818 protein-coding genes, 7 tRNA genes, 1 other RNA gene and 21 pseudogenes (2 of these 847 cut by a window edge) are annotated in these 912568 nt (G+C 63.1%); 414 read left to right on the plus strand and 433 right to left on the minus strand.

Going from position 1 to position 912568, the window contains the following annotated elements; all coding sequences use genetic code 11:
* The 6 genes from B5525_RS05965 to B5525_RS05990 form a co-directional block, all read right to left on the minus strand.
* A protein-coding gene (locus B5525_RS05965) for an Asp-tRNA(Asn)/Glu-tRNA(Gln) amidotransferase GatCAB subunit A (RefSeq protein WP_079565177.1) crosses the window boundary here: on the minus strand, positions 1-250 show its 5' portion. It extends 1163 nt beyond the left edge of the window; 250 of the gene's 1413 nt are visible here — the first part of the coding sequence; its start codon is at positions 248-250; the stop codon falls past the left edge of the window.
* The gene (locus B5525_RS05970; RefSeq protein ID WP_079565178.1) at positions 247-444 is read right to left on the minus strand and encodes a hypothetical protein; all 198 of its coding nucleotides are present in this window, start codon (positions 442-444) and stop codon (positions 247-249) included. Before B5525_RS05970 ends, B5525_RS05965 begins: the two co-directional genes overlap by 4 nt.
* Positions 441-1508, minus strand: coding sequence for an ABC transporter ATP-binding protein (locus B5525_RS05975; protein ID WP_079565179.1), 1068 nt, complete (start codon positions 1506-1508; stop codon positions 441-443). Before B5525_RS05975 ends, B5525_RS05970 begins: the two co-directional genes overlap by 4 nt.
* Positions 1509-1512: 4 nt before the next feature.
* Positions 1513-2415, minus strand: coding sequence for an ABC transporter permease (locus B5525_RS05980; protein ID WP_079565180.1), 903 nt, complete (start codon positions 2413-2415; stop codon positions 1513-1515).
* A 4-nt stretch (positions 2416-2419) separates the two neighbouring features.
* On the minus strand, positions 2420-3373 hold the full coding sequence (locus B5525_RS05985; RefSeq protein WP_079565181.1) for an ABC transporter permease: 954 nt from the start codon (positions 3371-3373) through the stop codon (positions 2420-2422).
* Between the two features lie 148 nt (positions 3374-3521).
* On the minus strand, positions 3522-5183 hold the full coding sequence (locus B5525_RS05990; protein ID WP_079565182.1) for an ABC transporter substrate-binding protein: 1662 nt from the start codon (positions 5181-5183) through the stop codon (positions 3522-3524).
* Between the two features lie 208 nt (positions 5184-5391).
* Here B5525_RS05990 and B5525_RS05995 point away from each other — a divergent pair, with 208 nt between their 5' ends.
* Positions 5392-6996 carry an ABC transporter substrate-binding protein gene (locus B5525_RS05995; RefSeq protein ID WP_079565183.1) on the plus strand — a complete coding sequence of 535 codons (1605 nt, stop codon included), beginning with the start codon at positions 5392-5394 and terminating at the stop codon, positions 6994-6996.
* A 161-nt stretch (positions 6997-7157) separates the two neighbouring features.
* Here the strand turns inward: B5525_RS05995 and B5525_RS06000 are convergent, their stop codons facing one another.
* Positions 7158-9389 carry a CHASE2 domain-containing protein gene (locus B5525_RS06000; RefSeq protein WP_079565184.1) on the minus strand — a complete coding sequence of 744 codons (2232 nt, stop codon included), beginning with the start codon at positions 9387-9389 and terminating at the stop codon, positions 7158-7160.
* 153 nt (positions 9390-9542) lie between these two features.
* Complete coding sequence (locus B5525_RS06005; RefSeq protein ID WP_079565185.1) at positions 9543-16232, minus strand: VCBS domain-containing protein; 6690 nt, start codon at positions 16230-16232, stop codon at positions 9543-9545.
* Between the two features lie 625 nt (positions 16233-16857).
* Here B5525_RS06005 and B5525_RS06010 point away from each other — a divergent pair.
* On the plus strand, positions 16858-17655 hold the full coding sequence (locus tag B5525_RS06010; RefSeq protein ID WP_079565186.1) for a transglutaminase-like cysteine peptidase: 798 nt from the start codon (positions 16858-16860) through the stop codon (positions 17653-17655).
* Between the two features lie 77 nt (positions 17656-17732).
* Positions 17733-18917, plus strand: a complete 1185-nt coding sequence (locus tag B5525_RS06015) for a lysozyme inhibitor LprI family protein (protein WP_244567838.1) — start codon at positions 17733-17735, stop codon at positions 18915-18917.
* A 93-nt stretch (positions 18918-19010) separates the two neighbouring features.
* Here the strand turns inward: B5525_RS06015 and B5525_RS06020 are convergent, their stop codons facing one another.
* Both B5525_RS06020 and B5525_RS45265 read right to left on the minus strand, forming a co-directional pair.
* The gene (locus tag B5525_RS06020; protein ID WP_079565187.1) at positions 19011-19733 is read right to left on the minus strand and encodes a formyltransferase family protein; all 723 of its coding nucleotides are present in this window, start codon (positions 19731-19733) and stop codon (positions 19011-19013) included.
* Between the two features lie 59 nt (positions 19734-19792).
* Positions 19793-20380 carry a hypothetical protein gene (locus B5525_RS45265; RefSeq protein WP_079565188.1) on the minus strand — a complete coding sequence of 196 codons (588 nt, stop codon included), beginning with the start codon at positions 20378-20380 and terminating at the stop codon, positions 19793-19795.
* Positions 20381-20581: 201 nt separating this feature from the next.
* On the opposite strand from B5525_RS45265, the gene B5525_RS06030 reads away from it, so the two are divergent.
* Positions 20582-21316 (plus strand): response regulator, encoded by a 735-nt coding sequence (locus tag B5525_RS06030; protein WP_079565189.1) that lies wholly within the window; start codon positions 20582-20584, stop codon positions 21314-21316.
* Positions 21317-21318: 2 nt separating this feature from the next.
* Positions 21319-22653 (plus strand): ATP-binding protein, encoded by a 1335-nt coding sequence (locus B5525_RS06035; RefSeq protein WP_079565190.1) that lies wholly within the window; start codon positions 21319-21321, stop codon positions 22651-22653.
* A 97-nt stretch (positions 22654-22750) separates the two neighbouring features.
* Here B5525_RS06035 and B5525_RS06040 read toward each other — a convergent pair whose 3' ends face one another.
* Complete coding sequence (locus tag B5525_RS06040; RefSeq protein WP_154073084.1) at positions 22751-24412, minus strand: tetratricopeptide repeat protein; 1662 nt, start codon at positions 24410-24412, stop codon at positions 22751-22753.
* A 217-nt stretch (positions 24413-24629) separates the two neighbouring features.
* Here B5525_RS06040 and B5525_RS06045 point away from each other — a divergent pair, with 217 nt between their 5' ends.
* The 6 genes from B5525_RS06045 (at position 24630) to B5525_RS06070 (ending at position 31845) form a co-directional block, all read left to right on the plus strand.
* On the plus strand, positions 24630-26168 hold the full coding sequence (locus B5525_RS06045; RefSeq protein WP_079565192.1) for a tetratricopeptide repeat protein: 1539 nt from the start codon (positions 24630-24632) through the stop codon (positions 26166-26168).
* A gap of 238 nt (positions 26169-26406) precedes the next feature.
* The gene (locus B5525_RS06050) at positions 26407-28083 is read left to right on the plus strand and encodes a methanol/ethanol family PQQ-dependent dehydrogenase (protein WP_079565193.1); all 1677 of its coding nucleotides are present in this window, start codon (positions 26407-26409) and stop codon (positions 28081-28083) included.
* Between the two features lie 10 nt (positions 28084-28093).
* The gene (locus B5525_RS06055; protein ID WP_079565194.1) at positions 28094-28447 is read left to right on the plus strand and encodes a c-type cytochrome; all 354 of its coding nucleotides are present in this window, start codon (positions 28094-28096) and stop codon (positions 28445-28447) included.
* The gene (locus B5525_RS06060) at positions 28444-29391 is read left to right on the plus strand and encodes a substrate-binding periplasmic protein (RefSeq protein WP_079565195.1); all 948 of its coding nucleotides are present in this window, start codon (positions 28444-28446) and stop codon (positions 29389-29391) included. Before B5525_RS06055 ends, B5525_RS06060 begins: the two co-directional genes overlap by 4 nt.
* A gap of 181 nt (positions 29392-29572) precedes the next feature.
* Complete coding sequence (locus B5525_RS06065; protein ID WP_079565196.1) at positions 29573-30325, plus strand: ABC transporter ATP-binding protein; 753 nt, start codon at positions 29573-29575, stop codon at positions 30323-30325.
* Entirely contained in the window at positions 30322-31845 is a 1524-nt protein-coding gene (locus B5525_RS06070) for a permease (protein ID WP_079565197.1), read from the plus strand. Before B5525_RS06065 ends, B5525_RS06070 begins: the two co-directional genes overlap by 4 nt.
* A 13-nt stretch (positions 31846-31858) precedes the next feature.
* Here the strand turns inward: B5525_RS06070 and B5525_RS06075 are convergent, their stop codons facing one another.
* On the minus strand, positions 31859-32800 hold the full coding sequence (locus B5525_RS06075; protein ID WP_154073085.1) for an alpha/beta fold hydrolase: 942 nt from the start codon (positions 32798-32800) through the stop codon (positions 31859-31861).
* Positions 32801-32936: 136 nt separating this feature from the next.
* On the opposite strand from B5525_RS06075, the gene B5525_RS06080 reads away from it, so the two are divergent.
* The 4 genes from B5525_RS06080 to B5525_RS06095 are packed head-to-tail and all read left to right on the plus strand — an operon-like array spanning position 32937 to position 36430.
* The gene (locus tag B5525_RS06080) at positions 32937-33755 is read left to right on the plus strand and encodes an MBL fold metallo-hydrolase (RefSeq protein WP_079565198.1); all 819 of its coding nucleotides are present in this window, start codon (positions 32937-32939) and stop codon (positions 33753-33755) included.
* 46 nt (positions 33756-33801) lie between these two features.
* Positions 33802-34800, plus strand: a complete 999-nt coding sequence (locus B5525_RS06085; RefSeq protein WP_079565199.1) for an alpha/beta fold hydrolase — start codon at positions 33802-33804, stop codon at positions 34798-34800.
* A gap of 51 nt (positions 34801-34851) precedes the next feature.
* The gene (locus B5525_RS06090) at positions 34852-35892 is read left to right on the plus strand and encodes an amidohydrolase family protein (RefSeq protein ID WP_079565200.1); all 1041 of its coding nucleotides are present in this window, start codon (positions 34852-34854) and stop codon (positions 35890-35892) included.
* A gap of 28 nt (positions 35893-35920) precedes the next feature.
* The gene (locus B5525_RS06095) at positions 35921-36430 is read left to right on the plus strand and encodes a GDSL-type esterase/lipase family protein (protein ID WP_079565201.1); all 510 of its coding nucleotides are present in this window, start codon (positions 35921-35923) and stop codon (positions 36428-36430) included.
* Positions 36431-36455: 25 nt separating this feature from the next.
* On the opposite strand, the gene B5525_RS06100 is transcribed toward B5525_RS06095, so the two are convergent.
* The gene (locus B5525_RS06100; protein ID WP_079565202.1) at positions 36456-36911 is read right to left on the minus strand and encodes a cupin domain-containing protein; all 456 of its coding nucleotides are present in this window, start codon (positions 36909-36911) and stop codon (positions 36456-36458) included.
* A gap of 298 nt (positions 36912-37209) precedes the next feature.
* Between B5525_RS06100 and B5525_RS06105 the strand changes: the two genes are divergently transcribed.
* Complete coding sequence (locus tag B5525_RS06105; RefSeq protein ID WP_079565203.1) at positions 37210-38190, plus strand: zinc-dependent alcohol dehydrogenase family protein; 981 nt, start codon at positions 37210-37212, stop codon at positions 38188-38190.
* Positions 38191-38197: 7 nt separating this feature from the next.
* Here B5525_RS06105 and htpG read toward each other — a convergent pair whose 3' ends face one another.
* Together htpG and B5525_RS06115 are read right to left on the minus strand one after the other, a co-directional pair.
* Positions 38198-40072 (minus strand): molecular chaperone HtpG, encoded by a 1875-nt coding sequence (gene htpG, locus B5525_RS06110; RefSeq protein WP_079572994.1) that lies wholly within the window; start codon positions 40070-40072, stop codon positions 38198-38200.
* A 63-nt stretch (positions 40073-40135) separates the two neighbouring features.
* A complete protein-coding gene (locus tag B5525_RS06115) occupies positions 40136-40780 on the minus strand; it encodes a TetR/AcrR family transcriptional regulator (RefSeq protein ID WP_079565204.1) in 645 nt (214 codons plus the stop codon).
* Positions 40781-40950: 170 nt separating this feature from the next.
* Here B5525_RS06115 and B5525_RS06120 point away from each other — a divergent pair, with 170 nt between their 5' ends.
* The gene (locus tag B5525_RS06120) at positions 40951-41784 is read left to right on the plus strand and encodes an NmrA family NAD(P)-binding protein (RefSeq protein WP_079565205.1); all 834 of its coding nucleotides are present in this window, start codon (positions 40951-40953) and stop codon (positions 41782-41784) included.
* 117 nt (positions 41785-41901) lie between these two features.
* The gene (locus B5525_RS06125; RefSeq protein WP_079565206.1) at positions 41902-43287 is read left to right on the plus strand and encodes an MFS transporter; all 1386 of its coding nucleotides are present in this window, start codon (positions 41902-41904) and stop codon (positions 43285-43287) included.
* Positions 43288-43331: 44 nt separating this feature from the next.
* Here B5525_RS06125 and B5525_RS06130 read toward each other — a convergent pair whose 3' ends face one another.
* A complete protein-coding gene (locus B5525_RS06130) occupies positions 43332-44345 on the minus strand; it encodes a 1-aminocyclopropane-1-carboxylate deaminase (protein ID WP_079565207.1) in 1014 nt (337 codons plus the stop codon).
* A gap of 160 nt (positions 44346-44505) precedes the next feature.
* Here B5525_RS06130 and B5525_RS06135 point away from each other — a divergent pair, with 160 nt between their 5' ends.
* Positions 44506-44970: an Lrp/AsnC family transcriptional regulator gene (locus tag B5525_RS06135; protein WP_079565208.1), complete on the plus strand. Its 465-nt coding sequence runs from the start codon at positions 44506-44508 to the stop codon at positions 44968-44970.
* A gap of 27 nt (positions 44971-44997) precedes the next feature.
* Here B5525_RS06135 and B5525_RS06140 read toward each other — a convergent pair whose 3' ends face one another.
* The 3 genes from B5525_RS06140 to B5525_RS06150 form a co-directional block, all read right to left on the minus strand.
* Positions 44998-46989 (minus strand): DEAD/DEAH box helicase, encoded by a 1992-nt coding sequence (locus B5525_RS06140; RefSeq protein ID WP_425305255.1) that lies wholly within the window; start codon positions 46987-46989, stop codon positions 44998-45000.
* Between the two features lie 251 nt (positions 46990-47240).
* A complete protein-coding gene (locus tag B5525_RS06145; RefSeq protein WP_079565209.1) occupies positions 47241-48497 on the minus strand; it encodes an aminopeptidase in 1257 nt (418 codons plus the stop codon).
* 559 nt (positions 48498-49056) lie between these two features.
* Positions 49057-50418 (minus strand): class-II fumarase/aspartase family protein, encoded by a 1362-nt coding sequence (locus B5525_RS06150; RefSeq protein ID WP_079565210.1) that lies wholly within the window; start codon positions 50416-50418, stop codon positions 49057-49059.
* Between the two features lie 1284 nt (positions 50419-51702).
* Between B5525_RS06150 and B5525_RS06160 the strand changes: the two genes are divergently transcribed.
* The 6 genes from B5525_RS06160 (at position 51703) to B5525_RS06180 (ending at position 58892) form a co-directional block, all read left to right on the plus strand.
* A complete protein-coding gene (locus B5525_RS06160; RefSeq protein WP_154073086.1) occupies positions 51703-52554 on the plus strand; it encodes a hypothetical protein in 852 nt (283 codons plus the stop codon).
* An 86-nt stretch (positions 52555-52640) separates the two neighbouring features.
* Positions 52641-54155, plus strand: coding sequence for a Dyp-type peroxidase (locus B5525_RS06165; protein ID WP_079565213.1), 1515 nt, complete (start codon positions 52641-52643; stop codon positions 54153-54155).
* A gap of 33 nt (positions 54156-54188) precedes the next feature.
* Complete coding sequence (locus B5525_RS46060) at positions 54189-55298, plus strand: hypothetical protein (RefSeq protein WP_079565214.1); 1110 nt, start codon at positions 54189-54191, stop codon at positions 55296-55298.
* Positions 55231-55434, plus strand: a complete 204-nt coding sequence (locus B5525_RS43645) for an ABC transporter substrate binding protein (protein ID WP_244567839.1) — start codon at positions 55231-55233, stop codon at positions 55432-55434. Before B5525_RS46060 ends, B5525_RS43645 begins: the two co-directional genes overlap by 68 nt.
* A 210-nt stretch (positions 55435-55644) precedes the next feature.
* A complete protein-coding gene (locus B5525_RS06175) occupies positions 55645-57498 on the plus strand; it encodes a class I SAM-dependent methyltransferase (RefSeq protein ID WP_079565215.1) in 1854 nt (617 codons plus the stop codon).
* Positions 57499-57758: 260 nt separating this feature from the next.
* Positions 57759-58892 carry a hypothetical protein gene (locus tag B5525_RS06180; protein ID WP_154073088.1) on the plus strand — a complete coding sequence of 378 codons (1134 nt, stop codon included), beginning with the start codon at positions 57759-57761 and terminating at the stop codon, positions 58890-58892.
* Between the two features lie 226 nt (positions 58893-59118).
* Here the strand turns inward: B5525_RS06180 and B5525_RS06185 are convergent.
* A protein-coding gene (locus B5525_RS06185; RefSeq protein WP_154073089.1) for an IS630 family transposase occupies positions 59119-60188 on the minus strand; the annotation gives its coding sequence in 2 pieces (ribosomal slippage) (positions 59119-59702 and positions 59702-60188; 1071 coding nt in all).
* A gap of 170 nt (positions 60189-60358) precedes the next feature.
* Positions 60359-62695 (minus strand): Tex family protein, encoded by a 2337-nt coding sequence (locus B5525_RS06190; protein ID WP_079572998.1) that lies wholly within the window; start codon positions 62693-62695, stop codon positions 60359-60361.
* 238 nt (positions 62696-62933) lie between these two features.
* Between B5525_RS06190 and B5525_RS06195 the strand changes: the two genes are divergently transcribed.
* Positions 62934-64190 carry an Hsp70 family protein gene (locus B5525_RS06195; RefSeq protein ID WP_079565217.1) on the plus strand — a complete coding sequence of 419 codons (1257 nt, stop codon included), beginning with the start codon at positions 62934-62936 and terminating at the stop codon, positions 64188-64190.
* Positions 64191-64243: 53 nt separating this feature from the next.
* On the opposite strand, the gene B5525_RS06200 is transcribed toward B5525_RS06195, so the two are convergent.
* Complete coding sequence (locus B5525_RS06200; protein WP_079573000.1) at positions 64244-64651, minus strand: carboxymuconolactone decarboxylase family protein; 408 nt, start codon at positions 64649-64651, stop codon at positions 64244-64246.
* Between the two features lie 42 nt (positions 64652-64693).
* Positions 64694-66316, minus strand: coding sequence for a multicopper oxidase family protein (locus B5525_RS06205; protein ID WP_079565218.1), 1623 nt, complete (start codon positions 66314-66316; stop codon positions 64694-64696).
* A 111-nt stretch (positions 66317-66427) separates the two neighbouring features.
* Here B5525_RS06205 and B5525_RS06210 point away from each other — a divergent pair, with 111 nt between their 5' ends.
* Positions 66428-67411, plus strand: coding sequence for a cupin domain-containing protein (locus tag B5525_RS06210; RefSeq protein WP_172899822.1), 984 nt, complete (start codon positions 66428-66430; stop codon positions 67409-67411).
* On the opposite strand, the gene B5525_RS46065 is transcribed toward B5525_RS06210, so the two are convergent.
* Entirely contained in the window at positions 67408-67977 is a 570-nt protein-coding gene (locus tag B5525_RS46065; protein WP_079565220.1) for a response regulator transcription factor, read from the minus strand. The two genes, B5525_RS06210 and B5525_RS46065, sit on opposite strands and share 4 nt — an antisense overlap.
* Positions 67974-68876, minus strand: coding sequence for a S1C family serine protease (locus B5525_RS06220; RefSeq protein ID WP_079565221.1), 903 nt, complete (start codon positions 68874-68876; stop codon positions 67974-67976). The genes B5525_RS46065 and B5525_RS06220 overlap by 4 nt, the downstream gene beginning before the upstream one ends.
* Positions 68877-69255: 379 nt before the next feature.
* Between B5525_RS06220 and B5525_RS06225 the strand changes: the two genes are divergently transcribed.
* A complete protein-coding gene (locus B5525_RS06225; protein ID WP_079565222.1) occupies positions 69256-69681 on the plus strand; it encodes a hypothetical protein in 426 nt (141 codons plus the stop codon).
* 138 nt (positions 69682-69819) lie between these two features.
* On the opposite strand, the gene B5525_RS06230 is transcribed toward B5525_RS06225, so the two are convergent.
* The 8 genes from B5525_RS06230 to B5525_RS06265 form a co-directional block, all read right to left on the minus strand.
* The gene (locus B5525_RS06230; RefSeq protein WP_079573002.1) at positions 69820-70419 is read right to left on the minus strand and encodes a VOC family protein; all 600 of its coding nucleotides are present in this window, start codon (positions 70417-70419) and stop codon (positions 69820-69822) included.
* 65 nt (positions 70420-70484) lie between these two features.
* Positions 70485-71204 (minus strand): SDR family oxidoreductase, encoded by a 720-nt coding sequence (locus B5525_RS06235; protein WP_079565223.1) that lies wholly within the window; start codon positions 71202-71204, stop codon positions 70485-70487.
* Complete coding sequence (locus B5525_RS06240) at positions 71201-72058, minus strand: ATP-binding cassette domain-containing protein (RefSeq protein WP_079565224.1); 858 nt, start codon at positions 72056-72058, stop codon at positions 71201-71203. Before B5525_RS06240 ends, B5525_RS06235 begins: the two co-directional genes overlap by 4 nt.
* The gene (locus tag B5525_RS06245; RefSeq protein WP_079565225.1) at positions 72055-72942 is read right to left on the minus strand and encodes an ABC transporter ATP-binding protein; all 888 of its coding nucleotides are present in this window, start codon (positions 72940-72942) and stop codon (positions 72055-72057) included. The genes B5525_RS06240 and B5525_RS06245 overlap by 4 nt, the downstream gene beginning before the upstream one ends.
* A complete protein-coding gene (locus B5525_RS06250) occupies positions 72939-73826 on the minus strand; it encodes an ABC transporter permease (protein ID WP_079565226.1) in 888 nt (295 codons plus the stop codon). The genes B5525_RS06245 and B5525_RS06250 overlap by 4 nt, the downstream gene beginning before the upstream one ends.
* Positions 73819-74826, minus strand: coding sequence for an ABC transporter permease (locus B5525_RS06255; RefSeq protein WP_079565227.1), 1008 nt, complete (start codon positions 74824-74826; stop codon positions 73819-73821). Before B5525_RS06255 ends, B5525_RS06250 begins: the two co-directional genes overlap by 8 nt.
* Before the next feature lie 129 nt (positions 74827-74955).
* Positions 74956-76500 (minus strand): ABC transporter substrate-binding protein, encoded by a 1545-nt coding sequence (locus B5525_RS06260; RefSeq protein WP_079565228.1) that lies wholly within the window; start codon positions 76498-76500, stop codon positions 74956-74958.
* Positions 76501-76564: 64 nt separating this feature from the next.
* On the minus strand, positions 76565-77806 hold the full coding sequence (locus tag B5525_RS06265) for a dienelactone hydrolase family protein (protein WP_079565229.1): 1242 nt from the start codon (positions 77804-77806) through the stop codon (positions 76565-76567).
* Between the two features lie 170 nt (positions 77807-77976).
* On the opposite strand from B5525_RS06265, the gene B5525_RS06270 reads away from it, so the two are divergent.
* Entirely contained in the window at positions 77977-78600 is a 624-nt protein-coding gene (locus tag B5525_RS06270; protein ID WP_079565230.1) for a helix-turn-helix domain-containing protein, read from the plus strand.
* Positions 78601-78770: 170 nt separating this feature from the next.
* Here B5525_RS06270 and B5525_RS06275 read toward each other — a convergent pair whose 3' ends face one another.
* Positions 78771-79613, minus strand: a complete 843-nt coding sequence (locus tag B5525_RS06275; protein ID WP_079565231.1) for an alpha/beta fold hydrolase — start codon at positions 79611-79613, stop codon at positions 78771-78773.
* Positions 79614-79664: 51 nt separating this feature from the next.
* A complete protein-coding gene (locus B5525_RS06280) occupies positions 79665-80897 on the minus strand; it encodes a rhodanese-like domain-containing protein (RefSeq protein ID WP_079565232.1) in 1233 nt (410 codons plus the stop codon).
* 985 nt (positions 80898-81882) lie between these two features.
* Here B5525_RS06280 and B5525_RS06285 point away from each other — a divergent pair.
* Positions 81883-82827, plus strand: a complete 945-nt coding sequence (locus B5525_RS06285) for a hypothetical protein (RefSeq protein ID WP_079565233.1) — start codon at positions 81883-81885, stop codon at positions 82825-82827.
* A gap of 501 nt (positions 82828-83328) precedes the next feature.
* Here the strand turns inward: B5525_RS06285 and B5525_RS47720 are convergent.
* Positions 83329-83637, minus strand: a pseudogene (locus B5525_RS47720) (winged helix-turn-helix transcriptional regulator); the annotation flags it as partial.
* Between the two features lie 96 nt (positions 83638-83733).
* On the opposite strand from B5525_RS47720, the gene B5525_RS06295 reads away from it, so the two are divergent.
* Complete coding sequence (locus B5525_RS06295) at positions 83734-84435, plus strand: alpha/beta fold hydrolase (protein WP_079565235.1); 702 nt, start codon at positions 83734-83736, stop codon at positions 84433-84435.
* Between the two features lie 229 nt (positions 84436-84664).
* Here the strand turns inward: B5525_RS06295 and B5525_RS06300 are convergent, their stop codons facing one another.
* From B5525_RS06300 to B5525_RS06335, 7 genes are all read right to left on the minus strand, one after another.
* A complete protein-coding gene (locus B5525_RS06300; protein ID WP_079565236.1) occupies positions 84665-86362 on the minus strand; it encodes a methyl-accepting chemotaxis protein in 1698 nt (565 codons plus the stop codon).
* Positions 86363-87036: 674 nt separating this feature from the next.
* Entirely contained in the window at positions 87037-87294 is a 258-nt protein-coding gene (locus B5525_RS06310) for a hypothetical protein (RefSeq protein ID WP_079565237.1), read from the minus strand.
* The gene (locus B5525_RS06315) at positions 87291-88307 is read right to left on the minus strand and encodes a DUF2778 domain-containing protein (RefSeq protein WP_154073092.1); all 1017 of its coding nucleotides are present in this window, start codon (positions 88305-88307) and stop codon (positions 87291-87293) included. Before B5525_RS06315 ends, B5525_RS06310 begins: the two co-directional genes overlap by 4 nt.
* Before the next feature lie 303 nt (positions 88308-88610).
* A complete protein-coding gene (locus B5525_RS06320; RefSeq protein ID WP_079565238.1) occupies positions 88611-89840 on the minus strand; it encodes an ABC transporter substrate-binding protein in 1230 nt (409 codons plus the stop codon).
* A 35-nt stretch (positions 89841-89875) separates the two neighbouring features.
* Positions 89876-90856, minus strand: coding sequence for a Bug family tripartite tricarboxylate transporter substrate binding protein (locus B5525_RS06325; RefSeq protein ID WP_079565239.1), 981 nt, complete (start codon positions 90854-90856; stop codon positions 89876-89878).
* 54 nt (positions 90857-90910) lie between these two features.
* Positions 90911-91798, minus strand: coding sequence for an IclR family transcriptional regulator (locus B5525_RS06330; RefSeq protein WP_079565240.1), 888 nt, complete (start codon positions 91796-91798; stop codon positions 90911-90913).
* Between the two features lie 201 nt (positions 91799-91999).
* On the minus strand, positions 92000-92248 hold the full coding sequence (locus B5525_RS06335; RefSeq protein ID WP_154073093.1) for a hypothetical protein: 249 nt from the start codon (positions 92246-92248) through the stop codon (positions 92000-92002).
* 335 nt (positions 92249-92583) lie between these two features.
* Between B5525_RS06335 and B5525_RS06340 the strand changes: the two genes are divergently transcribed.
* Both B5525_RS06340 and B5525_RS06345 read left to right on the plus strand, forming a co-directional pair.
* Positions 92584-94164 (plus strand): hypothetical protein, encoded by a 1581-nt coding sequence (locus B5525_RS06340; protein ID WP_154073094.1) that lies wholly within the window; start codon positions 92584-92586, stop codon positions 94162-94164.
* Between the two features lie 41 nt (positions 94165-94205).
* A complete protein-coding gene (locus B5525_RS06345; RefSeq protein ID WP_079565243.1) occupies positions 94206-94619 on the plus strand; it encodes a hypothetical protein in 414 nt (137 codons plus the stop codon).
* 9 nt (positions 94620-94628) lie between these two features.
* On the opposite strand, the gene B5525_RS06350 is transcribed toward B5525_RS06345, so the two are convergent.
* Together B5525_RS06350 and B5525_RS06355 are read right to left on the minus strand one after the other, a co-directional pair.
* Positions 94629-96743 (minus strand): BTAD domain-containing putative transcriptional regulator, encoded by a 2115-nt coding sequence (locus B5525_RS06350; RefSeq protein WP_079565244.1) that lies wholly within the window; start codon positions 96741-96743, stop codon positions 94629-94631.
* Positions 96744-96779: 36 nt separating this feature from the next.
* On the minus strand, positions 96780-98078 hold the full coding sequence (locus B5525_RS06355) for a YcaO-like family protein (RefSeq protein WP_172899824.1): 1299 nt from the start codon (positions 98076-98078) through the stop codon (positions 96780-96782).
* A 123-nt stretch (positions 98079-98201) separates the two neighbouring features.
* Here B5525_RS06355 and B5525_RS06360 point away from each other — a divergent pair, with 123 nt between their 5' ends.
* Positions 98202-98756: a hypothetical protein gene (locus tag B5525_RS06360; RefSeq protein ID WP_079565246.1), complete on the plus strand. Its 555-nt coding sequence runs from the start codon at positions 98202-98204 to the stop codon at positions 98754-98756.
* 212 nt (positions 98757-98968) lie between these two features.
* On the opposite strand, the gene B5525_RS06365 is transcribed toward B5525_RS06360, so the two are convergent.
* Positions 98969-99283 carry a hypothetical protein gene (locus B5525_RS06365; protein ID WP_154073096.1) on the minus strand — a complete coding sequence of 105 codons (315 nt, stop codon included), beginning with the start codon at positions 99281-99283 and terminating at the stop codon, positions 98969-98971.
* Between the two features lie 416 nt (positions 99284-99699).
* Between B5525_RS06365 and B5525_RS06370 the strand changes: the two genes are divergently transcribed.
* Together B5525_RS06370 and B5525_RS06375 are read left to right on the plus strand one after the other, a co-directional pair.
* Positions 99700-100767 carry a catalase family peroxidase gene (locus B5525_RS06370; RefSeq protein WP_079565248.1) on the plus strand — a complete coding sequence of 356 codons (1068 nt, stop codon included), beginning with the start codon at positions 99700-99702 and terminating at the stop codon, positions 100765-100767.
* A complete protein-coding gene (locus B5525_RS06375) occupies positions 100764-101366 on the plus strand; it encodes a cytochrome b (protein ID WP_079565249.1) in 603 nt (200 codons plus the stop codon). The genes B5525_RS06370 and B5525_RS06375 overlap by 4 nt, the downstream gene beginning before the upstream one ends.
* A 93-nt stretch (positions 101367-101459) precedes the next feature.
* On the opposite strand, the gene B5525_RS06380 is transcribed toward B5525_RS06375, so the two are convergent.
* From B5525_RS06380 to B5525_RS06405, 6 genes are all read right to left on the minus strand, one after another.
* Positions 101460-102401, minus strand: a complete 942-nt coding sequence (locus B5525_RS06380; protein WP_079573009.1) for an aldo/keto reductase — start codon at positions 102399-102401, stop codon at positions 101460-101462.
* 162 nt (positions 102402-102563) lie between these two features.
* Positions 102564-103745: an epoxide hydrolase family protein gene (locus tag B5525_RS06385; RefSeq protein WP_079565250.1), complete on the minus strand. Its 1182-nt coding sequence runs from the start codon at positions 103743-103745 to the stop codon at positions 102564-102566.
* 759 nt (positions 103746-104504) lie between these two features.
* Positions 104505-105074: an S-(hydroxymethyl)glutathione synthase gene (gene gfa, locus B5525_RS06390; RefSeq protein WP_079565251.1), complete on the minus strand. Its 570-nt coding sequence runs from the start codon at positions 105072-105074 to the stop codon at positions 104505-104507.
* 49 nt (positions 105075-105123) lie between these two features.
* Positions 105124-106233 (minus strand): S-(hydroxymethyl)glutathione dehydrogenase/class III alcohol dehydrogenase, encoded by a 1110-nt coding sequence (locus B5525_RS06395; RefSeq protein ID WP_079565252.1) that lies wholly within the window; start codon positions 106231-106233, stop codon positions 105124-105126.
* Between the two features lie 80 nt (positions 106234-106313).
* Positions 106314-106832: a c-type cytochrome, methanol metabolism-related gene (locus B5525_RS06400; protein ID WP_425305290.1), complete on the minus strand. Its 519-nt coding sequence runs from the start codon at positions 106830-106832 to the stop codon at positions 106314-106316.
* A gap of 111 nt (positions 106833-106943) precedes the next feature.
* Positions 106944-108824: a methanol/ethanol family PQQ-dependent dehydrogenase gene (locus B5525_RS06405; RefSeq protein ID WP_079565254.1), complete on the minus strand. Its 1881-nt coding sequence runs from the start codon at positions 108822-108824 to the stop codon at positions 106944-106946.
* A gap of 420 nt (positions 108825-109244) precedes the next feature.
* On the opposite strand from B5525_RS06405, the gene B5525_RS06410 reads away from it, so the two are divergent.
* Positions 109245-110219: a helix-turn-helix domain-containing protein gene (locus tag B5525_RS06410; protein ID WP_079565255.1), complete on the plus strand. Its 975-nt coding sequence runs from the start codon at positions 109245-109247 to the stop codon at positions 110217-110219.
* Between the two features lie 192 nt (positions 110220-110411).
* Here the strand turns inward: B5525_RS06410 and pqqA are convergent, their stop codons facing one another.
* From pqqA to B5525_RS06450, 8 genes are all read right to left on the minus strand, one after another.
* Positions 110412-110492 carry a pyrroloquinoline quinone precursor peptide PqqA gene (gene pqqA / locus B5525_RS06415; protein WP_035721241.1) on the minus strand — a complete coding sequence of 27 codons (81 nt, stop codon included), beginning with the start codon at positions 110490-110492 and terminating at the stop codon, positions 110412-110414.
* A 330-nt stretch (positions 110493-110822) separates the two neighbouring features.
* Positions 110823-111731 carry a CbbX protein gene (gene cbbX / locus B5525_RS06420; RefSeq protein WP_079565256.1) on the minus strand — a complete coding sequence of 303 codons (909 nt, stop codon included), beginning with the start codon at positions 111729-111731 and terminating at the stop codon, positions 110823-110825.
* A 31-nt stretch (positions 111732-111762) separates the two neighbouring features.
* Complete coding sequence (locus B5525_RS06425; protein ID WP_079565257.1) at positions 111763-112182, minus strand: ribulose bisphosphate carboxylase small subunit; 420 nt, start codon at positions 112180-112182, stop codon at positions 111763-111765.
* 11 nt (positions 112183-112193) lie between these two features.
* Positions 112194-113654, minus strand: coding sequence for a form I ribulose bisphosphate carboxylase large subunit (locus tag B5525_RS06430; RefSeq protein ID WP_079573012.1), 1461 nt, complete (start codon positions 113652-113654; stop codon positions 112194-112196).
* A gap of 52 nt (positions 113655-113706) precedes the next feature.
* Positions 113707-114792 carry a class II fructose-bisphosphate aldolase gene (gene fba, locus B5525_RS06435; protein WP_079565258.1) on the minus strand — a complete coding sequence of 362 codons (1086 nt, stop codon included), beginning with the start codon at positions 114790-114792 and terminating at the stop codon, positions 113707-113709.
* Between the two features lie 34 nt (positions 114793-114826).
* On the minus strand, positions 114827-116866 hold the full coding sequence (gene tkt, locus B5525_RS06440) for a transketolase (RefSeq protein ID WP_079565259.1): 2040 nt from the start codon (positions 116864-116866) through the stop codon (positions 114827-114829).
* Positions 116863-117738, minus strand: coding sequence for a phosphoribulokinase (locus B5525_RS06445; RefSeq protein ID WP_079565260.1), 876 nt, complete (start codon positions 117736-117738; stop codon positions 116863-116865). The genes tkt and B5525_RS06445 overlap by 4 nt, the downstream gene beginning before the upstream one ends.
* Before the next feature lie 14 nt (positions 117739-117752).
* Entirely contained in the window at positions 117753-118790 is a 1038-nt protein-coding gene (locus tag B5525_RS06450) for a class 1 fructose-bisphosphatase (protein ID WP_079565261.1), read from the minus strand.
* A 148-nt stretch (positions 118791-118938) separates the two neighbouring features.
* Between B5525_RS06450 and B5525_RS06455 the strand changes: the two genes are divergently transcribed.
* Positions 118939-119910 carry a LysR family transcriptional regulator gene (locus B5525_RS06455; RefSeq protein ID WP_079565262.1) on the plus strand — a complete coding sequence of 324 codons (972 nt, stop codon included), beginning with the start codon at positions 118939-118941 and terminating at the stop codon, positions 119908-119910.
* 119 nt (positions 119911-120029) lie between these two features.
* The gene (locus B5525_RS06460; protein ID WP_079565263.1) at positions 120030-121376 is read left to right on the plus strand and encodes an MmgE/PrpD family protein; all 1347 of its coding nucleotides are present in this window, start codon (positions 120030-120032) and stop codon (positions 121374-121376) included.
* 18 nt (positions 121377-121394) lie between these two features.
* Here the strand turns inward: B5525_RS06460 and B5525_RS06465 are convergent, their stop codons facing one another.
* The 11 genes from B5525_RS06465 to B5525_RS06515 all read right to left on the minus strand — a co-directional run bounded on the left by B5525_RS06465 (position 121395) and on the right by B5525_RS06515 (position 133075).
* Positions 121395-122186: an SDR family oxidoreductase gene (locus B5525_RS06465; RefSeq protein ID WP_244567840.1), complete on the minus strand. Its 792-nt coding sequence runs from the start codon at positions 122184-122186 to the stop codon at positions 121395-121397.
* Positions 122183-123010, minus strand: a complete 828-nt coding sequence (locus B5525_RS06470) for an N-acyl homoserine lactonase family protein (protein WP_079565265.1) — start codon at positions 123008-123010, stop codon at positions 122183-122185. Before B5525_RS06470 ends, B5525_RS06465 begins: the two co-directional genes overlap by 4 nt.
* Positions 123011-123088: 78 nt before the next feature.
* Positions 123089-123481 (minus strand): carboxymuconolactone decarboxylase family protein, encoded by a 393-nt coding sequence (locus tag B5525_RS06475; protein WP_079565266.1) that lies wholly within the window; start codon positions 123479-123481, stop codon positions 123089-123091.
* 53 nt (positions 123482-123534) lie between these two features.
* Positions 123535-124770, minus strand: a complete 1236-nt coding sequence (locus B5525_RS06480) for an ABC transporter substrate-binding protein (protein ID WP_079565267.1) — start codon at positions 124768-124770, stop codon at positions 123535-123537.
* 49 nt (positions 124771-124819) lie between these two features.
* Complete coding sequence (locus B5525_RS06485) at positions 124820-126055, minus strand: ABC transporter substrate-binding protein (protein ID WP_079565268.1); 1236 nt, start codon at positions 126053-126055, stop codon at positions 124820-124822.
* A 43-nt stretch (positions 126056-126098) separates the two neighbouring features.
* Entirely contained in the window at positions 126099-126806 is a 708-nt protein-coding gene (locus tag B5525_RS06490; RefSeq protein WP_079565269.1) for an ABC transporter ATP-binding protein, read from the minus strand.
* Positions 126793-128556: an ABC transporter permease subunit gene (locus tag B5525_RS06495; RefSeq protein WP_079565270.1), complete on the minus strand. Its 1764-nt coding sequence runs from the start codon at positions 128554-128556 to the stop codon at positions 126793-126795. The genes B5525_RS06490 and B5525_RS06495 overlap by 14 nt, the downstream gene beginning before the upstream one ends.
* Positions 128556-129512, minus strand: coding sequence for a branched-chain amino acid ABC transporter permease (locus B5525_RS06500; RefSeq protein ID WP_079573014.1), 957 nt, complete (start codon positions 129510-129512; stop codon positions 128556-128558). Before B5525_RS06500 ends, B5525_RS06495 begins: the two co-directional genes overlap by 1 nt.
* 120 nt (positions 129513-129632) lie before the next feature.
* A complete protein-coding gene (locus B5525_RS06505; RefSeq protein ID WP_079565271.1) occupies positions 129633-131054 on the minus strand; it encodes an MmgE/PrpD family protein in 1422 nt (473 codons plus the stop codon).
* 34 nt (positions 131055-131088) lie between these two features.
* Entirely contained in the window at positions 131089-131985 is an 897-nt protein-coding gene (locus tag B5525_RS06510; RefSeq protein ID WP_079565272.1) for an NAD(P)-dependent oxidoreductase, read from the minus strand.
* A gap of 94 nt (positions 131986-132079) precedes the next feature.
* The gene (locus B5525_RS06515; protein ID WP_079565273.1) at positions 132080-133075 is read right to left on the minus strand and encodes a LysR substrate-binding domain-containing protein; all 996 of its coding nucleotides are present in this window, start codon (positions 133073-133075) and stop codon (positions 132080-132082) included.
* Between the two features lie 340 nt (positions 133076-133415).
* Between B5525_RS06515 and B5525_RS46075 the strand changes: the two are divergent.
* Positions 133416-133574: pseudogene (locus tag B5525_RS46075) on the plus strand (ABC transporter substrate-binding protein); the annotation flags it as partial.
* 37 nt (positions 133575-133611) lie between these two features.
* Here the strand turns inward: B5525_RS46075 and B5525_RS06520 are convergent.
* A complete protein-coding gene (locus B5525_RS06520) occupies positions 133612-135033 on the minus strand; it encodes a mercuric reductase (protein ID WP_079565274.1) in 1422 nt (473 codons plus the stop codon).
* Positions 135034-136075: 1042 nt separating this feature from the next.
* On the opposite strand from B5525_RS06520, the gene B5525_RS06525 reads away from it, so the two are divergent.
* Positions 136076-137092: an LLM class flavin-dependent oxidoreductase gene (locus B5525_RS06525; RefSeq protein WP_079565275.1), complete on the plus strand. Its 1017-nt coding sequence runs from the start codon at positions 136076-136078 to the stop codon at positions 137090-137092.
* A gap of 122 nt (positions 137093-137214) precedes the next feature.
* On the opposite strand, the gene B5525_RS06530 is transcribed toward B5525_RS06525, so the two are convergent.
* Entirely contained in the window at positions 137215-140421 is a 3207-nt protein-coding gene (locus tag B5525_RS06530; RefSeq protein ID WP_079573016.1) for an efflux RND transporter permease subunit, read from the minus strand.
* Positions 140422-140446: 25 nt separating this feature from the next.
* A complete protein-coding gene (locus B5525_RS06535) occupies positions 140447-141688 on the minus strand; it encodes an efflux RND transporter periplasmic adaptor subunit (protein WP_079565276.1) in 1242 nt (413 codons plus the stop codon).
* 103 nt (positions 141689-141791) lie between these two features.
* Here B5525_RS06535 and B5525_RS06540 point away from each other — a divergent pair, with 103 nt between their 5' ends.
* Positions 141792-142421, plus strand: a complete 630-nt coding sequence (locus B5525_RS06540) for a TetR/AcrR family transcriptional regulator (RefSeq protein ID WP_079565277.1) — start codon at positions 141792-141794, stop codon at positions 142419-142421.
* On the opposite strand, the gene B5525_RS06545 is transcribed toward B5525_RS06540, so the two are convergent.
* A protein-coding gene (locus B5525_RS06545) for an IS630 family transposase (RefSeq protein WP_197687878.1) occupies positions 142411-143477 on the minus strand; the annotation gives its coding sequence in 2 pieces (ribosomal slippage) (positions 142411-142988 and positions 142988-143477; 1068 coding nt in all). The genes B5525_RS06540 and B5525_RS06545 overlap by 11 nt on opposite strands.
* A 179-nt stretch (positions 143478-143656) precedes the next feature.
* Here B5525_RS06545 and B5525_RS45275 point away from each other — a divergent pair.
* Entirely contained in the window at positions 143657-144028 is a 372-nt protein-coding gene (locus tag B5525_RS45275; RefSeq protein ID WP_172899825.1) for a hypothetical protein, read from the plus strand.
* Positions 143977-148812 carry an NAD-glutamate dehydrogenase gene (locus tag B5525_RS06555; protein WP_079565279.1) on the plus strand — a complete coding sequence of 1612 codons (4836 nt, stop codon included), beginning with the start codon at positions 143977-143979 and terminating at the stop codon, positions 148810-148812. Before B5525_RS45275 ends, B5525_RS06555 begins: the two co-directional genes overlap by 52 nt.
* A 406-nt stretch (positions 148813-149218) precedes the next feature.
* Here B5525_RS06555 and B5525_RS06560 read toward each other — a convergent pair whose 3' ends face one another.
* A complete protein-coding gene (locus B5525_RS06560; RefSeq protein ID WP_079565280.1) occupies positions 149219-150181 on the minus strand; it encodes an alpha/beta fold hydrolase in 963 nt (320 codons plus the stop codon).
* 1147 nt (positions 150182-151328) lie between these two features.
* Between B5525_RS06560 and B5525_RS06570 the strand changes: the two genes are divergently transcribed.
* Positions 151329-152954, plus strand: coding sequence for a recombinase family protein (locus B5525_RS06570; protein WP_079573018.1), 1626 nt, complete (start codon positions 151329-151331; stop codon positions 152952-152954).
* Here the strand turns inward: B5525_RS06570 and B5525_RS06575 are convergent.
* A tRNA-Arg gene (locus tag B5525_RS06575) sits at positions 152925-153001 on the minus strand. The two genes, B5525_RS06570 and B5525_RS06575, sit on opposite strands and share 30 nt — an antisense overlap.
* A 253-nt stretch (positions 153002-153254) precedes the next feature.
* Positions 153255-154733, minus strand: coding sequence for an ATP-binding protein (locus B5525_RS06580; RefSeq protein WP_154073100.1), 1479 nt, complete (start codon positions 154731-154733; stop codon positions 153255-153257).
* A gap of 382 nt (positions 154734-155115) precedes the next feature.
* Between B5525_RS06580 and rpmH the strand changes: the two genes are divergently transcribed.
* From rpmH to B5525_RS06645, 13 genes are all read left to right on the plus strand, one after another.
* Positions 155116-155250 (plus strand): 50S ribosomal protein L34, encoded by a 135-nt coding sequence (rpmH, locus tag B5525_RS06585; protein WP_006609582.1) that lies wholly within the window; start codon positions 155116-155118, stop codon positions 155248-155250.
* 24 nt (positions 155251-155274) lie between these two features.
* Entirely contained in the window at positions 155275-155700 is a 426-nt protein-coding gene (rnpA, locus tag B5525_RS06590; RefSeq protein ID WP_079565282.1) for a ribonuclease P protein component, read from the plus strand.
* 41 nt (positions 155701-155741) lie between these two features.
* Positions 155742-157610 carry a membrane protein insertase YidC gene (gene yidC, locus B5525_RS06595; protein WP_079573022.1) on the plus strand — a complete coding sequence of 623 codons (1869 nt, stop codon included), beginning with the start codon at positions 155742-155744 and terminating at the stop codon, positions 157608-157610.
* Positions 157611-157774: 164 nt separating this feature from the next.
* Positions 157775-158425 carry a ribosome biogenesis GTP-binding protein YihA/YsxC gene (gene yihA, locus B5525_RS06600; protein WP_079573024.1) on the plus strand — a complete coding sequence of 217 codons (651 nt, stop codon included), beginning with the start codon at positions 157775-157777 and terminating at the stop codon, positions 158423-158425.
* Positions 158425-158805: a DUF423 domain-containing protein gene (locus tag B5525_RS06605; protein ID WP_079565283.1), complete on the plus strand. Its 381-nt coding sequence runs from the start codon at positions 158425-158427 to the stop codon at positions 158803-158805. The genes yihA and B5525_RS06605 overlap by 1 nt, the downstream gene beginning before the upstream one ends.
* A gap of 78 nt (positions 158806-158883) precedes the next feature.
* A complete protein-coding gene (gene argB / locus B5525_RS06610) occupies positions 158884-159780 on the plus strand; it encodes an acetylglutamate kinase (protein WP_079565284.1) in 897 nt (298 codons plus the stop codon).
* Positions 159781-159944: 164 nt separating this feature from the next.
* Positions 159945-160934: a DUF1036 domain-containing protein gene (locus tag B5525_RS06615; protein ID WP_079573026.1), complete on the plus strand. Its 990-nt coding sequence runs from the start codon at positions 159945-159947 to the stop codon at positions 160932-160934.
* Between the two features lie 204 nt (positions 160935-161138).
* Entirely contained in the window at positions 161139-161834 is a 696-nt protein-coding gene (locus B5525_RS06620) for a pyrimidine 5'-nucleotidase (protein ID WP_079565285.1), read from the plus strand.
* A gap of 239 nt (positions 161835-162073) precedes the next feature.
* Positions 162074-162919, plus strand: coding sequence for a 2,3,4,5-tetrahydropyridine-2,6-dicarboxylate N-succinyltransferase (gene dapD / locus B5525_RS06625; protein ID WP_079565286.1), 846 nt, complete (start codon positions 162074-162076; stop codon positions 162917-162919).
* Between the two features lie 70 nt (positions 162920-162989).
* Positions 162990-163658, plus strand: coding sequence for a DUF805 domain-containing protein (locus B5525_RS06630; RefSeq protein ID WP_079565287.1), 669 nt, complete (start codon positions 162990-162992; stop codon positions 163656-163658).
* Positions 163651-164817: a succinyl-diaminopimelate desuccinylase gene (dapE, locus tag B5525_RS06635; RefSeq protein ID WP_079565288.1), complete on the plus strand. Its 1167-nt coding sequence runs from the start codon at positions 163651-163653 to the stop codon at positions 164815-164817. The genes B5525_RS06630 and dapE overlap by 8 nt, the downstream gene beginning before the upstream one ends.
* Before the next feature lie 210 nt (positions 164818-165027).
* Positions 165028-165546, plus strand: a complete 519-nt coding sequence (locus tag B5525_RS06640) for a TIGR02281 family clan AA aspartic protease (RefSeq protein ID WP_079565289.1) — start codon at positions 165028-165030, stop codon at positions 165544-165546.
* 266 nt (positions 165547-165812) lie between these two features.
* Positions 165813-167312 (plus strand): phosphomannomutase/phosphoglucomutase, encoded by a 1500-nt coding sequence (locus B5525_RS06645; RefSeq protein ID WP_079565290.1) that lies wholly within the window; start codon positions 165813-165815, stop codon positions 167310-167312.
* A 193-nt stretch (positions 167313-167505) separates the two neighbouring features.
* On the opposite strand, the gene B5525_RS06650 is transcribed toward B5525_RS06645, so the two are convergent.
* From B5525_RS06650 to B5525_RS06665, 4 genes are all read right to left on the minus strand, one after another.
* Positions 167506-168009, minus strand: a complete 504-nt coding sequence (locus B5525_RS06650; protein ID WP_079565291.1) for an Lrp/AsnC family transcriptional regulator — start codon at positions 168007-168009, stop codon at positions 167506-167508.
* A gap of 92 nt (positions 168010-168101) precedes the next feature.
* Positions 168102-169046: a sugar kinase gene (locus tag B5525_RS06655; RefSeq protein WP_079573028.1), complete on the minus strand. Its 945-nt coding sequence runs from the start codon at positions 169044-169046 to the stop codon at positions 168102-168104.
* 82 nt (positions 169047-169128) lie between these two features.
* Positions 169129-170079, minus strand: a complete 951-nt coding sequence (nudC, locus tag B5525_RS06660) for an NAD(+) diphosphatase (RefSeq protein WP_079565292.1) — start codon at positions 170077-170079, stop codon at positions 169129-169131.
* Positions 170080-170082: 3 nt separating this feature from the next.
* Entirely contained in the window at positions 170083-170508 is a 426-nt protein-coding gene (locus B5525_RS06665) for an HIT domain-containing protein (RefSeq protein ID WP_079565293.1), read from the minus strand.
* Between the two features lie 273 nt (positions 170509-170781).
* Here B5525_RS06665 and ffs point away from each other — a divergent pair.
* The 6 genes from ffs (at position 170782) to B5525_RS06695 (ending at position 175408) form a co-directional block, all read left to right on the plus strand.
* Positions 170782-170878, plus strand: an RNA gene (ffs, locus tag B5525_RS06670) — signal recognition particle sRNA small type.
* A gap of 166 nt (positions 170879-171044) precedes the next feature.
* Positions 171045-172886, plus strand: a complete 1842-nt coding sequence (locus B5525_RS06675; protein WP_079565294.1) for a DNA polymerase III subunit gamma/tau — start codon at positions 171045-171047, stop codon at positions 172884-172886.
* Positions 172887-172906: 20 nt separating this feature from the next.
* Positions 172907-173227 carry a YbaB/EbfC family nucleoid-associated protein gene (locus B5525_RS06680; RefSeq protein ID WP_079565295.1) on the plus strand — a complete coding sequence of 107 codons (321 nt, stop codon included), beginning with the start codon at positions 172907-172909 and terminating at the stop codon, positions 173225-173227.
* Position 173228: 1 nt separating this feature from the next.
* Complete coding sequence (recR, locus tag B5525_RS06685) at positions 173229-173834, plus strand: recombination mediator RecR (RefSeq protein WP_079565296.1); 606 nt, start codon at positions 173229-173231, stop codon at positions 173832-173834.
* A gap of 24 nt (positions 173835-173858) precedes the next feature.
* Positions 173859-174305: a hypothetical protein gene (locus B5525_RS06690; protein WP_079573030.1), complete on the plus strand. Its 447-nt coding sequence runs from the start codon at positions 173859-173861 to the stop codon at positions 174303-174305.
* A gap of 29 nt (positions 174306-174334) precedes the next feature.
* Entirely contained in the window at positions 174335-175408 is a 1074-nt protein-coding gene (locus B5525_RS06695) for a malate/lactate/ureidoglycolate dehydrogenase (protein WP_079565297.1), read from the plus strand.
* Between the two features lie 5 nt (positions 175409-175413).
* Here B5525_RS06695 and B5525_RS06700 read toward each other — a convergent pair whose 3' ends face one another.
* A complete protein-coding gene (locus B5525_RS06700; RefSeq protein ID WP_079565298.1) occupies positions 175414-176784 on the minus strand; it encodes an AmpG family muropeptide MFS transporter in 1371 nt (456 codons plus the stop codon).
* A gap of 338 nt (positions 176785-177122) precedes the next feature.
* Positions 177123-178331 (minus strand): DNA recombination protein RmuC, encoded by a 1209-nt coding sequence (locus B5525_RS06705; protein WP_079565299.1) that lies wholly within the window; start codon positions 178329-178331, stop codon positions 177123-177125.
* Positions 178332-178521: 190 nt separating this feature from the next.
* Here B5525_RS06705 and def point away from each other — a divergent pair, with 190 nt between their 5' ends.
* From def to truA, 3 genes are all read left to right on the plus strand, one after another.
* Positions 178522-179049: a peptide deformylase gene (gene def, locus B5525_RS06710; protein ID WP_079565300.1), complete on the plus strand. Its 528-nt coding sequence runs from the start codon at positions 178522-178524 to the stop codon at positions 179047-179049.
* Positions 179050-179237: 188 nt separating this feature from the next.
* The gene (gene fmt / locus B5525_RS06715; protein WP_079565301.1) at positions 179238-180170 is read left to right on the plus strand and encodes a methionyl-tRNA formyltransferase; all 933 of its coding nucleotides are present in this window, start codon (positions 179238-179240) and stop codon (positions 180168-180170) included.
* A gap of 158 nt (positions 180171-180328) precedes the next feature.
* Positions 180329-181066, plus strand: coding sequence for a tRNA pseudouridine(38-40) synthase TruA (truA, locus tag B5525_RS06720; protein ID WP_079565302.1), 738 nt, complete (start codon positions 180329-180331; stop codon positions 181064-181066).
* Between the two features lie 172 nt (positions 181067-181238).
* Here truA and hrpB read toward each other — a convergent pair whose 3' ends face one another.
* Both hrpB and B5525_RS06730 read right to left on the minus strand, forming a co-directional pair.
* Entirely contained in the window at positions 181239-183725 is a 2487-nt protein-coding gene (hrpB, locus tag B5525_RS06725) for an ATP-dependent helicase HrpB (protein ID WP_079565303.1), read from the minus strand.
* A gap of 129 nt (positions 183726-183854) precedes the next feature.
* Positions 183855-185174, minus strand: a complete 1320-nt coding sequence (locus B5525_RS06730) for a UDP-glucose dehydrogenase family protein (RefSeq protein ID WP_079565304.1) — start codon at positions 185172-185174, stop codon at positions 183855-183857.
* 177 nt (positions 185175-185351) lie between these two features.
* Between B5525_RS06730 and B5525_RS06735 the strand changes: the two genes are divergently transcribed.
* Positions 185352-186419 (plus strand): acyltransferase family protein, encoded by a 1068-nt coding sequence (locus B5525_RS06735; protein WP_079565305.1) that lies wholly within the window; start codon positions 185352-185354, stop codon positions 186417-186419.
* 134 nt (positions 186420-186553) lie between these two features.
* On the opposite strand, the gene B5525_RS06740 is transcribed toward B5525_RS06735, so the two are convergent.
* Positions 186554-187147, minus strand: coding sequence for a hypothetical protein (locus B5525_RS06740; RefSeq protein ID WP_079565306.1), 594 nt, complete (start codon positions 187145-187147; stop codon positions 186554-186556).
* A gap of 151 nt (positions 187148-187298) precedes the next feature.
* Here B5525_RS06740 and polA point away from each other — a divergent pair, with 151 nt between their 5' ends.
* Positions 187299-190334: a DNA polymerase I gene (gene polA, locus B5525_RS06745; protein WP_079565307.1), complete on the plus strand. Its 3036-nt coding sequence runs from the start codon at positions 187299-187301 to the stop codon at positions 190332-190334.
* A gap of 261 nt (positions 190335-190595) precedes the next feature.
* On the plus strand, positions 190596-191231 hold the full coding sequence (locus B5525_RS06750) for a LysE family translocator (RefSeq protein WP_079565308.1): 636 nt from the start codon (positions 190596-190598) through the stop codon (positions 191229-191231).
* A gap of 121 nt (positions 191232-191352) precedes the next feature.
* Here B5525_RS06750 and B5525_RS06755 read toward each other — a convergent pair whose 3' ends face one another.
* A complete protein-coding gene (locus B5525_RS06755; RefSeq protein WP_079565309.1) occupies positions 191353-191979 on the minus strand; it encodes a glutathione S-transferase family protein in 627 nt (208 codons plus the stop codon).
* Positions 191980-192155: 176 nt separating this feature from the next.
* Between B5525_RS06755 and pyrE the strand changes: the two genes are divergently transcribed.
* Together pyrE and B5525_RS06765 are read left to right on the plus strand one after the other, a co-directional pair.
* On the plus strand, positions 192156-192719 hold the full coding sequence (gene pyrE, locus B5525_RS06760) for an orotate phosphoribosyltransferase (protein ID WP_079565310.1): 564 nt from the start codon (positions 192156-192158) through the stop codon (positions 192717-192719).
* A gap of 384 nt (positions 192720-193103) precedes the next feature.
* Positions 193104-193865, plus strand: coding sequence for a DUF2865 domain-containing protein (locus tag B5525_RS06765; RefSeq protein ID WP_425305291.1), 762 nt, complete (start codon positions 193104-193106; stop codon positions 193863-193865).
* A 137-nt stretch (positions 193866-194002) separates the two neighbouring features.
* Here the strand turns inward: B5525_RS06765 and B5525_RS06770 are convergent, their stop codons facing one another.
* Positions 194003-194434 (minus strand): hypothetical protein, encoded by a 432-nt coding sequence (locus B5525_RS06770; RefSeq protein WP_079565312.1) that lies wholly within the window; start codon positions 194432-194434, stop codon positions 194003-194005.
* 188 nt (positions 194435-194622) lie between these two features.
* Positions 194623-195519, minus strand: coding sequence for a class A beta-lactamase (gene bla, locus B5525_RS06775; protein ID WP_079565313.1), 897 nt, complete (start codon positions 195517-195519; stop codon positions 194623-194625).
* A gap of 131 nt (positions 195520-195650) precedes the next feature.
* On the opposite strand from bla, the gene B5525_RS06780 reads away from it, so the two are divergent.
* On the plus strand, positions 195651-196529 hold the full coding sequence (locus B5525_RS06780; RefSeq protein WP_079565314.1) for a LysR family transcriptional regulator: 879 nt from the start codon (positions 195651-195653) through the stop codon (positions 196527-196529).
* A gap of 55 nt (positions 196530-196584) precedes the next feature.
* Here the strand turns inward: B5525_RS06780 and B5525_RS06785 are convergent, their stop codons facing one another.
* Positions 196585-196815, minus strand: a complete 231-nt coding sequence (locus tag B5525_RS06785) for a hypothetical protein (RefSeq protein ID WP_079565315.1) — start codon at positions 196813-196815, stop codon at positions 196585-196587.
* A gap of 196 nt (positions 196816-197011) precedes the next feature.
* On the opposite strand from B5525_RS06785, the gene B5525_RS06790 reads away from it, so the two are divergent.
* The gene (locus tag B5525_RS06790; RefSeq protein WP_154073103.1) at positions 197012-199543 is read left to right on the plus strand and encodes a glycogen/starch/alpha-glucan phosphorylase; all 2532 of its coding nucleotides are present in this window, start codon (positions 197012-197014) and stop codon (positions 199541-199543) included.
* A gap of 168 nt (positions 199544-199711) precedes the next feature.
* A complete protein-coding gene (locus tag B5525_RS06795; protein ID WP_079573034.1) occupies positions 199712-200533 on the plus strand; it encodes an acyl-CoA thioesterase in 822 nt (273 codons plus the stop codon).
* Positions 200534-200685: 152 nt separating this feature from the next.
* On the opposite strand, the gene B5525_RS06800 is transcribed toward B5525_RS06795, so the two are convergent.
* The gene (locus tag B5525_RS06800) at positions 200686-201048 is read right to left on the minus strand and encodes a hypothetical protein (RefSeq protein WP_079565316.1); all 363 of its coding nucleotides are present in this window, start codon (positions 201046-201048) and stop codon (positions 200686-200688) included.
* Between the two features lie 219 nt (positions 201049-201267).
* Between B5525_RS06800 and B5525_RS06805 the strand changes: the two genes are divergently transcribed.
* Positions 201268-202503 (plus strand): tyrosine-type recombinase/integrase, encoded by a 1236-nt coding sequence (locus B5525_RS06805; protein WP_079565317.1) that lies wholly within the window; start codon positions 201268-201270, stop codon positions 202501-202503.
* An 87-nt stretch (positions 202504-202590) separates the two neighbouring features.
* Here B5525_RS06805 and B5525_RS06810 read toward each other — a convergent pair whose 3' ends face one another.
* Positions 202591-202983: a hypothetical protein gene (locus B5525_RS06810; RefSeq protein WP_079565318.1), complete on the minus strand. Its 393-nt coding sequence runs from the start codon at positions 202981-202983 to the stop codon at positions 202591-202593.
* A gap of 403 nt (positions 202984-203386) precedes the next feature.
* Between B5525_RS06810 and B5525_RS06815 the strand changes: the two genes are divergently transcribed.
* From B5525_RS06815 to B5525_RS06850, 8 genes are all read left to right on the plus strand, one after another.
* Positions 203387-203686, plus strand: a complete 300-nt coding sequence (locus B5525_RS06815) for a helix-turn-helix transcriptional regulator (RefSeq protein WP_079565319.1) — start codon at positions 203387-203389, stop codon at positions 203684-203686.
* Entirely contained in the window at positions 203683-204045 is a 363-nt protein-coding gene (locus B5525_RS06820) for a hypothetical protein (RefSeq protein ID WP_079565320.1), read from the plus strand. Before B5525_RS06815 ends, B5525_RS06820 begins: the two co-directional genes overlap by 4 nt.
* Positions 204046-204106: 61 nt before the next feature.
* Positions 204107-204610 carry a hypothetical protein gene (locus B5525_RS06825; RefSeq protein WP_154073104.1) on the plus strand — a complete coding sequence of 168 codons (504 nt, stop codon included), beginning with the start codon at positions 204107-204109 and terminating at the stop codon, positions 204608-204610.
* A 287-nt stretch (positions 204611-204897) separates the two neighbouring features.
* A complete protein-coding gene (locus B5525_RS06830; protein WP_079565322.1) occupies positions 204898-205884 on the plus strand; it encodes a bifunctional DNA primase/polymerase in 987 nt (328 codons plus the stop codon).
* On the plus strand, positions 205881-207587 hold the full coding sequence (locus tag B5525_RS06835) for a DNA primase family protein (protein WP_079565323.1): 1707 nt from the start codon (positions 205881-205883) through the stop codon (positions 207585-207587). Before B5525_RS06830 ends, B5525_RS06835 begins: the two co-directional genes overlap by 4 nt.
* Positions 207588-208260: 673 nt before the next feature.
* Positions 208261-208524, plus strand: a complete 264-nt coding sequence (locus B5525_RS06840) for a hypothetical protein (protein WP_079565324.1) — start codon at positions 208261-208263, stop codon at positions 208522-208524.
* Between the two features lie 10 nt (positions 208525-208534).
* Positions 208535-209116, plus strand: coding sequence for a hypothetical protein (locus tag B5525_RS43655; protein ID WP_154073105.1), 582 nt, complete (start codon positions 208535-208537; stop codon positions 209114-209116).
* 785 nt (positions 209117-209901) lie between these two features.
* Entirely contained in the window at positions 209902-210189 is a 288-nt protein-coding gene (locus tag B5525_RS06850) for a hypothetical protein (protein ID WP_154073106.1), read from the plus strand.
* Between the two features lie 94 nt (positions 210190-210283).
* On the opposite strand, the pseudogene B5525_RS47725 reads toward B5525_RS06850, so the two are convergent.
* From B5525_RS47725 to B5525_RS06860, 3 genes and pseudogenes are all read right to left on the minus strand, one after another.
* Positions 210284-210858 (minus strand): annotated as a pseudogene (locus B5525_RS47725) (reverse transcriptase domain-containing protein).
* Entirely contained in the window at positions 210743-211045 is a 303-nt protein-coding gene (locus B5525_RS46085; protein ID WP_244568141.1) for a hypothetical protein, read from the minus strand. The pseudogene B5525_RS47725 and the gene B5525_RS46085 overlap by 116 nt, the downstream one beginning before the upstream one ends.
* A 326-nt stretch (positions 211046-211371) precedes the next feature.
* Positions 211372-214101 carry a PAS domain S-box protein gene (locus tag B5525_RS06860; protein WP_079565327.1) on the minus strand — a complete coding sequence of 910 codons (2730 nt, stop codon included), beginning with the start codon at positions 214099-214101 and terminating at the stop codon, positions 211372-211374.
* Between the two features lie 353 nt (positions 214102-214454).
* On the opposite strand from B5525_RS06860, the gene B5525_RS43660 reads away from it, so the two are divergent.
* From B5525_RS43660 to B5525_RS06895, 7 genes are all read left to right on the plus strand, one after another.
* Positions 214455-215174 (plus strand): hypothetical protein, encoded by a 720-nt coding sequence (locus tag B5525_RS43660; RefSeq protein ID WP_154073107.1) that lies wholly within the window; start codon positions 214455-214457, stop codon positions 215172-215174.
* Positions 215175-215178: 4 nt separating this feature from the next.
* The gene (locus tag B5525_RS06875) at positions 215179-215397 is read left to right on the plus strand and encodes a hypothetical protein (RefSeq protein WP_079565330.1); all 219 of its coding nucleotides are present in this window, start codon (positions 215179-215181) and stop codon (positions 215395-215397) included.
* A gap of 711 nt (positions 215398-216108) precedes the next feature.
* Positions 216109-216561 (plus strand): hypothetical protein, encoded by a 453-nt coding sequence (locus tag B5525_RS06885; RefSeq protein ID WP_079565332.1) that lies wholly within the window; start codon positions 216109-216111, stop codon positions 216559-216561.
* A 769-nt stretch (positions 216562-217330) separates the two neighbouring features.
* The gene (locus tag B5525_RS47130; RefSeq protein WP_276328841.1) at positions 217331-217456 is read left to right on the plus strand and encodes a hypothetical protein; all 126 of its coding nucleotides are present in this window, start codon (positions 217331-217333) and stop codon (positions 217454-217456) included.
* 540 nt (positions 217457-217996) lie between these two features.
* A complete protein-coding gene (locus B5525_RS43665) occupies positions 217997-218146 on the plus strand; it encodes a hypothetical protein (RefSeq protein WP_154073108.1) in 150 nt (49 codons plus the stop codon).
* An 821-nt stretch (positions 218147-218967) separates the two neighbouring features.
* Positions 218968-219141: a hypothetical protein gene (locus tag B5525_RS43670; RefSeq protein ID WP_154073109.1), complete on the plus strand. Its 174-nt coding sequence runs from the start codon at positions 218968-218970 to the stop codon at positions 219139-219141.
* A gap of 1222 nt (positions 219142-220363) precedes the next feature.
* Positions 220364-220594 (plus strand): hypothetical protein, encoded by a 231-nt coding sequence (locus tag B5525_RS06895; RefSeq protein ID WP_079565333.1) that lies wholly within the window; start codon positions 220364-220366, stop codon positions 220592-220594.
* 376 nt (positions 220595-220970) lie between these two features.
* Here B5525_RS06895 and B5525_RS06900 read toward each other — a convergent pair whose 3' ends face one another.
* Positions 220971-221165 carry a hypothetical protein gene (locus B5525_RS06900; RefSeq protein ID WP_154073110.1) on the minus strand — a complete coding sequence of 65 codons (195 nt, stop codon included), beginning with the start codon at positions 221163-221165 and terminating at the stop codon, positions 220971-220973.
* A gap of 474 nt (positions 221166-221639) precedes the next feature.
* On the opposite strand from B5525_RS06900, the gene B5525_RS43675 reads away from it, so the two are divergent.
* Both B5525_RS43675 and B5525_RS47730 read left to right on the plus strand, forming a co-directional pair.
* A complete protein-coding gene (locus B5525_RS43675; protein WP_154073111.1) occupies positions 221640-221927 on the plus strand; it encodes a hypothetical protein in 288 nt (95 codons plus the stop codon).
* A gap of 83 nt (positions 221928-222010) precedes the next feature.
* Positions 222011-222838 carry a helix-turn-helix domain-containing protein gene (locus B5525_RS47730; RefSeq protein WP_172899827.1) on the plus strand — a complete coding sequence of 276 codons (828 nt, stop codon included), beginning with the start codon at positions 222011-222013 and terminating at the stop codon, positions 222836-222838.
* Here B5525_RS47730 and B5525_RS43680 read toward each other — a convergent pair.
* Entirely contained in the window at positions 222762-223238 is a 477-nt protein-coding gene (locus B5525_RS43680; RefSeq protein ID WP_154073112.1) for a hypothetical protein, read from the minus strand. The two genes, B5525_RS47730 and B5525_RS43680, sit on opposite strands and share 77 nt — an antisense overlap.
* A gap of 511 nt (positions 223239-223749) precedes the next feature.
* Here B5525_RS43680 and B5525_RS46095 point away from each other — a divergent pair.
* A complete protein-coding gene (locus tag B5525_RS46095) occupies positions 223750-224253 on the plus strand; it encodes a hypothetical protein (RefSeq protein ID WP_154073113.1) in 504 nt (167 codons plus the stop codon).
* 467 nt (positions 224254-224720) lie between these two features.
* Here B5525_RS46095 and B5525_RS06925 read toward each other — a convergent pair whose 3' ends face one another.
* Positions 224721-225359: a hypothetical protein gene (locus B5525_RS06925; protein WP_244567842.1), complete on the minus strand. Its 639-nt coding sequence runs from the start codon at positions 225357-225359 to the stop codon at positions 224721-224723.
* Positions 225360-225840: 481 nt separating this feature from the next.
* On the opposite strand from B5525_RS06925, the gene B5525_RS06930 reads away from it, so the two are divergent.
* The 9 genes from B5525_RS06930 to B5525_RS06975 all read left to right on the plus strand — a co-directional run bounded on the left by B5525_RS06930 (position 225841) and on the right by B5525_RS06975 (position 236206).
* A complete protein-coding gene (locus B5525_RS06930) occupies positions 225841-226104 on the plus strand; it encodes a DNA -binding domain-containing protein (protein ID WP_079565338.1) in 264 nt (87 codons plus the stop codon).
* Positions 226105-227417: 1313 nt separating this feature from the next.
* Positions 227418-227870, plus strand: a complete 453-nt coding sequence (locus tag B5525_RS06940) for a (2Fe-2S)-binding protein (protein ID WP_079565340.1) — start codon at positions 227418-227420, stop codon at positions 227868-227870.
* A gap of 2 nt (positions 227871-227872) precedes the next feature.
* Positions 227873-230197 carry a xanthine dehydrogenase family protein molybdopterin-binding subunit gene (locus B5525_RS06945; RefSeq protein WP_079565341.1) on the plus strand — a complete coding sequence of 775 codons (2325 nt, stop codon included), beginning with the start codon at positions 227873-227875 and terminating at the stop codon, positions 230195-230197.
* A 94-nt stretch (positions 230198-230291) separates the two neighbouring features.
* Entirely contained in the window at positions 230292-232022 is a 1731-nt protein-coding gene (locus B5525_RS06950; RefSeq protein ID WP_079565342.1) for a PQQ-dependent dehydrogenase, methanol/ethanol family, read from the plus strand.
* Between the two features lie 102 nt (positions 232023-232124).
* Positions 232125-232580 (plus strand): hypothetical protein, encoded by a 456-nt coding sequence (locus B5525_RS06955; RefSeq protein ID WP_154073114.1) that lies wholly within the window; start codon positions 232125-232127, stop codon positions 232578-232580.
* 17 nt (positions 232581-232597) lie between these two features.
* Positions 232598-233173, plus strand: coding sequence for a ubiquinol-cytochrome c reductase iron-sulfur subunit (locus B5525_RS06960; protein ID WP_172899828.1), 576 nt, complete (start codon positions 232598-232600; stop codon positions 233171-233173).
* Between the two features lie 63 nt (positions 233174-233236).
* The gene (locus B5525_RS06965; protein WP_244567843.1) at positions 233237-233431 is read left to right on the plus strand and encodes a RidA family protein; all 195 of its coding nucleotides are present in this window, start codon (positions 233237-233239) and stop codon (positions 233429-233431) included.
* 792 nt (positions 233432-234223) lie between these two features.
* Entirely contained in the window at positions 234224-235558 is a 1335-nt protein-coding gene (locus B5525_RS06970) for a tetratricopeptide repeat protein (protein ID WP_197687903.1), read from the plus strand.
* A gap of 72 nt (positions 235559-235630) precedes the next feature.
* A complete protein-coding gene (locus tag B5525_RS06975; RefSeq protein WP_079565347.1) occupies positions 235631-236206 on the plus strand; it encodes a tetratricopeptide repeat protein in 576 nt (191 codons plus the stop codon).
* A gap of 792 nt (positions 236207-236998) precedes the next feature.
* On the opposite strand, the gene B5525_RS06980 is transcribed toward B5525_RS06975, so the two are convergent.
* The gene (locus B5525_RS06980; RefSeq protein ID WP_154073115.1) at positions 236999-237634 is read right to left on the minus strand and encodes a tyrosine-type recombinase/integrase; all 636 of its coding nucleotides are present in this window, start codon (positions 237632-237634) and stop codon (positions 236999-237001) included.
* 160 nt (positions 237635-237794) lie between these two features.
* Between B5525_RS06980 and B5525_RS06985 the strand changes: the two genes are divergently transcribed.
* The 5 genes and pseudogenes from B5525_RS06985 to B5525_RS07000 all read left to right on the plus strand — a co-directional run bounded on the left by B5525_RS06985 (position 237795) and on the right by B5525_RS07000 (position 243053).
* Complete coding sequence (locus B5525_RS06985) at positions 237795-238355, plus strand: hypothetical protein (protein ID WP_079573038.1); 561 nt, start codon at positions 237795-237797, stop codon at positions 238353-238355.
* A 369-nt stretch (positions 238356-238724) separates the two neighbouring features.
* The gene (locus tag B5525_RS06990; protein ID WP_079565349.1) at positions 238725-239978 is read left to right on the plus strand and encodes an MFS transporter; all 1254 of its coding nucleotides are present in this window, start codon (positions 238725-238727) and stop codon (positions 239976-239978) included.
* 309 nt (positions 239979-240287) lie between these two features.
* Positions 240288-242066 carry an adenylate/guanylate cyclase domain-containing protein gene (locus B5525_RS06995; protein WP_079565350.1) on the plus strand — a complete coding sequence of 593 codons (1779 nt, stop codon included), beginning with the start codon at positions 240288-240290 and terminating at the stop codon, positions 242064-242066.
* Between the two features lie 296 nt (positions 242067-242362).
* Positions 242363-242511: pseudogene (locus B5525_RS46100) on the plus strand (MFS transporter); the annotation flags it as partial.
* Positions 242512-242669: 158 nt separating this feature from the next.
* Positions 242670-243053 carry a YciI family protein gene (locus tag B5525_RS07000; RefSeq protein WP_079565351.1) on the plus strand — a complete coding sequence of 128 codons (384 nt, stop codon included), beginning with the start codon at positions 242670-242672 and terminating at the stop codon, positions 243051-243053.
* Between the two features lie 501 nt (positions 243054-243554).
* Here B5525_RS07000 and B5525_RS07005 read toward each other — a convergent pair.
* Positions 243555-245009, minus strand: a complete 1455-nt coding sequence (locus tag B5525_RS07005; protein ID WP_079573040.1) for an IS1182 family transposase — start codon at positions 245007-245009, stop codon at positions 243555-243557.
* A gap of 273 nt (positions 245010-245282) precedes the next feature.
* Between B5525_RS07005 and B5525_RS07010 the strand changes: the two genes are divergently transcribed.
* On the plus strand, positions 245283-246500 hold the full coding sequence (locus B5525_RS07010) for an adenylate/guanylate cyclase domain-containing protein (protein WP_079565352.1): 1218 nt from the start codon (positions 245283-245285) through the stop codon (positions 246498-246500).
* A gap of 292 nt (positions 246501-246792) precedes the next feature.
* Positions 246793-249996: an ABC transporter substrate-binding protein gene (locus tag B5525_RS07015; RefSeq protein WP_079565353.1), complete on the plus strand. Its 3204-nt coding sequence runs from the start codon at positions 246793-246795 to the stop codon at positions 249994-249996.
* Positions 249997-250733: 737 nt separating this feature from the next.
* Here B5525_RS07015 and B5525_RS47735 read toward each other — a convergent pair.
* Both B5525_RS47735 and B5525_RS46110 read right to left on the minus strand, forming a co-directional pair.
* The gene (locus B5525_RS47735; protein WP_425305292.1) at positions 250734-251300 is read right to left on the minus strand and encodes a septal ring lytic transglycosylase RlpA family protein; all 567 of its coding nucleotides are present in this window, start codon (positions 251298-251300) and stop codon (positions 250734-250736) included.
* A 361-nt stretch (positions 251301-251661) separates the two neighbouring features.
* Positions 251662-252050, minus strand: a pseudogene (locus B5525_RS46110) (hypothetical protein).
* 639 nt (positions 252051-252689) lie between these two features.
* Between B5525_RS46110 and B5525_RS07035 the strand changes: the two are divergent.
* On the plus strand, positions 252690-252851 hold the full coding sequence (locus B5525_RS07035; protein ID WP_154073116.1) for a hypothetical protein: 162 nt from the start codon (positions 252690-252692) through the stop codon (positions 252849-252851).
* Positions 252852-252859: 8 nt separating this feature from the next.
* Here the strand turns inward: B5525_RS07035 and B5525_RS07040 are convergent, their stop codons facing one another.
* Positions 252860-253096, minus strand: a complete 237-nt coding sequence (locus B5525_RS07040) for a zinc-finger domain-containing protein (protein WP_079565357.1) — start codon at positions 253094-253096, stop codon at positions 252860-252862.
* 179 nt (positions 253097-253275) lie between these two features.
* Positions 253276-254175, minus strand: coding sequence for an RNA polymerase sigma factor RpoH (gene rpoH / locus B5525_RS07045; protein ID WP_079573042.1), 900 nt, complete (start codon positions 254173-254175; stop codon positions 253276-253278).
* Positions 254176-254271: 96 nt separating this feature from the next.
* Here rpoH and B5525_RS07050 point away from each other — a divergent pair, with 96 nt between their 5' ends.
* From B5525_RS07050 to B5525_RS07070, 5 genes and pseudogenes are all read left to right on the plus strand, one after another.
* On the plus strand, positions 254272-254874 hold the full coding sequence (locus tag B5525_RS07050; RefSeq protein ID WP_079565358.1) for a MarR family winged helix-turn-helix transcriptional regulator: 603 nt from the start codon (positions 254272-254274) through the stop codon (positions 254872-254874).
* 38 nt (positions 254875-254912) lie between these two features.
* On the plus strand, positions 254913-255248 hold the full coding sequence (gene fdxA, locus B5525_RS07055) for a ferredoxin FdxA (protein WP_079565359.1): 336 nt from the start codon (positions 254913-254915) through the stop codon (positions 255246-255248).
* Between the two features lie 90 nt (positions 255249-255338).
* Complete coding sequence (tenA, locus tag B5525_RS07060; RefSeq protein ID WP_079565360.1) at positions 255339-256013, plus strand: thiaminase II; 675 nt, start codon at positions 255339-255341, stop codon at positions 256011-256013.
* A gap of 180 nt (positions 256014-256193) precedes the next feature.
* Positions 256194-258137, plus strand: coding sequence for a PrkA family serine protein kinase (locus tag B5525_RS07065; RefSeq protein WP_079565361.1), 1944 nt, complete (start codon positions 256194-256196; stop codon positions 258135-258137).
* A gap of 27 nt (positions 258138-258164) precedes the next feature.
* Positions 258165-258317, plus strand: a pseudogene (locus tag B5525_RS07070) (DUF444 family protein); the annotation flags it as partial.
* Here the strand turns inward: B5525_RS07070 and B5525_RS07075 are convergent.
* From B5525_RS07075 to B5525_RS07095, 4 genes and pseudogenes are all read right to left on the minus strand, one after another.
* Entirely contained in the window at positions 258245-258445 is a 201-nt protein-coding gene (locus B5525_RS07075; protein ID WP_079565362.1) for a hypothetical protein, read from the minus strand. The pseudogene B5525_RS07070 and the gene B5525_RS07075 sit on opposite strands and share 73 nt — an antisense overlap.
* A complete protein-coding gene (locus B5525_RS47740; protein WP_154073117.1) occupies positions 258442-258768 on the minus strand; it encodes a transposase in 327 nt (108 codons plus the stop codon). The genes B5525_RS07075 and B5525_RS47740 overlap by 4 nt, the downstream gene beginning before the upstream one ends.
* A 109-nt stretch (positions 258769-258877) precedes the next feature.
* Positions 258878-259791: pseudogene (locus tag B5525_RS07090) on the minus strand (IS630 family transposase).
* Between the two features lie 252 nt (positions 259792-260043).
* Positions 260044-260871 (minus strand): SHOCT domain-containing protein, encoded by an 828-nt coding sequence (locus B5525_RS07095; protein ID WP_079565365.1) that lies wholly within the window; start codon positions 260869-260871, stop codon positions 260044-260046.
* A gap of 204 nt (positions 260872-261075) precedes the next feature.
* Between B5525_RS07095 and B5525_RS07100 the strand changes: the two genes are divergently transcribed.
* Positions 261076-261594, plus strand: a complete 519-nt coding sequence (locus tag B5525_RS07100; protein ID WP_079565366.1) for a pyridoxamine 5'-phosphate oxidase family protein — start codon at positions 261076-261078, stop codon at positions 261592-261594.
* Between the two features lie 1334 nt (positions 261595-262928).
* On the opposite strand, the gene B5525_RS07105 is transcribed toward B5525_RS07100, so the two are convergent.
* The 10 genes and pseudogenes from B5525_RS07105 to B5525_RS07155 form a co-directional block, all read right to left on the minus strand.
* Positions 262929-263147, minus strand: coding sequence for a hypothetical protein (locus B5525_RS07105; protein WP_079565367.1), 219 nt, complete (start codon positions 263145-263147; stop codon positions 262929-262931).
* 549 nt (positions 263148-263696) lie between these two features.
* Positions 263697-263801: pseudogene (locus tag B5525_RS47745) on the minus strand (GlsB/YeaQ/YmgE family stress response membrane protein); the annotation flags it as partial.
* Between the two features lie 31 nt (positions 263802-263832).
* Positions 263833-264531 (minus strand): SLATT domain-containing protein, encoded by a 699-nt coding sequence (locus B5525_RS07115; RefSeq protein WP_079565369.1) that lies wholly within the window; start codon positions 264529-264531, stop codon positions 263833-263835.
* The gene (locus tag B5525_RS07120; protein WP_079565370.1) at positions 264524-265402 is read right to left on the minus strand and encodes a CBASS oligonucleotide cyclase; all 879 of its coding nucleotides are present in this window, start codon (positions 265400-265402) and stop codon (positions 264524-264526) included. Before B5525_RS07120 ends, B5525_RS07115 begins: the two co-directional genes overlap by 8 nt.
* 749 nt (positions 265403-266151) lie before the next feature.
* On the minus strand, positions 266152-267522 hold the full coding sequence (locus B5525_RS07130) for an aspartate aminotransferase family protein (RefSeq protein ID WP_154073796.1): 1371 nt from the start codon (positions 267520-267522) through the stop codon (positions 266152-266154).
* 46 nt (positions 267523-267568) lie between these two features.
* Positions 267569-268750: a GNAT family N-acetyltransferase gene (locus B5525_RS07135; RefSeq protein ID WP_079565372.1), complete on the minus strand. Its 1182-nt coding sequence runs from the start codon at positions 268748-268750 to the stop codon at positions 267569-267571.
* Between the two features lie 751 nt (positions 268751-269501).
* Entirely contained in the window at positions 269502-270560 is a 1059-nt protein-coding gene (locus tag B5525_RS07140) for a hypothetical protein (protein WP_079565373.1), read from the minus strand.
* Positions 270561-270890: 330 nt separating this feature from the next.
* Positions 270891-271625, minus strand: a complete 735-nt coding sequence (locus B5525_RS07145; protein ID WP_154073118.1) for a hypothetical protein — start codon at positions 271623-271625, stop codon at positions 270891-270893.
* 52 nt (positions 271626-271677) lie between these two features.
* Positions 271678-272376: a hypothetical protein gene (locus tag B5525_RS07150; protein WP_079565375.1), complete on the minus strand. Its 699-nt coding sequence runs from the start codon at positions 272374-272376 to the stop codon at positions 271678-271680.
* A gap of 427 nt (positions 272377-272803) precedes the next feature.
* A tRNA-Ser gene (locus B5525_RS07155) sits at positions 272804-272895 on the minus strand.
* 125 nt (positions 272896-273020) lie between these two features.
* Here B5525_RS07155 and B5525_RS47470 point away from each other — a divergent pair.
* The 3 genes from B5525_RS47470 (at position 273021) to B5525_RS07170 (ending at position 274882) form a co-directional block, all read left to right on the plus strand.
* On the plus strand, positions 273021-273170 hold the full coding sequence (locus B5525_RS47470; RefSeq protein ID WP_338075266.1) for a hypothetical protein: 150 nt from the start codon (positions 273021-273023) through the stop codon (positions 273168-273170).
* Between the two features lie 103 nt (positions 273171-273273).
* Complete coding sequence (locus tag B5525_RS07165; protein WP_154073119.1) at positions 273274-273438, plus strand: hypothetical protein; 165 nt, start codon at positions 273274-273276, stop codon at positions 273436-273438.
* A 532-nt stretch (positions 273439-273970) separates the two neighbouring features.
* The gene (locus tag B5525_RS07170) at positions 273971-274882 is read left to right on the plus strand and encodes a hypothetical protein (RefSeq protein WP_079565377.1); all 912 of its coding nucleotides are present in this window, start codon (positions 273971-273973) and stop codon (positions 274880-274882) included.
* 1093 nt (positions 274883-275975) lie between these two features.
* Here B5525_RS07170 and B5525_RS07175 read toward each other — a convergent pair.
* The 3 genes from B5525_RS07175 to B5525_RS07185 all read right to left on the minus strand — a co-directional run bounded on the left by B5525_RS07175 (position 275976) and on the right by B5525_RS07185 (position 281294).
* Positions 275976-277589: a phosphoenolpyruvate carboxykinase gene (locus B5525_RS07175; RefSeq protein ID WP_079565378.1), complete on the minus strand. Its 1614-nt coding sequence runs from the start codon at positions 277587-277589 to the stop codon at positions 275976-275978.
* Between the two features lie 316 nt (positions 277590-277905).
* Complete coding sequence (locus B5525_RS07180) at positions 277906-280515, minus strand: CHAT domain-containing tetratricopeptide repeat protein (RefSeq protein WP_079565379.1); 2610 nt, start codon at positions 280513-280515, stop codon at positions 277906-277908.
* A 44-nt stretch (positions 280516-280559) separates the two neighbouring features.
* A complete protein-coding gene (locus B5525_RS07185; protein ID WP_079565380.1) occupies positions 280560-281294 on the minus strand; it encodes a HugZ family protein in 735 nt (244 codons plus the stop codon).
* Positions 281295-281515: 221 nt separating this feature from the next.
* Here B5525_RS07185 and B5525_RS07190 point away from each other — a divergent pair, with 221 nt between their 5' ends.
* The 6 genes from B5525_RS07190 to B5525_RS07215 all read left to right on the plus strand — a co-directional run bounded on the left by B5525_RS07190 (position 281516) and on the right by B5525_RS07215 (position 286751).
* Positions 281516-282217, plus strand: coding sequence for a response regulator transcription factor (locus tag B5525_RS07190; protein WP_079565381.1), 702 nt, complete (start codon positions 281516-281518; stop codon positions 282215-282217).
* A 112-nt stretch (positions 282218-282329) separates the two neighbouring features.
* Positions 282330-284150 carry a sensor histidine kinase gene (locus B5525_RS07195; protein WP_079565382.1) on the plus strand — a complete coding sequence of 607 codons (1821 nt, stop codon included), beginning with the start codon at positions 282330-282332 and terminating at the stop codon, positions 284148-284150.
* Positions 284147-284674 (plus strand): HPr kinase/phosphorylase, encoded by a 528-nt coding sequence (locus B5525_RS07200; RefSeq protein WP_079565383.1) that lies wholly within the window; start codon positions 284147-284149, stop codon positions 284672-284674. Before B5525_RS07195 ends, B5525_RS07200 begins: the two co-directional genes overlap by 4 nt.
* A gap of 131 nt (positions 284675-284805) precedes the next feature.
* Positions 284806-285207, plus strand: a complete 402-nt coding sequence (locus tag B5525_RS07205) for a PTS sugar transporter subunit IIA (protein ID WP_079573044.1) — start codon at positions 284806-284808, stop codon at positions 285205-285207.
* Positions 285204-285536, plus strand: a complete 333-nt coding sequence (locus B5525_RS07210; RefSeq protein ID WP_079565384.1) for an HPr family phosphocarrier protein — start codon at positions 285204-285206, stop codon at positions 285534-285536. The genes B5525_RS07205 and B5525_RS07210 overlap by 4 nt, the downstream gene beginning before the upstream one ends.
* 130 nt (positions 285537-285666) lie before the next feature.
* A protein-coding gene (locus B5525_RS07215; RefSeq protein WP_425305293.1) for an IS630 family transposase occupies positions 285667-286751 on the plus strand; the annotation gives its coding sequence in 2 pieces (ribosomal slippage) (positions 285667-286168 and positions 286168-286751; 1086 coding nt in all).
* Between the two features lie 80 nt (positions 286752-286831).
* On the opposite strand, the gene B5525_RS07220 is transcribed toward B5525_RS07215, so the two are convergent.
* Positions 286832-288445, minus strand: coding sequence for a glycosyltransferase family 39 protein (locus B5525_RS07220; RefSeq protein WP_079565385.1), 1614 nt, complete (start codon positions 288443-288445; stop codon positions 286832-286834).
* Positions 288446-288558: 113 nt separating this feature from the next.
* Here B5525_RS07220 and lepA point away from each other — a divergent pair, with 113 nt between their 5' ends.
* The 6 genes from lepA to B5525_RS07250 all read left to right on the plus strand — a co-directional run bounded on the left by lepA (position 288559) and on the right by B5525_RS07250 (position 295107).
* The gene (gene lepA / locus B5525_RS07225) at positions 288559-290364 is read left to right on the plus strand and encodes a translation elongation factor 4 (protein WP_079565386.1); all 1806 of its coding nucleotides are present in this window, start codon (positions 288559-288561) and stop codon (positions 290362-290364) included.
* A gap of 166 nt (positions 290365-290530) precedes the next feature.
* Complete coding sequence (locus tag B5525_RS07230; protein WP_244567844.1) at positions 290531-290719, plus strand: antitoxin MazE family protein; 189 nt, start codon at positions 290531-290533, stop codon at positions 290717-290719.
* 59 nt (positions 290720-290778) lie between these two features.
* Positions 290779-291042: a type II toxin-antitoxin system PemK/MazF family toxin gene (locus B5525_RS07235; protein ID WP_244568007.1), complete on the plus strand. Its 264-nt coding sequence runs from the start codon at positions 290779-290781 to the stop codon at positions 291040-291042.
* A 115-nt stretch (positions 291043-291157) separates the two neighbouring features.
* Entirely contained in the window at positions 291158-292330 is a 1173-nt protein-coding gene (locus B5525_RS07240) for an acyl-CoA dehydrogenase family protein (RefSeq protein ID WP_079565389.1), read from the plus strand.
* A gap of 98 nt (positions 292331-292428) precedes the next feature.
* Positions 292429-294396, plus strand: a complete 1968-nt coding sequence (locus B5525_RS07245; protein ID WP_079565390.1) for a methyl-accepting chemotaxis protein — start codon at positions 292429-292431, stop codon at positions 294394-294396.
* 240 nt (positions 294397-294636) lie between these two features.
* On the plus strand, positions 294637-295107 hold the full coding sequence (locus B5525_RS07250) for a DUF1801 domain-containing protein (RefSeq protein ID WP_079565391.1): 471 nt from the start codon (positions 294637-294639) through the stop codon (positions 295105-295107).
* A gap of 15 nt (positions 295108-295122) precedes the next feature.
* On the opposite strand, the gene B5525_RS07255 is transcribed toward B5525_RS07250, so the two are convergent.
* Entirely contained in the window at positions 295123-297360 is a 2238-nt protein-coding gene (locus tag B5525_RS07255) for a sensor domain-containing protein (protein ID WP_079565392.1), read from the minus strand.
* 613 nt (positions 297361-297973) lie between these two features.
* On the opposite strand from B5525_RS07255, the gene mepA reads away from it, so the two are divergent.
* The 8 genes from mepA to B5525_RS07300 all read left to right on the plus strand — a co-directional run bounded on the left by mepA (position 297974) and on the right by B5525_RS07300 (position 303835).
* Positions 297974-298921 (plus strand): penicillin-insensitive murein endopeptidase, encoded by a 948-nt coding sequence (mepA, locus tag B5525_RS07265; protein ID WP_079565394.1) that lies wholly within the window; start codon positions 297974-297976, stop codon positions 298919-298921.
* Between the two features lie 172 nt (positions 298922-299093).
* Positions 299094-299303 (plus strand): TOBE domain-containing protein, encoded by a 210-nt coding sequence (locus B5525_RS07270; protein ID WP_079565395.1) that lies wholly within the window; start codon positions 299094-299096, stop codon positions 299301-299303.
* 2 nt (positions 299304-299305) lie between these two features.
* On the plus strand, positions 299306-299812 hold the full coding sequence (locus B5525_RS07275; RefSeq protein ID WP_079565396.1) for a hypothetical protein: 507 nt from the start codon (positions 299306-299308) through the stop codon (positions 299810-299812).
* Positions 299813-299987: 175 nt separating this feature from the next.
* The gene (gene modA, locus B5525_RS07280) at positions 299988-300773 is read left to right on the plus strand and encodes a molybdate ABC transporter substrate-binding protein (protein WP_079565397.1); all 786 of its coding nucleotides are present in this window, start codon (positions 299988-299990) and stop codon (positions 300771-300773) included.
* A 5-nt stretch (positions 300774-300778) separates the two neighbouring features.
* On the plus strand, positions 300779-301474 hold the full coding sequence (gene modB / locus B5525_RS07285) for a molybdate ABC transporter permease subunit (RefSeq protein WP_079573046.1): 696 nt from the start codon (positions 300779-300781) through the stop codon (positions 301472-301474).
* A 2-nt stretch (positions 301475-301476) separates the two neighbouring features.
* Positions 301477-302151: a molybdenum ABC transporter ATP-binding protein gene (modC, locus tag B5525_RS07290; protein ID WP_079565398.1), complete on the plus strand. Its 675-nt coding sequence runs from the start codon at positions 301477-301479 to the stop codon at positions 302149-302151.
* A 360-nt stretch (positions 302152-302511) separates the two neighbouring features.
* Positions 302512-302871 (plus strand): hypothetical protein, encoded by a 360-nt coding sequence (locus tag B5525_RS07295; protein ID WP_079565399.1) that lies wholly within the window; start codon positions 302512-302514, stop codon positions 302869-302871.
* Positions 302872-302947: 76 nt separating this feature from the next.
* Complete coding sequence (locus B5525_RS07300) at positions 302948-303835, plus strand: DUF1259 domain-containing protein (RefSeq protein ID WP_079565400.1); 888 nt, start codon at positions 302948-302950, stop codon at positions 303833-303835.
* A 34-nt stretch (positions 303836-303869) separates the two neighbouring features.
* On the opposite strand, the gene B5525_RS07305 is transcribed toward B5525_RS07300, so the two are convergent.
* Complete coding sequence (locus B5525_RS07305) at positions 303870-305084, minus strand: MFS transporter (RefSeq protein WP_079565401.1); 1215 nt, start codon at positions 305082-305084, stop codon at positions 303870-303872.
* Positions 305081-305347 carry a DUF1127 domain-containing protein gene (locus B5525_RS47475; protein ID WP_079565402.1) on the minus strand — a complete coding sequence of 89 codons (267 nt, stop codon included), beginning with the start codon at positions 305345-305347 and terminating at the stop codon, positions 305081-305083. Before B5525_RS47475 ends, B5525_RS07305 begins: the two co-directional genes overlap by 4 nt.
* A gap of 226 nt (positions 305348-305573) precedes the next feature.
* On the opposite strand from B5525_RS47475, the gene B5525_RS07315 reads away from it, so the two are divergent.
* The 4 genes from B5525_RS07315 (at position 305574) to B5525_RS07330 (ending at position 309392) form a co-directional block, all read left to right on the plus strand.
* Complete coding sequence (locus B5525_RS07315) at positions 305574-306305, plus strand: sulfite exporter TauE/SafE family protein (RefSeq protein ID WP_079565403.1); 732 nt, start codon at positions 305574-305576, stop codon at positions 306303-306305.
* Between the two features lie 184 nt (positions 306306-306489).
* Complete coding sequence (locus tag B5525_RS07320) at positions 306490-307515, plus strand: TRAP transporter substrate-binding protein (RefSeq protein ID WP_079565404.1); 1026 nt, start codon at positions 306490-306492, stop codon at positions 307513-307515.
* A gap of 83 nt (positions 307516-307598) precedes the next feature.
* Complete coding sequence (locus B5525_RS07325; RefSeq protein WP_079565405.1) at positions 307599-308096, plus strand: TRAP transporter small permease; 498 nt, start codon at positions 307599-307601, stop codon at positions 308094-308096.
* Between the two features lie 12 nt (positions 308097-308108).
* Positions 308109-309392 carry a TRAP transporter large permease gene (locus B5525_RS07330; protein ID WP_079565406.1) on the plus strand — a complete coding sequence of 428 codons (1284 nt, stop codon included), beginning with the start codon at positions 308109-308111 and terminating at the stop codon, positions 309390-309392.
* Positions 309393-309458: 66 nt separating this feature from the next.
* On the opposite strand, the gene B5525_RS07335 is transcribed toward B5525_RS07330, so the two are convergent.
* The 3 genes from B5525_RS07335 to B5525_RS07345 form a co-directional block, all read right to left on the minus strand.
* Positions 309459-311150: a tannase/feruloyl esterase family alpha/beta hydrolase gene (locus tag B5525_RS07335; RefSeq protein ID WP_172899829.1), complete on the minus strand. Its 1692-nt coding sequence runs from the start codon at positions 311148-311150 to the stop codon at positions 309459-309461.
* A 332-nt stretch (positions 311151-311482) separates the two neighbouring features.
* Positions 311483-311737, minus strand: a complete 255-nt coding sequence (locus B5525_RS07340) for a PepSY domain-containing protein (protein WP_079565408.1) — start codon at positions 311735-311737, stop codon at positions 311483-311485.
* A gap of 171 nt (positions 311738-311908) precedes the next feature.
* Positions 311909-313702: a potassium/proton antiporter gene (locus B5525_RS07345; protein WP_079565409.1), complete on the minus strand. Its 1794-nt coding sequence runs from the start codon at positions 313700-313702 to the stop codon at positions 311909-311911.
* Between the two features lie 248 nt (positions 313703-313950).
* On the opposite strand from B5525_RS07345, the gene B5525_RS07350 reads away from it, so the two are divergent.
* Together B5525_RS07350 and map are read left to right on the plus strand one after the other, a co-directional pair.
* The gene (locus B5525_RS07350) at positions 313951-315267 is read left to right on the plus strand and encodes a mechanosensitive ion channel family protein (RefSeq protein ID WP_244567845.1); all 1317 of its coding nucleotides are present in this window, start codon (positions 313951-313953) and stop codon (positions 315265-315267) included.
* Positions 315268-315410: 143 nt separating this feature from the next.
* Positions 315411-316235 carry a type I methionyl aminopeptidase gene (map, locus tag B5525_RS07355; RefSeq protein WP_079565411.1) on the plus strand — a complete coding sequence of 275 codons (825 nt, stop codon included), beginning with the start codon at positions 315411-315413 and terminating at the stop codon, positions 316233-316235.
* A gap of 227 nt (positions 316236-316462) precedes the next feature.
* Here the strand turns inward: map and B5525_RS07360 are convergent, their stop codons facing one another.
* Entirely contained in the window at positions 316463-317182 is a 720-nt protein-coding gene (locus tag B5525_RS07360; RefSeq protein WP_079565412.1) for a DNA-3-methyladenine glycosylase I, read from the minus strand.
* Positions 317183-317366: 184 nt separating this feature from the next.
* Between B5525_RS07360 and radC the strand changes: the two genes are divergently transcribed.
* The 5 genes and pseudogenes from radC to B5525_RS47750 form a co-directional block, all read left to right on the plus strand.
* Positions 317367-318080: a RadC family protein gene (gene radC / locus B5525_RS07365; RefSeq protein WP_079565413.1), complete on the plus strand. Its 714-nt coding sequence runs from the start codon at positions 317367-317369 to the stop codon at positions 318078-318080.
* An 808-nt stretch (positions 318081-318888) separates the two neighbouring features.
* Positions 318889-320238 (plus strand): efflux RND transporter periplasmic adaptor subunit, encoded by a 1350-nt coding sequence (locus B5525_RS07370; protein WP_079565414.1) that lies wholly within the window; start codon positions 318889-318891, stop codon positions 320236-320238.
* Positions 320239-320259: 21 nt separating this feature from the next.
* Positions 320260-320991, plus strand: a complete 732-nt coding sequence (locus B5525_RS07375; RefSeq protein ID WP_079565415.1) for an ABC transporter ATP-binding protein — start codon at positions 320260-320262, stop codon at positions 320989-320991.
* 41 nt (positions 320992-321032) lie between these two features.
* Positions 321033-322223: an ABC transporter permease gene (locus B5525_RS07380; protein ID WP_244567846.1), complete on the plus strand. Its 1191-nt coding sequence runs from the start codon at positions 321033-321035 to the stop codon at positions 322221-322223.
* 179 nt (positions 322224-322402) lie between these two features.
* A pseudogene (locus B5525_RS47750) lies at positions 322403-322579 on the plus strand (JAB domain-containing protein); the annotation flags it as partial.
* Between the two features lie 422 nt (positions 322580-323001).
* Here the strand turns inward: B5525_RS47750 and B5525_RS43700 are convergent.
* The 4 genes from B5525_RS43700 to B5525_RS07400 all read right to left on the minus strand — a co-directional run bounded on the left by B5525_RS43700 (position 323002) and on the right by B5525_RS07400 (position 325599).
* Complete coding sequence (locus B5525_RS43700; protein ID WP_154073121.1) at positions 323002-323169, minus strand: hypothetical protein; 168 nt, start codon at positions 323167-323169, stop codon at positions 323002-323004.
* Between the two features lie 29 nt (positions 323170-323198).
* On the minus strand, positions 323199-323849 hold the full coding sequence (locus tag B5525_RS07390; protein ID WP_079565417.1) for a glutathione S-transferase family protein: 651 nt from the start codon (positions 323847-323849) through the stop codon (positions 323199-323201).
* Between the two features lie 119 nt (positions 323850-323968).
* Positions 323969-325249: an RNA polymerase sigma factor gene (locus B5525_RS07395; protein ID WP_244567847.1), complete on the minus strand. Its 1281-nt coding sequence runs from the start codon at positions 325247-325249 to the stop codon at positions 323969-323971.
* Complete coding sequence (locus B5525_RS07400; RefSeq protein WP_079565418.1) at positions 325246-325599, minus strand: YciI family protein; 354 nt, start codon at positions 325597-325599, stop codon at positions 325246-325248. The genes B5525_RS07395 and B5525_RS07400 overlap by 4 nt, the downstream gene beginning before the upstream one ends.
* Positions 325600-325835: 236 nt before the next feature.
* Between B5525_RS07400 and B5525_RS07405 the strand changes: the two genes are divergently transcribed.
* Complete coding sequence (locus B5525_RS07405) at positions 325836-326633, plus strand: SDR family NAD(P)-dependent oxidoreductase (protein WP_079565419.1); 798 nt, start codon at positions 325836-325838, stop codon at positions 326631-326633.
* Between the two features lie 122 nt (positions 326634-326755).
* Here B5525_RS07405 and B5525_RS07410 read toward each other — a convergent pair whose 3' ends face one another.
* From B5525_RS07410 to B5525_RS07435, 6 genes are all read right to left on the minus strand, one after another.
* Positions 326756-326959, minus strand: a complete 204-nt coding sequence (locus B5525_RS07410) for a hypothetical protein (RefSeq protein ID WP_079565420.1) — start codon at positions 326957-326959, stop codon at positions 326756-326758.
* 102 nt (positions 326960-327061) lie between these two features.
* On the minus strand, positions 327062-327754 hold the full coding sequence (locus tag B5525_RS07415; RefSeq protein ID WP_079573050.1) for an AprI/Inh family metalloprotease inhibitor: 693 nt from the start codon (positions 327752-327754) through the stop codon (positions 327062-327064).
* A 2-nt stretch (positions 327755-327756) separates the two neighbouring features.
* Entirely contained in the window at positions 327757-328746 is a 990-nt protein-coding gene (locus tag B5525_RS07420; protein ID WP_079565421.1) for a 2-hydroxyacid dehydrogenase, read from the minus strand.
* Positions 328746-329582: an ABC transporter permease gene (locus tag B5525_RS07425; protein WP_079565422.1), complete on the minus strand. Its 837-nt coding sequence runs from the start codon at positions 329580-329582 to the stop codon at positions 328746-328748. Before B5525_RS07425 ends, B5525_RS07420 begins: the two co-directional genes overlap by 1 nt.
* Entirely contained in the window at positions 329582-330388 is an 807-nt protein-coding gene (locus B5525_RS07430) for an ABC transporter ATP-binding protein (protein WP_079565423.1), read from the minus strand. Before B5525_RS07430 ends, B5525_RS07425 begins: the two co-directional genes overlap by 1 nt.
* Before the next feature lie 7 nt (positions 330389-330395).
* On the minus strand, positions 330396-331442 hold the full coding sequence (locus B5525_RS07435; protein WP_079565424.1) for an ABC transporter substrate-binding protein: 1047 nt from the start codon (positions 331440-331442) through the stop codon (positions 330396-330398).
* Positions 331443-331546: 104 nt separating this feature from the next.
* On the opposite strand from B5525_RS07435, the gene B5525_RS07440 reads away from it, so the two are divergent.
* Complete coding sequence (locus B5525_RS07440; protein ID WP_079565425.1) at positions 331547-332371, plus strand: creatininase family protein; 825 nt, start codon at positions 331547-331549, stop codon at positions 332369-332371.
* Between the two features lie 127 nt (positions 332372-332498).
* Positions 332499-332768, plus strand: a complete 270-nt coding sequence (locus B5525_RS07445; protein ID WP_079573052.1) for a hypothetical protein — start codon at positions 332499-332501, stop codon at positions 332766-332768.
* A gap of 130 nt (positions 332769-332898) precedes the next feature.
* Here the strand turns inward: B5525_RS07445 and B5525_RS07450 are convergent, their stop codons facing one another.
* A complete protein-coding gene (locus tag B5525_RS07450) occupies positions 332899-333450 on the minus strand; it encodes a cation transporting ATPase C-terminal domain-containing protein (protein ID WP_338075267.1) in 552 nt (183 codons plus the stop codon).
* Here B5525_RS07450 and B5525_RS47480 point away from each other — a divergent pair.
* From B5525_RS47480 to B5525_RS07485, 8 genes are all read left to right on the plus strand, one after another.
* Positions 333434-333811, plus strand: a complete 378-nt coding sequence (locus tag B5525_RS47480; protein WP_338075268.1) for a hypothetical protein — start codon at positions 333434-333436, stop codon at positions 333809-333811. The genes B5525_RS07450 and B5525_RS47480 overlap by 17 nt on opposite strands.
* A gap of 186 nt (positions 333812-333997) precedes the next feature.
* Positions 333998-334276, plus strand: a complete 279-nt coding sequence (locus B5525_RS07455) for a metal/formaldehyde-sensitive transcriptional repressor (RefSeq protein WP_079565426.1) — start codon at positions 333998-334000, stop codon at positions 334274-334276.
* Between the two features lie 8 nt (positions 334277-334284).
* On the plus strand, positions 334285-335562 hold the full coding sequence (gene dmeF / locus B5525_RS07460) for a CDF family Co(II)/Ni(II) efflux transporter DmeF (protein ID WP_079565427.1): 1278 nt from the start codon (positions 334285-334287) through the stop codon (positions 335560-335562).
* 284 nt (positions 335563-335846) lie between these two features.
* Positions 335847-337841, plus strand: coding sequence for a carbohydrate porin (locus tag B5525_RS07465; protein WP_079565428.1), 1995 nt, complete (start codon positions 335847-335849; stop codon positions 337839-337841).
* A gap of 127 nt (positions 337842-337968) precedes the next feature.
* Complete coding sequence (locus B5525_RS07470) at positions 337969-339702, plus strand: ABC transporter permease (RefSeq protein ID WP_079573054.1); 1734 nt, start codon at positions 337969-337971, stop codon at positions 339700-339702.
* A gap of 17 nt (positions 339703-339719) precedes the next feature.
* Entirely contained in the window at positions 339720-341030 is a 1311-nt protein-coding gene (locus B5525_RS07475; protein ID WP_079565429.1) for an AAA-associated domain-containing protein, read from the plus strand.
* A 735-nt stretch (positions 341031-341765) separates the two neighbouring features.
* The gene (locus B5525_RS07480) at positions 341766-341960 is read left to right on the plus strand and encodes a hypothetical protein (protein WP_079565430.1); all 195 of its coding nucleotides are present in this window, start codon (positions 341766-341768) and stop codon (positions 341958-341960) included.
* Positions 341953-342291: a type II toxin-antitoxin system PemK/MazF family toxin gene (locus B5525_RS07485; protein ID WP_079565431.1), complete on the plus strand. Its 339-nt coding sequence runs from the start codon at positions 341953-341955 to the stop codon at positions 342289-342291. Before B5525_RS07480 ends, B5525_RS07485 begins: the two co-directional genes overlap by 8 nt.
* A gap of 147 nt (positions 342292-342438) precedes the next feature.
* On the opposite strand, the gene B5525_RS07490 is transcribed toward B5525_RS07485, so the two are convergent.
* The 3 genes from B5525_RS07490 to B5525_RS07500 all read right to left on the minus strand — a co-directional run bounded on the left by B5525_RS07490 (position 342439) and on the right by B5525_RS07500 (position 346148).
* Positions 342439-344064, minus strand: a complete 1626-nt coding sequence (locus B5525_RS07490) for an FMN-binding glutamate synthase family protein (RefSeq protein ID WP_079565432.1) — start codon at positions 344062-344064, stop codon at positions 342439-342441.
* 203 nt (positions 344065-344267) lie between these two features.
* Entirely contained in the window at positions 344268-345140 is an 873-nt protein-coding gene (locus B5525_RS07495; RefSeq protein WP_244567848.1) for a patatin-like phospholipase family protein, read from the minus strand.
* 234 nt (positions 345141-345374) lie between these two features.
* Positions 345375-346148, minus strand: a complete 774-nt coding sequence (locus B5525_RS07500; RefSeq protein ID WP_079565434.1) for a ferredoxin--NADP reductase — start codon at positions 346146-346148, stop codon at positions 345375-345377.
* A 324-nt stretch (positions 346149-346472) separates the two neighbouring features.
* Between B5525_RS07500 and B5525_RS07505 the strand changes: the two genes are divergently transcribed.
* Positions 346473-347435, plus strand: a complete 963-nt coding sequence (locus B5525_RS07505) for an ATP-grasp domain-containing protein (protein ID WP_079565435.1) — start codon at positions 346473-346475, stop codon at positions 347433-347435.
* Between the two features lie 136 nt (positions 347436-347571).
* Here B5525_RS07505 and B5525_RS07510 read toward each other — a convergent pair whose 3' ends face one another.
* On the minus strand, positions 347572-348501 hold the full coding sequence (locus tag B5525_RS07510; RefSeq protein ID WP_425305256.1) for an amino acid ABC transporter substrate-binding protein: 930 nt from the start codon (positions 348499-348501) through the stop codon (positions 347572-347574).
* Positions 348502-348507: 6 nt separating this feature from the next.
* Positions 348508-349809: a dicarboxylate/amino acid:cation symporter gene (locus B5525_RS07515; RefSeq protein WP_079565437.1), complete on the minus strand. Its 1302-nt coding sequence runs from the start codon at positions 349807-349809 to the stop codon at positions 348508-348510.
* A 206-nt stretch (positions 349810-350015) separates the two neighbouring features.
* Between B5525_RS07515 and B5525_RS07520 the strand changes: the two genes are divergently transcribed.
* Complete coding sequence (locus tag B5525_RS07520; RefSeq protein ID WP_079565438.1) at positions 350016-351017, plus strand: NADP-dependent oxidoreductase; 1002 nt, start codon at positions 350016-350018, stop codon at positions 351015-351017.
* Between the two features lie 80 nt (positions 351018-351097).
* Here the strand turns inward: B5525_RS07520 and B5525_RS07525 are convergent, their stop codons facing one another.
* From B5525_RS07525 to B5525_RS07535, 3 genes are all read right to left on the minus strand, one after another.
* Positions 351098-351358, minus strand: a complete 261-nt coding sequence (locus B5525_RS07525) for a DUF3551 domain-containing protein (RefSeq protein WP_079565439.1) — start codon at positions 351356-351358, stop codon at positions 351098-351100.
* A gap of 197 nt (positions 351359-351555) precedes the next feature.
* Positions 351556-354717, minus strand: coding sequence for an efflux RND transporter permease subunit (locus B5525_RS07530; RefSeq protein WP_079565440.1), 3162 nt, complete (start codon positions 354715-354717; stop codon positions 351556-351558).
* 8 nt (positions 354718-354725) lie between these two features.
* Positions 354726-355853: an efflux RND transporter periplasmic adaptor subunit gene (locus tag B5525_RS07535; RefSeq protein WP_425305257.1), complete on the minus strand. Its 1128-nt coding sequence runs from the start codon at positions 355851-355853 to the stop codon at positions 354726-354728.
* A gap of 282 nt (positions 355854-356135) precedes the next feature.
* Between B5525_RS07535 and B5525_RS07540 the strand changes: the two genes are divergently transcribed.
* The gene (locus B5525_RS07540) at positions 356136-356975 is read left to right on the plus strand and encodes a cysteine rich repeat-containing protein (protein WP_079573056.1); all 840 of its coding nucleotides are present in this window, start codon (positions 356136-356138) and stop codon (positions 356973-356975) included.
* A 51-nt stretch (positions 356976-357026) separates the two neighbouring features.
* On the opposite strand, the gene B5525_RS07545 is transcribed toward B5525_RS07540, so the two are convergent.
* A complete protein-coding gene (locus B5525_RS07545; RefSeq protein WP_079565442.1) occupies positions 357027-357383 on the minus strand; it encodes a hypothetical protein in 357 nt (118 codons plus the stop codon).
* Between the two features lie 245 nt (positions 357384-357628).
* Between B5525_RS07545 and B5525_RS07550 the strand changes: the two genes are divergently transcribed.
* From B5525_RS07550 to B5525_RS07560, 3 genes are all read left to right on the plus strand, one after another.
* A complete protein-coding gene (locus B5525_RS07550) occupies positions 357629-357844 on the plus strand; it encodes a hypothetical protein (protein WP_079565443.1) in 216 nt (71 codons plus the stop codon).
* 205 nt (positions 357845-358049) lie between these two features.
* Positions 358050-359198 (plus strand): FAD-dependent monooxygenase, encoded by a 1149-nt coding sequence (locus tag B5525_RS07555; protein WP_079565444.1) that lies wholly within the window; start codon positions 358050-358052, stop codon positions 359196-359198.
* Positions 359195-360829 carry a benzoate-CoA ligase family protein gene (locus B5525_RS07560; protein ID WP_079565445.1) on the plus strand — a complete coding sequence of 545 codons (1635 nt, stop codon included), beginning with the start codon at positions 359195-359197 and terminating at the stop codon, positions 360827-360829. Before B5525_RS07555 ends, B5525_RS07560 begins: the two co-directional genes overlap by 4 nt.
* A gap of 161 nt (positions 360830-360990) precedes the next feature.
* On the opposite strand, the gene B5525_RS46130 is transcribed toward B5525_RS07560, so the two are convergent.
* From B5525_RS46130 to maiA, 4 genes and pseudogenes are all read right to left on the minus strand, one after another.
* Entirely contained in the window at positions 360991-361281 is a 291-nt protein-coding gene (locus B5525_RS46130) for a hypothetical protein (RefSeq protein ID WP_244568010.1), read from the minus strand.
* A 388-nt stretch (positions 361282-361669) separates the two neighbouring features.
* Positions 361670-362131 (minus strand): annotated as a pseudogene (locus B5525_RS46135) (FAD-dependent monooxygenase); the annotation flags it as partial.
* Complete coding sequence (locus tag B5525_RS07570; protein ID WP_079565446.1) at positions 362131-362640, minus strand: MarR family winged helix-turn-helix transcriptional regulator; 510 nt, start codon at positions 362638-362640, stop codon at positions 362131-362133. The gene B5525_RS07570 and the pseudogene B5525_RS46135, both read right to left, overlap by 1 nt.
* A complete protein-coding gene (gene maiA / locus B5525_RS07575; RefSeq protein WP_079565447.1) occupies positions 362630-363259 on the minus strand; it encodes a maleylacetoacetate isomerase in 630 nt (209 codons plus the stop codon). Before maiA ends, B5525_RS07570 begins: the two co-directional genes overlap by 11 nt.
* A 99-nt stretch (positions 363260-363358) precedes the next feature.
* On the opposite strand from maiA, the gene gtdA reads away from it, so the two are divergent.
* The gene (gtdA, locus tag B5525_RS07580) at positions 363359-364399 is read left to right on the plus strand and encodes a gentisate 1,2-dioxygenase (RefSeq protein ID WP_079565448.1); all 1041 of its coding nucleotides are present in this window, start codon (positions 363359-363361) and stop codon (positions 364397-364399) included.
* Positions 364400-364565: 166 nt separating this feature from the next.
* Here gtdA and B5525_RS07585 read toward each other — a convergent pair whose 3' ends face one another.
* The 4 genes and pseudogenes from B5525_RS07585 to B5525_RS07600 form a co-directional block, all read right to left on the minus strand.
* Positions 364566-365396 (minus strand): ABC transporter permease, encoded by an 831-nt coding sequence (locus tag B5525_RS07585; protein WP_079565449.1) that lies wholly within the window; start codon positions 365394-365396, stop codon positions 364566-364568.
* Positions 365389-366162 carry an ABC transporter ATP-binding protein gene (locus tag B5525_RS07590; protein WP_079565450.1) on the minus strand — a complete coding sequence of 258 codons (774 nt, stop codon included), beginning with the start codon at positions 366160-366162 and terminating at the stop codon, positions 365389-365391. The genes B5525_RS07585 and B5525_RS07590 overlap by 8 nt, the downstream gene beginning before the upstream one ends.
* 120 nt (positions 366163-366282) lie before the next feature.
* Positions 366283-367287, minus strand: coding sequence for an ABC transporter substrate-binding protein (locus B5525_RS07595; protein WP_079565451.1), 1005 nt, complete (start codon positions 367285-367287; stop codon positions 366283-366285).
* Between the two features lie 225 nt (positions 367288-367512).
* Positions 367513-368809, minus strand: a pseudogene (locus tag B5525_RS07600) (FAD-dependent oxidoreductase).
* Positions 368810-369113: 304 nt separating this feature from the next.
* Between B5525_RS07600 and B5525_RS07605 the strand changes: the two are divergent.
* From B5525_RS07605 to B5525_RS07620, 4 genes are all read left to right on the plus strand, one after another.
* Positions 369114-370277 (plus strand): YncE family protein, encoded by a 1164-nt coding sequence (locus B5525_RS07605; protein ID WP_079565452.1) that lies wholly within the window; start codon positions 369114-369116, stop codon positions 370275-370277.
* Positions 370278-370319: 42 nt separating this feature from the next.
* Positions 370320-371294, plus strand: coding sequence for a 2-dehydropantoate 2-reductase (locus tag B5525_RS07610; protein WP_079565453.1), 975 nt, complete (start codon positions 370320-370322; stop codon positions 371292-371294).
* Between the two features lie 192 nt (positions 371295-371486).
* Complete coding sequence (locus B5525_RS07615; protein WP_079565454.1) at positions 371487-372269, plus strand: SDR family oxidoreductase; 783 nt, start codon at positions 371487-371489, stop codon at positions 372267-372269.
* A 30-nt stretch (positions 372270-372299) separates the two neighbouring features.
* Positions 372300-372554 (plus strand): hypothetical protein, encoded by a 255-nt coding sequence (locus B5525_RS07620; protein ID WP_244567851.1) that lies wholly within the window; start codon positions 372300-372302, stop codon positions 372552-372554.
* 209 nt (positions 372555-372763) lie between these two features.
* On the opposite strand, the gene B5525_RS07625 is transcribed toward B5525_RS07620, so the two are convergent.
* The 6 genes from B5525_RS07625 to B5525_RS07655 form a co-directional block, all read right to left on the minus strand.
* A complete protein-coding gene (locus B5525_RS07625) occupies positions 372764-373564 on the minus strand; it encodes an enoyl-CoA hydratase-related protein (protein WP_079565455.1) in 801 nt (266 codons plus the stop codon).
* A gap of 127 nt (positions 373565-373691) precedes the next feature.
* Positions 373692-374120 (minus strand): response regulator transcription factor, encoded by a 429-nt coding sequence (locus B5525_RS07630; RefSeq protein WP_079565456.1) that lies wholly within the window; start codon positions 374118-374120, stop codon positions 373692-373694.
* 70 nt (positions 374121-374190) lie between these two features.
* Positions 374191-374850, minus strand: a complete 660-nt coding sequence (locus tag B5525_RS07635) for a response regulator transcription factor (RefSeq protein WP_154073123.1) — start codon at positions 374848-374850, stop codon at positions 374191-374193.
* A complete protein-coding gene (locus tag B5525_RS07640) occupies positions 374847-376442 on the minus strand; it encodes a PAS domain-containing sensor histidine kinase (protein ID WP_172899830.1) in 1596 nt (531 codons plus the stop codon). Before B5525_RS07640 ends, B5525_RS07635 begins: the two co-directional genes overlap by 4 nt.
* A gap of 1311 nt (positions 376443-377753) precedes the next feature.
* Positions 377754-378074: a monooxygenase gene (locus B5525_RS07650; protein WP_079565459.1), complete on the minus strand. Its 321-nt coding sequence runs from the start codon at positions 378072-378074 to the stop codon at positions 377754-377756.
* Positions 378075-378196: 122 nt separating this feature from the next.
* Positions 378197-378273: transfer RNA gene (locus B5525_RS07655), tRNA-Arg, on the minus strand.
* A 229-nt stretch (positions 378274-378502) separates the two neighbouring features.
* On the opposite strand from B5525_RS07655, the gene B5525_RS07660 reads away from it, so the two are divergent.
* Positions 378503-379624 (plus strand): polyprenyl synthetase family protein, encoded by a 1122-nt coding sequence (locus B5525_RS07660; RefSeq protein ID WP_079565460.1) that lies wholly within the window; start codon positions 378503-378505, stop codon positions 379622-379624.
* A gap of 9 nt (positions 379625-379633) precedes the next feature.
* Here the strand turns inward: B5525_RS07660 and B5525_RS07665 are convergent, their stop codons facing one another.
* The gene (locus B5525_RS07665) at positions 379634-380065 is read right to left on the minus strand and encodes a hypothetical protein (RefSeq protein WP_079565461.1); all 432 of its coding nucleotides are present in this window, start codon (positions 380063-380065) and stop codon (positions 379634-379636) included.
* A 7-nt stretch (positions 380066-380072) separates the two neighbouring features.
* Positions 380073-380663 carry a sterol desaturase family protein gene (locus tag B5525_RS07670; RefSeq protein WP_154073124.1) on the minus strand — a complete coding sequence of 197 codons (591 nt, stop codon included), beginning with the start codon at positions 380661-380663 and terminating at the stop codon, positions 380073-380075.
* Between the two features lie 409 nt (positions 380664-381072).
* Here B5525_RS07670 and B5525_RS07675 point away from each other — a divergent pair, with 409 nt between their 5' ends.
* Positions 381073-381585: a hypothetical protein gene (locus B5525_RS07675; protein ID WP_244568011.1), complete on the plus strand. Its 513-nt coding sequence runs from the start codon at positions 381073-381075 to the stop codon at positions 381583-381585.
* A 112-nt stretch (positions 381586-381697) separates the two neighbouring features.
* Here the strand turns inward: B5525_RS07675 and B5525_RS07680 are convergent, their stop codons facing one another.
* The 3 genes from B5525_RS07680 to B5525_RS07690 form a co-directional block, all read right to left on the minus strand.
* Positions 381698-381940, minus strand: coding sequence for a hypothetical protein (locus B5525_RS07680; protein WP_079565464.1), 243 nt, complete (start codon positions 381938-381940; stop codon positions 381698-381700).
* A gap of 135 nt (positions 381941-382075) precedes the next feature.
* Positions 382076-382792, minus strand: a complete 717-nt coding sequence (locus tag B5525_RS07685) for an MgtC/SapB family protein (protein ID WP_079565465.1) — start codon at positions 382790-382792, stop codon at positions 382076-382078.
* A 27-nt stretch (positions 382793-382819) separates the two neighbouring features.
* Entirely contained in the window at positions 382820-383851 is a 1032-nt protein-coding gene (locus B5525_RS07690; protein WP_079565466.1) for a 2-dehydropantoate 2-reductase, read from the minus strand.
* A 147-nt stretch (positions 383852-383998) separates the two neighbouring features.
* Between B5525_RS07690 and B5525_RS07695 the strand changes: the two genes are divergently transcribed.
* From B5525_RS07695 to B5525_RS46145, 3 genes and pseudogenes are all read left to right on the plus strand, one after another.
* Positions 383999-384559: a YidB family protein gene (locus B5525_RS07695; RefSeq protein ID WP_079565467.1), complete on the plus strand. Its 561-nt coding sequence runs from the start codon at positions 383999-384001 to the stop codon at positions 384557-384559.
* Between the two features lie 51 nt (positions 384560-384610).
* Entirely contained in the window at positions 384611-384889 is a 279-nt protein-coding gene (locus B5525_RS07700) for a GlsB/YeaQ/YmgE family stress response membrane protein (RefSeq protein WP_079565468.1), read from the plus strand.
* A gap of 646 nt (positions 384890-385535) precedes the next feature.
* Positions 385536-385655, plus strand: a pseudogene (locus B5525_RS46145) (GlsB/YeaQ/YmgE family stress response membrane protein); the annotation flags it as partial.
* Between the two features lie 176 nt (positions 385656-385831).
* On the opposite strand, the gene B5525_RS07710 reads toward B5525_RS46145, so the two are convergent.
* Complete coding sequence (locus B5525_RS07710) at positions 385832-386614, minus strand: SDR family NAD(P)-dependent oxidoreductase (protein ID WP_079573062.1); 783 nt, start codon at positions 386612-386614, stop codon at positions 385832-385834.
* 273 nt (positions 386615-386887) lie between these two features.
* Between B5525_RS07710 and B5525_RS07715 the strand changes: the two genes are divergently transcribed.
* The 3 genes from B5525_RS07715 to B5525_RS07725 all read left to right on the plus strand — a co-directional run bounded on the left by B5525_RS07715 (position 386888) and on the right by B5525_RS07725 (position 390108).
* Positions 386888-387952, plus strand: a complete 1065-nt coding sequence (locus B5525_RS07715; RefSeq protein ID WP_079573064.1) for an acyl-CoA dehydrogenase family protein — start codon at positions 386888-386890, stop codon at positions 387950-387952.
* 136 nt (positions 387953-388088) lie between these two features.
* Positions 388089-389249 (plus strand): acyl-CoA dehydrogenase family protein, encoded by a 1161-nt coding sequence (locus tag B5525_RS07720; RefSeq protein WP_079565470.1) that lies wholly within the window; start codon positions 388089-388091, stop codon positions 389247-389249.
* Positions 389250-389301: 52 nt separating this feature from the next.
* Positions 389302-390108 carry an enoyl-CoA hydratase/isomerase family protein gene (locus B5525_RS07725; protein WP_079565471.1) on the plus strand — a complete coding sequence of 269 codons (807 nt, stop codon included), beginning with the start codon at positions 389302-389304 and terminating at the stop codon, positions 390106-390108.
* A gap of 161 nt (positions 390109-390269) precedes the next feature.
* Here B5525_RS07725 and B5525_RS07730 read toward each other — a convergent pair whose 3' ends face one another.
* The 4 genes from B5525_RS07730 to B5525_RS07745 all read right to left on the minus strand — a co-directional run bounded on the left by B5525_RS07730 (position 390270) and on the right by B5525_RS07745 (position 393820).
* Positions 390270-391034, minus strand: coding sequence for a hypothetical protein (locus B5525_RS07730; RefSeq protein WP_079573066.1), 765 nt, complete (start codon positions 391032-391034; stop codon positions 390270-390272).
* Positions 391035-391054: 20 nt separating this feature from the next.
* Positions 391055-391846, minus strand: a complete 792-nt coding sequence (locus B5525_RS07735) for an enoyl-CoA hydratase (RefSeq protein ID WP_079565472.1) — start codon at positions 391844-391846, stop codon at positions 391055-391057.
* 164 nt (positions 391847-392010) lie between these two features.
* A complete protein-coding gene (locus B5525_RS07740; protein WP_079565473.1) occupies positions 392011-393216 on the minus strand; it encodes an ABC transporter substrate-binding protein in 1206 nt (401 codons plus the stop codon).
* Between the two features lie 190 nt (positions 393217-393406).
* Positions 393407-393820, minus strand: a complete 414-nt coding sequence (locus B5525_RS07745; protein WP_079565474.1) for a VOC family protein — start codon at positions 393818-393820, stop codon at positions 393407-393409.
* A 387-nt stretch (positions 393821-394207) separates the two neighbouring features.
* Between B5525_RS07745 and B5525_RS07750 the strand changes: the two genes are divergently transcribed.
* Both B5525_RS07750 and B5525_RS07755 read left to right on the plus strand, forming a co-directional pair.
* Positions 394208-394891, plus strand: a complete 684-nt coding sequence (locus tag B5525_RS07750) for a hypothetical protein (protein WP_079565475.1) — start codon at positions 394208-394210, stop codon at positions 394889-394891.
* 341 nt (positions 394892-395232) lie between these two features.
* Complete coding sequence (locus B5525_RS07755) at positions 395233-396249, plus strand: LysM peptidoglycan-binding domain-containing protein (protein WP_079565476.1); 1017 nt, start codon at positions 395233-395235, stop codon at positions 396247-396249.
* A gap of 131 nt (positions 396250-396380) precedes the next feature.
* Here the strand turns inward: B5525_RS07755 and B5525_RS07760 are convergent, their stop codons facing one another.
* From B5525_RS07760 to B5525_RS07770, 3 genes are read right to left on the minus strand one after another with little or no spacing between them, the layout of a single operon-like run.
* The gene (locus B5525_RS07760) at positions 396381-396986 is read right to left on the minus strand and encodes a methyltransferase family protein (RefSeq protein ID WP_244567852.1); all 606 of its coding nucleotides are present in this window, start codon (positions 396984-396986) and stop codon (positions 396381-396383) included.
* A gap of 47 nt (positions 396987-397033) precedes the next feature.
* The gene (locus B5525_RS07765) at positions 397034-398086 is read right to left on the minus strand and encodes an NAD-dependent epimerase/dehydratase family protein (protein ID WP_079565478.1); all 1053 of its coding nucleotides are present in this window, start codon (positions 398084-398086) and stop codon (positions 397034-397036) included.
* On the minus strand, positions 398083-398646 hold the full coding sequence (locus B5525_RS07770; protein ID WP_079565479.1) for a DUF962 domain-containing protein: 564 nt from the start codon (positions 398644-398646) through the stop codon (positions 398083-398085). Before B5525_RS07770 ends, B5525_RS07765 begins: the two co-directional genes overlap by 4 nt.
* A 197-nt stretch (positions 398647-398843) precedes the next feature.
* On the opposite strand from B5525_RS07770, the gene B5525_RS07775 reads away from it, so the two are divergent.
* Both B5525_RS07775 and B5525_RS07780 read left to right on the plus strand, forming a co-directional pair.
* The gene (locus B5525_RS07775; protein WP_079565480.1) at positions 398844-399620 is read left to right on the plus strand and encodes a thermonuclease family protein; all 777 of its coding nucleotides are present in this window, start codon (positions 398844-398846) and stop codon (positions 399618-399620) included.
* 60 nt (positions 399621-399680) lie between these two features.
* Entirely contained in the window at positions 399681-401135 is a 1455-nt protein-coding gene (locus B5525_RS07780; RefSeq protein WP_079565481.1) for a M48 family metalloprotease, read from the plus strand.
* 189 nt (positions 401136-401324) lie between these two features.
* On the opposite strand, the gene B5525_RS47135 is transcribed toward B5525_RS07780, so the two are convergent.
* From B5525_RS47135 to B5525_RS07810, 5 genes are all read right to left on the minus strand, one after another.
* On the minus strand, positions 401325-402422 hold the full coding sequence (locus tag B5525_RS47135; RefSeq protein ID WP_276328842.1) for a CarD family transcriptional regulator: 1098 nt from the start codon (positions 402420-402422) through the stop codon (positions 401325-401327).
* 141 nt (positions 402423-402563) lie between these two features.
* The gene (gene fdxA / locus B5525_RS07790) at positions 402564-402902 is read right to left on the minus strand and encodes a ferredoxin FdxA (RefSeq protein WP_079565483.1); all 339 of its coding nucleotides are present in this window, start codon (positions 402900-402902) and stop codon (positions 402564-402566) included.
* Positions 402903-403035: 133 nt separating this feature from the next.
* Complete coding sequence (locus B5525_RS07795; protein WP_079565484.1) at positions 403036-403305, minus strand: RNA-binding S4 domain-containing protein; 270 nt, start codon at positions 403303-403305, stop codon at positions 403036-403038.
* 21 nt (positions 403306-403326) lie between these two features.
* Positions 403327-406821, minus strand: a complete 3495-nt coding sequence (locus tag B5525_RS07800; RefSeq protein ID WP_079565485.1) for a helicase-related protein — start codon at positions 406819-406821, stop codon at positions 403327-403329.
* Positions 406822-407308: 487 nt separating this feature from the next.
* Positions 407309-408085, minus strand: a complete 777-nt coding sequence (locus B5525_RS07810) for a DUF3108 domain-containing protein (protein ID WP_244568013.1) — start codon at positions 408083-408085, stop codon at positions 407309-407311.
* Between the two features lie 439 nt (positions 408086-408524).
* Here B5525_RS07810 and rpmB point away from each other — a divergent pair, with 439 nt between their 5' ends.
* Positions 408525-408830 carry a 50S ribosomal protein L28 gene (gene rpmB / locus B5525_RS07815; protein ID WP_079573069.1) on the plus strand — a complete coding sequence of 102 codons (306 nt, stop codon included), beginning with the start codon at positions 408525-408527 and terminating at the stop codon, positions 408828-408830.
* A 410-nt stretch (positions 408831-409240) separates the two neighbouring features.
* Positions 409241-409468 carry a hypothetical protein gene (locus tag B5525_RS07820; protein WP_079565487.1) on the plus strand — a complete coding sequence of 76 codons (228 nt, stop codon included), beginning with the start codon at positions 409241-409243 and terminating at the stop codon, positions 409466-409468.
* A gap of 239 nt (positions 409469-409707) precedes the next feature.
* Here the strand turns inward: B5525_RS07820 and B5525_RS07825 are convergent, their stop codons facing one another.
* The 3 genes from B5525_RS07825 to B5525_RS07835 all read right to left on the minus strand — a co-directional run bounded on the left by B5525_RS07825 (position 409708) and on the right by B5525_RS07835 (position 413910).
* The gene (locus B5525_RS07825; protein WP_338075271.1) at positions 409708-410610 is read right to left on the minus strand and encodes a DNA-processing protein DprA; all 903 of its coding nucleotides are present in this window, start codon (positions 410608-410610) and stop codon (positions 409708-409710) included.
* A 76-nt stretch (positions 410611-410686) separates the two neighbouring features.
* Positions 410687-411753 (minus strand): IS630 family transposase gene (locus B5525_RS07830; protein WP_197687878.1). Its coding sequence is split into 2 segments (ribosomal slippage): positions 410687-411264 and positions 411264-411753, totalling 1068 coding nucleotides; the frame shifts between segments, so codons are not numbered across the junction.
* 1233 nt (positions 411754-412986) lie between these two features.
* Positions 412987-413910 (minus strand): glycerophosphodiester phosphodiesterase, encoded by a 924-nt coding sequence (locus B5525_RS07835; protein WP_079573073.1) that lies wholly within the window; start codon positions 413908-413910, stop codon positions 412987-412989.
* Positions 413911-414082: 172 nt separating this feature from the next.
* On the opposite strand from B5525_RS07835, the gene aroQ reads away from it, so the two are divergent.
* Complete coding sequence (gene aroQ / locus B5525_RS07840; protein ID WP_079573075.1) at positions 414083-414520, plus strand: type II 3-dehydroquinate dehydratase; 438 nt, start codon at positions 414083-414085, stop codon at positions 414518-414520.
* Between the two features lie 194 nt (positions 414521-414714).
* On the opposite strand, the gene B5525_RS07845 is transcribed toward aroQ, so the two are convergent.
* The 5 genes from B5525_RS07845 to cobS all read right to left on the minus strand — a co-directional run bounded on the left by B5525_RS07845 (position 414715) and on the right by cobS (position 421409).
* Positions 414715-415815, minus strand: a complete 1101-nt coding sequence (locus B5525_RS07845) for an LLM class flavin-dependent oxidoreductase (protein ID WP_079565488.1) — start codon at positions 415813-415815, stop codon at positions 414715-414717.
* Between the two features lie 246 nt (positions 415816-416061).
* Positions 416062-417174 carry an NADH:flavin oxidoreductase/NADH oxidase gene (locus B5525_RS07850; RefSeq protein WP_079565489.1) on the minus strand — a complete coding sequence of 371 codons (1113 nt, stop codon included), beginning with the start codon at positions 417172-417174 and terminating at the stop codon, positions 416062-416064.
* A gap of 95 nt (positions 417175-417269) precedes the next feature.
* Positions 417270-418340 carry an esterase-like activity of phytase family protein gene (locus B5525_RS07855; RefSeq protein WP_079565490.1) on the minus strand — a complete coding sequence of 357 codons (1071 nt, stop codon included), beginning with the start codon at positions 418338-418340 and terminating at the stop codon, positions 417270-417272.
* Between the two features lie 3 nt (positions 418341-418343).
* Positions 418344-420245 (minus strand): cobaltochelatase subunit CobT, encoded by a 1902-nt coding sequence (gene cobT, locus B5525_RS07860; protein ID WP_079565491.1) that lies wholly within the window; start codon positions 420243-420245, stop codon positions 418344-418346.
* Positions 420246-420395: 150 nt separating this feature from the next.
* Positions 420396-421409 (minus strand): cobaltochelatase subunit CobS, encoded by a 1014-nt coding sequence (gene cobS, locus B5525_RS07865; protein WP_079565492.1) that lies wholly within the window; start codon positions 421407-421409, stop codon positions 420396-420398.
* Between the two features lie 308 nt (positions 421410-421717).
* Between cobS and B5525_RS07870 the strand changes: the two genes are divergently transcribed.
* Positions 421718-422389 (plus strand): DedA family protein, encoded by a 672-nt coding sequence (locus B5525_RS07870; protein WP_079565493.1) that lies wholly within the window; start codon positions 421718-421720, stop codon positions 422387-422389.
* Between the two features lie 42 nt (positions 422390-422431).
* Here the strand turns inward: B5525_RS07870 and B5525_RS07875 are convergent, their stop codons facing one another.
* Positions 422432-423088: a J domain-containing protein gene (locus tag B5525_RS07875; RefSeq protein ID WP_079565494.1), complete on the minus strand. Its 657-nt coding sequence runs from the start codon at positions 423086-423088 to the stop codon at positions 422432-422434.
* A gap of 109 nt (positions 423089-423197) precedes the next feature.
* On the opposite strand from B5525_RS07875, the gene B5525_RS07880 reads away from it, so the two are divergent.
* Together B5525_RS07880 and B5525_RS07885 are read left to right on the plus strand one after the other, a co-directional pair.
* Positions 423198-423470 carry a BolA family protein gene (locus tag B5525_RS07880; RefSeq protein ID WP_079573077.1) on the plus strand — a complete coding sequence of 91 codons (273 nt, stop codon included), beginning with the start codon at positions 423198-423200 and terminating at the stop codon, positions 423468-423470.
* 24 nt (positions 423471-423494) lie between these two features.
* The gene (locus B5525_RS07885) at positions 423495-424010 is read left to right on the plus strand and encodes an AAA family ATPase (protein ID WP_079565495.1); all 516 of its coding nucleotides are present in this window, start codon (positions 423495-423497) and stop codon (positions 424008-424010) included.
* A gap of 338 nt (positions 424011-424348) precedes the next feature.
* Here the strand turns inward: B5525_RS07885 and B5525_RS07890 are convergent, their stop codons facing one another.
* The 3 genes from B5525_RS07890 to B5525_RS07900 all read right to left on the minus strand — a co-directional run bounded on the left by B5525_RS07890 (position 424349) and on the right by B5525_RS07900 (position 427519).
* Positions 424349-425656 (minus strand): HlyC/CorC family transporter, encoded by a 1308-nt coding sequence (locus B5525_RS07890; protein ID WP_079565496.1) that lies wholly within the window; start codon positions 425654-425656, stop codon positions 424349-424351.
* An 88-nt stretch (positions 425657-425744) separates the two neighbouring features.
* Complete coding sequence (gene aroB / locus B5525_RS07895; protein ID WP_079565497.1) at positions 425745-426893, minus strand: 3-dehydroquinate synthase; 1149 nt, start codon at positions 426891-426893, stop codon at positions 425745-425747.
* On the minus strand, positions 426890-427519 hold the full coding sequence (locus B5525_RS07900; RefSeq protein ID WP_079565498.1) for a shikimate kinase: 630 nt from the start codon (positions 427517-427519) through the stop codon (positions 426890-426892). The genes aroB and B5525_RS07900 overlap by 4 nt, the downstream gene beginning before the upstream one ends.
* A gap of 152 nt (positions 427520-427671) precedes the next feature.
* On the opposite strand from B5525_RS07900, the gene B5525_RS07905 reads away from it, so the two are divergent.
* The 4 genes from B5525_RS07905 to B5525_RS07920 all read left to right on the plus strand — a co-directional run bounded on the left by B5525_RS07905 (position 427672) and on the right by B5525_RS07920 (position 431782).
* Positions 427672-427818: a histidine kinase gene (locus B5525_RS07905; protein ID WP_079565499.1), complete on the plus strand. Its 147-nt coding sequence runs from the start codon at positions 427672-427674 to the stop codon at positions 427816-427818.
* Positions 427819-427834: 16 nt separating this feature from the next.
* Positions 427835-428791, plus strand: a complete 957-nt coding sequence (gene xerD, locus B5525_RS07910; RefSeq protein ID WP_079565500.1) for a site-specific tyrosine recombinase XerD — start codon at positions 427835-427837, stop codon at positions 428789-428791.
* A 198-nt stretch (positions 428792-428989) separates the two neighbouring features.
* Complete coding sequence (locus B5525_RS07915; RefSeq protein WP_079565501.1) at positions 428990-429952, plus strand: acetyl-CoA carboxylase carboxyltransferase subunit alpha; 963 nt, start codon at positions 428990-428992, stop codon at positions 429950-429952.
* 309 nt (positions 429953-430261) lie between these two features.
* Positions 430262-431782 (plus strand): L,D-transpeptidase family protein, encoded by a 1521-nt coding sequence (locus B5525_RS07920; protein ID WP_079565502.1) that lies wholly within the window; start codon positions 430262-430264, stop codon positions 431780-431782.
* Between the two features lie 80 nt (positions 431783-431862).
* Here B5525_RS07920 and B5525_RS07925 read toward each other — a convergent pair whose 3' ends face one another.
* From B5525_RS07925 to B5525_RS07955, 7 genes are all read right to left on the minus strand, one after another.
* On the minus strand, positions 431863-432564 hold the full coding sequence (locus tag B5525_RS07925) for an ABC transporter ATP-binding protein (RefSeq protein ID WP_079565503.1): 702 nt from the start codon (positions 432562-432564) through the stop codon (positions 431863-431865).
* A complete protein-coding gene (locus tag B5525_RS07930) occupies positions 432557-433291 on the minus strand; it encodes an ABC transporter ATP-binding protein (protein ID WP_079565504.1) in 735 nt (244 codons plus the stop codon). Before B5525_RS07930 ends, B5525_RS07925 begins: the two co-directional genes overlap by 8 nt.
* Positions 433278-434318 carry a branched-chain amino acid ABC transporter permease gene (locus tag B5525_RS07935; protein WP_079565505.1) on the minus strand — a complete coding sequence of 347 codons (1041 nt, stop codon included), beginning with the start codon at positions 434316-434318 and terminating at the stop codon, positions 433278-433280. The genes B5525_RS07930 and B5525_RS07935 overlap by 14 nt, the downstream gene beginning before the upstream one ends.
* Before the next feature lie 65 nt (positions 434319-434383).
* Complete coding sequence (locus tag B5525_RS07940; RefSeq protein ID WP_079565506.1) at positions 434384-435604, minus strand: substrate-binding protein; 1221 nt, start codon at positions 435602-435604, stop codon at positions 434384-434386.
* A 4-nt stretch (positions 435605-435608) separates the two neighbouring features.
* The gene (locus tag B5525_RS07945; RefSeq protein ID WP_079565507.1) at positions 435609-436466 is read right to left on the minus strand and encodes a branched-chain amino acid ABC transporter permease; all 858 of its coding nucleotides are present in this window, start codon (positions 436464-436466) and stop codon (positions 435609-435611) included.
* A 36-nt stretch (positions 436467-436502) separates the two neighbouring features.
* Positions 436503-438017, minus strand: coding sequence for an amidase (locus B5525_RS07950; RefSeq protein ID WP_079573079.1), 1515 nt, complete (start codon positions 438015-438017; stop codon positions 436503-436505).
* A 144-nt stretch (positions 438018-438161) separates the two neighbouring features.
* Positions 438162-439343 carry a substrate-binding domain-containing protein gene (locus tag B5525_RS07955; RefSeq protein WP_425305258.1) on the minus strand — a complete coding sequence of 394 codons (1182 nt, stop codon included), beginning with the start codon at positions 439341-439343 and terminating at the stop codon, positions 438162-438164.
* Positions 439344-439522: 179 nt separating this feature from the next.
* Between B5525_RS07955 and B5525_RS07960 the strand changes: the two genes are divergently transcribed.
* Positions 439523-439966 carry a MarR family winged helix-turn-helix transcriptional regulator gene (locus B5525_RS07960; protein WP_079565509.1) on the plus strand — a complete coding sequence of 148 codons (444 nt, stop codon included), beginning with the start codon at positions 439523-439525 and terminating at the stop codon, positions 439964-439966.
* A gap of 87 nt (positions 439967-440053) precedes the next feature.
* On the opposite strand, the gene secA is transcribed toward B5525_RS07960, so the two are convergent.
* Positions 440054-442888, minus strand: a complete 2835-nt coding sequence (secA, locus tag B5525_RS07965; RefSeq protein ID WP_079565510.1) for a preprotein translocase subunit SecA — start codon at positions 442886-442888, stop codon at positions 440054-440056.
* A gap of 339 nt (positions 442889-443227) precedes the next feature.
* Here secA and B5525_RS07970 point away from each other — a divergent pair, with 339 nt between their 5' ends.
* The 3 genes from B5525_RS07970 to mutT all read left to right on the plus strand — a co-directional run bounded on the left by B5525_RS07970 (position 443228) and on the right by mutT (position 446021).
* A complete protein-coding gene (locus B5525_RS07970) occupies positions 443228-444154 on the plus strand; it encodes a peptidylprolyl isomerase (protein WP_079565511.1) in 927 nt (308 codons plus the stop codon).
* Positions 444155-444350: 196 nt separating this feature from the next.
* Complete coding sequence (gene argJ / locus B5525_RS07975) at positions 444351-445592, plus strand: bifunctional glutamate N-acetyltransferase/amino-acid acetyltransferase ArgJ (protein ID WP_079565512.1); 1242 nt, start codon at positions 444351-444353, stop codon at positions 445590-445592.
* 18 nt (positions 445593-445610) lie between these two features.
* Positions 445611-446021 (plus strand): 8-oxo-dGTP diphosphatase MutT, encoded by a 411-nt coding sequence (gene mutT / locus B5525_RS07980; RefSeq protein WP_079565513.1) that lies wholly within the window; start codon positions 445611-445613, stop codon positions 446019-446021.
* 48 nt (positions 446022-446069) lie between these two features.
* On the opposite strand, the gene B5525_RS07985 is transcribed toward mutT, so the two are convergent.
* Entirely contained in the window at positions 446070-446921 is an 852-nt protein-coding gene (locus tag B5525_RS07985; RefSeq protein ID WP_079565514.1) for a class I SAM-dependent methyltransferase, read from the minus strand.
* Positions 446922-447030: 109 nt separating this feature from the next.
* Between B5525_RS07985 and B5525_RS07990 the strand changes: the two genes are divergently transcribed.
* The 7 genes from B5525_RS07990 (at position 447031) to B5525_RS08020 (ending at position 450802) form a co-directional block, all read left to right on the plus strand.
* Positions 447031-447243 (plus strand): hypothetical protein, encoded by a 213-nt coding sequence (locus B5525_RS07990; protein WP_079565515.1) that lies wholly within the window; start codon positions 447031-447033, stop codon positions 447241-447243.
* Positions 447244-447323: 80 nt separating this feature from the next.
* Entirely contained in the window at positions 447324-447803 is a 480-nt protein-coding gene (locus B5525_RS07995) for a GcrA family cell cycle regulator (RefSeq protein ID WP_079565516.1), read from the plus strand.
* A 72-nt stretch (positions 447804-447875) separates the two neighbouring features.
* Positions 447876-448685, plus strand: coding sequence for a ComF family protein (locus tag B5525_RS08000; RefSeq protein ID WP_079565517.1), 810 nt, complete (start codon positions 447876-447878; stop codon positions 448683-448685).
* Between the two features lie 33 nt (positions 448686-448718).
* Positions 448719-448994, plus strand: coding sequence for a glutaredoxin 3 (grxC, locus tag B5525_RS08005; RefSeq protein WP_079565518.1), 276 nt, complete (start codon positions 448719-448721; stop codon positions 448992-448994).
* Positions 448991-449869 carry a carbon-nitrogen hydrolase family protein gene (locus tag B5525_RS08010; protein ID WP_079565519.1) on the plus strand — a complete coding sequence of 293 codons (879 nt, stop codon included), beginning with the start codon at positions 448991-448993 and terminating at the stop codon, positions 449867-449869. Before grxC ends, B5525_RS08010 begins: the two co-directional genes overlap by 4 nt.
* The gene (locus B5525_RS08015) at positions 449866-450348 is read left to right on the plus strand and encodes a DUF1178 family protein (RefSeq protein WP_079565520.1); all 483 of its coding nucleotides are present in this window, start codon (positions 449866-449868) and stop codon (positions 450346-450348) included. Before B5525_RS08010 ends, B5525_RS08015 begins: the two co-directional genes overlap by 4 nt.
* 13 nt (positions 450349-450361) lie before the next feature.
* Entirely contained in the window at positions 450362-450802 is a 441-nt protein-coding gene (locus B5525_RS08020; protein ID WP_079565521.1) for an EamA family transporter, read from the plus strand.
* On the opposite strand, the gene B5525_RS08025 is transcribed toward B5525_RS08020, so the two are convergent.
* The 3 genes from B5525_RS08025 to B5525_RS08035 all read right to left on the minus strand — a co-directional run bounded on the left by B5525_RS08025 (position 450799) and on the right by B5525_RS08035 (position 453073).
* A complete protein-coding gene (locus B5525_RS08025) occupies positions 450799-451698 on the minus strand; it encodes an EamA family transporter (RefSeq protein WP_079573081.1) in 900 nt (299 codons plus the stop codon). The two genes, B5525_RS08020 and B5525_RS08025, sit on opposite strands and share 4 nt — an antisense overlap.
* 132 nt (positions 451699-451830) lie before the next feature.
* Positions 451831-452589 carry a bifunctional 2-polyprenyl-6-hydroxyphenol methylase/3-demethylubiquinol 3-O-methyltransferase UbiG gene (gene ubiG / locus B5525_RS08030; protein ID WP_079565522.1) on the minus strand — a complete coding sequence of 253 codons (759 nt, stop codon included), beginning with the start codon at positions 452587-452589 and terminating at the stop codon, positions 451831-451833.
* Positions 452590-452605: 16 nt separating this feature from the next.
* The gene (locus B5525_RS08035; RefSeq protein ID WP_079565523.1) at positions 452606-453073 is read right to left on the minus strand and encodes a PH domain-containing protein; all 468 of its coding nucleotides are present in this window, start codon (positions 453071-453073) and stop codon (positions 452606-452608) included.
* Positions 453074-453263: 190 nt separating this feature from the next.
* On the opposite strand from B5525_RS08035, the gene B5525_RS08040 reads away from it, so the two are divergent.
* The 5 genes from B5525_RS08040 to B5525_RS08060 all read left to right on the plus strand — a co-directional run bounded on the left by B5525_RS08040 (position 453264) and on the right by B5525_RS08060 (position 460639).
* On the plus strand, positions 453264-454520 hold the full coding sequence (locus tag B5525_RS08040; protein WP_079565524.1) for an aspartate kinase: 1257 nt from the start codon (positions 453264-453266) through the stop codon (positions 454518-454520).
* Positions 454521-454836: 316 nt separating this feature from the next.
* Positions 454837-457104, plus strand: a complete 2268-nt coding sequence (ptsP, locus tag B5525_RS08045; protein ID WP_079565525.1) for a phosphoenolpyruvate--protein phosphotransferase — start codon at positions 454837-454839, stop codon at positions 457102-457104.
* Positions 457105-457216: 112 nt separating this feature from the next.
* A complete protein-coding gene (gene prfA, locus B5525_RS08050) occupies positions 457217-458302 on the plus strand; it encodes a peptide chain release factor 1 (protein ID WP_079565526.1) in 1086 nt (361 codons plus the stop codon).
* A gap of 166 nt (positions 458303-458468) precedes the next feature.
* Positions 458469-459341 carry a peptide chain release factor N(5)-glutamine methyltransferase gene (gene prmC, locus B5525_RS08055; protein WP_079565527.1) on the plus strand — a complete coding sequence of 291 codons (873 nt, stop codon included), beginning with the start codon at positions 458469-458471 and terminating at the stop codon, positions 459339-459341.
* Positions 459342-459895: 554 nt separating this feature from the next.
* Positions 459896-460639, plus strand: a complete 744-nt coding sequence (locus B5525_RS08060; protein ID WP_079565528.1) for a DUF4167 domain-containing protein — start codon at positions 459896-459898, stop codon at positions 460637-460639.
* A gap of 152 nt (positions 460640-460791) precedes the next feature.
* Here the strand turns inward: B5525_RS08060 and B5525_RS08065 are convergent, their stop codons facing one another.
* A complete protein-coding gene (locus B5525_RS08065) occupies positions 460792-461535 on the minus strand; it encodes a class I SAM-dependent methyltransferase (protein ID WP_079573083.1) in 744 nt (247 codons plus the stop codon).
* Between the two features lie 139 nt (positions 461536-461674).
* Between B5525_RS08065 and gloB the strand changes: the two genes are divergently transcribed.
* The gene (gene gloB / locus B5525_RS08070; RefSeq protein WP_079565529.1) at positions 461675-462442 is read left to right on the plus strand and encodes a hydroxyacylglutathione hydrolase; all 768 of its coding nucleotides are present in this window, start codon (positions 461675-461677) and stop codon (positions 462440-462442) included.
* 22 nt (positions 462443-462464) lie between these two features.
* Positions 462465-462893: a cupin domain-containing protein gene (locus B5525_RS08075; RefSeq protein WP_079573085.1), complete on the plus strand. Its 429-nt coding sequence runs from the start codon at positions 462465-462467 to the stop codon at positions 462891-462893.
* Between the two features lie 109 nt (positions 462894-463002).
* Here B5525_RS08075 and B5525_RS08080 read toward each other — a convergent pair whose 3' ends face one another.
* The 3 genes from B5525_RS08080 to B5525_RS08090 all read right to left on the minus strand — a co-directional run bounded on the left by B5525_RS08080 (position 463003) and on the right by B5525_RS08090 (position 466251).
* Entirely contained in the window at positions 463003-463893 is an 891-nt protein-coding gene (locus tag B5525_RS08080; RefSeq protein WP_079565530.1) for a DMT family transporter, read from the minus strand.
* Between the two features lie 174 nt (positions 463894-464067).
* Entirely contained in the window at positions 464068-464793 is a 726-nt protein-coding gene (gene phbB, locus B5525_RS08085) for an acetoacetyl-CoA reductase (protein WP_079565531.1), read from the minus strand.
* Between the two features lie 279 nt (positions 464794-465072).
* Positions 465073-466251 (minus strand): acetyl-CoA C-acetyltransferase, encoded by a 1179-nt coding sequence (locus tag B5525_RS08090; protein WP_079565532.1) that lies wholly within the window; start codon positions 466249-466251, stop codon positions 465073-465075.
* A gap of 305 nt (positions 466252-466556) precedes the next feature.
* On the opposite strand from B5525_RS08090, the gene phaR reads away from it, so the two are divergent.
* Complete coding sequence (gene phaR, locus B5525_RS08095) at positions 466557-467156, plus strand: polyhydroxyalkanoate synthesis repressor PhaR (RefSeq protein ID WP_079565533.1); 600 nt, start codon at positions 466557-466559, stop codon at positions 467154-467156.
* Between the two features lie 149 nt (positions 467157-467305).
* On the opposite strand, the gene B5525_RS08100 is transcribed toward phaR, so the two are convergent.
* Entirely contained in the window at positions 467306-469006 is a 1701-nt protein-coding gene (locus B5525_RS08100) for a bifunctional diguanylate cyclase/phosphodiesterase (protein ID WP_079565534.1), read from the minus strand.
* Between the two features lie 330 nt (positions 469007-469336).
* Here B5525_RS08100 and B5525_RS08105 point away from each other — a divergent pair, with 330 nt between their 5' ends.
* Positions 469337-469624, plus strand: coding sequence for a hypothetical protein (locus B5525_RS08105; protein ID WP_079565535.1), 288 nt, complete (start codon positions 469337-469339; stop codon positions 469622-469624).
* A 109-nt stretch (positions 469625-469733) separates the two neighbouring features.
* On the opposite strand, the gene B5525_RS08110 is transcribed toward B5525_RS08105, so the two are convergent.
* From B5525_RS08110 to mtgA, 3 genes are all read right to left on the minus strand, one after another.
* A complete protein-coding gene (locus B5525_RS08110; RefSeq protein ID WP_079573087.1) occupies positions 469734-470357 on the minus strand; it encodes a hypothetical protein in 624 nt (207 codons plus the stop codon).
* A 168-nt stretch (positions 470358-470525) separates the two neighbouring features.
* Positions 470526-470711, minus strand: a complete 186-nt coding sequence (rpmF, locus tag B5525_RS08115; RefSeq protein ID WP_027540899.1) for a 50S ribosomal protein L32 — start codon at positions 470709-470711, stop codon at positions 470526-470528.
* A gap of 158 nt (positions 470712-470869) precedes the next feature.
* Positions 470870-471526 carry a monofunctional biosynthetic peptidoglycan transglycosylase gene (gene mtgA, locus B5525_RS08120; RefSeq protein WP_425305294.1) on the minus strand — a complete coding sequence of 219 codons (657 nt, stop codon included), beginning with the start codon at positions 471524-471526 and terminating at the stop codon, positions 470870-470872.
* A 201-nt stretch (positions 471527-471727) separates the two neighbouring features.
* Here mtgA and B5525_RS08125 point away from each other — a divergent pair, with 201 nt between their 5' ends.
* Positions 471728-472654, plus strand: coding sequence for a polyprenyl synthetase family protein (locus B5525_RS08125; protein ID WP_079565537.1), 927 nt, complete (start codon positions 471728-471730; stop codon positions 472652-472654).
* A gap of 8 nt (positions 472655-472662) precedes the next feature.
* Positions 472663-473352, plus strand: a complete 690-nt coding sequence (locus B5525_RS08130; RefSeq protein ID WP_079565538.1) for a DUF1345 domain-containing protein — start codon at positions 472663-472665, stop codon at positions 473350-473352.
* Between the two features lie 20 nt (positions 473353-473372).
* Here B5525_RS08130 and B5525_RS08135 read toward each other — a convergent pair whose 3' ends face one another.
* Positions 473373-475169 (minus strand): caspase family protein, encoded by a 1797-nt coding sequence (locus B5525_RS08135; RefSeq protein ID WP_079565539.1) that lies wholly within the window; start codon positions 475167-475169, stop codon positions 473373-473375.
* A gap of 252 nt (positions 475170-475421) precedes the next feature.
* On the minus strand, positions 475422-475850 hold the full coding sequence (locus B5525_RS08140) for a GFA family protein (RefSeq protein ID WP_079565540.1): 429 nt from the start codon (positions 475848-475850) through the stop codon (positions 475422-475424).
* A 98-nt stretch (positions 475851-475948) separates the two neighbouring features.
* On the opposite strand from B5525_RS08140, the gene B5525_RS08145 reads away from it, so the two are divergent.
* Entirely contained in the window at positions 475949-476323 is a 375-nt protein-coding gene (locus B5525_RS08145) for a nuclear transport factor 2 family protein (RefSeq protein WP_079565541.1), read from the plus strand.
* Between the two features lie 70 nt (positions 476324-476393).
* Positions 476394-477995: a Na+/H+ antiporter gene (locus tag B5525_RS08150; RefSeq protein WP_079565542.1), complete on the plus strand. Its 1602-nt coding sequence runs from the start codon at positions 476394-476396 to the stop codon at positions 477993-477995.
* 146 nt (positions 477996-478141) lie between these two features.
* Here B5525_RS08150 and B5525_RS08155 read toward each other — a convergent pair whose 3' ends face one another.
* The 5 genes from B5525_RS08155 to B5525_RS08175 all read right to left on the minus strand — a co-directional run bounded on the left by B5525_RS08155 (position 478142) and on the right by B5525_RS08175 (position 484100).
* A complete protein-coding gene (locus tag B5525_RS08155) occupies positions 478142-479479 on the minus strand; it encodes a Rieske 2Fe-2S domain-containing protein (RefSeq protein ID WP_079565543.1) in 1338 nt (445 codons plus the stop codon).
* A gap of 127 nt (positions 479480-479606) precedes the next feature.
* Positions 479607-480503 carry a TauD/TfdA dioxygenase family protein gene (locus tag B5525_RS08160; protein WP_079565544.1) on the minus strand — a complete coding sequence of 299 codons (897 nt, stop codon included), beginning with the start codon at positions 480501-480503 and terminating at the stop codon, positions 479607-479609.
* Between the two features lie 816 nt (positions 480504-481319).
* A complete protein-coding gene (gene ispG, locus B5525_RS08165; RefSeq protein WP_079565545.1) occupies positions 481320-482612 on the minus strand; it encodes a flavodoxin-dependent (E)-4-hydroxy-3-methylbut-2-enyl-diphosphate synthase in 1293 nt (430 codons plus the stop codon).
* Between the two features lie 13 nt (positions 482613-482625).
* Positions 482626-483579 carry a DMT family transporter gene (locus B5525_RS08170; RefSeq protein WP_079565546.1) on the minus strand — a complete coding sequence of 318 codons (954 nt, stop codon included), beginning with the start codon at positions 483577-483579 and terminating at the stop codon, positions 482626-482628.
* A gap of 32 nt (positions 483580-483611) precedes the next feature.
* Positions 483612-484100, minus strand: a complete 489-nt coding sequence (locus B5525_RS08175) for a Fur family transcriptional regulator (RefSeq protein WP_079565547.1) — start codon at positions 484098-484100, stop codon at positions 483612-483614.
* A 227-nt stretch (positions 484101-484327) separates the two neighbouring features.
* Here B5525_RS08175 and B5525_RS08180 point away from each other — a divergent pair, with 227 nt between their 5' ends.
* The 3 genes from B5525_RS08180 to B5525_RS08190 are packed head-to-tail and all read left to right on the plus strand — an operon-like array spanning position 484328 to position 487532.
* Positions 484328-484810 carry a MarR family winged helix-turn-helix transcriptional regulator gene (locus B5525_RS08180; RefSeq protein ID WP_079565548.1) on the plus strand — a complete coding sequence of 161 codons (483 nt, stop codon included), beginning with the start codon at positions 484328-484330 and terminating at the stop codon, positions 484808-484810.
* Positions 484803-485966 (plus strand): HlyD family secretion protein, encoded by a 1164-nt coding sequence (locus tag B5525_RS08185; RefSeq protein ID WP_079565549.1) that lies wholly within the window; start codon positions 484803-484805, stop codon positions 485964-485966. The genes B5525_RS08180 and B5525_RS08185 overlap by 8 nt, the downstream gene beginning before the upstream one ends.
* A gap of 6 nt (positions 485967-485972) precedes the next feature.
* On the plus strand, positions 485973-487532 hold the full coding sequence (locus tag B5525_RS08190; protein ID WP_079565550.1) for an MDR family MFS transporter: 1560 nt from the start codon (positions 485973-485975) through the stop codon (positions 487530-487532).
* A gap of 167 nt (positions 487533-487699) precedes the next feature.
* On the opposite strand, the gene pcaF is transcribed toward B5525_RS08190, so the two are convergent.
* A complete protein-coding gene (gene pcaF, locus B5525_RS08195) occupies positions 487700-488908 on the minus strand; it encodes a 3-oxoadipyl-CoA thiolase (RefSeq protein WP_079565551.1) in 1209 nt (402 codons plus the stop codon).
* Between the two features lie 241 nt (positions 488909-489149).
* Here pcaF and mutS point away from each other — a divergent pair, with 241 nt between their 5' ends.
* Positions 489150-491894 (plus strand): DNA mismatch repair protein MutS, encoded by a 2745-nt coding sequence (gene mutS, locus B5525_RS08200; RefSeq protein WP_079565552.1) that lies wholly within the window; start codon positions 489150-489152, stop codon positions 491892-491894.
* A gap of 95 nt (positions 491895-491989) precedes the next feature.
* Here the strand turns inward: mutS and B5525_RS08205 are convergent, their stop codons facing one another.
* The 5 genes from B5525_RS08205 to B5525_RS08225 all read right to left on the minus strand — a co-directional run bounded on the left by B5525_RS08205 (position 491990) and on the right by B5525_RS08225 (position 496315).
* Positions 491990-492784 carry a hypothetical protein gene (locus tag B5525_RS08205; RefSeq protein ID WP_079565553.1) on the minus strand — a complete coding sequence of 265 codons (795 nt, stop codon included), beginning with the start codon at positions 492782-492784 and terminating at the stop codon, positions 491990-491992.
* A 142-nt stretch (positions 492785-492926) separates the two neighbouring features.
* A complete protein-coding gene (locus B5525_RS08210; RefSeq protein ID WP_079565554.1) occupies positions 492927-493436 on the minus strand; it encodes an OsmC family protein in 510 nt (169 codons plus the stop codon).
* Positions 493437-493494: 58 nt separating this feature from the next.
* A complete protein-coding gene (locus B5525_RS08215) occupies positions 493495-494280 on the minus strand; it encodes an ABC transporter ATP-binding protein (protein ID WP_079565555.1) in 786 nt (261 codons plus the stop codon).
* A complete protein-coding gene (locus B5525_RS08220) occupies positions 494281-495129 on the minus strand; it encodes an ABC transporter permease (protein ID WP_079565556.1) in 849 nt (282 codons plus the stop codon).
* Between the two features lie 199 nt (positions 495130-495328).
* Entirely contained in the window at positions 495329-496315 is a 987-nt protein-coding gene (locus B5525_RS08225) for an aliphatic sulfonate ABC transporter substrate-binding protein (RefSeq protein ID WP_079565557.1), read from the minus strand.
* A 265-nt stretch (positions 496316-496580) separates the two neighbouring features.
* On the opposite strand from B5525_RS08225, the gene B5525_RS08230 reads away from it, so the two are divergent.
* The gene (locus B5525_RS08230; protein WP_079565558.1) at positions 496581-499367 is read left to right on the plus strand and encodes a [protein-PII] uridylyltransferase; all 2787 of its coding nucleotides are present in this window, start codon (positions 496581-496583) and stop codon (positions 499365-499367) included.
* A 28-nt stretch (positions 499368-499395) separates the two neighbouring features.
* Here B5525_RS08230 and B5525_RS08235 read toward each other — a convergent pair whose 3' ends face one another.
* The 4 genes from B5525_RS08235 to B5525_RS08250 all read right to left on the minus strand — a co-directional run bounded on the left by B5525_RS08235 (position 499396) and on the right by B5525_RS08250 (position 502657).
* Positions 499396-499800 carry a nuclear transport factor 2 family protein gene (locus B5525_RS08235; RefSeq protein WP_079565559.1) on the minus strand — a complete coding sequence of 135 codons (405 nt, stop codon included), beginning with the start codon at positions 499798-499800 and terminating at the stop codon, positions 499396-499398.
* A 287-nt stretch (positions 499801-500087) separates the two neighbouring features.
* Entirely contained in the window at positions 500088-500630 is a 543-nt protein-coding gene (locus tag B5525_RS08240; RefSeq protein ID WP_079565560.1) for a methylated-DNA--[protein]-cysteine S-methyltransferase, read from the minus strand.
* Positions 500611-502128 (minus strand): AlkA N-terminal domain-containing protein, encoded by a 1518-nt coding sequence (locus B5525_RS08245; RefSeq protein ID WP_244567853.1) that lies wholly within the window; start codon positions 502126-502128, stop codon positions 500611-500613. The genes B5525_RS08240 and B5525_RS08245 overlap by 20 nt, the downstream gene beginning before the upstream one ends.
* A gap of 34 nt (positions 502129-502162) precedes the next feature.
* Positions 502163-502657 carry a PaaI family thioesterase gene (locus B5525_RS08250; RefSeq protein ID WP_079565561.1) on the minus strand — a complete coding sequence of 165 codons (495 nt, stop codon included), beginning with the start codon at positions 502655-502657 and terminating at the stop codon, positions 502163-502165.
* A gap of 161 nt (positions 502658-502818) precedes the next feature.
* Here B5525_RS08250 and B5525_RS08255 point away from each other — a divergent pair, with 161 nt between their 5' ends.
* From B5525_RS08255 to B5525_RS08265, 3 genes are all read left to right on the plus strand, one after another.
* A complete protein-coding gene (locus B5525_RS08255; protein ID WP_079565562.1) occupies positions 502819-503181 on the plus strand; it encodes a DUF1304 domain-containing protein in 363 nt (120 codons plus the stop codon).
* Between the two features lie 145 nt (positions 503182-503326).
* Positions 503327-504553 (plus strand): ABC transporter substrate-binding protein, encoded by a 1227-nt coding sequence (locus B5525_RS08260; protein WP_079565563.1) that lies wholly within the window; start codon positions 503327-503329, stop codon positions 504551-504553.
* A 263-nt stretch (positions 504554-504816) separates the two neighbouring features.
* Entirely contained in the window at positions 504817-506043 is a 1227-nt protein-coding gene (locus B5525_RS08265; protein WP_079573091.1) for an ABC transporter substrate-binding protein, read from the plus strand.
* Between the two features lie 60 nt (positions 506044-506103).
* Here B5525_RS08265 and B5525_RS08270 read toward each other — a convergent pair whose 3' ends face one another.
* The gene (locus B5525_RS08270; protein ID WP_079573093.1) at positions 506104-506544 is read right to left on the minus strand and encodes a DUF1330 domain-containing protein; all 441 of its coding nucleotides are present in this window, start codon (positions 506542-506544) and stop codon (positions 506104-506106) included.
* Between the two features lie 126 nt (positions 506545-506670).
* Between B5525_RS08270 and B5525_RS08275 the strand changes: the two genes are divergently transcribed.
* A complete protein-coding gene (locus tag B5525_RS08275) occupies positions 506671-508896 on the plus strand; it encodes a transglycosylase domain-containing protein (protein ID WP_079565564.1) in 2226 nt (741 codons plus the stop codon).
* 17 nt (positions 508897-508913) lie between these two features.
* Here B5525_RS08275 and B5525_RS08280 read toward each other — a convergent pair whose 3' ends face one another.
* From B5525_RS08280 to B5525_RS08295, 4 genes are all read right to left on the minus strand, one after another.
* A complete protein-coding gene (locus tag B5525_RS08280) occupies positions 508914-509753 on the minus strand; it encodes a M48 family metallopeptidase (protein ID WP_079565565.1) in 840 nt (279 codons plus the stop codon).
* A gap of 239 nt (positions 509754-509992) precedes the next feature.
* Positions 509993-511342, minus strand: coding sequence for a polyhydroxyalkanoate depolymerase (locus B5525_RS08285; RefSeq protein ID WP_079565566.1), 1350 nt, complete (start codon positions 511340-511342; stop codon positions 509993-509995).
* A gap of 122 nt (positions 511343-511464) precedes the next feature.
* Positions 511465-512232: an ABC transporter permease gene (locus B5525_RS08290; RefSeq protein ID WP_079573095.1), complete on the minus strand. Its 768-nt coding sequence runs from the start codon at positions 512230-512232 to the stop codon at positions 511465-511467.
* 47 nt (positions 512233-512279) lie between these two features.
* Positions 512280-513074 carry an ABC transporter ATP-binding protein gene (locus B5525_RS08295; RefSeq protein ID WP_079565567.1) on the minus strand — a complete coding sequence of 265 codons (795 nt, stop codon included), beginning with the start codon at positions 513072-513074 and terminating at the stop codon, positions 512280-512282.
* Between the two features lie 119 nt (positions 513075-513193).
* Between B5525_RS08295 and B5525_RS08300 the strand changes: the two genes are divergently transcribed.
* The 4 genes from B5525_RS08300 to B5525_RS08315 all read left to right on the plus strand — a co-directional run bounded on the left by B5525_RS08300 (position 513194) and on the right by B5525_RS08315 (position 516959).
* A complete protein-coding gene (locus B5525_RS08300) occupies positions 513194-514519 on the plus strand; it encodes an ActS/PrrB/RegB family redox-sensitive histidine kinase (protein ID WP_079565568.1) in 1326 nt (441 codons plus the stop codon).
* Between the two features lie 181 nt (positions 514520-514700).
* Positions 514701-515255: an ActR/PrrA/RegA family redox response regulator transcription factor gene (locus B5525_RS08305; RefSeq protein WP_079565569.1), complete on the plus strand. Its 555-nt coding sequence runs from the start codon at positions 514701-514703 to the stop codon at positions 515253-515255.
* A gap of 243 nt (positions 515256-515498) precedes the next feature.
* A complete protein-coding gene (locus tag B5525_RS08310) occupies positions 515499-516548 on the plus strand; it encodes a methyl-accepting chemotaxis protein (RefSeq protein WP_276328860.1) in 1050 nt (349 codons plus the stop codon).
* Between the two features lie 141 nt (positions 516549-516689).
* Entirely contained in the window at positions 516690-516959 is a 270-nt protein-coding gene (locus B5525_RS08315) for a hypothetical protein (RefSeq protein WP_079565571.1), read from the plus strand.
* A gap of 119 nt (positions 516960-517078) precedes the next feature.
* On the opposite strand, the gene B5525_RS08320 is transcribed toward B5525_RS08315, so the two are convergent.
* The 5 genes from B5525_RS08320 to B5525_RS08340 all read right to left on the minus strand — a co-directional run bounded on the left by B5525_RS08320 (position 517079) and on the right by B5525_RS08340 (position 520897).
* Positions 517079-517312, minus strand: coding sequence for a DUF2934 domain-containing protein (locus tag B5525_RS08320; protein WP_079565572.1), 234 nt, complete (start codon positions 517310-517312; stop codon positions 517079-517081).
* A 179-nt stretch (positions 517313-517491) separates the two neighbouring features.
* Positions 517492-517977, minus strand: a complete 486-nt coding sequence (locus B5525_RS08325) for an MmcB family DNA repair protein (protein ID WP_079565573.1) — start codon at positions 517975-517977, stop codon at positions 517492-517494.
* Positions 517978-518024: 47 nt separating this feature from the next.
* Positions 518025-518705 carry an IS630 family transposase gene (locus B5525_RS45285; protein ID WP_244567999.1) on the minus strand — a complete coding sequence of 227 codons (681 nt, stop codon included), beginning with the start codon at positions 518703-518705 and terminating at the stop codon, positions 518025-518027.
* Entirely contained in the window at positions 518642-519082 is a 441-nt protein-coding gene (locus tag B5525_RS08335; RefSeq protein WP_079565021.1) for a helix-turn-helix domain-containing protein, read from the minus strand. The genes B5525_RS45285 and B5525_RS08335 overlap by 64 nt, the downstream gene beginning before the upstream one ends.
* Positions 519083-519301: 219 nt before the next feature.
* Positions 519302-520897: an alpha-amylase family glycosyl hydrolase gene (locus B5525_RS08340; RefSeq protein WP_079573097.1), complete on the minus strand. Its 1596-nt coding sequence runs from the start codon at positions 520895-520897 to the stop codon at positions 519302-519304.
* A gap of 252 nt (positions 520898-521149) precedes the next feature.
* On the opposite strand from B5525_RS08340, the gene B5525_RS08345 reads away from it, so the two are divergent.
* Entirely contained in the window at positions 521150-521818 is a 669-nt protein-coding gene (locus B5525_RS08345) for an MBL fold metallo-hydrolase (RefSeq protein WP_079565574.1), read from the plus strand.
* 26 nt (positions 521819-521844) lie between these two features.
* Here B5525_RS08345 and B5525_RS08350 read toward each other — a convergent pair whose 3' ends face one another.
* Entirely contained in the window at positions 521845-522222 is a 378-nt protein-coding gene (locus B5525_RS08350) for a winged helix-turn-helix transcriptional regulator (RefSeq protein ID WP_079565575.1), read from the minus strand.
* 136 nt (positions 522223-522358) lie between these two features.
* Here B5525_RS08350 and B5525_RS08355 point away from each other — a divergent pair, with 136 nt between their 5' ends.
* Together B5525_RS08355 and B5525_RS08360 are read left to right on the plus strand one after the other, a co-directional pair.
* Positions 522359-523240, plus strand: coding sequence for an SDR family oxidoreductase (locus B5525_RS08355; RefSeq protein WP_079565576.1), 882 nt, complete (start codon positions 522359-522361; stop codon positions 523238-523240).
* 28 nt (positions 523241-523268) lie between these two features.
* Positions 523269-523574: a hypothetical protein gene (locus tag B5525_RS08360; RefSeq protein WP_079565577.1), complete on the plus strand. Its 306-nt coding sequence runs from the start codon at positions 523269-523271 to the stop codon at positions 523572-523574.
* Between the two features lie 13 nt (positions 523575-523587).
* Here the strand turns inward: B5525_RS08360 and B5525_RS08365 are convergent, their stop codons facing one another.
* The 3 genes from B5525_RS08365 to B5525_RS08375 form a co-directional block, all read right to left on the minus strand.
* A complete protein-coding gene (locus B5525_RS08365) occupies positions 523588-526077 on the minus strand; it encodes a PAS domain-containing hybrid sensor histidine kinase/response regulator (RefSeq protein WP_079565578.1) in 2490 nt (829 codons plus the stop codon).
* 205 nt (positions 526078-526282) lie between these two features.
* The gene (locus B5525_RS08370) at positions 526283-527578 is read right to left on the minus strand and encodes an extracellular catalytic domain type 1 short-chain-length polyhydroxyalkanoate depolymerase (RefSeq protein WP_079565579.1); all 1296 of its coding nucleotides are present in this window, start codon (positions 527576-527578) and stop codon (positions 526283-526285) included.
* A 116-nt stretch (positions 527579-527694) separates the two neighbouring features.
* Positions 527695-529101 (minus strand): MFS transporter, encoded by a 1407-nt coding sequence (locus tag B5525_RS08375; RefSeq protein ID WP_079565580.1) that lies wholly within the window; start codon positions 529099-529101, stop codon positions 527695-527697.
* Positions 529102-529271: 170 nt separating this feature from the next.
* On the opposite strand from B5525_RS08375, the gene sthA reads away from it, so the two are divergent.
* Complete coding sequence (sthA, locus tag B5525_RS08380) at positions 529272-530663, plus strand: Si-specific NAD(P)(+) transhydrogenase (RefSeq protein ID WP_079573099.1); 1392 nt, start codon at positions 529272-529274, stop codon at positions 530661-530663.
* Between the two features lie 69 nt (positions 530664-530732).
* Here sthA and B5525_RS08385 read toward each other — a convergent pair whose 3' ends face one another.
* Positions 530733-532202, minus strand: a complete 1470-nt coding sequence (locus B5525_RS08385; RefSeq protein WP_079565581.1) for a glycosyltransferase — start codon at positions 532200-532202, stop codon at positions 530733-530735.
* Between the two features lie 190 nt (positions 532203-532392).
* On the opposite strand from B5525_RS08385, the gene B5525_RS08390 reads away from it, so the two are divergent.
* A complete protein-coding gene (locus B5525_RS08390) occupies positions 532393-533361 on the plus strand; it encodes a formylglycine-generating enzyme family protein (RefSeq protein WP_079565582.1) in 969 nt (322 codons plus the stop codon).
* A gap of 84 nt (positions 533362-533445) precedes the next feature.
* Here B5525_RS08390 and B5525_RS08395 read toward each other — a convergent pair whose 3' ends face one another.
* Complete coding sequence (locus B5525_RS08395; RefSeq protein ID WP_079565583.1) at positions 533446-534381, minus strand: NAD(P)H-dependent flavin oxidoreductase; 936 nt, start codon at positions 534379-534381, stop codon at positions 533446-533448.
* Positions 534382-534532: 151 nt separating this feature from the next.
* Between B5525_RS08395 and B5525_RS08400 the strand changes: the two genes are divergently transcribed.
* The 3 genes from B5525_RS08400 to B5525_RS08410 all read left to right on the plus strand — a co-directional run bounded on the left by B5525_RS08400 (position 534533) and on the right by B5525_RS08410 (position 538658).
* Complete coding sequence (locus tag B5525_RS08400) at positions 534533-535777, plus strand: ATP-grasp domain-containing protein (protein WP_079565584.1); 1245 nt, start codon at positions 534533-534535, stop codon at positions 535775-535777.
* Positions 535778-535868: 91 nt separating this feature from the next.
* Entirely contained in the window at positions 535869-537116 is a 1248-nt protein-coding gene (locus B5525_RS08405) for an LLM class flavin-dependent oxidoreductase (RefSeq protein ID WP_079565585.1), read from the plus strand.
* A 162-nt stretch (positions 537117-537278) separates the two neighbouring features.
* Positions 537279-538658: a cytochrome P450 gene (locus B5525_RS08410; protein WP_079573101.1), complete on the plus strand. Its 1380-nt coding sequence runs from the start codon at positions 537279-537281 to the stop codon at positions 538656-538658.
* A 5-nt stretch (positions 538659-538663) separates the two neighbouring features.
* Here B5525_RS08410 and B5525_RS08415 read toward each other — a convergent pair whose 3' ends face one another.
* The 3 genes from B5525_RS08415 to B5525_RS08425 all read right to left on the minus strand — a co-directional run bounded on the left by B5525_RS08415 (position 538664) and on the right by B5525_RS08425 (position 541199).
* A complete protein-coding gene (locus tag B5525_RS08415) occupies positions 538664-539692 on the minus strand; it encodes an adenylate/guanylate cyclase domain-containing protein (protein ID WP_079565586.1) in 1029 nt (342 codons plus the stop codon).
* An 81-nt stretch (positions 539693-539773) separates the two neighbouring features.
* The gene (locus B5525_RS08420; protein ID WP_079565587.1) at positions 539774-540277 is read right to left on the minus strand and encodes a cupin domain-containing protein; all 504 of its coding nucleotides are present in this window, start codon (positions 540275-540277) and stop codon (positions 539774-539776) included.
* A 79-nt stretch (positions 540278-540356) separates the two neighbouring features.
* Positions 540357-541199 carry an SDR family NAD(P)-dependent oxidoreductase gene (locus tag B5525_RS08425; protein ID WP_079565588.1) on the minus strand — a complete coding sequence of 281 codons (843 nt, stop codon included), beginning with the start codon at positions 541197-541199 and terminating at the stop codon, positions 540357-540359.
* 182 nt (positions 541200-541381) lie between these two features.
* Here B5525_RS08425 and B5525_RS08430 point away from each other — a divergent pair, with 182 nt between their 5' ends.
* Positions 541382-542344 carry a sensor histidine kinase gene (locus B5525_RS08430; protein ID WP_079573103.1) on the plus strand — a complete coding sequence of 321 codons (963 nt, stop codon included), beginning with the start codon at positions 541382-541384 and terminating at the stop codon, positions 542342-542344.
* 194 nt (positions 542345-542538) lie between these two features.
* On the opposite strand, the gene B5525_RS08435 is transcribed toward B5525_RS08430, so the two are convergent.
* Positions 542539-543177 (minus strand): carboxymuconolactone decarboxylase family protein, encoded by a 639-nt coding sequence (locus tag B5525_RS08435; protein WP_079565589.1) that lies wholly within the window; start codon positions 543175-543177, stop codon positions 542539-542541.
* A gap of 232 nt (positions 543178-543409) precedes the next feature.
* On the opposite strand from B5525_RS08435, the gene B5525_RS08440 reads away from it, so the two are divergent.
* The 7 genes and pseudogenes from B5525_RS08440 to B5525_RS08470 all read left to right on the plus strand — a co-directional run.
* Positions 543410-544603 carry a substrate-binding domain-containing protein gene (locus B5525_RS08440; protein WP_079565590.1) on the plus strand — a complete coding sequence of 398 codons (1194 nt, stop codon included), beginning with the start codon at positions 543410-543412 and terminating at the stop codon, positions 544601-544603.
* A 212-nt stretch (positions 544604-544815) separates the two neighbouring features.
* Entirely contained in the window at positions 544816-545583 is a 768-nt protein-coding gene (locus B5525_RS08445; RefSeq protein ID WP_079565591.1) for an ABC transporter ATP-binding protein, read from the plus strand.
* Complete coding sequence (locus B5525_RS08450; protein ID WP_079565592.1) at positions 545580-546302, plus strand: ABC transporter ATP-binding protein; 723 nt, start codon at positions 545580-545582, stop codon at positions 546300-546302. The genes B5525_RS08445 and B5525_RS08450 overlap by 4 nt, the downstream gene beginning before the upstream one ends.
* Positions 546299-547309 carry a branched-chain amino acid ABC transporter permease gene (locus B5525_RS08455; protein ID WP_079565593.1) on the plus strand — a complete coding sequence of 337 codons (1011 nt, stop codon included), beginning with the start codon at positions 546299-546301 and terminating at the stop codon, positions 547307-547309. The genes B5525_RS08450 and B5525_RS08455 overlap by 4 nt, the downstream gene beginning before the upstream one ends.
* Before the next feature lie 10 nt (positions 547310-547319).
* Positions 547320-548390 carry a branched-chain amino acid ABC transporter permease gene (locus tag B5525_RS08460; protein ID WP_079565594.1) on the plus strand — a complete coding sequence of 357 codons (1071 nt, stop codon included), beginning with the start codon at positions 547320-547322 and terminating at the stop codon, positions 548388-548390.
* A 10-nt stretch (positions 548391-548400) separates the two neighbouring features.
* Positions 548401-548886 carry a RidA family protein gene (locus B5525_RS08465; RefSeq protein WP_079565595.1) on the plus strand — a complete coding sequence of 162 codons (486 nt, stop codon included), beginning with the start codon at positions 548401-548403 and terminating at the stop codon, positions 548884-548886.
* Positions 548887-548908: 22 nt separating this feature from the next.
* Positions 548909-549070: pseudogene (locus B5525_RS08470) on the plus strand (YccF domain-containing protein); the annotation flags it as partial.
* Here B5525_RS08470 and B5525_RS08475 read toward each other — a convergent pair.
* A protein-coding gene (locus tag B5525_RS08475) for an IS630 family transposase (protein ID WP_197687848.1) occupies positions 549069-550135 on the minus strand; the annotation gives its coding sequence in 2 pieces (ribosomal slippage) (positions 549069-549646 and positions 549646-550135; 1068 coding nt in all). The pseudogene B5525_RS08470 and the gene B5525_RS08475 sit on opposite strands and share 2 nt — an antisense overlap.
* A gap of 89 nt (positions 550136-550224) precedes the next feature.
* Between B5525_RS08475 and B5525_RS08480 the strand changes: the two are divergent.
* Positions 550225-550482, plus strand: a pseudogene (locus B5525_RS08480) (YccF domain-containing protein); the annotation flags it as partial.
* A 9-nt stretch (positions 550483-550491) separates the two neighbouring features.
* Here B5525_RS08480 and B5525_RS08485 read toward each other — a convergent pair.
* From B5525_RS08485 to B5525_RS08495, 3 genes are all read right to left on the minus strand, one after another.
* Positions 550492-550770: a hypothetical protein gene (locus B5525_RS08485; RefSeq protein ID WP_079565598.1), complete on the minus strand. Its 279-nt coding sequence runs from the start codon at positions 550768-550770 to the stop codon at positions 550492-550494.
* A gap of 56 nt (positions 550771-550826) precedes the next feature.
* Complete coding sequence (locus B5525_RS08490) at positions 550827-551834, minus strand: alpha/beta fold hydrolase (protein WP_079565599.1); 1008 nt, start codon at positions 551832-551834, stop codon at positions 550827-550829.
* A gap of 82 nt (positions 551835-551916) precedes the next feature.
* Positions 551917-553638, minus strand: coding sequence for a SulP family inorganic anion transporter (locus B5525_RS08495; RefSeq protein WP_079573105.1), 1722 nt, complete (start codon positions 553636-553638; stop codon positions 551917-551919).
* A 233-nt stretch (positions 553639-553871) separates the two neighbouring features.
* Between B5525_RS08495 and B5525_RS08500 the strand changes: the two genes are divergently transcribed.
* The gene (locus B5525_RS08500; protein ID WP_079565600.1) at positions 553872-556985 is read left to right on the plus strand and encodes a bifunctional diguanylate cyclase/phosphodiesterase; all 3114 of its coding nucleotides are present in this window, start codon (positions 553872-553874) and stop codon (positions 556983-556985) included.
* 3 nt (positions 556986-556988) lie between these two features.
* Here the strand turns inward: B5525_RS08500 and B5525_RS08505 are convergent, their stop codons facing one another.
* Positions 556989-558068, minus strand: a complete 1080-nt coding sequence (locus tag B5525_RS08505) for an LLM class flavin-dependent oxidoreductase (protein WP_079565601.1) — start codon at positions 558066-558068, stop codon at positions 556989-556991.
* A 73-nt stretch (positions 558069-558141) separates the two neighbouring features.
* A complete protein-coding gene (locus B5525_RS08510) occupies positions 558142-558462 on the minus strand; it encodes a hypothetical protein (RefSeq protein WP_197687905.1) in 321 nt (106 codons plus the stop codon).
* 106 nt (positions 558463-558568) lie between these two features.
* On the opposite strand from B5525_RS08510, the gene B5525_RS08515 reads away from it, so the two are divergent.
* A tRNA-Arg gene (locus B5525_RS08515) sits at positions 558569-558645 on the plus strand.
* Between the two features lie 220 nt (positions 558646-558865).
* On the opposite strand, the gene B5525_RS08520 is transcribed toward B5525_RS08515, so the two are convergent.
* The 8 genes from B5525_RS08520 to B5525_RS08555 all read right to left on the minus strand — a co-directional run bounded on the left by B5525_RS08520 (position 558866) and on the right by B5525_RS08555 (position 567719).
* A complete protein-coding gene (locus B5525_RS08520) occupies positions 558866-560215 on the minus strand; it encodes a c-type cytochrome (protein WP_079565602.1) in 1350 nt (449 codons plus the stop codon).
* The gene (locus B5525_RS08525) at positions 560212-562404 is read right to left on the minus strand and encodes a xanthine dehydrogenase family protein molybdopterin-binding subunit (protein ID WP_338075273.1); all 2193 of its coding nucleotides are present in this window, start codon (positions 562402-562404) and stop codon (positions 560212-560214) included. Before B5525_RS08525 ends, B5525_RS08520 begins: the two co-directional genes overlap by 4 nt.
* Before the next feature lie 2 nt (positions 562405-562406).
* Positions 562407-562925, minus strand: coding sequence for a (2Fe-2S)-binding protein (locus B5525_RS08530; protein WP_276328843.1), 519 nt, complete (start codon positions 562923-562925; stop codon positions 562407-562409).
* Between the two features lie 72 nt (positions 562926-562997).
* Complete coding sequence (locus B5525_RS08535) at positions 562998-563495, minus strand: enolase C-terminal domain-like protein (protein WP_172899832.1); 498 nt, start codon at positions 563493-563495, stop codon at positions 562998-563000.
* A 68-nt stretch (positions 563496-563563) separates the two neighbouring features.
* Positions 563564-564085 (minus strand): Dps family protein, encoded by a 522-nt coding sequence (locus B5525_RS08540; protein WP_079565606.1) that lies wholly within the window; start codon positions 564083-564085, stop codon positions 563564-563566.
* Between the two features lie 113 nt (positions 564086-564198).
* Positions 564199-565041: an alpha/beta fold hydrolase gene (locus tag B5525_RS08545; RefSeq protein ID WP_079565607.1), complete on the minus strand. Its 843-nt coding sequence runs from the start codon at positions 565039-565041 to the stop codon at positions 564199-564201.
* A 242-nt stretch (positions 565042-565283) separates the two neighbouring features.
* On the minus strand, positions 565284-566426 hold the full coding sequence (locus B5525_RS08550; RefSeq protein ID WP_079565608.1) for an alkene reductase: 1143 nt from the start codon (positions 566424-566426) through the stop codon (positions 565284-565286).
* Between the two features lie 396 nt (positions 566427-566822).
* Positions 566823-567719, minus strand: a complete 897-nt coding sequence (locus B5525_RS08555; protein WP_079565609.1) for a LysR family transcriptional regulator — start codon at positions 567717-567719, stop codon at positions 566823-566825.
* A 150-nt stretch (positions 567720-567869) separates the two neighbouring features.
* Here B5525_RS08555 and fumC point away from each other — a divergent pair, with 150 nt between their 5' ends.
* The 10 genes from fumC (at position 567870) to B5525_RS08605 (ending at position 579695) form a co-directional block, all read left to right on the plus strand.
* The gene (fumC, locus tag B5525_RS08560; RefSeq protein ID WP_079565610.1) at positions 567870-569294 is read left to right on the plus strand and encodes a class II fumarate hydratase; all 1425 of its coding nucleotides are present in this window, start codon (positions 567870-567872) and stop codon (positions 569292-569294) included.
* 96 nt (positions 569295-569390) lie between these two features.
* Entirely contained in the window at positions 569391-570656 is a 1266-nt protein-coding gene (locus B5525_RS08565) for a threonine/serine ThrE exporter family protein (RefSeq protein ID WP_079565611.1), read from the plus strand.
* Complete coding sequence (locus B5525_RS08570; RefSeq protein ID WP_079565612.1) at positions 570650-571378, plus strand: YoaK family protein; 729 nt, start codon at positions 570650-570652, stop codon at positions 571376-571378. The genes B5525_RS08565 and B5525_RS08570 overlap by 7 nt, the downstream gene beginning before the upstream one ends.
* A 20-nt stretch (positions 571379-571398) precedes the next feature.
* Positions 571399-572298, plus strand: coding sequence for an NAD-dependent epimerase/dehydratase family protein (locus B5525_RS08575; protein ID WP_079565613.1), 900 nt, complete (start codon positions 571399-571401; stop codon positions 572296-572298).
* Between the two features lie 180 nt (positions 572299-572478).
* Positions 572479-573768, plus strand: coding sequence for an SMP-30/gluconolactonase/LRE family protein (locus B5525_RS08580; protein ID WP_172899833.1), 1290 nt, complete (start codon positions 572479-572481; stop codon positions 573766-573768).
* 98 nt (positions 573769-573866) lie between these two features.
* A complete protein-coding gene (locus tag B5525_RS08585; protein WP_172899834.1) occupies positions 573867-575837 on the plus strand; it encodes an FUSC family protein in 1971 nt (656 codons plus the stop codon).
* A complete protein-coding gene (locus tag B5525_RS08590) occupies positions 575834-576037 on the plus strand; it encodes a DUF1656 domain-containing protein (RefSeq protein WP_079565616.1) in 204 nt (67 codons plus the stop codon). Before B5525_RS08585 ends, B5525_RS08590 begins: the two co-directional genes overlap by 4 nt.
* Positions 576038-576046: 9 nt before the next feature.
* Positions 576047-577054: an efflux RND transporter periplasmic adaptor subunit gene (locus B5525_RS08595; protein WP_079565617.1), complete on the plus strand. Its 1008-nt coding sequence runs from the start codon at positions 576047-576049 to the stop codon at positions 577052-577054.
* A 1007-nt stretch (positions 577055-578061) separates the two neighbouring features.
* On the plus strand, positions 578062-578565 hold the full coding sequence (locus tag B5525_RS08600) for a TetR/AcrR family transcriptional regulator (RefSeq protein ID WP_244568016.1): 504 nt from the start codon (positions 578062-578064) through the stop codon (positions 578563-578565).
* A 62-nt stretch (positions 578566-578627) separates the two neighbouring features.
* The gene (locus B5525_RS08605; protein ID WP_079565619.1) at positions 578628-579695 is read left to right on the plus strand and encodes an aldo/keto reductase; all 1068 of its coding nucleotides are present in this window, start codon (positions 578628-578630) and stop codon (positions 579693-579695) included.
* 234 nt (positions 579696-579929) lie between these two features.
* Here B5525_RS08605 and B5525_RS08610 read toward each other — a convergent pair whose 3' ends face one another.
* The 3 genes from B5525_RS08610 to B5525_RS43715 form a co-directional block, all read right to left on the minus strand.
* Positions 579930-581288: a tyrosine-type recombinase/integrase gene (locus B5525_RS08610; protein ID WP_079565620.1), complete on the minus strand. Its 1359-nt coding sequence runs from the start codon at positions 581286-581288 to the stop codon at positions 579930-579932.
* Positions 581289-581582: 294 nt separating this feature from the next.
* On the minus strand, positions 581583-582071 hold the full coding sequence (locus B5525_RS08615; protein WP_154073128.1) for a hypothetical protein: 489 nt from the start codon (positions 582069-582071) through the stop codon (positions 581583-581585).
* Positions 582072-582447: 376 nt separating this feature from the next.
* Positions 582448-582633 carry a hypothetical protein gene (locus B5525_RS43715; protein WP_154073129.1) on the minus strand — a complete coding sequence of 62 codons (186 nt, stop codon included), beginning with the start codon at positions 582631-582633 and terminating at the stop codon, positions 582448-582450.
* A gap of 364 nt (positions 582634-582997) precedes the next feature.
* Between B5525_RS43715 and B5525_RS08620 the strand changes: the two genes are divergently transcribed.
* The gene (locus B5525_RS08620; RefSeq protein ID WP_079565621.1) at positions 582998-583867 is read left to right on the plus strand and encodes a transglycosylase SLT domain-containing protein; all 870 of its coding nucleotides are present in this window, start codon (positions 582998-583000) and stop codon (positions 583865-583867) included.
* 70 nt (positions 583868-583937) lie between these two features.
* Here B5525_RS08620 and B5525_RS08625 read toward each other — a convergent pair whose 3' ends face one another.
* The 6 genes from B5525_RS08625 to B5525_RS08650 all read right to left on the minus strand — a co-directional run bounded on the left by B5525_RS08625 (position 583938) and on the right by B5525_RS08650 (position 588021).
* Positions 583938-585158, minus strand: coding sequence for an MFS transporter (locus tag B5525_RS08625; RefSeq protein ID WP_079565622.1), 1221 nt, complete (start codon positions 585156-585158; stop codon positions 583938-583940).
* Positions 585155-585484: a hypothetical protein gene (locus B5525_RS08630; RefSeq protein WP_079565623.1), complete on the minus strand. Its 330-nt coding sequence runs from the start codon at positions 585482-585484 to the stop codon at positions 585155-585157. The genes B5525_RS08625 and B5525_RS08630 overlap by 4 nt, the downstream gene beginning before the upstream one ends.
* A 1-nt stretch (position 585485) precedes the next feature.
* Positions 585486-586049, minus strand: coding sequence for an isochorismatase family protein (locus tag B5525_RS08635; RefSeq protein WP_079565624.1), 564 nt, complete (start codon positions 586047-586049; stop codon positions 585486-585488).
* Between the two features lie 64 nt (positions 586050-586113).
* On the minus strand, positions 586114-586569 hold the full coding sequence (locus tag B5525_RS08640; RefSeq protein ID WP_079565625.1) for a MarR family winged helix-turn-helix transcriptional regulator: 456 nt from the start codon (positions 586567-586569) through the stop codon (positions 586114-586116).
* Between the two features lie 68 nt (positions 586570-586637).
* The gene (locus tag B5525_RS47755; protein ID WP_425305260.1) at positions 586638-586856 is read right to left on the minus strand and encodes a hypothetical protein; all 219 of its coding nucleotides are present in this window, start codon (positions 586854-586856) and stop codon (positions 586638-586640) included.
* A 181-nt stretch (positions 586857-587037) separates the two neighbouring features.
* Positions 587038-588021: a LysR family transcriptional regulator gene (locus tag B5525_RS08650; RefSeq protein WP_244567855.1), complete on the minus strand. Its 984-nt coding sequence runs from the start codon at positions 588019-588021 to the stop codon at positions 587038-587040.
* A 229-nt stretch (positions 588022-588250) separates the two neighbouring features.
* Between B5525_RS08650 and B5525_RS08655 the strand changes: the two genes are divergently transcribed.
* From B5525_RS08655 to B5525_RS08670, 4 genes are all read left to right on the plus strand, one after another.
* Positions 588251-588592 carry a hypothetical protein gene (locus B5525_RS08655; protein ID WP_154073130.1) on the plus strand — a complete coding sequence of 114 codons (342 nt, stop codon included), beginning with the start codon at positions 588251-588253 and terminating at the stop codon, positions 588590-588592.
* Positions 588593-588597: 5 nt separating this feature from the next.
* Positions 588598-589791, plus strand: a complete 1194-nt coding sequence (locus B5525_RS08660; protein ID WP_244568018.1) for an efflux RND transporter periplasmic adaptor subunit — start codon at positions 588598-588600, stop codon at positions 589789-589791.
* Positions 589788-592922 carry an efflux RND transporter permease subunit gene (locus B5525_RS08665; RefSeq protein ID WP_079565628.1) on the plus strand — a complete coding sequence of 1045 codons (3135 nt, stop codon included), beginning with the start codon at positions 589788-589790 and terminating at the stop codon, positions 592920-592922. Before B5525_RS08660 ends, B5525_RS08665 begins: the two co-directional genes overlap by 4 nt.
* Before the next feature lie 83 nt (positions 592923-593005).
* Positions 593006-593647 carry a hypothetical protein gene (locus B5525_RS08670; RefSeq protein ID WP_154073131.1) on the plus strand — a complete coding sequence of 214 codons (642 nt, stop codon included), beginning with the start codon at positions 593006-593008 and terminating at the stop codon, positions 593645-593647.
* Here the strand turns inward: B5525_RS08670 and B5525_RS08675 are convergent.
* Positions 593637-593948, minus strand: a complete 312-nt coding sequence (locus tag B5525_RS08675; protein WP_079565630.1) for a putative quinol monooxygenase — start codon at positions 593946-593948, stop codon at positions 593637-593639. The genes B5525_RS08670 and B5525_RS08675 overlap by 11 nt on opposite strands.
* 149 nt (positions 593949-594097) lie before the next feature.
* On the opposite strand from B5525_RS08675, the gene B5525_RS08680 reads away from it, so the two are divergent.
* A complete protein-coding gene (locus B5525_RS08680; protein ID WP_079565631.1) occupies positions 594098-594289 on the plus strand; it encodes a hypothetical protein in 192 nt (63 codons plus the stop codon).
* A gap of 6 nt (positions 594290-594295) precedes the next feature.
* On the opposite strand, the gene B5525_RS08685 is transcribed toward B5525_RS08680, so the two are convergent.
* The 5 genes from B5525_RS08685 to B5525_RS08705 form a co-directional block, all read right to left on the minus strand.
* Positions 594296-595033 carry a DUF899 domain-containing protein gene (locus B5525_RS08685; RefSeq protein ID WP_079565632.1) on the minus strand — a complete coding sequence of 246 codons (738 nt, stop codon included), beginning with the start codon at positions 595031-595033 and terminating at the stop codon, positions 594296-594298.
* A 26-nt stretch (positions 595034-595059) separates the two neighbouring features.
* Positions 595060-595491: an SRPBCC family protein gene (locus B5525_RS08690; protein ID WP_079573111.1), complete on the minus strand. Its 432-nt coding sequence runs from the start codon at positions 595489-595491 to the stop codon at positions 595060-595062.
* The gene (locus B5525_RS08695) at positions 595404-595862 is read right to left on the minus strand and encodes an ArsR/SmtB family transcription factor (protein WP_079565633.1); all 459 of its coding nucleotides are present in this window, start codon (positions 595860-595862) and stop codon (positions 595404-595406) included. The genes B5525_RS08690 and B5525_RS08695 overlap by 88 nt, the downstream gene beginning before the upstream one ends.
* A gap of 62 nt (positions 595863-595924) precedes the next feature.
* Positions 595925-596176: a DUF3551 domain-containing protein gene (locus B5525_RS08700; RefSeq protein WP_079565634.1), complete on the minus strand. Its 252-nt coding sequence runs from the start codon at positions 596174-596176 to the stop codon at positions 595925-595927.
* 68 nt (positions 596177-596244) lie between these two features.
* Positions 596245-597222 (minus strand): Bug family tripartite tricarboxylate transporter substrate binding protein, encoded by a 978-nt coding sequence (locus tag B5525_RS08705; protein ID WP_079565635.1) that lies wholly within the window; start codon positions 597220-597222, stop codon positions 596245-596247.
* Between the two features lie 136 nt (positions 597223-597358).
* On the opposite strand from B5525_RS08705, the gene B5525_RS08710 reads away from it, so the two are divergent.
* Both B5525_RS08710 and B5525_RS08715 read left to right on the plus strand, forming a co-directional pair.
* A complete protein-coding gene (locus B5525_RS08710) occupies positions 597359-597778 on the plus strand; it encodes a VOC family protein (RefSeq protein WP_079565636.1) in 420 nt (139 codons plus the stop codon).
* Between the two features lie 149 nt (positions 597779-597927).
* Positions 597928-599511 (plus strand): AMP-binding protein, encoded by a 1584-nt coding sequence (locus B5525_RS08715; RefSeq protein ID WP_079565637.1) that lies wholly within the window; start codon positions 597928-597930, stop codon positions 599509-599511.
* Between the two features lie 117 nt (positions 599512-599628).
* On the opposite strand, the gene B5525_RS08720 is transcribed toward B5525_RS08715, so the two are convergent.
* On the minus strand, positions 599629-600894 hold the full coding sequence (locus tag B5525_RS08720) for a cytochrome P450 (RefSeq protein WP_079565638.1): 1266 nt from the start codon (positions 600892-600894) through the stop codon (positions 599629-599631).
* Positions 600895-601154: 260 nt separating this feature from the next.
* On the opposite strand from B5525_RS08720, the gene B5525_RS08725 reads away from it, so the two are divergent.
* Positions 601155-602885, plus strand: a complete 1731-nt coding sequence (locus B5525_RS08725; RefSeq protein ID WP_079565639.1) for an amidohydrolase — start codon at positions 601155-601157, stop codon at positions 602883-602885.
* Positions 602886-603012: 127 nt separating this feature from the next.
* On the opposite strand, the gene B5525_RS08730 is transcribed toward B5525_RS08725, so the two are convergent.
* The 5 genes from B5525_RS08730 to B5525_RS08750 form a co-directional block, all read right to left on the minus strand.
* Positions 603013-604079, minus strand: a protein-coding gene (locus tag B5525_RS08730; protein ID WP_197687849.1) for an IS630 family transposase whose coding sequence is annotated in 2 segments (ribosomal slippage) — positions 603013-603590 and positions 603590-604079 — 1068 coding nt in all. Because the reading frame shifts where the segments join, the coding sequence is not laid out codon by codon here.
* 66 nt (positions 604080-604145) lie between these two features.
* Positions 604146-605261 (minus strand): HD domain-containing protein, encoded by a 1116-nt coding sequence (locus tag B5525_RS08735; protein ID WP_079565640.1) that lies wholly within the window; start codon positions 605259-605261, stop codon positions 604146-604148.
* A gap of 198 nt (positions 605262-605459) precedes the next feature.
* Positions 605460-607751, minus strand: a complete 2292-nt coding sequence (locus B5525_RS08740) for a xanthine dehydrogenase family protein molybdopterin-binding subunit (protein WP_079565641.1) — start codon at positions 607749-607751, stop codon at positions 605460-605462.
* On the minus strand, positions 607748-608239 hold the full coding sequence (locus B5525_RS08745) for a (2Fe-2S)-binding protein (RefSeq protein ID WP_079565642.1): 492 nt from the start codon (positions 608237-608239) through the stop codon (positions 607748-607750). The genes B5525_RS08740 and B5525_RS08745 overlap by 4 nt, the downstream gene beginning before the upstream one ends.
* A 44-nt stretch (positions 608240-608283) precedes the next feature.
* Positions 608284-608463 carry a hypothetical protein gene (locus B5525_RS08750; RefSeq protein ID WP_079565643.1) on the minus strand — a complete coding sequence of 60 codons (180 nt, stop codon included), beginning with the start codon at positions 608461-608463 and terminating at the stop codon, positions 608284-608286.
* Positions 608464-608578: 115 nt separating this feature from the next.
* Between B5525_RS08750 and B5525_RS08755 the strand changes: the two genes are divergently transcribed.
* From B5525_RS08755 to B5525_RS08765, 3 genes are all read left to right on the plus strand, one after another.
* Positions 608579-609373, plus strand: a complete 795-nt coding sequence (locus tag B5525_RS08755; protein WP_079565644.1) for an alpha/beta fold hydrolase — start codon at positions 608579-608581, stop codon at positions 609371-609373.
* Entirely contained in the window at positions 609370-609741 is a 372-nt protein-coding gene (locus B5525_RS08760; RefSeq protein WP_079565645.1) for a hypothetical protein, read from the plus strand. Before B5525_RS08755 ends, B5525_RS08760 begins: the two co-directional genes overlap by 4 nt.
* 66 nt (positions 609742-609807) lie before the next feature.
* Positions 609808-610482 carry a dienelactone hydrolase family protein gene (locus B5525_RS08765; RefSeq protein ID WP_079565646.1) on the plus strand — a complete coding sequence of 225 codons (675 nt, stop codon included), beginning with the start codon at positions 609808-609810 and terminating at the stop codon, positions 610480-610482.
* 50 nt (positions 610483-610532) lie between these two features.
* Here B5525_RS08765 and B5525_RS08770 read toward each other — a convergent pair whose 3' ends face one another.
* The 3 genes from B5525_RS08770 to B5525_RS08780 form a co-directional block, all read right to left on the minus strand.
* Positions 610533-611276 (minus strand): polysaccharide biosynthesis/export family protein, encoded by a 744-nt coding sequence (locus B5525_RS08770; RefSeq protein ID WP_079573113.1) that lies wholly within the window; start codon positions 611274-611276, stop codon positions 610533-610535.
* A gap of 150 nt (positions 611277-611426) precedes the next feature.
* Entirely contained in the window at positions 611427-612083 is a 657-nt protein-coding gene (gene msrA, locus B5525_RS08775) for a peptide-methionine (S)-S-oxide reductase MsrA (protein WP_079565647.1), read from the minus strand.
* 133 nt (positions 612084-612216) lie between these two features.
* A complete protein-coding gene (locus B5525_RS08780) occupies positions 612217-612534 on the minus strand; it encodes a hypothetical protein (protein WP_079565648.1) in 318 nt (105 codons plus the stop codon).
* Between the two features lie 357 nt (positions 612535-612891).
* Here B5525_RS08780 and rpsT point away from each other — a divergent pair, with 357 nt between their 5' ends.
* From rpsT to recF, 4 genes are all read left to right on the plus strand, one after another.
* Positions 612892-613158 (plus strand): 30S ribosomal protein S20, encoded by a 267-nt coding sequence (rpsT, locus tag B5525_RS08785; RefSeq protein ID WP_079573115.1) that lies wholly within the window; start codon positions 612892-612894, stop codon positions 613156-613158.
* 1241 nt (positions 613159-614399) lie between these two features.
* The gene (dnaA, locus tag B5525_RS08790; protein WP_079565649.1) at positions 614400-615830 is read left to right on the plus strand and encodes a chromosomal replication initiator protein DnaA; all 1431 of its coding nucleotides are present in this window, start codon (positions 614400-614402) and stop codon (positions 615828-615830) included.
* Between the two features lie 215 nt (positions 615831-616045).
* A complete protein-coding gene (gene dnaN / locus B5525_RS08795; protein WP_079565650.1) occupies positions 616046-617164 on the plus strand; it encodes a DNA polymerase III subunit beta in 1119 nt (372 codons plus the stop codon).
* A 140-nt stretch (positions 617165-617304) separates the two neighbouring features.
* Entirely contained in the window at positions 617305-618444 is a 1140-nt protein-coding gene (gene recF / locus B5525_RS08800) for a DNA replication/repair protein RecF (RefSeq protein ID WP_079565651.1), read from the plus strand.
* A 26-nt stretch (positions 618445-618470) separates the two neighbouring features.
* On the opposite strand, the gene B5525_RS47485 is transcribed toward recF, so the two are convergent.
* Both B5525_RS47485 and B5525_RS47490 read right to left on the minus strand, forming a co-directional pair.
* Positions 618471-619325 carry an SGNH hydrolase domain-containing protein gene (locus B5525_RS47485; protein WP_338075304.1) on the minus strand — a complete coding sequence of 285 codons (855 nt, stop codon included), beginning with the start codon at positions 619323-619325 and terminating at the stop codon, positions 618471-618473.
* A 105-nt stretch (positions 619326-619430) separates the two neighbouring features.
* Positions 619431-620399, minus strand: a pseudogene (locus B5525_RS47490) (acyltransferase family protein); the annotation flags it as partial.
* Positions 620400-620662: 263 nt separating this feature from the next.
* On the opposite strand from B5525_RS47490, the gene gyrB reads away from it, so the two are divergent.
* The gene (gene gyrB / locus B5525_RS08815) at positions 620663-623104 is read left to right on the plus strand and encodes a DNA topoisomerase (ATP-hydrolyzing) subunit B (RefSeq protein ID WP_079565654.1); all 2442 of its coding nucleotides are present in this window, start codon (positions 620663-620665) and stop codon (positions 623102-623104) included.
* 878 nt (positions 623105-623982) lie between these two features.
* On the opposite strand, the gene B5525_RS08825 is transcribed toward gyrB, so the two are convergent.
* Both B5525_RS08825 and B5525_RS08830 read right to left on the minus strand, forming a co-directional pair.
* Positions 623983-624597 carry an outer membrane beta-barrel protein gene (locus B5525_RS08825; protein WP_079565656.1) on the minus strand — a complete coding sequence of 205 codons (615 nt, stop codon included), beginning with the start codon at positions 624595-624597 and terminating at the stop codon, positions 623983-623985.
* Positions 624598-624817: 220 nt separating this feature from the next.
* Positions 624818-625972: a PIN domain-containing protein gene (locus tag B5525_RS08830; RefSeq protein WP_154073132.1), complete on the minus strand. Its 1155-nt coding sequence runs from the start codon at positions 625970-625972 to the stop codon at positions 624818-624820.
* Between the two features lie 782 nt (positions 625973-626754).
* Between B5525_RS08830 and murA the strand changes: the two genes are divergently transcribed.
* The 4 genes from murA (at position 626755) to B5525_RS08850 (ending at position 631650) form a co-directional block, all read left to right on the plus strand.
* Positions 626755-628068, plus strand: a complete 1314-nt coding sequence (gene murA / locus B5525_RS08835) for a UDP-N-acetylglucosamine 1-carboxyvinyltransferase (protein ID WP_079565658.1) — start codon at positions 626755-626757, stop codon at positions 628066-628068.
* 191 nt (positions 628069-628259) lie between these two features.
* Complete coding sequence (locus B5525_RS08840) at positions 628260-629675, plus strand: MATE family efflux transporter (RefSeq protein ID WP_079565659.1); 1416 nt, start codon at positions 628260-628262, stop codon at positions 629673-629675.
* On the plus strand, positions 629672-630142 hold the full coding sequence (locus tag B5525_RS08845) for a DUF2867 domain-containing protein (protein WP_079565660.1): 471 nt from the start codon (positions 629672-629674) through the stop codon (positions 630140-630142). Before B5525_RS08840 ends, B5525_RS08845 begins: the two co-directional genes overlap by 4 nt.
* A 137-nt stretch (positions 630143-630279) precedes the next feature.
* On the plus strand, positions 630280-631650 hold the full coding sequence (locus tag B5525_RS08850; protein WP_079565661.1) for an MmgE/PrpD family protein: 1371 nt from the start codon (positions 630280-630282) through the stop codon (positions 631648-631650).
* 6 nt (positions 631651-631656) lie between these two features.
* On the opposite strand, the gene B5525_RS08855 is transcribed toward B5525_RS08850, so the two are convergent.
* The 4 genes from B5525_RS08855 to B5525_RS08870 form a co-directional block, all read right to left on the minus strand.
* Complete coding sequence (locus B5525_RS08855) at positions 631657-633087, minus strand: serine hydrolase domain-containing protein (RefSeq protein ID WP_079573117.1); 1431 nt, start codon at positions 633085-633087, stop codon at positions 631657-631659.
* 153 nt (positions 633088-633240) lie between these two features.
* Positions 633241-634299, minus strand: a complete 1059-nt coding sequence (locus B5525_RS08860; RefSeq protein WP_079565662.1) for a helix-turn-helix domain-containing protein — start codon at positions 634297-634299, stop codon at positions 633241-633243.
* Positions 634300-634356: 57 nt separating this feature from the next.
* Complete coding sequence (locus tag B5525_RS08865) at positions 634357-634938, minus strand: GNAT family N-acetyltransferase (protein WP_244567856.1); 582 nt, start codon at positions 634936-634938, stop codon at positions 634357-634359.
* Between the two features lie 49 nt (positions 634939-634987).
* Positions 634988-635410, minus strand: coding sequence for a hypothetical protein (locus B5525_RS08870; RefSeq protein WP_079565663.1), 423 nt, complete (start codon positions 635408-635410; stop codon positions 634988-634990).
* An 84-nt stretch (positions 635411-635494) separates the two neighbouring features.
* On the opposite strand from B5525_RS08870, the gene B5525_RS08875 reads away from it, so the two are divergent.
* The 6 genes from B5525_RS08875 (at position 635495) to B5525_RS08900 (ending at position 642409) form a co-directional block, all read left to right on the plus strand.
* Positions 635495-635944, plus strand: a complete 450-nt coding sequence (locus B5525_RS08875; RefSeq protein WP_197687907.1) for a winged helix-turn-helix transcriptional regulator — start codon at positions 635495-635497, stop codon at positions 635942-635944.
* Between the two features lie 83 nt (positions 635945-636027).
* Entirely contained in the window at positions 636028-636945 is a 918-nt protein-coding gene (locus B5525_RS08880) for a pirin family protein (RefSeq protein WP_079565664.1), read from the plus strand.
* A gap of 75 nt (positions 636946-637020) precedes the next feature.
* Positions 637021-637935, plus strand: a complete 915-nt coding sequence (locus B5525_RS08885; protein ID WP_079565665.1) for a phosphoribosylaminoimidazolesuccinocarboxamide synthase — start codon at positions 637021-637023, stop codon at positions 637933-637935.
* Positions 637936-638150: 215 nt separating this feature from the next.
* A complete protein-coding gene (locus tag B5525_RS08890) occupies positions 638151-638948 on the plus strand; it encodes a crotonase/enoyl-CoA hydratase family protein (protein ID WP_079565666.1) in 798 nt (265 codons plus the stop codon).
* 143 nt (positions 638949-639091) lie between these two features.
* A complete protein-coding gene (locus B5525_RS08895; RefSeq protein WP_079565667.1) occupies positions 639092-641290 on the plus strand; it encodes an SLC26A/SulP transporter family protein in 2199 nt (732 codons plus the stop codon).
* Positions 641291-641380: 90 nt separating this feature from the next.
* Positions 641381-642409, plus strand: coding sequence for an alpha/beta fold hydrolase (locus B5525_RS08900; protein WP_172899836.1), 1029 nt, complete (start codon positions 641381-641383; stop codon positions 642407-642409).
* Positions 642410-642446: 37 nt separating this feature from the next.
* On the opposite strand, the gene B5525_RS08905 is transcribed toward B5525_RS08900, so the two are convergent.
* Positions 642447-643943, minus strand: a complete 1497-nt coding sequence (locus B5525_RS08905; RefSeq protein WP_079565669.1) for an NAD-dependent succinate-semialdehyde dehydrogenase — start codon at positions 643941-643943, stop codon at positions 642447-642449.
* Between the two features lie 136 nt (positions 643944-644079).
* Positions 644080-644400, minus strand: coding sequence for a hypothetical protein (locus tag B5525_RS08910; protein ID WP_079565670.1), 321 nt, complete (start codon positions 644398-644400; stop codon positions 644080-644082).
* A 323-nt stretch (positions 644401-644723) separates the two neighbouring features.
* Between B5525_RS08910 and B5525_RS08915 the strand changes: the two genes are divergently transcribed.
* Positions 644724-645914: a serine hydrolase domain-containing protein gene (locus B5525_RS08915; protein ID WP_079565671.1), complete on the plus strand. Its 1191-nt coding sequence runs from the start codon at positions 644724-644726 to the stop codon at positions 645912-645914.
* Positions 645915-646157: 243 nt separating this feature from the next.
* Positions 646158-647852: an AMP-binding protein gene (locus tag B5525_RS08920; RefSeq protein ID WP_079565672.1), complete on the plus strand. Its 1695-nt coding sequence runs from the start codon at positions 646158-646160 to the stop codon at positions 647850-647852.
* 1110 nt (positions 647853-648962) lie between these two features.
* Here B5525_RS08920 and B5525_RS08925 read toward each other — a convergent pair.
* The gene (locus B5525_RS08925) at positions 648963-649199 is read right to left on the minus strand and encodes an antitoxin (RefSeq protein ID WP_079565673.1); all 237 of its coding nucleotides are present in this window, start codon (positions 649197-649199) and stop codon (positions 648963-648965) included.
* Between the two features lie 372 nt (positions 649200-649571).
* Here B5525_RS08925 and B5525_RS08930 point away from each other — a divergent pair, with 372 nt between their 5' ends.
* Positions 649572-650534, plus strand: coding sequence for an STM4504/CBY_0614 family protein (locus B5525_RS08930; protein ID WP_079565674.1), 963 nt, complete (start codon positions 649572-649574; stop codon positions 650532-650534).
* Positions 650535-650764: 230 nt separating this feature from the next.
* Here the strand turns inward: B5525_RS08930 and B5525_RS43725 are convergent.
* From B5525_RS43725 to B5525_RS08945, 3 genes and pseudogenes are all read right to left on the minus strand, one after another.
* A pseudogene (locus tag B5525_RS43725) lies at positions 650765-651007 on the minus strand (PfkB family carbohydrate kinase); the annotation flags it as partial.
* Positions 651008-651096: 89 nt separating this feature from the next.
* Positions 651097-652698: a DHA2 family efflux MFS transporter permease subunit gene (locus B5525_RS08940; protein ID WP_079565675.1), complete on the minus strand. Its 1602-nt coding sequence runs from the start codon at positions 652696-652698 to the stop codon at positions 651097-651099.
* On the minus strand, positions 652695-653942 hold the full coding sequence (locus B5525_RS08945) for an HlyD family secretion protein (protein WP_425305295.1): 1248 nt from the start codon (positions 653940-653942) through the stop codon (positions 652695-652697). The genes B5525_RS08940 and B5525_RS08945 overlap by 4 nt, the downstream gene beginning before the upstream one ends.
* Before the next feature lie 227 nt (positions 653943-654169).
* On the opposite strand from B5525_RS08945, the gene B5525_RS08950 reads away from it, so the two are divergent.
* The gene (locus B5525_RS08950; protein ID WP_172899837.1) at positions 654170-654859 is read left to right on the plus strand and encodes a TetR/AcrR family transcriptional regulator; all 690 of its coding nucleotides are present in this window, start codon (positions 654170-654172) and stop codon (positions 654857-654859) included.
* Between the two features lie 243 nt (positions 654860-655102).
* Here B5525_RS08950 and B5525_RS08955 read toward each other — a convergent pair whose 3' ends face one another.
* Positions 655103-656104, minus strand: coding sequence for an adenosine kinase (locus tag B5525_RS08955; protein WP_079565678.1), 1002 nt, complete (start codon positions 656102-656104; stop codon positions 655103-655105).
* Positions 656105-656313: 209 nt separating this feature from the next.
* Here B5525_RS08955 and murJ point away from each other — a divergent pair, with 209 nt between their 5' ends.
* The 16 genes from murJ to trmB all read left to right on the plus strand — a co-directional run bounded on the left by murJ (position 656314) and on the right by trmB (position 671576).
* Positions 656314-657873: a murein biosynthesis integral membrane protein MurJ gene (murJ, locus tag B5525_RS08960; protein WP_079565679.1), complete on the plus strand. Its 1560-nt coding sequence runs from the start codon at positions 656314-656316 to the stop codon at positions 657871-657873.
* A 53-nt stretch (positions 657874-657926) separates the two neighbouring features.
* Positions 657927-658979, plus strand: a complete 1053-nt coding sequence (gene trpS / locus B5525_RS08965) for a tryptophan--tRNA ligase (protein ID WP_079565680.1) — start codon at positions 657927-657929, stop codon at positions 658977-658979.
* A 130-nt stretch (positions 658980-659109) separates the two neighbouring features.
* On the plus strand, positions 659110-659604 hold the full coding sequence (locus B5525_RS08970) for a universal stress protein (protein ID WP_079565681.1): 495 nt from the start codon (positions 659110-659112) through the stop codon (positions 659602-659604).
* A gap of 234 nt (positions 659605-659838) precedes the next feature.
* Complete coding sequence (locus tag B5525_RS08975) at positions 659839-660408, plus strand: NifU family protein (protein WP_079565682.1); 570 nt, start codon at positions 659839-659841, stop codon at positions 660406-660408.
* 91 nt (positions 660409-660499) lie between these two features.
* Entirely contained in the window at positions 660500-661198 is a 699-nt protein-coding gene (gene tsaB, locus B5525_RS08980) for a tRNA (adenosine(37)-N6)-threonylcarbamoyltransferase complex dimerization subunit type 1 TsaB (RefSeq protein ID WP_079565683.1), read from the plus strand.
* Positions 661195-661680 carry a ribosomal protein S18-alanine N-acetyltransferase gene (gene rimI, locus B5525_RS08985; RefSeq protein ID WP_079565684.1) on the plus strand — a complete coding sequence of 162 codons (486 nt, stop codon included), beginning with the start codon at positions 661195-661197 and terminating at the stop codon, positions 661678-661680. Before tsaB ends, rimI begins: the two co-directional genes overlap by 4 nt.
* 191 nt (positions 661681-661871) lie before the next feature.
* Positions 661872-662321: a Fur family transcriptional regulator gene (locus B5525_RS08990; RefSeq protein ID WP_079565685.1), complete on the plus strand. Its 450-nt coding sequence runs from the start codon at positions 661872-661874 to the stop codon at positions 662319-662321.
* A 4-nt stretch (positions 662322-662325) separates the two neighbouring features.
* Positions 662326-663030 carry an HAD family hydrolase gene (locus B5525_RS08995; protein ID WP_244567858.1) on the plus strand — a complete coding sequence of 235 codons (705 nt, stop codon included), beginning with the start codon at positions 662326-662328 and terminating at the stop codon, positions 663028-663030.
* Between the two features lie 65 nt (positions 663031-663095).
* Positions 663096-664517 carry a tRNA (N6-isopentenyl adenosine(37)-C2)-methylthiotransferase MiaB gene (gene miaB, locus B5525_RS09000; RefSeq protein WP_079565686.1) on the plus strand — a complete coding sequence of 474 codons (1422 nt, stop codon included), beginning with the start codon at positions 663096-663098 and terminating at the stop codon, positions 664515-664517.
* Between the two features lie 4 nt (positions 664518-664521).
* Entirely contained in the window at positions 664522-665577 is a 1056-nt protein-coding gene (locus B5525_RS09005; RefSeq protein ID WP_079565687.1) for a PhoH family protein, read from the plus strand.
* 86 nt (positions 665578-665663) lie between these two features.
* On the plus strand, positions 665664-666152 hold the full coding sequence (gene ybeY / locus B5525_RS09010; protein WP_425305296.1) for an rRNA maturation RNase YbeY: 489 nt from the start codon (positions 665664-665666) through the stop codon (positions 666150-666152).
* A gap of 1 nt (position 666153) precedes the next feature.
* On the plus strand, positions 666154-667278 hold the full coding sequence (locus B5525_RS09015; RefSeq protein ID WP_079565688.1) for a hemolysin family protein: 1125 nt from the start codon (positions 666154-666156) through the stop codon (positions 667276-667278).
* On the plus strand, positions 667275-668891 hold the full coding sequence (gene lnt, locus B5525_RS09020) for an apolipoprotein N-acyltransferase (RefSeq protein ID WP_079565689.1): 1617 nt from the start codon (positions 667275-667277) through the stop codon (positions 668889-668891). The genes B5525_RS09015 and lnt overlap by 4 nt, the downstream gene beginning before the upstream one ends.
* A 244-nt stretch (positions 668892-669135) precedes the next feature.
* The gene (locus tag B5525_RS09025; protein WP_079565690.1) at positions 669136-669552 is read left to right on the plus strand and encodes a helix-turn-helix domain-containing protein; all 417 of its coding nucleotides are present in this window, start codon (positions 669136-669138) and stop codon (positions 669550-669552) included.
* 138 nt (positions 669553-669690) lie between these two features.
* The gene (locus B5525_RS09030) at positions 669691-670836 is read left to right on the plus strand and encodes a M20 family metallopeptidase (RefSeq protein WP_079565691.1); all 1146 of its coding nucleotides are present in this window, start codon (positions 669691-669693) and stop codon (positions 670834-670836) included.
* Positions 670833-671576, plus strand: coding sequence for a tRNA (guanosine(46)-N7)-methyltransferase TrmB (trmB, locus tag B5525_RS09035; protein ID WP_079565692.1), 744 nt, complete (start codon positions 670833-670835; stop codon positions 671574-671576). The genes B5525_RS09030 and trmB overlap by 4 nt, the downstream gene beginning before the upstream one ends.
* A gap of 165 nt (positions 671577-671741) precedes the next feature.
* Here trmB and B5525_RS09040 read toward each other — a convergent pair whose 3' ends face one another.
* Together B5525_RS09040 and B5525_RS09045 are read right to left on the minus strand one after the other, a co-directional pair.
* Positions 671742-672590, minus strand: coding sequence for a phytanoyl-CoA dioxygenase family protein (locus tag B5525_RS09040; protein ID WP_079565693.1), 849 nt, complete (start codon positions 672588-672590; stop codon positions 671742-671744).
* Positions 672591-672700: 110 nt separating this feature from the next.
* Positions 672701-673783, minus strand: a complete 1083-nt coding sequence (locus tag B5525_RS09045; RefSeq protein ID WP_079565694.1) for a DUF2336 domain-containing protein — start codon at positions 673781-673783, stop codon at positions 672701-672703.
* A 363-nt stretch (positions 673784-674146) separates the two neighbouring features.
* Between B5525_RS09045 and rimP the strand changes: the two genes are divergently transcribed.
* The 8 genes from rimP (at position 674147) to pnp (ending at position 684519) form a co-directional block, all read left to right on the plus strand.
* Entirely contained in the window at positions 674147-674914 is a 768-nt protein-coding gene (rimP, locus tag B5525_RS09050) for a ribosome maturation factor RimP (protein WP_079565695.1), read from the plus strand.
* Between the two features lie 4 nt (positions 674915-674918).
* Positions 674919-676538: a transcription termination factor NusA gene (gene nusA, locus B5525_RS09055; protein WP_079565696.1), complete on the plus strand. Its 1620-nt coding sequence runs from the start codon at positions 674919-674921 to the stop codon at positions 676536-676538.
* Between the two features lie 102 nt (positions 676539-676640).
* Positions 676641-677366 carry an RNA-binding protein gene (locus tag B5525_RS09060; RefSeq protein WP_079565697.1) on the plus strand — a complete coding sequence of 242 codons (726 nt, stop codon included), beginning with the start codon at positions 676641-676643 and terminating at the stop codon, positions 677364-677366.
* 19 nt (positions 677367-677385) lie between these two features.
* Complete coding sequence (infB, locus tag B5525_RS09065) at positions 677386-680013, plus strand: translation initiation factor IF-2 (RefSeq protein ID WP_079565698.1); 2628 nt, start codon at positions 677386-677388, stop codon at positions 680011-680013.
* 180 nt (positions 680014-680193) lie between these two features.
* A complete protein-coding gene (gene rbfA / locus B5525_RS09070; protein WP_079565699.1) occupies positions 680194-680607 on the plus strand; it encodes a 30S ribosome-binding factor RbfA in 414 nt (137 codons plus the stop codon).
* Positions 680607-681716, plus strand: a complete 1110-nt coding sequence (gene truB, locus B5525_RS09075; RefSeq protein WP_079565700.1) for a tRNA pseudouridine(55) synthase TruB — start codon at positions 680607-680609, stop codon at positions 681714-681716. Before rbfA ends, truB begins: the two co-directional genes overlap by 1 nt.
* A gap of 2 nt (positions 681717-681718) precedes the next feature.
* A complete protein-coding gene (rpsO, locus tag B5525_RS09080; protein ID WP_079540211.1) occupies positions 681719-681988 on the plus strand; it encodes a 30S ribosomal protein S15 in 270 nt (89 codons plus the stop codon).
* A 377-nt stretch (positions 681989-682365) separates the two neighbouring features.
* Positions 682366-684519, plus strand: coding sequence for a polyribonucleotide nucleotidyltransferase (gene pnp / locus B5525_RS09085; protein WP_079565701.1), 2154 nt, complete (start codon positions 682366-682368; stop codon positions 684517-684519).
* Positions 684520-684744: 225 nt separating this feature from the next.
* On the opposite strand, the gene B5525_RS09090 is transcribed toward pnp, so the two are convergent.
* Positions 684745-685683: a LysR substrate-binding domain-containing protein gene (locus B5525_RS09090; protein WP_079565702.1), complete on the minus strand. Its 939-nt coding sequence runs from the start codon at positions 685681-685683 to the stop codon at positions 684745-684747.
* Positions 685684-685841: 158 nt separating this feature from the next.
* Here B5525_RS09090 and B5525_RS09095 point away from each other — a divergent pair, with 158 nt between their 5' ends.
* The 4 genes from B5525_RS09095 to B5525_RS09110 all read left to right on the plus strand — a co-directional run bounded on the left by B5525_RS09095 (position 685842) and on the right by B5525_RS09110 (position 690325).
* Positions 685842-686594: an MIP/aquaporin family protein gene (locus B5525_RS09095; protein WP_079565703.1), complete on the plus strand. Its 753-nt coding sequence runs from the start codon at positions 685842-685844 to the stop codon at positions 686592-686594.
* A 345-nt stretch (positions 686595-686939) separates the two neighbouring features.
* Complete coding sequence (gene katG / locus B5525_RS09100) at positions 686940-689105, plus strand: catalase/peroxidase HPI (RefSeq protein ID WP_079565704.1); 2166 nt, start codon at positions 686940-686942, stop codon at positions 689103-689105.
* A 153-nt stretch (positions 689106-689258) separates the two neighbouring features.
* On the plus strand, positions 689259-689723 hold the full coding sequence (locus B5525_RS09105; RefSeq protein ID WP_079573128.1) for a GNAT family N-acetyltransferase: 465 nt from the start codon (positions 689259-689261) through the stop codon (positions 689721-689723).
* Positions 689720-690325: a glutathione S-transferase family protein gene (locus B5525_RS09110; protein WP_079565705.1), complete on the plus strand. Its 606-nt coding sequence runs from the start codon at positions 689720-689722 to the stop codon at positions 690323-690325. Before B5525_RS09105 ends, B5525_RS09110 begins: the two co-directional genes overlap by 4 nt.
* A gap of 156 nt (positions 690326-690481) precedes the next feature.
* On the opposite strand, the gene fabI is transcribed toward B5525_RS09110, so the two are convergent.
* The 3 genes from fabI to fabA form a co-directional block, all read right to left on the minus strand.
* Positions 690482-691288 (minus strand): enoyl-ACP reductase FabI, encoded by an 807-nt coding sequence (fabI, locus tag B5525_RS09115; RefSeq protein WP_079565706.1) that lies wholly within the window; start codon positions 691286-691288, stop codon positions 690482-690484.
* A 139-nt stretch (positions 691289-691427) separates the two neighbouring features.
* A complete protein-coding gene (gene fabB, locus B5525_RS09120) occupies positions 691428-692651 on the minus strand; it encodes a beta-ketoacyl-ACP synthase I (RefSeq protein ID WP_079565707.1) in 1224 nt (407 codons plus the stop codon).
* An 84-nt stretch (positions 692652-692735) separates the two neighbouring features.
* The gene (gene fabA / locus B5525_RS09125; protein WP_079565708.1) at positions 692736-693266 is read right to left on the minus strand and encodes a 3-hydroxyacyl-[acyl-carrier-protein] dehydratase FabA; all 531 of its coding nucleotides are present in this window, start codon (positions 693264-693266) and stop codon (positions 692736-692738) included.
* Positions 693267-693618: 352 nt separating this feature from the next.
* Here fabA and irrA point away from each other — a divergent pair, with 352 nt between their 5' ends.
* Positions 693619-694110: an iron response transcriptional regulator IrrA gene (gene irrA, locus B5525_RS09130; protein ID WP_154073803.1), complete on the plus strand. Its 492-nt coding sequence runs from the start codon at positions 693619-693621 to the stop codon at positions 694108-694110.
* Positions 694111-694289: 179 nt separating this feature from the next.
* On the opposite strand, the gene B5525_RS09135 is transcribed toward irrA, so the two are convergent.
* Positions 694290-694817, minus strand: a complete 528-nt coding sequence (locus tag B5525_RS09135; RefSeq protein WP_079565709.1) for an SH3 domain-containing protein — start codon at positions 694815-694817, stop codon at positions 694290-694292.
* A 320-nt stretch (positions 694818-695137) separates the two neighbouring features.
* On the opposite strand from B5525_RS09135, the gene B5525_RS09140 reads away from it, so the two are divergent.
* On the plus strand, positions 695138-696139 hold the full coding sequence (locus tag B5525_RS09140; RefSeq protein ID WP_079565710.1) for a 2-hydroxyacid dehydrogenase: 1002 nt from the start codon (positions 695138-695140) through the stop codon (positions 696137-696139).
* 93 nt (positions 696140-696232) lie between these two features.
* Positions 696233-696781, plus strand: a complete 549-nt coding sequence (locus tag B5525_RS09145; RefSeq protein ID WP_079565711.1) for a hypothetical protein — start codon at positions 696233-696235, stop codon at positions 696779-696781.
* A gap of 21 nt (positions 696782-696802) precedes the next feature.
* On the opposite strand, the gene B5525_RS09150 is transcribed toward B5525_RS09145, so the two are convergent.
* Positions 696803-697603, minus strand: a complete 801-nt coding sequence (locus B5525_RS09150; protein ID WP_079565712.1) for a HesA/MoeB/ThiF family protein — start codon at positions 697601-697603, stop codon at positions 696803-696805.
* Between the two features lie 135 nt (positions 697604-697738).
* On the opposite strand from B5525_RS09150, the gene B5525_RS09155 reads away from it, so the two are divergent.
* Positions 697739-699094, plus strand: a complete 1356-nt coding sequence (locus tag B5525_RS09155; RefSeq protein WP_079565713.1) for a serine protease — start codon at positions 697739-697741, stop codon at positions 699092-699094.
* A 66-nt stretch (positions 699095-699160) separates the two neighbouring features.
* On the opposite strand, the gene B5525_RS09160 is transcribed toward B5525_RS09155, so the two are convergent.
* Complete coding sequence (locus tag B5525_RS09160) at positions 699161-701263, minus strand: HAMP domain-containing methyl-accepting chemotaxis protein (RefSeq protein ID WP_079565714.1); 2103 nt, start codon at positions 701261-701263, stop codon at positions 699161-699163.
* Between the two features lie 176 nt (positions 701264-701439).
* Between B5525_RS09160 and B5525_RS09165 the strand changes: the two are divergent.
* Positions 701440-701916, plus strand: a pseudogene (locus B5525_RS09165) (ParA family protein); the annotation flags it as partial.
* Positions 701917-701999: 83 nt separating this feature from the next.
* On the opposite strand, the gene B5525_RS09170 reads toward B5525_RS09165, so the two are convergent.
* Together B5525_RS09170 and B5525_RS09175 are read right to left on the minus strand one after the other, a co-directional pair.
* A complete protein-coding gene (locus B5525_RS09170; RefSeq protein WP_079565715.1) occupies positions 702000-702434 on the minus strand; it encodes a GFA family protein in 435 nt (144 codons plus the stop codon).
* 110 nt (positions 702435-702544) lie between these two features.
* Positions 702545-703243 carry a winged helix-turn-helix transcriptional regulator gene (locus B5525_RS09175; RefSeq protein WP_079565716.1) on the minus strand — a complete coding sequence of 233 codons (699 nt, stop codon included), beginning with the start codon at positions 703241-703243 and terminating at the stop codon, positions 702545-702547.
* 207 nt (positions 703244-703450) lie between these two features.
* Here B5525_RS09175 and B5525_RS09180 point away from each other — a divergent pair, with 207 nt between their 5' ends.
* Complete coding sequence (locus tag B5525_RS09180) at positions 703451-703735, plus strand: hypothetical protein (protein WP_079565717.1); 285 nt, start codon at positions 703451-703453, stop codon at positions 703733-703735.
* On the plus strand, positions 703716-703865 hold the full coding sequence (locus B5525_RS43730) for a hypothetical protein (RefSeq protein ID WP_154073133.1): 150 nt from the start codon (positions 703716-703718) through the stop codon (positions 703863-703865). Before B5525_RS09180 ends, B5525_RS43730 begins: the two co-directional genes overlap by 20 nt.
* Positions 703866-703917: 52 nt before the next feature.
* Here B5525_RS43730 and mutM read toward each other — a convergent pair whose 3' ends face one another.
* Positions 703918-704823 (minus strand): bifunctional DNA-formamidopyrimidine glycosylase/DNA-(apurinic or apyrimidinic site) lyase, encoded by a 906-nt coding sequence (gene mutM / locus B5525_RS09185; protein WP_079565718.1) that lies wholly within the window; start codon positions 704821-704823, stop codon positions 703918-703920.
* Positions 704824-704915: 92 nt separating this feature from the next.
* Between mutM and ubiE the strand changes: the two genes are divergently transcribed.
* The 11 genes from ubiE to trxA (B5525_RS09240) all read left to right on the plus strand — a co-directional run bounded on the left by ubiE (position 704916) and on the right by trxA (B5525_RS09240) (position 721885).
* Positions 704916-705677 carry a bifunctional demethylmenaquinone methyltransferase/2-methoxy-6-polyprenyl-1,4-benzoquinol methylase UbiE gene (gene ubiE / locus B5525_RS09190; RefSeq protein ID WP_079565719.1) on the plus strand — a complete coding sequence of 254 codons (762 nt, stop codon included), beginning with the start codon at positions 704916-704918 and terminating at the stop codon, positions 705675-705677.
* Positions 705674-707248: a 2-polyprenylphenol 6-hydroxylase gene (gene ubiB / locus B5525_RS09195; RefSeq protein ID WP_079565720.1), complete on the plus strand. Its 1575-nt coding sequence runs from the start codon at positions 705674-705676 to the stop codon at positions 707246-707248. The genes ubiE and ubiB overlap by 4 nt, the downstream gene beginning before the upstream one ends.
* 55 nt (positions 707249-707303) lie before the next feature.
* Positions 707304-708746, plus strand: coding sequence for a bifunctional phosphopantothenoylcysteine decarboxylase/phosphopantothenate--cysteine ligase CoaBC (gene coaBC, locus B5525_RS09200; protein WP_079565721.1), 1443 nt, complete (start codon positions 707304-707306; stop codon positions 708744-708746).
* Complete coding sequence (dut, locus tag B5525_RS09205) at positions 708743-709201, plus strand: dUTP diphosphatase (RefSeq protein ID WP_079565722.1); 459 nt, start codon at positions 708743-708745, stop codon at positions 709199-709201. Before coaBC ends, dut begins: the two co-directional genes overlap by 4 nt.
* A 186-nt stretch (positions 709202-709387) precedes the next feature.
* A complete protein-coding gene (locus B5525_RS09210) occupies positions 709388-711907 on the plus strand; it encodes a sensor histidine kinase (RefSeq protein WP_079565723.1) in 2520 nt (839 codons plus the stop codon).
* Positions 711904-713427 carry a tRNA (adenosine(37)-N6)-threonylcarbamoyltransferase complex ATPase subunit type 1 TsaE gene (tsaE, locus tag B5525_RS09215; protein ID WP_079565724.1) on the plus strand — a complete coding sequence of 508 codons (1524 nt, stop codon included), beginning with the start codon at positions 711904-711906 and terminating at the stop codon, positions 713425-713427. The genes B5525_RS09210 and tsaE overlap by 4 nt, the downstream gene beginning before the upstream one ends.
* A 93-nt stretch (positions 713428-713520) precedes the next feature.
* Complete coding sequence (locus B5525_RS09220) at positions 713521-713844, plus strand: PilZ domain-containing protein (protein ID WP_079565725.1); 324 nt, start codon at positions 713521-713523, stop codon at positions 713842-713844.
* Between the two features lie 120 nt (positions 713845-713964).
* The gene (locus tag B5525_RS09225; protein WP_079565726.1) at positions 713965-714687 is read left to right on the plus strand and encodes a nucleotidyltransferase family protein; all 723 of its coding nucleotides are present in this window, start codon (positions 713965-713967) and stop codon (positions 714685-714687) included.
* A 165-nt stretch (positions 714688-714852) separates the two neighbouring features.
* A complete protein-coding gene (gene addB, locus B5525_RS09230) occupies positions 714853-717999 on the plus strand; it encodes a double-strand break repair protein AddB (RefSeq protein WP_079565727.1) in 3147 nt (1048 codons plus the stop codon).
* Positions 717993-721475, plus strand: coding sequence for a double-strand break repair helicase AddA (gene addA, locus B5525_RS09235; RefSeq protein WP_079565728.1), 3483 nt, complete (start codon positions 717993-717995; stop codon positions 721473-721475). The genes addB and addA overlap by 7 nt, the downstream gene beginning before the upstream one ends.
* 89 nt (positions 721476-721564) lie before the next feature.
* The gene (gene trxA / locus B5525_RS09240; RefSeq protein ID WP_079565729.1) at positions 721565-721885 is read left to right on the plus strand and encodes a thioredoxin; all 321 of its coding nucleotides are present in this window, start codon (positions 721565-721567) and stop codon (positions 721883-721885) included.
* A 62-nt stretch (positions 721886-721947) separates the two neighbouring features.
* Here the strand turns inward: trxA (B5525_RS09240) and B5525_RS09245 are convergent, their stop codons facing one another.
* The 12 genes and pseudogenes from B5525_RS09245 to aroA all read right to left on the minus strand — a co-directional run bounded on the left by B5525_RS09245 (position 721948) and on the right by aroA (position 734248).
* Positions 721948-722688, minus strand: a complete 741-nt coding sequence (locus tag B5525_RS09245) for a metallophosphoesterase family protein (RefSeq protein ID WP_079565730.1) — start codon at positions 722686-722688, stop codon at positions 721948-721950.
* Positions 722689-722695: 7 nt separating this feature from the next.
* Positions 722696-724039 carry a bifunctional folylpolyglutamate synthase/dihydrofolate synthase gene (locus tag B5525_RS09250; protein ID WP_079565731.1) on the minus strand — a complete coding sequence of 448 codons (1344 nt, stop codon included), beginning with the start codon at positions 724037-724039 and terminating at the stop codon, positions 722696-722698.
* Positions 724036-724977, minus strand: coding sequence for an acetyl-CoA carboxylase, carboxyltransferase subunit beta (gene accD / locus B5525_RS09255; RefSeq protein ID WP_079565732.1), 942 nt, complete (start codon positions 724975-724977; stop codon positions 724036-724038). Before accD ends, B5525_RS09250 begins: the two co-directional genes overlap by 4 nt.
* Before the next feature lie 113 nt (positions 724978-725090).
* Positions 725091-725927: a tryptophan synthase subunit alpha gene (trpA, locus tag B5525_RS09260; RefSeq protein WP_079565733.1), complete on the minus strand. Its 837-nt coding sequence runs from the start codon at positions 725925-725927 to the stop codon at positions 725091-725093.
* The gene (gene trpB, locus B5525_RS09265) at positions 725924-727141 is read right to left on the minus strand and encodes a tryptophan synthase subunit beta (protein WP_079565734.1); all 1218 of its coding nucleotides are present in this window, start codon (positions 727139-727141) and stop codon (positions 725924-725926) included. The genes trpA and trpB overlap by 4 nt, the downstream gene beginning before the upstream one ends.
* 220 nt (positions 727142-727361) lie before the next feature.
* Positions 727362-728000: pseudogene (locus B5525_RS09270) on the minus strand (phosphoribosylanthranilate isomerase); the annotation flags it as partial.
* A gap of 66 nt (positions 728001-728066) precedes the next feature.
* Entirely contained in the window at positions 728067-728462 is a 396-nt protein-coding gene (locus B5525_RS09275; RefSeq protein WP_079573132.1) for a DUF1049 domain-containing protein, read from the minus strand.
* A 105-nt stretch (positions 728463-728567) separates the two neighbouring features.
* Positions 728568-728873: an integration host factor subunit beta gene (locus B5525_RS09280; protein WP_079565736.1), complete on the minus strand. Its 306-nt coding sequence runs from the start codon at positions 728871-728873 to the stop codon at positions 728568-728570.
* A 170-nt stretch (positions 728874-729043) separates the two neighbouring features.
* Entirely contained in the window at positions 729044-730024 is a 981-nt protein-coding gene (gene sppA, locus B5525_RS09285) for a signal peptide peptidase SppA (protein ID WP_079565737.1), read from the minus strand.
* A gap of 308 nt (positions 730025-730332) precedes the next feature.
* Positions 730333-732036 (minus strand): 30S ribosomal protein S1, encoded by a 1704-nt coding sequence (rpsA, locus tag B5525_RS09290; RefSeq protein ID WP_079565738.1) that lies wholly within the window; start codon positions 732034-732036, stop codon positions 730333-730335.
* A 239-nt stretch (positions 732037-732275) separates the two neighbouring features.
* Positions 732276-732914, minus strand: a complete 639-nt coding sequence (gene cmk, locus B5525_RS09295) for a (d)CMP kinase (RefSeq protein WP_079565739.1) — start codon at positions 732912-732914, stop codon at positions 732276-732278.
* On the minus strand, positions 732911-734248 hold the full coding sequence (aroA, locus tag B5525_RS09300; RefSeq protein WP_079565740.1) for a 3-phosphoshikimate 1-carboxyvinyltransferase: 1338 nt from the start codon (positions 734246-734248) through the stop codon (positions 732911-732913). The genes cmk and aroA overlap by 4 nt, the downstream gene beginning before the upstream one ends.
* 145 nt (positions 734249-734393) lie before the next feature.
* Between aroA and B5525_RS09305 the strand changes: the two genes are divergently transcribed.
* The 3 genes from B5525_RS09305 to B5525_RS09315 all read left to right on the plus strand — a co-directional run bounded on the left by B5525_RS09305 (position 734394) and on the right by B5525_RS09315 (position 735347).
* Positions 734394-734819 carry a TIGR02300 family protein gene (locus B5525_RS09305; protein WP_079565741.1) on the plus strand — a complete coding sequence of 142 codons (426 nt, stop codon included), beginning with the start codon at positions 734394-734396 and terminating at the stop codon, positions 734817-734819.
* 65 nt (positions 734820-734884) lie between these two features.
* Positions 734885-734960 (plus strand) — tRNA-Ala (locus B5525_RS09310).
* A gap of 150 nt (positions 734961-735110) precedes the next feature.
* Positions 735111-735347: a GIY-YIG nuclease family protein gene (locus B5525_RS09315; RefSeq protein ID WP_079565742.1), complete on the plus strand. Its 237-nt coding sequence runs from the start codon at positions 735111-735113 to the stop codon at positions 735345-735347.
* 12 nt (positions 735348-735359) lie between these two features.
* Here B5525_RS09315 and B5525_RS09320 read toward each other — a convergent pair whose 3' ends face one another.
* On the minus strand, positions 735360-735818 hold the full coding sequence (locus B5525_RS09320; RefSeq protein WP_079573134.1) for a MarR family winged helix-turn-helix transcriptional regulator: 459 nt from the start codon (positions 735816-735818) through the stop codon (positions 735360-735362).
* A gap of 166 nt (positions 735819-735984) precedes the next feature.
* Here B5525_RS09320 and B5525_RS09325 point away from each other — a divergent pair, with 166 nt between their 5' ends.
* The 9 genes from B5525_RS09325 (at position 735985) to B5525_RS09365 (ending at position 743540) form a co-directional block, all read left to right on the plus strand.
* Entirely contained in the window at positions 735985-736410 is a 426-nt protein-coding gene (locus B5525_RS09325) for an organic hydroperoxide resistance protein (protein WP_079565743.1), read from the plus strand.
* A 138-nt stretch (positions 736411-736548) separates the two neighbouring features.
* The gene (locus B5525_RS09330) at positions 736549-737754 is read left to right on the plus strand and encodes a CaiB/BaiF CoA transferase family protein (RefSeq protein WP_079573136.1); all 1206 of its coding nucleotides are present in this window, start codon (positions 736549-736551) and stop codon (positions 737752-737754) included.
* Positions 737755-737936: 182 nt separating this feature from the next.
* On the plus strand, positions 737937-739244 hold the full coding sequence (gene ugpB / locus B5525_RS09335; RefSeq protein ID WP_079565744.1) for a sn-glycerol-3-phosphate ABC transporter substrate-binding protein UgpB: 1308 nt from the start codon (positions 737937-737939) through the stop codon (positions 739242-739244).
* Positions 739245-739313: 69 nt separating this feature from the next.
* Positions 739314-740195 (plus strand): sn-glycerol-3-phosphate ABC transporter permease UgpA, encoded by an 882-nt coding sequence (ugpA, locus tag B5525_RS09340; protein WP_079565745.1) that lies wholly within the window; start codon positions 739314-739316, stop codon positions 740193-740195.
* Between the two features lie 5 nt (positions 740196-740200).
* On the plus strand, positions 740201-741049 hold the full coding sequence (gene ugpE / locus B5525_RS09345; protein ID WP_079565746.1) for a sn-glycerol-3-phosphate ABC transporter permease UgpE: 849 nt from the start codon (positions 740201-740203) through the stop codon (positions 741047-741049).
* A gap of 1 nt (position 741050) precedes the next feature.
* Positions 741051-742136 (plus strand): sn-glycerol-3-phosphate import ATP-binding protein UgpC, encoded by a 1086-nt coding sequence (locus B5525_RS09350; RefSeq protein WP_079565747.1) that lies wholly within the window; start codon positions 741051-741053, stop codon positions 742134-742136.
* A gap of 263 nt (positions 742137-742399) precedes the next feature.
* Positions 742400-742825: an Hsp20 family protein gene (locus tag B5525_RS09355; protein WP_079565748.1), complete on the plus strand. Its 426-nt coding sequence runs from the start codon at positions 742400-742402 to the stop codon at positions 742823-742825.
* A gap of 51 nt (positions 742826-742876) precedes the next feature.
* Positions 742877-743143, plus strand: coding sequence for a DUF1150 family protein (locus tag B5525_RS09360; protein WP_079565749.1), 267 nt, complete (start codon positions 742877-742879; stop codon positions 743141-743143).
* 49 nt (positions 743144-743192) lie between these two features.
* Positions 743193-743540, plus strand: a complete 348-nt coding sequence (locus B5525_RS09365; RefSeq protein WP_154073135.1) for a hypothetical protein — start codon at positions 743193-743195, stop codon at positions 743538-743540.
* Here B5525_RS09365 and ptsN read toward each other — a convergent pair.
* The 8 genes from ptsN to B5525_RS09405 all read right to left on the minus strand — a co-directional run bounded on the left by ptsN (position 743501) and on the right by B5525_RS09405 (position 750368).
* Positions 743501-743962 carry a PTS IIA-like nitrogen regulatory protein PtsN gene (ptsN, locus tag B5525_RS09370; protein ID WP_079565751.1) on the minus strand — a complete coding sequence of 154 codons (462 nt, stop codon included), beginning with the start codon at positions 743960-743962 and terminating at the stop codon, positions 743501-743503. The two genes, B5525_RS09365 and ptsN, sit on opposite strands and share 40 nt — an antisense overlap.
* A 235-nt stretch (positions 743963-744197) precedes the next feature.
* A complete protein-coding gene (gene hpf, locus B5525_RS09375) occupies positions 744198-744806 on the minus strand; it encodes a ribosome hibernation-promoting factor, HPF/YfiA family (RefSeq protein WP_079565752.1) in 609 nt (202 codons plus the stop codon).
* A gap of 57 nt (positions 744807-744863) precedes the next feature.
* Positions 744864-746528: an RNA polymerase factor sigma-54 gene (gene rpoN, locus B5525_RS09380; protein WP_079565753.1), complete on the minus strand. Its 1665-nt coding sequence runs from the start codon at positions 746526-746528 to the stop codon at positions 744864-744866.
* A 132-nt stretch (positions 746529-746660) separates the two neighbouring features.
* Positions 746661-747650 carry an LPS export ABC transporter ATP-binding protein gene (lptB, locus tag B5525_RS09385; RefSeq protein WP_079565754.1) on the minus strand — a complete coding sequence of 330 codons (990 nt, stop codon included), beginning with the start codon at positions 747648-747650 and terminating at the stop codon, positions 746661-746663.
* A 208-nt stretch (positions 747651-747858) separates the two neighbouring features.
* Positions 747859-748572 carry an LptA/OstA family protein gene (locus B5525_RS09390; RefSeq protein WP_425305261.1) on the minus strand — a complete coding sequence of 238 codons (714 nt, stop codon included), beginning with the start codon at positions 748570-748572 and terminating at the stop codon, positions 747859-747861.
* An 8-nt stretch (positions 748573-748580) separates the two neighbouring features.
* On the minus strand, positions 748581-749330 hold the full coding sequence (gene lptC / locus B5525_RS09395; RefSeq protein ID WP_079565756.1) for an LPS export ABC transporter periplasmic protein LptC: 750 nt from the start codon (positions 749328-749330) through the stop codon (positions 748581-748583).
* Positions 749331-749463: 133 nt separating this feature from the next.
* Positions 749464-750090 (minus strand): ribonuclease D, encoded by a 627-nt coding sequence (locus B5525_RS09400; protein ID WP_079565757.1) that lies wholly within the window; start codon positions 750088-750090, stop codon positions 749464-749466.
* A gap of 191 nt (positions 750091-750281) precedes the next feature.
* Positions 750282-750368, minus strand: a tRNA-Leu gene (locus B5525_RS09405).
* Between the two features lie 149 nt (positions 750369-750517).
* Between B5525_RS09405 and B5525_RS09410 the strand changes: the two genes are divergently transcribed.
* Positions 750518-751486: a complex I NDUFA9 subunit family protein gene (locus B5525_RS09410; RefSeq protein WP_079565758.1), complete on the plus strand. Its 969-nt coding sequence runs from the start codon at positions 750518-750520 to the stop codon at positions 751484-751486.
* Between the two features lie 34 nt (positions 751487-751520).
* On the opposite strand, the gene B5525_RS09415 is transcribed toward B5525_RS09410, so the two are convergent.
* Complete coding sequence (locus tag B5525_RS09415) at positions 751521-752327, minus strand: undecaprenyl-diphosphate phosphatase (RefSeq protein WP_079565759.1); 807 nt, start codon at positions 752325-752327, stop codon at positions 751521-751523.
* 211 nt (positions 752328-752538) lie between these two features.
* Between B5525_RS09415 and B5525_RS09420 the strand changes: the two genes are divergently transcribed.
* Together B5525_RS09420 and queG are read left to right on the plus strand one after the other, a co-directional pair.
* On the plus strand, positions 752539-753231 hold the full coding sequence (locus B5525_RS09420; RefSeq protein WP_079565760.1) for a glutathione S-transferase family protein: 693 nt from the start codon (positions 752539-752541) through the stop codon (positions 753229-753231).
* Positions 753180-754364 carry a tRNA epoxyqueuosine(34) reductase QueG gene (queG, locus tag B5525_RS09425; protein WP_079565761.1) on the plus strand — a complete coding sequence of 395 codons (1185 nt, stop codon included), beginning with the start codon at positions 753180-753182 and terminating at the stop codon, positions 754362-754364. The genes B5525_RS09420 and queG overlap by 52 nt, the downstream gene beginning before the upstream one ends.
* Here the strand turns inward: queG and B5525_RS47140 are convergent.
* Complete coding sequence (locus B5525_RS47140) at positions 754361-754495, minus strand: hypothetical protein (RefSeq protein WP_276328844.1); 135 nt, start codon at positions 754493-754495, stop codon at positions 754361-754363. The two genes, queG and B5525_RS47140, sit on opposite strands and share 4 nt — an antisense overlap.
* Positions 754496-754506: 11 nt before the next feature.
* Between B5525_RS47140 and B5525_RS09430 the strand changes: the two genes are divergently transcribed.
* Positions 754507-755322 (plus strand): thioesterase family protein, encoded by an 816-nt coding sequence (locus B5525_RS09430; protein ID WP_079565762.1) that lies wholly within the window; start codon positions 754507-754509, stop codon positions 755320-755322.
* Positions 755323-755412: 90 nt separating this feature from the next.
* On the opposite strand, the gene B5525_RS09435 is transcribed toward B5525_RS09430, so the two are convergent.
* Entirely contained in the window at positions 755413-755880 is a 468-nt protein-coding gene (locus B5525_RS09435; protein WP_079565763.1) for a nuclear transport factor 2 family protein, read from the minus strand.
* A 180-nt stretch (positions 755881-756060) separates the two neighbouring features.
* Positions 756061-756849, minus strand: a complete 789-nt coding sequence (locus B5525_RS09440; protein ID WP_079565764.1) for an alpha/beta hydrolase — start codon at positions 756847-756849, stop codon at positions 756061-756063.
* Positions 756850-757124: 275 nt separating this feature from the next.
* On the opposite strand from B5525_RS09440, the gene infC reads away from it, so the two are divergent.
* On the plus strand, positions 757125-757664 hold the full coding sequence (infC, locus tag B5525_RS09445; RefSeq protein ID WP_079573138.1) for a translation initiation factor IF-3: 540 nt from the start codon (positions 757125-757127) through the stop codon (positions 757662-757664).
* Between the two features lie 129 nt (positions 757665-757793).
* On the opposite strand, the gene B5525_RS09450 is transcribed toward infC, so the two are convergent.
* The gene (locus tag B5525_RS09450; protein WP_244567859.1) at positions 757794-758219 is read right to left on the minus strand and encodes a hypothetical protein; all 426 of its coding nucleotides are present in this window, start codon (positions 758217-758219) and stop codon (positions 757794-757796) included.
* 264 nt (positions 758220-758483) lie between these two features.
* On the opposite strand from B5525_RS09450, the gene rpmI reads away from it, so the two are divergent.
* The 6 genes from rpmI (at position 758484) to B5525_RS09480 (ending at position 763962) form a co-directional block, all read left to right on the plus strand.
* Entirely contained in the window at positions 758484-758684 is a 201-nt protein-coding gene (rpmI, locus tag B5525_RS09455; RefSeq protein WP_029585522.1) for a 50S ribosomal protein L35, read from the plus strand.
* Between the two features lie 78 nt (positions 758685-758762).
* Complete coding sequence (gene rplT, locus B5525_RS09460; RefSeq protein WP_079565766.1) at positions 758763-759122, plus strand: 50S ribosomal protein L20; 360 nt, start codon at positions 758763-758765, stop codon at positions 759120-759122.
* Between the two features lie 175 nt (positions 759123-759297).
* Positions 759298-760380: a phenylalanine--tRNA ligase subunit alpha gene (pheS, locus tag B5525_RS09465; protein WP_079573140.1), complete on the plus strand. Its 1083-nt coding sequence runs from the start codon at positions 759298-759300 to the stop codon at positions 760378-760380.
* On the plus strand, positions 760377-760787 hold the full coding sequence (locus tag B5525_RS09470) for an ASCH domain-containing protein (protein WP_079565767.1): 411 nt from the start codon (positions 760377-760379) through the stop codon (positions 760785-760787). Before pheS ends, B5525_RS09470 begins: the two co-directional genes overlap by 4 nt.
* A complete protein-coding gene (pheT, locus tag B5525_RS09475; RefSeq protein ID WP_079565768.1) occupies positions 760784-763192 on the plus strand; it encodes a phenylalanine--tRNA ligase subunit beta in 2409 nt (802 codons plus the stop codon). The genes B5525_RS09470 and pheT overlap by 4 nt, the downstream gene beginning before the upstream one ends.
* Entirely contained in the window at positions 763189-763962 is a 774-nt protein-coding gene (locus B5525_RS09480; protein WP_079565769.1) for a sulfite exporter TauE/SafE family protein, read from the plus strand. The genes pheT and B5525_RS09480 overlap by 4 nt, the downstream gene beginning before the upstream one ends.
* A 130-nt stretch (positions 763963-764092) precedes the next feature.
* Here the strand turns inward: B5525_RS09480 and B5525_RS09485 are convergent, their stop codons facing one another.
* Positions 764093-764797 (minus strand): adenine nucleotide alpha hydrolase, encoded by a 705-nt coding sequence (locus B5525_RS09485; RefSeq protein ID WP_197687908.1) that lies wholly within the window; start codon positions 764795-764797, stop codon positions 764093-764095.
* The gene (locus tag B5525_RS09490) at positions 764794-766215 is read right to left on the minus strand and encodes a flavin monoamine oxidase family protein (protein ID WP_079565770.1); all 1422 of its coding nucleotides are present in this window, start codon (positions 766213-766215) and stop codon (positions 764794-764796) included. Before B5525_RS09490 ends, B5525_RS09485 begins: the two co-directional genes overlap by 4 nt.
* A 192-nt stretch (positions 766216-766407) precedes the next feature.
* Here B5525_RS09490 and B5525_RS09495 point away from each other — a divergent pair, with 192 nt between their 5' ends.
* Entirely contained in the window at positions 766408-767382 is a 975-nt protein-coding gene (locus tag B5525_RS09495; protein ID WP_079565771.1) for a YiiX/YebB-like N1pC/P60 family cysteine hydrolase, read from the plus strand.
* Positions 767383-767392: 10 nt separating this feature from the next.
* On the opposite strand, the gene B5525_RS09500 is transcribed toward B5525_RS09495, so the two are convergent.
* Positions 767393-768007: a class I SAM-dependent methyltransferase gene (locus B5525_RS09500; protein WP_079565772.1), complete on the minus strand. Its 615-nt coding sequence runs from the start codon at positions 768005-768007 to the stop codon at positions 767393-767395.
* Positions 768008-768092: 85 nt separating this feature from the next.
* Complete coding sequence (locus B5525_RS47145; protein WP_276328845.1) at positions 768093-768221, minus strand: hypothetical protein; 129 nt, start codon at positions 768219-768221, stop codon at positions 768093-768095.
* 505 nt (positions 768222-768726) lie between these two features.
* On the opposite strand from B5525_RS47145, the gene B5525_RS09505 reads away from it, so the two are divergent.
* Entirely contained in the window at positions 768727-769134 is a 408-nt protein-coding gene (locus B5525_RS09505) for a hypothetical protein (RefSeq protein WP_079565773.1), read from the plus strand.
* 307 nt (positions 769135-769441) lie between these two features.
* Here B5525_RS09505 and B5525_RS09510 read toward each other — a convergent pair whose 3' ends face one another.
* From B5525_RS09510 to B5525_RS09570, 12 genes are all read right to left on the minus strand, one after another.
* The gene (locus B5525_RS09510) at positions 769442-770215 is read right to left on the minus strand and encodes a DUF2182 domain-containing protein (RefSeq protein WP_079565774.1); all 774 of its coding nucleotides are present in this window, start codon (positions 770213-770215) and stop codon (positions 769442-769444) included.
* 56 nt (positions 770216-770271) lie between these two features.
* Positions 770272-770904: a DUF1326 domain-containing protein gene (locus B5525_RS09515; protein WP_079565775.1), complete on the minus strand. Its 633-nt coding sequence runs from the start codon at positions 770902-770904 to the stop codon at positions 770272-770274.
* 297 nt (positions 770905-771201) lie between these two features.
* Positions 771202-773187, minus strand: coding sequence for a copper-translocating P-type ATPase (locus tag B5525_RS09520; RefSeq protein ID WP_244567860.1), 1986 nt, complete (start codon positions 773185-773187; stop codon positions 771202-771204).
* A gap of 153 nt (positions 773188-773340) precedes the next feature.
* Positions 773341-773910 carry a c-type cytochrome gene (locus tag B5525_RS09525; RefSeq protein ID WP_244567861.1) on the minus strand — a complete coding sequence of 190 codons (570 nt, stop codon included), beginning with the start codon at positions 773908-773910 and terminating at the stop codon, positions 773341-773343.
* Positions 773911-774562: 652 nt separating this feature from the next.
* Complete coding sequence (locus B5525_RS09535; RefSeq protein ID WP_079565779.1) at positions 774563-775186, minus strand: DUF1109 domain-containing protein; 624 nt, start codon at positions 775184-775186, stop codon at positions 774563-774565.
* Positions 775186-775677: a sigma-70 family RNA polymerase sigma factor gene (locus B5525_RS09540; protein WP_079565780.1), complete on the minus strand. Its 492-nt coding sequence runs from the start codon at positions 775675-775677 to the stop codon at positions 775186-775188. The genes B5525_RS09535 and B5525_RS09540 overlap by 1 nt, the downstream gene beginning before the upstream one ends.
* 58 nt (positions 775678-775735) lie before the next feature.
* Positions 775736-778921 carry an efflux RND transporter permease subunit gene (locus B5525_RS09545; protein WP_079565781.1) on the minus strand — a complete coding sequence of 1062 codons (3186 nt, stop codon included), beginning with the start codon at positions 778919-778921 and terminating at the stop codon, positions 775736-775738.
* Positions 778918-780333, minus strand: coding sequence for an efflux RND transporter periplasmic adaptor subunit (locus B5525_RS09550; protein WP_079565782.1), 1416 nt, complete (start codon positions 780331-780333; stop codon positions 778918-778920). Before B5525_RS09550 ends, B5525_RS09545 begins: the two co-directional genes overlap by 4 nt.
* Positions 780330-780737 (minus strand): FixH family protein, encoded by a 408-nt coding sequence (locus tag B5525_RS09555; RefSeq protein WP_079565783.1) that lies wholly within the window; start codon positions 780735-780737, stop codon positions 780330-780332. Before B5525_RS09555 ends, B5525_RS09550 begins: the two co-directional genes overlap by 4 nt.
* Positions 780738-780837: 100 nt before the next feature.
* Entirely contained in the window at positions 780838-781251 is a 414-nt protein-coding gene (locus B5525_RS09560; protein WP_079565784.1) for a hypothetical protein, read from the minus strand.
* Positions 781252-781360: 109 nt separating this feature from the next.
* A complete protein-coding gene (locus B5525_RS09565; RefSeq protein WP_079565785.1) occupies positions 781361-782320 on the minus strand; it encodes a hydroxymethylglutaryl-CoA lyase in 960 nt (319 codons plus the stop codon).
* A complete protein-coding gene (locus tag B5525_RS09570) occupies positions 782317-783510 on the minus strand; it encodes a CaiB/BaiF CoA transferase family protein (protein WP_079565786.1) in 1194 nt (397 codons plus the stop codon). The genes B5525_RS09565 and B5525_RS09570 overlap by 4 nt, the downstream gene beginning before the upstream one ends.
* Positions 783511-783666: 156 nt before the next feature.
* Here B5525_RS09570 and B5525_RS09575 point away from each other — a divergent pair, with 156 nt between their 5' ends.
* A complete protein-coding gene (locus B5525_RS09575) occupies positions 783667-785076 on the plus strand; it encodes an MFS transporter (RefSeq protein ID WP_079565787.1) in 1410 nt (469 codons plus the stop codon).
* A gap of 77 nt (positions 785077-785153) precedes the next feature.
* Positions 785154-785906 (plus strand): sulfate transporter family protein, encoded by a 753-nt coding sequence (locus B5525_RS09580; protein WP_079565788.1) that lies wholly within the window; start codon positions 785154-785156, stop codon positions 785904-785906.
* A gap of 135 nt (positions 785907-786041) precedes the next feature.
* Here the strand turns inward: B5525_RS09580 and B5525_RS09585 are convergent, their stop codons facing one another.
* The 3 genes from B5525_RS09585 to nth all read right to left on the minus strand — a co-directional run bounded on the left by B5525_RS09585 (position 786042) and on the right by nth (position 789715).
* The gene (locus tag B5525_RS09585) at positions 786042-787670 is read right to left on the minus strand and encodes an MFS transporter (protein ID WP_079565789.1); all 1629 of its coding nucleotides are present in this window, start codon (positions 787668-787670) and stop codon (positions 786042-786044) included.
* On the minus strand, positions 787657-788832 hold the full coding sequence (locus B5525_RS09590) for an HlyD family secretion protein (protein WP_079573144.1): 1176 nt from the start codon (positions 788830-788832) through the stop codon (positions 787657-787659). Before B5525_RS09590 ends, B5525_RS09585 begins: the two co-directional genes overlap by 14 nt.
* An 82-nt stretch (positions 788833-788914) precedes the next feature.
* Positions 788915-789715 (minus strand): endonuclease III, encoded by an 801-nt coding sequence (gene nth, locus B5525_RS09595; protein WP_079573146.1) that lies wholly within the window; start codon positions 789713-789715, stop codon positions 788915-788917.
* A 22-nt stretch (positions 789716-789737) separates the two neighbouring features.
* On the opposite strand from nth, the gene B5525_RS09600 reads away from it, so the two are divergent.
* On the plus strand, positions 789738-790256 hold the full coding sequence (locus B5525_RS09600; protein ID WP_079565790.1) for a DUF2244 domain-containing protein: 519 nt from the start codon (positions 789738-789740) through the stop codon (positions 790254-790256).
* A gap of 56 nt (positions 790257-790312) precedes the next feature.
* On the plus strand, positions 790313-791209 hold the full coding sequence (locus B5525_RS09605) for a methylated-DNA--[protein]-cysteine S-methyltransferase (RefSeq protein WP_079565791.1): 897 nt from the start codon (positions 790313-790315) through the stop codon (positions 791207-791209).
* A gap of 100 nt (positions 791210-791309) precedes the next feature.
* Here B5525_RS09605 and B5525_RS09610 read toward each other — a convergent pair whose 3' ends face one another.
* The 9 genes from B5525_RS09610 to dnaK all read right to left on the minus strand — a co-directional run bounded on the left by B5525_RS09610 (position 791310) and on the right by dnaK (position 798970).
* Positions 791310-791843: a GNAT family N-acetyltransferase gene (locus B5525_RS09610; RefSeq protein ID WP_244567862.1), complete on the minus strand. Its 534-nt coding sequence runs from the start codon at positions 791841-791843 to the stop codon at positions 791310-791312.
* A gap of 7 nt (positions 791844-791850) precedes the next feature.
* A complete protein-coding gene (locus B5525_RS09615; protein WP_079565793.1) occupies positions 791851-792474 on the minus strand; it encodes a 2,3-bisphosphoglycerate-dependent phosphoglycerate mutase in 624 nt (207 codons plus the stop codon).
* 40 nt (positions 792475-792514) lie between these two features.
* Entirely contained in the window at positions 792515-793330 is an 816-nt protein-coding gene (dapB, locus tag B5525_RS09620; protein ID WP_079565794.1) for a 4-hydroxy-tetrahydrodipicolinate reductase, read from the minus strand.
* A 66-nt stretch (positions 793331-793396) separates the two neighbouring features.
* The gene (locus tag B5525_RS09625; protein ID WP_079565795.1) at positions 793397-793702 is read right to left on the minus strand and encodes a DUF1330 domain-containing protein; all 306 of its coding nucleotides are present in this window, start codon (positions 793700-793702) and stop codon (positions 793397-793399) included.
* Positions 793703-793722: 20 nt separating this feature from the next.
* Positions 793723-794433: an orotidine-5'-phosphate decarboxylase gene (pyrF, locus tag B5525_RS09630; protein ID WP_079565796.1), complete on the minus strand. Its 711-nt coding sequence runs from the start codon at positions 794431-794433 to the stop codon at positions 793723-793725.
* Positions 794434-794439: 6 nt separating this feature from the next.
* Positions 794440-795018 (minus strand): NADPH-dependent FMN reductase, encoded by a 579-nt coding sequence (locus B5525_RS09635; protein WP_079565797.1) that lies wholly within the window; start codon positions 795016-795018, stop codon positions 794440-794442.
* A 73-nt stretch (positions 795019-795091) separates the two neighbouring features.
* Positions 795092-795694: a class I SAM-dependent methyltransferase gene (locus tag B5525_RS09640; protein ID WP_079565798.1), complete on the minus strand. Its 603-nt coding sequence runs from the start codon at positions 795692-795694 to the stop codon at positions 795092-795094.
* 93 nt (positions 795695-795787) lie between these two features.
* On the minus strand, positions 795788-796924 hold the full coding sequence (dnaJ, locus tag B5525_RS09645; protein ID WP_079565799.1) for a molecular chaperone DnaJ: 1137 nt from the start codon (positions 796922-796924) through the stop codon (positions 795788-795790).
* Positions 796925-797068: 144 nt separating this feature from the next.
* Positions 797069-798970, minus strand: coding sequence for a molecular chaperone DnaK (dnaK, locus tag B5525_RS09650; protein ID WP_079565800.1), 1902 nt, complete (start codon positions 798968-798970; stop codon positions 797069-797071).
* 394 nt (positions 798971-799364) lie between these two features.
* Here dnaK and B5525_RS09655 point away from each other — a divergent pair, with 394 nt between their 5' ends.
* Positions 799365-800315 carry a hypothetical protein gene (locus tag B5525_RS09655; RefSeq protein WP_079565801.1) on the plus strand — a complete coding sequence of 317 codons (951 nt, stop codon included), beginning with the start codon at positions 799365-799367 and terminating at the stop codon, positions 800313-800315.
* Between the two features lie 130 nt (positions 800316-800445).
* On the opposite strand, the gene grpE is transcribed toward B5525_RS09655, so the two are convergent.
* Both grpE and hrcA read right to left on the minus strand, forming a co-directional pair.
* Positions 800446-801066 carry a nucleotide exchange factor GrpE gene (gene grpE, locus B5525_RS09660; protein WP_079565802.1) on the minus strand — a complete coding sequence of 207 codons (621 nt, stop codon included), beginning with the start codon at positions 801064-801066 and terminating at the stop codon, positions 800446-800448.
* A gap of 106 nt (positions 801067-801172) precedes the next feature.
* Positions 801173-802261, minus strand: coding sequence for a heat-inducible transcriptional repressor HrcA (gene hrcA / locus B5525_RS09665; RefSeq protein WP_079565803.1), 1089 nt, complete (start codon positions 802259-802261; stop codon positions 801173-801175).
* 165 nt (positions 802262-802426) lie between these two features.
* On the opposite strand from hrcA, the gene rph reads away from it, so the two are divergent.
* From rph to hemW, 3 genes are read left to right on the plus strand one after another with little or no spacing between them, the layout of a single operon-like run.
* Positions 802427-803140, plus strand: coding sequence for a ribonuclease PH (gene rph, locus B5525_RS09670; protein WP_079565804.1), 714 nt, complete (start codon positions 802427-802429; stop codon positions 803138-803140).
* 12 nt (positions 803141-803152) lie between these two features.
* Positions 803153-803782, plus strand: coding sequence for an RdgB/HAM1 family non-canonical purine NTP pyrophosphatase (gene rdgB / locus B5525_RS09675; protein WP_079565805.1), 630 nt, complete (start codon positions 803153-803155; stop codon positions 803780-803782).
* Positions 803775-804947, plus strand: coding sequence for a radical SAM family heme chaperone HemW (gene hemW / locus B5525_RS09680; RefSeq protein WP_079565806.1), 1173 nt, complete (start codon positions 803775-803777; stop codon positions 804945-804947). Before rdgB ends, hemW begins: the two co-directional genes overlap by 8 nt.
* A gap of 168 nt (positions 804948-805115) precedes the next feature.
* On the opposite strand, the gene B5525_RS09685 is transcribed toward hemW, so the two are convergent.
* Positions 805116-806336: a penicillin-binding protein activator gene (locus B5525_RS09685; RefSeq protein ID WP_244568020.1), complete on the minus strand. Its 1221-nt coding sequence runs from the start codon at positions 806334-806336 to the stop codon at positions 805116-805118.
* A 224-nt stretch (positions 806337-806560) separates the two neighbouring features.
* On the opposite strand from B5525_RS09685, the gene rsmI reads away from it, so the two are divergent.
* The 5 genes from rsmI (at position 806561) to B5525_RS09710 (ending at position 810701) form a co-directional block, all read left to right on the plus strand.
* On the plus strand, positions 806561-807532 hold the full coding sequence (gene rsmI, locus B5525_RS09690) for a 16S rRNA (cytidine(1402)-2'-O)-methyltransferase (protein ID WP_079565808.1): 972 nt from the start codon (positions 806561-806563) through the stop codon (positions 807530-807532).
* On the plus strand, positions 807519-807932 hold the full coding sequence (locus tag B5525_RS09695; RefSeq protein ID WP_079565809.1) for a YraN family protein: 414 nt from the start codon (positions 807519-807521) through the stop codon (positions 807930-807932). Before rsmI ends, B5525_RS09695 begins: the two co-directional genes overlap by 14 nt.
* A 29-nt stretch (positions 807933-807961) precedes the next feature.
* Entirely contained in the window at positions 807962-808903 is a 942-nt protein-coding gene (gene gshB, locus B5525_RS09700) for a glutathione synthase (RefSeq protein ID WP_079565810.1), read from the plus strand.
* A 165-nt stretch (positions 808904-809068) separates the two neighbouring features.
* Positions 809069-809392, plus strand: coding sequence for a hypothetical protein (locus B5525_RS09705; RefSeq protein ID WP_244567863.1), 324 nt, complete (start codon positions 809069-809071; stop codon positions 809390-809392).
* 337 nt (positions 809393-809729) lie between these two features.
* Positions 809730-810701, plus strand: coding sequence for an MBL fold metallo-hydrolase (locus tag B5525_RS09710; RefSeq protein WP_079565811.1), 972 nt, complete (start codon positions 809730-809732; stop codon positions 810699-810701).
* A 50-nt stretch (positions 810702-810751) separates the two neighbouring features.
* Here B5525_RS09710 and B5525_RS09715 read toward each other — a convergent pair whose 3' ends face one another.
* The 6 genes from B5525_RS09715 to B5525_RS43740 all read right to left on the minus strand — a co-directional run bounded on the left by B5525_RS09715 (position 810752) and on the right by B5525_RS43740 (position 816547).
* Positions 810752-811123 (minus strand): GFA family protein, encoded by a 372-nt coding sequence (locus B5525_RS09715; protein WP_079565812.1) that lies wholly within the window; start codon positions 811121-811123, stop codon positions 810752-810754.
* Positions 811124-811257: 134 nt separating this feature from the next.
* Positions 811258-811932: a hypothetical protein gene (locus B5525_RS09720; RefSeq protein WP_154073137.1), complete on the minus strand. Its 675-nt coding sequence runs from the start codon at positions 811930-811932 to the stop codon at positions 811258-811260.
* Positions 811920-812777 carry a hypothetical protein gene (locus B5525_RS43735; RefSeq protein ID WP_154073138.1) on the minus strand — a complete coding sequence of 286 codons (858 nt, stop codon included), beginning with the start codon at positions 812775-812777 and terminating at the stop codon, positions 811920-811922. Before B5525_RS43735 ends, B5525_RS09720 begins: the two co-directional genes overlap by 13 nt.
* 43 nt (positions 812778-812820) lie before the next feature.
* Positions 812821-813489 carry a hypothetical protein gene (locus B5525_RS09730; protein ID WP_154073139.1) on the minus strand — a complete coding sequence of 223 codons (669 nt, stop codon included), beginning with the start codon at positions 813487-813489 and terminating at the stop codon, positions 812821-812823.
* An 82-nt stretch (positions 813490-813571) separates the two neighbouring features.
* Positions 813572-815560: a patatin-like phospholipase family protein gene (locus B5525_RS09735; RefSeq protein ID WP_172899839.1), complete on the minus strand. Its 1989-nt coding sequence runs from the start codon at positions 815558-815560 to the stop codon at positions 813572-813574.
* 648 nt (positions 815561-816208) lie between these two features.
* Complete coding sequence (locus tag B5525_RS43740; protein WP_154073140.1) at positions 816209-816547, minus strand: hypothetical protein; 339 nt, start codon at positions 816545-816547, stop codon at positions 816209-816211.
* A 109-nt stretch (positions 816548-816656) separates the two neighbouring features.
* Here B5525_RS43740 and B5525_RS09740 point away from each other — a divergent pair.
* The 4 genes and pseudogenes from B5525_RS09740 to B5525_RS09755 all read left to right on the plus strand — a co-directional run bounded on the left by B5525_RS09740 (position 816657) and on the right by B5525_RS09755 (position 822953).
* Positions 816657-818194, plus strand: a pseudogene (locus B5525_RS09740) (YifB family Mg chelatase-like AAA ATPase).
* An 810-nt stretch (positions 818195-819004) separates the two neighbouring features.
* Positions 819005-819472, plus strand: coding sequence for a hypothetical protein (locus B5525_RS09745; protein ID WP_079565817.1), 468 nt, complete (start codon positions 819005-819007; stop codon positions 819470-819472).
* 151 nt (positions 819473-819623) lie between these two features.
* A complete protein-coding gene (locus B5525_RS09750; RefSeq protein WP_079565818.1) occupies positions 819624-821867 on the plus strand; it encodes a PAS domain-containing hybrid sensor histidine kinase/response regulator in 2244 nt (747 codons plus the stop codon).
* A gap of 126 nt (positions 821868-821993) precedes the next feature.
* Entirely contained in the window at positions 821994-822953 is a 960-nt protein-coding gene (locus tag B5525_RS09755; RefSeq protein WP_079565819.1) for a GNAT family N-acetyltransferase, read from the plus strand.
* Between the two features lie 3 nt (positions 822954-822956).
* On the opposite strand, the gene coaA is transcribed toward B5525_RS09755, so the two are convergent.
* From coaA to hisB, 7 genes are all read right to left on the minus strand, one after another.
* Positions 822957-823913 (minus strand): type I pantothenate kinase, encoded by a 957-nt coding sequence (gene coaA / locus B5525_RS09760; RefSeq protein ID WP_079565820.1) that lies wholly within the window; start codon positions 823911-823913, stop codon positions 822957-822959.
* Positions 823914-824029: 116 nt separating this feature from the next.
* Positions 824030-824353, minus strand: a complete 324-nt coding sequence (locus tag B5525_RS09765; RefSeq protein WP_079565821.1) for a phosphoribosyl-ATP diphosphatase — start codon at positions 824351-824353, stop codon at positions 824030-824032.
* A 65-nt stretch (positions 824354-824418) separates the two neighbouring features.
* Positions 824419-825195 (minus strand): imidazole glycerol phosphate synthase subunit HisF, encoded by a 777-nt coding sequence (gene hisF, locus B5525_RS09770; RefSeq protein ID WP_079565822.1) that lies wholly within the window; start codon positions 825193-825195, stop codon positions 824419-824421.
* 9 nt (positions 825196-825204) lie between these two features.
* Complete coding sequence (gene hisA, locus B5525_RS09775) at positions 825205-825954, minus strand: 1-(5-phosphoribosyl)-5-[(5-phosphoribosylamino)methylideneamino]imidazole-4-carboxamide isomerase (RefSeq protein WP_172899840.1); 750 nt, start codon at positions 825952-825954, stop codon at positions 825205-825207.
* Positions 825942-826592, minus strand: coding sequence for an imidazole glycerol phosphate synthase subunit HisH (gene hisH, locus B5525_RS09780; RefSeq protein ID WP_079565823.1), 651 nt, complete (start codon positions 826590-826592; stop codon positions 825942-825944). The genes hisA and hisH overlap by 13 nt, the downstream gene beginning before the upstream one ends.
* A complete protein-coding gene (locus B5525_RS09785; RefSeq protein ID WP_079565824.1) occupies positions 826589-827119 on the minus strand; it encodes a DUF2628 domain-containing protein in 531 nt (176 codons plus the stop codon). Before B5525_RS09785 ends, hisH begins: the two co-directional genes overlap by 4 nt.
* A 25-nt stretch (positions 827120-827144) precedes the next feature.
* Positions 827145-827738: an imidazoleglycerol-phosphate dehydratase HisB gene (gene hisB / locus B5525_RS09790; protein WP_079565825.1), complete on the minus strand. Its 594-nt coding sequence runs from the start codon at positions 827736-827738 to the stop codon at positions 827145-827147.
* Between the two features lie 202 nt (positions 827739-827940).
* On the opposite strand from hisB, the gene hslV reads away from it, so the two are divergent.
* From hslV to B5525_RS09815, 5 genes and pseudogenes are all read left to right on the plus strand, one after another.
* Entirely contained in the window at positions 827941-828501 is a 561-nt protein-coding gene (hslV, locus tag B5525_RS09795) for an ATP-dependent protease subunit HslV (protein ID WP_079565826.1), read from the plus strand.
* Positions 828502-828504: 3 nt separating this feature from the next.
* Positions 828505-828990: a GNAT family N-acetyltransferase gene (locus B5525_RS09800; protein ID WP_079565827.1), complete on the plus strand. Its 486-nt coding sequence runs from the start codon at positions 828505-828507 to the stop codon at positions 828988-828990.
* A pseudogene (locus tag B5525_RS09805) lies at positions 828987-829615 on the plus strand (DUF2585 domain-containing protein). Before B5525_RS09800 ends, B5525_RS09805 begins: the two are co-directional and overlap by 4 nt.
* Positions 829616-829636: 21 nt before the next feature.
* Positions 829637-830941 carry an ATP-dependent protease ATPase subunit HslU gene (gene hslU, locus B5525_RS09810; protein ID WP_079565828.1) on the plus strand — a complete coding sequence of 435 codons (1305 nt, stop codon included), beginning with the start codon at positions 829637-829639 and terminating at the stop codon, positions 830939-830941.
* Positions 830942-831128: 187 nt separating this feature from the next.
* Positions 831129-832253, plus strand: coding sequence for a hypothetical protein (locus tag B5525_RS09815; protein ID WP_079565829.1), 1125 nt, complete (start codon positions 831129-831131; stop codon positions 832251-832253).
* An 8-nt stretch (positions 832254-832261) separates the two neighbouring features.
* Here the strand turns inward: B5525_RS09815 and B5525_RS09820 are convergent, their stop codons facing one another.
* Genes B5525_RS09820 through B5525_RS09830 form a run of 3 tightly spaced genes read right to left on the minus strand, consistent with a single transcriptional unit; the run spans position 832262 to position 835141 of the window.
* Positions 832262-832852 carry a Smr/MutS family protein gene (locus tag B5525_RS09820; protein WP_079565830.1) on the minus strand — a complete coding sequence of 197 codons (591 nt, stop codon included), beginning with the start codon at positions 832850-832852 and terminating at the stop codon, positions 832262-832264.
* Positions 832849-834510, minus strand: a complete 1662-nt coding sequence (gene mltA / locus B5525_RS09825; protein WP_079565831.1) for a murein transglycosylase A — start codon at positions 834508-834510, stop codon at positions 832849-832851. The genes B5525_RS09820 and mltA overlap by 4 nt, the downstream gene beginning before the upstream one ends.
* Positions 834434-835141, minus strand: a complete 708-nt coding sequence (locus tag B5525_RS09830) for a Tim44/TimA family putative adaptor protein (RefSeq protein WP_079565832.1) — start codon at positions 835139-835141, stop codon at positions 834434-834436. Before B5525_RS09830 ends, mltA begins: the two co-directional genes overlap by 77 nt.
* 487 nt (positions 835142-835628) lie before the next feature.
* On the opposite strand from B5525_RS09830, the gene secB reads away from it, so the two are divergent.
* Positions 835629-836114, plus strand: coding sequence for a protein-export chaperone SecB (gene secB, locus B5525_RS09835; RefSeq protein WP_079565833.1), 486 nt, complete (start codon positions 835629-835631; stop codon positions 836112-836114).
* A 4-nt stretch (positions 836115-836118) separates the two neighbouring features.
* On the opposite strand, the gene dnaQ is transcribed toward secB, so the two are convergent.
* From dnaQ to B5525_RS09855, 4 genes are read right to left on the minus strand one after another with little or no spacing between them, the layout of a single operon-like run.
* Positions 836119-836814 (minus strand): DNA polymerase III subunit epsilon, encoded by a 696-nt coding sequence (gene dnaQ / locus B5525_RS09840; RefSeq protein WP_079565834.1) that lies wholly within the window; start codon positions 836812-836814, stop codon positions 836119-836121.
* Positions 836815-836839: 25 nt separating this feature from the next.
* Entirely contained in the window at positions 836840-837439 is a 600-nt protein-coding gene (gene coaE, locus B5525_RS09845; RefSeq protein WP_079565835.1) for a dephospho-CoA kinase, read from the minus strand.
* A gap of 37 nt (positions 837440-837476) precedes the next feature.
* Positions 837477-838085 (minus strand): Maf family protein, encoded by a 609-nt coding sequence (locus tag B5525_RS09850; RefSeq protein WP_079565836.1) that lies wholly within the window; start codon positions 838083-838085, stop codon positions 837477-837479.
* Positions 838082-838921: a pyruvate, water dikinase regulatory protein gene (locus tag B5525_RS09855; protein ID WP_079573152.1), complete on the minus strand. Its 840-nt coding sequence runs from the start codon at positions 838919-838921 to the stop codon at positions 838082-838084. Before B5525_RS09855 ends, B5525_RS09850 begins: the two co-directional genes overlap by 4 nt.
* Before the next feature lie 461 nt (positions 838922-839382).
* Here B5525_RS09855 and hemJ point away from each other — a divergent pair, with 461 nt between their 5' ends.
* From hemJ to B5525_RS09890, 7 genes and pseudogenes are all read left to right on the plus strand, one after another.
* The gene (gene hemJ / locus B5525_RS09860) at positions 839383-839805 is read left to right on the plus strand and encodes a protoporphyrinogen oxidase HemJ (protein ID WP_079565837.1); all 423 of its coding nucleotides are present in this window, start codon (positions 839383-839385) and stop codon (positions 839803-839805) included.
* A gap of 259 nt (positions 839806-840064) precedes the next feature.
* Positions 840065-841330, plus strand: coding sequence for a transcription termination factor Rho (gene rho, locus B5525_RS09865; RefSeq protein ID WP_029584660.1), 1266 nt, complete (start codon positions 840065-840067; stop codon positions 841328-841330).
* A gap of 273 nt (positions 841331-841603) precedes the next feature.
* Positions 841604-842965: pseudogene (gene mnmE, locus B5525_RS09870) on the plus strand (tRNA uridine-5-carboxymethylaminomethyl(34) synthesis GTPase MnmE); the annotation flags it as partial.
* A 149-nt stretch (positions 842966-843114) separates the two neighbouring features.
* Positions 843115-844995 carry a tRNA uridine-5-carboxymethylaminomethyl(34) synthesis enzyme MnmG gene (gene mnmG, locus B5525_RS09875; protein ID WP_079565839.1) on the plus strand — a complete coding sequence of 627 codons (1881 nt, stop codon included), beginning with the start codon at positions 843115-843117 and terminating at the stop codon, positions 844993-844995.
* A 309-nt stretch (positions 844996-845304) separates the two neighbouring features.
* The gene (gene rsmG / locus B5525_RS09880; RefSeq protein ID WP_172899841.1) at positions 845305-846000 is read left to right on the plus strand and encodes a 16S rRNA (guanine(527)-N(7))-methyltransferase RsmG; all 696 of its coding nucleotides are present in this window, start codon (positions 845305-845307) and stop codon (positions 845998-846000) included.
* A complete protein-coding gene (locus tag B5525_RS09885) occupies positions 845997-846848 on the plus strand; it encodes a ParA family protein (RefSeq protein WP_079565841.1) in 852 nt (283 codons plus the stop codon). The genes rsmG and B5525_RS09885 overlap by 4 nt, the downstream gene beginning before the upstream one ends.
* Before the next feature lie 172 nt (positions 846849-847020).
* A complete protein-coding gene (locus tag B5525_RS09890; protein WP_079565842.1) occupies positions 847021-847899 on the plus strand; it encodes a ParB/RepB/Spo0J family partition protein in 879 nt (292 codons plus the stop codon).
* Positions 847900-847954: 55 nt separating this feature from the next.
* Here the strand turns inward: B5525_RS09890 and B5525_RS09895 are convergent, their stop codons facing one another.
* The 4 genes from B5525_RS09895 to leuS all read right to left on the minus strand — a co-directional run bounded on the left by B5525_RS09895 (position 847955) and on the right by leuS (position 852602).
* Positions 847955-848320 (minus strand): ADP-ribosylation/crystallin J1, encoded by a 366-nt coding sequence (locus B5525_RS09895; RefSeq protein WP_079565843.1) that lies wholly within the window; start codon positions 848318-848320, stop codon positions 847955-847957.
* A gap of 1 nt (position 848321) precedes the next feature.
* Positions 848322-849350 carry a DNA polymerase III subunit delta gene (holA, locus tag B5525_RS09900; protein ID WP_079565844.1) on the minus strand — a complete coding sequence of 343 codons (1029 nt, stop codon included), beginning with the start codon at positions 849348-849350 and terminating at the stop codon, positions 848322-848324.
* An 89-nt stretch (positions 849351-849439) separates the two neighbouring features.
* The gene (gene lptE, locus B5525_RS09905; protein ID WP_079565845.1) at positions 849440-849991 is read right to left on the minus strand and encodes an LPS assembly lipoprotein LptE; all 552 of its coding nucleotides are present in this window, start codon (positions 849989-849991) and stop codon (positions 849440-849442) included.
* Complete coding sequence (gene leuS, locus B5525_RS09910) at positions 849978-852602, minus strand: leucine--tRNA ligase (protein WP_079565846.1); 2625 nt, start codon at positions 852600-852602, stop codon at positions 849978-849980. Before leuS ends, lptE begins: the two co-directional genes overlap by 14 nt.
* A 350-nt stretch (positions 852603-852952) precedes the next feature.
* On the opposite strand from leuS, the gene B5525_RS09915 reads away from it, so the two are divergent.
* Positions 852953-853939, plus strand: a complete 987-nt coding sequence (locus B5525_RS09915; RefSeq protein ID WP_079573154.1) for a GGDEF domain-containing protein — start codon at positions 852953-852955, stop codon at positions 853937-853939.
* 53 nt (positions 853940-853992) lie between these two features.
* On the opposite strand, the gene B5525_RS09920 is transcribed toward B5525_RS09915, so the two are convergent.
* Positions 853993-855684 (minus strand): diguanylate cyclase domain-containing protein, encoded by a 1692-nt coding sequence (locus tag B5525_RS09920; protein ID WP_079565847.1) that lies wholly within the window; start codon positions 855682-855684, stop codon positions 853993-853995.
* Positions 855685-855792: 108 nt separating this feature from the next.
* On the opposite strand from B5525_RS09920, the gene B5525_RS09925 reads away from it, so the two are divergent.
* Positions 855793-856482, plus strand: coding sequence for a YggS family pyridoxal phosphate-dependent enzyme (locus B5525_RS09925; RefSeq protein ID WP_079565848.1), 690 nt, complete (start codon positions 855793-855795; stop codon positions 856480-856482).
* Positions 856483-856626: 144 nt separating this feature from the next.
* Here B5525_RS09925 and B5525_RS09930 read toward each other — a convergent pair whose 3' ends face one another.
* Positions 856627-857412 carry a 2-keto-4-pentenoate hydratase gene (locus B5525_RS09930; RefSeq protein ID WP_079565849.1) on the minus strand — a complete coding sequence of 262 codons (786 nt, stop codon included), beginning with the start codon at positions 857410-857412 and terminating at the stop codon, positions 856627-856629.
* Positions 857413-857479: 67 nt separating this feature from the next.
* The gene (locus B5525_RS09935) at positions 857480-858064 is read right to left on the minus strand and encodes a L,D-transpeptidase family protein (RefSeq protein WP_079565850.1); all 585 of its coding nucleotides are present in this window, start codon (positions 858062-858064) and stop codon (positions 857480-857482) included.
* A 221-nt stretch (positions 858065-858285) separates the two neighbouring features.
* Between B5525_RS09935 and B5525_RS09940 the strand changes: the two genes are divergently transcribed.
* The gene (locus B5525_RS09940) at positions 858286-858972 is read left to right on the plus strand and encodes a response regulator transcription factor (RefSeq protein WP_024514994.1); all 687 of its coding nucleotides are present in this window, start codon (positions 858286-858288) and stop codon (positions 858970-858972) included.
* 79 nt (positions 858973-859051) lie between these two features.
* On the plus strand, positions 859052-859495 hold the full coding sequence (locus B5525_RS09945; protein ID WP_079565851.1) for a cyclic nucleotide-binding domain-containing protein: 444 nt from the start codon (positions 859052-859054) through the stop codon (positions 859493-859495).
* Between the two features lie 42 nt (positions 859496-859537).
* Here B5525_RS09945 and B5525_RS09950 read toward each other — a convergent pair whose 3' ends face one another.
* From B5525_RS09950 to B5525_RS09965, 4 genes are all read right to left on the minus strand, one after another.
* On the minus strand, positions 859538-860353 hold the full coding sequence (locus B5525_RS09950; RefSeq protein WP_079565852.1) for an exodeoxyribonuclease III: 816 nt from the start codon (positions 860351-860353) through the stop codon (positions 859538-859540).
* 69 nt (positions 860354-860422) lie between these two features.
* Complete coding sequence (locus B5525_RS09955) at positions 860423-861214, minus strand: outer membrane lipoprotein carrier protein LolA (protein WP_079565853.1); 792 nt, start codon at positions 861212-861214, stop codon at positions 860423-860425.
* A 185-nt stretch (positions 861215-861399) separates the two neighbouring features.
* Positions 861400-863844 carry a DNA translocase FtsK gene (locus tag B5525_RS09960; protein ID WP_079565854.1) on the minus strand — a complete coding sequence of 815 codons (2445 nt, stop codon included), beginning with the start codon at positions 863842-863844 and terminating at the stop codon, positions 861400-861402.
* Positions 863845-863856: 12 nt separating this feature from the next.
* Positions 863857-865071: an aminotransferase class I/II-fold pyridoxal phosphate-dependent enzyme gene (locus tag B5525_RS09965; RefSeq protein WP_079565855.1), complete on the minus strand. Its 1215-nt coding sequence runs from the start codon at positions 865069-865071 to the stop codon at positions 863857-863859.
* Positions 865072-865242: 171 nt separating this feature from the next.
* Here B5525_RS09965 and B5525_RS09970 point away from each other — a divergent pair, with 171 nt between their 5' ends.
* On the plus strand, positions 865243-865479 hold the full coding sequence (locus tag B5525_RS09970; RefSeq protein ID WP_079565856.1) for an AbrB/MazE/SpoVT family DNA-binding domain-containing protein: 237 nt from the start codon (positions 865243-865245) through the stop codon (positions 865477-865479).
* Positions 865476-865883, plus strand: coding sequence for a type II toxin-antitoxin system VapC family toxin (locus B5525_RS09975; RefSeq protein WP_079565857.1), 408 nt, complete (start codon positions 865476-865478; stop codon positions 865881-865883). Before B5525_RS09970 ends, B5525_RS09975 begins: the two co-directional genes overlap by 4 nt.
* A 208-nt stretch (positions 865884-866091) precedes the next feature.
* On the opposite strand, the gene B5525_RS09980 is transcribed toward B5525_RS09975, so the two are convergent.
* The 4 genes from B5525_RS09980 to B5525_RS09995 form a co-directional block, all read right to left on the minus strand.
* Positions 866092-867624, minus strand: coding sequence for an ammonium transporter (locus B5525_RS09980; RefSeq protein ID WP_079565858.1), 1533 nt, complete (start codon positions 867622-867624; stop codon positions 866092-866094).
* 39 nt (positions 867625-867663) lie between these two features.
* Positions 867664-868002, minus strand: coding sequence for a P-II family nitrogen regulator (locus B5525_RS09985; protein ID WP_008142813.1), 339 nt, complete (start codon positions 868000-868002; stop codon positions 867664-867666).
* A gap of 308 nt (positions 868003-868310) precedes the next feature.
* Positions 868311-869618 (minus strand): ammonium transporter, encoded by a 1308-nt coding sequence (locus B5525_RS09990; protein ID WP_079565859.1) that lies wholly within the window; start codon positions 869616-869618, stop codon positions 868311-868313.
* A gap of 75 nt (positions 869619-869693) precedes the next feature.
* Positions 869694-870032, minus strand: a complete 339-nt coding sequence (locus B5525_RS09995; RefSeq protein ID WP_079565860.1) for a P-II family nitrogen regulator — start codon at positions 870030-870032, stop codon at positions 869694-869696.
* A gap of 241 nt (positions 870033-870273) precedes the next feature.
* On the opposite strand from B5525_RS09995, the gene B5525_RS10000 reads away from it, so the two are divergent.
* Positions 870274-871152, plus strand: coding sequence for a DUF4339 domain-containing protein (locus B5525_RS10000; RefSeq protein ID WP_079565861.1), 879 nt, complete (start codon positions 870274-870276; stop codon positions 871150-871152).
* Positions 871153-871159: 7 nt separating this feature from the next.
* Here B5525_RS10000 and tesB read toward each other — a convergent pair whose 3' ends face one another.
* Positions 871160-872020: an acyl-CoA thioesterase II gene (gene tesB / locus B5525_RS10005; RefSeq protein ID WP_079565862.1), complete on the minus strand. Its 861-nt coding sequence runs from the start codon at positions 872018-872020 to the stop codon at positions 871160-871162.
* Between the two features lie 199 nt (positions 872021-872219).
* On the opposite strand from tesB, the gene B5525_RS10010 reads away from it, so the two are divergent.
* Positions 872220-873440 carry a ubiquinone biosynthesis hydroxylase gene (locus B5525_RS10010; RefSeq protein ID WP_079565863.1) on the plus strand — a complete coding sequence of 407 codons (1221 nt, stop codon included), beginning with the start codon at positions 872220-872222 and terminating at the stop codon, positions 873438-873440.
* A gap of 77 nt (positions 873441-873517) precedes the next feature.
* Here the strand turns inward: B5525_RS10010 and B5525_RS10015 are convergent, their stop codons facing one another.
* Both B5525_RS10015 and B5525_RS10020 read right to left on the minus strand, forming a co-directional pair.
* Positions 873518-873715: a Trm112 family protein gene (locus tag B5525_RS10015; RefSeq protein ID WP_079565864.1), complete on the minus strand. Its 198-nt coding sequence runs from the start codon at positions 873713-873715 to the stop codon at positions 873518-873520.
* Positions 873716-873784: 69 nt separating this feature from the next.
* Positions 873785-874321, minus strand: a complete 537-nt coding sequence (locus tag B5525_RS10020) for a TetR/AcrR family transcriptional regulator (protein WP_079565865.1) — start codon at positions 874319-874321, stop codon at positions 873785-873787.
* Between the two features lie 93 nt (positions 874322-874414).
* On the opposite strand from B5525_RS10020, the gene B5525_RS10025 reads away from it, so the two are divergent.
* The 4 genes from B5525_RS10025 to B5525_RS10040 all read left to right on the plus strand — a co-directional run bounded on the left by B5525_RS10025 (position 874415) and on the right by B5525_RS10040 (position 877025).
* A complete protein-coding gene (locus B5525_RS10025) occupies positions 874415-874765 on the plus strand; it encodes a hypothetical protein (RefSeq protein WP_079565866.1) in 351 nt (116 codons plus the stop codon).
* Between the two features lie 155 nt (positions 874766-874920).
* On the plus strand, positions 874921-875802 hold the full coding sequence (locus tag B5525_RS10030; RefSeq protein ID WP_244567864.1) for a hypothetical protein: 882 nt from the start codon (positions 874921-874923) through the stop codon (positions 875800-875802).
* Between the two features lie 42 nt (positions 875803-875844).
* Complete coding sequence (locus tag B5525_RS10035; protein ID WP_172899842.1) at positions 875845-876183, plus strand: cupredoxin domain-containing protein; 339 nt, start codon at positions 875845-875847, stop codon at positions 876181-876183.
* 11 nt (positions 876184-876194) lie between these two features.
* On the plus strand, positions 876195-877025 hold the full coding sequence (locus B5525_RS10040) for an FTR1 family iron permease (protein WP_079565868.1): 831 nt from the start codon (positions 876195-876197) through the stop codon (positions 877023-877025).
* Between the two features lie 79 nt (positions 877026-877104).
* Here B5525_RS10040 and B5525_RS10045 read toward each other — a convergent pair whose 3' ends face one another.
* The 6 genes from B5525_RS10045 to trxA (B5525_RS10070) all read right to left on the minus strand — a co-directional run bounded on the left by B5525_RS10045 (position 877105) and on the right by trxA (B5525_RS10070) (position 883742).
* On the minus strand, positions 877105-878886 hold the full coding sequence (locus B5525_RS10045) for a S8 family serine peptidase (protein ID WP_079565869.1): 1782 nt from the start codon (positions 878884-878886) through the stop codon (positions 877105-877107).
* 16 nt (positions 878887-878902) lie between these two features.
* A complete protein-coding gene (locus tag B5525_RS10050; protein WP_154073141.1) occupies positions 878903-879361 on the minus strand; it encodes a hypothetical protein in 459 nt (152 codons plus the stop codon).
* A gap of 104 nt (positions 879362-879465) precedes the next feature.
* The gene (locus tag B5525_RS10055; RefSeq protein WP_079565871.1) at positions 879466-880233 is read right to left on the minus strand and encodes a hypothetical protein; all 768 of its coding nucleotides are present in this window, start codon (positions 880231-880233) and stop codon (positions 879466-879468) included.
* A gap of 576 nt (positions 880234-880809) precedes the next feature.
* Complete coding sequence (locus B5525_RS10060; RefSeq protein ID WP_172899843.1) at positions 880810-881754, minus strand: M48 family metalloprotease; 945 nt, start codon at positions 881752-881754, stop codon at positions 880810-880812.
* Between the two features lie 381 nt (positions 881755-882135).
* Complete coding sequence (locus B5525_RS10065) at positions 882136-882810, minus strand: LON peptidase substrate-binding domain-containing protein (protein WP_079565873.1); 675 nt, start codon at positions 882808-882810, stop codon at positions 882136-882138.
* A 26-nt stretch (positions 882811-882836) separates the two neighbouring features.
* Complete coding sequence (gene trxA / locus B5525_RS10070; protein WP_079565874.1) at positions 882837-883742, minus strand: thioredoxin; 906 nt, start codon at positions 883740-883742, stop codon at positions 882837-882839.
* Between the two features lie 466 nt (positions 883743-884208).
* Between trxA (B5525_RS10070) and B5525_RS10080 the strand changes: the two genes are divergently transcribed.
* From B5525_RS10080 to B5525_RS10095, 4 genes are all read left to right on the plus strand, one after another.
* Positions 884209-884283: transfer RNA gene (locus tag B5525_RS10080), tRNA-Gly, on the plus strand.
* Positions 884284-884543: 260 nt separating this feature from the next.
* The gene (locus B5525_RS10085) at positions 884544-885002 is read left to right on the plus strand and encodes a YybH family protein (RefSeq protein ID WP_244567865.1); all 459 of its coding nucleotides are present in this window, start codon (positions 884544-884546) and stop codon (positions 885000-885002) included.
* A 447-nt stretch (positions 885003-885449) separates the two neighbouring features.
* Positions 885450-886712, plus strand: coding sequence for a PQQ-dependent sugar dehydrogenase (locus B5525_RS10090; protein WP_079565876.1), 1263 nt, complete (start codon positions 885450-885452; stop codon positions 886710-886712).
* A gap of 257 nt (positions 886713-886969) precedes the next feature.
* A complete protein-coding gene (locus B5525_RS10095) occupies positions 886970-887554 on the plus strand; it encodes a c-type cytochrome (RefSeq protein ID WP_079565877.1) in 585 nt (194 codons plus the stop codon).
* Positions 887555-887883: 329 nt separating this feature from the next.
* Here the strand turns inward: B5525_RS10095 and panE are convergent, their stop codons facing one another.
* From panE to B5525_RS10115, 4 genes are all read right to left on the minus strand, one after another.
* On the minus strand, positions 887884-888804 hold the full coding sequence (gene panE / locus B5525_RS10100) for a 2-dehydropantoate 2-reductase (RefSeq protein WP_079565878.1): 921 nt from the start codon (positions 888802-888804) through the stop codon (positions 887884-887886).
* A gap of 119 nt (positions 888805-888923) precedes the next feature.
* A complete protein-coding gene (locus B5525_RS10105) occupies positions 888924-889661 on the minus strand; it encodes an SDR family oxidoreductase (RefSeq protein WP_079565879.1) in 738 nt (245 codons plus the stop codon).
* Between the two features lie 133 nt (positions 889662-889794).
* Positions 889795-890403: a 2-hydroxychromene-2-carboxylate isomerase gene (locus B5525_RS10110; RefSeq protein WP_079565880.1), complete on the minus strand. Its 609-nt coding sequence runs from the start codon at positions 890401-890403 to the stop codon at positions 889795-889797.
* A gap of 76 nt (positions 890404-890479) precedes the next feature.
* Positions 890480-891100, minus strand: coding sequence for a DUF2239 family protein (locus B5525_RS10115; protein ID WP_079565881.1), 621 nt, complete (start codon positions 891098-891100; stop codon positions 890480-890482).
* Positions 891101-891258: 158 nt separating this feature from the next.
* Between B5525_RS10115 and B5525_RS10120 the strand changes: the two genes are divergently transcribed.
* Together B5525_RS10120 and B5525_RS10125 are read left to right on the plus strand one after the other, a co-directional pair.
* Complete coding sequence (locus tag B5525_RS10120) at positions 891259-891924, plus strand: glutathione S-transferase family protein (protein ID WP_079565882.1); 666 nt, start codon at positions 891259-891261, stop codon at positions 891922-891924.
* 98 nt (positions 891925-892022) lie between these two features.
* The gene (locus B5525_RS10125; RefSeq protein ID WP_079565883.1) at positions 892023-892358 is read left to right on the plus strand and encodes a GIY-YIG nuclease family protein; all 336 of its coding nucleotides are present in this window, start codon (positions 892023-892025) and stop codon (positions 892356-892358) included.
* A gap of 10 nt (positions 892359-892368) precedes the next feature.
* Here the strand turns inward: B5525_RS10125 and B5525_RS10130 are convergent, their stop codons facing one another.
* From B5525_RS10130 to ggt, 4 genes are all read right to left on the minus strand, one after another.
* On the minus strand, positions 892369-893754 hold the full coding sequence (locus B5525_RS10130; protein ID WP_154073142.1) for a serine hydrolase domain-containing protein: 1386 nt from the start codon (positions 893752-893754) through the stop codon (positions 892369-892371).
* 31 nt (positions 893755-893785) lie between these two features.
* Entirely contained in the window at positions 893786-894682 is an 897-nt protein-coding gene (locus B5525_RS10135; RefSeq protein ID WP_079565884.1) for an SDR family oxidoreductase, read from the minus strand.
* Positions 894683-894748: 66 nt separating this feature from the next.
* Positions 894749-895969 (minus strand): MFS transporter, encoded by a 1221-nt coding sequence (locus tag B5525_RS10140; protein WP_425305297.1) that lies wholly within the window; start codon positions 895967-895969, stop codon positions 894749-894751.
* Positions 895970-896180: 211 nt separating this feature from the next.
* Complete coding sequence (ggt, locus tag B5525_RS10145) at positions 896181-897926, minus strand: gamma-glutamyltransferase (protein ID WP_425305298.1); 1746 nt, start codon at positions 897924-897926, stop codon at positions 896181-896183.
* Positions 897927-898061: 135 nt separating this feature from the next.
* On the opposite strand from ggt, the gene B5525_RS10150 reads away from it, so the two are divergent.
* On the plus strand, positions 898062-899447 hold the full coding sequence (locus B5525_RS10150; protein WP_079565886.1) for an MFS transporter: 1386 nt from the start codon (positions 898062-898064) through the stop codon (positions 899445-899447).
* 31 nt (positions 899448-899478) lie between these two features.
* On the opposite strand, the gene B5525_RS10155 is transcribed toward B5525_RS10150, so the two are convergent.
* The 6 genes from B5525_RS10155 to B5525_RS10180 form a co-directional block, all read right to left on the minus strand.
* Complete coding sequence (locus B5525_RS10155; RefSeq protein WP_079565887.1) at positions 899479-900459, minus strand: PDR/VanB family oxidoreductase; 981 nt, start codon at positions 900457-900459, stop codon at positions 899479-899481.
* Positions 900460-900466: 7 nt separating this feature from the next.
* On the minus strand, positions 900467-901222 hold the full coding sequence (locus B5525_RS10160) for a GntR family transcriptional regulator (protein WP_079565888.1): 756 nt from the start codon (positions 901220-901222) through the stop codon (positions 900467-900469).
* 4 nt (positions 901223-901226) lie between these two features.
* Positions 901227-902276 (minus strand): aromatic ring-hydroxylating dioxygenase subunit alpha, encoded by a 1050-nt coding sequence (locus tag B5525_RS10165; protein WP_079565889.1) that lies wholly within the window; start codon positions 902274-902276, stop codon positions 901227-901229.
* Positions 902277-902533: 257 nt separating this feature from the next.
* Positions 902534-904126: a bifunctional phosphoribosylaminoimidazolecarboxamide formyltransferase/IMP cyclohydrolase gene (gene purH / locus B5525_RS10170; RefSeq protein ID WP_079565890.1), complete on the minus strand. Its 1593-nt coding sequence runs from the start codon at positions 904124-904126 to the stop codon at positions 902534-902536.
* A gap of 289 nt (positions 904127-904415) precedes the next feature.
* On the minus strand, positions 904416-906128 hold the full coding sequence (locus tag B5525_RS10175) for a heparinase II/III family protein (protein WP_079573164.1): 1713 nt from the start codon (positions 906126-906128) through the stop codon (positions 904416-904418).
* A 153-nt stretch (positions 906129-906281) separates the two neighbouring features.
* Complete coding sequence (locus B5525_RS10180) at positions 906282-907634, minus strand: RsmB/NOP family class I SAM-dependent RNA methyltransferase (protein ID WP_079565891.1); 1353 nt, start codon at positions 907632-907634, stop codon at positions 906282-906284.
* Positions 907635-907818: 184 nt separating this feature from the next.
* Between B5525_RS10180 and B5525_RS10185 the strand changes: the two genes are divergently transcribed.
* Positions 907819-908037, plus strand: a complete 219-nt coding sequence (locus B5525_RS10185) for a DUF1674 domain-containing protein (protein WP_079573166.1) — start codon at positions 907819-907821, stop codon at positions 908035-908037.
* Between the two features lie 195 nt (positions 908038-908232).
* Here the strand turns inward: B5525_RS10185 and B5525_RS10190 are convergent, their stop codons facing one another.
* Together B5525_RS10190 and acs are read right to left on the minus strand one after the other, a co-directional pair.
* Complete coding sequence (locus tag B5525_RS10190; protein WP_079565892.1) at positions 908233-908745, minus strand: L,D-transpeptidase; 513 nt, start codon at positions 908743-908745, stop codon at positions 908233-908235.
* Positions 908746-909289: 544 nt separating this feature from the next.
* Entirely contained in the window at positions 909290-911242 is a 1953-nt protein-coding gene (gene acs / locus B5525_RS10195) for an acetate--CoA ligase (RefSeq protein ID WP_079565893.1), read from the minus strand.
* A gap of 407 nt (positions 911243-911649) precedes the next feature.
* Here acs and B5525_RS10200 point away from each other — a divergent pair, with 407 nt between their 5' ends.
* Positions 911650-912568, plus strand: the 5' portion of a protein-coding gene (locus B5525_RS10200) for a DNA topoisomerase IB (protein ID WP_079565894.1). 233 nt of this gene lie beyond the right edge of the window; the window shows 919 of its 1152 coding nt (coding positions 1-919); it begins with the start codon at positions 911650-911652; its stop codon lies beyond the right edge, outside the window.

Genomic DNA, 912568 nt, shown 5'->3' on the forward strand with positions numbered 1-912568 from the left:
ACATGTCCTTGTGCGCCAGTGGCACGCCGTGCAGCGGCCCGCTGATTTTTCCTTTCGCAAGCGCCGCGTCGGCGGCGTCGGCTGCGACCAGCGCAGCCTCGGCCTCGATCGCCATGAAGGCATTGAGACGGGGTTGCCACGCCGCAATGCGATCGAGGCAGGATTGCGTCACCTCGCGGGAGGAAAGACGCTTTTGCGCGATGGCTTGGGCGACCGCGGTCAGCGAGAGCAGGGCCGGCTCGGTGCTCATTTTGCCACCTCGGCAGCTTGGACCAGAAGAAACGTCGCAGGTTCCAGATCGAACGGCAGCGTGCCGGCGATCGCGGCGAAGCCTTCGAACGCGGGTCCGATTGAATTGGCCATACGCGTGGCAACCTCGGCGTCGACGGGCACGCCCGCGACATCCGCCATCGCCTTGATCTCCTTGGGGGTAGGTCTTGTCATGCGGTGTCCGCTCCCTTTGCCGGCGCGCGGCTGTGGCCCGAGCCTGGAATGGCCATATAGCACGCCGCCTCATGGCCCATTGTATCGAGCGCGGTCAATTTTGGTGTGGCGTTTGCGCAGAGCGGCTCTGCGAACGGGCAACGCGTGTGAAACCGGCAGCCGGACGGCGGATCGATCGGATTGGGCGGATCGCCCGAAATCGGCGGCGTCTCGGTGCGGTGATCGGGATCGGAGGATGGCATCGCCGCCAGCAGCGCGCGGGTATAGGGATGCGCCGGCGCGTCCCAGACCCGATCCACCGGCCCCAACTCGACCACCTCGCCGAGATACATCACCAGCACGCGGTCGGAAATGTAGCGCACCACATTGAGGTCGTGGCTGATGAAGAGATAGGTCAGTCCGAATTCGCGCTTGAGATCGACCAAAAGATTGAGCACCTGCGCCTCGACCGATTTGTCCAGCGCCGATACCGCCTCGTCCAGAATCACCAGCCGCGGCGACAGGGCCAGTGCGCGGGCGATGTTGACGCGCTGGCGCTGACCGCCGGAGATCTCGTGCGGATAGCGATTGGCGAAGTTTTCCGGCCGCAGGCCGACCTTGCCGAGCAGTTCGCGCGCCAGCGCGCGCGCAGCACTCTCCGCCATGCCATGGACTTTCGGGCCGAAGGCGATGGATTCCTCGATGGTGAGGCGCGGATTGAGCGAGGCGTAGCTGTCCTGGAACACCATCTGCATGCCGCGGCGCAGTTCGCGCAGCGACAGCGCGCGGCCGACCTGCATGCCGTCATAGATGATGTCGCCGGCATCGCGCGGCATCAGGTGCATCAACAGCCGCGCGGTGGTCGACTTGCCGCAGCCGGATTCGCCAACGATGCCGACGGTCTCGCCCTTGGCGATGGCGAAGGAGACGTCATCGACGGCGCGGACCGTCTTGCGCTTGCTGAAGAGATCGCCGCGGACCGGGAAATGCTTGGTCAGGCCGTTGACCTGCAACAGCGGCTGCGCCGCGCCGCCGCGATCCTCGATCGGCTCGAGCATGTCGATGGCTGCGTCGGTCTCGTTCATGGCGTCAGTTCCGGATGTCCATGGCGCTGCGCATGCCGTCGCTGAGCAGGTTGAAGCCGATCGAGACTGCAAAAATCATCGCGCCGGGCAACGCCGCCACCCAGGGATTGACGTAGATCGCGGTGCGCAGCGTGTTGAGCATCAACCCCCATTCCGGCTCCGGCGGTTTTGTGCCGAGGCCGAGGAACGACAGGCCGGCGGCGAGGATCATCGACACCGAGATCAGCCCGGTGGCATAGACGAAGATCGGCCCCAGCACATTGCCGAGCATGTGCACGCGCATGATGGTGAAGGGGCCGGCGCCGGAAGCGCGCGCGGCCTCGACGAAATCCATGTTGCGCACGCCGGTGGTAACGCTCTCGGCGACGCGGGTGATCTGCGGCACGAACACGATGGTCAGCGAGACGATGGAGTTGACGATGCCCGCCCCCAGCGCGCCTGAAATCGCGATCGCCAACAAAACCGAGGGAAAGGCATAGAACACGTCGATGGTGCGCATGATCGCGGTATTGAGCTTGCCGCCGACATAGCCGGCGACGAGGCCGAGCGAGGTGCCGATGCCGAAGGCCAGGATCACCGGCAGGATGCCGACAATCAAGGACAGTCGCCCGCCATAGATCAGCCGTGCAAGCATGTCGCGGCCGAGTTCGTCGGTGCCGAGCGGATAGCCCGGCGTGCCGATATGGCGGAGCCGGCGGATCATCGAGCCCTGGTAGGGATCGGCCAGCCCGAGCCAGGGTGCTGCCAGCGCGGAGAGGAAGATCAGCGCCAGAATGAAGGCGCAGGCCATGCTGACCTTGTCGCGCGTGATGCGCCGTCCGACGGTTGCCCAATAGCCGCGGGCCTTTGTCGCTGGTGCCGACTGCAGGGCCTCGTCCGATAGCACGCCGGTGGGGCTGACGCTCATGGGCTCAGCTCCGCTTGATGCGCGGGTCGATCGCGGCCTGCGCGATATCGACCAGGAGATTGAGGAACACGAAGAACAGCGCCAGCACCAGGATGGTGCCCTGCAGCAGCGGCAGATCGCGCTGGAAGATCGCCGAATTCAATAGCAGCCCCGAGCCCGGCCAGGAGAACACGGTTTCGATCAGGATCGAGCCGCCGAGCATGTAGCCGAGTTGCAGCCCCATCACCGCAAGAGCGGTCGGCGCGGCGTTCTTGATGACGTGACGGAACACATGCGTCTCGCGCAAGCCCTTGGCGCGCAGCGCCTCGACGAAATCCTGGCTCAGGATGTCGCCGGTCAGCGCGCGCACGGTGCGGGTGATGATTCCCATCGGGATCACGGAGGTCGTAACCGCGGGCAGGATCAGATAGCGGATGTGCTCCCAGTCCCATCCCCAGGCGCCGGAGCCGCCGGGCCCGGCGCCGACCGCGGGCAGCCAGTTGAGCTGCACCGAGAAGATGATGACCAGCACCATGCCGAGCCAGTAATGCGGCACCGAGACGCCGGCGATCGCGATCGAGGTCGCCACCTTGTCGATCCAGCTGTCGCGGAAATAACCGGCGATCAGGCCGAAGAACAGGCCGAGCGTAAACCCGATCATGGCGGCTGCGATCGCCAGCGTCACGGTGTTGCCGACCGCGCGCATCACTTCCGACAGCACCGGGCGGCCGGTGGCAATGGAATGGCCGAGATCGCCGTTGACCGCCTTCCACAGCCACAGCCCGAACTGCACCGGCAGCGGCCGGTCGAAGCCATAGGCGATGCGCATCTGGTTGGCGAGTTCCTGCGACGCGTCGGCCGGCAGCACCGCGACCAAGGGATCGCCGGGCGTGATGTGCACCAGCATGAAGCACACCAATGCCACGCTGATGACGATCGGGATCACATAGACGATGCGGCGGAGGATATAGGCGAGCACGGAATTGCCTTGCGTTAGTCAGTCAGGAATTTCTCACCCGTCATGGCCGGGCTTGACCCGGCCATCCACGTCTTGGCCCACAAGAAGAGAAGCGTGGATGCCCGGGTCAAGCCCGGGCATGACGAAGAGAGAGAGAGCAAGCCGCCGATCAAGGCACCATCGAGATCGGCGAGAAGTCCACGAACCAGCTCTTCGGCTGCACGAAGCCCTTGATCTTCGGGCTCAGCGCGCGCGGGGCGACGTCGTGGGCGACATAGAGGAACGCCGCGTCGTCGACCGAGGCCGCGTGCAATTCGGCCAGCGCCTTGTCGCGCTCGGCCGGATCGAAGGTCTGGCGCGCCTTTGTCACCAGCTCATCGAACTTGGGATTGTTGATATAGCCCCAATTATTCGATACCGGCGGCGCCATCGAGGATTGCAGGAAGCGCACCAAAGCGAAGAACGGATCCATCGCCGCGTAGGTCACGTTGGTGGCGTTGGCGCCGTTGGCGGACGGATCCTTGGTGCCGCGCCGCCAGTTGGTGAACAGCGTATTCCATTCGATGACGTCGAGCTGGACGTCGAAATAGCATTCGGCCAGCGCCTGCTGCAGGTATTCGTTCATCGGCAGCGGCAGCATCTGGCCGGAGCCCGACGCCGAGGTCTGCACCTTGACCGTGAGTTTCTTGTTCGGGCCGTAGCCGGCTTCCTGCATCAGCTTCTGCGCGGCGGGCTTGTCATATTTGATCTGGAAGGTCGGATTGCCGCGCCAGGGATGACCGGGCTCGAAGGTGCCGGTCGCCGGCACCATCAGGCCGGCGAGCAGGCCGTCCTTGAGGCCCTCGCGGTCGACGCAGAGATTGGCGGCCTTGCGGACCCGGATGTCGTTCCAGGGCGAGCCCTCGACGCGCGAGAACTGCCAGGGCCAGACATGCGGCTCCTCGTTGGTGGAGATGACAAAGCCGCGCTGCTTGATTTCGGCGACCGCATCGGGCGCCGGCGCCTCGACCCAGTCGACCTGGCCGGACAGCAAGGCCGCGGTGCGGGCGTTCGCTTCCGGCATCGGCAGCAGCAGCATCTTGTCGACCTTGGGAACGCGCGCCTTGTCCCAGTAATTGCCGTTCTTGACGAGTTCGAGCCGCTCGCGCGGCGTGAAGCTCGACATCTTCCACGGACCGGTGCCGGAAGCGTCCTTGGCGAAGGCCGCCCAGGCGGCCTGTGATTTCGCCTTGGCGTCCGCGCCTTGTGCCGCGTCGTAAAACTTCTGCCACTTGGCCGGGCTTGCCATGAAGAGATTGGTGAGATTGATCGGCAGGAAGCTGTCCGGCTCCTTGGTGGTCAATTCCACCGTCATGTCGTCGATCTTGCGCGCCGAGACCAAAGTCGGCATGCGCGATGCGGTCACGCCGACCTGGCTCGGATCGAACTGCGGCGCATCCTGCTTGAGCACCTTGTCGACGTTCCAGACCACGGCGTCGGCATCGAACGGCGAGCCGTCATGAAAGGTGACGCCGGGGCGCAGCTTGAACGTCCACTTCTTCTTGTCGGAATCGTCGACCTTCCATTCGGTCGCAAGCCCGGGAATCACGACGCTCGCCTTGTCCGCGGAGGACAGATCCCACATCGTCAGCGCGTCGTACATGGTCAGCCCGGTGAAGCGGTTACCCTCAAAGCCCTGGTCGGGCTGCCCCAGCGTGCGCGGAATATCGGCAGCGGTCATACCGATGCGCAAGGTCGTTTCGGCAGCCGCGATCCGCGGCAGCGCCACCGCCGCGACCGCCAGCATCGCCGCCGCAACAGCGCGGCTTCGTCCCGATTTATCGATACGCATCTGAGCTTATCCTTCTCGACTTCGATGATTAATTCTTATGCAATCTTATGCAACGGCTGTGCCAAGGAAGCGAATTGCCCGCTCAATTGCCTTTGACGCGACAACTGCTTGTGAGCCCCCGCCGGAAAACACGCAAGGATGCCTAATCTGGCATCAACCTTGCACCTGCAAGTGCGTACTTCGGTACCCTTCCAATGGAGCCTAGTTCATGCGCACCCGAAACTCGATCCTTGCCGCCATTGCACTCGCCGTGGCTGGCTCCCTGTCGGCGCTTTCCGCGCAGGCCGAAACGGTGGTGCGATACGGCATTTCGATGGCCGATATTCCCTTGACGACGGGCCAGCCGGATCGCGGTGCCGGCGCTTATCAATTTACCGCCTATACGATCTACGATCCGCTGGTGGCCTGGGAAATGGATGTGTCGGACCGGCCCGGCAAACTGGTGCCGGGGCTCGCCACCGAATGGAAGGTCGACGATACCGACAAGACCAAATGGCGCTTCACCCTGCGCAAGGGCGTCAAGTTTCACGACGGCAGCGACTTCAACGCCGACGCGGTGATCTGGAATCTCGACAAGGTGCTCAACGACAAGGCACCGCAGTTTGACAAGCGCCAGAGCGCGCAGGTCAAGACCCGCCTGCCCTCGGTCAAGAGCTACGCCAAGATCGACGACTCCACGGTCGAGATCACGACCAAGACGGTCGACTCGCTCTTCCCCTACCAGATGCTCTGGTTCCTGGTCTCCAGCCCCGCGCAATATGCCAAGCTCGGCAACGACTGGGACAAATTCGCCAGCCAGCCTTCGGGCACCGGACCATTCAAACTGACAAAACTGGTGCCGCGTGAACTCGCCGAACTGTCGAAGAATCCGGATTACTGGGACAAGAAGCGGATTCCGAAGGTTGACAAGATCGTGCTGATCCCGATGCCGGAGGCGCTGACGCGGACCAACGCGCTGCTCGCCGGGCAGGTCGACCTGATCGAAACGCCGGCTCCCGACGCGGTGCCGCAGCTCAAATCGGCGGGCATGCGGATCGTCGACAATATCACCCCGCATGTCTGGAACTATCACCTCAGCGTGCTGCCGGGCTCGCCCTGGACCGACATCCGCCTGCGCAAGGCGCTCAATCTGGCGATCGACCGCGACGCGGTGGTCGGGCTGATGAACGGACTGGCAAAGCCCGCCAAGGGTCAGGTCGATCCGTCGAGCCCCTGGTTCGGCAAGCCGACCTTCGACATCAAATACGACCTGGCGGCGGCGAAGAAGCTGGTGGAGGAAGCCGGCTACTCCAAGGAAAAGCCGCTGAAGACCACCTTCATCATCGCGCAGGGCGGCACCGGGCAGATGCTGTCGCTGCCGATGAACGAATTCCTGCAGCAGAGTTTCAAGGAGGTCGGCATCGATATCGACTTCAAGGTGGTCGAGCTCGAAACGCTCTACACCCATTGGCGCAAGGGCGCGGCGGACGAAATGAACGCCGGCATCACCGCCAACAACATCGCCTATGTGACCTCCGACCCGCTCTACGCCATCGTCCGCTTCTTTGCCTCCGACCAGGTCGCGCCGGTCGGCGTCAACTGGGGCGGCTACAAGAATGAAAAGGTCGACGCGCTGATCAACCAGGCCAAGCAGACCTTCGATACCGCCAAGCAGGACGAACTAATCGCGCAGGCGCACTCGCTTGTAGTCGACGACGCGGTTTTGGTGTGGGTGGTGCACGACACCAACCCGCACGCGCTGTCGCCCAAGATCAAGCACTTCGTGCAGGCCCAGCACTGGTTCCAGGACTTGACGCAGATCGGGCTGGAGTGAGGATCCGGGTCTGGCGCCAGCCTGGCCGCGAACAACGGCCGTCATACTCCACGAAAGCGGAGTACCAGTACGCCGCGGCCTTTCGGCTCAATCACGGAAGCCTCTGGAATACTGGATCACCCGCCTTCGCGGGTGACGACAATCGCAAATGAAACGCGCCTCTACTTCGTCAGCAGCGCAAACGCGCCGTTCCAGTCTTCCGGGGGCGGGTTGTTCTGGTAATTGCGGATGCGCGCTTCGTATAGATTGTACAAAAGCTCCAGCGCGCCGGCGTCATCGGTGCGGCGGCCGCGCTCGATCGCGGCGAGTGCGCCCTCCCAGTCGCGGCTTCGATAGCACGCCAGCATCTCGATGGTCAGGTTGCGCAGCCGCTGGAAGCGGCCGGAATGCGCGGTGTCCTCGCGGCCGGCGATGGCGTAGATGACCTCGGGCTCCTTCTTGCCCTTGACCATGATGAAATCGAGTTCGAGGATGGCGAACTTTTCCTTGGCCGCGAGCGCGGTTTTGGAGCCGACGATGATCGGAAAGCCATATTCCTTGGATTGTCCTTCCAGCCGCGAGGCCAGATTGACGCTGTCGCCCAGCACGGAATAGTCGAAGCGCAGGTCGGACCCCATGTTGCCGACCACGCAAGTGCCGGTGTTCAGACCGACGCCGACATTGATCGGAATGTAGACGTGACCGCCCTGCTGCGCCTCCTGCTCGCGCACCTTGTTGAGCTCGTCGATCCGCTCCAGCATGTCGACGGCGGCTTCGCAGGCGTTGAGCTGGTGCTCCTTGTCGTCGAGCGGCGCGTTCCAGAACGCCATGATGGCGTCGCCCATGTATTTGTCGATGGTGCCCTTGCGCGCCAAGATTGCATTGGTCAACGGCGTCAGGAAGCGGTTCATCAGGGTGGTGAGGCCCTGCGGATCGCTTTTGTAGGATTCCGAGATCGTCGTGAAGCCGCGGACGTCGGAGAACATGATGGTCATCTCGCGCTCCTCGCCGCCGAGTACCAGTTTTTCCGGCGACTGCGCCAGCTGTTCAATCAGCGCCGGCGACAGATACTGGCCGAACGCCGAACGGATCTGCCGCCGCTGCGCCTGCTCCCTGACGAAGCTGGTAAAGATCAGGGTCAGATAGATCGCGGTGGTCGACAGCAACGGATAGGTGAAATCGATCAGCAGCCGGTAGTGCGCATAGAAATACCAGGACGTTCCGATCAGCAGCGTCGCGAACAGCGCACCGATGGCGGCAAGGGTGACCGGGCCGAACGTCGGTGCGAAGATGAGCACCAGAATTCCAAGGGCCAGCGCGGCGAAGAATTCCAGCGCGATGCCGTAACTCGGCTGCGAAAGGACCGCCTGGGTCAGCGCGCTTTCGAGCACCTGGGCGTGGATTTCGACACCCGGCATGGCCGGGGACACCGGCGTGGTCTTGATGTCGTTAAGCCCTACCGCCGAGGTCCCGATCAGCACCAGCTTGCCCTTGATCTTCTCGGACGGGACGTCGCTGGCGAGCAGGTCCTTCGCCGAAACATAGATCGTGGGATCGCGGTGCCCGAAATGAACCCAGAGCTGGCCGTTGGCGTCGGTCGGAATCTGGAAACCCTTGACGCCGACGCTCTTGATTCCTGCCTGATCGGATTTGATGAAGATGGTGTCGGTGCCGGTGATCACCCGCAACAGCTCGAAACTCAGCGACGGCATGGTGACGCCCTGGGCCAGCATGATCATCGGCACCCGCCGCACGATGCCGTCGCGTTCCGGCCTGATGGTGAGCAGCGCGCGCCCGGCGGCGGCCTTTTCCAGCACCGGCGTGTTGCGCAACAGCCCTGGGAACTGGATCATGAACCGCTGCGGATCCTCGCCCAGCATCGCGAGCCCCGTCACCGGAAGCGACGTGTCGAGATCGGCTCTCGGTTCGGAGAGGCCGGATTCACCCAGCACCACGCGCGAGTGCCGCATGGCGTCGGCAAAAACCTGGTCGTTGCTCGGCAGCGCGCGCAGCTTGGCCCTGGTTTCCTCGTCGAGGTTGCGGAAGCTATCGGCGGCGACGTCCGGATTGAGCCGGTCGGGCTCCGCGAAAATGACGTCGAAGGCGATCGCGACAGCCCCGAGTTTGGTGAGGTCGGAGACCATGTCGGCGAGCAGCGTCCGCGACCACGGCCACTGGCCGATCTTCGCAAGACTGGCTTCGTCGATGTCGACAATGGTGACCGGCGACTTGGCGAGCTTGGCGCGGGGGTCCAAACGCTGGAAAGTATCGAAGGTCCTGACCCGGATTTCCTCGACCGGCGCCGGATCGGCGACGCGCAGCGCCGCAAAGCCGATCAGAAGTGCGAGGCACACCAGCCGCGCATACCCGATCCGCCGTGTGAACCAGCGTCGCCATATCCTCAGTCGCTTCATGCTATCGAGATATCATGCTGAGGCGGATTGATCACGTCCGGCGAGAGTATTTTGAATTCTTTACGGGAAATCCGGGGGACATCGGCTACCCCGGGCCTCATTCGGCGGCAACATTCCCTGCATCCGCAACACCCCTTTGAGCGGGCAACCGGATCAGACCAGGTGAAAATCGCTGGGATGCTGTTGCAGTTGCGCGACTGTCACGCCGAGCAGCGTGATCGTATCATGATGGCTATCGGTAATGACCGTGTCGTGACCCGAATTGGCCGACTGCGCGCTGGCAAGTATGGCCTGAACGCTCGTGAACAGCGTGTGACTGATGTTGATGGTGTCATTGTTGACGTTGAAGTCCGCGATCGTCGGATTGCCGAAATTGGATTTGAACACAAACGTATCCTGGCCGCCGGCCCCGAAGATCGTCACATTGCCGTGCACGTCACCGAACGTGTCGTTTTGCGACGTTCCGTTGACGAACTTGAATTGCGAAAGATCCGCCGACGTATTGGTGCCGGCAATGGTTATGGTCAGCGGTTGATCGACGGAGGTGTGGAGACCGTTGTTGACCTGGGCCGTGAAGGTAAGGGTAAGCGTATCGCCGGACTTCAGGAAATCGAGGTCCGGATTGTTGGCGTTGTAGGTCCAGTGCAGGACATCCGTTCCGCCGTCACTGGTCGCAGTGTCGAACGTCACGTCGCCGGCATTGATCAGCCCGGCAAGGTTGACGTTCCCCGGCAGCGTGGTTGAGCCGTTGTAGGTAGCGACGGCGTCTCCAAGCACCGACGCCGTCAGCGTATCGCCGACGGCGGCATCGCTCACGGAAAGCGTTCCGGCAATCGGCGCCGCGAGTTCGGCGTGCGGCCCCGGAATCGACCCCGCGGAAATGTTGTCGATTTCGAAGGCGTTTGAAGTCGAGCCCAACACGACCTTGTCGAATGACGGAAGGCCATAGAACTCGACGTAACCGTTCGAGGCGAACGAGCCCTGCCCGCCGTTCGCCAACAGCGGCGCGATGTCCGCGCCTGTATAGGAAGCGACGAGCGTCCCGCCATGATAAAGAGCGATCGTGTTGTAGGAATCGACCGATCCCCAATAAAGACCAAAGGCGTTTTCTTCAGCCCCGAAGGTGATGGTTTCCGAGGCGCCGCCGCCGATGCTCAAATAATTCGTCGTATCCGTCCCCCCCGGCAGGGGTCCGATGAACGGAGCCGAAGTGACGCTCGAGGAATCATCGACCACACCGGCATGTCCCGATGCGGAAAATGTCGCGTTGAGGGCTGTACTGTAGAAATTGCCATGCCCGGCGCCATTGTTCGAATGCGAGCCCTCCGACTGGCCGTTGAACGTTTCCGTGTTGAGGCCGAGCGTATTGTTGATGCTGCCCGGAGCAAGGACGATTGGCATACCCGGAGTTACGACGATCACCGCCTGCTCCGCCGGATCGGTCTCGCTCACGATCATTGGCACGTCGGGCGTGACCGTCACCGCCTCGGTGCCGTTCGCCGTCGCGCTGAGATTGCCTTCGGCGTCATGCTCGGTCGCGGCCACGTGCAGCGTGAAGCTGGTGGCATCGGCGGGCTTGATGGCCAGGCTCGACAGGGTCCAGTCGTGGACGTCGACCGAGGTCGAGCCCGCGACCGCCGTGAAGCTATGGCCATGCCCGTCGCTCAGCGTTGCCCCCGCCGGGATCGTGCTGACCACCAGCGACGCCAGGCTGTTGGTGTCGCCGGGCAGGCCGTTGACCGTGGTGCCGAGGTCGAGCGCGATCGCCGTGCCCTCGAGGCCGCTCTCCGCCACCGGCGCCACTGTCGGTGCCGTCGGGCTGACGACCACGATTTCGGTTTCCGGCAAGCTGTAGTCGTAACCGTCGACCGCGGTCACCAGCGCCTTCAGCGTAAAGTTGGCGGCATCGGCCGGCGTGATCGTCAGGTTCGACAGGTTCCAGGAGGCGACATCGACGGAGCCGTCGGCGCTGCCGGAAGTATAGGTGTGACCCGGCGTTCCATCCGTGATCACCGCGCCACATGGAATTTCGCCGATCACGAAGCTGGCCAGGTTCGCGCCGGTGACGGTATCGGAGAAGGCAAGATGAATCGCCGCGCCCTCGACGCCGGCAACCGGAGCGGGCGCCCCCACGCTGAGCACCTGCGGCAAGACCTTGAGGATAGTTCCGCCAGAGCCATCGCTCTTGAAGGCCACCGCGTCGCCCGCCGGCACCGAAATATCAAACGTGACCGGCTTGCCGTTCACCAGCAGCGTCGAGCCGTCGAAATAAGCGCTGGTGACGATCGTACCCGCAAGATCGATGCTCGCAAGACCGCTGACGGTGCCGGTGAAGTTCGAGGAGGCTTCGAGCTTCAACGTGCCGGGACCGTCGAACGTGATGGCCTGCGCGTCCTCTCCGGCGAGATCCAGCGTCCCGCCGTTGCCGATGATGGCCGTTCCGGTGCCGCTGACGTCGCCGTCGATGACGAGCGTGCCGCCCTCGGCCTTCAGCGCGCCGTCGTTGACGATGGCCCCGTGGATTGTCAGCGTACCGCCGGTCGCTTCGATCGTTCCATGATTATGGACGGTGGTTCCGGCCCCGATCGTGTTGCTGCCGCTGATCGCATCGATGATGCCGTTGTCGGTGATGACGCCGCCATTGATGGTGGCACCCTTCAGCGTCAGCAGGTCATTACCATCAATGGTCAGCTGGCTGTCGGTTATGGTAGTGCCATTCTCAAGGATCAGATCGCCGGGCGCGGACCTGACCGGGCTGTCCACCTCGATGCTGGTGCCGGTCACCGCCACATTGTCCAGCGTCAGCGAGATGCCTTGCTCGATCTTGACGTCACCGTAGTTCAGGCTGGCGCCGCTGATCGTGCTGTCGCCCGTGACATCGATGAGGCCGGCGACGACGCTGCCCGATACCGTGTTGTAATCGTCGATCGTGCCACCGTCGATGGTCGCATGGTTCAGCACCAGCCTCGCGGTACCGTCGACCGTGATCGTACCGCCGGCATTGGCGACCGTAGTGCCCTGGTCAAGGAGCAACAGGCCGGCGGCCAGGATCTCAAGCGTGTGATTGGCGGTGACGGTCACCTTGTCCAGCGCGTTGCCGGTGCCGCTGAGGTCGATCCGGCCGGAATTGCCGAGCGACCCGCCATTGATGGTGACGCCCGTCAGATCGAGCGTCGATCCGTTGCCGACCGTCACGATGCCGCCGGTATTGGTCACCGCCAGGGAGGCCAACTTCAGCGTCGAGTTGCCGATCGCCTGCAGCGTCCCGGTATTGATCACCGGCTCGCCGGTGATGTCGAGTTCGCCGCCATTCGCTTCCAGCGTGCCGAAATTGGTCAGGGTGACGAGCGCGGCGGGATCGATCGTCAATATCCCGCCGGTCGCCTCGATCAGGCCGTGGTTGGTGATGCCTACATCGGTGAGGGTGCCGTTACCCGTCGCATCCAACGTGCCGCTAATGCTGAGCGTTCCACTGCCGATCGTTGCGGTATCAAGTGTCAGTGTGGCGTTGGCATCAACCGTAATCGTGCCGCCGGCATTGGTGACCGCAGTACCCTGGTCAAGCAGCAGCGCGCCGCCGGAGAGAACCTCCAACGCGGCCCCGTTGGTTACGGTCTCATCGTGAAGCGCATTGCCGGCACCTGAGACGTTGAGTTGGCCGAAATTAAAAAGCGAACCGTTCTTGACCACGGCACTTCCGGTGAGATCGATGATGCCACCCGGGTCGTTGAAGACGACTCCGGAGTTGATGGTCGCATCGTCCAGCGTCAGCGTCCCGTCAACAACCTCCCAGGAAAAGGGATCGAAAACCGTGGAGCCCTGATCAACGATCAGCGCGCCACCGGAAACAATTTGCAGGGCACCGCCAACCGCGACCGTCTCGTCGTGCAACGCGTTGCCGAGGCCAGAGACGAGGGTAAAGTTGAAATTGGACAGCGAACCATTTTTCAGCACGCCCAAGCCGGTGAGATTGATCGCACCCGAATTCAGGACCGAGCCGCCGTCGATGGTCGCATCGTCTATCGTCAGTTCGCCGATACCAGCGGCGCCATCGTCGATGCGGATCATCCCGGTGTTGGTGACCGTCGAGTCCTGGTCGATGGTGAGCGCGCCGCCGGAGAGAATCTCGAGGCCGTTGTTGGCGGTGACATGCTCGTTGTGCAGCGCGTTTCCAAGGCCGCTGACGTCGATCGTGCCCGAATTGCCGAGCCAGCCGTTTTCCAGCACCGCCGCGCCGGTGAGATCAATCTCGCCGCTGTTGGTGACGGTGCCGCCCTCGATGCCCGCGCCGTTCAACGTCAGCCTGGCTTCGTCGTCGACCGTGAGATTGCCGCCGAAATTGTCGACGACATCCAGGATATTGAGCGTGCCGCCGCTGACTTCGATCGTCCCGGAATTCGCGATCGCGACGGACGTCTTGAAATCGCCGCCGTCGGCGAGCGTGATGAAACCGGAGTTTTGCAGGACGCTTTGATTTAGAATCTCCGCCAGCCCGCCGACACTGATGCTTCCAAAATTCTTGACAATTGAGTCGGCGCTGAGATTGAGCGCGCCGCCGATCGTCAGCGTGCTTTGATTGATCAACTGCGGAGGCAAGGTCCCGAAGTCGTTCATGGTCAGCGATTTCGCGACGGCCGGCGCATCGATGGTGACGGGAAAAGACGGCGACAGGCCGTGCAGCTGATCGGTGATGACGATGGCGTCATCGTTCGCCGTCGGAACGGTACCGGTTTCCCAGTTGGTCGGGTCGCTCCACAGCGCGCCGGACTCGGGCACCGGCTTGGTGTCGATCCAGACCACGGCAGCCTCGTCGGTACCGGTGATCGTGACGATCACGTTCTTGGTGGTGGTGGCGCCCTGCGAATCCGTCAGCGTCACCGTATAGGTGAGCGTCAGGATTTCACCCTTGGAGAGGAAATCGGCGACGTAAACCGGGAGATCGGCGAGTTTCCAGTGGATCGTGCCGCTGCCGGTCCCGGTGCTGTCGTTTGCAATCGACGCGCTGAGCGCCGCTTCAAGCAGACCAAGCGGGCCTGGCGGGAGCTTATCGACGCCGTTGAGCAACGTGACCCCGTTGAGCACCCCGACCGCGCCTGTCAGCGCGGTTGAAACCGTATGGGTGTCGGTCAGATCGACATCGTCAAAGGCCAGCGTGCCCGACGTCGGGACTTTTGTGGTCAGAGGGCCACCCGGCACGCTGGTGCCGCCCGAAAACGCGATCGTCGGCGCACTGCTAGTGATGACGGGAACGTCATTGGTGCCGGTAATCGTGATCGTAAACGGAAGCAGAGTAACCTCGTCGTTCGCGGCGAAGTTGTTGTGGACCTCAACCGTATAGGTGAGCGTTACCGTCTCGCCGGCTGCGAGAAAGTCGAAAGCGTTGTCCGGCAAGCTGTACGTAATGGTCGCCGAACCGTGATTTTTATTGCCGGGATCGGGGACCGGAACGAGATTGATTTCGGTCGCCACGATGTCCGCAAGTTGCTGGGCGTTCAATGTCGAAGTGACGTCGCCGTGCGCCGCGTTCTGGTAGGTGAAACCACCGAACTTCACCAAGGCCGAAGGAACATCGCCGGCGTTGTTATCGACCCAGTTGACCTTGAGGAAGACGGAGTCGGGGTCAGTGGTATCATGGGTCTTGCCGGCGAGTTCAGCCGCAAGAAAGACAGTCGTGGGGTGACCGGCTGAGTCGACGATCCCCGCGATCGGCGGTCCGGGAATGTGCGGATTGGAGTTGCCCGGCGCGTTCGGATTCTGCTGCGTCGTATTGTTGGCAAAGTTGATGTTGACGATGACCGGCGTCGCGCTGAGGCCGTTCGGCAGGGAAACCGGCTGCAGCGACTGCGGAATGCCGACATCGGTGAAATGATCGAAGGTTTTCGGATTGGAGTTGTCGGTGAACTTCAGCGAAAACACGTCGGTGATGAGCTTTTGTATTTCGGGCGGCAGCGGCGAGTTGGTAATGGAGACCTGGCCCTGGCTGATGTTGATCTGCTGCCCGGCCTGGTTGACGGTCGCGATCGGCGTCAGCGTGTTCTTGTCGAACAGGATGTAGGAGCCGGTGGTGCCGTCCGGCTCGACCAGAACCTGGAATTTCGCGTCCGGCGCGCCGCCCTGGCCGGGAACGTTGAAATCGATCTCGACCAGAACCGCGGTGCCGCGGATGCCCATGGTCGCGACCGGGGTGTCGACCTTCATGTCGCCGTGCTTCGCCGTTTCGCCGGCGACGAAGGAGATGGTCCCCGCCACCAGGCTGATCAGCGATGAATTGTTCGACCCGTTGGGGTCGTAGACCATTTCGTTGAGCACCATTCGCGCATTCGACGAGAGGCCGAACACGGTGCCGTCGATGAAGGTGATGCCGAGCGTCGAATCGGAGCCGGACTGGACCACATCGCCTTTTTCGACGTTGTCGCCATTGTTCAGGATGATCGAAACGCCGTTGCGGACCACGGTCGCGGTGCCTGCGAGCTTGGTGACGTGGCCGATCACCTGAGCCGCAGCCGCGCCGCCGCCGGCCTGCGCGTATTCGGTGTGGCCGGTCAGCGCGTCGACGAGATCGCCGGTGAGGTGCGCGCCATCGGGCGACGACAGTGCCGCGTGCTTCTCGCCCTTGAAGTAATCGTGCAGGACCAGTTCGCGGTGGTCGTGGGAAAGGACGAGATCGACGCCGGAACGCTTGAAATCGCCGTTGAAGAGCAGCTGCGAGTCGGGAACGATGATCGCACCTGCCGGCGCATGCGTCGCATGCGCGGTCATCGTCTCGACGTGGCCATGTCCCTGCTGATGCAGACCCGAGCCGTCAGCAGCAAAGTTGGCGTCGAATTTACCGGCGTAATTCAATAGGACCACCGCGGATGGTTAATAACTATATAAATTTCAATCGTCTAAACTTGCATATCACCGGGGTAAGCATTGCGAAACCATCTCCTGCTTGTGCAAGTCCGTACAACCGGGTCTCGCAGAACCGATCCGCGCCATCTTTTCTGTCGAATCATCAGATAGCTAAGTATTCATAGCGGACTCCCCATGTATAGACTCAAGTATCTAAAGCATAGACCAGGCATTATAGTCTAATCGAAAGTATAGAATTAGATACGGATACTTATCTAATCTACCTCTTGCATTCCGTTGCAGGACACTGCGCCATTTTCTCAGCTAAAACTGTGATCTGGATAACAAATGGCGTGAGGGGTGGCCAATTAGCCATATCTCCGGGAAATCCGACTCGACACAACCATTGCATGTGCTTTCCGCTCTTTGCGAGTGTCCCGTTTAATTCGCAGCCGGCGATGCATAAAATTGTCAGCGAACCGGTGAGGCGGGTTTCAGCCTGTTTCCCGCTTTCCGGCCGCTGACGGCCGGCTTTAAATAAACGAAAAGCCCCCCCGCCCATCATCGCCTGCGAAACGATCCGGTCACGAGCTGGCTAGTCAGCCTCGCCGATGCCCGGACAATGGGGCGTCAGATGGGATTTCCTGGTCATTCGCACGCATGGCGTGCCGTCATACTTGCCTTCAGCCTGGTCTGGTTCGGACCCGCGGCGGATCTTTCGGCGGGAACGCTGATGACGCCGGGGGTGTCGGAGCTGATTCGCAAATCCGCCGAGCCGTTCGGGCTGTTCGCTTCGCCGCTCTACGAGGGCGGCGTGCTGGATAAATGGCAGCGGGTCGAGCGCAAACTCGACGACGAGAGGGTGCAACTGGCGCTCTGCGACGGCGACCGCGAACGCTGTGCATCACCGGCAGCGCTTCGATTCCTCGCCATCGTCGACGATGCGCGGGCCCGCGAGGGACGCGCCCGCCTCGGCGAGATCAATCGCGCGATCAATCTTGCGATCCGGCCGATGAGCGATGAGGCTCAATATGGCGAAATCGACGTCTGGAGCACGCCGCTCGTCACCTTCGCCCATGGCGCCGGGGATTGCGAAGATTATGCGATTGCAAAATTCGTCGCGCTGCGCATGGCCGGCATCTCGCCCGACGATTTGCGGCTCGTGATCATGCGCGACACCGTTCACGGCGAGGACCATGCGGTTGCGGCCGTGCGCCTCGACGGCCATTGGCTGACGCTGGACAATCGCCGCATGGCGATGGTCGAGGATGCCAATATCAGGAATTACCGGCCGCTGTTTGTCATCAATCAGTCCGGCGCCATGCGCTATGCAGATGCACCGCTGCTGGCGAACCTGCTGGGCCGCGAGGCTGTGCCGCCGGGCGCGCTGAACGTGGCCGCGCAGCCCGGACTGCTATCGCCCGCCAACTGAACGAACAACCCCGAACGAACCGCTCCGGCCATGGCGTCCCGCCGGCCCGAGAAGGCCGGCCGTGCAAAGACATTGACATGTCTCCGCGCAACTCGATGATATCAACCGAAGCAGGCGAAAACCTTCGGGGAGTGGAGATCGCGATGCGGGGAATGGTGCTGGCTGTCGTGGCCATTTTGATCGGCCTGGCGCATCCGGCCGCTGCGGACGATCCGCCTGCTTCGGGCCGATCGATCAGAGAAGCGCTTCCGCTGTTTGGCGCGAATCATTGCGAGGTGCTGCGGAATCTGACCGAACAATTGTTTTGCGGCGATAGCGATCTCAACGCCGTCGCCGTAAAGCTCACCGCCGCGATCCAGGACCGCCTCAACCGGCTCGCCAATCGCCGCCTTGCGATCGCCGAAAACGCCGAGTGGGTCAGGGAGCGCAATTCCAGCTGCGGCACTTTCGGCCGGCAGAGCCTTGCCTACCAGGATGTCGGCCCCGTCAAGGCCTGCTTGTTGAAGGAGACGGAAGAACGAATCGAAATACTGAGCGATCCGAATTTCGATTGTCTGGCGGCGAATACCACCGCCGGGACGCTGATATGCGATGACCCCTCGCTGGCGCTCGCCAGGACCGAACTCAACAATCTTGCGGTGGGGCTGATCGCCAAAATGAAGGAAGACGACGCCAGGGAGGCTTTCGCCGAGTACGAGCGCTGGAGCAGGGAACGCGACCGCCAATGCAATTTGGTGGGCAAGGATAACGTTCCGCTGGAAGAATTGTCTTCGTCCGCGAACTGTCTGGCCGACTATATCAGCCGGAAGACCGCCGAGATCGAGGCGGCCAGGGGCGATCCCAAGAAGGTTTTCGGTCGCCCTCTCGCCTCGCGCCTGCCCGATGCCGATGCCGTCGATTTGTGCATCGCGCAGATCCATGCGGCGAACGCCTGCGAGAATTTCCTCACCGTCAGCCGGGTCTTGGAGATCGATAGCGAGGTGGCGGAGCAGAGCGCGCTGGTGACGGCCGAGATCGAAATGGTGGTGCTGTCGCCGTTTTCGGTCTGCAGTTCGGTCGCCTCCGGCTGCACCGGCACCTGCTGGGACCCGAAATCGGGTCGACCGAAAGAGCCGCCCGGAAGCCGCGACAGTTGGTCGGTGTCATCCCGGATGCGGATCGAGAAAGCGTTCACGTTCCAGAAAACCGACAGCGGCAGCTGGCGCTGCGATACCAGGTCGCTGCAGCCGGTCGCCTCCGGCGTCGCGGTGGGCGGGCCCTAGCCTCCGCTGTCAAATCTTTGTCTGACGCGTTCACTTGACGCGAACCGGGGCCCACCCCGCATCCGGTGGGGGCAGGCTTTCGCCCGAAACGCGTCAGGAGCCCGGCAGCACCGCGCGAAACTCGATGCCGTGCAGATTGATGGTTGGGCTGATGCCAAAATGATTGCCGCCGAACACCTTCAGGCGGCGGTCGAGTTCATCCTTGAGAATATCGAGCGGAATGTCGCACATCGCCCGATAGGCGCGGCGGGAATATTTCCGGCTGCCCCATTCGATCGCAAGCACGGGCGGCAGCTTCGGATCCGTCGCAAGCGATTTCGCCATGCGCCAGAATTGCTGCGCGAGATGGGCATAGGCCAGACCCTCCAGTCCCAGCACGGAAATGTCGCGCGGAACGGGAAAGCGCGCGACGTCGATGATCGGGCCGGCGTCGACCTGCTCGACCATGATGTGGACGGTGACGCCGAACTCCGTTGCCCGCTCGTAAAGCGCAAAATGAGACGGCGCCCAGCCGGGGTAATCGGGCGGACCCGGATGGAAATTGATGGCGCCGTAACCCAGCTTCGCAAGAATGCGCTTGGAGACGATTTCCGGCGTTACGAACGCGATCAATCGGGCGCGCTCGAGCAAATCGGAATCCAGCGCGGCCAGATCGGCCGAATATGCGACCGAAATGACCGCAAGGTCCGGATTGTGTCCGCGCAACACCGGCGGCATCACGACCTGTTCGGCTTGACCCGCAAGCAGAATGACCGTGTCGAACATCGCCTTCCACGCTTGCTGGTTGCCCCCGGACAGTGATTTGACCGGTATCATCGGCGATCATCCTTCTGCGGAGAAGGATGATTGCGAGGCGCGTTGTGCCCGGACCGAGTTCAGGTCTGGTAGTCGATCAGAATCGCTGAGAGTGATCCGCTGCTGTTGCTGCCAACGGCGGAAGTCCCAGTCGCGCTGTAGGACGAGGCGGATGAGGCCGACAACGAGTCCTGCAGAGATTTGAGGAACTGCTTCAGGATATCCGCCGCGCTGGTGGAGCTGCTCGAGCTGTCGCTAGACGACGAGCTGTCGGTGTTGCCGCCCGGGGGCGGGCCGCCAGCACCGCCGGGGCCACCCGGACCACCAGGGCCGCCTGAACCGCCGGGTCCGCCGCTGGCGAACGCCTGCTTGAAGACGTCCTGCAGCTCGGTGGCCTGATCGCTGGTCAGCTTGCCGCTGGACACTTCGTTCGCGATCAGGCTGTCGATCTTCGACTTCAGGTCGCCGGGTGACGCGTTGGCGCTGCCGGACGAAGCGCTGGCCTGGCCGCTCTGCAACGAGGAATCGATGTCGTTCAACGCGGAGGACAGCGCACTCTGATCGGAAGAGCTGATCGCACCGGAATTCACTTCCGACTGCAGCTCGGCCTGCAGCTTCTGCAGGGGCGATTGGTAACTGGTGCCGGAGGTCGCGGAGATCGAGGTCATGATGGCTCCAAGGAATATGGGAGGGATCTTGAAGGGGTCTTGCGGGACACCCCGAAGCTAAGGTTAATGCCGTTAACGAGACCTTTTTGCTGCCTTGCTGGCGTGTTGCGGTGTGTTGCCCCGTGTTGCAGCCGGGGCGCCAGAAACATTCCGAAACAAAAATCCCTCGGCTATTTTTCCGAATCACTGACTAAGGTCCGCATGCCCATGGCAACGCCGAACATCCTTGTCGTTGAAGACGACCGCGAGACGCGGACGCTGATCGCGAAATATCTGCGTACCAATTCCTGCAATGTGACGACCGCGAATGACGGCCGCGAAATGGCCCGGCTCATGACCGACCATCGCGTCGATCTTCTGATCCTTGACGTCATGCTTCCCGGTGAAGACGGCCTCAGCCTGTGCCGCAAGGTCCGCGCCGAATCGCAAACGCCGATCATCATGCTGACCGCGCGCGGCGAAGACGTCGACCGGATCCTCGGACTGGAAATGGGCGCGGACGACTATCTCGCCAAGCCGTTCAACCCGCGCGAGTTGCTCGCGCGGATCAACGCGGTGCTGCGGCGCCAGGCAGCAGCGCAGACGGTCAGCGCCACCAACGGCGCGGTCGCGCTCGGCTTTCTCGGATGGCGAATCGATCTCAGGCTGCGGGAACTGCGCAATCCCGAGGGCGCGCGGGTCGCGATGACCAGCGCCGAATTCGATTTGTTGCGGACCTTCTGCGAGCGGCCCGGCCGCGTGCTGTCGCGCGACAGCCTGCTCGATCTCACGCAGGGCCGCAACGCCGGCTCGTTCGAACGCAGCATCGACGTGCTGGTCAGCCGCATCCGGCGCAAGATCGAACCGGATCCGCAGGAGCCCGTCATGATCAAGACGGTGCGCTCCGGCGGCTATATGTTCACGCCCGGCGTGCAAGCGCTCGCGACGGACAGCTGATCATGAAGCTGTCGGGTTTTCTCAATCTCAAGGGGATCAGCGGCCAGATCGCGGCCCTTGTAGTCGCCTCGATCGTCGCGATTCATCTGATCATCACCGCAAGCTTTCTGATTCACCCGCCCGATCAGTTCGATCCGTCACCCGGCCGCGGACACAGCCAGCTCGCGGCCGCGGCCCAGCTTTTGGGCGCGTCGCCCCAGGCCGAACGGGCACGGCTTTTAGACGATATCGCACGGACGTTTCCCCAACTGGACATCGCGATCCTTCCACCCGGCTTCGTTCCCGCCGCGAACAACGCGGATAGTCCCGAGCTGCACGGCCTGCGCCGCCACCTCGGCAACAGCTATCGGATTTTTCCGCTGGCGTACGGGCCCGACGGCTACAGGGTTGCGATTGCGCTGCCGGATGGCGCGACGATTTCCGCAAAAATCCCGCCGGAGCAATGGCAGCGTCCGTTCTGGCGCGGGCCGTGGATGACGACGCTGCTGTTTGCCGTTATCTGCGTCAGCCTGCTCGGCCTGTGGGCGGCGCGGGCCCTGACGGCGCCGCTGTCGTCGTTCGCGAGGGCCGCCGAAAGCTTCAGCCTGAACGGCGCCGCGGCCCCGCTGCCCGAACGCGGCCCGGAAGAAATCCGCTCGGTCGCGAAGGCGCTCAACCGCATGCGGGAGCGGATCACGACCCTGATCAACGACCGCACCAAGATGCTGGCCGCCATCAGCCACGATCTGCGGACCCCGATCACCCGGATGCGGCTGCGCTCGGAATTCATCGAGGACGATTCGCAGCGCAGCCGGATGCTGCACGACCTCGACCAGATGCGGTCCATGCTGGAGTCCGTGCTTTCGTTCCTGCGCAACGACCGCAAGCTCGAACAGATGACGCTGGTCGATGTCGCCAGCACGCTGCAGCTCGTCACCGATCAGTTCGCCGATATGGGCCACAAGGTGGTCTACGAAGGCCCGGAGCACGCCATGGCCATGGTGCGGCCGGACGACCTGCACCGCAGCGTCACCAATCTGGCGGAGAACGCCGTCAGGTTCGGCGCGGAGGCCACGATCCGCCTGAGCCTGACGTCCGATACCATGACGATCGACGTCGAGGACGACGGTCCCGGCATCTCGGACGAGCGCAAGGATGTCATGCTGGAGCCGTTCGTCCGCGGCGACGACGCCCGCAACATGGATGACGTCACCGGCTTCGGCCTCGGGCTCTCCATCGCACGCGCCATCGTGCTGGCGCATGGCGGCGGGCTGTCGCTGCACGACGGCAAGCCCCACGGATTGATCGTGCGCATCGAATTGCCGCTTCGCCAGCCCGGCCTGCAGTCGGCCGCCTGAGCGGACAATCGGAGAGGCCCTGGAGCCCGTTTCGACACAATCGAAACGGAACTCCAGATTCTTGATTTGAGCGGCTCCCATGTCGCTTGAAAACGCTCTAACCGTTTCCAGTCGCAAGCCTCTGCAACATCGCGTCGAAGGCCGCCTTGATGCGCTGGACGAACGGCGTCTTGTAAGGGAATCGCTGGTTCTGGTCGTGCACCAGCATCGAGGCGTTGACCTCGAACACCACAAGATTTTGCGAACGATCGAGCCCGCAATCGATGCCGAAATAGTCGAGGCCGACGCGCTCCCTGATTTCCCGCAGCACCTGATAATGCGAGGCGCCGAACACACTGGCGGGATCGTTCAGGAACGCCTCCTCTTCCCGCTGCATCCATGCATGATCGGCCATGTCGGTGTTGTCGTGATGCACCTTCCAGCGGTCCGCGATCGCGAGGTGATAGGGCAGGATCTGGCCGTCCACGAAGATAAAACGGTATTTGCGAAAATAGCCGTCGGCCGAACGATAGTCGATATATTCGATGAAATAGCGGTCGCTATCCGTTTGTCGCGCGAGCGTCGCGGCGAGTTCAGCGGCGTCTTCGATCTTTTCGAAATCGTCCCCGCCATGGGTCCCGGCCGGCCGGACCAGCACGGTGGATGACGACGAGAGCGCCGCCTGCAAATCGGCGACGGCAAGGTCGGCGCCTGCCTTCTGCCGCAGCACCTTCGGGACAATGCAGCCCGGTATTCCTTCCAGCCGGTCCGCGACGGCATCTCGCGTCGTGCGCGCGATGTTGCGCGGGTGGTTCACGATCGGTTTGCCGAGCTGGGCTGCCAGATCGGCGGCCAGCGGCAACACGGCGGCGGCCTGGTCCGCATCCGAGATCAGATTGACGACGACCTGCACGTCCCGCTTCAGCAATTCAACGTCGAATTGGCTGGAGCCGAACAGCGCGAGCGTATCGGTATCGTAAAGGGGATCCTTGAACAGATATCCGTGCGGTGTGTTGCCCGCAAAGGGAGCAAACAGCGCCAGCACGCGAAAATCCGCCGGGAATTTTGCACCCTGACGGCGGACAAGCGGCTGGATGCGGGCGGCTTGCGCATAGGCGGCTTCCGCGGCTTCGATATCGCCGAGCGTCTGTTTGATGCTGCCGATCCAGTAGATCGGGTCGGCATCACCGGAATCGAGGACGCCGGCGCGCCGAAAACATTCGAGCGCGGGCTCCAGTTCGTTCAGCTCGACATAAAGCTTGCCGAGCTCCTGGTGGAGTTTGGCATCCTGCGGCCGCTCCTCGATCAGCTCCGTCAGAAGCAGCTTGGCCATGAGATATTGCTGCGTGGCCATCAGGGCCTGAACCAGATTGGTGCGCGACGGCCAATGGTCCGGGCTCAGCGCCAGCGCCTGCAGGTAGAGCGCGATGGCGTCGTCAGGATTTCCCGTCCTGAGACGTATATTGCCGAGGTTGCACCAGCACGACGTCAGATGCGGCGCCAGCCGCAGCGCGGCCTTGTAGCTTCCGGCGGCAAGTTCGAGATCGCAACGACGCATGCAGGCATTGCCGAGATTCGAATGCAATTCCGCAACCGTGTCGGTGGAAACGAATCCGGACGGTCCGTTTTCGGCGACGGCGAGGCCGCGTCGAAACGCGGCGACCGCTTCATCGATCCTGCCGGCGGTGTAATGCTCGCGCCCGACGTGCAGATAGCGCGCGGCGTGGGCGCCGGAGATTTCGGCAGCCGGGATACGCGCTGCTGACGCTGATGTCGACATGAACCGGATCCTGTTGCGATGGATACCGTCCGACGATGTCGGCGTTTGATAAACAAAATCCTGCCGCCGCCGGCAATTAAACACCGCCAAAACGGCAAATTTGCTTCCGAAAATTTCGGAGGCCGGAGCAAGAAATATTCAGCAATAATGACCGGCGTCGCGAACGGTCGAAACTTCGGCTACAGCCTGCGGAACGAATCAGCGGATAGTGCTAGGCTTGGAGATCACCGAGATCGATTCCCGCATCGTGACAGGCCTGAAGCAGAACATCGCGCTATCGCCTGGAATTCACGGCGCCGATCGCGGCTGGGCGCCCCGGCTGTCGCAGGAAGCCCGGTTGAGGCAGCTTGAGGACGAACTGGCGCGGCACGCCATCGAGGGCTGCGCCGTCGAGACCGAGATCGAGCGCGCGGTCCTGCTCGGCGCGCTCAACCGGGAACCGGACGCCCGGCAAGCCTTCGTCGACATCCTGCGGCGGGCGCCGACGAATTTTTCCGCGCTCAACGAATTCGGGACGCTGTTGACGAACATGGGCGCGATCGATGCGGCCTGCCGCGTCTATTCGGAGGCGATCGCCCATCATCCCGACAATCCGATCGGGCACGTGAACCTGGCCAACCTGCTGCTTCGCGCCAACCGGCACGGGGACGCGCGGGCGCATTACGAAGCGGTGTTGCGGATCGATCCCGAACATGCGCCGGCGCACCAGGGCCTCGGCGCCGTGCTCTCGGATCTCGGCGAGCGCGCCGCCGCGCGCCATCATTTCGAAAAGGGCTTTCGCGGCCATGCCGTTTCGAGCCTGCCATATCGCGGCACCACGCCGCCGGTCGCCCTGCTGCAACTGGTGTCCTCGGGCGGCGGCAACATCCCGACCGCGCCGTTTCTGGACGACCGCGTGTTTCTGACGTCCGTCATCGTCACGGATTATCTCGACCCCGCAAGTCCGCTGCCGCCGCATCGGCTGATCTTCAACGCCATCGGAGATGCGGATCTGTGTCAGCCGGCGCTGAAGGCCGCGACGCGGATGGTCGCGCGGACGAGCGCACCGGTCATCAATGATCCCCGCGCGGTGATGGAAACCGGCCGGATTGGCAATTCAAGGCGGTTACGTGCCCTGCAGGGTGTGGTGACACCGCGCACCCTGGCGATGGCCCGCCGCATTCTGGCTGGCCCCGAGGGCGCCGGTTCGATCGCCAACCACGGGCTCACCTTTCCGCTGCTGCTGCGTTCTCCCGGCTATCACACCGGCCGCAATTTTGTCCTGGTCGAAGCGGCTGCGGGGCTGTCTGCCGCGGCCGCCAGCCTTCCCGGCGACGATCTCCTGGTGATCGAATATCTCGACGCCCGCGGCGAAGACGGCAACGCGCGCAAGTACCGCGTCATGATGATCGATGGCCGGATATATCCGTCGCATCTGGCGATATCCGCGAACTGGAAGGTGCACTACTTCACCTCGGATATGGCCGACCACCCGGAATATCGGCGCGAGGAGGCGGATTTCCTTCGCGACATGCCCGCGGTCCTCGGCAGCAAGGCCATGACGGCGCTCGAATGCATACGGGACCGCCTCGGCCTCGACTATGCGGGCGTGGATTTCGGGCTTGGTCCGGATGGCGATCTCTTGTTGTTCGAGGCCAACGCGACCATGGTGATCGCGCCGCCCGGCGCCGACGAGCGCTGGGCCTATCGGCGCGACGCGATCGGCAAAATTCGCGACGCCGTCGTCACCATGATCCTGCAGAAATCAAATTGCTGAGCGGACCTGTCGTTCAGGCGGAGCCGGCGGCCTTCCGCGGACAAAGTTGCATACTCCGCGGGCAATTTGATTCGGATTCCAATGCTGCAGTGCGTCTGATACGCCGCCGCATTTCGTTTGGCGAAATAATGGCGATACAAATTTTCTCTTTTGTCGTTTGCGCCGTCCTTTGATTGACGATGTCGTGATCTCAGGTAGCATCTCGCCACGATCCGCTAGAGATCGAACTGGAGGGTACATGAAACGCAGCATTGGGCTGGCCGCTGGCCTTGTCATTCTCACTTCGTTGGGAGCGAGCGCTCAAACGACCGATCAACTGGTCAAGGGAGCGACCGACACATCGAACGTCCTCAATTACGGCATGGGTTATAATCTGCAGCGGTTCAGCCCGCTGACGCAGATCAACAAGGACAACGCCAAAAACCTTGTGCCGGTCTGGAATTACAGCTTTGCCGACGATCGCAGCGAGGAGTCGCAGCCGCTCGTCTATCAGGGCGTCCTCTACGTCACCACCCATGCGGCGACGATGGCGGTCGACGCCAAAACCGGCAAGCAGATCTGGAAGACCAAGGTCGAATATCCGCCGGAAACCCCGCGGATCGTGTGCTGCGGCATCATCAATCGGGGTGCGGCGATCTACGAAGGCAAGATTTTCCGCACCACGCTCGACGCCAACGTCGTCGCGCTCGACGCCAAAACCGGCAAGGAAGTCTGGCGCCAGAAAGCCGCCGACATCAAGGAGGGCTATTCGATGACGGTGGCGCCGCTGGTCGCGGACGGCGTCGTCCTGACCGGCATCTCCGGCGCGGAATTCGGCACCCGCGGCTTCATCGACGGCTGGGATCCCGAGACGGGCAAGCATCTGTGGCGCACCCACACCGTGCCCACTCCCGATGAGCCCGGCGGCGATACCTGGAAGGGCGACACCTGGAAACTCGGTGGCGGATCGACCTGGATCACCGGCTCTTACGATCCGGAACTGAACACGGTCTATTGGGGCATCGGCAACCCCGGTCCGTTCAACGCCGCGGTGCGCCCCGGCGACAATCTCTATACCTGCGCGGTGCTGGCGCTGGAGCCGAGGACCGGCAAGATCAAATGGCATTACCAGTTCTCGCCGAACAACCCGTTCGACTATGATTCGGTCGCCGAGATGGTGCTGGCCGACCTCAACGTCGAAGGCAAACAGACCAAGGTGCTGATGGACGCCAATCGAAACGGTTTCTTCTATGTGCTCGACCGCACCAACGGAAAGCTGCTGGCGGCCAATCCCTATGTGAAGGTCAACTGGGCATCCGGCATCGACATGAAGACCGGGAGGCCGATCGAGACCGATATCATCAGGGATGCCCGCGACGGCAAGAAGGTCGTCGTGTACCCGTCGATTCTCGGCGGCAAGAACTGGGAGCCGATGTCGTTCAATCCGCAAACCGGCCTCGCCTATGCCAACACGCTCTCTATCGGCGGCCATTACAAGACCGAGCCGGCGACCTACAAGGCGGGTGAATGGTATCTCGGCATGGACCTGACGGATCTGTGGGAGTGGCCGGAAGGCGACGCGCCGCGCGGCCACCTCAAGGCGATCGATCCCTTGTCCGGCAAGACCAAGTGGGAAGCGCCGAGCGCGATCCCGCGTTTCTCCGGCGTGCTGTCGACCGCCGGTGGCGTCGTGTTCTCCGGCCAGTTGACCGGCGAGTTCGAGGCGTTCGACGCCGATAGCGGCAAGAAGCTGTGGCAGTTCCAGACCGGCTCGGGCATCGAGGGTCAGCCGGTGACGTGGCAGCAGGATGGTGTGCAATATGTCGCCGTCAACAGCGGCTATGGCGGCGTTTATTCGCTGTTTGCCGGCGACGAACGGCTGGCCAACGTGCCGGCCGGCGGATCACTGTGGGTGTTCGCGGTAAAAGCCCAGTAGTGGTTCTGGAATGATCAAGCCAGCTTTGATTGCGGCGGCGACGTATTTCGCCGCCGCAATGACGGTAAGTGCGCAGACGACGACGCCTGCCGCGACGCCGAGCCAGAATGCCGGCGCGGATCAGGCGCAGATCGACCAGGGCAAGGGCGTCTATGCCCACAACTGCTCGCACTGCCACGGCCCCAATATGGTCAACGGCGGCACGGTCGCGCCGGACCTGCGCGCCTTTCCGAACGACAGAGACCGCTTCGTCACCACGGTGAAGCGAGGCAAGAACGGCAGGATGCCGCCCTGGGGCGACGTCTTGAATGACGATCAGATCGCCACGCTATGGGACTATCTCGCGAGCCGGAGAACGCCATGAGGATCTGGCTTAAATCATCCGGAGCCGCGGCGGCGCTGATCGCAGCCTTCACCCTGCCCGCTTCCGCCGCCGGCGAGGTGCTCAAGGTCTGCCTCGACGAGGATCTGCCGCCGCTTTCGGCGCATCATCGCGGCAAGCCCGACAGCGGTTTCGACGTCGCGTTGGCCGGCGCGATCGCGGAGAAACTCGACCGGCCGCTGAAGATCCAATGGTTCGAAAGCAAGCTCGACGAAGATTCGAGCCCGGCGCTGGAAGCCAATGCGCTGCTGTCGGACGGCCGCTGTTCCCTCGTCGGCAGCTATGCCCTGACGAGGGACTCGCTGGTCGTGCCGGGCGTCAAGACGGCCAAGCTGCCCGATTTCGACGGCGCCACCATTGCCGATCGCAGGGGGCGCCGCGTGCCGCTCGGCATATTGACGCCCAGCCAGCCTTATCTTTATTCGCCGCTGACCATCGCGCTTGGCGCCAAGGCGAGCGAGAAGGCGCGCGATCGCCACATGGCCGGCATCGGTGACCTCGCGGGGCTTCGCATCGGGATCGAAAGCGGGACGCTCGCCGACGCCGTTCTGATGACCTTCGACAACGGGCGGCTGATCGACAACATCACCCATCTGGTGCCGGGGCGGGACGATCTGCTCGGCGCGCTCGACCGCGGCGACCTCGACGCGACCCTGCTCGATCTGCGCCGGCTCGACGCCTATCGCGCCGCCCATCCCGACAGCAAGATCACGGGCTCCGGCTATTATTATCCAATCGGCGTCAATCGCGGCTATGTCGGCCTCGCCTCCGACCCGGCTCTGCTTGCTGGGGTCAACAAGGCGCTCACCGATTTGCAGGGCTCGGGAACCATCGCCGCGCTCGCCCGGACCGCCGGGCTCACCTATCTGCCGCCGCGCGAGCCGGCGATCCTCGGCGACGTCTGGCTGAAGGTGCTCGGGAAATAAAGCGCTTGGCAAATAATGACCAAGCCGGCGCGGAGCAAAAGCCCGTGCGCCGGGCTTACGAAATGATGCCGCAGGCAGGATCGGCCTGCGCGCATTGGCATGATTTTCCGCGCCGGATTCACCGGGCCGAAAGTTCTTGGGTCCATGGTGCACAACTGGACGCAACCCGAAGATCGACATCATGAAGCCGCAAGAGTCCGCGCTGCAAGTGCGAGGGTTAACAAAGCGTTTTGACCGCCTCGCGGTCGATGCGCTCGATCTCACGGTGCGATCCGGCGAGTTTTACGCACTAGTCGGCCCCAACGGCGCCGGCAAGACCACGACATTGCGCATGGTGGCCGGGCTGTTGCGGCCCGACGCCGGGTCGGTCGCGGTGTTCGGCATCGACGCGCTGTCCGATTCCGTCGCCGCCAAGCAGATGATGGCGTGGGTTTCCGACGAGCCGATGATCTACGACAAGCTGACGCCGCTGGAATACCTCGAATTCGTCGCCGGCCTGTGGGGCATCGATCCCGCGACGTCGGAACCGGCCGCGCACCATTTGCTGGTCTCGCTTGGGCTGGAGCCGCATCTGCACGAGCGCTGCGAGGGATTTTCCAAGGGCATGCGCCAGAAGGTCGCGCTGGCGGGAGCATTGGTGCATGACCCCCGCCTGATCATCCTGGACGAGCCGCTGACCGGCCTCGACGCGGTGTCCGCGCGCCACGTCAAGGGCTTGCTCGGCGATCGCGTCCGCTCCGGCTGCACCGTGATCATGACTACGCATATTCTCGAAGTCGCCGAGCGCATGGCCGACCGCATCGGCGTCATCGCCGCGGGCCGGCTGGTCGCCGAGGGCACGCTCGCCGAACTGCGCCAGCAGAACGGACACACCGACACCAGCCTCGAAGACCTGTTCATCGCGCTGGTCGATGTCGAGGCCGCCGCGGCATGAGTTCGGCCACTGCGCTCACCTGGTTTGCCCGCCACGAAATCCGGCTGGCATGGCGCGAATGGCTCGCGATGATGACGGGCGGCCGGCGCAAGCGAACCCGCGCCGTCATCGGCCTCGTGATCTTCGCCGCCATCATGCATCTGCCCGCCTATGCCGTCATCGGCCGGTTCGCGGACCTGCGCGCGCCGCTCGACAAATCCTCGCTGATCGTGATGACGGCGACCATCTTCCTGGCCTGGGCCTTGATGCTGTCGCAGGCGATCGAATCGGTGACGCGGGTGTTCTACGCCCGTGCCGATCTCGACCTGATCATGTCCTCGCCGGCCCGGCTGGAAAACGTTTTTTCGATCCGCATCGCGGCGATCGCACTGACGGTGATCGCGATGGCGCTGTTGTTCTCGACGCCTTTCGTCGACGTTCTCATGATCGGCGGCGGCATCAGATGGCTCGCGGCGTACGGCGTCGTGGTCGCGATCGGGCTCTCCGCCGCGGCGATGGCGATCGCGGTCACGATCGGGCTGTTCCGGCTGATCGGTCCGAGCCGCACGCGTCTGGCGGCGCAGATTCTCGCCGCCGTCATCGGGGCCGGCTTTGTCATCGCGCTGCAGATCGCCGCCATCCTGTCCTACGGCACGCTGTCGCGCTTCGCGGTGCTGACCTCGGACGCCGCCGCCCGCTTTGCGCCCGACGCCGACAGCGTCGTGTGGTGGCCGGCGCGCGCGGTGCTCGGCGACGGCGAGGCGCTGCTGCTGCTATTGGCCGGTGGACTCTTGTTGCTCGGCGCCGTGATGGCGATTTTCGCTAGCCGATTCGCCGACACCGCGGTGCGCGCCTCGGCCAGTGCCCGGCCGAACCATCAGGGGTCCCGCGGCAAGGCATTCCGTGGCGGCTCGCGGCAGCAGGCGCTGCGGCGCAAGGAATTCGTGCTTTTGCGGCGCGATCCCTGGCTGGTGTCGCAGACCCTGATGCAGCTCCTGTACCTGGTGCCGCCGGCGGTAATGCTGTGGCGCAGTTTCAATGACAGCTCCCTGGCCATCGTGCTGATCACCCCGGTCATCGTTATGGCGGCCGGCCAGCTCGCCGGTGGTCTCGCCTGGCTGACGATTTCGGGCGAAGACGCCGCCGACCTGGTGGCGACCGCGCCACTGAAACCCTCGCGCGTGATCCGCGCCAAGATCGAGGTGGTGCTGATCGCGATCGCCGTCATCTTCGCGCCGCTGGTCGCAGCATTGCTGTTTGCCTCGCCGCTGCAGGCGGTGGTCACCGCGGCCGGCGTCATTGTCGGGGCGGCTTCAGCCACCGCGATCCAGCTATGGTTCCGAGTGCAGGCCAGGCGCAGCCAGTTTCGCCGCCGCCAGACCTCGTCGCGGCTGGCGACGTTTGCCGAAGCCTTTTCCTCGATCGGATGGGCCGCGACCGCAGCGCTCGCTTTGGTGATCCCGATCGCCGCGCTCGTCAGCGGCCTGATGACGGCAGCCATTGTCGCGGCAACCTGGAAGCTCAGCCCGCGGCGGGGGTGAACGCACTTGCACGCTATGCCCCAATCAACTCCATCACCGCGGCGGCGAACGCTTCCGGCTCTTCCTGCGGCAGATTGTGGCCCGCGCGCGGGATCACGCGATGGATGCGGCGGCCTGAAAACCTCGTCGCCTGCGCCGCGCCGTCGGTCGCGGCAGCGACGCCATCACCGTCGCCGTCCAGCGTCACGGCTGGGACCGCGATCGCCGGCAGCGCTGCCAGCCGGCGCTGGATGCCGGCATAGTGCGGATCGCCTTCCGCGAGGCCGAAGCGATGACGATAGCTGTGGATCACGACGTCGACATAGTCGGGATTGTCGTACGCCACTGCGGTCCGCTCGAAACACGCATCGTCGAAATGCCAGTTCGGCGACCATTGCTGCCACAGGATACGGGCGATGCCGCGCCGGTCGGCGGCAAGACCGGCCCTGCCGCGCTCCAGTTGAAAATAGTATTGATACCACAGCGGGACCTCGCGCTCCGGCTTCACGGGCACCATTGCCTTTGCAATATCCTGGATCAGATAGCCGTTCACCGAGACGAGGCCGATGCAGCGGTCCGGCCACAACGCCGCGCCCACACAGGCGGCGTGTCCGCCCCAGTCATAGCCGGCGAACACGGCGCGCTTGATAGCAAGCGCATCCATCAGCGCGATCAGGTCGGCTCCGATCGATGCCTGCTCTCCCGAGCGCGGCGTCGCCACATCGCGAAACCGGGTCGGACCGTGGCCGCGCAAATAGGGAACGATGGCGCGACAGCCCTGCGCGGCGAGCAGCGGCGCGACATCGACATAGGAGTGGATATCGTAGGGGAAGCCATGCAGGAGCATCACGACCGGCCCGTCCGCGGGCCCCGCTTCGTAATAGGCGACGTCGAGGACGCCGGCATCGACATGGCGAAGCGGTTCCAGCCGGTGCTGCGACGGCGCACGTGGCGAACTGCTGGATTGTTGCGTCACTGTGAACTCCTCGCTGCAACTCGCGGCATTTCCCTGGAGCTTATCGCCTGGACGGCATGCCGCGAATGAAAAAATGCCGCGATGACGGCGGCGGGATTGCGCGATACAGTGCAGTCGTCACCTGACGAGCCCCGCAATGCAGCGATGCTTCCCCGCCGTTTTTGCCCTGCTGAGTTCCCTGATCGTCTCGGCGGCCGCGGCGCAGGACGCTCCGCGCAGCGAATGCCTGGCGATGGCCAATGCACCGCCGCGCGTCACGCCGGCCGGCCTCCGCGCCGCCGATACGAAGACCGACGAAGTCGCGATCACCTATGCCGGCCATTCGACCTACTACATCGACACGCCGGGCGGCATTCGGATCGCGACCGACTATAGCGGCGCCTACACCACCGGCCGGCTGCCCGATGTCGTCACCATGAACCGGGCCCACGGCACGCACTACACTTTATTTCCGGATCCGCGCATTCGCCATGTGCTGCACGGCTGGGGTGACGACGGGCAGCCGGCCAGGATCGAGACGCGCATCGGCGATGTCTTCATCCGCAACGTCACCACCGACATCCGCCGCTATTACGGCGACGATTCCGGCGGCGAGATGATCAAGGACGGCAACTCGATCTTCATCTTCGAGGTCGCCGGCCTCTGCATCGGCCATCTCGGCCATTTGCATCACAAGCTTGACGACAGCCATTTCGCGGCGATCGGCCGGCTCGACATCCTGATGGTGCCGATCGACGGCACCTATACGATGTCGCTCGACGGCATCTCGGACATCACGCGGCGCCTGCGGGCCTCCGTGGTGCTGCCGATGCACCGCTTCATGACCCCGCTCGATGAATTCATGCGAAAGATCGGCCAGCAATTCGCTATCGATACCCGGACCGAGCGGACGCTGACGATTTCGCGGGAGACGTTGCCGTCAACGCCGACGGTCATCATTCTCAGCGGCGTTTGAGGCGTCGGAAAGCTTCACCACCATCAGCTCTCACGCGGGAGGAAACATGACCGAACCAACGCAGCGAACGATCGAGAGTAACGGCATCCGCCTCAACATCGCCGAGCAAGGCAAGGGGCCCCTCGTGCTGATGTGCCACGGCTTTCCTGAATCCTGGTATTCTTGGCGGCACCAAATCGACGCGCTCGCCACCGCTGGATTCCACGCCGTGGCGCCGGACATGCGCGGCTACGGCAAGAGCGACGCACCCGAGGCGGTCGATCAATATACGATCTTCCATCTGGTCGGCGACATGGTGGGTGTGCTCGACGCGCTTGAATCTCCGACCGCTGTCATCATCGGCCATGACTGGGGCGCAAACGTCGCATGGCAAGCAGCGCGCCTTCGCCCCGACCGCTTCCCCGCCGTAGTCGGTCTCAGCGTGCCGTTTCGGCCGCGGAGCCCGGTGCGCCCGACCAGCATCATGCCGCAAACTGCGGATACGCAATTCTACATGCTGTATTTCCAGGAGCCCGGCGTCGCCGAGACTGAGCTTGAGCGCGACCCGCGGGCGACCGTGCGCAATATGCTCTACGGCGCTTCGGGCGAAGGCGCTGCCGCAATCCGTGCTGCCGCGGCAAGCGGTAGCGCTGCTCTCGACGTCGGCATGGTACCGAGAAAGGGCGGACTGTTGCGGGGTCCCGGCGCTCCGGCAACCCTGCCCGCATGGCTCAGCGAAGCGGACATCGATTTCTATGCCGGCGAATTCAAGCGCTCGGGCTTTCGCGGCCCGCTCAATTATTATCGCAACATCGATCGCAACTGGGAGCTGATGGGGGCGTTCGCGGATACAAGGGTCACCGTCCCGGCGCTGTATATCGCGGGCGACCATGACATGGTGCTTGCCGCGCCCGGCACCGCCGAGTATCTCGCCGGCCTCAAACAGTTCGTCCCCGCGCTGCGCAACATCCAGATGCTCCCCGGCTGCGGTCACTGGACCCAGCAGGAACGTCGCAGCGAGGTCAACACAGCCATCATCGATTTCGTTCGCAGCCTGCCAGGCTGAAGGCCGGGTGCGGGACGGTTTCGACAAGGAAAAGACAGGAAAGGAAGATCCATGGCCAGCAGCCTGCCCGCGTCCAAAAGCGGGCTCTACGCTGATCCGCGCGAGGACTGGCTTGGTCAGCGCAAGGAAGAAATCCTCGATCCCGCGCGCCCGATCGTCGATCCCCATCATCATCTCTGGGACCGCGGCGGCCAGCGCTATCTGATCGAGGAACTGGCCGCCGACATCGCTTCCGGCCACAACATTGTCGCAACCGTCTATGTCGAGGCCCGCTCGATGTATCGCGCCGGCGGCCCGGAGGAGATGCGTCCCGTCGGCGAAGTCGAGTTCGCGGGTGGCGCGGCGGCGATGAGCGCGAGCGGCGGTTACGGCAAAGCCGCGATCTGCGCCGGCATTGTCGGCCACGCCAATCTCCTGCTGGGCGATGCCGCGCGTGCGGTTCTGGAAGCGGAAATCGCCGCCGGCAACGGGCGCTTCCGCGGCATCCGGCATTCCTCGCCATGGGATGCGGATCCCGACGTTGCCGGCATGTATGCGCTGCGTCCGAAAGGGCTGCTGCTCGATCCGACCTTTCGCAAGGGCTTTGCCTGCCTCGCGCCACTGGGTTTAAGTTTCGATTCCTGGCTGTTTCATCCGCAGATTGGCGAACTCGCCGATCTCGCACGCGCCTTTCCCGACACCAAAATCGTGCTCGACCATTGCGGCGGCCCGATCGGTGTCGGCAGTTACGCCAGCCGGCGCGAGGAGATCTTCAAGGGCTGGAAAGCCTCGATCCAGGACATCGCGAAATGTCCCAATGTGGTGGTGAAGCTCGGCGGGCTCGCAATGCGGCTATTGGGTTACGATTTCCACGAACGCCCGCTGCCGCCCTCTTCAGAGGATCTGGCCGCGGCGTGGCGTCCCTATGTCGAGACCTGCATCGAGGCGTTCGGCCCCGACCGGGCCATGTTCGAGAGCAATTTTCCCCCGGACAAGGGCCAGTGCAGCTATCAGGTGATCTTCAACGCCTTCAAGCGCATTGCCGCGCCCTACAGCGAGGCCGAGAAGACTGCCTTGTTTTCGAAGACGGCGACAGACGTTTATAAATTGTGAGGCTTGGGTATCGGTTTGGAGGGAAGCAATGAAATCGCGGGCTTTTTCACTGAAGATTCTGGCATGTGCTGCCCTCCTGGTGGCATGGAATTTCGCAGCTCAATCGGCGGATGCAGCAACCGTGGTCGCGCTCGGCGCCAGCAACACCTATGGCAAGGGCGTGGCGCGCGACGAAGCCTTTCCCGCGCAGCTCGAAGCGATCCTGCGGGCGAAGGGGCTCAACGTCAACGTGGTCAATGCCGGCATCAACGGCGACACTACGGAAGGGATGCTGCAGCGTCTGGACAGCGTCGTGCCGAACGGCACCAACGCCGTAATCCTGCAGCCGGGCGGCAATGACGCGCGCAAGGGCAGCCCTGATCGTACCGCAGAGATTCAGAGCCGGCTGAGGGCTCGGGGCATACGCGTAATCATGGTGCCCAACAACGCGTTCAGGGGATTGCCGCATCAGCCCGATGGGCAACATCTGACCCCGGAGGGCTATCACATGCTCGCGCAGTCGCTCGCCTCCAGGGTCGCCGGCGCGGTTCGTCGCTAGCGACCGTTCGAAATCGGCCGCCCCCTCAGCCGGCGCCAAGCAAGCTCGCGGGCCGGCGCTTGCCGGCCGGCGCCAGCGTTCGCTTGATCCTGGAGAACACCCGCAGCGCGAAGCCGAGCATGGCTGGATTGGTCTTGCGACAGAACGCCAGTTTCTTGACCCGGCCCTCGACATGCCATTTGGCGTGGGCGCCATCCTTGAAGAAGATCACGTCGCCGGGGCCGTAGCGGGTCGGACCCATGGTATCGTTTTCAAGAACGATCGAGCCTTCGAGAACGAGGATCGTCTCGTCGAAATCGTAATACCAGTTGAATTTGCCCTCGCTGCATTCCCAGACGATGGTCGATGCGACCCCGTCCGCGCTGTGCGAAAGCGCGCAGGATTGCGCCACCGGATTGCCTTCGATGATCCAGGACGGCTCGATCGGACTGGGCTTCAGATTGACGACGAGATTGCCGGTTTCGATCAGTGTGCGAGACATCGTGGCCCCCAACGGAAAGTTCAAAAATGCTAGAAGATGCAAAGGGATGCAGGCTGGCGAATTTCGACGCCAAGCTAATAATAATCGCTTAAGCCTTTCTTACGGACACCGCTGCAATCGGAGCAAACCGGCTGCGACAAAACGCAGCAAATCGCGACTCGTCTGCGGCCGAACGATCCGGCGCAACACTCCGTGACAAGAAATCCGGAACGCCGCACAGCCCTTGCGATTTTGCCAACACGCCAAATATGACCAAGCCGGTCCTTAGACGGGGGATACAATGATATCCGAGAAAACCATGGAGGCTGCGGTCCTCGACGGCCAGGGCGCCGCATTCCGGATTGCACCCGTCCCCCGGCCGGCTCTCCAACCCGAGCAAGTCCTGGTCCGGATCGCAGCGAGCGCGGTCAACCCGCTCGACCTCAAGATACGCGCCGGCCAGGCCGCACATGCACGCCAGCCCTTGCCCGCGATCCTCGGCATCGATCTCGCCGGGACGGTCGAAGCGGTCGGCGACGGCGTGACCGAATTCCAGCCCGGCGACGACGTCTACGGCATGACCGGCGGAGTCGGCGGGCTGCAAGGCTCGCTGGCGCAATACGCGGCGGTCGACGCCGATCTGCTGGCACCAAAACCTGCCAACCTCACGATGCGCCAAGCAGCAGCCCTGCCGCTGATCTTCATCACCGCGTGGGAAGGCCTGGTCGATCGCGCCGCCGTGCATGCGGGACAGAAAGTGCTGGTCCATGGCGGCGCCGGCGGCGTCGGCCACATCGCCGTCCAAATCGCGCGCGCCTTCGGGGCGGAAGTGTTCGCAACCGGCTCGGCAGCCAGCCAGGTTTACATCAAGCGGCTTGGCGCCGTTCCGATCGACTATCGGGCGATGTCGGTTGAAAACTACGTCGCCAAATACAGCGATGGGCGCGGCTTCGACATCGTCTACGACACCGTGGGCGGCACGACGCTCGATGCCTCCTTCAATGCCGTCGCCCGGTTCGGCCATGTCGTCAGCGTGCTTGGCTGGGGCACGCATGCGCTGGCGCCGCTGTCGTTTCGCGCCGCGAGCTACTCGGGCGTGTTCACGCTGCTGCCGATGCTGACCGGAGAAGGCCGCGCGCATCACGGCGAGATCATGCGCGAAGCCACGAGGCTCGTTGAAGCAGGCAAGGTCATTCCCCGCGTCGACCCCCGAAATTTCACGCTGTCGAGCGCCGACGACGCCTATCGCGCGATCGAGGCCAATGACGCCGCCGGCAAGATCGTGGTCGACGTCGGATAACGTTAAATTAGACAGCCTTCCCCAAGCCGCGCAGCACCAGTTCGTTGAGCCGGCTGGCGAACGCCGCCGGGTCTTCCGGCAGCTCCCCGTCCAGAATCTGCGCCTGTTCCAGCAGCAGCAACGACAGATCGCGGGCGGCATCCTGCTGGCCGGCAATGGCTGCGACCAGCGGATGGCGCATGTTGATTTCGAGGATCGGTTTTGTCACCGCGCCCCTGTTCTGCTGCGCCAGCAACCGCTCGAGCGCGCGGTCCTGCCCCGTCCCTCCCGCCACCAGGCACGAGGCGCTGGTGGTGAGCCGCTGTGAGGCGCGCACGTCGGAGATGCGGTCGCCCAGCACATCCTTGATGACGGCGATGGTCGCGGCCTCATCGGCGGCGGCCGGCTTCTCCTTGTCCGCGGCACCGTCGTCGAGCAGCGGGATCAGCCCGAAATCGACGTCACCCTGGCTCAGCGACTTCAGCGGCTTGCCACCGAAATCCAGTGGCGCCGAGGTCCAGAAGGCGTCGACGGGATCGGTCAGCAGCAGCACCTCGATGCCGCGCGCGGTCGCCGACTCCAGCTTGGGATTCGACTTCAGCCGCTCGATGCTGTCGCCGACGAGGTAATAGATCTCGGTCTGGTTCGGCTTGAGGGCCTCGGCATACTGCTTCAGCGCGCGTTTCTCGCCCGATGTCGTGGTGAAGCGCGACAGCGCCAGCAGTTTCTCGCGCCGCTCGAAATCCTCCCAGATGCCTTCCTTGATCACGGAGCCGAAGGCGTCCCAGATCTTGGTAAAAGTTTCCGGCTCTTTCTCGGCGAGGCTTTCCAGTTCGCCGATCACCCGGCCGGTCACGGCTTTGCGGATCTGCGCCAGCTGCGGATTGTTCTGCAGCATCTCGCGGGAGATGTTGAGCGGCAGGTCCTCGCTGTCGATCACGCCGCGGATGAAGCGGAGATAGCCCGGCAACAGGTCGGCATCGTCGGCGATGAAGACGCGGCGGACATAGAGCTTGACGTGTCCCTTGCGGGTCGGCTCGAACAGGTCGAAAGGTTTTGTCGACGGCGCGAACAGCAGCACGGCGTAGGACTGCCGGCCCTCGGCGCGATAATGCAGCACCATCGCCGGCTCGTCATAGGCGCCGGCGATAGAGCGGTAGGCCTGCGTATAGTCTTCCGGCTTCAGCTCCGATTTCGAGCGCTGCCACAGCGCGCTGGCCGAATTGACCTGGCGCGGCTCGCCTTCCTCGGGCTTGAGTTCGATCGGAAACTGGATGTTGTCGGAATAGGCGCCGACGATCCGCTCGATCTCATAGGTCTCGAGATATTTTTTCGCGTCGTCCTTCAGATGCAGAACGATTTCGGTGCCGCGTGCGACGCGCTTGGCGTCGTCGTCACTCGCCGGGGCAATGTCAAAACCGTTGCCGCCGGACGAGATCCAGGTCCAGGCCTCATTGGTGCCGGCGCGGCGGCTGGTGACGGTGATGCGGTCGGCGACCATGAAGGCGGCATAGAAGCCGACGCCGAACTGGCCGATCAGGCCGGCGCCGTCCTTGGCTTCGGTCAGCCGGGCAAGAAAGGATTTGGTGCCGGAACGCGCGATGGTGCCGAGATTGTCGATCAGCTCCTGCCGGTCCATGCCGATGCCGTTGTCGACCACCGCGAGCGTCCCGGCCTTCTTGTCGGGGACGATGCGGATCCTCGGCGGCTCGCCGTCGGCCGTCAGATCCGGCGCCGCGATCGCCTCGTAACGCAGCTTGTCGAGCGCGTCTGAACCGTTCGAAATCAGCTCGCGCAGGAAGATATCGGTCTCCGAATAGACGGAGTGCACCATCAGGTGAAGAAGCTCGGCAACCTCGGCCTGAAATGGTTGGTGCTCGGCAACAGTGTCCGTCGTCATGATCGGTCTCGCTAAGATCGCTGGGGGGAAGGCCAGATATAATGAAGTTGTTCGGGCTGGCAAGATTTAGAGGGCGGGCTTCGTATAAAGTTGCAGCAGGCCCGCGGCGGCTTCGCCAGCGCGGCGCGCGATCTCGCGTGGGGTGGGCCGCTCGGCGGTTCGCAGCAAGAGGCCGGTCATCAGAGTGCCCCAGAGCAATCCGATAAAATGCTCGGCCATCTCCGCTGGATCGCCGTTGAGCTGCCCGGCCGACCGGGCCCGGCTCATCATCTCCCGCAAGGCCGCCCGGCTCGGCTCGGCGCCCAGGGAGTTCAAGGCCCGGGCGACCTCGGGCGCGCGGACGGCTTCGGCGATCGCCAGCCGAAACACGGCAATGACGGTCGGATCGGAGATCTCGCGCAAAAGCTGGGTTCCCAGGGTTTCCAGCGCGCGCACCAGCGTTTCCCGATCCTTGGGTTCCGGCAGGCCTGCGGGCATCCGCAGCCGTTGGGCACGCTCGCCGATGCAGGCCGCCAGCATTTCCTGTTTGCTGCCGACCAGCGCGTAGAGCTCGCGTTTCGAAACCCGCGCCCGGGTCGCGATTTCCAGCGTCGAAGTCTCGGCAAAGCCGCGCTCCATGAACGCCGAGAAGGCCGCATCGAGGATGCGCTGGCGCGCCGGGGTTTCATCGGCCTCCTCGCGCCCCGGTTTTGCCGTCGTCTTCGCCGTCATGGAATCTCCCTTGACTTGGTACCAACCGGTACCATACATTCAAAGCGGTGGTACCACATAGTACCTATCCCGGGCAAAATGCACAAGGAGGCTTCGCCATAACAAAACCAGTCCTCGTCACGTCAGCGGCCGGCGGCAGGCAAGGCAAGACCGGACGCCACGTATCGGAAATGCTGCTCGCCCGCGGGATTCCCGTCCGCGCCTTCGTCCATAGCATCGACGAACGCTCCGAGCATCTGCGTGCGCGCGGCGCCGAAATCGTCGAAGGCGACTTTCTCGACGCCCGCGCGGTCCAGCGCGCGGCGCAAGGCACCTCGGCCATTTACTTTGCCTACCCGGTGCAGGACGGCCTGCTCGACGCCAGCGCCGCGATGGCACTGGCTGCCCGCGAAGCCGGCATCACGCGCCTCGTCAATCTCGTGATGCTGCAATCCTCGATCGATGCCCCCACCCCGCGCATGCGGCAAAACTATCTGTCCGAGCAGGTGTTCGAATGGGCAGGAATCGGCGCGGTGCATGTCCGGGCGACCGTGTTCTACGAGAATCTGGGCTCGCAGGTCCGCCAGAGCCTGCCGGCGCAGGGCGCCGTGCGGCTGCCCTGGGGCAAGGAGACCACCGTCCTTCCGCTGGTCGCGGCCGAGGATGTGGCGCGGGTCGCGGTCGGCTTGTTGACCAGCCCCTCATTGCCCGCGAACGCCGCCTATCCGGTGGTCGGCAGCGTCATTTCGCTGAAGGACATCATCGCGACGTTCGGCAGCGTCCTCGCACGGAACGTGCGTTACGAGGAGACCACCGACGAGGAGTGGCGCAGCGACGCCATCGCCCGCGGCTATAATGCCCATGCGGTCGCCCATCTGTCCGCGCTCTGGAAGGCGCTACGCGCCGCCAGCCTGAATGCGGAAGCCGCCCGCTTCGCGGTGACCGACACGATCGAGAAGATCGGCGGCGCCAGGCCGAAGACGTTCGAACAGTTCGTGCGCGAGGGGCTGGCGAAATCGGCCTGATTTGAGCGATGCTCCGGCGGCCGGCCGCGGCCAGCCGGAGCATACGCGGCATGCAACGAGCCGCCTGCTGTTCCCCGCGAATTCACTCTACATCTCGACTTTCGGAGTTGCTTTCGAATGTCGACGGAAACAATCTCGGCGAACAAGCCGGCTGCGATGGATGGTCTGCCGGCGGACCGCCGGGGTTGGGCCGCCGCGGCGATCTTCACCGCGCTGGCGATGGCCTCGCTCGATACGGCGATCGCCAACATCGCACTTCCGGCGATCGCGGCCGATCTGCATGTCGGCCCGGCCGACGTGATCTGGGTCGTGAACGTCTATCAGATCGCGCTGGTGGCAACCCTGCTGCCGCTCGCAGCCCTCGGCGAGATCGTCGGACATCACCGGATCTATCTCGCCGGGCTTCTGCTGTTCACGCTGGCATCGCTGGCCTGCGCCTGCGCCTGGTCGTTGCCGAGCCTGCTGGTAGCGCGGGTGCTGCAGGGCCTCGGCGCCAGCGGCATCATGAGCGTGAACACCGCGCTGGTTCGTTACGTCTATCCGGGACGGCTGCAGGGCCGCGGTTTCGGCCACAACGCGATGGTGGTCGCGACCGCTTTCACGCTCGGCCCGACCATCGCCTCCGGCATCCTGGCGCTGGGCCAGTGGCCGTGGCTGTTCGCCATCAACATTCCGTTCGGCCTGGTGGCGATCCTGATCGGCCTGAAGACCTTGCCGCGCACCCCGCGGGCGACGCATGGATTCGATTTTCCCGGCGCGCTGTTGGCGGCGGGCTGTCTCGGCCTGTTCATGCTGGGGGTGGGCAGTGCCGCGCATCACGCCCAGCCGGCGTTGGTAGCAATCGAACTTGCCGCCGCCGTGCTGTTCGGCTGGGTGCTGATCCGCCGGCAGGCCGATCATCCCGCGCCGATGCTGCCGATCGATCTGTTTCGAAGACCGCTGTTCGCGCTGTCCACGGCCACCGCGATCTGCTCGTTCTCAGTCCAGGGCCTCGCCTTCGTGTCGCTGCCGTTCTACTTCGAGGACATACTGGGCCGCACCCAGGTCGAGACCGGCTTCTTCATGACGCCGTGGCCGCTCGTGGTCGCCGTGATGGCGCCGATCGCGGGACGCCTGTCCGATCGCTACGCCGCAGGAATTCTCGGCAGCGTCGGCCTCGCGCTGCTCGGCCTCGGGATGGCGCTCCTGGCGATGCTGCCGGTGAACCCGCATGTCGCCGACATCGTCTGGCGCATGGCGCTGTGCGGCTGTGGCTTCGGTTTCTTCCAGGCGCCGAACATGAAGGCGATCATGTCCAGCGCGCCCCCCGATCGCAGCGGCGGCGCCAGCGGCATCGTGGCGACGGCGCGGCTGATCGGGCAAACCTCGGGCGCGGCGCTGGCGGCTTTATGTTTTGGTCTCGTCGGCCGCGAGGGTGCCACCATCGCGCTGGTGCTGGGCGCGGCCTTCGCCGCGCTCGGATGCGTGATGAGCCTGCTGCGGCTGACTGTAAAGGCGAAGTAGCCGGCGGCCGGAGCCTGACCGGGCGCCGTCGCGACCAACGAACTTCAACCGTTGCGGAACGCATAGGCGTAGCCGTTGATGGCCGGTGCGCCGCCAAGATGAGCGTAGAGGACCTTTGATCCTTCCGGGAAATAGCCCTTCTTCACGAGATCGATCATGCCTTGCATGGATTTACCCTCATAAACCGGATCGGTGATCATGCCTTCGAGACGCGCGCACAGCCGGATGGCCTGCTTCGTCTCCTGCGACGGAACCCCATAGGCCGGGTAGGCATAATCCTCGAGCAGGACGATGTCGTCCTCGACAATTTCCCTGCCGAGTTCGACGAGGTTGGCGGTGTTGCGCGCAATCGCGAGCACCTGGGCCCTGGTCTGCATCGGTGTGAAGGATGCATCGATGCCGATGACCTTGCGCGCGCGCCCGTCCTTCGCGAAGCCGACCAGCATGCCGGCATGGGTCGAGCCGGTGACGGTGCAGACAACGATGTAGTCGAATGCGAACCCCAGTTCCTTCTCCTGGGCGCGAACTTCCTCGGCGAAGCCGACATAGCCAAGGCCGCCGAATTTGTGCACCGACGCGCCGGCCGGGATCGCGTAAGGCTTGCCGCCCTTGGCCTTCACGTCCGCAATCGCCGCCTCCCAGCTTTCCCGGATGCCGATGTCGAATCCCTCGTCGACCATCTGGACATCGGCGCCCATGATCCGGCTCAGCAGGATATTGCCGACGCGGTCATAGACGGCGTCCTCATGCGGCACCCAGCTTTCCTGTACCAGCCGGCATTTCATTCCGATTTTCGCCGCGACCGCGGCAACCATGCGGGTATGGTTCGACTGCACGCCGCCGATCGAGACCAGCGTATCGGCGTTGGAGGCGATCGCATCGGGAACGATGTATTCGAGCTTGCGCAGCTTGTTGCCGCCGAAAGCAAGCCCCGAATTGCAGTCCTCGCGTTTGGCGTAAAGCTCGACCTTGCCGCCGAGATGCCCGCCGAGCCGGTCCAGTTTCTCGATATGCGTGGGGCCGAAAGTGAGGGGGTAACGTTCGAATTTCTCCAGCATGCAGGTCCTCTCCGGTCAGCGGCTAAATCGACTCCAACGTAACATCGACGCCGAAAAAGGTGCTCTCGAATCTGGCAATGAAATTGCCAGTCCTTATTGATATCTGTACAGTTGGTTCCGTTATCTTTCGAATAATATCGAGATATCGAAAGGATCTTCCATGCCTGGCGAAATCGACCGCATCGGCCTCAAGATGCTGCGCCTGCTTCAGGGCAACGGACGGCTCAGCAATGCCGAACTGGCGCAACTGGCCGGCACCAGTCCCGCGACATGTCACCGCCGTACCCAGGCGCTGTTCGACGGCGGCTATATTAGCCGCGTTCGCGCAATGATCGTGCCGCAGAAGGTGGACCGGGGCGCGCTGGTGATGGTCGGCGTGGTTCTCGATCGCTCGACACCCGAGAGCTTCGCGGCGTTCGAGAAGGCCGTCGCGAAATTGAAATTCATTCTCGACTGCCACCTGGTCGCGGGCGACTTCGATTATTTCCTGAAGATCAGGGTCAAGGACATGGCGGATTTCAACCGCATTCACGGCGAACAGCTGATCGCGCTGCCCGGCGTGCGCCAGACGCGAACTTTCTTCGTTATGAAGGAAGTCGTCGATAACGCTCCGCTTGATTTCTGACCCAGGCGCATGCCCGGCGCGCCGGCGTCAGCCGCGCCGCTTTTCCTTTGCCTTCTTGCCGAAGGCGGGTTTCGCACTGGCTGCGCCGGCGGACTGCTTGTGTCCACCGTAGGCAGGTCGGTCCGGGTGCCGCTTTTTCTTCTTGGACCCGGGCTCTCCGCCAAATCTCGAAGCGCCGCCGCCGTGCGGCTGGCCGTGCTGTTTTGGACCCTTCTCGTCGCGGATTTCGTGGACCCGAGGACGCGCGTGATCGGTCTTGCCAGCTTCGCGACGGGGCGCGTGCGATTGCTTTTCGGGACGCGCCTCCGCTTGCGGGGCATCCGCCATGGCCTCGATGCGAATGTTGTCTTCCTTGTCCGGGCGGCGGACGCTGGCGGCGAAGGATTCGGCGACCCGGTTGGAGATTTCAAACTCGGTGGTGGTGTCCATGATGCGGATCGCGCCGATGTCATTCTTCTCGATGCCGCCACGCCGGCAGATCATCGGCAACAGCCAGCGGGCTTCCGCGTTCTTCCGGCGGCCGATGGCGGCGCGAAACCAGACGCTGCCCTCCGCCATGCCGTGGCGTGATTTGCCCGGCTTCGATCGCTGCGCCGCGGCGCGATCCTCAGCCCGCGGCGATCGATCGTCCTTGCCCCGGCCGCGATCGTCGCGGAAGCGGCCCGCGCCCTGGCCGGGATCGAGAATATCCTCGGGCGAAGGCAGCCGCGTGCGATAGAGCCGCGCCAGCGCCGCGGCGATATCCTCGGGCGACCGCTCGGCGAGCAACGCCCGCGCCAGGATCAGATCGTCGGGGGTGGTCTCCTCGGTGAACAGGGCGTCGTGCAGCATGCGATCCTGATCGAGCTTCTTGATTTCATCCGCCGTGGGCGCGGTGCCCCAGATGACATCGATGCCCGCCAGATTCAGCAGCAACTCCGCGCGCCGCTTCCGCGCCGGCGGCACCAGCAGGACGCTGACGCCCTTGCGGCCCGCACGCCCCGTGCGACCGGAGCGATGCTGCATCACCTCCGCGTCATTCGGCAGGTCGGCGTGAATGACGAGGTCGAGGTTCGGCAGGTCGATGCCGCGCGCCGCCACGTCGGTGGCTACGCAGACGCGGGCCCGTCCATCCCGCAACGATTGCAGCGCCTGGGTTCGCTCGTTCTGGGTCAATTCGCCTGATAGCGCGACCACGGAAAACCCGCGTTCCAGCAGCGTCGCCTGCAGATGACGGACCGCATCCCGCGTGTTGCAGAACACCAGCGTGCTCGGCGATTCGAAAAAGCGCAGCACGTTGACGACCGCATGCTCGACATCGCCGGCGGCGATCCTTATGCCGCGATATTCGATATCGGCATGACCGCCTTCGTCGCCCGCGACCTCGACGCGAAACGCTTCGCGCTGATACTGCCTGGCCAGCGCGACGATGCCGCGCGGCAAGGTCGCCGAGAACAACAGGGTGCGGCGGGTGGCGGGCGTGGTCTTGAGGATGAATTCCATGTCCTCGCGAAAGCCGAGATCGAGCATCTCATCGGCTTCGTCGAGCACGACGGCCTTCAATTGCGTTACATCGAGACGATTGCGGCGCAAATGATCGCACAACCGGCCGGGCGTGCCGACCACGATGTGGGCGCCCGCGGCCAGTTCGCGCTGTTCGCGGCGCGGATCCATGCCGCCGACGCAGGAGACGACGCGCGCGTCCGCGTATTGATAGAGCCATGCGAGTTCGCGCTGGACCTGCAAGGCGAGCTCGCGCGTCGGCGCAACGATCAGGGCCAGCGGTGCCGCGGCCCGCTCGAACCGCTCGGCGTGGCCGAGGAGATCCTCGGCGATGGCGAGCCCATAGGCGACGGTCTTGCCCGAGCCGGTTTGCGCCGAAACAAGCAGGTCGCGGCCTTTGGCCTTGTCCGCAAGCACGGCGGTCTGGACGGCGGTCAGCTGATCGTAATTGCGCTCGGCCAGGGCTTTGGCGAGCGATGGACTAGTGGTCGAAAATGTCACGGGATTGAAAGCCTTGGTTGGTCTACGCCAGGACATCGAACGGAGCCTCGAACCCAATGGATCGAAGCTTCCGTGCCTGGCAGAAGCACGGCCGCGAAGCTGCGGATTTGATTGAATTGGGGTTCCTTTAGGCCAAAAGCGGCCGAAGCGCCATGGCCATGGTTGCATGCAAGACCGGCGGCATTGGCGCAACCGCCAATATTAACGGCGAATTACGGCGGGTTTCGGCACCGGGCGGCGCCAGAAGCTGTTATCGGGCGCGCACGTTGCGCCACCCGCTAACGATGTCAGGCCCACTCGCCCTTGCGGAACACCGGCACCCGGCGGTCGTCGGCATGGATGCCGTCGATGTCGAGTCTGTCCGAGCCGATCATCCAGTCGATATGGATCAGGCTCTTGTTGCCGCCCTGGGCTGCGATCTGCTCGGGTGTCAGTCTGCCGCCATCGACAAAGCATTTCGAATAGCACTGGCCGAGCGCGATGTGGCAGGCGGCGTTCTCGTCGAACAAGGTGTTGAAGAACAACAGCCCGCTTTTCGAGATCGGCGAGGAATGCGGCACCAGCGCCACTTCACCGAGCCGGCGCGCGCCCTCGTCGGTATCCAGCACCTTGTTCAGCACTTCCTCGCCGCGCGAGGCTTTTGCCTCCACGATGCGGCCTTCCTCGAACTTGACCGCGATGTTGTCGATCAGCGAGCCCTGATAGGACAGCGGCTTGGAACTGACGACGTGGCCGTCGACCCGCCGGCAATGCGGCGTCGTGAACACTTCCTCGGTCGGGATATTGGCGTTGCAGATAATGCCGTTTTTGGCGGTCGAAGCGCCGCCTTCCCATTCATGGCCGTCGGCAAGCCCGATCGTGAGATCGGTGCCCGGTCCGGTATAATGCAGCGCGCTGAAGCGCTGGCCGTTCAGCCATTCGGTCCGCTCGCGCAGCACGGCGTTGTGCTTGGTCCAGGCCGCGACGGCATTGTCAATGTCGACGCGCGAGGCCGCGAAAATCGCGTCCGCAAGCTTTGCCACCGCGACATCCTCTTCGTCATCAGGGAAAACCTGCTTCGCCCAGGACGCGCTGGGATAGGCGATGATGTTCCAGTTGACGTCGAAATTGACGATCTTCTCCAGCGCCGGCTGATAGGCGACCGAATTGGCCTTGCTGGCGCGCGCCACCTTGCCGGGATCCTCGCCAGACAACAGCATCGGATTGTCGCCGACGATGGCGAGCCGCGCGGTGTTGGCGGCAAACGCCTTCGACATGCCCTCATAGAGCCAGCCGGCGGCACGATCGAAACTGTTGTCGTGGCCGAACCGGTAGCGCGACAGCGTCACGTCCTCGTCGGAGAAGAAGGGCGTCACCAGACCAGCGCCGGCCTTGTAGGCATGCTCGGCGATCCGGCGCACCAGCGGCAGCGCCACCGCGGGCGCGGTCAAAAGCAGATCCTGCCCTGGTTGCAGATTCAGCCCGACCTTGATCGCCACCTCGGCCAGACGGTCGAGTTTTACCGGATCGATCGATGCGGAGATGTTGCGGTCATGAACGGTCATGGGGCAGCCTGTTGTTCGTGGACAGACGACTAATAAATGCTTGTGATTGGACAGTTCAAGGCCGCCATTCATTTGTCGCGGGAACAATCGCGCGATAGCGCCATTCCTTCTCAACGTCCTCCAGCCTTGGCCCGCGGCTCTGTCACATCATAGAATAGTCAAACCGATGCGCGTTTCTGCTCCCCTCCCCCCCCCCGCGAAAGCGGTGGGGAGGGGTCGGGGGTGGGGGGTGTTTCAGCGGACTCAGTGCCGGCACGAGAGCGAGAATTCGAGGCGCCACCCCCCACCCCCGACCTCAAGAGCGAGCTTCGCTCGCCTCGGACCCCACCACGCGCGATGCGCGTGGTGGGAGGGGAGTTAACTGAGCCGGGCCCCAACTCACGGGTTCGGCGACGAGCGATCGGCCTTCTCCCATTCACTGACAAAGGTATCGATCTCCGCGGCGATGAATTTCTGCAGGGCGCTGCGCGGTTTGTCGCGGTTAGCGGTGAAGAGCATTTTTTCATTTCCTCGTCGTTCCGGAAGCGCGCGTCTTTCGGTACATCGGCTGGCCGAAACCTCAACGAGGACAGGACGCCAGCACCCGATCCACCATTTCCGGCGCCAGACCGAGATAGTTCCCGGGCGAGGTGAGCCGCTCGATGGTGGCGCGGTCGATTCGCGAGGTGACCCGCGGGTCCGCCGACAGCGCGCCCGCCAGCGTTATGTTCTTCTCGTTGGCGAGCCGGCAGGCATCGTAGACCAAATCGTGCGCTTCCTGCCGGCCGATCTGCGGCGCCAGCCCCATCATGACGGCCTCGGCGACGATCAGGCCGCGGCTGATGCCGAGATTTTTCGCCATCTGCCTGTCATCCACGACAAGACCTTCAAGCGCGAATTTCGCCTGATGCAGCGCGCCGGCGGTGAGCACGAAACTTTCGGGGATCGCCATCCACTCGGCATGCCAGGGGCCGGTGGCGCGCTCGAAATCCTGCACCATCGCGTCCAGCATCAGGCCGGCATGCTGGCGCACCGCCTTCGAGGCCGCCAGCATCAATTCGGAGGAAATCGGATTGCGCTTCTGCGGCATGGTCGAGGACGCGCCGCGTCCTTTTACAAAGGGCTCGTAGAGTTCGGCGAATTCGGTCGAGGCCATGATCATGATATCGAGCGCGATCTTGCCGAGCGATGCCGTCACCAGCGCGAGGAAATTCACGGCCTCCGCAAGCCCGTCGCGGGCGACGTGCCAGGTGGAGACGGGAATGCCGAGGCCGAGTTCATCGCACAGCGCCTTCTGGACCTCAAACCCCTTGTCGCCCAGCGACGCCAGCGTGCCGGCGGCGCCGGCGAACTGGCCGACCAGCACGCGCGGCTTGAGCTGCTCGAGGCGCTCGGCGTGGCGATCGAACATCGCAAGGTAAATCGCGGTCTTATAGCCGAAGGTCACCGGCAGCGCCTGCTGCAGATGGGTGCGGCCCGCCATCGGCGTATCGCGGTAGCGCCGCGAGAGGTCCGCAAGGATCCGCCGCAAATCGGCGATATCGGTTTCGATGATCTTCAGCCCCGCGCGCAGCTGCAGGACCACCGCGGTATCCATGATGTCCTGGGTGGTCGCGCCCCAATGCACATAGCGGCCGGCTTCGCCGCACTGTTTTGTCATTTGATGGACCAGCGGCAGGATCGGGTAGCCGACGATATCGGTCTCGTGGCGGAGCAGATCGAAATCGAGCGCCGAAACGTCGGTACGCTCGGCGATTTCCGCCGCGGCTTCCGCCGGGATCACGCCGCAGCGCGCCTCGGCCCTCGCCAGCGCGATCTCGACCTCGGCATAGCCTGAGATCAGGCTGAAGTCCGAAAACACCTCGCGCATGGCAGGTGTGCCGAAGGCGTCGCGGAACAGGATGGAATCGAGCACGGTGGTGGAAGTGGGGAAAGCGGGCACGGAGTTTCCTCGAAAGCATAATTTCTTTTATCTCGGCTAGGCTCGCACGTTGCGCCCACCCATTCAACTCAAGGCGAATACGCGCGTTTGAATCCAGTTCCATTCGAGACAAATGAAACATGCGTTCGCATTCTCGCGACGCCATGCGCCCGGGTTATGCAAGAGCCTTGTCCCTCCGAGAACAGAGGGCGCAGGGAATGCCGGGCGCCCGATGCGCCCGATAGCCGCGTGTGCAACGGTAGTGGTAGAATGCACACGCGTTAGTCAGGTCGCACCGGAAGCGTCCGGCATTCCCCGCGCAATGGTTTTACGGCTTATAACGCGCTCTCCCCGGTGACCGGGCTTTCTTGCCACCGTCGCCCGCGAAAATTGCTTCCCGCGAACTTGACGCCAGCGTCGGGGCGTCAGGACCACACGCCTTCGCCGTCCGCCAGCCGCATCGCCCGTCAAGCGCGCACCCAGCGTCCACCGCATCCCGCTCCGCGTTTCGTGACGTTGCGCAACGCCCCTCTGAGGAGCGGGACGGCTTTCGGATATAAGGTGATTTGCTTCTTCGGAAAATCCGAATATTTTTCAAAAGGGGCTAGACAGAGGGGTCGTAAAATTGCCCAGGTGATTTGCCCGTCGGGTCGTTTTCCGCAGGCGTTGGTGAGGCAGGGAAGGTGCCTTGCCGCTTGGCGTTGCATTTGCAGTTCTCGCGATCTGCGCTTCCTGCACAGACCGGATCAACCGCACCGGTCTGATGATGTCTGTTGATGGGGGGTAAACCGGAACTGGCTGGCAGGGATTTAAAACGGCGCCTTTGACCCACAGCGGGCATGGGTGCCCGCGGATATTTTACTCGTCCGCCGAAAATGCATAGCCGCGAAATGAAGGTGCTTTACGGTATCCTTATAACGCGTGCAGTGCACCGTCAAAAACGGCCGTTATAGGAGGACGTCGTGATTAAAATTGCGAGTTTCCTATCATCAACAAGCATTCTAAATGTCCACCGGCTATCCGGGCTATGATTCCGTCATCGGCCCCGAGAGTGCGACGATCGGAACTATTCTCCGCGATAACGGAAATGACGAACAAAAGCTCATTCGACACGCACTCGAAAGAGCGCGAGACTAGGCAGGGCGATCGCGGACTACATTTACGGGCGTCGGGCGGCGCCCGCAAAACCAACAGGCTTTTGTTTCCTGATCAACCGTGGCTAACCAGCGAGTTGCCAGCGCTCTGTAGCGCTGCGCTTGACGCCTTCTCTGGGCGTTCCGCCGCTGAGGCGAAGGAGAAGATGCAATGAGCCAGAACCACTTTACCGTCAGCTTTCCCGTAAAATCACCCGCAGATGCAAAGATAATAGCGGAGAAGCTACCGCCTTTGATGCCGGAGCTGTTCCGGGCCAACGATGCGATCGGCACCATCCACTACTCACGCTTCGCTGTGCTGAGCGAAAAGACGCTGCTGTTTCTTGGCGACTTCGACGGAGAATTCGCTCTCCTCATGACCGATCTCGCCAAGCTTGCAGGACCGATCTTCGATGCGATCTTCCAGTATGTGGACAATGCGCCGCCGATTCCGGTCGCCAACAATGTGGATGAGTTTGTTGAATGGATGGCCTCGCGGCTTGTCGATGCTGTGAATCTCTACACCGCTTACCCCGGCGTAACCGCCAGGGAGATCAGGGCGCTGGCGTCCGCCGCGGATGTCGTCGGAGGCAGCGAGCTAAACCCGTTCCTGGTAGTTTTGCCCATCAAATCCAAGATCGCCTTCATCGAGGTGAAAATGATCCTGCGCATCCGCGGAAGCGGGACCACAAAGGACCTCGATAAAGTCGGCACGCCTCACTTCGCACAATTCGTTCCACTCGAGGACAATCAGCTTGGTTTCTTTACGGTCTATGATGGCTCGTTCGACAAGTACATGGCCGACTTCACAAGGAATATCGGACCAATCTTCGATCTGATATTCAAGTTCACAAAGGACCCGCCGCCTTCGCCATGCCGAAAACATCTGCAGGAATTCATTGACTTCGCAGCCGGCGCAAACCGCGCCCCGATCGGGTTCTACCAGGCCTATCCGGGACTATCTGTTCAGGATATCCATGCCCTGATCGCCGACAGCAAGTCGCCATCTGCCGTAGCTAGGTAAATTGGCCTGTCGACCTGGCGACTCCAGTGGATGCAATGAACCTTTAGAAGCCGTGATTAGCGCCGAACGCAAAGGAGACGAACGGCATGCTGAGAGGTTTATTTGGGCGAGGCGCGGAGTTGGATGCGCATTCGAGCACGGGCACGCAGGCCGCGCTAAACCTCGCCGATATACAGGGCTTCATTCTCCGCGGGTACAGGATGCCGATGGTTCGGCATTTTTTGTTGACGGTCGATGTCCCCGAGGAGGCGCGCAAATTGCTGGGGCGGTTCGTCAGTGGCGACGAGGCTGATGCGCCGCAGATCACTACTGCCGAGGACTGGCATGTTGGCTTTGAGCCGGGACCCGCGGATGATCCTGCCCAAGTGCCGCGCCGTAAACCCGACTATTGCCTCAACGTTGGCATCACCTGGCCCGGGCTGGTTGCGCTAGAGGTCAAAGATCGCGTCCCAACCCTATCGTTCAAGTCTTTTGCCGCCTTCCTTGCCGGCGCCGCCAAGCGAGCAAAATTAGTGGGCGATACCGGCGTCAGCGACCCGCAACACTGGATCGGCGGATTCGGAGCCGGAAGCGACCATGTCCTGGTCACGCTGCATGCCTTAAGCCCAGAGGTGATGAATGCCCGTAGCGACCGGCTAACTGCACTTTTTGCCGAGGGTTGTGCCTTTCGGGAAACATGGCGCGCCGACGGGATGGCGTTGATGGAGATGCAAGACGGCAAACCGGTCCCAACCTTTACGGTTCATTTCGGCTACACGGACGGCATCAGTATGACCACTATTCGGGGTGGTCCTGAGCGATATCCTCCGGATCATCAGCAGCCTTGCGAACCATGGCTATTCGTGTTGCTGGACGAGGCCGAGAATTATTTGGTGCCGACACCTCGAGAGATAGGATTGAACGGCAGCTTCGCCGTCTTCAAGATGATCCGGACCGACGTCGTTGCGTTCGAAAATTTCCTGCAATCGAACAAGGACAAGATCGACCCTGAGTTGCTCGCCGCCAAGTTGTGTGGTCGTTGGCGCAACGGTGTCCCGCTCGCGTTGTCTCCAGATAGCGATAGCCCCACGGGAGGGCTCCTACCCGAACAGTTGAATAATTTCGAATACGTAAACGCGGATGGGTCGGGCGATCCCAGGGGTTTGCGATGCCCGGTTGGTGCGCACATGCGCCGCATAAATCCACGAGGCCAACCCGTCACCGGTCAAGGTCAACCCGGTGCCAGCAACAATACTCACAGACTGATCCGTCGTGGCATGCCCTACGGGCCCGTTTATGATCCCACGCAACCTTATGACGGCATAGAACGCGGGCTACTGGGCTATTTCATTAATTCAAGTATCGAAAACCAATATGAGTTTGTGCTCGGACATTGGGTCAACGACAGCGAGTTCGCCGGGTCGGTTAGGCTGCATCCGAAGTCAAAGGATCCAATGATCGGGACGCAAGATCCATCCGAAAGTATTTTCATAATTCCACAAGCCAATGGCGCGCCTCCGATAAAGATCACCGGGTTTTCTAGCTTTATTGCCACGCGAGCCGCCGCGTACTGCTTTCTGCCAAGCGTCACTGCGATCAGGTTCATCTCCAATTTGAGATAGGCCCATGAGGCGATTTCTCGGAGGGACCTTTCCATGCTGTTGTTGACCAGGTGGTTTGGAGTAACCGAAAGCGACGCCGACAGGAGCGTCAGCACCGAACAGGCAGACATTAAAGCGATCGCCGAGAAATCTCTCCTGATGCAGACAAATGCTGCGATCAAGCAGCGCCGATCGCTTTGTCGCGGAACCCATGCAAGCGGAGTTTGTGCCCGTGCCCAATTCGAGGTGCTTGACGTTAGCGTTAATCGGGCCGCTGGGCTTGCATCGCGGCTTGCAAGGGGGATTTTTGCGAGGCCCGACGCATACCCTGCAGTAGTGCGGTTCGCGAACGCGGATCCGAATATAAATTCTGATTTCAAGCCCGATGTACGATCTTTGTCGTTCTCGGTTGACCTCGGTCGGAGCGGCGCCGCCGGAGAGGGGCCTTTGCGCCAGGATTTTTCGCTGCAGAACGCGCCCACCCTGCCAATCAATGATTCGCCGGCATTTTTGGCGACCGTGAAGCTGTTGACGGCATCGAACCCAGTCGCTGGCCTATGGTCGCTGTCGTTCAAAGACAAGTTGAAAGTGATGAGAACTCTCGCTTTGGCAGAATTGCAGGCCCGTCAGGCGATTAAGCCTTACCAGCAATTGCGCTATTGGAGCACCGTCCCATTTCGTCACGGGCCGGCCGATGTCGTGAAATTTTCTGCCACGCCATCTCGGACTAATTCGGCACGTCCCCTGCAAAAAAATAACCCGAAGGGTCTGCAGGACGAACTGGTCCGTCACCTCAAGGAAGATAGCCAGATGAGCTGGTTTGACTTTGGAGTCCAGTTCCTTGACAGCAGCAAAATGACATATTGGGGTAAGAAGCGCGACGCCGACTTCTGGATCGAAAACGCGAGCGTGGACTGGAGCGAAGCCGAAGCGCCCTTCCACACGGTCGCAAAGCTTACGCTCCTGCCAAATTCGCAGCTTGTGGCGGAAGCCAGCGAAGCTGTGTATTTCGATGTTACGGGCAACTCAGCACCTGACAGTAAGCCTGTTGGAAGCATCAATCGCGCGCGCTGGGCCGCAGAAGTCGCGAGCAGAAATGCCCGCATACAAAAGCGCGGACGGCAATTCTCGTCGCAGGACGAATCTGGTCGACCGGATTCTTAAAGGCGCTAGGCCAGCCAAACTATCAATAGAGCTGCTCAATAACTTTGAGCTATTGATCAATCTCAAAACCGCAAAAGCTCTCGGCATCAAACTTCCTGCCACGCTGCTCGCTCGTGCCGACGAGGTGATCGAGTAGGCAGGCTATGACGGATCGGCGTTGGCAAGGGCATTGGCCGTGACATACGAGGCGTCCGCCGTCCATCAACAATGTGGTAGATTATCCTTGGCTGAAAGCGCGATTGGCCCTATGTCTGCCGGGCGTGGTTGGTCGATGCGCAGCCCCAACCGCTGCCTTCTCCGGTGTGCTGTTTGGCCGCGTTTTACGGATTGGACCAGTTGACGGGACATGAACCGAAAAGAACGACGTGCGGCCAACAAGCGACGCGACGAGTCCGCAAGCAGGCCAAACGCGCTGGCCTTCGGCTCGGCGAGCCCGAGCATCGCCGACCTCGCCGCTGAGGCAAGCCGTTCGCGCGGGATGGGCCGTATCAACCAAGCGCAGGAGATCTGCCGTCAAATTCTCGCGCGCGAGCCTGCACATGTGCAGAGCCTGAATCTTCTCGGGCTGATGGCGCAGGAATCCGGCGACCACCGGGTCGCCGTGAAGATGTTCGCAAAAGCGATTGCTTCGGACGAGGTGAACGCCGCTTGCCATTACAATGTCGGCAATTCGTACCAGGCGTTGGGTAATCGCACCAAAGCGATCGCGCACTTCAGCAAGGCGCTTTCGCTCGGTATGGACGAGAAGGCCCCCACCTTCATCCTGCAGAGTCCTATCATCGCCACCTATGTTGCGCGGATTACCGGCAAGTGGCCGCTGCCGGTAACGAACGTCGAATTGTTCGGCACCGAAGGCGTCGTCCCGCTTGCAAAGGACGTCTTCCTCCGCTGTGCGATGGAAGCGATGACGCTGCCAGGCGTGCAACTTGAATCGTTGTTGGGACATGCACGCGCCGAACTGCTGCGGCTTTCGGATGAGCACGGCGAAGATAACGGCGAGATCGACGAGGATATAGTCGCCTTTGCTTGCGCACTCGCCCGGCAGTGCTTCATCAACGAATATATCTATGTACAGGCCGAAGCCGAAAGCGGACTTGCGAGCGAACTGCGCGATCGATTGCTGCAGGACCTGGCATCAGGGGCCGCCATCACTCCACTCACGCTGGCGGTGGTTGCGGCCTATTTCCCGCTTCACGCCATGCCAATGGCGGAAGCGCTTCTGCGCCGGGATTGGCCTGCGACCGTGGCCGGCCTGTTACAGGTGCAACTCCGCGAGCCGCTTGAGGAAGTGGGCGAGCGCACCGCCATCGCGACACTGGCCCCTATCGAGAACAGCGTATCATTGCAAGTGATGCGCCAATACGAGGAAAACCCTTATCCGCGCTGGACCACAAACCCGCTGAATGCATTCGCTGCCGATCAGGCGCGGGGAAGGAGCATCCCGACGGCGGAACGGCAAGCCGAACTGGATATTCTGATTGCGGGCTGCGGCACCGGCTCGCACGCGGTTCAGATCGCGCAAGTCTATCCGAACGCCCGTTTGCTCGCGGTCGACGTCAGCCTGACCAGCCTCGCCTATGCGCGCCGAAAGACGCGCGAACTGGGCTTGCGCAATATCGAGTATGCGCAAGCGGATATTCTGGAACTAGGCAGGATCGATCGCACGTTCGATAGCATCGAGTCGGTCGGTGTGCTCCATCATCTTGCAGAGCCGACGGCCGGGTGGCGCGTGCTGGTCTCGCTGCTGCGACCGGGTGGCAGGATGCGCATCGGGTTATACAGCAATTTGGCGCGCCGCGTTATCGCGGAGGCCCGCGCCCGCATCGCCGCGCGCGGTTATCGCGCCACAGCCGCCGACATGAGGAGGTGTCGCCAGGACATCATGCGGGAGGCGGAACACTGGAAAATGCTGATTGGCGCGAAAGATTTCTACAGCATGAGCGGCTGCCGCGACCTGCTGTTTAACGTCATGGAACATCGCTTCACTATCCCCGAGATCGCTGCATTTCTGAACGATCATGATCTGTCTTTCCTGGCCTTCGAACCCTTTGACGATCCGACGGTGATTGCAAAATTTCACAAACAGTTTCCGGACGCGGCCGATGAGGCTAACTTGGATCAGTGGCACCGCTTCGAGGCCAATCATCCGGAGACGTTTTGGGGCATGTATGTCTTCACGGTGGGCAAGAACGCGCACTGAAGCTTTGGGACGCTGTCGTGGATTTCTAACCGGAATATCACGTGGGCACTTGCTCGCCGAGTCCTGTCCATGGACGAAGCGATTAAGCGGGACAAATGTTAGCTGTCGACAGAGCGGGGAGCAACTCGCGGCCCGATCCACCACGCACCTCCAAAGTGGAAGAACACACGCTGCCGGGATCGAGCTTTCGCCATGGCAAAACAAGCTAGACAATTCGACACGATCCTGTTTGACTACAACCATTAATAGAATATTTCTTTTTGTTTCAGGTAACCATGCGTAGCCAGCGGATGTTTATCGGAGCTAGCCTTCCGCTGTTCGTGGCGCAAAATGCTTCGAGCTCGCCACGTTCGGCGAAAACTTACAAAGGCTGGAGGGGGGCTATGACCATCAAACACTTTCGCATTGCGGCCATCATCGCGGTTCTGTTGCAATTTGGCGCCGCAGCATTGGCGAGCGCCGCCGAGATCGGCACGAAATTTCCCGACGACTTCCCGGTGATCCGCAACTTCTATCTCGGCCAGCCGGTGATTGGCTTTGGCTCCCGTATCGGCCGCATCGAGCACGTCCCGGTGATCTTCCTCCACGGCAACAACGACACCCCGTTCGCGACCGCCTGCAACCCCTTTGGCCGCATCCAGGCCTTCGCACAATTCTTCCTCGATCACGGCTACCGCCCGAGCGAGCTCTGGGGGCTGGGTTATCAAGGCGATCAGTGCGATCTGGCACAGGACAATACCCATCGCTCCGGCATCTCGCACACCACTGCCGCGGCCGTGCCGCTCCTGCGCGAATTCGTGCAGGCGGTCCTCGACTTCACTGGCGCCAGGCGCGTCGACATCGTCGCCCACAGTCTCGGCGTCACCGTGGCCCGGGAATGGATGCTGCAGGACAATGCCTATCGCAGGGTGCGGGCGCTCGTCGCCATCGACGGACCCAATCATGGCATCATTGACTGCTCACCCAACCCGCTCAACTTCTACCAGCTGCCGAGCGGCGGCGGCTTCACGCCGAGCAGCGCTGTATGCGACGAGTACGGTTCCGACCACACCCAGTTGCTCGCGGTCCTGAACGCCGCGGGCGAGACGCCGGGCCCCACGCGTTACCTGGTCATCCGCAACAAGCCGGGAACACCCGACTTCGTCTACAACAGCCTGCAGGACGGCGCCCTCCCCGGCGTTCCCGCCGAGGATCGCGACGGCAAACCGCATGATTTCACCGCCAGCACCGGTCTTGCCGGCGCCACGACGATCGACCTTGTCGGCCAGGGTCTATACGACACGGTCCTCTTCACCGCCCATCTCGGGATCCTGAACTCGCCAGACACGCGCAACGCCGCACTGCAGTTCCTGACCTCGTTACCAGGACGGACCGATCGGGAGGCCGGAAATTAGCGCGAGGCCTGGAGCAAACATCCGGCAGCGGTCTTTGTAGTGCCCGCGCCTCATCCCGCGGCGCGCGCATCCGGACGTCACGCTCCTCATCGCCCGTGTCGGGGATGACACAAACTGCCTTTCGAAATCGCCGTGATTTTGTATAGACCGGATCAACCGCACCGGTCTGACGATGTCTGTCGATGGGGTAACCCGGAAGTGGCTAGCAGAGATTTAATACCAGCCTTCAGAAGGGCTGACCGATGATGGCCCAGTCGCGGGCCGCGATCGAGGTGATGCGCCCGGTTTCGGCGAGAAGTTTTCGCCAGGCGTCTTGGCAGGCGTCGAGGATATCGGTGTAGGACGCGAACACACGGTTGGCGAGATAGGTCTGTCGCAGATACTGCCAGATGTTCTCGGCTGCGTTGAGCTCCGGACAGGCGGGTGGCAGCGGCACGAGGGTGACATTGGCAGGTGGCTTTAGTTTGCGCGTCGTGTGCCATCCGGCCTTGTCGAGGATCAGCAGCGCATGCGCGCCGGGCGCGACGGCCTTGCCGATGGCGTCGAGATGCGCCTGCATGGCCTCGGTGTCGGCTTGCGGCATGATGAGGGCGACGCCGGTGTCGCGGCTCGCACAGACGGCGCCGAACACATAGGCGTTCTCGTAGCGCTGATCCTTGGGCTGCCGCGGCCGTGATCCCTTCTTGGCCCATTGGTAGACGAGGCTGTTCTTCTGGCCGACCCGCATCTCGTCCTGGAACCAGACCTCAATCGGCGTTTCCGGGGCGAGTTTGGTCACGATCGCCGCGACCTGCGTAGGAAAGTTTTTTTAAATGCCGCGATCGTCTCCGGATCCTGCACGGGATGGCGCGGCCGGGCGCTGATGTGCGAGAAGCCGAGCTTCTTGAGCGCGCGCCCCAGGCTCACCTCCGACAGATCGACACCGAAACGCTGTCCGAGAACACGCTTCAGGTCGACGCAGCGCCAGCGTACGACCCCATCCTTCTCCGGGTCGGGGCCGGTCTCGACGAGCTGCTTCAATGCATCTTTCTGCTCGTCGGAGAGCTTCGACGGCCGCCCGGTCGGCTTGATGTCGATCAGACCGTCAGGCCCGTACTGGTTGAAGCGGTGCGCCCAGTCCCGCAGCGTCTGCCGGTCCATGCCGCCGATCCGGGCCGCCTCGGTGCGGTTCATCCCGTCGCGAATCGCCGCCAGCGCCAGCAGCCGTCGCGCCTGCGCGGCATCCTTCACCTTCGCCGCGAGCCGACGCAGCTCATCCGCCTCGAAATCCTCCCGTAGACCGACCGCCGCGCCCATCGCCGACCTCCCGAATCAATCCAGTCGGTCATAAATGAATCACGCCGGCGCCAGCTTTTCAAAAAAGAGTCAGACCTTCCGAAGGCTGGTATAAAACGGCGCTTTTGACGGGACCAAAGCGCACGTCCGCGGTTGTGCGAACCGCGCTTACCGCCACCCGGAGCGCCGCCTTATGTCTTCGGCCTGCCGCCCTTCTCGGCGGCGCGGCGCAACGCCTCGGCCAGCGCTCCGCCGCCGGACGCCTGCTCGGGCTTGCGCGGCGCCTGCGACGTCATCGCGGCGCGCGGAATATCGCGCGGCTTGCCCTGCGCCGGACGATCGCTTTTTCCGCCGGTCTCGTCGTCGAGGCGCAAGGTCAATGCGATGCGCTTGCGGGCGACCTCGACCTCCAGCACCTTTACCTTGACGATATCGCCCGACTTCACCACCTCGCGCGGATCCTTGATGAAGTTCTTCGACATCGCGGATATGTGCACCAGCCCGTCCTGATGCACGCCGATATCGACAAAGGCGCCGAACGCCGCGACATTGGTCACCGTGCCCTCGAGGATCATGCCGAGCTTGAGGTCCTTCAGCGTCTCGACACCCTCCTTGAACACCGCGGCCTTGAACGCCGGGCGCGGATCGCGGCCGGGCTTTTCCAGTTCGCGCAGGATGTCGGTCACCGTCGGCAGCCCAAACGTGCCGTCGACGAAATTCTGCGGCCGGACCTGGCGCAGGATCTCGGCATTGCCGATCAGCGCCTTGATGTCGCTTTTGGTTGCCGTGAGAATCCGCCGCACCACCGGATAGGATTCCGGATGAACGCCGGACGCGTCGAGCGGATCCTCGCCATCCGTGATGCGCAGGAATCCGGCGCATTGTTCGAACGCCTTCGGCCCCAGCCGCGGCACTTCCTTCAGCGCCTTGCGCGATTTGAACGGACCGTTGGCGTCGCGGTGCTGGACGATGCTTTGCGCGAGCCCGGAACCGATGCCCGACACCCGCGCCAGCAGCGGCGCCGAAGCGGTGTTGGCGTCGACCCCGACCGCGTTGACGCAGTCCTCGACCACGGCATCCAGCGAACGCGCCAGTTTGCCTTCGCTAAGATCATGCTGATACTGCCCGACGCCGATCGCCTTCGGATCGATCTTGACCAGTTCGGCCAGCGGATCCTGCAGCCGCCGCGCGATCGACGCCGCGCCGCGCAGCGTGACGTCGAGATCCGGCAGTTCCTCGGAAGCAAAGGCCGACGCGGAATAGACCGAAGCGCCGGCTTCCGACACCACGATCTTCGACATCTTCAGGTCCGGCAGCAGTTTTACCAGTTCGGTCGCGAGCTTGTCGGTCTCGCGCGACGCCGTCCCGTTGCCGATCGCGATCAGGTCGACGCGATGCAGCTGGGCGAGCTTGCCCAGCATCGCGAGCGCTTCGTCCCAGCGCCGCGCCGGCTCGTGCGGATAAATGGTGTGAGTGGCGACCACCTTGCCGGTGGCATCAACGACCGCGACCTTGACGCCGGAGCGATAGCCGGGATCGAGCCCCATGGTGACGCGGGCGCCGGCGGGCGCGGCGAGCAGGAGGTCGCGCAGGTTGGAGGCGAATACGCGGATGGCTTCCTGCTCGGCCGCGGTCCACAGCCGCATCCGCAAGTCGACATTGAGATGCACCTGGATCTTGGTGCGCCACGCCCATCGCACGGTTTCCGTCATCCATTTATCGCCGGGGCGCCCCCGATCGGAAATGGCGAACCGCTGCATGATCTTCAGTTCATAGGAGCTTGTGGCCGCCGGCGTCGCGCCAGGTGGCTCCGGCGACATCTGCAAATCGAGGATTTCTTCCTTCTCGCCGCGGAACATCGCCAGAATCCGGTGCGACGGCAATTTGGTCAGCGGCTCGCTGAAATCGAAATAGTCCTTGAACTTCTCGCCCTCGGTCTTCTTGCCCTTGCGCACCGTCGAGGTCAGCAGGCCGTTTGACCACATCTGTTCGCGCAAGCTACCGATCAGGTCGGCATCCTCGGCGAAGCGCTCGACCAGGATGGCGCGGGCGCCCTCGAGCGCTGCGGCGACATCGGCCACCTGCTTGCCGGCATCGACGAACGGCACGGCGAGCGCTTGCGGATCGTTCTCGGGCTGGGCGAGCAACAACTCGGCCAGCGGTTCCAGCCCCGCCTCCCTGGCGATCTCGGCCTTGGTGCGGCGCTTCGGCTTGAACGGCAGATAGATGTCTTCCAGGCGGCCCTTGCTGTCGGCGGCCATGATCGCCGCCTCCAGCGCCGCGTCGAGCTTGCCCTGCTCGCGGACGGATTCCAGGATCGCCTTGCGCCGCTCCTCCAGCTCCCGCAAATAATTCAGGCGCTCTTCGAGGGTGCGCAATTGCGCATCGTCGAGCGCGCCGGTGACTTCCTTGCGGTATCGCGCCACGAACGGCACGGTGGCGCCGCCGTCGAGCAGCGCCACGGTCGCTTCGACCTGCTGTTCGCGAATTCCGAGTTCTTCCGCAATCTGCCGATTGATGTTTGCCACGCGCAATCTTTCTGAATCGATCGCGGCCGGTGAATCGCCAGGCCGCGGAAGAACGCTTATGGACCATCGCCGATGGATTCCTCAACCCGCCGCCGCAAACAAATTGTTCTGTGGATCGACATCATTCGCTTGACCGCGTGATTTGGTTCGTCCGAAAGCGGCCTGCCTTGCTTGCGCAAAGATAACGGTGGATCGATGGCATTTTATTGTGTAGACGGGCGCTCCTTCTGGAGTGCCCATGTCGATCTGCGGACTTGATTTCGGAACGTCGAACACGACGCTCGGCACCATTGAAGCTCATGCGTCGGTGCTGGCGGCGCTGGAAACCGGCCACACCACGATTCCGAGCGCGATCTTCTATCCGGCGGACGGCGCCGTGCGGATCGGCCGCAAGGCCGTCGAAGCCTATGTCGACGGCGTGCCCGGCCGCCTGATGCGCAGCCTGAAATCGGTGCTCGGCACCGCGCTGATCGACGAGACCACCCTGATGGGCCGCGAACGCACCCGGTTTCGCGACGTGATCGGCTATTACCTGGGCGCGGTGAAACGCCGCGCTGAACAGGCGACGGGGCGCGAACTGCGCGACGTGGTGCATGGCCGGCCGGTTCACTTCGTCGACAACGACCTAGAGGCCGACGCCAAGGCGGAGCAAACCTTGCGCGAGATCGCGCGAGGGATCGGCTTCGACGAGGTCACATTCCAGTTCGAGCCGATCGCCGCGGCGCTGGACTATGAGCGGCAGATATCGATCGAGGAGATCGCCCTGATCGCCGATATCGGCGGCGGCACCTCGGACTTTTCGATCGTACGTCTGTCGCCCCGGCGTCACGGGAGCGCCGATCGCGCTTCCGATATTCTCGCCAATGACGGCGTGCGCATCGGCGGCACCGACTTCGATCGCCAGCTCAGCCTCGGCGTCGTGATGCCGCTGTTCGGCTTCGGCAGTGCCATGAAGCGCGCCGGGCTGGAGGTGCCCTCGCGCTATTTCCATGACCTCGCCACCTGGTCGAACATCAACCGCATGTATGAAGCGCGTGTGAGCACCGAACTCCGTCAGGTGCGGCGCGAGGCCAGCGAGCCGGCATTGCTGGATCGGCTGGTGCGCGTGATCGACGAACAGCGCGGCCATACGCTGGCGATGGAGGTCGAGGAAGCCAAGATCGCGCTCGCCGACACGCAAAAGGCCAGCATCCCGCTGGAATGGGTCGCGCCCGGACTCAACGCCGCCATCGGCCGTCCCGATCTCGTCAGCCATACGCGGCAACTTTCCGAGCGCATCGCGGCCCGCATCCAGAACTGCCTCGCCCAGGCGCGGCTGTCCGCCGACGACATCGACGCCGTGTTCCTGACCGGCGGCTCGGTCCGGCTCGCCCATGTCCGCAAGGCGATCACCAAGGCGGTGCCATCGGCCCGCATCGTCGAAGGCGACACGTTTGGCGCCGTCGGCAAGGGCCTCACGATCGAGGCGTTGCGACGCTACGGGCCGAGGGCGTGAAGGTTTTCCCGTTGCGGAATTTCGCCCTGTTTCAGATCGCTTCAGCGATCGCCTTACCCCGCGGCGTAGCTCGGGTTCTTTGCGGCGGAGGACGTTTCGTCGGGCCGGGTCGCGACGCCGACCTCGTGCGGATATTCCTTGACCGCATCCATCACGCGCGTCGAGTAGACCAGCGCTGCGCCCGCGTTGACGGCTACCGCGACGCCAAGCGCTTCCGCGATCTCGTCCTTCGAGGCGCCGCGGCGGATAGCGGCTTCGCTATGGACCGCGATGCAGCCGTCGCACCGGGCGGTGACGGCGACCGCCAGCGCGATCAGCTCGCGCGTCTTGGCTCCCAGCTGGTCCTTGTTCTGGCCGGCCGTGCTCAGTCCGACATACCCCTTGACGGTGTCCGGGCTGAGCTGGCCGAGCTCCTTGACGCCTGCCGCCAGTTGCCCGCGATATTCATTCCAGTTGAGCATCATTTTGAGTTCTCCTTTGTCGCGTTTGCGTAAACGGAATCGTCAGGCGGCGATCCCCTGATATCTGAACTCGGTCATCATCCCCGTTTCCGTATGGTAGAGGTTGTGACAGTGGAACGCCCACCGGCCCGGATTGTCGGCGTCGAAGGCGATGCGAACCCGGCCGCCCGCCGACACCAGCACGGTGTCGCGGACAGCGCCCTGCAACGCCTGGCCATTGATCGCCGTCACCTGAAACACGTGGCCGTGAAGATGGATCGGATGCGCCATCATCGAGGCGTTGACCAACTCGATCTCGACGCGCTGACCCTGGTTCAGCATCAGCGGCGTGATGCGCGGCCAGACCTCGCCGTTCATCGACCAGACATAGGGCTTCATGGCCCCGCCGAGGGTAATGGTGTGGACGATATCAGCAGGCCGCAATGCCAACGGTTGCGCGGCGGCCAGCCGGGCTTCCAGCGAATTGTCGACCGGCGGCGCCATTCCGGTGCCGTCCGCGATCCGGAAAATGCGCGCGCCTGCCGTGGCGAGGATGATTCCGGTCTGTCGTGCCGAGCCCTCCAGGCGTGCCAGAATGGGGAAGGTCCCTTCGGCCGGCAGATCGATCAGGATATCGAGCCGCTGCGCGATCGCGATCGGGAAGCGTTTTCCTGAGGCCGGCTGCACCGCATGGCCGTCGGTTGCCACGACGTAGCCGGTCAGGTCGCCGAGATCGATCCAGAACTGGCTCGATGACGCGCCGTTGATGATGCGCAAGCGGACCCGGCCGCCGCGGTCGACGCGAACGATCTCGGGATCGGCGAGGGTTCGGTCGTTGGCGAGGAAAGCATCGTACTGAACGTCGTTCAGATCCATTCCGGTCATTCCGCTGCCCTTCTTGTCCATGCCCGAGCCCATGTTCACGGCTTTCATTGCGCCAGCCGGCACCTTCGACATCTTCATCCCCGCCATCGCCATGCCGATGGTGCCCTGGCCGGCCGGCATGGCCATCGCCGGCATATTTCCGCCGCCCTCCGTTCTCTGGGCCTGGGCGCGCGCATCGGCGACGCTGGTGCCGGTCAGGCCGGCGAGCACCTCTGCGGGCGTGCGAAAGGTGAAGTCGTGCAGCATGAGAACAATGTCCTGCCGATCCTCGCGCTGCGTTGTCTCATCCTCGACGATGAGCGGCGCGGTCAAAAGACTTTGTTCCTGCATGGCGTGATGCGAATGCATCCAGTAGGTGCCGGGAATCGGCGCGTAGTCGTAGCTCTCCATGGTGCCGTTCGCGATCGGCGGCGTCTGCGGCCAGGGGAACCCATCCTGCTTCCAGGGCGGCAACTGACCGTGCCAATGAACGAGGGTGCGTGCGCCCGTCTCGTTGGCAAGCTCGACCCGGAAGCGCTCGCCAGGGCTGAGGCGCAGGCCGGGCCGCCCCTCAGGTCCGGTAAGCCCAAAGACCCGCGCCGCCCGCCCGTTCACCTCCAGCACCCGGGTTCCGGCTGTCAGCCGCTTGGCCGCGGGAGCGGCGGCGCGCGCTTTGGCGGATAACATGGCGGTAGCGAGCAAGCCGCCGACACCGCCAAGAAGGTCGCGGCGGGAGATGGCAAACGGTGGAACCAGCGCGGGCTTGGCGCCATTGCGCGGGCGAATTCCGTGATCAATTAGAGTTGTCTGACCGAATCTCATGGCGATGTTCTCCTCGATGTCTCTGCGTTGGAGATGGGCTCGCCATGGAAGGCGTCCCATGTCCCGGCGGCTCGTTCGAATGGCTGCGCGGATCAATTTGGAGCGACCGGCGTGAACCCTGCGCGCCCCATCGACACCTTGAGCGGGCTGGCGCCGTTGCTGCGCGTGCGGCCGCGATTGCAGCAGCTATGCCGCTTCGGCTCACAATGGGCCGCGGACCACCCGCCGGAACCCGACCGGTGGGCGCCGTTTCACTTTCTCGTCAAAGGCAGTTGCGTCATCGAGCTGCGCGACCGAGGGCGGATGGTCAAGCTCTCGGCAGGCGACATCGCGGTGTTGCCGCATGGCAGTCCGCATGCGGTGCGCGGGCCGACGACGCCCGCCGGGGCGCGCGGGCCGTTCGGCATTCGCAAGCGCCCGCTTGGCGCCATCGAACTGGAAACCAATGTCGAGGGCGATGGCGAGACCGAGTTGATATGCGGCCGGCTGTGCTTTGAGGCGGCGGGCGAAAATCTGGTGCTCGCGGCGCTCCCCGAGATCATCGTGATGTCGACGGGCGACGGCGATACCGGCGGCGCGCGCCTGCGCATGCTGATGTCGGCGATCCACGAGGAACTGCAGGGCGTCCACGCCGGCGCCGAGGCGATTGCCACCGACCTTGCGAGCGCGCTGTTCGTCATGGTGGTGCGGATCCAGCTTGGCCGCGACGGCCGCAGCGGCTGCCTGTCGGGAACGCTGGCGCACCCGCAGATCGGCCGCACGGTGGCCGCCATGCTCGACGACCCGGCCCGGGACTGGACGCTGGACGAACTCGCCGCGTGCGCGCATGCCTCGCGCGCCAGCTTCGTGCGGATGTTCCGCAAAAGCGCGCAACAGTCGCCACTGGCGTTCCTCGCCGGTCTCAGGCTCGAGCTTGCCCAGCGCAAATTGTCCGCCACGTCCTTGCCGGTCGCCAAAATCGCTGATGAGGTCGGCTACAAGTCCGAGAGCGCCTTCAGCCGTGCGTTTCACCGCCACTTCGGCATGCGGCCCGGCGAAGTCCGCGAGGCGGTTTCACGAACGGCTCCCGCCATGATCCGCGAGGCGGCGGATTAGAGCGTGATCGTCTCATGGCGGCGGCGCTCGGAAGCTTTCGCCACGGCTTCGGTGCGGGTCCGCGCGCCCAATTTCCGGAACAGCGATTCGACGTGGAATTTCACGGTGTGCAGCGAGATGTCGAGCCGGCGCGCAATCGCCTTGTTGGTCATGCCTTCGGCGAGCGCCGCCAGCACCTCGATCTCGCGCGGCGTCAGCAGGGCGTGACCGAGGCTCTCGCGCATCGCGCCGAAGCCGCCTTCCCGTTCCCGTGCGCCCGGCAGGCGGACGATCAGGCCGGCTGCAACCGCGCGGATCGCCGCATCGATCTGGCCTGCGTCGGCATCGGCCGACAGCACGCCGGGCATGTCATCATCGGCACCGCCGAGCGTGACGACAGGCCGGGTTTCGCCGGGCGGACTGTCGCCGTCGACCAGCACCACGTCGGCGGCGTCATCCACGCCGACGACGACATGTCCGGCCTCGACGACCACTTTGCCCAGGCTGGCACGGCGCGGCGCATCCTTTGCGTGGATGGCGACGCGGAGCCGCTCCACGAATACCGGGCTGCTTGCCAGATTGCTCATGCGGCGTGCCTTTCAGCGATGGTGGTCTGAACCGCGATCACCGCGCCGCCCCTGATCAGGCGAAGCTCGACCTTGCGCCCGATGCTGTCGGCGCCGAAATGCCGGGCGATTCTTCGCAGGCGATGCGCCGAGGTCCCGTCGACGCTGAGGATGATGTCGCCCGCCAGAATTCCCGCCTGCGCCGCCGGGCCGCCCTCGACCACCGACATCACCATCAGGCCGCTTGACTGGTCGGCGGTCTCGCGCAACGCATCCGGCACCGCGACGGGCTGTAACGCGACACCGAGCCAGCCACGCGCGATGTGGCCGTCCTTCAGTAGCTGCGGCACGACGCGTTCGATGGTTGCGGTCGGAATGGCGATGACCTGGCCGCGCGGCCCGAAGGTCGACATGCCGAGAGTGCCGCCGGTGGCGTCGAAAACCGGCCCGCCCTCCTCGCGCCGAGCCAACCTCGCATCGAGCACGATGCGCCGGTCGATGAGACCGCCGCGGCTTGAGTGCCATTCGGAACCGGCGAGGTTGACGAGCCCCAGCCGCGCGCTGGCGCCACCCGTTCCGTCGGCGCCGATCACGAGCACAACTGCGCCGGTACGCGCCTCGCCCGCAACAATCGAAGGTGCTGCGATCGTGGCCGCCGGCCGCAGGATCGCAATATTGGTGGAGGGATCGCGGCCGGCGATCTTCGCCGAAACCACCGCGCCACCGGGCGCGACCAGTTCGAATTCTTCCTTGCGCGGCAGCGACTGCTCGGAGGCGACGACAACCCCGGAATGCCACAACAAGCCCGTGAGATGCCGCTCATGCGCCAGGCGGATCGCGACGACGGCGTTCTTGCCGGCTTCCGCGCGCGTGGCGAGCGCGTTCGAGAACTGGGCCAGCAAGTCTGGTTGATCGGGCATCGGCAACTCCTATCGGTCTAAGATAGGAACGAAACTGGACTTTCCATCACCTCCATACTATCGGCCGGACGGCCGGGTTCACCCCGGTCGTTTGACCGGGGCCGTATCTTCCCGGGCGACCGGATGGCGTTTAATCTCAAGGGGAACAGCAATCGGTTGATCGCAACCACAACAGGGGTATCGTGTGGATCAAATGGATCGGCATGCACAAGGACTACGACAGGATCGATGTGAAAGAGGTGCAGCATGGCGGGTAAGGTAAGGCCGATCCGGATCCGGCGTCTGCACGAGCGCCTTGGAATTTCGGCAGAAGTGCTGATCCGGCCAAGTCGAAAAAAAGCGGCGTGACCGGCGCCATCACATTCTTTCGTGCAGACCAATGCCGATCAGCTTTCAGGACCTACTCCTCTCGTTCGAATTCGTCGGAAACAGCGTCGGCCAGCATCAGGCCATCCTGTGCCGGCGGACGAGCAAGATCTATTGGCATTCGGATTTCTCCGACCTGGACGAGTTCAACGATGAACTGCCCGATGACATCGAGGACGAAGCGAACTACGTCGCGATCCCCGACAAACGAGAGCTCGGTCTCGGCAAGCCGCTGGTGTTGGATTTTGCGCGCGAGTGCCTGCCAGACGATTTCGACGACATCAGATGGATGTTCAGCAAAAGAGGTGCCTACAAAAAATTTCGAGCCTTGCTGATACGCAGAAACGTCCTTGATCGCTGGTACGATTTCGAGTCGAAGGCGACAGAACGAGCACTGCGCGAGTGGTGCGAGTTGAATTCGATAAGCGTCACCGACTGACAACTCACAGTCCGCGCAAGGTATAGGCGACGGCCATCGGGTCGCGCGAATGCGCGCCCGATGATTATTACGTCCTACGGCGCTTTCGACTAAACCGGTCCGTGATTGTCCCGACGCAAGCCGCGCAGGAGACCGGCCCTACTTCATCGGCTCCGTCGTCATCCAGAGCAGCGTCTTCGCATCCTTCTCGTAAGCCATGCCCCTGGGATAGCTGATCAGCTCCATCTGCTGCCCCCAGGGGGTAAAGAAATAGAGGATAGACTGGCCGGCCGCAGGGCCTTCCTTGATCGGGATCGGCCCTTGCAACGTCTTGACGTCCTTTTCCTTCAGGTAAGCCGCTGCCTTGTCGATGTCGTCGACATACAGCGCGATATGGTGGCCGCCGATATCGCTGTTCTTCGGCAAGGTCTTGGCCTGGTCGGGCGCCTCGTACTGAAACAGCTCGATGTTGGAGCCGTAGCCGCAGCGGACCATGCTGATCTCGTCGATGACGGCCCGCGGATTGACGTTGACGACGTCCTGCATGAACGTTCCCTTGTCATCCGAGAACGGCCCGAACGACATCGCATGCGAACAGCCGATCACGTCGGTGAAGAAGGCGGTGGCCGCCTTCACATCCGGCACGGTGATGCCGGTATGATCGTGGCCGCGCAGGCCCGGAATCGAATCCGCCGAGGCCGGCTGGGACGATATCGCCAGCGCGGCGATAGCGCCGAGCAGGAAACTGGATCTTGTCATCTTGGTCATGGTTACTCCTCTGGTACGATGGCGCAGCTTTAAAAAAAGTTCCTGAAGTCGCGGGCTCAGCCCGGCGACGCTAGTTGACGTTCGACCGCCTTCGCATCATGGGCGAGACCTTGCGCGATGCCGCGGGCCATGTCGCCGACATAGATTTCTTCCTCGCCCGCCTCGAAACCGTCGAGGATTTCCGCCGCGGCATCGGCCGTCGTCATTTTCGGAATCGTCAGCATCTCGGTCATCCGCGTGTCGACCGCGCCGGGCAGCGCCGCGGCGACCCGGACGCCCTGCGGCGCGAGTTCGCCGCGCAGCCCTTGCGTCAGGCTGAGTGCGGCCGCCTTCGACGCGCAATAGGACCCCATGAACGGCAGGTTCACCCGCGCCAGGATTGTCAGCATGTTGAGGACGGCGCCGTGATTGGCGGTCAGCGCCGGCGCGAAGGCCCGCGTCACGCGCAGCGGCGCAAGATAATTGGCTTCGATTTCCTCATAGGCCATCGCGAGGCCAGGCGCTGTCAGGAAGCTGGTGTTGTGGTTGACGCCGGCATTGTTGATCAGGAGCGTGACGTCGGTCGCCGCCGCCGCGGCTTTGGCGACGTCCTCGTCGCTGGTGACGTCCATCTTGATCGGCACCAGATGCGGGGATGCAGCAAGCGCGGAAATATCCCGCGCGGCGGCGTAGATCTTGGCGGCGCCGCGGGCCGTCAGCGCCGAGATGAGCGCCTGGGCGATCGCGCCGGTAGCCCCGGTGATGAAGACGACAGAACCCTTGATAGTCTCGGTCATGCGGCTGATCCTTGGCTGTAGGGGGTGACAATCGGGCTGGCATCGTCCAGCCAGCCCGGCTCGACGTCAGGCAACGGAATCGCGGACAGAAGCTGCCGCGTGTAGGGATGCTGCGGGGAGTTGAAGATCCGGGCGACCGGGCCGTATTCGACGACTTCGCCGGCTTGCAGGATCGCGACGTCGTCGCAGAGCACGCGCACGACCGACAGATCGTGGCTGATGAACACCATGGTGAGACCGAGCCTGGCGCGCAGCTCGCGCAGCAGCAGCAGGATATGCGCTTGCGTCGAGACGTCGAGCCCGGACACGATCTCGTCGGCGACGATGAAGTCCGGCTGCAGCGCCAGTGCGCGTGCGATCCCCGCCCGCTGGCGCTGGCCTCCCGAAAGCTCGTGCGGATAGCGGTCGGCAAAGCCGGCCGGGAGGCCGACGAGATCGAGCAGCGCGGCGGCGCGCTCGCGCCGGTCCCGCCGTCCCTTCAAGCGTCCGTACACGCTAAGCGGACGCGTCAGCGTCACACCCAGCCGCAGCCGCGGATTCAACGACGACTGCGGGTCCTGGAAAATCATCTGGATGCGGGCGCGCAGCGGCCGCATCTCGGTCTCGTTGAGACGGCTGATTTCGACGCCGTCGAACTGGATGCCGCCGGAGGTGGGCTGCAACAGCCGCACCAGCAGCCGGCCGAGCGTGGTCTTGCCGGAACCGGACTCGCCCACGAGGCCGAGCACGGAGCCGCGCGGCACCGCGAGGTCGACCCGCTTGACCACCTCGCGCAGCACCGGCCGGCGGAACAGCCCGACGCGCTCCGGATACGCAAAGCTCAAGTTGCCGGTCCGGAGCAGAATCTCGGTCATGACGGCGCCGTCGCGGTCAGCCGGTCGAGGCGATGAGCTTCGGCCCACAGGCTATCGATCAGGGCGGGCGGCACCGGACGCAGCGCCTCGGCCGGCCGGTCGGCGCGCGGCGTCGCCGCCAGCAGCGCGCGCGTATAGGGATGGCGCGGCCGCGTCAGCACATCGGCGGTCTCTCCCTCCTCGAGCACACGCCCCGCATGCAGCACGGTCATGGTGCGGCAGATCTTGGCGACCACGCCGAGGTCGTGGGTGACGAACAAGACCGCCGCACCATGGCGCTGCCGCAGGCGTTCCACCAGCTGCAGCACCTGGCGCTGCACCGTGACATCGAGCGCGGTGGTCGGCTCGTCCGCGATCACGAGGCTCGGATCGCAGGCGAACGCCATTGCGATGAGCACGCGCTGGCGCATCCCGCCGGAGAGCTCATGCGGATAGAGTTCCAGCACCCGCCGCGGCTCGCGGATCGCGACCTCGGCGAGCAGATCAACCGCGCGCGCCAGCGCGTCGCGCTTGGACAGCGCAAGGTGGTGCCGCAGCAGGATCGCGATCTGCCCGCCGACGCGCTTGACCGGATTGAGCGAGGTCATCGGGTCCTGCGGAATCAGCGCGATGCGGCGGCCGAGCAGGCTGCGCCGCTCCGGCTCGGGCATCGCGACGAGGTCGCGTCCTTCGAAGGAGATCTTCCCGGCCGCGATGATGGCGTTGGCGGGCAACAGCCCGAGCACAGCACGTCCCAGCATCGACTTGCCGGCGCCGGATTCGCCGACCAGTCCGCGGACTTCGCCGGGCTCGAGCTCGAGGCTGACGCCACGCAGCACATTGGCCGAACCTGATCCCTCGCCGATCGCGACGTGCAGGCCCTGGACGGAAAGCACTGCTGTCATCGGCGCTGCACCGGATCGAGCGTCTTGCGCAGGCCGTCGCCGAGCAGGTTGAACCCGATCAGGCTGAGGATGATGCAGCCGATCGGCAGCGCCATGATCCAGGGCGCCTGATAGACGATCTGGCGTCCCTCGGCGATCATGCCGCCCCAGGTCGGGGTGTCACCGGCCACCGATATGCCGACAAACGACAGGATCACTTCGACCAGGATCGCGATACCCATCTCGACCGCCAGCAGCGTGACCAGCAGCGGAACCAGGTTGGGCAGAATCTCCAGCCGCAGGATCCGGCCGCGGCTCAGCCCAATGGCGCGCGCGGCGGCGGCATAGTCGCGCTGCAACTGCACCATGGTTTCGGCGCGGACCACGCGTGCAAAACGGGTCCAGTCGACGACGACGATGGCGGCGATCACCGAGGTCAGTCCCGCGCCGATCACCGCCGCCAGCACGATCGACAGCAACACCGGCGGAAACGCCATCCAGACATCGATCAGGCGCGAGGTTGCCTGATCGACCCAGCCGCCGAAACTGCCGGCGATCAGGCCGAAGGCGATGCCGATCGCCGCCGCCAGCGACGCCGCGATCAGCGCCACGGCGACGGCAGTCCGCGCCGAGTAGATCAATCGCGACAGCACGCAGCGGCCGAGGCTGTCGGTGCCGAGCCAATAGGCGGGATCGCCGCCTGAAAACCATGCCGGCGGCAATTGCGCCGACATCAGATCCTGTTCGATCGGGTCGTGCGGTGCGAGCAGCGGCGCCAGCAGCGCGACCAGCACGAGCAAACCCACCAGCGCCGCGCCGAGCCAGAGCCGCGCACCGCCCCGCCTGATTCCTTCGATCCATCGCGACGAACGGGTGGGGTGAACATCGAGGGCAAGGTCAGCCATGGCGCAACCTCGGATCTAGCAGCGTGACCACAAGGTCAACGGCGAGATTGAGCGCGATGAACAAGGCCGCGAAGGTCAGGATCAGGCCCTGGATCAGCGGGAAATCGCGATTGATCACCGCGTCGATCGCCATGTTGCCGATGCCTTCATAGGAGAAAATGCGTTCGACCAGCACGGTGCCGCCGAGCAGCAGCGTGACCTGGACGCCGCCGAGCGCGACGGCGGGTATCAGGGCGTTGGGAAGCACCTCACGCAGCAGGATTTCGGGCCGCGAAAAGCCGCGGGCGCGGGCGATCTGCGCGTAATCCTGATCCTCAGCCTCGGCCAGCGAAGTTTTCAGGATCCGCGCCACCAGCGCCGCGAACGGCAGGGCCAGCGCCAGCGCCGGCAGGATCATGTGATGCAACAGCGCGGCCGCGACGTCGAAGCGCCCGCCAACGAGGCTCTCGATCAGGTAGAAATTGCTGTGAAAGCTGACGTCGATCTCGGGATCAATGCGCCCGGAGATCGGCAATAAAGGGATCAGCACCCCGAACAGCAGCAGCAGGATGAGGGCCCAGAGAAAATCCGGTATGGCCAAGAGGACGCCGATGCCGCCATCGACCGCCCATTCCGCCCGCCTTCCGCGAAGCTGGATGCCGATCAGCGCGGCGGTCAGCCCCAACGCGACCGCGATCAGCGTCGCCAGCAGCGCCAGTTCGAGGGTCGCCGGCAATCGCGCCAGCACCAGTCCGAAGACGCGCTGGTGCAGGCTGATCGAACGGCCGAAATCGCCGCTCAGCGCCTGGCCGAGCCAGGTGACGAACTGCTGCAGGAGAGGCTGGTCGAGCCCGTAGAACGCCCGCAGCCGGTCGATGTCGGCAGGCGTCGCACCCGGCGGAATCATCATGGCGATGGGATCGCCGGGCACGATGCGCAGCAGCACGAAGACGATCACCGCCACGCCGAAAAGTGTCGGCGGTATGAGGACGAGTCGCCTGATGATCTCGCCCCAGCGCATCGTCGTGCTGCCCTGCCTTTACGTCCCTGGAGCATGATCGGTTCTGATTGAATCAGAACCGAAGCTCTAGATTCTTGTTTTGACGCATTTTCTTCACGCGAACCGGTGTCCACTTCGCTCGAAAACGCTCTACGCCTGCGTAATCAGTTGCGGAAGAATCATTCCATTGGCCTGCGGCACGATCTTCAATCCCTTCTTGTGGATGATCGGCTGCACATACTGGAACAACGGAATCACCTCACCTTCCTCGGCGATGTATTTGTCGACGGCCTTGTAGCCGGCGATCCGCTTGGCTTCGTCCTTTTCGCCCCATAGCGGGCCGATGCGCTCGACGAGGTCCTTGCCCTTCCAGGCGCAATGCGGCGACGGGCCGAACATCGCAAAGCCGGTGGAGGTAGAGGGATCGCCGATCGCGTTGCCCCAGTTGTAGAACGCGGCCGGTGCCAGCGCGTGGCGCGCGCGCAGCTCGAAATGCTGCGCGATTTCGTAGACCTCGATGTTGGCCTCGATGCCGACCTTGCGCCACATCCCGACGATCGCCTGGATCATCTCGTAATCCTTCGGCTTGAAGCCGCGCGTGGTCTGGATGGTGAACTTGACCGGCTTCTCCGGCGAGAAGCCGCTCTTGGCGAGCAGGCTCTTGGCCAGTCCGGGATCGTAGGCGACCTTGATCGAGGGATCGAAGGCGGCGTAGCCCGGCGCTTCCAGGGTCGAGATCGGAACGCCGTAGCCCTTCAAAAGCCGCTCGACGATCGCCTTCTTGTCGATGGCGTGATTGGCGGCGAGGCGGACATTGCTGTCGAGCATCGGATCGATGTCGGTGATGAAGATCATCGCGATGTCGGACACCGGTTTTGTCACGCCGACCAGGCCAGGCTTTGCCTTCAGGCGATCGAACTCCTCGTAAGGAATCTCGAACGTGACGTCCGATCCGCCCGATTCGAGCTCGGCGACGCGGCTGGTGGGATCGGTGACGAATTTGAACACCACGGTGTCGAAGGCGGGCTTGGGCCCCCAATAGCCGGGATGGGCCTTGAGCCTAAGGAACGCGTTGCGCTCGAAGGCATCGACCTTGTACGGGCCGGATCCGATCGGCGCCTTCTCGAAACCTTCGGCGCCGACCTTTTCGAAATAAGCCTTCGGCAGGATATAGCCGGTGAGGAAGGCCATCCATTTGAACAAGGTCGGCTCGAATTCGATCACGTCCCCGGTGATGGTGTTGCCGTCGATCTTGTAGTTGCCGACCTTGGACCAGACGAACTGGATCGGGTTGCCGCCTTTCGGATCGGCCGCGCGCTGCAGCGACCAGACCACGTCCTCGGGCGTCACGGGCGAACCGTCATGCCAGGTCGCGCCCTTGCGCAGATCGAGCGTGATCTTGGTGCGGTCGGCGTTCCAGCCCCATTTCGTCAGCAGCCCGGGCTTGAAGGATAGATCGGGCGCCTGGCCGATATAGGGATCGAAGATGGTCTGATAGATCGACTGGATGGTCGGATTGACCGCTGACAATCCGACGGTCGGATCGAATGACGGCAGGTTGACGTTATAGGCGATGGTCAGCGTCCCCGCCGGCGCGGCTTGCGCCGGGCCGCCGAGCATGCCGGTGGAGAGCGGCAGGGCCGCCGCGCCCGCCAGTTGGAGGACGCTACGACGAGAAAGCCCGGAGGACACCATGACCAATACTCCATCTGCATAGACGCGAACGGCGCCCGGGGCGGGCGCCGTTGATTGATTGCGATTATTTCGCGGCCTTCGGCGCGCTCTCGGCCCAGCGCGCCATCAAATTGTTCGACGGCAGCGTCTCGTCGACGAGCTTCTTCGCCGTCGCGACGCCGGCCACGGGGAGGGTCGCCGGATCGAGCAGCCCGATCTGCACCAGCACCGAGGCCTGATCCCAATAGATGTGCTCGTTGTAGAGCTTGTCGCCGCGGAAGCGGACGATCGCGACCAGCGGAATTTCCACATATTTTCCGGTCGGCGCCACGCCGGGCAGCATCCAGTCGATCTCGATGTCGTGGGTGAAGCAGAACAGCATCTCGTCGACGACCCGGTCGGCGCCGATGGTGCGCGAGATCGGGATCAGCTTGGTGTCCTGCGGCGTCTTCGGGATGAAATGGTTGGCGTAGAAGCGCAGCAGGTCGCGATAGCCGACGCCGCCGGTCATGGTCGGGATGTGGTTGACGTAGGGCTCCGCCACCATCGTCGCCATGGTCTGCTCGGCCGAGCGCGTGCCGAATTCCAGCTCGGTATGCCGGTCCCACAGCGTGGACAGATCGTAATGCGGGCCCAGAACTTTTCGGAACAGCGCGATCGAGCGCGAATGCGCCATCAAGGTCGCCGGCTTGTTGAAGCTGGCGCGCTCGGGCGCGGCGAAAGCATGGTCGCAGCCGGGATAGAGATAAAGTTCGACGTCGGGACGCTTGGCGAAGGCCGCCTTGACCTGCTCGCGCGCTTCAGCGGGCGCGAACTTGTCGAGTTCGGCGAAATGGAACACCATCGGCCCCTTGATCTTCGCGGCTTCGCCGAGATCGGCCTCGATGCCGACGCCATAATAGCTGGCGGCGCAATCAACGTCGGTACGCGCCGCCGTGAGATAAGCGAGCTTGCCGCCGAGGCAGAAGCCGAGCGCGCCGACCTTGCCGACGCATTCGGGCCGCGCCCGCAATACCTTCAGCGCGTCGGCCGCATCCTTGATCGACTGGTTGACGTCGAAGCGCTGGTAATAGCCGAAGGCCTTGTTGAAATCGGCCTCGCTGTAACCGAGCTCGATGCCGGGCTCCATCCGCCAGAACAGATCCGGCGCCAGCACCACGTAGCCTTCCTCGGCATAATAATCGGCGACCTCGCGCATCGAGGAATTGACGCCGAATATCTCCTGCAGCAGCAGGATGCCGGGCCCCGATCCCGACGCCGGAACGGTCAAATATCCCTTGAAGGTGCCGCCATCGGCGGCCGCGATATCGATCCACTGTCCTGTCACGCTACTGACCCCCGTTCGATACGCCCCGCGCCGCGGTTTGCCGCTGCCACTTCATCGTGCTTTCTTAATTGAATTTTTAATGTAAGAATCGCAATTGTAAATAGCATAGATTGAGCAAGGCTTGCCTACGGCTTGAGCGCACGCGACATCGGGAGACCGTTTTGAAGAGGATGCAGAAGACCGCGGTCAGGAAGACCGGCGACACGACGCCCAAGAATCAACCTAACAAGAATCAACCTAACAAGAGCCAACCTAACAAGAGCCCGCCTGCCGCCGCCGAGCGGCCGGGGTCTTGGCATCTGGCGCGCACCGAGACGGAGCGGCTTCTGTCGGATTTCGAGTTCGGGCTGGAGCGGCTGGCGCAGGCCTATTATCGCTGGAAGGCCGCGTGTCTCGCCGCCGTCTGCGACGTGCCGCTCACCGGCGACGACGTGGCGGTGCTCAATGTGGTGCGGATGGGCGATGAACCGAAGCGGCTGTCCGAGATCGGGCAATTGCTCAACCGCGTCGATGTGCCCAATCTTCAATACGCGACCCGCAAACTGGTTCGCGTCGGCCTGATCGAGACCGAGGGTCGCTCGTCGCGCAAGGAAACGCGCTACCGGGCGACCGCGACCGGGCGCTCCGTCACCGAGGCCTACGCGGGCCTGCGCGCCGCGACGTTGCCGCCCATGCTCGACGCGCTGGACGGCTGGGCGGTGAAGTCCGAGACGACGCGTATCCAGCTCGATCTGCTGTCGAGTCTCTATGCGCAGGCGGCGCAGGTCGCGATCACCAAGCGCCATCAGCCCTGAAGGCACGTCTGCGGATGAAGCATCGAAAGCTATTCGGCGGCTCCTGTCTTTGCTGCAGAGCGAAGTGACTTTTCTTCGAATCGTCATCCCGCTCTGTGTTTTTGTTTGAGCATGATCTTTTCGAAAAAACCGGTTCCCACTTTTCCGGATCATGCTCTGAAGATCGCCGCTCATATACCCGAAGCGAATTCATCCAGCAGTTTTGCAAACGCTTCGGGCTGCTCCCATTGCGGGGTGTGGCCGGACTTGTCGATCACCTGAACCGCCTGACGCCACAGTGTGGGGGCGGACAGGCGGCGCAAATAATCGAGATCCACGATCTGCTCCTCGGCGCCGTGCACCATCGCGAGCGGAATTTTGAGCTTGGTGCCCACGAGCGCAACTTCGTCCTGGAACAGGCCCTGCTGCGCGCTTGCGCCGAGGTATCCCCGCGCCGCCCCGTCGGTCTTGCGGAAGTCCGCCTTGAAGAATGGCGGGATCGGGTTGAACTTCGGTGCAAACGCATGCTCGAGCCAGCCATCGACCTCCGCCTCGCCGGGATCCGGCGTGAAAGCGACGTTCGACAGCCCCTTGAAACCGGCAAAGCCGTCCGGCCCCTTGCCGATCGGCGGGGTGCCAAAAATCATCAAGCCTGCAGCCATCGGCAGCGCCGAAGCCGCCTCGAGCACGGCGTGGCCGCCGAGGCTCCAGCCGACGAAGACCGCGTTCTTCAGGTCAAGCTGCCGCGCGATCGCCGCGATGCAGGCCGAATATCCGGCCGCCGAATAGTCCTTTTCCGGATCAGGCGCAGGAGCGGAATCGCCGTGCCCCGGCAGATCGATCGCGATCAGGCGATATTTGCGCCCGAGAGATCCTTCCAGCTGCTTGCTCCAGACTCTCGACGACGACGAATTGCCATGGATGAGAACGATCGGGCGGCCGGTGCCCTCGCTCTCATAGGCGGCGATGGTCTGCTGGCCGACCTGAAGCCGCAACGGATGTACGCCCGGGCCCGGGAAGGTGTTTTCGCTCATGTCTTTCCCCTATCAACCTTGTTTCATTCTTCGACGGCGAGATCGTCTGCATCAAATCACAGAGAATCCATGGGTGCCGTCGCGCCGGAGCTGGTCGACCAGGCCGTATTCCCAATCGAGATAGGCCTGCATCGCGCGGGCATCGACATCGGTGCCTTCGTAGGGACGCCGGTAGCGCTGCAACAGATCGGGTTTTGGCAAGATCACCGGCGGCCCGACCTCCAGCGCGCCATCGTAGCCGCCTTCGAGCACGCAGGTTTCAAATCCCATTTGCGCGAGCCACGACGCGGTCATGTCGGCGCGCACACTTCTGTCGTCGGTCAGGAGAATACGTGCCCCGCGCACCGGCGCCGCCATGTCGATCTCCTGCACCAGCTGCCCGCCCGGGTAGTGGCGAAAACCTGCGACATGGCCGGCCGCGTAATCCAAGGCATCCCGAACGTCGAACCGATAGAGCGTGCGGTTGGTCTGCGCCGCGAGTGCGCCCGCTTCCGTCACGCTCAAATGCCGAACGCCGGCGCGATAAGCCACCTCGCGGGCATTGGTCTGCGCACCCTCGAACAGGCCGATCCCGCCGCGCCGGTCGGCGCCATGCTCGAGCCGCTGGTTTGCGAGAGTCCAGCCGATGGTGCCGTTGCGCAGCGCCATTACCTTGTTGGCGACGCCGGCATTGATCAGCGACTGGGTGCCGATGATCGACCGGGTGCGGCCGGCGCAATTCACGATGATGGTCGTCTCCGGATCCGGCGCGATGCGGCCGGCGCGCAGCACCAGTTCCGCGCCGGGTACACTCACGGAGCCGGGAATGTTCATGGTGACGTATTCGTCGAAGCGGCGGACATCGAGCACCGCGATATTGGCCTTGTCCGCAATCAGGTTAGCGACTTCGTCCGCGGGCAAGGACGGCGTGTGCCGTCGCTGCTCCACCAGCTCGCCAAACGCCTTGGCGTAGGAATTCACGTCCTGGAACAGTTCATAGCCCGCGGCCTGCCAGGCTTGCAGTCCGCCGTCGAGCTGGCGAACATTGGTGTATCCCAATGCCGCAAGCCGATCCGCAGCCTGCGGGACCAGCCCTTCGCCCGCGTCATAGAGGACGATCGGCACGTCTGTGCGGGGCAGCCGCATTTCGGCTTCGAGCGCGATCCGCTCCGCCTGCATGTTGGCGGCAAACAGCGGATGGCCGGTCGCGAAAGCAGCCTCGTGCCGCACATCGAGCAGCGCGATTTCGTCTTGCAGCAGCAGCGCGCAGCGGACTTGCAAGGGCGTGACGGAGGGTACGGTCATGGGATGGGCGGGCTCGATGAGGATGGCGGCTAACCTTGCACGGTTGCGGCTGCCGATTCAACTCGAGAGCGAGATGCACGTCTGGTCCAATTTTTATTGGGGGGGTTTCTCTCGTCATTGCGAGCGCAGCGAAGCAATCTAGCTTTCTTACTTGCCGGGCTATGGATTGCTTCGCTTCGCTCGCAATGACGGCGAGACAAAGATTCGCGATCTCGCCACGCCTTGCGCGCGAGGTTTGGCCGGTTCGTTCCGCCCTCTGCAAACAGAGGGCGCAGGGAATGCCGGGCGTCCGATGCGCCCGATAGCCGCGTGTGCAACGGTAGTGGTAGAACGCACACGCGTTAGTCAGGTCACACCGGGAAACACCCGGCATTCCCCGCGCAATGGTTTTACGGCTTATGTCGTACTCTCCCCGGCGATCGGGCTTTCTTGTCACCGTCATCCCTGAGAAGCTTGCTTCTCACGAACTTGACGCCGGCGTCGAGGCGTCAGGACCACACGATTTTGCCGTCCGCAAGATCAGCGCTCTCGTCTTTAGCGCTCCTTGCGTCCATCGCATCCCGCTCCAACGTCCGTGACGATCGCGAAACGCCCCTCTCGGTGGGACGGGATGGCGCGCGTTATAAGCTGATTTGCTTCTTCGGAAAATCAGAATATTTTTGCAAAAGGGGCTGGACAGGCAAATCAGTGATTTGCCCGACGGGTGCGTTGGCGGCACGAGCCAAGGCAATTGCAAGGCAATTGCTCGTCGCGCGGATCAACCCGGCTCGACGCGCTGCGGCTCTGACTCAACACCCCGTCCTGTCCCGACGACATCGGGACCGCGGCGGCCCGTGTTGATCTTTGCCGCGCCATCGGCACTGACCGAAGACGGGCTGCCGTCCCGCAAGTACCCGCCGCACACACAATTTTGTTCGTGATTCGCTGTGAATTATGACAGGATTACTACAGACGAATGTCAGTTCGGTAAAATACGGAGCGGTCCATGAGTCTGGAATGGCGGGCGCGGCCAAGTTCCCTGGCCTGGTCGAATCCCCTGGCCTGGTGGTGGAGCCTGCTGACCCTGGTCAGCGGCGCCAATATCGCGGTCTGGTTCGTGCTGTACCGCCAGCTCCACGAACAGCGCATTGGCGGCCTCGGCAGCTCGTCCACCATCGAGCTCATGCTCGTGCTCTGCGCGGCCTATGTGTTCGGCTGCGCCTTCAGGTCGTTCCTTCCGCGCGCGGATGTGCAGCGGATCTGCCTCTTCGACACCTGGCTGTCGAGCGTCGTCGTCGGCCGGTCGGTGGCAACCGTGGCCGAGGTCTGCTTCGCGGCGCAGTGGGCGATCATCCTGCACCAGCTCGGCACCATCACGGAAGCGGACACCACCTTGAACGCCGCGTGGGTAATCGTGCCGTTGATCCTGATCGCGGAAGGATTTTCATGGTATGCGGTGCTGACCACCAAGTACTGGGGCAACGCCATCGAGAATTCGATTTGGGCCGTCGCCTTCTTCATCGTCGGGATCGGGCTTTGCCGGCTGCTGCCGGAGTTCGATGGCATAGTCCGCGTCGTCCTCGCCGTCGCGATCATCGGGATTGCGGGTTATCTGGCGTTTCTCATGACCATCGACGTCCCGATGTATCTAGGCCGGTGGCGGGCCAAGGTTGCCGATGGCAGCAGCCACCTGCGGCCTCTCGAGGGCCTCTGGGACGTGAGCACGCGCTGGATCGTGACGCATGACCTTGCCGAGTGGAAGGACGAGATTGCCTGGATGTCGCTTTATTTCAGCGCGGCGGTCTGGGCCAGCCTCGCGCTGTGCGTTTGCTGCTCGCTCGAAGGTCATCTGCCGCGCTATCGAACCGAAGCGACGATCGCAAGCTCGCCGTCGAACCCGTCGGCCGTGGCCAGCAAGCCGCCCCCGGTAGCGATCCGCCCCGGCGCCTAACGGAATCCCTGCAGTCGTTTCACCGGCTGCGAGCGAACCGGCCGGGTGGGGGCATGAGAGCCCGCATTGTCCGGGCTGCTCGCTGCGTCGAGCTGCAGCCACGTCTCCAGCATCTTCGCTGTTTTTCGATCGCCTTCGATCTTCACGGCATTCCCGGCTACGGCACGCCATCTCCGTCGGCCGAGAAAAACGGCGATCCAGTCGCGGATGTCGCCTCGAAGGAATGAGGTCGACGGCAAATCCGGGGTCCTTGACACATACGTCGACGCCGTGGGGTTCGACTACCAGCCACATGATCCGGAATTTGGTGCGGCTTGCCGGCACACCCGAGAACTCGAAACGCAGGGCAACGCGGCGCCCGGGCAGCGCATCTCGATCGATTCGCTTGCGCAAGCCCCACAACAGGAGAGCCGGATCGAGATCGGAAGGTTCGATCCGCTCGGACGTGTGCCGCAGGCCCCAGCGGCCGAGCGCGTTCATCACCGCGCCGAAATCCTCGCCGGCGGCCGTGAGCCAATACTCCCGGCCATTGCCTTGCGCGCGCGACCGCCGCTCGACGATGCCGTTCTTCTCCAGCTCGCGCAGCCGCGCCACCAGCACGGCCCGGGAAATCAGCGGCACGCCGCGATGAATGTCGTTGAAGGCATGCATGCCGGATATCAGCTCGCGCAGGATCAGCGGCGTCCAGCGCGCGGCAAACACCTCCGACGCCTTCGCGACGGGGCAGAACTGGGCATAGCGGATCGACATGCAATCCATATAGCCACCGCGCGCCCGCTTTCCAGTACGAAAAACAGACTTGGCGGGCATCGCCACCGGACCAAATAACTCCGTGACGCGGCAACCGTCGGAGGTCGCGCGGCGATTGCGCGGACGCAATGCCGACAACACAAATGGAGTTTTGCAATGACCGATTTCGTCCTGGTTCACGGTGCATGGCAGGGAAGCTGGTGCTGGGCGCGCGTGCGGCGCCTGTTGGCGCAGCAGGGTCACGGCGTCTTTACGCCGACCCTGACCGGCCTCGCCGAACGGTCCCATCTCCTGACTCGCGAAGTCGAACTCGAAACCCACATCGCCGACGTCGCCAATCTCGTGGCCTGGGAGAACTTCCGGGACATCGTGCTGGTCGGACATTCCTATGGCGGCGCCATCGTTCGTCATGTCGCCGACCGGATGCGCGACCGCATCCGCTCGCTGATCTATCTTGATGCCTTCGTGCCCGAAAACGGGAAGTCCGTCCTCGAATATCTGCCCAATGCAGGCCGGGATCTCCGCGACCTCGCGGTTCTGCACGGCGGGGGCTGGAAGGTGCCGCCGCTTTCGGCCGCGGCCCTGGGCGTCAATCCCGCCGACGCGCCGTGGGTCGACCGCCAGAGCACCATGCATCCGTTATCGACCATCGAAGTGCCCGCGCGGATCGCGGGCGCCTGCGACAGCGTGGAGGACATCGGATTTATTCTGGCGCGCGGCCGTCAGAACAGCCCTTTCGCGCAATTCGACGCCGTCGCGGAACGTCGCGGCTGGTGGCGCGAACAACTGGCCTGCGGTCACGAAATGATGCTGGACATGCCGAATGAACTTACAGCATTGCTGCTGAAGCGAACCTAGGGAGCGAAATGAGTTTTGATTGAGTATCTCCACCCGCGACCTGTTCACCTCTCGTCGGCGGGGAAAGGTCGATTTGCGCAGCAAATCGGGTGAGGGGGCGCAGCTCCAATGAGAGACCTTAACCCCTCACCCGGCGCTACGCGCTTGCCTCTCCCGATGGGAGAGGCAAGCGGAGCCTGGGGCGGATAGATTGATCCCGCCAAAACCCATCATGCGTCGGGAAGCGAGGCTACGCCGCCCGGACGGTCGCGAGGAAACTCTCGACCTCCTGCTTGAGGCGCTCGGACTGCTTGGCGAGTTCGCCGGCCGAACCGAGCACCAGTTCGGCGGCTGTTCCCACCTGGCCCGAGGCCTGCGTCACGCCGGTGATGTTCTGCATGACGCCCTGGGTGCCCTGCGCGGCCTGCTGCACGCTGCGGGCGATTTCCTTGGTCGATCCATCCTGCTCCTCCACCGCGGCAGCGATGGTGGTGGCGATCTCGTCGATCTGGGCGATGGTGGCGCCGATCTCGCGGATGGCGCCTGCCGTCGCCCCGGTGGCGTCGCGGATCGACTGGATCTGGTCGGCGATCTCCTCGGTCGCTTTCGCGGTCTGGGTCGACAGCGCCTTCACTTCGCTGGCCACCACGGCAAAGCCCTTGCCCGCCTCGCCAGCCCGCGCGGCTTCGATGGTTGCGTTCAAGGCCAGCAGGTTGGTCTGTGCGGCGATGTTTTGAATGAGCCCCATCACCTCGCCGATCTTCTGCGTCGCCTCCAGCAATCCTTCCACCATGGTGTTGGTGCGGCCGGCCTGGGCCACGGCGCTCTGCGCGATCGATGACGAGTGAACGATCTGACGGGAGATTTCCTGCCCCGACGTCGAAAGCTCCTCCGCCGCAGCGGCCACGGTCTGCACATTCGCCGTGGTCTGCTGCGCCGCCGCGGCAACGGTCGTGCTCTGCCGCGTCGTCTCCTTGGCGATGGCCGACAGCGATTGCGCCGAATGCTGCATCTCGGCGGCGGCCGAAGCGGCGCCGGCGACAATTCCGCCGACACTTTTCTCGAACTCGCTCGCGATCCGGTTCATGGCCGATTTGCGTTCCGCCACGGCGCGCGCCGACGCCTCCTCCCGCTCGGCACGGAGACGTTCGGCGTCCAGCAGCCGAGCCTTGAAAACGGCCAGGCTGCGCGAGATATGGCCGATTTCGTTGCGATGCTCGGTGAACGGGACCTCGACGCTCAGGTCACCTTTCGCCAGGCCGTCCATCACGCCGCATATCGCACCGAGCGGACGAACCAGGCCGCGACCGAGCGCGAAGGCGGCCAATGCCGCGACCAGCAATCCAGCCAGACCGCCCGCCGCGATCCAGATGGCGCGCTCGAACACCACCGCGTCGATATCGTCGGTATAGACGCCGGCCTGGATCGCGAGCATCTTGTCGCCCTCGCCATAGCCGCCGGCATAGCTGAGCTTCGGCAGCTCGCGACCGCCCGCCGCTTTCGGCACCTGATATTCGAGGAAACCACCGCCCGCGCGGGCCTTGCCGACGATATTCTGAATCAGCAGCTGGCCCTGATTGTCCTTGTAATCCCAGCGATTGACATTGATGTATTTCGGATTGGCGTGGACATGGGTCACGCCGGCATTGCTGCTGCCGGCGCCGTAGACGCCGATATAGTCGGCGGATTTACCCCAGCGCATGGCGCCGATCGCATCGAAAGCAAGCTGCCGCGCTTCCTCGACCGGGATCTTGCCGGCTTTGGCTTTTTCCTCGTAGGTCGACAGGATCTTCTTCGCGGCCTCGACCAGATCGAACACCTTGGTCCGGCGTTCCTCGATGACGGTATTGCGAAGCACCATTACTTGCGCGGCTAGCGCGGCGACGAAGACAACGGTCAAGACCGCGATGATCATCGCAAAACGATTGTAGACGGTAAGGTGTCGCATGAGGCGGGCCTTCCTGGCAGAAGTGATCGGCAACAGTATCGCTTTACCGGTTAAGCCTTTATTGAGAACGATGCACAATCAAACCCGGAGGGGAATCCCGACGCCTGCCGTATGATCTCCGGCGCGGCTTGCCGCCTTTTTGACGCTCTTGGACCCTAACTCGGCTTGGGTTCGGGGTTGGGGACGTCGGCATCGACCGCATGGCGGCGTGTTTCGGGGGACAGTGGCGGGCATGCAGTTCAGGTCGGAAGGTAGGTCGCTGCGGAAACTCTGGGTCCGTCGCTTGTTCGGTCACTTGGCCCTTGGCACAATTCTGGTCCTGACCGGCGGCGCGGCACATGCCCAGAATCTGGATCAGGGCAAATCGGCTGCCAAGCTGTTTGCGGATGGTTGCTCGTCATGTCATCGCAGCCCCCGCGGGCTTGCCAAGGGCCGCTTTCGCCTGACGCTGTTCCTGTTCCTGCAAGACCACTATGCGACCAGCTCCAGCTCGGCCTGGGCGCTCACCTCTTATCTGGAATCCCTCGATGGCGCACCGCGCGGCCGGTCGCGTAGTGCCGCGGCGAAGCCGTCATCCCCGGCCAACAGCTCGTCGCGGTCCGCGGCTCGCCCGCCTGCATCGGTGCCGGAGCATTAGTTCAGCGACGCGCGAAGGGACGGGATTCCCCCCGTCATCAAAGCACCTTCGCCTTGACGAACAGCGCACGCACGGCGTCGGTCGCGGGCACGGTCAGAATTGCATTATCGGCGGCGCCCTGAAGCCACCTGACGGCGTCGGCGTGCAACGAACGGAATTCCATCCACTCGACCGAACTGAAATTTGTCAGGAAACGATAGGCCTGGCCGACGGTCGAAATCGAAACCGTTTTCCCGTTCAGGCTGATTTCGAATATCGTTCGCAGCGGCGTTTCGGAATTGGATGCATCGCTCATGACTGCGTGTTTGAGCGCTGGGCGGCCAGCGTCGCGCCGCCCAGGCTTGGGACGACGACGAGGCGATTGATCTCACCGTCGCTGAAGGCCTTGAGGAACCGATCGTAGTTCCTGATCGAGACGCAGCCGTTCGAATCGCCCTCGGGGCCCAGCATGTAGCTGTGCGCGAGCAGCCCGGAACGCCCGTTGGTGGAACTACCCTCGGCGGGGATCATGCGCAGCGCCTGCACGCCGTGAAACAGCCGCTCGCGCGGCTTCAGCTCATAGACGGCCGGCGGTGTCGCGCCGGCGTTCGGCACGCTGACGTGGTCGGGATCGTCCTTCAGGCCGCCCATCCCCGAATGCGCCTCCAGGCTCAAGCCGTTCGGCAAGTAAACGGCGTGGGCCGAGATGTCGTAGACCGCGGTGAGATTGTCGTAGCCGCGCGACGCCAGATCCGGCCCCTGGCGAAACAGCCCGCCCTCCGGCGCGAGCGAGGCCAGCGTGACGCGCCCCGGCAGCAGGTCGGACAGTTTTTGCAGGAGCGTGCGGTCATCCGACCGGGGTGCGTTGTCGACCTGAGCCACGGCCGATCCCGGCGCTGCCAGATCGGCGGTGGCCGGACGAGACCTCGGCAGGGGAATGCCGGCCGGAGCCGAAGTCCTGTTCTCATCGGCCTTGCTGTCATCGGTCTTGTCGTCATCGATCCTGCCCTGGTCGAGGCTGGCCTGATCGACAGGTCCGGCGCGCCAATCCCGGGACATCAACCGCCGGGCCAGCGCGCCCCTGGCGAGGCGGACCTTCAAATCGACCGTGGACTCGGACAGCGAAGCAAAATGATCGTCGAAGGAGATGCGATCCGGGCCTTGCGGTAACGCCGCCGAGGCCAGCGCCGTGGTTTGATCGGAATCCGAAAGCCAGGCTGCCGCGCCGAGCGCCACCGCGAGCGCAGCACAAACCAGCATAGCCGTCTCGGACCGACCGATGCGGCGGCGCGACAACAGCCCGTCAGCGATTGCGGCGTCGAAAGCCATCAAGTCCCCAAAGCCAATAACCCCGAAACCCCGATCACCTCCGGGGCGCCCAGCCCCCGAGGATTCGTCGACTACCCGGTATCCTATCATGGCTAAAAGTGCGGCATAATCTAGACAAAAGAGGGCATCGGACCTGTCCCGCGATTGAAAGGTGGTCCGGCCAGCGGTACCGCCCGGCCAGACCCCCTCCATTCCGCCTGGATTCGCAAGCCGTGCCGGCGAGGACCGTGCTTGCCGCGGCCGGGACCATCTCGATCGGCGGCCATTTTGATCGGTTTTTGACCAGCCGCGCGCGACGCCAGCCTAATCCTTCGCCTCGTCGGTCATGATCGGCCCGAATTGCTGCCAGTGCTCGCCGTCGAACTTCACCATCTGCAACTGCTTGTTGACGCGATAGTCGGTCGGCGAGGTCGAGACGGTGATTCCCGGCAGCAGCAAATCGAGCTCCACCTTGTTGAGACTGGTGGCCTGCTTCATCACGTTCTCGCGGGTGAGGTCGTCGCCGCACTGCTTCAGGACCTGGACCATGAGCTGCGCGGTGATGTAGCCGTAGACGCTCAGGCTCGATCCCTTGTCGCCGTCCGGATAGTATTTCTGCATGAAGTCGAGGTAGCGCTGCATGCCGGGATCGTCCTTCGCGGCGGCGGCCTCAGACGGATCCTTGACATAGCCGACGCTGATGATGCCCTTGGACGCTTCGAGGCCGGCCGGCTTCAGCACGGCGCTGACCGTGTTGGCGTTGATGTCCACGATCTGCACGGGGTGCCAGCCGAGCTCGGCGATCTTCTTGATCGCCTGCGCCGCCTGCTTGGGGGTCGAGGCGCTGAAGACCAAATCCGCGCCGGCATCCCTGATCTTGAGGATCTGCGAATCGATGGTCGGTTCGGTCAGTTCGTAGGAAATTTCCGACACGATCATCTTGGCGGCCTTGTCGCCGAGGCCGGCCTTGAGGCCGTTGAGATAGTCCTTGCCGAGATCGTCGTTCTGATAGAGCACGCCGATCTTGGCGTTCGGATGCTCCTTCAGGATGTACTGGCCGTAGATCCTGCCCTCGACGAAGTAGCTGGGATTAAAGCCCATGGTCCACGGAAAGGCCTTGGGATCGGTGAACTTCGCGGCACCCGTGGCGGCGAACAGCTGCGGTACCTTCTTGCCGTTGAGGTATTTCAGCACGGCGGCGTTCGGCGCGGTGCCGATGATCTGGAACGTGAGCAGCACCTCGTCGGCCTCGACCAGCTTGCGCACCTGCTCGACGGTCTTTGGCGGACTATAGGCGTCGTCGTACTGGATCAGGTTGATCTTGCGTCCGTTCACGCCGCCCTGATCGTTGATCATCTTCATGTAGGCGGCCTGGGCCTTGCCGACCGCGGCGTAGGCCGAGGCCGGTCCCGAGAACGGCACCGTCTGGCCTATCTTGATTTCCGTATCGGTGGCGCCTGCATCGTATTTCTTCTGCGCGTGGGCGGAAGAGATCGACAGCGCGACCGCGATCGCCGTCGCCGTCGCCGTCCAGTTGAAGAATGTATCCCTCATTGCGTTTGATCCTCGCGCATGTTGGTTTCGAATTGCTATTCGCCTTTGAGGCTCGCCTCGCGGATCAGCTCGCTCCACTTGCGCGTCTCGTCGTCGATGAAGGTGCCAAACTCGGCGGCCGTGCCGGCGCGCGGTTCCAGCCCCTGGATCAGCAGCTTCTGCTTCACCCCGGGATCGGCGAGTGCGCGAACGATCTCCTGCTGCAGCCGGTCAACGATCGGGCCCGGCGTGGCGGTCGGGGCCATGAAGCCGTACCAGCCGGAAGCCACGACATTGGCAAAGCCCTGCTCGCGCAGCGTGGGAGCCTGCGGGTAGAGCGGGCTGCGATCGGCGGAGGCCACGCCAAGCACGCGCAGCTTGCCGGTCTCGATATAGGGCAACGCCGTGCTGATCGCGGTCAGCGTGGCATCGACGCGGCCGGCCAAGAGCTCGGTGTAGGCCATGGCGTCGCCGCGGAAAGGGATGTTGAGGCCCTTGACGCCGGCGTCCCTGAACAGCAGCTCGGCGGCGAGATGGGGCTGCGAGCCGACACCTGGAGACGCGAAGGTCAGGCCATCGGGCCTCGACTTGCCGTAGGCGATCAGCTCCTGCAGGCTCTTGAAGGGTGCCTCGGCGTTGATGATCAGGAAGATCGGCGCCATCACGGCCATGGCCACCGGCTGCAGATCCTTGCGCGAGTCGTAGGTCAGTTTCCCGAACAGCGCTTCGGCCGTCGCGTACGGCGCTGCCGCATACAGGAAAGTGTATCCGTCCGCCGCCGCATGCGCGACGTATTCATTGGCGAGGCGAGTGCCCGCGCCCGGCCTGTTTTCGACGATGAACTGCTGGCCCAGACGATTGCCCAGATACTCGGCCAGAATGCGCAACGAGATGTCGTTGGCTCCGCCGGCGCCGTAGGGCGATATCATCCGCACGTAACGCGAGGGCCAATCGTCCCTCGCACGCGCGGGGAAGCCGAAACCCGCCGACAGGCAGGCGGCGACGGTGCCCAGCAGGGTTCGCCTTGTGACGTTCATCAATGCCTCCCGGGAATTGGGCGTCCGCCGAAAGTCGGAGCGCCGGCTTCCCTGTCATTTCGCGGTCTTCTTTTTCTGTTGTTCACGGGGCGCGATCATCGGCTCAACTTCGTTGACGAGCGAGCGGATGCTTGCGGCAAGGGCGGTGATGCGCGGACCGATTTCGGCTTCGAGCTGCCCGGGCTGCAACCGAAAGGCAGGGATTCCGCAATTGATCGAAAAGGATTGCTTCAGGTTTCGCGCATGAAACAGGGGAGCGGCGACCGCGTGAATGGAGGCCATGTATTCGCCAAAGCAGGTGCAAAATCCCCGCTCCGCGCATTGCCGGATTCCGGCACGGTACCGGTCGCGATAGGCTGACCAGGAGTCGGCGCTGTCCGCCTTGATCCGCGCTTCCAGCAGCGCGGAGTGGCCGGCGGGCAATATCGCAGCTGCGGCGCGCCCCATCGCCGTCATGACGACGGGGATCGGCATGCCGATGTCGGGCGTGTGCGGCCCGACATCTCCCGATCGCGCGGTCTCGACATAGATCATCGCCGTTCCGTCAAGCAGGCCGATCGAGACGGTGCCGCGCACGCTCTGCGCAAGTTCCTGCATCATCGGCCGCGCGACCTGGCGAAATTGCATGCCGGCAAGCAGCGGGTGGGCCATGCGCAGCGCCCGGGCGCCAAGGCGGTATTTGGCAAGGTCCTGGTCGTAACGGAGGTAGCCGAGCTCGGCGAGCGTGTGCGTCAACCGCGCCACCGTCGGCCGCGGAATCCCCGTGCGCGCCGCAAGCTCCATGTTGCCGAGCATCGGCGCCCCGGCCTCGAAGGCCTCGAGCACCACCAGTCCCTTTGCAAGGGTCGTGGCGAAAGCCGCGTCGCCGGCACTTTCGGCGAGCACGGTTTCCGCGGACGGCGACGGGGTGAAGGCCGCTTTGCGCTGTATGGCTATAGACATGCCCGTTTAATGAAGCATCTCTTGCAGCATGTCCATCGAATTTCCCATTTCAGCCTTTTCCGTCCACTATGTGGACAGCCTCAAATGTCGGATCCGTCACGATCCGGCGGCAGGGGACGCGCAATCCGTCCGCATCAGAACTGTCGGGCGAAGAACTTTCCAGCAGCGAGGCGCTCGCAACAAATCCGGCCCGGCTTTCGATCAAGCACATCTTCCGATGGAGCAGAACGATCGTTGCTCTCGTCCTCGCTGTGCGCAATGTGCCGTCTCTCCTTCTTGTGCGTGTCCGCGGAGATCGCGTTGGCAAGCGACATGATGAGATAGATTGTCGAAAGACTGCACCACCCCTTCAGCTTGCATTTCAAAAATCCGGGCGTTGAGCAGGCAACGAACGAAGGCGCTTGGCAGCGCCGACAGGAAGATCGCCGACGTAAGGATGTCAGGCGACATCAGACGAATCCCTTTCGAATTCAGGCCAGACAGGTTGCACATCGCTCGGACAACACACGCTACACGCGTGCAACTTCAGATCACGATAATTTCACGGCAGGCCCGGCAACTTCGTATCCTGAAGCCGGGGAGACTTTTCAATGGCGGTGCGGAAAGCGAATGAGACCTGCGCCCTCGGGGTTTCGGAGACCGCCATCGCCGACGATTCCGTCCATCAACAAATACCGCCCGGGTTTCGACATTTCCTATCAACGCCGAAAGCTTCGCAGCGATTCAAGGCGTACGGAATCGACCCGTTGGACGCGCCGGAGCAATCGCACAAAGTCCGGGGGCTGATGAACCGTTTGTCCCGGCGGATGGATGCCGAATTGCGATGGCCTGTCCATGCCGACGCAACCATTGAACGCTGGGAAAACCCCCGCATCCCCTCAGGTTACACCTACCTGTTGCAATTCGTGGCGCACGATCTGGTGCATTCAGCGATTCCACTTTCGGTCGTGGGCGGCTTGAGCGGTGACACCGCGAATGTGCGCCGCGCCGCTCTCAAGCTCGAGACCTTGTTCGGAAGCGGCCCGGTCGGCTCCCCTTCCGTGTATGCGCTGGATGCGGCGAATGACGAGCGGCGGACGAAGCTGCGGCTCGGACGGATGCGCTGGAAGGACAAAAGCGTCGAGACCGGCTGCCCGTTCCGCGACATCGCGCGGACCCCGGCCGAGAACGTCACGGGGATCGACCGCAGTATCGCTGGAAAGCGCGTTGCGCTGACGGAAGCCCTGATCGCCGATCCCCGCAACGACGATCACGCCATCATGTCGCAGCTGACCGCGCTTTTCGCGCTGCTGCACAACGGCTTGATCGACATCGTTCGCCGCGGCGAACCCACGACCGGTCCCAACGCCAACCTTGGCGCTGCCTACAAGCGGTTTCTTTGCGCGCGCGACGCGTTGACGCTGATCTACCACAACATCATCCGCAAGGACCTTATGCGGCGGGTGATGCATCCGGCGATCTACGCGGCCTACGCCGGACCGATGCTGGATTTCATCGATCGCCCGGTGCGGGCCAGCGGCAGCCCCGCCGCTCGCAGCGCGGAGCAGGAAGGCTGGCGCGTCCCTCTTGAATTCTCGCACGGCGCGTTTCGCTTCGGCCATGCGATGGTGCGGCCTGAATACGTCATCAACGATCTCTCTACCCACGATCTCAACAAGACCCTGGAGAAGACCTCGGCCAACGATCCCGTCAACATGCCGCTCGATTCGACCTGGATCGTGCGCTGGTCGCGCTTCTTCGAGATCGGGGGGTCGAGGCCCAATTTCAGCCGGCGTATCGGACCGTTTCTCAGCGATGGGCTCGGCAATGATCAGATATTTCCCGCCGTCGACCAGACCAGCCGGGTCGGCCTGCTGTACCGAGACCTGCTGGGCGCTTCGCTTGCCGGACTCTGGTCGGTGAATGCGCTGGTCGCCGAGATTTCGGCGCGGCGGCCGCATTTGGTTGCCGCTTCACGGCTGCTTGCCGATCGGCCCTATCGGGTCAGCCAGCTGCGCGAGTGGCTGGCTTCTGAAACCTCCTATGGCGAACTCTCCGCCGAAGATATCGAAACGCTTGCGAACGATCCGCCGCTGCCATTTTTCATTCTGTTCGAGGCGATGCGACAACCGCTGGCCCAAGGCCTGTGCCTCGGACCGCTCGGTTCGATCATCGTCTCGGAAGTGATTTTCGGCGCGCTCGCGGATAACGAGATTCCCGCAGGACGCGGCGCGGATTCGCTTGCGGAAGCGCTCGCAGGACTCGCTGCGGAATATTATCCGAAAAATGTATTCGAAACCGTACCCGAAATCGAACGCATGGATCAGCTGGTCGAGTTCACGGCCGAGATCGCCGATCTGTTGCAGGCCGAGCCCGCATTTCTGTGAGTCGGAATTGTTCCGCCTCACGCAACCCGCAGGAGTGAGTAATGGGAAGGATCGAAAGACTGCAAGTGACGAACCATGAGCGCTGGGGCAAGCTGGTCAAGACCTGGGCGACCGGCAAGAATTATCTCGAGGATGACAACGAGTATCCGCTGCCGACCACCATGGACGAGTTCAAGGAGCAGCTCGCCAAGGCCCAGGTGTTCGCGACCGTGCCGGAACGCTTCAAGCAGATCCAGTTCGTCTCTTCCGACCAGGAGACGATCCTGGTGCGTCTGCCGCCGAAGGTGATGATCGCGGATTCCGAGGCCTTGCTCAACGAGCCGGGTGCAACCTATCCGCTTCCGCCGTTCTACAAGCGTCTGTTCAACGGCATGGAGCCGGTGATCCCGGAAGACGAGAAGTTCAGGGTGCACGCCGAACGCATCGGCGATTATACGATAAGCAACTGCGCCTGAGCATCCAACTCACCAAGCCAATTGGACAAGGCCCTCGGCGGGAAGTCCTGCGCCACGCAAGCTCTGGCGCAGGGCTTCCCACCTTGAGCTTACGCTGATGGGGTGGGTCTGCAGCAGCCAACGCGTTATGGCTTCGTCGGTCGGCGCGGCTGATCCAACCCAAAACGAACGTATCCCGTTCAGGAACCGCTGAGCTTCTTTACGCGCAGTAACCAGCTGCCCCAGTTCGTACAGCGCCGCCGCACGCCATGCGGGCAGGGTCTGTGTGGCATCATTCGCGCGATCGCAAGCCTCGAGGGTGCCAACATAGTCACCGCACAAGAAGCGAATGATGGCGTGGTAGCCCCACTCGGGATGAGTGGGCGCCGGCGAAAGAGCCAGCGACTGGGCGGCCAGCAGCCGGGCCTGCTCGATCGATCCACAGAAGGCGCAATAGTGCGCACAGGATAGCAAAGTCCACGGGTCATTGTCGTTTAGCTCGCAAGCGAGTTCCATATGCGGCGCCGCTTCCGCCTCCCGCAGCGCCATCACATAAGACCAGCCACAGCACAGATGCGCCCGGGAATCGACGGGATCCAGTTGAACGGCACTCTTCGCGAGTTCAAGCGTTGCTTTTGCTTTGTCGCGATCGCGAAAGAAGCCCGGGTGTACAATATGTTCGATGTTATTCATCTGCACGAGGCTGCTGTAGCAAGGCGAGAAGGTGGGATTTTCTCGGATGGCATCACGAAAGATGATGACTGCCCGCTGCCAGCTGTCCGGTTCGAATTTCATCAGGAGATCCTGCCCGCGAAGCCAGCGGTCGTGGACGTCGAGCGAAACGTCGGGTTCGCCGGCGAGGCGCATCAGCCGTTCCGCCGAAAGCTGCACGTTCAGCGAGGTCGCGATCCTGCGGATGATGCGCTGCTGCGTCTCGAACCAGTTGTCGAGGCGGAGCCGGAGACTTTCGCTCCAGACATAGATGCCGGTCGCTTCGTCCCGCAGCACCATCACCATGTTGATTTCGGCGCCCGCCTGATACGCAGTCGTTTCGATGCAGTATTGCGGCGCCGCCCCCGGCGGCGGAGGTGCGACCGCGGCAGCCGGACGATCGATCACGCTCCATTCGCGAAAACGCACGAGACAGGCCGCAAGATGCAGGCTGAACCCCTGCACCAGATGGGCATGATCGCCGTCGACGCCATGCATCGCGAACGGGCGCAGCACGAGGCGTATCTTGGCGGGCGCCCCGGAGTATCCGGCTTCCGGAGCGACGGAGCGGCTTGAGGGTCCGCCGCTGGCACGTACCGTGCGGCTGCCAGATTCAGACTGGGCGCCAAGCCGGCCGGCCGGCCTTTCGAAAGCGCCGAGCTTGATGTCGGCGACGAGTTCTTCCGTCGCCGGCGACGGCTCCATGCCATAATCCCGATCGAGCAAATCCCAGAGCGATTTGTAGATGCGCAGCGCCCCCGCCACGTCGCCCTCCTGCGCGTGCACGCGCATCAGATGGCAGCAGGCCTCCTCGTGAGTCGGATCGAGATTGGCGATCGCAGCGGCGATCTCGGTCTTGGCGCCGGCAGCGACCCCTGTGGCGACCATACCGGCACCGAGACATCGCATCAGCCGGTCATGTATCGTCTGACGTTTCGCAAGCACCCAGATTCGAAATGACGGATCAAGGTCGTCCATCCCATCGAGAATCCGCTGGCCGAGGTCAGGGGTATTGAGAAGCAGGGGATGCACGCGGCCGCCTTCCGCGAGCCGGATGATGCTTTCGACATCGACCTCGACATCCTCGGCGTTGAGATGGATCGAGAGTCGTCCTGCTGAAAATCCGCCAAATCCAGCATCCTCAAACGCAGAGCGCAGTTCGCGGACCACCTGGCGCAGCGAGGCGCGGGCTTTTTCCTCATCCGAACGGCTCCACAGCAATCCGACCAGCCGTCCGCGGCTTTCATGTTTGGCCTCGGTCAAAGCGAGATAGCTGAGAACGGCGCTTGCCTTCTGGGTTCGAAGTTCGATCGGGCGACCGCCGAACGTGATCGACGGACGTCCCACCAGCGAGACGGAGAGACGCGCGGCGCTCCCAGGCTCCACTACGGTTTCGCTTGCGGCCAAACCTTGAATCCCAGCAATCTGTTGCATCCCAAGCGTTTCCGTACCGGGCCGCAGTTTCGGCAATTATATCAGGGCAATGCCGTCGGTATAGGCCGCTCCCCCGCCTGTTCGGGCAATCATCTGCGCCAGCCGCGGCGTAACGATCTCCGAAGGCAAAACCTGGAGGCCCGGCGCGATGATGCGCGCCGCCGGAATCTCGAAGCGCGGACGGGTCAAATCCAGGCCAAAGACCTCGATATCAACTTGCGCCACACGGTCTGCGATCAGCCGCAGCATGGACGTCGGGTCGGTTGTGCCGATGGCCAGGTGTCGTGCGCGCCCCGGCTCCGGCTGCAGCAGCAGACACCGATCGGCGTTCAGCAACGTCGCACGCCGTCGGTGAATGCGGTCCCGGGCGTTGAGCGCAGCTTCTCCGCGCTCCCGGAGCTTTGTTTCGACCACCGCATGGGCCAATTCGCCCTGGCACATTTCCAGAACGGCAGCGCGGGCCGCACCCGCAAGGGTCGGCCGCGAGGCCAGGCCCAAGGCAAAGCCAAAGCCATCCGCCATGCAGGAGACCGCTGCAACGCAGGGCACGCCGATATCCGTCGTGATGTCGAGCAACCAGCTACGTCGCGCCGAAGCGCCCTGGCGCAGTTGCGCCAGCACCGCTTCGGCGGCGATTTGGGCGTCGTCCTCGGGCGGGATCGACCGGCCGCGGCTGCCGCCCCACCACCAGAGACTGGCGGCATCGCGTTCGATCAACTCGAGCAGACCGTGCAGGGCCGCGGCGTCCCAGGACAAGCCCGCAGCCGATCCGGTACCCAGTGGAAAAGGCGGCTTCACCTCCTGCTGGTGCAACGGACGTCTTACGCACAGATCCGCCGGCAGCAAGACCTCGCAACCATCGGCGAGCCGCGTCACGCGGTGCCATGAAAGCTTTGCATCGGGGCTCAGCCGGTGCGCGGAGAAGGCCGCAAGGAACTCGCGCGCCCGTGGACCGAGCTTGCCGGCCGGATCGCCTGGATCAACTTCCAGCGCGTCATCGCCGGTCTGCAGCTGGGAAAGATATTCGATACCCTCGCCGATACAGCCCTGAAAGGCGTCCTGCAGCGAAAGGCCCACGCCGGAAACACCGACCAAGGGATGCCCTGCGTGGAGGGGATCAGCGAGGTTCGGATCGAATTCGGCTCCGAAGCAGACCAAACCGGGGGCGTCGGGTGCGGCAAGTTCGAAAACACGCCTAAACCGGGACGCCGCCTTGAGCAGATTGGCCCGGTGGCGCGTCTGTGAATCAGGTTCTGCTGCGGCCGCATAACCAAGCGCCTCGAGGAGGGGCCGGGCATCGCGGTTGCCTTGTTGTTCCCGGTCGTCGCCGAGCAACAGTGAAGCGGCGCGCGCAAACGGATTTGGCATTTGCAGCTCCACTCCTGTTCACGGTGGCCTCACGTCTGCCCGCACAGTCTTGGCGGACGAGGACACCCCAGAGTCGCTCCGGAGGAATATATGCTCGCGAAAGCTTTTGTCGTCGCAATGGCCGCCGATATAGCCCGATCGGACTACGCAAAGCCAACGCTCATCCGCAGTCGCAGCCGCGAATGGCTGATCGCTTGCCGCTGGGGGCCCGACGGCGAGTACCTCTCGATCGCGACCGCCGGCGCCATGCCGGAGCCGGGCGGGCCCGCGGCGCCCGATGCCATTAGCCCGATCCACAGCCTGTTCGGCGTGCTGGCCTCGGAATCCGAAGCAGAAGCCACCAGCACGTTCCTGTTGGTGCGCCAGTTGCCGGTCCAGATCGGTCTTGCAGGTACCTTCTTTCCCGCAGATGGCTATGCGCTGCTGCAGCAGCGGGACACGATCCGCCTGTTTTGCGAAACCCGCTATTCGCATAGCTGCGGCTGGCTGGATGGCAAGGAGATCCGTAACGACATTCCCGACCCGGCGCCGTCCTCGGCGGAGGCGATGGCATGGCACATCAAGGCCAAGCGCTGCAGTTGGATCGGCGAGTTCGTATCCGGATCGCTGTCGCACGAGCGGCGAGCCATCCATGCTGCCGAATGACCGTCATCGGGAAACCATCAAGGCGGCGGGATCTCCATGACGGCGAACGCGGGGGCCTATCCTTGCGTGCTCGTCGTTGGCCGGCGGGGCGCCAGACGCTTGACGGCGGCAGGACGAGCCATGGAAGGCTTCACCGCGGGCCTACATAACGAGTCTCCAGACCTCCGTTGGCTGACGAGCCTGGACACAACTATAAGAATTTCAAAACGATATCATGCAACCCCTTTGACGGGCCTTTGCTGTTCGACTGTCTCAAGGGTGAGAACACACCGGCCCTCTGCATCGATCGCTGCCGTGATTGTCTGAGGGGGCGCCGCTGCGAGGAATTCCTGGAGGATGAAACGGCTCTTGTCAGAGAGCCCAAATACCCCACGCATCAGTTCAAAAAACCCCGGCTCTTCCCCGACATATAAAAGTTCGAGCAATTCTGAGACCGAGTACCGCCCCAAAGCCGAGAAAACCCGATCGGTTTCGTCCTCCGACTTGCCCTCCTTGGAGCGATCGAAGTTGTAAATAATAGCAGTCATCCTTCCCCCCGAACCTTCGCGGTGGCCGATGAGCACTTGCCGCGAGGGGAATCTGCGCGGGCTATCGTGATTTCAGCGTTATCGCTAGAAACCGGGCGGGGGCCAGCGTGATCCGCTGGCCGATCCGGGCTTCGTTCTGGAGCCAGATTTCGATCAGCTTGCGGGTATCCGAACTCGGCTCCCCGGCGCACCGAAAGCCGCGTCGCCTGCACTTTTCGCAATGCACTATTTGCGCGGGCGAGGACGAAATTAAGGCTGGCTTGCGCTGGTTTGACCCCTGTCGTGCGATCCTCAAAGCGCGCTGCAAGATTGGAAAGACCATCCGCAGGCGGGAGGCTAGATGACTCTCAGTGTCGCTGTCGGCTCATGACCATTACCCGGAAGCGAGTGTGGTCGAGTCCAACTGAGGGTGTCGAATGCCTGGGCCGTCTTCATCGCCGCCACATTCCACGTTCGGATCGCTGGCATTCATTGCCGTCGTTGTCGCCGCCGGCGTCGGTGCGTTCGCCTATACGGCGGGATGGCTCTCTCCCGGTCGCCTGACGCCGACCGAGCTGGTCGATGCATTTGCTCCCCCCACCGGTCCGGCGCTCGGCCACCGGCGAAATCACGCCAAGGGCATCTGCTTCACCGGCGTGTTCGAATCGAACGGGAACGGCGCGCAGCTCTCGCGGGCCCAGGTTTTCTCGGCCGCCCAGTATCCGGTTCTTGGCCGCTTCAATCTCGGTACGCCCGATCCGACCGAACCGGATGCGAAGGTCCGGGTGCGGGGCATGGGCCTGCAGATTTCGACCCCGGACGGCGAGGTATGGCGCACCGCCATGATCGATCCCCCCTTTTTCGCGGTGGCGAACCCGCAAGCCTTTTACGAACTGCTGAAGGCGTCGGGCAGCAAGGATCCGGATGCGATGAAGAGCTTCACCGCCGCGCATCCCGAGTTCGCGGCCTTCGGCGCCTGGGCCAAGAGCGCGCCCTGGACGGCGAGCTACGCTGAAGAGCCTTACCACGGCCTCAACGCCTTCATCTTTACCGACAATGCCGGCGCCGAGCACGCGGTGCGGTGGTCGCTGCTGCCCCAGGCGCAGGTCGTGCCGATCACCGACGACGATCTCGCCAAGCTCGGCCCCGATCATCTCGAGCACGAGATCGCGGACCGCGTCGCCAAGGCACCGCAGCGCTGGACCATGGTCGTGACCATTGCCGAGCCGGGCGACCAGACGTCGGATCCGAGCAAGGCCTGGCCTGAGGGACGGAAAACCATCGAGGCCGGCACGCTGGTGGTGCAGCAGATCGAAGCCGAACGCGACGGCCCGTGCCGCGACATCAACTTCGATCCGACCATCCTGCCCAGCGGTATCAGCGTGTCCGACGATCCGTTCCCGGCCGCACGGTCCTCGGCCTACGCGAAATCGTACGACCTGCGCACTTCGGAAGCTAAGGATTACCCCTATCACCAGCAAACTGCGACGAGTGCAAAGCCATGACCTCCAGCGGCGTGAAATTCACCGTTCTTCAGCGTTTGCTGCACTGGCTGATGGCCGCCTGCATCCTGGCGATGCTTTTCATCGGCGTCGGCATGGTGTCGACCGTGATGCCCAAATACGTTCCCCTGCTGGCGACGCACAAGACGCTCGGCATCGGCATCCTGGTGCTCGCACTGATCCGGCTCGGCGTGCGCACCCGCTACGGCGCACCGCTGCTACCCGCCGAGCTGCCGGCGCCGATGAAACTGGCGGCGCATCTGTCGCACTACGCGCTCTATGCCCTCATGATCGGCATGCCCCTGATCGGCTGGGCGATGCTGTCGGCCGGCGCCTATCCGGTGGTGCTGTATGGAAACCTCCGTCTCCCGGCCATCCTGCCGCAAAGCGACAGCCTGCATACGCTGCTCTGGAATGCGCATTACTACCTCGCCTTCGCATTCTTCGCGGTGGTGCTGCTCCATCTCGCCGCCGCGCTGTTCCATGCGCTGGTTCGCCGCGACGGCGTGTTCGAGAGCATGGCGGGCGGGTCGCTCCGCGGCGAGGTCGCCACCCCCGCCCGCGGCAGCGCCGGGTTTCGACCGTCCGTTGGAGCGGAATGACGAAATCCGCAAGACGCGATAGGAAAGAATGGATTGCGTCGCGGCTTCCGGAGCTTCCGGAGAGTCGCTTAACGGCTTCGCGCGGAGTTCAGCTCACCTTGCCCGGGAAATAAATCCGGGCATGCCGGTCTTCACCACCGCGTTGAACCTGACGTTCGTGGTGATGCGGTCCCGAATCTCCCGCATGGCGTCTTCAGGGAGAGCTGAAATCTCGAAGTTCTCCCGGATGCGCCGAGGGTTGGTCGAGGTGGTCAGGAAAGCGGTGCTGCGCTGTACGGCCCAGGCCAGGGCAACTTGTGCTGGTGTCTTGTGCACACGCTGGGCGATGGCTGTAATCACCGGATCGTCCACTACTCTCGGCTGCAGGGCATGTCCCAACGCCGCAAACGCCTGCAGTACGATCCCATGCTCCCGACAGAAGTCGAGCAGGTCCCATTCGGGGAGATACGGATGCGATTCGACCTGCACTATGGCAGGCTTGATCCGCGCAGCCGCAACGATCTCTCGCAGCTTCTCCAAGGTAACGTCCGACAAGCCGATCGATTTGCAGTGACCATCGTCCACCAGGTGCTCCAGCGCCCGCCATGTCTCCGTCAGCGTGACCCCGGGATCATAGATCACCCGGCCGCGCTCGTCCCTCGGGTCCTGCTCGTCACCGGGTTGAAAGGCAAAGGGAGTATGGATGAGATAGCAATCGACATAGTCGAGTTGCAGTCGCCGGCGACTCGCATCGAGGGCAGGTTTGACCCGCTCTGGCCGATGATTGGTATTCCATAGCTTCGTTGTGACAAACAGGTCCTGCCGCTGCACCGTCCCCGCCTGGAAGGCTTCCTGCATCGCATCGCCTACCGCTTCTTCATTGCGGTAGCGTTCCGCACAATCGAGATGTCGAAATCCCACGTCCAACGCAGCCCTGGCAGCCTGTTTGGTCGCGAGAGGATCCGGAATTAGCGTGCCAAACCCGACGGCGGGGAGCGCGCCAGATCCGTGCGCAAGATGAATCCTCGTGAAACGAAGCGTATCGGATGTTGTCATGCTCATACTGCCTTGGGAACGAGAGTGCCATCGTCAGGGAACATGAAGTCCGTCATGGGCAGGCCGGCGCGGGCCTCATGCGGCGGCGCCATCGTCGACGATCGGCCGCCGCATTGCGCGAAAGCTTGCCTGCTGCAGCCGCCGGACCTGCGGCCCGCTCGTTTAGATCGACTGACGCAGCGGACGAAAGGCCGCGCGCATTTCCGCGCTGAACAGCCCGGGCTGCTCCCAGGCGGCGAAATGACCACCCTTGTCGAGCTTGTTGTAGTAGATGAGTTTGGGATAGGCCCGCTCTGTCCAGCTCCGCGGAGCGGCATAAAGCTCGTCCGGAAAGACGCTTACGGCGACCGGGATCGAAACGTGCTTGGGCTCGAAGAAATTGAGCTTGTTTTCCCAATACAGACGGGCCGACGAGATCGCCGTGTTGGTCAACCAGTAGAGCGTGATGTTGTCGAGGATGTCGTCGCGGGTGAGGCCTTCGGATTGTCCGTCGAAGACACGCGACATGAGCTCCTCGCTGCGGGCGTCGTGATCAAGAATCCATGCCGCCAGGCCTGCGGGCGAATCCACAATTCCGTAGAGTGTCTGCGGGCGGTTGGCCATTTCGTTGGCGTAGCCGAGTCCGTGCTTGTAGAAGAAATCCAGCTGGTCGTATGCGTGCCGTTCGTCGGCCGACAGCCCCGATGGCGGCGAACCGCCGGGCTGGAGCGCGGTTGCAATTTCGGCCGGCACGGTAGCCGGCATGTTGGTGTGAATGCCGAGCAATCCCGGAGGCGCCAGCAGCGCCATCTGTTCCGTGACGGCATTGCCCCAATCGCCGCCCTGCGCCACACAGCGCGTGTATCCCAGGCGCTTCATCAGCGCGATCCACGCACGTGCGATACGGGCGGGATCCCAGCCGGTCGTGCTCGGTTTGCCCGAAAACCCGTAGCCCGGCATCGACGGGATCACCAGATGGAACGCGTCCGACGCGCTCGCGCCATGTGCCGCGGGGTCGGTCAATGGTTCGACGATCTTCAGCTGCTCGATGACCGAGCCGGGCCAACCGTGCGTGACGATGAGCGGCAACGCGTTTTCAGGTTTCGAACGAACGTGAATGAAATGGATGTCGAGCCCGTCGATCTCGGTAACAAACTGTGGCAAGGCGTTGAGCCGCGCTTCCACCTTGCGCAAGTCGACCAGATCATCTTCCGCGACATTGACGCGGAACGGTCGTATCGTTTCGCTTGAGGTCGGATTCGCGAGAGCGCCAGAGGAAAATCCAGCAGCGCCCGCAGCTGCGACTGCCATCGCGGCCGTCAAAAACTGGCGGCGATCTTGATTCATACCTGAAAGAGACGCCATGTCGCTCACTCCCTGTGTCGGAAAAACATTTCAAGCTTGCCGAGGTCGGCGACAACTTGGGCAGATGCCGCCGCTGACGGGGCGATGCAGACCGATTTCGCGTGGGCCATTCACCAACGTCATCTTGCGTCCGCTTTTTGACCCATTCGGATCGCGTCGCGTGTTGCGAATTGCCGGAGCATGTCTGGCCTCTATCTTCCAAGCTATTCCACGTAGGGAGCATGGCCTCATATCAAGGTATGAGTGAGCGCGGTACGGCCCCTCAGCCCGGATGAACCGAACCTGGAGCGCACTTGCTCGGAGACGAAGTGTGAACGGAGGATGGCGCTCACGACTCGCCGGCTCATCACAGGTCAAAGCCCAGCCCGCTCCGGCCTGGCGGCAAAGGTGCGCTACGGGCCATGCTGAACCAGAGAGACGAATTGGCCGTCACCGCGCTGGCTTCGTAGATGAAGCGAGGCCTGCCGAGCGCCTGCAACTTTCATGAGCAATGTTGCAGCGGGTCGCCGTTGGCGAAGCGCTAGCCTCCGCCAGCCATTTTCCGCCCCCAGCCGCCGGGCGCGGCTTCTCATTTCGGCGCAATCAAGTTCAAGTCTGAAGACGAGCTTTTGCGAGATCTCACCCACCTTGGGGCGAGATCGTCGACTGACGATGGACGGCGGACCGTGCGTCCTGTTCAGATTTTCTCGATCTCCCGGCTCAAGCGGCAGCCCCGCCGGTGGTAATGACCACCAGCGGGATTTGACGATAGCGCATGGCTCATGCCGCTTTCGATTTGGACTTCGCTACATGGGTGGCGATCGCATCCATCAGCGCCGGTGACAGGCAATCATAGGATTCGAGCCCGAGCTCCCTAAGGCGCGAACGGATCCCGTCCATCTCGGAAGGGTCGACGCCGGACTCGATCACCGAGGACACGAACGCCGCAAATCCAGGCGCCGCGGAGCCCTGCTCCTGGAACAGTTCGGGATGGATGAAGTCCAGCCCGTAGAACGGGTGCGCCTTGTTCTCGATGCGGCCGTACATATGGGTGCCGCAGACCTTGCAGGCGTGCCGCTGGATCGTCGCGGAGGCATCGATGATGTGAAGCTTGTCGCCGTTCTCGAGAACGGTCACGTTGTCCCGCGGCACCACCGCCACCACCGAGAAAATCGCCCCGTCGGGTTTCCAGCACTTGGTGCAGCCGCAGGCGTGGTTATGCGCGACGTCGCCCCTGACGCCGACCTTGACCGGCTTGTCCTGGCATTTGCAGACCAGGGTTCCGCCGGCAAAGCTGCCCGAACCCTTCTTCACTCCGCTGTCAACCGATGGATGGATGTGAACAGTCATAACCAATCCTCCCTTGTGTTTGACGACTCTGTTTAGAACCTGCTTCGATTTAGAACACGACGACCGAACGGATCGACTTGCCTTGGTGCATCAGGTCGAATCCCTTGTTGATCTCCTCAAGCTTGAGCACGTGGGTAATCATCGGGTCGATCTGGATCTTGCCGTTCATGTACCAGTCGACGATCTTCGGCACGTCGGTACGGCCGCGCGCGCCGCCGAACGCCGTGCCCTTCCAGACCCGGCCGGTCACGAGCTGGAATGGCCGGGTGGAAATTTCCTTGCCGGCTTCCGCCACCCCGATGATGACCGATACGCCCCAGCCGCGATGACAGGCTTCCAGCGCCTGGCGCATCACGTTGGTATTGCCGGTGCAATCGAAGGTGTAATCGGCGCCGCCGTCGGTCAGCCCGACCAGATGGGCGACGATATCGCCATCGACCTTGGACGGGTTGACGAAATGGGTCATGCCGAAGCGGCGTCCCCATTCCTCCTTGCTGTCGTTGAGGTCGACGCCGACGATCTTGTCGGCGCCCACCATCTTCGCGCCCTGGATGACGTTGAGGCCGATGCCGCCGAGCCCGAACACGACGACATTGGCGCCGGGCGTGACCTTGGCGGTATTCACCACCGCGCCGACGCCGGTCGTGACACCGCAGCCGATATAGCAACTTTTGTCGAACGGCGCGTCTTCGCGGATCTTTGCCACCGCGATTTCCGGCAGCACGGTGAAGTTCGAGAAGGTCGAGCAGCCCATGTAGTGGAAGATCGGCTTTCCCTTGGTGCTGAAGCGCGACGTCCCGTCGGGCATCAGCCCCTTGCCCTGGGTCGCCCGGATGGCGGTGCAGAGGTTGGTCTTTTGACTGAGGCAGCTTTTGCACTGGCGGCATTCGGGCGTGTAGAGCGGGATCACATGATCGCCTGGCTTGACCGACATGACGCCGGTTCCGACCTCCCGGACGATGCCGGCCCCTTCATGGCCGAGGATCGAGGGGAAGATTCCCTCGCTATCGAAACCGTCGAGCGTGTAGGCGTCGGTGTGGCAAATTCCCGTCGCCTTGATCTCGACCAGGACTTCACCCGCCTTGGGTCCTTCCAGGTCGACCTCGACGATTTCAAGCGGCTTCTTCGCCTCGAACGCGACTGCGGCGCGTGTCTTCATTTTGTGCTCCTGTTGCGCTCTTCAACACTGCAGAACATGTCATCGTCCGCGCTGTGCGCATTCACGACTTTTCCGCGCCTTCATTTGAGCCCCGTACAACTGGTTTCGGCCTGCTTGGCCGCCTCAGGCTTGTCTTCGTGCTTGGGTGGACGGCCGCCGGGAATGGCGCCGTTGGCCCGCGCGCGCAGGTACACGTAGATGTCGTCGAGGAAGCACATCACGTTCGAGTTTTCGGCGAACGACGGCATGACCTTGTCGTTGGCGGCATCGACGTTCTTGCGGCCGTTGGTCACGACATTGTTGAAGTCGACATAGCTGAGCGTCTTCAGCGACTCCGCCAGCGCCGGCGCGTAGCTCGATCCCTCGCCGTTCGGACCGTGGCAGACGTGGCAGTCCGAATGATAGCGGCGAAAGCCGGAATAGGTGTACCAGTCGACGGTTCCGTCCTCGCTGACCTTGTAGGTTGGATTGCCGTCCTTGTCGGCGTATTTGCCGCTGTCGGATGAAGCCACCGCCGGATCGCCCGATCCGTCGGCACAAGCGGCCGTGCCGGCAAAGGCGATCGCCAGGATGACGAACGCGAATTTCCAGGGATTGATCCTCACGCAACTGTCCTTGTGCATTTCCAAATTGGGGGCCGGATAAAAAATCGGCGCGCAGCAGAACCGCGGCGCGCCGATCCATGGTTATCTTGCCTGACGTCGCACCACCTATTGGTTGGGCAATGCAAATACCGTCAACGTCCCGCCCAGCGAGGTATAGGACGCCAGACCCGCATAGCCGCCGACGGCGCCAAGGCCCGCCGTATCGACGGTCTTGTCCTTGGTCGGCAACTTGCCCTGATCGACCGCGCCATGCCAGGCGGCGGCGTTTTCAGGCTGCAGCAGACCGGCCGCAAGACCGATACCGGCCCAGCCGCCGACCCCGGACAGCACCGCGACGTATTGCTTGCCGCCGTGTTCGTAGGTCATGACGTTGCCGATGATCCCGGACGGGGTCTTGAACTTGTAGAGTTCCTTGCCCGTCTTGGCGTCGACCGCCTTCAGATAGCCTTCGAGCGTGCCGTAGAACACCACGCCGCCGGCCGTCGCCAACGCGCCGCCCCACGCGGAGAACTGCTCCTTGTTGGACCACACGATCTTGCCGGTCTTGCCGTCCCAGGCGATGAAGTTGCCCATGTTGGTCTCGCCCTTGGGCGGGTACATCGCCACGGCGGCGCCGACATAAGCCTGGCCGGCCGTGTAGGAGACCTTGTAGGGCTCATAGTCCATGCAGACATGGTTGGTGGGGACGTAGAACAACTGCGTGTCCGGGCTATAGGCCGCGGGCTGTTCGTCCTTGGTGCCAAGCGCCGCCGGGCAGATGCCCTTGGAGTTGGTGTCCTCACCATTGTGCTGGGTCGAATAGGCGTCGACGACCAGCGGACGGCCGTAGGTCTTGGACGACTTGTCCATGTCGACCTTGGTGGCCCAGTTCACCACCGGATCGAACTTTTCCGCGACCAGCAATTCGCCGGTGGCCCGGTCCAGCGTGTAGCCGAAGCCGTTACGGTCGAAATGGGTGAGCAGTTTCCTCGGCGCGCCATTGATGGTCTGATCGGTGAGGATCATTTCGTTGACGCCGTCGAAGTCCCATTCGTCGTGCGGGGTCATCTGGTAGACCCATTTGACCGCGCCGGTATCGAGATCACGCGCCCAGATCGACATCGACCAGCGGTTATCGCCGGGGCGCTGCACCGGGTTCCAGGTCGAGGGATTGCCGGAACCGTAATAGACGAGGTTCAGCTGCGGATCATAGGAATACCAGCCCCAGGTGGCGCCGCCGCCGATCTTCCACTGGTCGCCCTGCCAGGTGGATGTCGAGGAATCCGGTCCGACGGGCTTGCCGAGCGACGTCGTCTTGACGGGGTCGATCAGCGTGTCGGAGTCCGGCCCTTCCGAAAAACCGCGCCAGACAAGCTTGCCGTCCGCGATGTTGTAAGCGCTGACCCAGCCGCGAACGCCGAATTCGCCGCCGGAAACGCCCACCAGGACCTTGTCCTTGTAGACGAACGGAGCGTCCGTGCCGGACTGACCCTTGCCGGCCTCGCCATCCATGACGGACCAGACTTTTGCGCCGGTCTTGGCGTCGAGTGCGATGAGCGTGGTGTCGGCCTGATGCAGGAAGATCTTGCCGTCGGCGTAGGCGACGCCGCGATTGACGGTGTCGCAGCACATGATCGGGATGACGTTGGGATCCTGCCTGGGTTCATACTTCCAGAGGATCTTGCCTTCGTTGTTCAGGTCGAGCGCATAGACCGTGTTCGGGAACGGCGTGTGCACATACATCGTGTCGCCAACCACCAGCGGTCCGCCTTCGTGGCCGCGAAGCACGCCGGTCGAAAACGTCCAGGCGACCTGCAGCTTGCCGGCGTTGGATGCGTTGATCTGGTTGAGCTTGGAATAGCGGGTGTTGGCGTCATCGCCTTGCTGCATCACCCACTGCTTGGGATCTTTGGCCAACAGGTCCAGTGCCGCATCGGCGCGCGCAGCAAGATTCTGCGCGGCCAACAGGCCGAACACCGAGGTTGTCAGGATTAGATATTTCTTCATCGCTTCCTCCCAGTTATGAGCCAAGGGTTCCGTAAGAACGGTCCACTTTTTCAGCTTTCTTCGTTGATATCCCTACCCGGTTCGGAAACAGGATACTTGCCCAAGAGAGAAGTGCGTTTGCGCCAAAGCGAAACGCGGCGAATTTTTTAGCGGCACCCCGTGACTTTCGCCGGCGGCGCGCCCTCATGCTGCGATGCGTCAGCGGCTTCGGCCTCACTCCATCGGAGCCGCATCGCGCGACCATCGGTTGAGGTTCCCCTTGACGGCGCTCAAACTAAGTCGGAGGATTATCAACGGGATGTCAGGAAGCGTACTGCTCAAACCGCAATGACCGCCTTAAATTGAGGTAAGTCGCTCCATCATGACCCGAGGCCGGTCGCGGCAAGCGGTCATGTTTGATCTCGAATCGGTGGCTGGATAATGTCCGACACGGTCCGCTCGCTTAACACTTCCGGATTGGCGCCGAAGAGGCAGATCCAATGTTGGTCAGATGCACTGACCGATCTTTGCGGCCTGTTCGACATTGATCCGCTGGAGGCTTCGTCATTCGAAGGCCGGATCAACTACACGACGGTTTCGAAGCTGAAGCTCTGTCAGATCGAGGCGAGCCAGCATCGGCTTGCGCATACCGCCTCGCGCGCAAAACTGGGCGGCCATCCGTTCGTCAAAATACATTTTCAGACTTACGGGATCTCGCATTTCGAGCAGGGTGGCCGCCGCATCGAGCTGATGCCCGGCGACTGTCTCGCCTATGACGTATCCTGTCCGCACACGATCGTCAGCCCGATGCTGACGCGACATGACGTCGTCATCGTGCCGAAGGAACTGCTGCAGGAACGCGGCTTTCGCCTGGCGAAGATGACGGCATGCAAACTCTCGGCGCGCACCGGCACCGGGCGGATCGCCCACGATTTTGTCCATGCCGCGTTCGACGAAGCGACCAAGCTGTCGCCTAACAACGCGATCGGGGTGGCCGATTCGCTGATCGACCTCCTGCTGTTGCCGCTCCGCGAGCCCGATACGATGTTCAATCGCGTTGGCCCCGAGGCGATGTATGTCCGGGCACAGTTCTTCATTCGCGAACATCTGCGCGACCCGGATCTTTCGATCGACCAGATCTCGGCGGCACTGAACTGCACCAAGCGCTATCTGCACATGCTGTTCAGCGAAAGGGGCACCACCATCAGCGACTATATCCAGCACGCAAGGTTGCAGAACTGCCGCCAGGAGCTGGAGACCCAGGCCGGAAAAACCATCACGGACGTTGCGTTCTCCTGGGGCTTTTCGAGTTCATCGCACTTCAGCCGCGTGTTCCGGAAGCATTTCGGAGTTGTTCCGTCCGCGATTCACAAAGCGCAGTGCGGTGCTCTGTCCCCGGATTTTCCTTGCGAATAGAACGTCCGCGTCGGCGCGACGCGCGGATATCGGCCTTGTCCGCTTGCTGGCATGTTCCCCCGCATCAAAGCCTGGGCGCGGAAACTCAAGCAGACGGTTAGACAAACTGAGGGCTCGCTATCAGGACGCCCGAGCCTGCCGCGGCTCGACGCGAGAATTGCCGTCGAGCCGGGCCGATCGTTTCGAGGCAGTCTATTTCCGCGCTGCGCAGGCGTACATGTTGATTTCCATGCCCACCGGCACTTCGACAATCTTTGGAGTCTTCCAGGTCATTGCATCCTCCCAATAAATTTGGCGCGAACGCCGCGCCGAAGTCGAACCTAGAACCACGACCGACACCGCGCAAGTGGGGAAGATCAAGCGTCGCACAGCCGCGGACCGGCACCGACAGCCGATACTTCTCTCTCGGACAAAGCGATTTCTCTTTTGGACAATGTCTCGCGGCCACGCGCCAATCGGCGCAGAGGCTTTTCCAATTTCGAAGCCTTCAAGCGGCATATGCTGGCGGCAGCGTTCGCATCGCGGCCGCATTGCGATCACCGCGGACAACCCAGAAAATAGATTCCAGCACTGGGCGCGCGTTCGATCAGTTCGATCGGCAGCTCAAACACCCGTCTCGCGCGGAGCCAGAAACACCCGGCTGGCAAGCACGTCGGCGGCCTCGATCGACATGATATCGTGGGCAGTCAGCACGCAATCGAGGTCGGCGACGAGACGGTTGGCCTGGCGCAACCGCATGCGGTCGAGCGCGTTCCGGATCGAGCGCGCATTGGAGAATAGCGGCTGGGCTTTGCGCAGGGCTATGTAGCGGATGAAGGCATCGCGTGCTTCGGCGCTGAATTTGTAGTTCATGCCGCGCAGCATCAGCTCGGCGACGGCGAGCAACTCGTCGTCGGAATAATCCGGAAAATCGATGTGATGGGCAATGCGGGAGCGAAAGCCGGGATTGCTGGCGAAGAAATTATCCATTCGATCGCCGTACCCGGCGAGGATCACCACCAGATCCTCCCGCTGGGATTCCATGACCTGCAGCAGGATCTCGATGGCTTCCTGGCCGTAGTCGCGTTCATTGTCGGGCCGATGCAGATAATAGGCCTCGTCGATGAAGAGCACGCCCCCCATCGCCTTCTTCAATATTTCCTTCGTCTTGGGCGCCGTGTGGCCGATATATTGCCCCACCAGTTCGTCGCGCGTGACCGAGACGACCTGGCCGCGCCGCACGAAGCCGAGCTGGTGGAGAATGCTCGCGATCCGCAGCGCCACCGTGGTCTTGCCGGTGCCGGGATTGCCGGTGAACGACATGTGCAATGTCGGCGTCTCCGACGTCAGGTTCATGCGCTTGCGAATACGCTCGATCAGCAGGAGCGACGCGATCTCGCGAATGCGGGTCTTGACCGGCTTCAATCCGATCAGCTCCTGGTCGAGCTGCGTGAGTATTTCCTCGATGCCGATGGCCTCGAGTTCCTCTCGCAGGCTGACCGCGCCTGTCGTCGGTGGTGGATCCAGATCCATTTGCCAAACCTCAACGCGTTGGGGCGCCTACTCAGGTAGAGCGCCGGCCCTCAGGACGGTCGGCTGCGTAGGATTTCGTCGTGTATCGAATATTGCGGCCGGCCACTTCGTGCCGCTCCAGCCGGAAGCCGGGTTCGTCCTTCGGCCGGTTGACGATGAAGGACAGCCGCACCGACTCCCAGCCGTGGCTTGAATCGAACGCCGACATCCGGATGTAACGGTCGCCGTACACCTTGCGGCATTCGGCGAGTTCCATCATCACGCCGGCGGCGTCCCGCAGGTCGAACATGGGCAGTCCCCACATTTCCCAGAAGTTGTTGCGGGGATGCGGATCGTCGGTGAATTCGATGTTCACCGCCCAGCCCTTCTCCAGGCAATACTGAACCTGGCGGGAAATCTGCTCGTCCGTGAGATCGGGAAGGAAGGAGAAGCAGCCTTGAGTGATACGCATGATCCGGCTCCTTATAGCGAGACGCTGGCGGTGGGGGCATAGTCGGGCATGTCGGTGGATTCGTAGTTGAAGGTGACGTTCTTCCAAACCTCCAGCGCCGATTTCAGCGGCGTGCAGGTCTGCGCCGCCTTTGCCAGAATCTCCGGCCCCTCGTGCAGATAATCGCGGCCCTCGTTGCGGGCGAGAATCATGGCTTCCAGCGCCACGCGGTTGGCGGTGGCGCCCGCCTGAATGCCCATGGGATGGCCGATGGTGCCGCCGCCGAACTGCAGCACCACGTCTTCGCCGAGGTGATCGAGCAGCTGATGCATCTGGCCGGCGTGAATGCCGCCCGAGGCCACCGGCATCAGCTTGTTGAGGCTGGCCCAGTTCTGATCGAAGAACACGCCGTGTTCCAGTCTTGCGGGATTGAAGTCCTCGCGGCAGATGTCGTAGTAGCCGCGCGTGGTCGCGGGATCGCCCTCGAGCTTGCCGACCACGGTGCCGGCATGGATATGATCGACCCCCGCGAGCCGCATCCATTTCGCGATCACGCGGAACGAGACGCCGTGATTTCGCTGCCGCGTATAGGTCGAATGCCCGGCCCGATGCAGATGCAGGATCATGTCGTTGCGGCGCGCCCATTTTGCCATCGACTGGATCGCGGTGTAGCCGATCACCAGATCGATCATGATGACGATGGAGCCGAGTTCCTTGGCGAACTCCGCCCGCTCGTACATGTCCTCCATGGTTCCGGCGGTGACATTGAGATAGGTGCCCTTGATTTCGCCGGACGCGGCCTGCGCCTTGTTGACGGCTTCCATGCAATACAGGAACCGCTCGCGCCAGTGCATGAACGGCTGCGAGTTGATGTTCTCGTCGTCCTTGGTGAAGTCGAGCCCGCCCTTCAGCGCCTCGTAGACCACGCGGCCGTAGTTGCGCCCGGACAGCCCGAGCTTCGGCTTCACGGTGGCGCCAAGCAGCGGACGGCCGAACTTGTCCATGCGCTCGCGTTCGACCACAATGCCGGTGGCCGGCCCCTGGAACGTCTTGACGTAGGCCACCGGCAGCCGCATGTCCTCGAGCCGCAGCGCCTTCAGGGGCTTGAATCCGAACACGTTGCCGATGATCGAGGCCGACAGATTGGCGATCGATCCGTTCTCGAACAGGTCGAGATCGTAGGCGATGTAGGCGAAATATTGCCCCGGTGAATTCGGCACGGGATCGACGCGATAGCATTTGGCGCGGTATTTTTCCGCCGCCGTCAGCCGGTCGGTCCACACCACCGTCCAGGTCGCGGTCGAGGACTCGCCGGCGACCGCCGCCGCCGCTTCGATCGGATCGACGCCATCCTGCGGCGTGACCCGGAACAACGCGATGATGTCGGTGTCCTTTGGCTCGTAATCAGGCTCCCAATAGCCCATTTTCCTGTATTCCATGACGCCGGATTTGTAGCGATCCTTGCCTCGGACGGTCATCGATTGGTCATTCATGGCAACCTCCTCGGTTGTGCCGACCGGCATATCCGGTCAAAATATGGGTTCGTCATTCGGCCGCAGCGGCGGTGTCGCCGATACGCGGATCGAGCGCCCCGCTGCGATAGCGCTTCGCCATCTCCGACAGCGGCATCACCTTGATCCTCGCCGCGTTGCCGGCGGTGCCGAATTGTTCGAAGCGCTCGCGGCAGAGGTCGCGCAACGCGTCCATCGCCGGCTTGAGGAATTTGCGCGGATCGAATTCGTTTTTGGTCTGAACCGCGACCTTGCGGAAGGCCGCCGTCATCGCGAGCCGGCAGTCGGTATCGATATTGACCTTGCGGACGCCGTACCTGATGCCGCGGACGATTTCCTCGACCGGCACGCCCCAAGTCTGCGGCATCTCGCCGCCGAACCGGTTGAATGCGTCCTGCAGCGGCTGCGGGACCGAGGATGAACCATGCATCACCAGATGCGTATTCGGCAACCTGTGATGGATCTCCTCGACCACCCTCATGGCGAGGATGTTGCCGTCCGGTTTGCGCGAAAACTTGTAGGCGCCATGCGAGGTGCCCATCGCGATGGCCAGCGCGTCGACCTTGGTGGCGCGAACGAAATCGACCGCCTGGTCGGGATCGGTCAGGAGCTGATCGTGGCTGACGTCGCCTTCGACGCCGTGGCCGTCTTCCTGCTCCCCGGCGCCATGTTCCAGCGAACCGAGCACGCCCAGCTCGCCCTCGACCGAGGCGCCGATCCAATGCGCCATCTCGACCACCCGGCGGGTCACGTCGACGTTGTAGTCATAGTCCGCCGCCGTCCTGGCGTCGGCCTTCAGCGAGCCATCCATCATCACCGATGTGAAGCCGTATTGCAGCGCCGTGGCGCAGGTCGCCTCCTCGTTTCCATGGTCCTGATGCAGGCAGAGCGGAATCTGCGGATGCATCTCTTCCAGTGCATCCATCATCTTCGACAGCATGATGTCGCTGGCATAGGAACGCGCGCCCCGCGAGGCCTGGATGATGACCGGCGCATCGACGGCGGCCGCCGCCTCCATGATCGCAAGCCCCTGCTCCATATTGTTGATGTTGAACGCCGGCACGCCGTAGCCGCGCTCGGCGGCATGATCCAGCAATTGCCTCAGTGAAATTCGCGCCATCGGAACCTCCGTGTCATTGATCGCGTCCGGACTTTCATGCGCTGGCTGCAGCCATTTTCGAGCGCGCGATGCAGCGCAGCGCCGCCTTTGCAACGGCGTCCTCGGTGATGCCGAATTCGCGATAGAGCACCTCGGCCGGCGCCGACGCGCCAAAGCCGGTCATGCCGACAAATTCGCCGCCGTCGCCGAGCCAGCGCGCCCAATCGCCCTCGATTGCGGCCTCGACGCCGACTCTCGGAACCCGCCCGAGCACCGTTTCCCGATATTCGCGCGGTTGCTGGCGAAACAGATCGAAACAGGGGGCCGAGACGACGGCGGCGCGGATGCCGTCGCTCGCGAGCAGCTTCGCTGCCTTCAGCGCCACCGAAACCTCGGAGCCGGTCGCGACCAGGGTGACGTCGCGGCCGCCCTCCGGTTCGACCACCACATAGGCGCCGAGCGCGACCCGGTTGGTGTCGCCGGCAACTTCGCGGAATGTGGGGAGCGCCTGTCGCGACAGGCACAACACCGACGGGCTGGTTTGCGCCTGCAAGGCGCAATCCCAGGCCTCGGCGGTCTCGATCGCGTCGCCGGGCCGAAACACCAGCAGGTTGGGAATCGCCCGCAGCGACGCCAGATGCTCAACCGGCTGATGCGTGGGGCCGTCCTCGCCCAATCCGATCGAATCATGCGTCATCACATGAATAACGCGAATGCGCATCAACGCCGCCAGCCTGATCGCGGGGCGGCTGTAGTCGGCGAAGGCGAGAAACGTGCCGCCATAGGGAATGAAGCCACCATGCAGGGCGATGCCGTTCATCGCCGCCGCCATGGCGTGCTCGCGAACGCCATAGTGAATATAGCTGCCTTCGAGGGAATCGCGCCGCACCGGCTGGTGCGTCCTTGCCCGCGTCAGATTGGAGTGGGTCAGATCGGCCGAGCCGCCGACCAGATTCGGCAACGCCTCCGCAATCCCGTCGATCACGAGCTGCGACGCCTGCCGGGTGGCGATATTGGGTTGCTCGGCGGCAAAGCGATCGCGCAGCAGCGCTATCGCCTGGGCGTAGCCGCAAGGCAGATTTCGATTCAACGCATCGTGAAACGGCGAACGCCCGAGCGAATTGATGCACCTGGTCCGCTCGATCCAGCTCCGGCGCGCGGCGTGCCCGCGGGCGCCGGCCTGGCGCCATTGATCGAGGACGGGTCGTGGAATCCGGAACGGTTCGTATGGCCAGTTCAGCGCGTCGCGGGCCTTTGCGACCTCGTCGGCGCCAAGCGGCGCACCATGTGCCTTTTCGGTGCCCTGACGGTTCGGCGCGCCGAAGCCGATCACCGTGCGGCAGGCGATGAGCGACGGAGCGTCGCTGCTTCGGGCACGATCGATGGCGGCCGCAATGGCATCGGGGTCGTGGCCGTCGATCCGGCACGCCGCCCATCCGGAGGCTTGGAAGCGCGCCAGCTGGTCATCCGAACATGACAGCGATGTCGCGCCATCGATCGAAATCTGGTTGTCGTCGAACAGCACGATCAGCCGGTTGAGCCGCAGATGTCCGGCCAGCGAGATCGCCTCGTGACTGAGACCCTCCATCAGGCAACCGTCTCCCGCGATCACGTAAGTGTGGTGATCGACGCAATCGTTGCCGAAGCGCGCGTTCATCAGCCGTTCGGCGAGCGCCATGCCGACGGCGGTGGCAAGGCCCTGCCCGAGCGGGCCGGTCGTCGTCTCCACGCCGGGGGTGTGGCCATATTCGGGATGCCCCGGCGTCTTCGATCCCCACTGCCGGAAGGCCCTGAGCTCGTCCGAGCTTACGCCCTCATAGCCGGTCAGGTGCAAGAGCGCGTAGAGCAGCATCGAGCCGTGACCGGCCGACAGAACAAAACGGTCGCGATCCGGCCACGCCGGGTCGGCGGGATCGAATTTGAGAAAGCGCGAAAACAATACCGTGGCGACGTCGGCCATGCCCATCGGCATGCCCGGGTGACCCGACTTCGCCTTCTCGACGGCGTCGATCGCCAGGAAGCGGATCGCGTTGGCCATTTCCGCGTGCGAAACATCCGGACGGCCGGGAATACAGGACAAAACGTGAGCAGTCATACCGTGCGCCTCTTGCGTTCCATCAGTTGCAGGATCAGGGGGGTGAGAATGAGCTGCATCGCCAGATCGAGCTTCGATCCGTGGATCACGATCGAATTGGCGCGCGACATGAAGCTGTTCGGAATCATCGACAGCAGATAAGGGAAATCGATGCCGCGCGGATTTTTCAGGCGGATCACCACCATCGATTCGTCCGGCGTCGGGATCCAGCGCGCAATGAAGGGGTTCGAGGTATCCACCGTCGGCACGCGCTGGAAATTGATGTCGGTTTCGGCGAATTGCGGGCAGATATAGTTCACGTAATCCGGCATCCGCCGCAGAATGGTGTCGGTCACCGCCTCCTGGCTATAACCGCGGTCGCGGCGGTCGCGATGCAGCTTCTGGATCCATTCCAGATTGATCACCGGAACCACACCGATCTTGAGATCGGCATGCTGGGCGATGTTGACCTTCTCGGTCACGACCGCGCCGTGCAGCCCTTCGTAGAACAGAAGGTCGGACGTTTCCGGTAAATGGCCCCATTCGGTGAACGTGCCCGGTTCGGCGCCATAGAGCTTCGCCTCTTCGTCGTCATGCACGTAGTGGCGCGTGGTACCGGTGCCGGATTCACCGTAGTCGCGAAACACCCGCTCCAGTTCCTCGAACAGGTTGGTCTCGGGGCTGAAATGGCTGAAATGCCTATTGCCGCGCTCGGCCTCCTCCGCCATCTTGGTGCGCATCTCGACCCGGTTGTAGCGGTGGAAGGCGTCGCCCTCGATATAGGCCGCCGCGACCTTTTCGCGGCGAAAGATGTTCTCGAACGTGTTCTTCACCGACGTCGTACCGGCACCCGACGAACCCGTGATCGATATGATGGGATGACTGCGTGACATCGCGGACCGCTCCGTCAAAGAAACAGGCCGCGCCGCGCAAACAGCGGTGCGTCGCTATTGTCGAACATCGGTTCGATCACTTCGTGGATGGCCGCGACGTCGCGCACGCCACGCGCCGAGCCCATGATCAGCGGCACCCGCTGGTGCGGCGATTTCGCGCCCAGTTCGAGAATTCGCCGCCGCCCGGTCGACGCAGCACCGCCCGCCCATTCCATCACCAGCGCCATCGGATGGGCTTCATAAAGCAGGCGAAGCCTTCCCTCGCGATAGCCGGGACGGGCATCGGCCGGATAGAGAAACACGCCGCCACGCACCAGGATGCGAAGCGACTCCGCCACCAGGGAACCGATCCAGCGCATGTTGAAATCCGCAGCGCCCCCGCCGCCAGTACCGGCGAGACATTCGTCGATGTAGGTGCGAACGGGGCCGTGCCAGTGCCGGCGATTGGACGCGTTGATGGCGAATTCCGGCGTATCGGGCGCGACCCGAACGCTCCGCGCGGTCAGCACGAATTCCCGCACGCGCCGGTCGAGGATGAAGATATCGACACGCCCGCCGAGCGCCAGTACGAGCGTGGTCTGCGGACCGTAGACGATGAAGCCCGCGGCACACTGGGCGGTGCCAGGCTCGAAGAAGGTCGAAAGAATGTCGTTGCCCCTGGGTCGGACCGAAAAAATGGTGCCGACCGAGATATTGTTTTCGAGATTGGCCGATCCGTCGAGCGGATCGAACGCGACGCAAAGCGGCGCTTCGGCGTTCAGGGTTTCCGGCAGCGCGGCTTCCTCGGAGAGGATCGCGGCGACCGGCGCATTGCGCAATGCGCGCCGCATCATGTCGTCGGCGGCAACGTCGATATCCCTCTGAATATCTCCGTCGGGATTGATGCCGCCATTCCGTCCGGTGATGCCGGCGAGTGGTCCATCGCCGATCAGCGAGGCCAGATCGATGGCAGCCATGGCAATCGCCTCGATCACTTCGCCCGCCGCGACGCCATGCGGCGCCGGCGACGCAGACTGATCGAGATGTGAACGCAGCGTCACGCGCTCGTCCATGGACGTCTCCCTGTGCCCTCTTTTGGGGCGCTCTCAATTCGGCTCGCCGGCCCGGCAATCCGCAGCGCTATGGAAGCCTCGTTTGCAGAATTAGTAAAATTTTGTTATCTTTGAATGAGACAAAGTTTTTATTATAATGGGGACAGCCATGGCAGGCGGGTTCTTCCGGGAATTGACGATCCGCCAGTTGCGCGCGCTGGCCACGGTCCATAAAAACAAATCGGTCACCGCGGCCGCCAAACAGCTCCATCTCACGCAGCCCGCGGTCACGCTGCAGCTTCGCAACCTGCAGGCACTCGCAGGGTTGCCGCTGATTCAACGCAGCAGCGACGGCATGCTGCTGACGGATGCCGGGCGCGAGGTGCTGGCGCTCGCCAACCGCATCGAGACCGCGATCGCGGATTGCGAAACATCGCTGGCGATGATGGCTGGAAAAACCGCGGGCCGCGTCTCGATCGGGGCCGTCAGCACCGCGAAATATTTCGTCCCGTTCATGATCGCCGGATTTTCGAAGCGCCACCCGAACATCGATGTCACCCTCTCGATCGGAAACCGGCAGGAGACCGGCACGGCCCTGCGCGGCTACGATCTCGACTTTGCGATCATGGGCCGGCCTCCGGCGGACATCGACATGAACGTTCACCTGATCGGCGACCACCCCCACGTCATCGTCGCGCCGACCGGGCATCGCCTGGCACGCAAATCCCGCATCGCGCTGGGCGAGCTCGCGGGCGAAACGTTTCTGACGCGCGAGCCCGGATCGGGAACACGCGGCCTGATGGAGCAACTGTTCGAAACCGCCGGCATTCGTCCGAAAATCGGCCTGGCGATGAGCAGCAACGAGACCATCAAGCAGGCCGTGATCGCCGGCCTCGGGATTGCATTCATCTCCGCGCATACGGTCGCCTCCGAGCTCGACGAAGGACGCTTGGTCACGCTCGACGTCGACGGCCTTCCCGTGGTCCGGCAATGGTTCGTGCTGGCCCGCAAGGACAAGGTGCTATTGCCGCCGGCGCAGGCGATGCTCGATTTCCTCAGCGCCAAGGGCGCGCAGTTTCTTCCCCGCACCCATGGCCGGCTACGCCTGACCCGGCCATCGGTTCGCGCCAAACGCGGATGAAGTACTCCCGCCATGTCCGCGTTGCGTCTCCTTCCATCGCGTTGGCCAACGGAAGTCTGAGTTCATGCGCGCTCACCTGCAATTGACTCGTTTCCACGATTTCGTTCTAAGTCGCGACCATGGTCGCATCTCAAACATCCGTCAGTTCGGCGCTGGGTCAGTTCGGTGCGGCCGCGCGCTGGGAGGATTTTTCGGCGACCGTGCAGCAGGCCACCCGGCGCTCGCTGCTCAACGGGCTCGCGACTGCCCTTTGCTCTGCGCGCGATCCGGTCGTCGCGGCGATGGTGCGCGCGCTGCGGCCGATCGCGGGGCCTGACCAGGCCATCCTGATCGGCCAGCGGCAGCGCATGGACGCGGCGAGCGCGGCGTTCGTCAATGCGGTCGCGATCAACCTGCTCGATTACGACGACACCCATTTGCCGACGATCATCCACCCCACCGCGCCGGTGGCCTCCGCCGCGCTGGCGCTGGCGCAGTGGCGCGGCGGCACCGGTCGCGACGTGCTGGAGGCGTTCGCGATCGGCGGCGAAATCGCTTGCCGGATCGGACTGGCGGTATCGCCCGGGCACTACGCCCGCGGCTGGCACATCACCTCGACCTGCGGCGTGTTCGGAGCGGCAGCGGCGTCCGCCCGGCTGTTCCGGCTCGACGCGGATCGCTGCGCCGATGCGCTCGGGATCGCCGCAAGCCTGTCCTCTGGACTGGTCGAAAACCTGCCGACCGCTGCCAAGAACGCCAGCGTCGGCAATGCGGCGCGCGGCGGCATCGTGGCGGCGCTGCTCGCCGGCGAGGATCAGAACGCGGCCCTGGCCTCGATCGAGGGCCCGCTGGGCTGGGCGCGCGCGACCGGCGACCAGCCGGATATCACCGCGCTGATCGGCGAGCTCGGCACGCGCTGGGAGTTTGCGCGCAATACCTTCAAGCCGTATCCGGCCGGAATCGTGATGCATGCGGTGATCGATGCCTGCCTCGACCTGCGCGCGGCCCATGCGCTCGATCCGGCGCGGATCGTCGCGATTACGGTCACCGGCGACGCCCTGCTGCTGGCGCGCGGCGACCGCCCTGTGTCCAACGCGCGCGACGCGCGCGTCAGCATCCATCATTGCGCCAGCGTGGCGCTGTTGTTCCGCGAAGCCGACATCAAGGAATTTTCCGAGACCGTGGTGTTCGATCCCGAAGTCGCTGCGCTGCGCGGCAAGGTGAAGGCCGAGCTTGACGCGACGATGCCGGTCGGCGCGGCCCGCGTCGACGTCACGCTGGCCGACGGCCGCAAACTGTCGCAGACCGTCGCCAGCGCCCGCGGCAGCCTGGAGCGGCCATTGTCGGATTCGGACATCGAAGCGAAGCTGCGCCGGCTCGCCGCTGGCGGCGGCACCGGTTGCGACGCCGGCCGCGTGATCGAAGCGGTGTGGACGCTCGAGCGCGACCCTGCCGGGCTCGACCGGCTGCTCGCCGCGCTCGCTTAACGTGAGACCGGTCTCACTCTAAGCCGCCGACCAGCCGCCATCGATCGGGATGACCGTGCCGGTGATGTCGCGCCCCGCCGGGCCGCACAGAAAGGCCACCGCGGCGCCGACGTCCTCGAGGCGGACGAACCGGCCGCTCGGCTGGCGTTGCTTCATGTAGTCGCGGGTGGCCTGCTCGCGCGAGATGCCGCGCGCTGCCGCCATGGCGTCGATCCGGTCGAGGATCGCCGGCGTCGACAGCGTTCCCGGACTGACGGCATTGCAGGTGATCCCGGTGCCGGCGGTCTCCAGCGCCACCGCCCGCGTCAAGCCGAGAATTCCGGTCTTGGTGGTGACGTAGTCGACGCGGCCCTCGGCGCCGCGCTGGCCGTAATGCGACGACATGTTGACGATGCGGCCGAAATCCGCGGCGCGCATTGCCGGCAGCGCCAGCCGGATGATGTGGAACGGCGCCGTCAGATTGACGGCCAGCGAACGCTGCCAGTCCGCGGCGGAAAACTGCTCGATCGGCGCGAAGTGACGCACCACGGCGTTGTTGACGATGATGTCCGGACCGCCGCACGCCTCGCACGCCACCGCCATCAGGCGTTCGATCCCGGCGAGTTCGGACAGATCTGCCTTGCAATAGACCACGGTGGTGCCGTGGCGGGCCTGCAGTGCGGCCCGCGCCGGCTCGACGGCTTCGGCACTGTCGAGGCCGTGCAGCACGATGTCATGTCCGGCAGCGGCGAGGCTCTCGGCCACCGCGTAGCCGAGACCGGCGCTGGAGCCGGTGACCAGGGCCGAGCGGCGCGTTGCGGCGCCCATCATGCGCCCGCCACGCGCGGCGCGACATCGAGCCGGACCGCGATGCCGTCGAGTTCCGCCGACGGCGGCGGATAGATCGCCATCACCAGGGGATCGTGACCCGGCACGATGTGATCGTCGGTGTCGGCCAGCCGCCGCACCGTATCGAAGCCCTCCATCATATCGCCGACATGATAGACGGTGGGAAACGGCATGCCGCGGCGGATGTTGTCGTAATAGTGGCTGGCGTCGGAAGCGACCACCACCCATCCGCGCCGGGTCCAGACCCGCACGATCTGCAGGCCCGCCGAGTGTCCGCCGACCCGGTGCAAGGTGAGCCCCGACGCCAGTTCCGCAAAACCATCGTGGAAGGCGACGCGGTTGGCGTGGACATGCCGGACAAAGCCGACCACGTCTTCCACGTCGTAGGGATGTCGCAAATAGGGATGGCACATGCAGCGGCCCGTCGCGTAGGCGATCTCGGCGTCCTGGGCGTGAAAGCGGGCGCGTGGAAAATCCCCCAGCGAGCCGGCGTGATCATAGTGAAGATGAGTGAGGATGACCTGATCGACGCTGGCGGGATCGATCCCGAGCGCGCGGACACCGTCGGCCGGCCGCCGCAGCATGGTGCGGCCACGCTCCGCCGCCGAGGTCGGGTTGAAGCCGGTGTCGATGACGTAGGTCCGGTCCGAGCGCCGCGCGACCCATACGAAATATTCCAGATCGGTCCCGGCATCGTGCAAATCCGCGCCGATGAAATTGTCGGACGCCCGCCGGCCGGTATGCCGGCCGTAACGGATCGCGAACAGCTCGAACGGTTCGGGCGCGCCTGTCGGTGTTGTGGTCATGAGACTGCTCCTGCGGGCCAAGGCGTCCGTTCCGCCGGTGACGCGGCGGAACGGACGCAAGTAGCGCGTGCGCTGCGCTCAGCCGCCCTTGGTTTCCGCGTCGACCTGGGCGAACACCTCGCGCGCGGTGCGGAAGGAATCCGCGCCGGCCGGAACCCCGCAATAGATCGCGACCTGGAGGAAGATCTCGCGGATCTCGTCCTTGCTGACGCCGTTCTTGAGCGCGCCTTTGAGGTGCATCCGCAGTTCGTGGTTGCGGTTGAGCGCGCTCAGCATGGCGAGATTCAGCATGCTGCGGGTCTTGCGCGACAGGCCGTCGCGGCCCCAGACGTAACCCCAGCAGTATTCGGTGGTCAGCTCCTGCATCGGCATGTTGAAGTCGTCGGCGCTCTCGAACGACTTCTCGACGAATTCCTTGCCGAGCACGTCCTTGCGGATGGCCAGACCACGATCGAAGATTTCCTTGCTCATCGGTTTTTCCTTGGTTGAGATTCAAACGTCCGTCCGCTCGCGGCGGACGGTTTTCAGCGCTTCGGCCAGAACGGCTCGGCGACCGCGAGCTTCTGGGGGAAGACGGTGACGGGGATACCCTGCTGCCACTGCACGACGGTCATCTCGGCGTCGACACGCCGGCCCTTGTCGTCGAACTTGAGCAGGCCGCCGGGATAGTATTTCGACGGGCCGCCATCCATGGTCCGCAGCGCGTCGGCGACGGCGACCTTGTCGGCCTTGCCGGCCTTCTCCAGCGCCTCCTTGATCAGCCACATGTCGCCATAGGTCGAGATCGCGTTCTGGGTCATCCAGGGTTCGTTGAAGCGGGCCTTGAGTTCCTTCACCAGGTCTTCGTGCCCCTTGGTCGCCCAGCTGCCGACGCAGGTGATCACCCCCTGCAGCAATTCCGGACTGATGGTCTGCAGAATGTCCGGCTCGGCAATGGCGATGCCGAACGAGATGGTGGGAATGCGGCCCTGGCCGAGGCCGAACTCGTTCATTTTTTCCAGGATCAGCTTGCCGTCGGAAATCACCGTCGGCAGGAAGAACAACAGATCGGGCTTGGCCGCGCGCACCTTCTGGACCAGCGGCGTCGCGTCGGACAAGGGCGGCGTGAAGGTCTCGTCCATCACCAGTTCGAGACCGAGCTCCTTGAGCAGGCCCTCGCGCATCGGCTTTACCGAAGCGACCGACGCACCGGTATTGTCGCCGATGATCGCCACCGTCTTCGGACGCTTGCCGGAGGCGCCTTCCGCCAGCTTCATGATCAGCGGCAGCGCCTGCCGCGCCTGCGACGCCGCGGTGGCCGAGGTCTGAAACACGTATTTGAAGCCACGCTCGGTGATCAGGTCGGAGTAGGACAAGGTCAGGACCGGCAGCTGCGCCCGCTCCGTCACCTCGGTCACCGCAAGGGTGAACGAGCTAAGATAGGCGCCGCTGGCCGCGACCAGATCGGTCTCCTGCGCCACCATGCGCTGCGCCGCGTTCTTGGCCTTCTCGGTGGTGTCGCCGCAGTCGATCACCACCAGCTTGAGCTTGGCGCCGCCGAGCGCCTTGACCCCGCCGGCGGAATTGATGTGGTCGACCGCCATTTCGGCGCCCATGCGCATCACCGCGCCAGGCCGCGCATAAAGCCCGGACAGGGGCACCAGCAGCCCGATCTTGACGTCCGAGGCAGCTTGCGCGAACGCGCGCGGCGCGGCGAGACCGAGCGCGGTGGCGGCAAGCAGCGTACGCCGCGTCAGCGCGAGCGAAGTGTGGTCGGTCATGATTCCCTCCGGGGTGTTGGCTCTTTTTGGGTTTGATCGCTCATCATGCTCAGCTGCGTTTCGGCCAGAACGGCGCCGCGACGGCGAGATCCTTCGGATAGACGGTGACCGGCACGCCGTTCTGCCATTGCACGATGACGACGCCCGCCCCGACCCGGCGGCCTTTTTCGTCGAACTTGAGAATGCCGCCGGGATAATATTTGGCCGGCCCCGCATCGAGCGCGTGCAGCGCGTCCGACACCGCGGCGCGGTCGGCCTTGCCGGCCTTTTCCAGCGCCTCCTTGATCAGCCACATGTCGCCGTAAGTGGAGACCACGTTCTGGGTCATCCACGGCTCCTTGTATTTCGCCTTGACGTCGGCGAGCAGCTTTTCCTGCCCTTTCACGCCCCAGTTGGCGACGATGGTCATGATGCCCTGCACCACTTCTGGCGTGACGCTCTGCAGCATGTCCGGTTCGGCGATGGTGATGCTGAAGGAGATGGTGGGGATGCGGCCCTGACCGAGACCGAATTCGTTCATCTTCTCGAGCCCCAGCTTCGCATCGGAAATCGCATTCGGCATGAACAGGAACAGGTCCGGGCGGGTCGAGCGGACCTGCTGGATGATCGAGGTCGCGTCCGCCAGCGGCGGCGTCCACACCTCGTCCATGACAAGCTGCAGCCCGAGTTTCGGGAACAGTTTCTCCTTCAGCGCCTTGGCGGTCGCAATCGAGGTCGCGGTGTTGTCCATCGCGATGGCGACGGTCTTCGGCCGCTTGCCGGAGGCGGCCTCGGCCAGCTCCATCAGTTGCGGCAGGCCCTGCTCCGACTGCGATCCCGCGGTCGCCGCGGTCTGGAAGATATGGCGGAAGCCGCGGTCGGTCAGCAGATCGGAATAGGACAGTGTCAACAGCGGCAGGCCGGCGCGCTCGGTGACTTCGCTGACCGCAAGCGTGAACGAGCTGAGATAGGAACCCGTCGCGGCGACGAGATCGGTTTCCTGCGCGACCATGCGCTGCGCCGCGTTCTTGGCCTTCTCGACGGTGTCGCCGCAGTCGAGCGTCACCAGTTCGAGCTTGGCGCCGCCGAGCGCCTTGATGCCGCCGCCGGCGTTGACGTCGGCGATGCCGAGCTCGGCACCCATCTTCATCACAGCGCCGGGCCGCGCGTACAGCCCCGACAGCGGCACGATCAGCCCGACCTTGACGTTGGCCGGCGCCTGCGCCCGCGCGACCCCGGTCAATCCGATGGCGGCGGCCCCGCCCAGCAGCGTGCGCCGATTGAGAGAAGTGATGCGGTCGGTCATTGCGTTTCCTCCGGTTGATCAACTTTTTGCGGTTTCGCTTGATTTACATTCCGAGATAGGCCTGCCTGACGCGATCGTCGGCGCGCAGCATCTCCTTGTTGCCATCGAGCACCACCCGGCCCGCCTCCAGCACATAGCCGTGATCGGCGGATTCGAGCGCCTCGGCGACGCGCTGCTCGACCAGCAGGATCGTCAGCCGGGTCTGGGCGCGGATCTCGATCAGCTTTTCGAAAATGAAATCGGCGATGGCCGGCGCCAATCCCATCGACGGCTCGTCGAGCATCAACAGCTTCGGCGCCGACGCCAGCCCGCGCCCGATCGCCACCATCTGCTGCTCGCCACCGGACAGCGTGCCGGCGAATTGATGACGCCGCTCGGCCAGCACCGGCAGCAGCGTGAAGATGCGCTCGATGTTGTCCTTCCAGGCGCGGCGGCCAGCCTCGGTGAATGCACCCATCTCCAGGTTCTCCATCACCGAGAGCGAGGGAAACACCTGGCGGCCTTCCGGCACATGGGCGATGCCGAGATGCGGCCGCGCCGCCGCCGGGATCTTCAGGAGATCGACGCCTTCGAAATGGATGGCGCCGGCGCTCGGCTGCACGATGCCGGAGATCGTCTTGAACAGCGTGGTCTTGCCGGCGCCGTTCGGTCCGACGATCGCGACGAATTGCCCGGCCTCGACGGTAATCGACACGTCGTTCAGCACCGGCAGCACCGAGTAGCCGGCACAAATGCCTTCAAGCCTGAGCATGGGCCACCCATTTCTTGCCGAGATAGGCCTCGATGACGCGCGGATCGCGGGTGACCTGCTCCGGCTCGCCATCGGCCAGCACCGCACCGTGGTCGAGCACCAGGAAGCGATCGACGAGGCGAACCATGGACTGCATGGTGTGCTCGATGATCACGACGGTCATGCCTTCCCGCGCCAGCCGCTGCACCACGGCGGTGACCTCATCGGCCTCGCCATGGCCGAGTCCCGCCAGGGTTTCGTCGAGCAGCAGCAGGCGGGGCTTGCCGGCCAGCGCGCGGGCGATCTCCATCAGGCGCAGCTCCTTGGTGGTGAGCTCGGCCGCCATCTTGCCGGCCACCGGGCCGAGACCGACGCGATGGACCGCGCCGTCGGCGAGGCGCCGCGCCTCGTCCTCGCTCGCCGCGCGCACATAGGCGCCGACGCGGACGTTGTCGCGAACCGACATCCGCGGGAACGGCCGCATGATCTGGAAGGTGCGCCCGACCCCCGCCTTGCACAGCACATGCGGCCGGCAGCCGACCATGTTGCGGCCCTCGAACATCACTTCGCCGGTGTTGGGCGGCGTGAAGCCATTGAGCAGGTTGAACAGGGTGGTCTTGCCGGCGCCGTTGGGCCCGATGATGCCGAGGATCATGCCCCGGTGCACGTCGAAGCTGACGTCCTGCACCGCCTTGAGGCCGCCGAACGATTTCGACAGGGCCTTCACCGACAACAGCACCTCGCCGCATGGCGCGCGCCGGATGGCGGGAGGCGCCTCGGCCGGCGCAAGCGATGCGGCCGGCGCCGGGACTTTCGGCGGCAGCGCGTCCGCTGCCGGCGCGCGCCTGAAGCGATCGCGCAGCGTCCAGAACATGCCCTCCGGCGCCACCAGGATGACGACAATGATGGCGATGCCGTAGATCACACCCTGGATACCGGGAATCCGCGCGCCGAGTTCGGCGTTGAGGATCTCGCCGACCGGGATCAGCACCGCGGCGCCGATCAGCGGTCCCCACACCGTGCCGACGCCGCCGAACATCGACACCGTCAGCGCCTGCGCCGAGACCAGCATGCCGAATACCGACGGCGGCGTGACCACCAGCAGCACCACGGCATAGAACGCGCCGACCGCGCCGGCGATCGCCCCCGACAGCGCGATGGAGCGCAGCTTCCACGCCAGCGCATTGATGCCCGCGGCCTCGGCCGCCGCCTCGTTCTGCTTGATCGCCAGGAGCGCCATGCCGAACCGCGACCGCTCGACCGCGCGGGTGATCAGCACGACACCGAGCAGCATCACCAGCGCGACCAAAGTGTAGAGCCGCGGATCGGAGAATTGCATGTAGGCGAACGGCGCGTCGCGCTTGATCGGCAGCGTCAGCTCCTGGTAGCCGAGCCACTCGAACACGTAGAGCATCGCCAGCGGGTAAGCCAGCATCGCCAGCGCGAAGTAATGGCCGCGCAGGCGGAACGTCGGAAAACCGACCAGGAGGCCGGACACCCCGCCGATCACGGCCGCGATGGGGATCAGCAGCCACGGCGTGAGATCGAAGTAGAGCTGGCCGAGTGCGGTGGTGTAGGCGCCGAGCCCGAAGAAGGCGGCGTGGCCGAACGACACCAGGCCGGTGTAGCCGGACAGGATGTTCCACGACAGACCGAAGCTCGCCCACACCAGCACCAGCGTCAGCATCAGCTGGTAGTAGGAATTGGTCACCAGAAGCGTGAGGCAGGCGTAGATCAGCGCAGCCGCCAGGATCGGAAGCAGGGATCGCATCAGGTTCGCTCCACCATGCGACCAAAGAAACCCTGGGGACGCAGGAAAACGATCAGCAGGAACACCACGAAGATCGCCGCGTTCTGCAATTGGGTCGGCAGCACCAGCGTCGAGAGCTGCTGCACCAATCCGATGGTCATGCCGCCCCAGAACGCGCCGATGATGCTGCCCATGCCGCCGAGCACCACGCCCGCATACATCACGATGACGTAGTCGGTGCCGATGTAGGGATGAAACGGATAGTTGGTGGCGAGCAGGCCGCCCGCGACCGCGGTGACCGCGGCGCCGAGACCGAACGCGATGCGATACGAACGATCAATGTCGATGCCCATATAGGTCGCCGCCACCGGATTGTCGGCGGAGGCGCGCAACGCCTTGCCCATCCGCGTGCGCGTGATCAGGAGCGCGAGGACCACCATGGCGGCGATCGAGATCAGGGCGGCGATGCCGCGCGACTTGTTGACGAAGATGCTGACGAAATCGCCCCACAGCGGCCCGATTTCCCAGGCGCTGGACGACAGCGGCGTGCGGATCGAGGCCAGCACCGAACCGAACACGATCAGCCCGCCATTCTGCAGCACCAGCGCGACGCCGAGCGTGAGGATCAGCTGGGCGAAGTGACCCTCGCCTTCGAGCTTTTCGGTGCGCCGCCCGGTGACCCGGGAGATCAGGAAGCGGTGGATGGCGTAGCCGAACGCGAACAACAGCGGACCGGACAGCAGGATCGCCACATACGGTCCAACGACATTGCCGAACGCGCCCTGGATGCCGGCCGACAGGAACAGGTAGTAGGCCGCGTACATGCCGAGCATCATGAAGTCGCCCTGGGCGAAGTTGATGACGCGCATGACGCCGAAGATCAGCCCGAGCCCGAGGCACATCAGGCCGTAGATCGATCCCGCCAGCAGCCCGGCGACCAGCGCCTGCAGCACGTTCTCGACGATCTGCGACGTCATCGGGCGCACCCGGCGACTGTGGCGCGGCAACAGTCCGGCGCTACGCTCATCACTTTCTCCCCCTCATTCCCTCGAGCCTTCGGCCCGTCTTCTTGTCACGCGATCGCTATTGCCCGTCGGTCACGGCCCGGCGCCGGCGCGGGATGCCGCGGCGCGCGATTTGCCGCCGGGCCCCGCGGACGCGCACAGCGCCGCGATACGCCCGGCATGGTCGACCCGCTCGAGCCCGTCGATCATCTCCTCCACGGCATCGGCGCGTTCCAGCCCGATCACTTCGCTCGCGGCGGCACGGAACCGGGCGCGGATCTCACCCTCGGTCGCCGCGACCACATCGGCAATGCGCCGGCTGATCCGGGCGCCGCTCGACAGGCTGACCTCGACCTCGGCGCCCTGGGCGCCCGGGAACGCGGCGGTGAACTCCGCGTCGCGCTTCAGCCGCATCAGCACCGCGAGCCGCTGCACGGCCGGGTCGTCGAGCCGGCGATAATTCTCTTCCGCGACGGACTTGCGGACCAGCGCGGCCGCGACGCCGTACTGGATACTCATCTTGGCCTGCAGCGCGTGCCGGAACGGTCCCGCAAAATCGCAGCCGGGATAGTCGATGGCGGCGTCCGGCAGATGCACAATGATGGCGTCGATGGCGCCGACATTGTCGATTTCCTCGGCAACGCGGATCGCGGCCTGGCAGGCGGTCTGGGCGAAATTGCAGGCCGGAACCGGCTTGTTGTAGACCGCCATGATCTCTTCGCTGCCGTCCGGGAACAGCGCAATCGCCTCCGGCGCGGCTACGCGCCCGAACGCCGCGAACAGCCCGGCCGGGCCTTCGATGATATGTTCGGAGCCGTAGGCCCCGGCTTCGGCGAGTTCGATCGCGGTGACGGCGCTGCGCGCGGCGAAGCCCGGATGGAAATACATGTCGCTGCCGCCTTCATGCGGCCACTGATTGAGGCCCGACGAGGTGTTGGCGGCGAGCGCCAGCGCCGAGACCGAGGCGTCTTCGTCGAGACCGAGCAGCACGCTTCCGGCCAGCGCGCCGGCCAGCGGCCCGAGAATGCCGGTGGGCCGGAACAGTCGCGCCAGCCCCGCCGTCATCAGCGCCCGCCCCACCCGGCCGCCGACCTCGTAGCCGATCGCGGCCGCGCGCAGCAGGCGCGCGCCCGACACCGGGGTGCGTTGCGCCAGCGCGAGCAGAACCGGCCAGATCACCACGCCATGATGGGCGATGCTGCCGGCATGCATGTCCTCGCGGACCAGGCCATGCCCAAGCGTGGCGTTGGCAAAACCCGCATCGGCCGCCGACGTGATCGCATCGGTGCCGACCACGGATGACCCCGACGCCAGGCGGGCGGCGACCGCGACCGCCTGGCGGCTGGTCGGCAGATCGCGCGCCTCAAAGGCGCATGACAGGAAGTCGAGCAGGCACATCTTGAGCTTGGCCTGCGCCGGCGCCGACAATTGCGACAGCTCGCGCGCATGCGCCGTGCGCACCATGGCGCGCGCGATCGACACTTGTCGCGGATCGGGACGCACGGTCGTGGCCATGGGCTGCTCCTTATCGCTGCGGTCGCTGCTGTCTCTATCCCCTGATCTGCACGCCGGCCCATTCCTCCGACAGTTTGGCGATCGAGGTGAAATCGGAGTCGGGTCCGTACTTGGCCTGCGTCAACGCCAGGATCTGGCGCACCACCGCGCCCATGATCATCGGAATTCCCATCGCTTCCGCCTCGTCGAGGCAGAGCCGGACGTCCTTGTAGGACAGCGCGGTGGCGAAGCCGAAATCGAAGGTGCCCGGCAGCACCGAGCGCGGAAACTTGTCCTGGGTCGCGCTGTTGCGCCCCGAACTGACATTGATGATGTCGAGCAGCACTTTTGGATCGAGCCCGGCCTTGACCCCCATCGCCATGCCCTCCGACGAGATCACCAGCGCCGCCGCGGCCAGCAGATTGTTGACGAGCTTGGCGGTCTGCGCCAGGCCCGGCTTTTCGCCGGTGAAGAACAGCTTGCCGAAATGCGTGAGGATCGGCGCGACCTTGGCGTCGTAGATATCGCGCGGGCCCGAAACCATCACCGCGAGCGTGCCGCCCTTGGCGCCGGCGATGCCGCCGCTGACGGGAGAATCGAACAGGGTGATCTGCCGCTCGCCGAGGCCCTTGGCGACGATGGTCGCAACGCCGGGTCCGGTGGTGGAAAGATCGATCACGGTGCGGACGCGATTGCCGACGCCCACGCCGTTCTCGCCGAGCGTCACCGCCTTGACGATGTCCGGCGTCGGCAGGCTGAGCAGCACGATTTCGGCGGTCGACGCCACTTCACCGGACGAATGCGCCAGCCGCGCGCCGCGCGCGACCAGCTCGGCGGTGGCCTCCGGCTGCTTGTCATAGACGCAGAGCGAGTAACCCGCGTCGAGCAGGCGCGACGCCATCGGGCCACCCATGCGGCCAATACCAATGAATCCGAGAAGCTCACCCGCCATCGCATGTCCTCCGTCGTCGTCGGCCGGTCTTGATCGCCGGTCGCGCTTGTTCGGAGGGAAACCTAGCCGGTCCACCGAGGCGGGGCATCGCCGTTTAGGGAATAACAGCTTTCCGGGACACGACGGGCGATGCCGCATCGCCGCGGACGCGTGACGGCGGCTTGCGTCCGTCCGGCGACAGCCATAGGCCCTGCTGGACGAGGTCCTGCACCTGGCGCCGCACCATCTTGGCGAGCGCCCGCGTCGCGGTGGTGGTCGGCCGCTGGCTTGAGGTCGCTAGGATGAGCTGCCGGGTCAGCACGGGATCGACGATCGACCAGCTCTTCAGCCGGCCGGCCTCGATCAGATGACGCGCCGGGCCATAGGACAAGAGCGTATAGCCGACGCCACGCTCCACCAGACGGAGCGTCGACGGCATGGCATCGACCTCGAGCACGACATTTGGTTCGATCGCCGCCTCGCCGAGGAAGGCGTCGACCACCAGCCGCAGGCCGTGCGGACGGCTCGGCAGGATCATCGGCAGTTCGACCAGGCGCGAACCCGGCACCGGCCCCGCGGTCAGCCCGGCCGGATCGTTGACTGCACCCAACAGGCTTATCTCCTCCTGCAGCAGCGGCTCCGCGCTCAAATTGCTGATGCGCGGCGCGTTGTAGAGCACCGCGACGTCGATCTTGCCGGTGATCAGCCATTCCAGCAGATGGCCGCTGAACCCCTCCACTATCCGCATCGAGATCAGCGGGAACTCGGCGCGGAAGCATTGCACCAGCGGCACCGTCAGGATCGAGCCCACCGACGGCGGCATGCCGATCGCGATGGTGCCGCGCGGGCTGGAGCGCAGCGCCATCACCTCCGAGGCCGCGCGGGTGACGGTGTCGAGCACGCCGCCGGCATAACCGTGCAGCAGCTTGCCCGCCTCGGTCAGGACGATGCCACGCCCGTTGCGGTAGAACAGCTCGATGCCGAGCTCCTGTTCCAGCGCCTTGATCTGCCGGCTCAGCACCGGCTGCGCCACCGACAGCACCGCGCCCGCGCGCGAGAATGAGCCGAATTCGGCCAGCGTTGCGAAGGCCTTGAGTTGCTTGAGATCCATTCCGCTCCATCCGGGTGGACACGTCCACCCACGGTTTCGACATTAGGGTTAGCCCACGGACGACAGCGGACACCGTCGCCGGCATCTGGCGGTTTTTCCTCCCGCGCGCAGCGCGCCGGGCAACCGCCAAAAGCGCGTACCGGCAGATCATAATGTCTGACACGAAAAGGGGAACCGCTGTTCGCCTATCGGTGCCAGGCTCGGTTTCCAGGATGCTATTCGGTGTTTTTGCTCGCCGAGCGCCTCAAGCTCAGCTTGCCTCGCCGATCTAGTTGTCCAGCCGGGAATGGGTAAGCAGCTCTTGCCTACTCACTTCGAAAACACGAATGGGAGAAGTTCTATGTTGAAGGGCAGTTTGTGTCCTGCTGCGCTGGCGAGCCTGTTTATGTCAGGCGCCGCTTTCGCTCGACAAAAAATCAAAGTCGGTGTTACGGCGACCCTGGAGGGCACCTATACCACGCTCGGTGAGGACGGCATTCGCGGTTTCCAGACCCGCCTTGAACAAATTCGGCAAACCGCCGAGACCGAGACGTCAACTAGGCCGTTTTCAACGTGCTCTGTTGGATGGAGCGACGCGGTACCTGCGAGAAGAGCAGGCTGAGCCCCTCGGCCATCGTCGGATGCGCGAAGGCGGCATCAGCAAGCCTCGAATATGAAAGGCCAGCCAACATTGCCGTGTACACCGTAGCCAGAACTTCACCCGCCTCGGCGCCTATCATCGCGAAACCGAGAATGCGATCGTCATTCTCGGCGATCAGCGCCTTCATAAAGCCTTGCCTCTCGTCGGTGGCCTGGGCGCGCAACACGGAATTCATCGGCAATTTCGCAACCCGTGCCGCGATTCCTCGACGCTCAGCTTCGGCTTCACTAAGCCCCACGCGGGCGAGCGGAGGATCTGTAAACATGCAGTAAGGAACGAGTCGATCGCGCGTGCTGCGAGCGTTCCCAGCGAGATTGTCGCGAATGATGCGAAAATCATCTTCGGATATGTGCGTGAATTGTGGGCTGCCCGCGCATTCCCCTACGGCCCAGAAACCCGGGGCACTGGTCTCGAGGCGTTCATTGACGCGAATGTACCCACGATCGTCCAACTCAATCCCTGCCTCCTTGAGTCCGATTCCACTGGTGTTGGGAATACGTCCGGCTGCCACGAGGATGTCGCTACCCTCTATCGTTCGTTCGCCGGAGCGCGTGCGCACAGCAAGGCTAACCTTCTCGCCGGATCGCCCGCGCACCTGGAGGAGTTCGGCTCCCGCTACAATTTCAATTCCTTCGTCGCTCAGAATCCGCTGCATCTCCTGCGCAACGTCCAAATCCTCCCGACCGAGAATCTTGGGGCCAGACTCTATGATGGTCACCTTGCTGCCAAAACGGCGGAAAGCCTGTGCAAATTCGAGGCCGGAATAGCCGCCACCAATCACGAGCAGATGCAACGGCAAATGGTCGAGTTCCAGGGCCTCGACGTGCGTCAGCGGACGGGCTGCATCGAGGCCGGCAACATTTGGAAGGGCCGCGTGCGTTCCCAGGTTGAGGAAGACTGTGTCCGCCGAAAGCACGCGTTTGGTTCCGTCATTCAGGGTAACCTCAAGCGCTTTCGGCCCTGCGAAACGCCCGGTTCCCATAATTAATTCCGCACCGCTTTCCTTGTATTTCTGCAGGTGCCCCGCAACCTGTCGTTCAACCATCTCCCGCTTCCGCTTGCGAACCGTACTCATGTCAATCGCTACCGGGCCGGCGGTCGTCCCGAACTGCGCGGCGTTGCGCGCCAAGTACGCAACCCTCGCGCTCGATATCTCATTCTTGCTGGGCATGCAGGCGATGTTGGGACAGGAGCCTCCAATCCACTGCCGCTCCACGACGGCCGTTCGTCGTCCCGACTGAGCCGCGTGCCAAGCTATGAGCTTGCCGCCTGTCCCGCTGCCGACCACGAGAACTTCAAACTGCTCTGCTTGGGGCATAGGCCTTCTCCGTGTTGTGGATTTCGGTAGTGGATCTCGCTGCTTTGGAGTGAACAGGTGGGTGAGCAACATCGGAATAAAAGCGGCCTTCCCACCACCCTCCGATTTCCAATCAATTGCGTCGCTACTTTCGGGCCTCTATCTCACCATCGACGGATACATCAACGACCGCATAGAGCAGCTCTCGTCCGGTACCAGGAAGGGCGCGACACCACCCGCTTGATGAGCCCGGCTCATTTCGCCGAGCCGGATCATCCAAAAATCGACACCAAAAAATCGACACCAAATGTGGTTGAACAAAGACAATCGCGCAGTGAGATCGTTCAACTAGACAATCGTGAAGGCCCTCGACAGCGTTTGCCTCGCGCGGATTTGATTTGCTCGCCGCAAGTCTGGCGGCTCGTGAGCCACAAACAGACGTTGGCCTGGCAACATCGCGACCGTCAGATACGGATTCTCGTTCTCGCGGCGCGAAGACGCCCGGGTTTTGCAAGGACCTTGTCCCTCCGAGAACAGAGGGCGCAGGGAATGCCGGGCGTCCGATGCGCCCGATAGCCGCGTGTGCAATGATAGTGGTAGTACGCACACGCGTTAGTCAGGTCACACCGGCAAACACCCGGCATTCCCCGCGCAATGGTTTTACGGCCTATTTCGTACTCTCCCCGGCGATCGGGCTTTTTTGTCACCGTCGCCCCGCAGATGCTTCCGCGAAACTTGACGCCAGCGTCGAGGTGTCAGGACCATACGACTTCACCGTCCGCATCAAGTGCTCTCGTCAGGTGCACCATCAGCGTCCACCGCATCCCGCTCCGCGTTCGTGACGTTGCGCAACGCCCCTCTGTGTGGGACGGGACGACGCGGATATAGAACTGATTTGGTGTTTCGGAAAACCAGAATATTTTTGCAAACAGGGCTGGACAGGCAAATCACTGATTTGCCCGTCGGGTGCCTTGCAGGCGCGAGACGCACCCGTCATTGCCGGCTTCCGGCTGGCAATCGACCGCCCTCGCCCCCAGATAATGGACCGGTCAGGAGTTTTGGCATGACATCGCTTTCGATACTCGATCTGGTCCGCGTCACGCAGGAGACAGATGCACGCGGCGCGTTCGACAATGCGCGCGATCTCGCCGCGCACGCCGAACGATGGGGCTATCGCCGCTTCTGGGTCGCCGAGCATCACAACATGCCGGGCGTCGCCAGCGCCGCCACCGCCGTGGTCCTGGGTCATATCGCGGCGGGCACGCGCAGCATCCGCATCGGCGCGGGCGGCATCATGCTGCCGAACCACGCCCCGATCATCATCGCCGAGCAGTTCGGGACCCTGGCGCGGCTGTACCCCGGCCGTATCGACCTTGGCCTCGGGCGGGCGCCGGGCACGGACCAGATCACCGTCCGCGCGCTGCGCCGGACATTGCAGAGTTCCGACAATTTTCCGCAGGACGTGCTGGAGCTGCAGGCCTTCTTCGCAGCGGCCGGACCGAACCAGGCCGTGCAGGCGGTGCCGGCCGCCGGCACCGACGTGCCGTTGTGGATTCTCGGATCCAGCACCTACGGCGCGCAGCTCGCCGCCGCGCTCGGGCTTCCCTACGCCTTTGCATCGCATTTCGCGCCCGAACAATTGCTGCCGGCGCTCGACATCTATCGCGCTCGCTTCGAGCCGTCGGAGCAACTGGCAAAACCCTACGCCATGGTCGGCGTCAACGTCATCGCCGCGGATACCGAGCGCGAGGCGAAGCGGCTGGCGACGACGCAGCAGATGTCGTTCACCAACATGTTTCGCGGCAAGCGCGGCTTGAGCCAGCCGCCGATCGACGACATCGAGACCTACTGGTCGCCCGCGGAGAAAGCGCAGGCGATGGGAATGCTGGCACGTTCCATCGTCGGATCGCCGGACACCGTTCGCACCGGACTTGCGGCCTTGGCGGCCGAGACCGGGGCAGATGAGCTGATGGTGGTCTCGGATATCTACGATCACGGCGCGCGTCTGCGCTCGTTCGAGCTGATTGCCGCCGCGCATGCCGGGAATGGAAGCGAATCAGAGGTCGGCGCCGTCGCGTAACGGGTCACACGCCGCCGCGCACGATCTCGTCCGACTTCAAGCACCTCGTATCGACACCAGTCCGCGAAGTGACTGATTTGACCCGTGGGGCAAATCACCACGTCCTCCCAGGAGCAGATGATTCACTCGGCCGGCGCGGCGTGTTCGGCAATCTTCGCCTCGGGCAAGAGCGTCCCGCCCGTTCCGTGCTGGATCAGGGGTTTGGAGCCCGTCATGCTCCGCAGCAGCACGTAAAACACCGGCGTGAGGAACAGACCGAAAACCGTCACGCCGATCATGCCGGAGAATACCGCAACGCCCATGGCGCGGCGCATTTCCGAACCTGCACCCGTCGACAGCACCAGCGGCAGCACGCCCATGATGAAGGCCGTCGAGGTCATCAGGATGGGGCGAAGCCGCAGCCGGCTGGCTTCGATGGCAGCCCTGACCGGCGAGCGGCCGGCGAACTCCAGCTCGCGCGCGAATTCGACGATCAGGATCGCGTTCTTCGCCGATAATCCAACCAGCACGATCAGCCCGATCTGGGTGAACACGTTGTTGTCGCCCTTCGACAGCCAGACGCCGAACATCGCGGCGAGAAGGCCCATCGGCACGATCATCAGGATCGACAGCGGCAGCGCGAGGCTCTCGTAGAGCGCGGCCAGCACCAGGAAGACCAGCAGGATCGCCAGCGGAAAGACCCACAACCCTGAATTTCCCGCGATGAATTCCTGATAGGTCAGGTCGGTCCATTCGAAGGCAAAACCCGGCGGCAGGGTCTCCGCCGCGATCCGGGTCGCGGCCTCCTGTGCCTGCCCGGACGAATATCCGGGAGCGGCGGCGGCGTTGATGTCGGAGGACAGGAAACCGTTGTACCGGATGGCGCGTTCGGGACCCGCGCTTTGGCGAATCTTGAGCAGCGCCGAGAGCGGAATCATGTCGCCGGACGCCGAGCGCACCTTCAACTGCCGGATGTCGTCCGCACGGGCGCGGAACGGCGCGTCGGCCTGAACATAGACCGAGTAGGTGCGGCCGAATTTATTGAAGTCGTTGACGTAGAACGAGCCCAGATAGATCTGCAGCGTGTTGAAGACCTCGGTCACGGGAACGCCGAGCTGCAGCGCCTTGGTGCGGTCGATGTCGGCGAACAATTGCGGTACATTGACCTGGAAACTCGAGAACACGCCGGCGATCTCCGGCGCCTTCGCCATCGCCGCCATGAACGCCTTGGTCGCCTCATCGAGCGCCTCATAGCCAAGCCCTGCCCGATCCTCGATCTGCAGCTTGAATCCGCCAATGGTGCCCAGACCATTGACCGGCGGCGGCGGGAACATCGCGATAAAGGCTTCCTGGATGCCGGCGTATTTCTTGTTCAGGTCGGCGGCGATCGCAGTACCGCTGAGCGAGGAGTCCTTGCGCTCGCGGAAGTCCTTCAGCGTCGAGAATACGATGCCGGCGTTCGAAGAGTTGGTGAAACCGCTGATCGACAGGCCCGGGAAGGCCACCGAGCTCTGCACGCCAGGCTGGGTCAGTGCGATGTCGCTCATCTTGCGAATGACTTGCTCGGTCCGATCCAGCGTCGCGCCATCGGGCAGCCGGGCGAATCCGACGAGGTACTGCTTGTCCTGTCCGGGCACGAAACCGCTCGGCACCTGCCTGAACAGGCCTGCGGTGGCTAGAACCAGAAGCAGATAAACGCCGATCACCAGCACCTTGCCGGAGATCACGCCCTTCACGCTGCCGCTGTAATTGTCCGAGGCGCGCGCGAAGGCCCGGTTGAAGCGGCGGAAGAACCAGCCCAACGCCTTGTCCAGAATGAGGGTCAGCCGGTCCCTGGGCTCGTCATGCCCCTTCAGCAGCAGCGCCGCCAGCGCCGGCGACAGCGTGAGCGAGTTGACCGCGGAGATCACGGTCGAGATCGCGATCGTCAGCGCGAACTGCTTGTAGAACTGGCCGGTCAGGCCGCTGATGAAGGCCAGCGGCACGAACACCGCGATCAGCACCATCGCGATGGCAATGATCGGGCCCGAAACTTCCTTCATCGCCTGGTAGGTTGCATTCCGGGGCGATAGCCCGGATTCGATGTTGCGTTCGACGTTCTCGACCACGACGATGGCATCGTCGACCACGATGCCGATCGCCAACACCAGTCCGAACAGGCTGAGCGCATTGATGGAAAAGCCGAAGACGTGCATCACCGCGAAGGTGCCGACGATCGACACCGGCACCGCCAGCAGCGGAATGATCGATGCCCGCCAGGTCTGCAGGAACAGGATGACCACCAGCACGACCAGCGCCACCGCCTCGAGCAGCGTATGGATGACCGCTTCGATCGACGAACGCACGAACTGCGTCGGATCGTAGACGATCTGATAGGTAACGCCCTCCGGCATGTTCTTCTTGATGTCGGCCATGGTCGCGCGAACGCTGTCCGAGATCTGCAGCGCGTTCGACCCCGGCGCCTGGAAGATGGGAATGGCCACAGCCTGCTTGTTATCGAGCAGCGACCGCAAGCCATATTCCGACGCGCCGAGTTCGACACGCGCGACGTCGCGAAGCCTCGTCACCTCCCCGCGCGCGCCGGTCTTGACGACGATGTCGCCGAACTGCTCCTCGGTGGAGAGCCTGCCTTCGGCATTGACGGAAAGCTGCAGGTCGAGACCCTTGACGCTGGGCGATGCGCCGACCACGCCGGCCGCCGCCTCGACGTTCTGGGCCTGGATCGCCTTGACGATGTCGTTGGCGGTCAGTCCGTGTTCGGCGGCCTTCTGCGGATCGACCCATACCCGCATCGAATAATCGCCGGCGCCGTAGAGCTGGACGTCGCCGACGCCATCGATCCGCGCCAGCCTGTCCTTGACGTTGAGGACGGCGTAGTTGCGCAGGTAAGTCATGTCGTAGCGGTTGTTCGGCGACAGCAGATGCACGACCATCGTGAGATCGGGCGAGCTCTTCTTGGTGATGATGCCGAGCTGACGGACCACCGCCGGCAGCCGCGGCTCGGCCTGCGCGACGCGGTTCTGCACCAGCTGCTGCGCCTTGTCGGGATCGGTTCCGAGCCGGAACGTCACGGTCAGCGTCATCGCACCGTCGGTGGTCGCCTGGCTGCTCATGTAGAGCATGCCTTCGACGCCGTTGATCTGCTCTTCGATCGGCGTCGCCACGGTCTCGGCGATGACCTTGGGGTTCGCGCCGGGATAGGTCGCGCGGACCACCACCGACGGCGGCACCACGTCGGGATATTCCGAAATCGGCATCGCCATCAGCGAAATCAGGCCGGCCAGGAAGATCAGGATCGACAAAACGCCCGCGAAGATGGGCCGGTCGATGAAGAATTTGGAGAGATTCATGGCGCGCTCCGCGGGCGGTGGATTCTTATTGTTGCGCGACGCGCTGGTTATCATCGGCGGAGGCGTGCTGCGAACCATGCACACCCATCTCCGCCACCTCCGATTTCAGGAGCGCGCCGGGACGTACCCGCTGCAGCCCGTTGACGACGACGCGATCGCCGGACTTGAGCCCGGAGGTCACGATGCGCATGCCTTCAACGCTGCCGCCGAGCGTGATCGCGCAGTACTGCGCGCGGTTGTCGGCGCCGACGACCATGACGAACTTCTTGTCCTGGTCGGTTCCGATAGCGCGTTCGTCCACCATCACCAGCGTCTGCAGCTTGGGTTGCCCCATTCGCAGCCGCGCGAACTGGCCTGGAATCAGCCGGCCGTCGTCGTTGTTGAAAGTGGCGCGCACGCGGATCGTGCCGCTCTGCCCGTTGACCTGATTATCGATGAGCTGGATGTGGCCCTGGACGATGGAGCCTGAAGACGTCGACATCTCGACCGGAATTTGATCGAGCTTGCCGCGCTTGCCGGAAGCATCCGCGATCGAACCGATGGCGCGCAGCACGATATCCTCGTCGGCGTCGAAACTCGCGTAGATCGGATTGACCGACACCAGCGACGTCAGGACCGGCGACGAGGTTCCGGCCGCGACCAGATTGCCTTTCGTCACCTCGATCTTGCCGACACGTCCCTCGACGGGGGCGCGGACCTCGGTGTAATCGAGGTTCAGCCTTGCCGTTTGCAACGTGGCTTCCGCGGCCTTCACATTGGCGATGGCCTCGCGATTGGCGTTGTCGCGCTGGTCGAAGTCGCGCCGGGTGACGACATTGTTGCCGACCAATTGTTGCCCGCGTTCGAGCTCCCCGGCGGTAAACACCACGCGCGCCTTGGCAGCCTCCAATTGGGCCTGGGCCTTGTCGACTTCGGCGGCGTAGGGCGCCGGATCGATCTTGAACAGCACGTCGCCCGCCTTCACCAATTCGCCCTCGGTGAAATTGGTCGATTGAATGGCGCCGGCGACGCGCGAACGAAGCTCGACGCGATTGACGGCTTCGAGCCGTCCGGAGAAATCGTCCCACAGGCTGGCCTGACGCGGCTCGACAACCGCGACCGTCACGGCCACGGCCTGTTCCTGGGCCGGGGTGGTGGTTGCCTGCGCGGCGTAAAAATAGTGCCCGGTGACGACCGAACCACCGGCGACGGCCGCTGCGGCGATGGCCAGACCTCCGAGCACACGTCGGAATCGGCTTGGACGGGGGGTGATGCTGGACTGAGGCATTCTCGCGCTCCATAAATGTAGTGTTCGCTACAGATGTGGAGCTGGACGCCGGTCGTCAAGATACTTATGTATCGCATACTAAGAAAATCCCGAGGAGACCGCAATGGCCATGGGACGTCCCCGCGGCTTCGACGCCGATAAGGCCCTGGACGAGGCGATGGAAGTGTTCTGGCGACACGGCTATGAGGGCGCGACGATCGCGCAACTCACTGATGCGATGGGGATAAATCCGCCAAGCCTGTACGCGGCTTTCGGCAGCAAAGAAGGCCTCTTGAAAGCTGCGCTCGACCGCTACGCCTGCAGGCGGGCGGCGTTCATGGAGGATGTCCTGGGCGCGCCGACCGCCCGCACCGTCGCCGAAAAAATGCTGATGGGGATCGCGGATACGCAGACGGACCCCGCCAACCCGCCGGGCTGTTTGCTGGTCCAGGGCGGGCTGGCTTGCGGCACCGGATCGGAAAACGTTCCGTTCGAACTGGCCGCGCGTCGCGCCCAAACCGAAGATCAACTTCGCGAGCGGTTCACCAGGGCCAAGGCGGACGGCGACCTGCCAACCAGCGCCGATCCCGCCGCCCTCGCGCGTTATCTTTCGGCCGTCACCGTCGGCATGGGCGTGATGGCATCCTCGGGCGCGGACCGCGAAGCGCTGCGGCAGATCGCTGTCATTTCACTGAAGGCGTTCGACGAGCAGTCCGCTCTCAAGGCAAGTTATACCAACGGCCCTAATTATTGACTGTTGCCCATGTTCGTGTGGTGATTGAGGCGATGCGCTTTGGATCGTGTTCAAAGAAGTTCCATGCGTCGCAGGTTTTATCAACGATGTCGTCGTAGTCGTCGAAGACGGTGATCGCGAGTTTGTTGCCGCGCAGATATTCCCAGACGTTTTCGATCGGATTGAGTTCAGGCGCGTAGGGTGGCAGACGCACCAGGGTGACGTTTTCGGGGATCGTGAGCGCGGCAGCAATGTGATAGCCGGCGCCATCGAGGACAAGAGCGGCGTGGCTACCTGCCGCCACCTTGCGGCAGATCGCTGTGAGATGCAGCGACATGGCCTCGGCGTTCGCCGCCGGCATGACCAGACCTGCTGCGACGCGACGCTGCGGACAGGCCGCGCCGAACAGGTAGGCCCAGTCGTAGCGCTGGTCGTGCGGTGCGCGGGGCCTCGTTCCACGCTTGGCCCAGACGCGGGTCAGCGTGCCCTGCTGGCCGATCCGGGCCTCGTCTTGGAACCAGATTTCGATCGGCTTGTCTTTGGCGTGCTCGGGAATTTGCGCCCTGACGGTCGCGGCGAAGTTTTTTTAAACGTCTGCTGGGCTTCTTCGTCAGCCTGCGGGTGGCGGGGCCTTACCGACAGTTTGCGGTAGCCGAGCTTGGCTAGAACCTTCCCGACCGAACGCTCGTGGAGCGTGACACCGAAGCGCCGCTGCAATTCGTCGCGCAGATCGACCCGCCGCCAACGCACTACCCCGTGCACCGCGGGGTCGGGGCCGGCCTCGACAAGCTCGGCCAATTCGGCCTGCTGCCGCACCGTGAGTTTTGATCCGGGACCTGGCGATTTGAGATTGCGAAGCCCGGCCAGTCCCGCGGCGTTGTAACGGTGCACCCAGTCCCGCAAGGTCTGACGGTCCATGCCGCAGGTTTCGGCCGCCGTTTTGCGGTCCGAGCCATCGAGCACCAGCGCAAGCGCGAGTATCCGACGCGCCGCGGCGCTATCCTTCTCTCCGCTCGCCGCCTTGCGAAGCGCCGAAGCCGTCAGATCAAGTCGGGTGATCGATACCGCCGCTCCCATCGATGCCGCTCCTCTCAAAGGCTAGCATCGAGTCAGAGTTTCCCTGATTTGGGAATCCCTAATGAGTCACAGTTTCGGGCCGTTGGTATTAGATCGCGGCGGCTATTGGCGTCGCTGGATGGAAGCGGTGGCACCGCCGAATGACGGTGGTCCACCGTTCAGGCCGGCGATCGGGAGGCGTGCCTGAAAAGCTGACGCTCGGCGGCAAATCCACTGTCGGCTTCCGCCGAGGGGACCAGACTCGCGCGTTCCATGTGAGGGGCGTGGATCACGAAGCCGCCCTTGCCGCGACGTTTGGCCTCGTACATGGCGCGGTCGGCCGAAACCGCATACTGGAGATGCATTTCTCGAGATTTGATGGCATGATCATCAATGGCCGCGGAGGCTCCGAGACCGAGGATTTCTCGTACGTGATCAATCCCGGCCAAAACGATGCGCTCAAAGAGATGCACTCCAGAATCAAGCGGACGATCGCGACTGCGGTCAGACGGCGAGAGAAATGGAGGACGTTATGGCGTCGTGGCGTGACGACAAGGCCCGGGCGACTCTGATCCACGAAGCCGCGGGTAACGTGCAGCCGGGCAAGGCGCCCCGATCGTTTGCCGAGCATCTGTTCGGCCATACCAACCTCGAGGACCTCGCCAACTACGATGCGGCCTCCCTGGCCTTCCTGGCGGAACAGGCCTGGGAGCATGTGCAGCAACGCACGGCGGACCGTGCCGACATCCGCGTCATCAATCCGATGATGCCCGACGGGCGCGAGATTTCCGTGCTCGAAGTTCTCAACGACAACATGCCCTTCCTGTTCGATTCCACCATGGCGGAGCTCGCCGAGCAGGGCATCGAGGTCACGCTGGTCGCCCACCCGATTATCGCCGTGCAGCGCAACGAGCAAGGCAAGCTGCTGCAGCTCTACGGCGAAGCGCTGCCGGAGGGAGCAAAGGGCGAGCGCGAAAGCCTGATTCATTTCCACATCGCGCGCCTGGACGCTGATGCCGACCGCCAGAAGCTGATCGAGGGCCTGACCAAGACGCTCAACGACGTGCGCGCCTGCGTCGTCGACTGGCGGGCCATGCGCACCCGAGTCGAGCAGGCGATCATGACTTTCCGCTCCAATCCGCCGCCGCTGCCGATCGACGAGGTCGCCGAAGCCAACCAGTTCCTGCAATGGCTGTGCGCCGACAATTTCACCTTCCTGGGCTTGCGAGAATATCGCTTCTCGCCCGACGCCGATGCGTCGGACGACATCAGCACGGGTGAAGGCCTCGGCATCCTGCGTGATCCCGATGTGAAGGTCCTGCGCCGCGGCACCGAAATGGTGGTCATGACGCCGGAAATCCGCGAATTCATGCGCGAGCCGACCGTCCTCATGGTGGTCAAGGCCAATGTGAACAGCCGCGTTCATCGCCGCGTCCGCATGGATTATGTCGGCATCAAACTGTATGCGCCCGACGGCCGGCTCGAGGGCGAGTTGCGCCTCGTCGGCCTGTTCACCTCGGGTGCCTATACCCGCTCGGCGCGGCAGATCCCCTATGTCCGCCACAAGGTCGAGCAAGTGTTGCAGCGCGCCGGCTTCGACCCAGCCAGTCATTCAGGCAAGGCGGTCCTGCATATCCTCGAAGAGTATCCACGCGACGAGCTCTTCCAGGTCGATACCGAAACGCTCTACAATTTCGTCATGGAAGTCCTGACGCTCTATGAGCGTCCCCGCGTACGGGCGCTGGCACGGGCCGACAAGTTCGACCGTTTCGTCTCCATCCTCGTCTTCATTCCGCGCGAGAAATACGACACCGATGTGCGCACGCGCGTCGCGGACTTCCTGGCGCAGGTCTATAAGGGGCGCTTGGCGGCCTCCTACGCCTCCTTCCCCGAGGGATCGCTTGCGCGCGTCCACTACATTATCGGGCGCTATGAGGGCAAAACGCCCGTCGTCGAGCGCGCGACGCTGGAAGCCGAGATCAGCGCCATCGCCGCGACCTGGGGCGACAAGCTGAAGGCGGCGCTCGGCGCCTCGACCGACGGCATGCGAGCGCGCATGCTCGCCAACCGTTACGCCCAGGCCTTCACTGGCGGCTACACCGAGGCCTTCGGCGCCTCGCAGGCGATTGCCGATATCGCCACCATCGAAAAGCTCACCCCGGCCCGGCCGGTGGCGATCTCAGCCCACCGCATCGAGGGCGAGGACGATCCAACACGCTTCGGACTCAAGGTCTTCTCGCATGGCGCGCCCCTGTCGCTGTCGTACCGGGTGCCGGTAATCGAACATCACGGCCTGCGCGTGGTCAACGAGCGCACCTATCAGATCGTGCCTCGCGCCATGCCGGCGCCGGCGCCGGTATGGCTGCACGACATGACGATCGAGGCCAACGACGGCAAGCCGATCGTGATCAGCTTGGAATTCAGCCAGCGCCTGGAAGCCTCGATCATGGCGGTGGTCGGCGATCGGGCCGAATCCGACGGATACAACGCCCTCATCCTGCGTACGGCTCTGAGCTGGCGCGAGGTTTCGACCATCCGGGCACTCTCCCGCTACCTGCACCAGATCCGCGCTCCGTTCAGCCAGGACTACATGTGGGAGACCTTGCGCAAGAACACCGCGATCACCGCCAGCATGGTCGCACTGTTCCAGGCTCGCCTCGATCCGCGCCTCGCCACCACCGACGCCGAGCGCTCGGCACGTGAGACGCCCCTCCTCACCGAGATCGAGGAGCAACTCAAATCCGTCGCTTCGCTCGACGAAGACCGCATCCTGCGCCGCTTCACCAATTTGGTGCAGGCAACCATCCGCACCAATCTGTGGCAGATCGGCCAAGACGGACATCCGCGTCCGGTGATCTCCTTCAAGTTCGACGCGCGCAAGATCGAGGACCTGCCGGCCCCGCGGCCGCTCTACGAGATCTTCGTCTATTCGCCGCGTGTCGAAGGCATTCATCTGCGCTTCGGCAAGGTCGCGCGCGGTGGGTTGCGCTGGTCTGACCGGCCGCAGGATTTCCGCACCGAGATCCTCGGCCTGGTCAAGGCCCAGCAGGTCAAGAACGCCGTGATCGTGCCAGTCGGCGCCAAAGGCGGCTTTGTGCCCAAACGCCTGCCACCGCCCTCCAATCGCGACGCCTTCATGGCCGAAGGTACCGAAGCCTATCGCATCTTCGTTCGCTCCATGCTCGAGCTTACCGACAATATCGACGGCGACATCATCGTGCCGCCCGACTCCACCGTGCGGCATGACGGCGACGACCCCTATCTCGTGGTCGCCGCGGACAAGGGCACCGCCACCTTTTCCGACATCGCCAACACGATCTCTGCCGAGAAGGGCCATTGGCTCGGTGATGCCTTCGCCTCCGGCGGCAGTCAGGGCTATGACCACAAGAAGATGGGGATCACGGCGCGCGGCGCCTGGGAGGCGGTGAAGCGCCATTTCCGCGAACTCGGCACCGACATTCAGAGCATGCCTTTCACGGTCGCCGGCGTGGGCGACATGTCCGGCGATGTGTTCGGCAATGGCATGCTGCTCTCGCCGGCGACGAGGCTCGTCGCTGCTTTCGATCACCGCGACATCTTCATTGATCCCTTGCCAGACCCGGCCGTCAGCCACGCCGAACGCCTGCGCATATTCACCCTGCCGCGGTCGAGTTGGCAGGATTACAACAACGCGCTGATCTCGCAAGGCGGCGGCGTTTTCTCGCGCTCGCTCAAGGCCATTCCGCTCGCCCCGGAAGTGCGCACCCTTCTTGATCTCGATAAGCCGCAAGCCACGCCTTTCGAGGTGATGACGGCGATCCTCAAAGCGCGCGTGGACCTTGTGTGGTTTGGCGGCATCGGCACCTATATCCGCGCGTCGGGTGAAAGCGACGATCAGGTCGGCGACCGCGCCAACGATCCGATCCGGATCACGGGTGCCGATGTCCGCGCCCGCGTGATTGGCGAGGGAGCCAATCTCGGCGTCACCCAGCGCGGCCGCGTCGAAGCCGCGCAGACGGGCGTCAAGCTCAACACCGACGCGATCGACAATTCGGCCGGCGTGAACACCTCCGACGTCGAGGTCAATATCAAGATCGCGCTGGCGCGCCCCGAGCGCGAGGGACGCCTCAGTGCGGCTGACCGCAACAGCCTGCTGGCCGCGATGACCGACGAGGTCGGCGCCCTGGTGCTACGCAACAATTATCTGCAGACGCTGGCGCTTTCGCTGGCCGAACGCAAGGGCCTGGCCGAGACCGGCTTCCTCACTCGCCTGATGCAGTCGCTCGAGCAGCGCGGCCTCCTCAGCCGCGCTGTGGAATTCCTGCCCGACGATGCGGCGATCGCCGAACGCGCCCGGCGCGGCCAATCCTTGACTCGGCCGGAACTTGCCGTGCTGCTCGCTTACGCCAAGCTGACACTTTACGACGATCTGCTCGTCACCAGCGTGCCCGACGATCCGTATCTCGCCCGCGAATTGTCTCAGTACTTCCCGCGCGAGGTTGAGGACAAATTCTCCGCTGCAGTGGAACACCATCGACTTCGGCGGGAGATCATCGCAACCAATCTCGCCAATACCGTTATCAATCGCGGCGGCCCGGCCTGTGTCGTGCGCCTGATCGACGAGACGGATGCCGACGTGTCGACCATTGTCATGGCCTTCGTGGCGGTAGGTGAATCCTACGATCTGAAGCGGCTGAATGACGCGATCGATGGACTCGACACCCGCATCGACGAGAAATTGCAACTCGGCCTTTACGCGGCGATTCAGAATCTCCTGCTCTCCCGCATGGTCTGGTATGTGCGCAATGTTGATTTCGAGGCCGGCCTGGACTCGGTCATCGCGCGCTTCGGCCCGAGCATCCGCGAGATCATCACGGGACTCGACAAGACCCTGCCGGAGGACTTGCAGGCCGGGCGCAGCAAGCGACGGCAGGATCTGATCGATGCCGGCGTCCCAGCCGACCTCGCGGGCGAGCTCGCTGATCTCGACGCCTTGGTCTCGGCACCGGATATCGTGACCGTCGCGGAGCGCACCAGCCGGACCATCGGCGACGCCGCCGCAACCTTCTTCGCCGCCGAGGCTAATTTCCGCCTCGATCGCCTTATAGCCGCCGCACGCAGCGTACCGGCAAACGATAATTTCGAACGTCTCGCCATTGATCGCGCCGTCGATCAGATCGCAGCTGCCGAAAGAAGACTGGCTGCGGATATGCTGGCGACCGGCGAATGCGGCCTGCAGGCCGCCGGGACTTGGCTCGCGGCTCATCCTGAAGCGACGCGCATCCGCCGCTCGGTCGAGGAGATTACTGCCAGCGGCCTCACGCTCGCGAAGCTGACAGTGGCGGCGAACTTGCTGGGGGATATGGTGAAGGGCTGAGTGCGCTCGCTCACGATAAGTGATTCGGGGATATGAGCGCTCGTAGATGGTAGATGCTGTGGGAAACCGGGTTTCGCGAGCAAACGCTCACCGATCAGCTCCCGCGCCGGAGCGGCATCGTAGAATTTCGAACAAGATCGTGAAATTGGCGCGCCACGGCCGAAGATGGGCACTACTCCCTCACGATTCCCCTATGATGCCGAAGCCCGCGATACGCTACAATCGGCAAGTCTACGATGCTCTGCCATCTAGCACTACGCATCGTGGATCCCCCGATGTTGCGGGTGCTCCGCTTACCCCTCAATAGCGGTAATCTCGCTCAGCCTCCCAGATAGACGCGAAGGGCCAATGCACAAAACGCGACATTGCGTTGCTTTCCGCGTCTACGCAAGTCCCCGTTCGCGATCTATAACTGTTTCAGGAATTCCAGGAGCGCATTGCTTACGTCTTTGGCGCGCTCTTGCTGAGTCCAATGACCGCAACCTTTCAAGACTATTGTCTCGCGAAGCAAGGGCACGAACTGTTTCAGGCTAGGGACGAGATGGCTCCAACTCGGCGATCTGTAAACCCCGTCTCGATCGCCAACGACATAGAGTGCCGGGACCTGAACCTTTGCGCCGGACCATGGTGCGAGCAACTCCCAATTGCGATCAATGTTGCGATACCAATTCAAACCTCCTCCAAAGCCGGTGCGCTTGAACTCTTCAACGTAAAATTCGATGTCACCGTCCGTGAGCCACGTCGGCAATGATTGGGTTGTAGGCTTCCCATCAAGCCAACCCCCCTCACTAGGAAGCATCGTGAGCGACGCAGGATCTTCAACCGGCGCATCGCCAGATAGAGCGAACAATGTCGTCTTGATTGCGTTGTGGACGTCTTTTTCGAGTTCTGCCTCGGCAACGCCCGGCGTCTGGAAATACAGTTGATAGAAGCGCTGCTTTTCGGTCCTCGGCATGACGGTGCTTGGTCGGTTGGGACCACGCACCTGAAACGGCACGCTCAAGCCAACGACGGCCCTAAATCGATCCGGTCTGAACAGAGCGCAGCGCCAAGCGACCGGCGCTCCCCAATCATGTCCGACAACGACTGCTTGATCCGTGCCGATCGCGTCGAGCAATCCGACCATGTCTCCGGTCAAATGCAATAGAGTGTATTGATCGATCGCATCAGGTTTGTCCGTCTGCCCGTAACCACGCATGTCGGGCGCGATGGCGCGATATCCGGCGGCGGCGAGCGCTTCCAATTGGTGCCGCCACGAATACCAGCACTCCGGAAAGCCATGGCAGAGAAGCACGGTGGGGCCGCTCCCTGCTTCGGCCAGGTGCATTCGAATGCCATTTGTCTCGATAAATCGATGCGAGATCGTCATTGCCAACCTCCGTAAGATCCAGTCACATTGTGAGCTCCAGCCACAACCGAAGTGGCTCCGCCGACACCCAGTCGAACGGCGGACCGCCAAAACGACATGCTCTACGAATTTATTTTCGAGCCCGCACCGCGCCTCCGGCAGCATCGGCGCAAGGTCGGCTTCGGGTCAATCGCGTCGATTTTGCGACGTCTGCTTTAGCGTCCGCTATCCACAATACCGGACATTCACGTCCGATTGGGACTGGCCTGCCTGTCGCCTTGCCGCGCCCGAATTGCAAACGACCGGCGCAGCCGCGGCAGCTCCGGCGTTCTGCCCTCGACCGGCTAAGAGACATGAGCTGCACCTGCGGTCGACAAAGACCCGGCATATCAACTGCGCCAAATCCACGCGGAAGCTGCTCGCGTCATGCTTGTCCTGGTTTTTGTCCGATGGCGGTTTGGCGAACGATAGCGCAGGACCGGCGAGGCGCAGACAACCGACCGCTTGATAGCAGGATAAAAGGGCAAGGTGCGCCGTGGTCGATCTTCAGACAGTGCAGAAGCTTATCGCAATTTTTCTGGCATCTCCGCACATTGCAAGAATCCGGGTTCTCGTTTGCGCTCAAGAGGTCAGTGCAATGTGCGGCCGAGACCGACCTGGCTTGGCGTTGCTGAGCGATCGGCGCTTGGAATGGCGCTGCCGGACCAAGCGACGCCGGTCAAGGCTCGCGCTCGCGCGCGCCCGGCTCTGCCGGCTCACGGCCTTGACGGGCCTCGCCTGCGCCGGCGTTTGACGGCCACGCGCTGATGGCTCAGCGCGAGCGAGTTGCCGCTCCTCGTCGAACGAATCGGCGGACAAACTTGCGCCGTTCTCTCGATTGAGTCTGCTTGCCGAAGGGGCGCCATGGCTCATCATCAGAAATCTCGGCCGAGGCGAACGCGGTCATTGGGTCCGTTGCCCGACGACCTCTACGACCATTTGCGGCCACCAGTTCGACGAAAGGGCCGCCCGGCAAAGAAGAAGCAATCTGAGTGGACCGTGACCGACGACTGGCCTGATGAGGTCCCGATCACCGAGGCCGAGATCGAGGTATTCGAGGCCTGGTTCGGCGACCTGTTCGACGAATTGTTTTCAACCCGCCACTGAGCCCTTTGCTTTGGAGATCGCCATGACGATGCCGGTTCGTGCAGCCCTCTACCTGCGAGTCTCGACAGGCCGGCAGGCAGAGAATGATCTTTCCATCCCGGACCAACGCCGCCAGGCGAAGGCCTATTGTGCATCGCGCGGCTGGGAGATCGTCGCTGACTATGTCGAACCCGGCCTGTCCGCCACCGATGACCGAAGGCCGGAATTCCAGCGCATGATCGACGCGGCAACCACCAAGCCGCCGGCGTTCGATGTGATCCTGGTCCACAGCTTCAGTCGATTCTTCCGCGACCAGTTCCAGCTCGAGTTCTATGTCCGCCGCCTCGCCAAAGCCGGTGTCCGGCTGGTCTCGATCACCCAGGAGCTCGGCGACGACCCGATGAGCAACATGATCCGCCAGATCATGGCGCTGTTTGACGAGTACCAGTCCAAGGAGAACGCCAAGCACACGCTTAGGGCCATGAAGGAGAGCGCCCGTCAGGGATTCTGGAATGGCGCGTTGCCCCCGATCGGCTATCGGATCGTGGAGGCCTCCGAGCAACGCGGACACCGGACCAAGAAGACCCTTGAGATCGACCCCGTCCAGGCCGAGACCGTGCGCCTGATCTTCCGGCTCGCACGGGAGGGCAGCGGAAGCTCGGGGCTGATGGGCGTCAAGTCCATCGCCACGCACCTGAACGCTATTGGCATCCGCACCCGCGACGGCGGGCGCTGGGGTGTCGATGCCGTCCACATGGTGCTGACCCGGACGACCTACATCGGCCGCCACCGCTTCAACACCAAGTTCTGGAAGACCCGCGAGCGCAAGGCGGAGACTGAAGTCGTGGAAATGGCAGTGCCAGCAATCGTCGACAAGGAGGAATTTGAGGTCGTCCAAATGCTGCTCAAGAGCCGCAGTCCCGCGATGATCGCCCCAAGGGGCCCGACGCTCCTTACCGGCATCTGCTTCTGCGCCGCTTGCGGTGGAGCGATGACGCTGCGCACCGGCAAGAGCGGCCGTTACCGCTACTACACCTGCTGCACCAAAGCCCGCCAGGGCGAAACCGGTTGTCCGGGTCGCACCGTCCCGATAGAAAAACTCGACAATCTGGTCGCGGAGTACATCGAGCAGCGTTTGTTGCAGCCCAAGCGACTTGAGCGGCTTTTGTCGCACGTACTCGATCGTCGCACCGAGCGCGCCGAGCGACGAAAGTCGCATATCGCCGAATTGCGCAAGCGGGCGACTGAGGCAGACGCCAAACTCAAGCGGCTTTACGACGCCATCGAGAACGGCGTCGCCGATCTGTCCGACCCCATGCTGAAGGGCCGCATCGGTGAACTGAAGGCCACGCGCGATCAGGCCCGCCTTGACGCAGAGAGGGCCGAGGACGCGATTGATCGCGCCGGCCCGACCGTCACGCCACAGACCCTCAAGACCTTTGCCAGGACCGCCCGCAAGCGGATGCGGACCGAGAACGGCGGCTACCGCCGCGATCACCTGCGCGCGCTCGCCCAACGTATCGAAGTCGACCAGAAAGAACTGCGCATCATGGGATCGAAAAGCGTACTGCTGCGCACGCTCGTCGCCGCATCAAGCGCAAAAACGGCGGGTTTTGGCGTGCCCAGTTCTGTACCGAAGTGGCGCGCCCGAAGAGATTCGAACTCCTGACCCCTAGATTCGTAGTCTAGTGCTCTATCCAGCTGAGCTACGGGCGCGTGTTTCGCTGGGCATCTTGGGCTCAACAGCCCGCATGCATTGTGAGGCATGTCCAGAGGTCGCGAAAGCGCCCCCTAGCTACCGGCTCCGGCCCGGCTTGGCAAGGTCCGGAAGGCGGCAGATTCCACCGTCATTCCGGGGCGATGCGGAGCGTCGAACCCGGAATCTCGCGCAATTACCCTGGATTCCGGGTTCATCGCTCCGCGATGCCCCGGAATGACCAAATTTCTTAAGTCCTGGCTGCCTGGCTTCTTAAGCCCGGGCCCGCTCGTTGCGGATGCTCAGGAGTTCCACCGGGCGGTCGGGGATCGCGATCCGGAAGGTGGCGCCGATGGTGCCGGCCACGAGGTTGATATCACCGCCATGGGCCCGGATCAGCTCGGCGGCGATGGCAAGGCCGAGCCCGCTGCCGCCGGGGCGGCCGGAGGTCTGGAACGCCTCGAACAGGTGGTCGCGGGCCTTCTGCGGCACGCCGGGGCCGGTATCGGAGACCTCGATGATCGCGACCGTGCCCTCGCGGCGGCCGGTGATGCGGATCTGCTGGGTCGCGACGCCGCTGCGCTGGTGGTTCTCCAGCGCCTGCGCCGCGTTGCGCACGAGGTTGAGCAGTACGCGGAACAGCTGGTCGGGATCGGCGTCGATGGCGAGCCCGCGCTCGATCCCAGATATCCAGGTGATCGAGGCGTCGGCGGCGAGCCCTGCGGATTCGCGGACCTCGGCGACAACAGGCTCGACCAGCATCATGCGGCGGTCGGGGGAGGCCTCCTGGGCGCGGCCGTAGGACAAAGTCGACTGGCAGAACGCAATCGCACGCTCCAGCGAGCGCATCAGCTTCGGGGCGAAGCGTTGCACCCGCGGATCGGGCACGCTGGCAAGCTGGTCGGACAACAGTTGCGACGACGCCAAAAGGTTGCGCAAATCATGGTTGATCTTGGAGACGGCGAGGCCCAAGGCGGCGAGCCGGCTCTTCTGATGCAGCATCGACACCAGGTCGCGCTGCATGTCGGACAATTCGCGCTCGGCGACGCCGATCTCGTCGCCGCGCTGGCTCGGCACGATGATCCGGGCCGAGCTTTCGGGATTCTCGTGGAAGGCCACCAGGCTCGCGGTCAGCCGCCGCATCGGCCGCACGAACAGATAATGCAGCGCCAGATAGACCAGCCCCGCGGTGAGCGCCCCGATCCCCAGCGAGACCACCAGCAGATTGCGCGAGAAACGGTACATCGCCTGGCGCAGCGGCTTTTCGTCGATCACGACCTCGATGAACTGCGCGCCGCCCGGCGCCGGCCCGACCACGCGGATCGACTGGTCGCCGGTTTCCAGCATGGTCTCGAAGGAATCGACGATCGCCGACCATACCGTCAGATTGCGCATGTCGATATCGTGGTCGATCGATGCCGGCAGATCGGCGCTGGCCAGGAGCCTGCGCTGCTGCCCCATCTTGATGGCGACCGCGCGCGCGCCGATGCTTTTCAGGATCTGCCGCGCCAGCGAATCCGGGACCGTGCCCGAAGGGGCCGCATCGAGCACCAGGGCTGCGGTATTGGCCGCCGCCAGCCGGTCGTTCAGCCGGTTCATGCGGAAATTGGCGATCGCGGGCACATAGATCATTATTCCCGCGATCATCACCAACGGGATGGTCAGGAGCAACAGCTTGCCGGACAGGCCCAGCCGACGGGACGGCTTCGGGCGCGGCGCTCCGGTGGCGGGCTGTTCTTCGGTCTCTGACACGATCTGCCTTCGACTCCTCGCGGTGTGAGGATGCGACCGGCCCAAGGAGCGGTCAAATTACGGATCGCTAATGTCGGCCGGTTTCCGTGATCTAGGGAGTGATCTCGCGTGCCGCCATCCTCACCGTAAAAAACACTGCAGATCCCGATATATTCGGCCAAATTGCGCCGTTTCGACGGTCCCCCAAAATGCCTCAATTGCGGCGAGCGGCCAGATTGACGAAAACGGGTCGCTCCCGTATAAGCCGCGCCAATTGTCCGCGATGACCCGGTTCGACCGGGGCGGCTCTTTTTGGGCCGGAAACGGCCCGCTTGGGCCCGCCAGCATCACCGGACTTACCTCATTTATCAGGCATCATTGCCCGGTCAGCGGAGAACGACCCGTGAAGCGGACTTATCAACCCAGCAAACTGGTGCGCAAGCGCCGTCACGGCTTCCGTGCCCGTCTCGCAACGACCGGCGGCCGCAAGGTCCTCGCCGCCCGCCGCGCCCGCGGCCGCAAGCGTCTGAGCGCCTGAGCCGGGCTTCCCGGGGAACCCATCATGGATCGGCTAAGGCAGCGGGCGGACTTCCTCGCCGTTGCCAGTGGCGCGCGGGCCAATAGCGCTGCTTTCGTGGTGCAAAGCCTCAGCCGAAACGATGACGGGCCGATCCGGGTCGGCTTTACCGTTACCAAAAAGCACGGTACCGCCACCGAGCGTAACCGCATCCGGCGCAGGCTTCGCGAATTGGTGAAGCGGCTGGACGTCATAACAATGCGACCGCACAGTGATTATGTGCTAGTCGGCCGTCGAGCCGCCTTGACCCGTGACTTCTCGACCATGCTCGACGACCTCCGTTCGGCGCTGCTCCGCCTCGACCGGCAGCCCAATGACCTTGCTGCGAAGAACAGTGCGACGCGACCGCCCAAGGCGTTTTCGAGCGAAGCGGAAACCGGTTCGCGCCAGGAAAACGCGTCAAAACAATAGACCCTGCCGCCACCCGAATTGAATGACGAGATCTCAGAATGATGACCGATAATCGCAACACCATCCTCGCCGTCATTCTGTCGGGCCTCGTGCTGATCGCCTGGCAATATTTCTACAACGTCCCGGCGATGGAGAAGCAGCGCGCCACGCAGCAGGCCCAGAGCGAACTGGCCAAATCCGCAACCCCGGCGGCGACCCCCTCGACCGCGCCGCAGACCGGCGCGGCGCCGGCGCCGGGGGCCAACGCTCCCGCGCAGCCGGCCGCCTCGACCATAGTCGTCAGCCGCGATGCCGCGATCGCGGCATCCCCGCGCGTCAAGATCGAAACCCCGCGCCTGACCGGCAGCATCTCGCTGAAGGGCGCCCGCATCGACGATCTGTCGCTGGTGCAGTTCCGCGAGACCGTCGATCCCGCCTCGCCCGCGATCGTGCTGTACTCGCCCTCGGGCACGGCCGAGCCCTATTACGCCGAGTTCGGCTGGGTCGGCGCCAGTGGTTCGACGGCGCGGATTCCCGACCAGAACACCGAGTGGGAGCAGGACGGCGTGGGCAGCCTGACGCCCACCCACCCGGTGACGCTGCGATATGACAATGGCGAAGGCCTCACCTTCCGCCGCACCATCTCGATCGACGACCGCTATCTGTTCACGATCAAGGACGACGTCAGCAATGTCGGCAATGCGCCGGTCACGCTGTATCCGTTCGCGCTGATCTCGCGGCACGGCACCCCGAAGGTCGCCGGCTATTACATCCTGCATGAAGGCCTGATCGGCTATCTCGGCGATCAGGGCCTGCAGGAATACCCCTACAAGAAAATCGACGACGCCAAGTCGGTCGCTTTCAAGGTCACCAACGGCTGGCTCGGCATTACCGACAAATACTGGGCCTCGGCGCTGTTGCCCGACACCAACGCGCAGCTGCAGGCGAAGTTCTCGTCCAACCTGGTCGGCACGGTCCGGACCTACCAGACCGACTATCTGCAGGATCCGCAGACGATTGCGATCGGCGGCTCGGCCAGCGCCAATGCGCGGCTGTTCGCCGGCGCCAAGGAAGCCGGCGTGGTCGGCATCAATTTTCCCTTTGGCCCCGCCGGCTACAACAAGGAGCTCTCGCTCAACCATTTCGATCTGTTGATCGACTGGGGCTGGTTCTACTTCATCACCAAGCCGATGTTTTTGGCGCTCGACCTGTTCTTCCACCTGGTCGGCAATTTCGGCATCTCGATCCTGTTGGTGACGGTGCTGGTGAAGCTGTTGTTCTTCCCGCTGGCCAACAAGTCCTACGCCTCGATGGCCAAGATGAAGTCGGTGCAGCCGCAACTGGCGGCGCTGAAGGAGCGCTATCCCGACGACAAGGTGAAGCAGCAGCAGGAGATGATGGAAATCTACAAGAAGGAGAAGATCAACCCGATCGCCGGTTGTCTTCCCGTCGCCTTGCAGATTCCGGTGTTCTTCTCGCTCTACAAGGTCCTGTTCGTCACCATCGAGATGCGGCACGCGCCGTTCTTCGGCTGGATCAAGGACCTGTCGTCGCCGGACCCGACCAATCTGTTCACGCTGTTCGGCCTGCTGCATTTCGACCCGACCCAGCTGCCGCTGTTCGGGCACTACCTCGCGCTCGGCATCTGGCCGATCATCATGGGCATCACGATGTGGTTCCAGATGAAGCTCAATCCGACGCCGCCGGATCCGACCCAGAAGATGATCTTCGACTGGATGCCGCTGATCTTCACCTTCATGCTGGCGGGCTTCCCGGCGGGCCTCGTGATCTACTGGGCCTGGAACAACACGCTGTCGGTGCTGCAGCAGAGCTTCATCATGCGCCGCAACGGCGTCAAGGTGGAGCTGTTCGACAATCTCAGGGCGACGTTCGCCTCGAAGAAGGTCGAGAAGGTCGAATCGAAGACGTGACGCTTTCTCGTCATTGCGAGGAGCGAAGCGGAGCAATCCATTCTTCCTTTTCGCGATGAGATGGATTGCTTCGCCGAGTCTGTCATCGGGCGGCGCTTCGCGCCGACCCGTTGGCTTGCAATGAGGCGCCTGCGCACCTCTCCCCCCGAATGGAAAACCTTCGCATGACCGCCGACGCCGATGCGAAGCTGATCGAGGACGGGCGAAAGCTGTTCGCGGGCGACTGGCAGTTCATCTGGGCTTCGCCCTCGATCGAGACGCTGCCGCCGATGGCCGGCGTCGAGGTCGCCTTTGCCGGCCGTTCCAATGTCGGCAAATCCAGCCTGATCAACGCGCTGACGGGGCGCAACGCGCTGGCGCGGACCTCGCATACGCCCGGCCGCACCCAGGAGCTGATCTTCTTCGAGGGCCCCGACCAGGCCGGCTTCCGGCTGGTCGACATGCCCGGTTACGGCTATGCCTCGGCGCCGAAAGCCAAGGTCGCGTCGTGGACCGCGCTGATCCACAAATTCCTGCAGGGCCGCGCCAGCCTGGCGCGGGTCTATGTGCTGATCGACGCCCGCCACGGCCTCAAGGAGGTCGACCTCGACGTGCTCAACACGCTCGACAAATCGGCGGTGAGCTATCAGGTCGTGCTGACCAAGGCCGATCAGGTGAAGGCAGGCGAACTGGAGCAAACCATCGCCGACGTCACGGCGGCATTGGCAAAACATCCCGCGGCCTTTCCGCAAGTTCTGGTGACGTCCTCGCGGACCGGCGCCGGGATGCCGGAACTGCGCGCCGCGATGGTGCGCCTGCTCCGGGAGCGCAGTTAATGGCAGTCTCCCGCGTCGCCCGCATTCTGATCGGTCTTGCCGGCATCATGGGCGCCGACGGCGTCATCCTGGCCGCCGCCTCCGCGCACGGGGCCGATGCGGCGCGGCTCGCGTCGGCGTCATCGATGCTGCTGTTTCACGCCTGCGCGGTCATCGGAACCGTGGCGCTGATCGAGCGCGGCGTCATCCATGCCCGGATCGGCATGGTTGCCGCCTGGGGATTTGTCATTGCGGCCGCCTTGTTCGCGACCGACCTGACCTTGCGGCAATATGCCGGGCACAGCCTATTTCCGATGGCCGCGCCGACGGGCGGCACGCTCCTGATCGCAAGCTGGCTCGCGCTCGCGGTTGCGGCGGCATGGCCACGGCAGGTCTCCTGAATTCGCAACGGACAAGCTTTGCGCCGTGGCCGGCAATCAGCTAGAAACCGCCGACCCCGCAGACCACGAGACCCCTTCATGACCGACGTGTCGAACATCAGCCCGCTCGATCAGGCCCGCATCCTGTCCGAGGCGCTGCCGCACATGCAGCAGTATGACGACGAAACCATCGTCATCAAGTATGGCGGCCACGCCATGGGCGCGGAGGAAACCGCGAAAGCGTTCGCCCGCGACATCGTGCTGTTGGAACAGACCGCCATCAACCCGGTGGTGGTGCATGGCGGCGGCCCGCAGATCGCGACCATGCTGAAGCGGCTCGGCATCCAGTCGGAATTCGCCGCAGGCCTGCGCATCACCGATGCCGCCACCATCGAGATCGTCGAGATGGTGCTGGCGGGTTCGATCAACAAGCAGCTGGTCGGCTACATCAACGAGGCGGGCGGCAAGGCGGTCGGCCTGTGCGGCAAGGACGGCAACATGGTGATGGCGTCGAAGGCGACGCGCACCATGGTCGATCCGGATTCCCATATCGAGAAGGTGATCGACCTCGGCTTCGTCGGCGAACCCGAAAAGGTCGACCTGACGCTGTTGAACCAGCTGATCGGCTATGAGCTGATCCCGGTGCTGGCGCCGCTGGCGACGTCGAAAACGGGACAGACTTTCAACGTCAACGCCGACACCTTTGCCGGCGCCGTCGCGGGCGCGCTGAAGGCAAAGCGGCTGCTGCTTTTGACCGACGTTCCCGGCGTGCTCGACAAGTCGAAAAAGCTGATCCCGGAACTGTCGATCAAGGACGCCCGCAAGCTGATCGCCGACGGCACCATCTCCGGCGGCATGATTCCCAAGGTCGAGACCTGCATCTACGCGCTCGAGCAGGGCGTGCAGGGCGTGGTCATCATTGACGGCAAGATGCAGCACGCGGTCCTGCTCGAATTGTTCACCAATCAGGGCACCGGCACGCTGATACACAAGTGACCATGGCAGCCACCAGCTCGTCCCCAGCCGTCATGGCCGGGCTTGTCCCGGCCATCCACGTATGGCCGGCGGGTTGGAAGAAGGACGTGGATGCCCGGCACAGGGCCGGGCATGACGATCTGAGAATGACGCGATTACTATCGTACATCTTGAGAGCTGTCCTCATCGCATTGCCCGCTGCGATCGCCTCGTTCCTCGCCTCGGCCGAGCCGGCCTATGCCGATTTAAAACTCTGCAACCGCATGAGCTATGTCGTCGAGGTCGCGATCGGCATCGACGACAAGTCCGCCACCGCGACGCGCGGCTGGTTTCGCATCGATCCGGCGGCGTGCCGCGTCGTGATGCAGGGCCCGCTAACCGCCGACCGCATCCTGTTGAGCGCACGTGCGCTCGGCCTTTACGGCTCCTCGCCGATCCCGCAAAATGGCAACGACACGCTGTGCATCTCGCCCGGCGATTTCGTCATTGCCGCGGCGCGCCAGTGCCGCACCGGGCAGACGCCCGCGCCGTTTACCCAGATCACGCCGACCCAGGCGGACGACGGCAACATGGTGGCCTATCTCGCCGAAGACAGCGAATATGACGACGAGCAGGCAAGGCTCGCCGGGATTCAACGGCTGCTGGTGATCGCCGGCTACGATGCAGCCCCGATCGACGGCGTCGACGGTCCGAAGACGCAAGCCGCATTGGCGGCCTTCCTGAAAAGCCGGGGGATGCCGGTCGACATCGCGCAGGCGCCGAATTTCTTCACCATGATGGTCGCGGCGGTGCAGGCCCCGTCCGCCACCGGGCTGACCTGGTGCAACGACACGCCGCACAAGGTCATGGCGGCGGTGGCGACAGACGACGGCAAGACCGTGGTAAGCCGCGGCTGGTACCGGATCGATCCCGGCAAATGCCTGCATCCCGACGTCACCGGTCAGCCGAAGCAGATCTTCAGTTTCGCCGAAGCCGTCGATGCCGACAACCGCACCCTCAAGATCAAGGACAAGCCGCTGAACTGGGGCGGCACAAAAGAGCTTTGCACCCGCGAGAGCAAGTTCGAGATCAACGAACAGGGCGACTGCGGCAGCCGCGGCCTCGCGGTGACCGGCTTTGCCGCGGTTGATATGAGCAGCGGCGGCAAGACGCTGCGCTTTGCGATGCCGTTATGAAGGTTATGTCGCCCATTTTGCCGTCATCACCCGCCATCCGGTCCGGCCTTTGGTCGGCCGGACGACAGGCTCCGGCGGGTGATCCAGTAATCCGCGGCGATCGTGATCCTCTCGACGGCCGCGGCGTACTGGATGCCCGGCGGAGCCTGTCGTCGGGCTCGCCGAAGGCGAGACCCGCTGGCGGGCATGACAGGGGGTGAGACGATGTTAAAATCACCCCGCGTCTTCACCGATATCGACACCTGGGTGTTCGATCTCGACAACACGCTGTATCCGCATCATGTCAATCTGTGGCAGCAGGTCGACGCGCGGATCGGCGAATTCGTCAGCCGCTGGCTCAAGGTGTCGGCGGAAGAAGCCCGAGCGATCCAGAAGGATTACTACCGCCGCTACGGCACCACCATGCGCGGCATGATGACCGAGCACGGCGTGCGCGCCGACGACTATCTCGCTTATGTGCACCAGATCGATCATTCGCCGCTGCAGCCGAACCCCGCCATGGGCGCGGCGATCGCGAAGCTGCCCGGGCGCAAGCTGATCCTGACCAACGGCTCGACCGACCACGCCGGCAAGGTGCTGGAGCGGCTTGGCATCGGGGACCATTTCGAGGCGGTGTTCGACATCATCGCCGCCGAACTGGAGCCGAAGCCGGCGCCGCAGACCTACCAGAAATTCCTGGGGGATCACGCGGTGAACCCGAAGCGGTCGGCGATGTTCGAGGACCTCGCGCGCAACCTCGTGGTGCCGCACCAGCTCGGCATGACCACGGTGCTGGTGGTGCCCGACGGCTCCAAGGAAGTCGTGCGCGAGGACTGGGAGCTGGAAGGCCGGGATGCCGCTCATGTCGATCACGTCACCGACGATCTGACCGGCTTTTTGCAGGGGCTGGCGAAGGGGTAGCTCACCCGTCCGCCGCCACCCTCCGGCCGTCATGCCCCGCGAAAGCGGGGCATCCAGTACGCCGCAGCCTCCGAAGCAGAACTCTGGCTTCTCGGAATACTGGTTCACCGGCTTTCGCGGGTGATGACACCGAACTGGACGCAGGGACGACGAGAGAGTGAGCCTTGACTCTCTGCTGCCGAATCCCGACAAAGCCCCCAAATCGCGACCGCTTGCCCACTGTTCCCAAGGAAATCTCGATGTCCCTGTCCGCTCTCGAATCCACCGTCAACGCCGCGTTCGATGCCCGCGACGGCATCTCGACCGCGACCAAGGGTGAAGTCCGCGACGCCGTCGATCATGCGCTCGAGCTGCTCGACAAGGGCGAGGCGCGCGTCGCCGAGCGCGAGGCCAGCGGCAAATGGAAGGTCAATCAGTGGCTGAAGAAAGCGGTGCTGCTGTCGTTCCGGCTCAACGACATGAGCGCGATCGGAGGCGGCCCTGGCAAGGCCTCGTGGTGGGACAAGGTGCCGTCAAAATTCGAGGGCTGGGGCGAGAACCGGTTTCGCGACGCCGGCTTTCGTGCGGTGCCGGGCGCGATCGTCCGCCGCTCGGCCTTCATCGCCAAAAACGTGGTCTTGATGCCGTCCTTCGTCAATCTCGGCGCATATGTCGATGAATCGACCATGATCGACACCTGGTCGACGGTCGGCTCCTGCGCCCAGATCGGCAAGCGCGTGCACATTTCCGGCGGCGTCGGCATCGGCGGCGTGCTGGAGCCGCTGCAGGCCGAGCCCGTGATCGTCGAGGACGATTGCTTCATCGGCGCACGCTCGGAAGTCGCCGAGGGCGTGATCGTGCGCAAGGGCGCGGTGCTGGCGATGGGCGTGTTCCTCGGCGCCTCGACCAAGATCGTCGACCGCGATACCGGCGAGACCTTTATCGGCGAGGTGCCGGAATATGCCGTGGTGGTGCCCGGCACCCTGCCCGCGAGACCGCTGAGGAACGGCCAGCCCGGTCCCTCGACCGCCTGCGCCGTGATCGTCAAGCGGGTCGATGAGCGCACCCGGGCCAAAACCAGCATCAACGAGCTGTTGCGGGATTAATCGAACCCAAATCCATCCGTCGCGACCAACAATCCGGACCGCGGGCTATTCCCGCCGTCCGGAGGCTGCGATGGACTGGACCTGGTATCTGTTCCGCTTTGAGGGCCGCATCAACCGCGCCAAATACTGGCTGGCGGGGCTGATTATCGTTTGCTGGATGGCGTTTCTTGCCGGGCTGATGGCGCTAACCACCAAAATCATCAGCGGGGCGGCACCCGGGACATTCGGCTTCAGCATCGACGACACATTCGAGCTGGTCGATCCCTCATCGCTCCGCTCCGCGGCCGGCAAATTCCGCAACGGAGAATGGCTGTCGGCAACGATCCTGGCGCCACAAATTTTTCATGCGGTGGGAACGCTGCTTTTCTTGTGGGTCTACGCGGCCACCTCGATCAAGCGACTGCACGATCGCGACAAGAGCGGCTGGTGGATGGTGCCCTTCTTCGTCATTCCCGGCCTTTACCAGCAACTCGGCGATCGGCTTGGCGATTTCTACACTGCCGGGTTTTTCGGGCTGGTCGTCGGCCTCCTTGCGCTCTGGGGCCTTGTCGAAATGTACTGCCTGCGCGGCAGCCCGTGGACCAACCGGTTCGGCGCCGACCCGCTGCCGAAGATCCAGACCCGGTCGCGCAGTGAGCCGCGCGCCTCGCCGCGCTGGGACCAGCAGAGCGAAGTGGAATTTGTTCCGCACAGTGCTGGCCCATCGCCGGGAGCTCATGTTAAGCGGGGGCATGAATGACGCCCTTTCCATCGCCCGCGATCTCCTCCGCTGCCCCTCGGTAACCCCGGCCGACGCCGGCGCGCTCGCCGTGCTCGAAACTATCCTGAAAGCCGCCGCCTTTACGGTGCACCGCGTTACCTTCGGCGAACCCGGCACCGCGGATATCGACAACCTCTATGCCCGCATCGGCAGCGCGGCCCCCCACATCACCTTTGCCGGGCATACCGACGTGGTGCCGCCGGGCGACGAGAGCGCCTGGAGCCAGGGCGCGTTCTCGGGCGACGTCAAGGACGGTTTTCTCTATGGTCGCGGCGCCGTCGACATGAAGGGCGGCATCGCCTGCAGCGTCGCGGCGGTGCTCGACTATCTGGCCGCCAATGGCGGCAAGCCGGGAAAGGACGGCAAAGGCTCGATCTCATTCCTGATCACCGGCGACGAGGAAGATATCTCGGTCAACGGCACCATCAAACTGCTGCAATGGGCGGCGGCGCGCGGCGAGAAATTCGACCATTGCGTGCTCGGCGAGCCCTCCAATGTCGAGACGCTCGGCGACTGCATCAAGATCGGCCGCCGCGGCTCGCAGTCGGGCACACTCTATGTCGACGGCGTGCAGGGTCATGTCGCCTACCCACATCGCGCCGCGAACCCGGTGCCGGATATTTCGCGGCTGATCGTGGCGCTCAGCGACGAGCCGCTCGATCACGGCAGCGCGCAATTCCAGGCCTCCAACCTCGAATTCACCTCGGTCGATGTCGGCAATACCGCTGGTAATGTGATCCCCGGCCAGGCGCGCGCCAAATTCAATATCCGCTTCAACGATCTCCATACCCAGGAGACGCTGCGGGAACTGGTCGAGCAGCGGCTGGCCAAAGCGGCCGGCAACCGGATCCGCGCCCGCATCGTGTGGGAGCCGTCGAACTCCAACGTGTTCGTGACAAAACCCGGCGCCTTCACCGATCTTGCGGTTTCAGCCATCGAAGAGGTTACCGGCCGAAAGCCGGAATTGAGCACGTCAGGCGGCACCTCGGACGCGCGCTTCATCGCCAGCTATTGCCCGGTGATCGAGTTCGGCCTGGTCGGCCAGACCATGCACCAGATCGACGAGCGCACGCCGGTCGCGGATCTGGAGAAGCTGACGCGGATCTATCGCGGGATTCTCGATCGGTATTTTGGCTAACCACAAGGCGATCCGACCCGGCAACCGGGGCAGCTGCATCTCTTCCCTATCCCTCCCCTTTGCGCGCCCCACGAGGGGAGGGATCAGGAAAAGCTTCCGTTAACGCTTCGGTCATCCTTTTCGTCAAAATGGCACCCTTCGCGGCCCGCAGGCCGTCGCGGTTTTGCGGCGGGCGTGGTGAACTCGCGGGGTCCGATCGGGTGTGGCTTCATGCGTAACCTTATGATCTTCGCGGCTTTGATGGCCTTTCTCGGCACCGTCATGGCGCAGATGGCCGACAAGATGACGCCGGCGACGCCCGCGCTCGCCAATGCCAGCATACTGAAGGCCTCCGCCGAGACCGTCGGCCAGGCGGGATCCCGCAGCCTCAGCATTCCCCGCGACATCAGGGGCCATTTCCTCACCGAAGGGCGGATCGACGGCCAGCGCATCGGCTTTATGGTCGATACCGGCGCCTCCGTCGTGGCCCTGAACGAAAGCTCCGCGGCGCGGTTCGGGCTGCGCCCTTCGCGCGGCGACTACAACGCCTCGGTCGCCACCGCCAACGGCACCATCAAGGCGGCGCGCACGCGCATTGCCATGGTCGATATCGGCGGCCTCGTGGTGCGCGATGTCGATGCCATGGTGCTGCCGGACGAGGCGCTGTCGGAAAACCTGCTCGGCTTGTCGTTTCTGTCGAGGCTGAAGCGCTTCGAATATGCCAATGGCCAGATGGTGCTGGAGCAGTAACGTCGTGCCCCGCGAAGGCGGGGCATCCAGTAGGCCGCGGCCGTCATAAAGCATCAAGATCGCTCACGGAATGCTGGATCGTCCGCCGGAGCCTGTCGTCGGGCGGCGCTACGCGCCGACCCGTTGGCGGACGATGACGGTGGTGACAGCCCATCCGCCGCAATTAATCTAATCCGCACAAAACGGCCGTTTCGCCTTCCGTTGGGTCTGCGCATTCGCTATTGCTGCGGCGCAATCCGCATCCATTTCACGACAAGGCCATTTGAATGTTCCCGAAGCCGAAAGCCGTGCTGGTTCCCAATACCTATGCCTATGAATCCGAGCCGATGGTGAAGGCGACGGGTTTTCGCGAATACGACGCGCGCTGGCTGTTCGGCAAGGAAATCAACCTGATGGGGGTCCAGGCGCTGGGCATGGGGCTGGGCGCGCTGATCGCCGAGCTCGGCGTCAAGCAGGAGGTCGTCACCGGGCACGATTTCCGCGGCTATTCGGCCTCGATCAAATACGCGCTGATCTCGGGGCTGCAGGCGGCGGGCTGCAGGGTCCACGATATCGGCCTGTGCATGACGCCGATGGCATATTTCGCGCAGTTCGAACTCGACGTGCCCTGCGTCGCGATGGTGACGGCGTCCCACAACGACAATGGCTGGACCGGCGTCAAGATGGGCGCCAACCGACCGCTCACGTTCGGCCCCGACGAGATGACGCGGCTGAAGGAGATCGTGCTCAACGCCGACTTCAAGAACAAGGCCGGCGGCTCCTACCAGTTTCACGAGAATTTTCCGGCGCGCTACATCGCCGATTTGACGAAGCGGCCCAAACTGAAGCGGAAGCTGAAAGTGGTGGTCGCCTGCGGCAACGGCACCGCGGGCGCGTTCGCGCCGCAGGTGATGGAGGCGATCGGCTGCGAGGTGATCCCGCTCGACACCGAGCTCGATCACACCTTCCCGAAATACAATCCCAATCCCGAAGACATGGAAATGCTGCACGCCATCCGCGACGCGGTGCTTGAGCACAAGGCTGATGTCGGCCTCGGCTTCGACGGCGACGGCGACCGCTGCGGCGTGGTCGACAATACCGGTGAGGAGATTTTTGCCGACAAGGTTGGTGTGATGCTGGCGCGGGACATGTCGGCGATCCACAAGGACGCGCAGTTCGTGGTCGACGTGAAATCGACCGGCCTGTTCGTGACGGACCCTCTGCTGCAAAAGCAGGGCGCCAGGACCACCTATTGGAAGACCGGCCATTCCTACATGAAGCGCCGCACCCACGAATTGGGCGCGCTGGCGGGTTTTGAGAAATCCGGCCACTTCTTCTTCAACAAGCCGCTCGGCCGCGGCTACGACGACGGCCTGATCTCGGCGATCGCGGTCTGCGAGATGCTGGATCGCGCGCCGGCTAAATCGATGGCGGATCTGAAGGACGCGCTGCCGAAGACCTGGTCGTCGCCGACCATGTCGCCCCATTGCGCGGACGAGACCAAATACGGCGTCGTCGACGCCGTGGTGAAGCATTTCGAGGCGATGCAGAACAAGGGCGAGAAGGTCGCAGGACAGAACATCCGCGATCTCGTCACCGTCAACGGCGTCCGCGTCACTGTCGAGGACGGCAGCTGGGGCCTGGTGCGGGCGTCCTCCAACAAGCCGGAACTGGTAGTGGTGGTCGAGAGCCCGGTGGCCGAGCAGCGGATGCACGACATGTTCGAGGCGATTAATGTGGTGCTGCGCACCCATCCCGAAGTCGGCGAATATAATCAGAAGATTTGAGGGCGCGGGCGCCAGCCCGACGTTGTCGAGCTTCGCGGTCGCGGCGGCCGCAACATAGGCAGTCGTCATCGCCCGGCTTGACCGGGCGATCCAGTACGCCGGGGCCGCCCGCATATCTCGAACGTCTCTGGAATACTGGATCATCCGCTTTCGGATGATGACAACTGAGATTGTTTCGCGGTCTGGACGCCCCTCAAGCCGCCGCCGGGATCGGCAACGCCGTGACCGACTTGATCTTCTCCATCGCGAAGCGCGAGGTGACGTTCTTCAGCGGCACCGCGCCGATCAGCTTCTTGTAGAACACATCGAAGCTCTGCATGTCCGCGACCACGACGCGCAGCATGTAGTCGACGTCGCCCGCCATCCGGTAGAACTCCATCACCTCGGGCATCGCGCTGACCGCATCGGCGAATTTGCGCAGCCAGGCCTCGGAATGATCTGAACTCTCGACCGAGACGAAGACGGTGATGCCGAGCCCGATCTTGTTCTGGTCGACCAGCGCGACCCGGCGCAGGATCACGCCGTCGGCCTCCAGCCGCTGGATCCGCTTCCAGCACGGCGTCGAGGACAGCCCGACCCGGTCGCCGATCTCGGCGACGGAGAGCGAGGCGTCCTCCTGAAGTACCGTCAGAATCTTGCGGTCGATAGCGTCAAGGCGGCGGTTGGGCTCGTGGAGCTGAACGGCGAGGTCGGTCATGGGAAGAACTTTGTTCCATTTATCGGGTTGAATACCCTCATATATAGAAAATTCTTCTAAGGCAAGCCCCCTACTGACCGGATCTGGACAGGCTAGGCGGCCGGCCGGCCAGTGCTCAAAAGCTCTTCAACTTCAGCACGTTGCGGTGCGGCGAAGGCACCCCCAAAGCGGGTGCATTTCAGCGCGGCGGCGGCGGAGGCGAACCGCAGGGCGGTCGGAATGTCCTGGCTTTCGGTGATGGCAAGGGTGAATGCGCCGTGGAAGACGTCACCGGCGCCGAGCGTATCCACGGTATGGACCGGGAAGGCCTGCGTCTCCTGCAGATGGCCCTGCGCGTCGAGCCAGATCGTGCCTTTCGGCCCGCGCGTCCCCGCCAGGAACGACGGCGTCAGCTTCGCGATCTTCGTCAGCGCCTGGCCGTCGTCGGTAACATCGGCGGTTTCCTGCAGCGGCTCGCTGGAGAACACGAGATGGGAAGAGGCGGTGAGCAACCCTTCCCGCAGCGACATCGCGCGGTCGACGTCCACCACCACGGGGATGCCGCGCCGGCGCGCCTCGGCGCATAAATCGGTGCAGAATCCCGCGCAGCGGCTCTCGGTGAGGATGGCGGCGCAATCCTCCAGCAGTTCATCGGTCAAAGGCAGGTGCACCTTCCACAATTCCGGATCGCGGAAAGTGACGATGGTGCGCTCGCCGCTGGGATCGACCATGACGGACGAGATCGGCGTCACCAGTCCCGGCATGTGAATGAGGTGTTTGGTCTCGATGCCTTCATGAGCGAGTTTTTCGAAGATGAAGCGGGTCGATGTTTCGCGGACGTCGCCCATGGGGCCGCAGATCGAGGCGCGGCCGCCGAGGCGGACAATTCCGATCGCCGCGTTGAGCGCGTTGCCGCCGCATATCTCGTCGAAATGGGTGGCATTCTCCTTGGAGCCGCGCCCGGGGACGCCGCCGACGCGAAACGTCAGGTCGCGCACGGGAATGCCGATGCAGAGAATGCGCGGCGGAATCTTCGGCGCGGCGGTGTGGAAATTCATGTCGAAATCCGTCATGCCGGTTCCGCCTCCCCCCGGAACCAAATTCCGGGACTAATCGACTGAGTCATGAGCCAGTTCCCCGCTATGCGCGCCCGTCCTCGCCCCCATGCACCCAGCGGCCAAGCAAATGATGGGCGATGGCGAAGGGATGTGGCCCCGCCAGGCCGTCGGGATGCTGCCGCTTGAGCATCAGGGTGGCTTCCGCGCGGTCGAACCAGCGCGCATCCTCCAGTTCGGAGCGGTCGACCACGATATCGTCGGTGGTGGCGCGCGCCGTGCAGCCGATCATCAGGGACGACGGATACGGCCAGGGCTGGGTCATGTAGTAATTGACGTCGGTGCAGCGAATTCCGGACTCCTCGAAAATCTCGCGTCGAACCGCGTCCTCGATGGTTTCGGCGGCTTCGACGAATCCGGCGAGGCACGAATACATTCCAGGCGGGAACTGCTTCTGCCGTCCCATCAGCACCTTGTCCCCCGAGGTCACCAGCATGATCACGACAGGGTCGGTGCGCGGAAAATGCTCGGCCTTGCAGTTCGGACATTCGCGCTTCCAGCCACCTTCCCGCATCGCCGTGCGGGTTCCGCAATTGGCGCAATAGCCGTGGCGCTGATGCCAGTTCACCATCGATTTCGCCACCGCGATCGCCGAAAGCTGCTCGACCGGCACCAGGCCCTGCATCACCATGCCGCGCAGTTCGCTTGCCTTGACATCGTTGCGGGACAGCAGGCTCTCCACTGCGGCGGCCGAGATCCCCATGCCGAACAACGGGGCGTTGTCGCGCAAGCCCAGAAAGATCGTGCCGGGATTGGCGCCGAATTTCAGCGCTTCCTCGATGGTCAGAAGCGCGTGGGGACCTTCGGCCTCCTGCTTCATCACCAGCGAGTCGCGATGCACCACATAGGCGCGGGCGTCGCGGCGCTCCTCCAGCGCCATCAATTTGGAATCGTCGCTGCGCAGATGCGCGGCGCGATCGAGGATATGGGTGACGAAAGCCGGCTTCCCCAGCGGAAACGAATCGAATGCTGTCATGTCCTAACCAAGCCAGATCTTGCGGCGAAGCGCGCTGATGAATTTCTGTACTTCCTCGGCGTCATGCGCCAGCGGCGGCGCCACTCCCCAGACCGGACGCGGCCAGGCGATGTCGCTGGTACGGCGCGCGATCAGATGGACATGCAGTTGCGGCACCGCGTTGCCGAGGGCTGCGATATTCAGCTTGTCGCAGTGGGTGACGTCCTTGAGCGCGCGCGCGGTGCGGCTGATTTCCGTCATCAATTGTGCTTGCTCGACCTCGTCGAGGTCGATGATCTCCACGGCCTCGGGCCGGCGCGGCACCAGCAACAGCCAAGGATAATGCGCGTCCTTGACCACGAGCACGCGGCACAACGGCAGGTCGCCGATATCGATGGTGTCTTTCGTGAGCTGTGAATGCAGCGACCATGCGGGGGCGTCAGAAGGCATGTGCGTTCCTGGTGCGTCCATCATTTTCCCGATGGCTTTGGTCTGAAGTGGCCTGAAATGGACACCGCTGGCAGTGTCATATCAAGGCGTCGTCATCCGCGAAAGCGGATGATCCAGTATTCCAGAGCAGCCCAATGGAGCCGAGGAGCCGCGGCGTACTGGATACCCCGCTGGAGCCTGTCATCGGGCTCGCCGCAGGCGAGACCCGGTGGCGGGGTATGACGACGGAGGTCCTGCTTGCTTTCCGGCCCTTTTGGCCCCAAATAGGGGCCGGGAGATTGGCGGTGGACGAGCCACTCGCCAACCGGGTCAGGTCCGGAAGGAAGCAGCCCTAACGAGGTCCGGATCGGGTCGCTCGTCAGTCTCCTACCTGTTTTTTCGAGCGAATCGCGCAAGATGGGCTATCCCCCGTCCGGCGCTGGATTCCGTTTCGGCGCGTATTCCGCAAAAGTGGATACCGGTTTTGCGATCAGAATGCGCGTAAGCTAAGTTCCGCACGCCGGCTTCGAAAGACAATCAGAGTTGCGGATCGATCGATGACCGATGCTGGCGTTCCCCTGATGCCCCCCAACGATGCGCAAGGCGCGCCAAAGGCCGGATCCGGGCCGGAAGCCGGCAAGCATTACCGGGTACTGGCACGCAAATACCGTCCCTCCAGTTTCGAGGATTTGATCGGCCAGGATGCCGTGGTCCGCACCGTTTCGAACGCGTTCGAGACCGGGCGGATTCCGCAGGCCTGGATCCTGACCGGCGTACGCGGGGTCGGCAAGACCACCACGGCGCGGATCCTCGCCCGCGCGCTGAATTACGAGCTGCCGGATGGCTCGGTGAAGGGCCCGACCATCCACATGCCGATGCTCGGCGTGCATTGCCAGGCGATCATGGAAAGCCGGCACATGGACGTCCTGGAAATGGACGCCGCGTCCCACACCGGTGTCGATGACGTGCGCCAGATCAACGACAGCGTGCGCTACGCGCCGGCCAGCGCCCGCTACAAGGTCTACATCATCGACGAAGTCCACATGCTCTCGACGGCGGCGTTCAACGCCTTCCTGAAGACGCTGGAAGAGCCGCCGGAGCACGCCAAATTCGTATTTGCGACCACCGAAATCCGCAAAGTGCCGGTGACGGTGCTGTCACGCTGCCAGCGTTTCGATCTGCGCCGGGTCGAGGCCGACGTGCTGATGAAGCATCTCGGCAGCATCGCGGCAAAGGAAAACGTCGAGGTCGAGCCGGAAGCGCTGGGGATCATCGCCCGCGCCGCCGAGGGCTCGGTGCGCGATTCGCTGTCGCTGTTCGATCAGGCGATCGCGCATGCGGCGGGTCTCGTCCGTGCCGATGCCGTGCGGCAGATGCTCGGGCTGGCCGACCGCACCCGGGTGATCGATCTGTTCGATTCGCTGGCGCGCGGCGATATCACCAGTGCGTTCGGGGAATTTCGCGAGCAGTACGATGTCGGCGCCGATCCGATCGTGGTGCTGTCCGATCTCGCCGAGTTCGTCAATTTCGTCACCCGGGTCAAGGTGATTCCCGGGATCGCCGACAATGTCGCCTTCAGCGAGACCGAACGGCTGCGCGGGCGCGACTTCGCCGCCAAGCTCTCGATGCGGGTGCTGTCGCGGATGTTTCAGATGCTGCTCAAGGGCATCGCCGAGGCACAGGTAGCGACCCGTCCGGTCGCGGCGGCGGAAATGGTGCTGGTGCGCATCGCCTATGTCGCCGACATGCCGACGCCGGACGAGGCGATCCGGATGATCGAGCAGAATGGCGGCGCATCGTCGCCGGTGACGGCCGAAACCGCCGCGCCGCGCAGCGCGCCGGCCCCGACAATGTCGGCGGCCCAGCCATCGTCCGCGCGGATGTCCAGCGCGCCCCGAACCAATGCCGAGGCCTCGCCGCGGCCCCAAATGATCGCACAGGCGTCCGACGCGCAGGCAGCGCCTTCGGCGCGGCGGATCGCGAGCTTCCCGGAACTGGTGGCGCTCGCCGCCGAGAAGCGCGACCTGCAGACCAAGGCCGCGCTCGAAGCCGACGTCCGCCTGGTCCGCATCGAGGACGGCCGGCTAGAGGTGGCGATGGAGCGCAGCGCGGCGCGCACGCTGATCAACGATCTCTCCCGCAAGCTCGAGCAATGGACCGGCCGGCGCTGGACCGTGATCGTATCCAACGAAGCAGGCCAACCAACGGTGCGTTCGCTGAACGAAGCCGCGAGGAATCAGCGCGAGCGCGCCGCCGAGGCCGATCCGCGGGTGCAGGAAGTGCTGGCGCGGTTTCCCGGCGCCAAGGTGGTCGAGGTGCGCAGGCTTGCCCCGGAGCCGCCGGAATCCGATGCTAGCGGTGAAGACCCCGCCGAGACCCCCGACAGCGACGATCCATAGCGAGAGACGAGGAAACACTCATGGCTGATTTTCTCGGCATGATGAAACAGGCGGCGCAGCTGCAGTCGAAGATGCAGGAGATGCAGGAAGAGCTCGGCCATGTCGAGGTCGAGGGCATTTCCGGCGGTGGCCTGGTCAGCGTGCGCATGACCGCGAAGATGGAAGTGAAGGCGGTCAAGATCGACCCCAGCCTGATGAAGGCGGACGAGCGCGAAATCCTCGAAGACCTGCTGGTGACCGCGCATAATGAAGCGCGGCGCAAGGCGGAAGCCGCGATGGCCGAAAAGATGCAGGCGCTGACCGGCGGAATGGGCCTGCCGCCGGGACTGGGCCTCACCTGATATGGCCACTGCGGTTGCCGGCCCCGAAATCGAACGCCTGATCCAGCTCCTGGCGCGGCTGCCGGGGCTCGGCCCGCGTTCGGCGCGGCGCGCGGCGCTGCACCTGATCAAGAAGCGCGAGGCGCTGATGACGCCGCTCTCCGCGGCGCTGCAGGTGGCGATCGACAAGATCCAGGTCTGCAAGACCTGCGGCAATATCGACACCCAGAATCCCTGCACGGTATGCACCGATCCGCGACGCGACGGCTCGATCATCGTCGTGGTCGCCGACGTCGCCGACCTCTGGGCGCTGGAGCGAGCGCATGCGACCAGCGGGCGCTATCACGTGCTGGGGGCGACGTTGTCGCCGCTCGACGGCGTCGGCCCGCAGGACCTGACCATCGAGGCGCTCGTCAAGCGCGCCCACGATCCGCAGGTTCAGGAGATCATCCTCGCGCTCAATGCCACCGTCGACGGCCAGACCACGGCGCACTACATCACCGACCTCCTGCAGGAGGCGAACGTCAAGGTGACGCGGCTCGCCCACGGCGTGCCGGTCGGCGGCGAACTCGATTATCTCGACGAAGGCACCTTGTCCGCGGCGATGCGACAGCGGACCCTGTTCTAACCACCAGACACGGAAATGATCGACATGACGAAACGAAGATTCGGCAAACGGCTGGCCTTGGGCATGATGATCGCGGTGACGTCAGCCGCGCCTGCCAGCTTCGCGCAGCAGGCCTGGGCGCAGCAGGCCGAGCCCGCGCCGAAACCGGGCAAGCCGATCCATGCCGGCGACGTGCTGTCGGGAGAGCTCAACGCCATGCGGCTGCGTGCCGACATCAAGGGCAAGCGCGTCTCCACCTATCAGCTCACCAGCGAGCCGCGCCGGCTGCCACCGCCGAACGGGTTGTGCGGCCTGGAAACCGGTCCGGAGACGTTTCAGATCGTCACCAACAGCGACGCCCAGGCGGCGCAGTTGAGGGGTTTCATCGGCAAGGAAGTCTCGCTCAAGGTCGACGAGGTCGCCTGCGCGCAGGATGCCGGCCAGATGAGCGAAGCCGTTGTCACCAAATGGAGCGTGGTGACGAAGCACTGATTAACCATCGCCAAACGAGACAAGACATCATGGCCGATTATCGCACCGTCAAAGCCGATTCCCTCACCAGCGTGGTTCGCAGCATCGTCAAGGCGGGCGGCTCATCCGACCGCGAAGCCGATCTGGTCGCCACCAACCTGGTCGAAGCCAACCTGAAGGGCCATGACTCGCACGGCGTCGGCATGGTGCCGCGCTACATCGACGCGATGAAGGAAGGCGGACTCAAGATCAACCAGCATGTCGGCGTGGTGATGGACGGCGGCGCCATGCTCACCCTCGATGGCAATGTCGGCTACGGCCAGGTGATGGGTTTTGAGGCGATGGAACTGGGCGCCGAGCGCGCCAAGCGCAACGGCGTGTGCGTGGTCGGTCTGTCCAACTCGCATCACATCGGCCGCATCGGCCATTGGGCCGAGCAGTGCATCGGCCACGGCCTGGTTTCCATCCATTTCGTCAACGTGCTGGCGCGGCCGATCGTCGCCCCCTTTGGCGGCCGCGACGCGCGCCACGGCACCAACCCGTTTTGCGTCGGCATCCCGCGGCCGGGAAAAGACCCCATCGTGCTCGACTTCGCCACCAGCAAGATCGCCCAGGGCAAGACCCGCGTGGCCTACAACAAGGGCGAACAGCTGGCCCCCAGCACCATCATCGACGACCACGGCAACCCCTCGACCGACCCGCGCTTTACCGTGATCGAGCCGTCGGGCGCGATCCTGCCGTTCGGCGAGCACAAGGGCTCGGGCCTGGCTCTGATCTGCGAACTCCTGGGTGGCGCGCTCTCGGGCGGCAAGACCCTGAGCGGCAAGCCGGACGCCGGCCGCAAGGTGATCAACAGCATGTTTTCGATTCTGATCGATCCCGCCAAAATGGGCACCGGCGAGAACCTGGCGCGCGAGATGGAAAGCTTCGTCGCCTGGCACATCGCCTCGCCGCCCGCCGAAGGCGTGGACCGTGTGAAGATCGCCGGCGAGCCGGAACGAGAATGGAAGAAGCAGCGCCTGGCCGCGGGCATCCCGGTCGACCCCACCACCTGGCAGGAGATCGTCGCCGCCGGCGCCAAGGTAGGCCTGGACAACGCGGCGATCGAGAAGCTGGCGAGTTAAACTCGTCAGACCTTCGCCGTCTCCAGCTCCGCAAAATGCCCGCGGCGCTGCAGCCACGACAGCAGCATCAGGCTCGGCACCGCGACCGCGACACAGATCGCGAAGAACAGCGGCCACCCCGTCAGCTTGGCCACGAACCCCGCGCCCGACGACAGATAGGTGCGCCCAACCGCGGCGAGCGCAGTGAGCAGCGCGTATTGGGTCGCGGTATGCAGCGGGTTCTGGCACAGCGCCGACAAATAGGCGACGAAGATCACGGTGCCGATGGCGCTGGTGAAGTTTTCCGCCGTGATGGCAAACGCCAGCGCCCATTGATTGACGCCGACGATCGCGAGCCAGGAGAACGACAGATTGGCGATCGCCTGCAGCACGCCGCCGATCCACAGGCTCGCGGCAAGCGAATAGCGGCGCGCCACGAAGCCGCCGGCAAAGCCGCCGATCAGAGTCGCCGCAAGGCCGACGCCCTTGACGATGGCGGCGTAGTCGTTGCGGGAAAAGCCGAGGTCGATCACGAATGGCGCCGTCATGGTTCCGGAAAACGCATCGGTGAATTTGAACAGCACCACGAAGGCGAGTGCCGCGAGCGCATCCTTGCGAACCAGGAATTCGGAGAAAGCGCCGACCGCGGCCTGGGTCACGCGCGCCAGCGCGGTCTCGGTGCTGGTTGCGGCCTCCGCGCGCGCCGATTGTTCGGGCTCGGTGGCGAATAGCGCGGTGGCGGTGCCAATCAGCACAAGGGCGGCCATCGTCACATAACCCCACATCCAGGCGGACGAGCGCGGAAGACCGGTGCCTTCATAGGCGCTCACCAAAAACAGTGCGCCGGCGGTCGAGACCAGCATGCCGATCCGATAGGCCGCGACATAGGACGCCATGCCGGCGGCCTGCTCGCTTTCGGGCAGGCTTTCCACGCGGAACGCATCGACCACGATGTCCTGGGTCGACGACATCGCCGCGACCAGCAAGGCGCCGAACGCCACGAACAGCGGCGAGCGCGCCGGGTCCGTCAGCGCCAGCAGCAGGATCGAAACAATCAGCAGCAATTGCGAGCACACCAGCCAGCCACGACGGCGGCCGAAGGCGCGCGTGAACAGCGGAACATGCAGCGCGTCGGTCAGCGGCGCCCACAAAAATTTCAGCGTATAGGGGGTGCCGACCAGCGCGAACAGGCCGATGGTGCCGAGATCGACGCCGGATTCGCGCATCCATACCAGCAGCGTCGAGCCCGACAGCGCCAGCGGCAGCCCGGACGAAAACCCAAGCAGCATCACGATCAGTACCCGCCGCTGCAGATAAACCGCCAGGCTATCGCGCCAGGAGGCGCGGGGCGCGGCGGGATTTTCAGATGATGGAGGCGCGGCTTCCGGTGCGGTCATGGAGGGGTGTTAGCAGATTCGAGTGCAACAAATGATATTGTCATCGCCCGGCTTGATCCGTGGGACGTTTACTCAGCTGTCAGCGTCCGCGAAGGCGGACGATCCAGTATTCCGCGACGCCTCGGCCTAATCTCAAAGAGCGCGGCGTACTGGATACCCCGCCTTCGCGGGGTATGACAGAGAAGGGGGGTAGAGGCGAAGAGTATTCAGGCGCCGGCTATGCCAGGATAGAGATCAGCGCAATTGGGATTGAGCTCTTCAATCAGCCGGATTTTCCAGGCTCGCGATGACACCTGTTTTCCCCGCGCCATGCGGGGACGAGGTGAAGAAACCCGAACCTACTCCCCTGCCTGCAGCTTGCGCGGCAGCGGGAACAACTCGGGCGTCTCAGCCTTGACGAGGCGGGGCAGTTCGGCCACCGGCTCGGCCTTGCTGAAATCCAGCTCCTCGATGCGGCCGGCGCGCTTTTCGATCTTGTCGGCGGAAATCAGGATCTGGCGGACGTCCTCGTTGACGTCGCCAAAATGCTTCTGCAGTTTCAGCACGCGGTCGCGCAGGCGGCCGAGATCGTCGCCGAGATTGAGCACTTCGGTGCGGATCTGGTCGGCGGCGTCGCGCATCCGGGCGTCTTTGAGGATCTGCTGCATCACCTGGATCGCCAGCATCAATAGCGACGGCGACACCAGCACGACGCGGGCGCGGTAGGCTTTCTGGATCACGTCGTCGAAACCATCGTGGATTTCGGCATAGACCGATTCCGAGGGCACGAACATCAGCGCGGTGTCCTGGGTCTCGCCGGCAATCAGGTATTTTTCCGCGATGTCGCTGACATGCTTCATGACGTCGCCGCGCAGCCGCTGCGTGGCGATCTTCTTTTCCTCGTCGCTGCGGGCGTCGTGCAGCGCGGTCATCGCTTCCAGCGGGAATTTCGCGTCGATGCAGAGCGGGCGCTGATCGGGCAGGAACACCACGCAGTCCGGCCGTTTTCCCGTCGAGAGCGTGAACTGGAATTCGTAAGCGCCCTTCGGCATGCCGTCCTGGACGATCGCCTCCATGCGGGCCTGGCCGAAGGCGCCGCGCGATTGCTTGTTGGCCAGCACGTCGCGCAGCGTGGTCACCTGCGAAGTCAGGTCGGTGAGGTTCTTGTGGGCGTTGTCGATGATGCCGAGCCGCTCGTGCAGCACGCGCAGACTGTCCATGGTGTTGCGGGTGGTCTGCTCCATCGACTGGCCGACCCGATGGGTCACCGAATCCAGCCGCTCGCTGACGGCCCGCGCCATCTCGGCCTGGCGGCCGGCCAGCGCCTGTCCCATCGCATCGACGCGGCCGGTGGCCTCGCTCTGCGCGCGCATCATTTCGCTCAAGCGCTCTTCCAGCTCGTCTGCGCGGATCGCCTGCGCCATCGCGAGCTCGGCGCCGCGCCGGCCCGCGCGCGCCATCACGATGGCGATGATCAGGAGCAGGAGCAGCGCCAGCGCGGCGAAGCCGATCAGTGCCGCACCGGTGCGGACCGGCAGGTCACCGATCGTGAAAAGAATCTCGTTCATGCTGTCCCTTGTATCCGATTCGGCCTTGAACGCGAACGAATAGGGAACATTTATGGTTAACCGAGGATTAATTTTCGTGGTTAACGCTTCCCTAAAATTCATGGTTAACGAACCCTGAACGGCCGCAGGGCACGCATTGACCCCGGCAAATCAACCGCTTAAATCGCCCGCCAAAGTATCCAGAGAAATCATGGCACTCCGAGAAATCATCATTCTGCCGGACAAGCAGTTGCGGCTGGTCTCCAAGCCAATCGAAAAGGTCACGGCCGAGATTCGCAAGCTCGCCGACGACATGTTCGAGACGATGTACGACGCGCCCGGCATCGGGCTTGCGGCGATCCAGGTCGCGCAACCGCTGCGGCTGATCACGATGGATCTCGCCAAGAAGAGCGAGGACGGCGAGACCAAGCCGCAGCCGCGGGTTTTCATCAATCCGGAAATCTTGTCGTCGTCGGAGGAGATGTCGGTCTACGAGGAAGGCTGCCTGTCGATCCCCGAATATTACGAAGAAGTCGAGCGGCCCGCGAAGGTGCGGGTGCGCTTCACCGATCTCGATGGCAAGGTGCACGAGGAAGACGCCGAGGGCCTGTTCGCCACCTGCATCCAGCACGAGATCGATCATCTCAATGGCGTACTGTTCGTGGATTATTTGTCGAAGCTGAAGCGCGACCGGGTGCTGAAGAAATTCGCCAAGGCGGCGAAGCGGGCGGTGGAGTAGATTCGGCCGCGTATCGAGGTGCCGTCACCCTGATGTGCGAAGGCGCCCCAGGGCGCCGAGCCTCGAAGGGCGACGGCGGACGAGGTCGATAGTCTTTCCTGCGCCATCCTTCGAGGCTCGCAAGTGCTCGCACCTCAGGATGACGCTCGCTATCTTGATGCTTGGTTCAAAAGGAAGCCTGCACGGCCATGTCCCTTCGCCTGATCTTCATGGGCACGCCCGATTTCTCGGTGCCGACGCTGCTCGAGCTCGTGGCCCATGGCCATGAGATCGCGGCCGTCTATACCCGCGCGGCAAAACCCGCGGGGCGCGGCATGAAGCTGCAGGCAACACCGGTCGAACAGGAGGCGCGGCGGCTCGGCATTGCCGTGGAAACACCGACCACGCTGAAGACGCCGGAAGCGCTGGAGGCCTTTCGCGCGCACGATGCGGATGCGGCCGTGGTCGTCGCCTATGGCATGATCCTGTCCCAGGCCATTCTCGATACCCCAAAGCTAGGCTGCTTCAACCTGCATGCCTCGCTGTTGCCGCGCTGGCGCGGGGCGGCGCCGATCAACCGCGCCATCATGGCAGGCGATGCCGAGACCGGCGTGATGGTGATGAAGATGGACGCTGGCCTCGATAACGGCGACGTGGCGATGGCCGAGCGCATCGCGATCACGGATGCGATGACGGCGAGCGATCTGCACGACGCGCTGGCGCGGCTCGGCGGCGACCTGATGGTGCGCGCGATCGGCGCGCTCGAACGCGGCATGCTGCAGCTGACAAGACAGAGCGAAGCGGGCGTCAGCTATGCGGCCAAGATCGACAAGGCCGAGGCGCGGATCGACTGGAGCCGGCCTGCGCGCGCGGTGCTGCGCCATATTCACGGACTGTCGCCGTTTCCCGGCGCCTGGTGCGAGATGCCGATCGAGGGCCAGCCGGTACGCGTCAAGATCTTGCGCTGCGCGATCGCCGATGGCGCCGGTGCGCCGGGCGAATTGCTGGACTACCGTCTCAGCTTTGCCTGCGGCGAAGGCGCGGTCCGCATCCTCGAACTGCAGCGCGCCGGCAAGGCACCGATGAAGGCGGAGGAATTTCTGCGCGGCACCCCGCTGAAGCCGCCGCTGCGGCTCGCGTAATGCTGACGCCCCGCGCAAGTATAAGACTGTCATACCCCGCGAAGGCGGGGTATCCGGTACGCCGCGGCCTCACGGTTCTATGATGGACGTCTCTGGAATACTGGATCATCCGCTTTCGCGGATGATGACGACCTCCTGGGATGCGCTGTTGGAGTTACATGCCCCGCTACAAACTCACCATCGAATATGACGGCACGCCGTTCTGCGGCTGGCAGATCCAGGACAACGGCCCGTCGGTGCAGGGCGCGCTGGAGGACGCGGTCAGGGCGATCTGCGGCGAACAGGTCCGCGTTCACGGCGCGGGCCGCACCGACGCCGGCGTGCATGCGCTGGGCCAGGTCGCGCATTGCGACATCGCCAAACATTTCGTGCCGGGACGATTCCGCGACGGGCTGAACGCGCATTTGCGGCCGCATCCGATCGGCGTGCTCAGTGCGGATATCGTGCCGGATGATTTCGAGGCGCGATTCTCCGCTAAAAAGCGGCATTATCGCTATCGGATATCCAATCGCCGCGCCAATCTCGCGCTCGACATCGGCCGCGCCTGGCGCCTGCCTCGGCCGCTCGATACCGATGCCATGCACGAAGCCGCGCAAAGACTGGTCGGCAAGCACGATTTCACGACATTTCGCGATACCGAATGCCAGGCGAAATCGCCGGAGAAAACACTCGACCAGCTCGACGTCGTCAGAGACGTCGATGCGATCAACATCATCACCTCGGCGCGCTCGTTCCTGCACAGCCAGGTGCGCTCGATGGTGGGATCGCTGATGTGGGTCGGCGACGGCCGCTGGAGCCCCGACGATCTCGCCGCAGCGCTGGCCGCCCGCGACCGCGCCGCCTGCGGCCCGGTCGCGCCGCCGGAAGGGCTGTATCTGGTAAGGGTGGATTATTGAGATTTCTTGACCGCGCCCCGCTTGCGGGGAGACGTCGAAATTCGCGCTTGCGAATTTCGGATGGGGGGATTCTCCGCGCATTCGGTCCGGTGAGGCAGCCCCTCACCCCAGCCCTCTCGGAGCGAGCTACGCCCGTCTCGGCCCCGCAAGAGCGGGGCGAGGGAGCGATGGATCACGTTCCCCGCGGCTTGACGCGCCGGGTCGGCGGGGCGCTGGCGGGGTCCTCCGGCCAGGGGTGCCGGGGGTAGCGGCCGCGCAGATCGGATCGGACTCCTGCATAACTGCCACGCCAAAAACCCGGCAGGTCGCGCGTCACCTGCACCGGCCGCTGCGCCGGCGACAGCAGTTCCAGCACCAACGGGATTTTACCGTTTGCAATCGAAGGATGGGTGTTGAGTCCGAACAATTCCTGCAGGCGAACCGCAATGGTCGGCCCCTGCTCGGCCTCGTAGTCGATGGCAAGCTCGGTCCCGGTCGGCGCCTCGAAATGGGTCGGCGCTTCGCGCTCCAGCCGCGCGCGCAATTCCCACGGCAATAGCGTCATCAGCGCTTCCGATAGATCGCCGGATGAAAATTCCTTCAGCGAAATCTTGTCGTACAGCGCCGGCACCAGCCAAGCCTCACGCTGCGCGGCGAGCGCGTCGTCGGACAGATCGGGCCAGGAATGCTCCGAAGTCTCGCCCTCAGCCTTGCGCAGGAACATCACGCGGTCACGCCACTGTTTTGCGGATTTCGACCACGGCAGTTTATCGAGGCCGACCGAAATCAAGCCATCGGCCAGCACAGGCGCCGTCTCGGCCGAGGGCTGCAGTGCCAAGGGCGCTTCCGACAGCGTGATCGCGTGCAGGGTTTTCCGGCGCCGCGCCCGCAAGGCCAGCGCGCCCCGATCGAACGAAATCTCGTCTGCGGTCTCGATCTGGTCGGCGAAGTGCCGCTCGATTTCGTCCTGCGCGATCGGCGCCGCCAGCAGGATCCGCCCCTGGGCCGCGGTGCCCGTCAATTCCGCGACCGCGATATAGGGCGTGCGCGCCAGCGCCGATGCCTGGTCGACCGCGGCGCCGCGGCCGTTGGCGAGCACAAAGCTGCCATTGCCGCGGTTGCGCGCGACGCGGTCGGGAAAGGCAAAGGCCAGCATCACGCCGGTCGAGGGCGAAATATCTCCGCGTGGCGATCCTTCGGTGGCCGCCACCTGCGATGCCCAGCGCTGGGCAAGAGAGCGCGCGCTGGAAGCGCGTTGCGAACGGTCGCGACGGAATTGGTCTAGCCTGAAATCGAGATCGACGCTGTCGCCGCCGAGCCCGCGTTCGGTGAGCACGGCGGCGATTTCGGCAGCTTCTTCGCCCGCGCCCAGCCGATGCGCGTCCACGATCATCCGCGCCAGCCGCGGCGGCAGCGCCAGCGCGCGCAGGCTCTTGCCCTCCGCGGTGATGCGTTCATCAGCATCGAGCGCGCCGAGCTCACGCAACAGGCTCTTTGCCTCCTTCAGCGCGGGCGCGGGCGGCGGATCGAGGAACGCCAACGTCGCGGGATCGCTGACGCCCCATTGCGCGAGGTCGAGCACCAGCGACGACAGATCGGCACTGAGGATTTCCGGCTGCGTGTAGGCCGCAAGCGATGCGGTCTGCGGTTCGTCCCACAGCCGGTAGCACACGCCGGGCTCGGTGCGGCCGGCGCGGCCACGGCGCTGGTCGACCGCGGCGCGGGAGGCGCGCACGGTCTCCAGGCGCGTCAGCGCGATGTCCGGCTCGTAGCGCGGCACCCGCGCCATGCCGGAATCCACCACAATGCGCACGCCCTCGATGGTCAGCGAGGTTTCCGCGATCGAGGTTGCCAGCACCACCTTGCGATGGCCCTTCGGCGCCGGCTGGATGGCGCGGTCCTGCACCGACGCATCGAGCGCGCCGAACAGCGGCACGATTTCGACTGACGCGTCGTGGATACGCTCGGCCAGGAAATTCTGGGTGCGGCGTATCTCTGCAGCCCCCGGCAGGAACGCCAGCACCGAACCGGGATCGGCGCGTAGCGCCAGCGCGATCGCGTCCGCCATCTGCCGCTCCAGCGGTGCATCGGCCTTGCGGCCGAGATAGCGGGTTTCGACCGGAAAGGCGCGGCCCTCGCTCGATATGACCTGCGCATCGCCGAGCAGTTTCGCCACCCGCGCCCCATCCAGCGTCGCCGACATCACGAGAATGCGCAGGTCTTCGCGCAGTCCCGTCTGCGCGTCACGCGCCAGCGCTAAACCCAAATCGGCATCGAGCGAGCGTTCGTGAAACTCGTCGAACAGCACGGCGGCGACGCCGTTCAGTTCGGGATCGTCGAGAATCTGTCGTGAGAAGATGCCTTCGGTGACGACCTCGATCCGGGTCGCGCGCGATACTTTCGAGCCGAAGCGCACGCGGTAGCCGACGGTCTCGCCGACCCGCTCCCCGATCGTCTTGGCCATGCGCTCGGCGCTGGCGCGGGCCGCGATCCGGCGCGGCTCCAGCACGATGATCTTCTTTGTCTTGAGCCAGGGTTCGTCGAGCAGCGCCAGCGGCACCCGCGTGGTCTTACCGGCACCGGGCGGCGCCACCAGCACGGCGGCGTTTCTCGACGCAAGCGTGCGCGCGAGTTCGTCGAGCACTGCGTCGATGGGGAGAGGCGTGTCGAAAGTGCGCACGGGTTAATCCGATGTCGCCGGGGGCGAGCAGCCCGATATGAGGTCGTCATACGCGGGCTTAACCCGCGTATCCATCATCTTTGAAGAGGGATGGATTGCCGGATCAAGCCCGGCAATGACGAGCAGGACTCACTTCCGCGGCACGGGCGCCCGTCCCACGCTTTCATAGACAAAACCGTGCGCTGCCATGTCTTCGGGGCGATAAATGTTGCGGAGATCGACGACCACGGGATGGGCCAACTCGCTCTTCAGACGATCCATATCGAGCGCGCGGAACTGGACCCATTCCGTCACCATCACCAGCGCATCGGCGCCGCGCGCGCAAAGATAGGGATCGTCGCAATACTCGATGTCGGGCAGTTCGCGGCGTGCCTGCTCCATGCCGACCGGATCGTGGGCGCGCACCTTCGCACCCATGTCGAGCAGCCCGGTCACCAGCGGGATCGACGGCGCCTCGCGCATGTCGTCGGTGTCGGGCTTGAAGGTGAGGCCGAGCACGGCGACGGTCTTGCCGCGCAGGCTGCCGCCGGATGCATTCGCGACCTTGCGCGCCATCGCGCGCTTGCGATTGTCGTTGACCGTCAGCACCGCCTCGACGATCCGCAGATGCACGTCGTGATCCTGCGCGATCTTCACCAGCGCGCGGGTGTCCTTCGGAAAGCAGGAGCCGCCGAAGCCGGGGCCGGCATGCAGGAATTTCGAGCCGATGCGATTGTCGAGCCCGATGCCGCGCGCGACTTCCTGCACGTCGGCGCCGACCTTTTCCGAAAGATCCGCGATCTCGTTGATGAACGTGATCTTGGTGGCGAGGAAGGCGTTGGCGGCGTATTTGATCAGCTCCGCGGTGCGCCGCGCCGTAAACATCAAAGGCGCCTGGTTGAGCGACAGCGGCCGATAGATATCGCCGAGCACTTTTCGCGCGCGGTCGTCGGAGGTGCCGACCACGATGCGGTCGGGAAACTTGAAGTCGCGGATCGCTGCGCCCTCCCGCAGAAACTCCGGATTGGACGCGATCACCGCGTCGGCCGCGGGATTGGCCTCGCGGATGATGCGCTCGACCTCGTCGCCGGTGCCGACCGGAACGGTCGATTTGGTGACCACCACGGTGAAGCCGGCCAGACAGCCCGCGATCTCGCGGGCGGCGGCATGAACATAACTCAGATCGGCGTGGCCATCGCCGCGCCGCGACGGCGTGCCGACGGCGATGAAGACCGCGTCGGCCTCGGCGACCGGCGCCTTGAGATCGGTGGTGAAATCAAGTCGCCCGGCCTTCACATTGGAGGCCACCAGCGCATCGAGCCCGGGCTCGAAAATCGGGATTTCGCCGCGGCGCAAGGCCGCGATCTTGTCGGTATCCTTGTCGACGCAGGTAACCTGGTGGCCGAAATCAGCGAAGCAGGCGCCGGAAACCAGCCCCACATAGCCCGTGCCGATCATCGCGATGCGCATGTCTATTAATCCGTCGAATGGTTAACGTTGAACCCGATGTTGGCGCGGTCTTAAAGCATTTTGCCGCCGAGGGGAAACCGGAACGTTCCGTCAATCGGCATGACATTTGGATGAATAAAGGAGAATGAAACCACCAGCACCGATGATGCGCCTTAGCCGCGCCGAAAAGGGACACCGATGACAGGAATGGGCACATCCGCCGTCAGGACGCGTTCCACGCAGGCCGCGGCAGGCCGCATCGATTGGGTGGATTACGCCAAGGGTATCTGCATCGTCATGGTGGTCATGATGCATTCGGTGCTCGGGGTGGAACTGGCCGCCGGCCAGACCGGCTTCATGCATGTGCTGGTGGCGTTCGCCAAGCCGTTCCGGATGCCGGATTTCTTCCTGATCTCGGGGCTGTTCCTGTCGGTGGTGATCGACCGCGACTGGCGGACCTATCTCGACCGCAAGGTGGTGCACTTCGCCTATTTCTATCTGCTGTGGGTGACGATCCAGTTCGGCTTCAAGGCGCCCGGCTTCGCCGCCGAGAGCGGCTGGGCCCATGTCGGCTTCCTGTATCTTGAATCCTTCATCGAGCCGTTCGGCACGCTGTGGTTCATCTATCTCCTGCCGGTGTTCTTTGTGGTCACCAAGGCGACGCGCAAGCTGCCGCCGCTGTTGATCTGGACCGTCCTGGCACTGCTGGAGAGCGCGCATATCGAGACCGGCTGGACCGCGATCGACGAATTTGGCGCGCGCTTCGTCTATTTCTATTCCGGCTATCTCTGCGCCGATTACGTGTTCGCACTGTCGGATCGCGCGCGCGCAAAGCCCGCGCTGGCGCTTCTCGGATTGACGCTGTGGGCGCTGGTCAACGGCAGCCTGGTCTATTTCGGCTGCAGCGAATGGCCCGGGGTGTCGCTGCTGCTGGGGTTATCGGGCGCCTGCGCCATCGTCATCATGGGCACGCTGCTGGCGCGCGTGCATCGGCTCGATTTCCTGCGCTTCTGCGGCGAGCATTCCATCGTGATCTATCTCGCCTTCTTCCTGCCGATGGCGGCGACCCGCACGCTGCTGCTGCGGGTAGGGTTGATCCCTGACGTCGGCACGATCTCGCTTGTCGTCACCATTGCCGGCGTGCTCGGCGCGCTGGCGATCTGGCGGATCGCGCTCAAGGCCGGCGCCAATTTCCTGTTCGAGCGCCCCGAAGCCTTCTGGATCGCACCGAAGAAATCGCGGCCCACGCTGCAGGCGGCCGAGTAGCTTTCGCGCCACATATCCGCTGTCATCGCCCGGCTTGACCGGGCCGCCTAGTGTTCCAGAGGCCTCTCGTTTGAACACAAGGGCCGCGGCGTACTAGGTCACCCGCATTCGCGGGTGACGACAACTGAATTTTCCTACCCCGCCTCCGCAATCTTCACGCCATCCCTCATGTCCTTGATCCTCTCGCGGAACCCCTCGGCATCACCGAAATCGGCAAAGCCCTGGTAGTGCGGATGCGGGCCGAGGATCCGGCGGGCGTGCTTGATCGGGCACCAATAGACTTCGGTGCGCGACGCCACCTCGCGCACAAACGCGACCGCGCCATTGGCATAGGAGCAATAGGCGCAATTGATTTTCTCGATGATGTTGAGATAGGCGAGATGGTGGCGGTCGAACACCAAATAATCACGGCGGCGCACCTTTGGAATCTTGTAGATGGGAAAGCAGATCGCCTGATAGGCCATGACCCAGATGTCGACCAGCGCGATCGGAACGATCAGCGAATAGATCACCGGCGCGCTCAGGATCGTCAGCGGATTGGCGTCGATCAGGTAGCGCGCCGCCCGGGTCTTGAGTTCGTGGTGGATCCGCAGCACCTCCTTTTCGAACACGATCCTGCGGTTCTCGAGGCGGAAGCGCAACTCTTCCCGCCGCTTTGTCAGCTCGGCCTCGATTTCGGCCTCGACCGATCGCAGCTTCGCCGTCAACTCATCGAGGTGCGCGGTCATGTTTCGTCCTTTCGGGTCCGCCCCAATCCCGCAGGGGTTCACGGAACGGCCCGCAATGCAACTCATTCGGGGGCGCCCGGGCGGGGCAAAAATCCCGGCACAACCGGTCCCGAAGGCTGTCAATCCGCGCAAAAATCCCTAGATTTCGGCCATGCCGAAAACAGCCCCAACAGCCTCCGCAAAGCCCGTTGCCGCCAAAGCCCCCGCCAAGGGGGACCACGTCTTTCTGGTCGACGGTTCCTCCTATATTTTTCGCGCCTACCACGCGCTGCCGCCGCTGAACCGCAAGTCCGACGGCCTGCAGGTCAATGCCGTGCTCGGCTTCTGCAACATGTTGTGGAAGCTGCTGCGCGACATGCCGCCGGACAACCGGCCGACCCATCTGGCCATCGTGTTCGACAAGTCGGAAGTCACGTTCCGCAACAAGCTCTACCCCGATTACAAGGCGCAGCGGCCGCCGGCGCCGGACGATTTGATCCCGCAATTCGCGCTGATCCGCGAGGCCGTGCGCGCCTTCGACCTGCCGTGCCTCGAGCAGGGCGGCTTCGAGGCCGACGACCTGATCGCGACCTACGCCCGTGAAGCCGGCGAGCGCGGCGCCATCACCACCATCGTCTCCTCCGACAAGGACCTGATGCAGCTCGTCACCGACAAGGTGACGATGTACGACACCATGAAGGACCGCCGCATCGGCATTCCCGAGGTGATCGAAAAGTTCGGCGTGCCGCCGGAGAAGGTGGTCGAGGTGCAGGCCCTGGCCGGCGATTCCACCGACAACGTGCCCGGCGTGCCCGGCATCGGCGTCAAGACCGCGGCACAACTGATCGTCGAATATGGCGACCTGGAAAATCTGCTCAAGCGCGCCGGCGAGATCAAGCAGCCGAAGCGGCGCGAGGCGCTGATCGAGAACGCCGAGAAGGCGCGGATCTCGCGGCAGCTGGTGCTGCTCGACGACAAGGTCGAGCTGGACGTGCCGCTCGACGACCTTGCCGTGCACGAGCCCGACGCGCGCAAGCTGATCGCTTTCCTGAAGGCGATGGAATTTTCCACCCTGACGCGCCGCGTCTCGGAATATTCCCAGATCGATCCGGCGGATGTGGAGGCGGACGCGACCAACAAAAGCGGGACCAGCGGTCGCTCGGCCGGCTCGCCGCCGCCCCCGCGCGCGGCGGGAGGCGATCTTTTTGGCGAGCTGGAGTCTCCCTCCGCCGCAAGCGGCAAAAGCGGCGCGCCTGCGGCGGGCAGAAGTCAAGGCAAGCCGGAAAAATCCAATGTCGTGCTCACCCCGCACGCGCTTGCCGCGGCGCGCGCGGAGGAAGCGCGCCAGACGCGGATCGACCGCAGCAAATACACGACGATCCGCACGCTCTCCGAGCTCAACGCCTGGATCGCACGGGTGCACGAAACAGGCCATTTCGCGATCGAGGCCAAGGCCAATTCGATCGACCCGATGCAGTCCGAGATCTGCGGCATTGCGCTGGCGCTCGCCCCCAACGACGCCTGCTACATTCCGCTCAGCCACAAGCAGTCCGGCGACGGCTCGGGCCTGTTCGCCGCCGGGCTTGCGCCGGATCAGATCGGAACCAGCGAGGCGCTGGAGGCGCTGCGGCCGCTGCTGGAATCCGCCGGCACCCTGAAGATCGGCTTCAACATCAAGTTCAACGCCGTGATGCTGGCGCAGCACGGCGTTACCTTGCGCAACCATGACGACGCGCAGCTGATGTCCTATGCGCTGGACGCCGGCCGCAACGCCCACGGACTGGATGCGCTGGCCGAGCGCTGGCTCGGTCATGCCACCATCAGCCACGGTGAATTGATCGGCAGCGGCAAGGGCAAGCTGACCTTCGACCAGGTCGCGATCGACAAGGCCACGGCCTATTCGGCCGAGGATGCCGACGTGATCCTGCGGCTATGGCGCGTGCTGAAACCGCGGCTGGTCGCCGAGCGCATGACCGCGGTCTATGAGACGCTGGAGCGGCCCTTGATTTCGGTGCTGGCGCGGATGGAGCGGCGCGGCATCTCGATCGACCGCCAGGTATTATCGCGGCTGTCGGGCGAATTCGCCCAGACCGCCGCAAGGGTCGAGGCCGAGCTTCAGGAGCTGGCCGGCGAGCCCATCAATGTCGGCAGCCCCAAGCAGATCGGCGACATCCTGTTCGGCAAGATGGGATTGCCCGGCGGCACCAAGACCAAGACCGGCGCGTGGTCAACTTCGGCGCAGATTCTCGACGAACTCGCCGAACAGGGCCACGAGTTTCCCAAAAAGATCCTGGAATGGCGGCAGGTTTCAAAACTGAAATCGACCTATACCGACGCGCTGCCGACCTATGTGCATCCGCAGACCCATCGCGTGCACACCACTTACGCGCTGGCGGCGACCACTACCGGGCGGTTGTCGTCGAACGAGCCGAACCTGCAGAACATTCCGGTACGTACCGAGGACGGCCGCAAGATCCGTCGCGCCTTTATCGCTTCGCCCGGCCATAAGCTGGTGTCGGCAGACTATTCGCAGATCGAACTGCGGCTGTTGGCCGAGATCGCCGACATTCCCGTGCTGAAGCAGGCCTTCCGCGACGGGCTCGACATTCACGCCATGACAGCGTCGGAAATGTTCGGCGTGCCGATCAAGGACATGCCGAGCGAGGTGCGCCGACGGGCCAAGGCGATCAATTTCGGCATCATCTACGGCATCTCGGCGTTTGGGCTGGCCAACCAGCTCGGCATCGCCCGCGAGGAAGCCTCCGCCTACATCAAGAAGTATTTCGAGCGTTTTCCGGGCATCCGCGCCTACATGGATGCGACGCGGGATTTCTGCCGCGCGCATGGCTATGTCGAGACCCTGTTCGGCCGGAAGTGCCACTATCCGGATATCAAGGCCAGCAACGCCTCGGTCCGTTCCTTCAACGAGCGCGCCGCGATCAATGCGCGACTGCAGGGCACCGCCGCCGACATCATCCGCCGTGCCATGACCCGGATGGAAGACGCGCTGGCCGAGAAAAAACTCTCGGCGCAGATGCTGCTGCAGGTGCACGACGAACTGATCTTCGAGGTGCCCGATGACGAGGTTGCCGCGACCCTGCCGGTGGTGCAGCACACCATGCAGGACGCGCCGTTCCCGGCGGTGCTTCTTTCGGTGCCGCTGCATGTCGACGCGCGAGCGGCGAACAATTGGGACGAGGCGCATTAGAGCATCGCTGTCGTCGCCCGGCTCGACCGGGCGATCCAGTATTCCATAGCCGTCGCGGTCGATCACCGGGCGTCATACGCGATCCGGCTCGGTTGGCTGCGTCGCTTCATAACTGCTTTAGGTGTGTATTGGGTCGCCCGGTCAAGCCGGGCGATGACACTTGTGTTTGAAATTTTCGACCAGCCGCCATGCCCTTTTCGAAATGGCACTCCGCCACAATGCACGTTAGAAACCCGTACATCCCCCGCTCGCGAGTCCCCCATGCCCCACCTCACCTCCCTGCTCGGTTTTGCCCTGGTCTCGCTCGGCATGGTGCTGACGCCGGGGCCGAACATGATTTATTTGATCTCGCGCTCGATCACGCAGGGGCCCGCGGCGGGGATCGTTTCGCTCGGCGGGGTCGCGCTCGGTTTTGTGTTTTACATGCTGTGCGCAGCATTCGGCATCACCGCGCTGTTGCTGGCCGTGCCCTATGCCTACGACGCACTGCGGCTTTCGGGTGCTGCCTATTTGCTGTGGCTGGCCTGGCAGGCCGTGAGACCGAACGGGCGCTCGCCGTTTCAGGTGAAAAAGCTTGCCGTCGACGGGCCGCGAAAATTGTTCGCGATGGGGTTCGTCACCAATCTCCTGAACCCCAAGATCGCGATGCTGTACCTGGCGCTGCTGCCGCAATTCATCGATCCCGCCGCGGGCAGCGTGCTGACGCAGTCGCTGGCGCTCGGCTCGATCCAGATCGTGATCAGCGTTTCCGTCAACGCAATGATCGCGCTCGCCGCCGGCTCGATCGCGCTGTTCCTTGGCACAAGGCCGACCTGGCTGCTGCTGCAGCGCTGGCTGATGGGCACCGTGCTGGCGGGGCTCGCGGTGCGGATGGCGCTGGAGACGCGGCGGGCGTGAGGCACTGGTAGGGCCGTCATCATCCGCGAAGGCGGATGATCCAGTACTCCGTGAAAGCCGATCTGAACCGAGACGTCTCGGATTACTGGATGCCCCGCCTTCGCGGGGCATGACGGTGGTCTCAATCCAGCTTCGCGTCCATGCCGCGCTTGACCGCGGGGCGCGCCATCAGCGTCTCGTACCAGCGCTTGACGTTGGGGAAATCGGAAAGCTCCACCTTGTGGCGCGGGTGCCGCCAGGCCCAGCCGAGGATGGCAAAATCGGCAACCGACAACGGGCCCGCGACGAAGTCGCGGTCGGCAAGACGGCGATCCAGCACGCCGTAGAGCCGGCGGGTCTCCGCCATGAAGCGCTTCAGGCCATAGGCGCGCTCCTGTTCGTTCTCCAGCGCGATGAAGTGATGCACCTGCCCCGGCATCGGCCCGAAGCCGCCCATCTGCCACATCAGCCATTCATAGACCGGGATACGCCCGGCCAGGGGCTTCGGCAGGAATTTTCCGGTCTTCTCGCCGAGATATAGCAGGATCGCGCCGCTTTCGAACACGCTGACGCGCTTGCCGTCCGGCCCGTCGGGATCGACGATCGCCGGGATCTTGTTGTTCGGGCTGATCGCGAGGAACTCCGGCGCCATCTGCTCGCCCTTGGTGATGTTGACCGGAAACACCTTGTAGGGCAGTCCCATCTCCTCCAGCCCGACCGAGATCTTGCGGCCGTTCGGCGTGTTCCAGGTGTGGAGTTCGATGGTCATTTTTGGTCATCCTCCCGCCAAAGGCTTTGGTATCCCCTACCCCGGAACCCGACGCCCTTACAACCGGCCTTTCCGCAAGCCCTCCCCGCGCCCGCTGTTGACGGCGCGCTATCCGCTCTGGAATGTGCGCCCGTCCGCCGATAGATTGCGCCCGCCCTTATAAAGAGAAGACCGCCTTGTCCAAATCAGCCTCCCGTGCCCGCCTCGCCGAGATCATCCGCAAGCGCTCGTTCGGCCGCGGCGAGATCACGCTGGCCTCGGGCCGCAAGAGCGATTTCTACTTCAATCTCAAGCCAACCATGCTCGATCCCGAGGGCGCCTCATTGCTCGCGGAACTGACGTTCGAGGCGCTGAAGGATGACGGGCTCGATTATGCCGGTGGCCTCGAGATGGGCGCGGTGCCGCTGGTGGGCGCGATCGCGCAGCTGTCCTGGCTCAAGGGCCATCCGATCGCGGCCTTCTTCGTTCGCAAGAAGCCGAAGGAACATGGCGCCCGCCTTGCGGTCGAAGGCCTCGCCAAAGGCGAGACCTTGGCCGGCAAGCGCATCGTGATCGTGGAGGACGTCACCACGACAGGGGGCTCGGCGCGGAAGGCCGCCGAAGCGGTGCGCGAGGCCGGCGGCGAGATCGTGCTGGTGTTCACCATGGTCGACCGCGAAGAAGGCGCGACCGAAGCTTTCGCCGAAGCCGGCATTGCCTTCCGCTCGCTCTACAAGGCCAGCGAGTTCCTGAAGGATTGAGCGGGTCGCGTTCGCTCTTCCGGCAAGCCACCGCTCTCTCTTCTCCCTCGCCCCGCTCTTCGTAGGGCCGAGACGAGTGTAGCTCGCTCTGAGAGCGTTGGGGTGAGGGGCCTCTCTCAGCAAACTCTTTAGGACTCGCGGAGAGTCCCCCTCACCCGCCCGACTTCGCTGCGCTTCGTCGGGCGACCTCTCCCCGCAAGCGGCACGAGGTAAGGCAGCCACATTTCTTTTCCGCCGTCCGACCCTCGCGGTCACCGCTCGTTTACCATCCCGCATTAGGGTTACCGGCGCTGAGGCATTGCTTCGCTTCGGTAGAGTTCGTTGTGTGGGGTGGAGTAAGCGTTGCGTATAGAGTTGTCTCATCAGCGCATGCGGCGCCGCATGATGCTTGTCGCCGCGACGGTACTCGCGGGCCTGGTTGCGGTTACCCCTCGCGCGGCCACCGCCGAAGGCCTGTTCGATCTGTTTTTCAGCGGCTTGCAGAAGCAGCAGCCTGCGGCCGCGTCGCCGCAGGCTAATTTCTTTGCCGATCCGTTCAGCCAGAACCAGCCGCCCGGGCCGCCGCCGCGGCCCATTGCGTCAGGCTCCGGCCCGGCCTTTTGCGTGCGCAGTTGCGACGGCCGCTACTTCCCGCTGACCGCGCGCAACGCCTCGCCGGCCCAGATGTGCCAGGCGTTCTGTCCGGCGAGCCCGACAAAGGTGTTCTTCGGCAGCAATATCGACAGCGCCTCGTCGGCCAACGGCGAGCGCTATGCGGACAGCGAGAACGCTTTCGCGTTTCGCAAGGCGATGCGCGCCGACTGCACCTGCAACGGCCGCGACCCCGCAGGGCTGGCGCCGGTCGATCTGACGCTTGACACCTCGCTGCGTCCCGGCGACGTGATCGCCACCACCGACGGGCTCGTGGCTTATTCCGGCGTCAAGGCCGGCGACGGCCAGACCGCCGAATTCACGCCGATCGCTTCCTATCCCGGCCTGACCGCCGAGGTCCGCGCGCGGCTCGGCGGAATGCGGGTGGCGCCAGTGCGCGCCGAGATGATCGCCAATGATGCGCCGTTGGCGGAGACGAGCCGCGATGCCGTGCCGCCCGTGACCACGGTGCCGAAGACCGTTTCGACCAGGGCGAAGCGGGCCGAAGCCGATTGAACTGTCATTCCGGGGCGATGCGAAGCATCGAACTCCGATGTGCAATTGCACATCGGAGAATCTCGAGATTCCCCGATGCGCAATTGCGCATCTGAGGTCTGGTCCTTCGGACCATCCCGGAATGACGGAGACTTTTTTCACCGCCCGACGATGACGCCGATCACGTTCGGTGCCGACAGATATTTCTCCTCGATCTTGGCCCGCGCCGCGGCGCGGTTTTCCGGCGTCAGCAGGCCGCGCTTTTCGGCGAGGATCATCCAGCAATAGCCCCACCAGTCCGTCAGCATGCCATCGTCGTCGACGAGGTCGTAACCCTGTTCGGCGGCGAAGATGCGCGCATGCGCCTCGTCGAGGGAGTCGAGAAAGGCGTGGTCGGCGTCACCGAACAGATCGTCGCTGAAATCGTCGGTGGTATAGCCCCACACCGACATGCAGACGGTGTTGAACTCCCGGTCGATCTGGTCGTCATCGACGACCTGCCGGCGCGAGGCCTGATGCAGCCGCGACAGCGAACGGGCGAAGTCGGCGATGCGGGTGAGCGCGAATTGATCGAAGGCGATGGTGGACATGTAGTCCTCGGATGGCTCGGTAGACCATAGATATTGTATCGGGATAGCACCGAATCACTATTATATATCAAAGACTTGCTAAAGTGTTCTTAATTCGTTCCAGACCTTCAAATTTGACAGTTGCGTCATCCCGGCTTGCGCCCGCAGGCAAGCTTGCCGGGACGGCGCTTCGCGCAATTTTCGCCCCGTCAGCGAATCACGGCGGCGGAGACCGCGCGGGCCACGGCGGCAATCGTCGCGTTTTGCTGGTCATTCGAACCGGATGCGCCGGTGAGATAGACCGCGACTATGACCGGCGCCCGCTCCGCGGGCCATATCACGGCGACATCGTTGGCGGTTCCGCGCGCGCCCGAGCCGGTCTTGTCGCCGACGCGCCAGCCCGCCGGCAAGCCGGCGCGCAGACGCGCGTCGCCGGTCTTGTTGCCGATCATCCAGGCCGTCAACCGATCCCGCGACGCGGACGACAGCACCTCGCCCAGCACGAGTTTTTGGAGATTCGACAGCATCGCATTCGGCGTGGTGGTGTCGCGCGGATCGCCGGGTGTGGCCTCATTCAGCTCGGGCTCGATGCGGTCGAGCCGGGTCACCTGATCGCCGAGCGTGCGCACGAAGGCGGTCAGATTTGCCGGTCCCCCGATATTGGCAAGGAGAAGGTTGGCGGCCGTATTGTCGCTGCGGGTGATCGCGGCCTCGCAGAGCTCCGCGAGCGACATGCCGTCACCGCCGAGGTGGCGCTCGGTTACAGGCGAGTAGGACACGAGGTCAGCCTTGGTAAAACCGATGCGTCGCTCCAGCTTTTCCCCCTGCGCGTCGACGCGACGGAGGATCGCGGCGACCGCAAGCACCTTGAAAGTGCTGCACATCGGAAATGGCTGATCGGCACGATGGCCGGCCATCGCGCCGGTCGATGTATCGAGCACGGCAACCCCAAGCCGGCCGCCGCTCTCCGCTTCCAGTCTGGCCAATTCTTTGGCGAGATTGTCGTCGAGGCCCGCACCCGCCGGTGCGAGTCCTGCCCAGGCCGCCAAAGGATATCCGATAAGGGCAGCGCAAACCGCCCTCGAAAATTCACGTCTGTTGGTCATCCGAATCGTCTCCGTTGTGGCGGCAAGATGTGCGGGGAGGACCGGCGTTGACAAACCATCATTTCTGAGGCGAAGCATAAGAAAAACTTGGATCTGCAAGAACTTGGATTTCCCGGAATTTGGGTCTCGAAATGACGACATCGCATTTGCCGCTCAACGCACTTCGGGCCTTCGAGGCTTCGGCACGGCAGCTCAGCTTTACGCGCGCCGGGCTGGAACTGCGCGTCACCCAGGCAGCCGTCAGTCAGCAAGTCAAAGGCCTGGAAGAAAGACTGGGCGTGCAGCTTTTTCGCAGGCTTCCGCGCGGGCTGGCGCTCACGGATGAAGGACAGGCCTTGCTGCCGGCGATCGCCGACTCATTCGATCGCATACGCGCGACGCTGGATCGCTTCGAGGATGGCTACTTCCGGGACGTCGTGACCGTCGGCGTGGTCGGGACCTTTGCGACCGGTTGGCTGCTGCCGCGGCTGAAGGCTTTCGAGAAGGCCCATCCGCACATCGACCTCAGGCTGCTCACCAACAACAACCGCGTCGATATCGCCGGCGAAGGTCTGGATTTCGCAATCCGGTTCGGCGACGGCGCCTGGCACGGAACCGAAGCGACACGTCTTTTCGCCGCGCCGCTCACACCCTTTTGCGCCCCCGGCATGGCGAAAAAACTGCGCAAGCCCGCCGACCTGAAGCGCGAGGTCCTGCTGCGCTCTTACCGGTTGGACGAGTGGTCGCGCTGGTTTGCCGCCGCCGGCCTCACTAGCCCGCCGACGAAAGGGCCGATGTTCGATTCATCGGTCACGATGGCCGAGGTTGCCGCGCATGGCGCAGGGGTCGCCCTGCTGCCGGCGTTGATGTTCGGTCATGATCTGCGGCAGCGCCGGCTGGTCCGGCCGTTCCAGACCGAGGTCACGCTGGGCGAATACTGGCTGACATCGCTACGCTCGAAGCGACAGTCCGCGGCAACCCACGCTTTCAGGGCGTGGCTCCTCAAAAACGTCGCCACGTCAAAGGCTTGATGGATACCCTCAAGGTTGCCGACAGCAATCGGTTGGCGGCCGCTTTGATTGCGGCTCACATCGCCGAAAGCATCTTGTCACCGCAATAATTCGCGAAAAACTTTCCGCCGCACTGCCGCTTGATCGCGGCGCAGCGCGCGGCGGGCGAGGCGTCGGTCGGGACGCTGAACGAGCAGCTCAAGCCGTCGGCGCTTCTGCCGGGCCTGTCGGCGGCGAAGGCGGCGCTGGAGGCGGTGATGCAGACAACCAGCAACGCGGCGGCGATGATCTCGATGGTCAGTCTCATGGTCCGGTCCTCCCAGATAACGCGACGTCGGATTTGGTAAATTTTATTCTATCACCAAAGCCGATACGCGCGGAGGGGAACAAATTCGGCCCGGTCCTTGCATAAAAACCATGCATGCATTGCACAATCGGGACCCCCGGCGGGTTTCGATCCCGGCATAGAGCGCGTATGATTTCAGTCGGTTTCGAGTTGAGGGATGCCCAAATTGTCCGATCCATCATTCCCAACCCTTTTTCCGGCGCACGACCAGCCGATCGACGAACTGGCGCTGACCGAGATCAAAAGCGCGATCCTCACCAAGCTGCGGCTGGCGATCGGCAAGGACGCCGGCATGGCGACCCGGCACGACTGGTACAAGGCGGCCGCGCTGGCGCTGCGCGACCGCATCGTGCACCGCTGGCTGACGGCCGAAAAGAAGAGCTACGACGCCGGTGCCAAGCGGGTCTATTACCTCAGCCTGGAATTTCTGATCGGCCGCCTGTTCAGCGATGCTCTGAACAATATGGGGCTGTTGAAGGTATTCGAAACCGCGCTCGGCGACCTCGGCGTCAGCCTCGCGGATTTGAGCAAATGCGAGCCGGATGCCGCGCTCGGCAATGGCGGCCTGGGGCGGCTGGCGGCGTGCTTCATGGAGAGCATGGCCACGCTCGCGATACCCGCCGTCGGCTATGGCATCCGTTACGATTTCGGCCTGTTCCGCCAGATCATCGCGCAGGGCTGGCAGCAGGAATATCCCGACGAGTGGCTGAGTTTCGGCAACCCCTGGGAATTCCAGCGGCCGGAAGTGGTCTATCACGTGCATTTCGGCGGCGGCGTCGAACATGTCGACGACAAGGGCCGCGACCGCGCGATCTGGCATCCCGCCGAGACCGTGCAGGCCGTTGCCTACGACACCCCGATCGTGGGCTGGCGCGGCCAGCACGTCAACGCGCTGCGGCTGTGGTCGGCGCGCTCACCCGACCCGTTGAAACTCGACGTCTTCAATACCGGCGACTATCTCGGCGCCAGCGCCGAGGAAGCGCGCGCGGAATCAATCTGCAAATTCCTCTACCCGAACGACGAGAGCCCGGCGGGCCGTGAGCTGCGGCTGCGCCAGGAATATTTCTTCGTCGCGGCCTCGCTGCAGGATCTGGTCAACCGCCATCTCACCTCCGACGGCCAGTTGCGCGGGCTCGCCTCCAAGGCGGCGGTACAGCTCAACGACACTCATCCGAGTCTTGCCGTCACCGAGCTGATGCGCATCCTGGTCGACCTGCACAATTTCCGCTGGGAGGAAGCCTGGAAGATCACCGTGGCGACGCTGTCCTACACCAACCATACGCTGCTGCCGGAAGCGCTCGAGACCTGGCCGCTCGAATTGTTCGAGCGCCTGCTGCCGCGGCATCTCGAGATCATCTACCGCATCAATGTCGCGCATCTGGCGCTGGCGGACGCGCGCTGCCCGGGCGATGTCGACTTCCGCGCCTCGGTCTCGCTGATCGACGAAAAATCCGGCCGCAGGGTGCGGATGGGGCAATTGGCCTTTGTCGGCTCCCACAGCATCAACGGCGTCTCGGCGATGCATTCCGACCTGATGAAGGAGACCGTGTTCCACGACCTCAACCATCTCTATCCCGGCCGCATCAACAACAAGACCAACGGCATCACCTTCCGCCGCTGGCTGATGCTGGCCAATCCGAAGCTGACGGACCTGATTCGCGAGGCCTGCGGCGACGCCGTACTCGATGATCTGTCGCTGCTCGAACGTCTCGAGGCGCACGCCAGCGACAATGCGTTCCAGCAGCAATACCGCGCCGTCAAGCATCACAACAAGCTGGCGCTGGCGCGGGTGATCGGCGAACGTCTCAACGTCATGGTCGATCCCGGCGCGCTGTTCGACGTCCAGATCAAGCGCATCCACGAATACAAGCGCCAGCTGCTCAACATCATCGAAGCCGTGGCGCTGTATCACGCGATCAAGGACGAGCCGCAAAAGGACTGGGTACCGCGGGTCAAGATATTCGCCGGCAAGGCGGCGGCGAGCTACCGCTACGCCAAGCTGATCATCAAGCTCATCAACGACGTCGCCGAGGTCGTCAACAACGATCCCGCCGTCGCCGGCCGGCTGAAGATCGCGTTCCTGCCCGACTACAATGTCAGCCTGGCGGAAGTGATCATTCCTGCCGCCGACCTGTCCGAACAGATCTCGACCGCGGGCATGGAAGCCTCCGGCACCGGCAACATGAAGCTCGCGCTGAACGGCGCGTTGACCATCGGCACGCTCGACGGCGCCAATATCGAAATCCGCGACCATGTCGGCGCGGAAAACATCGCGATCTTCGGCATGGAGGCGATGGACGTGATGGTGCGCCGCAAGCAGGGGTTGGACGCAACCGACGTGATCCGGAAGTCACCGCAGCTTTCGCGCGCCATCAACGCGATCGGTGGCGGCGAATTCTCGCCCGGCGATCCGGGCCGGTTCGAATCGATCGCCCACTCGCTGCGCCATCTCGACCATTACATGGTGAGCGCGGATTTCGAATCCTATTACGGGGCCCAGCGCGGCATCGACGCGCGCTGGCAGGTGGTGCCGGCATGGACGCGGGCCTCGATCCTCAACGTGGCGCGGATGCCGTGGTTCTCCTCCGACCGCACCATCCGTGAATATGCCGGCGAAATCTGGAACGTGCCGGTGCGCGGAGGGTCGGCAGCGCTGGAGCCGGGCGTACAGCGCGGGGCGACGCGGTAGGGCCGCAGAACGTTTACCTCCGACGTCATTGAACCCGGTGGAGTTGCCGCGATAGTGTGCGGGAAAGGCAAGAGCGTCATTGCGAGGAGCGAAGCGACGAAGCAATCCAAACTTGCTTCGTCCGCTCTGGATTGCTTCGCTTCGCTCGCAATGACGGAAAATACGAACATGCTTACCAGGGCGCAGCACCTTTTCGACGAGGCCACGCGGGTGACCGCCGGCGACAGCCGCTGGCAGGGCCAGACCAGCGACGACTACTGGGCCTTCGTCGGCCCGTTCGGCGGCGCCACCGCCGCTACCTTGCTGCGGGCGCTGATCGAGCACCCCGAACGTTCCGGCGACCCGCTGTCGCTGACCGTCAATTACTGCGCGCCGATCGCGCAAGGCGCGTTCGATCTCGACGTTCGCCTGGTCAAGGCCAACCGCTCGTCGCAACACTGGTGCGTCGAGCTGACGCAAGGCGGCGGCGAGGTGGCGACGCTGGCAACCGGCGTGTTCGCCGAGCGCCGCCCGTCCTGGTCGCATCAGCCGGCGGAGTTTCCGAAAGCACCGCCGTTCGAGCAGATCCTGCCCTATCCCAGGATCAAGGCATCCTGGGCCAACCAGTATGATTTCCGTTTCGTCGAAGGCTATCCGGATTTCAGCGGTGCGAAAAGCGACGCGCTGCCGGCCAGCACCTTCTCCAAATTATGGATCGCCGACCGGGTGCCGCGGAAAATCGACATGCTGTCGCTGATGTCGATGTCGGACGCGTTCTTCGCCCGCGTCTTTCATACGAAGCGCGAATTGATGCCGTTCGGCACGGTGTCGCTGACGACCTATTTCCATACCGACGCGGACGATCTCGCGCGCGAGGACATCAGCCGCGTGCTTGCGGTCGCCGACGCCAAGATCTTCCACAAGAGCTACGGCGACCAGAACGGCGAATTGTGGTCGCCGAACGGACGCCTGCTCGCGACCACCACCCAGATCGCGTATTTCAAGGCGTGAGAGCGAAGGCCAATAGCCGGGTTTGCATTCGCGTCATTCCGGACGCTCCGCCTGCGGAGCGATCCGGAATCTGGAGGTTACTTGCATCGAGATTCCGGGTTCGCGTTTTCCACGCGCCCCGGAATGACCGTGCTGGAACGCGGGCGCCTGGCTCAGCCTTGGGTTGCCGTGCCCTGGACCAGGCTGGTGTTGCCGGTCACGGGATCGGTCACCGCGTTGGCGACCGTGGCCTTGCCGGCGCCCGTCAGCACGAATTTGGAGTTGCCGATGCGGAACGACGATCCGTTCCCGATCAGCACCTGCCCATACTGCACCGTCGAACCGCTCTGGTATTTGACCTGGGCGCGGAAGCCGTTGACGTTATCAATCGTGAGATCGAATTTCTGGTTATTGGCATAGGTCCCGGTCCAGCTGCCCTGAAAGCTCGCCGGATCGACCGCGGTGTACTTGGTATTCGACGGGGTCAGCGGTGCCGTCGCGTAGGCTGACTGGAGAACGCTGAAAATATCCGACATATCAAGGCTCCGGGGCAACCAGGGTTGGAACCGGCACTACAGGCATATTCCATTAATCCGGAGTTAAGATTGTCGGCTTTTAAGCACCGTTAAGAACCATAAACTAACGCCAAGAAACCGCTGCGGCAGAGGGGTTTCTGCTTTAAAACCCTTAACAATGTGTTAAGGTCGATTAAGGGGCAATCGTTAGCCCAGCGTTAGTTTTCGGAGGACTCGCAAATGTCGCAGCAGCCCCGCAAACGCCAAGCCCTTGATGCTCACCTATTGACCGATCCGTACATCAAGGCTCTGCAACCGCGCACCGCGCCTTTTCTGGATTGGGATACCAAGCAAGACAAGCTTGCTGTCCGGGTACAGCCCTCCGGTCACAAGTCTTTCAAATTTATCTATTCCCGGCATGGCCGCCCGCGCTGGTTTTCAATCGGAGATGACAATATCGGTGTCGTCAAGGCCCGTAAGGAGGCGGCCAAGCTGCTGGTGCTGGTGAATGATGGTAAAGACCCGGCGGCTGATAAAAAGGCGAAGCGCAGTGCGGGCACTTTCGAAGAATTGGCAACGAGCTATGTCGAGCAATACGCCAAGAAGGAAAACAAGTCTTGGGCACAAGCCGACTCGCTTGTAAAAAAGCACCTGATTCCAAAATGGGGAAAACTGAAGGCCGCCGACATCATACGATCCGACGTCAAGACCCGGATAAAAGGAATCGAAGCACCAATCGTCGCCAATCAAACCCTCGCCGCAGCCAGCGCAATCTTTTCATGGGCGATCAGGGAAGAAGAAGGCGGGGTCAAGATCAATCCGTGCAGCGACGTCAAGCGCAACGATACCAACTCGCGTGACCGGGTTTTATCTGATAGCGAAATTCCGAAATTCTGGACCGCGTTTGAAAACGATGTTGATCTGATCGAAGGGTTGGCGTTGAAAATGATTTTGCTCACTGGCCAGCGACCCGGTGAAGTCAGTTGCATGCGAACCGAGCACATTGAAGATGGCTGGTGGACCCTGCCAAAGGACCCAATACCGGCATTGGGCTGGCCCGGAACCAAGAACAAGAACAAGACCGCGAAACAGAAGAAACGTCCCGCGCATAAGGTCTGGCTGCCGAAGATCGCGCAACAGATCATCGCGGAAATCGGCAGCACCGGAATGGTGTTCGCTTCGCCACGGGGCAACGCTATCGATGGCCTCGATGCCGATATGCGAACCATCTGTGAAAAACTAGGAGTAAATGATCCGGCGAAGCCGCATGATTTGCGCCGCACCCACGGCACCGCGATCACTGGTTTGGGTTTCGGTCGTGATGCGATGAACCGAATTGAAAATCACGTTGATGGAGGCATTGCCGACGTTTACGATCAGTCGAAATATGCCGACGAAAACAAGAAGATCATGGAAGCGGTAGCCGACAAGTTCATGGCGCTGATCAACGGCAGTGCGGACAAGAAGGCTGAATAGTTTTTCCCGGTGACCGTAGTGACCTACAATGTTGGGTTGATCTTCATAAATCGCGGTTTGCAATCGGCTGCATAAGAAGGCGTCTTGTTAATCCCAATCAAATTCGGGATGCTTCTTAACGTAGGTTTCCACCGTATCGCGGACCAGCTTGCTCACGTTGAGCGATCCGTTGGGACGTTGTGCATCCTTGATAGTTCGCAGCATCTGCTTTTCTGTCATCCTGCTCCATAGCATTATTTTGTTCGCCGTCCAGTAGCGCTCAAAAGTTCGCGGCGACATTCTAATGCGGTGAGCCAAAAGGTGCGATTTTAGATTGTCCTTATCTCCCGGCTCAAAGAAAATGCCATCGCCACCCCTTGGCCCCTTTGGCCCGCGTTTATTCACAACCTTTGTGCTGCCGTGCCGCCGAGCCCGCATGTAGTGCTTGGCGCACAAACCCTTCCCGACCGCGTTGGCCTCGCAACCCTTGATCTTGCACATGGGATTTCTCCTTACAGCCGCGCAACTTAACACAATTATTGCCATTTGGCAAGGATTTTGTTAAGTGGCAGGTTCGCCGGGTTCCATGCGCCCATTTTGGGTACATGGAACCTTGGCGCGGCGTGCTTATGGGTGGCCACCGTAGAGCCATTAAAGGCCCTTAAGCCCTTGTAATTACCCGTTAAAATAAACGCTTGCTTTGAATAATGAAACGGGCGTACCAAGGCGGTCCGGTCCCGTTTGGACCCGACTTTCTGGTCAGCAGCACGGACAAGCACCCTTTTAAGGGGCTGTCGAGAAACTTATCCCTCTGAGGATATACGTGCCGTGGGAGTCGCTTTAGCGCAATCGCGCTGGGCGACTTTTTTATTGCCCAGCGCTCCTTGAAACAAAGGAGTGTCCAGTGCCCCCGAAGAAAATCGTTGCAGAAATCAACGCCGCTGCTGTCAGCACTGCCAGCGCCACCGCTGCCGATCCGCCCAAAGGATCGGCACAGTTTCTGGACAAGGCAGAAGTCCTTAGCAAGGTGCGGCTCACTTATCCGACAATCTGGAAGATGATGCGCGAAGGGAAATTTCCACGTTCCCGAGACAGCGCCACGTCCAAGGCCATGTGGCTGGAAGATGAAGTCGAACAATGGATGAGGAATCGCCCGGCCACGGTGCTGAAGGCTCCCGACGAAAAGATCGCGGCTGAGTCATGACAAGCACCCACACCTTCAAGCGTGACCGTCGTGGCGGCATCAATATGAGCGATCCGCACAACGCCAAGATACTGCAAGAATTGGAATGCAAGCGGTGGCTGCGCGATCATCCCGGTCGCACGGCGGTTGAATACAGAAAGCTGTTAGCAGAGCCGAACTGGGAACAGAATGAAATAAGGATGTGGCGCACTGCGAAAGCCGAAGCCAGTGATCGGGCGATGCGACGGGCATATCGCCGCGATCATCCGGGCGAAGCCCCGCTGCCAGAGCACCTGTGCGCATTGGACCACCCTTATCCCGGCTTCAAGCGATGGGCTGCCAAGGCGAAACGCTGGCTTGATCGTTACGATAGGCACTAAACGCTCGCGCCACACCGATAACCAGTCCGAAATAGCGTAACCGAAATGGAAGGAAACTAACATGACACTGCCCATCCTCCAGCCTTCGCACTGGCCACAGCATCGGCACCAAGAGCGCAAACGACCTTTGAGATTGCATAATAAGCGGGAACACGACGCGATGGTGCAATACTTACTCAAGGACGATCCGGACTTTTTCAACTGCGTCGACCCGCCACCGCTGCCGTATGGCGTCTGGCTGATGAAAGACGGCACTGATGTTTTATTTGACGCTGAGTATCGTCCGATCTGGAAACGGCGCGGCGAAGGCTATCGCGCCACTCGCGCCGATCCGGCGGAATATTTCGACTGGATCAAGGTGCTCTGGATGTATGACGACTCTCTGCTGCCGGAAGATAGTGAGCACCTTCGGGAAATACTTGCGTTAGTGGTGGAGGAATTTTGCGCTGGAAGATCTCTTTGGGTGCGGCGTTGGAAACCGAAGTCAGAACCGAAGTACGCTGGGGTGCTGATATCGCGACACCCGGCCAAGCCAAGCAACGTCACGCCGCTATTTCCCAACTAAGAATTGAAGCGTTGTATGCCGTAGGCATGACAACATATTCTAATGCAACCAAGGGTTCGGCGGAAAAGCCCTGCCGAATTAAATCGGAAAATTCAAAAACGCAAAATCGAAAACAGAAGGAATTGAAAAATGTTGAACCAGTTAAACCCCGGACAAAAACGCCGCGCACGTCTGACCGTGGCGGCGTTGGAGAAAGAAAATGCAACTTCTGCGACCGTTGCAACTGCAACTAATACATTATCCGCCGCGCCCGGTCAAGTCCACCCGCCTTATGGGAGGGCACAACCATGGCTAAGACCCGTCGCACCGAAGCACAGGACCGCACGCTAGCCGCTGCGCTGAAGTACGCTAAATTTGGCTGGACCGTATTTCCGGTCGACATCGCCACCAAACGCCCGCACACGGCAGGCAAGCATTCCAACGGTCGCCGCTGGGGCGCCACCAAAGACCCGAAACAGATTGAACGCAATTTCAGGAGATGGCCCAACGCCGCTATCGGCATTCCGACTGGAATAGACAACGGCATATGGGTTCTGGAAGCAGATACTCCTAAAGGCCACGATGTTGACGGCATCGCCAACCTGCAAGCCTTGATCGATGCCAACGGACCATTGCCCGAAACCAGAATGGCGCGCAGCCCATCTGGCTCGATCCATTACTTCTTTACCCATCCCAACAAAGGACTGGTGCGCAACAGTGCCAGCGCACTTGCGCCCGGTGTGGATGTTCGCGGCGAAGGCGGGATGGTTATTTGCGATCCCAGCGTCAAGCCCGGAGTCGGTGAATATACCTGGCTGAACAAGGCAGGCTTCAAGCATGCGCCGCCATGGCTAGTTACATTGGTAACAGAGCAGCCGACCAAGTACCAACCCGGCGACCCACACGCGCCATTCAGCAAGATCGCCGAGGCGCTTGATCTGTTGCCCAACGACGCCCGCAGCCAATGGCAGATCGTCGATGCCGATGGTGTCGTCCTGAAGGAATTCAAAGGTTGGGATGGCTGGAATTCGATTGCGCTGGCGAGCTACCGCGCCACCAGCGGCAGCGATGAAGGGTTTGTGATATTCGACAAATGGTGCCGCAAGAACATCGTCAAATACAATGAGGTGTACACTTGGCGCACTTGGTACAAACGCTTCCCTTCCTGCCCACCAATCAGGATTACCGTCGCGACCCTGTTCGCCATAGTGGACGATGAATGCCCCGGCTGGCAGGCGATCTACAATGAGGAACATAGCTACGATGACGATGATGATCGGGAGTACCGGTCATGACGGACACCAACAAACCCGACAATCCCAAGTCCAACGTCACGTCGCTCAAGCCGAAAGCCAACCCAAAGGGCCAGCCTCACGCCGCTACTGACGCCGCTGAAAAACTGCCGTGGCCTATCAAGCTGGCCGAACGCTGGCTTGATGATCGGGAACAACATGGCACCGATTTGCGGCTGGTGCCCGACAAGGATGGCCACAAGCATTTCTGGAAATATGAGAATGGATTGTGGAAGCTGGTAACAGACGACAAAGAAGTTATCAAATGGCTGGCCCCTCAATTGCAGGCGGTGTTGATTGATGACTTCCACCAGAAACGCAAAGCCGCCAACAGACTGTTTTCCGAAGCCACGCAATATATTATACGTGGCGCGGCAATCCGCGAGCCGCTGCCGAACTTTATCGACTGGGATGCTCACGGCAAGATAGCTACCAAGACAGGCTTGATCGATCCGCTCACACACAAGATCCAACCGATGTGCAAAAACCATTACTGCACGTCGCGGCTCGATATCGACTATGACCCCGACGCCAAGTGTCCGAAATGGGAGCAGTTGCTGGCCGATGCATTCTCGGATCGGACTGAACAAGATCGCGCCACCTACATCAACGTGTTGCAGGAATTCGAAGGCACGACCCTGATCAGCAGACGGCCCAAGGCGCTATGCCGTGAGCTACTATTGCAAGGCCCCACCGACTGCGGCAAGAGCGTATTGCTTTATGTCATGAGCGGATTGCACACCGACAACCCGATCACGACGCCGTTCAAGGAACTAGGTAGCACCCATGGGCTACAACCATTCCTGCGGCGCGGCGTGCCGTGGGTGCTGCATGAAGCGTTTGAAGCTGGGGTATGGTTTCAAACCAGCGAAACCAAAATGATCATCGTCGGTGATCCGATCCCGATCAATCCGAAGTACGGTGCGCCGGTATCGATCAGGCCGAACAACCCGCCCATGCACGCCACCAATCATCCGGCGTCTTGGAAAGACTCCAGCGAGGCAACGGTGGCGCGGATGCAGATCATTCCATTCACCAAGAAATTCGACAAGAAAAAACCCATCGGGGTCGCCGCCGAAGCCTGCAAGATAAACCCGACATGGGGGCCGCATAATCTGATCCTCGATAGGGAAAAGGCGGGCGTCTTTAACTGGGCGCTGGCTGGATTGAAGCAGGCGCTGGAACGCGGTTACTTCACCAACACGGAAGCAGGCGAGGCGGTCTTGGAAGAAGTCCGCACCGACAGCAACATAGCCGCAGGCTTCATGAAAGAGTGCATTGAGCATGACGCCAGCGTGATGATCTCGACAGTGGACTTTTTTGGACCACTTAGGAAATGGCACGCCGAGCAACACGGCGATAGAAAAGAAGGCGGCCCAACTCCTGATATGGTTGGCAAGCATCTTGCCGCGTTGTGCGATCCGCTGATCGTGCGGGACAAGAACAAGTACAAGCTGAAAGGATTGCGCTTCTATATCGGCATCAAACTGAATGAGGTAGGCAAGGAGTTTTTTGAAAGCTGCGTGACGGAAGATTTTGACGGCAGGAACCGACGCGCCGAACTGGCGCGTATGTCCATCAACTACGCGGACACTATCAAGCCGATACCCGCAGACTGGCTGGACCACCCTGAAATCAAGGAGCTACAGGCTCGCGCCAAAGCCGCAGCTTTGGCGGCAGATTTACTCCGGCAGACAGGCCGCTAAACCGAGTCACCCATGGTTTGCCTAGCATGGTGACTCGGCGCGGGTTCCAGCAATAAAGTTGCTGGATTATGCCCGAGTCACCTTCAACGTGGTGACTTTGGCCGCAAGGTGACCCGCAAGGTGACTCGGCAAAAAAAGCCGTTGTTTCAATTAGTTGTAGCTGGCGAGTCACCTGAGTCACCTATTCACTACCCAATACCATTTGTGATTTGAAATAGTAGAAAAAAGTATTTGGGGGGGTAGGTGACTCGGGGTTGGCCAGCGGCCGGTTGGCCTTGGGTGCTGCCAGCTTGCGCGGCGCCAGCGCGGCGGCTGGGCGGTTGAATCGGCAAGGCCGGGCCATCCTGCCAGCCGGGGCTTAGAACCCCGGTTTTCGGGCTTAGAACCGGCTCGATTTTTTCACGAACACAATTGCCCCAATTTTATTTCGGCAATCCGCAGGCCTCAGACGCCAGCCCCCAAAAATCGACCTAACCCCTTGATATCGCGTCGCTATTCTCCACACTCATTCCGGCTCGGCGAAGTGTGACCCCTTAGCTTGCCGTTAGATCGCGACTTGCCCTCCAAGCCGGTAACGCTTATATTTACCAGTAATATCAATGAGTTACTCCACTTTGATCGGAGTTATTCCGATTAACACGGTGTTAGCCATCAAAGCCAAACGGGACAGCCAATGGACACGCCAAAGGACAAGCTCATGTCACCTGATCGCCAGCCCAACCCCGGTCCATTCGGCGGCACTTGCTGGGCAAAGGGCCATCGGCATTACCCGACGCGCCATCAATCGATCCGCGCCCAGCGCAAGCTGGAAATCGAAACGCTTGACGCGATGATCCGGCAAATGCGCGAGCAGCATAATGCGGGGCAATCGGTCGACGTGAAGGCTTTCGCGACAGTGATCAATACTCGCAACCGATTGGAGCGCGAACTTTGCTGAAGGAATAACGATGACGGTGAATAGAAAATTTTCAAGCGCCGACATTGCACTGGCCTTCAAGGCCACTGGTGGCGCAAAGGCTCTGATCCGCTGGGCCAAGAAGCCTCACAATCAGGCGCGGTTCTATTCGATGTTCAAGAATGAGATTTTGCAGATTTTGCAGGCGTCGCATTCGAATGCTCCTGTTGAAAATTCACAAGCCCTCAGCAGGGCTGTTTTGGAAGTTGCGCTCCGTGGCGCAGTCTCGGCGCGTGCACGCGGCGATCCGCCAACCAGTGTGACGTATACTGGCGGCCCTCATGTTGATTTGAATTTCGGTGTTGTGAAGCGCGGCGTGACGTCGGACGTTGTGGGTGCTGCCAAACAAGAACATCCACTCAAGCCGCAACCCGATCCACCGATGCAGCCACGGCCAAAGCCTGACGTCGCTGCGCCAGCACCGCAGCTGACAGCAGCTGAAGCACGTGCCCTTGCACTCGGTCCGCCAAACCCGCCACGCCCTGAAGGACCATCGGCGACTGAATTATTTCTTCAGTATGGGAACACGGCGAGGCCAACGTGGAGTCCTTCCCGGTCGTGGAGTGGGTCATGAATGTATTTGCATTCACAAAATCTTCGCAAATAGCCACGGAAGGGACCCAAACCACCGGCGCTGGCGGCAGGATGAAAGCGACCGCCGGAAAAAAATGAAAAACAAAATTTGGAAGATTCCATTTCGGTTGCGAGGATTTTGAAATGACTAGAATTGTCAGAGGTGTGGCGGCAGACAGGTGTCACCGTTGTCTTTGATAGTGAGGATGAGGCTAAACGTTATTGCGCCAATCTCGGCAGCCTCGTTGCACCTTCCCATCTGCTGATCCCGACTGGGCATTCCCCATGTAAATTATCAATTGATAGACGTGCTAGTCAAATTTTCCGCTACTTATCGCGGCCCGGGCCGATGTCTCGCACGCGTTCGACACATGGATCGCGGCGTCAAAATCCATTTCGCGGGCCCTGGCAATCCCATCCGCCTGCGTGTCTGTGACGACGCCAGCACGATTGGCATTAGGACGACTGAAAACCGGATTCTGCCAGCCGACATCACCTGAAATGCCCAACGCTGATCGCCTTTCTCAGCCAAAGAGGCAGACAACGCCGGACCAGAACCCTGTCTTTGACACCCTCCGGGCCGCCCCAGAGGGGTCTTCTTGACCGGCTTCCCAAAGTTTAGTTTTGCCCAATATCCGAGGGGTGGAGTGGGAATGCCGTGTTTGACGCAGATCTTCCGCAAACCGACATCTGACAGCTGATATACAGCCCTATCGCGCCATCGAATTCGACTACGGGGAAAAAGACGACATTCGCGAAGCTAAGAGTGCACTGAGAAAAGCCGTCTTGGAAACGCAAAGCGACGACTTCCATATTGAGAACCCTGTCACTCGATCTCGGACAATGGTCAGGTTGAAAGAGCGTCAGGCGAAACAGCACGATGATCTATTGGACCTAGCTAACAGCACCCAGTATCCGATTTCCCGCCTTCAAGGAATGCTGGAGAATGTTGCCAGCAAAACAGTTGAAGTGAAGATGTCACCCGATTCTTGGAAAAAGTACCTCGAAGACGTGTTTAGGTCTCAAGAAGTTGCCAAGAAACTAGGCTGGGCAATCAACCAACTGTTTCTGTGAACACCCAGGTGTAATAGGTTTTCCCGCTCTTGGTGCTTCCCTCAATCCACGAGTAGCGATTGTCGTTGAAAAAGGCGACCGACTGTTTAGGGTATCATCGCATCGGCGTCAAAAGCTGGAAGCGAAGTATGGCGCCCACGAGCATCACCTGCGGAGGACTTGGCGGAAGCTTAACTGCCAGGCAGGTGCGTAAGAGATTGGCCAGAAGCGGTGAGATCACCGATCCCTGCCCGGTCCCCTTGTCACTGACCGTCACGATCCCGTCTTCCAGGACGCCTGCCTTGAGCCATTTCTGGATCAGGCGGATGATGCGTCGGTCACCGACGCGATGTTCCACAAACTTGATGAGCCCCTCCTGGCTCACCGTGTCGAAGAACGAGCGGATGTCGGCGTCCAGTATCCAGTTCGCCTTCGTGCGGTGATCCCAACCATGAGCGCATCCATCGCATCGTGCGTGCTGCGTCCGGGTCGGAACCGATACGAGAACCCGAGGAAATCCTCCTCGTAGATCGCGCTCAGCACCGAAGCCGTGGCCCTCTGGACGATCTTGTCCTCAAGGGCGGCGACCGCGATCGGGCGTTGCCGACCATCCGGCTTGGGTATGTAAACCCGCCGCGACGGTAGCGCCCCGATACGCTCCCCGATGGACGCGAGCGTGCAGGTCCTCAAGATTGCGCTCAAGGTGCTGCTCGTAGTCCTTACATGCCAGCCCATCCACCCCGGGTGCAGCATTCTCTTTGAGTTCGGAGAATGCTTCTTCGAGGTGATCAATACTGACGTGATGGAAGAGCGCGGTGAACTTCTCCTTCTTCCTTTGCCTTGCAGCTTGCCGTATGCGCTCCAGCGCCTGTGACACGGTTCCCCGGTCCAGTGCCCGGCCCCTGCTTTGCTGACGCACATTCCCCTCGGTCCCCGCCCTTGGCTCCGCCAACTCCGCAGCCGGTTGCCCGGCTTTGTTCGTCGGCTTCACAGCTACTATGGCGGGGCCAGACTTCTCATGATCGTACATCATCGGCTAACCAAACCTCAATCCAGTCGCACTCTGGACCACGTGAGTGGCCGGCGTCAGATGAAGCGGCACGAGCGGCATCGTTTAAACCGAAATACTCCTTTGATCCAATATCGGCATTTATTTCTCAATCTTTTGCATCGGCCGGATTGGTTTTTGGGATTGAGTGCAGGCTAGTTGGAAATGGTCTCGACACCATCCAGATAGATGGACAATGCGCCCAACCACTTGCGCGATGCATCGGTGTCGGCGCTCCCCGCTGCCAGCTCAATGGCGCCACCGATGTCAGTAATGGCCTGGAATCCAAACATGCCCCCGGAGCCCATCATCTGGTGCCCCAGACTCGTCACGGTCTCAAAGTCAACTCGATCCAAGGCGTCCGACATCACGATGACATTCCGCCTGCAGTTCTGCAGATACGCGGGGATGCGGTTTGCGGATTTGGATTTGACCCGCAAACGGATCAGGTCGATCCGGCTGCTTTCTTCTTTCGATGACGAAGGAGCGACGATGGAGTGCTCCCTGATCGCTTGCAGCAACACCTCTTGTTTGATTGGTTTCGTCAAAAAAGCCGTGCACCCGGCCGCCAGACACATTTCTCGATCGCCCTTCAAGGCGGAGGCCGTTAGTGCAACGATCGGTGTGGGCGGCCGATCGTTCGCCTGCTCCCACGCTCGAATCGTCCGCGTCGCGGTCAAGCCGTCCATGACGGGCATCTGTCGATCCATCAGGACAAGGTCGTAATGACCGAGTTCAAACATTTTGCAGGCGATGGCCCCAGTCTCGGCGATTTCAACCCGGTACGGCGTGTCCTCGAGATAGGCCATCGTGATGATGCAGTTGTCCGGCGAGTCCTCCGCCAGAAGAATTCGTAGCGCCGGCAGCGGCACATCAGGATCCGTGCCGACCGTAAGGGCCGCCGGCCGATTGACCGTAGCCGAGATCTCGAATGGTACGGCGAAAGCAAACACGCTGCCTTTCCCGACTTCACTTTCGACCCAGATGCGCCCACCCATCAATTCCACCAGGCGCTTCGAAATCGTGAGCCCCAGCCCCGAGCCGCCGAACCTGCGCGTGGTGGATGAGTCGGCTTGTGTGAAGCGTTCAAACACCTGACCCAATTTCTCGCGGGGAATACCGATGCCGGTGTCCGATACTGTGAACCGCAATGCGGTCGGGACGGAGGGATTCGCATCTAGTGCAACTCGCAGGGTCACTTCGCCCGATTGCGTGAACTTGATCGCGTTGCCAAGCAAATTGAGCAACACCTGACGCAGCCGTGTCGGGTCGCCGACCAGGTCGTTGGGCACATTCGGCGCGATCTCATACACCATGAGCAATCCTTTTTCATGAGCCCGGGCCGCCACCATCTCCGTCACTTTCTCCAGAAGATCGTTCAAGGAGAAGCCGGTCCGCTCCAACTCCAGCTGCGAGGCTTCGACCTTGGAGAGATCGAGGATGTCGTTGATTAGATTCAGCAGGTTGTCGCCGGCGCGGCGAAAGATCTGCACATACTTGTCTTGCTCAGGCGTGAGAGAAGTCTTCGCGAGAAGGTCCGAAATGCCCATGATGGCATTCATCGGCGTTCGGATTTCATGACTCATGCTCGCCAGAAAATCCGATTTGGTTCGGCTCGCGCTCTCGGCAGCGGCCTTGGCCTGCTGCAATTCCGCCTCCACTCGCTTGCGCTCCGTGACGTCGCGCGCCGCGGCGAAGACGCCCTGCAGTGTCCGGTTCCGGTCGTAAAAGGTGGTCGCATTGTAGGACACCACCGTCTGCTTGCCGTCGCGGGCGCGCGCCGTCAGCTCGTAATCGGTGACCGACTTTTCGCTCAGCACGCGCTTGATCGCCGCCTCGGCTCGCTCCGGATCAGTGAAGTAACCCTTGAACGGGGCACCAATCAACTCGTCGCGCGTACAGCCGGTAAGTGCCTCCATCTGCTTGTTGACGTCGGTGATGATGCCGGAGGGATCGGTGGTCATGATCGCATCGATGTTGGATTCGATCAGCGAGCGGGTGTAGAATTGTTGGTCGCGCAAGCGTTGATCGGACTTTTTCTGCTCTTCTTCGACCAGCTTGCGCGCAGTGTTGTCGGTACCAATGAGCAGATAGCCAATGATAACGTCCTGCGCGTCGCGCAGCGCCGTGACCGACACTACCGCCGGGAATCGGCTGCCATCCTTGCGGATATAGGTCAGCTCGTAGATGTCCTCGATCCCGCGCGAGGCCTTGAACACCAGGGCTTCGAAGCCCGGCGTGATCGGGGTTGCGAGCTCGACGCTCAGCGCTTTGGCGCGCGCGATCAGCTCCTGCGGATCGGAAATGTCGGCTGGCGTGATCTTGTTCATCACCTCGGCGGCTGTAAAGCCAAGCATCCGCTCGGCGCCGACGTTGAAGATCTGAATGACCCCCTTCGCGTCGGTGGCAATGCTCGAGAAGTTAGCGCTGTTGAAGATTGCGCTCTGGAGGGCTCCCGCCTTGAGCTCGGTGCCGATCAGCAGATAGCCGATGATGACGTCCTGCGCGTCGCGCAAGGCCGTAACGGACACAACCGCCGGAACCCGGCTGCCATCCTTGCGGATATAGGTCAGCTCGTAGATGTCCTCGATCCCGCGCGAGGCCTTGAACACCAGGGCCTCGAAGCCCGGCGTGATCGAGGTTCCAAGTTCGACGCTCAGCGCTTTGGCGCGCGCGATCAGCTCCTGCGGATCGGAAATGTCGGCCGGTGTGATCTTGTTCATCACCTCGGCGGCCGTATAGCCAAGCATCCGCTCGGCACCGACGTTGAAGATCTGAATAACGCCCTTCGCGTCGGTGGCGATGCTGGAAAAGTTGGCACTGTTGAAAATCGCGCTTTGCAGCGCGCCAATCCGCGCGCCCGTCTCGTCATTTCTATTGAACACGGTGTCTCCCCGGTAGCTCCCAGCTTAGCTGATCGATCGCGCGAGAACCGCGGCTATCGAAGCCTCTTCTTCCCGGGGACCACGGCTAAAGGAGTCCCTCCGAACACTATCCGGGTAATTGCATATTCGCGCCGGAGCGAATGGTTCCGTCGGTTTTGTAAAATTTAGAGAACAGTCTTCCTGGAAACCCATGATCTGCAAACATCACGGGTTTCGGGGCGTCCGGCACGAAGCGAGGCGAGCGCGAGCACTTACTGCCATCCGAACCAGACAAGGCCGAAACCTACGGCTACGATGCCCGCGCCGTAGTCGACCATTGCAGTATTGTGCGGCCATGTGAGCAATCCTGTCCCTTGTGCGAAGCAGAAAAGCCCAACAGCAACAAACAGCGGGCCAACGACCCGAAGGACGATCTTCATGACAGCACCCTCGCAGCGCAGATCAACGACGGCGATATTGATCGTAAGAGAGTGGCAATAGAAAAACCCGCCGGTCAACCCGGCGGGCTTATTGGAGTGGACCGGAGTCCCGCGCTCCATATTGCTGTTATCGCCTCAGCCGTCTTGCATGGGCGGCAAGTCGCTGGCGGTTACGCTTTCTGGCCGTTCGGCGCCGGCGTTTCATATCGGGAATTCTTCGACGTAGTAGCGCGCCTTGAATTCGTTCAACATGTCTTCGAGCTTGCCCACCGCAAAGATGAACAGGCCCTCGTTTTTGTCCAATTGATCCATGGCGATCGTGCCCATGCTCACCAAATCGGAAACGTGCGACGTCCTGAAGGGGCAGCGCAAGCACCACCTTCCATTGGCCCCGCCTCTGATATTCATCCTCGCGCGCTGTCTCGATGGGACCCGTTTTTCCGGGGCCCAATTTTTCCATTCCAAATTTTTTTGATGCCGTGGTTGCCGTCGTCGAGATCGATCTCGCGTGAGAGAAACTCCGCGACCGCGCCAAGAACCTGCCGGATCGCGCGCACAATCCTGACATATGCGCTGGATCAGTTGCTGACGCAGAAGTTGATGCTTGAATTTGCCGAGGAAGACTTCCTGCGGATTGCAAACAGACACGGGTGAGCAGATGAAGAAGGGCGACGAGATCATTATTACCTGCGGGGAGCGCATTGTACCGGGCGAGATCGTCATGATCTCCGACAACCAGGTGTCCGCTATCATCAGTTTCGAAGCGCTCCTGGAAGGGCACGCCGGGCTGATGCCAATTGTCCGTCACGACAAGGAACGCTGCGCCTATCGTTCGATCATCGACGGCACCGAGGTCACGCTGCGGGTAAAGTCATGAGCGACGTCTTCAAGCGCGAGGAGCCCGGCTACTATGGTGCGTTCAGTCGACGCGCTATAGGTCCCTCATTGAGTGGCGCTGATCCGGTGGGCGGAGACAGCGGCGGAGCAGCCCGGCGCACGGGCGGCGTTCTCCGCAGGGCGCTCGGCGAGCAGCACAAGCATGACTGCGACCTCTAGTCGCGGTGCGTGGTCCTGTCGCGGAAATATTCGCGCGAGAGTTCCAAAATAGACTCAAATGCGGAAATAAAGCTTAAGGAGCGGTGTTTATTGTGACGTTAGAAAAACTGGATACCCTGATCAACACAGGTTGTTTGCTCCCGCCGTTCGGCAAGATCAGATGGCAAGGACCGAGAAACAAGTCAGCCGTCAGCAGCGCGAGCGTCCGGATGGGATGCCCGTCGTGCAAGTCACCGCGCCCGACGGTCGTAAGTCACTTTGGGTGGCGGCGGTGGCGCGGGACAAGGCTGTGGCCGCTGTGGTAGCGGTAATCCCAGCGAACCATGTTGCGACGCTCACAAGGCACCGGCTAACGCTTAACCGGAGGTCAGATGAGCTTTGGCCCGGCGAAGTCCGCAGAATTAAGCTATGACATAGCCGCGTTGGGTACTCCGAAAGGGAGCGTTACCGATGCCGCCGCGCTAGACACACAGTCCTTCGTCTGCGGTAGGCTTCCTGCGGGTAGGCTTCGCGCTCCGCCTTGGTAGCCGCCATGCAAATTCGCGCCGACGACTACGTGCGGGCGATGGCTTTCCACGAAGCAGGCCATGCCGTGGTCGCGTGGTCGTTGAACCTGCGTGTGGAAAGTATCTACATCCGCGAGATCGGTGCGGGCAATAGCGCCACAAAAACCGACCCGCCCAACCATCTCTCCTTGATAGATCAACTTGCGACGCTCGCCGCTGGCCTGGAAGCCGAACGGATGTTCAACTGTCCTTTGCATGAACATGCGGGCGACCGTGATCGCCTGACGGCAATAACCCTCGTCCAGGGGCATCACGTGGGCCTCGCACCGGACGAAGTCCAGTCGCATCTGGCGGCTGGTCGGGCTCGCGCCCGTGAGTTGTTGTTGGAGCATAAGGAGCGGGTGATCCGAATAGCCGAACTTCTCCTCGATGTTCGCCAAGTAGACGCCGCCGAGTTCTTGGGTTTGATGAGTGCGTAACCCGCCGCTGCTGATTTGTGGCAGGCTTCTTGGATGGACGGCCGGCTCGAGATTACCTTCGAGAGCAACTCCCGCTTGTACCGACGCACCGTTGTCGTCATGGGCGAAGATCCAACCAACCAATGAGACGTGAGGCTGAGCATCGGTGCGACGGCATTCGCGGTTGTTGCATGCTTTTTCGCAGCCGGGCGTCGCGGCGACCTCAGAAACCTCCTATGATGCACGGCTGGCCCGGCGCACTGTCCCTCCCGGCAGAGAATGCGTCGGGCCGCTGCTGAAGGTTCCTCGAATGAGGTTGGCCAAATGTGGGGATTTCTGATCGGCCTCTATATTGCAGTGATCATCTACCCGTACCTTCAAGAATGGCAGCAACGTCGGGCAAACAAAGCGAGCTTAGCGAAAATGCGGAAGCATCACGCGGCCGGCCATCAATGGGATGTGAGGAAAGGTCAATGGATCGACAAGTAGCCGAGCGCTCGCACCTCTGGGGTAGGCGTAAGGGGCGGCACCCGGCTACTCGGCCCGCATACGACGCGGGCGTCATCAGGTAGCGACCGATTCGTGGCGAAAAGCCGCGTCCCCCAATCCATCACCATTTCGCGCGGGAGCCGTTGCCGGGGCGTGAGGAATGGGATGGGCCGTCTGGAACTGCCGAATCTATCGGCACGCAAAAACAAACCTCGACCGCAATTTCCACAATTTTCGTTGGACACTCTTCTGGATGTTTGGGCGGTGCACCTGCAGTGGCGCCGTTGCACAGGAGAGTTCAATGGCTCGAAATTTTGGAGTGCCGCGACACACCTACGGCGCCCATCGCGGATCGATGTGGCCGCTTATGGCGCTGACGCTGATTATGATCGGCCTAGTCGACGTGGCCACACACCTGCATCACTAGTGAATGCCGCGGGCCGCTGTTGCTCGCGGTCGTCGCTGAATGCTGCAGCGCCCGCGCTAATTGGGTGAAGGTCAGGCTGATCGCCCGGCCAAAGAGAGTCGCTGGTGCGGGTCCGGTTTCCGGGCTGTCAGGTTGCCGGCCGATCGGCGCCACCGCAGGGGCGGATTCCGTGCGCGCCGGGGGGGCGGCTGGCTGGCTCCCGGCGCCACGTCGTCACCGGCAACTGAGCGGAAGGCTATAGGCCGCCCGTCGCCCATATTCCGGCGCCGGCCAAGACGAGCACCAGCGCTACGAAGACAACCGCCTCAATCTTTGACAGGGTCCAGGTAGTGGGCATTGTGGATAACTCCGATACCCCCGCAGGAATAGCTTAGGCTCTTTAAGGGGTTATCGTAAGCGCTTATTTTAAGCAGGCCTCTGAACAAATCAGAGCGCGGTCGGCTCAATCCCCGAACGGCAGCTTTCCCCGGCCACGAACGGCCTGAAACGAATCGCGGCTATCAATGAAAGTCGCCGCTGGGTCCGCTCCTAGGCGTCGAAATGACCGAGTACGTAATCAAGGAAATTGGGCTGCATCAATGGCTCGTGTTTGCGGATCGGCAAAGCATCGCTTTGCGCGCCGACGAAAACGAGGCTGTGAAGGCGATGAACGAACATACGCCCGCAGCCGTCGACCGGGTAACCTTTTAGATTGTTGTCCAGAGCAAAACCCGCAGGCGTGAACCGGCGGGCTACCCGCGCGGACCTGGGCCCGTCATGTGCCCCGATCCGCGGCACCGTACAGACGCCACGCTGGCGCGGGTGAAAGAGGGCGCCCACTGAGGCGACCTTACTCGTCGCGGCCTAGTTCACCAGAAAGCCAGCGAAGCGCGTCAGATTTAAGAGGGTCAGGCCGGTCACAGTCGAGGCACTGAAAGGTGCGAGGTGACTTGCCACCGGGTTGAAGCTCCAACGTCATTGCGCGCTGGCATCCGGGACAAACAGGTCGTTTTCGTCAGCGGGACATAAGCGCCGCCCCCTTATATTAGGCGGGAGCGCAACACTCTCAGTCACCGATGGGTGCCGTTACGGGGCGGTGATAGTCGCAACCGTAGACCCTGTTGGCCACGGAAAGCGATTCAATTCGGAGCGGGCCCTGCATCAAATAACAGCCCCAGCGCGGGGGAGATCACTGGGGCTATCATTTCATCAGATGCCGTTGCGGGTCGCATTTGGCATCCGATGACCAAGCCGCCAGCTCGCAATAGTCCCAATGCAACCCTTGTACGCCTCAAATGTATGTCTGTGCTGGGGTATTGCAATTTCCAGCTCCAGTGCAGCGCCACCAACGATTATTCAGTTTGGGGGCGCTGTGCGTTTCGGCCAGCTGGCAAGGGCGCCCGGCGCCGATCGGCCTTTCAAGATCTGGTGGGGGTCAGTTTGATTGTGGCAGACTGACACATTGGAAAACGGGCGAGTCGGGGCGCATATTTGGAGCAATTGGCGGCAGGGCGTCTTGAAGGAGGGGACCAATGTCTAAGTCGGACGATCTTAGAAAAGAAGCAAAGGAAGCCGGAAAGCGCGGCGACAAAACTAAATCGCTAAAAGAAGGCGCGCGCGAGCGTAAGCGCGAGAAGGCCCTAAACGATATGGCGGACAATGAGGATTGGCTGGACGGGAAACCGAAGCCGAAAGCTTCCAAGTGACCCACCCCAAGGAACCCCCAACCAGTTCGCCAACTCTTGAGCCTGGGCAGCAGTATAGAGCGCCCTGATAACGAAGGGCGCGGGCTCAGGTCACCGCCATGGCACGTTTATACATTCCGAATCCGCCAAGGATCTCATTCAAGTACCCCGGCGTCGATTTGCTGGACGATAACGCGGCTTGGGACGACGGCGTGCTCTGACATGATCCGCGATACCGTCGCGAGGCTTAGAGACAGCCCGGAATGGCGGCTAGAAGTCGTGGATGAGTCTGGCACAACCTGCCACCTTTTCCAGGTGACCACGGAGACCTTCAAATAGTCCGATCGGCGCCAACGCTCGGCTGGCGAGCGCGGTTTGATCGCGCGCCGGATTAAACGGGCCGGACTAGAGGACGACGCACCGAGCCGGTACTCCCGTGTGGGGGGTATCCCAATTCATCAATTTCTCGAAAGTGAGCAAAATTGCGCAGCGCCGGGACAAGCGCGGGTTCCATGATTTCTTCTATCACCGCCCCACCTAGGCGTTTACCGGTGACTGAGAGTGTTGCGCTCCCCGCCTGATCTGCAGGAGCATCACATGCCTCTAGCGTACCATCGCTCCGACCCATCGCTACTTCCTATTGATCGGCCTCGCTGCCCCAAGTGTCCGGGCCGCATGATGCTGGCCCGGATCGAACCCGGCCCCGCCCATTCCGATCTGCGGATCTTCGAGTGTCCGAAGTGTGAGCACATCCAAAGGGTACTAGTCGATCCGATAAAATCAGTCGAAACGCGCGGTTGGCTGCAGGGACAGCTGCAATCGCCAACGTAAGGAAGAATGTATTCCAATTCGACTCCGCGAGTGGCAAAGAAACGGCCCCAGCGCGGGGGGCGAGCTGGGGCCGTCTTTTCATCGGATGCCAAGGTGCGGCCCCGGCATCCGGCAGTGCATAGCCAAGTTACCCCGACGGCATTCGTTCCAAAATACAGCCGGTATTCTTTGCCCCGTGAGCGCGGACCTGAGCCCGCGCCGCATTCTTGTTACCGCTTCAGCCGCCTACTGTGAGACGCTATTCGCTGGCGGTTCCGCTTTCGGTACGATCGGCGAGGGCGGCCCAGTCTTTCGACCGCCCGGAAGCCGGAGGGAAAATGACCGGACCTGGGCCGTATGGATGCGCGTGCGTTTGGCAAAGCAATATTGAGCTATATCAATATTGGAGAGCGGCCATAGGTCAGTCTCAATCATGGTCGCCCTCATCATATTCCGTTGTCCACATACCGGCATGGACGTGCAGACGTCGCTGGAAAAGCAGGAGCGCGATCCGATCCGGGCCTATGAAGCAATTAGTTGCCCAGCCTGCACTCGCATCCATTTTATCAACGTGACCACCGGCGCGGCGGTGAGCCAAAATAGGAGCGACACGCCGGTAGATGACCCGGCGCACGAGGCAGAGCCGAAGGCGAAGGGGAAATGACGGGCCCACGTCCAGCGGGGCGCCCTTGGACGTTTACCGACGACGATATGCTGCGCAAGCTAGTAACTCGGGAATGAAGCCGCGGCTGATCGCCCCAAAGATGAAACGCTCCATCATCGGAGCCATCCAATCGCGAATTTACCTTCTTAAGAAGCCCCGGAAGGGGGGCTTCCGCCGAAACGTTCCTGATTTGCTGATTTGACAATTCCCCACCTTGGGGAAACTGCGCCAGCTTTTAGTCCCAGAGGCCGCGATTCGCGCGGATCGGCACCTTGCGGGCGTTGAACCGCCACGTCGAGCCGAGTTCAATCCGGGTCGCAAAGAGACGCATTGGGGTAAGCGCAAGTTGGCGCGGGATCGATAACTGTCGCCCCCTTTAGAGCCGCGGGACGTTGCTCAACTTCTCCTTGGCCGCAATATATTCGGCTTCGAAGGGCAAGCTGTCGAAATCTGGCTTGTAGCCGTTCTTCTCATAGGTCGATCTGGGTATCGGGATCGAAACACCGTCGTAATCAACTTGAACCGAATGATCCAACGCCTTGAACAATCCTGTCGGCATAGCGCCGGTCACCTTACTTTCGAACAAAAAGACCGCCGGATCGACCGGCGGTCCTTTCGTTAACGCGTGCACGTCGGTCGGGGTTGATGCGCTCGACTTTGCTTTGGCCGTAGGACACTGCCACTATGGGACTGGTCTCTTGTTGGTGCCTGCCGGTGCGAGAACCTCATCGATCAAACCCAAGTTGCAAATGAGCAAGGCCGGGAAAAGATCAAGTGAGTGACGCTGACCTAGATCGATCGATTGGTTTGCTAGAATAGCTTCTCAGCCGCGTTGAGAAGTCGCTGGACGGGGGTCGAAGCGCCGGCAGAACTGGGCGGAAACGATAGAGGGGCCGCCAACCTGGAGGCAGGTTTTCCCCCGGTTGGGCGCGAACCCGCCGGGAGCAGGAAATCGACGCTTATCCCGCCCGACTGGTTCCAATTGGACGCGGTCAGGAACGAATCGGACTTCCACGGTTTGAATGTTTTTCGTGGAGTACCGTTCGTGTCCTGGGAGCGTCCCTTCGATCAACCGGTACCGTTGCCGAGCGGTCCGCCAGCGAGAACGCTCCGCGATGCAGCGAACTTCATAAAGCAACTCCCCAAAGCCGAGCGTGAAACGCCCGAATGGCGGCTTGCAATTCAGATGTTGATCGACGCCTCCGAAGGCTGCGGACCAATGCTATTCGCGAAATTGGGGATTGAGCGCGCCGCCTTCCGACATGTGGAAGGTATCTTCAAGCCGATTAATGACCCGCATCGGCGTTGCCGCAAGCTGGCGCGGGATCGATAGTTAATACGGTCTCCGTTTCCCCTCTTGATTTAGCTCAAGCAATAAAGGAGCTTTGGCGTTTCAGACGCGGCAAGAGCCCCATTTTGAAAAGTACCTATTCCTACGCGAAAGACGAGGAAATCTACGGCGAAGGGAAGGCCGCAACCTTTTGCTATCAGGTCATCAACGGCGCGGTCCGCATTTCGAGAAAGCTCACCAACGGACGGCGTCAGATTGGCGCATTCTATTTTCCCGGCGACATTTTCGGCCTCGAACCGTGGTTCCAATATCGCTGGAGTGCGGAAGCAATTGCCGAGGCTACAACACTTCGTCCGGTCAGACGAAAAGCCCTTCTCCGGAAGGCACAGTCAAACTTGTCATTCGCACGCAACGTTTGGAGTATCACGGAGCGAGACCTCCGGCACGCAGATGATCACCGCATCCTGCTTGGGCAACTTACCGCAACGGAACGATTGGCCGCTTTCTTCTTGCAGATCAATGATCGCATCGGTGTTGGCGGGCAAATTGAACTACCGATGTCCCGCACAGATATCGCCGATTACCTGGGCCTAACAATCGAGACAGTCTCGCGAGAAATCACCAAACTATCAGATGGGAGAATTCTGAGCCGGCCCGACGGACATTTGCGATGGAATAGCGGGATAACTCTGCTTCGTCCCGAGAGTTTGCGTGCGGCGCTCCCGCGCTCTTTCGCGTTCGATTTATCGGCCACCAGCGAAGATGTTATGGGCCTCACGATTCTCCACCCGTGCAATTCGGCCAGGTCTGCTTTCAGAGAGACAGATATTGTTGCAAAAGTCGGTTGCTGGCCATCGCCGCCTCAGCCCGTGCCGATCAGGCCCCCGCATCACGCCGATCCGGAGGAACGTCGCTGCCGAATGCGACCGCGACCAGAGCACAGCAGAGCGTGACGATGGCGATGACGAGGAGGACTTTGCGCATCGAAGATTGCGGTGGTTCGACGAATACCGGCTTCGGCGGCACCACGATCATGTCGGGCCAGCGGTCGATCCACGGTGTCGCTTGCACCGTGGGATTGATCTCGGCCATCGCTGCCATGGTGTTCGACCACTCGCGCATGTCTGGCGGTACGGTCTGCTGCGCGTTAGGCGCGCGATCGTTCACGCTATCGTCGACCGGCGCAGGTTTGAGCCCACGCCTGAAATAGGTCCAGCATCCGTCATCGTCGACTGTGAGCACCCGGTCTGGCCACGTGCGCGCGGCTTCGTTCTTATCAAGACAGGAGCGGGATGCGTGCGCTGGCGCAGATAGCAGAGCCGCTGCCGCCAGAACCACGGCAACACGGATCATTTCGTCACTCCGTTGTCATGCCCGATATTTGTTGGCGGCTTCCTGCCTTGGCCTTCTCACCTAAGAGTAGCAAAAATCGCCTTTCCTTAATAGACACCCGAAAGGGTACTATACTTCACCCCGAATAGAGCAGCAAAACCGTTCCCTGATCTTAGCGCTAGCCGGTCGGCTTGAACGCGCGGGAATAACGTTATGACGCAACGGGCGGCGGGAAATCGCGGCAAGGGCCGAAAGAAGGGCGTCCCGAATAAAACGACGGCGCTGCTTAAAGGTGCCATCCTGAAGGCCGCCGAAAGTGCAGGGGATGCCAAGGGACTTGTCGGCTATTTGGAACATCAGGCGCGTAAAAACCCCGGGCCATTTCTGGCGCTTCTCGGGAGGGTTTTGCCGATACAGGTAACCTGCTCGGGAGATGGCCCATCCCAAGGCGAGCTATCATCGGCCGGTCCAATCAGGTTCCCGGCGGCCGCGGCCCCTGAAACTGGATCCCGCACTTCTTTGCGTTCGAGGCTTGCTCAACCGCGACCATCTGCCCCTTCATCTGAGCAAGCTCGGCCGCAGTTTGCTTGTCGCCGCCGACGAAGAAGGCCGCCGGCCAGAAGATGACGACGGCCGCTGCGGTGGCCAGGCCGTCATTGGTGCGCTGCTTGTCCTGCGGAGGCCGGGACAAGTGGCAAATGGTCTACGCCTGGCTGCTCGGCGCGCGGCGGCTCTCGGATTGTTGCGAAGCGGAATAACCAGGGAAGGGATCGGCCCCCGCACCATCATCCCCAAGCTGCTGATCACTGCGCGCGCGGTGCTGATCTTCGCGTTGGTGCCGGTAGCGTTTGCCGACGACCTGACGGGCCAAGCCAGCATCATCGATGGCGACACGCTGGAGATCCACGGAACGCGCGTCCGGCTGTGGGGTATGTCCGAAGTAGGCGGCCGCGACGAGCGCCGGCTTACGGGCAGCTTTTGCCGATGCCGTGATCGATTTCCAGACACCGCGCGTTATAAATTGAGCCGTCATTGAAAACCCGCAGTAGGTAGTGGCTATCGCCGGGTCGGCGGTGATACGGCACCGGCGGATGAGCACTAAAATAAGCCCTGACGGAAGCGGGAACTTCGGTCAGGGGGGTGTTGAGCCCACTACCTGTGAAAGAAGAAGGAGCAACGATGCAATCGTTATCGCAACCGCAATCATTTTGTCACGCCGCATTTCTCATGATCCACGCGGAAAAAGCAACCAAGCGTTACGCCAGCTTTCCGATCACGGCGCGATTCCCCGCGTTTCCCAAAGAACCGCAGGGTCGCTGAGTCGCGTTTTCGCCTACGGCGTAGGCATTTGTTTCGCCGACTTTCGCTTTCCTTAACATGATTTTTCATTGCCGTTCGATGTTGCTGACGGGAGCGTTGTTACACGCGATCGGAGTACTGATCGCGACTTTTGGATCGCTGGGAAATACTCTACCGGGAATAGGCGAGGGGCCGAACTCGTTTTTACGGAGCGGCGATTGAGGATGACTTGTTATCGCGAGCTCGAGCTCCCCCGCAAAGCCCTATCATCCCGGAACCGCAGTAGCGGATGATCGCGTTATTGAGGATGTGGTGACGCGCGTGCTCGACGAGTGCCGATAGGCTCGCTAGCGTACTGCAGCGAGACAGCCATATTGGAAAACGAAGTAGGCGATCATCTTTTGGCAGCTCGGTCGGCGCTTCATTGGCTAAACGCGGGAGATCTAGTGCAGCATGGCCGACTCGCACCGCATCCGCGCGTCGGTCCAGTTCGCGCAATAAGGGATCGATTACGGTATCGACTTCGATCGCAACCGATAAAAGAAAACTATTAAGCTCACGGGCTTCGGGTACTACTACTGCCGCTATCTCGGTCGCCTCGCAGAGCTCACCTATGACAGGTGCAAAGGCGCAAGCAGTTTTTTTGATTCGCTTTTTTATCGCTTCGAGTTCGCCTAAAACGCGATCACGTTGCCGCCGGTTTTCTTCCTCAGAAAGGCGGGTTTCAATTTCGGCGATCTGAGCCGTCAATGTAGTGATATCGGATGCGAGTGCGTCGCGTTTTCCGCGCGCGCGATCGAGATTACGGCTGAGATCGTCCACTGAGTCCTTCTTTCCGAACATTTTTTTGCTCCGCGTAGGACAGCCGTAACGCGAACCGCCAGCCTAGCAAACGAACGAAAGGTAAGGTCGGCCGACAAAGGCAGCGACTTCGGTCGCGTCGCAGGGGCCGACATGGTGATCTAATTCCCTCCTCCAATCATTCGCATTAGGCGACCGTAGCGTTAACAAGTGATTAATTTTTTCATCATCTGATGCAGCAGTGGGCCGCCGGACTGCTTCAAATAACCCATCTGATCGATAATGCGTGAGCTTGCGATCCGATTCAGTATCCAATGACCAACATCCGGATCATCGGTTCTGGAAATCCTTCTCGGTCGGCACATGCGTCCCAGGCGAGGCGCGGTTGGCCCCCAGTCCCAGCGGCGGTTGCCGCGCAGAATGCAGCGACGTTGAGGGGGGCGCCCGGCGGCTTCCCCTGTCATCAATATGCCAAGTGCCCAACGCAAAGTTGGTCGATAAACAACCGCCGCGAGAACGACCAATGCAGACGCCGCCACTCGATCCGGATGTTGCTGATACCGCGCCCTCTGGGCCCAAGTTGACCGCCTACGATGAAGAACATCTCGTGACCTATCTGCGCCTACTCGACGCGGACGCCGACGGTGCCGACTGGCGTGAAGTCGCGCGCCTTGTGCTGCATCGTGATCCGGAATCCGATCGCACCAGGAGGGCTTTTGAGAGCCACTTGGCGCGCGCCAGGTGGATGACGGACCATGGCTACCGGCAGCTGCTTCGGCGGCGCTGACGATCTCGCCGGCCGCCTGTCCGCGAGGGCCCTGTGAACAAAGCGGATTCCGCGGTGCAGGCGGGTGCTGGAGCGCCTCGCTTGATCCGTTTCAACTTAGCCTGTGCGGTGGCTGGCTTCGCACTGCGAGTCGCCTAAACGGGCTACTGCCCCAATCAGCCTCGCAGTCAGGACGCTCGGCATCGCAATTCGCTTCTGGGACTTCATGGCTCTCAGGCCGGAGTAGAAGCTGTTTCCGCATTTCGGCGAGGCGGGCACGGCAGTATTCGCGGTAGAGGATGTCGAAAATGGTGGGCATGATCGCCCCCGTCGTTTGATCCATCGCCACGCTATCATTTCTCTCGGGGTGCAAGGGTGATTTAGATCACAGCCCGGCTCAACAGGCATTCCGACGGCGCGCGGCCAAGGCAAATGGTCCGCGGTGCAGGTCGCGAGTGTGCTTGAGCGGATCTGACGTGGCGGACCGATCTCCGAATTGCTCCACATTACTTGCATGGGAACGCATCCTGTAGCGCGTATATCTTCCCGCCATGTTCGTATCACAAGTGCGTACGTTGCTGTCCCAAAGTGACGATTTGATTCGGGAAGTGAGACAGTGAAACAACAATCCGACTGGTTCGCCGTTGGCGCGAGCGTTCGCGGGGTACCGGGTCCGGAAGCGGTAGCGTTCCCCACCTATGATGCACCGGCGGATGTCCGTTGTTGGGAGAACAGCGGAAGACATTTGCTCAATTCGAGTTCTTCCGATTTTGACCCGACTCGGACATTGGCTCCGGCCTGGGTGGCTTCCCGTGATCAAGGTGAGCTTGGCCTCTTTCGAGAATCCGATTTTCTTAGATCGCGTCGCGTTGGCGGCCCCACCATGCGGGTCTGATCGGCTGCGTCATGTTCCCCCCCATGACTTAACTCTTGCCTCGCTCCGCAGTCGCCGAGCGAGGCATTTTTTCTCGTCGCTGGTGCGGTCTCTCAGACCTTGTTTGTTAGAAAATTGAAAAGCTCCGGCAATAGTCGCCCCGCTTTTGACAAAAGAAAAATGCGAAAACAACTGTCTGTGAAGTCAGCGCCATGTCAATTTCTGATAACATCACGCCGTTGGCTATAAAGGCCCGCCTGCACAACAACCAAAAAAAATGAATAGAAGCAGGAGGCGTGAGCAAAACATACTGTCGAACAGGTCGTGCAATGAAGTCTGTCAGCCTTCCTGACACGATGAGCTCGTGCGGGAAGTCGAAGCGGTTGATGCAGGCGAATGGAAGCCTGTTCCGCTTGCACCGAACCAGACATCAGTAGCTCAAGAAGAGCGAGAAACGATCATGATCAAGTTGAAGATTAATGGCCGGGAACAAAACTGGGATGGCGACCCAGATCTTCCGTTGCTTTGGTTTCTTCGTGATGAGGTGGGCCTGACCGGCACCAAATATGGCTGCGGCCAGGCGTTGTGCGGCGCGTGTACCGTCATCGTCAACAAGGAAGCGGTACGCGCTTGCATCACCTCGGTGTCCGACGTGGTCGGCCGCGAGGTCACCACCATCGAAGGCCTTCACCCGACTGGCGATCATCCGGTTCAGAAGGCTTGGCGACAACTCAACGTCCCGCAATGCGGCTATTGCCAGGTCGGCCAAATCATGCAGGCGGCCGCGTTGCTAACACAAAATCCAAAACCGTCCCACGATCAGATAGTTGAAGCGATGTCCGGCAACATCTGCCGCTGCGGCTGTTACCAGCGCATCGAAAATGCTGTGCATCTCGCATCGACGGGGGTGTGACCATGACTATCAATACGAACCCCAAAAAACTCCGTGGCTTTGAACAGTTCATCAAGGTCAAGGTCGAGAACGTTTCGCGTCGCAGCATCCTGAAGGGCCTCGGCATCGCCGGAGGCCTTGTGCTCGCCGCTCCCGTGATGTCACGCCCCGCTTTCGCCGCGTACCAGACCGGCGCGAGCAAGATGCCGCACGGCACCGTCGTCGACCCTCGTGTTTTCGTGTCGATCGCACCGGATGGCATAGTTACAATCGTCGCACACCGTGCCGAGATGGGGACAGGAGTCAGAACCAGCCTGCCATTGATCGTAGCCGAAGAGATGGAAGCCGACTGGTCGCGCGTCCGCGTCCAGCAGGCCCGTGGCGACGAAGTCAGATACGGTAACCAGGATACCGACGGATCGCGCAGCACACGGCACTATCTGATCCCGATGCGCCAGATCGGCGCCTCGGCTCGCGCGATGCTGGAAGCCGCCGCGGCGAAACGCTGGGGCGTCCCGGTGAGCGAGGTGAAAGCCGTCAATCACGAGATTGTCCACGGGGCGAGCGGACGCCACATCGGATTTGGGGAACTGGCCGCCGATGCCGCGAAAGAACCGGTGCCGAGCATCGAAAGCCTGAAGCTGAAGGATCCGAAGGATTTCCGTTATCTCGGCAAAGGCCAGATCGGCATCGTGGATCTCCATGACATTACGACCGGCAAAGCGCATTACGGCAGCGATACGCGCCTGGCCGGCATGAAATACGCGGTCATTACCCGTCCCCCGGTAACCGGCGGCAAGCTGGTTTCGTTCGACGCCACCGGTGCCATGAAGGTCTCCGGCGTCGAGAAGGTCATAGAGGTCAGGGGATGGCCGTGGCCGTCCAAATTCCAGCCGCTCGGCGGGGTCGCCGTCATTGCTCGCAACACCGGTGCTGCGATCAAGGGCCGCGATGCGCTGAAGGTTGTCTGGGACGACGGACCTAACGGCAAATACGACTCGGTCGCCTATCGGGCCGAACTTGAGGAAGCCGCGCGCAAGCCGGGGCTGATCGTGCGCAAAGAGGGCGACGTCGATGCCGCCTTGAAGGGGGCCGACAAGGTGATCGTGGGTGAATATTACCTGCCGCACCTTGCCCATGTCGCCATGGAGACGCCTGTCGCGGTCGCCGACGTCAAAGGCGACAAGGCCGAGATCTGGGCGCCTGTGCAAAGTGCGGGTGGAACCCGCGAAGACGTCGCGAAGACGCTCGGCATTCCCGAGGAGAACGTAACCGTCAACGTCACACTGCTCGGCGGCGGGTTCGGGCGAAAGTCGAAGTGCGATTTCGCGCTGGAAGCGGCCCTGCTTTCGAAGGAACTCGGTGCACCGGTCAAGGTGCAATGGACGCGGGACGACGATATTCGTCACGGTTTCCTGCACACCGTTTCGGTGGAACGCATTGAGGCCGGCCTTGACAAGAAGGGCAAGGTGATCGCCTGGCGGCACCGCAGTGTCGCACCGAGCATCGCATCGACATTTGCGGCGGGTACGGTGCACCAGGCACCTTTCGAACTCGGCATGGGACTTGTCGACATGCCGTTCGAGATCGCCAATATCCAGTGCGAGAACCCGGAAGCGGCCGCACACACCCGCATCGGCTGGTTCCGCTCAGTGTCGAATATCCCGCACGCCTTCGCCGTGCAGTCCATGGTTGGCGAGCTCGCGCACACCACCAACCGCGATCAGAAGGAAATGTTGTTGGAGCTCATTGGCTCTCCGCGCATCGTTGACCTGTCTTCCGTGAAGGATCTCTGGAACTATGGCGAGCCCTACTCCAGCTATCCGATCGACACGGCGCGGCTGCGGCGTGCCGTCGAGCTGGTCGCCGAGAAGGGCGAATGGGGACGGTCGGTGCCCAAAGGCCATGGGCTGGGGATTGCCGTCCACCGCAGTTTTGTCAGCTATATCGCGACCATCGTCGAGGTGGCCGTGGACGACAAGGGCAAGTTCACGGTGCCTCGGGTCGACACCGCGATCGACTGCGGGACATATGTGAACCCCGAACGAATCCAGTCCCAGATCGAGGGCGCCGCGATCATGGGAATGAGCCTTGCCAAATATGGCGAGATCACCTTCAAGGACGGCAAGGTACAGCAGCGCAACTATGACGACTTCCAGGTGATCCGAATTGACGAGGCTCCTCGTGTGACCAACGTCTACATCGTGCCTCCTGGCCCCGACACGCCGCCAAGCGGCGTCGGCGAGCCCGGCCTGCCGCCCTTCGCCCCGGCATTGGCCAACGCCATCTTTGCCGCGACCGGCAAGCGTATCCGGGTGCTGCCAATCGGCAAGCAACTGGAGACGTAGAGGCATTGCTCGCAGAGACCGTTTCATCGACCCGACGGTGAAACGGTCGCTCAAACAAAAGAATGCGGCGGATAAACATAGGGAGATAGCGTCCATGACCAGAAAGCAATGGCTTTTATCGAGCGTTGTCGCGCTCACAACCTCTGTCTCAACCGCGGTCGTCGCCGGTCCGATCGAGAATTACAGTCCGATAACATCAGCTCGGCTGGAAAATCCGGAGCCGGGGAACTGGCTGATGACGCGCGGCAACTATAAGGGATGGAGCTACAGTTCGCTCGATCAAATCAACACCAGCAACGTGAAGTCGCTGGTACCGGTGTGGAGCTTCTCCACTGGTATGGATTCTGGTCACGAAGCGCCGGCGATCGTGAACAACGGAGTGATGTTCATCTCGACGCCGTACATCCAGGTGATCGCGCTGGATGCGGCCACGGGGGATCTGCTCTGGCGCTACAAGCCCAAGTTTCCCGAAGGGTTCAGCGCCCTGCACAACACCAACCGTGGCGTGGCGCTGTACGGCGACAAGGTATACGTGGCCGGGCTTGATGCCGTGCTGGTCGCGCTCGAAGCCAAGTCTGGCAAGGTCGCCTGGAACGCAAAGGTCGAGGATTGGAAGACCGGCTACTACATGACCATGGCGCCCCTGGTCGTGAAGGGCAAGATTCTGGTCGGCGTGGCGGGCGGCGAGTTCGGCGTGCGCGGCTTCGTCCAGGCATTCGACGCCGAGACCGGCAAGCCGGTGTGGAAGACCTACACGATTCCGGCACCCGGCGAGCCGGGAAGCGACACCTGGCAGAAGCCCGACACCTGGAAGACTGGCGGTGCCTCCACCTGGATGACCGGCAACTATGACGCCGAGTCCAACACGGTCTATTGGGGGACCGGCAACGCCTCGCCATGGTTCGGCGATCAGCGGCCGGGCGACAACCTGTACACCTCCTCCACGCTCGCGCTTGATGGCGATACCGGCAAGATCAAGGGCTATTTCCAGTACCATCAGAACGAGTCGTGGGACTGGGACGAGATGAATGCCCCGATGCTGGTGGACTTCCAGAAGGACGGCGCCACCACCAAGGGCCTGCTGAAGCCGGCGCGCAACGGCTACCTGTACTGGCTCAAGCGCAATCCGGACGGCGGAATCTCCTTCATTAACGCACAAGCCTACGTGCCGCAAAACGTCTTCAAGAGCATCGATCCAAAGACCGGGCGGCCTGAGGTCGACGTGGCCCACAAGCCGGCCACCGGCAAGGCGGCCCAGTTCTGCCCCGGCCTGTGGGGCGGCAAGGACTGGCCGTACGAGGCCTATAACCCGAAAACCGGAATGGTCTACATTCCGTCCAACGAGAACCACTGCAACAACCTGGAAGGCAAGGTCGAGGAGCGCGTCCCCGGACAGTGGTGGACGGGCGTTGCCATCCCGGATTTTCACTTCTCGGTCGACACCAAGGCGGGCTTCTACGGCGAGCTCCAGGCGTACGACGTCGACAGCGGCAAGCGGGTTTGGCGCAACCTGTATTCGAGCTCGATGATGTGGGGCTCAATACTCACCACCGCCGGCGGCCTGGTTTTCACAGGCGGCACCAACGACCGTGAGTTCCGCGCCTACGATGGCAGGACCGGCGAGCAGCTTTGGCACTTCAAGACCAATTCCGGTATCATGGCGCCGCCTTCGACCTACGAGGTCAACGGCGTGCAGTATGTGGCGGTGGCGTCCGGCTACGGAGTCGACCCGGCCTTCCAGCAGGAGCTGATGAGCCAGCTGGTAGGTTGGCAGAAGGATGTGCCGCAGGGCGGCGTCGTCTGGGTCTTCGCCGTCTCCAAGTGAGTCCATCTTTGTTCGCGACCGGCCGCCAGCAATGGCGGCCGGTTTCTCAGCCGGCTGGGTTTCGTTGTAACCTGGTCGGGCCTTTACGCCTTGGATCTAACGATGCAACATGTTCGAGCAGGATCGATGCTGATCCGCTTCTCTGCCTTTGCACTGTTCGGCGCGCTGGCGACCTCTCCGGCCTCGCTGGGGTTCGAACAGGCGCGGGCCGATGAATCGCCCGCCTACGTGGTCGAGGTCACCGACGTGTCCGCCAAGGTCGGCGAGCCGGCGGTGTTGCACGCTACGTTGCGCATTCGCGACGGCTACCGCGTTCTCGAGGGTTACAACAATCGCGTGATCGAACTCTCGTCGTTTGACGATGGGGTGGCGTTCGAGCGTCGCGTGGTGCGGGGCACCATTCAGGAAGGCGGCCTCGACTTCGCGATCGGCATGCGGGCCACTAAGCCCGGCAAACACCCGATCAACGGCTACTTCAGGGTCGGCTACATCCATGGCACCGACGAGTTCGCAATGGTTTCGCTGCGCCTGATCGCGAACGTCAATGGCACCGAATAATGGAAGGAGTGGGCCACATGCCGTGCGATGATTGGCTGCACCGTCGCTGCTACAAGCGTCGAACAATCCTCGGGCTGGTGCTTGCGCCGCTTTTGGCCGGTCCGGCGCGCGCGGCGGAGGAGGGCGAGGCTGCCAAGCCGCCGGCGCCGGACGATCGCTTCGTGTTTCTGACCGGTCCGAAGAAGGGACAGGTGGTTCGGGCCGAGGACCTTGCGCTCGGCGGCCCGCAGGTGCAGGCCTATCCGATGGCTCCGGACGGCACGGTGCGCAGCGACAACCGCCTCAATCTGGTGATCCTGGCGAGGTTCGACCCCGCCGCACTGACCGACGAGACGCGGGCGCGCGCCGCAGACGGCGTCGTTGCCTATTCGGCGATCTGCACGCACCAGGGCTGCCCGGTGAACATGTGGTCGAAGGAGCGCAACGGGTTCGCCTGCTCCTGCCACGCCTCCATCTTCGACCCCAGAAACGCCGCCGAGGTGATTGGTGGGCCGGCTCCGCGTCCGCTTGCGGCGCTCGGGCTGAAGCTCAAGGACGGCGTCGTGACGGTCGCTTCGACCTTTTCGGGCCGCGTCGGCGTCACGCAGAACTGATCCGCGACCGAAATCGCAGTCTTCGCCAATCTCAAGATTGCAGTCGAAGCCGCCGGCGGTGTGATGGACGATATCGTCAAGCTGAATTACTTCCTCGCCGCCGAGGTCGATCAGGCCGACGTGCCGAAAATGCGCCCGATACGCGACCGCTATCTCAATGTTGCCAAGCCGCCGGCCAGTACGTTTGTTGTCGTGAGCCGCCTGATGCGGCCGGGGTGGCTGATCGAGATCGAGGCGGTTGCTGCAATCGACGACTAAGCGAACCGCTGGTCGGCGGCCGCGACCTTCGAGGGCGAGTTTTCCAATGTGACACGCTCATAAAGGGGCAAGGGTGTAGTCCGGTACGTTTGGTGACGTCGCCGAGGAGATCATATTGCGCTGTATGAGTCCGGAAATGGCACCTTTGAGACATACCGACCGGCCCCGACGATGTCCGTTCATCGGGGAAGTTCGGAAGTGGCTTTTCGGAGCCGTCAGGACCGTTTTGAACCCCAACGGACATTGCGGCTACCAGTTTCGGCCAAATGTGCCGCGGCCCAGCCCATACAGGGCCTCTTTTGAGTGGGCGTGGGATCGTGTAGTCTTTCCTTCAAGCTGCTCTTCGAGATGGGATGTGCCGACGTCTCCGGCACAGCCGAATGGGCAGCGCAGATGCTCTCGGCAGGCACCGTATTTTACTAAAACCGACAATCCCTTTTTGTGCCGGTTTCTCACTGAGCATTCGCAGTGCGCACGCGCACACGGCGATGATTGCGCGAAACTCTACTTCGACCGCAATGAGGGAACGCCATGAGATCAAATCTTGGAACATTCGCCACAGCGCTGTTGGCAAGCGCATTCGCCACGGCGGCCTGGTCGCAAGGACTGGGCAACGTGCACTTCGAGACCTCGTGCACGCCGCAGGCGCAGGAGAAATTCGACCGTGGCCTGGCTATGGTGCATTCATTCTTCTATCCGGACAGCGTCCAGGCCTTCACCGAAGCCGCTGCCGCCGACCCGCAATGCGCGATCGCCTACTGGGGCATCGCGATCAGCCATCGTCCCAACCCGATGATCCTGCCGCTGACCTCCACCATTTTGAAGAACGGATTGGAAGCCGTGGAGAAGGGTAAAGCGATCGGTGCCAAGACCGAGCGCGAGCGCGACTGGCTCGCGGCGATCGAATTTTACTACAAGGACTACGACAAAATCGATCAAACCCAGCGCGGGCTTGCCTACGAAAAGGCGATGGAAGCGCTGATGCAGAAATATCCCGACGATCCGGAGGCGGCGATTTTCTACGCGCTTGCTCTCAATGAGACGGCGCTGCACAGCGACAAGACCTATGCCAATCAGCTCAAGGCCGGGGCGATCCTGGAAAAGATCGAGGCAAAAGTACCGGAACATCCGGGCGTGCTGCACTATCTCATCCACACTTATGATTACCCAACGCTTGCGCAACGCGGTCTTGATGCCGCCAATAGATATGCCGAGGTTGCCCCCGCGGCGCAGCATGCCCAGCACATGCCCTCGCACACCTACTCCATGCTCGGGATGTGGACACAATCGATCGCATCGAACACGAAATCGCGGATGGTCGCCCAGACGCAAGCGGCCAGGCTCTGGCCGGGGGCGACGCATCCAGGCGAGCCGCACCATATGGACTTTATGGAATACGCCTTGCTGCAAACGGGACAGGAGGGACAGGCGAAACAGCTACGCGATGACAGCAACGCGATAGAGAAGCTCGGGTTCGAATTCCTCGGCAGCTATACCGCGCTTGCGGCGGTGCCGGCGCGCTTTGCGTTGGAACGCCAGGCATGGAACGAAGCGGCCACGCTTGAGCCGAGGGGCAGCAAGTTCCCACAGGCCGAGGCTATCACCTATTTTGCCCGCGCCATGGGATCGGCCCGCAGCGGCGACCTCACCGCTGCCGAGCGTGACGTCGACAATCTCAAGGTGATTCGTGCCGCGCTGGAAAACGCAAGCCAGTCCTATTGGGCCACACAGGTCGAAATTCAGATGTTTGCTGCGTCGGCCTGGATTGCGCAGGCAAGAGGAGAGAAGGAAACGGCACTGAAGCTCATGCGCGCCGCGGCCGATCTGGAGGATGACAGCGAAAAGCACATCGCTATGGAGAACCGGCTCTACCCGATGCGCGAACTGTTGGGCGACCTGCTGCTCGAACAGCAACAGCCGGGACTAGCGCTCGCGGAATATGAGACTTCGCTGGTGTCGACGCCCAACCGGCTGCGCGGCTTGTACGGCGCAGCTAAGGCGGCGAAGGCCGCAAATCAGCCCGAGAAGGCCACGACATATTTCCGGAAGCTTGCTGAGATGACCAAAGACGCCGATACCGATCGGGTGGAAATCAGCGAAGCCAAGGCATCTTTGATGCAGCAGTAGGCTGCCGAGGCAGAGATTGGGCAGAACGGCTGCCGGCCGCACTGCCGGCAGCCGACTGATGGTACAACAATCATGATGCGTTCGATCCTCATCGCCGCCGTTGCGGGAGTGCTGACCGCAGTGCTGGCTTCGTACTTTTTGACTGCACCTGCACGCCAGGGCCGGACAGCGACGCTGGCCAGCCCGGACAGTGCAGTGTCCAGGGTAACCAATGCAGCCGAAGCGTGGCCGATCTGCTCGACCATGGCAGCAATGGTGGAAACGCCGGATTGGGCAGCGCTCGATCCCGATTTCGCAGGAGGCAAGCGAGCGATCGGCGCCGGCGATTGGGAAGGAGCGATCAAGGCTCTCACGAATGCGGCCCTTCGCGACGCCCGAAATGCGGATATCCAGAACTATCTTGGCTACGCCTATCGCAGGCTGCGGCGGTTCGATCCGGCGATGCAGCACTATCAGCGGGCTCTGACCCTCAATCCTCGGCACCGCAGCGCGCACGAACACCTCGGTGAAGCCTATTTGGCTCAAGGTGATCTGGCGAAAGCCAAAGAGCATCTCGCCGCTCTCGAGCAAATCTGTCTCATCCCCTGCGATGAATACGACGACCTGCAGCGGGCGATCGCGGAATACAACAAACTCGCGAACCGCTGATCGAGTCCGATTTTTCAGCCGGTCGGCCCACAAGTGAATGGAGAGCCGCAGGCCATCGATAGCCAAATTTAGACCGCACGATGGGTGTCACGCCCCATTTTTCCTGATGTCGGAATAGAACCAACATGTCGGCTGTTGGCACTTTTCTGACATGCCGGAGTGGCCTGACGATGTCCGTTCATCGGGATAGACCGGAAGTGGTTGGCAGAGGGTCGAACCGACGCGAATGACCCGGTGGTGCAAGTCGGAGTCGGTGTTTTAACCGCCGCGGCGGATAGCCGACGGACCGAATATTGACCCGCTTGGATCACGCATAGTGGGCGCGAGTGAATTCCTGGAGGAGATGCTCCGAGGCCTGATTGGCATAGGACCTAGGACCGTGACGCCTCTGACGACGGGGCGAACGACTGGAGTACTGTAGTTCAATGTGCCTTCTGCAAATGCTGACGTACTTGGAAGAGCGAGTGCAATTGCTAGTCCGATTGTCGTAAGTTTCAAAGTGGATCCTGCGTACAGTTGTGTCGCTCCAATCGAACAGATAAAGCAAATCCGCCCCCTTTCCATTAAATTCTTCTTTAGCAATAGGAGCCGCCAAGCCGCTCACATCCTCGCAGAGCCTTGATCTTGTGAGCGGAGGCAGACTTAAAACCCGCTGACTCAACCCAGCGCTGAATCTCCGATCCAGCCAAACTACCCAGCACCGACAAGCTGACCGAATGAGGGCCATGTCTGTTCCTGGCACTAACCGGCGGTTAGAGGGCGGGCAGAGCATGTCCGCTCTGCCCGGGTATTTCAGACATCGACTTGTTCCGCTATTGCCAGGGCGTCATCTACTTCGATGCCCAGATACCTGACCGTGCTTTCGATCTTGGTATGCCCGAGCAAGAGCTGGACGGCTCTGAGATTTCCTGTCCGTCGATAGATCAGGGTAGCTTTTGTGCGTCGCAGTGAATGCGTCCCGAACAGCCTTGGGTCCAGTCCAATGCTGCCGATCCACTCCGAAACGAGGCGCGCATATTGGCGGGTGGTCATGTTGGCGTCGGGACCGAGGCGTCCCGTGAACAAGAACTCGCCGGGCCTCTTGTTGGCGGCCTTTAGATAATCATCGATGGCCTGGCGGGTCTGTTCGCTCAATTCAAATCTGACGGGCCGCCCGGTTTTCTTTTGTCGGACCGTTGCGCGATCCGACGTGTATCCACCGGCGGCGATGTCCTCGACCCGAATGGCCACGATATCACACCCTCGAAGCTTACTGTCGATTGCCAGATTGAACATGGCGAGGTCGCGAGCACGGCCTTCGATCTGGAGCTTCGTACGAATCGACCAGACGTGTTTTGGTCGCAGCGGCGGCTTTGCCCCGGTCAACTTTCCCTTGTTCCAAGGCAACTGTTTATGAGGCGTCGGGGTAGCATTTGCTTGATCCAGCATGTTCATACTCCTCGGTTACAGACAAGGAGGGCATGTGCCACTGGATAGACGTCGCTGATCCGACCAATCTGCTCGTTTTAGGTAAGTCGTGTATCTTGAGCCAGCCTTGAGTCAGCCGAGAAGCTCGCTCATAAAACCACCTTTTGAAGGGTTCGTTGCCGTGATCCGCAGCAAGAATGCCTCGCCAACTTGGAGCGACGTCAGAACCGCGCTCCTAGATTTCGATCGCACGGGCCTTCGGGGGCTAGTGCAAGACCTCTACACTGCGAGCAAAGACAACCAGGCATTCTTACATGCCCGCTTGGGCTTGGGTCATGATCAGCTCCGGCCCTTCAAGGCGAGTATTTCCAGATGGATATCCCCGGACCTCGTGAAAGGCCAACCCATATCGGTTTCAAAAGCCAAGAAGGCGATTGCGGATTACAAAAAAGCCATTGGGCGCCCGAATGGGATGGCGGAGCTATCGATATTTTATTGCGAGGAAGCGTTCGGCTTTCTAGAATCCTGCAGCATAGAAGATGAAAGCTACTTTGCTGCTTTGATCCGCATGTATGGACGGTCCCTTGAATGCGTATCGAGCCTACCTCCTGCCGAGCGCACCACCTATCTCGAGCGTGTCGACAAGCTGAGATCGCGCGCGAGGAATGTCGGCTGGGGGGTCGAGGAAGAACTCAATAGCCTTTGGTACGCTGCCGGTCCGGACGAGCACCAGGGTGAATGACGGCTCGTTCTGTCGGTTCCGCCATTGACGAGGGGTCGCAGCCGAGCCGGAATGTCCGCTTTTCTGTCGTTATCAGGGGGAAAACCGGACACGGCGCGGAAAGCCCATTTCGGTCGCAAATGACCCCCCTTAGCGGACATTCAACAACCAAATTTTGCTGTGACGCTCAAGGGCCTGCCAGGCCCTCGGGTTTCACGCAAGCGGATGGTCGAAAATGTTGCCTTTGCTGGCCGGTCGTTTCGGCGAATCGCAAAGTTGGGACCTCTCGCCGATCTTCGGATCTACCCCATCGGGGGCGACGACGAACTCGACGGCCACGGCCTTGGCTCGAGCGCGTGAATCGTCAAAGCTGTTTCAGGGAGAAGGCTGATGCGGTCGAAGCCGGAGCCAGCGCAGATCGGGATCCTGATTCTTGCGACGAGTATCATCCAGCTCGCCAACGGTTTCTTCGGCACCTTCATCTCCTTGCGTGTCGCGATCGAGGACTTCGGCCCGACCATATCTGGCCTGGTGCTCAGCAGCTATTTCGCCGGCTTCACACTGGGCGCGTTGCGTTGCGAACGGATCATCGAACGGGTTGGGCACATCCGCGCCTATGCCGCCCTCGCAGGAATGGTCGTCGCCGCGACCGCGGCCATGCCGCTGCTGGCGGGGCCGCTGCCTTGGTTGATCCTGCGTGCGGTTATCGGTTTTGGTTGCTCTGGTCTTTTCATCGCCACAGAGAGCTGGCTCAACGCCAAGGCCAAGCCAACTGAGCGCGGGCGGATCTTCTCAGTCTATATGTTCGGCACGTTCCTCGCTCTTGCGTTGGGACAGCTGCTGATCGGCCAGGCTAAGGTTGAAACGGCAGAACCCTTCAACGCAATCGCTGTCCTGTTCGCTGTGGCGTTAGTCATCGTGAGCACGACGCGGGCCGAACCGCCCCGTGGGACCGCGTCGACTTCGCTGCCGTTCGGCCAATTGTCCCGCGCGGCGCCCGTCGCCGTCGCCGGCTGCATGGTGAGCGGGTTGGTCAGCGCCAGTTTCTACTCGCTCGTTCCCGCGTGGATGCAGGATGAAGGCATCGCACGCGAGACGATCGCGACCTTCATGTTGTTCGCTGTGCTTGGCGGGCTCGTGTTCCAAGTTCCTATCGGCCGACTGTCGGATCAATTCGACCGGCGCATTGTGTTATCGATGCTGAGCTTCGGCTTTGCGGCCACCGCCATCGCGGTGGTCAATTTGCCGCACTCTCGCCCGGTGATCTTGCCCGCCGCCGCGCTGCTCGGCGGCTTCATGTCGACCATGTATCCGGTCTGTGTCGCCAACGCACACGACCAAATGCCAGCCCATCAGGTCGTTGCAGTGACCGGCCGGCTCATCCTGGTCAGCGGGCTAGGCTCGATCCTTGGCCCGCTGATCGGCACAAGTGTGATGGCGCGCTTCAGCATCGACGGCGTGTTCTATTTTATGGCCGCCGTCGGCCTGCTGTTGGCCCTCCTAGCCGTAGCTCGTCGCTTGGTGACAACGCCGCCGACACACCTAAAGCGAACCTTCGAGATCCTAGCGCCGCAGGCAACGCCGCTCGCGCACGATTTGCTTGGCCCTCCAATGCGTGTCCCCACTTCACAAAAACCCGAGTAAAGCCCGCCGCTGCGACACGCAAAAAGATTATCCTCAGGCTCGTGCCCTAGAGCACCTGACTGGTCGACACAGCTAATTGGCTCGCCTGATGCCGGCGGTACTCCGGACACTCCAGTACTAAGTCCGGTTCGGGCACCAAACGGACATGCTGCCGCAGTCGCCTCACGTCTGTTGTTGGGGGAAGAGCGGACCTAGCTCGGATGGGCCCCGAGGTCTCAGTTCGACCCAACTCGGACATTGGCCCTAGCCCAAGGGCAACGCCCTATGCTTTGATATGTCCGACGGATCTACCGATCTCGGGAGGCCGTTTTGACCGACAATCGCGTTGAACGGCGGCTTGCAGCTATCCTTGCGGCTGATGTGGCCGGATATAGTCGCCTGACCGGCTTGGACGAGGAAGGGACACACGTCCGGCTGAGGGAGCGTTTGCGTGGACTCGCTGATCCCAAGATCAGCGAACATCGTGGCAAGGTCGTCAAGCACACGGGCGATGGCGTGCTCGCTGAGTTCGGCAGTGTCGTAGATGCGGTGCGCTGCGCCATTGAGGTCCAGCGCGGTATGGCTGAGCAAAATGCTACGATGCCGCAGGTCAAGCGGATCGAATTTCGCATCGGCATCCACGTCGGTGACATCATCGTCGATGACAACGATATCTTTGGCGACGGCGTCAACATCGCCGCTCGCCTTGAAGGGATTGCGGAGCCGGGTAGCGTTTGCATCTCTGACGACGCACAACGTCAGGTCCGAGGGAAGGTCGATTTCGCCTTTGAGGATATGGGTCCGCAGAACCTGAAGAATATTGTTGAACCGATGCGAGCGTGGCGGTTGAGGATGAATGCGAGCGGTTCTGCGGCAGCGCCGATAGAGCCGCCTGTCGAGAGCACGCAAGCTCTGGCACTCCCCGACAAGCCGTCTATCGCCGTGCTTCCGTTCGAGAACATGTCCGGCGATCCCGAGCAGGAGTATTTTGCAGATGGTATGGTCGAAGAGATTACTACTGCGCTCTCACGCTTTAAATGGTTGTTCGTGATCGCTCGCAATTCAAGCTTTACGTTCAAAGGCAAAGCCGTCGATGTCAAGGAAGTCGGACGTAGGCTTGGCGTGCGCTATGTCCTTGAGGGGTCTGTGCGCAAGGCGTCGGGGAAGGTTCGGATCACAGGACAGTTGATTGATGCGGTGACCGGCGCGCACATCTGGGCGGACAGGTTCGAGCGTGACATGGCAGATGTTTTCGCGCTTCAGGACGAAGTCACGGTCGCTGTTGTCTCGGCCATTCAGCCAAAATTGTTTCAAACAGAAATTGCAATGGCGACGCGGCGGCGACCGGAGAACCTCACCGCATATGATCTCTTTCTCCGAGCCATGCAGCAGTTTTACCTATCGACCCGCGAAGGGTTGGCCGAGACGATGAGGCTGGCGCATCGCGCTTTGGAGTTGGACCCTCGGTTCGGCTTGGTCGCGGCTCTGGCAGGTACCTGTCACATGCAAAACGTCGTTTGGGGCCATGCAGTCGATCCTCAATTCGACAGGAAGGAAGCAGTTCGGCTTCTTCGCTTGGCATTGAGCATCGACGATGGTGATCCAGACACGATAGCGATGGCTGCCATGACCTCGGCAATCATGGTCGGCGATTGTGAAAGTAGTGTCGAAATGGCTGACCGGGCGGTCGCGCTCAACCCAAATTCATTTCTGGCATGGGGCTGCAGAGGCCAGGTCTATCGAATTGCGGGGCTGCCAGAGGAAGCGGTCAGGAGTTTTGAACACGCCATTCGCATGAGCCCGGTAGACCCGCGGCTACACCTGACGTTTGCTGGGATGGGCACGGCCTTTATTGAGCTTCGTCGCTTTAATGAGGCCATCGTCGCAGGGAAGAAAGCCCTGCGTCAGAACCCCTCTTTTTCGGCAGCTTACCGCTGTCTCGCGTCCGCCTTCGCCCATCTCGGACGTGATGCTGAGGCCCGTGAGGCGGCGGCGCGTCTGCTTGAGGTCGATCGCGCGTTCACAATTTCCGAGTGGACCGCTCGGGGCGGGCAATCAAACTCGAAGCTGCTGATTGAGGGTCTGCGTAAAGCGGGATTGCCCGAATGAACCCGGGTACGCTGCCGAAGACGGGATAACCGGAATGACCGCTTCTGGCACCAACCGGACCAACCGGGCCGGCCTGATGATGTCCGTTGTTCGGGGTAGAGCGGAAGTCTCATTTTAGGGCCGCGAGGACCGTTTTTGACCCGGAAGAGACCTTGTGGTGTCACCGGTTGCCCTTTATTTCTCCCCGCGATCTCGGTCGCCAGTACGTCGAATTTCGGCGCCCAGGAGCCGTGGAACCGCTCGCGGTGACGTTGCTTCTATCAGCGCGTTATCGCACCGCGCATTCCTCAAAGGGTGCACTGGTGCTGGCCAGCCACGCTGCGTCGCTTGTTCAGTTCCAACTGACGTACGGCTTCTGCTCGGCCTTGCTGCAAGCGCCCTCTTCGCGCCCATGATCGCTGCGGCCACGGCGTGGTTCGAGAACAACCGCTATCTTGCCGTCTCCCACGGCGCCGCCTCAGCTTTTTGCTGCCAGGAGGTCCATCGGTGTCGGGATCGGCGGATGGGCCACATGGAAAAATATTTACCGGTGTCGGATCGCTGCCGACTGGTTCGTCCTCAGGTCAGAGCGGACGTCCAATAGCCCCATCTTTGGAGAGAGCCATGCGGTACTTGTGTCTTGTCTACGGCACTGAAGACAGCTTGCCCGTGATACAGAACCCCAACCCCATGTCCAGAGCCGAGGTGGACGGCCTTACGGAAGACTCCTTGGCCTACAACGACATGCTCCGGACGAGCGGTCACTTCATCGTTGCTCATGCCCTCCAATCCGCTCGGACGGCGACCACCGTGAGGGTGCGGGGCGGACAGGTCCTCGTGACCGACGGTCCCTTTGCCGAGACCAAGGAGCAACTGCTTGGTTTCGTTCTGATCGAAGCCAAGGACCACGATGACGCGGTCGAGGTGGCCTCCAGAATCCCGCTGGCGCGCCTCGGCAGCGTCGAGGTGCGCTCAATCATGGACCTGGCGAGAATAGGCCAGTCATAGCTTGGCCTCGCTGTCGGATCGCCACTGCGCGTTCGGTGTAGCCATCTCGGGCCTAGTTGACGCCTAATCTCCCCGGGCCGGCGACCGATCTGGGGCTCGGGACCCTGCCGGCGGTGCTGCGCGCGGAGCGCTGTTTGCCGAATATCTCATCGCAACGCGCGTGATCATTTTGAGGGACGCCTCCCACGGCCGCACTGCGGGGCGATAGCCAATGCGGTCAATGTCGGCTCCTGGCACGAACCGGACATGCCGCAGCAGTCGCTGTATGTCGGTTGTCCAAAGCGGACGTCATTTGCTCGCAGCGAGTATTTCGCCTTTTGACCCAGGCCGTGTGGAAACGTTTTTCGTACCCCAATAACTGCAAGCAACCGGGCGTGACGGACCTCGACGCGACCGGCTGAGCCTATTTTTGCTGTATCGAGTCTGGAGTCAATCCGGGCGCAGCCTCGGGCGGTGCTGAGCGACCTTAGCGGTCTCACGGCGCGCACCATGACACGCTCTTCAAGCCCGGATCGCTGCGAGGAACGGTTTGATACCGACGATGTTCATCACGCGCGTGAGGTTGTAGGCGAGCACGTGCAGCGCCATCTCAGTCGCCACTTTGGGCAGCGTCTTCATCAAAAAGTGCGTCGCCCCCATCCGCATCTTCAGCGTGCCGAACGGATGCTCGACTGTCTCGCGGCGAGTACGCATCGCGTCCGGATTCTTGTCCAGGCGGGCCTGCACAGCATCGACAACGTGCTCGTGTTCCCAACGCGTGATGCGGCGTTGCGGTCCCTTCGTGCACTGAGCCTTCAGCGCGCAGGTCCGGCACGTGTTACTCCAATAGCGGTGCAGGACCAATCCATTTTCCTCGTTCGCGAAGCGGTGGATGAGCGTCTCACCGGCTGGACAAACGTAAATGTCCTCTTCGGCCACATAGCGGAAATCCTGCTTGCCGAAGCGGCCTTCGGACTTTGCCCCCGATGTCTGCGGTTTTGGCAGCGTGACCGTGATGCCAGCCTCTTCGCATGCGAGGATCTCCTCGCCTTTGAAGTAGCCGCGATCGGCGAAGGCTTCGAGGTTTTCTGCCTCCAATGCCGCCTTCGCTTGGTTGGCCATGTTCGCAAGATGCGACTTGTCGGTGCCGACGTTGGTCACCTCATGCGCGACGATCAGATGGTTCTTCGTATCGACGGCCGCTTGTACGTTATAGCCGACCATCCCAGAGCCGCGCCCGCTGGTCGCCATCGAGCGGGAATCAGGATCGGTGAAGGAGACCTGCTGATCGGGCGCGGCAAGCATCTCCTTCTCAATCGCTTTGAGGCGCTTGACCTCCTCTTCGAGCTTGATCAGCTTCTCCTTGAGCCGCGTGGTCCTGGCCACAAGCTCCTCCGACGGCACCTCACTGGCAGCTGTCTGGCGATCGGCTGTGTCAAGTTGGCTCAGATAGCGCGCAACGCTCTCCTCGATCTGCGCCAGACGCCGCTCCATCTTTCCCTTCGTGAAGTTGTTGTCGCGCGAGTTAACCGCCTTGAACTTGCTGCCGTCGATCGCAACGCTCGCTTTCGCCAGCAGACCCATCTTGCGGCACAAGGCAACGAATTGCGCGCAGACCTTCTTGATGGCGGGGCCGTTGTCTTTGCGGAAATCGGCGATGGTTTTGTGATCCGGAACGAGCCGTCCCGTCAGCCACATCACTTCCAGATTGCGGCCAGCCTCACGCTCCAGCCGCCGGCTCGATTGGACCCGGTTGAGATAGCCATAGATATAAAGCTTGAGCATCGCCGAAGGATGATACGCGGGCCGGCCGGTCGCCGCCGGGTTGACGCCATCGAACCCCAGCTCGCGCAGTTCCAGCGCATCGACGAACACATCGACCGCGCGAACAGGATTGCTCTCGTCCACCCAATCATCAAGGCATTCCGGTAACAGTGTCGTCTGCTGGCGATCCGCCCCTTGAACGAAACCCTTCATCATCCCCCCGCGATTCAGCAAGGGAATCATAGCATCGGTCAGGTTTTCACACAGTCTGGGCCCAAGTCGGAAGTCGAGCACCCCATTTGCTGTGACCTAAGAGGCCGCCACTCTGCCATCAGGCCGTGCTAAATTGCTCTCCTCGGGCTGAAAGGTGGCTCGATGAAGCGACGGCCCGGCATGACACTGCCAGCACGAAATTTCCAGCCGAGCTGCGAGCGCGCTACAGGAACTTATCGTTGCGGATGTGCCCTGGGAAACTTCGGGTGAAATGTGACCAAGGATCTCGATTTCTCACTTGCTGATCGCAAGGCCGAGCTTCTGCGCTGGCTAAGCGAGGACGGACGTTTTGCGCCCGATACCGCTGGGCTTCTTGAGATGCTCTGCGAGAAGCTCACCGTGCTCGGGGCGCCGATAGCCCGCGCCACAGTGCATGTCCGTACGCTGCATCCAGAATTCCGGGGAATATCGCGTATCTGGCGCCGTGGACAGAGTACCGAGTTCCGAACGTCGCGACACGGTATCGAGTCTACGTCGGATTACCAGAATAGCCCCCTTCAGTACGTTATCGAAACCGGACAGTGGCTTGATACTGTCCTTAGCGAAGCCACCGACCGGCGCTTCCCGATCCTCGCAACGCTGCGGGCGCAAGGCATTACCCATTACGTGATGGCGCCACTTATCTTTTCGAATCGGATCGTTAACGCGATATCGTGGGGAAGCGACGCTCCCAGCGGGTTTAGGGAAGCGGACGTTGAACTCTTTCGCTATCTAGTGCCGACCTTTGCGCCAGTTCTCGAAGTGACGGCGGGCCGGCGGATCTATGGTGAACTTCTTGCCACCTATGTAGGTCGAGATCCGTGCGCGCGGATTATGGCGGGCGCCGTCCAGCGCGGCAACGTCCACCACATCAAGGCGGCAATGCTGCTCGCCGACTTGCGTGGTTTCAGCCGACTGACAGATGAGCTTCCGGAGCAAAGAATCATTGAACTCCTAAATGCCTTCTTCGATCTGGTCGTCCCTGGCGTCATCGGCAGCGGAGGTGACATCCTGAAGTATATCGGTGATGCGGTCATCGCGATCTTTCCAGTCACCGGCGATGATCCGGCGCTGGCCTGTGAGTCGGCCCTGGTTGCAGCGCAGACAACGCTGGCTGCGCTCCAGGCTTCACCGCCCGAGGTTCAGCAGCATATTTCCATCGATATTGCTCTGCACTATGGTGATGCCGCATACGGCAATATTGGCTCTGGCAATCGCCTCGACTTCACCGCCGTCGGGCGCGACATCAACATCCTCAGCCGGCTGGAACTCCTCTGCAAGGATGTTGGCCGGCCACTGCTCATGACTGGTGCTTTTGCCGCAGAAGTTGCGGCACCGGTCTTTGAAATCGGCCATTTCGAATTGCGCGGCTTCCGTCAGCATAAGTCCTTGTACGGGTTGTGCCAAGGCGGCGAGGTGCCTGCTGCGCCCACGTGGACGGATGGCGCGTAGCACGCTGTACGGACTGTTGGTGGTAAACTCCTGCTTTTGGCACCTTTGAGACATGCCGACTGACCCTTGGAATGTCCGCTGATCGGGGAAGACCGGAAGTGAGCGGCGCACCGCCAGAACGACGCGATTGACCCAACTGAGACATTGGAGTTCCACAAAAATGCACCACCGCGCCAAACTATTAGCGGTGGCGATATTGACCTAGGTCAAAACGGCCAAGCACCCAGACGTACAATTTCGTTTCTAACGCAGGAATCGCGCGAGCCTAACCCCAGGGGGCCGGAGCTTTCCTATGTTGAGATGGCTAATCATAGCCGCTGGCTTAATCCTGCTGGCTCCCCATCCGGCGGCTGCGCTCGATCAGGTTTCGATGCAGCTCAAATGGAAGCACCAATTTCAATTCGCGGGCTATTACGCGGCGCTTGAGCAGGGATTCTACCGCGATGCTGGTTTTGACGTCACTATCCGAGAGGGCGGTCCCGATATCGATGTTGACGAGGCGGTTTCCGGCGGCAAAGCGGATTTCGGCGTCTGCAGCTCCAGCGTTCTGCGCGAATGGGTAATAGGCCGCCACCTGGTCGTGCTGGCCGTCATCTTCCAGCAATCCCCGGCCATCATTCTGGTGCCGCGCCGGGCCGACATCAGAGGCGTCTCGGAGTTGCGCGGCCGCACATTGATGGACGCGCCGGGCAGCGATGAAATCGCCGCGATGCTGAAGCACGAAGGGGTGGATTATGCGACACTGCCTCGCGTCGACCACCGGGGCGACCCGCGCGATCTCCTGGCCGGCAAGGCCGACGCGATGGTCGCCTACAACACCAGCGAGCCGTTCGTCCTTGAACAGCTCGGCGCCGCGTTCCGCACCTTCTCGCCCGCCGCATACGGAGTCGATGTTTACGGCGACAATCTGTGCACCTCCGAAGCGGAGGTAAAAGCCTACCCGGAACGTGTGGCGGCGTTCAGGACAGCGAGTCTGAAAGGCTGGGCCTATGCGCTGGCCCACAAAGAGGCGACGGTCGATCTGATCCTTAAGACCTATCCGGCAAAAAAGAGCCGCGAGGCCTTGCTGTTCGAAGCAGCCCACACGGATCTGCTGGTGCGGCGAAGAGCCGGCCATATTGGTCAACAGGACGCTGAGCACTGGCGAAAAATCGCCACGACCTATCGCAAACTCGGGCTGCTCGCTGACGACACGTTGCCCGCGGGTCTGATGTGGAACAGAGAAGACGATATCGAAGAGCGCTGGCTGATCCCGCTATTGCTTGTGCCAGTCGGATTGGCGATTGCGGCGCTGGTCGGGTACCGAAGCCGCCGCTTCCTCCAGGGGGCATTGGCCCGGTTGGGAGCGCTTACGCCGGCCGTCAGGATGGGGCGCCCAAGGCTGAGTTTGGTCATGTCGTTGCTGTTCATCGGCCTTAGCATTCCCATTCTCATTTTCATCCTGATCTACAATTACAACAAGAACTCGGCTGGCATGGTGTCGATCCTGAACGATGCGGTCGCGCAGACCAGCCGGGCCGGCGTCGAACGCACCGAGAACTTGATCGACAGCACTGAAACCCCGCTGCGCTTTCTCGCCGAGGTAGCTGCCGCGGATCCCGGCTATTTCCGCACCGAGCAAAGCAATGATCTCTTGTACCGCGCGCTAACCTCGGCTGCGCATATCGACGCCGTCTATGTCAGCTTCGAGGATGGCTATCATCGGGTCGTCACCCGCATTGACGAGGACCGCAGACGTAGCGACCCCCGTATTCCGGCGGCGGCGAACTGGCACGCCAGCTACATCGATGCGATCACCTTTGCGCTCTCGCGGGTCCGGCATCGCAAATTTTTTGACATCTGGCCCCACCAGGTCGGCGCATACGATGTCGGCACCGACATGGACATCAGGACTTTGTCCGGTTATCAGACGGCCAAGACGACGCGGACGCTCGCGGTGACCGAGCCTGCGATCAATCCCGACACCGGCTTCCCCATTCTCTTTCTACGTGTTCCAATCTTCCATGGGGTCGATTTCATCGGCTGCGCATCGGTCAACATCACCATGGACGTGCTGTCGCGCTTTCTCGACAAACGCCGCGCCAGCGCGCACAGCACCACTCTGATCGCCGACCGTAACAACGGCAAGATCATCGCCTTTCCGAACGAGAAAAAGGGCGTGCGCGTCGAGAATGGCAAGATCAAGATCGCGACGCTGGCCGACATCGACGATCCGGATGTACGCGAGGCCTCTCGCCAACACGCCGGTGCCGACACCGACAGTCTCGTGTTCCGGTCCCCTGCAAACGGGGAGGATCTGATCGCGGCCTTCGCCAATTTCCCGGATGGCTTCGGCCAACCCTGGCAAGTGATCACACTGACGCCAATCGACGATTTCGTGGGGACGCTGAAGGCGACCAATCGGTTGATCATGGTGGTCATCGTCATCCTCACCATGATCGAGCTGCTCTTCATCTATTTCGCGTCCACCCGGCTGTCGCGGCCCGTCGAACACGTAGCGGAGCAATTGCAGGCGATCGAAGGCCTGCAATTCGACGCGCCGGCGGCGCGGCCATCGAATATTCGCGAGATCGCGAGACTGGAATCCGCGGCTTCACTGCTTCGCACCTCGCTGAAATCCTTCTCCTCCTTCGTTCCCCTCGACGTGGTCCGCCAACTCATCAAGTCGGGCATTCCGCTGACGCTCGGCGTCGAGCCGCGATTCCTCACCGTGTTCTTTTCCGACCTGGAAAATTTTTCCACGCATTCCGAAACCCTGGCGCCGAACGATCTGCTGATGCAGATCTCGACCTACCTCGAGCAGGTATCCGCCGCGATCTTGGAAGAAGGCGGGACCGTCGATAAGTTCATCGGCGACGGCGTCATGGCGTTCTGGAATGCCCCGGTTCGGTGTCCCGACCACGTATTGCGCGCCTGCGCCGGCGCGTTGCGGGCGGCACGGCGCATGGAACTAGTGAACGATACCTGGGAAGCGGAAGGGCGGCCGCGTATCCGCATCAGGATCGGGCTCAATTGCGCCGACGTCCTGGTCGGCAATGTCGGCTCTTCGACCCGGCTCAGCTACACCGCCTTGGGAGATGGCGTGAATGTCGCCGCTCGCCTTGAAGGCATCAACAAGCAGTTTGGCACCACGATTTGCATCAGCGACAGCATCTACGAACAGGTGCGGCCCGAGATATTAGCGCGGCCGTTGAAGCGGGTTCAGGTGAAAGGCCGCAAGACCGAGTTCATGATCTATGAATTGCTTGCCTTGCACGCCAGGGACGATCCGGAGCTAAGGGTCCGCGGTCGGGACGAGCAGCTCTGCGCGATGACCTGGCAAGCCTCGCAGCTGTTCGAGGCCGGCGATTTTGCGACGGCAGGGCGCGCCTATCGCGCCATCCTGGACGAGTTTCCTGATGATCCCGTGACCAAGTTCATGCTGAAGGAATGCCGGGCGGGCGATCTCCCCATACCGCCTCGGAAGCGCGCGGGACATCCAACACGCAAATCCTAAACGCGGTTCCAAACAGCTTTCGTCACGATGAACGGCGTTGGAGTTCGGCCATGATCAAATTGAGTCTTCCACTTCCGTTAATGGCACGAAACGGACATGCTGCCGCAGTCGCCTCATGTCTGTTGTTGGGGAAGGAACGGACCTAGCTCGGATAGGCCCCGAGGTCTGAGCTTGACCCTCATCGGACGTGGCATTGTGTGATAGATTGAACGCACTTCGCATATGCAACTTTTTATGTGCCTCAAAGTGGACGCGTGAAGCACCTCCGCAAGTAATCGCAAACATGGGAGAAAGCTAATGATCAGATTGATCGGTTTTGCTGCGTTCGCCTTAGCCATCACAACCTCAGCACAGGCAATGACAATTGCGCCGGTTCACGAGCCGGACGGCATGATCACGCAAGTTGCCTTCGGCTGCGGCCCATTCAGGACACGAGTTGGTGGTGTCTGCGTCGCCAGGACCACCATCCGCCATGTGCGCCGACAAGTCCGGAGGTGTGCGCTATGGCACGGAGGCGTTTGCGCTCGGTGGGTTTACTGAAACGCTTGGCGGCATCCAAGCCGCTATTCTTAAGGTCAAGGTCCGTGCTTCGGCAGCCGTGACGGATATCTCAATTGCCGAATTGCGGTCGGCCCCCGCTCGGGTTACTCGGAGGTCCGCTCTTGGGTATCTTTGATGACGCGCCCGCGGCTCATCTCCAGATTCTTTGTGTCTTGTGGAATTTAGCATGACACAAGCTAAAGCACCTCAGCGCGAACCTGGGCCACGCCACGATCCGTAATCGCTAGGCTGCGCGCAGCGCCGAGCGAAAGGTCGAGGACGCGGCCGCGAACCCTCGGTCCGCGGTCGGTGATGCGAACTACTACCGACTGGCTGGTCGCTAGATCGGTGACGCGAACTCTCGTGCCGAACGGCAGGCTGCGGTGGGCCGCGGTTGGCAAATTCCGATCGAACGAGGAACCGCTCGCTGTTTTTCCTGTCCTATACGAATAGTATGAGGCCTTTCCGGAAAAAACTCGGTTGAATGATCGAGGGGCTGAGCGATCTTCCGAACCACGTGTCGGCTCTCCTCCGAGCTGAGGTTGCGTGTGCGGATCCTGCTTAGTTTGGCCGGGTACCTCGGGAGCCGGCTCTGCGTGTGCCTTCGGAATGATGGACCATCTCTCATTGAAGGTCTGTGCTGCAACAGGGTCCACATGTATCCCCATCCAAGCTGGGACTGTCGCAATCGCGACTATTCTTGAAAAAAGACGCATGATCGCCTCACAAACAAATGGAGAAGCAAATGGACAATGCAAAGTCATGCGGCTGTGTTCCTGCACATGGAGAAATTCCCGTGCCGGAAAAGGTGAATAAGTACCAAGAGTTCCGAACTATGATGTTTAGGAGCACCGCAGCAAGAAACTAGAACTGTAGGCCGATATAGCGAAATCGATTTCCGCTCATGGCACAAATGCGAAGTGCAGCGATGTCCGCTATTTGGTCGCTATCAAGGGAAATGCGGACGTCGCGGGCATCGCGTTTTTGTAGATGCGGAGGTCATTCGAGGCGGGGCCGCTGCTAGAGGTGGCGGGGCACGGCGGAGAAGGTTGGCGAGCCGCCCCAGGTTCCGCGCGGTTGCTGTGAGCAGCACTTCGTGCCCGCACACAATCCGCGGGCCGCGTGTTACTGCGTTAGAAATCTATATGCGACAATCAGAGCCACCATGCTCGCGAAAATCAGCAGTGCCGGGATGGAGAATGGCGCGCAGCCGATAGACCGGGCTGAGGTTTAGGCTGTCTCTGGAACCGCACGACTTTGCCCTCTGCCGTTGGTGTGCGAACCTTTGGTTCCGGCGCCGCGCCCACGCCTCCGATCTCGCTGTAATAAGCGCTGTAGACCTCGCGAACGGCCAGGGCCGTGGACTCTGCCTCGCTCATCGTCTCGAGTCGGGTTCGATAGTTAGTCAGAAAGCTCTGTGCGTTTGACGGAAGGTCATCGAAACCACCGAGCTTGGCCATCATGAGCCAAGTGGCAAAATCCGCCTCGGCCTTCGTGCGAGCTTTCTTGGCGATAGGCGCGAGAGGTGAACGCGGCGATGCTGGGTTGGCTAAGGAAAAACGAAGTCCTCGCCTTGGACTGCAACGAATATCGGTCAACTAAAGTCTCTAGCAAAGCAAAAGCCGGCGCCAAGAAAATCGCAAAGGCATTAAAACGCGCTCCGGGTGCAAAACGGTAAAAGCGCATATGCCTATGTTGGAGTTGTCGCTCAGCACGAGGGGGTAACTGAAGGCAAAGGTCGCGATAAATTAGCAAGTAGTCAGCCACATTTGAATGGAACGGCTTTCTTTTTGATCTGCCGGAACGAACCACCGTATGCTCGGTTGTCATATGTTCCCCACCATTAAGGAGACGTGATGACAAACAGAATGATCCCAACAAGTATGGTCAACAGAATCGACAGGGCGATTAGTCCGCTAAGTCCGGCCAGAACCCGAGTCGGACGCCTGGCCAACAGACGCAAAATCCAAACCAGGACGGCCAGCGGGGCGGCGGCCAACAAAGAGATCCGCAACGCTGATGGAAACGAATTGCTCGCTTCGACGGGCAGTTTTGTCTAGCAGAGTTCTTCCGGCTCCCAATCCACCTTCTTCGACACTTCCCATGGTTAGGCGCACGATGCCCTTCGGTCCATGCCCGCAGAGGAAGTAGCTATGGAACATCAATTTTTCATTCGCCAGCAAAACCTAAGGCTCTATCGCAGTCTCGTGGCTGCATCGGAAGGGGCGGCAGCGAAAGCTGACGCGCGGCAGGAGAAGCTTTTAAAGCTACTGGCAGAGGAAGTAGCGAACGAACCGCCGCCCAGAAAGAGCTAAGGTGTTTGCTAAAGAGGCTCACCGTAAGCGCAATCTGCCGGATCCGCTTCGTTTGCGCCCAAGCTCGGATCGAAGCGGAATAGCGTGGAGCAGTAGGGGCAGACGATCTCACTGGCATCGCCTATCTTGAGGTAGATGTGTGGGTCATCTTGCGGTGGCTTATCCCCAATGCACTTGAACTCGCGGCAGCCAATGCGCACGATCGGCACCCCCACTTCATTATGAAACTTCGGATAACTTTCCATCTGCAGCGCGCGGCTTAGGCGCCCGATCGATGATGCAAAGTGCCGTGCATGGATCGTCGAGCGAGGGCTCGATCAGCACCCGGTGAGCGGCGCCCCCTCGCGTCGTTCGGTTGCCGTGAAACGTACCCAGAGCGACACGTCCATCGTCAATTTCTCCCACCACGGGAGAGGGTTGGAAGCTAACGAACCTGCAGAGGCGCCGGGGTCGCCATCGCCGCGACGCGGTGCTTCACTGCATTCTGCACCTTCGCGAAGGCGCCCACCTCGATCTGGCGTACGCGCTCGCGCGAGAGGCCGAATTCCTCGGCCAACTCCACGAGCGTGATCTGTTCCTCAGCGAGCCGGCGCGTCTCGAAGATGCGCCGCTCGCGCTTGTTGAGCACGGTGAGCGCATCGGACAGCGTCTTGCGGCGGTTATCGAACTCCTCGCTCGCGGCGAGCGTCGTCTCCTGGTCCGGGGATTCGTCCACCAGCCGGTCTTGCCACTCGCCGGAATCGCCGTCCTCGCGGATCGCGGCGTTGAGCGAGGCATCGCCGCTGAGTCGCCGGTTCATGTAAATCACGTCCGTTTCGGTGACGCCGATCCGCCGGGCGATGATCTTCACCTGGTCCAGCCGCATATCGCCATCGTCGAGGATGGCGAGTTTGCTCTGAGTCTTGCGGAGGTTGAAGAACACCTTCTTCTGGTTGGCCGTGGTGCCCATCTTCACCAGCGACCGCGAGCGCAGGATGTATTCCTTGATCGCCGCCTTGATCCACCACACGGCGTAGGTGGCGAACCGGAAGCCCTTTTCCGGCTCGAAGCGCTCGACCGCCTGCATCAGGCCGACATTGCCCTCGGAGATCGCCTCCGAGATCGCCAGGCCGTAGCCGCGATAGTCCCTGGCGATCTTGGTCACGAGCCGCAGATGGCTGGTGACGAGCTTGTGCGCCGCGTCGCGATCGCCGCGCTCGCGCCAGCGCTTGGCTAGCAAGTATTCTTCCTGGCGCTCCAACATCGGGAACCGCCGGATTTCCTCAAGATAGTGGGTGAGGTCGGGTTCGGCCGTAAGGATCGGCAGGGCTGCGTTGCGGGCCATGATCAAGCCCTCCAACTAGTTTCGAAACGAAATTATCTTCATCAGATCGGTTGTCAAGTTAATTTCGAAACGCTATTATATGTGAAAGAGGCAATCATGTCAGCGCGCGAAACGGCAGAGCTCCTGCTGCAGGCGGGACGGCTCGTACAAGCTGAGGGCTATGACGGCGAACTCAGCCCGGCCCAATGGATGGCGCTCCGCTTCTTCGCCCGTGCCAACCCGTTCTCGCGGACCCCGTCGGCCTTCGCGGAATTTCAAGCGACAACCCGCGGCACCGCAACACAAGCCATTAAGGCGCTTGAAGCGGGTGGGTACTTGGTCCGACAGCCATTCAAGACGGATGGGCGAAGCGTAAGTCTGCGACTGACGAGCAAAGGCAAAAAAGCGCTTGCACGCGATCCGTTCGAGGTTCTGGTCCGGGCCGTGGATTCGCTCGACGCGACAGCGCGAACCGCGATGCGTCGCGCGCTGCACCAAGTGTTGTCCACTTTAGCTACGAGTGGAGCGCACCGGCGCTTCGGTGTTTGCCAGGACTGCACGTACTTCGGCAGAGAGATGCGCGGCAACCTCCCGAGCATGGGCCCCTCGGCCGCTGAATGCCTGCTCCTCGGTGTTCCGATTCAGCCAGAGGACGTAGGTCTTCTGTGCGTCCATTTTCAACCAATAAACGAGCACCGCGAGGACGGACGGACACCATGAATGAGTTCACCACTGCAATCTGCCGAAAGGACGCTTAATTGACCTTCGTCGTCAACGAGAGCTGTATTCGCTGCAAAATCATGGACTGCGTCGACGTGTGCCCTGTGGACTGCTTCTACGAGGGCGAGAACATGCTCGTCATCCATCCGGAGGAATGCATCGATTGCGGGGTCTGCGTGCCGGAATGCCCGGTCGACGCGATCAAGCCTGACACCGAGCCGGGGCTTGAGAAATGGCTGTCGCTGAATGCGGAATACGCGAAAACCTGGCCAAATATTATGGTCAAAAAAGCGCCCCCGCCCGACTCGAAGGAGTGGGAGGGGAAGCCGGACAAGTTCCAATACTTCTCGCCAAATCCCGGCGCGGGTGATTGAGGCGGACAAGGTCAACGTCCTCCCGGTTTGCGACGTGCTATTGGTAGCGAGCCAAAGCCACTCATTGCGAAGCAAACCCGGCGAAAGATCATGAGCTTCTTCGAGCGTCTAAAGACAGAAGCATCCGCCGAGTGGCGGGCCTACACCGAGCATCCCTTCACGAACGGGTTGGCAGACGGTTCGCTCGCCGAAGCGGCGTTTCGTCACTACCTCGTTCAGGACTACCTGTTCCTCACCGAGTTTGCTCGCGCCTACGCGCTCTCCGTCTACAAGTCGCCCAAGCTCGCTGACATGCGCGAAGCGGCAGCCGGCCTCTCGGCCATCCTCGACATCGAGATGAACCTGCATGTGAAGCTCTGCGCCGGCTGGGGCCTGTCGCCCAGCGATCTTGAACAAACCCCTCCGGCGGTCGAGATGCTGGCCTATACACGCTACGTGCTCGACGCGGGAATGCGCGGCGATCTGCTGGCACTCAAGGTGGCGCTTGCCCCCTGCGTGATCGGCTACGCGGAGATCGCGACGCGGCTCGCCTCGCGACCCGATGCGCACGCTGCAACGAACCCATATCGCGTTTGGATCGCCGAGTATGCCGGTGCACCATATCAGGGGGTCGCGGCGAAAGCGCGGGCGCACCTGGAGGGTCTCGCCGATCTCTACGTCACGCCGGCCCGCGAGGCAGAGCTGATTGTGATCTTCAAGGAAGCCACCCGGCTCGAGGCCGACTTCTGGGAAATGGGCTGGCGTGCGGGCCAACGTGTTGAATAGTCACTGACTGCTTACCGTGTCGGATGGGTTACAGCATCACTATCAACCGCAACGGCGAAAGCCTCGAAACGGAGTACAGTGTTGCACCGTCACCGGCACAACCGACACCCGCGGACATAATTCAGAAGTTCAAAGAGAACACGTTCCAGCAGAGCAGCAAACCATATGAGGAGAAGGATCATGTACAACGATTCTCTGTTCAATGCGTTCGCTCGGTCCTACGAGGCCCGAAACGAAAGCGATATGTCGATGGCGGAATATCTGGAATCGTGTCGGGGCGATCCGATGCGATATGCCAATGCGGCCGAGCGGCTGTTAGCCGCGATCGGTGAGCCTCAAATGATTGATACGGCCAAGGACGCCCGCCTTGGCCGTATTTTTTTGAACCGGACCATGCGCGCCTATCCGGCCTTCGCTGGATTCTATGGCATGGAAGAAACCATCGAGCGGATCGCCGGCTTCTTCCGGCACGCCGCCCAGGGTCTGGAAGAGCGCAAGCAGATTCTCTATCTCCTCGGCCCCGTGGGCGGTGGAAAATCGTCGCTGGCAGAGCGGCTGAAATCGTTGATGGAAGTCCATCCCATCCACGTGCTGAAGGCCGGCGACGAACTCAGTCCGGTGTTCGAGAGTCCGCTCGGTCTGTTCGATCCGGAGCAACTCGGACCGATGATCGAGGAGAAGTACGGCATTCCGCGCCGCCGCCTCAACGGTCCGATGAGTCCGTGGTGCTACAAGCGGCTCGAGGCCTTCGGCGGCGACATTTCGCGCTTCCGCGTCGCCAAGATCCAGCCCTCGCGCCTGCGGCAGATCGCGATTGCGAAAACCGAACCTGGCGATGAGAACAATCAGGACATCTCCTCGCTGGTCGGCAAGGTCGACATTCGCAAGCTGGAGACCTTCGCCCAGAACGATCCCGATGCCTACAGCTACTCCGGCGGTCTCAATCGCGCCAACCAGGGCATTCTCGAGTTCGTCGAGATGTTCAAGGCCCCGATCAAGATGCTGCACCCGCTTTTGACGGCGACTCAGGAAGGCAACTACATCGGCACCGAAAATATCGGGGCAATCCCCTTTACCGGCATTATTCTCGCGCATTCGAACGAATCCGAATGGCAAAGCTTCAAGTCCAACAAGAACAACGAAGCCTTCATCGACCGCATCTGCGTCATCAAGGTGCCGTACTGCCTGCGGGTGACCGAAGAGCAGAAGATCTACGAGAAGCTCATTTCGGGATCCGAGCTCGCTGCCGCGCCGTGCGCGCCGGCAACGCTCGAGACGCTCGCGCGATTCTCGGTGATGTCGCGTCTGCGCAAGCACGAGAACTCGACGACCTTTGCGAAGATGCGGGTCTATGATGGGGAAAGCCTCAAAGAGTCCGATCCCAAGGCCCGCAGCGTCCAGGAATATAAGGATGCCGCTGGCGTCGACGAAGGCATGGACGGCGCCTCAACGCGCTTTGCCTTCAAGGTTCTGGCTGCGACCTACAATCACGACACCTCGGAGCTGGGCGCCGATCCCGTCCATTTGATGTATGTGCTCGAGCATGCGATCCGGCGCGAGCAGCTTTCGGAGGAAGTCGAAAAGCGCTACCTCGAATTCATCAAGGCCGAACTCGTGCCGCGCTACGCCGAATTCATTGGCCACGAGATCCAGAAAGCCTATCTGGAATCCTATTCGGATTACGGTCAAAACCTGTTCAATCGCTACGTGGATTATGCCGATGCCTGGATCGAGGATCAGGACTTCAAGGACCCCGATACCGGCCAGATGCTCAATCGGGAGCTTCTCAACCAGGAACTGACCAAGATCGAGAAGCCCGCGGGCATCGCCAGCCCGAAGGATTTCCGCAACGAGGTGGTCAAGTTTTCGCTGCGGTCGCGGGCGCAGAATGCCGGCAAGAACCCGTCCTGGACCAGCTATGAAAAGATTCGCGAAGTCATCGAAAAGCGGATATTTTCGCAGGTCAAAGACCTTCTTCCCGTTATCTCGTTTGGCTTGAAAAAGGACGGCGATACCGAAAAGAAGCACGGCGAGTTTGTCGAGCGGATGGTGGGGCGCGGCTATACCGAGCGTCAGGTTCGCCGGCTCGTCGAATGGTACATGCGTGTGAAGCAAGCCGGCTGAGGCGGATGCAAAAGTGGCCATGCACACATCGTTGATCGGCGCCTGAATCCAGGCAGCAAGAGCCTCGAGAACCGCCAGCGGTTCTTGCGCCGTGCCAAGGCGCTGGTTCAGGGCGTGGTCAAGAAGTCCTCGCAGGACCGCGACATCAAGGATGTGCTGGAAGGCGGCGAGGTCAGCATACTCCGGTGCACCAACTTGCTCCCGAAGCCTTCCAGTTCTGTGTGCGCCACGACAGGAGGACCGCCCCGTTCGATCCACATATAGCCGAAGGCCAGGTGCACCTTGACGCCTGGAGGAAGCAGCGTCATGGCGCACGCTCCTCATTGCCCAGTGCTGCATCAGAAGGCGTGTTCGCGTCAGTAATCTGCACCGCGACGAACACCGGCGCGGCCGACGGCGTCAGTTCTTGCTTCCACCGGAATAGAACACGCGCCGCTATCCCGTAGCGGCGCGCCACCTCCGAGAGGTTCGCACCCGCCTGCACAGCCTCCTCAAGGATCTGGTGTTTGAGCATCCCTTCGGCACGCTCAAGATGCGGATGGGTGCTGCGCACTTCCTGATGAAGACACTGCCGAAGGTCGCGAGCGAGATGGCGCTCAGCGTGCTCGCCTACAATCTGACGCGCGTTCATGAATATCGTGGGTACAAGGGCGTTGCTGACAGCGATAGCGACCCCATTGCGTGCCGGTATCGAGTAAGACTTTGCCCCGCATTCCCCACGATGACTAATACCAACGGCCCTAAGGATTGACCGTTGCCCATGATCGAGTGGTGATGGAAGCGATGCGCTTTGGATCGTCTGCGAAGAAGTTCCATGCTGCGCAGGCTTTATCGACGATGTCGTCGTAGTCGTCGAAGACGGTGATCGCGAGTTTGTTGCCGCGCAGATATTCCCAGACGTTTTCGATTGGATTGAGTTCAGGGGCGTAGGCCGGCAAGTGCACGAGGGTGACGTTGTCGGGGATGGTGAGTGCGGCAGCGATGTGATAGCCCGCGCCGTCGAGGACGAGGGCGGCGTGGCTACCTGTGGCGACCATGCGGCCGATGGCGATGAGATGCAGCGACATGGTCTCGGCGTTCGCCGCCGGCATGACCAGGCCTGCGGCGACGCGACGTTGCGGACAGGCGGGGAGCTGCGCCGTGACTGTGGCGGCGAAGTTTTTTTAAACGCCTCTTGGGCTTCTTCGTTGGCCTGCGGGTGGCGGGGCCTTACCGACAGCCTGCGGTAACCGAGCTTGGCCAGAACCTTCCCGACCGAACGCTCGTGGAGCGCGACACCGAAGCGCCGCTGCAATTCGTCGCGCAGATCGATCCGCCGCCAACGCACCACTCCGTGCCGCGCCGGATCGGGGCCGGCCTCGACAAGCTCGGCCAATTCGGCCTGCTGCCGCGCCGTGAGCTTCGATCCGGGGCCTGGCGATTTGAGATTGCGTAGCCCGGCCAGTCCCTCGGCGTTGTAACGATGCACCCAGTCCCGCAAGGTCTGACGATTCATGCCGCAGGTTTCGGCCGCCATCTTGCGGTCCAAACCGTCGAGCACCAGCGCAAGTGCCAGCATCCGCCGTGACACCGCACCGTCCTTCTCCCCGCTCGCCGCCTTGCGAAGCTCCGAAGCCGTCAGATCAAGCCGGGTGATCGATACCGCCGCTCCCATCGATGCCGCTCCTCTCTCAAGAGCCAGCATCGAGTCAGAGTTTCCCTGATTTGGGAATCCTAAAAATGAGTCAGTGTTTGGGGCCGTTGGTATAAGAGGCCGTCCTGATCGTCCAACAGGAAAAAATTGCGCAAATCGGCGGTGTCAGATTACATTAACCGGGTCGTGGACGGTCGCGGACTGCGTTAGCGCGTTATCACGTAACCAAGACCCATTGCAGGCATGTCCGATAATGAGTGGTCAGGGCAGTCGCTACAACCGGGAGAGAAGCTCCGCCTTCTTTGCTGCGAATTCTTCCGACGTGAGAATGCCTTTCTTGTGCAATTCGGCCAGCCGCTCGATTTTGGCGAAGAGGTCCGTTTCCTGGGCACTGTCGGGCCGATACGGCTCGCTGGCAGGCGCCACCGGTGGTTCCGGAGCCTTGGTTTGCACGCCGTCCACCGAGGCGACCGGCAGAGTTGAGACAATAACTGTCCCATGCTGGCTGGTAAGGGTAAGCGAGCCGCCGCGCCCCTGCCGCTGAGAGACGCCGCTGATCTGGTGATCTAGCGTGTCGTAGACGGTCACGTGTCCATTCAGCTCTACTGCTAATCGACGCTTTTGGTTGAAATAGGCATAGCGGACTTGGTTCTGCGCGCCAGTCCCGTTGGGGAACCCTAGTTCCGCTGGCCACCATTCACCCGACGCTCGGCCGGGTGTCTCTGGTACGAATAGGCTGACCGAACCTGTATCTAAGACGTCGTGGCCGCCCTCCTGCTGGCCGCCACCCTGCCTCTGTGACTGTGACTGAAAACCGGCGGGGAATGACACGAAGGGTTGCAAAGCCAAGATTTGTGACAGCTCGGAACACAAGCCGTCGACCTTCGCCTTGAGGCCGTGATTGAACATGTCGCCGACCATCGTCATGCCACCCGGCATCCACTGCCCGGCACCACCCAGTTCGCGATGGTCAAACTGCGCCATCATGCCTTTGCTGTTCAGGAGGGCCTGCAACAATGTCATCACCGCATCGGCACTGACTCCGTAATGCTGAGCCAGATCGCTTATTTTCTGCAAGCCTTGGTCGGTTAGGCGGGGCAAGGCGTTGTTCCTTAGGGGCGGGAAGATATGACCAGCCGCGCATAGTAGAAACCGAGTCCGTTGGCAGTGCAAGAACGGACATGACGCGGTCTTTGCGCCATGTGGCAGTTTGACCCAACTGAGACATGGGCCCCGGAGCACGTCGTGTAGACGAAGCCGCGCGCCACGTGTCAGAGTGCCTTCCTCATTCACTGGAGGTGCGGCATGACGAGCACGGCGGCGATGGAGGCTGGATCTGCGTCGGTCAAACGGCTGCTGGCGGCGGCAGCGGCGACCATGGAAAAGGCGCGCTATTGCTGGGCGATGACGGTCGCCGAGGACGGCAGCGTCAACGCGCGGCCCATGGGTCCGCAAAAATCACTGGCGAGCGAAGATCCCTTCGGCATTTTATTCCTCACCCGCCGCGGTTCCCGCAAGGCGCTGGAGATCGGCCGCACCGGCCGGCTGAGCGTGGTCTATCAACATGACGCCGATGACTGCTATGTCACCCTGATCGGGCGCGGTGTCATCATCGCCGACCGGGCGCTGCTGCGAGCTCGCTGGCAGCCCGCCTGGAACCAATTCTTTCCCGCCGGCGCTGATGATGAGACCTCCATCTTCGTTCAGCTCGAAGCCGACCGCATCGAGCTCTGGGTGCGCGGCGTGACGCCGGAGCCGTTCGGGACGCGCGGCGCCATATTGGAGCGTGGTCAAGGGCAGCCTTGGCGCCTGGTCCAAGGCTGACGACCTCTTAGTCGTCCGTCCGAAAACATATTAAATCGTCGCCGGCGATTCAGACATTCCGATCGACTTGTTGCCGGCGACGTTCGTCCTTGACGATCCCGCAAATCCCTTCTTCGCTGATCTTTTCGATCCGGAAGATCCCGAACGATCTTTTGGATCTGGAGCGCGCTTTCTCGGCGCGCAGATCGCGGTTACGAATGAGCCCGTTTCGCATGACATTGAAGCGAGTATGCCGTGGTTGGCCGATCCAGCGATCCCGCAAATGCGTCCGGGAGAATCCGTACCTTCGAGAGAATCCCGGACATCCACTCTCCAAGGCTCGTTTCTATAGAGGGGCTGGCCGCCACCGTTTGCATTCGTACTGCCGACTTCCGTTGTTGGGCAGATAGTGTTGCAAAAGTCGAAAATCGAGATGCTCCGAAAATCTCGCGAAAGTTGATTCTTGGACATTCTTACCGCCGCAAGGCCCTGTAGTGGCGCTACGAAGGTCCACGGTCGTTTTTGCGTGAAACGATGTGGTCCCTCATATCGTCACGCGCGAAACGCATCAGTGGTTCTAGAAAATTTCAGTCGCCACCCTAAAAAGACTTTTTCACACTATCGGGCACAAAGCGGACATGGCGCGATGTCCGACTTGAGTCCGTTATGCGCGCAAAAGCAATCATGCAGGCAGTGCCTTGGCGGGGGTTTAATTCACGCCTCGTCATCCTGACCAATGGAAATCGACACGCTAACCCCCGAGGGCCAAGGCTGAGCTGCGCGAGATGCTAGCCGAGGCGGTGCGCAAAACAGTCTGAAGACGCGCAGCGCGCTGTCTAGGGCAAATGATGGCCAAGCAAAAGGCCGCTGGGCTGATGGCGAAAGGCAAGGTGAGGCATCTCCGCGCAACGGTCAGGGGGACTGCCAGCACGCATCATGAAGAACCTGATCGCAGGCGCCAGACGACCCCGGCCACGACAATGGCGAGAATGATCCAGATGACCATGTGAAATTGTCCATATCCGCCGTAGCCCCATGGCTCTGTTCCGAACATGATCAGTCCTCCGGCTCCTTTAGCGTGGTCGTCCGCTGCGTCACCATCCTAGCCCCACTCACGCAAAAGCCGCCAAGGTTTCCCTCGACGGCTCGTGCCGTTGCGTTGCGTTTGCACGGAAGGTGTGCTGCGTCGAGCGGTGTCGAACGTAGCCCAAGCCTGCCTTATCATGTGTGGCTGGCGGCGATGCTCTTCAAGCCAGTGTTGCTGTCCCATTGTGAACTGGCGGCGGCGTTTTTCAAAAAAGGGCGGCCGTTGCGAGCCGCCCCTCTGTCGTCGTGTGGACTGTAGCTGTGGCTTCTCAATTGAGCGCCCCGGGATCATCATTGCTGATTAAGGTCAGCAATCGATCTGCCACGGCCCGGATGCGTCCCTTGAATACCCTGTCCGCTCTGACATCGCCGCGCTCGACGGCCATTGCCAGGTCGCCGACAAGTTGCTCGATTTGCGCCAACCATGACACATCTGGGGGCGGAAGGCCCGCTTCCTCCGGTTGCGTCGCGGAAGCAACGATGTGCATCGGCCCCGCATCTTCATCGTCGGTTCAGTCTTCTTGTTGTACGTGGGGTCCGAGGGGTTAGAGGGGGTGTGCTGGATTACCATCCACTACGCCAACTTACGCGGAGAAGGTTCGATCCCAGTTCCTCTCCCTCCGCCACCATAACCGAAGCCGCATATTCTCCGCGTGAGTTTGTGTGCAATTAAGCCCAATAGCGGCAGCGATTTCTTGTTTGAACTCCGGACTCCTTCTCGGCAGGGCGCGCTCATTATTCTCCGAAAAGGCCCCTTTATCTCCGAAGCTCTGGACTCCGCGCATCCGGTACGGTTTTCGAAACTCTAACGTTTCGAAGGGTCTATGAATTTCAACGAAAAGAGGTTCTGCGGCTCCTCTCGGACAGGCGAGAGCGTCCAATTCCAATTTCGCCATATCGAGGTTCGAATCGTCCCGTCCCAGTCAACCAGTCCGGCGTCCAGAGAAAATGTCCCTGAAACTCACGGAAAGGCCCACCAACAGGGGGCTTTCGGGAATGATCGACCGGTCTCTGGGCTCCGATTTTGGGCAACCGCCTACCAACCTCAGGATGAGCGGAAGCACAACGCCTCCGATGAAGGCGTTGATGATCAAAGCAACGATACCTACCCCGAGGTAAATACCAAGTCGCGGCAATGGCCAATCGCCTATGGCCTCCGCACATGAGGTTCGACTAATCGGTCTTGGTGGGCTTCTTGGTCGCAACGATTTGCTTCCAAGGGCGTACCGCGACCGTTGTGGGTTTAGGCAGCTGTCGGAGCACGCCACCTGGCGGCGGTGACAGGGTTGGTGCAGGCGTGGGTGGCGGAGGTGGAGGTGGCGTTGTGTCTTCCTTGTCTACCGCGAACTGCGCTTCTCCAGCTTCAATACCTTTCTTGGCCTTGTTATAGGCCCAGTCCGGGATCTGTGGACTGTTGGCATTGAGCTTGTCCTTCTCGTCGATCAGGTTCCTAAGTTTGGCGGTAAGAACCTCCTCGGTTTCTCCCTGCCAGCACACTATCGAGTGGAAAAATCTGGCATCGTTATTAAGCTTATCGTATGCGTGCCCGGCTGAAAGGTGCCCAGCCTCTTTGTCGTTGGGATTAAGGAAGGTTGTAATCCCGGAGAGGATGGCAACGAAGATTGCCAAGGCTCCCGCCAGAATTCCTATCCATGGTTCCTGTTGTGCCGCCTTCGTGAAGGCGGTCGCACCGACTAAGCCCGAAATTATTACGGACGGTAGGCCTAGCCATAAGTTGCCCTTCTTCCACCTGGCCGCTGCGCAGTGATGGCCCTTCATTGAATAGAGAGTTGACTCCTCAAGGCGCTTCGCCTCGTTGATGATTTGAGAATGCGCCTTTGTCGCGGGACGCTCGCTTGTGGTCTCAACCATAGGCGGGGAAATGGTAGGGCATGAGAGCCTTCCAAGTGATGATTGCGTTTCGAGGGTCGCCTCTGTCGCCGTACATTTCGGCGTTGACGGCTGTGTTAAAGGCACCCTGTAATTTGCGGGAGGCCTCTTCTACGGTGGATTGGGTGATGTAGCGGCCGATATCGTCGCCATAACCGGCAGGGTCTAGGTTTCTCCCCCGGACGAGTGCCTGAGCCTTGTCGAAAAAGAACCGCAGCCCTGATGGGAAATCGCTAATGGTGACGTTGCGGAATGCTTCGAACGCCAGCACTTCAAGATGGAAAGAACGGAAGAAGGCACCATGGGCTTTATTCCAGCTCTTAATCATCTTGATGAGTGGAACGAGATTGCCTTTATGGTATTTGTTCGCCTCGGTCATGAGGGCGACGTGTTTCTTTGGGTCAGTCTCCAACCAGAAGTTTCCGACCGCGTTGGCGATGAGATAGCCTCCGCCGGTGCGGTTGAAGCCGACAACAACATCCACAACGAAATCTGAAAAGCGGATAGTTACGGCCTGCCCGTTGCGGCTGATGTCAGGGGTCGAAGTGTAGGTTTTAAGGAGCAGTCGCTTCGTATAGTCCAGAAGACCAGAAGGGCCGCCGTTCTGATTGTTGTAGTGGTGGAAGTAGTGCGGATCGAGGACGACAAAAACGTCCACGTCCGCCTCTTTTAGCGGCGAGATCATCGTAGACCGCATATACGAGCCGGTCAGAAAGTCATCGACCACCTTCATGCCGGCGTTGACGGTATCGCGGACGCCGTTTTGGCGCGTGGAGACCGTCAATGCTTGATCGAACGTGATCTCTAAGTTCGAGCGTAGCTTGGTGAAAGAGTCTGCGACCGTATAAGGCATTTGGAACCGTTTGAGGGAACCCGGCGAATATAGGGCCAGCGTCGGTACAACCAAGGGCTGAATTGGGTTTACCCCCAACCTACATTACGTCTTCGATCTCTGGGCTGAGCGCTGGCGACGGCGTGAGGCTGCGGGCAATATGATCATCGTGCGCTACGCCGACGACCTCATTGTCGGCTTCGAGCACGAGACCGAGGCCCGTCGCTTCCTCGACGAGACGAGATGCGTAAGCGGTTACAGGTCGTCACCGGCTACTTCAACTACCACGCGGTGCCGACAAACAGTTCGACACAGACCGCCTTCTTATTCCACGTCACCAATCTCTGGCGGCGCATGCTACGGCAGCGGAGCCAGAGAGACTGGACGACCTGGGAGCGGATCAAGCGGTTGGCCGACGACTGGCTCCCGAAACCGCGAATCCTCCATCCGTGGCCAGAGGTCGCTTCGCCGTTAGGCACCCAAGGTGGGAGCCGTATGCCCGAATTGGGCCCGTACGGATCTGTGCGGGGGGCGAGAGGTAACTCGCGTCCCTACCGCGAAAGTGGCCGCACCACAGTCAAAACGGTGCTTTTGACCCAACTGCGACATCGACCCCAGCACCCTTCTGATCGCAGCCCGCCGTACGTCATGCAATATTGAAACTCGTGTAAGGTAGAGAACGTCCGAGCTCCACGCGGATGGCGCGACTATCGATGACATTGAACCATAGAAACGGGCAGCCGTTTGCATTGTTTTGGTCGTGCAAATAATTATGCCTTCGCTTGCATCGCATGGCCGACCAGGTTTTTTCCGAGCGACCATATAGCACCAGGGACGCGGTGGCTTTCGGCGATGACGGAGTCAAAACCGTTCAAGATCCAATCACAGTCCGACTCGGAAATAACAAGTGCGGGCAAAAGCTTGATCGTATGGCCAGCATGACTAGAGACTTGGCTCAGCAATTTATGCTCTTTGAAAAGCGGGATCGTAATGAGCTGGCTAAATAGACCCGTCCTCGCAGCCTCAAGAGCGTGCCATGATGCCTTGAGCTTGAATGATGTTGGTGGACCGAACTCGATACCAATCATCAATCCCTTGCCGCGTACCTCACGGAGAAACTCGTAACGTCGGGTCATTTCAGTAAAGGCGCGCAGCAATCGTTCTCCGGTCTGCGCTGCTTTTTCGACCAGCTGCTCCGACTTGAGCACATCCAGTGTCGCAATTCCGGCCGCCATTGCCAGGTCATTTGCCCCGAATGTCGATCCGTGGGCTACTGCACGCTCCATGCGATCAAAGACTTTGTCAAAAATCCATTTTCGCGTGAGAAGTGCTCCAACCGGAACGTGTCCGCCCGACAGTGTTTTTGCAAGGAGAACCATATCCGGCTCGACGTTCCAGTATTCAACCGCCAGGAAGCGGCCGGTGCGGCCCAATCCGGTCTGCACTTCATCGGCGACGAACAAGGTCCCGTGGCGCCGGCAGAGATCCGCGGCAAGTTTAAGATAGTCATCGTCGGGGACGTTTACCCCTTTACCCTGTATCGGCTCGACGATGAATGCGGCAATCGTGCGCGAATGAAGGGCCTTCTCAAGCGCAACAAGATCGTTAAATGGGATGCGGACACAGTGGGGCAGCAAGGGCTCGAAGCCTTCTCGGAAAATATCGTCTCCATTGAGAGACAGCGCACCATTGGTGAGACCGTGGAATGCATGCTCGCAGTAAAGTATCCCGGGCCGGCCCGTTGCTGCTCGCGCGAATTTGATAGCCGCCTCGACCGTTTCCGATCCGGAATTTACGAAGCAGACTTTATCGAGATAGGGCACGTGCGCCAGTAATCGCTCGGCGAGAATGCCGGCTAAAGTCGACACATCCATTTGGACCAGATTGGGAAGATCGCTGTCGAGAATGCTTTTCAACGCCTCACACAAAGCGGGATGATTGCGCCCGATGGCAAAGACTCCAAAACCACTCAATAGGTCGAGATAACGGTTGCCGTCTCGATCATAGAGATACTGGCCCTTGCCACTGCAAAAGCCGACGTCGTAGCCGATTGCTTTGAGAACCCGCACCATCTGCTCGTTGAGAAGGCGCCGATGTATTGCGTAATGATCATGTTCACGTAGCGAAAATAACTTGGCCATATCGTGGGTCATGATCGCCTCCCAAGTTGCAGCAGATGCAGGATGGTCACCAAAGTTCTTTGTAGTCTGGAAATAGCTTTAGTGTCGCATCGTAGCGCACCGGCACGATCCAGGGCAGCGCCAGCCTGAATATTGCATTTGCAAGGGCCGACGTGTGGCGCACGTATAGATCAATTGGATCGAGTCGGTGCCTCATATGCAGCTTCGGATCATAGTTTAGGCCGCTGCTGCGAAACCATTTATACCCTTTGCTGATCCCCCAACTGATCATGTCCCGAACGACATAGTGATAGAGATGCAGATCGAGTGCAACGGAGTAATCGAAGCCAACATACTCCGCGTACAGCGAGTCTCCTTGCACCATGCAAAGGCTGAAGGCCACCAGAGTGTTTCCGCGACGCCACGCGAAGAACCGGACCTTATCGCTCATTCGTTGGCCGATCTGACGGAAAAAATCCTTGGTGAGCTTCTCGAATTGCATCCTCGAGCGCTCAAATACCTGCAGATAGAGCGGATAAATCTCATCGACGAAACTTGCCGCGTCGTTGGTGACGCTCATGCGAATGTCTGATACGCCGGCTGTCGCCTCGAGCTTCTTGCGCAATTTCCTTCGCGTTGAGCTTTTCAGCGCCTTGACCATGTAGGTGCCGAAGCTGTCATATCCGATGTCGAGCATCGTCATCGGCATGCTCGGCGCGCGCGCGAAGCCGCATTGCACGAAGCGGTGAAGCACTTTGCGATAGCGAGAAGGAAATTCCTTCAGCACGATGAGTTGTGCGTTGAACGATTTCGCTTGCTTGACGATGCCCTTCGACAAGGTTTCCGCGACGATGTCAACAGGCAGAGCTTCAGTAGCTGCGAGGTGAGCCTCCCCGGCGGAACAACCAACCATCAAAGCGCGCAGTTTAAGGAAGCGCGGATAGAATCGTCGGAGGAGCGAAATCAAATAAGCTCGTTCAGCGCCGAGGCCTTCGAGAATATCCTGATCGACTAGGAAGAACGGTTGGATCGCTCGTGTGTGGCCTCTGCTATCAACAATTGCAAAATATCGGTGCTCGAAGGGACCCCGGAGAGTATCGTCCAGAATCTCGTAAAACCGATAATCTTTTCGCTGGTCGGTGAAAGTCGACGTCCAAGACGCGCACCCGGACAAATCGGCACGGGAAACAACGGAAATTGAGAACGATTCACGGCGTGCGCTGGAAGCGCCCGGACCAATAGCGCTCATCTCACTACTCCGCAGGGCCCCAGGAGTTCATAACCCCGCGCAGCGCTAATTATTTCCTGCCCATTTGGAAGGTGGGGAAGCTTTTGCCACCAACCAGTGATTGCGTGCTGCCTTACTCGGGAATGCTTAAGATGCCCTTCGAGGCGATAAAACCTAATTTGCATGTCAGAAAACTGTCGTATTTTTCACTTGAAAAACACGGATCCCTCCAGTCTTCTCATGGCCTTAGCCCGATTAGGCTGCAATGCCATGCGGCTAGCAGCCGATTCGCTTCGCAATGTTTATTTGTCAAACCTGACATTTCTTCCGATCATTCAGGTTGCGAGTATCCAAGACCGAAACAGAAAACCCTAGATCAAGGACTGCGCGCGACCGTTCGGCATGTCCCAAACATGCCAAAGGGCGACGTTGCACGCTGCCTCAAATGAAGGGGCGCGCCTCAGCGCATCAATTGAATTCCGCCACAAGCTTGTCGAACAGTATTGTCCCATCGGGATTAACGACGCGAAAGCTTGTCGCATTGTGCCTGTTATCGGTTGATCCCATCAAATAAACCGGCCAGCCGGTGCGAGGTCATTGAGAATAGCAGGCCTCGGTGACGGCACTTTTTCTGACGGCGAGACACGGAGCCCGCGATGAACGATCCTGATCGGCTTCCATGTCCGCTCCTGAGCGCATAACGGACCAAAGTCAGACATCGCGCCATGTCCGAAAAGTGCCACAAACGGACGCAGGCAGGCCGTAAATCTCGTTATTTCGCCGCTGGCGGTGATTGAGCGAGGGCCACAATCCCCGCGTTGGCGGGATATCCAGCAAAATGCAAAATATCTTCGTTCGTATATTTGGGGATTGCCAACATGTCGCCCAGAGGTGAAGTGTAGCCAACTCGATCGTTTATTTTAGGTTCTGAACCGATTGTCTCAGAGTATTCTGAAAAGAACCCGAGACAACCCCAGGGCTTGGTGTCAGAAAAGCCGCAGCCCATGTGCCACAAAATCGGCGGGATACGATACACGTGAAGACTCTGGTGAGTCCCAATGAGCTGACCATTGAAGAAAATTTCGATTGATTGCACGCTTATCGCGAACCGTTTCTGTTGTTCGGGAGCGCGCCGCACATAGAGCGGTGGATTAGTTGGCTTTTCTGCTCGAAGCAGCACACAGGGTGCTGTCACTTTAGTTAATAGACCCATTTGATAGTTATATTCAGCGGTTTCGATTGAAGCTGCCGCACCGTTTTTAGAGTTCTTTATGATCGCGCATTGGGACGCCGGAATAAGACGTGCCGATTCACTATGCGCATAATTATCTTGGAAATAAGCGACCGGAACTTTGTAGTGCGCAACGAACGATCCAAGGTCCCCCATAGAATCGAAGACCACTGACATCTTATCTGGATCGAAGTCGAGTGCTTTACCAACGTTTACCAGATTCATTTTGGCCGCTTCTTCTTCAATATCGCGAGCCTGACCGAAATAAGCCGTATAGTATGCACCGTACATGAGGATCGGCACGATCACGAACCGGCGAGATATCCGACCAATGGCAGCCTCTATGAGCAGCGAAAGAAGAAATGCATGGACGAGTAACGCGTAAAAGACGAAAGCGTCTATGGAAAAAAGGAGGAGTAACAAGCCGGGTAAAAGGCCGATGATGGGAATCGCCTGAAATAGAAGTAGCTCAGCGGCGGTTACGAATAGCCAGAAGGAAACTGACCGCGGACGACCGTGAATCGAAACAAAGACTAAGAAGCCAAAGGCAGTAACAACAGCCGCGAAAGGCGCTGCTACAGCAAATACCGCGTCGGTCATAGTCACTGCAGCAGCCCCTTAGCCCTGATCGGAACCATGCGGCACGGTCCGCGAGTTGAAGACCAGCCCGATGATAAATTTATCTCTGATCATCACTAAGTTGTGGGGGGCAATAACGTCAACCACCAGTGTTCCGAATGCTCAATTTTGAATGAAGCGGGTGCGACTTCCGGTTTGGGTCAAAAACGGTCCTGACGCCCTTGAAATAGGATTTCTGTTTTACCCCCGAAAGCAGACATCGGTCAGCTATGCTTCCGATTGCGATCTCATCGTCTGCTACGGTGGAGCGATTCGCTGCTGCGCTATCCGCATTCCCTGTCGATTAGAGGCTTAGGGTAATCCAGTTAGAAGCGCGGCTTCTAGCTTGGCTATCAATGGTCCGATACGCATGCTTTCCGAGTCTATCGCTTGATGCAGGAAAATTGCGGCATCAAAAACGCCCTGTTTGAATTGCAGCAACGAAGGCACGTGGTTCGCGATCTCAGCTTGCGAAAGGCGGTTGCCCAAAACAATACGGTCCGTCAACTTTCGCAGCTCATTGCAAAACCGTAGCGCCTGATCGAGCATCATAGCTCGAGACCTCTGCACTTCCACGCTCCCCCAAACAGGGCCAAGTTCACTTTTGTAAGTCTTGACCGTTTCGTTTAGATAATTATGCGGTCCCTCAACACTCAACACGATGTTGGCTGTGATTCCGCCAATCGGGTTCAGATCGGGTAACGCAGCAAGCGCGTTCACCATGATATCGATGGCCGATGTCAGATTATAGAGTGCTTCACGTTCCTTATGCAGATGCGAACTACGGGCAGAAAGTTGTTCGTAATACCGCTGCAACGTTTGAGAGCGACCAATCGCTAATTGTTTCCAGACCGGACGTGCTGCGATAAGAGCAGCGGCCAATGCAATCAAGGCGGCTGACAGCGTTTGCCAGTCTTTCAGAAGGTCGTACCAGCCGCGCGTAGTTGCATCAGAGAAAACCGGCCCAGCCAGCCCTATCCACGCAACCAGAACCGCCGCCAACATCAATGAGCTAAAGACAACTAGATGGCCGGGAGGACCGTTCATTCAGTCTAACTTTCGGGGGGCCTACCGACGCGCGGGGCGAATTGATGCAAACCTAGAGGGGAATAGGTAACTGTTCGCCACCTGATCCTTCGATAATCTCAATCACCTTGGTAATCTCTATCTGCTCTTCGATCATCGTTCCTTTGTCATCAAAAATATAAGTGAACCGGACCTTGCAACGCATGGCATCACCTGAATGCAAACCCTTCACTTTCCGGTTGTGAAATTTACTTAACCAATCTTCGTCGGTGATTTTTGCGAAAACCGGAAACTTTCCTCTGGCAAATTGCCACTTCGAATTTCCGACCATGTCGGGTTTGCGGATGGTCAGAATGATTTCGCCTTCGCTATGCTTTTCTGTCGTCGTCTTATCAAGCGGGATGATTTCGGACGGGTCCCAGGTTTTTGTTAAGTCCACGTCGTAGGTTTTGTGACCGGGGGCCTCCAGCATCAGCTTATCTTTTGGACCCAACAACCTCTTGCCGTCCTGCAGCGAGTCAAGAGCCGCTACCAGCTTCGCTTCGTCAATTTTCTTCAGAAGGCTGCTCAGTAAAACGCGAATTGACCCGGCCTTGATATCGTCCAAGACCATCACGGGCTGCAATCTGACATCGACCGATCCGGCGACAGCTTGGTCCAATTGTTCGAAGCCGTCGATTAACTCGCTGGCGGCGTCAAATATGCGCCGTGGATCTCCTTGGCCTTTCTTGAAGACAATTCGGAATGAAAAATCCGCAGGTGGTGGCGGCATTGGCGGGTCCCCCGAATCCTCGCAAGTAGTTATCCGTAGGATTTCACAACCTAGCGTATTTGCCTACGGTTGGTCTTGGGCACCGAACTTATGATTGCGGGAAATGGCGGACGTTGTTGAGGTGATCCAAACCTTCGAGGCCCTTAGACGACAAAACCCCACCTTGCGGTGGGGCTTTGCGTATTGACACTCGCGTCTCCAGTTGGGTTGCCCCAACTCAGGCTTTCGCCTGAAGTATCACAAACGACTCGGGCAAGCCCGGTGGTGTAGTCGTTTATGACTACCAGACCATATAAGGGCAGAATCTTACGAACAAGGGGTAAAACGCACCCCCGCGCCGCGCAAAAATCGTATGTCTATAGGGAACAAAAGGGGGGTAGGTGGGGCGAGTGTGGTGCTCGCCCCGATATTCTCTCCTCCAGAAAACTGGAGACGCGAGTGAGATTCGAACCCACAAGGGCCACCACAGCCCTGCCAAGGTTTTCAAGACCTGCCCGTTAACCGTTCCGGCATCGCGTCGGAGGTGAATGTAAGGCTCGATTCGCGAAGAGTCTATGATTCGCAACCGAAGCCCCGTTAATCCCCGTTGACGCCGGACAAAAACAGAACATTCTCTCAAAATTGGTCTGGTCAGGGATTTCTATATGGCTTCGGTCCCCGCCCCACAATCCGGCGCTGACCAGCTTGGGGCCGCCGCCGATCAAGCCATCGCGGCCTGCGGCGGTGATCCTCGCGAGGCCGTCAAGGCGCTGATCGTCGCGAACCATTTTCTGGAAACCGATCTGGAAAGCTGAAGGCGGCGGCCTCGATGGGTATGCGCGGGGGAAGCTGATCGAGGAAGCGAAGGAGCCGCCGCGTGATCGGAAGGATTGGTATGATTGAATGGAGCGGTCCCCCATGGCCGAGGTCACTTACTTTGTTGCTCTACCATTTGTCGCCACCGATGACGGCATTGCGGCTGGCGAGCCAATCGAATGCTTCAATCCAACTGCCGTGGTAATGAAAGCGGAAGCGCTATCGCGCAAGGATGGTCACGTCGGCGCGGTCGCGTTCATTCGATGAACAACCGTTGCAATCTCCCAGCAGAGTTTTTGAGCCAAAGGGTTGGACAGTTTTGTCGTAAGGGCGGGCGCGAGGTCCAGCTTATTCCGGCTGAAAGATCGAATCGCATCGCGCAAAAATCGTTGCGTATTCCCAATACGTTACGAGTATCATGATATGACGTGGGGGGGTGTGCACTCTTTTGCCGAGAGTGAACGGCTGCGGCACTAAACAGTAACCGCTTGAATTACTTGAAAATCTGGTTCTGGCAGAATTGTCCGTTGCCAGAATTTGACAACCGGTCCACTACTAAGGCTGACCATCGGATCGGTTGGGTCTCCCGAATTTTGAAGCTGGAGAACCAACCCTATGATCAAGCCCCCACGATTCGAAGTTAGGTTTCTCGGCGCTTACGTAAGCGGTGAGGGATTAGCGGGCATTGTCGGTGCCATCGTCGCAGTCTGCGCGATGCTCGCGCTCTACCGTTTAGTCGTTTTTGGAGACGTTGTCGGGGCGCTGTTGAACTGAGTATCCGAGAGGTGGGGCCGCAAAAATGGCACTGACAATCGCGGACTTGGTCGCCGAATACATGGCCGATCAAGATTCAACATTTCAAAGCCTCAGCTACAAGGTCCGTGTCAACAACGGTCGCTATCTTTCGCGAATTGCGAGGGAGCGAGGCGCTATGCTTGTCAGCGATATCAAGCGCCGAACGTTAATGCATTGGTACAGGCAATGGAGCAAAGAAGGTAAGCTGCCCACGGGACAGGCGTTTGTCGGGCAATTGCGATCCATTTTTCGGTATGGGTCTCTTTATCTGGAGAACGTCGACTGCCATCGTTTGTCGCTGATCCTAGACGGACTGAAACTCGAGGTCAGCAAAGCCAGAACAGTACGGATGACATCCGCACAGGCGGAGGATATCAGAAATACCGCGCGCGATGTATTTGGCCTCGATTCGATAGCCCTCGCGCAGGCATTTCAATTTGAGCTCTTGCTTAGACAAAAGGATGTTATCGGAGAGTGGATACCGGAGGCGGAAGCGCGTAACGCGGAAAAGATCATTTTAAATGGCCGCGCTTGGACCGCCGGTTTGCGCTGGGAAGAAATTGATGCAGACCTAATTCTAAGACATGCTACGAGCGCGCGAGAGCGCCATATCGAAGTGGACCTCAAGCGAGCGCCAATGGTCTTAAAGGAATTGGCATTGCTTGCTAACGTGCAAGTCCCAGCGCTCGAACGAACTCATTTACCGGCTTCTGGGCCGATCATTCTTTGTGAGCTAAATGCATGGCCTTGGTTTGGATTCAAGTTTCGCCGCAAGTGGCGGCACATCGCAGATCACGTCGGCGTTCCTAGAGATATTAAGAACATGGACAGTCGCGCTGGCGCTAAGGTCGTGAGGATCGCAGGTCGTGATATTCGGGTGTTTGAACGTCATCGGCCAGGCCAGCGTCATGCATAAGCTGATCTGGCAGCCGCTGCACCAGTGACCCCGCTCCGCGGCGCGAGTGCAAAACATCTCGTCGAAGGAGAGTTTCAACCCGTCGCGGAAGGATGCGCATTGGGGGCGCCGTAAGCTGGCGCGGGATCGATGATAATAATTCAACGGGAAAGAGCACGGCTCCGCAAGGGTTCAGTGGGGTCAAACGGAGCCGCGCTCCCCCGCATAAAACCGGAACGATGCAACTTGGGACCACCGCTCGGTAGAATGCAGAGGTGAACCTAATTCATCGTGTAGGGAGTGAATTTGATCTCGCACAATTGGTGCGGTGCGAACGTGCGACTGCCCAAATAAGGAAACGGCCTCACAGGGTACCAATCCAGTCACGAATCTGTGGATTGTCGCGCACCAGCGCAGTGATAGGTTTTTCGACAAGGCGCACATTGCCCGTGAGCGCTGACTCTCTTGATTGGGTTGGGCCCCGCCCTTGACCCCCCATCTCGAGGGCGGGGTTCTCCCCGTTAGGAACCACTTTCGCCATGTCCCCGTTATAGCAATTGGGCCACGTGAACCGAGAGTTCGTGGCCCGGTACGGTCCTGCCTTACAAGCCTCCCCTACAGCCCCAAGGCGGGACCGTGCTTTGATTCTGCCAGCTGGTGTCGCTTCCAGCCAAAAAAGCCCCCCTCATGGGCGGTTCCCTCCAAGGTTGGTTGGGATCCGGACCTATACCCTAGGATTGTGCCGCTGCGCCGTCCCAACAGACCGCCCACAGCGCCCCTACGCGGCCTCGTGGGTGCGGTTTCCATGGCAGGGTGGTAGGCACACCCTGGGGCCTTGCCGATTCCAACCCCTATTTTGGGCCGTTTCTGTCGCACCGGTTCCCGCCATGCAGACCGTTAGCCTGCCCTTAGTTTCTGGCCCGGCGATACTGCATAAAATCCATACATATCAACATGTTGGGCGGAATAACGTGGTTAATCCGGAGTTAACCGACCGCCCCGGGGCCGCGCTATGGCCCGTTCAGAAACACAGTGAAACAAAAATGCCGGCCCGGAATCGAAAAGGGCGGCCTTTCGAGCCGCCCTTTCGTAGTCTGAAGTCGATCGAGATCGACTATTCCGCCGCGAGCTTGAGGTCAGGTGCGGCCGCGCGGACATCGGCGTCGACCTGGGCTTCGAACTTCGCAAAATTCTTCTGGAACATGCCGACCAGCGCGCGCGCCGTTTTGTCGAACTCGGCTTTGTCCTGCCAGGTGTTGACGGGATCGAGGATCTCGCTCGGCACACCGGGCAGCGCGGCCGGGACCGCGAAGCCGAAATACTTGTCGGTGCGGAAGTCGACATTGCGCAGCGAACCGTCGAGCGCCGCGGTCAGCAGCGCGCGGGTCACCTTGATCGGCATCCGGGAGCCGGTGCCGTATTTGCCGCCGGTCCAGCCGGTATTGACCAGCCAGCAATCGACATTGTGCCGGGCGATCAGCTCGCGCAGCATGTTGCCATAGACCGAGGGATCGAGCGGCAAAAACGGCGAGCCGAAGCAGGTCGAGAATTCCGGCTGCGGTTCGTTGCCGAGCCCGCGCTCGGTGCCCGCTACCTTGGCGGTGTAACCCGACAGGAAGTGGTACATCGCCTGCGCCGGGGTCAGCTTGGCGATCGGCGGCAGCACGCCGAACGCATCCGCCGCCAGCATCACCACGTTCTTCGGGTGGCCGGCGCGGCCGGTGCGCGAGGCGTTGGGAATGAAATCGAGCGGATAGGCCGAACGGGTGTTCTCGGTTTTCGAGCCGTCGTCGAAATCCGGCACGCGGGTATCCTCGTCGAGCACCACGTTCTCCAGCACCGCACCGAAGCGCTTGCTGGCGGCATGGATTTCAGGCTCGGCCTCTTTCGACAGCTTGATGCATTTGGCGTAGCAGCCGCCCTCGAAATTGAAGACGCCATCGGCGCCCCAGCCGTGCTCGTCGTCGCCGATCAGCGTGCGCTTCGGGTCGGCCGACAGCGTGGTCTTGCCGGTGCCCGACAGTCCGAAGAAGATGGCGCTGTCGCCCTTGGGCCCGACATTGGCCGAGCAGTGCATCGGCATCACGCCCCTGGCGGGCAGATAATAGTTCAGCGTGGTGAACACGCTCTTCTTCATCTCGCCGGCATAATAAGACCCGCCGATCAGGACGATCTTGCGGGCGAAATCGATCGCGACCACGTTCTCCGAGCGCACGCCATGGCGTTTGGGATCGGCGCGGAAGCTCGGGATGTCGATGATGGTGAGTTCCGGCACGAAGGTCGACAGCTCGACCGTTTGCGGCCGGATCAAAAGCGTGCGGATGAACAGCGAGTGCCAGGCGAGTTCGGTGAACACGCGGGTCTTGATCTGGAAGCTCGGATCGGCGCCGCCGTAAAGATCCTGCGCGAACAGCGTCATGCCTTCGGCGTGCTTGAGGAAGTCCTGATAGAGCACCTCGAACTGTTCGGATGTGATCGACTGGTTGCCGGCCCACCACATCTTCTCGGTAGAGGCGTCGCGGACCGTGAACTTGTCCTTCGGGCTGCGGCCGGTGAAGTCGCCGGTATCGGCGCATAACGCGCCGTCGGCGGACAGCACCGCCTCTCCGGCCGAAAGCGAATACTGGTAGAGCTGCGGGGCTCCGAGATTCCAGTGCACCCGCTTGAGATTTTTTAAACCAAATTTGTCGGCGCCGAAGGCACCGTTGCGCATACCCGTCTCTTGCACCGAAGAACCTCCTCGAACCCGCGTCTCTCGATCACGCGAACGCTGCTAAACGCGCTGCTGCCGCGGTGACCGTCGTTGATCATAGCCTTGCGACCCCGGTCCGGCGACCTAATACTGATGAACGCCGGGCTTGCCAAGCCGATCCCGTGAGATTTGGTTTATTCCAGGACCGGTACGGATACGGCGCAAAAGCCTGCTGCACCGCACGGCCTTATCGAGGGGCTTCTGATCGTTGCGGAGGCGTTGCGGCGCGACAATCGGCCGCTATTTTGGTCACACTCGGCCATGCGGCTTGTTGCGTCGCAACAATTAACCTTCAATGACGCGCCGCGCCGTCGCCGACCAGGGCAAACGGTCCCCAGAAAGCGGGATAGGCGTTTTTGGGCGATGAAGTATCGTTGAGGTAGAACAGCATCGCCTGCCGCAACGCCTCGGCGCGGCCGATCTTCGGATCGACCTTAAGACGGTCGAAGGTCGCGATCGTCAGCTTTGTCGCAGCTTCCGAATCCACCGCCCAGTGCGAGACCAGGAGCGCGCGGGCGCCGGCGTAAATGAACGAGCGCGCCAGGCCCGACAAGGCTTCCGCCCCGGGTTTGTCGCCGGCAATAGTATTGCAGGCCGACAACACCACCCAGTCAGCGTTGAGTTTCAGTTGCGCGACTTCGCTCGAGGTCAGCAGACCGTCATCGAGTTCGGACGGCTGCCTTGGAATGCTCAGCGCCAGCGACGGCTCTGCGAGGCCCTTGACGTCGCCTGCCAGCAGGCCATGGGTGGCGAAATAGATGATGCCGTAATCGGCGAGGGCGAGACGCTTGACGGTGGTCTCGTTGGCGTCGGCGCCGAGATGAATGTCGGCGGCGGCCACACCGAGGTCGCTCGCAACGCCCTTCAATTCGTCGGCCGTATCCGGCAATGGCGGCAGCGCTTGCGCCAGTCTCGCACGATCGACACCGATCCCCTGCCAGAAGTCGGTATAGGCCGACGTCACCACCGACCGGGACGCGGATTTTGTTGCCCCGGCGGCGCGGTTGTCCCCGCCGCCATCCTGCAGCGGGTTGAACAAGGGATCGCCGAAGCCGGTCATCGGCTTGGTCGCGTGCTCACTGCGCGCAAACGCCCGCAGCGCCTTCAGGCTTGCGACCGACGGCAACACCGACACCGCCTGACGCTTGACCAGCCAGGCGGCATCGCGGTAGCCCGCGAATGTTTCGGGGATCGCGGCGGCAGGCTTCTCCGTCACCAGGAGATGAAACGGCAGCGCCGTCAGCGCGCCTGAAGGCGCCACCAGGAGACTGCGCTTGTCCTTGACCAGCGTCTCGACCGGACCCAGCAGCGTGACGTACAGCTCATTGGCCAGCGCCAGATTGAACAGGCCGGACTTGCCGGAGGCATCGCGGGCTTTACCGATATCCAGACCGCGGCGAAACGCAGCGACCTTCTGCGACAAGGCTTCGGCGCCAAGCGGCAGCGGCTTCCAGTCGAAGCGCTCGCGCGTCAGCGCAATGACATAGCTCTCCTTGTCGACCACCGAAAACAGCACCATGGCCTCATCGACCGACAAAAGCGCCTGGATCTCCGCAACCTTCATCGGCAGCGGATTCGACAGCGCGGCGTAATTGGGGAATTCGGCGGCGAATGTCTTTTGCAAGCCCGCGCGTTCGGCGGAAATGGCGGCAAGCCGGTCCCGGTTGCGGCTCTCGGCCGCCGCATCGCGCCTCGATCTCTCCCTGGAGACCGCGCCAATGATCGACTTGTCCAGCGCGTCGGCCTCGGTGGCGAGATCCTGATCCCGCCGCACGAGCTCGGCGAGGCGATCGCTTCCGGCGGCAAGGCGAACCGCGAGCTTGTTCACGGCGGACGCCGCCGACGACTGGGCGCCGTGCTGGACCACATTGAGCGCATCGTCCAGCGCCTTCTCGCTGGAGACGGATCGCCCGTTCTGCGCGGCAAACAGCACCGGGAGCGCCACGCGCGGCTGTGCACGCCCGCTTCCGATCATTCGCTCCACGATCGGCAACGCGTCGGCGTTGCGTCCCTCGCCTTGATAGAGGAACGCCAGGTTGTTGAGCGATATTGCAAGGTCGGGATGATCGGGACCGAGCGCCGCCTCGCGGATCGCGGCCGCCCGCTGGTAGAGCGGTTCGGCATCCCTAAGGCGGCCCTGCCGTTCGTACAGGTCCGCCAGATTGTTCAGCGATCTCGCCACGTCGGGATGGTCCCGCCCGAGCACTTTTTCGCGGATCAAGAGCGACCGCCGGATCTCCGGCTCGGCCTCCGCATAGCGGCCCTGAACCTTGGCGACCTGGCCGAGATTGTTCAGGAGCGTCGCGACCTCGGGATGCTCCGGACCGGCCGCCTTCTCGTAGATGGCAAGCGCCCGCTTGAACAGCGGCTCGGACTCCGCATGGCGGTCCAGCTTATCGTAGAGCGTCGCCAGATTGTTGAGCGATTGTCCGACGTCGGGATGATCGCGGCCAAGCGACTGCTCGCGAATCGCCAGCGCGCGTTTGAACAATGGCTCGGCCTCGCCAAAGCGTTCCTGCCGCTGGCACAAAGCGGCGAGGTTGTTCAATTCGGTCGCAACGGCCGGCGAATTGAGGCCGCCGATCTTTTCCTGGATCGCGATGGCGCGCTTGTACAGAGGCTCGGCCTCGGCGTCGCGTCCCACGTCCGCATAAAGCAGCGCCAGATTGTTCAGCGCGCCCGCGACATCGCCGTTGAAGGGACCGTATTTCTTTTCCAGGCTTTCGAGCTGGCCCTGCGCCAGCGGAATCGCTTCGGCATATTTGCCGGCCCGGCTGAGTTCGGCGATCCTGGCGCTCAGCGCCGCCACCTCACCCTTTTGCGCCGATGACGGCGCGCTCAAGCCGGCGTTGGTCGCCAGCGCCAGAGCCGCCACCAGGGCCCATCGGCTACCGGATTTCATCTTGTGCTCGCCTCGCCCTTGCCTCTGGCGCGGGCGGGCATCGGCTATGGCTTCGCCCGCGCCTCATCCGCCAGCCTGACCAGCATCTTCCGCAGTTCCCCCGGGCTGGTCACGCGTTCCGGGAAATCCAGCCGCAACGTCTTACTGCCGGCCTGCAGGTCGATCCCGTCGGGATCGCAGCCGGTGCAGCGCCAGTCCGCGGCCTCAGCGCCGAGCAGCCTCGTCGCATAGAGGTTAGTCGCCTCACGATGATCGGCGTTCATGTGGTCGATGGCGCCCTGCTCGGCCTGCAGCAGCGCAGCCGCATCGGAAATCTCGGTCAGGAACCGATCGGGCTTCAGATCGACGATCCGCCCGAACCCGGCTACCAGATGGGTGCCGGTCGGCCGTAACAGGAAGAATGAAAAATCCATAAAGTTTACAAAGGCTTCCGCGGACGGATGGGCGTTGAGGTAGCGCCGGCGCGCGATCTCCAGATCGCTGCCGTCGGCCTCCTCGGCCCGGCCTGACAACATGATCCGCGCGCCTTCCAGCGGGTCGCCCTCGGCCCGCTCGTCCAGCATCAGGGAGACCCTGGGATCGCCGAGGATATTTTTGGTGTGCACGGCGAGGCGCGAAATCAGCAGGATCGGCGAGCCATCGGCATGGCTTGCGACATTGACCAGCGAGCAATAGGGGTCCCCGCTGCCGGCCATCAGGGTGGCCAACGCTCCTTGGCGGCAGCGGCGCAACAGCGAGCGGGCCAACCGGGACGCGTCGAAATCAGGGGTGGGCTGCATCGGTCATCTCGCCGTCTGTTTGCAATATGGGCCTTTTCTGGGCAAAACTGGTAGTTATATAGGTGGGAACCCTGGGGTCGGCTCGGACGTTTTGCGGAACTCGGTCACACTTCAGCCCAGCTTGCATTGCTCGTTGACCAGGTTCGAAGCTCACTTGTACGGCGCATCACCGATTCGCTCGCCGTTTCAGTCACCTCGTACCAGTATCTGAAAGCAGGCTCATGCCCACAATCGCCTTGGTCGACGACGACCGCAACATTCTCACATCCGTCTCGATCGCGCTCGAAGCCGAAGGCTATCGCATCATGACCTACACGGATGGAGCTTCCGCGCTCGACGGCTTCCGGACCTCACCGCCGGACCTGGCCATCCTCGACATCAAGATGCCGCGCATGGACGGCATGGAGACGTTGCGGCGGCTGCGGCAGAAATCCGATCTGCCGGTGATCTTCCTCACCTCCAAAGACGAGGAGATCGACGAATTGTTCGGTCTCAAAATGGGCGCCGACGATTTCATCCGCAAACCGTTTTCGCAGCGCCTGCTGGTCGAGCGCGTGAAGGCCGTGCTGCGCCGTTCGGCGCCGAAGGATCCCAGCGCCGCACCGAAGGAGACCGACGCCAAGGCGCTGGACCGCGGGTTGCTGCGGATGGATCCGGAACGTCATACCTGCACCTGGAAGAACGAGCCCGTGACCTTGACGGTCACCGAGTTTCTGATCCTGCAGGCGCTGGCGACGCGGCCCGGCGTGGTGAAGAGCCGCAACGCGCTGATGGACGCGGCCTATGACGACCAAGTCTACGTCGACGATCGCACCATCGACAGCCACATCAAGCGGCTGCGCAAGAAGTTCAAGGTCGTGGACGACGATTTCGAGATGATCGAAACCCTGTACGGCGTCGGCTACCGCTTCAAGGAAACCTGATTGTCACTCGCCGACGGGCTGATTGTTAACTGACGCCGACGCCTGTCTGGGGTAGGATAGGGGCAAAGCGTCTTCCAAGGGCGCCATCGAAAACAACCGGCAGTTTTGGCCATTGCTCGATCGAACGCAGCCTGATCCAAACCTGAATGCGGAGGGTGTCTCGGCGTCCCTCGCACTCGATGGCGTTGCCATGGACAGCCCTCCGGTGCGGGGCTGGCAGCGGCTGCTCGGCTGGCTGCGCCGCGCCGGCCAGTTCTTCTTTGCGCTCAGCTTCTCCAGCCTCACCCGCCGCATCGTTTCGCTCAATCTCGCCGGCCTGGTGGCGCTGGTTGCGAGCATTTTGTACCTCTCGCAGTTCCGCGCCGGCCTGATCGACGCGCGGGCCGAGAATCTGCTGTCGACGGGCGAAGTCATCGCGCGCGCCATTGCCGCGACGGGGACCACCGAAACCAACGCGCTCACCATCGACCCGGATCGTCTGATCGATCTGAAACCTGGCGAAAGTTACGGCCCGTCCGACGATGCCTTGTCCGGTCTCGATTTTTCGATCAATCCCGAACGCATCGCGCCGGTACTGCGCGGACTGATCTCGCCGACGAAGACCCGCGCCCGCATCTACGATCGCGACGGCGTGCTGATCCTCGACAGCCGCAGCCTGTATGGCCGCGGCGACGTCATGCGCTTCGAGTTGGCCCCGCCCTCGACCGGCGCGCCCGGAATGGCCGAGCGCGCGATGATCGCGATTCGCACCTGGCTCAATCGCGGCGATCTGCCCCTCTACCGCGAACTCGGGCCGGAGAACGGCAAGGGTTACACCGAGGTTTCCCGCGCGCTCGACGGCATCAAAGGCTCCATGGTTCGCATCAACGACCGCGGAGAAGTCATTGTCTCCGTGGCGGTGCCGGTGCAGCACTTTCGGGCGGTCAATGGCGTCTTGCTGCTGTCGACGCAGGGCGGCGATATCGACCAGATGGTGACCGCGGAGCGGCTTGCCATCCTGAAGATCTTCGCCGTCGCCGCCGTGGTGATGATCGCGCTGTCGCTGCTGCTGGCGAGCACCATTGCGGGTCCCGTCCGCCGGCTCGCCGACAGCGCCGAACGCGTCCGCCGCCGCATCCGCACCCGCGTCGAGATCCCCGATTTCACCCGCCGCCGCGACGAGATCGGGCATCTCTCCGGCGCGCTGCGCGACATGACGGAATCGCTCTACAACCGCATCGAGGCGATCGAGATGTTCGCCGCCGACGTCGCCCATGAACTGAAGAACCCGCTGACCTCGCTGCGCTCGGCGGTCGAAACCCTGCCGCTGGCGCGCAACGAGAACAGCCGCTCGCGGCTGCTCTCGGTGATCGAGCACGACGTCAAGCGGCTCGACCGGCTGATCTCGGATATTTCCGATGCGAGCCGGCTCGATGCCGAACTGCAGCGGCAGGACATGACGTCGGTCGATCTTCGCCGCCTGCTCAACGCGCTGACGACGGTCGCCAACGAAACCAGGCGCGGCAACAACATCGCCGTCGTGGTGCGCTTCGAAGGGAAAGGCGCCAACGATAGCTTCTCGGTGCCGGGCCACGATTCACGGCTCGGACAGGTGATCTCCAATCTGCTCTCCAATGCGCAGTCGTTTTCCGAAGCCAGCGGCAAGGTGCGGATCGTCTGCCGCCGACTGCGATCGGAAATCGAGATCGTGGTCGATGACGACGGGCCGGGTATTCGCGACGACGCGCTGGAACGGATCTTCGAGCGCTTCTACACCGACCGGCCGCATCAGGGCTTTGGACAGAATTCCGGATTGGGGCTGTCGATCTCGAAGCAGATCATCGAGGCGCATGGCGGACGCATCTGGGCTGAGAATCGGTCCGGCCCCGTCAACGCCGATGGGGAAGCAACGGTCGCGGGCGCGCGCTTCGTGGTCAGGCTGCCGGTGCCATGACCGATACAGCAGGCGCCAGTGTGCACGCTTCCGCGGTAAAGGTGGGACATCGCGCGGTGCTGATCCGCGGGGCTTCAGGGACCGGCAAATCGCGCCTTGCCTTCGACCTGATCCTGGCCGGACGCGCCGGACAGATTCCGCCAGCCGTGCTGGTCGGCGACGACCGCGTCCATCTCAGGGCGAGCCAGGGACAGTTAACGGTCCACCCGGCGCGCGAATTGGCCGGGCTGATCGAAATTCGCGGGCTGGGGATTCGCCGTTGCGACTTTGTCGAGGACGCTATTGTCGGCCTGGTGGTCGATCTGGCCGCTCCTGACGCGGAACGGATGCCGCCACCCGAGGCGTTTCAGACGCAAATTTCGGGTACCAAAATACCCCGAATTCCCATAGGATTGGGCTTCGCGGCGTTCCCGCTCGTTATCGCCGCACTGACCATGACCGCGAGTTCACCTTGTTCACAACCTTCGGCCGATTGTTCGAAGGGGATTGGTAACCATATAACCCCCACTATCGCCACGGAATAACCGGCGCAGGCTCCCCCTCTACCGCTAATTTTCCGGGAGAATCGCGAAGAACCCCTCTTGCGCGGGGGCTCTGGATGGTCAAAGTGGCGCGTTCGTGCGGTGCACCAAAAGGCACCCGCGAGGAGTTTCCGATGATTGGTCTAGTACTTGTGACCCATGGGCGCCTTGCCGACGAGTTCAAGGCGGCGCTCGAACATGTAATGGGTCCGCAAAAGCAAATCGAAGCCGTCACGATCGGAGCCGAGGACGACGCCGATCTATGTCGAAGCGACATCATCGAGGCGGTTAACCGCGTCGACTCGGGCGATGGCGTGGCCATCCTCACCGACATGTTCGGCGGCACGCCGTCGAATCTCGCGATCTCCTGCATGAGCCGTCCGAAGGTGGAAGTGCTCGCAGGCATCAATCTTCCGATGCTGGTCAAGCTTGCGAAGGTTCGCGAAGAGCGTTCGCTGCCCGACGCCATCGCGATGGCTCAGGAAGCCGGCCGCAAATACGTCACCATCGCCAGCCGGGTCCTCGCCGGCAAATGAGCGACGACGACGCCCCGCTGCCTGCAAACGAGGCCGGGCCGAGTGTCCCCGCGGGCGCGCTGTCCCGCGAACTTCCCATCATCAACAAGCGCGGCCTGCACGCGCGCGCATCCGCGAAATTCGTTCAGATGGTCGAGCGCTTCAACGCCGAGGTCTGGGTCACCAAGGGTGGCGAGACCGTTGGCGGCACCTCGATCATGGGACTGATGATGCTGTCGGCGGGTCCAGGAACTTCGATCGTCGTCTCCGCGATCGGCCCCGAGGCACAATCCGCCATCGACGCCATCACCGAACTCGTCGCCGGCAAATTCAACGAAGAAGGCACGTGAGAGATTGCGGGCTTCATCCTTCGAGACGCGGGCAAGAGCGCGCTCCTCAGGTCTTATACCAGCCTTCGGAAGGTCTGACTCTTTTTGAAAAGCTGGCGCCGGCGTGATTCATTTATGACCGACTGGATTGATTCGGGAGGTCGGCGATGGGCGGGCGGTCGGTCTACGGGAGGATTTCGAGGCGGATGAGCTGCGTCGGCTCGCGGCGAAGGTGAAGGATGCCGCGCAGGCGCGACGGCTGCTGGCGCTGGCGGCGATTCGCGACGGGATGAACCGCACCGAGGCGGCCCGGATCGGCGGCATGGACCGGCAGACGCTGCGGGACTGGGCGCACCGCTTCAACCAGTACGGGCCTGACGGTCTGATCGACATCAAGCCGACCGGGCGGCCGTCGAAGCTCTCCGACGAGCAGAAAGATGCATTGAAGCAGCTCGTCGAGACCGGCCCCGACCCGGAGAAGGATGGGGTCGTACGCTGGCGCTGCGTCGACCTGAAGCGTGTTCTCGGACAGCGTTTCGGTGTCGATCTGTCGGAGGTGAGCCTGGGGCGCGCGCTCAAGAAGCTCGGCTTCTCGCACATCAGCGCCCGGCCGCGCCATCCCGTGCAGGATCCGGAGACGATCGCGGCATTTAAAAAAACTTTCCTACGCAGGTCGCGGCGATCGTGACCAAACTCGCCCCGGAAACGCCGATTGAGGTCTGGTTCCAGGACGAGATGCGGGTCGGCCAGAAGAACAGCCTCGTCTACCAATGGGCCAAGAAGGGATCACGGCCGCGGCAGCCCAAGGATCAGCGCTACGAGAACGCCTATGTGTTCGGCGCCGTCTGTGCGAGCCGCGACACCGGCGTCGCCCTCATCATGCCGCAAGCCGACACCGAGGCTATGCAGGCGCATCTCGACGCCATCGGCAAGGCCGTCGCGCCCGGCGCGCATGCGCTGCTGATCCTCGACAAGGCCGGATGGCACACGACGCGCAAACTAAAGCCACCTGCCAATGTCACCCTCGTGCCGCTGCCACCCGCCTGTCCGGAGCTCAACGCAGCCGAGAACATCTGGCAGTATCTGCGACAGACCTATCTCGCCAACCGTGTGTTCGCGTCCTACACCGATATCCTCGACGCCTGCCAAAACGCCTGGCGAAAACTTCTCGCCGAAACCGGGCGCATCACCTCGATCGCGGCCCGCGACTGGGCCATCATCAGTCAGCCCTTCTGAAGGCTGGTATTAGATCCTCATGGTGAGGAGCAGCGCGGCGGGTCTCGAACCATGATGCCTGAGCTGCTCGATCAAGTCTTCTACTTCGCCGGTGGCACGATGTAGACGTTCCAGGTAATCGCCGGACCGGAACGGCCCTGGAAAAAGCGCTGCGTGGTGACGGTGAGACGCTCTGCGTTGGCGGCGTTCGCTGCCATCCACGCGGTGCAGACCGGCAGCCGCCCGTCCGACGTATCGCAGATGCCGATAAAGCCGAGCCGCCTGGCCTCCTCCAGCGACGTCAGCCCCGACGACCACAGTTCACCCGGGGTGAGCGGCGCCGGATGATCGGGGCTATAGAAGGTCATGGGCTCGCCGATCTCCGTGGTGCCGGCGACCACGGCCCATCTTGTGGCGAAGCGATCGTGCCAGGCCTGGGTCAATTCACGGGCGAGTTGCGACCGATCGCCGTAGCCTGAAGCGCCATTGGGATTCGCCGCCATTTCGCGGACGGCGATGGCGGGCGAACCGGCCAGCGTGGCGAGCGTGACGACGAGCCAAATTGCGCAGATGTTGAATAGCGCCCGTTTTTGCGAGCGGAGCTGGGGTATCGCGACCAGCGCCAGGGGCGTCAGAAAGAACAGCGAGATGCCCCAATCGGTTTTCATATAAACTTCGAAGATCAGGCCGCCGAGCGGCGGCCCGATCGCGACCACGACCTGGATGATCCAGATGTTGAGCGCCTGCGATCGATTAACGCCCGGATTCGGCCCGCGCGACCACGGGCGTGTCACCAGCGCCAGCGGGGTCTTCCACCACGGCGGCAGCAACGCCAGCGCCAGCAGCGCCAGCGCCACGGGCGCCAGCAGCAGCGCCAGATTGTGGCCGACATAACCGAGCACAAGCTGCGCGCTCTGGGCGCGGTCCGACAGGCCGTAGACGTCGCCGGCATAGGTCAGCGGCACGAAGTCGACTTCCCTCAGCCAGACCAGATGCGGGATCATGGCGACGACGAGGGTCAGGATCGCGACCCACGGCGCCGGCGAGCCCAAGAATTTCAGCCGGTCGGGATGAACCAGCGCGGCGATCCCGATGGCGCCGATCATGGTCAGCACCCAGTATTTTGTCATCAAGGCTAACGCACCGGCGAGACCGAGCCACAGGCCCGATCTCACGCTGCGTTTTTCGAACGCATTCAGATAGGCCAGCACCACCAGCGGCAGGGTCACGAGTTGCAGGAGATCGGGGTTATATTTGAAGCCCTTGAAGTTGAAGATCGGATAGAGCGCGAGCATCACCACGACGAAGAAGGCGCGGCGCCGATCCACGACACGCAGCGCGATCCGCCAACAGACCACCAGCCCGCAGCCGAGCGTCGCCATCGCCAGCGCATAGGTCGCCCAGTCGGTGACCGGAAACATCTTGAACCAGAGACCGGCCACCCAGCCCGACAGCGGCGGATGCTTGCCGTAGCCGAACTGGAATTTCTGGCCCCAGGCGAACGCTTCCGCGACGTCCATATGGACGTCCTGGGCCGCCTTCAGATTGATCAGGATGAAGGTCCAGAGCACGGCATGGGCGATCGCAAAGCCGATCACCAGCCGCCAACCGGCGACGGGATCGCCGGCGCAAGCCGCCAGCCACGCCGCCAGCCGCCGCACCGAGGGCCTGCGGCGCGCGCGCGAAGCGGCGGGCAAAAATGACGCAACTGTCATGGCCTGTGCGTAGCGCGTTTTGGGCCTGAGTGGAATCAGCTTGGCGTGAAGATGTGCCGCAAAAACAGCGCATTATGGTTGCCGCACAGGGGCGCCAATGCTATCCCGCGCCCATGACATCCATCCCTATTTCCAACATCCGCAACTTCGCCATTGTTGCGCATATCGACCATGGCAAATCGACGCTGGCCGACCGCCTGATCCAGACCACCGGGGGCCTGCAGGCGCGCGAGATGAAGGAACAGGTGCTCGATTCCATGGATATCGAGCGCGAGCGCGGTATCACGATCAAGGCCCAGACGGTGCGGCTCACCTACCCGGCCAAGGACGGCAAGACCTATATCCTCAATCTGATCGACACTCCCGGCCATGTCGACTTCGCTTATGAAGTTTCCCGGTCGCTCGCGGCCTGCGAGGGCTCGCTGCTGGTGGTCGATGCCAGCCAGGGCGTGGAGGCGCAGACGCTCGCCAATGTCTACCATGCGCTCGATGCCGGCCACGAAATCGTCCCCGTCCTCAACAAGATCGACCTGCCGGCGGCGGAACCCGACCAGGTCAAGCAGCAGATCGAGGACGTGATCGGCATCGACGCTTCGGATGCGGTGATGATCTCGGCCAAGACCGGGCTCGGCATCGACGACGTGCTGGAAGCCATCGTGCACCGGCTGCCGGCGCCGAAAGGCGACCGTGATGCGTCGCTGAAGGCGCTCCTGGTCGACAGCTGGTACGACGTCTATCTCGGGGTCGTGGTGCTGGTGCGGATCGTCGACGGCGTGCTGAAAAAAGGCCAGCGCATCCGGATGATGGGCACCAACGCGGCTTACGAGATCGAACGCGTCGGTTTCTTCACCCCGAAGATGCAGCAGATCGACGAACTCGGCCCAGGCGAGATCGGCTTCATCACCGCCGCGATCAAGGAAGTGGCCGACACCCGCGTCGGCGACACCATCACCGACGACAAGAAGCCGGTGACCGAGATGCTGCCCGGTTTCAAGCCGGCGATCCCCGTGGTGTTCTGCGGCCTGTTCCCGGTCGATGCCGACGATTTTGAGACTTTGCGCGCCGCGATGGGGAAGTTGCGCCTTAACGACGCCAGCTTCTCCTTCGAGATGGAAACCTCGGCCGCGCTCGGCTTCGGTTTCCGCTGCGGCTTCCTCGGGCTGCTCCACCTGGAAATCATCCAGGAGCGGCTGAGCCGCGAATTCGACCTCAATTTGATCGCGACCGCGCCATCGGTGATCTACAAGATGCACCTGACCGACGGGCAAATGATTGAGATCCACAACCCGATCGATATGCCCGACGTGGTCAAGATCGCCGAAATCCAGGAACCCTGGATCGAGGCCACGATCCTCACCCCCGACGAATATCTCGGCAGCGTCTTGAAGCTCTGCCAGGACCGGCGCGGTTCGCAGAAGGAGCTCACTTACGTGGGCAACCGCGCGATGGTGAAATACGAACTGCCGCTCAACGAAGTGGTGTTCGATTTCTACGACCGCCTGAAGTCGGTCTCCAAGGGCTATGCCTCGTTCGACTATCACCTGACCGACTACAAGCCCGCCGACCTCGTCAAGATGCAGATCCTGGTCAACAACGAGCCGGTGGATGCGCTGTCGATGCTGGTGCACAAGACCCGCGCCGAAGGCCGCGGCCGCGCCATGGTCGAGAAGATGAAGGAACTGATCCCGCCGCACATGTTCCAGATCCCGATCCAGGCCGCGATCGGCGGCAAGGTGATCGCCCGCGAAACCGTGCGCGCGCTGCGCAAGGACGTCACCGCCAAGTGCTACGGCGGCGACATCACGCGCAAGCGAAAACTTCTGGAGAAGCAGAAGGAAGGCAAGAAAAAGATGCGGCAGTTCGGCAAGGTCGACATCCCGCAGGAAGCGTTCATTGCTGCGCTAAAGGTGGATAGCTGAAGCTTGTGCCTCGACGGCGTTACTAGGTTGAACGACCCCGTCGATCCTGGGAAATCTTGGTTTTGTAACCCCTGCGATAGCCGTTGAATTTCGTCGCGTAACATGTTACGTTTTATTCATGGCCACGACCCCGAAAAAGGCAAAACCCCGCAGTCCGCAGCAACGCATGGCAGCACGCCGCGAGCGGTTGCGCGCGCAGGGGCTGCGGCCGGTGCAGCATTGGGTGCCGGATTTGCGCAATCCCAAGGTTCGAGCTGATTTACGCCGACAAGCAAAATTGATGGCGCGGCATCCGGAAAACGACGCCATCGATGCCTGGATCGAGGCGGCGTATGATTGGAGCGACTGGAAGTGAAGCGCGGCGATGTCGTCCTGGTGGTGGTTCCAAGCGAACTAGGACGACCGAGACCCGGAGTGGTCGTGCAAGCCGACGAGTTCGAAGGGCTATCCACGGTCTTCATCTGTCCTATTTCGTCGGACCTTCAAGAGAAATTGCCGCTGAGGCCAATTGTCGAAGCCCAGCCATCCAACGGCCTCCGCCTTCGTTCGCAAATCATGACGGATAAGATGATCGCGCTGCGCCTTGACCGGGTTCGGCGCGTCATCGGCCATATTGACGGAGAAACATCCGAACAGCTCGATCGCGCGCTGCTCGTCGTGCTTGGACTGGCGCGGTGACGAAGATTTAGGTCGCGTCAGCGCTTCGGCGTCCCCCCATCTTGATCCGCGCCACCGGATGGATCACCATTGCTGCTTCGCCGGCCAAGAAACCCAAAAAGGGGCGAGGAAACGCATGAACAAGCTTCCCGGTTTCGGACTGATCGAGCGCGCCCGCGCGCTGGCGCCGCTGATCGCGCGGGAGGCCGACGAGATCGAGCGGACGCGCCGCCTCACTGTACCGGTGGTTTCCGGCCTGATCGAGAACGGCCTTTACCGGGCATTGTTGCCGCAGAGTCTCGGTGGCGCCGAGGCGCCGCCGGAGGTGTTCATGCAGATGCAGGAGGAAGTGGCGAAGGCCGACGCCTCGACCGCCTGGTGCCTCGGCCAGTGCAGCGTCTGCGCCATGACGGCGGCCTATCTCGACGCCGATATCGCCGGTGAAATTTTCAACACGGCGCCGGGAATCCTCGCCTGGGGCGCGATCGCCCATGAGGTGAAGGCGGTTCCGGGCGGCTACCAGGCCAACGCGCGCTGGGATTTTGCGTCCGGCTCCCGCCAGGCGAGCTGGCTCGGTGCCCATGTCCGGGTCGTCGAGGCCGACGGGACGCCGCGCAAGAAGGTGGACGGCTCGCCCGAGATCCGCACCATCCTGTTTCCGGTAGCAAGCGCCACCATGTATGACGTCTGGGACGTGATCGGCCTCAAGGGCACCGGCACCGATTCCTATTCGGTCGAAAACCTGTTCATTCCCGAGCGATATGCCCCGCTTCGCGACGATCCGGCCGCATTGCGCGAGAACGGACCGCTGTACAAGCTCACCACCAGCATGGTGTTCAGCATGGGCTTTGCGGCGACCTCGCTCGGCGTCGCCCGCGCCACGCTGGACGCGGCGATCGAGCTTTCACGCAGCAAGCGGCCGCAGGGACAGGCGGTGATGCGCGAAAACAATGCCGTTCAGGGCCAGATCGGCCGCATCGAGGGCAATTTGCGCGCCGCGCGCGCCTATCTCTACGCGACCGCCGCGGAGGCATGGCACGATTTGACGCGCACCGGGAACCTCAGCGACGAACATCGGGTCGCGCTTCGGCTGGCCGCGACCTGGACGATCCATCAGTCGGCCGCGGTGGTCGACGCCGCCTACCACATGGCCGGCGCCACCGCCGTGTTCGCCGCCAACAAGTTCGAGCGCCGGTTCCGCGACATGCACGCCATCGCGCAGCAGATCCAGGCCCGCGACACCCATTACGAGGACGTCGGCAAGGCGCTGCTGGCCGGTGGTCCCGCAATGGCGGCCAAGCCCGCCTGAAGGTCAGCAGGCTCGGTATTATTACGGCCGGGCATAATCCCGTCTTAAGTACTTTCTGGGAGTTTCCGAATCTCACCTCGCGGAGTTTCGGTATCCCCATGTTCAAGCTTCGATCGATCTCGGCCCGTCTGATCCTGGCCATTTCACTGACGGTGGCGGTGGCCTGCGGCATCCTCGGCACATTTTCGATTCTGCAGCAACGCTCGCTGATGCGGCTGGCCCTCGAACAGCAGCTGAAGCTGCAATATGACAGCGTGATCGCCGCGATCGACTATGAAGGCCGAGCCACGCTCGCGGTCAGCGCCGTGGTCGCAGCACTTCCGCCGGTCGGCGACGCCATCGCCAAGGGCGATCGCGACGGCCTGGGGACGCTGCTGGGCGCCCCGATGAAGGCGTTGACGGAGCAAGGGATCCCGCTGATCACATTCCAGGTCCCGCCGTCGATCTCGTTTTACCGCGTCCATTCGCCGAAGACCTTCGGCGACGATGTCGCGGGGCGCCGCAATACGGTGGTGGAAGCGATCAAGACCGGTAAATCGATCGTCGGCGTGGAACCGGGGCGGGAGGCGCTGGGGATATTCGGCATGACGCCGATCCTGCGTGATGGGAAGGTCCTGGCCAATGTCGATGTCGGCGCCGCCTTCGGCAAGGAATTCGTCGATCGCGCCAAGAAGCGCTTTGGCATCGACCTCGCCGTGCATTCGTTCGATGGCAAGGAGTTCAAGCGGCTGTCCTCGACCTTCGGCGATACCGTGGTTGCTACGCCGGACGAACTGAAGAGCGTGTTCAACGGAGCGGCGCTGCACCGCGACGCCAATTTCGGCGGTCATCCGGCAGCCCTCTATGTCGGGCAGATCAAGAACTATGCCGGCCAGCCGGTCGCGGTGCTCGAAGTCATCAGGGACACCACCGAATACGAGGCGGTGGCAGCGAGTTCGCAGCTCACTTTGATTCTCGTCACCCTTGCCATTCTGGCCACCGCGGCGCTGCTTGCGTTCCTGCTCGGCCGCGGCATGTCGCGGCCGCTGATCGCGATCACCGCGGTGATGAACCGCCTTTCGAGCGGCGACACCGACGTCACCATCCCCGGCGCCGACCGCAAGGACGAACTCGGTACCATGGCAACGGCGGTGGATGTGTTCCGCCGCAACATGATCGAAACCAACACGATGCGCGACGCCCAGGAGGCCACCAAACGGCAGGCCGAGACCGAGAAGAAAGCGTTGCAGCGCCAGATGGCCGACCGCTTCGAGGCCGACGTCAAGAGCGTCGTCGGCGCGGTCGCGAAAGCGACGAAGGACATGCAGCGGGTGGCCGGCGAGATCACCTCCAGCGTCAACGGTACCTCCGAGCGGGCGACCGCGGCGGCGGCCGCCTCCGAAGAGGCCTCGGCCAGCGTCTCGACGGTTGCCGCCGCCACCGAAGAGCTCGCCTCTTCCGTGGCCGAGATCGGCCGCCAGGTGACCCATTCCAGCGGGGTTGCCGATCAGGCCGTGGTCAAGGCCGGGCAAACCACCGAGATGGTCGCGGGCCTCACCGCCGCCGGCGAAAAAATCGGCGACGTGCTGCGGCTGATCGGCGCCATCGCCAGCCAGACCAATCTGCTGGCGCTCAACGCCACCATCGAGGCGGCACGGGCCGGCGAGGCCGGCCGCGGCTTTGCCGTGGTCGCCTCCGAGGTCAAGGAACTCGCCAGCCAAACCGCGAAGGCGACCGAGGAAATCGCCGGCCAGGTCACCGCGATCCAGTCCGCCACCGGCAATTGCGTCATCGCGATCGGCGGCATCAGCGACACCATCCGCGAGATCAGCGGCATCGCCACCACGATCGCGGCGGCCGTCGAGGAGCAGGATTCGGCGACCCGGGAGATTGCGCGCAGCGTGCAGCAGGCTGCGGCCGGCACCAGCGAGGTCTCGCACAACGTCGCCGGCGCCAGCCAGGCCGCCCAGCAGTCGCGCACCCTCGCCGACAATGTGATGGTCGCGTCCGGCCAGCTCAGCCAGCATGCCGACGCGCTGTTCGAAAGCGTGGACACTTTCCTGGCCGGCCTGCGCGACGCCGCTTAACGCACTCTTGCGTGAAAGCCCGTCCTGCTCGGGATACAGCTAGCATCTCCCTTAGCGTCTCGCACTCTGTTCGCGGAACCCGGGCGCGCCAGACCGCACGGAAACGATAGCCGCTCCGCGACGAACGCGTGCGGCGGGTGACTTGCGGGCGCAGTCCTGTCGCAAAGCCGGTATCCATTTCGGCGGAAGACGCGCTAGGCTGCCCGCACGACAGCCTCAGGGGAATGTGCGGACCGCGCGATGCCCAATCCGATCGGGAAAACCAGCGGCAAGCGCGCCGCAAGGCCGCGCGCGGACGTTTCCGATCCCGCCGTGGAAGCGGTTTTCAACGCCTATCCCGCGCCGCTGAAGGCAAAACTGAAGACGCTGCGCCGGCTGATCCTCGAGACCGCGAGGACCACGGAGGGCGTAGGCGCGCTGCAGGAAACCCTGAAATGGGGGCAGCCGAGTTATCTCACGCCCGAAACCAGGAGCGGCAGCACAATCCGGATTGACCAGGTGAAATCCGCCGCCGGTCAATATGCGGTGTATTTCCACTGCCAGACCGGTCTGGTCGACAGCTTCCGCGAGCTGTACCCGACGAAACTGCGTTTCGGCGGCAACCGATGCATCCTCCTGGACGTCAGGGATGAGCTGCCGCGAGCGGAACTCCGCCATTGCGTGGCGCTGGCGCTGACCTACCACCTCAACAAGCGCAAGGCCGCGCGGTAGACAGCCGGCAAATCGTCATGCGACCAGCGCCGCGTCGCTGTCCATTTCCGGAGTCCCGTCGGAATCCGCGCCGCACTGCGCCTGCAACAGCCTGATGATCTCGACGTTGGGCCGCGCGCGGCTGAACAGGAAGCCCTGGCCCTCGTGACAGCCCTCCGCGCGCAGGCAGCTCAGCTCGGCTTCGGTCTCGACGCCCTCGGCGGTGATGGTGACACCGAGGCCTTTGCCGAGGCTGATGATCGAACGCACGATCGCCTGCGCGTCCCGGTTGGAGCCGAGATCGCGCACAAACGACTGGTCGATCTTGATCTTGTCGAACGGGAAGCTTCGCAAGTAACTCAGGCTGGAATAGCCGGTTCCGAAATCGTCCATCGAAATGCGCACGCCGAGCGCGCGCAGCGCGTGCAGGGTGGCGAGCACCTGACTGCTTTTTTCCAACAGCAGGGTCTCGGTGATTTCCAGCTCGAGACGCTTGGCCGGCAGCCCGGATTGCTTGAGCGCATCCATCACGATCGACAGCAGATTGCCGGTCCGGAACTGCAGCGGCGACAGGTTGACCGCGACACGGACGTCGTCGGGCCACAGCGCCGCATCCATGCAGGAGCGGCGCAGCATCAACCCGCCGAGCCCGTTGATCAGCCCGGTCTCCTCGGCCACCGGAATGAATTCGGCCGGCGAGATCATGCCGCGCTCGGGATCCGGCCAGCGCACCAGCGCCTCGAAGCCGGTGATGCGTCCGCTCGAAAGACAGATCAGCGGCTGATAATACGGCCGCAGCACGTCGTTCTGGATCGCGTCGCGCAGGTCGAGCTCGGTCTTGCGCCGGCTCTGCGCGCGCGCGTCCATTCCGGCCTCGAAGAAACTGAACGTGCCGCGCGAATCGTTCTTGGCGCGCGACAGCGCCATGTCGGCGCTCTTCAGAAGTTTTTCGGATTCGTCGCCGTCGCCCGGCGCCATCGCGATGCCGATGCTGGCGCCGATGACGACGGAATGGCCGTCGAGCAGATAGGGATCGGCGATCGCCTCCAGCAGCCGCTTGGCGAGGATCACGGCATCCTCGGGGCGTGCCAGCCCGCTCTGGACGATCGCGAATTCGTCGGAGTTGAGACGGGCCAGCGTATCTTCCTCGCGCAGCGTCGAGCGCAGGCGCTTGGCGACCCCGCGCAACAGCTTGTCGCCGATGCCGTGGCCCAGCGTGTCGTTGACCGCCTTGAAATTGTCCAGTCCGATCACCAGCACCGCGACCTTCTCGGCGCTGCGCCGCGTGTGCAGCAGGATCTCGTCCATGTGCTGGCGCAGCAGGTTGCGGTTCGGCAGTCCGGTCAAGCCATCGTGCTGGGCCATGAAGGCAAGCCGCGCCTCAGCGCGCTTGCGCTCGGTGATGTCCATCAGCGCCAGCAGCACCGCGGGCTGGTCGTTATAGACCAGATGGCGCGAATAGATCGCCAGATCGATCAGGGTGCCGTCGGCCCGCACGTGCTTCCAGGTGCGCGCCGTCAGTTCGTCGCTGGAAAGGTCGCCGGCCCAGGGCGGTTCGGATTCGAAAGCCTGAATGTTGCGGATGGTCAGCTTCTCGAACTCGGCGCGGCTGTAGCCGTAATGCTCGACCGCGGCGTCGTTGACGCCGAGGATGTGCTCGTCGTCCATCGCGCAAACGATCATGGGAACGGGATTGCTGTCGAACAACAGCCGGAACGAGGCTTCGCGCTGCTTCAACTCGGTGATGTCGACGCGCAGACCGATGACACCGCCATCCCCGGTCAGCCGCTCCTCGATCAGGATGACGCGGCCATCGCCGAGGATCTGCTCGTGCCGGTCGCCGGGGTGATAAAGCTTCTCGAGCCGTTCGGCGATCCATTCCTCTTCGCGACCGATCGCTTCGGGATAGTCGCCGCGCTCGACGCCGACGCGGATTGTGTCCTCGAGCCGCGCGCCCGGCTCGAACAGGTCCGAGCTGCGGTTGTAGATTTCGGCGTATTTCTTGTTCCAGAGGATGTAGCGTCCCTCGGCGTCGAGGAACACGATGCCCTGCGGCAGGATGTCGAACGCCTCGCGCAAGCGTTCGTGGGATTTCCGCGCTTCGGCGATCGCGGCTTCTGCTTCCGCGCGCTTGCGCACGATCTCGCCGATCTCGGCCGACACACGCCGGCTGCCGCTCAGAAGCTTCGGACTCGGTTTGGCGAGCCGACCGGCAATGCGGGTGATCGCCGCATGCTTCCGCTTCTTGACTACCTTCGGCCGGATTTTCGGCATTGATTGCGCCCCACTCGCTTTCCGCGGGTCTGTTTTCCGATAAGTGTCTGAAAAAATGGTATCTCTTGCTCGCGCCGCGAGTCGATCGCACGGCTCCGCCAGGGCCCGTCGAGGTCAGGTTGCCTGTTTAAGTGGCGAAGATCCCGGGGGGACGGCGCGCACGGTGGCCACCGCACCCCGATACCAATGAGATCAAGGCAACGATTTGCGCAAAATCCACCTTCGGTATGCAGGAATTCTCGATCGCGCGGAGATTGCGTCATGCGTTCGCGTAATCCGGCAGCGAACGCCCGAAATATTGCCAATGATGGACAGGGTTATCGAACCGTTAAAGACGGCGGCCCTGTTGGCCTAATTCGATATCGGTCCGCGTCTGGCGCGATCCGTTGCGCTCGACCAGCGCGAACAGCGCGGTGACATCCGAGAGCGTGGCCGCACGCGGCCATGCGAGGCCCGTCCGCCGGGCGGCGACAACCCCGAGGTGCCGTGGTTGGCCGCTTGTATCCTCTCGGGTGCCCACGGCAGAACAACGCGGGATCAAGCAATCGCGATTGGCGCGCCGTCTTCGCGACTGCCGAATCCGTGCTACGCTTGCAGCCTAAAGAGTGATCCGATGAAGTCCCGCCTGATCTTCAGCCCGCTCCCGATCCTTGCCGCTATTGTCACTGCCACCTTCGCGCTGGCGCAGGACAAGGGCAGCGTCAGCCCGAAGTCGCTGCCGCCGCTGGCCAATCCCAACGATCCCAAACTGGGCGCCAAGGAATTGTTCGGCCGCAAGGTGCTGCCGGCGGCGATGCCGACGCGCGTGATCGGCTTCTATGCCAAGGGCTGTATCGCGGGCGCAGAGCCGCTGCCGATCACGGGCGACACCTGGCAGGTGATGCGGCTGTCGCGCAACCGCAACTGGGCGCATCCCGACATGGTCGAGCTGTTGGAACGACTGTCGATCAAAGCGCACAAGGATGCCGGCTGGCCGGGGATCCTGGTCGGCGACATGTCGCAGCCGCGCGGCGGTCCGATGATTACCGGGCACGCCAGCCATCAGGTCGGACTGGACGCCGATGTCTGGCTGACGCCGATGCCGGACCACGTGTTGTCGCGCGAGGAGCGCGAGGAAACGTCCGCGGTCATGATGGTGCGTCCTGACCGGCTCGACGTCGACCCGCACGTCTTCACACCGGGCCATCTCGCGGTCATCCGCGACGCCGCGCTGGAGCCGACCGTGCAACGCATTTTCGTCAACGCCGCAATCAAGAAGGCGCTGTGCCGCGAAGCCAGGGGCGACCGCAGCTGGCTCTCCAAAATCCGGCCGATGTACGGCCACGACTATCACTTCCATATCCGCATCAAATGCCCGCCCGGCAGCACCGAATGCGAGAGCCAGCCGGAACCCGCGGAAAGCGAGGGCTGCGGCGCCGGCGACCTGGCTTACTGGTTCAAGGATTCGGTCATCCATCCCAAGCCGCCGAAGCAGCCGCCGAAGCCGAGGCCGCCGATGACACTGGCACAAATGCCCGCCGCCTGCCGCCAGGTTTTGGCAGCGCCGGACGCGAAGCAATAGGAAGCAATAGAAAGCCGGATTTTCATTCGGCCCGGGAATGCGCTAGGATGGAAACCTCTCGCGCCGTAAGCGCGGGCGACATTTTTGGGGACGGCGGTCCAGATCTGCATTTCACCATCTGTCAGCCGGTGCGTGGCGTTGCCACGCGCGGCTTAACGCTGTAAGGACCGCTATGCGCATCAGTGCACGCAACCAGATCAAAGGCACCGTCGTCGAGGTGAAGAAGGGCGCCACCACGTCCCATGTCCGCGTCGATATCGGAGGCGGCCAGATCTTGACCTCCTCGATCACCAATGAGGCGGTCGATGAACTGGGCATCAAGGCCAAGAGCGCGGTCACCGTGATCGTGAAGGCCTCCGACATGATTATTGGGGTGGACTGACCATGCGCACGCCTCTTCTGATCGCCTTGATGCTGCTCGGAACCGCGCCCGCGTGGGCGGCGGAAGAGCCGAGCGGCTGCGACAAGTTCAAGTGGAACATCGACCGGGAGAGGGCGGCGCTGATCGCGCCGGATCGGGTCAACCTGGCGTCGGGCGGCGACCTCGCTGCCGTGCCGTCAACGGGGATGACGATCGCTCTGCGCACACCCAGCGAGGCAAAACTGCCCTCGCCGCCCGAACGGGCGCCGAAGGACGGCACCTTCGCCGGCTTCGCCAATATCAAGGCTGCGCCGAAAGCAGGCCTCTATACGGTCAGCCTGTCGGCCGGCGGCTGGGTCGACGTGATCCAGGACGGTCATTTTCTCAAGCCAAAGGCCTTCAGCGGCGCCACCGACTGCGACGGTATCCGCAAGACCATGAAATACGAGATTTCGGCCGCTCCCTTCGTGCTGCAGGTCAGCGGCACGAAAGAGAATTCGGTATCGATCGCGATCCTGCCTTCCGATTAGGGGCCTTTAACCCGAAAGCTCGGACTGCTATTGTTTTTGCGCTGCGATATCCCGGTCGGCCGTAAGTCGCCGGGAGCAGCGGAACGGCGCTTCCGCCTGTCGCAGTCGAACTTCAACCAACGCCTGATTTGCGCGCGCGAACGAGTGCGTCTGCGAACACGTACGGAGCGCCACCATGTATCGCCTTGCCGGAATTTTTGCCGCCTTTGTCATCGTGAGCGGATCGGCCCTGTCGCCCGCCCAGGCCCAGGACAAGAGCCTTACGGTGTTCGCCGCGGCTTCGATGAAGAACGCGCTCGACGACGTCGACACCGCCTTCACCGCGAAGACGGGCGTCAAGATCGCCGCCAGCTATGCCGCGAGTTCGACGCTCGCAAAACAGATCGAGCAGGGCGCGCCGGCGGATATCTTTCTGTCCGCCGACACCGACTGGATGGACTATGCGACCGGCAAGAAAGACATCAACGAGCCGACACGGGTCAATCTGCTCGGCAACAGCATCGTGCTGATCGCGCCGAAGGATTCCAAGGTCGACAATGTGGCGATCGGGCCAGGCTTCGACCTGGCCAAACTTGCCGGCGACGGCAAGATCGCCACCGGCGACGTCAAGGCCGTTCCGGTCGGCAAATACGCCAAGGCGGCACTGGAGAAACTCGGTGCGTGGCAGGCAGCCGAGCCGAAATTCGCGATGGCCGACAGCGTGCGCGCTGCGCTGACGCTGGTGGCGCGCGGCGAGGCTGCGCTCGGCATCGTCTATTCGACCGACGCCAAGGTCGAACCGGGCGTCAAGATCGTCGGTACTTTCCCGGCGGATTCCCATCCCGCCATCATCTACCCCGTCGCGGCGACAACGGCCGCGAAGGCTGAAGCCGCCGGGTATCTCGCCTATCTGCGCTCGTCCGCGGCCAAGGCGGTGTTCGAGAAATACGGGTTCAGTTTCCTGATCCGTCCCACTTCCTGACCTTGGTGTTCGAAATCTCACCAACGGAATGGACGGCGATCCAGCTTTCGCTGCGGGTCGCCACGGTGGCGACACTGGTGGCGACGCCGCTCGGGATCGCCGTGGCGTGGCTGTTGGCGCGGCGCGATTTCTGGGGCAAGGCGGTGCTCGATGCGCTGATCTATTTGCCGCTGGTGCTGCCTCCGGTCGTCACCGGCTATCTTCTGCTGCTGACGTTCGGGCGCCGCGGCCTGGTCGGCGCCTGGCTCGCCGACCATCTCGGCATCGTGCTGGCATTTCGCTGGACCGGCGCCGCGCTGGCCTGCGGCGTGATGTCGTTTCCGCTGCTGGTGCGGCCGATCCGGCTGTCGATCGAGGCGGTCGACCGGCGGCTGGAACAGGCGGCGGAAACGCTGGGGGCTGCGCCGTGGTGGGTGTTCCTGACCATCACCCTGCCGCTGGCGCTGCCGGGCGTGCTGGCCGGCATGGTGCTCGGCTTTGCCAAGGCGATCGGCGAATTCGGCGCGACCATTACCTTCGTGTCGAACATTCCCGGCGAGACCCAGACCATTTCCTCGGCCATCTATTCGCTGATCCAGACCCCGGATGGCGATAGCGCGGCGCTGCGGCTGGTGGTGGTTTCGGTTCTGATTGCGCTGGCAGCGCTGGTCGCCTCCGAAATGCTCGCGCGGCGCGCCACAAAGCGCCTGCACGGGAATTGATCATGCTGCGCGTCGACGTCGTCAAACAGCTCGGCGAATTCTCGATCGAAGCGAGTTTCAGCAGCGAGGGGCGCGTCACGGGCCTGTTCGGGGCCTCCGGCGCTGGCAAGACCTCGCTGATCAACATGATCGCGGGCCTGCTGCGGCCCGATCGCGGCATCATCGCGCTTGACGGTGAGACACTGGACGAAAGCGCGGCCCACATCCACATCCCGGCCCATCGCCGGCGCATCGGTTACGTGTTCCAGGACGCCCGGCTGTTTCCGCATCTCGATGTGCGGCAAAATCTCGACTACGGCCGGCGCATGAACCGGCTTGCCGATGATCCCGCGCAGCGCAAGCGCGTCGTCGAGCTGCTCGATATCGGCGGGCTGCTGGATCGACGGCCCGGCCGATTGTCCGGCGGCGAGCGCCAGCGGGTCGCGTTTGGACGGGCGCTGTTGTCAAAGCCGCGATTGCTGCTGCTGGATGAGCCGCTGGGATCGCTGGACGAGGGCCGCAAGGTCGAGATCCTGCCTTATCTGATACGGCTGCGCGACGAGGCCCGGATTCCCATGGTGTATGTCAGTCACGACGTCGCCGAACTGCGCCAGCTGGCGACGCAGATCGTGATGCTCCGGCGGGGCCGCATCACCGCCTTCGGCGGCGTCAAGGTGCTGCCGGGGGCGCCAGCTTGAGCGTGTGAGGCGGAATACAAGCACCCTCGCGAGATTCGCAACGTTCCCTTCAAAAGAGCGCGAGCGAGCGGGTTAGTTCTGGTTCCAGAACCGCCGCGCTCTTGCCTTTGCGGCAGGCGCAAATTACAGAAAGTCTCAGGGGAAAGGCAGTCACCCCTCGAGACCACGGTCCAAGCACTGCGCAACACTCGACGCGTCGAGGATTTGCGCATGAACCGGACCAGGCACTCCATTTCCATACCCGACCATTGCGGTTGCTCACGATCGGTTGCGGCTGAGCCGCTACACTCGATCGATGACGTCCACGCCAGGCCTGCGCGCTCACTGACGCGCGCGCGTAGGCTATGCGTCGCCGCGTTGATGTTCGCGTTCGTACCTCCCGCTCACGCGGCCGATCGCTTCACCAAGCTGTCCGGCGCGCAAATCGCGGCAACGCTCGGCGGCAGGCAATTCACCGAAGAGGTGCGGCGCGACATCTATCAGAAGGATGGCACCCTTCGACGCTACGAGATGGGCCGCGCTCGTCTCGGTACCTGGCGCATCCGAGGCAGCGAGATATGCATCGATTTCGGCAATGATGGCGACACCAACTGTTTTGAAATCTGGCTTCAAGGCAACAATGTTGTCATGCAGCGGGACGCCGAAGACAACTACCCGGAAAAAGGAATCCTCGAAAAGCCCACTGACGCCACACCGGCTGTCGCGGGTGCGCAGCCATGAAGGCGCGGGCTCAAAGGCAGGGGGAGCCGCTCGACGGAAATCGTGAATTGGGGGCAATAGCAAAGAGGAGTTGAACATGAAGACAATATCCGTACTCGCGATGTTGTTTGCCGCAGCCGCCATGCCGGCGCTCGCCCAGGCCGCCGACATCGATTGGACGAAGGTTGATGCCGCGCTCGGAAAATCGGCGGTGGTGTCGGGCGACGTGCACCGCTACGGCCTGCCACGGTCCGATCTGAAGGTGACGCTCGATGGCGTCGCGATCAAACCGGCGCTGGCACTGGGCGGCTGGGTTGCATTCGCCCCGATGGGCGGCGAAGCCACGGTGATGGGTGACCTCGTGCTGCTCGATACCGAAATCACCCCTGTCATGACGAGCCTACTGGACGGCGGTCTCGACATCACGGCCATCCACAACCACATCCTTCGCGCATCACCCGCGACCTTCTACATGCATGTCGGAGGGCACGGCGATCCCGTGAAGATGGCAGCCGTCATCCGCTCCGCGCTGGCGGCGAGCGAGACGCCGTTCGACCCGCCGACCACGGGGGCCGCGCCGACACCCGCGATCGATCTCGATACCGCCAAGCTCGACGAAATCATGGGCGTCAAGGGCACCGCGGTCGGCGGCGTCTACCAGTTCGGTGTCCCGCGCCGCGATCCGTCCGTCGAGATGGGGATGAAGGTCACCGGACCCCTGGGCGGCGCCAACGCCATCAACTTTCAGCCGACCGGCAACGGCAAAGCCGCGATAACAGGCGATTTCCTGGTCACGGGGGATGAGGTCAACCCATTGATCCGGACCTTGCGCGCGAACGACATCGAAGTGACCGCGATCCACAGCCACATGCTGGATGAACAACCGCGAATGTTCTTCATTCACTTCTGGGCCAATGACGATGCCCTGAAGCTTGCGCGGGGCGTTCGCGCCGCGCTGGAGAAAACGGCGATCGCCAAGAGCTGAGCGTCACGTCCTGCGCCGCGCCAATGTTCTGGCATCACGATTCCTCAGGCGGTTTCGAGTGCCGGAACATTCCGAGCAGCGCCAAATCATAGGCGATCTTGAGGCATCCGCACACCACCAGCGGCAACGCCGAGAACGGCCCCGCGAGCATGAAGCCGGCAATCGCGGGGCTGATGGCAGAGGCCAGGCTGCGCGGTACCGCGGTCACGCTTGCCGCCGCGCTGCGTTCATCAGGCGTAACCACGGCCATGACATAGGACGATCGGGTCGGCACATCCATTTGCGACAGGGCCGCGCGGATCAGCAGGAGAACGAGGACGACCGTCAGGTTCGAGGAGAATGCGACCGCGATCAGGCAGAGGCTCGATGGAATGTGGGTGAACACCATGGTGTTGACGAGCCCGATGCGTTTGGCGAGCCATGCCGCAACCGGAAACGAGATCGCGCTCAGCAGGCTGGCGCAGAAGAAGAAGGCACTTGCCGCGCCGAGCGACAAATCGAACCGCTGGAAAAGCCACAGCACCAACAGCGACTGAACGACGAAGCCGCCGGCAAAGGCGTCCAGGCTGAACAGTGCCGCCAATTTGTAGACGATCCTGCGCGATGGCCCGAGCGCCGATTTCGGGCGAGTTGCCGCTCGCATGTGGTCCTGCGGCAGTCGGCTGTACAGGACGGCGGCGAACAGCCCGAGGAGCGCGTAACCGTAGAACATCAGGCGAAGTGCGTTGACTTCCGCAAGTCCCCTGGATGTCAGAAATTCCGGCACAGCCGCCGCGAGCGATCCAGCGGCCGCGGTCAGCGAGCCGATGAGGCTATATCTTGCAAAGACGCTGGTGCGATCCCGATCGTCCGTTTCCTGCGTCAATAGCGCGTGCTCAAGGGGGATGAGCATCCCGAGGTCGCCTGCCGAGGGATTGATGGTCCCGATGAATGCGACGAGCAGAACCGGCGCAATCGTCTCCGCCATCGGAAACACAAGCCCGGTTACGATGGCCAGGCCGGCGCCGGCCAGAAGAAGGTTCCTGAGGTCGTGGCGCGGCGCAACGAAGCCAACGAGCAGCGTAAGCGCGGCCGTTCCCAACAAGGACGCGCTGGCGACCATCCCGACCTGTTGCGGGGTGAACCCGACGGCCAAAAGGTAGGCCGGCAGGATAATGATGGCGAAGCCGTCGCCGAAGCCGCGGAGCGCCCGCGCGGCATACAGGTAGTGAACGTCTGACCGCGGCCTTGACGAAAGGAAGGCTGTCATCTGTCGGCGTGCCACATCGTCAGGCACATGCGAGTGGACCTGAGAGGATCTTCGCCGACTTGGTGCCTCGATAGGCCGATGTCGGCGAGGAGCCGGTCATCAAGTTCGCGAAGTTCTCGATACCGGCTACGGCGCTCAATCCAGGCGGCCATTCCGGACAGCCATGAGAGTGGAATTTGCCAGAACAATCCGAAGTCCGGAAAGGCCGGTGGAATCGTCTTGATATGTCGGATTGAAGTAGAATCCGTGCTGCCGCAAGGCATGTCTCACCTCCATGATGGAGCGAGACAACGCTTGGCCACGGAAGCTCATCGGGCGGTTGTCGATGGCCCGAGGAGGTATTTCTACCACACGGACTTTGACAGCTCAAGCGCAGGTCCGTTGTATTCAAGCGCGACTTGCCTCATACTTCTCTCGGGGACGTCGCAGCCTCCCCATCAAATGGTGATCCCATTCAAGCGCTGCTCGCCCTTGTTTTGGAGCGAGCCCATGGATGGATTACCTCTCGAACTTCCGATTTTTCTTGTCGCGACTGTTGCCGGAGCCCTGGTCGCGGGTCTTTCCGGCTTCGCCTTCGGCCTCGTTGCGGCATCAATTTGGCTCTATATCCTTACGCCGTTGCAGACCGCGTCCCTCATCATAGCCTTTGGCCTGCTCGTCCAAGGCTATTCGGTATGGAAGCTTCGTCATGCGCTTGATTGGAGAAAGCTGTGGCCGTTTCTCGTCGGCGCAGCGGTTGGCGTCCCTGTCGGCGTGACGTTATTGACATGGACGAATCCGCAGCATGCCAAAATCGGCGTTGGCGCTCTTCTCGTGTTGTACAGCCTGTACGCTCTGTTTCGTCCGGCCATAGAGCCGATCAAAAGCGGCGGTGCGGTGGCTGACGCTTGCGTGGGTTTTTTCAACGGCGCGATTGGTGGCATGACAGGCTTGGCCGGCATCCTCGTGACAGTCTGGTGCGGGTTGCGCGGATGGCCCAAGGATGTCCAGCGTACCGTCTTCCAGCCCGTCGCGGTCGCCGTCTTCGTCATGAGCGCTCTATGGCTTGGAGCAAAGGGAGCGGTAACAGCCGAGACCATCAAACTGTTTGTGATCGGGTTGCCGGCCTTGTTCGCCGGTATGTGGGCAGGCATGAAGCTCTACGGCCTGCTGAACGAAGCAAGCTTTCGGAAGGTCGTTCTCATCCTGCTGCTCGGCTCCGGGGCTATCCTGATCTTTTGAGAATTGCCGGCCGGGACCCTTCGGCGGCGTCAAGGTGCTGCCGGGCGGCCGCCGGCCTGACATCGACCCGCCGGCCGCGATCACCACTGGCAAGGCGCCCGCTATCCTGTAAGCTTGCCGCCGGACTGACTGGCCTCCCCGGCCGCCGGACCGCAACAAAAAACGCAAAGCTTGGAGGAATCCCATGTCTGCTCCCAGGAGCCGTGTCTCGCTCAATCGCCGCACGCTTCTGCGTGCGGGCGCCGGCATCGCCGGCATTCTCGCTACCGGCCGGGCTCCGGCCTTTGCACAAACCCAGCCGAAGAAACTCGTCTTCGCCCACATCAACGCCGTTCCGGAATCGGCCGCCGTCGCGTTCGACTGGATGGCGAAGGAATTGACCGCGCAGTCGAACGACGCGATCGAGATGCAGTTCTTCGGCAAGACCCTGATCCCGCAGGAGCTGGAGATCATGAACGCGGTCAAGTCTGGCAGCATCGCGATGGGCAGCCCGGCCGGCGCCGCCGCGACCGTGTTTCCTGAAATGGGCGCGCTGCTGGTGCCTTATCTGGTGAAGGATTATGCGTCCGCCTACGCCATGCTCAACGGGCAGATCGGCAACAATATCAGCAAGCAGATCGAAGACAATTACAAGCTCAAGGTGCTCTGCTATTTCGATTACGGCTTCCGCCATTTCTGGACGTCGAAGAAGCCGATCATCGAGCCGAAGGACCTGCGCGGCGCGAAAATCCGCGTACAGCAGGCCAAGATCTTCGGCGACACCATCAACGGACTCGGCGGCAGCGCCGTGCCGATGGCGTGGGGCGAGGTCATCACCGCCGCCAAGCAGGGCGTGATCGACGGCGGCGACTTGCCGGTCGTCAACATGAAGGCGCTGAAGATCTACGAAGTGTCGAAATATGCCTCCCTCACCTATCACAATTACGGCCCGACCAACGCGGTGATGAACCTCGAGATCTGGAACGGGCTTACGCCCGGGCAGCAGAAGCTGGTGATGGATCTGTCGCGCGCCGCTCAGGAGAAGATCCGCCAGGCCACCGAATCGGTCGACAATTTCGCCAAGGCCAAGGAGGAGCTGGAGCCACTCGGCATGACGGTGGTTGAAGCCAGGGTCGACGAATTCCGCAAGGTCGCGCAGGCCAAGATCTGGCCGGCCTATAAGAGCCAGTACGGCGCATTGTGGGACGACATCGAAGGCTTCAAGGCCTGAGTTTGAAAGCCGGGCCGAAGCCGTTCCCATATCGGCCTTCGGCCCACTCGCCCTTGCCATCCGTCGCCAGGATTCCATCGCGCATGCTGCGTATTCTCTCTGCCGTCCCGAAGATCACGGTCACGGCGCTGATCATCCTTGCCATCGTCAATCTCCTGGTCGGCGTGACCCTGCGCTATTTCGTCGGCGCCATCACCGACTGGCTCGACGTCGACCCGGTGCCGTTCACCTGGGTCGAGGAAGTCGGCGAATTGTCGCTGGCGTGGCTGACGCTGATCGGCGCCGCGATCGGCATTCAGTCGCGTTCGCACTTCACGCTGGCCGTGTTCGTGCATCGCCTGCCCGAGACCGCGCAGCTCTGGATCCACCGTTTCAATCACGCGCTGATCGCGGGCGTCGGCGCGCTCGTGGCATGGTATGGCTTTAAGCTTTGCCTGCTCAACCGCACGCTGATGACGCCGGGCCTCCAAATCAACCTCGCCTGGCTCTATGCCTCCGCCGCGGCCGGCGGCATCCTGATCGCCGTCTACGGGCTCGCGGTGATGATCTCACCGCTGCCGCAAGACGAACCCCAACACTGATCGGGATCATCCATGCTGCTCGCGATCGTCCTCGTCGTTTTCGCCGTGCTGGTGCTGCTCTCGATGCCGATCGTGTTTGCACTCGGCGTCGCCGGCATCGCGGGGCTTTTGATCGGCGGCTATCCGCTGCAACAATTGTCCTCGGCGCTGGTGTCGGGATCACAGAGCTGGGTGCTGCTGGCAATCCCCGCCTTCGTGTTTGCCGGCAATCTGATGGAGCGCTGCGGCATGAGCCACGCGCTGGTGGAGTTGGCGCGCGCGCTGATCGGATGGGTCAAGGGCGGGCTCGGCATGTCGGTAATCGTGGTCGCGTATTTCTTCTCCGACATCTGCGGATCGAAGATGGCGGAAGTCTCCGCGCTCGGCTCCGCGCTGATGCCGCCGCTAACAAAAGCCGGCTATGACCGGCGCGATTCGGCTTCCCTGATCGCGGCCGGCACCGCGATGGGCATGCTGGTGCCGCCGGCGATCTTCATGATCGTGATCGCGCAGGTCACCAATACTTCGGCGGTGGCTTTGTTCGTCGCCGGTTTCGTTCCGGCAGTGGTGATCATGCTGTGCCTGATGACAGTGGTCTATGTCCGCGCGCGCCAGAACGACTGGCCGGTCGATGCCAGGCCGAGCCTGAAACGCCTCGGCCACGCGGCGCTGCATGCGGCGGTGCCGATGGTGGTGCCGTTCGTGATCCTCGCCGGATTCATTCTCGGCATCATCACCGCGACCGAGGCCGGCGCTGTGGTCGCGGGCTATGCTTTCCTGGCCGCAAAGCTCTACTATCGCAACGTCTCGTGGCGCGAGATGGGCAAGATCGCCTATGACAGCGCGATCCTCACCGCGGCGGTGGTGTTCCTGCTCGCGATCGCCTCGGTCTATCAATATCTGATGGGCGTGAGCGGGGTGCCGCAATTGCTCGGCCAGGTGCTGGGGCCGCTGAAGACGCATCCATGGCTATTCCTGATCGGGACCGCCGCGATGAGCTGCCTGTTCGGCATGGTGCTGGAGGGCCTGCCCGCCGCGGTCGTGTTGATCCCCGTGGTGTTTCCGATCGCCGAGGCGATGGGCATCGACCCGATCCACTTCAACATCGTGCAGACGGCCGCCGTCGGCATCGGCCTGTTCATGCCGCCGATGGGGGTCGGGCTGTTGATGGCGCTACGCTTCGCCAACCTGAACGTCGGCCAGCACTTCCGGACCTATGTGCCGTACATGCTGGCCCTGTTTGCGGGGCTCTTGCTGATCATCTGCATCCCCCAGATCACCCTGACGCTGCCGAGGCTCGCAGGATTGATCAGGTAACGCGCACTCGCATCGCAAGAAAAAGCAAGACGCCGGCGAGCACGCGGCTCGCCGGCGCTGCATTCGTTACGGCCCGTACTTGGGGGCAGGCGTCTGGTTGAAGTCGTTCTCGTCGGCGACGCAGGTAAAGTTCGCCGCGATGCTGGTGCTGCCGCTCCCCGTGTACTTCGCGACCTTGGGGTAGACGCAGAGCGGCCGGGTCATCTGGACCGCGGGCGGGGTATCGTTGACGAACTTGGTGGCGACGAGCGACTCCGGCGCCACGCCGTTCTCGACCCAATTGACGAGCGGTGTCAGCGCATCGAACGTGTTGGGGCCCGGCCCGCCGGAGCAGTGGTACATCCCGGGCACCATATACAGCCGGGCGTAGCTCTGGGTCCGCTGCAGCGCCGGGTTGCCATTCGCGGTAAAGCTTGCCTGCTGCACCCCGTGGCTGTCGTTGCCTACCAGCGCGTTGAAGTAGTTGATGCTGCTCTGCGAGGGGATCAGCGGGTCGGCCCAGCCGTGATACATGATGAGCTTGCCGCCATGCTCCCGGAACTCGCCGAGATCGCTGCTGTTCGCATTCAGCACCGCGGCAAGCTGGTCATCGACCGTGTCGATGGCGTGGTGGAAGTCGAAATTCGCGAAATTGACCGCGCTCGCCGGATAACCGAAGCTTGGGCCGAACACCCAGTAGAACAGACCGTCGAACGCGGGCTCCGGGAGTTGCTCCTGGAACGCCAGGCCGAGCGCGAGTACGTCGTCGGTCTCGGTGCCGCGTGCGGGGCCCGGATTGATGACCTGCCCGTTCACCGGATCGATCGTGCCGGCGTAGTATTTTTGCATTGTCGTGACCTGGTCGGGCGTCAGGCATGCGGGCGGCACTTGACCGCCGGTGCACTGCAGCACCTTGGGATCGAAATGACAGTCGCGCGGATCGGTCAGGAACTGATCGGTGCTGGTGCCACCGTCGCGGCCGACGCACTGTTTGAGCACGGCCTGGTTGATCAGCGTCATCTGGCCGGGCTGAATGAGGCGGCCCGAGCTCGCATGGGTATCCTGCCACCCGTAAAGCCCCGCCATGTGCAGGTGCGTGCGGTTGAACGCCGGCGCGCCCGCCAGGATGCCGTCGTAGTCGTCAGGGAAGCGCTGCGCCTCCATCAGGGCGTTCTGGCCGCCGGTGGAGCATCCGGCGAAATAGGCCTTTTGCGCCTTCTGTCCGTAGAACGCGTTGGCGATCTCCTTGCCCCTCACGGTCATTCCGTGGATCGCGCGGTAGCCGAAATCCTTGATCCGCTCGGGATGCCCGAACAGGCCCGTCGACGGCGCCGCCGGATCGCCAAACGCAATTGCCAGGGGATTGCCCATATTGCCGTCTGAGCCGCAGTACAGCGGGTTGCATCCCGAGGACCCGGTGCCGAGATCGGTGTTGGTCGCGGCAAAGCCGGCCCTGAGGCCACTGGAGAGCTCAGCGTAGTTGATCACGCCCTGGAATCCACCGCCGCCCGTGCCGAGGAACCTGCCGTTCCATCCGCTTTCGGGCAGCCAGAGCTCGATCTTGATACTGGAATCCGAGCTGGGGGTCAGGGTCGCGGTGACCCGGCAGAAGGCCGGAAGGCCGGTGATCGGTGCGGAACCGGGGGCGACGAAGGTCCCGCTGGTGTTGTCCGTCGCCGAATTGATCGTCGTGTGCTGCAGTTGCAAGGATTGGAGATTGGTACACGGCGTCGCCATCGCAGGCGAACTGGCAATCGCGACAGCCGCAAACAGGCCCATGATCGCGCCGACGAGATAGAGTCGATGACGCATTATTCTGTCCTCCCCGATTGTTGTGGTTTTGTGGGATCGACAGGATAACCGAGGGATATGGCAGCCGCAATGTTGCGTGCAGTGCACACACACGTCAACTCAGGGATGACCGCAAGTGGCTCCACCCGGAGCCGCGCTGTCACAAGCGATCCTCCAAATGGCATCGGCCAGCACTTCCGCACCTAGGTGCTGAACATGCTGGCCCGGTTGCTTGGCTTTTGCCGATCATCTGCATCCCCGAGATCAGCCTGACGCTGCCAAGGATCGTCGGGTTGATCAGGTAGAGGCGAGGATAGCGATTACCTGTTGACGCCGCGCACATCACCGGTGGCGGCGTCGACATAGACCTCCATATAGCGGCCCTGGGTATCCCTGCCCTCGATCTCCCATTCATCGCCGAGAAAATTGGTATGGGAAACCGATACCAGGCCCAGATCAGCCGCTACATCAATGGCCGCCTGCATCGACATCAGACCACCGGTGTCATAGGCCATCGCCGGCGTTGCCATTCCAAGTGCTACGGCGGCGGCAACGGGCAAAATGTATTTTCGCATAGGTTACTCCTGATCAAGCCAGTTCCATTTGGTGTCACGCGCACCGGCGCAACATTGCCAAGAACCATTGCCGCTCCGAGGCGTTCCAAACAGGCGATCACGAAGCTGCGCAAATCCTGGGCAGCGCGCGGCCATTTGTTGGCCGCTTGCTGGCGAAAAAGCGATGAGAGTTTAGATCCCCGCGACCTGCTCCCACAGCTCCGACAGCTTGCGCTTGAACGAAGCCAGCCGCGTCAGGGGCGCGGCCTCTTCTTCCTCCTCAGGCAGGCGAAGACCGACCACATTGACCCGGCCGCCGGAGATGCTGCGTGCCACCAGCACGATGGAATCGAGTTCCAGCGTCGCGCCTTCCTTTGGCGCGTGATCGAGATGGACGTCGAAATAATCGGCGAGGGTAAGACTGGCGAATTCGGGGGCGGTGGCGATGGCGTAGGCGTTGGCGATGGCGCCGAGCGTGATCTCGCCGGAGACGACGAAATCACCGAGCAGATGCGGATCGGGCGCCGAGCTCGGCTGCATGTCGACAAAGAATCGATCCAGCGCCTCCGCCTTTTCCGGCGGCGCCAGCAGATAGATGTAATCGCCGGGCGCAATCGGATCAGCCTCGGCGGGAGAGAGAATACGCTGATCGCGAATCACCAGCGTCGGCTTCGACCAGGACGGGACGAGACCGCGCCGGAAGAACAGGCTTTTCGAACGCACGGAATAGCCGACCAGTTGCTGTTCGAGCTGGCCGGGCAGATCCAGCTCGACCCGTCGCGGCCCGCGATCGGCCCGCGGCAGCGCCACATGCAGCCGCCGCGCCGCAGCCGCCAGCGTCCAGCCCTGCAGCAAGAGCGAGATGATGACGACGACGAAGGCGACGTCGAAATAGAGATAGGCTTTGGAGAGCCCGACCAGCATCGGGATCGACGCCAGGAAGATCGCGACCGCGCCGCGCAACCCGGTCCAGGCGATGAACATCTTTTCCCGCCAGTTGAAGCGAAATGGCGCCAGACAGAGAAACACCGCGATCGGCCGCGCCACCAGCATCAGCACCAGCGCCACGATCACGGCGGGAACGATGCTCGCCAGCAGCCGCTGCGGCGACACCAGCAGCCCGAGCAGCACGAACATCACGATCTGCGCCAGCCAGGTCGCGGCATCGAGAAACGTCACCACCGAATTATGCGCCCGCGTCGGCCGGTTGCCGATGATGATGCCGGCGAGATAAACGGCGAGAAACCCGGAGGCATGCGCGATCTGCGCCCCGCCGAAAATCACCAGCGCCGCGGTCGCCACGAACGGCGCGTGCAGGCCCTGCGGCAGCGCCACGCGATTGAGCGCCAGCACCACCAGCCGGCCGCCGATGACGCCGACGATGGCCCCGAGCACGCCTTCGCGGCCAAGTTCCAGCGCCACATGCCATGCCGAGCTGTGGCCGACCGAAATCAGCTCCACCAGCATCAGCGTCAAAAACACCGCGAAGGGATCGTTGGTGCCGGATTCCGCTTCCAGCGTCGCGCCGACGCGAGGCCGCAACCGCAGGCCCTGCGCATGCACCAGCAGAAACACCGCCGCAGCATCGGTCGACGCCACCACAGCGCCGACCAGCAGCGCCTCGGTCCAGTTCAGGTCGAGCGCATATCGAGCGATCGGCGCGGTGATCATCGCGGTCAACAGCACCCCGATCGTCGCCAGCGCCATCGACGGCACCAGCACCGCGCGGATGCTCTGAAACCGGGTTCGCAGACCGCCGTCGAACAGGATCAGCGCCAGCGCCACCGAACCCACCAGATAGGTGGTACGCACGTCGTCGAACCGCAGCTGCCCGGGGCCGGAATCGCCGGCCAGCATGCCGATCAGGAGAAACACCAGAAGCAGCGGCGCGCCGAAGCGCAGCGCCAGCAGGCTCGACAGGATGCCCGCCATCACCAATGCTGCGCCGAGAAGAATGGCTATGCTGACGGAATCGAGTGACGCCATGGGCCTTCGCAAATCACCGCAAATACTTGCAATTGCATCCTTATCGTCGCCACACTTCGACGCCAACCCAATTCTGGCGCTAGCGACAATGTGCCCGGTTTTTCGGCCTTTCCTGTGTGGCCCGCGTGCCGAAGCGATGGCGTCGTAACCGCTCTTATGGGAATCTGCCGGACATTCGAATCACGTTTTTGCCAAATGAAGAACCTTGAGATGGAGAGTCCAGAGATGAGCTGCCTCCAGATGAGATTTTGCCGATGGACCTGAACGACGTCATCGATTTCCTGCATGCCGCGGCACGATCGGTCGGCGCGGAGGTCACATCGCCCTGGTTCTATCTGCAGTTCGGCCTGATACTGGCCGCGGCGGGCATTGCCTTCGCGGCCGATGCAGGAACCCGCGCGCGCGTCGACATGACCTCGTTCGCGATGGGCTGGCCGCTGCCTTTGCGGCACTTCGGCCGCGTGCTGGTCAGCAGCGCATCCACGGCGGTGTTTGCGGTCCTGGTGATCGCCGCGCGCGTCGCGATGTACCATTCGACCTGGCCGAGCCGGAGCTATCTCCTGGTGATGGCCGCCAAGCTCGCGCTCGCCTGGCTGGTGATCCGGCTCGTCACTTCGGTGATCCGCAACGCCTTCATCGTCAAGCTGGTGTCGCTGTCGGCGTGGATTGTCGCGGCGCTGAGCATCATCGGCCAGCTTGATCCGGCGATCAATGCGCTCGACTCGGTCTCGATCGTGCTCGGCGGATTGCGCCTGACGCCGCTGCTCTTGATCGAGTTCGGGGCGCTGCTGATCGCCGCGCTGTGGCTGACCAACATCGCCAGCAATTTCGCCGAAAGCCGGATCAACAGCTCGACCGACCTGACGCCATCGATCCAGGTGCTGCTGGTCAAGATGATCCGCATGGGGCTGATGGTGCTCGCGATCACCATCGCCATGGGCGCGGTCGGCATCAACCTCTCGGCGCTGGCGGTGTTCTCCGGCGCGGTCGGCGTCGGCATCGGTATCGGCCTGCAGAAGATCGTCGCCAATTTCATCTCGGGCATCATCCTGCTGGCTGACAAATCCGTAAAACCCGGCGATCTCGTCACCATCGGCGACAGTACCGGGCGCATCAGCGCGATGAAGACGCGCTATATCTCGGTCGCCGCCGGCGACGGCCGCGAATTCCTGATCCCGAACGAGGATCTGGTGACGCAAAAGGTCGTCAACTGGACCTACACCGACAAGAACACGCTGGTGAAAGTCAATTTCGGCACCAATTACGATGCCGATCCGAAGCTGGTCTGCACGCTCGCCGCCGACATCGCGGCAAGCGCCAAGCGCGCCATCAAGGGCAAAACGCCGACCTGCATCCTGACCGAATTCGCCGAGGCCGGGATGAAGTTTTCCCTGACCTTCTGGATCGCCGACCCCGACGGCATGGACAATGTGAAAAGCGACGTGATGCTGGCGCTGTGGGAGACCTTCAAACGCGAGGGCATCCGGGTGCCCTATCCGGTACGCGAAATCCGCATCCGCGGCGGGGCGCTGCCGGTGGAAACCACGGTCGAGGTTTCGAACTGACGCGAAAGGCGCCCCCGCTGGCACCAAATCCGCCGGTTCCCTGGGCGAGCGACAACCATTTCGCGACCTAGGCTTGTCTTGCTACTCCCCGTCGCGATCATTAAATTGGGTGCACAGATCACCCCTTTTCCCGGCAAAGCACCATGAGCTACATCGAAGCGTCCGACACCTCCTTGCGCAAGACCGGGCAGATCAAGCTGCATGGGCCGAGCGGTTTCGCCGGCATGCGCAAGGCCGGCGCGCTGGTGGCAAAGTGCCTCGACGAGCTGACCGATCTGGTCAAGCCGGGACTGCCAACTTCAGCGCTCGACGAATTCGTCCGCGAATTCGCCTTCAGCCACGGCGCCTACCCCGCAACGCTGATGTATCGCGGCTACCGCTATTCGACCTGCACCTCGATCAACCACGTGGTCTGTCACGGCATGCCCGGGGACCGGGCGCTGAAGGAAGGCGACATCGTCAATATCGACGTCACCTTCATCGTTGACGGCTGGTACGGCGATTCCAGCCGGATGTATGCGGTCGGCCCGATTGCACGCAAGGCCGAACGGCTGATCGAGGTCACCTATGAGGCCATGATGCGCGGTATCGCGGCCGTGAGGCCCGGCGCCACCACCGGCGACATCGGCCATGCCATCCAGAGCTTCGTCGAGCCGCAGGGCATGAGCGTGGTGCGCGACTTCTGTGGCCATGGTCTGGGGCGCATGTTCCACGACGAGCCGAACATCATCCATATCGGCCGGCCCGGCGAAGGCGTGGTGCTCAAGCCCGGCATGTTCTTCACCATCGAGCCGATGATCAATCTCGGCAAGCCGCACGTCAAAATCCTGTCGGACGGCTGGACCGCGGTGACGCGCGATCGCTCGCTGTCGGCGCAGTTCGAGCATTCGGTCGGCGTGAACGCGACCGGCGTCGAGATCTTTACCCTCTCGCAGCGCCACGGCGAGAAGCCGCCGGCTGTGGCGTAACAGGCGGATTATTTATTGGCTTCACAAGAAACCGTCATACCCCGCCACCGGGTCTCGCCTTCGGCGAGCCCGATGACAGGCTCCGGCGGGGTATCCAGTACGCCGCTGCCTCTCGCTTCTATCGCTGGCGCCTCGGAGTACTGGATCGCCCGCTTTCGCGGGCGATGACAGCTGAGGCGTGTTGCGCAGCTCGGAGTATCGCGCGTTGCCAGGAAACGAGCGTCGCATCAATCCCCGCGTCGGGTGCGACGGGTAAGTTCGCGCGCTTCGTAATTCTCGCCGATCGACATCGCGCAGATGCGCGAGATCCGGACGTAGGGAAGTCCGGTCTCCTTGGCCCAGGCATTGAACTGCGCCTGCACCTTGGCCAGGTCCGTCTTCGATTTGACCTCCTCGGCGATGTCGAGTCCCGCGTCGCGCAAGCAGGCCGTGACGTCCTTCGAAGTGACAAAACCATCCCAGCCAAGGAAGCGCAGCAGCATTTGGCCGGTATTGCCGCCGAGCCGGCTGCCGCGTTTGGCGAGCAGGTTCAAGAGTCCGACCTCATCCGAAGACGGCCAATTCGCCAGGAACCGTCCGAAGCCGCCATGTTCGGCCGCGATCTCCTGCACGAAGCGGGCGTTATCGCGCACCGACATGATCTTTGCGCCATGGCGCACGATGCGCGTATCGCTCACCAGCGCTTCCCAGAATTCGTCGGGCTTGAATGCCAGCGTGGCCGGCTGAAAGCCGAGGAAAGCCTCCTCAAAGCCCGGCCATCTTGCTTCGATTACGCTCCAGGCGAAGCCCGCGGAAAACACCCGCCGCGCCATCTCGGCAAGGACGCGGTCGTCGGCGAGCTCGATCAGGGATCGCGGATCCGGAATCGGCGGCAGAAGCTTTTTGAGCGCGGACGCTCCTCCCTTGCGCTTCTCGGCGCGGGCACGGATGGCCTTGAACGACGTCACGCGGCGAAGACCTTTTGCACACCTGGCGGAAGCCATTCCCGCCTCGCCTCCGATCTTAAGGCCGCGGCGGTGGCGATGACAATGTGAGCGCGGCCGAGGCCAGGGCGAGGCCGAGCGCTGCCGCGGAGCAATTTCTGACACTTCCCGGTTGCAAAAAACGGCGGGCACGGCATGCTCTGCGCCAATGCCCGCGAAACCCAGCGATAAACCGGATCCGCCTGCCGAGAAGCCGCATTATCACGGCCATCGCGAGCGGTTGCGTGAACGTTTTCGTAGCGCCGGCCCTGACGCCCTGAGCGATTACGAGCTGCTGGAGATGGTATTGTTCACCGCCCAGCCGAGGGGCGATATGAAGCCGGCTGCCAAGAACCTGCTCAAGAAATTCGGCTCCTTCGCCGAAGTCGTGCATGCGCCCGAGACGCTGCTGCGCGAGGTCGATGGCATCGGCGACGCCTCCGCCATCCAGCTCAAGCTGATCGCCGCGGCCGCCGGCCGCATCGCCAAGGGCCAATTGAAGGCGCGCACCTTGCTGTCGTCGTGGAACGACGTGATCGACTATTGCCGCACCACGATGGCGTTCGCCGACAAGGAGCAGTTCCGCATCCTGTTTCTCGACAAGCGCAACCAGTTGATCGCGGACGAGGTCCAGCAGACCGGCACCGTCGACCACACCCCGGTCTATCCGCGCGAGGTGATCAAGCGCGCGCTGGAATTATCGGCCACCGCGATCCTCTTGGTGCACAACCACCCCTCCGGCGATCCGACACCGTCGCAGGCCGACATCCAGATGACGAAAGCGATCATCGACATCGCGACCCCGCTCGGCATTTCCGTGCACGACCACATCATCGTCGGCAGAGGCGGCCATGCGAGCATGAAGGGGCTGAAGCTGATTTAGGATGACGACATCCGCGCATTAGCCACCTCCAGGCGCGCCGCCTCAGCAGGCCTTGTTCAGGCCTGTTGTCCCGCACCGCAGCAAATTTACGAAGAGCGCGACGCTCTAATCCGATACCTCTGTCAGAATCTAAATCCCAGTTTAGAAAATGTCTGGGCACCACCGAGCGCGTCTCAAAAAAAATCGGGATAGCTCGGGATATTTTGCGCCCTTCCGGTGTTTTGTTGGCAGCGATCGAGCCCCACCGCCTGGACGGCGATGGTCAATGCGCAAGTAGAGCGTTGGCCAATGCGCTCTATTTAATTCCCCAACAACTGTCTCCAGTGCGCAACATAATCTTGAAAGGGAGTGCAGAGATGAAACACGTGCTAGCCTCTCTCACTATCGGCGCTTGCCTGCTGCTTCCGTCGGCTGGGGTGACCCTCGCCGACGATCTCCATAATCTAATACCTAGCCCCAACCTTAATCCCGGAGCAGCATCGGCAGCGCCAGGACAGACTGGTTCGAATGTGCTCGCAAGCTGTGGGGCCACCAGTTTTATATCTATCGGTGCAGGAGCCAAATCGAACGCCGGCAACGGCTCCCCGTTCAATGCGAGCGTAACGAAAAAATATGCTGGAAACCCAGGCAGCCCGGCAACGAATCCCAACGCAGTCTCCCAGTACGACAACGCTTGCGCACAAGCCGCCCTGCACGGGCAAATGCCATAACGCAACCGCGATGCGTTTGAATTGAACAAGTGTTCCGGCGTCAGAGCGGAAGTTGACGGCACGGGGGAAGCGGCGAATGGTCGACGCAGGATAGCCACATGCGTTTCCTTGTGGCGGGTTTGCTTTGCGCATTGATTCTCGGGCTCGGCTACACCTTTAGCCAAGGGAACCCGGCACCGACATACCTCACCGCGCCTGTGGAGCGCGGCAACATCTCAACCCTCGTGAAGGCGAGCGGCACCGTCGAGGCGGTCATCAGCGTCGATGTTAGTTCGCAACTATCCGGGCGAATTGCAGAGGTATTCGTCAATTTCAACGACGCCATCAAGACCGGCCAGCCGATCGCGCAAATCGATCAGGAGATATTTGCCGCCCGCGTCAATGAAGCGAAAGCCGCACTGAGAGTGGCGAGGGCAACCGCCCAAGTGGAAAAGGCCGCGCTGCAACGAGCGACGGTCGGAGTGACGAATGCGCAGACCGCCAAGAAACTCGCGGAGGCTCAGTCGGCGGCTAACAAGGCCAGGCAAGACGAAGTGGAGAGGGATCTCCTGCGAAAGCGCGAGCTGGCACGCACCGGAAGCGGAACCGAGCGAGACTTGAGTCAGGTGCGAGCTCAGCGCGACGCCGGGGCTGCCGACTTGCACGCGTCCCTCGAGCAGATCCAGATGAAGGCGGAGGCCATTGCGATTGCAGAAGCAGAAGAGCACATGGCCGAGGCCAATCTCGAGAATGCACAGGCTGTTGTCGAGCAGAGACAGGCGGCACTCGATCAGGCGGGACTTGATCTCGAACGCACCGTCCTCCGCGCGCCGATTGATGGGATCATCATCAAGCGGGATGTCAATCCCGGGCAAACCGTCGCCGTCAGCCTCGAAGCCAAAACATTATTCAAGATCGCGAACGATCTGCGAGAGATGGAGGTCCACGGCAAGATCGACGAGGCCGATGTCGGGCAGCTGAAGCCGGGCCAGGCGACCCTGTTCACTGTCGACGCTTATCCGGATCGAATCTTCAGTGGACAGGTTTTGCAGATCCGCAAGGCTCCCGAGGTCGTGCAAAACGTCGTCACCTATACGACAATCGTCTCTGCACCGAATCCGGACCTTTTGCTGTTGCCGGGAATGACTGCGCAGCTTGGGATCATCGTGAGTAATACCGGCGAGATCCTCAAAATTCCGAGCCAGGCAATGCGCTTCCGGCCAAACGGCGCCGGTCCTGTGTCGGGTCACCCGAGTGCGAACCCTGCCGCTTCCTCCAGGGGGGCCGCGACCGTGTGGTTAGTCGGTGACGACGGGCGACCGAACCCGGTTGCCGTGAGGCTTGGCGCCAGCGACGACAACAGCGCAGCACTGCTGGACGGCTCGCTTAACGAGGGCCAGCAAGTGATCATCGGGATTGCCAACTCGCAGCAGCAAAGGGGCTATTTCGGCATTCGCCTTGGATTCTAGGACCTTAAATTGGATCATAAGATGCCGCCGCTGGTCCGGACTGTTGGAATTTCAAAACAGTATCCCTCCGGGGGGACGATCATTCGTGCGGTATTAAACGTGTCGCTCTCGATCGAGCCCGGCGAGTTTGTTGCAATCCGCGGCCGCTCGGGTTCGGGGAAGTCGACCCTGATGAGCCTGTTGGGTCTTTTGGAGCGGCCGGATTCCGGCGAATATGCGCTCAAGGGCCGAGAAGTTGCAAGGCTGAGCGAGGACGCACGCGCGGCCATCAGGAACCAGGAGATCGGCTTCATATTCCAACTGCCGGCCCTTCTGCCGCGGGCAACCGCGCTGGAAAATGTCGCACTTCCTCTCGTTTACGCCGGCGTTGCTGGCTCCGAACGACGTCACAGAGCCAAAGATGCGCTTGACCGCGTAGGTTTGGCCGGCCGCAGTCATCATTGGCCGAATCAACTCTCGGGCGGAGAGCAGCAGCGGGTCGTCATTGCCCGTGCGATAGTGAACGAGCCTGCTCTCATCCTGGCCGACGAACCGACTGGTTCGCTCGATAGCGGCACCAGCGACGAGATTCTATCGCTGTTTGAGCGCCTTCATCGCGATGGTCATACGATCATCGTGGTCACGCATGCCACCGACGTCGCCGATCGTGCGCAGCGACAAATCACCCTGCACGATGGGCGAATCATCGAGGATGCCGTGGCATCAGGCAAGAGTTCGCTTCTGAACGCCACCACCTTGGATTCTCCCCAATGAGTCCTCTGGAGAGCTTGCGTATAGCCACGCGAGCGCTTCGTGTGAACAAACTGCGGAGCGCCCTGACCGTGCTTGGGGTCGTCGTTGGCGTCGCAGCTGTAGTCTGCGTGATATCGGTGGGAGCTGGCGCACAGGCGGAAGTTTCGGAGAAGATCCGCACGCTGGGAGCCAACCTCCTGCTTGTGATGCCCGGAGCCCGAAATTCCGGCGGAGCGAGGCTGGAATCCGGAACACAGCCCACGCTGACCGAAGAGGACGCCGCTTCTATCCGCCGCGAACTGGTGGATGCTCAGGTCGCGGCCCCGCTGCTGTCGCGCTCCATGCCCCTCGTGGCCGCAAACAAGAACTGGGTGACACTGGTGGCTGGAATTAACGCCGACTATCTAGTGGCACGCGAATGGCAAATTGCCGACGGCCGATCCTTTACGGGCGACGAGATCGCATCTGGAGCCAAAGTTGCCATCGTAGGGTCGGTTATCATCGAGGAGCTCTTCGATAGGCGTGCCGGAGTCGGAGAGACGTTTCGGATTGGCAACGTCCCTTTCACCGTGATTGGTGTGCTGGACAAAAAGGGGTTGGGCGCGGCCGGCCGCAGCCAGGACGATGTCGTGTTCATCCCGCTGTCGACTGCAAAAAGCCGCGTGCTCGGCGCCGTGCGTGGCACGACCCGAGAAGCATTGGATTTCATCTCGATCAAGGTATCGGATGCGGCCGCCATGTCAGTGATGGAACGTGAGATCGAGGCGTTGCTTCGGCACCGGCACCGCATTCGCGGGGATGCCCCCAGCGATTTCAGGATCGAGAATCCGGCGGATGTCCTGATTGCACGTGGGGCCGCCGTGCGGATTCTCGGCATTCTGTTAATCGCGGTGGCAGCGGTTTCGCTGGTCGTTGGCGGCATCAGCATCATGAACATCATGCTGGTTTCGGTGACCGAGCGCACCCGCGAAATCGGTTTGCGCATGGCCGTTGGGGCCAGCCGCAGCGATATCCGGTGGCAATTCGTGATCGAAGCCTTGATCCTGGCGTTGCTGGGAGGCCTTGTGGGTGCGGCGCTGGGAGCCGCCGCGGCAGTCGCAATCGCTTGGAAAGCTAGCTGGCCCATCCTGATCAGCCCATGGGCAATCATCCTGGCTTGCGGATTTGCGGGTTTTATCGGGATTTCGTTTGGCCTCTATCCGGCCCATCGGGCCGCGCGGCTTGATCCGATTGTGGCATTACGCTTCGAATAGGCGAAAGAGCTGAACTCTCATTTCCATCCTCTCTGTTAGGATGATTTCGTGACCGGCCGTGCCGTAAAGGTAACCTGGCGTGATCGAGTTCGAGGCAGCGGGATCGTCACGAACACGCACCTCTTGCCGCCCCCAATCGCCGTCCCCTGGCACACGATCCAGGATGACAATCAAATCACATCAATCTGTTAGCTCGTGCACTTATCTGGTGCGCAACCCATCCCTCCGGCGATCCCTCGCCCTCGCAGGCGGATGTCCAGATGACCAAGGCGATCATCGACATCGCGGGCCCGCTCGGCATCGCTGTGCACGATCACATCATCGTCGGCAGGAACGGCCATGCCAGCATGAAAGGGGCTGCGGCTGATCTAGCTGTCGCCCGCATTTACCATTTATTAACTCTCCGCTTCGCGCTTTGGCGAATGCGTGGGAGGGTGGCTCATCGGATGAGAGGGGGTAGCTCATTCTCGATTGAGAGGGGATCGATGATGAATCAACTAGCAGAGCGGATAGGGGTCGCGGCTCTTTCGATGAGCCCGGAGCACATGGTCGACAAATTTCTGGACTGGCTCGAGGAACTGAGGCGCGCGATGGCGCTTGCTGAAATCGACGGATTGGCCCGCAACGAGGTGCGAACCAAGGTGCTGTTCGATTGATCCGGCGCCAAAGCGCGATGGCACTGTCGAACCGCCATCGCGCTTTGACTTATAGGACGGGTTTGATGGCACAAGGCCGTTGAAGCAGGTCAGCACCGACCGATCCGGCACAAAGGGCCACCTCAAGCGAGGTGGCCCTTTTGCTCGTGAGGATCAGCCAGCCGCCGGGCTTCAGTTGACCGTGGCGCGAGCAGCGCGAACGGCTCAATGACGTGGAGTGCCAGCATGAAGCGGCTGAGGCTGATTTGAGCGCGGAAACTCAGCGCCGCGTCGATCAAGAGCTCCGGCATCGATCCAGATCGGCCGCAACAAATCCGCTTCAATTCGGCTTGGCCCGGCCAGGCGGGGCGGCGGGCGGCATGGTGCGCGTAAAACTCGGCCGCGCCGCGTGCCGCGCATAATACGCGGCGAGATGCGTTGTCGCGGCGAGCGCGTCGGCGCCTTCGGGCGGCAGCCGAACCCGGTCGAGCAGCGGCAGCAGGTTGATGTCGGCAAACGTGAAGTCATCGCCGACGAGATGGCCGGTCTTGGCGACCGCGCGGTCGAGAATTCCCAATTGCTCGCGTACCGCCGGCATTACGGCTTCGATCGCCGCACGATCCGGCTTGCCGTCCGCCGTCTTCGGGGCGATGTAGGCGTAGAGATAGGTCCGGATCAGGGTGCGGTCGATCACCGTGTTGACGAGCGAAACCCACTGCTCGGTGAGCCCGGCGAGATGGGGATCGGACGGCAACAGCTGCGGCCCCGGAAAACTGCGGTCGAGATAGCTGGCGATGGCCTTGGATTCGAACAGCACGACGTCGCCGTGGCGCAGCACCGGCATCTTGCCGAGGGGATGGATGGCAAGCAGCTCCGGCGCGCCCAGCGCGCACTCGGTCAGCCCGTACGCGATCCCCTTCTCCTCGCAGACCATGCACACGACGCGCGTGTAGGTCGACCGCGCGGAACCGATGATCTCGGGCTTCGGCATGGCCTGTCTCCTGCGGGTTTGCCGGCGACGTCCGTCAATACTTAACCATTATGTTAAGTATTGGATCGGCGCCTGAATGTCAAGGCAGCGGCCGGCGATCCGACGCCACCGCAGGCGGATCAGGATGACGTTTGCGCGGCGCCGGCGGCATCGAGGGCGCGGCGCTTCAGCAGATCCTGTTCGCGCCGGTTGCCCGCGAGCGCGGCGGCTGCTTCGAACGCGGCGCGGGCTTCCTCATGGCGACCAAGTTTTTGCAGCAGGTCGCCGCGCACGCTTCCGAGCAAATGATAGTTCCTGAGCGCGGGCTCGTGGAGCAGGCGGTCCACGATCTCGAGCGCGGCACGCGGGCCCTCGGCCATGCCGACGGCGACCGCGCGGTTGAGTTCGATGACCGGCGAGTGCAGGAGCGCCGCAAGCTCCGCATATAGACGCGATATGTGCGGCCAGTCGGTCGCATCTGATGTTGCCGCCCCGGCATGACAGGCGACGATCGCCGCCTGCAGCGCGTAGAAGCCGCCCGCGCCGCCGAGTTCGCGCGCCCGTCCGAGCGCCTGCATGCCCCGACGGATTTGCAGCTGGTCCCACAGCGCCCGGTTCTGCTCCAGCAACAAGATAGGTTCACCGGCTGAATCGGTGCGCGCCGCCGTGCGCGAAGCATTCAGCTCCATCAGCGCGAGCAGGCCATGGACTTCCGGCTCGAGCGGCGCGATCGAGGCAAGCACGCGGCCCATGCGCAGCGCTTCGTGGCAGAGCTGCGGACGCAGCCAGTCGTCGCCGCGCGCCGCGGTGTAGCCTTCGTTGAAGATGAGGTAGACGACCTCCAGCACGGAAGCGAGCCGTTCGGAGAGTTCTTCCCGGCGCGGGGTCTCGTAAGCCAGCCCGGATTCCGAGAGCGTCCGCTTCGCCCGCACGATGCGCTGGGAGACCGTCGCGTCCGGCACCAGGAAGGCCCGCGCGATCTCCTCCGTGGTCAGGCCGCAGATCATCCGCAGCGAAAGCGCGATGCGGGCCTCGCGCGACAGCAGCGGGTGACAGGCGGTGAAGACCAGCCGGAGCAGCTCATCGCCGATCTCTTCGTCAAGCGCGGCGTCGAGATCGGGCATGGCCTGCTGCTCCTGCTCCATTTCAAGAGCGATCATCCCGTGCTTGCGCGCGAGCATCCGGGCGCGGCGCAGATGATCCAGCGCCCGGCGCTTGGCGGTCGCCATCAGCCACGCGCCGGGCTTTTCCGGAACTCCCGTCGCGGGCCAATGCTCGAGCGCCGCCAGCAGCGCGTCCTGGGTGAATTCCTCGGCCAGCGTCACATCGCGCAGCATCCGCGATAGACCGATGATCAGCCGTGGCTGCTCGATCCGCCAGACCGCGTGGATGGTGCTGCTGATGTCGGACGGCTGCCTCAAGGGCCGGCAAACGCACGGACCTCGCACGTTCCTTCCCAGCCCGGCATGAAGTCCTTGTGCAGCTGCATGAACTCGACCGCCATCGCTACGGCCTCTTCCTTGTCGCGCAGTTCGAAGATCGCGAAGCCGCCGACGAATTCCTTGGCTTCCACGAACGGGCCATCGATGACGCTGAGCTTGCCGTCAGCAATGCGCACCTGGGCGCCAGCCTGGACCGGCATCAGCCCGCCATTGTCGAGCATGCGGCCCGCCTTGATCTCCCGATCAGCGAGTTTGTGCATGGCGTCCATCAGTTCCGGGGTGGGAGATCCGGGCAAGCCCGGATGTTTGACGAGGTACATGAAACGCATCTCAAAAACTCCTCCTTAGGGCGAGCCGCGGGCGCCTCCGCCCGCGAAACTATCTCGCTATTTAGGTCGACGCGCCAACCCCAGGGGAATCGACATGTCCTTCAAAAAAAATCCGGCTCCGCCAGTCCGGTCATCCCGATGCGATTGAACGGCGTTCCAACCGCCATAGATGGCCAGGGACGGGCACGGCGCTTCCCGCCGTCTCCCGTTGGCCTGACCCGCCTGGAACCGCTACCATGAAAAGCAATCCGCGTCCCCTCGCCCTCGTGACGGGCGCCTCCAGCGGGATCGGCGCCGATCTCGCGCGTGAACTGGCCAAAGACGGTCACGATCTCGTGCTTTCCGCGCGGCGCATCGAGCCGATGCAGGCTTTGGCCGAGGAACTCAAGGGCCTCGGCGCGGGCTGCACCATCATCGCCTCCGACCTCAGCAAACACGGCGCCGCCGCCGCGCTGGTGCGCGAGCTGGAAACGCGCGGCATGGTCATCGACGTGCTGATCAACAATGCCGGGCTTGGCGACAACGGCCGGTTCGACCAATCCGACCCGCTCAGGGTCAGCGAAATGCTGCAGGTCAATATCGTGGCGCTGACGGAACTGACCCGGCTGCTGGTGCCGCCGATGGTGGCGCGGGGCAAAGGCAGGGTGATGCTGCTCGCCTCCACCGCGGCGTTTCAGCCGGGCCCGCAAATGGCGGTGTATTGCGCCACCAAGGCCTATGTCCTCAGTTTCGGCGAAGCGATCGCCTTCGAGCTCAAGAGGACCGGCGTCACAGTCACGACACTGTGCCCCGGCGCGACCGCAACCGAATTTTCCCGCGTCGCCCGTGCGGGGTGTTCGGCGCTGTTCAAGGGCGGCTTGGTGCCGGTAATGAGCGCAAGCGAAGTCGCGCGGATCGGCTATCAGAGCCTCAAGGCCGGCCGCGGCGTGGTCATCGCCGGACTACTCAACAGGATCATGTCCACCTCCAGCCGGCTGTCGCCGGCGCCGGTGACGCTGCGGATCGCCAATTGGATGATGTCGAGCAGGAAATGACGCCGAACCGCCCGTGTCCCTTGCACGTGGGGTTGGAATTCCCTGATTGCGCTTGCTCGATTCACTTCTCCCCTGGTGGAAGAGGGAGCGCACCGTCGATGCCGCGGCATCGACGCAATACCTCAACCGCGCCGCTGCAGCAGCTGGTCACGCTGTTTGGTCAGGAGATCGAGCTGAGCTTCCTGGTCGGCGATACGCTGCGCGTTCAGCTCCTCGACCGCCCCGCCGGAATAGGCGGCAGCCTGCTCGGTCAATTCGGTGAGATTTTCGCGCACCGCGGCGATGCGCTCCTCGATCTCTGCGAGGGTCAGCGAAGGGTCAGGCATGGGTGAGCTCCTCGGCGTATGATCAGCACAATATGCGGCGTTCCAGGCGGGCCAGCAAGCCGCCCCGCGGCCCGCCGTCAGGCGCGGTGGTACTTCCAGAAATTACTGCCGCAGCATGATCAAGGGATCGGCACTGTCGGGCACCCGCCGCCACTGCGCGTTGTCGTCGGCCTCGAATTGCCAGGTCTCGCCGCTTTGCGACATCAGCAGCATCTGGCCGTGATCGAGCCGCCACTGCGTCGGTGCGAAGGCCGCTATTGCGGGATCGCATTTGGGCTTCAGGAATACCTGGAAATTATCCGGGCCGGCCTCGTTGTTGGTCAAGGTCAGGCCGCATATCGGCTGACCGTTGCCGTGAACCATGGCCCAGTCGCCGATCATCTGATCCATCGACTTCGCCAGCGAGCGCGCGGCGGCGAGGTTCTGCAGGATGTAGATGCCCTCACCCTGCCGCAAGCCTTCGAGAATGCCGCTCTCGACCTCGGTGAAGTCGATCACCGGCTGGCCTGTGGCATCCTGCAGCCGCACGATGTCCAGCCCTGCGATGCTCCAGGCGGTGATTTCCTTGGTGAAGGGCAGCGCCGCGGCGCAGCCGGGCTCAAGCTCGAGCTTCATCCCCAGCGGCGACGCATCGCTCTTCAAGGTGACCACGCAGGTCTTGCTGCGCTCGGTGGTCGACAGCTCCCACTGCCCGACCATGTCTTTCTTGAGGGTCGAAACATCCTGCGCCTGCGCCCGACCGGAGCAGGCGATAAGAGCCGCCAGCGCCGCAAGAGCTATGGCGTGGCGAGGCATCATCAGCGGCTCGTCACCGGAGTTTCCGCGACCGGCGTCAGCGGCGGTTTGCCGGCGAACCAGGTTTTCAGATTGTCGACCACCAGCTGATCCATGGCATTGCGGGTTACCACCGAAGCCGAACCGATATGTGGCAACAAAACGACATTCTGCATGCTGCGCAGTTCGTCCGGCACGTTCGGTTCTTTTTCGAAGACATCGAGGCCCGCGGCGAGAATGGCGCCCGACTTCAGCGCCGCTGTCAGCGCCTGCTCGTCGACCACGGAGCCGCGCGCCACGTTGATGATCACGCCGCGCGGGCCGAGCGCCTTCATGACCTCGGCGTTGACCATTTTGGCGGTTCCGGCGCCGCCCGGAACGATCACGACCAGCGTGTCGACCGCCTTCGCCATCTCGATCAGGTCGGGATAATGCTTGTACGACACGCCGTCGGCGGGCTTGCGCGAATGATAAACCACGGGAACGCGCGAGGCCTCCAGCCGGCGCGCGATCGCCTGGCCGATCCGGCCCATGCCGACCATGCCGACCTTGCGGTCCCTCAGCGAGCCGACGCTCAGGGGAAAGTTCTGCGTCAGCCAGAGGCCGGAACGTACATAGCGATCAGCCTTGACGAACTCGCGCAAGGTCGCGATCAACAGGCCCATCGCGATATCGGCGACTTCCTCGGTCAGGACGTCGGGCGTATTGGTGACGACGATATTATGCTCGTGCGCGTAATTCGCATCGATGTGATCGTAGCCGACGCCGAAGGAAGAAACGATCTCGAGCTTGGGGAAACGCGCCAGCGTCTTGCTGTCGCCGCGGACTGAGTTGTAGGTCACCGCGGCGCCGCGGATTTTTTCCGCGACCGCCGGCGTCAGCCGTTCGAGGTCGCCGGTGGTCTCGAAGGAATGCAGCACGAACTGGCCGGAAAAGCCGTTATCGACGATCGGCTTGCTCGGCCCATAGATCAGCAAATCGATTTTCTCGGAAGAAATATTGCCGCCAACCATCAGTTTTCCTTTCCAAGCGCGCTCTCATGCCAGCGCCGCAATACCAGGTGCGAAACTAGCGCCAACAGCCCATAAATGACAATTCCGGCGGCGGAGAGCAACAGTAACGCGGCGAACATTCGGGGAATGTTGAGGCGATAGCCGGATTCGGCGATTCGGTAGGCAAGTCCGGAACCGGCGCCCGCCGAGCCGGCCGCGATCTCCGCTACCACAGCGCCGATCAGCGACAGGCCGCCCGCGATCCGCAAGCCGCCAAGGATGAAGGGCAGCGCGGAGGGCAGCTTGAGATAGGCGAGCGTCTGTGCCCGCGACGCGCCGTAGAGCTGGAACAGGCCGGCCAGATTGCGATCAACGGAATTCAGCCCCAGCGTGGTGTTGGAGAGCACCGGAAAGAAGGCGACGATCCAGGCGCAGACGATCACGGCGGTCTGCTGCGGCAGGTAGATCAATAGCAGCGGCGCGATCGCGATCACCGGCGTCACCTGCAGGATGACCGCGTAGGGGAACAGCGAATATTCCAGCCACTTCGATTGATTGAACAGAAGCGCCAGTGCAATGCCGCCGATCCCGGCGGCGACAAAACCTTCGAACGTGGTCAGCAATGTCGTCAGCAGCGATTGCGCCAGCACCGGCCAGTCGCTGACCAGTGTTGCGAACACCGCGATCGGACCCGGCAGCACATAGGGCGGAATGTGGTTGAGCCGCACCACGAGCTCCCATACCGCGACGCCGGCGGCGAGCACGACGATCGGGAGCAGGATGCGGACCAGGCGCAGGCTGACCTGCTCGGGCGCGGCCTGGCGGGCGGACAATGGCGGTGGCTGCAACGTATTCATTAGTCTGATAGCCCTGAATAGGAGGGCGCCAGTGCGTTCGAAACCTCGCGGCAATAGCCGGCATAGGCGGCGGAGGTCCTGAATTCCTCGCCCCGCGGCTCCGGCGCATCGATGCGGATTTCGGCACTGAGGCGTCCGGGCCGCGACGTCATCACGACCACGCGCTGCGACAGATATACCGACTCGAACACCGAATGCGTGACGAAGATGACGGTCTTGCGCAGATTACGCCACAGCGCCAAAAGATCGTTGTTCAGCCGGAAGCGGGTGATTTCATCGAGTGCGGCGAACGGCTCGTCCATCAGGAGAATATCGGGATCGGTGACCAGCGCGCGCGCCAGTGACACCCGCATCTTCATGCCGCCGGATAATTCGCGGGGGTAGGCGGCGGCGAATTCGGCAAGCCCCACCTGCTGCAATGCCTCCTCGATGCGCGCGTCCGCCTCGGCCGCGGGCGCATGCGCGAGTTTCAGCGGCAGCCGCACATTTTCGCGCACGCTGGTCCAGGGCATCAGCGTCGGCTCCTGAAACACGAAACCTATTGCATGCGCGCCGCGCGCCCCGCCGCTGCGAAGCGCGACGCCGACGCTGCCGGCACTCGGCGCGGCAAGCCCCGCGATCAGCCGCAGTGCCGTCGATTTTCCGCACCCCGACGGCCCGAGCAGCGAGACGAATTCGCCCCTGGCCACGTCGAGGTCCAGCGGCCCCAGCGCCGCGACGCCGGAATCATAGACCTTGGTGACAGCGCGCAGGCTCACCGCGAGGCCGGCGGTATCCGCTTCGGTCAGGGCTGCCGGCTCCGCCATCGCGCCGTTACTTCTTGGGCCGCAGATCGAGACCGACGCCCTTGTTGATGAAGCGAAGCGTATAGGCCTTGCGGAAATCGATGTCGGGACGGACCACGCCGGCACGCACCATCTTGTCGAAGAAGCTGGTCGCCCGCTCGTCGCTCATGGCGCCGATGCCATCGCGCAGGGTGTCGCCGGAATCGACAATACCGTATTCCTTCATCTTGCCGACCGAGAACGCGAGCAACTCATCGGTCATTTCCGGATTGAGCTTTTTGATCAGCGCATTGCCCGGCGCATTGTTGCCGTAGAGATAGTTGTACCAGCCGATGATCGACGCGTCGACGAAGCGTTGAACCAGATCGGGCTTCTTGTCGGTCAATTCGCGGCGGGTCTCGATCAGGGTCGAATAGGAGTTGAAGCCATAATCCGCCAGCAGGATGATTCCCGGCTTGAAATTGGCGGCTTTTTCGACCGCGAACGGCTCCGACGTGACATAGCCCTGCATCGCGCTTTGCGGGCTGGCGATGAACGGCTGCGGGTTGAAGGTGTAGGGCCTGACCTTCGCCTCGCTGAATCCATATTCGGATTTCAGCCACTGGAAATAGCTGGAGATGCCCTCCTTGGACACGAACAGCGTCAGCGGCTTGAGCTGTTCGAGCTTTGTGATCTTCGATGCGGGATGGGTCAGGAAAACCTGCGGATCCTTCTGGAAGATCGCGGCGACCGTCACCACCGGCACGTTGTTGGCGACCGCGTCGAACGACATCAGGGTGTTGGCGGCCATGAAGAAATCGAGCTTGCCGGCGATCAGCAGCATGCGGTTGTTGTCATTCGGCCCGCCCGGCACGATGGTGACATCGAGCCCGTATCGCCGGTAGGTACCGTCGGCCACCGCCTGGAAAAAACCGCCGTGCTCGGCTTCGGGAACCCAGTTGGTGCCGAACGAGACCTTGTCCAGCGTGGTTTGGGCGCCTGCCGGGAGGACGGCCAAGGACAGGGACATGACCAGGGCCAAGGACAGAGACAGGAGGCCTAAGGTTAACGCTCGCGGCAAAAGTGCCGGGTTCATGATTGGACTCCGTCGATCGTTCTGGCCCATGATAGGGAACGGACGCTGGTCGCGTCCTGTCCGCAAACTACCTTGCAAACGCGCTTAAAGAAACATTTCACTCGATGACTTCCCTGCTCCCTCCCCGCGACTGGACCGACATCCACTGGCCCGGCATTTCCGAGACCACGCCGGAGCGATGGATCGCGGTGCTGCCGCTGGCGGCCACCGAGCAGCACGGCCCGCATCTGCCTGTCGGCACCGACATCATGATCGCGCAGGCCTATCTGGCGCGGGTGCGCGAAGTCTTGCCCGACACCATCCCCGCGACCTTCCTGCCGCTGCAGCCGGTCGGGATTTCCACCGAACATATCGACTATCCGGGCACGCTGACGCTGCCGACGGAGGTTGCGCTGAAGAGCTGGATGGCGCTCGGCGAGAGCGTCGCGCGCGCAGGGGTCAAGAAGCTCGTGATGGTTACGAGCCATGGCGGCAACAGCGCGGCCATGACCCTGGTCGCGCAAGATCTGCGCGCGCAGCACGGCATTCTCGCGGTCACCACCGGATGGTTCCGGTTCGGCGCGCCGGACGGATTGTTTTCGCCCGAAGAACTGCGTCACGGCATCCATGGCGGCGCATGGGAAACCTCGATCATGCTGGCGCGCCATCCGGAAGCTGTGCGTAAGGACAAGATCGCCGATTTCCGCCCCACGAGCATCGCGATGGAGCAGGAATATCGCTGGCTCTCGGCGCACCGGCCGGTGCCGTTCGCGTGGCAGACCCAGGATCTCCACGCCAGCGGCGCCGTCGGCGATGCCGCGATCGCCTCCGCGGAAACGGGCGAGATTCTGCTCGATCACGGCGCGCACGCGTTCTGCGAACTGCTTGCCGACGTCGATAAATTCGACGTGAAGAGGCTTTCGGACGATCCCCACCAACCGTCTAAGTGATTGTTATTTATACTTATTTTTGGAGGCGCCGGGTTCGGTTCGGCTGAATCGAACCGGAATCGAGAACGCCCCGTCCAACTGGCATGCGGACCACAACGGTCCCGCGCTCAACCGGATGGAGTTTCTCATGTCGATCAAGTCCAAAATTGCCGCCGTCGCCCTTGTCGCTCTGGCCGTCACCGGCAGCATCGCGTCCACCACCACCAAGGCAGAAGCCCATGGCCTTGGCTGGGGTGTCGGAGCCGGTATCGTCGGCGCCGCGATCGTCGGCAGCGCGATCGCCGCCAGCAACGACGGCTATTATTATGGCGGCGGCTATCGCCGCTGCGGCTGGGTTCGCCAGTTCGACGCCTACGGCAATTTCATCGGCCGCGTCCGCACCTGCAATTACTACTGACAGCCGCTTGATCGCGTAGTGGATCCCGCGTCCGGCACGGGCGCCTCATCCACCCCCGTGTCGCACACCCGACCCGCCCGGACGTCCCCCGGGCGGGTCAACCTTTTTAATCACAGCAGCGGAAAACCGCTCAAAGTCCCCACCGGCGAATGAACCAGACCTTCACCACATGAGTGAGGATCGCGTAGGTCACCAGCATGGCCGCAACCAGCGGCCAGTACTGCCAGGGGAGCGGCTGGAAACCCAACGCCGCACCCGCCCAGGTGAAGGGCAGTATCATTCCGACCGTGCAGATGATCACCGTCGTCGCGATCAGTGCGGGGCTGGCATGACTCTCGACGAACGGGATCTTGGCGGTCCGGATGATGTGAATGATCAGGGTCTGGGTCAGAAGCGATTCCACGAACCATCCGGTCTGGAACAGCGACGGATTATCCCAGGCATCGAACACGTAGAGCATCATGCCGTAGGTCGCATAGTCGAAGATCGAGCTGATCGGCCCGATGAACAGCATGAATTTGAAGATGTTACCGATGTCCCATTTTCGGGGTAACGCCAGATACTCCTCGTCGACATTGTCGGTTGGAATCGTCGTCTGCGAAAAATAGTACAGCAGATTGTTGGTCAGCACCTGGATCGGCGCCATCGGCAGGAACGGCAGGAAGATGCTCGCGCCGAGCACGCTGAACATGTTTCCGAAATTCGAGCTCGCGCCCATCTTGATGTATTTCGTGATGTTCGCAAAAACCTTGCGGCCTTCGGTCACGCCTCGGCAAGGACGAGCAGGCTCTTTTCGAGCAGAACTTCTTCAGGCGCTCGGCGGCCTCGGTCGCCGACAGGCCTTCCGGCGCGGACTGCAGTTTCGCGCAGGCTTCGCGGGGCTGAAGGCGGCTGAGTTCCGCAAGCACCCCATCATGGACGGCGGGTTGCGCACCGGTGCGCGCGCTCGCCTGGATCGGTTTCGAGAAGACGTTCATGGGGAATATCGCTGGGTTTGGGCCGAAGCCGCGCTCGCAGCAAACATCATCGTAAAGGGGCCGTGAAGCGTTGCGACAGATCAAGCTTCCGGCATCCTCGATCGCGCGGAATTTTCGGATGGCAGCACGCCGACCATGCCGGCGCTGTCTGCGGCCACCGCCAGCCGAACCTCCGGCGCGCATGGGTCCCACCGCCCGTTCGCAGCAATCATACGATTGACATAGCATAGGGGGGTACCCTATATGCGTTCAATGGCACACACGATCCGGGAAAAGAAAAAGCTGCTCGCGCGGGTGGGGCGCATCCGCGGCCAGATCGAGGCGATCGAGCGGGCGCTGACCGAGGAAGCCGAATGCGAGCGCATCATGCACATGATCGCCGGCATTCGCGGCGGCGTCGCGGGCCTGATGGCGGAGGTGGTCGAGGACCATATCCGCACCCATCTGGTGGACCCCGAGCGGAATCCGGGCGCGCTCAACGCCGACGCCGCTGATCAGCTCATCGAGGTGGTCCACACCTACCTGAAGTGAGGGACGCCATGTCCGACGCCGAAGAGCTGTTTCAGTTTCCGCCGCACGACCATGTCTTTCTGGGCAAGGATCACGACAAGGCCGAGCGCCGGACCTGGGCGGTGATCGTGCTGTGCACCATCATGATGATCGCCGAGATCATCGGCGGGGCGCTGTTCGGCTCGCTGGCGCTGATCGCCGACGGTTTGCACATGTCGACCCATGCCGGCGCGCTGCTGCTGGCGGCGCTGGCCTATACGTATGCCCGCAAATACGCCAACGATCGCAGTTTTTCGTTCGGCACCGGCAAGTTCGGCGATCTCGCGGGCTATTCCAGCGCCATCGTCCTGGCGATGATCGCGCTGTTGATCGGCTATGAAGCGGTGTCGCGCCTGCTCAACCCCGTCTCGATCAGCTTCAACGAGGCGATCCCGATTGCCGTGCTCGGCCTCGCGGTCAATGTCGCCAGTGCCTGGCTGTTGTCCGGCGGGCATCACCACGATCGCGGCCATGGGCATTCCCATGGCCACAGCCACGGCCACGAGGACGAAGCCCGTCGGATCGCACTGGGGAGTTCCATCCTGGACATCAAGGTGTTTGAAGACGGCGTGCCACCACGCTTTCGTGTCCGCGCAGAAGGGGGTGAACTGCCGGCTGCCGACCTCACCATCGAGACCACGAGGCCGAACGGCAGCCGCCAGCTATTCGTCTTCGAGGACCGCGGCGATTATCTGGAGTCGCGCGACGAGATCCCGGAGCCGCACGCCTTCCTCGCCAGCATTCGACTGATGCAGGCGGGCCGCCCCCATGAACGCGAACTGGAATTTGAAGAGCACGATCATGACGACGCGCACGGCCACGGTGGCGCGCATCACCGCGACAACAATATGCGCGCCGCCATCGTTCACGTCATGGCCGATGCCGCGGTCTCGGTTCTGGTGATTGCCGGGCTGTTGCTGGCGCGCGCCTTCGGCTGGCTCTGGATGGACCCACTGGCCGGCTTCATCGGCGCGCTGGTCATCGCCAACTGGTCGGTGGGCTTGCTGCGCGACACCGGTGGCATCCTGCTCGACCGCACTCCGGATCCGCGCATGGCCGAGAAAGTCCGCGGATTGATCGAAGCCGATGGCGATCGGGTCACTGATCTACATCTCTGGCGGCTCGGGCCCGGACATCTTGGCGCCATCGTCTGCGTCGCCACCACGGGAGAACGCAAGGCGGCGGATTACCGGCAGCGGCTGGCGAGATTCGCAGACCTGTCACATGTCACCGTAGAGGTCCAGCACTCCCAGTCCTTCAAGGGCTGAGGCGGCGTTTGGAGAAATCCGGCGATTTTCACGCGGAAATAGCGGTGTTGCATGGCTGTCACATCTGGATGCCATTCAACATCTGCCTCCCAGTCAGTTGTTGCAATTAAGAATTATTCGCAATAAGCCTTGGGAATAAACTGCGGCCTGGATTGCTCTGGTCCTGGCGCGGAATTATCCGCAACTGAAAACAGACGAAATCATTCATTGGTGGCAGCGCGCCGGCAAATCTGCAGAGTGACGAAAGAGACCGCCGGAATGTTCGCGCTGGAAGCACCCACACGATGAGCCGCTGCAGCCGACCCTGGGAGCGCGTAGTCGCGGGCGTGGGCTTGAGCCTTTTCGCCTGCGACGGCGCCGCACTCGCCGCGGACCTGCCGCTCAAGGCGCCGGCGATCAAGGCCGTCTACGACTGGACCGGATTTTATCTGGGCGGCCATGTCGGCTATGGCCGCGGCAGTCTCGGTCCCGGCACCAATCCCCTACCCGAACAGGGCGTGTTCTTTCCGCACAGCGTAACCGGCCTGATCGGCGGTTACCAGGTCGGCTACAGCAAGCAGTTGCCGAACCATATCGTGCTCGGCGTGGAGGCCGATGCATCGTTCACAAGCCCGCTGGATGGCCCGCGACTGGCGCCAGCCCCCTTCAACACGACGATCGACTATCTCGGCACCGCGCGCGGCCGTATCGGCTATGCGTTCGGAAGGCTGCTGCCCTATATGACCGGCGGCTTTGCCTGGGGACACAGCCATGTCGACGTCAATGACGCCGACGGCAGTGTCATCTCGTCGCCCGGACAAACTCAATTTGGCTGGACCGCGGGCGCCGGCGTCGAATTTGCCGTCAGCGGCAACTGGAGCGCCAAGCTCGAATATGACTACATCGATCTGTCGCGCCGGACGGTCGATCTGAGCACCTTCGGATTGCCGGGCGTCAATGTCGATCCCAACATCCACCTCGTCAAACTCGGGCTGAATTATCGCTTCGGCGATACGCCGCCCTGGCTCGCGCCGGATACCAACAAGACCGCGCTGCCGGAATCGACCGACTGGAACGTCCACGCACAAACCACTTTCATTGCATCGGCCTATCCCTCGTTCCGCTCGCCCTATGCCGGCACCAACAGCCTGCCCGGCGGCGGACAGGCCCGCGATACCTGGACCGCGACGGCGTTCCTCGGTGTGCGCCTGTGGCAGGGAGGCGAATTCTATTTCAATCCGGAGTTCGCGCAGGGATTCGGCCTGAACGGAACGCTCGGGCTTGCTGGCTTTCCCAATGGCGAGGCGCAGAAGGCGGGCGCGCCGTTCGGGAAAGTCCGGCCGCAACGCTATTATTTCAAACAGACCTTCGGGCTCGGCGGCGAACAGGAAGACGTCGAAGACGCCGCCAATCAACTGCCGGGCAAGCGTGACATCGATCGCGTCACGCTGATCGTCGGCCGTTTCGCGGTCGGCGATTTCTTCGACGGCAATTCCTACGCCAAGGATCCGCGCGCGGACTTCATGAACTGGGCGATGTGGTCGTCGGCCGCCTACGACTTCCCGGCGGATTTGCCGGGCTACACCCGCGGCGGCGTGGTCGAGCTCAATCGCAAGGATTGGGCGTTGCGCGCCGGCGTGTTCGAGGTGCCCACGGCGCCCAACAGCGACGTCCTCACCTACAAGGCCGGCGGCACCGTCGTCGAATTCGAGGAACGCCACACATTGTTCGACCAGCCCGGCAAATTGCGGCTGGGCGCGTTCGGCAACCAGGGCAATATGGGCAACTACCGACAGGCGCTGGCAATCGAAGCCGCCGACCCGACGCAGGACATCAACGTGGTGATGACGAGCATTCAGCACACCAACCCGAAATACGGCTTCTACGCCAACCTCGAACAGCAGATCGCCAAGGACGTCGGGCTGTTCGCGCGCGCGAGCTGGAACGACGGCCAGAACCAAATCCTGTCATTCACCGATATCGACCGCAGCCTCTCCGGCGGCTTCTCAATCAAGGGTAGCCATTGGGGACGCCCGAACGACACCATCGGCGTCGGCGGCGCCATCAACGGCCTGTCCAGCGCCCACCGCGACTTCCTCGCGGCCGGCGGGCTAGGCCTTCTGATCGGCGACGGCCGGCTCAACTACCGCCCCGAACAGATTCTCGAGACCTATTACGCCTACGCGATCGACAAGAACTTTACGCTCACCGCGGACTATCAACTCTTCACGAATCCCGCCTATAACGCCGACCGTGGGCCGGTCTCGATCTTCTCAGGACGCCTGCACGGCGAATTCTAGATCGGGATGACTTTTCTTCAAGTCGTCATCCCGCTCTATCTTTTTGTTTGAGCATGATCTTCTCGGAAAACCGGTTCCCACTTTTCCGGATCATGCTCTAGGCGCTTCGGGCGACAAGGCGGCTCTCATGGCCCTGCAAGACATCCGCGTGCCGGCCCTGGGGCAGGCGCTGCGGCCCAACATCTGGGACCTGGTGGCGCTGATCCTGGTGATCGGCGCCATGGTGCTGATTGTCTATGGCGGCGAGCAGACCACGCTGCCTCTGTCGGCGCTTGACGTCGCCCCGGTCACGCTCGACCCGGCCAATCTTCCGCTTTATGCCTTGCGGACCACGCTGCGCATGCTGCTGGCGATCGTCTGCTCGATCGTCTTCACCTTCCTCTATGCCGCGCTTGCCGCCAAGAGCCGCCGCGCCGAGATGGTGCTGATCCCGCTACTGGACATCCTGCAGTCGGTGCCGATCCTCGGCTTCCTGACCTTCACCGTCGTGTTCTTCCTCAACCTGTTTCCCGGCCGCGTGCTGGGGGCTGAACTCGCCTGCGTATTCGCGATCTTCACCAGCCAGGCCTGGAACATGACCTTCAGCATGTACCAGTCGATGCGCAACGTGCCGAAGGACCTCGAGGAGGCCACGCAGAGCTTTCATTTGAGCGGCTGGCAGCGGTTCTGGCGGCTCGACGTGCCGTTCGCGATGCCCGGCCTGATCTGGAACACCATGATGTCGATGTCGGGCGGCTGGTTCTTCGTGGTGGCCTCGGAAGCGATCACGGTCGGCAACACCACCGTCACCCTGCCCGGCATCGGCTCTTATGTCGCGCTCGGCATTCAAAAGCAGAACCTGCCCGCGATCGGCTACGCTATCCTGACCATGCTGCTGGTGATTATCGCCTACGACCAGTTGCTGTTCCGTCCCGTGGTGGCCTGGGCCGACAAATTCCGCTTCGAGCAGACGTCGTCGGTCGCAGCCCCCTCGTCCTGGATGCTCGATCTGTTCCGGCGCACCCGCGCACTGCGCGCCCTGACCTATCCGTTCGCGGCCCTGAACAAGGCGGTCTCCAACCTGCATATCGCGCTGCCCGATTTCCTCAGGGCGCCGGCGCGAAGCGGCCCGCCGTCGCGTTTGGTCGACGCGGCCTGGATTGCGCTGATCGCCGCAAGCACGGGATACGCCGGCTGGCGCGCCTATCAATATCTCTCGGCGAGCTTGAGCCCGTCCGACATCGCTACCGCCGTCGGATATGGCTTCATCACGCTGTCGCGCGTCGTCGTGCTGATTGCGCTGGCGACCCTGATCTGGGTGCCGGTCGGGGTGTGGATCGGGCTGCGGCCCAAACTCGCCGAGCGAATCCAGCCGCTGGCGCAGTTTCTGGCGGCGTTTCCGGCAAACCTCGCCTTCCCGGTGTTCGTGGTGATCATCGTGCGTTTCGGCCTGAGCCCGAATATCTGGCTCAGCCCGCTGATGATCCTGGGCACCCAGTGGTACATCCTGTTCAACGTGATCGCGGGCGCGAGCGCGTTCCCGAGCGACCTTCGCGAGGCCGCCGGCTCCTTCCACCTCAAGGGATGGCGCTGGTGGGTCAAGGTGATCCTGCCCGGCATCTTTCCCTATTACATCACCGGCGCCATCACCGCCTCGGGCGGCTCGTGGAACGCCTCGATCGTCGCCGAAGTGGCGAGCTGGGGCGACACCCATCTGACGGCTACCGGCCTCGGCGCCTATATAGCCACCGCGACCGAAGCCGGCGATTTCCCCAAGGTGGTTCTCGGCATCGCCGTGATGTGCATTCTGGTAACGCTCTTCAACCGGCTCTTGTGGCGGCCGCTTTATGCCTTCGCCGAGCGCCGTCTTCGCCTCGGCTGACCGGGAAGGAAAAACCCATGCTCGATCAAACCATCCAGACCAGCCTGGTCGAAATCCACGGCGTCTGCCGTTCGTTTCCGAAAGGCAGCGGCGAGCAATTGCTGGTGCTCGAGAAAGTCGATCTCACCATCAAATCCGGCGAGATCGTCGGCCTGCTCGGGCGTTCCGGCTCGGGCAAGTCGACGCTGCTGCGCATCATCGCCGGCCTGATCGCGCCGTCCTCGGGCGACGCCAAATGCCGCGGCGAGATCATCGTCGGACCGCCGAACGGCGTCGCGATGGTGTTCCAGTCGTTTGCGCTGTTTCCCTGGCTGACGGTCTTGCAGAACGTCGAACTGGGACTGGAGGCGCTTGGCATCGAGGCCGCCGAACGCCGCACGCGCGCGCTGGCCGCGATCGACCTGATCGGTCTCGACGGCTTCGAATCCGCCTACCCCAAGGAATTGTCGGGCGGCATGCGCCAGCGCGTCGGCTTTGCCCGGGCGCTGGTGGTGCATCCGGACTTGCTGTTGATGGACGAGCCGTTCTCGGCGCTCGACGTATTGACCGCCGAGACGCTGCGCACCGACCTCGTCGATCTCTGGATCGAGGGCCGGCTGCCGATCAAGTCGGTCTTGATGGTGACGCACAATATCGAGGAAGCGGTGCTGATGTGCGACCGCATCCTGGTATTCTCCTCCAACCCCGGCCGCGTCGCCGCCGAGATCAAGGTCGACCTGCCGCACCCGCGCAATCGTCTGGATCCGGTATTCCGGCAACTGGTCGACAACATCTATGCGCGCATGACCCAGCGGCCCGAGCCGAAATTGCCCTCGCTGGAGGGCATTCCCGGCGCCGGCGTCGGCATGGTCCTCAACCACGTCTCCTCCAACGTGCTGTCCGGCCTGATCGAGACGCTGGCGGGCCCGCCCTATAACGGCCACGCCGACTTGCCGGTATTGGCAGGTCATTTGCAGCTCGAGGCCGACGAGATCTTTCATCTCGGCGAAGCCCTGCAATTGCTGCGGTTCGCGCAATTGAGCGAGGGCGACCTGATGCTGACGGAGGCGGGAAAGCGCTTCGCGCATCTGGAAACCGATGCGCGCAAGAAATTGTTCGCCGAACACCTCGTCAGCTACGTGCCTGTCATGGGCCTGATCCGCCGGGTGCTCGACGAGCGCCCCTCCCACGCCGCCCCCGCCGCGCGCTTCCGCAACGAACTCGAAGACTACATGTCGGAGGATTACGCCGACGAGACACTCAAGACCATCGTGTCATGGGGCCGCTACGCCGAGCTGTTCGCCTATGACGAGCAGTCGGAATCGTTCAGTCTCGAAAATCCGCATTGAAAACTTTGCCCGTCATTCCGGGGCGACGCGACGCGTCGAACCCGGAATCTCGCGCAACGATCTCTGGATTCCGGGTTCGCGCTACGCGCGCCCCGGAATGACGTATAAAAATAAAACACGCATACACCTCCGCGATCCCGCGGCGCGCTGCGCCCGGGGTTTGACCGAATCTTCCGCCCTGAAACAATGAGGGCGCAGGGAATGCCGGGCGCCCGATGCGCCCGATAGCCGCGTGTGCAGGGATAGTGGTAGAACGCACACGCGTTAGTCAGGTCACACCGGAATCACCCGGCATTCCCTACGCAATGGTTTACGGCTTACTCCGCGCTCTCCCCGGTGATCGGCTTGTTGACACCGTCACTGGCGAAAAACTCCGCCCGCTTGACGCCGGCACCGAGGCGTCAGGACCACACGGCTTGGCCATCCGCAAGACAGCGCCCTCGTCAGAAGCACAGCCCGCGTCCACCGCATCCCGCACCCTACGTCCGTGACGATCGCGATACGCCCCTCATGTGGGACGGGATGACTTCGATATATCCCTGCTTCGGGTGTGACGTCAAGAACAATTTCGGAAAATCGGAAATAGATGATTTGTCGCTCGGCGGGCACAGGGCGCATGCTTCTGATGCAACCGCCCAAACGGCAACGGCTATCGCGTGCCGGCGCGGTCTCCCACGGACGTGACGGATGTGGTAGAATGCCGGCGTTCCGCCCCACGACTGCCCGGAGACCCACATGACGATCGCCGATATGGTTTACAGCCAGGTGAAGCTGTTGCCCGAACCGCTGGCCCGCGAGGTGCTCGACTTCATCGGCTTCCTGCGCGAGGGCCGGGATCGCGCCGAATGGCGCGATCTGACCAACGCGCAGGCGACCGGGCTGGTCGCCGTCTGGGATAACCCCGAGGACAAAGTCTGGGACAATGTTTGAGCGCGGGGATCTGCTGCTCGTCCCGTTCCCGTTCACCGATCTGTCGGCCGCGAAGCGTCGGCCGGTGCTGGCGGTCACTGCCGCCGACAGTTTCGGGGACTTCATCGCCATGCCGGTCACATCGCGTCCGCAGGCCGAGCATGGCCTGCCGCTCTCGGCGGCGGACATGCTGACCGGAACGCTGCCGGCACCGAGCTGGATTCGCACCAATCGCATCGTTACCCTTAACGCCAGTCTGGTGGTCAAGAGCGTCGGTCGTGTTTCCGAACAGGTCGTGACAGCGGCCGTGAAGCTATTTTGCGCTTATGTCGGATATCCCGAACGGAAATAAGTCGGAGCTGTTCAGCCAGGAAAATCCGCATTGATCGTCGTCCCGGCGAAAGCCAGGACCCAGACGACGCCGCGGTGCTGGACGCATGATCGCAAACGGCGGTGCCGGGATTGTGGGTCCCGGCTTTCGCCGGGACGACGAGGGCGCCTACCCCGCCGGCGAGAAGCTGTCCGCCCGCGCCATCGCCCAGGCTTCGCGGTAGCGGGAATCGCTGGTGCCGTCGATCAGTTCGCCCGGACGCAGCGACGGATAGAGTCTGGCGAACGACTGCACCTCGGTCGTCGAGCTTCGCTGCGAGAAATGGATCGGCTGCAGTTGCTGCGGATGTTCGAGCCCGGCGGCGGCCAGCAGTTCGGCCAGCGCATGCAGCGTCGCGTGGTGATAATTATAGACCCGCTCGATCTTGTGCGGCACCACCAGCGCGCGAGCGCGGGAGGGATCCTGCGTGGTCACGCCGGTCGGACACCGGTCGGTATGGCAGCTCAGCGACTGGATGCAGCCGAGCGAGAACATGAAGCCGCGCGCCGAATTGCACCAGTCCGCGCCGATCGCCATGGCGCGCGCCATGTCGAAGGCGGTCGCGATCTTGCCCGCGGCGCCGATGCGGATGCGGTCGCGCGCGTTGATGCCGATCAGCGCGTTGTGGACGAAATTGACCCCCTCGCGCATCGGCATGCCCAGATGGTCCATGAACTCCAGCGGCGCCGCACCGGTGCCGCCCTCATTGCCGTCGACCACGATGAAATCGGGATAAATGCCGGTCTGCAGCATCGCCTTGCAGATCGCCAGAAATTCCCAGGGATGACCGACGCACAGCTTGAATCCGGCCGGCTTGCCGCCGGACAGCCGCCGCATCTCGCCGATGAAGGCCATCATTTCCAGTGGCGTCGAAAACGCATGGTGATAGGCCGGCGAGATGCAATCCTCGCCCATCGCCACGCCCCTGATTTTTGATATCTCCTCCGAAACCTTGGCCGCCGGCAGCACGCCGCCATGTCCAGGCTTGGCGCCCTGACTGACCTTGAGTTCGACCATCTTGATCTGATCGTCGGTGGCGACGCGGGCGAATTCCTCCGGATTGAACGAGCCGTCCCGGTTGCGGCAACCGAAATAGCCGGAGCCGATTTCCCAGATGATGTCGCCGCCATTCTCGCGGTGATAGGGGCTGACACCGCCCTCGCCAGTGTCGTGGGCGAAGCCGCCCTTCCTGGCGCCCGCGTTCAGCGCGCGCACCGCGTTCGGACTAAGCGCGCCAAAGCTCATCGCGGAGATGTTGAAGACCGAGGCCGAATACGGCTTGGTGCAATCCGGGCCGCCAATGGTGATGCGAAATTGCCCCTCGGCTCGCGCCTTCGGCGCCACCGAATGGTGCATCCATTCATAGCCCTCGCGATAGACGTCTTCCTGGGTTCCGAAAGGCCGCTTGTCGAGTACCATCTTGGCGCGCTGGTAGACCAGGGCGCGGGTGTCGCGGGAAAACGGCATGCCGTCCTTCTCGCTCTCGAAGAAATACTGCCGCATCTCCGGCCTGATCTCTTCCAGCAGGAAGCGGATATGCGCCGAGATCGGATAGTTGCGCAGCACCGCATGGCTCTTCTGCGTGAGATCACGAATGCCGAGCACGGTGAGGCCGCCGAAGATCAAAAGTGGGATCAGGACCAGATCGAACACCTTGCGGTCGACGATCCCCAAGCCCAGAAGCAGCCCCGTGGCGACGGCGCAGATCGTCAGCACAATGAAGCGTGGCGAGAACGGAAGCAGCAGCGTTTCCATGGCACCCTCCGGCAGATCTGCCGCATTGTTCTTTTCGGCCGCAGCCTAATCCAAACTTCAAACCAGTGCTGTACACAATATCTCGGTCACAGATCATGGATATGACGGGTTGTCAGGCCAGCCAATCGGCGGGGGCCTGATCAATCCGCCCCCGCGACGGGCGCCCGACCTGGCCCTTTTGCAGTGCAGCGTAGGCGGGTCTCTCAATGGCTATGCGGGCGCATCTCGTCCGGAATGCCTGATTTCTCCAGGCCGCCCTGCGCCAGCCAGGCATCGGTGGACCGGATGGCGCGCTCGATATGATCCGAGGTGCGCGAGAAGTCGTAGGGCGACCCCACCAGCGGGCATAATGGCGGCACCACGAAATATTCGATGTCGGGGCCGAGACCCTCCAGCTCGCTCACCAATTGCCGCGCGATCAGCAGCGTCAGCGCATGCAGCGCGTTCGCGACCGCGCCCGACGGCGGGGTGTGGGTGGCGCAGGCATAGCCGGTCGGCAGGATGATCAGGCGCTGCGCGCCTTTGGCAACGGCGACCCTGACCGGCGTGTTGGAGGAGATCGCGCCATCGGCGAGGTAGAAATCCTTGTAGGGAACGGGCGCGAAGGCGCCGGGGATCGCGGTGGAGGCGATGATCGCCTGAGCGGCCGAGCCCTCCGACAGCACCACGCTGTCGCCCGAGACGATGTCGGTGGTGACGATATGAACCGGCAGCACGGCGTCCTGCAGGTTGCGATAGGGCAAATGATCGTCGATCAGCCTGGCGATGCCGTCATGGGGAATCAGGAAATCGCGGCGCCAGACGAAGCCCAACAGCGTCCGCCAGGTGACCGGAAAGACGTCGTGCCGCGTCAAGCCGCGCCAGATGGTCTCAAGCTGCAGCACGCCCTTCAGCGTGGGATCGCCGGCATAATAAGCGCCGTTCAGCGCGCCGACGCTGGAGCCGACCACCATATCCGCCGAGATGCCGTTGGCGGCGAGCGAGTGCATCATGCCCACCTGGATGGCGCCAAAACTGCCGCCGCCCGCGAAGACAAGGGCCGTCTTGCTGCGGCCGGCGTGGTTGGATCCGGACAAGGTTCTGTGCGCTCCGGGGATTGACGCGATGGCGGAAAGCCAAGCGATATCAGGCCGGGCTTATAGCAGCCGGTGAACGGGCCGCGCCATCAATAGTGGGTGTTGGCTTAGCCGTCATTCCGGGGCATCGCGCAGCGATGAACCCGGAATCTCTGGATTCCCCGATGTGCAACTGCACATCTGAGGTTCGCGTCTACGACGCGCCCCGGAATGACGGCCTGGAGAAACGAGGGTTCAGCGCTCGACGAACGCCTTCTCGATCACAAAATGGCCGGGCTCGTTGCCAGAGCCTTCGGCAAAACCGCGGGCTTCGAACATCTGGCGGAGCTCTTCCAGCATGCCCGGGCTGCCGCACATCATGATGCGGTCGCTTTCGATATCGAGCGCCGGCTGGCCGATGTCGTCAAACAGCTGTTCCGAGGTGATGAGGTCGGTGATGCGGCCGCGGTTGCGGAACGGCTCGCGGGTGACGGTCGGATAATACACGAGCTTTTCGGTCAAGAGCGGCCCGAACAATTCGTCCTCGCGCAATTTTGCCACCAGTTCCTCGCCATAGGCGAGTTCGGAGACCTGCCGGCAGCCGTGCACCAGCACGATGGAGTCGAACTTGTCGTAAACTTCCGGATCCTTGATCAGGCTCGCGAACGGCGCCAGACCCGTTCCGGTCGACAGCAGCAGGAGGCGCCGGCCCGGGATCAGATTGTCCGCGATCAACGTGCCGGTCGCCTTGCGGCCGACCAGGATGGTGTCGCCTTGCCTGATTTTCTGCAGCCGCGAGGTCAGCGGCCCGTCGGCGACCTTGATCGAGAAGAACTCCAGTTCGTCCTCGTGATTGGCGCTCGCCATCGAATAGGCGCGTAACAGCGGACGGCCGTCGACCTCGAGCCCGATCATGGCGAACTGCCCGTTGTGGAACCGGAAGGCGGAATTGCGGGTGGCCCGGAAGCTGAAAAGCGTATCGGTCCAGTGGTGGACAGAAAGAACTTTCTCTCTATGGAATGCGCTCATGTGTTTTCGTTTTTCCGATTGGCCCGAATGAGAACGAACGAGTTGTTTGGCCCCGAAAGAGGCTAAAAACCCCTGCAGCGATTGAGGATTTAGCGTTTCACCTACGCCAAAACACCAGATAGTCAACCGCCGTGGACGCGCAATGGAGCTGCCAAATGCGACTAGGTTTATTTTGCAAAAAGGCCGCAAAACATCTTGATCGCGCGGCCCCGTCGCGCGCAATTAACTTGCTGAAATCGGCGCCTTGCAGGCAATAAATTGCCGGGACGGCGTTTCGGCGCGAGCGTGCCATCCGCGTTTGCGGCAACTGAACGGTCTTTCAAGATGCTTAACAGCCAGCGCACATTCGTGGATGCCGTAAAGAAGTACTGCACCGCTCACGGCATCGCGATCGAGATCAGGGCCCAGGGCTGGCTCATCATCATGCAGCACCGGGCGAAGCGGCATCTCGCGTTCGGATACGATCTCGGTTTGAACACCGCCGTCGCCCATCGGATCGCGAACGACAAGGCCGCGACCGCGGACGTGCTGCAGGCTTGCGGCATTCCCTGCATCCCGCACACGCTGTTCCTGAGTCCGAAAATGAACAAGTACATCCCTCCACAGCGCTCATGGGAGGCGATGCTTGCGCTGCTGCGGCAGAATCCCGATGGGATCGTCGTCAAGCCGAACGAGGGCACCGGCGGCGACTCCGTATTCAAGGTGTCGAGCGAGCCCGATCTCGAGCTCGCCGTACACCGGATCTTTTCCTCCAGTCTCGGTCTTGCGATTTCGCCCTACGTGGCGATCGACAGCGAGATCCGCGTGGTCCTGCTCGATCATCATCCGCTGGTGGTTTACGCTAAGAACCGCCCCGCGATCACGGGCGACGGCGCGCATTCGCTGCTGGAGCTGGCACTGGCCAAAACGCCGGTCGAACAGCGATCGGCGGTCCTGCCGGACATGCTCGCCGATCTCGATCGCGCCGCGCTTGACGCGATCGTGCCCGCGGGCCAGCGGCGCGTGCTGAACTGGCGGCACAACCTCGATTCAGGCGCGCGGCCGGAACTCCTGACGGAGGGCAAGATCAGGCAAGCCTGCATCGAGATCGCCGTGCAGGCGGCAGACACGATCGGGATACGATTCGGATCGATCGACGTCGTCGAGGTCGGCGGCGTCCTGAAAATCCTGGAGATCAATTCGGGAGTGATGATGGAAGCGCTCGGCAAGCAACACCCCGAACTGGTCGACGCCGCCTATAGTGCCGCACTGGACAAGGTGTTTGGTAATCCGTCGTCCCGGCCTTGAGCCGGGATCCATCGCCACCGGCGCCGGTTGGTACGGCAGGCCTTAAGTCGTGCCGGCAAAAATCGAAAGCCGCGGCGTCGCGATGAGCGCGATATCGCTTACGCTGGGGGCCCGGCGTTCGTCGGGACGACGCGCTTCAGTTGCTCGTGCCCTCGGTGTCGTTGAGCACCTTGAAGGCTTCCTCGAGCTGCGGCGAAATTTCGACGTTGAGTTTCTCGCCGGTCGGCAGCCGCGCCATGAACCATTTGTTGTAGAGCGGAATCAGATCGCGGTTCGAGCCAAGCTTGTGGAAGGCGCGCTCCACCACGGCAGCGAGTTGCGGCTCGCTCTTGCGGAACATGATGCCGTAGGGATCGTAGGACAGATAATCGCCGGTGACGCGGAATTTGTCCTGCGACTTGTGCCGCGCGATCAGGCCGTAGAGCAGGATGTCGTCGGTCGCGAACGCGTCGGCCTTGCCGTCCACCAGCATCTGGTAGGATTGCTCGTGATCGGGGGCGGCGACGATGTTGAGCCCGAGCGCGAGCTTCGTGTCGACCGCATGCATCGCCTGCTCGTTGGTGGTGCCTTTGGTCACCACCACGGTCTTGCCCTTCAGATCCGCCGCCGCCGCGATGCCCGAGGCCTTCGTCACCATCAATTTGGTGCCGGCCACGAACATCAGCGGCGAGAACGCCACCTGTTTGGCGCGCTCGGCATTGGCCGTGGTCGATCCGCATTCGAGATCGATCTTGTTCTGCACCACCGCCGGAATGCGGTCGTCGGAGGTGACCTTGACGTATTCGATCTTCAGACTGGCATCGTCGACCTCGGCGCCAATTTCGTCGACGATGGCTTCGCAGAGTTCGAGGCTGTAGCCGATCGGCCGGTTGGCCTGATCGAGGAACGAGAACGGCGGCGAACTCTCGCGATAGCCGAGACGCACGACATGCGTCTTCTTGATGTTGGCAAGCGTCGGGCTCAGCCCTTCGCCGCCGGTCTGCGCGTTGGCGGCCGTGGTCAGCAAGACCACGGCGGCAAGCCAACCCGCCACCGGCAGGTATCGCCTCACGGAATAGCCCATCATGATCTCCTAGGCGTGGCCGGGCTGCATTCCCGGCAGCTCGCCGGGGATCATATCCGGCGGCACGACGTCGTCGGGGCCGAGCGCATGCACGGGCGCCAGTTCGCCCTCCCACTTCGCCACCACCGAGGTGGCGAGCGAATTGCCGATCACGTTGGTGGCGCTGCGTCCCATGTCCAGGAAAGTGTCGATGCCCATGATCATCAACAGGCCCGCCTCGGGAATGTTGAACTGGCTCAGGGTCGAGGCGATCACCACCAGCGAGGCGCGGGGAACGCCGGCGACGCCCTTCGAGGTGATCATCAGCGTCGCCAGCATGGCGAACTGCGTGCCGAGCGACATTTCGATGTGATAGGTCTGGGCGATGAAGATGCTGGCAAAGGTGCAGTACATCATCGTGCCGTCGAGATTGAAGGAATAGCCGAGCGGCAGCACGAAGCTCGAGATCCGCGACGACGCGCCGAAGCGGTTGAGGCCTTCGAGCGTCTTGGGATAGGCGGCCTCCGAACTCGCGGTCGAGAACGCGATCATCAGGGGCTCGCGGATCAGCCGCAGCAGATGGCTGTATCGGGGACCGATGACCACGAAGCCGACTATGACGAGAATGCCCCACAGCAGCAGCAGCGACAGATAGAAACCGCCCATGAAGACGACGAGCTTCCACAACACCAGAAGGCCGTTCTTCGACACCGTCGCCATGATCGCCGCCCACACCGCGATCGGTGCGAACTTCATGACATAGCCCGTCACCTTCAGCATGATGTGGCCGAGGTCGTCGATCAACGACAGCATCTGTTTGGAGCGCTCCGGCATCGCGCCGAGTGCTACCGAGAAGAACACCGCGAATACCACGATCTGCAGGATTTCGTTCTGCGCCATCGCATCCGCGATCGAGGTCGGAATCAGATGGGTCAGGAATTTCTCGATCGAGAATGCCGACACCGGCAATCCCGTCGATTGCGCCTTGTCCGGCAGCGTGCCGGGGAAATTGGCGCCGGGCTGCAGCAGATTGACCATCACGAGGCCCAGCAGCAGCGACACGAACGAGGCGCTGACGAACCAGCCCATGGTCTTGGCGAAAATCCGCCCGAGCTTGGCGCCGCTTCCCATATGGGCGATGCCGCCGACCAGGGTCGCGAACACCAGAGGCGCGATGATCATCTTGATCAGCCGCAGGAACAGCATCGCGATCAGGTTTACGTCCGCTGCGATATCCGCCCTAGTATCGGGAAGATAATTGAAGACCAGCGTTCCCATCACAATGCCGAGCACCATCGCGATCAGAATGTACTGCGTAAACCTGTTGGACATTATTGACCCCCAAAACGATCCGGCGCGCGGAGTTTGGCACATTTCGCGAGCAGCGCAACACGCTTCAACCTGCCGGCGCGTTTGCCACCAGGTTCCCGATATGGGATGAAATGCTCCGCAGTATCGACGCAGTGCACAATCTGTGCAGTTGCACGTTTCATGCGCGGCCATTGCACCAAGAACGGCCATGTCAGGGAGAAAGCACCATGAGCGACATCGTCAATCGTCAGGTCCTGCTGGTGGAAAAACCGGCCGGAAAACTCGGGCCGGAGCATTTCAAGATGTCGGAGGCGCCAATGCCGGAACCGAAGGACGGCGAGGCCTTGCTGCGGGTGCGCTATATTTCGCTGGATGCCGCCAACCGCGCCTGGATGCACGGCGCGACCTATCGTGCGGCGGTCGAGACCAACACCGTGATGGCCGGCGGCGGCATCGCCGAGGTCGTGTCGTCGAAAGCACCTGGGCTTGTTCCGGGCGACATCGTGTTCGGTGATACCGGCTGGCAGGAATACGCCGTCGTGCCGGCGAAGCATCTGAGCAAGATGCCGAAGCTCGAGCCGATGACGCATCTGTTGAGCGTCTACGGCATCGCCGGCCTCACCGCTTATTTCGGGCTGCTCGACATCGGCAAGCCGAAGGCCGGCGAGACCGTCGTGGTCTCGGCCGCGGCCGGCTCGGTCGGATCGATCGTCGGCCAGATCGCCAAAATCAAGGGCTGCCGCGTCGTCGGCATCGCCGGCGGCAAGGACAAGTGCGACTGGCTGACAAGCGAACTCGGCTTCGACGCCGCGGTCGATTACAAGGATGGCGCGGTGTTCAAGGCGCTCCGGGCGGCGGCGCCGAAGGGCATCGACGTCTATTTCGACAATGTCGGCGGCGACATCCTCGAGGCATGCCTGGCGCAGATGACCAATCGCGGCCGCATCGCCTGCTGCGGCGCGATCTCGCAATATGACGGCGTGCCGTCGGCGCATGGCCCGCGCGGCGTGCCCGGCCTGATCGTGGTGAAGCGCCTCGTCATGCAGGGTTTCATCGTGATGGACTATATGGACCAGCGCGATCAGGCCCTGAAGGATCTGCAATCCTGGGTCGCCGCCGGCAGCCTGAAAGTCCAGGAAGACATCATCGACGGCCTCGAGAACACGCCGCAGGCGTTGATCGGGCTGCTTGCCGGCGAGAACCGCGGCAAGCGGATGATCAAGGTGTAAGGCCCGACGGTTTACCTTGCAACGCAAGCACTCTACAGTTTGCGAACGCGGTAAGGCGACGTCCGCCCCTCAGGCAGCCCCTAATGATGACGCCGCCGCGCGGGGCCGTTGCGGATCGCCGGCGAAGGGGGTTGGTATTCCGGATTCGGGCCGCAGGAGCCGCCGATGCCGGACGCCGTGGCCCTGCATTGCTCGATAGTTGAAAAATCGCAATGCAGAGAGCCGGAGTCGAACCCGCCATCCAGGCAGACCGGGTATGTTTCTGCCCGGGCCGGCGGGGTGGCCCCAGGAGCGAGCGTTGCAGAAGCGAGTGCGGCCAAAGCCAGAAGGTGCCAACGCATTCCGTATCTCCCCTGTGACGGTGGCGCCGTGGAGCTGTCGTTTGCGGGATAACGGAAGCCGCCCCGATGGCAGGCCGGCCCGCGGGAGGCGTCAGCAACAAAGAACCCGCGCAGGTCGGATTTATTCCCTCGCGGACAGGATTCCGGATGTCGTCCGCGTACCAGTGGCCGCGCAAGGTTCGCTGCTGGCTTCGGTCTCAGGATTCGGCCGGCGAGATCGTCGGCGCGTCGGATTTCCTGCGCTTACGTTGCGCCAGCCAGTTCTCGAACCGCTGCACCACGACAAAGAACGTCGGAACGAACAGCACGGCGAGGCAGGTCGAAGCGATCATACCCGAGAACACGGCGATGCCGATCGACTTGCGGGCGCTGGCGCCGGCGCCGGTCGCGATCACCAGTGGCACCACGCCGAGGATGAAGGCGAACGACGTCATCAGGATCGGCCGGAACCGGGCGCGGGCCGCCTCGACCGCCGATTCCAGCACTGGCTTGCCGTCGCGCACGTGCAGTTCGAGCGCGACCTCGACGATCAGAATCGCGTTCTTCGCCGATAGCGCGATCAACAGGATGATGCCGATCTGGGTGTAGAGATTGTTCTCGATCTGCAAAGCGGAGAGGACGATCATCGGGCCGAGCAGCGAGAGCGGCACGGCCAGGATCACCGAGATCGGCGCGTACCAGCTTTCGTACTGTCCCGCCAGCACCAGGTAGACCAACAGCAGCGCAAGACCGAACACGTAGTAGATCTGGTTGCTGACGATTTTTTCCTGATACGACATCGCCGTCCACTCATAGCCCGTACCCTGCGGCAGGGTCTTGGCCGCGATCTGCTCCATCAGCGCCATCGACTGGCCGGAACTGTAGCCCTGGGCCGGCAGGCCGATGACGGTCGCGGACGGATAGAGATTGTAGAGGCTGATCAGCGACGGCCCGACCGACGGCGTGATGCTGGCCACCGTGCCGATCGGGACCATGTCACCCTGCTGGTTGCGCACCATCAGGTTCTCGATGTCGCGCGCGGTCAGGCGAAACTGGGCATCCGCCTGGGCATAGACCTGGAAGGTTCGGCCGTATTTGGTGAACTGGTTGACGAAGCTGGCACCGAGATAGGAGGACAGCGTCGAGAAGATCTGGTCGGTGGTGACGTGCAGCGTCTGGGTCTTGATCCGGTCGACCTCGACGTCGTATTGCGGCACCATCGAACGGAACGACGAGTTGACGCGCTGCAAGGCGCTTTGCGTCTGCGCGTTGGCGACCATGGCGCCAGTGATGGCCTGCAGCTTGCCGTAGTCGGCATTGCCGTCCCGCAACTCGACCTGCATGGCGAAACCGGCGGCGTTGCCGATACCCTGGATCGGCGGCGGCGGGATCACCAGGATCCGCGCTTCCGCGATTCCCCCGAGCTTCTGGTTCAGTCCAACCACCAGCGAGCGCAAATCCTCGCCGGGACCGCGCGCGCTCCAGTCCTTCAGAATCAGATAGGCGACGCCGGCATTGGCAAGGTTCGAACTGTTGTCGAGCGCCGAGATGCCGGCGATGCTGACCACCTGCTCGACTCCCGGCGCGTTGCCGGCCATTTCGCTGACCTGTTCGAGCACCTTCTGAGTGCGATCGAGCGCCGCGCCGTCGGGTAGCTGCACCGCCGCGAGCAGATAGCCCTGGTCCTCGATCGGGATGAAGCCGGTCGGCACCCGCGACAGGCCGTAGCCGGCGATGCCGATCAGGATCAGCGCCAATATAACCGAAAGGTTGCTGTGCGCGGCCATGCGGCCGATCAGCCGAGCGTAACCCCGCTCGAGCCGGTCATAGACCGCGTTGAAGCCGCGGTAGAAGAAGTTGCGCTGCTCCGGCGGCACCGGCCGGCGCAGCCATAGCGCGCATTGCGTCGGCTTCAAGGTCGCGGCATTGACGGCGCTGAGCAGCGCCGTTGCGGCAATCACCAGCGCGAACTGCGCGTACATGCGTCCCGTCAGCCCGGGCAGGAAGGCTGCCGGCAGGAACACCGAGATCAGCACCAGTGTGATACCGATGATCGGTGCGAACAGCTGATCCATCGCGCTGATCGCGGCGTCATGGCCGGACATGCCCTTCTCGATATTGTGCGCGGCGCCCTCGACCACGACGATGGCGTCATCCACCACGATGCCGATCGCCAGCACGATCGCAAACAGGGTCGACAGATTGATGGTGAAGCCGAGCGCCGCCATGCCCGCGAACGCACCGATGATCGTCACCGGCACGGTGGTCGCCGGTACCAGCATCGCGCGCCAGTCCTGCAGGAAGATCAGGATCACCACCAGTACCAGCAGACCCGCCTCGACCAAGGTCTTGTAGACCTCGGCGATCGACGCCGCGACGAATTTGGTGGTGTCGAACGGCGTGTCGTATCGGATGTCTTGCGGGAATTGCGCCGCAAGTTCCGTCATCTTCTTCTGGACCGCCTTTTCGACCTCGATCGCGTTGGCGCCGGGCGACTGGAACACGCCGATGCCGGTGGCCGGCTTCTTGTTGAGCGAGAACACCTGGCTGTAGGTCTGCGCTCCCAATTCGACCCAGCCGACGTCGCGCACGCGGGTGACGTCACCGTTGTTGCCGGTCTTGACGATGATATTCTCGAACTGGTCCTTGTCGTCGAGCCGACCGCTGACGTTCAGCGTGTACTGGAATGCCTGCCCCGGCGGCGTCGGCGGCGCGCCGACCTGCCCCGCGGTCACCTGCTGGCTCTGCTGCTGGATCGACTGGATAACGTCCTGCGGCATCAGCCCGCGCACCTGCAGCTTGTTCGGATCGAGCCATACCCGCATCGAATACTGGCCCGCCCCGAATACCGTCACGTTGCCGACGCCGGGAAGGCGCGACAGCTCGTCGCGCAAATTGATGGTGGCGTAATTGCTGAGGAACAGGCTGTCATAGGTCGCATTCGGCGACGTCAGCGTCACGAACAGCAGGATCGACGTGGACTTCTTCTGTACCGTCACGCCCTGGTTCTGGACCGACTGCGGCAGCTGCGACAGCGCGCTCGAGACGCGGTTCTGCACCAGCACCTGCGCGAAGTTGAGGTCGGTGCCGATCTTGAACGTGACCGTGAGTGTATAGGTGCCGTCGGAGCCGCTGTAGGACTGCATGTAGAGCATGTCCTCGACGCCGTTGACCTGCTGCTCGATCGGGAGCGCCACGGTATCGATCACGGTCCTGGCGGATGCGCCGGGATATCGCGTCGTCACCTGCACCGTCGGCGGCACCACGTCGGGATATTGCGCAACCGCGAGGCTGAGCAGCGACACGCCGCCGATCAGGATCATCAGGATCGCGATGACGTTGGAAAGCACCGGCCGCTCGATGAAGAATTTCGAAATCATGCCCGGTCCTATTTGGCCGATGAGGGCTGCGGCTCGATCTTTTGCAGTTGCGGATCGACCTTCTGGCCGGGGATTGCCCGCAACAGCCCCGCGACGACGACGCGATCATCGGGCTTCAGCCCGCTTTCGATGACGCGCAGCTCACCCTCGACCGGCCCGGTCTGCACCTTGCGCTGCTCGATGACATTCTCGTTGTTCGCCACCAGCAGGTATCGCCCAGCCTGATCGCTGCCCAGGGCGACATCGGGAACGAGCAGCGCATTCTGCTGCTCGTCCAGGGGAACGCGGACGCGCGCGAAATAGCCGGGCAGCAAGATGCGGTCGGCGTTCGGCAGAATACCGCGCACCGCGAGCGTGCCGGTAGACAGGTTGATGGTCGGCGCCGCGTAGTCGAGCTTGCCCCGGTGCGGATAGCCGTTTTCGGTCTGCAGCCCGACCTCGATCGGGAATTGCTTGAGATCGGCCGCCGTCAATCCCCGCCGCGCCGCTTCGGCGCGAATGCGCAGCACCTGCTGCTCGTTGACATTGAAGTTCACGTAAATCGGATCGTACTGCACGATGGTGGCGAGCTGGGTCGGCGACGCTACGCCGACGAGCTCGCCGACCGAGACCAGATGCGCGCTGACGATGCCGTCGAACGGCGCCGCCACATTGGTGTAACCGTAATTGACCGCGGCGATCTTGGTGTTGGCCTCGGCCTGCTGCAGATTGGCCTGCGCATTGTCGCGATTGGCGGTGGACGTATCGAGCGTCGCCTGCGACACCGCTTGCCTCGCGACCAGATCCGCCTGACGCTTGTAGTCGGCTTCGGCCTGCTTCAACGAGGCCTGCGCGCCGGCTTCCGCCGCCTGTGCCTGCTCGAGCTTGAACTTGTAGGTGTCGGGCTCGATGGTGAACAGCGTGGTGCCCGCCTTCACGAACTCCCCATCCTTGTAGTTGATCGACTGCAGCACGCCCTGTACCCGCGCGACGAGGTCGACGGTGTTGATGGGCGCGGTATTGCCGGTGGCCTCGAGATAACGCGTCACCGCACGCTGCACCGGAACGCCGACGTCAACCTTCGGCGGCGGAGGCGGTACAAAGCTGTTTTGCTCGCAGCCGGTCAACGCTGCAAATGCGAATACGGCAAAAGTCACGGGGTATACGGCGTGTCGCCTCGCGCGGCCGTTCATTTTGCCTTCATCTGGCTTGATGCATGCTGACGAATGCCCTGGCTTCATTCCCGTGCCTCTATTCGTGTTGCAACCGCGAAGGTTTTACAGAGGAAGGCATTCGCGACTCCCTGAATAGCACAATCCGCTTGCACTGGAACTCGAAACCGAAAATGATGCGGCTTGCGAGAATTTGCCTCCGACCTTTTCGTGATTGACTTCCATTTTGAGGCCGCGCCGCAGCGCGACAACGAAGGATATCTTCAAATGTTCAACACGTTGAGACGTAACGCGACGCTTTTTGCGTCGATGGCGGCGATCATGTTCGGGCTGGCGGCGCCGGCATCGTCACAGGCGCCGACCGACGCACAGCGCAACGCCATCCGATCCAATTGCCGCGCCGATTATCAGGCCCACTGCTCCAGCGTCCCGCCCGGCGGCGCGGAGTCGCTGCAATGCCTGCAGAAAAACATGGCGAGCCTCTCGGCGGGATGCCAGGGCGCGGTGCGCGCGGTAGAACCACCGGCCGCGCCGAAAGCGGAAGCCGCTCCGGCGGCTGCGCCAAAGGAAGACGCCGCGGCGGCCCCGAAGACCGAAACCGCGCCGGCTGCGGCTGCCAAGCCGGCCGAAGCTACGGCCCCTGCAGGCACGACCACCAAACAGCCAAGCACTGCGCAGGTCGCCGCGATCCGCAGTTCATGTCGCTCCGACTATCAGAAGGTCTGCGCGGGCGTGCCGACCGGCGGCAAGGCCGCGCTGCAATGTCTCGAAAAGAACAAGGCAAAAGTCTCATCGGCCTGTCAGCAGGCCGTCAACGCGGCGAGCGGCGGCACCTCTGCCGCAAAGGGCGGTGCGCCGGCAGCAGCTACCACGGCTGCCGCCCCTGCGGCGGCGCCGGCCGCTGCGCCGGCACCGGTGCTGGTGCTGCGCCCAATGCGGCCACGCGAGGAGCTGTTCGTGCTGCGTTCGGCCTGCGGCGGAGATGTTCGTGCGCTGTGCGGCGGCATTCCTCCCGGCGGCGGCCGCATCGTGCAGTGCCTGGCGAGCCAGGCCGCCTCGATTTCGCCGGCCTGCAAGGAAGTCCTGGGCCAGTTCGCCGCGCAATAAATGAATTGACGCGACGCCTCGCTTCGGCCCGCGTCATTGCGCGGGCTGCCATCATTCGCCTCGAAACGCAAGGATCAACTGAACGAGCCGGACTGACAGCGCGATGTAGAACAACGACATCAGGATCTGGTACGCGGCATGCCAATTCAGCTTCGCAAGCTTGTAAAAGCCGTCGAGGAAATTGAGCAAAAGAAGCACGATTCCGAACAGCTCGACGCCGCGCCCCACCAGGCCGTGGCGCAAATACCCGAACAGAACGATCGCCGGCTCGTCGCTCGAGACATGTGCTCCCGCCGAGATGATCAGGGTCGCGATGATCATCTTCTCGACGTAGCCGAACATCTCCTTCGTCGCCGGCCCCACATAATCGACATAGAATGTGAGCCACCTGCTTCTGATATCCTGCATGATTTCTCCTCGCGAATACGATCGGCATGAAAACGAATTGATCGATAGGGATTGCTCAAAACTGTGACCCTGGGGAAGCTTCCGTACAACGGCTCCGCGATCAAGAGGCAAGCCGATTGCCCGTCCGATTTTTTGCTGACGCGCGGCAAAGGGCCAGCTTGAAAAGCGGCCGCACCGGGTGCACGCTGCGCCGCGTTCGTAAAAGACTTTTGCCTGAAATCGAAAAATAGCCGGGAGATAGAAATATGCGCTCATTGCTGCTCGTTGCTTCCGCCGTGCTGGCCTTTGCCGCAACCCTGACCGTCGAGACCACCGACGCCAACGCGGTCGTTTGCGCCCGCGGTGTCTATCGTGCCGGCTGCGCTGGCGCGCGAGGCGCGGTCGTCGTGCGCCGCGCGCCGGTCGTCGCCGCCTGCCGTACCGTGCTTGTGAACGGCGTGTGGGTGCGCCGCTGCGTCTGACGCGTGGAGCCGATCGAGATCTCGACGTGCAGGTGCCGGCATAGGGCCTGACGAGACACGTCGTGCCCCGCCACGGCGCGAGACGCGCTTTGCCGGGCAATGACGAAACGAGTCCTTGCCTCGAGGATTTTTCCTGTGGCGCCGGAAGCGCGCACGGATTAGGATAGACCCAATTAACAGTATACTGCCAATTAGGGAGACAATCGTGCGTATCGCCGTGATCGGCGGAGGCCCCGGAGGTCTCTATTTCGCCTATCTCTGGAAACGGCGCCATCCCGACGCCGAGATTGATCTGTTCGAGCAGAACCCGGCCGGCGCGACCTGGGGCTTCGGCGTGGTGTTTTCCGAGCAGGCGCTTGAATTCCTGCGCGCCGACGATCCCGACACCGTCGACGCCATCGCGTCCAGGATGGAGAGCTGGAAGAACATCACGCTCCATCTGCGCGGCGAAAGCGTGGCAATCGACGGCGTCGGCTTTTCCTCGATCGGCCGGCTCGAACTCTTGAAGATCTTGCAGGCGCGCGTGCACGCCGTCGGCGTCGCGCCGCGATACGACACGGTGATCTCTTCGCTCGACCAACTCGGGAGCTACGACCTGATTGTCGCGGCCGACGGCTTGAATTCGCTGCTGCGTCGCACCTTCGAAGGCGATTTCGGCACGTCGCTGTCCTATTCCGCCAACAAGTTCGCCTGGTACGGCACGTCAAAGCGCTTCGAGACGCTGTCGCAGACCTTTGTCGGGACCGAACGCGGCGCCTTCAACGCGCACCATTATCGATACTCGCCCGATATGAGCACCTTCCTGGTGGAATGCGATTCCGCGACCTGGCAGGCTTACGGCTTTGCCGACAAGACGATCGAAGAATCCAGGGCGATCTGCGAGCAGGTATTCGCGGCCACGCTCGACGGTCATCCGTTGATCTCGAACAAATCGGTGTGGCGCAATTTCCCGTGGATCTGGAACGAGCGCTGGTCGTTCAAGAATATGGTGCTGGTCGGCGACGCCCTGCATTCGGCGCATTTCTCGATCGGATCGGGAACGCGGCTTGCGATCGAGGATGCGATCGCGCTGACCAAGGCGCTGGAGGCGGAAGGCGAACTTGCCGCCCGCCTGCAGCACTACCAAAGTGAGCGCCAGCCGATCGTGAAGAAGCTGGTGACGGCGGCGCGCACCAGCGCCGACTGGTACGAGAAATTCCCCGAACACATGAAGCTCGGCCTGATGGACTTTGCCCATAGCTATATCACCCGCTCCGGGCGGATCGACGATGCGCGGCTGCGCGCGATGTCGCCGGCCTTCATGGCCCGCTACGAGGCGTCGCGCCCTCCAACGCAAAGCGGGAGCCAGCGATGACCTCGCAACTACACGATGGCGCGCGTGCGATCGCCGACGTGGTGCCGCCGGACAGCCCGGGCGCCAGGGAAATCGGTTTTGCGATTCCGCAAACCTACAATGCCAGCCGCATCCTGTTCGACAATCTCGCAAACGGCCGCGGAGGCCGGATGGCGCTGACCGGTCCGCTCGGCACGCGCAGCTATGCCGAACTCTGCGCCGAGGCCTGCCGCTGGGGCCACGGCTTTATCTCGCTGGGCCTGAAGCGCGGAGACCGGATCCTGATGTTTCTCGACGATACGCCGGCCTATCCCGCGGCGTTCTTCGGCGCGGTCCGCGCCGGGTTTGTGCCGCTCTTGATCAATACGCTGACGCCGCCGGACCTGCTGCAATTTTATCTTGCGGATTCGAACTCTGCCGTGGCCGTGGCCGACGCCGAGTTCTGCGCACGCTTCAATGCTGTGGCCTGCACGGATACCGCGCTGCACACGTTGATCGCGGTCAACGGCGCGGCGAATGATCACGCCGTTCCGAATGCAATCGTTGCGGAAGCGTGGCTGCCAGGCTTTCCCGCCGATCTCCCTGAGGCCGACACCGGCCGCAACGAGATGGCGTTCTGGATGTATTCGTCGGGCTCGACCGGGCGGCCCAAGGGCATCGTCCATCTGCAGCACGACATGGCCTATAGCGACCTTGCTTTCGCGAAAAACGTCCTGAAGCTGACAGCCGACGACATCTGCTTCTCGGTCCCGAAGATGTTCTTCGCCTACGGTTTTGGCAACTCGATCACCTTCCCGTTCTCGGCCGGTGCGGCAACGCTGCTGCTGCCGGGCCAGCCGAAGCCGGCGGCAATCTTTGAGGCGATCGAACGTTTTCACCCCAGCGTCTTCTTCGGATTGCCGACGCTGTATACGTCTTTGACAAAAGCTGGGGGAGCGGCGGCGACCGATTTTTCCTCGCTGCGGATGGCGCTGTCGGCGGCCGAGATGCTCTCCGCCGAAGTCTTCAACGGCTGGAAGAATCTGACCGGGCTCGAGATCGTCGAGGGCCTCGGGTCGACCGAGGTGCTGCACATCTACCTCAGCAACCGGCCCGAACAGAAAAAGCTCGGCGCCGCCGGGCTCCGCGTGCCCGGCTACGAGATCGTGCTCCGGGACAAGGACGGAAGCGAGGTCGCCGACAACCAGGAAGGCATTTTGTGGGTGCGCGGCGATTCCAGCACGCCGCTGTATTGGAACCGGCCGGACAAGACCGCCGAGACCATCCACGAGGAGGGATGGATCTACACCGGCGACCGCTTTGTCCGCGACGGCGACGGCTTCCATTTCTTCCGCGGCCGCGCCGACGATCTGATCAAGATCTCCGGCCAATGGGTCTATCCGCTCGAGGTCGAGCTTTGCCTCGCCGAACATCCCGACGTGCGGGAATGCGCGGTGTTCGCCGCCGAACTGCCCGACCGCCGCATGACGCTGAAGGCCGTCGTCGTCATGAACGTCAGCGCCTTCGATGAGGCCGATACTACCAGGATGCTTCAGGATTTCGTCAAGGCAAAACTACTGCCTTACAAATATCCGCGCGAAGTGAAATTCATCGACGAATTGCCAAAAACCGGCACCGGGAAAATCGACAGGCAAGCGCTGATGCGGATGTAGCGGATGGCAATGACCGTCATCGCCCGCCATCCGGTCCGGCCCTTGGCCGGCCGGACGACAGGCTCCGGCGGGCGATCCAGTAATCGCAGGTGTTGATGATTACCGACGCCGGTGATTACTGGATGCCCCGCCTTCGCGGGGCATGACGACTGGAGACTAGACTATCCGCCCAGCCCCGTCCCGCCATAGAGCCACGCCAGATCGCGGTAACAATCCTCCGAATTCTTCGCCCGCATGATGGCGTTGCGGAGGCGGGCGTGTTCGCCGGCGGGGTGATAGATGTGCTCGCCGATGGCGCGGGACATCAGCTGCACCCGCGCGGTGCGGGGAAAACGCTGCTGGTAGTGCTCCAGCGCGGCCGCGTGATCGTCGGGATGGCTGCCCAGCATGTGCGACAGGCACACCGCGTCCTCCATCGCCTGGCAGGCGCCTTGCGCGAAATATTGCAGCATCGGATGCGCGGCGTCGCCGAGCAGCGCGACGCGGCCGTCGACCCAGCGCTCGCTGGGATCGCGGTCGCACAACACCCACAGCTTCCAGTTCTTGCCGTGACGGATGATGTTCTGCGCGCGGGGATGCACATCCCGCCACCGGCTCCGGTGCGTCGTTGTGATAGGTGGCGACGAGGTTGAACACCTTCCAGCCCGACAGCGGGTAGTGCACGATGTGGCATTTCGGGCCGGCCCACAGCGTCGCCGCGTTCCAGCGCAAATCCTCCGGCATCTCCTCGGTCGGGATCACCGAACGGTAGGTGGTGTGGCCGGATACACGCGGCGGCCCGTCGGCGGTGACTTGCTTGCGAATGTTCGACCACAGCCCGTCGGCGCCGATCAGGAGCCGTCCCGCGACATCGTCGCCGGACGCCAGATGCGCCGTCACCGAGGATCCGTCCTGGTCGTAACCCGTCACTTCGCTGCTGACCCGCAGCTCGATCAGCTCATGATCCCGGCAGGCTTTCAGGAACACGCCGTGCAGATCGCCGCGATGCACGACGCCGTAAGGGTTACCGAAGCGCGAGCGGAAGGCGTCGCGCAGGTCGACATGGGTGATCTCCTCGGCGGTCAGCGCATCCATCAGCCGGAGCTGGTCGATATAGACCGCCATGCTCCGCGCGGCCTCGCCGACACCGAGATAGTCGAAGGCGTGAAAGGCGTTCGGCCCGAGCTGGATGCCGGCGCCGAGCGCGGAGGCCTTTTCCAGCAGGATCGAGCGAATCCCCTTTTGCGCCAGGCCAAGGGCAGCGGCGAGGCCGCCGATGCCGCCGCCCGCGATCAGGACCGGCTTGGTGCTCGAAGGTGCCATCAGCTTGATTTCCCGAGATGTTCGAGCGCGTCTTCGGCGCGCAGCGGCACCCGCGACGCCTCGTTGTTGAGATCCACCAGCTGCGTGAGCAGCGCCATCAGCGTCCTGCGGTCGGCCGGTTTCAGGGGCTGCAGCATCCGCGCCTGCGCGCGATCGACCGAGGGCATGATATCGCGCAGCAGCGCCGCGCCCGACCGGGTCGGATAAAGCAGTTTTATTCGCTTATCTCCGGAGGATGCCTTGCGCTCGATATGGCCTTTTGTTTCCAGCCGCTCGATCACATTGCCCAGCGTCGAGCGGTCGAACGCGATCACGGCGGAAAGCCGGGTGGCGTCGATGCCGGGATGGGTATGGATCGCGACCAGAGCGGCAAACTGCACCGGCGTCAGGTCGTGATCCCTGCACTCCTCCATGAAGATCGCGACCGCGATCTGCTGCATCCTTCGAAACAAATAGCCGGGCGCGGTGTAAACCGCATCCATGGTCACGGCGACTGGTTTACTCGGCATCGGCCTGGCGCTCCGGCGCGGCGTCCGCGAACGCCTTCAGATTCCTTGCGACCGCTTCCGCTTTCAAGAGCCGCGGGAAGGCCGCGACATCGACGCCAAAACGCCGCGCGTTGGCGAGCTGCGGCACAAGACAGAGATCGGCGATGGTCGGCGCTTCCCCAAAGCAGAACGGGCCGGGCTCGTTCGCGATCAGGGCCTCGCAGGCCGAGAGCCCCTCGCGGTTGGCCCAGGCCGCCCAGCCCGTCACCTGTTCTTCCGGCAGGCCGAGCTCGCGCAGCCGCGCCAGCACCTTCAAATTCTGCACCGGGTGGGTGTCGCAGGCGAGCACCTGCGCCAAGGCGCGGACAAGGGCGCGACGCAGCGGGTCTTTCGGCAACAGCGGCGGCGCGGGGTGGGTCTCTTCCAGCCATTCGATGATGGCGAGCGACTGGGTGATGACGGTGCCCCCATCCTGCAGCGTCGGCACCAGGCCTTGCGGGTTGATGGCGAGATAAGAAGGGTCGCGCTGTTCGCCCTTGCGCAAATGATGCGGCAGGTGCTCCGCGCCTAGCCCCTTCAGATTCAACGCGATTCTGACCCGGTAGGACGCGCTGCTGCGGAAATAGCCGTGCAACTTCATAGGGGGCCTCCCTCGATTTTTCTGGTTTGCTTGATTGACGCTAGCCATATTGTAAGTATGCTGTCAATAAATCCAGTAACAAGAACAGGGAGGCTCGCCATGGAAGCCGTACAGAAGACGCCGGAACGCGAGGCGTTCTACAAGAAGATCGACGGCGAAAACCTTTCCGCGCTGTGGAACGTGATGGGTGACCTGATCACGCCGGAGCCGAGGAGCGCCTGCCGCCCGCATTTGTGGAAATTCGACGCCATCCGCGACTACATGACGGAAGCAGGCAAGCTGATCACCGCCAAGGAAGCCACGCGACGGGTGCTGGTTTTGGAAAATCCGGGGCTGCGCGGCCAGTCGAAGGTCACGACCTCGCTGTTCGCCGGCGTGCAGATGGTGATCCCGGGCGACATCGCGCCGGCGCATCGGCACAGCCAGTCGGCGCTGCGTTTCATCCTCGAAGGCAAGGGCGCCTATACCTCGGTCGACGGCGAGCGCACCGAGATGGAGCCGGGCGATTTCGTCATCACGCCGTCGATGACGTGGCACGATCATTCCAACGAGACCCCGGACCCGATGTTCTGGCTCGACGGTCTCGACATTCCGATGGTGCAGTTCTTCGACGCCTCCTTCGCCGAGGACTCGAAGGAAGATCAGCAGAAGATTACAAAGCCGGCGGGCGACAGCTTTGGCCGCTACGGCCACAATCTGCTGCCGGTCGACGGGAAGCGCAAATCCAAGACCTCGCCGATCTTCAACTATCCCTACGCCTACACCCGCGAGGCGCTGGAGCAGGCCAAGGCGCGCGACGAGTGGGACGCCTGCCACGGCCTGAAGCTGAAATTCTCCAATCCCGAGACCGGCGATTTCGCGATGCCGACCATCGGCACCTTCATCCAGCTGCTGCCGAAGGGATTCAAGACCACGCGCTACCGCTCGACCGATGCAACCGTGTTCGCGGCGATCGAAGGCAAGGGCCGCACGCGGGTCGGCGATCGGACCTTCGAATGGGGCCCGCGCGATCTGTTCGTGGTGCCGAGCTGGCAGTGGGTTACCCACGAGGCCGACGCGGATTCGGTGCTGTTCAGTTTTTCGGATCGCCCGGTGCAGCAGAAGCTCGATCTATTCAGGGAAGACCGCGGCAACGCGTGATCGTGATAACGATCACGCCGCTTTGCTTCACCTCGCCCCGCTTGCGGGGAGAGGTCGGATCGCTCTTGCGATCCGGGTGAGGGGGACTCTCCGTGAGTCCGGTATGCGTTGAGGCAGCCCCTCACCCCAGCCCTCTCCCCGCAAGAGCGGGGCGAGGGGGAAGAAATCACCGCCAGTGCAACAGCCGCGCTTCCAGCCAGTTGATCAGCTTGCCTACCGCGAGCCCGAACAGCGAAAGAATAACCACGCCCGCCAAGAGCTGATCGGTCTGCATGAGATTGCCGGCCTGCAGGACAAAGGCGCCGATGCCGTACTCGGCGCCGATCATCTCGGCGCTCACCACCAGCAATAGCGCGACCGAGGCGGTGATGCGGAAGCCCGCGAGGATCGACGGCAGCGCGCCCGGCCAGATCACCCTGATCACGATGGCGTGGAACGGCACGTTGAAACTCTGGGCCATCCGGATCAGATTGCGCGGCACGTTATCGACGCCGCTATAGACCGAGATCGCAGTGGAGAAGAACACCCCCAATGCAATGGTGGCGATCTTCGGCTCCTCGCCGATGCCGAGCCAGAGAATCAGCAGCGGCAGCAGTGCGATCTTCGGGATCGGAAACAGCGCCGAGATGAAGGTGATGCCGACGCCGCGCGCTAGACTCGACAGCCCGATCGCAAAGCCGATGACGATGCCGGCGATGGTACCGAGAATCCAGCCGGTGCCGATCCTCAAGATCGAAACCAACAGATGGTGCCAGAGCGCGCCGGATATCGCGAGCTGCCAGATCGCGCGCGCGATCGCGGACGGCGGCGGCAGGAACAGCGGGTTGACGAGCGCAAGGCTGCCGGCGAGTTGCCACAGCCCGATCACCAGTGCGAGCGCAATCCAGCCGGACGTGCGCCCCGCCTTTGGCGCAAAGCCAGCGCCGCGAAACGCCACCGGCCGCGTGCAGACGCCGGGATCGGCAGGGGCTTGATCTTCCCGGGCGCGGTCAAGCATGCTGGACCTCGCGCTCGGCGTCGATCGCCTCCTCGCGGATCAGCGCCCACATCTCATTCTGCAGCGCCAGCAGTTTTTCGCGCGCCGCGAGTTCGCCGCGCTCGCCGCGCGTCATGGGGATCGCCACCACTTCGCGGATGCGGCCCGGCCGCCGCGACAGCACGACGATGCGATCCGCCAGGCGAACCGCTTCCTCCAGATTATGCGTCACATAGACCGCGCCCATGGTTCCATCGGCGAGTAACCTGACAAAATCCTCCATTAGGAGTTCGCGGGTCTGCGAATCCAGCGCCGACAGCGGCTCGTCCATCAGCAGGATCGCAGGCCGCACCGCCAGCGCCCGCGCAATGCCGACGCGCTGGCGCATGCCGCCGGACAATTGCTTGGGATAGGTGCCGCGAAAATCCGACAGGCTGGTGCGGCGCAGGGCATCGTCGACGATCGCGCGCCGCTCGGGCACGCCGAGGCCGGTGTGCAGCAGCGGAAATTCGATATTCGCTTCCACCGTGCACCATGGCAGCAGGGCGAAATCCTGGAACACGAAGGTCAGCGGATTGAAACTGTCCGGCGGCGATGTGCCGCGCAGTTCGGCCGCGCCCGCGCTCGGCTGCAATAGCCCGCCGAGGATCTGCAACAGCGTGCTCTTGCCGCAGCCGGAGGGACCTACGATCGCCACCACCTCGCCCGCGCGAACTGTGAATGAGACGTCGTCGAGCACCTCGAGGGCACCGAAGCGGTGGCTGATATGGTCGGCGATCAGGTCCATGTGGCTCTCTGTTTCGTCATTGCGAGGAGCGAAGCGACGAAGCAATCCATACTTTCTTTCCTGGGCTATGGATTGCTTCGCTGCGCTCGCAATGACGATTTCAAATGACGGCGGCCCGCATCAATCCGGCTTCACATAATCCTTGGCGATGATATCGCCCGCATTGAACCCCTTGTCGACAAATCCCTGTTCCTGCAGCCATTCGATCTGGTTGCCGACATTCTTGACGTCGAGCTTGCCGTCGGGATCCACATAGGCGCAGTTGCCGACCACCTGCTCGACCGGCAGGTTGGTGTATTTGGCGATGATCTCCAGCAGCGGTTTTGTCGCTTCGTTGATCGGGGCCTTGCCGTCAGTAACGGCGGCCAGGATCACATCGTGATATTCGCGGTCGGCGCGGGCAAGCGCGGCAAGAACCTTGGTCACGAGCGCCTTGTTGGCGAGCGTCCTGGGCGAAGCGAATACCGCGCCCAGCTGCCACGGCGTCTCGTCGCCGACCCAGCCCAGCAGCTTGGCGCCGCCATCGTCGATCAGTTTACGCGCGGTCGAGGCGGGCAACAGCGCGGCATCGACGGTTTCGCCTTTCAGGGCCGCCGCCGCGTTCGACAATGACTGCAGGGGAACCACCTTCACGTCCCTGAGCTTAAAACCGTATTTGTCGGCGAGCAGGCCGAGCGAATAGTGGAAGCTCGAACCGGTCTGCGTCACCGCCACGCGCTTGCCGGCGAGATCTTTCGGCGTCTTCAGCCCGGCCGCATAGGCGTTATTGCTGGCGAAATAGCCGATCAGGGGATAGCCGGCCTTTTCGCGGCTCATGCCGCCGATCACTTTCAGTGTGCCCTTGCCGGCGAGATTATAGAGACCGGCGGTGAACGCGGTGATGCCGAAATCCACGTCGCCCGAAGTGGTCGCGACCGCGATCGGCTGCGCGGCGTCGAAGAATTTCAGCTCGATGTCGAGCCCGGCATCCCTGAAATAGCCCTTGTCCTGCGCGATGAACACCGGCGCGGACGACGACAGCCGCAGCACGCCGATCCTTGCCTTCAGCGAATCCTCAGCCCGCGCGATCCCGCTCGCCGCCAGCGCGAGGAGAGCCGCCAATACGAGCCGCGCAAATTTCGTCATGCAGTTTCCTCCGCGCAGTTTATTCCGTCGTCGTCCCGGCGAAAGCCGGGACCGATAACCACCGTCGGTCATGGTGAAGGAAGGTCTCTGCCATCTTGCCCCAAAGATAGGCCACGGCGCATGGGTCCCGGCTCGCGCGGAGCCTGTCATCGGGCGCGCATTCGCGCGACCCGTTGGCTTGGCCGGGACGACGTATACCTATTATTGTCATCGGAAACAGGCTTTCTACAATCCCTCCGGCACTCCCTGATCCTGCCCGATAAACGCCCCCTGCTGCTTCAATTGCAATTGCAATTTCTCCACCGCGATCTCGCGCGGAATTGTATTGCCCTTAAGCGCCAGCGCGGCGGCGGTTCCGGCGGCCTCCCCCATCGCAAAACACGCGCCGGAGACGCGCGGCCGACTGACCGTCATGGGTCATCGAGGCGCACCGCCCGGCCACCAGCAGATTGTCCAGCCCTTCGGGCGTCAGCATCCGATAAGGCAATTCATTGAAGCCGCGCGATTCCGGGATCGGCGGGAACGTGAAGATGACATCGCCCGCGACATGGGATTCCATCGGCCAGCCATTGACGCCGATCGAATCGTCGAATGAGGCGCAGCCGAGCACGTCCTCGCCCGACACCATATAGCCGCCCACGATGCGGCGGGTTTCGCGGATGCCGAGCTGCGGCGGCAGGTCGACGATGTAGGATTTTTCAAACCCCGGGACGGTGCGCAGGAACTCGAACGCCTGGATGGCCTGGCGCCGGCCGTCGATCTCGCCGCGCGTGAGATCATCGGGATCGAGCCCGTTGATGGCGCTGCCGTCGTCGCGCTTGAGCTGGGTGAAGTTCACCCGCCATTCGATCGGCGAGCGCTGCGGCCGCACGATCGCGGCCTTGCGCGGAAAGTGATGCGTGCCGGCGGCTTCGGCTTTTTCCATCAGCGCGGGAATCGTCCGCCAGGCCTCGCCGGCTCTCTCGGGGTCGATGCCGTTGAGGCGGAACATCATCGAGGGGTACAGCATGTGGCCTTCATTGTCGCCGACCTCGTAACGCGCGCCGGCCCGCGCGGCGAGATCGCCGTCGCCGGAACAATCGATGAAGATATCCGCGCGCACCGCCTGACGCCCGGCTTTTGTCTCGACGAACAGCGCGTTGATGCGCTTGTCGTCATGCATCGCCACGCCGGCGCCGAGTGCATGGAACAGGATATCGACCTTGTGGGCGGCCAGGAGATCATCGGCCGCGATCTTGTAGGCCGCGGTGTCGTAGGCCTGCGCCAGGATCTTGCCGAGCACCAGATGCGGCGCGTTCAACCCGTCGAGCCGGTCGATGCGATCGAGCAACTCGGAGGCTATGCCCTGCACCACCCGGTGCATCTGGCCATGGACATTGGCATGCAGCCCGCAGAAGTTCGTCACCCCCGCCGCCGTGCCCATCCCGCCGAGAAACCCATAGCGCTCGATCAGCAGCGTGCGGCGGCCTGCGCGCGCGGCGGCGACCGCGGCGGCAATGCCAGCCGGTCCACCACCGAGCACGGCGACTTCATATTCGCCGTAGAGCGGAATTTGGCGTGCGGGTTCTTCGATGGTTTTTTTGGACGGCAAAATCGAGGTTCCCGATGGTGGGGGTATGTTGGCCCAGGCGGGGAAATCTTAACATCCCGGCAACGGGCTAGCACGCTGTTCCGGCCGGTGGAATATCAACTACAGTCTCGGTCACTTCGCTGGCGCGCCAAGGTCCGGATCGTCGACCGGTCCCCGATTCGACAACGATGCTCAGCCGTCCAATACTGCCCGTCATGGACCCGCAAGAGGTTCTGTCATTCCGGGAGAAAAAGGCATGCGATCCAGCAAAATTGCTTTGGCATTGATGACGTCATTCTTTTTCGCTCTGGCGGGGGGCCCCGCTTCCCACGCCGAGATCGCGATTTCGGCCAATGACGGCAAGATGATCATGGAAAACGGCGTGGCAAAGGTCCGCAAGGAGCCTCTGCCCGACACGGTTTCGATCATCGATCTTTCCGGCGCCCCGCCGCGCATCGTTGCCGAAATACCGGCGCCTGCGAGCGTGGTCGGCCCACCCCCGAGCGTTGCAATAGCGCCCGACGAGAGTTTCGCACTGGTCACCGGCGCGATGAAGGTCGACCCCGCCGACCCGACCAAGGCGATCGCCGACGACAAGCTAACCGTGATCGACCTGAAGTCCTCGCCGCCGAATATTCTGGCGACGCTGCAAGCCGGCGCCGGCGCCGCGGGTGTTTCGATCAACCGCGCGGCCACGCTGGCGCTGGTCGCCAACCGCAATGAGGGAACCGTCTCGGTGTTCACGATCAGCGGCAATACATTGACCCCGGCCGGCAAGATCGCGCTCGGCGATGCCAAATCCGGCCCGAGCCATGCGATCTTTTCCCGGGACGGCACGACGGCATTGGTCACCCGCGATGGTGACAGCCGTATCTCTATTCTCTCGGTCGACGGGGACAAGGTCGAGTACACCAAGCGCGACCTGTTCTCGGCGCTGCGGCCTTACCAGATCGACACCGCCGGCAATGGCGACGTGGCCGTGGTCGGCAATGTCGGGATGGGCAGCGGCGACGCCGATTCGATCAGCCTGATCGACATGCGCTCCAAGCCGATCCGCGTGGCGACCACGATTTCCGTCGGTCAGACCCCCGAAGGTTTGAAGATGTCGCCGGACGGCCTTTTTGTTGCGGTCAATGTGGTGAACGGGTCGACCAAGCCGGCGGACTCGCCGTTCTTCAACGATTTTGGATTGCTGAAGATCTATCGGATCGCCGGCACCGACCTCATTCCGGTAACGGAAGCCAGGATCGGCCACTGGTGCCAAGGCATCGTATGGTCGAAAGATTCCAGGATGCTGCTGGTTCAGTGCATGGTCGAGAACGAGATCGCGACCTTTGCATTCAATGGCAAGACGTTGACGAAAACGGCGCCGATCGCGATGAAGGTCAGCCCCGCAGGCATCCGCACCGCGGAGCCGTAGCATTAGGATACAGGCCGCCCGGCCACTAACAGGACAGGCTCTATGCGTATCTGCATTTTCGGCGCGGGCGCCGTCGGCGGCCATTTTGCGGTGCGGCTGGCCCTGGCGGGGCAGGACGTCTCCTGCGTGATGCGCGGGCCGCATCTCGAAGCCGTGAAGGCAAGGGGTCTGACGCTGCGCGTCGGCGAGACCGAATTCGTTGCGCGTGTGAAAGCATCGGACGATCCGGCGGCGCTCGGTCCGCAGGATCTCGTCATCTCCACGCTGAAGGCGACGGCGCTGGCGAGCCTCGTTGCCGGCCTGCCGCCGCTGCTGGGCGGTGAAACCGCTGTGGTATTCGCCCAGAACGGCATTCCCTGGTGGTACGATATCGGCATTTCTCCCGATCATCCCCCGGTGCCCGATCTCGGTTTCCTCGATCCGGGCGGCCGGTTGCGCGCGATCGTCGCCCCGGAGCGGATCATCGGCGGCGTGATCTTTTCGTCGAACGAAGTCGTCGCGCCCGGGGTGGTCGCCAATCTGTCGCTGGACCGGAACATGCTGCAGGTCGGGGAATGCGACGACCGCGCCAGCGCGCGGATCGAACATCTGAGATCCCTGCTCAACGAGACCTCGATCCAGTCGCAGCCGATCCTGAGGATCAGGGAGGCGATCTGGTCGAAGCTTTTGACCAACATGTCGATGTCGGTGCTATGCCTCTTGACCGGACTGACCGCGCGGGCCGTGAGGGATGACCCGGATTTGCGCGAGGCGGTGCCGCGTCTGCTCGATGAAGCCAACGCCGTCGCGCAAAGCTATATCCCCGATGTGAGGCGCGTCACCCGAAGCGGACCCGCGCCCGACCACAAGCCTTCGATCCTGCAGGACTACGAGCTCGGCCGTACGATGGAGATCGACGTATTGGTCCGCGCCCCGGCCGCGTTCGCGCGCGCCGCGGGACTGGCGACGCCGATGCTCGATCTGATGGCAGCACTCGCCGTCCGCCTGGCGCGGGAGAAGGGGCTGTATCAGGGGTGAGTGCAAGACTGCGACTGGACGAACAAAGAACAAAATGTCTTGAAATCGTCATTGCGAGCGAAGCGAAGCAATCCACAGCGTGAATACTGTGGTCATGGATTGCTTCGTCGCGGAGCCTGTCATCGGGCGCGCATTCGCGCGACCCGTTGGCTCCTCGCAATGACGACGAAAAGATAACGGGGATACTGCTCGATGCTCGTCAAAAACAGAGTCTGCGTCGTCACCGGGGCCGCCAGCGGCATCGGCGAGGCGGTGGCGCGCGCTTTTGCGCAAGGGGGCGCCCGCGGCGTGGTGGTGGCCGATCTCAAGTCATCGCGCGAGCGGCTGGCCAAAGTCGCCGGCGACATCGACGGCCTCGCGGTGACCGCCGATGTCGGCCAGGAGGAGGACATCAAGGGGCTGATCGCGGCGGCCGAGGACAAATATGGGCCGGTCGACGTGTTCTTCTCCAATGCCGGGCTCTCGCGGAAGGGGCAGGAGAGCGCCGGCGATGCCGACTGGGAGGTGAGCTGGCGGGTGCATGTCATGAGCCACGTGTTCGCGGCGCGCGCGCTGGTCCCCGGCATGCTCGCGCGGGGCTCGGGTTATCTCCTGAACACCGCTTCCGCCGCCGGGCTCCTGGCGTCGCTGAACTCGATGCCCTATGGCGTCACAAAGCACGCGGCGGTCGCGCTCGCCGAGCATCTCGCCATTCAATATGGCGACCGCGGCATCCGGGTTTCCGTGCTGTGTCCGCAATCGGTGCAGACCGGCATGACGACGGCGGGCCCGAGCGCCGCGCGGGTCGATGGCGTGATGCAGCCTGCGGAAGTGGCCCGGATCGTGATCGAGGCGATAGATGCGGAGCGCTTTTTGATATTGTCGCATCCGACCGTGTATGAATACATGCAGCGCAAGGCCGCCAATCCGGAGCGATGGCTGAACGGAATGCGGCGGCTGCGCGACAAGATCTATGGCGTTCAGCCCGCGGGCTGAGTTGCGATGTTTGCTGAGGGAACAACGGCGTTGAAATTCATTTTATCCGCGGTGCTCGCGATGATGTTCGGCGCCGCGCCCGCTTTGGCCGCGGTGGAGCAATGCCGCTTCATCCAGGCGAAGCCCGATCGCGAGGCCTGCTATCAGCGGCAGGAGGCCGAACTCGCCGCCAAACGCAAGCCGGAAAAGACCAGCGACACCACGGCGGTGGAGCAGCTGAAGCAAATGCGGCAGGACGACGAGGCGGTTTACCAAAGCCTGCGCAGCATCTGCCGGGGATGCTGAGCCGGTTCGTGCGGTTCACGATGCGGCGATGGCACGCTTCTCTTCTCCCTCGCCCCGCTCTTAGCGGGGCCGAGACGAGCTTAGCTCGCTCTGAGAGCGTTGGGGCGAGGGGCTGTCTCGGCAAACCGGACTCGCGGAGAGTCCCCCTCACCCGGATCGCCCAAAGGCGATCCGACCTCTCCCCGCAAGCGGGGCTAGGTGAACAAAGGTCATGCCTTGCCTCGCCAGTTGCCGGCGCGTTTCTCGGCGAAGGAGGCGAGGCCTTCGGATGCTTCCGCGGTCTGGCGCCGCGCCGCATGCATGCGGACGAGGCGCGCATAGGCCTCGTCGTCGACGCCCATGCCGCCGAACGAGCTTTCCATCGCAAGCCGCTTGGTTTCGGCCACCGCCTCGGGTCCGTTGGCCAGCAATTGTTCGACCGCTTTGGCGCCGGCGCTTTCCAGCTCCGCCAGCGGGACCACCTCATGCACCAGACCGATGCGGCGGGCCTCCTGCGCATCAAAACGTTCGCCGGTCAGCGCGTAGCGGCGGACCTGCCGGACGCCGATGGCGTCGCATAATTGCGGGATGATGATCGCGGCCGTCAGCCCCCAGCGCACCTCGGTGATCGAGAACATCGCGTTGTCGGCCGCGATCACCACGTCGCAGGCGGAAATCACGCCGGTGCCGCCGCCGAAACAGCCGCCCTGCACCAGCGCCACTGTCGGGAGCTGCAAAAGGTTCAGCCGCTGCACCGCCTCGAAGGTCGCCCGCGACACCGCCTCGTTCTCATCGGCAGATTTCGGCCGCACGCCGTTGATCCATTTCAGATCAGCGCCGGCCTGAAAATGCTTGCCATTGCCCTTGAGCACGACGACGCGCAGCGAAGGTTCTTTGCCGAGATCATCCATGGCGGCGAGCACGCCGCCGATCAGGCCCGCATCATAGGCGTTGTTGACCTCGGGGCGGTTCAGCGTGACGGTGGCGACGCCGCGCCCGTCGAGGTTCCACAGCACTGGATCGGCGGACATTGGACGGTTCCCCTGACGACAAAAAAACTAGCATGGCCGCCACCAGCGGTTCGACCGGGACGACCAGCTTACTTACCATGGTTGCGTTGAGCCGCACTCCACTTTTGCCGCTCGCAGGAGGCGGACTTCACCCCTTGGCGCCGCCGTCGTGCGCTTTCAGGGCAGCCTGAAGACCCTGGACAAGACTTTCTCCTTCGAAGGGCTTGGTCAGGTAGCAAATCGCCCCGGCCGCGAGCGCCTGCGCGCGAATCTTCTCATCGGGGAAGGCGGTGAAAAAAATGAACGGCACGTGGGACCCCTGGCTGCGCAGCCGAGCCTGCAACTCGACGCCGTTCATACCGGGCATTTGGACATCCGCAACCACGCATGAGAGATCATCGAGGCGGTTCGACCGCACGAACTCTTCGGCGGACGCAAATGTGCGTGTCCGACACCCAAGCGACCTTACGAGGCTGTCGGTTGTCACGCGGACCGATGCATCATCGTCGATGATTGCGACTAGCGGAAGTTTTGACAAGCGATGGATCTTTCCCGGACGCGGAGACTGTGCCGCCATGGCGTCACCGTCGCCCTGACATCAGATTGCATCACGCACCCGGATTGAAAACGATACCTGAGTATAGGATCTAGCGGTTCTGCCGCCGGATGCCGAGCAGGTCAGCCATTGCCACCAATTCAATCACCGACCGCGCCTTCATCTTTTGCATCATATGGCCGCGATGGACCTTCACGGTAATCTCGCTGACACCCAGTTTTGCCGCGATCTGCTTGTTCATCAGACCATCGAGGACGAGCGCAATCACTTCCTGCTCGCGCGATGTCAGAGAGGCGAACCGGCTGCGGAGTTCCGCGACGCCCTTTTCGCTGTCGCGGCGTTCCTGATCGCGCTCGAGCGACCTGATTACGGCATCCAGGATATCCTGTTCGCGGAACGGCTTGGTCAGGAAGTCGATGGCTCCAGCCTTCATCGCCTTGACCGACATCGGGATGTCGCCGTGACCCGTCATGAAGATGATCGGGACGCGAATGTCCTTCGCAGCCAATTCGGTTTGAAACTCCAGACCGCTGACCCCGGGCAACCTGATATCGAGAACCAGGCAGCTGGCAACGTCAGGCATCCTGAATTCCGCGAATTCACGGGCCGAGCCGAACAGCTCGACCCGCAAGCCTACCGATCGGAAAAGACTGCCGAGAGTCTCGCGCATCGCGGCATCGTCATCGATGACGAAGACGATTCGCTCCGCCGCACTTGCGGGGTCGCGTGACGATTTGGAGTTCCCGGTCACACGATTTCCTCTTGATACAGTGGCAATGTGAATTGAAACCTTGCCCCCGGGCCGGCATTGTTGGCGGCCGTCAGCCGGCCGCCGTGAGCTTCGATAATCGAACGGCAAATCGACAATCCCATGCCCATGCCGGTGGATTTGGTGGTGTAGAAGGCGTCGAACAACCGGTCGGCGCTCTCGGCGGGGATTCCGGCGCCGGAATCCGCCACCGCAACCGTCACTCGATGCATTTCGTCCTGGCAAGACAGGATCGCCAGTTCGCGCGGCCGGTCCGTAACCTGCTGCATCGCTTCAGCGCCATTCATCGCCAGATTGATGATGACCTGCTGGAGCTGGACCCGATCGGCTAGAACGATAGGCAGCACAGGCGCCAGTTCCATCCGCAGCCGCACATGGTGGTTGGCCAGTTCACGCTGCACCAATGCGACGGCCTCGTTGATGACGTTGTTGATATCGAGGACCTCCTTTTTCGGGTCGGCGTTGTTCACGAGCGCCCGGACGCGCCGGATCACCTCACTTGCGCGATTGCCTTCCTTGATGACCCAATCCAAAGCCTGTCGCGCTTCGTCCAGGTTGGGGGTATCGCCGTCGAGCCAACGCTTGCAGGCCGCCCCGGCATTGACGACGGCGGCGAGCGGCTGGTTCACCTCATGGGAGATCGAGGCTGTCATCTCTCCCAGCATCGTGACGCGCGTGACATGTGCGAGTTCCGCCTGCGCCTTGCGCAGCGCCTGCTCGGCCTGATCCGCGCGGATCGACGCCGTAATATCGGTGCCGGTGCCCCGATAGCCGAGAAAATTACCGTGAGCGTCATAAAATGGTTTGCCGCTTGTTTGAACGTATGCCGGCGATCCACTCCCCTTTACCGTGTACACGAAATTGCGAAACGGCCGATGCTCATCGAGCAGCGCCCGGTGCAGCCGCCATTTTTCGGGCTCTGATTCGACGTCGGTCGCAACATCCCAGCGGGCCACACCCGCTACCCGTGAGGGCAGGATGCCGACGGCGTTGAGGTGCTCCGATATGTGGGTGAGCCGATGGTCCGGCCCGGTTTCCCAGAGCCAGTCGGAGGCCGTTTCGGCATAGTCGCGAAAGCGCTGCTCGCTCTCGCGAAGTGCCACCTCGGTCCGCTTGCGGTCCTCGATGTCGGTAGACGACCCGTACCATTTGACGATGTTTCCCAACTCGTCGCGCAGCGGTTCGGCCTGGAACCAGAACCAGCGATATTCACCATCGAAGCGCCGGAGCCGGGCTTCAAGCCCGCCGGCTACGCCGGACGCCCGTATTGCGGCCCACTTCTGCAACATGCCTTTCCTGTCGTCAGGATGAAAAGCGCGAGGCCAGCCGGTTTCGGCCTGGTCCGGCGAGAGGCCGGTATAGTCGAGGGCGGGTTGATTGAGAAAGTCGGGAATTCCATCCGGCCCCGCGCGCCAGACCAGCGTCGGGATTGTATCAATGACCAGCCTGAGGCGATCCTCGGATTTCTTGATTTCGTCAAAAGCCTTTTGCAGCGCCTCTTTCGCCGCGTTTTGCTCGGTGACATCAACAAGCGTACGGATGATTTCGACCACATCGCCCTCGCTACCGACCACAAGATGTCCTGGGAAATGTATGCGTTTTATCGATCCATCGGGAAGCGCTATTCGAAGATCGATTTCGACGTCCGCCTTGTCCGGATGGCGCGGAACGCCATTCCAAGAACCCGGTGCCAATCTTCAGGGACAATGCGATCCTGGAAGGGCTGTGACACCCCGTCCTCCGGATCGAGTCCAAACAGGCGGTATATTTCGGGCGGATCGACATCAAGCCAAAATGCCAATGTCAGGGACGCCAACGCGATGCCGCGGAGGAAAAACCACGCAGCTGAATTCCGGAAAATTCGCGGTCTGGTTACGCATCATTGGCAGGGCGTCCGCTGGTTCCCAGCGGAAAGGATTAGAGCACTCTGGAGGAAAGCCGGCAATTCGTTCCTGCTCCACGAGGCCATGATTGCGGGTTCCGCCGCCCTGCCTCATCATTCCGGCTACGCGATCCTAAACCTCCGTATAGCTCTTGCGAACCCTTGCGGTATTGGACGCTTACCTCCGTACGATTGAGCCGACAATCCCGATCCTCTTACTATCCCTGTACACCTGAACAGCCGATTGCAGGAGGCAAAATGTTCGCGATCCGGCCCAAAGAGACTGAGCGCAGGGCCACGAGCCCGACGATCAGGATCAGCTGTGGGCGAGCTGCGACGGCGAACAGGACGCGAGCATGATGCCCTATCCCAGCAAGGCCCATAGGAGGCAACAATGCGAAGCAGTCTTCAATTTCTTCGGAATGGCTCAACGACACGTTGCGCGATATGTGACGGACAATTTGGTCTTATCCGGTACTACTCCTGCAAAGCCGCCCTCTGTTCGAAGAAGTGTGCGGCCCGCCTCAAGGCCCGTCAGGAGTGTGACCGCATCTGGCTGCATCGACTACACGCCTGACAATGGTTACGGCGGCAAGGCTGCGGCAATTTCGAGACGTTCAGCGTTCCGGAGCAGGGAGTTTGTGCCATGAACCTTCCACGCAAACTGGTCCTGGGGCGCCACATGAGATTTGCGTTGGTGAACGGCAGATCGCCCCGCGAGGATTGCTTCTGCGTAATGTGCGAGCGATCGATTGGAACGACCTACCTGCGGGAAGTTGGTACGAAACTCGTCTACTGTGATCAGAATTGCTACGCCGACCACTGCCAGAGTGCGGCTCTGGCTCTCGCAAGTGATGCGAGAGCATCGTGAGTGCCTTCGACCACATCCGCAGCTCGCGGCAGCGGTGTTCCGATGCGACCCATGTCGCCGCGCGAAGAAAGATTGGATTGCTTCGCTGGCGCTTGCAATGACGGCAATATAAGGCCGGGCTATTCGCGCCCTCTACTCCGCCGCGTCGAGCGTGGTCGTGGGAAGCGTGTTGTCGACCACGACCGGCGTCTCGAAGAAGCTGACCTCGGGCGGGGCGCCGTAGCGGTCGGCGATCATCTGGCGCCACTCGGCGCTATAGACGCGCTCGGCGGCTTCCCGGCTTTCCCAGAGATAACAGCCGCCGCCGGTCCGGCTTTCGGCATCGAACAAATAGTATTTGCGGATCAGGCCGGGGAGACCCCGATATTTCGGCACCGACCCCTCGAACAGTTCGGCCGCCCTGGCGGCGTCGACGGTCGGGGGCAGCTTGAAACGAACAATGGCGGTAATCATCGATAAGCCTCCACCCTGTGGTTGTTTATTCTGGTTCTTCCTCCGCCGTTCCGTGACCGGAAAGATTCCGGAACTCGCGGCACAGGCCCGCTGCTCCAACGAACCGGTGTTTTGGCAGAAACTGGCGATCCCGGCATGACTCGAACATGCGACCTACGGTTTAGGAAACCGTCGCTCTATCCGGCTGAGCTACGGGACCGGAGGCCCCGCCCAGACGTGCGGGTGCCCGGGCGTTAAATAGCAGAGCGCGCGGGCAATCGCCAGTCTCAGGTCGGACTTTTGCCGGAGGCGAAAGACGTAGCATACCGAGCTGATTCTGGTCAGAATGGCTGCCGGGCAATATTGCGAAGCCCATTGCTGCACCAACCACATTTTCCCGAGGGTGAGATTGATCCCCTCTTCTCATTGCGTTTAGCGAGACCCAGGGCATGGTTGCGATTGAGAGGAAACCGGAACCGCCTCCCGAGACGTTTCTCAGCCGGGCCAACGGCAAAACCTTCGAGGCCGTCCGGCGCCTGCTCGATCGGACCGGGCAGCGTCCGTGCATCTCATCCAGCCTGCTGAGCGACACGGAAGCGCGCGCGCTCGGCATTCCCGCATCCGTCATTTCCTCCGTACAGGATCTGTCGCGCCCCCTGTTCGATGTGTTGAACCGGGGCGGCAAGGGCTGGCGCGGATATGCGCTGGCGATCTGCTGCGAGATCGTGGGCGGCGATTTCGATCGGCTGGAGGACTGGCTGGCGTTTTCGGAAATCCTGCACGCGGGATCGCTGATCGTGGACGACGTGGAGGACGGCGCGAAACTCCGGCGCGGCGGCCCGGCCTGCTACCTCGTCTACGGCACGCCAAGCGCGATCAACAGCGGCACGCTGGCGTATTTCCAGGTTCAGTTCCTGATCGAGAACTCCGGGCTGTCCGAGGGCCGGAAGGCTGCCATCTACAAGGAGTATGTCGACCTGCTGCGGATCGCGCATATCGGACAGGGACTGGATCTCGGGCTGAGCATCGCCTCGCCAATGCTGCTTGACCTGTCCGATTCCGGGATAGCGGTCGTCGAGGAACACGTTTGCGTATCGCACCGGCTGAAAACCGGCGTGCCGTTCCGCGCCTTCGCGCGCATCGGCGCGACCCTCGGCAACGGCAGCGCGGAGGAAATCACGGCGCTGGGAGACTTCTTTCTGGCACTCGGCACCGCGTACCAGGCCATCGACGACGTCATCAACGTCGCCGGCCTGCACAACAACACAAAGGAACGCGGCGAGGATTTGCGAACCGGGCGCATCACCCTGCCCGTCGTCCATTTTCTGCGCGCCGCTGCGCAGCCGCAGCGAGAGATTCTACTTGCCGAATTCCAGGCGGCGACCACCGATGCTCCCACGCATGGCAGATTGCTCGATTCGCTTGCCGGCAGCGGCGTCCTCGATCTGTGCCGGACCCAGGCGAGACTGGCGGTGCGATCCGAACTGAGGGCGCTGGCGCGCACCTTCCCGCATGCCGATTTGCAACCGCTCCACGAATTCGCCACGCTGGTGATCGAGGATTACTACTGACGCCGACCCTCACCCGCCATGCGCCGCGGGTTTCAACGCCGCCGCAAGCGCCAGCGGATCATCGATGCCGATGCGACGGACCTCGCCGGATTTCAGGCGCAGTTCGACCGCATCGAGGCCGGAGACGTTATCGAGCCGGAAGCCCGGCCCCCGCCTGATGCCCCAACCGTACCACCAGCGGTTCCGCACCAAGGCCGCCGTCTCGATTTCCGGAAGCGGCAGCCGATAGCTCCAGAACCCCGGTCCGAAATACCAGCGCAACTCGCTCTCGTTCACCTCGACCGTCAGCGGCGAGAACGCGAGCGCGACAGCGATCAGGACGACCACCGCGATGACCAGTCCCCATTGTCCGCTCCGCCAGGCGATCACGGCATAGAGGGCGGCAACGGCCAGGCAGGGAACCATAATCCAGAGGCTGCGCTGCGTATGGCGATACGACATGGCGACCTCACGAATAGAGCGTGCGGGTGGTGGCGCTTTTTTCGCTGGCGGCGGGACCGCGGAAGGTGCCGAACACGCCGTCGAGCGCCGGATTGCTGACGCCGAACCAGTGTTTCTCGCTGATGAAATGATGGCGCAGATGATACTGCTTGATCCAGCGGCCGAGCCGCGTCCGCGGCTGGTAGGGGATATGGGCGACGTAATGCACCCATTCATAGTGCAGGATCGCCAGCATCATGCCGAGCAGCGCGGAGAACGCGGCCTCCAGTCCGAACGGAAGCGCGAACAACCCGGCAGCGACGGCCAGGTTCGGCACCAGGAACCAGATCGGCAGGAACAGCAGATCAAGCCGGCCCGGCTCGACATGATGATCGTAATGCAGGCGATGCTGCAGCTTGCGCGCAGGCGGCCATGACAGCGGGGCTGCGTGAAAGGCGAAACGGTGCATGCCGTATTCGCTGAGATAGAACATCAGCGCGCCGAGCAGGACCATCAAGGGCTGCAGCGCCATGACGCCGAACAGCCAGGCGGTTATTTCGGCGACCACGCCCAGCAACAGCACCGCGACGCTGCCATGACGAAGAAATACCGGAACCATTCCCGGCTGCCCTTCGAAAATCGGCCCCGCGGCGCAAGGCGCCGTGGCTTGCGACTGCACGGGCCCAGAATTGCTGCAGGAAACACCATTTGCGCCGCTCGGGAAACCCCGGGTTCCGCCGGTCCGACGCCGGCGCTGAAATGCACCTCAAACCGATCTGATATCCCCTGCCCTCGTCAGCTCTGATGCATACACTCTTAGCGTGTACTTGCGTAAAGATCACGTCAAAAATGCCGGGCATATCGGTGATTCCGGGGGTGACAGGAACGGTGATAATGGCGACAATTGCTGGTGGCGGGATTGCGTGGCGTAGAACCAGTGGTGAGAAGTGTGCGTGGGACAGTGTTGCGTGATTGCGCCGCCTAAGTCTGTTTTGCTGATTGCCGCGTTCGCGGCCTGCGCGGGGCTGATGCCTCCGCGCGCGCAGGCGCAGTGGTGGTCGCGCGCGCCGGCCGATTTCGAGGAATGCGCCGACAAGGCCGAAAAGGCCGCGACCAGGGAAGAAAAGGCGTCGCAACTCGTCGAATGCAACGCGAAATTCGCCGGCCGGCGAAAGCCCGGCGGCGGCTATACCTATTTCGATTTCATGCAGAACCGCAGCTTCGACATCGTGGGCCCGAACCCGACACCGGAAGAGCAGAAGAAGATCGACGAGCAATATACCCACTTCCTCGACCAGGAGCGGCAAAACCGCATCGCCGCCGAGGCCAAGCTCAGGGCCAAGGCCGAGCAGCAATTATTGCAGCCCGCCTCCCTGCGAACCGAAAAGGTGCCGCTGCCGGTCGTGATGCCCCGGCCGCGTCCGAAGGGCGTGGGTTGCGCGCAACATTCGTTTTCCTGCGACTGGCCGCGGCTTTCCGAGAGCCTGAAGGATCTGAAGAAACTGTTCGGCGCGCAGGCGAACAAACAGAAGCGCGGGTGAGGCGTGCACCGTCGTTCCGTGATCACCGCCGCCCAGTATTCCCGGTAAGGCGAGTTCGGATCGTTCACCGACACCGCACGGACACGGCGGGCGCCGGCATCAACCCAATCACTTAATACGCGCCCTCGTGAACCCGCCTGGCGTGATGCCGGGGCCGCGGCCAGGGATAGCGCACCAAGGGTTCAGAGACGGGCGCCGCAGAATATGTCTGCGCCGCGCGCTGCTCCTGCAGCCTCGCGTCATAGCCCGGCGACGGCGTCACGGTCGGCGGCGCGGCGATCGCTGGCGCCATCGAAGCCGAGCCGCCGAGAATTGCGACAGAGGCGATGGCAAGGCCGAAGCAAATTCGTCTCATCTCGCTCCTCCCGGCATCCGATGCGGCTTGAGCCAAGGTGACCCGCAATCCCTGCGTTTTCAAGGCCGTCGCCGGCGGATAATTTTCGCGTCGGGACCGACCTCAGCCTCAGCGCGCGCTCACGGGGACGTCAAATCATTCGAGCGCACGGTTATTCCAGGTCGCGTGACGAACCCCGGGCTGCGCCGCGAGGCTAGCGACCACGGCGTCAAGCTCGTCCGGCTCGATCGACTGGCTCACCAGCGTGGCGACGATTTCGGCGATGTCGCCGGGCCGATGAACGACCTTGGTGTCGCGCACCGGATAGCTGGCGGCCTCGAGCTTTTCCAGCAGAACTTCCCGAACCGACGCGATGGCGGCGGAGTCGGTCGAGACCAGCACGTCGTAACTCGCTTCCGAGGCATGCTCGTCGATCGGCGTCCGGTCGATCGCATTGACCAGCGGACGAAGCAGGGTATTGCCGCCGAGCACGAACACCGTCAGCAACGCCGCCTGCGCGACCATATCCGCGCCCGCGCAGCAGCCGACCGCCGCCGAGGCCCACAGCGTGGCCGCCGTGTTGAGGCCCCTGACGGTCCTGCCTTCCTTCATGATGGCGCCGGCGCCGAGAAATCCGATGCCGGAGACGACATAGGCGATCACGCGGACGCTGCCCTCGGCTCCGGTCAGGCGATTGGCGAGGTCGACGAACGCCGAGGCGCCGACGGCGACCAGCACGTTGGTTCGCAAGCCGGCGCTGCGCTGGCGATATTGCCGCTCGGCGCCGATCAGGGTCCCGAACACAAAGGCGGTCAGCAGGCTGACCAGCGTGTCCAGAAAATCATAGAGCTGAAAGGTCTGGAGAAAGCGCATATTTACCTGCCGAGTCGTTGCCCGATTCTAGCGGGTTTGCTGCGTTTGTAACGTGGAGGGAAAGCGAATCTGCTCCGGCGTCAGCTTGGGCGAGCCCTTGCCCGCGGCTTCGGCTGCCTTCACCAGTGCAAGAACGCGGCGTGACAGCGGAACCTGCAAGCCGTGCCGCTCGGCGATGGCGATGATGACGCCTTGCAGATAATCGATCTCGGTGCGGCGATCACGCTGCAGATCCTCCCACATCGACGACCGCGCCTGCGGATCGACCTTCATCACGCTGGCGAGCAGCGCGGCAAAGATGGCATCGGGCAGCCGCAGCAAACGCAATGTCAACCCCGCCGGCACCGGCGTCGGCGACACCGGCCTGATGCCTTCCGCCCTCACCGCTCTGAGCCCTTCTTCCATCTGGTCGGCGAACAGCCGGCGCCAGGCGCGCTGCGCGAGCTGCTGGCGCAGCGGCAGGTCCGACAGCGCATTGAGCGCGTTGTTGAGATTGACCACGAGCTTGCCCCATTGCACCCCGGCGATGTCAGGGCTCGCGCGCAGCTTCAGCCCCGGCACCGACAGCGCATGCGCGGTTTCGGCCTCGTCCTGCTCGATGACGATATCGCCCGAGGTGGCGCGGTGAAATCGGCCCTCGCCTCGACTGACCACATTGAACGCCACCATTCCCGCCAGCACGCGCCGCCCGGGCAATCTTTGACGCAGCACCGGCACATTGCCGACGCCGTTCTGCAGGCTGATGATGACGGTGTCGCGAGGCGCATGCCGCGCGACCAGATCGGCGATGGCGGCCGTGTCCGCGCTCTTGACCGCCACCAGCACCGCGCCGGCATTGTTAAAAATTGAAGGATTTTCCGACAGCGTCAGCCGGGCCGCCTCGATCCGCCGCTCAAAACCGTCGAAGCCGCTCAATCGCAGACCGTGGCCTTCGATCTCCGCGATGACGCGCGGCCGCGCCAAAAGTGCGACTCTGCGGCCGGCGGCCGCATACATGCCGCCGACAAAGCAACCGATGCTGCCGGCGCCTGCGACACAGATCGGCCGGTCGGAGATCATGGCATCCTTCAATTGCGTTGGTCAGCGGGTTCGATAGCAGACTTTTGCGCTCCGCGCCTGCCGAACATCGCGTCGCCTCGCCTTGTAACCGTCATGTCGCGCCGTTATGTTTTGGCCTGCGGGGCTGGCATTCAGGAGGAGACGACAATGGGCTTACTTGACGTACTCAATGGAATGCAGAACGGTCCGCGCGGCCCCAGTAATCCGAGCGCACAGAGCAGCGGGGGCATGTCGCCCATGACCATGGCGATCCTCGGGCTGCTCGCCTGGAAGGCGATCAAGCATTTCAGCGGCGATCCGGCGGGCGCAAGTCCGGCGCCGGCGCCATCGCCCGGCAATACCACCGCAGGAGGAATGGGCGGAGGCCTTGGCGACGTGCTCAAGGGCGGATTGGGCGGCATGCTTGCGGGCGGCGCGGCCGGCAGCGTGATCAGCGGCGGGCTCGGCGACCTGCTCAAGCAGTTGCAGCAGGGCGGCCACGGCGAGACCGCCAATTCATGGGTCGGCAACGGCCCGAACAAGCAGATTGCACCGGGCGATCTCGCCAACGCGCTGGGCGCCGATCAGATCAACAGCCTGATGTCGCAAAGCGGCCTGTCGCGCGACGAATTGCTGTCAGGGCTGAGCCAGCATCTGCCCGACGTGATCAACCATCTGACACCGGACGGACGGCTGCCGACTGAAAACGAATTGTCGGGCCGGATTTGAGAACCATAACCGCTGTTTGACACCACGCTTCTCTGAAAAAGGAAGACAGCAATGAGCGGCATCATCTGGGTCATCATCGTCGGCTTTATCGCGGGAATTATCGCCCGGCTGCTTTCGCCCGGTCCGAACAACCCGTCAGGCTTCATCCTGACTACGGTGCTCGGCATTGCCGGCGCGTTCCTGGCGACCTTCATCGGCCAGGCCATCGGCCACTACGGTCCCGATCAGGGCGCCGGATTCATCACGGCAACGATCGGCGCGCTGGTGGTACTGTTCATCTGGAACCGCCTGGTGGCGCGCGGGGTGATGTCCGATCCCGGCGCGAGATGAAAGATTGTCGTCGTCCCGGCGAACGCCTGGCGAACGCCGGGACCCCTAGCGTGAGCGCTGCTGCGCTCATCGCGACGCCGTGCCGTAGCGATCGGGCACGGGGCGGACGCCTTATGTCCAATGAACCCCTTCAAGGCGGACATCGGGCTTGCTGAGCGTCGTTTGATCGGCCAGCCACCTTAGCCATCAACCGGGGCGCTTGCACGCACCGCACATGGCTCTCCAGAGCTGGGCCTCACATAGCCGGACCGATCCATTTCTCTGCGCAGCTTTTTCAGCATATGCGCGGGTTATCACCTACGTCGCAATTTTCCCCGTCCGGGGGCGCCGGAGGAAATGCGCCGACGCGCGGCGCTGAAATGCCGACGCGGCCGTCAAAGGCGCTCGCATTGGCGCCCCTTGCGCGGTGCCGCGAGGTTTCATGGCTCGTGCGAGCCATAGCGGGAGTTGCGAGCGAGGCTGCGGCGATCAGCGCAGCCGACAGAAGTTTAAGCTTAGCCATTTGATTTCTCCGTTGGCACGAACGCGTTCGTTACAGCCTTTACGCACGGGCAGCGCCGTCGTTACGTTCATCTACAGTTCCCCGGCTCACAATGATGTGCATGTGGGGCGGAAAATTTTGGCGGATCGGTGAAGCTGCACGCTCCACTACGGACCCGATCAGGGTCCCGGCTTCATCACGGCAACGATCGGCGCGCTGGTGGTGCTGTCCATCTGGAACCGCCTGGTGGCGCGCGGCGTGATGTCCGATCCCGGCGCCAGATGAAAGATTGTCGTCGTCCCGGCGAACGCCGGGACCCCTAGCGTGAGCGCTGCTGCGCTCATCGCGACGCCGTGCCATAGCGATCGGGCACGAGGGCAGATGCCCTATGTCCAATGAACCCCTGTGATTGGGTCCCGGCTCGGAGGCCGGGACGACAGGGAGCCTAACGCAACGTTGTCTCACGTAATCAGATGCAGCCCGGCGTCCATCCGCACCAGTTCGCCGGTCATGTTGCTCGACGCCGGCGTGGCGAGAAAGCACACCAGCTGCGCGATATCGTCGGCGGATGAGGCGACCTTGAGCGGCACCCGCGCGATCACGCTGTCGCGCACCTGCTTGGCGCCCTCCTCGCCGCGGCCCTTGGTGAACCAGGGCGTGTCGATATAGCCGGGACAGACGGTGTTGACGCGGATCAGCGGCGCCAGCGCCCGCGCCAGGGAAAAGGTGATGGTGTTGAGCGCGCCCTTGCTCGCAGCATAGGCGATCGAGGAGCCGATGCCGCTGATGCCGGCCACTGAAGAAACGTTGACCACGGCCGACGCGCACCCCGACGCGTTGGCGCCGGCTTCCAGCAGGCCGCGCGCCGCGCGCACCATCTGGAACGGTCCGATGGTGTTGACGCCGAACAGCCGCTGAAAATCCTCCGCCGACAAGCCGTCGAGATTGCCATGCGCCATGTGCTTGGTGGTGCCGGCATTGTTGACCAGCGCGTCGAGGCGTCCCCAGGGCGCCGCGGACGCGACGATCTTCCGGCAATCCTCGTCGCGCGATACGTCGCCCTGGACCACGACCACCTCGCCGCCCGCGCTGCGGCAGAGATCGGCGGTCGCTTCGGCTTCCTTCTTGCTGGACGAATAATTGACGACGATGCGCGCGCCGCCCTTGGCCAGAATGGCCGCCGTCGCGGCCCCGAGGCCGGACGCCGAACCCGTTACAATCGCGCACAAACCATCCCCGGACATCCGCATTTCCTCATCGTTCTTGGCTGAGCCGCACACGGCGATCTACCATACCGTGCAGCCAAACGCCTGCAAATCGGCAAAACTCCGCCTGCCGGAATTAATCATTCCGGCGCGCGGCACTGCATGCCGCCGCTGCAGGGGCGCCCGCGGAGATCCGCGCTTGTCATGGCACTGGCTTTTCCTCATCATGCGGCGCAAGAAAACACCGCACCCGAGGCTTGCGCAAAATCTGCGCCGGCGAGACGCGTGCGAAGCGAAAAACCGGGGAACGCTGTGGCGGAAAGTGAGAACATTGTCGCGGAGACCGCGGAGAAGATCTTTTCCGATCTCGCCGACGCCCAGACCATCAACAGCGACAAGAAGGGCGCCTGGAAAGCGCCGCTGTGGCAGGCGCTGAGCGAAGCCGGCCTGCCGCTCGCCTGGGTGCCCGAGGAGTGCGGCGGCTCCGGCGCCAGTCTCGCCGAAGGTTTCAGCGTGCTGAGCGCGGCCGGGCGCTTTGCGATCGCGGTGCCGCTCGCCGAAACCATGCTCGCGGGCTGGCTGCTGGCACAGGCGAAGATTGCTTCTCCCGAAGGCGCGATGACGGTTGCGCCTGCGAGCCCGAAGGACCGCATCGCGCTCAATGCCGACGGAACCCTGTTGGGCCGCGCGCGCCGCGTCCCCTTTGCAAGGGACGCCCAACATATCGCGGTGCTGGCGCACGGCCCAAGCGGCCTCTCGATCGCGCTGGTGGAACTATCAGGATGCCAGATCGAGGCCGGTCTCAATCTCGCAAGCGACGGCAACGACACCGTGACCTTTGCCAATGTTGCACCGATCACGATCAAGCCGGCGCCGAAAGCATTCGACCAGACCCAGTTGATGCTGATGGGCGGGGTCGCGCGCAGCCTGCAGATCGCGGGCAGCCTGGAATCGATGCTCGAGGTCAGCGTGCGCTACTCCAACGAGCGCGTCGCCTTCGAAAAGAAGATTTCGAAATTCCAGGCGGTGCAGCACAATCTTGCAAAACTCGCCGGCGAGTCGGCGGCGGCGCTGGCCGCGGCCACGTCGGCCGCGGACGCCATGGCGAACAGCAAATCGTTCAACGACGAGATGTTCCTCGAAGCGGCGTCGGCAAAAATCCGCTGTTCGGAAGCCGCCGAAAAGGGCGCGGCGATCGCCCACCAGGTGCACGGCGCGATCGGCTTCACGATCGAGCACATCCTGCATCGCTACTCCTTGCGCGCGCTGGCCTGGCGCGACGATTTCGGTTCCGAGAGTTTTTGGGCCGTGGAACTCGGCAAGCTCGTCGCCGCGCGCGGCGCCGACGAATTGTGGCCGCTGGTGGCCTCGCGCTGAGTAGACCCCATGAACAAAGACACGGCGCACGCGGCTTCCTTCACCTCTCCCGACGGGAGAGGGGGCGCACTTCCAGTGACCAGATATCTCGATTCCCACGCTCAAAACTACATCCGCACTTGGGACATCCTCTAACATGACCGCAGCCCTTCGTTTCGATCCGATCCGCCTGCCGCCCGAATGCGAAAAATTGCGCAAGGAAGTGCGCGCATTTCTCGCCGACGAGATCGCGGCCGGCACCTTCAACCCGTTCAAGCCCAATCGCGAAGACGCCGACGCCAAGGAGTTTTCCCGCCGGGTCGGCGAGCGCGGCTGGATCGGCATGACCTGGCCGAAGCAATATGGCGGCCATGAGCGCTCCTTCCTCGAACGCTACGTGGTGACCGAGGAGATGCGCGTCGCCAACGCGCCGACGCGGCGCTTCTTCGTCGCCGACCGGCAGAGCGGCCCGGTGCTTCTGAAATACGCGCCCGAGCGGATCAAGATGGACATTCTGCCGCGCATCTGCCGCGGTGAGGTCTGTTTTGCCATCGGCATGAGCGAGCCGAATTCGGGCTCGGACCTGTTCGCGGCCAAGACAAAAGCGACAAAAACCGACGGCGGCTGGCTGATCAACGGCACCAAGATCTGGACCTCGTCGGCGCATATCGCCGACTACATGATCGCGATCTTCCGCACCTCGCCGTCCACCAAGGAAAACCGCCGCCACGGCCTCACGCAATTTTTGGTCGACATGAAGACGCCGGGCATCAAGGTCAACCCGATCGGCCAGATCACCGGACAGTTCGAATTCAACGAGGTGGTGTTCACCGACGCCTTCATGCCCGACGACCATGTGCTCGGCGAAATCGACGGCGCCTGGAAGCAGGCGACATCCGAACTCGCGTATGAACGCTCCGGGCCGGAGCGATTCCTCGAAACCTATTACGTGCTGACGGAACTGGTCCGCGCGGTCGGCAACAATCCTGACACCCGCAGCGCCGAAGGCATCGGACGGCTGGTGGCCCAGCTCCACACCATGCGGCGGATGTCGGTCTCGGTCGCGGGCATGCTGCAGGCCGGCAAGGAGCCGGTGGTGGAAGCCTCGATCGTCAAGGACATCGGCACGGTCTGGGAGCAGCAATTGCCGCACCGGGTGCGCGACCTCGCCGCCTTCGTCGACGAAAACGCGAGCAACCACGAAACGCTGGAGAGGCAATTGTCGTTCGCGATCAAGACCGCGCCGAAACTGACCATCCAGGGAGGCACCACCGAGGTGCTGCGCGGCATCATCGCGCGCGGGCTCGGTCTGCGCTAGGCGCGCGGGCCGGCCTGCGCTAATTCAAACCGAATTCATCGAGGGATAACCCATGACCACGTTCACGGATATCGGCGTTGCAAAGGTCGGCCATGTCGGCACCATCGAGATCCAGCGGCCGCCGCTGAATTTCTTCGACATCTCGCTGATCAACCAGATCGCCGATGCGCTGGAGGAATTCGACCAGGATATCGAAATCCGGTCCTCGGTGCTGATGGCGCAAGGCAAGGCGTTCTGCGCTGGCGCCAATTTCAACGACCCGGCGCGGCAGGCGCAGGAGGCGCGCGAGGCCAAAGGCGACCCCGCCGACAGCCTCGGCTCGATCAACAGCCTCTATCTGCACGCGGTGCGCATCTTCCGCGCCAGGAAACCAATCGTGGCCGCCGTCCATGGTGCGGCGATCGGCGGCGGGCTCGGCCTTGCGGTATCGGCTGATTTCCGCGTCACTTGCCCCGAGGCGCGTTTCTCCGCCAATTTTACCAAACTCGGCTTTCATCCGGGCTTTGGACTGACGACGACGCTGCCTGAACTGGTCGGCAAGAACAACGCCGAACTTATCTTCTACACCAGCCGCCGCGTTACCGGCGAGGAAGCGACCCGGATGGGGCTTGCCAATGTCTGCGTGCCGCAGGATCAGGTGCGCGCCGAGGCCATGAAGCTCGCGCAGGAAATCGCCGAATGCTCGCCGCTCGGGCTGCTCTCGACCCGCGCCACCATGCGCGCCGGCCTCGCCGACCGCGTGCTCGCCGCCACCAACCACGAACTCGCCGAACAGTCGCGGCTGCGCGCCACCGAGGATTTCAAGGAAGGCGTCAAGGCCACCGCCGAGCGCCGCGTCGCGAATTTCAAGGGGCGGTGATTTTCAAGCGGTGTCGTCCCGGCCTCCGAGCCAGGACCCATACGCCGCGTCTTCTCGGTTGCGGCTCGGTATTCGACAGCTCACTTCACTACTGGCATCGGTGGTTATGGGTCCCTGCTTTCGCAGGGACGACGTAGAGAGTGTTGCAAGCGTCGCCTGCATCACGCCACCAGTCTAAAAGTCACCCCGCCGAGATCGAATGAATCGCCCGACACCGCACGCCCCTTCGCTTTGGCCGCACCGAGCACCTGTGCGATGTCGCCGACCCGAAACGTCAGCCCGCTCATGATCTCGCTGTCGCCCTTGATGAAGCTGAAGGCGCAATTGGGCAGCTTCAATTGCGGCGCGCCGCCCGCGCCCTTGCTGACGGCAATTCCGAGAATCCGCCCCCAATGCTCCGCCAGTCCCGCGGGATCCGGGCTCTGCATCTCCACACCCGTCAAGGCCTGCGTCACATCTTTGCGGATCGATTTCTGCCAGTCGGGTCCCGCCGGCGGATAGGGTCCCAGAATATCGTCGCTGCCGTCGGTGTGGTTGAACTCGATGAACGCCGCGCGGCAGTCGCGGGGGTGCAGTTGCACGCCGTGATAGGGCGCGTGCCCGATCACGTTCGCAATGCGCACGCCGATTTTCTCGGCGTGCCGGCCGCGCGCGTCGGAATCGTCGCAGCAGAAGATTGCCATATAGCCGCCGCGGCCGCCGGTCTTGTCGAGAAACCGTCCCGCCGCGGTGCCTGCTTGGAACGGCGCCACCACTTCCAGAAGGATGGTGTCGACCGGCAGCAGCGCGTTCTCCAGGCCGTATTTGGCGACGTTGCCGTCGCGGTAGCAGACGTTCAGACCCATGATCCCGGCGATGTCGGAGATCACGGGCTCGAGTTGCGGCGCCACCAGGCAGATTTGCCGCAGCCGCAAGTAGCTCGCCATCTCAACGGCCTCGATCATCTTCAATGACCTGAGAACACGGGCTTGCGCTTCTCGACGAAGGCTTTGGCGGCTTCCTTGTGATCGGCGGTCTCGCCGGAGCGCGAATGATGCATCGCCTCGGCGTCGAAGCAGGCCTCCAGCGACAAATGCTCGGCGTTGTTGATGTTGCGCTTGATGTAGCCGAGCGTCACCGACGGACCCTGCGCCAGCGACATCGCCAGCTCATGCGCGGCCTCTCCGACCTCGGCGTCCGGAACGACTTTCGTCACGATGCCGAGCGCGAAGGCTTCCTGCGCCGTCAGCACCGGCGACATCAGATAAAGCTCGCGCGCTTTGGCGCTGCCGAGCAGATGGGTGAGAAAATAGGTGCCGCCGTAATCGCCCGATAATCCGACCTTGGCGAACGCCGTGGTGATCTTGACGGAGGCGGAGGCCACGCGGAGATCGCAGGATAGCGCGATCGAAAGCCCCGCGCCCGCGGCCGCGCCGTCGACCTGCGCCACCACGGGCTTCGGCATCTCGTGCAGGATGCGCGAGACTTCCATGCCGCGGCGAAGATTTGCCATCCTGGCCTCGAACGGCAGCGGCGCGCGCCCCTCGGCCATCGACTTGACGTCGCCGCCGACGCAGAACGTGCCGCCCGCGCCCTTGAGCAATACCGCGCGAACCTGATGATCCTCCGCCGCGCGCCGCGCCGCCTCCACCAGCCCGCGCGTCATGTCCGGATTGAGCGCGTTGCGCCGGTCGGGGCGGTTCATGGTGATCGTGAGCAGGCCCTGGTCGAGGTTTTGCAGGACGATGTCGTTGGACATGAGTTTTGCTTTCGTTGTTGTTTGTATTTCGTCATTCCGGGATGGTCCGAAGGACCAGACCTCAGATGCGCAATTGCGCATCGGGGAATCTCGAGATTCCGGGTTCGATGCTTCGCATCGCCCCGGAATGACGGCTTCGCTAAATGCGTGACTTCATCACTTCGTCACTTCTTCACCAGCGGGCAGCGCGACAATTCCAGCGACTGGAATGCCTCGTTGCCCGGCACGGTCGCCAGCAGCTTGTAGTCGTCCCAGCGGCCTTTCGATTCCGAGGGCTTCTTGACCTCGAACAGATACATGTCGTGCACCATGCGGCCGTCCTCGCGGATGCGGCCGTTCTTGGCGAAGAAGTCGTTGATCGGGGTGTCCTTCATGACCTTCATCACGGCGGCTGAGTCGGTGGTACCGGCGGCCTTCACCGCCTGCAGATAGTGCATCACCGACGAATAGACGCCGGCCTGCGCCGAGGTCGGCACCCGCTTGGTGCGCTCCATGAAGCGCTTTGTAAATGCGCGGGTATCGTCGTTTAAATCCCAGTAAAAGGCTTCAGCCAGCAGCAGCCCCTGCGCGGTCTCGAGCCCGACGCTGTCGATATCGGTGACGAAGGCCAGCAGCGGCGACATCTTCTGGCCGCCCTTCATCAGGCCGAACTCGGCGCCCTGCTTGATGGCGTTGATGGTGTCGCCGCCGGCGTTGGCAAGCCCGATCACCTTGGCCTTCGAAGCCTGCGCCTGCAGCAGATAGGAAGAGAAATCCGAGGTGTTGAGCGGATGCCGGACGCTGCCCAGCACCTTGCCGCCGGACTTCAGCACCACATTGGTGGTGTCCTTTTCCAGGTCCTGGCCGAACGCGTAATCCGCGGTGAGGAAGAACCAGCTGTCGAGGCCCGATTTGACCGCGGCAAGCCCGGTGACGTTGGCTTGCGCGAAAGTGTCGAACACATAATGCACGGTATAGGGGCCGCAGGCCTCGTTGGAGAGGCGGATCGAGCCCGGGCCGTTGAACATGATGATCTTGTTGCGCGCCTTCGCGATCTCGCCGGCGGCGAGCGCGGTGGCAGAGGCCGCCACGTCGTAGATCATCTCGACGCCCTGGTTGTCGAGCATGTCGCGGGCGATGTTGGCGGCGAGATCGGCCTTGTTGAGATGATCCGCCGCGATGATCTCGATCTTGCGGCCGAGCACCTCACCGCCGAAATCCTCCGCCGCCATCTTCGCCGCGGTCTCGCTGCCGGATCCGGTGATGTCGGCATAGAGGCCCGACATGTCGAGAATGCCGCCGAGTTTTAACGGCGGCTTGCCTTGCGCGAATGCACCCGTGGCGGCCAGCGCCAGTGCTGTCGCGAAGACACCGGTAAGAACCCGTTTCATGGAAAGCCTCCCTGTCGGCTGCCGCCTTGATTTCGCAGCGCTTTGTCAGTTGCCGCGATCATGCCGCATGCAAGCTATAGCGGCAAGCCGCGGAGCCGGAGGGATGGGTCAATGCGATTGACTTCAATTTCCGCAAAACGGAATGATCAAAAATTGCAAAGATGCCTGTCATGCTCGCGATCACTGCCAATCACCCCAGCAACCCCTTCCCGGGCACGTGATTGAGCTCGAGCCTGATGCCGTCGGGATCCTCGAACAGCAGTGAATAATATCCCGGCGCCCATTGGTCCTCGCGCGGCGCGCGGATGATGGTGACGCCGAGCGTGCACAGGAAGCCGTGCAACTCGTCGACATCGGCGCGCTCGCGGGCGCGGAAACACAGATGATGCAGGCCGACGCGCTGCTGCTCGAAGGCCGCCCCCGCGTGCTCCGGCGACGGCGCGCTGATCCCGACGGCGGTGCGGCCGCCGACGCAGTAGAAAGTCGTCTCGGTATCGATGATGGGCGCCATCCCCAGGAACGGCAGCAACTTGCGGTAGAACTCGCGCGAACGCTCGAAATTCGATGCGGTCAGGAAAATATGCCCGATGCCGTTGACTTGCATCGACCCCCCCCCTTCGTCGCCGAAACGATTTCGAAGAATATGATTGATCGGGCTCTTCGCGGCCAGCCCAGCCAGGCTCCCGAGACGAACTGTCCTGATCGGAAGGCCCCTCGGCGAGCCGGGATGAGCGTCCGGCTCCCCCCGTAGCGGCTTGGGCGAGCGGCGGCTGTACGCTCCCCCCGGCGCGAGTTCCCGTGCAATCCCTGCCAGCCCTGCGCCTCCCACGAATTCGGGATTCCTGCTCGGTGTTGCAACAGGGACACGCGCCGCGGAGAAAAATTCGACGTCGCGCCGCCCGCTGTTGCAGATGCGAGCAGGCGGAGACTACGGTTCGGCCGACAGCGGCATCGAGGAAGACCAATGAAGTCGGGTAACGAGACTGGATTTATGGACGTGATTCAGTTCCGGTCGGGGCGTTGGCTGCGCCCATTGCGGTGGATGGCGGTAGCCATCCTGCTGATGGCAGTTCCGGTCGGTGCCGTTGCCAGCCCCGGAAACGCGGCGAGTTCTGCAGCCGCCGACACTCACGTTTATCTCCTCCGCGGCGTGCTCAATATCTTTTCACTGGGCCTGGATGAAATCGCGGCCAAGTTGCGGCAGCAGGGTTTCAGCGTCACCATCGCCAACTACCTCTCCTGGTCATCGCTCGCGGACGAAGCCGCGGCTGAATACAGGAGCGGACGAACCAGGACCATCGTTCTGGTCGGGCACTCCTCCGGGGCAACGGTGCTACCCGATATGGTGGCGCGCCTCGATCGCCTTGGCGCCCCTGTCAAGCTGGCGATCGGCCTGGATTCAGTCTTCCGCACCAGCCTGTCGGGGCGCGTCGGGCGCTACATCAACTTCTACGTTGCCAACGGAAACGGCGAGCCCGTTGCGAAGACCAGTCAGTTCCACGGGGAGCTTGAGAATATCGACGTCGGCAAGATCGGGATGGCGCACCTCACGATCGACAAGAGCGAGATCATGCAGCGGAAGGTGATCGGCGCCATCGATGCGGTGGCGTTGAGTCGCCCGAAGCCTGTCGTGACACCACGGGCGGAAGTGAGCGCCCCGGCGGCGCGCAGATAATTCGTACTGATCGTGAGTGCGGCCAGCTGGGAGCGTTTTCAAGCGAAGTGGAAAACCGGTTCGCGCTAGGAAAACGCGTCTCGATTCTATCGAAACGTAAAAACTGTAGTACTCCGGGCTTCCATGCCGAGCCCCGAGCCCGAAGCGCGCCTTGAATCCCGCCCATTTCTAAGCCAAAAAACGCCCGCTGTCATGGTCGGGGGGCTGTCTGCGGTGGGGTTGACGCGCCTGCTTCCGACTGGAAAATCACTCGTGAGCCGGTGACGGATTCTCGCCGTATGATCCCTCCACAGGCGTCCAGGATACTTTGCCTGCAACTCGAAAGTACAAGCAGGAAGTTCATGGTCAATCCGAGACAAATTGCAACCGCCGTGGTCGCGGCGATGCTTTTGGCCGGTACCGGCTGGGCCGGCTTCGAGCCGGCCATCGCGGGACCAATCCCGGCGCCTGGCGAGACGGCCGCGGCACCGCCGAAATCCGCAGGTCCCGCGATCCGCGCTCCAAGCAACGCACGCCCAACCATCGCGGAAACTGCCGCCGTCGCGCCGCCGGTCGCCGGCCTGCCCGCGACGGAGCCGCCCCGCCCGCGCGCCTATCTGTTCCGTGGTGCGATGGGCCCGTTCTTCTCGCGCGGAATCGACCGTCTGACCGACAAGATCGAGCAGGCCGGTTTTGCCGCGAGCGTCGATGAGTTCACGATCTGCCGCTTCATCGCCGACAAGGCCATTCGTGAGTATCGCGAGAATCCGGCTCCGATTGTCTTGATCGGTCACTCGATGGGCGGCTATTGCTCGGTGAAGTTCGCCGAAATACTGCAGGACGAAAACATCCCGGTCAGCCTGGTTGTCACCATCGATCCAGCGCACGTCACCCCGAGCGTCCCGCTCAACGTCGAACGTTTCATCAACATCTTCCTGTCGAAGAGCGTGTTGGGCGGCGGCGATGTCAAGCCGAGCAAAGGCTATCAGGGCCATTACGCCAGCTTCGATCTCTCCGAACATGACGAGGTTACCCACATCAACATCGAAAAGATGGACCAGGTCCACGCCCAATTGGTCAGCAAGATTTTGCAGCTCGCCAAGACGCCTTCGAAGGCAGGAGACGAGGCCCTACCGCTTCGCTATGTCGTTCCTGCAAGTGCCGAAATCGAGCTGTGGGACAGCGGCATGCTGGTACCGGCACGTCCGGGCGATACGCTGCAGTCGATTGCAGCGTCTTACCACTTGCCGCTCTGGTCGCTCACCCAGATGAACAAGGGGCCGGACAACGCACCGCTGGTGCCCGGCGAGCGCATCATCGTTCCGCGCCATCTGGAGCCGCTCGCCGAAGTCTCCGCGCACGCGCCGCCCCGGCACTGACAAAGTGGATCCGCAGAGCACTTCCGCGCCGGTCGCGTGGGATGGTTGAGCTCTTGCGGAACCCTCATCGCCGTCCAATGCGTCCAATGGGTTTCGCAAGAATTCGGCCCATTCTACGAGCGATACCAGCGCTAACGCGGTCTCAGGAATGGAACCAACATCGGAACCCGCCGGCAGTACCGCCCGTATGCATCGGCACCGAGTTCGATCGTAAGGAAGCGTTCCTCCATACGCGCCTTCTGCCACATGCCGAGGGAGATCAGAACCGCGCCCAACATCGCGGTCAGTGTTCCCACCGCCACACCCGTTGCCAGCATTCCCGCGATGAGCCCCGTATAGATCGGGTGGCGCACCAGTCCGTATGGACCGGTGTCAATGACGCGATGGCCTTCCTTCCGGGTAATGGCGTTCGACCAAAAACGTCCAAGATGAAGTCGCGCCCACCAGGTGAACGAAATCCCCGCCACGGTCAGGCCCGCGAGCACGTAGACACCGGCGTTGCCAAACTGCCACACCGGTTTTTCGCGCAGGATCTCCGCGGTCCAGGGCGTAAAGAGAATGGCGCCCGCCAGAATGGGAATGCGGTAGGCCTGCGAATCCCAGGTCATCACGTGTTTTTGAGTTCGACCGGACCAAAAAGATGCCGCAACCCAGCTGATGAGCCACGCAATCCAGATGACCGCCAGCAATTGGGTGGGCCAGGTAGCCGTCCAGCCGCTCCAGACGAAATCCAACAATTTCAGCGTATCCTGTAACACGTTGCGGAGAGTATTCCGCGATTACATCAAACGCCATACCGGCGATTGGGGTGAAAGGATCTAGTATCCCGATCCGGCGAGGAGCCAGGTTCATACCGGTCATTTTCGGTGCCAAGAAGGTAAAGAACCGTCTCCCGCAACGCCGACTCGACGGGCCGCGGCGCGTAGCCCAGCTCACGCTGCGCTTTTTCGATCGATAGCGCCCGCGCGCGTGATGCAATTCGAACACCTTCCGCCGTGCCGGAGGGGGCTTTGTGCGTCACGCGATCGGCGATCAGTTCCAGGATCGCGGCCGCTGTTTCCGCAATCCGGCCGGGAACCGGAATCAACACGCTGCGGCGACCGCTGATCGCGGCCACGAGCTGAAGAATTGTCTTCAGCGGGAGACTTTCACCGCCGAGAATATAGCGGTGTCCAATTTTTCCGCGTTCCATCGCAAGGATCAGGCCCGCTGCGGCGTCGCGTACGTCAACGAGATTCACGGCAAAATCGACGTAGAATTGAAACCGCCCGCCGAGAAAGTGTCGGAGCATGGCGGTGGGTGGCGTGAGATTGCGGTCATGGGGCCCGATGGGCATGGTGGGGCAGCCAACGATGACCGGAAAACCGGATGCCGCAGCCTGCATTGCAAGCCGCTCCGCCAGCAGTTTCGAGCGAGTATAAGGCCCCGGCGCATCGTCGGCGGGCAGCAGCGCATCATCCGCCACAGCGCCCTCCGACGACGGGCCACGGAATAGAATGGATTCCGTCGAGCAGTGCAGGAACCGTGCAATCCCGCGCCTGCGCGCTGCCTCAATCACCACCTCCGTGCCGCGGTAGTTGACAGTATGGAAATCCCTTTTCTCGGGCATCCACATGCCGGGCAGGCCGGCAAGATGATAGACCTCGTCGACGCCCTCCAGAGCCCGGTCCACCCGGCCCGGATCGAGCACCGAACCTTCGATGTACTCGACACCTGGCAGGGCACATACGGGAGCCCGGAGATCGAGCACCCGCACTTGTCGTCCTCGCGCGACGAGCGCCGAGACCAGGTGCAGCCCGATGAAGCCGGTGCCGCCAGTGACGAGTATGCGTGTCATGGGTGCAGGTCCGGCTCGCCTTGAAGGTTCTCGGAACCAAGCAAAGAACCGCGTCGCGTTTGCTGCGGAGTTTCCTGAATAATGACGGCAAGGTCGCGCCTGAATCCAAACGCGATGAATAATTTCGCCATCACGAACATCGGTCCGAGCAGCAAGTGAGTCGGATTGTCCAGCAACGCAGGCTGTCGGCGTTCGAACACCCGGTGCCCGACGACCTGGAAGGCAACGCCGATCACGATCAACACCGCGGCGATCGACCACACGCCGGCAGCACTCGCATAATCCACGATCATCGCGGCGGCCGAAAGCAACAAGACGGAGGCGCCGACGATCGCCGTCCCGAGCGCCGCGTCGAGCAGAAACCAGTAGATCAGAACCGGCAAGACCGCGATGGTTGCCGCGCTGGTTGAGCCGCCAAATATCGGGACGGTCCATAGGCTGAGGGGGAGAACCGCAGCCAGAAACAGGAACAGGATGCCGAAAACGTGCATCACGCAGTTTGAGGGATCACGATGGTATTCGACATAGGCCGCAAGCTGGCGCCGAAAATATCTGTTCATGCACTGTCCGCGGCGGCTAGGTGTGATGCCGCTGAGCCGGCGGCAATAAAAAGCTGGCGCGCCCGCGTCATTGCCTCGTCCTCGCTGACACGCCGTGGTACTTAAACTAGGGATCAAACCCAAGTCAAAGGACGTGTTTGGTTCCTTCCAAACACATAGCCGCATCAGGCTTCGGCGGGTACACTTCGGCGGGTACAATGGCAGCACATTGCCGCAAATTTGTCGCAGTGTCCTTCACCTGCAGCTTGGTGGCCGCCAGCGGCCCGGCGATCGCGGCGGGATGTTCCTTCGAGCCGCAGGGCGAGGGCCGCGTCGCCGCGGTGATCGACGCCCGCAGCTTTCGCCTTGAGGACGGCCGCGAGGTGCTTCTCGCCGGCATCGAGCCGGCCGAAAGCGAACAAAAGAAAAATATTTCGGCCCTGTCGGCGATCGTGGCCGGGCGCGAGCTGAAATTGTTCGGGCCGGACGACACGCCCGACCGTTACGGCCGTCAACCTGCGTTCGCCTTTCTCGACCCCTCGCAACCCTCGGTACAGGCTCAGCTTTTGGCGCAGGGCGCGGCGCTGGTCTCCGGCAGCATGAGCGACAGGGACTGTGCGGCGCTGCTTGCCGCCGCCGAGGCCACGGGCCGCGCGGCAAAACAAGGCGTCTGGGCCGATCCCGCGGCCATAAAAAACACGGAAAGTCCGGGCGATATTTTGGCCGGGATAGGGCGCTTTATGGTCGTCGAGGGCAAGGTCTTGTCGGTCCGGCAGGCCGGGGCAACGACGTACCTGAACTTCGGACGGAACTGGACACACGACTTCGCTGTCACTATTTCAAGGCGCATGCTGCCGGCGTTCGAGGCCGCCGGGATCGTGCTAAAGTCCCTTGAAAGCAAGCGGATTCGTGTCCGTGGCTGGGTCGAATCGCGGACTGGGCCGCGAATCGAAGCGCTCCATGTGGGGCAAATTGAGGTGCTGGGCGGGAGCTAGCCCGGCAAAGCAAAAAGAGTAGCCGAAGTGGCGGAGTTTGCGGGACGGCGCGAGGGAAGGATGAGCCGCGGCCTTTGGGCTGCGCCTGTTCTGCTGTGCGCGGCGCTCCTGCTGTCGGCCTGCGGCGATATGGGCCGGTTACAGACCGCAGCCCCCGCGGCCCCCCCGATCAAGCCCAACCGCACCGTGGTGCAGACGCCGGCCGCGGAGCGCGAGCATGAGCGCATTCTCTCCTCCTATGGCGGCGCCTATGACGATCCGAAGCTGGAAGCCCTGATCGGCAAGACGGTCGACCGGCTGGTGGCGGCGTCCGACCGTCCCGACCAGGGCTACAAGGTGACGATCCTTAATTCCGGCGCGGTCAACGCGTTCGCGCTGCCGACCGGCCAGCTTTATGTGACGCGCGGCCTGATCGCGCTCGCCAGCGACACCTCCGAGCTGTCGTCGGTGCTGAGCCACGAGATGGCGCATGTCATCGCCAAGCACGCCGCGATCCGCGAGGACCAGGCGCGCCAGGCCGCGATCGTCACCCGCGTCGTCACCGACATGAGCAACGATCCGGATCTGACCGCGCTGGCGCTCGCCAAGACCAAGCTGACGATGGCGAGCTTCTCGCGCGCCCAGGAATTCGAGGCGGACGGCATCGGCGTCGGAATTTCGGCGCGCGCCCATTTCGACCCCTATGGTGCTGCGCGCTTCCTGACCTCGATGGAGCGCAATGCCGAGCTGAAGGCCGGCAAGAGTTCGATCGACCCGCGCGCGCAGGATTTTCTGTCGTCGCATCCGGCGACGCCGGAGCGCGTCCAGAACGCGCAGAACAGCGCGCGGCAATATGTGTCACCCGACAACGGGGAGCGTGATCGCGAAACCTATCTCACCGCGATCGACAACATCGTCTATGGCGAGGATCCGAGCGAGGGCTTCGTTCGCGGCCACCGCTTCCTGCATCCCAAGCTCGGCTTCACCTTCACCGCGCCCGACAACTTCACGCTCGACAATACCGCGCAGGCCGTGATCGGCGTGCGCGAGGGCGGCACGCAGGCGATGCGCTTCGACGTGGTGCGGGTGCCGGCGGAGCAGTCGCTCGGCGAATATCTCAACTCCGGCTGGATGGAAGGGGTCGACAAGTCTTCGACCGAGGACAGCACCATCAACGGCTTCCCGGCCGCATCCGCCAGCGCCCATGGCGACCAATGGGAGTTCAAGGTCTACGCGCTGCGGTTCGGCACCGACGTCTACCGCTTCATCTTCGCGGCCAAGCAGAAGAACACCGAGAGCGAGCGCAACGCGCGCGAAACCGTCAATTCCTTCCGCCGGCTGACGCTGGAGGAAATCCAGGCCGCGCGCCCGCTGCGGATCAAGGTCATCACCGTGCAGCCCGGCGATACCGTGGAATCGCTGTCGCACCGCATGACCGGCGTCGACCGCCCCGCCGAGCGCTTCCGCATCCTCAACGGCCTCGATGCCCACGCCCAGGTCAAGGTGCGCGATCTCGTGAAGATCGTGGTGGATTGACGCTGCGCAAGCGCATCAGCCCGGGCGCGCATTGGCGCGAACCCGGAATCTCGCGACAACTTCTGGATTCCGGGTTCGTCCACGCGAATGCGCGGGCGCCCCGGAATGACGAACGAGGGACGACAGTCAACAAAAAGCCCGGTCTTGCGACCGGGCTTTTGATTGTTTGGCATTCGCGAGAAGCGCGGCTTACGCCGCTTCGTCGGCGACCGCGGCATCGTCGCCGTCGGTATCCGCGTCGGCGTCGGCTTCACCGTCGGCCTCGGCTTCGGTTTCCGCCTTGGCGCCGCGGCGCGGGCTTTTGGCCAGCTGGCCTTCGATTTCCTTCACGGCTTCGGTTTCCGTCACGTGCTGCACGACGGCGATTTCACGCGACAGGCGGTCGAGTGCGGCTTCATAGAGCTGGCGTTCGCTGTAGGACTGCTCGGGCTGCGATTCCGAGCGATAGAGATCGCGCACCACTTCGGCGATCGCCACGATGTCCCCGGAATTGATCTTGGCTTCGTATTCCTGGGCCCGGCGCGACCACATCGTGCGCTTGACGCGCGCGCGGCCCTTGAGGGTTTCCAGCGCCTTCTTCACCAGCGCCGGCTCCGACAGCTTGCGCATGCCGACATTGGCGACCTTGGCGGTCGGCACCCGCAGCGTCATCTTGTCCTTCATGAAATTGATCACGAACAGCTCAAGCTTGGCGCCGGCGATCTCCTGCTCTTCGATGGCCAGGATCTGGCCAACGCCGTGCGCGGGGTACACCACGAACTCATTGGTCTTGAAGCCCTGACGCTGGGTCAGGACCTTCTTCGGCTCCTCCACGCGCGGCGCAGCGGCAGCCACCGGCTTACTGATGGGGGGCTTGGCGGCGACGGCGGGCTTGTGCGCAACGACCGGCTTGGCGGCGGCCTTCGGAGCAGGAGCGGCAGTCTTCGGAGCGAAAGTCTTCGGAGCGAAAGTCTTGGGGGCGACCTTCGAGGCAGTAGCCTTCGAACCCGTCGCTTTCGCGGCAGTTTTTGCAGTCTTGTTTGGCATTGCGCTTCTTTTGTTCTTTGAGGACTTGGCAGCCGAGGCCTTCGCGGCGGTCCGGGTATCCTTTACAGACGCCCGGGCACGGCTCTTGGTTGCACCACGGCTGACCGCAGCGGCTTTCTTGGTAACCTTGGAAGCACTCTTTTTACGCGTTTTCTGTGACACAGCCTGCGCGCGGAACTGCCACGCCCCTGTTCGATGTTTTTCACGGGAACCCATAGGGGCCAGATACGCGGCTGACGGGTTCGGCTTGAATGTGCCCAATATAGCACATTTTCCGCGAAAATCAATGATTTACGCCCCGTGTAGGGCGTTCGGGCGGCATTTTTGGCGACGAGACCGGGATTAGGGTTAAGTGGAAACCAGACTGGGCGTGCCTGGGGCGAGGCTGGGGTAAGTCCGGGGTCAGTCCCCGCTGCCGGGCTTCGGAGAAAAATATTTCTCGAATTTACCTTCCTTGCCCTCGAAATCCTTCGCGTCGGGCGGGGATTCCTTCTTCTGGGTGATGTTCGGCCAGCTCTTGGCGTATTCGGTATTCACTTCCAGCCACTTCTCCAGGCCCGGCTCGGTGTCCGGCTTGATGGCGTCGGCGGGGCATTCGGGCTCGCACACCCCGCAATCGATGCATTCGTCCGGATGGATGACCAGCATGTTCTCGCCCTCATAGAAGCAATCCACGGGACAGACTTCGACGCAATCGGTATATTTGCACTTGATGCAGGCTTCAGTGACGACGTAAGTCATCCAGGGCTCCGAAACGGTCAATTTTATGTGGGTTGCCTAGCGCAGGAACACCCCAGCCGCAAGGGAAGCGCTGCACTTCGGGGCGGCGTTTTTGCCAGCCTCTCGGCCGGCCGAAGCGCCTGACCGCAGATAGTTATTCCTGGCTGTCCTGCAAATCATCATACAGCACGCGCGCCGCCGCCGCATCGCCCCGCCGCTCCGCGAATCCAATCACCTTGAGCACGCGCACGGTGCGATCGAGCCCGATGGTGAGGACGTCGCCGGCCTTGACCGCATGTCCCGGCGCCTTTTCGCGCACGCCGTTGATGCGGACATGGCCGGCTTCGACCAAAGCGGCGGCCGAGGTGCGGGCCTTCACCACCCGCGCGTGCCACAACCATTTATCGAGACGCTGGCGCTCCAAGCGACACCATGACGGGAAGGATCAATCCTTGCGGTTGGCGGCGAGCTGTTCCTTGAGCGCCGCCAGCTTGGCAAAGGGCGAATTGGGATCGACGGGGCGATCGCGTTCGCGCGGGGCAGCGCTGGTGGCGTATTGCCGGTGCGACGGACCGCTGTCGCGGCCGCCCTTGTCGCGATCGCGCCCGCCTTTGTCGCGGCCGCCCTTGTCGCGCCCGCCGCCGAACTTGCCCCGGTCCTTGTTGTCGCGGCCCTTGTCGTTGTCGCGGCCCTTGCTCTGAAAACGCTCGCGCGGCTGATGCGCCCTGTCCTCGCGCGGTTCGCGGGCCGCGGCCGCGCCATCCGCCGCAGGCACAGCGCCCGCTGCAGGCGCGGCCCCTTCGGTCGGCGGAGCAGCCGGCGTATCGGCGCGCAGTTTGCGGAACTCGTTGTGACGGTCGCGCCGGCCGCGCCGGTGGCGCTCGCCCTTGGCGGCGTCGCCAGGCTCGCCTGCAGCGACGGCGGGGCTTGCAGCGCCTTCCGCCGGTCGGTCGTGGTGGCGATGACGGCTGCGGTCGTGACGCGGGCGGCGCTCTTCGGAGCGGCCGCCGGGCCGCCAGACTTCGACCAGTTCCGGCGCAGCCGTCGCTTCGGGCGCGGCAGCGGCGGCGATATCGGGAGCCGCAGCCTCGGCCGGCGCGGATTCGCTGGCGACTGCGGTCTCCGCCGAGGCTTCGCTCGCGACGGCAGGTTCAGGCGTTGTTTCCGGGATGACTTCAGCGGGAGCCGGCTCCGGCACCGCTTCCAGGGCGGCGGCGTCGACCGATTGAACCGGCGTTTCCGGTTCCGCCAGCGCTTCCACCGCCGCAGCCTCGACCGACTCGGCCGAAATTTCCGGCTCCGGCGCCGCCTCGACCGTGACGGGTTCGGGCGTATCGGATGCGAACGCGATATCGGGCAGCAGCGTCGCGGACGAATGCGCCCTCGCCTCGCCGGCGTCTGCGGTTTCGATCGCGGCTTCCCCCGGCGCGGCCGCTTCTGCCGCGGGCGCTTCCACCACCAGCACCGGTTTCGGCGGCGGCGGCGCGCGGCGCTCCATGCGATAGCCGAGCGCGCGCAGGATCGAGGCAAAGTCCTCGCCGGCGGATCCCGTCAGCGACGTCATCGCCTGCGTGACGACAAAGCCGCGGCCGTCGAAGGCGCCGGCGGGCTTTTCGCCGGGCGAAGTCTCCCGCCACGCCAGCGCGGGACGGATCAGATCGGCGAGCCGCTCGAGGATATCGACCCGCACCGCGCGCTCGCCGCATTGGCGGTAGCCCAGCACGCGATAGGCGTCGCGTGCGAGCTGCTTGTCGACCGGGAACGAGGTGCGCCCGCTGCCTGCCAGGTGCTGCGCGCCCGACAGCGCCGACATGTCGACATCGTCCAGTTTCAGCGCCCACAGCAGCGAGGCCAGCGAACGCGCCGCGGGCTTCAGCAGCCCGGGGAAATAGATGTGATAGGCGCCGAACCGCACGCCGTATTTGCGCAACGACGCGCGCGACGGCTGGTCGAGATCCTTCATCTCGGCCGAGATTTTTGCGCGCTCCAGCACGCCGAGCGACTCGATCAGCTGGAACGCGATGCCGCGCGCGATGCCGGTGATGTCCTCGGCCTTGTTGAGGTCGAACAAGGGTCCCAGCAGCTTTTCGATATGCGTCTTCAGCCACAGATCGAGCCGCGTCTGCACGGCCTCGCGCGGCGCGCCGGAGAGGCGCTCGTCGGAAATGATGCGGATGCGCGGATGCAGCGCGTCGTCGGCCGCCATCAGTTTTGCCACCGCATCGCCGGTCCAGCGGATGGTGCCGTCCGATGTCAGCACGAACTGCTCGTCGGGCGCGGCGGCGAGCTTTTCGGCGCGCGCCTCGATTTCGCCGGCCAGCGCCTTGAGCGCGGTCGCCTGCAGCGCCTTGGCGTCGGAGCCGGCTTCCGCCGCGTCTGGCGCAAAGGTGAACCCGTCGAGGCGGCCAATCACATGGCCTTCCACGATCACTTCGCCGGTCTTGCCGATTTCGGTATTCAAAACAGAGTTCTCCCGCAGGCGGCGCATCAATACACTGGTACGGCGATCAACGAAACGCTCAGTAAGCCGTTCATGGAGCGCATCGGACAATTTATTTTCAACTTCTCGCGTAATCCCCTGCCAATGTTCGGGGTCCGACAGCCAATCCGGCCGGTTGGCGACAAAGGTCCAGGTCCGGATTTGCGCGATCCGGCCCGATAAAGTGTCGATATCGCCGTCGGTTCGGTCGGCGAGCTCGACCTGGGCGCCGAACCAGGCGTCCGGAATCCGGCCGCGTTTCATCAGGAATTCGAACAAAGTCGTGACCAGCTCGGCATGGGCGGCGGGCGCGATCTTGCGGTAATCGGGGATCTGGCAGGCGTCCCACAGCCGCTCCACGGCGGCGGCACCATGGGCCATGTCCCGCACCTCGGCGTCGCGCGCGGCGTGGTCGAGCACACGCAGATCCTCGGCGATCGGCGCCCGCGTCAGCGCCTCATGGCCGGGCGTCAGCGCCAGCGACACCTGCAGGGCGCCGAGCGAGGCAAAATCCAGTCTGGCGTTGCGCCACTGCAATACCTTCACGCTCTCGAAGGTGTGATTCTGCAGCGCATTGACGAGCTCCGGCTCGAACGGCGCGCAGCGGCCGGTGGTGCCGAAAGTCCCATCACGCGTGGCGCGCCCGGCGCGTCCGGCGATCTGCGCGAATTCCGCCGGGTTCAGCCTGCGGAACTGATAGCCGTCATATTTGCGGTCGGAGGCAAACGCAACGTGCTCGACGTCGAGGTTGAGCCCCATGCCGATGGCGTCGGTGGCGACGAGATAATCGACGTCGCCGTTCTGGAACATCGCGACTTGCGCGTTTCGTGTGCGCGGCGAGAGCGAGCCCAGCACCACGGCGGCGCCGCCATGTTGCCTTCGGATCAATTCGGCGATCGCGTAGACTTCGTCGGCCGAGAACGCCACGATCGCCGTGCGCCTGGGCTGGCGGGTGATCTTGCGATCCCCGGCGAATTCGAGCTGCGACAATCTCGGCCGGGTGACGATGGACGCGCCGGGCAGGAGCCGCTCGATGATCGGGCGCATGGTGGCCGCACCGAGCAGCAGCGTCTCGTCGCGGCCGCGCCGGTTGAGGATGCGGTCGGTGAAGACATGGCCGCGCTCGAGATCGGCCGCGATCTGGATTTCATCGACCGCGAGAAACGACACGTCGAGATCCCGCGGCATCGCCTCCACGGTGGAGACCCAGAACCGTGGATTCTTCGGCTTTATCTTTTCCTCGCCGGTGACCAGCGCGACCGCCTCGGGGCCGACGCGATTGACGACCTTGTTGTAGACCTCGCGCGCCAGGAGCCGCAGCGGTAGGCCGATCACGCCCGAGGAATGCGCGACCATCCGCTCGATCGCGAGATGGGTCTTGCCGGTGTTGGTGGGGCCGAGCACGGCGGTGACGCCGGCGCCGGGGGCCCGCTCATTGGCGAACGCGGAAGAGAAAGCCATATTTTTCGGGTATTTCTTTATTTCTAGCGTTCAGCCGTCATTGCGATTGCAGCGAAGCATCCACAGGCCCCGGATGGAAGTATGGATTGCTTCGTCGCGTTGCTCCTCGCCATGACGAAAGGCGGATTTCCGCCGATTCTGTTTCACAATGCGACGCTTGTTGGTCGCGGCTTAAGTTCTGGAACGAATCCGGAACGAATCGCGCCCGAATCGGTGACTCCCCTGCTCTCCGGCTTCGTTCACCGCAACATCTCGCGTAGATAAAGCAAGCCGGCACTAGATCAAGTTCGGCGACCCTCGACAAGCGGCGGTTTGGCGGCGAATTCCTTAAAACTTTTGGCACGTCGGAGTCGAATCAGAAGTGAGGAAGAGTCAACAGGGATTCGGGGCTCCCGTCGTCATTGCGAGCGAAGCGAAGCAATCCATCGTGCCGCAAGCTGGATTGCTTCGTCGCTTACGCTCCTCGCAATGACGGCCTCAAAAGGCATCAATTCGTTTTCGCCACCCGCGGCGGCGAGGCGGTGGTGATGAAGCTGGTCGCCTCCAGCCTCGCGGGCCCCAGCGGGGTCGGGATCCTCATCCAGAACGGCACCAGGATGCGGGTTCCTGCGATCGGCGCGAAGGCGATCTCGATGTTGCGCTGGCTGGCGAGATATTTGATCACCGGGCGGTCCGGAATGTAGCCCGCGACCGGCACAAAATAGACCGCGCAGACCACGACAGGGCCGCGATATCCCTTCTCGGCCCTGACGGTTTCCATGCGCTTGAAATCGAGCTTGAGGTCGTAGCGCATGCGGCCGTCGAAGATGCCCGCGCCGGTGTGGCAGGCATCGGGGCTGACCGGGTCCGCCGTGCCGGCCACCCGCAGCATCGATCCCGTCATCGGGTCGTAGACGCCATGGCGATGCGCATCGGTGACCGGGATGCGGTCGGGATCGACCGGCGGTTCCGGTTCGATGCCGAAATCCCTGATGTTGCCGTTGACGAGATTGATATGGATCGCCTCGGTCTTCTTCGAGGTGGTGGTGGAAGCGGTGTAATTGGTCGAGACCAGCGCGCCGTTGACGACGCGGCCCTGGCTGGCGCCGGTGCCGGAACCGCCGGCGATGGCGTTCAACAGGCCCATGGTGCCGCCGGAGGCCGCCGCCGAAAACTGGTCGTCCGAGATATCGACGTTCCAAGCGCCCCGGCCGACCGGAATGCCCGCCAGCGTCGCCTCATACTGCGCCTCGAGCTTGCCTTGCGCGGCAGCCGGCTCCGGCATGGCCAGCGCCAACAGCGCCGAGGCCAGAGCCAAGGTGACCAGGGTGCACAGGCTGCCCAAACCCCGGAGTGCCCTTTGGCCTAGCCGGGGTAAAATCATGCTGAAAACGATCACCTCAGGGCGGTCCTGCGTTACGCGCGTCAAGAATATCATTTAAGCCAAAATAGCCGGCAGACAACGGATCGGCGCGTTTTTCCGCGAAAGCCCGCGAGGTCGCGCCGGAACTGGTATGGGGGATCATTTCGGCGGGGAATGCGCCGTTTATATGATGGCTGTGAGCCCGCGGAAGCCCCGGAAACCCGGTTTTTGCCCGCAAAACCTTGACGGGTCGGGCGTCTGCCCCTATACGTCCGCCGCTCCCTAGATGGACATGATTTTGAACCCCGGATTCAGCTCACCTGTGGGCTGATTTGAGCCCGGGATGGCAGAGGATTTTGAGATGTCGCGGCGCTGCGAACTGACGGCCAAGGGCCCGCAAGTGGGCCACAAGGTGAGCCACTCCAACATCAAGACCAAGCGCCGGTTCCTGCCGAACCTGTGCAACGTCACCTTCATTTCCGACGCGCTCGGCCGCAACGTGCGCCTGCGCGTCTCCACCAACGCCATCAAGAGCGTCGACCACAATGGCGGGCTGGACGCGTTCCTGATCAAGGCCAAGGCCGACAAGCTCTCGCCCCGCGCGCTGGACCTGAAGCGCGCCATCGAGAAAAAGAAGGCCGCCGCGCCGGAAGCCAAGGCGAGCTGAGCTTTTCGCGTTTCAGCGGTTAGAGTTTTGAACGGCCGGGTCGAAAGCCCCGGCCGTTTTGTTTTGCGCCGACGCCGACGCGACTTCACCTCGCCCCGCTCTTGTCCGCCGAAGCCCGCCTTCGGGCCAAGGCGGATGCGGGGAGAGGTCGCCCGGCGAAGCGCAGCGAACGCCGATTTCTCCCCTCCCCGCGCGCGCAGCGCGTGGCGGGGAGGGGTTGGGGGTGGGGGGTTTATCCGCTTGCTCCTCTGGCAGAGAGTTTGCTGAACCACCCCCACCCCCGACCCCTCCCCGCCGCTGCGCGGGGAAGGGGAGAAAAACGCACTGGAGTTGCGGGAAGCACCCCGCTTCGACCTGAGCCAATCCTGCGATAGCCTCGACGGCAAAACCAAAACCCCGGGAGACCCCACGTGAAAATCGTCGACCTCAGCCGCGAGCTCTATCACAAGACGCCGACCTATCCCGGCCATCCGCCGATCGTTCACGGCGTCTGGACCACGCACGAGGAATCCTACGCCGCCTCCGGCAATGTGCACGGGCTGGTTGCGCTGACGGAATCGCCCGTAGCATCCGCAGCATCCGATCATCATATAACGGATCGTTCTTCTCTTTCGACGGCGGAATTGGAACGAGTGTAACACCCGCAAGCCAAGCGTCTTGGATCGCTACTGCGAACGCCTGCCCAACCTCTCGAATTGCCCGTTCCTTATGCTGCCATTCCGGTCGGCCCCGACGATCAACAGACTTCTTAAAGTTTAGCACGAGCTGATTGGTCGCGCTAAAGCTGAAACCCTTGCGGGCGGTGTACTCGCCGAGGAATAGACACGTGTCGTCGGGATTCAGGTGATAGTGATCCGGCCTAGTTAGACCGTCGATCTCAGTGAGACGGCGCGGAAAGGTGTCTTGAGATGTCGGCATAATTCCGCACCCGTATTGCGCCCTGTTCCGCAAAGCGATGCGGCCATGTAATGGCAGGATTTTCAAAACAACTGTCGAGAATAAAGAGCTTCCGTCCTTGCTTTAGAGCGTGCCGTGCCTGAACGAGCGTCCCCGACGTTTCGCCTGCTTCGACGATTATCGTTGCTTCAGTTAATGCGGACATCGTGATGTTGCGCTCTGGGAAGAATATTCTGTTCTGCTTTGGCCCTTGGCTCTGCCAGCGCTTGATTGGCACTTGGGAAATAAGCAGAAATTCCCGGGCGATCTTTTCTTGAAGCTCTCGATTTTCAGCCGGATATGCGTGGCTGATCGGTGTGCCCAGAACGGCTATTGTACGCCCACCTACTTCAATGGCGGTTTCATGTGCAACACGATCTATCCCCTTGGCCAAGCCGGAGACGATTGTGAATCCGTCCTTCACGAGTTCTCTGACGAGCGTGCGTGCTCGCTTTATTCCATCTTGACTAGGCGTCCGGGTTCCGACGACTGCAACGCTTCGGGAATTTATAAGGTCCCACCAGCCACGATAGTAAAAGACTGCAATTGGATAATCGGCGTCGCGCAATTTGTTCGGATACTCGCCAGCACCCAAAACTCGAACGCCGAAGCGTCCCACATTTGCTTTTGCCATTACATCGCGGACCACCTCACGATACTGCTCAGCCCGCTTCGGCTCTACAAGATCCGAAGGAACCGTATCAGGACGCTTGTTGAGCTTTTCCGAAATAGTCTTGAAGGTGGCTCCGTCTTCATCCCAGAGCGCTTCGTAGGCGCCCATCTCTCTTTGCGGTGAGATACCGAGTTTGCCGTCAGCCGGCGAACCGAGGTCGAGTTCCATCATCTAGTTCCTCTGTCCCGTCGCTAAGTTGTCCTTAGCATAAGAACAAAAAGAGAACAAATCACTTATACCAACGGCCCTAATTATTGACTGTTGCCCATGTTCGTGTGGTGATTGAGGCGATGCGCTTTGGATCGTGTTCAAAGAAGTTCCATGCGTCGCAGGTTTTATCAACGATGTCGTCGTAGTCGTCGAAGACGGTGATCGCGAGTTTGTTGCCGCGCAGATATTCCCAGACGTTTTCGATCGGATTGAGTTCAGGCGCGTAGGGTGGCAGACGCACCAGGGTGACGTTTTCGGGGATCGTGAGCGCGGCAGCAATGTGATAGCCGGCGCCATCGAGGACAAGAGCGGCGTGGCTACCTGCCGCCACCTTGCGGCAGATCGCTGTGAGATGCAGCGACATGGCCTCGGCGTTCGCCGCCGGCATGACCAGACCTGCTGCGACGCGACGCTGCGGACAGGCCGCGCCGAACAGGTAGGCCCAGTCGTAGCGCTGGTCGTGCGGTGCGCGGGGCCTCGTTCCACGCTTGGCCCAGACGCGGGTCAGCGTGCCCTGCTGGCCGATCCGGGCCTCATCTTGGAACCAGATTTCGATCGGCTTGTCTTTGGCGTGCTCGGGAATTTGCGCCCTGACGGTCGCGGCGAAGTTTTTTTAAACGTCTGCTGGGCTTCTTCGTCAGCCTGCGGGTGGCGGGGCCTTACCGACAGTTTGCGGTAGCCGAGCTTGGCTAGAACCTTCCCGACCGAACGCTCGTGGAGCGTGACACCGAAGCGCCGCTGCAATTCGTCGCGCAGATCGACCCGCCGCCAACGCACTACCCCGTGCACCGCGGGGTCGGGGCCGGCCTCGACAAGCTCGGCCAATTCGGCCTGCTGCCGCACCGTGAGTTTTGATCCGGGACCTGGCGATTTGAGATTGCGAAGCCCGGCCAGTCCCGCGGCGTTGTAACGGTGCACCCAGTCCCGCAAGGTCTGACGGTCCATGCCGCAGGTTTCGGCCGCCGTTTTGCGGTCCGAGCCATCGAGCACCAGCGCAAGCGCGAGTATCCGACGCGCCGCGGCGCTATCCTTCTCTCCGCTCGCCGCCTTGCGAAGCGCCGAAGCCGTCAGATCAAGTCGGGTGATCGATACCGCCGCTCCCATCGATGCCGCTCCTCTCAAAGGCTAGCATCGAGTCAGAGTTTCCCTGATTTGGGAATCCCTAATGAGTCACAGTTTCGGGCCGTTGGTATTATGCATATTCTATCCCATAGTTTAGTGCCCGTGTCGTGAGACCAAATCAGCTATTGAGGGCAACCTTCGAGCGGCGCCAAAGGCCCCCAAGCCTTGCCCTGCCTCCCCGCCCCTAGTTCTCCATGGATTGGTGCGGAGCCGGCAGCGTGATTTCATCGTGCGAGAGCGTACTTGCCCACCGCAGTTTGGCTAACGATGGGGGACGCAATGCAGCAATCCATTTATTGTTGCGGTTCAACACCTGATTTCGACCCGACGGGCAAATCACCCAACACCCTGTCCAGCCCCTTTCGCAAAAATATTCTGATTTTCCGAAGACGCGAATCACTTTATATCCGCGGCCATCCCGCTCCTCATGAGGGGCGCTCGCGATCGTCACGGACGTGGGGCGGGATGCGGTGGACGCTGAGGCGCCTTTGACGAACGGCGCCAAAGCGGACGGCGAAGTCGTGTGGTCCTGACGCCTCGACGCTGGCGTCAAGTTTGCGAAAACGAGTTTTCGCAGGCGACGGTGACAAGAAAGCCCGATCACCGGGGAGAGCCCGAAGGAAACCGTTAAAACCATTGCGCAGGGAAGGCCGGACTGCTTCCGCTGAACCTGTATGCTCGTGTGCGCTTTTTTGCACAATTTTGCACGCGAGACCGCGGGTGCAGCGCGCACCCGGCTTTCCCTGCGCCCTCTGGCTCATGAGGGCGAAAGGCAAAACGCAAACCCCGGGCGAAACGCGCCGCGGGATCGCGAAGGTGTGGTTTCACGCGATCGATCGGCCTCACCTCGCCCGCGTGCGGGGAGAGGTCGGAGACGGAGCGGCAGCGAAGTCTCCGGGTGAGGGGGACTCTCCGCGAGCGAGCCTGCCGAGAGTCCCCCTCGCCCGCCGCGCAAGCGCGCGACGACCTCTCCACACGCGGGGCGGGGTGGAAAAGACGCTGCGCTATTTGACATCTTGAATCAGCAGAGATGGTCGATGGATCCGACCTTGCGCCCCCCTCCGCCGTCGTCGCCCGGCTTGACCGCGCGATCCCAGTATTCCAGAGATGTTGGCGATAGAACCGAGAAGCCGCGGCGTACTGGATACCCGCGTGCGCGGGTATGACGGGTCTTTGTGGGGCGCGCGAATGCACACCACTCGTCGCACCCCGCCATCACGGCGTCACCGGAAATCCCTGCGGCAGGGCGATGCCTTTCTTGCCCGCGACCTCACGCAGGAGATCCGGGCGGTCGGAGATGATGCCGTCGACGCCCATATCAATCAGGCGGATGATGTCGTCCTCCTTGTTGACGGTCCACACCACCACCTTGAGCCCGAGGGCGTGGGACTCCGCGACCAGCGCCGGCGTGACGTCGCCGAAATAGGGCGACCAGATCGCGCCGCCGGCATCGGCGATGGTGCGCGGCAGCGAGCCGCCGTGGTCGGCGGGATTGAAGCCGGCGGTCCATTCACTGGCCTTGTCCAGCGACACCGTCGCCGACTTGCCCTTCTGCAGGGTGAGATAGACCGTGGGTATCGCCGGCGCGCGCTGCTGCACGAGAAGCAGGGTGCGCCAGTCGAACGACTGCACCATGATCCGGTCCTCGAATTTCTCGCGTCCGACGAGATCGAGCAGCAGGGTGACAAAACGCTGGGGATCAGGGGATTCGTCCGGATGGTTGGGATCGATCTTGGTCTCGATGTTGAGCCGCACGCTGGCGTTGCCGGATTTGCGCACCAGCGCAAACACCTCGCTCAAGGTCGGGATCGGCGTGCCCGGCACGCTCAGCTGGTCGGGAAATTGCGCGGCATAGGTGCTGCCGGGATGGAGCTGGCCGACGTCGTATTTTTTCACCTCGGCAAGCGGCAGGCGGATGAAGGGAATGCCGGGTGGAGCGACGTAGCTGCCCGCGGCATCGCGCGCGAGGTCCGGATTGAGGCCGCGCTCGTGGGAGACGACAAGCGCGCCGTCCGCGGTGACGCCGATGTCGAGCTCCAGCGTGTCCACCCCCATCGACAGCGCGTTGGCGAACGACGCCAGCGTATTCTCCGGACGCAGCGCGCGCCCGCCGCGATGGGCTTCGATGTCGAAGGCCATGACCTCTCCATGGGTGAAAAGAAAAAGGATGGCCAACGCCATCATCCGAAACGCCACGCGGCCCTCCCCTGTTTTGCGCCGCGCGCGGATTGCGCCGCGCGCGAACCTCGTTACGCTACAGGCTGCGCGCCATTCCTGCAAAGAGCAGCCCACCGAAAGAGAGGAACACGCCATGAAACGACTGATGATCCTGAACGGCCCCAACCTCAATTTGCTGGGGGTGCGCGAGCCGCATATCTACGGCACCACGACGCTGGCGCAAATTCGGGAAAGCTGCGAGCAGCACGCCAAAAAGCTTTCGCTCGAGCTGTCGTTCCACCAGTCGAACCACGAGGGCGAGATCGTCGACTGGATCCAGTCGGCGCGGCAGACGGCGGATGCCATCATCATCAACCCGGCCGGCTATTCCTTCACCTCGATCGCCATCCTCGACGCGATCAAGGCGTTCGAGGGCCTGGTGGTGGAAGTCCACATCTCCAACATCCACGCCCGCGACGAACACCACCGCCATTCGAAGATTTCCTCGGCGGCGACCGGCGTGATCGCGGGCCTCGGGCCGTACGGCTATATCGCGGCGATGGATGCGGTGGCGCAGATGAAGAAGGGGTGATGGGGGTGAAGGACGGTGTCAGCGCTCCCTCTCCCCGCTCTTCGCGGGGAGAGGGTTGGGGTGAGGGGCTCTTTCAACGAGCGCGACTCGCGGTGAGTCCCCCTCACCCGCCCGACTTCGCTGCGCTCCGCCGGGCGACCTCTCCCCGCACGCGGGGCGAGGTAAGAAAGCGCGTTCCGGCTCTGCCGCACGACTCACGCCGCCTTGACCATCCCGGCGTCGAGATGCTTCAGCCGCGGCATCACTTCGTTCTGCAAGAGCGTCAGCGAATGATGCCAGGCTTCGGGCTTGTGCTTGTAGTCGAAGCCGAACACCAGCAGCGTGCCGAAGCCGCCGACCTCGCGCCAGATGGTCTCGATCTTCTCGGCGACGGTGGCGGGCGAGCCGACGACCCAGTTGCGCCTGGCGCAATAATCGACGGTGACGTCGCTATCGGGCACGTCGGGGGCGTGCTTGAGATAGTCCTTGAAGCCGAAATGGCCGAGCAAAGGCAAAAAATATTCGCCCATCATCCGGCCCATCATGTCGCCGGCGGACAGCTTCCAGGCTTCCTCGTCGGTGTCGGCGACGAACACCTCGCGCACCAGCCGCCAGTCCCTGCGGTTCGGCTTGCGCCCGGTGCGGGCCGCACCCGCCTCGACCGATTCCCAGTGGCTGCCGACATAGGCCGGGTTGAGATTGAGGCTCATCGGAATGAAGCCGCGCTCGCCCGCAAGCTTGAGCGTGTCGCTGCCCTTGGAGAGGCCGGCCACCCCGATCGGCGGATGCGGCGCCTGCTTCGGCTTGAGGTGGGGCTTGAGGAAATCGAACATGGTGTCGGGCTTGGACACCGTCCAGAACTTGCCCTTGTAGGTCCACGGCGCGTCGTCGGTCCACATCTTCAGGATGATCTCCAGCGCCTCGCGGGTCATGTCGCGGTTCTGCCCGGACATGCCGTCGACATTGAACATCGCCCAGTCGCTCGGCAGGCCCGATGCCGCGACGCCGAAATTGAGCCGGCCGCCCGAGAGATGATCGAGCATCGCGACGCGGTTGGCCAGTTCAGCCGGGTGGTGATAGGGCAGCAGGAAACCGCCGGGGCCGAGGCGGATATTTTTCGTCTGCAGGAACGCCTGCGCCAGCAACAGGTCGGGCGCCGGATGCGGCTCCCAGGGCGCGGTGTGGTGCTCGCCGATCCAGACCTCCTGGTAGCCGAGCTCGTCGAGCCAGCGGATCGTCTGCAGGTCCCAGTCATGGCCCTCCTTCAGCCCGCACTCCGGCGGATGCGAGGGCATGGTGAAATATCCGACTTCCATGAGGTTTCCTCTCGTTCGTTTTGCTCCCTGCGGCGCGTCTTGTTGCGCACCGACCAAAAGCATAACACGCGAAAGGTGCGGCCGAGATATGACAAAACCGCCGGGGTGGAAGGAGGCGGGGGCGTGGCGTCTGCGCGTCATTCCCGGGCGCGCGTGAAATGCGCGAACCCGGAATCCAGCAGTTATCGATCGAGATTCCGGGTTCGCGCTATCGCGCGCCCCGGAATGACGGCTGCGCGAGCAGCCCTACCTCGCGCCGAACGTGGTCGCGCCGAACAGCGCCTTTTGCGTCGAGGGCTGCGAGCGCCAGTATTGCGGGGGCGCCTCGACCTGGCCACCGAGTTCGGCGGCGGCGTGCCAGCCCCAGCGCGGATCGTAGAGCATGCCGCGGGCGAGCGCGACCATGTCGGCCTTGCCGGAGGCGACGATCTCCTCGGCCTGTTTTGCTTCCGTGATCAGGCCGACCGCCATGGTGGTGACGGAGGTTGCTTCCTTGATGCCTTGCGCGAACGGCACCTGATAGCCGGGCGACAGCGGGATCTTCTGCAACGGCGACACGCCGCCGGAGGACGCATCGATCCAGTCGACGCCGCGCTTCTTCAATTCCCTAGCGAATTCGATGGTCTGCGGAAGATCCCAGCCGCCCTCGACCCAGTCGGTCGCCGAGACCTTGACGCCAACTGGCTTCTCGGAAGGAAACACCGCGCGCACGGCGTCGAACACTTCCAGCGGATAGCGCATGCGGTTCTCAAGCGAGCCGCCATATTGGTCGGTGCGCTTGTTGGAAATCGGCGACAGGAACTGGTGCAGCAGATAGCCGTGCGCGCCATGCAGTTCGAGCGCGTCGATGCCGAGCCGCTCGGCGCGCTTGGCCGTCGAGACAAAGGCGTCGCGGATGCGCGCAAGGCCCGCCGTATCGAGCGCGAGCGGCGCCGCCTCGCCCTCCTTATGCGGCACAGCGGACGGTGCCACCGTCTGCCAGCCGCCTTCGGCGAGCGGGATCAGCTGCCCGCCTTCCCAGGGCCTGTGGCTGGAGCCCTTGCGGCCGGCATGCGCGAGCTGCATCGCCACCGCCGTGTGCGAATGCTTGCGCACCGAGGCCAAGATCGGTTTCAGCGCCGCTTCCGTGGCGTCGTCCCACAGGCCGAGGCAGCCCGGCGTGATGCGGCCGATCGCTTCCACATGGGTGGCCTCGATGCAGAACATCGCCGCCCCCGACAGCGCCAGCGTGTTGATATGGGTGAAATGCCAGTCATTGGCAGCACCGTCGTCGGCCGAATACTGGCACATCGGCGCCACCATGATGCGGTTTTTGAGCGCAAGGCCGCGCAGTTTGATCGGAGAAAACAGGGCGCTCATGGGGGATATCCTGGCGGGAGGGAGGAACGCGTTGCTTTCACATGTAGTGGGACGCAGTCCGCGGTTCAATCACGGCGCTCCCCGCGCAAGCAGCATCACTCCAGCAGCGTGAACTGCAGCAGCAAGGTGCGCTGGATCAGCGAGAAATTATCGTCGGAGACCATGGTCAGCACGGTGTCGCCCTCCGGCGTGACGTGGGCGTCGATGCCTTCCATGTTGTCGATTTCCTGGCCGAAATCGGCCTCGAAGACCGAGGGCCCGTCGACCACGGCGCCAGGCGTTACCGTGGCAAGCGCGATGCGGCGGATGCGGATGCCGAGGCCTTCGAGCAAGGAAAATTTCCGCTCCAGCACCAAAAGATCGCCCGAAGGCAGCAGCACCGCATCGCTGATGTCGAAATCGTTGCTGCGTCGAACGCTGAATTGCCCCGGCGACGGCCCGCCGACCAGGAATGCGATCAGATTGCCTTGCGCGTCGAGGCCGCGCTCGGACAGCGCGATCAGCGTGCCCGCCAGCGCCATGCCCTTCGGCACCATGACCAGCGCCTCCAGCCCCTGGTTGAAGGGCAGCTTCTTCACCGCCGCCGGCATCGTCACCACCTCAGCCCGCGAGCGCGTAAACCCCTTGCTGAAATCGAAGCGCAGCACCTGGTTGACGCGTTCGAGCCCGATATAGACATAGGAGCCGTCGAGCGCGATCGATTCCGAATCGAACCAGCCCCGCGCGGTGATCGGGCGACCGTCGGGTCCCAGCATCGGCGCGGCCTCGACGTCGTCGAGCCCGATCATCTCGCGGCCCCGATAGACGATGCGGCCGGTGAACCAGCTGCCCTTGTCGCTGAAGGAGATGAAGCGCTCGCCCTTGGCGTCCAGCCGCAATCCCGACAGCCCGCCGAAGCCGCGAAACGCCGAGGTCAGCGCCAGCCCGCTGCGATATTCGAGATTGCCGAAGCGCACGCGCGCATGATCGCGTGTGTCGAATGACGCCACCGGCCTGGCATTGACCTCGATCGAGACCGGCGCCGCAACGGAATATTTGTCCGCGCCGACCGGTTTCGGCGACGGCTGCGTCGCGAGTTGCGCCCGCGCGATGGCGGGCAGTGCCAGGCTGGAAAGCCCCGCCGCCGTCGATGTCAGGAAGCGGCGGCGGCTGGGGGCTGTCCGCATATGTCAGGAGTGCAATTTGCGCCGCTGGCCGGGCGCTGCGGGCGCAGCGCCGTGGGTTTCGCTGAACAGCTCGGCGAGCTTTTCGGTGATGGCACCGCCGAGTTCTTCCGCGTCGACGATGGTGACCGCGCGGCGGTAGTAGCGCGTCACGTCGTGACCGATGCCGATCGCGATCAGTTCGACCGGCGAGCGGGTCTCGATCTCCTCGATGATGTGGCGCAGATGGCGCTCGAGGTAATTGCCGGGATTGACCGACAGCGTGGAGTCGTCGACCGGCGCGCCGTCGGAAATCATCATCAGTATCTTGCGCTGCTCGTGGCGGCCAAGCAGCCGCTTGTGCGCCCAGTCCAGCGCCTCGCCGTCGATGTTCTCCTTCAGGAGGCCCTCGCGCATCATCAAACCCAAATTTTTCCGCGCGCGCCGCCATGGCGCGTCGGCGGATTTGTAGATGATGTGGCGGAGATCGTTGAGGCGGCCCGGATTGGCCGGCTTGCCGGCGGCAAGCCACGCCTCGCGCGACTGCCCGCCCTTCCAGGCCCGCGTGGTGAAGCCGAGGATCTCCACCTTGACGCCGCAGCGCTCCAGCGTCCGCGCCAGGATATCGGCGCAGGTGGCGGCGACCGTGATCGGGCGGCCGCGCATCGAACCGGAATTGTCCAGCAGCAGCGTCACCACGGTGTCGCGGAAGGTCGCTTCCTTCTCATGCATGAACGACAGCGGATGATAGGGATCGGTCACCACGCGCGACAGCCGCGCGGGATCGAGGATGCCTTCCTCGAGATCGAACTCCCAGGCACGGTTCTGCTGCGCCATCAGGCGGCGCTGCAGGCGGTTGGCGAGCCGCGCCACAATGCCCTGTAGATGCGCGAGCTGCTTGTCGAGATAGCTGCGGAGGCGTTCAAGTTCGTCGTGGTCGCAAAGGTCTTCGGCCGCGATCACCTCGTCGAATTTCGGCGCGAAAGCATGATATTCCGGCCCGCGGTGCTCGTTGGCACCGCGCGAATTCGGCCGCGTCGCCTCGCCCGGCGTTTCGTCGTCGCCGAGTTCGCCGTCGTCGAACGTGTCTGACGTAGAGGCCTGCGCGCTTTCCATCGCGCTCTCCGACATCTCGTCGGTGGTAGCCTGCGCCTGGTCGGCGCTCATCTCCTGCGCAGCATCGCTATCGGGCGAGCCCTCCGCGCCGGACTGGTCGTTCTCGCCGTCGCGGTTCTCGTCCTGGTTCTCGTCCTCGTCGGCCTCGGCGTTGCGGTCGTCGCCGAGCTCGAGCGCGCTCAGGAGATCATGCACCGCGTCGCCGAATTTCACCTGATCCTCGGCCAGCCGATCGAGCCGGTCGAGCCGCGCGCCGATCTTGTCTTCCAGCACCGGGCGCCAGAGGTCGACCATCTTCTTGGCGGCCGCGGGCGGCGCCAGCCCGGTCAGGCGCTCGCGCACCAGCATCGCCAGCGCGTCCGACAGCGGCGCGTCGGCGCGGTCGGTGATTTCGTCGAACTTGCCGCGATGAAAATGATCGTCGAGCATCGCGGTGAGATTTTTGGCAACACCCGCCATCCGCCGCGAGCCGAGCGCCTCGACGCGAGCCTGCTCGACCGCCTCGAACACCCCGCGCGCCTGCGGATTTCCCGGCATCAGCTTGCGATGCACTTTCGGATCGTGGCAGGCGAGTTTCAGCGCGATCGAATCGGCGTGGCCGCGCACGATCGCAGCATCCCGCCTGGTCATCTTGCGCGCCGGCTCCGGCAGCCGCGCCTTGCCCGGCGCGAGCCCCGGCCGTTCGGCCGCAAACGTCACTTCAAGTTCCGGCTTCTTCGCGATCGCGCGCAGGCAGGCGGTCACCGCGCGCTTGAACGGCTCGGTCGGTGCTTCCTTTGATCCGGTGCGGAATTTCTGATTCGACGTCGTCATTTCGGTCTCATCACCCGTCGTCCCGGCGAAGGCCGGGACCCATAACCACCAGCGACCGTCGTCGTTCCGAGCTCTGGCGCCATCGCCCTACTGAAAATTCCCGGAGTATGGGTCCCGGCTTTCGCCGGGACGACGCTTGAGAATCGACGCTCAGCTCATCGCCACGTTCACCGAAGACTCCTGCAGCTCCGCGTTGAAGCAGCGCTGATAGAATTCGGCCACCAGCGGCCGCTCCAGCTCGTCGCATTTGTTGAGGAAGGTGACGCGGAACGCAAAGCCGATATCGCTGAAGATTTCGGCGTTCTCCGCCCAGGTGATCACCGTGCGCGGGCTCATCACCGTCGACAGATCGCCGTTGGCGAACGCGTTGCGCGTGAGATCGGCGAGCCGTACCATCTTGTTGACGGTGTCGCGGCCTTCCTGGTTGCGGTAGTGATGCGCTTTCGCCAGCACGATCTCGACTTCCTCGTCATGGGCGAGATAGTTCAGCGTGGTGACGATCGACCAGCGGTCCATCTGGCCCTGGTTGATCTGCTGGGTGCCGTGATAGAGCCCGGAGGTATCGCCGAGGCCGACCGTGTTGGCGGTCGAGAACAGGCGGAACGCCGGATGCGGCTTGATCACCTTGTTCTGGTCGAGCAGCGTCAAGCGGCCGGAGACTTCCAGCACGCGCTGGATCACGAACATCACGTCGGGACGGCCGGCGTCGTATTCGTCGAACACCAACGCGATATTGTGCTGCAGTGCCCAAGGCAGGATGCCGTCGCGGAATTCGGTGACCTGCTTGCCGTCACGCACCACGATGGAGTCCTTGCCCACCAGGTCGATACGGCTGATGTGGCTGTCGAGATTGACGCGCACGCAGGGCCAGTTCAGCCGGGCTGCGACCTGCTCGATATGGGTCGACTTGCCGGTACCGTGATAGCCCGTGACCATGACACGGCGGTTCTTGGCAAAGCCGGCGAGGATGGCAAGCGTGGTGGCGCGGTCGAAGCGGTAATCCACATCGACATCGGGCACATGCGGATCGACTTCGGAATAGGCCGGCACCTCGAGGTCGCTGTCGATGCCGAAGACCTGCCGCACCGACACTTTCATGTCGGGAAGACCGGTGATCGCGGGAGCGGAAGATTCGTGCACTATGGTCGTGGCGGCGGTCGTCATCAATCCTCCGAGGTCCCGGGCGTTCCCGAAACCAGATTATTGCGAATATGGCTGCGGATGGGTGCTGGTCGGAACCTATCAGAGAGCAGGGTCCGGCAGAAGCCCGCGGCCCAATGAAAGTTCCGTTGCTTTATCATCAAGATAGGGGCTGGCCCCGGTTTTTGGAAGGCTGCCCTGCGAATCACGCCGTGCTTTCATTGACTATTTCAACCAGCGGCCCAAAGCCGCGCCCCGATGGCACTTTCCGCCCCCATCGCTACTTATGTTAGGTCTCCGCCTGGTCTGGACAACGTCAAAACAGGAATTTTGTGGCTTCCTTCATCGATCCCTTGATTACGTTCGTCTCGGCACATCCCTGGCTTGCCTATCTGACGCTGTTCCTGGCCGCTCTCCTGGAGGCCGTTCCGGTCGTGGGCTCCGTGGTTCCAGGCTCGACCATCATCCTGGCGCTGAGCGCGCTGATCCCCGGCGGCGAGCTAAAGCTTGGATGGGTGCTACTGGCCGCGGCCGCGGGCGCCCTGCTCGGCGACGGATCGGCGTTCTGGTTCGGACACCGCGCCCAGCGCGAAATCCTCAACGCGTGGCCGTTGTCGAACTATCCACGCCTGATCGCCCAAAGTGAGGCATTCTTTCATCGCTGGGGCACGCTTGCGGTATTCTTCGCGCGCTTCGTGCCCCCGATCAGGGCCTTTGTGCCGATGACGGCGGGCGCGCTGGGCATGGCGCCGTTGCGCTTCTATGCCGTCAACATCCCGGCGATCCTGCTGTGGGCGCCGGCACATGTGCTGCCCGGCGTGCTGGCGGTATCGGCGCTGCACGAATATGCCGGCCTGCCCCCTCATGCCGGGATCGCCAAGCACTACTGGATACTGGCAGTGATCGGCGGCGCGCTGATCGTGGCGCTGGTAACCTGGACGATCCGCCGCCGGCATGGCGGGATGGAGCCGACGGCGGAGCAGGTCCGAAAGGATTTTCGTTAGGATTTTGCGCGCCGGCCGGGCCGTCAGGATCCCCGGGGTTAGCTAGCCCGCGCGTACCACCGTCTTCAGATAATTATACGCCTTGATGATCTCGATCAGGCGGTCCTCGGTGGAGCGGTCGCCGCCATTGGCGTCGGGATGGTGCTGCTTCACCAGCGCCTTGTACTTGGCTTTCACGGTTTCGAGCGTCGCATCGGTGCCGAGGCCCATCACCTGCAGCGCCTTGCGTTCGGCGTTGAAGATTTTTCGGGTTTCGACCTTGGCCTCGGCGCCGGCGCCGGGGCCCGGCCGCCAGCGGCCGCGGCCGTTGAGCTCGCTGAACATGCTGAAGGGATCGACGGCACCTTCGAGGTCGGCCTCGGGGCTGCCCTTGCCCTTCTTGGAGCTGGTGTTGGCGCCCATCTTCCAGGTCGGACGATGGCCGGTCAGCGCATCCTTCTGGTAGCGCGCGACCGCGTCCGGATTCATGCCCTGGAAGAAATTATAGGACTGGTTGTATTCCCGGACGTGATTGAGACAGAAGTGCCAGTACTCCTTGTCGTTGGTCCGGCCCTTGGGCGCGCGGTGCGGACCCTTGTTCTTGCATTCCGGCCATTCGCACATGACGGAGGCTTCGCGCGCCTGCGCCTGCTGCTTCGCACTCAGCTTGTTGGGCTTGATGCGAATGGAGTCGAAGAATTTGGATGAATCAATCGCCATGGCTGACTATGACAACGCAACGCGAAAAGCTTCAAGACTTGACATTGCGAATAGTTCTCTCTCGATATCGGCATTGACGAAAAACGGCTACGGACGTAATGCCGCGTTCATGAACACCAAAGACGCTATCACCAACAAGTTGCGCGAAGCTTTCACGCCGGAAAGCCTCGACGTCGCGGACGAATCCCATCTGCATGAGGGCCATGCCGGCCACGCGCCAGGCGGCGAGACGCACTTCAGGGTGTATATTGTGTCGCCGGCCTTCCAGGGGAAGAGCCGGATCGAGCGCCACCGCATGATTAATGCGGCGCTGGCCGGGGAACTCGCAGGCAGCGTGCATGCGCTGGCGATCAAGGCGCAGGCGCCGGGGGAAGCCGGCTAGCCCGGTCGTGGAATAGCGGGGCCAATGGCAGCGCAACGGCTGATCGCACTCGCGGGGCTTCCCGGATCCGGCAAGAGCATGCTGGCCGAAGGCCTCTCCCGCGCTTTGTCGATGCCGGTTTTCTCGATTGATCCGATCGAGGCGGCGATGTGGCGCAGCGGACTGGCGAGGGATCAGACCGGGGTCGCGGCCTATAACGTCGCGATAGCCCTGGCGGACGAAAATCTGCGACTGGGCCTTTCCGTGATTGTTGATGCGGTCAATCCGATCGAGGCGCCCCGTGCCGCCTGGCGAAGCCTTGCCGATGCATACCGGGTGGATCTGAAAATCATCGAATGCGTATGCGCGGACGAGACCGTGCACCGCCATCGGATCGAAGCGCGGATCCGCAATATCCCCGGCATGCCCGAGATTAACTGGAATGACGTGCAACGACGGCGCGTGGAATATGAAGCCCGAACCGATGCCCGGCTCACCCTGGATACGTCGGTCGGCATGCCGGAGACTATGCCTGCGGAGGCGTTAAACTACCTGCGCTGAGATTTCCGGGCCTCCGCCACGTTCGGCGGCGCCTCGGGCACTTGTTTCGTCTTTATGACGCAGGGGCACCCCCGTCTGGAATTCCTACGCCACCCCTCATCATATTGGCTGCAGAAACCGGCCTGCTATGCCGGCCAAACTGTTCATTTTGGTGCGGTCATGAAAGATCATTCTCAAGGCGACGCTGCCAATCCCTATTCCACGCTGATGTGCATCCGGCTGCTTTTGGTGGTCGGCGCGGCAACCCAGCTCATTCTGCCCTGAGTGCCGCCGGCTCCCGCGGGCCGCTCACAACGCGCGCCGCAGGTTGACGAACAAAATCAGGTGCTGCCCGCGGCTTAGAACGACGTCCCTGCCCGCTTCGGTTTTTTCTCTTCCATTTCGGCTTCGCGCGGCACCGCCTGGATTCGTAGCGCGGTGATGCGGTTGCGCTCGCGGCGCAGGACACGGAAACGGAAACCGTGGAAGGTGAAACTCTGGCCGCGTTCGGGAATCGATCGCGCCTCGTGGATCACCAGCCCTGCGATGGTGGTCGCCTCTTCATCGGGCAGATTCCAGTCCATCGCGCGGTTGAGATCGCGGATCGGCACCGAACCGTCGACCACCACCGAGCCGTCGGGCTGGGCGCGCACGCCGGCCACCACCACGTCGTGCTCGTCGGAGATGTCGCCGACGATCTCTTCCAGAATGTCCTCCAGGGTCACCATGCCTTCGACTTCGCCATATTCGTCGACCACCAGCGCGAAGTGGGTCTTGCGGCGGCGGAACGCCTTGAGCTGTTCGGAGACGGAGCGCATCTCCGGCACGAACCACGGCGGCAGCGCGATAGTGGAGACGTCGATTTTCGACGTATCGCCATCGGCGGCACGGATTGCGCGCAGCAGATCCTTGGCGTGCAGCACGCCGATGATGTTTTCCGGCTTGTCGCGCCACAGCGGAATTCGCGTGTATTCGGTGGCCAGCACCTCGCGCACCAGGTCCTCCGGCGCGAGGTCGGCGTTGATCATCACCATTTCGGTGCGATGGACCATCACGTCGGAGACCTGCAGCTCGCGCAGGTCCAAAAGCCCGCCGAACATGTCGCGGTCGAGCTTCTCGACCTTGCCTTCGTGATGCAGCAGATCGACCGCGCCGCGCAACCGTTCGGTCGGCGACAGGATCGGCTGGTTGGCGCCGATCTTGATGCCCAGAATCGTCATCAACACACGGACGATCACCTCTATCACCGTGAGCAGCGGCCCCAGCAGGTACACCATCAGCTTCATCGGGCGTGCAACCAGGAGCGACACCCGGTCCGGCGCATTGATGGCGATCGTCTTCGGCAACACCTCGGCGAAGATCACGACCAGCACCGTCATCACGCCAGTTGCGTAAAGCACGCCGACCTCGCCGAACCACGCCGTGAAGATGCCGGTCGCCAGTGCCGATGCGCCGATATTGGCGATGTTGTTGCCGAGCAGCAGCGCGCCGATCATCCGCTCGCGCATCTTGAACAGGCTGGAAACGACACCGGCTTCGCGATTACCCTGCTTCGACAGCCGCAGCATGCTGGCGCGCGAGGCGCCGGTCAGCGCGGTCTCGCTCGCCGAGAAGAAGGCGGAGACCAATAGAAAGGCAATCACGATGGAGAAATCAAGCCAGTCCATGATGTGACGATCATTTCATCTATCGTTGGAGCATGATTTCCGGGGAAAGTCAGCCTCCGCTTGCGCGACTCGTGTTCCCGATCATGCTCTAGGTTTTTCGCGCCAGCCTGGCCTTCAGAAAATCACGGACCAGCGACGGTTCGACATCGCCAGCGGTCACGGCGCGCCCGACCGCCTCCAAGAGGATGAAGGTGAGTCGACCGCGCTTGACCTTCTTGTCCTGCGCCATCAGCCTCATCAGCGCGTCGGCATCGGCAAGCCCTTCCTGGGCAAATCCCGCAATGTCCTGCAAATGGGTCGGCAGACCGACTTCGGCAAGGTGATGTTTGACGCGCATGGCGTCGGATGCCGGAATCATTCCGAGCTCAGCAGACAATTCCGCCGCCAGCACCATGCCGACGGCGACCCCTTCGCCATGAAAGAGCCGGTCGGAAAACCCGGTCGCGGCCTCGAGCGCGTGGCCGAAAGTATGGCCGAGATTGAGCAGCGCGCGCTCGCCGGTTTCGCGCTCGTCGCGCGCCACGATCGCGGCCTTGGCGCGGCAGGAGGTGGCGATGGCGTGCTCGCGGGCGGCGCCGCCGGCGAAAATATCGGCGTGGTTGGTCTCGAGCCAGGCAAAGAACGCTTCGTCGCCGAGCACGCCGTATTTGGCGACCTCGGCGTAACCGGCGCGGAACTGGCGCGGCGACAGCGTGTCGAGCACGGCGGTGTCCGCGATCACCAGCACCGGCTGGTGAAACGCGCCGAGCAAATTCTTGCCCTGTGGCGAATTGATGCCGGTCTTGCCGCCGACGGAGGAATCGACCTGGGCCAGCAGCGAGGTCGGCACCTGCACGAAATCGACCCCGCGGCGCAGGATCGCGGCGGCAAACCCCGCGAGATCGCCGACCACGCCGCCGCCGAGTGCGATCACCAGGTCGTTGCGTTCGATCTTCGCCGCGATCAGCGCCTCGCTGACCTTCTCCAGGCCGGCATAGGTCTTCGAGCCCTCGCCCTCCTCGACAATGATGCGCGAGCTCGCGATGCCGGCCTGCGCCAGCGAAGCTTCGGCCTTCTCGAGCCAGTGCTTTGCGACCGTGCGGTCGGTGACGATGGCGGTACGGACGCCGGGCCGCAAGGCGGCGAGCCGGGCGCCCAGCGATGGCAGCACGTCGCGGCCGATCACGATGTCATAGGTGCGATCGCCGAGCGCGACATCGACGGTGACGGAATCGGAATGTTTCAGGGGCGCGGTCATGGGGTGGCGCTCAAGCTGTTCGATGCCTCGTTGGTGGCGCCGCCGCACAGCCGCGTGTGCAGGGCCTCGATGCATTCGTCGACGATCTTTTCATGCGGCACGTCGCGCGACCAGATCGTGATGTCGGCGCGCTGATAGACCGGCTCGCGCTCCTCAATCAGGCGCCCGACGGTGCCGGCGGGATCGGCGGTCTGCAGCAGCGGACGGTCGGCACGGCGCTTCACCCGTTTCATGATGGTATCGGCATCCGCCTTGAGCCAGATCGAGACCGCCTTGTCGCGGATTCGGTTGCGGGTCTCCTCGCGCATGAAGGCGCCGCCGCCGGTGGCGAGCACGGCCGGACCGCTGTCGAGCAGCCGCGCGATCACCCGCGCCTCGCCGTCCCTGAAATAAGGCTCGCCATAGGCCGCGAAGATTTCGGGAATCGTCATGCCGGCGTGAGCCAGCTCAATTTCATTGTCCGCGTCCAGAAACGGCAGCCGCAGCCGCACCGACAGCCGCCGACCGATGGTGGATTTGCCGGCGCCCATCATGCCCACCAGCACGATCGACCGCGTGCCCAGCGCGGCCATGATTTCGGCCTCCGGGGTAACGGTGGTGCTGGCCGGCGAGGCGGTCTCGGGCATCTAACTGGCTCAATCGCCGCAGGAATTGCGGCGTTCTGCGCCACCTATACTACCCCCGCCGATACCCTTGCCAGAGAGACTTGCAACGAAGAGGCGAACATGTTGGTAGTCAGCGCCCATCCAATGGTTAATTCGCCGCCCAAGGCTAGCTGATGCCCAGCCTGTTCCGCTTTCTGACGGTCGTCGCTGTCATCGCCGGGATCGTCTATGGCGTGATTTTCGCGCTGGCGAACTTCGTCACCCCGAAATCGCGGGAAATGATCGTCACCGTCCCACCGGACAAGTTCCTCAAGAAATAGGCGCTAGGGTGGGCCGATGCGCTCCAAATCCTCAGACGCCAAACTGACCGGCCTGTTCCTCGACATGCTCGCGGCGGAACAGGGCGCCGGTCCCAATACGCTCGACGCCTACCGGCGCGACCTGACCGATTTTTCCGAATTTCTGGCACGCGGCGGCCGGGACTTTGCCGGCGCCGAAACCCAGGCGTTGCGCGACTATCTCGCCGACCTCGACACGCGCGGCTTCAAATCGACGACCGTGGCGCGGCGGCTGTCGGCGATGCGGCACCTGTACCGCTTTCTGCTCAACGAGCGGATTCGCGCCGACGATCCGGCCGCGATCCTGTCGGGGCCGAAGCGCGGCCGCGGCCTGCCGAAAGTGCTGTCGATCTCCGATGTCGATCGCCTGCTCGGGCGCGCCAAAGCGCTGACCGAAGTGCCGGAAGCGACTGCGCCGCAGCGGCTTCGCGCGATGCGGCTCTATTGCCTTTTGGAAGTGCTCTACGCCACCGGCCTGCGGGTGTCGGAACTGGTGACGCTGCCGCGCGCGGCGGCGCGCCACGAAGCACGCATGATCGTGGTGCGCGGCAAGGGCAACAAGGAACGGCTGGTGCCGCTGAACGAGGCGTCGCGGCAGGCGATGGCCGATTACCTCGCCGCGATGGAAGCGGCCAAGCCCGAAAAAAAGAAGACCACCGCAAGCTCGAAATGGCTGTTTCCTTCGTTCGGCGAGAGCGGCCATTTGACCCGGCAGCATTTCTCGCGCGACCTGAAAGAGCTCGCGGCCTCAAGCGGGCTATCGCCACGGCTGGTCTCGCCCCACGTGCTGCGCCATGCCTTTGCCAGCCATTTGCTGCATAACGGGGCGGATCTGCGCATCGTGCAGACGCTGCTCGGGCATACCGACATCTCCACCACGCAGATCTACACCCATGTGGTGGAGGAGCGCCTGAAGAGCCTGGTGCGCGACCTCCATCCCCTGGCGGAGAAATAGCGTCCCCACTGCCGGCTTGACTTCGGCGCCTTCTCACCCGAAAGAGCCGTCTCAACACCCGCGACACCTCGGCGCACAACCGGCAAGGGGATTCCGATCTTGCCCCGGATTGCGCGCTAAATAACTGAAGATACACGCCTTATTCGCGCGAAGGAGAACCGCTTCGCCCCCGGGCGCGTTCGCCCCTATATTGATTTGATGCCGGAAATCATGCGCTCTTACCTCGATTTCGAAAAGCCCGTCGCCGAGCTCGAATCCAAGGTCGATGAACTGCGCGCGCTGGCCGCGACCGGCAGCGACATCGGGGACGAGATCGCGCGCATCGAGGGCAAGGCGGCGGAGGCGCTGACCGAGCTCTACGCCAATCTGACGCCGTGGCAGAAGACGCTGGTGGCGCGCCACCCGCAGCGCCCGCATTTCACCGATTTTGTCGGCGCGCTGATCACCGATTTCACGCCGCTCGCCGGCGACCGCAAATTCGGCGAGGACGAAGCGCTGATGGGCGGGTTCGGCCGCTTCCGCGGCGAAAGCATCTGCGTGATCGGCCAGGAAAAGGGCGCCACCACCGAATCCCGCATCAAGCATAATTTCGGCATGGCGCGGCCCGAGGGCTACCGCAAGGCGGTCCGGCTGATGGAGATGGCCGAGCGATTCGGCATTCCCGTGCTGTCGATCGTCGATTCCGCCGGCGCCTATCCTGGCATCGGCGCCGAAGAGCGCGGCCAGGCCGAAGCGATCGCGCGCTCCACCGATGCCTGCCTGTCGCTCGGGGTGCCCAACGTGGCGATCATCACCGGCGAGGGCATGTCGGGCGGGGCCATCGCCATCACCACGGCGAACCGGGTGCTGATGTTCGAACACGCCATCTACAGCGTGATCTCGCCGGAAGCGGCGTCCTCGATCCTGTGGCGCGACGGCACCAAGGCCCAGGAGGCCGCCACCTCCATGAAGATCACGGCGCAGGACATGCTGCGGTTCGGCGTGATCGATTCCATCCTGCTGGAGCCGTCCGGCGGCGCCCATCGCGACTCCCAGGCCATGATCGCGACCACGGGCGAGGCCATCGCACAGGCCTTCGACGAATTGCGTAACCTCGATCCCGACGCGGTCCGCAAGCAGCGGCGGCAAAAATTCCTCGATATCGGCCGGAAACTGGGCTGAGACCGGTTTTGGCCCTCGCTTCTGTGCGAAAGGACCGGGAAATGGCGCCTAACGGGCCTCCCCCGGGGGGTGGATTCATGCCGAAAGAGGCAACAGCCGCGGCTTTTTGAGGAATCCGCCGTTTTGGCCCCAATTAGGCCCAGACACCAATATTTAACCTCTGTTGACCATGCCTGAGGGCAACCCGCAGCAAGGCCGGGGTTGGCTTGCGACCCGGGGGGTCAAAGAGTACTATTTTAGTCAAAGGCTTCAGGGCTTGGACGCTATGATTGGGGTGCGGACATTGCCTGTTGGGTGTGGAGCTCTGCATTGATTTCTCGCTCGCTTGTACGGGTGCTCGTCACCTCCGCCGCGCTCGCGGCCGGTGCGTTGCTGGCCGGCTGCAACAGCGACGAAGTTTCCCTTGCCAGCAATGCCAAGGCCAACCAGCCGGTGCCGCCTAAGCTCGTCGCCGACATGGCCGAGAAGGACATGGATATGCAGTCGCCGATCCTGGTGCGGCTGTTCAAGGAAGAGGCCGAGCTCGAGGTCTGGAAGCAGGACCGCTCCGGCCGCTTCGCGCTGTTGAAGACCTATCCGATCTGCCGCTGGTCGGGCGACCTCGGACCCAAGGTCCGCGAAGGCGACCGCCAGGCGCCGGAAGGCTTCTATGCCATCTCGCCGGCGCAGATGAACCCGCAATCGGCCTATTATCTTTCGTTCAACACCGGCTACCCCAACGCCTACGACAAGTCGCTCGGCCACACCGGCTCGGAACTGATGGTACACGGCGACTGCTCGTCGCGCGGCTGCTACGCGATGACCGACGAACAGATTGCGGAAATCTATTCGCTGGGCCGCGAATCCTTCTTCGGTGGCCAGAGGTCGTTCCAGTTTCAGGCCTATCCATTCCGGATGACCCCGGTGAACATGGCCAAGCACCGCAACAATCCGAACATGCCGTTCTGGAAGATGATCAAGGAAGGCTATGATCATTTCGAGGTGACGCGGCAGGAGCCGAAGGTCGATTTCTGCGAGAAGAAATACGTGTTCGACGCGACGAAGGCGCCGGACGCCAAGCGCGATCCCGTGTTCGAGGCCTCGGCCAAATGCCCGGCCTATGTCATCCCCGACGAAATCGCCCAGGCCGTGCGCGAAAAACAGGAACAGGAGCAGGCCGAGTACGCCAAGCTCGTTGCCAAGGGAACGCCGGTCGCCCGGCTGAACAGCGGCATCGACGGCGGCATGAACAAGGTATTCGCGTCCAAGCTGCCCAATGGCTCTACCGGGCTGTCGGAAGGCGGCGATGGCCAGGGACTTTCGCTGCTCGCCATGTCTCGTGCGCCCGGCACGATCCCGGCGACCGTCAATCCGCCGCGCGGACCCGTGACCTCGCCGGATGAACCTTTGGTGGCCTCGATGACGCCCGCGGCGGCCCCCGTGGCGCCCGCACCGGCGACGCGCGTGGCCTCGGTAGCGCCGACATCACAATCCGACGGGTTCTTCAGCAACCTCGCGCGCAAGGTCGGCATCGGCGCCACCGCCGACACCACCGCCACCGCCCAGCCGATCCCGACGAAGCCGAAGGTGATCGAGGCCAAACCCGCAACCCCTAAAGCCACCGCGGCTGCGGCACCCAAGGCCGCTGACACCAAGGCTGCTGAACCCAAGGTTGCTGACCCGAAGGCTGCGGAAACCAAACAGGCGGCCGCCCGCCCGCCGCTGAAACCGTCGGTTGCTGATGCGCCGGCCGCCGCTGCGGCCGCCCCGGCAGCAAACGGCCTCGTCACCGGCTCCGCCCCGATCGTTCAGTCGAATTCGTTCGACAGCCGCTTCTCGGCGTTTAAGTAAGGCGCTCCCGCATCGCCAGCTTCCGCGCTGTTGGCAAACCCCCGTTGCGCAATAGTTTGTTTGCAGCCTTCCGACTCTAGCTAGGGTGCGAGATAGCGCAGCAATTCCTTGTCGTTTCGGACGTCGTCCGCCGCGCCCTGCAGGGCGACCCTGCCACGATCCAGCACATAGGCGTAATCCGCGACGCGAAGCGCGAGATCGAGGTGCTGCTCGACGATCACGACCGCGATTTCCTTGGCGAGCGCAATCAGCCGTTCGGTGATCTCATCGATCACGCCGACCCAGACGCCTTCGGTCGGCTCATCGAGCAGCAGCAGTTTCGGGTCGCCCAGGATCGCCCGCCCGATCGCCAGCATTTTTCGCTCGCCGCCCGACAACGTGCCCGCCGGCTGGTCGAGGCGTTGCGCCAGTTTCGGGAAGATCGCGAGCACCCGGTCGATCGCCGCCGCATCGTGATTGTACAACGCGCCGACGGCAAGGTTGTCGCGCACCGACAGGCGGGCGAACACCGAATGCTCCTGCGGCACGTAGCCGATTCCCATCCGCACCCGTTCTTCGGTCTGACGGCGGCTGATATCCCGGCCGTCGAATTTCATGTCTCCCTTGGTCAACGCCAGTTCGCCGACGATCGCCTTCACGAGTGTGGTCTTGCCGGCGCCGTTGCGGCCCAGCACGGCGACGCCGCCCCGCCAGGGAATGCTGACATTGACGTCGAACAGCACCTGGCTGCGGCCGTAGCCGGCATCGACGTGACTAATTTCGAGGAACTGTTGATCAGGCACGGCGCAAATAGATCTCCTGGACGCTCTTGCTGGCCTGGATTTCCGGCACAGTTCCGGATTCCAGCACCCGGCCCTGATCGAGGACCGTCAACCGGTCGCAGATATCCCGGATGAAATCGAGATCGTGTTCGACGATGACCAGCGAGCAATGCGCCTTGATCGGCTGCAGCAATTCGCCGGTAACCCGCCGCTCCTCGAGGCTCATGCCGCCGGTCGGCTCGTCCAGCAGCAACAGCCGCGGCTTGCAGGCAAGCGCCATCGCGATTTCGAGCCATTGCTGCTGACCATGCGACAATGTCGCCGCGGCGTCCTGCGCGCGCTCGGCCAGGCGAAACTGGTTCAACATCGCCATGACCTGATCGTGCAGCGCATCGCGGCTTCGCGACAGCAGGAGGTCGATCAGGGATGACTGCCCCTGCAGGGCCAACAGGATGTTGTCGTAGAGCGTCAATGTCGGCAGAACGCTGGTGATCTGGAATTTCAGGCTCATGCCGGCGCGGGCGCGTTCCGAAGGCGACAGGGCCGTGATGTCCTGGTCCGCAAAGCGGACGCTGCCTTCGGTCGGCTGCTCGGCGCCGGCCACGCACTTCATCAGCGTGCTCTTGCCCGACCCGTTCGGACCGATCAGGCCGTGGAACTCGTTCTCGTTGACGGTCAGCGCCGCCCCATCGAGCGCGGTCAGCTTGCCGAAAACCTTGACGATGCCTTTGGCTTCAAGGAGCGGCATGCGTGCTTTCCTTCGGCGCCCGGCCGAAACTGCCGACGCGCTCCCGCTCGCCGAGCACGAAACTGATCAGGCCAAGCGGACGAAACAGGATCACCAGCAGCAGCAACACGCCGAGAAGGATCGGCCAGATGTCGCGGTAATTGTCCGAGAGCCAGAAGCTGACGCCCTCGATGATGATGGCGCCGATCACCGCGCCGATCAGCGTGCCGGATCCGCCGAACAGGCCGTAAAGCACCACCTGCGTCGAGAACACGACGCCCAGCATGTTGGGCCACACGAATCCTTCGTGGAAGGCGTAAAGGCTGCCGGCGAGGCCCGCGATGGTTCCACCGACGGTGAAAACGATCGCCTTAAGATGCTCCACCTTGTAGCCGAAGAACGCGATGCGCTGTTCGTTCTCGCGCAGGCCCGCCAGCGCAAGGCCGAACTGGGAGCGCACCAGAAAACGGCAGAGCAGATAGACCACCACCAGGATCCCGAGGGCGAGGTAGTAGTAGACCGGTCCTTCGGTGATTTCGTAACTGCCGATCGTCATCGACGGGATCGATGGGATGCCGTTCTGCCCGCCGAGGTAATACCAGCCCCTCGCCAGACGATCGGCCGCGTAGGATCCGGTCAATGTCCCGAGCGAGACGAAGATCACGCTGGCCGGGTGCCTCCCAAGCAGCAGAAAGCCGCCCAGCAGCAGCGAAAAAACCAGGCCGATCAGCATCCCGGCGGGAAGCACGACCATGATCGACGTGATGTTGAGGTCCCGCCCGAGCAGCGCAACGCCGTAGCCGGCGGATCCGAAGAACAGCGCCTGGCCGAAGCTCATGATGCCGGCGTAACCCCACACCAGATCGAACGACAACGCGAACAGCGCGAGGATCGCCACGCGGGTGGCGAACACCGTCAGGTAGTCCTGCAGGACGAAGGGCAAGATCACCGTGACGGCCAGTGTCAGAATTTCCACGATCGGGAGCAGCTTCCGTCGCGCTGTTTTTTGCCCTGCCGGAGCAAGTCCGACGAGTCCGCTTTCAGCCATCAGTTTGTCTGGTCCTCTGTCCGCCCCAGGGCGGAGCGGCCCTTCAGGCCGCTCGCGCCCAACTCTCAGCATTCCTTCGGGTCGACGAGGCCTTCGCTGCGCCCGACGATCTCGTAGTTTCCGCCCTTGGCGACCGCCGTGTACATTTTCATCTTGCAATGGCGTTTGCCCGGAACCATTTCGGCGGGCCCGCCCGGACCTTCCGCGATCTTGGCATGGTCGAGCGCGGCGGCGACGGCGTCACGCTCGACCGAGCCCGCTTCCTTGACCGCGGACGCCCAGAGCTTGAGGCCGCGATAGGTGCCGGTCGCGGCACTGCCGGCCGCGAACAGGAAGTTGCCGGGATAGTCCTTGTCATAGGCGGCCTGGATCTTGGCGCTGACCGGATCGTCCTTGGTCAGCGTCTTGAAGTAGTCGAGGCAGCTCGCAAGGCCTTCGATTTCGTTGGCCTGGTTGATGTTGAGCGTATTCTCGTCGTAGTAGACGCAGGCCAGACGGCCGCCGCCCTTGAGAAATCCGGCCTCGTAAAGCTGCTTGAAGAAGGGACCGACGCCCGGCGGGATCACCGTGTTGAACACGACATCGACCTTGTTCGAGATGATGCGGCTGACCGTGGAACTGAAGTCGACCTGGTCGAGCGGATAGTACTCCTCGAACACGACCTCGCCGCCGCTGGCCTCGATCACCTTGCGGGCGTAGACGTTGAGCGTGTGTGGCCAGACATAATTGGCGCTCGGCAGCGCGAATTTCTTGCCGCCGTTCTTGATCAGCCACGGAATGAATTCATCGCATTGCTGCGCGGGCGTGGGTCCGGTGCAGAACAGATAGGGCGTGCACTCCTTGCCCTCGTAGAGCTGCGGATAGATGTAGAGCGTCTTGCCGCGCGCGACGATCGGATCCTTGATCGCGTTGCGCATAGAGCTCGTGATACCGCCCAGCACCATGTCGACCTTGTCGCGCTGGATCAGCTTGCGGACATTGCCGACTGCCACCGATTCATTGGAGGCGGTATCCTCGATGAAGAGTTCGAGCGGCCGGCCCAGCAGGCCGCCGGAATCGTTGAGCTCCTTGATCACCATCTTGGCGACATTGGCGTCGGCGTTGCCGGCGTAGCCGATCGGGCCGGTCAGGTCGGTTGCGATCCCGACCTTGATCGGACCTTCGGCCGCATTGGCCCATTCCGGCCGGAGCACCCAGCTCCCCGCTCCGGTCGCGATGGCGCCGGATGCGAACGCGAAGCCGCCGAGGAAACGCCGCCGATTGAGATTGCCTTGATCGTTGCGCATGGAACTAGACCCCTTTGCCAGACATGAGACCTTGCGGCCGGAATTTGATGAAGACGATGGCGAGCACGAAAACCAGGATGTCCGCGGCGACCGGCGCCATGACCCAGGGAAGCGCGGCACTCAGCGTTCCGATCACGGCCGCGCCGGCGACGGGGCCGATGAACGACCCGACCCCGCCGACCATGACCGCGACGAAACCCTGGATCAGGAAGCGGATACCGAGATCGGCGAACAGGCTGAACACCGGTACCAGCAGGGCACCGGCTAGTCCCGCCAGCGCCGCGCCGAAAGCGAAGGTCGTGCCGTACATGGAAGCGGTGGAAATGCCCGACGCCCGCGCCAGCGCCGGATTCTCCAGCGTGGCCCGGATCCGCAGGCCAAAGCTGGTGCGCGACAGCAATAAATAGCAGCCGACCATGACCAGGAGCGTGATGACGATGATGACAAAGCGCCACGCCGAGACGTGAACGCTGCCGAAGCCGATCGATCCGCCGACCGGTTCCGGCACCGACAGATAAAGCCCGCCGATCAGCCCGCGCACGCTCTCGCGAATGATCAGGCCGAGCGCGTAGGTCCCGAGCATGGCCACGATAGGCGCGGCGTAGAACCGCCTGATGATGAGCGCCTCGAGGATGAAGCCGAGCGCACCGACCAGAAACGGCGCGGCGACCATTCCGGTCCAGACCGGAACCCCGTGGCTGTAGGCCAGATAGGTGATATAGGCGCCGAGAAGAACGAACTCGCCCTGCGCGAAGTTGAAGATCCCCATCATACTGGCGATGATGCCGAGTCCCAGCACGACCAGAACGATGATCGCGCCGAAACTCAGGATCTCGAAAGCCGCGACCAGAGCGTTAGCCATGTCCCGCGATCCCGCCAGGCTGCAAGAGCAACTGCCTCACATCTTTTTCCAGTCGCCGGATTGTTCAAAGGCGTGGGCGGCCCGGTAGATCGTCAATTCATCGAAGTGACGGCCGACCAGCATCAATCCTACCGGAAGGCCGTCGACCATGCCACACGGCAATGACATCGCCGGGTGATGGCTGATGTCGAAGGGCGTCGTGTTGCTGATCATCTCCAGCGCCCGGCTGACGTAATCCTCGCGGCTCGCATCGGGCGCCGGCAGCGGCGTCGCCTTCATCGGTGTGGTCGGCAGCAGCAACAGATCGTAGCTCTCCAGGGCCTTGTCGTAGGCCGCCGTGAGCCGGCGCGAGATGTTGACGGCCTTGCCGTAGAAGCGCGGACCGAAGGAGTTGTTGATGTAGGTGCCGAGCATCAGGAACAGCTTGGTGGTTTCGGACAGCGAATCGGCCTGCCCGCGCCAGCCGCGGTGGAAATCCATCAGCGAGGTCGAATAGAGGTCGGACCGGCTCAATCCATAGCCGTCGCCGTACATCATGGTTTGCGTCATGCCTTCGGTGCCGATCGGCGTCCATATCGCCGGCCCGAGGTTATGCATCGGGATCGAGACGTCTTCGACCGTGGCGCCGAGGCTCTTCAATCGCTTCGCCGCCTCGCGCACGCTTTCATTCACCGCGCCCTCCGCGCCCGGCTGCTCAAAGCCTTCCTTCAGCATGCCGATCTTCAAGCCCTTGACGCCGCCGCCGAGCGCCTTGGTGTATTGCTCGACCTTTGGCGCCTTGATGCGCGGATCGTAGCCGTCGTCGCCGGCGAGCACTTCGAGCAGCAGTGCGTTGTCGGCGACGCTCGCGGTCATCGGCCCGGTATGATCGACGAAGACCTCGATCGGCATGACGCCGGTATAGGGCACGAGCCCCCAGGTCGGCTTCATGCCGTAGGTGCCGCAGAACGACGACGGCATGCGGATCGAGCCGCCCTGGTCGCCGCCGATCGCCATGTCGACTTCGCCGAGTGCGACCACCACGCCGCTGCCGGACGACGATCCGCCGGCCGAATATCCCATCTTGTGCGGGTTATGGACCGGCCCCACCGCTCCCGTGTGGCTGCCGCCGGACATGCAGAAGGATTCGCAATGCACCTTGCCGGCGATCTCGGCACCGGCGTCGAGCATGCGCGTGACGATGGTGGCATCGAAATCGGGGACGTAACCTTCCAACGTCGACGAGCCGTTCATCATCGGCACGCCCGCCAGCATGATGTTGTCCTTCAGCGCAACGGTCTTGCCCTTGAGTTTGCCGCTCGCCGCGCCCTGGACGGTTGATTTGCGGTACCAGGCGTTGCGCGGATTGTCTTCCGGCGCCGGCCGGTAGCCCGGCGTCCGCGGATACTTCACCACCGGCACTTCGTCCGGCATCGCGGCGACGAGATTGTAGGCATCGACCGAGCCTTGCATCAGGCCGCGGAACGAGACGACGTCTTCGTCCGTGAGCGACAGACCACATTGCGCGGCGACCGCGCGAAGTTGCATTGGGGTGGGAAGGACGACTGACAACATGCTCTCCTGAAACGTGACCGCTGGCGCGAAGCCGCGCGCGTTCGTCTCCGCGGCCAACCTCGCGGAGGTATTACAGACGGAAATATTTTCCTTTTCAAGGATTATTTTGAAGCACGGCACCGGCCGGTCCGATTTCGGCGCTTAGAACGTCTGGAGCAGCTTGAAATCGAGTCCGTCGGCCTCGGCGAGATACATCGGCATCTCGGCCCCGCCGTTGCGAATGGTCACTGAACCTCGTGCGCCCGCGTAGACCATGTTGCGGGCCGCCGAGAGCAGCGGGCGCATTGTCAGCGATCCCGCGCGCTCGGCCGCCGCCTCCAGGAAACGCAGCCCTTCATAATTGGATTGACCGACCGATCCGATCGGCGGCGCGTTGATCCCGAACATGGCGCGATAGCGGCTCCGGAAATCATCGTTGGCCCGCGAGCCGACGCAGTTGAAATATCCCGATGCGCAAAACAGGTTCTCGGTATTGTCGGCGCCGATGCCGAGCAGAACGGTCTCGTCCATGGCGCCGGCCAGCCGGAGCGTGGTTGCGGCAAGGCCGCATTCGCCGAACGCCCGGTTGAAGGTGATGCTGTCGGTCCCGATCAGGGAAATCAGCACGACATCGGGCTTCACCGCGCGGATACGCCCGAGATGGGCTTCGTGATTGTCCTCGCCGAGCGGCACGAACTCCTCGCCGACGACGACGCCGCCGGTGTCGGCGATGTATTTCTTGACGGAGCGGTGCGAGTGCCACGGCCAGACGTAGTCGCTGCCGATCAGATACCAGCGCGACGCCTTCTTGACGTCGGCGAGCCAGTTGATCGCGGGCCGGCTCTGCGCGCGCGGCGTCTCGCCGATCGCCATCACACCCGGCGTGCGTTCGCCGCCCTCGTAAACCGGCGTGTAGATGTAGGGGACGCGGTTGCGGGTGACTTTTCGCAGCGCGACCCGGACGGCGCTGATATGCGAACCCATCAGCACGTCGACTTCGTCGTATGCGATGGCTTCAGCCGCGCGCTGCGTGACCTGCTCGATCGGACCGCCCGCATCGTACATCGAAAGCTCGATCTCGCGTCCGAGAATGCCGCCGCGCTTGTTGATCTCGGACACCGCCAGCAGGACGCTGTTGGTGGAAGCCGGCCCCCAGATCCCCGGCGAGCCCGAAAAGGTCAGGAAATTGCCGACCCGCAACTTGTTTTGCGCGCCGCCGCGCTTGGAGCCGGTATCGATCGGACACAGGGAAGGATTGGTCGCTGTCGCCGACAGGCTCCTGAACAGCACGTGCGGCGGAATGGTGTGTCCGCCATGACCCCCTACGTCCGCTGCTGAGAGCACACCAACTCCTTCTCTCGCGCCATTCCAGCATGCAACGCTTCGCTGCGTCGTCGCCGGTGTCCACCCCATGCGACAAATATCCTATTTGAAAATATTGAATATTCAACAATTGAAGTGCATATAGATCGTGCAGAAATTGCCGGACATTCGCTCAATAGGGTCGAACAAAGTCGTCAGCCGTGGCCAAACCGCCCAGTCAAAACTCCCCCATCACCGAACATCTCGCCTACCTGCTCGCCCAGGCCAACCGGGAAATCAACCGGCAGCTTGAATCGCGGCTGAGCCAGGAGGGTGTTCCGGTCGAGCAATGGCGCATCCTGAAAGTTCTTTCGGACGGCAACGGCCATTCGATGGGTGAGCTCGCCGATGCGGTGCTGCTGAACCACCCCACGCTGACCAAGATGATCGACCGGATGATTTCAGATGCCCTGGTGTATCGCGTGCAGGATCCCGATGACCGGCGCAAGGTGCTGATGTTCAGCTCCGACCGCGGCAGGATCCTGTGCAAGCGGCTGAACTCGCTGGCGATGAGTCAGGAGGCGCATATCGTGGAGAATTACGGCGACAAGTCCACCAGCGAACTCAAGCGCCTGCTCGAGAGCCTGATCGACAGTTCGAGCTGATTGAAGAAGCCGGCTCGCCGCGCCGACGAACCCAAGCACCTGACGAACGTCGTGGCCATCAACGCTGCGCGACCGCGCAGCGCTACTTCACGCGTACCTGCCGTGGCAGTGCTTGTACTTCTTGCCCGAGCCGCAGGGGCAGTCCTCGTTGCGGCCGACCTTGCCCCAGCTCGCCGGGTTCTTGGGATCGCGGCCAGCGGCGGCCGCGGGCACCAGCGACGCGCCGGCAAACGCCAGCTCGTCTTCGCCGGTGTTCGGATCGAACTTGTGGGCTTCCATCGCCGGCAATGCCGGCCGCTGTTCCTCCGGCGGCACGATCTCGACGCGCATCAATTGCGCCGTCACCGCCTCGCGCAGATGCGCGATCATCGCCTCGAACAGGCTGAAGGCTTCCGACTTGTATTCCTGCAGCGGATCGCGCTGGCCGTAGCCGCGCAGGCCGATCACCTGGCGCAGATGGTCGAGCATCACCAGATGCTCGCGCCAGAGGTGATCAAGCGTCTGTAACAGGATGGTCTTCTCGACGTAGCGCATCACGTCGGGACCCCACTGCGCCACCTTGGCCGCCATGTGCTCGTCGACCTTCTGCTCGACGCGCGACAGCAGTTCCTCGTCGGCGATGCCCTCTACCTTGGCCCATTCGTCGACCGGCAGGTCGATGTCGAGCACGCGCTTCAATTCTTCCTTCAGGCCGGCGACGTCCCATTGCTCGGCATAGGCGTGTTCAGGCACGTGCTTGGTGACGACGTCCTCGACGAAGGCGTGGCGCATGTCGGCGACCGTCTCGGCGACGCTTTCGTCCTTCATCAGGTCGATGCGCTGGTCGAAGATCACCTTGCGCTGGTCGTTCTGGACGTTGTCGAACTTCAGCAAATTCTTGCGGATGTCGAAGTTGCGGGCCTCGACCTTCTGCTGCGCCTTTTCCAGCGCCTTGTTGATCCAGGGATGGATGATGGCTTCGCCCTCCTTGAGGCCGAGCCGCGTCAGCATGGTATCGAGCCGGTCGGAGCCGAAGATCCGCATCAGATCGTCTTCCAGCGACAGGAAGAATTTCGAACGCCCGGGGTCGCCCTGCCGGCCGGAGCGGCCGCGCAGCTGGTTGTCGATGCGGCGGGATTCGTGGCGTTCGGAGCCCATGATGTAGAGCCCGCCCGGCTTGGTCACGGTCTTGACGGGCTTGGAACCCTTGGCGGGCTCGATCTCGACGACCTCTTCGGCCTTCAGCACGATGTCGCGGAAACGTTCGACGTCGGCCTTGATGCGCTCGATCTTGGCGGCCTTCTCGGCTTCGTCGGTAATTCCGGCAGTCTCGTGCAGGATCCGCATTTCCAGCGAACCGCCGAGCTTGATGTCGGTACCGCGGCCGGCCATGTTGGTCGCGATCGTGATCGCGCCAGGCACGCCGGCCTCGGCCACGATATAGGCTTCCTGCTCGTGGAAGCGCGCGTTCAGGACCGCGAACAGCTTTGCCGGCTTGCCGGCGCGGGCAGCCGCATACAGCTTCTCCATCGCGTTTTCATTGCCGAAATCAATCTGCTTGTATCCGTGGCTCTTGAGGTAATCGGCCAGCACCTCGGATTTCTCGATCGAGGCGGTGCCGACCAGCACCGGCTGCAGCCGCGCATTGGCGCGCTCGACTTCGGCGAGGATGGCGGCGTATTTCTCGGTCTGGGTGCGATAGACCTCGTCGTCTTCGTCGAGGCGCGCCACCGGCACGTTGGTCGGGATTTCCACGACCTCGAGCTTGTAGATGTCGAATAGTTCGTCGGCTTCGGTCAGCGCCGTGCCGGTCATGCCGGCGAGCTTCTCGTACATCCGGAAATAGTTCTGGAAGGTGATCGAGGCCAGGGTCTGGTTTTCCGGCTGGACCTGGACGTGTTCCTTGGCTTCCAGCGCCTGGTGCAGGCCTTCGGAATAGCGCCGGCCCTGCATCATGCGGCCGGTGAACTCGTCGATGATCACGACCTCGTCGTCGCGGACGATGTAATCCTTGTCGCGCGTGAACAGCGTGTGCGCGCGCAGCGCCTGGTTGACGTGGTGCACGACCGAGACGTTCTCGACGTCGTAGAGCGACTCGCCCTTGAGTTGGCCGGCGTCGCGCAACAGGTTCTCGAGCTTTTCCATGCCCGCTTCGGTCAGCGTCACCGTGCGCTGCTTCTCGTCGACGTCGTAGTCGGACTTGTCGAGCTGGGGGAAGAAGGTGTCGATGGTGTTGTAGAAATCCGAGCGGTCGTCGAGCGGACCGGAGATGATCAGCGGCGTGCGCGCCTCGTCGATCAGGATCGAGTCGACTTCGTCGACGATGGCGTAGAAATGCCCGCGCTGGACCATGTCCTCCAGCCGGTACTTCATGTTATCGCGCAGATAGTCGAAGCCGTATTCGTTGTTGGTGCCGTAGGTGATGTCGCACGCGTAAGCTTCCTTGCGCTCGGCATCGTCCAGCCCATGCACGATGACGCCGACGGTGAGGCCGAGGAAGTTGTAGATCTGGCCCATCCATTCGGAGTCGCGGCGGGCGAGGTAATCGTTGACGGTGACGACGTGGACGCCCTTGCCGGCCAGCGCGTTGAGATAGACCGCGAGGGTTGCCACCAGCGTCTTGCCTTCGCCGGTCTTCATCTCGGCGATGTCGCCCTCATGCAGCACCATGCCGCCGATCAGCTGGACGTCGAAATGGCGCTGGCCGAGGGTGCGCTTGGCCGCCTCGCGCACGGTGGCGAAGGCCGGAACCAGGATGTCGTCGAGCGTCTTGCCGTCGGCGAGCTGCTGGCGGAATTCGGCGGTGCGCGCCTTCAGCGCGTCGTCCGAAAGCGCCGAAATCTCGGGCTCCAGCGCGTTGATGGCGTCGACGCGGGACTGGTATCCCTTGACCCGCCGGTCATTGGCGGAGCCGAAAAACTTGCGGGCGAGCGCGCCGATCATGCCAAATTCCTGTTTTCGCGGTTCGGCAAAGCTGCCATGACGTTTTCCACCCGTTTGCCTATCAACTCATCGTGACGCATTGCAGCGCTGGCCCCGGTCCGGGTGCATCCGCCAGATGAGTGGGAATTCAGCAATCCCAGGTTCAACGGCCAAAAACGCAAGCGAAATAAGCGTGATCGCCATTGACTTGGGTCCGGCAGAGATATGGCCGGGTCAGAGGGTTGTCAACGGCGCGAAGCCGTCAAGGAATTCATCATTTTGACAGACTTTTCGCGTTGCCAAGGCTTGGCGATTGGGCGACTGTCCCGCCGCCCCAAACAAGCCCAATAAGGATTTTCCATGACCACTTCGTTCCCGGCAACGAAAACCGGCGTACGCCTCGGCCTCGCCTCAGCCGCCCTGACGGGCGCTCTTGCCATGGCCCTGCTAGCGGGCCTCCCTGCACGGGCCGACGACGCCAATCCGGTACTCGCAAAGGTTAACGGTTCGGAGATCCGCCAGAGCGACGTGACGCTCGCCGAGGAGGAACTCGGGCCGAGCCTCGCCCAGATGGATCCCTCCACCAAGAAGGACAACGTCCTGTCGTTCCTGATCGACATGAAAATCGTCGCCAAGGCCGCCGAGGACAAGAAGATCGAAAACAACGAGGACTTCAAGAAGCGGCTGGCCTTTACGCGAAACCGGCTCCTGATGGACAGCCTGCTGGCGAGCGAAGGCAAGGCGGCGACCACCGACGATGCCATGAAGAAGGTCTATGAGGACGCCTCCAAGCAGATCTCGGGCGAGCAGGAAGTCCACGCCCGCCACATCCTGGTCGAGACCGAGGATGAGGCCAAGGCGGTCGAGGACGAGCTCAAGAAGGGCGCCGATTTCGCCGAACTCGCCAAGAAGAAGTCCAAGGATCCCGGCGCATCCGACGGCGGCGATCTCGGCTTCTTCACCAAGGACCAGATGGTGCCGGAATTCTCCGCCGTCGCCTTCTCGCTGGAGCCGGGCAAGATCTCCGATCCCGTGAAGTCGCAGTTCGGCTGGCACGTCATCAAGGTCGAGGAAAAGCGCAACCGCAAGGCGCCTGATTTTGACCAGGTCAAGGGCCAGATCGAGACCTATGTGACGCGCAAGGCGCAGGCCGACTACGTGGCGAAGCTGCGCGAGGGCGCCAAGGTCGAGCGCATGGACCAGGCCGCCGCCGATCCGGCGAAGGCCGACGCCAAGCCGGACCCGGCCAAGCCCGCCGACTCCAAGATGGCGCCGGCGAAGAAGTAAAAATTCGCTGTCACTTCTTCGAAGCAAATAGTAATTACCAACGTCATGGCCGGGCCAAAGTGCGAAGCGCGTCTTCGCACTAGATGTCCCGGCCATCTACGTCTTGAAGCCTCGTTCGGAGAGACAGGACGTGGATGGCCGGGAAGAGTGCGGCCATGACGATCTATTTCAGCTTGTCGTTTTTCGGAATTTATCCATGTCCTCAGCCGTCTCCCCGCTCGCCCCGACCGATGTCCCCGAGATGCCCGCGATTGCCGGCGTCAAGCTTGCCACGGCCGCCGCGGGTATCCGCTACCAGGGCCGCACCGACGTGCTGCTGGCGGTGCTGGACAAGGGGACGGCGGTCGCCGGCGTCTTCACCCAATCGAAATGCCCGTCGGCACCGGTCGAGTGGTGCCGCGCCAAGCTCGCCAAGGGGCAAGCCCGCGCGCTGGTGGTCAATTCCGGTAACGCCAATGCCTTCACCGGCAAGACCGGGCGGCAGGCGACAACGCTGACGGCCAGCATTGCCGCCAAGGCGCTCGGCTGCAGCCCCCATGAGGTGTTTCTCGCCTCCACCGGCGTGATCGGCGAGCCGCTCGACGCCACCAAGTTCAACGGCGTGCTGGGCACGCTGGCGGAGCAGGCCATCCCGGGTGAATGGATGAACGCGGCGAAGGCGATCATGACCACCGACACCTTTCCGAAGGTCGCGACTGCGACCGTGAAGCTCGGCAAGGCCAGCGTCACGATCAGCGGCATGGCCAAGGGCGCCGGCATGATCGCGCCCGACATGGCGACCATGCTGGCCTTCGTGTTCACCGACGCGCCGATCTCGGCCGGCGCGCTGCAATCGCTCCTGAAAAGCGGGGTCGAAGACACGTTCAACGCCGTCACCATCGACGGCGACACCTCGACCTCGGATACGCTGCTCGCCTTCGCCACCGGCGCCGCGGCGGCCGACGGCGCGCCGAAAATCAGCCGCGCCAGCGACCCCCGCCTGAAGGCATTTACAAAGGCCTTCCGCGCCGTGCTCGCCGATCTGTCCGAGCAGGTGGCGCGCGACGGCGAAGGCGCGCGCAAGCTGGTCGAGATCATCGTCGAGGGCGCGGTGTCCAAAACCTCCGCGCGCAGGATCGCGATGTCGGTAGCGAATTCGCCGCTGGTGAAAACCGCGATCGCCGGCGAGGACGCCAATTGGGGCCGCGTGGTGATGGCGGTCGGCAAGGCCGGCGAGCCCGCCAACCGCGACAAGCTCTCGATCTCGTTCAACGGCATCCGCGTCGCCAAGAGCGGAGCGCGCGACCCGTCCTATGACGAGACGCAGGTTTCGGAGGCGATGAAGAATCCGAAGATCCAGATCAGGATCGCGCTCGGCCTCGGCAAGGGCCGCGACCGCGTGCTCACCTGTGACCTCACCAAGGAATATGTCGCGATCAACGGCGACTACCGGTCATGAACCAACCTTCCGCAGCGCATGGCTGATTTCAAGCTCACTCTCGTGGTCGCCTGCGCGCTGATCGACGCCGACAAGCGCGTGCTGATCGCGCAGCGGCCGGCAGGCAAGGCGCTCGCGGGCCTGTGGGAATTTCCCGGCGGCAAGATCGAGCCCGGCGAGCGGCCGGAGGCGACGCTGATCCGCGAACTGCACGAGGAAATCGGCATCACCGTGAAGGAAGCCTGCCTCGCGCCGCTGACTTTTGCGAGCCACGCCTATGACGATTTCCATCTCCTGATGCCACTCTACATCTGCCGGCGCTGGGAGGGTGAAGCGATCGCGCGCGAGGGGCAGAAACTCGCCTGGGTCCGCGCCAACAAATTGCGCGATTACCCGATGCCGCCGGCCGACATTCCGCTGCTCCCGCATCTGATCGATCTGTTGATGTGAGGCTGCGTGCTGACTCTTTGATCCGTCATGGCCGGGCATGACGAGGGCCTAGGTCTTCTTTATCCCCTTCACCGCCTCCGCCAGGCTCGCTTTCGCCGATCCCGGCTTCAGTGGCTTCTGCTGGCTCTCGTGCGGCGCCCAGCCCGACAGCCAGATCACGTCAAAAGTGGCGCGGATGCGGCCGTCGGAATCGGCAAAGCGCGCGCCATAGATCTGCGCCATCCGCACCAGCGTGGAACGGCGGGTCGGATTTCGCCGCCGCTCGACCAGAACATTGGTCGCGCCCATGCGCCTGAGATCGGCCATCAGCGCGAACGCGCTGGCATAGCGCACCACGATGCGGTCGACGTCGGTGACCGGCAGCGCGAATTTCGCACGCTGCAGCAGGCTTCCGACATCGCGCAGATCGACGAACGGCGCGATGCGCGGCGACACCCCGCCTTCGAGTTCGGCTTCGGCCGCGGCGAAGGATTGCCGCAGTTCGGTCAGCGTATCGCCGCCGATCATGGCGGCCAGCAGGAACCCGTCGGGCTTGAGCGCGCGGCGGATCTGCGCCAGCACGCCCGGCAGGTCGTTGACGAATTGAAAGGCGAGCGCGGACACGGCGAGGTCGAGCTGTTCCGGCTGCAACGCCAACGGCTCGGTTTCGATGTCCGGCAGATCGATCCGCGCCAGTTGACGGAAGCGCCCGGCCAGCGCGTTGCGGAGTTGATCGCCGGGGGTGCCGATATCGGCCGCGCTGTTGAATTCCCGCAACACCGCTTGCAGTCGTTCCGCCAAGTCCTCGGCAACCCGATCGAGCAGGAACGTCGCCGCTCCGCCACGCCGGGCGCGATCCTGCCGGACCCGCAGTAAAGGGCGGTCGAACAGGATCGGCGCGGCATTCGGGGTGGGGGCCATGCCGGTTGGTACGCCGATCTCCCCGGGGCGACAATCCGGCCCCGTTAGAATCCTAATAGACTCTAAAAAGATACTTTTCAGTACCTCAGTTAAAGGCTAGCTTTTTGGCATGGCCACAGAAAAAGCCGAAACCGACCGCGTTCCGATCACCCTGGCACTCTCGACCATTGGCTATCTCGAAAAGCTGGTGAGACAGGGCACCCACGGTACCAGCGTTCCCGGCGTTGCAAGGACCCTGATCGAGGAAGGCATCCGCCTCGCCATCAAGGACGGGCTGTTGTCTATCCGCGACAACGGCCGCGATAACGGCAAGAGCCCGTAGCGCGAGCCTTCGGGGACGGTTTGGACGACGGCAAGGCCAGCAGGATTTGAAGTAACGGCTCGTAACTTGGGACCATCAACATGCCCGCCAAGGAACCCACCTGGACTGAGGAACGCCTCGAACTCCTGAAGAGCCGTTTTGCCGAAGGGCTGACTTGCCGCGAAATCGCCGACGACATCGGGGTCAGCCGCAACGCCGTCATCGGCAAACTCTCGCGCCTCAATCTGACCCGAGAAAGAGGCGGCGAGGCGCCACGTCCGGCGCGGAAGGATGCCCCGAAGGGACGCCGCCGCGGCTCGGTGCCGAGGCTGCAATACCGGATACTCCAGGCGGTGTACGCCGAGCCGCTGCACCCGGCCGATGACGAGCCGATCGCCAACGGACACTGCTGCTCATTGCTAGAGCTGAGCGAGGAGCGATGCCGCTGGCCGATCTCGACCCCCGGCGCCGAGGATTTCTGCTTTTGCGGCAACACCCCGGTCGAAGGCCTGCCCTACTGCCCGGGCCACTCCCGGCTCGCCTACCGGCCGGGCTCACGCCAGCGCGTCGCGCGGGGGTGAGCCGAATTCGATGACAGGTCCGGCAATGCAGCACGCTTGAGCGCGGCCCAAAGCGGCGCTAGCCTCTCGCCCATGGACGCCGAGGCATCACCGACCCGTTCCGTCTCCGTCCATTTGCGCGGCGCGCTTTCCGCCTGCCGCGGCGCCTGGCGGCATGCCGCGCGGATCGCGCTCGACATCGCGCTGCCGACGCTGTGCGTCGCCTGCCGCGAGCCGGTCGACGGCGAGGGCGTCTGCGCGGAATGCTGGGCGAAACTGTCGTTCATCGCAAAGCCCTACTGCCCGCGCCTCGGCATTCCCTTCGTCTACGATCCCGGCCCCGAATTATTGTCGATGGAAGCGATCGCCAATCCGCCGGCCTATCAACGCGCCCGCGCCGCGGTCCGCTATGACGACGTCGCCCGCACGCTGGTGCATGCGCTGAAATACCAGGACCGAACTGATCTCGCCCCCGCGATGGGCCGCTGGATGGCGCGGGCCGGCCGCGAGCTGCTAGACGAGGCCGACGCGCTGGTTCCGGTGCCGCTGCACTGGCAGCGGGCGTGGGGCCGCCGTTATAACCAGTCCGGTGCATTGGCGCGGGTCATCGCGCGGCAGAGCGGCGTGAAGTTTGCCTCTGAAGCGCTCCGGCGGGTGCGGCCGACCGAGCAGCAGATCGGCCTGTCCCGATCGCAGCGCGCCAGCAACGTGCAGGGCGCGTTCAAGGTCGCCGACAACAGAAGATCCGAGATCCAGGGTCGCCGCGTGGTGCTGGTCGACGATGTGCTGACCACGGGCGCCACGGTCGACGCCTGCGCGCGGGCGCTTTTGCGCGCCAGAGCAGCGTCAGTCGACGTGCTGGTGTTCGCCCGGGTTGTGGAGAGCCATAAAACCCCCATATAATCGGCAACATTCCATCCCCAAGCCGAGCGCGACATGACCGCTGCCATCGAAATCTACACCCGCCCGGGCTGCGGCTATTGCAGCGCCGCCAAGTCGCTGCTGACTCGCAAAAAAGCCGCGTTCACCGAGCACGATGTCGCAAACGATCCGACGCTTCGTAAGCAAATGTGGGACCGCGCCGGCGCCGGTGCGACCTTTCCGCAGATTTTCATCGGCGAGTCCCATGTCGGCGGGTGCGACGAGCTCTATGCACTGGACCGCGAGGGAAAGCTGGATTCGATGCTGGCGGGCAAAAAGGCCACCTCATGAGCGCTGACAACTCCTTCACGGCCGCCATGGTGCAGATGCGCACCGGTCTGTTGCCCGAGACGAGCCTCGAGCAGGGCATCAAGCTGGTTCGGCAGGCCGCCTCCGAGGGTGCCGACTATGTGCTCACCCCCGAGGTGAGCAACATGATGCAGGAGAACCGCAAGGCGCTGTTCGAACATCTCGCCAGCGAAGAAGACGATCCCTCGCTGAAGGCCTATCGCGCGCTCGCCGCGGAATTGAAGATCCATCTCCATATCGGTTCGCTGGCGCTGCGCGCCTCGCCGGAGCGGGCCGTCAACCGCTCGTTCCTGATCGGGCCGGACGGCCTCGTAATCGCAAGCTACGACAAGATCCATATGTTCGACATCGACCTGCCGGACGGCGAGAGCTATCGCGAATCCGCCAATTACCAGCCGGGCGAGACTGCCGTGATCTCCGATTTGCCGTGGGGCCGCATCGGGCTGACGATCTGCTATGATTTGCGCTTCCCGGCGCTGTATCGCGCGCTCGCCGAAAGCGGCGCGTCGTTCCTCACTGTGCCCGCCGCCTTCACCAAAAAGACCGGCGAAGCGCATTGGCATACGCTGTTGCGCGCACGAGCCATCGAGAATGGCTGCTTCGTTTTCGCCGCCGCCCAGGGCGGCAGGCACGAGAACAAGCGCGAGACCTATGGTCATTCGCTGATCATCGCGCCCTGGGGCGAAGTGCTGGCCGAGGGCGGCACCGAGCCCGGCGTGTTCATGGCCAGGATCGATCCCGCGCGGGTCGACGCGGCGCGGAAAAGCGTGCCGTCGTTGCAGCACGGTCGACGCTTCAGCGTCGCCGACCCCAAGGCCGGCCCCGAGCATCTGCACCTGGTGCGGGGATCGGCATGATCCACTACAACCTGCGCTGCGAAAAGGGCCATGCGTTCGAAAGCTGGTTCCAAAGCTCGGCCGCCTACGAAACCCAGGAAAAGCGCAAGCTGGTGAACTGTCCCGTTTGTGGTTCGGCCAAGGTCGAGCGCGCCATCATGGCCCCGCAGATCGTCAGCAAGAAGGGTCGCCAGAGCGCGGAAGCCGCGCCTGCTCCAGCCACGACGAGCACGGAGGTCACAGCGCCGGCGGCGTCGACGCCGCTGTTGATGGCGCAAGAGCGCGAGCTGCGCGCCAAGCTCAAGGAATTGCGCGAGCATATCGTGAAGAACGCCGACAATGTCGGCGAGCGCTTTCCCAATGAAGCGCGCAAGATGCATTACGGCGATATTGAGCACCGTCCGATCTACGGCGAGGCTTCGCCGGAGGAAGCGCGCGCGTTGATCGATGAAGGCGTCGAGGTGACGCCGCTACCGGTGCTGCCGGACGACCGCAACTGAGGCGCAACGTCCCATGAGCCCGGAAACGCTGTCGTCCTGGCAATTCTGGGCCGTCCTCTCCGCCGTGTTCGCGGCCCTGACCGCGATCTTCGCCAAGATCGGCGTCGAGGACATCAACTCTGATCTCGCGACCCTGATTCGCACCGTCATCGTGCTGATCACCCTCGCGCTGATCCTGTTTGCGACCGGCAAGCTCAGCCACCCCGGACCGGTCTCGGCAAAGACCCTGATCTTCCTGCTGCTGTCGGGCCTCGGCACCGGCGCGTCGTGGCTGTGTTATTTCCGCGCCCTGAAACTCGGGCCGGCGACTTTGGTGGCGCCGATCGACAAATTGAGCGTGGTGCTGGTGGCGCTGTTCGGCGTGGTGTTTCTGGGCGAGCGGCCCTCGCTCAACGGCTGGCTCGGCATCGTGCTGATCGCCGCTGGCGCGGTGCTGATCGCGTTCAAGCGTTAAACCGCTACCAATAACGCGACGCCCACGACGATCAGCGCAATCCCGGAGAGCTCCCGCGCCGACAGCGGTTGCTTGAACGAGTAATACGCCACGCCTTGCGCGAACAGCACTTCCACCAGCGCCAGCGTACGCACGTTCGCGGCCGCGGTCAGCGCGAACGCCAGGAACCAGAACTGCGAGGCGAACGCGCCCATGAAACCTGCGAGGACAGAGGGCTTCCAAAGCCCCAGGATCTTCACGAGCACGCTGGGCGCGCGCGCCAATAGATAGATCGTCAGCACCAGGGTCTGCACGAACAGTCCGAACACCAGCGTGTAGGACGCCGCGGTGACGAACGACACGCCGGGCACCACGATGACCGCACCGCGAAAGCCGACCGCCGACAGCGCAAACGCCGCGGCGGCACCGAGGCCGAGCAGAGTCGGTTTCAAGTCGGTAAAGCCCTTCTCGGCGCCCGGACGCAGCGCGGCAAGGACCACGCCGGCGGTCGCAATCAGGATTGCAACCACCTTCAGCACCGTCAGGTGATCGCCGAGGAAAACAAAACCGAAAATCGCGGTCTGGATCGCCTCGGTCTTGAGGTACGCCGTGGTGACCACGAAGGAACGGTCGTTCATGGCGAGCAGCATCATGCCGGTTCCGACGATCTGGCAGAGCGCCCCGAGCATGAGCCATGGCCAGAATGCCGCCGTCGGCCACGGCACATGGTCTCCAGTCGCCGCGATCACCACGGCAAAGAACACAATCGAGAACGGAAAGCCGAACAGGAAGCGAATATTGGTGGCGCCCCAGGTGCCGAGCGGCCCCGTCAACTGCCGCTGCATCGCATTGCGCGCGACCTGCCCGAGCGCAGCAATGATGGTGAAGGGAACCCAGAGCGTGGCGATGCCGAGCATGAGCGGGGGATTTGGCTGATGGGCGGGAAGTGCAGCTACGGTGCCGGGCGCGGCGCGCGCGGTCAACCGGAGGCGCGTCATGACAGGATTGCGGCCAACTCCGTCTCTCCGCCAGCGGGACGAAGTGAAAAACTACGCCCCCTCGGCCACCACCATGTAGTTCACGTCCATGTCGGAGGACAGGCTCCAGCGGTCGGCGAAGGGGCTATAGACCACGCCGGTCTGCTCGGTGATGGTGAGCTTGTTTGGCCCGAGATAATGCGCGAGTTCGTCGGGGGTGACGAACTTGTCCCACTGGTGGGTGCCGCGCGGCAGCCAGCGCAGCACATATTCGGCGCCGACGATGGCGAGCGCAAAGCTCTTCCAGTTGCGGTTCAGGGTCGAGATCACCATCATGCCGCCGGGCTTGAGCATCGCCGTACAGCGGTTGAGGAACAAGCCGACGTCGCTGACATGCTCGACCACTTCCATCGCCAGCACGATGTCGAAGCGCTCGCGCACGTCCATCTGTTCCACGGTGGTGCAGCGATAGTCGATCGACAAATGCCCCTTGTCGGCGTGCAGCTTTGCCGCCGCGATGTTGGTGGCGGACGGATCGACGCCGATCACCTGCGCGCCGAGCCGGGTGAACGGCTCGCACAACAGCCCGGCGCCGCAGCCGATATCGAGGATGCGCAAGGACGACAGGCAGTTCAGGCTTTTGACGTTACGCTCGAACTTCCGGCAGGCGGCGTCGCGAATATAGGTCAGCCGCAGCGGATTGATCTTGTGCAGCGGGGCCATCTTGCCCTTGGGGTCCCACCATTCCTCCGACAGCCTCGAGAATTTCGCGATCTCCGCCGGATCGACCGTGCTTCCGGATACGCCTGACAAATTTGACTGCATCGCCATGGACTACTCGATGCCCCTATCGCGCGGTGATGTGATTGCGGAAGTCGAGCGGTGCGGCGATGGTCTGGATGGTCTCGGCACCCTCGCCGACGCCCCGCACCGTGACATTGCCGTAGTTCAAAAGCCGGCCCAGAATGCTCTGATTGACATCGACGCTCTCGACCTTGTCGAGACTCATTTCGAAGGTCCGGCGCTTGATGAAGCCGGCCTTGTGGACGACGCGCAGATTGGTGACGTCGGTCTCCGTGGTCCAGCGATGGAACCAGGCCGTCACGGTCCAGTACAGCGCGGCAATCGCCACGACCGCCGCCGCCGCCAGGCACAACAGGATGATGCTCTCGGTGATGGTCGCGCGCGACAGGATCAGCAGGACCAGCGCCACGATCCAGGCCGCGATCGCCGGCAAATAGAATATCCAGTGCGCGTTGGTCGAATACAGCACCTTTTCGCCGGGCTGCAGGATTTCATCGATATAACGCCCCATACGCTGGCCTCAATTACCCTGCCGCCAATTACCTGCAAAAACCTGATCCGGCGCCGTTTTGCGGGCAAGCGCCGGAACCCGGTTGCTTGCCCCGAACGACGCCGCTATGTATACGCGCCTTTTGGCCGGCGCGCTTTAGTTTTGCGGGTTGGCCACAACTCTTAACCATCAAGGGAATGCACCAGTCGTCATGGGCCGCCTCGTGATGAAATTCGGCGGCACATCCGTCGCCAATATCGACCGTATCCGCAACGTCGCGCGTCATGTGAAGCGCGAGGTCGATGCCGGCCACGACGTCGCCGTCGTGGTCTCCGCGATGGCCGGCAAGACCAACGAACTCGTGGAATGGTGCCGCGAGGCGTCCCCCCTGCATGACGCGCGCGAATATGACGCCGTGGTGGCCTCCGGCGAACAGATCACTTCCGGCCTGCTCGCGATCGCGCTGCAGGCGATCGGCATCCAGGCGCGTTCCTGGCAGGGCTGGCAAATTCCGATCCGGACCAGCGATGCCCATGCCTCGGCGCGGATTCTCGAAATCGACGGCACCGAGCTGATCAGCCGCTTCAAGGAGCGCAAGGAAGTCGCCGTGATCGCCGGCTTCCAGGGCATCAACCCGCAGACCGGGCGAATCACCACGCTGGGGCGCGGCGGTTCCGATACTTCGGCGGTGGCGATTGCGGCAGCCGTTCACGCCGATCGCTGCGACATCTATACCGACGTCGACGGCGTCTACACCACCGACCCGCGCGTGGTGCCGAAGGCGCGGCGGCTCGACAAGATCGCCTTCGAGGACATGCTGGAACTGGCCTCGCAGGGCGCCAAGGTGCTGCAGGTCCGTTCGGTGGAACTCGGCATGGTTCACAACATGCCGATTTTTGTCCGCTCCAGTTTCGACAAGCCTGAAGATATCGACCCGCATGCCAATCAACCGCCGGGCACGCTGATCTGCAGCGAGGAGGAAATCATGGAAACCCACGTCGTCACCGGCATCGCCTTTTCCAAGGACGAAGCCCAGATTTCAGTCCGCCAGATCCAGGACAAGCCGGGCGTCGCCGCCTCGATCTTCGGGCCGCTCGCGGAAGCCAATATCAATGTCGACATGATCGTCCAGAACGTTTCCGAAGACGGCGCCACCACCGACCTCACCTTCACGGTGCCGGCCTCGGATTATACCCGCGCCCGCGACACCATCACCTCGGCCAAGGGCAGGATCGGCTACCAGCGGCTGGATAGCGCCACCGACGTCGCCAAGGTCTCGGTAATCGGCAGCGGCATGCGCAGCCACGCCGGCGTCGCCGCCAAGGCATTCGCCGCCTTGGCCACGCGCAATATCAACATCCGCGCCATCACGACCTCCGAAATCAAGTTTTCGGTGCTGATCGACGCCGCCTATACCGAACTCGCCGTGCGTACCCTCCACACGCTCTACGGGCTCGATCAGGTGTGATCGAGAGGCCCGCAGCACGACAGGCATTCGCGACAATCAAGTTTTAGAAAGATTTTCCCTTAGCGGTCGCAGCATTTGCTTGTCAGAGGCGTGATCGACCCTGGCAGGGGTTTTGCTTGGCAAAACAAGCCTCAATTCGCTATACGGCCTGATGGGTGGGCTGCCGCAAACTGTGCCACAGTTTCGGTTATCCTGATTCGGCCGACATTTTCGGACTTGCGACGGCGCCGAATGAATAAAATTGTTGTTTTTCGTGGGTTTAATGCCAGCTGTCGGCCACCCGGCGGGCTGGCCAAACGGAGGAGGATGTCAGCACATGCGGAGCGCGTCGGGAGGCCCCCGCGTCTTGCTGAGACGGCTCCGCGAAACCATGGCGGAGAAGGTCTCAGCCCAGGAGCGATTGGACAAGATCGTGGTGCTGATCGCCGCCAACATGGTGGCGGAGGTCTGCTCGACCTATGTGCTGCGCGTCGACAACACGCTCGAGCTCTACGCCACCGAAGGCCTCAACCGCGACGCCGTCCACCGTACCGTCCTGAGTTCCCATGAGGGCCTGGTCGGCCTGGTCGCGAGCGAGGCCAACCCGCTCAATCTGAGCGACGCGCAGAGCCACCCGGCGTTCTCGTTCCGCCCGGAAACCGGCGAAGAAATCTACCACTCCTTCCTCGGCGTGCCGATCCTGCGCGCCGGCAATACGCTCGGCGTGCTGGTGGTGCAGAACCGCGCCAAGCGCACCTATGTCGAGGAAGAGGTCGAGGCGCTGCAGACCACCGCCATGGTGCTGGCGGAGATGATCGCATCGGGGGAGCTTTCCGCCCTCGCCCAGCCCGGCGCCGAGCCCGCGGCGCGGCATTCGCTGCACAAGACCGGCGCCATCCTGTCCGACGGCATCGCGCTCGGCCATGTGGTGCTGCACGAACCCCGCGTCGTCATCACCAACTACATCGCCGAAGACCTGCCCAAGGAAATCAAGCGGCTCGATGCCGCGCTTACAAAACTGCGCGCCGACCTCGACCGCATGCTGGAGCGCGGCGACGTCGCCGAGGGCGGCGAGCATCGCGACGTGCTGGAAGCCTACCGGATGTTCGCCAACGATCACGGCTGGTCGCACAAGCTGCACGAGGCCGTCGCCACCGGCCTCACTGCGGAAGCCGCCGTCGAGCGCGTGCAGTCCGACACCCGCGCGCGCATGCTGCGCTCGACCGATCCTTATCTGCGCGACCGCCTGCACGACCTCGAAGATCTCGGCCACCGCCTGATGCGGCAGCTGGTCGGGCAGGATCATGCGCCCTCGCGCGAACAGCTGCCCGACAACGCCATCCTGATCGCGCGCGCGATGGGGCCCGCGGCGCTGCTCGACTATGATCGCAAGCGCCTGCGCGGGCTGGTGCTGGAGGAAGGCACCGCCAATTCCCACGTCTCGATCGTGGCGCGCGCGCTCGGCATCCCCGCGGTCGGCGAAATCGCGAACGCGCCGGGCATCGCCGATCCCGGCGACGCCATCATCGTCGACGGCACTTCGGGGGAGATTTACGTGCGTCCGTCGGCGGAGATCGAATCGGCCTACGCGGAACGGGTGCGGTTCCGCGCCAGGCGGCAGGCGCAATATTCGGCGCTGCGCGACATGCCGTGCGTGACCAAGGACGGCCAAACGATCGAACTGATGATCAACGCCGGCCTCACCATCGACCTGCCGCATATCGACGACACTGGCAGCGCCGGCATCGGACTGTTCCGCACCGAGCTGCAATTCATGGTCGGCCAGAGCCTGCCGCGCTCCAGCGATCAGCTCGCGCTGTACCGAACGGTGCTGGACGCCGCGGGCCCCAAGCCGGTGACGTTCCGCACCCTCGACATCGGCGGCGACAAGGCGCTGCCTTATATGGAGACCGTGATCGAGGAAAATCCCGCGCTGGGCTGGCGCGCGATCCGGCTCGGGCTCGACCGCCCCGGCCTGTTGCGCGGCCAGATCCGCGCCCTGCTGCGTGCCGGCGGCGGGCGTGCGCTCCGCATCATGTTCCCGATGATCACCGAAGTCTCCGAATTCGATGCCGCCAAGGCGATCGTCGAGCGCGAACTGACTTATCTTCGCCAGCACGGCCACCCGCTGCCGGAGCGGATTGACGTCGGCACCATGGTGGAAGTGCCGGCTCTGCTCTATCAGCTCGACGAGCTCCTGAAGAAGGTCGATTTCGTTTCAGTCGGGTCCAACGACCTGTTCCAGTTCCTGTTCGCTGTCGACCGCGGCAATGCCAAGGTGTCCGAGCGGTTCGACACCATGTCGGCGCCGATCCTGCGGGCGTTGCGCGACATCGTGCGCAAGGCCAATGCGGCGAAGAAATCCGCCTCCCTGTGCGGCGAGATGGCCTCGAAGCCAATTGGCGCGCTGGCGCTGATCGCGCTCGGCTACCGTTCGCTGTCGATGTCGGCGACCGGGCACGGGCCGGTCAAGGCGATGATCCTCGATCTCGACGCCAAGAAGGCCGAAGCGATGCTGATGCCGCTGCTCGATGCGCCGTCCGGCAGCGTATCGATCCGGCAGAAGCTGACGGAGTTCGCCGAAGCCGAAGGGCTGTCCTTGTAGCGAGGCTGTCGCCCGCGCAACGCCCCTCACGCATTTTATTGTTTGACGCGCATTCCATACGCAACACCGGTATCCACTTTTGCTGAATGCGCGTGTAATTCGAGACCTGACCATGTCGATGCTCCCCGAAGCCAAACTTGATATCCTGCTCGCGCACCACGCCTCGCTCGAGGCGCAGCTGCTTGGCCAGGTGAATTCGGAAAGTTACGTGCGGATTACCCGGGAACTCGCCGAACTCAATCCGCTGATCGACGCCGTGAAGGCCTACCGCGCCACGGAGAAGGAAATCGCCGACACCCAGGCGCTGATATCGGATGCCGCGACCGATCCGGAGATGCGCGCCATGGCCGAGGCCGAACGCGAAACGCTTGCCGCCCGCAGCCTTGAGCTGGCGCAGCAGATCCGCGTGGCACTGCTGCCCAAGGATGCCATGGACGACCGCAACGTCGTCCTGGAAATCCGCGCCGGCACCGGCGGCGACGAGGCCTCGCTGTTCGCCGGCGACCTGTTCCGGATGTATGAGCGGTTTGCAGGCTTGCAGGGCTGGAAGGTCGAGGTGATCTCCGCCAGCGAGGGCACCATGGGCGGCTACAAGGAAATCATCGCCGAGGTGAAAGGCCGCGGCGCCTTCGCCAAATTGAAGTTCGAGTCCGGCGTGCATCGCGTGCAGCGCGTGCCCGACACCGAGACGCAGGGCCGCATTCACACGTCAGCGGCGACGGTCGCGGTGCTGCCGGAAGTCGAGGACGTCGACGTCGATATCAAGCAGGACGACTTACGGATCGAGACCATGCGCGCGCAGGGCGCCGGCGGCCAGCACGTCAACAAGACCGAATCGGCGATCCGGATCACCCACATCCCGACCGGAATCGTGGTGATGATGCAGGACAGCCGCTCGCAACACAAGAACCGCGCCTCGGCGATGAACATCCTGCGCTCGCGCATCTACGACGCCGAACGCCAGCGCATCGATGCGGTGCGCTCCGCCGATCGCCGCGAGAAGGTCGGCTCCGGCGACCGAAGCGAGCGCATCCGCACCTATAATTTCCCGCAGGGCCGCGTCACCGATCACCGCATCAACCTGACGCTCTATAAATTGCCGCAGGTGATGGCCGGCGAAGCCCTGGGCGAACTGGTGGATGCGCTGACCACCGAACATCAGGCAGCCCAGCTCGCCGCCCAGGGCGCCGCGGCGTGAGAACGTCGTCCCGGCTATCGCCGCGATTCCACAACATCCTCGCTGTCGTCCCTGCGAAGGCAGGGACCCATAACCGCAGGCCGTCGTTGTTGCCAGAGATATCAACACTTACCACCCCCACTGAGAGGCCGCGGCGTATGGATCCCCGCTTTCGCGGGGACGACGCATGATCGGACAAACCGTCGATGCCGCACGGCGCACGCTGACGGCACGATTCAAATCCGCACAAATCGATTCGGCCGAACTCGACGCACGAGTCCTCATCGGCGCGGTGCTCGGTCTCGACCTCACCGGCGTCATCGCGGCGGCGAATCGGTATCTCACCTCCGAGGAAGCGACGCGTCTTGAGGATTTCGCGCGCCGCCGCCTCGCGGGCGAGCCGGTCGCCCGCATGCTCGGAAGCAGGGAATTCTGGGGCCTGCCGCTCAAACTTTCGACCGCGACGCTGGTGCCGAGGCCCGACACCGAAACGGTGGTCGAACTGGCGCTGGACATGCAGCGCACCGCTCCGCGCGCAGATCGGCGCTGGCGCATCGCCGACATCGGCACCGGTTCGGGCGCGATCCTGCTGGCGCTGTTGTCCGAATTGGCGGACGCGTATGGCGTCGGCACCGACATCAGCGAGGAGGCGTTACAAACAGCACACGGCAACGCCGTCGATCTGGGGCTGGCCGGTCGCGCCGGCTTCGTCGCCTGCGACTATGCGGCGGCGCTGTCCGGGCCATTCGACCTGATCGTCTCCAATCCGCCCTATATCCGCTCGGCGGAAATCGCCGGCCTCGCGACCGAGGTCCGCGTTCACGATCCGCGGGCTGCTCTTGATGGCGGCGCGGACGGGCTGGATGCCTATCGCGCCCTGATCCCGCAGGCGGCAAGGCTGCTTGCGCCCGAAGGCGCGCTGGTGGTGGAAGTGGGACAGGGCCAGAGCGGCGACATTGAAGGCTTGATGACGGCTGCGGGGTTAATGCTTCCTGTGCCACCAAAAGCCGATCTGGGGGGCGTCCGCCGGGCGGTGGCCGGCCGGAAATTGCCCCCATAAAGCCCGATTGGAGAGCGAAAAAACCACTTGGAATATTCCCCGGGAGCGACTACCTTCCGCTTACAACATCGGTCCAGGGTTGCTGGCCCCGTAGGTACCCCCTAGGCTATATGGGTGTAGACAATACGGGTGGAGGCCAGAGTTCTCAAAGCGAGAGCCCGCCCCGGGTGAAAGGTTCCAAAACGCAGGTCTACCCGAGCGCGATGGCTTTAAGAGCTGCGCTGCTTGCGACCGCAAAGCGAACGAAAGCCTGATATTGCGCTTGAAAACTCACGCGAGAAACCTGTGCTCGTTTTGGCGGGCGGAATGACTTGATGCAGCTGGCGGTATCCGCTGGACTGTTGGGGAACGCGTCTTTGTTGACCGCGGGTTACGGCAAAATCTGTGTGGAATCGAACTGCACGGCGATTCGGTGTGCATGAGGCGTACCGCTTGCGAGCAGGACGACTGTGACAACGGCGATCCAAGGTTTATCACTCTTTATCACTCAAGGCTCATCACTCAGGACTAATCACTCACGGCTTATAACTTCAGGGCTGGAATAAAGGCGAGACATGAGAAACGGTCAGAACAACAAGCGGATGCGTAACCGGAACAACAATAACAACAGCAATCGAAACGACGGCAACCGGCGCGGCCAGAATCCGATGACCCGGGTATTCGAGTCCAACGGGCCCGACATCAAGATCCGCGGCACCGCGTCCCATGTTGCGGAAAAATATGTGCAGCTGGCGCGCGATGCGCGTTCCTCCGGCGATCCGGTCGCAGCCGAAAACTACTATCAGCATGCCGAACATTATTTCCGCCTGATTGCCGCAGCCCAGGAGCAGTTCCGCCAGAACCAGCCGCAGCCGCGCACCGACAATGAGATGGTCTCGGAGGACGGCGACGACGAGGGCGAGAGCTTTTCGCATTTCGGGCAAGAGCCCGGCTTCGTCCCGGTGCAGCCGCAGCCGTTCGTGCCGCGGGACAACAATCCTCCGCGCGAGCACCAGCGCGACGGCCAACCCTACCAGCCGCGCGACCAGCAACAGCAACAGCCGCGCGAGCATCGTCCGCAGCCGCAGTTTCAACCGCAGCCCCAGCCGCAACCGGTGATCCCGGACAACGCCAGCGTCGACCGCCTGCCGTCGTTCATCACCGGACCGCAGCCGCAGATCAGCGGTGGCCCGGGCTTCGAAGGCGGCGAACGAGAGCGTTTCCCCCGCCGCCGTCGCCGGCCGCACGGCCCGCGTCCCGACGGCTTGGCCGCGCCCGCGGCGGCACCGGGCGACGATTTCAATCCAGGGAACGAGTAAGCCGGCGCAGCTTCGATAGGGTGGGCAAAGCCAACGGGTCGCGCAAATGCTGGCCCGATGACAAGCTGCGTGTGCCCGTGAGCTGATTTGACGGCAATCGGCGAAGGTGGTGGGCACGGCGCGAGAGCGCCTTTGCCCGCCCAGCCTACCAGTTACGTACCATCGTTCCGCCGCTGCAGCGACGAGGGCACCAGCACCGGCTCGAGCGCCGGAATGAGCCGTGTGCGCTCGCGGTGCGCCGGGATCGCGCGGTAGACCTGCTTGGTCGCTTCCACGATATGAACGCCGGCGAAAGGCAGCGACAGCGCCGCGCCGACCCGCTCCCACGCCATCGCCGAGCGCAGGAACCAGCCGCCGGGCACCGGCGGCACGAACAATGCCTCGCCCCACCCGGTCGGCGTGAACCACGTCTGCCGCAGCAATTGCGTGATCTGCGAGCGCGAATAGGGCCGGCCATGACCGAACGGCGTGGCGTCGGAGCGCGTCCATACTCCGCGCCGGTTTGGGATCACCGCCATCATGCGCCCCGAGGGCGCCAGCACACGCCATACCTCGCGCAACAGCCCTTCCGGATCGTCGGACATCTCCAGCGCATGAACCAGCAGGATGCGGTCGACGGCGGCATCCGGCAGCGGCAGCGAGAATTCATCGACCAGGGCGGCGAGCGTGGGCCGCGCCGTCGGCCATTTCAGCACGCCCTGCGCCGCCGGCATGAAGGCGATGCAGCGCTCTGAGTCCTCGCGAAACAGGCCGAGATAGGGCGTGGGATAACCGATGCCGAGCACGCGCTGGCCCTGCGCATCCGGCCAGCGCGCATGAATGCCGCGATTGATCAGCCGCCGCGCCACGATGCCGAGGCGCTGCGAATAGAAATCGCGGAGGTCGATGACATCGATGATCATGAAGCTAATGTAACACGCCGCCGCACCGCCGGGGGCCGCGAATATTGCATTGCCGTTGGAGCGTTAACGCCATATTTCATGCCTATAAGGGGCCTGACCGGCGTCACCGCCTCACTCAATCGACGGAGATATCATGGCTGCCGAGATCCGCCTGTTCCCCTGCCTCACCGACAATTTCGGCTATCTGATTCACGATCCCGAGACCAAGGCGACCGCGTCGGTCGATGCGCCGGAAGCAGCCCCCATCGTCAAGGCGCTGGAGCGCGAAGGCTGGACCCTGACCGATATTCTCATCACCCATCATCACCACGATCATGTCGGCGGCGTCGCCGAGCTGAAGCAGAGATATGGCTGCCGGGTGGTCGCCCCGCACGACAAGTCCACCGGAATCGCCAATGTCGATTTGCGCGTCGGCCAGGGCGACGTGGTGAAGGTGGGCGATCTTTTGGGCCGCGTGCTGGAAACCCCGGGCCACACCCTCGACCACGTCAGCTATGTCTTCGACAACGACAAGGCGCTGTTCGCCGCCGACACGCTGTTCTCGATCGGTTGCGGACGGGTGTTCGAGGGCAATTATCCGATGATGTGGGATTCGCTGCTCAAGCTGCGGGCGCTGCCGGACGATTTCAAGCTTTATTGCGGGCACGAATACACTGCCGCCAACATCAAATTCGCGCTCACCGTCGAACCGGACAATCCGACGCTGAAGGCCCGAGCCGAAGAGGTGACGCGGCTGCGCGCGGCGAACAAGCCGACAATCCCCACCTTGCTTGGCGAGGAAAAAAAGGCAAACGTATTCCTGCGCGCCGACGAGCCGTCGGTGGCGGCTGGCGTGAGGATGAAGGGCCGCGATGCCGCCGAGGTGTTCGGCGAACTGCGCGAACGCAAGAACAAGTCCTGATGGATCAAGCCGGATGGGCGCGATGCCGACTGCTGCAGAGATCATTGCCCGACTCGAATTGAAGCCGCATCCGGAGGGCGGGCATTACCGCGAGACCTTTCGCGACAAGCGCGTCGACGCCAACAGACGTTCCTTTTCCACCGTGATCTACTTCCTGCTGGCGCGCGGCGAGCGTTCGCAGTGGCATCGCATCGACGCCGTGGAGGTCTGGCATTATTACGCGGGAAGCGCCCTGACCTTGCGAATTGCCCATGATGACTGCACGCAGCACACGGTAAGGCTCGGACCCGACGTTACCGGAGGCGAGCGACCGCAAGCGATCGTACCGGCGCAGGCATGGCAGACCGCCGAAACCGGCGGCGACTGGACGCTGGTTGGCTGCACCGTCGCGCCAGGATTTGAATTCGCAGGCTTCGAGCTGGCGCCGGCAGGCTGGTGCCCTCCCGGCTGAACAGGCACGATCGGAAATCGGGTGGGTCGCAGTTTTACGGCTTCACGCCTGAAAAGCTGCAGCGCTCCGAGCTCGGTCAGATTCCAGAGACACTATATAAATATAAGCCTCAGGGCTGGCGACCGGCCGCATAACGTCGCCTAAACATATCCCGCGCCGCGATCAGGCCGCCGCCGGCGATCAGCACGGCGGCGAGGGCGATATTCGCGCTCGGCTGGGCAAAGCCGGCCAGGATCAGAAACGATGTCGAGAGCAGCGGCGTCGCGTAGGACGCGGCCCCGAGCACGCGGATGTCGCCGCGCTTCATGCCGACATCCCAGGCATAGAATGCGGCGCCGACGGGGCCGACACCGAGCGCCGCGACCGACAGCCATTGCGTCATCGTGTCGGGCCATACCGTCTCCTCGACCAGCCCATGCACCAAGGCCGCCAATAGCGCGGTCGCCGCGCAAAAGCCCGCCACCGCATCGGTCGGCACTGCCTTGAGCTTGCGCGACATCACCGAATAGGCCGCCCATACGAAGGCCGCGACGAATGCTGCGGCCAGTCCCGGCACCTGGCCGGGCGCAAAGCCGCTGAGACTGTTGCCGGCAAAGAGCAGCACCGTGCCGGCAAGGCCGAGCAGCGCGCCGATGATGTGATGCGGCGCCAGCCGCTCGCCCGGCAACAGCGACGAGAACAGCACGATCAACAGCGGCCAGAGATAATTCAGCAGGCCGGCTTCAGCCGGCGGCGCGAAGCGCAGCGCGAGAAAGTACAGCGCGTGATAGCCGAACAAACCGCCGACCCCGACGACCCACGCCAGCGGCTGCTGGCGCAGCGCTCGGATGGCATCCGGCCGCCCGATCCAGGTCAGGCAACCGACTACCGCGCCGATCGCGAATGTCATCGCCGCGAGCTGAAAGGCGGGAATCTTGCCGGTTGCCACCGTCAACGCCGACAGCAGCGACCACATCAGGATCGCGGTCAGTCCGATCAGGGTGGCGGTGCGGGAGGTCATTGCGTTTGGCAAGTGTGCGGGAGCCAGGTCGAAGCACGTTCCGTCATGGCCTGGCTTGTCTCTGCCATCGACGTCTTTGCTAGTGGTTGTAAAGACGTGGATACCCGGCACAAGGCCGGGCATGACGACTTCTTGGAATGTCAAGGCTGCGCGCGACCACGACGGACGCCGCAATCACACCATATATTGCCCGCCGTTGATGGTCAGCGTCGAGCCGGTGACGGCACCGGCTTCGTCGGCGGCGAGAAACACCACGGCACGGGCGATTTCATCGGGCTCGCCGAGGCGGCCGATCGGGATCAGCGGCAGGATGCTCTTCTCCAGCACCTCCTTCGGCACCGCCTGCACCATCTCGGTGTTGATATAGCCCGGACAGATCGCGTTCACGGTGATGCCGCCCTTGGCATTTTCCAGCGCGAGCGCCTTGGTGAAGCCGATATCACCGGCCTTCGCCGCCGAATAATTGACCTGGCCGAACTGGCCCTTCTGGCCGTTGATCGAGGAAATGTTGATGATGCGGCCGAACTTGCGGGAGCGCATGCCCTCGATCACCTGGCGCGTCATGTTGAACAGCGAGCCGAGATTGGTGTTGATGACCGCGTTCCACTGCTCGAACGTCATCTTGTGGAAGGCTCCGTCCCGGGTGATGCCGGCGTTGTTGACGAGCACCTCGACCGGGCCGAGATCGGCCTCGACCTGCTTGATACCGGCGGCGCAGGCATCGAACGAACTTACGTCCCATTTGTAGACGGGAATACCGGTCTCGGCCTTGAACTTGTCCGCCGCGGCGTCATTTCCCGCGTAGTTGGCGGCCACCTTGTAGCCGGCGGCCTTCAAGGCCTTGCTGATCGAAGCCCCGATGCCCCGCGTTCCCCCCGATACCAACGCAACACGTGCCATGTCGTATCCTTCCCTTGGCGTCTCTCGAACTTGCGTTTTTTATTTTATAGCTTCGAATTAAGCGGGCCGTTTGACGAACATCAAGAACAAAAACGCCCGGCTCAGAGCGCGATCAGCAAAAGTGGCCACCGGTTTGCGCGCTCCAAAAGAAAAAGGGCGCATGATCCTGCCGGATCATGCGCCGCTCCCGGCGTTTCTTTATTAGCCAGAAGTTCTGCGGTTGCTAGATGATCTTTTCATCAGACGACGCCGAACGTTTAATCGCGTGCGGTGCACATGTCAGTCGCGTGCAATGCACATGGCGATGCCCATGCCGCCGCCGATGCACAGCGTGGCAAGACCCTTCTTGGCGTCGCGCTTCTGCATTTCATGCAGCAGCGTCACCAGCACGCGCGTGCCGGAAGCGCCGATCGGATGGCCGATCGCGATCGCGCCGCCGTTGACGTTGACCTTGGACGTATCCCAGCCGAGGTCCTTGTTGACCGCGCAGGCCTGGGCCGCGAAGGCTTCGTTGGCCTCGATCAGATCGAGATCGCCGATGTTCCAGCCCGCCTTCTTCAGTGCCGCGCGGGAGGCCGGGATCGGTCCGGTACCCATGATCTTCGGATCGACACCGGCCTGGCCCCAGGACGCGATGCGGCCGAGAACCTTCCTGCCTTCCTTGGCGGCCTGCTTGGCGGTCATCAGCACCACCGCGGCCGCGCCGTCATTGATGCCCGAGGCGTTGCCGGCGGTGACGGTGCCGTCCTTCTCGAAGGCCGGCTTGAGCTTGGCCATCGCGTCCAGTGTCGCGCCGTGACGCAGATATTCGTCGGTGTCGACGACGATGTCGCCCTTCCGCGTCTTGATGGTGACCGCCACGATCTCGTCCTTGAACTTGCCGGCCTTCTGCGCGGCCTCGGCCTTGTTCTGCGAGGCAACCGCGAACTCGTCCTGCTGCGGACGGGTGATCTGGTACTGCCGGGCGACGTTCTCAGCGGTGTTGCCCATGTGGTAGCCGTTGAAAGCGTCCCACAGCCCGTCCTTGATCATGGTGTCGACGAGCTCGAGGTTGCCCATCTTGACGCCGCCGCGCAGATATTGCGCGTGCGCGGCCATGCTCATGGATTCCTGTCCGCCGGCGACGACGACATCGGAATCGCCGTTGAGCAGCGCCTGGTAGCCCAGCGCAACCGTGCGCAGGCCCGAGCCACAGACCTGGTTGACGCCCCAGGCCGGGCTTTCCACCGGGATACCGGCGGCGAGCGAGGCCTGACGGGCCGGGTTCTGGCCCTGCGCCGCCGTCAGGATCTGGCCCATGATCACTTCGGAGACCCGGCCCGGCTCGATACCGGCCCGCTCCAGCGCGGCCTTGATGGCGACGGCGCCGAGATCATGGGCCGGCGTAGTAGCGAAGGCACCGTTGAAGCTTCCGACCGGGGTGCGGGCGGCGCTGACGATGACGACATCGTCGGACATGGACATCTCCTGGGGGCTTGAGGGTTTGGTTGGGCGGGCGCCGGATTGGCAGGCCAGTCTCTCTCCTCATCCTGTTAACGTCGTTGAGGCATGTCAACCGGCCGGAGGCCGAAATCTCGCCGCGGAGCACTCAAAATGACGTTCTTGGCGTATCCATAAGCAACGTCTATGCTTTGGAATTGACCGTGCTGCACAAAACGGTAGCCGAAGCTTATTGAAAATGCTTACTTTGTTGCGTTGCGTTGCTCGTCAACCCTGCGGCGAAGCCGTCGGGTTCCTTCTCCTCGGTGTGCATGTGTGAGCCCATGGCGAAATCTGACCAACCCACCACGATCAAGAAATATGCGAACCGGCGGCTCTATAATACCGGCACAAGTACCTATGTCACGCTCGAAGACCTCGCCGCGATGGTCAAGGAGGGCGAGGACTTCCTCGTCTACGACGCCAAGACCGGGGACGACATCACCCGATCGGTGCTGGCGCAAATCATCTTCGAGCAGGAGAACAAGGCCGGCCAGAACCTGCTGCCGACCACGTTCCTGCGCCAGCTGATCCGCTTCTACGGCGACAGCATGCAGATGGTGGTGCCGAAATATCTCGAACAGTCGATCGATACGCTGACACGCGAGCAGGAAAAATTCCGCAAGCAGCTGACCAACACTTTCTCGGGAACGCCGTTTGCTCCGCTCGAAGAACATGTCCGCCGCAACATGGAATTGTTTCAGCAGACCTTCTCGATGTTCAAGCCGTTCGTGCCGCCACGCGCCGGATCCGCCGCGGAGCCGGAAAAAACCCCCGAGCCGGTGCCCGAAGAGGACAACATCGACGATCTGCGCCGTCAGATGAAGGACATGCAGGAGCGCCTCGAGCGCATGTCGAAGGAGCCGACGAAGAAGGAAGAGTGAGGGCCATCCTTCCGTCGTCGAACAACAACAGATCGTCGTCCCCGCGAAAGATGGACCCACAATCAGCGGTCCTAGATGTTGCGGAAGGTCTGTCCCACGATCGCCCAACCGATAGGTCACGGCGTCTGGGTCCCTGCTTTCGCAGGGACCTAGGGATTGTTAGCCGCGGGAAGCATGTCGGCGGCCGGCGCGCCCCACGGCCGCTCCGAAGACGCGAGCCCGATCAGGCGCCCCTGGATGTAGTCGCAGCCCCAGTCGCGCAGCATGATTGCGGCTTCCTCGTCCTGAACCCATTCGGCGACCGTCTTGATCTGCAACCGGCGCGCCAGATCGATCAGCGTATGCACGAAGGCGCGATCATCCGCCGAGCGCGCGACGTTCTGCACGAACGCACCATCGATCTTCACGATGTCGACGCCGAGCTTGCGCAGATTGCGGAACGAGGTGTAACCGGCGCCGAAATCGTCGATCGCGATCCGGCTGCCGAAATTCTTCAGCCGCGCGACGAAGCCGCGCAAATCGTCGACATCCTGGATCGCGACGGTTTCGGTGATTTCGACGATCAGCCGTTCCGCGACGCCAGGATGCGCGCGCATCAGCGATTCGATCGAAGACCACCAGTCCGGGTCCATCGTGGTGTCGGGTGAAATGTTGAGGCTGAGTTGCACGTTCGGCGATACCGCCAGTTCAGCCACCACGAGTTCGAGCACGCGGTGGTCGACCAGGCGGATCAGGCCAAGCTTCTCCGCCACCGGAACGATGTCCGGGGCCAGCAGCACCTGCCCGTCATCCTGCTCCATGCGGATCAGGCATTCATAGAACGCCGTATCGCGCGAACCCGCCTCCACCACCGGCTCGAACGCCATCACGATCCGGCGCTCGTTGAGCGCGGTGACGATCTCGTCGGTGACGCGAATATTGACGCGGCGCTGGGCGTCGCGCTCGACATTGGGCCGCCATACCGAGAACGACCCGGCGCGGCGGCGTTTGGCCATATCGAGCGTTTCATGGGCGCGGTTGATGGCTTCGTTGGCGCTGCGTGCGTAGCGCGGCACGCTGACCGCACCGATCGAGGCGGTGACGGAGACTGGCCCGGATTGGGTCGGCACCACCTCGTCGCGAATACCGGCCAGAAACCGCTCGGCCGCGACGTTGATGTCGTCGACCGTGCAGTTCTTCAGGATCAGCCCGAATTTATTGCCGGAGAAGCGGCCGAGCACGTCGCCGCCGCGCAGTCGCGAACGAAGCCGCCGGGCCACTTCCGAAATCACTGCGTCGGCAACATCGAATCCGAATGCGTCATTGATGCGCGCCAGATGATCGATCCCGATCAGCATGAAGGCGCAGGATGTGCGAAAACGCGTCGCCTCCTCGATGGCCTCGGCCAGCGAGGCCATCAGATGCGTCCGATTGAGCTCACCGGTCAGCGGGTCATGCCGCGACAGCTTCAGCAATTGCTCCTCGCGGGCGTGGCGTTCATTGTTGATGCGGACAATGCCGTGGGCACGCAGCGGCCGTCCGTCAGGACCGGCGAACCAGCGCCCGGTTTCCTCGACCCAGAGCATCGGCTCGGAAGACGAGGTCCGCACGCCATATTCGATCCGGTAAGGGGCGCCTTCGGCGCCATGCGCGGGCGGCGAGTTGGCCAGCGCATCGGAGCGGATCATACGTACCGGCTCGATCAGCCTGGAAAACTCCGAGCCCTTCGCGAGCGACGCCTTCGGGATATCGGAAAACACCGCGCCGGCATGATCGCTCCAGGTGATGATGTCAGTGGTGATGTCCCAGACGAACGCGGCCTGGCCGAGCGAAGCCAGGATGGTCGAAGCTTTCGGTGGAGCGGATGTCACGGTCGCCTCGTTTCAGGACACTGCCGGGTGTTTCCCGGTCTCAAGGATACTGCCTGTTTCGGCACAGACCAGCGCGTATTCCGCAAAAGGTGGGTACCGGCTTTGCGATCAGAATACGCGCAAATTATTAATGGAGAGCGTTTTCTCACGGCAAACCGGGGGCCGCCGGAAAATGCTCTGCGCGAAGTTCGTAAATATTAATATTCCGCAAACCACGTTCGAAGGCTGTCCGGAACAAAATGGGGGGAACCGGCATAGCCCTTGCGAGGATGAAATCGAAGCGCGCGCAACGTCCCAGAACGTGACAGTTAAGCCGGATTTCGATTTACGATGTTAAGCAACGATCGACCAAACGAGGCGGTAGAAGGCGGCGTCGTTACCGGCGAAAAGCCCGCCTGCGTCGCGCTGGTGCCGGTGGTGCCTACGGTTCATTGGTCGCGGGTGCCGGAGCAGTCGCGGTCACGGGCCGATTTCGTCACCCAGCTGATCGCAACCGCCGAGCATCTACCGCAGACCCGTTGCCTGCGTCGGGCAACGCCGGCCGATGCCAAAGCTGCCTACGGCGCGCAGCTGCAACAGGGCCAGGCCGCCGGCATCCGCACCCGTCAGATCGTCTAGGGCTTCGGTTCTGATTGAATTAGAACCGAAGCCCTCGATTCTTGTTTTGACGCGTTTTCTTCATGCGAACCGGTGTTCACTTCGCTCGAAAACGCTCTGGATCAGAAAGTTAACGCGGCGGATCTTCGGACGACGGCGGCGAGCCTTCGCCCGGCTGCAACTCCGGGGATGCGACCTCCGGCGACGGTCTCGCCGGCGCGACCTCGGCAGGCACCATTTTCGGCTCGACGCGATCATGCGGCGCGGCTTCGGCGACGGGCACCGGCTCTGACGGCGCCTGGGCCGGGGCCGGCGGGGCCGGCTCGAATTGAGGTTCGGGCGCAGCGGCCGCCCGCTTGCGGGAGGGGGCAGCGGCTGCCGCCACCGTTCCGCGCCGGGGGCGCAGCGCAATGCCCGACAGGAAATCCACCAGCGACAACAGCGACAGCAGGAAATAGGTCGAGGTGCCGAACTTCGGCCACAGCAGGAATTCAGCGCCGGCGGCTCCGAACACGATCAGCGACAACAGATGATCGGTGAGATATTTCCCGCCGGGACGGGCGCCCTTCATGACCTCGAGCAACAGCAACAGGATGCCGAGCGCGAGCAGGACATCGCTCAGCGTCACCGGCCATTGCGCGCCGGACATCAGCGTCAACGTCAGAAGCGGCTCGGCGAGAGTCACGCCGGGCATCAGGAAGGCGATGATGTTGTAGATCGCGAGCGGAATCAGGAGGAGCGGGAAACCGACCATGGACATCGGCGAGGCCTTCTTTTCAAGCACCGGATGTTCTCGGGCAAACCCATGGGGTTCGCAGCAGGAAACCGTCTTACAGGCTCCGCCTCGCGTTACGGAGCCTGGACTCGGGCCGCACAGGCGCGAACCCGGGTATGCCGTGGCGCGTCCTGGACACCGGCCCGGTCAGGATTCCTTCTTGGCCTTCAGAACCTGGCGTCCCTTGTACATGCCGGTCTTCAGGTCGAGGTGGTGCGGACGGCGCAATTCGCCGGAGTCCTTGTCCTCGGCATAGGTCGGCTTCTTCAGCGCATCCGCCGAGCGGCGCATGCCACGCCGCGAGGGCGATGTTTTTCTTCTGGGAACGGCCATTTCGGTGTCCTCTAGGGATGTTGTGGTCTAGGCATCGTCCAAACGCGGACGGCTGAAGCGTTTAGGCCGCGAGCTCGAATGCCGATAAGGCCGCGCTTATAGAGGATGGGGCCGTGCAAAGCTAGGGTGGTTTGCTGCCAAAATGGCCGAAAATTGGCTCAAAAAGCGCGATTTTCACTCCAGCAACGTTGCAGGGAGGGGGCCTGTGCCCGAGCCATGTAAGTTCCGGCCAGACGGCGCACCCCGGGGCCGGGATTGCGGGCGCTGCGCTTGACCGGATTAGGCAGGATCGCCGCCAGTAGCGCCGCTTCGCGTGGCGAGAGGGCCGATGCCGGGCGGCCGAAAGCAAAGATGGAACCGGCTTGCGCGCCGAACTGACCGGTTGGACCGAGCTCGGCGATGTTGAGGTAGATTTCCAGGATCCGCTGCTTCGGCAGCACGAAATCGATCCACAGCGCCAGCGGAAGCTCCAGCGCCTTGCGGACCACGCTGCGGCCCGGCCACAGGAACAGGTTTTTCGCCACCTGCTGGGTGATGGTCGAGCCGCCGCGGGTGACCTCACCCTCCTCGGCATCGTCGATCACGTCGCGCAGCGCATCCCAGTCGATGCCGTGATGGCTGCAGAATTTGGCATCTTCGGCGGCAACCACCGAACGCGGCAAAAAGGGTGAGATCGCGCTGAAATCGACCCATTGCCGTGACATTGGCGCGCCGGTCAAATAGCGCCAGGCCATCAGGGTGGAGACCGGGTGGCCGGTGCGATAGAGCGGCGCCAGCACATAGGGCAGCAGCAGCGCGGCCAGCACGATCAGCAGCAGATTTCGGGCTATGCGCAAATGTGGCGCTTCTGGTTAATGGCGGGGGGCGCGGGCAAAAACAGCCGGTACGACTGATATCTCCCTGATATTTCCGGGTTTTTCCAGCGGTTGCAAGGTGCCCGCCGCCCCGCCGTCGGAATTGACGAAGACCGTGCCATCAACGATTGTCCCCGCCAAATCGATTGGGAGCCCTCTTTGATGACGACCGGCACTGCAACTTTCGACTTTGCGAAACGACTGGACCAGACCGCGGAGGACACCGAAGCGCTGCTGGGCAAACTCTTGTCGGATGCGCTCTTGCCCGGCGAGATCGCCCGGCCGAAGCGGCTGATGGACGCTATGCGCTATTCCAGCCTCGGCGGCGGAAAACGCTTGAGGCCGTTCCTGGTGGTGGAGAGTTCCGCCGTGTTCGGCGTGCCGCGCGAGGCCGCCCTGCTGGCCGGCGCCGCACTGGAATGTATCCACTGCTATTCGCTGATCCATGACGATCTGCCGGCGATGGACAACAGCGATCTGCGCCGCGGCCGGCCGACGCTGCACAAGCAAACCGACGACGCCACGGCGATTCTTGCCGGCGACGCATTGCTGACGCTCGCCTTCGACATCATCACCCGTGACGAGATCCACCGCGATCCGACGGTGCGCCTGTTGCTGACGCGCGCGCTGGCGCGCGCCTCGGGCATCGGCGGCATGGTCGGCGGCCAGATGCTCGACCTCGCCGGCGAGGGCCGCTTCGGCGACCGCGAGCCGGTCGACGTCGCCCGCCTGCAGCAGATGAAGACCGGCGCGCTGTTGCGCTTCGGCTGCATTGCCGGGGCGATCCTCGGCCAGTCCTCGGCCAATGAATATCAGGCGCTCGACGATTACGGCCGCGCGCTTGGCGAAGCCTTCCAGATCGCCGACGATCTGCTCGACGTGGAGGGCGATGCCGCCGCGCTGGGCAAGCAGACCGGACAGGATGCGGCTCTCGGCAAGACCACCTTCGTCACCCAACTCGGGATCGACGGCGCCAAGAAACGCGTGCGCGATCTTTTGGCGCGCGCCGATTCCGCGCTCTCGATCTTCGGCGCCAAGGGCGAGGTGCTGCGCGCCGCCGCGCGATTTGTCGCCGAACGCAAGAATTGACGGCGCCGATGGCGGATAAAAGGGAAACCGACGATCCCGTCCTGCTCCGCTTCCGGAAGATGTCGAGGCCGGCCCGCGTGGTCTATGCGCGGCCGCGCACGTTCATATCGGCCGCGATCGGGATCGTGGCGTTCTTTCTGCTGCCGGGCTCGCTGCGGCTGGTGACGCGTCTCCTGCTCGGCTGGGATATATTCGCGACGCTATATCTGGTGCTGGCCTACACCATGATGTTTCGCTGCGGTCTCGCGCATATCAAGCGCAACGCGGTGCTGCAGGACGATGGCCGCTTCCTGATCCTGCTGGTGACCGCGCTCGGAGCCTTTGCTTCGATCGCCGCGATCGTATTCGAGCTCGGCGAAAGCCATCGCAGCGCGACTGAACTGATACTGGCGACCGTGACGATCGCGTTGTCCTGGGCCGCGGTGCACACCACCTTCGCGCTACATTACGCCCACGACTACTACCGGGGCGCCAAACCCGGCGGTTTGCAGTTTCCCAGCGGCGACGAGCATGATCATGCCGACTACTGGGATTTCGTCTATTTCTCTTTCGTGATCGGCATGACCGCGCAGGTCTCGGATGTCGGCATCACCGACAAGACCATCCGCCGCACCGCCACCGCGCACGGCATCATCTCGTTCATCTACAATACCGCGCTGGTGGCGCTGATGGTCAATATCGCGGCAAGCGCGATCTGACCGGACACGGCACCATCAACTCAGTTGCAAATCTCAACGTTGCTGCCGCCGCCCATGCGGCTGCCGCCCTGCTCGCTCGTTCGGAACTCGAGGTGGCATCCGCGCCGCACCGGACGGCACAAATGGTCGTCGCACATGATCTGGCCGGAGGCTTGCGGCGCAACCGGCCTGGGCAGGCCCTGAGCTGCACGATCGGGACGCGGCGCGGCGGGCTCCCGCTTCGCCGTTGGCGTCGCCGCCCGGCGTTTGACGCAGTCATTGTCGTCGTCGAGGACCGAACCTTCGGCGCAGACGATCTTGCTGCAATGGTCGCCGTCAGCCTTGAAGCCGTGCTCGCAGATCAGCGGGCATACCCGCGAAGGCTTCAGCTTGATCGCATCGAGCGCGTCGAGGCTCGCCAGCTTGACGTCGAATTTGGTTCCGGCGTTCTTGTTGAACAGCGCCAGCGAACGTTGTGACGTCACGTTCCATTCGCCATCGGCGGCTCCCGTGAGGCAGCCGACGCGGCGCAACTCGGTCTGCACCGATTTGATCAAATCGGCCTGCAGCGGCCCCGGACTGAGGGAGGCAAGGTTCGTCCCACCCGCGGCCGGGGTGGAAGCCTTGTTGTCAGAAGCGTTGTTGTCGGGAGCGTTGCGGGCCGCGGAGCTGGCGGGCGTATCCGTGGCAACACGTTTGCGCTCGGCTTCGTTGGCCTGTGCCTGCGCGGCCTCCTTGGCTTGTTCCGCGGCAAGCCGGGCCCGCTCGGCTGCCTTGGCATCGGCGTCCGCCTTCGCCTGCTGTGTCTTCTGCGCGCCCTCGGCAGCAAGCCGCGCCCGCTCCTGTTCGGCCTGCCGGGCCTTTTCGGTCGCCGCAACGCGGGTTTCCTCGGCGGCGATCTTCGCCAGCTGGATCTTGGCGAGGTTGGCGTAGAAACCATCCGGGTGCTGCGCAAGGAAGGCGTTGAACGCATCCTTGTTGCCGATCTGCAGCGCAAGTTCGTAATCCGCCCGCGCCTCGGCCTGCGGATTGGGTGCCGCCGCGGCCGGCGCGAGCTTCGCCGGCACCAGGGGAACGTCGTTGCCGCCGAGCGAGCCATAGACAAACGGCTCCTGCCGGTTGCCCGTGGTCTTCAGCACGTCGTCGCGGACGAAGCCGAACGCCTTGCGCACGTCCAACCCCGGCGTGGTCAGGTGATTTGCCAGCGCCAGCGTGAACGGACTGTTCCTGGCATCGCCGTCCAGTGCGGTGGAACCGGCCTTGGCGGAGTAGGCGATCAGCGTATTCGGGCTGGTCGGTTCGATCTTGGCGAGGCCGGCTCCGATCGCACGCGACGCGAGGGTCCGCTTCATGACCTTGGCAAACGGATTGTCGCGGCAGGCGTCGAGGATCACCAACCGAAGCTGCTTGGCGGGTTCGACCGCCACCAGCACCCGGTCCAGTGACAGCGCCTCGTCGTAGACGTCGGTGTCGCGCTCCAGTCTCGCATCCACCGGGATCAGATAATTGGTGCCGTCCACCTCCATGCCATGGCCGGCGTAATAGACCACGGCGATATCGGCGTCGCGCGCGGCGTCCGCAAAGTCGCGCAGCGCGCGCCGGGTCTCCGCCGCCTGAAGGTCGTGGCGGGAATCGACCACGTCGAAGCCGGCCTCCTTGAGCTTTGCCGCGATCACCGCGCCGTCATTGACCGGGTTCGAAAGCGGCGCCACGTTCTGATAGGCGGAATTGCCGAGCACCAGCGCCACGCGCTTTTCGGCGAAAGCCGGCTGGCATACCAACAGCAGCGCGGCAGCGAGCAAAAACCGGTGCAATTTGAGCGATCCTGGCAATTTCATCACGAGCCTCTAAAAATCCTGGCCCTTATGGCATCGCGACATGCCTATCAGAAGCTTGCACGGCCGCTTGTGAGCGGGATCACGTACCGAACGACAGGACCCACCGCGGTCATGCTGGAAAGGACGGACCGCCTCGTTCTATGTCGCGCCAGTCTGGATTCGGTTCGCTCCTGTGCGCGTTTTGCCGATCACTTTTTCCGTCCAATCGCGCGCGATAAACAGAACAAGCGGAGGGGGCGTGGCGCGCGCCCGTCATCCCGCGGCGACATGTCCTTGATATTGCGGCAGGCCGTCGGTGATATCGAACCATGGCGCCTTGGAGCCGACGAAGATGTGTGCGGTCGGGCGAATCGAGGGATCGTCCAGCAGCGTCCCCATGGCGACATGGACCCAGGCGCCATTGCGGACGAGGGAATACAGCAGCGAGCCACATCGCCCGCAGTGCGCGTCGTGGCCTTTTTCGTCGCCAAAAATCATACGCTCGTCCTCACCTCTGGTGATGGTGAGCTTTTCGCGTTCGATGCCGGCGAACGGCTTGAACGCGGAGCCGGTCGTACGCCGGCAGTTGGAACAATGGCAGTTTGCGGCGTAGGCGAACTGATCTGCCACCGTATAGTGGACCGTGCCGCAAAAGCATTTCCCGGCAAGCCTGCGACCACTCGCCATCCCCGGACCTGTCATTTTTTCTTCCCCTTCCGCCGATATCACGCCGTAGTGTATTTTTAGACTTGGTGGCTTAATTCAAACCAGACAAGCGTCCATCAACGGGAGGACATACCGTGAGTCACGATCGTTCCAGCGTCGAAGCCGTGGTGCAGCACTATTTCGACGCGCTCTACGAAGGCGATGCCGACAAATTGGGCGCGATCTTCCACTCCTCGGCCGATTTGCGCTGGCTGGAAAAGGGCGAGCTGCAGGTCCTCACCGTGCCGGACTGGCTCGGCCGCGTCAGGAAGCGGCCCTCGGCCAAGGCCGAAGGCAAGCCGCGCGAGGATTTTGTCGTGACCATCGACCGTTCCGACGATTCCACCGCCTTCATCAAAGTGCGTTGCCAATTGCCGCCGCGCTATTTCACCGATTATCTGGTGGCGATGAAACTCAGCGATGGCTGGCAGATTGTCTCGAAATCCTATCGCTATGATTTGAGAGAATAGCACAACCATTGCGCGGCATTGACGGCGCCGCCGGTCCGGGCAAATTGGACCGGCACAGGATTGGAACGCCGTGGAAGCCATATTTCAAATCTTCCTGATTCTGCTGGCGGTGCTGGCGGGAACTTCGCTGCTGGCGCGGCGGACCGATATCGCGCCCGCGATCCTGTTGCTGCTCGCCGGCATCGCCCTCGCCTTCGTGCCGGGCATGCCGGCCCTGGAACTGCCGCCGGAACTGGTGCTGCTGCTGGTTTTGCCGCCGCTGATCTATTCGGCCAGCGTCGCCATGAGCTGGCGCGAATTCAGGTATAATCTGCGCCCTATCATCCTGCTCTCGGTCGGCGGCGTGATCTTTACCGCCTTGGCGGTCGCGACCGCGACGCATTATCTGATCGGACTGCCCTGGGGCGTCGGCTTCCTGCTGGGCGCCATTGTCGCGCCGCCCGATGTGGTGGCGCCGCTGGCGATCGCCCGCAGGCTCGCTCTGCCCCGCCGCATCCTGGTCGTGCTCGAGGGCGAGGGGCTGGCCAACGACGCCACCGCGCTGATCCTATATCGCTTCGCGGTGGCGGCAATTTCGACCGGCATGTTTTCCCTTTCGAAGGCGACCGGCGAGTTCGCCGCCATCGTCAGCGGCGAGGTGCTGTTCGGCGTGGCGGTCGGCTGGCTGTCCCTGCGGATGCGGCACCGCGCGCGGGATCCGCAGATCGAGATCACGCTGTCGCTGATCACACCCTACATTTCCTTTTGGCTGCCTGAGCATTTCGGCGGCTCCGGCGTGATCGCCACCGTCGCCTGCGGACTCTATATGAGCTGGAACGGGCCGCTGTTGATCTCGGCGGCGACGCGGCTGCAGGGCATCTTCTTCTGGGACCTCGTGATCTACCTGATCGAGGGCATGCTGTTCCTGCTGACCGGGTTCCAGATGCGGCTCTTGTTCGAGAGATCGAAATCGTTTCCGCTCGACGACATCCTGATCGCGACCGCACTCGTCACCGCGATGGTCGTCGTGGCGCGGTTTGCCTGGGTCTATCCGGCGATTTATCTGCCGCGGCTGATCAAGCGCGTGCGCGTCCGCGATCCGGCGCCACCGTGGCAGAATGCGTTCGTGCTCTCGTTCACCGGGGTGCGCGGCGCGGTCTCGCTGGCCGCGGCGCTGGCGCTGCCATTCGCGCTTCCGGACGGAGAGTCGTTTCCGTACCGCGACCTGATCCTGTTCGTCACCTTCGGCGTCATCTTCATCACGCTGGTGGGAGTAGGGTTTGGACTGCCGCAGGTGGTGAGGTGGCTCGGCCTTGCCCAGGCCGGCCGCACCGAACTCGCGGCGGAGCACGAATCGGAAATCGGGGCACGGCGCGAGGCGCTCGAGGTGGCGCTCAAGTCGCTCGACGCCATCACCGACGACCGCGAACTGTCCGACGAGGTGGTCAAGCTGCTGCGGGCGCGACACGAAACCCGCAGCAACCAACTGCCCGGATCGCTCGATCCCGATGGTGACGCCTCGGCGGCGGGAATCGGCCTGACGCGGGAACTGATATCGGTCGAGCGCAAGTTCATCCACGTCCTGTTGCGCGACGGCAAGATCACCGACGAAACGCGGCGGCGGATCGAGCGCGATCTCGATCTCGAGGAAGCGAGTCTGGCTAATCGGGAGTACCGGAAAATTCCGTTGTAGGAAAACCGCCCGTCGTCCCGGCCAAGCGAAGCGCGAGCCGGGACCCATACTCCGTGCCCTCTCGATGGGGCAATGTAGCAGTTGTCTTCGCAACAAGATTGTCCTGTGATGATGGGTCCCGGCTCAAGGCCGGGATGACGGTGGCCCTACTCCGCCGCCGCGGTCCGCGGCCGGCCGACAAAGCCGGTCTCCTCGCCAAAGCGCTCAACCATGACCGCCGGCAGATCCTTGTCCTTGCCGGTCACGCAGGCGCCGGAGCGCACGGCGTAGCGGTCCTGATGCGCCAGATGCGCGGGCGGGTGGCCCTGCTGCAGCGCGCGGGCACACTCCATCACCAGTTTGCGGAAATGCAAAATGCCCAGATCGGTTGGTCCGAGATGTTCGCGGGTGCGGTCGGCGATCGGGCCCTGGCTGTCCTGCACCGCGGCGTCCTGCTCCGAGACGCCCTTGATGCCGGTGTAGCTTTTGGTCTTCTGCAGCTTGCGGTCGATCAGATAATCGTTCGATTTGTTGCGCAGCGGAATATAATTCTCGTCGACCTCCGAGATCACGCCATTGCCGCGGTCATAGGCGTCGCGCTCGGCTTGCGTCAGCGGCCGCTCCGGATTCCAGGCATAGGTGTAGATCCAGCAATTGGTGTCGGTCACGGGCACAAAACTCTGGCCGAAAATGCTCTCGCCCGGCATCGCACTCGGCGCATAGGCATGCACCGGCATCAGAAACTGCGCGATGCGCCAGTAGATGTTGTCGCTGCCGGTGAGCCTGCCGCCCGCGATCGTCAGCCCCGCGTCATGCGGGCTGATCCTGATCACGGGCCGCGGATCTTCCGCGATCCAGCGCATGTGGTCGGAACTCATGCGGGCGATCGGATTGACGAAGTGTTTCTTGATGTCGAGGATTTCGTTCTCTTCCTTGTCGAAACTTAGATGCGCGAAGGTGAAATGCGCGGTGTCGATGCTGCCCTCCAGCGCTTGGACCCAGTTGCAGTCCTGCCATTTCTTCGAGACGTAGCGATGCGAGGCTGGCAGCAACGCCATTTCGAGATCAGGCAATTCCGGGACTTCGCCGGCCGGGCCCATATAGGCCCAGACCATGTCGCCCCATTCGCGCACCGGATAGGACTTGATGCGGATCAGGTCTTTCGCATTCAGGTCGGGATACGAGGTCGGCATGTCGACGCAGCGGCCGTCGGTGTCGAATTTCCAGCCATGATAGACGCAGCGGATGCCGCACTCCTCGTTCCGGCCAAGCCAGAGATTGGCGCCGCGGTGCGGACAGTGCTGGTCGATCACCCCGACCACGTCGCGGCTGTCGCGGAACGCCAACAGCTCCTCGCCCATCACCACGATCTTCTTCGGCGGACAATCCGGTTCGGGCAATTCCGCCGACAGCAGCACCGGCAGCCAGAAGCGGCGCAGCAATTCGCCCATCGCCGTTCCCGCACCGCTTTCGGTCAGGAACTTGTTGTCCTCTGCGCGCAGCATGGCGGACCTCCCGGGTTTTGTTTTGCTTGAAATGGTGGGTGGGTTAGCGAAGCGTAACCCACCGATTTGCGCGGGGATGGTGGCTTACGCTTCGCTAACCCACCCTACGAAATTTCGCCTTTCATCGTCACACCGGCCGCTCGCCCTTCACCGTGACGCGCGTGCCCGAGCGCGTATGCGGCCAGTAATCCCACATCGCGCGGTGCTGGGTGCAGCGGTTGTCCCAGAATGCGATTGCGTTCTCGGTCCAGCGGAAGCGGCACTGGAACAGCGGGTTTTCCGCGTGCTGGCAGAGATAGTCCAGCATCGCGTCGCTCTCGTCGCGCGGGATGCCGACGATGTAGCGCGTAAAGCCGCGATTGACGTAGAGCGCCTTCTTAGCCGTGACGGGGTGGGTGCGCACGATCGGATGTTCGGCGCGCGGATAGGCCGGCTTGTCGGCGACGCCGTAATTGTCGTAGAGCCCGCGATAGATTTGCTCGCCGTCATGCAACGCGGTCAGCCCGTCGAGATAGGCCTTCATGCGATCCGACAGCGATTCATAGGCCGCATACATGCTGGCGAACAGCGTGTCGCCGCCGCGCGGCGGGCATTGCCTGATATAGAGGATCGAGCCCATCGGCGGCTCGACGTCGCAGGACACGTCGGTATGCCAGCCCTCGCCGTTGGCGCGTGGCGAATCCTTGTCGGCATGGATCTTCATCAGCGCCGGATCGTCGCCCTCGTGGGGCGCGGCGGGATGGATGTGCAGCTCGCCGAACTTGCGGCCGAAGGCGAGATGCTGCGCCGGGGTGATGTGCTGGTCGCGGAAAAAGATCACGAGGTTTTCGGCGAGCGCGCGATGGATTTCGTCCATCTGGCGGTTCGAGCGTGACTCGTCGGAGACGAGTTTTGCGATATCGACGCCCGATATCTCCGCGCCGATGATCGGGGTGAGCTTTTCGACGCCGATGGTCTCAAAGGGCTCTGCCTCGCCAGTCGTGTGGCGATAACGCGGACCTTGCTTGCTGGCGAGCGAACTCATGGGCGTCCTCCGGCGATGCGTATTTTAGGGCATGGTAGCCCGGATGGGTCCCCAAAAGAAGCCGTCCTACCCGCGAAGGCGGGTATCCAGTACGCCGCGGATTCTCGGCTCAAGCACTGCAGCCTCTGGGATACTGGATCGCCGGCCGGAGCCTGTCGTCCGGCCGGCCAGAAGGCCGGACCGGATGGCGGACGATGACGGCTGAGAGTTTGGCGCAATCGCGCGCCGCGAATTTCACGGATTCGAATTTCAAACAACTGCAAACACACCCTCGCGGTCTCGCCGCCGGTTTTGCGCGAGGTTTGGCCTGCTCGTTCCGCCCTCTCCAATCAGGGCGCAGGGAATGCCGGGCGTCCGATGCGCCCGATAGCCGCGCGTGCAAGGGTAGTGGTAGAAAGCACACGCGTTAGTCAGGTCACACCGGGAAACACCCGGCATTCCCCGCGCGATGGTTTACGGCTTACTTCGTGCTCTTCCCGGCGATCGGGCTTTTTTGTCACCGTCACCCCTGAGAAGCTTGCTTCTCACGAGCTTAACGCCAGCGTCGAGGCGTCAGAACCACACGACTTCGCCGTCCGCGTCACGCGCCGTTCGTCAAAGGCGCATCCGCGTCCACCGCATCCCGTCCCGCGTCCGTGACGATCGCGAGCCGCCCCTCTGTGGGACGGGACGACGGCGATATAGACCTGATTTGGTCTTTCGGAAAACCAGAATATTTTTGCGCGAGGGGCTGGACAGGCATGTCAGTGATTTGCCCGTCGGGTCGACGGGGCGGCCCTTCGCGCCGGCCCGTTGTCTTGTTGGGTGCGTCGTCGCTTACTCCGCTGCCGTCACGGTGCTCGCGGGCTTCTTGCTGCCCGCGCCGTACTTCTGGTCGATATAGTCGATCACCAGCGCCTTGAACTCGGTCGCAATCGTAGGGCCCCGCAGGGTGCGGAACTTCTTGCCGTCGACGAACACGGGTGCGGCCGGCGCTTCGCCGGTGCCGGGCAGGGAGATGCCGATATTGGCGTGCTTGGATTCGCCGGGGCCGTTGACGATGCAGCCCATAACCGCGACGTTGAGCTCCTCGACGCCGGGATATTGCGTCTTCCAGCCCGGCATTTCCTCGCGGATGAAATCCTGGATCGAGCGCGCCAGTTCCTGGAAGGTGGTCGAGGTGGTACGGCCGCAACCGGGACATGCCGCGACCAGCGGCACGAAGGTGCGGAAACCCATGGTCTGCAGCAGTTCCTGCGCGACCTGCACTTCCAGCGTGCGGTCGCCGCCGGGCTCGGGCGTCAGCGAAATCCGGATGGTGTCGCCGATGCCGTCCTGCAGGAGGATGCCGAGCGCGGCGGAGGACGCGACGATGCCCTTCGATCCCATGCCGGCTTCCGTCAAACCGAGATGGATCGCGTAATCGGAGCGCGACGCCAGCACCTTGTAGACCGCGATCAGATCCTGCACCGCGGAGACTTTCGCCGACAGGATGATCTTGTTCCTGGCCATGCCGAGTTCCTCGGCGCGCGCGGCCGACAACAGCGCCGACTGCACCATCGCCTCGCGCGTCACCGCGCGGGCTTCGAGCGGCTCGGGCAGCTTGGCATTGTCTTCCATCAGCCGGGTGAGCAGTTCCTGATCGAGCGAGCCCCAATTGGCGCCGATCCGCACCGGCTTGTCGTTCTTGTTCGCGATCTCGATGATGTCGGCGAATTGGGTGTCGCGCTTGTTCTTGAAGCCGACATTGCCGGGATTGATGCGGTATTTGTCGAGCGCCTCGGCGCAGGCAGGATAATCCGCCAAGAGCTTGTGGCCGATATAGTGGAAGTCGCCGATCAAAGGCGTGGTGATGCCGCGCTTGCGCAGGCCGTCGCGGATGTGCGGCACGGCCGCCGCCGCTTCCTCGCGGTCGACCGTGATCCGCACCAGTTCCGAGCCGGCGCGCGCCAGGGCTGCGACCTGGGCGATGGTGCCGTCGACATCGGCGGTGTCGGTATTGGTCATCGACTGCACCACGATCGGCGCGCCGCCGCCGACGGCGACATTGCCGACCATGACTTGGGTGGTTTGACGCCGGGCGTTGGGGCCGGCGGCGTTATTCTCAGGCGGTTTTACGGGCTTGTTCATGGCGCCTCGAATATCAGGTTTTGGTGACAGTCAGCAATGGATCAGTGGGAAGCGGGACCACGGGGCCGGGACGGTTAACCAGGTAAAGCCCGGCAATCACCAGCAGCGCTGCGGCCCCGAAGACTGGGGTCAGGGTGTCATGCATGATGAAATAGCTAGCCACCACGCCAAACAAAGGGGTGATGAAGGTAAATGCCGACAATTTGCTGGCGGAATAGGTCTTGACCAGCGCAAACCAGATCAAAAAGGTCAATCCGACCACCCAAACCGCCTGGTAAACCATCAGCGACAGTGCCAGCGGCCCGGGAACCCGGATCAGGGTTTCGCCGGATACCCAAGCCGCGAAACCCAGAATCGGCACCGAAAGCGCCACCTGGTACCCCAGGCCCTTTTCGGCCGGCGCCTTGAGCAGCGCGGTCGCCTTGACCAGCAGCGTGGTGGCCGCCCACAGCGCCCCGCCCGCGATGACTAGAAGATCCCCGAGCAACACCCTGCCGTCGACGTCGGCCTGGGGAACCCCGATCGCCAGCGCCACCCCGGCGAAGCACAAAGCAAGCCCACCCCATTGCGAGGCGCGCAGCCGCTCGCCGAGAAAAACATACGAGCCGAACGCCACGAAGAACGGCGCGGTGTACAGAAACACCACCGCCCTTGAGGCCGACGTCAGCAGCAGGCCGCGATAGATCAGCACGAATTCGACGCCGAAGATGACGCCCGCCAGTAGCCCTGCACCCAGCGTGCCGTCGCGCTCGAACATCTTCACGCCGCGCAGCCGCGCGATCAGGAATAGCACGATCAAAGCGCCCGAGGAGCGGATGGTGGCCTGCAGCATCGGCGGGATGTCCGGCAGCGCCAGCTTGACCGCGATCTGGTTAAAACCCCAGCTCAGACACAGCATCAGCATCAGCGCCACCGCGCCGGGGGTCAGCGGCCGCCCGGCCGAAGGTATCGCTTGTTTGGAAGACATATTTCCTCGTTATCCGGCTTGTCGCCGTGTTGCTATTTTTTCTGGCAGTGCGCGCAAACGCCGGCGATCTCGACCACGGACAGTTTTGGGGCAAAGCCCGAGGCGCGCGCGGCGGCGTTGAGGCTCTGCGCCACGGGGGCGGCGGGAATTTCGCCGACCGAGCCGCAATCGTCACAGATCAGGAACGCCACCATCGCCGTGGCTTCATGGTCGTGCGCGCAGGCGAGATAGGCGTTACGGCTTTCGATGCGGTGAACGAGGCCGTTCTCCATCAAAAAGTCGAGCGCGCGATAGACCGTGATCGGGGCAGGCCGCGGCATCGATTTGGCGAGTTCGTCGATCACCTCATAGGCGCCGAGCGGACGGTGGCTGGACAACAGCGCCTGCAGCACCTGGCGGCGGATCGGGGTGAATTTCTGCGCCCGCAGCTTGCACACCCGCTCCGCATGATCGATTGCGTCCGCGGTGCAGCGGCCGTGGTCGTGATCGGGCGCGGGAAAGGTCGGCTTGGTCGGGGTCATGTGATGGGGTCATGTAACGCGGCTGATCCCGCCCGTCGAATCCGGCCGGAGATCTTCAAACCGCAGAATCATGTAGCATTTTACCCCGGCAACCCCAAATCCCCCTTTCTTCGGGCCGCACGTCTGACGGAGCCATGTGCCGCCGGCGGGTCAGACCTCCATAAACTTGCCATATCGCGTTAATAAGCTAGCTTATCATATCCAAAGCTTATGGAGACGAACCCCTGATGGCCCGCGGCCCTGTGGATATGAACTTCCTGTTTACGCTCGGTGAATTGCAGCGCCTGGTGCGTGCCTATGCCGACAAGCAGGCGGCGCGCTACGGCATCACCCGCGCGCAATGGGCTGTGCTGGCCAAGGTGGAGCGCAACGAGGGCCTGAAGCAGTCGGAACTCGCCGAACAGATGGAAATGCAGCCAATCACGCTGACGCGGCTGATCGACAAGCTCTGCGACAATGGCTGGATCGAGCGCCGCGGCGACGAGACCGACCGCCGCGTCAACCGGCTTTATTTGCGCAAGGCCGCCCGTCCGCTGCTCGGCAAATTGGGGGGCTTGCGCTCCGAACTGACCGCCGCGGCGCTGGAGGGCATCAGTCCGGCCGACGCCCACCGCCTGCTCGACCAGCTCGAAGCCATCAAGGAAAACGTGCGCAACGCCATCCAGAACGCCCCGGCTGAACCGCCGAAGAAAGAACAGCGCTATGGCTGATCCGATCCTGAAATTTCCGCCGGAGCAGAAGGGCAATCCGCCCGGAAAACCCCGGACCAAGATCGCCGCGGAGCCGCGCCGCCGCCTGATGGCCGGCCTGCGGCGCTACCGCCGCACGTTGCTGCTGGTGGTACTGCCGCTGGTGGCGCTGCTGGCGGGACTGACCTTCTATCTCAATGGCGGCCGCTACATGACCACCGACGACGCCTATGTCGGCGCGCAGAAGGTTCTGATCACGCCCGACATCTCCGGCAAGATCATCAAGATCGCCGTCAGGGAAGGCCAGCAGGTCGCGGCCGGCGACGTCATGTTCCAGATCGATCCGGTGCCGTTCGAGCTGGCGGTGGCGCAGGCGCGCGCCAAGCTCGCCGATGCCAAGACCAGCCACGACAACCTCGTCGCCAACGTCAAGCTCTATGGCGACACGGTCGACCTCGTCAACGCCGGCATCGTGCTCAAGCAGCGCGACGTCGACCGCAAGACGGCGCTCGCCAAGAACAATTTCGGCTCGCAGCTCGACCTCGACAACAGCGCCACATCGCTGGTCACGGCCCAAGCGCAGCTGCAGCTCGTCAAGCAGCAGCAATCCACCGCGCTCAATCAACTGCTCGGCAATCCCGAGCTGCCGCTCGAGCAGTTTCCGGCCTATTTGCAGGCCAAGGCCGCGCTCGACGACGCCCAGCGCAACCTCGATCTGACCACGGTGCGCGCGCCGATGGCCGGCGTCGCGACCCAGGTCGACCAGATCCAGCTCGGCCGCTTCCTCGCCGTGGGCACGCCGGTGTTCGCCGTCATCGACACCTCCAAGCCCTGGGTCGACGCCAATCTGAAGGAAAGCGACTTCACCTATGTCGCGGTCGGGCAGACCGTCACCATCGATGTCGACGCCTTCCCCGATCACGCCTTCAAGGGCACGGTCGGCTCGCTGAGCCCCGGCACCGGCGCGCAATTCTCGATTCTGCCGCCGCAGAACGCCACCGGTAATTTCGTCAAGGTGGTGCAGCGCGTGCCGGTGCGGATCTATTTCGACAGCAACGACAAATTCGTTTGGAAGCTGAAGGCCGGCATGAGCGCCTACACCTCGATCGACACCGGCCATCACCGTTCACTTGCGGCGCTGCTCGGTTTTGGCCCGGCATCGGCAGCAAAGGACTAGCCCGGCATGACGACCGCGGCCGCAGCGCCCGTTGCCGTTCCCGGCTTGCGCCGGAACATGGTGACGATCTGCGCCATGACCGCGACCATCATGCAGGCGCTGGACACCACCATCGCCAATGTCGCGCTGCCCTACATGCAGGGCTCGCTGTCGGCGTCGCAGGACCAGATCAACTGGGTCCTGACCTCCTACATTGTCGCGGCCGCGATCATGACCGCGCCGGTGGGCTGGATCGCCAACCGTTTCGGGCGCAAGCGCATCTTCATCCTGTGTTCCGGCGGCTTCACCATCGCCTCGGTGCTGTGCGGGCTGGCGCAGGACATCAACCAGATGGTGCTGTTCCGCCTGCTGCAGGGCGTGTTCGGCGCCGCCCTGGTGCCGCTGTCGCAGGCGGTGATGCTGGACTCCTATGCGCTGCACGAGCGCGCGAAAGCGATGTCGATCTGGGGCATGGGCGTGATGATGGGCCCGATCATGGGGCCGTCGCTGGGAGCCTGGCTGACCGAGACCTATTCCTGGCACTGGGTGTTCTTCGTCAATCTGCCGTTCGGCGTCTTCACCGTGCTCGGCCTTATGGTGTTCATGGACGAGACCAAGAAGAATCTCGAGCTGCGCTTCGACTGGTTCGGATTTGCAGCCCTCGCGGTTGCGATCGGGAGCCTGCAGCTCGCGCTCGACCGCGGCGAGCAGCTCGGCTGGCTCGAATCCAATGAGATTATTGCCGAGTTCATCATCTCGGCGGTCGGCTTCTATTATTTCTTTGCCCATTCACTGACGACCGCCTCACCCTTCATCCAGTTCGCGATCTTCAAGGACAAGAATTTCATCGGCGGCTGCGTGTTCATGGCGGTGATGGGCCTGGTGCTGTTCTCGACCATGGCGCTGTCCTCGCCCTACCTGCAGAACGTGATCGGCTATCCCATCATCACCGCGGGGCTGCTGCTGGCGAGCCGCGGCTGCGGCACCTTTGTCGCCATGATGCTGGTCGGCCGCCTGATGCGCTATATCGAGGCGCGCACGCTGATCATCTCCGGGCTCGGCCTGACCTGCCTTTCACTGTTCTACATGACCGGCTGGACCGACCAGACCGGCGTGCCGGAAATCGTGACCTTGAGCATCGTGCAAGGTTTCGGGTTCGGCCTCGTCTTCGTGCCGCTCTCCACAGTGGCGTTCCTGACGCTGCCCAATCACCTGCGCACCGACGGCACCTCGATGCTGACGCTGTTGCGTAATGTCGCGAGCTCGATCGGAATTTCCATCGTGATCGCGCAGCTGACGGAGGGCTCGCGGCGGGTCTATGCGGTGCTGAATGAGCACGTCACCCCGTTCAACCACGCCATGCAGATGCCGAACGTGCGCGGCATGATCGACATGGGCACCGATGCCGGCCGCGCCATGGCCGACGTCATGATCGCGGTGCAGGCGCAGATCATCGCGTTTTCGCAGGACTACCAGATGGTGATGCTGTTCACGCTTTGCACCATTCCGCTCGCGATCATCATCGGTTCCACCAAGGTCACCCTGCGCAAGCAGGCAGCGGCGCCGGAACATGCGGTGATGGAGTAGCGCGTCTGCGCCTGCCGTCATACGCGGGCTTGACCCGCGTATCCATCAATCTTCAAAAGGATTTTTTCCGAAGCGGATGGATGGCCGGGTCAAGCCCGGCCATGACGAGTTGGGTTGCGTCGCCGCTCTCGTTCTTTGTAATGACGAATTGGCGAACGTACTCGCCCTCAGTTCAGCTTCTCGATCGCCATCGCGACGCCCTGCCCGACCCCGACGCACATGGTGGCGAGCGCGCGTTTGCCGCCGCGCTTTTCCATGCCGTGCACCGCGGTCATCGCCAGCCGCGCACCGCTCATCCCGAGGGGATGACCGAGCGCGATGGCGCCGCCATGCGGGTTGACGAAATCGGCATCGTCCTTGACGCCAAGCTGGCGCAGGCAGGCGATGCCCTGGCTGGCGAAGGCCTCGTTGAGCTCGATCAGGTCGAAATCGCTGATCTTGAGGCCCAGCCGCTCCATCAGCTTGCGCGTCGCCGGCACCGGGCCGATACCCATGATGCGCGGCGGCACCGCGGCCGAGGCGAGGCCCAGAATCCGCGCCCGCGGCGTCAGACCGTGCTTCTTCACTGCGGCTTCCGAGGCGAGAATCATCGCGGCGGCGCCGTCATTGACGCCCGACGCATTGCCCGCCGTCACCGTGCCTGGATTGCGCACGATCGGTTTTAACTTTGCCAGCCCCTCGAGCGTGGTTTCGGGACGCGGATGCTCGTCTCTGTCGACTTGAGTAGGCCCGGCCTTGCCGCCGGGCACCGAGACCGGCGTGATCTCCTCGGCGAAATAACCCGATGCGATCGCGGCGCCCGCGCGCTGCTGCGAGCGGATCGCGAACGCGTCCTGATCGGCGCGCGAGACCTGGAATTCCTCGGCGACGTTCTCGCCGGTCTCGGGCATGGCGTCGACGCCATATTGCGCCTTCATCAAGGGGTTAATGAAGCGCCAGCCGATGGTGGTGTCGAAAATCTCGGCCGAGCGCGAAAACGCTTCCGCCGCCTTGCCCATCACGAACGGCGCCCGCGTCATCGATTCGACGCCGCCGGCGATGGCGAAGTCGATCTCGCCGGCGCGGATCGCGCGCGCGCCGGCGCCGACCGCATCCAGTCCCGAAGCACAAAGACGATTGAGCGTCTGGCCGGGAACCGTGTCCGGCATGCCCGCCAGCAACAGCGCCATCCGCGCCACGTTGCGGTTGTCCTCGCCGGCCTGGTTGGCGCAGCCGAAATAGACTTCGTCGACTTGCGACCAGTCGAGCGCAGGATGCCGCGCCATCAGCGCCCTGATCGGGGTGGCCGCGAGGTCGTCGGCGCGCACCCTGGCGAGCGAACCGCCGAAACGGCCGATCGGGGTCCTCACGGCGTCGCAAATAAATACATCGCGCATCGAATCTCTCCCTGAATCCCGCTTTTCGAACCCGTCCACTCGAATGGATGGCGAGTTTTAGGAGCGCTGTAGCGGCAGGTCAATTGACGGCTTTGGCGCCAGCGGCGCATTCGCGCGAGGTCCGCCATGCCTAATGCTTGCGAGGTGGCTCCGGATGGACCCGCTGAGAACGTGGAAAACACGTATTGCCGCGGCAAACAGATAGGATCGCCTGCCAAAATTTTGTAGTTTGCGCCCGCCCATGACGATCCAGCAATCCATTCCCGTTCCACCGGACGCCGTTCCGCCGGATGCCGCCCCGCCTGCGGAGGCCGCCGCGCGCGTCACGCCGATGATGGAACAATACCTTGAAATCAAGGCCGCCCATCCCGGGCTGTTGCTGTTCTACCGGATGGGCGACTTTTATGAATTGTTCTTCGAGGACGCCGAGATCGCTTCGAAGACGCTCGGCATCGTCTTGACAAAACGCGGCAAGCATCAGGGCCTGGATATCCCGATGTGCGGCGTGCCGGTGGAACGCTCGGAGGATTATCTGCATCGCCTGATCGCCGCCGGCCATCGGGTCGCGGTGTGCGAGCAGACCGAGGATCCGGCCGCGGCCCGCGCGCGCGGCAACAAGAGCGTGGTCAGCCGCGCCGTGGTGCGGCTGGTTACCCCGGGCACGCTGACCGAAGACACGCTGCTCGACGCGCGCGCCAACAACTATCTGCTGGCGATCGCGCGGGCGAAGGGGTCGGCGGGAGCCGACCGCATCGGGCTTGCCTGGATCGATATTTCCACCTCCGAATTCATCGTCACGGAATGTTCGACCGGCGAACTCGCCGCGACGCTGGCGCGCATCAATGCGAACGAGGCGATCGTCACCGACGCGCTCTATGGCGATCCTGAGTTGGGGCCGACCTTGCGCGAATTGCCGGCGGTGACGCCGCTGACCCGCGATTTTTTCGACGGCGCAACCGCCGAGCGGCGGCTATGCGATTATTTCGCGGTCGCCACCATGGACGGCCTCTCCGCGATGTCGCGGCTCGAAGCCACCGCCGCCGCGGCCGCCGTGACCTATATCGACCGCACCCAGGTCGGAAAACGCCCGCCGCTGTCGCCGCCGTCGCGCGAGGCTGCCGGAACCACCATGGCGATCGATCCCGCGACGCGCGCCAATCTCGAACTGACGCGGACGCTGGCGGGCGAACGGCGCGGCTCGCTGCTGGACGCCATCGACTGCACCGTGACCGCGGCCGGATCGCGGCTGCTGGCGCAGCGGCTGGCGGCACCGCTCACCGACAGCGCTGGCATCGCGCGGCGGCTGGACGCCATCTCGGCGTTCGTCGCCGACAGCGCGGCGCGCGACGAACTCCGCACCACCTTGAAGGCGGCGCCCGACATGTCGCGCGCGCTGGCGCGCTTGTCGGTCGGGCGCGGCGGCCCGCGCGATCTTGCCGGATTGCGCGACGGCATCCTCGCCGCCGACGCGGCGCTGGCGCGGCTTTCGCAGCTCGAAGCGCCGCCGGCGGAAATCGCCGCCATCATGGAGGCGCTGCACCGACCCTCGCGCGAATTGGCCCGCGAATTCGAGCGCGCGCTCGACGAGCAACTGCCGTTGATCAAACGCGACGGCGGTTTTGTCCGGCAAGGTTATGAGGCCGCCCTCGACGAGACCCGCAGCCTGCGCGATGCCTCGCGCCTCGTCGTCGCCGCGATGCAGGCGCGCTACGCCGACGACACAGGCGTCAAGGGCCTGAAGATCCGGCACAACAACGTGCTCGGCTATTTCGTCGAGGTCACGGCGCAGCACGGCGACAAATTGATGTCACCGCCTTTGAACGCGACCTTCATCCATCGCCAGACGCTCGCCGGGCAAACGCGCTTTACGACGTCGGAACTCGGCGAGATCGAAGCCAAGATCGCCAATGCCGGCGACCGCGCGCTCGGGCTGGAACTGGAAATTTTCGAGCGGCTGTGCGCGCAGGCGATCGCCGCGAGCGAAGATCTGCGCGCCGCGGCGCATGCCTTTGCCATGCTCGATGTCGCGACCGCGCTGGCAAAGCTCGCGGTCGACGATAATTACGTGCGGCCCGAGGTCGATGCCTCGCTCGGCTTCGCCATCGAGGGCGGCCGGCATCCCGTGGTCGAGCAGGCGCTGAAGCGCGACGGGGCGCCGTTCATCGCCAATGCCTGCGACCTCTCGCCGGGCCCGGCGCAGAAATCCGGCCAGATCTGGCTGATCACCGGCCCCAACATGGCGGGCAAATCGACCTTCCTGCGCCAGAACGCGCTGATTGCGCTGTTGGCGCAGATCGGCAGTTTCGTGCCGGCGGCCCGCGCCCGGATCGGCATCGTCGACCGGCTGTTCTCGCGCGTTGGAGCTGCGGACGATCTCGCGCGCGGCCGCTCCACCTTCATGGTGGAGATGGTCGAGACCGCCGTCATCCTCAATCAGGCCAGCGAGCGCTCGCTGGTGATTCTTGATGAAATCGGCAGGGGCACCGCGACCTTCGACGGACTGTCGATCGCCTGGGCCGCGATCGAGCACCTGCACGAGGCCAATCGCTGCCGCGCGCTGTTCGCCACGCATTATCACGAACTCACCGCGCTGTCGGCCAAACTGCCGCGGCTCTTCAACGCCACCGTGCGGGTCAAGGAATGGCAGGGCGACGTGGTGTTCCTGCACGAGGTGCTGCCGGGCTCGGCCGATCGCTCCTACGGCATCCAGGTCGCAAAGCTCGCCGGCCTGCCGGCGCCGGTGATCGCGCGCGCCAAATCGGTGCTGGCAAAACTGGAGGCGCAGGACCGCGGCCAGACCACACGCGCTTTGGCCGAAGACCTGCCGCTGTTCGCGGTGCCCTCGCGCGCCGCCGCCGAACCGGCGCCGCCCAGCGAAGCGGAGAGGCTGATCGAGGCAGTGAAGGCGCTGCACCCCGACGAGATGTCGCCGCGCGAGGCGCTGGACGCGTTGTATGCGTTGAAGGCGAAGCTGCCGAAGCAATAACCGTCATTGCGAGCGCAGCGAAGCAATCCATATCGCAGCACGAAGAAAGAATGGATTGCTTCGTCGCTTCGCTCCTCGCAATGACGGCGGCTGTTTCACCGCGCCAGCTTCCGCCGTCCGTTCCACCACAATCCCAGATTCCAGCCGATGCAAGTCGCCAGCGCCAGACTGAGCGCGATCGCCGAGCCGAACCGTGGCGCCGCGGCCTGCAGCACGGCAATCGCGATGCCGAAGCCGATCAGGCCCCAGCCGCCATTGGCAATCACCGCCGCGGTCGGCTTGCCGCCGATGCGCGGATGCAGGATCAGCATCATGGATGTAAATACCCCTGGAAACAGCGCGATGACACCGCTGACGCTGGGGCCGACCCAGCGTGACAGCGTGACCACGGTGGCGACCAGGGTCGCGACCAGCGACGCGCGCAGCGGGATGTCGTACCAGCGGCGCGTGATCAGCGGCATCCTGACGTGGCGGAAACGCCGCAACAGCGGCAGGCAGATCGCAAACGTGACGGCATTCGCGATCAGGCCGCCCGCCAGCGTCCAGTGCACCGTCCGCGTCAGCGCGGCAAGCGTGATCCATACCGCGATCGCGCCGCCGGAACTGACAAACGCATTGTGCCGCTGCGCCAGCACGACGTAGGTCAGCGCCAGCCCGATCGTCGCCGCGTTGATCGGCAGGCTCGCCAGCGCGCCCTCGGCGATGAAGGTCGCATCGTGATCAAGCGCGAGGAAGACGTAGGACGGCCCCGCCGAAATCGGCAAGGTCGCCACCAGTGCGCCGATCACCGGACCCGAACGCTCGGTAATCACGGAAGCCGACACCACGAAGACAGCGGTGATCGCCATGCGCAGCGCCAGCGTCAGGATGAAAACGAGATCGGGGGACATGTCTTGTCGTTCCTGCGAAAGCAGGAACCCATAACCACAAATGTTCGTGTTGCGCGAAAGCTCTCGAACAGCATTTCTTGGAACGAGAGGCCGCGGCGTATGGGTCCCTGCTTTCGCAGGGACGACGGCAAATTGGGCGTATTCACACCCGCTGCATCGTCACCGACATCTTCGGGCCGTTCTTGATGGTCTGGTAGACCACGCAATAGCGCTCGGTGAGTTTCAAAAGCAGATCGAGCTTCTCCTGCGGCGCTGATGTATCGACGTCGAAGCGCAGGCGGATTTCGGCAAAGCCGATCGGAGCCTCCTTGTCGACGCCGAGCGTGCCGCGAAAGTCGAGATCGCCCTCGGCGGTCACGTTGCCTGATTTGAGCGGGACATCGATCGCGGTCGACACGGATTTGAGCGTCACGCCGGCGCAGGCGGCGAGCGCTTCCAGCAGCATATCGCCCGAACACAGTTCGAGGCCGGATCCTCCGGTCGCGGGGTGCAGGCCCGCCACCGCCAGCGCGCGGCCGGTCTCAACCTTGCAGGCGATGCCTTCGTTCTCGATCGAGCCCCGCGCGGTCAGCGTGATGACTGCGGCCTTTGGATCGGATTTGTAGCGCTCCTTGATCGGAGCCTGTATGGCGCGGAGTTCGGCGGCGTCCATCTCGTTCTCTCCCGGAGTTCTGATGTGCTTTCGCATTTAACGGGTCAAGGCGCGGATGTCACCACCACATCGCCTCGCCCATGGCCGATTTCGGATCAAGATCCGGCACGTTGCGGTCGAGCGAACGATCGAGCGCGGTCAGTACGCGACGCTTGAAATTGTCGAACAAGGGCGAATTGCGGTCGCGCGGCCGCGCCAAATTGACCCGGATTTCCTCGAACAGCCGGCCCGGCCGCGGCCGCATCACGAAAACGCGATCCGCCAGCACCACCGCCTCGTCGACGTCGTGCGTGACCAGCACCAGGGTCGGCCGCGTGTCGGCCCAGAGGTCGAGCAGATGGTCCTGCAGATCCCGCCGCGTGAACGCGTCCAGCGCGGAGAAGGGCTCGTCCAGCAGCAGCACCTCCAGCTGCGGCACCAGTGCGCGCGCGATCGCCACGCGCTGCGCCTGGCCGCCTGAGAGTTCGCGCGGCCACGCATCGGCCTTGTCCGTGAGCCCGACCCGTTCAAGCGCGCGGGCGACTTTTTCGCGGCGGACATTGCGGGGCAGCTCCGTGAGCCCAAAGCCGATATTGTCGGCGACGCTGAGCCACGGCAGCAGCCGCGGCTCCTGGAAGATAATCCCGATTTTGGCGTGCGGCGCCGAAGTCCTGATACCGTCGAGCGTGACCGCGCCGGAGGTGGCGGGATCGAGCCCGGCGATGGCGCGCAGCAGCGTCGATTTTCCGCATCCGGAGCCGCCGATGATGGCGACGATCTCGCCCAGCCTGATCTCGGCCGAAAAACGCTCGAGCGCGTTGACGCCGTTGGGATAGACCTTGCCGAGGCGATCGAGGACCAGCATTCAGGCGCCTCCGCTTTTGCCGCCGAACGCGTCCTGCCAGCGCAACAACGGCGCGGTCGCGATCTCGATCAGCCAGTCGGTGGTCTTGCCGAGAATGGCGAAGATCACGATCGCCGCCAGGATTTGCGCCGGCTTGCCGAGCTGCTGGCCGTCGAGCAAGAGATAGCCGAGGCCCTCGGATGCGCCCATCAGCTCGGCGGCGACCACGAACATCCAGCCCAATCCGAGACCGACGCGGAGCGCCACCACATAGGCCGGCAACACCGCGGGCAACAAGATGCGCTGGATCATTGCCGGCCCGGAGAGGCGAAAGGTGCGGCCAACTTCGACGATCTTGCGATCGACCGACAGGATCGCGCCCATTACGCCGAGGTAGACCGGGAAAAATACCCCGGCCGCGATCAGCGCGACTTTCGACGTTTCGAAAATCCCGAGCCACAGGATGAACAGCGGCACCCACGCCAGCGACGGGATCGCGCGCAGCGCCTGCACGGTGGGATCGAGCAGCCGGCGCGCCAGTCCCCAATAGCCGGAGACAGCACCCATCAGCGTGCCGGCGGCGACGCCAAGGCCGAATCCGGCGGCAACCCGCGTCAGCGTCGCCAGGATATGCCGCAGCAGTTCGCCGCTCTTGCCCAGTTCGAAAATGGTCGCAAAAATCTTCGAGGGCGGCGGCACCAGACGTCCAGTGGACAGGCCACGCCAGACGATGATCTCCCAGACGAGAGCCAGCCCCACCGGCAGCAGCAGCCCGAGCGCCGGCCGCGCGAAACGCCGCAGCCGTCCCGGCGAAGCGGGGTGTGCCGCCATGGTATCGGCCTGTTCAAGTAGTTCAACCGTCATGGCCATAGCAGAAACGCGTCTCGTGGAGGATTGCAAGGTGGCGGATGGACGGACATATCTCAATCCGTCGTCCCTGCGAAAGCATGCGAAAGCAGGGACCCATAATCACAGGCCGTTGTATTTTGCAAAGCCGTTGCACACCGAGCAAAATAGCAGGGCCGCGGCGTGGGTCCCCGCGTTCGCGGGGACGACATCCGAATGCTCCTCAATTCGTCGGCAGCGGAATCTGGTCGTCGATCAGCGCGTCGAGCGTCGCCTTGACGTCGACCTTGGCGTCGATCACGCCCGCCTGCTGCAGCGCCAGACCCGCGGCGAGAATGGAGTCGCGCTGCGGCGCGCCGATCCGGCTGTGGGTCAGTTCGGTGCGCTCCTTGAGCTGCTTGTCGACCACCGCGTCCGGCAGTTTTGTCACCGATATGAATGTCTGCTTCAGGTCGTCGTAATTCGCCAGCGAATATTTGCGCGCGTCCTCGTAAACCGCTAGCACGCGGCGAACGATATCGGGATAATCCTTCAGGAACTGCTCGCGCACATTGAGAATGCCCCAGGTATTGGCGTCGGGCTTGCGGAAGAACAGTTTGGCGCCGTCCTCGATTTCCGCCTGCGCCATCATGGGATCGAGGCCCGCCCAGGCGTCGACGTCGCCGCGGATCAGCGCGGTCTTGCCGTCGGCATGCTGCAGCAGCACCGGGGTGATGTCCTTTTCGCTCAAGCCAGCGCCGAGCAGCGCACGCACCAGGAAGATGTGCGGATCGGTGCCGCGGGTCACCGCGACGCGCTTGCCCTTGAGATCGGCGACGGTGGCAATCTTCGAATCCTTCGTCGTCACCAGTGCGGTCCATTCCGGACGCGAAAAGACATAGATCGACTTGATGGGATTGCCGTTGATCCTGGCGACCAGCGCCGCGGAGCCCGCGGTGGAACCGAAATCGATCGAGCCGGCGTTGAGAAACTCGAGCGCCTTGTTGGAACCGGCCGATTGCACCCAGACGATGCTGATGCCATCCTTGGCGAATTCCTTTTCCAACAGTCCCTTTTGCTTGAGGATCATCGAAACCGGATTGTAGGTCGCCCAGTCGATGTGAATTTCCTTGAGCGGCTCGGCGGCAAAGGCGGCGCCGGGAATCAGCATCGCGGCGGCGATGACCGCAGCCAAGATCGCAGCCAAGCCACGCCGTGAAATTTTGGACATCGTCGGGACTCCTCGGTTGTGAGCGATTAGATTGAAGCGCAGGGAGGCGCGGCGCGAGACGCGGCACGGTCGGCGGTGATTGGCTCGTCAAAAAACCACGTTTTATTTCAATTAGTTAGGGCACCGCGTCAATGAGAAAATACGCATCGCCCGCGCCCCTGAACGAGAACAACTTTGCCCAACGGATACGGAATCGAGCATGGACCTGCTGTTAAGTCAGTTTGTCCCGTGACAGCATCGGCGCCGTCCGATATCGGGGTAGCTTATGGATAGCGTCCTGACCGAGAACAGGCCTGAGGCCGACGAACGTTTCGATAGCGCGCGGATCACCGCCGCGGTCGATGCGCTCGCCGAGAAACATGCCGGCCGCGAGGATGTTTTCCGCTCCGCCACGGCGCATTATTTGAAGGCCGAGCTGCTCGCGGCGCGCGCCACCGCCCAGGCCGTGCTGCTGAAGGATCGTCACGGCCGGCGCTGCGCCGAGCGGCTGTGTTACGTGCAGGACGAAATCATCCGTATCCTGTTCTCGGCCGCCACGCGGCATCTGTATCGCTCGCCGATCCCTTCGGGCGCCGAGCGCATGGCGGTGGTCGCCACCGGCGGCTATGGCCGCGGGCTGATGGCGCCGGAATCCGATATCGATCTGCTGTTCATCCTGCCCTACAAGCAGACGGCCTGGGGCGAGCAGGTCGCCGAAGCCATTCTGTATTGCCTGTGGGACATGGGATTGAAGGTCGGCCACGCCACGCGCTCGGTCGATGAATCGATCCGGCAGGCGCGCGGCGACATGACGATCCGCACCGCGATCCTGGAGACGCGCTTCCTGACCGGAGACCTGCCGCTCTACAATGAGCTGGTCGAGCGGTTCGACAGGGAAGTGGTGCAGGGCACCGCGGCCGAATTCGTGACCGCCAAACTGGCCGAGCGCGAGGAGCGGCATCGACGCGCCGGCCAGTCGCGCTATCTGGTCGAACCCAACGTCAAGGACGGCAAGGGCGGCCTGCGCGACCTGCACACGCTGTTCTGGATCGCGAAATACGTCTACCGGGTGCGCGAGACCGACGAGCTGCTCGAACGCGGCGTGTTCGACGCCCAGGAGTACCGCACCTTCCGCCGCTGCTCCGATTTCCTGTGGTCGGTGCGCTGCAACATCCATTTCTTCTCAGGCAGGGCCGAAGAGCGGCTGTCGTTCGACCTGCAGCGCGAGATCGCGATCCGGCTGGGCTATACCTCGCATCCCGGCATGCAGGATGTCGAACGCTTCATGAAGCACTATTTCCTGGTCGCCAAGGACGTCGGCGACCTCACCGCGATCCTGTGCGCCAAGCTGGAGGACCAGCAGGCCAAGCCGGCGCCGGTGCTGAGCCGCATGATGTCGCGGCTGCGCCCGAGCACGCGGCGGGTGCCCGACAGCGACGATTTCATCGTCGACAACAACCGCATCAACCTCGCGGCGCCCGACGTCTTCAAGCACGACCCGGTCAATCTGATCCGGATCTTCCGGCTCGCGCAGAAGAACAATCTGGCGTTTCACCCCGACGCCATGCGCACGGTGACGCGGTCGCTGAAACTCGTCAACACGCAGCTGCGCGACGATCCCGAAGCCAACCGGCTGTTCATGGAAATCCTGACGTCGAACGACGCGGAAACCGTGCTGCGGCGCATGAACGAGACCGGCGTGCTCGGCCACTTCATCCGCGCCTTCGGCAAGATCGTGTCGATGATGCAGTTCAACATGTACCACCATTATACGGTGGACGAGCACCTGTTGCGCTGCGTCGGCTATCTGCAGGAGATCGAACGCGGCGGCAATGACGAGTTCATCGTCGCCAGCGACCTGATGCGCAAGATCCGCCCCGATCATCGCGCCGTGATCTACATCACCACGCTGTTGCACGACATCGCCAAGGGCCGCCCCGAGGATCACTCGATCGCCGGCGCCAAGGTGGCGCGGCGGCTGTGCCCGCGGCTCGGCTTCAATGCCGCCGACACCGAACTGATCGCCTGGCTGATCGAGCAGCACCTCACGATGTCCACGGTGGCGCAATCGCGCGACCTTTCCGACCGCAAGACCATCGAGAATTTCGCCGCCGTGGTGCAGTCGGTGGAGCAGATGAAGCTTCTGACCATCCTGACCACGGCCGACATCCGCGGCGTCGGCCCCGGGGTCTGGAACGGCTGGAAGGCGCAGCTGCTGCGTACGCTGTATTACGAGACGGAGCCGGTGCTGACCGGCGGCTTCTCCGAGGTCAACCGCGCCCGGCGCATCGCGGTGGCGCAGGCGGAATTTCGCAGCGCCTTCACCGAATGGCCGGAAGTGGAACTCAACGCCTATATCGCGCGGCACTATCCGGCGTACTGGCTCAAGGTCGAACTGCCGCGCAAGATCCGCCACGCTCGCTTCCTGCGCACCAGCGAACAGGCCGGCCACAAGCTCGCGATCAATGTCGGCTTCGACGAGGCGCGCGGCGTCACCGAACTGACCATCCTGGCGGTGGATCACCCCTGGCTATTGTCGATCATCGCCGGCGCCTGCGCCTCGGCGGGCGCCAACATCGTCGACGCGCAGATCTACACCACGACCGACGGCCGCGCGCTCGACACCATCGCGATATCGAGGGAATACGACCGCGACGAGGACGAGGGCCGCCGCGCCACGCGGATAGGCGAAATGATCGAGGACGTGCTGGAAGGCAAATTGCGCCTGCCCGAAGTGGTGGCGCGCCGCGCCGCCGGGCGCAAGATGCGCCCCTTCGTGGTCGAGCCGGAAGTCATCATCAACAATCAGTGGTCGGACCGCTACACCGTGATCGAGGTCAGCGGCCTCGACCGGCCCGGCCTGTTGTACGAACTGACCACCGCGATCTCGAAGCTCAACCTCAACATCGCCTCGGCCCATGTCGCGACCTTCGGCGAGCGCGCCCGCGACGTGTTCTACGTCACTGACCTCTTGGGCGCGCAGATCAACGCGCCGACGCGGCAAGCCGCGATCAAGAGCGCGCTGGTCCATTTGCTCGCCAATGATTCGACGGTGGCGAAGCCCGCGGCGTGATGAAACTGTGGCCGCGGGCTAAGTGCCTTCAGAACCTGGTGATCGGCTCCAGCGCCTCCCCGGTGCGCAGTGCGCGCAGCGGCGCGGTGTCGCAATAGACCCGTTCCTCGATCACCTTGCCTTCCCTGATGCGGAATTTATCGACGCCGCGCCAGTCGAACCGCTTGCCGTCGATGATGCGGCTGGTCTGCCATTCGACGATCACGACGTCGCCGCGCGAGGTCCAGTCCAGCAACTGCCAGACAAAATCCGGCGCGGCGGCGGTCTGGACTTCCAGCAGGCGATCGAGTTCGCTTCCCTTCACCGTTCTACCCACCATCGGCGTGTGCAGCAGGCCTTCCGGGTGCCACAGACCGAGAAAGGCCTTGCCGTCCCGCGCCGCCCAGGCGGCGGCAAATCGCGTTACAAAATCCTGGATCTCCGCGTCCGTCATCGATCGTCTCCATGCTGTTTGTAATGGAGACGCTAAGGGTATTGCCGACGGCCGTCTGGCGATTTACGGACCTGACGTTTTCTTGGTTTGCTAGAGAGGGCCGTGGTCACGACACAAAACTAATAGTGTCCTCGCGAAAGCGGGGACCCATAACCACGAATGTTCGTTGTGACAGGAGATGCCGCTCCAGCTCACACCACATAACCACCGGTGGTTATGGGTCCCGGCTCGCGCTGCGCTTGGCCGGGACGACGAGGGGGGTGTGACGAATTCTGGATAGGCGGCGACTAAGCCGCATGCCTTGATGCCTTCAGCACCACGCCCTCATGCTCCAGCAGCCAACGCTTGCGTTGCAGTCCGCCGCCATATCCGGTCAGGGAGCCGTTGGCGCCGATCACGCGGTGACAAGGCACGACGACGCTGATGGGATTCGAGCCGTTGGCATGGCCGACCGCGCGCACCGCCGTGGGCATGTCGAGCCGGGCCGCCAGTGCGCCGTAGCTTGTCGTCGTCCCCACCGGGATCGTCCGCAGCGCGGTCCAGACCTTGCGCTGGAATACGGTGCCAGCGACGCGCCATTTGATCGCGTCGAGGCAGGCGAGTTCGCCCGCGAAATAGGCTGAGAGCGCCGCCCGGGTATCCGCCGGGGCGCGCGCGTTTTCCAGAACCGGCGCGCCGCATTGCAGGCGCAGCAGCTGTCGCATCCGCGGCTCATAGTCTTCCCAGTCCAGCGCCCGCAGCGCGCCCTCGGCGTCGGTAACGAGCAAGGCGGTGCCGATCGGCGTTTGCAGCCGATCGAGAGTGAATGTTTCAGGCGGCTTCGCGTTCATGTTTCTTCCGCGTTGCAGCGGCGTGCGGATATCCCGCGGCCCACAGATGCAAGGCCGCATAGGCGCGCCAGGGCCGCCATGCCTCGGCGCGCACCAATAATTCGGCGGGCGACGGGCGCCTTCCGTCGGCGCTCGCCATCGCGCGCATCAATCCGATGTCGGCGGTGGGGAACGCATCGGGCTCGCGCAACTCGCGCATCGCGATGTATTGCGCGGTCCATTCGCCGATCCCCGGCAGCGACCGCAATTTCGCAATCGTCTCCTCAAGGCTGGCACTTCGGCTGAAGATCATGGGATCGGCGGAAATGGCCTGCGCCAGCGATGTCACCGCCATCGCGCGCGCATTCGGCATGCCGAGCTTGGAAAGATCGACCTTGGCGAGACGCATGGGCGACGGGAACAGATGGCTGAGGCCCTCACCCTCCCCAGCCATCGCCGGGAACGGCGTGCCGTAGGCCTCTACCAGCCTGCCGAGCAATCTGGTCGCGGCCGGAACGGTGATTTGCTGACCGAAGATCGCTCGCACCGCGAGCTCAAAACCGTCCCAGGCGCCGGGAACACGCATCCCCGGCCGCGCCTCAACGAGCGGCGCCAGCAGCGGGTCGAGCGCAAGATGGGCGCCGATCGTATCGGGATCGGCGGCAAGATCGAATACCCGCCGTACCCGCGCGATGATCTGGGGCAGCGCCGCCATATCGGGAAATCGCAGGGAGACATTGACCCGGTTCTTGTCCGCCGGCGCGACGCTGATCACGCCACAATGGCCGCCGATCGCAATGCTGCGCCGATAGGTATTCCCCGAGACGGCTTCGACGCCGGGAATAGCGCGGACGCTGAGAAACGACAGCATCGCATCCCAGTCGTAGGGCGGCCGGTAGGCGAGACGAATCGACAATGCCCCGGTTTCGCGCCTGGTCTGGTCGCGGCCACGCCGCAGTGAGGCCGGCGGACGTCCGAACATCTGCAGGAATGTTTCGTTGAAGCGGCGCACACTGTTGAAGCCCGAGGCGAGCGCGACCTCGGCCATCGGCAGCGAGGTCTCGTGGATCAATTGTTTGGCGAGCAAGATCCGCCGCGTCTGTGCCACTGCGATCGGGGAGGCTCCGACATGCTGGTGAAACAGCCGCCGCAACTGGCGCGCGCCGATGCCGAGCCGGCCCGCCAGCCCTTCGACATCGGCCTCATCGAGGCCGCCGGCTTCGATCAGCGCGAGCGCGCGGGACACGGTGTTGCTGGTGCCGCGCCAGAACGCAAGATCGGGCGAGGTTTCCGGGCGGCAGCGCAGGCAGGGCCGGAAGCCGGCTTCCTGGGCCGCCGCCGCCGTCGGATAAAACGATGTATTTTCGAATTTCGGCGTGCGCGCCGGACAGATCGGCCGGCAATAGATGCCGGTGGTCTTGACGCCGACAAACAGGCGGCCGTCAAAACGGGCATCGCGGGTCGAAATCGCGCGGTAGCAGGCAATGCGGTCCATATCCATCACGGCAACATCACCCATTGGCAGCCGCCTGTCTCGCGGTTTTCGGACATCGTCAGCTCTGAAGGATCAGGCAGGTGGTGGTGCCATGCGCGAGCAGGCGCCCCTTGCCGTCCGTGACCCGTCCCTCGGCGGTGCCAATGCGCCGGCCACGGCTCAACACGATACCTTCCGCCTTGATGAGCCCGGTCTCGGGAACGATAGGCCGCAGCAGGGAAATCTTGAACTCGAGCGTGGTCTGACCGACGCCCTTTTCGAGAGTTGATTGGACGGCGAGTCCCATGCAGCTGTCGAGCAGCGTGGCCGCGAAGCCGCCGTGCACCGTGCCGGCGGGATTGAGATGAATGTCTCTCGGCTCCGCGGTGACGACGACGCGCCCGCTCACTGCCTCCGTCACATCGTAACCCAGGGTCCGCGCGATCGTATTGAGAGGCAGCGTCCCGTCGACGAGCCCCTGGACAAATTCCAGGCCGGTCAGCTCCAACTGCCGATCGGCGCTGACGGTCCCGTATGCCTTGCTGGCGATATTCATGATCGAAACATCGTCCATCGGACGACGCTTGTCTCGCGGTTTTCGGACATCGACATTCAAAAGGCGCAAGCCGGATCCGCCGGGAGTCCTTCACGGCGGGCTGCCGATGTTTCACGGCGTCGCAATGTGTTAGCACAGTGACGGAGACTCCTTCGTCGGCGTCTTATCGGGAGGGCATAGTGAACGCAATTGCCAACGCATTGGTGGCGCTGGTCGCCGCGCTGCATGTCTATTTTCTGGTTCTAGAGATGTTTCTCTGGACCAAACCGCTCGGCCTGAAGACGTTTCGCAACTCGCCGGAAAAGGCGGCCGACTCCGCGGTGCTTGCCGCCAATCAGGGGCTCTACAACGGCTTCCTCGCCGCGGGCCTGGTCTGGGGGCTGTTTCAGGGCACTCCCGGCTTCGGCTTCCAGATCAAGACATTCTTCCTGCTCTGCGTGGTTGTTGCAGGTGTCTATGGCGCGTTAACCGTCAGCCGCCGGATTCTGTACGTGCAGGCGGCGCCCGCGGCGATTGCGCTGATCCTGCTCTGGCTGGCGTAGCTTGGGTCCCCTTTCGGCCCTGCATTACCTTGCATTGCCGTATCCATTCCCTCACACTCGCAGGCAGCGACGGCGCCCGCCTGGGGTCGATTGAAACCCGGCGGACAAGACCGTCGGCACAATCACCATGAGGGAGCGCAGCGATATGAGGAACGGGATTCTACACCTGCTCGCCGGAGCCGCGGTTGCCATCGCACTATCGGCGTCGACGGCTTCCGCGCAGAAGAAATACGACACCGGCGCGACCGATACCGAGATCAAGCTTGGCCAGACCGTGCCGTTCTCAGGGCCGGCCTCCGCCTATGCCGGCATCGGCAAGACACAAGCCGCCTACCTCAAGATGATCAACGACCAGGGCGGCATCAACGGCCGCAAGCTCAATTTGATCCAGTATGACGACGCCTACAGCCCGCCGAAAGCGGTCGAGCAGGTGCGCAAGCTGGTCGAAGGCGACGAGGTGCTGTTTACTTTCCAGATCATCGGCACGCCATCGAACGCGGCCGTTCAGAAATACCTCAACGTGAAGAAGGTACCGCAGCTGCTCGCCTCGACCGGCGCATCGCGCTTTTCCGATCCGCAAAACGCGCCCTGGACCATCGCGTTCAATCCGAACTACCAGTCGGAGGGGCGCATCTACGCGAAATACATCCTGAAGAACTACCCCAACGCGAAGATCGGCATCTTCTATCAGAACGATGACCTCGGCCGCGATTACATCGCCGGCCTGAAGGGCGGTCTCGGCGACAAGGCCGCGACCATGATCGTTGCCGAAGCCTCCTACGAGCTGACCGATCCGACCGTCGACTCGCAGATCGTCAAGCTGAAATCGGCGGGCGTCGACCTGCTCTATGACGCCTCGACGCCGAAATTCGCCGCACAGGCGATCCGGAAAGTCGCCGACCTCGCCTGGAAACCGGTGCATATCCTGGATATCAATGCGAGCCCGGTGTCGGCCACGCTCAAGCCCGCCGGCCTCGATATTTCCAAGGACATCATCAGCACCAATTACGGCAAGGACCCGGCCGATCCGCAGTGGAAGGACGACGCCGGGCTGAAGGCCTATTTCGCCTTCATGGACAAATATTATCCGGAAGGCGACAAGCTCAATACCGTCAACACCTACGGTTATTCGACCGCGGAACTGCTGGTGCAGATCCTGCGCCAGTGCGGTGACGATCTCACCCGCGAAAACATCATGCGGCAGGCGACCAGCCTGAAGAACTTCGTCCCCAGCCTGGCGCTGCCCGGCATGTCGATCTCGACGGGGCCGAACGATTACCGCATCAACAAGCAGATGCAGATGATGAAGTTCAACGGCGAGCGCTGGGAGCTGTTCGGCCCGATCATCGAGGACACCGGCCCGGCCGGCTAGACCCCGTCTCGATCCGGTCGCCCGTCATTTGCCGGCGTGAGGTTTCCCCCTTACGCCGGCAAATTCGTTCAAGCGTCGCGATGCCGAATTCCACTTTAGTCTGACTCTGGCTCCCTGAAATCGTTCATCTTTTCAGCTCGCCGCCACCTTGTATTACAGCATCCGTTCCGCCAGTATCCCGGCCAGCGATGGCGTGCGACGGGTCGGATAAGGCCCCGGACAAGATCATCGGCTCAATCACGACACATGAGGAACACAGCACTATGAGGAAGGGAATTTTCCATCTGATCACGGGCACGGCGCTCGCGATCGCGCTGTCGGCATCGTCGGCCTACGCGCAGAAAAAATACGATACCGGCGCGACCGATACCGAGATCAAGGTCGGCCAGACCAATCCGTTCAGCGGCCCGGCTTCGGCCTATGCCACCATCGGCAAGACCCAGGCCGCCTATATCAAGATGATCAACGATCAGGGCGGCGTGAACGGCCGCAAGATCAACCTGATCCAGTATGACGACGCCTACTCACCGCCGAAGGCGGTCGAGCAAGTGCGCAAGCTGGTCGAGAGCGACGAAGTGTTGCTCACCTTCCAGATCCTCGGCACGCCGTCCAACGCCGCGGTCCAGAAGTACCTCAATTCGAAGAAGGTGCCGCAGCTGTTCGCCGCCACCGGCGCGTCGAAGTTCACCGACCCGAAGAACTTCCCGTGGACGATGGGCTTCAATCCCAACTATTTCGTCGAAGGCCGCATCTACGGCCAGTACATCATCAAGAATTATCCGAATGCCAAGGTCGGAATCCTTTATCAAAACGACGATCTCGGCAAAGATTACCTGAACGGCATCAAGGCCGGTCTCGGCGACAAGGCCGCCGGCATGGTGGTGGCCGAGGCCTCCTACGAAGTTTCCGATCCCACCATCGATTCGCAGATCCTCAAGATCAAGGACGCCGGCACGGACCTGTTCTTCAGCGCAACGACGCCGAAGCAGGCGGCGCAGGCGATCAAGAAGATCGCCGAGCTCGGCTGGCATCCGGTCCACATCCTCGACATCAACGCCACCTCGGTCGGCGCGGTGATGAAGCCGGCGGGGCTTGAGGCCTCCAAGGGCGTGATCAGCGTCAACTACGGCAAGGATCCGCTCGATCCGACCTGGAAGGACGACGCCGGCATGAAGAAATACTTCGAGTTCATGGCCAAGTATTATCCGGACGGCGACAAGGACTCGAGCTTCAACTCCTATGGCTACTCGACCACGCAATTGCTCATCTACGTACTCAAGCAATGCGGCGACGATCTCACACGCGAGAACATCATGAAGCAGGCGAGCAACCTGAAGAACGTGCAGCTCGACCTGTCGCTGCCGGGCATCGTCGCCAACACCACGCCCACCGATTATCGCGTCAACAAGCAGCTGCAGATGATGAAATTCAACGGCGAACGCTGGGAGCTGTTCGGCCCGATTCTCGAAGACGCCGGCCCGGCGGGCTAGAGTCGATCCAACCAACATGAGCGATCGGCGGCCCTTTGGGGCCGCCGATTTTTTTGGCTGTTACTCCGGAATTTCACCAAAGGTCTTGCCGACCGGAAGCACGGCGTGGCGGATCAGGCGGGAATCTTCGACCGCCGCCTGCCGGTGCTTCACCGCCTCGCGATAGACGGGATCCCGGATCATGTCGGCGAAGGCCGCAACGCTCGGGTATTCGGCGATGAAGCAATGATCCCAGCGCTCGTCCGAGGGGCCGATCAGCATCAGTTCGAACCGGCCCTGCCACACGATCCGGCCGCCGAGCCGTTCGAACACCGGCCCGCTCTCCCGACCATAGGCCGCGTAGGCCTCAGCGCCTGAGGCCTTGCGACCGTCGGGATAGGCCGCCTCTTTGCGCAGCCGGACCAGATTGAGCATATGGATCGGGCCCGGGCGGTCGTTGGCCCGGAATTGCGCGAAAACTTCCTTGGTGGGGTCGACGTGGCCCGTGGTGCTGTCTCCCAGGCTGGCATTTCGCCAACCTCTACCACACGTCGCCGCAGCTCCTAATCCTGCGTTAACCTTTGCGTAACCGGCCCTTAAACAGCGAACGCTAGGCTGCCGCAGGACCGGTGCGGGCGGCGTTGGCGTATGGCGTGGGGACGAAAGAAAAGCGCTGGGCGCAAGGAGCCGCAGTTCGGGCTTGGCGCATCGCTGTCGGAGCTGCGCCTCGGCCCGCAGGATCGCGTCACGTCTGCCGACGATGAAGAACCGATGAAAACATCCGCCAGGCGCAAACCCAGCGAGCCCGACGACGACGACGAAGAAGCGCCGCGCGAGCGCAAGCCGAGGGCTGCCCGCGTGAGCCGTAAACGCAAATCCCGGGGCCGGGCGCGCGCCGGCCTGTTCCGCCTGCTTTATTGGGGCGCGGTGCTCGGCCTGTGGGCGGCGATCGCGCTGGTCGGCGCCGTGGTCTGGGCCGGTGCGCATCTGCCGCCGATCCAGGCGCTCGAGATTCCAAAACGGCCGCCGAACATTCAGATCGTCGGACTCGAGAACAGCGTGCTGGCGACCCGCGGTGAAATGGCCGGCGCCAATGTTGCGCTGAAGGATCTGCCGCCTTATCTGCCGAAGGCCTTCATCGCCATCGAAGACCGCCGGTTCTATTCGCATTACGGCGTCGATCCCTGGGGCATCCTGCGCGCGGCTGTCACCAACGTGCTGCATCGCGGCGTTTCGCAGGGCGGCTCGACGCTGACCCAGCAACTCGCCAAGAACCTGTTCCTGACCCAGGAACGCACGTTGCAACGCAAGTTGCAGGAAGTCGAACTCGCGCTCTGGCTGGAACGCAAGCATTCCAAGAACGAGATCCTCGAACTCTATCTGAACCGGGTCTATTTCGGCTCCGGCGCCTATGGCGTCGAGGCCGCCGCCCAGCGTTATTTCGGCAAGTCCGCCAAGAACGTCACGCTGGCGGAGGCCGCGATGCTCGCAGGCCTCGTCAAATCGCCGTCGCGGCTGGCGCCGAACCGCAACCCGGAAGGCGCCGAGAAACGCGCCCAGACCGTCCTGTCAGCCATGGCGGACGCCAAATTCATCACCGAGGCGCAGGCGCAGGCCTCGATCGGGCATCCCTCCTACAATGTGAAGGCGGCGGGCGCCGGCACCGTCAATTACGTCGCGGACTGGATCGGCGAAGTGCTCGACGATCTCGTCGGCCAGATCGACCAGAATATCGTGGTCGAAACCACCATCGATCCGAAACTGCAGGCGGTCGCGGAAGCCGCCGTGATCGACGAGCTCGCGGCCAAGAGCGTCAAATTCAATGTCAGCCAGGGCGCGCTGGTGGCGATGACGCCTGACGGCGCGGTGCGCGCCATGGTCGGCGGCCGGAACTACGCCGACAGCCAGTACAACCGCGCGGTGACGGCCAAGCGCCAGCCGGGCTCGGCGTTCAAGCCGTTCGTCTATCTCACCGCGATCGAGGCAGGTCTGACGCCGGACACGATCCGCCAGGATGCGCCGCTCGACGTCAAGGGATGGAAGCCGGAAAACTACAGCCGCGAATATTTCGGCGCGGTGACGTTGACCCAAGCGCTGGCGATGTCGCTCAACACGGTCGCGGTGCGGGTTGGGCTGGAAGTGGGCCCTAAGAACGTGGTTCGCACCGCGCACCGGCTCGGCATTTCGTCGCGGCTTGACGCCAATGCCTCGATCGCGCTTGGCACCTCGGAGGTCTCGCTGCTGGAACTGGTTGGCGCCTACGCGCCGTTCGCCAATGGCGGCCTCGGCGTCTCCCCGCATGTCGTGACGCGGATCCGCACCGACGGCGGCAAGGTTCTGTATGCGCGGCAGGCGGACCAGCTCGGCCAGGTGATCGAGCCACGCCATGTCGCCATGATGAACACCATGATGCAGGAGACGTTACTTAGCGGCACCGCGCACAAGGCGGAACTTCCGGGCTGGATCGCCGCCGGCAAGACCGGCACCAGCCAGGATTTCCGCGACGCCTGGTTCATCGGCTACACCGCCAATCTCGTCACCGGCGTCTGGCTCGGCAATGACGACAACTCGCCGACCAGGAAGGCCACCGGCGGCGGCCTGCCGGTGGAGGTCTGGACCCGCTTCATGAAGGCCGCCCATCAGGGCGTGCCCGTCGCGGCGCTGCCGAATTCGCAATATAGCGGCTTTTCAAACCTGATGCAGGCCGCGTCGCAAGTCAGCCCGCCTTCGGCGCCCGCTGCACCCTCGCCCGGTGCGCTCTCGCCGGTTGCCTCGGCGGTTGCGAACCGGCCGGCGCCGACGCGCACCTCGGCGCGCCCGCAAGCCGCCGCAGGACTGGACGGCTGGCTGGTGGACCGGCTGTTTGGACGATAGGGTGTAAGACTGATGGCTCAGTCCTCGACACCGTAGCGATGCAGGTCGTTGCCTGACGTGTCGAGCCAGGTCTTGGCGCGCTCGACGTGACCGCAAACGCGGGCGACGACCTTCCAGAACCGCGCCGAGTGATTCATCTCGACCAGATGCGCGACTTCGTGGGCGGCGAGATAGTCGAGCACGTAAGCTGGCGCCAGGATCAGCCGCCACGAAAACGACAGCGAGCCCGCCGAAGTGCAGGAGCCCCAGCGGCTCGACTGGTCGCGGATCGACAGCCGCTTCACCTTGACACCGAGCGTCTCGGCATAGAACTGCGCCGCCTTGTGCAGGTCGCGGCGGACTTCGCGCTTCAGGTAATCGTGCACGCGCCGTTCGATATGCTCCGCGCCGCCCGCGACGCAGAGAATCCGCTCACCGCTTTCGCGCGTTTCCGTCCACACCGTGCCGCGTGCCCCGGCGCGATGCACGATCCGGTGCGGGACGCCGCGCAACGGTAACGCGGTGCCCGGAAGAAACGGTGCCGCCTTCGGCAGGCGGCCAAGACGCGCGGCGATCCAGCCGCCGTGACGCTGCGCGAAATCCTTGGCGTCGGCGATGGTGCCGCGCGGCGGCATGGTCAGGATCGCTTCGCGGTCACTTGGATGAATACGCAGCGTATAACGGCGCGCGCGGCGATGCCGGCGCAGCCGCACCGAGTAGATTTGCGAGCCATGTTTCACCAAAAGGCGAGAAGGTTCGTAAGGCCGCCGATAAAGGAGGGCGCGAGTGGCCATGTCTGCGATTCCGGGGATAAGAAGTTCGCCCGGATTCTGCCACATCCGCCGCCAGTGAAATCGCTCGGCGCAAAAACAAATCATTTGCCCAATATACAGGGGCTAACCGGTTAACCGACCCTATAGGATGGGCCTGGAACAAAAAATTTAGACGAAAAAAGCACCTCGCGAGCCCCGTTAAGGAATGAGGTCACACTCATTCCTTCCAGCTCCCCTGAATCGGGGTTTTCCGGGCCTATTCAGAGGGTTAGCGCGCACTCGATTCGGGACGTCATTTGGGAGTCAAATCAGCGATTTCCGCGCGGCAACGATCCAATCGACGCTTATTCAGCCGCCGCTGACAAAGAAGGCTTCACGGCAACCAATGACGGCTTCAGATTCGCTGCCGACATCATGAAATCGCGGATGCGCGGCACGATTTCCGATTTGAAACGCGAGCCGTTGAAGACACCGTAGTGTCCGACACCCTTCTGCACGTAGTGCACCCGGCGATGATTGGGGATGGAACTGCACAGTTCGTGCGTCGCTTCGGTCTGGCCAAGCCCTGAAATGTCGTCGTTCTCGCCTTCCACCGTCATCAGCGCCACGCGCGTGACCTTGGAGGGCTCGACCAGCTTGCCGCGATGGGTCATCTCGCCCTTCGGCAGCGCATGCTTGACGAACACGGTATCAACCGTCTGCAGGTAATATTCCGCCGACAGGTCCATGACCGCGAGATATTCGTCGTAGAAGTCGCGGTGCTTGTCGACCAAGTCGCCGTCGCCCTTCACCAGGTTCTTGAACAGCGCCTTGTGGGCGTCGGTATGGCGATCGAGATTCATGCTGATAAAGCCGGAAAGCTGCAGAAAGCCCGGATAGACGTCGCGCATGAGGCCGGGATGGGGAAACGGCACCTTGGTGATGACGTGGGCGCGGAACCAATCGATGCCGCGCTCGGCGGCGAGATTGTTGACCGCCGTCGGATTGCGACGGGTATCGATCGGTCCGCCCATCAGCGTCATCGACAGCGGAACGAAGGGGTCGCGCTCGGCTTCCATGACGGAAACCGCGGCCACCACGGGCACGGAGGGCTGGCACACCGCAATCACATGGATATTGCCGCCGAGTACGTGCAGCATTTCGATCAGGTAATCGACATAGTCGTCGAGATCGAAACGGCCCTCGGTCAGCGGCACCATCCGGGCGTCGGCCCAGTCGGTGATGTAGACCTCATGGGTCGGCAGGAAGGCTTCGACCGTGCCGCGCAACAGCGTCGCGTAATGGCCGGACAGCGGCGCCACGATCAATACCCGCGGCTGCGGGCTGCGCAGCGGCCGGGTCAGCTTGCGATCGAAGTACAGGAGGCGACAGAACGGCTTCTCCCAGACGACGCGGATATCGATCGGCGTGCGCACGCCGTTGACCTCGGTGTCGTTGAGGCCCCATTCGGGCTTGCCATAGCGGCGCGTGGTGCGCTCGAACAATTCGCAGCCGGCGGCGATCGATTTGCCGAATTCGGTATGCGACAGCGGATTGAGCGGATTCTGAAACAAGATTTTGGTCGCGTCGGTCACGGCTCGCGCCGGATTGAGCGACGCGTGCGCCATTTCGTACATCCAGTACATCGGCGTGGTCAGCGCCGGACTGCCTTCGGCCACCAGTGGCGGTGCGCCGCCAAATTCACCAATTGGCATTTATTCCTCGCCTGTTTTGCAACGCAGCATAGTGCCGAATGCGTAATAAAGCGTCAATGCAAAGATCGGTATATCTACGCGCCGTACAAGGCGAAGATCTTCAATTACATGGGATAAGTGCTTTATTCACCACTCTGGAGCAACGAGCCGTGGCGGCGGGCGCTGCGCAAAAGCGCAAGAAATGCCGCAAATGACGCCAGAAGCAGCGCGGCGTTGATCAGAAGCGCCGACAGCATCAGGTCGGCCCGAAACACATGGTCGATCAAAAGCGACCGCATTCCCTCGAAGACATAGGTCGGCGGCAGCGACCAGGCGACATATTGCAGCCAGTGCGGCAGCACGGTCACCGGATAATAGATGCAGGCCAGCGGCATCAGGGCGAACATCAGCGTCCAGACGATGCTTTCGGCGCCCAGGCCGTTGCGCAGCACCAACCCGGAGACGAAGATGCCGACCGACCAGCTGGTGAAGATCAGGTTGCAGAAGAAGGCGATCAGCGGCAGTCCGATGCTGTAGAAATTGAAGCCGAACAGCACCATCGCCAGCAGCGTCATCGGGATGACGCCGATCGCGAGCCGGATCAGGCTCATCACCATCAGCGAGATCAGAAACTCGATCGGCTTTAGCGGGCTCATCAGCAGGTTGCCGAGATTGCGCGCCCACATTTCCTCGAGAAACGAGATCGAGAAGCCAAGCTGGCCGCGAAACAGGATGTCCCACAGGATCACCGCGCCGATCAGAGTGCCGCCGGCGCGGGCGAAGAACCCCGCATTCTGCGCGATGTAGGTCTGCAGAAAGCCCCAGGTGATGATCTGCAGCGCCGGCCAGTACAGCAATTCCAGCAGCCGCGGCCACGACGAGAGCAACAGATACCAGTAGCGCAGGATCATCGCGTTGATGCGATGCGGCGCGATATCCAGATGAACGGCGAGCCTGCTCACGGCGTCGTCTCCTGCACCCGGCCGCGCGCGACGTCGAGGAACACTTCCTCCAGCGTGGCGCGGTTGTAGCGGGCCATGATCTTGTCGGGGCTGTCGTCGTCCTCGATGCGGCCGCGTTTCATGATGATGACACGGTCGCACAGCCGCTCCACTTCGAGCATGTTGTGCGATGCCAGCAGGATGGTCGCGCCGCGGGCCTTGCGGTAGGTCAGCAAATGCTGCCGGATCCAGTCGGCGGTGTCGGGATCGAGCGAGGCGGTCGGCTCGTCGAGCAGCAACAGCTCGGGCTGGTTGATCAGCGCCTTCGCCAGCGCGACGCGGGTCTTCTGTCCCGCCGAGAGTTTGCCGTTGGCGCGGTCGAGGAACTCGCCGAGATCGAGGTCGGCGGCGAGCTGCGGGATGCGCTCGCGCAGATTGGGCACCGCGTAGAGCCGGCCGAAGATCGTCAGGTTCTGCCGTACCGTGAGCCGCATCGGCATGTCGACATAGGGGCTTTCGAAATTCATCCTGCCGAGCACGCTGGCGCTCTGCGCGGGCATCGAACAGCCCAGTACCTGGATGCTTCCCGAGGTCGGCAGCACCAGCCCCATGATCATCGCGATGGTCGTGGTCTTGCCGGCACCGTTGCCCCCGAGCAGGCCGGTGACGCTGCCGCGTGCGATGCGGAACGAAAGGTCGTCGACGGCACGGGTAGTCTTGTAGACCTTGACGAGATGCGCGACCTCGATCGCCGCCGACAGGGTCGAATCGGCAGCGGGCGTGGACAATGATGCTGCGCCGTCATCCGTCATGCGGGCCGCTCCTTGCCGGTTCCTTGAGCCATTGCCGCGGCAAGCGCAAGGCATTGGACCATGCCGCCACCGGGGCTGGCAAATTTGTGGTCCGCAGCCAGCGCGGCTAGAGTTCCGGCATGACCGAAATCGCCGCCTCCGATTTTCGCCATCCGCGCCGCTATGTCCGCCTGGACACGATCCTGCGGCTGCGCTGGCTCGCCGTGCTCGGGCAACTCGTCGCCATTTTCATCGTGGTGCAAGGGCTCGAATTCGATGTCGAGGTGATCCCCTGCGTCAGCATTGTCGGCCTGTCGGCGCTACTCAACCTCGTGCTGCAGATCGCCTTCAACCCGATGCAGCGGCTGGAGCCGGTCTACGCGGCGGCGCTGCTGGCCTTGAACATCATCGAACTGGCCGGGCTGTTGTTCTTCACCGGCGGCCTGCAGAATCCGTTTTCATTCATGTTTCTGGCCCCGGTTCTGATCTCGGCGACGGCGCTGCCGGTCCGCCTGACGATCGCGCTCGGCCTCTTGGCGGTGGCCTGCGCCTCGGTGCTGGTGTTCTTCCATCTGCCGCTGCCGTGGGACAGTGACGATCCGCTGGTGCTGCCGCCGATCTATCTGTTCGGCGTTTGGCTCTCGATCGTGCTCGCGATCGGGGTCACCAGTCTTTATGCGTTCCAGGTCACCGAGGAAGCCCGCAAGCTGTCGGACGCGCTGGCCGCGACCGAACTGGTTCTGACCCGCGAACAGCATCTCACCCAGCTCGACGGCCTGGCCGCTGCCGCCGCGCACGAACTCGGCACGCCACTATCGACGATCTTCCTGATCTCGCGTGAACTGGAGAAGAGCCTGCAGGACAACAGCCTGCTCGCGGGCGACATCAAGACCTTGCGCGAACAGGCGCAGCGCTGCCGCGACATCCTCGCCAAGATCACCCAATTGTCCGCGACCGGCGCGCCGTTCGACCGCATGAAGCTGTCGACGTTGATCGAGGAAATCGTGGCGCCGCATCGCGATTTCGGCGTCGGCATCAAGGTGCGGATCGCGGTCGCCGGCACTAGCGAGCCGGTCGGCACCCGCAATCCGGCGATTCTCTATGGGGTCGGCAATATCCTGGAAAACGCCGTCGACTTCGCGCGGACCACGGTGGAGGTAAACGCCTGGTGGAACAACGAAACCGTCGAGATCGTGATTTCCGACGATGGACCGGGGTTCGCGCCCGACATCATCAAGCGGATCGGCGAACCCTATCTGTCGCGGCGGCGCAGTCCGGACGACGGCCAAAGCGGCCACCGCGGCCTCGGGCTCGGGGTCTTTATCGCCCGCACGCTGCTGGAGCGCACCGGCGCGACGGTCTCCTTCACCAACCGGATCTTTCCCGACCACGGCGCCGTGGTCCAGATCGCCTGGCCGAGGCAACGCTTCGAGGCCGGCGAAATATCAGACAAACCAGCATCTTGAGATGTCGTCCAGCCTTGAGCAGGGAAGACATACCGCATGATCTCGCAGATTTGCGCCAGGGTCGGACGCTTCCCGCAACGAAAGCCGAGGCCCCGGCTCGAGGCCGGGGCGACGGATTAAGCCTTGGCAGCCCGCTTTGGCTGCCCATATGTTGGACGGCTGATAAAGGGATACCTGAACCGTGAATGCCATCGCTGAACTGACCGGCCACGCCGACCGATCGCTACTGATCGTGGAAGACGACAAGCCGTTCCTGGAGCGGCTGTCGCGCGCCATGGAAACCCGCGGCTTCACCGTGACGTCCTGCGACAGCGTCAGCGATGGATTGGCAGAGATCGGCAAGGCGGCGCCGGCTTTCGCGGTGGTGGATCTGCGCCTCGGCGACGGCAACGGCCTTGACGTGGTGTCGGCGCTGAAGCGCAAGCGTCCGGACGCACGCGCCATCGTGCTGACCGGCTACGGCAACATCGCCACCGCCGTGACCGCGGTGAAGATGGGCGCAGTCGATTATCTTTCGAAGCCGGCGGACGCCGACGACGTCGTCGCGGCGCTGCTCGCCAGCGGCACCGAAAAATCCGAGCCGCCGACCAACCCGATGTCGGCGGATCGCGTACGCTGGGAACACATCCAGCGCATCTACGAAATGTGCGACCGCAACGTTTCGGAAACCGCGCGGAGGCTGAACATGCATCGCCGCACCCTGCAGCGGATCCTCGCCAAACGCGCGCCGCGATAGCTTTGATTCAGCGCGCGGAGTCATAGACGGCCTTGCCTGATGCGCTTGCAGGCAGGTTGCCGCATCTTTGATCACTACATCAGCATTTTTACGCACCCGGAACGCCGCGCAAGTAGCGGGTCGTTAAGCAAGCGGCAGCAAATCTTATGTTAATACCGGTGCGTCCGGCGCGCTGAATTGAACATATCGAACCAGCCCCAGGGAATGAGGCCGATGGTCGCTGCGATCAAATACACCAGCAACATGATGGCCGCATCGTCGGAACCCGAGGCACGTGAAGACGGGTCGGATATTTCCACCCTGATCGCGCGATTGACCGCCGAGGTCGACCAGGTCGCCTGCGAGAAGGCCAGGTCGATCCAACAGATCACCAACCAGATGAAAATGCTGGCGCTGAACGCGCTGATCGAGAGTTCGCGCGCGGGCGCGCTCGGCGCGGGCTTCGCCGTGGTGGCGCAGGAAGTCCGCAGCGTCGGCCAGAAGGTGGAGACGATCTCGCGTGAGCTGGAAAGCCAGCTCACCCGGCGGACCGCGAATCTGATGCAGTCGATCGAACAAATGACCGAGCGTTCACGCGGCGAGCGCATGGTCGATCTCGCCCTCAACGCCATCGAGCTGATCGACCGGAACCTGTACGAGCGCACCTGCGACGTGCGCTGGTGGGCCACCGATTCCGCCGTGGTGGATTGTGCCGCCGATCCCAGCGCGGCGCACGCTTCCTACGTCGCCGAACGGCTGGCGGTGATCCTGCGCGCCTATACCGTCTATCTCGATCTCTGGCTGTGCGACCTCAGCGGCAATGTGCTGGCCAGCGCCCGGTCGGACCGCTACGCCGTCAAGGGCGCGAACGTGGCCCAGACGCGCTGGTTTCAGGACGCGCTCAAGCTGCGATCCGGCGACGACTACGTCGCCGGCGACATCGAGCGTCAGCCGCTGCTCGGCAATGCCCCGGTCGCGACCTATTGCGCCAGCGTCCGCGAAGGCGGCGATGCCAATGGCAAGCCACTCGGCGTGCTGGCCATCCACTTCGATTGGGAGACGCAAGCCCGCGCCATCGTCGAAGGCGTCCGCGTCGACGACGACAAGGCCCGCGTGCTGCTGGTGGATTCGAAATTCCGCGTCATCGCCTCGTCCGACGGCCAGGGACTGCTCACCGAGCAGGTGCCGCTGACGCTTAAGGGCGGCAAGAGCGGCGTGTACAGGGACAATTCCGGCCGGCAGGTGGCGTTTCACCTCACCCCCGGCTACGAGACGTATAAGGGTCTCGGCTGGTTCGGCGTGATCCTTCGCTGATCAGCCAAAGCTAAAATCATAAATCGACATGTTATGGCAACAGCCAGAAACGCTTGCCGCCAATTTGCCTATCTCGCGCCTTCTTCAGATTATCAACTTTGACACATTTCGCGGCGAAGGTTGTAGCCGAATCATTCATCGATGGTGCGCATGACGATGCTACACAGCGGGCCCAACACTTCCGTTCCCGAACCAGATCAAAAACCAATCGATGACTTCTTTGCGTCCAGGCTTGCCGACCGGATCCAGATGGAAACCTGGCGCAAGAAGCTCGCTGTCATTCGCGGCGAGATCCTCGAAATCGTCGAGCAAGGCTCCCAGCAAGGTTTGGTGGACCTGAAACGGGAAACCGTCCAGCTCGCGCGAACACTCGAGCACCTGGAGACGTTGCTCGGCCTGACGAACAAGTGAGAGCCGCGAAACTTTACCGCAGATCCTCAGGACAGAATTGGGGTGGCAACGGGGTGGTCGAGCCACCCCGGGCCTCGGCAATCATGTCTTTATCCTGCGTTACGAGATTGAAACCGGACTTAAGCAGCCCGGACTTTCTTTTTTTCCGACCGGGCGGCCCTCGCTTTTTTCACGGGCTTGGCCGCGACCGGCGCCGAATCGGCGGCCGTGCTGCTGGTCGATCCTTCGAATGATGTCGTCAGAATTTCCCGCTGCGCGTTCAGCCAATAGAGGTCCGCCTTGCCCTCGGGTTGACCATCGGCGGTCCAGAGATGATAGGCACGTTCCCGAATTGCCTCTTCCAGGTTTGTCACGACTTGTCCTTTCGGTAAGCCCCTCGAAATCTTGCTTCGGTAAGGTTAACGAAATCTTAACGCCTGCTGCCCTGCAGCAAATCTATCGCGTTTCGAGCGAAGGGGGGCGGTTCGTGCGAAGAAAAACGCGTCAAACAAGGGAGCTTGCCTCATTTGGCCGGTGCCAATGGGTCCGCTCGCTAAAACTCGGCGTGGCCCTGCGGATCGATCAGCCGGTTGAGCCGCTGCGCCGCGGCAAGCCCAAACCGCACCGTCATCAGCTTGCGGGTCGGCGCCGGCAGCCGGTGCTCGGGCGCCTCGCAGTGCAGATGCGCGCCATAGGCGTCGGCGACAATCAGGCCGGTATCCACAGGGAAGATCTCGCAGGGCAGGTCCTGGGTGAAGGCAAAGAACAGCCGGTCGCAATGCATCCGGTAGTCCTGCCATTTCTGGTCGGCGCGCAGATCCTCGATCGAGGATTTGATCTCGACGATCCAAATTTCGCCGCGTTCGTTGATCGCCACCAGATCGGCGCGGCGGCCGGAAGGCAGTGGCAATTCGCTGATGCAGGAAAATCCCAGCGATCGTAATAGCCGCGTCGTGCCGCGCGCGATCGCGAGCGCCGTCTCCGACTGACGGCGGTCGGGCGGAGGCACGAGGCCGATCTGGCGGGCGGGCGATTCCATGGCCGTACTCTATCAGATTCCGGTTTCGTTCTCCATCGCGTAGCACGCTAAGCAGAGATTCTTTGTTTGGCCAACGGATCGAGGTTTCGCTCGGAGTTCAAGGAGGTTACGGCGGCGTGGATTGCTCGATCGAGAGCTTCGGCATCGGTGAAGGTCTGGTGGGCCAGATGATGGGCTTTGAGATCGTGCCAGACAACTTCGATGTCGTTGAGTTCGGGCGCGTACTTGGGCAGCCATTCGACGGTGAGCCAGTGGGCACGGGCCGTGAGGGCAGCGGTTGTCGCCTTGCTCACGTGGATCGGCCCGTTGTCGAGCACGACGACGACGGGTTTCGTCGGCAGACCCGGCCTCGGGCCATACAGACCGTCGAGCGTTTCCAAGAGCGCAATGAAATCGGTGCTACGCTTGGTTCGGCTTGTGTGCACAATGAGCTTGCGCGCGGTGTGATCGAGCGCTCCCATCATCGCAACCTTCTTGGCCTGTCCTGGCGCCTGCACCCGCAGATCGGCGCCACACTTGGCCCAGGCTCTGGCCAGATAAGGATGCGTCAACGCCTCGCTCTCATCGGCGAAGAGAAGCACGATATCACCGGCCTCTGCCTGCGCCTTTCGCAGTGCCAGCCTGAGGCCCACGCGGTCGACGGCATCGGCGTCCTGGCGGCCCTTCAGGGTGTGTCGCGGTCGGCGCCAGCGGAACTTTTTTTGCGTAGCACCTTGGACAGACGCGATTTGGAGATGGTGACGCCCTCGCGGGCCTCGATCTCGCCAATGAGGCGCGCCAGCGTCCAGTTGTGCCGGTCGGCAACCGGCGCTTCCAGCAATGGCCTCGCAACTCTCAGCGCAGCTTCCGCTTTGACAGGGGCCGGTCCCGGTGCAGGGCTCGTCTTGAGTGCCTCGACCCCGCCGCGCGCAAAATCGCTGCGCCACAGACGCACCGTATCCTCGCGAACGCCGAACGCTTCCGCAATGCGTGGGCTGGTCCAACCCGATAACGTCAGCAATACGGCTCTCGCCCGATCCGCCTCCCCGCGATCGCGCGAAACTGCAAGGGTCCGCAATGCCGCCTGCTGCTCTTCACTCGCCACGACTGGAGATTTACCTGCCATGTCTCGCCTCCGCGAATCAGTGCGAAGACGGAATCACGCCCGGCATCCGTTGGCCAGTAAGATGAAACCTGCTTAGTCGGCCCGAAGCTGGGCTGCGCCCGGAACTCGACCGTGCTCAAGCGCAGCGACATCGACGCCGCGGGCAAGGCTGGCCACCCAGCGTGAGAGAATCGCTCGGGCGTAGATGGGGAGCCAGTTTCCTTCCGAGATGCTGCTGGCTTAAACTCCGATCATCACCCCTTCATTGCCGCGCAGATCGAGCGTGCCGTCGACCTTCTCGGCTTCCCTATCCAGGAACGTTGAAAGCAGGATGTCGCCGTTCAGCCCCGCGGCGCCCGAGGCGATCGAGACCGGCTGGTCTCCCAGATTCAGCGCGATCACCACCGCCTGCCCCTCGCTTTGCCGCCGGTAGAGCAACAGGTCGCCCTGCGCCGCGATCGGCACGTAATCGCCGGATCGCAGGGGCAGAAGCTTTCTTCGCAACGTGATCAGCGCCTTGTAGAGGCTGAGAATCGATCGCGCGTCCGCTTCCAGATTGACCACGTTCTCATGGACGAAATCGTCCGGCAGCGGCAACCAGGGCATCGCACGCGAGAAGCCGCCATGAGCCGTCGCGTCCCATTGCATCGGCGTGCGGCAGCCGTCGCGGCCGACCCCGATGCCCGGCACGTTCTTCTCAAAGGGATCGCGGACCCGTTCGGGCGCGATCGCGACCTGATGCATGCCGATTTCGTCACCGTAATAGAACGTCGGCGTTCCCCGCAAGGTCAATAGCAGCATCGCGGCTACCCGCGCCTGATCCGGCCCCACCCGGCTCGCCACCCGCGGCCGGTCGTGATTGCCGAGCACCCAGTTCGGCCACGCTCCCGCCGGCAGCGCCGCCTCGTAATCGGCGATGATCTTCTCGATCGACCGCGCGCTCCACAGCGTCGACAACAGCGCGAAGTTGAACGGCAGATGCGCGCCGCCGAGGTCGTTGCCGTAATAGGCGACCAGCCGGTGCAGCGGCAAATAGATCTCGCCGATCAGCACGCGATCGTCGAATTCGTCGATCACGCGCCGCATCTCGGCGATCACCTCGTGCACTTCGGGCTGATCGGTGGAATATCGCGTCAGGATCTTCTCGTGCGGCGGCCGCCCTTCGCGGAAATGCGGGTTGGGCGGATTGTCGCGAAATTCCGCATCCTTGATCAGATGCCAGATCACGTCGACCCGGAAACCGTCGACGCCCTTGCCAAGCCAGAACCGCATCACGTCATGGATGGCGTGGCGCACCGCGGGATTGCGCCAGTTCAGGTCCGGCTGCTGGGCGAGGAAGGCGTGATAGTAATATTGCGAGGTCGCCGCGTCGAACGTCCATGAGCTGCCGCCGAATTCCGACAGCCAGTTGTTCGGCGGGCCGCCATCGGCGGCCGGCTCATGCCAGATGTACCAGTCGCGCCTGGCGTTATCGCGTGAACCGCGGCTCTCGACGAACCATGGATGCTGATCGGAGGTATGGTTCGGGACGAGATCGAGGATCACCTTGAACCCGCTCGCATGCGCCGCGCTCATGAGATCATCGAAATCCGCCATCATGCCGAACAGCGGATCGATGCCGGTATAGTCGGCGATATCGTAACCGAAATCGGCCATCGGCGACGGGAAGACCGGCGACAGCCAGATCGCATCAATACCGAGCGCCTGCAGATAGGGCAGCCGGTCGATGATCCCCCTGATGTCGCCGACCCCGTCGGCGTTGGAATCCTGAAACGACCGCGGGTAGATTTGATAGAACACGCCGTGCCGCCACCAGATTTCGTCGCTTTGTTTCATCGCACCAATCATATCTCGTTAGGTCCGTTGCGCGGGGTAACGCCGCACCCCCAATCGGGTTCAGGCGAAAACGATCCCCGTCCCGGACCCCGCCTGACAACAGCGACGCGGATATGACACACCGCCAGCGACCCCAAGAATCACGGGGGATCACGGGTCCGGGACCTAGCCGCAGCCGGCGTGACGCCATATCTCGCAACCATGCCCGAATCTTTCACTTGGCGGGCCGTAAAGAATAGGCATTGTGCTGACATGAACCAGGAAACCGAGACCAAGGCGAAGGCCGGCGCCGCCATCATTCCGGTGACGCTGTTCGAGCAGAACTGCACGCTGCTCTGGTGCGAAGCGACCAAGAAGGCCGTCGTGATCGACCCCGGCGGCGAGGTGCCGAAAATCCTGGAAGCGATCAGGCAAACCAAGGTTACCGTCGAGAAGATCTGGCTGACCCATGGCCATATCGACCATGTCGGCGGCGCCGCCGAGTTGCGTGACGCGCTCCAGGTGCCGATCGAAGGTCCGCATATCGACGACAAATTCCTGCTCGACAACGTGGTGTCGAGCGGCGCCCGGTTCGGCATGACGGGCGTGCGCGATTTCGCGCCGGACCGCTGGCTCAACGAAGGCGACCATGTCTCGATCGGCGAACTGAGTTTCGACATCCTGCACTGCCCCGGCCATTCGCCGGGCAGCGTGGTGTTCTACAACGAGGAAATGCGCTTTGCGCATGTCGGCGACGTGCTGTTCAGCGGCTCGGTCGGCCGCAGCGACATTCCCGGCGGCAATCACGCCACACTGATCAAGTCGATCGTCGACAAGCTGCTGCCGCTCGGCGACGATGTCGGATTCATCTGCGGCCACGGCCCCGGCTCCAGCATCGGCCAGGAGCGGATGACCAACCCGTTCCTCACCGGCGCGATGTAGCGCAGGGCTCGGGGCAGCGGGTCCGGCTATTCGGCCGCGACCATTTCAACGGTGTCGCTTGCCGCCAGATGGCGCGCGCCCCAATTGCGGATGGCGGCGATCACCGGGACAAAACTCTTGCCCTTGCGGGTCAGGCGATATTCGACCTTGGGCGGCACCACACCATAATCCCTGCGGTCGATCAGGCCGCTCTCGGTCAGCGCTTTCAATTCGCGGGAGAGCACGCGGGGCGCAATGGCCGAGCTGCCGCTGGCGCCGCGCAACAGACCGCTGCGGATCTCGCCATAGCGCTTCGGGCCGTCCTGCAGATCCCAGACGATCCGCAGCTTGTACTTGCCGCTGATCATCTTCTGGAACGCCGCCACCGGGCACCCGCAGGCTTGCGCTGATTTTGTATTCGCCATGGCGTCACCTCCACGCTCGCTCAGCCGCAGTTGAGACTACGAGGAGGCGCGTAAAAGTCCATAGTATCATTTTTGTCCATACTTGCGTTATCGCTCCTGACGGCGCCAGATTGGGGTCTGCAACGGGAGACGCGCAATGATCCTCGTGACAGGCGCCACGGGACTGAACGGCAGGGAGCTGTTGCGCCTGTTGTCGGCGCGGGGCGTCGGCGTGCGCGCGCTGGTGCGCAATCCGGCCAGGGCCGAGTCGATCGCGGCCCTGCCGCATGTCGAGATCGTGCAGGGCGATATGGCGCGGCCCGAGACGCTGGTAGCCGCACTGCGCGGCGTCGACCGCGCCATGCTGATCTCCTCGTCGGATCCCATGATGCTCGAGGTGCAGTCGAACTTCATCGAGGCCGCGAAGAAGGCGGGCGTACAGCACGTCGTCAAACTGTCCGGAATCATGCCGGAGCTTGATTCAGCGTTTCGCTTCGCGCGCATGCATGGCGAAATCGAGCAGCGGCTGGAAGCCTCCGGGATGGCGTTCACGCATTTGCGGGCCGGCGAGTTCATGCCCGCTTATTTCCGGCAGGTGCCCAATATCACCGCCAAGGGCGCGATGTTCCTGCCGATGGAAGACGCCCGGATCGCCTCGATCGATGTCGGCGACATTGCCGAGATCGCCGCCAGCGTGCTGACCGGCTCCGGACACGAGGGCAGGATCTATCCGCTCACCGGCCCGCAGGCGCTGACCATGACGGAGGTGGCCGCAAAACTTTCCGCCGCCACCGGGAAGACCGTTCGCTATGTCAACGTGCGGCCGGAGGCGGCCAGACAGGCCCAGCTTGCGGCGGGAATGCCGCCCTATCTGGCCGACGCGCTGTTCGAACTGTTCGCCGAGCGCCGCAACGGCAAGGAGGCAAAGGTCTGGCCCGACGCCGCGGCGCTGCTCGGGCGGCCGCCGACGTCATTTGACGAATTTGCAGAGCGTAACGCAGCGTTGTTTCGCGGCGAAGCGCCGCCTCCGAAAATCTGACATCCGATCAGCCCCGGGAGAGCGTGCGATGAAGCACTTCATGATCAAATATCAGTTCGCCAACGGCACCCCGGAAGAATGGCATCGGGAGGTCCGCAACTTCATCGCCGCACTCGACGGCGATCCCGAACTAAAAGGAAAGATCGGTTACCGCGTCATGAAGAACCGCGACGATGCCAGCTATTTTCATCTCGCCGCGGCCGCCGACGAGCAGGCCGTCAAGACACTACAGTCGCGCGATTTCTTCAAGCATTATACGGAAAAGACAAAGCAGGTGGCCGCCGGCGGCGAGGTCACGGTGACCCCGATCGAGCTGATCGGCGAGACCGTATAGTCTTAAAAACGCCCTACCCCGAAATCATCGCGCGGATGCGCTGGGCGAGATGATCGAGGTCGAACGGCTTGGTGATCATCTCCATGCCGGGCTGCAGGAAGCCATCCGCTATCGCCGCGCTCTCGGCATAGCCGGTGATGAACAGGATTTTCAGATCGGGCCGGGTCTCGCGCGCCTGGTCGGCGACCTGGCGGCCGTTCATGCCGGGCAGGCCGACGTCGGTGACCAAAAGATCGATCCGCGCATTGGAGCGCAGGACCTTCAGCCCGGATGGTCCATCGACGGCCTCCAGCGTCCGGTAGCCCTGCTCGGCGACCATCTCCAGGACCACGGCGCGCACCACCGGCTCGTCCTCGATGACCAGCACAGTTTCGCCGATGGCGGCGTGCTCGGCAGCCCGGGCGACCGAGGCCTGCGCCGCGGCGACGTCGCCGTGATGCCGCGGCAGATAGAGCCTGACCGTCGTGCCCCGCCCGATCGTGCTGTCGATGGTCGCGTGGCCGTTCGACTGCCGGGCAAATCCGTAGATCATGGAAAGCCCGAGCCCGGTGCCCTGCCCGATCGGCTTGGTGGTGAAGAACGGATCGAAGGCGCGCGCCGCCACTTCGGCGCTCATGCCGACACCGGTGTCGGTGACGGTGATGCTGACATAATCGCCGGGCGCGAGCGCGGGCGTGTCCGCGGTCACGCTGTCGAGCCGCGCGTTGGCAGTGGCGAAGGTGAGCCTGCCGCCATCCGGCATGGCATCGCGGGCGTTGATCGCGAGATTGAGCAGCGCGCTTTCCAGCTGATTGGGATCGCACAGCGTGCTCCACAGATCGTTCGCCGCGGCAATCCTGAGATCGATGGTCTCGCCGATGGTCCGGCGCAGCAGATCCTCCAGCGACACCACCAGCTGATTGACGTCGACGCTTTTCGGAATCAGCGGCTGCCGTCGCGCAAAAGCCAGCAGGCGATGGGTCAGCGCAGCAGCGCGGTTCGCCGACGTCATCGCCGCATTGATATAGCGCGCGACATTGTCGGTACGTCCCTGGTTGAGCCTGGTCTGCAGCAGGTCCAGCGAGCCGACGATACCGGTCAGAAGATTGTTGAAGTCGTGGGCGATGCCGCCGGTCAATTGCCCCACCGCTTCCATCTTCTGGGACTGCAGCAGGGCCTCCTCGGTGGCCCGCAGCCGCTCGGCCGCCGCCTTCTCGGCGGTCACGTCGCGGGCGACCGCATAAATGCGATCATTGTCGGACACTCCCATCCATGACAGCCAGCGGTAGGAGCCGTCCTTGTGACGAAAGCGGCTCTCGAACCGGACCGTGGTTCCGGAGGTCGCGAGCTTCTTGACCTGCGCCTGCGTCAACCCATTGTCGTCGGGATGCTCCAGCCAATCAGAGGTGCGGTTGAGCAGTTCAGCCTCGCTCCAGCCAAGCGTTCTCGTCCATGCCGGGTTGACGGTTTGCCAGACCCCGTTGCGGTCGGCGACCACCAGCAGATCCTGCGACACGTTCCAGATCCGGTCGCGTTCCCTCGTCTTTTCCTCGACGCGCTGCGCCAGCGTCGCGTTCAGCTCCGCCAATTGGTCGGCCAGCTTGCGATAGCGCTCTTCGCTTTGCCGAAGCGCCTGCTCGGCCATCACCTGTTCGGTGACGTCGGTATGCGCGCCGACCAGGCGGATGGCCCTTCCCTGCGCGTCGCGTTCGATGGTGGATTTGACCGATATCCAGCGGGTCTCGCCGTCGCTGGGGCGAATGATGCGGTACTGCACGGTGTATTCGCGCGCGTCACCGGCGATGGCGTCGCGGAATTTCCGTTCGGTCGCCTCCCGATCCTCGGGATGGATGCGTTTCACCCAATCCTCATGGGTCTCGCTGGCCGCGTCCGGCGGCAGCCCATGGATCAGCAGATATTCCGGCGACCGGCGATTGCGGAAACCGGTTCGCAAGTCGACCTCGAGGCCGCCGATCTGGCCGATTTGCTGCACACGCGCCAGTTCGGCCTCGCGTTCCCGCAGTTCGGCGGCGGCGAGATAATCCTTGGTCACATCGCGGCATACCACCAGCACGCCTCCGACCCGGTCGCCTTCATCGATCGGGCTGTAGCCATAGGTCCAGTAGACCTGCGCGAGCCGGCCGTGACGGGTTACCGGAACGAGCTGATTCTCATGCCAGGTCGCGCCGCCACCGCTCATCACCTGTTCGATCTGCGGCCCGATGATGGGCCAGATTTCCACCCAGCATTCCCGCCCGCGCTGACCGAGCGCGCTCGGGTGCCGCTCGGGCCCCATGGTCTGGCGATAGGCGTCGTTGTAGAATTGAATGAGATCGGGGCCCCACCAGATGAACATCGGGTGGTTGCTGTTGAGCAGGATGCGCACCGCCGTGCGCAGGCTTTGCGGCCAGGCCTCGGGCTTTCCGAGCGGTGTGGCCGACCAGTCATAATCCCGCGTCAGTGCGCCCATCTCGCCACCGCCGGCGAGAAAATCCGCAGAAGTCGGCCGGTTGATTTTCAACATCGGGGATCGATCGGTGGCGAGTTCAGCCCAATTATCGGCCGGGAACTTAGCCGCCTGTCACACGCCTAGCAAACGTGTGGATCCGCCCAGGGGTTCCAAAATATCTTCTGCAAGGCGGAACAAAATCGCCAGTGCGCGCGCGGTGCCGCCGTTAACCATCCGGCCGGGAAGCTGGCGGCTCAATTCAGTGCCGCCAGCCACCGAGTTATTTCATCAGGCCCGCCGCCGTCAGCGCGCGGGTGATGACACCGCCGACGTCGATGCCGCGCCGCTTCGGCTGTTGCGGTGGCTTGGCAGGACGATTGAAGGTCGCCAGCGGCCACAGCACCTGGGCGAGATCCGGTGCCGGTACCGGTGCGGGCTCTGGCGCAACCAGCGGGATTTTCTTGGCGACTTTCTTTGCGGCAACAGCGGCGGCCGGCTTTACCACAGCCTCTGCAGGCGGCTTGGCCGGCGACGTCTTGGCAGGCGGTTTGGCCGGTAGCTTCACGGAAGGCTTCGTGGCCACCTGCGACCGGCGAATCCATTCGGTCAGACCAAAGAAATTTGCGATCTGATACGAGGATGAGATGCCCGCCTCGATCAGGAACGCGCCCTGGGTGCCGTAGCGCTTGTCGTTGTCGCCAATGCCGAGCGGGGTGCCGTGGGCCATGTCGGTGATGGTGTAGGATTCAATGACCGTTTCGCCGTCCGCGTTCCACCAGACCTGGCGGGGATAGCCGTTGACGGTGCCCTCCGACATCGGCGTCGGCGGCAATTGATGCACGTCGAGCCACTGCTTGACGATTTCGTTGGCGTTGGCGGGGTTGACCGTGCGGTCGGCACTGCCATGCCACACCGAGAGCTTCGGCCAGGGGCCCTTGTGAGGGGAGGCCTCGCGCACCAGATCGCCCAATTCGGACGCCGGGCGTGGCGGCGACTGGAACATGCCGCTCAAGGCTTCGCGCATATTGTTCGCCACGCCATACGGCAGGCCGGCGATGACGGCGCCGCCCGCGAATATTTCCGGATAGGTCGCGAGCATGACCGAGGTCATGGCGCCGCCGGCGGAAAGCCCGGTGACGAAGATGCGCGTCCGGTCGATACCGATATCCTCAACCGCCCGCGCGATCATCTGCCGGATCGAGCAGGCTTCGCCGCGATCGCGCGCGGTGTCTTCAGGATTGAACCAGTTGAAGCATCCGTTGACGTTATTGAACGACTGCTGTTCGGGCATCAGCAACGCGAAACCGTAATGCTTCGCCAGGGTCGACCAGCCGGCGCCCAGATCGTAGGCCGCCGCCGTCTGACCACAGCCATGCAGCACGACGACAAGGCCGGGCGCTGGCTGCAGATTGTCGGGCGCGAACGAGAACATCCGGAGATTACCGGGGTTGGACCCGAAATCTTTGGTTTCGACGACAGGACTGCGTTGGCCCGGCCTGAGGGTCCGCCCGAAATCCGCAAAGCTGCTCAGCTTTGGCAGACCTCGCAGGTAGTCGACATTCTTGGCGAGAGACAAATGCAGCTCCTTGGCGACAGGTTTGAATCAACCCGACCAAGAACAGATAGTTGCTGCACTGCAAAATAAAAAGGCCGTGTGCTGTCATTCCCCAGAATTTCAAATCAACGTGTCATTTACGCCGCAGCGCGGCGCATCCATGACAGGAATGCGGCGCTGGCCATGATCGAGAGCGCAAACAGCACGAAAGCGGCGAAAAGCGCCAGCCGCGCGGAGGCGGCCGCCTCAATTGCAAAGAATGCGGCGCCGATCGCCGCGACACCGGCGGCGTTGGCTATTTGCGCCGTCGTGCCGTACATGCCCGACCCCGAACCGGCGCTTGCGGGCTTCACCGTGGAAAGCACGGCGCTGGACAAAGGCGCCATCACCAGACCCTGGCCGTAGCCGAAAATCATCAGCGCCATCGCCAGCACGAATGCGGCCGGCGAATCAACCAATGCAACCGTTAGTGTCAGCGCTGCTAACCCTGCAACCTGGACCGCGCAGCCTTCGATCAGCACCAGCGTGCCGCGTTGCCGAGCCCGTGCGCCGCTGTGCCGGGAGGCAACGACAAAGGCCAGCGCCAGCGGCACGAACACCAGACCGGCCTGCAACGGCGGAACGTGCAGCGCCTTCTGCATGAACATGGTCATCACCAGATAGAATGACAGGTTCGCGAGAAAGAAGAAGAAGGCGGCACACAGGCCACGCATGAACGCCGCGTCCGAAAGCAGCGCCAGATCGATCAGCGGCATACCGCCCTTGGCTGCGACCGATCGCTCGAGCCGCAGGAAGCCGGCAATGATGGCGACGCCCGCCGCCATCACCACCCATACCAGGGGCGACCAATTCACATCGTGGCCGAACAACAGCGGCCCGATCAGGCACAACAGGCCCGCAAACAGCACGATCGCGCCTGGTATATCGAGCCGCGTGCCGGCGCGCCGCGGCACCGACGGCATGATCTTCAATGCCGCGACGATGATGATGAGGCCGAAGGGCACGTTGACGAAGAACACCGTGCGCCAGCCGAAGCCCGCGATATCCAAGGTCACCAACACGCCGCCAAGCAGAAAACCGGCGGCGCCGGCGAGCCCCAGCACGATGCCGTAAATGCCGAAGGCGCGGCCGCGCGCGCCGTCCGAAAACAGCAGATGCAGGGTGGCGAGCACCTGGGGCACCATCAGCGCCGCGGTCGCACCTTGCGCCATCCGCGCCGTGATCAGTTCAAAGCCGGACTGCGCCAGTCCGCACCACAACGAAGTGACGGTGAAGCCGAGCACGCCGGCCAGGAATATAATCTTGGTGCCGTAGATATCCCCGAGCCGACCGCCGGTGACCACCAGCGTCGCATAGGCGATCAGATAGATCGCTATCACGGCCTCGATCTGGGCGTCACTCGCATGCAGCTCGACCGCGATGGTCGGGATCGCAACATTGACGACGAAGGCATCGACGCCGAACATGAACTGGGCGGCGACCACGATCGCAAGCACCGCCCAGCGGCGCGAGGAATCTAAATTGGCTGAAACAAGCTGATGCATGGGGGGAGCGGCCCGATCCGAAATCCGTTGCATGGATTGAGCATGTTCGGGTCATTCCCGCGATTACCTCCGGGGTAAGCATCGCCCGGGTGCTTGGCCCGATTGCTGCATGGAAAACGGTCCAAGGCCGCATTTTCAGGCAGCTTTTCAAGCGTTCGGACCGCCTTTCGATGTATGACTTTGACATGGTTGTGATCGGCTCCGGTCCTTCCGGTCGCCGCGCCGCGGTGCAATTCGCAAAACTCGGCAAATCGGTGCTGGTCGTCGAAAAAGGCCGGCGGGTGGGCGGCGTTTCCGTTCATACCGGCACTATCCCGTCCAAGACCCTGCGCGAGACCGTGCTCAATCTCTCGGGCTGGCGCGAGCGCGGCTTTTACGGCCGCTCCTATCGGGTCAAGCAGGATATCGGCGCCACCGACCTGATCGCGCGGCTGCAAAAGACCCTCGACCACGAAGTCGAAGTGCTCGAACATCAGTTCAGCCGCAACATGGTCAAGACCGCCTCGGGCGAGGGCCGTTTTCTCGGGCCGAACAAGATCGAGATCAATGCGGGCGGCGGCGAGACCCGCGTGGTGTCCGCCGCCCATATCCTGATCGCCTGCGGCACGCGGCCGTTCCGTCCCGATTATGTACCCTTCGACGGCAGATCCGTGTTCGACAGCGACGAGATCATCGACCTGCCGAAACTGCCGCGCAGCCTCGCCGTGATCGGCGCCGGCGTAATCGGCGTCGAATACGCGACCATCTTCTCGGCGCTCGACGTCGCGGTTACCCTGATCGAGCCGCGGCCGACTTTTCTCGATTTCATCGACAAGGAGCTGATCGAGGAATTCATGCATGAGCTGCGCGACCGCAATGTCGCGGTGCGGCTCGGCTCCGCCGTCAATTCGATTGAGCGCAGCGAAAGCGGAAGCATCGTCACAAAACTCTCCGATGGCCGCAACGTCACCACCGAGATGCTGCTGTTCGCCGCCGGCCGCGTCGGCGCCACCGACCGGCTCAATCTCGAAGCGGCCGGGATCGCGGTCGATCACCGCGGCCGCATCGCGGTCGACCCGGTGACCTTGCAAACCAGCGTGCCGCACATTTATGCCGCCGGCGACGTGATCGGCTTTCCCAGCCTCGCCTCGACCTCGATGGAGCAGGGACGGGTCGCGGCCTGCCATGCGCTGGGCATGGAGCCGATGGCGCCGCCGGAGTTCTTCCCTTACGGGATCTATTCGGTGCCGGAAATCTCCACCGCCGGATTGACCGAGGAAGAGGTGCGAACCCGCGGCATCCCCTATGAGGTCGGCGTGGCGCGTTTCCGCGAAACCTCGCGCGGCCACATCATGGGGCTCAACAGCGGCATGATGAAGATGATCTTCTCGACCAAGACAAGGAGGCTTTTGGGGGTGCACATCCTCGGCGAAGGCGCCACCGAACTGATCCATATCGGCCAGGCCGTGCTCAACCTCAAAGGCACCATCGACTATTTCATCCAGAACACCTTCAACTATCCGACGCTGGCGGAAGCCTACAAGATCGCCGGGCTGGATGCGTGGAACAGGATGAGCCGGTAAGGCCGGCGGGCGGCGTTGAGGGCATGCCCAATCACAGCGCTCCATCTGCGGCATCGAGCCGATGCCGCCTCAAATCGCCTTCAATTTTCGATAGGCGAACCACACCATCTTCAACAGCAGCCAGCCGTCGCGAAAGCGGGAGATCTGGGTCTCACCGAAGGTGCGCGCCTTGTAGTGGATCGGCGTCTCGATGATTTTCAAATTCTGCTTGGCGGCGCCGAAGATCAGGTCGAAATCGCCGAACGGATCGAAATTGCCGAAATAATCGCGCTCGCGCACCAGCACCTCGTAGTCTTTTCGCAGCAAGACCTTGGTGCCGCACAGCGTGTCGGTCAGCCTGGTGTTGACGAGGTAGCTGAACAGATAGGCGAAGCAGCGGTTGGCGATGAAATTAAGCGGACGCATCGCCTCGTCTTCCATCGGATAGACCAGACGGGTGCCGTTGACGAATTCGGCCTTCCCGGTCTCGATGATGGCGTGAAATTTCGGCAGCGCTTCCGGGGGCATGGTCAGGTCGGCGTCCAGGATCATCAGCACGTCGTTTGTCGCCGCGGCAAATCCCTTGCGGACGGCGTCACCCTTGCCCCTGCCGTCCTGCTTCAGGACCTTGATGTCCCAATTGTCCTTGTAGGCATCGCGAACGCGTTCGCATTCCTCGAAGGTGCCGTCGCTGGAATTTCCCTCCACGAACAGGATCTCCTGTGCGCTGCCGAACCGGGGCATGCGCAGGATCGCGTTCTCGATGTTGCCCTTCTCGTTGCGGCAGGGAATGAGAACGCTCGCGGAAAATTTCCGGTCGGGAAACTGCCGCACCGGACGTCCGACCAGATAGGTCCGCAGGCACAAATGCCGGATCCCCGGCAACGGCGCGATGAACTTGTTGATGAACGGCCCAAGGCCGAGCCAGCGCCGCGGCAGCAGCTGGCGCTGTTCCGTGCAAATGACCTCGAAATCGGCGAGGTCCATCAAATTGAGGAAGTCGGCGGTGGCGATATAGTTGATCTTCGGTTGTTTGCTGCGCAGATGCAGCGCTTCGGCAAACTTCAGGATCGGCTCCCACAGATGGGAGTAGTAGGAAATCACGATCCGCGTCGACGGTGCGCAGAGTTGATGCACCAGCCTCAGCGTACCGTCGATATCCTCGAACAAGCCGATGGTGTCGGCGATCACGATATAATCGAAGGGACCCTCGATCCCCTCCAGCGCCGCCGGACTCTCCACGTCGCCCAGCACGAAATACAGCTCGGGGTGACGGGCGTTGGCCTTGGCGATGGTCTCGGCGCCAAAATCGATGCCGACGCCGTAAGAAGGCCTCAGCGCGGCGAGCAAATCCCCGCGGCCACAGCCCAATTCCAGCACCCGCTTGCCCGGCGGAATCAGGAATCGCATGAATTTCTGATCGTCTTCGTGGTAGGCGGCGTTGAATTCGCGCCAGCGATCCAGCTCGTCGCCATTGGCATCGTAATGGTCGAGCAGATCCCGCTTGCGCTGGCTGGAAAGCTGCAGTGAAGCGGTGGCTTCGGATTGCTTCAGATACATTACAGCCTCGGAAACGGAAGACGGAGAGTTCTCTTAGCCGAAGGCCCCCAGGGTGTAAATTCTGACGGCCGCGCCGCCGAGCCCGCCCGGCAGCCGATCGGACCCCGGCCTGGCCACTTCCGTTCCCACATGAACGCATTCTCATTTCGACGCGACCAAGCCTTATTGCCTCCCGCGCGAAGGATTGCCCATGACTGTCGGAATTAAACTGCTCGCCGCGTTCGCCGCGGGCGCGCTGGCTATTTCGCTTGGCGGCGCCGCATCGGCCAAATCGAGGCGGGTCAGGCCTGAGCCCACGCCGTCGGCGGAGACGGTTCCGGCGCCCGCCGCCCTATCGCGGCAATTCTTTGCGGCGAAAGGCGTGCAGCCGCTGACGCCGGAGATCGAACAATCCCTCAAACCAAAGGACAGCTTCAAGGAATGCGAGAACTGCCCGGAGATGGTGGTGGTGCCGAAGGGGTCCTTCATCATGGGCACGCCCATCACCGAAGTCGACCGCTACAAGGGAGAAGACCCGCTGCATCGCGTCAGCTTCGCGCGGCCTTTCGCGGTCGGACGCTTCACGGTCTCGTTCGACGAGTGGGACGCCTGCCTTGCCGACGGCGGCTGCGACGGCAACAAGGGCGACGACCGCGAATTTGGACGCGGCCGCCTGCCGGCGCAGGGCATTAGCTTCGAGGCGGCACATTCCTATCTGGCCTGGCTGTCGCACAAGGTCGGCCGCACCTACCGGCTACCGAGTGAATCGGAGCGCGAATATTTCGCCCGCGCCGGCACCACGACGCCGTTCTGGTTCGGCAAGACTGTTTCCTCGCTGGACGTCAACTACGCCGCCGGAACGCCCTACGCCAATGGGCCACGCGGAGTCGACAGCAAGGGCCCGGCGGTGGTGGATTCCTACGCGCCGAACCCGTTCGGACTTTATCAGGTGCATGGCAATGTCTGGGAATGGACCGAGGATTGCTTCAACAAGCGCTACACCGAAGACACGCCAACCGACGGCGCGCCGTGGCTCGAGGGCGACTGCAACAAGCACATGCTGCGCGGCGGCATCTGGAACTGGTCGGCGGATAAATCGCGCGCAGGCTATCGCGACGATGCCTTTCACGGCGGCGGCTACAGCTTTCGCGTGGTCCGGACGCTGAACGTGCAGCCGTGAATGCGTCCGATCCGCGCCTGCGTCGCCGCATTGTTGGTCGCAGAACGGATGTCGATACGGGGCTTTGCTAGTTTCATCGTGGCGTTATCCGAACGTCCTCGCCGCGGCCAATCCGCCGAGCCGGCCGGTGATCGCGAAGAACTGCGCCACGGTTTCCTCGATAATCTGGCGCGCCGGCTTCACCTCGTTGATCAGGCCGGCCGATTGCCCGGCCAGCGCCGGGGCCGCCTCCATGTCGCCGTGGAAATAGACGTCGCGAATTCCCTTCAGCGCGTCCGGCGCCATCAGGCCCTCGTCATAGATCGCCCTGGTGCGCTGCGACTTCAGTGCGCGGATGCAGGGTGTGGATTTCTTGTTGAGCACCAGCGTGCCGGTCTCCATGGCATCCACGATCGCGTTCTTGTAGTTGGCGTGCACCGGGCTCTCGCTGCAGCTGACAAAACGCGTGCCCATCTGGATGCCTTCGGCGCCCAACGCAAACGCGGCGGCCATGCCGCGGCCGTCGCAGATGCCGCCGGCGGCGATCATCGGCACGTCGCAGCGCGCGCGAATCCCCTGCAGCAGCACCAAGGTCGAGACTTCTTCCGGATTCTTGAAGCCGCCGCCCTCGGCGCCTTCGACCACCAGCCCGTCGATACCGGCGTCGACGCATTTCAGCGCGGCCTCCACCGTCGGCACGGCGTGGTAGACAATGATGCCCGCTGCCTTCAGCGGCGCGACGAATTTTGCGGGGCTGCCAGCGGAGGTGGTGACGAATTTAACGCCGGAGTTGCAGACGAATTTCAGCATCGCGTCGTCGCGCAGAAACCGGATCGGCAGATTGACGCCGAACGGCAGGTCCAGCACCTTCATTTTATCGATCTCGGCCTGACAGGCCTCGGTCTCGCCCGATGAGGTCTCGATGATGCCGAGGCCGCCGGCGCGTGATACGGCCGACGCCAGTTGCGTGCGTGCGATCCAGCCCATCGGGGCCTGCACAATCGGATATTTTGCGCCGGTATGGGCGAGAACGCGGTTCATGGTTGTCCATTGCTGTGAGGGCAGGCGGGCGGGAGAATTCGCAGATGACGCTACGGCATGTCCGGCAGGCCGACAATCCCGGCGCGGCTCACCTGGTCGCTTTGTCTTCGCGCCTCATCAGGCCTAGGCTGCCCGCCGGAGCTCCGCAGCAATGACCGCGCAAAAACCGAAAATTCTCCTGAGCGAAGGCTCCAGCCTGTCGTCGCGCGAAGCGATCACGGCGTTGGGGCTCGCCGGCCACCGCGTCGAACTGGTGTCCAGTGATCCGATGTGCCTTGGACGTTTTTCGCGCTTTGTCAGCCGCATCCATCGGGCGCCGGCATCGGGCACCGATCCCGACGGCTATCTGGCCGCCGTGATCGAAGTCGTGAAGACGAGCGGGATCGACGCGCTGCTTCCGGTGCATGAGCAGGCCTATCTGTTCGCCGCCGCGCCCGGAAAACTTCCCTCCGGCCTCGGCGTGGCGCTCGCCGATTTCGAGGCGTTCGAACAGGTGCAGAGCAAGGCTGGTCTCGCCGAACTGCTGGCGCGGCTGAACGTGCCTCAACCAAAGACCGAGGTCGTAGGTTCCGCGGATGAATTCGTGGCGACGCGGCCCTACCCGTTCTTCGTCAAGTCAGCCTTCGGCACCGCGAGCACTGGCGTCTGGCGGGTGCGCGATGCGCGTCAACGCGATGCCGTGCTGACGCAACTTCAACAGCACGATGCGTTCGCCGAGGGCCTGCTGGTCCAGGCCGCGGTGACGGGATCGCTCGAGCGTACACAGAGCGTGTTCGACCGCGGACGCCTGGTCGCGAGTCATATCTATCGCCAGGTCGTGGAGGGACCCGGCGGCGGCGACGTGCTCAAGATCAGCGTCGTCAGCGCGCCAGTGCGCGAGATCGTGGAGCGGATCGGGCAGGCGCTCAATTGGCACGGCGCGTTGTCGTTCGACTACATCCGCGAGGACGCAACCGGCACGCCATATTTCATCGACGCCAACCCGCGTCTGGTCGAGCCGATGAATGCATGGCTGAGCGGCGTCGATCTGCCCGGCGCCTTGTTGCGGGTTTCGCTGGGCGAGACGCCGCCTGAGCACGCCCCCGGTCGCGAGGGCGTGCTCACCCGGCTCGGCCTGATGGGGCTGCTGGATGCCGCGCGACAGCGCGATCGCAGGCGCGACGTGGTGCGGGAAATCGCGCTGCTGGCGGGCAGCACCGGGCGCTATCGCGGCTCGCGCGAGGAACTGGTGCCGCTGTTGACCGATCCGTGGTGCGTTGTTCCGCTGGGCGTGGTGATCGCGCGGCTACTGCGCAATCCAGGCGTGGCCGCGCGGTTTTCGGACACGGCGGTCGCCGCCTACAGCCTGACACCCCAGGCGATCCATCGCCTGCGCGCATGGCGCCATGCCGCATAACGATCGTCGCCGCGGGACGATTGCCTTAGCGCATTCCAGCACGTAGCCTGCCGGACAAGACCAACAACAATAGCCGTTCCGGAGAAACACCATGGCGCGCCTCAAATTCGGAGCCTTTCTCGCCCCGCATCATCCCATCGGCGAGCATCCGATGCTGCAATTCCGCAGGGATCTCGATCTGGTCGAGCAGCTCGACGCGCTCGGCTATGATGAATTCTGGTGCGGCGAGCATCACTCGTCGGGCTGGGAGATGATCGCCTCGCCGGAAATGTTCCTGGCCGCCGCCGGCGAACGCACCAAGCGCATCCGCCTCGGCACCGGCGTGGTGTCGCTGCCCTATCACCATCCCTACAATGTCGCCCAGCGCATGGTGCAGCTCGACCATATGACGGGCGGCCGCGCCATCTTTGGCTCCGGCCCGGGAGCGCTGGCTTCCGATGCGCATACGCTCGGCATCGATCCGATGACCCAGCGCGACCGCCAGGACGAGGCGATCGCGATCATCCGCCGGCTGTTTCGGGGCGAGCGCGTCACGGCCAAAAGCGACTGGTTCACCATGAACGACGCCGCGCTGCAGCTCCTGCCCTTGCAGGCAGAGATGCCGTTCGTGGTGGCGTCGCAGATTTCGCCCTCGGGAATGACGCTCGCCGGCAAATACGGCATCGGCATCATTTCGCTCGGCTCGATGTCGACGCAAGGCCTGATGGCGCTGCCGACGCAATGGGGTTTTGCGGAGGACGCGGCCAAGAAGCACGGCACCACCGTGAGCCGCGCCGACTGGCGCGTGCTGCTGTCCTGGCACATCGCCGAAAGCCGCGAACAGGCGCGCCGCGAGGCCGGCGCCGGACTGATGCGCTGGCACAATGAATATAATGTGCGCACCCTGCAGCGGCCGGGCCTGCAGCCGTTCACCTCTCCCGAGGACGCGGTGGAGAAGACCGCGGGCGGCGAGGGCGCTGCCTCCACCATCGGCACCCCGGACGATCTGGTCAAGACCATCAAGAACCTGATGGAGGTCTCAGGCGGCGTCGGCACCATCATCGGCTTCGTGCACGACTGGGCCAATCCCGAAAACACCCGCCGCAGCTGGGACATGGTGGCGCGCTACGTGGTGCCGGAGATCAACGGCCATATCGACGGGCTGCGCCGGTCGCAGAAGTTCGTGATCGAGAACCGTGAGGTGTTCGAGCGCGCAGGCCAAGCCGTGATGGCGAAAATCATGGAAAACGACAAGGCCGCGGCAGCCCTTCCGCTCACCGGCCCCGGCCGCGTCGCAATCCCGACCATCAACGCGCCGGATCTGCAGAAGGAAGCGGCGAAGCGGACAAGCAAGGCGTGAGGTGCGACCGTCCCGCATCCAAGAAATGACCGGAGCAAAAGTCGCCGGGCTTTGCACTGGCGACACAAGCAGCTAGTTTACTCTTATAAATTATTGCCGGTGACCGCGCGCGCGGTCGCCGTCGCGGTCCGTTATCAATCGGGATCAAACGGAGCAACTGCCATGTCGATGCAAAGTGTGGCCTCTCCCGCAATCGCGTTCACCCCGCCCAAGCGCAATTCGCTGACCCATATTCCCGGCGACGAGGGCTGGCCGATCATCGGCAAGACGCTGGCGATTCTTGCCGACCCCAAGCGACAGGTCGAGCGGATGCATGCCAAATACGGACCGGTCTATCGCAGCCACGTCTTCGGCGAGACCAGCCTCACGCTGCTTGGACCGGAAGCCAACGAGCTGGTGCTGTTCGACCAGGCCAAGCTGTTTTCCTCGACCCATGGCTGGGGCCGGATTCTGGACCTGCTGTTTCCGCGCGGATTGATGCTGCTCGATTTCGAGGAGCACCGGCTGCACCGGCGCGCGCTGTCGGTGGCCTTCAAGTCCGGACCGATGAAATCCTACCTCGCAGCGCTTGATAGCGGGATCGCGGCGCGGGTCAGGCATTGGAAGGCGCAGCCGGGGCCGGTGCTGTTCTATCCGGCGATGAAGCAGCTCACGCTCGATCTCGCCGCGACCTCGTTCCTTGGCGCCGATATCGGGCGCGAAGTCGACGAGATCACCCGCGCCTTCGTCGACATGGTGGCCGCCTCGATCTCGGTGATCCGCAAACCGCTGCCCGGCACCAAGATGGCACGCGGCGTCCGCGGCCGCGAACGCATCGTCGCCTATTTCTCGGAGCAGATTCCGATTCGCCGCGCCAAAGGCGGCGGCGAAGACCTGTTCTCGCAGCTGTGCCAGGCGACCCATGAAGACGGCGCGCTGCTGTCGACGCAGGATATCGTCGATCACATGAGTTTCCTGATGATGGCCGCGCACGACACGCTGACCTCGTCGCTGACGTCGTTCGTGGCAGCACTGGCCACCCATCCGCAGTGGCAGGCGAAATTACGCGACGAAGTGAACAGACTCGGCATCGCGCCCGACCAGCCCATGACATTCGACAATCTCGAAGCCATGAAGCACACCGAGATGGCGTTCAAGGAAGCCATGCGGCTGAAACCGCCGGTGCCATCGATTCCGCGCCGCGCCGTTCGCGATTTCACCTTCATGGGCTATGCGATCCCGGCCGGCACCTTGCTCGGCGTCAATCCGATATTCACCCACCACATGCCCGATATCTGGTCCGAGCCGGAAAAATTCGATCCGATGCGCTTTACCGAGGAGGCGCAGCGCAATCGCCACCGCTTCGCCTGGGTGCCGTTCGGCGGCGGCGCGCATATGTGCCTCGGGCTGCACTTCGCCTATATGCAGGCGAAATGCTTCGCTCGGCATTTCCTGCAGAACGTCGACGTCTCAATGGAGCCCGGCTATACGCCGGAATGGGCGATGTGGCCGATCCCGAAGCCGCGCGACGGATTGCGGGTGACGCTGAAGGCGCTGGGCTGAGCCGATCAAGCAATCTGCGGCGGCGCCTCGATGCCGATGACGTCGATGCCGTCGGCGCGCCCGCGAATCGGAAGCCGGCCGAGATCGCGCACCGCGAACGGCGGCGTCGGGCCGAACCGTTCCATCGCCGCGCGGGAAATCAGAAAGCCGCCATCCACCGTGCGGCTTAGCTCCTCGAGCCTGGCCGCGGTATTCATCACATCGCCGTTGAAGACGATGGCGCGCTTGATGTCGCCGATCTCGCCCACGATCACCGCTCCGAAATGCAGGCTGCCGCGAATCCGCGGCACCACGCCGAACTCGCGTTGAAATTGGCCCGAGGCGTCCGCCAGCTCTCGACGCATCGCCATGAAGCAGCGCAGCGGGCGGTAATCGACCGCACCGCCGCGTGCCGGCCAGGTGACGATGATTTCGTCGCCGACGTAATCGAGGACTTCGCCGCGATAATCCACGACGGAAAGGGTGAGCAGGCGAAAAATGCGGTCGAGCAGGCGATGGATGCCGACGCCGCCGAGCCGCTCGGCGAGCCCCGTCGAACCCGCGATATCGACGAACAGCACGAAGCGGTCTTCCTCGACCGGCGTGCGATAACGCCCGATGATGAGGTTCTTGAAGGCGCGCGGCCCGATGATGTTTGCAATCCCGAGGCCGAGGTTCATCGCAACCGAGAGCAGCGCGGAATAGATGAATGAGGCCCAAAACAATCTGCTCGACATTTCGAGAGGAAGTCCGGCGATCCTTTCACCGAGCTCCAATCCCTGGATAATGACAATGATCGCTGCGTAGATTGCACTCCGCACGATCAGACTGGTTGCGAACGAAAGGCCGCCGAGCCACATTTGCATCGGACCTTCCAGCACGAAGTACTGGATCGAGCCGAGCGCAGCGCTGATTGACACCCCGTACGCTATTCCCGCGACCACGGAGCGAGCCGACCCATGACCCTGCGCGAGGCTGAACACGATTCCGGCGATGGCCCCGGCGACAACCACGCCCGCGAGGACCCGCAGCTTTCTTTCCAACCTTGCGTCCATGCCGCCTGCCCCCAGCGATGCCCGTCATTCGACTATACACGGACCTGATCAGCCCCCCTCTCAACCGTCACGCAAAAATCGCTACTCGATGAAGGTCGTGAGCTCTGCGCCTTCGTCGGCCACGAAAACCGCGATCAACTCCGCGGACTCGGTATTGCTGGCATTGGCGGAGACCAGATGCGTCGCGCCGGGCGGCTCGAAGAACGACTGGCCGACCTTGAAGGTCTCGACGGGACCGCCGCCAAGCTGCGAACGGATTTCGCCCTTGGTGATGTAGGCGGTGACCGAACCCGCGTGGCGATGCGCGCGGGTAAATCCGCCGGGGCCATAGAACACGCGCACGATGGTCACGCGCTTGCCCGGCACGTTCGGTAAAGCATAGGAAGCGATCGGCTCGACTTTGTCGAGCGCAGAGCCCGCGGAATCGCTGACCGCGCACAGCGGCGCAACCGCCGTCGAAAGTGCGTCCATCGCGACCGGCAGCATCTTCCCGATCAGGAAGGCGCACGCGAGACCGCCGAGCGCGGCCGCATAAAGCGGCCGAGCTTCAGGTCGCCTGAGCGAGATATCGAATGTTGCGTACATCGAGTCCTCCCGGCTTCAACACTAGGTTCTGTCGTCATTGCGAGCGCAAGCGAAGCAATCCATGGACCCGGCCGGGCGGCTACCCCGCACCCTGATCGAATGCCTTGCGCAGCGCGACGTAGCCCTGTTGCTGCTGACTCCAGTTGCGGCCGCCGGTAATGGCGCCGTCGATGACGAGATCGTGCCCGTTGATGAAGGTGGATTCGTCGCTGGCGAGGAATACCGCGGCGAAGGCGATGTCATCCGGCAGCCCGGCGCGCGGGATCGGCTGCGCGGTCTTGTAGACCTCGCGCATCACGTCGGGGGTTTTCTCAGCGGCCTCGACCGACAGGCCGAGCGCCTTGCCGAAAATGCCGGTCGCGATCGCACCCGGCGAAATGGAGTTGACGCGGATGCCGGCTTCGCCGAGCTCCATTGCCACGCATTTGGTGAGGTGGACGACGGCAGCCTTGGCCGCGCCGTACACCACCGACGACGAAAATCCGGCCAGCCGTCCCGCGATGCTGCCGTTGTTGATGATGCTGCCGCTTCCCTGGCGGCGCATGTGGGGCGCGGCGTGCTTCATGCCGAGCATTACGCTGCGTACCAGCGTCGCCATCGCGGCGTCGAAGCGCGCCACTTCGAGACCCTCGATACCGCCGGTCTGCGCCGGGCCGCCGGCGTTATTGAACAGGCAATCGATGCGGCCGAATTTCTCCACCGCCTCCCCGATCAGCGCCCGCATTTCGTCCTCGACCGTGACATCGGTCCGCCGGAAGATGCAATTGGCTCCGAGCTTCTTGGCCAGCGCCTCCCCCTCCGGCACCCGGCGTCCGGCGACGACGATTTTCGCGCCTTCCGCGACGAAGATTTCCGCGGTGCGCAGGCCGATGCCGCTGGTCGCGCCGGTGATGACCGCGACCTTGCCGCTTAACCGTCCCATGTCGTTCTCCTCTGGCAATGTTTGGGTTCGATAATCCCCGGCCTGATGGAACAAGGCAAGCCAGGCTTTCTATCCATGAATGAATTAAATGCCCGCGACTCCGTTTGGCCGCCACAAACCGCGTCTCCGGCACCGAAGCTGGCCGTTTTTGGATTTGCCGATCGGCTGATGTAATGTGGCCCATCATGAAATTGATCGACGAGTTCCGGCAAGGCTGGCGAGGACTGTCCCGGCCCTCGCCCCTCCTCAGCATCGGATTTGCGGCGAGCTGCCTCGCCTTGGCGACCGCGGCACGATCGGTTCTTTCGCTGCTGCGGCCCGACGTGTTCTTCACCCCCTATATTCCGGCCGTCTTCTTTGCCACCGCGTTCGGCGGCTTGCGGATCGGGGTCGTGACGGCGCTGGCCGGGGGCGCGCTCGGCGTCAGCTTCAATTTTAACGGCGGGCCAGCCGATTCCGCAAGGCTGGGGCTGATGGCGATCTACCTCGTCGTGTGCGGCCTCACGATTTGGGGAATCGAGCATTACCGGTCGATCGCCTCGCAGCAACGGGAGATCGCCAAGCGGCTGATTGAGGAAGAGACGTATCGCAAGCTGGTGGTCGACGAGCTTCAGCACCGGCTGAAGAACAAATTATCGACCATCCACGCGGTCCTGCACCAGGTGCTGCACGAACAGCCGCAGGTCTGGGCCAGCATCGATCAGCGGCTCCGGGCGCTGGTGGCGACCGACGACCTGATCGCGCGGGTCGACGGCAGCGGTTGCGACATTAGGGATCTCCTGCTTTCGGAACTCGGACCTTATGGCCATGTGCGCTTTACCCTGAACGGCAATCCGCTGTTTCTTCCGGACAAGCTCGCGGTCAGCCTGGCACTGATATTCCACGAACTAGCCACCAATGCCGGAAAATACGGCGCGTTTTCCTCGCCGCGCGGGCTGTTGCAGGTGTCGTGGTCCGTGTCGGACGACCGGCTCACCATCAACTGGGACGAAACCGAAGGTCCTCCGGTCGAAACGATCGGGGAAGCCGGCTTCGGCACCAGGCTTTTGAAATCGGCGCTGAGGGCGTTCGACGGCAAGACCGAAATCGCCTTCTTGAAAACCGGGATTCACTGCACCATGCATTGCCGCATCCCCAGGAGCTGAATGGCCTCAAGCTTCGGGTCCGCGGCGTCTGACGGCACCGCCCGGTCCGCATCGCCGAACGCAATTTGCTGGTCTCGAGTTGGACTGACATCAGCGAGCAAGAGGCCGTCGAGATCGCTATCGGCGCGGGCCGTTCGGCCGGCTTTTTTGGCCGAACGGCGTTTTTCCCCAGAGGCTCTATTTCCCCAGAGGCTCTATTTCGACAGCACCGGCAACGGCGGCACGCTGTCGTTCGGCGCGCCGGCCTGCATGGTGATCAGCGTCATCGACGTTATATCGTAATAGCCCATGATGCCGATGATATCCATGATGCCGCGCTCGCCGAATTTTTCCAGCGCGGCCGCGTAGACCGCGTCCGAAACTTTCTTGTCGCGGTAGAGCGCTGTGCCGAGGTCGTACAGCGCGGCTTCGTCATCCTTCATGTTGTCCGGCCGTTTGCCTTCCGCGATCGCAGCGGCGATCCTGGGATCGAGACCGGCCTTGATGGCGAGCGGATAGTGCGCGAACCATTCATATTGCGCGGTCCACTGCCGGGCGGTGATCAGGATCGCGAATTCGCTCAGCCGCGGCGGCAGCGACGTATTCCAGCGCAGATACTCCGTCAATGCCGTCAGGCGCGGCGCCAGATCGGGGTTGCGGATATAGGCGCGATAGGGCGGGTTGGTGAACTTGGCATTGCGCGGCGGGGCCGCGATCATGTCCGCCCAGGCCTTCTGCGCCGGACTGAGTTCCTCGGGCTTGAGCGGCGCGAAGCGGGTGGTGTCCTCGGCGCGGCCCATGTGAGGGGCTGCGATCAGCGTCGCCAGACAGGCAGCGGCAAGCCGTTTCTTCATCGTTTTTCTCCCTCGGAAATCGCGGACTTCCGCCGCACCGCCCTTGGCGGCCGTTCGGCGAGATTATTCGGAAGCCGGATTGGTTCAATGGGAGACTTGTTTCAGGTGGAAACGGCTGGACGACGGACGAGCCCGCCCCGGCCTGTCCGGCCGCCAAACATGGAATTGCAATGTTCGTCCAGCTGTGCAACTCGCTGTGCTAAGAGAATTTCCGCAAACAGGAGGAGCTGCCGTGCGTCACCCACTTATCCTTGCAACCGCCTTGGTAACTGGCTTGGGCCTGATCGGCAGTGCCGCGGCGCAGGCCGACGATCTGAAGATCGCTTTGATCTACGGCAAGACCGGCCCGCTGGAGGCCTATGCCAAGCAGACCGAAACCGGCCTGCGGATGGGACTGGAATACGCCACCAAGGGCACCATGACGCTGGACGGTCGCAAGATCGTCATCATCACCAAGGACGACCAGGGCAAGCCGGATCTGTCCAAGGCGGCGCTGGCGGAAGCCTACCAGGACGACAAGGTCGATATCGCCATCGGCACGACATCGTCGGCCGCAGCACTCGCCGACCTTCCGGTCGCGGAGGAAAACAAGAAGATCCTGATCGTCGAACCGGCGGTCGCGGACCAGATTACCGGCGAGAAGTGGAATCGCTACATCTTCCGCACCGGGCGCAATTCCTCGCAGGACGCGATCTCGAACGCGGTGGCGATCGGCAAAACCGGCGTCACGGTGGCGACCCTGGCGCAGGATTATGCATTCGGCCGCGACGGCGTGGCCGCGTTCGAGGAAGCGCTGGCGAAAACTGGCGCCACGCTTGCCGCCGAAGAATATGCACCGACCACTACCACCGATTTCACCGCGGTCGGCCAGCGCCTGTTCGACGCGCTGAAGGACAAGCCCGGCCGCAAGATCATCTGGATCATCTGGGCCGGCGCCGGCAATCCGCCGAGCAAATTGCAGGACATGGATCCGAAGCGCTACGGCATCGAGCTTTCGACCGGCGGCAACATTCTGCCGGCCCTCGTTGCGTATAAGGGCATGCCCGGCATGGAAGGCGCGACCTATTATTATTACGACATTCCGAACAACCCGGTGAACGACTGGCTGGTCGCTGAACACCAGAAGCGTTTCAACGCGCCGCCGGATTTCTTCACCGCCGGCGGATTTTCGTCAGCGATGGCCGTGGTCGCCGCCGTCACCAAGGCCAAATCCACCGACACCGAAAAGCTGATCAGCGCCATGGAAGGCCTGGAGTTCGATACGCCCAAGGGCAAGATGATCTTCCGGAAGGAAGACCATCAGGCGCTGCAGAGCATGTATCACTTCAAGGTCAAGGTCGATCCGAAGGTCGAATGGGCCGTGCTGGAGCCGGTGCGCGAACTGAAGATCGAGGACATGGACATCCCGATCAAGAACAAGCGGTGACCTTTTCTCTCCCTCGCCCCGCTCTTCGCAGAGGGTTGGGGTGAGGGGCTGTCTCAACGGGCGCGACTCGCTGAGAGTCCCCCTCACCCGATCGCTGCGCGACAGCCGATGCGAAGCATCGGTGTTCTGTTAGAAGGACGACCGCCGCAGGCGGCCAATGCTCTCCCCGCAGGCGGGGGAGCGGTGAGTGTTAGCATCACGAGCGTGCCCCAATGACCCACACTCTCGAAACCCGCGACCTGACCATCCGCTTCGGCGGCCATGTCGCGGTCAACCGCGTCAGCTGCATTTTTCGGCCGGGCGAGCTGACCGCCATTGTCGGGCCCAACGGCGCCGGCAAAACCACCTATTTCAACCTGATCTCCGGACAGTTGCGCCCGAGCGAAGGCAACATCCTGTTCGATGGCCGTGACATCACCCCGCTTTCCGCGCCGCTGCGCACCCGCGCCGGCCTCGGCCGCGCCTTCCAGCTCACCAATCTGTTTCCGAACCTCAGCGTCGAGGAGAATGTCCGGCTCGCCGTACAGTCCGAAAGCGGTGTGCATTACGACATGCTGCGGCCGTGGATGACGCGCAAGGACCTGATCGCGCGCGCCGACGCCATTCTCGACAAGGTCGCGCTCGGCGGCCGGCGCGGCGTGGCGGCGACCGCGCTGTCACATGGCGATCAGCGCAAGCTCGAGGTCGCGCTGATGATGGCGCTCGAACCGAAAGTCTTCATGTTCGACGAGCCCACCGCCGGCATGAGCATCGATGAAGTGCCGGTCGTGCTCAATCTGATCGCGCAGCTCAAGCAGGATGCCAGCAAGATCATCCTTCTGGTCGAGCACAAGATGGACGTGGTGCGTTCGCTGGCCGACCGCATCATCGTGCTGCACAACGGCCAGCTCGTCGCCGACGGCAAGCCGGCCGAGGTGATCGCCTCGCCGATCGTGCAGGAAGCCTATCTCGGCATCGCGCCCGGAAGGACCGCGGCATGACCGACCTTCTGACGCTGGTCGGCGTACATACCCATATCGGGCGCTATCACATTCTGCAGGGCGTCGACTTCGCCGTGCCCGAGGGCCAGACCACGATGCTGCTCGGCCGCAACGGCGCCGGCAAGACCTCGACGCTGCGAACCATCATCGGGCTGTGGCAGGCTTCCGCCGGCCATATCTCGCTCGACGGACAACGCATCGAAAAGAGCGCGACCCCAGACATTGCCCGGCTCGGCGTCGGCTATGTCCCGGAGAGCATGGCGGTGTTCTCCGATCTCTCGGTGAAGGAAAATCTGGTACTGGGCGCGCGGGACGGCCCGCTCGACGACACCCGCCTGAACTGGATTTTCGGCTTCTTCCCGGCGCTCAAGCGGTTCTGGCTGTCGCGCGCGGGCAGCCTGTCCGGCGGCCAGAAGCAGATGCTTTCGATTGCCCGCGCCATTGTCGAGCCGCGCAAGCTGCTTTTGATCGACGAGCCGACCAAGGGTCTGGCGCCGGCGATCGTGGTGGCGCTGATCGAATGTCTCGCCGAGATCAAGCGCCGCGGTGCGACCATTTTGCTGGTCGAGCAGAATTTCCATGCCGCGCGCGAGCTCGGCGACACGGTGCTGGTGATGGATAATGGCAAGATCGTCCATCGCGGCGAGATGGCGGCGCTGGCCGCCGACGTCGCGCTGCAGGAGCACCTCCTGGGCTTGAGCCTGGAGACCCATCAATGACCGACCTCACCGCGACAGCCGCATTGCCGAAACCGAAGCGGGATTTTTTACCCGCGCTGCTGCCGGCAGCGCTGGCGCTCGCGATGCTTCCCTTGATCGGATCGGGCAGTTCCTGGGTCACGCTGACGGTAGCGAGCCTTGCCATGGGCATGATGATCTTCATCATGGCGTCCGGGCTGACGCTGGTGTTCGGCCTGATGGACGTGCTCAATTTCGGCCACGGCGCATTCATCTCGGTCGGCGCCTATATCGCGACCCTGGTGCTGCTGCCGCTCGCGAGCTGGGTGCAGGCCGACTCGCTGCTGACGAATTTGGCGGTGCTGGCGCCGGCCGCCGTGGTGGCGATGGCGGTCTCCGGCGCGCTCGGACTGGTGGTCGAACGCGTGCTGATCCTCCCCGTCTATGGCCAGCATTTGAAACAGATCCTGATGACGACGGGCGGATTAATCGTGGCCGAGCAGGCGCTCTATGCGCTGTGGGGACCGCAGATCATACCGCTGCCGCTGCCGACCTCGCTGCGCGGCTCCTTCATCATCGGCGACATCGCGATCGCCAAATACCGTGTGCTGGCGATGCTGGTCGGCCTGATTGTGTTTTGCGGCATTCAGGTGGTGCTGAACCGCACCAAGATCGGGCTCCTGATCCGCGCCGGCGTGGAAAACCGCGAGATGGTGGAAGCGCTCGGCTACCGGATCCGGCGGCTTTTTCTGGGCGTGTTCATGGTCGGCTCCGGCCTTGCCGGGCTCGGCGGGGTGATGTGGGCGCTGTATCGCGAACAGGTGCACGCCTCGATAGGCAATGATCTCACCGTTCTCGTTTTCATCGTGGTGATCATCGGCGGCCTGGGTTCGATCGGCGGCTGTTTCATCGGCGCGCTGCTGGTGGCGATGGTCGCCAATTATGGCGGCTTCCTGGTGCCGAAACTGGCGCTGGTCTCCAACATCCTGCTGATGGTCGCGATCCTGATGTGGCGCCCGCGCGGGCTTTATGCGGTGACAAGTCGATGAAGGTCTGCCGATGATGATCCTCTCCGGCGATCCGCCGCGCAGCCGCGCGCTCTCGCTCCTCCTCATCGTCATTATCGCAGCACTTGCGGTTACGCCGCTGGTCTTGCCCGGTGCGAAAGCGATGAACGTCGCCACCAAGATTTGCATCTTCGCAGCGCTGGTGGCGTCCTACGACCTGTTGCTCGGCTATACCGGCTCGGTGTCGTTCGCGCACACCATGTTCTACGGCATCGGCAGTTACGCGATCGCGATCGCGCTCTATGCGATGGGACCGAACTGGGCCGCGGTCGCAACCGGTGTCGTGATCGGCCTGCCGCTGGCCGTGGCGCTGGCGCTCGCCATCGGACTGTTCTCGCTGCGGGTCGAGGCGATCTTCTTCGCCATGATTACGCTTGCGGTGGCATCCGCCTTTCTGGTGCTGGCCTCGCAGCTGTCATGGCTCACCGGCGGCGAGGACGGCCGCAGCTTCCAGCTGCCGGAATTGCTGCGGCCGGGCACCGTGCTGATTTCCAAGGGCACGCTCGGCTTCGAGCTCAATGGCCGCGTGCTGACCTATTATCTCATCTTCATCGGCTGCGCCGCGATGATCCTGGCGCTGTTGCGCGTGGTGAATTCGCCGTTCGGCCGCGTGCTGCAGGCGATCCGGGAAAACCGCTTCCGCGCCGAGGCACTCGGCTTCCGCACCGTGTTTCATCTGACCTACGCCAACTGCATCGCCGCTTTGGTCGCGGCCGGCGCCGGCATGCTGAACGCGCTGTGGCTGCGTTATGCCGGACCGGATACCTCGCTGAGTTTCTCCATTATGCTGGATATCCTGTTGATGGTGGTGATCGGCGGCATGGGCACGATCTACGGCGCGATCATCGGCGCCACGATCTTCATTCTGGCGCAGAACTATCTGCAGGCGCTGATGGGGGCTGCCTCCAACGCCGCCGCCGATGCGGGGCTGCCCTTGCTGCCGGGACTGCTGCATCCCGATCGCTGGCTGCTGTGGCTCGGGCTATTATTCATCGCCAGCGTCTATTTCTTTCCGACCGGCGTCGTGGGACGGTTGCGCAACCCGCCGCGCAAGTCGGGTTGAGGAGGTCGCCATGGCGAAAATCGAATCCCGGCTCAAGGCCCTCGGCCTGGTCCTGCCGCCCGCCTTCGCGCCCCCGCCGGGCGTCGTACTGCCGTTCGTCAATGTGCGCGTGATCGGCAACCGCGCGATCCTCGCCGGGCACGGACCGCAGAGCCCCGAAGGCCCGTTGGCAAAACCGTTCGGCAAGGTCGGGCGCGAGCTCACGCTCGATCAGGGCTACATCGCGGCAAAACTCACCGCACTGTCGATGCTCGGCTATCTCCAGCGCACGCTCGGCGATCTCGACCGCGTGACGCATTGGGTACGGATTTTCGGCATGGTCAATTCCGCGCCCGGTTTTGTCCAGCAACCTGCCGTCATCAACGGCTGCTCCGATCTGATCCTCGAGCTCTGGGGGCCCGAGGCCGGCGCCCACGCCCGCAGCGCGGTGGGGATGGCCGAACTGCCGTTCGGAATGCCGGTGGAAATCGAAGGCGAAGTTCTTATCTCCGGCTGAACGCCATTCGGGAGGAAACCGCATGCCCCCTGTTTCGATCTTGCTCAACGTGCTCTGGATCGTGTTCGGCGGCCTGTACATGGCGCTGGGCTGGGTGATCGCCGGCATCATCATGGCCATCACCATTATCGGCCTGCCCTGGGCAAAGGCCGCGTTCACGATCGCGGCTTATACCAACGGCCCTAATTATTGACTGTTGCCCATGTTCGGGTGGTTATTGACGCGATGCGCTTTGGATCTTTTTCAAAGAAGTTCCAAGCGTCGCAGGCTTTATCGACGATGCCGTCGTAGTCGTCGAAGACGGTGATCGCGAGTTTGTTGCCGCGCAGATATTCCCAGACGTTTTCGATCGGATTGAGTTCAGGCGCGTAGGGTGGCAGACGCACCAGGGTGACGTTTTCGGGGATCGTGAGCGCGACAGCAATGTGATAGCCGGCGCCATCGAGGACAAGAGCGGCGTGGCTACCTGCCGCCACCTTGCGGCCGATCGCTGTGAGATGCAGCGACATGGCCTCGGCGTTCGCCGCCGGCATGACCAGACCTGCTGCGACGCGACGCTGCGGACAGGCCGCGCCGAACAGGTAGGCCCAGTCGTAGCGCTGGTCGTGCGGTGCGCGGGGCCTCGTTCCACGCTTGGCCCAGACGCGGGTCAGCGTGCCCTGCTGGCCGATCCGGGCCTCATCTTGGAACCAGATTTCGATCGGCTTGTCTTTGGCGTGCTCGGGAATTTGCGCCCTGACGGTCGCGGCGAAGTTTTTTTAAACGTCTGCTGGGCTTCTTCGTCAGCCTGCGGGTGGCGGGGCCTTACCGACAGTTTGCGGTAGCCGAGCTTGGCTAGAACCTTCCCGACCGAACGCTCGTGGAGCGTGACACCGAAGCGCCGCTGCAATTCGTCGCGCAGATCGACCCGCCGCCAACGCACTACCCCGTGCACCGCGGGGTCGGGGCCGGCCTCGACAAGCTCGGCCAATTCGGCCTGCTGCCGCACCGTGAGTTTTGATCCGGGACCTGGCGATTTGAGATTGCGAAGCCCGGCCAGTCCCGCGGCGTTGTAACGGTGCACCCAGTCCCGCAAGGTCTGACGGTCCATGCCGCAGGTTTCGGCCGCCGTTTTGCGGTCCGAGCCATCGAGCACCAGCGCAAGCGCGAGTATCCGACGCGCCGCGGCGCTATCCTTCTCTCCTGTCGCTGCCTTGCGAAGCTCCCAAGCCGTCAGATCAAACCGGGTGATCGATACCGCCGCTCCCATCGATGCCGCTCCTCTCAAAAGCCAGCATCGAGTCAGAGTTTCCCTGATTCGGGAATCCCTAACGAGTCACAGTTTCGGGCCGTTGGTATTATACGCTGCTGCCGTTCGGGCAGAGGGCCGTGCGCCGCGACAGCCTGACCGGCCGCCCCGATGTCGGCACCGGGCCGCTCGGCCTGATCGGCAATGTCATCTGGCTGCTGCTGGCGGGCTGGTGGCTGGCGCTCGGGCACATCGTCACCGCGGTTGTGCTGGCGGTGACCATTATCGGCATTCCCTTCGCCTGGGCGCACCTCAAGCTCGCGGGCCTGGCGCTCTGGCCGATCGGCAGGGAGATCGTCCCGGCCTAGGGCGGTGGTTCAGCCCTCATGAGCTTCGGCCGGCTGGTCGCAGGCCCAATGTGGGCGCAGCAGGACGTGCAACCCGGCCGCGAACGACAAAACGCCGATCCGACGCGTGCCCTGGCTGACCCTGATCGCCCAGTTTCGGGGGATGGAAGGATGTTCCTGAATCAGCCGCTGAATGATGCCGGCGGCGAACAGCATGGCATCGATATCGTCCGCCAACGCCGCGCCGTCATGACCATGACCGTCAATGCGCTTGACGGGATCGCACACGTGGAATCTGTAGAACGCCATGAACTAACGATGCTCCAACAGCCGCGAAGAGCTTTGACTTCGATCAAAAGGAGCCACTACTCGCAGCCGCGCAAATCAAACAGCGCCTTGAGGCCGCAGGAAGAGGTCAGCATCTTGTCACCGTCGTGCCCGACACCTTTTACATCCCACACGCTGTGGCTGGGCGCGCCGGCATCCCGGGCCGCCATCGTCGCCGCATAGGCGTGACCGCGGGCATAGCGGTACGGTCCCTCGGCCTCCGCCATGCGGCTCTTGTCGAGAGCGGGATGATTGGGGTTGGTGTCCAGCGTTCCCAGCAAATAGATCACGCGCCGCGCCACATAGGCTTGCTCCAGCGCAGCAGCCGATGGATCGGCCAGATAGGCGGGACGCGCCTCCATGCCGTACTTCCAATCGTTATAGCCGGGGCAGCTCGCGGCAATCGATGGTTCCGGTCGCTCGTTGTTGAAATACGCATAGGACGACGGATTGGCGACCACAACGCCTTGCTGCGTCAGCGCCGGCTCCCCTTTTCCCGCGATCGCGTAGCGCTGCACGACCTGCGCGCCGCCCGAATGTCCGGCCACCACGACCTGCCTGAGATTTGGGAACAGCTTTCGATCCGCCAGTCTGACCAGGATGGCGTCGATCGCCTCGAACGAACTCGCTGGTGTCGGCGCCAGCGCCGGATCGCCGCCTTCCCACCCCTCCAGCGTCCATCGCAGGGTATCGGCAGGCAGATGGTAGGCATCGACATCGACCCCGGCAAGAAATTGCGGGACGATCATGAGCGTCGTCTTGCCGGCGTCGCCGGCCGCGGCCTGCGCCGTCAAGGCGGATTTGAAATAGACATCGGCATTGCGCAGCCGTCCGTGCAGAACCAGAACCGCGCGCGTGATCTCCGGCAACGGATTGGACCAGTCGGCGGAGACGTAAAGCGGCAATGTGCCCCGGTCGCCAACCGAGATTCGCTGGTTGGCGACCTCCTTCACCGGTCGATGATGAGGCGCGTCTTCGTCCGCCGCCCGGCTGCGGGAACTCGCCAATGCGAGAACCACAAGCACGGCGCTGGCGACCACCTGCAATTTCCTCACAACGATCTCCCTTGGGTGGAACCCATCTCTCATAACCCGAGGAGACTGCTACCACAAAAGCTCCGGACTGCGATCAACTGCCTTTGGCCGGGCCCGGTTTACCAAGCGCCTGGATGGCCTCCTCGACGCTGCGAAAGGAATGATCCGGGCCGAGCAGCTCGCCGATGCCAAACCGGGCGAACGCCGCCTGCGCACGGATCGACTCCAGCCGTGCGACGGCGAAATCGATTTCATCGGCGTGACACTTACGAATGAGCTCGAGCAATATCTGCGCCGCCGTGTAGTCGATCTCGACGATGCCCGTCGCCTCCAGCACCAACAATCGCGCCGCTTGCGGCCGGGATTGCAGCGCGTCCAGCACGTCGCGCCGGAAATGATAGGCGTTGAGAAAGGACAAGGGCGCCTGAAACCCGGCGACGATGATTCCGGGCTCCTGCTCGCCGGGCAGATGCGGGCTCGGCGGCCACCAGATCGAGGTTCCGGGAACGCGTTCGAACACCACCAGCCGGGCCCGCGTCGTGCTCCAGATGCCGTGCAGCAGCGAGAGTGCTATTCCGAGTCCAACGCCCTGCTCGATCGGGAGCACGATGATCGCCGCTGCGGTCACTGCGATCAGAAAAAATTCGCCGAGCGATTGCCGGTAGATCGAAACGATCTGATTAACGCGGACGATCCGCAAGGCGACGAACATCAACACGCCGCCGAGCGCGGCGTTCGGGATTCGACCGAGCAGCGCCGCACCGAAGGCCAGGAGCGCGATCACGATCGCCGCGGCGGCGAGACCCGCGAGCTGGGAGCGTCCGCCGGTCTCGGACACGACGGCGGTACGCGGCGGGCTGGCATCGACCGGGAACGCGCCGATCAGTCCGGACAGGATACTGCCGACCCCGACTCCGATGAAGTCGCGGTCGACATCCGGCGGCTCGTCGGGACTGGAAGGAAAGGATCGCGTCGTCGCTGCCGTCTGCACCATCACCACGATCGCGATGATCAGGCTGAGCGATATCAGGCCCGGCAACCGGCCAGCCGAGATATCCGGCAGCGCAAGCGCCGGCGGCGCGGCGGAGACAGCGCCGAGAACGCTGACGCCGCGGTTCTCGAGTCCGAGCAGCACGACCGCCGCGCTCGCCAGCGCAAGCCCGATCAAGGCGCCGGGAATGCGCGCATTGACCCGCTCCGACAACGCGATGATCGCGAGCACGCCGACGCCGATCAGGAGCGTAAACGGATTGGTCTCGTTCGGATGCGTGGCGAGGCTCGCCATGCGCTGCAGCATGGCGCCGCCGGGCGCTTCGACGCCAAGGATTCCGGGCAGTTGGGAAACCAGGATGTGCACGGAAATGCCGGCGAGAAAGCCCGTCGTTACCGGTATCGAGAGCAGATCCGCGATCCAGCCCAGCCGAAAAATGCCGGCGAACAAAAGCAGCAACCCGACCATCAGCGCCAGCGACGCCGCAAGCACCAGATATTGCGGATCGCCGGAGGCGGCCAGCGCCGCCAGGCCCCCGGCAAAAATCGGCGTGATGGTCGAATCCGCGCCGCAGGACAGGAAGCGATTGCTCCCGAATATCGCGAATGCCAGCGAGCCCGCCAGAAAGGCGAAGAAACCGAGTTGCGGGGCAAACCCGCCGAGCCGGGCGGTCGCCATCTGCTCGGGGATGGCGATCGCGGCGAGTGTCAGTCCCGCGAACAGATCGCGGGCGAGGAATTGAAGGCTGTAGGATTGTAGCGAAGCGAATATGGGCCACGCCTTGCCCGTGAAAGGCGAATCCGCAGAGCCGGAATTATTGGTCATCAGCCTCGCCTCCAACGGCCCGTTCGCGTGCGATCAAATGCATCGCTTTCAGGCCGGATTCCGGGAGCGAATACCCCGCCCGGATACCGGCCCGGTTTCGTCCCGCAGTGCAAAATGGCGCATGTTTTGCTCATCATCCTGGGGTCTGGAAGAGCCCCTTAAGGCTCGGGTAACCGGATTTCCTAACGGGTTATGCCATTTGTGCATTGTATGCATGTTCCCGGGAGTAGGGAATGCGATCGGATTCCAGCATATCGGGCGCAGCTGAAATACCCGCGACCGCGGCGACCGTGCCGCATCACGCGGCCACGTCGTTGCGGCGGGGCCCCGTGCTTTGGCTTATCCTCTCCGGTGTTCTGCTGGTCGCGGCGATCTTGATCGGCACGGCGCTGATCATCGGCCAGTTCCGCGAACGCGCGCTCAGCAATGGCGAGCGCGAACTCGAAAACACCGTGCTGCTGCTCAGCCGCCACTTCGACCAGCAGTTGGGCGATCTCGAAGTTCCCCTCAACGACCTTATCGACCAGATCCACGCGGCAGGCGTGGAAACGCCTGACGCTTTCAGGCGCCAGATGTCGACGCCGGAAATGCACCTGTTGATGAAGGCCAAGGTCAGCGCGCCTACGGAACTCGCAGGCATCAACGTCTACGACTCCGAAGGGAACCTGATCAATTCATCGGTGGTGGCCGTCGTTCCAGCCGTCAACATCGCCGACCGCGCCTATTTCAACGCGCTCAAATCGGGCCCGGAGCAGCGACAGGTCGAACTGGTCCGCAGTCGCTTTTCCGGAGGCATCAGAACGGTCTTTGCCCACAGGGTGAGCGGTCCGAATGGCGAATTCCTGGGCGTTGTTTCGCGTGCGATTTCGCCTGAGAAGTTTGAAAGTTTCTTTTCATCGGTGACCCTCGGAAAGGACGCTGCCATCTCCATGTTCCATCGCGATGGAACGATGCTGGCGCGCTATCCGCACATTGATGCCATTATCGGCCATAAATTCACGTCGGCTCCGCTGTTCGCGAAGGTGGTGAAAGAGGGCGGTCGACAGACCCTGCGCGTGCGAAGTCCGATCGACAATCAGGACCGGCTTGGGTCGGCGGCCGGGTTGAGCCATTTCCCGATCGTGGTGGTCGCGACCAAGACCGTCGCGTCGGCGCTGACCGACTGGCGCGAACAAACCCGGTTCCTGATCGCTGCCGCCATCATGTCGGCGCTGGTGACCGCCTTCATCCTGTTCGTGATCATTCGGCAGATGAACCGGCAAAGCCTGGAAGCCCAGCAACGGCTGGAATCGGAGAAGCACCGGCTCGACACCGCCCTGAACAACATGACGCAGGGCCTCGTACTGTATGACGCTTCCGCACGCGTCGTCACCTTCAACCAGCGCTATCTCGACATGTACAATCTCTCGACAGACGTCGTGAAGCCGGGGTGTGGCTTCTTCGACCTGATCCTCCATCGCAAGGAAACCGGATCGTTTGACGGCGACGTCGAAGAATTCTGTTCGGAGATTCTACGCAACATCGCCGCGGGAAGAGTCAACACCACCATCATGGAGATCGCGGACGGGCGTTCGTTTCAGATCGTCAACAAGCCCCTGGTGCAGGGCGGATGGGTCGCCACGATCGAGGACATCACCGAGCGCCGCAACCTCGAACAGGAACGCGACCGCACCTCCGCATTCCTGCGCCAGATCATCGACCACATTCCGACACAGATCACCGTGAAGGACGTGCGCGACCGCCGCTATGTGCTGGCCAACCGGGTGGCCGAGCTTCAGTTCGGCCTGCCGCACGAGGCGATCGTCGGCAAGACCCCGTTCGAGCTGTTTCCGCGGGCGATCGCCGAGCAGATCGCAGCGGACGACGACATGTCGCTGCAATTCCCCGAGGGCCTGTCGCTGGACGAGCACCGCTGGGAAAGCAAGATATCGGGCAGCCTTGTCATCACCTCGAAACGGATTGGAATCCGGGATCAGGCCGGCGAGCCCCGTTACATCATCAACGTCGTCGAAGACGTCACCGAGCGTCGCCGTGCCGACGAGAAGATCGCGCATCTGGCGCATTATGACGCGCTGACGGACCTGCCAAACCGCGTGCTGTTCCGCGAACGGATCGAACATGAACTGCAGCGAACCAGCCGGGGCAATCAATTCGCCCTGCTCTATATCGACGTCGACGAGTTCAAGGGCATCAACGATTCGCTCGGACATCATGTCGGCGACGAACTCTTGAAGGCGGTGGCCTCGCGGATCAAAAGCTGCATCCGGGATACCGACCACGTCGCGCGGCTCGGCGGCGACGAGTTCGCGGTCATCCAGACCGACGTCGCCGACATCCACGACGTCGTGGAATTCGTGACGCGCATTCATGAGGCGATCCGGCAGCCCCATGAATGCCTCGGCCATCACCTCACCACCGATGCCAGCATCGGCATTGCCATGGCGCCGCAGGACGGCACCGACCTCGACCAGTTGATCAAGAACGCCGATCTGGCGATGTACGGCGCCAAGTCGAACGGCCGCCGCACCTACCGCTTCTTCGAGCCGGCGATGGACGCCCGCGCCAAGGCGCGGCTTACCCTTGAACGGGACCTGCGCCAGGCGCTGATGGACGGCGGCTTCGAGATCCACTACCAGCCGCTGGTCGATCTCAACCGCGACGAGGTCACCGGCTGCGAGGCGCTGTTGCGCTGGCGCCATCCGGAGCGCGGCATGATCTCGCCGGCCGATTTCATCCCCGTCGCGGAAGACACCGGCCTGATTGTCGAGCTCGGCGAATGGGTGCTGCGAACCGCCTGCGCCGAGGCGGCGACCTGGCCGGAGCATATCCGGGTCTCGGTCAACGTCTCGCCGGTCCAGCTGAAATGTCCGACCCTGGCGCTGAAGATCGCCGGCGCGCTCGCGGATTCCGGCCTTGCCGCGAACCGGCTCGAGCTGGAGATCACCGAGGCGGTGCTGATCCACGACGACGAGACCGCGCTTTCCATCCTGCATCAGCTTCGCGCCATCGGCATCCGCATCGCGCTGGACGATTTCGGCACCGGTTATTCCTCGCTGAGCTATCTGAAACGTTTCCCCTTCGACAAGATCAAGATCGACCGCTGCTTCATCAGCGACGTCGCCGAGCCCGGCGGCTCGTCGGCCATCGTCCAGGCGGTGGTGAACATCGCGGCCTCCCGCAGCATGACCACGACCGCGGAAGGCGTCGAAACGCTTGAGCAAAAGCAAATGCTGTGCGTGCTCGGCTGCACCGAGATGCAGGGTTATCTGTTCAGCGCCGCGAAGCCCGACGCCGAGGTGCGGCGCCTGTTCGGCCCGCGCCAGCAGATGACGTCGGCCGTGGCCTGATTTCTACGCTGCCAATCTGCCGCGATTGTTTTCGGCCAGGATCGGGCGCACCAGCCGGCCGAAGCGCTCGGCCTCCTCGTCGTGCAGATAGCCGGACAGGCAGAACGAATGGCAGCCGGCATCGATGAATTGCTGCAGCGTACCGGCGCATTGTGCGGGGTTGCCGACGACGGCGATGCCGGCGCCGGGCCGGACCTTGGTGATGCCGGTCCATAGATGCGGCAGCAACAGGTCGCCATGCTCGCGCGCGAGTTGCTGCACGCGCAGATTGGCCTCGGACTTGCTGTAGAGCGTCTTCATCTCCTGCTTCTGCCGCTCGGTCGCGTCGCGCACCAAAATGTCGGCGGCCTCCCACGCGTCCCGTTCGTCCTCGCGGCAGATCACCTGCAGCCGCATGCCGAAGCCGATTGAGTCCTCGCGGCCATGGACCTTCGCCATCTCCCGGATCTCGGCGATATTCGCGGCGATCCGCTCCGGCAGGTCGCCCCAGAACAAATGCACGTCGGAATGCTTCGCCGACATTTCCCAGGCCTGCCGCGAGCCGCCGCCGAGATAGAATTTCGGAAACGGCTGCTGCAGCGGCCGCGGCCGGATATGCGCGCCGGACAGCGTGTGGAATTTACCCTCGAAATGCACCGGTCCGCGCGTGGTCCATAGCGCCTTGAGGATCGAAACCTCCTCCTCCATCAGCGCGTAGCGCTCTTCCTTAGCGTAGCGGACCCCCTCGCCCTCGACTTCGCTTTCGTTCTGGCCCGCGATCAGATTGATGCAGATGCGCCCGCCCGACATCTGGTCGAAGGTCGAGATCATCTTCGCCAGCAGCACCGGATTGATGTAGCCGGGCCGGGCGGCGATCAGCGGCTTTATCTTCGACGAACGCGCCGCCATGAAGGCCCCGGTGATCCAGGCCTCCCAGCACACCGAGCCGACCGGGATCAGCAGATATTCGAACCCGGCTTGCTCTGCCGCCTGCACCACGCGGTCGCACAATTCGGGCGAGCCCGCCACCTGGGCCGCAGCCACGCCATAGGCCGTGGTGTCACCATGCGTGGGCAGATACCAGCCGAATTCCAGCGGACGCATGGACGTTCTCTCCCTGAAAGGCGGCTTTACCGCGCGGTTTTCCTTAAAGAGCCAGTTTCCTTAAAGAGCCAGTCTACAGGCCGCGCCTGGCGGAACAATCGCCGCCGCGCGGGAAAGGAAAATCCGGGGGTGCCTTCGGCGGAAATCGCCTTCTGTCGGCGCAAAAAGCCTCATTTCGCGGCGACAGCCGCTCCCGATAGGCTTCCATCCCCAGCCGGACGTCCCGGTCTTCGACCCATTCTCCGCCCTCGTCCATGACACCCGCCTCCAGCATCGCGGCAGCGCACGGCCAATGCAGCTCGACCCAGCGGGGAATATCGGCCGCCGGCATGCCGCTGCGGCGGCAGATGCGCTCGGCCATCTCGCGGGCCAACGGTTCGATGTTGGAGGTCATGATCTCGGAGGTCTTGGATCGTCGCAAAATGCCTGGTTTCGGCCCGAAATCCCTCTAGCCTGGGACATTGCCGAAAGCAGGGCAATCGGCTAGATCAACCGGTAACGCACCCGTAGCTCAGCTGGATAGAGCGTTGCCCTCCGAAGGCAAAGGTCACACGTTCGAATCGTGTCGGGTGCGCCAGTTTTCCCTTTTTTTACAGCGCGATATGTACGCCCGGACTAAAGCTCCGGCTCTGCCTCATTCGAGCGAGTAAGCAATCTGCAGGAATCGTCAACGAATACCGATAGCCTGGCAACTCGGTGGCGCTTACCCCAGCGAGTTCAGAGGGCATTTGTTGTGACACTCGACGCCATTTCCGACGAACAGGGCACCGGCATCAATCGCTGCCAATTACCGCCTGTCATGGCAGACCCCGAAGCTTGGCAACGTCCTCCGGCGTGATCGCCGAGTGCTGCGCGCCGAAGCGTGCGGTGACGTAGTTGGCAACGGCTGCGATCTCAGAATCCGAATATGCGCCGCCAAAAGCGGGCATAAATGCGCGGCCAGCGGGAGTTCGCCTCTCCGCGCCTGAAATAATGACCTGCGCGACATTGATTGCGGTCGGGTCGTTCACGGCGCGGGCGCCCGTCAGCGTCGCGAAGGGGGTGAGCTTACTGACGCCCGTCCAACTATGACAGCTTGCGCAGGTTCCTTCGAAAACGGCTTTGCCGAGCGGGTCGACGTTCGCCGCGACACTTTGCCGGTGATCGGCAGACGCCGGCGTCTGCTTTGGCGCGGGCAAGTCCGGGGTTGAGATCGCCGGCACCGATCGCAGATAGACGACCATTGCGGCGATGTCGCTTTGCGTGAGTTTGCTGAGGCTCTTGTCCACCGCCTCGGCCATGGGGCCAGCCGACGTGCCGTGGCCATTGGCATGCCCAATGGCAAGATACTGGGACAGTTCGGTATTACTGAACGCGCCCACACCGCTGTCGCGGTCATTGGTGATGTTATAGGCACGCCAGCCCGCTGCTATGGCGCCGACGAATTTTTGTCTGTTGTCCAGCGCCTGGAAGAGATCGCGTGGCGTGTGACATTCCCCGCAGTGTCCCAGGGCTTCCGCGAGATAGGCGCCGCGATTCCAATCGGCACTCTGTGCTATATTCGGTTCGAAGCGCTGGTCCGGATTGAACAGGAATGACCAAATGCCCATCAGCCAACGTTCGTTAAATGGGAATATCAGCGTATCGTCGCGCGGCGGTGCATGAACCGGCTTGAGACTGAAGAGATACGCCTTGATCGCGAGCGCATCCGAATCGGAGATTAACGTGTAGCTCGCAAACGGCATTGCTGGATAAAGGTGCCTGCCCTCCCGATCAATTCCGCTGTGAAGCGCTTTCAGGAAATCCGCATCGCTATATTGGCCGACACCCGTTTCCGGGTCAGGTGTGATGTTCGTCGAGTAAAGCGTCCCGAAGGGCAGGACGAAAGCCAGACCTCCCGCGAACGGCGTGCCACCGGGCGCCGTGTGGCAGGCTTCGCAGTCCGCGGCGCGCGCCAGGTACTGGCCGCGCTCCACGAGATTGGCGTTCGCGAGTTCCGCAGGCACACCGGTCGGATTGGGCCCGTGACTGTCGGCGATCCGCACGCGTGTGCCGCCCGCAAAATCCATCGGACCCGGGCCGAGCACGATCCACAAAAACCCGGCGAGCGCTACACCGACGACCACGCAGGGGATGATGTACCAGCACTTGTTTACAGCCCGCTTCATGTGCGTTTGAGATCATTTGAGTTGATGGGTAGCGCGCGGAGTCGCTTTCCGGTGGCGGCAAATATCGCGTTCACGACGGCAGGCGCGACACACGGAACGGCCAATTCGCCGACGCCGCCCGGCTCCTCGCTGCTGTCGACAAGCGAGATATCCAGCGGCGGCATTTCGTCGATGCGCAGCGCCCGGTAGTCGTGGAAGTTGCTCTGCTCGACACGCCCGTTCTTCAGCGTTATCTGGCCGTACAGGGCGGCAGATAGTCCGTAGACGATGCCGCTCTGCATCTGGGCAACGATGGTGTCCGGGTTGATGGCGCGTCCGCAGTCGGCGACGCAGACAATCCGCTTGACCGTTACATCCCCAGTTGGCGTCACGGAGACCTCCGCGACGTTCGCGACGTAGCTGCCGAAGGCAAAGGCCAGCGCAACACCCCGGCCACTGCCGGCGGGCAGCGGATTCCCCCACTTCGCGAGACGCGCGGCACGTTCCAGAACGACGCTCGCCCGCGGATGCTCAGCCAGCAAATCCGCGCGATAGCGGACCGGGTCCTGCTTGGCGGTAGAGGCGAGCTCATCGATGAAACCTTCAACCACAAAGGTGTTGCGCGTCGGTCCGACCCCACGCCACCATCCCGTGTTAATCGCCGGCGACTCCTGTCGTACGTAGTCGATAAAAACGTCGGGAAAGGTGTACGGGCCATACGCGCCCTCGACCGCGTCCCCATCAAGGCCGCCCTTGAAGAACTGAGGCATCCAACGCGCGGTAGTCGACGAGCCGACCACGCGGTGCGACCAGGCGAGTGGTCTTCCTGATGGATCCAATCCTGCGGATAGAACATGGTAGTAGTAGGGACGGTAGAAGTCGTGCTGGACATCTTCCTCCCGGCTCCAAATGATTTTGACCGGGCGGTCAACCTTCTGCGCGATGCGCACCGCCTGCTCGACGACATCGGCCTCAACACGGCGGCCGAAGCCGCCCCCGAGGAATTGGTTGTGTACCTCCACCGCCTCCAGCGGCAGGCCAGTGATCTTCGCCGCGGCCGACTGCACCCGCGTTGCGGCTTGGGTACCCAGCCAGAGCTCGCATCTATCCCGATGGAGCGCCACGGTGCAGTTCATGGGCTCCATCGTCGTATGAGCAAGCAGGGGGTTTTGATACACGGCGTCCACGCGCGTCGCGGCCGCAGCCAGCGACACCGCCACGTCGCCTTTTTGCGTGGCGATGACACCTTTGCGTTTGGAAGCCGCCGCGAGTTCCGCAGTCAGTGTCTCCGTGGAATACTCGCCTTGCGGACTTGCGTCCCAACTAATGTCCAGCAGCGAAAGCCCCTTGCGGGTCGCCCCTGTATGCTCGCCGACAACTGCGACCACGTCATCGAGCACGACAATTTGCGTGACTCCCCTCACTGCCTTGGCCTTGCTGTCATCAACCTCGACGACTCGACCGCCCTTGACCGGTGAACTCGCCACCGAGGCAACAAGCAGGCCCGGGATCTGTGTATCAATGCCAAACACCGCAACGCCCGTGGACTTGGCAACCGTATCGACGCGCGGGATCGACTTTCCGATGAGCTTGAACTGAGCCGGGTCCTTCAATGACACTTTCTCTGGTACGGGCATGATCGCGGCCATTGCGGCCAGGGCGCCGTAGCTAAGCTTGCGGCCGCTGGGCGGGTGCGACACATCTCCATTCTCAGCGCAGCAACTATCGGCGGGCACTTTCCAGGTGGCGGCCGCTGCGGAGACGAGCATCGTTCGGGCAGTCGCGCCGGCCATGCGGAGCGGAGTCCAAGTCACCCGCACAGACAACGAGGCCCCAGTTGTCTGAGTACCCAGGATGGGATTGGCGTAGAGCTTCTCGTCCGCAGGCGCGTGTTCAACGACTACTTTCGGCATCGGAACGTCGAGTTCTTCGGCGATCAGCATGGTCAGCGCCGTGTAGATACCCTGGCCCATTTCCACATAAGGGATGATGACCGAGATCTTGCCTTCGCTTGTCACCCGAATAAAGCCATTAGGCTCAAAAGTAACACTCGCAGGATTTTCGGTCACAGCAGCTCGGCTACCCGTGACTGGAAAGATGAACGGGACGACAAGCCCACCGCCCAATGCAATGCTTTGGGAGAGAAAGGAGCGGCGGGTTAGTCCAGAAGAAACCGCGACTTCGGCTGCAGTGGTGACGGTCGACTCCATGATCATCTCTCCGTGAATGAGCGTGCGGCAGCGGCGGGATCGGCTGCGGCTTTAATGGCTTCGCGGATTCGGGTGTAGGTGCCACATCGACAGATGTTGCCGGCCATAGCAGCGTCGATGTCTGCATCGTCTGGGTGCGGCGTATCGGCAAGCAATGCGGCCGCCGACATCAATTGTCCCGACTGGCAGTATCCGCATTGCGGCACTTCGTGCCTGATCCACGCGGTCTGCAGCCGTCGACCCACCGGTGTCGCGCCCAGCGCCTCGATCGTTGTGACAGATTTGCCTTTGACGCCGCTGATTGGCAAAAGGCATGAGCGTGTTGCGACGCCGTCAACGTGGACGGTACAGGCGCCGCACAACGCCGCGCCGCAGCCAAACTTTGTACCCATCATACCGAGCACATCGCGAAGCACCCAGAGCAACGGCGTGTCATCGTCGACATCGAGAGTGTGAGTTCTGCCGTTGATTGTCACCATAGGGCGTGAAGCCGAGTCTTCTGATGAAGTCACTTGGTCCATCCTTTTCACGGGCGATCTTTACTCTCGTTCCGGTCTTTAGTTGCCTTCCGAACAAGACGTTCGCGAATTCCTCTAAGCGGCAGGCTCCCGGTGCCGGACGTCACGCCGGTGAAACGCGCGCTTGTTTTCATCGACTGTCACGCCGAAGCCGGGGCCCGTGGGACTGTGAGCTGGAAATCGCGATAGACCGTCGGAGTCACCACGATGGTGTCCTATAACAGCAGTGGACCGAGCAATTGGCAAACCCAGCGCAAGGTCGGGAGTGTGGAGAATAGCTGCGCCGAAGCGGCGGTCCCTACGCCGCTTTCCATCATACCGCCGCCGAAAAAGCGAGATGCCGGCGGACTCCGCGACCGCTGCCACTTTGCGCGTATTGGTGAAACCACCATGCTTGGTTACCTTGAGTGAGAAGGCGTCGACGGCCCCTAAGCGCGCGAAGGCGAACGCGTCCTCGACTGTCTCGAGCGGCTCGTCCGCCATGATCGGTACGGTGATCTTCGCCATCGCGAGTTTGTGAGGCCGGATTGTCAGCAGATTGCAGGGGATTGCCTCGATCGAAGTGATTTTCATGAAGCTTAGTCCTTTTCCATTGGTAGCAAGCGCGCGGTTCCCTCTTGCCGAATGCTCAGGAGGCGCGATCAAGAATTGCTCCGTCGGGTGGCCTCGAATAAAAACCATGTGCGCCGCTCGGCTTGATCGACCCAATTTTCCAACAGGCTTGCACTGGCAACATCGCCATGCTCGTCGCAAAGGCCATGCGTTTCGCGCAGGTTGGTCGCCAATTGCTTGTTGTCGTCGCGCAGTTCGGCGAGCATGTCCAAGGGCGTAACGTAATCGGCGTCGTTATCCAGAAAACGTTGCAAACAGCCAATGTGGCCGATCGAACGCAGCGTCGTTCCGCCGATCTTGCGAACGCGCTCAGCGATTGCGTCTGTGGTGGCGAAGATTTGCTCGGCATGTTCGTCGAGCAAAAGATGATAGTCGCGGAAATGTGGTCCCGACATATGCCAATGAAAGTTCTTCGCTTTCAGATACAGCGCGAACATGTCCGCTAGAAGAATATTGAGAGCACCTGATATGTCCCGAACTGCGTTTGATCCGAGGTCTGTTGGCGTTTCAAGCGAGGCGATCTGCAAAGCTTTGGCATCGCGAACGTTCATTTGTCATCTCCTTCCAAGTTATCGCAACTCTCGTGTAAATCTGCCGCTACGCTCGGCCATCAGTGCGTGCATTGGGGGACGCTCGCACAGAGGCCGAACGCGTGCGGCGGACCCTAGGCAGCCCTGCGCGCTTCCTTGCGTTCGATGAACGCGAGCAGATCGGCGCTCACCTCGTCCTTGTGCGTCGTGCACAGACCATGTGGGGCGCCCTTGTAGACCTTCAGAGTTGCGCCCTTGATGAGCTCGGACTGGAGCTGGCCGGCATCGGCGAATGGCACGATCTGGTCGTCGTCGCCCTGAATGACGAGCGTTGGCACGTCGAACTTCTTCAAGTCCTCGGTTTGATCCGTCTCCGAGAACGCCTGAATGCAGAAGTATGCGGCAGGGAAGCCCGCCATCATGCCTTGCAGCCAGAACGACTCGCGCACGCCTTCCGAGACCTTCGCCCCTGGGCGGTTGTAGCCGTAGAACGCCAGGCTGAGATCCTTCCAGAACTGCGAACGGTCGGCGACGACGCCGGAGCGAAGGCCGTCAAACACCGTGATCGGCAGGCCGCCCGGGTTGGCGGACGTCTTCAGCATCAGAGGCGGTACCGAGGCGATCAGCACGGCCTTGGCCACGCGCTTCGTGCCGTGGCGGCCAATATAGCGGGCGACTTCACCACCGCCCGTCGAGTGGCCGACATGAATGGCATTCTTGAGGTCGAGCTTCTGGACGAGCTCTGCGAGGTCGTCGGCGTAAGTATCCATGTCGTTGCCGGTCCACGGCTGGCTCGACCGTCCGTGGCCACGCCGGTCGTGCGCGATGCAGCGATAGCCGCGGGATGCGAGGTAAAACATTTGGTCTTCGAATGCATCCGAGGAGAGAGGCCAGCCGTGGCTAAAGACCACCGGCTGCCCGGAGCCCCAATCTTTGTAGTAAATCTGCGTGCCGTCTTTAGTTGTGAAGGTACTCATGGTTCGGTTTCCTTTCGTTAGGTCGGAATGGGAGGTGTTTGCCTGCTCGGAAGTTGCAGCCATCACAACTGCCGGCAGGCTCGCGGCAGCGGCAACGCCAGCGCTGCCGATCAGAAACCGACGGCGAGATGGAGAAGGAGGCGCTGTTGGGGCGATAGCTGAAATGTCGAGTTTGGTGAGTGTGATAGTCGACATCGTAGATCTCCTTACAAACAAAGCGACGATCTGGAGCGGACATTTCCTTAGTCAGCGATGAGCGCGCGCCCGTTGCGATAAGGGGGATAGTCGACATATCCTCCGGCGCCGCCACCGTAGTAAGTTTCGCGCTCCGGTTCGGCGAGCGGCCAGCCGTTCCTGAGCCGCGCAACCAGATCGGGGTTGGCGATGAACGGTTGACCAAAGGCGGCGAGGTCGATCGTGCCAGAAGCGATCAATTCGTTTGCTTTCGCCAGCGTTTGGCCGCCGGCCAGGATCAGCGCACCCTTGTCGAACGTCGGCCGCAGTTTGCGCAGTAGGTTGTGCACCCTATCGCTGACCCCACCGGGCATCGAGGCCACCCGGAATCCGGACTGGTCCATGAAATGGATGTAGGCGATCCTTCGGTCCGCGAGTTCGCGGCCGAGTTGGAGATAGGTCTGCTCGGCGTCAGGATAGGGCGGCATGTCGGAGATCTGACCGAAGGGGGAGAAACGGATGCCGACCCGCTGCGAGCCGATCCGGGCGTTGACCGCGTCCACCACCTCCAATGTGAATCTGAGGCGGTTTTCCATGAGGTCGGCGGAATAGCGGTCCGTCCGGTCGTTCACGAGCGGGTTCAAGAACTGCTCGAAGAGATATCCGTTCGCCGCGTGCAACTCGACGCCGTCGAACCCTGCCGCGACCGCGTTGTCGGCCGCGATCGCAAAATCCTCGACCACCCGACCGACTTCCGTCGCGGTCAGCGCATATGGAGCCGAGACGGGAAGGAAGCGCGGCCGGCCCTCTTCGTCGTAGCCGAAGGCCATGGCGCCTCGCGCGATCCGGTCCGTCGCGCTAACCGGCTGGCGGCCCTTCTCCTGGATTGAGAAGTGAGATACGCGCCCGACGTGCCACAGCTGCGCGAAGATGCGGCCTCCCGCGCTGTGTACCGAGCGCGTCACCTTGCGCCAACCGGCGATCTGGTCCGACAAAAAGATTCCCGGGTTGAAGACATAACCCTGACCCTGACGGGAAATCGGCGTTCCTTCGGAGATGATCAGTCCGGCCGTCGAACGCTGGGCATAGTAGAGCGCGATGAGTTCGTCCGCGGCATCGTGTTTTGCGCGCGCCCGGGTGAGTGGCGCCATAACAATGCGGTTAGGGAGCAGGAGACCGGAAAGATCGTAGCTGTCGAAGAGATCGGACATGGGAGCAGCTTCCTTCGGATTGGCCGCCTCTCGGCTGACCGCTTCCGGCTAGATGGCACAGCCGATCCGGGAGATCTACCAACCGAGCTGTCCTCACTTTGCGGACCAAGCGTCCGCAATCATTGATCTGGCTTCGTGGAGCACGCTTAGATCCTTCAACAGATCACGGTCGTGCGGTACCGACTTCCCACCATCCCTGATGTCCGATGCCTGTCGGCGAACTGTACGAGGCCACCGATCTCTTGGCTTGGCTCGCGAGTGGAAAATGGCCGTATGACCGCCCAGACTATCTGTATTGATGGGGGGGCCGCTGTGGAGATTCAGTATGGTGATTGCTAAGATTTTTTTGCAAAACGAGTGGTTCTATTCAGCGATCAAGCGCGCCCACACCTCACGCTATTTATGCGCTCTCTCAAGCGGTAGATATTCGCTCATGAAATCGATGAACGCCCGCAGCTTGGGGGTGATTTGCCTTCCGGACGGCCATAGCAGCCGGAAGGTGTTTTGCTCGGTCGTGTATTCGTCCAGAACCGTCACCAACGCACCCGTATCAAGGGCGGCCCGCACCGAAAACTCGGACATGTAGGCGATGCCCAAGCCTTCGAGCGCGAAGCAAAGGCGGGCCTCGTTGGAATTGCACGTCAGCTTGGTCGCGAATTGCGGTTCTGATTCGTTAGGTCCTCGCCGTAATTGCCAGCGTTGCAATTTGCCGGTGTCGGGCATTCGAAACTGAATGCAGGCGTGCGCGGAAAGCTCGCCCGGGTGCATGGGTTTTCCGCGGCGCTCGAAATAGCCGGGCGCGCCGACGAGTAGCATGCGGAAGTGGCCAAGCAGCCGGGATTTCAAACGAGAATCCTCGATCTCACCACTGCGCACGACAGCATCGAAGCCTTCCTCGATCACATCGACCTTCCGGTTGTCGAATTCAACATCGAGTTCGACCTCAGGATAGCGTCTCTGAAACTCGGCGAGTGCCGGAAGGAAGGGATCCCCGACCAATGGCAATCCGATGCGCAGCCGTCCCTTCGGCACTGTTGATACCTGAGACAGCTCCGCCTCCGCGGCATCGAACTCGCCCAGAATGCGACGAGCCCGTTCGAGGAACATTTCGCCTTCGGCCGTCAGCGTGACGCTGCGGGTGCTTCGATGAAACAACCTCACGCCCAGGTTCTCTTCCAACCGACTCACGCTCTTGCCGATGCCGGAGGCCGAAATACCGAGAATACGGCCGGCAGCCACAAAGCTGCGCGTTTCGGCCGCTTGAACGAAAACATTGAGCGCAAGGCTATCCATGGCAGCACGCGCTTTCCGGACACATCGTCCACTCTATGAGGATTGTTACCCCAGTTAATTGATACGCGGAAGGACGCTATCTCCGTTTTCAGGTCACTCAAGGGTGGCCAAGCAGCTAGCAAATCAAAGATTGAACCCAGGAGAGATCATATGGTCGACATGAGAAAAGAGAGCGATAGCCTCGGTGTGGTTGAGGTGCCAGCGGACAAGCTGTGGGGCGCTCAAACCCAGCGCTCGCTCGAGCATTTCAGCATCGGGAAGGACTTGATGCCCCGAGAAATGATCACCGCCTACGCCACCTTGAAGAAGGCCGCCGCCACCGCGAACCATGCCGGAAAGCGGCTCAACGATCAGCGTTACAAGTTGATCGTTCAGACTTGCGACGAAATTCTCGCCGGCCAGCATCACGACATGTTCCCTTTGCATGTGTGGATGACGGGAAGCGGCACCCAATTCAACATGAACGTCAATGAAGTGATCTCGAACCGTTGCTGCCAACTCGCGGGTACACCGCTCGGAAGCAAGACGCCGGTTCACCCCAACGATCACGTCAACATGGCGCAATCATCGAACGATTCATTTCCGTCTGCCATGTATATCGCGGCGGCCGTGAACGCAAAGCAGCGTCTGATACCAGCGGTCACCGCCTTGCACGATGCGATCAGCGCGAAGGCGCATGCCTGGCGCGACATCGTTAAGATCGGGCGGACGCATATGCAGGACGCCACTCCTCTGACATTGGGCCAGGAATGGTCCGGCTATGCCGGCATGCTGGCTGACGATCTGGAGCGGATCGAAGCAGCCCTGCAAGGGGTGTATCGCCTGGCCCTGGGCGGCACGGCGGTCGGAACCGGCATTAACTCCGCGCCTGGCTTTGCCGAGGCGGCGGCCGCCGAGATCGCCAGGCTCACCGGCCTACCCTTCGTCACCGCGCCCAACAAGTTCACGGTGCAGGGCGCCCACGATGCGCTGGTCCAGTTATCCGGCACGCTTCGTACCCTGGCGGTGTCGCTGTACAAGATCGGCAACGACATTCGCCTGATGTCCTGCGGACCTCGCGCGGGATTTGCGGAATTGGAAATCCCGGAAAATGAGCCGGGCTCCTCGATCATGCCTGGCAAGGTCAATCCGACCCAGTGCGAAGCGCTGACAATGATCGCCGTGCAGGTCATGGCCAATGACGTTGCGGTGGGCTTTGGCGGCGCGGGCGGCTACCTCGAAATGAACGTCTACAAGCCGTTGATCATCTTCAACATTACCCACTCCATCACTCTCATGACCGATGGCTGCGTCAACTTCCGGAAGTTCCTGGTCGAGGGCACCAAGCCCAACCTGAAGAAGATCAACGAATACGTCGAACGTTCGCTCATGCTTGTGACGGCACTTTCGCCCGTCATCGGTTACGACAAGGCGTCAAAGATCGCCCACTACGCCATGGACAACGATCTCACGCTGAAAGCTGCGGCGTTGAAATTGGGCTTTGTCACGGAAGCCGAATTCGACCGTGTCGTCGATCCCAAGAAAATGGTGACGCCCTATGTGGCGGCCGCACCCTCGACTGCAAGCGCGGCCTAAGCACCACTACTGACAAGGTTGGAGCCGGCTCGATCGCTTCGAGCCGGTTCCACAGGCAACCGATCTTTCCAATGCAACGGATTGTGAGAACCTCGCATGACTTTAGAAGAACTTCCCAATCTTGTCCTCGCCTTCGCTCGAGTCCTTTACGTCAACGGTCAAGCGACGGACGAGACCGTGGCCGCGACCGAGCGACTGGGCTCCGCACTCGGACTGCGCGCCGATCTCATGCCGCGCTGGGGGGAGCTGCTACTGTCCGGGGAAAAGGATGGCGGACTTATCCGCCAAGTGGCGGCCAATCCCTCCGGCGTGGACATGGATCGTGTAGCCTCCACGATGCGCGCGATCGAAGATATCGAGGCCGGCCGGCTTGCGCCGGAGGCAGCATTGAAAGCGATCGGCGCGATTTCGCGCGCGCCGCCAGCACCATTGTGGCTTTTCACACTCGCGGCAGCGGCAGGCGCCGTGGCGTTATCCGTGATCTTTGGTGTCCAGCACCTGCTCCCTGCGGTCCTGATATTCGTGAGTGCCGCTGCCGGCGCGATTCTGCGCCGTGCTTTGGCACAGTACAGCGCGAATCTGTTTATCCAGCAATTCTCCGCGGCGCTGCTCGCTGGCGTTATCGGTGCCTTGGCGGTTCGATATCAGCTGAGCTCCTCACTGCGCCTTGTCATGGTCTGCCCGTGCATGATTCTGATGCCGGGACCGCACATCCTCAATGGTGCGCTGGACCTTATCAATAGCCGCATCCATCTCGGCGCCACCCGCCTGATCTATGCGGGGCTCGTCATCGTGGCGATCTCAACGGGATTGCTGCTTGGACTGATGCTTCTCGGCGGCACCCTGCCGATTGATCCAGCCGGCAGCGGCGTTCCCTTATGGCAAGACGTGGTCGCCGCCGGAGTGGCCGTCGCCAGTTACAGCGCCTTCTTCTCGATGCCGCTGAATATGCTGACGTGGCCGGTGGCGGCCGGCATGCTTGCCCACACGCTGCGGTGGATGGCGCTATCGCTGCTCGGCGCCAGCCTCGCGACCGGCGCCTTCGTCGCTTGTCTTGTTGTTGGCTTGATCCTCACACCCGTCGCACGCCGTTGGCACATGCCGTTTGCGGCTATTGGCTTCGCCTCCGTGGTGTCGATGATACCGGGCGTCTACCTCTTCAGGATGGCGAGCGGCCTCATGCAAATCGCCGACGGATCACATGCCACGTTCGACCTGATAAGCGCGACAATCGCTGACGGCACGACCGCCCTGTTTATCATCCTAGCGATGAGCTTTGGCCTCATCATTCCAAAGATCGCCATTGATTACCTCAGCGAGAGAGCAACGCATTCAAATCATAGGAGTAAAGCAAGATGCTGACGCGTACCACAACTGACGCGATCCATCCTTCGCGCCATGCATCTGATGAGGCGTTGGCGCTGTCGCGATTGGAGGCGCGACTTCCGCCTCTGCTCAGCGTGATCGCGGGGATGGTCGACCTCACGGGCTTCTTCACACTCGGTAATATCTTCACTGCCCACGTCACCGGCAACCTCGTCGTGATCGCGGCCGAGGCCGTGCGTGGCGGTCCGCTGAACCTGGCGCAAACTCTGTCAGTCCCTGTTTTCATCCTCGCAGTCGCAGCCGTGTGGCTGCTCGACCGAGCATCGGGCCGGCGCGGGCCGGCCTTGACGCGGCTACTTCTCCTGGTTCAGTTTCTGCTGCTCACGGGAATCTTGATTCTCAGCGTCATCACGAAACCTTCCGCCAACCCGCACGGCTTGATGGCCGGCATCGCTGTCATGATGGCCGTGTCGGCAATGGCTTGCCAGTTTGCTCTTTTTCGCTTGGCTTTACCGGGCGGAATTTCAACGGCCGTGATGACCGGCAATTTGACCAACACCGTTCTCTCGTTGATGGACATCTTGTCGCATAGAGGTCTCTTGATGACGGCCGACGCGGGGCGGTTGAAGAGATCCCTGCATCTCCTTTTCGGCTTTCTCGTGGGCTGCATCGTGGCCGCCGCCGCCATCTCCTTGCTCGCAGACTGGGCTTGGTCGCTTCCGGTTGCACTGGCGGCTGTGGCGGTCGCATTACCGTGACAGGACGAGAGGATTACAGCATGAAGATTTTTATCAGTGGCGCCAGTGGATTCGTTGGCGGTACCGTCGCCCGCCGGCTGCTCGATGCAGGCTGTAGCGTACGTGGTTTGGTACGCGATGCGGGTAAAGCCGAACAACTCAAAGCGCTGGGCATCGAGCCGGTGCTCGGCAGCCTTGAAGATAGCGATCTACTGGTGCGCGAGGCACGGAGCGCCGACGGCGTGATCAACGCCGCGGACAGCGACCATCTGCCGGCCATTGAAGCCCTGGTCGAAGGGCTGCGTGGGTCCGACAAGCCGCTGCTGCATACTAGCGGGTCCAGCGTGATCGGGGACGATGCACGGGGCAATCGACTGTCAGAGAACGTCTTCGACGACGACACGCCGTTCGTCGTGGAGGCCGCCAAGCAGCCGCGCCGCGACATCGAGCTGGGCGTGCTCAATGCCGCGAACGAGGGTATTCGCGCAATAGTGCTCTGCCCGAGCAACATCTACGGCAGTGGCACCGGACTGAACGCCCACAGCGTGCAAATCCCCCTTCTGGTGGACCAGGCGCGCGAAACCGGCGTGGTGCGCATTGTCGGTCAGGGTGTCAATCGCTGGTCCAACGTGCACATCGAAGACGTCGCCGAGTTGTACCTGCTGGCCCTGCACAAGGCCCCCGCCGGCGCGTTCTACTTCATCGAGAACGGCGAAGCCTCGTTCGCGGAGATCGGCGGAGCCATTGCCCGGCGACTGAAGCTGGGCCCGGTGCAATCCTGGACCGCAGAGGAAGCCGCCGAACATTGGGGCAAACGCCAAGCCCACTACACCTTCGGCAGCAACAGCCGCGTCCGCGCAAAGCGCGCCCGAAAGGAACTCGGCTGGGCACCGCGCCATACCTCGGCGCTCTCCTGGATCGCAGAGGAGATGCCGCTATGAACGAAGACTGGTTCGTCACCAGTGGAGCGGCCTCGGCGCGTGCCGCCTTACTTTCTGCGGGCTGGCGGCACTGGCGATCGCACTGAAGGGCAGATTTTTGGAAGCCATGGCGGCCGCCGCGAACCCTAGCGAGCATCAGGCCAAGTCGCCTCTCTACACCTCTATTGCAAAGGAATGTTCATGATGAGAAAGCCATCTCCGGCGAAATGTGCGAATGCGCTTGGCGTCGCGGCACAACAAATTATGACGCTGCGTACCCTGTTGCTTGGCCTCGCGCTGGCAGCTGGATTCCAGGGCTGCGCGAGCGCCGCCGAACCACTCACGCCGCATCGGCCGACCGAGATCTCACCCTTGACTATCCGCGGCTTCAACGGCCCTGAGGACATGCAGTTAACTCCCGACGGCAAGCACATAGTCGTCAGCGAATTGCCTCTGGATTGGGCCCATCCGCAAGGACCTTCGCTGGTACTGGTCGATCTGCCCGACGATCGAGTGCACCCGCTATCAGTCAAAATGCAACCGGAATCGGGCTGGGGCGACCCCGCATGTCCCGTCCCTGCGGCGTTCAGCACCCATGGCCTGTTCGTTTCGCTGCGTCCGGATGGGCACGTTCAAATCATCGCGGTGAACCACACGGGGCGTGAGTCCATAGAGTTCATCGAACTGGTGAATGGCGCCTCTGGCTACAATGCAATCTGGCGGGGTTGCGTTGCCTTCGATGGCGGCTCGTTCAATGACCTCGTGGCCTACGGCAGCAACGGCCTCATTGCTACTATTATGCTCGACAAAACTCTCGTCGGCGACAAGGATCCGATGGCCTTCCTGTTCAGCGGGGCCAAGACCGGCTATCTCGCCGAATGGAATCCGCGCACCGGCTGGAAGCGTCTGCCGGGCAGCGAAGCGGCGCTGAACAACGGCATCCAACTCAGCGCCGATAGTCGTTTCGTCTGGTTTACCGCTTGGACTAGCCGCCAAGTGCTCGAGTATGATCTCCAGGCACAGCGGATCACCCGTAGCGTTGCCGTGCCCTTCTCTCCGGATAATCTGACATTGAAGAGCGACGGCACCGTGATCGTGGCCGGCATCGACGACCTCGCTCGCTGGCGCGATTGCACCGCGGAAGAAGGCCACTTCTGCCAGGACAAACTGGCGTTTTCGGTGGTCACCCTCGATCCCAAAACCTTCACCGTGAAGCCGCTCTTTCACGGCAAGCCCGGCCTGCTGCAAGGCGCCTCGGTCGCCCTTGCGATCGACAACGCACTCTATGTCGGAACAGCCACCGGCGACCGCCTATTGAAAATTCCGAGCGTTCAACTTGCAACCCCAAGAAAGAGAGGACGTGAAGTGAGCAAGACTAGGCTCTCGCGCGGCCAGATTGCATATGCCGATCGAGCAGAAACCGGAAACCGAAGGCCAGAAGAACTTGGGTTGAGCTTTTCCATCAAACTCAATGAGAGTGAGTATCAATGAGACCGCCCGCATTTTCGTTGCCAGGCACGCAAGGCCGGCGGCTCTCCTGGCCGGCCCCCTCGGAGCTTACCAGCAAGATACGGTCCGCGGGGCCGGCGTTGCTGTTCGGCTTGCGCCTTTGGGTAGCGGTCTGCCTCGCGCTCTACATAGCTTTCTGGCTTGAGCTCGACAATGCACAGTGGGCCGGCACTTCAGCGGCGGTCGTTTGTCAAGAAAGCCTCGGCGCGTCGCTGCGAAAGGGGTCGTTCCGCATGATCGGCACGATAGTCGGCGCAGTGGCGATCGTCATCCTGACCGCGTGCTTTCCGCAAAGCCGCACCGGCTTTCTTCTGGGCTTGGCGCTGTTGGGTGCGGCATGTGGCCTCGTAGCCACCCTCCTCCGCAACTTTAGCGCCTACGCGGTCGTACTGGCCGGCTGCACGGCGGCGATTATCGCAAGCGACGAACTTGGCGCGACCGGGGGCGCGAGTAGCGTTGTGTTCACGCTTGCTATCACCCGCGCCGCCGAGATCTGCATCGGCATCGTTTGCGCGGGGGTCGTTCTCGTCGGCACAGACTTTGGCGGCGCGCGTCAGCGCCTCGCCACGCAACTCGCTGTCCTCGCGACCGAAATCGCCGACCGGCTTAGCGAAGCGTTCTCGGTCGTTAGATCAGATCAGGCGGACACGTGGCCGACGCGGCGCGATCTCGTGACGCGGGTCGTCGCGCTGAGCCCGCTCATCGACGAGGCCATCGGCGAGGCCTCCGACCTGCGTTATCGCTTGCCGGCATTGCGGGCGGCAGTCAAAGGCCTGTTCGCCGCCTTATCCGGCTGGCGCACGGTTGCCAACTGTCTTGAGCAGCTGCAGGATAGCGAGGGAAGGAGGGAGGCAGACATCATTCTCCAAACCCTCCCGCAGCAGCTGCGTACACCATCGGTACGGGGCGGCGCATCAGTCTGGATACGCGAGCCGTCCGACCTGCGTCGGGTGTGCCAGGCAGCGATACGAGCGCTGGTGGCTCTTCCAGCTGACACGCCGTCGCTCCGCCTGCTTGCGGACGGGACAGCCGAGGCGCTCCTCGGCCTCTCGCAAACGCTGGACGGCTTGACGCTGCTGGCCCACCCCGCTCACACGGTTCCGCTTCGCCGCGGCGCCCGGCCCCAACTACCCGATCTGCTTCCGGCTTTGATCACTGCAGCGCGGATCTTCGTGACGATTGTTGCCGTCGAGCTTTTCTGGATCGCGACCGCGTGGCCCAACGGCGCCACAGCCATTGCCTTTGCCGCTATCGGCGTGATCCTGTTCTCTCCCCGCGACGATCAGGCGTATGCGGTTGGCAAGATCTTCACGTTTGGAGTCGGCCTCACCGCATTCATTGCGGGAATCGTGAAATTCGGGGTGTTGCCCAACAACGAGACGTTCGCCGGCTTCAGCATCGCTCTCGGTCTTGTTCTGGTGCCCGTTGGTGCGCTCGCGGCCCAGTCCGGGCAGGGCACGATGTTCGGGGTCATGTCGGCATTCTTCGTTGCCCTCGTGGCGCCGGCGAACCAGATGACCTATGACACCGCACAATTCTACAACTCGACGGTCGCCATCGTCGCGGGGCTGGGTTCCGCGCTGCTGGCCATGCTCCTGCTGCCACCGCTGTCGCCTACAGTACTAGTTCGTCGAACACTAGCGTTCACGTTGCGTGATCTTCGCGGCCTCGCGGCGGGCAGAAGTCCCCCGTTGGCCGCTGACTGGGAAGCCCGCGTCTATCAGCACCTTTCCCGACTATCGACGCAAATCGGACCGTCGCAGCTCGCGCGGCTCGCCGCGACATTCTCGATAGGGACCGAAATCATCCGTCTGCGCCGCATCGCGCGCCGGTTCGACCTCGGCTCCGATCTCGACAGCGCGCTCAATGCGGTAGCACGAGGCAACACCAGAGAAACCATTCAAAGCCTGGCACAGATCGATCACAGGCTTGCCGCAGGTTCCGGCGTCGGACCGGATGCCATAGTCCGGCTTCGAGCCCGCGGCAGCATCCGCGTGATATCCGAGACGCTGGTCCAGCATCGGGACTATTTCGATAGGGAGCCGCAATGAGGTTTAACGAGATCGACCTGTTTGGAGTCTATGTTGCGCCTATCTCGTTGATGATGATCGGCGCGTGGCTGATTCTCATACCGCTGCGTCGCCTCGCGGATGGCTTCGGGCTGTTGCGGCAAGTGTGGCATCCGGCCCTGTTCTGGTTCGCGGTCTACATGATGTCTCTTTCTGCGATCGTGCTGATCGCCGCGCGCTGAGTCACGATAATGTCCGAGGGCAAACCTAGATCGGAGCACGTCATCGCTGAAGTCGATCGCGGCTACGCTACGCCTCCACCTACCGGCGGCGACAACGCCACACTTCCCATTCGCGCCGTTTCGGTCGTCATCACGCTCGGCGCGGTGCTGCTCGCGGCTCTCCTCACTTGGGCGACGTGGCAAGTCTACATGACGGCGCCGTGGACGCGCGACGGTACCGTGCGCGTCTATGTCGTGGCGATGGCGCCTGAGGTGGCCGGACGGATCGTCGAGTTGCCGGTCGCCGACAACCAATTGGTCAAAAAGGGCGACCCGCTGATGGTGATCGACCCCACGAACTACGCGATCGCCGTCCGTCATTCGGAGGCGGCCGTGGAGCAGGCGAAGGCCGTCGCGCAGAACGCGGAAGCTCAGTCAGAGCGCCGACAAAAGCTCACGAATCTGTCGATCTCGACGGAGATGAAGCAACTTTTCGCTACCACCGCGTTGAGTGCCGCTGCCGCCTACGAGCAGACGGTTGCCAATCGCGATCAGGCGCGGGTGAACCTCGAGCGCACGCGCATCTTTTCCCCAGTCAACGGCTACGTGACCAACCTGTTGGTGCAACTCGGCGACTTCGTCAACGTCGGGCAGAAAAGCATCTCAGTGGTCAATGCCGACTCCTTCTGGGTCGATGGCTATTTCGAGGAGAATAACCTACGACGAATCCGCGAAGGCGACCCTGCAACGATCAAACTGATGGGCCACAGCCAAGTCCTTCGTGGACACGTCGACAGCATTGCCCGGGGCATCAATGTTCCAAATGCGCAACCGGACTCGTCAGGCCTCGCGTCGGTGAACCCGATCTTCACGTGGGTCCGCCTCGCACAACGCGTGCCTGTGCGCATCCGCATCGATGACGTCCCGGACGGCGTGCGCCTAATCGCCGGAATGACCGCCACTGTGCAGATCGATCGTGGATCATGGAAGCACCAAGGCAACCGCTGCGAGGAAATGACAGGACGGTGCAGTGAGTGAGGCTATTCTGTCCGAGCGACGGGCCCCGAGGACAGCTGTTTCAAGGACTCCCCCTCTCCATCGCGCTATTGAGTGCCTCGGCGTCGTTATCTCACGATCTGTCCTTGGCGGCCTTCACCATCAATATTTCAGTATCTAATTTTTCGGCACACAAAAGCATGCCTGCGTTGTTCACGTGATTCGGATTCGTGCTACAACGTGATCGTGGAGTCTCGTGAAAGCAACTGCATGACACTTCGGGTGATATTACGATCTGTAACGAGGAACGAACGCCAATTACATACCCCTTCCGAACTTGGGAAATCACTAGAAGCTTGCTTCTAAATGAGATTCTTCCTTCAAGTATGTTGATGCACAAGTATCCCACTTGATACCCCAATTGCACGTTTGGTCACGACTCCTCCCGGAACCGAAATGGTCAAGCATGATCTAGTGCCTTTGCATAAATTGGAGCGGTCGAACTCCACAAGTGCGGCTGATGCGACCATTTCGGCATAGAGGGGTACGGCGCCTTATCACGCGGGGTGGCACGACAGTGCTGGTCGGTCCAGCCCACCAAGAGGAAGTTTGGACCAAGTCCAGCCCACGGGAGCTAGCGAGAGCTAACATCCACCCCTCAACGACCGCCGCCAACAGCGGCCGTTCCATAAGTGCGCTCGCTCGGCGAACCTCAAAATAACCAGCCGATCGCTGACGATCCGTCGGTGCTCCGCCGTCTCTTTTCCTGCGATCGGATTGCGCGTCAGCGTTCCATAAGCATTCCTCGGAACCCCCTCCCTGACACGAAGGAATCGCAATCACCGCCGTTCGCCCTGGTGGTTATGCCGAATGCAATTGTTGCGCGGTGATTTGAACCTACGAACCCACTCGGCCCGCGAATTCTGCTTGACGACCCGCCAGAGCATTTATATGATTGAGTAAGCACTCATTATTGGCGAGAAATGGCGCGCCCTCTCAGCGAAGAAAAGCGGACCGCAATCCTCGAGGCGACCGCCGAAGTGGTGGCCATGCTCGGCGTGAGCGCTCCGACCGCGAAGATTGCCAAGGAGGCAGGTGTGGCGGAAGGCACGCTATTTACTTACTTCGCCAACAAGGACGAACTGCTGAACCGGTTATATCTGGAACTCAAGATGGACCTTCGCGAGGCCATGATGACCGGCTACCCTGCCGGCAAGAGCCTCGTCGTCCGCAATCGCCACGTTTGGGATCGCTTCATCGGTTGGGGTTCGGCGCATCCCTTGAAGCGGAGAGCGATGAGGCAACTCGCGGTGTCGGACCGCATCACCGAAGAAAGCAAGAAGCTGGTCGGGGACGCATTCGGGGAATTCGACGACATGATGCGTGAGTGCGCGGCCGGCGGTGCAATGAGGCACCAGCCTCCGTCATTCGTGTCGGCGATTATGAGTGCGATCGGCGATACGACGATGGATTTCATCATGCGCGAGCCTGCACAGGCAAAGCGCTACACAAAGGCAGGGTTCGACGCGTTCTGGAGTGCAGTCGCTGGATGATTTTTTGTTCCGTTAATGAGCGCGTACTCGCTCACCATCGACTCACGGGAAAGGAAAACGCCATGGAATATGCAACGCTCGGTAATACAGGTCTGCTGGTTTCAAAACTCTGCTTCGGAACCATGACATTCGGGGACGGGAGAGGACTCTTTAAGGCGATCAGCAGCGTTGGCCAGGTCGGGGCCGATGAACTGGTCAAGACGTCGATTGACGGCGGTATCAACTTCTTTGATACGGCGGACAATTACACGGAGGGTGAGAGCGAAAAGATTCTCGGGCAATCACTGAAGAACCTTAACGTCGCGCGGAAGGATGTGGTGATCGCGACGAAGGTCTATAGCCGCGTCGGCCCAGGGCGGAATGACATCGGCGCTTCTCGCGGCCACATTATGGACGCTGTAGAGGCCAGTCTCCGCCGCTTGCAGACCGACCATATCGATCTGTACCAGATTCATGGCAACGATTCCGTGACCCCTGTCGACGAGACGCTTCGCGCTCTCGACACGCTGGTGCAGCAGGGAAAGGTTCGCTACATCGGCTGCTCCAACTGGCAGGCATGGAAGATCGCCAAATCCCTCGGGATCTCCGAGTTCAGGAACCTGGCCCGGTTCGACACGCTTCAGGCTTATTACTCGATCGCCGGCCGCGATCTCGAACGGGACATCGTTCCGCTGCTGGAATCCGAAAAGGTCGGCCTGCTGGTGTGGAGTCCGCTTGCCGGCGGCTTGCTTTCCGGCAAGTACAGCCGGATGAACCAGAAGCCCGCAGATTCGCGCCGCACTAACTACGACTTTCCGATCGTGGACAAAGAGCGGGCCTGGAAGATCCTCGACGTGATGGCTCCGATCGCGAAAGCACATGGCTGTAGTCCTGCACGTCTCTCGATCGCATGGCTCTTGGCCAAGCCTGTATTAACCTCGGTCATCATTGGCGCGAAACGCCTCGACCAGCTTCAGGATAATCTCGCGGCGGCTGAACTCATACTCACCCAAGACGAGCTTAGGCAGTTGGATGAGGTCAGCGTGCTTCCCCCTGAATATCCAGGGTGGGTGCTGCCATTCCAGGGAGCCGACCGTCTGGAGCCAGTAAATCGCTGGGAGCGTTTCCACGAGGCGAAAAAGCCGCATTGATCACGGCAGTAAACGCTGTCCACAGATCCGCACAGCCATCTGGCCGGCATCCTGTCGTTGGCGACAAAAGCCAAAACGCCGCTAAACGAGAGCGGCCTTGAGGCCGGGTATATGAAATTGGTTGCGGGGACAAGATTTGAACCTTCGGTGACTTCGAAGGCCCACTCGCGAGAAACGTAAACCTGCAGGTACCGGACAAAGCGCTGAGGCGGCGTGACAGGCCTGGCGTAGGACCTAAGCCGCCAGATCGTACTCCTCTTCGGCCTCCTCCTGGTCACCACCTGAAGCCCTCTTCAGGAAGCGGGCCAGGGCAGCTTTTCGTGAATCGCGGTCCAATGCGTAGGCAGTCTGCTTGAACTCAATGCCGTCAAGGAGCCCTTGGATGTAGCCGGAGATCGTGTCCGCAGCCATGATCAGCGCTGTGTCAAGCGTATGGATGTATTTGCTTGTCACCGAGCCCTTGGCATGGCCGACGAGCGCCGCAATGGTCACCTCTGTAAAACCGAGATCGTTGGCGATGCTAGCGAAGCTATGACGTAGGACGTGCGGTGTTACATCGGATAGCGGGGAGTCCTCGAAGAGATGCTTCCAATGGTTCGGAAAGCTGCCGAACGCATTGTCCTCACCCTGCCCCGGGAAGACATATGTGCCTACATCGTTAGCGCGCCGTCGCTCAAGGTATTCAACGACGGGTAACCCAATGGGACGAATGGATTCACCCTCCTTACTGTCCTCCAACCGCAAGCAACTCGCCTCGCTGTCCGCCTCCGTCCATTTCAGGCTGATCATCTCGCTGCGCCGGCAGCCGGTCAGCGCAAGCTGGCGGATGATGTCCACGCTTGTAGTGTATTTCTCTTGCTTGGCTGCGGCGCGGAGCATCCGACCCAGTATTCGATACTCCGCCTCCGAGAGCCGACGCTTTCGCACGTTGTCCTTTGGTTTGCGGATGCCATGGGCTGGGTTGCTCTCGATGATCCCTGCTTCTACGGCGTAGGTAAGAATGCCACCAAGAAGACCCACAGTGCGCGTGGCCGTTCCCGCACCACCCTTGACGACTGCTTTGCCGCGCAGCTTTTTGGTCTTGACCGAAACCCGCGTCTTTCCGCCCATAATGTCCTTGAGGACCTTGTTGATGTCGGTCTTAGTGAGGTCCTTGACCCGCCGTGTCCCTATGAGCGGAATGATGTGGCGCTCAATACGACCGGTGTCGGTGGTGATTGTCGAGGGCTTTTTCGGTCGCCCTCCTTTTCCCAGGATTAGCCCGGCCTGCAGATCGGCGAGATAGCGGGTGCACAACTCCTTCACGGTAATCGCCTTGTGATCAAGTTGGCGATCTTCGACGGGATCCTCACCCCCAGCGACCCGACCGAGTTGCACCTTTGCCTCGCGGCGTGCCGTCTCAGGCGCCCAGGCTCCGTGAAGCCCAATTGTGTAGCGACGTGAGCGACCTTTCGTTCGATACTGGATGACGTAGCTCCGCTTGCCCGAACTAAAGACCCGAAGCCCGAAGCCGGGCAGCTCGTCGTCCCAGATCAGATAATCCTTCTCTTGGGCTTCGGCCGCCTCGACAACCCTTTTCTTTATTTTGACCATGACGTTCCTTCGTTCCGGGCACGATCTCTCGCGTAAGCAGTGCGTAAGCACGCGGGAGAAAATCGGTGCGTGTTTTCGGATAGGAACGTCGCTTGCGTTGTTGAGAATATCCAGTCGCTTCAGCTGGATAGCGTAGAATAGCGTGCCCTATCGCATTTTTCGGATGGGTACGTTATCTTGCTCCGAAGGCAAAGGTCACACGTTCGAATCGTGTCGGGTGCGCCACAGCGGTACGGTCCGTTACAGAACTGTCAGCACTTTATGCAAGGCGCCGACCCTCAGCGCCCGCCGTCACTAGCGCGCGGCTCGTGCTGCACCTGGCGCCGCTTGGCTGAGCCCCAATAGCGCCACCACGGCCCCGACAACGTAAATGATCGTTCCAACGTAAATCAGCCCGAGGTGGCTCACCCAGTCGTAGTTGAAGTGCCCCATGTAGTGCATTGGCAACGCCACGGCCAATCCCACGACCGGCACGATCACGCCCGTTAGCCAAGCCCACCATAGACCCTCGCGAATCCCGTACCAGGCCAAGCCGCCAGCGGCGATCGCGGTGGCGGCGATGAACCCTGCTGTGGCCACGTGCAGGTGCGTGATGTAGCGCATGATTGCCGGGTTGAGCCCATCGAGTTGCTGCGGCGTAACGCCGTTCAACGTCTCGACACCGATCTCGAATCCACTACTCGCGAAGGCCCGAAAAAAGAACACGACGGCGTACACGAGGAATATCAGAGCCCCAAACACCATGAGGCCTGCGCCATTGCGCAAGTATTGCTCTCTGGACATTGTTTCCTCCTGGTCTCGACGACACTGCGCTAGATGACCACGGACGAGCATGAAGCCTAGCATTCTGCCAGGTTGGTCGGAAGCCAAAACGCATCGAGAGGCGCGACCGGCGCACAATTTCGGATTTGTCTCGCACGTGACGCCACGTCGCCGGAAGATGAGAATAGGGGAATTGTGGCACCGATCCTGGGTCGAAGGAACCCGGCGGTGACGCCCAGCGTATCGGAAGACGGCCGCCCCCCAAGGCGTAGCGTGAAATCGCACGCTGCAGCATCATTGTCGGTTGTAACGCGCGGCAGGCAACAGCGTCATAGAGGAACGGCGAAGCAATATTGCCCATCTTCATCGGCCGCGGCGCGCCAGTAAAATCAATGAATTAGCCGAATCGTCCCGATATCGGCGAAAGTAAACTCACCACAAACGCACCAAAAATAATCCAGCGCTGGCGCAGAATCTGCGGCATCGCTGCAATTTTTCGTACGCGTCGCTTGCTGATTTCTGATGGAGTTGCGACCTGGAATATCGAGCTTTGAAATTTCGCTTGGTCAGATTCCCAGAACATTTGAACTCCGGCAGTTGTGGCCATCGTAACGGCGCGGCTCGCAGATCGCGCCGGACCCCGACCCCCGACAGAAGCGAGCGCCCGGCGAACGGATGACGCAAAAAAGGGATTGACTGAACGAAGCCCGTTACCGACGGGCGGATAAGCGACTTGTCCGCCGTGGCACAACGAGCGAAGGCGGAAGCGTGATCGGCCGCATTCGACAACTTAGGCAAAACACCAGCCGGTTGCGCGTGACACCGTTCTCGAAGAGAATGCAGCTGTCGGTCGTCGCGCCTACGATGCCCATGTCGGGGGCGACATCGTCCGGCGCTCAACCACTCTGAACACCACTCCCTATCACATCACGCCGGCCGACTGTTGCATGCCGGCGCACAACAGGCCAAACATCCGCGTGTCCTCGCCGCGCACTGCCAAGTCCCGCTCTCGCAAGACGCGCGTCAGGCAAAGCTGGAACACCCTGCTCCGCCGCGTCAAACGCTGGCGAGGCGCGCGCTTGGTGCGACGGACGCTGACCGCAGCACCGCGGGCAGTTCGGATCGTTTGCCTCGCGGCGCTCGTCCTCGCGGCATTCTCGCTGACAAACCTCGTCTATCAAATTGTCCGCAAGCCGAGCGAGCTGCTCTTTTTCGTTGGCGGGGCGCTCGACAAGGAACCAATCGAAACGTGGCGGCAGTACGAACCGCTCTTCCGCACGTATTCTACCAGCACGATCACGCCCGAGCTGCTGGCCGCGTTGGCACAGGTCGAAAGCACCGGCAATCCGGTGGCGCGCACCTACTGGCGCTGGCAGCTCACCTGGAATCCCTTCGCTGTGTACAAGCCCGCCTCAAGCGCGGTGGGCATGTACCAGATGACCGATGCAGCTTACGCCGAAGCGGCACGCTACTGCATCCGAGGGAACGCTGTCGTAGATGCCGACTGCGGGTTCACCGGCCTCTATACCCGCGCGATCCCGAGCCACGCCATCGAGCTCGCGGCCGTGTACCTGGACCACAATGTCGCGGCGGTTCTTGCCCGCGCGCCAGACGCCGCAGCAAGCCCGCAGCAGAAGCAGGATCTCGCCGCATTCATCCATCTCTGCGGCGCAGGTCCCGCCTCGGCCTTCGCGCACCGTGGTTTTCAGATGATGGCCGGCGAGCGCTGCGGCGATCACCTCGTCGCGGCATATCTGGCCAAGGTCAATGCGATGAAGCGGCAGTTTCAGCGCCTTGCCGCCAACGGCCGGAATTAGCGTCAGATGGATGCGTTACAGTGCCAGCTCGCTCGATCGGCGGCGGCTTCGGTTTTGTCGAAGGAGCCGCTCACAATTCGTCGCTGCGGCAAAGGACGTGGAATAATCCGACTATCGCCGCGGCGAGGCCTGCGGCTGCGCCAACGCCGAGCGACCAGCGCGGACCGAAATGGTCCGCCACCCATCCGACCATCGGCGCTCCGATGGGCGTGGCGCCGAGGGCGATCGCGAGTCGCATCGCCATCACACGGCCGCGCATCACCGGCTCGGTGGCCAGCTGCATCAGGGCGTTGGTGGAATTGCTGAAGGTCAGCGCCGATACGCCGATGATCACGAGCATGGCTCCGAACAGCCAGTAGTTTGGCATCACGGAGGCCAGCGCACAGCCGAGCCCGAAAAACGCCGCACCGGCAATCAGCAGCCCAAAGCGCGGTTTTTCCCGGCCCGCGGCGAGCAGCGCGCCGGCGATCGTCCCGATCGCCATGATCGATGTGAGAAATCCGTATTCGCTCGCACCGGCGTGGAAAACGGTAACAGACATGGTCGAGATGAAAATCGGAAAATTCATTCCGAATGTACCGACCAGAAAGAGCATCACCAGAATGGTCTTGAGGTCGGCTCTTCGCCACACATAGCGAAAGCCAGCGATCAGGCCGCTTCGGGTGGGTGTCGCCCTGGCCTGGCGATGAAGATCGTCGACACGAAGCAGGGTCAACGAGCCGAGCACCGCGACAAACGATGCGGCGTTGATCAGGAAAGCCCAGCCGGATCCCATGGCGGCGATGGCGAGGCCGGCCGCCGCCGGACCGACCATCCTCGCCGCGTTGAACGAAGTGGAATTGAGCGCCACCGCGTTCGACAGGTCGGTTTCACCGACCAGCTCCGAGACGAAACTTTGGCGCGCCGGCGCGTCGAAGGCGGTGATGCAGCCCTGTGCCAGCGCTATCGCATAGACCTCCCACAACCGAATGGCCCCGGTGATGGTGAGAAGTCCCAGGACCGCGGCCAGCACGCTCATACCGAGTTGGGTCGCGAGCAACAATTTGCGGCGGTCGAGGAGGTCGGCGGCGTAACCCGTGAAGGGCAGCAGCGCCAGATGCGGCCCGTATTGCAGCGCCATGACCACGCCGACCGCCGTTGCACGGTGGTCGGTCAGCTGCGTCAGCACCAGCCAGTCCTGGGCGACGCGCTGCATCCATGTCCCGATGTTGGACACCAGCGCGCCGGCGGCCCAGATCCGGTAATTATGGATGCGCAGCGATCTGAAGGCGCCCCGCGACAGCGCCGTCATTCGTCGGCCGGCGCGTTGCCGCCGTGGAAACGTCCGAAGCGCCGCGCCATCATCAGAGCTAGCAGCAGTGCTCCCAGGCCCAGCACCGCGACATCCAAGGTGGAGTGCAGATCGAAATCACCGACGCGGCAGACCAGGACATAGCCGGCGACCAGATTGAGAAATCCCCAGAGCACGTTGACCGTCGACGACGACAGCCCCTCACCCGGAGGCTTGGCGAACGGGCTTTGAAACGCTCGTCCCATCACGCCGCTGACGAAATGCGGAATCACATTGGTGAGAAAAGCACCGCCGAAGAACCACGAAAGATAATGCAGCCAGGGCATGTCATGCACTCCGCTTGTCGAGGAGGTCGATTATTTCTTGCGTGGTACCGGTCTCACCAAGCCGCGGGAAAACCTTTGCGATGCTGTAGTCATGCGCCTCGGCGCGCATGTCGGTCATGGCGTCGACCGCGAGCGTGACGTTGAAGCCCGCCTCATAGGCCTGCCGTGCGGTGGCTTCGACACCGGTGCCGGTGGCGACGCCGGCGATCACCACCTGCGTCACGCCGCGCGCCTTCAACTGGCGCTCGAGATCGGTGCTCGGAAACGCGCCCCAGGTCCGCTTGGTTACCGCGATATCGTCGGGCTGCCGATTGAGTTCGGGAACGAGGTCCGTCCATCCATCGGGGAATGGTCCGGCGTGCCGCGGCTGTTCGGTTCGGCCGGGGGCGGTGCCTTCGACATTGACCAGCACGACCGGCAGGCCGCGCGCACGGAACGCATCGGCCAAGGCGCGCGACCGGGCAATGACGTCCGCGGTCGGGTGCACGGTCGGCATCGCGACGATGCCTTTCTGCAGGTCGATGATGACGACCGCGGTTTTCGGATCGAGCGTGGTGAGGGGCATGCTGGTCTCTTCCGTTCGAGTGAGTTCGGCGCACCGACAGCGCGCAACAGGAATATCGGTGATGTCAGTCAGGCTCTGTCAGGCGCTTGAGCAACGCGAGGCCGGTCGCGAGCTGCTCCTGCTCGGCGGCCGAAAGCCTTTTTTGGATCACGTGAAACAGCCAATCCTCCCGGGCGGCGCGGCCGACACGGATCCGTTCCCGGCAGGCCGGCGTCAGCGACCAGATGGTCTGCCGACCGTCGTTCGGGTCCGGTGCGCCGCTGACCAGCCTCATCGTCTCCAGCGCCGACACCGTCGCACCCATGGATTGCGGCCGGACGCCCGCGGCGCGGGCGAGGTTGGTCACCGTCGCCGGGCCGTCGCGATCCAGCCGGCCGAGCACCGACACCTGGGACAGCGTCATGTCCCCCAGCGACGCCTGGTCGCGGAACATCCGCTTGAATTGCCCGATCAAGGCGCGGAAATCGCTGGCCAGAGCCAGCGCCTTGGCGTCGTCGGGAGGGTCTTGATGCTCGGCCATGCCAAGCTATTAGCAGATATGAAGGTAAGCTGTAAAGGTAAACTTTGTAGTTTACCTGATCATCCCGGTTACCGACCTGGAGTCTGACCACAAGCGGGTGGGTAGCGCTCCGGCTTCACAGCCAGCTGGCGCATTTCTCGGATAAGGCAGCCGCTGCTTTTCTCTGTTGCAGGTAAGGATTTGGCGGAAAGTTCGGCGGCCGCGACCAGCACGACGTCGCCGTCGAGAATGGGCTTTGCGATACCGAAGAAGCGCGCCACGACGTCGGAGTTGTTGTGGGCGTCCATCGCGACCCGGTCGACAAACCGCTCATAGGTGGTGAAGACGCAAGCTAGGGGCGGGATGCTCGGTCTTCTGGGCTCGTCGGAGGGGGCACCTTTGAAAGGACCAAGTGGATCGTGAAGTGCTTGGGTGAGTGGGCGCCTGCTCACTGTGCCACTCTGCACGAGGATCAGAGGCGGACATAACCTACAACGCTGCTGCCGCAGCGATGATGGTCTCGCGCAGCCAGCGATGGGCCGGCACCTCGTCGAATCGGCGATGCCAGCCGATCAGGTTGTGCAATTTCGGCGTTTCGACAGGAAGCTCGCGTATCTCGATAGCGTAGGCGCGGCGGAATTCCTGGGCAAGTTTGCGCCCGAGAATGGCGACGAGATTGGATTGAACCAGGACGGAGCCCGCTGACAAATAAGGCACATCCAGTGCGGTGGACGGGCCGTTGTGCAGCTTCAAGGCCTCGGCGAGAAACTCGAGATTCTCTCCACTCGAACTGATGCCAAGATGCGGCGTCTGCGCAAGCACATCCATAGACAATTTTCTCCGCAGGGCCGGGTGACCGCGCCGGAGCGCCGCCACATAGTGGTCATCGATCAACGGGTGCGAGGCGAAGCGCTCGCCGGCGAGTTCGAGTCCTGATATCACGAGATCGAGTTCGCCGCGGTCGAGCCTGTCGGCGAGGTTCAATGTCCCGCTTGGCACGAATTGCAGGCGCAGCTTCGGCGCTTGCGCGCGCACCGCCGCCACGATCGGCCCGACGGCCACGACAGCGGCATAGTTGTTGACTCCAATCGCAAAACGCCGGTCCGCCGTGGACGGGTCGAAGGTGTCTCCCTCGACCGCGAGCTGCAGATCATTGAGCGCCTTGCGCACGGGAAGGGCAAGCTGCTCAGCCCGCGGAGTCGGAATCATGCCCGCCGGCGTGCGAACAAACAGCTTGTCTTTCAACGTGTGTCGTAACCGGTTCAGCGCGTGACTGACCGCGGGCTGACTCATGGCCAAGGCATCGGCCGCGCGAATTACGCTTCGCTCGCGCAGGACGGCATCGAATACCAGCAAGAGATTGAGATCAAGATTGCGAAGTTTCATCGTCCCGGGAGCATATGCACACTGTGAATTGGAAGATAAGGACAATTCATTTGCACAACAACCGGCGCAGCGCCAGTTTCCGGCCATGTCCACGGCAAGAGACAGGGCGATTCATGCGGCGCGACGGAGCGCAAGGGCGACGGTGGCTGTTATGGCAGGGCCGGGATTCCCTGCGATTATGGCCGATGTGGCACGTTGGCGACGGTTAGCTCCTTCGGCGCGGTGGGCTCCTGTCAGTCTGACGAAGGTCGACCGAACCACGATTGTCCATCGTCTCGGACGATTGGCCGGCCAAACGGGCGTGCGGCCCCGCCAATTGATCCTCTTGGGCACCGGCGAAACAGGACGGCGCACGCTGGAGGCCGTGCTGCAAGGCGCACTCGACTGCGCGGGCATACTTGCGGTGGATATCCCTTGCGACCCGCTGTCGTTTCGGGTCAGCCCGGTCGCCGCCGCCATTCGGCTCGTCGTTCATTACGACGACTTGCAGCCGCCCGAGGCGAACCTCGTCCGCCAGCTTCAGCACGCCGACATCGATGTGCGGATCATCGGGCTTGGCTCAGGGGCCGGCAGTGGATCAACAGCCGTCGCGCGCGCGGCTGAAACCTTCGTCCTGGAGCTGGTCGCCATGGCCGGTCAGAACGGAAACGGAGTTTGACGAAGATGTTGTCGAAGCACTTCAAAATGGCAGGTGCCGTCGTCCTGATCGCAGGCGCGGTGGGAGCGGGCGGGTATTTCTGGCGCGGTCATGCGACAACCGGTCATCCGTCTGCTGGACTATCTAACACCGCACCGGCCGCTGTTCCGGTGACCGCCGCCAGTGTTACGCAAGGCGACGTCCCGATTGTGCTGGAAGGGCTCGGAGCTGTTAGCCCACTCAACACCGCGACCATCCGCACGCAGGTGCAGGGCACGCTTGAGAGCGTCGAGTTTGTCGAGGGGCAGGAAGTTAAGCGCGGCCAGGTGTTGGCCCGGATCGATCCGCGCGTCTACGAAGCCCAGGTCGATCAGGCCGAGGCCGCGCTGGCCCGCGATCAAGCGATCTTGAAGAACTCCAAAACCGATCTGGCCCGCACCCAGCCACTGGCCAATCGCGGCTTTGCCACGCAGCAACTGCTCGATACTCAGAATTCGCAGGTTGCGCAGGGGCAGGGCACGGTCGAGCTCGATCAGGCCGCACTCGAAGCGGCAAAAACCCAGTTGAGCTTCACCACGGTGACCGCGCCCTTCGACGGCGTCACCGGCATCCGCCGGATCGACCCCGGCAACATCGTGCAGCCCTCGGAAACGAACGGTCTCGTCGTTCTGACCCAGCTACAGCCGATCGCGGTGATCTTCTCTTTGCCTTCGACCGAGATCCCGAATGTGCAGAAGGCCATTGCTGCCGGAGAAGCCTCCGTCGACGCTTACGACGCATCGAACCGCCGCAAGCTCGACCATGGCGGTCTGATGCTTGTCGACAACCAGGTAGACAGCTCGACCGGCACGGTGCGCCTGAAGGCATCGTTCCCCAACCCCGAACGGACGCTGTGGCCCGGTGCCTTCGTCAACATCCATTTGACGATCGCGGTGCGCAAGAACGCGATCACCGTGCCGCTGACGGCAGTCCAGCAGGGGCCGAACGGCGCGTTCGTGTATGTGGTCGGGCCGGACCACAAGGTGGCGGCGCGCCAAGTCGTTGAGGGGCAGTCGCGTGCGGGGAAGGTTCTGATCGAGCAAGGACTGTCGCCGAACGAGACGGTCGTCACCGCGGGCCAATACCGCCTCAGCGAGGGGACGCTAGTTCAGGTGGTGCCGGACAACCAGAGCAGCCTCGTGCAGAACGCCACGACCGCCAGCGCAGGAATGCTGCCATGAACGTCTCACAAGGATTCATTCGCAGGCCGATCGCGACCGCGTTTCTGACGATCGGCATTACGCTCATCGGGCTGGTCGCATTTTTCCAATTGCCGATCTCGGCTCTGCCGAGCGTCGACACGCCAACGATCCAGGTCACGGCGCAGCTTCCCGGCGCCGATCCTCAGACCATGGGCTCTTCGGTCGCGACGCCGCTTGAGCGACAGTTCGGCCAGATTGCCGGCCTAACCGGCATGAGTTCGAGCAGCGGACTCGGCAACACGCAGATCACCCTGCAATTCGCGCTGAACCGCAGCGTCGATGCGGCGGCACAGGACGTCCAGACCGCAATCAATGCGGCATCGGGCCAATTGCCGAAGAACATGCCGTCGCCGCCAATCTTCCACAAGATCAATCCGGCCGACGTTCCGGTGCTGCTGATCGCGCTGATGTCGGATACACAGCCGCTGACCAAGGTCAACGATTATGCCGACAGTATCTTGGCGCAGAAGCTGTCGCAAGTTCCCGGCGTGTCCCTGGTGACGATCGGCGGCGCTCAGAAGCCTTCGATCCGGGTGCAGGTGAACCCGGCCAAGCTTGCCGCCGCAGGGATCGATCTGGAGCAGCTGCGCACAACCTTGAGCGTCGTCACCGTCAACCAGCCCAAGGGTGTGCTCTACGGCCCGCAGCAATCCTTTACGCTGGCAACCAATGACCAGGTTCTCACCGCGAAGGGCTATGAAGATCTCATCATTGCCTATCGCAACGGCGCACCGGTGCGGCTCCGCGACGTCGGCCAAGCCGTGGTAGCCGCCGAAGACGTCACGCTGCATGGTTGGTTCAACGACAGGCCGGCGGTCGTGCTTGCCATTCAGCGGCAGCCCGGCGCCAACGTGATCAGCACCGTCGACCGCATCAAGCAGCTGCTTCCGCAGCTGATCTCCAGCCTGCCGTCCGACATCAGGGTCGAGATCGCTTCCGATCGAACCCAGACCATCCGCGCGAGCGTGACGGATGTGCAATTTACGCTGTTGCTCACCATCGCTCTGGTCGTCGGCGTGATCTTCCTGTTCTTGCGCGATGTCCGCGCCACCATTATCCCAGCAGTCTCGGTGCCGATCTCGCTGATAGGCACCTTCGGCGTGATGTATCTGCTCAACTACAGTCTCGACAATCTGTCCCTGATGGGGCTGTCGATTGCGGTCGGTTTCGTGGTCGACGACGCCATCGTGATGATCGAGAACATCTCGCGCCATATTGAGGAAGGCCTGCCGCCATTCGAAGCAGCGATGAAAGGCGCCGGGGAGATCGGCTTCACCATCATCTCGATATCGGTCTCGCTGGTCGCTGTGTTCATTCCGCTGCTCCTGATGGGCGGTGTCATCGGCCGCATGTTCCAGGAATTCGCGGTAACCGTCTGCGTCGCCATCGTGGTTTCCGTGATCGTGTCCGTGACACTGACTCCGATGATGTGCGCCTATCTGCTCGGCCCGGCACACGCCGCCAGTCCGGGCGTGCTGTCGCGGGGTCTGGAGCGAGGCTTTGTCGCGATCCAGGCCGGTTATGAGGCGGTGCTGCGGCTGGCGCTCCGGTTCAAGCTGCTGACGTTCACCATCATGCTCGCGAGCATGGCGGCGACCGGGGTTCTGTTTGTCGGCATACCGAAGGGATTCTTTCCACAGCAGGACACCGGCATGATCGCCGGCATCACGGAAGCCTCCGCGGATGTGTCGCCGAGCCAGATGGCGGAGCTGCAGCGTGAAGTCATCAAGATCATCGCCGAAGATCCTTCGGTCGCCAATGCGACCGGCTATATCGGTCCGGGCGGCCCGACAGTCACGGAAAACAACGGTCGCCTGTTCGTGTTGCTGAAGCCGCCCGAGCAGCGGCAATATTCGGCCGACCAGGTCATTCGTCAGCTAAATGGCAAGCTGCAGGCCCTAAAGGGCATCCAAGTGTTCATGCAGGCAACCCAGGACATCAACCTGGCCAGCCGACTGTCAAAGACGCAGTACCAGTACACGCTGACTGATGTGAACCAGGACGAGCTCAACAGCTGGTCCGCCAAGCTGTTCGCCAAGCTGAAGACGCTGCCCGAACTGGCCGACGTCGCCACCGACCAGGCCAATGCGGCGCGCCAGCTTAAGCTGCAGATTGACCGAGACGCCGCTTCGCGTCTCGGCATCGATCCGGCCGCGGTGGACAACACGCTCTATGACGCATTCGGTCAGCGGCACGTCGCGCAGATCTTCACGACTCTGAACACCTACTACGTCATCCTAGAGGCCGATCCTTCGTTCCAGCTCGGGCCGTACGCGCTCAATCGAATCTACGTGCGTTCCTCGAGCGGGTCGATGGTCCCGTTGAGCCAGTTCACCTCGGTCGAATACGGGGTTGCGCCACTGGCGGTGAACCATCAGAGCCAGTTTCCGTCGGTGACACTAAGCTTCAATCTCGCGCCGGGAACGGCGGTAGGAACGGCGGTCGCAGCCGTGCAGAAGGCGGCAGCGGATCCCCAGATGCCGCATACCATCGCCACGAGTTTCCAGGGCAATGCGCAGGCATTCCAGTCCGCGCTTGCCAGTACGCCGCTGCTGATCGTTGCGGCGGTGATTGCGGTCTACCTCATCCTTGGCATGCTCTACGAAAGCGCCATCCATCCGATCACTATCCTCTCGACCCTGCCGTCGGCCGGATTGGGCGCGCTGCTGGCGCTGGGGGCGTTCGGCTTTGGCCTCGACGTCATCGGGCTGATCGGGATCATCCTCCTGATCGGCATCGTGCAGAAGAACGGCATCATGCTGATCGACTTCGCGCTTGAGGCCGAGCGCCATCGGGGCATCTCTGCCCAGGAGTCGGTTTACGAGGCCTGCCGCACCCGCTTTCGACCCATCCTTATGACAACGATGTGTGCAATGCTGGGCGGCGTGCCGCTAATGATCGGCGCGGGGACTGGCGCCGAACTCCGCCAGCCGCTCGGCTTTGCGATGGTCGGCGGGCTGATCGTCTCGCAGCTGATGACCCTCTACACCACGCCGGTTGTTTATATCTATCTCGATGGCATGACACGGTGGTTAGCGCGTCAGCGCGCGAAGTACCGGGTGGCGAGGCCTCGGCAAGAGCTGCCGCACGCGACAAAGACCACTTCATGACCGCAAGCGCGGAGATCACACCGATGAGACGCGGCAGTTTGGACCAAGTCGGGATGGAGCGAGCTCGACACGGCGCTGACCGGATGGCCACGCTCCCGAGCGTCACCCTGGTGTTCTGGGCTACCAAGCTGCTGGTGACGGTGCCCGCTCAGATGATCGGGCAGACCATCAATCAGTGGGGGAAGGCGCTGCTCTGGCCCGCGACAGCGGCGCTGATCATCGTCGCTTTTGCCGGCGCAGCGGGAGGCCGGATCGCATCGGTGCGTTTGGCGGGAGCTGCTTTCTGGACGGCGACGTTCGGAGTCACTGTGCTGACCACGGTGCTCGCGGAGCGCCTCGATCAGACGCTCGGAATTGGCGACATCCCCGCCTGCCTGCATCTGGCTGTCGTCCTCTTGATTTGTTTCGTGCTGGACTATCGCTTCACCGGGACGGTGCCGATGCTGCCGTACGGTTGGAGGCAGGAGCCATTCTTTTGGACTGTCGCGGTGCTTGCGCAGATGTTCGCAAGCGCGGTGGCGGACTGGTTGCTGGACCCGGGAGGCTCGGCCGCCGGTCCTGCGGTCGGCCCTCTCGCTGCGGGCATTCTGATGGTCTCTGCGCTATACTTCTTCAAACCTGTGTCACGCGCAATTGTGTTCTGGGCTGCGTTCGTTCTCGCCGGTGTTGCGGGGGCCTTAGCCGGGCAGATGCTCTTGGACCGGATTAGCCCGCTTACCGGTTAGGAATGGCCTTCGCCGAAATCTCGCTCGCCGTGACCAGCACGACGTCGCCGTCGAGAATGGGCTTTGCGATCCCGAAGAAATGCGCCACGACTTCCGAATTGTTGTGGGCATCCATCGCGGCCTGATCGACAAACCGTTCATAGGTGGTGAAGACGCAAGGGTCCGCCGGATCCTGCGAAACGAAAAAGCCGATCGTGTTGGGCTCGTTGAGACGGACGTTGTCGGCGACCGCGAGCAAGGCGCGGCGCATGGTGTCTTCCTGACCCTTTTTGGCACGGATGACGGCGGTGATGGTCAACATTTCAAGGCGCTTTCTGTGCTAGGCTTTCCCCGGTGCGCGCCGCCGATGCGATTCGGCATCGTTGCAGCAGCCCGACGGGTGCCATGTTAGCGCTCGCCGGATGAAGCCCGCAAGCCGGGTCTCATCGCAGACCAGAAAGCGAAGCCGACATGAGCGAACGACTTGAAATGCTGAAAAAGGCGCGCGAGCGCATGGCCGACGACCGCGACGCGTTCGCCAAGACGCTGGCCGCGCCGTTCGACCGCGACAAGGCCGAGCGGGCACGGCTCAAATTCATCGAGACCCAGTTGCTGATCGACGCCATCGATCGCGCCATCGCTGGCGAGCCGGCCGCGGCATAAGTCCGATCAGCTCCCGCCGCACGCACCCTTCCCCGGCGCCGGCTGATATTGGTCGCGCAGCCGCAGCCAATCCATCGGATAGGGCAGGCCCTGTTCGTGGCGGCCGAGCGGCGTCAGGTCGAGATAGTGATAGGCGGCGTTCATCATGTCGAGGCCGCGGGCGAAGCAGGAATAGGTGTGGAAGACGTTGCCCTCCTCGTCGCGATAGAACACGCTGATCCCGGGCGCTTCCTCGACGCCGAAGCCGGATGTGCCGAAATTATAGATCTTGCCGCCCGACTTGATCTCGTCAGGCGTGAACGAGACGGCGTAATCATGATTGAAATCGTTGGCGGCCGATGAATACCAATCGAATGTCCAGCCCATCCGCGCCCTGAACGCGTCAAGTTTTGCCAACGGCGCGCGCGACACCGCCACCAGCGTAGTGTCTCGCGCGGCGAGATGGGGCACCATGCGCTCGAAGCCGTCGGCCCAGAACGAACAGCTCTTGCAGCCTTCGGTCCAGTCCGGCGCGAACATGAAATGCTGCACCACCAGCTGACTACGGCCCCAGAACAGATCGGCCAGCGTAGCCTTGCCCGCAGGCCCGTCGAACAGATAGGCCTTGCCGACCTTGACCCAGGGCAATGCACGCCGCTCTTCGCTGAGCCGATCGCGCGCTTTCGTAAACTCCTTCTCACGGTCGAGATGGGTTTTGCGCGCGGCGATCCACTCCTCGCGCGAGACGATTTGGTGCGGTTGCATGGCCGGCTCCTGTGTCCAGAGGCGTTTCAGGCGATAAAATTCTGCAGCTTGTCGAGCGCGCCGTTCCAGCCGCGCTGATGGCCGTCGCGGGCGGCTTCGTCGAAAAACTGCTCGTGGGTCAAGGTAAGCAGCGTGCCGTCGCCATCGGGTTTCAGCGACACCGTCACCAGCGATTCGCGTTCCGGCGTCGTATGCCAGGCCCAGCTGAACACCAGCCGCTGGTTCGAGACCATCTCGCGATAGACGCCGCCGACCTCGTGGTGCTCGCCACTCTCCATGTCGAAACTGACGCGATAGGTTCCGCCGACCCTTGCATCGATGCTGGCGCGCTCGGTGCCGGCCTTGACCGATGCCGGTCCGAACCAGCGGGCTATTTTTTGCGGGTCGGTCCACGCCGCGTAGACTTTGGCAGGGTCCGCTTTGACTCGGCGCGTGAGGGTGAGGCTCGGTCTGGCGATGAGGCCGGAATCGCCGGCAGCGCCTGATTTGACGGCCATTTGTCTTCCTCCTCCACGAATGCGGCAAGGCGGTCGAGATTGTCCGACCAGAAGCGCTGGTAGCGATTGAGCCAATCCATCGCCTGCTCCATCGGCGCGGCGGTGAGCCGGCACGCCACGGTGCGGCCGGTCTTGGCGCGCGTGATCAGACCGGCGTCCGACAACACGTCGAGATGCTTCATGATCGCGGGCAGCGACATCGAAAACGGCTGCGCCAGCTCGCTCACCGAGAGGTTGTCGCGCTTGCCGAGCCGCGCCAGCAGCGCGCGACGGGTCGGGTCCGCCAGCGCGGCAAAAGTACGGTCCAGGGCTTGATCGTAATACTTAACCATACGGTTTAGTATAAGCACAAACGGAAACGAGTCAAGCCCGCGGCTGACCCGTCTGTTTCGTTTCAGTAGCTGCGATACGGCCGTCCGCGCCGCTGTTCGCCGAAGGCAAAGAGCGGATTGACGTCGCAATAGGCGCGCCGTCCGGACGCGCTCGCCTGGCACTGGGCATAGGAGGTATACGAACAGTCCCCCGTATACCCGTACCCGCCGCCCCGAAGGCAGTAGGGGTAATCGCGGGCAGCCGCCGGTCCGGAGCCCGCCATCGCAGCGCCTGCCGCCGCTACGGCCATAACGGCCAGTATCACGTTGCGCATGATCTCATCTCCTTCGCGTCAGTCGTCGAACGAAAACGCCGCCGTTCCATGAAATGTTCCGGCCGCCTTTATTCAACCTTTGCGCCGGAAAACCTGACCACCTTTTCCCATTTTTCGGTTTCGGCTGAAATCATCGCGCCGAAGGCCTCCGGCGTGCCGATCAGCGGCTCCCCGCCGAGTTCGACCAGGCGCTTCCTGATTTCGGGCTCGGCCAGCACCGCGTTGACCTCCTTGTTGAGCTTCTCGATGATTTCCGCCGGCGTTTTCTTCGGCGCGCCCATGCCGAACAGCGCGCTTGCCTCGTAGCCCGGAACGGTTTCCGCGACCGCCGGCACATCGGGCATTTGCGGCGAGCGCGTGGCGGTGGTCACGGCGAGCGCGCGCAGGCCGCCCGGGGCGATATGGCCGATGATCGAAGGCATGTTGTCGAAGATCACCTGGACGCGGTTGCTGAGCATGTCGGTGATCGCAGGTGCTGCGCCGCGATAGGGCACGTGCACCATCTTCGCGCCCGACATCGCCATGAACAATTCCCCCGACAAGTGCACCGACGTCCCGTTGCCCGACGACGCCATGTTCACTTTGCCGGGATTGGCCTTCACATAGGCGATGAATTCGGCGACCGTCTTGGCCGGCACGTCGGGAGCGACCGTCATGACGTTCGGCACGCGATTGAAGGATGCGACCGGCGCGATATCGCGAATGAAGTCGAATTTCAGGTTGGTATAGAGCGAGGCGTTGATGTAGTTGGCGGGATTGACGAGCAGGACCGTGTAGCCATCGGGCGCCGCGTTGACCACGGATTCGGTGCCGATGTTGTTGCCGGCGCCGGGCTTGTTCTCGATCACCAATTGCTGGCCGAGCCTTTCGGACAGCCTTTGTCCGACCAGCCGCGCCAGGATATCGGTCGCACCGCCCGGCGGATATCCGACCACGAAGCGAATCGGCCGGGTCGGATAGTCCAGCGCCGGGGCGCGGCCGGCCGGCCAGACCAGGGCCGCAAGCCCGATCGCAAAAAGACCCATCGCGGAGCGACGTGACGTCATGCAGTTTCTCCCTGATGTCCCGGGTCTGAAGCCCGGTTCGCGGTTGATTTGACGAACGATCCGCGTTGTAACAAACAAAGCCCGATGCGGCCAGTAGCGCTGACGCGGCGGGAAACGCGACCAAAGGATGAGGTTCATGTCAGTCAAGGTAAGCGCAATCGATCACATCGTGATCAATGTCAGCGATGTCGCGCGCTCGGCGGCGTGGTATCAAAAAATCCTCGGGATGGAGATCAAGGTGTTCGATCCGGGCCCGGGCAAGACGCCCCGCACATCGCTGGTGTTCGGCGACCAGAAGATCAACGTGCGGCCGCGCGGCGCCGACAAGGTCGAGTGGTTCACCGCCGACCACGAAACCGCCGGGAGTGACGATCTCTGCTTCCTCACCGCGAGCACGCCGGACCAGGTGGTCGCGCATCTTGGGGCACATGGCGTCGCGATCGAGGAGGGCCCAGTCACGAAGCAGGGCGCCCGCGGCGCGCTGCGCTCGGTCTACTGCCGCGATCCCGACGGGAGTCTCATCGAGATTTCCTCGTATGAGGACGGGGCAGCGTAGCTCTCTCGCATTGCGAGGGGCCAACGGGTCGTGATGACGAGGAAAAGGGGCTGCACCACATTCCGTATTTGCGCAGCCCGCCAACCAATGGCAGAACTGCTCCCAAGAAAATGACAGCAGCAGCCGGCAAGGCTGCACGGGAGGATTTGATGCTGGAATCGCGGGCGCCGGGCGTGGTCGGGCCGTTTGCCGGGATGGACGTGCCGTGGCTGCTGCGGATGCGCAGCCAGACCCGCCGTGACCATCCGTTCCTGATCTGGGCGCCGTTCGACGCGCCGGCACGGACCTGGCGTTACGGCGAATTCCACGAGCGGGTCGGCGCACTGGCCGCAGGACTTGTCGCGCGCGGCGTCAAGCCGGGCGAGTTCGTGCTGATTCATCTCGACAATTGCATCGAGGCGGTGCTGGCGTGGTTCGCCTGCGTCGAGCTCGGCGCCATCGCGGTCACCACCAACACCCGCTCAGCGCCGGCGGAAATGGAATATTTTGCAGGCCATTGCGGCGCGGTGGCCGCGATCACGCAGCCTTGCTATGCCGACATGATCTCGGCGCATTGCAGGAATTTGCGCTGGCTGGCGGTGATTTCGCACGACGCGGGTGCGGCTCCCGCGCAAGGCACCGCCCCGCAGCGCGCCGACAGCTTTGAAGCACTGTTCGCCGACAGCGCCGACCGGCCGCGCCGCGCCACCGATCCGCAGGCCTCCTGCAGCGTACAATACACCTCCGGCACCACGTCGCGACCGAAGGCGGTGCTGTGGAGCCACGCCAATGCGCTGTGGGGCGCCAAAATCAACGCGGCGCATGAGGATCTGCATCACGGCGATGTGCACCAGACCTATCTGCCGCTGTTTCACACCAATGCGCTGGCCTATTCGATGCTGGCGAGCCTGTGGGTCGGCGCGACCTGCGTGATCCAGCCGCGGTTTTCCGCCAGCCGGTTCTGGAGCGTCGCTGCCGAGCACGGCTGTACCTGGACCTCGACCATCCCGTTCTGCATGAAGGTGCTGCTGGAGCACGAAATCCCCAGGCAGCACACATTCCGGCTATGGGGCACGGCGGTCAACGACCCGGCGCCCTTTGCCGTGTTCGGCATCAAGATCATCGGCTGGTGGGGCATGACCGAGACCATCACCCACGGCATCGTCGGCGAGGTCGACCAGCCGAACACGCCGATGTCGATCGGCCGGGCGGCCCCGGAATACGTGATCCGCGTCGCCAACGACGACGGCTCGCCGACCGCCGTCGGCGACACCGGCAACCTCCTGATCAAGGGTATCCCCGGGCTGACGCTGTTCAGGGAATACCTGCACAACGAAAAAGCCACGCGCGAGAGTTTCGACGAACACGGCTATTTCATCACCGGCGACCGCGTCACCCTGCTCGACAACGGCTTCATCAAATTCGGCGACCGCGCCAAGGACATGCTCAAGGTCGGCGGCGAGAACGTCGCGGCCTCCGAGATCGAGCAGGTGATCGCGATGGTGCCGGGCGTACGCGAGGCGGCGGTGGTCGCCAAGAAGCATCCGATGCTGGACGAGGTGCCGGTCGTGTTCATCATTCCGGCCGCCGGCGTCGCGGCCGCGCCAAAAGACCTGCACGACACCGTCATGGCGGCCTGCCGCAACGCGCTGGCCGACTTCAAGGTGCCGCACGAAATCCGGTTCGTCGACGAAATGCCGCGCTCGACGCTGGAGAAGGTGGCGAAAGCGGAATTGCGCAAGATGCTGGTGTAATAAGCCAGTCATTCCGGGGCGATGCGAAGCATCGAACCCGGAATCTCGAGATTCCCCGATGCGCAATTGCGCATCTGAGGTCTGGTGCTGCGCACCATCCCGGAATGACGGTCGGCCCTAGGTCACCTCAAAACGGATCGGCAGCTTCTTCGGCCCGTTGACAAAAGTGGCCTGCGTCATCTTCACTTCGCCGTCGAGCGCGATCGATTTCAGCCGGGGCAGCAGTTCCTCGAACAGGATCCGCATTTCCAGCTTGGCGAGATATTGGCCGAGGCACAAATGCGCGCCGTAGCCGAAGGCAACGTGCTTGTTCGGCTTGCGGTCGCAACGGAATTTGAAGGGTTCCTCGAATACCTCCTCGTCGCGATTGCCCGACGCGTAACAGAGCATGAGCCAGTCTCTTTTTAAGATGTTGCGTCCGCCCAGCTCGGTGTCCGATGTCGCCGATCGCATGAAATGCTTGACCGGGGTCATCCAGCGGATCGCCTCGTCGACGAGGCCCGGGATCAGTTCCGGATCGGCTTTGACCTTGGCAAACTGCTCAGGATCCTCGGCGAGCGCCCAGATGGCGCCGGCGGTCGAGGATGACGTCGTGTCGTGGCCGGCGGTCGCCACGATCATGTAGTAGCTCGTCGCATCGTGCTCGGGCATATACTCGCCGTTGATTTTGGCGTTGGCGATGACGGTGGCGAGATCGTCGCGCGGATTGGCGCGCCGGTCTGCGGTGATCTGCCCGAAATAGGCACCGAAATCGTCGATGACCATCTGGATCATGGCGGCGAACTGTTCGGGCGAGAGGGCATCCCGGATCCGCGCCGTATCCGGATCCTGGGCTCCGAACAGCTCCTGGGTCAGCTTGAGCATCCGGGGCTCGTCCTTCTCCGGGACGCCGAGAATTTCCATGATGACGTGCAGCGGATATCCGAGCGCGACGTCGGCGACGAAGTCGCATCGCCCGTCATGCGCCATCATGCGTTCGACGGCGCCGCGCGCGATGGCGCGGACCCGTTGCTCGAATTTCCCGAGATTGACCGGCATGAACCAGGACTGCGTCAGCGCCCGGTATTTCGGATGGTCGGGCGCGTCCATCTGGACCAGCGAGCGCACCAGATTCGGTTGGCCGGTGATCCTGCGCGTCCGCTCCTCGATCGCCTTCATCGTCAGCGTGGTCGGCCGGTCCGCGTTGTGAAACAGCTCGTTCTGCCGGCTGACGGAGAGGATATCGGCGTGTTTGGTCACGACCCAAAAGCGATCAAAGCCCTCGGGGCGGGCAATGCCGAGCGGATTGTTGGCACGCAGCCAGCGATAGGCATCATGCAGGCGATGATCGGCATAGGCCTGCGGGTTGACGAGAGTCGCCGCAATGTCTGCAGGAATATCCATGGCTCTCACCGCGTCCCTTGGGAATGGTTACCGAGCGACATTGTCTCGTTGTTGCATATGGCGGTCAACCAGCGGGCCGGCGCAGGAAGCGTTTACCGGATCACAGAACCGTTTGGAATTAGCCGGCAGCCATCATCAATACTTGCGTTGATCAGCTGACGCCGGGTGGCGGCCGCCCCTCCTCGGCGTCGTCGTCAGGTTTGACAGATCGCGTCCAGAACACGCAATCTCCGGCAAAAGAAAACAGCGGGAGAAACCACATGTCGGGGCATCGATCCAACCGGGAAGCATCTGCCAAACGATCGGCCCGCGGCAAGGCGCTCGCCGCTCTTGCAGGCCTTTGCCTGACCCTGCAGGCCGGCACGGCTTTCGCGCAGACCGCCGACGCCGTGCTGTTCAACGGCAAGATCCTCACCGTCGACAGGGATTTCTCGGTGCGAGAGGCGCTGGCGATCGGCCATGGCCAGGTGCTGGCGACCGGCACCAACGCGGCGATGAAGAAGCTCGCCGGCGTCAAGGCAAAGCTGATCGATCTAGGCGGTCGCACCGTGATTCCCGGTTTGACCGACGGCCATATTCACGGCATCCGCGCCGCGCTGACCTTCGGCACCGAGGTCAACTGGATCGGGGTGCCGGCGCTAAAGGACGCGCTGGACCGGATTCGCGAGGCGGGCAAGACCCAACAACCCGGCTCCTGGATCGTGGTGGCCGGCGGCTGGACCGAGGAGCAATTTTCGGAGAAGCGGCGCCCGACCCCGCGCGAGGTCGCCGAGGCCGCCCCCGACAATCCCGTCTACATCCAGCATCTCTACGACTGGCTGCTGCTGACGCCGAAGGCGATGGACGCGCTCAATATCCAGAGCGATGCGGATGTCACCCCCGGCGGCAAGCTCGAGCTTGACGGCGACAACAAGCCGAGCGGCGTCGTGATCGGCAACGGCAACACGCTCGGCAAGATCTTCGATCACCTGCCGAAGCCGACGATGGCGCAGCAGGTCGACGGCTCCAAAAAATTCTTCCATGAAATGAACAGCCTTGGCATCACCGGCATCGTCGACGGCGGCGGCGTCAGCATGTATCCGGCCAACTACCAGGCGGTGTTCAAGCTGTGGCACGACAGGGAATTGACGGTGCGCGTCGCCTATCATCTCTGCGCGCCGAAGCCGGGCAGCGAACTCGCCGACCTGCAGAACCTGACCCAGCTGCTGCCGCAGGGGTTTGGGGATACGATGCTGCATTTCAACGGCCCCGGCGAAATCCTGATCTGGGCCGACTGGACCGACGGCGACATCACCCCTGACGGCAAGGCCAAACTCGCCGAATTGCTGCGCTGGGCTGCCTCGAAAGGCTACACCATTCAGCTGCACTGGAACCCGGATCGCACCGTGCAGGACCTGCTCGATGTCGTCGAAGACATCGCTAAGGATTATCCGGTGCGCGATCTCCGATGGACCGTGCTGCATCTCTACAACGCCTCGGAAGCGCATCTGAAGCAGATGAAGGCGCTGGGCCTGGTCTGGGGCGTGCAGGACGGGCCTTATTTCGGCGGCGAACGGCTGCAGCACGACGAAGGTGTCGAAAAGGCGCTGACATTGCCGCCGATCGCGACCGCGCTTCGCCTCGGCTTGACGGTCGCGGCCGGCACCGACGCGCACCGGGTGTCGTCCTATAATCCGTTCGTCTCGCTGCAATGGTACCTCGACGGCACCACCATCGGCGGCGTCAAGACCCGCAGCGACGCGGAGGCCCCGAGCCGCCGGCAGGCGCTGGAAATGTACACCCGCAATTCGGCGTTCACGGCCAATGACGACGACAAGCGCGGCACGCTGGAGCCCGGCAAGCTCGCCGATCTGGCGGTGCTGTCATCCGACTATCTGACGGCGCCGGTTGGCGAGATCGGGAAGATTCGCTCGGTGCTGACGATGGTCGGCGGCAAGGTGGTGTTTGCAAGCGGGCCGTATGCAAATCTGGCTTCCGAGGCCAGTCACTAGCTCAGTCATTGCGGGCGCAAGCGAAACAATCCACAAGGCCGCGACGGAAGAATGGATTGCTTCGTCGCTATGCTCCTCGCAGTGACGGGCGAGGAGTCGGTGTGCTGGATCAATAATACCAACGGCCCTAATTATTGACTGTTGCCCATGTTCGTGTGGTGATTGAGGCGATGCGCTTTGGATCGTGTTCAAAGAAGTTCCATGCGTCGCAGGTTTTATCAACGATGTCGTCGTAGTCGTCGAAGACGGTGATCGCGAGTTTGTTGCCGCGCAGATATTCCCAGACGTTTTCGATCGGATTGAGTTCAGGCGCGTAGGGTGGCAGACGCACCAGGGTGACGTTTTCGGGGATCGTGAGCGCGGCAGCAATGTGATAGCCGGCGCCATCGAGGACAAGAGCGGCGTGGCTACCTGCCGCCACCTTGCGGCCGATCGCTGTGAGATGCAGCGACATGGCCTCGGCGTTCGCCGCCGGCATGACCAGACCTGCTGCGACGCGACGCTGCGGACAGGCCGCGCCGAACAGGTAGGCCCAGTCGTAGCGCTGGTCGTGCGGTGCGCGGGGCCTCGTTCCACGCTTGGCCCAGACGCGGGTCAGCGTGCCCTGCTGGCCGATCCGGGCCTCATCTTGGAACCAGATTTCGATCGGCTTGTCTTTGGCGTGCTCGGGAATTTGCGCCCTGACGGTCGCGGCGAAGTTTTTTTAAACGTCTGCTGGGCTTCTTCGTCAGCCTGCGGGTGGCGGGGCCTTACCGACAGTTTGCGGTAGCCGAGCTTGGCTAGAACCTTCCCGACCGAACGCTCGTGGAGCGTGACACCGAAGCGCCGCTGCAATTCGTCGCGCAGATCGACCCGCCGCCAACGCACTACCCCGTGCACCGCGGGGTCGGGGCCGGCCTCGACAAGCTCGGCCAATTCGGCCTGCTGCCGCACCGTGAGTTTTGATCCGGGACCTGGCGATTTGAGATTGCGAAGCCCGGCCAGTCCCGCGGCGTTGTAACGGTGCACCCAGTCCCGCAAGGTCTGACGGTCCATGCCGCAGGTTTCGGCCGCCGTTTTGCGGTCCGAGCCATCGAGCACCAGCGCAAGCGCGAGTATCCGACGCGCCGCGGCGCTATCCTTCTCTCCGCTCGCCGCCTTGCGAAGCGCCGAAGCCGTCAGATCAAGTCGGGTGATCGATACCGCCGCTCCCATCGATGCCGCTCCTCTCAAAGGCTAGCATCGAGTCAGAGTTTCCCTGATTTGGGAATCCCTAATGAGTCACAGTTTCGGGCCGTTGGTATAAGTCCCCAGCGCCACCGAGCGGAACGCCTGCAACAGGTGATAGTCGAGCTTGCCAGCCATCTTCTCCATCGTCGCGAACGCCTCGTTGTGGGTAAACGGCAGCCGGTAGGCCCGCTTCTCCACCAGCGCCGCGTAGATGTCCACAATGGTCGTAAGCCGCACGATGTCGCTGATCTGATCGCCCTTGAGGCCATCGGGATATCCGCTGCCGTCAAGCAATTCGTGATGGTGCAGGACCACGTCCAGCATCTCGGGCGGAAAGCTTCCTTCGTCCGCCAGCGCGCCATGGCCGAGTTGCGGGTGCATGCGCATCACCCGCGTTTCCTCCTCGGTGAGCGTTCCGGGCTTGTCCAGGATGGCGACCGGGACGAACGCCTTGCCGACATCGTGCAGAAGGGCGGCGCGCGTGAGGCGGCGCTGGTCGTCCTCGCGCATCCCGAGGTGCTGGGCGAAGGCGACGGCAAAACCGGTGACGAAAAGGCAGTGGCGGTAGCTGTCGGTATGATGGCGGCCGACGGTGTTCAGCCACTCGCGCAAGGAGGTCTGCTTGATGGCGCGAAGGATCTTGTTTTCAGATTCCAGGATGTCGCTGAATTTCAGCGGCGTTCCCGCCGGCAGCTTCTCGAATATCCTGGTCATCACGGATTGGGCCGCGGCAACGCCCCGGTTCAGCGCCCTGCCACGTTCGGTGGCGTCGAACCTGATGGTGTCGGGAAACGCGGCGCAGATTCGCCGCAGAATGGCTTCTTCATTGAACGGCCGCGAAATCGTATCGGTAGCGCCAAGTGCCCAGGCCTGCATCGACCCGTGGTGAAGCGCGTCCGCCAGGACGAACAACCGCGGCACGCCGCGGTACGCATCTCCGCGCAGCTTGTTGCGCACAAGCTGCACGCTTTCCGGCGAGCGCAGATTGATGTCGACCACGATGCCCGAGACCTGAGTGGCGGGAGCTTCGGGTATCTCCGACGTCGGGATGGTATCGACCTCGCCCACGATCTTCAGAATGCTGGCCAATTCGCTGCTCTGATCGGTGCGGTCCGAAGCAAGCAGCAGACGGCGCTTGGACGAAGTCTGTGTAGCTAAAGCGGTCATAATCCCTCGTCGACGAGCCGGCACGGCCAGCGCCTGAGGGTAAACGACAATGAGTTCTCTTTGGCTTAAGGGGCATGATGAACGCGTAGCTATCGGGGATGATACAATTTGAGTGAATGCGTTAGGGAGAGCCCACGAAAAATCCGCCGGAAGCAGGCTTCCGGCGGACCGTTGGTGTCGCCTGGCTTGCGATCGCCGTTACGCCTTCATCGCCGCCTTCACTTGCTCTGCCGTGATTGGCAGCGCGCGGACGCGGGCACCGACCGCGTTGAAGATGGCGTTGCCGAGCGCGGGCGCGATCACCGTCACCGCCGGCTCGCCGACGCCGGTGGCTTTGTCACCATTGGCGATGACGCTGACGGCGACTTCCGGCACCTGGCTCATCCGCAGCGGCGTGTAGGTATCGAAGTTGGTCTGCTCGATACCGCCGTCCTTCAGCGTCGCTTTCTCGTACATGGCGAGCGAAAGTCCCCACAACGCCGCGCCCTCGACCTGGGCGCGGATGTTGTCGGGATGCACCTGGGTGCCGACGTCGGTGGCCACGGTCAATTTCTTGACCTTGACCTCGCCTGACGGCGAAACAGCGACATGGGCCACGCAGGCGGTCCAGCTTGCGGTAGCGCGTTCCTGCGAGGAGACGCAGGCCACGCCCATGCCTTCGCCCTGCGGCAGCTTCTTGGTGCCGTAGCCGGACATGCCCATCGCCGCCAGCAGGGTGTTGCGCAGGCGTTGCGCACCACCGTCGTTCTTGCCCTTGCCGTCGAGCATGTCGATACGATACTGCGCGGGGTCCTTGCCGACCGCGTCTGCAATTTCATCGACCATGCTTTCGACCGCCCAGAAGGTCCAGCCCGGCGCGACCGACCGCAACTGACCCGACGGGGTGGCGCTGTGCGCCATCTCGTTGAGGATGGCGCGGACGTTGTGATTGGGCACGGAATAGAAGAAGTCCGCGCCGTTCACGGTGAACGCATCGAGCGCGCCTTTCTTGTCGACCGAAGGCGACAGGAAATCCGGGATGCCCCAGCGTTTGGTCGGCCACGCGCTGACGACGTCATGATTGAGCGCCACCAGTTTGCCGTCGCCGTCGATACCGGCCTTGACCTTCTGGAACGTCAGCGGACGCGAGAAGTCCATGGTCATGTCGTTTTCGCGGCTGTAGATGACCTTGACCGGCTTGCCGACGGCCTTGGCCGCCTGCACCGCGGGCACCATCATGTCGGCGTCGAGACGCCGGCCGAAGCCGCCGCCCAGCCAGGTCTGGTGCATCACGACGAATTTGGGATCGACCCCGGCAGCGCCCGCCGCGATCGCACCGGAGCGCGTCGCGAATTGATTGCCGGAATAGATGTGCCAGATATCGCCCTTGAGCTCCGCCGTGGCGTTCATCGGCTCCATCGGCGCATGGATGTTGATGTTGGTGGTGTACTCCGCCTCCATCACCCTGGCCGCCGTGCCGAACGCCGCCGCGGTGTCGCCGTCCTTGACGAAGAACAGCCCGGAATCGTCGAGCGCCTGCAGCCGTTTGGCTTCGGTGAGCAGCGACTCGCTCGACAGCTTGGCATTGGGCCCGCCGTCATAGCTGATCTTCAGCGCGTCCGCCGCCTTGCGGGCGTTGGCATAGGTGTTGGCCACCGCCACCACCCAGCCCGTCGTGGTCGCGGTCTTGTCGTCGAGGATGACGGCCTGGATGAAGCCCGGCACCTTCTTTGCTGCGCTGTCGTCGACCGATTTGACGGTAGCGCCATAGCGCACCGGCGGCGTCACGACCTTGCCGTACACCATGCCCGGCAGCATGGTGTCGATGCCGTATTTCGCCGTGCCGTTGGTCTTGGAGGGAATATCGAGCTGCGGCACCGACACGCCGATCATGGTGTACTGATCCGGCGTCTTGAGCGTAATCGCCTTGAGTTCGTCGGGCGTGAACGTCTTGGTGATCTTGCCGCTCTTGACGATGTCGGCGAACGTCATCGACTTCTTCGATTTCGAATGCGAGATCGCGGAGTCGCGGACGACCAGTTCGGATGACGGTACGCCCATCGCGGTAGCGGCGGCGTCCGTTAATGCCATGCGTCCCGCGGCACCCGCGCGGCTCATCGCATCGAAGTTCATCATCGTGCTCCAGCTGCCGCCGGTAATCTGCGCGCCGAGCACGGGGTCGTTGAACTTCGGATCGTTGGAGGCGAGCTGAACCCGCATGTCCTTCCAGTTGGCGCCGAGCTCCTCGCTGATGATCTGCGCCATGGTGGAAGCGATGTGCTGGCCCATGTCGGCCTTGCCGCAGGTGACCGTGACGATCCCGTCTGGCGCGATCGAATACCAGACGCTGGGATCGAAATTGGAAGGCGCGGCGAGCGCCTGATCGGCGCCGAGCAGGCCGGGAACGCCGGAATAGCCGAGCGCGAGGCCGGCGGCGACGGTGCCGACGAGGAACGAGCGGCGGCTCAGATCGGCCGGCTCATTTTGGGTGATTTTCACGTGCTTATTCATGTTGCCCTCCGCTCGGTGCCGGCGTTGGAGGCGGTGCGCATTTCGGTAGCCGCACGCATGATCGCCTTCTGAATGCGCGAATAGGTCATGCAACGGCAGAGATTGCCGTCCATATGCGCCACCACTTCATCCTTGGTCGGGTTGGGGTTCTTGGCGAGCAGCGAGGCCGCCTGCATGATCTGTCCGGACTGGCAGTAGCCGCATTGCGGAACCTGCTCGGCGATCCACGCCTTCTGCAGCGGATGGTCGCCCTTCGCGCTGAGGCCTTCGATGGTGGTGATCTTCTTGCCGGCGACGTCGGAAATCGCGATCTGGCACGACCGCACGGCTTCGCCATTGACGTGCACCGTGCACGCGCCGCACAGCCCGGCGCCGCAGCCGAATTTGGTGCCGGTCATTTGCAGTTGCTCGCGGATGGCCCAGAGCAGCGGCGTATCGGGTGCCGCCTCGACGGACATATTCCGTCCATTGATGTTTAGATTTGGCATGGTTTCTTCCCCCCTCGGTGCATGATGCCGCTTACGGCGGCTGCTCACTTTGTAAAATGGCCGGCACCCACCGGGATGATGCCGACCTTGAGGGCAAGTTTGATCGCGTTCCAATCCGGAAGCAATGCAATTTGAAATTGGTCGAAGGGAAAAAATTGCGAAATGCAGTTTGTGCGTTGCGGCAACAATGCCGCCGTAAAGCCGGCGCTGAATTGGGTGCCCACGCGCGAGGCAAGCCTCCGTCGCCGCCTCGGCGTTGGGCAATTCCCCTCGGGCGCTGGATCGCGCTAGAATAGCATGCGATAGAGCGCTTTCGAATAATCCGCCGGGAGGCACGGAATGCCGACAATCGATCGGGACGGGGTCAAGATCCACTACGAGGTCCATGGCAGTGGGCCTGCGCTGCTGCTGACCCACGGTTATTCCTCGACATCGGCGATGTGGAAGGGCCAGATCGAGGCGCTGTCCAAACACCACAGGCTTGTGGTGTGGGACATGCGGGGCCACGGCCAGTCCGACTATCCCGACGACCCCGCCGCCTATAGCGAAGCGCTGACGGTTGCCGACATGGCAGCGCTGCTCGACGCGATCGGCGCCGAGACCGCCATCGTCGGCGGGCTCTCGCTCGGAGGCTATATGTCGCTTGCCTTCTATCGCACGCATCCGGATCGCGTGCGGGCGCTGTTGATCATCGATACCGGGCCGGGCTTCAAGAAGGACGACGCGCGCGCGGCCTGGAACAGGCGCGCACACGAAACCGGCGACCGCTTCGAGCGCGAGGGATTGGCAGCTCTGCAGTCCGGCAGCCGCGAACGCTCCACGGTCAGCCATCGCGATGCCACGGGCCTGGCGCGTGCCGCGCGCGGCATGCTGGCCCAGCGCGACGCCCGTGTGATCGAATCCTTGGCCGATATCAAGGCGCCGTCGCTGGTGGTGGTCGGCGCCGAGGATGTGCCGTTTCTCGCCGCTTCCGACTACATGGCGGCCAAGATCCCCGGAGCGAAGAAGGCCGTCATCGCTGCGGCCGGCCACGCCGTCAACATCGACCAGCCGCAGGCGTTCATCGATGCGGTGCTGCCATTCCTCGAAAGCTTGCCGCGCAACGTACCTACGGAAGGTCTGGTCCAGTCATGAAAAGCCTTTCAGCGCCGAAAAGCCTCGCGTCCACGGCGCTCTTGCTGATCTCGGCTGCCGTCGCGCCACTCGCGCCTGCCGGCGCCCAGCAATGGACGCCGGGCGACGTTCCGCGCGCTCCCTTCACAGCGACCTTGTCGAACAATACGCCGCTGGTGTTCGGGATGGATGTCTCGGATGCGTCGCGGGCGCTGGGCGAGCCGCTCGGCTATGTCAGCGGACGCGCGGGCAACGAAATCTATCTGGCCATCCGCAACCTCGGCGGCAGCGGGTTGCTCAACCACCACGACCGGCTCTTCCTGCAATTCCGCAAGGGCAGGCTGGCCGGCTGGAAGGGCGACTGGGGCCACAATTGGATGTGGCAATAACCAGCAGGCCGCGCACCCCTCTAACATTCTCCAAAACGTTCAACTCTCAAAGCAAATGGATGACCCGTGGGACAAGACCTCAAACTGACGGCTTCGGACAATTTTAAGCTGGGCGCCTATCGCGCCGACCCCACCACCGCGCCGAAGGGCGCGGTGGTGGTGATCCAGGAAATCTTCGGCGTCAATCACCACATTCGCGCGGTGTGCGACCGGCTCGCCGGCGAAGGCTATGTCGCCATCGCCCCGTCGATCTTCGACCGCATCGAACCCAATTTCACGTCCGGTTACTCGCCCGACGAGATCGCGATCGCGCGCAAGTTCGTGGCCAATCCCGACTGGGCCGCGATGCTGCGCGACACCCAGGCCGCGATCGACGCGGTTGGGGATGTCGGCCCGGTCGGCGTCATCGGCTTTTGCCTCGGCGGCAGCATCGCCTATGCTGCGGCGACAAAGCTGTCGGGGCTCTCGGCGGCGATCGGCTATTACGGCGGTGCCGTCGTGCGTTTTGCCGACGATAAGCCCAAGGTTCCGACGCAACTGCATTTCGGCGAGAAGGACACCGGCATTCCCCTGACCGACGTCGAGACCATCAAGGCCAAGCGCGCCGATGTCGAGATCTTCGTCTATCCGGGCGCCCAGCACGGCTTCCACTGCGACGAGCGGGTGAGCTACGACAAGGCCAGCGCCGATATTGCATGGCCGCGCAGCATGGCGTTCTTCGCCAAGCATTTGAAGAAATAGAACGGGCCCGTCATGCGCAGGCTTGACCCGCGCATCCATCCCGCTTCGCGTCAGAACCAGCGTTCGCCGACCAGCACGGTATCGCCGGGGCCAATCGCGGTGCCGAGCGGCACCACCACGCGCATCGAGCCCGACCCGTCGGTGTGGGTCAGCGTGACGGTGTCGCGCCGGGCGCGCGGCGAGAAGCCGCCGGCGATCGCCACCGCGCTCTCGACGCTCATATTGGGGACGAAGGGATATTGGCCGGGGGCTGCGACTTCACCGAGGATGAAGAACGGCCGATAGGACTCGATCTCCACCGCCACCGAGGGCTCGCGGATATAGCCGTTGCGCAGTTTGGCGGTGATCTCGGCGGCCAGCCCCGCCGGTGTCCGGCCGCGCGCGGGCACCGCGCCGATCAGCGGCATGGTGATCGAACCGCCGGCATCGATCGCGTAAGAGTTGGTCAGGCCTTCCTGGCCATAGACCACGACCCGCAATTTATCACCGGCATCGAGTCTGTAGGATGTGTCATAGGCGGCCGGCATCGGCGCCGTCGCATAGGCGACGGGGGCCGGAGCATAGGCCTGCCGTGGCGCCGCGGCGAAGGCATTGCGAAGCGCGCTGACGGCCCCGCCGGAATCGGCGGCTTCGTATCGCGCGGCAACGGCAGGGGCCGGACCGTAGGCCAGGGAATCCAGATCGCTTTGCGGCTGTGCCATCGCGACCGGGCCGGCCGTCTGCATGCAGCCGGACAAAGCGAGCGCGGCTATGGCGGCAATGATCGGCAATCGAAACACGCGCGCAACCCGCACCTTCACCACCCCTCATCGCGAGACAGCTAAAGTCTTGCACCGGTTATGGTTAATAAATCGTGATGAGCCGCGCTGCGGAAGGCGAGAGGCATCTCTCGCCCCGCTTTCGCGGTGAGGGCCTCTCCCTGCAAACGGGAGAGGCGAAAGCGATCAGACGCTGCCGCCGGCGCCGACCGGGCACGACACCCCGGTGCCGCCCAGTCCGCAATAGCCGGCCGGATTCTTGGCCAGATATTGCTGATGATAATCTTCGGCAAAATAGAATTCACCCGACGGAGCGATCTCGGTTGTGATCGAGCCGACACCCTTGGCGGCCAGCGCCTTCTGGTAGGCCACCTTCGACGCATCGGCGGCTTTGCGCTGCGCGTCGCTGAAGGTGTAGATCGCGGAACGATACTGGGTGCCGACGTCATTGCCCTGACGCATGCCCTGCGTCGGGTTATGACTTTCCCAGAACGTCTTGAGCAATTGCGCGTAGGAGATCTTGTCGGGGTCGAACACCACCAGCACCGCTTCGGTATGACTGGTGCGGCCCGAGCAGACCTCCTCATAGGTGGGATTCGCCGTATGACCGCCGGCATAGCCTACCGCGGTAGTAAAGATGCCGTCACGTAGTTGCCAGAATTTGCGCTCGGCGCCCCAGAAGCAGCCGAGCCCGAACAGCGCCTGTTCGAGGCCTTGCGGATAAGGCGGCTTGAGCGGACGACCGTTGACGAAATGGCTCCCGGCGGTGGGGATCGGCTGGGCGCGGCCCGGCAGCGCCTCGGCTGCACTCGGCAATGCAGTGGTTTTGCGCATGAACAACATGGGATGCCTCCGTACCGGATTCGTTCGAATTCACGACAGCGAAGTCCGCCTTTATATATACGTCTATACGCTGACCTCGGCAGCCGCTACGCCGGGCGCCTCAGCACAAAGCCGGCAACGACGGGTCGCCCCGTCAGTTCCGCGAATAGCCGATCAGCGGCTTGCGCGGCCGGAACACCAGCATCAACAGAATTCCCAATACGCCCATGACGGCAAAAACCGGCTGGTCGAGGACCACCCTGATGAAACTGTCCCAGAGCCAGGGCGCATGACCCTCCACCCAGGCCCGAAACGCCTGCTGGCTGGATTGGTGAATATCATTCCAGAATTGGCCGAATTGGGTGAAGTGCAGGGACTGGTTGGCGACCCAGCGGGCTCCGTCATAGACCATGAAGACAAATCCGCCGGCCAACAGCAACAGTCCCACCAGTCGGAAAAAACCGCGGATCATGCATCACCTTACATCTCTGGCGCCCGAAGACGCCGTCAGCCCTTACCGGGCCGGCCCGGGAAATTCAACCTCATCAGCAGCTTATCCGCCTTTCCCGCCCCCGACCGGGGTTCCGGGGGAGCGGGTAAGGCGTTGACGCTGCAAGACGTGGCCTCTATAAGGACGCCAATGGCGGCGGGCGCAATCCTGCCGCCGCAGTTCTTTGAGCGGCGCCGTCATGCAAGCGTATTGTTTGCAGAGAATGGCACTGTCAGGGACACCCGAAAACACGAAATCGTCGATCACGCATTTGGACGGCCGGCGTGCTTGAAGCCCGACCATTTAGCGACCGGTCACCGCCGAAGGATATTTGAGACCATGGCCAATACCAGTTCCGCCAAGAAGGCGACGCGCAAGATTGCCCGCCGCACCATCATCAACAAGTCGCGCCGCACCCAGATGCGCGGCGCGGTGCGCACCGTCGAAGAGGCGATCAAGAGCGGTGACCGCGATGCCGCGCTGAAGGCGATGGCGCGCGCCGAGCCGGAACTGATGCAGGCAGCGCAGCGCAACATCATCCACCGCAACAATGCGAGCCGGAAGGTTTCGCGGCTCGCGCATCAGATCGCCAAGCTGGCGAAATGAATTGAACGAAAATAAAATTCGTCAGGAAGCCCGGCAGTGCCGGGCTTTTTCTTTTTGCGGGTATGCCGCTCAAAAATTGCGGCCACGAGATTCTCGCGCCCGTGCTTCTACTGGTTATGTAGGAAGACGGGTTTAGGCTTTTGGCTATGACGCATCGCAAAAAAATGTCGTCAGCCCATGCTCGGGCGTGCCTTTGAAATTGCAACTGCTGCGGCACGCCATGCCGTCGAGAGCATCACAGGGTTACCCTCTCCCGATGAGCAAAAAAAAACGCGCTTGCGTAGTCACTTATCGGCATAGTGGCGAAGAGTTGTTCGAAAAATCCTCCCTGCCTTATTCAAACGTAAACAATTTATGAATTTATTTTGGGCGGCTGTCAGAAATGTCACAGCGGCTCCGCGTTTCGAATCTGTGCACAGATTCAAAACCTTGCTGCGCTCGACAAAGTGCGCTGCCTGATCTCGCGAACGCGAAGTGGTTTTTCGAGGCACTCGCGCTGAATCATTTCCGTTGCGGGAAATGGGGCATGCTGTATCTCTAAGAGGGTTCGCGGCGCCCACGGCTCTTGAGACCAGCGCGGTTTAAGAAACGGGGCGGACGTGCAAATCGGCGGCGGTGTGCGCGTTGGCGACGCTTTCCAAGCGATTGTCGGGTTCAACCTCATAGCGATATGGGGAATATGGTTCTGTGTCGAAATTTCTCAGGCGGGGCATTCGTGTCTCGTTCGCTTTTAACAAGAGAGATGCGACGGCCATCCGACAGCAGCACCGGAAGCGGAGCACCTGGACAGGTAGACGAGTGGGCCAAACGAAGCGGTATTGCGACTGAACGATTTTGATGTTCGGGCGTTGCCGGCTGAATTTGAAACAGACTTAGGGTGACAACTTGCCGTGCGCAATCGCGGCGAGATGGGGAGGTTGTATGCTTTACGGAATCAGCGCGGTACTCGATCAGGTACTAGATCAATTGCCTTTTTCAAATGACGCGGTCCTGGACGCCTTGGACGTCGACCCACAAGACGCCGGCACACGGCCGCCCGCGCTCGCTCCGGACACTCCGTTGAGTACGCGCTGACCTCGCGAAAGCTTCTCTCTTACAGCCATCGATCTGACCCACGGCTTTTTTGCCGGACGGCTGGTCTATGGCTGAAGATGAAGCCTCGCTTCAGGTCGCGCCGTTGGCAGGAAACCTGCACGGCGTTTTCGCAAGGCAACTTACTCTCTCGGAAAAGTTTTCAGGCAATGACAAATACGGAACAGGATCGCTGGTCGCGCGTGAAGGGTCGGCTGCGCACGAGCGTTGGGGAAGACGTTTACACCAGCTGGTTTGCACGAATGGATCTCGAAAGCGTCGAGCAGGAGAGCGTCCGCCTGTCGGTTCCGACCCGGTTCCTCAAGAGCTGGATCCAGGCGCATTATGCCGAGCGCGTTCTGACCTGCTGGCAGGCGGAGATGCCCGAAGTGCACCGGATCGACCTTACCGTGCGCACGGCGATGCGATGCGCGGCGCCCGCCAAAGAGGCGCCTGCCCCGCTCGATGCGCGCCGCGCCGAGCGAGCCGACGGCCGGCCCGCGCAAGAGCTGCGCGCCGTCGCGACCGCGCCGGTATCGGCCAGCCATGACGCGCTCGGCGGCTCGCCGCTCGACCCGCGCCTGACCTTCGGAAGTTTCGTCATCGGCCGGTCGAACACGCTGGCGCATGCGGCGGCACGCCAGGTGGCGGAAGGCCGGCGGGGCGATGCCGTGATGTTCAATCCACTCTATATCCATGCCGGCGTCGGGCTGGGCAAAACCCATCTGCTGCAGGCGGTGACGTGGGCCGGCAACTCCGGCAGCGAGCGCAAGGTGCTTTATCTCACCGCCGAGAAATTCATGTACGGCTTCGTCGCCGCGCTGAAGACCCAGACGGCGCTGGCGTTCAAGGAGGCGCTGCGCGGCATCGACGTGCTCGTCATCGACGACCTGCAATTCCTGCAGGGCAAATCGACCCAGGCTGAATTCTGTCACACCCTGAATGCGCTGATCGACGCCGGCCGCCAGGTGGTGATCGCAGCCGACCGTCCGCCTTCCGACCTCGAGAGCCTCGACGACCGGGTGCGCTCGCGTCTGGCCGGCGGCCTCGTGGTCGAGATGGGTTCGCTCGGCGAAGAACTGCGGCTCGGAATTCTGAAGTCGCGCGTTGCGGCCGCCCGCGCCCATCATGCGAGCTTCGACGTCCCGGAACCGGTGCTGGATTATCTCGCCCGCACCATCACCCATAACGGCCGGGATCTGGAGGGCGCCATCAATCGCCTGCTGGCGCACAGCAAGCTCAACGCGCAGCCGGTGACGCTGGAAATGGCCGAGCGCGAAGTGCGCGACCTGGTTCGTCCGCAGGAACCCAAGCGCATCAAGATCGAGGACATCCAGCGGGTGGTGGCCCGCCAATACAATGTGAGCCGCTCCGACCTGCTGTCCTCGCGCCGCACGGCCAATGTGGTCCGCCCGCGCCAGGTCGCGATGTATCTGGCGAAGACGCTGACGCTGCGCTCGCTGCCCGAGATCGGCCGCCGGTTCGGGGGCCGCGACCACACCACGGTCTTGCATGCGGTTCGCAAGATCGAGGCCCTGGTCAGCAAGGATACGGCGCTCTCCGAAGAGGTCGAATCGCTCAAGCGCCAGTTGCAGGAGTAGGATTTTCGGGGCCCTCCCGTTGCCGGGAGGGCCTGCAAAACGTGGGGGAACGGCCCCCGTTTCCCTTGCGCTTGAGGGCCATCCGCGCCACCTTGCGGTCCCCCCGTGGGTTTGGTCAAATCCAGTCTGGATCGGGCTTTTCGGGTTTCAAATGCCGCGGCGCGCCCTTGGGGCCGCCCGGCTTTTCCATCTTGAGGGATCGGGCGGGTATTGCAATGAAGGTTACCGTCGAACGTGCGCAACTTCTGAAATCCCTGGGCCACGTCCATCGCGTGGTCGAGCGCCGCAACACCATTCCGATCCTGGGCAACGTGCTGGTGCGGGCCGAAAACGCGCGGCTGTCGCTGAAGGCCACCGACCTCGACCTCGAGGTCAACGAGACGCTGGCCGCGGAGACCGCGACCGGCGGTTCCACCACCGTGCCGGCGCATATGTTCTACGACATCGTGCGCAAACTGCCCGACGGCGCCCAGATCGTGCTGGAAGGCGACGGCGACCGCTCGGTGCTGGCGATCCGTGCCGGCCGTTCGCGCTTCACGCTGCAGACGCTGCCCGAGAACGATTTCCCCGATCTCGCCGCCGGCGACATGACGCATTCGTTCACGCTGGCCGCCGCCGACGTCAAACGGCTGATCGACCGGACCCAGTTCGCGATCTCGACCGAAGAGACCCGCTATTACCTCAACGGCATCTATCTGCACACCGCCGGCAGCGCCAAGGCCCCGACCCTGCGCGCGGTCGCAACCGACGGCCATCGCCTCGCCCAGATCGACCTGGCCTTGCCGGGCGGCGCCGCCGGCATGCCCGGCGTGATCGTGCCGCGCAAGACCGTCGGCGAAGTGCAGCGGCTGATCGAGGACAACGAGGCCGAGGTCAAAATCGAACTGTCGCAGGGCAAGATCCGCTTCACCATCGGCAATGTGGTGCTGACCTCGAAGCTGATCGACGGCACGTTCCCGGATTACGGCCGCGTCATCCCGCAGAACAACGACAAGGAGCTCATTGTCGACAAGAAGGATTTCGAGGCCGCGGTCGACCGCGTCTCGACCATCTCCAGCGAGCGCGGCCGCGCGGTGAAACTGGCGCTGTCGGCGGGCAAGCTGGTGCTGTCGGTGACCAATCCGGATTCCGGCAGCGCGACCGAAGAGCTCGAAGTCGAATACGCCTCCGACCCGCTCGATATCGGTTTCAACTCGCGCTATCTGCTGGATATCGCCGCCCAGATCGAGGGCGAGGTTGCGATTCTGCGACTGGCCGATCCCGGCTCGCCGACGCTGGTGCAGGACAAGGATTCCAAGGGCGCGCTCTACGTGCTGATGCCGATGCGGGTGTAGGGAATCCGCTAACTTCCCTCTCCCCTTGTTGTGGGAGAAGGTGGCGCGGCGTACTGGATCATCCGCTTTCGCGGATGATGACGTCGGAAGTTGTGGCGGCTCGATCCGTCCCCGCTGCAAGCCCGGCAATGACGAGTAACATGACCCCGTCCCGCATTCACCGCCTCGGCCTCACGCATTTCCGCAATTATCGCGCGGCACACCTTCAGACGCGTGGCGATGTCGTGGTGCTGGTCGGCCCGAACGGCGCCGGCAAGACCAATTGCCTGGAGGCGATCTCGTTCCTGTCGCCGGGACGCGGGCTGCGCCGCGCCACGCTGGAGGATGTCGCCGACAATCAGGGCAACGGTTCCTGGGCGGTATCGGCCGAAGTCGAGGGCGCGCTGGGGCTGGCCACGCTCGGCACCGGGATCGATCCGCCCGGCAGCGAAGGCGCGGCCACCAGCCGGCGCTGCCGGATCGACCGCGAGCCGGTGGGCTCGGCTACCGCCTTCGGCGATCATTTGCGCATGGTGTGGCTGACGCCTTCGATGGACGGCCTGTTCATGGGTGCGGCATCGGAGCGGCGGCGGTTCTTCGACCGGCTGGTGCTGGCCATCGACAGCGAACATTCCAGCCGGGTATCGGCGCTCGACCGCTCCCTGCGTTCGCGCAACCGGCTGCTGGAGGTGCGCAATTACGACGATCATTGGTGCGACGCGATCGAACGCGAAACCGCCGAACTCGCGGTCGCGGTCGCCGCGACCCGCGGCCAGACCGCGACAAAACTCGCCGCGATGCTGCACGCGCGCGGCGAAGCGTCCGCTTTCCCCTCCGCGCAGATCATGCTCGACGGCTGGATGGAAAACGCGCTTCTGAGCGAACCCGCCACCGCCGTGGAGGACCGCTACCGGCAGATCCTGCGCGACAGCCGCCCGCGCGACGCCGCCGCCGGCCGCACGCTGGACGGTCCGCATCTCACCGACCTGCAGGTGATCTACGCGCCGAAAAACATGCCGGCCCGCGACGCTTCCACCGGCGAGCAGAAGGCGCTGCTGATCGGGCTGGTGCTGGCGCATGCCAGTCTGGTGGCGGAAATGACCGGCATCACCCCGCTGTTGCTGCTCGACGAGGTGGTGGCGCATCTCGATCCCGGCAGGCGGACCGCGCTGTTCAATGAGCTGGCAAAGCTCGGCGCCCAGGTCTGGATGACCGGCGCCGACCCGGTGGCCTTCACCGATGTCGGCGCGTCCGGCGAGGTTTTCGACGTCGATTCCGGCCAGATCGCCCGGCGGATTTGAGCGCAACAGGACGGCGCCTCGACACATCACTGCGATTCGGCCGATGAAGGCGGAGCTTGCGCGCGAAGGATTTCGTGGATGACGGACTGGACCAGGAATACCGATCCCTTTTCGGTCAGGTGCACATGGTCGCTCGCCGAAATATCCTTGGCGGTATCGCCGATCCGGGCCAGGCAGCCATGCGCGTTGCACATCGTGTCCCACACCGAGATAAATTTAGCGCCGAGGGGCACCAGTTTCTCACGCAACCCCATGGCGGACGAATCGGGTGCCGCGCGATCGGACCGTTCGGGGATCAGGCGATGATACAACATGAAATAGCGCATCACCTCGTTGGGCAGCCCGCGCTTCCACCACGGCACCGAACCCAGCACAATGACCCGCGCATGGGTCTGCTGTTTCAGCGCCGTCACGGTCTCGGCTACGCCATCGAGATACCGGTCCCAGGTACTGTGCAGCAGCACGATATCTGGCTGGAGGTCGCGGGCAATCAACAGTATCTTGTCGTTGATAGCGCGGCAATTGGGCACGCCGGCGACATCGGTGTTGAGCGCCGGCACACATGAACTCGAGGTGAATTGCGCGATGCCGAAGTCGCTTGTTTCTTGGGCCTTGCGCAGGCCGGGCATCAGCGCGCCCGCGGTCGAATCGCCCCAGACCATTATCAGCGGGCGGCGCCCGCGATCGACGCAAGTGTCGGCAAATGACATTTCATGGCTGAGATCGAGCAGGCATTCGTGGACCCGCCATTTGTTGGACTGCGTCGGCACGGCGGCCATGTCGCGGATTTCCGGCGGCAGACGGAAATCGAATCCGCGCGCCCACACGATGACACCGCCCGCCACGGCAATCAGCACCATTGCCGAACCCAAGCTGAACATCCTGAGTGCGCTGGCGCGGCCGAAGCGAAACGGGGTTTCGATAAATCGATAGGTCAGCCACGCCAGCGCAAAACTCAGTCCGACGATGAGACCGCGCTCGACCAGCGTCAGCGGGGCGAATTTGATGATCGCGAAGAACACCAACAGCGGCCAGTGCCAGAGATACAGCGGATAGCTGATCAGCCCGATCCTGACCATCGCCGGGCTCACCAACAGATGACGGCAGCCCCATGCCGCGGGCGCCGACAACAACAGTCCTGCGCCTGCAACCGGCAGGATGGCCCACCAGCCTGGAAACGCCCGGTGCGGATCGAGAACTCCGGTGGCTACACCGATCAGCACGAGGCCGATAGCGGCCCGCAAATTGCTGGCCGCATCGCTTTGATCGATCCGGTTCCAGCCGCAGGCCAGCGCGGCCCCGACCAGCAGTTCCCAGGCCCGCGTGAAAGGCAGATAGAAGGTCGCGACCGGGTCGGAGCCGATCAGCGCCACGTTGAGCACGAAGGACGCGATGCCGATCGCCGAAGCCACGGCCAGAATGCCAAGGCGCATGCGGGTGCCCAGCATCAGGATCAGCGGCCAGAACAGATAAAATTACTCCTCGATGCCCAGCGACCACAGATGCAGCAGCGGCTTCTTGCCCGATTCAATGTCGAAATAACCTGAGTGCAGCAACAGCGCGATATTGGAGAAAAACGCCGCACTGGCGAAGACGTCGGCGCTGAGCTCCGCATAGGCGGCCGGCAACATCCATAGCCAGCCCAGCACCAGCGTAACAAAAAGCACTGCTATCAGCGCAGGGAAAATCCGCTTGATCCGCCGGCTGTAGAAGGCCGCGAGGCTGAAGCGCTGCTGATCCAGCTCGCGCACAACGATGCCGGTGATCAGGAAGCCCGAGATCACGAAGAAAATATCGACGCCGATGAAGCCGCCCGGAATCGCCTCCGGGAAGGCATGGAAGGCTACCACGAGCATCACGGCGATGGCCCGAAGGCCATCGATATCCGGCCGATAGTGATCTGAAGGCGAGGACGACATCGGCCCATCCATAGCAGGTCTCAGGAGGTCCGCCATTTCGGCCGAATTCGGGCGGCGTGATCCAGCTGCGGGGTGAGAAATCCGCACCTTCAGAGTGAACAATTACCTTGCGAATCGCGCTTTTGCAGGGCCCTTAAATCGGCTTTTGCAGGCCTTGAAAAACATCCAAAAAATCACATTTATTCAATAACTTGCTGCTAGAGACTTTGGGCTAGGCGCGTTACGCCTTTCATGGCACAAATAGCTGATTCAGCGCCCCTTTTGCGCCGCTGATTCGAAGGCACCCTCGAAGGCCACACATGACAGAATCTGCCCGGCAAACGATCGCCGACACTGAGCATTCCATCCCCATCGAATACGGCGCCGAATCGATCCGGGTTTTGAAGGGCCTCGATGCCGTCCGCAAGCGGCCGGGCATGTATATCGGCGACACCGATGACGGCTCCGGCCTGCATCACATGGTCTACGAGGTCGTCGACAACGCCATCGACGAGGCGCTGGCCGGCCACGCCACCGCGGTGGAGGTCGTGCTCAACGCCGACGGTTCGGTGACGGTGCGCGACGACGGCCGCGGCATTCCCGTCGACCTGCACAAGGGCGAAGGCGTCTCCGCCGCCGAGGTAATCATGACCCAGCTGCATGCAGGCGGCAAATTCGACCAGAATTCCTACAAGGTGTCGGGTGGCCTGCATGGCGTCGGCGTCTCCGTCGTCAACGCGCTGTCGAGCAAGCTGCAACTGCGGGTGTGGCGCGACGGCAAGGAGCATTTCATCGAATTCGCCCATGGCGATGCGGTGGCCCCGCTCGTGGTCGTCGGCGATGCCAACGGCAAGCGCGGCACCGAGGTGACCTTCCTCGCCTCCCCGGAAACCTTCACCCATATCGAATACGATTTCGCGACCCTGGAACACCGGCTGCGCGAACTCGCCTTCCTGAATTCCGGCGTCAATATCGTGCTGTCCGACAAGCGCCACGCGGTCGAGAAGCGCGAGGCGATGCACTATGACGGCGGCATCGAGGAGTTCGTCCGATATCTCGACCGCAACAAGAAGCCGATGGTGCCCTCGCCGATCGTGATCAATACCGAGATGAACGGCATCGGCGTCGAGGCGGCGCTGTGGTGGAACGACAGCTACCACGAGAACGTGCTGTGCTTCACCAACAACATTCCACAGCGCGACGGCGGCACCCATCTCGCGGGTTTTCGCGGCGCGCTGACGCGCCAGGTCAACGGCTATGCCGAGGCCAACGCCAAGCGCGAAAAGATCGCGCTGACCGGCGATGACTGCCGCGAGGGCCTGACCGCGGTGCTGTCGGTGAAAGTGCCCGACCCGAAGTTTTCCTCGCAGACCAAGGACAAGCTGGTGTCCTCGGAAGTGCGTCCCGTGGTCGAGAACGTCCTGAACGAGGCGCTCGCGGCCTGGTTCGAGGAGCATCCCGCGGAAGCCAAGACCATCGTCAGCAAGGTCGTTGAGGCCGCCGCCGCCCGCGAAGCCGCGCGCAAGGCGCGCGAGCTGACGCGGCGCAAGGGCGCGCTCGACTACGCCTCGCTGCCCGGCAAGCTCGCCGATTGCCAGGAAAAGGACCCCGGCAAATCCGAACTCTTCATCGTCGAGGGCGATTCGGCCGGCGGCAGCGCCAAGATGGGCCGCAATCGCGAATTCCAGGCGGTGCTGCCGCTGCGCGGCAAGATCCTCAATGTCGAGCGCGCGCGCTTCGACAAGATGCTGGGCTCCGAGCAGATCGGCACGCTGATCACAGCATTGGGCACCGGCATCGGCCGCGACGATTTCGACCTGTCGAAGCTGCGGTACCACAAGATCATCCTGATGACCGACGCCGACGTCGACGGCGCGCACATCCGCACGCTGTTGCTGACCTTCTTCTTCCGCCAGATGCCGTCGCTGATCGAGGCCGGCTATCTCTATATCGCCCAGCCGCCGCTCTATAAGGTGAATCGCGGCAAGTCCGAGCAGTATTTGAAGGACGAGCGCGCGCTGGAAGACTATCTGATCGAGACCGGGCTCGACGACTGCGTCTTCAAGATGGCGTCGGGCGAGGACCGCAAGGGCCGCGACCTGCAGGCGCTGGTGGAGGACGCCCGGATCATCCGGAGCACGCTGCACAACCTTCACAGCCGCTATAACCGCAAGGTGGTCGAGCAGGCCGCGATCGCCGGCGTGCTGACGCCCAGGGTGACCAGCGATGTTCCGACCGCCAATGCCGCCGCGGACTATATCGCGCGACGGCTCGATGCGCTCGCCGACGAAGTCGAGCGCGGCTGGACCGGACGCTTTACCGAGGGCGAGGGTTTTGTCTTTGAACGCACCGTCCGCGGCGTCAAGGATTTCGCCATCATCGACGACGCCCTGCTCGGCTCGGCCGATGCGCGCAAGCTCGACGATTATGCGGCCAGGCTGCAGGAGGCCTATCCGAAACCCGGCGTGCTGCGCCGCAAGGACACCGAAACCGCGATCCACGGCCCGGTGGACTTGTTCGAGTCGGTGACGGACGCCGGCCGCAAGGGAGTGACGCTGCAGCGCTACAAAGGCCTCGGCGAGATGAACCCGGAACAACTCTGGCACACCACCCTCGACACCAACGCGCGCTCGCTGCTGCAGGTGAAGGTCAAGGAAGTCGACGAGGCCGACGACATCTTCACGAAGCTGATGGGCGACGTGGTCGAGCCGCGCCGCGAATTCATCCAGGACAATTCGCTCAGCGCCACCGTGGACGTGTAGGCGGCAAGGCAACGATAGCTGAGGGTATGGCGCGAGAGCGGCGTGGCTCGTGCGCGCGCGCCACAAGGACTTGTCATACCCGCGCGAAAGACTTGTCATGCCCCGCGAAGGCGGGGCATCCAGTACGCCACGGCTTCTCGGTTCTATCATCAGGGCCTCTGGAATACTGGATCGTCCGCCGGAGCCTGTCATCGGGCGGCGCTACGCGCCGACCCGTTGGCGGACGATGACATCCGGGGATGCGTAACGGGCTTCACTTTTCAAACAACAAGGATCGTCATTGCGAGCGCAGCGAAACAATCCAGCTTTCTTCTTGCTGCTCCATGGATTGCTTCGCTGCGCTCGCAATGACGGAGGATACACCTCCGCGATCTCGCCGCTGGTTTGGCGCGAGGTTTTGCTGTTTCGTCCCGCCCTCGAGAACAGAGGGCGCAGGGAAAGCCGGGTGCGCGCTGCACCCGCGGTCTCGCGTGCAAGATGGAGTAAAGAAACGCACACGAGCATACAGGTTCAGCGGAGGCAGTCCGGCCTTCCCTGCGCAATGGTTTTACGGCTTATAGCGCGCTCTCCCCGGTGACCGGGCTTTCTTGCCACCGTCGTCGATGGAATCGCTTCCGCCAACTTGATGCCAGCGTCGGGGCATCAGGACCACACGCCTTCGCCGTCCGCCTCAGGCGCTCTCGTCAGGAGCACCGTCCGCGTCCACCGCATCCCGCTCCGCGTTCGTGACGTTGCGCAACGCCCCTCTGTGTGGAGCGGGATGGCTGCGGATATAGACCTGATTTGCTGTTTCGGAAAACCAGAATATTTTTGCAAATGGGGCTGGACAGACCGTCGCGCGGCGAACGAAGTGATTTGCCCGTCGGGCCGGAGCAGCGTCAGTGCCAGCCGCCGACGAGATCAGCCTGGGACGCGTTGGACAGCGAGGGCGATCTGGTGTCGGTGTCGAGGCGACCCGACTGCTGGACGTAGCCGACCCCGAGCGACAGGCTGGGATTCGACGTCGGCTTGAATTCGACGCCGGCATGCATGCCATAGCCGGCCGTGCTGGACGTGGAGTCGAAGGGCGAAAACGCGGCGCCGATGCCGGGATTGTATTTCAACGTATCAAAACCGCCGTAGACGGAGACGGCGGTGTTCTTGAAGGTGTAGCCGAACTGCACGCCTTCGGTCTGGAGCGAGCCGAACGCGCCGGCCTGGTTGATGCCGCTCAAGCCCATACCGTTCAAGCTCATGCCGCCGCGTTCGCTGCCGATGAACCAGCCGTTCGAAAAATTGTACCGCGAGGAAAAGCCGCCGGCGCCACCGTCCTCAAAGCCCGCGAAGCCGGGTTGCGGATTCGCGCCCTGCCCGGCATTCAGATTGCCGCCGAAGCCGAGCCAGCCCGGGGTCCAATAGGTCATCGGGGCCGTCTGCGCGTGGGCCGCTCGACCGCCCAGACAGAGCGCCGCGACGACGAACACGAGAACCAATTTGCCTGCAAACATGGACATCCGCGCTACCGTCAAGTTGGCCTGAGATTATACGGTCCGTATATCGAAAACGCCAGCGCGTAGGAGGCGTGGAGCTCCGCGATATCCGTCAGTTGCAGATGGCGGAATTACGTTTTGCGAAGCAGCGGGCTCAGCGATCCTACGGGCGCGACGTGCCCGCAAGGGCAACTGAAGAAAAGCCAACAAAATAGAACAGATCAGCTTCGCTGCTCGGCGAACGCTACCACGGCACTTCGTCATTTCCAACGGCGGGCAGATCATCTGGTATTTCGTAATTTTCCTCGGGTTCCGGCTCGTAATCGGGCTCGACGAACCCAAAGTCGATGGTGCGTGGTCCTTTGAGGATTTCGAGTTTTGACATTTCGAACTGGGATGAAGGCTCATCGCGTTCAACAGTGATAAGAACCTTTAGCTCAAACTCCTTGTCGGTCTGCGCTGTTACGGAACCGGCCGAAGTGGAGTCCTTATCGATCGAATCGTAGATCGACATGTAAAAGCTGGTTTCAGCTTTCACTCGGACTTCTAAATCGACTTCGGCTGCGAGGATGTTGGGTCCACTTTGGATTAACGAGAACTCATAGCTGTCTTCGTCGCCGACAAACCAAAGTTCTTCGAGCTCCAGCTCAACATGGTCGGACTCAATTTCATAAAAGCTTTCAGCCGAGCCGAGCACGTCATAGCCCGAAAGTGCGGTTGCCAGCAGAAACTCAAACTTTCGCGTCAGTTCAGGGACCGCGTTTTCGTCAATCGACCTAAGCAACACCTGAACAACCGCACGAGCATCCTCCGCGTGCTTCTGCAAGACCGATAGGGCGTCCGCAAGCTCGCCACGTAAGTCGATCCAATCGTGCAAAGCAGCATACGCTTTCCAACCCTTATCCTGGCTCGCAGCCAAGATCTTCAGATTTTTCTCTGATGCCCAGCGCGCAAGCGAAAATAAGGCAATAGCGTCGGGAAATTCCGCCTTGTTCTTGCCAGCAGCAGAAAACGGCGCGGACGGCTGAAAATATGCATCAACTAAGTCCCCCACCGGTACGTTGGTTGCGCGGACAATCTCAGCGCCGATGTCGCGAAGGAACTTTTCAAGGCGACTGCGAGCTACTGCCCAAATATCAACGCTGTCGGCGACGAAAGGCATATTTTGAGAGGCGAGGCCATGATCAACTGCTTTTTTGTGAGCCGCAGCTGCGCCGTCCCTTGCGGCCCTGGTCTTTTCGACCAAGTGCTTGAAAATCTCTCGCACAACGATTTCGGAGACGACTACTCGTACCGGCCCGCCCTTGAATTGCTTCAGTTGCGCGAGCAGGCCTCCATCAAAATGGAACGAGTTGGTCTCTACGGTCTGGGTGTCGAAGGTAATAGCATCGTAGTGCATACCGGGTCGCATCCCTCGCGCTCGTCCCCAAGAGAGACATTGTAATTGGCCTCAATCTTCGCGCCAATTTCAACACGTGACCTTATCGTTACCGTTCGTTCCGCCCGGAGACACGCTCTGGGAAGCTAATTCGCGAAGTCTTTCTAAAGCACGGCCGAGTGAGGGGGCCCTACCACTATCAGCCGCACGAACAGGGTCCCAACGTGTTCCCGCAAACTGAGTATGCCAGTCGCCGAGCATGCCCCACATAGGTACTCTTGAGGGTTTAAACTTATCGAAGTGCCGACGCAGTTGCGCCGCCGTGCCGTTCTCCCCTAGTGTCTGTATCAATTGCTTCAAATTCGGCACCGTCTCAGGATTCTGAGGAATGTGCGCGAGCCGGTACCCACAAAATTCTGCATAGGCCTCACGATCAGCCATCAACCAACTCTCTGCAGAAGTCACACAAATCCTCAAAAGCATTTGCGGATTCTTCTGCGGAAGAAGTGTAGTCACTAGTGCTGGAGCACACGGCGCATCGCGATCTAAGTCTCGAAGAACAAGAACGGGACACCCTCCTATAAAAACTCGAACGGCGCCTCCAAATCGGAGACCTGTATTCGGGTTCATTTCAAATGAAGCAATGTTCCTGCTATCCGAGCATAATGCTGGCATCCGCTCCTGCGCTAACGCGGTCCACTTCCTCAGATAATTCCGGACTGTCCCCCTCCGCCACCTGTGCTACGGTGCAATTCACAACCCCCTGATTCCACACCATTTAACCCGAACGACGGGCGAAACCCATGAGTGAGCCGACGGCCGGGCCGGCCTCCCCTATCCAGTACGTGGTCGAAGGGGGACACCGGCTCTCCGGCACGATTGAGCCTGCCGGTAACAAGAACGCCGCGCTGCCGATCATTGCCGCGGCGCTGTTGACCGAGCACCCGGTGACCTTGCAAAACGTGCCGCGGATTCGCGACACCGAAACGCTGGTGGAGCTGGTCCGCTCGGTCGGCGCGTCGGCCGAATGGCGGGCGCGCAACACGCTGGCGATCCATGCCAAGAGCATTCGCGGCGCCGACCTCGATCCGGTGCTGTGCGCGCGGATCCGCGCCTCGATCCTCTTGGCCGGGCCGCTCTTGGCCCGCTGCGGCGAGGTGACGCTGCCGCCGCCCGGCGGCGACGTCATCGGCCGGCGGCGGCTCGATACGCATTTTCTGGCGTTCGAGCAGCTCGGCGCCAGCGTCACCGCATCCGAGCTGCTGGAATTCCGGGCGAGGCGCCTCACAGGCGCCGACGTCTTTCTCGACGAGCCGAGCGTGACGGCGACCGAAAACGCGCTGATGGCCGCGGTGGCCGCCCACGGCACCACTTATCTGCGAAATGTCGCCTCCGAGCCGCATGTGCAGGAGCTCGCGCATTTTCTGGTAGCGCTGGGCGCGGGGATCGAGGGCATCGGCACCAACACCATGATCGTGCAGGGCCCCGCTACGCTGGGAGGTGCGACCTGGTCGATCGGGCCCGACCACATCGAGGTCGGCTCGCTGATCGGGCTCGCCGCGGTGACGCGCTCGCCGCTGCGGATCGCGCGCGCCGGGGTCGAACATCTGCGCTCGATCCGGATGGGATTCGAGCGGCTCGGCGTTGTCTGCGAGGTCGAGGGCGACGATTTGATCGTGCCCGATCACCAGACGCTCAAGATCCACGACGATATCGGCGGCCATGTGCCGAAACTCGAGGACCAGCCATGGCCGGCCTTTCCCGCCGATCTGATGTCGATCGCGATCGTGACCGCGACGCAGTGCGACGGCGTGATCCTGATGTTCGAGAAGATGTTCGAGTCGCGGATGTTCTTCGTCGATAAACTCATAGCAATGGGCGCCCGCATCGTGCTGTGCGACCCGCACCGGGCGATCGTGGCGGGGCCGAGCCGGCTGCGCGGCGCCCTGATGAGTTCGCCCGACATCCGCGCCGGCATGGCGATGCTGCTGGCCGCGGTCTGCGCCAAGGGCACCAGCACCATCAACAATGCCGACCAGATCGAACGCGGCTATGAACGGATCGACGAACGTCTCAACGCGCTAGGTGCAAGGATCACCCGCGTGCCGGCGCGGTGAGAATTCTCTTGTCGTCCCTGCGAAAGCAGGGACCCATCACGCCGTGCCGCCCGTCGTGAAACACGCTGTTGACGGGCTTTCGCGCAACAACCACGCCCTGTGGTTATGGGTCCCTGCTTCCGCAGGGACGACGAGGGAGCAGTGCGACGGCCGACCATCTTTTTGTCCGGCGGCCATGCTAATCATGGCCCATGACCGTTCTTGAAAAAACATCGCAGGCATCAATCGCATCGGAGGTCGCCGCGCCGACGCCGCGCGGGCGTCTCGCGGTCGAGTTCGCCGACACGCTGAAGCTGGCCGCGCCGATGGCGCTGACGCAGCTCGGGCAGATCGTGATGATGACGATCGATCTTGCCCTGATCGGCCGTCTCGGCGACGAGGCGATTGCCGCGGCAGCGCTGGCCAACACCGTCTATTTCGTCAGCTTCACGTTGGGTCTCGGCGTCGTATCCGCGGTGGCGCCGCTCGCAGCACAAGCCTTCGGCGCCCGCGACCCGCACCGGGTGCGGCGGAGCTTGCGGGTCGGGCTGTGGGCGGCGCTGCTGATCTCGCTGCCGATGATGATTTTTCCGTTCTATGGTGAACAGATCCTGCGGATGCTCGGCCAGGCGGAGACGCCCACGAAACTCGCGCAGCAATACCTGCTCGGCCTGGTGTGGGGCGCGACGCCGGCGTTATGGCTGATCGCCATCCGCGGCTTCATGGGGGCGCTCAACCGGCCGGAGCCCGTGCTGTGGATCACGCTAGCGGCGATCCCCGCCAACGCCATTCTGGTGTATCTCCTGATCCACGGGGCGTGGGCGCTGCCACCGCTCGGCCTGTTCGGCGCCGGCCTCGCCACCACCATCGTCAATTTCGCCATGTTCCTGGCCGGGCTGTGGTTTGCTACCTTTCGCCCGCCGTTTGCGAAATACCATGTGCTCGGGCATCTCTGGCGCTTCGACTGGGCGATGATGCGCCAGCTGATCGCGATCGGCGGCCCAATCTCGATCGCCTTCATGCTGGAATACGGACTGTTCTCGTCGGCGGCGCTGCTGACCGGACTGATCGGCACCACCGCGCTCGCCGCCCACCAGATCGCGCTGCAGGTCACGGCCATCCTGTTCATGGTGCCGCTCGGCATCGGCATGGCGGCGACGGTGCGGGTCGGACACGCCGCCGGCCGCAACGACGCTGATGGTGTCAGGCGCGCGGGCCTGGCTGCGGTCGCGCTCGGCATCCTGCTCGGCGCCGGGCTGACGGCGATGGTGATCTTTGGCCGTTTTGCGATCGCGCGGTTTTTCCTCGGCAATACCGCGGCAAGCACCGACGCGGTGATCGAGCTTGCCGCGACGCTGCTGCTGGTCGGCGCCACGCTGTTCATCACAGATGGGCTGCAAACCGTCCTGGCAGGCTGCCTTCGCGGCCTGAAGGACACCAGCGTGCCGCTCTTGTTCGCGTCGATCGGCTACTGGCTGATCGGCTTTCCCGCCGCCTGGGTGCTGGCGTTCCGGATGGATTACGGCGCCGTCGGCGTGTGGGTCGGCCTGTCGCTGGGCACGCTGGTCTATGCCACACTTCTAACCTTGCGTTTCCTGCGATTAGCGAACAGGTTTGCCGCGCCATGAAGGTCCAGGAAGTTACCCCAAACGTCGACACCGCCGTGTGGCTTGCCGGCGCGCAGTTCGCCGACGCGTTCCGGATCGCCGTCGACGGGCCGCTCGATGCACGAATTGCCGCGCAGCGGATGATGGGCCGCTCGCCGCGCTGGGTCGAAGCGCTGCTGTCGCTGCGCAATGCGCTGGTCGCGCCCTTCGGCCTCAAGACGTCGGGCGCCGGCGAAAAGTCCGCCGGCGGCCTGATCGGCCTCTTTCCGGTGCTGAGCGAAACGCCGGAGCGGCTGGTCGCCGGCTTTGACGATCATCATCTGGATTTTCGCGTGGTGGTGGATGTCTTTACCTCCGGCGGGGGGCAGCAGGTGACCGCGACCACGCTGGTGCGCACGAACAATTGGCTCGGCCGAATCTATCTTGCGATCATCCTGCCGTTTCACCGGCTGGTCGTCCGCTCGCTGTTGCGGCAGGTCGCTGCCTAAGCCGCTCGCCTCTCGCGAGGCCCGCGACCTCCTGGTCTGGTGCATCGAAAGCAAGGGTCTGGTCCGCCGTAGCTGATGTTGACGGCACACCTCGCCGGCCGTACCTAACGTATAAAGAGAACGAACGAGGCAACGCCATGGCCCATGAAACCGCAACGCTTGCCGCCTATGTCGCGGACCTGAAATTCGAGGATATCCCTGGGCACGTGCTCGATCGCGCCAAGGTGCTGACGCTGGATTTCCTCGGCAGCGCCATCCGGGCGCGGCGCGACGCGGAATCCACCCCTTCGCTGCTGAAGATGCTGGAAGCGCTGGCGCTGGACGGGTCCGGCTATTCCACCGTGTTCGGCGACACCAGGACCTGGACGCCGGCGGTGGCCGCCCTGCTCAACGGCGCACTCGGCCATTCCCTGGATTTCGACGACACGCATGCGGATTCCTCGCTGCATCCGAGCGCACCGGTGGTTCCGGCCGCCTTCGCGGTCGGCGAAATGGTCGGCGCGTCCGGCCGCGACGTGCTCACCGCGATCGTGGCCGGCTATGAAGTGTGCTGCCGGCTCGGCAACGCGCTCGATCCGACCTCGCATTATGCGCGCGGCTTTCACCCGACCGCGACCGCCGGCACCTATGGCGCGGCGGCGGCGGCGGCAAAACTGTTTGGACTGTCGAAGCAGCAGATCATCGCGGCGTTCGGCGTCTCCGGCAGCCAGGCCGCCGGCTCGCTGCAGTTCCTGGTCAACGGCGCCTGGAACAAGCGCTACCAGGTCGGCGCCGCCGCGATGAACGGCGTGATCGCCGCGACGCTGGCGCGCAACGACTTCGTAGGCGCGAGCGAATCGGTCGAGGGCAGGCATGGCCTCCTGGTCGGCTACAGCGATGATCCGCATCCGGACAAGGTGGTCGCCGGCTTGGGGCAGATCTACGAGACCTTGAAGATCGGCGTAAAACCCTATCCGAGCTGCCGCTACACCCACGCCGCTCTCGATGCGCTGATCGCGATGCGCAGGGAGCACAATCTGACGCCGGACCAGATCAGGCGGGTCGAGATCGGGCTGCACCGCAACGGCATTACGCTGACCGGCGACGCCGCCACCAAGCGCCATCCGACCTCGATCGTCGGCGGCCAGTTCTCGATGTTCTTCACCGGCGCGGTCGCGCTCGACCAGGGCCGTTTCGGCTGGGACGACTATGAGCGGCTGGGCGACGCCGCGGTCGACGCGCTCGCCGACAGATTCGACGTGGTGCAGGACGATCGCCTCGAAATCGGCCGCAGCCATCCGTTCGGCGCGCGCGTCAGCATCACCACCGACGACGGTGTGCATGAGCGGCTCTACGCCGATCCCTCCGGCGAGCCGAATTCCTTCCCCGATGCGCAGGCGATGCAGCAGAAGTTTCTGACGCTGGCCCGCCCGGTGCTGAACGGGCGCGCCGACCAGCTCGCGGACGCGATCCTTTCGCTCGAGAGATTCGATCGCGTCGCGACCGCTACGCATCGGGGGCGGCAATAGCCGAAGTTAATTGCCGGCGGCGACGCGCCCCTTGCCGCCGGTGGCGGCGATCATTTCGGCGACGAGACGCGAAGCGCCCTCGATGTCATATCGATTGGCCGAAGTGCCGAAGCGAGCAATGACAATCCGCTCCGAGGGGATCATGATGACATATTGTCCGAAGGTGCCGCTGGCGTAGAAGGAGTCGGCGGGCCAACCGCGATCGGTGCGGTACTTTGCGCCAAAACTGTCACCGCGATTGGTCCAGAAGCCCGCGCCATATCCCACCCATGCGGCCCCGGTCGGCGCGGCCGAGTAATTCACCCAGCCTTCGGGCAGGATGCGCCGCCCGCCGATAACCCCGTCATCGAGATAGAGTGCACCGAAACGTGCCCAGTCGCGTGCGGAAGCCAGCATCTGGCTGGCTCCTTCCGGCGTGCCGGTGGCGTCGAATTCCAGCGTGACATGGCGCATGCCGAGCGGACCGAACAGCTCGGCGCGCGCAAAGCGCAGCACATCGGCGGCGTGGCCGCCGGCCGCGTCACGGATCAGGCGCGAGAGAATGATGGTGTTGCCATCGTGATAATTCCAGGCACCGCCGGGCTCGCTTTCGAGATCGGCGGCTTCGGCAAACGCCGCCATGTCGCGCGCGACGTATTTCATCTGGTCGACCGGCGCGATCGCGCTCGCGAGCGAGGCATTGAGCGAGCTGCCCATCGCCAATCCGCTGGTGTGACGCAAGAGATCATCGACCGTGATGGCGTGATGGGGATCGTCAGGATTTTTCCACGCCGCCACCGGCGCCGGTTCATGGACGGCGAGCTTGCCCTGGCGAACGAGGATTCCGATCAGGGCCGAGATCACCGATTTGGTCGCGGAGTAGCCGAGGATCGGCGTCTCGATGTCATAGCCCGGAGCATAGCGCTCGGCGACGAGATGGCCGTCCTTGAGCACCACCACCGCATGGGTGTGGCGAAACGGCGGCTGGTCGGGCTCGGCGAAGGCGCGGTCGAGCGCGAGCTTGAGTTCGGGATTCGCGGGCTCGACCAATGCGGGTCCGGCAATTTCCGGCAGCAACGCGTGTGGTGAAGCGCTTGCCGCCGGCGGCAGCGAAGCATCGACGGAGACGTCGTCATGCGCGACGTAGCACCCGAGCCCCTCACGATAGACGGCGTGGCTTTGCGCACCGCCCAGCAGCGTCACGGTCACGTCCTTGCGCGCGCGATCGACCCTGTAATTCATGGCCCAAATAATCAGCCCGGTGCCGGGCATCGCCGCTGTCGATTCCGAAAGCACCCGATCGGGATCGAGGCCGGACACGAAGGTCTCGGAGCAAAGCGTGTGGGCGACGAAGCCGGTCGCGACCCGCGGCGCGTCATGCGCGCGGACGGCCGTCAGCGCCAGCGCGCCGCATAGCGTAGCTGTCACAATGAGGATGATCTTGTTTTTTCGGGTCACGGTGTTCTCCGGCAGTCGCTCGCCAACATGGCGCGCCGGATAGGACCCGAGCTTTGGTGCAAGCGCTCGCCGGATTCGAAAATCGCGCTGGCCGAATACTCCGGCCACCTCGCCGATTCCGAAATAGATTATCTTTATCAATATGTTAAATGATCAGGCGCGAGCCTCGTTAAGCCTGCGGTATTCGGTCGGCGTCACCCCGGTGGTCGCCTTGAAGGCGCGGTTGAAGGGCCCGAGCGACTGAAAGCCGGCGTCCATCGCGATGGTGATCACGGGCACTTCGGCCTGCGAGGGATCCGCCAGCGCCGCTTTCGCCTCCGCGATCCGGTGATTGTTGAGGAAGACATTGAAGTTGCGATAGCCGAGCCGCTGGTTGATCAGGCGGCGCAACCGATATTCGGGCACCGCGAGCTTGGTCGCCAGCGTCCCGATAGTGATGCCCTCGTGGCGATAGATGCGTTCGTCCGACATCAGGCGCATCAGGGCATCGAGCAGCTTGCGATCCGCACCGTTCGACTCGCCGGAAGCGACGCTTGTGACGGCGGGCTTTTCGGCGGGCGCAAAGATCGCCTCGCCCTTGACGCGCATCAGCGAAACCGCAATCGCGATCACGACGCACGCGAGAATCGCGGCATTCACGGTGGAGATAACGTCCGGTGCGCTGCTGACGGGCACGACCATCTGCACGATCGCGTCAAAGCCGGCATAGACAGCGGCCGCGACCACCACGAACACCCGCAGCCGGCGTCGCTCCTCGACCAGATCCGTGGACCAGGACGCAACAGTTTGGCCGACGGCAAGCGCGACGAAGCCGAGCGAAATCACCGACACGGCGACCGCGAAAATTCGCGGATCCAGGACCTGCGCCGGCACCAGCACGAGGCAATTGGTCAGGCTCAGAGCCACGACCGCCGCCCATGGCGCGGCATGCCAGCGGCGCACCTCAAACGCATCGTCGAACAACGCCTGCGCGAACAGCCAGAACACCACGACGTTGCCGGTGGACAGCGCGATCAACACCGCGTGCCACGGCGTCACCGGCAGCGTAAATCCCGATGCAGCGGTCACGGCATGGGCCGCCGATCCCAGCGCAAAGGCGCTTCCCAGCCGGCCGGCAGCGGCGCTTCCGAAGTCACGGAACAACAGCGCCGCGAGCAGCAGCAGCAAGGTGGTCGTGCCCGCGCCTAGCGCCAGGTTGATTTGCGACAGCATGCGTTCACGGTTTCACGATGAGTCATAGCACGTATCTAGTCCAAGCCGCCGATCGTTTCAATTTGCCGGCGAAGCCTGCCATTTGTCGCGCGCCGTCACCCAGAGATCGGCGAGATGGCCGAACAGGTCGAACTCGGCTCCCTTCTCGGCGCCGAGCCGAAGCGCCACGGCCTGCGACGCGGTGTTTTCCTGGTCGATGCAGTGGATGATGCGGTCGAGCTCGAAGGTCGCAAAGCACCAATCGATCGATGCCCGCGCGGCCTCGACCGCATAGCCCTTGCCGCGAAATTCGCGGGCGATGCCCCAGCCGACTTCAAAACCCGGCCAGCCCGGCGGAAACCATGGCCCAACCCGGCCGACGAACTTGCCGCTGGATTTTTCCTCGACCACGAACATGCCGAAGCCATGCAGCGCCCAATGGCCGGACATGATCGCCGCGTTGCGCCATCCCGCCAACTCGGTGGCGGGCGGCTTGCCATCGGCGGCGATGAAGCGTGCGGTGCCGGGATCGGAGAGCATCGCCGAATTTGGCGCGACGTCGGCATCGCGCCAACGGCGGAGCTTCAAACGCGCGGTCGCGATGACCGGACCGTCGGGTTGCGCCAGCGTCACGCCGGGCTTGAGCAGGGGCATCGTCATCGTGATTTCAATTCCCTGGCTATTCGACGGAGCATCCGCGATTCCCTCATTACCAGAAAGGATGCATGGCCTGTTGCGGTATTGCGGCGGCTCCCGCCAGCAGCAACGCGATGCCTGCGATGAAAAACGTGATCGGCTTTGCTTTGCGCCATGCGCCACTCGCGAACATCACGGTCGCCGCGCCTGCGTTCGAAACGAGCCCCATTGCGACAACACCCCACGGAAACTCGCCGCGAGCGATCAGCCAGAAGCCGGAGCTATAGCCGACGAGAAGCGCCGCAATGGCAATCCCGTAAAGACGAAAGAGGGTCGCACCCCCGACGCCGGCCCCGGTACTGTTGGCCAGGCGCGCCGCCGGCAGGAACAGGAACGGAACGGTGATCAAAATCGCGGTCACAAGGATTTTTGCAACAAGTACGAAGGCAATAAAGCTCATCGGTGGGATTCCTTGCGGGCTGAATTTCCATTCCATCTGAGTTCTTATTTTGAACTCAGGCACAAATGCCCTATCTAGGTTCATATGTCAAACTCAGAAACGCTGCCGACAGGGACCCGCGTGACGCGGGCGCCGGTGCCGGTCGATCAATGCGGAATGGCGCGCGCGAGCGAGTTGATCGGCGACCGGTGGACGTTGCTTATTCTCCGCGAGGCATTCTACGGGGTGACACGCTTCGCGGATATGTGCGCCGATCTGTCGGTGCCGCGCGCGGTGCTCAGCCAGCGCCTGGACCAGCTGGTTCAGGCGGAGATCCTGCAACTGAGCCCGTATCAGGATGCGGGAAGCCGCACCAGATTCGACTATCGCCTGACGGAAAAGGGGCGCGAACTTGCGCTCGTATTGTTAGCGCTCATGCAATGGGGGGATCGATATTTGCGTGACGATCCGGCACCGCTCAAGGTCGTCGACAGCAAAACCGGAGATACCCTGTCCGTAGCGCTCATCACGCGAACAGGGCGTGTGGTGCCGCTGACCCGGGCGCGGGCCGTGGCGACAGGGCCGCGCTGATCCTCGTTCCCTGCGAAATCAATCCCGGACGACACCGGATTATCGCTGCTATAATGCCGGCGAAAATAAAATGGAGAACCCCGATGAGCTGGCTTCCCGATAACGACCCCGTATTGGGCGATGCAAAATCCTGCGACGCGCTGGAGCTTGTCATCGTGCCGCGTACCCGCGATCTCGGCGATGGATTTGAAGTCCGCCGTGCGCTGCCGCACGGCAAGCGCCAGATGGTTGGCCCCTTCATCTTCTTCGACCATTTCGGCCCAGTCCAGTTCGTATCCGGCAAGGGCATGGACGTCCGCCCGCATCCGCATATCGGGCTCGCCACCGTCACCTATCTGTTCGACGGCTCGATCATGCACCGCGACAGCGAAGGCAACATCCAGGAAATCCAGCCCGGCGCGATGAACCTGATGACGGCCGGCCGCGGCATCGCCCATTCCGAGCGCACCCCGGACCTGCAACGCCAGAACGGCCAGAAGATGCTGGGCCTGCAGAGCTGGATCGCGCTGCCGGCGGGCTCCGAGGAGATCGCGCCGTCGTTCCAGCATTACGCCGCGGCCGATTTACCAACGGTGCAGGACGGTGGTTTTACCGCGCGCGTGATCGCCGGCAGCGGTTTTGGGGTGAAATCGCCGGTTGCGATGGTGTCGCCGTGGTTCTACACCGAAGTGACCGCGGAGCAGGGCGTCAGCGTGCCGCTCGATCCCGATCACGAGGAGCGCGCCATCTATTTGATCGACGGCGAGATCGAAATCGCAGGCGATCGCTTCGAGGGTCCGCGGCTGCTGATCTTCCGGCCTGGCGATCGCATTACGGTGAAAACGGCGAAACCGACGCGCATGATGTTCCTCGGCGGCGACGCGCTGGAAGGTCCGCGCCATATCTGGTGGAACTTTGTTTCTTCCAGTAAAGAGCGGATCGAGCAGGCCAAGCAGGACTGGAAAACCGGCCGCTTCGCGCCCGTCCCCAACGAACACGAGTTCATTCCGCTGCCGGAATGAACTATTCCTTCCAATGACTGCCCGTTGTCTGCGCGCGTCCGGTGCGGAGGCAGCCCCGCTTTTGAAAGTCCGCCCATGACGACCATGCTCGCCAGCGACCTGCCCCTTCCCCGGATCGGGCGCGGCAAGGTCCGCGATATCTACGCCGTCGGCGACGACCGCGTATTACTGCTGACCACCGACCGCATCAGCGCCTTCGACGTCGTCATGGCCGAGACCATTCCGATGAAGGGCGCGGTGCTGACCCAGATCAGCGCATGGTGGTTCAACGAGCTCGAGGGCGTGGTTCATCATCACATGATCAGTGCCGATGCCGACGAAATCATCCGCGAGGTGCCGGCGCTGCAGGGACATCGGGCCTCGCTCGCCGGGCGCGCGATGCTGTGCAAGCGCACCACCGTGTTTCCGATCGAATGCGTGATCCGCGGTTATCTTTCGGGCTCGGCGTGGAAGGAGTACGCCGCCCATGGCACGCTGGCCGGCGAAAAGCTCGCGCCGGGACTGCTCGAGAGCGCAAAACTGGAGCCTGCGATCTTCAGCCCGGCGACCAAGGCCGAAACCGGCCACGACGAGAACATCACCATCGCGCGCATGCGCGAGATTCTCGGCGACGAGGTGACTTACACGCTGGAAAGCATGACGCGGGCCGTCTATACGCTCGGCGAAAAACTCAGCCGCGACCGGGGCATCGTCATCGCCGACACCAAGTTCGAATTCGGCAGGGACAAGGACGGCCACATCATCCTGATCGACGAGGTGATGACACCGGACAGTTCACGGTTCTGGGCCGCCGACGCCTACAAGCCCGGCCAGCCGCAGCCGAGCTTCGACAAGCAGCCGCTGCGCGATTATCTCGATGCCGAACGCCGCGCCGGCCGCTGGAACGGCGACGCGCCGCCGCCGCCGCTGCCGGCCAGCGTCGTCGAGGCCACCAGCAAGCGCTACCTCGAGGCCTATCGGCGGATTACGGGAAGTGAGCTGAGCATCTAGCTCTGCCCGCCGTGAGAGGGAAGGGCGTCAACATATTCAATTGTCATACGCGGGCTTGACCCGCGTATCCATCTTCTTCGAAGAATGATGGATTGCCGGGTCATAGGCGAGCGAAAGCGACGCCGTCCTTCGGACGGCTATGCCCGGCAATGAGGAGCGGGTCTCATACCCGCCCATTACTTCGATTCGCATAAGAAACATCAAGGGAGCGCACCATGTCCGAGGCCGACGCCGTGCTGATCGAACGTGATGGACCGGTGACCATCGTTTCCATCAACCGCCCGCATTGCCGCAACGCCGTCGACGGCGCCACGGCGCGGAAACTGTACCACGCGTTTCTCGCGTTCAACGCTGATGCGGAAGCCTCCGTCGCGGTGTTCACCGGTACCGGCGGTTTTTTCTGCGCCGGCGCTGACCTGAAGGCGGTGGCGTCAGGCGATCCCGACAAGAAGCGCGAGATCGGCGGTCACGATTCGATCGCGCCGATGGGGCCGAGCCGGCTGCGGCTTTCAAAACCCGTGATCGCGGCGGTCGAGGGTTTTGCGGTTGCCGGCGGTATGGAACTGGCGCTGTGGGCGGATATGCGCGTGGTCGCCGAGGACGCCATCTTCGGCGTGTTCTGCCGTCGCTTCGGCGTGCCGCTGATCGATCTCGGCACCATCCGGCTGCCGCGGCTGATCGGTCACTCCCAGGCCATCGACCTCATTTTGACCGGCCGCCCGGTCGGAGGCCCCGAAGCGCTGCGCATGGGCCTGGCCAATCGCCTGGTGCCCAGGGGCGAAACGCGCGCGCAGGCGATGGCGCTGGCCAAGGAAATCGCACGGTTCCCGCAGACCTGCCTGCGCGCCGACCGGCTGTCGGCATTGCGGCAATGGGATCTGTCGGAAGAAGCGGCGATCGCCGATGAAATGCGCGGCGGGCTCGAGGTGATCGCCTCCGGCGAAACGCTGTCGGGCGCGACCCGCTTTGCCTCCGGCGCCGGCCGCCACGGCGCCTTCGGCGAAAGCAAATAAGCTCGGGTCGTCCGGGCGAACGGCGAAACGACAACAATAAATCCGAGACGGGTTCCATCGCGTCCGGACTGTTATAAAAAGTTTCTTGTGGCTGAGTGACGCAGTCGTCTACCAGTGGCAATGGGTGTGGGGACGATTCACGCGTGGTCAATCAATCCGTCAGTCTCGGTCCGAAACTGCGCCGAGCGCTTCACGACGTGCTCAGCGGCAGTGCCGCCAGCGTCCTGACGATCACCTTCGGACTATCCTACGCGCTGTTGATCTTCGCGGGTCCCTTGGCGCCCTATCTGTCCTATGGCGTCGCCGCCACCTTCATTTCATCCGCCATTCTCGCTGCCGTCATCGCGCTCGGCAGCTCCCTGCCGTTCGCGATCGCGGGCCCCGAAAGTTCCACGGCGGCCATGACCGGAATCCTGGCGTCGTCGCTGGTTGAACGAATGACTGTCGCCGATACGACCGCGCCGCTGCTGGCGCCGGTCCTGATCACGCTCGGCTTGGCTGGCGTCGTCACTGGCATCGTGTTGTGCGGCTGCGGCATGACGCGGATGGGGCGCGCGATCCGCTATGTGCCTTACCCGGTGGTCGGCGGATTTCTCGGCGCCACCGGCTGCCTGATCCTGTTGGGCGCCGTCCGCGTCATCACCGGCCACCGCGTGCAATTCGGAATCCTCGATCAGTTCGCGAATCCCTTGAATCTGTACGAGCTGGCGGCGGCCTGCGTCATGGCGATCGTGCTGTATCTGACCTGGCACCGCTCCCGTGGTCCGTTCGGACTGCCGATCATTCTGTTCGCGGGCATTATCTTCGCGCATGTCGCATTCCGGCTGGCCGGCATCTCGATTGCCGACGCGCAGGCGGCCGGCTGGACCTTCCAGCCGCCGCCGCACGTCACTTACATGCTGCCGTGGAGCGCAACCGCCATCGGGCACTACCCCTGGCGCATCCTGCCCGACCTCTCGGGCGATCTGGTTGCGGTCGTCTTCGTCACTGCGTCGAGCGCCTTGTTCAACACCGCCGGTACCGAGGTTGCCGTTCACCGCGAAGCCAATCTCGAAAGGGAGTTGAGCGTCACCGGCCTCGCCAACATGCTTTCGGGTGCGTTCGGCGGCTATACCGGCTGCATCTCCGTCAGCCGTTCCGTGCTCGCCTTCAACGGCGGCGGCAGAGGCCGGCTGGCGGGAATGACGGTTGCCGCGATATCGGCGCTGATGCTGGCGGTGGCTCCGATGCTGCTCGGCTACATGCCGAAATTCGTGCTCGGCGGCCTGCTGATCTATCTGGGCGCGGACCAGCTTCACAAATGGATCATCCAGTCGCGGCGGCGGCTTTCATCGACCGAATACCTGTCGCTGCTGGCCATCATCGTCATCATCGTGCAATGGGGCTTCATCGCCGGCATCCTGATCGGCGTCGTGATCGGTTGCGCGACGTTTGCGCTGAGCGCCTCCCGGGTCGATTCCATCAAATACAGCTTTGACGGCTCCGAATTCCGCAGCTCGCTCGATCGCTCGCGCGACGACCAGGCGGTGTTGTCGGCGCATGGCGACCAGATCCAGGGCCTCAACCTGCAGAGCTATTTGTTCTTCGGCTCCGCCAACCGGCTCTACCAGCACGTCAAGGCACTGCTGGCGCGTCATCCGGAATGCCGCTTCCTGGTTTTCGACTTCAAGCTAGTCACCGGCATCGATTCCTCGGCGGCCTACAGTTTCGCGCAGATCAAGCGCGCCGCCCATGACCGCGGCGTCAAGCTGATGCTGGTGCATCTGCCGGCCGCCGCCGAGAAAGCCTTGCGATCGAGCGACTTCATTTCGCGGGAAGTCAGCATCGTGCCTGAACTCGATCATGCGCTGGAATGGTGCGAGAACGCGATCATCGCTGGACATAGCGACCACGAAAGCGAGGAGGCTTCCTTGCGCGACTGGTTCAGCCAGATTCTCGGGGCCGAACACGATGCCCATGATCTGATCCAGCGTTGCCAGCGGATCGAGGTCGACGCCGGCGAAATCATCGTCAGCGCAGGCGAAGCCGCCGATTCCATGCATTTCATTCTTGAGGGCCGCGTCGGCATCATGATCCCCGCCGAGCAAGGACGGATCACGCGGGTACGCAGTCTCGGCCGCTACACCACGATCGGCGAGATGGGCCTCGTCTCCCATGCGCCGCGCAGCGCGACGATCCAGGCCGAAGTCGCCAGCGTTCTCTACGTCCTCAGCACAGATCAATTCGAGGCGATCAAGAGCGAGAATCCGGAGCTCGGCCAGAAGCTCCTGACCTATTTTGTCTCGGTCATGGCCGAGCGCCTGACCTTCGCCAACCGCACGATCGCGGTGCTGCGAAGGTAATTCCGTCGTCGCTTTTGCCGGGGAAGACGACACGGTTTTGCGTTTTGACCGGCCGCGTGCTGAAATACTTCAGTCATGAGGTTCGGGAAAATGACGGCGGACGAGAAGACCTTTGTTACCGGCGATTTCCGGCTGCAAAGCGGGACCGTCATGCCGACGGTGACCATCGCCTACCGGACGCTCGGCGTTCTGGCGCCGAATCGCGAGAATGTGGTGCTGGTCACCCACGGCAACACCAGCGGTCCACAGCTGATCGACCCCCTGGGATCGACGGCCGAAGGCAGCTGGAACGAGATCGTCGGCCCCGGCAAGGCGGTTGACACCAACCGCTTCTTTGCCATTTGCCCGAACATGCTCGGATCGTCTTACGGTTCGACCAACGCGGCGAGTATCGATCCCGCGACCGGCACGCGTTACGGGCCCCGGTTTCCCGACATCACCGTGGGCGATATTGTCGCCACCCAGCGCGCACTGCTCGATCATCTCGGCATCGAGAGACTGGTAGCGATCGTCGGCCCGTCCTATGGCGGTTTCCAGGCCTTCCAATGGGCGGTCGACTATCCCGGCATGATGAAGGGGATCGCGGCGATCGTCACGGCACCGTTAGTGCCGCGCGAGCGCTCCGACGGCAATGTGGCGCGCCTGCTCGCCACCCTGTCGAAGGATCCAAACTGGAGCGGTGGTGACTATTACGATCGCGGCGGCGTGCTGGAGAGCATGATCCAGATCCGCATCGCCACGCTCAAGACCTACGGCATCGAAACCCGGCTGCACGACACGATGAGCGACCCCGAAGAGATCGAGGCGGCGATCCGCCAAGAGGCCACGCGATGGGCTGAAGGCTTCGATGCGAACTCGCTGGTCATTCTGGCGAAAGCGTTGCGCGGCTTCGACGTCACGACGCAGTTTTCCAGGATCAGGTCGAAGGTTCTCTATGTGCTGTCGCGGACCGACAAACTGTTTCCGCCGGAGCTCGCTCCGGCCGTGATGCAGGGGCTGAAGGAAGCGGACGTCGAGGCCGACTACTTCCTGCTCGACAGCGAATACGGCCATTCGGCGTCCGGCCGCGACGCCCACAAATGGGCGCCGCGGCTGCGTCGGTTCATGGAAAGTTTGTGAGCGCAATCGTCGTCGCCCGGAGGGCTCGCGATGACGCCTAGACCCCCGCCATCATCACGTATTTGATCTCGACATATTCTTCCATGCCGTGGTGCGAGCCTTCGCGGCCCAAACCGCTTTCCTTGACGCCGCCGAAGGGGGCGACTTCGGTGGTGATCAGACCGGTGTTGACGCCGACCATGCCGGACTCGAGGGCTTCGGCGACCCGCCAGACCCGGCCGAGATCGCGGGCGTAGAAATAGGAGGCGAGCCCGAACGGCGAGTTGTTGCAGAGCGCAATCACCTCGGCCTCGTCCTTGAAGCGGAATACCGGCGCCAGCGGCCCGAAGGTTTCCTCCTGCGACACCAGTGAATCGGAGGCGACGTTCGAAAGCACCGTCGGCTCGAAGAAGGTGCCGCCGAGCGAATGGCGCTTGCCGCCGGTGACGACCTTGGCGCCGCGCTTGACCGCGTCCGCGATGTGCCGTTCGACCTTGTCGACCGCTTCCATGTTGATCAGCGGTCCCTGCGTCACGCCTTGCTCGGTGCCGTCACCGACCTTCATGGCCGTGACTTTTTTGGTCAGCTTCTCGACGAACTGGTCGTAGATCTTGTCCTGGGCGTAGATCCGGTTGGCGCAGACGCAGGTCTGGCCCATGTTGCGATATTTCGAGACCATCGCGCCTTCGACCGCGGCGTCGATGTCGGCGTCGTCGAACACCACGAACGGCGCATTGCCGCCGAGTTCGAGCCCGAGCCTCTTCACCCCGACCGAGGCCTGCCGGTAGAGGATCTTGCCCACTTCGGTTGATCCGGTGAATCCGACGAAGCGGACAGCGGGGTGTTCGCACAGAACCTTGCCGATCGGCGGCGCGTCGCCGGTGATGACGTTGAACACGCCCTTGGGCAGGCCGGCCTTCTCGGCCAGGGCTGCGAGCGCGAGCGCGCTCAGCGGCGTTTCGTTGGCGGGCTTGAGGACCACGGTGCAGCCCGCGGCCAGCGCCGGCGACACTTTGCGGGTGATCATCGAGTTCGGAAAATTCCACGGAGTGATCGCGCCGCAGACGCCGATCGGCTGCTTGATCGCCAAGAGCCGCGCATCCGCGCGCTGCGTCGGAATGGTTTCGCCATAGACGCGGCGGGCCTCTTCGGCGAAGAATTCGACATAGGCGCCGCCTATATCGACTTCGCCGAGCGCCTCGGCGAGCGGCTTGCCCTGTTCGGAGGTCAGGATCAGCGCCAGATCCTCGCGATTGGCGACGATCAGTTCGAACCATTTGCGCAAGATATTGGAGCGTTGCTTGGCGGTGAATTTCGCCCAGGCCGGAAACGCGCGCTCGGCGGCTTCGACCGCGTGCGTGGCATCCGCGGCGCTCATCTGCGGCACTTTCGCGATCGCGGCGCCGCTGGCGGGATTGTTGACCGGATGCGCCGGCGTGCCGACCCAGGCGCCGTCGATATAGCAGTGCTCGCGCAGCAGCGAGGGATCCTTCAGACGGTCGCGCAGCGAGGACGCGGACGAGTGCGAGGCGCGTGCGGCAGCGGTCGGGGTCATGGCGTTACTCCTTGGATTTTTTGGCTATTGAATCCAAGTATAGGCCGAAACCGGTCGCAATGCACCGGCCACAAAAGCGCGGCTGCTTCAAGCAATTTTGGGGGCTGCAAACTCGAACCGTTGAACGCCGGCCGGTTCAGGCCGCGCCGCTTATGTAGGTTTCGCGGCGGCCGATCATGCGCTCCGCCGCGGCCTTGGCATCCGCCTTGGTGGTGGTCGCGCAGGTACGATATTCGAGATCCGGCACATCAGCCGCTTCGCGCCGTCCGAACCACGATTTGGAGCTGACTGACAGCAACGCCAGCGCCTGGGCGACGTTATCGACGGCATCGAACGAGTGCAGCGCACCCGTTCCCGCGTAACGAACTTCATAGATGCCGGGGCTGATCGGCGCTTCAATATTTTCGCTGCGGCCCGCCCGCGGATACCGCTTCCATTCGCTCCAAGTCGAGATCATCGCCTTCCCCTCGCGGCATCATTGGCCGCAAATCATTTCGTCAAATTATTCAATCGGATGCACTGTTTATGCCGTGATCTGAACGCCTTACCAATAAATGGGTTCCGGATGGAGATTTGCAAGATATCGCCGAAGGACCCGCAGGTCATCGGCTAACCCGGCCCATCCACCGCAATTGTGGCGGGTGTTGCCATTCAGACTCTCCATCGGAGCGGCGATCACGAGATCGCGACCTCGGCATCACGTCGGATCACGGATGCTTGCGGGAAATTCCGGCTCGGGGGAAGATCGGCGACTTCAAAAAACATACGGGAGGAGACCCCATGCAAAGCAACGCTCAGATCGATCAGCTGCTGCGGCAGAAAAGCGACGCCAAGGAAATTCCCGGCGTCGTCGCCATCGCCGCCAACAGCCAGGAGGTGATCTACCAGGGTGCGTTCGGCAAACGCGACCTGTCGAAAGACGACGCCATGACGCCGGACAGCGTGTTCTGGATCGCCTCGATGACCAAGGCGATCACGGCCGCCGCCGCCATGCAGCTGGTCGAGCAGGGCAAGCTCTCGCTCGACGCGCCGATCGGCAACGTGCTGCCCGATCTCGCCTCACCGCAGGTGCTCGAAGGCTTCGATGCCAATGGCGAACCGAAACTGCGGGCGGCGAGGAACCCGATCACGCTGCGCCATCTCATGACCCATACCGCCGGCTTCTGCTACGATTTGTGGAACGGCGACATGGTGAGGTATCTGGAGAAGACCGGGCTTCCCGGCATCACCAGTTGCAAGAACGACGCGCTGAAGACCCCACTCACCACCGACCCCGGCACGCGCTGGGAATACGGCATCAACATCGATTTCGTCGGCAAGGCGGTCGAGGCTGTGAGCGGCAAGAAGCTCGACGCTTATCTGCGCGACCAGATCTTCAACCCGCTCGGCATGACCGACACCGCCTTCAAGATCGGCGAATCGCAACGCCAGCGCCTCGTCGCCATGCATCAACGCGGCGAGGACGGATCGCTGGCGCCGATGCCGTTCGAACTCGAGCAGGATCCGGAATTCCACATGGGCGGCGGCGGCCTCTACGGCACTGCGGGGGATTACATCAAGTTCACGCAGATGATCCTCAACAAGGGAAAAGGCAACGGCAATCAGGTGCTCAGGCCCGAGACGGTCGCGATGATGGGCCAAAACCACATCGGCGAACTCACCATGACCAGAATGACCTCGGCGATCGCGTGGGCCACCAACGATGTCGATCTCTACCCGGACATCGTCAAGAAATGGGGGCTCTCTTTCGTGATCACGACCGCCCAGACGCCGGAAGGCCGGAGCGCCGGCAGCCTCGCCTGGGCGGGGCTTGCCAACACCTATTTCTGGATCGATCCCGCGCGCGACGTCACCGGCGTGATCCTGATGCAGGTGCTGCCATTCGTGGACGGCAAATGCCTGGAAGCCTTTGCGGGCTTCGAATCCGGCGTCTATGCCGGGCTCGACGCGACCGGCCAAAAGGCCGCCTGATTTCCTTTCCCTCTCCCCGCTCTTCGCGGGGAGAGGGTTAGGGTGAGGGGCTGTTTCAGCAAATTCTGAACACCACGTATGCTGAGACTCCCCCTCACCCGGTTCTCGCTAACGCGAGAATCCGACCTCTCCCCGCAAGCGGGGCGAGGTGAGTAGCAATCGCGCCGGGAAAGTGCTCTCGACGGATTTTGCGCATAATTTCGTTTTTCCCACCCGCGCCCCTCGACGCATGGAGAAGCCGGCTTGACCGAAATCGCGGATAGTTACGTTTGCGGCACAGCCGATGCGCCGCTGCTCGGCGACACCATCGGGCGCAGCCTCGATCTGGCGGTCCAGCGCTGGGGCAATCGCGAAGCGCTGGTCTCAACGAGCCACGGCGTCCGCTGGACCTGGCAGGAATTTTCCGGGCGCGTTGAGGCGCTGGCCGCCGGCTTGCTCGCGCTCGGGCTCGTACCAGGCGATCGAATCGGCGTGTGGTCGCTGAACCGGCCCGAATGGACGCTGACGCAATTTGCCGCCGCCAAGGCGGGGCTCATTCTCGTCACCATCAATCCCGCCTATCGCCTCAGCGAACTCGAATTCGCACTGGCAAAGGTCGGCTGCGCCGCGATCGTCACGGCGACCGCGTTCAAGACCTCCAACTACATGGAGATGCTGAACACGCTGCTGCCCGAGCTGGCGAGCTCGCAACCTGGCGAGCTGCACGCCGCGCGGTTGCCCCAGTTGCGCGCCGTCATCCAGATCGGCGGGCCGGCTTTTCCGGGCGCCATTGCCTTCGAAGCCGTGACGCGCATGGGCGGTTCGGGCCATCGCTACACGCTTTCGATCGTGGCAAAAACGCTGCAGTTCGACGATCCCGTCAACATCCAGTTCACCAGCGGCACCACCGGTTCACCCAAGGGCGTCACGCTGACGCATCACAACATCCTCAACAACGGCTATTTCGTCGGCCGCGCGATGCGGCTGACCGAGAACGACCGCATCTGCATTCCGGTCCCGCTCTATCACTGTTTTGGCATGGTGATGGGCAATCTCGCCGCCGTCACCTCGGGCGCGACCATGGTCTATCCCGGCGAAGGCTTTGATCCCCTGGTGACGCTGCAAACGATCGAGCGGGAGAAATGCACCACGCTGTACGGCGTGCCGACCATGTTCATCGCCGAACTCGATCATCCCGAATTTGCAAAGTTCGACCTGTCGTCGCTGCGCACCGGCATCATGGCCGGCGCGCCCTGCCCGATCGAAGTGATGCGGCGGGTCAACGAGCAGATGAACATGCGCGAGGTCACCATTGCCTACGGCATGACCGAGACCAGCCCGGTCAGTTTCCAGAGCGCCACCGACGATCCCCTGGAGCGCCGGGTATCCACCGTCGGGCGCATCCATCCGCATGTCGAGGTCAAGGTGGTCGATCTCGAGGGCCGCGTGGTGCCGCGCGGCGAACGCGGCGAACTCTGCACCCGCGGCTACAGCGTCATGCTCGGCTATTGGGACGAGCCGGAGAAAACCGCCGATGTGCTCGATGCCAATGGCTGGATGCACACCGGCGATATCGCTGTCATCGACGCCGAGGGCTATTGCAACATCGTCGGCCGCATCAAGGACATGGTGATCCGCGGCGGCGAGAACCTCTACCCGCGCGAGATCGAGGAATTCCTCTATCGTCATCCCAAGATCCAGGACGTGCAGATCTTCGGCGTCGCCGACGATCGCTACGGCGAGGAACTCTGCGCCTGGGTCCGGATTCGCGCCGGCGAGACGCTGACCGCCGAGGAGATCCGCGCCTTCTGCCAGGGCCAGATCGCCCACAACAAGATCCCGCGCTACATCGAATTCGTCGACGAATTTCCGATGACCGTCACCGGCAAGATCCAGAAATTCCTGATGCGCGAGGCGGTCGAAGAGAAGCTCGGATTGAAGGCCGCGAAGACGGCGTGAAGGCTCGGTCACCTCGCCCCGCTTGCGGGGAGAGGTCGCCCGGCGAAGCGCAGCGAAGCCGGGCGGGTGAGGGGGAGCCTCAGCGTACGTTATGCCTGAGAATTTGCTGAGACAGCCCCTCACCCCAACCCTCTCCCCGCAAGCGCGGGGCGAGGGAGAAGAAGGCCCAACTTCGCCTTCCCGCGGCGCGATCCACACCGATTAACCACCGTCATTGCGAGCCAACGGGTCGGCGCGAAGCGCCGCCCGATGACAGGCTCCGCGAAGCAATCCACCGCGCCACACAAAGAAAGAATGGATTGCTTCGTCGCAAGTGCTCCTCGCAATGACGCTGATAGACAGGAGTCCGCATTCTCGCGGCGCGATTCGCCCGAGTTTTGCCCACACGTTTCACGCCCCGAAAATCGGAGGGCGCAGGGAATGCCGGATGCGCGCTGCACCCGCGGTCCCGTGTGCAAAAAAAGTAAGAGGACGCACACGAGCATACAGGTTCAGCGGAGGCACTCCGACATTCCCTGCGCAATGGTTTTACGGCTTACTTCGAGCTCTCCCCGGCGATCAGGATTTGTTTGTCACCGTCGCCCCGCGGATGATGGCTGAGCCGCCCGGTTGGGCCAGCTTCGCCTCCGCGGGACTTGACGCCAACCTTGAGGCGTCAGGACCACACGACTTCACCGTACGCAGCCACCCGTCTTCGCCAACAAGGCTCCGCCGGGCTAAGGCGCCGTTCGTCAGCGCGCCGTCTGATCGCTCACGGAGTTGATCCCGCCCTGCCATCATGTTTCACGCCTGACGCTGCCGCGTCCACCGCATCCCGCCCCGCGTCTCTGACGATCCGGATACGCCCCTCGGTGGGACAGGATGGCCGAGGATATGCAGGTGATTTGGGGGTGGGGTCAAGGAAAATTTCTGATTTTCAGAAATCTCTCCGGCGGCGCCCACGGCCCCTCCACCGCCTCTCCGTCCCCCTCCACCGCCGCATCCATCACGCCATCCAATCCGCCACCAATAGCCCCGGCACGCGCGCGAATTCGCGAACGTTCGCGGTCACCAGGGTGGCGCCGCGGCGGCGGTTGATGATTTAGATCGCGATATTGGTGTCGAGGCAGATCATTCGTCGAAGAATACACGCGGATCGGGTTCGGCCGGCGGATCGTCCGGGATACCGTCGGGAAGAAAATCCCGCGCACCGAGTTCATCAAGACGCGCGAACCACGCCTCCACATCGATAGGCTGGTTTTTCATCGGCTCCAGGATCACCTTGTTGCCGACCTTGCTGACCCGGACCTCGGTGCCCTCGAAGCGAAATTCCTTGGGCAGGCGCACGGCTTGGCTACGGCCGTGCATGAACAATTTGGCGGTTGCTCTCACGGTCCGCCTCCTATGGAAATTTGATAGATACCATTGATATATATATATATATATATATCACGCCACAAGCGTACCGGCCAATTCATCAAGCAGCCGCGTACCGAACAGCGCCCTCGTCCGCGCGATGCCGCCGCGTCCGGAAAACGCCAGCGCGGCTCAAGGTCTCAGCACTTGCGACCCGTGGCGGGGCCTGCGGAGGGCCATACGGGAGAAACTCGACTCTTAGCCATCGCGTTCTACCCCTCGAATTTGCGACCCGAAAGATCTAAGCCCGGCTACCCCTTCAGGGTTCGACGACTCACCCGCATCCGCCTATCCTCTACCCTGTGAGCGGAGGGTGAGGGCGGTATGGCCGTTTTCGATCTTTATTCTAAGCGCAAGAAGCGTGAGCTGGGCCTCGGAACGGACGTGTTCTCATACGATGAGATACCGCAAGGTCTGCGCACGCAGATTGTTCACATTTGGACCGATGCGATAGGTCTGCCGTATGTAAATCCGTCCGAAGACTGGTTTGCAGAAGATATTCAACGCAGGTATCAGCAAATTGTTCAAGTACTGCGCCGCGAATACGCCGTTTTCAAATTAGTCTCGCGTCGTATCGATCCAAATGATCCAGGCGTATCTCAAGGCGAGCTGGCCGAATGGTTCATCGGTGAGACCAATACGGACAAGCTGCTTGATGCAATTGAGCTGAGTTTCCGCGTTATTGAACGTTTGTGTGGAGTACATGGGTATGTTGGCCGAGGGTCTAGTGCTGGAGGCGTATCCCGGGCTGCCATCGACGAGCTTAACATTCGCTTCAGAGAGCACGGTGTCGGCTACCAGTACAGTGATGGTCAGATCGTTCGCGTCGATTCGCAGCTAATTCACAAGGAAGTCGTGGTGCCTGCGTTGGCGGTGTTGCGAGGTGCCAAATACAACAATGCCCAGGCTGAGTTTCTGAGTGCCTATGAGCACTTCAGGCATGGCAAGAAGCAGGAAGCATTAGTGGACTGCTACAAGTGCTTCGAAAGCACCATGAAGATAATTTGCACCAAGCGTAAATGGCCGTTCGACCCGAAGGCCGCGGCGAAAGACCTCGTGAACGTGTGCCTGACGAATGGCCTTATACCCGCATACTGGCAGACTCACTTCAACGGGCTGCGCAGTGTGCTGGAGTCTGCAATATCGACGCCCCGCAATAAGCAGGCTGGACATGGAGCAGGGGCAGGCCCCGCGCCTGATATACCGGACGATCTTGTTTCCTACGTTCTACACATGACTGCAGCGACGGTGCTGTTTCTTGCGGACGCCGAGGGGCGGCTTTCATGAGGCTAAATCTGCGGTACAGCACTGGTAAAAATTCCAAGGGTCTGCCAAAAAGGCTTTATCTTTCAACGGCAACAGCGCCGGGCAGCGCAATCCTTTGCTGCGCGCCACAACTTTCATCACGCTCGCACGGCATGAGGAACGCGCTGTTGCGAAGGGATGGGAGATACGGCATCCGTCCGTCCCCAAAGTTCGAGACGGCCCTTCGGGCCTCCTCAGCATGACGACTCCAACTACACCGGCAACCCGTTCTGCTGCGCCAGCTCCTTCAGCCACACCCGCGGCCGCGCGCGGATGTGCTGGATCACTTCGGCCGCGGCGAGCGCGCCGAGCCGGCCGGCGGCCTCATGGCCCGCGCCGCGCACCAGGCCGAACAGGAAGCCGGCGGCGAACAGATCGCCGGCGCCGGTCGTATCCACCATCTTCTCAATCGGAAACGGCAGCACCGCGGTGACGCCGTCGGTGGACGCCACCACGACGCGGATTTGCACGCTTTGCCTGCAACTGGAACCAATGGATATCCTTCTCACAGAATTTTTCTCAAGGAAGCGAAAGAGATCGATCCTCAATGGCCCATGTGGACAGGTCCGCCGAGCTTGACCTTGCGGAGCGCAAGCGCGAGCGGCACGGCGGAAAGCGAGATCAGCATCAGCACCCAGAATGCATCCATGTAGCCCAGGAAGGACGCCTGCGCCTGCACCTGCTGTCCGATCCATTGGATGGCCTGATCATGTGCCTGCGCCAGCGAGCTTCCATTCGCTGTGAAGTAGTTCGTGACGTGTTGCAGCGTGTCCTGATATTGTGGACTCGACGGGATCACCTGCTCGACGAGCCGGTTCTGGTGGAACTGCTGGCGATGCGTCAGCACATTGGAAACGATGGAGACGCCGATCGAGCCGCCTGTGTTGCGTGCCGCATTGATGATGGCCGAGGCCTGGTCGGTCTTGGATGGGTGAATGCCGTCAAAGGATGCGGTCATGATCGGAACGAAGATCAGCGGCAGTCCGATGCCGAATAGCATCCGCAAGCGCGCCATGTACCAGAAGCCGAGATCGCCGTAGACGTTGGTCATGTCGTACATGGAGAGTGCGACGATCACGGCGCCGGCCACGATCAGATATTTGGGTTGAACCCTCGCCGCGAGCCGGCCGACCACGAACATCATCACCATGGTGACCAACCCGCCCGGCGAGAGCATGAGGCCAGCCCAGGTCGCGGTGTAGCCGAAATCCTGCTGCACCAGCTGCGGCAGGAATTGCGTGGTCGCGAGCAGGATGGCGCCGGTCGCCAGCATCACCAGGAAGCAGGCGCCGAACTGGCGCGATGCCACCATCCTCAGGTCGACCGCCGGATTGCGGTGGCTCATTTCCCAGGGAATCATCAGCACGAATGCCAGACCGCAGATGGTCGCGAACGTGACGATGAAAGGTGAACCAAACCAATCGTACTCCAGACCGCGATCCAGCACGACCTCCAGCGCGCCGAGGAAAGTCGCAATCAGGATGAAGCCGACGACGTCGAATTTGTTCCCTTGCTGCGACTGTCTCTCCGCGCGCGCGGTTTTGGGCTCGCGCAGGACCAGCGCGATCATGGCCATCGCGAACACGCCGACTGGTACGTTGACCAGAAAGCACCACTGCCAGGAGATGTTGTCGGACAACCAGCCGCCGAGTGTCGGCCCCACCACCGGCGCCACGACAACGGCGACGCCGAACAGCGCAAAAGCCTGGCCGCGCTTTGCCGGCGGAAATGAATCCGCCAGGATCGACTGGGCAACCGGTACCATGCCGCCGCCACCAACGCCCTGCAGAATGCGGAACAGCAAGAGCGCGTTCAGATTCGGGGCATTGCCGCAAAGCAGCGAGCTTAAGGTGAACAATCCAAGAGAGATCAGGAAGAACGGCTTGCGGCCGAACCTTTTTGCCAGATAGCTCGAGGCGGTCAGGATGATGGCGTTGGCGACCAGATAGGTGGTGACTACCCAGGACGCTTCGTCCTCGCTCACCCCCATGCCGCCGGCGATGTAGGGCAGCGCCACGTTGGCGATGGTGGTGTCGAGCACTTCCATGAAGCTCGCGAGCGCGACCAGGATGGCGATCACCCACGGGTTAACCGCGCGACCGCTTGCGGATGCAGGAGAGTCGGCTTGGATCGCAGCGGCGCTCATGGAAGCCTCCCGAGACGCTGAAGGAGCGACGGCTTTGCATCGACCCGCACAGTCGGAACCACGGACATGCCTGGGCCGAGCGCGACGTCGGTCGGCGGATCGTCCATGACGACCTTGACCGGCACGCGTTGGACAATCTTGACGTAGTTGCCGGTGGCGTTCTGCGCCGGCAGTAGCGAGAACGCGGTGCCGGATCCCGGCTGAACGCTGTCGACATGACCGTGGATCTTCCGCTCCGGATAGGCGTCGATCGTGAGCATTGCCGGATCGCCGGCCCGCATGTGGTCCAGCTGATTTTCCTTGAAGTTCGCCGTCACCCAGATTTCATCCGGCACAAACATGGTCAGGTCCGTGCCCGGCTGAGCGAATTGGCCGGCCGCGGCCGCGAGGTTGACGACACGCCCCGGCTGGGCCGCCGTGACCGTCGTGTAGGACAGATTGAGTTGCGCCTGGTCGCGCTGAGCCCGGGCCTGCGCGAGGCTCGCAACGGCGCTCTTGCGCTGCGCCTTCAGCGCCTCGACTTGCCGCTGCGCCAGCTTGAGGGTCGCCTGCGCGCTCAGAAGTGCAGCCTGCTGCTGATGCAGTTGCGAGGTATACTGCTGGGAGTTCTGAACCGTGCCGTAACCTGTTTGCTCCAGATGCTCGTACCGCGTTGCCTGCTGCTGTGCGAACACCAGCGTCGCCTGCGCCTGGTCCACCTGGGCCTGGTTGGCGCTGATCTGGGCCTGCTGCACATCGAGTTGCGCATCGATGTTCTCGATGCTGGCTTGCGCCGCCGCGACTTGCGCCCGCGCCTGCTCGAGCGCCGTGCGATAGTCACGGTCATCGATGCGGGCAATCACATCGCCGGATTTGACATGCTGGTTGTCGGTGACGGGGACGGCGGTGATGTAGCCAGAGACTTTCGGCGCGATCGAAAACTGCCGCGCGGCGACGAAGGCATCGTCAGTGGACTGGAAATGTCTTGCGTCGTCCATATAGAGGTAGCCGCCGGCGATCGCGGAGGCCAGGAGCACAGCGCCGATGGCCGAGACAACGGGGCGGCGACGCAAGAAGCTGGCCCTGCGCGCTTTGCCGGTTGCCTCCGGCCGGGCGGTTTCCGCCCCAACGGGTGAGGCAGGCGCTCTGACGGCCGGGCTTTCTTGCGGGGAGGGAGCCCGGGCGGTGACCTCCTGTCGGTCGGACTCGAAACCGGGATCGTGCCGGCTTTCGACGCCTTCGAGCTTCCGTTCGCCCCGTTCCAAAACTTTGTCTTCGAACATGCTTGCCACTCCTGCTGAGAGGCGACGCTGACCGCGACGCTCATATAACGAAACGGAACCGTACCGTTTCGTTACGAGAATAATCTCGGAAGCCAATCCGTCAATAGGAACGAGACCGTTCCGTTCTATTTACAAGCATCACACATGCGTGTAGATTGAAATACTCGGAAGCCTGAGGCCCGGTCGAAGTCGGCATGAAAACCAGCAATTTGAAGAAGATACCGGCGGCGAAGGCAAAGCGCGCCACAGGGCGCTTTGGCCGGCCGCCCAAGGAGCTTGCCGGCGAGGTTGACACGCGCATCCTCGATGCGGCGCGAAAAATGTTTCTGGAGCGCGGCTTCGAAGGCGCGAGCATCGACGAGATCGCCGAAGTTGCACGCGCGGGAAAGGCGACGATCTATGCCCGCTTCCGCGACAAGCGGGCGCTATTCACCGAAGTGGTGACGCGGGACATCCTTGCCCGGATCACGGAGTTCAAGGCCGAGGTGCCAACCGGCTCAACCATCGAGGAGCGCCTCACAAGCGCCGCCAGCACCTTGCTGCACTGGGGTTTGGACAACGAAAGGATCGCGCTGATGCGACTGGCCGTCGCAGAAGCGCGCCGCTTCCCTGATCTGGCGAGCACCGTCAGCCGGACGGCGCGTGATCTCAGCACTGACCTTGGGGTCCGGTTGCTGGGCCAGTTGACGCAAGCCGACGAGCTTCGGTCGCTGCCGGCCTTTGCTCCGGAGCGCCTGACAACCACAGCTCGTTTCTTCCTCGATCTCGTCGCCGTGCCCATGCTGCTCCGGGCGCTGTTCGAGGTGGACCTCAAGACGCTGGACGAAGAGATCGACGCGCACGTGGCGCGCAGCGTTGCGTTCTTTCTTGCCGCCTGCCGGCACGACAGCGTGAGCTGAGCCTTATACAAAGGAAACGCTGGCTCGGCCCCTTAAAGCGATAGGTGTCGTGCGCGACCCATTTCCATCATTTGAGCGCGGCGCCCAAATGGCCGTTCGTGCCCCATCGCGTCGTCTCGCCGTGTTGCCGAATTTGGTCGGGGGTATAGCGGACATCGCAGCTGTGCACGGAGACAGCCGCGTTTCTCCGCCGGAAGACCAGGTTCGGCTTGCCGGGGTTGGGTGTCGTGCAGTCGACTCCCGTTACACCGGCAGCCCGTTCTGCTGCGCCATTTCCTTCAGCGACACCTGCGGCCGCGCGCCGATGTGCTGGATCACTTCGGCCGCGGCGAGCGCGCCGAGCCGGCCGGCGGCCTCAAAGCCCGCGCCGCGCACCAGGCCAAACAGGAAGCCGGCGGCGAACAGATCGCCGGCGCCGGTGGTGTCCACTATCTTCTCAATCGGAAACGCCGGCACCGCGGTGACGCCGTCTGCCGCCGCCACCACGCAGCCCTTCTCGCTGCGGGTGACGATTCCGAGACCAGCGTCGGCGCGCAACTGCTTCAGCGCGCCCTCGAAATCCGAGGTCTGGTACAGCGAATGCAGTTCGGCCTCGTTCGCGAACACCAGATCGACCGTGCCGTTTCGCATCAGGTCGAGAAACTCGCCGCGATAACGATCGACGCAAAACGAATCCGACAGCGTCAGCGCGACCTTTCGGCCCGCATCATGGGCGATGGTCGAGGCCTTCACGAAAGCATCCTTGGCGTTCTTCGGGTCCCAGAGATAGCCCTCGAGATAGACGAAGCTGGAGGCGGCGACCTCCGCGGCATCGATATCGGAGGGGCCGAGGTCCTGCGCCGCACCGAGATAGGTGTTCATGGTGCGCTCGCCATCCGGCGTCACCAGGATGTAGGAACACCCCGTCGCCGGGCCGTCGGCCGCCGCTTTGGTCTCGAAGGCGACCCCGGCGGCGCGGATGTCGTGGGTATAGAGACGGCCGATCTGGTCATCCCTGACCTTGCCGACATAGGCGGCGCGGGCGCCGAGATTAGCCAAGCCGACAATGGTGTTGGCCGCCGAGCCGCCGGACATCTCCGTGGCCGGGCCCATGTCCCGGTAGATCGAGGCCGCCCGGGCCTCGTCGATCAGCGCCATGCCGCCCTTGGTCATGCCATGCTGGCTAAGAAAGCCCTCATCGGTCTGCACCAGAACGTCGAAAATCGCATTACCGATCCCGAGAACATCGTATTTCGCTGCGGTCATTGATCGGTCCTGTTTTCGGCGATTGCGCTGGTGCGGGAAATCCGGTCCAAACCGGTTTGAAGAGGGTGCAGCGGCCTATCACGACCGACCCTGCGCCAGCAAGCGACGCTCTCCTTGTTTGAGCACGATCTCCGCGCAATCGCGTTCCGCTGATGTCGCGAGGGAAAACCGGTGGCCACTTTTCCGGATCATGCTCTATACAGCATCTCATGATCCGATCCTTCCTCACGGTGTCCACGGGCACGCTGGCCTCGCGGCTGCTCGGATTCGCCCGCGATTCGATGATCGCGGCGCTGCTCGGCGCGGGCCCGGTCGCCGACGCCTTCCTGGTGGCGTTCCAGCTGGTCAATGTTGTCAGGCGGCTGCTGACGGAGGGCGCGGTGAACGCGGCGCTGGTGCCGGCTTGGCTGCGCGTGCGCGAGGCCGAGGGCGCGGTTAAAGCCGCCGCTTTCGCCGGCCGCGTGCTCGGCACCGTCAGCGCAGCCCTAGTCGTCGTGACCGCGCTGATCGGCCTGTTGATGCCGTTTGTCATCGGCGCGCTGGCGCCCGGTTTTGCCGGACAGCCGACGCTGCAGCTGGCCGTCGACAATGCCCGGCTGATGCTGCCCTATCTCGCTTTCGCGGGCCCCGTCACCGTGATGATGGCGCTGCTGAACGCGCAAGCCAGATTCGCGCTGACGGCGTTTTCGCCGCTGTTGTTCAACATCGCCCTGATCGCGGTGATGATCGCACTGATCGTCTGGCGGCAGGATGCGGCTTTCGCGGCCCTGGTCATCGCCGCGACCGTCGGCATGGCCGGACTGCTGCAGCTTTCGATACTGGTGTTGCGCCGGGGCGGCAGCATCGCGACACCGTTACGCGTCTCCTTTGACGCCGAGATGCGCGGCTTTCTCGGCCAGGCGATCCCCGGCATGATCGCCAGCGCCTCGCCGCAATTGCTCGTGATTGCCGGCGCCGTGATCGCCTCGTCGTCGCCGTCGGCGGTGTCGTGGCTGTACTTTGCAAATCGCCTGGTCGAACTGCCGCTCGGCCTCGTCGGCGTCGCCATTGGCACCGTGCTGGTGCCGGAACTGACGCGCGCGCTGCGCGGCGACGACCCGACCGCGGTCGCACACGCGGAGTCGCGCGGCCTCGAACTCGCGGTCGGTCTCGCGCTGCCGGCGACGCTCGGATTGATCGTGCTCGGCGAGCCGATCGCGCAACTGCTGTTCCAGCACGGCGCCTTCACCGCCTCCGATACCGCTGCCACCGCGCAGGCGCTGACATGGCTGGCGCTCGGCCTGCCCGCGCATGTGCTGGTCAAGGCGCAGTCGCCGGCCTTCTTCGCCCGTCACGATACGCGCGCGCCGCTCTGGGCGACGCTGAAGGGATTTGCTGTCGCCATCATTGCCGCCCTGGTGCTGGGTCGCGTGTTCGGCGCCGGCGGCATTGCCGCCGGCATCGCGCTCGGGGCCTGGAGCAACGCGTTGTCGCTGATCCGGCGGGGTGCGGCGAGCTTCGGATTTTCGATCGATGCGGCGGCACGCCGGCGGCTACCGCGCATGGTCGTGGCGGCGTTGGCGATGGGTGCACTGCTGTGGCTGATGGCGCGGTTGCTGCCGGCGCCGGGTGCGGATGCGCATGGCCTGGCGCACGCCATGCTGCTGATGGTGCTGATATCCGCCGCGATCGCGGTTTATGGCCTGTTTCTGGGCCTTTCCGGCGCCATCCGATGGGACGATGCGGTCAACGCGGTCAGGCGGACCAAGCCTGCCGACTTGCGCGGCTGAGCCCCGCGTGGCATTGGACGCGCGACAGCAGGCACGCGCGGGAATCTGACAAAATGGCATTCGTTGAACGGGTTTTTTCAGGCGTCCAGCCGACAGGCAATCTGCATCTCGGCAATTACCTCGGCGCGATCGTCAACTTCGTGAAGATGCAGGCGACCCACAACTGCATCTATTGCGTGGTCGACATGCACGCGCTGACGCAGCCGGTGGAAGTGTGGGGCGGCCCGGCCGAACTGGCGCGCAATACCCGCGAAGTCACGGCGGCCTTCATTGCCTCGGGCATCGACCCGAAGAAGCACATCGTGTTCAACCAGAGCCAGGTGTCCGGTCATGCGGAACTGGCGTGGATCTTCAATTGCGTGGCGCGGGTCGGCTGGCTCAACCGCATGACCCAGTTCAAGGAGAAGGCCGGCAAGGACCGCGAGGCGGCGTCGGTGGGTCTCTACGATTACCCGGTGCTGATGGCGGCCGATATTCTGCTCTATCGCGCCACCCATGTGCCGGTCGGCGAGGACCAGAAGCAGCATCTCGAGCTGTCGCGCGACATCGCGCAGAAATTCAACAATGATTTCGGCGACTCGATCCGCAAACACGGTGCCAATGACGGCTTGTTTTTTCCGATGCCTGAGCCGCTGATCACCGGTCCGGCGACGCGGGTGATGAGCTTGCGCGACGGCACCAAGAAGATGTCGAAATCGGATTCGTCGGATAATTCGCGCATCAATCTGACCGACGACGCCGACACCATCGCGCAGAAGATCCGCAAGGCGAAGACCGATCCGGAGCCGCTGCCGTCGGAGGAAAAGGGCCTCGAGACGCGCCCCGAAGCCGACAATCTGGTCGGGATCTTTGCAGCACTTGCGGGCCGCACCAAGGCCGACGTGCTCGGCGAATTCGGCGGCGGGCAGTTTTCGAGCTTCAAGAACTCGCTGGTGGAACTTTGCGTGGCAAAATTGTCGCCGATCGCCTCCGAGATGAAGAAGCTGGTGTCCGACCCCGCTTATGTCGACCAGATCCTGGTCGACGGCGCCGACCGCGCCCGCGAAATCGCCGCGGAGACCATGACGGCGACCAAGGACATCGTCGGTTTCGTCCGCAAACCGTAGCCTGTCGCAATTGACGCAGTGCACCTAATCCTCGCGCGCATTTTGCGGAATACGCGCGAGACGCGCCGCTTGTCTGACATGGCCGCGCCGTGGCACCATGCGGTCTGCTTGGCGCAGCACCGGGACATGCATGAGCACCCAGCGACGCAGCTACGAGACGGGTCACACGCCAAAATGCCTGGTTATCGTTGACGACACCGCGGAATCGGACCGGGCGGTCTACTACGCCAGCCGCTGGGCGATACGCGGCGGCGGCGGCGTGGTGATGTTGCGCATCATCGAGACCGAGGACCAGAACCAGCAATGGCTGGGAGTCGCCGAGGTCATGCGCGCCGAGGCGCATGAGGAAGCCAATGCCGCGCTCGATCGTGCCGCCAGGCATGCCAGCGGCATCGCCGCGATCACGCCGGAGCGCGTGATCCGCGAGGGCGATCCGACCGAGCAGATCCTCGAGGTCATCGACGCCGATGTGGATATCGCGATGCTGGTGCTGGCCGCCAATCCGGGGCCGGAAGGTCCGGGCCCGCTCATCACCATGATTTCCAGCGCGGTCGGCACGTTCCCGATCCCCGTCACCATCGTATCGGGCGCTCTGAGCGACGAGGAAATCGACGCATTGTCGTGATCGGTGGCGGCCCATAGCGTTTTCGAGCGAAGTGGACACCGGTTCGCGTGAAGAAAACGCGTCAAAACAGGAGTCTAGAGCTTCGGTTCTGATTCGATCAGAACCGAGCATGCTCTAGGCCCTTGATGCGGCTTAAGAACCCTGATCTGCGCCCCTTGACCGTGCATCCGCCGTCGCCATCTGTTACTGGATAAGCCACGCGCCGGCCTTGAACCGGCGACGCCGGAGAAAACCATGTTCATCCAGACCGAAGCCACCCCCAATCCCGCTACCCTGAAATTCATCCCCGGGCGCACTGTCCTCGACACCGGCACCCTGGAATTCACCAGCCGCGAGGCCGCCGCGCGTTCGCCGCTCGCCGAAAGACTGTTCGGCGTGCCCGGCGTCACCAGCGTCTTCTACGGCTCCGACTTCGTCACCGTGACCAAGGACGACAGCGACTGGCAGCACCTGAAGCCCGCGATTCTCGGCGCCATCATGGAACACTACATGTCCGGTGCGCCGCTGCTCGCCGACGGCAGTGCCGGCAGCGACGAGGCCGCCGATGAAGACGGCGAGTTCTTCAACGAGGCCGACGCCGAGACCGTCGAGATGATCAAGGATTTGATCGAAACGAGGGTGCGCCCGGCGGTCGCCAATGACGGCGGCGACATCACCTTCCGCGGCTTCAAGGACGGCATCGTCTATCTCAACATGAAGGGATCCTGCGCGGGCTGCCCGTCATCGACGGCGACGCTGCAGCACGGCATCCAGAACCTGTTGAGGCATTTCGTGCCGGACGTGGTCGAAGTCCGGCCGATATGAAGAGGTGGCGAGTGGCGAATAGCGAATGGCGAATGGCAAGTCGGTCTGACCTTCCATTCGCTATTCGCTATTCGCTATTCGCCCGCCCTCGATGCTGATCCTCGCCATCGACACCGCGCTCGATGCCTGCGCCGCGGGCGTGCTTGACACCGAAGCCGGCAAATTGCTGGCGCAGGAATCGGAAGGCATGAAGCGCGGCCACGCCGAGGCGCTGATGCCGCTGATCGCGCGGGTCATGAAAGCCTCCGGCATCGGCTTTTCGGGCCTTGACCGCGTCGCGGTGACCACAGGTCCCGGCAGCTTCACCGGCCTGCGGGTCGGACTTTCCGCCGCGCGCGGCATCGCTCTGGCCGCCAACAAGCCGGTGGTCGGCGTGACCACGCTGACGGCGTATGCCGCCCCCATCGTCAGCCAGAACGGCGAGCATCCCGTCATCTCGGCGATCGATGCGCGCCATGACCATGTGTACTTTCAGGCGGTCGGCGGCAATGGCAGTTCGCTGGTCCGGCCGCAGGTCGCGCCGATCGAGGAAGCCGTTGGCGCGTCAAGGTTCGGCGCGGCGTATCTGGTCGGCAACGCCGCCAGGATACTGGCCGACCGCTGGCCGGCCGATGCCCCGCGGCCGTTCAAGGTCGATGCGCAAGCAGCGCCCGACATCGCCTGGGTGGCCTGGCTGGGGGCGGCGGTCAGCCCGAATACCGCACCGGCGCGCCCATTTTATCTGCGCGCGCCCGACGCCAAACCGTCAAAAGACCCGCTGCAAAAAGCCGCGCAGCCTCCCCCGCCATGAACTCATGGCTGTCCGAATGGTGGGGCGGCGGCATCGCGGTGGTCGAGCCGGCGACCCTGCGGGACGCGGCGCGCCTGGTGCAATTGCACGGCGAATCGTTTCACCGCGGCTGGGGCGAAGCCGAATTCGAGGCGATGCTGGCCGAGCGCAACACGCTGGTGCACCGGTTGAGAATTGGTCGCAAGATCGCGGGCTTTGCCGTGTCGCGAATCGCGGCGGACGAGGCCGAAATACTCTCGATTGCGGTCGCGGCGAGCCATCGCGGCCGCGGTCTGTCCCGCAACCTGCTCATGACCCATCTCGGCCACCTCGCCGGCCGCGGCGTGCGCAGCGTATTCCTCGAGGTCGAAGAAAATAACCAGCCGGCGCGCCGGCTGTACGAACGCTCCGGATTTACCGTCATCGGACGCCGCGAACGCTACTACCGGGAGGCGAATGGGGAACAATTGAATGCCATGGTGATGCGCCGCGACTTGTCGTGACGCCCCGGCGGTGGCACAAGGGGGCACGGAGCGGACGAGCAAAAGTGGAGTCCGGTTTGCGTCGGATCAAAGCTCCGGACGAATAAGTGGCGCATGAGGTCCTGGCCAGGCCGCTGACACCCGTAAAGCCCCGGAGGGCCTTAAGGGGGTGCTTTGGCGGACCCACGCGCTGTTACCCAAGGCAGAAACCCATGACCGCACTGAAATCCACGCCCGCGCTCAAGGCCACCGGTATCGAAGCCCGCTGCGCCGCCACCGGCATGCGCATGACCGAACAGCGCCGCGTCATCGCGCGCGTGCTGGCGGAAGCGGCCGATCACCCCGACGTCGAGGAGCTCTACCGCCGCTGCGTCGCGGTCGACGACAAGATCTCGATCTCGACGGTGTATCGCACGGTGAAACTGTTCGAGGACGCCGGCATCATCGAGCGCCACGACTTCCGCGAGGGCCGCGCCCGCTACGAGCAGATGCGCGACAGCCACCACGACCACCTGATCAATCTGCGGGACGGCAAGGTGATCGAATTCACCAACGAGGAAATCGAGAAGCTGCAGGCCGAAATCGCCCGCAAGCTCGGCTACAAGCTGGTCGATCACCGGCTGGAACTGTATTGCGTCCCGCTGGAAGACGACAAATCCTGAGCGCGTGAAAATTCCGAACTCGAAATTCGATCTCGTCATCTTCGATTGCGACGGTGTGCTGGTCGACAGCGAAGTTATTTCCTGCCGCGCGCATTCGGAGACGTTGACGCGGCACGGCTATCCGATCACAGCCGACGAGGTGCTCGATCGCTTTCTCGGCGTGTCGGACCGCGAAGCGCGTCAGGCCGTCGAGGCCGAGTTGGGCCGCAAGCTTCCGGACGATTTTGAAGGTCAGGTCAAGCAAGCCACCCTGCAGTTCTATGCCGGCGATCTGCGGGCAATCTTGCATGTCGGCGACGCGATCGCCGCGATCGACCTGCCCAAATGCGTGGCCTCGAGCGGCACACCCGAGAAGATCCACCACGGCCTGGGCTGCGCCGGCCTTTATGACGTTCTCGCGCCCCATATTTTCTCCGCCACCCAGGTCAAGCGCGGCAAGCCCGCGCCCGACCTGTTTCTGTTCGCGGCCGAGCAGATGCGGGCATCGCCCGAACGGTGCCTCGTGATCGAGGACAGCCTGCCCGGCATCATCGGCGCCCGGGCGGCCGGGATGACCGTGCTCGGCTTTCACGGCGGCAGCCATTGCCGCCCCGGCTACGGTGACACGTTGCGCGCCGCCGGCGCCGTCATGGCGTTCGATGACATGCGGCAATTGCCCGGTCTGATCGCGCAAATCGACCGAAAACCGGGCCTGATCGCTGGATTTTAGGTCCTTTAGGCTATATCTGAAGCCGGCGCCGCAATGGCGCCGTTTCCGGACAGCATTCAGGTTCCATGAAGCCGCCGCGCAAGCTGCATATCAAGTCCTATGGCTGTCAGATGAATGTCTACGATGCGCAGCGCATGGTGGACACGCTGGCGGGCGAAGGTTTTGTCGAGACGGCAACCGTCGACGACGCGGATCTGGTGATCCTCAATACCTGTCACATCCGCGAAAAGGCCTCCGAGAAGGTCTATTCGGAGTTGGGGCGGTTGCGCGTCGCCAAGGACGAAGCCGCGCGCCATGGCAGGACCATGAATATCGCGGTGGCCGGCTGTGTCGCTCAGGCCGAAGGCCAGGAAATCATCCGTCGTGCCCCGGTGGTGGATGTCGTCGTCGGCCCGCAAAGCTACCACCATCTGCCGCAACTGCTGGCACGTGCGAAAAGCCATGGCCGCGCGCTGGAGACGGAATTCCCGGTCGAGGACAAGTTCAGCTTTCTGCCGCCGCCAGCTGCGGATGCGATCCGCGCGCGCGGCATCTCATCCTTTGTCACCGTGCAGGAAGGCTGCGATAAATTCTGCACCTTCTGCGTGGTGCCGTATACGCGCGGCACCGAGGTGTCGCGGCCCGTCGCCAGGATCGTCGATGACGTGCTGCGGCTCGCCGACCATGGCGTGCGCGAAATCACCCTGATCGGCCAGAACGTCAACGCCTATCACGGCGAAGGTCCGAACGGACGGGTCTGGTCATTGGGCGATCTCTTGCGCCGGCTTGCCGATATTCCCGGCATCGTGCGGCTGCGCTATTCGACCAGCCACCCCCGCGACGTCGACGACACGCTGATCGAAGCCCACCGCGATCTGCCGGCGCTGATGCCGTTCGTGCATCTTCCGGTCCAGTCCGGTTCCGACCGGATTCTGTCGGCCATGAACCGCAAACATACTGCCGATGATTATCGGGCCGTCATCGACCGATTTCGCGCCGTACGGCAAGATATTGCATTTTCATCGGATTTTATCGTGGGCTTCCCCGGCGAGACCGAGGAAGATTTCTCCGCCACCCTCGCGCTTGTCACGCAAATCGGATACGCTGGCGCTTATTCGTTCAAATATTCGCCACGGCCGGGGACGCCGGCGGCGGACATGCAGGAGACGGTGTCAGCGGCTGAGATGGACGAGCGATTGGTGCGGCTTCAGGAGTTGATCGACAGCCAGCAATCGGCCTTCAACCAGGCTGCGATTGGCAACATTGTCGATGTGCTGTTCGAGCGCTCAGCCCGCAATCCCGGCCAGATCGTCGGCCGCACCGCTTATCTGCAGCCGGCGCATGTGATGGCCGCGCCCGACATCATTGGACAGGTGTTGCCGGTCAGGATCGAAAGCCTCGAGCGCTACAGCCTGCTCGGCCAGCTTGCGCCAGCTTCACACGAGCAGGGCCGCCTGCCGGCATCTCCGCAAATGACCGCTTCTTCGCAAACGAGAATGGGAGCCTGAACCCTTGCCCAAAAGCGCATCGGATTCGCCTTCGCTCGCTCCCAACCGCAAACTCGACCGCGACATGCAAATCCCGCCCGAAACGCAAGTCGTCATCGACTTCGATGACAACAGGGGAGCGTCGGCGCTGGTCGGGCCCTATGGCCAGAATCTGGCGCTGGTCGAGCGCCGACTCGGCGTCGTCGTCGATTCCCGCGGCAATCACATCACGATCGCCGGATCGCGCGATGGCTGCGACGCGGCGCGGCGCGTGCTGGAGACGCTGTATGCGCAGGCCGTGCAAGGGCACGATCTGGACCAGGGCGAAGTCGAGGGCGCGATCCGCGCCGTGATCGCGCAGGGCTCGCTGTTCGAATTCGATGCCAAGACCGCGAAATCGGCCTTCGAGACCATCAATCTGCGCAAACGCCCGGTGCGGGCACGCACCGCTGCCCAGGATTCCTATATTCGCGCGCTGAAACGCCATGAAATGGTGTTCGGCATCGGCCCGGCCGGCACCGGCAAGACCTGGCTCGCGGTGGCGCATGCCGCGCAATTGTTCGAACGCAAGGAGGTCGACCGCATCATCCTGTCGCGTCCGGCGGTCGAGGCCGGCGAGCGGCTTGGCTTCCTTCCCGGCGATCTCCGCGAGAAGGTCGATCCCTACCTGCGGCCGATCTACGACGCGCTGTACGATTTGATGGATTCCCGCATCGTCGAGCGCGCGCTGCAGGCCGGCGAGATCGAGATCGCGCCGCTCGCCTTCATGCGCGGCCGCACGCTGACCAACGCCGCCATCATCCTCGACGAGGCGCAAAACACCACCTCGATGCAGATGAAGATGTTCCTGACGCGCCTGGGCGAGAACAGCCGCATGATCATCACCGGCGATCCCTCCCAGGTCGACCTGCCGAACGGCCAGACCTCGGGTCTTGCGGAAGCCGCCAAGCTGCTCGACGGCGTCGAGGGCATCGCGCAGGTGAAATTCACGGCCGAAGACGTGATTCGCCATGAACTGGTGGCGCGGATCGTCGCCGCCTATGAAGGATTGCCGCAGCGGCCGGCAACCAAAAAGCCTTGATGCGAAAATCCGCCGCAAGAGGCGCGCCGGAAGCGATTTCGGAGCGCAAAAGAAATTCCGGAGCGATGGCGTACACTGCCCTTCCCATGACCGAGGTTCTCGTCGTCGCCGACGCCTGGCAGAACGAGCCCGACGCCGAGGCCGTGATCCAGCGGGCCATCGCGGCGGCGGCCGAGATGGCCGATGCGGACACCGGCGAGGCGGAACTCGCGGTCATGCTGACCGACGATTCCGGAATCCGCACGCTGAACAACAACTGGCGCGGTATCAACAAGCCGACCAACGTGCTGTCGTTTCCGGCGTTGCAGCCGAGCGGCGCTGCCGGGCCGGACGATGCCCCGCGCATGCTCGGCGACATCGCGATCGCCTATGAGACGACGCGCCGCGAGGCCGATGACGAGCAGAAGCCGTTCGACCATCATCTCAGCCATTTGGCGGTCCACGGTTTCCTGCATCTGATCGGTTACGATCACGAAAAGGACGACGACGCCGAGGCCATGGAAGCTCTGGAGACGGAGATTCTGGCGCAACTCGGCATTCCCGATCCGTATGCGGACCGGGAGCGGATGAACTGATATGCCGGACTCCGACCCGACCCACGACAATCCGCGCAACACCCGCAACCTGCCGGCGGTGGTGCCGCAGGGCGAGGTCTTGCGTCCGGCCACCGACAACTGGCTGACGCGCGCGATCCGCACGCTGTTCGGCTGGAAGCCCGGATCGGTCCGCGACGACCTGCAGGTGGTGCTCGATGCCTCGACGCCGGACGACGTCGGCTTTTCCGCCATCGAGCGCACCATGCTGCGCAATATTCTCGGCCTGCATGAACGCCGTATCGCCGACGTGATGATTCATCGCGCCGACATCATCGCGGTCAAGCGCGACATTCCACTGGGCGAATTGATGAGCCTGTTCGAGAGCGCCGCGCATTCGCGCCTCGTCGTCTACAACGAAACCCTCGACGACCCCGAAGGCATCGTCCACATCCGCGATCTCCTGGCGTTCATGACCGCGAGGGCGCACGTATCCGAGACGGGAAAAGGCAAGACCAAGCGCAAGAAGCCGTTCCCCGCCGGACTCGATCTGCGCGCGGTCGATCTGGCGTTGCCGCTGTCGGAATCCAACATCATCCGCAAGCTGCTTTACGTGCCGCCGTCGATGCGGGCGATCGATCTATTGGCGCAGATGCAGGCCTCGCGCATCCATCTGGCGCTGGTGGTCGACGAATATGGCGGCACCGACGGGCTGGTGTCGATCGAGGACATCGTCGAGCAGATCGTCGGCGAGATCGACGACGAGCATGACAGCGACGAGCCACCGGCGATCGTGCGGCAGGCCGACAATTCCTTCATCGCCGACGCGCGCGCCAGCCTGGACGACGTCCGCTCCGTGATCGGCGAGGATTTCGTCACCGGCGAAGCCGGTGAAGAGGTCGAGACGCTCGGCGGCTATCTGGTGACCCATGTCGGCCGCCTGCCGGTGCGCGGCGAAGTCATTTCAGGCCCCGGCAACTACGAGATCGAAGTGCTCGACGCCGATCCGAGGCGCGTCAAGCGGCTGCGTATCGCCACGCGCAAGGAACGCCCCGCCGCGCGGTCGCAGCGCGAGGGCCGTCGCCGCGAGGCCACACCCGAGCAAGGTCCGGCACAGGCCAATGACAATGCGAGCCCGACGCCCGGCGATGGAGCCGGTTCGCAGTGATCGCTCTGGATAAACTCCGCACGCTCGGTCTTGCGATCATCCTGGCCTGGGGCTGGAAGCGCGCCGCCATCGCGTTCGCCGCGGGTGCGCTGTCGGCGCTCGCGATGGCGCCGTTCAATGCCTGGCCGGTGCTGTTTCTGACCTTTCCGGTCATGGTCTGGCTGATCGACGGTGCTGGCGCCGGGCGGCTGCGCGGCGTGCCGGCGGCCGCGATGGCCGGCTGGTGGTTCGGTCTCGGCTATTTCGTGCCGGGACTGTACTGGCTCGGCTACGCGTTCCTGGTCGACGCGTCGACCTTCGCCTGGCTGATGCCATTCGCCGTGCTGGGCCTGCCGGCCTATCTCGCGCTGTTCACCGCCGCGGGCTTTGCGCTGGCGCGCCTGATCTGGACCAAGGGCGCTTCGCGCGTGATCGCGCTCGCACTGAGCCTCACCATCAGCGAATGGCTGCGCGGTCATGTGCTCACGGGCTTTCCATGGAACGCATTCGGCTACGCGCTCTCGGAACCGCTGGCGCTGGCGCAGACGGCGTCGCTGATCGGGCTGTGGGGCCTGACGTTTCTGAGCGTCGCGATCTTCGCCAGTCCTGCCGTATTGATCGATGGCAGTTCGCGCGGACGCAAGCCATGGATCGCGCCGGTGGCGGCGCTGGCGCTGCTCCTCGCCATGGGCATTTTCGGCGGCGTCCGCCTGAGCCTGCATCCGACGGCCGACGTTGCCAAGGTGAGGCTGCGGATCATGCAGCCCAACCTGCAGCAGGACGTCAAATTCAATTACGCCGCCAAGGCGGAAGTGATGCAGAAATATTTGACGCTTTCGGATCGCGCCTCCGGCCCGCAATCCACCGGCGTGCGCGACGCCAGCATCCTGATCTGGCCGGAATCGGCGTTTCCCTTTTTCCTGACGCGCGAAGCCGACGCGATGGCGCAGATCGCCGATCTGCTGCCCAAGGGCACCGTCCTGATCACTGGCTCGGTGCGCGCGCCGGATCTGCCGCCGGGGACGCGGATCACCCGCGCCTATAATTCAATCTATGTTATCGACCATGACGGCAGCGTGTTGTCGGTCTACGACAAACTGCATCTGGTGCCGTTCGGCGAATATCTGCCGTTTCAGGACTGGATGGAAAAGATCGGCCTGGAACAGCTCACCAGGGTTCAGGGCGGATTTATTCCAGGCCTGCGCCGCCGCCCGATGGACATACCGAACGCCCCGCGCGCGCTACCATTGATCTGCTACGAGGCGATTTTTCCCTCTGACGTTGCGACGCGCGACGACCGTCCAGGATGGATCGTCAACCTGACCAATGACGGCTGGTTTGGAATTTCGACCGGTCCCTACCAGCATCTGCAGCAGGCGCGGCTGCGCGCGATCGAGCAGGGACTGCCGGTGGTTCGTGCAGCAAATACAGGCATTTCCGCCGTCATCGATCCCGTGGGACGCATTGTTGCGCGGCTCGACCTCGGCGTCGAAGGGGTCCTGGATGCCAGCCTGCCCTCCCCGATCGCGCCGACCATTTACGCACGCAACGGCGACATTCCCGCCGCAATCATGCTTGCCGCCGCCTTCCTTTTCGTCATCCGGCGGCGCGCTGCGAAGCGGCGAATTTCGTGACGCCCTTATTTTCATCCCTAGTTTCGGTTAACCGGCGGAAATATCGGCGGCCCAAAATCCGGAGTTGACAGACCGACCATGCAATTCGCATTCTGCGGAACAGTCGAAAATATATCCAGTCAGTTCGTTGCTCAAATTGTCTAAATTTCTTCCCGACGCTTTCCGAGCAAGATTTGACGGTGCTGGCGCCTGACGCGTAATTCGCTTTGCCTCGCTTTCAGGCGCATCCCATGGAGTGTTGGAAATGTCGACCAAAGCGCCGAACCCTGTTGACAAATATGTCGGCAGTCGCGTGCGCATGCGGCGCATCATGCTCGGGATGAGCCAGGAGAAACTCGGCGAAGCGTTGGGCCTCACCTTCCAGCAGGTGCAGAAATACGAAAAGGGCACCAACCGGGTCGGCGCAAGCCGCATCCAGCAGATCTCGGAAATACTCCAGGTCCCGGTTTCGTTCCTGTTCGAGGGCGGCCCCAGCGGCATCGCCAGCCCCGAGGGCTACAGCGAAGGCGCTTCGCCGTCTTATGTTTCCGATTTCCTGGCGACCTCCGAGGGCCTGGCGCTGACCCGGGCGTTCACGCGTATCACCGACACCAAGCTCCGGCGCAGCATCGTCGAACTGGTCGAACAGATCGCCTCGCGCGAAGCGCCCGACAAGCGCTAAGCTTGATCGATTAGGTTTGAGCGACTTCGCAATCTGTCATATGTCGTCAAGCGCGCCTTAGCGCAAATCCGGGCCATTCAGATTCCGGGTTCGCGCCAAAAATGGCGCATCCCGGAACGACAAGCGCGAGCCATCCACATGCTGACGACCGCCAATCCCTTCGATTCCAATCCGTTCGATTCCCTGGCCATCCTCGACGGCATCCGCCGCTGGGTTGAGATCGAGACGCCGACCGAAGCGCCCGCGCAGGTCAACAGGCTGGCCGACCTGGTCGCGGACGGCTATCGCGACCTCCCCGCCACCATCGAGCGCGTCGCCGGACACTCCGGCTGCGGCGATCATCTGGTGGCCCGTTCGACTTGGGGACAGGATGCGCCGGGCATCCTGATTCTGAGTCATCTCGATACGGTTCATCCCATGGGCTTCATCGAGCGTCTGCCGTTCAAGATCGAGGGTGACAGCGCCTTCGGGCCCGGTATCTACGACATGAAGGGCGGCGCCTATCTGGCCTATCACGCGTTCCGGCAGCTCTGCGCGAGTGATGCGCGTTCGCCGCTCGGGGTGACCCAGCTCTACGTCTCCGACGAGGAGATCGGCAGCCCAACCTCGCGCGCGCTGATCGAAGCCGAGGGGCGCCGGGCAAAATATGTGCTGGTGACCGAGCCCGCCCGCGACGGCGGAAAAATCGTCACCGGGCGCAAGGGCGTCGCGCGCTTCGAGGTTTATGTCAAAGGCGTCCCGGCGCATGCCGGCACGCGGCCCGGGGACGGCCGCAGCGCGATCCGCGAACTCGGCAACATCATCCAGACGCTGGAGGCCATGAACGATCCGGAGCGCGGCGTCACCGTCAATGTCGGCGTGGTCAGGGGCGGCACCAAGCCCAACGTCATTGCCGAGGAGGCCTATGCCGAGGTCGACATGCGCGTGCCCACCATCGCGGACGCCGACGAACTCGTTCCCAGGATTCTCAATCTGAAATCGCGCAGCGAAGGTGTTACCGTGAAAGTCGTCGGCGAATTGAACCGTCCGCCCTACGAGAAGGGCAATGCCGGCGCCGCACTTTACGAATACGCCAAGACGCTGGCCGCGGAAATCGGCTTCGATCTGGTGGATACGTCGACCGGCGGCGGCTCCGACGGTAATTTCACCGCGCCACATACCGCAACCCTCGACGGGCTCGGCGTCGACGGCAAGGGCGCGCATACCCATTACGAGCAGATGTACATTTCGTCGATCGAGCCGAGGGCGCGGCTGCTGCATCGGCTGTATCAGACGCTGCGATGAGCGTCGCCGACAAGGATCCGGCGGAGCGCGATGTATCGTCCGACGATGGCGCGCTTCATCCGCAGGGCTCGTTCTTCGGCCGCCGCAAGGGCCACAAGCTCCGCGCGCACCAGGCCGAGCTGATCGAACATCTGCTGCCGCGCCTTGCGCTCGATATCAGCGGAAAAAGCCCGCCCGATCTTGCGTTCCTGTTCGATCCGCCGGCCGACGGCGTCAGGCTCGAAATCGGATTCGGGGGCGGTGAACATCTGATCGCGGAAGCGCGCGCCTTTCCCGCTGCCGGCTTCATCGGCTGCGAACCCTATGTCAACGGCATGGCGAAGATTCTGACCCAGATCGAGGCCAACAAGACAGCCAACATCCGCCTGTTCGCCGGCGACGCCGCCGAGTTGTTGGCATGGGCGCCGCCGCGCGCGCTGAACCGGATCGACCTGATCCATCCGGACCCCTGGCCGAAGCGGCGGCACTGGAAACGGCGCTTCGTGCAGGACACGACGGTGGCCGCCATGGCGCGCGCGCTGAAGCCGGGCGGCGAGTTTCGTTTCGTCAGCGATATCGACGATTACTGCGCCTGGACCTTGGCGCATCTAGCCCGCTCGCCCGACTTTGCCTGGACCGCCGAACGGGCCGCCGACTGGCGCGAGCCTTGGGCCGACTACACGATGACGCGCTACGGCGCCAAGGCCGAGCGCGAAGGGCGCAAGGCGGCGTATCTGAGATTTCGCAGGACCTCGTCCTGAGGAGCGTCGACGGAGTTTATCATCGGGCCGCGCTTTGCGCGGACCCGTTGGCCGCGTCTCGAAGCATGAGCGATCACGGGCCTCATGGTTCGAGACGGCGCAAGGGCGCCTTCTCACCATGAGGAGGTTGCACTTGACGTTACTTCAGAAGAAGACGAACCGTCGCTACTGCTTCGCCGCCTCGCCCATCCGCGCCTTGCTGGCGTCGGTGGCTTCCCACACCATGCGCTTGCCGCGCTCGCGGCCCAACAGCTCGATCGGATCGCGATTGTCGATGTGGCCGAACTGTCCCTTGTAGACGCTGTAGCCGCATAATTCCTGCAGGCGGCGCGGAAACCGCGTCGCGGTCTCCCGGGGGATGCCGAGCTGCAGGTTTTCCTGCTGCCGCATCCAGCCCCAGCAATAAGCGCAGGAAAATGCAAAGCGCCTGGCGTCTGAGGTGTTGGCGCCGCCGCCATGCCAGAGCGCGCCGTCGAACAGCATCACGCTGCCCGCCGGCATCGTCGCGGTGACGGCAGCGTAATCCCTGCCGTATTCGGGCGAGGAATCGTATTTATGGCTTGCCGGGATGATCCTTGTCGCCCCGTTGTCATCCCTGAAGTCCGACAGCGCCCAGATCGCATTCAGCGTGATCGGGATGTGCGGACGCGGCAGCGGAATCAGTTGCGTGTCCTCGTGGATCGGTTGCGCCTCCTGGCCCGGGCCGAGCACCAGCGAGCAGAACGACGACAACAGGCACTCCTTGTCGAGCACGCGCTCCACGATCGGCAGCACATTCCAGTGCAGCGGCACTTCCCAGAAAATCTCGTCATAGGTCAGAAGATTGTTGATGCGGACGGTCTTGAAACCCTCGAACGACGTCTTGGCGTAGCCGAGGCCGTGCTCGCGCTCGGTCCGCTCCAGCGCCTGCTTCAATCCTTCGACGAGGGCGGGATCGGCGGCGCGCTCGATCACCGTGTATCCGTCGTCACGGATCTTGTCGGCATGCAGTTGAATGTCGGCGTCCGTCAGCATTTCGATCTCCCCGATGGCGCTGTATCCGCGCCTTTGAGATCAGCTTAGCCGTCTCCCGCGGTATTTGTGAAGGGATCGGTGCCCATCGGCATTGCGACAGGCGAAACAACTCACGCCGATTGCTTGGTCTGCCAGAAGCCGACCACCCGCTCCGCGGTCGAGGGCATCAGGCGGGCGAAATTCACCCGCGCGCTTTCGATGTCGGCCGGCGACGCCACCCGGCTGGGCCCCAACCGGAGCAGGATCAGGGCGCGCACCGTTGCCCATTCAAGGTCGATACTCTTGCCGACAATCAGGATCGGATCGTAGCGGTCTCCGGCGATCAGGTGGTCGAGCGTTGCGATCTTGACCCCCGACATCGCCGATAGCGCCGCCACCGCTTCCTCGTATTTGTAGGCTTTGGCAAAGCCGAACAGGGCTGCTTCATTCAACCCGCCGGCGCGATGCAGCGCCAGAATCGCGCGCTGCGCCGGCGCAAAGTCGCGGCGGCTCTCGACCACCTCGACGACGCCGGAGATCTCGCTTATCGCCCGGGTGATCGCGGCCTGCCTGCCGGGCTTGACCACCTCGAGCAGGCGACGCCGGACGATGTCGGCCGATCCTTCCAGGAGATCCCTTAGCCGCTGGTCCGAGAGATCGTCGCGCTGGCCCACGGTGAGCGTCAGGACGCCGTCACGGCTCGCGCGCTTGATCAGTGCGGAATATCCGGTTGGCGAAAATTGCGCGCCCGCATTGCCGGCGGCGCGCCTGACCACATCGCGGTCGCCGCGGCGAACGATGATTTCGGTGAGATCGGGAGAAAGCGTTGCCCGTTCCGACATCGCCAATAGATGGCCCTGGCCCTGGAGGCGCGCGATTTCGACCAGGGCGGCCTCATCGAGCAGCGGCGACCGGCGCAGCAGCGGGCCCGCGATCAGGATTTCGTCCTCGCGCGCGAGCTGGCCGACCAGCGCGCGTGGCGCATTGCGGAGCACCGACAGCCGTTCGGCCAGGTCGGCGCGCGCGGCGGTTTCGGTGTGCGGGACGAGATCGATCAGAATTTCGTCGAACAGATCGACATGGTCGGGCCGCAGGTTCGCAGCCCCCTGCAGAAACAGCTCGGCGATCCCGCGTGCGGCCTCGGCAAGGCGCCCGGGATCGCCCTGCTTGAGTATCTCTTCGAGCCCGGGAATCAGCGAGGTAGCAACCGTCATGAACACTACTCAAACCCGCCGGAACGACGGGCTTTGAGCGACAATCTAGGTCGGCCTGGTGAACGAAGGGTTAGGTTTGAAAGCGGACGAAATGGCCCGTAAAATCCCTGCTTCGAGGCCTCGCGGGCCTTGTCGGATCGGGGAAAAACCGCTATATCAGCCGCATCTTATCGTTCTCATACGATCGCGTATTGAGAGTGGGCCCCCCGGGACCCGCTCTTTTTTATTACCTGAACGAGCCCGGGAATGCGACCGCTGTGCCCGGCTCGGGCAGCCCGGTCGGACCGTGTTCAAGGCCCGGCCCAACCCGATGCAAGCTAGACCGCCCCAAAGACCGCCTAAAGGCAAGTTTTGACACTGGATATGACCGATCCAACTGCTGGTTCCCTTGACACCGAACTGCTGGCCGAGCCGCGCCTCGTCGTCGAGCCCGGTGCTGCGGCGCGGGTGTCGGCGATCGCGGGTCCGGTGCTGCAGGGAATGGGTTACCGGCTGGTCCGGATCAAGATATCGGGCGAAAGCGGCTGCACCGTCCAGATCATGGCGGAACGGCCGGACGGATCGATGCAGATCGAGGATTGCGAAGCGATTTCAAAGGCGCTGTCGCCGGTACTCGACGTCGCCGACCCGATCGACCGGGCCTACCGGCTGGAGATTTCCTCGCCCGGGATCGACCGGCCGCTGGTGCGCCGCTCCGATTTCGAGCGTTACGCCGGCCATCTCGTGAAGATCGAGATGGCGGTCGCGCATGGCGGCCGCAAGCGGTTCCGCGGCACGCTCGCCGGCGTCGAAGGCGACGCGGTGCGCTTACATCGCGATGACATACGTTCGGGCGAAGATGTCGATGTTCTGCTGGTAATGGAAGATATCGCCGACGCCAGGCTGGTTCTGACCGACGATCTGATCGCGGAATCGATGCGGCGCGGCAAGGCCGCGGAACGCGAGCTGCGCCAGTCGCTCGGGATCGAGCCGCCCCCGCCGCCCCATGCCAGGAAAAGCGATCCTGCCAAGAGCAACAAACCGAAGCCGAAATTGAAGCCGAACAAGCCCACCCCGAAGAATACCAAGGAACACCGCCTCGCCGCAGAACGACTGCGCCGGGGCGACACCGATCCCACGAGAGGAGACTAAAGCCATGGCAGCTGTCAGCGCCAACAAACTCGAACTGCTGCAGATCGCAGACGCGGTCGCGCGCGAGAAATCGATTGACCGCGGCATCGTGATCGCGGCGATGGAAGACGCCATCGCCAAGGCGGCGCGCGCCCGCTACGGCAGCGAAACCGACGTGCACGCCGAGATCGACGCCAAGAAGGGCGAATTGCGGCTGTCGCGCCACATGCTGGTGGTCGACCAGGTGGAAAACTCCGCGAACCAGATTTCGCTGGAAGATGCCCGCCGCGCCAATCCCGGCGCGCAAATCGGCGACACCATCGCCGACACCCTGCCGCCGCTGGAATATGGCCGCATCGCCGCGCAATCGGCCAAGCAGGTGATCGTGCAGAAGGTGCGCGAGGCCGAGCGCGACCGGCAGTATCAGGAATTCAAGGACCGCATCGGCGACATCGTCAACGGCATCGTCAAGCGCGTCGAATACGGCAGCGTCATCGTCGATCTCGGCCGCGGCGAAGCCATCATCCGCCGCGACGAGATGCTGCCGCGCGAGGTGTTCCGCAACGGTGACCGCGTCCGCGCCTATATTTTCGACGTGCGGCGCGAGACCAGGGGACCGCAGATCTTCCTGTCCCGCACCCATCCGCAATTCATGGCGAAACTGTTCGCGCAGGAAGTTCCGGAAATCTATGACGGCATCGTCGAGATCAAGGCGGTGGCCCGTGACCCCGGCTCGCGCGCGAAAATCGGGGTGATTTCCCGGGATTCGTCGGTCGACCCGGTCGGCGCCTGCGTCGGCATGCGCGGCTCGCGCGTGCAGGCGGTGGTCAACGAGCTGCAGGGCGAGAAGATCGACATCATTCCATGGTCGCCCGACATCGCGACCTTCGTCGTCAACGCGCTGGCGCCCGCCGAGGTCGCCAAGGTCGTGATCGACGAGGACCGCGAGCGGATCGAAGTCGTGGTTCCCGACACCAACAACCAGCTGTCGCTGGCGATCGGCCGGCGCGGCCAGAACGTGCGTCTGGCCTCGCAGCTGACCGGCTGGGACATCGACATCCTGACCGAACAGGAAGAATCCGAGCGTCGCCAGGCCGACTTCGAGAACTCGACGCGCGTGTTCATGGAAGCGTTGAACGTCGACGAAGTGGTCGGCCAATTGCTGGCGTCGGAAGGCTTCACCTCGGTAGAGGAACTGGCGATGGTCGACGCCAAGGAACTGGCCGGTATCGAAGGCTTCGACGAGGAAACCGCCAACGAGCTGCAAAGCCGGGCCCGCGAATATCTGGAACAGCTCGAAAGCGAGCTCGAAAACAAACGTAAGGAGCTCGGTGTGGAAGACGCTTTGAAGACGGTGCCCGGCGTGACCTCGAAGATGCTGGTGAAATTCGGCGAGAACGACATCAAGACGGTCGAGGATCTGGCCGGATGCGCCACCGACGACCTGGTCGGCTGGACCGAGCGCAAGGAAGGCGGCGAGCCGACCAAGCACCCCGGCATTCTCGACGCCAACGAAATCTCGCGCGACGACGCCGAGAACATGATCATGCAGGCGCGGGTCCTCGCCGGCTGGATCACCGAAGCCGATCTGGCCAAGAAACCCGAGGAGACCGGGGCCGAGACCCCCGAAGGTCAGCCGGTTTGATGCGCGCGTCGCGCAAAAAGCTTGCCCTCGGACCCGATCCGAGGGTGGAACACCGGTTTTGCGCGACCGTAACGCGCAAATGACAGGAGCCGTGTCGCCCGCATGCTTGCTATCGCCGACCCCGATCTCGACAACGGACCGCGGACCGACAGGTCCGCGAGGTCACGGATGTGCGCGGTCACGCGGCAGGTGCGGCCGATCGACGAGCTGATCCGCTTTGTGGTCGCGCCCTCGGGCGAGGTGATCCCGGATCTGAAACGCAAGCTTCCCGGTCGCGGCCTGTGGGTCGCAGCCTCGCGCCAGACGGTTGCGGAAGCCGTGCGGCGTCACCAATTCAGTAAGGGATTCAAGCGCGAAGTCCGCGTTTCACCGACGCTTGCCACCGACACCGAGGCCCTGCTGGTGCGCAGCACCATCGAGGCGCTGGCCATGGCCGCCAAGGCCGGCCAGGTGGTTTCGGGCTTCGGCAAGGTCGACGATACAATCAGGTCGCGGCAGACGCGGGCTTCGATCGGGGCGCTGATCCATGCCTCGGACGGCGCGGCCGACGGAATCCGGAAACTGGATGCCGTGCTCCGGCAAAATGCCGGGATTAACGATGAATCGAACCTTATTCCGGTCGTCACGGCGCTGACCTCCGAACAATTGGATTTGGCACTGGGGCGGTCAAATGTGATACATGCTGCCCTGCTCGCTGGCCCGGCGAGCAAAACGTTCCTGTCACGCAGCCATATCCTGGTCCGATACCGGATGGCGGACGCCGACAAGACAGCCGGTAATGCGGCCCAGAATTCGCCGATAGAGACTGTGCGGACACGCACGACGTAAACAGGATTAGGACTGCTGAATGGTCGATAAAACGCCTGGCGACAGGAAACTGAGTGTTCCGAACAAGACCCTGACGCTGAAGCCGCGGGTCGAGACGGGCACCGTCAAGCAGAGCTTCAGCCACGGCCGCACCAAGCAGGTCGTGGTTGAAAAGCGCGGCAAGCGCCGCGTCGGCGGCGATGGACCCGCAACGGAAACGCATGCGCCGGAGCCTGCGATCGTTGCCAAGGCCGCACCCGCAGCACCTGCCGCTCCCGCCCCCAAGGCGCCGCTCGCCCGTCCCGCGGCACCGCAGCCTTCTGCCTCGCGCGGCGGTTCCGGCGTGGTCCTGCGTACCCTGACCGAGGATGAGCGCTCGGCCCGCGCCAGCGCGCTTGCCGACGCCAAGGCCCGCGAGTTCGAAGAGCGCCGGCTGGCCGAAGAGGAAGCCAAGCGCCGCAACAGCAAGGAAGGCATCGAGCAGGCCGAGCGCGAAGCCGCCGAGGCCCGCCGCAAGGCCGAGGAAGAACGCCATCGCCAGGACGAGGAAGCCAAGCGCAAGGCCGAAGTCGAAGCCAAGAAACGCTTCGGCGAAGCCGAGGCCGCCAAGACGGCCGTCGCGGCCCGCGCCGCGCTGCCCGCCGCGCGCGCCCCCGGCATCGCCGCCGACATCACCGACGAGGATGAAGGTCCGCGCCAGATCCGCCGTGGTCCCGGCGGCGCCGTACGCCCGGTGGTTCCCCCGAAGACGACCGCCAAGCCCGCGCCGCAGAAGCAGCGCGGACGCCTGACGCTGGTCACCGCGCTCAACGCCGATGACGTGCGCGAGCGCTCGATCGCCTCGTTCCGCCGCCGCACCCAGCGCCTGAAGGGCCATGCCTCGAACGAGCCCAAGGAAAAGCTGATCCGCGAAGTGGTGATTCCGGAAGCCATCAACATCCAGGAACTCGCCAACCGCATGTCGGAGCGCGCGGTCGACGTCATCCGCCTGCTGATGAAGCAGGGCGCGATGCACAAGATCACCGACGTGATCGACGCCGACACCGCGCAGCTGATCGCCGAGGAACTGGGTCATACCGTCAAGCGCGTGGCCGCGTCGGACGTCGAGGAAGGCCTGTTCGACGTCGTCGACGATTCCACCGACACCGAGCCGCGTTCGCCGGTCGTGACCGTGATGGGCCATGTCGACCACGGCAAGACCTCGCTGCTCGACGCGCTGCGCCACGCTAACGTGGTCTCGGGCGAAGCCGGCGGCATCACCCAGCATATCGGCGCCTATCAGGTGACCTCGCCGGAAAGCGGCAAGAAGATCACCTTCATCGACACCCCGGGCCATGCCGCGTTCACCGCGATGCGCGCCCGCGGCGCCAAGGTGACCGACATCGTGATCCTGGTGGTCGCGGCCGACGACGGCGTCATGCCGCAGACAATCGAGGCGATCCATCACGCCAAGGCGGCGAAGGTTCCGATGATCGTGGCGATCAACAAGATCGACAAGCCGGACGCCCGGCCCGACCGCGTGCGCACCGAACTGCTGCAGCACGAGGTGCAGGTCGAATCGCTCGGCGGCGACGTTGTTGACGTCGAGGTCTCCGCCAAGAACAAGACCAATCTCGACAAGCTCCTGGAAATGATCGCGCTGCAGGCCGAACTGCTCGACCTCAAGACCAATGCGTCGCGCCCCGCCGAAGGCACCGTGATCGAAGCCAAGCTCGATCGCGGCCGCGGTCCGGTCGCGACCGTGCTGGTGCAGCGCGGCACCTTGAGGGTGGGCGACATCATCGTCGCCGGCGCCGAGATGGGCCGCGTGCGTGCGCTGATCAACGATCAGGGCGCCACCATCGACGAGGCCGGACCTTCGGTGCCGGTCGAGGTACTCGGCTTCAACGGCCCGCCGGAAGCCGGCGACCGTCTGGCCGTGGTCGACAGCGAAGCGCGCGCCCGCGAAGTCACCAGCTACCGCGCCCATCAGAAGCGCGAGAACGCCGCCGCCTCTATTTCCGGCATGCGCGGCTCGCTCGAGCAGATGATGTCGCAGCTCAAGACCTCGGGCCGCAAGGACTTCCCGCTGATCGTCAAGGCCGACGTGCAGGGCTCGCTGGAAGCGATCCTCGGCTCGCTGGAAAAGCTCGGCACCGACGAAGTCGCCGCCCGCATCCTGCATGCCGGCGTCGGCGGCATCTCGGAATCCGACGTGACGCTGGCGGAAGGCTTCAATGCCGCCATCATCGGCTTCAACGTCCGCGCCCACAAGGAAGCCGCGGCCGCGGCCAAGCGCAACGGCATCGAGATCCGCTATTACAACATCATCTACGACCTCGTGGATGACGTGAAGAAGGCGATGAGCGGCCTGCTCGCGCCGACGCTGCGCGAAACCATGCTCGGCAACGCCCAGATCCTGGAAGTCTTCAACATTTCCAAGGTCGGCAAGGTCGCGGGCTGCCGCGTCACCGACGGCACCGTGGAACGCGGCGCCAACGTCCGCCTGATTCGCGACAATGTCGTCGTGCACGAAGGCAAGCTGTCGACGCTGAAGCGGTTCAAGGACGAAGTGAAGGAAGTGCAGTCCGGCCAGGAATGCGGCATGGCGTTCGAGAATTACGGCGACATGCGCGTCGGCGACATCATCGAGTGTTATCGCGTGGAGACGATCCAGCGCAGCCTTTAAGTTTGAACCTTAGGGCTTCGTCAGAAGGAATATCGAGATAGTTCGACGTCATGCCCGGCTTTAATGCCGGGCATCCGCGTCTTGCGAAATTCAGCAACGAGTAAGACGTGGATGGCCGGGACATCCCGCGCGAAGACGCGCTTCTGCCCGGCCATGACGAATTGTTTTCGAAGGACCCCAATGCCCAGCCACCACAAGAAGGACTCTGCCCCCGGCGGCTCGCAGCGTCAGTTGCGCGTCGGCGAAACCGTGCGTCACGCGATCGCAGATATTCTCTCCCAGGGCAGCGTGCATGATCCGGAACTCGAGGGTCACATCGTCACGGTGCCCGAGGTGCGGATGTCGCCGGACCTCAAGCTTGCGACCATCTACGTCATGCCGCTCGGCGGCCGCGATACGGACATCGTGATCGCGGCACTGGAGCGCAACAAGAAGTTCCTGCGCGGCGAGATCGCGCACCGCGTTAACTTAAAATTTGCGCCTGATATTCGCTTCCGCGTTGACGAACGATTCGACGAAGCGGAACGAATAGAGAAATTACTGAGAACACCTGCGGTGCAAAGAGACCTCGAACCAGATTCGGACAAATCCTGATGATCGTGACCACCGCCAACAGCGCGTTCGAGCCGCCAAATGCCGATTCGCACGAGGCCGAAAAAAATAATTTTGTCGAGGCGCGCCGCCCCAACAACGATCCGCGCGATCAGGGCCAGCGCGGCGGCAAGCAGGCGCGGCAGAATCAGCCCCGGCGCGACAAGCGCGACGTTCACGGCTGGGTGGTGCTCGACAAACCGATCGGCATGACCTCGACACAGGCGGTCGCGGTGGTGAAGCGGCTGTTCCAGGCCAAGCGCGCCGGCCACGCCGGCACGCTCGATCCGCTGGCCTCCGGCGGGCTACCGATTGCGCTCGGCGAGGCCACCAAGACGGTTCCCTTCGTGATGGACGGCCGCAAGCGCTACCGCTTTACGGTCGCCTGGGGCGAGGAACGCGATACCGACGATACCGAGGGCCGGGCGGTCAAAACCAACGAGCTCAGGCCGTCGGCCGAGACGATCCAGGAGCTGTTGCCGCGCTTTACCGGCCTGATCGAGCAGATCCCGCCGCAATATTCCGCCATCAAGGTCCAGGGCGAGCGGGCCTATGATTTGGCGCGCGATGGAGAGACCGTCGACCTGAAGCCAAGGCCGGTCGAGATTCACGAATTAACCCTTGTAGAACAACCAGATAGTAGCCATTCGGTGTTCGAGGCCGAGTGCGGCAAGGGAACCTACGTGCGGGCGCTGGCGCGCGATATCGGCCGGCTGCTCGGCTGCTACGGCCATATCTGCGCGCTGCGGCGGACCCTGGTCGGCCCATTCGGCGAGAAGGACATGATTCCGCTGGAACAACTGGAGGCTTTGTGCGATAGAGCCGCGTCTGGCGAGGGCAGCCTCGCCGACGCGCTTTTGCCCGTTGAGACCGCGCTGGACGACATCCCGGCACTGGCCGTCACACGGGCTGATGCGGCAAGGCTCCATCGGGGCCAGGCCGTTTTGTTGCGCGGACGGGATGCGCCCAATAGTAGCGGCACAGTCTATGTCACGGTGGCAGGCCGGCTTCTGGCCCTCGCCGAAATTGGCAATGGCGAACTCATCCCCAAGCGCGTGTTCAACCTGAACGGACTGACTGCCAGTCCGGCTCGCAACAATGAAAGTGTTTGACGATGTCGATTACCGCCGAACGCAAAGCGGAAGTCATCAAGACGAATGCCAACAAGGCCGGCGACACCGGCTCGCCCGAGGTCCAGGTCGCGATCCTGTCGGAACGCATCAACAACCTGACCGGGCACTTCAAGACCCACGTGAAGGACAACCATTCGCGGCGTGGCCTCCTGAAGCTCGTGTCGACGCGCCGTTCGCTTCTCGATTACATCAAGAAGAAGGACGAGGCGCGTTACAAGGCGCTGCTCGAAAAGCACAACATTCGTCGTTGAGTTGAAAGTACGCGCGCATGTCGCGCGCGTTGTTGCGCATGGTTTTCGAACGGCAGTTTCTTCGCCTTTCGGGCAGGCCATGCGCATCCGGGCATGATCCTCGACGCGTTTTCGAAACGGGATCATGCCCAAACAGAGGTCGTCCAGCAGCACTCCGGCGACTGGACGATGACGGGCAAGGTGCCCGTCGCGCGGGTTGAAGGCTGCTAGCCTTGGCCCGCAACACACCGGAAGGATGAAGGCCATCCAGCACATCAAGACCATGGCAGGATCGCAGGACGCTGATTTCGCATTGCGGTCAGCGTCCCGCAATCTTGCGCATGGTTTTTTTGTGCCGGCCTTTCACGCCTTTCGTGAAACCATGAAAGAAGACCGCAATGTTCAATATTCATTCAGTCGAGATCGACTGGGGTGGACGTCCCCTCAGGCTTGAAACCGGAAAGATCGCCCGTCAGGCCGACGGCGCCGTGCTCGCGACCTATGGCGAGACCGTCGTGCTCGCTACCGTCGTTGCCGCCAAAACGCCCCGCGAGGGCGTCGACTTCCTGCCGCTGACCGTCGACTATCAGGAAAAGACCTACGCCGCGGGCCGCATTCCCGGCGGCTATTTCAAGCGCGAAGGCCGTCCCACCGAGAAGGAGACGCTGGTCTCCCGCCTGATCGACCGCCCGATCCGTCCGCTGTTCGTCGATGGTTGGCGCAACGAAACCCAGGTGATCGTGACGACGCTGTCGCACGACATGGAGAACGATCCCGACATCCTGGCGCTGGTGGCGGCGTCCGCGGCGCTGACCCTGTCGGGCGCCCCGTTCAAGGGTCCGATCGGTGCCGCCCGCGTCGGCTTCATCAACGACGAGTACGTGCTCAACCCCACGCTCGACGAGATGGTCGAAACCCAGCTCGATCTCGTCGTCGCCGGCACCGCCGACGCCGTGCTGATGGTGGAATCGGAAGCCAAGGAACTCAACGAAGAGATCATGCTCGGCGCCGTGATGTTCGGCCACCGGCACTTCCAGCCGGTGATCAGCGCGATCATCGAGCTGGCCGAGAAGGCCGCCAAGGAGCCGCGCGAAGTCAAGATCGTCGACGAGAGCGTGCTCGAGAAGGAAATCCTCGGGCTGATCGAGACCGATCTGCGCGCTGCCTATGCGATCCCGGTCAAGCAGGACCGCTACGCCGCGGTCGGCAAGGCCAAGGAAAAGGTGATGGCGCACTATTTCCCGGAAGGCCAGGAGCCGAAATACGACAAGCTCCGCATCGCCGCCGTGTTCAAGGAGCTTGAAGCCAAGATCGTTCGCTGGAACATTCTCGACACCGGCAAGCGCATCGACGGCCGCGATTCCAAGACCGTGCGCAACATCATCGCCGAAGTCGGCGTGTTGCCCCGCGCCCATGGCTCGGCTTTGTTCACCCGCGGCGAGACGCAAGCGATGGTCGTGACCACGCTCGGCACCGGCGAGGACGAGCAGTACATCGACGCGCTGTCGGGAACGTACAAAGAGACGTTCCTGCTGCACTACAACTTCCCTCCCTACTCGGTCGGTGAAACCGGACGCATGGGCGGCACGAAGCGCCGCGAGATCGGCCACGGCAAGCTGGCCTGGCGCGCGATCCACCCGGTGCTGCCGCCGCATCACGAATTCCCTTACACGGTGCGCGTGGTCTCCGAGATCACCGAGTCGAACGGATCGTCGTCGATGGCGTCGGTCTGCGGCGCCTCGTTGGCGCTGATGGATGCGGGCGTTCCCCTGAAACGGCCGACGGCGGGCATCGCCATGGGCCTCATTCTCGAGGGCAGCCGCTTCGCGGTGCTGTCGGACATCCTCGGCGACGAGGATCATCTCGGCGACATGGACTTCAAGGTGGCGGGCACTGAAACGGGCATCACCTCGCTGCAGATGGACATCAAGATCGCCGGCATCACCGAGGAGATCATGAAGGTCGCGCTCGGCCAGGCCAAGGATGGGCGCATCCACATCCTCGGCGAAATGTCCAAGGCGCTGACCGCGGCACGCGCCGAGCTCGGCGAATATGCGCCGCGCATCGAGACCTTCAAGATCCCGACCGACAAGATCCGCGAAGTGATCGGCACCGGCGGCAAGGTGATCCGCGAGATCGTGGAAAAGACCGGCGCCAAGGTCAATATCGACGACGACGGCACCGTGAAGGTCGCTTCCGCCGACGGCGAATCGATCAAGGCCGCGATCAAGTGGATCAAGTCGATCGCCTCCGATCCGGAGCTCGGCCAGATCTACGACGGCACCGTGGTCAAGGTGATGGAGTTCGGCGCGTTCGTTAACTTCTTCGGCGCCAAGGACGGTCTCGTCCACATCAGCCAGCTCTCGGGCAGCCGCGTCCAGAAGACCTCCGACGTCGTCAAGGAAGGCGACAAGGTCAAGGTCAAGCTGCTTGGCTTCGACGATCGCGGCAAGACGCGCCTGTCGATGAAGGCGGTCGATCAGGTGACCGGCGAGGATCTCGAGGCCAAGCAGAAGGCCGAGGCCCCGGCGCGCGAAGCCGCCGGCGAGTAGGTCTCGCAGGAATCAGGATCAACGAAGGGCGGCCGAAGGGCCGCCCTTTTGTTTTTGTGCAGGGCATCGGCATTCTCACCGGTCATCATCCGCGAAAGCGGATGATCCAGTATTCCAGAGACGGCCATGATAAAATCGATAGGCGGCGGCGTACTGGATACCCGCCGGAGCCTGTCATCGGGCTCGCCGAAGGCGAGACCCGGTGGCGGGTATGACAGCCTTAGGTTATCCGCGCCGCTTTTGATTCTCTGCCACAGGCGCAGCACCCGTGCTCTGCTTCACCACCTCGCCCAGCGCCGCGAAATCCGCCTTGCGCGGCGAGGTGCGGCGGAAGGCGAGGCCAATGCTGCGGCCGGGTTGCGGATTTTCCAGGCGCAGCAATTTGACGCGGTCGTCGCGCCGCTCGACGTCGGCCGCGATCTGCGGAATCAGCGTCACGCCGTAACCGCCCGCGACCATCTGCATCACCGTGGTGAGGCTGGAGGCGCCGAACGCCGTGCCGCCGGCGCCGCCGTTTCGCCCGCGCGCGGCGCTTGCACAGAACGCCAGCGCCTGATCGCGCAGGCAGTGGCCGTCTTCGAGCAGGATCAGGCGGCTTTGATCGATATCCGAGGCTGCGACGCACACACTTGCCGGGCGCGGATCATCGGCAGGCACTGCGAGCAGAAACAGATCCTCGAACAAGGCGATGGTATCGATGTCCGGCTCGCCCAGCGGCAATGCCAGCATCGCGGCATCGAGTGCGCCGCTCTTGATGTCTTCGACGAGCTGTCTGGTCTGGGTCTCCCGCAGTTCAAGCCGCAGGTCCGGGAACCGGCTCTGCAGGGTCGGCAGAATGCGCGGCAGCAGATAGGGCGCCAGCGAAGGAATCACCCCGAGCGTCAGCCGCCCCGTCAGCAGGCCGCTGCGATGGCGGGCGAAGTCGACCAGGTCGCGCGAGGCGCTGAGAATGTCCTCGCCGCGGCGGGCGATCTCGCGGCCCACATCGGTCAGCATCACATCGCCCGGCCGTCGCTCCACCACCGCGACCCCGAGCGTTCGCTCGAGGTCGCGAATCTGCATCGAGAGCGCAGGCTGGGTCACGGCGCAGGCCTCGGCCGCGCGACCGAAATGGCCATGCTTGGCGAGCGCGGAGAGATAGCGCAGCTGTCTGAGCGTGATCATGCCGAAAACATTCCTCTCATCGCCTGAGTGTGATGAGTCACATGGGTGTTACAGGGATTTGCGTCGCGATGCTTCTCGCTATCTACCGATGTGTTCGCACCGGTCCCGGAGCGGACGACCGGGTGGGGCGACGGATGAAGATGGAGAGAAGGTAACCAATGACTAATCGTCCCGCTCAAACGACCACCGCTGACGAACTCTCGCCCAAATTGCTCGTGGAATTCATCGGCACTTTCGCATTCGTGTTCATCGGCGCCGGTGCGGCGGCCGTTGTCGGCGACGCTGCCGGCATCGGCGGCATCGGCGCGATTGCGCTCGCGCACGGGCTGACCATCATGGTGTTCGCCTACGCCTATGGCGAAGTATCCGGTGGTCACTTCAACCCGGCTGTCACGGTCGGCGTGCTTGCCGCAGGTGCCATGCGCGCCGGCAGGGCAACCGGCTACGTTGTCAGCCAGGTGCTTGGCGGCGTGGCCGGGGCAATGCTGCTGCGGATCGTGTTGGGCGGCGTGTCCACCGGTCTCGGCAGGCCCGCGCTCGCCCATGGTCTCGCACTCGGCACGACCACGCTTACGGTGCTGCCCGCGGATGGCTTCGTGATCGAAGCCGTGCTCGCTTTCTTTCTTGTAACCGTGGTGCTCAGCACGGCCATCGCCGGACGGGCGGGCAATTTCGCGCCGCTCGCTATTGGCATGACCGTCAGCCTCAACATCATCATGGGAGGGGAACTGACGGGCGGCGTTTTCAATCCGGCGCGCGCGCTGGGTCCGATGATCGCGACCGGCAATTTCAGCGAGGCCTGGCTTTACATTGCGGCTCCACTGGTGGGCGGCATCGTCGCGGCGCTGGTTCATGTCGGGCTCAGCCGTCTCGCTGCTCAATCTCAGCCGGCCCCGGAAGCGGCTGAATAGCGTCGGCCCCCAAGACTCGCTGAAAGGGTTCATTCTCGATCAGATAAACTTATCGGAGACCGAAGACAATTAGACTGGACCTGATCTTCGATATCTTCCAAAGTGGTGTTACAGCGAATTTGGCGAGAGGCACCGCCGGCGGATCCCGACTGACATGGTTGATCCAGATCAGTTCGTCTGCGGGCCCCCTTTTGGTCAAATGCGCCCTGCCACTACCTGCCCGAAGGAATGACAGCCGTGGCTGATTGCCGCTGGCTCCTGTCGGCAACGGGTCGCAAAAGAAAGTCAGAGTAGTTCCAGGCGGAACAACTCGAAGAAAATTACAGAAGACGATCGGAGACAAACATGGACGCAAAAACTGACGACAGCGCGGGCAAATGCCCGATCACCGGCGGCACCCGCGGACACAGCAACCGCGACTGGTGGCCAGAGCACCTCGATATCGGAGTGCTCCATGCGAACGCGCCCGCAGCCGATCCAATGGGCGAAGCGTTCGACTATGCCAAGGAATTCGAGAGCCTCGACCTCGACGCCGTGATCAAGGACCTGCGTGCCTTGATGACGGACTCGCAGGAGTGGTGGCCTGCCGACTTCGGTCACTATGGCGGACTGTTCATCCGCATGGCGTGGCATAGCGCCGGTACGTACCGTATCACCGACGGTCGCGGCGGCGCCGGCGCCGGCCAGCAGCGCTTCGCACCGCTCAACTCTTGGCCGGATAACGCCAACCTCGACAAGGCACGCCGCCTGCTGTGGCCGATCAAGCAGAAATATGGCCGCAAAATTTCCTGGGCCGACCTGATGGTTCTCACCGGCAACGTCGCCCTAGAATCGATGGGCTTCAAGACGTTCGGCTTTGCCGGCGGCCGCGCCGATGTATGGGAGCCCGAAGAACTCTATTGGGGTCCGGAGGGCACGTGGCTGGGCGACGAACGTTACAGCGGCGAGCGTCAGCTGGCGGAACCGCTCGGCGCGGTGCAGATGGGCCTGATCTACGTCAATCCGGAAGGCCCGAACGGCAATCCGGATCCGCTTGCTTCAGCAACGGACATTCGCGAAACCTTCTTCCGCATGGCGATGAACGACGAAGAGACCGTGGCGCTGATCGCCGGCGGTCACACTTTCGGCAAGACCCACGGTGCCGGCGATCCATCGCTGATCGGCGCCGAGCCGGAAGGCGCGGCGATCGAGGATCAGGGCCTCGGCTGGAAGAGCAAGTACGGCAGCGGCTTCGGCGCCGACGCCATCACCGGTGGCCCGGAAGTGACCTGGTCGCAAACACCGACGAAATGGAGCAACCATTTCTTCGAGAACCTGTTCAAGTACGAATGGGAACTGACCAAGAGCCCGGCCGGCGCAAACCAGTGGAAGGCGAAAGGCGCTGAGGCCACCGTCCCCGACGCGTACGACAAGTCGAAGAAGCATGTTCCGACCATGCTGACCACGGACCTCGCGTTGCGCCTCGACCCGGCCTACGAGAAGATCTCGCGGCGCTTCTACGAACATCCGGACCAGTTCGCGGACGCTTTTGCCCGCGCCTGGTTCAAGCTCACGCACCGCGACATGGGGCCGATCGTGCGCTATCGCGGCAAGCTGGTGCCGAAGGAATCGCTGATATGGCAGGATCCGATCCCCGCGTTGGATCATCCGCTGATCGGGGAGCAGGATATCGCGGCCCTGAAAGCGAAAATCCTCGCATCGGGCCTGTCCGTTCCGCAGCTCGTCTCGACCGCCTGGGCGTCGGCCTCGACGTTCCGCGGCTCCGACAAGCGCGGCGGTGCCAACGGTGCACGCATTCGCCTCGCGCCCCAGAAGGATTGGGACGTGAACAATCCGCCTGAACTGGCGAAGGTGCTCTCGAAGCTCGAAGCAATCCAGAAGGAGTTCGGCAAGAAAGTGTCGCTCGCCGACCTGATCGTTCTCGGCGGCAGCGCCGCCATCGAGAAGGCGGCGAAGGATGCCGGCCTGACCGTGACGGTCCCGTTCACGCCCGGCCGCATGGACGCATCGCAGGAACAGACTGACGCCGCCTCCTTCGCGCCGCTCGAACCGCGCGCTGACGGCTTCCGCAACTATATCGGCGGCAAGCGGCAGTTCATGAAGCCGGAGGAGGCCCTGGTGGACCGGGCGCAACTGATGACGCTGACGGGACCCGAGATGACGGTGCTCGTCGGCGGCCTGCGCGTGCTCGGCGCCAATGCCGGCAACCCGAAGCACGGCGTCTTCACCAAGCGGCCCGGGACGCTGACGAACGACTTCTTCGTCAACCTGCTCGACATGAGCACGGAGTGGCAGCCGGCGGGCTCCGATGGCGAGTACGAGGGCCGCGACCGCAAGACGAAGGCGGTGAAGTGGACCGGCTCCCGTGTCGACCTGATCTTCGGCTCGCACTCGCAGCTCCGGGCTCTCGCGGAAGTCTATGCCTGCGCGGACGCGAAGGAGAAGTTTGCGAAGGACTTCGTGGCGGCATGGACCAAGGTAATGAATGCCGATCGCTTCGATCTTGCCTGATCTCCATCTTTTCGAAGCGGACCGGAAAAAACGGTCCGCTTTCGATTGAAGCCGAGGAAACCTCTGCGATAATATCGCGGGGGTTTTTTCTTGTTCCCGTCGTTCCGATTCGCGCGTCAAGCACGCGCCGCCGAATGGCAAGGATCCCGCTCGATGACACCGCCGACCATCCGCTCCGCCCGGCCGGACGAATATGACGAGATCGCCCGGGTCTGGATGAACAGCTGGGCTTCCACCGGGCTCGAGGATGCCAGCAATTTCCTGCTGGCGAAATTGCGCGCGCGCGTTCCGCAGGAGATCGAGAAGGGCTGGAGCCTGTACGTCGCCGACGATAACGGCGCGATCGCCGCGATGCTGGCGCTGCATCTCCGCGATCTCTACCTCGACCAGTTGTTCGTCGCCCCGGAATATCAGGGCCGCAACATCGGCAGGCAACTTCTCACCTTCACCCGGCAGCATCTGGCCGACGAAATCTGGCTGCGCTGTGTGCGCGAGAACGAAAAAGCCTGGCGCTGGTACGAGCGCGAGGGTTTTGTGTTCGAAAAGGAAGCGGTAGAACCCATGACCGGATTTGTCATGAAATATTACCGCTGGAACAAGAGGAACACCGCCCGATGATGAAGCTCTACTGGTCGCCCCGCTCCCGCTCGTTTTCGGCACTTTGGCTGATGGAAGAAACCGGACAGCCCTACGAGCGGGTGCTGACCGACATTTCGACAGGCGCGCAGAAGACGCCGGATTATCTCGCCATCAATCCGATGGGCAAGGTACCGGCGCTAAGGGACGGCGAGGCGACGCTGGCGGAGGCCGCGGCGATCTGCGCCTATGTCGCCGAGCGCTGCCCCGACGCCCGGCTGGCGCCGCCGGTCGGCGACCCCTTGCGCGCCAAATATCTCTACTGGCTTTTCTTCGCACCCGGCTGCGTCGAGCCGGCCATGGTGCAGGTCGCGACCAAGATCGAGATGAATCCGGTAGCCGCCGGCTGGGGCGACGCGCAGCGTGTGTTCGACGTGCTCGACGCCGCCCTCGAAAAAGGGCCGTGGATCCTCGGCGAGAGCTTCTCGGCCGCCGACATCGCGATCGGATCGGGGCTGAACTTCGCGGTGCGGCTGTTCAAGATGGTGCCGGCGCGGCCGTCATTCGACCGCTACATCGACCGCTGCGCGGCGCGGCCGGCGTTCCAGCGCGCGAGCGTGCTCGCGGCGGGTGAGAAGGCGTGAGCAAAACCGACTGTCGTCGCCCCGGCTTGACCGGGCGATCCAGTATTCCGAAAGGCCCGTGGTATATCGAAAGCCGCGGCGTACTGGATACTCCGCTTTCGCGGAGTATGACGGCTTGTTGTGGGCAGCGCAGTGCGCACTTTACAGGCGCAACAGTTAGTCCGCGGTATCCTTCAGATGTTCCGGTCGCGGCATCAGGACGATGTTGTAGCCGGAATCGACGTAGTGGACCTCGCCGGTAACGCCGCCGGACAAATCCGACAACAGATACAGCGCCGAGCCGCCCAGTTCATCCAGGGTCACGCCGCGGCCGAGCGGCGAATGCTTTTGCATAAAGGCAAACATCGCGCGGGAGTCGCCGATCACGGCGCCCGCGAGCGTCCGCACCGGCCCCGCCGAAATCGCGTTGACGCGGATGCCGCGCGGACCGAAATCCGCGGCGAGGTAGCGCGTCGAGGCCTCCAGCGCGGCTTTGGCGACCCCCATGACGTTGTAGTTCGGCATCGCCCGCATCGAGGCGCCGAAGGTCAGCGTGATCATCGCGCCGCCGGAGGGCGGCATCAGCTCGGCGGCGCGTTTGGCCACCTCGGTAAAGGAGAAGCAGGAGATCAGCATGGTACGCGAGAAATTCTCGCGCGTGGTGTCGGCGTAGCGGCCGCGCAATTCGTTCTTGTCGGTAAAGCCGATGGCATGGACCAGAAAATCCAGCCGCCCCCATTTCGCGCGCAGAGCTTCGAATACGGAATCGACGCTGGCGATATCCTCGACATCGCAAGGCAGCACGGCTTCAAAACCGAGCGACTGGGCGAGCGGCTTGACGCGCTTGGCTTGCGCGTCGCCCTGATAGGTAAACGCAAGCTCCGCGCCCTGCGCCGCGACCGCCTTGGCGATGCCCCAGGCGATCGAATGATCATTGGCGACGCCCATGATCAGCCCGCGCTTGCCCTTCATCAGGTCCTGCATGCTCGCCCTGCTCCACTCATTCCCGATATTATCACCGCCCGCCTGAGCGGGCGATCCAGTATTACGAAACGTTGCGATGATTGACGAGTCCGCGGAATATCGGATGCCCCGCAAAAGCGGGCATCACCATCGCGAAATTTTAGGCATCCATCCGCTTGAACACCAGCGTGGCGTTGGTGCCGCCGAAGCCGAAGGAATTCGAAAGCACGGTCCCGAGCTTTGCGTTGTCGATGCGTTTGCGCACGATCGGCATGTCGGCGAATACCGGGTCGAGCTCGGTGATATTGGCGCTTTCGCAGATGAAGCCGTTCTGCATCATCAGCAGCGAATAGATCGCCTCCTGCACGCCGGTGGCGCCGAGCGAATGGCCGGTCAGCGCCTTGGTGGCGGAAATCGGCGGGCACTTGTCGCCAGTCCCGAATACCTTGCGGATCGCCTCGATTTCCGGCGGATCGCCGGCGGGCGTCGAGGTCGCGTGCGGATTGATATAGTCGATCCTGGTATTCACCGTCGCCATCGCCATCTTCATGCAGCGCTCGGCACCCTCGCCCGAAGGTGCGACCATGTCGTAGCCGTCGGAGGTGGCGCCGTAGCCGATGATCTCGCCGTAGATCTTGGCGCCGCGCGCCTTGGCGTGTTCGAGCTCTTCCAAAACCACCACGCCGGCGCCGCCGGCGATGACAAAACCGTCGCGGCTGACGTCGTAAGGCCGCGAAGCGGTGGCGGGCGTATCGTTATATTTCGAGGACATCGCGCCCATCGCGTCGAACAGCACCGACAGCGACCAGTCGAGTTCCTCGCAGCCGCCCGCGAAAACAATATCCTGCTTGCCGATCTGGATGGTTTCGTAGGCATTGCCGATGCAATGGTTGGACGTCGCGCAGGCTGAAGAGATCGAATAGTTCACACCCTTGATCTTGAACCAGGTCGCGAGCGTCGCCGACGCCGTCGACGACATCGCTTTCGGCACCGCGAACGGGCCGACCCGCTTCGGCCCTTTAGTACGGGTGGTATCGGCGGCTTCCACGATGGTGCGCGCCGACGGTCCGCCGGAGCCCATGATGATGCCGGTGCGGATATTGGAGACGTCCGAAGGCTCGAGACCGGAATCCTGGATCGCCTGCTCCATCGCAACGTGATTCCAGGCGGCGCCTTCGCCGAGGAAGCGCATCGCACGGCGGTCGATCAGGCCGGTCGGATCGAGCGTCGGAGCACCCTGCACCTGGGAACGGAAACCGAGCTCGGCATATTTGTCCGCGCGCGTGATTCCGGACTTCGCCTCATGGAGGCTCGCAAGCACTTCCTGGGTGTTGTTTCCGATGGACGAGACAATGCCCATCCCCGTGATGACAACCCGCCTCATGATCGCCTCGCCCTGTCGTTGTCTTCTGAAGTGATGATGCCCGTGGTCAAACCGAAAGCCGCCGCGGCGGCCGGAGCACGCATCCTATGTCCCCGGCTGCAATGGGGCGTCCTGCTTGAACAACCCGACCTTCAAATCCCTCGCGCGATAGATAATTACGCCGTCGGTAGAAAGCCACCCGTCGGCGATGCCCAATACCAGCTTTGAACGCATCACCCGTTTGATGTCGATGTTGTACACAACCTTGCGGACGTTCGGCAGCACCTGACCGGAAAATTTCAATTCGCCGAGGCCCAGCGCGCGGCCGCGGCCCGCGCCGCCGGTCCAGCCGAGAAAGAAGCCGACCATCTGCCACATCGCATCGAGGCCGAGGCAGCCGGGCATCACGGGGTCGTTCTTGAAATGGCAGCCAAAGAACCAGAGATCCGGCTTCACATCGAGCTCGGCGCGAATCACGCCCTTGCCGTATTCCCCGCCGGTCTCGCTGATCTCGCTGATGCGGTCGAACATCAGCATGGGGGGCAACGGTAATTGGGCATTGCCCGGGCCAAACATCTCGCCCCGGCCGCACGCCAGCAAATCCTCATATTCGTAGCCGCCGCGCCGATCCAGCATAGTGCCTAGCCTCTGTTCAAACCCCGCGATGGGGCGTTATCCAGCGAAATGGGCCTGTGTTTTGCGTGGAAAGCGCGCCAATTATCGGAAATCGGCGCGAATACCACAGGTCAGGATACCCTGCGGCAACCGGCGCTTGCCTTTGCCGAAATCGCAACGCCTAGGTCCGGGCGCTCTCTATCATAGGCCCCGCGAGCGGCAAAGCACCACGGCGGGGCAAATCGCCGCGTAAGGCCATGGTTCCCCAGACCTTGGACCGGTTCTAGTTGCGAAAAACTTGCATCTGATAGTGTTCCTTCCTATATTCGCCAGTCAGAGTGCTGAATTAGTGAGCGCGGTGCCCGACGTGGAAATAAGCTACGACGCCTCGATTTTGAATGATGACACCGTCAGCCCCGCAGGCCGAGAGGCGGGACGGCAGCCGGCCCTGACCGGTTGCCCCTGGCACGACGTCAATGAAATGCTGCAGACAGCGGGCCTGCGTCCGACCCGCCAGCGCATGGCCTTGGGCTGGCTGCTGTTCGGCAAGGGTGCGCGCCACCTCACCGCGGAAATGCTTTACGAGGAAGCAACGCTGGCCAAGGTTCCGGTCTCGCTTGCCACCGTCTACAACACCCTCAACCAGCTGACCGATGCGGGCTTGTTGCGCCAGGTCAGCGTCGACGGCACCAAGACCTATTTCGACACCAACGTGTCGGCGCATCATCATTTCTATCTCGAAAACAACCACGAACTGGTCGACATTCCGGATCCGCATCTGATGCTGCAGAAGATGCCGGAAGTGCCCGAAGGCTACGAGATCGCCCGGGTCGACATGATCGTGCGGCTGCGCAAGAAGCGCTGAGGCTGCCGAGACAACTCGTCATACGCGGACTTGACCCGCGTATCCATCAATTTTCATGACATGGTTTGTCGAGAGTGAATGGATTGCCGGGGCACAGGCAAGTTTACGTAGTCTGCGCAAGGCAAACTACTATGCCCGGCAATGACAAGTAATTGTCATTCTCAAGCTTTTGGCCGGGCTCAATCCACCTTCTCATCGGCATAGACGCCCCACAGCCGCTGCTGTTCGATCCAGCCGTCGAAGCTGCTGCCGCCGATGTGGCACCAGCCGGCCGCGCAGTGCTTGACCGTGGCCACGACGCCGGCCTGCAGGCGCGCGGCGACGGGGCTTGCCGGATCGGCGCGATCGTAGATCGGCGCGAGATCATCCTTGTTCTTCATGGTGATCACGGCGGTGCGGCGGCCGGACAGCAGCGAGTGATAGACCCAGCCTTCGGCGCCTTCGGAATCGCGGACCCGGCGCCAGTTCTCGAATTCGGCGGTAATCTCGACCGGCAGGCCGGAGCGGGTGTAAACCCAGGCGACGTCGTTGTCCTTGGTCGGACCGGCCCTGACGTTCACATGATCGGATTTGAGGCTGACATAGCGCGGCACGGGCAGACCGCTGGACGTGACGGCCGTATCCTTTGCCGAGAATCCCGGGCTGACCGACCCGCCCAGCACACCCCCCGCAAACACCACCACAGAACAAAAACGACGCAACCCCATCCACTCGTCTCCCGCCGGGAATCCAACTCAATTCTGTCGAGCTGAAACACCCATCAACGCCCAAATCCCCCTGTACCCGCCCGGACCGGCCCTCGGATTGCGATTCCTTGGGTTTTTACCGGGGTTCTTGTCTTGGCCCGGCCTTCTGCTAGAGAGGGCAGAAGTGGGAAACAAGACGAGCCCGAAGCCCCCTCTCGGAAAGCCAAAAGGGAAGGATCGGGGAACCCGCGAAAACCCTGAGCAAACGCCGGGACTGCACGGTAAACGCAGTGTCGAACAACCGGGTTAATGAGGTCTGAACGACCTTACGAGAGCTGAACATGTCGGTTAAGAAAAAGCCTCTCGTTGTCGTCACGCGCAAGCTGCCGGACTCGATCGAGACCCGCATGCGCGAGCTGTTCGACGCCCGCCTCAATCTCGACGATACGCCGCTGACGCCGGAACAAATAGCCGACGCGGTCCGCTCAGCCGACGTGCTGGTGCCGACCGTCACCGACGAGATCACTGAAGAAGTGCTCAAGCAGCCGGACTGCAAGCTGAAGCTGATCGCCAATTTCGGCAACGGCGTCGATAATATCGATGTGACGGCGGCCCATGCGCGCGGCATCACCGTCACCAACACGCCGAAGGTTCTGACCGAAGATACCGCCGACATGACGATGGCACTGATTCTGGCGGTGCCGCGCCGGCTGGTCGAAGGCGCTTCCATTTTCACCGAGGGCAGGGACTGGCCGGGCTGGTCGCCGACCTGGATGCTCGGCCACCGCATCGGCGGAAAACGCCTCGGCATCATCGGCATGGGCCGCATCGGCCAGGCCCTGGCGCGCCGGGCGCGGGCATTCGGCCTGCAGATTCATTACCACAACCGCCGTCCGGTGGCGCCGCGCATCGCCGACGAACTGGGCGCGACCTACTGGGAGAGCCTCGACCAGATGCTGGCGCGGATGGACATCATCTCGGTGAATTGTCCGCACACGCCTGCGACGTTTCATCTGTTGTCGGCGCGGCGCCTGAAACTGATCCGCAAGGACGCCTATATCGTCAACACCGCGCGCGGCGAGGTGATCGACGAAGACACGCTGGTCAAATTGATCGAAGCCGGCGACGTCGCCGGCGCCGGCCTGGACGTCTACGAGAACGAACCCGCGGTCAATCCGAAACTGGTGCGGCTGGCGAAGGCCGGCAAGGTAACGCTGCTGCCGCATATGGGCTCGGCGACGATCGAAGGCCGGGTCGAGATGGGCGAGAAGGTGATCATCAACATCCGCACCTTCCTCGACAATCACAAGCCGCCGGACCGCGTGCTGCCGAGCATGCTGTGATGGCCTTCTCCGTGCCTGAAACGATCCTGCGGGAGTTTCTGCGCGAATGAATAAACCAAAACCGGCCTCGCCCATTTGGGTTACGCTGAATGCATGGACGAGATTAAGTCCCGCGTCAGCACAATTGATTTTCTATTGGGCGTACCGATAGATTTGACAGACAAGACAAACTTGGAGTCCTTGGCTCTGAATTTTCGGAAGGTATTCGAGTTAATCGTGATGGCCTGCCAAGCAGCACACACTCACTTGATTGGCAAGAAAGTGAAAGAATGGCGCATCCGGAACCTTGAGCAAATAATTTCAAAATACAATCCAGATTTCTATATGACTCCTGTTCACGCTACTCAGACGAACATTGAAGATCGTCGTGACGTCGACGTTCTTACACTTGATGAACTAAAAGCAGCATACAGCCGATGCGGCGACTGGCTACACGCCAAGGGACCTTATCGCGAAAAAAGCAATCCGAGGGAAGATCTAGGCGCATTTAGGCTCTGGCGAGGCAAGATCGTTAGACTACTTGATGGCCATCGCGTGAGGATCGACGATCGCACTTTCCTTTACTGTTCGATGAATGCTGCCGGAACGGGAAAGACCCACGTTTCGGTATTCGTTCGTACGGATACAATTCCTACGAAATGATGGCTTAGGGCCTTTACTTCGTCAGCGGTGCGCGCTGAGATCGGTGATCACAAGCGCGTCGCCGTTGAGTGGATTCAAGGGATCGCGCGCATAGCGCAGCGTTTCGAACCGCATGGCGCGGGCGTCGACCATCAACAACCGCCCGACCAGCCCCTCGCCGAAGCCGACGATTTCGCGGATCGCCTCCAGCGCCATCATCGATCCCAACACGCCGGCGAGCGCGCCCATCACGCCGGCCTCGGCGCAGGCCGGGACCGTGCCGGGCGGCGGCGGTTCGGGAAACAGGCAGCGATAGGTCGGGTTGAATTCGCCGCTCGCGTTCCTCTCATGTGCGCGGATCGTGGTCAGCGATCCGTCGAACTGGCCGAGCGCCGCCGTGATCAGCGGCTTGCCGGCGAGGAAGCACGCGTCCGACACCAGATAACGGGTTTCGAAATTGTCGGACCCATCGAGCACCAGATCGTAGCTGCCGATCAGCGTCATCGCATTGTCGACACCCAGCCTTGTGGCGTGCGCCGCAAACTGGACATGGGGATTGAGCGCATAAATCCGCTCGGCCGCGGTATCGACCTTGCGCCGGCCGATATCCGGCGTGGTGTGGATGATCTGGCGCTGCAGATTGGACAGCGACACGATGTCGTCATCGACCACGCCGAGCGCGCCGACGCCGGCGGCGGCAAGATACATCAGCGCGGGCGCGCCGAGGCCGCCGGCGCCGATCACCAGCACGGACGCCTCCTTCAACGCCGCCTGGCCGGGGCCGCCGACCTCGCGCAGCACGATGTGGCGGGCGTAGCGTTCGAGTTCGTCGGCACTCAGCATGGTCGAATCATATCCTGCGGTTGCCCTGCGCTTTCGTCGTCATTTCGAGCCACGATTGGCTGAACCCGCCGCCCGTTGTGACCGACTAAGCAGATGTGCTTAATTGGCCGGTACGTCAATGACCCCGAGATTCCCATGAGATCGATGCTGACGGCAACATTGATGTTCATGGCCGCGGCGGCTCCCGCCAATGCACAGATGACGGCGCCGTCCACCGTCGGCACCAAGCCGAAGACGGTTACCACCGTACCGATCCGCCCGGCGCTGCAGACCCCAGCCGATACCGCCAACGCGATGGCGCAGGCCGACCGGCTGGCGATCCAGTCGGATCTCGCCTGGGTCGGCCAGTACAATGGTGCCATCACCGGCGAAGTCAGCGAGCGCATGGTCGCCGCCATCAAGGAGTTCCAGAAGGACCGCGGCGGCAAGCAGACTGGCGTGCTCAATCCCCAGGAGCGCAGCGCGCTGGCCGAGACCGCGCGACGGCGGCAGGAGAATGTCGGCTGGAAGATCATCACCGATGCCGGCACCGGCGCGCGGCTTGGGGTGCCCACAAAGCTGGTGCCGCAGCAATCGAGCGACGCCAACGGCGCCAAATGGAGTTCTTCCACCGGCACCATCCAGATACAGCTGGCGCGGCGCAAGCAGGCCGACCCGACCACGGCAAAGCTCGCCGAGCAGGAAAAAAAGGAACCCGCCGGCCGCAAGGTCGACTACAGCGTGGTCAAGCCGGATTTCTTCGTGCTGTCGGGCATGCAGGGCCTGAAGAAATTCTACGTGCGCGGCACCTTCAAGGGCGACGAGGTTCGTATCCTGACCATCCTCTACGATCAGGCCACCGAAGGCACCGTGGAGCCGGCGGTGATCGCGATGTCGAGCGCCTTCAATCCGTTTCCGTCCGGCACCGGCCCGCCGCCGCGCAAGACCGTCGAATACGGCACCGGCGTGATCGTCAGCGAGGACGGCGCGATTCTGACCGACCGCGAGATCACCGATGGCTGCCTCGCGATCGCGATCGGCGGCTTCGGCAATGCCGACCGCGTCGCCGAAGACAGGGATCACGGTCTTGCGCTGCTGCGCATCTACGGCGCGCGCGGCTTGAAGCCGCTGGCGCTCGGCAATGGCGCCGCGAAAGCCGCCGTCGAACTCACCGGCATCGTCGATCCGCAAAACCAGGGCGGCGCTGCGGCGGCAAGCAGCGTCAAGGCTCAGGCGGCGCTGGTCGGCGGTGGCGATGCCGCGCTCTCGCCGCCACCGGCGCTCGGCTTTTCCGGGGCGGCCGCGCTCGATGCCGACGGCAAATTCGCCGGCCTCGCGCTATTGAAGCCGGCGGTCGTTGCCGGACCGGCGGCCGCCACGCCCACAGCCCAAGCGGTGCTCGTGCCGGCGGATAGCGTGCGGAAATTTCTCAAAGCCAACGGCGTCAATGCGACGAGCGGATCTTCGGACGCCAAGACGGCAGTGGTGCGTGTGATCTGCGTGAGGAAGTAGGCGGCCGACGCTCGGGGAGGGTGACCTCTCCGCACATCAGCCGCGGAGAGGTTTTTCTGTCTGAGATCACGCTGCCTTGATGCCGCTCAGGAAGGTTTCGACATGACCCCGCATGGTCTCGGACTGCCGCGACAGCTCGCTCGACGCCTGCAGCACCTGATGGGCGGCGGCGCCGGTATCGCCGGCGGCCTGCTGGACGCCGGAAACGTTCGACGAAATCTCTCCCGTCCCGAGCGCCGCCTGCTGCACGTTGCGGGCGATCTCCTGGGTTGCCGACCCCTGTTCTTCGACGGCGCTGGCGATGGCGGAGGCAATCTCGTTCATTTCATTGATCGTCGTCGAAATCCCCTTGATCGCGCTGACCGCCTCGCTCGATGAATTCTGGATCGACGAGACCTGCGCACTGATCTGATCCGTGGCCTTGGCGGTCTGCTCGGCAAGGCTCTTGACCTCTGCCGCCACCACGGCGAATCCCCTGCCCGCTTCGCCGGCGCGCGCCGCCTCGATCGTGGCATTGAGCGCGAGCAGGTTGGTCTGGCCGGCGATTTCGCTGATCAGCTTGACCACGTCGCCGATGCTGGCTGCGTCCTTGAACAGCCCCTGCACCGTGGTGTTGGTACGATCGGCCTCCGACACGGCCTTCTGTGCGATCGCCGCCGACTGCGCCACTTGTCGGCTGATTTCGTTGACCGAACTCGCCAGTTCCTCCGACGCAGCCGCGACGGTCTGCACGTTCGTTGAAGCCTCTTCGGTCGCTGCCGCGACCGCGGTGGCCTGATTGCTGGTTTCCTCGGCCGTGGCCGTCATCGACGATGCCGTGGCTTGCAGTTCGGTCGAGGCCGACGCCACCAACCGCAGCACGGTCGAAATATCCGCGTCGAACGCCTGGGTCAGTTCGTTCACCCGCGCCGCACGCGCCACACGAGCACTGATGGCTTCGGCTTCCTTGGCGGCAAGCTCTTTGGCCTTGATCATGTTCTCCTTGAAGATCAGGACCGCCCTGGCCATCAGGCCGATTTCGTCCTTCTTGTCGGTCGCGGGAATCTGCACGGCGTGATCGCCGCCGGCAAGCCGCCCCATGGCTGCCACCATGCTCAGAATCGGCGGCACGATCGAGCGATTGGTCAGGTACACGACCGTGGCCGCGACGCCGATACCGACACCCATCAGCACCCAGAGCAGGGTCATCAGGAAACCGGTTTCCGAAAGAACCGCGGCGCCGTCTCTCTTCAGGCTGTCTTGTTGCCGCGAGACCATCCCGCCCGAACGTGAACCCGCGTCATTTTTCGCGCCTGCGAAGATGTCCAGCAGCTTGTTGGCGCGGGGCGCAGCTTCGTTGGTCAGGAACCATTGCGCCATGTTCCAGCGGTCCGAGGCCCGGATCTCGAACATTTTTTGCGGCAACGGCGCGAATTTGGCGCGCGCCGCAACGAGGGAGTCGAAGGCTGCCTGCTGATCACCCGTCATTTCCGACCGCCGCTTCGACAGCGCGTCGAATTTCTTCTGATTGAGCGCCCAGAGCTCCTCGAACTCGTTTTTGAAATTCACATCGGCGGTCAAAAGATAGCCGCGGATCGCGCCGATCGCCATCGCCATGCTACCCCGCATGTCGGCAAACCCGATCAACAGGCTCTTGCGCGCATCGGTCGAAGCGATGCTGCCCTCCTCGTCGATGATCGAAGTCGCCTTCTGCAGCATGAGCTTGGCGAGAGGTGCGGCTTCGGTCGCCAGCATCTTGGCGGCGGGCTGCTCATCGATGGTGTGGGCAATGGCCTCGGCCTTGTCCTGCGCGTTGCGCAATTCGTCGAGCAGCGGCTTGGCCTGCCTCCAGTCCAGCCTGTTCTGCTCGACCGTCCATTGGCTTGAGAGCCGGTCCATCTCGGAGCCGCGCGCCTGGATGTCCTTCCAGAGCACCGCGCGTTCGGCCTTGAATACCTCGTTGCCGGTGATCAGCCAGCCGCGCAACGACGCGAGCGACGCGTACACCCCGGACACCAGATCGCTCGCGGTCATGGCGGTCGGAACCCGCAGATTGACTGTCCGGTCGGTCGATTCGTTGACCGCGCGGACCTTGATGATGGTGGTGCCCACCACACCGGCCAGCAACACGCAAAGCACACTAAAGCCCGCGATCAATCGCCCACGGATGTTCAATTGCAAAAGAGCCATGATGAATTCATCCCCCCAACTGCAAGCAGTTCCGAGATAGGCTGTGCGTTAACCCTAAAGAATGAAACAACGGGTCGCCGTAGTAGTACGGAGGCTTGCGCAAGTTTTCGGCGCAAAAGCGATCTTCTTAGGCGAGGGAAGCGACGTCTCGCATCGCACGCTGCCTTTGATCGACGAGCGCCGCGACCACGGCCGCCATTCGCCACAGTGATTTTTGTCTGATCCCGGCACGCCCGAGCGTCGCCGATATCGAAGCCACCGTCTCGACGCTGGAGACCGTCCGCGCCTGGAGGAAGCCGTTTGCCTTCGTGCTCAACCAGACCCCGATCCGCGGCCAGCGCATCGGCAATGCGGCGACCTCACTCGGCGATGAAGCGGCACTCGACCTGTCGGACGTTCTGGCGGAACCTTTCATCGTCATGCGCAACGATCACCAGGATGCGCTGAGTGCTGGACTGGCGGTGAGCGAATATGTGCCCGCCGGCAAATCGGCGGAGGAAATCCGCAGCCTCTGGCAATGGGTCGGGACCCGGCTGAATCCCGGAGTGATTGCCGACGAGCAGCCCATCATCGGCGACCTCGCGGTGTCGCCGGACTTCACGTCCGCGATGTTCTTGCGGATCCCGGCGAGAACGGTTGCGACCGTTTCCTGAAGCGGCTTGTCGCTATCAACGCGATGACGCCGCCAGCGCGCCCCCTTCAGCCGGTGAAGCGGGAGCGCGTCGTATGCAGCTGATCAGGCGGCCGGCATTTCAGGCAGTAGCACGCCAGAGCCGCCCAATTCGGCCGGAAAATCCTTCATCTTCGGCAATCCGTCCTTCATCGGCAACACCGTCTCGGCGTAGTTGACGTGGACGGCGGGGACAAATTTCAGCGTCGGGATGGTCGCGGCAAACACGTCGACCAGTCCGACGGGTTGATGCCCCGCCATCAGGTGCCCGCCACAGAGCTTACAATATTTGCGTTGGCTGAACGACGTCTTCTGGAACGTCGCGACGTGCTCGGCTCCCGCTTTGATCTGCACCGCGTCCGCCTTCCAGAGACTGAAGGCATTGACCGGCGCTCCCGACCAGGAACGGCAGGAATTGCAGTGACAATAGCCCATGGCCTCCGGCGACCCGCTGACTTCGATTTTGACTGCGCCGCAAAAGCAGCTTCCGATATGACTCATGATTTTCTCCTTTCGTGAATGTAGAAACCTTGTCACCTAATCAGGGCCCGGTGATCGGGGTCTAGTTCATGAACTGTACTGCGGCATTGATCGAGGTCCGATGCCGATCGCTAGCTCGCGAGCTTGCGCTCCTTCGCAAAGGGGCTGAGACCGAGCCAGGTTTGCATCGAGGATGCGAGCTTAGGGCTTCCCGTCAGCACCATCCGACGGTTCGCGACAGCGGCGCGCACGCTATCGAGGCCGAGCCAGATCGCCGTCATGGTCCGCAGGTCTGTCGATACGTAGAGGTCAACATCAAAGCCAGGATCGATCTTGCAGAGGTCGACGCCGGTGCCGGGATCGACGATCAGCCACCAGCGCCGCTGCGTCGGCGGCAAATCAGGATAGACGATCTCCACGACGCTGCGCCGCGGCGGCATCGGCGTGGTGTTCAGGTTTCGCCGCATGTCCCACATCAGAAGGTCGACATCGAGATGCTGAAGCGACAGCTTCGATTCGATCCGTCGCTGGCCCCAGATCCCGAAGGCCTCCACGAGCGGGCCGAGCTCGCGTCCCGATTCCGTCAATCGATATTCAGACACGGCGGCATCGGCGTTTGACGCCGCGCGCGCGACGATGCCGGCCGTCTCGAGCTCCTTCAGACGCTGCGACAGCAGCGCCGGCGACATCCGCGGAACACCGCGGCGAAGCTCGTTGAAGCGCGTCGAGCCGGCAAACATCTCGCGCAGCACGACGATGGTCCAGCGCGTGCACAATATCTCCGCCGCCATCGCGACCGGACAGAATTGCTGGTAGCTGCCTGTGGTCATGTTTTCCTCCGCACCAGGTTTCGCGGGAAAAGCTATGGCCGGGAGGTGCTGTTCGCTAGTTCATTTTCTGTATCGGGCCGGATTCAGATCCTGAACTGGCCGCCTCGCCGGCGACCCCGTATCTGGCTGGGCGACGGGCGCGGCCGGCGACAACAAGCCACCGTGCCCGAACTCAGACTTTGAAAATTTCGACAGCCAGGACCGCCCATGAAGCCCTATTTTTCCGATCAAATCGTCGTCGCGCTGGCCGCTGTCGCGTGCCTTTGCGTGCTCATATTCCTCGGCCTCAGCCTTTCGCCTGCGTTCGCCGCAACGCTGTCGCGCAGCGCGAACTTCAGCACCACGCTCTCCGCAATGCGATCGCTGATCTATCCACTTTGCGCCATTAAAAGCCGGCCGCTCTTTTTCGGGAATAAACGCGCGTGCCGCTGGATCGAATCGTTTGGCTGTTTTGACCATTGGAAGGAAATCCATGACGATCTTGAACAATAATTCCTCCGCGCCCGGACGGTCGCTTGCCGCAACGACGGTGCTGCTTGGCACGATCGGCTTTCTCTGCGGCTTTCTGCTGGCGCTGACACTGTCGGCTTACAGCCTTTACAGCTGCGTCCAGATATTGTGAGCGTGTCCGAACAACGTTTCCAGCCGGACCGAACCCGGCTGGGCGCCGCGAATCACTTCTGGCATTTCGGGCACCAGAAGGTCGAGCGGCCGTTTTGGGTAAACCGCTTGACGATGCCGCTGCAGCCGGCGGTCTGGCATTTTTCCCCTTCGCGGTCGTAGACCTGGAACGAATGCTGGAAATAACCGAGTTCGCCGGAAGTCTGGCGATGATCCCGCAGCGACGAGCCGCCGGCCTTGATCGCCTGGTTCAGCACCGCGTGGATTGCCGTGACAAGCCGCTTCGCATGATCGGTGGGCTCACCCCCGGCTACGCCCTTGCGTTGTCCGGCTTTGGTCGCCAGCGTCGCGGCGAGCCGCCGCGGCGACAAATGCGCGCGAAACAGCGCCTCGCAGACATAGATGTTGCCGAGGCCTGCAACCACGCGCTGGTCGAGCAACGCCGCCTTCAGGCTGGTCTTCCTGTTGGCGCAGGAACGCGCCAGCATGGCGGCGTCGAATTCGTTGCCGAGCGGCTCGGGCCCGAGACCGCTCAATAGCGGCTCCTCGTCGATCGCGTTGCGGGCGATGACCCTCATATAGCCGAAACGGCGCGGATCGTTGAAGACGACCGAAGCGCCCGATGACATGTGAAAGACCACATGGTCGTGTGCGCCATCCTTGGCCCGCGCGTGATGGAATTGGCCCGGCGCGCTGGCGTCATCGTCCTTGACGACGCGGAACGAGCCCGACATGCCCAGATGCATCAGGAGCACGTCGCCCGAGGCAAGGTCGGCCAGAAGGTACTTGGCCCGGCGGCCGAGGCCGGTCACGGTCTGGCCCGCAAGCCGCGCCACAAAATCCCGCTGGAACGGAAAACGCAGATCTTTGCGCCTGACTTCCATTTTCACAATCCGAAACCCCTCCATGACCGGCTGCAGGCCGCGGCGGACGGTCTCGACTTCGGGTAATTCGGGCATGGATCGGCGTTCACCTTGTGATACCGACGTGATAGCGACATTGCGGCGGCCGCGCTATGGTCCGGCCGCTATCAGTTTAAGGGCGTAAAGACATGGATCGGCCGGACCAAACCACGCATTTCGGCTTCAGGGACGTGCCCCTGGGCGAAAAGCAGACGCTGGTGAACGACGTCTTCCATAGCGTGGCGTCCCGCTACGACCTGATGAACGATCTGATGTCGATGGGCCTGCACCGGGTCTGGAAGGACATCATGATCAACGCGCTCAATCCGCCGCGCGCCGGTACACCGTTCGCGCTGCTCGACGTCGCCGGCGGTACCGGCGACGTCGCGTTCCGCGCCGCCAAGGCGTCGGGTTCGGGATTCCGCGCCACCGTCTGCGACATCAATTTCGACATGCTCGATGTCGGCCGCCAGCGTGCGGCGGCACGCCATCTCGACGACCGCGTGTCATTTGTGGAAGGCAATGCCGAGGCGCTGGCTTTCCCCGACCGGCATTTCGACGGCTACACCATCGCATTCGGCATCCGCAATGTGCCGAGAATCGATCTCGCGCTTCGCGAGGCCTATCGCGTGCTCCGGCCGGGCGGCAGATTCCTGTGCCTTGAATTTTCCTCCGTCGACGTACCCGGGCTGGACCGGATCTACGACCTGTTCTCGTTCAGGGTGATACCGCCGCTCGGCCGCGCCGTGACCGGCGATGCCGAATCCTATCAATATCTTGTCGAATCCATCCGAAAATTTCCGAAGCCGAACGCGTTCGCGGAGATTATCCGCGGCGCCGGCTTCTCGCGCGTCAGCTGGCAAAGCCTCTCCGGGGGCATCGTGGCATTGCATTCGGGCTGGCGTTTGTGATCTCCGCCCTGACCCACATCGCGCGGCTTGCCCGCGCCGGTTTCGTGTTCGCGCGCGAGGGCGTGTTCGGCGTGGTCGATCCGTCGCTGGTGCCGCCGCCCGGGCAATTGGCGCTGCGGCTGGCGCGGATCATCGAGCGTCCCGGCGCCAAATCCGGCCCCAGGCTGTCGCGCGCGCTGACCCGGCTCGGACCGGCCTATCTCAAACTCGGACAGTTCCTCGCCACCCGCCCCGACGTGGTCGGCGTCGTGATGGCGCGCGATCTGGAAGCGTTGCAGGACCGGCTGCCGCCGTTTTCCCAGAGTGAAGCCGAAGCCGTGATCGCACAATCGCTGGAACGCCCAGTGGCGCAGGCGTTCGTCAGGCTCGGCCCCGCGGTGGCCGCCGCCTCGATCGCGCAGGTGCATCGCGGCGAAACCGAACGGAACGGCGTGCGCAAATCGGTGGCGGTGAAGGTGCTGCGACCCGACGTCGCCGCGCGCTTCCGCCGCGACCTCGGCGATTTCTTCTTTGTCGCGCACAGCGCCGAAACCTATTCGGCGGAGGCGCGGCGGCTGCGGCTGGTCGAAGTCATCAACACCATGTCCCGCTCGGTGGCGATGGAGATGGACTTGCGGCTGGAGGCCGCCGCGCTGTCGGAGATGGCGGAGAACACCCGCGACGATCCGGATTTCCGCGTGCCCACCGTCGACTGGGACCGCACTGCCCATAACGTGCTGACCATGGAGTGGATCGACGGCATCGCGCTGAGCGATCACGCACGGCTCGGGGAATCGCAGGTCGATTTGCCCGACCTCGGCCGCAAGGTGATCCAGAGTTTTCTGCGCCATGCGTTGCGCGACGGCTTCTTTCACGCCGACATGCATCCCGGCAACCTGTTCCTCGACGAGGCCGGCCGCCTGGTCGCGGTCGATTTCGGCATCATGGGCCGGCTTGGCATCAAGGAGCGGCGCTTCCTCGCCGAAATTCTGCTGGGCTTCATCACCCGCGACTATCGCCGCGTCGCCGAAGTGCATTTCGAGGCCGGCTATGTGCCGGGCCATCACTCGGTGGAGAATTTCGCGCAAGCCATCCGCGCCATCGGCGAGCCGATCCACAATCGCACCGCCGAAGAAATCTCGATGGCCAAGCTGCTGACGCTGCTGCTCGAGGTCACCGGCCTGTTCGACATGCGCACCCGTCCCGAGCTGATCCTGCTGCAGAAGACCATGGTGGTGGTCGAAGGCGTGGCGCGCAGCTTCGATCCGAAACTCGACATCTGGAAGACCGCCGACCCCGTGGTGCGCGAATGGATCGAACGCAACCTCGGCCCGGTCGGGCGCATTCAGGGCGCGATGTCCGGCGCGGGCGAGCTCGGCCGCGTGCTTTCGGGCCTGCCGGCGATCACCGCGCGCTCGGTCGCCGTGCTCGAGCAGCTGGAAACCATGACCAGGGAGGGCCTGACGCTGTCGCCGGAGACGATCGCTGCGATGGGCCGGACTGAAGGCCGCAAGAGCCGCTGGCGCACGCTGGCGCTCTGGATCATCGCGGCGACCTTTATCGCCATCCTGTTCGCGGTCCGGCAATTATGATTGCAATGCATGCGACATATGATAGCATTGCTATCAAATCTTGCCGGGACTGCTCATGGCCAGCCTGACCGTCCGTAAACTCGATGAAGAAATAAAAGCCTATCTGCGGATGCGGTCGGCCCGCAACGGGCGCTCGGTGGAGGAGGAAGTACGGGTCATATTGCGGGAGATGGTGCAGGGCGTCCCCTTCGAGTTCTCCGCAGCACCTCCTCCGCAGCCCGCTTCGCCGCCCGCGGACACCTCCTTCCGCTTGCCAGCACGTGCTGCCGTTGCCGGCAAGCAACCCCGTGTCACCCTGATCATCGGCGGCGGTATCGCGGCCTACAAGGCGCTGGACCTGATCCGGCGGCTCAAGGAGCGCAACATTCAGGTCCGCTGCGTGCTGACCAAGGCCTCGCAGCAATTCGTCACGCCGCTTTCGGCCTCGGCGCTGTCGAACGAGCGCGCCTACACCGATCTGTTCGACCCCGAGAGCGAGTTCGATGCCGGCCATATTCGGCTGGCGCGCGACTGCGATCTGATCGTGGTGGCGCCGGCGACCGCGGATTTGATGGCCAAGATCGCACATGGCCATGCCGACGACCTCGCCAGCGCCGTCCTGCTCGCGGCCGATGGCCCGATCCTGCTGGCACCGGCGATGAACCCGCTGATGTGGAACAATGCCGCCACCCGCCGCAATGTCGCGCAACTGCAGCGCGACGGCGTCGCCCTGATCGGTCCCAATGCCGGCGAAATGGCCGAAGCCGGCGAGGCCGGCGTCGGCCGCATGGCGGAGCCGTTGGAGATCGCGACCACGGCCGAGCGCCTGCTGCGGCCGCCGCGGCCGCGCCCGCTTGCGGGAAAACGTGTCCTGATCACCGCAGGCCCCACGCATGAGCCGATCGATCCCGTGCGCTACATAGCCAACCGCTCCTCCGGCAAACAGGGATTTGCGATTGCCGCGGCGGCGCATGCTGCCGGCGCCGATGTCACCCTCGTTTCCGGCCCGGTCGATCTCGGCGATCCCCCAGGTGTCACCGTGAAGCACGTCGAATCGGCGCGCGACATGCTGCGCCAGGTGGAAGCCGCCTTGCCGGCCGACATCGCGATCTTCGCCGCCGCCGTCGCCGACTGGCGCGTGGCCAATGAAGGCGAACAAAAGTTGAAGAAGACGGCCGCCGGCATGCCGCCGCTGCAGCTCGTCGAAAATCCGGACATCCTGGCGACGATTTCGAAGCTAAGGGACAAGCGGCCGCCGCTGGTGATCGGCTTCGCTGCCGAGACCGAACATCTGATCGACAACGCCAAGGCCAAATTCGCCCGCAAGGGGTGCGACTGGATCGTCGCCAATGACGTTTCGCCGGCGACAGGCGTGATGGGCGGCGATCGCAACACCGTGCATCTTTTGACCCGCGACGGCGCGGACATCAAGGTCGACTCCTGGCCGGTCATGACCAAGGAAGAAGTCGCTACCGCCCTGGTGGCGCGCATCGCCGCAACCGTCGGAAAAATCTCGTGAGCTCCAACGTCACCATCGATATCAGGCAATTGCCGCATGCCGAGGGCCTGGCGCTGCCGGCCTATCAGAGCGCCCACGCCGCGGGCCTCGATCTAGTGGCCGCGGTTCCCGAAGGCGCGCCGATGATGCTGGCGCCCGGACAGTATGCGCTGGTGCCGACCGGGCTGACGATCGCGCTCCCGCCGGGCTATGAGGCGCAGGTCCGTCCGCGCTCAGGCCTTGCCGCCAAGCACGGCGTTACCGTGCTGAATTCGCCGGGCACGATCGACGCCGACTACCGCGGCGAGATCGGCGTGCTCCTGATCAACCATGGCGCCGCGCCATTCACGATCCGTCGCGGCGAACGCATTGCGCAGATGGTAATCGCATCCGTGGTCCAGGCGGAACTGGTTCCCGTAATTTCACTGTCGGCGACCGATCGCGGCAGTGGCGGCTTCGGCTCGACTGGTCGCTAATTCGCCTCAAGAGCGGATCGAATTTCATAAAAATCGCTCCGATCAAGTTTAATTCCGCATTTTTCTGCGCGGGGTTTCGCGTTCACGATCTGGACTCTTACCCGCCGACTCGCGAAGAGGATATTGTCTTTTGATTCGCGCGCGGCGGGGGTCGCCGGGCGTAAAGTTGTGCGGTTTGGGGCGAATATGTCGGGCGTGATCGGTACGATACGTCGGACCTTGCTGTCGTGCACATCATTGGCACGTAACGGCCTGATCGCGCTTGCCGCCGCCGCATTCGGATCGAGCTCGCCGGCCTATGCCGGCGAAGTGCCGCTGCTGGATGCGGTCTCGCGCTATCTCGACCTCAATCGCCAGGAATTCGTGGTGCTGACCACCGCGCTGGCGCTGCTCGGTTTCTCCGTGATGTCGGCGATCCTGCTGATGCGCACCCGCGTCCGCGCCGCGGGAAACGAGGCGCGGCTGCGCACCGGTATCGGCGAGTTGCAGGTCCAGGCCGACCGTTTACGGGCGCTGTTGTTCGCGGAGCCGCAGATCCTGATTTCGTGGGCGGCGGGCGACAATCGCCCCGAAATTGCCGGCGACACCTCATTGCTGATGCCGCAGGAAGCCCAGCAGCATCCGCCGCAGCGTCTTCTTGCCTTTGGAACTTGGCTGCCGCCGGAGCCGGCGCTGCAGATGGATCACGCGGTCGACGCGCTGCGCGAGGCCGGCGAAGGTTTTCTGCTCAATCTGTCGACCTCGAATGGACGTTCGATCGAGGCCATGGGCCGCGCCATCGGCGGCCAGGCCATTGTGCGGATTCGCGAACTCGGCGGCGTCCGCCGGGAACTGGCGGAATCGAACCTGCGCTACAAGACGCTTCTGGAGGAAACCGAGCTGTTGCGCGACTTCGCGGCGGCGATGCCGTGGCCGATCTGGACCAAGAGCGCGCAAGGCCAGCTTCGCTATGCCAATATGGCCTACGCAAAGGCCACCGAGGCCGCCAGTGTCGCGGATGCGATCCATCGCAACCTCGAACTGCTCGAAAGCGACCAGCGCGACGACGTCAGCCGGGCACTGAACGACAATTCGGCCTTCACCGCCCGGCTGCCGATCGTGGTCGGCGGCGAGCGCCGCGTCTACGACGTGCATGCGGTTATGCTCAGCGCCGGCAGCGCCGGCATCGCCATCGACGCCAGCGAGGCCAGCAGCCTGCGCGCGGCGCTGGTGCGGATGGCGGAGGCGCATCGCCGCACGCTCGACCAGCTGTCCTCGGGCGTGGCCGTATTCGACGGCCAGCGGCGGCTGGCCTTCTACAACGATTCCTATCGCCGGCTGTGGGACCTCGACCGCAGCTTTCTCGACGCCAATCCCGACGATTCCAGCGTGCTCGATCGCCTGCGCGCCGCGCGCAAAGTTCCCGAACAGCCGGATTTCCGGGCCTGGAAGGCCAAGCTGCACGAGGCCTATCGGGCGGTCGAGCCGGCCAAGGACACCTGGTATCTCCCGGACGGCCGCGCGGTCAGCGTGGTCACCACGCCGAACCCGGAAGGCGGCGTCACTTATCTGTTCGACGACGTCACCGAAAGCCTCGACCTCGCCCGGCGGTTCGACGGCCTGATCCGGGTCCAGCGCGAAACGCTCGACAATCTCGCCGAAGCGGTCGCGGTGTTCGGCAGCAACGGCCGGGCGCAATTGTTCAATCCGGCCTTCGCCAAAATGTGGAAGCTGTCGCCCGAGGCGATGCGCGAGCAGCCGCATATCGAGACGGTCGAGACCTGGTGCAAGCCGCTGTTCGACGACGCTGCCACCTGGCAGACCATTCGCGAGGCAATTACGCGGATCGAGAACCGGGTCGAGGTGCCGCTGAAGCTGGAGCGCAAGGACGGCAGCGTGCTGGACTGCATGACCATGCCGCTGCCCGACGGCGCCACCATGCTGACCTTCCAGGACATCACCGACACCGAGAACGTCGAGCGCGCGCTGCGCGAGCGCAACGAGGCGCTGGAGACAGCCGACCAGATGAAGGTCGATTTCGTCCACCACGTGTCCTACGAACTGCGCTCGCCCTTGACCACCATCATCGGCTTCGCTCATTTCCTCAGCGACCCCGTCACCGGGCCGCTGATGCCGAAACAGGCCGAGTATCTCGGCTACATCACGACTTCCACCAATGCGCTGCTGGCGATCATCAACAACATCCTCGACCTCGCGACCATTGACGCCGGCGCGATGTCGCTCAATCTCGGCTCGATCGACATCCGCAAGACCATCGAGGCCGCCGCCGAGGGCATCCAGGACCGGCTCGCGACCGACCGCATCCAGCTCAAGGTCGACGTCGACCCCAATATCGGCAGCTTCGTCGGCGACGAGCGTCGCGTGGTGCAGGTGCTGTACAATCTGTTGGCCAATGCGGTTGGATTCTCGCCGCAGGACGCCACCATCGGCCTCAGCGCCATCCGGACCGAACACAATGTCGTCTTCACGGTGACCGATTCCGGTCCGGGTATTCCGGCAGACGTCAAGGACAAGGTGTTCGACTGGTTCGAAAGCCACTCCCACGGCTCGCGGCATCGCGGCGCGGGTCTTGGGCTGTCGCTGGTGCGCTCCTTTGTCGAACTGCACGGAGGCAAGGTGCGCGTGGATTCGGTCGTCGGCAGGGGCACGAGCGTGACCTGCGACTTCCCGATCGATCAGGCCGCGCACCGCAACGCCGCGGAATGAACGCTCCCACGACATTCTCGCTGGCGCTATCGAACGAGACCGCGACCGCGCATCTGATGGCCGATCTCGCGCTGCTGATCGGCCCCGGCGATGTCATTACGCTCTCGGGCGACCTCGGCACCGGCAAGACCGCGGCCGCGCGCGCGTTGATCCGCTATCTCGCCGACGACGACGCGCTGGAGGTGCCAAGCCCGACCTTCACGCTGGTGCAGGCTTACGAACTGCCGCCGTTTCCGCTGCTGCATGCGGATCTCTACCGCGTCAACGATGCTACTGAACTGGAAGAGATCGGACTGTCACCGTTGCCGGAAGGCACGGTGGCGCTGATCGAATGGCCGGAGCGCGCTCCTTCGGCGATGCCTGCCGATCGCATCGACATCGCGCTTAGCCATCGTCCGGCCCTGGGATCGACCGCGCGCGCCGCCGAGATCACCGGTCACGGCAGGGCCGCGACCCAAGTCGCAAGGCTGCAGGCACTGCGGCAATTCCTCGACGGCGCAGGCTATGCCGAGGCCAGGCGCCAGCGCATGGCGGGTGACGCTTCAACGCGTTCCTATGCGCGGCTGGTCCGCGACGACGGCGCCGTCATCCTGATGAACTCGCCGCGTCGTCCCGACGGGCCGGCGAATTATGACGGCAAATCATATAGCGCCGCGGTGCACCTGGCCGAGGACGTCAAGCCGTTCGTCGCCATTGCCGGCGGTTTGCGCGAGCGCGGCTTGTCGGCGCCCGCGATCTATCACGCCGACCTCGATGCCGGATTCCTGATCACCGAGGATTTCGGCAGCGCAGGCTTTGTCGAAGGCGATCCGCCTGCGCCGATCGCCGAGCGCTATGAGGCCGCCACCGACATGCTGGCGGCGCTGCACCGCGAGACCTTGCCGGAAGTCCTGCCCCTGGCGCCGCAGATCACCTACACCATTCCGACCTTCGACACCGATGCGCTGCTGGTCGAAGTCGGATTGATGCCGGAATGGTATCTGCCGGACCGCGGGGCCGAGCTGACCGAGGATTTGCGCGGCGAGTTCGTTTCGATGTGGCGCGAGCTGTTGAGCAAGCCTGCATCCGCAACCAAAACCTGGGTGCTGCGCGACTTCCATTCGCCCAACCTGATCTGGCTCGAGGACCGGCAGGACATCGCGAAGGTCGGCATCATCGACTTCCAGGACGCGGTGCTCGGCCCGGCGGCCTACGATCTGGTGTCGCTGTTGCAGGACGCGCGGATCGACGTGCCCGAACAGCTCGAGCTTGCGCTCTTGACGCGCTACATCATGGCGCGGCGGGCTTCGGCCGAAAGCTTCGATCCGGCCGGTTTCGCCGAGCTCTATGCGATCATGTCGGCGCAGCGCAACACGCGGCTGCTCGGCACTTTTGCGCGGCTCAACCGGCGCGACGGCAAGCCGCAATATCTGCGCCATCAGCCCCGGATCTGGACCTATCTCGGTCGTTCATTGGCCCACCCGGCGCTCGCCCACGCCAGGGAATGGTACGCCGCCAACGTCCCTCCTCCGGTACCGTAGTTTACCCCTTATTAGCGAGCCAAGCTCTAATCTGCGCCAGCCTCTGCCGCCAAGCGCGGGGCGCGCGGCTGCTTTGAGGGCTGGAGCAAATCAATGGCGACGACTGAGCGGCGCAAGGGCGAGCGCGTCACATTCGAACGGGGCATCCCGGCGCATATGATGGGTATCGACGGCACCTGGCGACGCGAATGCACCATGGAAGACGTATCGGAAACCGGCGCCAAACTCACGGTCGAAGGCTCGGTCGAGGGGTTGCACCTCAAGGAATTCTTCCTGCTGCTGTCTTCCACGGGTCTGGCCTACCGCCGCTGCGAATTGTCATGGGTCAATGGCGACCAGATCGGCGTCAATTTCCTGAAAACCGGCGACAAGAAGAAAAAGGCGGGCAGGCGCCCGACCCAGGAGGCGGAAGTCTGAGCGGCCGCGCCGGTCGCACAACCGTCATATGGGACCGCTATCGACGATCGATGCGCGGCGCGAATCGCCGTGATATGATTTTGTGAATCAAACAAGACAACGGTTCGAGAAAATTCCAAAATGTCCGTTAAACCAACCAAAGCCATGGTTCTCGCCGCCGGCCTCGGCGCGCGCATGCGTCCCTTGACGGACAAGATGCCGAAGCCATTGGTGCCCGTGGCCGGCCGTCCGCTGCTCGATCATGTGCTCGACAAGCTCGCCGACGCCGGCGTCAGCGAAGCCGTCGTCAATGTGCATTATCTGCCCGACCAGATCATCGAGCACACCGCCTCGCGCACGCGGCCCCGCGTGATCATCTCCGACGAGCGCGGCCAGGTGCTCGGCACCGGCGGCGGCGTGGTCAAGGCGCTGCCTCTGCTCGGCCCCGAGCCGTTCTTCCATGTCAACGCCGATACGCTGTGGATCGACGGCGTGCGGCCCAATCTGGCGCGGCTCGCCGAAACCTTCGATCCTTCGCGGATGGATATCCTGCTGTTGATGGCACCGACCACGAGCAGCATCGGTTATGGCGGCCGCGGCGACTACTCGATGCTGCCGGACGGCGCGCTGCGCAAGCGCAAGGAGCATCAGGTGGTTCCGTTCGTCTATGCGGGGGCTGCGATCATGTCGCCGTCGGTATTTGCCGACGCACCGTCAGGCGAATTTTCGCTGACCAGGATGTTCGACGGTGCCAATGAACAGGAGCGGCTGTTCGGCCTGCGGCTCGACGGCGTGTGGATGCATGTCGGAACCCCCGACGCAGTCGGCGCGGCGGAAGAGGCGTTTCTCGAAAGCGTGGCGTAAGCCCCCTTCGTCATTCCGGGGCGCGTCGAAGACGCGAACCCGGAATCTCGAGATTCCGGGTCTGCGCCTGGCGGCACATCCCGGAATGACGGCTCGAACTTGAAGACTCCCTCCCTGTTGCTGCCCATGCCATGATGCAACCTGATCTTCCGAATCAGGACCCCCATGCGCGTATTCAGCGTTCCCCTATCCGCGCCGTTTTTGCGCACCGTCATCGGCGCGCTGGTCGATGGCAGGCTGGTCGCCGGCTTCGACGCGCGGAAACATCCGGAGAAACTTGCCGAAGCGACGCTCTATCTGCCGACCCGGCGCGCCGGACGGATGGCGCGGGAAATCTTTCTCGACGAATTGAAGGCGGACGCGGCGGTGCTGCCGCGCATCGTCGCGCTCGGCGACATCGACGAGGACGAACTGGCATTCGCGGAAGAGGCCGAACACTATGGCGGCGCGGCGCCGCTGGACATTCCGCCGAAACTCGGCGAACTCGAACGCCGGCTCACCTTGGCAACACTGGTCGCGGCCTGGGCGAAGGGTCCGGTGTTGGCGCCGCTGGTGGTCGGTGGCCCGGCATCGACGCTGGCACTGGCCAGCGATCTGGCGCGGCTGATGGACGACATGGTCACCCGCGGCGTCGGCTGGGAGGCGCTGGACGGGCTGGTGCCGGACCAGCTCGACCAGTATTGGCAGCATTCGCTCGAGTTTCTGCGGATCGCGCGCGTGGCATGGCCGGCGCACCTGCAGGAAATCGAGAGGACCGAGCCGGCGGCGCGGCGGGACCTGTTGATCGCGGCCGAAGCGCGGCGCCTCGGCGCGCATCACGACGGCCCGGTGATCGCGGCGGGCTCGACCGGTTCGATGCCGGCGACCGCGAAATTCCTCCACGCCGTCAGCACGCTGCCGAACGGCGCGGTGGTGCTGCCAGGACTGGATACCGATCTCGACGAGGAAGCCTGGCAGACGATCGGCGGGGTCAGGGATGCGCAAGGCAAATTCACCTCGCCTCCTTCATCGAACCATCCGCAGTTTGCGATGCATGCGCAGCTGACACGACTTGGCATCCGGCGCGGCGATGTCGAAATCCTGGGCGAGCCCGCGCCCGATGGCCGCGAGGTGCTGGCGTCGGAAGCGATGCGGCCCTCAACCGCGACCGCGCAATGGCACCGGCGGCTGGCCGAGCCCGACATCGTCGAAAAGATCTCGCGCGCAATGAAAAATCTCGCCGTGATCGCGGCGGAAAATCCCGAAATGGAGGCGCTGGCGATCGCGGTGGCGATGCGCGAGGCGCGGCATCTCGACAAATCGGCGGCGCTGGTGACGCCGGATCGCGCGCTGGCGCGGCGGGTGATCGCAGCGCTGGGCCGCTGGAATCTCGAATTCGACGATTCCGGCGGCGATGCGCTGATGGACACGCCTTCCGGGATCTTCGCCCGGCTAGTTGCCGAAGCGGCGGCAAACGGGCTGGAGCCACCGACGTTGCTGGCGCTGTTAAAACATCCGCTGTGCCGGATAGGCGGCGCGCCCGAAACGTTCAAGGACGCCGTCGAAACGCTTGAACTGGCGCTGTTGCGCGGCACGCGGCCGCAGGCCGGAAGCAGTGGGCTCGCTCAGGATTTTGTCCGTTTCCGCGACGAGCTCGCCAAGCTCGGGCGCGGCGAACTATCCTCGCTGCATCGCGCGGAGCCGAAAACCAGGCTGAAAGACGAGGAACTCGATCGCGCCCAGGCACTGATCGAGTCGTTGCGGGCGGCGCTTGCGCCGCTTGAAAGTCTCCATCCGGCAAAGCCCTATGACTTTGCCGAGCTGGCCACGCGCCATCGCGAGGTGCTGTTAAAACTGTCGTGCGACGAGCATGGCGTCGCGCTGGCCTTCGAGGGCCAGCCGGGATCGGCGCTGGCATCCGCCTTCGACGAGTTGCTGGGCGGCAAATCGCAAAGCGGCCTTTTGGTCGAACTCGCCGACTATCCGGAAGTGTTCCAGACCGCCTTTGCCGACCGCATGGTGCGGCGGCCGGAAAGCACGAATGTTCATTTGAAGATTTACGGTCCGCTGGAAGCGCGGCTGACACAATCCGACCGCGTCATCATCGGCGGGCTGGTCGAGAACGTCTGGCCGCCGGCGCCGCGTATCGATCCCTGGCTGAGCCGGCCGATGCGGCACGAACTCGGCCTCGATCTGCCCGAGCGGCGCATCGGCCTTTCCGCGCACGATTTTGCCCAACTACTCGGCGCTGGCGAGGTGATCCTCAGCCATGCCGCCAAGGTCGGCGGCGCGCCGGCAGTGGCCTCGCGTTTTCTGCACCGGCTGGAAGCAGTCGCCGGCGAGGAGCGCTGGGGAGCTGCTGTCGCGGCCGGCGAGAAATATGTGCGCTTTGCGAGGGAACTGGATCGCCCCGACAAGGTGGTACCGATCCCGCAGCCGGCGCCGAAGCCGCCGCGCGCGGTTCGGCCCTTAAAACTGCCGGTAACCGCGATCGAGGACTGGCTGCGTGATCCCTATACGATCTACGCCAAATATATCCTGCGGCTCAGCCCGCTCGATCCCGTCGACATGCCGCTGTCGGCCGCCGACCGCGGCTCGGCGATCCATGACGCGCTCGGCGAATTCACGCAAACCTTCGCAACCTCACTGCCGCCGGATACGGCAGGCGCCTTACGACAAATCGGCGAGAAATATTTCGCGCCGCTGATGGAGCGGCCCGAGGCGCGGGCGCTGTGGTGGCCGCGCTTCCAGCGTATCGCTGGATGGTTTTCGGACTGGGAAATCGCGCGGCGCGGCGACATTGCCCGCATCGACGCAGAAAGCCAGGGCAAAATCCAGATCCCGCTCGACAACGCGCGCGCCTTTGTTCTGTCGGCGCGCGCCGACCGGATCGAGCGCCGTCACGACGGCAGCTTTGCGATCCTCGACTACAAGACCGGAGCGCCACCGACCGGCAAGCAGGTGCGCATGGGGCTGTCGCCGCAGCTCACGCTGGAGGCGGCGATCCTGAGGGAGGGAGGCTTTGCCGATATTCCGGCCGACAGTTCCGTCAGCGAGATCGGCTATGTCCGGCTTTCCGGCAACAATCCGCCGGGAGAACAGAAGCCGCTGGAGCTGAAGGTCAGGCAGAGTGATACACCGCAATTGCCGGACGATGCCGCCGAAGAGGCGCGCCAAAAACTGGAGGCGCTGATCCGCGCCTTCGAGAATGAAGACCAGGCCTATACTTCGCTCAATCTGTCGATGTGGTCGAACCGCTACGGCAGTTATGACGATCTTGCCCGGATCAAGGAATGGTCGGCGGCCGGTGGATTGGGGTTGGAAGAATGGTAAGCGCGCCGCGCCCGATTCCTCCCACCGTCCGCGCCACCCAGGCGCGCGCCTCGGACCCCGCGGCTTCCGCCTTCGTTTCGGCGAATGCCGGATCGGGCAAGACCCATGTGCTGGTGCAGCGGGTGATCCGGCTGCTGCTGGACGGGGTCCAGCCCGAAAAGATCCTTTGCATTACCTTCACCAAGGCCGCCGCCGCCAACATGGCAGAGCGGGTGTTCACCACGCTCGGCCACTGGGTCACGCTCGACGATGCTGCGCTCGATGACGCCATTCGCGAGGCGGGCATCGCGCGGCCCGATTCGGGTTTGCGGATGGCGGCGCGAAGACTGTTCGCCTGCGCGCTGGAAACGCCGGGCGGCCTCAAAGTGCAGACCATCCATGCGCTGTGCACCCGGCTGCTGCAGCAATTCCCGTTCGAAGCCAATGTCCCTGCGCGTTTCGCGGTGATCGACGAGCGCGACCAGAACGAGATGATGGAGCGCGCCAATCTCAAGGTGTTGCTGGAAGCCTCGCGCGACCCAGACAGCGCGACCGGCCGTGCGCTCCAGGTCGCGATGGCGAGCGCAGCTGACGTTACCTTCAAGGATGTGGTGCGCGAGGCCTGCCTCAGCCGCGACCACTTCATGGCATGGACGGACAACGCCGGCAGCGTCGAGGCCGCAGCCGCGCAGGTGTCGGCCGCGCTCGGGGTCGATCCCGGCGACACGCTCGAAGACGTCGAGCGCGGGATCGTCGACGGGCCGCATCTGCCGAGATCGCGGTGGAGGGAGATCGCCAGCATTCTCGATACCGGCAGCAAATCCGACCAGGATCAGGCGGTGCGCTTGCGCGAGGCGCTGATATTTGCCGGCAGCGAGCAAGTCGAAAGATATCTCGGCGTGTTCCTGACCGATGAGCGTAGCCCGCGCAAGTCGGTGGTGACGAAGAAGTTCTGCGACAACAATCCGGCGATTGCGCGCCTGTTCGATTCCGAAGGGGGCCGCATCGGGCCCCTGATCGGGCGGCGCCGCGCGCTGACGACGCGAGATCGCACTCAGGCGCTGCTCGCGATCGCAACCTCAGCGGCGGCGAATTACCGGCGCGAGAAGCAGGAGCGCGGCCTGCTCGACTATGACGATCTGATCGACAAGACGCTGGCCATGCTGGATCGCGTCTCCTCCGGCTGGGTGCATTACAAGCTCGACCGCGGCGTCGATCACGTGCTGATCGACGAGGCGCAGGACACCAGCCCCCGGCAGTGGGACATCGTCGCCCACATCATTTCCGAATTCACCTCGGGCGAAGGCGCGCGTGACGGCGTGGTGCGCACCATCTTCGCGGTCGGCGACGAGAAGCAGTCGATTTTTTCGTTCCAGGGTGCGGCGCCGCGCGAATTCGACACCCGCCGCCGTTATCTCGCGCGAAAATTCACTGAGGCCGGGCTGAAATTCGATCCAGTCTCGTTCACCTATTCCTTCCGTTCGGGCGCCGCGATCCTGCAATCGGTCGACCACGTGTTTCGCGAGGCAGAGATTTACCGCAGCATCCATTCGGTGGAGACCGGCTATCCCATCCACAATTCGCTTGATGATGCCGGGCCAAGCCTGATCGAGCTCTGGGAGTTGCAGCAGCCGGACGGCAAGCAGGACATCGAAGGCTGGCGCGCACCGTTCGACGGGCTGTCGCAGACCAGCCCGGAAGTAAGGCTTGCGAGGCGCATCCAGACCGAGATCAGGCGGCTGGTCGAAGGCGGCGCCATGACCGGCAGCGCCGGCAAGCGCCGCCGCTTGAGCTATGGCGACATGCTGGTGCTGGTGCGGCGGCGCGGCAACGCTTTCGATGCGGTGATCCAGGCGCTGAAACACGCCAGCATTCCCGTCGCCGGCGCCGACCGGCTGAAACTGACCGAGCACATCGCGATCATCGACCTGATGAACCTCGCCGACGCGCTGTTGCTGCCGCAGGACGATTTGGCGCTGGCGGTGGCGCTGAAAAGCCCGCTGTTCGGGCTTTCCGACGACGATCTGTTCGAGTTGGCGTGGCCGCGCAAGGGATCGCTGCGTCAGGCGCTCGGCGATCACGCCGCGGGTGGCGGCAAATTCCGGGAGGCGCTGGATCGCCTGGAACAATGTGAGCGCCGTTTCGAGACCGAGACGCCGTTTGCGTTCTACGCCTGGCTGCTGGGCGGCGGCGGCGGCCGCGCCCGCATCCAGCGGCGGCTCGGGCATGAGGCCAATGACGCGCTCGACGAATTTCTCGAGCTTGCGCTGGGCTATGAGCGCAAGGCGCCCGCCTCGCTGCAGGGCTTTGTGGCGTGGCTGCGCGCGGCCGACCTCGAGGTCAAGCGCGACATGGAAATCTCGCGCGACGAAGTCCGCGTCATGACCGTGCACGGCGCCAAGGGGCTGGAAGCTGCCGTGGTGTTCCTGGTGGACACGACGTCGTCGCCTTCGGATACGCAGCGCCTCAAGCTGATCCATCTGCACGACGGTGTCGTGGTCTGGGCCGGCAGGAAAGCAGACGACCCCGCCGTCGTCGCCGCGGCGCGCACGGCGATGCTGGGCGAGACCGAGGATGAGTACCGTCGGCTGCTTTACGTGGCGATGACGCGCGCGGCCGACCGGCTGATCGTCGGCGGCTGCATGCCGGGCAACATGAACAGCGTGCGCAAGCACTCCTGGTACGATCTGATCGTCAAGGGCCTTTCCAATTCCGGCTTGGATGAAGAGACCATCGAGACGGCGGACGGTCCGGTCAAGCAGTACGCACGGCTCGAGGACGCGGCTCCCGCGGAGGCCGCCACCGCTGCGTCGCCGACCGCCGCTCCGATCGAGCTGCCCTCGTGGTTGCGGACGGCAGCGCCGCCGGAAGCCCGCGCCGACACTTTGCTGCGGCCTTCCGATCCGGCCGCGGACGACAGCCATCGCGTCCGGACCGGCGAATCGCTCGTGCTGCGGGCGCGCGCGCTTCAGCACGGCACGCTGGTGCACCGGTTGCTGCAATCCCTTCCCGATCTCGCCAGCGAACGCCGCCGCGACGCCGCCCTGAAATACCTCGCCCGCAACGCGGACGGCTGGAGCGACGGCGACCGCGAAGTGCTGGCCGAGGGCGTGCTCGCGCTGCTCGCGGACAGCCGATTCGCGGCCGTATTCGCGGAAGGCAGCCGTGCCGAGGTGTCGATCGTCGGCCGTCTGGAAAGACAGGGCGGGCCGCCGGCGCTGGTTTCCGGGCAAATCGACCGGCTGGTGGTGACGCCGGCGGAAGTCCTGATTGTCGATTTCAAGACCAATCATGCCCCGCCCAGCCACCCGGCCGAAGCCCCGAGGCGCTATCTAAGGCAGCTTGCGCTCTACCGTGCGGTATTGGGGAAGCTTTATCCCCAACGCGCGGTCCGGGCAGCATTACTTTGGACTGAAACCCCTGAATTGATGGAGATTTCGGCTCCCGCGCTGGACGCCGAACTGGCATCCGCTTTCCGGGGGGATGTCCAAGCTTGACCCGGCAACGCCTCGTTCATACGTTGGCTCCATGATCTCTGCGGCGATTCTGTTGGCCGCATCCCTCCCGAACTGAACGAGGTATTCCAATGGCCGTTGGCAAGGTTTCTGATGCCGATTTCGAAGCCGAGGTGCTCAAGGCGAGCGGCCCGGTCGTGGTCGATTTCTGGGCCGAATGGTGCGGCCCCTGCCGCATGATCGCACCCGCGCTCGACGAGATTTCCGGCGCGATGGGCGACAAGGTCAAGATCGTGAAGCTGAACGTTGACGAGAGCCCGAAGACGGCTTCGAAATACGGCGTGATGTCGATCCCGACCCTGATGATCTTCAAGGGCGGCGAGATGGCCTCCCGCCAGGTCGGCGCCGCCCCGAAGGCGAAGCTGCAGCAGTGGATTACCGCCGCCGTCTGATCGGCGGCGCGCTCTGATGTGATTCGAACGGCCGGCAAATTGCCGGCCGTTTTGTTTTGTGCCTACCGGATCCACCCCGCCGCCAGCGCTGAGGCGAGCTCAGGCTGCCCGTTGCGGCCCGCCAGCGCCGCCATCGCTTGGTGATCGTAGGGCACATGGCGGAACGTCACGCGCCATTCATCTCGGGTAAGCTCCAGGATCGCGTAGCGCGCGTCCGGCGTGCCAGCTTCGATGACATGCGGATAGGGGTGGACGTCGCGATAGCCGGGCGAGCCGACGCTGCCGGGATTGACCACCATGCGGCCGTCGGCAAGCCGCACCGCGCGCGCGATATGGGTGTGGCCGCAGAGAATCAGCGACTGCGTGATGCCCGTGGCGACCTCTTCGATCGCCTCCCGTGACGCCATCCGCACCGTGCCATCCCGCAAAACGGTCTCCAGCCAATAGAGCTGGTCGTTGGCCGGCGTGGCGTGGCACAGGAAGACCTTGTCGCGGAACACCCGCGTCGGCGGAATCTTTCGCAACCAATCGAGATGGCTGGCATCGAGCTGCGCATGTGCGGGCCGGTCCCACGACCCCATCTTCTCCGGCGGCCGGTCGATCAGATAGCGATCGTGATTGCCGAGCACGTGGACGGCGTCGAGCGCCATCAGCGCATCCATGGTGCGCCGCGCGTCGAGCGGGCCGCTCGCCATGTCGCCGAGATCGACGATCTCGTCGATGCCTCGCGCGCGGATGTCGGCGATGACGGCCTCCAGCGCGAGATAGTTTCCGTGGACGTCGGCAATCGCGGCAAAGCGCATTTAATCTCTATCCCGGCGGCGTGCCGTTGGCGGAAAGTACATGGCCGGCGAGATAGAGCGAGCCCGTGATCAGGATACGCGGCGGCACCTCGTAGACGAGCCGCGCCAGCGCGCACAGCGCGGCTTCGATGCTGCCGGCGATTTCGACGCGCATGCCGAGCGCGCGGGTAGCGTCCGCGAGCCGGTCCGGCGGCATCGCCTTGTCGTTGTCCGGTATCGGCACCGCGATGATGTGGCGCGTCAGCCCGGCGAAATTGCCGAGAAACGCGCTCGCATCCTTGTTTGCCATCATGCCGACGATGACCACGAGCGGACGCGACACCCGCTCTTCGAGATCGCCGAGGGCGGCGGCGGCGACGCGGCCGCCTTCGGCATTATGTCCGCCGTCGAGCCAGATCTCGCAGCCCTGCGGCGCCTGCCCCAGCAGCGCGCCCGAGGTCAGGCGCTGCATCCGCGCCGGCCACTCGGCATTAACAATGCCGGCCTCGTAGGCGGCCGGCGCGATTTTGAATCGGTCTTGCGCGCGCAGCGTCGCAATCGCGAGGCCGGCATTGTCGAACTGGTGCCGTCCGAACAGTTTTGGGGCCGGCAGGTCCATCAGGCCGCGCTCGTCCTGGTAGACCAGCCGCCCGCACTCGACATTGACGTGCCAGCCCTCGCCGGCCGCGTGCAGCGGCGCGCGCAGGCGCTTTGCGTTTTGTTCGATCACGGCCATCGCCTCCGGCGGCTGCTCCGCGCAAATCACCGGCACACTGCGCTTGATGATCGCGGCCTTCTCACCGGCAATCGCCGTCAAGGTATCGCCGAGAAATTCGGTGTGATCCATGCTGACGGGCGCGATTACGCTCGCCAGCGGCGCGTCGATGACGTTGGTGGCGTCAAGCCGCCCGCCGAGACCGACCTCGAGCAGCAGCACATCGGCCGGCTGCTGCGCGAACAGGCAGAATGCCGCGACGGTCTCGATTTCGAACAGGGTGATCGGCTGGCCCGCATTGATACGCTCGCACTTTTCGAGCGCGGTGGCGAGTTCGTCATCGCCGACGAGGACGCCGCCACCAACGTGGCCGAGGCGAAAGCGTTCGTTGATCCGCACCAGTGAGGGCGAGGTATAGACGTGGACGCGCAAGCCCGCCGCTTCCAGGATGGCCCGCAAATACGCGATCGTCGAACCCTTGCCATTGGTGCCGGCGACGTGAATCACCGGGGCGAGCTTGCGCTCGGGATGATCGAGCCGCTCCAAGAGCCGATGCACCCGATCGAGATCGAGGTCGATCCGCGCAGGATGCAACGTGGACAGCCGCGCGATCAATTCGCCGAGCGGAGGCGCCCGTCTGGCCGCAGGCGCGTTCACGCGTGGGGCGCTGCTGGGGCCACGTCGGCGCCCACTACGATCTGGGCCGGAGCGGTGACCGGGGCCGCGGGTTTCGAGGTGGTTTCCAGGGCGGGCGATTTCGTCAGCAGCCGGCAGAGCCGCGCCAGCGTCGGCCGCAACTCGTGGCGATGTACGACCATGTCGACCATGCCATGGTCCTTGAGATATTCAGCGCGCTGAAAGCCTTCCGGCAATTTCTCGCGAATGGTCTGCTCGATCACGCGCGCGCCGGCAAATCCAATCAGCGCACCGGGCTCGGCGATCTGCACATCGCCGAGCATGGCATAGGAGGCGGTGACGCCGCCGGTGGTCGGATTGGTCAGCACCACGATATAAGGCTGCCTGGCTTCGCGCAGCATCTGGATGCCGACCGTGGTTCGCGGCATCTGCATCAGCGACAGGATGCCTTCCTGCATGCGGGCGCCGCCGGAGGCCGCGAACACGATGAACGGCGACTTCTTCTCGACCGCGAGCTCGAGCCCGCGCACGATCGCCTCGCCCGCCGCCATGCCGAGCGAGCCGCCCATGAAATCAAAATCCTGCACCGCGATCACAACGCCGGCGCCCTCGAGCTTGCCGTAGCCGACCTTGATCGCGTCGTTCAGCCCGGTCTTGGCGCGCGCATCCTTGATGCGATCGGCATACCTGCGTTCATCGCGAAATCTCAGGGGATCGGCGGTGACGTCGGGCAGAGCGATGTCGTACCAGGTCTCATTGTCGAAGATCGATTTCAACCGCGCCACCGCGCCCAAGCGCATGTGGTAGTTCGAGCCGGGAATCACGAATTGATTGGCCTCGACGTCCTTGTAGAACACGAGCTGTCCGGAATCCGGACATTTGATCCACAGATTCTCCGGCGTCTCGCGGCGCAGGATGTTGCGGATCTTCGGCCGGACGACGTTGGTGAGCCAATTCATGATTCGCTCCGAATGGCGATCGAATCGCCTCTTGATAGCGCTTTCGATATATGGCGGGCCGGGTCATGCCCGGCAAGCTGCCGTTTGCCGGGTATTTCCACCGAAATTATGGCTTATTCCGCGGCCTGTTTGGCGCCCCGGACGCCCTGCGCCAGCGAGGAAACCAGATCCGCCACCGCATCGACGGTCCTGGCCGTCGCCCGGTTGTCGGTATCGAGGCTGGCGCGCAGGGCATCGACCAGCGCCGTGCCGACCGCCGCGCCGTCGGCATTCTCTGCGATCGCGCGCGCGGCGTCCGGGGTGCGGATGCCGAAGCCGACGCAGACCGGCAGTTTGGTATGGCGCTTGATGCGCGCGACGGCTGCGCCGACCACGCCGGAATCGGCACTGGCGCTGCCGGTAATGCCGGTGATCGAGACGTAGTAGACAAAGCCGGAAGTGTTGGCGAGCACCGCGGGCAGACGCTCGTCGTCGGTGGTCGGCGTCGCCAGCCGGATGAAGTTCAGCCCGGCCTGCAGCGCCGGCAGGCACAATTCGGTGTCTTCCTCCGGCGGCAGGTCGACGACGATCAGGCCGTCGACACCCGCGGATTTCGCATCGGCCAGAAACCTGTCGACGCCATAGATGTAGATCGGATTGTAGTAACCCATCAGCACCAGCGGCGTGGCGTTGTCCTCTTTACGAAACTCGCGCACCATCGCGAGCGTCTTCTTCAAGGTCATGCCGGCCTTCAGCGCCCGCAGGCCCGCCGCCTGGATCGCCGGGCCGTCGGCCATCGGATCGGTGAAGGGTATGCCGATCTCGATGATGTCGGCGCCCGCTTTGGGCAGCGCCTTGACGATGTCGAGCGAGGTCGCGGGATCGGGATCGCCCGCCATCAGGTAGGTGATGAAGGCGGAGCGGCCCTGCTTCTTCAGCTCTGCGAAGCGTGCGTCGATGCGGGTGGTCACTTCTTCTTGCCCTTCAGTATGTCGCCCACCTGCGGCACGTCCTTGTCGCCGCGGCCGGAGAGATTGACCACCATCAGATGATCCTTCGGCCGCTTCGGCGCGAGGTCCATGACTTTCGCAATGGCGTGCGCCGGCTCCAGCGCCGGGATGATGCCTTCCAGCCGCGACAGCAGCTGAAACGCCGCCAGCGCCTCGTCGTCGGTCGCGGACAGATAGGTGACCCGGCCGGTTTCGTACAGCCAGGAATGCTCCGGGCCGATGCCGGGATAATCCAGCCCCGCCGAAATCGAATGCGCGTCCTGGATCTGGCCGTCATCGTCCATCAGCAAATAAGTACGGTTGCCGTGCAGCACGCCCGGCCGGCCGCCGGCAATCGAGGCGGCATGCAATTGCGTCAATCCGTGGCCCGCCGCTTCGACGCCGAAGATCTCGATGCCGGGATCGTCGAGGAAGGGGTGAAACAGCCCCATCGCGTTGGAGCCGCCGCCGATACAGGCGATCAGCGAGTCCGGCAGGCGGCCCTCCTCGTCCAGCATCTGCGCGCGGGTCTCGATGCCGATCACCGACTGGAAGTCGCGCACCATCATCGGATAGGGATGCGGGCCGGCGACGGTGCCGATGCAGTAGAACGTGTTGTGCACGTTGGTGACCCAGTCGCGCAGCGCCTCGTTCATCGCATCCTTCAGGGTGCGCGAGCCCGACTGCACCGGGATCACCCTGGCGCCGAGCATTTCCATGCGGATGACGTTGGGCTGCTGCCGCTCGACATCGACCGCGCCCATATAGACCACGCAGTCGAGCCCGAACCGCGCGCACAGCGTCGCGGTCGCGACGCCATGCTGGCCGGCGCCGGTCTCGGCGATGATGCGTTTCTTGCCCATCCGCCGCGCCACCATGATCTGGCCGAGCACATTGTTGACCTTGTGGGAGCCGGTATGGTTGAGCTCCTCGCGCTTGAAATAGATCTTGGCGCCACCCAGGTGCCCGGTCAGGCGCTCGGCGAAATACAGCGGCGACGGCCGGCCGACATAGTGCTTGAGGTAGCCGTTCATCTCGGCCTGGAACGCCGGATCGGCCTTGGCCTCGGCATAGGCCTTCTCCAGATCGAGAATCAGCGGCATCAGCGTTTCCGCGACAAAGCGGCCGCCGAAAATGCCGAAATGTCCGCGCTCGTCGGGACCGCTGCGGAATGAATTGGGTTTGGCGAGACTCATCGAACCATCAGCTCTTCTGTTGCGCGCGCGGCGCTGTTGTCTCTGCTCCCTCGCCCCGCTCTTGCGGAGGCGAGACGAGCGAAGCTCGCTCTGGGAGGGTTGGGGTGAGGGGCTCTTGCGGCAAATTCGGTGAGAGCGGTGAACGCTGCGGCTCCCCCTCACCCGGATCGCAAGAGCGATCCGACCTCTCCCCGTAAACGGGGAGAGGTGAAGTAAGGTCTGTTGCGCGCGCCGCACGGATAAAGGCGCGGATCATTTCGGGATCCTTGTGACCTGGCGTGCGCTCCACGCCGGAGGAAACATCGACGCCGCCGGCGCGGGTGACGCGCACGGCTTCGGCGACGTTTTCGACATGCAGGCCGCCCGAGACCATGAACGGCCGCTTGAGATCGAGCTGCTCCAGAACATGCCAGTCGAACACCGCGCCGAGACCGCCGGGACGGGTGGCTTCCTTCGGCGCGCGGGCATCGAACAGGATGCGGTCGGCGACGTCGGCGTAACCGGGCAGGCCCGCGAGATCAGCAACGGTCTCGACCGCGATCGCCTTCATGACCGGCAATCCGAATTTCTGCTTGATGTCGCGCAGCCGCGCCACGGTTTCCTTGCCGTGCAGCTGCAGCAAGTCCGGCTGCAGCGTCTCGACGATATTGGAAAGCGTCGCATCATCGGCATCGACCGTGAGCGCGACCTTGGACGCCCGACGCCGGGCCTGTTTGCCGAGCTCACGCGCCATCTCGAGGCTCAGGTGCCGTGGAGAGGGCGGGAAGAACACGAAGCCCACCATGTCCGCACCGGCATCCAGCGCGACGTCGAGCGTCTCGCGCGTGGACAGGCCGCAAATTTTGACGATCAGGGACATGCTTCAAAATACGGGTTGGAGCGGTGGCGACGGCGGCGGAAGGCCGATACGCCTGTGGGCCGCGTTCTACAACGTCGCGCCCTGCTTGTCTCGCCCTCCGGACCCATAAAAGCCGCCCTGCGACGGGCCCGGAAGGCGCTGCGGCTCGTAGCGGGAGGCCATGGTTCCTGCGCGCAGATCGGCCAGTTGCGCCCGCGCCTGCCGCGCATCGGCCTCGTGCCGGCGCGCCGCGCGCCGCCAATGCCGCTGCCCGAACCAGGTCGCAGTGCCTCCCGCCAACACGCCCAGGATCAGCGCGGCGAGGATGATCACAAATAGCCGCTCCGGGGGTAAGTCAAAAACCGAGTCACCGGAGGCGAAGGGATCGAACGACACCGTCACCAAATGCCGGTTGGCGAGCGAGAAGTCGACGATGATAAGGCCCAGCAGAACCATGACCACAGTCGTGAAAAACTTGCGCATGACCATCACTCGCGTTGCCATTGATCGGCGCCCTCTTACCACGAAGGTAAGGGCTGGCCTCGCGACCGCCAAACGCGAGATCCTGAACGTCCAGATACAGACGTCTCAGGCGCCGGTATCCGGCGCTCCGGCTTCGCGGTTCAGCCGTTCACGCATTTCCTTGCCCGTTTTGAAGAACGGGACGCTCTTCTGATCGACCGGCACATGCGCGCCGGTGCGTGGATTGCGCCCCGCGCGCGCCGGACGATGCTTGACCGAGAACGCGCCGAAACCGCGCAGCTCGACCCGGTCGCCACGCGCCAGGGCCGCAACGATCTCGTCGAGAATTGCGTTCACAATGTTCTCGACATCCCGCTGGTAAAGGTGCGGGTTGTGCTCGGCGATACGCTGAACAAGTTCGGATTTTATCATCGAGACCGGTACCGGGGAACGTGCGGATATGCATTTCCGTGAAAATGCCTAGAACTGTCAAGACGCTAAATCAAATTTGGGTGACCCAAAAACGCGTGACAACGGCCGGAAAGCCGGATTGTGACAATACCCGCAATGCGGGAAAGTGATGGAAACCGGACTTAGGCCGCTCAATTCGTGCCCGCGGGTTGCCACAACGCCAGCATTCCATCGAGGCTCAGGCGATCGACCGCCTGCGCCACGCCGGCCTGCTCGATCTGTCGCGCAATGGAGCTTAAACCGAGCGCATCGAGCGTAATCGAGGCTGCCGTTTTCAGAAAAGTCAGGTCGCCAAACCGCGGTTCGAGCTTGTAGTCGCGCACCGGAAGACCACTCTTGACTCCCTTTTCCGCGACCAGCCACGCGACGGCGGTTTTCTCGTCGCCGAGCTGATCGATCAGCTTGAGGTCGACCGCCTGGTGGCCGGTGAAGACCCGTCCATCGGCGACTTTATCGAGCAGTGCGTCATCCATGCCACGCCGCTCCTTCACCATGCCGCGAAACCACGCATAGGAATCCCTGACCAGCGAATCCAGCGCGGCGCGCGCTTCCGGGCTGGTCGGCTCAAAGCCGTTGGGAGCCGCTTTCAGCGGCGAAGACTTCACTTCCTCGACCTTGACGCCGACGGTTTTCAGCAAATCGGTGAAGTTTGGAAATTGAAACAACACGCCGATCGAGCCGACCAGCGAGGTTTGCTGGGCGACAATGTGATCGGCCGCGATCGCCGTGATGTAGCCGCCCGAGGCAGCCAATCCCTCGACCACCACCACCAGCGGCTTCTTCGCCTTCAACCGCGTCAGCGCGTCGTAAAGCTGTTCGGAGCCGGCCGTGGTGCCGCCGGGTGAATTGATGTGCACGACGACCGCCGGAACGTGCGAATTCTCCAGCCGCTCCAGCGCCTCGACGCGGTCATTGTCGCTGCGAATCAGGCCGTCGATATGAACGCGCGCAATCGCGCTCGAGGTTGTAAACGCGCTGCGGCCGCCGGGCGTCGCTATCGCGGCCATTCCGACAATCGCGGCGATCGCGACCACTGCGGCAGTCACCCGCCAGAACGTCAGCTTGCGGCGAATCCTGCGGCGATCGACGATCACGTCTGAATCAAGCGACATCGAAAATTCTCCCGGAAGCGGCTGTGAGGGGATCGCACGGTATTCTCTGCACAGCCCTAATATACCGTGCCCTGACTACATCAATTGCGATGCAATATGAAGAAAACAAGGCCCGAAAGCCGCAACGCCGCCTGAGTGGTCGTAGCCGGGATGGAGCAAAGCGTAATCCGGGAGAAGTCCACCCCCTTTCGGGACGGCCCCGGACTACACGGAGCCGTCATCGGGCAGCGCTCCGGGATGCAGGGCGACAGCAAAAAGGCCCCGGTCGAAACCGGGGCCCGTTGATTGAAGACCGGAAAGCGCGAGGCTTACTTGTCGGTGCGCTGCTTGAGCGCGGTGCCGAGAATATCGCCCAGCGTCGCCCCCGAATCGGAGGAGCCGTATTGCGCGATGGCTTCCTTCTCTTCTGCGACTTCCAGCGCCTTGATCGAGACCTGCACCTTGCGGGCCTTCTTGTCGAACTGGATCACCCGCGCATCGACCTTTTCGCCGACGGCGAAACGCTCGGCGCGCTGATCGGTGCGCTCGCGCGCCAGTTCGGAGCGCTTGATGAAGGTGGTGAACTCGGTGCCGGCGATCCTGACCTCGATGCCACTTTCCTTCACCTCGAGCACTTCGCAGGTCACGACCGCGCCCTTCTTGACGTCGCCGGGTTCAGCGAACGGATCGCCTTCGAGCTGCTTGACGCCGAGCGAGATGCGCTCCTTTTCGACATCGACGTCGAGCACCACGGCTTTGACCATGTCACCCTTCTTGAAGTTGTCGATCACCTGCTCGCCCGGAAGCTTCCAGTCGAGATCGGACAGATGCACCATGCCGTCCACGTCGCCCTCGAGGCCGAGGAACAGGCCGAATTCGGTCTTGTTCTTGACCTCGCCCTCGACCACCGAACCGACCGGGAACTTCTCGACGAAGACTTCCCAGGGATTGCGCATGGTCTGCTTGAGGCCGAGCGAAATCCGGCGCTTGACCGAATCGACTTCGAGAACCTGCACTTCGACTTCCTGCGAGGTCGAAACGATCTTGCCGGGGTGCATGTTCTTCTTGGTCCACGACATCTCCGAGACGTGGATCAGGCCTTCGATGCCCGGCTCCAGCTCGACGAACGCGCCGTAGTCGGTGATGTTGGTGACGCGGCCGGTGAAGCGCGCGTTCAGCGGATATTTCGCCTCGATGCCCTGCCACGGATCGTCCAGCAACTGCTTCATGCCGAGCGAAATGCGGTGGGTTTCGTGGTTGATCTTGATGATCTTGACCTTCACGGTCTGGCCGATGGTGAGCACCTCGGTCGGGTGATTGACCCGGCGCCAGGCGATATCGGTGACGTGCAACAAGCCGTCGATACCGCCGAGGTCGACGAACGCACCGTAATCGGTGATGTTCTTGACCACGCCGTCGATGACCTGACCCTCTTCGAGGTTCTGCACCAGTTCCTGGCGCTGTTCGGCGCGGGTCTCTTCCAGAACCGTGCGGCGCGACACCACGATGTTGCCGCGACGGCGATCCATCTTGAGGATCTGGAACGGCTGGGAGTTGTTCATCAGGGGTGCTACGTCGCGGATCGGACGGATGTCGACCTGCGAGCGCGGCAGGAAGGCCACCGCGCCGTCGAGGTCGACCGTGAAGCCGCCCTTGACCTGGTTGAAGATGACGCCGTGGACCTTCTCGTTATTGTTGAAGGCCTTTTCCAGCTTGCCCCAGCTTTCCTCGCGGCGCGCCTTGTCGCGCGACAGCACGGCTTCGCCGAGCGCATTCTCGATACGGTCGAGGAACACCTCGACCACGTCGCCTACCTTGAGTTCGCTTTCCTTGCCGGGTCCTGCGAATTCACGCAGCGCCACGCGGCCTTCGGTCTTCAGGCCGACGTCGATGACGGCCATGTCCTTCTCGATCGCGACAACGGTGCCCTTGATGACGGAGCTCTCCTGCAGGTTGCCACCGGCAAAGGACTCGTCAAGCATCGCGGCAAAATCGTCGCGGGAAGGATTATAGGAAGTAGCAGTCGAAGCCATTTGTTCTCCAGATGCGGGTATCGCCGGCCATTCGGGTTAAGGGGCGTATCGGGCGTGAAGTGTCAGGGTTCCGCAAACCCTGACGACCGCCTCGCGGGGAAATCGCGAGAGCGGGCCGGCAGCATGCCTGCACGTTCGATACGTTGAATAATTTTGTCCGGAGCCTGAACGAGGCAATCAACCTCGGGATATCGCTGTTCGAGACCGGGAGCGGGCTTTCCTCCAATGACGGTGGCGGATTAAACCCGCTGCCGGCCCGCTCGGACGGCCTCGACAATGTCGATGGCGGCCCGGACGCCGCCTTCTATATCCAAGTTGGAGTTATCCAGCAAGTAAGCATCTTGTGCCGGTTTTAAAGGCGCCACCGCCCTGTTCTGGTCCCGTTCGTCGCGTTTGAGGATATCCGCCAGCACCGCGGCCTCGTCGGCGTCCTCGCCCCTCGCCCGGGCCTCCAGGGTGCGGCGGCGGGCGCGGACCTTGGGGTCGGCCAAGACAAAAATCTTCACGTCGGCGTCCGGGCAGATCACGGTGCCGATATCGCGACCGTCGAGCACCGCGCCGGGCGGATCCGCCGCGAACTGGCGCTGAAAATTGAGCAGCACTTCCCTAACTTTCGGGATCGCGGAGACCACCGAGGCGGCATCGCCCACCCGCTGCGTCTTCAGGACGGGATCGCCGAACTTTTCCGGATCGAGCTCGAGCGCCGCGGAGACGGCGATCATCTCGTCGGTCAGGCTGGCCCCGGCATCCAGCAGCGCCTTGGCCACCGCACGGTAAATCACGCCGGTATCGAGGTGGCGATAGCCATAATGCTTGGCGAGGCGCTTGCCGAGCGTGCCTTTTCCCGAGGCCGCGGGTCCGTCGATGGCGATGATCATGAAAACTCGGCCCCCAGCGAACGCATCATCGGGATGAAGTCGGGAAACGAGGTGGCGATGAAGGCGGTGTCGTCGACCTTCACGGGCTTGTTGGCGGCAAGCCCCATCACCAGGGCCGACATCGCGATGCGGTGATCCATATGGGTCGCGACCAGGCCTTCGCCGGGCACATGCCCCCTGCCTTCGACGATCAGATCGTCGCCGGAAATCTCGACCCTGACGCCGTTGACGCGCAGCATGGCGGCGGTGGCCTCCAGCCGGTCGGATTCTTTAACCCGCAATTCCTTCAAGCCGCGCATGATGGTGGTGCCCTCGGCAAAACTCGCCGCTATCGCCAGCACCAGATATTCGTCGATCATCGAGGGCGCCCGCTCGGGCGGCACCTCGACGCCGCGCAGTTTCGAGGCGCGCACCCGGAGCTGCGCCATCGGTTCGCCGGCATCGCCGCGGCTCTCGGTTTCCTCGATCGAGGCGCCCATCTCGCGCAGCGTCGTGAGCAGGCCGGTGCGCAGCGGGTTGGTCATGACGTCGGACAACACCAGGTCGGAGCCTTCGACGATCAGGGCGGCCACGATCGGAAATGCCGCCGAGGAGGGATCGGCCGGCACCACCACGTCGGCGCCATGCAGTTCGGGCTGCCCGGTGAGTGCGATTTTTCGGCCATGGCTGCCTTCGGCGGTGGAGACGATATCGGCGCCGAAATGCTTCAGCATCAGCTCGGTATGGTCGCGGCTGGCCTCGGTTTCGATCACGGTGGTGACACCCGGCGCGGCCAGCCCTGCCAGCAGCACCGCGGACTTGATCTGGGCCGAGGCCACCGGCGTCCGGTAAAGGATTGGCAGGGGATCACGCGCGCCCAGGAGCGTCAGCGGCAAACGGCCACCCTGCCCGCTCGTGCCGACGCGGGCTCCCATCAGTTCCAGGGGATCGAGCACCCGCCGCATCGGCCTTCCCCGCAGCGAGGCGTCGCCATCGAAAACCGCCGTTATCGGGCAGCCCGCCACCGCCCCCATCACCAGCCGGCAGCCGGTGCCGGAATTGCCGAAATCGAGCGGAGCCTGCGGCTGCGCGAACCCGGCCACGCCGACCCCGTGAACGGCCCAGGCGAAATCGCCGGTTCGTTCCACCTTCGCGCCCAACGCCTGCATTGCCTTGGCGGTATTGAGGACGTCTTCGCCCTCCAGCAGGCCCGAAATCCGGCTTTGGCCGACTGCCAGCGCGCCGAGAATCAGGGCCCGGTGCGAAATCGACTTGTCGCCGGGAACGCGGACCTTGCCGGTCAGTGGGCCGCTGGAGCGGGCTTCGAGCGGGGTTGCCTGGTCAGAATGGGTCAAGATTGTGTCCTCTGCGCGGGCGGCACGTATCACATGGGCCGTGCCGCGTCACGCTGACATCTATCTCTCGCAAAGCGCTATTGACAGCGGCGCCTCAACTAGCCAAGTGAAGCACCGTTTTTCAGAAATTCCCAGGATTCCACACGTGGCCAAATCCGATCTCGGAACCAAGCGCATTTGCCCGACCACGGGTAAGAAATTCTACGACTTGAACAAGAACCCGGTGATCTCGCCCTATACCGGGGAGGTCGTGCCGATTGCGCCGATTCCGCCGCCGCGGACCCGCGCCGATGCGGCCGCGCGCGCCAGTGCCGCCGCTGCCGCTTCCGCCGCGGAAGCCACGCCGGAGCCGATGGAAGCCGAAGAGTTGGTGCCGCTCGAGGAAGCCGACGCCGAGGAGAATACCGGCAAGGTCAAGGCCGTCGTTCCCGAATCGGAAGACGACATCGAGATCGACGAGACCATCGAAGACGATGACGATGATGATTCCACCTTCATCGCCGACGAAGAGGAAGGCGACGAGGACGTCACCGACATCATCGGCGACGTCAGCGGCGACGAGGAGACTTGAGATCGGCCCTGAACTGTGTTCAGGGTTTTTTCCCGCGGGTCGCCCAAGGCACGCGGAACGGTTAAGGGGCCATAGCTCAGCTGGGAGAGCGCTTGCATGGCATGCAAGAGGTCGGCGGTTCGATCCCGCCTGGCTCCACCAGCCTTCGCTTGCTTCGCAAGCTACGGCTCGGCAAGCCACGCCAAGACCTATCGTAGCGAAGCAAGCGAAGGCTGCCGCGGCGTAGCCCGCAGGGCGTAGCCGGGCCTCGGCAAGCATGTTGCCACGTTGTAGCGGCGAAGGGGCGGCGCCATGAAATACGTCTACATCCTCGAAAGTCATGACTCCGAGCATTTCTACGTTGGAATTACCGACGACTTGCGCGCGCGGTTAGCAAAACACAACGCCGGCGAAGTGCCACATACCTCGAAGTACGGGCCATGGCGACTAAAGACCTACGTCGCATTCAGCGACGAAGAGCAGGCCATCGCATTCGAAAAATACCTCAAATCTGCCTCCGGCCGGGCATTTGCAAAGAAACGCCTCTGACGCCCCTCCCCCCTACTCCTCCAGCACCGCGTTGAGCCGATCGCGCAGCGCGACGAGGTCGTTCTTCATCGCCGACAGCTCGGCAATCGAGCAGGCCGAGGCGGCGAGGATCGACTGCGGCACGGTCCTGGCTTTTTCCTTCAACGCTTGCCCCTGCGCGGTCAGCGCGATCAGCACTTGGCGCTCATCGGCGGGATTGCGCGTGCGCTTGATCAGCTGCGCCGCCTCCAGCCGCTTGAGCAGCGGCGTGAGCGTGCCTGAATCCAGGAACAGCCGTTCGCCGATATCCTTGACCGGAACGCCGTCGCGCTCCCACAGCACCAGCATGACCAGATATTGCGGATAGGTCAGGCCGAGCCGGTCCAGAAGCGGCTTGTAGACGCGGTTGAACGCGTGCGCGGCCGAATAGATCGCAAAGCAGATCTGATTGCCCAGTAACAGCGGCGCGTCCGCCGCCTGTTTCTTCGCCATTTTCAGCCTCGCCGTGCGGACCGGTCCGCCCCGTTCCATTGTGGGCCGGAGCGCCCCCGCATTCAATCGCGCACAATTAAATGTGAACCCATATATGTTATATTGCACACAATTCAATTGCGTGAAATATATACCCCATTGAAACCGCAAACCGAAGGAGACCCCCATGTCTGTGAATGTGCTCTACAGAACCAGCGCCAAGGCCACCGGCGGCCGCGATGGCCATGCCGCTACGCTCGACGGCGCGCTGGATGTCAAACTCACCACGCCGAAAGAGCTGGGCGGGGGTGGCGGCGCCGGCAACAATCCCGAGCAACTGTTCGCGGCGGGCTATGCCGCCTGCTTTATCGGCGCCATGAAGTTCGTGGCCTCACAGGGCGGCCCGAAAGTACCCGCCGACGCGGCGGTGACCTCGACCGTCGGCATCGGCCCGCGTTCGGCCGGCGGCTTCGGCCTGGACATCGAACTCGCCGTCTCGCTGCCCGGACTGCCGCGCGCGGACGCCGAGGCGCTGGTGGAGAAGGCCCACCAGGTATGCCCCTACTCCAACGCGACCCGCGGCAATGTCGATGTCCGCCTGACGGTCGTGTGACCGGCTCGAATAGCCCGCCGCGACCAACGGCGGGCTATTCCCATAGGCGCGTGGGCGCGGCGGGAGCTTGCACGCGCATTTGCGCACAGGCGTCCGTGATGCTTAATGGCTTCGACGACAACGCCCAAGAAGAACCCCATGACCCCAGAAACTGCTCCCGGCGCGATGGCCGGATTGCGCGTGATCGACCTCACGCGGGTGCTCGGCGGCCCCTATTGCACGCAAATCCTGGCCGATCACGGCGCCGACGTGATCAAGGTCGAGCCGCCCGCCGGCGACGAGGTGCGCGACTGGGGACCGCCCTTCCACGGCGAAGACGCGGCCTATTTCGTCGGCATCAATCGCAACAAGCGCTCGATCGGGCTGGATCTCGCCTCCGAGGGCGGCCGCATTGTGTTGATGAAGATGCTGGAGGGCGCCGACGTCCTGATCGAGAATTTCAAGCCGGGCACGCTGGACAAATGGGGCATCGGCAACGAGGTGCTGCGCGCGCGATTTCCGCGGTTGGTGCATTGCCGGATTTCCGGCTTCGGCGCCGACGGTCCGCGCGGCGGCAATCCGGGCTATGACGCCATCATCCAGGCCATGACCGGAATGATCGCGGCGACCGGCTCGCCGCAGAGCGGACCAATGCGCATCGGCGTGCCACTGGTCGACATCTCGACCGGGCTTTACGCCGCCGTCGGCATTCTGATGGCGCTTTCGGAGCGGCAAAAATCCGGCAAGGGGCAGTTCGTCGAAACCACGTTGTTCGAGACCGGCCTTGCCATCATGCACCCGCACGCGGCGAATTATTTCATGCATGGCAAGCCGCCAGGCCTCACCGGCAACGAACATCCGAACCTCGTGCCCTATGCGATCTTCCCCACCCGCACCGACAACATCTTCATCGGCGTCGGCAATGACGGCACCTTCCGCAAGCTGGCCAAGGAGATCGGCAAGCCCGAACTCGCCACCGACCGGCGTTTCGCCCGCAACAAGGACCGCATCGCCAACCGCGACGCGCTGCGCACCGAGCTTGCGGCTGTGTTCAGCCAGCACGACGCCGAACCATTATGCGATCGGCTGCTCGCCGCCGGCCTGCCGGCCGGCCCGGTGCAGCGGATCGACCAGGCGCTGACCAGCGCCCACACCGTCCATCGCAGCGACGTCATCGAAAAGGACTGGTACAAGGGGGTCGCCTCGCCAGTCCGCATGGAGCGCAGCAAGCCCAGCCTGCGCCGCGTGCCGCCGAATTTCAGCCAGCATGCCACCGAAGTGCTGAGCGAGTTCGGATATTCCAGGGGCGAGATCGACGCCCTCCTCGCCGAGGGCGTGGTCTGCGGGCCCGAACGCAAGCGCTGATTGCTGCGCCCCGGATGCTGCCCCGGGTCAGGGATACCGGCTGCCCGGTACTAAGCCTATTTTCCGCTTTCCAGGCGGCGCGCTTTGCCAATACCATCCTTTCGCTTATACGGTCATTTGCACGTCATCCAGCGCTGCTAACGCGCGAAACGAAGATGATGGACCCAACCCGGAGGAATTTGATGGCTCTTCGAACATTCGGCGCGGCAACGGCAGTTGCGCTCGCGCTTGCAACGCCTGCTTACGCTGCGACCGAGATCCAGTGGTGGCATGCGATGACCGGCCCGAACAATGACGTGGTGGTCAAGCTCGCGAACGATTTCAACGCCTCGCAAAGCGACTACAAGATCGTCCCCACCTTCAAGGGCAGTTACGCCGATACGCTGAACGCCGGCATCGCCGCGTTTCGCGCCGGCAATGCCCCCGGCATCATGCAGGTGTTCGAGGTCGGCACCGCGACCATGATGGCGGCCAAGGGCGCCATCAAACCGGTATCCGAACTGATGAAGGAGCAGGGCGAGAAATTCGACCCGCAATCCTATTTGCCGGCGATCACCGGATATTACTCGACCTCGAAGGGCGAGATGCTGTCGTTCCCCTTCAATTCATCGAGCATGGTGATGTGGGTCAATCTCGATGCCCTGAAGAAGGCCGATATCGCCGAGCCGCCGAAGACCTGGCCGGAAGTATTCGCCGACGCCAGGAAGCTGCATGCCACCAGTCCGACCTGCGGCTTTTCCACCGCCTGGGGCTCCTGGGGACTGATCGAGCAGTTCTCCGCCTGGCATAACGTGCCGATCGGCAGCAAGGCCAACGGCCTGGATGGCTTCGACACCGTGCTCGAGTTCAACACCCCGCTGGAGACCAAGCTGCTGGAGAATCTGGTCGAGCTGCAGAAGGACAAGAGCTTCGACTATTCGGGGCGCACCAACACCGGCGAAGGCCGCTTCACCTCGGGCGAATGTCCGATGTTCATGACGTCATCGGCGTTCTATCCGAACGTCAAGGCGAACGCCAAGTTTGCCTACAATGCGGTGCCGATGCCGTACTTCCCCGACGTCAAGGGCGCCCCGCAGAATTCCATCATCGGCGGCGCCTCGCTCTGGGTGATGGGCGGCAAGAGCCCCGAGGAATACAAGGGAATCGCGAAATTCTTCACCTTCCTGTCGGACACCGACCGCCAGGCCAACCTGCATCAGGTTTCGGGTTATCTGCCGATCACCAAGGCCGCGTATGAAAAGACCAAGGCCGATGGCTTCTACGAAAAGAGCCCGATCCTCGAAGTCCCGCTGAAGGAATTGACCAACAAGCCGCCGACCGAGAATTCGCGCGGCCTGCGCTTCGGCGGCATGGTGCAGTTGCGCGATGTCTTCGCCGAGGAGATCGAGGCGGCGCTCGCCGGCAAGAAGCCGGCGAAGGAGGCGCTCGACGCGGCGGTATCGCGCGGCAATGCGATGCTCCGGCAGTTCGAGCGTACCGCCACCAAGTGACGCAAGCGTAAGGGATCGTGAGGATTGTGGCCGCGTCAGACGCGGCCACGATCCATCCAGCGAGGCATCATGGAACCCCGGGCGATCTTTTCAGGCAGGCTGCTGCCATATCTGCTGATCCTGCCGCAGCTTGCGGTTTCCCTGATCTTTTTCTACTGGCCCGCGGTGCAGGCCCTGCAGCAATCGTTCCTGGTGCAGGACGCCTTCGGGCTCTCGACCGAATTCGTCTGGTTCGAGAACTATGTCGAACTGCTGAAGCGCCCCGAATATTATCAGGCGATCGGCGTCACCTTCGTCTTTTCCGCGCTGGTGGTGTTCTTCTCGCTCACGCTCGGCCTGTTGCTGGCGGCGATGGCGAACCACAACATCAAAGGCGTGCAGATCTACCGCACCTTCCTCATCATTCCCTATGCGGTGGCGCCGGCGGTCGCGAGCGTGCTCTTCATCTTCATGTTCCAGCCGGGGCTCGGCATGCTCGCACGCGCCATGCAACGTAACGGCATCGACTGGAATCCGGTGCTGAACGGAACGCATGCGATGATCCTCGTGGTCATCGTCGCGGTCTGGAACCAGATCAGCTACAATTTCCTGTTTTTCCTGGCGGGCCTGCAGGCGATCCCGAAAAGCGTGATCGAGGCCGCCGCGATCGACGGCGCCAGGCCGATGCGGCGGTTCTGGACCATCATCTTTCCGTTGCTGTCACCGACCACGTTCTTCCTGATCATCGTCAACATCACCTACGTCTTCTTCAACACCCTCGGCATCATCGACACCGCGACCGGCGGCGGCCCCAACGGCGCCACGCAGACGCTGGTGTACAAGGTATTTCAGGACGGCAAGGTCGGCTCCGACCTCGGCGGCTCCGCCGCCCAGTCGGTGATCCTGATGGTGATCGTGGTCGCGCTGACTGCATTTCAGTTCCGCTACGTCGAGAAGAAGGTTCATTACTGATCGCCATGGTCGAGCACCGCCGCTTTGGAAACTTGCTGCCCCATCTGGTCCTGCTGGCCGGCGTCGCGATCGTCGCGTTTCCGGTCTATCTGGCGGTGATCGCCTCGACCCACGACAACACGGTGATCGCCAACGGCCAGATGCCGCTCTATCCTGGCTCCCACGGGCTCGAGACCTACTGGAACACCATCGTCTCCGGCACGGGGCGGACCACGCGCGCGCCGGTCGGCGGCATGATGCTGAACAGCCTGATCATGGCGCTCGGAATCACGGTCGGAAAAATCGCCATCTCGATCATCTCGGCCTATGCGATCGTGTTCTTCTCGTTCCCGCTCCGGATGACAGCGTTCTGGACCATCTTCATCACGCTGATGCTGCCGGTCGAGGTACGCATCTTTCCGACCTACAAGATCACCAGCGACCTGCACATGCTGGATTCCTATTCGGGCCTGATCCTGCCTTTGATCGCGTCGGCCACCGCAACGCTGTTGTTCCGGCAATTCTTCATGACGGTGCCGAAGGAACTGGTGGAAGCCTCCAAGATCGACGGCGCCGGCCCGATCCGGTTCTTTTTCGATACGCTGTTGCCGCTGTCGGTGACCAACATCGCCGCGCTGTTCGTGATCCTCTTCATTTACGGCTGGAATCAATATCTCTGGCCGCTCTTGATAACGACGCGCGACGACATGCAGACCATCGTGATCGGTATCAAGAAAATCATCGACGTGCACGATGCCCTGACCGAATGGCAGGTGGCGATGGCAACCGCCGTGCTCGCCATGCTGCCTCCGGTCGCGGTGGTCGTGCTGATGCAACGCCTGTTCGTCAAGGGCCTGATCGAGACGGAAAAGTGAGATGGCAAACGTAGCGCTGCGCGACGTCCGCAAGACCTATCCGAGCGGATTCGAGGCCATCAAGGGCATCGATTTCGACGTCGGCGACGGCCAGTTCTGCGTCCTGGTCGGCCCTTCCGGCTGCGGCAAGTCGACGCTGTTGCGGATGGTCGCAGGCCTCGAGACCATCACGTCGGGCGAAATCGATATCGGCGGGCGCATCGTCAACCAGATCGAGCCGGCCGAGCGCGACATCGCCATGGTGTTCCAGAATTACGCGCTCTATCCGCATATGAGCGTCTACAACAACATGGCCTATGGCCTGCGCAATCGCGGCATGCCGAAGCCCGAGATCGACACCCGGGTCCAGGAAGCCGCGCGCATCCTCGAAATCGGCCCGATGCTCGAACGCAAGCCTGGGCAATTGTCCGGCGGACAGCGCCAGCGCGTCGCGATGGGCCGCGCCATCGTGCGGCAGCCGAAAGTGTTCCTGTTCGACGAGCCACTGTCGAACCTCGATGCCAAGCTGCGCATCGCGATGCGGGTCGAGATCCGCAAACTGCAGCGGCGGCTCAGCACCACGTCGATCTACGTCACCCACGACCAGCTCGAGGCGATGACGCTTGCCGACATTCTGGTGGTGATGAACGGCGGCCAGGTCGAGCAGATCGGCAACCCGCTGGAGATCTACCAGAAGCCGGCGACGACCTTCGTCGCGTCCTTCATCGGCGCGCCGCCGATGAATCTGCTGCCGCTGCGCTCCGACGAAATCAGGTCCCAACTTGGAGGCACCGGCGAAACCGGCCTGCTGGGCATTCGCCCGGAGGATTTTGTCATTTCCAGCGACAGCGTCGCCAGCGGTGTTGCGCTCGATCTCACCATCGGGGCGATCGAACATGTCGGCGCCGAGACCTTCATTTACGGCGCCCGAAAAACCAATGGCGCGCAGGAAGTCGCCGCCAATCCCGGCGAATTGCCGCCAGGCGACGTCATCGTACGGATACCCGGCGCGGTCGCGCCCGCCATCGGCGAGCGGATTCGCGCCATCGTGCCGCGCGAAAAACTGCATCTTTTCAGCGCCGACGGCCGCAAGCGGATCGAGTTCTAAGGGTCGTTCCGGGGCGCGCGACGCGTGAACCCGGAATCCCAGGATTCCCCGATATGCAACGGCACATCTGGGGTTCGGTCGCTCCGCGCCCGCCCCGGAATGATTTGGAAGGCGATTCCCGTGGTTCCGCAGGCGCTTGAACCGCTTCCAAATCATGCCCATATTGGCTGTTGACCGGAGGGCAGATCCGTCACCTGGTCGCCATGGGGTGCCGCAAGGGCCCCGAAATGCCAAAGTCGCTTCGAGAGGACTTTGTAAATAAAATGACTCGTGTTCCTTCGTTATCCAGTCCGTTCCTGCTGGGATTTGACGAAATCGAGCGTGCGCTCGATCGCGTCGTCAAGGGCGCCGACGGTTATCCTCCCTACAATATCGAGAGGTGCGACCGCGCCAACGGCCAGCCCGAACGTCTGCGAATCACACTGGCGGTGGCGGGATTTACCCGCGACCAACTCGATGTAACCATTGAGGAAAACCAGCTCGTGATCCGTGGCCGCCAGCAGGATGACAAGGCCCGGCAATACATCCATCGCGGCATTGCCGCGCGCCACTTCCAGCGCACCTTCGTGCTGGCGGAGGGGATGCACGTGCTGGGCGCGGACTTGAAAAACGGGCTGTTGTCGATCGACCTGGCCCGGCCTGAGCCGGAGAGGATCGTTAAGACAATCGCTATCAATGAACATGAATAATGGAACGAGTAGCGGACTCGACCGCTTAGTCTGAATAGAGGAGTCGAGACCATGACTGAAGGCAATGTTGTGTTTGAGCCGGCGGGCGTCTCCACGGAGTCGCTGGCAACCCTGGGCGAGGGACACATCGCCTATGTGAAACAGATCCGTTCCGAGGACGTGCCGGGGCTGTTTCCCCAGGCGCCGAAGATCGCGCCGGGCCTGAAGCTTTTCGCGCTGCACGCGGCCGACGGCACGCCGATCATGCTGACCGACAGCCGGGAAGCCGCGATCGCAAACGCCTGGAGCAACGAACTTCAGGCGGTCAGCGTTCACTGAGCAGGCGCTTGGCTGTGTCACCGGGCGCGCGGCCACGATATTTTTGCTGATGTCAGCCATCGTTTGCGGCTGTGAGGTGAGCCACATCAGAATTCAAGAACGCGCGGGCGTTCGTCTTCGGCTCGGCCGAGTGACGGACGCCCGCATTCTTTTGTTCGACGTTGCGCGCTTCAATTTCAGGGACTCCTTCGATGCGCAAGAAAGGGGAGCGCGCGGCCATCTAGAAAACCCGCGTCGCCTCGGCCTCGACCTGTTTGCGTATCAGCGGGTGCAGCCCTTCGCGGGTGGTGAGGTCGACCTCGACCCCGAGGCTTTCGTCAAGCAATCGCTTCGCCGCCACAGGCCCGCGGATGATCCTTACGCTGCCGTCGCCGGCGGCAGCGCCAGTACCGAATAGATCGCCGGCGCATCGCGCGAGGCGCGCAACTTCTTGGCGACGTCCTGGTCCCGCAGCAGCCGGGCGATCCGCGCCAGCGCCTTGAGGTGGTCGGCGCCCGCGCCTTCCGGCGCCAGCAGCAGGAACACCAGGTCGACCGGCTGGCCGTCCATCGCCTCGAAATCGATCGGGCGCTCCAGGCGGGCGAACAGGCCGAACAGCTTTTCCAGCTTGGGCAGCTTGCCGTGCGGGATGGCGACGCCATAGCCGACCGCGGTGGTGCCGAGCTTTTCGCGCTGCAGCAGAACCTCGAAAACCGCCCGCTCGTTCTGCCCCGTCAAAGCCGAGGCGCGCGCCGCCAGTTCCTGCAGCGCCTGCTTCTTGCCGTTGACCTTCAATGCCGGGAGAATCGCCTCGGGTGCGACCAGATCGGTAATCGTCATGGGGCGTTCCGAGGTGAATTAAACCGTAAGGTTGCGAATAGGCTCTAGCGGGTGACGTCGGTAAGACGAGGCGGGAGACCGGCTTGCAGCTCGCTCTTAGCTGGGGCGCTTCTACTCCAACGCAAGACCGGTGCCAACTGTCGCAAGCATTGTTCCAAGCCTCTGTTTGAAGCCTCTCCCCGCTGGGGCGGCGGACCATAGGGAGGGCCCTTTGACACGTCAATGCCAGCCGCGTCTAGCCCCCCGACTTAACCACCGGGGGATCTATCCAGCCGATATTGCCGTCGGCCCGCCGGTAAATGATGTTCACCCGGCCGCTGGAGCCATGCTGGAACACCACACAGGCGGCGCCGGTCAGGTCGAGTTCCATCACGGCTTCGCTGACCGAAAGCCGCTTCAGCGAGGTGGTGGCCTCGGCAATGATCACGGGGTTGTAGCTGGTGACCTCGTCGTCGTCTTCGCCGGGGGCCTCGATCACATAGCTCGGCGCGTCCAGCGTCGGCGCGGTCATCCCCGCCAGCGCTTCCGAGGCCGCGTGGGCCTTGCGGGCGGAGCGGTCCTTCAGCCGGCTCTTGTAGCGGCGCAGCCGCTTTTCGATCATCAAGAGCGCCTGGTCGGCGCTGGCATAGGCGTCGGCGGCGTTGGAATCGGCCTCCAGCGTGATTCCGGAATCCAGATGCAACGCGCAATCGGTGCGGAATCCGAAGCCGTCCTTGCTCAGCGTGATGTGGCCGGAATAATTGCCGTCGAAATATTTGCGCAGCACCTCGTCGGTGCGCTCGCTGACCCGGCCGCGCAGGGCGTCGCCGACATTGATGCTTTTTCCGGAAATCCGCAGAGTCATTTTTGATGCCTCGGTTGGTCAGGTAACCGACACTAGCCCGATTTGGCCCGGACGCAATCAGGCAGGCTGGATGTCGCGGGACCGGTCGGCGGAGGCGGCGGGAGCCGAGAGGGCATTGCCGAGCATGCTTTGCTTGTCACGGCGGCGCTGCACCGAAGACGGAATTCGCATCGCTTCACGGTATTTCGCGACCGTGCGTCGGGCGATATCAATGCCGGTGGCGCGCAATCGTTCCACGATGGTGTCATCTGACAGGATCAGTGCCGGGTCTTCCGCATCGATCAGCTGCTTGATGTGGTGACGCACCGCTTCCGCCGAATGGGCCTCGCCGCCGTCGGCGGAGGCAATCGAAGCGGTGAAGAAATACTTCAATTCAAAGCTGCCGCGATTGGTCGCCATGTATTTGTTGGCGGTGACGCGCGACACCGTCGATTCATGCATCTGGATCGCGTCCGCCACCGCCTTGAGGTTCAAGGGCCGCAGATGCGCCACGCCATGGGTGAAAAAGCCATCCTGCTGGCGCACGATCTCGGTTGCGACTTTCAGAATGGTGCGGGCGCGCTGATCGAGCGCGCGCACCAGCCAGGTGGCATTCTGCAGGCAGTCGGTGAAATAGGATTTGTCGCCGTCCTTGCGGATCGTCTTCGACAGCTCGGTATAATAGATCTGGTTGACCAGGACGCGCGGCAACGTGTCGCTGTTGAGTTCGACGTGCCAGCCGCCGTCGGGCCCGGGCCGCACATAGACGTCGGGCACCATGGTCTGGGTCCGCGTCGAGCCGAATTTCAGACCTGGCTTCGGATCGAGGCGGCGGATCTCGCCGATCATGTCGGTGATGTCTTCGTCATCGACGCCGCAGAATTTTCGCAGCGAGGCGATGTCGCGCTTGGCCAGGAGGTCGAGATGCTCGACCAGCGCCTGCATCGCCGGGTCGTAACGATCGAGCTCGCGAAGCTGGATCGCCAGGCATTCGCTCAAGGAGCGCGCGCAGACGCCGGGCGGATCGAATTTCTGCAGCACCGCGAGAACCGCCTCGACGTCCGCCTGCGGCGCCGCCAGCCGCTCGGCGGCCTGCCCGAGATCCGCCGGCACGTAACCGGCCTCGTCGACGAGGTCGATCAGATATTGGCCGATCATGCGCTGCGCGGGTTCGGTGAAGGCCACCGCGAGCTGTTCGGCCAAATGGCTACCGAGGGTCACCTCGGCGGCGACGAAGGCTTCGAGGTTGTAGGCCTCGTCGTTCGAGGCGCCACCGCCCCATTCGGTATAGGCAGTCGGCGCGGCGTCCTGCGCGTTGCGCGCGGCCGCCTCGGCCGGCTCCTCGGTGAAGACGTTATCGAGCGGGGTATCCAGCGTCTGTTCGATCTCGGTGCGGCTGCCGAGGTCGCGATTCATCCATTCTTCCTGGCCCGGCTCAAAACTGTCGCCGGGGGAGCCGCCCGCCATCTCGGAACGCTCGCTGCCGGATTCGTCGCCATAGGAAGGGCCGGAATCGTCGGAATCGGCGTATTCGGCCCGCTCCGGCGCCGAGGGCTCGCCCGCCACCGGCGCCTCGGGGCCATCATTGGCGCGATCCAGCAGCGGATTCCGCTCCAGTTCTTCCTCGACAAAGGCCGACAGGTCGAGATTGGACAATTGCAGCAGCTTGATCGCCTGCATCAATTGCGGCGTCATCACCAGCGACTGCGACTGTCGGAACTCTAATCTCTGCGTCAGAGCCATAGAAGCAAGAACCGTTCCCTGAAGTTGGTCCAATTCTTGCTTAAACTAGTCCGAACGCGATGTACACGCCTTGACGAATAAGAAAAAAGGTCTAGAGGGCGGGCTGCCTGGGAAAGTTAAAGTCGCAATTCGTCAAAGGCGGAATTCCTCGCCAAGGTAGAGACGGCGTACATCCGGATCATTGACGATTTCATCCGGACTGCCTTCGGTCAAGATCTCACCGGCATAGACGATATAGGCACGGTCGGTCAGTCCGAGCGTTTCGCGTACATTGTGGTCGGTGATGAGCACGCCGATGCCGCGATTGGTGAGATGACGCACGAGATCCTGGATGTCGCCGACCGCGATCGGATCGATGCCCGCAAAGGGTTCGTCCAGCAGCATGTAATTGGGACGGGTCGCCAGCGCGCGCGCAATTTCGACGCGGCGCCGCTCGCCGCCCGACAGCGCAATCGACGGGCTTTTACGCAAGCGCGTGATGTTGAATTCGTCGAGCAGTGAATTGAGTTCGGCCTCGCGCTTTTTCCGCGAGGGTTCCACCACCTCGAGCACGGCGCGGATATTCTGTTCCACCGTGAGGCCGCGAAAGATCGAAGCTTCCTGCGGCAGGTACCCGATGCCCAGCCGGGCGCGTTGATACATCGGCAGCCTGGTGACGTCGTGGCCATCGAGTTCGATGGCGCCGCGATCGGCCTTGATCAGGCCCGTGATCATATAGAACACCGTGGTCTTGCCGGCGCCGTTCGGCCCCAGCAGACCGACCGCTTCTCCGCGGCGTACATAGATGCTGACGCCGCGCACGACCTGGCGGGAGCCGAAACTCTTTTCCACGCTATGCACAGCCAGATAGCCCGGCCGCTGCAGCGGCCGCGGGGCCTGCCCGCCGCCGCCATTGGTCTTCGGCCGGGGCTTCGGCTTTTCAGCGCGCGGCTTTTCAGCCCGGGGCGGTTCCGGCCTCAGCAGGGGCGCGTCGCGGACGATCGGCGGCGCATCGCGCACCGGGTTCGTCAGCATCTCCCCCATGCTGTCGCCGAGCGCGGTGATGTCCGCACGCGAGCGCGCGAATCCGGGCGCACCGCGCTTCGCCGGCCGGCGACGAAACATGCCGAGTAAATCCACCATCCCCGCTTCGCTCAGCCTTTCACGGTGATCCCGCAACCTGCGGCGGGCTACTCGATTCGCTCGCGCAACATGAAGGAATGGATGTCGCTTGCCCAGCAAAACACCCCAGATTTAAGGCGCGGACCGCGCGACTGGGCCGCCCGTAGATACAGGCTCGCACGGCAGGCTTCAACCTCGCGATCCCCGGATATCTTATAAGTGATTGATCCTATTTCGGTTTATTTGACCCATTCGGAACGGCGGACGGGGTCGGCGTCGGCGCCATTCCAGGGATCGCCGGACCGCCCTGACCGGACGACTGGAACAGGCCCTGCACCCGGCCTGAGTCGGATTCTACCCGCGACACGCCCGTGGTCATATCCACCATCAGCCGGTCGCCGCGCAGCACGTTCTTGCCCTGGGTCAGCACGATGCCGCCGAGCATGGTGATCAAATTGGTCTTGGTGTCGAACACCGCGGTCTCCCCGGTTACGACCTGGTCCTTCTGGGTTACGACCACACTGCCGCGCGCCTCCAGCCGGCGGATCGACGAAGCGCCGCCAGGGCCGGGGGTAGCGGCCTGAATCGGCGCCGGCGCGGCTTTCGCCGCTTTCGTCGAATTGGCCGCCGGCGCCGCAGCGCCCGGCGTGGAGTCGTAGAAAACCACCAGCGTCTTCGACGTCATGGTGGTGTCGCCCTGCACCACCTTCACATTGCCGGAGAAGGTTGCTTCCTTTTTCTTGTCGCGCATTTCAAGAGTGGCGGCCTCGATCTGGATCGGCTGGTCGCGATTCTGCGAAAACCCCTGCATCGCATTGGGCACGCCCGAGACCGCGCTCTGCGCACCGGCGGCGCCGGCGGCGATGGTCGCCAGCGCGAAAGCGGCCGCGCAGGCGCCCTGCGCCATTCGCCTGTACCAAGTGCCGCGCGGAAGAGACATCATCTCGAAAATCATTTGGAGTTGCCGGTTTTGGCCGACGACGACCGCGTCTTGCCGGAATGGACCGGCGCGGGCTCGGTCTCCGCGGGGACAGCGACAGGCTGCTCGGGCTCTCCCAGATTATCCAGATTCATCACCACGTTGCCCTCGAATCTCACGACCTCTCCGCCGCCGGTAATCCTGAGCCTGTCCGAAGTCAGCGTTCCGTTCAGCAGTTTGACATCGACATGCTCGTCCGAGGTCACCGTGCCCTTGCCCATATCGACAAAGGCCTGCGAGAGCCGCGCTTCGTAGCCGGTCGAGGACTGCAGGAAGATATCCTTATGCAGGTCCAGCAATTGCTGCTTGGTATCCATCAGCCCGTTGCGGGCGTCGAGCGTAATCGTGGTGGTCTGATCTTCCATCAAAACCTTGGCCCGCAACGTCTTGAGATCGACGTGGTCCGGATCGGTCACATCCTGGGTCGCGGTTTTTGCCCAGACTTCGTAGGGCCGCCGGTCCGGCGTGTAGCCGGCCAGATGCGGCGTTTCCATCGTGATCTTGGTGCCGGAGACGACGAGGTTGCCCATGTCGACCGGCAATTGCGGCAACAGCATCCGGAACGGATTGAAGATCGACACCGCGACAATGCCGGCCATCGCCAGGACAACGGCCGCCGGGACCGCGACGCGCAGCACCCGCACCAACCGGCTGTGGCGCGCCGCGATGGCAAAGCGCGCCTCCATTCCGGCTTGATAGGCTGGGTTCTGAACCGAGTTCACCGCCGCTCCGAAGCACTGGCCTGGCCCGCCATTCTACCCCGCCTTGCCGGAATAGGCAGGGGGGACCTCGCGTTAGCAGTGTGACCGAAACGGGGCGGAAGGCGCGGCAAGGCGCATTTCCGCTAGCCCAGCCTCAAGAGTGGGCAAATATGTCTTCGGTGTCCCAGCCCTGCAGATCAAGCCTGGCGCGGGTCGGCAGAAATTCGAAACAGGCCTTCGCCAGTTCCAGCCGGCCTTCGCGCGCCAGCATGGCATCGAGCCGTTCGCGCAGGCCATGCAGATGCAGCACGTCGGAGGCCGCATAGGCGAGCTGCGCCTCGGTCAGCGACTGCGCACCCCAGTCGCTCGATTGCTGCTGCTTCGACAGATCGATGTTGAGCACCTCGCGCACCAGATCCTTCAGGCCGTGGCGATCGGTGTAGGTGCGCGACAGCCGCGAGGCGATCTTGGTGCAGTATACCGGCTGCGGCATCACGCCGAAGGCGTTGTAGAGCGCGGCGAGATCGAACCGCGCGAAATGAAAGATTTTTGTCACCTTGGGATTGGCGAGCAGCGCTTTCAGGTTGGGGGCGTCTGCCGCACCCTTGCCGTGATCCTTGGGGATCTGCACCACGTCGGCGCTGCCGTCGCCGTTCGAAAGCTGCACCACGCAGAGCCGGTCGCGATGCGGGTGCAGGCCCATGGTCTCGGTATCGATCGCCACCGAATCGGTATAGCGGGAAAGATCGGGCAAATCGCCGCGATGCAGGCGTACGGTCATGGCGTCCTAAAACCTCGTCGAATCGGCTGGCGGAACAAACTACCGCTCAATACCGCAACAGGCGAGCGGCGAACCGGGTAATGCCACGGCGCCGGAAGCGCATTCAACAACTATCGTCCGCGGAAGCACCGCGTGGCGCCGCCTCCAGGCGACTGGCCCAAAACTCAGCTCTAACAGCACCATCGAAGGGATGGTGCCCAGGAAAGGACTCGAACCTTCACGGCCGTTAAGCCACTGGCACCTGAAGCCAGCGCGTCTACCAATTCCGCCACCTGGGCATGGGGCGGGTTAGTACGGATCGGTTGCGCGCTTGTCAAATTGGCAAGCTGTGACGCAAATGCGCTGTACAGCGCCGGGCTGTTGGCGTATCGCGAAATCGCTTAAATACTTCCGCCGTTGATCGAATTTGACCCTAGGAAATGACGCCATGGCATCGAATCTGGACACGCTGGTCACGGTTTTCGGAGGATCTGGCTTTCTGGGGCGGCACGTGGTCCGGGCGCTGGCCAAGCGCGACTACCGCATCCGGGTCGCGGTAAGGCGGCCGGAACTGGCCGGTCATCTGCAGCCGCTCGGGCGGGTCGGCCAGATCCATGCCGTGCAGGCCAATCTGCGCTACCCGGCCTCGGTGGAGGCCGCGATGCGCGACTCCCACGCCGCCGTCAATCTGGTCGGTATCCTGGCCGAAGGCGGCGCCCAGACCTTTGATGCCGTGCAGGGCGCGGGCGCCGGCGCGGTGGCCAACGCGGCGGCCGCAGTCAGCGCCAGGATGGTCCATGTCTCCGCCATCGGCGCCAGCGAGAATTCGGCCTCGGGTTACGCCCGCGCCAAGGCTGCCGGCGAAAAGGCGGTGCTTTCGGCCGTCCCCTCGGCCAGCATCCTGCGGCCGTCGGTCGTGTTCGGCCCCGAGGATCAGTTCACCAACCGCTTCGCGGCGCTGGCGCGGATGTCGCCCGCTCTGCCGCTGATCGGCGGCGGCCTGACCAAACTGCAGCCGGTCTATGTCGGCGATGTCGCGACCGCGGTCGCGCACGCCGTCGACGGCAAGACCAAAGAAGGCGCGGTTTACGAGCTCGGCGGGCCGGAAGTGCTGACCATGCGCGAGATCATGGAAATCATTCTCGACGTCACCGAACGCCGGCGCATGCTGATACCGCTGCCGTTCGGCCTGGCAAAATTGCAGGCGCTGTTCCTGCAGTTCGCGCCCGGGGATTTCAAATTGACCCCGGACCAGGTGACGCTGCTGCGCTCGGACAATGTGGTGTCGGACGCGGCGAAGGCCGAAGGCCTGACGCTCGAGGGGCTGGGAATCACGCCGGATTCGATGGAAGCGATCGTCCCGCAATATCTCTGGCGCTTCCGCAAGACCGGCCAGTTCACGCACCGCGGCGCGTGATCTCTCCGCGTCGTCATTGCGACGGCTTTGAGCCTTACCGTCCCATCGCCAGCGCGACCAGGCCGAGCGTGCCGACGATGACGCGCCACCAGGCGAACAGCTTGAAGCCGTGGCGGGTGACATAGCTCAGGAACGTCTTCACCACGATCATCGCGGTGACGAACGACACCACGAATCCGATTGCGATGATGCCGGTGTGATCGAGGCTCATGTCGGCGCGATTCTTGTAGAATTCATAGGCGAAGGCGCCGACCATGGTCGGGATCGCCAGGAAGAACGAAAACTCCGCCGCCGCATGCTTGTCGGCGCCGAACAGCATCGCCGCGACGATGGAAGCGCCTGAACGCGACACGCCGGGGATCATGGCAAGGCATTGCGCGAAGCCGATCGACAGATACATCGGCAGCGGGAACGTGGTCGCATCGTGCTCGTGCGGCTTGAGATCGAGCTGATCGACCCACAGCAGGATCGCGCCACCGACGATCAGCGAAAAACACACCACCCACGGATTGAACAGATAGGCCTTGATGTAATGCCCGGCGGCGGCGCCGATCACCGCCGCCGGCAGGAACGCCACCAACAGACCGATGACGAATCGCCGGTCTTCGGCATTGCTGAACATGCCGAGCGCCACGCGCCACAATTTGCCGAAATAGAGCACGACGATCGCGAGGATGGCGCCGAGTTGAATCAGGATGGAAAAGCTGTTCCAGAAATTGCCCTCGCCGAGATCGAAAAATCGTTCCGCCAGCAAGAGATGGCCTGTCGAGGAAACCGGCAGGAACTCGGTGACGCCCTCGATAATGCCGAGAATCACCGCCCGCATTGCATCAGACATCATGACCTAGCCCGCTATGATCGATATCGGCCGAGCAGCCGGGCTCTTCTCGCCTATTCGCCCCTTCGCCGCAATCTCAAAAACGCAAAAACACGGGGTTGCCTCCTGCGTGTGCTTAGGTAGTTTGGCGCGCGGTCGCGCTATAGCCGGGCCATGCCTGACGCGCTTCCAGGCGGTGAGGATTTCTTAAGCACCGCAAATTTATCAAGGGCTCATGTACACACTGTTTCATCATTCGTTCTGTCCGCATTCGCGCTTTATTCGCCTGGCGCTGGGCGAACAGGGTCTCGATGTGCGGCTGGTGGAAGAGCGGGCCTGGGAGCGGCGCGAGGCGTTTCTGGCGCTCAATCCCGCGGGCACCACGCCGGTTTTGACATCGGAGGGAACTCCGGCGATTCCCGGCGTCGGCGTCATTGCCGAATATCTCGATGAAGCCCACGGCACCGAATTGGGCGACCGGCGGCTGCTGCCGTCCACCATGGGCGAGCGCATCGAGGTGCGCCGGCTGATGGCGTGGTTCAACGATAAATTCTTCGAGGAGGCCTCCAATCCGCTGGTCACCGAACGCATCTACAAGCGCTTCATGAGCGAGGAAAATGGCGGCGGCGCGCCGGCGGCCGATGTGATTCGCGCGGCCAAGGCCAATGTGCGCTATCATCTGGCCTATATCGGCTGGCTGGCGCGGACGCGGAACTTTCTGGCCGGCGACCGGCTCACCTATGCGGACCTCGCCGCCGCGGCGCATCTTTCGGCGATCGATTATCTGGGCGACGTGCCATGGATCGAGGACGACGCGGCAAAGGCGTGGTACGCGCGGGTGAAATCCAGACCCTCGTTCCGCCCGCTGCTGAGCGAATGGCTGGCGGGCGTGCCGGCGTCGCGGACCTATGTGGACCTCGACTTCTGAGCGCAAATGCCGCGCTCTCTCCGGCCGATCTGAAGGCCGCGCTCGATGGCGAAGCGCGCGCGCTCGGTTTCGACTGCATCGGCGTCACTGCTCCTGATGTGCTGGCGGATGCAGGAAAGCATTTCCGCGACTTCCTTGACGCCGGCGCGCATGGCGACATGGGCTGGCTCGCCGCGCATCCCGAGCGCCGCACCGACCCGCGCGCGCTGTGGGCGGATGTGCGCTCGATCGTCATGCTCGGGGTCAATTACGGCCCCGACGAAGATCCGCTTGGTGTTCTCGAACAGCGCACAAGCGGCGCGATCTCGGTCTATGCGCAAGGCGACGACTATCACGATCTGATCAAGAAGCGGCTGAAGGCACTGGCGCGCTGGCTGGTCGCCTCCTCGGGCTGCGAGGTCAAGGTCTTCGTCGATACCGCGGCCGTGATGGAAAAGCCGCTGGCGCAGGCGGCGGGACTGGGCTGGCAGGGCAAGCACACCAACCTCGTCTCGCGCCAATTCGGTTCCTGGCTGTTTCTCGGCGCGATCTTCACGACGCTCGATCTGCCGCGCGATGAGACCGAGCCCGACCATTGCGGCTCGTGCCGGGCCTGCCTCGATATCTGTCCGACCTCGGCATTCCCCGCGCCCTACAAGCTCGATGCGCGGCGCTGCATTTCCTATCTCACCATCGAGAACAAGGGCCCGATCCCGCACGAGTTTCGCAAGGCAATCGGCAACCGTATCTATGGCTGCGACGATTGCCTCGCGGTGTGTCCGTGGAACAAGTTCGCGCAGGAAGGCCACGAGGCAAAACTCGCCGCGCGCGACGAATTGCGCGCGCCATCGCTGGCCGAACTCGCCCGGCTCGGCGACGCTTCGTTCCGCGCGCGATTCACGAAGTCGCCGGTCAAGCGGATCGGCCGCGACCGATTCGTGCGCAATGTGCTGATCGCGATCGGCAATTCGAACGATCCGGGTTTGGCCGAAGCGGCCGAACGCCTGCTGAATGATCAAAGCCCACTGGTGCGCGGCGCCGCAGTGTGGGCGCTGTCGCAATTGCTGGAGCGGGAGGAATTTGAGGGCCGCGCAACGCGTGCCTTAAGCATCGAACCGGATCAGACCGTCCGCGCCGAATGGTCGCGCGTCTAAAATTCAGTGTCATGCCCCGCGAAAGCAAGGGGCATCCAGTATTCCAGAGGCTTGTAAAAAAATCGAAAGGGCTCGGCGTACTGGATCGCCCGCTTTTCGCGGACGATGACAGCGGCAACAAATTCCGTCATGGTCCCGCGCCATGACGAACCTGCCCTTCTTCACCAAAGACCAGGACGCCTTTATTCCGACCGATGCCGCGCGGGGCCCCTGGGATCCGAATTCGCTGCACGGCCGCGTCATCATCGGCCTGTTGGCGTTCGCGATCGAGCAGCGCCACGGCGCCGACGACTTCGTTCCGGCGCGGCTGACGGTGGATATGTTCCGACTGCCGACGCTGGCGCCGATCGAGGTCAAGACGCGGCTGGTCCGCGATGGCCTGCGCATCAAGGTGGTCGAGGCCGATTTTTTCTCGGGCGGCGTCGCCATGGCGCGCGCCTCCTGCCAGTTGCTGCGCAAGACCGAAAACCCGCAAGGCAATGTCTGGTCGCCGCCGAACTGGGAGGTGCCGGCGCCATCGGATATTCCCGCCCCCACCGATCCGCGGCTCGGCATGAACGGAAAATGGACCACGCGGCCGATAACAGGCGCGATGGGCACCGTCGGCCCGCGGCGGCTGTGGATGAGCGAGGTGCGGGACCTCGTCGAAGGCGCCGCCCTGACGCCGTTCGTGCGGGTCGCGGTGGCGGCGGATTTCGCCAGCCCCTTCGCCAATGCCGGAGATCAGGGCCTGGGCTTCATCAACAGCGACGTCACACTGTATCTGTATCGGCTGCCGGTGACGGAATGGATCGGCTTCGAGGTGGTGAACCATCACGCTACTAGCGGCGTCGCGATCGGCGAGTGCTGGCTCCATGACGAGCAGGGCGCGATCGGGACCTCGACCGTGGCCGCGCTGGCGCAGCGCAACCCGATGGCCAATCCAGGCCAGCGCGATGTGATGCCCCCGAAGCCGTAAGGGTCGTCATTGCGAGGAGCGAAGCGACGAAGCAATCCAGCTTTCTTTGCTGCGTCATGGATTGCTTCGCTTCGCAATGACGCAGAATAGCTATTCCAAATGCCGCTTCATCTCCGGCCGCGCTTTTAGCGCTGCGCCCTGCCTGGCAAAAATCTTCGCCATGCGCTCCGGCGCGAAATTCATGTCGACAAAACCGGTCGCGGTATTGGCGACCTCGTGATACTCCTCGATCCTGCCGTCGCGCAATTTCATGATGGCGACGCCCTCGAACATCGCCCGCGGCCCCCTGGCTTCGGGCAGCAATGAGCGATAGCTGAAGGTGTAACGCGCATAGAGCGTCTCGCCGTCGCTGACCGGTTCATGCATGTCCCAGCGAAAATCGGTCGCGGTGCGATAGAACCAGTCGTCGATCATGTGCGCGATTTTCGCGCGGCCGGCAAACGTGCCGTAGAACACGTCATGATAGACGCCGTCCTCCGTGAACAGCTCGGCGAATGCACGGCCGTTGCGCTGTTCGACGGCGTCGCAGAAGGCGCGGAGCATGGCTGACGGATTCATGGTGCTTCTCCCAACTACGGTCGTCATGCCCCCGCCAACGGGTCGGCGCAAAGCGCCGCGCGATGACAGGCTCCAGCGGAGCATCCAGTATTCCAGAGCAGATATGATAAATCGAGATGTCACGGCGTACTGGATCGTCCGCCTTCGCGGACGATGACAAGCGAGGGTAACTGCGAAGGGTCAGTTGATTTCCGCCACCGCCGCGAGGATCCGCGCGATGTCCTGCGGCCGCGACAGCCGGTGATCGCCGTCCTGGATCATGGTCAGCACCACGTCGTCGGACGGCAGCCGATGCGCCAGCGCGAAGGCATGCCGCCACGGCACGTCCGGATCCTGCGCGCCCTGGAGGATGCGGACCGGGCAGCCGACATCGATGGCGCTGCCGAGCAGCAGATGGTTGCGGCCCTCCTCGATCAGCGCGCGGGTGATCGGATAGGGCTCGCCATATTGCGACGGCCGCAGCCACACGCCCTTGGTCTCGATCTCCTGTTTGATCTCAGGCGAAAAGCCGTTCCACATCAATTGCTCGGTGAAATCCGGCGCCGGCGCGATCAGCACCAGTCCGGCCAGCGAGGCACGGCTTTGCGGACGCCTCGCAATCTCACGCGCCAGCAGCAGCGCGATCCAGCCGCCCATCGACGAGCCGATCACGACTTGCGGACCCGAGCAAAATTGTTCGAACACCGCTACGCTCTCCTCCAGCCAGCGCCCGATGGTGCCGTCGCTGAACGCGCCGCCGGATTCGCCATGGCCGGAATAATCGAACCGGACGCAGGCGCGGTTCTGCTCGGCGGCCCATGCGTCCAAGGCCAGGGCCTTGGTGCCCTGCATGTCCGAATTGAAGCCGCCCAGCCAGAACAGCCCCGGCGCGGCCCCTTTACGGGCGCGCACCGCGATAGGGCGCGCCGCGTTGCCGTTGCCTACTTCGATAAAGATGGGCGGCTGCCCTGCTGCTGCGGAACTGGTCATGGGATCGCACCTCCGGTTTCGCTGCTGTTTGAGTGAGCACGGCCGATCCGTCAACGGACGGCAATACCACACCAATGACCGGCTCAGCGCTTGCGGAACGCAGGCTTGGCCTCTATGTGGGCGGGTCTGAACATTTCGTTCCCTTCCGTGTTGTTTGGCGTGACCAAAATGCCTCGCATTTGATGCTTTTCGCAGTCAGTTGCGCGAGTTTGCTTGCCCGCAGCGCCTTATTCCTTCAAACTACGCACCTCGTTCACAACCTTGGAGAGTTACCCATTCGCCGTCCCAACAGAGCCCCGCCCGCTGCCACCAAAGACGGGCCGCGCACCAATGATGAAATCCGCAACGCCACGATTCAGCTGATCGATCAGAACGGCACGAACCACGGCACGGTCGAGACAGTCGCCGCCATCAAGATGGCCCTAGAGGCGGGAATGGATCTCGTGGAGATTTCGCCGAATACCGCTCCTCCCGTCTGCAAGATCATGGACTACGGGAAGTTCAAATATTCGGCGCAGAAGAAGGCCGCGGAAGCCCGCAAGAAACAGAAGGTCGTCGAGATCAAGGAGATCAAGCTCCGCCCGATGATCGACGATCACGACTACGAAGTGAAGATGCGCGCGATGCAGCGCTTCTTCGAGGAAGGCGACAAGGTCAAGATCACCCTGCGCTATCGCGGCCGCGAAATGGCGCATCAGGAAATCGGCACCAAGCTCCTGGACAAGGTCAAGGCCGACGTGGCCGAATACGCCAAGGTCGAGCAGGACGCCCGTTTTGAAGGCCGTCAGGTGGTGATGGTGCTGGCGCCGCGCTGATTGAAAATCAGCCGTTCACGTTTGTGAAAATTGCGCGTTTGTGAATATTGAATACGGCCCGCCAGGCGATCTGGCGGGCCTTTTTCTTTACGTTTTTTTTTGGCGAATCGTGCGGATCCGGAAAGAGCTCTAGCCCCGCGTCGCCTGCCAGCGTCCGCTGCAATTGCCGCTGGAAAGTCTTGCGCTCCAGCGGCCGACGCCGCTGCTGCCGCCGAGCCGGCCGCTGCCGGTCGCAACCGATCCGCCAGCCGAAATCCGCACGGTGACGCCGCCGCCGGCGCCGACGCTGCCGGACACATCGGCAGCACCCGCCGACGAGATACGGCCGCCCGAGACCTGGAACGGATAGCTGTAGGCGGGATCGCACCTGCCGGCCTGGGTGATAATCAACACGTTCCAGATTCCGTCATAGCCGCCGCCCCTGCGGGCGGTCCTGGCGTCGGTGGCGCCGGGCGCGGCCAACGCAGCGACAACCGCGGCACCAAATATCCATCGTGAGGCGCCGGAGCGCGTGAAATCGGCAGAAAAGGCCATGATCCGGGCTGATATCGTCATTTTTTTCCTGCTCTTCTGGCCGCGCGGTTAGTGGCGTGAGCCTATCTGTCAAACAATACGGTTTTACGGTTCATCGTTGCCAATTCCGCCTGGTTCTGCCATAAGCCCGACCTTCATCGCCCGGCTGATCAAGGGCTGCCGTGGCGATGCCCATGCTGGTTATCTCATTTCGGAAATAGCCGAGCATTTTCAACGCTCTAACGAGCATTTCAGTCGCGAAAGCGCCTTCTGGGCGCGTTTTTTCTGCGACAACAGGAGAGCAAAATGCCCAAGCTGAAGACCAAGTCAGGCGCTAAAAAGCGCTTCAAGGTGACTGCCACCGGCAAAGTGATGCACGCCCAGCGCGGCAAGCGCCACGGCATGATCAAGCGGACGAAGAAGCAGATTCGTCAGCTCCGCGGCACCCGTGTGCTGTTCAAGACCGACGGCGACAACATCAAGAAATATTTCTTGCCGAACGCCTGATCGCTCTCGCGGTCCCACTGAGCCGAGTCGCGTCCGCGCGGCGATCCGTCACCCATTTTCATCTGAAGGAGACCCGTCATGTCTCGCGTCAAACGCGGTGTGACCTCTCACGCCAAGCACAAGAAAGTCTACAAGGCCGCCAAGGGATTTTACGGCCGCCGCAAGAACACCATCCGCGCCGCCAAGGCCGCGGTCGAGAAGGCCGGGCAATACGCCTTCCGCGACCGCAAGCGCAAGAAGCGCACCTTCCGCGCGCTGTGGATCCAGCGCATCAACGCCGCGGTGCGCCCGTTCGGCATGACCTACAGCGTCTTCATCAACGGTCTGTCCAAGTCGGGGATCACGGTCGACCGCAAGGTGCTGTCGGATCTCGCCATCACCGAACCGGCGGCGTTCCAGGCGATCGCCGAAAAGGCCAAGGCCGCGCTGGCGGCGTAAGTTCGAAAATCGCTGCAGCCTCTCGCAACTCCGGTGTCATGCCCCGCGCAGGCGGGGCATCCAGTAACCACCGACCAACAAATTGACCCCGGGGGTTACTGGATCATCCGCTTTCGCGGATGATGACGGCCTCCGTGCTGGACTGCGAGCGCGCCCCCAACAGGTGACCGCCGTCATGTCCGACCTCGCCAATCTCGAATCCCAGATCCTCGCAGACATCGCAGCCGCGGGCGATGAAGCCGCGCTGGAAGCGGTGCGTGTCGCGGCGCTCGGCAAGAAGGGTTCGATCTCGGCGCTGCTGTCGACGCTCGGCAAGATGTCGCCGGACGAACGCAAGACCGAAGGCGCGAAGATCAACCTCGCCAAGGATGCCGTGACGCAGGCGCTGACCGCGCGCCGCGACATCCTGAAATCGGCGACGCTCGATGCGCGGCTGAAGTCCGAAACCATCGACGTCACCCTGCCGCTGCGCGAGGCACCGGCGGAAGCGGGCCGGATTCATCCGCTCAGCCAGGTGATGGACGAACTCACCGCGATCTTCGCCGACATGGGATTTGCCATCGCCGAAGGTCCGGATATCGAGACCGACGACTACAATTTCACCAAGCTCAATTTCCCCGAAGGCCATCCGGCGCGGGAGATGCACGATACCTTCTTCTTCAATCCGAAACCCGACGGCTCTCGCATGCTGTTGCGCACGCATACGTCACCGGTGCAGGTCCGCACCATGCTGACCCAGGCGCCGCCGATCCGCGTGATCTGTCCGGGCCGCACCTACCGCATCGACTCCGACGCGACGCATACGCCGCAGTTCCATCAGGTCGAGGGCCTCGTCATCGACAAGGGCTCGCATCTCGGCCACCTCAAATGGATCCTGCACGAGTTCTGCAGGGCGTTCTTCGAGGTCGACCACATCAACATGCGGTTCCGGCCGTCGTTCTTTCCGTTCACCGAGCCCTCGCTCGAGGTCGACATCCAGTGCCGCCGCGACAAGGGCGAGATCCGCTTCGGCGAAGGCGAGGACTGGCTGGAGATTCTCGGCTGCGGCATGGTGCACCCGAACGTGCTGCGTGCCTGCAACATCGATCCCGACGTCTATCAGGGCTTTGCCTGGGGCATGGGCATCGACCGCATCGCGATGCTGAAATACGGCATGTCCGACCTGCGGCAATTGTTCGAGAGCGACGTCCGCTGGCTCAGCCATTACGGCTTCAAGCCGCTCGACGTCCCGACGCTGGCGGGAGGGCTGAGTTCGTGAGCGCGGTACCCCCGAAATATCAGGGCCTGCGCTCCTTCGCGTTCGGCGACGGTCCAGAACTTGCCGACGCGTTGCTCGACCTGGTGATAAAGGGCGTCAAGACCGCGACCTGCTCGACCGAGGACGAACCGAACACCTCGACGCCGGGCGAGCGCTGGATCGTGCTCGATGGTCGCGGCGAACCAGCTTGCGTGATCGAAACCACCGAGGTGAGCTATTGCCGTTTCGGCGACGTCGATGCGGCCTTTGCCCATGAAGAGGGCGAAGGCGACCGCAGCCTCGCCTACTGGCGCGATGCCCATCGCCGATATTTCGGACGACAGGGAAAGTTCAGCGAAGACATGATGCTGATGTGCGAGCGTTTTCGTCTGGTCGAGGTTTTCGCCGATCACAGGGTAGCATCATGAAATTCACCCTCTCCTGGCTGAAGGAACATCTCGACACCGACGAGCCCCTTGAAAAGCTCGCCGACAAGCTCACCATGGTCGGGCTTGAGGTCGAGCACATCGAGGACAAGGCGAAGCAGCTTTCGCCGTTCACCATCGCGCGGGTGATTTCCGCCGAGCAGCATCCCAATGCGGACCGGCTGCGCGTCTGCATGGTCGACACCGGCGACGGTTCCGCGCCGGTACAGGTCGTGTGCGGCGCGCCGAATGCGCGCGCGGGTCTTGTCAGTGTGTTCTCCCCGCCCGGCACCTTCATCCCCGGCAAGAACATCACGCTCGGTGTCGGCACCATCCGCGGCGTCGAGAGCCGCGGCATGCTGTGCTCGGCGGCCGAGCTGCAGATCTCGGAGGATCACGACGGCATCATGGAATTGCCGGCCGACGCCCCGATCGGCGCTGCCTACGCGCAATGGGCCGGGCTCGGCGATCCCGTGATCGAGATCAACCTGACGCCGAACCGGCAGGACTGCGCCGGCGTGCACGGCATCGCCCGCGATCTTGCCGCCGCCGACATGGGCAAGTTCAGGGATCCCGGCATCAGGCCGATCAAGGACGAATTCCCCTGTCCGGTAAAGGTGACGGTCGAGGACGCCAGGCTGTGTCCGGGGTTTGCCCTGCGGCTGGTGCGCGGCGTCAAGAACGGCCCGTCGCCGGAATGGCTGCAAAAGCGGCTGACTTCGATTGGCCTGCGGCCGATCAACGCGCTGGTCGATATTACCAATTTCATGACCTACGACCGCGCCCGGCCGCTACATGTGTTCGACGCGGCCAAGGTGAAAGGCAATCTGACCGTGCGCCGCGCGCGCGATGGCGAGAGCCTGCTGGCGCTCGACGGCCGCACCTACACGCTCGATAGCGGCGTATGCGTTATTGCAGACGACGACGGCGTCGAATCGCTCGCCGGCATCATGGGCGGCGAGGCTTCCGGCTGCGACGTGAACACCACCGACGTGCTGATCGAATCGGCGCTGTGGAACGAGATCAACATCGCGCAGACCGGCCGCAAGCTCGGCATCAATTCGGACGCCCGCTATCGCTTCGAGCGCGGCGTCGATCCGGCCTTCATGGTGCCGGGGCTGGAGATGGCGACCCGATTGGTCATGGAGCTGTGCGGCGGCACGCCGTCGGAGAACGTCGTGGTCGGCAAGGTCTTCGCCGACGACCGCATCATCGAATTTCCACTGACCGAAGTGAAGCGCCTCGCCGGCATGGACGTGCCCGTTCCGGAAATGAAACTTATCCTCAGCCGTCTTGGCTTCATGATGGCTGGCCCCGGCCCCGTGGTGAAGGTCGCGGTGCCGTCCTGGCGCGCTGACGTGCACGGCAAGGCCGACATCGTCGAGGAGATCGTGCGCATTGTCGGCGTCGACAAGGTGCCGATGACGCCGTTCGAGCGCGGCGACGCCGCGCGCAAGCCGGTCCTGACACCGATCCAGCTCCGCACCCGCCGCGCCAAGCGTGCGCTGGCCGCGCGCGGCATGGTCGAGGCGGTAACGTGGTCGTTCATCGCAAAACCCGCCGCCGAGCTGTTCGGCGGCGGACAACCCGAACTCGCGCTCGCCAATCCCATTGCGTCGGACTTGTCCGACATGCGGCCGAGCCTGCTGCCGGGTCTGGTCGCCGCCGCGCAGGCGAATTCCGATCGCGGTTTTCCCGACGTGGCGCTGTTCGAGGTCGGCCAGATCTTCAAGGGCGACCGTCCGGAAGACCAGTTCGTGGCGGCCTCGGGCGTTCGTCATGGTTTTGCCTCGTCGAAGGGGATGGGACGGCACTGGTCCGGTTCCGCCACAGCCGATGCGCTCGATGCCAAGGCCGATGCGTTCGCGGTGCTGTCAGCCGCCGGCGCGCCGATGCAGGCGCTGCAAATCGTGCCGGGCGGACCGGGCTGGCTGCATCCCGGACGTTCCGGAACCATCCAGATCGGCCCGCAAAACGTGCTGGGCTATTTTGGCGAGCTGCATCCGCGCGCACTGGAAGCGCTCCACGCGGACGGTCCGCTGATCGCGTTCGAGGTGATCCTCGACCGCATTCCCGCCGCCAAGCAGCGGCCGACCCGTGCCAAGCCGGTGCTCGAGCTCTCGGCGTTCCAGCCGGTGTCGCGCGATTTTGCCTTTATCGTCGATCGCAACGTCAGGGCCGGCGATATCGTTCGCGCGGCGCAAGGCGTCGACAGGAAGCTGATCGCGGATGTCGGCGTGTTCGACGTCTACGAAGGCAAGGGCATCGAGGACGGCAAGAAATCGATCGCGATCGCGGTGACGATCCAGCCGCGCGAGAAAACCATGACCGATCAGGAGATCGACGCGGTCGGCGCCAGGATCGTGGCCGAGGTGGCGAAGAAGACCGGCGGCACGTTGCGGGGATGACGGCCGGACTCGGCCTCGTCCCGACCGATGTCAGCAGCAATATTGCGATCGCGATCTGCGTGATCGCCTTCGTGTCGGGAACGGCACGCGGATTTTCCGGCTTCGGCTCGGCGCTGATCTTCATGCCGCTGGCGAGCAGCTTTGCCGCGCCGCGGCTGGTCGCGGCTCTTCTGCTCATCATCGATTTCGTCGCCGCCGCGCCGCTCCTTCCCAACGCCTGGAAGCATGCGGATCGCAAGGCAACCTGGGTCATGGTGGCGGGCGCGCTGATCGGCGTTCCCGTCGGGACCTGGCTCCTCAGCCGGCTCGAGCCGGTGACGACGCGCTGGATCATTTCCGGATTCGTGTTCGCGCTGCTGCTCCTGCTGCTGTCCGGCTGGCGCTATCGCGGCAAGGACCACCCCGCACTGCCGATCGGCATCGGTGGGCTATCCGGCTTTTGCAGCGGGCTGGCGCAGACCGGCGGACCTCCGATCGTCGGCTATTGGCTCGGGCGACCGATCGCTTCCGTGATCGCGCGCGCCAACATCCTGTTGTTCTTCGGCGCTTCGGATTTCTTTTCGCTGGTGAGCTATTCCCTGACCGGGCTGATCACCGCCGACGCCATTCGATTTTCGCTGCTGGTCGGTCCGGTCTACGGCATCGGCGTCTGGTTCGGTGCCCGGCTGTTCGGCCGCGCCAGCGAGCGGATCTTTCGCGCCATCTGCTACGTCCTGATCGCGGCGGCGGTCATTGTCGGCCTGCCGGCGCTGGACGGCGTGCTGCGCTGACCTCTTTTATCCCTCCCCCTCGTGGGGAGGGTGGCGCGCCGCGAGCGAAGCGAGCGACGTGACGGGTGGGGGGCTCTGCCTCAGCAAAAGAATTTCTCGCGCACTGCCGTGCGCTACCCCCACCCCGGCGCTACGCGCCGACCCTCCCCACAAGGGGGAGGGATTCCAGCACCAAATCGCAATAGCCATAGCCGTCGCACTCGACGCGCTCACCGGTCACGACGGGCAGGGGCTGCGAAAAAATCGGTCCCTCCACCACGCAGGTATGAAACTCGCCGTTCTCGCCGCAGGGGTCGACGCCGTCGGGCAGGTCGGCCAGCAGTTGCAGGTCGAACTTGCGGCCGGCGAATTCCGCGGGCAGTTTTTTCAAATCGACGGTCGCAAGATACGCCTGCAGGCCGCTGTCGATCATGGCAAGCGCCAGCGGCAAGGTCGGCCGATCCCACAGCGGAAACACCGGCGTGATGCCGGTGCCGACGAGTTTCTGCTCGCGATAGGCGCGGATATCGGTGAGGAACAGATCACCGAAGATGATGTGGGTGATGCCCTCCCGCACCGCGCGCGCGACCTGCTCGCCCATGCGCGCCTCGTAGATCTCGTTGGGACAGGGATAGGGGATCGGCACGATCCGCGGCGGCAGGCCCGCGGCCTTGAGCTGCGCCTGCAAAATCTCCTGCCGCACGCCGTGGATCGACACCCGGTCGAACGTCTCGGTCACCGTTGTCAGCGCACCGACCACGTCGAATTCGCCGACACGCCGGATCTCATGCAGCGAGAACGCGCTGTCCTTGCCGCTCGACCACGAGATCAGCGCCTTTGGCCTGCCCTGTTTCAATTGATCGGCGCTCCCGCCGATCTCGCAGGCGCAGCGTGGCGGCGATGCCTTGCTGCCGGCGCCGGCGCTGCAAGGGGTTCCTCCCTGAGCGCGCCGATCCTGCGCAATGCTGCTTCGGCCGCGCGCTCGCCGCTTTCCCAGGCGCCGTCGACCGTTCCCCACAGCGTTTCGTGCGTCGCCTCGCCCGCGAGGAACATGCAGCCGACCGGCTCGGTCAGGATCTTCCGCGAGGGCTGACCGCCGGGTGCTGCCACCGACATGGCGCCGAGCGCGTACGGCGCCGCATTCCAGCGTGTCGCGCTCGATTTCTTGATGCCCGAAGTCGCCTCGCTGCCGAACAGCTTTGTCAGCCATTCCACGGCAAAGGCGACCATCGCCTTCTCGCCCTGGGCAGAGAGATCGCGGCCGAACGAGCCCGCGACATCGATCGAGCACAGCGACGATCCCCCGATATTGGCGAGCAGCAGCGCCGTCCGCGTCGAATTGCTCTGCTCGATCAGGATGTCGTCGCGGGCGAGCCCCAGCGGATTGCCGGGCAATTGCAGCGCAATCCGATCGTAGCTGCCGAGGCCGAGCTTGGCCGCGGCGTCGAGCTGGCGCTTCGGCAGATCGGGAGTGAATTTGATATTGCCCGACGCCAGCACGTCGCTCGACACCGTGATCACGGCGGCGCGGGCGGCGATCTTGCCCGAGGGCGTCTCCACCGTGACGTCGCGGCCGCTCCAGGCGATGCGGCTGGCCGGCGTCGACAGCGCCAGCGGGACCTGTTCGCCGAGCTTTGCGATCACGGTGCCCAGTCCCTGGCGGCACACGATCACGCCATTGCGGTCGCCGGCGCGGACCTTGTCCATCACCGAGACGTCCTTGAGGTCCTTGCCCGTGGCATTGGCGCCGAGCACGAATTCGGCCGTGGCGGCCCAGTCGCCGAGATCCCTTGGCAGTGCGGAAGCGCAGGAGACGTCGGCCTTGCCGCGCGAGACCTCGTCGATGGCGCGGTTGGCACGTACCAAAGCCGCCAGGAATTCCTCGGTTTCGCCGGCGCGCGCGTTACGCCGGCCGACCCGGATTTTCTGCCCGAAGGGGGGTGTCGACATGTCGAGCCCGGCGCTGCGGGCGAGCCTGATCATCGGGTTGGTGTCGGGATTGTGCAACCAGCGCGCGCCGCGGTCGAACGGCGCGTCGAAGGTCGCGGTGTCGGTCAGGCAGCGGCCGCCGATCTGGTTTGCCGCCTCGACCACGATCACCTTGCGGTTCGCGGCCATGATGCGCCGCGCCGCGGCAATGCCGGCGGCTCCGGCGCCGATCACGACAATGTCGGCCGAGCGCGGCAATTGCGCCGCGGCGGCGCGCCGGCCGAGCACCGGCACCGCCGCAAGGCCTGCCGCCGCTGAAAGAAAGTCGCGGCGCGTCATTGTCATGTCATGGTTTCCGGAACTTTGAAAAACAGCAGAACCTTTAGCGAACTTGCCGCATCCGGGCGGGCGCGGCAACCATCATGGTGAATCAATCATGATTGATCCAGCTCATGCATGAACCAAATTGCAATGGCTTTCGACCATGCTAAGGAAAGACAAAAAGCGGCCAGCAAGGCCGTTGGGGGGATTTCCACCATGGGCCTTGTGCTCGATACCGTCGGCAAGCTGATCGCGGGCTACCTTCAGAAGGAGGTGCCGGGCTATGAGCCGTTCACGCCCAGCGATCCCGAGCATCTGCGCGGCGTCATCGACCAGGGCGACGTGCTGCTGGTCGAGGGCAACAACCGGGTTTCCGGCATCATCAAATATCTGACCCAGTCCACCTGGTCGCATGCCGCGCTGTACGTCGGGCCGATCGACGGTGCGGAGGAACCCGACGGCGAACCGCATGTCCTGATCGAGGCCAATATTGGCGAGGGCGTGACCTCGGCGCCGCTGTCGAAATATTTCCCTTACCATACGCGGCTGTGCCGCCCGGTCGGACTGTCGTTCGAAGACCGCTACACGGTGTGCCGCTACGCCATCAACCGGATCGGTTTCGGCTACGACACCAAGAACATCCTCGATCTGATGCGCTTTCTGATCCCGCTGCCGATCCCGCAGCGCTGGCGGCGGCGCATGATCGCGTTCGGCTCCGGCGATCCCACCAAGATCATCTGCTCGGCGCTGATTGCGCAGGCCTTCGACGCCGTGCGCTATCCGATCCTGCCCAAGATCACCCGCGCCGGCTCCAGAGCGGCCAGGCGCGAAATCCTGCACATCCGCGATTCCTCGCTCTACATGCCGCGCGATTTCGATATCTCGCCCTATTTCGAAATCGTCAAACCCACCATCGTGCACGGCTTCGACTACACCGCCCTGCACTGGGCCGACAAGCAAAAGCCGCTCCGGGAGGTAGCGGGCGAATTCGGACCGTTTCCAGAGACGATCCAGTCGCCGCCGCTTGTTCCTGAAGAGATTGACCAAGAGACGCCGTTTCCGGCTCAGGAAGTGACGCTGGCCGAGCAGCCGGCGCTGGTCGAACGCATCACCGTGTCCGAGCATTTCATGCTCGTCGAACATCTTCCCGAGCGCCGCGCGAAGCCGCGGTCGTCGGAGTTCGCGACGTAATGCAAATTCATCAATTTGGCCGCGCGCTGCCTTCGTACATGTAGGTCATTGGCCTGGGCCCCGGGATGTAACCGGTCTCGATGCGGTCGACGCGGAAACCCGCGCCTTCGATCATGCTGCGGATCGGGCGGTTGAGATGACAGCCGCCGGCGATACAGCGCCACGCCGGCGTCAGCCGGTCCTGCCAGCGTTGCACGCTCTCGTCGGGCGCCCTGCCGTGCTCGGCGAACAGCAGCCTGCCGCTCGGCCGCAGCACGCGCCGCATTTCGGCGAGGGCCGCCTCGGCGTGCGGGATCGAGCACATGGTCCAGGTCGTGACGATGGTATCGACGCAATGATCTTCGAGCGGAATCGCTTCAGCCGAAGCTTCGAGGAAGCTGACCGGCATGATGTTTCCACGCGACGCGCTGCGAGCCATGGTCACAAGCTTGGCCGCCGGCTCGAGCGCCAGCACCTCCCGCGCCGGCGGGCGATAGAACGGCAGGTTCCGTCCCGAGCCGACGCCGATCTCGAGCACTCTACCCTCCGCAGCCCCAATCACCCGTTCGCGAATCGGCACGAGCAGCTTGTTGCGCATCGCGAAATCGCAAAGCCTCGGCAGGATGATGTCGCTGTAGAAGCCCATCGAGCACTCCGCATGGTTATTCTTGCCGCCGTATGGTCGTGGTACCGCCTCAGCATCGAGCTTTGATCATCTTGGTGATTTCAAATCAACGGAAGAAAAGAATCAGCAGTGCGACCATGATGGGTGCACCGACGAATTCGGCCAGCGTGAGCTGCCGGCCCAGGAACGCGAGCATGATGATGCCAAGTTCGGCGACGGGATTGGTGGACGCCATCTCGGTAGCAGCCGAGCCATTTCACGATGGGAAACAACCGCCTGCACGACTGCCGAGAGCGTGAAGCCAAGAATCAGCGACCGCAGGATCTCCCATCCCATGGCGAACGCCATGCTGAGCGCACGCAGGATCGATTCCATCATCGGCCGCTCCCGTGCCTGTTAGGGCCTTCGGAGTCCAACACTATAAAAATAGTTTTAATTGAGACAACAAGGCCAATCCATCACGATTCCGAACCCGTCCTCGGTCGCAAAGCTTATGAGCAATTCGACGACAGCGGCCGGATGAAACCGTCGGCTTGTAGGCTCGATCACACGCCACACTTGGGGTCCGCAGGGCAACTCCGCGGTCGGTGTCAGTAACCCCCCTGGAATCACGCCGGCTTCAACCGCTCGACCCCTTTGGTAATGGGTCAGTTCGGGAATCGGGTCATCGCGCCGCATGGACTCTATTGCACGAAAGGAGCAACCTTGTGGCCTTGCGGCCTTAACGTAGGAGAAGGTCAATGCAAAAAGTAAATCGAAGGTCAGCAGTGGCTCTAGGTTTGGCAGCCGCTTCGGCGGCTATTGTGAAGCCAGCGGCCGCGCAAACTACGGACTACAAGGATGCGACACCGTGGCCAGGTGTCGTCGTGCGTGCTTACGGTGGTGAGACACCATCCATCATTCCCGGTTTCAAGACCGTCTCGATGCGTGACATCATCATGCAGCCGGGATCGAAGACCATGGGTCCTCCGATGGAGAATGCGATGGTCTGCCATATCACCGAAGGGGAGCTTCAGATCGACCAGGAAGGGAAGCCGTTCACGGCCAAAAAGAACTTCGTCTGGACCTGCAACAAGAACACCAAAGAGCAGGCGTCCAACGCAAGCAATGCGGTCGCAATTATGCGGATCACCGACCTAATGGCCTAAGGCCTGGGGAGGCCGCTTTGTTGGCGGCCTCCCGATTCGCCCGTACTTCACGAAATCAGCGATCGCCGTCACGCCAGCCGCCAGCGCGTGAGTGACGCAAAGTGTCCAAACTGCCCACTACCACCCCTGTCGAAAGGGCGTCTAAGCGGTCGCAACGCTAGCGAAGCGGCCGGCGCATCAACGCAAGGCCGGCTAACGGTGAAACTACGACTTTTCCGCTGCGGTCCCGTAGCGGGAGGTCTGTTCATCATGCGGAGCATCCCTCCAGAATCGATCAATGCTCCGAGCTCTCGTACAAATTTTGTTCTCAAGTTGCGAGCACAAGAACTATCGTGCCCGATACGATCAGAGCCACACCGGCGGCGCGGCTGAGCCCGCGGCCGAGCGGCAGCAACTTCTCGCATGCGACATAAAGGGCGATGCCGGCGATCCAGACAAGGTTCATGATCCCGCTGACGAACAGCAGTGCCATCAGGAACCAGCAACAGCCGAGGCAGTAGCTGCCGTGCCGGAGTCCCATGCGTAATGCACCCACCGCCCCCGGTCGCCAGTGCCGGCTCAGGAATAGCACCGGGCTTTGGCAATAGCGAAGGCAGGCGCTCTTGACGGGCGTGAACTGGTAGAGCCCCGCGGCAAGCAGAATAACCCCGCCAAGCGGGGCACTGGTGCTCGCCATCGCCATAGACAGCAGCCCGGCGCGTTCGAGTCCCCACTGTGCCAAAACTGCGACGAGGCTGAAACCTGCCCAGATCAGGAGATAGCCACTGAGAAAGACCCAGGCTTCAATAGATGGGCTAACCGATGCCCCTTGCTTGCGCTTGATTGCCGTGAACAGCAGGACCATAGGGGCAGCGCTCGGCACCATCATGGCAATCATCATGACCCACCACATGGTGAACAAGAGCGCGGCGTAGAAAGTCGACCACGGCATCGGCTCCATCGGCATGTCGGCCATGCTCATGTCGATGCCAGCCCCGGCGACCAGATAAACCCAGGCCAGCGCCACCACTCCAGCTACTCCAACTACGACGATCAGGCGATCGCGCCGCAGCACGTGTTCGAGCGCCAATGACTCGGTCATGGGCTTACCCCGGCCGCCGATGCGGCAAATTGAAAAGACCTAACCTTAGCGCAGCATCAAGCCGCAACCCCCTGAGGTGTCTGCACGACATCGGCCAGGGAGCTGTGCGTGCCTTTCGTGTCGAATTTGATTGCCCCGGTCGAGTGGATGTTGGCAGAGGCAACCTCGGCGGATCTGTGCTCAAAGCCGTCGGGCATTACAACCTGAATTCGATGCGGAGCGCCCGTCACCGGGTTCTTGATGGGCTCGACCTCAGTCTCCAGCACGTCCTTGGCGACAAGACGCGCGACGCGCCCGTTCTTGTCGAATGAGAACTCGAAGGGCGCAAACACCGGATCATGGATCTTGGTTACGATCAGGCTGAGGATCTGGAACAGCGTACCCTCGGCCGAATTCTTGCCCGACATGATGTTAAAAAGTGCCTGGCGCTGTTCCGGCGTTGCGCGCTCGTCGATGATCGGCTGCATCTTCCCATTGCCCTCGTGCAGCGCCCCGGGGAAATCAACGGTTGCGGCGAAAACGAGACCATCGAGCTTGGTACCCTCGAAGTGCCCCTTGGTAATTTTCATACCGACGAGGCCTTTGCACGAGCCGTGAGTCGGCGGGGCATTGAAATCGCAGGGACAGCCAAAGGCGCAATTGCAGTTCTTGATCCATTCCCCTTCGAGACGCCAGTCAGATGTAGCCATTGCACACCTCCCATCGCGTTGCCGGGTTGGACTATGCAGCCGCTTGACTATCCTCTCCGGCGTCAAAAAGTCCGGGTCAATGCGAGCGGGATCTTGATTGGATCTGAAGGCTCTGCATTGCTAAACGGAGCCATGAGCCGGTTAGCGGAGTGCGACTTGCTGTCCTGATCACGGAAGCATATCAGCGAACGTCCTCGGCGTACAGGCGCTTTGACGCACGGCGACTTGGTGCGGCATTCGGTTCGACCTGCCGGTGCTTCATGTCCGACGCGACGTCAGCGCTGGAGGTGGGCAGGCTCAGCCTTTCTTCCGATAAAACCGAAGCAACTGCGCGTTGATGGCCACGATGACCGTGCTCGCCGACATCAAGCCTGCCCCAACGGCGGGCGTCATCAGGAAGCCGGTGCCGAAGGTGATGCCGGCCGCCATGGGGATGGCAACCGCGTTGTAAGCAGTCGCCCAGATCAGGTTTTGCACTATCTTCGCGTAAGTTGCGCGGGACAGGCCGAGGATCGCGGCCACGTCTCGCGGATCATTGCGGACCAGCACCACATCGGCGGATTCCACCGCCACATCCGTGCCGGCGCCGATCGCGACTCCAAGATCGGCCTCGACAAGTGCGGGAGCATCGTTGACGCCATCGCCGATCATGGCGACGCGTAAGCCGCGGTCACGCAGCTGCTTGATCTTTGCGGCCTTCTGATCGGGCAGTACCTCCGCAATGTATTCGTCGATGCCGAGTTCGGCGGAAACAACCTTTGCGACTCCCTTGGCGTCCCCGGTCAGCATTATTGGACTTATTCCAAGCTTCTTCAGTTGAGCCACCGCTTCCCTGGATTCCGGCCGCACGATGTCGGCCAGCGCGAACAGCGCGCGCGGTTCGCCGGCGCGGAGCAAGACCACAACGCTCTTGCCTTGCGCCTCGAGCGCACGCAGGCGCGGATCGCTTATGGTACGGCCCAGCCTTGTGAGATATCCAGGGCTTACGACGCGGACCTCATGGCCTTCCACGACGGCGACGATCCCTTCGCCCGCGATATTGCGGACGCTGCCGGGAAGAGGAACAGCGATGCCCCGTTCCTTTGCAGCAGCCATGATGCCTTTTGCGATTGGATGTTCGGACTGGCTTTCGGCTGATGCGGCGAAGCGCAACTCCTCCGCCTCGTCTCCATCCGCCAGTACAGCGATGTCACTCACGCCGAACCGGCCTTCCGTCAAGGTCCCGGTTTTGTCGAACACCGCCGCGGTCAGATTGCGCGCCCTCTCGAAGGCGGCCCGGTCGCGGATCAGCAGGCCGTTTCTGGCGCTGAGCGTGGTTGAGACGGCGACGACCAGCGGCACGGCAAGCCCGAGCGCATGCGGACAGGCGATGACCATTACGGTCACCATGCGCTCGACGGCGAATTCGTAGGGTTGGCCGGCGAGCAGCCAAAAGCCCAACGAACCGAAGCCGGCGATCAGGGCGATGTAGGTCAGCCAGCCCGCCGCGCGGTTGGCGAGGTCCTGCGTGCGCGAACGGTTCGCCTGAGCCTGCTTGACCATCTCGATGACCTGTGAAAGGTAGGTCTTCTCGCCGGTGGCCTTGACTTCGATCGTCACGGCGCCGGCCCCGTTTATGGCGCCGCCGATGACGACATCTCCGGGCTTCTTCGAGACGGGAAGGGACTCGCCGGTCAGCATTGCCTCATTGAAGGAGGATTCCCCTTCCGTGATTACGCCGTCGACCGGAATCTTGGCGCCTGGCCGGATAAGCACCCGGTCACCCGGCTGCAAGGAGCTGACCGGAACCTCCTGTATATTGCCTTGCGCATCGAGCTTCAGGGCCGTGTCCGGCAGCAGCCGGACCAGCTCTTCCAAGGCGCGCGACGCTCCCATGACCGAACGCATCTCGAGCCAATGGCCGAGCAGCATGACGTCGATGAGTGTCACCAGCTCCCAGTAAAAGGACACGCCCTGAAGGCCGAAAGTCACCGCCGCCGAATAGAAAAAGGCGACCGAAATCGCGACCGCGACGAGCGTCATCATGCCCGGCTCGCGGTTCCTGAACTCCGCCGAGAAGCCGATCAGGAACGGCCGGCCGCCGTAACCGTAGATGAACGACGAGAGCGCGAACAGCACGAGACCATCGCCCCGAAACCTCAGCGCGTCGCCCAGCCCCAGCGCGTGCTGGATCATCGGCGACAGGAGCAGGACAGGCGGCGTCAGTGCCAGGCACAGCCAAAACCTGCGGCGAAAATCCGCCACCATCGCGGCATGATCGCCATGTCCGGCATGTGCATGCATTGCGCCTGCCATCCCGGCAGCGGAATGTTCGCGCGCTTGGTGTGGCTGTTGATGCGGATGTTCATGGGCGTGAGCGTGATCCATGGTGCCCTCATCTTATCCAGGTCAGGTTATCCCATCTATCGGCTGTGGCGGCTGTGAGGTCGGATCGCATCAACATCGCGCTTCGATCATCTTGGTGATTTCTTCCGGCGCTGCGAAAATCACCGCGGCCCTATCGCCCATCATACCGGCCGGCATGATCGCTGGTGCCCCTTTTTCCGGCCCATCTTGGCTCGAATCCGTCATGAAGCGCAGGTTGCGTTCCCAAAATGGCCGTGTCTTGCCGTCGGCGGTGGTCACGCGGTAGGTGTCGTGACAATAGGTGATCGCCTTGACCCGTTTGGCGGGCTCCAGACTCTTCAGGTTGGGATCGTGTCCGCCGCCACCCATCATGCCTCCCATGCCCTTCATGCCGCCTTGCTGCGTCGTCTGTTGCGGCGCTCCCGGTTTGGTAGCCTCTTTGAGGAAAGCCAGCAGGTCCGCACGAACGCCGGCGTCCTTGATGCCTTCGAAGGGCATATCGTTGTCCGGCACCATGCGCTGCGGATCGGTCAACCATCCGTCGAGCGCACGGTCGTCCCAGATGATCCCCGACGATTTGAGCGCATCGGAGTAGCGTTCGAAGCTCGACAGTCCGCCGGCCTTCCGCCCCCAAAGGTTGGCGAGGCTGGGCCCCGTCATGTTCCGGTCGGTTTCGAGCGAATGGCACGGCGCGCAAGCCCGGAAATCCTGCCGACCTCGGCTAGCATCGCTATTTTGAGCAAGCGCGGGCGAGAGGAGTGCAATTGTTGCGAGCGCAGTTATTCCGTACCTGCTCATTTCTCAGCCTCCCTTGCTTCCGGGTACCTGACCGGACAAGTATCGATCACCTGAGCGGTCCGAACGTATGCGCTGGCGTTCCCGGTCGAGACCGCCAGCGATCCGTTCCCACAGAGATTGGCTAACTTCGCAATCACCACGGGGATTTTGGTCCACCCTGATAGCGCGAAATCGCTTCACCATCGCTCGCATTCGCCGTGGGCTCTGATCGCGGTACAGCCCGGTCGTAAGCATATGCAGAATTCAAATCACCTGGCACGTGCCCGGTTCTGCTTTGCACGCTCTGCCTGGCCTCGCTCGGCCAAGAGCGCTGGTCCGAGATCGTCAAGCCAGCCTGAGCTGTGGCCGATAGCGCTGTCAGCGGCAGCAGGAGTGAAAGTACGAGAAAGCTTTTCTTTAACATCGTCCGTCTCCATCATTGCTCGAAGCGCGTTGTGCGCTTCTAATGATGAGTTCGGAGGCTTTCGCTTGCCGGTTACAGGCCACGCTGACGTGAAACTGGCAAGCAATCCGATCACCAACGCAACAGCCGCGGTCCCAATGCCGCGCCTGCCAACGTGCACAGCACGATCGTGCCGCCGTACCAGACCGCGACGAATGCCAATGAATCATCCGTGCAATGAAGAGCGTAGGCCATCGCGCTCACGCCACCTGCAATGAGACCGGCGAAAGCTCCCGCGCGCGAGAGATTCGTGGGCGCGGCTCTTCGCACTGCCCAAATGGCGGTAGCGAAGGGCACGATCGCGATGATCGGAATCGAGAGCAGGCATTCCAGCCATTCGTCTCCCGCGATCATCCTGTTCCAATGTGTGCCGGGTGCGAGCCCCAGGCTGATCGCAGCAAGCAGCACGATGCCGACAAACGGCAAAACGATCGGAACGGGTAAAGTCTTTCGCTCCCGACCGGGACGTACCAGCCTTGTCAGATAAACCGATGCGAGACCGACGATGCCGACAGCGAAAGAGAGCTTCACCGCGAGAAAAATGAACGCGCGGGCCGTCGTCAGATCCGGACGAACGCCTAGTCCTGCGAACGAAAGACCCAGTGCCGCTATCGAACCTATGGCGAGCTCGACACAAAGCGTGCGAGCGAACGACCTGCGGTCGGCCGGTTCCAGATTGGTGCTGAGAAGGGCGATTACGCCGGATCAGAGATGCCGCACCGGTCCGCCGCTTCCGCGATGCTTCGTCCATCCAGTTTCACGGCCTCGATGGAACATCGCATTTTCTCCGGCAGGCGCTGCAGAAGCCGTTTGATATCATATGTACTTTCGGCGTCGACATTGTCATCACGCGCCATCACCATATCGGCTTCCTCGATCGGCACGTCATCGAACGAGGCGCGCGTCCGACGCAGAAAATCGATCAATTTGTAGCGTGCAATGGCATGCACCCACGGAGTCAGAGGCTCGGTGGGGTCATAGGTATGCCGCTTCAAGTGAATCGCAAGGACCGCCTCCTGAACCAGATCTTCGGCCTCCGCCGCGCCCCTCCCAATTCCGGCAAGTTTACCTTTGTAATATGCGCGCAAACGCCTACTCAAACGTTCCAGCAACGCACGATGCGATTTAGCGTCGCCGTCAAGGCCGGCAAGCATCAAGGCCTTGAGTTCGATTTCATCGGTCGTCATGCGAGCTCATCTCTGTTAATTCGCTGATCCAGCCCGTTTGGTTACATAGGCCGGCACGTCATTCCGCTGCCTGTGAACGCCCCAGATCGCCTGTCCGGCTATCCTGTTCCGCTGGAACTGCGACATCCGGTTCGCGAAGCAATCCAAATCCCCTGACCAGCCCGTAAATGACGGGGATGACAATCAAGGTAAGCAACGTGGACGACATCATGCCACCGATCATGGGAACCGCGATCCGCTGCATGATTTCGGAGCCGGTTCCGGTGCTCCACATGATCGGCAGGAGGCCCGCCATGATGGCGACCACGGTCATCATCTTCGGGCGCACCCGCTCGACCGCGCCTTCCATGATGGCGTCGTAGAGATCGGCCCTCGAAAGTGCGCGGCCTTCGGCCTCGCATCTCGCCTGTGTCTGCGCCAGGGCGTGGTTGAGATAGATCAGCATCACCACGCCGGTCTCGGCGGCGACGCCGGCGAGCGCGATGAAGCCGACGGCGACGGCGACCGAGAGATTGAAGCCGAGCCACCACATCAGCCAGATCCCGCCGACCAGCGCGAACGGCAGCGACAGCATCACGATCATGGTGTCGGTGAAGGAGCGGAAGTTGAGATAAAGCAGCAGGAAGATGATCGCGAGCGTCACCGGCACTACGATCTTCAACCGCGCCGCCGCGCGTTCGAGGTATTCGTACTGCCCACTCCACACCACATAGGCGCCGGCCGGAAACTGTATGCTTGCTCTCACCGCCGCTTGCGCGTCGGCGACATAGCCGCCGAGATCGCGATCCCGGATGTCGACATAGATGTAGACGGCGAGTTGCCCGTTCTCGGTGCGGATCGAGGTCGGGCCGCGCGAGGGTGCTACTTTTGCCACCTCTCCCAACGGCACCGCGCCGCCGTTCGGCAGCGGCACCAGCACGTCGCTGGCGATGGCCTGCGGGTCGCTCCGGAGATCGCGCGGATAGCGCATATTGACGGAAAAGCGCTGGCGGCCCTCCACCGTGGTGGTCACGGTCTGGCCGCCCAGCGCGGTGGCAATGACGTCCTGGACATCCCCAATCATGATGCCGTAGCGCGCCAGCGCCGCGCGGTCTGGCGTCACGTCGAGATAATAGCCACCGAGCGCGCGCTCGGCGTAGGCCGACGAGGTTCCCGGCACGGCCTTGAGAACCTGCTCGATCTGCTTTGCAAGTTTGTCGATCTCGACCAGGTCGGTGCCGATCACCTTGACCCCGACCGGCGTGCGGATGCCGGTCGACAGCATGTCGATGCGCGCCCTGATCGGCATGGTCCAGGCGTTGGAAACGCCGGGAAACTGCAGCGCGCGGTCCATCTCGGCGGTCAGGCTCTCGGTCGTCACCCCCGGCCGCCATTCCGCCTTCGGCTTCAGATTGATGATGGTCTCGAACATCTCCGAGGGCGCAGGATCGGTGGCAGTAGAGGCGCGGCCGGCCTTGCCGTAGACCGACGCGACCTCAGGGAATGAGCGGATGATGCGGTCCTGCGTCTGCAACAGTTCCGCCGCCTTGGTCACGGAAATGCCGGGCAGGGTGGTCGGCATATAGAGCAGTGTGCCTTCGTTGAGGCTCGGCATGAACTCGGTGCCCAATTGCCGTGCCGGCCAGATCGTGACCGCGAGGATCGCGAGCGAGGCCAGGATCACCAGCACTTTTGCGCGCATCACGCCTTTGATTACCGGCCGATAGATCCAGATCAGGAACCGGTTGATCGGATTCCTGTGCTCGGGAACGATCCGGCCGCGGACGCAGACCACCATCAGCGCCGGCACCAGCGTGACCGACAACAGCGCCGCGGCGGCCATCGAAAACGTCTTGGTGAAGGCGAGGGGACTGAACAGCCGTCCCTCCTGCGATTCCAGCGTGAAGATCGGCATGAAGGAGACGGTGATGATCAGAAGACTGAAGAACAGCGCCGGCCCGACCTCCGAGGCGGCCTCGATCAAGACCGCGATCCGCTGACGCCCCGGCTTGGCCCGTTCGAGGTGCTTGTGCGCGTTCTCGATCATGACGATCGCCGCGTCGATCATGGCACCGATGGCAATCGCGATGCCGCCGAGACTCATGATATTGGCGCCTAGCCCCAGCAGCTTCATGGTGCCGAACGCCATGAGGATACCGACCGGCAGCATCACGATCGCGACCAGCGCGCTGCGGAAATGCAGCAGGAACACGATGCAGACCAGCGCCACGACAAGACTCTCCTCGAGCAGCGTGTGCTTGAGCGTCTCGATCGCCGCGTTGATCAAGTTGGAGCGGTCATAGACCGCGACAATCTCGACCGAGCCGGGCAGGCTGCTGGCGATTTCCTTGAAACGCTTCTTGACGCCCTCGATCACGTCGAGCGCGTTGACGCCGAAGCGCTGCAGCACGATGCCGCTGGCGACTTCACCCTCGCCGTTCAGTTCGGTGATGCCGCGCCGCTCGTCCGGTCCCAGCTCGACGCGCGCGATGTCGCGCAGCAGCACCGGCGTCCCGTTGCTGGTCTTGAGCACGATATTGCCGAGATCGTTGATGCCTTTCAGATAGCCCTTGCCGCGGATGACATATTCGAATTCGGAGAGCTCGACGGTGCGGCCGCCGACATCGGCGTTGCTGGCGCGGATCGCATCGCGCATTTTTTGCATGCTGATGCCGAGATCGCGCATCCGCTGCGGATCGAGGATGATATTGTATTGCTTGACGAAGCCACCGACGCTGGCCACCTCCGCAACGCCCTCCGCCTTCGCGAGCGCGAATTTCAGGTTCCAGTCCTGGATTGTGCGCGTGTCCGAAAGGTTCAACTCCCTCGACATCACGGCGTATTGATAGACCCAGCCGACACCGGTGGCGTCCGGGCCGATCGTCGGCGCCACCCCCGCCGGCAGCCGCGACGCCGCGCTGTTGAGGAATTCCAGCACCCGCGAGCGGGCCCAATAGATATCGGTGCCGTCCTCGAAGATGACGTAGACGAACGACACGCCGAAGAAGGAAAATCCCCGCACCACCTTTGAGCGCGGCACCGTGAGCATCGCCGTGGTCAGGGGATAGGTGACCTGATCCTCGATCACCTGCGGCGCCTGTCCCGGATATTCGGTGTAGACGATCACCTGGGTATCGCTGAGATCGGGAATAGCGTCGAGCGGCAGGTGCGACAGCGCGTAGATCCCGGCGGCGGCCGCGAAGCCGGCACCGAAGAATACCAAAAGCAGATTGCGCGCCGACCAGGCGATGAGGCGGGCGATCATTGCTTTTCTCCCGCGTCCGAAAAGCCCTTCAACGCCGCCTTCAGATTGCTTTCGGCGTCGATCAGAAAATTGGCGGCGACCACGATCGGCTCGCCCTCGACAACGCCTTCGCGTATCTCGACATAGCCGCCGCCACGATGGCCGAGTTTGATGTCGCGCGGTTCGAATCGGCCTTCGCCCTTGTCGACGAACACCGCCTGCCGGCTGCCGGTATCCAGCACCGCGCTCTCGGGAACGGCGAGCACGGCTTGCGGATTGCCGGTGACGATCTCTGCGTCGACATACATATCCGGCAACAGGGCAAAATCCGGATTGGACAATTCGATCCGGATGCGCGCGGTGCGGGTGTCCTTGTTCACCTGTGGATAGATCACGCTGATTTGACCCGCGAATTCGCGGCCCGGATAGCTTCGCGCGCGCACGATGACGGGCTGGCCGACCTGGAGCGAACCGAGGTCGCGCTCCGCGACGTCGATCACCGCCCAGACCACCGAAGTGTCCGCGACGCGGAACAGAACGTCGCCGGGCTGGGCGCGCATCCCCTCGATGGCATTGCGCTCGAGCACGACGCCGTCGCGCGGCGCCGACCATTCGATCGCGATCGGGACGTTTCCGGTCTTTTCCATGGCGGCGATCACGGCATCCGGCACGTCGAGATTTTGCAGCCGCTGCCGCGAGCCACGCCCATAGACGATGCTGCTGCCGGTGGTCTTGGAATTGATGGTGGCGATGTATTCGGCCGCCGCCGAGGAGATCAACGGGCTATAGATCTCCATCAAGGGCTGGCCCTTTGTCACCCTGGTGCCCGTGGTCACATTGGTGACTTTCTGAACCCAGCTCTCCGATCGCATCGAGATCACGGAGACCCGGCGCTCGTCGAGCTGGATAGTGCCGAAAGCGCGAATCGCCGTGCGGATGACGCGGGGTGCTGCCGGCTCCGACTTGACGCCGGTGCGCTGGATCTTTCCCGGCGACAGCTTTATCGAGCCGTCATCGGCATCGTCGCCTTCATAGACCGGGATGTAGTCCATCCCCATCGGATCCTTTTTCGGGGTCGGCGAGGTATCCGGCAATCCCATCGGGTTGCGGTAGAACTTTATCTTGCGATCGGTTGCGACCGTCGTTGCAGGCGCGGCGATCGGTTCGCCTTCGAAGCTGAGATCGGCGCTCGGCGGCACGGCGCGGTAATCGCGTCCGTCCTGCGTTTTCCGGGGCGTCAGCGAGTAGAGCGGATGCCCGTCCGGGTCCTGATAATAGATCGGCTCGTCGCTCGCCTGCGCGACGGCCGGCGAAACCCACGCGACGGCCGCGGCACTTGTGGGATGAAGGTGCCCGCGGATACCGATGAATCCGCCGCCCGCCGCCGCTAGCACAGCGGCGACGGTGGCACTCGCGAGGAGGGCGCGTTTCATTTCTGCGCCGTAATGACGAGCTTGCTTTCGACCGTGCCGGTCTCGCCCTGCACCTTGGCGCCGAGCGAGAGCAGCCATTTGCCTTCCATGCCGAAGGCCGCCTTGAAGCGGTAGCTGCCCGGCTCTCCGCCCGGCTCGCGCACGATCTTGGTGGCCATCTCCGGCATGCCTTCCGGTCCCATGTCGAGATGGGTGGCGAAGATCACCGCGTCCGGCACCGGCTTTCCGGTCTTCTTGTTGACGAGCTGGACGGTGACGATCTTGTCCTTGCCGACGGCGACGGTCGGCTCGACCAGCTTGAATTCATAGTCCTTGATGTCGGCCAGCGCCGATGGCGCAAAACCGATCACGGCGATGCCGCACAGCGCGGCCTGGAGGGCGCGCGCGAATTTCAACGTCTTCATTGCAAAAATCCTCTGATGTCATGGTCGTGCCGCAAGGCGGCATGCGTCGATTCGCGCAGCCGATCAGGCCGCGCGGCAGCAAACGGCGCCGAGGCGCCGTTCAGACCAGACGTCGAGGTGGATGATCGGGCGGCGGGTGGCCGAGGCCATCCGGCCAGGCATCGTTGCGCTGGAGCGCAATCGTGTCGGACAGAATCGGAAACGGATGCGCGATGGTCGCCGACAGCGCCGGAAAGCCGATGGAGCCGCAGGCCGCCATGAAGACGCACTCGTCGCAACCAACAGGCATCGGCGCCTTCGACGGACAGCACGGCATATCGCTTGCCATCTCGTCCATCGTATCCGCCGACATTTCGGACGAGGACATTTCCGGCGAGGTCATCTCATCCGCCATCATCTCGTGAGACGCTTGCGAGGACGTCGTCGCCATGACCGGCCGGGAAACCGGAGCCAACGCAAGGCCCGCGATCATCAGGATCGCGAGCAAACGGCGTATGGCGAAGTGCGGTTTCACGACTTCAGATTCTCACAGACTTGTAGCGGTCATTAATTTCAGCTTAGGAGACTTCTATCAAGCGGGCATTGATCACAATCAAGTCGATTTGCGTCCATTTCGGTCCGAATCAGCCCGCAAGCGCCCCTTCCGGGACGGTTCTGCCCGCCGGCAGCCCGGCGCGGGCCAGCCCGCCGTAGAGCGGCTCGTTCGGCATCTCCGCTTTCAGGATCGAGCGCACAGCGACCAGTTTCTCGATATCGATGCCGGTGGCAAATCCCTTGCTTTCACAGAGGAACGCCAGATCCTCGAACACTACGTTGCCGGTCGCGCCCGGCGCGAACGGACAGCCGCCCAAGCCGCCCAGCGAGCCGTCGAGGATGCGGGCGCCGGCATCGAGCGCGGCGGATGCATTGGCGATGCCCATGCCCCTGGTATCGTGCAGATGAATGCAGACCGGCTTGGCGCCGGACAGCTTGACGACGGCCGCGGTCAGTTCGCCGACCTGCTTCGGGCCGGCATAGCCGACGGTGTCGGCGATGGTGACGAAGTCGACCCCGGCCTCCAGGCATTTTTCGACGAGTTTTAGCACCTCTTTGGGGTCGACCGGTCCCGCGATCGAACAGCCGAGCGCCATCGAGATGGCAGCGTTGACGACCGGCTTGTGCGCGCTGGCGTCGCGCAATTCGCAGAGCCGCTTGACGTTGGCGATGGCCTGGTCGCGCGAGCGCCTGGCGTTGGCCTGGCTGTGCTCTTCGGTGGCCGAGACCACGGAAGCGATTTCGGCAACGCCCGACGCCAGGGCCTCGTTGACGCCGCGCTCGTTGAGCGCCAGCGCAACGCCGTGCGCACCGGGAAGTGACGCCACGGTACGGACCATGTCGCGGACATCGGCGAATTGCGGAAAGGTCGATGCGGGCAGGAATGAGCCGACCTCGAAATGCCGCACGCCCGCGGCAAATTCCTCGCGGATCCAGCGCTGTTTTGCTGCCGTCGACGGAAACTGCTTCACCAGTTGCAGGCCGTCGCGCAGGCCCACCTCGCGCAGGGATACGCGATCACCGGGATAAACGTCTTGAACGCGGGTCATGCGAGCCTCGCAGCGGGTTTGCCGGTTGATGAAAATTCCTGTTCGTCGAGTTCGGCGCGCACGGAAGCGGTGTCGGCGCCAAGGGCCGGCACCTTCAATCCCTCGCCGATATTGGTGCCGTTCCATTCGATCGGCAGCGCCGGCACGCGGAACGGCGCGCCATCGGCATTGAAGTTGTTGACGAGCCCGCCGGGGCGGAGCACATGCGGATCGCTAAAGAGATCCTCGGGGCGGTTGATCGGCGAGAAGCAGATGTTGAGGCGGTCCAGCCGCGCCGACAGTTCGGCGGAATTCCAGGTTTTTATCACTTCGGCGGCGCGCGGAATGATCCTCGACCGCGCGAGAATCCGATCGGTGGTGGTGCGCAAGGCCGGATCGTCCAGGAATTCCGTCATGCCGAACTCGCGGCAAAAGCTCTGCCAATGGCCTTCGGTGACGACGCCGATGAAGATGCGTTCGCCGCCTTCGGTCTCGAAGATGTCGTAGATCGGCCAGGCATGTTCGCGCTCCGGCATCGAGCGCGGCTTGTTGCCGGTCATCTCATATTCGACCATGTGCTGCGCCACGAGAAAAAGACAGTTCTCGAACAGGCCGATGCGGATGTCGGCGCCCTTGGCGACATTCGCGCCCTTTGCACCGCGCTTCTGATAGAGCGCGGCGAGAATCGAGATCACGCCGAACATGCCGCCCATGATGTCGTTGGCAGACGAGCCGACCCGCTGCGGTTTTGCCACCGTGCCGGTCATGGCGGCGAGCCCCGACATCATCTGCACGACCTCGTCGAGCGCCGGCCGATGCTCGTAGGGGCCGGACAGAAAGCCCTTGTGTCCGCAGACGATCAGGTCCGGATATTTGCGGCGCAGCTCGTCCGCACCCAGCCCCTGCTTATCCAGCTGCCCGTCGCGGAAATTTTCCAGGAACACGTCGGCGCCGGCGAGCAGCCGATCCATGGTCTCGCGGTCCTCAGGCTTCTCGAAATCGAGCACGACGCTGCGCTTGCCGCGGTTGAACAGCGGAAAGAACGAGATTCCCATGCCGCCCAGGCTGCGCGTCTTGTCGCCTGCCGGCGGCTCGACCTTGATGACCTCAGCGCCCAGTTGCGCCAGCACCATGCCGCAGGTTGGGCCCATCACCATGTGGGTCATTTCGACGACCCGTACCCCCGTCAGCGGCAGGTCCTGCGTGCTCATGGCGTCTCCTGGGTTACCTAAAACTTTGCTTTGCCGGACAAATTAGGCTTCCGGGCGGTATCCAGCAAATATAAACATGGCTGGTGACGGCCAAAAGCGTGCGAGGCAATGCAGCAATGCGTCCCGCGCGCAAAAAGAAAACACTGGGAGGAAGTCATGACTGCCCTCGGCATCGACAGCGAACTCGACCTTGCATCTGCGCGCGGCGGGGCCGACGAGATATCGCGGCGGCTCGAAAGCCTGCCGGCATCCGCCTATTTGTGGCGGCTGGTGATCCTGCTGTCGCTCGGCGGCTGCTTCGAAATCTACGACCTGTTTCTGACCGGCTATATCGCGCCGGGCCTCAACAAGAGCGGCCTGTTGACGACCACGACGCAGGCCTTTTTCGGCTTTTCCGGGATCGGCGCGTTCGTCGCGGCGACCTTCGCGGGATTGTTCGTCGGCACGTTCTTTCTCGGCTTTCTGGCCGACCGGTTCGGGCGGCGGGCGATCTTCACCTGGGCGCTGCTCGGCTACTCCGCGGCATCGGTGGCGATGGCGTGCCAGACCACGTCCGCGGGGTTGCTGCTGTGGCGCTTCATCGCCGGCATCGGCATCGGCGTCGAGATCATCACCATCGACGCCTACATCACCGAGCTGGTGCCGAGCTGGATGCGGGGCCGCGCCTTCGCGGTCAACCAGGCCGTGATGTTCGTCGCGGTCCCCATCGTCGCCGCGCTCGCGTGGTGGCTGGTTCCTCTCGCGCCTTACGGCATTGAAGGCTGGCGCTGGGTGGTGCTGATTGGGGCTGCCGCCAGCATGATCATCTGGATCTTGCGACTGTATGTGCCGGAAAGCCCGCTCTGGCTGGCGCGCCACGGACGAGCCGAGGAAGCGGTCAAAATCCTGCGGGCGCTGGAGGCCAAGGCCGGCGCCAGCGATGCGCGCCCGGAAAAGCGGGAGGCGCCGCCCGCGCGCGCAACCGCAAAAGTCGGGTATGCCGATCTGTTCAGACCGCCGTATTTGTCGCTGGTCGTGTTGTTCATGGTGTTCAATTTCTGCCAGGCCTTCGGCTTCTACGGCTTTGCCAACTGGGTGCCGACGCTCTTGGTCGAGAAGGGCATCACGGTGACAAAAAGCCTGCAATATTCCTTCATCGTCGCCTTCGCCTATCCGATCGCGCCGCTCTTGGCCGCAAGCTTTGCGGACCGATTCGAGCGCAAATGGATCATCTGCGGCGCCTGCGTCGCGATCATCGTGTTCGGGCTGCTGTTTGCTCAACTGACGTTGCCGACGCTGCTGATCCTGTGCGGCGTGTTGCTCACCGCGGCCAACATGACGATGTCCTACGCCTATCATGCCTATCAGACCGAGGTGTTTCCGACCTCGGTCCGCGCCCGCGCCTCGGGGCTGGTTTATTCGATGAGCCGGGTCAGCGCGATGTTCTCGGGCTTCATCGTCGCCTATATGCTGCGTGAGGGCGGCATCAGTGGCGTGTTCGGTCTGATTACGACGGCAATGGTCGTCGTGATTGTAGCGATCGCGACCTTCGGCCCCGACGTGCGCGGCAAGCCGCTTGATGCCTAAACAACCGGTTTGGCCTTGCCGAAGCCGGCGCGCATGGCTACCTCTCGCGAGGGTTTCTCGCTTGAGGTAAGACCGCCATGCTGGACGCCGCCGTCAAGGCGCTTACGCAAATCCTGTCGCCGCCGATGCGTTCCATCCTGTGGCGCTCGATCGCGCTGGCGCTGGTGCTGATCACGGTGCTGGCGATCGGGCTGCAGCGGCTGTTGAGCTGGCTTGCAACCTCGGGCGAAGGCTGGGCCGAGGCAATGCTGGGCCCTAACTTCCAGACCCCGCTCAACGTGCTTTCCTGGATTGTCTCGGTCGCCGCCGGTTTCGGCGTCGTGTTCGGCGCGGTATTCCTGATGCCGGCGATCACCTCGCTGGTGGCGAGCTTTTTCGTCGACGACGTCGCCGAGCATGTCGAGCTGGAATACTATCCGGCGGAGCGCCCCGGCGTGGCGCTGCCGCTCGGTGTCGCCATGACCGAAGGCGTCAAGACCGCGCTGTTGACGATCCTGGTCTATCTGATCGCACTGCCGTTCGTGTTCTTTGCAGGCGTGGGCTTCCTAGCCTTCTTCATCGCCACCGCCTGGCTGTTGGGGCGGGAATATTTCGAACTCGCGGCTATGCGGTTCCGCCCGCCGGCGGAAGCCAAGGCGATGCGCAAGGACAATGCGGCGGTGATCTTCACCGCGGGCCTCTTCATCGCCGCCTTCGTGTCGATCCCGATTGTCAATCTGGCAACGCCGTTGTTCGGCATGGCCTTCATGGTCCACATGCACAAGCGCCTGAGCGGGCCGCGGCCGGAGCTGATCGAGCCGGGGCGGAAGACCAGTGTGCCAATTATCTGATCCTCATGGTGAGGAGCGCGTCTTCGCGCGTCTCGAACCATGAGTGCCCGCCTGCCGACCATCCTTCGAGACGCCGCGCAAGCGCGGCTCCTCAGGATGAGGACGGAGCAGGTTAATATTAGATAGAGAACCCTCCTACACCCGCGTCCACCCCAACCGCCGCCGCAGCGCCTGCGCGGCGCCGAACGGCGTGGGCATCAACGGTCCCGGCGGCGCCCGGGTCATCAGGGCGACGAAACCCAGCGCGATCATCGCCAGCCAGAATGTCAGCCAGAATCCGTCGATATAGGCGAGCACGTTCGCCTCGCGCGCGACCAGCGCCGAGAGCGTTCCCAGCGCGCGGGCCGGCGCGGTTGCCGCGCCGTGGCTGGCAAAGCTGTCCGACAACTGCTTGAGCATCCGGACCACCTTGTCGCCGCCGCTCTCGATATGCTGGCCGATATAATTGGAGTGGATCTGCGCGCGGACGCGCAGCCAGGTGCCCATCAGCGCCACGCCGATCTCGGCGCCGCCGAGCCGCATGACCTGGACATAGGCAGCAAACGCGGTGGCCCGGGTAAAGTCGGAGTTCGACAGCGCGATGAGGAGGATCGGCAGCAGGGTGAAGGCCTGTCCGATCGATTGCAGCAAGGCGATCACGACGAAATCGCCGAGCGCCCAGTCGTGCGTCAGCTGCGTACCCAGCAAATTCGCCGCGGCGAAGGCCGACAGGCCAATGATCAGCACGCCCCTGGGGTCGACATGCCGAAGCATGAAGATCGACACCGGCACCAGCACGAACATCGGCAGCGCGCCCCAGAGCACCAGCAGCACGCCGGTCTGCTCGGGACGCAACTGGCCGACGACCGAAAGAAAGTTCGGCACCAGCGATGAATTGGACAGGCTGGTGAGCGTGTAGAGCAGGATGACGACCAGCGAGAGCCCGACATTGCGCGAGAACAACACGCTGACATGGGCCCAGGGCCGGCGAACCAGCATCTCGTTGATCAGGAAGGCGACGCACAGCACGCCGCCGCCGATCACGAGCGCGGCGACCGTGCCGGATCCCAGCCAGTCGAGGCGATTGCCCTGATCGAGCCCGGCATAGATCATGGAAACGCCGGTGCCGAGCAGCAGCATGCCGCCCCAGTCGGCATCCCTGAGCACCTCGCGGTTGACCGGTTCTCGCGGCGTGCCGAAATAGACCATCAGCCCCATCAGCGGCGCGATCACGGCGCCCTGCCAGTACAGCCACTGCCAGCCCGGATGATCGACGTAAAACCCGACCACCAAGGTGCTGCTGTCGAGCGCGAAGCCGACCCGGATCGCATAGATCGCGATTGCCGGCAGCCACCAGCGGATCGGCAAATTGCGCAAGATGATCATCAGCGTCGCAGGCACGAAGGTGCCGAGCAGAATGCCATGAACGATGCTGAGCGCAATCAGCGTCGGATAGTTGCGCACGAACGGGATCAGCAGCGAGACCAGGGCGTAGACCAGACTCGGAATGCCGAGCACGCGGCGCAGCCCGAACGCGGTCGCAAGCCACGCCACCGCCGGCGCGATGAAGATCTGCGAGCCGATCGACGCCGTGGAAAGCCAGGCACCCTCGTCAAAGCCCAGCGAGAAGGCGCCGCGCAGATCGGCCAAGCCGACCGACGTCAGGCGGCTGTCGAAATTGGCGAGAAACGAGCCGAGCAGGACGGCGGCGACCGCGAACAAAGGCTGCGGCGCGATGCCGCCGCGCGAGCGCGGGCCCTGCCCGTTGTCGCTACTTTCCGCCATCAGCCGCAGTCTCGTCGGTGTGAATGCGGGATTCCACCGACATTCCCGGCAGCAGGCGCTCCAGCAGCTTCTGGCCCTTGTCGAACGCGATCCGGACCGGGATGCGCTGCACCACCTTGGTGAAATTGCCCGTCGCGTTGTCCGGCGGCAGCAGCGCGAATTGCGAGCCGCTGGCGGGCGCGATGCGCTCGACATGGCCATGCAGTTTCTCGCGCGAGAACGTGTCGACGGCAATGTCGACCGGCTGGCCCGGCTTGACGTTGGTGAGCTGGGTCTCCTTGTAATTGGCGATGATATAGACGTCAGGCAGCGGCACGACGTCGATCAGATTGCTGCCGATATTGACGTAGTCGTTGGGCTGAACCTGCCGCTCGCCGACCACGCCGTCGAACGGCGCGACGATCTTGGTGTAGCCGAGCTTGAGTTTGGCCGCGGCCAGCACCGCCTTGGCGCCCAGCAGATCCGCCTCGCGCTGCTTCTTGGTGCCGGACAGCACTTCGAGCTGATGCCGCTCGGCCGCGATGAGGGCGCGGCTCGCCCGCACGTCGGCCTGCGCGCGGGCGTAGGCAGCGGTGGCCTGTTCGAGCTTTTGCCGTGTGCCGGCCTCGGTCTGGGTCAACGACTGCTGCCGCTCCTGCTCCTCGCGGGTTTCGACCTCCTGCGCCTGCGCCGACACCTGCTGTGCCTCGCCTTGCGCGATGGTTGCGTATTGCAGCTCGACCTGGTTAGCGAGATTGTCGAGCGCGGCCTGTGCGCCGGCGACGCCGGCCTCGGCCTGCGCGACCTGGGCTTCGTAGTCGGCCGGATCGATTTGGACCAGAAGATCGCCGGCCTTGACGCGCTGAAAGTCCTTGACGGCGACGGTGAGGACCTCACCGGCGACACGGCTGCTCAGCCGGGTCAACTCGGCCTTGATATAGGCATCGTTGGTGGTCTGGATCCTGGCCGCCCCGACCCATTCATCCCAGCGCAGCGTCGCCAGTGCGACAAATCCGAAGGCCACCAGCACAGCGAACAGCGGAAGCGCAAGACGGCCCAACGTACCGCGCGAAACGGGCGGTGGCGAAGTTGACGCAGTGGCGATGGGCGCGGGCGGCGCGGATGGTGTTGATCCGGTCTGGCCCGCCGAGGGTGCCGGGCGGATCTGATCCTGCTGACTCAAGGACGCCACCTCTACTTCAATCTTCCCCATTCCAACAGCGAGGGAAGATTGCATTCCGCTATGCCATCACAGCGATCATGCCTCAAACCGTCTTTTCCGGCCAGCGGCAGAGATCATTGATCAGGCATACCTCGCAGCGCGGCTTGCGCGCCAGACAAGTATAGCGGCCGTGCAGGATCAGCCAGTGATGCGCATGCAGCATGAATTCGGGCGGAATCACGCGCTCCAGGCCGAGTTCCACATCCAGCGGCGTGTTGCCGGGCGCAAGCCCCGTGCGGTTGCCGACCCGGAACACGTGGGTATCGACCGCCATGGTGTGCTCGCCGAACGCCATGTTGAGCACGACATTGGCGGTCTTGCGTCCCGCCCCGGGCAGCGACTCGATTTCGGCGCGGCTGCGCGGCACCTCGCCGCCGAATTCGGCGATCAGTTTTTCCGAGAGCGCAATGACGTTCTTCGCCTTGTTTCGAAAAAGCCCGATGGTCTTGATGTAGTCGCGCACATTCTCCTCGCCGAGCGCGAGCATCTTCTGCGGCGTGTCGGCAACCGCAAACAGCGCCCGCGTCGCCTTGTTGACACCGGCGTCGGTCGCCTGCGCCGACAGCACCACGGCGACCAGCAGCGTAAAGGGATTGAGATGCTCCAGCTCGCCCTTCGGCTCGGGATTGGCTTTGCGAAAACGGCTGAAGGCTTCGTAAACCTCGGCTGGCGTCCACGGCTTTGTCTTTTTGGTTGCGGCGCGCGCCGGCACCGATCGGCCCGCGGCTTTGTTGGCCGGCCTTCCGCGCTTCGCCTTCGCCGCCGCGGGAGCCTTGGCCTTGCCGGCGCGTTGTGGAACAGTTGCTTTCGATTTGGGCAGGGGCTTGCGGGTGATTTTCGCCATGATGGGGGTATACTGACAGGCCATGACCACAGGCAACGATTTTGATCCGGACGCACAGCCGGAGATTTTTTCGGCGCTGCTGACGCCGCATCGCTCGCTGAACCGGGCCGGCTTTCTGGTCGTGATGGCGTTCGTCACCTTCGTCAGCTTTGTCGCCGGCATGGCGTTTCTGCTGATGGGCGCCTGGCCGGTGCTGGGCGTTTTCAGCCTCGATGTACTGGCGATCTACTGGGCGTTCAAGGTCAATTTTCGCCGCGCCAAAGCGAGCGAGGAAATCCTCGTGACGCCGTCGGAGCTGCGCCTGCGCCGGATCAGCCATCGCGGCCACGTGGTCGAATTCGTGCTCAATCCGCTGTGGGTGCGGCTCGACCAGATCAGCCACGCCGAATATGGCATCGAAAAGCTTTATCTGGTTTCCAAGGGCCGCCATTTCGCGATCGGAAGCTTTCTGGGACCCGACGAAAAGGCCAGCTTTGCCAAAGCCTTGACGGCTGCGCTGCAGGCCGCCAAGCGGGGTCCGACCCATAACCCGATCTCGTGAACTGCTGATCGGGAATCGGGTGGTTTCGATCGCGCCCCCAGCCTACATCCTAAGCCATGATGAACCTCGCCATGAATGAGCACCGCCTCACCAAACCGGGACCCCAGAACGCCGCGCTGCGCGACTATGATTCGGTGCGGCGCGCCATCGCCTTCATCTCGGAGCATTGGCGCACGCAGCCGACCATCGAGGCGATGGCGGATGCCGCGGCCGTGACGCCGGATGAGCTGCATCATCTGTTTCGCCGCTGGGCCGGGCTGACCCCGAAGGCCTTCATGCAGGCGCTGACGCTTGATCACGCCAAGGGCCTGTTACGCGATTCCGCCAGCATCCTCGACGCCGCACTCGACTCCGGACTTTCCGGCCCGGGACGGCTGCACGATCTGTTCGTCACCCATGAGGCGATGTCGCCGGGCGAGTGGAAGAACGGCGGCGCCGGCATGACGCTGCGTTACGGTTTTCATCCTTCGCCGTTCGGAACCGCGATCGTGATCGCCAGCGGCCGCGGGCTGGCCGGGCTGGCGTTTGCGGATCCGGGCGAGGAATCGGCCGCGCTCGCCGACATGCAGCGACGCTGGCCGCGCGCGACCTATGTCGAGGACCGTGACGGCACGGCCGGATTGGCGCAGCGCATCTTCGACCCCAAGCTGTGGCGACCCGATCAGCCGCTGCGCGTGGTTCTGATCGGCACCGATTTCGAGGTGCGGGTGTGGGAGACGCTGTTGAAGATCCCGATGGGCCGCGCGGTCTGCTATTCGGACATCGCCAGCAACATCAAGAGCCCGAAGGCCTCGCGCGCGGTCGGTGCCGCGGTCGGCAAGAACCCGCTTTCGTTCGTGGTGCCCTGCCATCGCGCGCTCGGCAAGAGCGGCGCGCTGACCGGCTACCACTGGGGCATCACCCGCAAGCAGGCGATGATCGGCTGGGAAGCCGGGCAGGTGGGGATACAGTAGGGCCTTGCAATCCTAGGGTGGGCAAAGGCGCTCTTGCGCCGTGCCCACCGTCCATGATGGATCGCAAATTGAGCGGCGGGCGCGCTGCGCTTTGCCCACCCTACGGTTTCTCCAGCCGTTTCCACATGATCGCGGTGTCGCATAGCCGGCCGTCGGGAAACATCGCGTAATCAGGCACGAGGCCGGTTTGCGTCCAGCCGGCCCGCTGATAGAGGCGATGGCCATTTTCGCCGGGCACCGTGTCCAGCACCAAAAGCCAGCGGCCGTGGCGGCGCGCTTCCGCCTCGACCTCCGCCATCAGGGCGGCGCCGATGCCGCGGCCGCGCGCGAAGCGATGCACCAGCATCTTCTTGATGTCGGCGCGGTGCGGCTGGTTCGGCGGCGTATCCAGCCCGAGCTGGACCGTGCCGACGATTTTTCCGTCGAGCCGGGCCGCCAGCAGCACGGTGTCTCCCGACTCGACCGAGGCCGCCACCTTGCGAAAGAACGCGAGCGCCGAATCGTGCGGGAACGGCGCCATGAAACTGACGCTGGCGCCGCCTTCGACGCAGTCGACCAGCACATCGGCCAACTGCGCCAGCGCGCTGTCCGCGACCGGCGCGCCAAGCGAAACGATCTCCGCCCTCGCGGTCACTTGGCGCTCACGCCGCCAGATCGAGTTTCGTCGCCACGGTGGAATCGGCATTGAGCCGATAGATGATCGGGACGCCGGTGGCGAGTTCGCGCTTGAGGATGTTTTCGGGGTTAAGCTTTTCCAGCACCATGATCAGCGCGCGCAGCGAATTGCCGTGCGCCGCGACCAGCGTGCGTTCGCCCCGCAGCACGCAAGGCAGGATCTCCTGCACGTAATAAGGCAGCGTGCGCGCCAGCGTGTCCTTGAGGCTTTCGCCGCCGGGCGGCGGCACGTCGTAGGAGCGCCGCCAGATCAGCACCTGCTGCTCGCCCCATTTCTTGCGCGCATCATCCTTGTTGAGGCCGGAGAGATCGCCATAGTCGCGCTCGTTGAGCGCCTGGTCTTTCCTCGTGGAAAGGCCGGTCTGGCCGAGTTCGGTCAGCATCAGGTCCAGCGTTTGTTGCGCGCGCGTCAGCGCCGAGGTAAAGGCGATGTCGAAGGTGAGGCCCTGCGCCTTCAGCTTGCGGCCGGCTTCCTTGGCCTCGGCGATGCCCAGCTCGGTGAGACCGGGATCCTTCCAGCCGGTGAAGAGATTCTTCAGGTTCCATTCGCTCTGGCCATGACGCACCAGCACAAGGAGACGATCGCTCATTTTCTTATTCCGTTGATATCCAGGTAAATCGCCAGGCCCTTCAGAAATCGCTGAGGCCGAGCACGTCGGTCATCGAATACATGCCGGGCTTCTTGTCGCGCGCCCACAGCGCTGCCTTGATGGCGCCCTGCGCGAACATGGTGCGATCCTCGGCCCGGTGCGTCAGCTCGATGCGTTCCATCGGGCCCGCAAAGATCACGCTGTGATCGCCGGTGACGGAGCCGCCCCGCAACGATGCAAAGCCGATATCGCCGGTTTTCCGCGCGCCTGTGATGCCGTCGCGGCCACGCGCGGCGTGCTGATCGAGCGGGATTCCCCGGCCCGAGGCCGCGGCCTCGCCCAGCATCAAGGCGGTGCCCGAGGGCGCGTCGATCTTGGCGCGGTGGTGCACGTCAAGGATTTCGATATCAAAGCTTTCGTCAAGCGATTGCGCGACCCGCTTGACCAGCGCCGCCAGCAGATTGACGCCGAGGCTCATATTGCCCGATTTGACGACAATGGCGCGCGAGGTGACGCTCCTGATGACGGCGTCGTCCGAACCTGAAAGACCGGTGGTGCCGATGACGTGCACCAGGCCGCGCTGGGCGGCGATCGCGACATTGGCGATGGTCGCCTTGGGCACGGTGAAGTCCAGAATGCCGTCGGCATTGGCCGACAGCGACCACAAATCGGCCGACAGCATGACGCCGTTGGCGGGCAGGCCGGCGAGCACGCCGGCGTCCTTGCCCAGCAGTTCCGAGCCGGGCGCCTCCAGCGCGCCGGTGAGAACGGCGCCCTTGGTTTCCGAAATGACACGCGTCAGCGCGCGGCCCATCCGGCCGCCGGCCCCCGCAACGATCAAGCGCATGTCGGACATTGTTCAAGCCCTCGCCCCTGCGGTATAGCCGGGGCAGGCCATTCCGGCAACCGACTGCGCCTTCCGCTATTGCGGCTGCGGGCCGTCATAGCCCTCGATGATCACGAGGTCGCTCTCGGCGTGCGGCGAGCGGATCGCGACCAGACGGACATATTCTGGGGAATTGTAGCAGGCAAGCGCGGTCTCGTAATCCTTGAACTCCAGTACCACGTTGCGCGAGCGCGAGGTGCCTTCCTTGGGCACATGCTTGCCGCCGCGCACCAGGAACTTGGCGCCGTATTTGGCAAACACCGCGCCGTTCTGCGCGACGTATTCCTGGTAGCCATCCATGTTGTTCACATCGACCCGTGCGATCCAGTAGCCCTTTGCCATCTGCTTTTTCCTTTCTTGCTTTAACCCAGCGCCTGCACGATTTCCGCCTGGATCGCGTCCGCCGCTGCTCGGGGATCGGCGGCTTCCAGCACGGGCCGGCCGACCACCAGATAATCGCTGCCGGCGGCAATCGCGCGCCCCGGCGTCATGATGCGCTTCTGGTCGCCCGTAGCGCTGCCCGCGGGGCGGATGCCCGGCGTCACCAGCACCATCTGATGGCCGACGACCTTGCGCAGGCTCACTGCTTCCTCCGGCGAACAGACGAGGCCGTCGACGCCGAGCACCTGCGCCTGCTGGGCGCGTGCCTCGACCAGGTCGGAGACGCCGAACCGGTAGCCCGCGGCGTGGAGATCGCCGTCGTCGTAGGAAGTCAGCACGGTGACGGCGAGGATCTTCAGACCCGATCCGGCGCGGGCCTCCACGGCGGCCTTCATGGTCTGCGGATAGGCATGCACGGTCAGGAAGGTCGCGCCAGACTTGGCGATGCTCTCGACACCGCGCGCCACCGTGTTGCCGATGTCGTGCAGCTTGAGATCGATGAACACCTTCTTGCCGGCATCCGCGAGCCGGCCGACCAGCGGCAATCCACCGGCGTAAGCGAGCTGATAGCCGATCTTGTAGAAAGTGACGCTGTCGCCGAGCCGCGCGATCATCGCCTCCGCAGCAGTGACCTCGGCCAGATCAAGCGCCACAATCAACCGGTCGCGGGAGGCGATCCTGGAGGGCTGCATGTCACCTCACATCATGCGTTGGGAAAATTCGATCAATTGCCGCACCAGCGCGGCCAGCGCCTCGACATCCGCCGGATGCTTCAGCCTGTCCATATCATCATAGGCTCCCGATGCGAACGACAGCGCGAGCTGGTTCGGAATCACCGTCGCGTGACAGGCCGACAGGATCAGCCGCAGCGCCGCCAGCGATCGCGTGCCGCCGAGCCGACCCTCGGAAGCGGAGGCGATCGCAAACGGGCGTTCCCGGAACACCTGGCCGCGGCTTTCCTGCGGATCCTGCACCCGGCTCACCCAGTCGATGGTGTTCTTGACCAGCGGCGGGACCGACGAATTGTATTCCGGCGTCACGATGAGGACGCCATGATGGGCCGATATCATCCGCTTGAGATTGACGGCGTGCTTCGGCACGCCCGATTTGCTCTGCAGGTCGCCGTCATAGATCGGCAGCGGAAAATCGGCGAGCGAAATGCGGGTGATTTCGGCCCCGGCCTGGGTGAATTCATAGGCGGCGGTTGCGGCAAGCCTCGCATTGAGCGAGCCGGTGCGCAGCGAGCCGGGGATCACGAGGATCTTCAGGGCGGACATGATTTAAAAATCGCGTTCGGACCAACTCGCAGCGCGCGCGAGCCTATGGCTTCCGCGGAATAATCCGCGCGTATCAGTGCTTGCGATACACCCAGACACGCGCCGGCGGAAGGTTCATCCAGATGCGTTCGGAAGCTTCCGTGGACACGCCGGGCAATGATTTCGGAATTGGCGGTGCCACCGAATAGGTGAACTGCACGAACGGCGCGCCGGGCCCGAGCGCAACGAACGCCTCGCGGATCAGTTTCAGCCGCGTCAGCATCGGCTTGGTCACGAGCGGCAGACCGGAGACCACGGCGGAGGCGGGAGCACTGAGGACGTTGCGGAGCGAATCGCGCAGCGTATAGGCGTCGCCCTGCACTACCTTGGCGAGCGGGTAGCGCTCGCGCAGCAGCGCGCAGAAGGAAGGATTATATTCGACCAGTACGAGCCGCTTCTGATCGACGCCGCGCTCGATCAGGGCGTTGGTGATCGCACCGGTCCCTGGCCCAAGTTCGACGACCGGCCCTTCGGATTTGATGTCGACATACTGCGCCATGGTACGGGCCAACACCCGTCCCGACGGCATCACCGCGCCCATGTGCAGCGGCTTCTCGATCCATGAACGGAGAAAACGCACCTCGTCGTCGAGACGAAGAGGCTTCTTCAACGCACGCGCGGACGATTGCAAAGGCATGTCGCTACCAGGCGGGACCGCTCGCGCGGCAGTGTCAGAAAATAGTCATAAAGAGGTATAGGTCGCAGGCGATACGGTCAAGCCGGACCGCGCCTATGACGCGGCGCGGGTGCCGAAGAAGTCCTTGACCTTGGTGAAGAAACCCGCCGCTTCGGGCTGGGTTGCACCGGACGATAATTTTTCGAACTCGGCCAGCAATTCCTGCTGCTTCTTGGTGAGGTTCTGCGGCGTTTCGACCACCACCTGGACATACATGTCGCCGGTCTGGCGCGAGCGAAGCACCGGCATGCCTTTTGATGCAATGCGAAAGCGCCGGCCGGACTGGGTCCCGGAAGGGATTTTCACCTTGGTTTTTCCCTTGTCGATGGTCGGCACCTCGAACTCGCCGCCGAGTGCTGCCGTCACCATCGAGATCGGGACCCGGCAGTGCAAGTCGGCGCCATCGCGCTGGAAGAATTCGTGGCTGGCCAGCGACAGGAAAATGTAGAGATCGCCGGGCGGACCGCCGCGGACGCCGGCCTCGCCTTCGCCGGCAAGCCGGATGCGGGTGCCGTCTTCCACGCCTTGCGGAATATTGACCGACAGATTGCGCTCGCGCGTCACCCGGCCGGAGCCCGTGCATGACGGGCAGGGGTCTTCGATCATCTGGCCGCGGCCCTGGCAGCCAGGGCAGGTACGCTCCAGCGTGAAGAAGCCCTGCGCCTGCCGAACCCGCCCCGCACCACCGCACATCGAACAGGTCTTCGGCTTGGTGCCGGCCTTGGCACCGGTGCCCGAACAGGAATCGCAGGTCACCGAAACCGGGATCTCGATCTGGGCGGTCTTGCCGAAGAAGGCCTCGTCCAGCGTGATTTCCATGTTGTAGCGCAGGTCCGCGCCGCGTTCGCGCCCGCCGCCGCCGCGCCCGCGCTGGCCGGCCATGCCGAACAGGTCTTCGAAAATATCGGAAAATGACGAGGCAAAGCCGGCGCCGAAGCCGGGACCGCCGCCACCGCCCTGCTCGAAGGCCGCGTGACCGAAACGGTCATAGGCGGCGCGCTTTTCGCCGTCCTTGAGGACTTCGTAGGCTTCGTTGATTTCCTTGAAGCGGACTTCGCTGGAGGCGTCGCCTGGATTCTTGTCCGGATGCCATTTCATCGCAAGCTTGCGGAAGGCGGCCTTAAGCTTGGAATCGTCCGCGGTCCGGTCGACTTCGAGGGTTTCGTAGTAGCAGCGCTTGGTGGTGGACATCCGTCAAACCCGCCCGATATTCGTCCTCATTCCCTTGGGAACGCGCGTGAAACAATGCAGCCTTCGGCTTAACGAAAAATGACCCTCATCCCTGGAGACGCAATTGGCGTGCTCTTCGGAATGAGGGTCATGATCCAAGCCCGTTTAAGCAGACTTCTTGTTGTTCTTGTCGTCGTCGACTTCGGTGAATTCCGCGTCGACCACGTCATCCTTTGCGGCATCCTTGGCCGCATCGCTCTCGGCCTGTTGCTTGTACATCGCCTCGCCGAGCTTCATCGAAGCCTGCGCCAGCGTGTTGGTCTTGGCCTTGATCGCCTCGGCATCGTCGCCCTTCAGCGCTTCCTTCAGATCGCTGACGGCGTCCTCGATGGCGCGCCGGTCGGTCTCCGGGATCTTCGAACCATGTTCGGCCAGCGCCTTCTCGGTGGAATGCACCAGCGCGTCGGCATGGTTCTTGGCGTCGACCGCCTCGCGGCGTTTCTTGTCCTCGGCCGCGTTGGCCTCGGCGTCCTTGACCATCTTCTGGATGTCGGCTTCCGACAGGCCGCCGGAGGCCTGGATCCGGATCTGCTGCTCCTTGCCGGTCGCCTTGTCCTTGGCCGAGACGTTGACGATGCCGTTGGCGTCGATGTCGAAGGTGACCTCAATCTGCGGCATGCCGCGCGGCGACGGCGGAATGCCCATCAGGTCGAACTGGCCCAGAACCTTGTTGTCGGCCGCCATTTCGCGCTCGCCCTGGAAGACGCGGATGGTGACGGCGTTCTGATTGTCCTCGGCGGTCGAGAACACCTGGCTCTTCTTGGTCGGGATAGTGGTGTTGCGGTCGATGATGCGGGTGAACACGCCACCCAGCGTCTCGATGCCGAGCGACAGCGGCGTGACGTCGAGCAGCAGCACGTCCTTGACGTCGCCCTGAAGCACGCCGGCCTGGATCGCCGCACCAATGGCGACGACTTCATCCGGGTTGACGCCCTTGTGCGGCTCCTTGCCGAACAACTGCTTCACCACTTCCTGAACCTTGGGCATGCGCGTCATGCCGCCGACCAGCACCACTTCGCCGATCTCGGCGGCGGTGAGGCCCGCATCCTTCAGCGCCTTGCGGCAGGGATCGATGGTCTTCTGAACGAGATCGTCGACCAGCGCCTCGAACTTGGCGCGCGTCAGCTTCATCGTCAGATGCTTCGGTCCGGTCTGATCGGCCGTGATGAACGGCAGATTGATTTCGGTCTGCGTGGTCGAGGACAATTCGATCTTGGCCTTTTCGGCGGCCTCTTTCAGGCGCTGCAAGGCCAGCTTGTCGTTGCGCAGGTTGATGCCCTGCTCCTTCTGGAACTCATCGGCCAGATAGCTGACCAGGCGCATGTCGAAATCTTCGCCGCCGAGGAAGGTGTCGCCGTTGGTCGACTTCACCTCGAACACGCCGTCGCCGATTTCAAGAATCGAGATATCGAAGGTGCCGCCGCCGAGGTCGTACACCGCAATAGTGCCGGTCTTGGTCTTGTCGAGACCGTAGGCGAGCGCGGCCGCGGTCGGCTCGTTGATGATGCGCAGCACTTCGAGGCCGGCGATCTTGCCGGCGTCCTTGGTGGCCTGACGTTGCGCGTCGTTGAAATAGGCGGGAACGGTGATGACGGCCTGATCGACCTTCTGGCCGAGATGGGCTTCGGCGGTCTCTTTCATCTTCTGCAGGATGAAAGCGGAAATCTGCGAGGGCGAATAGGTCTTGCCGTCGGCTTCGACCCAGGCATCGCCGTTGGACGCCTTGACGATCTTGTAGGGGACGAGCTTCTTGTCCTTTTCGACCATCGGGTCGTCATAGCGGCGGCCGACGAGGCGCTTGACCGCGAAGAAGGTGCGCTCGGGATTGGTTACGGCCTGGCGCTTGGCAGGCTGGCCGACAAGGCGCTCGCCGTCATCGCTAAAGGCGACGATCGAGGGGGTCGTCCGCATGCCCTCGGCGTTCTCGATGACTTTCGCATTCTTGCCATCCATTACGGCGACGCACGAATTCGTGGTGCCGAGATCGATCCCAATGACCTTTCCCATGGTCCTCATATCCTTCTTTTTGCGGCAGGTTGGCTGGGCCCTGACGGCGCACCAATCCAAACCCCCAAACGATCAATTACTCGCGATATTGCGACGGTGAGCCTCATATAGGAGGGGGGTGGGGGCCCGCAAGGACCGGGCGCAACCTTAGCCCATGAAAACGCTCACCCTTGAAAGATAGTGTCTGCTTGGACACGGGACCGGCCCTGACGATGATGAACACGCCTCAGCGCCGACAGGGCACGGGTCCCGGCATCCCGGAGAATCGGGGCCGGTGGCCTGTTGCCGGGACCTGAAACCCGCTAAAATCGGACGCCAAAGCTCCAAGGTCCCGGTCAGGGGCCGCTGCCGGCCGACCATTGAACGGCCTCAATGCAAACCCAGTAGAAATTTCATGAAGCTCATTCGACTAACCGCCGCCATTGCCCTGGTCGTCGCCGCCGCCTCGCTTGCCTTCGGTCCGGCGCTCGCCGCGGACCCGGTCTTTCCGCCGGGCATGCGGGTCGGTCTGACGCCGCTGGTGGGCCTCGTCCCCGCCAAGGCATTCGTCGGCTTCGAGACCGAGGACCACGGCGTCAGGGTATTGGTGACGGAGCTGCCGGCCGAGGCCTATGGCGAGGTCGCCAACGCCTTCAAGGCCAATCCCGCTGGTGCCGGCGGCATCAAGCCGGAGAGCATCGAGACGTCAGCCGGCCTCGCCTATTACACCACGGAGAGCGCCAAGAATGGCGCCGCCAATGTGCGGCGCTACTCGATGATCCTGCCGGGCAGCACCTTCTCCGGCTATGTCGCCGTGCAGGTCCCCGAGAATGCCGGCAAGATCTATACCGACGACGCCGTACGGCAGATGTTCGCCTCCGCCGCGATCCGCAAGGAAGTCCCGATCGACGAGCAGCTGTCTTTGCTGCCGTTCAAGATCACTGACCTCGCCGATTTTAAGACGGTCCGCACGCTGGCGCCGGGCGCCGCCCTCATCCTCGGCGACAGCGACGAAGCCAAGGGCTTCGAGGTCGCGCCCTTCATGGTGATCGGCCTGATGGGATCGACGCCGGCGCAGCCCGACGATCGCGGCCGTTTCGCCCAGCAGGCCGCAACCACGATCCCCGGCGTCCGCGACGCGCACATGACGATGTCGGAACCGATCCGGATCGACGGCATGGCCGGCTACGAAACCCGGATCGATGCCACCAGCGGCAAGGGCAATACCCCGGTCACCGTGGTGCAATGGCTGCGCTTCGGTGGCCAGAGCACCATGCGGATCATCGCAAGCGCCCCGCGCGACGACTGGGCCAAGGCGTTTCCACGCTTCCGCGCGGTGCGCGATGGAATCCAGCCGCGCGGCTGACCGGGGTCTGGCCAATCGAAGGCTCATGGTTCGAGACGCGCGAAGACGTGCTCCTCACCATGAGGGGTTCATGACCTCATCCTGAAGAGGCCGCAACGCGGCCGTCTCGAAGGATGAACTGGCGAATGCTTCAGGCCGCGCTGTTCGGCTCGTTGCCGTTGGCCGGCGCGCTGGCCTTGGCGCCGCCCTTGGAGACCGCGACCAGCGCCGGCCGCAGCACACGCTCGCCGATCGTGTAACCGGCCTGCACCACCTGGACCACCGTTCCCGCCGGCACCGAGGCGTCCGGGACTTCGTACATCGCCTGCTGGAAATTCGGATCGAATTTCTCGCCCGAGGGATCGAACTTCTTGACGCCGTTCTTCTCCAGGGTGTTGAGCAGCGACCGCTCAGTCAGCTCGACGCCCTCGATCAGTGCCTTGAGGCCGGGATCGGCGGCCGCCTTGGCCTCGGCCGGAACCGCATCGAGCGCACGCTGCAGATTATCGGCGATATCGAGGACGTCGCGCGCGAAACCGGTGATGCCATAGGTGCGCGCATCGGCGACTTCGCGCGCGGTACGCTTGCGCAGGTTTTCCATTTCCGCCAGCGTCCGCAGCATCTTGTCGCGCGATTCCGCGGCTTCCCTGGCGAGGGCCTCGACCGATCCGACTTCGGGATCATCGGGCATGATGTACGGCTTGGAAACGACGGGCTCCGGTCCCTGCGCCGGATTCACCTGTTCATCGCTTTGCCGGTTGGGATCGGTCATAGACTGTCCTCTTGAAAATCGCCTGGAATGAATTTGGGGGGTGCTGGGGCGGGATATCGTGCTTTAGGCGCTAAAAATCAAGCGCAACCCGCCCTCGCCGGGGGCCTTATCCGCCCAGCATCCGGCTGACGATCCGTGCGGCATAGTCCACGGTCGGTATCACCCTGGCATAATTGAGCCGGGTTGGCCCGATCACGCCGAGGACCCCGACGATATGGCCGGCGGCATCGCTGTAGGGGGCGATGATGGTGGAGGAGCCGGACAGCGAGAACAGCTTGTTTTCCGAGCCGATGAAAATCCGCACGCCCTCGGCGCGCTCGGCCCGGCCCAAGAGATCGATCACGCCGCGCTTGGTCTCGAGATCGTCGAACAACAGCCGCACCCGCTCCAGGTCTTCCAGCGCGTGCAGGTCTTCCAGCAAATTGGCGTGGCCGCGCACGATCAGCTGGCGGTCGTCGTTCTCGCCGCCGGACCAGCTCGCGATTCCCGCGGCGATGACCTTCTGCGTCAGCTGATCGAGTTCGGCGCGGTTTTGCGTCAACGCGGTTTCCAGTTCCAGCCGCGCTTCTGCCAGCGTCCGGCCCCTGATCCGCGAATTGAGGAAATTGGTGGCTTCGACCAGCGCCGACGACGGCACTCCCGGCGGCAGCGTCAGCACGCGGTTCTCGACCTGGCCGTCCTCGCTGACCAGGACCACCAGCGCCCGTTCCGGCTCCAGCCGCACGAATTCGATATGTTTCAGGCGCGAATTGGACTTCGCGGTCAGCACCACCGCCGCGGCCCGCGTCAGGCCCGACAGCCGGGTCAGGGCTTCGCCGAGGGCGGCTTCGACCGACTGCCCGCGGCCGATCGACGAAAGCTGGCTCTGGATCGACTGCCGCTCCGCATCGGTGAGATCGCCGACCTGCATCAGGGCATCGACGAAGAACCGCAAGCCCATTTCGGTCGGCAGCCGTCCGGCCGAGGTGTGCGGCGCGTAGATCAGGCCGAGCTGCTCGAGATCGGCCATCACATTGCGCACCGAGGCCGGCGACAGCGGTACCGCGATCAGGCGCGAGATGTTGCGCGAGCCGACCGGCTCGCCGGTCGCCAGGTAACTCTCGACGATTTGACGAAAAATGTCGCGCGAGCGCTCGTTCAGCTGGGCGAGCCCCGCATTCGGCGCGATCAGACCGATCGGATCGTGATGGGCCACAGCGTACTCCCTTGGACCCCCTAATCTGTCCATCTCGGAGGCAGGTTACAAGCAGCCATTCGTCCCTTAAAGGCCTTAGTCCCTTAAAGGTCTTGCCGCTGCTCCTTCCCCCACCTACAAGCACCGCGAGCCCTGCCTTTTTGTCGTATCTTTCGGAGGATCTCCATGCGCCCAAGCCGCCGAGCGCCGGATGAACTGCGCGCCGTGTCGCTGGAACGCGGCGTGGTCAAATATGCCGAGGGTTCCTGCATGGTCAAATTCGGCGACACCCACGTGCTGGTGACGGCCACTCTGGAAGAGCGGCTGCCGCCCTGGCTGAAGGGCCAGGGCCGCGGCTGGGTCACGGCCGAATACGGCATGCTGCCGCGGGCGACGCTGGAACGCACCCGCCGCGAGGCGAGTGCCGGCAAGCAAAACGGCCGCACCGTGGAAATCCAGCGCCTGATCGGCCGCTCGCTGCGCGCCACCGTCGACCTGGAAGCACTGGGCGAGCGCCAGATCACCGTGGATTGCGACGTGCTGCAGGCCGATGGCGGCACCCGCACCGCGTCGATCACCGGTGCCTGGGTTGCGCTCGCCGACTGCATCGGCTGGATGAAGGCCCGCAACATGCTCAAGACCAACGTGCTGCGCGACAACGTCGCCGCGATCTCCTGCGGCATCTATAACGGCACCCCGGTGCTCGACCTCGATTATGCCGAGGATTCCGAGGCCGACACCGACGCCAATTTCGTCATGACCGGCGACGGCCGCATCGTCGAGGTGCAAGGCACCGCGGAAAAAACTCCGTTCTCGCAGGACGAGTTCCTGGCGCTGATGGCGCTGGCGCGCAAGGGCGTGGCGCGGCTGGTGGATTTGCAGAAAATGGCCGTGGCGTAGTTTGACAGGCCCATGCACCGCCGAATCACAGGCAAGCTCGTGGTCGCGACCCATAATCCCGGCAAGCTCGCCGAGATGCGGGAACTGCTGGCGCCGCACGGCATCGAGGCGATCTCGGCCGGCGAGCTCGGCCTCGGCGAGCCCGACGAGACCGGCGACACGTTCCTCGTCAACGCGCGGATCAAGGCGGTCGCCGCCGCCGAGGCCGCGCAGCTGCCGGCCTTCGCCGACGATTCCGGCCTTGTGGTCGACACGCTCGACGGCGCGCCCGGAATCCTTTCCGCGCGCTGGGCCGGCCCGGCCAAGGATTTTGGCGCGGCGATGAGCCGGATCGAACGGCTGCTGCAGGAGCGCGGCGCCAAGGAACCCGCGCAGCGAAAGGCGCATTTCGTCTCGGCGCTGTGCGTGGCCTGGCCGGACGGCCATCTCGAGGAGGTCGAGGCGCGCGCCGATGGAACCCTCGTGTGGCCGCCACGCGGCACCGCCGGTTTCGGTTACGATCCAATGTTCCTGCCCGACGGCCATGGCCGCACCTTCGGCGAGATGACCTCTATCGAGAAGCACGGCCTGCCGCCGCTGGGCCTGGGGCTGTCGCACCGCGCCCGCGCCTTTGTAAAACTGGCGGAGATCTGCCTTGACTAGCGGCGGGCGCACGCACGGGAACAGGCCGGCCTTCGGCGTCTACGTGCACTGGCCGTTCTGCCTGTCGAAATGTCCGTATTGCGATTTCAACAGCCACGTCCGGCATGAGCCGATCGACGAGGAACGTTTCGCGCGGGCCTTCGCCCGCGAGATCGAGACGTCAGCTGCGCGCGCGCCGGGCCGCGAAGTATCGTCGATCTTCCTTGGCGGCGGCACGCCGTCCTTGATGAAGCCGCAGACCGTAGGCGCCATCCTCGACGCGATCGGCAGGCACTGGCACGTTGCCGACGATGTCGAAGTCACGCTCGAAGCCAACCCGACCAGCGTCGAGGCCACGCGATTCGCCGGCTATCGCGCGGCCGGCGTCAATCGAGTCTCGCTCGGCGTGCAGGCGCTGGACGACGCCTCGCTCAAGGCGCTGGGACGCCTGCACACCGCGCGCGAAGCGCTCGATGCGGTCGCGATCGCGCGCCAAATCTTCGAGCGCTATTCGTTCGACCTGATCTATGCGCGGCCCGACCAGACGCCCGAAATGTGGACGACCGAACTGAAGCACGCGATCGCGGAAGCCGCCGAGCATCTATCGCTCTACCAGCTCACCATCGAGGAAGGCACGCCGTTCTTCGGCCTGCACGCCGCCGGCAAACTGAAAACCCCGGATGAGGCGCTCGCGCGCGCGCTGTATGACGTGACGCAGGAGGTCTGCAGCAGCCACGGCCTGCCGTCCTACGAGATTTCCAATCACGCCCGCGCGGGCGCCGAATGCAAACATAATCTCGTCTACTGGCGCGGCGAGGAATATGCCGGCATCGGCCCCGGCGCGCATGGGCGGCTGGATATCGACGGGGTCAGGCACGCGATCGCGACCGAAAAGCGCCCCGAGGCGTGGCTGATGCGCGTCGAGGCCAATGGCCACGGCGTCGTGACCGACGATCTCCTCAACAGCGAAGAGCGCGCCGACGAATTTCTGCTGATGGGCCTGCGACTCGCGGAAGGCATCGACCCCCGCCGTTATGCCGCGCTGTCCGGCCGCGCGCTCGATCCGCGCCGCATCGCGGTGCTGCGCGAAGAGGGCGCCATTGTCGTCGACGACAACGGACGCCTGCGCGTCACGCAGGCCGGTTTTCCCGTGCTCGATGCCGTGGTCGCGGATCTCGCGGCGTAGAGATCTCACCTCGCCCCGCCTGCGGGGAGAGGTCGGATCGCGCAGCGATCCGGGTGAGGGGGACTCTCCGCGCGCACCTTTGCCTAAGCATTTGCTGAAACAGCCCCTCACCCCACCCTCTCCCCGCGAAGGGCGGGGGGAGGGAGCGATCGGCCGAGCGACATAACCTTACGCCCCAAAACTCTTCGGCGAGCCCGCGACCGGCACGGCGCCGGCGGTGGCCACGCGCATCACCGCGAGGCCGCGCTCGTTGGTGCCGTCGGGGCGGAACCGAAACAGGCCGTCGATGCCGGCAAAGCCCGATGGATTGGTCAGCGTCTCCGGCGAAAACCGCTGCGGTCCCTGCGTGCGTGCCAGTGCCGCGACCAGCGCCACCGCGTCATAGGCCAGCGTTGCCGTACGCACCGGCTCGGCGCCGAATTTGGTGCGGTAGCGGCCGGCGAAATTGCGAAAGCCCGACGGATCCGGCGCGGCATAGAGCCCGCCCTGCAAGGCGGGGCTGGCATAGACCCGCGGATTGTCCCACAGGCCCGTGCCGAGCAGCTGGATGTTCTTTAAGTTGGCACCGGCCGCAGTCAGCGCATCGGCCACTGCCACCACCGAATCGCCGTCGTCGGCGATGAACAGCGCATCCGCCGAACCGAGCGCCTGGGCGACGGTGCGTGCCGGGCCGGCGCGGTCGGAGCCGTATTTCTCGAACGCGACGATGCGGCCGCCACGGCGCGGCACCGCCTGCTTGAAGGTCGCCTCCACCACATTGCCATAGGCGTTTTCCGGCAGCAGCGCCGCGAAGGATTTCTTGCCGATGCCGGCGGAGTATTCGACGATCCGGTTGACATCGGATTCAGGCAGGAAGCTCAGGAGAAAGACGCCGCGGCCGGCCACGCTGGAATCAGTGGAGAAGGCGATCACATTGACGCCCTTGGCGCGCGTCAGTTGCGCGGCGGCCGGCACCGAGGAGGCGAACAGCGGACCGAGAATGATCTCGGCGCCTTCGTCGAGCGCCTGCTGGGTGCCCTGGCTCGCACCCTGCGCGCTGCCGGCGTCGTCCTTGATCAGGAGCTGGATGTTCGGGTTCTGGAATTCCGCCAGCGCCATCTCGGCGGCATTCTTCATCGACAGCGCCGCGACGCCGGCATTGCCGGCGGCCGACAGCGGCAGGATCAATCCCACCTTGACCTGCCCGGTGCCGACCGCGAGCGGCTGCTGCGGCGGGCCCGAGGGGCCGGCCTCCGTTTGTGACGAACCGAACGGATTGGAAAACGAGCTGACGCCGGCGCAGGCGCCGAGCAGCGGCGCGCCGAGGATCAGGCCGATCGCCGACCGCCGGGTAGCCCCGGAAGGTCTGGGATTGGCAGGCGCAGATTTAGGTTCGAGCGGCCCCACTATCGCATCTCTTCTCTCGACCGACCGAAATCGGCCAGGCGTCCACCTGCCAACGATCAGGGGGGCGCATTCAGGCATATTGTCGGCGAATAGTTAACCAAAACAAAAGGATTATGGCCGCGATGCGCGGGCCGGGTTGCAGGTCCCGGTTCCCTTCCCGTGGTACAAAATATTCCACGTCACCAGCATCGTGGCGTCTGCGCCGTGTTCCCTTTAGATTGCCGACTATGCGCGCAAAAGCTGTCACGACAAATAGGATTGAAGGCCACAACCCGGAAGGCGCGGAAGCTTTGAACCGCTGCTTTACAGTCGGTGGCCATGTGCTGACCGCGCCGAAGCTGGTTCCCGGGCTTTATCTGGTGGCCACCCCGATCGGCAATCTCGGCGACATTACCCTGCGCGCGCTGGAGACGCTGGCCGGCTGTGACATCATCGCCTGCGAGGACACCCGCATTACCCGGCGGCTGACGGAGCGCTACGGCATCTCGGCGGTCCTAAAACCCTATCACGAGCATAATGCCGCGCTGGCGCGGCCCAAGATCCTTGAAAAGCTGGCGCAAGGCGCCGCCATCGCGCTGGTATCGGATGCCGGCACGCCACTGATCTCCGATCCCGGCTTCAAGCTGGTGCGCGAAGTCTGCGCCGCCGGTATTGCGGTGATCGCGCTGCCCGGACCGTCCTCGGTGCTGACGGCGCTGTCGGTGGCGGCGCTGCCCACCGACCGGTTTTTCTTCGAAGGTTTTCTGCCGCCGAAACAGACCGCGCGCCGGGCGCGGCTGACGGAACTTGCGCGGATCGACGCGACGTTGGTGATGTTCGACTCCGGCAACCGCGTGCAGGACACGCTCGCCGATCTCGCCGCCATCATGGGCGGGCGCGATGGCGCGATCTGCCGCGAACTGACCAAGATGCACGAGGAGATCAAGCGCGGACCGCTCACCGAGCTCGCGCAAGCAGCCGACACGCTGGAGACGCGCGGCGAATTCGTGCTGGTGATCGGCCCGCCGCCGAAGGGCGCGCAGACCATGACCGAGGAGGCGCTGGACGATCTCTTGCGATCCTCGCTGGCACGCGACAGCGTCAAGGACGCGGTGGCGCATGCGGTCGAGCTGTCGGGGCGGCCGCGGCGCGCCGTCTATGCCCGCGCGCTGGAGCTCGCCAAAGAACAAAACGTCCGAGGTGACGATGGCGAAGACTGACGGCGGCGCGCCACCGACAAAACCGGCAAAACCCGCGTCCCCCGAGCGGGTCGCGGCGTTCCGCACCGGGCTGTCCGCCGAAGCCCGCGCCGCCGCTTTTCTGATGGCGAAGGGCTACCGCATCCTGGCAAAGCGCTTTCGCACGCCCTATGGCGAGATCGACATCGTGGCGCGGCGGCGCAATCTCGTCGCCTTCGTCGAGGTCAAGGCCCGCGCCAGCCTGGATGAGGCCGCGTTCGCGGTGACGCCGCGCCAGCAGGCCCGCATCATCGAAGCCGCGCAAGCCTGGCTGATGGCGCATCCCGAACATGCCGAATATGAGCTGCGTTTCGACGCCATGCTGATTGCACCGCGGCATCTGCCGCGCCATCTGTTAGCGGCGTTCGACGCCAGCACCTGAAACCCTGATAACCGCAAGCGGACCCAATCATGAAATTGAACGTCGCCGTCCAGATGGACCCCATCGCGCGCATCAACATCCGCGGCGATTCGACCTTTGCCTTGCTGCTGGAAGCGCAAAGGCGCGGGCACGGGCTGTCTTACTACACTCCGGACAAGCTTTCATTGAAGGGCGAGGAGCTGGTGGCGCCGGTGCAGGTGCTGTCGGTGCGCGACGAGTCCGGCGATCACTTTACGCTCGGCGAACCCCGCCGCGAGCCACTGGCGCAATTCGACGTCATCCTGCTGCGGCAGGACCCGCCCTTCGATCTCGCCTACATCACCTCGACGCATTTCCTGGAGCGGATCCACCCGAAGACACTGGTGGTCAACAACCCCGCCTCCGTGCGCAACGCGCCGGAAAAGATTTTTGTCATGGACTTTCCACAGCTGATGCCGCCGACCTTGATCTCGCGCGACCTCGACGAGATCAACGCCTTCCGCGACGAGCACGGCGCGGTGGTGATGAAGCCGCTGCACGGCCATGGCGGTGCGGCGGTGTTTCGGGTGATGCCGCAGGACATGAATTTCGGCTCGCTCTACGACATGTTCTCGGTCACCTTCAAGGAGCCCTGGGTGATCCAGCGTTTCCTTCCCGAGGTCAAACACGGCGACAAGCGCATCATCCTGGTCGACGGCGAATTCGCCGGTGCCGTCAACCGCGTGCCCGCGCCCGACGATCTCCGCTCCAACATGGTGCGCGGCGGCGCCGCGCAGGCCACGGAGCTTAGCCCGCGCGAGCGCGAAATCTGCGAGACGCTGGGGCCGAAGCTGCGCGAGCGCGGCCTGTTGTTCGTCGGCATCGACGTCATCGACGGCAATCTCACCGAGATCAACGTGACCTCGCCGACGGGCATCCGCGCCATCGCCCGGCTCGGCGGCCCGGATGTCGCGGCGAAGATCTGGGACGTGATCGAGAAGAAGCGGGGCTGACAATACTCGTCATGCCCGGGCTTGACCCGGGCATAGGCGAGCGAAAGGCGACGCCGTCCTTCGGACGGCTATGCCCGGCCATGACGACAGTCGTTTGCGCCGTAGAGCAAACCCGGAGCTATGGCGGCACTGTCGGCTAGCATACGTTGTGATCGACCTCGAATCATGACTCAGAGGCCCACCTTGGCCGACCAGGAAAACCCAAAACCGCCCGGCATCCTCTACGAGGACACCGGCGGCCTCGCCCCGCTGGTGTATTTCGACATCGTCGCGGCCTACGGGGCCATGCACGGCGCCGTCGAGGTCGAGTTGGCGACCCGCATCCTGGTGCCGAAGACGGATGGCGCCACCGAGGTGAAGTTTCTCTCGTCGGGACGGTTGCGCTGCAGCCCGACCGCCGCCGCGAACCTGCGCAACGCACTCGATGCCGCGCTGAAGATGCTGGAGCAGCCGCAGGCCAACGCGGTCGCGACCACCACGATGAACTGAGAGGCGTGTTTCGCCTGGGGTGGAATCGTGGACGAGGCATGGCACGGCCGGATGGTTCGAGACGCGCGGCGCCGCCGCGCTCCTCACCATGAGGGGTCTCAGACCTCATCCTGAGGAGCATCGCGAAGCGATGCGTCTCGAAGGATGCGAGGCAGCAAGAATTCTTCTTACTCCCGTCATGCAGCCGACGCGTTTCTGCTGCACGCTTTCCGAACAACGGACACCCCTTGTCAGCCCGCAAAACCGGGCGCAACCTGTCGTTGCCTGACGGATCGAAGCGGCGCGACCCGCGCGGGCGAAAACGCAAAAAACTCATAGAATCAGTGGAGGAACACGCATGACATACCATGTTTCGCGACGATCCCTGCTTGCCCTCGGCGCCGGTCTTGGTGCCTCAACCCTGCTCGGCGGCAACGCGCTGGCGCGCGCGGCCAAGGTCGGGACGCAATCGCCCTATTTCCACCGCTTCATGCTCGGCGGGGCCGAGGTGACGGTGGTTTCCGACGGCCCGCTGCCGCTCGGCCCGCCCAAGGGCACCTTCACGGGCGCGACCGACGACGAGATCAAGAAAATGCTGACGGACAATTTCCTTTCGCCCGACAACATCGTGCTCGAGCAGAACTCACCGATCGTGAACATGGGCGACAAGCTCGTGCTGTTCGACACCGGCATGGGGACCTCGCAGGCCTTTGGCTCGACCACGGGCCGCCAGCAGAAGAGCATGGCGGAAGCCGGCATCAAGCCGGAGGACATCGACGCGGTGGTGTTCTCGCACGCCCATATCGATCACATCGGCGGCGTGGTCGATGCCAGCGGCAAGGTGCTGTTCCCCAACGCGCAATACTACATCGCCCAGAGTGATTTCGATTACTGGACCGATGAAGGCAAGCTCGGCAGCCCGCTGAAGGATTTTGTGATTCACGCCCGCAAGAACCTGATGCCGATCCGCGACAGACTGGTGTTCTACAAGGACGGCCAGGAATTCCTGCCCGGCGTCCAGGCGCTCGCAGCACCGGGCCACACCGTCGGCCACACCATGTTCCTGGTCACCTCGGAAGGAAAATCTTTTGCTTTCTTAGGTGATCTCACCCACCACCAGATCCTGCTGATGGAACATCCGCGTATGGAATTCTCTTACGACACCGATCCCAAGCAGGCGGCGGATTCACGGGTGAAGATGCTGGACATGCTCGCCGCCAACAAAATCCCGGTGATGTCGTATCATTATCCGTGGCCGGGCTATGGCCATGTGGTGAAAACCGGGGAGGGGTTTCATTATTTGCCTGAGCCGATGCAGATGTTGCTCTGAGGGGAAATCGCGCGCGGGGGTGGGTCAGTGGCCTACCCCCGCAATTCCCATTACAAATCGCCGACCCACGAATGGCGGCTTTCCAGATGGACGGCGTTCGCGGGCTTCGGGAACGTTGGGTCCGCAAACGCGCCGGCAGCAACCGCCGTCAGGTCGGGCAGGCGTTCCGGCTTCCAGAACACCGTCGAGCCGCAGTCGGGACAGAAGTGGAAGGTCACGCGAAATCCGCTGTCGGCTTGGCGCACATAAAGGCTGGAGCGGCCATGCGTGACGACGTCCTGCTCGCGAAAGAACGCGGCGATGCCGTAGGTGCTGCCGGTGCGCTTCTGGCAGGCGAGGCAGTGGCAGAGCGATACTCTCTGGGGTTCGCCCTCGCAACCCACCCGAAGCCTTCCACAGGAACAACTCGCGGTTCGCGTCACGAAAATCTCTCCGTGTGATCGAGGGCTTTTTTGCGCTTCGGTCGCCGAATTGCTTTGAGCGAATGCGACCCGGCATGGGCCAGTGGCCGACCCCGGGTGCGCCACCGAGATGTGCAAACGGTATCCAATCAATTCTAGAACGTAGCGAAGATGTTGATTCCAGACATCACAGCGGCGACGAAGACTGCGACCACGACAAAAGGCGGCTCCACAAGACCAGATCTGTGGCGAGATGTTATCGTCCAGGACATCAATCTTATCGACAGGATCAGTAGCATCGCGATCAAGCTATAAATGAGATACGATGCGACCGTCTGCCAGTTTAGTCCGGGAATTCTAACGCCGTCGCTGCTTTGCCAGAAAAGAAAGTCACCAACTATGTCGGCCGTCAGACCTCGGAGGATCCCAATCCACAGGGACAGAGCAAACACCGCATAGGCACATGTCGTACCCATCATCAGCGCAATCATCCACATTCTTGTGAGTGTGCGTTTGTCCTGGTCCGGATTTCGCCATGCCACGAAATTTGCCAGCAGGAAGCTCAGAAAAAACAGAGCTATGAAGGAGGTCATCGTCAGCACAATGACTGACAGAAGGTCCCCGGCGCCCACGCCCCCCGCGATGTGCGTCAGCGCATAGTACTGAAGCGGCACCAATAGCCAAATCAGGCGCGCCGAGAATCGCTCCGAAAAGGCGCTTTCGACCGCCCAGCCGGCGGGAAATCTGCCCCAAGGGAAAGAGTCGCCTGCATGACTGCCCTCGGGCGCATGACCAGGGCGGTTTGCAGTCGCCGAGGTTATTGCAGCCATTGAATCACTCGTCCGTTAGCGTCGCCTTCAGCGGTGATTTGCTTTCCTCGAAAGCGCTTGATCCAGATCTTCGTAAGATACGGCGCCCAGTTTATCTTCTCGTTCAAATAAGCGGAGCGTGTCGGCTGCGGTAGCCCAAAGCCGAAACACGGCGATTTTGGGTCGTCTCGGTAAATAAATTCGGAAGAAAGACCCGCGTATGCATTCGCGGAGGCCTGCGCTGTGCGAATCGTAAGTGCCTGCGCGACCTCCTTGGGCAGTCTTTCCACATTCTCGAACCCGTAGATGCTCTTTTGATCCCGGAACGCGGCTCGGTTGTCAGTCGAGATGCACTGCTTGCGACCTGGCGCCTCTTGAATCTGGAAATGAAAATAGCGAGTCAGAAGTCCGACCGGACGTCCCTCGTGGTGGTCTATATAGTCGTTCAACGGAGCAAATGGTCCCAACGGGAATGAATTCGACGGAAACGTCGGAAGTGCCTCCGTCGGCGAACAGCGGGTGGTCGTCGTGGGACGAGATAGATAAGCCAGGTCCGCACTGTCCAGATTTCGAGCTCGGGTCTGCATTCGAACGTGCCATACAACTTCCTCACCCGGTGGCGTGGAAGCTCCTACAAAAAACAGCCTTCCGTAGTCATCGAACAGGTTTTGTGAGCCAATCTTCCCGAAACAGTATCCCGATCCCTCACATTTGAGGGCCGAAGCGGCTTTTGCCCCTTCGGGATAGGCAAGGTAAAGCCCGGGGCCCTCCTTCGTCAGTCGTTCGCAAACTGACGCGTCGTCCAGGGCAACTGACACGCCGCACATCTGAATGACTAAACCGGCAGAAAGGAAAAGGCGTTTCATCGAGGTTCTCCCTTGTTGACGTTAGTCGCAACTGACAACTCGGTCACTTTACCCTTGTTTGATAGCCACTCACCGCCTGCATGAAACTCGCGATGTCGAGGTATTCCCAGTTCGCGTCCCCATCGATTGTTTCCATGATGTATTCGCCGAGCGCCCGATACGCCTCGAACTGTGATTCACCGAACATCTGGTCCGTCGTTGGTTCGTGCGGGAACTTTGGATTGGCTTCGGCATAGCTGCGCACTGACGCCGGTTCGGTCGCTCTGTAGCTCGGTTTGATGTAAAGCAGATGCCCCACCGGCGCTCCCTGTTCTGGATAGAATATTTTTGCAACTGCGACATAGCTTCCCGCCAGCGGAGGCGTCTTGCGCGGCGGAATGTTCAGCGCGTCGAAATCGATACGGACGTTCAGATCTATCGATATCTTTCGAACTGCGTTGCCGAGATCCTCGAAGGTCATATTCGGATCGAAGCCAGCATCGCTAAGCACGATAAAGCGGCATCGTCTGTGTACCATTTCATAGAGACCGAGATTTTCGAAATGTCCTCCGTCGGAAAGATAAACATACTGCCGACTCTCGGTAGCGAGCCCCAACGCCTCTTGAATCAGGGGAATCGCCGAAAACCGAGGGCCGGAGTCTCGATACACGCTAGCCCCTGCGGGGCCAGGGTTGCCAAGCCAGGCGCCAAGTCTGACGTTGAAAACCGTCATGAGAACACTCAATGCCGGAGACGAATGGTAGCCCATGCTCGGACTAACGGCAGCCCCGGAAATCGTCATCGCCGTTCCAAGACTAAGTCCTTCCGCGTATTCGCTCGCGCGACGGTAACATCCATTCCAATCGTTCAACGCATATGCGCCAACCGCTCGCGGGGTGCACGTCAACGAAAGCGCCTTGCGTTCCTGCCAGGCTAGATTCTCCGACCTCAGGACATTCAGAGCGCAGTTGATGACAAGCAGCTGCGGCGGGATATTTGCCCGTCCCTTTGTTCGGCCATAACTCGCTGAGATCAAAATTATCGTGCTCGTCGAATTGAGACAGTGCATTTGGTCGCCGGTCCTTCGGATTACGGGATCCACCCAGGAATGCACGGATGAGCCGATTGCAATACAGGCCATGTAACGAGAATTGATTGGTCGCGATCACGCGCGAGGCGACGACCCAAAGCAGGAGGCAAGCAAAGAAAATTACAGCCAGCTTCGTGATCAATATCGTGTTGAGCTCTCCCGGTTCGAGCGGGAAGATGCCATCGAAAAGGGCTGAATGCCTGCTGATTTGGGCAGTGGTCGAGTACGTGAGAGTTCGGCCGATCAGTACCGCATTGACGCCTGCAGAAAGGAAGGCGACAGCGATGAATACGAAAAGCGGCATCGCTATCGCGAGCACTATACCTGCCGACCAATTCGTCCAGGTGTCGTATCGTTCACGAATGGTGGCTGCCGTCGCAGAGGCTTTGCTCAACCACGCTACGATCACCCCGGCTATGCCGCCAGTCGTGCCCAAAGATGCAAGCTGTTTGCCGAAGCCAAACTCGCGATAGAAGGTGAATACAAGATAGGACCCCCCGAACACGCAGAATGTCAGTAGAAACCAGCTAACGGCGGTGCGGGTGTGATATCCTACGGCGGTGGCCAGCCACTCGCGCTCGCCATCACTCCAGTCCAAGTAGCTCGTGAGACCGAGGTGAAGCGCTTCGCCGACAAAGACGGCCCCGGCGACGGCCAACGGCCCCGCGCATATGACTATTAAGACGGCGAAATCAAACCACCAAAACAGATGGGCTGCTAAATAGAATGCCACCCCGATCAAGCCGCCTGCGACGCCACCTGCAAATGTGAAGCTGATCAGGTTGAACAGGGCGTTCCATCCACTTGTGCGGACCGTCGAGCGGGTTGATATTTCGTCCCGTCTCGGAGAGGCCGACATGAAAAATGCGATCATCCAGGCCACAAAATTGATGACAGCGAACATCGCCGCTGGAAATGCAAACACGTGAAGACCGTCTGGAATTGGCGGTCGTAGGGCTTCATGCGCCGGGGTAGGTTCGCCGGCGCCGATTTGGAAATCACCCAGGAAGGATTGAGGTTCGTAGATCGGTCGGTCGTAGGTCTCGCTTGGAAGCTGATTGAGAAACTCGAGATAGTTTGCCGACGCAACACTTAGCAGCATCGAGCCCGCGAACAGGGTCCATTTGACCCAATATTGAAATTGCGAAGAGCTCCCTGGATAGGTTTCCCAACCAGGTCGTTGACGGAGCGATTCGAGAGTAGCCATTCCACCCGCGCTCACGGCGAGCATAAGAAAGGCGGTCGCCGTGGTTATCGAAGCCGGAAGGGTCCAAACTGCGACCGCATAGCACTTGACCGCGATGATGATCGTGAGGACTAGCGGGATAACGATCAGCCAATTAAGAAACAGATTTCGCAGATATAGTGCTGCGATGGTCAGGGAATCAGCCGTGAACAGTCCCCGGCTTGGAGTCAAATAGCTCGTGTACCGCCTGAGATATTTGAGCGGCGACCCGGCAGTAACTTTGAATTTGCCCACGAGGTCGTCACAGACGGCATCGTAACCGCGTCTTTGGATCCATGCAGTCAGAAAGCTTCCAAGGTAGCCGCCTCCAGAAACCGTCGACAGATAATCGAACTGTTTAAGTAATCCGCGCTTGGCTAGTCCCTGCACAATGCCCAATGCGAACGCCGCACTTCTAATTCCGCCGCCGGATAGGCAGAGCGCGGAAAGATCCCCCATGCTGTGCGCGCGCGAATAATATTGCTCCAATTTCTGCTCGGAATCCCCGCGACGGCATCTCAAGCCCCGCATAGGCTGGTCATTGCGAGCGCCTGCCCTGATCGTTCGGGCAGGTCTAGCTAGAATCTTCCGCCGAAGACGGACGGCGTTTAGCTCATCCAGCAGTGTGTCTCCGGCATCCGCCATCAGATCGTCAGGCCGGGCAGTGATGTTCCGGACGGTATCGCCGAGCCTTCTCGCAATCCTGTTAAAACCTGATTTGAAGAACTTTGCGACCATCCAAATGAGATCCCCCGGACATGGAGCAGCATCTGTACAATCTCGCGCCGCTACGATTGATTAAGTCCATCGTACGGCGATCGTCGAACAGGCCAGGTTGCCGTCTTCATCTTGCAATCGTCGCTTCGGCAGCCGGTTGCTGCCGGCAATCGATGGTTGTGGCGCGGCGCTTCCCTTGAAATTTTGTTACTCGCTTGGCAGTCAGCTGATCCAGTGCGCCCGGATTGGGTTGCCCACGCGTCCAACTGCCATATCGTCAAGAACGGCATCAAGAAAGGTAGTCGCAGCAAATTGTTTTCGTGTTCCAATTAGACGTCGGTACATCGCAACAAACAATCAAGATGCTATCATAAGTTGAATTGTAGTCAAGCTGTCGCCGCTAGCTGTGAAGCGGACGCGCTACACCCTGCTGTTTTTCGTTTCCGTGCGCAGCCAAGATGCTGCTGATCGTGCCTTTGCGGCAGCGGCGTTGTGGCCGACGCGATCAAGATGGATGCACCGAACAATATTGGCCACCGAAGCTTGCGTTGCCCTGAATTCAGATGCGGCAATTGTCGGTCCGTCTTGGGAATCGCTCGCCATAAACAACTCCAGAGCAAAACTGCGAAGCGGAATCCGACTCAGAGGTTTGAGAAGAAACGTCCGTGTGAATAGCGCCATGCCGGTTCGGAAATCGATCCGACCACCCGGGCGGCGGATATCGCGTCCGTGCAGGAGCGGCATTGGGAAGAAGCCCATATCTCTCGCCGGCTTCCTCTTTTGGCGGCCGCCCCTCAGTTCGTTCCCTTAATGTTCTTGCCAGCATCCGCGCCTTCCGCTACCTTTCGTTGCGGCAGAGGGGCACCATTTGGTCCAGCGCGTTTCCACCGTAGCCTTTGAGGGGATCGAGGCCCGAGCCGTCGACGTGCAGGTGCAGGTCGCGCCCGGGCTGCCGGCGTTCGCCATCGTCGGCCTGCCCGACAAGGCGGTGTCGGAGGCGCGCGAGCGGGTGCGCTCGGCGCTGATCGCCTCGGGGCTGGCGCTCCCCGCCCGCCGGATCACCGTCAATCTCGCGCCCGCGGATCTGCCGAAGGAAGGCAGCCATTACGACCTGCCGATCGCGCTGGGGCTGATGGCGGCGATCGGCGCGATTCCGCCGGACGCGCTTGCCGGATTCACCGTGCTCGGCGAACTCGGGCTCGACGGCTCGATCGCGCCCGTCGCGGGCGTGCTGCCGGCGGCGATCGGGGCGAACGCGCGCGAGGAGGGGCTGATCTGTCCGGCGTCCTGCGGCGCAGAGCGGCCTGGGCGAGCCCGGACATCCAGATCGTGGCGGCGCATTCGCTAATCCAGATCGCCAACCATTTTAAGGGCACGCAGGTGCTGTCGCGCCCGCAGCCGAGGGTGCACGCGCAGGAAACCAACTCGCTCGATTTGCGCGACATCAAGGGCCAGGAAAGCGCAAAGCGCGCGCTCGAGATCGCAGCGGCCGGCGGTCATCATCTGTTGATGATGGGATCGCCCGGCGCGGGCAAGTCGATGCTGGCGGCAAGGCTGCCCTCGATCCTGCCGCCGCTGTCACCGTCGGAACTTCTGGAAGTGTCGATGATTGCCTCCGTCGCCGGCGAAATCCGCGACGGCGCACTGACGGCAAAGCGGCCGTTCCGCAGCCCCCATCATTCCGCCAGCATAGCCGCACTCACCGGCGGCGGCATGCGCGCCAAACCAGGCGAGATCTCGCTGGCGCATCAGGGCGTGCTGTTCCTCGACGAACTGCCGGAATTCGATCCGCGCGTGCTGGATTCGCTGCGCCAGCCCTTGGAGAACGGCGAGGTCGCGGTGTCCCGCGCTAATCACCGCGTCACCTATCCCGCCCGCTTCATGCTGGTCGCGGCGATGAATCCCTGCCGCTGCGGCCATGCCTATGAGCCCGGCTATTCCTGCAAGCGCGGCCGCATCGACCGCTGCACGTCCGACTACCAGGCGCGCATCTCAGGCCCGCTGATGGACCGCATCGACCTGCGCATCGAGGTGCCGGCAGTGACCGCCGCGGATCTGATATTGCCGCCGCCGGCCGAAGGCTCGGCCGAAGTCGCCGCAAGGGTCGCGGCGGCGCGCGACATTCAACTGGCGCGCTACGCCGCGGCCGGATTGCCACATGTCCGCACCAACGCCGAAGCGCCGGCCTCGCTGCTGGAGACCATCGCGCAGCCGGACGCAGCCGGCACGAAACTCTTGCGCGATGCGTCCGAGACCATGCGGCTGTCGGCGCGCGGCTATCACCGTGTGCTGCGCGTCGCCCGCACGCTGGCCGATCTCGACGGCGCGGAAAAAATCGGCAAGCTGCATCTCGCTGAAGCGCTGTCCTATCGCGCGCTGGCCGAGGATGTCAGGCGCGCGGCGTGAAGCGGGCAGGGCGCTGTGATCGTGACGATGAGAAAAACTTGTAGCCCGACCCGACGGGCAAATCAGCCGCGCAGTTTGGCGATGCCCTGTCCAGCCCCTTTTGCAAAAATATTCTGATTTTCAGAAGACGCGAATCACTTTATATCCGCGGCTGTCCTGTCCTTCAGAGAGGGGCGTTGGCCATCGTCACGAACGTTGGGACGGGATGCGGTGGACGCGGCAGCGTTTTTTTGACGAACAGCGCTGAAGCGGACGGAGAAGTCGTGTGGTCCTGACGCCTCGACGCCGGCATCAAGTTGGCGAAAACAAGTTTTCGCCGGCGACGGTGACAAAAAAGCCCGATCACCGGGGAGATCACGAAGGAAACCGTTAAAACCATTGCGTGCGGGAATGCCGGGTGTTTCGGCGCAACCGTGGTGACTAACGCGCGTGCTTTCTACACTACACGCGCGGCTGCGGGTGCGCTGGCACCCGGCATTCCCCACGCCCTCTTCGGGCGGAAAGCTAAATGCAAACCTCGGGTGCACCGCACCGCGAGAACGCGAAGTCGTATCTCGCAATACAGCCTCAATCGTCGTCGCCCGCGAAGGCGGGCGATCCAGTATTCCAGAGACATTTTTGATGGAACCGAGGCGCCGCGGCGTACTGGATACCCCGCATGCGCGGGGTATGACGGTTCTTATTGGAGCAAGTAGCATTGAATATGCTTGGCACTTCGCCACCGTCAACTCGCCGGTAACGAGTTTTGTTTACCCTCTGCCAACCATAAGCCGTCGGAACCCGACCGGCCTATCGGCGAGTGAGTGTGTGATGTTGCGTTTCAGGATTCTGGCTTCGGCCATTCCCTTGCTGGTGTTCGCCCTGTTCGCACGCGGCAGCCTGTTGCCCGGCCCGCATCCCTGCATCGCCATCGCCGACACGACAATCCAGATCGCTTCCGTGCCCTGGCACGCCGACCTCCACGTCGCCTTCACCGACGATCCGGCGCTGGCGACGGTGCGGGTGCAGCTGTCCGACACCGCCGACGCGGCCGACTTCGCCGTGATCGACGATGCCGACAATGCCGGGGTCGGCTCTTGCGAGGCCAATCCGGCGACAAAACTGGTTTCGATCTCCGCCGACCCCGCGCCGGACGCACCCGTGATTTATCTTTCGCCCGACGGCCCCGCCGATTACCGGATCTTCGTGAGCTCGAAATCCTTTACCGCGCGCGACGCGGCCGCGCTCGTCGTCGGCGCCGGCGGCGGACATCGAAGGCTGGTCGCCGCCTCGCTCTGAGCCATCGCGGATCTCTGCGCTTAACGTTGCGTTAACCCTGTTCTCATCGCCGCGCCTGACAGCGCGCAACCGCAAGCAGTTTGCAAGGTGATAAGCTCCATCGTCCGCGCCGAGAAGAAAAGCGCGACAAAAAGGTTTCGGGGTTATCGGCATGGGACGGTTTTTCCGGATCAAGTTGCATTTGCGACGCTTCTCCCGGCGCCATCATTGGCTGATCTTCTTCGTCCGCTCCTTCATGATCTTCTCCGCCGCGTTCGGCGGCTCGTATGGTTTTATCGTCGGCAGCCGTTCCGGGGACTATAATCCCCACACCTTCGCGATGGGCGCGAGCTTCCTGTTCGCGCTGGCCTGCCTCGCGCTCGCGACCGTCTCTTTCCGGCTGCGCATGGTGCGCCAGAAACTTCGCAAGATCGTACTCCACAACGAGGCGCTGGCCGACCGCAATTGGGAGCTGCAGGAGGCCGAGCAGCGCGCCCGCAGCCTGTTCGAAGCGCAGGGCGATCTGATCGTGCTCCGCGATTCCGGGGGCCGCATCTCCTTTGTCAACGACGCCTATTGCGAGCTGGCCGCGCAGCCGCGCGCGACGCTGCTCGGCAGCAAATTCAGCTTCACCGTGCTCGAGCAGGGCGACACCACGCTGGAGCCGAGCGGCACCCGGATGCACGACCAGAAGATCGCGGGCCCCCTGGGACCGCGATGGATCGCCTGGCGCGAAGGCTGGGTTCGCTCCGACGCCGGGCAACCGGCCGAATTGCATTGCGTCGGCCACGACGTCACCGACCGCACCGAGAGCGAACGCGCGCTGGCCGAGGCGCGCGACCAGGCCGACGCCGCCAACCGCGCCAAGTCGCGCTTCCTCGCCATGGCCAGCCACGAAATCCGCACACCGCTGAACGGCATTCTCGGCATGAGCGGCTTGCTCCTGGAAACGCCGCTGACGCCGGAGCAGATGACCTACGCCAAGGCGGTGCAAACCTCCGGCGATGCGCTGCTGTCGCTGGTCGAGGAACTGCTGGACTATTCCAAGATCGAGGCCGGCAAGATCGATCTCGAACGGCGGCCGTTTGCGTTGGCTGGCATGATCGAGGACATCACCGAATTGCTGGCGCCGCGGGCGCAGGCGCGAAAGCTCGAGATATCGGCCTATGTCGACGAAAGGCTGCCGAGCGAAGTGGTAGGCGACGCCGCGCGGCTGCGGCAGGTGCTGCTCAATCTCGCCGGCAACGCCATCAAGTTCACCTCGACCGGCGGCGTGGCGCTGATCGTCGAACCCGGTATCTGGCCCGATGAAATCAGTTTCCTGGTCCGCGACACCGGCATCGGCATCGCGCCGGACGCGCAGCAGCGCATCTTCCGCGAGTTCGAGCAGGCCGACGATCGCATCGCCCGCAGCTATGGCGGCACGGGCCTCGGCCTGAGCATCTCCGAGCGGATCGTCAAGCGCATGGGCGGCCGCATCACGCTGGTTAGCCAATTGGATGTCGGCTCGACCTTCGAGGTTTCAATTCCGCTGCCGGCCTCCGATGGCGAGCAGAAGCCGTTCGCGGCGCCCGATCTGACCGGACAGCCGGTGATGCTGGTGACGCCGCAGAGCATCGAGGCCTCGCTGGTCGCGCTGCGGCTGCAGCGCTGGGGCGCCGAGACCTGCATGGTCAACGATGTCGCGGTGGCGCGGGCGCTGTTGCCGGAGCGGCCCTGGCACGCGGTGCTGGTCGATCGCGCGCTTGGCGCTGGAGACGTCGAGTCGCTCGGCGAGGCGGCGCGCAGCCATGCGACGCAGCGAATCGTCATGTTCACGCCGGCCGACCGGCACGAGCTGCAGCCTTCCGCCACTTCAAGCTCCCGCGCCTTCACCGGCTATCTCATCAAGCCGCTGCGCGCCGCCTCGCTCGCGGCGCGGCTGTCGATGACGCCGGAAGTGGCGGCACCGGGCCTTGCCGACGACGCGCTGATCGAGACGCCCGCCCCGGCAGAGATGCCGGCGCGCGGGCTTTCGGTCCTGGTCGCCGAGGACAACGAGATCAACGCGCTGTTGATGCGGTCGCTGCTGACCCGATCGGGCCATCACGCCGTCATCACCACCAACGGCGAGGAAGCGCTGGAATCCTGGCTGGCCGCGAAATCCGCCGGCACGCCCTATGATCTCGTGCTGATGGACATCCAGATGCCGCAGCTCGACGGCATCGAGACGACAAAGCAAATTCGCGCGCGCGAGGCCGGTGAGCCCGGCCGCCGGACGCCGATCCTGGCGCTGACCGCCAACACGCTGGTGGAAGACCGCTATGCCTGCTTCGAGGCCGGCATGGACGGCTTTCTCATCAAACCGCTCGACCGCGAAAAGCTCGCCGAGGCGCTGGCGGGTCTCGCCGGCTCGCGGCATCTCGCGGCACGATAAAGGGAGCGCGCAAACCTGTCACACGCCGGCAATGGCGGCGTCACATGGCTGTCGAACGCCCGTGATTTCTCACCCTCGAGGGCCGCGCCGATTCGATTCGGGGACAAGCGGTCACGAAGGGACTTCATGCAGAACGGCGAATTGGCGCGATCGACGCAGCGCCTGATTCAAATGCTGCGGCCGGAGAATGTCGGGACCGCAGCGCAGACGGCGATCACCTGGTTCAAGCCGCAGCTCCCCGCATCCGGCGTCGTCAAGCCGATCCACCTGCCCGGTCCGCCGAGGACGCTCGGCCGGCTCGGTCCGCTCGAAGTGAGGCTCGCCGAGGGCAAGCGCGAGGTGAAGCGCGCGCAGAAGCTGCGCTACCGGGTGTTCTACAAGGACGGCACCGCGATCGCCGACGCCGCCACCCTGCTGGCGCGCCGCGACAAGGACGCCTTCGACAGGATCTGCGACCATCTGCTGGTGATCGACCATGCCGCAAAACCTTCGATCGGCGGCAAGCTGCCGGTGGTCGGCACCTATCGCCTGCTGCGGCAGGACGTCGCGGAAAGCAACGACGGCTTCTATACCGAGAACGAGTTCGATATCGCCGGCCTGATCGAGCGTCATGGAAATTTGCGCTTTCTCGAACTCGGCCGCTCCTGCGTTCTGCCGCGCTACCGCAACAAGCGCACCGTCGAATTGCTGTGGCACGGCATCTGGACCTATGTCCGCCAGCACCGGCTCGACGTCATGATCGGCTGCGCCAGTTTCGAGGGCACCGATCCCGATCGGCTGGCATTGCCGCTGTCGTTCCTGCATCACCACGCGCAAGCCCCGGAAGCCTGGCGCGCAACCGCACATCCCTCGCGCCGCGTCGAAATGAACCGGATGGCAAAGGAAGCGATCAATCCGAAGGCCGCACTGCACGAGTTGCCGCCGCTGATCAAAGGCTATCTGCGGCTAGGGGCCTATATCGGCGACGGCGCGGTGATCGACCACCAGTTCGGAACCACCGACGTGCTGATCGTGATGCCGGTGTCGGCGATCAGCGCCCGCTACATCGAACACTTCGGGGTCGATGCGTCGCGCCACGCGGCATAATTCCTAAAGCCGTCGCAGCGCCACGGTTTCAACCACGTGATCGGCGCCCTTTTTCAGGATCAGCGTCGCGCGCGGCCGGGTCGGCAGGATGTTGTCCTCGAGATTGGCAAGGTTGGTGCGCTCCCAGATCGCCAGCGCGGTGGCGGTGGCTTCCTCATCCGACAGCGGCGCATAGCGGTGAAAATACGACCGCGGGTCGGTAAACGCGGTATCGCGCAGCGCCAGGAAGCGCCTGATATACCACTCGCGCAGCACCGATTCCTCGGCATCGATATAAACCGAGAAATCGAAGAAGTCCGACACCACCGGCACCGCCTTGCCGTCGCGCGGCAGCCGACCGGTCTGCAGGACGTTGACGCCCTCAACGATCAGGATATCCGGACGGTCGACCTCGATCCATTCGTTCGGGATGATGTCGTAGGTCAAATGCGAGTAGACCGGCGCCCGCACCCGCCCCCGCCCGGCCTTGATGTCGCTGAGGAACGACAGCAGTGTCGGCAGGTCGTAGCTCTCCGGAAAGCCTTTCTTCTGCATCAGGCCCTGCCGCTCGAGCATGGCGTTGGGAAACAGAAAGCCGTCGGTCGTCACCATCTCGACCTTGGGCCGCGGCGACCAGCGCGCCAACAGCGCCTGCAGCACCCGCGCGGTGGTCGATTTGCCCACCGCCACCGATCCGGCGACGCCGATGATGTAGGGCATCTTGCGGTCCTGAATGCCGAGGAATTGACGCTGCGCGTAAAACAGCCGCTGCGTGGCATCGACATAGATCGACAAAAGCCGCGACAACGGCAGGTAGATGTCCTCGACCTCTTTCAAGTCGAGACGGTCATGCATCGAACGCAGGCGCGAGAATTCGCCCGGCTCGAGCGTCATCGGTGTATCGTCGCGCAGCCGCGCCCACTGGTCCCGGGAGAATATCCGGTAGGGATTATATGGTTGGTCCGGTGCCCGAATATCCATGACGCCGCCTTTAGCTTTTACGCCGGGGCGCAATCTTGCCCGGACGTTTGTTGGCCATCTCTCTCGTGAGCACGATCTTCTCGGAAAACCGGTATCCACTTTTCCGGATCGTGCTCCTAGTCGCGCTTGCGCGACGCCTTTTCTTCCAGTCCGGACATGTTGGTGCGCTGCCCCAGGGCAGCCTCGACTTCCTCAAGCTTCACGCCACGCGATTTCAGAAGCACCAGCAGGTGAAACAGCAGGTCCGCGCTTTCGGCAATCAAATGGTCGCGATCGTTCTCGACGGCGGCGATCACGGTTTCCACCGCCTCTTCGCCCAATTTCTTGGCACAGTGCTCCGAACCTTTGTCCAGCAGCTTGCGCGTATAGGACGCCTCTCCTCCCGACGCCGCGCGGGCATCGATGGTGGCGGCGAGGTCGTGGAGCGTAAAACGCGACATCAACTCAACTCACATGCCCGCAATGACAGGGCGAAGCCATTTAGCACTTTTGTGACGCGAAGTCGTCAGGGATCGAGCCGCATCGGCAACCCGGCCCGCACCATGTGGTCCTTGGCTTCACGTATGGTAAATTCCCCGAAATGGAAGATCGACGCCGCGAGCACCGCGGTCGCATGCCCCTCGCGGATGCCGTCGACCAGGTGATCGAGATTACCGACCCCGCCCGACGCGATGACCGGTACCGGTACGCTGTCCGCGATCGCGCTGGTGAGCGGGATGTCAAAACCCTGGCGGGTGCCGTCGCGGTCCATCGAGGTCAACAGGATCTCGCCGGCGCCGAGCGAGACCACTTCCTGGGCGTATTCGATGGCGTCGATCCCCGTGGAATTGCGGCCGCCATGGGTGAAGATCTCCCAGCGGTCGCCGCCGCCGCCGCGCTTGACGCGCTTGGCGTCGATCGCCACCACGATGCACTGCTCGCCGAATTTCTCGGCGCCTTCCTTGACGAATTCGCGGCGGCTGACGGCGGCGCTGTTGATCGACACCTTGTCGGCGCCGGCGCGGAGCAGGGTCTTGATGTCGTCGATGGTGCGCACACCACCGCCGACCGTCAGCGGCATGAAGCAGGCTTCCGCGGTGCGCCGGACCACGTCCAGCATGGTGCCGCGATTTTCATGGGTGGCCGTGATGTCGAGAAAGCACAGCTCGTCGGCACCGGCCGCGTCATAGGCGATCGCCGCTTCGACGGGATCGCCGGCGTCGCGCAGATCGACGAAATTGACGCCCTTGACGACGCGCCCGTCCTTGACGTCCAGACAGGGGATCACGCGCACTTTGAACATTTGAAGCTCCTAAGCGGCCGCGCGCGCGTTGCGGATCAGCGCCAACGCAGCTGCGGGATCAAGGCGGCCCTCATAAAGCGCGCGGCCCGCGATCGCGCCGGCCAGTTTTTTCGCGCGCGGCTGGAGCAGCGCCTTCATATCCTCGATGGAAGCAAAACCGCCGGAGGCGATGACGGGGATCGAGATGCGCTCGGCGAGAGCGATCGTAGCGTCCAGATTAAGACCCTTCAGCAGGCCGTCGCGGGCAATGTCGGTGAAGATGATGGCGGCAACGCCGGCATCCTCGAACCGTTGCGCGATTTCCAGCGCGGTGACCTGCGAAGTTTCCGCCCAGCCCTCGACCGCGACCTTGCCGTCGCGCGCGTCGAGACCGACCGCAACGCGGCCGGGGAATTTCTTCGCCGCGCTCTTCACCAGGTCAGGATCGCGCACTGCCGCGGTGCCGATGATCACCCGCGCGACGCCTTTGTCGAGCCAGGCCTCGACGGTTTTCAGATCGCGGATACCGCCGCCGAGCTGCACCGGCATGGTGACCGCCTTGAGCATGGCCTCCACCGCCAGCGCGTTCATCGGCTTGCCGGCAAAGGCGCCGTCGAGATCGACCACATGGAGATATTCGAATCCCTGCGCGGCGAACGCTTTCGCCTGCCCCGCCGGATCGAGGTTGAACACGGTCGCGCGCGCCATGTCGCCCTGCTCCAGGCGCACGCATTGGCCGTTTTTCAGGTCGATCGCGGGAAAAAGAATCACGGCTTCCATTTCAGAAAGTTGGAGATCAAGGCCAGACCAAAGCGCTGGCTCTTCTCCGGGTGAAACTGGGTGCCGATCGCGGTGTCCTTGCCGACGATCGCCGTCACCGGCCCGCCGTAATCGGCGCGCGCCAGCACGTCCGCCTCATTGGTGGCATTGAGGTGGTAGGAGTGCACGAAATAGGCGTGGCGGCCCTTCGGCCCCAGGGATAAGCGCTCCAGAACCGGATGCTCGCGGACCAGATCGAGCGTATTCCAACCCATGTGGGGAATCTTCAGATTCTCCTCGCGCGGCGAAATCTTTTCGACGTCGCCGGCGATCCAGTTGAAGCCATCGGTTACGACGTGTTCCTTACCGTGCGTGGCCATCAGCTGCATGCCGACGCAGATGCCGAAGAACGGCCGCGCCTTGTTGCGCACGGCCTCGGTCATCGCCTCGATCATGCCGTCAAGCGCGTCCAGTCCGCGTCGGCAATCGGCGAAGGCGCCGACGCCGGGCAGCACGATGCGATCGGCGCGATAGACAAATTCGGGATCGCGGGTCACCACGATTTTTTGCGGATTTTCCAAGCTCCGCGCCGCCCGCTCGAACGCTTTCGCGGCCGAGTGCAGATTGCCGGAGCCGTAATCGATGATGGCCACGCTCACCGCTGCGCTCCCGGGTCCGGAAACAATCCGATGATGTCGCTATGCGGCAGTGCCGGCGGCTTCGAAAACGGCTGGCCCGGAATATCCCGGGTCGGCGGCGGGCCGCCGCGATCGACCGCGAGCTGGTCGTTGCTGAGCCCGCGTTGCCTCGCGGTCCAGCGATCGAAAAAGCGCCGTTCGGCGGCTTCCTCGTCGTCGGCCACCACGATGTCGAGCTGGTGCCAGTTGCGCCGCGACAAGGTCCAGCGCTCGAGCGTCGCCGCTTCGAATCCCAGCAACAGCGCGAGCAGGATATCCACGAGCAGAACCGCCCCGCCACCGACGCCGAGTTCCACCATGCCGAAATCAAGGGCGGCCATCAGGACAATCCAGCCGAGCAACGCCAGCCACAGCCGGTGCCAGGCAAGCCATACCACGCCTAGAATCGCCGCCCAGAAATGGAAGCCATCGCGAACGAAGGCAAAGCGGTCGGTCGCCGCAAGACCGACGCTGTTCGAAATGGGGGCGTGAACTGTATAGACCGGCATCGTACTCTCCGCCGAGAACAGGCAATCAGCCGCCGAGCTGACCCTTGGTGGATGGCACTTCGCCCGCGGCCTTGGGATCGATCGCAACCGCGGCGCGCAGCGCCCGCGCCAGACCCTTGAAACAGGATTCGGCGATATGATGGCTGTTCTCGCCATATAGGGTCTCGACGTGCAAAGTCACGCCCGCGTTGATCGCAAAGGCGTTGAACCATTCGCGCACAAGCTCGGTGTCGAAGGTGCCGACCTTGTCGCGCGGAAACTCTACCTTGAACACCAGCACCGGCCGGCCGGAAATATCGATCACGACCCGCGACAGCGTCTCGTCCATCGGCATGTGGACCCCCGCATAGCGGGTGATGCCGGCCATGGTGCCGAGCGCCTGCTTGACCGCCTGACCGAGCGCGATGCCGACATCCTCGGTGGTGTGGTGGTGGTCGATATGGAGGTCGCCCACCGCCTTCACGGTGAGGTCGATGCGGGAATGCCGGGCCAGCAGATCGAGCATATGATCGAAAAAACCGATCCCGGTCGCGATGCTGGACGCACCCGTTCCGTCGAGGTTCACGGTCACCTCGATGTCGGTCTCCTTGGTCTTGCGCTTGATGGTGGCGCTGCGCATGAAACGTGCTTTCCCTAGGCTGGCCCCTGGGTGGCGTGGGGCCGAAAACGCGCCCTTTTAACAGGGGGATGCCGCCTTCGCTACTGCGGGATCGCCCGATAACGACGAACTTCGGCCTATGGTGACCGGAATCCGGTGCAAGACATCGCCGATTGTAACCCTCGGCCTTAGCCCCTAAATCTCTGGGAAAGCGAGGTAGCGTATGCAGGCATCACAATCCCAGTCGCCGGTGTGGCACGGCACCACCATTTTGACGGTCCGCAAGGGCGGCACGGTGGTGATCGGCGGTGACGGGCAGGTCTCGATCGGCCAGACCGTCATCAAGTCCAACGCCAAAAAGGTCAGAAAACTCGGCAAAGGCGACGTGATCGGCGGTTTTGCCGGGGCGACTGCGGACGCCTTCACGCTGTTTGAACGGCTGGAGAGCAAGCTCGAGCAATATCCGGGGCAATTGACCCGCGCCGCGGTCGAACTCGCCAAGGACTGGCGCACCGACCGCTATCTGCGGCGGCTGGAAGCGATGATGATCGTCGCCGACAAGGATGTGTCCCTGGTCCTCACCGGCACCGGCGACGTGCTGGAACCGGAAGCCGGCGTGATGGCGATCGGGTCCGGCGGCAATTACGCGCTGGCGGCCGCCCGCGCGCTGGTCGATTCCGACAAGGACGCCGAGACCATCGTCCGCCGGTCGCTCGATATCGCTGCCGACATCTGCGTCTACACCAACCGTAACGTGACCATCGAGAGCCTGCAGAGCGGCTGATCGATGGCGCCGGATTATTTCTTCCGCCCGATGGTTTCAGCCGATCTTCCGCTCGTGCGGCGCTGGCTCGAAACGCCGGAAGTAAGGCGCTGGTGGGGACAACCGGAGCAGCAATACGCGCTGGTGAGCGGCGATCTCGATCATCCCGATATGGATCAGTTCATTATCGCGCTTGACGAACATCCGTTCGCCTACATCCAGTGCTACGCGCTGAGCGCCTGGAATCAGGGTTTCGGCGTGCAACCACCAAGGACGCGCGGCATCGACCAATTCATCGGCGAGCCCGGCATGATCGGGTGCGGCCATGGCTCAGGCTTCATTTGGCAATTCACTGGCGCGCTGCTGGATTCGGGGATTCCGCGCGTCGTGACCGATCCCGACCCGGACAATGGCCGCGCGGTCCGGGCCTATGCCAAGGCCGGCTTCCAAAGCGACCGCGTTGTTGATACGGCTGACGGCCCTGTTTTGTTGATGGTCCGCAACCCATGACGATTGAGCGCCACTTGCCCGCCACTTCCGGTCCTTCGGCGTGGCAATGGGCCGGCATCGCAACCCTCCTGCTCGCGCTGCAAGCCTCGACCCTCTACGCGATGGGGCGGGTGCCGATCTGCGCCTGCGGTTACATAAAACTCTGGCACGGCGTGGTGCAGAGCTCGGAGAATTCCCAGCACATCACCGACTGGTACACGTTTTCGCATATCATCCACGGCTTCCTGTTTTACGGCCTGACCTGGCTGGTGCTGGGGCGGCTCTCCTGGCAAGGCCGCCTGATCGCGGCGATGCTGGTCGAGGGCGGCTGGGAGCTGACCGAAAACTCCAACTGGATCATCGAGCGCTACCGCGCCGGCACGATGTCGCTGGACTATTTTGGCGACAGCATCGTCAATTCGGTGTCGGATACGCTGTCAATGGTCGTGGGCTTCCTTCTGGCGCGAAGGCTCCCCGTAGCGGCGACGATCGCGCTCGGGCTTGCGTTCGAGCTTTTGGTCGGGCTTCACATTCGCGATAATCTCACCCTCAATATCATATCATCATGCTGATCCACCCCTTCGAGGCGATCCGGAACTGGCAGGCGGGACCGCCGATCATCTGGAGCCGCTTGCCCTCGTCCTAATTCGAACCTACCTAGGATTCCATGACCGACTTCTCTCCCCGTGAAATCGTTTCCGAACTCGACCGCTATATCGTCGGCCAGACCGACGCCAAGCGCGCGGTATCCATCGCTTTGCGCAACCGCTGGCGACGGCTGCAGCTGACCGGCCAGCTGCGCGAGGAGGTGCTGCCGAAAAATATCCTGATGATCGGGCCAACCGGCGTCGGCAAGACCGAGATCGCGCGGCGGCTCGCAAAGCTCGCCGGCGCGCCGTTCATCAAGGTCGAAGCCACGAAATTCACCGAGGTTGGTTATGTCGGCCGCGACGTCGAGCAGATCATCCGCGACCTGATCGAGGTCGCGATCGTTCAAGTACGCGAGCGCAAGCGCAAGGACGTGCAGGCGAGAGCCCAGCTTGCCGCCGAGGAACGCGTGCTCGACGCGCTGGTCGGCGCCAATTCCAGCGCCGCGACGCGCGATTCGTTCCGCAAGAAACTGCGTGCCGGCGAGCTCAACGACAAGGAAATCGAGATCGAGACGCAATCCTCCGGCGGCATGCCGATGTTCGAGATTCCCGGCATGCCCGGCGCGCAGCTGGGCGCGATCTCGATCGGCGACATCTTCGGCAAGATGGGCGGCCGGACCAAGACCCGCCGCCTCACCGTCGAGGGCTCCCACGAGCTGCTCGTCAACGAAGAATCGGACAAGCTGCTGGACAACGATCAGCTGGTGCAGGAAGCGATCAACGTGGTCGAGAACAACGGCATCGTGTTCCTCGACGAGATCGACAAGATCTGCGTGCGCGAGGGCCGCAGCGGCGGCGGCGATGTCTCGCGCGAGGGCGTGCAGCGCGACCTGCTGCCGCTGATCGAGGGCACCACGGTGTCGACCAAGCACGGCGCGGTCAAGACCGACCACATCCTGTTCATCGCCTCGGGCGCGTTCCACATCGCAAAGCCGTCGGATCTGTTGCCGGAATTGCAGGGCCGGCTGCCGATCCGGGTCGAGCTGTCGGCGCTGACCCGCGACGACCTGCGGCGCATCCTGACCGAGCCCGAGGTTTCCCTGATCAAGCAATATGTCGCGCTGATGCGAACCGAAGGCGTCACGCTTGATATCACCGACGACGCCATCGACGCGCTTGCCGACGTGGCGGTCGCCGTCAATTCGACCGTGGAAAATATCGGCGCGCGGCGATTGCAGACCGTGATGGAGCGGGTGCTGGACGAGATTTCCTTCGCCGCCCCCGACCGCCACGGCGAGACCATCCAGATCGATGCGGACTATGTGCAGAAGCATGTCGGCGATCTCGCCAAGAACGCCGATCTGAGCCGGTTTATTTTGTAGCCTCGTAGCCCGGATGGAGCGAAGCGCAATCCGGGGATCGACCTGCATGTGAGGCAGCCCCGGATTACGCTTCGCTCCATCCGGGCTACGCACAACCTGACGACATCGCGAATAATGGCGCGTTGCGCCCCGCCTATCCGCCATGTGATAACTTCGAAGCTGTTCCAGCCGTTGTTTCGGGTGCCGAATGAATCTGCGTGTGCGGGAAGACCCCTGGCGCCTGATGCTTGCCGTCAACGTCGCCGTCCTGATCGGGGTCTTTCTCTACAAGCTGACGCGCGAGCCCTACGTCCCCTACGTCCATCTTCTGGTCGATTATCATTTCGGCTTCACCAAGCGCGCGCTGATCGGCGCGCTGGTGTCGCTGTTCACAGCCAAGGTGCCGGTGTGGCTGGTATTCGCGCTCTCGGGCAGCGTCTGGCTCGTCACGGCCGCACTCTTCATCGCATTGTTTCGGCGAACCTTCGGCTTCGACGAGAAGCATCTGCCGCTGTTCGTGTTCATGGCCGGCTCGCCGTTCTTTCTGAAGAACTTCATGCATACGCTCGGGCATTTTGACATTTACGGCTGCCTGTTCGCGATCGGCCTCTTGCTGGTGCCGGCGCGCTCCGTCGCCCTTGTGCTGCTTGCCGCGCTGGCGTCGATAATCCTCGTCCTGATCCACCACATCCACTTGCTGATGTATGTGCCGACCATCGCCGTGATCGTGCTGCTGCGATATTATCTGGTGCAGGGATTCAACCGGCAAAACGTTTCCGTCGGCATCGCGGCGGCGTTGTGCGTCGGGCTGTTATTCCTGGCGGCGCAATTCTGGGGAACGATGGCGGTGCCCGAGGCGGAATTCGTCCGCTACCTGCAGAGCCGGATGGCCGACCCCAGCCGCACTAATCTCCTGAGTTTCAGCTATATCTGGTACCAGCCGCTCGGCAAGGAGGTTGCCGATACCTGGGCGCGCTTGCCCTCCAACATCCTCGGCATTCCCGTGTTTGCGCTGCTGATCTGGCTGCACACCCCGCTCTGGAAATATTTTACCAGTCTGATCCGAATGCTGACGGAGGATGTGCACCGGCGCGTCGTCATTGCCTCGCTTGTCGTGGTGAGCGCGGCCTATCTGGTGATGTTCGCAATGGTGTTCGACTATTCGCGATGGATCTCGAACTGGGCGGTCTGCATGTTCCTGATCCTGCACGCGGTGAAAACCCTGCCCTGCTCGCAAGCCGTGCCGCCGATCCCGACCCGCGACCCGAAGACCACGCTGTTCGGCTGGATCGTGACGCTGGTCCCGCGGGTCGGCATCGTCAGGCCCTTCTGACCGGGGAGCTACAACCTCGCGCGGCGGATCCGCACATAGAGCGCGCCCTCGCCGCCATGGCCGATATGCGCCTCTTCAAAACCGACCACCAGCGAACGAAACTCGGGCAAGCTCAGCCAGTGCGGCACCTGGCGGCGCAGCACCCCGCGTTCGCTTTCAGCACCCACTTTACCCTTGCCGGTGATGACGAGCACAAAAGTCAGTCCGTCGTGATGGGCGCGATGCAAAAAGCCTGACAGCGCGTGGTGGGCGCGGGTCTGGGTCATGCCGTGCAGGTCGAGCCGGGCGTCGATCTGCTTCTTGCCACGGGACAATTGCGAACGCTCGCGGCGCCCCAGCGGCGCCAGCGGCGGCGCAGCCGGCACCTCCGGTTTCGCCGCCCGCAGGATTTTGGCCGAAGTGGGCGGCTTGGGCGACGCAACAGGTTTCAGCACAGGAGCTGCCTCGACTAGCTCCGGCCTTGCGGCGCGCGGCTTCTTGCGCAGCGGTTTTATCTGTTTGGCAACGCTCTCCCACAACGCGCGCTCTTCTTCGCTCAGGCCGCGCTTGCGGCGCGGCGGCGTCGGCAATTCCGGGATGGGAGTCGAGGAACGCTTCATCGGCCGCGGCGATAATGATGGTAGCGATGGCGACGCACCTCGCGGGCCGGGGCGATATTCGGCCGGGCTTCCGGCAGCGGCACAATTGTCGATGCCTGCGCTACGGCGGTTGTCGGCTGGACCGGCGCGGCCACCGGATTTTTGCCGGGCTCGGCGGTCTTCGCCACATCTTTTGCGCCCAGGGCCGCTGAGGCGTCCGCCGGCTTCGTGCCGCTCTTCTGATCCTTCAAAGGATCGACCTGCGGAAACAGCTTTGCAATTTTTGCCGACGGCCGCGCGTCGGGCAGCGGCATCTTGCGGCCTCGCGCCGCCGGATCGAGACTCTTCGGCACCAGAATCACAAAGCGCATGTTGTTCTTCAGCCGGCCGGACACCTTTCCTGCATCCGCGCCCGCGCCGAAATAAAGGTCGGCGCGCGCCGGCCCCGTGATCGCAGATCCCGTATCCTGCGCGATCATCAGCCGGCGGAACGGCGTCTTCGACTGCTCCGATTCGATCGGCAGTTCGCCTTCGATGAAAAACGGCGTGCCGTAGACATGCAGCGCCTTGTCGACCGCGATCGAGCGGCCCGGCGTCAGCGGAACGCCCTGCGCGCCGACGGCTTCATCCCTATCGGAGAGCGGCACCTGGCGAAAGAACACGTAGGAGCGGTTTTGCCGGCGCAATTCGTTGGCGCCGTCGGGGTTCTGCTCCATCCATTCGCGGATCTTCTGCATCGACATCTGGTCTTTCGGAATGATGCCACGGTCGATCAGGATACGGCCAACCGCCGTATAGGGATAACCATTATGCGCGTCATAATTGATGCGCAGCGTCGAGCCATCCTCGAGGCGGATCCGTGCCGAGCCCTGGATCTGCGCGAACAACAGATCGGTCTGGCTTTTCAGCCAGCAGATCTCCAGACCCCGGCCGGCAATCGCGCCGTCCTCGATCTCGGCGCGATCATAATAAGGCACGAGCTTGCGGCGGCCGATCTTGCGGAACACCTCGCCCTTGTTGGGCAGGCTAGGCGCGTCCTGCTTGAAGCCACGGACGAACAGATTGGAAGGACGGCGATAGACCGGCACAGTGTAGATGTCGGTCTGGGTGCGGGAGCCGTCGAGGATCGGCTCGTAATAGCCAGTGACGAAGCCGGCATCTTCCCCGAGCCGCGAGATGCGCAAGGGCAGAAAATGCCCTTCAAAAAATGCCCTGGCCCTGGCGCCGTCGGAAAGTTCGATGGCTCTCGCGGCGCGGCAGGGATCGCGGAGAGAGCCGCCGAGCGCCTTGGCCTCAGTCTTGGAATCGACCAAGGGATCCTGCTGCGCGGAAATCGGCTTGCAGCTTATGCGAAACGCCTTGAAGGCCTGTAGATGGTCGTCATCGTTCCAGCCGGCGATGTCCGCCCAGGCCACCGGAACATATTGGCTGCCGTTGATCTGAAGCGGCCATTCGAGCGCGGGATAGGGCAGATGCCGAGGCGCACTCGCTGCGGTGTGCGCGGGATGCAGCTTGCGCGCGGCGATCGCCGCAAACGGGGCCAGCGACAGCACGAGCGCGATGACACAAAACGCGGCGGCGTATCTTCCGATGCCACGCGCGTTAGTGAGCGCTTCCCGTGCCGACCAGCTTCCAGTTCGGATCGCGTGAAGTCGTGTCCCGAGCGAATGTCCAAACATCGGTGATATCGGTGACCTTATCCGGATTGCCGTCGACAATCGTGCCCGCCTTGTCGCGGGTGACCGAGATCATCTGCGACACAAAGCGGACCGTCAGTTGTGCCGACTTTTCGCGGGACTCCGCCCCGACCAATTCGGCTTTATCGATCGACACGAAGCGGGTTTCAGTCTTCTGCTCGCGCTTCTCGCGATCCTTGATCACGGCTTCGAAACTGTCATAGACCTCGGACGACAACAGATCCTTCAACGCGCGGCGGTCGCCATTGGCGAACGCCAGCACGATCATCTCATAGGCGCTGCGCGCGCCTGAAATGAAATGTCGGGGGTCGAACGAGGAATCCTGCGCGGCAATGGCGTCCAGCCCCTGAGCCAGCGGCGTGCCGGGTTCAGTCAGGCCTTTCCAGCGGTCGGTCGGCGGCGTCACCTCCGCCGTGGGCGCCAGCGGCGCCTGGTCGATCACCGCGCCCGGTATCGGGACGACATTGTTATTGTCCTGCGGACCCTGCGCGACGTTGCGTGCGGGGCGATCATAGGGCGGCCGCTCGCCTCCGGTGCGCTGTCCGAGGACGTTGCGCAAGCGCAGGAAGATGAAGACCGCCAGCGCCAGGAAGATGATGGTGTAAATATCCACGTCGCTTTTGCTTTCTGTTCTCACGCCGGCAACGGGTCCGGCGGTAGAGCGTTCCCTTGCCGAAGCGGCAGAGACTACATCACGGATGGGTCAGCAGCATGTAGGCACGAAACTTGGCCCGGCCAATGGCGCCTTTTGGCATGAAAAGCCATGCCAGGGGAAATCGGCCAAGCCGGCACACTTTGCCGGTTTGCCACAGCCCAAATTGTAGCGCGTTTTGGCGGGCGGGGGAAACCCCGATCATGCCCGGAAATCGCGCCTATTCAACAATTTAGGGCGCATTCCAGGCGCCAAGGACGGCTATTTGCCGCACGCGGCGATTCCCTAAGGCTCGGCGCGGCAGGCGGAGCGCGATTGTCATCCTTGTGGAGTGAGGCGGGGCTATGTTAGCCACTCGCCCCGTCAACCGCATTTTCCCAAAGCCCGGGCGAATTCAGACGCAAGACCAGTCGCCGCTCGCTTGAAATACGCTCCAGGAGAGATTTCCATGACCAACGGCAACGGCGCACCGCCCGAAGCGGCCCCGCCCCAGCTCAATGTGCTGGCGCAATACACCAAGGACCTGTCGTTCGAGAATCCGAACGCCCCGAGCTCGCTGGCGCCGCAACAGCAGCAGCCGGCGATCAATATCCAGATCAACGTCAGCGCCAACAACCTCGCTGAAAACGAGTACGAAGTGACGCTTTCGGTCGAGGGCAAGGCGGAAACCGCCGGCAAGGTGATGTTCAGCTTCGACCTGGCCTATGCCGGGGTATTCCGGATTATGAACGTGCCGAAAGAAAACCTGCATCCGCTGGTCATGATCGAGTGCCCTCGGCTGTTGTTCCCGTTCGCCCGCGAGATCATCGCCACTTCGGTGCGCGATGGCGGTTTTCCGCCTTTGATGCTGGACCCGGTGGATTTCGTCGGCCTGTATCGCCAGAACATGGAACGGCAGGCGGGCGCCCCGGGCGCGCAGGCCAAGCCGAGCTAAACGCTCAAGCGACGAAAAATTCGTTCCAGATCGGCTTGTCGCCCAAGGTGGCGACAAAGGCCCGATGCGCCGCACGATCTTCCTCTGATATCCGCGGCGCCAACGGCACCTCGCGTTGCCGCCGCGGCATCTCGCCGTAGCCGCCCGCGCGGGTATCGCGGGTTTCGGCTGCCAGGATCAGTTGCGACTGCCGCGCGCCGATCAGATCGATATAGACCTCGGCCAGAAGCTCGGCGTCGAGCAGCGCGCCGTGCTTGGTGCGGCGGGAATTGTCGATGGCATAGCGCGAGCAGAGATCGTCGAGCCGGTTCGACACGCCGGGATGCTTGCGCCGCGCCAGCAAGAGCGTGTCGACCAGCCGGTCGCGCGCGATCGGCTGCCGCTTGATGCGGTCGAGTTCGGCGTTGATGAAGGAGATGTCGAACGACGCGTTGTGGATCACCAGTGGCGCATCGGCGATGAATTCCAGGAACTCGTCGACCACATGGGCGAATAGCGGCTTGTCGGCGAGGAATTCGGTGGAAAGCCCGTGCACGGCGAAGGCCTCGGCCGGCATGGCGCGCTCGGGATTGATGTGCACGTGAAAGATCTGGCCGGTCGGCATGCGGTTGAAAATCTCGACGCAGCCGATCTCGACCAGCCTATCGCCGCGCAGCGGGTCGAGGCCGGTGGTTTCGGTATCGAGAACGATTTCGCGCATGGAGGACTGACCGGGAAAAGGCGAATCAGGTTCGCCGCTGCGGCATCTTAGCAGCCTGATCCAGAATGTCTCGGATCCGGGCGCGTACCGGGTCGAGCCCGTGCGATGTATCCACCACGAAATCCGCACGCTTGCGTTTTTCGGCGTCGGGCAGTTGCCGCGCCAGGATGGAATCCAGCACCTCATGTGTCATGTTACCACGCGCCAGAATTCGCTCGCGCTGATTCTCCGGGGACGTCGTCACCACCACCACCGCATCGACGCGTTTCTCACCGCCGGTCTCGTACAGCAGGGGCACATCGACCACGGCCACCGGCGCGCCGGATCGCTCGGCATCCCAAAAGAATTTCTGGCGCGAGGCGCCCAGCATCGGATGAACGATCTGCTCGAGCTGTCTCATCGCGGCCGGATCATGCACGACCCGCGCCGAGAGAAGCGCACGATCGACCCTGCCGTTCACCGTCGTGCCCGGAAACGCCGCTTCGATGGCGGGCGCCGCCTCGCCTTCGTACAAGCTGTGAACGGCCGCGTCGGCGTCGTAGACGGGAACACCGGCCTCCGCGAACAGCTTTGCGGCGGTCGATTTCCCCATCCCGATCGAGCCGGTCAGCCCAAGAATAATCATCGAGCTCCTGCCATTGGCCGGTTCATCATGGCTTGTTTTACACCGCGAGCAGCCCCTCGCTACGCAAAAACGCGAGCAGTTGCAGCAGCGGCAGGCCGAGGATGGTGAAGTGGTCGCCTTCGATACGCTCGAACAAATGGACGCCGAGCCCTTCCAGCTGGTAGGCGCCGACGCTTGAGGTCACGGCCTCGCCGGCCTCGTTCAGATATGCCTCTATTTCGGCATCGGAAAGCCGCCGCATCGTCATCCCGGCGCTCGATCTGGCTTCGAACAGGATCTTGCCGTCGCGCGCCACCGCAACGGCAGAGTGCAATTCGTGTCGGTTGCCGGCCAGCGCACGCAATTGCTCGGCGGCATCGGCCCGGCCCGCAGGCTTGCTGAACAGCTGCATCGCCAATGCCAGGGTCTGGTCCGCGCCGACGACAAATCGGCTGGAATGTTGGCTCGACACCATCAGGGCTTTTTCACGCGCCAGCAGGCCAGCGATCGCTCCGGGCGACCCAAGACCGGAGGATTGCTGCACAGCCCGTTCGTCAATGTCGGCCGGAACGGCTTCGAAATCGATGCCGGCATTGGCGAGCAGCATTCGCCGCCCGCGGCTTTGCGACGCCAGGATCAACGGAGATGGCCCGCGCCAAAGCGTCATTCGGGAAGCCGTTGTTTCTGCCGGTCGGTGAACAGTTTCAGAATCGCGGCGGCGGTTTCCTCGATCGATCGCCGAGTGACGTCGAGCTGCGCCCAGTTGAATTTGGCGCTCAATCGCCGCGCAAATGCAACCTCATCCGCGACGGACTGCCGATCGATATACTCATCATTGCCGCGATCGGCGCCCATGCTTAGCAGACGGTTCTGCCGGACCTGGATCAGGCGCTCCGGCGTCGCATGCAGGCTGACGACCAGTGGCTTCGTCAGCGTTTCCAATTGATGCGGGATCGCGATGCCCGGCACCAGCGGAACGTTGGCGGTGCGGACGCCGCGGTTGGCGAGGTAGATCGAGGTCGGGGTTTTCGATGTACGGGACACGCCGACCAGCACCACATCGGCCTCCTCCAGGCCTTCGACGTGCTGGCCGTCATCGTGCATCATCGTATAGTTCAAGGCATCGATGCGCTTGAAATATTCCGCATTCAGGGTGTGCTGCGCGCCGACGCGCCCCGTGGTGGCGGCACCGAGATAGGCCTGGAACAGTTGCATGACCGGGCCGATGATCGAGAGGCTCGGTATATTGATCTGCTGGCACTTGGCTTCGAGCCTGCCGACCAGATCCTTTTCCAGCAAGGTGAAAAGCACGATGCCGGGCGCTTCCTCGATCTCGTCGAGCACGCGATCGAGCTGCTTCTGGCTGCGTACCAGCGGATAGACATGCTCGACCGGCGTCACGTTGGCGTATTGCGCGGCCACCGCGCGCGCCACCGTGATCAGGGTCTCGCCGGTCGAATCAGAGACCAGGTGAAGATGAAAATAACTTCCGGACGTAGGCACCAAAACCCCTGTGTAACCTGTGAATCCTTGTGGACCTTAGCTGAGAGAATCGGCCGGGAAGCGATCGGTCAGGGATAACCCGGCTTTTTCTTCACAGGCCTCGAAAGAGGGATAAGTCCGAAGGCCCGGGGCAATGATAGTGAGGTTGTGTGGGCTTGTCTCTTCATAAGCTGACGACGAGCCGGCGCAAGTGTCTGACAGCAGTCGAGTTATCCGTATCACCTGGCGGCCGGCCGGGAATGTTGATGGATGTGAATAACGGGGCGCAACCGCGGGACATTTTTGTGCGGACGCTAATCACCGCTACTTAGACTCAAACCTAAGATTCTAAAATTATTAGTTTAGAAAAGCGGTGCTTTGCGGATATGTCTCGCTTCGGATCGGAACTGGAGCGCGGGCAACACCAAGACCGGGCCGAGCGTTCCAGCATTTTGGCAAACAGCACGGATGGAATTTTTCGGATGTACGACTGGATCAAGGCGCTGCATGTGATCGCGGTCATCGCCTGGATGGCCGGGATGCTCTATTTGCCGCGGCTGTTCGTCTATCATTGCGAGGCGGAAGCGGGATCAAAGCAGTCCGAAACCTTCAAGGTGATGGAACGGCGGTTGCTGAAGGCGATCATCAACCCGGCGATGATCGTGACGTGGCTGGCGGGGCTTTACCTCGCCTGGGCCGGTCATTTGTTTTCAGCGGGCTGGTTCCACGGCAAATTGCTGCTGGTGCTGCTGCTGTCGGGTGTCCACGGTTTTTTTGCCCGCTGCGTGAAGGATTTCGCCGCCGACCAGAACACCAGAAGTCAGAGATTCTATCGTTTTATCAATGAGGTACCCACCGTACTGATGATAGGCATCGTGATTCTGGTGGTTGTGAAGCCGTTTTGATGGGCACCGTTGCCAACAGCTGAGGCTGCCGGCCTCCTTGCGTAAGGCCGGGCGATTTTCTATATTACCGAAATCCCACCCCACGCAGGCGGATGTGGTTGCGTTTCGGTTCTCCATTTGAACCGGCCGCCGCATCAGGTTTGAAGCCTCTCCGGCGCTTTCCTTGCTTAGACCTGCGGACCTTCCTGATCTCGCGTCCGCATTTTCAAAAAAGCCACCTCGCAATTCCTCTCCCAAACTACTCCACAGGACCATCCCAATGCGGGAAATGAAACTTCAAGACCTCAAGGCCCAAACGCCAGCCGAGCTCGTCTCGTTTGCGGAAGAAAAAGGGGTCGAAAACGCCAGCACCATGCGCAAGCAGGAGCTGATGTTCGCCATTCTCAAGCAGCTCGCGATCCAGGAAACCGACATTATCGGCGAAGGCGTCGTCGAGGTTCTCTCCGACGGTTTTGGATTTTTGCGTTCACCGGACGCCAACTATCTGCCCGGTCCGGACGACATCTACGTCTCGCCCTCGCAGATCCGCCGCTTCGGGCTTCGCACCGGCGATACCATCGAAGGCCACATCCGCAGCCCGAAAGAAGGCGAACGCTATTTCGCGCTGCTCAAGGTCAACACACTGAATTTCGAAGACCCGGAAAAGTCGAAGCACAAGGTCAATTTTGACAATCTGACACCGCTGTTTCCCGATCAGCGCTTTCGGCTCGAGCTCGAGGATCCGACCAGAAAGGACCTTTCGGCAAGGGTTATCGACATCGTCGCCCCGATCGGCAAAGGCCAGCGCGCATTGATCGTGGCGCCTCCCCGCACCGGCAAGACCGTGCTGATGCAGAACATCGCCCATTCGATCACGGCCAATCATCCCGAGTGTTATCTGATCGTGCTGCTGATCGACGAGCGGCCCGAGGAAGTCACGGACATGCAGCGTTCGGTGAAGGGCGAAGTCGTCTCCTCGACCTTCGACGAACCGGCGGTGCGTCACGTCCAGGTCGCCGAAATGGTCATCGAAAAAGCAAAACGCCTGGTTGAGCACGGCCGCGACGTCGTGATCCTGCTCGACTCGATCACGCGTCTCGGCCGGGCCTACAACACCGTGGTGCCGTCATCCGGCAAGGTGCTGACAGGCGGCGTCGATGCCAACGCGTTGCAGCGGCCAAAGCGATTCTTCGGCGCCGCGCGCAATATCGAGGAGGGCGGCTCGCTCACCATCATCGCGACCGCGCTGGTCGATACCGGCAGCCGTATGGACGAAGTGATCTTCGAAGAGTTCAAGGGCACCGGCAATTCCGAACTGATTCTGGACCGCAAGGTTTCCGACAAGCGGACCTTCCCGGCGATCGACATTTCGCGCTCCGGCACCCGCAAGGAAGAACTGATCACCGATCCGCAGCTCCTGAAAAAGATGTACGTGCTGCGCCGGATCCTCAATCCGATGGGCACGATGGACGCGATCGACTTCCTGCTCGACAAGCTGCGCAACACCAAGAACAACGCCGAATTCTTCGAGTCGATGAATACCTGAGTCATTCGACGGTTTTGGAAAGAGGGGCGTCCTTTGCAAGGGGCGCCCCTTTTTGCTGCTCGGATTGCTGCAGCATTGGTGTAGCATAAATGGAGCTGGCGGGTTTTCCGGTAGCCCCACAAGTAACTGAGATATCTTGTTAATCTTGGTTTTTACTAGCCCGATAATCTGCATCGGTCGGCAAGATTAACCTGCAAAATTGCTGCGGACCGCCGGTTCTTTGCCGAAATGAAGTTACGTTGCCTTTTCAACGGGCTCGGAGGCAAATAGGTGATGCATCCCCGCGAACAGACCATTTTTGCCGTTTCGTCGGGCCGGCTGCCGAGCGCGATTGCCATCGTGCGGGTATCCGGGCCGCAGGCCGGGGCGGTTCTGACTGCACTTGCCGGAAAGCTGCCGGCGCCGCGCATGGCGACGCGCGCGCTATTACGGGATGCGAATCAGCAACCGATCGACGATGCGGTGATCCTGTGGTTTCCCGGACCGGCCAGTGCAACCGGTGAGGACATCGCCGAATTTCACGTTCACGGTGGGCGGGCGGTACTGGCGGCGCTGTTCACGGCGCTCTCGGCCTTCGCCGAGCTGCGCGCGGCGGAGCCGGGCGAGTTCACCCGGCGCGCCTTCGAGAATGGCAAGCTTGACCTCACCGAGGCCGAAGGTCTCGACGATCTGATTCATGCCGACACCGAGCGGCAACGGCGCCAGGCGCTGCGTCAGCTGAGAGGCCTGCTCGGTGAGCGCGCGCGCAACTGGCGCGACCAGATTATCGAGGCCTCCGCACTGATCGAGGCCGGCATCGATTTCTCCGATGAAGGCGACGTGCCCACCGAGCTGATCGCACCGGCGGTGGCAAGGATCAAGACGCTGCTCGGCGAGATCGAGGAAGTACTTGCGGCACAGGGGCGGAGTGAACGGCTGCGCGACGGGCTGGTGGTCGCGATCGCGGGCCCGCCCAATGTTGGCAAGTCGACGCTGATGAATACGCTGGCGCGGAGGGAGGTTGCGATCGTCTCGCCGCACGCCGGCACCACGCGCGACGTGATCGAGGTGCAGCTCGATCTCTCTGGCTATCCGGTGACGGTGATCGACACCGCGGGCATTCGCGAGACCGACGATCCCGTCGAGCAGGAAGGCGTGCGGCGGGCGAGGACGCGCGCGGCGGAAGCCGATCTGGTCCTGTGGATCAGCGATGCGCAACACGATGAGCGCGCCCAGCAGGTCGATGCGCCGGTGTGGCGGGTCCGGAACAAGGTCGACCTGGATGCGGCAGCAGCCGATCGGACGAATCGCCAAAAACCGGCGGATTATTTGGGGCAGGGTCGGGGAGGCACGGATTTCGGAATTTCGGCGAGCCGGGGCGATGGGATTGCGGAGTTGATTGCCGCCGTGGTCGGCTTTGCGGAAAAATATTTCGGCGCGGACGACGGGGCCCTGATTGGGCGGGAGCGGCAGCGGAAATTGCTGCAGCAAACCGCGGCTTCGCTGCAACGGAGCATAGCAGCGGTTCGGGAGGGCGAGGAACTGGCGGCCGAGGATCTGCGGATGGCTGCCTATTCGCTCGGGCGGCTCTTGGGCCGGGTCGATGTCGAAGATATCCTCGATGTGATCTTTCGGGAATTCTGCATCGGCAAGTAATAGTCTTATATGAGAGAAATATTTCTTAATTCATAATATCGTTTCACGTGAAACCCCCTCGGAAGGATCAGCGCTGTTTCACGTGAAACATAGCCCCGCGCCGAACTTACCGCTTTCGGGATTTGCTGCCTCGGGATAAAAGTCCGGCCATGCTGACCCGGCCAGGATCATTCGACGTCATCATCATCGGCGGCGGCCACGCCGGCTGCGAGGCCGCGAGCGCGGCTGCGCGCCTAGGCGCCCGGACGGCGCTGCTCACCCATCGATTTGCGACCATCGGCGCCATGTCCTGCAACCCCGCGATCGGCGGGCTCGGCAAGGGCCATCTGGTACGCGAGGTCGATGCGCTGGACGGTTTGATGGGTCGCGTGGCCGACGCCGGCGGCATCCAGTTTCGGATGCTCAACCGGCGCAAGGGACCGGCGGTGCGCGGGCCGCGTGTCCAGGCTGACCGCAAACTCTATGCCGCGGCGATGCAAGCCGCGATCCTGGAAACGGCCAATCTCGGCGTGATCGAAGGCGAGGCCGACGAGCTCATTGTTCGGGACGGCCGCGTCACCGGCATTCGCCTGGCCAACGGCCGTGAGCTGTCGGCTGGCGCGGTGGTGATCACGACCGGGACCTTCCTGCGCGGGCTGATCCATCTTGGCGAGAAGAACTGGCCGGCCGGCAGGGTTGGCGAGGCGCCGGCGCTGGGTCTCACGAAGTCCTTCGAAGCCGCCGGCTTTACGCTGGGACGGCTGAAGACCGGGACTCCGCCGCGGCTCGACGGTACCACGATCGACTGGTCGGCAGTGGAGATGCAGCCCGGCGATGAGCCGCCGGAGCCGTTTTCGGTGCTGACCGAGAAAATCACGACGCCGCAGATCCAGTGCGGGATCACCCGCACCACCGCGGCGACCCACGAGGTGATCCGGGCCAATGTGCATCGCTCGCCGATGTATTCCGGGCAGATCAAGAGCACTGGTCCGCGCTATTGCCCCTCTATCGAGGACAAGATCGTCCGTTTCGGGGATCGCGACGGCCACCAGATTTTTCTGGAGCCGGAAGGGCTCGACGATTCCACCGTCTATCCCAACGGCATCTCGACCTCGCTTCCGGAAGAGGTGCAGCTCAAGATCCTGGCTTCGATCCCGGGACTGGAGCGTGCGCGGATGGTCCGCCCGGGCTACGCCATCGAATACGACCACGTCGATCCCCGCGAACTCGATCCCACCTTGCAGACCAGGCGGCTGCGTGGGCTGTTCCTGGCCGGGCAGATCAACGGCACCACGGGATATGAAGAGGCCGCCGCCCAGGGCCTGGTTGCCGGGCTCAACGCAGCCTTGGCGGCCGGCGGCTCCGACCCGGTCGTGTTCGACCGTGCGGAGGGCTACCTCGGCGTCATGATCGATGATCTTGTGACGCGCGGCATTACCGAGCCGTACCGGATGTTCACCTCGCGGGCCGAATACCGGCTGACCCTTCGGGCCGACAATGCTGACCAGCGGCTGACCGATAAGGGGATCGTGCTGGGTTGCGTAGGGCAGGTGCGCTCGCAGTATCACCACGCCAAGATGGCGGCGTTGGAAGCCGCGAAGGTTCTGACCAAGTCGCTGACGCTGACGCCGAACGAGGCTGCCCGGTATGGCCTGGCGCTCAACAAGGATGGCCAGCGCCGCTCGGCCTTCGAGCTGTTGGCCTATCCGGAGATCGGCTGGAGCGAGATCCGTGGGATCTGGCCCGAGCTCTCGGCCATTGAACCAGGGATCGCGGTCCATCTTGAGATCGATGCGAAGTACGACGTCTATCTGAAGCGCCAGATCGCCGACGTCGACGCTTTCCGGCGCGATGAAGGGCTGATTCTCGGGGATATTGATTACCTGAAGGTGCCGGGGCTCTCCAACGAGGCGCGCTCGAAGCTCGAAGCCGCGCGTCCGTGGACGGTAGGGCAGGCGGGCCGGCTTGATGGAATGACTCCGGCGGCACTCGGCATCCTGGCCGCCTATCTGCGACGGGAAGCCCGGCGGAGGCCTTCAGCGCTCGGATAGAGTTGTTTCACGTGAAACGGGAGGGCGTTCTGATATCGTAACCCGGATGGAGCGGAGCGTAATCCGAGTGGGAGCCACAGCTCTGACGCGAGGCGCATGCGCCAAGCGAAAAGACCAGGATTGCGCCCCGCTCCATCCCGGCGACGCTCTGGATCGTTTCACGTGAAACGACGGTTGCGGTCTCAAAACGAAGGCGCAATCCGGGACGCCTTGCTGTAAGAATGGATGGCCTCGCGGAGCCCCGTCGTCAGGCGCCCGCTTCCGACCCGACGACAATGCCGACTTCAATCTGATCCCACGACCTCATCAATGGAAACGATTTCCAGCTCATCGAATTCCGGTCCCACTGCCGACAAGGCGGAGGCGCTGAAGCTCACGCCTGTTTCACGTGAAACGGAAGCGCGGCTGGATCGCTACCTCGATCTGCTCCGGGAATGGCAGGCCAAAACCAATCTGGTGTCGCCTTCGACGCTGCCGAAGCTCTGGACCCGCCACGTCGCCGATTCGCTCCAACTTTTGACGATCGCACCCTCAGCCGGGTTCTGGGTCGACCTCGGCAGCGGAGGCGGTTTTCCTGGCGTGGTGCTGGCCTGTGCGCTGGCAGAAACACCAAGTGCGATGGTCCATCTGGTTGAGCGCAACGCCAAGAAGGCCGCCTTCCTGCGGGAGGCGTTGCGAATCACCCATTCGCCCGGCACGGTTCATCTCGCAGACATCGGGGATTGTGTGGATAGAATCACTGGCCCGGTGGATTGCATCACCGCTCGGGCGGTGGCTCCGCTACACCAACTCATCGGTTTCGCGGAGCCGCTGGTGAAACGGGGCGCAAAAGCCTTGTTTCTCAAAGGCCAAGATGTAGAGGCCGAATTGACCGAGGCCACTAAATATTGGAAGATTGATCCGCATCTGCATTCCAGCCGCACCGGTGGACATGGCTGGATCGTCGAGCTCGATCGCATCGAGCGGCGCAGTCCGTCCGCCAAAGCCTATGGCACCCGCGCATGACCGTAATTGATCAGATTTATCAAGAGGATAAGGCGCCCACCCCGCCCGGCCACCCGCGCATCCTGGCGCTGGCCAACCAGAAGGGCGGCGTCGGCAAGACCACCACCGCGATCAACCTCGGCACCGCGCTCGCGGCCATCGGCGAGCGCGTGCTGATCGTCGATCTCGATCCGCAGGGTAACGCCTCCACCGGTCTCGGCATCGATCGCCGCAGCCGCAATTGCTCGACCTATGACGTCCTGATCGGCGAGGCGAATTTGCGGGAATCGGTGGTGCCGACCGCGGTGCCCCGGCTCCATATCGCGACGTCCACCATGGATCTCTCGGGCCTCGAACTCGAACTCGGAACGACTCCCGGGCGCGCCTTCCGGCTGCGCGATGCGATCGCCGCGCTGAACACCAACATCTCTCCGGACTCCGATTACACCTATGTGCTCATCGACTGTCCGCCGTCACTCAATCTTCTCACCGTCAACGCGATGGCGGCGTCCGATGCGATCCTGGTGCCGCTGCAATGCGAGTTCTTCGCGCTCGAGGGCCTGTCGCAATTGCTGCAGACGGTGGAGCAGGTGCGCACGACGCTCAATCCCAATCTGTCGATCCACGGCATCGTGCTGACCATGTTCGACTCCCGCAACAATCTGTCGAACCAGGTCGTCGCCGACGTCCGGCAGTTCATGGGCAGCAAGGTCTACAACACCATGATCCCGCGCAACGTGCGCATCTCCGAAGCGCCGTCCTACGGCAAGCCGGTGCTGGTGTACGATCTCAAATGCGTCGGCAGCGACGCCTATCTCAAGCTTGCGACCGAAGTAATCCAGCGCGAGCGCGAGCTGCGCACGCATTAGCCCAGCGAAGTCATTCCGGACAATCCGCATGAGCGGATTGATCCGGAATCTAGAGGTGACAAAAAAGATTCCGACGCCTGGATTCCGGGTTCGCGTCTGGCGACGCGCCCCGGAATGACGGTGAAGACGAAGTAAAACAGGAGCGCTCAAGTTGAATCCAAGGGAGCTGGCGATGGCCGACGAAGCGCGTTCGCGATTGGGCCGCGGTCTTGCAAGTCTGATCGGGGATGTCGGCGGCGAGGCCGCGCATGTCGAGCGGCCGCGCGCCCAGCGCAAGGTGCCGATCGAATTCCTGAAACCCAATCCGCGCAATCCGCGGCGTACGTTTTCCGATACCGAGCTCGGCGAGCTCGCCGATTCGATTCGGCAACACGGCGTGATCCAGCCGATCGTGGTGCGGCCCGTGAAGGGCGTGCAGGATCGCTTCGAGATCATCGCCGGCGAACGCCGCTGGCGTGCCTCGCAGATCGCGGGCCTGCACGACGTGCCGATCGTGCCGGTCGATGTCAGCGACAGCGACGCGCTCGAGCTTGCCATCATCGAAAATGTGCAGCGCGAAGACCTCAACGCGATGGAAGAAGCGCAGGGCTATCACGCGCTCGCCAATGAATTCAAACGCAGCCAGGAGGAGATCGCCAAGATCGTCGGCAAGAGCCGCAGCCATGTCGCCAACATGATGCGGCTGACCAAGCTGCCGGCCGAGGTGCAGGCCTATATCGCGCTCGGCCAGTTGTCGGCCGGCCACGCCCGCGCGCTGATCGGCGTTCCAGATCCTGCGGCCGCCGCCAAGCGCATCGTCGAGGAAGGCCTCAACGTCCGCCAGACCGAGGAGCTGGCCCATGTCGAGGGGGTGCCGGTGCGCAAGCCGCAAAAGGCCCGCGGCGGCAAGGTGAAGGATCCAGACACGGTCGCGCTGGAGAAAACCGTCAGCGACGCGCTCGGGTTTGCAGTCAACATCGATCACCGCGATTCCGGCGGCACCGTTCACATCCGCTACCGCGACCTCGATCAGCTCGACGAGATCGTGCGCAGGCTGGGGACGAAGGGGTAGCCCGGCATTCTGGGGCGAGGGAGACGAGAACAATTCGGCAGCTATCCGCGCGACGCTACAAAAATTCGGCGACAACGCTAATTTTACCGACAATCGCTCGATTGAAGGCGACCATATCTTCCGCAGGGATCCAGTATTCCAGGTGAGCCGAGCCGCCGGCCTTTTGGACTGAATAATTGTCCAAGAAGCTGCGCCGTACTTGAAGGCGAGTGACGAAGCCGGAGCCACTGGCGGGAACGTTCCAGTCGCGCGCGATCTTCACGGCATATTCTTCCGAGAGCACGGGATAGAAGATTGGCTGATCGGGAAGCCGTGGCGGGAAAGCCCGCATATTTGCTTTTCGGATTAATTCCAGCTCGCGCGGTCCGACTGGACGCCAGAGCGTTACGGCATCCAGTTCGGATATTTCGGTCTCTGGCATTCTATGCACGCCGCTTCGCGTTTACCGCGATCGACAGCAGGGTGCGCTGCGCGATCACCGCCGCCAGCGGCGCCTGCTTGCGCAGGTCGAGCGCGGCCGTGGCAAGCTGATCGATGATGGCCGCCAGCCGCGCCGGATTGAAATTGCGCAGCGCGGTTTCGACATTTCCCTTTCGCGAAAAATGCAGGCGCGGAAACCCGCTGTCGAGCAATGTCGACAGCGGCGTTCCCTCGCCGAGCGCCAGCGCCGATTTGTGCAGCCATGCCGCCTGCCGCTGGGCGGCCGCGATAATCATGCCGGGGTAGGTGCCGGCGGTCACGGCCTTGGCAAATTCGGTCTCGACCAGCTCCGGCTTCCCCGCAAAGGCGCCGTCCACGATCGGATCGATCTTCAACTCGGAAGCATCGGACACCACCGTCATCACGTCGTCGAGCGTGACCTCGCCATTGCCGTGGGCGTACAGCGCAAGCTTTTTCAGTTCGTTGCGCGAGGCCTGGCGGTCGCCGCCGAGCAGCGACACCAGCGTGGCGCGCGCGTCCGGCGCAATCCGCAGGTTCGAAGGCCGCAATTCGTCGTCGATCAGTTTGGCAAGGTCGCGTTCGCCGTCGGGATAGCAGCCGATCGCGACCGCGGTCTTGGCGCGCTCGCACGCCTTCCGCAGCGGCGATTCAGGCCGCAACTCGCCGGCCTCGATTACGACGCGGCAGTCCTTCGGCGGCGCCTCCGCCAGCGTGTCGACGCCGCTGGCAAAGCTGCGGGAGCCGGCGCGGACGCGGATTGCGCGGCGGCCGCCGAACAGCGGGATCGTCATCGCCTCGTCGACCAGCCGGGACGGCTCGGCCGCCAGCTCGTCGCCATCCAGCCTCACCAGCGAAAACGGATCGTTGGGGTCATCGACCGCGGATGCCAGCAGTGCGTCGGCACGCTCGCGGACCAGGCCCGCATCGGGACCATAAAGCAGGATGATCGGGCGGCCCGGATCGGGCCGGGCGAGAAAGCTGTCGATTTCTTTTCCGCGAAGCGCGACCACAGGCAGCCTATTCGGGGATGGTCCGAAGGACCAGAGCCGGATCTCGGGATTCCGGGCCCGCGCTGACCCGCGCCCCGGAATGACGGGGTTTAACTGCCGGCGACGAAGAATGAAGCCAGCCGGGTCTGGATATTATCCGCGATCTCCTGGGCGGCGCGATCCTCGGCGTCGCGGATGGCGCGGGACCGGGCGAAGCGCTGATAGGATCCCGGCATGTCGTAGGAGACGCGGGAGAACGTCGTACCGGTCATGACCGACTTGTTGGTAGCGATCTCGATCAGATTGTATTGCGCGTCGACGCCGTAATTTTCGCTCGAGGGCAGCCCTGTGTTGATGTCGACCATCAGCGACGAGCGGGTGCTGGCGAACCGGATCACCAGCCGGTGGGTGGGCGCCATGCCGGTGGCAGTGCCGTAGAGCTTGAACGCCAGCGCATTACGGATTTCCACGCCAACGCGCGCGTCGCGCGAGGCGTTGGGCTTGTCAATCGGCGGCAGTTCCACGCCCAACAGCTTTTCGCGCAGGGCCGGGGTGCCGTCGGCATGTTCGGCATACATGGGTTGGAAACAGCCGGCCGTAAGCGCCGCCAGGGCGACCACTGCCAACAGCCGGGCGGCGATGCGAAACCTAGCCAACGACATTCACGATCCTCATGGGAACAATGATCACCTTGCGGACGGCCTTGCCACCCAAGGCCTGTCTTACCGCATCAAGCGCCAGAACGGCAGCCTCTATCTCGGGATTTTGCGCACCCCGTGGCACGGTTACATCACCCCGCTTCTTGCCGTTGACCTGGACCACCAGCGTCACCGTATCTTCAACCAGCAAATCGCGTTCGATTTGGGGCCAACCGGCCTCCGAAACCAGCCCGGATTGGCCCAATACGCCCCAGCATTCCTCGGCCAGATGCGGCATCATCGGCGCGAAAAGTTGAACAAGGATCGCCGCGGCCTCGCGGATCGCCCACCCAAGGTCGGGGGAGGGCTGCCCCTCGCGGGCCAGCACCTCGCCCAGGGCATTCGAGAATTCACGGATATAGGCGAGGCAGACGTTAAAATGCAGCTTTTCGATGCCGGTCGTGACCTTGTCCAGCGCTCCGTGCGCGGCCTTGCGCAGCGCCAGCGCATCGGTGCCGAACGAAGCCGGCCGCGCCGCCGGCGCGGACTTGCATATTTCGGCGGATTCGTTGACCAGCCGCCATAGCCGCTGCACGAAGCGCGAGGCGCCTTGCACCCGCTCGTCGCTCCAGATTACGTCGCGGTCGGGCGGGGAGTCTGACAGCATGAACCAGCGCGCGACGTCGGCCCCATAGGTGGCGATGATGTCGTCGGGATCGACCGTGTTGCGTTTCGACTTCGACATCTTCTCGATCGCGCCGATATGGATGTCCTCGCCCGTCGCCATCAGAACCGCGCGTTTGCCGTTGCCGCCGGTCTCGATCCGCACTTCCGCCGGCGTCACATAGGAGCCGTCGGCCTTTTGATAGGTCTCGTGCACCACCATGCCCTGCGTGAACATGCCGGCGAAGGGTTCGTCCATGCCGATATGGCCGGTGGCCTTCATGGCGCGGATGAAGAAGCGGCTGTAGAGCAGATGCAGAATCGCGTGCTCGACGCCGCCGATATACTGGTCGACCGGCATCATCCGGTTCACCACGGCAGGCGTGGTCGGGGCGCTTTCGTTCCAGGGATCGGTGAAGCGCGCGAAGTACCAGGACGAGTCGACAAAGGTGTCCATGGTGTCGGTTTCGCGCTGGGCGTTGCCGCCACATTGCGGGCAGGTGACGTGCTTCCAGGTCGGGTGATGGTCGAGCGCGTTGCCGGGCTTGTCGAAGCTGACGTCCTCCGGCAGCACCACCGGCAGATCCTTGTCGGGCACCGGCACGACATCGCATTTCGGGCAGTGGATCACCGGAATAGGGCAGCCCCAATAGCGCTGGCGCGAAATGCCCCAGTCGCGCAGGCGGAAGTTCACCTGGCGCTCGCCGACCGGCATGTTGCCGCGCAGCTCACCCTCCAAGCGTTTTGCCACCTCTTCCTTCGCTTGCTCGATGGTCATGCCGTCGAGGAAGCGCGAATTGATCATGCGGCCGTCGCCGTCATAGGCGGTGTCGGTGATCACAAACGTCGTGGGGTCCTGGCCCTCGGGGCACACCACAGGAATATTGCCGAGCCCGTATTTGTTGACGAAATCAAGGTCGCGCTGGTCGTGCGCGGGGCAGCCGAAGATCGCGCCGGTGCCGTATTCCATCAGCACGAAGTTTGCCACGTAGACCGGCAATTTCCAGTTCGGATCGAACGGGTGGATCGCGCGGATGCCGGTATCGAAACCCTGCTTCTCGGCGGTGTCGATGATTTCCTGCGCGGTGCCGATGCGCTTGGTCTCGGCGATGAACTCGGCGAGTTTTTGATCCTTTGCAGCGGCAGCCTGCGCCAGCGGATGGTCGGCCGCGATCGCCATGAACTTGGCGCCAAACAAGGTGTCGGGCCGCGTGGTAAAAATCTTCAGTTCGGTTTCGCCGGCCGGCGTGGTCGAGGGATCGAGCGCGAAACGGACCAAGAGGCCCTCGGATCGCCCGATCCAGTTGCGCTGCATCAGCCGCACCTTGTCGGGCCAGCGATCCAGCGTGTCGAGCGCGTCGAGCAATTCCTGCGAATACTTCGTAATCTTGAAGACCCACTGGTTCATCTCGCGCTGCTCGACGACCGCGCCGGAACGCCAGCCGCGTCCGTCGATCACCTGCTCGTTGGCGAGCACGGTCATGTCGACCGGGTCCCAGTTGATCTTGCGCTTCTCGCGCTCGGCCAGGCCTTCGCGCAGAAAATCCAGGAACATCTTCTGCTGATGCTTGTAGTAAGCGGGATCGCAGGTCGCGAATTCGCGTGACCAGTCGAGCGACAGCCCGATCGAGCGCAGCTGTTTCTTCATCGCGGCGATGTTGTCGTAGGTCCACGCCTTGGGCGCCACCTTGCGCTCGATGGCGGCGTTCTCGGCCGGCAGCCCGAACGCGTCCCAGCCCATCGGGTGCAGCACGTTGAACCCCTTGGCGCGCATGAACCGCGCCAGCACGTCGCCCAGCGTGTAGTTGCGGACATGCCCGATATGGATGCGCCCGGAGGGGTAGGGGAACATCTCGAGCACGTAATATTTCGGCCGCGGATCGTCGTTTTTGGCGGCGAAGATCGTCTTTTCGTCCCACTGGCGCTGCCAGCGCGGCTCGGATTCACGGGCGTTGTAGCGTTCGGAGGTCATGGATTCGCTAGGCTTTTCAGGGATTCGGAGCCATCTAGGGGACGGCGGACTAGGCCATAAAAGACCGCGATGGGTCAATGGCTTGGGGGCCGGCGATACCGCCGTTTGCGGGATGTGGAAATTCGGAAAATCAACATTCGATCGTTGCGAAAAAGCGGCGATCCCCGGCCCCTCGCCAGTCGGAACATTTCGCTCGATCGGATTGAGGCAGGCTTAACCCTTCCGTGAGACGATGTGTCGGGCGAACCGCAACAGCAGACGCGAGATCATTTCAGATCGTGACCGGGGACGCGTTCGACGAGCTTGATTTTGAATACGCTACGGCTTTCGCGGAAAAAGCCGTGCGCGCGATGTCGCAATATCGCGTACCGCCGACGCCGAACAATTTTCACACCTGGTTCAAATATTCCCTCGGCGTCTCGCCCGATCTCAAGCGGGCCATCGACATTCTGATCGGCAACAAGCGAAAGTTCGACGCCGCTACCAATCGTGACTTGTTCGCCATGTATGTCCGGGCCGACACCGGCGACGACAGTGACGTCAACAATTTTTCACAGCAGCTGCATTCGGTCATGGCCTCCGCCAAGCAGTATCTGAACGTGGCCATCGCCGATAACCGGTCGCAAATGATGGCGATCGGCGATATCGCCGAGCGAAGCGAAGCCGGGGTCGATCCGGCACCGCTGGTCGAAAATCTGCTGAACGAGCTGGCCAAGGCCGTCAACCGGGCAGCGAAGCTGGAGGCTCGCTTCGCCGAGTCGACGCGGGAACTGGACGCGATCCGCGACTCCTTGAGCAAATCGGAGGAACGCGCCAAGACCGACACGCTCACCGGCCTGCCAAACCGCCGCGCGCTCGAGGAATTTTTCCGCAAGGCCCAGATCGCGGCGATGGAAAAAGGCGAGCCGCTCAGCGTCCTTTTGATCGACATCGATCATTTCAAGAAGTTCAACGACAGTTTTGGGCACGGGGTCGGCGACCAGGTGCTTCGGTTGATGGCCAGCGTGCTGCGGGAACGGCTGCGGGAATCCGATCTGCCCGCCCGGTACGGCGGGGAAGAACTGATCGCCGTGCTTCCGGGCGCAGACCTTGCCACCTGTGCGGCGGTCGCCGAGCGGATACGCCGCCTGATCTCGGAGTGTCGTATCACCCGCCGCTCGACCCAGGAGCTGCTTCCCAGCATCACGGTGTCGATTGGCGTCGGACAATTTCAGTTCGGCGAGTCGATGGCGGATCTAATTGAGCGATGCGATCGCGCGCTCTATCTGGCCAAGCGAAACGGCCGGAACCGGGTCGTGACCGAGGCCGAGCTTGATCGCGAAATGGCTGCGAGCTGAGGCTCTTTCGGACGACAAGAAAAAAGAAGCGTCAAAAGTCAAAACGAGAGAGTCTAGCTCGCCATAGCGACCGCGCCGTCGGTGCCTCGCCCAAAACCGTGTTCGACCACGGCGTTGCGGCCGCGGTGTTTGGCGGCATAGAGGGCAGCATCGGCGGCCTCGATCAGGTCGCCCGGCTGCTGCTCGGCATTTGGCCTGGTGCAGGCGACGCCGACACTGACGGTGACTTTCTGGTAGCTCGAGGTCGCGTGCGGCATCGCCAGGGCTTCGACCGATATACGGACCGTTTCGCCGATCTCCACCGCCCGCTTCGCCTCGGTGTTCGGCAGCAACAGACAAAATTCCTCGCCACCATAGCGCCCGGCAAAGCCTATGGTCTCGGCGGCAATTCCGGCCAGCGCTTCGCCGAGCCTGGAGAGGCAGGCGTCGCCTTCGGGATGGCCGTAGGTATCGTTGAACAGCTTGAAGTGATCGACATCGATCATCAGAAGCGACAATTCGCTGTTGTATTGCTGGGCCTTCATCCATTCGAAATCGAGCCGGCTCTGGAACCCGCGGCGGTTGGCGAGTCCGGACAGCATGTCGATCGAGGCGATCACGGTCAGCCGGTCGTTGGTCGCGACCAGCTCGCGCTCGCGCTCGCAAAGCTGCGCCGCCATCGCGTTGAAGGCGCGGGCCAGCGGAACGAATTCCGCCGGCAGCGATTTAGGCGCCGCGCGCACCGACCAGTCGCCCTGGCCGAAGCATTTCGCCACCGACGTGATCATCTCGATCGGCCCGATGATGAGTTTCTCGGCCGCGATCAGGGCGCCGAGCAGCACGAACAGGCTGACGAAGCCGAGCTGCAGATAGGCGGTGCGGATGTCGCGGTTGATGGCGGCCGATACCCTGGCTTCATCGATGCTGATGATCAGCCGCGATTCCGTGCCGGCGATGCGCGCATAACTGAGCGCGCGCCTCGATCCATCGGCGGCGACGAACGACAGCGTTCCCTGCGGCGCCTCCGAACCCATCGCCTCTTCGGCGATGGCCGACAGCAGCGGTATCGTATCCAGCGAATGACCGATCATGCTGGCCTCGTCCGCCGGCGCCGCCAGCACGGTCCCCGAGCCGTCGACCAGCACCGCCGAAATGCCGGGCCGGCCGCCGAGATTGCTCATGATCTTCGACATCCAGTCGAGATTGACGCCGGCGAGAATGACGGAATCCGACTCGTCGCTGATAGCCGATACCGGATAGGCCGCCATCACCACCGGCTTGTTGGTGATCCTGGCGAACAAATAGTCGCTGAAGACGATCTCGCGGGTTTCGCGCGCCTTCTTGAAATAGGGCCGATCATGGACGTCGAGCCCGACAAAGACGTTGTTGGTCGAGCATTGCACGCGGCCGTCACCTCCCACAATCAGCAGCGTGCGGATCCATGGCAGATTGGTCGGCAGGCTGGCGCGCAGGATTTCGCAACTGCGGCCGATGCCGCCCGCCGAGGCACGAATATAGGCGGCCGATTTCAATACCGTTTCGACCGACGAGATGACTTCCTGCTGGGCGTCGGCGCTGTGTTGCGCAAGGCTCGCAAATTCGGCGGTGGCGGCGGCGACTTGCTTGCTGCGGGCGTCCTCGAGCGATCGCACGCGTTCCAGCATCAAGGGCGCCACCAGGATCAGAGCCAGCAACGCGAGCCGCGCGCGGATTCCCAGAAGCTGTTTGAGCCTCACTCTGTTCCGGTTGAAACTGACGCGTGACATTTTTGGTCCCCAACCCCACATTTGAGGGTAAAGGGAATGGTTCAAAAAGACTTTCCCGGATTCGCTAAAATTCGAAAGACCCCGTAGATTTACCACCGGTCGACGAGCATGGCACCGCAAGACACTTCGCTGATAACCCCGCATTCACCAAATGGACTTGCCAATGTGGAGCAGGAGATCGCGCGCGCCTGCAAGGAAGCGCGCCGCGACCGTGCGTCGGTGACGCTGATCGCGGTGTCGAAGACGTTCGCCGCCGATGCGATTATCCCTGTAATCGAGGCCGGGCAGCGCGTTTTCGGGGAGAATCGCGTGCAGGAAGCCAAGGCCAAATGGCCAGGGTTAATGTCGTCTTACCAGGGCGTCGCCCTGCATCTGATCGGCCCGTTGCAATCCAACAAGGCAAAGGAAGCCGTGGCGCTGTTCGACGCCATCCATTCGGTCGACCGTCCCAGTATTTGCGAAGCGTTAGCCAAGGAAATCGAAACCCAGAAACGCCGGCCGCAATTATTCGTCCAGCTCAACACAGGCGAGGAGCCGCAGAAGGCCGGCGTCGCACCGGGCGAGGCCGATGCGTTTATCGCCAGCTGCCGCGATCGATATGGCCTGGCAATCTCCGGCCTGATGTGCATTCCGCCGGTCAGCGACGCACCCGCCCCGCATTTCGCGTTGACCGCAAAGATCGCCGCGCGCAACGGCCTGACTGGTCTGTCGATGGGCATGAGCGCCGATTTTGTCACCGCGATTCAGTTCGGGGCGACGCATGTGCGCGTGGGATCGGCGATCTTCGGGCACCGATAGCGCAAGGCCCTCGCCGTCGTCCTGAGGAGCGCGAAGCGCGTCTCGAAGGATGAGCCGCACATACCCCTGCCCTTCATCCTTCGAGGCTCCCTCAACGGCGCGATGCACCGTTGAACTCGCACCTCAGGATGACCCGCTCGGGTTTTACGCGAACCTGACCGAGACCTTTCCAAGCGAACCGAAATCGGCCTCGCAGACATCGCCTGATCGAATCGGCAGCGGCGGGTGGCAGGTGCCGGTGGTCACCACCTCGCCGGCCCGGAGCGTCGATCCGAGCTGCCGCAATTCGTTGGCGAGCCACGTCAGTGCGAGCCTGGGATCGCCGAGCACGTTCTTGCCGTGACCGATGAATTGCTGACCCCGCATCGTGATCACCGGCCTTTCGTCGACGAGGTCGAGTGCGCGCCAGTTCGCAACGGTCGGCGCGCCCAGCACGAACAAATGCGCGCAGGCATTGTCCGCGATGATCTGCTCGGTGCCGGCGCTGACGAAATCGGCGAACCGCGAATCCGGAATCTCGATCGCCGGATGCAGCGTGCCGACCGCGTCGAGCACCTCGCGCACGGCGTAGGGCTGCGACTGCGGCGGCAAGTCGGCAGCCATGCGAAAGGCAAATTCCGGCTCGGCGACGCGCATTTCATTTCCCGCCATCGAAGCGTTGCCGCCATCGGCAATCACGGTTTCGGACAGGATGCGTCCGGCCATCGGGCCGTCGACATTGATGTGCTTTTGCCCGGCCTCGCTGGTGGCTGCGATTTTCCAGCCGAACAGTTTCGCGTTCGAATAAATCTCGATCTTCTCCTGGATGGCATAGGCCTCGGCTCGGCTGCGCGGACGCAGCCGTGGTTCGAGGCCTGCGAACTTGGTGCCGGCGCGCCAATGATCGTGCAATGTCCGTGACGCTGCCGCTATCTGGTCTTCGTCGAGCATGGTTCTTGATACCCCTGAACGTAGCCCGGATTACGCTTCGCGTGCGCGGGGATGCAATACGGCAATCTCAGCCGATTACAATTTTCGTATTGGGTCCCAGCCGCGCCAACAGCCGCAGCATGGCCGATTTTGTCATCGAAACGCAGCCCGCGGTAGGCCCGAAATTTCCGCGTGCCAGATGCAGGAATACCGCGCTGCCGCGGCCTGCGATGCGCGGCGAGCGGTTGTGATCGATCTCGATGATAAAATCATAGAGGTGGTCGTCACGCCGGAGGCGGTCGCCGTCTTGGGCCCGATCCAGCCGGATGGGCTGGTTGTAATGGCGGCTTGCGGGGTCTTCGCACCAGGCGTCGTCAGCCGCGATCGTGCGAATCGGCAAGAAAGTCCGCGGCCGGGGGTGGCGGTCGGCGCGCCACCACAATTGCCGTGGCCTGAAGGTGCCTCGCGGGGTGCCGCCGTCGCCTTCGCGCTTGTTTGCCTTGATTCCACCGCGCCCCAAGGCAACCGGCACGCTCAAATCCCTCGCTCTGAGCCAGCCCCGGCGCGGGTCGCCGGCCGCGGAGCGAATCCAGATCGCGGAAAGCGGCAAGTCGCCCCGGGTTGATCGATAAGCGTTTGAAATGACTATATTTCCTCTAAGATTATCCACCATCCGGATTGTCTGTTCGCCCGCAATGCCCTATTTCATCCCCATTACAGGACATTCATCCAAATGGCACCGAGTTCTGGGCTAGACTGTGCTTCGGCTTGTGAATCTGTAACAGCCTCCTACCTCAATACGAATAAGACCTGACGAACCCTGAATCTACCAACCAAGACCAAGGCTCAAGGCGCGCTTTCTGCTTGCCCCGCAGCCCCCAGAGGATTGTACGCATGGCCAATGCCCGCAAGATCCTGATCGTGGATGACGATACCGATCTGCGTGATACGCTGGTGGAGCAATTATCGCTGCACGACGAGTTCGAAGCCTCCGCAGTGGATACCGGCGCCAAGGGCGCCAGCGCGGCCAAGGCCAATGCGCCGGATCTCGTGTTGATGGACGTCGGGCTGCCGGATACCGACGGGCGCGAGGTCGTGCGCTCCCTGCGCAAGGGCGGCTTCAAGGCGCCTATCATCATGCTCACCGGGCACGATACCGATTCGGACACCATTCTCGGCCTCGAATCAGGGGCCAACGACTACGTGGCGAAGCCGTTTCGGTTTGCGGTGCTGCTGGCACGGATCCGGGCGCAGCTCCGCCAGCATGAGGCCAGCGAGGACGCGGTATTTTCCGTCGGTCCCTACAGTTTCCGGCCCGGCTCCAAGATGTTGACCGGCGCCAACGCCCGGAAGGTGCGGCTGACGGAAAAGGAGACCGCGATCCTGCGTTTCCTGTACCGAGCCGGCCAGTTGCCGGTGTCGCGCGAGACGCTGTTGCAGGAGGTCTGGGGCTATAATTCCGGTGTCACCACCCACACGCTGGAAACCCATATCTACCGGCTGCGCCAGAAGATCGAAAAAGATGCAGCCAATCCCGAGATCCTGGTGACGGAGGCCGGTGGCTACAAGCTGGTGCCGTGATACGATTCGGACCGTGATGCGAATCGGGCGGTGATTCGTATCCATCGGCTTAATTGCGCGCCCCGATCACCGGTCCTCTATGTCGATCGAAGATGATGTTGCCCTGCTCGAGCGAGTCCCAACCCTGCGCCTGTTGGGAGCGGGTTCCTTGCGCATGCTCGCGATCGGCTCCGAGCAGCGCGGTTTCGCTCGCGGCGATGTGCTGTTCAACGTAGGCGATGAGGCCGACGCGGGCTTCGTCGTTCAGCGCGGCGCGTTCCGGATCGAGGACGGCGCCGGCGCCGAAATGATCGCAGGTCCGGGCGCTCTGATCGGCGAGCTCGCGCTGATCACTGCGATGGCGCGCCCCGCCTCCGCGACGGCGATCGAACATTCCGCGGTGATCAGGATCGCGCGAAGCCTGTTTCAGCGCGTGCTGGAGAGCGATCCGGCCGCGGCACGCCGGCTGCGCGACGAATTCGCTTCCCGTACCAGCCAGATCGCCAGCGATATTCTGATGGCGGGCGCGAAGCTGAGTATCTAGCGCCACCGGCTCTACAGGGCGTGGGAATAGAGTTCGAAGGACTCACACCTCCAGCGTCACCGTTACCGGCACATGGTCGGACGGCCGCTCCCAGCCACGCGCATCGCGCGTGATCCGGAAATCGCTGACGCCATCCTTCAATGCGCGCGAGACCCAGATGTGATCGAGCCTTCGGCCGCGATCGCCCACCGTCCAGTCCGCGGCGCGGTAGCTCCACCAGGTGTAGACCTTTTCCGACAGCGGAATGCGCTCGCGCGCGACGTCGAACCATTCGCCATGCGCCTGCGCTGCCAACAGCTTCTCGCATTCGATCGGGGTATGCGACACCACCTTCAGTAGCTGCTTGTGCGACCACACGTCGTTGTCGTGCGGCGCGACATTGAGATCGCCGACCAGGATATGGCGGTCGTCGCCGCGCGGATGCAACGGCTCGCAGGCCTTCATCTCGTCGAGAAACTGCAGCTTGTGCTCGAATTTCGGGTTGAGCGCGGGATCGGGAATATCGCCGCCGGCCGGAACGTAGAAATTATGCACGACCAGGGGTTTCGACAGTTGCGCCTTTTCGCCGAAGGCGACCGTGATGTGCCGCGAATCGATCTTGTCGCAGAAGGTGCGGATATCCGTGGTCTCGAACGGCAGCTTCGAAACCACGGCGACACCGTGATAGCCCTTCTGCCCGTTCAGCGCGACGTGCTCATAGCCCAAGCGCTTGAAGCGCTTCAGCGGGAAAGCGTCATCGATGCATTTGGTTTCCTGCAGGCACAGCACGTCCGGCCGCACCGCCTTGAGGAATTTGGCGACGAGGTCGATGCGCAACCGCACCGAATTGATATTCCAGGTTGTCAGAGAGAAGCGCATGGCGTCCGGCTGGGCAGGAAAACGTGCGATTGAAGACGCACGTCTCTGCCCGGCAATCAAGAATGATTTTCAGCCGGGCGGCGTTCCGTAGTTGGTAAAGTCGATCTTGAACAGGCTGGGATCGGGTTTCCTCGAGGAGTCCAGATTGTAGATCGCGACCGTGGTGTCATAGCCCTGCGGATCGGTCACCGTCCACTGCTTGAGCTGGCCGTCCTTGGCGCCGACCATCAGCATCAGTCGGCTGGTGCCGATCAGCGCCTGCTTCTCCTCGATGGTGACGCTGACGAAGAGGTCATCGGACGTCACGCTGACGACGTTGGTGTCCTTCATGAGGTCGATGCGATCCGACAACAGATAGCGCAGCGGCGTCTGCGATAGCGGATAGATGTCCTGGGTCGCGAGCTTGCGATCGCGCACCGCCACCGCCGATCCGTCGGCGATGATGTCGATCGGACTCGGATCGTCATACTCGAAGCGCACTTTGCCGGGCTTCTGGATGTAGAAGTCGCCCTTGGTCTTGCTGCCGTCGGGACCTACTTGCACAAAATTTCCGGCCAGTGTCTGCAGCGACGACAAATAGGCGCTCACCTTGGCGGCCTGGGCCTTCTGGCCGGCATCGAAGCTCGCAAAAATGCTGGCAGGAATATTCCGCCGCGGATCCGGAATCACCGGGTCCGGCGGCGTCGCCGAAGTCGCACCGGTCGTGACCGGCGCTTTCTGCTGTTCCGATGCACCCATCTGTACGCGGTCGCGTGCCTTCGGCGCGGGCTTTGGTATCGGGAGGTTCTGCGCGGAAGCGGATGGTGCGACGGCAACGCAGACCACGGATGCCGTAATCAGCAATATCAGCCCATGGCGCATGCCGCCCCCGGCGGTTGGCCGGGCCCTTCGAAGTTTTGGATTTCCAGGAAGTTTTGGATTTCTATTCAACGCGGGATCCTGTCGGGCTATCGCCTATTTTATCGTGATTTCGACTAAAGGAGATAACGTTTTTCCGTGAAAATTAAATTCCAATCTCGCAAAATCCTTCGGCCGGGTGCTTCCACTCAAAAGCCGCTTTCTTCCTCCTCGACCAGAATCTCGCGTTTTCCGGCGTGATTCGCCTGGCCGACGATGCCCTCGAGTTCCATACGCTCCATCAGCGAGGCTGCGCGGTTATATCCGATCTGCAGCCGGCGCTGGATGTAACTGGTGGAGGCCTTGCGGTCGCGCTTGACGATCGCCACCGCCTGCGAGAACAGGTCGCCGCCGCCATCGCTGCCCATGCTGGTGGAGTCGAACACCGCACCGTCTTCGTCGGTGGGCTCTTCCGCGGTGACCGCTTCGAGATATTCCGGCTGACCCTGCGTCTTGAGGTGACGCACCACCTTCTCAACCTCTTCGTCCGAGACGAAGGGCCCGTGCACGCGGCTGATGCGGCCGCCGCCGGCCATATAGAGCATGTCGCCCTGTCCGAGCAGCTGTTCGGCGCCCATCTCGCCGAGGATGGTGCGGCTATCGATTTTCGAAGTGACCTGGAATGAGATGCGGGTCGGGAAGTTCGCCTTGATGGTGCCGGTAATGACGTCGACTGAGGGGCGCTGCGTGGCGAGAACCACGTGCAGGCCGGCGGCGCGCGCCATTTGCGCCAGGCGCTGCACCGCGCCTTCGATGTCCTTGCCGGCGACCATCATAAGGTCGGCCATTTCGTCGACGATGATGACGATATAGGGCAGCGGGTCGAGATCGAGCTTCTCGTCCTCGTAGATCGCCTTGCCGGTCTCCTTGTCGAAGCCGGTATGCACCGTGCGCGTCAGTTCCTCGCCCTTGGATTTGGCTTCCAGCAGGCGAGCGTTGTAGCCGTCGATGTTGCGCACGCCGAGCTTCGACATCCTCTTGTAGCGCTCTTCCATCTCGCGCACCGCCCATTTCAGTGCGACCACGGCCTTTTTCGGGTCGGTCACGACCGGCGTCAGCAAATGCGGAATGCCGTCATAGACGGAGAGCTCAAGCATCTTGGGATCGACCATGATCAGGCGGCACTGATCCGGACGCAGCCGGTACAGCAGGCTAAGGATCATGGTGTTGATGGCGACCGATTTGCCGGAGCCGGTGGTGCCCGCGATCAGCAGATGCGGCATGCGCGCCAGGTCGACGATGATGGAATCGCCGCCGATATTCTTGCCGAGACATAGCGGAAGCTTCGCGACCGTTTCCGCATAGTCCTTGATCGCCAGCAATTCGCGCAAATAGACCTTCTCGCGATGCGGATTCGGCAGTTCGATGCCGATAGCGTTGCGGCCGGGAACCACCGCGACGCGCGCCGAGAGCGCGCTCATTGATCGCGCGATGTCGTCGGAAAGCCCGATCACCCGCGACGATTTGATGCCGGGCGCGGGCTCGAGTTCGTACAGCGTCACCACCGGACCCGGATGAGCCTTGACGATTTCGCCGCGGACGCCGAAATCGCCGAGCACGCCTTCCAGCGCGCGCGAATTGGATTCCAGCTCCGACTTGCTGAGCGGCTGGCGGTCGGAGGCCCTCGGCGCGGTCAGCACGGAAACCGGCGGCAGTTCGAACCGGTCGGAGGATTTGCGCGACGGCGCACGGGCCGCGGCCTTCTTGCGCGGAGCGCGGGCGGCGGGCGCCCCCTCTTCCTCGTCGTCTTCCTCGTCGTCGAGTTCTTCTTCCGCCCGCGGGGCCAATGATGGCGCCGTGCGGCCGAGGCTGGGCTCCTGGCGTTCGAACGAGAGCGGGCGTGGCGTCGCCGCGCTTGAGACCAGCGAGCCATAAGCCAGCGTCAACAACCGCCACAGCCGCGCCTTCGCGCTCATCGCGGCGTGAAACGCCCATCCCAGCGACACCGAACCGGCGTCTTCGTCTTCCTCGAACGGCGTTTCATCGTCCTCGATCGAGGTCAAATCGTCCTCCTGCGGGCGCGAGCCCATGCCGCTCGCGAACAAGAATGCCGCGACGCAGGCCGCGAACAGGATAGTCCCGAGCACCAGCCGATAGAGCAGACCGGGCGGGCCGAACACCACCGCCGGCGCGCGTACCAGCGCGTCGCCAACGACGCCGCCGAGTCCGGTCGGCAGCGGCCACGCGCCGCCATGCGGCCAGCAGCTGGCAAAACCCGCAGCGATCGCCGCGCACAGGATCCAGCAACCGATTCGCAGCGCCTCGCGGTCGAAGCCGCGATGGGTCAACATCCGCCAGCCCCATATGGCGACCGGCAGGATCAGCATGATCGCGCCCAAACCCATAATCTGCATCAGGAGATCGGCGGCGATTGCGCCTGGATAACCGAGGACGTTGCGGATGGCGCGCGACGTCGCATGGCTGAGGCTCGGGTCCTGCACCGACCAGGTCATCAGCGCTGCCGCCGCCAAGCCCGAGAGTCCGATCAGGCCGAGGCCTGCGAGTTCGCGCAGGCGCCGCGTCAGGGCCTCGCGGATCACGGCCGGCAACTGGCCGACCAGGGGAATGACACGTTCGATCGCCGGCATGCTCATGGGCCTTCGCGACTAATCCAGAATTTCCACCAGCCGGTGCAACGCCTCGGCTGTCGTTTCGCTGTCCGCGACCAGCGCCAGGCGAATATAGCCGGCACCGGGATTGCTTCCGTCGTGTTGCGGCCGCGCCAGGTAGCTTCCGGGCACCACGCGCACGCCGGCTTCCTTGTAGAGTCTCACCGTGGCCGCCTCGTCGCCGCCGCGATCCGACACGTCGAGCCAGACGCAGAAGCCGCCGGCCGGCCTGACATAGCCATAGCGATTGCCGAGGATCTGGTCGGCGAGATCGAATTTCATGCGGTAGAGGCGGCGGTTTTCCTCGACATGTGCCTCGTCGCCATAGGCCGCGATCGCGACATGCTGCAGTGGCACCGGCACCTGGGGCGCTGCGACGTTGCGCAGCTCGTGAAACATGCCGAGAAACTTGCTGTCGCCGGCGGCAAAGCCGACCCGCATGCCCGGCAGGTTCGAGCGCTTCGACAGCGACTGGAACGCGACCACATTGGTGAAATCAGGCCCGGCGCATTCCAGCATGCTGCCGGGCGCTTGCTTGGTGTAGATTTCCGAATAACACTCGTCGCTCAGGATCATGAAACCATGGCGGTCGGCGAGGGTTTTCAGACGGCTGAAATATTCCTTCGGGGCAACCGCGCCTTGCGGGTTTGCGGGCGAGGCGATGTAGATCGCGACCGTGCGGGCCAGCGTGGCGTCATCGAGCGCATCGAGATCGGGTAGAAAGCCATTGGCCAGCGTGGTCGGCAGAAAGATCGCCTCGCAGCCTGCGGCGCGGGCGCCCGCGGCGTAAGCGGGATAAAACGGATTCGGAATCAGAATCGCCGGCCTGCCCCGGCGTTCGCGGACAAAGCGGGCCGCGGTGAGCGCTGCGAAGAACAATCCCTCGCGGCTGCCGTTGAGCACCAGAAGTTCGGCCTCGGGATCGACCGCCCGGGGCAGCTGGAACCGGCTGGAAAGCCAGCTCGCCGCCGCCCGCCGGAACGGCTCGATGCCCCTGGCCATGGGATAGCGGCCGAAATCGGCGATATGTTTCGCCAGCACCGGGCCAACGAACGCCGGAACCGGATGCTGCGGCTCGCCCAATGACAGCGTAATCAAGGGCTTACCGGGCTGGTACGGGGCCAGCAATTCGGTCAGCCGGGCGAATGGCGAGCGCTCGCTTTCGTTGCTGCCGGCGCGCTCTGGCGCACGGGATGAAGCGGTCATTGCCATACTTTAAAGCGCCAGCATTGTTGGGCAGCCGCTCGCTGGGCGAGACCGGCCGGAGACGGATCAAACCACCATAGATACGGCGAGGTTAAGACGCGATTAACCATCGACGGAGCTGGACAATTTGCAAGGTATTACCACATGCTCATCGAGTATTACTTCTAGAGGCCCGCCATGGCAAGCAAGCTCACCCGTAAGGGGCAGGTGACGATCCCAAAACCGGTTCGCGACCAACTTGGAATCGGCCCCGGCAGCCAAATCGTCTTCCGCCGCGCCGACGACGGCAGCATTTTTATCGAGAAAGCCGATGGGACGCGTCGGCCAAGCCGGTTCGCGAAGGTGATTGGCAGCGCGGGTCCCGGCCCTTCCACCGACGAAATCATGGCGTTGCTTCGCGGGAATGACCTGTGACGCTTGTCGACACCAACGTGCTGCTCGATGTTTTCACGGAAGATCCAAAATGGCTCGGGTGGTCGCTAACCCGGCTGGAGCAAGCCGCCTTCAAAGGATCTTTGCTGATCAATGACGTTATTTATGCGGAGACATCGACTCGCTATCCCAGCATTGAAGATTTTGAAGCTGCGCTCGTCAGCGCCGGCATCACCGTAGCTCCGATATCGTGGGCGGCTCTGTTTCTGGCCGGCAAGGCTTACACGCGATACCGCAGTGCGGGCGGGATTCGCACCGGCGTACTTGCCGATTTTTTTATTGGCGCCCATGCCGCGGTTGAGCAATTGCCACTGTTGACGCGCGACGCGCGGCGGTACCGTAGTTATTTTCCGACCGTGGAGTTGATCGCCCCCGAAGCCGATTGAGCGCATTGCGGGCTAAGGCTGTGCTTCGTCCGGAACGCGCCCGGCTTCTGTGCTTCGATACACGCAAAAACAACGCTTCCGTACAGAGAAAAAAGAAAGGGGCTCCAACTTGCGCTGGAGCCCCTCAACGGTCAGGGCATTGCCGGGTATGTGCCCGAACCGTAGTTCTGGGCGCGACCATCGCGAGATGATCGCGCCCCGGGAGAACTCAATAGTTGTAAGCGCGCTCGCCGTGATCGGTAATGTCGAGACCTTCGCGTTCTGCTTCCACGGAGGGACGAAGACCGACGATCACGTCGACGAACTTGTAGAGGATCGCCGATCCAATGCCGGACCAGAGCAGCGTGGCTCCGACGGCCTTGCCCTGCGAAATCATCTGGGCGACGAAGTCGTAGGTACCGGCGTTGTTGCCGGTGATGTTGGTGTAGTCGGTGATGCCGACGCCACCGAGGGCAGGATTGACCAGAATGCCGGTGCCGAGCGCACCGATGATTCCGCCGATGCAGTGGACACCGAACACGTCCAGGGCGTCGTCATAGCCGAGCGAGTTCTTCACCGCGCTGACGAAGAACAGGCAGACGGGGGAGACGACCAGGCCCAGCACCAGCGCCCCGATCGGGCCGGCGAAGCCGGAAGCCGGCGTCACCGCCACCAGACCCGCCACCGCGCCGGAGCAGATGCCCAGGAGCGAGGGCTTGCCCTTGACGATCCATTCGCAGAGCAGCCAGGACAGCGCCGCACCCGCGGTGGCCACCATGGTGTTGACGAAGGCCAGCGCCGTGGTGCCGTTGGACTCGAGGTTCGATCCGGCGTTGAAGCCGAACCAGCCGACCCACAGCAGCGAGGCGCCGATCATGGTCATGGTCAGCGAATGCGGAGCCATCAGGTCCTTGCCGTAACCGGTACGCTTGCCGATGATCAGCGCGCCCACCAGACCGGCAATGCCGGCGTTGATGTGCACGACCGTACCGCCGGCGAAGTCGAGAGCGCCCGCGCCGGCGAGCCAGCCGACAGCACCCGTGACGTCGTCGAGCTTGGCCTGGGCCGCCGTCTTGGCCGCGGCATCCGTCGCGGCGGCAAGCGCCTTGGCAGCAGCAGCGACGTCATCCGGAGCGGCGACGTACCAAACCCAATGCGCGATCGGGAAGTAGATGAAGGTTACCCACAGCAGGATGAACAGCATCACGGCCGAGAATTTGATGCGTTCGGCGAAAGCGCCGACGATCAGGGCCGGGGTGATCATCGCGAACGTCATCTGGAACACGAAGTAGGCGAGTTCCGGAATGACGACGCCGTTGGAGAAGGTGGCCGCGGTCGAATTGGCGTCGATGCCGTGCATGAACGCCTTGGAGAGGCCGCCGATCCAGGGCGTCATGCTGCCGCCATCGGTGAAGGCCAGCGAGTAGCCGTAGAGCGTCCAGACAACGCCGACCATGGCTACGATCGCGAACACCTGGGTCAGGATCGAGGCCATGTTCTTGGTGCGGACGAGACCGCCGTAGAACAAGGCGAGGCCGGGAATCGACATCATCAGAACGAGCGCGCTGGAAACGAGCATCCAGGCGGTATCGCCCTTGTTGGGAACGGGGGCGGCAGGCGCCGCCGCGGCGGCTGCATCGGCCGCCGGAGCCGCGGCGGGTGCCGCATTCTGCGCGAGCGCGGCATCGACGAAGCCTACGGCGCAGAGCGCTCCGATAGCGAGGATTGCCCATCCCGCGCTTGTTGGACGTTTGAACGTCATCTGTTTAACTCCTGATTGGTAAATTGGGTGAGCGCGAAATCAGAGGGCCGCGGCATCGGCCTCGCCGGTGCGGATGCGAACCGCATGGTCGAGGTTGATGACGAAGATCTTGCCGTCGCCGATCTGTCCGGTTTTCGCGGCAGACGTGATGGCATCGATGGTCTTGTCGACCTGGTCCGAGGCGACAGCGACCTCGATCTTGATCTTGGGCAGGAAACTCACAGCATATTCAGCACCGCGATAAATTTCCGTATGGCCTTTTTGGCGGCCATATCCCTTGACTTCCGTCACCGTGAGACCGTGAACGCCAATGGCGGTCAGGGCGTCACGGACTTCTTCCAGCTTGAATGGCTTGATGATCGCCATAACAATTTTCATGGGTCCTATCCCCGCTTGGGCCCGGTCCAGACGCGACCGGGCGTTCTCGACTGAGGTTCACCACGCGGAGAAAGTTCACTACGCGGGCACAGCCAGAACCCTTAGAATCAAATGCCGTGCCAGATCAGTCAGGTTCCCTAACGGACTATGAACGCGCGCCTTTTCGCACTTGGCGGGAATCGGTCCGACCTGCGCCATTCCGTCGCGCCTAAAAACTAATCAGGTGTGATCAAAACACAGGCGTGTCGGACCCCCGACACAAAGATGCCCATCGCAAGGGCAGATAAACGGTATCCTGATGGGGAACTCTACTGGAGGGCCTCGCCATGCTGCGAAATATCGAGGCCTTCGAGCTCCTGCTGCATGGAAACCCGCCGCGGCACGAAGACGCTGACGAGCTTGAGCAGTACATAGGTGACGCCGACGGACCAGGCCAAAGTGACCCCGACGCCGTAGAGCTGGATCAGCAGCAGTTGCGGGTTACCTTCGATCAGGCCGGAAGTCGCGCCGATCGAGGCGGTGGCGAACACCCCGGCGAGCAGGATCCCGGTCATTCCGCCGACGCCATGGACGCCGAACACGTCGAGCGAATCGTCATAGTTGAAGCGGCGCTTGACCGTGGTGCAGGCCCAGAAGCAGATCAGCCCGGCGGCGATGCCGATGACAATGCCGTGCCAGGGCGCAACGAATCCGGAAGCCGGCGTGATCGTGCCCAGACCCGCGACCGCGCCGGAAATCATGCCGAGCACCGACGGCTTGCGCTGGATCGACCATTCGACCGCGCCCCATGTCAGCGCGCCGGCGCAGGCGGCGAGATGGGTAGCGGTGATCGCCATCACCGCGCGTGAATTCGCCGCCAGCGCCGATCCGCCGTTGAAACCGAACCAGCCCACCCACAACAGCCCGGTGCCGACCACCGCGAGCGACAGATCGAACGGCGACAGGTTTTCGGTGCCATAGCCATGACGTCGGCCCATCACTTTGGCCGCGACCAGGCCGCCGGCACCGGCCGACAGATGCACCACCAGGCCACCGGCAAAATCCAGCACGCCGGCGGCGCCGAGGAAACCACCGCCCCAGACCCAATGTGCCAGCGGAATGTAGACGAAGATGAACCAGCCGACGGAAAACAGGAGATACGCCGAAAACCGCATCCGGTCGGCGACCGAACCCGCCACCAGGGCCACGGTGATGATCGCAAAAGTCATCTGGTAGAGCATGAACAGCACTTCCGGAATCGTCTTCGCCGCCGGATTGACGCCGTCCATCGTCATGCCGGCAAGAAACCAGCGATCGAGCGTGCCGAGCCAGGGACCGTCGCCGACGAACACCAGCGAATAACCGAACGCCACCCAGAGTATGGAGATAACGGCCACGGCCGCGAGGCTTTGCGCCATGGTCGCCAGCACGTTCTTCTTGCGCACCATGCCGGAATAGAACAGCGCCAGGCCCGGTATCGTCATCATCAGCACCAGCGCCGTCGCAACGATCATCCAGGCGGTGTCGGCGGCGTTGATCCCGGATGTTTCGGCTAAAGCCGGCGTCGCAAACGCCGCGATCGCCGCAACACTGATTGGCGCAGCAAGCTTCGCTGCGCGACACGAACGTGCCCCCATGGTATTTCCCCAGCCAATTTTTCGATGAATCGCATTTCCGGCGTCGTTGCCGGACGCAACGGAAATGCAGAGATTCTAGAGCGCGTCGCTGTCGGTTTCGCCGGTCCGGATTCGCAGCGCGTGATCGATCGGGGTCACGAAGATCTTGCCGTCGCCGATCTGGCCGGTGCGCGCGCTCGAGGTGATGACGTCAACGGCCTTGGCGGCGAGCTCCGACGCAACAGCGATTTCGATTCGAAGCTTGGGCAGGAAATTCACGACATATTCGGCGCCGCGGTAGATTTCGGTGTGGCCCTTCTGGCGCCCATAACCCTTGACCTCGGTGACCGTCATGCCGTGGACGCCGATGGCGGTCAGCGCCTGGCGCACTTCGTCCAGCTTGAAGGGTTTGATGATGGCGACGACGAGCTTCATGGTCTGGCTTTCATTTCTGTCGAATTCCGGTGGGGCGCCGAGATTTGCACCGGCCCAACTCTGGCATCTTTTTACGCAAATGGCACAAAAAGTTTGCAGTCCCAGCCGAAAAACGATTGCGGTAAATTACCTTCGTTGGATAGCCTCATCCCTTGGGGCCTGAACATTTCACCAAAATCCGATCTCATCGCCAGCGGTCTTGTGGCCCACCCGCCCGCATCAGCGTTCTGAGGGGGATAACATGGCCGACCGATCCTGGTTCTTTGCGTCCCAAGGGCAGCAGCAGGGGCCCGTTTCGGAAGCGCAGTTGCGCGACTTGATAGCCACCGGGAGAGTGACCCCGGAGACGCTGGTCTGGACCGAGGGCATGGCGAATTGGCAAAAGGCCGGCGATGTTCCGGGCCTTTTGGCGGGTGGCGGTCCCCTGGCGATGCCACAACCGGGCGGCCTGCCCGTAAGCGGCGGCTATGGCGGCGGCTCGCTTTCGATCGATTTCGGAATCTGGGATTTCATTTGGCGCGGCCTGGTGCTGTTCGTCAGCCTTCTGTTCGTTATCCCGGTGCCGTGGGCGTTGCTGATGTATTGCCGCTGGATCGTTTCCTGCGTCCGCATCCCCCAGCGGCCAAATCTCGCCTTCACCGGTCGCGCAGTCGATCTGATGTGGTTCTACGCCCTCGTAGTCCTTTTCGTCGCGGCGTCGTGGACCCAGAACCAGGTGCTCAACCTGGCGGTAACCATCAGCGAGTTTGTGCTCTACTGGCTGCTAATCAAATGGTTCGTCGCGAACCTCAGTTCTGATGGGCAACCACTGGGGCTTCGATTTTCGGGCTCATTCTGGGGCTTCCTTGGCTGGAGCCTGCTGGCCGTCCTTTCCGTCATCACCATTATCGGGTGGGCGTGGGTCTATGTGGCGCAGCTACGCTGGATGTGCCGTCACATCGAGGGCACGCGCCGCGGCGTTGCTTTCAACGGCACCGGGCTGGAGTTTCTTTGGCGGGCGATCGTGACGGCGCTCCTCAGCGTCTTCATCATCCCGCTGCCGTGGGCGTACCGCTGGTTCGCCCGCTGGCTGGCGTCGCAGACGACGCTGGTCGACAGGGGCACGCTCGCCAACGCCTGAACGCGCCTTACTTGCGCTGGCGCAGCGAGCCTTCCTGCGCCACGGACGCCACCAGCGTCCCGTCCTGCTTGAAGATCATGCCCCGCGTCAGGCCGCGGCCGCTCTGCGCGCTCGGCGAGTCCTGGGCGTAAAGCAGCCATTCGTCGGCGCGGAACGGCCGGTGAAACCACATCGCGTGATCGAGGCTCGCCGGCATCATGCGCTTGTCGAACAGGGTGCGGCCGTAACGCGCCATCGCGGCGTCGAGCAGCGAGAAATCCGACGCATAGGCCAGCGCACACATGTGCAGTGCCGGATCGTCGGACAGCTTCGAGGCGGTGCGGATCCAGACATGGATGCGGCCGTCCTCGATCTTCTGGCCGAAATAGCGATTGAGCTCGACCGGACGCAGCTCGATCGGGCGGTCGGATTCGTAATAGCGGCGGATGAATTCCGGCATCTCGCGGAAGATCGGCTGCTTGGCCACCTCCTCGGCGGTGAGCTTTTCCGGCGGCGGAACGTCGGGCATCCTGTCCTGATGGTCGAACGCGGTTTCTTCATCGATATGGAACGACACCATGATCGAGAAGATCGCGTTGCCGTGCTGGATCGCGGTGACCCTTCGGGTCGAATAGCTCTTGCCGTCGCGCAGCCGCTCGACCTCGTAGATGATCGGGATTTGTGGATCGCCGGGCAGGATGAAGTAACAATGCAGCGAGTGCGGCAACCGGCCCTCGACGGTACGGCACGCCGCCACCATGGCCTGCCCGATCACCTGCCCGCCGAACACCCGCTGCCAGCTCGTCTTCGGGCTGTTGCCGCGAAACATGTTCACCTCGATCGGCTCGAGATCGAGAATGGAAATCAGGTCAATCAGGCCGTTGGACATGGAAGCGCGCTCTCCTGGTCATTCCGGGACGACACGCGGTGTTGACCCCGGAATCTCGAGATTCCGGGTTCACGCCAACGGGTGCCCCGGAATGACGATTAAGCCTTGTTTCAGGCCCCTGTTTCGCCCAGCTATTGTCCTGTAGCAAGTATAGACTATGGCTACGGGTTTAAGGGTACGGCGGGTTTAAGGGTACGGCATGTCGGCACAGCGAAGCATTGTCATCGGCGGTGGCGCGTTTGCGGGGCTGGCGCTGGCATTGGCGCTGCGCCAGGGCCTTGGCCCCGATATTCCGGTCATTGTCGCTGATCCGGCGCTTGCGATCCGCCCGAGCCGCGATCCGCGCGCGACCGCCATCGTGGCCGCATGCCGGCGGCTGCTCGCTGCCGTAGGCGTCTGGGATCAGGTCGCTCCCGGGGCACAGCCGATCCTCGATATGGTCATCACCGATTCAAAACTGGAAGACGCTACCCGCCCGGTGCTCCTGACCTTCGGCGGCCATGTCGAGCCGGGCGAGCCCTTCGCCCACATGGTCGAAAACCGCCAGCTGATCGACGCGCTGGCGGCGCGCGCCGAAGCCGAGGGCGTCGACCTGCGCGCCAGCGCGGTGACGGATTTTGCCGCGCGTTCTGACGGCGTCGATGTGACGCTGGCCGATGACAGCACGATCGAGGCGAGCCTGTTGGTGGCGGCGGACGGCGCGCGCTCCAGACTGCGCGAGCGCGCCGGCATCGCCACCCATGGCTGGGATTACGATCAGTCCGGCATCGTCGTCACCGTCGGCCACGAGCGCGATCATCACGGCCGCGCCGAGGAGCACTTCCTGCCCGCCGGACCCTTCGCGATCCTGCCTTTGACCGGCAAGCGCTCCTCGCTGGTATGGACCGAGAAGCGCAGCGAAGCCGCGCGCATCACAGCCCTGGGCGAAGATGAATTTCACGCCGAGCTCGAGCAGCGCTTCGGCCTGCATCTCGGCGAGATCAAGGCGCTCGACAAGCCGCGCGCGTTTCCGCTGAGCTATTTCGTGGCGCGCTCGTTCATCGGCGAACGGCTGGCGCTGGTCGGTGACGCCGCGCATGTCATCCACCCGATCGCGGGGCAAGGCCTCAATATGGGCCTGAAGGACGTCGCGGCGCTCGCCGAAGTGATCGTCGACGCCGCGCGGCTCGGCATGGACTTGGGCCAGGCCGACGTGCTCGACCATTATCAGCGCTGGCGGCGGTTCGACACCATGGCGATGGGGCTCGCGACCAATTCGCTGAATTTCCTGTTCTCGAACGAATCGAAATTGCTGCGCGCGGTGCGCGATATCGGACTCGGCCTGGTCGACCGCACGCCGCCGCTGAAGAGCATGTTCATCCGCCAGGCGGCAGGGCTTGCCGGCGAGGTGCCGCGGCTGTTGAAGGGCGAGGCGTTGTAGCGGGCGAATGGCGAATACGAAGTAGCGAATAGAAGCTTCTCTATTCGCGATTCGCCACTCCCTACTCGCCTGCTCCCTCACTCGATCTTCCGCGCTTCTTCCGGCAGCATGATCGGGATGCCGTCGCGAATGGGGTAAGCGAGTTTTGCGGAACGCGAGATCAATTCGTGCCGCGCCGCGTCGAATTCGAGCGGGCCCTTGGTCAGCGGACAGACCAGGATCTCCAGCAGTTTCGGATCGACGGTGCCTTCGAGGCGCTCGGGTGGGGAACTCATGTTTGTCGTCTCCAGCTTGATCCTAATTCTCTAGCATATTCTATTCGATCCGGCGGGGTGGGCGGCGGCTTATCGCGAGGCGATCTGCAGCAATTCGTCGAGCACCGCCTGCAGCCGCGCCCGGGGCAAGGGCTTGTCCGACAAAGCAAAGCCGAGAAACGCCCAGTAGAGAATTTGCGCGCGGGCGCGCGCCACTCTGGGCGCGAGCCCGGAAGCCCTGAGCAACCGCTCCAAATAGCTCAGCCGGCGCCGGTCGATCGCCTGCACCGCGCGACGAGCCAAGGAATCGTGCGCCGCCCAGCTGCGGACCGCGTTTTCCAGCGAAAGCCTGCCGCCGAACGCCTGGCGCAGCAATAGCTGCAACGGATTGTCGTTGCCGGCGGCGGCCTCGACATTGGCAATGATCTGCTCGGCCGCGACCTCGCGCCAATGCTTGAGGATGGCGGCGTGGAACGCGCCGATATCGGCGAAATGCCAGTAGAAGCTGCCGCGCGACACCCCCATCGCTTTTGCCAGCGGGTCGGCCTTCAGCGCGGTAAAACCGCTCTCGGCCAGCACTTTGAGCCCGAGATCGAGCCAGTCTTTCGCGGAAAGTTGATCGGTCATGGCGTGCCTTGCGTCATCTGACCATACACTACTGTATTGACAGTCACCAGCGTCCGGCCTACCAACCATACAGCCCTGTATGGAGCCCAGCCAATGCGAGATCTCCTGTTGCAATGTTCGGGCATCGCCGCGATTGCGGCCGCGCTGATCCACGGCGTGCTCGGCGAAACCAAAGTGATGCCGCGCGTCACCATCGAGCCGGCACGGCTGCGGACTCTGATCCGGCTGGTGTGGCAGGCCGGCACGGTGGCCTGGATCGGCGGTGGCGTGCTCCTGATCGCCGCGCCCTGGATGGCCTCGGAGCCGGCGCGGCACTGGATCGTCGTCACCATGGGCTGCGTGTTCGCCTTCGGCGCGCTGGCCAATGCACTCGCGACCCGCGGCCGCCATTTCGGCTGGATGGCGCTCAGCGCCGTGGTCGCGCTGGCGGTCGCCGGATATTAGCAGTCGACCCGCCAACCCCTTGATCCATCGCAACACCTTAGAATGCCTCTAGTTTAGAGCGAGTCTCTTTGCCCCTCCGGCTGCGAGACGCTAGCTGTGGGCGTCAATCGGGGGATGTGGTGGTGCGTCAGGGCATACGAGCGGCGATAAAATCGGTGCGTGTTCACGTCATTGCAATGGGCGCAGCGGCATGCCTTTCCTTCTGGCAAGGCGGCGCGGCACGCGCCGAGGATGCGAGCTCCTGGCGCGAGCTCGAAACCAAGTACATTTTCGGGTTCACCACTGGCTCCGGTATCGGCATCGAGGGCGAGAAAGAATTCACCATCGACACCATCGGCCGGTTCGGCAAGCGCGACGGTCACTACACGGCGACCGAGACCAAATATGAATTCGAATTCACGCCGTCGCAGTTCGTCCAGATCGAATTCGGTGCGCTGGGCGCGACCCATAATATTCGAGGCATGACCGATCTGGATGACCGCAACCAGGTCGCTTTCGCCGGCGGCTTTGCCGAATTCCGTTATCTCGCGATCGAGCGCACTTCCAACAATCCGCTCTCGGTGACGCTGGCGTTCGAGCCCAACGTGCGGCTGATCGACGAGACCAGCGGCGAGCACGTGCACAATTACGAGTTCGAAACCGCCGTCAACGCCGATCTCGAACTGATGAAGAATCGCCTGTATGCCGGGTTCAATCTGCTCTACGAGCCCGAATACACGCAGACGCTGTTTGGCGACACCGTGCGCGAAGCGACCGTCGGCGGCTCGGCCGCGCTCTCGGTTCGCGTGCTGTCCAACGTCGTGCTCGGTGGCGAGGTGTGGTACCTCCGGCATTACGACGCTGTCGATCTGTCGGCCTTTACCGGCGACGCGGTCCTGCTCGGGCCGTCTCTCTATATCCGGTTCACGCCGAAAATGTTCATGACCGCGGCCTGGAACGCCCAGGTCTGGGGCCGCGAGATCGGCAACCCCGTCTCGCTCAATCTGTCAGAGTTCCAGCGCCAGCGTGCGCGACTCAAGTTCGCCTGGGAATTTTGATCTCCTCAACACCGGAAAGGATGACAGGTGTTCGCTGTGCCGATGATGAAAAGACTAACCTTGGCTGCCGCGGTCTGCGGCATCGCGACGCTTCAAGCGGCTCCGTCGCAGGCGCAGCAGGCGACCGAGATCCGGCTGACCTATTCCAACGGCCAGTTCCAGCCGAGCCAGGTGAGCGCGCCGGCCGACAAGCCGATCTTGTTCCGGGTGAAAAATCTCGACGGCAAGGCCATGGAGTTCGAGAGCACGTCGCTGCGGGTCGAAAAAGTGGTTGCCGCGGGTACCGAAGGCGTCATCAACGTGCGGGCGCTGAAGCCCGGACGCTATGAATTCTACGATGACTTCAACGACAAGGCGCGTGGCGCCCTGACCGTGCAATAGGTGAACGCACGGTGCTGGCTGCCCTCATCATCGTGTTCCGCGAGGTGTTCGAAGCCGGATTAATCGTCGGCATCGTGCTCGCGGTGACCGGTTCGGTGCCGCACCGCAATCGCTGGATCGGCGGCGGGGTGCTGGCGGGCGTCCTCGCGGCCTGCGTCGTTGCCGCGTTTGCCGGTGCATTGTCCCAGCTGTTCGCGGGCATGGGGCAGGAGCTGTTCAACGCGGCGATCCTGGGCGTCGCCGTTGTCATGCTGACCTGGCACAATGTCTGGATGGCGCATCATGGCCGGGAAATGGCCGGCGAACTGCGCCAGGTCGGCCAGGCGGTGGTTGACGGCAGCAAGTCGCTGCTGGCGCTGGCCGTGGTGGTCGGTGTCGCCGTCTTGCGCGAAGGCAGCGAGGTTGCGCTGTTTCTCTATGGCGTTGCCGCCTCCGATGGTGGATCGGCCTTTAGCCTTGCGATCGGCGGCTTCATCGGTCTCGCGCTCGGAGTGGGCGTTTGCCTGTTGACCTATTTCGGCCTGATGCGGATCCCGCCGCGCGCGCTGTTTACGACCACCACCGCCCTGATCACGTTGCTCGCGGCCGGCATGGCGACGCAGGCGGTGGCTTTCCTCGAGCGCGCCAATTGGCTCACCTCGCTCGACACTGTGGTCTGGGACACCGGCTGGCTCCTTCCCGAAACGGGTATCGCCGGGCGGACCCTGCATACCCTCATCGGTTACACCGATCAGCCGACCGAAATGCAGCTAGTGGTCTACGCCGCCGTGGTGCTGGCGACCTTCATGCTGATGCGGCTGACTGGATCGCATCCCAACGACCGCGCCGTCGCCGTCGGCTGACGCTGGTCGTTTCGGAAACTGTCCTCGTTCACGGCGCCGAGACGCGGCAGGCACCGCGTCTCCCGGTTCGCGCGGCGGACTAGCGTCTGTCGGAAAGACCCGCCAGCATCATCGCCACCTTGAGATCCTGCATTCCCGCTCTGGCGTCGCTCGCAACCTGGAATGCCAGTGGGGTCGGGTTCAACGGCAAATGCGTAACGTTGGCTGGGCCGCGCGGCGGCTCAAACGCTTCAGCGCCGCTCGCGCCGGAGCGAATCCGGTCCAGCTGCCGGACGGCGCGGCGCATCTCGCGCAGTCCGGCATCGAGCGGCGCCGCCAGCGGCCGATGCCCGGAGGTGACGCCGAGCGCCTGCGCCGCATTCGGCAGTCCGGCGCCGGTCTGCCAGGGGGCGCCGATCGGCTGCGCCGTGCCTTTGAGGATCTGGAACAGCCGCTCGATCCGCTGAAGATCCCGGCTCGCAAAGCCACTTCTGAAGTCGCCATGGTGGGCCAGGACCAAGGCCGCAAGCGCCGTCACATGGGCTGCGGCCAGCGAGGTGCCGTCGCAAACCGCGTAGCCGTCCGGCGACTGGCACGCAACGACCGCGACACCGGGCGCGCACAGGTCGAGTTCGGGTCCGCGGCATGAAAACAGCGGCACAAACAACCCTCCCCCGACCGCAACGGCGGCCGCCGCCTGAACCGCTTGTGGGCTGTCTTCCGGGTAGCTCCCGGTCTGGCCGATCGCCCCGATCGCCATGACATGCGGAGAGCACGCGGGAAACAGCACCGGTCCGGCAGAATTTCCCGCGGCGGCGATCACACCGACGCCTTGCTGTTTCGCCGCGGCGATACGCTGCTCGATGATAGCCGAACCGCGTTCGCAGCCGAAACCGAGGCACGCAACATCGATGCCCGCTTGCAGACAATAATCCAGCGCCGCTATGAGGTCGCTGCAACGCGCGTCGGGAGGAAGCTTGCAAACATACAGCTCGCTGTCCGGTGCGTAACCGCGGATCATGTGCGCCTCGTCCGGCGTGGCGGCTATGAGGCCCGCGCACGGCGTGCCATGGCCCATGAAATCCTGTGTCCAGGAGCGCTCTTCGCCGCCTCTGACATCGATGCCGTGAGTCACGCCCGCCAGTTGCTTGTGGCTGGTAGCAACGCCGCTGTCGATCAGGGCGATCTTGATACCAGCGCCGCGACATTCAGTCGGGAGCTGATCGAACCTCATTGCCGATGCGCCCCAGTCCAACTGGTCGGTTGGCGACAGCGGTTCCAGGGTAAGAGGGTTTACGGTGTCGGCCTGAAGGTCTGGCCGGTGACGCCATAACCCCCAATAGCCCGAGCGCGCATTGACAAACAGCTCGGCGACCGTTTCCGGCAGTTCGCCATGGAGGGCCAGATCTATTCTGCCATCCTTGCCGGTCTGCCCTTGCGCAGAGGCCTGGCTGCCGAGCAGGCGCACCTCGGCTTGCTCAATGGGTTCGCCGCCCTTGCCCGACACCTGGATTGTCACCGTGGAATCCGGGCCGAGCGCGGTCATCGCAGGCATGGTCTGGAACCGTAGCGGCGCAGCCGCAAATGAAGCCGCTCGCAGGTAACGGTCCGGCTCGACGACGAATGCGCCAGCGCCGGACCGGCGCAGCGCGGCGGCGTTTTCTTCGGACATGCGGACCACCGCGATCGGCGGGGCAACCGCTTCGCGTTCGGCGTAGGTCCGCAGGATTTCGATATTGCCCGCACGTTTAAGCCGGTCGACCAGTTCCTGCTGAGTTACTTCCGATGCCACCGGGGCGATCATGTAGTGGCGTCCGGATGCGGGCTTGGGGCGCCGGCTGCTGCGCGAGGCGGAACGGGTATCGTCTGCACTTGCCATCATGGCACTGCCTCTCAATTCAATGAATTGACGATAGAGTCTGTTCGGACGATGCCGAGCGCGGCGGTGGGATCCGGGGATCGGCGGCGCGGATCGTTTCAATCACGCGGTACGCCAGCCAAATCCGATTGAAGGCCTCGGCATAATCCCGCACGGCAAACCGATGCGCGGCTTGCGTGACGACGGGAACGCAGCCTTCCAGGCCGGCATACAACGCGGCATTGGCCTCAAGATAGGCCGAAAGCGTGCGGAGCGAGTCCGCAATCATATCTGCGATCAGGTTCGCCGCTGCCTGGTGATCGAGCGCCGGGTTCGGAACCACGGCGTTGTCTTGTGTAGTCTGGGAGGGCTGCTCAAAGCCTTGCGACTGCAGCCGCATCAAGAGCGGCATCAAATTGCCGAGCAAGCCAAGGAGCCGTTGAATGTCTGGCGGCTGCGGCTGGGATGCCGTCGCGGCAGAGGGATTGGAAGCTGACATCGATGTTCTCCTTCATCGGGACGCATTCGTTAGTAGCGGAGGGCGACGGCCGCCGCTTCACGCGAGCGGCGGCCGTACCTCACCGTCGGGCTGGCAGCGCGCGGTCAGATCATCCGTTGCTGGTTAAAAGCCTGAAGGTTGCCGATGACTTGCGGGATCACCCCGATGAGCTGGCGGGTAACATCCGCGACGTCCTGTTGTGTCAGTTGACGCTGCTGCTGTCCCCAGGCGCCCGGAGCGCCGAAGGCCGATTGGAACTGCGGCATTCCATACGGCGCGCCGAAACTCTGCCCGGGATTGCCCTGCCCGAATTGGCCGAGACCGAGCCCGCCCTGCATGGCCGCGTACTGGAGCTGCGGCTGGCCCTGCAGCATCCCGATAATCTGCGGCACGATCGGCAGCAGCTGCCTTACCACTTCGTTGACATCCTGCTGACTGAGCTGCCGCGGTGCCTGGCCGTAAGCGGCGTATCCCATTGCAGCATGCGGTGACTGCGCCTGAGCCAGAATCTGCGGCAGCGCCGGCGCCAACTGCCGCACCACTTCGGTCACGTCCTGCTGTGAAAGCTGCCGCTGCTGCTGGCCGCCCCATTGAGGCTGCTGTTGTTGGCCCCAGCCCTGAGGTTGCGCGCCCCATCCGGCGTTGTATCCGAAAGCGCCGATAGAGGGCTGTCCGCCATATTGGCCGTATTGCTGGCCATAGGCTGCTTGTCCATAACCGCCGTGCCCGTAACCGCCAATCGCCTGCATCCACGGCGCGTTGGCCCACGCGCCGTATGGCTGGGCGGTTTGAGAACTGAAACCGCCCCATTGCTGCGGACCGAACTGAGGATTATGCGCCGGATTCTGTTGCTGTGTGTCGAAGTAGGTCATCGCTTTTCTCCTTGCGATGGTTGGTGCCCCTCAGCCCACTACGAACAAAGACCATCGGCCTTCGCACGCTAACTACTCGTAATGAGAGCAAAGCCTTGGTCGCACAGCCAAGCTTTGGTCGCACAACTAAAGACGAAATCACTCGCTCTCCGTCACTGAAGATCAATCGGGATCACTCAATCGGGACAGGTCCGCCCGAGCGCGTCTGCCCAAATCCGTCAACGTCCGTGCCGTTTCCGCGGCGAGACGCTTTTCAGAGAACAGAAGGATGGCGGTGTTGGACAGAGTCGAGGGACGAATGCGAATGCGGCCGTCGTTGCCTGTCGCGCTTGAATTCATCCCGGATGCGAGCTGACCGTGGTCCGGTTCGATGCTCCGTTTTGTTCGCTCCCGAAATATTTTTTATGAGCGTGAGAATTCTGATGCGACAATGCATCGAACGAGCGATATTTTTGCGGAGCCCCAGCGTTATTTTTGTGAAGACTCTGTGCACGGTTCCAAAATGCCGTGCCCTCGCTGCGCGACCGGCAAATGCAGCTATGCAATTTTATACGGCTACGACATTTGATTCGAACATCAGCAGGCAAGACCAAGCAGCGCGCCGACGCGCTCCGAGGTGGCGGGATGGCTTCGAAGCAGGCGCATTGGGCCATCCTCATACGCCGTGACGGAAAGGGCCGGAAAACCGGCATGGTGCCGCTCGAGCTTGTCGAGCGCGGCGATCAGCGCTTGGGAGTCTCCGGTCAGTTCCAGCGCGGTCGCATCCGCATCCAGTTCGCGCGTGCGTGACAGGGCCAGGCGAAGCAACTGGCCGATTGCCGGCGCGGCATTCAGCAGCGCCGCCAGGTACCGATTGAGCGGCATGCCGCCATGTTGCGCACGCAGCGATGCGAGACCGGTCGACGAGGTCCACTCGATCGCACGATGCTGCGCCGCTGCCCAGCTCATCGCCCAGGCGTCATTGTTGCGGATGTGAGCGACTTCATGGGCCATGATGCCGGCCATCTCGTCGCGCGTCATCCCGCGCAGCAGTCCCTCGGTCAGCACGATCGCGGCGTCCTCGGGGCCACCCAGTGCATAGGCATTCATGTCGGCGGGAGCCGCGATGCAATAAAGATCCGGTAATCGGGACAGGCCGGCGCGGTGGCAGACGCTCGCCAGCATATCAAAGAGTTCGGGCAGTTCAGCCGGATTCAGGAGGCGCGCGCCGAACCAGCGGTACATCGCCTCGCGCGATATCGTCGAGCCGCCGGGTTGCGGTGCGTTTCCGACCAGTGCTCGCCGAGCGCCCTCGGGCCCGCCGACGATCCAGCCGCATACCGCGTGCAGCAGCGTCATCGCCGCCAGTGCCAACGCCGACGATCGAAGGTTTGAACTTGGATGGGCCGGCCGTTGAGGCCGCCTGAGCGCTTGATCCTGCGAATCCACCTGAATCTGGCAGCGCAGGAAAGTGCCGGCCTGTTGTAACGGGAAAAGGATTTCGACGATGACGGCCGCGCCGGATCGTAGAACGCGCAGCATTTGCATCTGCGGTGCAGGACGCACCAGCGCAAATGATATGCGAGGGGAGGGTTCGGCGAAGGCATAGGGCCGCGCGCGCCGAGCTTCGCGTTCCAAGCTAATGTTAAACACCCCCGCAGTCCCCCAAACCGCCACCCCATCGTCAGGCTAAGCTTCGACCAGGCTACTGTCATGCCAATTTCATGCCGCAGCCACAGAAAAGACTCACACAGCAACTGAATACCGTGGAACTACGGTGAACGCGGGCCAGACAACCGGCGCGCTGCCATCCATTGGAAATCTCAATTGGCATTGGTCTCTGTCACCGCGCCAAGGCGATTGCGTTCAATTCGCAACGCCGCTGCCTCGGGGCCGCTTGCCGCCGCGCGCGGTGCACTCCCACTACTGCAGTGGCGGATCCCCGCTGGTGCGCTTCTTGGCGAGATCCATTTCGGTGACCGCGATCAGGATTTCCGCGCGGGTCTTGAGGTCGGGCGCTTCAAGCATCGCCTGCTTCTCCGGCGGGCCGTAGGGCGACATCATCGCCAGCGCATTGACCAGCGCCTCATTGGGCGCGCTCTCGACGCCTTCCCAGTCGACCTTGAGATCGTTGGCCTTGAGAAAATCCGTCAGCACCGCCAGTAACGCCTCGCGGTCGACCGCTTCCTCGCCCTTACGCGCGGTGAAATCGTCGATGAAGGGAAAAAAATCCACCTTGCATTGCCGGTACGCCGTCAGCACCGTCATCTCCTCGATCACCTTGAAGCGCGCGATGCCGGTGAGTTCGAGGATGTAGCGGCCGTCGCCGGATTCGGCGAGCTGAGTGATGCGTCCGGCGCAGCCGACGCGAAACAGTCTCGGTCTGGTCTCGTCCTGCGTATGGGACACGTCGGGCTGGATCATCCCGATCAGCCGATGGCCGTCGCGGAACGTGTCGTCCACCATCGCCAGATAGCGCGTCTCGAAGATGTTGAGCGGCATCTGGCCGCGCGGCAGCAGCAACGCGCCGGGCAGCGGAAACACCGGGATCACCTCGGGAAGGTCGCCGGGCCCGCGATATTCGGCATTGATCGGCATCGGCGGTCCGAACTGTTCGCTGGTGGTTATGAAAACAGTATGGTCGACAGCCGCTTGCGTCCCTCGACGGTGGCCTCGTCGGTCGGCCCCCAGGCCTCGAAGAACTGCACCAGTTGCTTGCGCGCGCCGTCCTCGTTCCATTTGCGGTCGCGCTTGACGATTTCGAGCAGCTGTTGGGTCGCTTCAGCGCGCTTGCCGGAGGCGTTGAGCGCAGTCGCCAGATCGAATCTAGCCTGATGATCGAGCGGATTTGCGGCGACTTTCTGTTCCAGCTCAGTGACCGGGCCGACCGACTTGGCCTGCTCGGCGAGATCGATCGAAGCCTGCACGGCTTTCACCGCCGCATCGTTGCGCTTCGATTCCGGGACCATGGCCAGCGTCTGCTTGGCCTGGTCTATGGCGCCGGTCGCCACGTAGGTTTTCGCCAGTCCCGCGAGCGCTGCGATATTGGTGGCATCCGTCGCCAGCACCTCGGCGTAGATCTGCGCCGCGGTAGCAGGGTCGCCATCGGCAAGAACGGCCTCGGCCTCTTTGAGGACTTCCTCGACATTGGGCTCGCCCGGCGCGCCGGCGGTCAGCTTGTTGATAAAGGCGGTGACCTGGCTCTCCGGGACGGCGCCCATGAAGCCGTCGGCGGGTCGGCCGTCGACGAAGGCGATCACGGCGGGAATCGACTGGATACCCATCTGTCCCGGGATCGTGGGGTGCTCATCGATGTTCATCTTGACCAGCTTCACCTTGCCCTTGGCAGCCCGCACCGCCTTTTCAAGGAGCGGCGTGAGCTGGCGGCAGGGGCCGCACCAGGGCGCCCAGAAGTCGATCAGCACCGGCTGGCGCTTGGACTCCTCGATGACGTCCTTCACGAAGGTCTGGGTGGTCGTTTCCTTGATCAGATCGGGCGTCGGTCCGCTGCCCTGCTCTACTATCGTCACGGGAATCCTCGCCTGATGTCTTGGTCCAATATCTTGGCCCGGTGTTCTGGCCCAATGTTTTGCGGATCGGGCCCGTTCTAGCACGCCCGCCGGGCTGGTTCAGAAATCTTCTCACCCAGATGGCGGTTGGCGGGCAAATTTCAATCGGTCCCGGGGACGGCAACGGGCCTCCCGATCGGGCGGGCGACCTCGATCGCGACGCCGGCCGGCGGAAAGTACTGACGGGGAGGTTTCGCGGCTGGTTCGCCAAACGGCCCGAATCGCTGCGCGCGACCCTGGGCCGCTTGGCCGGGTTCCCGGCGAAACACGCGGAAACCGGGGTTTGGAGGGTATAGCGGTGGTTTTCGGGCCAATCTGGGCGCCCGATGGCGGGCCAAGAGCTCGCGTCTGCTGTTGCATTCAGGGGCGGCTTTTGGCATAGCTCTGCCCGTTGTTGTCGGCGTCACCGCCGCCAGCTCTTTCGGACGCGGGTGTAGCTCAGTGGTAGAGCACGACCTTGCCAAGGTCGGGGTCGAGGGTTCGAGCCCCTTCGCCCGCTCCAAATGTTTTCGGATTTGGCAGAGTTTGACGAAGGCCCGCTGACAAGCGGGCTTTTCGTTGTTGGGCGATCCGCATCATCGCAACCCCGCGACGTCCCGTCCCGGATCCAGAGGCTTCACGCTCCTGTCGAGATCGGCCCATCGCCGGGCTCGGGCGGCAATCGGTCTGATCCTCGCGGATCTCATAAGCGGTCGTTGTCTTCATCCGCGGGTTGGGCTTTGATCCAGACATTCTTTATTTTGCAAATATTGGGAGGGTTCATTGCGAAGACTTCACGCCCTGATCATCGCGCTTGCTGTTGTTGGTTTAACCCTTTCAGGTCCCGCCGGCGCCGATCCCGCGGAGCAGGCCGTATCCAGCATCATCGAAAAATGGTCCGCCGGATTCACCAGGCTCGATGCTGACGCGCTGGCGTCGCTGTATTCCAGGAATGCATTGTTCTTTGGTTCGACACCGCCGCTCTATAAAGGAAAAGAGGGTGTCGCAGCCTATTTCAACGCGCTGCCGCGATGGAAGTCACCGACAGTCCAGTTCACCGATCTCGTAACCACGCCGATCGGCTCCGACGTCATCAACGTCGCCGGCACCGCTTCTTTCGTGGTGAGCGAGAACGCGCCCCCCGTCTCCTTCCGCCTGACATGGGTGATCATTCGAGAGGATGGCGACTGGAAAATCGCCAGTCACCATGTATCGCCCAAGACTGCCCCAGCGCCAAAGTAAGGGCGCTGGCCGAGATTTCGGTGGGCCGGCGGAAGTAAATGAAGACGCTCTTCTTTCCGCCGATGCATCGACGCGCGCAGTGCCCTGAGATGATGCCCACGCTTGACGAACTCTCGCACCGTGGGAGCGCCGATTGCACGGCCCCCGGTTCGGCGCTGACGGGCTGCCTTCCGCCTAAGCAGCCCAGCATAAATGTATGCGATGCCATCTGCGATGCCGCAGTGCAGCGCAGCCGATCGCAAAAATCCTCTCGAATGAAACCGGCTGGAAGAAATTTCTTCTCAATTTGTTGCGGCGTAATAACGGCGCGCGGCAACGCTTCTCAGTCGCAATGGATGTGATAGCATTCCTCCGTCTGATCCACCTCACAACAGACCAAACGACGTCTCTCACGGGCGTTGAAAATAAGTAACAGGGCAGCCGCTTGGCTGCGTAGGGAGTGACGCGATGAAATCGGCCTTCAATCGATCCATTTTTGCGCTCGCGGCAATCGTCGTTGTCGCGGGGGCCAGCCAGGCCAACGCACAGCAAAAAGCTCTGCATAGCTATCAGTCCGGAACCAAGGAATTCTGGACCCATCCACCGGATGACTGGTTCCTCGGCGACGAGACCGAAGCCCAGAAGGGCCTCGCGCCGCCGTCGGGCCCGCCGACCGGTGCGTCGGAAGCGGAACTCGCTACGATGATGAAAAAGATCAAGCTGCCGCCGGGCTTCAAGATAGAGGTCTACGCGCCCGGCGTGCTGGCCGCGCGGCAGATGGCATGGGGCGACAAGGGCACCTTGTTCGTCGGTTCCTTCGGCCTCGGTAACGTCTACGCCATCAAGGACAATGGCGGCAAGAAAGAGGTCAAGACCATCCTCAAGGGCCTCAACATGCCCACCGGCCTCGCCTTCAAGGACGGCGCGCTCTACGTCATCGCGGTCGACAAGCTGATCAAATACGACAACGCCGAAGCCAATCTCGATAAGCTTGGCGACGGCAAGGTGGTCTATGACGACATGCCGTCCTACGCGGCCCATGGCTGGAAGTACCTCGCCGCCGACAAGGATGGCTGGTTCTACATTCCGTTCGGACCTCCCTTCAACGTCGGCATTCCGCCGACCAGCGTGTCGCAGATCCGCCGCGTCGATCCCAAGACCGGCAACGCCGAACTGGTGGCGCTTGGCGTCCGCAACAGCGTCGGCGGCGACGTCGATCCGCGCTCCGGCAAATACTGGTTCACCGAAAACGCCCGCGACTGGATCAGCGACGATCTGCCCAGCGACAAGCTCAACATGATCTCGAAGCCGGGCGAGCATTTCGGCTATCCCTATTGCCACCAGGGCAATTTGCCGGACACCAAGTTTGCGATGGGTCACAAGTGCTCGGAGTTCACCCCTCCGGTGCTCAATCTCGGCGCCCACGTGGCTCCGCTCGGCATGAAGTTCTATACCGGCGACCAGTTCCCTGCCGAGTACAAGAACAACATCCTGATCGCCGAACACGGCTCCTGGAACCGGCATAAATATCAGGGCGGCCGGATCATGCGCGTGACCGTCGGCCCCGACGGCAAGAATCCCAAGCAGGAAGTGTTCGCTTCCGGCTGGATCGAAGGCGACCAGGGCTATCTCGGCCGTCCGGACGATATCATTCTGGACAAGGACGGCTCGATCCTCGTTGCCGACGACTGGGCCGGCGCGATCTATCGCATCAGCTACAGCAAGAAGTAAGGCTCGATCGATCGGAGGCTGCGGCCGCTCGGGAACGGGTGGCCGCAGTTTTTCATTGTAGCGCCGCGGCGGTCTCGTTCGGGTCGTCGTGCCCGGAGCCCTGTCCCCGACCTGATCGGGATGACTTGGGCAACTATCATCATCCATCATAATGAAAACGCCTTTTGAGAGATGGATTGCCGGGAGCGCAGACGAGATACGCAGTCTGCGCAAAGCAGACGGCGATGCCCGGCAATGGCGACAGTACAGGAGTTGTGATGAGAGTTTTCTTCCTCGGAGCCTTAGCGGCTGCAATGATCTGCGGATCGGCCGCCCATGCCGCCGATGCCGCCGCCGGCAAGGAAAAGGCCGAGATGTGCGCCGGCTGTCACGGCGAGAATGGCGTTTCGCAGACCGAGAACATTCCCTCGCTCGCGGGCCAACCCGATCAGTTCCTTCAGTGGCAGCTGGTGTTCTTCCGCGGCGGCGCGCGCAAGAACGAGCAGATGCAGCCGATCGCGGAGCAGGTCGGCAATGAAGACGTCCGCGCGCTCGGTGCCTATTTCGCTTCGCTCACGCCGCCCAAGACGACAGCGCCCGACGATAATCCCGATCTGTCCAAGAAAGGTGCCCAGGCGGCTGTGGGGCGGCGCTGCGCGTCATGCCACACCGACACCTTCGCCGGAACCAAAGCCGTCGCGCGGCTTGCCGGCCAGCGCGAGGAATATCTGGTCAAGGCGCTGCATGACTACAAATCGGGCGTCCGTTCCGGCGGCGCAGGTGCTGCGATGACGGATGTCGCCTATCCCCTCAGCAACGAGGAAATCGAAGCGCTCGCGCATTATCTCGCGCATTTCCAGTAGGAACGGGCGCGGTATTCTTCACCTCGCCCCGCTTGCGGCAGGGGAATCGCATATGGAATTTTTCGATTCTTTTCCCGTCCAAAGAGGCCGAATTGGATTCGAAAATTTCCTAGCGAAGGCCCCTGCGATTCTAAAGTTGCGCAGACTGGGCTTTGGAAAGTCATATGCGATAGCCCTGCCGCTTGCGGGGAGAGGTCGAAATTCGCGGAGCGAATTTCGCGTGAGGGGGACTCACCGCACGCTCTCTGCTTCAGAATTTGCCGAGGCGGCCCCTCACCCCAGCCCTCTCCCCGCAAGAGCGGGGCGAGGGAGAAGAGAAGCTTGCGTTGCTACCCCCGCTGCTTCTCATACGCCTTGAGATGGGTGTAAGCGGTGCGCAGTTTCGGCACCGGCACCTTGGCGGCGTCGCCGCGCTTGATCAGATCGCCGATCACGTGATCGGCTTCGACGGCGGCGCCCGCCTTGATGTCGCGGAACATCGAGGCCGTCATCGGCGAGCCTTCCGTGGTCAGCATGCCGCGGGTTCGTTCCAGAAACGGCGCGCGCGGCGCGTAGCCCTCGACCTCGGCGACCGCCCTGCATTCATCGAGCATGCCCAGGATGAAATCCCTGCCACCGGGCGCGCCGAGGATTTGGCCGACGGAAGCGCGCATCAGGCAGGTCGAGGCCGCCAGCGAGGCGAGGAACACCCATTTCTCCCACATGTCCTGCAGGATGGTTTCGCTGGCGACCGATCCGAACTTGCCGCTCGCCATTACCTCGGCAATGGCGCGGACCCGGTTCGACACTTTGCCGTCGCGTTCCCCGAAGGTCAGCGACTGCATCGGCTGCAGCTGGACCACCTCGCGCTTGTCGTTGAGCGTCACCGCGATCGCGCAGAGGCCGCCGAGCACGCGCTCGCGGCCGAACTTGCCGTCCAGCAGATCGAGATGCAGCATGCCGTTGAGCAGCGGGATGATCGAGGTCTGCGGCCCTACCGCCGGCGCAAAGGACTTTATCGCGTCGTCGAGGTCGAAGGCCTTGCAGCTCAGCAGCACGACGTCGAATTTCTCGCCGAGTTTGTCCGCCTGCACCGCCGGAGGGTTCTTCAAGGTGACATCGCCGTTGGGGCTTCTGATGACGAGGCCGGCATCGGCCAGTTCAGCGGCGCGCCGCGGGCGGACCAGGAAGGTCACGTCGCGGCCGGCCTGAAGCATCCTGCCGCCGAAATATCCGCCGATGGCGCCGGCGCCGACCACGAGAACGCGCATTATGTGGATCCTGTTCGTTATTGTTCTTTAAGGGCGAATAGTGAGTGGCGAACGGCGAATAGGGAAGCGCCTATATCGGCTACCCGCCATTCGCTATTCGCCATTCGCCATTCGCCTCTTCACCACTTCTCGCCAAACGGCCGTATCTCAAGCTCGAACGTCCAGGCGCTGCGCGGCTGCTGGTAGAGCTGCCAGTACGACGTCGCAACCGAGGCGGGCGGCATCAGCAGGTCCGGGTTGTCGAGCGCCTCCTTGCCCCAGAGTTTTTCCCTCCGCTCCCTGACCCAGGCGGTATCGACGCCGGAATCGATGATGAGATGCGCGACGTGGATGTTTTTCGGGCCCAGCTCGCGCGCCATCGATTGCGCCACCGCGCGCAGGCCGAATTTCGCGCTGGCGAAGGCGGCAAAGCCGCTGCCGCCGCGCAAGGAGGCGGTGGCGCCGGTGAAGAAGATATTGCCCCTGCCCCGCGGCAGCATCAGCCGCGCCGATTCGCGTCCCGCCAGGAAACCGGCCCAGCAGGCCATCTCCCACACCTTGCGGAACACGCGGTCCGTGGTTTCCAGGATCGGGAAGTTGACATTGGCGCCGACGTTGAAGATGCAGACCTCCAGCGGCGCGTGCTTGTCGGCGTCGTTGAGGAAGGCCGCGACCTCCTCCTCCTTCCGCGCGTCCAGGGCGCGTGCCACGATCGATCCGCCCGCGCCCTCGATCTCCCTGCCCAGCGGCTCGAGCTTGGCGCCGTCGCGCCGGCCGGCGAATACGGTAAATCCCTCGGCCGCGAATTTCTTCGCGATCTCGGCGCCGATATAATCGCCGGCGCCGATCACGGCACAGGTCGCGTTGCGTTTTTGCATTGCAGGATCTCCCTCAGGCCTCATCCTGAGGAGCGGCGTCTTCGCCGCGTCTCGAAGGATGTGCGATAAAACCGGCCTCGTGGTTCGAGACGCCGCGCAAGTTGCGCGGCTCCTCACCACGAGGGTTGCGAAATTATTTCCCCGCGATCATTTCCTCGACCTCGCGCAACTGCTCCTTGCCGAAGAACATTTCCTTGCCGACGAAGAAGGTCGGCGAACCGAACGCGCCGCGCTCGACCGCGTGTTGCGTATTCTCGATCAGTTTTGCCTTCACCTCGGGCTCCTGCGCGCGGGTCAAGAGTTTTGCGCCGTCGAGGCCGGAGGCGGTCAGGGCCTTCGTGGCGACCTCCATATCGTCCATTTTCTTCGGCTCGACCCACATGTGATGAAACGCGGCGTCGACGTATTTTTCGAACACGCCCTCCAATTGCGCGGCAACAGCGGCGCGCATCAGATTGAGGGTGTTGACGGGAAAGAACGGGTTCATCGTGTAGGGATTGACGTGGAAGCGCTTGACAAAACGCTCGGTCTCCAGCGCATGGAACTCGCGCTTGTTCTTGACGCCGGCGAGCGTCTCGGCCGGGGACTTGTTGTTGGTGGCCTTGAAGATGCCGCCGAGCAGGATCGGCACATATTCGAATTTCGCGCCGGTACGCTGTTCGATCGCGGGGATCGCCTCGTGGCTGAGGAAAGCATTGGGGCTGCCGAAGTCGAACATGAATTGCGGGGCGGCTGGGCTCACGGCGATCTCCCGGTGACGGTGGTTTCTTATATGATCCCTATCATTCAAACCAGCCTAGCCGTTCACTTCCGCGCGATCAACCGGCAACGGCGGGCGCTGCCGGTTGTTCGAACGCCGTGGCGGCGAGCCGGCGGGCGTGGTCGCGCACGTCGGCGGGCCAGGCCGCCGTCCAGGCCTGAAAGCGCTCCGCATCGCCCGCGAATAACGCGCGCGCCACTTCCTCGTAATGCGGCTTGTTCTCGCCCATCGCCGCGATGAAGCGATACGCCGCTTCCCGCGCCTGCCGGACGCGGTCCTTGTCCTTGTTGGCGCGCCGGGCCTCGTCGACCAGCCGGCGCAGCGCGACGGACGCGCCGCCCGATTGCTGAGCCAGCCACTCCCAGTGCCGCGGCAGCAGCGTGACCTCCCGCGCGACCACGCCCAGCTTTGGCCTTCCTGGACCGCGGGGAGCGGGCTGAGCGACGTCTTCCGCGGCGACGGCGCGCTCAGGGTTGGGCAATCGTGCCAGAACGTCGTCGACCGAGCCGCGGAAATCGATCTCGACCGGGCCGCTCGAGGAGCCGAACACGAGGACGACGGTGTCCCTGCGCCGGTCGAGTGTCTCCTTGGCCGCCCGTGCGACCATGCGAAGATCGCCCGAGGCGACGCAGCGGTCGCCCTCGAAGGCGATGTAGGCAATATCGGATGCCGGAGTCATCAAAAGTCTCCCGTTTCCGTCTGAATTATCCGGGTAAATTGACGGTGTCAATAACATCCGGGTAATACAGGCGACGATTGGGCGTCTCGACTTTCGGGCCTCCGACTGGCACCACCATGCACCGCGCCCAAGCGGCTGCGTCCGTCCGGGGAATCGCTATGCTCACCGTCCATCATCTCAACAATTCCCGCTCCCAGCGTGTGCTGTGGCTCTTGGAAGAACTTGGTGTGCCCTACGAAATCGTCCGCTATCAGCGGCAGCCGGACATGCGCGCGCCAGCCGAATTGCGCGCGATCCATCCGCTCGGCAAATCGCCCGTCGTCACCGACAACGGCAATACCGTCGCCGAATCGGGTGCGATCGTCGAATACATCATCGATACCTATGGCGAGGGACGCCTAATCCCGCTGTCCAAGACGCCGGAGCGGCTGCGCTACACCTATTGGCTGCATTACGCGGAGGGCTCGGCGATGCCCCCGCTGCTGTTAAAACTGCTGTTCACGCTGATGCCGAAGCGCGCACCGGCGCTGCTGCGGCCCCTGGTGCGCAAAGTCTCCAACCAGGCGCTGACCGCCTTGGTCAATCCGCAGCTCAAGCAGCACATGGCGTATTGGGAGAGCGAACTCGGCAGATACGAATGGTTCGCCGGGCCTGAATTTTCCGCCGCCGACATTCAGATGAGCTTTCCACTCGAAGCCGCCGCCGCACGCGGCGGGCTTGAGCAGGGCCACCCCAAGGCGATGGCGTTTCTGGATCGCATTCACGCCCGCCCGGCTTATAAGCGCGCCCTTGAGAAGGGCGGGCCGTACGTCGTGGGGCGTTAACGCCCACGTCCGCCTATTTCACCCGGGTATAATTGACGCGGGCGTCTTTCTCCCCTATGCGATCCCCACGCAGGCGGATCCTGCTTCGGGGGCGGTACATGAAAATCGAGGACAGGAAGGCGGCGATCGCCGCCTACAAGAAGCGCAACAGCGCCGCCGGCATTTACGCCGTTCGCTGCACGGCTTCGGGCGAGACCTGGATTGGCCAGACGCTCAATCTGGAAACCATCCAGAACCGGATCTGGTTCGCGCTGCGCGCCGGCGGCCATTCCAACCGGGAACTCCAGCGCGCCTGGACGGCTCACGGCGCCGATGCCTTCTCCTTCGAGTCGCTCGAGCAATTGAAGGATGAGGAATTGGCTTACATCAGGGATACGCTCTTGAAGGAACGTTTTGTTCACTGGCAGTCGACGCTGAACGGGCTGACGCTCTAAATGTGAGCTTTCAGGGTTGCGTCGCGGCGATCACTTCCTTGACCAGCCGTCCGAGGCCACGAATATCGCCGGTAGGGTCGACGGAATCGCCGAGCCGGACGATTACCAGATGCTGCGACGGAATGATCACGACGCGCTGGCCGAGATTGCCGGAGGCAAAGAACGCGTCGCGCGGAATCCCGATGCGGACGCGACCTTGGGCATATTCGTGCTCGCTGCGGTTGGTCCAGAAGCCTGCGCCATAATCGGTATCGAGCGTCGGGGAGGCTGAAAAATCCACCCAGTCGTCCTCCAGAATACGCCGGCCGCCGACCGCGCCGTCATTCAGGTATAGCAATCCAAATCGCGCCCAGTCCCGGGCGCTCGCCAGCATGTTGGCCGAGCCCTGCAGCGTGCCGCTGGCATCGAATTGCAGCGTCACGTTGCGCATCCCCAGCGGATTGAACAACTCGCGCCAGGCGAGCGCCAGCGTCTTCTCGGGACCGCCAACGCCATCCCGGATGATCCGCGCCAGGATTTGCGCGGTCGCGCTGGAGTAGGCCCATCGCGTCCCCGGCGGCGCGATCAGCGGCGCCTTCACCGCAAAGCCTGCCATGTCGCCGTACAGGTACATCAGGTTGGAGGGATCGAAGCCGGAATTGGTTTCGTCCAGCGCGAGACCCGTCGTCATCCGCATCAAGTGCTCGACCTCGATCTCGCGGCGCGGGACGCCCGAGGCACGCCATTCCGGGACCGGCGCCGGCATCGATGGAGTCAGGATGCCCTGCTGCGCCATGATTCCGAGCAGGGCGTTGACCACGGACTTGGTCATGGAGAAGCCGGGCAGCTGCGTATCGACACCGACACCCGCCGCATAGCGTTCGGCGATAACGCTGCCATCGCGCACCACGACGACCGCCTTGGTTCTGCGGAATGGCGGCTCGGCGGGTTCCTCGAATGCATGAACCAGCGCCGCCTTCAGAGCGGGAGCCGAGGCCTCAACCACGCCGGGACCGGCGATTTCCGGCAGCAGCGGCGGGCTCTTCGGCATCTTCAGCGCTTCAAGGTCGCTTCGCAGCAGATACGGCGCCTCCGATCCATGCAGCAACACGCAACCGAACCCGTCGTGAAAAGCGGCGCGGCTGCCCAGCAGGCCCATCATGGAAACGTCGACGATCTTGGCGGCACGATCGAGCCGATACCGCATTCCCGCCCGCAGCCGGCGAATGCCCGGACGGTCCATGGTCTCAGCGAAAACGGCGTCTGGATCCAGTCCCGATACGAACGTCTTCGCGCAGACGCTGTCGGCGACGGCGCTCGCCGCCACCCGAACCGCGCGATCGGGGCGGTAGATCACGGCCAGTGCCACCGGCACGGCGAGGATCAGCGCTCCTGCGATCAGCCTTCGCGCAACCACGCCGCTCTCCCATGCCGGCCCGGCTTCGGTTTCAGCGCGCCTTCTGGACCTCGCCAACCGAAGGCAGCGCCATCACGGTAACGCCCGGCGGCGGCAAATCGTCATCCGGCACGAAGAAATCCGACATCAGCGGCACCGTGCGATCGACGCGATAAGGCTCGAAGTCGCGCACGCCGCTCGCATACAGCACCTTGTCGTCGATGCAGAACTGTCCGGTGAATTCGCGCGACGGCCTGGTGAAAATCACGTACGCGGCGTCGCCCATGATCTCCGGCGTGCGGCTGGCGCGCATCATGGCGTCGCCGCCCAAGAGATTGCCGACCGCGGCGGTGGCGATGGTGGTACGCGGCCACAGCGCGTTGACCGCGATGCCGGCGGCCTTCTGTTCGGCCGAGAGCCCGAGCACGCAGAGGCTCATGCCGAATTTCGCCAGCGTGTAGGCGGTGGAGTGCTCGAACCATTTGGCCTTGATGTCGAGCGGTGGCGACAGCGTCAGGATGTGCGGATTCTCCGCCTTCTTGAGGTGCGGGATACAGTACTTCGAGACCATGAAGGTGCCGCGGGTATTGATGCCCATCATCAGGTCGAAGCGCTTCATGTCGGTCGCCTGCGAGTTGGTCAGGCTGATGGCGCTGGCATTGTTGACGCAGATATCGATGCCGCCGAATTCGACCACGGTTTTGTCGATGGCCGCGATCACCTGGGCTTCCTCGCGGATGTCGCAGAGGATCGGCAGCGCCTTGCCGCCGGCGGCGCGGATCTCGTCGGCGGCGGTATAGATCGTGCCCTTGAGTTTCGGATGCGGCTCCGCCGTCTTGGCGGCGATCGCGACATTGGCGCCGTCGCGCGCCGCACGCAACGCGATCGCAAGCCCGATACCGCGGCTGCCCCCGGATACGAACAGCGTCTTGCCCTTGAGCGATGTCATGTTGCGAACTCCGATCCTGGAAGCATAAGAAGGACAGTGCTCTCTAATCGAAGAGGGGATGCTCCCTTACGCCTCCGCATGCAGAACACGGCCACGCGTCTCCGGCAGCGCAAAGGCGGCGAGGAAGAATACACCATACGCCGCAACGGCGAAGATCGCGATGGCATTTCCCAGCGATGTCGAGTTCGATAGCGCGCCGACCAGGAACGGAAACAGTGCGCCGATCCCCCGGCCGAAATTGTAGCAGAAGCCCTGTCCCGATCCTCGCAATCGGGTCGGATAGAGTTCGGTGAGAAACGCGCCGACGCCGGAAAAATAGCCCGATGCAAAGAAGCCGAGCGGGAAGCCAAGCAGCCACAACACTTCGTTGGTCAGCGGCAATTGCGTGTAAAGCAGGGTGATGGCGATCGCCCCGAGCGAGAAGGTCAGGAACAAATTGCGCCGGCCGATGCGGTCCGCCAGCCACGCGCCGACCAGGTAGCCGACAAACGAGCCGATAATCAGCGCGGAAAGGTAACCGGTCGAACTGACGATCGAGAGCTTGCGTTCGGTGGTGAGAAAACGCGGCACCCAGAAGGTGATAGCGTAATAGCCACCCTGGCATCCCGTCGCCATCAGCGATGCCAGGATCGTCGTCTTGAGAACGGGCGCGCCGAAAATCTCCCACAGCGCCGGCCGCTCGCCCGACGCGATCTGTTTGGCGCGCGCGGCGGCGGCGATCTCCGGCTCCTTAACATGGCGGCGCAGGAAAAATACCAATAGCGCCGGCAGCGCGCCGATGGCGAACATCCAGCGCCAGGCAATCTCCGGCGCCAGCCAGTAGAACAGGATGGCCTGCGACAGCACCGCAAGTCCCCAGCCGACCGCCCAGCCCGACTGTACCGAGCCCACGGCGCGCCCGCGGTATTGCGGGCGGATCGCCTCGCCCATCAGCACCGCGCCGGCCGCCCATTCGCCACCGAAGCCGAGACCCAGAACCGCACGGGCGATCAGCAGCTGATCGAAATTCTGCACAAAGGCGCAAACCAGCGAGAAGAACGAGAACCACAGGATCGTCAGTTGCAACGTCCTCACGCGTCCGATCCGGTCGGCGAGGTATCCGCCGAGCCAGCCCCCGATCGCCGAGGACAGCAATGTAACGGTTCCGGCGAGCCCCGCCGTGCCGGGGTCGACTTTCCAAAGCGCGATAATGGTGCCGATCACGAGCGGATAGATCATGAAGTCCATGCCGTCGAGCGCCCAGCCGGCCGCGCAGGCCCAGAACGTCCGCCGCTCCGGCAGGGTCATGTCGCGATAGAAGGCGAGAAGGCTGGTATCCTCGATGGCAGCGGTTTCAATGGCGATGGACGGTTCGACTTTGCTCACGATGGACGTTTCCTGAAAAATGATCGGACCAGCTTTTTTGCCGGTTCGCGATCGGCTCACCTGTGCCGCCAATCTAGGCGGTCCGCTGATGTTGTCATCAGCCGAATCCGCACATGTCCCGGTTCGCAGATGATTACTGTCCCGCGGCTTCCGCGCCACGGGTACGCGGATCGGGAGCGCCGAGCAATCCGTTTGGCGTCACCGCGATCGAGTTGGCCGAGGTCTGTCCCATCGGCTCGATCAGTTGATGGCCCATGGCCTTCAGGCCGGCCAGCGTGTCCTCGGAGAAACCGCGCTCGATCCGCACCTCGTCCGGCAGCCATTGGTGGTGCAACCGTGGCGCCGCCACGGCGGCGGCAACGTCCATGTGATAATCGAGCACATTGACGATCACCTGCAGCACCGTGGAGATGATCCGGCTACCGCCGGGCGATCCCGTCACCAGCACCGGCTTGCCATCCTTCAGCACGATGGTCGGCGACATCGAGGACAGCGGCCGTTTTCCCGGTCCGGGCAGATTGGCCTCGAATCCGACCAGGCCGAACGCATTGGATGCGCCGGGTGCCGCGGTGAAATCGTCGAGTTCGTTGTTGAGCAGCACGCCGGTGCCTTCGGCAACCAGGCCGACGCCGTAGGGAAAGTTGAGCGTATAGGTGTTGCTGACCGCGTTGCCGAGGCTGTCGACCACCGAGAAATGCGTGGTGTTGCTGCCCTCGCGCGGCGGCACCGCCGATAGCGCATCGGTCCACGGCGTCGCGCGGTCGAGATCGATCGAGGCGCGCTGCTTCGCAGCATAATCCTTCGAGGTCAGCGCCACGACCGGCGCATTGACAAAGGCGGGATCGCCGAGATAGCGCGCGCGATCGGCATAGGCGCGCTTCATCGCCTCGATCAGGACATGCAGCTCCGGCGCGGAGCCCTGCTTCATGTCGGCCAGCGGAAAGCCTTCGAGGATATTGAGCATCTCCACCAGCACGACGCCGCCGGAGGAGGGCAGCGGCATCGAGAGGATGTCGTAGCCGCGATAGTTGCCGCGCACCGGGGCGCGGATCACGGCGGAATAGGATTTGAGATCGTCCGGCGTCATGATGCCGCCGGCGTCGCGCACCGCTTTTGCGAGTTTTTCGGCGATCGGCCCTTCGTAAAACCCGCGCGAGCCCTGTTCGGCAATCGCGCCAAGCGTCGCCGCCAGATCCTTCTGAACCAGGGCATCGCCCTCGCGCAACGGGCTGCCGTCGGCGCGCGAAAAAATCCTGGCGGTCGCCGGCCAGTGCGCCAGCCGCGGATAGATCGCGGGGAGCGTGTCGGCCATGTCGTCGGCCAGCGCGAGGCCATTGCGCGCCAGCTCGATCGCCGGCTGCAGCAATTCGCCCAGCGTGAATTTGCCCGAACCGTATTTCTCCAGCGCCAATGTCAGCCCGGCGACGGTACCGGGAACGCCGACGCCGAGCGCGGAATCTCGCGATTTGGCGATATCCGGTTTGCCGTCGGCCCCGAGGAAAATGTCAGGCTTGGTCGCGGCCGGTGCGGTTTCGCGATAATCGATCGCGACATCTTCATGCTTATCAGCGGAGTGGATCACCATGAAGCCACCGCCGCCGATATTTCCCGCGCGCGGATAGGTCACGGCCATTGCGAAACCGGTGGCCACCGCCGCATCGACCGCGTTGCCGCCACGCCGCAGCACGTCCGCGCCGATGCCTGCGGCGATCCTTTCCTGCGTCACCACCATGCCGTGTTCGGCGACGACGGCGTGAATGGCGTCCGCCGGCGGTGGCGTGTAGGTGCCGCGACGTTCCTGCGCGGCTGCAGGCAGGCAAAACGCGACAATCAGCAGGATCGCCGCAGCGATCGAACGCCGTTCAGCTCTCAATAGCATCATCAAACTTCCGCCGCGGGTTGAGGCCAATCTGGCGCCGGCAAATTCGCAAATTTGTCATGTCAACCGATGCTATATGGTTTCCGATGCAGGAGGCAAAACGCCTCCTCGTGATGATCAGGGATATTTTCGCGCATGGCGGTGATCGCTTCCGACGCACGCATTGCTGATATGCAACGAGATTATCCGCCGCGATCGGCCGTCATTAGCTGGATTTTCTTCGACTGGGCGGCGCAGCCTTATTTCACACTGATCACCACCTTCGTGTTCGCGCCCTATTTCGCCACCCATGTCGCCTCCGACCCCGCGAGCGGACAATCGCTGTGGGGCTTTGCCACCGCTGCGGCCGGACTGCTGATCGCGCTGCTGTCGCCGGTTCTGGGCGCCATCGCCGATGCCAGTGGCCGGCGCAAGCCGTGGATCGCGGCGTTCGGCGCGCTGCTCGTGATCGGCTCGTGCCTGATGTGGTTTGGCAAGCCCGGCGATCCCGGCGTGATTCCGCCACTGCTGTTCGCCTATGGCCTTGCGACCATCGGCGCTGAATTCGCCACCGTCTTCAACAATGCAATGATGCCGACGCTGGTGCCGCCTGACCAGATCGGGCGATTGTCCGGCACCGGCTGGGCCACCGGCTATGTCGGCGGCATCCTCAGCCTGATCCTGGTGCTCGGCTTTCTCGCCGCCAGCCCCGAAACCGGACGCACGCTGTTTGGATTCACGCCGCTGTTCGGTCTCGACCCCGTCACCCATCAGGGCGACCGCATCTCGGGCCCCCTGACGGGGATCTGGTTCATCGTCTTCGTGCTGCCGATGTTTCTGCTGACGCCGGATTATCCCGCCAAGCGGCGAATCGGCGACGCGCTGCGCGAGGGCCTGACCGAACTGAAACAGACGCTCGCCGAATTGCCGCAACGGAAATCGCTGGCCGCGTTTCTGCTCGCCAACATGATCTATACCGACGGGCTGGTGTCATTGTTCGCTTTCGGCGGCATCTACGCGGCCGGCACGTTCGGCTGGAACACCATTCAGATCGGCAGCTTCGGTATTATACTGGCCATCGCCGGCACCTTCGGCGCGTGGCTTGGCGGCAAGCTCGACGACAAGCTTGGACCGAAACGCGTCATCGCTGGCAGCATGCTGCTGCTGCTGTTTGCGATTGTCGCGATCCTGTTCGTGGACAAGGACCGGATCCTGTTCATCGAGGTCGCACCTCCCGTCCCCGGTGGCGGGCTGTTCGCAGCCAGCGCCGAACGCGCCTACCTGCTGCTGGGCTGCCTGATCGGAGCCGCCGGCGGTCCGCTGCAGGCGGCGTCGCGGACGCTGCTGATTCGTTTGGCGCCTCAAGACCGCATCGCGCAGTATTTCGGGCTTTTTGCGCTGACGGGAAAGGTCACTTCCTTCGTCGGGCCGCTCTTGATCGGCGCGATTACCGCTGTGACTGCGAGCCAGAAAGCCGGCATGGCGGTCTTGGTGCTGTTCTTCGTCGCGGGGCTGGCGTTGCTGGCGCGGGTGAAGGACTAAGTGCTTGAAGTCGCGTCGGCTCGAAAACGCCTTAACCGCCGTCGCCTTGATAGAGCGTATTCACGGTAATCGCGCCGACAGCACGCGAGACACAGGGACAGATCTTGCTGCCCTCGCCTTTCTGGTGATCGCTGAAGAATACGTCGCGATGATCGATCTTGCCGTCCACCGCAACGACATCGATTGCGCAGACGCCGCATTCGCCGCGCTGGCAGTCCGAGATCACTTCAAAGCCGGCCTCGTTGAGCGCATCCAGTAGCGATTTGTTTTCCGGAACCACGATCTCCCGGCCCGACCGATCGATCCGGACACGAAACGACTCCGTCGGCAATAGTCCACTCGAGCCAAACGTTTCGTATCGCAAATCGTCCGGCGCACGTCCGGCCGACGTCCAACTGCGTCGCGCCGCCTCGAGCAACCGCAGCGGACCGCACAGGATCGCGGAGGAGTCCGGCGGCAGGCGGCGAAAAGTGTCATCGAGCTCAATCCGGTTGGCCTCGTCGCTCGCATGAACGATCAGGCGATCTGCGAGCATGCCGGACAACTCATCGAGAAACGCGGCATCGCGCCGCGACGTGACGGCGTAATGCAGCTCCATCGCGGCATTACGGCGATTCAGCATGCCGGCGATGCCGAGGATCGGCGTAATGCCGATTCCGCCCGCGATCAGGCAATAGGATCTTCGTGTCCAGTCGATCTCGAACAGCGAGGTTGGGGTAGATATTTCGACGCGCGCGCCCGGCTGCAGCGACCACATATAGAGCGAACCGCCGCGACTGTCGGCCGCGCGACGAACGGCGATCCGGTAGCCGTCAGGGCCGAAATCTCCCACCAGCGAATAACAGCGTGTTTGCGGCCGTCCATCGATGAACACGCCGACATTGATGTGGCTGCCAGGGGCGTAGTTTTCGACGCTCGGTCCCGCTGGCCGCAGCACGAATTCGCGAATCGCGGGCGCAACGTCGCGAATCGCCTTAACGGTGCAGCTGATCCACCTCTCTGCAAATCGCATGGCTCGCCTATTCGGTGACGGGAGAGCGGATCAGCGCCAGTGCCGGCAGCAGATCCAGATGGGTTCGATTGCGCAGCGCCAGCCGCAGGTTCCGAGCGGCCAGCCGCGCATGCTCGCGCATGACGGCTTCCGCCCTTGCCCCTTCCCGGTTCTCGATGGCGTCGACGACAACGCGGTGATGATCCTGTGCGATGACCAGGATCTGATGCGCTTCCGGCAGCACGGATTGCGCCATCACGAAGGCGCTGGGAGATGCGAATGGCAGCGCGGAGGCGCGGTCGATCTGCCGGATCAGCGGTGCACTGTGGGACAATTCGGTGAGCAGCGCGTGAAACCGCGCATTCAGCGTGACATAGGACGAGAACGCATCCACCGAGACCGGGTCGCGTGCGACCAGTTGGTCCAGCTCGGCGAGGCTCTCCTTGAGCGGTTCTAGATCGCGCGCGGATACCCCGCGCTCGGCGGCGAACCTGGCGGCGAGCCCCTCAAGTACGCCGCGCAATTCGATGGAGTCGAGGATGTCACGCTCGCTGAATGCCTTCACCATGAAGCCGCCGGACGGAATGGCTTCGAGCAGGCCTTCTTCCTCGAGCCGGACCAGCGCCATGCGTACCGGCGTGCGCGAGACGCCGGTGGTCTCGACCGCCTGCAGTTCCGAGATCCGCTCGCCAGGCCGCAGCCGGCCCGAAAGGATCAGGTCGCGCAGCGCCAGTTGGGCGCGCACCGTCTGGGACACGGCGCGATCGGGGTCGCGTTCGCTCATCGGCTCACTCCGCCGCCTGCAGCGTGGCGGACGAATCCTCGCGCGCGACCATGCGATCGATCATGCGCCGCGCCCACATCGCGCCGGCGTCGATGTTGAGATTGTAGAACACGCGATCGGGATTCTCGTCGATGGCCCGCTGCTGGGCTTCGAGAATGATTTCATCTTCGCGGAAAATGCCCGCGACGCCTTCGCGGATTTCCGTGGTCAGCCGCTGTTCGCTTAAGCGATAATTGCGCGCGAAGGCCCAGAAATAGTGGCACGTTGTTTCGGTTTCCGGCGTCATGGTATTGAGCACGTAGCCGTTGACGCCCTGCGAGCGATCGCCTTCCGGCGCGCCGCTCCCGGCCGGCGCCACCCCGACGTCGATGGTGACGGTGCCGGGCGCCTCGAAGCGAATGATCTGCCAGCGGTCGACCAGTCCCGGCCTTTGCAGTTGCGCGGCCCAGAACGGCGGCGGTTCGATGCCCCGCATCCAGCGGGTCACGGTGACAGTCCTGTCGCCATGGGTCACATCGAATGGTGCTTCCGCGACGGCCTCGTCGCCGATACTGCCGCCATGGACAAAGGTTTCGTGGGTCAGGTCCATCAAATTATCGACCACCAGCCGGTAGTCGCATTTGACGTGAATCGTTTTGCCGTCTCCGGCCCAGGCCGGATCGTTGTTCCAGTGCATGTCCGGAACCAGCGCAGGGTCGGCCAGCGCCGGATCGCCCAGCCACAGCCAGACGAAGCGGTGGCGTTCGACGACAGGATAAGCCCGGACGCAGGCCGACGGATTGATGGTTTCCTGCGACGGCATGAAGGTGCAGCGGCCGGAGGAATTGTATTTCAGGCCGTGATAGCCGCAAACCACGCTGTCGCCTTCGAGACGGCCCTTCGACAGCGGCACCAGACGATGCCAGCAGGCGTCTTCCAGCGCTGTGACGTGCCCATTAGCCTGCCGGTACATCACGATATGCTTGCCGCAGATCGTCCGCGGAAACAGCGCGTGCTTGATATCGGCATCCCAGGCGGCGGCGTACCAGGCGTTCATGGGAAAGGATCGGGCCATGCGAAAATCCCTTTGCTCGGGCCTTATGCATTCCACATGTATACAATTTTGATCGGAAAAGCAATATTTTTGGCAGAAATGGGTCGGATATGGCTATTTCGGTATACAGAACAGAATAAGGCTCGAAGCCTGAGGAGCTTAGCTTGCGAACCCGGACGGCACGCACCGGGCGGTAGGGCCGTTGGCGCTGTAATAGCTCGGCTCGTCGTTCCAGCGTTTGCCGGAACGACGAGAGAAGCTCGGATAGACCGTCTAGACTAGTGGCGGAAGTGGCGCACGCCGGTGAACACCATGGCGATGCCGGCATCGTCGGCGGCCTTTATCACTTCATCGTCGCGGATCGAGCCGCCGGGTTGGATCACCGCGGTAGCGCCGGCCTCGATCGCGACCAGCAGGCCGTCCGCGAACGGAAAGAACGCATCCGACGCCACCACTGAACCCACCGTCATCGGCTGCGCGAGTTTTGCCTCGGCCGCCGCATCCTGCGCCTTGCGCGCGGCGATGCGCGAGGAATCCACTCGGCTCATCTGGCCGGCGCCGATGCCGACGGTGGCGAGGTCCTTGGCATAGACGATGGTGTTGGACTTGACGTGCTTGGCGACGCGGAACGCGAATTTGAGGTCGCGCAATTCGGCATCGGTGGGCGCCCGCCTGGTTACGGTCTTCAGCGCGATGTCGTCGACCACGGCGTTGTCGCGGCTCTGCACCAGCAAACCGCCGGCGACGGTCTTGGCCGTCAGGCCCGACGCGCGCGGATCGGGCAGGCTGCCCGCGAGCAGAAGCCGTAAGTTGCGCCGCTTGGCGATGATCGCGATGGCCTCCTCGGTCGCATCTGGCGCGATGATGACTTCGGTCAGGATTTCCGTGATGACGCGGGCGGTGTCGGCATCGAGCGTCCGGTTGACGGCGATGATGCCGCCATAGGGCGATTGGGTGTCGCAGGCGAAGGCCTTGCGATAGGCAGTGCCTAGATCGGCTCCCTCGGCGACGCCGCACGGGTTGGCGTGCTTGACGATGACGCAGGCTGCGGTTCGCGCGGGATCGAACTCGGCGATGCACTCATAGGCCGCGTCGGTGTCGTTGATGTTGTTGTAGGACAATTCCTTGCCCTGCAATTGCCGCGCGGTGGCGACGCCCGGGCGCTTGTCGGGCGTTCGATAGAACGCGGCGGTCTGGTGCGGGTTCTCGCCATAGCGCAGCGCCTGGATCAAACGGCCGCCGAAGGCGCGGTAATCCGGCGCGTCGGTCTTGAGCTGAAGCGCAAACCAGTTCGAGATCGCGGCATCATAGGCGGCGGTGCGGGCATAGGCCTTGGCGGCCAGGCGCCGCCGCAGCGACAGCGTGGTCGAACCCGCATTGGCGGCGAGCTCGTCGAGCACGGCCTGGTAATCCTGCGCTTCGACCACGACGGCGACGTCGTCATGGTTCTTCGCCGCGGCGCGGATCATCGCCGGCCCGCCGATGTCGATATTCTCGATACATTCCTCGTAAGCCGCGCCCTTATCGACAGTGGCCTCGAACGGATAGAGATTGACGACGAGCAGGTCGATCGGCGCGATGCCATGCGCCTTCATCGCCTGTGCATGTTCGGTATTGTCGCGGATCGCAAGCAGCCCGCCATGCACCTTGGGATGCAGGGTCTTGACCCGGCCGTCCATCATTTCCGGAAAACCGGTCAGCTCCGAAACATCCCTGACCTTCAGCCCCGCCGCGGCGATCGCTTTCGCCGTGCCGCCGGTCGAGACCAGCTCGACACCGTGGCCGACCAGCGCGCGGGCGAACTCGATCAGGCCGGTCTTGTCGGAAACGGACAACAGGGCGCGGGTTACGCGGCGCGGGTGGTCGGTCATGGGCGTGGTTCCTGCGGGATGAGGCCGCCGGTTAGCACGGTTTTGGCAGCGATGAAACCGTGCCCGGCTCCGGTGCCCGGAAAATCCCACGGGATATTGGCGGGGCAGATTCCGGAAGTTTAATTCAGGCGGCCTTGGCCATGGTCACTCCTTTAGCGGCGATGATCTTACCAGAGTTGGATCGTTTTTTCGTCATTGCGAGGCGCGCAGCGACGAAGCAACCCAGCTTCGCCTTATCGAGCGACAAAAGATGGGTTGCTTCGCTTCGCTCGCAATGACGGCCGTATTTCTACAGCGGCAATTCCGGCTCGCGGCGGGCGTTGCGTCTTCCCGAATTCGCTGAGGCCGACGTCGTCGAGCGCACGAAGCTCCAGCGGACCGAGGGGGCGTGCCGGGAATCCTGCCGGATCACGATCTGGGCGGTGCGGCGGGGGCCGTCGTTTCCGGCCAGGAACACGCTGTCTTCGAGTTCAACCTTGTCGTCGAGCGCCTCGAAGGTCCAGACGTCGCGGTTCGGCAGCACCAGCATGACGCCGCGGGCATCGCTCAAGCGGCTCGCCTTCACCGAGGGATGCAGATGAAACCGCACCGCGTAATCGGTCTCGTTGCCCTTGATGCGGGCCCCCGGCGCCGGCGCCACGGTATCCTCGCCGTCGAGCCGCGTGCCGTCATGCGCGACCATCAGCACCCGGCGATGCATGACGCCGAACCGCGGCATATAGCCGTCATGCGATGTCGTCAGCAGCACGCCGTTGGCGACCACCTCGCGGTAGCTCTCCACGTTCGACGGGCCGCTGACAACCGGCGCGCCCTGCAGGAACCGTTTCATCGCCGACAGCTCGACGAACTGGCAGGAGGAGGTCTCGTGATAGGTCAGCGTCGAGTGCGCGGCCGTCGAGCGCGCAAAGGCGCGCCAATTGTCGCGGCTGGTCGAGGGCATGCCGCAATTGACGACGATCCGGCTCGGCCCCGCCGACAATTCGAAGGAAAGACAGCCGGCATGGGCGTCCTGGCTGACGCTCGGCGGCGGCGGCGGGCCGGTGTCCATGATCACCGTCATCGCGCCGGCATCGAGGCGCTGATAGCCGGTATGCGGCATGTTCGCCATCGGCGCGCCGTGGGTGTCGTCATAGGCGAGCAGCGTCGCCAGAATATCGGATGGCGCGCTGCTCATGCCGTTGAACAGCGCGAACGCTCCGTCGCCGTGGCGGAAGAAGCGCAGCATCGGCATCATGCGGTCGATTGCGTTCAACAGCGCCGGCGGGGGCGCGATGTTGCGGGCGGCGAAGGTCTGCCGCAGCGGCAACAGGTCGATCAGGAGTTCGATCAGCGCGCCGGGGTTGCGCGAGAAGTGGCCGCCGTCGGGCAGTATCTGCCGCTGCAGCTCGTCGGAGAGTTTTCGCGTGGCGGCGCGGATGTGCCGGCCCTGGTTGGCGAGGCAGAGCGCGGCATAGCACAGCGCGATCAAGACCTGCAGCCGCGGCACGCCGTCGGTATCCAGCATCGTGTAGCGCAAATAGCGGATCTCGCGCGCCAGGCCCCGCAGATAGCGCCGGTAGAATTTACCGTCGGTATCGCCGAGCACCAGGGGCGCCTGCGACAACAGCGAGATGACGCGGCGCGACAGCACGTCGGCGCGGCGGCCGACGGGACGCTTGCGCGACGGGTTGGAAATCCAGTCGTCGACCAGCGAGCGGGCATTGGCGCGGGTCAGCGCGGTATCGGCGGCGCGCAGATGCCGCAGCCAGCCGAAGCCGAGCAGCGCCACCTCCCAGTCTTCCGACGGCGGCTCGAGATCGAAGATCGAACGGCCGTGACAGGTGACGATCTTGCCGGCGAACACGAAGCGGCCGGCATAGATTTCAGCCGCGCGGGTGGCGTCGGCGGTACGCAAATCGTGCGGGGCGATAATCAGCCGATCGGTGCGGCCGGGCCACAGCCGCGACAGTGCGACCGAGCCGCCACTTGCGCGCGCCATCAGGTTCCGCGCGAAGCGGCCCATGATCAGCGTCGAGATGCGTCTGCGTTGAGCGACCGACACTTCTGCCCTTGATTGGAGGATTCCGTTTGCGAATCCTTTTAATCCGGAAACGCGGCCAAGACACCATCTTGAAAGCGCGCGAATCAGCGAGGGCGGCGGAAAAGCGGTGCAGAATCAGGATTTAACCAGCCGCGCGGCGTAAAAACCGTCAAGCCCGGCCAGCCGGGGGTCGGGGTGCGGCAGGTGGCAGGGCAGCGTCCTCAGGTCGCCTTCGGCGGTCACTATTTCCTGCAGGCCCGCAACCTCGCCGGCCTCGATCGGCGCACGGCGCATGCCGGATTCCGAGGCGAGCAGGGCGGCGATCGCCTGCTCACCCTCTTCGGGTTCCAGCGAGCAGGTACAATAGACCAGGGTCCCGCCGGGACGCAGCAGCGTGACCGCCTTTTGCAGCAGGCGCTTCTGCAACGCCGCCAGCGCGGCGATATCGACTTCCTGCCGCAGCCAGGCGACATCGGGGTGGCGGCGGATGGTGCCGGTCGAGGTGCAGGGCGCGTCGATCAGGATACCGTCAAAACCTTCGCCGCTTTTTGTCCCCGGCCATTCGGCGGCATCGGCGACCACGGTCTCGGCTTCGAGCGAAAGACGCGTGAGATTGTCGCGCAGCCGCGCCATGCGGGCCGGCGAACGGTCGACCGCGGTAACGCGCGCGCCGGCATGGACGAGTTGCGCGGTCTTGCCGCCGGGCGCGGCGCAGAAGTCGGCGATGGATTTGCCGGCGATTTCGCCGAACAAGCGCCCCGGCAGCGCGGCGGCGGCGTCCTGCACCCACCAATGGCCCTCGATGAAACCCGGCAGCATCTTCACCGAGCCTTGCAGCAGCGTGCGCACGGTTGCCGTCGGCAATATTTCGCCGTGCAGGCGGCTCGCCCACTGCTCCGGATCGGATTTCACGGTGATATCGAGCGACGGCTCGTAGCTGATCGCAAGCGCGATGTCGCGCGCGACGCTCTCGCCATAATGAGCGGTCCAGCGCGCGAGCAGCCACGGCGGAATATCGAGCGTCTGCGACTTGACCTCGTCGATCAGCGGTTGTCCCTCGCGCGCGCAACGGCGCAGCACCGCGTTGACGAGGCCGGCATATTTGGCGGCGCGCCGGTCCGACTGCACCAGCCGCACCGACAGATCGACCGCGGCATGATCGGGCACATCCATCCAGAGAATCTGCGCGGCGCCGATCAGCAATGCGCTTTGCGCGCGCGGCGCGTCGGTCGGAATGCCGCGATCGAGCAGTCGCGACAACAAATGGCCCAGCGTGCCGAGCCGACGCAGGATCGTCGCCACCAGGCGCCGCATCAGGGCACGGTCGCGATCGGAGAGCGTCTTCAGTCCGGGATGAGCGGCGGCGCCGTCGAGTTGTTCGTCGAGCGTGCGCTGCTTATGCAGCACGCCGTCGAGTATATCTGCCGCGATCCGCCGCGCCGCAAGACCGGGCACCTCGGATGGTAGTGCGAATCGTTGAGAAGGCATGGAGCGCGGACATCTTGGAGAATCGGATAGCGTTCAGCGTTTCAGCTTATGCGGCGGGAAGGAAATCACTTTTGCCACTGGAATATGCCAAATATAAGAATCGCCTGCCGTTGGCACCGTAGCACATCGTCTTTATATCGGGCGCGTTGAATTGAATGAGCCGCTCCTGCGGCGGGACATCGAGATGACCGACGATCCTTCTTTGCCACAAGCCGCAGCGCCTGTCGCGGCACGCAAGCCGCTGACGCCGGCGGCACAGCGCGCGCTCGCCGAAGCCGAAGCGCGCCGCAAGCAAGCCGAGGCGAATGCAAAGCCGGTGCCGAAGGAGTTCCAGGGTCCCAAGGGTCCGGAACCAACCCGCTATGGCGATTGGGAGACCAAGGGCATCGCCTCGGATTTTTGAGCGCCGGCGAGCCGATTGCCGCTGACGTCGGCGTCGGGCGCAAGCGGATGATCCTGCAAACAAAAAAACCGCGCGGTCGCGCGGTTTTTGCGACGCCGTCATTCCGGGGCGCGAGTGAAGCGAGCGAACCTCAACGCGCAATTGCGCATTTGAGGTCTGGTGCTTCGGACTATCGCGGAATGATGCGACGAGATCTCAGCGTGTCACCACCACGGTCGTGCCGACCGAGACGCGCTGGTAGAGATCGGTGATGTCGGGATTCAGCATGCGGATGCAGCCGTAGGAGACAAAACCGCCGACCGATCCCGGCACGTTGGTGCCGTGGATGGCGTATTCGCCGCCGGCCAGCGTCATCGCGGCGACGCCCATCGGATTGTGCGGCGAGCCGCCGGGAATCAGGTTTGGGATCGTCGGCTTGTCGCGCTTCACTTCGGCGGGCGGTGCCCAGGCCGGGTTTTGATACTTGCCCTCGATCCGGGTCACGCCGGCCCATTGCTTGCCGGCCTTGCCGACGCCGACGGGATAGCGCACGGCGTGGTCCTGATCGACCACCAGATAGAGTCGGCGTTCATTGGTCTTCACCACGATCGTGCCCGGCGAATAGTCGCCCCTGAAACCGACCACATCCGGCCGCGCCTGCGCCGCCGTCGACATCAGCATCCCCGCCCCGATGGTGGCCGCCAGCGCCACCGCAATCCTCAACGACATCAATCTCTCCGCTTCTTTCTCGCATCACCCCGCCGGGGCGTGAAATTCGATGCAAATCCCGCAAAAACACGGAGGTTTACCGCCGGTTTGCCCACGCATTCTTAACCGCGCACGTTAACCAGGCGGTTTCCGCGAGGGCCCTGGCGGGGTCCAGCCGTCCACAAAAAGGAAAATGTTGGAAACAAAGTAAATGCCCGGAAAACAACACCCGCCCGAAAACGGTCGCGCCGTGCCGCTTGCTCCTGACGATCGCGTGAGGGGGCAAAGGACAGAGCGGGTTTTTGTACCGAACATTGCCACGGGGACGGTGCGCTCCCTCGCCCCGCTCTTGCGGGGCTGAGACGAGCGTAGCTCGCTCTGAGAGGGTTGGGGTGAGGGGCTGCCGCAGCAAATTCTGAAGCTGCGGATTGCGCGGAGAGTCCCTCTCACCCGGCGCTAACGCGATAGCCGAGGCTTGGCCTCGGCGTTCTTTTCCAAGAACGGCCGCCGAAGGCGGCCTATGCTCTCCCCGCAAGCGGGGCGAGGTGCAAGTTGCGACCGCAGCTTACGCCGAGGCGTCCTTCTTGTTCTGGCGGTGCTCGACGAGATCGTCGACCACGGCGGGATCCGCCAGCGTCGAGGTATCCCCTAAGCTGCCCGGCTCGTCCTCGGCGATCTTGCGCAAGATGCGGCGCATGATCTTGCCGGAGCGGGTTTTGGGCAGGCCGGGGGCGAACTGGATCTGGTCGGGGGAAGCGATCGGGCCGATGTCCTTGCGCACCCAGGCCACCAGCTCCTTGCGCAGTTCCTCGCTCGGCTCCTCGCCAGCCATCAACGTCACATAGGCGTAGATGCCCTGGCCCTTGATGTCGTGGGGATAGCCGACCACGGCGGCTTCCGACACCTTGGCATGCGCGACCAGCGAACTTTCGACTTCGGCGGTGCCCATCCGGTGGCCGGAGACGTTGATGACGTCATCGACGCGGCCGGTGATCCAGTAATAGCCGTCGGCATCGCGGCGGCAGCCATCGCCGGTAAAATATTTGCCCTTGTAGGTCGAGAAATAGGTCTGTTCGAAGCGGGCGTGGTCGCCATACACGGTGCGCATCATGCCCGGCCAGGATTTCGCGATACACAGATTGCCCTGGCATTCGCCCTCCAGCACCTTGCCGTCGGCGTCGACGATCTCGGGGACCACGCCGAAGAACGGATTGGTCGCCGAACCCGGCTTCAGTTTGGTGGCGCCGGGCAGCGGGGTGATCAGGATGCCGCCGGTCTCGGTCTGCCACCAGGTATCCACGATCGGGCAGCGCTCCTCGCCGACCACGCGGTGATACCATTCCCAGGCTTCCGGATTGATCGGCTCGCCGACGCTGCCGAGCAATCGAAGCGACTTGCGCGAGGTCTTCTTCACCGGCTCGTCGCCTGACTGCATCAGCGCGCGGATCGCGGTCGGCGCGGTGTAGAAAATGTTGACCTTGTGCTTGTCGATGACGTTCCAGAACCGCGAATTATCGGGGTAATTCGGCACGCCCTCGAACATCAGCGTGGTCGCGCCGTTGGCGAGCGGCCCATAGAGGATGTAGCTGTGACCGGTCACCCAGCCGACGTCGGCGGTGCACCAGTAGACGTCGCCGTCGTGATAGTCGAACACGTATTGATGCGTCATCGCCGCGAACACCAGATAGCCGCCGGAGGTGTGCAGCACGCCCTTGGGCTGGCCGGTCGAGCCCGAGGTGTAGAGGATGAACAGCGGATCCTCGGCGTGCATGTGTTCGACCGGGCATTCCGTGGTCACCATTTTTGCAGCATCGTGGTACCAGAGGTCGCGCGAGGGTTTCATGTCGACCTTCGCGCCGGTGCGCTTGACCACGACCACCCAATCCACGCCACCGGTCTTGGCGATCGCGGCATCGACATTGGCCTTCAGCGGCACCTTCTTGCCGCCGCGCAGGCCTTCGTCGGCTGTGATGACCACCTTGGACTGGCAGTCGGTGATGCGCTGGGCGAGACTGTCGGGCGAGAAGCCGGCGAACACCACCGAATGGATCGCGCCGATCCGCGCGCAGGCCAGCATCGCGTAGGCGGCTTCCGGGATCATCGGCAGATAGATGGTGACGCGGTCGCCCTTCTTGACGTTGCGGGTGCGCAGGATGTTGGCCATCTTGCAGACTTCGTCGTGCAGCTGGCGATAGGTGATGTGCCTGGACTCGGAAGGATTGTCGCCCTCCCAGATGATCGCGGTCTGGTCACCGCGGGTGTGCAGATGGCGGTCGATGCAGTTCCAGGCCACGTTGAGGACGCCGTCCTCGAACCATTTGATCGAGATCTTGCCGGGCTCGAAGGAGGCGTTCTCGACCTTGGTGAACGGCTTCATCCAGCCGATGCGCTTGGCCTGTTCGCTCCAGAAGCCGTTGGGGTCGCTGACCGAGCGCGCGTACATCTGCTTGTACTTGGCCTCGTCGACCCAGGCGCGCTTCGACCACTCCGCCGGTACATCGTAAATCTTGTCGGACATTTCACACCCTCCACCCTTCTCCACCCTTGCGGCCAGTGAACCCTGACACTGCAAGCCGTCTTCATTCTTATAACGATTATGCGTCGGCGCCGTTGGCGCCGACAAGCGGAACAAATACGACCTTTGGCGGCCTCCTCGCTTGCGCCCGATCAAATTACGGGGCGTGGCGGGACGCCGCATTCCCCATGGTGCGGCCATCACGATCGCGTTTTCGGGGCGGTCAAAAGGCCGCAGAGCAGGTCTGCGCGTTCCCTAGCGGTAACCAGCAACCGCAGTTTCTGCTGGATGGGCTGGCGCTCCCGGCGATTACCCCCTAAATGGCCTCCCCGGGGCGAAAGCCACCTGCCGGAACCAGAGATCAACAAACGGCATTAGCAGGGTGTAGTTGGAACGAGGCGTCTAAGGTCATGATGGATCAACAGAATTTGGAGGCTGCGCGGCCCGCTTCCGCCGATCCGTCCGTTGCCCTGGCCGAAGCCTTGGGGCAATTGCCCAAGGAATTACCCAAGGCAGCGCCGGCAAAACCGGCCTTGGCCGCCTCCGTGGAGACGCTGGCCCGCGAGATGGGCCTGAAGCTCGGCGACCAGAACCAGCTCACCATCCGCCGCATCAAGCGGGGAAAAAGCTACTCCTTCGTGCGCGCCAACGGCACGCCGATCCGTCACGCCGGCACCATTCGCCGCCTGCACTCGATGGCGGTGCCCCCGGCCTATGCCGAGGTCCGCTACTCGCCCGATCCGAGCTCGCATCTGCAGGCGGTCGGCCGCGACGCCGCGGGCCGGCTGCAATACCGCTACCATTCCGACTGGGAGAAGGTCCGCGAACACCGCAAGGCGCACCGGCTGGCGAAGCTCGTGGCGGCGCTGCCCAAGATCCGCCGCAACGTCTCCATGCACCTGTCGGGCGACACGCCGACCCGTGAATTCGCGCTGTCGGCGGTGATCGAACTGATCGCGCGCACCGCGATCCGTCCCGGCAATGAATCCTACGCCCGCCTCAACGGTACCCGCGGCGCGACCACGATGCTGAAGTCCAACGTGACGCTGGAAGACGACAGCGTCGTGCTGTCCTTCAAGGCCAAGGGCGGCAAGGCCGTGCGCAAGGAATGCGATGCCGCCAAACTCGTGCGCGCCATCGGCATCCTGCGCGGCGTGCCGGGCAAGCGCATGTTCCAGTACCGCGACAATTCCGGCAATGTCCGCGCGGTCTCCACCACCCAGGTCAACGCCTTCCTGCGCGAGATCGCCGGCATCAAGATTTCGCTGAAGGATTTCCGCACCCTGATGGCATCCGCGGTGGTGCTGGAATCGCTGTCGCGGATTTCAC

The sequence above is a fragment of the Bradyrhizobium erythrophlei genome (genome assembly GCF_900129505.1).
GTDB lineage: Bacteria > Pseudomonadota > Alphaproteobacteria > Rhizobiales > Xanthobacteraceae > Bradyrhizobium > Bradyrhizobium erythrophlei_D.

Excerpts from the sequence above, each read along its gene's own strand:
- B5525_RS05970 (WP_079565178.1), bottom strand. The coding sequence starts at position 444 with ATGACAAGACCTACCCCCAAGGAGATCAAGGCGATGGCGGATGTCGCG.
- B5525_RS05975 (WP_079565179.1), bottom strand. The coding sequence starts at position 1,508 with ATGAACGAGACCGACGCAGCCATCGACATGCTCGAGCCGATCGAGGAT.
- B5525_RS05980 (WP_079565180.1), bottom strand. The coding sequence starts at position 2,415 with ATGAGCGTCAGCCCCACCGGCGTGCTATCGGACGAGGCCCTGCAGTCG.
- B5525_RS05990 (WP_079565182.1), bottom strand. The coding sequence starts at position 5,183 with ATGCGTATCGATAAATCGGGACGAAGCCGCGCTGTTGCGGCGGCGATG.
- B5525_RS05995 (WP_079565183.1), top strand. The coding sequence starts at position 5,392 with ATGCGCACCCGAAACTCGATCCTTGCCGCCATTGCACTCGCCGTGGCT.
- B5525_RS06000 (WP_079565184.1), bottom strand. The coding sequence starts at position 9,389 with ATGAAGCGACTGAGGATATGGCGACGCTGGTTCACACGGCGGATCGGG.
- B5525_RS06010 (WP_079565186.1), top strand. The coding sequence starts at position 16,858 with ATGGGATTTCCTGGTCATTCGCACGCATGGCGTGCCGTCATACTTGCC.
- B5525_RS06015 (WP_244567838.1), top strand. The coding sequence starts at position 17,733 with ATGTCTCCGCGCAACTCGATGATATCAACCGAAGCAGGCGAAAACCTT.
- B5525_RS06020 (WP_079565187.1), bottom strand. The coding sequence starts at position 19,733 with ATGATACCGGTCAAATCACTGTCCGGGGGCAACCAGCAAGCGTGGAAG.
- B5525_RS45265 (WP_079565188.1), bottom strand. The coding sequence starts at position 20,380 with ATGACCTCGATCTCCGCGACCTCCGGCACCAGTTACCAATCGCCCCTG.
- B5525_RS06030 (WP_079565189.1), top strand. The coding sequence starts at position 20,582 with ATGCCCATGGCAACGCCGAACATCCTTGTCGTTGAAGACGACCGCGAG.
- B5525_RS06035 (WP_079565190.1), top strand. The coding sequence starts at position 21,319 with ATGAAGCTGTCGGGTTTTCTCAATCTCAAGGGGATCAGCGGCCAGATC.
- B5525_RS06040 (WP_154073084.1), bottom strand. The coding sequence starts at position 24,412 with ATGTCGACATCAGCGTCAGCAGCGCGTATCCCGGCTGCCGAAATCTCC.
- B5525_RS06050 (WP_079565193.1), top strand. The coding sequence starts at position 26,407 with ATGAAACGCAGCATTGGGCTGGCCGCTGGCCTTGTCATTCTCACTTCG.
- B5525_RS06055 (WP_079565194.1), top strand. The coding sequence starts at position 28,094 with ATGATCAAGCCAGCTTTGATTGCGGCGGCGACGTATTTCGCCGCCGCA.
- B5525_RS06060 (WP_079565195.1), top strand. The coding sequence starts at position 28,444 with ATGAGGATCTGGCTTAAATCATCCGGAGCCGCGGCGGCGCTGATCGCA.
- B5525_RS06065 (WP_079565196.1), top strand. The coding sequence starts at position 29,573 with ATGAAGCCGCAAGAGTCCGCGCTGCAAGTGCGAGGGTTAACAAAGCGT.
- B5525_RS06070 (WP_079565197.1), top strand. The coding sequence starts at position 30,322 with ATGAGTTCGGCCACTGCGCTCACCTGGTTTGCCCGCCACGAAATCCGG.
- B5525_RS06080 (WP_079565198.1), top strand. The coding sequence starts at position 32,937 with ATGCAGCGATGCTTCCCCGCCGTTTTTGCCCTGCTGAGTTCCCTGATC.
- B5525_RS06085 (WP_079565199.1), top strand. The coding sequence starts at position 33,802 with ATGACCGAACCAACGCAGCGAACGATCGAGAGTAACGGCATCCGCCTC.
- B5525_RS06090 (WP_079565200.1), top strand. The coding sequence starts at position 34,852 with ATGGCCAGCAGCCTGCCCGCGTCCAAAAGCGGGCTCTACGCTGATCCG.
- B5525_RS06095 (WP_079565201.1), top strand. The coding sequence starts at position 35,921 with ATGAAATCGCGGGCTTTTTCACTGAAGATTCTGGCATGTGCTGCCCTC.
- B5525_RS06100 (WP_079565202.1), bottom strand. The coding sequence starts at position 36,911 with ATGTCTCGCACACTGATCGAAACCGGCAATCTCGTCGTCAATCTGAAG.
- B5525_RS06105 (WP_079565203.1), top strand. The coding sequence starts at position 37,210 with ATGGAGGCTGCGGTCCTCGACGGCCAGGGCGCCGCATTCCGGATTGCA.
- B5525_RS06115 (WP_079565204.1), bottom strand. The coding sequence starts at position 40,780 with ATGACGGCGAAGACGACGGCAAAACCGGGGCGCGAGGAGGCCGATGAA.
- B5525_RS06120 (WP_079565205.1), top strand. The coding sequence starts at position 40,951 with ATGCTGCTCGCCCGCGGGATTCCCGTCCGCGCCTTCGTCCATAGCATC.
- B5525_RS06125 (WP_079565206.1), top strand. The coding sequence starts at position 41,902 with ATGTCGACGGAAACAATCTCGGCGAACAAGCCGGCTGCGATGGATGGT.
- B5525_RS06130 (WP_079565207.1), bottom strand. The coding sequence starts at position 44,345 with ATGCTGGAGAAATTCGAACGTTACCCCCTCACTTTCGGCCCCACGCAT.
- B5525_RS06135 (WP_079565208.1), top strand. The coding sequence starts at position 44,506 with ATGCCTGGCGAAATCGACCGCATCGGCCTCAAGATGCTGCGCCTGCTT.
- B5525_RS06140 (WP_425305255.1), bottom strand. The coding sequence starts at position 46,989 with ATGTCCTGGCGTAGACCAACCAAGGCTTTCAATCCCGTGACATTTTCG.
- B5525_RS06145 (WP_079565209.1), bottom strand. The coding sequence starts at position 48,497 with ATGACCGTTCATGACCGCAACATCTCCGCATCGATCGATCCGGTAAAA.
- B5525_RS06160 (WP_154073086.1), top strand. The coding sequence starts at position 51,703 with ATGAGCCAGAACCACTTTACCGTCAGCTTTCCCGTAAAATCACCCGCA.
- B5525_RS06165 (WP_079565213.1), top strand. The coding sequence starts at position 52,641 with ATGCTGAGAGGTTTATTTGGGCGAGGCGCGGAGTTGGATGCGCATTCG.
- B5525_RS46060 (WP_079565214.1), top strand. The coding sequence starts at position 54,189 with ATGCTGTTGTTGACCAGGTGGTTTGGAGTAACCGAAAGCGACGCCGAC.
- B5525_RS43645 (WP_244567839.1), top strand. The coding sequence starts at position 55,231 with ATGCCCGCATACAAAAGCGCGGACGGCAATTCTCGTCGCAGGACGAAT.
- B5525_RS06175 (WP_079565215.1), top strand. The coding sequence starts at position 55,645 with ATGAACCGAAAAGAACGACGTGCGGCCAACAAGCGACGCGACGAGTCC.
- B5525_RS06195 (WP_079565217.1), top strand. The coding sequence starts at position 62,934 with ATGTCGATCTGCGGACTTGATTTCGGAACGTCGAACACGACGCTCGGC.
- B5525_RS06200 (WP_079573000.1), bottom strand. The coding sequence starts at position 64,651 with ATGCTCAACTGGAATGAATATCGCGGGCAACTGGCGGCAGGCGTCAAG.
- B5525_RS06205 (WP_079565218.1), bottom strand. The coding sequence starts at position 66,316 with ATGAGATTCGGTCAGACAACTCTAATTGATCACGGAATTCGCCCGCGC.
- B5525_RS46065 (WP_079565220.1), bottom strand. The coding sequence starts at position 67,977 with ATGAGCAATCTGGCAAGCAGCCCGGTATTCGTGGAGCGGCTCCGCGTC.
- B5525_RS06220 (WP_079565221.1), bottom strand. The coding sequence starts at position 68,876 with ATGCCCGATCAACCAGACTTGCTGGCCCAGTTCTCGAACGCGCTCGCC.
- B5525_RS06225 (WP_079565222.1), top strand. The coding sequence starts at position 69,256 with ATGCCGATCAGCTTTCAGGACCTACTCCTCTCGTTCGAATTCGTCGGA.
- B5525_RS06230 (WP_079573002.1), bottom strand. The coding sequence starts at position 70,419 with ATGACAAGATCCAGTTTCCTGCTCGGCGCTATCGCCGCGCTGGCGATA.
- B5525_RS06235 (WP_079565223.1), bottom strand. The coding sequence starts at position 71,204 with ATGACCGAGACTATCAAGGGTTCTGTCGTCTTCATCACCGGGGCTACC.
- B5525_RS06240 (WP_079565224.1), bottom strand. The coding sequence starts at position 72,058 with ATGACCGAGATTCTGCTCCGGACCGGCAACTTGAGCTTTGCGTATCCG.
- B5525_RS06245 (WP_079565225.1), bottom strand. The coding sequence starts at position 72,942 with ATGACAGCAGTGCTTTCCGTCCAGGGCCTGCACGTCGCGATCGGCGAG.
- B5525_RS06250 (WP_079565226.1), bottom strand. The coding sequence starts at position 73,826 with ATGGCTGACCTTGCCCTCGATGTTCACCCCACCCGTTCGTCGCGATGG.
- B5525_RS06255 (WP_079565227.1), bottom strand. The coding sequence starts at position 74,826 with ATGCGCTGGGGCGAGATCATCAGGCGACTCGTCCTCATACCGCCGACA.
- B5525_RS06260 (WP_079565228.1), bottom strand. The coding sequence starts at position 76,500 with ATGGTGTCCTCCGGGCTTTCTCGTCGTAGCGTCCTCCAACTGGCGGGC.
- B5525_RS06270 (WP_079565230.1), top strand. The coding sequence starts at position 77,977 with ATGCAGAAGACCGCGGTCAGGAAGACCGGCGACACGACGCCCAAGAAT.
- B5525_RS06275 (WP_079565231.1), bottom strand. The coding sequence starts at position 79,613 with ATGAGCGAAAACACCTTCCCGGGCCCGGGCGTACATCCGTTGCGGCTT.
- B5525_RS06280 (WP_079565232.1), bottom strand. The coding sequence starts at position 80,897 with ATGACCGTACCCTCCGTCACGCCCTTGCAAGTCCGCTGCGCGCTGCTG.
- B5525_RS06285 (WP_079565233.1), top strand. The coding sequence starts at position 81,883 with ATGAGTCTGGAATGGCGGGCGCGGCCAAGTTCCCTGGCCTGGTCGAAT.
- B5525_RS06295 (WP_079565235.1), top strand. The coding sequence starts at position 83,734 with ATGACCGATTTCGTCCTGGTTCACGGTGCATGGCAGGGAAGCTGGTGC.
- B5525_RS06300 (WP_079565236.1), bottom strand. The coding sequence starts at position 86,362 with ATGCGACACCTTACCGTCTACAATCGTTTTGCGATGATCATCGCGGTC.
- B5525_RS06310 (WP_079565237.1), bottom strand. The coding sequence starts at position 87,294 with ATGAGCGATGCATCCAATTCCGAAACGCCGCTGCGAACGATATTCGAA.
- B5525_RS06315 (WP_154073092.1), bottom strand. The coding sequence starts at position 88,307 with ATGGCTTTCGACGCCGCAATCGCTGACGGGCTGTTGTCGCGCCGCCGC.
- B5525_RS06320 (WP_079565238.1), bottom strand. The coding sequence starts at position 89,840 with ATGAGGGATACATTCTTCAACTGGACGGCGACGGCGACGGCGATCGCG.
- B5525_RS06325 (WP_079565239.1), bottom strand. The coding sequence starts at position 90,856 with ATGAACGTCACAAGGCGAACCCTGCTGGGCACCGTCGCCGCCTGCCTG.
- B5525_RS06330 (WP_079565240.1), bottom strand. The coding sequence starts at position 91,798 with ATGTCTATAGCCATACAGCGCAAAGCGGCCTTCACCCCGTCGCCGTCC.
- B5525_RS06335 (WP_154073093.1), bottom strand. The coding sequence starts at position 92,248 with ATGTCGCCTGACATCCTTACGTCGGCGATCTTCCTGTCGGCGCTGCCA.
- B5525_RS06340 (WP_154073094.1), top strand. The coding sequence starts at position 92,584 with ATGAACCGTTTGTCCCGGCGGATGGATGCCGAATTGCGATGGCCTGTC.
- B5525_RS06345 (WP_079565243.1), top strand. The coding sequence starts at position 94,206 with ATGGGAAGGATCGAAAGACTGCAAGTGACGAACCATGAGCGCTGGGGC.
- B5525_RS06350 (WP_079565244.1), bottom strand. The coding sequence starts at position 96,743 with ATGCAACAGATTGCTGGGATTCAAGGTTTGGCCGCAAGCGAAACCGTA.
- B5525_RS06360 (WP_079565246.1), top strand. The coding sequence starts at position 98,202 with ATGCTCGCGAAAGCTTTTGTCGTCGCAATGGCCGCCGATATAGCCCGA.
- B5525_RS06365 (WP_154073096.1), bottom strand. The coding sequence starts at position 99,283 with ATGACTGCTATTATTTACAACTTCGATCGCTCCAAGGAGGGCAAGTCG.
- B5525_RS06370 (WP_079565248.1), top strand. The coding sequence starts at position 99,700 with ATGCCTGGGCCGTCTTCATCGCCGCCACATTCCACGTTCGGATCGCTG.
- B5525_RS06375 (WP_079565249.1), top strand. The coding sequence starts at position 100,764 with ATGACCTCCAGCGGCGTGAAATTCACCGTTCTTCAGCGTTTGCTGCAC.
- B5525_RS06380 (WP_079573009.1), bottom strand. The coding sequence starts at position 102,401 with ATGACAACATCCGATACGCTTCGTTTCACGAGGATTCATCTTGCGCAC.
- B5525_RS06385 (WP_079565250.1), bottom strand. The coding sequence starts at position 103,745 with ATGGCGTCTCTTTCAGGTATGAATCAAGATCGCCGCCAGTTTTTGACG.
- gfa (WP_079565251.1), bottom strand. The coding sequence starts at position 105,074 with ATGACTGTTCACATCCATCCATCGGTTGACAGCGGAGTGAAGAAGGGT.
- B5525_RS06395 (WP_079565252.1), bottom strand. The coding sequence starts at position 106,233 with ATGAAGACACGCGCCGCAGTCGCGTTCGAGGCGAAGAAGCCGCTTGAA.
- B5525_RS06405 (WP_079565254.1), bottom strand. The coding sequence starts at position 108,824 with ATGAAGAAATATCTAATCCTGACAACCTCGGTGTTCGGCCTGTTGGCC.
- B5525_RS06410 (WP_079565255.1), top strand. The coding sequence starts at position 109,245 with ATGTCCGACACGGTCCGCTCGCTTAACACTTCCGGATTGGCGCCGAAG.
- pqqA (WP_035721241.1), bottom strand. The coding sequence starts at position 110,492 with ATGACCTGGAAGACTCCAAAGATTGTCGAAGTGCCGGTGGGCATGGAA.
- cbbX (WP_079565256.1), bottom strand. The coding sequence starts at position 111,731 with ATGGATCTGGATCCACCACCGACGACAGGCGCGGTCAGCCTGCGAGAG.
- B5525_RS06425 (WP_079565257.1), bottom strand. The coding sequence starts at position 112,182 with ATGCGTATCACTCAAGGCTGCTTCTCCTTCCTTCCCGATCTCACGGAC.
- B5525_RS06430 (WP_079573012.1), bottom strand. The coding sequence starts at position 113,654 with ATGAATGACCAATCGATGACCGTCCGAGGCAAGGATCGCTACAAATCC.
- fba (WP_079565258.1), bottom strand. The coding sequence starts at position 114,792 with ATGGCGCGAATTTCACTGAGGCAATTGCTGGATCATGCCGCCGAGCGC.
- tkt (WP_079565259.1), bottom strand. The coding sequence starts at position 116,866 with ATGACTGCTCACGTTTTGTCCTGTATTCCCGGCCGTCCGGATGTTTCG.
- B5525_RS06445 (WP_079565260.1), bottom strand. The coding sequence starts at position 117,738 with ATGTCACGCAGTCATCCCATCATATCGATCACGGGTTCGTCGGGTGCC.
- B5525_RS06450 (WP_079565261.1), bottom strand. The coding sequence starts at position 118,790 with ATGGACGAGCGCGTGACGCTGCGTTCACATCTCGATCAGTCTGCGTCG.
- B5525_RS06455 (WP_079565262.1), top strand. The coding sequence starts at position 118,939 with ATGGCAGGCGGGTTCTTCCGGGAATTGACGATCCGCCAGTTGCGCGCG.
- B5525_RS06460 (WP_079565263.1), top strand. The coding sequence starts at position 120,030 with ATGGTCGCATCTCAAACATCCGTCAGTTCGGCGCTGGGTCAGTTCGGT.
- B5525_RS06465 (WP_244567840.1), bottom strand. The coding sequence starts at position 122,186 with ATGATGGGCGCCGCAACGCGCCGCTCGGCCCTGGTCACCGGCTCCAGC.
- B5525_RS06470 (WP_079565265.1), bottom strand. The coding sequence starts at position 123,010 with ATGACCACAACACCGACAGGCGCGCCCGAACCGTTCGAGCTGTTCGCG.
- B5525_RS06475 (WP_079565266.1), bottom strand. The coding sequence starts at position 123,481 with ATGAGCAAGGAAATCTTCGATCGTGGTCTGGCCATCCGCAAGGACGTG.
- B5525_RS06480 (WP_079565267.1), bottom strand. The coding sequence starts at position 124,770 with ATGACCGACCACACTTCGCTCGCGCTGACGCGGCGTACGCTGCTTGCC.
- B5525_RS06485 (WP_079565268.1), bottom strand. The coding sequence starts at position 126,055 with ATGACCGACCGCATCACTTCTCTCAATCGGCGCACGCTGCTGGGCGGG.
- B5525_RS06490 (WP_079565269.1), bottom strand. The coding sequence starts at position 126,806 with ATGCTCAGGCTTGAAGGCATTTGTGCCGGCTACTCGGTGCTGCCGGTG.
- B5525_RS06495 (WP_079565270.1), bottom strand. The coding sequence starts at position 128,556 with ATGCGATCCCTGCTTCCGATCCTGGCGGCTGCGCTGATCTACGCCTGC.
- B5525_RS06500 (WP_079573014.1), bottom strand. The coding sequence starts at position 129,512 with ATGACGTCGCAGATCGTCGAGAACGTGCTGCAGGCGCTGGTCGCCGGG.
- B5525_RS06505 (WP_079565271.1), bottom strand. The coding sequence starts at position 131,054 with ATGGCCACGACCGTGCGTCCCGATCCGCGACAAGTGTCGATCGCGCGC.
- B5525_RS06510 (WP_079565272.1), bottom strand. The coding sequence starts at position 131,985 with ATGGCGGGTGAGCTTCTCGGATTCATTGGTATTGGCCGCATGGGTGGC.
- B5525_RS06515 (WP_079565273.1), bottom strand. The coding sequence starts at position 133,075 with ATGGATCTCAAGCAACTCAAGGCCTTCGCAACGCTGGCCGAATTCGGC.
- B5525_RS06520 (WP_079565274.1), bottom strand. The coding sequence starts at position 135,033 with ATGCCCCAAGCAGAGCAGTTTGAAGTTCTCGTGGTCGGCAGCGGGACA.
- B5525_RS06525 (WP_079565275.1), top strand. The coding sequence starts at position 136,076 with ATGACATCGCTTTCGATACTCGATCTGGTCCGCGTCACGCAGGAGACA.
- B5525_RS06530 (WP_079573016.1), bottom strand. The coding sequence starts at position 140,421 with ATGAATCTCTCCAAATTCTTCATCGACCGGCCCATCTTCGCGGGCGTT.
- B5525_RS06535 (WP_079565276.1), bottom strand. The coding sequence starts at position 141,688 with ATGCCTCAGTCCAGCATCACCCCCCGTCCAAGCCGATTCCGACGTGTG.
- B5525_RS06540 (WP_079565277.1), top strand. The coding sequence starts at position 141,792 with ATGGCCATGGGACGTCCCCGCGGCTTCGACGCCGATAAGGCCCTGGAC.
- B5525_RS06555 (WP_079565279.1), top strand. The coding sequence starts at position 143,977 with ATGGAGGACGTTATGGCGTCGTGGCGTGACGACAAGGCCCGGGCGACT.
- B5525_RS06560 (WP_079565280.1), bottom strand. The coding sequence starts at position 150,181 with ATGACGATCTCGCATCGATTTATCGAGACAAATGGCATTCGAATGCAC.
- B5525_RS06570 (WP_079573018.1), top strand. The coding sequence starts at position 151,329 with ATGACGATGCCGGTTCGTGCAGCCCTCTACCTGCGAGTCTCGACAGGC.
- rnpA (WP_079565282.1), top strand. The coding sequence starts at position 155,275 with ATGGATCGGCTAAGGCAGCGGGCGGACTTCCTCGCCGTTGCCAGTGGC.
- yidC (WP_079573022.1), top strand. The coding sequence starts at position 155,742 with ATGACCGATAATCGCAACACCATCCTCGCCGTCATTCTGTCGGGCCTC.
- yihA (WP_079573024.1), top strand. The coding sequence starts at position 157,775 with ATGACCGCCGACGCCGATGCGAAGCTGATCGAGGACGGGCGAAAGCTG.
- B5525_RS06605 (WP_079565283.1), top strand. The coding sequence starts at position 158,425 with ATGGCAGTCTCCCGCGTCGCCCGCATTCTGATCGGTCTTGCCGGCATC.
- argB (WP_079565284.1), top strand. The coding sequence starts at position 158,884 with ATGACCGACGTGTCGAACATCAGCCCGCTCGATCAGGCCCGCATCCTG.
- B5525_RS06620 (WP_079565285.1), top strand. The coding sequence starts at position 161,139 with ATGTTAAAATCACCCCGCGTCTTCACCGATATCGACACCTGGGTGTTC.
- dapD (WP_079565286.1), top strand. The coding sequence starts at position 162,074 with ATGTCCCTGTCCGCTCTCGAATCCACCGTCAACGCCGCGTTCGATGCC.
- B5525_RS06630 (WP_079565287.1), top strand. The coding sequence starts at position 162,990 with ATGGACTGGACCTGGTATCTGTTCCGCTTTGAGGGCCGCATCAACCGC.
- dapE (WP_079565288.1), top strand. The coding sequence starts at position 163,651 with ATGAATGACGCCCTTTCCATCGCCCGCGATCTCCTCCGCTGCCCCTCG.
- B5525_RS06640 (WP_079565289.1), top strand. The coding sequence starts at position 165,028 with ATGCGTAACCTTATGATCTTCGCGGCTTTGATGGCCTTTCTCGGCACC.
- B5525_RS06645 (WP_079565290.1), top strand. The coding sequence starts at position 165,813 with ATGTTCCCGAAGCCGAAAGCCGTGCTGGTTCCCAATACCTATGCCTAT.
- B5525_RS06650 (WP_079565291.1), bottom strand. The coding sequence starts at position 168,009 with ATGACCGACCTCGCCGTTCAGCTCCACGAGCCCAACCGCCGCCTTGAC.
- B5525_RS06655 (WP_079573028.1), bottom strand. The coding sequence starts at position 169,046 with ATGAATTTCCACACCGCCGCGCCGAAGATTCCGCCGCGCATTCTCTGC.
- nudC (WP_079565292.1), bottom strand. The coding sequence starts at position 170,079 with ATGACAGCATTCGATTCGTTTCCGCTGGGGAAGCCGGCTTTCGTCACC.
- B5525_RS06665 (WP_079565293.1), bottom strand. The coding sequence starts at position 170,508 with ATGCCTTCTGACGCCCCCGCATGGTCGCTGCATTCACAGCTCACGAAA.
- B5525_RS06675 (WP_079565294.1), top strand. The coding sequence starts at position 171,045 with ATGACCGATGCTGGCGTTCCCCTGATGCCCCCCAACGATGCGCAAGGC.
- B5525_RS06680 (WP_079565295.1), top strand. The coding sequence starts at position 172,907 with ATGGCTGATTTTCTCGGCATGATGAAACAGGCGGCGCAGCTGCAGTCG.
- recR (WP_079565296.1), top strand. The coding sequence starts at position 173,229 with ATGGCCACTGCGGTTGCCGGCCCCGAAATCGAACGCCTGATCCAGCTC.
- B5525_RS06690 (WP_079573030.1), top strand. The coding sequence starts at position 173,859 with ATGACGAAACGAAGATTCGGCAAACGGCTGGCCTTGGGCATGATGATC.
- B5525_RS06695 (WP_079565297.1), top strand. The coding sequence starts at position 174,335 with ATGGCCGATTATCGCACCGTCAAAGCCGATTCCCTCACCAGCGTGGTT.
- B5525_RS06700 (WP_079565298.1), bottom strand. The coding sequence starts at position 176,784 with ATGACCGCACCGGAAGCCGCGCCTCCATCATCTGAAAATCCCGCCGCG.
- B5525_RS06705 (WP_079565299.1), bottom strand. The coding sequence starts at position 178,331 with ATGAACGAGATTCTTTTCACGATCGGTGACCTGCCGGTCCGCACCGGT.
- def (WP_079565300.1), top strand. The coding sequence starts at position 178,522 with ATGGCACTCCGAGAAATCATCATTCTGCCGGACAAGCAGTTGCGGCTG.
- fmt (WP_079565301.1), top strand. The coding sequence starts at position 179,238 with ATGTCCCTTCGCCTGATCTTCATGGGCACGCCCGATTTCTCGGTGCCG.
- truA (WP_079565302.1), top strand. The coding sequence starts at position 180,329 with ATGCCCCGCTACAAACTCACCATCGAATATGACGGCACGCCGTTCTGC.
- B5525_RS06730 (WP_079565304.1), bottom strand. The coding sequence starts at position 185,174 with ATGCGCATCGCGATGATCGGCACGGGCTATGTGGGGCTGGTTTCCGGC.
- B5525_RS06735 (WP_079565305.1), top strand. The coding sequence starts at position 185,352 with ATGACAGGAATGGGCACATCCGCCGTCAGGACGCGTTCCACGCAGGCC.
- B5525_RS06740 (WP_079565306.1), bottom strand. The coding sequence starts at position 187,147 with ATGACCGCGCACCTCGATGAGTTGACGGCGAAGCTGCGATCGGTCGAG.
- polA (WP_079565307.1), top strand. The coding sequence starts at position 187,299 with ATGCCGAAAACAGCCCCAACAGCCTCCGCAAAGCCCGTTGCCGCCAAA.
- B5525_RS06750 (WP_079565308.1), top strand. The coding sequence starts at position 190,596 with ATGCCCCACCTCACCTCCCTGCTCGGTTTTGCCCTGGTCTCGCTCGGC.
- B5525_RS06755 (WP_079565309.1), bottom strand. The coding sequence starts at position 191,979 with ATGACCATCGAACTCCACACCTGGAACACGCCGAACGGCCGCAAGATC.
- B5525_RS06765 (WP_425305291.1), top strand. The coding sequence starts at position 193,104 with ATGCTTGTCGCCGCGACGGTACTCGCGGGCCTGGTTGCGGTTACCCCT.
- B5525_RS06770 (WP_079565312.1), bottom strand. The coding sequence starts at position 194,434 with ATGTCCACCATCGCCTTCGATCAATTCGCGCTCACCCGCATCGCCGAC.
- bla (WP_079565313.1), bottom strand. The coding sequence starts at position 195,519 with ATGACCAACAGACGTGAATTTTCGAGGGCGGTTTGCGCTGCCCTTATC.
- B5525_RS06780 (WP_079565314.1), top strand. The coding sequence starts at position 195,651 with ATGACGACATCGCATTTGCCGCTCAACGCACTTCGGGCCTTCGAGGCT.
- B5525_RS06785 (WP_079565315.1), bottom strand. The coding sequence starts at position 196,815 with ATGAGACTGACCATCGAGATCATCGCCGCCGCGTTGCTGGTTGTCTGC.
- B5525_RS06790 (WP_154073103.1), top strand. The coding sequence starts at position 197,012 with ATGCCCAAATTGTCCGATCCATCATTCCCAACCCTTTTTCCGGCGCAC.
- B5525_RS06795 (WP_079573034.1), top strand. The coding sequence starts at position 199,712 with ATGCTTACCAGGGCGCAGCACCTTTTCGACGAGGCCACGCGGGTGACC.
- B5525_RS06800 (WP_079565316.1), bottom strand. The coding sequence starts at position 201,048 with ATGTCGGATATTTTCAGCGTTCTCCAGTCAGCCTACGCGACGGCACCG.
- B5525_RS06805 (WP_079565317.1), top strand. The coding sequence starts at position 201,268 with ATGTCGCAGCAGCCCCGCAAACGCCAAGCCCTTGATGCTCACCTATTG.
- B5525_RS06810 (WP_079565318.1), bottom strand. The coding sequence starts at position 202,983 with ATGTGCAAGATCAAGGGTTGCGAGGCCAACGCGGTCGGGAAGGGTTTG.
- B5525_RS06820 (WP_079565320.1), top strand. The coding sequence starts at position 203,683 with ATGACAAGCACCCACACCTTCAAGCGTGACCGTCGTGGCGGCATCAAT.
- B5525_RS06825 (WP_154073104.1), top strand. The coding sequence starts at position 204,107 with ATGACACTGCCCATCCTCCAGCCTTCGCACTGGCCACAGCATCGGCAC.
- B5525_RS06830 (WP_079565322.1), top strand. The coding sequence starts at position 204,898 with ATGGCTAAGACCCGTCGCACCGAAGCACAGGACCGCACGCTAGCCGCT.
- B5525_RS06835 (WP_079565323.1), top strand. The coding sequence starts at position 205,881 with ATGACGGACACCAACAAACCCGACAATCCCAAGTCCAACGTCACGTCG.
- B5525_RS06840 (WP_079565324.1), top strand. The coding sequence starts at position 208,261 with ATGGACACGCCAAAGGACAAGCTCATGTCACCTGATCGCCAGCCCAAC.
- B5525_RS43655 (WP_154073105.1), top strand. The coding sequence starts at position 208,535 with ATGACGGTGAATAGAAAATTTTCAAGCGCCGACATTGCACTGGCCTTC.
- B5525_RS06875 (WP_079565330.1), top strand. The coding sequence starts at position 215,179 with ATGAAGAAGGGCGACGAGATCATTATTACCTGCGGGGAGCGCATTGTA.
- B5525_RS06885 (WP_079565332.1), top strand. The coding sequence starts at position 216,109 with ATGCAAATTCGCGCCGACGACTACGTGCGGGCGATGGCTTTCCACGAA.
- B5525_RS47130 (WP_276328841.1), top strand. The coding sequence starts at position 217,331 with ATGGCTCGAAATTTTGGAGTGCCGCGACACACCTACGGCGCCCATCGC.
- B5525_RS43665 (WP_154073108.1), top strand. The coding sequence starts at position 217,997 with ATGACCGAGTACGTAATCAAGGAAATTGGGCTGCATCAATGGCTCGTG.
- B5525_RS43670 (WP_154073109.1), top strand. The coding sequence starts at position 218,968 with ATGTCTAAGTCGGACGATCTTAGAAAAGAAGCAAAGGAAGCCGGAAAG.
- B5525_RS06895 (WP_079565333.1), top strand. The coding sequence starts at position 220,364 with ATGGTCGCCCTCATCATATTCCGTTGTCCACATACCGGCATGGACGTG.
- B5525_RS43680 (WP_154073112.1), bottom strand. The coding sequence starts at position 223,238 with ATGATCCGTGTTGCCGTGGTTCTGGCGGCAGCGGCTCTGCTATCTGCG.
- B5525_RS06925 (WP_244567842.1), bottom strand. The coding sequence starts at position 225,359 with ATGTTCGGAAAGAAGGACTCAGTGGACGATCTCAGCCGTAATCTCGAT.
- B5525_RS06930 (WP_079565338.1), top strand. The coding sequence starts at position 225,841 with ATGCAGACGCCGCCACTCGATCCGGATGTTGCTGATACCGCGCCCTCT.
- B5525_RS06940 (WP_079565340.1), top strand. The coding sequence starts at position 227,418 with ATGATCAAGTTGAAGATTAATGGCCGGGAACAAAACTGGGATGGCGAC.
- B5525_RS06945 (WP_079565341.1), top strand. The coding sequence starts at position 227,873 with ATGACTATCAATACGAACCCCAAAAAACTCCGTGGCTTTGAACAGTTC.
- B5525_RS06950 (WP_079565342.1), top strand. The coding sequence starts at position 230,292 with ATGACCAGAAAGCAATGGCTTTTATCGAGCGTTGTCGCGCTCACAACC.
- B5525_RS06955 (WP_154073114.1), top strand. The coding sequence starts at position 232,125 with ATGCAACATGTTCGAGCAGGATCGATGCTGATCCGCTTCTCTGCCTTT.
- B5525_RS06960 (WP_172899828.1), top strand. The coding sequence starts at position 232,598 with ATGCCGTGCGATGATTGGCTGCACCGTCGCTGCTACAAGCGTCGAACA.
- B5525_RS06965 (WP_244567843.1), top strand. The coding sequence starts at position 233,237 with ATGGACGATATCGTCAAGCTGAATTACTTCCTCGCCGCCGAGGTCGAT.
- B5525_RS06970 (WP_197687903.1), top strand. The coding sequence starts at position 234,224 with ATGATCCTGCCGCTGACCTCCACCATTTTGAAGAACGGATTGGAAGCC.
- B5525_RS06975 (WP_079565347.1), top strand. The coding sequence starts at position 235,631 with ATGATGCGTTCGATCCTCATCGCCGCCGTTGCGGGAGTGCTGACCGCA.
- B5525_RS06980 (WP_154073115.1), bottom strand. The coding sequence starts at position 237,634 with ATGCTGGATCAAGCAAATGCTACCCCGACGCCTCATAAACAGTTGCCT.
- B5525_RS06990 (WP_079565349.1), top strand. The coding sequence starts at position 238,725 with ATGCGGTCGAAGCCGGAGCCAGCGCAGATCGGGATCCTGATTCTTGCG.
- B5525_RS07000 (WP_079565351.1), top strand. The coding sequence starts at position 242,670 with ATGCGGTACTTGTGTCTTGTCTACGGCACTGAAGACAGCTTGCCCGTG.
- B5525_RS07005 (WP_079573040.1), bottom strand. The coding sequence starts at position 245,009 with ATGAAGGGTTTCGTTCAAGGGGCGGATCGCCAGCAGACGACACTGTTA.
- B5525_RS07015 (WP_079565353.1), top strand. The coding sequence starts at position 246,793 with ATGTTGAGATGGCTAATCATAGCCGCTGGCTTAATCCTGCTGGCTCCC.
- B5525_RS47735 (WP_425305292.1), bottom strand. The coding sequence starts at position 251,300 with ATGACTTTGCATTGTCCATTTGCTTCTCCATTTGTTTGTGAGGCGATC.
- B5525_RS07035 (WP_154073116.1), top strand. The coding sequence starts at position 252,690 with ATGGAACATCAATTTTTCATTCGCCAGCAAAACCTAAGGCTCTATCGC.
- B5525_RS07040 (WP_079565357.1), bottom strand. The coding sequence starts at position 253,096 with ATGGAAAGTTATCCGAAGTTTCATAATGAAGTGGGGGTGCCGATCGTG.
- rpoH (WP_079573042.1), bottom strand. The coding sequence starts at position 254,175 with ATGGCCCGCAACGCAGCCCTGCCGATCCTTACGGCCGAACCCGACCTC.
- B5525_RS07050 (WP_079565358.1), top strand. The coding sequence starts at position 254,272 with ATGTCAGCGCGCGAAACGGCAGAGCTCCTGCTGCAGGCGGGACGGCTC.
- tenA (WP_079565360.1), top strand. The coding sequence starts at position 255,339 with ATGAGCTTCTTCGAGCGTCTAAAGACAGAAGCATCCGCCGAGTGGCGG.
- B5525_RS07065 (WP_079565361.1), top strand. The coding sequence starts at position 256,194 with ATGTACAACGATTCTCTGTTCAATGCGTTCGCTCGGTCCTACGAGGCC.
- B5525_RS07075 (WP_079565362.1), bottom strand. The coding sequence starts at position 258,445 with ATGACGCTGCTTCCTCCAGGCGTCAAGGTGCACCTGGCCTTCGGCTAT.
- B5525_RS47740 (WP_154073117.1), bottom strand. The coding sequence starts at position 258,768 with ATGAACGCGCGTCAGATTGTAGGCGAGCACGCTGAGCGCCATCTCGCT.
- B5525_RS07100 (WP_079565366.1), top strand. The coding sequence starts at position 261,076 with ATGACGAGCACGGCGGCGATGGAGGCTGGATCTGCGTCGGTCAAACGG.
- B5525_RS07105 (WP_079565367.1), bottom strand. The coding sequence starts at position 263,147 with ATGCACATCGTTGCTTCCGCGACGCAACCGGAGGAAGCGGGCCTTCCG.
- B5525_RS07115 (WP_079565369.1), bottom strand. The coding sequence starts at position 264,531 with ATGGTTGAGACCACAAGCGAGCGTCCCGCGACAAAGGCGCATTCTCAA.
- B5525_RS07120 (WP_079565370.1), bottom strand. The coding sequence starts at position 265,402 with ATGCCTTATACGGTCGCAGACTCTTTCACCAAGCTACGCTCGAACTTA.
- B5525_RS07130 (WP_154073796.1), bottom strand. The coding sequence starts at position 267,522 with ATGGCCAAGTTATTTTCGCTACGTGAACATGATCATTACGCAATACAT.
- B5525_RS07135 (WP_079565372.1), bottom strand. The coding sequence starts at position 268,750 with ATGAGCGCTATTGGTCCGGGCGCTTCCAGCGCACGCCGTGAATCGTTC.
- B5525_RS07140 (WP_079565373.1), bottom strand. The coding sequence starts at position 270,560 with ATGACCGACGCGGTATTTGCTGTAGCAGCGCCTTTCGCGGCTGTTGTT.
- B5525_RS07145 (WP_154073118.1), bottom strand. The coding sequence starts at position 271,625 with ATGAACGGTCCTCCCGGCCATCTAGTTGTCTTTAGCTCATTGATGTTG.
- B5525_RS07150 (WP_079565375.1), bottom strand. The coding sequence starts at position 272,376 with ATGCCGCCACCACCTGCGGATTTTTCATTCCGAATTGTCTTCAAGAAA.
- B5525_RS47470 (WP_338075266.1), top strand. The coding sequence starts at position 273,021 with ATGGCTTCGGTCCCCGCCCCACAATCCGGCGCTGACCAGCTTGGGGCC.
- B5525_RS07165 (WP_154073119.1), top strand. The coding sequence starts at position 273,274 with ATGGCCGAGGTCACTTACTTTGTTGCTCTACCATTTGTCGCCACCGAT.
- B5525_RS07170 (WP_079565377.1), top strand. The coding sequence starts at position 273,971 with ATGGCACTGACAATCGCGGACTTGGTCGCCGAATACATGGCCGATCAA.
- B5525_RS07180 (WP_079565379.1), bottom strand. The coding sequence starts at position 280,515 with ATGAAATCCGGTAGCCGATGGGCCCTGGTGGCGGCTCTGGCGCTGGCG.
- B5525_RS07185 (WP_079565380.1), bottom strand. The coding sequence starts at position 281,294 with ATGCAGCCCACCCCTGATTTCGACGCGTCCCGGTTGGCCCGCTCGCTG.
- B5525_RS07190 (WP_079565381.1), top strand. The coding sequence starts at position 281,516 with ATGCCCACAATCGCCTTGGTCGACGACGACCGCAACATTCTCACATCC.
- B5525_RS07200 (WP_079565383.1), top strand. The coding sequence starts at position 284,147 with ATGACCGATACAGCAGGCGCCAGTGTGCACGCTTCCGCGGTAAAGGTG.
- B5525_RS07205 (WP_079573044.1), top strand. The coding sequence starts at position 284,806 with ATGATTGGTCTAGTACTTGTGACCCATGGGCGCCTTGCCGACGAGTTC.
- B5525_RS07210 (WP_079565384.1), top strand. The coding sequence starts at position 285,204 with ATGAGCGACGACGACGCCCCGCTGCCTGCAAACGAGGCCGGGCCGAGT.
- B5525_RS07220 (WP_079565385.1), bottom strand. The coding sequence starts at position 288,445 with ATGACAGTTGCGTCATTTTTGCCCGCCGCTTCGCGCGCGCGCCGCAGG.
- lepA (WP_079565386.1), top strand. The coding sequence starts at position 288,559 with ATGACATCCATCCCTATTTCCAACATCCGCAACTTCGCCATTGTTGCG.
- B5525_RS07230 (WP_244567844.1), top strand. The coding sequence starts at position 290,531 with ATGGCAGCACGCCGCGAGCGGTTGCGCGCGCAGGGGCTGCGGCCGGTG.
- B5525_RS07240 (WP_079565389.1), top strand. The coding sequence starts at position 291,158 with ATGAACAAGCTTCCCGGTTTCGGACTGATCGAGCGCGCCCGCGCGCTG.
- B5525_RS07245 (WP_079565390.1), top strand. The coding sequence starts at position 292,429 with ATGTTCAAGCTTCGATCGATCTCGGCCCGTCTGATCCTGGCCATTTCA.
- B5525_RS07250 (WP_079565391.1), top strand. The coding sequence starts at position 294,637 with ATGCCCAATCCGATCGGGAAAACCAGCGGCAAGCGCGCCGCAAGGCCG.
- B5525_RS07255 (WP_079565392.1), bottom strand. The coding sequence starts at position 297,360 with ATGCCGAAAATCCGGCCGAAGGTAGTCAAGAAGCGGAAGCATGCGGCG.
- mepA (WP_079565394.1), top strand. The coding sequence starts at position 297,974 with ATGAAGTCCCGCCTGATCTTCAGCCCGCTCCCGATCCTTGCCGCTATT.
- B5525_RS07270 (WP_079565395.1), top strand. The coding sequence starts at position 299,094 with ATGCGCATCAGTGCACGCAACCAGATCAAAGGCACCGTCGTCGAGGTG.
- B5525_RS07275 (WP_079565396.1), top strand. The coding sequence starts at position 299,306 with ATGCGCACGCCTCTTCTGATCGCCTTGATGCTGCTCGGAACCGCGCCC.
- modA (WP_079565397.1), top strand. The coding sequence starts at position 299,988 with ATGTATCGCCTTGCCGGAATTTTTGCCGCCTTTGTCATCGTGAGCGGA.
- modC (WP_079565398.1), top strand. The coding sequence starts at position 301,477 with ATGCTGCGCGTCGACGTCGTCAAACAGCTCGGCGAATTCTCGATCGAA.
- B5525_RS07295 (WP_079565399.1), top strand. The coding sequence starts at position 302,512 with ATGTTCGCGTTCGTACCTCCCGCTCACGCGGCCGATCGCTTCACCAAG.
- B5525_RS07300 (WP_079565400.1), top strand. The coding sequence starts at position 302,948 with ATGAAGACAATATCCGTACTCGCGATGTTGTTTGCCGCAGCCGCCATG.
- B5525_RS07305 (WP_079565401.1), bottom strand. The coding sequence starts at position 305,084 with ATGACAGCCTTCCTTTCGTCAAGGCCGCGGTCAGACGTTCACTACCTG.
- B5525_RS47475 (WP_079565402.1), bottom strand. The coding sequence starts at position 305,347 with ATGCCTTGCGGCAGCACGGATTCTACTTCAATCCGACATATCAAGACG.
- B5525_RS07315 (WP_079565403.1), top strand. The coding sequence starts at position 305,574 with ATGGATGGATTACCTCTCGAACTTCCGATTTTTCTTGTCGCGACTGTT.
- B5525_RS07320 (WP_079565404.1), top strand. The coding sequence starts at position 306,490 with ATGTCTGCTCCCAGGAGCCGTGTCTCGCTCAATCGCCGCACGCTTCTG.
- B5525_RS07325 (WP_079565405.1), top strand. The coding sequence starts at position 307,599 with ATGCTGCGTATTCTCTCTGCCGTCCCGAAGATCACGGTCACGGCGCTG.
- B5525_RS07330 (WP_079565406.1), top strand. The coding sequence starts at position 308,109 with ATGCTGCTCGCGATCGTCCTCGTCGTTTTCGCCGTGCTGGTGCTGCTC.
- B5525_RS07335 (WP_172899829.1), bottom strand. The coding sequence starts at position 311,150 with ATGGGCCTGTTTGCGGCTGTCGCGATTGCCAGTTCGCCTGCGATGGCG.
- B5525_RS07340 (WP_079565408.1), bottom strand. The coding sequence starts at position 311,737 with ATGCGAAAATACATTTTGCCCGTTGCCGCCGCCGTAGCACTTGGAATG.
- B5525_RS07345 (WP_079565409.1), bottom strand. The coding sequence starts at position 313,702 with ATGGCGTCACTCGATTCCGTCAGCATAGCCATTCTTCTCGGCGCAGCA.
- map (WP_079565411.1), top strand. The coding sequence starts at position 315,411 with ATGAGCTACATCGAAGCGTCCGACACCTCCTTGCGCAAGACCGGGCAG.
- radC (WP_079565413.1), top strand. The coding sequence starts at position 317,367 with ATGCCCGCGAAACCCAGCGATAAACCGGATCCGCCTGCCGAGAAGCCG.
- B5525_RS07370 (WP_079565414.1), top strand. The coding sequence starts at position 318,889 with ATGCGTTTCCTTGTGGCGGGTTTGCTTTGCGCATTGATTCTCGGGCTC.
- B5525_RS07375 (WP_079565415.1), top strand. The coding sequence starts at position 320,260 with ATGCCGCCGCTGGTCCGGACTGTTGGAATTTCAAAACAGTATCCCTCC.
- B5525_RS43700 (WP_154073121.1), bottom strand. The coding sequence starts at position 323,169 with ATGCCGGAGCTCTTGATCGACGCGGCGCTGAGTTTCCGCGCTCAAATC.
- B5525_RS07390 (WP_079565417.1), bottom strand. The coding sequence starts at position 323,849 with ATGCCGAAGCCCGAGATCATCGGTTCCGCGCGGTCGACCTACACGCGC.
- B5525_RS07400 (WP_079565418.1), bottom strand. The coding sequence starts at position 325,599 with ATGCGTTTCATGTACCTCGTCAAACATCCGGGCTTGCCCGGATCTCCC.
- B5525_RS07405 (WP_079565419.1), top strand. The coding sequence starts at position 325,836 with ATGAAAAGCAATCCGCGTCCCCTCGCCCTCGTGACGGGCGCCTCCAGC.
- B5525_RS07410 (WP_079565420.1), bottom strand. The coding sequence starts at position 326,959 with ATGCCTGACCCTTCGCTGACCCTCGCAGAGATCGAGGAGCGCATCGCC.
- B5525_RS07415 (WP_079573050.1), bottom strand. The coding sequence starts at position 327,754 with ATGCCTCGCCACGCCATAGCTCTTGCGGCGCTGGCGGCTCTTATCGCC.
- B5525_RS07420 (WP_079565421.1), bottom strand. The coding sequence starts at position 328,746 with ATGGTTGGCGGCAATATTTCTTCCGAGAAAATCGATTTGCTGATCTAT.
- B5525_RS07425 (WP_079565422.1), bottom strand. The coding sequence starts at position 329,582 with ATGAATACGTTGCAGCCACCGCCATTGTCCGCCCGCCAGGCCGCGCCC.
- B5525_RS07430 (WP_079565423.1), bottom strand. The coding sequence starts at position 330,388 with ATGGCGGAGCCGGCAGCCCTGACCGAAGCGGATACCGCCGGCCTCGCG.
- B5525_RS07435 (WP_079565424.1), bottom strand. The coding sequence starts at position 331,442 with ATGAACCCGGCACTTTTGCCGCGAGCGTTAACCTTAGGCCTCCTGTCT.
- B5525_RS07440 (WP_079565425.1), top strand. The coding sequence starts at position 331,547 with ATGACTTCCCTGCTCCCTCCCCGCGACTGGACCGACATCCACTGGCCC.
- B5525_RS07445 (WP_079573052.1), top strand. The coding sequence starts at position 332,499 with ATGTCGATCAAGTCCAAAATTGCCGCCGTCGCCCTTGTCGCTCTGGCC.
- B5525_RS47480 (WP_338075268.1), top strand. The coding sequence starts at position 333,434 with ATGCTCGCGCCGAGCACGCTGAACATGTTTCCGAAATTCGAGCTCGCG.
- B5525_RS07455 (WP_079565426.1), top strand. The coding sequence starts at position 333,998 with ATGGCACACACGATCCGGGAAAAGAAAAAGCTGCTCGCGCGGGTGGGG.
- dmeF (WP_079565427.1), top strand. The coding sequence starts at position 334,285 with ATGTCCGACGCCGAAGAGCTGTTTCAGTTTCCGCCGCACGACCATGTC.
- B5525_RS07465 (WP_079565428.1), top strand. The coding sequence starts at position 335,847 with ATGAGCCGCTGCAGCCGACCCTGGGAGCGCGTAGTCGCGGGCGTGGGC.
- B5525_RS07470 (WP_079573054.1), top strand. The coding sequence starts at position 337,969 with ATGGCCCTGCAAGACATCCGCGTGCCGGCCCTGGGGCAGGCGCTGCGG.
- B5525_RS07475 (WP_079565429.1), top strand. The coding sequence starts at position 339,720 with ATGCTCGATCAAACCATCCAGACCAGCCTGGTCGAAATCCACGGCGTC.
- B5525_RS07480 (WP_079565430.1), top strand. The coding sequence starts at position 341,766 with ATGACGATCGCCGATATGGTTTACAGCCAGGTGAAGCTGTTGCCCGAA.
- B5525_RS07485 (WP_079565431.1), top strand. The coding sequence starts at position 341,953 with ATGTTTGAGCGCGGGGATCTGCTGCTCGTCCCGTTCCCGTTCACCGAT.
- B5525_RS07490 (WP_079565432.1), bottom strand. The coding sequence starts at position 344,064 with ATGGAAACGCTGCTGCTTCCGTTCTCGCCACGCTTCATTGTGCTGACG.
- B5525_RS07500 (WP_079565434.1), bottom strand. The coding sequence starts at position 346,148 with ATGAGCGCATTCCATAGAGAGAAAGTTCTTTCTGTCCACCACTGGACC.
- B5525_RS07505 (WP_079565435.1), top strand. The coding sequence starts at position 346,473 with ATGCTTAACAGCCAGCGCACATTCGTGGATGCCGTAAAGAAGTACTGC.
- B5525_RS07510 (WP_425305256.1), bottom strand. The coding sequence starts at position 348,501 with ATGATGGGCTATTCCGTGAGGCGATACCTGCCGGTGGCGGGTTGGCTT.
- B5525_RS07515 (WP_079565437.1), bottom strand. The coding sequence starts at position 349,809 with ATGTCCAACAGGTTTACGCAGTACATTCTGATCGCGATGGTGCTCGGC.
- B5525_RS07520 (WP_079565438.1), top strand. The coding sequence starts at position 350,016 with ATGAGCGACATCGTCAATCGTCAGGTCCTGCTGGTGGAAAAACCGGCC.
- B5525_RS07525 (WP_079565439.1), bottom strand. The coding sequence starts at position 351,358 with ATGCGTTGGCACCTTCTGGCTTTGGCCGCACTCGCTTCTGCAACGCTC.
- B5525_RS07530 (WP_079565440.1), bottom strand. The coding sequence starts at position 354,717 with ATGATTTCGAAATTCTTCATCGAGCGGCCGGTGCTTTCCAACGTCATC.
- B5525_RS07540 (WP_079573056.1), top strand. The coding sequence starts at position 356,136 with ATGTTCAACACGTTGAGACGTAACGCGACGCTTTTTGCGTCGATGGCG.
- B5525_RS07545 (WP_079565442.1), bottom strand. The coding sequence starts at position 357,383 with ATGCAGGATATCAGAAGCAGGTGGCTCACATTCTATGTCGATTATGTG.
- B5525_RS07550 (WP_079565443.1), top strand. The coding sequence starts at position 357,629 with ATGCGCTCATTGCTGCTCGTTGCTTCCGCCGTGCTGGCCTTTGCCGCA.
- B5525_RS07560 (WP_079565445.1), top strand. The coding sequence starts at position 359,195 with ATGACCTCGCAACTACACGATGGCGCGCGTGCGATCGCCGACGTGGTG.
- B5525_RS46130 (WP_244568010.1), bottom strand. The coding sequence starts at position 361,281 with ATGCTGCAATATTTCGCGCAAGGCGCCTGCCAGGCGATGGAGGACGCG.
- B5525_RS07570 (WP_079565446.1), bottom strand. The coding sequence starts at position 362,640 with ATGCCGAGTAAACCAGTCGCCGTGACCATGGATGCGGTTTACACCGCG.
- maiA (WP_079565447.1), bottom strand. The coding sequence starts at position 363,259 with ATGAAGTTGCACGGCTATTTCCGCAGCAGCGCGTCCTACCGGGTCAGA.
- gtdA (WP_079565448.1), top strand. The coding sequence starts at position 363,359 with ATGGAAGCCGTACAGAAGACGCCGGAACGCGAGGCGTTCTACAAGAAG.
- B5525_RS07585 (WP_079565449.1), bottom strand. The coding sequence starts at position 365,396 with ATGCTTGACCGCGCCCGGGAAGATCAAGCCCCTGCCGATCCCGGCGTC.
- B5525_RS07590 (WP_079565450.1), bottom strand. The coding sequence starts at position 366,162 with ATGGACCTGATCGCCGACCATATCAGCCACCGCTTCGGTGCCCTCGAG.
- B5525_RS07595 (WP_079565451.1), bottom strand. The coding sequence starts at position 367,287 with ATGACGAAATTTGCGCGGCTCGTATTGGCGGCTCTCCTCGCGCTGGCG.
- B5525_RS07605 (WP_079565452.1), top strand. The coding sequence starts at position 369,114 with ATGCGATCCAGCAAAATTGCTTTGGCATTGATGACGTCATTCTTTTTC.
- B5525_RS07610 (WP_079565453.1), top strand. The coding sequence starts at position 370,320 with ATGCGTATCTGCATTTTCGGCGCGGGCGCCGTCGGCGGCCATTTTGCG.
- B5525_RS07615 (WP_079565454.1), top strand. The coding sequence starts at position 371,487 with ATGCTCGTCAAAAACAGAGTCTGCGTCGTCACCGGGGCCGCCAGCGGC.
- B5525_RS07625 (WP_079565455.1), bottom strand. The coding sequence starts at position 373,564 with ATGTCCGCCGATCCAGTGCTGTGGAACCTCGACGGGCGCGGCGTCGCC.
- B5525_RS07630 (WP_079565456.1), bottom strand. The coding sequence starts at position 374,120 with ATGGCGGCACAGTCTCCGCGTCCGGGAAAGATCCATCGCTTGTCAAAA.
- B5525_RS07650 (WP_079565459.1), bottom strand. The coding sequence starts at position 378,074 with ATGATTACCGCCATTGTTCGTTTCAAGCTGCCCCCGACCGTCGACGCC.
- B5525_RS07660 (WP_079565460.1), top strand. The coding sequence starts at position 378,503 with ATGGTTGCGATTGAGAGGAAACCGGAACCGCCTCCCGAGACGTTTCTC.
- B5525_RS07665 (WP_079565461.1), bottom strand. The coding sequence starts at position 380,065 with ATGTCGTATCGCCATACGCAGCGCAGCCTCTGGATTATGGTTCCCTGC.
- B5525_RS07670 (WP_154073124.1), bottom strand. The coding sequence starts at position 380,663 with ATGGTTCCGGTATTTCTTCGTCATGGCAGCGTCGCGGTGCTGTTGCTG.
- B5525_RS07675 (WP_244568011.1), top strand. The coding sequence starts at position 381,073 with ATGCCTCCGCGCGCGCAGGCGCAGTGGTGGTCGCGCGCGCCGGCCGAT.
- B5525_RS07680 (WP_079565464.1), bottom strand. The coding sequence starts at position 381,940 with ATGAGACGAATTTGCTTCGGCCTTGCCATCGCCTCTGTCGCAATTCTC.
- B5525_RS07685 (WP_079565465.1), bottom strand. The coding sequence starts at position 382,792 with ATGCGCTTTCTCCAGACCTTTCAGCTCTATGATTTTCTGGACACGCTG.
- B5525_RS07690 (WP_079565466.1), bottom strand. The coding sequence starts at position 383,851 with ATGATCTCCGACCGGCCGATCTGTGTCGCAGGCGCCGGCAGCATCGGT.
- B5525_RS07695 (WP_079565467.1), top strand. The coding sequence starts at position 383,999 with ATGGGCTTACTTGACGTACTCAATGGAATGCAGAACGGTCCGCGCGGC.
- B5525_RS07700 (WP_079565468.1), top strand. The coding sequence starts at position 384,611 with ATGAGCGGCATCATCTGGGTCATCATCGTCGGCTTTATCGCGGGAATT.
- B5525_RS07710 (WP_079573062.1), bottom strand. The coding sequence starts at position 386,614 with ATGTCCGGGGATGGTTTGTGCGCGATTGTAACGGGTTCGGCGTCCGGC.
- B5525_RS07720 (WP_079565470.1), top strand. The coding sequence starts at position 388,089 with ATGACCGCAGCCCTTCGTTTCGATCCGATCCGCCTGCCGCCCGAATGC.
- B5525_RS07725 (WP_079565471.1), top strand. The coding sequence starts at position 389,302 with ATGACCACGTTCACGGATATCGGCGTTGCAAAGGTCGGCCATGTCGGC.
- B5525_RS07730 (WP_079573066.1), bottom strand. The coding sequence starts at position 391,034 with ATGGCGAGCTACTTGCGGCTGCGGCAAATCTGCCTGGTGGCGCCGCAA.
- B5525_RS07735 (WP_079565472.1), bottom strand. The coding sequence starts at position 391,846 with ATGTCCAACGACATCGTCCTGCAAAACCTCGACCAGGGCCTGCTCACG.
- B5525_RS07740 (WP_079565473.1), bottom strand. The coding sequence starts at position 393,216 with ATGAAACGGGTTCTTACCGGTGTCTTCGCGACAGCACTGGCGCTGGCC.
- B5525_RS07745 (WP_079565474.1), bottom strand. The coding sequence starts at position 393,820 with ATGCAAGTCAACGGCATCGGGCATATTTTCCTGACCGCATCGAATTTC.
- B5525_RS07750 (WP_079565475.1), top strand. The coding sequence starts at position 394,208 with ATGGACGTGATTCAGTTCCGGTCGGGGCGTTGGCTGCGCCCATTGCGG.
- B5525_RS07755 (WP_079565476.1), top strand. The coding sequence starts at position 395,233 with ATGGTCAATCCGAGACAAATTGCAACCGCCGTGGTCGCGGCGATGCTT.
- B5525_RS07765 (WP_079565478.1), bottom strand. The coding sequence starts at position 398,086 with ATGACACGCATACTCGTCACTGGCGGCACCGGCTTCATCGGGCTGCAC.
- B5525_RS07770 (WP_079565479.1), bottom strand. The coding sequence starts at position 398,646 with ATGAACAGATATTTTCGGCGCCAGCTTGCGGCCTATGTCGAATACCAT.
- B5525_RS07775 (WP_079565480.1), top strand. The coding sequence starts at position 398,844 with ATGGCAGCACATTGCCGCAAATTTGTCGCAGTGTCCTTCACCTGCAGC.
- B5525_RS07780 (WP_079565481.1), top strand. The coding sequence starts at position 399,681 with ATGAGCCGCGGCCTTTGGGCTGCGCCTGTTCTGCTGTGCGCGGCGCTC.
- fdxA (WP_079565483.1), bottom strand. The coding sequence starts at position 402,902 with ATGACTTACGTCGTCACTGAAGCCTGCATCAAGTGCAAATATACCGAT.
- B5525_RS07800 (WP_079565485.1), bottom strand. The coding sequence starts at position 406,821 with ATGGCTTTCTCTTCCGCGTTCGCCAATGAGCGGGCCCCCGGCGCCGGC.
- B5525_RS07810 (WP_244568013.1), bottom strand. The coding sequence starts at position 408,085 with ATGCCGGAGCCGGCTGCCGCGCAAGGCAAGCTCGAGGCGCAGTATGAG.
- rpmB (WP_079573069.1), top strand. The coding sequence starts at position 408,525 with ATGTCGCGGCGCTGCGAACTGACGGCCAAGGGCCCGCAAGTGGGCCAC.
- B5525_RS07825 (WP_338075271.1), bottom strand. The coding sequence starts at position 410,610 with ATGATGGAACTCGACCTCGGTTCGCCGGCTGACGGCAAACTCGGTATC.
- B5525_RS07835 (WP_079573073.1), bottom strand. The coding sequence starts at position 413,910 with ATGGCCTTCGACATCGAAGCCCATCGCGGCGGGCGCGCGCTGCGTCCG.
- aroQ (WP_079573075.1), top strand. The coding sequence starts at position 414,083 with ATGAAACGACTGATGATCCTGAACGGCCCCAACCTCAATTTGCTGGGG.
- B5525_RS07845 (WP_079565488.1), bottom strand. The coding sequence starts at position 415,815 with ATGGAAGTCGGATATTTCACCATGCCCTCGCATCCGCCGGAGTGCGGG.
- B5525_RS07850 (WP_079565489.1), bottom strand. The coding sequence starts at position 417,174 with ATGAGCGCCCTGTTTTCTCCGATCAAACTGCGCGGCCTTGCGCTCAAA.
- B5525_RS07855 (WP_079565490.1), bottom strand. The coding sequence starts at position 418,340 with ATGCGGACAGCCCCCAGCCGCCGCCGCTTCCTGACATCGACGGCGGCG.
- cobT (WP_079565491.1), bottom strand. The coding sequence starts at position 420,245 with ATGACGACGTCGAATCAGAAATTCCGCACCGGATCAAAGGAAGCACCG.
- cobS (WP_079565492.1), bottom strand. The coding sequence starts at position 421,409 with ATGACGACCGCCGCCACGACCATAGTGCACGAATCTTCCGCTCCCGCG.
- B5525_RS07875 (WP_079565494.1), bottom strand. The coding sequence starts at position 423,088 with ATGGCGATTGATTCATCCAAATTCTTCGACTCCATTCGCATCAAGCCC.
- B5525_RS07880 (WP_079573077.1), top strand. The coding sequence starts at position 423,198 with ATGAACACCAAAGACGCTATCACCAACAAGTTGCGCGAAGCTTTCACG.
- B5525_RS07885 (WP_079565495.1), top strand. The coding sequence starts at position 423,495 with ATGGCAGCGCAACGGCTGATCGCACTCGCGGGGCTTCCCGGATCCGGC.
- B5525_RS07890 (WP_079565496.1), bottom strand. The coding sequence starts at position 425,656 with ATGGACTGGCTTGATTTCTCCATCGTGATTGCCTTTCTATTGGTCTCC.
- aroB (WP_079565497.1), bottom strand. The coding sequence starts at position 426,893 with ATGACCGCGCCCCTGAAACATTCCGATTCCGTCACCGTCGATGTCGCG.
- B5525_RS07900 (WP_079565498.1), bottom strand. The coding sequence starts at position 427,519 with ATGCCCGAGACCGCCTCGCCGGCCAGCACCACCGTTACCCCGGAGGCC.
- B5525_RS07905 (WP_079565499.1), top strand. The coding sequence starts at position 427,672 with ATGCCCAGCCTGTTCCGCTTTCTGACGGTCGTCGCTGTCATCGCCGGG.
- xerD (WP_079565500.1), top strand. The coding sequence starts at position 427,835 with ATGCGCTCCAAATCCTCAGACGCCAAACTGACCGGCCTGTTCCTCGAC.
- B5525_RS07915 (WP_079565501.1), top strand. The coding sequence starts at position 428,990 with ATGCCGGAAATCATGCGCTCTTACCTCGATTTCGAAAAGCCCGTCGCC.
- B5525_RS07930 (WP_079565504.1), bottom strand. The coding sequence starts at position 433,291 with ATGCCGCTCCTTGAAGCCAAAGGCATCGTCAAGGTTTTCGGCAAGCTG.
- B5525_RS07935 (WP_079565505.1), bottom strand. The coding sequence starts at position 434,318 with ATGGCTGAAAGCGGACTCGTCGGACTTGCTCCGGCAGGGCAAAAAACA.
- B5525_RS07940 (WP_079565506.1), bottom strand. The coding sequence starts at position 435,604 with ATGCGCAACGATCAAGGCAATCTCAATCGGCGGCGTTTCCTCGGCGGC.
- B5525_RS07945 (WP_079565507.1), bottom strand. The coding sequence starts at position 436,466 with ATGGCTAACGCTCTGGTCGCGGCTTTCGAGATCCTGAGTTTCGGCGCG.
- secA (WP_079565510.1), bottom strand. The coding sequence starts at position 442,888 with ATGATCGGCGCGCTCGCCCGCAAGTTTTTCGGCTCCGCCAATGACCGG.
- B5525_RS07970 (WP_079565511.1), top strand. The coding sequence starts at position 443,228 with ATGACCACTTCGTTCCCGGCAACGAAAACCGGCGTACGCCTCGGCCTC.
- argJ (WP_079565512.1), top strand. The coding sequence starts at position 444,351 with ATGTCCTCAGCCGTCTCCCCGCTCGCCCCGACCGATGTCCCCGAGATG.
- mutT (WP_079565513.1), top strand. The coding sequence starts at position 445,611 with ATGGCTGATTTCAAGCTCACTCTCGTGGTCGCCTGCGCGCTGATCGAC.
- B5525_RS07985 (WP_079565514.1), bottom strand. The coding sequence starts at position 446,921 with ATGGCCCCCACCCCGAATGCCGCGCCGATCCTGTTCGACCGCCCTTTA.
- B5525_RS07990 (WP_079565515.1), top strand. The coding sequence starts at position 447,031 with ATGGCCACAGAAAAAGCCGAAACCGACCGCGTTCCGATCACCCTGGCA.
- B5525_RS07995 (WP_079565516.1), top strand. The coding sequence starts at position 447,324 with ATGCCCGCCAAGGAACCCACCTGGACTGAGGAACGCCTCGAACTCCTG.
- B5525_RS08000 (WP_079565517.1), top strand. The coding sequence starts at position 447,876 with ATGGACGCCGAGGCATCACCGACCCGTTCCGTCTCCGTCCATTTGCGC.
- grxC (WP_079565518.1), top strand. The coding sequence starts at position 448,719 with ATGACCGCTGCCATCGAAATCTACACCCGCCCGGGCTGCGGCTATTGC.
- B5525_RS08010 (WP_079565519.1), top strand. The coding sequence starts at position 448,991 with ATGAGCGCTGACAACTCCTTCACGGCCGCCATGGTGCAGATGCGCACC.
- B5525_RS08015 (WP_079565520.1), top strand. The coding sequence starts at position 449,866 with ATGATCCACTACAACCTGCGCTGCGAAAAGGGCCATGCGTTCGAAAGC.
- B5525_RS08020 (WP_079565521.1), top strand. The coding sequence starts at position 450,362 with ATGAGCCCGGAAACGCTGTCGTCCTGGCAATTCTGGGCCGTCCTCTCC.
- B5525_RS08025 (WP_079573081.1), bottom strand. The coding sequence starts at position 451,698 with ATGCTCGGCATCGCCACGCTCTGGGTTCCCTTCACCATCATTGCTGCG.
- ubiG (WP_079565522.1), bottom strand. The coding sequence starts at position 452,589 with ATGGCGATGCAGTCAAATTTGTCAGGCGTATCCGGAAGCACGGTCGAT.
- B5525_RS08035 (WP_079565523.1), bottom strand. The coding sequence starts at position 453,073 with ATGGGGCGTTATATCGATGAAATCCTGCAGCCCGGCGAAAAGGTGCTG.
- B5525_RS08040 (WP_079565524.1), top strand. The coding sequence starts at position 453,264 with ATGGGCCGCCTCGTGATGAAATTCGGCGGCACATCCGTCGCCAATATC.
- ptsP (WP_079565525.1), top strand. The coding sequence starts at position 454,837 with ATGCGGAGCGCGTCGGGAGGCCCCCGCGTCTTGCTGAGACGGCTCCGC.
- prfA (WP_079565526.1), top strand. The coding sequence starts at position 457,217 with ATGTCGATGCTCCCCGAAGCCAAACTTGATATCCTGCTCGCGCACCAC.
- prmC (WP_079565527.1), top strand. The coding sequence starts at position 458,469 with ATGATCGGACAAACCGTCGATGCCGCACGGCGCACGCTGACGGCACGA.
- B5525_RS08060 (WP_079565528.1), top strand. The coding sequence starts at position 459,896 with ATGAGAAACGGTCAGAACAACAAGCGGATGCGTAACCGGAACAACAAT.
- gloB (WP_079565529.1), top strand. The coding sequence starts at position 461,675 with ATGGCTGCCGAGATCCGCCTGTTCCCCTGCCTCACCGACAATTTCGGC.
- B5525_RS08075 (WP_079573085.1), top strand. The coding sequence starts at position 462,465 with ATGCCGACTGCTGCAGAGATCATTGCCCGACTCGAATTGAAGCCGCAT.
- B5525_RS08080 (WP_079565530.1), bottom strand. The coding sequence starts at position 463,893 with ATGACCTCCCGCACCGCCACCCTGATCGGACTGACCGCGATCCTGATG.
- phbB (WP_079565531.1), bottom strand. The coding sequence starts at position 464,793 with ATGGCACGTGTTGCGTTGGTATCGGGGGGAACGCGGGGCATCGGGGCT.
- B5525_RS08090 (WP_079565532.1), bottom strand. The coding sequence starts at position 466,251 with ATGTCCGACGATGTCGTCATCGTCAGCGCCGCCCGCACCCCGGTCGGA.
- phaR (WP_079565533.1), top strand. The coding sequence starts at position 466,557 with ATGGCGAAATCTGACCAACCCACCACGATCAAGAAATATGCGAACCGG.
- B5525_RS08105 (WP_079565535.1), top strand. The coding sequence starts at position 469,337 with ATGTTAAGCAACGATCGACCAAACGAGGCGGTAGAAGGCGGCGTCGTT.
- B5525_RS08110 (WP_079573087.1), bottom strand. The coding sequence starts at position 470,357 with ATGGTCGGTTTCCCGCTCCTCCTGATTCCGCTCGCGATCTACAACATC.
- rpmF (WP_027540899.1), bottom strand. The coding sequence starts at position 470,711 with ATGGCCGTTCCCAGAAGAAAAACATCGCCCTCGCGGCGTGGCATGCGC.
- B5525_RS08125 (WP_079565537.1), top strand. The coding sequence starts at position 471,728 with ATGACGACCGGCACTGCAACTTTCGACTTTGCGAAACGACTGGACCAG.
- B5525_RS08130 (WP_079565538.1), top strand. The coding sequence starts at position 472,663 with ATGGCGGATAAAAGGGAAACCGACGATCCCGTCCTGCTCCGCTTCCGG.
- B5525_RS08135 (WP_079565539.1), bottom strand. The coding sequence starts at position 475,169 with ATGAAATTGCCAGGATCGCTCAAATTGCACCGGTTTTTGCTCGCTGCC.
- B5525_RS08140 (WP_079565540.1), bottom strand. The coding sequence starts at position 475,850 with ATGACAGGTCCGGGGATGGCGAGTGGTCGCAGGCTTGCCGGGAAATGC.
- B5525_RS08155 (WP_079565543.1), bottom strand. The coding sequence starts at position 479,479 with ATGCTGCGCGCAGAGGACAACAAGTTCCTGACCGAAAGCGGTGCGGGA.
- B5525_RS08160 (WP_079565544.1), bottom strand. The coding sequence starts at position 480,503 with ATGAGTTCGCTCGCCAGCAAGCAAGGTCCGCGTTATCGCCACACGACT.
- ispG (WP_079565545.1), bottom strand. The coding sequence starts at position 482,612 with ATGAACAAGCCCGTAAAACCGCCTGAGAATAACGCCGCCGGCCCCAAC.
- B5525_RS08170 (WP_079565546.1), bottom strand. The coding sequence starts at position 483,579 with ATGTCTTCCAAACAAGCGATACCTTCGGCCGGGCGGCCGCTGACCCCC.
- B5525_RS08175 (WP_079565547.1), bottom strand. The coding sequence starts at position 484,100 with ATGACCCCGACCAAGCCGACCTTTCCCGCGCCCGATCACGACCACGGC.
- B5525_RS08180 (WP_079565548.1), top strand. The coding sequence starts at position 484,328 with ATGGCCCGCGGCCCTGTGGATATGAACTTCCTGTTTACGCTCGGTGAA.
- B5525_RS08185 (WP_079565549.1), top strand. The coding sequence starts at position 484,803 with ATGGCTGATCCGATCCTGAAATTTCCGCCGGAGCAGAAGGGCAATCCG.
- B5525_RS08190 (WP_079565550.1), top strand. The coding sequence starts at position 485,973 with ATGACGACCGCGGCCGCAGCGCCCGTTGCCGTTCCCGGCTTGCGCCGG.
- pcaF (WP_079565551.1), bottom strand. The coding sequence starts at position 488,908 with ATGCGCGATGTATTTATTTGCGACGCCGTGAGGACCCCGATCGGCCGT.
- mutS (WP_079565552.1), top strand. The coding sequence starts at position 489,150 with ATGACGATCCAGCAATCCATTCCCGTTCCACCGGACGCCGTTCCGCCG.
- B5525_RS08205 (WP_079565553.1), bottom strand. The coding sequence starts at position 492,784 with ATGTCCCCCGATCTCGTTTTCATCCTGACGCTGGCGCTGCGCATGGCG.
- B5525_RS08210 (WP_079565554.1), bottom strand. The coding sequence starts at position 493,436 with ATGGACGCCGCCGAACTCCGCGCCATACAGGCTCCGATCAAGGAGCGC.
- B5525_RS08215 (WP_079565555.1), bottom strand. The coding sequence starts at position 494,280 with ATGCTGGTCCTCGATCGCCTCGGCAAGGTCTATCCCAACGGCGTCAAC.
- B5525_RS08220 (WP_079565556.1), bottom strand. The coding sequence starts at position 495,129 with ATGGCCATGACGGTTGAACTACTTGAACAGGCCGATACCATGGCGGCA.
- B5525_RS08225 (WP_079565557.1), bottom strand. The coding sequence starts at position 496,315 with ATGTCCAAAATTTCACGGCGTGGCTTGGCTGCGATCTTGGCTGCGGTC.
- B5525_RS08230 (WP_079565558.1), top strand. The coding sequence starts at position 496,581 with ATGGATAGCGTCCTGACCGAGAACAGGCCTGAGGCCGACGAACGTTTC.
- B5525_RS08235 (WP_079565559.1), bottom strand. The coding sequence starts at position 499,800 with ATGACGGACGCGGAGATCCAGGATTTTGTAACGCGATTTGCCGCCGCC.
- B5525_RS08240 (WP_079565560.1), bottom strand. The coding sequence starts at position 500,630 with ATGAACGCGAAGCCGCCTGAAACATTCACTCTCGATCGGCTGCAAACG.
- B5525_RS08245 (WP_244567853.1), bottom strand. The coding sequence starts at position 502,128 with ATGGGTGATGTTGCCGTGATGGATATGGACCGCATTGCCTGCTACCGC.
- B5525_RS08250 (WP_079565561.1), bottom strand. The coding sequence starts at position 502,657 with ATGGACGATGTTTCGATCATGAATATCGCCAGCAAGGCATACGGGACC.
- B5525_RS08260 (WP_079565563.1), top strand. The coding sequence starts at position 503,327 with ATGAGGAACGGGATTCTACACCTGCTCGCCGGAGCCGCGGTTGCCATC.
- B5525_RS08265 (WP_079573091.1), top strand. The coding sequence starts at position 504,817 with ATGAGGAAGGGAATTTTCCATCTGATCACGGGCACGGCGCTCGCGATC.
- B5525_RS08275 (WP_079565564.1), top strand. The coding sequence starts at position 506,671 with ATGGCGTGGGGACGAAAGAAAAGCGCTGGGCGCAAGGAGCCGCAGTTC.
- B5525_RS08280 (WP_079565565.1), bottom strand. The coding sequence starts at position 509,753 with ATGATTTGTTTTTGCGCCGAGCGATTTCACTGGCGGCGGATGTGGCAG.
- B5525_RS08285 (WP_079565566.1), bottom strand. The coding sequence starts at position 511,342 with ATGCCAATTGGTGAATTTGGCGGCGCACCGCCACTGGTGGCCGAAGGC.
- B5525_RS08290 (WP_079573095.1), bottom strand. The coding sequence starts at position 512,232 with ATGATCCTGCGCTACTGGTATCTGTTGCTCTCGTCGTGGCCGCGGCTG.
- B5525_RS08295 (WP_079565567.1), bottom strand. The coding sequence starts at position 513,074 with ATGACGGATGACGGCGCAGCATCATTGTCCACGCCCGCTGCCGATTCG.
- B5525_RS08300 (WP_079565568.1), top strand. The coding sequence starts at position 513,194 with ATGACCGAAATCGCCGCCTCCGATTTTCGCCATCCGCGCCGCTATGTC.
- B5525_RS08310 (WP_276328860.1), top strand. The coding sequence starts at position 515,499 with ATGATGGCCGCATCGTCGGAACCCGAGGCACGTGAAGACGGGTCGGAT.
- B5525_RS08315 (WP_079565571.1), top strand. The coding sequence starts at position 516,690 with ATGGTGCGCATGACGATGCTACACAGCGGGCCCAACACTTCCGTTCCC.
- B5525_RS08325 (WP_079565573.1), bottom strand. The coding sequence starts at position 517,977 with ATGGAATCGCCCGCCCGCCAGATCGGCCTCGTGCCTCCGCCCGACCGC.
- B5525_RS08335 (WP_079565021.1), bottom strand. The coding sequence starts at position 519,082 with ATGGCAGGTAAATCTCCAGTCGTGGCGAGTGAAGAGCAGCAGGCGGCA.
- B5525_RS08340 (WP_079573097.1), bottom strand. The coding sequence starts at position 520,897 with ATGAAACAAAGCGACGAAATCTGGTGGCGGCACGGCGTGTTCTATCAA.
- B5525_RS08345 (WP_079565574.1), top strand. The coding sequence starts at position 521,150 with ATGAACCAGGAAACCGAGACCAAGGCGAAGGCCGGCGCCGCCATCATT.
- B5525_RS08350 (WP_079565575.1), bottom strand. The coding sequence starts at position 522,222 with ATGGCGAATACAAAATCAGCGCAAGCCTGCGGGTGCCCGGTGGCGGCG.
- B5525_RS08355 (WP_079565576.1), top strand. The coding sequence starts at position 522,359 with ATGATCCTCGTGACAGGCGCCACGGGACTGAACGGCAGGGAGCTGTTG.
- B5525_RS08360 (WP_079565577.1), top strand. The coding sequence starts at position 523,269 with ATGAAGCACTTCATGATCAAATATCAGTTCGCCAACGGCACCCCGGAA.
- B5525_RS08365 (WP_079565578.1), bottom strand. The coding sequence starts at position 526,077 with ATGTTGAAAATCAACCGGCCGACTTCTGCGGATTTTCTCGCCGGCGGT.
- B5525_RS08375 (WP_079565580.1), bottom strand. The coding sequence starts at position 529,101 with ATGCATCAGCTTGTTTCAGCCAATTTAGATTCCTCGCGCCGCTGGGCG.
- sthA (WP_079573099.1), top strand. The coding sequence starts at position 529,272 with ATGTATGACTTTGACATGGTTGTGATCGGCTCCGGTCCTTCCGGTCGC.
- B5525_RS08385 (WP_079565581.1), bottom strand. The coding sequence starts at position 532,202 with ATGTATCTGAAGCAATCCGAAGCCACCGCTTCACTGCAGCTTTCCAGC.
- B5525_RS08390 (WP_079565582.1), top strand. The coding sequence starts at position 532,393 with ATGACTGTCGGAATTAAACTGCTCGCCGCGTTCGCCGCGGGCGCGCTG.
- B5525_RS08395 (WP_079565583.1), bottom strand. The coding sequence starts at position 534,381 with ATGAACCGCGTTCTCGCCCATACCGGCGCAAAATATCCGATTGTGCAG.
- B5525_RS08400 (WP_079565584.1), top strand. The coding sequence starts at position 534,533 with ATGACCGCGCAAAAACCGAAAATTCTCCTGAGCGAAGGCTCCAGCCTG.
- B5525_RS08405 (WP_079565585.1), top strand. The coding sequence starts at position 535,869 with ATGGCGCGCCTCAAATTCGGAGCCTTTCTCGCCCCGCATCATCCCATC.
- B5525_RS08410 (WP_079573101.1), top strand. The coding sequence starts at position 537,279 with ATGTCGATGCAAAGTGTGGCCTCTCCCGCAATCGCGTTCACCCCGCCC.
- B5525_RS08415 (WP_079565586.1), bottom strand. The coding sequence starts at position 539,692 with ATGGACGCAAGGTTGGAAAGAAAGCTGCGGGTCCTCGCGGGCGTGGTT.
- B5525_RS08420 (WP_079565587.1), bottom strand. The coding sequence starts at position 540,277 with ATGTACGCAACATTCGATATCTCGCTCAGGCGACCTGAAGCTCGGCCG.
- B5525_RS08425 (WP_079565588.1), bottom strand. The coding sequence starts at position 541,199 with ATGGGACGGTTAAGCGGCAAGGTCGCGGTCATCACCGGCGCGACCAGC.
- B5525_RS08435 (WP_079565589.1), bottom strand. The coding sequence starts at position 543,177 with ATGAAGAAACGGCTTGCCGCTGCCTGTCTGGCGACGCTGATCGCAGCC.
- B5525_RS08445 (WP_079565591.1), top strand. The coding sequence starts at position 544,816 with ATGACCCACACTCTCGAAACCCGCGACCTGACCATCCGCTTCGGCGGC.
- B5525_RS08450 (WP_079565592.1), top strand. The coding sequence starts at position 545,580 with ATGACCGACCTTCTGACGCTGGTCGGCGTACATACCCATATCGGGCGC.
- B5525_RS08455 (WP_079565593.1), top strand. The coding sequence starts at position 546,299 with ATGACCGACCTCACCGCGACAGCCGCATTGCCGAAACCGAAGCGGGAT.
- B5525_RS08460 (WP_079565594.1), top strand. The coding sequence starts at position 547,320 with ATGATGATCCTCTCCGGCGATCCGCCGCGCAGCCGCGCGCTCTCGCTC.
- B5525_RS08465 (WP_079565595.1), top strand. The coding sequence starts at position 548,401 with ATGGCGAAAATCGAATCCCGGCTCAAGGCCCTCGGCCTGGTCCTGCCG.
- B5525_RS08485 (WP_079565598.1), bottom strand. The coding sequence starts at position 550,770 with ATGGCGTTCTACAGATTCCACGTGTGCGATCCCGTCAAGCGCATTGAC.
- B5525_RS08495 (WP_079573105.1), bottom strand. The coding sequence starts at position 553,638 with ATGACCAATAATTCCGGCTCTGCGGATTCGCCTTTCACGGGCAAGGCG.
- B5525_RS08500 (WP_079565600.1), top strand. The coding sequence starts at position 553,872 with ATGCGATCGGATTCCAGCATATCGGGCGCAGCTGAAATACCCGCGACC.
- B5525_RS08505 (WP_079565601.1), bottom strand. The coding sequence starts at position 558,068 with ATGCGTCCGCTGGAATTCGGCTGGTATCTGCCCACGCATGGTGACACC.
- B5525_RS08510 (WP_197687905.1), bottom strand. The coding sequence starts at position 558,462 with ATGACCTCCAACATCGAACCGTTGGCCCGCGAGATGGCCGAGCGCATC.
- B5525_RS08520 (WP_079565602.1), bottom strand. The coding sequence starts at position 560,215 with ATGAAGCGGGCTGTAAACAAGTGCTGGTACATCATCCCCTGCGTGGTC.
- B5525_RS08525 (WP_338075273.1), bottom strand. The coding sequence starts at position 562,404 with ATGGAGTCGACCGTCACCACTGCAGCCGAAGTCGCGGTTTCTTCTGGA.
- B5525_RS08530 (WP_276328843.1), bottom strand. The coding sequence starts at position 562,925 with ATGGACCAAGTGACTTCATCAGAAGACTCGGCTTCACGCCCTATGGTG.
- B5525_RS08535 (WP_172899832.1), bottom strand. The coding sequence starts at position 563,495 with ATGAAAATCACTTCGATCGAGGCAATCCCCTGCAATCTGCTGACAATC.
- B5525_RS08540 (WP_079565606.1), bottom strand. The coding sequence starts at position 564,085 with ATGAACGTTCGCGATGCCAAAGCTTTGCAGATCGCCTCGCTTGAAACG.
- B5525_RS08545 (WP_079565607.1), bottom strand. The coding sequence starts at position 565,041 with ATGAGTACCTTCACAACTAAAGACGGCACGCAGATTTACTACAAAGAT.
- B5525_RS08550 (WP_079565608.1), bottom strand. The coding sequence starts at position 566,426 with ATGTCCGATCTCTTCGACAGCTACGATCTTTCCGGTCTCCTGCTCCCT.
- B5525_RS08555 (WP_079565609.1), bottom strand. The coding sequence starts at position 567,719 with ATGGATAGCCTTGCGCTCAATGTTTTCGTTCAAGCGGCCGAAACGCGC.
- fumC (WP_079565610.1), top strand. The coding sequence starts at position 567,870 with ATGGTCGACATGAGAAAAGAGAGCGATAGCCTCGGTGTGGTTGAGGTG.
- B5525_RS08565 (WP_079565611.1), top strand. The coding sequence starts at position 569,391 with ATGACTTTAGAAGAACTTCCCAATCTTGTCCTCGCCTTCGCTCGAGTC.
- B5525_RS08570 (WP_079565612.1), top strand. The coding sequence starts at position 570,650 with ATGCTGACGCGTACCACAACTGACGCGATCCATCCTTCGCGCCATGCA.
- B5525_RS08575 (WP_079565613.1), top strand. The coding sequence starts at position 571,399 with ATGAAGATTTTTATCAGTGGCGCCAGTGGATTCGTTGGCGGTACCGTC.
- B5525_RS08580 (WP_172899833.1), top strand. The coding sequence starts at position 572,479 with ATGATGAGAAAGCCATCTCCGGCGAAATGTGCGAATGCGCTTGGCGTC.
- B5525_RS08590 (WP_079565616.1), top strand. The coding sequence starts at position 575,834 with ATGAGGTTTAACGAGATCGACCTGTTTGGAGTCTATGTTGCGCCTATC.
- B5525_RS08595 (WP_079565617.1), top strand. The coding sequence starts at position 576,047 with ATGTCCGAGGGCAAACCTAGATCGGAGCACGTCATCGCTGAAGTCGAT.
- B5525_RS08600 (WP_244568016.1), top strand. The coding sequence starts at position 578,062 with ATGCTCGGCGTGAGCGCTCCGACCGCGAAGATTGCCAAGGAGGCAGGT.
- B5525_RS08605 (WP_079565619.1), top strand. The coding sequence starts at position 578,628 with ATGGAATATGCAACGCTCGGTAATACAGGTCTGCTGGTTTCAAAACTC.
- B5525_RS08610 (WP_079565620.1), bottom strand. The coding sequence starts at position 581,288 with ATGGTCAAAATAAAGAAAAGGGTTGTCGAGGCGGCCGAAGCCCAAGAG.
- B5525_RS08615 (WP_154073128.1), bottom strand. The coding sequence starts at position 582,071 with ATGTCCAGAGAGCAATACTTGCGCAATGGCGCAGGCCTCATGGTGTTT.
- B5525_RS43715 (WP_154073129.1), bottom strand. The coding sequence starts at position 582,633 with ATGTTCTGGGAATCTGACCAAGCGAAATTTCAAAGCTCGATATTCCAG.
- B5525_RS08620 (WP_079565621.1), top strand. The coding sequence starts at position 582,998 with ATGCCGGCGCACAACAGGCCAAACATCCGCGTGTCCTCGCCGCGCACT.
- B5525_RS08625 (WP_079565622.1), bottom strand. The coding sequence starts at position 585,158 with ATGACGGCGCTGTCGCGGGGCGCCTTCAGATCGCTGCGCATCCATAAT.
- B5525_RS08630 (WP_079565623.1), bottom strand. The coding sequence starts at position 585,484 with ATGCCCTGGCTGCATTATCTTTCGTGGTTCTTCGGCGGTGCTTTTCTC.
- B5525_RS08635 (WP_079565624.1), bottom strand. The coding sequence starts at position 586,049 with ATGCCCCTCACCACGCTCGATCCGAAAACCGCGGTCGTCATCATCGAC.
- B5525_RS08640 (WP_079565625.1), bottom strand. The coding sequence starts at position 586,569 with ATGGCCGAGCATCAAGACCCTCCCGACGACGCCAAGGCGCTGGCTCTG.
- B5525_RS47755 (WP_425305260.1), bottom strand. The coding sequence starts at position 586,856 with ATGGACGCCCACAACAACTCCGACGTCGTGGCGCGCTTCTTCGGTATC.
- B5525_RS08650 (WP_244567855.1), bottom strand. The coding sequence starts at position 588,021 with ATGGCCGGAAACTGGCGCTGCGCCGGTTGTTGTGCAAATGAATTGTCC.
- B5525_RS08660 (WP_244568018.1), top strand. The coding sequence starts at position 588,598 with ATGTTGTCGAAGCACTTCAAAATGGCAGGTGCCGTCGTCCTGATCGCA.
- B5525_RS08665 (WP_079565628.1), top strand. The coding sequence starts at position 589,788 with ATGAACGTCTCACAAGGATTCATTCGCAGGCCGATCGCGACCGCGTTT.
- B5525_RS08670 (WP_154073131.1), top strand. The coding sequence starts at position 593,006 with ATGGCCACGCTCCCGAGCGTCACCCTGGTGTTCTGGGCTACCAAGCTG.
- B5525_RS08675 (WP_079565630.1), bottom strand. The coding sequence starts at position 593,948 with ATGTTGACCATCACCGCCGTCATCCGTGCCAAAAAGGGTCAGGAAGAC.
- B5525_RS08680 (WP_079565631.1), top strand. The coding sequence starts at position 594,098 with ATGAGCGAACGACTTGAAATGCTGAAAAAGGCGCGCGAGCGCATGGCC.
- B5525_RS08685 (WP_079565632.1), bottom strand. The coding sequence starts at position 595,033 with ATGCAACCGCACCAAATCGTCTCGCGCGAGGAGTGGATCGCCGCGCGC.
- B5525_RS08695 (WP_079565633.1), bottom strand. The coding sequence starts at position 595,862 with ATGGTTAAGTATTACGATCAAGCCCTGGACCGTACTTTTGCCGCGCTG.
- B5525_RS08700 (WP_079565634.1), bottom strand. The coding sequence starts at position 596,176 with ATGCGCAACGTGATACTGGCCGTTATGGCCGTAGCGGCGGCAGGCGCT.
- B5525_RS08705 (WP_079565635.1), bottom strand. The coding sequence starts at position 597,222 with ATGACGTCACGTCGCTCCGCGATGGGTCTTTTTGCGATCGGGCTTGCG.
- B5525_RS08710 (WP_079565636.1), top strand. The coding sequence starts at position 597,359 with ATGTCAGTCAAGGTAAGCGCAATCGATCACATCGTGATCAATGTCAGC.
- B5525_RS08715 (WP_079565637.1), top strand. The coding sequence starts at position 597,928 with ATGCTGGAATCGCGGGCGCCGGGCGTGGTCGGGCCGTTTGCCGGGATG.
- B5525_RS08720 (WP_079565638.1), bottom strand. The coding sequence starts at position 600,894 with ATGGATATTCCTGCAGACATTGCGGCGACTCTCGTCAACCCGCAGGCC.
- B5525_RS08725 (WP_079565639.1), top strand. The coding sequence starts at position 601,155 with ATGTCGGGGCATCGATCCAACCGGGAAGCATCTGCCAAACGATCGGCC.
- B5525_RS08735 (WP_079565640.1), bottom strand. The coding sequence starts at position 605,261 with ATGACCGCTTTAGCTACACAGACTTCGTCCAAGCGCCGTCTGCTGCTT.
- B5525_RS08740 (WP_079565641.1), bottom strand. The coding sequence starts at position 607,751 with ATGAATAAGCACGTGAAAATCACCCAAAATGAGCCGGCCGATCTGAGC.
- B5525_RS08745 (WP_079565642.1), bottom strand. The coding sequence starts at position 608,239 with ATGCCAAATCTAAACATCAATGGACGGAATATGTCCGTCGAGGCGGCA.
- B5525_RS08755 (WP_079565644.1), top strand. The coding sequence starts at position 608,579 with ATGCCGACAATCGATCGGGACGGGGTCAAGATCCACTACGAGGTCCAT.
- B5525_RS08760 (WP_079565645.1), top strand. The coding sequence starts at position 609,370 with ATGAAAAGCCTTTCAGCGCCGAAAAGCCTCGCGTCCACGGCGCTCTTG.
- msrA (WP_079565647.1), bottom strand. The coding sequence starts at position 612,083 with ATGTTGTTCATGCGCAAAACCACTGCATTGCCGAGTGCAGCCGAGGCG.
- B5525_RS08780 (WP_079565648.1), bottom strand. The coding sequence starts at position 612,534 with ATGATCCGCGGTTTTTTCCGACTGGTGGGACTGTTGCTGTTGGCCGGC.
- rpsT (WP_079573115.1), top strand. The coding sequence starts at position 612,892 with ATGGCCAATACCAGTTCCGCCAAGAAGGCGACGCGCAAGATTGCCCGC.
- dnaA (WP_079565649.1), top strand. The coding sequence starts at position 614,400 with ATGACAAATACGGAACAGGATCGCTGGTCGCGCGTGAAGGGTCGGCTG.
- dnaN (WP_079565650.1), top strand. The coding sequence starts at position 616,046 with ATGAAGGTTACCGTCGAACGTGCGCAACTTCTGAAATCCCTGGGCCAC.
- recF (WP_079565651.1), top strand. The coding sequence starts at position 617,305 with ATGACCCCGTCCCGCATTCACCGCCTCGGCCTCACGCATTTCCGCAAT.
- B5525_RS47485 (WP_338075304.1), bottom strand. The coding sequence starts at position 619,325 with ATGTTCAGCTTGGGTTCGGCAATGGTGCTGATTGCCGTGGCGGGCGGT.
- gyrB (WP_079565654.1), top strand. The coding sequence starts at position 620,663 with ATGACAGAATCTGCCCGGCAAACGATCGCCGACACTGAGCATTCCATC.
- B5525_RS08825 (WP_079565656.1), bottom strand. The coding sequence starts at position 624,597 with ATGTCCATGTTTGCAGGCAAATTGGTTCTCGTGTTCGTCGTCGCGGCG.
- B5525_RS08830 (WP_154073132.1), bottom strand. The coding sequence starts at position 625,972 with ATGCACTACGATGCTATTACCTTCGACACCCAGACCGTAGAGACCAAC.
- murA (WP_079565658.1), top strand. The coding sequence starts at position 626,755 with ATGAGTGAGCCGACGGCCGGGCCGGCCTCCCCTATCCAGTACGTGGTC.
- B5525_RS08840 (WP_079565659.1), top strand. The coding sequence starts at position 628,260 with ATGACCGTTCTTGAAAAAACATCGCAGGCATCAATCGCATCGGAGGTC.
- B5525_RS08845 (WP_079565660.1), top strand. The coding sequence starts at position 629,672 with ATGAAGGTCCAGGAAGTTACCCCAAACGTCGACACCGCCGTGTGGCTT.
- B5525_RS08850 (WP_079565661.1), top strand. The coding sequence starts at position 630,280 with ATGGCCCATGAAACCGCAACGCTTGCCGCCTATGTCGCGGACCTGAAA.
- B5525_RS08860 (WP_079565662.1), bottom strand. The coding sequence starts at position 634,299 with ATGCTGTCGCAAATCAACCTGGCGCTAGGCGCGGGCACGACCACCTTG.
- B5525_RS08865 (WP_244567856.1), bottom strand. The coding sequence starts at position 634,938 with ATGACGATGCCCCTGCTCAAGCCCGGCGTGACGCTGGCGCAACCCGAC.
- B5525_RS08870 (WP_079565663.1), bottom strand. The coding sequence starts at position 635,410 with ATGGAATGGAAATTCAGCCCGCAAGGAATCCCACCGATGAGCTTTATT.
- B5525_RS08880 (WP_079565664.1), top strand. The coding sequence starts at position 636,028 with ATGAGCTGGCTTCCCGATAACGACCCCGTATTGGGCGATGCAAAATCC.
- B5525_RS08885 (WP_079565665.1), top strand. The coding sequence starts at position 637,021 with ATGACGACCATGCTCGCCAGCGACCTGCCCCTTCCCCGGATCGGGCGC.
- B5525_RS08890 (WP_079565666.1), top strand. The coding sequence starts at position 638,151 with ATGTCCGAGGCCGACGCCGTGCTGATCGAACGTGATGGACCGGTGACC.
- B5525_RS08900 (WP_172899836.1), top strand. The coding sequence starts at position 641,381 with ATGACGGCGGACGAGAAGACCTTTGTTACCGGCGATTTCCGGCTGCAA.
- B5525_RS08905 (WP_079565669.1), bottom strand. The coding sequence starts at position 643,943 with ATGACCCCGACCGCTGCCGCACGCGCCTCGCACTCGTCCGCGTCCTCG.
- B5525_RS08910 (WP_079565670.1), bottom strand. The coding sequence starts at position 644,400 with ATGATCTCGACTTGGAGCGAATGGAAGCGGTATCCGCGGGCGGGCCGC.
- B5525_RS08915 (WP_079565671.1), top strand. The coding sequence starts at position 644,724 with ATGCAAAGCAACGCTCAGATCGATCAGCTGCTGCGGCAGAAAAGCGAC.
- B5525_RS08925 (WP_079565673.1), bottom strand. The coding sequence starts at position 649,199 with ATGCACGGCCGTAGCCAAGCCGTGCGCCTGCCCAAGGAATTTCGCTTC.
- B5525_RS08930 (WP_079565674.1), top strand. The coding sequence starts at position 649,572 with ATGGCCGTTTTCGATCTTTATTCTAAGCGCAAGAAGCGTGAGCTGGGC.
- B5525_RS08940 (WP_079565675.1), bottom strand. The coding sequence starts at position 652,698 with ATGAGCGCCGCTGCGATCCAAGCCGACTCTCCTGCATCCGCAAGCGGT.
- B5525_RS08955 (WP_079565678.1), bottom strand. The coding sequence starts at position 656,104 with ATGACCGCAGCGAAATACGATGTTCTCGGGATCGGTAATGCGATTTTC.
- murJ (WP_079565679.1), top strand. The coding sequence starts at position 656,314 with ATGATCCGATCCTTCCTCACGGTGTCCACGGGCACGCTGGCCTCGCGG.
- trpS (WP_079565680.1), top strand. The coding sequence starts at position 657,927 with ATGGCATTCGTTGAACGGGTTTTTTCAGGCGTCCAGCCGACAGGCAAT.
- B5525_RS08970 (WP_079565681.1), top strand. The coding sequence starts at position 659,110 with ATGAGCACCCAGCGACGCAGCTACGAGACGGGTCACACGCCAAAATGC.
- B5525_RS08975 (WP_079565682.1), top strand. The coding sequence starts at position 659,839 with ATGTTCATCCAGACCGAAGCCACCCCCAATCCCGCTACCCTGAAATTC.
- tsaB (WP_079565683.1), top strand. The coding sequence starts at position 660,500 with ATGCTGATCCTCGCCATCGACACCGCGCTCGATGCCTGCGCCGCGGGC.
- rimI (WP_079565684.1), top strand. The coding sequence starts at position 661,195 with ATGAACTCATGGCTGTCCGAATGGTGGGGCGGCGGCATCGCGGTGGTC.
- B5525_RS08990 (WP_079565685.1), top strand. The coding sequence starts at position 661,872 with ATGACCGCACTGAAATCCACGCCCGCGCTCAAGGCCACCGGTATCGAA.
- miaB (WP_079565686.1), top strand. The coding sequence starts at position 663,096 with ATGAAGCCGCCGCGCAAGCTGCATATCAAGTCCTATGGCTGTCAGATG.
- ybeY (WP_425305296.1), top strand. The coding sequence starts at position 665,664 with ATGACCGAGGTTCTCGTCGTCGCCGACGCCTGGCAGAACGAGCCCGAC.
- B5525_RS09015 (WP_079565688.1), top strand. The coding sequence starts at position 666,154 with ATGCCGGACTCCGACCCGACCCACGACAATCCGCGCAACACCCGCAAC.
- B5525_RS09025 (WP_079565690.1), top strand. The coding sequence starts at position 669,136 with ATGTCGACCAAAGCGCCGAACCCTGTTGACAAATATGTCGGCAGTCGC.
- B5525_RS09030 (WP_079565691.1), top strand. The coding sequence starts at position 669,691 with ATGCTGACGACCGCCAATCCCTTCGATTCCAATCCGTTCGATTCCCTG.
- trmB (WP_079565692.1), top strand. The coding sequence starts at position 670,833 with ATGAGCGTCGCCGACAAGGATCCGGCGGAGCGCGATGTATCGTCCGAC.
- B5525_RS09040 (WP_079565693.1), bottom strand. The coding sequence starts at position 672,590 with ATGCTGACGGACGCCGACATTCAACTGCATGCCGACAAGATCCGTGAC.
- B5525_RS09045 (WP_079565694.1), bottom strand. The coding sequence starts at position 673,783 with ATGACGGTTGCTACCTCGCTGATTCCCGGGCTCGAAGAGATACTCAAG.
- rimP (WP_079565695.1), top strand. The coding sequence starts at position 674,147 with ATGACCGATCCAACTGCTGGTTCCCTTGACACCGAACTGCTGGCCGAG.
- nusA (WP_079565696.1), top strand. The coding sequence starts at position 674,919 with ATGGCAGCTGTCAGCGCCAACAAACTCGAACTGCTGCAGATCGCAGAC.
- B5525_RS09060 (WP_079565697.1), top strand. The coding sequence starts at position 676,641 with ATGCTTGCTATCGCCGACCCCGATCTCGACAACGGACCGCGGACCGAC.
- infB (WP_079565698.1), top strand. The coding sequence starts at position 677,386 with ATGGTCGATAAAACGCCTGGCGACAGGAAACTGAGTGTTCCGAACAAG.
- rbfA (WP_079565699.1), top strand. The coding sequence starts at position 680,194 with ATGCCCAGCCACCACAAGAAGGACTCTGCCCCCGGCGGCTCGCAGCGT.
- truB (WP_079565700.1), top strand. The coding sequence starts at position 680,607 with ATGATCGTGACCACCGCCAACAGCGCGTTCGAGCCGCCAAATGCCGAT.
- rpsO (WP_079540211.1), top strand. The coding sequence starts at position 681,719 with ATGTCGATTACCGCCGAACGCAAAGCGGAAGTCATCAAGACGAATGCC.
- pnp (WP_079565701.1), top strand. The coding sequence starts at position 682,366 with ATGTTCAATATTCATTCAGTCGAGATCGACTGGGGTGGACGTCCCCTC.
- B5525_RS09090 (WP_079565702.1), bottom strand. The coding sequence starts at position 685,683 with ATGATCACGCTCAGACAGCTGCGCTATCTCTCCGCGCTCGCCAAGCAT.
- B5525_RS09095 (WP_079565703.1), top strand. The coding sequence starts at position 685,842 with ATGACTAATCGTCCCGCTCAAACGACCACCGCTGACGAACTCTCGCCC.
- katG (WP_079565704.1), top strand. The coding sequence starts at position 686,940 with ATGGACGCAAAAACTGACGACAGCGCGGGCAAATGCCCGATCACCGGC.
- B5525_RS09105 (WP_079573128.1), top strand. The coding sequence starts at position 689,259 with ATGACACCGCCGACCATCCGCTCCGCCCGGCCGGACGAATATGACGAG.
- B5525_RS09110 (WP_079565705.1), top strand. The coding sequence starts at position 689,720 with ATGATGAAGCTCTACTGGTCGCCCCGCTCCCGCTCGTTTTCGGCACTT.
- fabI (WP_079565706.1), bottom strand. The coding sequence starts at position 691,288 with ATGCAGGACCTGATGAAGGGCAAGCGCGGGCTGATCATGGGCGTCGCC.
- fabB (WP_079565707.1), bottom strand. The coding sequence starts at position 692,651 with ATGAGGCGGGTTGTCATCACGGGGATGGGCATTGTCTCGTCCATCGGA.
- fabA (WP_079565708.1), bottom strand. The coding sequence starts at position 693,266 with ATGCTGGATCGGCGCGGCGGCTACGAATATGAGGATTTGCTGGCGTGC.
- B5525_RS09135 (WP_079565709.1), bottom strand. The coding sequence starts at position 694,817 with ATGGGGTTGCGTCGTTTTTGTTCTGTGGTGGTGTTTGCGGGGGGTGTG.
- B5525_RS09140 (WP_079565710.1), top strand. The coding sequence starts at position 695,138 with ATGTCGGTTAAGAAAAAGCCTCTCGTTGTCGTCACGCGCAAGCTGCCG.
- B5525_RS09145 (WP_079565711.1), top strand. The coding sequence starts at position 696,233 with ATGGACGAGATTAAGTCCCGCGTCAGCACAATTGATTTTCTATTGGGC.
- B5525_RS09150 (WP_079565712.1), bottom strand. The coding sequence starts at position 697,603 with ATGCTGAGTGCCGACGAACTCGAACGCTACGCCCGCCACATCGTGCTG.
- B5525_RS09155 (WP_079565713.1), top strand. The coding sequence starts at position 697,739 with ATGAGATCGATGCTGACGGCAACATTGATGTTCATGGCCGCGGCGGCT.
- B5525_RS09160 (WP_079565714.1), bottom strand. The coding sequence starts at position 701,263 with ATGGCTCTTTTGCAATTGAACATCCGTGGGCGATTGATCGCGGGCTTT.
- B5525_RS09170 (WP_079565715.1), bottom strand. The coding sequence starts at position 702,434 with ATGAGTCATATCGGAAGCTGCTTTTGCGGCGCAGTCAAAATCGAAGTC.
- B5525_RS09175 (WP_079565716.1), bottom strand. The coding sequence starts at position 703,243 with ATGACCACAGGCAGCTACCAGCAATTCTGTCCGGTCGCGATGGCGGCG.
- B5525_RS09180 (WP_079565717.1), top strand. The coding sequence starts at position 703,451 with ATGAAGCCCTATTTTTCCGATCAAATCGTCGTCGCGCTGGCCGCTGTC.
- B5525_RS43730 (WP_154073133.1), top strand. The coding sequence starts at position 703,716 with ATGACGATCTTGAACAATAATTCCTCCGCGCCCGGACGGTCGCTTGCC.
- mutM (WP_079565718.1), bottom strand. The coding sequence starts at position 704,823 with ATGCCCGAATTACCCGAAGTCGAGACCGTCCGCCGCGGCCTGCAGCCG.
- ubiE (WP_079565719.1), top strand. The coding sequence starts at position 704,916 with ATGGATCGGCCGGACCAAACCACGCATTTCGGCTTCAGGGACGTGCCC.
- coaBC (WP_079565721.1), top strand. The coding sequence starts at position 707,304 with ATGGCCAGCCTGACCGTCCGTAAACTCGATGAAGAAATAAAAGCCTAT.
- B5525_RS09210 (WP_079565723.1), top strand. The coding sequence starts at position 709,388 with ATGTCGGGCGTGATCGGTACGATACGTCGGACCTTGCTGTCGTGCACA.
- tsaE (WP_079565724.1), top strand. The coding sequence starts at position 711,904 with ATGAACGCTCCCACGACATTCTCGCTGGCGCTATCGAACGAGACCGCG.
- B5525_RS09220 (WP_079565725.1), top strand. The coding sequence starts at position 713,521 with ATGGCGACGACTGAGCGGCGCAAGGGCGAGCGCGTCACATTCGAACGG.
- B5525_RS09225 (WP_079565726.1), top strand. The coding sequence starts at position 713,965 with ATGTCCGTTAAACCAACCAAAGCCATGGTTCTCGCCGCCGGCCTCGGC.
- addB (WP_079565727.1), top strand. The coding sequence starts at position 714,853 with ATGCGCGTATTCAGCGTTCCCCTATCCGCGCCGTTTTTGCGCACCGTC.
- addA (WP_079565728.1), top strand. The coding sequence starts at position 717,993 with ATGGTAAGCGCGCCGCGCCCGATTCCTCCCACCGTCCGCGCCACCCAG.
- trxA (WP_079565729.1), top strand. The coding sequence starts at position 721,565 with ATGGCCGTTGGCAAGGTTTCTGATGCCGATTTCGAAGCCGAGGTGCTC.
- B5525_RS09245 (WP_079565730.1), bottom strand. The coding sequence starts at position 722,688 with ATGCGCTTTGCCGCGATTGCCGACGTCCACGGAAACTATCTCGCGCTG.
- accD (WP_079565732.1), bottom strand. The coding sequence starts at position 724,977 with ATGAATTGGCTCACCAACGTCGTCCGGCCGAAGATCCGCAACATCCTG.
- trpB (WP_079565734.1), bottom strand. The coding sequence starts at position 727,141 with ATGAGTCTCGCCAAACCCAATTCATTCCGCAGCGGTCCCGACGAGCGC.
- B5525_RS09275 (WP_079573132.1), bottom strand. The coding sequence starts at position 728,462 with ATGCGCAAGTTTTTCACGACTGTGGTCATGGTTCTGCTGGGCCTTATC.
- B5525_RS09280 (WP_079565736.1), bottom strand. The coding sequence starts at position 728,873 with ATGATAAAATCCGAACTTGTTCAGCGTATCGCCGAGCACAACCCGCAC.
- sppA (WP_079565737.1), bottom strand. The coding sequence starts at position 730,024 with ATGTCGCTTGATTCAGACGTGATCGTCGATCGCCGCAGGATTCGCCGC.
- rpsA (WP_079565738.1), bottom strand. The coding sequence starts at position 732,036 with ATGGCTTCGACTGCTACTTCCTATAATCCTTCCCGCGACGATTTTGCC.
- cmk (WP_079565739.1), bottom strand. The coding sequence starts at position 732,914 with ATGATCATCGCCATCGACGGACCCGCGGCCTCGGGAAAAGGCACGCTC.
- B5525_RS09315 (WP_079565742.1), top strand. The coding sequence starts at position 735,111 with ATGAAATACGTCTACATCCTCGAAAGTCATGACTCCGAGCATTTCTAC.
- B5525_RS09320 (WP_079573134.1), bottom strand. The coding sequence starts at position 735,818 with ATGGCGAAGAAACAGGCGGCGGACGCGCCGCTGTTACTGGGCAATCAG.
- B5525_RS09325 (WP_079565743.1), top strand. The coding sequence starts at position 735,985 with ATGTCTGTGAATGTGCTCTACAGAACCAGCGCCAAGGCCACCGGCGGC.
- B5525_RS09330 (WP_079573136.1), top strand. The coding sequence starts at position 736,549 with ATGACCCCAGAAACTGCTCCCGGCGCGATGGCCGGATTGCGCGTGATC.
- ugpB (WP_079565744.1), top strand. The coding sequence starts at position 737,937 with ATGGCTCTTCGAACATTCGGCGCGGCAACGGCAGTTGCGCTCGCGCTT.
- ugpA (WP_079565745.1), top strand. The coding sequence starts at position 739,314 with ATGGAACCCCGGGCGATCTTTTCAGGCAGGCTGCTGCCATATCTGCTG.
- ugpE (WP_079565746.1), top strand. The coding sequence starts at position 740,201 with ATGGTCGAGCACCGCCGCTTTGGAAACTTGCTGCCCCATCTGGTCCTG.
- B5525_RS09350 (WP_079565747.1), top strand. The coding sequence starts at position 741,051 with ATGGCAAACGTAGCGCTGCGCGACGTCCGCAAGACCTATCCGAGCGGA.
- B5525_RS09355 (WP_079565748.1), top strand. The coding sequence starts at position 742,400 with ATGACTCGTGTTCCTTCGTTATCCAGTCCGTTCCTGCTGGGATTTGAC.
- B5525_RS09360 (WP_079565749.1), top strand. The coding sequence starts at position 742,877 with ATGACTGAAGGCAATGTTGTGTTTGAGCCGGCGGGCGTCTCCACGGAG.
- B5525_RS09365 (WP_154073135.1), top strand. The coding sequence starts at position 743,193 with ATGTCAGCCATCGTTTGCGGCTGTGAGGTGAGCCACATCAGAATTCAA.
- ptsN (WP_079565751.1), bottom strand. The coding sequence starts at position 743,962 with ATGACGATTACCGATCTGGTCGCACCCGAGGCGATTCTCCCGGCATTG.
- hpf (WP_079565752.1), bottom strand. The coding sequence starts at position 744,806 with ATGACTCTGCGGATTTCCGGAAAAAGCATCAATGTCGGCGACGCCCTG.
- rpoN (WP_079565753.1), bottom strand. The coding sequence starts at position 746,528 with ATGGCTCTGACGCAGAGATTAGAGTTCCGACAGTCGCAGTCGCTGGTG.
- lptB (WP_079565754.1), bottom strand. The coding sequence starts at position 747,650 with ATGGTGGATTTACTCGGCATGTTTCGTCGCCGGCCGGCGAAGCGCGGT.
- B5525_RS09390 (WP_425305261.1), bottom strand. The coding sequence starts at position 748,572 with ATGATGTCTCTTCCGCGCGGCACTTGGTACAGGCGAATGGCGCAGGGC.
- B5525_RS09400 (WP_079565757.1), bottom strand. The coding sequence starts at position 750,090 with ATGACCGTACGCCTGCATCGCGGCGATTTGCCCGATCTTTCCCGCTAT.
- B5525_RS09410 (WP_079565758.1), top strand. The coding sequence starts at position 750,518 with ATGGCATCGAATCTGGACACGCTGGTCACGGTTTTCGGAGGATCTGGC.
- B5525_RS09415 (WP_079565759.1), bottom strand. The coding sequence starts at position 752,327 with ATGATGTCTGATGCAATGCGGGCGGTGATTCTCGGCATTATCGAGGGC.
- B5525_RS09420 (WP_079565760.1), top strand. The coding sequence starts at position 752,539 with ATGTACACACTGTTTCATCATTCGTTCTGTCCGCATTCGCGCTTTATT.
- queG (WP_079565761.1), top strand. The coding sequence starts at position 753,180 with ATGGCTGGCGGGCGTGCCGGCGTCGCGGACCTATGTGGACCTCGACTT.
- B5525_RS47140 (WP_276328844.1), bottom strand. The coding sequence starts at position 754,495 with ATGACGGAATTTGTTGCCGCTGTCATCGTCCGCGAAAAGCGGGCGATC.
- B5525_RS09430 (WP_079565762.1), top strand. The coding sequence starts at position 754,507 with ATGACGAACCTGCCCTTCTTCACCAAAGACCAGGACGCCTTTATTCCG.
- B5525_RS09435 (WP_079565763.1), bottom strand. The coding sequence starts at position 755,880 with ATGAATCCGTCAGCCATGCTCCGCGCCTTCTGCGACGCCGTCGAACAG.
- B5525_RS09440 (WP_079565764.1), bottom strand. The coding sequence starts at position 756,849 with ATGACCAGTTCCGCAGCAGCAGGGCAGCCGCCCATCTTTATCGAAGTA.
- B5525_RS09450 (WP_244567859.1), bottom strand. The coding sequence starts at position 758,219 with ATGACGATATCAGCCCGGATCATGGCCTTTTCTGCCGATTTCACGCGC.
- rpmI (WP_029585522.1), top strand. The coding sequence starts at position 758,484 with ATGCCCAAGCTGAAGACCAAGTCAGGCGCTAAAAAGCGCTTCAAGGTG.
- rplT (WP_079565766.1), top strand. The coding sequence starts at position 758,763 with ATGTCTCGCGTCAAACGCGGTGTGACCTCTCACGCCAAGCACAAGAAA.
- pheS (WP_079573140.1), top strand. The coding sequence starts at position 759,298 with ATGTCCGACCTCGCCAATCTCGAATCCCAGATCCTCGCAGACATCGCA.
- pheT (WP_079565768.1), top strand. The coding sequence starts at position 760,784 with ATGAAATTCACCCTCTCCTGGCTGAAGGAACATCTCGACACCGACGAG.
- B5525_RS09480 (WP_079565769.1), top strand. The coding sequence starts at position 763,189 with ATGACGGCCGGACTCGGCCTCGTCCCGACCGATGTCAGCAGCAATATT.
- B5525_RS09490 (WP_079565770.1), bottom strand. The coding sequence starts at position 766,215 with ATGACAATGACGCGCCGCGACTTTCTTTCAGCGGCGGCAGGCCTTGCG.
- B5525_RS09495 (WP_079565771.1), top strand. The coding sequence starts at position 766,408 with ATGGGCCTTGTGCTCGATACCGTCGGCAAGCTGATCGCGGGCTACCTT.
- B5525_RS09500 (WP_079565772.1), bottom strand. The coding sequence starts at position 768,007 with ATGGGCTTCTACAGCGACATCATCCTGCCGAGGCTTTGCGATTTCGCG.
- B5525_RS47145 (WP_276328845.1), bottom strand. The coding sequence starts at position 768,221 with ATGGCGTCCACCAATCCCGTCGCCGAACTTGGCATCATCATGCTCGCG.
- B5525_RS09505 (WP_079565773.1), top strand. The coding sequence starts at position 768,727 with ATGCAAAAAGTAAATCGAAGGTCAGCAGTGGCTCTAGGTTTGGCAGCC.
- B5525_RS09510 (WP_079565774.1), bottom strand. The coding sequence starts at position 770,215 with ATGACCGAGTCATTGGCGCTCGAACACGTGCTGCGGCGCGATCGCCTG.
- B5525_RS09515 (WP_079565775.1), bottom strand. The coding sequence starts at position 770,904 with ATGGCTACATCTGACTGGCGTCTCGAAGGGGAATGGATCAAGAACTGC.
- B5525_RS09520 (WP_244567860.1), bottom strand. The coding sequence starts at position 773,187 with ATGCATGCACATGCCGGACATGGCGATCATGCCGCGATGGTGGCGGAT.
- B5525_RS09525 (WP_244567861.1), bottom strand. The coding sequence starts at position 773,910 with ATGACGGGGCCCAGCCTCGCCAACCTTTGGGGGCGGAAGGCCGGCGGA.
- B5525_RS09540 (WP_079565780.1), bottom strand. The coding sequence starts at position 775,677 with ATGACGACCGATGAAATCGAACTCAAGGCCTTGATGCTTGCCGGCCTT.
- B5525_RS09545 (WP_079565781.1), bottom strand. The coding sequence starts at position 778,921 with ATGATCGCCCGCCTCATCGCCTGGTCGGCGCGCAATCTGCTTTTGGTA.
- B5525_RS09550 (WP_079565782.1), bottom strand. The coding sequence starts at position 780,333 with ATGAAACGCGCCCTCCTCGCGAGTGCCACCGTCGCCGCTGTGCTAGCG.
- B5525_RS09555 (WP_079565783.1), bottom strand. The coding sequence starts at position 780,737 with ATGAAGACGTTGAAATTCGCGCGCGCCCTCCAGGCCGCGCTGTGCGGC.
- B5525_RS09565 (WP_079565785.1), bottom strand. The coding sequence starts at position 782,320 with ATGACCCGCGTTCAAGACGTTTATCCCGGTGATCGCGTATCCCTGCGC.
- B5525_RS09570 (WP_079565786.1), bottom strand. The coding sequence starts at position 783,510 with ATGAGCACGCAGGACCTGCCGCTGACGGGGGTACGGGTCGTCGAAATG.
- B5525_RS09575 (WP_079565787.1), top strand. The coding sequence starts at position 783,667 with ATGACTGCCCTCGGCATCGACAGCGAACTCGACCTTGCATCTGCGCGC.
- B5525_RS09580 (WP_079565788.1), top strand. The coding sequence starts at position 785,154 with ATGCTGGACGCCGCCGTCAAGGCGCTTACGCAAATCCTGTCGCCGCCG.
- B5525_RS09585 (WP_079565789.1), bottom strand. The coding sequence starts at position 787,670 with ATGGCGGAAAGTAGCGACAACGGGCAGGGCCCGCGCTCGCGCGGCGGC.
- nth (WP_079573146.1), bottom strand. The coding sequence starts at position 789,715 with ATGGCGAAAATCACCCGCAAGCCCCTGCCCAAATCGAAAGCAACTGTT.
- B5525_RS09600 (WP_079565790.1), top strand. The coding sequence starts at position 789,738 with ATGACCACAGGCAACGATTTTGATCCGGACGCACAGCCGGAGATTTTT.
- B5525_RS09605 (WP_079565791.1), top strand. The coding sequence starts at position 790,313 with ATGATGAACCTCGCCATGAATGAGCACCGCCTCACCAAACCGGGACCC.
- B5525_RS09615 (WP_079565793.1), bottom strand. The coding sequence starts at position 792,474 with ATGAGCGATCGTCTCCTTGTGCTGGTGCGTCATGGCCAGAGCGAATGG.
- dapB (WP_079565794.1), bottom strand. The coding sequence starts at position 793,330 with ATGTCCGACATGCGCTTGATCGTTGCGGGGGCCGGCGGCCGGATGGGC.
- B5525_RS09625 (WP_079565795.1), bottom strand. The coding sequence starts at position 793,702 with ATGGCAAAGGGCTACTGGATCGCACGGGTCGATGTGAACAACATGGAT.
- pyrF (WP_079565796.1), bottom strand. The coding sequence starts at position 794,433 with ATGCAGCCCTCCAGGATCGCCTCCCGCGACCGGTTGATTGTGGCGCTT.
- B5525_RS09635 (WP_079565797.1), bottom strand. The coding sequence starts at position 795,018 with ATGTCCGCCCTGAAGATCCTCGTGATCCCCGGCTCGCTGCGCACCGGC.
- B5525_RS09640 (WP_079565798.1), bottom strand. The coding sequence starts at position 795,694 with ATGCCTTTGCAATCGTCCGCGCGTGCGTTGAAGAAGCCTCTTCGTCTC.
- dnaJ (WP_079565799.1), bottom strand. The coding sequence starts at position 796,924 with ATGTCCACCACCAAGCGCTGCTACTACGAAACCCTCGAAGTCGACCGG.
- dnaK (WP_079565800.1), bottom strand. The coding sequence starts at position 798,970 with ATGGGAAAGGTCATTGGGATCGATCTCGGCACCACGAATTCGTGCGTC.
- B5525_RS09655 (WP_079565801.1), top strand. The coding sequence starts at position 799,365 with ATGAAGCTCATTCGACTAACCGCCGCCATTGCCCTGGTCGTCGCCGCC.
- grpE (WP_079565802.1), bottom strand. The coding sequence starts at position 801,066 with ATGACCGATCCCAACCGGCAAAGCGATGAACAGGTGAATCCGGCGCAG.
- rph (WP_079565804.1), top strand. The coding sequence starts at position 802,427 with ATGCGCCCAAGCCGCCGAGCGCCGGATGAACTGCGCGCCGTGTCGCTG.
- rdgB (WP_079565805.1), top strand. The coding sequence starts at position 803,153 with ATGCACCGCCGAATCACAGGCAAGCTCGTGGTCGCGACCCATAATCCC.
- rsmI (WP_079565808.1), top strand. The coding sequence starts at position 806,561 with ATGCGCGCAAAAGCTGTCACGACAAATAGGATTGAAGGCCACAACCCG.
- B5525_RS09695 (WP_079565809.1), top strand. The coding sequence starts at position 807,519 with ATGGCGAAGACTGACGGCGGCGCGCCACCGACAAAACCGGCAAAACCC.
- gshB (WP_079565810.1), top strand. The coding sequence starts at position 807,962 with ATGAAATTGAACGTCGCCGTCCAGATGGACCCCATCGCGCGCATCAAC.
- B5525_RS09705 (WP_244567863.1), top strand. The coding sequence starts at position 809,069 with ATGACTCAGAGGCCCACCTTGGCCGACCAGGAAAACCCAAAACCGCCC.
- B5525_RS09710 (WP_079565811.1), top strand. The coding sequence starts at position 809,730 with ATGACATACCATGTTTCGCGACGATCCCTGCTTGCCCTCGGCGCCGGT.
- B5525_RS09720 (WP_154073137.1), bottom strand. The coding sequence starts at position 811,932 with ATGGCTGCAATAACCTCGGCGACTGCAAACCGCCCTGGTCATGCGCCC.
- B5525_RS43735 (WP_154073138.1), bottom strand. The coding sequence starts at position 812,777 with ATGAAACGCCTTTTCCTTTCTGCCGGTTTAGTCATTCAGATGTGCGGC.
- B5525_RS09730 (WP_154073139.1), bottom strand. The coding sequence starts at position 813,489 with ATGACGGTTTTCAACGTCAGACTTGGCGCCTGGCTTGGCAACCCTGGC.
- B5525_RS43740 (WP_154073140.1), bottom strand. The coding sequence starts at position 816,547 with ATGGGCTTCTTCCCAATGCCGCTCCTGCACGGACGCGATATCCGCCGC.
- B5525_RS09745 (WP_079565817.1), top strand. The coding sequence starts at position 819,005 with ATGTTGCGTTTCAGGATTCTGGCTTCGGCCATTCCCTTGCTGGTGTTC.
- B5525_RS09750 (WP_079565818.1), top strand. The coding sequence starts at position 819,624 with ATGGGACGGTTTTTCCGGATCAAGTTGCATTTGCGACGCTTCTCCCGG.
- B5525_RS09755 (WP_079565819.1), top strand. The coding sequence starts at position 821,994 with ATGCAGAACGGCGAATTGGCGCGATCGACGCAGCGCCTGATTCAAATG.
- coaA (WP_079565820.1), bottom strand. The coding sequence starts at position 823,913 with ATGGATATTCGGGCACCGGACCAACCATATAATCCCTACCGGATATTC.
- B5525_RS09765 (WP_079565821.1), bottom strand. The coding sequence starts at position 824,353 with ATGTCGCGTTTTACGCTCCACGACCTCGCCGCCACCATCGATGCCCGC.
- hisF (WP_079565822.1), bottom strand. The coding sequence starts at position 825,195 with ATGTTCAAAGTGCGCGTGATCCCCTGTCTGGACGTCAAGGACGGGCGC.
- hisA (WP_172899840.1), bottom strand. The coding sequence starts at position 825,954 with ATGGAAGCCGTGATTCTTTTTCCCGCGATCGACCTGAAAAACGGCCAA.
- B5525_RS09785 (WP_079565824.1), bottom strand. The coding sequence starts at position 827,119 with ATGCCGGTCTATACAGTTCACGCCCCCATTTCGAACAGCGTCGGTCTT.
- hisB (WP_079565825.1), bottom strand. The coding sequence starts at position 827,738 with ATGCGCAGCGCCACCATCAAGCGCAAGACCAAGGAGACCGACATCGAG.
- hslV (WP_079565826.1), top strand. The coding sequence starts at position 827,941 with ATGCAGGCATCACAATCCCAGTCGCCGGTGTGGCACGGCACCACCATT.
- B5525_RS09800 (WP_079565827.1), top strand. The coding sequence starts at position 828,505 with ATGGCGCCGGATTATTTCTTCCGCCCGATGGTTTCAGCCGATCTTCCG.
- hslU (WP_079565828.1), top strand. The coding sequence starts at position 829,637 with ATGACCGACTTCTCTCCCCGTGAAATCGTTTCCGAACTCGACCGCTAT.
- B5525_RS09815 (WP_079565829.1), top strand. The coding sequence starts at position 831,129 with ATGAATCTGCGTGTGCGGGAAGACCCCTGGCGCCTGATGCTTGCCGTC.
- B5525_RS09820 (WP_079565830.1), bottom strand. The coding sequence starts at position 832,852 with ATGAAGCGTTCCTCGACTCCCATCCCGGAATTGCCGACGCCGCCGCGC.
- mltA (WP_079565831.1), bottom strand. The coding sequence starts at position 834,510 with ATGTTTGGACATTCGCTCGGGACACGACTTCACGCGATCCGAACTGGA.
- secB (WP_079565833.1), top strand. The coding sequence starts at position 835,629 with ATGACCAACGGCAACGGCGCACCGCCCGAAGCGGCCCCGCCCCAGCTC.
- dnaQ (WP_079565834.1), bottom strand. The coding sequence starts at position 836,814 with ATGCGCGAAATCGTTCTCGATACCGAAACCACCGGCCTCGACCCGCTG.
- coaE (WP_079565835.1), bottom strand. The coding sequence starts at position 837,439 with ATGATTATTCTTGGGCTGACCGGCTCGATCGGGATGGGGAAATCGACC.
- B5525_RS09850 (WP_079565836.1), bottom strand. The coding sequence starts at position 838,085 with ATGACGCTTTGGCGCGGGCCATCTCCGTTGATCCTGGCGTCGCAAAGC.
- hemJ (WP_079565837.1), top strand. The coding sequence starts at position 839,383 with ATGTACGACTGGATCAAGGCGCTGCATGTGATCGCGGTCATCGCCTGG.
- rho (WP_029584660.1), top strand. The coding sequence starts at position 840,065 with ATGCGGGAAATGAAACTTCAAGACCTCAAGGCCCAAACGCCAGCCGAG.
- mnmG (WP_079565839.1), top strand. The coding sequence starts at position 843,115 with ATGCTGACCCGGCCAGGATCATTCGACGTCATCATCATCGGCGGCGGC.
- rsmG (WP_172899841.1), top strand. The coding sequence starts at position 845,305 with ATGGAAACGATTTCCAGCTCATCGAATTCCGGTCCCACTGCCGACAAG.
- B5525_RS09885 (WP_079565841.1), top strand. The coding sequence starts at position 845,997 with ATGACCGTAATTGATCAGATTTATCAAGAGGATAAGGCGCCCACCCCG.
- B5525_RS09890 (WP_079565842.1), top strand. The coding sequence starts at position 847,021 with ATGGCCGACGAAGCGCGTTCGCGATTGGGCCGCGGTCTTGCAAGTCTG.
- B5525_RS09895 (WP_079565843.1), bottom strand. The coding sequence starts at position 848,320 with ATGCCAGAGACCGAAATATCCGAACTGGATGCCGTAACGCTCTGGCGT.
- lptE (WP_079565845.1), bottom strand. The coding sequence starts at position 849,991 with ATGTCGTTGGCTAGGTTTCGCATCGCCGCCCGGCTGTTGGCAGTGGTC.
- leuS (WP_079565846.1), bottom strand. The coding sequence starts at position 852,602 with ATGACCTCCGAACGCTACAACGCCCGTGAATCCGAGCCGCGCTGGCAG.
- B5525_RS09915 (WP_079573154.1), top strand. The coding sequence starts at position 852,953 with ATGTCGCAATATCGCGTACCGCCGACGCCGAACAATTTTCACACCTGG.
- B5525_RS09920 (WP_079565847.1), bottom strand. The coding sequence starts at position 855,684 with ATGTCACGCGTCAGTTTCAACCGGAACAGAGTGAGGCTCAAACAGCTT.
- B5525_RS09925 (WP_079565848.1), top strand. The coding sequence starts at position 855,793 with ATGGCACCGCAAGACACTTCGCTGATAACCCCGCATTCACCAAATGGA.
- B5525_RS09930 (WP_079565849.1), bottom strand. The coding sequence starts at position 857,412 with ATGCTCGACGAAGACCAGATAGCGGCAGCGTCACGGACATTGCACGAT.
- B5525_RS09935 (WP_079565850.1), bottom strand. The coding sequence starts at position 858,064 with ATGGTGGATAATCTTAGAGGAAATATAGTCATTTCAAACGCTTATCGA.
- B5525_RS09940 (WP_024514994.1), top strand. The coding sequence starts at position 858,286 with ATGGCCAATGCCCGCAAGATCCTGATCGTGGATGACGATACCGATCTG.
- B5525_RS09945 (WP_079565851.1), top strand. The coding sequence starts at position 859,052 with ATGTCGATCGAAGATGATGTTGCCCTGCTCGAGCGAGTCCCAACCCTG.
- B5525_RS09950 (WP_079565852.1), bottom strand. The coding sequence starts at position 860,353 with ATGCGCTTCTCTCTGACAACCTGGAATATCAATTCGGTGCGGTTGCGC.
- B5525_RS09955 (WP_079565853.1), bottom strand. The coding sequence starts at position 861,214 with ATGCGCCATGGGCTGATATTGCTGATTACGGCATCCGTGGTCTGCGTT.
- B5525_RS09960 (WP_079565854.1), bottom strand. The coding sequence starts at position 863,844 with ATGAGCATGCCGGCGATCGAACGTGTCATTCCCCTGGTCGGCCAGTTG.
- B5525_RS09965 (WP_079565855.1), bottom strand. The coding sequence starts at position 865,071 with ATGGCAATGACCGCTTCATCCCGTGCGCCAGAGCGCGCCGGCAGCAAC.
- B5525_RS09970 (WP_079565856.1), top strand. The coding sequence starts at position 865,243 with ATGGCAAGCAAGCTCACCCGTAAGGGGCAGGTGACGATCCCAAAACCG.
- B5525_RS09980 (WP_079565858.1), bottom strand. The coding sequence starts at position 867,624 with ATGACGTTCAAACGTCCAACAAGCGCGGGATGGGCAATCCTCGCTATC.
- B5525_RS09985 (WP_008142813.1), bottom strand. The coding sequence starts at position 868,002 with ATGAAAATTGTTATGGCGATCATCAAGCCATTCAAGCTGGAAGAAGTC.
- B5525_RS09990 (WP_079565859.1), bottom strand. The coding sequence starts at position 869,618 with ATGGGGGCACGTTCGTGTCGCGCAGCGAAGCTTGCTGCGCCAATCAGT.
- B5525_RS09995 (WP_079565860.1), bottom strand. The coding sequence starts at position 870,032 with ATGAAGCTCGTCGTCGCCATCATCAAACCCTTCAAGCTGGACGAAGTG.
- B5525_RS10000 (WP_079565861.1), top strand. The coding sequence starts at position 870,274 with ATGGCCGACCGATCCTGGTTCTTTGCGTCCCAAGGGCAGCAGCAGGGG.
- tesB (WP_079565862.1), bottom strand. The coding sequence starts at position 872,020 with ATGTCCAACGGCCTGATTGACCTGATTTCCATTCTCGATCTCGAGCCG.
- B5525_RS10010 (WP_079565863.1), top strand. The coding sequence starts at position 872,220 with ATGTCGGCACAGCGAAGCATTGTCATCGGCGGTGGCGCGTTTGCGGGG.
- B5525_RS10015 (WP_079565864.1), bottom strand. The coding sequence starts at position 873,715 with ATGAGTTCCCCACCCGAGCGCCTCGAAGGCACCGTCGATCCGAAACTG.
- B5525_RS10020 (WP_079565865.1), bottom strand. The coding sequence starts at position 874,321 with ATGACCGATCAACTTTCCGCGAAAGACTGGCTCGATCTCGGGCTCAAA.
- B5525_RS10025 (WP_079565866.1), top strand. The coding sequence starts at position 874,415 with ATGCGAGATCTCCTGTTGCAATGTTCGGGCATCGCCGCGATTGCGGCC.
- B5525_RS10035 (WP_172899842.1), top strand. The coding sequence starts at position 875,845 with ATGATGAAAAGACTAACCTTGGCTGCCGCGGTCTGCGGCATCGCGACG.
- B5525_RS10045 (WP_079565869.1), bottom strand. The coding sequence starts at position 878,886 with ATGATGGCAAGTGCAGACGATACCCGTTCCGCCTCGCGCAGCAGCCGG.
- B5525_RS10050 (WP_154073141.1), bottom strand. The coding sequence starts at position 879,361 with ATGTCAGCTTCCAATCCCTCTGCCGCGACGGCATCCCAGCCGCAGCCG.
- B5525_RS10055 (WP_079565871.1), bottom strand. The coding sequence starts at position 880,233 with ATGACCTACTTCGACACACAGCAACAGAATCCGGCGCATAATCCTCAG.
- B5525_RS10060 (WP_172899843.1), bottom strand. The coding sequence starts at position 881,754 with ATGCTGCGCGTTCTACGATCCGGCGCGGCCGTCATCGTCGAAATCCTT.
- B5525_RS10065 (WP_079565873.1), bottom strand. The coding sequence starts at position 882,810 with ATGCCGATCAATGCCGAATATCGCGGGCCCGGCGACCTTCCCGAGGTG.
- B5525_RS10090 (WP_079565876.1), top strand. The coding sequence starts at position 885,450 with ATGAAATCGGCCTTCAATCGATCCATTTTTGCGCTCGCGGCAATCGTC.
- B5525_RS10095 (WP_079565877.1), top strand. The coding sequence starts at position 886,970 with ATGAGAGTTTTCTTCCTCGGAGCCTTAGCGGCTGCAATGATCTGCGGA.
- panE (WP_079565878.1), bottom strand. The coding sequence starts at position 888,804 with ATGCGCGTTCTCGTGGTCGGCGCCGGCGCCATCGGCGGATATTTCGGC.
- B5525_RS10105 (WP_079565879.1), bottom strand. The coding sequence starts at position 889,661 with ATGCAAAAACGCAACGCGACCTGTGCCGTGATCGGCGCCGGCGATTAT.
- B5525_RS10115 (WP_079565881.1), bottom strand. The coding sequence starts at position 891,100 with ATGACTCCGGCATCCGATATTGCCTACATCGCCTTCGAGGGCGACCGC.
- B5525_RS10120 (WP_079565882.1), top strand. The coding sequence starts at position 891,259 with ATGCTCACCGTCCATCATCTCAACAATTCCCGCTCCCAGCGTGTGCTG.
- B5525_RS10125 (WP_079565883.1), top strand. The coding sequence starts at position 892,023 with ATGAAAATCGAGGACAGGAAGGCGGCGATCGCCGCCTACAAGAAGCGC.
- B5525_RS10135 (WP_079565884.1), bottom strand. The coding sequence starts at position 894,682 with ATGACATCGCTCAAGGGCAAGACGCTGTTCGTATCCGGGGGCAGCCGC.
- B5525_RS10140 (WP_425305297.1), bottom strand. The coding sequence starts at position 895,969 with ATGACCCTGCCGGAGCGGCGGACGTTCTGGGCCTGCGCGGCCGGCTGG.
- ggt (WP_425305298.1), bottom strand. The coding sequence starts at position 897,926 with ATGCTATTGAGAGCTGAACGGCGTTCGATCGCTGCGGCGATCCTGCTG.
- B5525_RS10150 (WP_079565886.1), top strand. The coding sequence starts at position 898,062 with ATGGCGGTGATCGCTTCCGACGCACGCATTGCTGATATGCAACGAGAT.
- B5525_RS10155 (WP_079565887.1), bottom strand. The coding sequence starts at position 900,459 with ATGCGATTTGCAGAGAGGTGGATCAGCTGCACCGTTAAGGCGATTCGC.
- B5525_RS10160 (WP_079565888.1), bottom strand. The coding sequence starts at position 901,222 with ATGAGCGAACGCGACCCCGATCGCGCCGTGTCCCAGACGGTGCGCGCC.
- B5525_RS10165 (WP_079565889.1), bottom strand. The coding sequence starts at position 902,276 with ATGGCCCGATCCTTTCCCATGAACGCCTGGTACGCCGCCGCCTGGGAT.
- purH (WP_079565890.1), bottom strand. The coding sequence starts at position 904,126 with ATGACCGACCACCCGCGCCGCGTAACCCGCGCCCTGTTGTCCGTTTCC.
- B5525_RS10175 (WP_079573164.1), bottom strand. The coding sequence starts at position 906,128 with ATGGGCCGCTTCGCGCGGAACCTGATGGCGCGCGCAAGTGGCGGCTCG.
- B5525_RS10180 (WP_079565891.1), bottom strand. The coding sequence starts at position 907,634 with ATGCCTTCTCAACGATTCGCACTACCATCCGAGGTGCCCGGTCTTGCG.
- B5525_RS10185 (WP_079573166.1), top strand. The coding sequence starts at position 907,819 with ATGACCGACGATCCTTCTTTGCCACAAGCCGCAGCGCCTGTCGCGGCA.
- B5525_RS10190 (WP_079565892.1), bottom strand. The coding sequence starts at position 908,745 with ATGTCGTTGAGGATTGCGGTGGCGCTGGCGGCCACCATCGGGGCGGGG.
- acs (WP_079565893.1), bottom strand. The coding sequence starts at position 911,242 with ATGTCCGACAAGATTTACGATGTACCGGCGGAGTGGTCGAAGCGCGCC.